A 922746-nucleotide genomic window follows, 5' to 3' on the forward strand; every position below is an offset into this window, starting at 1 on the left:
TACGCAACTAGTTGTGAATACGGCCAACCGAGGTGCAATCCGTGGTTTGTCTGATGGTTCCGTCGTAGAGACTAACTGTATTGTTGATGCTCAGGGTGCTCACCCACTCACTTTCGGACCTTTACCGGTTTCTATGCACGGGTTAACCCAGCAAGTAAAAGCTTATGAGCGCCTGACCATTGAAGCTGCGGTACATGGCTGCCGTCGTAGTGCTTTGTTAGCGTTAGTGACTAATCCACTGATCGCTAACGCCAGCATTGCTCAGCCGTTACTGGACGATGTGTTACAGGTAAATAAACCTTACTTGCCTCAGTTCACAGACCTGTAGCGATAAATTAATTATTGTGGCGACCTTTGATTTTCACGGTCGCCTACTTTTCAAGTTGGGAGTAAAAAATGGTCACACTGGAAGACGTCGCGGTATTAGCCGGAGTTTCCCGCGCTACGGTTTCCCGCGTGGTCAACGGTGATACCAATGTCAAAGCTCTGACTCGCGAAAAAGTAGAACAAGCAGTGGCGGTATTGGGATACAGCCCAAATCCTGCCGCGCGCGCACTGGCCTCCAGCCAAAGTAATACACTAGGGTTGGTCACCACCTCATATCGCGGGGGATTTTTTGGTGCACTGATGGACTTCGTGCAAACCGAAGCTGAATCCCAAGGTAAGCAGCTATTAGTCACTCAGGGGCGGGATAATGCGGAGAAGGAGTGGCAAGCTATTCAGCGCCTGTATAACTTACGCTGCGACGGTTTGATTCTACATGTCCGTTTTCTCAGTGACGAAAGACTGCATCAGCTTGCAGCCGCAGGGAGACCATTTGTCTTATTGGATAGACTAGTCCCCGGCCTTGAAGCTCGCTGTATCACTTTCGATCATCGTCGTGCCAGCCAGATGGCCACCCAAGTACTGATTGATGCTGGCCATCGTCGCATTGCATGCATCAGTGGTTCTGCCCAGCGCCACTCCAGTGAACTGCGCCGTCAGGGTTTTATTGATGCCATGCAACTGGCAGGTTTAGAGCCCGTCGCCTGTGTGGAGGGCGTTTACGATCTGGAAAGTGGCTATCAGCGCGCCGATGAGATCCTCAATCAACCACTGCTACCAACAGCCATCTATTGCTGCAACGAAGAAATGGCCATTGGGGCTTTGCTGGCTATCAATAAGAATCACTTGCAGGTGCCGCAGGATATTTCATTGCTTTGCTATGATAGCGGTGAGCGCGCCCCTTTCGTCAGCCCAGCATTAACCAGCCTGCATTTTCCTATTGTTGAAATGGCGCAATATGCTACGCAATTGCTGATTAATCCGCTGATCCCCACGGCTAATTTCCCGCCAGCCATTATCCAGCGCGATTCAGTGGCGCCGCCAAAAACGGATAATTAAGGCAGCACGAGGCTTGGGAAAAAGTGGCAAGCAAGTGCCTGCCACAGAAGTTATCTTTCAATTCAATTTGTTATATTAGAATGTAACATTCATTTTGGCCCAAAGAGTCCGGCCCGGCTCATTCAGTGGTGTATTGACGGAATAACCAAATCCGCTGTTACCCGCCAGATTGAGGTGCTCGCTATAGGTTTTATTTAGCAAGTTATCAATACCCGCACTGACCTTCACTTGTTTCGTGACCTTGTAAGCCACATTCGCTGACAGCACACCAAATCCTGCGCTGTCGGCAAAATCTTTACCGACCACATTCCCTTCATTAATCGCAACCCGGTGTTGGCTACTAACCAAGCGCCACAATGCGGTACTGCTCCAATCTCCAGTTTCGAATGTCAATCCTAGCCGTGCCTCGAGTGGCGGTATTTGCGGTAATGGGCGGTTGTCACTGGTATTTTTCCCCCAGGCATAAGCCAGACTGGCATCCGCCTTCCAGTGGTCACTGAAAGCATATCCGGCTCCCATTTCACCGCCCATAATGGTCGCATTGATATTATCCGCCTGACTAATACGTAGGTTATTCGGATCATACTTAAACAGGATAAAATCATTGACCCGACCCAGATAAGCCGAGACCCAGCCATTTAACTGCTCGCCACTATATTGAGCACCAATATCAAGCTGGGTGGTTTTTTCACTTTTTACCCCCTCAAAAGCACTACTGGAGCCCACTGGCCCAATGGTCGGAGAAAACAGCTCCCAATAGTCAGGGAAACGTTCAGTATGGCCGACCCCGGCATACCACATCACCGGGACATCAGACAGATTATGCTCATAACGCATGAAGCCAGCAGGTAAAGTGGCCGAGCGCGTAGGTTCATTGGCTTGGGTATAATGAGTGACTTGGTGGTGATCAAGGCGCATGCCGGTGATTATTTTATCTTGCTCGTTGGCAGTCCAGGTCAATTCGCCAAATGCGCCATAGTTATCAAAATGCGCATCTTTATTCCAATTGCCTTTATTGTGCTTACGGTGCGTGTTGGTTTGCAAGTCAGTGCCAGCTTCCAGCTTCAAGTCTCGCCACAACCAAGTGCCCATCACCCGACCTCCCATGGTGCGTCGGTCCAGATTGCTGGACATCGCCATCATGGGTGGTGTGCGTAACGTATTGTTATCCATAATATGATTGACGTAGTTGTAGTAAACTTTGGCTTCAATCTTATCCAGCACATCACCCATATTGGACTTTTCAAACCGCGCGCCCAAGCTTTCACGCAAGAACTGGGAACCATCCATGCCACGGCCTGCGTAACTTGCCTCACCATCCCCCTTACCCGCAGTCAGCTCAAGCAAGGTATCGGCGTCTGGTGTCCAGCCCAGTGCCACATCGGCATTCCATTTATCCCACTTCGATGGCACACGCGTACCATTGCCATCTTTATAATTACCGGCTTGAGATTGGTTGCCCATCATGCGCAGATAACCTTGCTCGTTACCCAAGCTGACATCGAGGTTTTTATCCCACCGACCATTGGAACCCACCAGCAAGCTGGCATTTCCCTTGAGATTTTCTTGGTCAAAATGGGGTTGTTCCCGCTCAAACAAGATAGTACCCGCAGAAGCTCCCGGCCCCCACAGCACGGATTGCGGCCCTTTCACCACAGTGAGCAGATCAAAGCTTTCTGGCGAAATATAGGATGTAGGGGCATCCATCCGTGATGGACAGGCCCCTAAAGTCTCGGCACCATCGGTCAGAATTTTGATGCGCGAACCAAACATGCCACGGAAAACAACATCACCATTGGTCCCGCCATTACGGATTTGTGAAAAACCGGGGATAGTTTTCAGATAATCCGCGCCATCGCTGGCAGGTACCGGCTGGCGGGGCGTTTTGGGCGATGTGACGATGACGAGCGGCGAATGTTGAGGGGCAGTAACAGTAATAACGTCGGCATCATTCAGTTTTTTATCATCGCTATTATTGCTCAAGCTATTCGTCGCCAGATTATTAGCGACTAAATGCTGATGTTCCGCCGCAAAGGCATTAAGGACAAATACAGAAAGTGCAGAAGTTACTGCGCACGCTAATAATGTTTTTTTATAGGTTTTACTCTTGCCAGACATAATTATTCCTTGGGCAATAGAAATCACTCCGGCGGGCATTTATCCACACCAGAAGAATGGTTTTTATTTTTTATCGCACTATCAGGAATAAAAAACCGGAGGGGCGCGCGCTTGGCTTTCTGAATAGGTGTCTTCAATAATCGGTGAAGAAATAAATAATGGCAGGGATATCCCGGCTAGCAGTTGTGCACTGCGAATTTCAGCTTTGAATGGAGTATTGAGCAATGGCAGATGAGTCAATAATACACAGTATCCACAGGCGGCATGGTCCAGCATCATGCCCTCATGACTGGCTCCGTGCTGGGTAGCATGGCTGGCTTGAGTACCTTTGTGTGCTGTTTCCCCGCCGCCGTGATGTGCCATCTCCATGGCACGGTCATCCATGGTCGCGTCAGCTAATATCACTGAAGGAGGATTTTGGTCATAGGAGAGCGCCAGTGAGACGGAAACCACCGGAGCAATGAATAACATGAGAATGGCTGCTATCCCCAACCAAGCCGAATAGTGCCTTCTTTGATAAAGAGTTTGGCTTAACGACACCCGCGCGCCAATCGCATCTGCACGGTAACCGTACTTCTCATCACGATAGGTTCCCTGTATCTCGATGAAAAAATAAATAAAATGGTTTCTTACTCTCTGTTTTATCAACAGTTTTTATAGTTTCTGGTTCCCCCCGTGGTGAGGGTCATACCGGAAGCAACCTTAACACCTGCGCTAATTTAATGGAATTAAGAATCTTTATCATTTGCGACGAGTAGTAATTTGTGATGCTTCACTATTATTCATCATCACATTTCATTCATTACATTAAAAATTAGATGTGAATCACAAAAACTCGCTATGCCTGTGCTAGGATCCGCGGCCTCAGTGCTGAACTGGTTTGAACCCTTTTTATGTTTGTTCTCACTATTTTTGTCTTAACACTATGCTGACACAGGCCCCATCTATGAATAACAGCAACCGCATTCGACTCACTTGGATCAGTTACTTTTCTTACGCCCTGACAGGTGCGTTAGTTATTGTCACCGGGATGGTGATGGGGAATATTGCAGAGTATTTCAATCTGCCTATTGCCAGTATGAGTAACACATTTACTTTCCTTAACGCGGGTATTTTGATCTCTATTTTCCTTAATGCCTGGTTGATGGAAATCATTCCATTAAAACGTCAGTTGGTGTTTGGCTTTATTCTGATGTTAATTGCCATTGCCGGATTAATGGTCGGCCATAATTTAATGGTCTTCTCAATCAGCATGTTTATCCTCGGGGTAGTCAGCGGGATCACTATGTCGATAGGCACCTTCCTGGTCACCCATATCTATGAAGGGCGTCAGCGCGGTTCACGCCTGCTATTTACTGATTCATTCTTCAGTATGGCCGGGATGATTTTCCCGGTGGTTGCCGCAATGCTGCTGGCTCGCCATATTGAATGGTACTGGGTCTATGCCTGCATCGGCCTGCTGTATGTGGGTATTTTCGTGCTGACACTGTGCTCTGAGTTCCCGGTTCTAGGCCATAAAGGTACCGACCAGAGCAAACCTGTGGTGAAAGAGAAATGGGGTGTTGGCGTGCTGTTCCTGTCGATTGCCGCACTGTGCTATATCCTTGGGCAACTCGGTTTCATCCAGTGGGTACCTGAATACGCCACCAAAACCTTCAACATGGATATCAGCCAAGCAGGTCAATTGGTCAGTAATTTCTGGATCTCTTACATGATTGGCATGTGGGTATTCAGCTTTATTCTGCGCTTCTTCGACCTGCAACGTATCGTGACAGTGCTGGCTGCGATGGCGACACTGGCGATGTATATGTTTGTCTCCACCAATAACCCAGAGCACCTGAGCTACTACATTTTGGCGTTAGGTTTTGTCTCCAGCGCTATTTACACCACATTGATTACCTTGGGTTCACTGCAAACCAAAGTCTCTTCACCTAAGCTGGTGAACTTCATTCTGACTTGCGGCACCGTTGGGACCATGCTGACTTTCGTGGTCACTGGCCCAATTGTGGCTAATAGTGGTGTTCATGCAGCACTTGCCACAGCCAACGGTTTGTACCTAACGGTATTTGTGATGTGCCTGATTCTGGGCTTCTTCACCAAGCACCGCAGCCACGGCCACGTGACTCACTGATTTAACGGTGTTACTGCCCTGTGACCCTCGTGGTTACAGGGCATTTCCCACTGTGATTCAAAATGAATCTCTATTCGAAGCTAATTGCTATTTGAAGTTAATCACTTCCTCTTGCCCCAAATATATCCGGCTCTCTGCCGGTTGTGTCTTGGCAATCACCACACCCTGACGAATAGAGTAATGCACCGGCACCTGTCGCCGCACAGCATCAAAACCATTGTCAGCAGGTAGAATGATCAGGTTCGCACTGTTGCCGGGCTGCAAACCATAATCTGATAAATTCAGTGTTCTGGCACTGTGGGTGGTTATTAAATTCAGCCCATCATTGATTTGGCTATATCCCATCAGCTGACAAATATGTAATCCCATATGCAATACCTGCAACATATTGGCGGTGCCTAGCGGATACCACGGGTCAAACACATCGTCATGACCAAAACAGACATTAATATCTGCAGCCAGCATCTCTTTAACCCGCGTAATACCCCGGCGCTTTGGATAGGTGTCAAAGCGCCCTTGTAGATGAATATTTACCAGCGGGTTGGCGACAAAATTAATGCCGGACATTTTCAGCAGGCGGAATAGCCGAGAAGCATAAGCGCCATTATAGGAGTGCATCGCCGTGGTGTGGCTAGCCGTCACCCGCGCCCCCATGTTTTCCCGGTGCGCTAATGCCGCCACGGTTTCGACAAAGCGCGACTGTTCATCATCAATTTCATCACAATGCACATCTACCAGACGCTGATATTTCTGTGCCAGAGCAAAAGCAATATGCAGAGATTCGACGCCATATTCGCGGGTAAATTCGAAATGAGGAATGGCACCGACCACATCAGCCCCTAGCCGCAGGGCTTCTTCTAACAGGGCTGCACCATCGGGATAGGAAAGAATCCCCTCTTGCGGGAAGGCGACAATTTGCATATCGACCCACGGACTAACCTCCTCTTTCACTTCCAACATGGCACTCAGCGCCGTCAAACTGGGGTCAGAAACATCGACATGGGTACGAACATGCTGGATCCCATTGGCGATTTGCCATTTCAGTGTTTGCCATGCGCGCTGCTTAACATCTTCGCGAGTCAGCAGGGCTTTACGTTCGGCCCAGCGCTCAATACCCTCAAACAGGGTACCGGACTGGTTCCAGCTTGGCTGACCCGCGGTTTGGGTGGTATCCAGATGAATATGCGGCTCAATAAATGGCGGCAATGCCAGCCCACCTTGGGCATCCAGTGTGCCCGCGCCGGTAGCCACTTGTTCGGGTTGTGGCGAAACCGCCGTAATTTTGCCATCAGCAATAGTTATCTGCCAAAACCCGCTTTGCCCAGCAAGACGCACATTATTGATAGTGGTTAATAAATGGTTCATGACAGATTGCCCCACCATAGATGAGTGATTGGCTTTAGCTTACCCGACCTACAGCCACTTGCCCGATTTTCTTTTAATAAAACATCATTCCATAACTGAAACCTTTCAGCTTAAAGATGAATAAAATCCGCAACTTATAAAAAACGTTATAAATCAGCTATCTACCTCCTTAGAGGTATATAGCAAGCTAATTGATTTACATCAATAAATGCGCTGCACGGAAGATTAAGGTGAGGGTAGAAAACTAAAAATTGAGGCAAAAATGAGCAAAGTCAAACTTGCCATCATCGGCAACGGTATGGTCGGCCACCGCTTTATTGAAGACTTACTGGATAAAGCAGATAAAGACCAATTTGAGATAACCGTGTTTTGCGAAGAGCCACGCATCGCTTATGACCGGGTACATCTTTCTTCTTACTTCTCCCATCATACTGCTGAAGAACTGTCATTGGTTCGCGAAGGCTTTTATGAAAAGCACGGTGTCAAAGTGCTGGTAGGCGAACGCGCCATTACCATCAACCGCACTGAGAAAGTGATTCATTCCAATAGCGGGCGGACGCTGTATTACGACAAGCTGATTATGGCGACCGGTTCTTACCCATGGATCCCGCCCATTAAGGGTAGCGAGGGGCAAGATTGTTTTGTTTATCGCACCATTGAAGACTTAAATGCTATCGAAGCTTGCACTCGCCGCAGTAAACGCGGAGCTGTGATTGGCGGCGGGTTATTAGGATTAGAAGCCGCGGGTGCCTTGAAAAGCCTGGGGATTGAAACTCATGTAATTGAGTTTGCTCCGGTCTTAATGGCTGAGCAGCTTGATCCGATGGGCGGTGACCAACTGCGCCAGAAGATTGAGCGCATGGGCGTGAAAGTTCATACCGGCAAAAATACCCAAGAGATTGTCCATTCCGGCAAAAACAGCCGTAAAACCATGTTGTTTGCCGATGGCACGCAGTTGGAAGTGGATTTTATCGTCTTCTCCACCGGGATCCGCCCACAAGACAAGCTGGCCCACCAATGCGGCCTAGCCACAGCACGTCGTGGCGGTATTGCTATCAATGATTATTGCCAGACTTCTGATCCAGATGTATACGCCATTGGCGAATGCGCCTCATGGCAGGAGCGCACTTTTGGGCTAGTGGCTCCGGGATACAAAATGGCGCAGGTTACTGCTGACCACTTACTGGGGCGCGAGAATGCTTTCCAGGGTGCAGATATGAGCGCCAAGCTGAAATTGCTGGGGGTTGATGTCGGTGGGATTGGTGATGCCCATGGCCGTACTGAAGGTGCGCGCAGCTATGTCTATCTGGATGAAAGTAAAGAAATTTACAAACGTCTGGTGGTCAGTGCCGACAACAAAACCCTGTTGGGAGCCGTGCTGGTGGGTGATACCAGCGATTATGGTAACCTGCAACAACTGGTACTGAACAACATCGAGCTGCCAGAAAACCCAGACAGTCTGATTTTACCTGCCCATGCAGGTAGCAAACCGGCGATGGGGGTCGATTCCCTACCGGATACCGCACAAATTTGCTCCTGTTTTGACGTCACCAAAGGTGACATTATTCAGGCTATCGGCCAGGGCTGTCATACCGTAGCGGCGCTGAAATCCGCCACTAAAGCCGGTACTGGCTGCGGTGGTTGTATCCCATTGGTGACTCAAGTACTAAATGCTGAGCTCAGTAAGCAAGGCATTGAAGTCAATCATCATTTATGTGAACACTTCGCTTATTCTCGCCAAGAGCTGTATCACCTGATTCGTGTCGAAGGGATTAAAAGCTTCGACGACTTGTTGGCGAAATATGGCAAAGGTTACGGTTGTGAGGTGTGTAAACCGACGGTGGGTTCACTGCTGGCATCATGCTGGAATGACTATATTTTAGCGCCGCAACATATGCCGTTGCAGGACACCAACGACAACTTCCTCGGCAATATTCAAAAAGACGGCACCTACTCGGTTATTCCTCGTTCGCCGGGGGGCGAAATCACGCCAGACGGCCTGTTGGCCATTGGCCGTATCGCCAAGCAATATAACTTGTACACCAAACTGACCGGTTCTCAGCGAGTGGGGATGTTTGGCGCACAAAAAGATGACCTACCGGCTATCTGGGCGCAACTGATTGAAGCGGGCTTTGAGACCGGGCATGCCTATGCCAAGGCACTGCGTATGGCGAAAACCTGCGTTGGCAGCACCTGGTGCCGCTACGGTGTGGGTGACAGCGTCGGCTTTGGTGTTGCGCTGGAACATCGCTACAAAGGCATTCGTACACCACATAAAATGAAATTTGGTGTCTCCGGCTGTACCCGTGAATGTTCTGAAGCACAGGGTAAAGATGTGGGAATCATTGCCACCGAGAATGGCTGGAACCTGTATGTCTGCGGCAACGGCGGTATGAAACCACGTCATGCCGACTTACTGGCCGCGGATCTGGATGAAGATACCCTGATGCGCTACCTCGACCGCTTTATGATGTTCTATATCCGTACCGCCGATAAGCTGCAACGTACCTCGGTTTGGCTGGAAAGCCTCGAAGGCGGCATTAACTACCTGCGCGCCGTAATTATCGACGACAAACTGGGCATCAACGAGCAGTTAGAAACCGATATTGCCCGCCTGCGCGACAAAGTGACTTGTGAATGGAAAGTCACCGTCGAAAACCCGGCGGCACAAGTTCGTTTCGCCCACTTTATTAACAGCCCGCTGCGTGACCCGAATGTACAAGTGGTTCGTGAACGTGAACAACATCGCCCGGCACGTCCAGATGAACGCATCCCAGTCCGGGTACTGGAACTGGAGGACAACCAATGAGTCAGTGGATTCCACTTTGCCCATTAAACGACATTTTGCCCGGTAGTGGTGTCTGTGGCCTGATCGGTGAGCATCAAGTCGCGGTTTTCCGCCCTTATGCTGACGAACAAGTCTTCGCCATCAGCAATATCGACCCCTTTGCACAGGCCAGTGTGTTATCGCGTGGATTAATTGCTGAGCATAAAGGTGATTTGTGGGTTGCCAGCCCACTGAAAAAACAGCATTTCCGGCTGCACGATGGTCTGTGTATGGAAGATGAAACTCGCTCGGTTGCTCATTATGACGTGCGAGTCCGTGACGGCATTGTGCAAGTTAAAGCCTGATAAATAATGGAAGGATTCGGTCAATCTGGATCCTTAACAAAAATAACATCAATCACCCCCAAAGATATTGGCGTTGCAGCAAGGTAGCCAATGAGCTAATCCCGATGAGCTTACATAAGTCAGTGATTCGGGTTAGTGAGAGCACCGCTGCAGCGTCAAGCTCAAGGGGACTGGGATAGAGTATGTATACAGACACCATCAATAAATGCGCGGCCAATGCGGCCCGCATCGTCAAACTGGCCAAAGAAAGCCCATTGGGCTTTTGGATTGGCTCCGCCATGGCCGGTGCCTATGTTGGCCTGGGTATTATTTTGATTTTCACACTGGGTAATTTGATTGACCCAGCTTATCGTCCGTTAGTGATGGGGGCGACCTTTGGCCTGGCACTGACCTTGGTGATTATCGCCGGTTCTGAGCTATTTACCGGCCACACCATGTTCCTGACTTTCGGCGTCAAAGCGGGCACCATCAAATCCAGCCAAATGTGGGCTGTTTTACCACAAACCTGGTTGGGAAATCTGTTGGGTTCCATTTTTGTCGCCCTGCTCTATTACTACGGCGGTGGCAGCTTACTGCCGGTAGACACCAGTTTGGTTCATTCCGCCGCACTGGCAAAAACCTCGGCGCCCGCTATGACCTTATTCTTCAAAGGTGTATTATGTAACTGGCTGGTTTGTCTGGCGATCTGGATGGCGATCCGCGTAGAAGGCGCGGCGAAATTTATCGCTATCTGGTGGTGCTTACTGGCCTTTATTGCCTCGGGTTACGAACACTCCGTCGCCAATATGACCCTGTTCGCCTTGTCTTGGTTTGGTCACCATAGTGAGGCTTACACCTTAAGCGGCATCGGCCACAACCTGTTGTGGGTCACGCTGGGGAATACCTTGTCTGGCGCGGTATTTATGGGCCTTGGCTACTGGTATGCCACCCCACGCGACCAACGTCCACAGCCTGCGGCAGTTAGCGCGCCACAAGCGGTGAAGCAGTAATTATCCAAACGTTCCGAGATATCACCAGCCCTTAGGGGCTGGTTTTGCCACACAGCGGCCTTAACTTGAAGGATTGCCGATGGACTACTTCCCGATTTTCTGCCAACTGCAACACAAAGCCTGCCTGCTGGTCGGTGGTGGTGAAGTTGCCGAACGTAAAGCCCGCCTGCTGCTGGATGCCGGTGCAGTCGTCACCGTCAATGCTTGCGAATTTACGCCACAATTTCACGATTGGGCAGATGAGGGGCGGCTTTCATTGATATGCGGCGAGTTTGTTCCAGAACTGTTGGCAGAGAAGTGGCTGGTGATTGCCGCCACCGACCAAGTGGCCGTCAATGCATTAGTTTATCAAAGCGCTAACCAACAGCGGGTGTTTTGCAATGTGGTTGATGACCCCAAACGCACCAGCTTTATTATGCCCTCAATCATTGACCGCTCACCGATCATGGTCGCCATCTCTTCTGGCGGCAAAGCGCCTGTGTTGGCCCGATTGCTGCGGGAAAAACTTGAAGCCATCTTGCCTCAACATTTGGGGCAATTGGCGCAACTGGCAGGCAATTTACGCCAACGAGTGAAACAGCATTTTACCGCCATGACTGACCGTCGCCGTTTTTGGGAAAAGCTGCTGACCCATGACCGTCTCGCGCAATCACTGGCGAATGCAGACCAAGTACAAGTCGAGAAACACATTGAGCAACTGTTCAACGCCCCGCTAAGCTCTCGCGGAGAAGTGGTGTTAGTGGGAGCCGGGCCGGGTGATGCCGGTTTGTTGACATTGAAAGGTTTGCAGCAGATTCAGCAAGCCGATGTGGTGGTGTATGACCGGCTGGTCTCCGATGAAGTGATGAATCTGGTGCGGCGTGATGCCGAGCGGATTTTTGTCGGTAAAGCGTCAGGCCGCCATACCGTACCACAGGAGGAAATCAATCAAATCCTGTTGCAGCAAGCGCGGCAAGGAAAACGTGTGGTGCGCTTAAAAGGTGGCGACCCGTTTATTTTTGGTCGTGGCGGCGAAGAACTGGAAACACTGGCAGACGACAATATTCCGTTTTCAGTGGTGCCGGGCATCACTGCGGCTTCTGGCTGCTCAGCTTACAGTGGTATTCCCCTCACGCACCGAGATCACGCACAAAGTGTGCGGCTGATTACGGGTCATGCCAAGAAAGACAGTCAGTTAGATTGGGCTAATTTAGCCGCAGAAAAACAGACATTAGTGTTCTATATGGGGTTATCACAAGCTAGCGAGATTCAGCAGCAACTAATTCAACACGGTATGTTAGCGACCACACCGGTTGCTTTGGTCGAGAACGGCACTTCGCGACATCAGCGGGTGGTCAGCGGCGAACTGAGCCAACTAGCCTTACTTTCTCAACAGGTGAGCAGCCCAAGCCTGATTATTGTCGGCAGCGTAGTCAGTTTACGTGAAAAACTGAACTGGTTTTCCAGTGCGGAGCATGGCAAAACAACGTTAAATGAAGCAGCTGAAAGAGTGGGATAAGCTGAGTTGACGAAGAAGGGGGAGAGCTCCCCCTTCAATGATTTATTCCATTACGCACGCAATTGACTTATGGATGTGCAACAAAACCAATAGCTTCATACACTTTCGCCAATGTATCTTGCGCTCGGGCACGTGCCTTCGCCGCCCCTTCCCGCATCACTTCTTGCAAGAAAGCCTCATCTTCACGATAAGTGTGGTAACGCGCCTGTAACTCGCTCAGCATGCCAGAAACGGCATCGGCAACCGCCCCCTTCAAATGACCGTACATTTGGCCTTCAAACTGTGCTTCCAGCTCAGGAATAGATTGGCCTGTCACACCAGACAGGATATCCAGCAAGTTAGAAACACCGGCTTTCTGCTCAATGTCATAGCGAATAACTGCAGGTTCGTCAGAATCTGTCATCGCGCGTTTAATCTTTTTCACGACTGATTTAGGGTCTTCCAACAATTCGATGACGTTATTACGGTTGTCATCAGATTTTGACATCTTTTTGGTTGGATCCTGCAATGACATCACCCGCGCACCCGCTTTAGGAATAAACGGCTCAGGGATTTTAAAGATATCGCCATACAGATTATTAAAGCGGCCCGCGATATCACGGCTCAGTTCCAGATGCTGTTTCTGGTCTTCGCCCACTGGCACCTGATTGGTCTGATACAGCAAGATATCTGCCGCCATCAATACCGGATAATCGAATAGACCGGCGTTAATATTCTCAGCATAGCGGGCAGACTTATCTTTGAACTGGGTCATGCGGCTCAGTTCGCCAAAATAGGTATAGCAGTTCAGCGCCCAGCTCAATTGTGAATGCTCTGGCACATGAGATTGTACAAAGATGGTACTTTTCTTCGGATCAATGCCGCACGCCAGATAGAGTGCCAAAGTGTCCAGCGTTCTCTTTCTCAGCAGAGTCGGGTCCTGACGAGCAGTGATAGCATGCAGATCAACGATACAATAGATGCAATCATAATCATCTTGCATCTGTACCCACTGACGCAGTGCACCCATGTAATTGCCAATGGTCAATTCGCCGGACGGCTGCGCGCCGCTAAATACGATAGGCTTTATTGATTTATCGGATATAGCTGATTCAGTGGGTTTACTCATTTTATACTTCCTGATCTTTTAAAGATGGCAGCCCGATTGCGGGCAACAGATCGGCAAAGTGCTCCAGCACACAGTCTGGATGACTGGTGGCAATAGCTTCACCGTAGTTATATCCATAGGTTAACCCAATACTTGGGCAACCCGCCGCCTGCGCGGCCATGATGTCATTACGCGAATCACCGACAAACAGCATTTCACGGGCATGTAAGCCGAGTTTAGCCAACAACAAATACAACGGTGCCGGGTGAGGTTTCTTCACCACAACATCATCGCCGCCAATGATGACGGAGAAATAATCGGCAATCCCCAGAGACTCCAGCAATGGAGCAACAAACGGCGAGGGCTTATTGGTAATCAGCCCCATAGGTAGCCCTTGAGCAGCCAATTGCGCCAAGGTTGCTTTCACTTGTGGGAATAGCTGGCTCCCCTGTTCGACTGTCTTGGCATAATAATGGTCAAATAGCTCGCGTGTATGGGCACTCGCCTGTGTATCAGGTTCACGGCCCGCCCAACGCAAAGCTCGCTCCACTAACACATCGGCGCCATTGCCAATCCAGGTCGACACCAAATCTGTACCAGCAGCCGGTAAACCTTGGTGCTGCAACGCCATATCAATCGCGCTGGCTAGCCCCGGAGCACTATCAACTAATGTGCCATCCAGATCGAAAGCGACACCGCGGATAGCATCAAATTTAGTCATTAGCAGACATCGCCAATTCACTGCGCATCGCATCAATGACTGCGGCATAATCTGGCTGATTGAAAATAGCCGATCCCGCGACAAACATATCCGCGCCCGCAGCGGCTATCTGGCGAATATTATCCACTTTCACCCCACCGTCGACTTCCAAACGAATGTCATAGCCACTGTCATCAATGAGTTTGCGCACCTGGCGCAATTTGTTCAGTGTCTCAGGAATGAATGACTGCCCACCAAAACCGGGGTTTACCGACATCAACAAAATGACATCCAGCTTATCCATCACGTAATCAAGATAGCTCAGAGGCGTGGCTGGATTGAACACCAAACCCGCCTTACAACCACTCTCTTTGATGAGTTGTAAAGTGCGGTCAACATGTTCAGAAGCTTCAGGATGGAATGAAATATAGGTGGCACCTGCTTTGGCGAAATCCGGGACAATGCGATCAACCGGCTTCACCATCAAGTGCACATCAATCGGCGCGGTAATACCATAATCGCGCAAAGCCTTGCACACCATCGGCCCGATGGTCAGGTTAGGCACGTAATGATTGTCCATCACATCAAAATGCACAACATCAGCGCCGGCAGCCAGCACCTTAGCAGTGTCTTCACCCAGTCGGGCAAAATCAGCTGACAGAATCGACGGGGCAATTAAAAACTTTTTCATCCGCTTCTCCAAACATGTCTCTTTGCTTTATGAAATATCAGCCTTAACGCTAACCATCTAATTGATAAACATCAACGTTAGGCTTCCTATTTCACAAATCGCTGGGTTTGAATCTTGACTAAGTGGCTGTTTCCGCTCAGCTATACAGCGCCAAAAGCTCGTTAACTTTACTACGGCCAAGGATATTACGGCTGATAGTACGGCGCGCTTTTACCACATGCAGTGACGCCTGATGATACCAATCGCGCGTCAATTCTGTGTCGTGATTAGAAATCAGAACCGGGATCTTGTTTTCTGCTGATAGCTGGTAAGCAAGACGAGCCAGATTCTGTTGATCCGCAAGACCAAAATTACTGGTGTGATATGCCGTAAAATTAGCCGTTGCTGATAATGGCGCATACGGAGGATCGCAATAAACTACCGCTCCATGCACGGCTTTTAATAAGGTTTCCTGATAGTGTTCACAAACAAAAACAGCATGTTGCGATTTTTCAGCAAACCAATATAACTCTGCTTCCGGGAAGTAAGGTTTTTTGTAACGACCAAAAGGCACATTGAATTCACCGCTCAAATTATAACGACACAGACCGTTATAACAATGGCGATTCAAATAGAGAAACAATAATGCTCGGCGATAGGCATTGGTACTGGCGTTAAACTCTTGGCGCAGTAGGTAAAACTGCTCGGAATTATTGAAATCGCCAGTAAATAAAACGCGAGCATCCCGCACAAAGTCATCGGTGCGGTTCTTCACGATATTGTAGAGGTTGATAAGATCGCTGTTGATATCGGCCAGTATGTAAGATTCATACTCAGTGTTAAGAAACACCGACCCCGCACCGACGAATGGCTCTATCAAGCAGTCTCCCGCTGGAAGATGGCGTCGTATGTCATCAACCAGCGGATATTTCCCACCAGCCCATTTTAAAAAAGCGCGGTTTTTCTTCATGCCGTCAGTTAGCTACTTAATAATTCAGAGCCGCAGATTGTACTCTGTTTCAGACAGCACATCAGCGCACAAATAAGAATGATTTATTTTTTAAGGTCTTGCTGTACTTGCTGTACAGGTTTAACCCACGGTTTTTTCGCCTGAACATCGGCTGGTAGTGTCGCAATAGCCCTTTTCGCATCAGCAGAAGAAGCATAGTTGCCACTTACCAAGATGTACCAAGGCTTACCATCACGTTTAGTTTCATAAACATGATAGTCAGTTAATCGTTGTTGTTTTGCATAGGCATTCAGCGTGTCTGAACGTGATGCACTGCTCAGCTGTAACGTGAAATGGCTGCCAGGAGCATTCTTCAAAGTGCTACTGCTACCCGTAGAACCTGATTTTGCCACCGCAGATGCCGCTGGGGAAACTGCCGTTGTTGGCCCTTTGTGGCTAACAGCGGGCTGCTTGGCCGTCGCTGTGGCCTGTTTTTGCGCGGGATGGGTAATCGTTTCGCGTGCAGCTGGCGCTTTGGCCCCTTTCGAGCTCGAAACGGTTGCCGGCGCTGTCGGTAAAGTTGATGTCTGGCCGTCATTCATGTTTTGAGACAGCGTATCAACTTCGCCTTGTGTCTGAGAGAGTGCATCAGACATGTTGCCCGGTAATTCGACACGCTGGGTCGGACCATTGGCAGAAGACTGTGGTGCGGCCTCGGTCGGTGTCGGTGATATCGGTGGAACACTGATATCTTGTGGCTGAGCGGTATTCTTCACCCCATTGGCATCATGGCCATCGCTGGCATTATTTGCCACACCGGGTTGCGTGTTATTGCCGCTGGTGAGCGAAGCAGAATCAGACAGATTAATATTTCTCGCCGCATCAACATTGGGGTTCTGTTGAGATGCCTCATGCTCGGTCGGGGCTTTCAGAGCTGAACCGATGGCAATAATGATCAGTAGCAACACCAAAATACCGATACCAATCATCATATGTTGGCGCGAAATAGCAAGCTTAGGCCCGGCCGAAGACTTACGGGCACGTGTAGGACGACGGTCACTGCTATCTGGTTTCAGATCGTCTTCCGGCTTTAAATCATCCATCTAAACCCTCCAACTAGAGGCAAAAGCCTACCGCATTTATCATTGCGATCCGGCTGATTGATTTTACTGACTGCAAACAGGCTTAACCACCCGCAGCAAAGGAATATGATATTCTTATGATACAACATCATAGAACTTATGAGCATAGAACTTATAAACATAGATTTATAAACATGGATTTATAAACGTGGATTTATGAGTATCGTACTTATGCCATTTCCTATCACTGGCAATCAGCGACCGACGCCAGCACTATATCATGTGCAATGCCGCTACGGATTTCAGACTGACCTATAGCGGTTGGCAGTACCAAACGAAGCTCACCTGCCAGCACTTTTTTATCTCGCATCATATGCGGCAGATAGGACTCTGGCGTCATTTCCTGCGGCCCACAGACTGGCAGACCAGCACGTAAAAGTAGCTTTTTGATACGCTCGACATCTCTGGCTGAGAACTGGCCCAATCGACGAGAGGTATGTGCCGCCATCATCATCCCAGCAGCAACAGCCTCACCGTGTAGCCAGACGCCATAACCCATTTCGGCCTCAATGGCATGACCATAAGTATGACCCAAATTGAGTAAAGCGCGCATCCCGCTCTCTTCGCGTTCGTCGGCTGCGACAACATCGGCTTTTAATTCGCAACAACGGCGGATGCAGTAAGCCAGAGCTGACATATCCAGTGCGAGTAATGCGTCGATATTTGCTTCTAACCAATCGAAGAAAGCTGCGTCAAGAATGATGCCGTATTTGATAACTTCAGCCAGCCCGGAAGCAAGCTCACGTGGAGGAAGAGTTTTGAGGCAATTAAGGTCAACCACCACCGATGCAGGCTGGTAGAAAGCACCAATCATGTTCTTGCCCAATGGATGGTTCACTGCGGTTTTACCACCGACAGAAGAATCCACTTGAGAAAGTAAAGTGGTAGGAACTTGAATAAAGCGAACACCGCGCTGATAACAAGCAGCGGCAAAACCGGTCAGGTCGCCCACTACACCGCCGCCTAAGGCGACCAGCGTAGTATCACGACCGTGCGGTTTTTCCAGAAGGGCAGAAAACACCTGCTCCAGAACGCTAAGAGATTTGTACTGTTCACCATCAGGTAAAATCACCTGATCAACTTTGATGCCGCTTTTTTCCAGCACTGCCCGGATCGAATCCAGATAGAGTGGAGCCAGCGTTTGGTTAGTCACCAGCATCACCTGGTCACCCGCCTTTAGCGGCTTAAAAGAGGCCGGATCATTGAACAATCCAGCAGCGATCGTAATGGGGTAGCTACGCTCCCCTAACGTGACAGTAATCTTCTCCATGTCGCGCCCAGTAACCTTCTTAACTTACGCCCGTAGGCATGAGTAAAATGCTAAAATCAGTTACTTTCCAGCATGTTGATAATCTGGTTAGCAACAACTTTCGCGCTTTGATCGTCAGTGCGGATGGTGACATCTGCGATTTCTTCGTACAACGGATTACGTTCTCTTGCCAGTGCTTCTAACACTTCACGCGGAGGCGAATCAACCTGCAACAGCGGACGTTTTTTGTCGCGCTGTGTACGGGCTAACTGCTTTTCGATAGTGGTTTCTAAATACACCACCACGCCACGGGCTGACAAACGGTTACGGGTTTCTCTAGATTTAACAGAGCCACCTCCGGTTGCCAGAACAATGCCTTGTTTTTCCGTCAGTTCATTAATAATTTTTTCTTCACGATCGCGGAAACCTTCTTCGCCTTCCACGTCGAATACCCAGCCCACGTCAGCTCCGGTACGTCGCTCAATTTCTTGATCAGAGTCGAAAAACTCCATATTGAGTTGCTGAGCTAACTGACGACCAATAGTGCTTTTGCCGGCACCCATAGGCCCAACCAGAAAGATATTGCGTTTCTCTGCCATGTTTTTGGTATTACTAAGACTATTCGTTAATGATAACCCGCCCCGCCAATCAAATTAGCAACGGGACCTAAACTGAAACCTCATGAGCGATAGTGCGAGATCAGACGGAAAATTATCTCAGCACTTCTGGTAGTTTGGCAACCGAATAAATCGTTGTACACGTCGTGGGAGGGAAACCATACGTTTTTATCGGCGTATCAACGTTATTAAAAACCTCGGAGCTCAATTCGGTAACCCTTGTAAGCTAAATCTGACGCAGCGTCAAATTTAGAAGCCTCCTATCACACAAAAAGTTGCAGAAAGTCACCAAGATTGGCCTGTTTTCACCAAACGGTATCTTATAAGGCTCAAGCACTGATTAACCTTGGCGTAATGAAAATGACTAATTCCCGCCGATTTTGCTGTTGAGTATCTTGTTTAAATAACCCTCCTAACCAAGGAATGTCGCCCAGTATTGGCACTTTGTTAACGCCCTGACTGCTTTTTTGTTGGAAAATCCCCCCTAAGACGATGGTTTCACCATCATTTACGGTTATTTGGGTTTTTATTTCCTGCTTATCGATTAGTAAAGTTTCACTATCACCACGTTTCATTGCCATTCCGGGCATATTTTGGCTGATTTTCAAGTTTAAAGTAATTTTGCCATTACGCAGTATTTTCGGTGTGACCTCCATCCCTAATACCGCTTCTTTAAATTCGATAGTCGTTGCACCTTTTTTACCACCAGAGACAGTATAAGGGATATCAGAACCCTGCTTGATGCTGGCTGTTTGTTGATGTGAAGTGACCAGTCGTGGGCTGGCGATAATATCGACCTGGTTTTCTTGTTCTAACGCACTCAGCTCTAGTTCTAACAGCCGCCCACCAATGCGGGCAACATTAAATCCTGCATTGATCGCACTGTTTGGCAGTGGCAAATTGACATTAAAATCGCTCATTTTAAGTGAAGTATTTGGCTTCCCTTCACCCATTCCCCAGCGCACACCAAGCTCGTGTAAATTCTCCCGGCTGATTGTCACTATGTGGGCAGCTAACTGCACTTGCTGTAGAGGCAAATCCATCTCTACTAGCCAGCTTTTCAATAATGCTAATGATGCAGGAGTGTCGCGAATTAATAATGTATTTGTACGTTTATCTACCACCACACTCCCCAATGGAGAAAGTAGCCCTCCCTCGGCAAGATTCAAGCTGTCTGCGACACTCTCTGCATCTGCATATTGCAAAGCAAGAGTCAGATTACTCAGAGATTCGGGCGCTGCTTTTTGTTTCGCTTGTTGCTGCCTTTCTTCAATATCCTGTTCAGTAAAAACCATCATAATCGCCCCTTCGCGCTCAACTTTCAGGCGGCTCATACGCAAAACGGTTGCCAGAGCTTGCTCCCAAGGGATGTCGACTAATCTCAAACTAAGATTACCGCCGACGTCGGCGGCAATGACTAAATTCAATTGCTGATAATCGGCCAGCGCTTGCAACACCATAGAAACTGGGGTGTTCTGAAACTCCAATGTGACGGGTTCCCCACCTTTCGCACTATGTGAGACAGTGCTGATAAGTAATAGCCCAAAAAGTAACAGAATGGGCAACTGTGTGCCCCTAGCATTAAGCGCAGCAGCCAGCCAGCCCTTAGGGTTGATTGCATAAATATCCATCAGACCAATTCCTTTTAATACTGATTATGAGAGAAACAATTAACTCAGTGCATCGACAACACCACTGCTTCCGATAAACCTGGGCAAGGTCTATTTGGATTGATATACAGGAGGCTCACCTGCTGCTCACCTATGTGGGTAACTCGCCAATGCGGCAGTAACATTGTCTCTACTCCCAATTTTTGCCAACGTCCACCAGGTTGCTGTACCCACGCGGCAGAGTAATCAGTGCCGCGTACTGTGCCCTGCAACTGCCAAGTGGCGAGTTTTTCCCGGCCATCATCACAAGCCTCCGCAGTAACTTGTTGAAAGGGATTGCGCCCAATATCGACCAATGAAATTTCCGCCCACGCAGGCGAAATTCTCGTGACAAACAGCAGCAATAACCCCGTGAGAAATCCTTCTTTGTAATTACTCATTGGCACTCCCGACGAGATACTCTTTTAGATTGAGTTTTACTGTTAGCCGATGGCGATCACGCATAATTTCAATACGTTGGACCTGAACCGGGGATGAGATTGACGATAACTGGCGCAATAAGTGGAGTAACCCATAAAAATTAACCTGTAAAGTGGCCTGCCACTGCTGGTATCCAACTGAATCTACTACAGCTTCGCTTTCTTGCCTCAATTCTCGCCGCCAACCAATAACCCGCCCACCATATGGCGTAATCCATTTACCTACTAAATGAGCTATTGAGCTTTGCTGCTGTGATATTTCTATGGCACTTAATTCGTTCACTTTCTGGCGCAAGAGTAAGAGAGATGGCAACTGCGCTAGTGCTGATTGCTGCTGTTCAACCTGTTGCTGATGCAGGGTAACTTCATCGGCGATGAGCTGCCGCCGTTGCCATTCAGGACGTAAAACCGCGCTATAAACTGTCACATAGAGCAACCCCAGCAACCCCCATTGGCATAAGCAAAGCTGCCAGCCCGGTAGGTCCATCCAGCGCTGGAGCTGCTTATTCATCATTATGATTCTCCCCACCCTGCCAGTCAGCCTGTGCCACAAAACGGAAATTACCGTCATCCCGCTGAGCAATTGTTTGTAAGTGGATATTTGCCAACAGCGGCAAGCGGCCTAATTTCACCAAGAAGGTATTAATGTTGGCATAGTCTTGGCTGATAGCCTCAAAAACCAGCTTGTCGCCTTGTGGTATGACACTGATTAGCCAACAGCTATTCGGTATTTCCTGTGATAGCTGCTGTAATAATGTGGAATATCGCTGTGCGGGTTGACGCACCTGCCGATAAACCTGCAAGCGCCGCTCTACGTGCTGTAACCGGACCATTGTTTGCTGTACGGCTTTATGATGCTGACTTAATGCGGTTTGCTGCTGTAAAAGCCCAGCCAGACTATTCTGCTGACGCGTTTTTACTGTTTGAGATTGCATTAATATTCCCCCCACAATAAGGGCTAAGAGTGCGCATTGGTATAATCCCGCATTACGCCAGAATCGATAGCGCGTTAACTGGCGTTCGGCACGCCATAATGAAAAATTAACCTGATACATCAGTAGTCTGCCGGGCGTAATGCCAGCCCTCCGGCCAGAGTAAATGCCGCAGGTAAAGGAGGCAGCGGCGGTTGATACTGGGTAAATGCAGTAAAGGGGGACCAGCCGATGGTATTTTCAGGTGGGGCTTCATCTAAGGTGCTGCTGTAATAAATAGTCGCCAGCGCACTGTTTTGCTTGGCGTAACGAGCATGAAGTTGTGCCAATAAGGCAGCTAACAACTTACCTTCCTTAGACAGACGCCCTGCCACTCCATCCTCATCCAAATCAATAGCCACTACTCCAAATTCAAACGGCATATCGCTGGACGAGACCCATAACCACTCATTTGCTAGGCGATAAACCAAGCAATACACCCCCGACAAACCTGCTGCTGTAGCCATATAGCGCAAGGCACAAGGCGTGATATCAATGATATGTGATGGCAAGTTGGCTCGATGTAAACATGTTTGCCATTGTAGGATTTCTGACCGCCGAGCAGCAGTGATTAACAAGTCACCATTAGGTGTGGCTCCCGCCCGATAATCCAGTGCCAACTCCTGGCTATTCACTGGAAATAACCGACTTGCCGCCGCATTGATGTAACCCTCGCGCTCAGGTTCACGCAGCCGCCGGTCCGGGGCCGCAAGCGATTGTTGCAATATGCGCTGTGCGGGCAATGCAATACGTAATGAGATATGTCGCGGTAATTGTTTACGTAATAATTTGAGTTTGTCGCTAACCACATCTGGCTGTTGTAAAATGCCTTCACGCAAAACGCCAGAAGGTAAGCTTTGAGACCACCAATAGCGTAGTTGCCAGCCATAGCGGCGCCTGATAACAGCCAGTGCGCGTATAGCCTCCATTTGAATATCTAGCCCGACCTGCCAATATTGTGAGTACACCTTTGTCGACCTCCGTGTCGAGAGAGAATAAAAGAACGTATCCATGTTCCGGGCTTGCCTTTATACTACGGCGCGGTTGTTTATAAACTGCCCAATTGACATTGAATGGGAAATCTCAGGTGAAGTTCGTAAAGTATCTTTTAATCCTTGCGGTGTGTTGCATTTTACTGGGAGCAGCCTCGATATTTGGTCTGTACAAATATATTGAGCCTCAGCTACCCGATGTTGCCACGCTGAAAGATGTCCGGCTGCAAACGCCTATGTTGGTGTATAGCGCCGAGGGCGAATTGATCGCTCAATACGGTGAGAAACGCCGTATCCCTTTGACACTAAAGCAAATACCACCAGAAATGGTGCATGCGTTTATTGCTACAGAAGATAGCCGATTCTATGAGCATCACGGTGTGGATCCAGTGGGTATCCTGCGTGCGGCCTCTATTGCCATGGTTTCTGGTCGCGCCTCTCAAGGGGCAAGTACTATTACCCAGCAATTGGCTCGAAACTTTTTCTTAAGCCCGGAACGAACCTTGATGCGAAAAATCAAGGAAGCCTTTCTGGCTATTCGCATTGAACAGTTGCTAACTAAAGATGAAATTCTTGAACTGTATCTGAACAAAATTTATCTGGGTTATCGCGCCTATGGTGTTGGTGCAGCAGCACAGGTGTATTTTGGTAAAGACGTCAATGAATTGACACTCAGCCAAATGGCGATGATTGCCGGGTTGCCAAAAGCACCGTCGACATTCAATCCGCTTTATTCACACGACCGAGCGGTCGCACGCCGTAATGTCGTGCTGTCACGTATGCTAGATGAAAAATATATCACTCAGGCCCAATATGATCAGGCCCGCAGTGAAGAACTGGTTGCCAACTACCACGCACCACAAATTGCTTTCTCCGCGCCGTATCTGTCAGAAATGGTGCGTCAGGAGATGATTAAGCGTTACGGTGAAAATGCATATACCGACGGCTACCAGGTCTATACCACTATCACCAGAAAGCTCCAGTTAGCGGCTGTTGACTCCTTACGCGCCAATGTGTTGGCTTATGACATGCGCCACGGCTATCGCGGCCCATCCAATGTGTTATGGAAAGTGGGTGAGAACGCCTGGAGCAATGAGCAAATTATTGACTCACTGAAAACATTGCCAGTGTATGGCCCGCTGCTACCTGCAGTAATCACGGCGGCAACTCCCGAACAAGCGACTGCTATCTTGGCCGATGGGAGTAGCGTAGCGCTGCCGATGGCCGGTATGCGTTGGGCGCGTCCATTTAAATCGGATAATGCTCAAGGGCCGACACCGAAGAAAGTTACGGATGTGGTGCAAGCGGGTCAGCAGGTTTGGGTGAGAAAAGTGGATGACAGTTGGTGGCTGGCACAAGTGCCAGACGTCAACTCGGCTTTGGTTTCTATCGATCCGAACAATGGTGCAATTAAGGCACTGGTCGGCGGTTTTGACTTTAACCAAAGTAAGTTTAACCGTGCGACACAAGCATTGCGTCAGGTCGGTTCGAATATCAAACCATTCCTGTATACCGCAGCAATGGATAAAGGCCTGACTCTGGCAACGATCCTCAACGACCTACCAATCACCCGTTGGGATGCCGGTGCAGGTACGGACTGGCGACCAAAGAACTCACCACCAACTTATGACGGCCCGATTCGCTTGCGCCAAGGTTTAGGCCAATCGAAAAACGTGGTCATGGTACGAGCCATGCGCGCTATGGGTGTGGATTACGCAGCTGAATACCTGCAACGCTTTGGTTTCCCAGCACAAAACATTGTGCATTCGGAATCACTGGCATTAGGTTCTGCCTCATTTACCCCATTGCAGCTGGTTCGTGGCTATGCAGTGCTGGCAAACGGCGGCTATTTAGTTGATCCGTATTTCATTACCAAAATCACCGATGATATTGGCAATGTGTTGTTTGAAGAGAAACCGAAGATTGTCTGTGAAGAGTGTAACTTGCCGGTCATTTACGGTGATACTCAGCGTTCTGTCGTGCTGTCTGACGATAATACCGAAAACGTCGCAACTTCACAGAGCGATAATGCCAGTAACGTCCCAATGCCAGAGCTGGAACAAGTCACGCCGGCACAAGCGAAGATGAATAGTGATGGGCAATATGCGCCACATGTGATCAGCACTCCGCTGGCGTTTCTAATGCACGATGCCTTGAACTCTAACATCTTCGGGGAACCGGGTTGGATGGGGACAGGCTGGCGTGCAGGGCGTGATTTGAAACGTAAAGATATCGGCGGTAAAACCGGTACCACCAACAATTCAAAAGATGCCTGGTTCTCTGGCTATGGCCCGGATACCGTGACTTCAGTCTGGATTGGCTTTGATGATCATCGCCGTGACTTAGGGCGCAGCTCGGCATCAGGGGCAATATCAGATCAGATTTCAGGTGCTGAGGGTGGCGCGAAAACTGCCCAGCCAGCATGGGATGACTTTATGAAAGTGGCCCTGGAAGGGATACCGGAGAAAAAAGTTGCACCACCGCCAGGGATTGTTAGTGTCGTGATTGATAAACAGACCGGTAAACTCTCCACAGGTGGGCCAGGCAGTCGTTCTGAATACTTTATCGAGGGGACACAACCTACCGAGTATTCGGTACATGAAGCCGGCACCACTCTTATGGATAATGGCCAGACTCACGAACTATTCTGATAATAATGTTGGTTTGCTGCTAATGGCTGAGTCGTCATTAGCAGCAAAATAAAAGCCGGAAGAGAGTAAAATCCTTCCGGCTTTTTATATGGGCCAGCTCAATATCAAGAAATGCCTGCCTCACTAAAGAACGCCTGCGCCAGAAACAGCGCACTAACATTACGGGCCTCACTAAAACCGGGCTCATCAAGCAAGGCCATCATATTCGCAATAGGCCAGCGAACTTGCGGTAAAGGCTCGGGTTCATCACCCTCCAGACTTTGTGGATAGAGGCCCCTTGCAATAACAACATTCATTTTGCTGGAGAAATAGGACGGTGCCATTGTCAGCTTCCTGAGATAATCAAAACGCTCAGCACCAAAGCCAACTTCTTCCATCAATTCACGATTTGCTGCTTCTAACACGCCCTCACCAGGGTCAATCAGCCCTTTAGGAAAACCCAGCTCATACTCTTCGATGCCGACAGCATATTCACGGATGAGTAATAAATCATTGCCGATAATCGGCACAATCATGACGGCTTCACGATTCGATGGCCGCATGCGCTCATAAACTCGTTGCACGCCATTGCTGAACTCCAAATCCACCGCCTCGACAGTAAATAAGCGGGAGTGGGCAACCGTTTCTATTTTAAGTATTTTAGGTTTTTGCAGGTGTTTCATGATAGCCCCAAATTAAAAACTCACCACCTATCGGACGCACATCAGGATAATCAGGCTCATATTACGGTTACTTAATAAGCCACATTTTACCTGTGTGTATTAACCCGAAACTTTATACTGGAATTTATTAGAACTTGATCACATTGTGCGTTAATGAGAACCTTTATCGCAATGTCAGTTAGATATAATTTACCTGTTTTTAACATGGCGGCGAGTTTAGTCAAGATTCAACCGGTTAATTTTCACCCCATCCCAGCTCAATACACGTTAAAAGTTGTGTTTGAAAATAGGATTATGCTGATATTACCGATGTTTTAGCCTTGCTATCCTTATCAGTCTACGGGCAGTTTAAGAGCACTTGTATTAGGTTACGTGATGAATAATAGCGAGTGACTTGCTAGTTCACCTGATAACTCTGCTATATGCCTCTGTACTGTATTTATGCATAATATGATGCATTCTTTCATAGAGTTGACGTGAGTCAGGGGCGCTCGGATGGGGATGGGATGAGCACAATAGTCTTAATATTGGCCTTACTGTTGACCAGTCTGATCGCAGTAGGCTTGTGGTGGTTCCGGTTCCGCCGCACTGCCCCCGTCACTGCAACGCTGCTGTTTGCGAAACCCACTCACCGCAAATTAACCCCAGAAGAACGGGTTAATATTGAGAACTACCTGCTAAGCCAGCAAGATAAGCTTGGGTTCAAACCTCAGTCTAATTTTGATACCCGCACACTGACGGACAACTCGGCTACACCAGCAAAGCTCATTCTCACGCCACAAAGTGACAATGTTTACTCGGTGACTCGTGCCATTACCCGCTACGGCGTAGCCAGTGATGAACCCAATAAATGGCGCTATTATCTGGACTCCATTGAAGTCCACCTCCCGGCGTCATGGGAACAATATATTACTCAGGATAATGATGTTGAACTTATCCAAACCCAGACACTTCCGTTAGTTATCTCCCTCAACGGGCATACGCTGAAGAATCACCAGTCTGAGAATATCTACCAGCCTATTTTGCCCTCTGTCACGCAAAATGCGTCGATTCGCAAAGCGGATAGCGAACATATCGAGCTGCTTAATATCCGAAAAGAAACACCGGAAGAGTATGCTCTGCATGGCCCTAATGGTTTAAAAGAAGCGGCTGCAATCTGTTTGGCGCTGTTATTACTCTTTTTCGCCCTGACCGGCCCAACAGTCACTCTACCTTGGCTCATCATTGTGGCAGCCACGTTAACAGGTTGGGCTTGCTGGAATATGTTCCGCCCACTGTCTGAAAAAGATTTACGCGAAGTCCACTGTTTGAGTGGTACGCCAAAGCGCTGGGGGCTATTCGGGGAGTCGAATCAAAGTCAGATGAACAATATCTCACTCGGGATTGTCGATCTGATTTACCCTGCTCATTGGGGGCCCTATTTTACTCATGACCTGGGCAAAAAGACCAATATTGATATCTACCTCAATCGTCAGGTTGTCCGTCAAGGGCCTTTCTTGTCTCTGCATGATGAAATGAAACATTTCCCATTGCAACGCTGGGGCAAAAACCTGACGCTTATTGCAGGCTCGCTGCTAGTGATGGCGCTATTGCTGATTTATGTACCACTTGGCCTACCACTGAAACTGAGCGTTGCCTGGTTACAAGGTGCGCAGAGTCAGCAGGTCACCAGTGTTACTGCGCTGGAAAAAATGCCATTACGTATTGGGGATATGCTGAAAGCACAAGGCACCGGTATGTGCTACGTCCCGCCGAATAGCCAAAATCCAAACAGTTTTGCTTTTACGCCTTTTGATTGCTCCGGTATTTATTGGAATAACGCAGCCCCGCTGCCGCAACCAGAGTCAGAAACCATCGAAAAGGCCGCAGCGCTGATTGCCACTGTCAATCAACAGTTACACCCGCAAGGTACAGATACCAGCGTCAACCCACAACTGGCGACAGCCATTGAGAAATCTGGGATGATTCTGTTGGATAATTTTGCTGATATCGTCCTGAAAACACAGCAACTATGTGGCGGAGATAGTGACTGTGTCCGGCTAAAGAATGCACTGGTTAATTTGGGAAATGCCAAGAGTTGGTCCGGGTTGGTCAAACGGGCACAATCTGGCACATTAAAAGGCATGAATGTGCTGTTACGCCCAGTCAGTGCCGATACTTTGGAAAATCTGGTTAAAACTGCAACCTCTTCATTTGTTTACCGTGAAACACATTTGGCAACAGAAGCATTGAACAGCCCTCCACCAGGCGGTTTTTTGATAACCAGCGACGAGGGTAAGCAACTTGTCAGCCACCCAGTGCCTGCGGTTCCACTGTTTGATTACAGTGCTCTGGAGCAGTGGCGAGAATTACAGCGGCTCTCTGGCTTGCTGCTCAATACGCCATTTAAGGCCGAGGGCATCATTACCAATATCACCACCGATGCTAACGGCACACGCCACATCGCGCTACACAGCGAACCTGATATCGTCACTCTTGGTCGTTATCTGGGTACCAGCCTATTGCTGTTGGTGCTGATTGTCTGTTTAGTGGTGAACACCACTTTGTTAGTTCAGCGCATACTGAAAAATCGTAGCCGTATGGATAATATTCAACGCTATTATGATAATTGTTTTAACCAACCCCTCCCCCCTGCGCCTTTCTTGCGTTAGCACTCTTTCATTTTTTGTCCGTCATGCGCGATGCCCATGCGCACGGTAATTTTGCTATGCTAGGCTAACGCTATAGATGGGTTCTTATCAGGAAGAGCTGCTGATTTGTCGCTCACATTCTGTGTCATCAGCATTATTTAATATTGTGATTGTGGAGTCGCTATGCCCCCTGAATTTAATTGGCAAGAAATTGATACCGTGTTGCTGGATATGGACGGCACTCTGCTGGATTTAGAGTTCGACAGCCATTTCTGGTTAAAACAAGTGCCGGAAACACTTAGCCAACATCGGGGGATCTCGCTGGATCAGGCACATAAAATTATTCATGATGAGTATCTCGCCGTGCAACATACCTTAAATTGGTATTGCTTCGATTATTGGAGTGAGCGGCTGGATTTGGATATTTATGCTATGACCACCCAAGCCGGTAGCCGGGTTCGCTTGCGTCAGGATACCAAACCCTTTTTGGCCAGTTTGCGCGAACGTGGCCTGCAAACAATTTTGCTCACCAATGCCCACCCACATAGCCTGGCGGTAAAAATTGAGCACACCGCCCTCGACCAGCACCTTGATTTATTACTTTCCACCCATACATTTGGTTATCCGAAGGAAGATCAACGACTGTGGCAAGCTGTCACGCAGCATACCGGGCTGAATCCTGCCAGAACCTTATTTGTCGATGACAGTGAGAAGATTCTGGATGCTGCGCGCGCCTTTGGTATCCGCTACTGTCTGGGAATAGAAAACCCAGATTCCAGCTGTGCTGATAAAGCATTTTGCGGCCACCCTGCAATTAATGACTATCGTAAGCTATTGCCTGCATTACAGTTACGATAAGAATGAAGTGATGTGGATAACGTATTTATGAAAGATAAAACAGTCTCTGACGAATCGGTTCGGCTGGATAAATGGCTTTGGGCTGCCCGGTTTTATAAAACCAGAGCAATAGCACGAGAAATGGTGGATGGCGGCAAAGTCCATTACAACGGGCAGCGCGGTAAACCGAGCAAATTGGTCGAGCTGAATGCTGAAATCCGCCTACGCCAAGGTAATGACGAGCGCACCATTCGGGTTTTGGCGTTACACAGTCAGCGTCGAGGAGCCTGTGAAGCACAAGCACTGTATGAAGAGACCGAAGCCAGCATTGCTAACCGCGAGAAAGTCGCACAGGCACGTAAATTGAATGCCCTGACCATGCCACACCCAGACAGGCGGCCGGACAAAAAAGAGCGTCGCAACCTGATCAAATTTAAACAAGGCGAGCCTGAATAAACCCAATATAGCGGGTTTAAACGGCGGCCCAAATGAGAGAAAACTATGTCTAATCACGACCAATTACACCGCTATCTGTTTGCTAATCATGCTGTGCGCGGTGAGCTGGTTTCAGTCAATGAAACCTACCAGCAGGTATTAGCCAACCATGACTACCCTCCCGCGGTGCAAAAACTGTTGGGTGAAATGTTGGTCGCGACCAGTCTGTTGACCGCCACCCTTAAATTTGACGGTGATATCACTGTGCAATTGCAGGGCGGTGACGGCCCACTATCACTGGCTGTGATTAACGGCAATAACCAACAAGAAATGCGCGGCGTCGCTCGCTATAAAGGCGAAATCAGCGATGAAAGCACGTTAAAAGAAATGGTCGGTAATGGCTATCTGGTGATCACCATTACACCCGCGAAAGGTGAGCGCTATCAGGGTGTTGTCGCACTGGAAGGTGACACCATCGCCGCGTGCCTGGAAAACTACTTCATGCAATCTGAGCAGTTGCCTACTCGGCTGTTTATCCGCACCGGCAGTGTGGAAGGTAAAGCGGCGGCGGGCGGCATGCTGCTGCAAGTTCTGCCAGCACAGGAGCGCAATGAAGATGAGTTTGACCATCTGGCGCAATTGACCACCACCATTAAGGCCGAAGAGCTATTTACTCTGCCAGCCAATGAAGTGCTGTATCGTTTATACCACCAAGAAGAAGTGACGTTATATGAACCGCAAAATGTCAGCTTCCGTTGCAGCTGTTCTCGTGAGCGTTGTGCTGATGCATTAATAACGTTATCCGAAGATGACATCAAAGAAATGCTTGAGCAGGACGGTAATATTGATATGCATTGTGAGTATTGCGGCAATCACTACCTGTTTGATGCCGTCGATATCGCCACTTTAAAAAGCGGTAATAGTTCTTCTTCAGAGCAAATTCATTAATTCCTGTAATACTTGGTTGGGTGCTGACACGTGCCCAGCCATTCCTTCCCGTGTTTCACTCTTGCTACAATCCGTGTTCTATCTCTCATAACCTAGCGAAAAATAGGTCATATATTGAAATATTTGATAGCTATCGCTGTTAATCAGCGATGAGGATTTACAATCGCTGGTAGAAAATTGACGATCCAGGAGTTATGACATGAGTGTTAAAGGAATTACCCCGCAGGAGCTCGCCGCCTATGGCATCCATAACGTCAGCGAGATTGTTTACAACCCTAGCTATGATTTACTGTTCCAGGAAGAGACCAAACCCACGCTGGAAGGATACGAGCGCGGAACCCTCACCACTACAGGAGCAATAGCGGTCGATACCGGTATCTTTACCGGCCGTTCACCAAAAGATAAATATATTGTCCGTGATGATATCACCCGCGATACCGTGTGGTGGGCCGATCAGGGCAAAGGCAAGAATGATAACAAACCGCTGAGTCCAGAGATTTGGAGCCACCTGAAAGGGTTGGTCACCGAGCAACTGTCAGGCAAACGTCTGTTTGTTGTTGATACGTTCTGCGGCGCTAATGCTGATACTCGTCTACAAGTCCGCTTCGTCACTGAAGTCGCTTGGCAAGCACATTTCGTTAAAAACATGTTTATCCGCCCATCAGATGAAGAACTGGCCCATTTCGAGCCTGACTTTATCGTCATGAATGGCGCTAAATGCACTAACCCGAACTGGAAAGAACAAGGTCTGAATTCAGAGAACTTTGTTGCCTTCAACCTGACAGAACGTATGCAGCTAATTGGCGGCACATGGTATGGCGGCGAAATGAAGAAAGGTATGTTCTCCATGATGAACTACCTGCTGCCACTGAAAGGCATTGCGTCTATGCACTGCTCAGCCAACGTCGGTGAAAAAGGCGATGTCGCCATCTTCTTCGGCTTGTCCGGTACCGGTAAAACCACCTTGTCTACGGATCCGAAACGTAAGTTAATCGGTGATGACGAACACGGCTGGGATGATGACGGTGTATTTAACTTTGAAGGTGGCTGCTATGCCAAGACCATCAAGTTATCCGAAGAAGCAGAACCCGATATTTATCATGCAATTAAACGCGATGCTCTGCTGGAAAACGTGGTCGTACTAGCCGACGGAACTGTTGATTTTAACGACGGTTCTAAAACGGAAAACACCCGTGTTTCTTACCCAATTTATCACATCGAAAATATCGTTAAGCCGGTCTCTAAAGCGGGCCATGCTACCAAGGTTATTTTCCTAACTGCCGATGCCTTTGGCGTATTGCCGCCAGTATCACGCTTGACGGCAAATCAAACCCAGTATCACTTCCTGTCTGGCTTTACTGCCAAACTGGCCGGTACTGAGCGCGGTGTCACCGAGCCAACACCAACTTTCTCTGCCTGTTTTGGCGCTGCATTCTTGTCGCTGCACCCAACGCAATATGCAGAAGTGTTGGTTAAACGTATGCAAGCTGTCGGCGCACAGGCCTATCTGGTCAACACTGGCTGGAATGGCACTGGCAAACGTATTTCTATCAAGGATACCCGTGGCATTATCGACGCCATTTTGAATGGTGAAATTGATAAAGCAGAAACCTTTACCTTACCCATCTTTGATCTGGCCGTGCCAACGTCATTACCAGGCGTGAACCCAGATATCCTCGACCCACGTGACACTTATGCCGATGTCGCGCAGTGGCAAGAGAAAGCTGAAGATTTGGCGAAGCGTTTTACCACTAACTTTGATAAATATACCGATACCCCGGCAGGGGCTGCGCTGGTCAGTGCAGGGCCGAAGATCTAAGTTAGATTGAGGTTGGTTATATTGCGAGGGGCACAATTGTGCCCCTTCTGTTTTTTGGGAAAATTATATTTAGTGTCTATATCACTGGCTGGTTTGGTGATCCCGTTTGGCGGTTAAAGTATCGGATCAAGTTTCGGTTGATAATCGATTTATTCTCTTTGTTGACCTCGTAGCTTCAACCGAGAAAGAGAGTAAGCCGGCTCGCGATACGTGCACAAGCGCGGTGTGTGCTCCCCTTGACCCCGGTTGATGTTCCCAAAACTCAGCAAAGACTGATACCTAACAACCGAACTAATCACAACTCACTAATAACAAATCAAATATCACCCATTCCCCACAACCACCGGCAATTTCGGCTTCACATCTAACGGCAATGGAATATATGCCCGGATTCGTAACCCACCGCGCTCACTGGTACCAATATCCAACGAACCAGCATGTGCATCGATAATTCGCTGGACAATCGCCAGCCCCAACCCGGTTCCACTGGTGCTACGCGCGCTATCGCCACGGACAAAAGGCTGGAACAGATGCTTCAAATCTTCTGGTTTAATCCCTGGGCCATCATCTTCAACCTGGAACCAGGCCCGCTGAAGTTCGGTGCCACTGCTCACTTTTATCCAGCCATTCCCGTAACGCGCGGCATTCACCACCATATTCGCCAGGGCGCGCTTAATGGATAACGGATGAATATCCACCATGACTTCACCTTCACATAAATCGGTTTCAATTACCCGCTCATAGCCACTTTCTGCCGCAATCACTTCACCTAATACCGCATTAAGATCGCTTGGTTCGGTCGGCATCTCCTGCCCAGTGCGCAGATAATCAATAAATTGCTCAATAATGGCATTGCACTCTTCAATGTCTTTATTGATAGATTCAGACAGATAACCGTCGGCTTCACTCATCATTTCTGTCGCCAGACGGATGCGAGTCAATGGGGTACGTAAGTCATGGCTGACCCCTGCCATGAGCAATGTTCGGTCATCCGCCAGCAACTTCACGCCAGCCGCCATTTGATTAAATGCCCGGGTGACCGAACGTACCTCCGAAGCACCATACTCCCGCAATGGCGGCGGAATAATTCCCTTCCCGACCTGCAAAGCCGCATGTTCCAGCTCTACCAAGGGCCGATTCTGAATACGGATAAACAGCCAGGCACCACCAACGGCCAGCAGCATAATGGCCAGGGTATAACGGAACAGCGGAGAGAAATCGCCCTGATGGATTTCAGTTAAGGGCACCCGCACCCAGATATCTGGCGACAACCACGTTTTTAGCCAGACAACCGGCGAGTTTTTATTAACTTCAACACGAACATCGGTTGGTCCACCTAACTGCTGGGCCATTTGGTCACTGAGAAATTTGTAATGTTGTGCCCAACGCAGGCCACTTTCCTCTGCCGCAGCATTGGTATAAAGCGAAATCCCCAATTCACGGTAAATCTCACGCCGAAACGCTGGCGGGACTTCAAGTAGCGTGCCATCTTCCAGTTGCAACCGGTCAGTCATCAGCATACGAACTTCATACGCCAACACTTTATTGAACTGCTGCAAGCTGGGCAAAATGGCGAAATTCAGCACCACCAAATAGGTAGTGACCAAGCTGACGAACAGCAAGGTCACAATCAATAATAAGGTTCGGGCAAATGAGCTACGTGGAGAAAAGCGCCATCGCCTCATGCTTTACTGCCGTCCGGTACAAATACGTAACCCAAGCCCCAAACCGTCTGGATATAGCGCGGATGCGCCGGATCTTCTTCTACCATGCGGCGCAGACGTGAAATCTGTACGTCGATAGAACGTTCCATTGCACTGTATTCACGACCACGAGCCAGATTCATCAGTTTATCGCGAGATAATGGCTCACGCGGGTGGCTGACCAATGCTTTCAGCACCGCAAATTCACCACTGGTCAATGGCATAGGTTCGTCTTCACGGAACATCTCACGGGTACCGAGGTTCAGTTTGAACTTACCAAAAGCAATGACGGCTTCTTCTTGTGAAGGTGCGCCCGGCAGTTCGTTAGCCTGGCGACGCAATACTGCGCGGATACGTGCCAACAGTTCGCGAGGGTTAAATGGCTTAGGAATATAATCGTCCGCACCAATTTCCAGCCCAACAATGCGGTCTACTTCTTCACCTTTCGCCGTCACCATAATGATAGGCATGGGGTTACTTTGACTACGCAGGCGACGACAGATAGACAAACCGTCTTCACCCGGCAACATCAAGTCGAGCACCATCAAGTGGAAAGACTCACGGGTTAGCAAGCGGTCCATCTGTTCAGCATTGGCAACACTGCGTACCTGGAAACCTTGCTCTGTCAGGTAACGTTCCAACAGCGCACGCAGGCGCATATCGTCATCAACGACCAGAATCTTGTGATTCTCTTGCATTTTATTACTCCCAAAGGCCGTATTGCCCGAATCTGCACATTGTTAGAAAAACTCACTCTAACAGACAGCTATTTATGGTATATATTCTAGTCGAAATTGTTACAAAGCTTATTCTTGTGCCTAATTATCAATACTTTCGTCAAATGGACGGTAACGAATATCTAAAATCCAGTAGGTCGCTTCCCCATTTGGCGTCTGAACTGTCACCTCATCATCCACCTGTTTGCCAATTAAGGCACGAGCCACGGGTGAATCGATAGAAATCCATTTTTTTGCCGGATCGAACTCATCTGGGCCGACTAAACGGAAGATTCGCTGCTCTGCTGCTTCATTTTCTACCCGCACCCAAGCACCAAAATAGACTTTCCCTTCCTGACGCGGATCTGGGTCGACGATTTTCAGCACCTCAAGACGTTTAGTCAGAAAGCGCACCCGGCGATCAATTTCCCGCAGGCGCTTCTTACCATAGATATATTCAGCATTTTCCGAACGGTCGCCCATTGCTGCCGCTTCAGAGACAGCTTGAGTCACTACTGGCCGCTCTTCACGCCACAGATAATGCAGCTCATGATCCAGCGCCTGCCAGCCTTCGCGGGTAATGTAGTTACTTTTAGCCATAAAATTATCCAATTATCCCTTTAGGATAGATGCCTCTACTATACCCTATGTTTTTACCGAGAAGTTCAGGTTAGCTCAAGCCCGATGAGCGCTCTACTGGCAATTTATCCGGGCAATCCGTATAACTATCCTCTGCCATTTTTTCTACTCACTAATTGATATCAGACTTATGAATGAACAACTGAGCCGCATTATTGCAAGCGAACTACAGGCGCGACCGGAGCAAGTTGCCTCCGCCATACGTCTGCTGGATGAAGGTAATACCGTGCCCTTTATTTCACGGTATCGTAAGGAAGTTACCGGCGGGTTGGATGATACCCAGCTGCGCCAGTTGGAAAGCCGTTTGGGGTATCTGCGCGAACTGGAAGATCGCCGCCAAACCATTCTTAAATCAATTGAAGATCAGGGCAAGCTCACCGAGCAGCTGGCCGGTGCTATTAATGGCACCATGAGTAAAACTGAGCTGGAAGATTTATACCTTCCTTACAAGCCCAAGCGCCGTACCCGTGGGCAGATTGCTATTGAAGCTGGTCTGGAACCCTTGGCTGACAGCCTATGGAATGACCCACAGCAAGACCCAGAACAGGTAGCCCAAGCCTATATTGATGCTGATAAGGGCGTGGCCGATACCAAAGCGGCACTGGATGGGGCGCGCTATATCTTGATGGAGCGTTTTGCTGAAGACGCTACGTTGCTGGCGAAAGTGCGCCAATACTTGTGGAAAAATGCTCATCTGGTAGCAAAAGTGGTGGAAGGCAAAGAGCAGGAAGGCGCTAAATTCCGCGATTATTTTGACCACCATGAGCCTATCGCTCAAGTCCCTTCTCACCGCGCCTTAGCCATGTTCCGTGGCCGTAATGAAGGTGTGCTGCAACTGGCACTGAATCCTGATCCGCAGTTTGACGAACCCCCTCGCGAAAGTCAGGGTGAGCAGATCATTATCAATCATCTGGATTTACGGCTGAATAACGCACCGGCAGACACCTGGCGTAAAGCGGTGGTCAACTGGACATGGCGTATCAAAGTGCTGCTGCATCTAGAAACCGAGCTAATGAGCACCCTGCGTGAGCGGGCTGAAGACGAAGCCATCAATGTGTTCGCCCGTAACATGCAAGATTTGCTGATGGCGGCACCGGCAGGTATGCGTGCGACCATGGGCCTCGATCCTGGCCTACGTACCGGGGTGAAAGTGGCGGTGGTTGACGCTACCGGTAAACTGGTTGCCTTCGATACCGTCTACCCTCATACCGGGCAGGCGGCCAAAGCCGCAGCCGTAGTGGCCGCCCTGTGCATCAAGCATCAAGTTGAATTGGTCGCTATCGGTAACGGCACGGCCTCGCGGGAAACCGAGCGTTTCTTTGCCGAGCTGCAACAGCAGTATCCGGCGGTGACGGCGCAAAAAGTGATTGTCAGTGAAGCTGGGGCGTCGGTTTACTCCGCTTCTGAGCTGGCCGCGCTGGAATTCCCGGATCTGGATGTTTCTATCCGTGGTGCGGTTTCTATTGCCCGTCGATTGCAAGACCCTCTGGCGGAGCTGGTTAAAATCGATCCAAAATCCATTGGGGTCGGCCAATATCAACATGATGTCAGCCAAAGCCAATTGGCGAAAAAACTTGATGCCGTGGTAGAAGACTGCGTGAACGCCGTGGGGGTGGATTTAAATACTGCGTCCGTCCCGTTGCTGACTCGAGTGGCCGGTTTGACCCGCATGATGGCACAGAATATTGTTAACTGGCGTGATGAGAATGGCCGCTTCCATAACCGCGAGCAATTACTGAAAGTCAGCCGTCTGGGGCCAAAAGCCTTCGAACAGTGTGCCGGCTTCTTACGTATCAATCACGGGGATAACCCACTGGACGCCTCCACGGTGCATCCAGAGGCCTATCCAGTTGTCGAGCGCATTTTGGCAGCAACCGAGCAAGCTTTGCAGGACTTAATGGGCAATGCCGCAGCCTTGCGCAACCTTAATGCCCGTGACTTCACCACCGAGCGTTTTGGTGTGCCAACCGTCACTGATATCTTGCGTGAGCTGGAAAAACCAGGCCGTGACCCTCGTCCTGAGTTTAAAACCGCCACCTTTGCCGAAGGCGTTGAAACATTGAACGATCTGACGCCGGGGATGATCCTCGAAGGCTCGGTCACTAACGTGACTAACTTTGGGGCTTTTGTGGATATTGGCGTCCATCAGGATGGTCTGGTGCATATCTCATCACTGGCGGATAAGTTTGTCGATGATCCACACAAAGTGGTGAAAGCCGGTGATATCGTCAAAGTTAAAGTGATGGAGATAGATTTACAGCGCAAACGTATTGCGCTGACCATGCGCCTTGATGAACAACCGGGTGAAGGGGGTTCACGCCGGGGTAATGGTGGCGAGAACCGCACCAGTACTCATAACGATAATCGTGGGGCCAGCCGCCCGCGGAATAACCCTAACAATGACTCAAATAACCGCCCACCCGCTAAAGGGCGAGCAGACAGCAACTCCAGTGGAAACAGTGCCATGAGTGATGCGCTAGCTGCGGCGTTTAAAAAACGCTGATATCTTAGCCTAGGGCCACGAAAAGTGGCCCTTTCTTTATTCAATGACCGCTTTTCTCATATTTTTTTCTTCTGTAGAATTGTAAAATTATTTTTTAAATTAATTAGCACGGAATTCTTTTACCCCTGAAGTCTCGGGCGAAATATGCAATAAGCCTTGCTGATTTAACATTATATTTAACATGATGGCTCGCTAAGTTTGTCATTACTCTTAGTTTATAAATAATTACGATAGCCTGCTGCGAGTTAATTAACTCTTGAATGTTATTTGATTCAAATCATAGTGAAGTGATTATGTTAATTATCGGTATATTGACAATATATACATCGACTTATACCCAATAGATTTCGAGTTTCAGATAGGCTGCAACGCAATAAAACCAAGGAATTTAGATAACTCAATGACTTGGGTAAGGGGTGACAGCCAACACGCCAACAGCTTGAAAGATAACCTATACAAAAGAAACATCCAGTTAACTGATTTAACTCATCATTCTCATTTGCGATCACGCCAATTTGGTGGTAAAACAAGCGTAAATAGAAATCAGACTCATTAATTATAAAAATTAACCCGTAATGAATATTTACTTTTGAATATTTGATGCAAGTTGAATATGAAAATGATTCTCACTATTATTATTTAACTCATTAAGACTTGGCGTGAAATCATTCTGAATTCTGGTATGTCATTAACCGAGACCCTGAAATTTCAAGTACAAAGGGTAATTTTCAAGAGGCTTTTATGCATCTTATTCCACAGCGTTCCTACAAAATCATTGGCTTCTCACCTGAAATTAGCCCAGCTTATCGGCAGAAATTATTGTCTCTGGGTATGTTACCCGGCTCTTCATTTAATGTGGTTCGCCTCGCACCATTAGGTGATCCCATTCAGATAGAAGCCCGTCGGGTTAGCCTGGTGGTACGTAAAAAAGATTTAGACCTGCTGACTCTCGACCTGCAACCCTAACACGACAGGTCAATTCCTTATTCTGGCTGTCGGGTGATGGATGAAAATCGCTCTGCACTGTCTGATGTTAATTTATCGATATCACGTTGGATCATGAAAGCACTCACAATCGGCCTGATCGGCAATCCCAATGCGGGTAAAACTACGCTTTTCAACCAGTTAACTGGCGCTCGACAGCGTGTTGGGAATTGGGCCGGAGTCACGGTTGAGCGCAAAGAAGGCCATTTTAATACCCCGCAACATCAGGTGACCTTGGTTGACCTGCCGGGAACTTACTCGCTAACCACGATTTCTGAGCAAACCTCGCTGGATGAGCAGATTGCCTGCCACTATATTTTGAGCGGCGAGGCCGACCTGCTGATTAACGTGATTGATGCCGCCAATCTGGAGCGTAATCTCTACCTGACACTGCAACTTATAGAGCTGGGCATCCCCTGTATTGTGGCTCTCAATATGCTCGATATTGCTAAAAGCCAGCATATTGATATTGATATCGATGCCCTCTCTGCGCAGTTAGGCTGCCCGGTCATTCCGCTGGTTTCTACCCGTGGGCGCGGTATCAATGAATTAAAAGCCAGTATTGATGAGTTTCAGCCAGTGACCTTTAAAGCTCTGGTTAACTACCCGTCAGTGCTGCTGCATGAAGTGGATAAACTGGTACAGAACATGCCGGGCTCTTGGCCTACCCAGCAGCGCCGCTGGCTGGCGCTGCAAATTCTGGAAGGGGATATCTACAGCCTGGCTCGCGCGGGTATATCCCCATCACAGGTTGAGTTGGCGCGTGAAAATCTGCGGCAAAATCAGCACGAGGATCCAGAACTGGTGATCGCCGATGCTCGCTATCAGAGCATCGCCCGCATCTGCGATATCGTCGGCAACTCACAGCAGGCAGAGCCAAACCGCCTAACCCAAGCACTGGATAAAGTTATTCTTAACCGCTGGTTAGGAGTGCCGATCTTCCTGTTTGTCATGTATTTAATGTTCGTATTGGCCATTAACATTGGTGGGGCGCTACAACCGATATTTGATATCGGCTCTGCTGCCATCTTTATCCAAGGGCTGCAATGGGTCGGTTATACCCTGCATTTCCCACAGTGGCTGACCATCTTCCTGGCCCAAGGTGTCGGGGGCGGTATAAACACCGTGCTGCCACTGGTGCCGCAGATTGGCATGATGTATCTGTTTCTCTCCTTTTTGGAGGACTCCGGCTATATGGCCCGTGCTGCATTCGTCATGGACCGGCTGATGCAGGCGTTAGGGTTACCGGGTAAATCATTTGTGCCGCTGATTGTTGGCTTCGGCTGTAATGTGCCGTCAATTATGGGTGCGCGCACCTTGGATGCCCAGCGAGAACGGCTGATCACTATCATGATGGCCCCCTTTATGTCCTGCGGTGCACGGCTGGCTATTTTCGCGGTATTTGCTGCGGCATTCTTTGGCCAAGATGGGGCCAGTATCGTCTTTTCTCTCTACCTACTCGGTATCGCGGTGGCAATCCTTACCGGCTTGGTACTGAAATACACCATCATGCGCGGTGAAGCCTCTCCTTTTGTGATGGAATTGCCGGTTTACCATGTACCACATCTGAAAAGTCTGTTATTGCAAACCTGGCAACGGCTGAAAGGCTTTGTTTTGCGGGCGGGGAAAGTCATCGTCATTGCCAGTATTTTCATTGGTGGCCTGAATAGTTTCTCTTTCAGTGGCAAAGCGGTCGATAGCATCAATGACTCGGCACTCGCCTCTGTCAGTAAAGTGCTTACCCCCTTACTGACCCCAATGGGGGTTCATGCGGATAACTGGCAAGCCACAGTGGGGCTAGTCACCGGTGCCATGGCGAAAGAAGTCGTGGTGGGAACACTAAATACCCTCTATACCGCTGAGCAGATTAAAAATGAACCTTTTGATGCCGAGAGCTTCAATTTACTGGGTGAATTAGCCGGTGCGGTTGATAAAACCTGGCAGGGATTAAAAGAGACATTTAGCCTCAGTGTGCTCTCTAACCCCATTGAAGCCAGTAAAGGTGACGGCGAAATGGCGGCAGGCTCAATGGGGATGATGAGCAGTAAGTTCGGCTCCAGTATTTCTGCCTATAGCTATCTCATTTTCGTGCTGCTGTATGTGCCTTGCGTCTCGGTCATGGGAGCAATTGCGCGAGAAACCAGCCGTGGCTGGATGACCTTCTCAATACTGTGGGGACTGAATGTTGCTTATTCTCTGGCAACCTTGTTCTATCAAGCCGCTACTTTCCGTGACCATCCACAACAGAGCTTAAGCATTATCGCGCTGGTGATTATTATCAATGCGGTTATCTTGTTTGGCTTACGCCGCGCGCGTAGCCGGGTCACGGTGAGATTACAAAATAGTGCGCCCGCCAGTTGTTGTCAAAAATCAGGTAGTGACTGCCACTAATGGCTAAATACCTTTGGCAGAGTGCTCAATAGGAGGAGGTATATGGCAAGCCTACTGCAATTGCGCGATGCAATCGCTCTCAGTGGCAACGCTGACGCAAATCAACTCAGTCATCAATTAGCAATGCCATTACCTCTAGTCGAGGCCATGCTGGAACGGCTGATGGCTATGGGTAAGATTGAACGCATTGAGCAGGATAATAACGGATGCCTAACCGGCAGTTGTAAGAGCTGCCCAGAAGGGCAGAATCATTGCCGTACCGTGATTTATCAATTGAAATAGCATCATTGAAATTGGTGTAACTCCACCTTAATGATCAAGAAGATTTAATATTTAGCCACTTGATAGCTGACTACATTAATCCGGTTTATCGTTTTCTGGCCTCTGGTACAACACATTTCAGCAAGTGCTGAACAAAAGCTATCAAGCTTTATTCTGTTGCGCGAAATCCAAAATTAGTTTTGAAAAATCATCAGGATGAGAAACAAAAGGAGCATGGGCTGCACCTTTCATCACAACGGATTGAGTCTCCGGCCATGCACGGTCTAACAACGAAGCCACTTTGCGCGGGACTAACCCATCCAAATAACCATAAATTCGCAAGAAGGGCACTGCGCATTCTGCCAGCTCCTGGCGTAAATCAGCCGTCCGTAAAATTTCCAGCCCCCCCGTCAAGACATCGACTTCCGGCATTTGATGTTGCAGCACCACGGCTTTCAACAGGCGAGCATCCTGACGTGCGCTCTCCGTCCCCAGTGTTTGCAATGCCAAAAAACGCTCCACAGTGCGCTGAAAATCCTCACTGAGCTGTTGCTCAAACCCGACCAACACTTCAGGCCGGATCCCCGGCCACTCATCATTAGCAGTAAAACACGGAGAAGAAGAGACTGTTATCAGCCCCCCAACACGTTCTGGATGACTTAAGGCTATCTGACTGGCCACCAACCCACCCATCGACCAACCCAGCCACAAAGCCTGTTGTGGCGCTTGCTGTAATACGATGTCAGCCATATCAGTCAGCGACATCGCACAGAAATCTTTACTGCGCCCATAGCCGGGGAGGTCTACTAAGTGCAGGCGAAAATGCGGCGCAAGTCTGTCAATAATGCAATGCCATACACCCGCATTCAGCCCCCATCCGTGCAGCAGCACAAGATCACGACGGCCTTCGCCACAGATGTTCCAATAAAGTTGTTTCATGCGTTAGTATCCTGTCGCCTTAGCCCTTCATCAAGGAAGATGCCTATGCTAACAATCGTCAGCCGGTGTTGGCTATGCCAGCAGCCGTTATATCACCCAAAGCACGGTATTTGTTGCTATTGTCGCCGCAATCTACCCCCATTGCCACCCTGCTGCCCTTGCTGCGGCCTACCAAGCAACAACCGTGTTTTGCTGTGTGGCCGTTGTCTTAGCAACCCACCGCCTTGGGGCAGCATCACTTTTGTTAGCGATTATTCGCCGCCATTGAATCAATTGATAAAACGGCTAAAATTTAGTGGCGTAACCCCACTGGCACCAGTGCTGGCACGTTTATTATTACTGCGCTGGCTCGATGAGTGGCGCATGGGTAAGGTCATCAAACCGGACAGAATCATCAGTGTACCGCTCCACCGCTGGCGTTGCTGGCGGCGTGGCTATAATCAGACAGATCTGTTAGCACGGCCACTGGCACACTGGCTTGGCTGCCACTATAGCAATATGACCTTACAGCGCATTCGTGCAACGCCCGCCCAGCAGCAATTAAATGCCGCCGCACGACGTAAAAATATGCGAGGAGCATTTCGCTGTAGGGAGACTGTTCGTGGCCAACATATTGCTCTGTTAGATGATGTTGTGACCACTGGCAGTACACTCAATGAGATCGCCAAGCTACTATGGGGTCAGGGGATTGCCTCATTGCAGGTTTGGTGTCTCTGCCGAACCTTGTAGTCACCCTAACAATGGGCGTATTATAACCGACAAGAATAGTCAACTATTGAGCAGATGCCATGATCACAATAACAGACGCAGCACAATCTCATTTTGCCAAACTGTTGGCAAACCAAGAAGAAGGCACCCAAATCCGCGTATTTGTTATCAACCCCGGAACACCAACCGCTGAGTGCGGTGTGTCTTATTGCCCACCGGATGCTGTTGAAGCAACAGATACTGAACTGAAGTTTGAGCAGTTGTCAGCCTATGTTGATGAGCTCAGTGTTCCTTATCTGGAAGACGCTGAAATTGACTTCGTGACTGACCAGCTAGGTTCTCAGCTCACCCTGAAAGCCCCTAATGCCAAAATGCGTAAGGTGGACGATAACGCGCCGCTGATGGAGCGGGTGGAGTATGTTCTGCAATCGCAGATTAACCCGCAATTGGCTAGTCACGGTGGCCGTGTAACCTTGATGGAAATCACGCCAGATGCGCTGGCTATCCTGCAATTTGGTGGCGGTTGTAACGGCTGCTCCATGGTCGATGTCACCCTGAAAGAAGGCATCGAGAAAGAGCTGTTGCAGAAATTCCCAGAATTGAAGGGTGTGAGAGATTTGACCGAGCATCAGCGTGGTGAGCACTCTTACTACTAATTGATTATCCTTCATCCTTGGCGTTACAGCGGTGTTAGTTGCATTCACGCACCCGAATCACTGACTAGTGTCAGCTCATCGGGATTTGCTCGCTTGCTGCCTTGCTGTAACACCAATGACTTTGGCTAATGTCTTTTGGCTGACGAGATGCAAAACAAAGGGGAAGCGCCTCTAAGTGCGATTCCCCTTTCGCTTGTTAATCTAAAATCAGGCCAATATTACCCAGCCGAAACGTTCTTGCGCCGCTTATCCAAATCTTTCAATAAGCGATTAACCTGGTTGTCAGCAAACATTTCTTCCAATGTAGCCGTCAGCTTACGCCGCCAGTTTGGGTATTCATCACTGGTTCCGGGGATGTTGACCGGTGTCGCCATGTCTAACCAATCTTCCGGCTGCAAACCCAATAGCGCACTGGCGCTGTCTGCAACATAACGTTGCAATCCGCGGTTAAGCACCGGGCTCATTGCCAGTAATGACGCTTTATGACCCACTTTCTTCGGCACGCAATCATAATGATGCAGCCCTTCCAGCAAACCTTGCTTCGCCCGCTCTCTATCAAGATAAAGCTGCTTCAATATTTGTTGGTCCGGATATAGCCCGAGCTTATTCCCCAACGTCAAATCATCACTTTGCCAGTAACCACGCAGTGTCGGCAGGTCATGAGTGGTGATGGTAGCCATCGCCTGTACCGGATAAGATTGCGGTGCACGGAAGGTATTCTCACTGTCATGCTCGAAATAGAGCACCTTGTAGGAATACACCCCACTGTCGCGCAGCTTGCCAACAATCTCTACCGGAACAGTACCTAAATCTTCGCCAATCACCATGCAGTGATGGCGCTGACTCTCCAGTGCTAATATCGCCAGCAGATCATCCACAGGGTATTTTACATAGGCTCCTTGGTCGGCCGTTTGACCATAGGGGATCCACCATAAGCGCAATAAAGCCATCACATGGTCAATACGCAAAGCACCACAGCTAGTCATGTTGGCACGCAGCAAATCAATGAAAGGCTGATAAGCACGGGCAACCATGACGTGCGGGTCCATGGGAGGTAAACCCCAATTCTGACCCAGTGGCCCTAGAATATCCGGTGGCGCGCCCACTGAAGCTTTGAGGCAATACAGCTCGCGGTCACACCAGGTTTCAGCCCCACCTTGCGCCACACCTACCGCCAAATCACGGTACAAACCCAGTGGCATTTTTCGGGCCTGGCTGGTGCGGAAGCAGTCATCAAACTGGCTGGCGGCCAGCCACTGCAACCACAGATAGAAATTCACTTCATCGGCATGTTCACGACAAAAATCGGCCACCGCACTGCTGTGCCCGTCACGATATTTTTCCGGCCACACTGGCCAGCCCCACATCATCGGGTCATTTTTGCTCAAATATGCATGTAAAGCATCAAAAGCGGCTTGTTGATACAGGCTTGTGCCACCTTGCTCAACAAACTTATGGAATGCCTGCACCCGTACATCTTTTGCCTTACGGGCAGTAAATAGCGGGAATGCCAAACGTAAAGCGGTCAATTTGAGTTGCATCACCTGCGGATAATCGACCCACTCACTGGCCCGAATGTTGGCCAGCACACGTTGAGTCTCAGGTTGATACCACCAAAGCTGCGCGGCTTCGCTGTGTTGGAATTCATCCACGCTATTCACGTCAATATAAATCACATTCAGCCAGCGCCTCGATGAGGGGCTATAAGGGCTGGCACTTTGTGGATTGGCCGGATACAGTGCATGAATCGGGTTCAGCCCGATAAAAGCAGCGCCACGCTCCCCAACCTGTTCCAGCATCTGGTTTAAGTCACCAAAGTCACCAATACCCCAGTTGTGTTCTGAGCGCAGGGTATACAGCTGCACGCAAGCTCCCCACAGCTTTTTTCCTGCCAGCAATGCATCTGGTTCATAGCAACGTTTCGGGGCGACGATAACCGAGCACTGCCACTGTTGTAAGCCCTGCTCCAACACTAAACGGTGATAACCCTGTGGTAAGGAAGCTGGCAGTGTTAGCGTCTTTTTTGCACTGATACGTCCCTGATGTAACTCACCTTTCTCGGTCTGCAACTGCCAGTGATAATCACCCGAACCCGCCATTGGCAACTGCATCGGGCTGCCAAAAGTAAAGATTTTTACTACCGGTAATGGTGCTTTTTCTGTCTGAGTATCATGGGACACATTCATGCGCCCCATTGCCGCCAATAATTGCTGCTTGGTTTCCGGCAAAATAGCTTGCGGCTTACCATGTGCATTAATATAGCTGGCGGATATCCCTGCCAGTGTCGCTGCTTGATCGAGCGATTTACGATCCATGCAGTCTTCTCCTTAACGTTTGGCTTGCCAGATTCGCTGTTGGTAATCACGAATTGAACGGTCAGAACTGAACATTCCTACCCGTGCAGTGTTAAGAATGGCACGGCGGGTCCATTCGTCTTTATCGCGGTACAGGGCATCGATTTGTTTCTGTGCCTGACAATATGAAGCAAAATCAGCCAGTACCAGATAAGGGTCCCCCCCTTCGAGTAAGCTATGCAGCATCATGTCAAAGGCATGTTTGTCGCCATTGCTGAACGCGCCACTGGCTAACTCATCCAGAATACTTTTCAGGTGTGCATCAGTTTTCAGGTATTTTTGTGGCTTATAACCTTTCGCCAGAATAGCTTTTACTTGCTCAACCGTGTTGCCGAAAATAAAGATATTCTCGTCACCCACTTGCTCGGCAATTTCGACGTTAGCACCGTCTAGAGTACCTACCGTCAATGCGCCATTCAGTGCCAATTTCATGTTACCGGTACCAGAGGCTTCTTTACCGGCGGTTGAAATCTGCTCGGATACATCTGCCGCAGGGATCATCAGTTCCGCAACCGAAACACGGTAGTCAGGGATAAAGACCACCTTCAGACGATCTTTCACGATCGGATCGTTATTGATCTTCTCTGCAGCCTGATTAATTGCATAAATAATATTCTTGGCTAAATAGTAACCCGGCGCTGCTTTCGCACCAAACAAGAATACACGTGGTGCAATATCCAACTGCGGATTGTCACGAATCTGGCGATACAACGAAAGAATATGCAGCAGATTTAGATGCTGGCGCTTATATTCATGCAGCCGCTTAATCTGCACATCAAAGATGGCATTCGGGTTAATGGTGATCCCCATAACACGTTTGACATATTCAGCGAGCTTAACTTTGTTGTCATATTTAATCTGCTGATAGCGTTGGCAAAAACCCTTATCTTCAACAAAAGACTCAAGCCCGGCTAATGCATCTAAATTATTCGCCCATTCCACTTTTAAAGTTTCATCAATCAAAGTAGAAAGTGCCGGGTTACATTGTTTCAACCAGCGGCGCGGGGTAATGCCATTAGTAACATTGTGGAATTTATTTGGCCATAATTGATAGTATTCAGGGAACAGATCTTTGATAACCAGATCTGAGTGCAACTGTGCAACACCGTTGACAGCAAAGCCGCTGACCACACACAAATTGGCCATTCGCACTTGCTTGTTATGGTGTACTGCCAGCTTAGCCCATACCTCGTCATTCCCCGGCCATTGCTTATCGACCAGCTTCTTAAACTGCGCATTGATCTGCTTGATGATGACAAAATGGCGTGGCAGCAGGCTGCGTACCAGTTTTTCATCCCAGCACTCAAGGGCTTCTGGCATCAGGGTATGGTTCGTATAAGCAAAAGTTTTACTGGTAATGGCCCAAGCGGCATCCCAATCCAGTTGATGCTCATCCAGCAGCACCCGCAGCATTTCAGGAATAGCGATAGTTGGGTGAGTATCATTTAGCTGAATCACTTCGTAGTCTGGCAACTCTGCCAGCTTACGGCCCGCCAGATGATGCTTACGTAAGATGTCGGCAACAGAACAAGCGCACTGAAAATATTGCTGCATCAGGCGCAGACGCTTACCGGCCAGATGATTGTCATTCGGATACAACACTTTGGTTAGCTTTTCTGCTTCAACGCCATTTTTCTCTGCAAGCAGGAATTTACCGTCATTAAAGTCAGTTAAATCAAATGGATGTTGATGGGTGGCTTGCCATAAACGCAAAGGTTGCGTGACACCATTGCGAAAGCCCAATACGGGTAAATCCCAAGCTTCACCGCGAATAGTAAAATCCGGACGCCATAACTGGCGGCCATCAGCTTGTTTCTCCAGTTTGCCACCAAAACCAACATCTACCGCCAGCGCGGCATTGTGGCGAAACCACGGGTAACTTTCGCGCTGCCAGTTGTCTGGCGCTTCTTGCTGTTTACATTCACTGAAAGATTGGCGGAACAAGCCGTATTGATAATTCAGACCATAACCCGTGGCCGGTTGCTCAACTGTTGCCATTGAATCCAGGAAACAGGCTGCAAGACGCCCTAGGCCACCATTGCCCAATGCCGGGTCGGTTTCCTGCTCTAACAGGTCACTTAGATTAACTTGCTGCTCAGCTAACAGAGCCTCCACTTGGTCATACCAACCCAGGTTAATCAGGTTATTTGCCGTTAAACGACCAATTAAAAACTCCATCGAAATGTAGTTAACATGACGCTGTATTTTTTTGGCTTTACCGGGTGCTGGCTGAGCCGACAACTGCTCGGCTAAAGCTGCGCTGACCGCTTCCCACCATTGGTGTTGGGTCATTTGCTGAGCGGAGGTTAAGCCAAAGCGCTGCCACTGGCGGGTCAGGGCGGCAAGAAAATCGTCCTTTTTAAGCATAGGCTGTGACATAGGGAAGTCTCTATCCTGTGAGTGGGGTAATTTTACCCTTATCCTGCCAATGAGAACTGACAAGAGCATCATCCTGCTAGGGGATTAGCTGGGGATGAGTCGCAGGGCGTAGCTAAAATTGTGATCCGGTGCAACTTACAGCCATAGGAAACATTAACTCTATTGCAATAATATGGCCGTTGTCAGACCTTAGCAGTGCTGATTAATTACGAGGCTAAAAATAATTACTCTTATGAATGCCTGTAACATTTCACTACAAATGGACATGTCAATCGTCAGGACGTCTTCTCACCGGATCTCTTTTATACCGGACACTGCATGCTGATTCCATCAAAACTGAGCCGCCCGGTACGGCTGCAAAATACCGTGATACGCGACCGTTTATTAGTTAAGTTATCAGGTGTCGCAAACTATCGTCTGACATTAATAAATTGCCCGGCTGGGTACGGCAAAACAACCTTAATCGCTCAGTGGGCCGCAGATCAATCAAATCTCGGCTGGTACTCTCTGGATGAAAGTGATAATCAGCCAGAGCGTTTTGCGACCTATCTGATTGCCGCCATACAATTGGCGACCGGCGGCCATTGCATTAAAAGTGAAGCTCTTAGCCAAAAACATCAATACGCCAGCCTTTCTGCGCTGTTTGCGCAATTATTTATTGAGCTTTCCGATTGGCATGGCCCACTTTATCTCGTCATTGATGATTTTCATCTGATTACCAATGATGCCATTCATGAAGCTATGCGTTTTTTCCTGCGCCATCAGCCGGAAAATTTAACGCTAATCCTGCTGTCTCGCACCTTGCCACCATTGGGTATTGCTAACCTGCGAGTGCGCGACCAACTGTTAGAGTTAGGGATGCAGCAACTGGCATTTAATCATCAAGAAGCGCAGCAATTCTTCGACTGCCGTCTGTCTGTGCCGCTGGAACAAGGGGATAGCAGCCGCCTGTGTGATGAGGTTGAGGGCTGGGCAACCGCCCTGCAATTGATTGCGCTCTCCTCGCGTCAGCCCAACTCGTCGGCACAAAAATCGGCAAAACGTCTGGCAGGGCTGAATGCCAGCCATTTGTCAGATTATCTGGTCGATGAAGTGTTGGATCAGGTTGATAGTGATTATCGCGCCTTCCTGTTGCGCTGCTCGGTATTACGCTCGATGAATGATGCTCTGATTGTGCGCCTGACGGGTGAAGATAATGGTCAACAGCGACTGGAAGAGTTAGAGCGACAAGGGCTATTTATTCATCGTATGGATGACAGTGGCGAATGGTTCTGTTTCCATCCATTATTTGCCACTTTCCTGCGCCAACGCTGCCAATGGGAACTGGCACTGGAACTACCGGAATTACACCATGCAGCAGCTGAGGGCTGGATGGCATTGGGTTATCCCGCTGAAGCTATCCACCACGCACTAGCGGCGGGTGATGTCGGCATGCTGCGTGATATTTTGCTGCAACATGCCTGGACGCTATTTAATCACAGTGAGTTGGCGCTACTGGAACAATGCCTAGTCGCCCTGCCCTATTCCCTATTGGTACAGAACCCTGAACTGGCCTTGCTACAGGCCTGGTTGGCACAAAGCCAACACCGCTATGGCGAGGTCAATACTCTGCTAGAGCGCGCAGAATCAGCGATGCAGGAGCGAAAAATTCCTATCGATGAGATTTTGCGGGCGGAATTCGATGCACTGCGCGCCCAGGTTGCTATTAATGCTGGTAAGCCGGATGAAGCCGAAAAACTGGCAACAGAGGCGCTGAAGTACCTGCCGATGGCGAATTTTTACAGCCGGATTGTGGCCACCTCGGTGACTGGTGAAGTTCACCATTGCAAAGGAGAGCTCAGCCGGGCGCTACCGATGATGCAACAAACGGAGCAAATGGCGCGCCGCCACGAAGCCTATCACTATGCGTTATGGGCATTATTGCAACAAAGCGAGATTCTCATTGCGCAAGGATTCCTACAAGCCGCCTATGAGACACAAGATAAAGCCTTTGATCTGATTCATGAACAGCATCTTGAGCAGCTGCCAATGCATGAGTTTTTACTGCGTATTCGCTCTCAAATCCTATGGTCGTGGTCGCGGCTAGACGAGGCTGAAGAAGCAGCACGTAAAGGTATCGAAATTCTGGTTAACTACCAGCCACAGCAGCAATTGCAGTGTCTGGCGATGTTGGCAAAATGTTCGCTGGCCCGTGGAGATCTGGATAACGCCAATATGTATATTCAGCGCTGCGAGGCACTGCAACACGGCAGTCAATATCATCTCGACTGGATAACCAATGCCGATAAACCTCGGGTTATTCACTGGCAAATGACCGGAGATAAAGTCGCAGCCGCCAACTGGCTACGTCAGGCAGAAAAACCGGGCATGGCTGATAACCACTTCTTGCAGGGCCAGTGGCGCAATATCGCCCGGATACAAATTATGCTGGGCCGATATAATGAAGCAGAAGTGGTGCTGGAAGAACTTAATGAAAATGCCCGTCGCTTACGCTTGACCAGCGATCTTAATCGTAATTTATTGTTAAGTAACATTCTTTACTGGCAAACCGAACGTAAGAGTGAGGCTCAAAAAGCACTGATTGAGTCATTGTCATTAGCCAATCGCACCGGTTTTATCAGCCACTTTGTGATTGAAGGTGAAGCGATGGCGCAACAATTGCGGCAACTAATTCAGCTAAATGCGTTACCCGAACTGGAACAGCATCGTGCCCAGCGGATCCTAAAAGACATTAATCAGCATCATCGGCACAAGTTCGCTCATTTTGATGAGATATTCGTCGATAAGTTGCTCACTCACCCACAAGTGCCAGAGCTTATCCGCACCAGCCCGCTCACCCAACGCGAATGGCAAGTGTTGGGGCTGATTTACTCTGGCTACAGTAATGATCAAATCGCTGGCGAACTAGAGGTGGCCGCCACCACTATTAAAACGCATATCCGTAATTTGTATCAAAAACTGGGGGTTGCCCATCGGCAAGAAGCCGTGCAGCAAGCACAGCGGTTATTACAAATGATGGGGTATATTTAATGGGGCTTAAGTGCCCCGTTTTTTAGTTATATATTCGATATACTTTATCTACCTCACTGAGTAATCTTTGGTTAGCTGTTATGGCCCATTCTATTCTTTCGGCATCAGTAAGATTCAAATTTTCATCCATTTCAACCTTGCTTAAAAAAAGCCTAAACTCATTGAGAGTATCCTCATGTTTTATCATTTTTTCCGCCCAGAAAATATTGACATACTCTCGGAAGAAATCCGTTTTCATTTTATATATTTTATCTAGAAAAATTACTGTTTTATCGATAAATACATCTGAATCATCATGCGATAAATTAAGTGATGCAATAATTTCCGTGTACAAACATTTATTAGCCTCACGATAATCATAAAGGTTATCACTGGGTATTAAACGCTCAGCTTCTAAGCTGTATAATTTATCTGCCGCCTTTGAAGTTTCATAACCTTTTATATTAATGGCAGTATTGCTTTGACATGAAAACAGTATTGCTTCAATCTCGCTCAATAAATAAACTTCTGAGCCTCGTGTTATTTCATGTTCTTCATCCAGGTAGTTTCTGAGATTATATAAGCCATGAGATATTTTCGCCTTATCTTCCTGGATCAGAAGCTCTGGTATATCCACTATATCATTTTTATTTTCATTCTCATTTTCTGTGGTTTTTTCTAAGTGAATTTTTGCATCACTCACGTTATCTTGACTTCGGGTGAGATATGCTAAAAGACTTTCGACATTAATCATTACATTGTTGTTTTTTTCTCTCTGAACATCACTCAACGTATTCATTTTTTTATGCAGCCTCTCAATAAATAAATTTGCATACGTAATATGTTCATTTTCTCTTTCAGGATGGTTGGTGTTTTTATTTATTATACTCCACTTGATTAATTCTATTTTTTTCTTTATTTCCACTATTTTATCACTTTCTTCTAGGGCACTAAAATTCCCGGATTCAATATCCATTGCTGATGCGAGAGTCATTATTATACAATGTTCAATACTGTGTGCTTTAATAGTAACATTGGTGTCTATATTTCTAACTATATTGTTAATTTCAATAGATAATTTTAAGTTTTTTAAACTTTCAATTATTATATTGATGTGTTTTATTTTCTCTTCTGAAAATTTATCTTGTTTTTTATCAGTCAACCTGATTAAGCTTTCATCAATATTTTTTAGTTGGTCCAACATACTTTTGTATGGACAGCATGTATAGCTACTCTCAACCAAGACAGATCCTTTGAGAATTTTTTTAATTATTATGTCATCACCGGCACGCAATGGTATCTCTAAGCATAAATTTTCGCCATCAGTTAAAACAAACCGATCTAATTTAATAATCTCATCTTTATTATCATAAATAATTTCGGCATGTAATTTACCAGTAATAGCTCCAGTTAAATTTAATTTTTCAGAAACCCTATTAGCTATTTGAACATGAAAAAAATCTTCTCTTATATTTTTATTCACATCATCATAATAGCCCATCACTTCACCACTGGGCTTTGGTTGATTTGTACTATTTCCACAATAATTAATGTTATTTTCATTAGAAAACATAATAATATTAAACTCTGATTCATTTATTATCTTTTCATCATACTTTGTTAGCCAATAATTATCATATTCTAACGTTAATACTTTATCATGATATTGTATTTCTATACTATTCAGTCTATTTTTATCATTCACAGAATGAAAGGAAAAGGTAATGTTATCTTTCAGATCTTCAGGAAGTAGCCTCTCAAAAATAGTTAATATTTCGATTGGACTATGCACGAAATGATTTTCATACATATAATTATTCAATTCAGATAGTGCGTTACTCTTTGTATCAAGAAATAGTAACTTCCTTAAGAAATCTATAATGGCCTCTTTAACAGTCAATTGAGGCTTAAAAAGCTCAGGGCTATTTTGAAGAGAATTCAAGTCATTAACATTTAACTTATGATTGGAGAAATACCCTGTTGTTATGTCACTCATAATAAATACCTCTTAGCCTATTTTATATAGCATTACCGCTCACGCCTGGAAATTCTTTTGAAAAGCCCCTGAACTTATAAAATAGAAACATTGAATGTGATGGGCATAACCCTATGTAACTTGTTGGTTTTTATTAGCCAGAAATCGCATACAATGACGTATAAATATGACTCACCTGCATCAAGGCAAAAAAATATGGAGCAGTTTGAAACAATTAGCGTCGAGCAAGCACATACCCGTTTGAAAGAAAATCAGGCGGTTTTAGTGGATATCCGCGATCCACAAAGTTACGAGGCAGGCCACGCACCCGAGGCGTTCCATCTGACCAATAGCAGTTTGCATACCTTTATGCAGCAAACCGATTTTGAACAACCGGTGATGGTGATGTGTTATCACGGAAACAGCAGCAAAGGTGCGGCACAATACCTACTTCAGCAGGGTTTTGAGGCGGTTTACAGTATTGATGGCGGTTTTGAAGCATGGGCTAAAAACTATCCACAAGAAATCATTCGTGAAAATGCCTGAGATTTATTGTTGGTTTATGGGCAGTCATGCGTAACGAAGAAACAAATTATGATATTTTTAAGCACTTTGGTCGCATTCAGAATATCTATAGCCAAAGTCATTAAAGTTGCGGGAAGGCAGCAAGCGTACATCCCCTTTGAACTGACACCAGTCTGTGATTCGAGTCACCGAGAACAGCTAATACAACTGCAACTTGAAAGATGATAGGCATAGGCGGTAATAAAAAATATGATTCGTGTAATCGCAATATCTAATCTACGTCTGGCGCAGGCCTTTGTTGACTATATGGCCACCCGTCATGTGGCACTGGAGGTTCGGCCTGATTCTCAGGGAGCTGAGATTTGGCTCGCTGATGACGAGCAATTGTCCTTGGTGCAACACGAATTAGAGCAGTTTTTACTGGATCCTCTCAATCCACGCTATCAGGCGGCCAGTTGGCAATCGGGCAATCTGCACTCTAATTTGCCTTACCAGCGCTTTTCCTACCTCCAAACTATTCGTAGTCAAGCTGGGCCATTAACTCTGAGTGTCATGGTGCTGTGCATTGCTATCTATATTCTGATGCAAATCGTCGGCGATGCGGCGGTGATGTCTTGGTTGGCGTGGCCGCGTGATAGTAGTCAGTATCTGCAAATATGGCGTTGGGTCAGCCATGCTTTATTGCACTTTTCACTGCTGCATATCCTGTTTAATCTGATGTGGTGGTGGTATCTCGCCGGGCAGATGGAAAAACGACTTGGCACCGGCAAATTGCTGGTATTAACTATTGTATCCGCCTTATTTAGCGGCTGGGGGCAATCGCTGTTTAGCGGTGTGAATTTCGGCGGTCTTTCTGGTGTGGTATATGCCCTAATGGGCTACGTCTGGCTGACCGGCGAACGCGCGCCCGAGCGCGGTATCTCACTGCCTCGTGGTTTGATGGTTTTCTCTGTTCTCTGGCTGGTTGCCGGATATTTCGATATTTTAGGTCTGTCGATTGCCAATGCAGCGCATATTTCAGGTCTGATTATTGGGCTACTGATGGCATTTTGGGATACGCGTAATAGCGCAAAAACCACACAATAACTGCCTGGAACAACCAGGCGCATTAGGGGATTACCGTGAAGCAAACGCAGCGACATGATGCGATTATTGAATTGGTACGCCAGCAGGGTTATGTCAGTACTGAAGAGCTAGTGGAACATTTTGCCGTTAGCCCGCAAACCATTCGGCGCGATTTGAATGATTTGGCGGATCAAAATAAAATTCACCGTCATCATGGTGGGGCAGCATTACCTTCCAGCTCAGTCAATGCGGCTTATCACGATCGTAAAGTGATGTGGTCGGAAGAAAAAGCGCGTATTGCCCAGCGCGTTGCCAGCCAGATCCCCGATGGCGCGACATTATTTATTGATATCGGCACCACGCCAGAAGCGGTTGCTCACGCCCTTATGAATCATAAAGGTCTGCGAGTGGTCACTAACAATCTAAACGTTGCCACCTTGCTCACGGCAAAAGAGGATTTCCGACTGATTTTGGCCGGTGGTGAAGTGCGTACCCGCGATGGCGGGATTATTGGCGAAGCCACACTGGATTTTATTTCTCAATTCCGTCTTGATTACGGCATCTTGGGTATCAGCGGTATCGACATGGACGGCTCTCTACTGGAGTTTGATTACCATGAAGTGCGGACCAAACGGGCGATTATCGAAAACTCCCGTTGTGTGATGTTGGTAACCGACCATTCCAAATTTGGCCGTAACGCGATGGTGAATCTGGGGAATATGAATTTGATCGACTATCTGTTTACCGATCAGATGCCGCCTGCCAGTGTGATGAAAATTATTGAGCAGCATGACGTTCAATTAGAGCTTTGCTGAGGCTTTAGTTTTCATATTAGTAAAGTTCAGATTATTGTTATCGGTTGATACTCGAATGGTTGATCCGGTTCGGTTGTCAGAACTTCTCGGCTCACTTAACCTCCGATGAACCAACCGCCAAAGGGGGCGGCGGCCCCTTTGTGGAATCCCGCGCTTCGCACGTATCGCTTGCCCACTGCGTGGGTGCCCTCGATTCATCATTTTACTAACGGACCGGGCCGATTCGCATCCATGTTCAAGCGGCCCTCGCTCGGCATCCATACCTCGCGTCCTACCTTCATTCTTCACTCGGCAGCTCAAATGTGCTTTTAAACTTCAAAACCTAAAAATAGGATTTTGAATTGGCTTTTGACGTTGAGCGCAATCAGGAATATTGCCGACAAGGATGGAGGGTAGAGTGAGCGGGCATGGACGCGCGCGGGCAAGGATGCCCATCGCGCTGGCTCGTTAAGCCCGAAAGACGCAGGAGGTTTACCCGCAGGGCAATATTTCGCGCAAGCGCGGGATTCCACAAGGGTGTTCGCTCACACACCCTTTGGCGGTTGGTTCATCAGCGGTTAAGCAAGCTCGGAGCTTTAACAACCGAACCATTCACTAATTCCAATCTAAATCCCCCACATCCTGATAACAAAACTGTTACCTCCATCACGGGGGAATGTTTTTTTTTGGTTAACTCTTGGCTTGTTTGTTGGTTTTTGATTACAATCATGAGCGAAAACGAACATTAAAGAGCTGTTTCGAACATCCTAAGGGAGTAAGCATGGAAACCAAAGACTTGATCGTGATCGGTGGCGGCATTAATGGTGCTGGCATCGCGGCAGATGCTGCAGGGCGTGGCCTGTCCGTTCTGCTGCTGGAAGCGCAAGACTTGGCCTGTGCTACGTCTTCCGCTAGCTCCAAACTTATCCACGGTGGCTTGCGCTATCTGGAACATTATGAATTCCGTCTGGTGAGCGAAGCGCTCGCGGAACGTGAAGTCTTGCTGAAACTGGCACCGCATATCGCCTTCCCAATGCGTTTTCGCCTACCTCATCAGCCCCATTTACGCCCGGCCTGGATGATTCGTACTGGTTTATTCTTATACGACCACCTCGGCAAACGTACCAGCCTGCCAGCCAGTAAAGGGCTGCGTTTTGGTCCTGAGTCCGTATTGAAACCAGAACTAGTGCGCGGTTTCGAATATTCTGACTGCTGGGTAGATGATGCTCGTTTAGTGGTATTAAATGCTCAAGAAGTGGTTGAGCGTGGCGGTGAAGTCCGTACTCGTACCAAGGTCACCCGCGCATGGCGTGAACAAGGTTTATGGATGGTTGAAGCCGTTGATGTAAATACCGGCAAAACCTTTACCTGGCGAGCCAAAGGCTTGGTCAATGCTACCGGCCCATGGGTTAAACAGTTCTTCGATGATGGCCTGAAGCTAAAATCGCCATATGGTATTCGTCTGATTAAAGGCAGCCATATTGTCGTCCCACGGGTTCACAATCAGCCACAAGCTTATATTCTTCAAAATGAAGACCACCGTATTGTCTTCGTCATTCCGTGGTTGGATGAATACTCCATCATCGGCACCACCGACGTGGAATATCACGGTGACCCGAAAGATGTGAAAATTGACGATCAAGAAATTGATTATCTGCTGAAGGTGTATAACGACCACTTTAAAAAGCAGCTGGGCCGTGACGATATCGTCTGGACATACTCTGGTGTGCGTCCGCTGTGTGATGATGAGTCAGATTCACCGCAAGCGGTTACCCGCGACTACACCCTGGATGTCGCCGATGAAGGCGGTAAAGCGCCACTGCTGTCCGTGTTTGGCGGCAAGCTGACCACCTACCGCAAACTGGCAGAGCACGCATTGGAGAAACTGTCGGGTTATTATCCGAATGTCGGCCCAGCGTGGACGAAAACCGGCTCGTTACCGGGCGGAGATATTGGTGGCAGCCGCGACAACTATACCGTGCAGTTGCGCCATCGTTATAACTGGTTACCAGAAGCTCTGGCACGTCGCTATACCCGTACCTATGGCAGCCACAGCGAAGTTATTTTAGCTAATGCCACCAGCATTGAGAGTTTAGGTGAACACTTCGGCCATGGCCTGTATGAAGCTGAATTACGCTATTTGGTCGAAAAAGAGTGGGTTGTTGAGCTTGATGATGCCATTTGGCGTCGTACCAAACTGGGTATGACCTTAGATGAGGCGCAAAAACAACGTGTTGCTCAGTGGCTGGCAGCAGCACAAGCTGAGAAACAACAGACTCTTTCACTGGTTTCCTGATAATACTGCGTTTAGCTCTTCAACTAAAAACCCCCTCTGAGAGGGGGTTTTTCTTGGCTCAAGACTCGTTTTTATTACAGTCGGATAGGCTTAATATGCCAAATCTCATTTGCATACTCTTCGATGGTCCGGTCTGAAGAGAAATACCCCATATTGGCAATATTGAGTAAGGTTTTGCGCGTCCACTCATCTGGGTGGCGATATAGCGTATCGACTTGCTCTTGGGTATCCACATAGCTGCGATAATCAGCCAGCAATTGATAGTGATCCCCCAGATTGACGAGTGAATCAAACAGACTGCTATAACGATTGGGCTCTTCTGGGCTAAAAGCTCCGGTCGCAATCTGCGTCAATACCAGATGCAATTCTGGATCGTCGTCGTAATATTTCCGTGGGTTATAACCACTTTTGCGCAATGCCTCGACCTGCTCGGTGGTGTTACCGAAGATAAAGATATTCTCTTCACCCACGTGCTCAAGGATCTCGACATTCGCCCCATCCAAGGTGCCAATAGTCAGTGCCCCATTCAGTGCAAACTTCATATTACTGGTACCTGAAGCCTCGGTACCTGCCAGTGAGATCTGTTCGGAGAGATCCGCCGCAGGAATGATCAACTGCGCCAGACTGACACTGTAGTTGGGGATAAACACCACTTTCAGCAGATTATTAATCCGCGGATCATTGTTGATCACCTTAGCTACGTCATTGATCAGCCGAATGATTTGTTTGGCATTATAATAGGCGGAAGCGGCTTTACCGGCAAAAATCACCACTCGTGGCACCCATTTTTCATCTGGAGCTTCAAGAATGCGGTTATAGCGGGTGATGACATGCAGCACATTCAGCAATTGCCGTTTGTACTCATGGATACGTTTGATTTGCACATCAAACAGCGCCGCAGGGTTCACCACAATATTTAGCTTTTCAGCAATATAGGTCGCCAGCCGTTTTTTGTTCTCCAATTTGGCTTTTTGCAGCGCTTGTAAGAAGCTCGGATAGTCGAGATTTTTTTCCAGCTCACTCAACTGATCCAAGTTAGTCCGCCAGTTATGGCCGATAGTCTCATCCAATACCGTTGCCAGTGGCCGGTTAGCCAACCCCAACCAGCGCCGTGGAGTTACCCCATTGGTTTTATTACAGAAACGATTAGGGAAGATGCGGGAAAAATCAGCAAACAGCGACTGCACCATCAGTTCAGAATGCAGGGCAGAAACACCGTTAACTTTATGGCTGGCAATTACCGCGAGCCATGCCATTCGCACCCGTCGGCCATTATTTTCATCAATGATCGACACCCGCGACAGCAAGTCAGGTTCATTGGGATACTGTTCCTGCACCAGCTTGAGGAAATGATCATTGATATCAAAGATAATTTGCAGATGCCGTGGCAGGATCTTGCCGATCATATCAATTGGCCAGGTTTCCAGGGCTTCGCTCATCAGCGTGTGGTTGGTGTAGGAGAAAACTTGCTGCACCACATCCCAGGCATCCATCCAGCTAAACTTATGCTCATCAATCAACAAGCGCATCATTTCAGGAATAGAGAGTACCGGGTGGGTATCATTCAGGTGAATAGCAATCTTATCGGCCAGATTATCAAACGTCTGGTGCATGGTCCAATGGCGGCTGAGGATATCCTGCACCGTCGCGGAAACCAAAAAGTACTCTTGTCGCAAACGCAATTCACGCCCGGAATAGGTCGAGTCATCGGGGTACAGTACCCGCGATACATTTTCTGAATGGTTTTTATCTTCAACCGCAGCAAAGTAATCGCCCTGATTGAATTTACCCAAATTGATTTCATTACTGGCCTGCGCAGACCATAAGCGCAATGTATTAGTCGCATCTGTATCAAAACCAGGAATTATTTGATCATAAGCACAAGCAAGAATTTCTTCGGTTTCCAGCCAACGGATTTTACTGCCCTCCTGCTGAATACGCCCACCAAAGCGCACTTTATAGCGAGTATTGTGCCGTGGGAATTCCCACGCATTGCCGTATTCCAGCCAGTTATCAGGCGACTCCATCTGTTGGCCATTGACTATTTTCTGGCTGAACATGCCATATTCGTAGCGGATACCATAGCCACGGCCCGGCAGGGCCAAAGTTGCCAGTGAATCCAGGAAACAGGCCGCCAAGCGCCCTAACCCACCATTGCCTAAGCCGGGGTCGTTTTCCTCTTGCAGCAATTCAGACAGATTAAGGCCCATTTCATCCAATGCCTGCTCGATATCTTCATAAATCCCCATCGATAACAATGCATTAGATAACGTTCTTCCCAATAAAAATTCCATCGACAGATAATAAACCTGCCGGACATCTTGTGATAATTGCGCGCGATTAGAGCGCAGCCAACGTTCGACCATCCGGTCTCGCACGGCAAATAGCGTCGCATTCAGCCAATCATGCTGAGTCGCAATAGAAGGATCTTTGCCAACAATAAACATCAATTTGTAGGCGATAGAGTGTTTCAGCGCATCCACACTGACTACGGGAGAGGTATAACTGAACGGTGATGTCATAGCGGTTTTCCCAATTCGTGGTTACAACAAATCAGCAATTCAATTAAAGACGCCGATAAAGTGACAGATATTCTGCCGCTGCTACTTGCCAACCGAAGTCCAACCCCATCGCGTGGCGCTGAACGTGGCGCCAATGTTTTGGCCGGCTCCACAGCACAAAAGCGCGGCGGATCGCCCGCACCAATGCCTGCGCATCGCATTCATCAAACACAAACCCCGAGGCGCTGCCATCTGCCAGATTTTCCAGCGCGCAATCCACCACGGTATCTGCCAACCCGCCCGTACGCCGGACCAGCGGCAAAGTGCCATACTTCAAACCATACAACTGTGTTAACCCACAAGGTTCAAAACGGCTTGGCACCAGGATCACATCGGCACCGGCAATAATTCGGTGAGAAAATGCCTCGTGATAGCCAATTTGTACCCCAACCTGACCGGAGTAGTCTGCCGCAGCGGCCAAAAACTCCTCTTGTAGAATGGCATCCCCGGCCCCCAGTACCGCCAGTTGCCCGCCCAATTGCAGTAATTCGGGCAAAGCCTCCAGCACTAAATCCAACCCTTTTTGCTCTGTTAACCGGCTAACGACAGCAAAAACAGGTTTCTTTTCCGTCACCTCCAACCCCATAGTGGTTTGCAGGTGCACTTTATTCACCGCTTTCTTTTGTAGGTTCTCTGCGTCATAACAGGCATGCAGCAAGGTGTCAGTCTGTGGATCCCAAATGTCACTATCGACACCATTGAGGATACCCGTCAATCGCCCTTGGCTGGCTCGCTCTTGCAGTAACCCCTCCATTCCGTAGCCAAAAGCGGGTTGAGTAATTTCCTTGGCATAAGTCGGGCTGACCGTAGTGACATGGTCAGCAAAGAATAGCCCGGCTTTCAGATAGGAAATTTGACCATAGAATTCCAATCCGTACATTTGAAAGAATGCCGCAGGCAGTTGCAACTCAGCCAAATGCTTGCCGGAAAATAATCCCTGATAAGCCAAATTATGGACGGTAAATACTGATCGCGCAGGTCGGCCACGTGCGGCAAGATACGCACAGGCCAGCCCAGCATGCCAGTCATGGGCATGCACCACATCTGGACGCCAGTAACCATCAAGCCCACAGGCCAGCTCACAAGCCATCCACCCCAATAGTGCAAAACGGCGATAGTTATCGGCGTAGGAGTGCAAAGATTGATCGTGATATGGGCTACCGGCACGATCATAAAGGCCCGGTGCATCAATCAGATAAATGCCAATTCCTTGATAATGCCCAAAACGCAAAGAGACACGGCCAGCAAAGGTATCAATCTCCCTGACTAGCACTGTGTCGGTGATACCACGGCGCAAATCAGGGAAACCGGGTAGCATGACCCTAACATCGGCCCCCTCCGCAATTTGCGCGGCAGGTAAAGCACCAACAACGTCAGCTAATCCTCCGGTTTTTAATAAGGGGAACAGCTCGGAACACACGTGTAAGACCCGCATTATCACTCCTGGTCATCCATCTGGTTTTCACTAAAAGTGACCCAAATGAGCGTTATTATTGCGGCCAATTTGGAGGCGGTCAGTGCCCAAAACCGGAGCGTACACGTGGTACGTGAGGATTTTGAGCACTGGCCAAGTTTAAAGGGACAAATAAAATTGCCCTATTTTGCTGCCAACTTCGCCAGCATCTCGCGGGTGACTAACACCACCCCGCCCTCTGAACGGTAAAAACGGGCACTGTCTTCATCCGCGTTTTCCCCAATAACCATCCCTTCAGGTATATGACAAGCCCGGTCAATAATGCAACGGCGTAAACGACATGAGCGCCCAATATGAACATCTGGCAATAACACCGAGGAATCAATAGTACAGAACGAATTCACCCGAACCCTCGGGAATAACACTGAATGCACCACTACCGAACCTGAAACAATGCAACCACCAGACACTAGCGAGTTCATGGTCATACCATGACTACCAGAGCGGTCCTGCACAAATTTGGCGGGAGGCAATGGCTCCATATGGGTGCGAATTGGCCAATCGCGGTCATACATATCCAGTTCAGGTGTCACCGAGGCTAAATCAAGGTTAGTTCGCCAGTAAGCGTCTAACGTCCCCACATCACGCCAATAAGGTGGCAATTCTTGATTAGATGTCACACAGGAGAGATCAAACGGATGCGCATAAGCCACGCCTTGCTCAGTGAGTTTCGGTATTAAATCTTTACCGAAATCATGGCTGGATTCAGGCGAGTTGCGGTCTTCTTCTAATAATTTAAACAAATAATCGACATTGAAAATATAGATACCCATACTCGCCAGAGCCATATCCGGGCGTTCTGGCATCGCCGGAGGATCCTCAGGTTTTTCAAAGAAAGCAGTTATCTGATAATTTTCATCTACTTCCATGACACCAAACTCACTGGCTTCTTTAATCGGCACCGGAATACAAGCAACGGTACATTCACCCTCTCTCTCCACATGGTCAATTAACATGCGCGAGTAATCCATTTTGTAAATGTGATCACCAGCCAGAATGACAATATATTTGGCGTTATAGCGGCGAATAATGTCCAGATTCTGATAAACCGCATCTGCCGTGCCTCTGTACCACTGCTCAGAACTACTGCGCTGCTGGGCGGGCAGTAAATCAACAAATTCGTTCATCTCCTCATTGAGGAATGACCAGCCACGTTGAATATGCTGAACCAGAGTATGAGATTGGTACTGGGTAATGACACCAATACGACGGATACCGGAGTTCAGACAATTAGACAGGGCAAAATCGATAATGCGGTATTTACCACCAAAATGTACCGCAGGTTTCGCCCGCTTATCCGTCAGGCCTTTCAGCCGTGTACCGCGACCTCCCGCCAAAATCAGTGCTACAGATTGATTCGGTAATAATCTGGCTAACATCAGCGGGTCTTTGTTTTCATACTTAACCATGAATACTCCTTAAGTTTTCTGTGCGAGCACGCAAACGGCATAGGCGGGTCCGTTCCACACGGTTAACGGTTCCGTACGCTCTGACGGCTCAAAAGGAGGAATCATTACCCATTCCCCCACAGGTAAATGCATTTCACATTTTTGGTCTGTCGCATTAATGGCGACCAACCAGCGCTGAGATAACAGGATTTGTAGTTGTTTCTGACAGCCCTGCTCCCAAGCTGTAACACTCAGCGCTTGCCCCTGACAATCCAACCATTGCACATTGCCATCACCTTCCCGCCACCATGTGTCTTTAATCAGGGCGGGGATTTGCTGGCGTAACCGAATAAGTTCAGCAGTAAACTCCATCAATGAAGTGTCTGCGCTCCGCCAATCGAGCCAAGTGAGGATGTTATTTTGACAATACGCATTGTTGTTGCCTTGCTGGCTATGACCATGCTCATCACCAGCCAGTAACATCGGCGTTCCCTGTGAGAGTAACAAGGTGGTAAGTAATGCCCGCTGGCAAGCTTTGCGCTGTTGCCAGATAGCTTCATCCGCCACCAAACCTTCACTACCAAAATTATTACTAAGATTGTTATCGCTACCATCACGATTTTCTTCACCATTGATTTGATTGTGTTTTTGGTTAAAACACAGTAAATCCAGCAAAGTAAAACCATCGTGAGCGGTAATTTGATTGATACTGGCAGAAGGAGAACGATCACGTTGTTCAAACAGGCCGCTTGATGCCGCAAAGTGCTGAGCAAATTGCCCCAGCGGTAAATCACCTCGCAGCCAAAAGCGGCGCATCGCATCGCGATACTGATCATTCCACTCACTGAACCCGGTAGGGAAATTACCCAGTTGGTAGCCCCCCAGGCCAACATCCCAAGGTTCCGCAATCATTTTGCAGGTACTGAGTCGCTCATCGGCCGCGAGTGCGGCAAAAAAAGGGGCGTGTTGATCAAAAGCCGGAGTGCGACCCAAGACGGTGCCCAAATCAAAACGGAAACCATCAATGTGGCAGCTATCCACCCAATGGCGTAAACATTCAATGACCCACTGCATCACGTAGGGCTGACTGAGCCGCAGCGTATTGCCGCAACCGGTCATATTGTCGTATTCACCTTCGGGGGTAAGCCAGTAATAGCTGGCATTGTCGATCCCACGCTGGCACAGAGTCGGGCCAAAAACATCCAGCTCTGCACTGTGGTTGAACACCACATCCAGAATCACCTCAATACCCGCTTTATGCAGCGCCTTAACCGCATCTCGCAATTCTCGTAAGGGAGAGATGCCCTCACGACCAGAGGCATAGTCCGGATCAACGGCATAAGGGGCCAATACGTTATAGCCCCAGTAATTACTCAATCCCATCTTCTGTAAGCGCGGTTCATCAACATGAAATTGCACCGGTAGCAATTCCAGCGTGGTAATGCCCAGCTTTTTCAAATAGCTGATCATGGCCGGATGGGCCAGACCCGCATAGGTACCGCGCAAGTCAGCAGGAATGTCTGGGTGTAATTGGGTTAAGCCGCGGACATGGGCTTCATAAATAACAGTATTGCCCCAAGGAATAGCCGGTGAACGATCACCCTGCCAGTCGTATTGTTCGTGAACCACAATACATTTAGGCACTATTGCAGCAGTGTCCTGCTCATCAGGCTGGTTAATCCCACCATTCAAACTTGGGTCATCCCCCACCTTATGGTCTAACGCATGAGCGCAGGGGTCGATTAGTAACTTATTAGGATTAAAACGATGCCCTTGTTGCGGATCAAATGGCCCACTAACTCGGTAACCATAGCGCTGCCCTGGCTTTCCTCCGGGCAAATAACCATGCCAGATATCCCCATTACGGGCAGGTAATGGGATGCGCAACTCTTGGTTGTTGTCATCAAACAGGCACAGTTCGACCTGCTCTGCATTGGCCGAAAATAGCGTAAAATTTATCCCGGCCCCATCAAAATGAGCACCAGCTGGTGTCGGGGAGCCACTGGTCAAACGGGCCATTACCCCTCCCGCAACAAGTAAATAGTCGCCAGCGGCGGTAAGGTCAGCAGCAAGGAGTGGCCGTGATTATGGCTGCCGACAGGATGGCTCTGAATTCCGCCTTGGTTGCCCAGATTACTGCCACGATAAAACGCTGAATCAGAGTTCAGAACTTCACGATAATGCCCGCCATGTGGAATACCCACACGGTAGTTATAACGCGGGACTGGCGTGAAATTACTGATAGCAATCAGCTCGTTACCTTTTGCATCACGGCGCAGGAAGGCAAAGACCGAGTTTTCATGGTCATCAACCACCAGCCATTCAAAACCTTCAGGTTGGTAATCCAACTCGTATAATGGCGCATGTTTCTGATAGCAATGGTTAAGGTCGCGCACCAGCCGCTGTACCCCTTTGTGCCAACCATTTTCATCATCCAGTAAATGCCAATCTAAACTGCTATCGAAGTTCCACTCGCGGCCTTGGGCAAACTCACATCCCATAAACAGCAACTTCTTGCCAGGGTGTGCCCACATAAAGGCGTAATAGGCACGGAGATTAGCAAATTTTTGCCATGCGTCTCCCGGCATGCGATCGAGTATCGAGCGCTTGCCATGAACCACTTCATCGTGAGAAATCGGCAAAATAAAGTTCTCGGTATAGGCGTATAACATACCGAAAGTCATTAAATTATGATGATATTTGCGGTGAACAGGGTCACATTGCATGTAATTGAGCGTGTCATGCATCCAGCCCATATTCCACTTGTAGTTAAAGCCCAATCCGCCCTCTTCCGGTGGCAATGTTACCCCCGGAAAATCGGTGGACTCCTCAGCCATCGTCACGCCACCAGTGCGCTCAACACCGATGGTATGGTTGGTGTAACGCAGGAAGGCGATAGCCTCCAGATTTTCTCGCCCACCGTAATAGTTCGGTACCCATTGCCCTTCAGCACGGCTGTAATCGCGGTAAATCATTGAGGCGACAGCATCAATGCGCAAGGCATCGATACCAAAACGTTCCATCCAATAAAATGCATTGCCAGCCAGATAGTTACGGACTTCGTTACGGCCATAGTTGTAAATTAGGGTATTCCAGTCCTGATGGTAACCTTCACGCGGATCGGCATATTCATATAAGGCGGTGCCATCGAAAGTCGATAAACCATGTTCATCACTAGGGAAATGGCCGGGAACCCAGTCAAGAATGACGTTAATACCTGCTTCATGGAATTTGGCGACGAACTCTTTGAAATCCTGCGGTGTGCCAAAACGACGGGTCGGCGCATACAGTCCCAGCGGCTGATAACCCCAACTACCATCAAACGGATGCTCACTAATCGGCAACAATTCCACATGGGTAAACCCCATGTATTTGACGTATTCAACCAGTTGGTCAGCTAATTCACTGTAACTGAGCCAAAAGTTACTCTCAGCATGACGACGCCATGAACCAAGATGCACTTCATAGATAGAAACGGGTGAACGCAAGTCATTGGCTTTTTGCCGTTTAGGGGTATTTTCCACCACATCAGGCAACGGGCTAATTAATGACGCCGTTTCTGGCCGCATCTGAGCTTCAAAGGCATAAGGGTCTGCTTTTAACCGTACGTGACCATTGCTGTCGATTATTTCAAACTTATACTGTTGCCCCGCCTGAACACCGGGCAAGAATAGCTCCCAAATGCCATTTTCACGCCTTAGCCGCATCGGATGGCGGCGACCATCCCAAAAGTTAAACTCACCGACAACAGAGACTCGCTTGGCATTGGGTGCCCAAACGGCAAAGCTCACGCCCGGAACCCCATCAAGGCTCATCAAATGTGCGCCTAAACGTTCATAAGGACGTAGATGGGTACCTTCAGCCAGTAGCCAGGCATCAATATCCTGCAACAACGTACCAAATCGATAAGGATCATCAATGAGTTGAGTGCTTTTTGCCCAGGTCACCGCTAATTGATAACGAAATAGGTTTTTACGGCGCGGCAGTTTGGCAATAAAAAAACCACGCGGGTCTTCGCAGGTAAATTGAGCAAGATGACGCCCAGTTTTACTGTCAACCAACCAGACTTCTTTAGCATCTGGCAATAGCGCACAAACCTGCACACCCTGTGCGGTTTGGTGCATACCCAAAACGGAAAAAGGATCGGCGTAATGGCCGGAAATAATTTGATTAATCACCTGACGGTCGGGAAGTACTGACATATCTGCTTCCTTTGATTAAGGACATAATTTTATGAAAAAATTTAAACAAAAGTATCAAAATCCGACATTGTAATCATGTAATCCATTTAATGTATTGGACATGATCAAGATCAATAAATGGATTTAATGCCTTAACCCGTTTTTCTGATAAAACTGCGCGTCTTCTGACTTTTCGCACCCAAACTATAAGCATAGTCAATGGGCGACAAAAAAATTGGCTTATGATTAATGAAATTTTTTCTCACTTGGATTTGGTGAAAAAAAAGGCATTTATGGTGCACAAAAGCGGCGTGAACGATGGAAAAACCCTCGGTCAAACCATAAAACCAGAGTCGTTTACATCGATGGTGAGAAAATGCTCAAAATAAGGAACTGAGCCGCTATTTGCCGCTTTCATGCCTTTTTTGCTTAAAAAGGGCGGCAGTTAAAATTTTCCGCGACAGAATGTAGGTACAATAGCGGCAAGAATGGGCACGGGTGGTTATCAACATGGGCATTAGCCAGGTCGAACTGATTTTTTCCCTTTTACAACAGATGTGTGTGTATCTGGTTATTGCCTATCTGCTGAGTAAAACACCGCTTTTTATCCCCTTGATGCAGGTTACCATTAGGTTGCCCCATAAACTGGTGTGCTACCTCACGTTTTCCATGTTTTGTATCATGGGTACCTACTTTGGTTTACACATTGAAGACTCCATTGCTAACACCCGCGCTATCGGTGCCGTGTTGGGCGGCGTGCTGGGGGGGCCATCGGTCGGATTTCTCGTGGGGCTAACTGGCGGGTTACATCGCTATTCAATGGGTGGGATGACGGCCACCGCCTGTATGTTATCTACCGTAGCTGAAGGGCTATTGGGCGGGTTTCTCCACAGCTATTTGATACGTAGAAATCGCCTCGACCTGTTGTTCCAACCACTAGTTGTCGCAGGAATTACCTTGGTGGCTGAAGTCCTGCAAATGCTGATTATCCTAGCCGTTGCCCGCCCCTTCACCGAGGCGGTAGAGCTGGTAGAAAACATTGCCTTGCCGATGATGATCACCAACACCATCGGTGCCGCCATGTTTATGCGCATCTTATTGGATCGCAGGGCTATTTTTGAAAAATATACCACCGCATTTTCGGCCAAAGCATTACAAATTGCCGCACGAGCGGAGGGGCTACTTCGCCACGGTTTTGACCAAAAAAACAGTATGCGAGTGGCGCGTATCTTGTATGAGGAACTGGGCGTTGGCGCCGTCGCCATTACTGACCGCGAGAAACTGCTCGCCTTTATCGGTACCGGTTCTGACCACCATCTGGTGGGCGGCGCAATTACCTCAGACCACACCCACCGAGCGATTGAACTCAATCAAGTGGTCTACGCCGACGGCAATGCCGTGCCCTATACCTGCTCAATTTCACCCACTTGTAAGCTAGGTTCTACCTTGGTTATTCCCTTACGTGGTGAAGAGCATCGGGTGATTGGTAGCATCAAACTGTATGAGCCAAAAAGTAAATTGTTCTCCAGTATTAACCGCACATTGGGTGAAGGTATTGCTCACCTGCTGTCGGCCCAGATTTTGGCCGGTGAGTTCGAGCAACAAAAGCAGCTGCTGGCACAGTCTGAAATCAAATTACTCCACGCGCAGGTTAATCCCCACTTCCTGTTTAATGCACTGAATACGCTATCCGTGGTGATCCGGCGCAACCCAGATCATGCCCGTAAACTGGTGCTTTCTCTGTCGACATTTTTCCGTAAAAACCTCAAACGCAGCCACGACGTGGTCACGCTGAGTGATGAGATTGAGCATGTAAATGCTTATCTGGAAATAGAAAAGGCGCGTTTTGCTGATCGTCTGAGTGTTGAAATTTCATTACCGGATGAGTTAATGGATGCGCGGTTACCGGCATTCTCCCTTCAGCCGGTTGTCGAGAATGCCATAAAACACGGCATATCGCAGATGTTCAGCAATGGGCAAATTACATTGCATGGCAAGCTGGATGACAATGTGCTGGTGCTGGAGGTTGAGGACAACGCTGGGTTATATCAGCCACGCCCTAATGGCGATGGGCTGGGCATAAATCTGGTCGATAGGCGAATTAAAGTGCGCTACGGCAACGAATATGGCGTGACGGTGATAAGTAAGGCCGAGGAATTCACCCGCATCATCATTAAATTGCCATTTATCACTGCCAATGAGAGTTGACACTCAAGGGTTCGGCGGGTCACGGCGGGTAATATTCACCATATTAAGCACCGTAGCTGACCGTTCATGTCGCCGCCATGCCAACGTAATTTTGGTTTTTAACAGGCTGTCGTCAATCTCATGATAAGTCACATTATTGGCCTGAATCGCCGTCAGGGAACGAGGGACGAGAGTAAAACCAAATCCTGCAGCAACCATCCCGATGGCCGAGACCATCTGAGGCGATTGCTGCCCCAAAGTAGGCTGAAATCCTGCGCGATAACAGGCACTGATGATGGCATCAAACAATCCGGGGCCAACTTCTCGCGGGAAAATAATTAATTTTTCATGCTGTAACGCTTGCAAGTTTATGACTGGGCAATCCTGTAACGGATGGTTATGTGGCAGTACCACCAGCATATCTTCCTCCACCAGCACCTTACAGGTAAATTCATTACTGGCACCGCAGGGTTGGCGGATAAAGGCCACATCAATGTGCTCATTATGCAAATCATTCATTAGCACTGGCATCGTCTCTTCACTGGGCGACAATATCACCTCCGGATATTGATCCCGATAAGCATGAAGCAACTGCAGTACCAAAGGCTGAAAAGCGGTCGAACTGGCAAAACCCACCCGCAACTTACCTGTTTCTCCTCGTGCAATACTTTTTGCCCGCTCTATCGCTTCGTCCGTGAGAGTCAATATATGGCAGGCATCCGCATAGAAAGCTTTCCCCGCGTCGGTCAGTTCGACACCACGCGCTAACCGGCGCAGTAGCGGTGCCCCTATCTCTCGTTCCAATTTTTGAATTTGCTGACTCAGTGGCGGCTGAGAAATACCCAATTTTTCAGCCGCCCGAGTAAAGTGCCGAGCAGAAGCCACTGCAGCAAAATATCGAAGATAACGTAATTCCATATATTTTTGATATCAAGAAAGTGAGATACCTATATTGGTACTTATGTTCTTTCAGCGTCAACCTTATATATAAATATAATTTATGTTATGGGTAAGCGGAGAAGAATATGCCTCAATCAATCACACCACATTGCTCATGTACTCAAGAGGTTGCAGAAAGCTTTATTGCGTATAAAGAGAAGCATCCTGAGTGCATTATCTATCAAACCTCACTCATGAGCGCGCTAATTAGTGGTGTTTATGAGGGAGATATCACCATGGCCGAGTTGCTTAAGCATGGCGACTTTGGATTAGGAACATTTAACAATCTTGATGGGGAGCTGGTTGCATTAAACAGCAAAATTTATCAATTACGATCTGATGGGAGCGCCCGCGCGGCACAGCCAGAGCAGAAAACACCGTTTGCTGTAATGACCTTTTTCCAGCCGACAGAAACACGCAATTTCGAACATAAAATGAGTCGCAAACAACTTCATCGCGTGATTAATGACGTCGCCGAATCAGATAATCTGTTTTGTGCATTGCGTGTCGATGGCACGTTTAGCCATGTTGAAACCCGCACCGTTCCCTGCCAGCAGCGCCCTTATAAACCCATGCTTGAAGCTATAGCGCAGCAGCCCACATTTAAGTTTGAGCACCGCAATGGCACCATTATTGGTTTTCGTAGCCCGAACTACGTTCAAGGTATCAACGTGGCCGGCTATCACGAACATTTTATTACCGATGACCGCAATGGCGGCGGCCATGTACTGGATTTCCAATTGGAAAACGGCACTCTGACATTTGGCACCATCACCAAATTGGTTATCGACCTGCCGCAAGAACCTGATTTTCTCCAAGCCAACCTTTCCCCTTTGAATCTCAATAACGCCATCCGCGCCGTAGAGAGCTAACAGGCTGTCATTACTCAATAAACAATAGCTTAGGGTTAAGCCGACAATACAAAGGACATAAAATCATGAAGAGTGAACCCAATATTCTGGCCTGGAAATGTGGTGCTGATCTGGTGGTTAATCATTTAGAGCAGCAAGGTGTAAAGCAGGTCTTTGGTATCCCAGGCGCTAAAATCGATCGAGTATTTGATTCACTGGAAGATTCCAGCATCAATACCATCGTAGTACGTCATGAAGCCAATGCTGCCTTTATGGCTGGTGCAGTGGGTCGTCTGACCGGTAAAGCCGGTGTCGCGCTGGTCACCTCCGGCCCAGGCTGTGCCAATCTGGTGACAGGGCTGGCCACCGCCACCTCTGAGGGTGATCCAGTGGTCGCATTAGGTGGGGCAGTAAAGCGAGCCGATAGCCTGAAAATAACCCACCAAAGTATGGATACCGTGAGTATTTTCCGCCCGGTCACTAAGTTTAGTGCCGAAGTCACCGCCTCTGCCGCACTCTCTGAAGTGCTGGGCAATGCCTTTAGAACCGCTGAATTTGGTAGACCAGGGGCCGCCTTTGTTAGCTTGCCGCAAGATATTCTCAATAAACCCATCACCAGCCATGCGCTGATTCGTCAAATATGCCCGCAAAGTGGTAGTGCACCACGTGATGAAATTATTGCTGCCGCTAATTTACTCAATCAAGCTAAAAACCCTATTTTGCTACTTGGATTGATGGCGAGTCAGCCAGCAAATGCACAAGCCATACGCCGCCTACTTCGCCACAGTAAAATACCGGTAACCAGTACCTATCAAGCAGCCGGCGTGGTTGATCAAGCACATTTCGACCACTTTGCCGGTCGGGTAGGATTATTTAATAATCAGGCAGGCGATAAGCTGCTACAGCAAGCCGATTTGATTATGACCATCGGTTACAGCCCGGTGGAATACGACCCCGCACTGTGGAATAACGGTCATGCCACCTTGATACATATGGATATTTTACCTGCCGAGATAGACGCCGCTTATCAGCCAGAAAAAGAGCTGCTGGGCGATATCGCCGCCACGGTAGATGCCCTCAATGAGCTGATAAACGGCCCGATAATTTTGACCTCACAAACCCAAATGATACTGGCCGATCGCACACGTCAACGGCGAGATTTGGCTAACCGGGCCGACCATATGAGCGGCTTTGCTATCCATCCCCTGCGTCTGGTGCGAGCTATGCAGGATATCGTCAACAGCGACGTCACTCTTTGTGTCGATATGGGGAGTTTTCATATCTGGATTGCCCGCTATCTTTACAGCTTCCGTAGCCGTCAAATTTTGATGTCCAATGGTCAACAGACTATGGGAGTTGCGCTGCCCTGGGCCATTGCAGCGGCACTGGTCAATCCACAGCAAAAAGTGGTTTCTGTCTCTGGGGATGGGGGCTTTATGCAATCAAGCATGGAGCTGGAGACCGCGGTACGCCTGAAAAGTAATCTGCTACATATCATTTGGGTCGATAACGGCTACAACATGGTGGAAATTCAAGAGCAGAAGAAATATCACCGGCCATCTGGAGTCAGCTTTGGCCCCATCGATTTTAAAATGTATGCAGAATCCTTTGGCGCAGCCGGTTTTGCCGTGGAGTCCGCCGATGAACTCACCCATAAATTACATCTGGCGATGGATGTGCAAGGCCCCGCTGTCATCGCCATCCCAGTGGACTATTCAGATAATCATCGTTTGATGGAAGAGCTGAATATCAGTCAGTTGCTGTAGAACCCTTTATTCTCTCAACTGACGAATTATTAAGATGAGATGAGCAGTAGCGAGTGAATTCAAAATATAGGTCAGAAATAGTGACTAAACACCATTTATTAATGGTGTTTAGTCAATCTAATAACACGATCTGCCGAAGCAATAGTGGAAGGCCGATGCGCGATGATCACTCTGGTTATCGCTAACCCAGCAATATTTTTATTAATATAAGCTTCATTTTCTAAATCTAAATGACTGGTTGCTTCATCCATAAACAAAATACCGGGACGCCGATACAAAGCGCGAGCAATCAATAAACGCTGTTTTTGCCCTCCTGATAAACTTCCTCCCAATTCACCTAATAACGTTTCATATCTCATTGGCATCTGCATGATGTCATCATGAATATTGCATTGGCGGGCACAATTAATGATTAATTCACGATCAATTGAGGCGTCAAAACTCGCAATATTCTCTGCAATAGAGCCGGCAAATAGCCGGTCATCTTGTAATATACAAGCAATGCATCGGCGATAATTATTGATACCAATAACATGGATATCCAGCCCATTGACTAACACATTGCCCGCACTTGGTTCTAATAATCCGCTCATTAATCTCATTAACGTGGTTTTCCCAACACCAGACGGCCCAATAATTGCCACACTCTCCCTGATTTAATATCAAGATTTATATTGTTAATTATAGGTTTAGATATATTGTCATATTGGTAACTCAAGTTACGAGCCGCAAAAGTCACTGCTGTATTCGGAGGAAATAATAGCTGAAAAGGCATTTCTTTTTCCGGCTTAGACAGCACGATATCAGCCACCCTCTCATTATGCAGGCTAAGCATGCGCAGTTGCAGCACCATATTAATCAAGCTACTGGTGCGCTCAGAGAACTGGCCACGGTAAGCGTTGAATGCAATAAACATCCCTAAAGTCATCTGATTATCGATAACTAATGATGCACCCAGCCAAAGGATAATGACCTGATCGCAGGCAGCAATAAAAGCATTTATCCCACCAAATAGCATATCCAGCCGGGTGATTCGGATACCTGCATTGGTCGTATCTATATTCAGGTTCAACCAAAATTGAGAGCGGGTTTTTAACAGCCCTAATGCTTTCAGTGTACCAATGCCATACAGCGTCTCCATAAAATGCGAGCTAGCTTTCGCCCCCTTGACCAGTAATGCTTCGGAGGCTTGTCGGTAGTGGCTATAGGTAACCAGACGCACGATAATATAAATAACAGTGAACCCCAGCACGACCCAAACCAGCCAACCACCATACAGCAGCATCATAATAAGCACGCCAATGGACATAATGCCGTCGATAATGCTATTTACAATACTGGTCGTAAAAGTAGTCCGAATAGTATCAAGTGAACCAAAACGTGATTGAATATCTCCTAACTTGCGCTTTTCGAAATAGACCAGAGGGAGCTTCATCAAATGATCAAACATACCCACTTTCCACTGTACATCTATCAGTGAGTCCATCACGATAATTGTCCATGAACGCAACATTGCTACGGCAGTTCGGAACACAATAAAAAACAGTAAGCCAGTACAAATTAGCGCCAATAAGTGATGATCACTGGCTTGAATCACATGATCTAAAACCAATTGAGTGCCTACCGGTATCAGTAAACTAACCGCTTCAATAATTATTGAGAGACAGAATATTTTAGTTAACGCTGCTATTAACCCATTAATATTGGAAAATAAATGGCGTAACTGTAACCGACTTTGTTTATCAATCGAGGTGAAATCATTATCAGGCCATAACTCCAATGCTATGCCGGTAAAATGCTGAGATAACTCATGCATACCAATAACTCTACGCCCCATGGCTGGATCGTGAATAATAATACGATTACGCCGAACGGCAACGAGTACCACAAAGTGATTAAGATCCCAATGCAGAATACTGGGAGTTTTAAGTGCAGAGAGTTCATCAATATCAAGCGATAAAGCACGAGTTTGAAATTTAACTGAGCTAGCAATCTCTATTAAAGTATTAAGTGTCGCCCCACGAGCTGAAGCTCCGAATTGCTGCCGTAAATTGAACAAATCAATATTCAGACCAAAATAGTGAAATACCATTGCCAGACTTGCCAGACCACATTCAGATGATTCAGTTTGTATAATCTGCGGAACCTTTTTCCTCCAAGTCAAATTCAGTTTACTAACAAGAAAGGTAAAAAGATCGTTATTCATGAACAGGTTCCACCAGGCTTTTTTCCATGTTATAGAAAGGCGAAAACATCCATTGATAGAGAGATCGTTTTTCGAGGAAAAGGGTCGATTGTGCTTTCATGCCTCCCGTAAGGCGCAGTATTTTTTCTTGGTAGAGGAGTTGAGTTTTATCCAGGACAACCAATATTTTATAGTAAGATTCAGCACCCCCCCCTGAATGACGAGGTGGGGTACTGTTGTAACTGGACATCTCTTGAATTGAAGCGGGTACAGTAGAAAGTGTTTCAATGCGGCCGGAGAACTGACCAAATTTTTCGAAAGGAAAAGCATCGTAGCGCACATTAACTCGATCGCCAGCAGAAATATAAGGTATAGCTCCATTAGGTAGCCAAAGTACTAAATAATACAGAGCATCAGAACCAGGTATTAATTGTGCCAAACTGTCCCCCACATTGACCATTTGCCCAGTTGTTACGCTAAGTGATTCTATTCGTCCATCAACTGGTGCATTAATCACTAATATTCCTGTGGCATCAGTTTCAGATAATTGCCTTTGTAAATTGCCATATTGCAATTCATATTGTGAAATCTGGTTATCAAAATCAGCAGCACGGGTGACCATTTCACTTTCTAAATTAATAATCTGTAGTGTTTCTTGCATATTTTGGTTATATAAGCTGTGAGAGGCTATTTGCTGCTGATAATAAGCATAGGTTTGATTATTGACTTGTTCTTTAGTGATAAATCCTTTACGTAGATACTCACCATAACTATTCACTGTTTTACGCATAGACTCAACGTTTCTTTGGCTATCTTTGACCAATTGAGCCGATTGCTGATAAACAGCTTCATATTTATTTTTCTGTACTGACATATTACTCAGAGTAACATGTTTATTACTCTGTAAATTTCGGATAATACTCTGAACCTGAACCAGTTGTTGTTTAATTGCTTGCTGGTTATTTTGACTTACAATCCCAGAACATGTCACCTTACTGATGTCAATGTGGTAAATCGCCTGTCCTTTTATGACTTCATCGCCGACATTAACCAAACTTTTAGTAATAAACCCTTGCTGAGAAGAGAAGATATTAATTGGTCGGGGGATTGTTGTAATCTCACCATGAACATTGACTCTTCGAGTATAACTTCCCAGTATAATAAAATGAACAAAAATAAAAATAATTAGGAATGATATCACTGCAACAATCCATGCTGGGATACCAGAGATAAGTAATGCTTTACCTATCCATTTTGTTTGCTGATAATCAAAGGCTTCCTGCCTAAACATACACTATCCTATTAGGATTTCATTAAAAAAAACCTAAACCATTAATAAAAAAACACCATATTAAGCATCGGGAAACCCAAATATCTAAATATGATGTATTGATTTCATCCCTAATAGCTATTTATCGACTACAACTTATTCCTCCCGTCATCCGGCAAATATAATAATTATCAGGACCACTCAAGTAAGCAGGCCGACCCAATGTGGCGGGATCATAGCTCACGGACGGAATAGTAATTTGAGGTGCTGAATTAATGACGTGAGAGACACCATCATAAGCTTTGCCTCCGGCCAAACTACCAAGAGATGCACCTCCTGCAGCACCTGCTGGCCCTCCAAGCCGGCCTCCTATGACTGTTCCGGCTAGTGCACCTGAACTCTGAGCTAACTCCCTTCCTGAATTACCACCACTGACATGTTCAGTTTCTAATGCTGATAATCTTCTCATATTACAACTCCTTTTATTGAGATACATCAATTACATGTAATTAATGTTATTTTTTTCTTATCCTTAAATAAGCATCTATAAACTTCTTCATACCATCAAAAAATGGAATGAAAGTACAAATAGCAGCAAGAAAAATAGAAATATATATCTTATTCCCAACTTCTGGCAATCTACCATCAAGTATAAAACTTGATAAATACAGTATTGTCATATAAAAAAATGTATAAAATAGGATTTTCATCACAATATTCAAGCATGCAATAACAATCACATAATTATTCATATGAACATCCTATCAGACTAAATGAGAATGCATAGCATGATGCAACCCAATAAACAGTAAATCACAATGATTTTATTTGTTTTATTTTACTCTTATATTCATTCAATATATCACTATTGAAGTTTATAGAGTTCAAAAAATCAAAATATTTTGCAGCTTGACTGATATAATTATTATCAAACAGAAGAATAGAAATAAGTGCATCTATATGATACCCTTCACTATGTATCATTCAATATTGTGGATCAATGTTTCGCTCTCTATATAGTATAGTTTTATCTAATAACTCTTTATACTTTGATTTTAATTCAACAATGTTAATTAGACACTTATAATAATATGAGTTACTATTTTCAGGAAGAAAACAATTCATAATGTCTGTTATAATATCTACATCATCAAACTTACTTTGTCTCAAATTATTCTTAGCAAGAAGATCTAACAATGCGAAAGTGAATTCATCTTCTCTAATATTGCTTTTTGAAAAATCATATTGCTCATTTAATATAAGTGAAGATTTTATTCCTACTTCAGCATTTAATAAATCTATGACTTCAATTCCATCTCGATAGTAAAAATATTTCCATCTTAAATTATTTGGCTCCAGTAACATCATTTTACTCAAAAGAGATAAATTCCTATCTGTTTTTCTTTTGTTTTTTACAATTTCATGCATGTAACCATCATGAATAAAAGTAATATTAACAGAAATATAGTATGGCTTTGTGTTATTAATTCTTGGCTCTTCATGAACCAGTCCAAAATAGTTTATATCTGTATTGTTCAAAAAAAATCGTCTAACTGTTGTGACATTATAACCATTGTGGTTAGAAATAAAAGGGCATATAACCATTTCATTTTTTATAGATAAAAACTGTAAAATTAATAATATTTCCTTTACTTCATTATAATCTCCCTTTCCATCTAAATACTCGTCAGCATCAATAAACATAAGCCAATCTTTTTTTGCTTTTCTTTTTGCAAAATTGCGGGCATGAGAGAAATCATTCTCCCAAGGAGTACTATAGGTTTTTATCTTATCGCTAACAATACTATTAATTATATCCATAGTACTATCAGTAGACCCTGTATCTACAATCACAATCTCGTCGACATAATCCAAAATACTCTCAATGCAACGGTAAATACATCGCTCTTCATCTTTAACGATAATAACTGCAGATATAGTAGGCAAGGATACTTGATATATTCGTTCGAATAAAACTAAAATATCATTTAGTATCTTATCAAGATATATATCATGAAATGTATTATCCATGACAACAAAACAATTCAATCTTGGGTCAATTTCTAAAATAAATGAAACCTTATCCAACCAATTATTTAATAAATTTATTTTATCACTTTCAGCAATGGAATTTAAAATGAAATCCTTAAGCCTAATAAGATAGTTTGAATTAAAATAATTAATATCACTCATATGTACATACCAGATATATTGCAGGCATAATTCTAATTTAAATAGTATTATGCCTTACTTTAAAAGTTATCTCTGTGTACTAAACCCACCCCCCGTATAGCTTGGATTTGGATCGCCATAGAACCCACCAGGCCATGAACAGGAGCGAACAGCATCCATTACCCCGCCCCAAGTCATACTCGGCCCCGGATTGTAATCACTACTCCCACCAGATATTTGAGCTAGAATTACTTCATCTTTAATTTCACGCAGTAAATCTTTAGGTTTCCTCATAGATATATTCTCCATTATTTATTAAATTATTTAAGTAAACCAATAAATCTAATAACTCTATCGGTGTCATTACAACTATATTCTAGTGTAGTAAGATAGATAACGTTTCTTTTATCATATTCTCCAAGATAGAATTGCTTTTGTAAACCTGGAGTGCAAATGATAAAATCAGATATCCTTTTTAATTCCTCTATATTAGATTCTGATGGATCAAGTATTACATTGCAGTTTATTCTTTTCTTTTCTAAGTCATCATTTATTTTTTTACATACTTATCTTCTTTACACCACCCAAATATAATCGGCGTAAAAAGAGCTCTTCCCAGCATTGGGCTTGAGTTATAAACAAACACCCCAACCTTTTTCATTTATATTGCCTATTATAATTATACCGCTAATCTTAATGATTGTTTTCACCATAGACTTAAAATTAACCATTCGGATTAAATTTGTCAAAGCCTTTAAGGAAACTTCATCCTAGATTTAATTAATTAAATTATTTCACAAATATATATTTCATATGTAATGAAAAATATAATTCTATTATTATCCAGAAAAGAAATTGATATTTATTGAAAAAATATAATTACATTAAAAATGGAAATTTTGAAATAAAAAAAGCCCTGACCATAAGATCAAAGCTTTATCATCACTGTTTGGATAACTGATTACATTAGTATCCGCAGCATACGGCGCAGTGGTTCTGCCGCGCCCCACAGCAACTGGTCACCCACGGTAAAGGCGGAGAGATATTCTGGCCCCATATTCAGCTTACGCAAGCGGCCTACAGGGGTATTCAAGGTTCCGGTGACTGCCGCTGGCGTCAGTTCACGCATGCTCAGCTCGCGGTCATTTGGAATAACACGAACCCAGTCATTGTGAGTTGCCAGTAATTGCTCGATTTCTGGCAATGGTACGTCTTTTTTCAGTTTCAGCGTGAAAGCCTGGCTATGACAACGCAGTGCGCCGATACGGACACACAGGCCATCAACCGGGATCACCGAGCCGGTATTCAGAATTTTATTAGTCTCGGCCTGACCTTTCCATTCTTCACGGCTCTGGCCGTTATCCAGCGCCTTGTCGATCCATGGGATCAAGCTGCCAGCCAGTGGCACACCAAAATTGTCCGTCGGTAACGAGCTACTGCGAGTCGCCGCCGTCACTTTACGTTCGATATCCAGAATGGCAGAAGCAGGGTCTTGCAACTCTTTAGCCACACCAGCATGCAGCATGCCCATTTGAGTCAGTAACTCACGCATATGGCGTGCGCCACCGCCGGATGCAGCTTGATAAGTCGCAACAGATGCCCACTCAACCAGGTCATTGGCAAACAAACCGCCCAATGACATCAGCATCAGGCTGACAGTACAATTACCACCGGCAAAGGTCTTGATACCTTGATCCAGCCCCTGCTGAATAACGCTGTGGTTAACTGGGTCCAGAATAATAATCGCGTCATCCCGCATACGCAGAGAAGATGCTGCGTCAATCCAGTAACCTTGCCAGCCAGTTTCTCGCAGCTTTGGATAAATTTCGTTGGTATAATCTCCCCCTTGGCAAGTGATGATAATATCTAATGCACTCAGCGCATCAATATCATAAGCATCTTGTAATGTGCCTTGCTGGCCCGTGAAAGCTGGTGCAGCTTGACCATGCTGAGAGGTAGAGAAAAAGACCGGGCGGATGCCGTCAAAGTCGCGTTCTTCAATCATGCGCTGCATGAGAACTGAGCCGACCATACCGCGCCAGCCGATAAAACCAACGTTTTTCATGTTTACTGTCCTGCCTTGGAAGGTGACACCGATTAATGGATGTCTATCTTGCATCGCTGCACGTTATCTACGGCAAGCTGACGAATACAGACCTGATACCACCTTACAAAATATGGACAAAGTGGCAAGTTAAATTATTCGATACCAGAATGATTCAAAGCAATCTTCCTAATATGTGACTTTGACTGGCCGGAAACGCCAGTCGTTTAGACCCTTTTGAGGTAAAAATGACAGAGATGATCGCGGCAACAGTGTTGCTGTTTTTGATTATGGACCCGTTAGGAAACTTGCCGATTTTTATGTCGGTGCTCAAGCATCTGGAACCTAAACGGCGACGGGTAGTATTGATCCGTGAGTTGCTGATTGCCCTAATATTGATGCTAATTTTCCTGTTCGCCGGGGAAAAGATTCTGGCATTCCTCAATCTGCGGACTGAAACCGTGTCGATATCGGGCGGTATCATTTTGTTCTTAATCGCGATTAAGATGATTTTCCCCTCTCCTGAAAGTAATGTTACCGGGCTATCGGCAGGAGAAGAGCCATTCTTGGTTCCGTTGGCTATTCCATTAGTCGCTGGCCCCTCGATTCTGGCAACCCTGATGCTGCTGTCGCATCAGTATCCTAATCAGCTCAGCCACTTAGTGCTGGCATTGATGATTGCCTGGGGTTTATCCGCCGCCATTTTATTGATGTCGAATCTGTTCCTGCGCTTGCTTGGCAGTAAAGGTGTCAGCGCATTAGAACGGCTGATGGGGTTAATTTTGGTGATGTTATCAACGCAGATGTTTTTAGATGGCGTGCGGGCGTATTTAATGAAGTGATTTACCTGGAGTTAGTGCCTGAGTGATCCGTTCGGTTGATATGAGATTAGCGGTTACTTCACCTCCGATGCCTTAATCGATAAAGAGTGCGGGCATCCACTCTTTATCGATCAACATATCAGGCTGTGGGAAACAAATGTTCACCAAATGAATATTACTTACTCAATGCCAAAACACACCGCGCGACCACTTCATCGATATCTGCATCAATATCTACACAGATAACATCCGGCTCTTCTAGTCCCGGCTCTTCGAGAGCTTCAAACTGGCTTTTCAATAGATCGGTAGGCATGAAATGACCGGAGCGAGCTTTTAGCCTTCCCATAATCACGTCAAAGCTGCCTTTCAGATATAAAAACACCATTTCCGGATTACCTTCCCGCAGACGGTCACGGTAGCGGCGTTTCAGTGCCGAACAGACAATAATACCGGTCTCATTCTTATGGTTCAGGCTATAAGCCGCATCACTCAGGCGCTCTAGCCACGGCATACGGTCCTCATCATTTAGCGGATGCCCACTACCCATCTTCTGAATATTGGCGCGGGGATGCAGATCATCACCATCAATAAATTTGGCATGGATTCGCCGGGCCACAGCTTCTCCCACCGTGGTTTTACCACTACCTGATACACCCATCACGATAATGCTACGTCCTGCCATAATTTTGATCTCTATCTCAGAATGGGAATTTTACCGTTCGCTATGGTTCCGTATTTTACCATGTTACCGGTATCATGATACCGGTAACAAATAGAGATGTGACTTTTATCACAAAGGATAGAACACCATTATCGAACTCAATCGCGCAATCATGCTGGCCGGAAAAGGCTGACTGCAAACTATAACTAAAAGCGATATGCCCCTACGACTGCAAATGGCAAAGGGGCACCCTAAGTAAGCGGAGAAATACTATGCCATTAGTCATTGTCGCGGTTGGCGTTGCCATGCTGCTGTTACTGATGATTCGTTTCAAACTCAACGGATTTATTTCCCTGATTCTGGTCGCACTGGCGGTCGGTATCATGCAAGGAATGCCCGTCGATAAAGTGGTCGGTTCAATTAAAGCCGGGGTTGGTGGCACGCTAGGTAGCCTGGCGCTGATTATGGGCTTCGGTGCCATGCTCGGTAAATTACTGGCTGACTGCGGTGGTGCTCAACGCATTGCCACCACCTTAATAGATAAATTTGGTAAAAAGCACATTCAATGGGCGGTGGTCCTCACCGGTTTTACTGTCGGTTTTGCCCTGTTCTATGAAGTCGGCTTCGTGCTGTTGCTGCCGCTGGTATTCAGTATCGCAGCTTCAGCCCGCATTCCATTGCTGTATGTCGGTGTCCCGATGGCCGCCGCGCTGTCTGTCACCCACGGTTTCCTGCCACCTCACCCCGGCCCAACCGCTATCGCGACCATTTTCCACGCCGATATGGGCAAGACCTTGCTGTATGGGACGTTGTTAGCCATCCCAACCGTTATTCTGGCAGGCCCGGTATTTGCTCGTTTCCTAAAAGGTATTGATAAGCCTGTCCCAGAAGGGTTGTATAACCCAAAAACTTTCACTGACGAAGAAATGCCAAGCTTTGGGGTCAGTGTCAGCACGGCGTTGGTGCCGGTTATTTTGATGGCATTACGGGCAGTGGCTGAAATGATTTTGCCCAAAGGCCACCCGATTCTCTCTTATGCTGAGTTCTTCGGCGACCCAGTGATTGCGACCCTGATCGCGGTGTTAATTGCCATTTTCACCTTTGGCTTAAACCGTGGCCGTTCAATGGAATCAGTCATGGATACCGTGACCGATTCCATAAAAATTATCGCAATGATGCTGTTAGTTATCGGCGGCGGCGGCGCTTTTAAACAGGTGTTAGTCGACAGTGGTGTTGATCACTATATTGCCAGCATGATGAATAGCAGCGGCCTATCACCAATTCTAATGGCATGGTCAATTGCAGCCGTGTTACGTATCGCTCTGGGCTCGGCGACTGTTGCCGCCATTACCGCAGGCGGTATCGTCGCACCGTTAATCGCCACCACAGGAGCCAGCCCTGAGCTGATGGTTATTGCCGTGGGTTCCGGTAGCGTGATTTTCTCTCACGTCAACGATCCGGGTTTTTGGCTGTTCAAGGAGTATTTCAACCTGACGATTGTCGAAACCTTTAAGTCATGGTCAGTGTTGGAAACCATTATTTCAGTCTGTGGCTTAGTTGGCTGCTTGTTGTTAGCAACTGTGATTTAAATGCTGCCGCCGGGGAGGATGGTGAAACCGACGTCAACCATCTTGGGTGTTACCACCTCTCCGCGCAACCGAGCTAACAAGCGCTCAGCACCGATTTGCCCCATTCTCTCACGCGGGGTCAGCACACTGGCCAGTTTTGGCACCATCGACTGGCCAATATCATGACCATGAAAACCGGCTATCGCCATATCCTGCGGGATAGATAGCCCTTGACGCTGACATTCAAATACCGCGCCAATTGCCAAGTCATCATTGGTACAGAAAATACTGTCGATCTGCGGATAACTGACCTGCGCGGCACGCAATAGCTCAGCACCTGCGGAGTAGGATGAGGAGCGGCTGGTCATCACACTCATGGGTTCCAAACCGGACTCACGCATTGCCTGCTCATATCCTTGTTGCTTGATCACCGTACGCTCATCCTGACGCGCGCCAAAATACACGACGTGTCGATGGCCTTTGGCGATAATTTGCTGAGTCATCTGCCGAGCAGCTTCAAAGTTGTTAAAGCCCACAGCCAGATCAATGCAAGGTGAAGAACAATCCATCAGTTCAATAACAGGAATACCCGCGACCTCAATCATTTGCAATGTACGGGCCGTGTGGTGACGTTCTGAGAGGATCAAGCCATCAATATTGTAAGAGAGTAACGAGGTCAAGCGCTGCTCTTCGCGCTCTTTCTGATAGCCGTAATGTGCCAACATCGTCTGATAACCATGAGCATCTGTCACACTCTCAATACCGCGCAACACTTCGGCGAAAACCTGGTTAGTTAATGACGGCAATAATACGCCAATAGCATGGCTGGTCGCGTTGGAGAGGATATCGGGAGCACGATTAGGAATATAGCCAAGTTCGTTTAATGCCAGTGCAATTTTTTCCTGCAAAACCGCAGAAACTTGCTCCGGATTGCGCAAATAGCGGCTGACCGTCATTTTAGTGACGCCAACCATATCGGCAACATCTTGTAGCACTGGCCTTTTTTTCTTCATTATCAATGAACTGAGGCAGAGTAAACGATGGGCTATTCTAGCAAAGAAAAGGGTATTACGCGACGCGCATACCCTTTTTACTGAGGACTATCAAACTTAAACTGGCGGTAAATCAAACAACAAGATTTCACTGTCTTCATCTGCATGAATAGAAAGCGCAGCTTCATCCCAGATAGCCAAGGCATCGCTGGTACCTGCACGATGGCCGTTGATAGACACATTACCGCGCACAACTTGTATCCAGATGCGGCGCTCTGCCTGAATCTGATAAATTGACTGCTCTTCACGTTTCAGTGCCCAGCGCCATAATGTCATGTCCTGGAACACCTTCAATGAACCATCACGCGCATCCGGTGATAACACCAGTTGCCTCCCTTGCGGGATATCAAACATCTGCTGCTCGTAGCGCGGTTCCAAGCCGGTTTTATTCGGGATAATCCAAATCTGGTAAAGATGCAGCGGCTGGTCATCACGGCCATTATATTCTGAATGGCGGATACCTGTGCCCGCACTCATGATCTGGAATTCACCTGCATGAATCTGTTCTTTGTTACCCATGCTATCTTGGTGTTCAACAGTACCGGACAACACATAAGTCAGGATTTCCATATCTTTATGTGGATGAGTACCAAAACCCTGGCCTGCGTCGATAACATCTTCGTTAATCACCCGCAGCGCTGAAAACCCCATAAATTCCGGGTCGTAATAATCAGCGAATGAGAAAGTATGCCAGCTATCCAGCCAACCGTGATTAGCATGACCACGTTCTTCTGCTTTGCGTAAATAAATCATGTTCAGTTCTCCTCAATGTTTTCTTTAGTCTAGATGTCGCCGGAGAATATGAAAGCGCAAAAAACTCACTCCTCTGTTCAAAAAATTCGACTAATTGATAAGTTAAAAGACAAATGATTTGAATTTGAAGTCATTACAGAGAGAAAACATGATAAGTGCTCAGAGATAGGTGCCTTCAAACAAAAGCCTGATAAGGCAAACAGTGAAAGATAGGCAAAAAAAAAGCCAGCACCCGGCTGGCTAAGTAAACACTGGAAGCAATGTGAGCAATGTCGTGCCTTCATAATGTGAACACCTAAACTTTGATGCCTCATCGGAAAGCACGACAATGATAATCATTATCACTCTCACTTGTAAAGTGTTTTTTTTAACCACAGCCAATATTATTGACTCCAGTAAATAAATCGATACTTTATTAGGTAATTCAAACAGTAAGAGTAAGGTTATGCTTATGAAAAATGTGCAGATACGCCATGTGGAAATCTCCGATTATCTGGCCTTACAGCAGTTATTTTCTCATCCACAGGTTTATCGCGACACATTACAGCTACCTCTGCCTTCTCAAGAGATGTGGGCCAAAAGAATCAAAGAGATGCCAGCAGGTATGCAGAATATGGTGGCATGTATTGATGAGAAAATTGTTGGTCAACTAACTGTTGAAGCCAATCAACGGGCTAGGCGCCGTCATGTGGCTACTTTTGGTATTGCTGTTGATGCACATTTTTGTGGGAAAGGTATCGGCAGTGCATTGATGACAGCCATGATCGATTTATGTGATAACTGGCTGAATATACAACGTATTGAGTTGACTGTTTTTGTCGACAATACTGCGGCTATCACCCTGTATCGTAAATTTGGCTTTGAGATTGAAGGTACCAGCCCACACTTTGCTTTCCGAGACGGCCAGTTTGTTGATGCATACCATATGGGCAGAATCAAAATATAGGTTATTCAATAGGGGATAGCATGCAAGTGCTGCCCCCTGTTATTGGGATATCTCAGTAAGCAGGTTAATAGCCAATAAAAGCAATGAACACCAGGCAGTATCAAGAACGAGGATATTTAAATACCTGCCGTTTCTTTGATATAACGCCGAGCCTTCACTGCATATTCAAATGGATTAGCAATAGCCGGATCCTGCTCTGCTTCAACCACCATCCAACCTTGATAGCCCCTTTCATCCAGCAATTTAAACACCGGCCGGAAGTCAATAACGCCATCACCGGGCACAGTGAACGTCCCCTTTTTCACACCATCAAGAAAACTGAGTTTTTTGGTCTTAACTTCTGCGACAATCTCATCGCGCACATCTTTCAGATGGACATGATTAATACGCGGTAAGTATTTCTCTAGAATGGCTAGCATGGCTTCCTGGCTACCCTCGGAGTAATAGGCATGCCCAGTATCAAATAGCAGGTAAACATCGTCATTAACCATACTCATATAACGATCAATTTCTTCGCTGGTTTGGATACCTGTTCCCATATGGTGATGTAAACATACCTGCATCCCTTTCGTGGCCGCGATTTTGGCTAACTCATTATAGCCATCAGCAATACGCTGCCATTCAAGGTCAGTAAAGTAAGGTTTTTCTTCAAAGACCGCTTTTGGCGTCCCCTGAATACTTTTGCTTTGTTCGGAACAACCAATCACTTTTGCACCCATAGCGTGGAGGAAATTCATATGATTAATAAATTCATCAATGGTTTTTGCACGCTGATCATCGGCAAAAAAAGTGCTGAACCAAGCATTACAAATTTGCATACCACGCAGTTCAAGCATAGGTTTCAGTATGTTAGGATCTCGTGGATATTTACTACCAACTTCACTGCCGGTAAATCCAGCCAGTGCCATTTCACTGATACATTGTTGGAAGGTATTTTCTTTGCCTAAATCTGGCATATCGTCATTCGTCCAACCAATAGGAGCGATTGCCAACTTCACACGATCTTTATTCATAATAAACCTCTGCGATACATCTAATTTATACAGATGAATACAATTAAAAAGTGATTAATTGCCCGTCCTTTAATACAAGAAATAGTCTTTATTTAAATAAAACTTATTTTAAATAGAGCTTAATACTCTGGTCATTATGCTGCGTTATTGATTCAGCAACTCACGTTCAATACGTTCACGGGTCGCAACAGCCTGATGCACCATTTTTTCTGGATAACCAAAAAGAGAAGTCGTAATAATAGATTCGCCGCCGACTTTAAAAGTGCGATTGGCAAAATCCATATCGCGTAATGTTTGGAACAGTGCGGAGAAATCGACTTCTCCTTCACCAATACCCACATGTTGATGAATGACAGCATCGACCCCCGGCGGGTTCACGATATATCGGCAGTGCTTAGTGTGATTCATCGTATCGGCAATCAATACGTGTGAAAGGTCATCGCCAGCATATTTCAACATTCCAGCCACATCTCCTTTGCCTTTATCGTAGAAAAAGGTATGGGGTACGCTATAAAGATATTTCACATTATCGCTGCGCAGTGATTTCACTAAATCTGCAGTTTCATTATTCTCTTCACAAAAATCCCATGGATGAGATTGAATCTCTACCCGAATCCCTTCCCGCTCAATAATTGGTAATAACTCTTCCATTGAGCGATACCACATCTCCTCACAAACCTCAGGTTCATTGGGATCGCCAGAAAGCTCGGTATTAATGACGGAAACGCCCATTTCGACTGCAATTTCAATCATTCTCTTCCAGTTGGTTACTGCTGCCTGTCGCCGTGCTTCCAGTGGCCCAGCCCAACGATATACCACGATGAAAGATGATATTTCGACCCCAGTTTCTTTTAGTGCTTTCTTATATTCAGCAACAACTTCACGGCCCGCCTTAGGGTGTTTATAAAACGGATTAAGCTGCGGATGTGGTGACTGCTCAATATAGTCATATCCCCATTCCGCAACTTGGCGAACCATATTAGTGATACCCAGGTCTTTAATGACATCAACATCAAATGCAATCTTCATAGCGCTCCCGGTTTTACGTGAGATGCGGGCCGACCCGATTGGCTACAAAAAAATAGGGCAATGCTACAGCTTGATAACTGGCTCACAGGAAGCACAGCCCAATGTTATTTGTTATAAAAAGCAGGTCGTTGCGGCAAACTAACAGGAACAATCTCACCATTTTCTTGCGCCGCAATACAGGCATCAGCAGTAACCGCAGCAGCAAAGCCATCCCATGCAGAAGGTCCGGTGAGTTTTTCAGCCAAAACATCATTGATAAAGGCTTGCAACTCAACATCGTAGGCGTCAATAAAACGATCTTTCCAGTCGGTAAGAATTTCATGTGATAACCGCGCTTCACTACGCAGTAATACTGAAGATGGCTCAGGTAATTTTGCTATACCAATATCCCCGACGACCTCACATTGAATGTCATAGCCATATTGGCAATTCACAAAGATCTCTACATCAATGCGAGTCCCTTTCGCCGTTTCAAATAACACAACTTGTGGGTCTCTCAGATGGGCCTTGGCATGCTTAGCTTTGCGTGGGAAAACAACTTGTACAGAAACGTAATCATCATCCAATAGCCAGCGTAGTACATCGATTTCATGAATTAAGGTATCCGTGATAGCCATGCTTGTTGTGTAGTTCTCGCCAACTCTTGGATTACGGTGAGCACAGTGCAACATTAACGGATCACCAATCTTTCCACTGGTAATAACATCTTTCAGTGCGCGATAACCTTGATCATAAGGGCGCATAAACCCGACTTGAACCAATCGCTTACCTTGCGCAGCCTCGGCTTCTACAATGCGTTTACACCCTTCAGCAGTTACGGCTAACGGTTTTTCACAAAAAACATATTTCCCCGCAGCAACTGCGGCCAGAACAAACTCTTCGTGGCTTGGCCCCCAAGAGGTGACTAACACCGCATCCACTTCTTTCGCATTAATGACTTCATAGCCATCAGCATAAACATTTGCTTCGATACCAAGGTCGCGAATAACTTTGGTGGCGTGTTCACGATTGATATCGGTTACGGCGACGACACGACTACCCTGCAATACCTTGCTACAACGGCGAATATGATCCTGACCAATAGCACCAGTTCCGATCACACCAATATTTAACGGCATATTATTTCCCTCATGAAGTTTCGGTTTGCAGGCAATACCTGCTCGTTTTACAACTTCACATCCAGATCAACTGCAATGAGTGTTAGTAATCACGGGCTTTAGCGATATTTTGCTCTAACACCCGAACCACCGCGTCCGTCCTTTCACTTTCAGAAACCTGGGCAACCCCAACCCGCCACCAACTCAGGTATTTATGCACCATGGTTTTTGGTAGGACTTTTATGTCGATCAAGGTTGAAATCGTCTGCAAACGGGCATCTGCCAATGCATCGATAAGTTGTTGTTCAGTGGAAACACGGTATGTCTTACAACCATAGGCGGCGGCCAACATAGCAAAATCAACCGGGACAAAATCACCGTCTAATTGGCCGGTTTCTTGATTACGGAAACGAAATTCAGTGGCATAACTGTCCATGCCATGTTCCATCTGGAGATTATTAATGCAGCCATTGGTCATGTTATCGAACAATACGACATTAATTTTGCAGTGTTCCTGGATAGACGTGACCAACTCGGAGTGCAGCATCATAAATGCGCCGTCACCAACCAATGAATAAACTTCGCGCTCAGGTTCAGCCAGTTTCACACCTAATGCAGCACTGACTTCATAACCCATGCATGAGTAACCATACTCAACGTGGTAGCCATTACTCCCTTTGGTGCGCCACACCCGCTGCAAATCACCTGGTAAGCTGCCCGCAGCCGCAACAATGACCGCATCTTGAGGTAACTGATTATTAAGCACTCCTAGCACCTGGCTTTGCGTCAAGAAAGAGCCGGTTTTATTGATAAATTCAGCGAAGACTTGTTCACGATTTAAATGGTCATTAATTTCAGGAGTGAAATCATCAGCATTGTATTCCACCTGATAGACTCGCTGAGTCTCCGCTAACTGCTCAGCACGCATCCGGGCAATTTCACCGCCCCAGCTGGCCTGATAGCCTGTATTGTCGAGTTGCTGATGTAATGCTGATAATGCTTCCCGTGCATCGGCCAATAATTGCAAACCATCCAGTTTACCTGCATCAAAAGCACTGACATTAATATTGAGGAATGAGACATCCGGGCTCTGGAATAGCCATTTAGATGATGTGGTAAAATCGGTATAACGTGTGCCGACGCCAATGACTAAGTCAGCCTGCTTTGCCAATGTGTTAGCTGCCAAACAACCGGTCTCGCCAATGCCGCCAAGATTCAATTCATGTTCGGAGCTGATAGTCCCTTTGCCAGCTTGTGTTTCTACCCACGGCAAACCAAAACGCTCAGCAAATCGTTGCAATGCCTGACCCGCTTGCGAATACTTTACCCCACCGCCACACACTAGAATCGGTCTACGCTTTGAAGTAAGCAAAGCAATGGCATCCGCCAGCATTACGGTACTGGCAGGCCGCCGATCAAGGCGATGAACTCGTTTTTGGAAGAAGTAATCAGGATAATCATAAGCTTCAGCCTGGACATCTTGTGGTAAACAAAGTGTCACTGCACCAGTCTCTGCAGGATCGGTCAGTACTCGCATCGCATTAATGCACGCACTCATCAGTTGTTCCGGCCGAGTAATACGATCCCAATATTTACTGACTGGTTTGAATGCATCATTGGTACTAATACTCAGGTCGTGAGACTGTTCAATTTGCTGTAATACTGGATCCGGTTGGCGTGATGCAAACACATCGCCAGGAAGGAGCAGTAGCGGAATGCGGTTGGCCGTTGCGGTTGCTGCGGCAGTAATCATGTTGGCACTGCCTGGCCCAACAGATGATGTACAAGCATAAATTTGCTGACGCAGTTTTTGTTTAGCAAAGGCGGTGGCCGCATGAGCCATTCCTTGTTCATTTCGCCCCTGATGAACCACTAACTCACCACAATCTTGTTCCAATGCCTGCCCGACACCCAACACATTACCATGGCCAAAAATAGCAAAAATCCCTTTGATAAATTTGATTTCCTGACCATCAACTTGCAGGTACTGATTGTCCAAAAACCGGACTAAAGCCTGTGCCGTGGTTAGCCGAATCTTATTCATTTATCCATCCTTTGCTTGGTTTGTGTGACACCATGGTGACTGAGATACTTTCAGCCCTGAGGATACGTTTGCCGGAGCGAAGAGGCAGGCTTGATAGCTTCTGCGATGCTGACGACCGTTAGGTGAAACATAGCTGGGATTATAAACAAATATTTTTTTCATAAAATGACATTACAGAAGAAACATTTCATTTTGCGATGAAGATCAAATAATCCAGGAAAACACTGAAACGATAAAAGCCTTATAAAAGGTTCTGAAGCAACATCAATTCCATCCGACGATATATATGCTTAGTCCATTGATATAATTATATTATATTTTCTTTACCTATCGACTATATCTTCCTAAAAAAGCTATCAATAATTGGCTTAATTTATTGGCGTAAGTCCTATTTTAATGCGTGATATAAGGCTTTTATCTATGTCACATAATAGGGTAATAAATTTCATTTAACCTTGAAGTTGAAATTTTTATTCCTCATACTGATTTCAGAAAGGTTATTGTAGGTACAATTCATCGGTCATTGTCGGGATTCGAATTAATACAGAAGGAAATGGGGATGGGTACACAACACAAAGTGCTGGATGTCATATGTATCGGGCGAATTGCCGTTGATTTTTATGGGCAACAGATTGGGTCCCGGCTGGAAGATACCAGCACATTTGCCAAATATTTGGGCGGGTCATCAGGTAATGTTGCCTATGGAACAGCAATCCAAGGCTTGAAATCAGGGATGCTGGCACGTGTCGGTGATGAACATATGGGCCGTTTCCTACGCGAGGAATTACAACGTGTTGGGGCCGATACCCGTTTTCTTATTACAGATAAACAGCGCCTAACCGCTCTGGTTATTCTGGGTATTAAGGATCAAGAGACGTTTCCACTGATCTTCTACCGTGAAAACTGCGCAGATATGGCACTTACGCCAGATGATATTGATGAGTCTTATATTGCTTCATCACGCGCGCTGGCTATCACTGGTACACATCTTTCTCATCCCAATACGCGTGCCGCAGTGCTAAAAGCATTGGAATATGCTCATAAGCATGGCCTGCGAACAGCGCTGGACATTGATTATCGCCCAGTCTTATGGGGCTTAACTTCTCTAGGTGACGGTGAAACACGTTTCATTGAATCAGAAAAAGTGACTCAGGAATTGCAGGAAGTTCTGCATCATTTCAATTTGATTGTCGGTACCGAAGAAGAGTTCCATATTGCCGGTGGCAGTACTGATACACTGACCGCTTTGCAAAATGTACGCAAAGCAACAGCGGCGACACTGGTCTGTAAGCGCGGAGCACAAGGTTGCTCAGTATTCGAAGGGGAAATTCCTAACAGTTGGGAGCGAGTCAAACTACATTCCGGTGTTCGTGTTGAAGTTCTCAATGTACTGGGTGCAGGTGATGCATTCATGTCTGGTTTGCTGCGCGGTTACCTTAATGATGAAGGCTGGGAACAAGCTTGTCGTTATGCCAATGCTTGTGGCGCACTAGTTGTTTCACGTCATGGCTGCGCACCGGCCATGCCAACCAAAATTGAATTAGATGACTATCTCAGCCGTGAACATGCTGTTCTACGCCCTGATCGTGATGCTCATCTTAACCATTTACACCGAGTGACCACACGTAAACAGCAGTGGCCGGAGCTTTGTGTATTTGCTTTTGATCACCGAAAACAACTCGCTGAAATGGCCCGTGATGCGGGAGTTAGTGAAGAGCGGCTCCCCAAGCTCAAGACATTGTTACTGCAAGCAGCACAACAGGCAGCCCAAGAGTCTGGGCTAGAACATAAAAGTGGCATTCTGGCCGATACAACATACGGCCAGGAAGCCCTCAATGCCATTACTGGTCAAGGGTGGTGGATAGGCCGGCCAATTGAACTGCCAAGCTCAAGACCATTACGGCTCGAACATGGCAATATTGGGTCTCAGCTTATCGATTGGCCGCTAGAACACGTTGTAAAGTGTCTGGTTTTTTATCATCCCAAAGACAGCGCTGAGTTACGTCAACAGCAAGATGAGCTAATTCTTGATGTTTACCATGGATGCTGTAAATCAGGGCATGAATTGCTGTTAGAAGTGATTTTACCTGAAGACAATAAAGATAAAGATGAACGTTATTATATTGAAACCATGTCACATTTCTATCAGTTAGGTATTCAACCAGATTGGTGGAAGCTGCCACCACTTAGTGCTGAAAACTGGCAACAGGTTGGTAAGCTGATTGAAACTCAAGATCCTTATTGTCGAGGTGTATTAATTCTGGGGTTGGATTCTCCTGAAGCCATATTAAAAGCGGGTTTTGCTGCAGCAGCACAAGCACCTTGGGTGAAAGGTTTTGCTGTCGGTCGAACCATCTTCGGCCAGGCATCACGCCATTGGCTACAAGGTGAGTTAAATGATGCCGAGCTCATCTCACAAGTGAAACAAAATTATCAAACCCTGATAGGTTATTGGCGGGATTGCCGTCCGGTAGCCTAACGATAAAACAGTTTCAATGGCGCGGGTGTGGGAACATATCAGTGCCATTGTGCTGCCATCTGCGCTGTTTATTCCCCATTAGCCTGAAAAAATCCTGATTTTTGTCAAACATAATAAAGTAATATCTTTAGGTTACAGGTATTTCCTTTAATATGCCTTGGTCGACTGATTGAAGTTTCAATGAAATAAAAACAAATACCAATATCAGTAAATGAAATTTTCCAACCACCTGTTAGAATACTTGATAGACATACCCAAAGAACTTGGTGTTGCCGATCAGCAACAAATGAACTCATTCCGATAAGCATACTCAAGTAAGTAAGCCGGGGTGTGGAAATGTAGCCGACGCTGTTGTGACTTCAAGTACGAACGGGATAATCCTGAATTTTCCTCTGCCGTGGGCCCGAATGGATGAATAACCCGACTCAACTTTCATTGTTACAAGACCAAATTCGTCATCGCTATGAGACGTTAAGCAAACGCTTAAAACAAGTTGCTCGTTATATATTGGATAACAGTAATAGCATTGCATTTGATACGGTTGCTTCCATTGCGGCTCAAGCCAGTGTGCCACCGTCAACCTTAATTCGGTTTGCAAATGCCTTTGGTTTCAGTGGGTTTAATGAAATGAAACAGGTATTCCGTCAACATTTGATGGAAGAAACCGTCAACTATACTGAACGAGCGCGGTTGTTCCGCCAAACCTCGACCGATGGCAACACAGCCCCAGAGAAACCGGCTGAAATATTGAATGTATTTACCATGGTGAATGCACAAGCCTTGCAACAGCTAGCTGTGCAAACCAGTGCCGAGCAATTGGACAGAGCTGTTGAGTTATTGAACAACGCAGAGAATATCTATGTGATTGGTCTGCGCCGCTCTTTCAGTGTGGCTTCCTACCTGACTTATGCATTACGTCATCTGGAACGTCGCGCTTTTCTGATTGATGGGCTGGGAGGAATGTTTGCGGAACAATTGAGTATGGTGAAGCCCAAAGATGTGGTTATTGCCATCAGTTACTCTCCTTATGCGCAAGAAGCTTTAGAGCTGGTGGAGTTAGGGGCGAAAAGTGGAGCTCAGCAGATTGCGATTACGGATAGCCAGGTCAGCCCATTGGCAGCGTTCAGCGATGTGTGTTTTGTGGTGCGGGAAGCTCAGGTTGATGGATTCCGTTCACAGGTTGCTTCCATGTGTCTGGCACAAACTCTTGCCGTCTCTTTAGCATTGAATAATGCAAAAGAATAAAGCTTCAGAGAAGGCTTGCTAGCACCAGCCTTAACGATCTATTCAATGGGTAGGATTCAACCTACCCATTGAACTCATAATCTAGTCATTACACTGAAAAAGTGACTGACTCTTACTTTTTATCGAGCGCTACTGGATATTGATCACTGTTGATCCATGCATGATCTTTTTCCCAAGTAAACTTCCATAACCGTACTGGCCCCGCCATGACATTTAAGTAATAGCTGTCATAACCTGCCAATGTTGCCACTGGATGGTAGCCCTTAGGGACCTTCACCACATCACGGTTATAGACCGGCATGCATTCATCCAGTGAACGATCGTCGGTATAGACTCGCTGCATACAAAAACCTTGATCTGGCTTCAGCCGGTGATAATAGGTTTCCTCCAGATAAGTTTCGTCTGTCGCATTTTCCTGATCATGTTTGTGACTTGGGTATGAACTGGTATTCCCCTCATCGGTATAAACTTCGACTACCAGCAAACTGTCCGCAGGTTCATTATCAGGCAAAATATTATGCACTAACCGCTGGTTACGCCCCTTACCCCGCCTCTCAACCCCCACATCTGCCGGAGTGATAAGGCGGGAAGGTAAATGACCATGACCAGGAGCGCGACAGACGGCCAGTTCTAAATCAGTCTCTGCCACAATTTTGACATGATCATGATGTGGGACATAAACAGAATAAGGCGGTGTCCGTTCAAACGGACTCATACGTTTGCCAATATGAGGATATTCCGCACGTTGTGTTGAAACTGAAGCAATACCAGCGACTAATACCAGACAGAGTTCATTATCGGCACTCTCCAGATCCAAGGCTTTTCCCGCTGCAAGGTGATAGACATCAAACCCAACAAAACGCCAGCCCGCATTCTCTGGTGAAATATGCTGAATACGCCCATCTGCATCCGGAGACTGACATTTGGCAAGCAGTGAAGACATGATGGCTCTCCTGTTAACAACATGAAATTACACTAGCTAACACCGCCAGCAGCATTAGCCCAATGTTGGCATACTGTATTCTGAAACTGTCTGCTGACCCGTTGGCCAGCGGGCGGTTGTTGTTTTCATCCGCGTATAAAAACGCACACCGTCCGTACCATGAACATTCAATGCCCCGAATACAGAGCGCTTCCAACCACCAAAGCTATGAAATGCCATAGGGACCGGAACTGGCACATTGACACCGACCATTCCAGCCTGAACCTCGTGCACAAACTGCCGAGCAAAGTGACCGCTACTCGTGAAAATAGCGCTCCCATTACCAAACTCATGGCTATTCACGGTATTAATTGCTGTTTGATAATCCGGGACTCTAACAATTCCTAGCACTGGCCCAAAGATCTCTTCCCGATAAATTTTCATATCCGGGGTGACATGGTCAAACAGAGTACCGCCTACATAATATCCATGCTCATAGCCAGTAACCTTATAATTGCGGCCATCTGTGATTAACGTCGCACCTTCTTTAACACCTTGATCAATATACCCAAGGACTTTTTCCTGATGAGCTGCTGAAATTAATGGCCCCATTTCATTTTCTTCCCCACCTTCCTGCAAGCCAGGGCCAACGCGTAAGCGAGCAATAAGTGGTTTTAGCTTTTCAATGAGCTTATCAGCCGTGCTATCGCCAACAACAACGGCAATAGGCAGCGCCATGCAACGTTCACCTGCAGACCCAAATGCACCGCCCATCAATGCATTTACTGTCGCATCAAGATCGGCATCAGGCATAATAATTGCCTGATTTTTTGCCGCGCCGAAGGCTTGAACTCGCTTACCATGAGCACTGGCTGTGGTATAGATATGTTCGGCCACAGTAGAGGAACCAACAAAACTTACCGCCTGAATTCGTGGGTCAGTGCAAAGTTGAGCAGCACTTTCATTTGAGCAATGAATAACATTGAATACACCATCAGGCAGCCCAGCTTCAGTCAGCAATTCGGCCAAGCGCACCGAAGCAGAAGGGTCCAGTGCTGGCGGCTTCAGGATAAAGGTGTTGCCGCAAGTTAATGCTACCGGGAACATCCACATTGGTACCATGGCGGGGAAGTTAAACGGGGTTATGCCAGCAACGACGCCCAAGGGTTGCATCATTGAGAAGCTATCGACACCGGTACCGACATCGGCGGAATATTCACCTTTCAACAAGTGTGGGATACCACAAGCGAACTCGACAACCTCCAGACCACGAGTGATTTCACCCAATGCATCGGAATAAACTTTACCGTGCTCACGAACAATTAACTCTGCCAACTCATCCCGGTGCTGTTCAATCAGTGCTTTGAAATTGAACATAATACGGGCACGGCGCAGAGGGGTAGTACGTGACCAGTCGGCAAATGCCTCATGTGCTACGCCGATAGCCTGATGCACTTCTTCAGCAGTACTTTGCGTAACCTGGCCTTCAACTTTACCGGTGGCTGGATTATGAATATCGGCAGTCTGATGGCTGGAACTCAGACAATTCTTCCCGCCAATAAAGTTACTCACAATTTTCATGTCTCACCCTCTTCTTAACAGCGGCTATCGCAAGGGTCATTGAAAATGGCTATATGCCAGACACCTAACGGACCATGCGCTCAATCAGTAAGGGTTATCTTGTGGTAGAGCTAAGATAGCCCGCAAGGCGACCAGCCACCCAAAAGGCGAAAAGCCAGCCGATATGCAGACTCTATTCCATTGAAAAAAAAGTTTCAAATAACTTTCTTTAGAAATTTTATTTTGTGCGATGCATCGCAAGTTCCTGCAAGCCACTAACACCGTGGTCAAAATAACCAGAACATCTGCGCAATAGACTCATCCATCTGCATTTTCTCAATTTTCCATCCTAAAAAAGCTGTTAATGTAAAAAAAACAGTATGTTTAGTAGCCTTTACGTCGCCTTAAATAGCCTTTTCAAGACTTTTTGCTGCTTGATATTTGAGCTGGATCGAAAAATTAATATTTCGTTATTTAATAAAAATGAAATAAATGTTCTTATCAAAATCAGTATGCACGTTACTTCAATCCAACTCTTGCCCTGCTTATTTCTCTGAACAGGTTAATGCCGCAGGTTGGCGACAAGGGACACTAAACGGAGTTTTTATGGCATATCAACAAAAAAGGAATACCGGCTATGTGTTGCGGATCTGTGGCATTGCCGCTCTCGGTGGCATCTTATTTGGCTATGACACTGCCGTCATCTCAGGTGCGATAGACTCACTGAAAAGTTACTTCAACCTTAGCCCGGCAGAAACGGGTTGGGCAGTCTCTAATGTTGTGATCGGTTGTGTCATTGGTGCATTTATCTCCGGCCCCATTGCTGGCCGCTGGGGGCGCAAAAAGGCCCTTATGCTGGCCGCCGCTCTTTTTACTATATCTGCCATTGGAGCAGCACTGGCAACGACTTTCACCGTATTTGTTATCTATCGAATTATCGGTGGATTAGCAGTTGGATTGGCTTCGACGGTCTCCCCAATGTATATGTCAGAAGTCTCCCCCAAAGATATGCGCGGGCGAGCACTGAGTATGCAGCAATTTGCCATTGTATTTGGGCAGATCGTCATCTTTTACGTTAACTATAAAATTGCCAGTCAGGCTACGGAGTTGTGGCTCATTGAATATGGTTGGCGCTGGATGATTGGCTCGGCTGTCATTCCCTGTGCGTTCTTTTGTATCTTTGTTTTCTTTATTCCTGAATCCCCACGCTGGAGTGTCATGGTCGGCCGAGAAGACCAGGCATTAGCCATGCTTACCAAGGTTTCCAATGCCAACCACGCCCAGAATGTGTTGAGCGAAATAAAAGTATCACTGGCTCAAGATAAGCAACAGCATAAGAACCGGCTGAATTACGGTGATTACAGAGTCCGTTTTATTATTTTTGTTGGCTGTATGCTGGCAATGCTGCAACAGGTCACTGGCGTTAACGTCATGATGTATTACGCTCCCGTGGTGTTGAAAGTGGTCACCGGTAATATGCAAGAAGCACTATTCCAAACTATCTGGCTTGGTGTACTTCAATTGGTGGGCTCAGTGATTGGCGCAATGCTAATGGATCGTATGGGCCGGTTGCCACTAATGCGCTTTGGTACCCTTGGCACCATTCTCGGGCTATTGATCACATCCTTCGCCCTCTATAACCAGTCGACTGGTTATCTGGCACTGTTTGGCATGTTGTTCTTTATGATCTTCTACGCTCTTTCATGGGGGGTTGGGACTTGGGTGCTAATTTCTGAAATATTCCCCAACCGTATGCGGGCGCAAGGCATGAGTATTGCTGTTGGCTGCATGTGGGTCGCTAACTTCGCTGTCTCACAAAGCTTCCCAATGATGAATGACCAACCTTATCTTTCATCTCAATTCCACGGTGCCTTCCCAATGTGGATTTTCGCTATCTGCTGCTTGTTCAGTTATTGGTTTATCTGTCGCTTTGTACCTGAAACTAAAGGGGTAGCATTGGAACATATGGAAGAAGCCATGCTGGCAAAACGATCGAAACAGTCTCTATCAACAGCAGTACCGGTGATTCCCGGCAGGAGCAAATAACATGTCTATTGCACAAAATCGTTTCTGTATAAATCGTAAGATCGCTCCAAATTTAAGTATCGAAAACTTTTTCAGATTGGTTAAAAAGTGCGGGTTAAATAAGGTTGAGTTACGTAATGACATGGCAAGTGGCAAGGTCACTGATGAGTTAACAACAGCACAACTGAATGAACTGGCCGATGAATATGAAATTGAAATTGTGACCATCAATGCGTTGCAATACTTCAATTCTCCAGAGCATAGATCTGCGCTGTTGCAAGAAGCAGAAAGCATGCTAAAACAAGCACAAGCAATTCATTGTCGTGGAATCATTTTATGCCCAAACTGTAGTGCCAGTGACCGGCGTTCGGCCGAGCAAAAAGAGCAAGATACACTGGATGCTTTGTTGTTGCTCGCCCCACTCTTTAAAAAATATCAGGTCACTGGACTAGTGGAACCCTTGGGCTTTGGCATCAGTTCATTGCGCTCTCATCTACTAACACAATCCATCATTCGTAAATCTGCAGCCCCCTACAAAATGGTGTTGGACACCTTCCACTACTATTTAAGTGACATCGATAAAGCCGAGTTTGATGCACATATTGACGTCAATACTATTGGTCTGGTGCACCTCTCGGGTGTCGAAGAAACACGGTTAAAATCCACGCTGACAGATGAGGACCGCATCATGCTAAGTGAACAGGATAAGCTCAACAGCAAACAGCAAGTCATCAATCTTGAGCGGTTAGGCTACCAAGGAATATATGCTTTTGAACCGTTCTCATCACTATTGAATACTTGGTCAGAGGCCGACATTGAAAGAGAAATTCACCACAGCATTGCTTACCTACAAAACTAGCAAGCAAAAACACTCTTGATGGTCAGTATCGACGAGCAAATTTAGTGCCTTATATGGGAATTTAAAATGTGACATCGGGATACCCGGCTATCAGGTATCCCGAAATATGTTGGATAAGGTTTCCTATTAATTGTCATTCAAAACCCAGCTATTAGGCTCTTCGACCACACCACCGAACAGCCAAACTTGCAGCACCGGCAAGGGTAATCAGCGCAACAACACCAGTCCAGCCCATTTTTTCTAACATTAGGCTACCCAAGGCTGACCCTACAGCCATCCCAACAAACACGCCGGTAAATAACAGTGCATTAAGTCGGCTACGGGCAGCGGGTTCAAGGTTATAAATAATGGTTTGATGCGCGACTAATGTGGCTTGAACACCAAAATCAAAACCAACTGCACTCACAACAATCAGCCCTATCTGAAGCTGAAATGGTAACAAAGGCAAAAGAAACAGAGCGGCAAACGACAATGTTGCCAGGCCTGCGCCAATTAAAGTAACCACTTGTGGCCCTCGACGATCCGCCAATGAGCCAGCTAGCGGTGCTGCCAACGCACCCGCAGCACCGGCAAGGCCGAATGCACCCGCAACTGCACTGCCAAGGTGATAAGTATCCTGTAGCATCACAGCTAAAGTGGACCAAAATGCGCTGAATCCTATAGATAATAGTCCTTGTGATAAGGCAGCCCGGCGTAAGTCTTTAAACTGTAGCCACAAATGGCTCATTGAGGTGAACAGAGCCGGATAACTCAGCGTCGAGGTTGCTGGTAGCCCTGGTAAACAGCGCCAGATCACCAGAGTGATTAAAATAACTGACAGTGCAGCGCCCATATACAGTGACCGCCAACCGAAATATTCAGCGACAAAGCCACTCAATACCCGTGACAGCAAAATACCCAACAATAAACCCGTCATAACCGTTCCGACTGTTTTTCCGCGTTGGGCCGCCGAGACTAAGCTAGCGGAAGCCGGAACAATGTCTTGCGCCATCGTTGCCGCAAGGCCGATAACAAAACTGGTGGCAAGTAACCCGCTGATACCCGGTGCAAAGCCGCTAAATAACAATGCAATAGTCAGCAGAATACCTTTCAACAAAATGATAATCCGGCGGTCATGGCGATCCCCTAGCGGGGCAAGTAATAATATGCCTAAGGCATAACCAATTTGTGTCAATGTCGGCACCATACCTACCGCACCTACGCTGGCATGCAAATCACTCCCTATAACACCCAATAGTGGTTGGCTATAATAAATCGATGCAACGCTAAGACCAGCGCCAGTTGCCAGCATAAGAACTGTCCGCCCGGAAAGAGCTTGTTTATTACTTTCTGCAGGACTTGATGTGGTTTGAATGACTGACATGATGGCTACCTGTAATGTTATTGAGGCTGTATTTTTGCCTGCACAGACACATCTTGGTAGTCGCCTGAAGAGTAAAACTGTTATACGCTGCATGCATGACAGAACCTAACTTATCTGGCATTGACCGTATAGAGTTGATGCAAACATTTATTCGTATCGTTGAAGCGGGAAGTTTGTCCGGGGCAGCAGCACGTCTGGGCACAAGCCAGCCAACAGTTAGCCGCCGGTTGCAAACACTGGAACGTTTACTTGGTTTGAAATTATTGCAACGTACCACGCATATCATGAAGTTGACCGATGATGGCGAGCGTTGCTATTCCCATGCCAAAGAGTTGGTTGAAAGCTGGAATGCCATGGAGGATGACCTACGGGGTGCAACAGACGAACCCAGGGGCTTATTGCGTGTATTGGTCCCGCACGCTTTCGGGCAAGATCAGTTAATCAAACCACTTAAAGACTATCTAAATCGTTACCCGAAAATGTCGGTTGAATGGACGCTAAACGATCGGCGACCAGATTTTATTGCCGAAGGTATTGATTGTGCTATTCAAGTTGGAGCGGTAACCGACCCTTCGGTTGTCGCTATCCTTCTGGCTGAAGTGCCGCGTATCGTCATTGCCGCGCCTGAGTTATTAAGCAACAAGCGGATACCCACACATCCCGAACAATTGCTGGATTTTCATTGGATAGCATTAAATTCGTTTTACCGTAATGAAGTCGTTCTCAGTCATAAAACAAATGGTGAAATCCAACGTTTTTCCATTGAACCACAGTTGAGTACCGACAGCCTATATGCATTACGTAATGCTGCACTGGCAGGGTTAGGAGCAGGTATTGCATCAACATGGGTAATCAGCGACGATCTGGCCCAAGGACGATTAGTCCATCTGGCACCAGATTGGCACGGATTACCTTTACCCATTTATTTAGTTTATCCCCACGCCAGTTTTTACCCTGCCAGATTGTGCGCGTTTCTCGATATCATGCGCCAAGCCATGCCAAGTTTGGCGGGAACACAACTTCCGAGTAAGAAATCTAGAAATACGCCAAGGTAACGATCGTGTTCATATGAATCAGGGAGCCAAATACTCCCTGTTGAGATAATAATTAAAGCGTAACGATATTTTCTGGGGGCAAAAACAAATAAATATTAACTAACGATAGCATCAACCTGTTCAGCAAAACTTTTCATACAATCGGCCATATATTGTTGAGTGACTTTTGTCACTTTCTCGTAGTTGTTTACTTGCCACTGCTCCAATGGAGCTTTAATAGGTTTAGGCTCACAAGTAAAATACATTCCACTCTTTTGCCAGGTTTCTTTCTTTTTACTGAAGTTAGTCACATACCGTAATTCATAGTCTGTTTCTGAGCCAGATAAATTCTCATACATTAATAACCAGACACTTGGGCGCACTTCTATTTTTTCCATATAGAGATGTTTAGGTTTATCCGCCAACCCTTTCTTTACTTCGGCTTCAATATTTGGCATGAAGTAGCCGATACTCGGATTACTCAAAACGACTATTTTTGTGCCTCTTAAATCCTCTTTAGTAAAAGTACCGCCCGAAGCACTGCCCGCAAACGCTTGAGCAACAAAAGCCACGACAGAGACACCGACCGCGGCAGCAGTATCGGAGCGGGTAACCAGGCGCAATGAGGTATCTGTGGCATGGCTGTTTCCTACTTCCAGCTTGTTATAAGCAGATATGGGTATTTCTGCACCATTCTCACCACGAATGGCTTTCTTTTCGACTTCAGTATCGAAAGGCTGTTTACCAGCACAACCCGATAACAACGCAGATACTAATATAAGACAAAGAGATTTAGAGTATTTCACTATATAGTCCTTTAGATAATTTTTTAAATAAACAGCAGCAACCTAATGTAAGTTACTTAACAAGTGATTTTTATTAATGAGGGATCAATCCCAATATTATATATTGCTGTGTGCATAAAGATTTTAAGGCAAGATAGACTCATGCATAAGCAGCATATCATATCATCATATGAGGATAATAATTAAATAAATCATTATTCTTGATAGTGAATGTAATTTAATAAAATTAAAAATTTCACTAAGCTAAATTTCCTAGATGAAAAAATATTTCTTAGGTTAGCATGATATAAAATTATTTTATAAAGGTTATTATTAGCGCACAGGGTATTCCAAGCTCGCGATATGGGTATGCCGACACCGAGTTATCGCCAACAGAATTATAAAAATTATTATTTTGCTGTTCGCGTCAAACCCCAGCCAATAATTATCTTAGTCAAGATTGATGTAACCTTTCACGGCCTGTACCAGATAACACAACGAAGAAAAACGTCCTAACACGAGTAGAGCTTAGCCCTGCAAACCACTATGGCTGACACTGCGGCTCTGCTTTTTCAGATTTAATCTCAGACAATAGCCAAAGTGAAAAGTCCCGCATAGCGGCAGTTTCTGTGCGGGATTGTAGACGAGTTAACCAATACCCACCCAAGCTAATCGTCGTACTAAAAGGCTGGATAATACGTTCACTGAGTAACAGATGAGTAAACATCGACGGGGGAGCCAGCGCGATGCCTATCTCTGCTTGTGCCGCTTCCAACATACTCACCGACGAGTCGAACACCATTATTTGCTGAGAGGGTGAAGGCACGCATCCTCCAGCAGCAGTAAACCATGCTGACCATTCATCACGTCGATAGGAACGCAGTAGAGTAAATTTTTGTAGGTCATTAGGGTGGCGTAAACTCCCCGCCAATGAGGGTGTGCATAGAGGAGCCAATGGCGCATCGCACAAAAATTGTGACTCGGTATCATGCCAGGCACCATTACCATAGCGGATAGCATAATCCAGCCCTTCCGCCACCACATCCACACGATTATTGTGTGTTGAAAGTAACACATCCACATGTGGATAACGCTGTTGAAAATGCCCCAGACGTGACAATAGATAGCCGGTTGCAAAGGTCCCAACAACCCCCACTCTAACTTTTTCACGCATCACCCCGGCGGAAAAACGGTCTAGCGTGTCAGCGATACGATCAAAGGAATCATTAAGGATTGGTAGCAGATTCTCACCTTCAGTTGTTAACACTAATCCGCGTGAAATACGAATAAAGAGACGACAATTAAGGTGTTGTTCTAGCGCTTTGACCTGCTGACTTATTGCTGCATGGGTAACGTTTAATTCGATAGCAGCCTTAGTAAAACTTAACTGTCTGGCCGCAGCTTCGAAGGCACGAAGTGAATTTAGCGGAATATAACTACGTACCATAGGTTCATCTGTTAGATTTTCTATTATCAAGTATCAAATATAATCGATTGTTATCCATAGTCAATCATCGCAAAATCTGCAGCGCAAATGGAGCCACACTGCTTGTCGTTTATTAATCGATGGAAGATTTCCCAATGTTGAAAAAATCTATAATCAATACTTTGGTCTTTACCACTATCGCAATTTCCCCACTTTATACCTCGGCACAAACCATACTGACGCAACAACAAGTGGCGACTATCGTCAATAAAACCCTTAAGCCGTTACTCGAACAACAGAATATTCCGGGTATGGCCGTCGCGGTATTTTATGACGGCAAACCGCAGTTTTTTAACTATGGCGTAGCGGATATAAAAGCCGGTATTCCAGTCACTGAAAATACGCTGTTTGAACTCGGCTCAGTCAGTAAGACCTTTACCGGAATCGCAGGGGAATATGCCGTGCAAACCGGCATAATGGATCTTAATGATCCCGTGACAAAATATGCTCCTGAGCTAACGGGTCGTCAGTGGCAAGGGGTGAAAATGCGGCATCTTGCGACCTACACGGCAGGAGGTCTTCCTCTGCAACTGCCCGACTCGGTTACAGACCAAGAATCGCTGTGGCAATATTATCAGCAGTGGCAGCCACAGTGGGCACCGGGTGTAATGCGGAATTACTCCAATGCCAGCATTGGTTTATTTGGTGCATTGGCGGTGAAAAAGAGCCCATTAACCTTCGAAAACTACATGAAAGAACATGTGTTTCAGCCATTAAAACTGACCCATACTTTTATCACTGTCCCTGAATCGATGCAGTCAAACTATGCTTGGGGATATAAGGATGGTCAGCCAGTGCGCGTCACATTGGGCATGCTGGGTGAGGAAGCTTATGGGGTAAAATCCACCTCGAAAGATATGGTGAGGTTTATGCAGGCTAATATGGATCCAGACCACTTATCAGCCGAAAACGATACGTTAAAGAAAGCGATCATCGCAGCTCAGTCTCGCTATTTCCAAGCTGAAGACTTGTTCCAAGGATTGGGTTGGGAAATGTACAACTGGCCTATCGATCCGCAGAAAGTCATTGCCGACAGTGGCAATGATATCGCTTTGAAACCGCGCAAAGTGGTGGAGTTACTGCCACCACAGCCTGCAACACCGGCATCTTGGGTTCATAAGACTGGCGCAACCAATGGCTTTGGTGCCTATATTGTTTTTATCCCAGAGCAGAAGATTGGCATAGTGATGTTAGCTAACAAAAACTACCCTAATCCTGTCCGAGTGCAAGCAGCCTATAATATCCTGCAGGCATTGCGTTAAGAGTCCTGCTTTATAGCCTCTTAATCGTATTAAGAGGCTATATTTCAACTATCGACATGGCTGTTTATTGCACCTGCTTTGCTGCCAATGCTTGGGCGCAAGCCCAGGCAGAACTCCAAGCCCATTGAAAGTTATAGCCACCTAACCAACCCGTGACATCAACAACTTCACCAATAAAGTACAATCCTGGCACTTTTTGGGCCTCCATTGTCTTAGAGGAGAGCTCTTGGGTATCTACACCACCGATGGTGACTTCAGCGGTGCGGTAACCTTCAGTCCCATTGGGTTGTACACGCCACTGCTGAAGATTAGCCACCAATGCTGCTTGCTGCGGAGCATTTAATTGCTTCAGAGTCACATCTGGTAGCTGATCCAGAGTCTGAAGACATTCCACTAGCCGCTTAGGTAGCAGTTGAGCCAGCGTATTTTTTAATGTCTGATTCGGGTGTGCCTGCCGCTCATTGTTCAGGAATGTCTCTAAGTCAGTATCAGGAAGTAAGTTAATGCTCACATACTCGCCAGCCTGCCAGTAGCTTGAAAGTTGCAAAATTGCCGGGCCAGAAAGCCCACGATGAGTGAATAAAATACTCTCACGAAAACTGACACCATTCTCTGCCGTAACCACTGCAGGCACTGAAACACCGGAGAGGGTTTGTAGATGCTCCAATAACGGTTTATGCAAGGTAAAAGGCACCAATGCGGCGCGGGTCGGCAATACTTTCAAACCAAATTGTTCGGCCAGCTTATAACCAAATGGAGAAGCACCTAAGCCGGGCATAGACAGCCCGCCAGAAGCCACAACAAGTGAGTTAGTGCTCACTTTCACATCGTTAATATGTAGCAGGAAGCCACTCTCGTTTTTTTCGACCGACAGAACATCGCTGCGCAGCCGAATGGTCACTTGCCCCAATTCACACTCTTTCAGCAGCAACTCAACCACTTGTTGTGCCGAGTCGTCGCAAAACAACTGCCCTAATGTTTTTTCATGCCAGGCGATGCCATAGCGATTCATCAGATCGATAAAATCCCATTGGGTATAACGTGCTAAAGCAGATTTACAGAAATGAGGGTTTTGTGAAAGATAGGCTGCGGGTTCTACAAACATATTAGTAAAGTTACAGCGGCCACCACCGGACATCAGAATCTTGCGCCCTGCTTTTTTGCCGTTATCCACTAATAGTACCCGGCATCCTGCTTGCCCGGCCTGAGCCGCGCAGAATAGCCCCGCGGCACCTGCACCTATCACTACCACATCAAACTGTTCCACACTGGGCCTCATTGAGTCAGAAAATCATTGCTGCAAAATCGTCCGCTTTTAGTCGGTTTGCGGATTATTGAGTTCATTCGACCGACAAATTTGCGGCGGGAGATTGTAAGTCGCCCACCAACAGGAAGCTATAGTAAGAAAATGTCTCATACGGTAAAACTAAGTAACCTGCTGATATAACATACATATGTTGTGCAAAAAGACAATTTAGTCTGCGGTCATGTCAAAAAAAGGTCATATTTTCCTTTTCCCCACCCCCCATTGTCACTGATAATGCGCCGCGTTCATGTCCACAAACTGGCGTAACGCTTATGCTACATCTTTTCGCTGGCCTGGATTTCCATACCGGCCTAATGTTAGTTCTTGCTTTGTTGTTCGTGCTGTTTTACGAAGCCATCAATGGTTTTCATGATACAGCCAATGCGGTTGCAACCGTAATTTATACCCGTGCCATGCGTTCACAGGTGGCTGTCGTAATGGCAGGGGTGTTTAACTTCCTCGGCGTGATGCTGGGCGGTTTGAGCGTGGCCTATGCCATTGTTCACCTATTGCCTACTGATCTGCTGTTAAACGTCAGTTCGGCACATGGGTTGGCCATGGTCTTCTCTATGCTACTGGCCGCGATTATCTGGAATTTAGGCACTTGGTATTTTGGTATCCCAGCGTCCAGTTCACATACGCTGATTGGTGCAATCATCGGTATTGGTTTAACCAATGCATTAATGACCAGTACATCTGTGGTAGATGCACTGAACGTTCCTAAGATGATTCAAATCTTCCTGTCATTAATCCTGTCCCCAATTGTGGGTCTGGTTATTGCTGGGTTGATGGTGTTCCTGCTACGTCGTTACTGGAATGGAACCAAAAAGCAGCAACGTATTCACCTGACTCCCGCTGAACGTGAAAAGAAAGACGGTAAACGAAAACCGCCATTCTGGACCCGTACTGCGCTGATCCTATCGGCTATTGGTGTGAGTTTCTCTCACGGCGCTAACGATGGTCAGAAAGGGATTGGCTTGATCATGCTGGTATTAATCGGCGTGGCTCCAGCCGGGTTTGTCGTGAATATGAGTGCTACAGGCTATGATATTGCCCGCACCCGCGATGCAGTGACTCATCTGCAACAATATTATCAGCAGCATATTGAGGCATTGCCTCATGCTATCGCGCTGAAGCCACTGGTACCGACGCCGGAAACATTGCCGAATACACCAGCACAGTTCCACTGTGATAGCTCACGCGCCATGATAGCCATTGACCAAGCACAAACACTGCTGGCTAATTTGCAAAGCTATGACGACCTGACAGTTGACCAACGCAGCCATATGCGTCGTTTGCTGATGTGTGTCGCCGAAACCGCAGGGACTGTGGCTAAACTGCCAGAAACCAGTGCTCAAGACCGTCGTTTCCTCAATAATCTGCGTACAGATTTGTTGGAAACAGTGGAATATGCGCCAACCTGGATTATCGTTGCCGTCGCTCTGGCCCTCTCTTTGGGTACCATGGTTGGCTGGAAGCGTGTTGCAGTGACCATTGGTGAGAAGATCGGTAAGAAAGGCATGACCTATGCGCAAGGGGTTTCTGCCCAGATGACTGCGGCGGTCTCTATTGGTATTGCCAGTTATACCGGTATGCCAGTGTCGACAACCCAAGTGCTCTCTTCAGCTGTTGCCGGGACCATGTTGGTCGATGGTGGTGGTGTGCAGAGTAAGACGGTGAAGAACATTATGCTGGCGTGGGTATTAACCTTGCCAATCTCTATTCTTCTTTCCGGTGGGTTGTATTGGATTGCATTGAAGTTTATCTAAATCCAGCGAATGTATTGCTGTCATAGTGCGCCATTAGTGCAAAACTGTGATGATACTGGACGGTAATAGCACCGGACAGTAATGGTAAATAAAAGGCGGCCTTATTAGGTCGCCTTTTTAAATGCTGTTATGCCAATATTTCATACTAATACCACAACATTAATCCCACCAGACTGACCACGACCAAACCACAAAGTGCACTGGTCAGTATAAATTGCCCACGTAATCTCTCACAGCGTCGGATAAACTCCGGATCGTGGTGATCAAGATAGCGTTGAGCAAAAATATAACCGACTAATCTAATCTGTTTGCTCGGCTGACCATGGGAGGTAAAAAATCCACCACCATCAACATATTGATACAGCAACGGGTCGCAACCACGTAATACCACTAACAAAGCACGTAATGATGAATAATAACGTGCCATATTAATCACACATACCACACACAGAGCCCAAAAAAGCGCGACGGTACTGATCATAATCATCCTCCCAGCGATATCACACACATTAGGCCAGTAACCTGAACCTGCTGCGCCATCGCTCACTCTAGCCGATACAAACACCCCCAGGGCCTCAAAAGCCACCCCCTATCGTTCGCTTTCTGACTGTGGTTCGATGCGTTTTCGCGCGACACACTATCCGAACGTGTAGGACTCCCTCTATGAGTGTAGGAAATGAAATGAAAAATAGCCTGATAATCTCTAAATTAAGCCAATTTTGGCCTTTGTTAAGTATCGATTAGTATTAACTTATATCGAATTTTTCTGACTGTGGAATACATTTAACCCACACAAACATTGCCTAAATATTAATCTTTCTTAACTAAGTTATATAAATTTCACCTCTGATATATGTAAGCTATATATGCATCACAAATATGAAATTCCGTCCATCAGGATGCTTTTTCAGCGCTATACTTAATGTAATGATCTGCTTTAAATTCAATCAATATAGCAATGTACCAAGGTAATCAGCGGTAGAGTTTAGTCACCGCTTGGTGTAAAAAGACATACGCTGACTTTAGTGATCATCATCAAAACAGTGTGTTGTGATCCGTGAAACACTTCAATTAGGGGTCATAATGGTACTATGTAGATATCGCGTTAGCACCCGTTCAATAGGTTGAATGTTTGCTTACCCATTAATTAACATTATGGAAGGAGTTTACTTATGGCTTACAAACACATTCTGATTGCGGTTGACCTATCTCCGGAAAGTAAGGTGTTGGTGGAAAAAGCGGTCTCCATGGCCAGACCGTACAATGCCAAAGTTTCCCTGATCCATGTTGATGTTAACTATTCAGACCTCTATACCGGTCTGATCGACGTTAATCTTGGTGATATGCAAAAACGCATTTCTGAAGAAACGCACAATGCATTGACCGAACTTTCGCAAAATGCAGGCTATCCCATTGAGCAAACTCTGAGTGGTAGTGGCGATTTGGGTCAGGTGCTGGTTGATGCTATTAAGCATTATGATATGGACTTGGTATTATGTGGTCATCATCAGGATTTCTGGAGCAAGTTGATGTCTTCAGCACGCCAATTGATCAATACCGTCCATGTGGATATGCTCATCGTGCCACTACGCGATGATGAAAATGGTGAAGACGATTAAGCATCAATAACGTCATCCCTCCCACGCCCGCCTTTTGCGGGCGTTTTTTTTGAATGCTTCAGAGTAAAGCCCCGCCAGCACTGCTAACCACTCATTGATAACCCTGCTAAGTTTTTTGTTAAAATCCCTTGCTGTATGAATATAAACCAGTGATATAGTCAAGGATGCACAACATCGTCTCCTCACAGTTTTAACAATAATAATTCGTCAGGAGAGTCTTAATTGGTACAAGGAATTTTTAGTGATGAATGGTTTAACCTCTCTGGAGTCGTTTTTAGAATCTTTACAACAACGTGATGCCAACCAACCAGAATATCTCCAAGCTGTACGTGAAGTATTTACGTCACTTTGGCCCTTTCTGGAGCAAAACCCGCATTACCGTGAACAAAGCCTGCTGGAACGTTTAGTCGAGCCAGAACGCGTCATTCAATTTCGCGTTGCCTGGACCGATGATCAAGGTAAAGTCCAAGTTAACCGTGCCTGGCGTGTTCAATTTAACTCGGCAATTGGCCCTTTTAAGGGCGGGATGCGTTTCCACCCCTCAGTAAACTTATCAATTCTTAAGTTCCTGGGTTTTGAACAGACTTTCAAAAACGCACTGACCACACTGCCAATGGGCGGCGGCAAAGGCGGTTCTGATTTTAATCCGAAAGGAAAAAGTCAGGCTGAAGTCATGCGTTTTTGCCAGGCACTGATGACCGAACTTTTCCGTCACCTTGGCCCGGATACTGATGTCCCAGCGGGGGATATTGGTGTTGGCGGCCGTGAAGTGGCCTTTATGTCCGGCATGATGAAGAAATTATCCAATAACACCGCCTGTGTTTTCACTGGCAAAGGGCTTTCTTTCGGCGGCAGTTTGATTCGCCCAGAAGCAACCGGTTACGGTTTGGTTTATTTCACCAATGCCATGCTAAAACGTCACGGTTTAGGTTTTGAAGGTAGAAAAGTCTCTGTTTCCGGTGCCGGTAACGTGGCGCAATATACTATCGAAAAAGCCATGGAACTGGGTGCTCGTGTTATTACGGCTTCCGACTCCGGTGGCACAGTGGTTGATGAGGCCGGTTTCACACCAGAAAAATTAGCCCACCTGGCTGAGATTAAAAACAAACGCTATGGTCGTATCGAAGATTATGCCCGTGAACGTAATCTGGTTTATTTAGCCGACCAACAACCGTGGAGTGTGCCGGTTGATATCGCTTTGCCTTGTGCAACACAGAACGAGCTGGATTTACCTGCCGCTCGCCAGCTGATTGCTAATGGGGTTAAAGCGGTTGCCGAAGGCGCTAACATGCCGACAACCATTCAAGCCACCGATGCTTTCCTGGAAGCTGGCGTGCTGTTCGCTCCGGGTAAAGCAGCCAATGCCGGTGGTGTTGCGACATCTGGCCTGGAAATGGCACAAAATGCGGCTCGACTGAGCTGGAAGTCAGAGAAGGTTGATGTTCGTTTGCACCACATTATGTTGGATATTCACCAATCTTGTGTTGAATATGGCGGCGAAGGTAAGCAAACCCACTATGTACACGGCGCAAATATTGCTGCCTTTGTCAAAGTAGCGGATGCCATGCTGGCCCAAGGCGTGCTGTAATTAACTCCCTCTTCCCATATTCTTTGAGAAAGTAATACAAAAAGAATATGGGATATTTATTTATATTTCATATAATAAACCAAACATCATTTATATTTCAGTTTGTTATTTAAGAGAATACTCATTTAAATAATCATCATTATCTGTAATATCCCCCTCGAATTAACACTTTTAAAAATAGCGTGCTTTAGATAATGAAAGGCTGACATAATGACGCAACACATGATAGAAAATGAAAATTATTATAAAGAATTAACCCGTGAACCATGGAAGAAAAACACTAACAATAGCACCGCAACTCTATTTTATTCATTTAATACCAACTATCCTCTATGGGAATCAGATATCGAAATACAACAAGGTGCGCCAATATTCTCATTTAATAGACAGCAAATTCGCCAGGCTAAAATTGCAATGCAAAGCTGTGCAGATGTCGCGAATATCCAATTTATTCAAGCCTCTCATAACCATTCCGCTAACCTAATTTTTTTAAACTACGGTCAGCCAGATGGAAAGAATGTTGGTTATGCTTATTATCCAAGCCCAGATAATTTCAGCCCAGTATGGACTAATTTCGCTGTATCCAATATTTCATCCCCCACAGTTATAAACTTTGGCGGGTATGCTTTCATACATGAAATCGGCCATGCCTTGGGATTAGGCCATTCCCACGGTCCTAATGGTCACACACAGCAAGTCAGCGTCATGAGCTATTTATCTGAACAAGACTCTGGGGCTGATTATAGTGGAAACTATCCATCAACACCGCAAATGCTTGACATAGCTGCGCTCCAATACCTCTATGGTACCAATATCAGCACGCGTACTGGCAATACTACCTACGGCTTCAATTCCAATAGCAACCGCCCGTATTTTACGGCATATAAAGCCCGTGACGTATTGATATTCTGTGTATGGGATGCTGGCGGTATTGATACATTTGATTTCTCCGGCTATTGGCAAAATCAAAACATCAATCTGAATGAAGGTAGTTTCTCTAATATTGGCGGATTAATAGGGAATGTCTCGATTGCCACTGGGGTTTGTATTGAAAATGCCATTGGCGGTAGTGGTAATGATAATATTTGGGGCAATAGTGAAAATAATAGGATAGCCGGGGGGCTTGGAGCGGACCAACTTTGGGGCGGAGGAGGTAGTAATACTTTTGTTTATTACAGAGTTAGTGACTCTTTAACAACCTCGGCTGATACCATCCACGATTTTAACGTAAATAAAGATACCGTCGATTTATCCACCTTAGGCGTGACCAAAAATAAAACTAGGCTAGTAAATAAATTTAGTCACGATGGTGGGACAGAAATAATGCAGAAATATGATTCCGTGCGAGATATTACGTATTTAATGATTGATTTTGACAATAACAAATATGAAAACGACATGCTGATTCAACTTACCGGTAAGCATCAGTTCTCATTAAACAATTTTATTTTTACTCCACAGCTGACTGCATGATTTTTATCCCCTTCAGACCTCAAGCAGTAGCATTGAACCATGAAGGGGCAATATCTCTACGACATTAAGGAAGATGAGTATATAAATCAAAACGGTGGCTTTTCGTCGTCACTGCGGCCTGTGCGGCAACTCCCGCCAGTGGTTCGGCGTAATCGGGCCGTTTGACCACCACTCGCTTAGTGGCCAAAGCACGGGCAGGTGCCAGTAAACCATCAGCATCTTCATCAGCACCCACCAATGATTGGAACACCCGCATTTCCTTTTTAACCAGCGCACTTTTTTGCCGATGTGGATACATAGGATCGAGATAAACCACTTCAGGCCGGGGTTCAATCTGTGCCAGCGCTGTTAAGCTGGAAGCATGTAATAAGGTTAATCTTTCGCGCAGCCAATGACCAATCTCCGCATCCTGATAACCTCGGCGCAAACCATCATCTAGCAATGCGGCCACCACCGGATTACGTTCCAACATTTGCACATGACAGCCCAACGCCGCCAGTACAAAAGCATCGCGCCCCAAACCTGCGGTCGCATCGACCACCCGTGGAAGATAGCCTTTTTTGATACCCACCGCTTTTGCTACCGCCTCACCGCGCCCACCACCAAATTTGCGCCGATGGGCCTGGGTGCCGGAAACAAAATCAACATAGATACCACCGAGTTTCGGCTCATCGCGCTTGCGCAGCTCGAGACGTTCAGGTGTCAGTACCAACGCCATGATCGCCTGCTCGTCAGACACCAAACCCCAGCGCTCGGCCAGAATAGACAAAGCGCCGGGATCGGCGCCTGCTTCAGACAATAAACAAATACTTACCTGTGACACATTCTAGCCCTTAATACCGTAATGGCGCAGCATAGCATCTAACTGCGGCTCACGACCACGGAAGCGCTTGAACAGAGTCATTGGCTCCTCGGAACCGCCACGGGACAGAATATTATCGAGGAAGGACTGGCCGGTCGCTGCATTGAAAATCCCTTCTTCTTCAAAACGCGAGAACGCATCAGCAGAGAGCACCTCCGCCCACAGGTAGCTGTAATAACCTGCCGCATAACCACCCGCAAAGATATGGCTAAAGGCATGCGGGAAGCGGCCCCATGTTGGTGATGGCACCACTGCGACCTGTTTTTTAACTTCATACAAGACAGGTAGGATCTGCGCCCCCGTCAGTGGGTCGAACTCATAATGCATGCGGAAATCGAACAGACCAAACTCCAACTGGCGCAGAATAAACAGCGCCGCCTGATAGTTTTTCGCCGCCAACAATTTATCTAGCATTTCTTGCGGCAATGGCTCATGGGTTTCGTAATGACCCGAAATGAAGGCTAGCGCCTCCGGCTCCCAGCACCAGTTTTCCATAAACTGGCTTGGTAACTCGACGGCATCCCACGGCACACCATTGATACCAGAAACCCCCGCAGTATCAATTTTGGTCAGCATATGATGCAAGCCGTGGCCAAACTCATGGAACAAGGTGGTCACTTCGTTATGAGTGAACAGCGCCGGTTTGCCGCCGACCGGTCCATTAAAGTTACAGGTTAAGTAAGCGACCGGCTTCTGCAATTGGCCATTTGCCAGACGCAAACTCCCGACACAATCATCCATCCAGGCCCCGCCACGTTTATGCTCACGGGCGTATAAATCCAGATAGAAGCTACCGCGCAGCTCGCCACTGGCATCAAATAGCTCGAAGAAACGCACATCTGGATGCCAGGTATCCACATCGTGGCGCTCTTTGGCAGTAATGCCGTAAATACGTTTCACTACCTCGAACAGCCCTTCCACTACACGCTGTTCAGGGAAATAAGGCCGCAATTGTTCATCACTGATAGAAAACAGGTGCTGTTTTTGTTTTTCGGAGTAATAGGTGATATCCCAAGCAGCCAACTCACTGACGCCATAATGTTTTTCAGCAAAAGCACGTAATTGAGCCAGCTCTTCTTCTGCTTGCGGGCGAGCGCGTTTTGCCAAATCATTCAAGAAGCCCAGCACCTGTTGCGGGCTTTCAGCCATCTTGGTTGCCAGTGATTTATCCGCATAACTGTTAAAACCCAATAGCTGGGCCAATTCATGACGTAAAGTCAGAATCTCAGCCATGATTTCGCTGTTATCCCATTTGCCGGCATTCGGCCCCTGATCAGATGCGCGAGTAGCAAAGGCACGGTACATCTCTTCACGCAATTGAGCATTATCGGCATACGTCAACACCGGAAGATAACTGGGCATATCCAAGGTCAATAACCAGCCATCCTGCTCTTTGGCCTCGGCCATGGCTTTGGCGGCAGCCAATGCGCTTTCCGGCAACCCTTTCAGTTGCTCAACATCCGTAATTAGTTTGCTCCAGCCCATAGTGGCATCGAGCACGTTATTGCTATACGTCGAGCCCAACTCAGAGAGACGGGCAACAATTTCGCCATAACGTTTTTGCTGTTCGGGTTCCAGACCGATGCCGGATAACTGGAAATCACGCAGCGCATTTTCTACCGCTTTGCGCTGTGGAGCCGTCAAGGCATCAAATCCCGGCCCCTCTTTTAGACTGACATAAGCCTGATATAAACCTTTATGTTGGCCCACCCAGGTGCCGTACTCAGATAGCAGAGGCAGACTTTGCTCATAAGCCGCACGTAATTCTGGGCTGTTCTTCACAGAGTTCAAATGCCCGACGGGCGACCAAATGCGCGATAAGCGGTCATCGGACTCCGCTAACGGTTGGCACAGATTATCCCACGTAAAAGGGCCTGGTTGGGCAACAACCCGCTCCACCGCTTGACGGCATTCATCCAGAGCGGATTTCACCGCTGGCACGATATCTTCAGGGTGAATAGCAGAAAATGGCGGCAGGGAGAACGGGGTCAACAGCGGGTTTGTCATAGAGTTGTCCTGGTTATTTTAAAATTTCATTCACGTTGTGAATATCAGCGCCAGAACAGATCCGGCAGCAGAGAATAAATAATGTGTGAACAATTAACATGAGGTCTACCCGCATGAAAATCAATGGGTGACGGGTTATTCAAGCACTTCAACCAGCTTAAATTGCTCAAAAACCAGCAGCATCTCAGGAGAAAAATCCCCTGCGCGTTCAAAAAATTCCTGATGCCCTTGCTGCCAGTACGTCAGGCTTTTATCGCCCTCGCCTTCTTTGGCTGCCATCTCTGCGGTGACATCGCAGTAACGAACCAGCGTTAAGCTAACCGTCCGAATCACGCAAACTGGCTCATTTCGGCCATTAAGAATGACGTTGTAATCACCAATACCCGGCGAAACCTCTGACTTATAAGCATGATATGAACCACATGAGGCCGTTTTAGCCCCACAGATCACCAATTGTGCCAGTTCATCCGCCATTTCAGGGCTATCGCCAAATGACCAGTGCAGGGCGTCAGGGTAGCGTTCGGCGAGAGTCTTTTTATTCATTATTTTATCCATTCGTTTTTATATCCATGGCAGCAAGGTGAAGTATTCGTCACAAATTAATGCTTTTCACTTTTTATCCACCAGACAGTTTATACTAGTTGCCATAATGTGCTGACTGCGGTCTCTGACCAGGGTGTTTATTGCATCCAAAAATAGAAAGCGCTACCACAATCTACAGTATATATTCTCACTAAATCTCTGATTTATATTAGAATATCAATTGGTTAAAATAAAATGTTAAGTTACCGCCATAGCTTTCACGCCGGCAACCATGCCGACGTTGTTAAACACACGGTTCAAAGTCTAATTATTGAGTCTTTGAAAGAAAAAGAGAAACCCTTCCTTTATCTGGATACCCATGCCGGGGCTGGTCGTTACCAATTGAGTGGCGAGCATGCCGAACGGACAGGTGAATACCTGGAAGGTATCGGTCAGCTGTGGCAACGCGATGACTTACCTGCTGATTTAGCCCCGTATATGAGTGCTATCAACTACTATAACCGTGGTGATAAGTTGCGTTATTACCCTGGCTCACCTTTGATTGCGCGCCATTTACTGCGTGAGTACGACAAAATTCATCTGACGGAACTGCACCCGAGCGATTACCCGCTATTGCGCAATGAGTTTGCCAAAGATGAGCGCGCCAAAGTACAACGAGCAGACGGTTATCAGCAACTTAAGTCGCAATTACCGCCGCCATCGCGCCGGGGTCTTATTCTGATTGACCCACCATATGAAATGAAAACCGATTATCAGGATGTGGTGAAAGGTATTCAGGAAGGTTATAAGCGCTTTGCAACTGGTACATATGCATTATGGTATCCGGTGGTATTACGTCAGCAGGTCAAACGTTTATTGCGTGATCTGGAAGCCACGGGTATCCGTCGTATTTTACAAATTGAATTAGCCGTACGCCCAGACAGCGACCAGCATGGGATGACCGCCTCTGGCATGATTGTTATCAATCCGCCGTGGAAACTGGAAGAGCAAATGAACACCCTGCTACCATGGCTACATAAAGCATTGGTGCCTTCAGGTCACGGTCATACATTAGTGAAGTGGGTAGTCCCTGAATAAATAAGCTGTGCCTATACCCAATAGATTTCGAGTTACAGGTAGGCGGCAACTGAATGAACTCAAGGAGTTGAGATAAATCAATTGGTCACGTGAATCAGAGCAATTGATGCAACCTTTGCGACAAAACTCAAGCAAGGGGTAAACTCTTAGGCAATTTTTAAACGATTCTTGATGGAAACGACCCTGATGACTAAACATTACGATTATCTAGCAATTGGCGGTGGCAGTGGCGGGATTGCGTCGATCAACCGGGCAGCCATGTATGGCAAGAAATGTGCGCTTATCGAAGCTAAGCAGCTCGGTGGTACCTGCGTGAATGTGGGTTGTGTGCCAAAAAAAGTGATGTGGCATGCCGCGCAAATCGCGGAAGCCATTCATTTATATGGCCCGGATTACGGTTTCGACACCACAGTAAATAAGTTCGATTGGAAAAAGTTGATCGCTAATCGTACGGCTTACATTGATCGTATCCATCAGTCTTATGAACGTGGCTTAGGTAATAATAAAGTTGATGTTATCCATGGCTTTGCGCGTTTCGTTGATGCCCATACTGTGGAAGTTAACGGCGAGAAAATCACTGCAGATCACATCCTGATCGCCACCGGTGGCCGCCCAAGTCATCCAAATATTCCGGGTGCTGAATACGGTATCGACTCAGATGGTTTCTTTGAATTAGACGAGATGCCAAAACGGGTTGCCGTGGTGGGTGCCGGTTATATCGCGGTAGAAATCGCGGGTGTACTCAATGGGTTAGGAACAGAAACTCATCTGTTTGTACGCAAACACGCACCACTGCGCACCTTTGATCCATTGATTGTTGAAACCCTGCTGGAAGTCATGAATACCGAAGGGCCGAAACTGCATACCGAATCAATTCCAAAAGCAATTATCAAAAATGCCGACGGCAGCCTGACGCTGCAACTGGAAAACGGCACTGAAGTGACTGTCGACCACCTGATTTGGGCCATTGGCCGTGAACCGGCAACGGATAACTTGAATCTGCCTGCCAGCGGTGTCAAAACCAATGAAAAAGGCTATATCGAGGTTGATAAGTTCCAGAATACTAACGTTAAAGGTATTTATGCTGTTGGCGATAATACCGGTGCGGTTGAACTGACCCCAGTCGCTGTGGCAGCAGGTCGTCGTTTATCTGAGCGCTTGTTCAATAACAAGCCGGATGAACATCTGGATTACAGTAATATCCCGACTGTAGTATTCAGCCATCCACCTATCGGCACCATTGGTCTGACTGAGCCACAAGCGCGTGAGAAGTTTGGCGACGATCAGGTGAAAGTGTACAAATCTTCATTCACTGCCATGTACAGTGCAGTGACTCAGCATCGCCAGCCATGCCGGATGAAGCTAGTCTGTGTGGGCGCGGAAGAGAAGATTGTCGGCATCCATGGCATTGGTTTCGGGATGGATGAAATCCTGCAAGGATTCGCCGTTGCCGTGAAGATGGGCGCAACCAAGAAAGATTTCGACAACACTGTTGCTATCCACCCAACGGCTGCTGAAGAATTTGTGACTATGCGCTAAGGTCTAACAAACCATCGTTAAAGGCTATAAACCACAGGGTTTATAGCCTTTTTTATAGCTAACTAACACACTGATTTAGAAACCGATCTTCACCCCTAGATTTCCGGCGTAACCGTCCATTTTACCGTCAAAAGCACGTTGGTATTTAATATCAGCATAGATATCAACGTTATTGTTCACTTTCGCGGTCACACCGGCCCCATCCTGCCAGTAGGTTTTAGTAAATTCTGGACGGAGGCTAGCAGTATCAATGGTAACCTGCGGATTCTGACCCAATTGATGGATAACATCAGCAGAGAAATATGGTTTGATGGCCTGTAGCTTGGTTGCTTCACTGAATACCCGCATCCCGGCACGAGCTTGCCCAACAGAATATGACGTCCCACTGACCCCAGAAACATCATCGCGGAAATTATTCAGATTCAGATATTGATATTTCAGTTGCCCTTGAGGCTCCACTTTCCAGTTTCCGATAAGGGGATATGCCTGGCCCACTTCGGCAGAGATTGCCACACCATAGCCATTTTGTTTGGCATCATGTTGGCTTTGGTAGCTATTGCGGTATAGCGTTCCCTGCCCAACGATATCAACATAGCCGCCTTGCGGCGTTTTCAATGTGTAGTAGCCGCCCAGACCATAAGCATTGGTCTTAATTGTAGCCACAAAGCATAGGCACTGGCACCGGCGGAGGTCCCGGTAATATTTTTAGCATTGACGAATGAGCTGGCAAAAGTACCGAGCACCATACCAGAGTCCCCTGTGGTATTAATGCTAGCGCCATCGATATTCAACTGCCCTTCGCGCGCGGCGCTAGCTCCAATACTGCCAACACCGGCAGTCGAGATAGTCATATTGGTGGCATCAAACATCGACTCTGAGTAGATACCATGGGAACTATTGCCCGTGGTAACAACTCGGGTGTTATCGACAATGGCACGGCCCCGGTTTTCAATAGCCGTAGCACCATCCCCCTCAGTAATCACTTCAGAATTATAGACTTTCACCGATGAAGTCGTATCCGGCACCCAAATGCCCATGGCAGAGGTACCTTTGGAATGATAGGAGCCGCCATTGAGGGTGACATCAGCATTCATATTAACGTCAACCATGGTTGTATTGCCGCTGTGGGAAATTGCATTAACGTTATTGAATATAATCACCGCTTTATTGGCCGAACTGTTCCCCATTGCGCGTAATACCCCGCCAGAGGCGAGGTCAATATCCGCATCACTGAGCGTCACCGCACCTTTAGCATCAAAAACCTGAGCCATAGTCCCGGTGGCGATGAGGCCATCCAGAGTAATAGAAGAACCCTGCCCCACGCTGACCCCCGCATAACCGTTGGTCATATTAATCGTCGTGTCATCCAAGCTGGCATTTAAGCCACCAGAGCCAATATAAATTCCGGTACCACCGGCAACACCGGTATTATTAATGACGTTATTTGTACCGGTTAATGAACTGCCGAAGTCACTCAGATAAATACCATAGCTCTCGCCACCGCGGGTATTCAGTATGGTATTGTTTTATGTTAATGCTGCACCTATGGTGCCTGATACCGCGTAAGCAGATCCTCCACTGGTGGTTATTTCAGTGCTATTAATATTTGCACGGCTTCCTAAACCCGTAGAATAAACGCCATTTCCCTGCTGGCCCGTGGTGGTAATTGTTCCACCATTTAATACTAACGAACCTTTATTATTATTGATGCCATAAGCAACGACGCCATTCGTTTTAATGGCGGAACCGTCTAGATTTAATGAACCGCCGTTGGTTATATTGACACCATTGGCACCGCGTGCCGTGGTCTCGATACTGAGATCAGCATCACCGATGATGGTACTATCGGTACCTTGCACCACTACTGCCCGCTGATACTCAGCGTCGGTACCATATTCACCGGAAATAGGCACCGTAGTACCGTCAGTGACACTGATGGTTTGTGCTGCCCAACTATGGATAGGGCTGAACAGAGGAATAAGTAGGCTCGCTAACCATGTCTTACGAAAACGAGGAGAGAAAGTTGTTCTGTTTGTTTTCATGTGGATAACCTGGAGTTTTACAAAATGACACAATGGGTAAAATTTTTAACTTGTGAGTTAAAATTTATTTCTTTGTCTTATTTATATTTAGACACCAGGCTTAATTAAAAAAATGACCTAATTTATTATCAATATATGGATTAAGAAAAACATTTAATATGGGATATGGCCTTGTGATTTGTAGGCAGTTTCCTGCCAAATATAAATGCAGGATGTAATCAATCAGTTAAGATAGTATTAATCCTAAATATTATTAAGAATATTATTAAGAATATTATTATCATTCCAAACCACGGGAATTTATCAAGCACAGTTGTGATGGGCGTCGAGTCTGCTATTATCAACAGATTGGTCATCGTTTTGTGTCATATTCTGTAGAATAATCATCTGCATAAGGCATGGATTAACGTAATTAAGGAGAATTATGCCGAACGCACCGCGAGATAACTCAGCACCACTAACCGCTGGAATTGAAACGGGTAAAAAAGCGATTTCTTACATGGCACGGATAAGTCATCGAGTTAAAGCTTTCCCTGCGGTTGCCCATATTATCCGAGCTACGGACCGTTTTAATGATCGACTGGGCAGCCAGTTTGGCGCGGCTATTACTTATTTTTCGTTTTTATCGTTGATTCCTATTTTGATGGTTTCTTTTGCTGCTGTCGGTTTTGTATTGGCATCTAATCCTGACTTATTAGCTGGATTAATTAATAAAATTGTTAATACCATCAGTGACCCAAGCTTGGCTGCCACACTTAAAAATACCGTCAATACAGCCATTCAGCAGCGCACCACTGTCGGGTTGACGGGGTTAGCCATTGCACTTTATTCCGGTATCAGTTGGATGGGGAATCTGCGCGAAGCCATACGTGCTCAGTCGCGCGATGTGTGGGAGCGCAATCCACAAGACCAAGAAAAATTCTATTATCGCTATGCCCGCGACTTTATCTCACTCACCGGGTTAGTTATTGCGTTGATTATTACTCTTTCGCTGACGTCTATCGCTGGCGCTGCGCAGTCTGCAATTGTGAATGCATTAGGGCTGGGCGGTATCGAGTGGTTAAGGCCGGTAATGACACTGATTGCGCTGTCGATATCTATAGCCGCTAACTATCTGTTATTTTTATGGATATTTTGGATACTGCCGCGTCATAAGCCAAAGAAAAAAGCACTGCTGCGCGGCACTCTCATTGCGGCGATCGGTTTTGAAATAATCAAATTTATCATGACCATGATGCTGCCGCGTCTTGCCAGCTCTCCGTCAGGTGCAGCCTTTGGTTCTGTGATTGGCTTAATGGCCTTTTTCTACTTCTTCGCGCGCCTCACCCTATTTTGCGCAGCCTGGATAGCCACAGCCCGCTACGCCGAGGATGGCACCTTGCCCCAAGGGCCTGACAATAAGGCGCCACAATAACCTGAGTATGCCAATTACAATTTAATAATTGGCATATTATTCTTTATAGATAGCAATAACTTTCCACAGAAGCTCACTGTAAATCCAACCAGATCAGGTCAACACCCCATAATGATAAATAAGTATTATGGGGTTTGCTCACCCCATTGCTTCCTTACTACACTAGTGACTCGTCATTGAGAGGGAAGGGAAGCCTATGTCACGTTATATAAAAAAGCCTTGGTTCTTACTGATTCTACTGGCCGTGGTCTTGTTCGCTGTCGGGTATAAAATGCGTTTCAGTAATGCAGATGCTTTATGGAAGATTGTGAATCAACAGTGTGTTCCCCATATGGAAGCTGAACATGATCCGCAGCCTTGTGTTGAGGTCGATACCCAAGCCGGTTTTGTGGTGTATAAAGACATACATGGGCCATTACAGTATTTGTTGATGCCAACCGCCAAAATCAGCGGGATCGAAAGCCCACAATTATTGACTTCCAGCAGCCCCAACTATTTTTTTGATGCCTGGCAAGCTCGCCACTTTATGGCCGATAAATATGGCGCACCAATTAATGATGCTGATATCTCGCTGGCCATAAACTCAAAATATGGTCGCAGTCAGGATCAACTTCATATCCATATCTCTTGTCTGAAACCACAGGTAAAAACCACATTGGCGGCGCAGGAAGCGAATTTCCGTCAGCAGTGGCAACCACTCCCCGGAGGCTTACTGGGACATGATTATTTGGTACGACGAACTACCGCAGGGGAATTACAACAATCTGGGGCATTTCGCCTGTTAGCCGATGAAGTGCCAGAAGCAAAAGATGAAATGGGCCGTTATGGGCTGGCAATGACCGCTTTACCAAATGGGGAATTCTTACTGTTAGCCAGCAAAGTCAATCCACTGAAATTGCATCCTGCCTCGGTGGAAGAGTTGCAGGATCACAGTTGTAAGCTGCTTCCCCAACCACCGGCACATGAATAGATTATTTCTTTTGTTTCATTTTTTGCAGGAAAGGTGTGCACTGGTTTTCTTCAGCTTCACTGGGGGAAATCAGTGCCAGTAATGCCGCAGCCGGTGTTAATGCCACACCCAATACAGCAGCAACAGCACCACGAGCAATCAATGGCCCAGCTTTGACACCAGCATCCGGCTGCTTAAATGTGCCTTTGACGTAGAGCGGAGAACGTAAGGTCAGAATACGCAGCCCCTTACTTTCTGGATCGATGGATAAATCCAACCGCTCAGTGGCGAAATTGAGATTGCCAGTAATATTGATAATGGCGTTCTCAGTATCAATGACAAATAGGCGCGGGGTCGCCAAGCCATTGCGCAACTGAATATCAGCCACCGCACAGTTAATTTTTACTTCATCGTCACCAAATAACTTAGCCACAATATAGTTGCCAACATTCAGGCCAAGTAACTCCATTAAGCTGCGGCTAATGAGCCCCTGATTCAGTAACAGCCGCAGGTTACCATTACTGGTTGCCAGCAAAGCAGCAACCGAGTTACCGGTAGCGGTAAATGACGCATCGCCATTCAATTGCCCCAGACTGTTACGCATCGCCTGAACCTCAGGTAACAGTGCCTTCAATTGTAAACGACGGGCATGTAAATCAACCTTGCCATGCATTGGGTCTTGGTTACCGTTCAGGCGCAGTGTGGCATTGAGATTCCCCCCCGCCATACCGAACCGCAGTGGGTCCAGCAGCAATTCCCCCTTATTCAGCACCACATGGGTAGACAGGTCAGTTAATGGTAATGATTTATCCCGATCGATACGTTTGGCGGCATAAGTAACATCGGCGTCCATCACCCCCCAGCTTTTGGTATCAAACTTCTCGGTTGGCAACACCTTATTTGCGGGCTGTCGGCTTCGTTCACCACGATTGGCTTTTTCCTGATTGGAGTCCGCACCAATCAAAGGTGCCAAATCAGCAAAGCGCAATGTATTCGATGACAGCTTGCCGACTAATTTCGGCCGCGGCTCGCTGGCGGTATAAGTCAGATTGCCATGAATATCGCTATCACCAATTTTACCGTTAAAGTTTTCATAGCGATAAACCGCACCACCGGCTTGTTTAAGACTCGCGATTAAGTGGCCATCAGTGTTGTAAGGAGGAGTGGCCGGCAGTAATACGCCGATCAGTGGATAAAGGTTATCCAGACTGGCGCCGGAGAATTTCAACTCCAGATCCAACCCCGCCAAATTACCGGGATCCGTCAATGTGCCTACGACCGCAACCCGAGTCGTGCCAGAGCGCACATCGGCCTGTAATGGGAATGGCATGGTCGCATTACTCATCGACAACATGCCGCCAATTTTACCACTGCCGGTTAATGGCTGACCCTGATACTTCCCATCAATTTTCCAGCCAAAAACATAATCTGGCGTGTTGCTAACTTTATCAGCCGCCGATTTGTCTTTTTTCTCATTATGCCCCCCAATCACCTCAGCAAAGGGCAACGGCTTGCCTAACGGGTCAATAACCGCATGGAGGTCAGCTTTTAAAATCGCATCGTTCAGGTTTATCTCGCCGCTATCGAAAACGATGTCATGGATGTCCACCGACCAGGATGACGGGGGGGATTCGCTGTCAGTCGAGCTATTTGCCAGATTAAACGTCCAGTTGTTTTTGCCATTCGCCAGGCGCTGCAAGGTGGCATTAGGTTGTGTCAGCCAAATACGTGGTATCAATACTTCCTTACCCAGTAATGCCAACGGCGCGATGCTGGCGTCGACCCGTTTTAGGGTAACCATTTCGCCAGTGGGGAATTCGGTGGATTCTGCTTTGTCTTCTGAGGTTTTAGCCGCTTTATCACTGACAAGATCCGGCGGGTTACCCAGCACCAAATCTTCAGCATGGATATTCGGCCATGGGATCCAGCCACGCCAGCCGGGTTCATCGCCTTTACGTGACCAATCCACGCCTAGATTGCCACGAATAGCAAAGGGTCGCTGCAACTCGGCGGAGACTTTTTCGTTAATCGTTGGCTTTAGACGGTTCCAGTCAAAAGTCATAACAAACACTATCGCTGCTGCCACTAACAGCATAATAATCCCGCCAACGACAGTCAGCACTTTTCCGGTTTTGGTCATAACAGCTCCATGCCAGTACTCATGATGTATAAAGCTAAATCCACACCAAAGAGGTGTCCAGACTAGAGTCAGTTCACTGTATTTAAATTGAAAAATCGGTTAGAAAAGGGCTTAACCGATTATGGGTGCAGATTCAGAAGATAACGTTAACTATAGTCGATGGGCTGTTGCTCAGGAAACATTAACCACAAAACAGCATTGGAAGTGTTTGTAATCGATCAAATGGAGTCGGTCGGGAGAGATAATAACCTTGGGCGGCTGCCGCATCAGAGCGTTGCACCATTGCCCACTCTTGCGAAGTTTCCACCCCTTCAACAATCACCCCTTTACTATAACGGCCCATTAAGGTGATCAAAGTGAAAAACAGTTGGTTCCCGACATCACTTTCTTGCAGCACGATAAATAGGTCTCTGGCAACTTTGATGTATTCATAGCGCCAGCTAATAAATGAAGTGAAATTCGCCAGCCCACTGCCAAAATCATCCAGCCACAATCGGTCAGCTTCAGCAATGCGGGCAAAGGGGGTATCGAGAGAAGTATCAACATGTTCAAGCAATTCAAAACGAATGTATGGCATAGCATCGATCAACAACTTGGCCTGCCGGTCATCCTGCATCGCCATCAATGCCTGACCATCAATATTGATAGAGACTAACACCGAGTGATGGACAAATATCGCGTGCCACTGCTTAACCATATTCAGTTGCTCCAGCACCACATCCAGCCGGGCACGGATACTGATAGCATTAAAGTAATCTTCCGGATTCAAACGAGTATCCGGCGATGAAGGATGAAAAACAGCCGTCAGCAGCTCGATCGCCAGCAGCGCACCTGAGGTACGATAGATAGGTTGAAAAGTGTACCGACGCTGACATTGCCGCCAGAAGCTCTGTCCTTTATTTCGATCAATAGCGGCAAAGGATGGCGCAAGTAAACCTGATACTTTATTGGTCATCATCAGTTTAGTCGCCATGTTTCAGGACACCAGACAGTCGTGACAATTGATATTGCCGACAGCCTGATGACATCCTGTTATAAACGGTTTTCCTTCTGGAGATGTTATCGACTCGCGCGACCAGAACTTTATATAGCGTTATCACAGATTATTGCTTCCAAGCGCGCTGGCGCGGCACATTAAAGCCATCTACAGTAGTTAACTCAATAATGCCATTAGTGTTAATGGAGATGAACATGCCTTATGTAAATATTAAAATTACTCGCGAAGGGGCGACAGCGGAGCAGAAAAAACAGCTGATCGCCGGAGTGACTCAGCTCTTAGTCGATACGCTTGGGAAAAACCCTGCCACTACCGTCGTTGTGATTGATGAAGTAGATACGGATAATTGGGGGATTGGCGGACACTGCGTCACCGACCTGCGAAAATCATCACAATGAGGTTCTGAATCGCGGGAAACTTGCCAGTTTCCCGACCTATATCATAAAAAATTTAAAACGTCGTTTTAATACTATTGACTCTGACTAAGCCAGCAGTGAGACTAACCCTATTTCGTTCCCACCACTGATTCACAATTCAGGAATAGGCCAGCTTTCCATGACCAGCAAAAATATTGCCGTTATCGGCGAATGCATGATTGAACTGTCACAAAAAGGTACCGACCTTAGCCGGGGCTTTGGCGGTGATACGCTGAATACAGCGGTGTATGTTGCCCGTCAGGTGTCGCAGCAGGACCTGAATGTGCATTACGTGACCGCATTGGGTACTGACAGCTTTAGTGAAGAGATGCTAGCAGCCTGGCAGCAGGAGAAAATCCACACTGATCTTATTCAGCGTATGGAGAGTAAATTACCAGGGCTTTATTTCATCGAGACCGACAGCACCGGCGAACGCACTTTCTATTACTGGCGTAACGATGCTGCCGCACGTTTCTGGCTGACCAGCCCAGAGGCCGATGAAATCTGCCAACGTCTGGAAAAATTTGATTATTTGTATCTCAGTGGCATTAGCCTGGCGATTCTCGACAGCGCTTCACGCCAGCGTTTGCTGCAATTGCTGCGTGCCTGTCGTGCTAATGGTGGCAAAGTTATCTTTGATAACAACTACCGCCCACGTCTGTGGCAGAGCAAAGAAGAGACGCAGGAAGCTTACCGTGACATGTTGGCCTGCACTGATATCGCGTTCCTGACATTGGATGATGAAGATATGCTGTGGGGCGAGCAGCCACTGGAGCAGGTCATTTCCCGCACTCAGGCTTTGGGGGTCAGTGAAATTATTGTCAAACGTGGCGCAGACTCTTGCATCGTCTGGGTAAAAGAGGGTTTTGAAGCTCACCAATACGATGTTCCGGCAGTGAAACTACCGAAAGAGAAAGTGGTCGACACAACAGCTGCCGGGGACTCTTTCAGCGCGGGTTATCTGGCTGTTCGTCTGACCGGTGGCAGTGCCCACGACGCAGCAGTGCGTGGTCATTTAACTGCCAGCACCGTTATTCAATATCGTGGTGCCATCATTCCACTGGCGGCAATGCCAGCGGTCTGATTAAACGTTTTCTTATAGTGGCTACTGCGCATTCCTAAAAAGGTAAAGTGCAGTAGCCGCTCAAGAGTCTACTGCGCCGTTGTTGGCGTTGACGGTACAACTTCCGCAGCACTGACAACCGGTGCAACCCCTTCTGGCACCACAGTGTGAGGGGTCATAATCGCGTTATACGCATCTTGCAATGCCTTCACATTCACTTCTGGCTCGCCTTTGGGCTGCGTCAGAATCAGCGTGGTATCTTGCGATAATTGCTGTTTCAACTCTTGATTCAGTTCGCTCAACGTCAGGCCAGATAAGAAGGTCTGCCGTAGCTTCTGATACTGTTCCGGAGCTATATCCACCACACCGCTTTGCTGTGAACGCAGACGTTGGCTCATCAGAATATCGGTATCTGTACGGGCATAGGTGGCAAACAACTTACTCAGTTGGTCATTTTTCTGCACCATTAATCCATCAAACTCAGCCTGACTTAGCCCTTTGGTACGCAAGTTTGCCAATTCACGAGCCACAAAACTCATTCCTGACGTCAGATTTTCAGTCGGTGTATTCAAGTGAATAGCACATTGAGCACGTTGATATTGCACACGGCAATCAAAGCCCAACTTCAGACTCTTCTGATCACTTTTATCCAACACTTGCTGGATATGCCAGAACAGTGCCTCACGGGCCAAATCACTACGCCAGTAACGACTTAGCGCCACTGAATCCTGAATAGGATGCCATGGGGTATCCCACATCAGTGATAACGTATCTTGTGTCGCCTGCTCACTCATCAAGCTCACGGGCTCTGGTGGCAGTGGCGCTAACATCGCAATAGAGGCTGGCGTGGTACGTTTCCCTTTCAGTTCAGCGAAAGTTTTGCTGATTTGAGCAGCAATACTGCGGCTGTCTACATTGCCGACCACATAAAGCGTCATTGCATCTGGGGTGTACCATTGCTGATAAAACTGTTTCAGCTTCTCGACATCGACGGGCCTTGCTACCGGCTGGCCTGGATCATGCCCAATCAAAGAGGAGCCTTTAAGCCGATAGCGCCACCAAGGTTCCTGAATATTTTGCGGGAACGTCGCAATAGGATCGGTCGCGCTATTTAATGCCGCATTCACGGTCTGTTCACTGATGGCCAGCTTGCCACTGGTATCGGATAGCCACGCCAATGCTTCTTTCAGCAAATCAGGGCGGTTATTGGGCAAGCTCAAGCTATATAAGGTGAAATCATAAGATGTAATCGCCGGTGGCAATGGGCGTTCACTATCGACCCCTTGCTGCCACAGCGACTGAAGTTGGGCAGGAGTAAAACTCGCGCTACTCATTAATGCCAAGCGTGGTAACAGATGGGCAAAACCAACTTGTTGTGCGCTTTCAGATAATGAGCCGGCATTAACCACCAGACGTAATTCAATCCGATCGCTAGGGCGCTGCGGCGTCGCCAGCAACTGCCATGAAAACCCGTTTTCTAATTTTCCCTGCTGCCAAGCAGGGTCGGGTTGTAGTGTCTCAGCCTGCACATTACTGCTGGCCGCGACCAACAATAATCCACCCACTATAAGACGAATTCTGGTGCCCTGCATGTGAACCCCTACTTAATAAACTATCCAATCTTAACCCTTATGACTGCGGGTATAAACGATACAATTTTGCGTAAGTCACTCGTGAGGTGGGAGTGTACCATTCTGTTAGACCGCATGCTTTTGCCGATGTCACTCATCAGAGTAAAAAATAGTATCGAAATGGTAATTTACATAAGAAATAATGTCGCGGGGCGTGCTGGCAGAGGGCTACCGGTGACCTAAGCCACCGGTATTGATTTAAGAACCCATCGTTATTTTAGGAGGAATCGTGGTGTCATCCGACAAATAACCTCATTCTTTGTTACGGTTTTCAAGAAGATGAAACACCGGTTTTCATCTCACTATTAGGTGGGTTTTTGTTTGATAACACAGCTTGCAACTGATCGTTATCCAGCTGGTTGCACCATTTAGCGACTACGATGGTTGCAACACCATTCCCCACCAGATTGGTCAGAGCGCGGGCTTCAGACATGAAGCGGTCGATACCTAGAATCAGCGCCAGTCCTGCTAATGGTAAATGGCCCACCGCAGAAATGGTGGCCGCCAGCACGATAAAGCCACTGCCCGTCACCCCAGCTGCACCTTTCGAAGAAAGCAACAGCACCACCAGCAAGGTGACTTGGTGAATAAGATCCATCTGGGTATTGGTCGCCTGCGCGATAAATACGGCTGCCATGGTCAGGTAAATGGAGGTCCCATCCAGGTTAAATGAGTAGCCGGTCGGAATAACCAGACCTACCACTGATTTCTTACACCCCGCTTTCTCCATCTTGTCTAGCATGCGCGGTAGCACAGACTCCGACGAGGAAGTACCTAACACGATAAGCAACTCTTCTTTTATATAGCGGATAAACTTGAAGATGTTGAAACCATTGAATCTCGCGATAGAGCCAAGCACCACCACCACAAACAGGATACACGTGGCATAGAAGCAGATAATCAACTGCCCCAGTTGCACTAAGCTGCCCACGCCGTATTTACCGATAGTAAAGGCCATAGCACCAAAGGCCCCAATCGGTGCCAGGCGCATGATCATATTAATGATGCCGAAGATAACTCGTGAGAAACTCTCGATAACATTAAAAATAAGCTGCCCTTTCTCACCCAGACGATGCAAGGCAAAACCAAACAGCACAGCAAACAGCAGCACTTGTAGAATATTACCGCTAGCAAAGGCACCCACTACGCTGCCAGGAATGATGTCCAACAGGAAGGGGATAATTCCTTGTTGCGAGGCTTGTTCGGCATAAAGTGCAACCGCTTTGGCATCCAGTGTTGCTGGATCGATATTCATGCCCGCACCGGGTTGCACTACGTTAACAATCACCAAGCCAATCAGTAATGCAATGGTGCTGACAATCTCAAAATAGAGCAGCGCTATCGCACCGGTCCGGCCAACCGCTTTCATACTCTCCATACCCGCGATACCAGTTACGACAGTACAGAAAATCACGGGTGCGATAATCATTTTAATTAGTTTAACAAATCCATCACCCAAAGGTTTCATTTGAGCGCCGAGATCTGGATAAAAATGGCCCAATAAAACGCCCAATGTAATCGCCGTTAACACCTGAAAATAAAGACTTTTAAAAATTGAAACTTTCATAACTATGTCCTTTTGGAGAAATGCACGGCAGCCTGTCGCTTTGCTCTCAGTGATAATTGAATGACACTTCTTTTTTATCCGTGCTTGCGCGGAAAATAACACCCTCATAACAATATGGAAATTATTAGTTGCACTGGATTGCACCCTAAATGCGAAATTAAGAACTGAAACGCTTCAAGCGAACGCAACGACGGAAATGCAGTGAGATCAACCAGACAATTAACCAAAAATGGTTAATGGCAAGACAGGAAAGAAAAGGCGTAATAAGCCGGTAAGAGAACGACAGAGTAGATGGATTTTTGAGTGGGATATCTTGCCAGTTATTGCCCCCTTTTTGGCTGGAAAGAAGGGGGCCGTTATGTGATGTCAGCCAGCGTTATTTGATAGGCCGGCTAGGCACTGCGGCGGCACTATTAATGGCGATCTCGTTAATTGCACTCCACTTATTCACATCGGTACCGAAGGTATCCAATTTGATGTATTTGGCTGTAATGGGTGCAAAGGTCAGCTTTTCACCATTCTTATCAGCAGTAGAGGTCTCCAATCCTTCCGCCAGTGGATGCCAGCTTTTGCCATCACTGGAATAAGCGATGGAGAACTTCAACTTACGTTCTGTTGGTTTAAAAGGGACGATGAGAATATTTTCAATAGATTGCTCTTTATCCAGCTCCAGTTGGACCCAACTCTCTCCTGATGCTGCCCAACGTGTTTTAACATCACCATCGGCGATATTGGCTGGCACATGGCCTTTTTCACTGTCATAACCGGATGCCGTCACAGCAACAATCTGTGCGGCATAACCCGATGCACAGAACAGCGAACCGAGCAGAAATGTGGCTAAAACCTGTTTTTTCATCAACCTATCCTTTTTATCACGACAATGAGAACCCGTGGGTAAAAGCGCCGGGCATGCAACCCTGGGAAGTCACAGCTCGGCACCTTTTACCAACAGCGGCCCCAGCACGGGCCGCTGTCGGGACTATTTACGGCCGTTCGGTTGCAGCTTCTCACCCACATTGAGCAAGAACAGTTCATTATCACGGGTTGAGATCCGCGCTGAACCATCGTCCATTCGGTAAGCCCCTTCGGTAAAACCAGCACCATTAAGGAAAGGTGCAACTGCCTGTGGTTTATTACGTAGTGAGGCCTCTAGTGCCAATAAAGCGTAAGGTTCTATAGCATCGACATCAGCATATTGACGATCTGGAGAGGCCATGAAGAAGCCATCGATATAGCGAGTTTTAATGATGTTATCGCCGATTTTCTCTGCCAATAACCGATAATCGGCGACCTGACTGGCGCTGTAGAGATCAAGCAAGGCGAACAGTGCGTATGGGTCGCTGTTAGTAGTGTCCAACTTGACCTTCACATCTTTGCCTGGTGCCGTCCCGATATCACCCAGCCCTTGGTCATTAGCAATTCCACGAGCCACTTTCCACAGTAATGGGTCATTGTCGATAGCATAAGCGCGCGCATAGGAAATCAGGAATTCGTTGCCTGCTTTGTATGGTTTTAATACCGCACCTTTCTTGCCGTAATAACCATCACGCGGGAGGGTGTAATTCGATAGATCCTGCCCATCAGCGATCATTGGGCGGAAAGTATTGTCCTGATCGTTATAAGCGTATTTGGCAAAAGCTTTCAGGCCATCCACCGTCCATTTCTGTAAATCCTGCCCCTGCGGCCCCAAGTCCTTACCCAACTGCAACTGCATCAAAGCATTTTCAGAATAAAGGGTGCTGGTGCGCCCTTTGAGCATCATATTGCCTTCCAGTGCTGCCGGACCAAACTCGGGTCCAAACTGGCGCTGAGCACGATCACCAAACTTAGAATGGGTGTCGGCGTCGTCGGTTGGTTCTTCACGTTTCAGAGCTTGGGTAAACTGATACACCCCCAAGCCGGTTTTGGCATCACGTGGCAATACATACTGATCGGCCAAACGCTTAGCCCATACTAGTGCGCCCTGGTCTTGCTGGTGTTGGTAGAGTAAGGACGCCGAATAAATCAGGTCATTACCCGCATTAAGAAAACTTAGGCCTTTAGTGGCAAAGAAAGGCGGTTGCTGCTCAAACTGACTTTTCCACAACTCCCCCATTGGCTTGCCATACTCGCCGTGACGGCTGGTTTCAAGAATGCGCCAGTCATAAACATGGGCATTCCAAAAGCCGCGAATAAACCGAGCTGTGGCATCACTATCAACACTGAACATCAGGTCATAGTAGGGATAAGCATTTTTCAGCTCATGCACCTTCTCTTTTTCACTCGGCCCTTCGGGTTGCAGGGTTTTTAAATCAACAAAGCGGTGGCCCCCCCAATACAGTAAGCCACTTGGATCTTGATAGTTCTGGAAATGATAGCGAACAATATCTTCTGCCCGTTTCTGATAACGCTCATCACCACTCAGTTGGCTTAGGCCACTCATCACACGCATCAGATTTTGTTGAGCTGAGAAGTTTGATAACACTGCCCGGCGGCCATCAGGGAATATCCATTCCAATTGCTGCCCGGTTCGGGGGTCAACACCATCCGCCAATAGCGGGCTGGGCTTATCACCGTGGTAAGTATCTGATGCCTTATTTAGCACATTATCGACATACTGCTTTACCACAGTGAGGCGGTCAGTTTCCGCTGCCTGTCCGGTGGGTATATACAGCGTTGTCAACGCTGCCATACTCAAAAATAACGCTCTTTTTTTCATTACGTTGTTACCTGTCAAAAATCGTTATAGCGAGGTGTGACCCCTGAGGTCAGGTTTTTATTATTTCAAATCGATTAGAAGCTGTACTTAACCCCTACACGATAACGAGTTTGACGTTCGTCAGTGGTTTTACTGCCGGAAACATTACCGATAGCCATATAGGGAGACCAATTCTTATCCCACTTATAGGTTAATTTAAAATCATGGGTCCAATCGTAATTCTCATTATCCGATAGGACGACACCGGCTTTATTGGCTTGTTTGTAATCCAACTCATAATCTAACTGGAAATCTTTGTTGATTTTATAACTGAGGACACTCGTCAGGTTATAACCATTTTCAGATGTGTCTTTCTTGGTATTAATATTGGCGCTGGTGCGTTTATAATAAGGACGATAACGTAATGAAATAGAGAGATCGTCAATGATATTTGCCTTACCACGCAGATAAGGACGATAACTGTTAGCTGTAGAGCTTGAATCTAATGAGAAGCCCGGTTCAATAGAGAATGTCTGGTCAATTTTATATACATAGCTGGCAACCACTTCAGTGCCATTACTCACACCTTCATGGAAGGGCTTATCCTTATCACTAGCGCTTTTCCACTTACCTTCAAGAGATAAACCAAAACCATTAGCAAAACGATGGGACATTAATAAACGGTCTTTATGGTTGTTACCACTTTGGTCTTGTGTTTCATGACGATAGTCAATAGTTACAGCCATTGCATTGACGCTGATAAGTGATGCCACTGCCAGAGATAATAATTTAAATTTCATTACAGTCACCTTATTTTAATAAAGGGCATTAATTATTATGATAAATAAAAAAACAACAATGAAACGTCATTCTATTTATTTTGATATTAAGTTCCGAGATCCATAACCAATAGTTCGAAATTAATAAAACAAATATCCATTTATGTGACAAGGTTCAAAGTAAATAGTTTTAACTAATGTCTTTCCTCTGTAATATTTCTGTTATATCGCAGGCGTGGCAAGGGATTGACGTTATTTCAGGCGGGAATTCCTGTAACGAAAATAGCCTTGACGAATCGGGAGGAGTACGGTATGTCGGTATTAACAGGCGGTATAAATGTCAGTCTAATATTTTCTTTTAGTTATTATTATCAATTTTAATTACTCTGATATAACAGAGAACAACCCCTCTATTTACGATGATGAAGAAACCATAAATATACAGTTCAGAATAGGTAAATGGGGGTATTTTTTATTTTAAGGAACCTACTTTTAACATAAGAAAATATAATGTTTTGAATTATCCTACTCAGATAAAAATCCTGATATCCATCCCTAGAACCCTGGTTGAGCCAGAATAATCGGTAAAAGAAAGGAAAAAGAGTGAATCTTGATGAGTTGATGACAGTATATGTAAGGGTTACTAACACGAATCAATGACTCGGATGGGTCGTAACCATCACCATACTGTTCTGTTATTGGCGAGGGGTATAGCGAGTTTCAAACTCTTCTCGGGGTAACGGTTCTGAAAACAAAAAGCCCTGTCCACAATGGATACCGTGTTCCAATAACCACTGGCGCTGTTCGTCTGTCTCAACCCCTTCAGCCATGACTCGTAGCTTTAGGATGTCGGAAATAGTGCCGATGATGCGTGCCATTGCGTCATCTTCAGGCAAATGCTTCACAAAGATTTTATCCAACTTAATCATGTCGATTGGCAAACCTTTCAGATGATTAAGATACTGTAGGCTGGAGTACCCAGTACCAAAGTCATCCAAAGCGATAGACAAGCCAAGCCCTCGTAACTCACACAGTAACCTTCGCGCTTCATCAAGGTTATGAATGCGGGCTGTCTCAGTAATCTCCAACACCAATTGGCGCGGATCAATGCTATAGCGACTCATTATGGCCGTTAGATGCGTCAGTATATGGTCACATTGTACTTGCAAGCCGGAAATGTTAACCGCCAGCGATAAGGTAATTCCTTGTGTCTTCCAGTCGGCCAGAATGCGGCATGCCTCTTCCAGCACCCAACTTCCCAGCGGGATCATCGCACCGTTTTCTTCCGCGTCAGGGACAAATTCCGAAGGCAAGAGATAGCTACCATCTGCCTGACGCCAACGTAATAGTGCTTCTGCACCAATAACTCGCGGCTCTTGCATATCCCATTGCGGCTGTAAAAACAGGACGAAATCACGATGTTCAATCGCCTGTAAAATGTCATGTTCCCGCATCAGTTGCTTCGGTGCTTTATGCCACGTAGACGACTTAGTGCCATTGATACGACTCATATCCGTATAAGCCTCGGCTAACAGTTGTTGATTACGATTATAGTTATGCACCAACACACCCAATTCATCATCCTGATGGTAGGCAGGTAACGTCAGTTGGTGATGTAACACACCTTGATTGCCTATCTTTTCCAACTCTTTCGCCATCGTCCGTAATGGGTGAATAATCAGGCGATTAATACACCAGGCAATGGAGACTGACAAAACTAAAGCCAGCAACAGATAGGTCGAGAGCATCGCCGACAATGCGCTGAGAATAAACTGATACATACGGAATGAATCCGCCCGTAACACTAAATGCGCCAGTGGCTGCGGATTGGCAGAGACTCGCTCTAGTGAATATAACGGGACGGTTATCTGTACCGGCAGGGAAAAAATGCGCTTCGCCCAGCCGGGTACCGGCCGCTCGGTGGGGAAACTGGCGTGTAATACCTGGATTTGATTCGGTAATATCACTTCGGCGCGGCTGAGAATACCAATGGGTAACAAACTATTGAGAATTTTCTTCGCTTGTGGAACATCCACACTCAAGATTGCTTCGGACAGCGGCTGGCGAACAGAATAAGCGATACTCTCCAACTGCTTGGCGTAATCATCTTTGCGCTGCTGCACAAAGTGGAATAACTGAAGGACGATAAAAATACAGATGGTTACCAGTGCCACAACCGCCACTGCCGCCATTTGCTTAATCGTTAATGAACGCCTTACCCGCAAACTCGCTCTCCGCCAATTCCTACTGAATAAAATTAAAGTGGTTGCCACAGATTGGTGGCTACTCGTCGATTCTGTCTGAGTATACTCGATCAACTTCAGATTTTATCTGTGATAACAAACCGGGGGGCAAGAATACCGTGGGTTTCGGTCTTTTCCTACCGAGAAACCACGTCAGAGAGGGATTTCTCGCTCTGACGTGGTTTTTTAATACAAATCAGCACTGGTGACTGATTATTTAAAGTCTGCGTATGGCACTAATGGCTGCGGTGGCATATCCAAATCACCTTGCCATCCCGCCATTGAGTAGCGCAAATAGATCAGTGCGTGGCTGGGGGTATAGTCCTTCGCTTGCTGGATATCCACCCCGGCTCCCAATGTCCAGTGCGAGCTCAAGCGGCGCTCAATCGAAGCTCGTAAGGTATAACCGACACCATTACTACTTTCCCCAAAGTCGGTTTTACCACGATCGGGAATAGTCTGGAGGCTATTTTCCAACAGATTTTGCAGTGGATAACGCGCCCGGTCACTAGTGGCGGAATGTGAAACAGACACTGAACCACCAAGCTCCCACGACCAGTTATCGGTGCGCTGCCGGTAGTTTACTGGAATGGCTAGTGACAGATATTTTTGTGGGCTGTAGTAACCCCCTTGCCCCAGAGTATAGCCGCTGAGATCTTTTTGATAATGCCACCACATACCATTCAAGCCGACAGTAAAACGGCGATTACTTTCATTTATCAGCTTGTAGTAATAACCCGTCATAAAGCGCAGCCGCTGGTTATCAGCCACGTTTTTCCCGGTTAGATAATGATAACTTAAGTCACTCCAGATCCCGTTAGCTTCACCCCGGTCATAACTGGTTCCCAAACTGACCCCGCTGGCACGAACGCCACCCCAAGTGACGTTGGTATTCGGGTCTACCGTACCGGCAAAAGCCAGTAACGAGCTGGATATTGGCCGCCGTGAGGCTGTGGCTGTCCAGCCGATATGGTTCCAACTGTTGCTATAGGCCAGCCCGCCCACTACATCGACAACCTCAAACCCCATCGGCGTGGTACCGATATCTGTAGCCCAGTAGTCATTCTGCCAACCCACAGCCACACTGGTGCCAGTTGCCCGCTGATGCATATCCGCCTGGCAAGGGATTAGCGTTTGATAACAAGTACCGGCTTCATATCGTGTATCTTTATCAAAGGTACCGGCATCCATCTGAATGGTATCGGTTCGGAAGAAGGCCCGACCATCAGCCAGTGAAGTATCCACTTGCAGCATGGTGTTATGCGCATTGAGATCAGAAATCCCTTCGGTGCCACTGGAATGCAGGTAATCATGATCCAGTGTGACGCGGGTATCTTGCTGGCGATATAGGTCAGCGGCATCAGCACGAATGCCCCGCTTGAGCCAATCATCAGTAACCTGATTACGCGTCAGCAAGGTATAGCTATCATTATCTGCCGGAAGTGTTGGCGTGATACCACTGGCAACCATGGCATGTTTGAGGTCATCTTGCGCACCCGCAGGTTGCCCTTGTAATTTAGCCAAACGGGCCGAGTCACGAAATACCAGCGCATTATCTTGTGACGGCGCCTTAGCTGCTTCCGGTTTCAACCGCTGAAAGATATCTGCCGCTTTTTGTGGCTCCCCCACCCCACTCCAGGCATTGGCTAGCCGACGTTGGGTATTTAAGCTGGCGCCTTCCCCCGTCAGTGGCTCACTTTGTAAATGCTGTCGTGCATCGCTGAGATGGCCTGCAGCAATATAAGACTCTATCTCACCCAACCGCGCATCAGGGTTTTCCGGCTCGCGGGTACGAACTCGCTGATAACCCGCCAGCGCTTCACTGTAATCACCGCGTTCTAGTGCCCAGTCAGCTAGCGTCAAGTCAATCTGCGTGTTAGCCGGTTGCTGGCGCAATGCCGTTATTGCTCCGATTTCATCGCCACTGCCCCGCAACTGGCGAGCTAAAGTCAGTACTTGATCTAATTTCAAACGCTGGTCTAATTCACGGATATTATCGTTCCATTGTGCCTTTGGCAAAGTGTCCAAATGCGCCAGTGCCTGGCTGTCGCGCTCAGTACTGGACAGATAAAGCGCATAGGCATAGACCTGCTCAGGATCGCCCGGTTTACGGCTTACCAGTTGATGGAATTGAGCATCTGCCTGAGCCAAATGACCGTCTTGCTCCAATGCTTGCGCCAGTCGGTAGGTTATCCAGACATCATCTGGCGCTCTCTTTTGCGCCTCCAGATATTTCTCTGCCGCCAAATGCCACTGCTGCCGTGCCGCCAAGGCTTCAGCCTGCTGTTTCAACATATCCAATTGCAGGCTATCTAAAGTGTCACGCAATTTGACTTGTTGGTTACGCGGCAAATTATTCAGGTAGTTCAGCGCTTTTTGTGGCGATTCACGTTGATAAATATTGGCTAATCCGCGCACGGCACTACTGTTGGCCGGGTCCAGTCGTAGCGCCTGCTGATAGTACTGTTCCGCACTCTTATCATCATGGCGGGCAACAGCCACATCACCTAAACCAATCAATGCATAGCTGTCGCTGCCATCAATTTGTCTCGCCTGCTGGTATTTTTGTTGGGCTAACGCAATATCACCCGCTTTCAACGCTTTATCGCCTTGATCACTAAGCAACCAGTAGCGGTTAGTCTTGATCAAACTGATCCACTTATCGCTTTTCTGTCCATTGGTATCGACTTTTTGTGCTTGCTCAAACAGACGCAATGCTTGTGCTCGATCGCCGCCTCGGGCATATGCCAAACCTAGCGCCCCCAGCAATTCGGGATCATTAGGCGAAGCGGCCAGCGCTTGCTTCAATGCCGGGATGGCGGTAGTCCCTGCACCACTCTCAACTTTTGCCAACCCACTTATACGAGCCTGATAAGTTGGGTCAGCCAACATAGCTTGCTGATCAGCCAGTTCTTTTCGAGCAATATCTGCCTGTGGACCGGTTGAAAATACCTCAAGGAAGTGAGTCAGTGCAGCAACACTCTGTGGGCTGACCGTCATCTCTTTAATGGTGTTCATCCACAAATTGGCAGCATCCGACGCCCCGGCAGGGTTGGCGGCCACTTTTGCCAACATGGCATAGCCAAGGTCAGCTTTCTGTTGACTGAAATACAAGCGCGCCAGTGCCATTCGCAGCGTGATGTTGCCGGGAGATTGTTGATCAAGTGAAGCAAGCTTCTCGGTGGCAAGCGCCTCCTGGCCCGGTAAACGCGCCACCAGCCGCCAATATTCCACGGCAAGATCCAATGTTGGCAGGTGGCCTTGCAGTAGTTGGTCGTATTTCACTTTAGCTTCATCGAGCCGCCCAGCGGTTGCCAGCAGACGAGCCTCTTGCAGCTGTTGACGTACTTCCGGTTTGGTCAGCGCCAACATCAGCTTCGCCTGCCGGTAAACATCGGAGTCTGGCGCCAATTGTTGCAACTTATCGAGCTGTGCTTGTGCAGCAGCCTGATTACCTTGCCGTAGTGCCTGACGCATTCCCGCCGCCACAACTTCAGGGTTATTTGGATCCATCATGTTCAGGCGATACAGTGACTGCTTAACCAATTCATCTTTGTTGGTCGCTTCACCTAACCGCACCTGCTCTAACAAAAACTGAGTCGGCGAGACAGATTCAGCCCCGAAAGCAACACCGATAAAAGCTTGAGGCAACAGCGCCAGGCCTAACAGCCAGTTTATTTTAATGTTGCGCATTGAGTGTTCCATGAGGGTTGAAGCTCACCCTGCCGATTAAAACGATAGCGCTGTTGCGCCCATCCCTGACCAAACAGTGTCAGCACAGCGCTGTAGTAGGCATCTGCGCCCAGAGGTGAATCTTGCACTCGTTTTTGTTGCTGGCTAAATGTTTGTTTATTAAACGGAGCTGGGCTACTGGCTAAAAATGGCAGTAATGCGGCGGAAAATCCTACTGGCCCATCACCACTGGTTTTGCCATTGCTGGTATCGGTTTTTTCTGGTGGCACACCCTGCTGCTCGGTGACTGCGGCCATTGGTTGAAAATGCTGAATAAGTGCGGCTTTTTGCGGGCTATTATTGGAGAGCAATCCCGCCCACAGATAGGTGCGAATGGCATCGTAGCTACCAACGTTTGGACTTGTTTCATCCGGCTGCCAACCTTTTCCTGCTTGCCATACCACCCAATCGGGGCTGAAGCCATGCGGTGCCGTTTCCAGCCATAACCGTTGATTGACTTTAATCATCTCTTTCCACGGCCCGGCTAGAGAAGAAAAACGCGCCAGCAACTGTGGCGGTAAATAACTTGGATTGAGCCGCCAACGATCATCATCGCTAAAACCAATTTTGCCCGGTAAGAGCATCTCACCCAACCCTGGGATATTGACCACTTCTTCTTTGGCGATGCGTTGCAACAGCAAGGTACCCATGGTCTTATAGCGGCGCACATCCCATAAACGGCCTGCTTCCAGTAAGCTGTAAGCAATCCATAAATCGGCGTCAGAAGCCGAGTTCGGGTCCAAAACATCCCAGTGATGTTGCTGGTGTTGCCCCCATAGCCAGGCGGGCAGGCGGGCAGTTAAATCGCCCGCCGCCAGATTGTTTTCAGTCCAGGTTAATAAACGGTCGAATGTCTCTCGATCATTAGCAACTAGAGCAAAAAACAACCCATAACTCTGTCCTTCAGAGGTGGTTATCTGCCTTGGACTGCTGGAGTCGATAACCCGCCCACCATCACTGATGTAGCTTTGTTTAAACTGCTGCCATTCAGGCCAATCACAAGCAGCCGTCGTACCAAAACTGGCCAGCAACAGCAGGGTGCATACCAGTCGTTTAACCATCACGACCATCAAAATTAATCTCTCTCATCAGGTGATAACCGACGACGGCTAATCAGGCGTAACACGCGCCAGGCCATCATTGCAGCCACAATCACGACCAACACCGCCACGCCAGCCAGCAGCAACGGATGGGTAGATAAGGCGTGCCAAATGCGCTCCCACCAAGGTAAATGACCGACATCATAGGTATCGCCAACCCGCAGGCTATTGACGCCCGACTCACGAATAACCGCGACCGAGCCAAATACCGCCTCACGTTTACCGGTGTCCAGCAATGCATCATTCAGCAAGTTATAGCCACGTGGACTATCCGCCAATAGCGCGACAATGCTGCGTTGTGGGAAGCTAGGTGACTGCACGCCGATAATGGCCGACATCGCCCCTTCTGAGCTCACTGTCGCCTTGCTGTCTGCGGCCCAGTCTGACTCTGGAGCCAGCATACCCGGCAAACCAGTTTGCCGGTTTGGCATTTTTACCCAGCTCTGAGTTTGATCCACCAGCAAGTTAATCTGCTTGTCATCACGCAACTCAGGTGGGATGGTTCCGATAATCAGCACATCAGCATCTTTGTCTTTCGCCTGTGACCAATCATCAGTGATATTGATACCCACTGCTGGATACCCTACCTGCGCACCGATATTCCCTACCGCATTCAGGAGCGTGGTCAGTTGTGACGGAGCCGGTTTTGGCGGCACTAACACCAGTGTTTCGGAGAGATCGGCCATGCGGCTAAAGGGGAAACCGGCATTGGCAAACGCCCGCAAATCAGGCATTTCCATAAAGTGGCGGTAACCGGAGAAGTCGATCGTCGAGTTACCATCAATCACCGCGTGATTGGGTGCCATCGCATAAGTTTCACATCGCCCTTCTGCGCCGTTCGCCAGCAAGGTGCTGTAATCAAAATCAAAGCGGAGCTGGTTGGTCGCCCCCAGTTTTAATGCCGGAATGGTTAGCCGCTTCGCCGTATCTTGTAAGCCTTGCAGCAAAGATAGACGTAGAATTTTACTGTCGTCCGCAGCATTGGGCAACAGTGGATAGTCCTGCACGAACTGATTATTCAGGCTGATACTTAAGCGGGAACCATCCATCTGACGCGTTGAGGTATAACGATATTTCAAGCGCATATCGATACCAGCGCTGCGGATCAGGAACAAGTCCGGCGGTAAATTCATTGATAATGAAATTGGCGGCGGTAACAGCCCCATAGTTTGCAGTTGATCCGGATATTGCTGCAGCTCGGCAAATGTCATCGGACGATCAGTCCGTACCCAGTTAGGGGCATCATAAGGCAAGCGTGGTGCCAGTTGCTCAACCTTATCTACGGTAACATTCTGCCCACGGAACAAGATGTTGCCTTGCGCGATCCCCTGTGCCGCAGTAATCAAATCGTTATCATCGCGGCCCAAAATCAGCAACAGCTTCACATAGGGGTTATCCGGGTGACTGATTATTTCTACCGTCGGCGCTTTGACCGGCGGGTAATCTTTCAAGAAATCAGGGCGCTGCGCATTGGTCGCGAACACGACAGCATGCTGAGTGGGGAGTTGATTATACAACACTGGGAAATTCTGCCCACGCCATTGCGCTTTAGCACCAAACCACGACGCCAAAATAGAGGCCGCGCGCTGTTGCGGCACATCAGGCGAGGCGGCAAAAACCACTGGCAAAGTTAGCGAGCGATTATCTCGGATATCAAAGAAAGGCTCCGGGAAATGGGATAAATCATTTTTGACGGCCAGTGATTGATAGCGCAGATCCAATGAGCTGGACTTACTGATATCCAACCACTGTGTATTACTGGCCGGGTTCTCACAAGTGCTTGGATAATGGCCGATAAACACTAACCGCAACCGGTTGAAATCACTGATATAGAGGGGATCAATCGGTAACTGAACTTTACTCGGTTTACCCAATTGCTCTTTGGTGATGGCCGTAACACCCATCAATTCATCATTAAGGAAGATTTTTATCTGTGACTCTACCGGGCTCAGCGAAGGCGATGGTGTGAACTCCAGATTCAACATCGCATTGGTGACCACTTCATCACTGCGCACACCGAACTCAATCACTCCTTCCGGGTTGGTGCCACGCAATGAGAATGTCCCCGGTGGCGGAGCAATTTTTGCAAAGGTGTAGACCACATCCCGAGCCGGCATATTGGTAAGTACCGCCGGAGCAGCAGGATCCTGCACTACCGGTGGCGGTGAGCCAAGAGGTGAAACCGCCGATTGAGGCGACGGCATTGCCGGCGTTTCAGCATGGGTGAATGGCGTCAATCCCAAAGCCAGCGCGGTAAACCAGGTTATTTTTCTCGTCATCATATCATCATCAATGTTGAGCCACTGTTTGGCCCTGGCTACTCGGAGCCTGATTTTTATCCACGCCATGGGGTACAAATGATGCAATCCAGGCAATCAGGGAGGTAAATCCTACCAATACATTTCGAATTACCGGTGGGGCATAGCTGGCCATACGGACATAACCTCTAAAACCGAGCGCCAACACATCGCGCAAGCTCTCAATCGGTTTATCTTCTGGGAAGCCATCCTGCCATAGCGCCCATGTGTCAGCACGGGCAAAGGTACACTGTATAAAATCAATATGTTGTGCCACCGTCAGTTGATGCATCCGCATCCCAACTTTAGTGCCGAAAGCACGAGTGACTTCGCAGGGGAAGGTATACTCTTGCGCCCCCCGCTTCAGCAGCAATTGCACCGCCTCGCCATCTTTCAATAACCCGGCTTCGCGCATCTCAATCCCCACCCCACCATCAGAATAGTCGAGCAAGGTACAAGAGAATAAGTGCCCATCAGCGCGTGCTACGGCGGCAGGCATGGCAATTTCTACTCGATGTGACTGACGCACTTGTTTAGCTTCTACGGCCACCGCTACCGCGCCGCCTAAAATCGTCATATTATAGATAACCCACACCAGGCTGATGATGACCGTCATGATTTCAGTGCTGGGGCCATGACCCAAGCGCCATAAACCGGCAATCAAGCCCGCCAAATTCAGCAGAACCAGCGTTATATACGGACGAGTAATCACCCAGTCCACATGCTGCTCCTCAACCAAGCCTCCTTTTGCCGTGACATTAAACGTCCCTTTATGTGGGTTGAGCAGCGCCACGGTCGTTGGGCGGGCAATATACCAAGCCAACACCGTTTCATAGATTTCACTCCAGAACGAATGGCGATATTTCCCTTGCAGTCGGGAGTTGGTCAGGCTGGCGTGGATCATATGTGGCAAAACATAGAGCGCAATCGCCAATGCTGGGGCAAAGATGATGTATGCATGCAACAGCAGGAAAGCCAATGGCGCAGTCAGGAAGATCAGCCGTGGGATACCGGATAAGAAGTGCAACATGGCATTGGCATAACATAAGCGCTGGACTAATTTCAGCCCTTTACCAAACAGGGGGTTATCCAGTCGGAAGATTTGCACCATGCCCCGCGCCCAGCGAATACGTTGCCCAATGTGGGCAGATAAACTCTCTGTGGCCAATCCAGCGGCTTGTGGGATGCGGATATACGCTGAGGTATAGCCTTTGCGATGCAGCCGCAATGAGGTGTGGGCATCTTCAGTGACCGTTTCCACCGCAATCCCACCTACTGCATCTAAAGCACTACGGCGCAGCACCGCACAGGAACCGCAGAAGAAAGTGGCATCCCACATATCATTCCCGTCTTGCACCAAACCATAGAACAGCGTGCCTTCATTCGGTGTTTGACGAAAACGCCCTAAATTGCGCTCAAAAGGGTCGGGAGAGAAAAAGTGATGTGGCGTTTGAATCATGCCCAGCTTTTTATCTTTAAAGAACCAGCCAACCGTTAATTGCAGGAAAGAGCGCGTCGGCACGTGGTCACAGTCAAAGATAGCAACAAACTCACCGGTAGCCTGCTTCAAGGCATTATTGATGTTACCCGCTTTGGCATGTTCATGAGTCGGCCGGGCAATGTAGTGCACACCAACTTCTGCAGCGAACGCTTTAAACGCCGGCCGGTTGCCGTCATCCAAAAGATAGATATTGATTTTGTCTTTCGGCCAATCAATCCCCAGCGCGGCATAAATCGTTGGTTTCACCACGCCAAGGTCTTCGTTGTATGTCGGTACCATCAAATCAATAGTGGGCCAGCTATTAATATCATCTGGCATAGGTACCGGCTGACGGTTGAGCGGCCAGATAGTCTGGAAATAGCCCAACACCAGCACTATCCAGGCATAAGTTTCGGCTAACAACAGCAATAAACCGCACACCAAACTGACCGGGTCATCCCAGTTAAGGGTTTCGGTATAACGCCACCACAGGTAGCGGCAGGAAACCGTCAATGACAGCACAATCAACATCAGAGTAGGAAAACGTCCCGGTACACGCCGCACCACCATGGCAATTGCCCAGAGCAGTAAAACAAAGACAAACTGTGCAAGCATACCGAATGGCTGCGAAATGCACAGCAAAGCCAAAATGCCCGTGAAAATACCTAAAAGAATAAACAGGATACGGCGGGTTCGCCTTGAGAGCTGGCTTAGCCGAGTCGCGACCGATTGCTCTATCCGCTGAAGTTCAAAGCGCTCAGGGATACTTCCCAACCAACTGATATAACCCTGTCTTTTGTTTTTGACCCAACCTTTGCTAGCTGCAACAGGTTGACGCCGCTTCTCATGAAGTGATGCCGGGCGGGTTAATAATAGCCAAATCCCTTACAACAAATAACGCAAGCTATCACCCAGACGTGGGCGATTCGGTGAAATCTGCGGAAACCAGTATGTGCGATGTTGTATCACACTCTGCCAACTGGGGGACTCAAGGCGCAGAAATACCCAGCACAAGGGAACAATCAATGTGGTCAGAAATGCCGTGAGGACAGTACAGCCTTGCTGCATATAGTGATGATAGCGGCGACGCATCCCCTGATAAACTGGGGTCAGAAACAACATCCGCATCAAGCGGTTCATAGGCCACTTTCCGCAACATTAATCAGGCACCAATTCGCCACAGTCATAACTTCCTCAGCGGCCAGACTTTGCGCACTGTATTCACCTAAGGGCTGTTTGGCAGCCAATGCTTCCGCCATCGCTTCGTCACGATGAATAAATGTCGGTAATAATTTATCGAGGCTTTGCAGCCAAAGCTGATGTAAATCTTGTTGTAAACGACTGCCAGCAGAGAATTGGTTGAGCAGGAAATGACTACCGGCAGGTAAATCTTGCTGATGTAGACGAATGTGACAATTGGCATCGGCATGAATCACAATGAGCACAAGATCAGCCAGCGCCAGAGCCTGACGAGTTAATACGCTGTCACCGGCAGGGATATCCAATAAAATCCAACGGGAGGTATTACTGGCTTGTAGTTCAGACAGATTCTTTTGCCATTGACGCGGTTTTTGTTGTAATAATGCGCCGAGCTGTTCGTTTTCTGCGCGAGTTAACTGGCCAAACGGTAAGAAATCCAGCTTCTCGGTATAACGCATGGCACCTTGCTGCCAGCCTTCACCATCAATCTCAGCTTTAGCCCAACCACGGGGCTGCTCGAAATACATGTTAAAATGCAACCGCAGCAAATTGTCCGGTGAAAAATCAATAACCAGAACTGACTCATCCAGTTGTTGTAAGGCCCACGCAAGAGCGGCGGTGACCGATGTGGTACCAATGCCCCCTCTTATTCCTTGTAACGCCAGTACCGGCATAAACTATTCACTCCGGGTAGATTGTGCAAGTTCAGCTAGCAATGGCCAACGGGCCATCATTTGGGTTAATCGTTCCTGACGGACAATATCGATATAACTTAATGTGGGTAATGAAAAGGCCTGACTTAATGCTAGTAGATCATCCTGAGCTTCAAGTGAAGTTTTCTCATGAAATCGATTTATTATAGTCTTCATTTATCCGCCTTCAGAAAATAGGCTATGGTAATTAAGTAAAACAAATATGGGAGTATACTTTTCCCTAGTAAGATGAGCCTTAGATTAATATCAAGGTAAGGACATTGGTTAATACTTATCTCAATGTTACAATTGTTCTTTGAATTTATCCAGTGATTGGCCCAATAGCACTTTAACGAAAGCAGATAAATAATCTATGTCACGATCTTTCTCTTTAGGTGTTCGAAAAATCTGGGATGAATTAGCCGTAATGCAGGCACCTGGATTCTATTGGGTCAATATTGAACGTCAAATTGATGCCAATTTACTTTGTCAGCAACTTATTCGTAACCAATCTGAAAATACCCGCGCCGCATTGATTTGCTCAGGACTAAAACCTGAAAAATTACTCACAAATATTGAGCATTCTGGCCCAAAAAAATTACCGCTGTTTTCATTACCTGCTCAAAAGAAAGCCTTACAGCATTTGACCAACGATTTAATGCGCGCGCTACGCCCGCAACAGCGGCTTTTTATCTTGTTTGCTCCGGCGAGTTTGTGGCAAACATTTACCAGTGAAGAGATGCAACAGTGGGTGCGGCATATCCAACAATGGTTGGATGCTCAGAACTGCACGTTACTGGTGCTGTGCCACAGTTCTGGTATCAATAAAATCAAGAATCAGCTGGTCAGTCAGCACCGCTATTTACAAGGTTTGGCCAGCCTACAATGGCAGCAGGATAATGCGCAGTATGTGGTGTCTTGGTGGAGCACCGAGAAAGGGGTGACGGCCAATCAACTGGTCTTGCTGGAAGCAGATGAGCAAGGCTGGTTCATGGCGGATGAAGTCCAGCAAGTGCTGCCACAATCACGTAATGATGAACATCTGTATTTAGCTGAAACCAGCATTCTGGAAGGGGCTCCGCCGCTATCGACCAACTGGCAATTGCTCGAGAGCAATGCAGCGCTGGCTCAGCGGGCGATGAGTGCCCATGCCGCAACCGTAATTTTTGCGCTGAACCAAAGTGAAGAAATTGACGAAATTGCTCATCAAATCCATAACATACGCCGCCAACGTGGCAATACTGTAAAGATTGTCGTGCGTGAAATGAACGCCAGCCTACGTTACAGCGATGAGCGATTATTACTGGCCTGTGGGGCAAATCTAATTGTGCCTCACGTCGCGCCGCTGTCACGTTTTCTGACCATGTTAGAGGGTATTCAGGGACAGCGGTTCTCACGCCATGTTCCTGAAGATATCAATGCGTTATTGGAAGCTTTGCGCCCGCTACAGCTTAAGGGCTATCTACCGCCGGTGGAGTTCAGCCAATCGGTTTTGCTACTGATGAACAACACTTTGCTGCCAGAAGATGGCAAGGGCGTATTGGTGGCGCTACGAGCCGTTCCTGGGCTACAAGCACGTCAGGCGCTGACTCTATGCCATTTACGCCGCTATGGTGATGTGGTGACCGTGTCTGATAACCGTCTGGTCTTGTTCCTATCTACCTGTCGAGTCAATGACTTGGATACCGCACTGAGCCATATTTTCCGCCTACCGGTGACCGAAGCATTCAGTAACCGGATGGTGTGGTATCAAGATGAAGAAATCATCTCGGAGATGCATCGGATGAACTCTCCCGATGCACGGCAGGCAGTTGGTGAGAAGAAAACCTATACACAAGAAACCAGTCGGACTGAGCAATCCGAAGTCATCCGACATATTCCTGAGCCACTGACATTGACTATCGGCCATCACAAGGAGAATGCTCAATGAATCTCAACGACATTTGGCAAATCTTGCTGCTCGGCGCGGTGATTTCTTTCCCGCTCGGCTATATGGCGTGCCGTCGATTCCCGAAATGGTGGGAGAAAAAACAACATTTATTCTTATCCGCGCGCTATTTAAAATCAGAAGGGATCTGGTTGCGTGATGACTCCTCTTCACAGAATAAGAAATAACCATGAACGCAAAAAATAAACAGCAAGAGTCGCAGAACCCTTGGCGCTATTGGCGCGGTCTCGGTGCATGGAACTACTATTTCCTGCTAAAATTTGCCCTATTGTGGTTTGGTTACCTTAACTTCCATCCATTGGCTAACCTGGTGTTTCTTGCCTTCCTGCTCTTCCCGATCCCGTCGTATCGAGTCCATCGCTGGCGTCACTGGATTGCAATCCCCATTGGTATCGGCCTGCTCTATCACGATACTTGGCTACCGGGTATCAACAGCATTATCAGCCAAGGCTCGCAGGTGACTGGCTTTAGTCTTAGCTATCTAATTGAATTATTTAATCGTTTTATTAACTGGACGATGATCGGCACGGCCTTTGTCATTCTGGTCGGCTACCTGTTTATCTCACAATGGATTCGCGTCACTGTTTTTGTCGTTGCAGCCATGATTTGGCTGAATATCGTTGATATTGCCGGGCCGGCTTTCTCACTGACACCCGCCGTTGAAACAGCGGCAACATTAGCGCCAGCAACCTCTAACCCAACCGCAATCGATACAGGGCAAGCCACCCCTGGCAGTAGCCCCGTCGTCACCAGTAGTCCGCCAACCGATGCCAATTTAGCCGCTTATCTAAATGCATTTTATGAGCAAGAGAAAACACGCCGTACGACATTCCCGGCATCACTGCCTGGAGACGCACAGCCCTTTGATTTATTAGTTATTAATATCTGTTCACTCTCATGGTCAGATATTGAAGCTATTCAGCTGGATAAACACCCACTGTGGAGTAAGTTCGATATTCTGTTTAAGAATTTTAACTCTGCCACCGCTTACAGTGGCCCGGCGTCTATCCGCTTGCTGCGCGCCAGCTGCGGCCAGTCATCTCACAAAGATCTGTATCAGCCACAGGACCAACAATGCTATCTGCTTGATAATTTAGCAAAACTTGGCTTTACCTCCCAGCTGATGATGGATCATTCTGGTGTCTTTGGCCAATATCTGCAAAACCTGCAGGATGAGGGCAATATGCGTGCGCCATTGATGTCACAGGCGGGTATCAGTAACCAATTAGCCTCCTTTGATGGTGAGCCGATTTACAATGATCTAGAGCTACTTAATCGCTGGCTAGCCGAGCAGAAGAAAGGGGGCGATGCCCGTAGCGCAACCTTCATGAATATCATTCCATTACACGATGGGAACCGTTCCGCCAGCACCAACAAAATGGTCGACTATCGTATTCGAGCCAAGATTCTCTTTGACCAGTTAGACACTTTCTTTGACGAGTTGGAGAAATCAGGTCGTAAAGTCATGGTGGTGTTGGTACCTGAACATGGTGCCGCCTTGGTCGGTGATAAAATGCAGATGTCTGGCCTGCGGGATATCCCAAGCCCTAGCATCACCCACATTCCGGTGGGGATTAAGCTGATTGGTATGAAGGCTCCACAACCTGCCAGCCCAGTAGTGGTTAGCGCGCCAAGTAGCTATCTGGCGGTCTCTGAATTAGTGTCGCGGATGGTTGATGGCAAGATATTCACTGCACCGAATATTGATTGGCAAACCTTGACACAAGGGCTGCCGGAAACTGCTGTAGTATCAGAAAATGATAATGCCATTGTGATGCAATATCAGGGTAAATCCTATATTCGACTTAATGGTGGCGACTGGGTACCTTACCCGCAATAAATAACAGCCTGTTTATGGCTTAATTGGTCCAACTAAGGGTGCATTTATTGCACCCTTTCTATTCATTATTGAATGAGAAATGAATCAAACACGATAACATTAACCGTAGATAAGAATAATATTCCACATGACTTAGTCTAAAATGCGAATCAATTTCATTATAATTTAAGTCTTACATACTTACTTAGCTTACTAATGGCTTTATAGTTTATAATTTCGTAATTGTTTATTTACATGAAAATTGAATATATTTGCCGGTATCAATTTGACAAAATATTTTTATAACCTATATGGCTATATTTTTATTTCGTGATAAAAAAACGCCGAGTTTCCGGCGTTTTTTTATATAGCTCTACAGTCTGAAAGAATATAGCAGCCTTAGTTGGTTTTCTCTGCTTCATCCTGATCAACAGCAAAGCAGGCGACCATTTGCTCACCATACTGCTTTAGTTGCGGTTGCAACTGAGTGCAAGTCCCAAATGCCCGGCGACAGCGGGCATTAAATGCACAACCAGGAGGTGGGTTCATTGGGCTAGGTAATTCACCCGTCAACTTAATACGCTCACGACGCATATCCGGATTCAGACGAGGTGTCGCCGATAACAGCGCCTGAGTATAAGGGTGACGTGGATTATTAAAAATGGCCTCTTTACTGCCTTTCTCAACACAACGCCCTAGATACATCACCATCACTTCGTCAGCGATATGCTCAACCACGGACAAATCATGGGAGATAAAGACATACGACAGCCCCAATTCCTGCTGCAGATCCATCATCAGGTTCAATACCTGCGCCCGCACAGATACATCCAGTGCCGAAACAGGTTCATCGGCAATCACCACATCAGGATTCAGCATCAACCCTCGGGCAATAGCAATACGCTGACGCTGACCGCCCGAGAACATATGCGGATAGCGGTCATAGTGCTCAGTTTTCAGACCCACCTTTGCCATCATCGCCAATGTTTTTTCGCGACGTTCTTGGCGATTGAGCGTGGTATTGATTTGTAGTGGTTCTTCCAGAATCTGCCCCACTTTCTTACGCGGATTCAAAGAACCATACGGGTTCTGGAACACAATCTGGATTTTCTGACGTCGCAGCTTTTCAGCACTTTCATCTGGCTTGAGCAAATCCTGACCTTGGTAGTAAAGCTCGCCACCGGTCGGAATTTCTATCATGGTCAGCAAACGGCCCAACGTGGATTTACCACAGCCAGACTCCCCAACCACCGCCAATGTTTTGCCTCGTTCCAAGGTGAACGAAACCCCATCCAACGCCTTAACCAAGCGCTCCGGTGCAAAGAACCCTTTTTTAACTGGGTAATATTTCTTTAAATCGATGGCTTGCAACAGAGGCTTTGATGCCTGTGATTCATTTTTCATTTCAGTTGATTGGCTCATAAGGTCGGCCTCCCCGCATCATCGAGCGGTGTATGGCATTTAACCTGACGCCCCGCCGGCCCCAGTAATTCTGGCTCTTCACGGCGGCACCTCTCATTAGCATATGGGCAACGTGGATTAAGCAGACAACCTTCAGGCCGGTCATATTTGCCCGGAACCACACCCGGTAATGATGCCAACCGCGCTTTATCCTGGGCAAACTCCGGTAGCGCCCGCAATAATGCCTGGGTATATGGATGACGTGGCGCACGGAAAATTTCTGACGATTTACCGGTTTCAACCACCTGACCGGCATACATCACAATAATATGATGAGCAGCCTCAGCAACCAGTGCCAAGTCATGGGTAATCAGCAATAGCGCCATATTTTCCCGCTGCTGTAATTCCAGCAGCAATTCAATGATCTGCGCCTGAATAGTCACATCCAGAGCCGTCGTCGGTTCATCGGCAATCAGCAACTTCGGCCGACAGGCAATGGCCATCGCGATCATGACACGTTGGCTCATCCCGCCTGACAGTTGGTGTGGGTACACATCCAGCCGTGAGGCCGGATCAGGAATCCCTACCAAGGTCAGCAAATCGACTGCGCGCTGATGACGGGTTTTGCGGTTGCCCCCCTGATGCACCTTCAGTGCCTCCATGATCTGGAAGCCGACGGTGTAACACGGATTAAGACTGGTCATCGGGTCTTGGAAAATCATCGCAATTTCCGACCCCACCAGTTGACGCCGCTCTTTTTCCGAGATCTTCGTCAGGTCACGACCATTAAACTCCAGCTTGTCGGCCATCACTTTGCCGGGATAATCAATTAGCCCCATGATTGCCAGTGAACTAACTGATTTGCCGGAACCCGATTCACCAACGATCCCAACTACCTGACCTTGATCAATACTGTAACTGATACGATCTACGGCTTTGAACGGCGCGCCTTCGTCGCCGAAGTGCACCGACAATTTGTCTACATTTAAAAGTGCCATCTCTCTACCTCTGTTACTGCTTGAGTTTGGGGTCGAGAGCATCACGCAGGCCGTCCCCCATCAGGTTAAACGCCAGAACCGTCAGCAGAATCGCCACACCGGGGAAGGTCACGACCCACCAGGCGCTTTGTGCGAACTGCAACACATCAGAGAGCATGGTGCCCCATTCTGGTGTTGGCGGTTGTGCACCCATGCCGAGGAAACCGAGAGCCGCCATATCCAGAATGGCGTTAGAGAAGCCGAGAGAAGCCTGCACGATTAACGGCGCAAGGCAGTTTGGCAAAATATTGATAAACATCTGACGCATCGAACTCGCACCGGCCACTCTGGAGGCCGTCACATAGTCACGATTGACCTCAACCAGCACCGCGGCCCGTGTCAAACGTACGTAGTGCGGCAAGGCCACAAAAGTTAACGCCAACGAGGCATTTACAATTGAAGGCCCGAATACCGCCACCAGCACTAATGCCAGCAGCAAGCTTGGCAGTGCCAGCATGATATCGACAACGCGCATAATGATGGCATCGACGATGCCGCCAAAATAGCCAGCCAGTAAGCCGAAAATGACCCCCATGACCAGCGACAGCACCACCACCAGACAACCCACTAACAGTGAGAGGCGAGCGCCATACATCAGGCGCGACAAGACATCGCGGCCCACATCATCAGTACCGAGAATAAACTTCCAGCTACCGCCTTCTTCCCAGACCGGCGGTTTCAATAATGCGTCGCGAAATTGCTCTGCCGGGCCGTGTGGGGCAAGCCAGGTCGCGCCAGCGGCAATTAGCAGCATAAGAATGATGTAAAACAGGCCGATAACAGCCCCTTTATTGCGCTTGAAATAGTGCCAAAACTCCTGCAAGGGAGTCATCGGCTTCGGCGCATTTTTTACTGTAGACTCAGTAAGTTGAGACATTTCGCGCCCCTTATTTCTTGTGACGAATACGCGGGTTAACTACGCCATAAAGCACATCTACCAGCAAGTTAACTAAAATAATCATGATCGCGACCAGCAACACCCCACCCTGCACCACCGGGTAATCTCGACGTTGCAATGCATCCATCAACCAGCGGCCTAATCCTGGCCAGGAGAAAATGGTTTCCGTCAGAATGGCACCTGCCAGCATGGTGCCGACTTGCAAGCCAATCACCGTGACCACCGGTAGCAAAGCATTACGCAGGGCATGAACCACAATCACTCGCATCCGGCTCAAACCTTTGGCTCGCGCGGTACGGATATAGTCTTCACCCAACACTTCCAGCATTGAGGAGCGAGTCATACGCACGATAACGGCAAGGGGAATGGTACCTAATACAATGGCGGGCAAAATCATGTGCATCACGGCGTCTTTAAAGTCGCCGGGCTCACCCCAGATAAGGGTGTCAATCAGCATAAAACCGGTTAACGGCAGACTGTCATCAAGGAAAACAGTATCGCTGACCCGCCCCGAAACCGGGGTAAGGTTCCATTGCACCGAAACCAGCATGATAAGCATGATGCCCCACCAGAAGATAGGCATCGAGTAACCGGTCAGGGAGATCCCAACGGCGGTGTGATCGAATATTGAACCGCGTTTGACTGCCGCCAACACACCGACAGGAATACCTACCGCAATGGCAAACAGCATCGCGCAGATTCCAAGTTCCAGTGTCGCTTTAAAGCGGGGAACAAACTCTTCCCAGACAGCAATACGGCTTTTCAGCGAAATGCCGAGATCGCCATGTAATACGCCATTCACATAATGGAAGTATTGTTGATAAAGAGGCTTATCTAGCCCCATTTCCGCCATGATTTGAGCATGACGCTCGGTGGAGATACCGCGTTCCCCGGCCATGATGGTTACCGGGTCGCCCGGGATCATATGAACAAAAGCAAAGGTCAGCAAAGTAATGCCGATAAACGTTGGGATAACTAACCCCAAACGTCGGAGTATGAACTGCAACATATCCCGAACTCTCTGTGTAGAATGCCGAGTTGCTCGTAGGCAACCAAGCTTATCCCCTTCATACGTCAAGTTGCAGGGGTGTTAGCAGCATTCATTCACTTGCTGCCTACCTGCAATTCCACGTACTTTGGGTTATATGGCTCACATCTGTATCTGTCTTAACCTAAATGAAGAAGCCGGTGCACATGCTATGCACGCCCACCGGCCCTATTTCACTGGGTTAAAATTAATCCAGGGACACGTTCTCGAAATGGTGTTTACCCAACGGATCAACAACATAGCCTTTCACTTCTTTACGCACTGGCTCGTATACGGTTGAGTGAGCAACAATCAGCGCTGGCGCTTGATCATGCATAACAACCTGAGCTTGTTTGTAAAGAGCCACACGTTTGTCGTGGTCAGACTCAGCACGCGCTGGCTGGATCACGTCTTCAAACGGCTTATAACACCATTTGGAGTAGTTAGAACCTTGCTTAGCCGCATCACAGCTGAACAGCGTGGCGAAGAAGTTGTCTGGGTCCCCATTGTCCCCGGTCCAACCCATCATCACAGTTTCATGTTCGCCGTCTTTAGCTCGTTTGAGGTACTCGCCCCACTCGTAAGTCACAATTTTGGCTTTCACGCCAACTTTCGCCCAGTCAGACTGGATCATTTCAGCCATACGACGCGCATTTGGGTTATAAGGGCGCTGAACGGGCATGGCCCACAGATCGATGGCGAAACCATCTGGCAGACCCGCTTCTTTCAGCAACTCTTTCGCTTTAGCCGGGTCATATGGGTAATCTTTCACCTCATCGTTGTAGCCCCACATAGTAGGTGGGATCAGGTTTTTGGCAGCCTGGCCAGCGCCCTGATAAACCGCATCGATAATCGCTTCTTTGTTAACTGCCATGGTCAACGCCTGGCGAACTTTCACGTTATCCAGCGGTTTTTTCTCAACGTTGAAGGAGAGGTAACCGACGTTCAAGCCCGGTTGCTCCATCAAATTGATGGTTTTGTCTTGTTTCATGCGGGCAATGTCAGCCGGGTTAGGGTATGGCATAACCTGACATTCATTTTTCTGCAATTTCGCATAACGAACAGAGGCATCTGGCGTAATCGAGAAGACCAGACGATCAATTTTTGGTTTGGTGCCCCAGTAACCATCAAATGCTTTGTACAGGATGCGAGAATCTTTTTGATATTGCTGCAACTGGAACGGGCCGGTACCAATTGGGTTCAAATCGACTTTTTCTGGCGTGCCCGCTTTCAGCATGCCGTCAGCATATTCAGCAGACAGAATTGACGCGAAGTCCATCGCCAGGTCAGCCAGGAATGGCGACTCAGGACGAGCCAGTTCGAAGCGAACTGTATTATCATCAACTTTAACAATATTGGTGATCAAATCACCCATACCCATACCTTGGAAGTATTCATAGCTGCCGCCAGACACTTTATGGTACGGATGTTTATCATCTTTCTGACGCATGAAGGAATAAATCACGTCATCAGCATTGAAATCGCGGGTGGGTTTGAAGTCTTTATTATCTTGCCACTTCACACCTTTACGCAGATGGAAAGTGTAGGCTTTGCCGTCTTCACTAATTTCCCACTTCTCAGCCAGACCCGGTTCAATTTCAGTCGTCCCGAGTTTAAATTCAACCAGACGGTTGTAGATAGGAACCGAGCTTGCATCATATGTCGTGCCAGAGGTGAAAAGCTGCGGGTTGAAGCCTTCCGGAGAACCTTCAGAACAATAAACCAATGTTTTCGCTTGTACACTGGCCGCGACAGTCAGTGCAATCAGCCCAATACCGAATTTCAGTATCCCTGTTTTTCCCAAGGAAATCGTCATCGCTTGTGCTCCATTATGGTGATGTGTGTTGTGTGTACGGCCAGGCCCTATAATTTTTTAGTCCGCGGACTGTACCGTTTTTGCCCATTAATAGCAGGGATGCGGGATTGAGATGCCGGATAAATCTTATCGCGACGACAATTTTGAATGAGTGAAATCACCTAAACTGCTCTCGATTACTCCCCCTGAGGGTACCAATTTGGCAACAGTTGATGGCAACGTCAATACGGTCTGAAAGGATTTATCAAGACAATGAGAAACAGCATGCAAACATAAAAAAAACTTTCCGTTAACATTATCAGCATTAAAATTTATGCTATCAGCCATTAACCAGAGAGATTAACTGGCTAAATTAAATAAAGCAGTTGCAACATCCACTGACAAACAAAAAAACTTTGTTGCGAATTGATGTCTATCTGTTCATATTTTTTTGTAATATCGACAGAAAATAGATGGAAATGCTGTTGTCGCAGCCGATAAGTGACGTGAATGTTGTCACATACAACCGGAATCACGTACATGCTACGTGCTGCTAAAAAAGCGAAATATTCACTCGGCAATACATTATAGCCAACAGCCGGTATAACGCTCCCGCCGGTGCACAATATTGGTGCCCCAAACCAGTGCGTAGCATTTAACATAACAGTAAGAGCGGTAAGTCTTGTCGGCATGACGTCACTATTACAGCACTGAGTATGAAGGTTGTGGGCATTGGTGACTTAGGGTTTAATCGTTCTCTTGACCTCTACACCGGCGTGTATGACCCCCTCCTCACCGATTAATTTTTTATAATGCAGATCCACGTCTTTAAATGCACTGACAATTCTACCTTTATTATTTTTTAACTCAGAGGTATCAATCTGTATATTCTGAGATGTCACTATTTGACCATAATCATTGGTTATTGTTTTAGCCTTTATTCTGATATCAGCAGGCCCAGAGAGCGTATTGGACTTAACAACCCCATCCCAATTATTAAAAAATTTCTTTGCTTCAATAGATGTATACCCGCTGTTTGCATAGATACTTCCAGCTCGGTTATTAACATTATGCCCTGAAATTCTAATACCGAACCGCTCACTCACTTTATAGTCTAAACTCTGCCGCTCACTTTTAATCTTCCCATCGATATTATCAACATCACCTAAACTTCTTATTTTTAACTTCGGGGCATATATCCTTCCACCATTGTTTTTAATAAATGACGTTGAGACTAGATTAGCCACTATATCAGCCTCTATCATTCCTTTATTCTGGATACCACCGCTATTGGCATAAAGGAATATTTTATTAGCATACATTCCACCAAGCTGAGTTACATCAATGGCGACATTAGTACTATTATAAAGGCCGTTATCTATCGGTTTAATATCAACCTTTTCGTTAACCTCAGTAAAACCAACATGATTTTTACCTATTGCAGTCATGATATCTTCAGCCCTTATTTCACCCTCAACAGTGAGGGAGGCAGAAAATAAATTGAGAAAAGTATCAGAGGCATTATTGTATTTTAACCCACTTCGGCCAATTCTAATCGCACCTTGATTAACCTCAAAACCCGTTAAAAAACCAGCATTAACCACTGGTTTTCCCGTGGTTAATATGACATTAGTCGCATTACTAAATTGGCAGTTATTGCAATAAATCCCTGATGGGTTAGCAATAATAACATGGGCTTGAGAACCAATAACGGCCAACTCCCCATGTAATATACTTGGCTTATTTGATGTCACTTCATTTAAAATAACTTTTGCTATTTTATCGACAAGATTAGGATTACCAACAAAACTAGGGCTATCAACCTCAAGGTTGTTAAACAATAGTTTATTATATCCGCGCCCTAAATCCAGACTAAACTCATCATACTTATTATGTGAAAGTCCTTTTTCATTCGGAGTTACTATATTTATAGTGGTAAATATAGCACCTTGACAATGAGCATTTTGAGTCATGCATAATTTTTTTCTTTCAATATAATGATGCATTTCTGGCTGTTGATGTTTAGGTGCTTTCATGTCAGCCACAACATTGGCAAATGAGCAAAAGCTGGTAATCGTTAATAAAAAATGGATAATCAAACATGATTTGTAAATAATATTATATTTTGCAACCACATGGCAGTACAAGACCATCACTTTGCCCCCACTGCTTTTATAAAAATATAATTGTAGTAAGTTGCATATTCAAATAATTGGTTAATAACTACAAGCTTAAAAATACAATATATATATATTAATTATGATAAACCCAAATTATATAAGGAACTTTAGCTAGTATTGCCAATTAATCATAAAGCCAAAAACTGCGGAATCCGTATGAAAATTAGCAGGTTTATAGAGTGGAATACCAATATTCAAGTCATAACCAAATCGATGATAACTGCCGCGAATGCCTGTAACAGCACCAACCAAAGAGTCCCCTAGCAAGAATTGGTCACCTTTCTCGCTTACCTCACCATAATCCACACCTAGATAGATTTGGCTGCCAATATGTTGATTTACCCACACAATATCATTTTTTAAAAACCACCCTTGTGAGCCAACTAGCACATTGTCGGTTGAGAAACCGCGTACTGAGCTGCGCCCTCCGATAGAAAACTTATCTTGCATCTTAAGATTGGAATGTGAGTATTGATGGCTAAATTCCGGTTGAAAATGAAACCGCTGCTCACCCAGCATAAAAGGAATGTCCAGCGCCGCCGTGACATTAACCAGTTTGGCTACTGGAGATGCGGCTCCGGCTGTCGAAGAGTCCGCACCAAGCCATTGAGTTCCTTGCCGATAATTAATTCCCCCGGTTATCGTGGCCCAGCCGGTATAATGAAGATGTCGTAAACCGAGTTGCCAATCAACGGTATCCTGTCGTTGAATATCTAGTTCAATATCAGCAAAAAAACGATTGGACTTACGAATTAATGCGCCCGTGTAACCCACGGTTTTATAGTTATAACCTCGCATGAGTAGTCGCTGAATTTGCATTTCCAGTGATTGCCAATATGTACGATATTCAAAGGCAGTATCAGCTATTAGCAACGTTTGGTAGTAAGTGCCCCTACTGCCCGTCACACTCCACAGCCAGTTTCCAAAAGGGACTGAGTAATGTAGGACAAGATTACTGTTACCCTTGTCATGATGATTATCTAACTCCCGACTAGCGGAAAAATAAGCCATATCACTTAGCGAGAATGGATTATCAAGAAATAACGTCGCCCCAGCACGATAACGACCGACAGCATCATGGCCCGCATTATCAAAAAAAGTATTGAGACGCCAGAAACGAGATTGCTGCCGATTCACCACTATTTGACTGGTTAAATCCTCCCGATTTAATTGAATTTCCATGGTGGCATCCACTGAGGGTAAACGTTGCAGGTTTTCCAGCCCTTGTTCAATATCGCGCAAATTTGCCAACTCACCAATCCTGTTCGGGAATAGTGTATTAAGCTGTGCATAACTATCACTATTTTCATGGTGCTTAATACCGCTCACTCTGCCAGGGATTAAGGTCAGAGATAACACCCCCTCAGCATAACTTTCTTCCGTGAAAGTCACTTGTGAAGTGATATAACCGTCATCGACCAATTGCCACTGAAGACTATCCTGCAATGCCGATAGCCCTTTCTCACCCAAGCATTGTCCCTGAGCTTGTTTTGCCCATTGCACTAACCGTGCGGCATTGGGAAAGGCACTCATATTAAGCAACTCAACGCGGTCAATGACCAGGCAGGAAATTTCATCTGAGGAAAAAGTACTTCCTTCCAGTGCCGCCGATTCACTCTTCATTTGAGCATGTGATAATGGTGGTGTAAGGCTATTTTTTAACTCTCGTTGCTGTTGTTCTAAAATAATAGCTTGAGTTGAGTCAGTTTTAGCATAAGTGATAAAAGGGAACGAAAATATGAAAACCCATAAAGGTAATAAGAGTGTTGTTATCGGTTTTTTATTATAATCATTTGCAACACCCTCACTGACGGCTATCAGCTTCATTATATAAACTCCATTTTATTTAAATAATCATCAAAACAATTAGCCACAAATGTGGCTAATTGTTTAATAGCTATGCATTCAATTATTAAAAGCTAAACTTATATTTCTTCTTTATCTGCTCTCTTGAATGGGTTATTATTTTGATTCGCCACCTCAACTTTTTTAACAAACACTTTAACATCACCACTGTCTGCAGATATATCCCCGCCATCATTAATCAACCTTCCGGTACTGACAGTAACAATCGATTCTTTATCTCCGTCCTCGCCAATTACCCTCCCATTACTATTATCGATTACACCACCACCATGCAAATACACGTCTTTGCCTAAAACAAGCCCATTATTATTAATATTTCCATGAGTGATAGCCAGAAGCGAATCTAATACCACAATGTCATTAGAGTTTTTTATATTACCCTCAGCAACAATACGTATTTTATTAGCATACATTCCTCCCATTTTACCAACATCAACACTGTCGAAATAATCTGGCCGACTTAAATGGGATGATAATGGCTTTATATTGAGTTTTTGTCCTGGAGCCGCCAAATCTATACGATATTTCCCTGCAACCACCATAACATCATCAGCCCCTACTTCACCCACCTTACCAACGGCACCCAAATGACCTGTCACATTTAGTTTTTCAGAGAATAAATCAAGATAGGCAATGTCTGAACCCTTTCCCTTATGCTGAAGTCCTTTACGTTTTCCTCCCTTATGAATATTTATTTCCCCCTCTACGACTCTAAAACCACTCAATTTATTTTCACTAAACGACGCTTTACCTGTAGTCAGCGTTAGATGAGGAATATCAGTAAATGAACATCCATAACAATTAATACCTGATGGATTAGCGATAATAACATGGGCATTTTGCCCAGCCAGTTTCACTTCCCCAGCAAATGTACTTGAGTAAGGAGAGCGAACTTCATTTAAAATGATCTTTGCCGCCATGCTTTCCAGATTCCTATTACCATCAATTTCATTGGACAAAGCATTATTTATAATAATCACGTCATTATAGTGACCGGCATCAAATTGGGTATATTTGTTATGTGATAACCCATTTTTGTCTGGTGATTGAATATTTACCGTTGTTGTTTTTCCACAACCCCATGCATTTCGACAAGGTGTCGGGTTATCCGGAAGATGTACTTCTGTTTTTATATCGGCTTGTTGATGACTTGGTGCTTCGTTATCAGCAATAACATTAGCTGATAACGAGGTGGAAACACCACATAGTGACAGTAGAATGGAGAGTGGCAGTATTGATAACTTTCTGTTTTTATTTTCATGAATTAAATTCATATAATTACCTTAGATATTAATTAGTTCGATTATAATATTTTGTATATTGTCGTTTAAAATCGACGATTAATTAGCGGTTTTTCATGAAAAAAAGTCAATATAACAAAGTATATAAAATATATTATAAGAGAGATAAATATAGATTTTAAAATTAGTAATATATATAAGATAAAAACAGTTCATTATAAAAAAAGATAGTTTATAGCCTGGAATTGAGAAAAAATGAGGTTAAATTAATTGCCATTTGAGGCTGTTGAGAAAAAAGAGCACAAAAAAACCCTGACGTTTCCGTCAGGGTTCTTAAATTTGGTCGGCGAGAGAGGATTCGAACCTCCGACCCACTGGTCCCAAACCAGTTGCGCTACCAAGCTGCGCTACTCGCCGAATTGGGCCGCATCTTACTGCTACACATTTGGGCCGTCAATCACTTTTTAACAACCTGCTGGTGACTGTTGTTAAAAGCATCACCAGAGGTTAAAACTGAATCATTCGAGCTATACCTGAGCTTCGGCGTTTTTCAGTTGCGGTGATTGCGCCCGCAGGAATGGCAGCAAGAAGAAGGCAGATAAACAGGCCGCAACCGAAATCACCACAAAGAAACCATTCCAGTGCCAAACCTCCATCACACGGGCAATTGGGTAACCCGATAGAGCAGCACCCAAGTAAGCAAACAGCCCAACAAAGCCCGTTGCAGCGCCAGCGGCGTCCTTATGTGAACATTCCGCGGCAGCCATACCAATCAGCATCTGAGGTCCAAAAATAAAGAATCCGATGGCAAAAAAGCAACCCGCCTGCAATACAAAGTTGATACCAGGCATCACCCACAGTGATGCGACAGAAAGGAAAATACCGATGGCGAATATCAAGTTCATTGGGCCACGATTACCACGGAACCACTTATCAGAACCCCAACCCGCAACCAGAGAGCCGATAAATCCACCCACTTCAAATAGTGAAATGGCAGAGTTGGCGGTCATTAATGAATAGCCTTTCTCTTGGGTCAGATAGAGATTACCCCAGTCATTAATCGCCGTGCGAACGATATAAACCAGGACATAAGATACCGCCAGCAACCAGATATACTTATTGGTTAACACATAGCGCTTCACAATCTCTTTATTCGATAACCCCTGACCTTCAGACTCCTGCACCAGTTCCATGGCATCATTGCGCCACTTACCCACACTTGGCAGCCCCATGGTGCTAGGCTTATCCCGCAGACGCCAACACATCAGTAAACCAATTATCACGCCAATAATACCAGGGATAATCATGCCGTAACGCCAGCTAAAGTGCAGAGAAATAAAGCCGACTAATAATGGAATCAACGCGCCGCCAAAGTTATGTGACGTATTCCAGATAGCCCACCAACTGCCGCGTTCAGAGCGAGAATACCAACTAGTGAGTATTTTTGAACAGGGTGGCCAACCCCAGCCTTGGAAGAAAGCATTGAGGATCCACAAGGTACCGAACACCAACAGTGAGGAACTCATACCAAACAGAATATTGATAACCCCGGTCATGACCAGACCAATACCCATAAAATAACGTGGATTCGAGCGGTCGCTAATCATCCCCGAAATAAATTTTGAACACCCATAAGTGATATAAAACATCGTACCTAAAATCCCAACATCTGACATCGTCAGGCCCAAGTCGCTGAGCATCGCTGGCATAATGAAGTTAAAGCTTTTACGGGTGAAATAAAAAGCAGCGTAGCCGATGTACATCGTCCACATTAATTGAATGCGCCAATATTTATAGGATGAATCAATCTGCTCTTGATTCGTTACCATCACTTCGCTATCGCGACTTTTGAGGAAAGACCACATGTTAAACCTTAGGATATTTTACAAGTGTAATCATCATGATGCGCACAGGAACGAAACTAATTAGGGAAATTCTCACTGCATACGAGAATATTTCTTAGTTTCCATCAATGAGTTAGGAAACTGTGGGTAAGGTCACATTTAAGCAAGTTCCCTGATCCACATTCAAGCTGAAGTTCCCCCCCAGCGCACTCACCCGCGATTGCATGCCACGCAACCCATAGCCTGGCGTCAATGTGGCCAAATCGATACCTTTTCCATTATCACGAATCGTCAGATATATCTGCTGACTATCCTGCGTCGCATTAATCTCAATCCGACTGGCACCGCCATGACGATAGGCATTGGTCACGCCCTCCTGACAAATCCGGTATAGCGTTATTTTGAGTGTTTCATCGATAGGGTTATCATCAAGTTGCCAATGCAGCACACCAACAACAGATTGATCTTGAGGGATAAGTTCACGCATCAGTGCCGCTATGGCCGCCGACAGCGGTAAGTTATTTAATGCTGCAGGCCATAATTTAGCTAACACATCATGGACGCCGTCATAGACCCGCAATGCCTGTGTCTCTATCATTTCCGCACTGGTTAACACCGGCTGCTGTGTGGTTAAGCGCTTAATAACACTGGCCTGAGTGCGGATAACTGTCACCGTCTGCCCGACCTCATCATGCAATTCCCTCGCCACATCACGCCGGGCATGTTCCTCTGCCACCACCAATGCTTTAGCTAATTCGCGATTTTCATTCAGCCGTATTTGCAATTGCTGATTCAATTCCCGTTGCCGCTGAATTCCGGCACCCAGTAATAACCCCGTCAGGCTTTGCGCTAACAATGACAGCAGCAAGTCGCGGTGAGAGTCTAATTGCAAAGGGGTATTAATCAATAACACCACACCATTCAGTAATGTCGCGACAGATGCCCCCTGCCAACCATATCGGTAAGCCATGAAGACTATCGGGATTGCCAAACAGAATGGGGCAACCAGGTACAAATCTGATTCGGTGACTTGATTCTGTAGCCAGATGCTCAGGGCGAATAGCAACAGATACCACATGATATGGTGCAAACGTAGATTAATGGGCTTATGAATTAGCCCTGGCTCTAAAGGTAACCAAATCTGGCGCGCCAGGTAGTGCCACAATAACAGGCAGGTCGGCGCAATTGTGAACCCACCGACCAGCCCCAGCAATAGCGCCATTGCCCCTTGGTCACTGGCAATTTGCCATCCCAACGCCTGTATCAATGCAGCACCAACAATCACTGCACCTTGCATTAATGGCCATTGCCATTCACTTTGATTTTTCTGATGACGTAATAACCATGGGGAGGCAAAAAATGCCAGTAACGTCGTCGCCAACAGCAGTGGGATAGCACACCACAGCAGATCCACATAACCAAACTGGTCAGTCAATAGCCACCATAGCAAGGCATCACCGAGCAAAATTCCCGGCCAGTACTGACGGGGACTTTGTAATAAAATCCCAATACGCAAGCCGAAAGGGAACAACAGCAATGCCTGCAAGGGGCGGTCAACAAGTTGAGTGCCGACTGACCATAAACAAAAAGCCGCAGTGGTATAGATAAAGAATAATGCCAACACCATGACCAACCGCTGCATCATAGGTTCAGCACCTGCTTCGCCAGTTCAACGTTATTGTTAACACCTAGTTTGGAAAATAAGTTAGCGCGATGGACATGGACGGTTTTGGGTGACAGACCGAGTAACTCGGCAATCTCGCGCACTTCCCTACCTTGCGCCAATAATACCGCAACCTCACGCTCACGGCGGGTCAAAGGGTCGACAGCAACGCGGGCAAGTTTTTGGGCAATTTCGGGCATTAGATATACCCCCCCACTGCCCACCGTTCGGACAGCAGAAACCAAATCTTCCGGTTTACAACGTTTGGTGAGAAAGCCCCGCGCTCCGCGCTCTAAGGCCATCTCTACTAAAGCTGGGCTATCGTGCATCGACAACATAATGACGCCCATCCCTGACGGGAGATCTTTCAATAAATCCAAGCCACTTTCATCAGGCATAGAAACATCACAAATACAGATATTCACCTGTAAGCCCGGCAATCCGGCGCGCGCCTGTTTTGCCGAACTGAATTCTCCAACTACCTGAATATCATCTTCCAGGGAAAGAAGTTGAGCAAAACCGGAGCGCACAATGTCATGATCATCAATAAAGGCAACACGGTAAGTCATGGAAGACTCCAGCCGGGAAGGGATATGAACTGAAGTATACCGCAACCTTATAATTGCAATGTGAATTGGTATCAAGATTCACGCCATATCAGATGTTACCTATATCAATGAGCTATATTGCAGGCTGAACATGCCGGTTGGGGGCCCGACACCAATTATTCTCTGCGTTAATCCCACCATCCGGAGAGGTATAACCTAAGCAGCCCAGAATTGAGTCAAACAGTTCAACCTGGCGGTGAGTTTTGCCGACACGCTGCTCTGCCTGGAGTTGTTCAAAAGCCGTAAGATGTTCCGGTTGTGCCAGAAATTTATCTGATGCCCAAACCATCAATGGCACTCTAAACTGCTCCGGCGGTGCCATTTCTCGTGGGGTTCCGTGGAAGTGAGAGTTATCGTCAATAGATTCCCCATGGTCTGCGGCATAGAACACCAGAGCTTTCTTATCCCGCATTTGGTCAATCACATTGGCGATAAATGAATCGGTGTACAGCACGCTATTATCAAAAGCATTGACCAGTTGCTGTTTGCTACAAAAATCATCCACCCCCATACATTCAGGTTGGTAGCGAGCATAGCTGCGGGGATAGCGTTGGGAGTAAAGATAATGTGAGCCTTTGGTATGAAGCACCACCAGATGCTTACCCTCAGGATAACGCGCCAGTGACTCTTTCAATTCATCCACTAACAGCATGTCATCTACCGGCTTATAATCGTTGCGCTTCTCGGAGGCAATTAATTCTCGGAATGAATAGTTATTGGTGTTCGCATTATTGTAGAACCACATCTCACTCTGCATCGCGAACAACTCGGAGGTAAAACCCAACGACTTCATCACCGCAAATACATTTTGCTCTTTTAGTGTGCGCTGAGGGTTATCTTCCGTGCCCCCTTCTCGCACAAACATACAGCGCAACGATAGTTTGGTCGAGGTATCACAGGATGTGCCACGGAAAGCGACTAAGTTCTTCTCTTTACTCAAACGGGGGGTGGTATCGCGTGGATATCCCAGCAACCCCATATGGTCCCAGCGAGTTGTTTCACCAATGATAAACACAACATAGGTGTCATCAATACCAGCAGGTGCAACATAAGTGTGGTGCTCCGCAGGGTTGTACAGTGTGGCGGCATCATACTGCTCATCGTATTGGGTATAAGCATATAAACCTAATGCAGCCAACCAGTTAGAAGGCAAATAGGAGTGAGCAACGACACCACCATAACTGGGTAAATCCACCGTTTTTAGTTGCTCATCGGCATCCTGTACTTTATCCAGATAACGAATAGGTAACCAAACCAACGCAACAGCAACCAGCATCAGTAAGATAGGTTTAATACGTTGGCCCGGTGTGCGCAGTTGCTCCAACAGAGTTAAACGCAAGGTATTCTTCCAAATAAGCAGCAGAGGCAATGCGCTGACCAGCACCATCCAAATGACAAAATGGAGCCCAATGACCTCTTTAGAGAGGTCAGTATCCGTAGTCAATACGGAAATAACGATGCCATAACCAATCACGACATTGAAAAAAGTCATGTAATAACTGGCGGCGACCGAAATTAGTACCAGCAGGGTTGCTACCACACGGTAAAACCATCGCCCACCGAGGGAGATAACCCGCATGACAAAAAAGGTAAACAGGATAATGGCCATCATTTCAGTGATAGCTGACACAACTTTTATGCCTTGAATACCTTGGCTAAAAGTGTCAAAACGACGATAAAAGACAGAGATATTCAGGAAAATACCAATATAAACTGCCAACAACAAAGAGATACTTTGCTGTGATAAAGATTTAACTCTGTCCATATTACGCAAGGTCTCCAAAGACACTATTTGCGGCTTGAATCAATCAGACAGTAAACCCCTCCTCAGGTTCAGTGCAGAAAAGATAAGCGCGCTATTGATTTTAGTTACAAGAATTATCTTAACCATTATTAGTGTGAAAATCCGCGAGCCCGCGCTGCAGACAGGGAGTATACATCCGTTTATTGAGTTGAAAACTGTGCATAAGGAGGGGTAAGAAGATCGCGTAACACTCAGAATTACATGAGAAAATTATCATGCAATTCTGAGATGAATGATTGAATTACTTAATATTCAAGGTGACGTCGATATTGCCACGTGTGGCATTTGAGTACGGGCAGACAATATGTGCTTTTTTCACTAAATCTTCTGCTACGCTGCGTTCAATTCCCGGCAAGCTGATATCCAACTGAACTTCTATGCCGAAACCTGTTGGGATCGCACCGATACCAACAGTACCCTCGATGCTGGCATCATCAGGCACTTTTATCTTTTCCTTTGATGCCACAAACTTCAGCGCCCCAAGGAAGCAGGCAGAGTAACCGGCAGCAAACAGTTGCTCTGGGTTAGTCACCGCGCCACCTGCGCCCCCCATTTCTTTAGGAACGCCCAATTTCACATCCAGCACGCCATCAGAGGATGTTGCCCGACCATCGCGGCCACCAGTCGCTTTAGCTTTGGCACGGTATACGACTTTTTCAATAGACATAGTGCTTTCCTTTAAGGGTCATTAAACATGAATATACCCTGCATATCGGGGTATAGGCTTAGGATACAATCAGTTAAATAACTTACGATTAAATCGTGCGCTACTTAATTAGTTGCATACTAATAAGTGTAGAACATATCCCATACTTAGCCTCTTCAGCCCAAGTAATACATCGGGGGTTGGTAACGGTTATTTCTATCCAGCTCAGCTACATCATTCAACTAATCAATAATCTTTAACCATGCTGTAGTAGCTTGCCACGCAAGGATTCAAGTTGTTGTTTAATATTCACTAACTGCTCAATATCGCACTCGCTTGCACACATAATTGCCTCAGGAATTGACTCTGCCTGTTCACGTAAGTTTCTGCCCTGCTCAGTCAGACGAATGATGACCTGACGTTCATCATCCACGGCGCGAGAGCGAATTAATAAACCTGCATTTTCCATACGTTTTAGCAAGGGCGTCAATGTGGCGGAATCCAGAAACAGCCGCTGACCAATATCAGAAACCGTTAATTCATCCCCTTCCCATAACACCAACATGACCAGATATTGCGGATAGGTTAGGCCTAACTGATTCAGCAGCTTACGGTAAACCTTATGCAAGGCCAGATTGGCTGAATACAGTGCAAAGCACATCTGCTGGTCCAGCAATAACGGATTTTTCACCTGAAACTCTCAGTGTTGTGGGTCAATACACTCAATATAGATAGTGCGCTATATAATAGCAAGCGTGTTTTTATGAGGAACTCATCATAAAATGCAGGCTATAAAAAAGCCCCCAATTTGGGGGCTTCAGAAACAATTTTATTTAGCCAGTGTATCTATCTTGTCGTCTATGCGCTGCAACATATACGGATAGAATGGGTTTGATGAAATTCTCATCAGTGAATCTAATCCAACCACCAGGACTGCACGTTCACCACGAGCTGCAAACGTCCCCAGACTGATACCGTATTGGTCACGTGGCTCTGGATAACGACCATACAGCGAATCACTCATTGGGAATGGCAATGCCACATGAGATAACGAGAAGATATCTGGCGGATAAATCAGCCCAGTCGGTACTGACGTCTCGTTAGTTTCACCCGCCAGAGTCGTCAACGCGACAGTTTCATTACTTTGTGGCGAAATATTGGTAATCACAGTGGTGCTGTAATTACGTGGCGGTGGCGGCAACAAACGCGCCAAAGCGGTATAAGAAGAGGTTCTCAATAATGGACCGAAGCTGGCCGCACGGTTCAAGTCGAACAGTACCACTTCGCTGCCATTTTTCGGCAAGTGGTTATAAAGCGCAGTGACTACTGCTCGGGTACTGACTGTTGAGTCCATTAATGACTGGAAGGTCAGAATCGGCGGCAGCTCGTCCATCTTATTGTTTCTGGCATCGCGCGCAATTTGCTGTTGCAATACAGAAGTCAGTAAATAAGACTGGCGAGCAGCATTAACTGGGAACGAATTGTATTTGAAAGGATTAAACTCTGGCACTATCCCCAACCAGGCCGCTTTGGCAAAGGCAGGGAAAATAGCTGGCCAGCCGGCAATACCTGCAAAACGTGCGAAGCTTGTTACACCAATCATTGGGGAGATCAATATAACCCGCGCTGGTTTTGCTAGGGTCGGATCATCCATTGAGTCCAACGTGTACTTCATTGCCAGTGCGCCGCCATTAGAAAAACCAACGACATGCAAGGGTAAATCCGGGCCACTCAGTGCTTTGGCTTCGCGCACTGCCAAGCGCGTTGCCGCAAGCCAGTCTTGCCACTCAACATCGGTCAGGCCAGCTGGCACAGTGCCATGAGCAGGTAAACGAATACCAACGGCAACATAACCATGTTGACGATAGTTCTCTGCAATATGGCGCAGGCTGTAAGGGGTATCAGTTAAGCCATGCAGTAATACGACCGCTCCTTTAGGTTTCCCTTCGGGTTGCAGAATATAAGAACGGTTCCAATCATTTTTAAAATGAGGTGGATAAATCGCACTACCAGAATAATAACGATTTAACGGAACTTGGGTTCTTGGCTCCAGTTTCTCGGTAACATTAATCCGCACCTCATCAAAAAGATTATTTTCAGCTTTGATGTATTCTGCCCAATTGGATTTATCAATTTCAGCAGCGCGCATGTCGTGAGGAACAAACGTATGCCAAAGCTCAAGCTTCGGGCCACGCTGTGTGTCGTAAATTCGTATCGCCAATATGGTAACGGACATTACCACCAAAACCAGAACAATCCGTTTAATCCACCGCTTAATGGTTATGGCAGACATGGGCCGTTACTCCGTATGCATTTAATTTTTCACAATTGAGGTTAGTTTATCACCATCTATCGTCATTTAGGTATAAGGATTTCATGCCCTGTGCACTCTAAATTTCAATAAAAATATTATAATACATTACGTTACCGATCATTTAAAAGAAAAGCAGTTAACTTAAGAGTAAAACTTGAAATAATATAGCAAAAGGGTAATTTTTTTCGTTAACAATACATTCAGCAACTACTTGTGTTTTGAACGATAAGTTTTACCAGTTATATTACTCTGAATCCATTAATCGGATTTGATGTTTATGATACTATTATATAAAATGTACTCTTCTTAATTAAACTTATAACTATCAATCAATAATAGAAAAAACTATGCTTACCGAGCTAAAATTCGAAAAACCACTCATTGGTAAAAAAGTATTGGTCACTGGTCATACTGGTTTTACTGGTGGGTGGGCCTGCCTTTGGCTAAAATCAATTGGTGCAAATGTTGCTGGTTTCTCTCTTCCGCCAAATACTTCTCCTGCATTGTTTGACAGTCTTGATTTAATTGAAGATATCCCAACAACACTTGGAGATATTTGCCATTATGACGAAGTCTTCAAAGCGATCGAAACCTTTAAGCCAGAATTAATTCTTCACCTTGCGGCACAACCTCTGGTTCGTCGGTCCTATAGAGAACCCGTCTCAACATTTTTGACGAATGCACAAGGTACTGCACACATTCTGGAAGCAGCACGCACGGTAAAAAGTGTTAAGGGTGTTTTATGTATTACTACAGATAAAGTATATAAAAATAATGAATGGCCTTGGCCGTATCGTGAAAATGATCCACTTGGAGGGAAAGATCCCTATAGCGCCTCCAAAGCAGCTGCTGAAATGATCATCCAAAGTTTTGCTGCTTCATACCCGTTCTCTGAAGGTAAAGGCCCTGCTATCGCGATTGCCAGAGGGGGGAATATTATAGGTGGCGGAGACTGGTCTGAGGACCGACTTATCCCTGACTTTGCTCGAGCTATTGTTGAAAATAGCTCATTAACACTACGTTATCCTGAAGCAACGAGACCTTGGCAACACGTACTTGCTCTTGTTCATAGCTATCTTCTTCTTATGTCAGGTTTAATTTCCGACAAACCTGCGCACTATGCAAGAGCCTGGAATTTAGGACCACAAGACTCAAAACAATACTCAGTACGTGATGTGCTAGAACTCATGAGTTCAAATTGGGAACGTCCATCCTTAAATTATATGGATAATCCACTACATGAAGCTGGTAGTTTAGCACTAGACAGTTCACTTGCCCGCAACGTACTTGGGTGGTGCCCCGTATGGGATACCGAACGTGTTGTAAAAGAAACATCAACCTGGTATCGCGATTATTATAATAACCCTACTAGTGCCAAAGAAATAACTCTTAAGCAAATAAATGCGTGGCGAGAGGGCATCAAAGAATGAATTTTGTAATAGGCGGTCGTGGTCGACTAGGTAATGCTATTTGTAAATCTTATCTACCAGAAGATATTACTTCGCTAGATCGCAGTATATATGCGAACTGGTGGAATATCGCTTGTCAAGATGATATATCACGCTATTTTGAGGCTAGAACCAAACCTGGGTCTCTCATTTTCATAACGGCGGGAATACTTGATCCAAAACTAGCACAAGAAGCACATTTGAATGTTAATTATTTACTGCCAAAGAATATTATTGAGGCAACATCTCATTTAGGACTAAAAGTTGTTACTTTCGGAACTATAATGGAAGAGCTAGTGTCTACTAAGAATGCATATATAGAGAGTAAATCCATGCTCAGTAATTTTATATCGGAATTATCTGATGTAAATACACTACACATTAGGATACATACATTATATGGCAATGGCTTACCAAGTCCTTCTATGTTCCTTGGTCAACTTTATAGTGCTTTAAAGAATAGATCTATTTTTAAGATGTCCTCAGGAAACCAACTAAGAGAATATCATCATATTGACGATGATGTAGCAGCAATTCATACTTTGATAAATAAAAAAATCCATGGGATTTTTAATCTCAATCATGGAAAACCAGTAAAGTTAAAAGATATTGCCAGCTATGTTTTTGAAAAACTTTTCTCGGAAGAGTTATTATCTATTGGCGCTTATCCAGAGCCTAAATATGATAATTATCATATTATATCCCATCGGCCAATTGAGTTAGATGAGGTTGAATTTAGAGAAACGCTTCCAAATATTTTATTCTATTTGAAAAAATGTTTACTAAATAGGGATTTGTTAGTATGACAGAGGAAAAATATAATTTAAATCATAGAAAACCACTAGTTTCTATTTCTATACCTGTTCTTAATGAAGCAGAAAACCTTCCGGTACTATATGCAAGACTATGTAGCCTTGCTGAGAAGATGAGCAAAAGATGTGATTTGGAATTCGTATTTTCGGATAATCATTCCGATGATCAAACATGGGTGATATTAAGTGAACTTGCAGCTAAAGACCCACGTATAAAAGCAATCAGTTTTTCCAAGAATTATGGATTCCAACGCTCTATTCTTGCAAATTATATGCACACAAAAGGTGATGCTGTAATGCAAATTGATGCTGATTTACAAGATCCACCAGAAATGCTCGAGTCATTTTTCGAATTATGGCAAAAGGGCTATCACGTAGTTTATGGCATTAGAAAAAAACGGCCTGAAGGATGGATGATCAATAGCTTTCGTAAATTAGGCTATTGGATGATAGATAAAGTTAGTGAACATCCGATACCAAGAGATGTAGGTGATTTTCGTTTAGTTGACCGGAGAGTCATTAATTCTTTATGTAAAATAAAAACGACTAGTCCTTACTTAAGAGGAATGATTGCTGGCCTAGGTTTTAACCAAATAGGAATTGCCTATGAACGAGACGCGCGAACAGCAGGAGAAAGTAAATTTAATATATCACAGTTGATCCGCCTAGGGTTAACTGCAGTATTTAATCATTCCACTGTTCCACTTCGTGCGGCATCATTTTTGGGATCTGTTATCCTAGCTATCAGCTTACTAGGTGCTCTTTATTATATAGTCCTACGTTTATTTCATCCTGAGCTACCCCGTGGGCTTGCCAGTATTCATATCCTTGTATTATTTGGTATTGGACTTAATTCATTTTTGCTAGGAATAATAGGTGAGTATATATTACGTATATATCTATTACTTCGTTCAGAGCCAATTGCAACTATAGAAAAAAGTCTGAATTTATCTCAATCAGAACTAAAATTTTGAATAGGTAACTATATGAAAGCAGTGATTTTAGCAGGTGGTTTAGGAACGCGAATTGCAGAAGAGTCAGATACTAAACCAAAACCAATGGTAGAGATCGGAGGACATCCTTTACTGTGGCATATTATGAAAACCTTTGCTCATCATGGTATCAAAGAGTTTGTCATATGCTTAGGTTATAAAGGTTATGTTATAAAAGAGTTCTTTTTTAACTACTATCGCCATATGGCTGATATGAGTATTGACCTGAGCACTGGCGAACATAATATACTGAATAGTCAATCAGAAGACTGGAAAATCACTCTAATAGACACAGGCGCAGATACGATGACAGGTGGTCGCCTGAAACGCGTTGCTGAATATCTAGGAGATGAGACTTTTTGTTTAACCTACGGTGATGGTTTATCAGATATCGATATTACTGCTGAACTCGAGTTCCATAGACGTCATGGTAAACTAGCAACTGTAGCAGCAGTTCAACCTCCTGGCCGTTTTGGTGTTTTAAACCTAAATGCAGATCATTATGTGACAAGCTTTGAAGAAAAACCAAGTGATGAGATTGGCTGGATAAATGGTGGCTTCTTTATACTAGAACCTTCCGTCATTAAATATATCGAAAATGACGCCACCTCATGGGAACGAGCCCCTTTAGCTAATTTAGCTAAAGATAATCAACTTGCAGCGTTTCAACACTCAGGATTCTGGCAACCTTGCGATACTCTCCGTGACAAACGAGAGCTTGAGGCACTATGGAGCCAAGGTAATGCTCCGTGGCGCGTGTGGAATTCTTAATGATGACTGAAAGTAATAAAAAATCTAGTTGGCATAAATATCTCATCGGAATTGCAATTACGGTCATATGCTTGGTAATTATTGTCCGTCAGGTCAATATCACAGAAGTCGTTGACGCATTAGAAAGTTTCCGATGGGAGTATCTAGCTATGGGAATAGCTTCCCTTGCATTTGGTTATTCTTTGCGAATATTTCGCTGGGCAATAATGTTGGATGCAACAGGAGCTAAGATAAAGTGGAGTACTTGTGCAGCACCATTTCTTGGCTCTATCGCACTTAATAACGTACTGCCATTGCGTCTTGGCGATGCAATTCGCGCATTTATTTTCCCATCGGCAATGGGGATAAGTAAAACAACAGCAACCACTAGTTTGATTATGGAGCGATTGATTGATTTAATGACTCTATTGGGATGCTTAGCAATTGGCTTGGTGACATTAAGTGGTACTCACCTTCCACCGCTGATTGCCGAATCTGCAGCCACTATGGCAGTAGTGGGTGGAGTAACTCTGATTATTGTTTTCCTCTTTAGCGGATCACTAGCCAAGTATATTAGTAATATAGCTTGTAGGAGAAGCTCATTTAAAGGTCCTGATCGTATATATAAACTCTTAGTAGTAGTTAGTGATTTATTAACTAACTTTGAAATTATGTCTCGGCCAAAAATACTATTTTCTGTAGTAATCATTTCTATGTTTGTTTGGGTTGGCGAGGCGGGCTTATTTTACTTTCTATTAGTTGGATTTGATTTTGATACAGCTCCTGCGATAGCTGTGGTTGTTATGTCAATAGCTACACTTTCAACCTTAGTACCATCATCACCCGGTTATGTCGGTCCTTTCCACTTAGCGGCATTTGCCGCAATTTCGATGCTCGGGGGTACTACCGCACAAGCAGGTAGCTATGCAGTTTTATCTCACTTAGCACTCTGGTTACCAACTACATTAGTAGGTGCAATTGCAATTTTAATGAAACCTGAATTATTCAGGTCTCTTCACTCAAGATCTGCTCCATAAATTTATATAAATTGAGTAACAATTATGAATAATTACGATACCGTTATTGTTGGTGCTGGCTTTACTGGCTTAACTACGGCCTATGTATTAGCAAAGCAGGGTAAAAAAGTCAAAGTCATTGAAGCTGATAGCACCCCAGGTGGTTTGGCTGGTACTTTTGAATTTGCCGATGGTGTCAAACTTGAGAAGTTTTATCATCATTGGTTTAACAATGATATCTATGTACCTGAGCTAGTTAAGGAATTAGGTATGGAAGGTGATGTTATCCTATTACCTACCCGTACAGGCATGTATTTTAATGGTCGTATGTGGAAACTTTCAACTCCACTAGATCTATTACGCTTCAAAGCATTGTCACTAATTGATCGAATTAGACTTGGCCTTCTCGTATTCCAGGTTCGTCGTATTAAAGATTGGAAAACAATTGAACATCTTAGTATCCGCGAATGGTTAGAACCTTTGTGCGGTAAGGCTGTATATAAAATTGTCTGGGAACCTTTAATTGAATCAAAATTTTCGATCTATGCAGAAGCAGTAAATGCTGTCTGGATGTGGAAAAAACTAGTTCTTCGCGGAAGTACTCGCAACGATAAAGGTGGTGAAGAGTTAGCTTACTTTAAAGGGGGTTTTGGTCGTTTAGCTGAGGCAATGGTCACAGCGATAGAGCAAGCCGGTGGCGAAGTGATATTTAATACTAAAGTCACTGGAATTACTTCTGAGGGGAGATCAATTACAACATTACAAACATCTCAAACAGAAGTTCATGGGAAAGAGTTTTTGTTTACACCTTCGCTCCCAATCATTGCTAATATATTCAAAGAGAATGCGCCATCAGAGTGGATCGATAAACTAAACCGTGTCCGTTATTTAGGTAATATGTGTTTGGTATTACGTTTAAATTGCAGTCTTTCAGAAACTTATTGGTTAAATGTTAACGACCCTGGATTCCCATTTGTTGGTGTTATTGAACATACTAACTTTGATAGCACCGAAAACTACAAAGGAAGCCATATTGCTTATCTTTCCAGATATCTAGCAACTGAAGACCCAGTATGGGCATATAGTGATGAAGAATATGTCAACTTTGCTCTACAGCATTTAAAACGAATGTTCCCAGAGATGGATAAATCATGGGTTATTGAACATAAAGTTTGGCGCTCTGAATATGCACAGCCGGTTACAGAACGAGGTTATTCTCAATATGTACCTAGCGAAGAAACTCCATTTGATAATGGGTCAATTTCGACTATGGCACAAATTTATCCTGAAGATCGTGGTACTAACTATGCAATTCGTGAGGGGCGAAAAATTGCTAAGAGCATTTCAGAGAGACTGAGTAAATGATAAAATTTAGCCTAATAGACTTTAAGAAGTTGTTGCCTTACCTATACATAGGCTTAGGTTTACTCATATTGCTCTTAATTGTCGGACGTTTTACACCAATACGAGTAGGTGATGGCTCTGAATATTATGCAATGTTTAGTGCATGGAATGTCACACATCGCCCATGGATGACATCTTTAGCCTATAATGCATATGAAGATTTATTTTCCTCGCATGAAATACTAGGTTTAGTTCCACGCGATGCCCTAGAAAAAACATTCCCTGCTTTGATAGCAGGGAATACCGCTGATTTTAATCACTTTTGGCTTTATAGCTTCCTTGCTTTTATATTTTCTAAAATTATATCACTAACCGGAATTGACTTATCCACACATGGTTCTTTTTTGGTGCTTCATTTTCTTTTAGTCTTTATGACGCTATCCATTTCTTACAGATACTATAAATGGCAAGGCGTTTTTATCGTTATTTTAATGACCTTTTTTTCACCTATACTCTGGTTTACTAATAAGGTTCATACAGAGCTATTTACTTACTGCTTAGCACTATCTGGTGTAATATTTATATATGCGAGAAGATATCTTCCATCTGCGTTAATGTTCGCCATTGCATCAGCTCAAAATCCGAGTTTTGCATTGATTGCATTTGTACCCTTTTGCTATAAATTCATTCTACAAAGAAAAGGTAAATATAGCTCAGCTGAAGTTATCATGGTTGTAGCTACTGTTTTTTTCGTATTACTGCACCCTGTTTATTATTTTTTACGATTTGGGGTAATCACTCCTCAATTGCTTGCTGGTGGAGCTTCATTAGGTGGAAATTTATCGACATTCTATATATGGATAATCGATCCAGACTTAGGAATAATTCCTAACTGGCCATTGGGTATCTTATCTATTATAATCGCTATATATGTATTATTCAGAAATAAAAATATAGAATATCTGCAGACTAATAGGCATATAGGTTTATTCTTAATATTTTATCTTTTGATCAATTTCTACGCACATTCATCAACAACAAATATAAACTCTGGTGCTACTCCAGGGTTAGCACGATATGCACTATGGTATTTACCATTAGCATTTCCTATTCTATTGTTTATTTCAAAAAATATAACATTTAGAAATAAACTCTCTTACATCATTACCTTATTGTTGGTTATTATATCTATACTCTCCCTGAAAGATAACAACCCTAAATTAGGAGAGGATTACACGACACCTTCACGAATATCATTTTTCATACAAAAACATTTGCCATGGTTATATAATCCACCAATAGAAGTATTCCAAGAAAGATATTCTGAATATGGTGAAGCTGTTCATATAAAATCATATCTTGCAATTATGGGACCTGATTGTCTTAAGCTACTAATATCACCTACTAACAATGGTCAAGATGTTCTACTTCCTCATAATTGTCGCTATGATCAAAGAAAAATCAATGCCATAGTGAAAAATTTATCTAGAGAGACTCCATATGGTAAATACGTAAATTTGAGTAAAGAAGATGTTCAAAATATAAATATAAAAGTTCTACCCAAAAAATATAGTACTGCTGTAACAGGTGATGGTGACTTTATCTTAGGAAGTGGATGGGGACAGAAAGAAGAAAGGGGCATTTGGTCCGAGGGTAAGATTGCAAATCTATATATTCCATGTGGTGATGAGCAGTTTTTCTCAAAAAATAAAGAATTTATTATTTTATTAACTCTTCAATCTTTTTCTACTCAAAATATAAAATTTTCGGCTAAGGGGCATTCACTATGGAAAGGTGATCTTTTAGGTAAGCCAACGGACTTATCATTCTCAATTCCATCAGATACATGCCAAAAAGATGGTATCAATATCACTATAGATATATCTAACCCTGTTTCTCCCAGAGAGTTAGGATTATCAGACGATCCAAGAAAACTTGGTATTTTCCTCATTTCTTTTGAAATAAAAGCTGATAACTAGAGTTAATCTGGTAAATGACTGGCTCGTTGTGATCTAGAGGCAGTCATTTTCTTCTTCATTATAATTTAAAATACGATTAGTTACTGAATCGTTTTACGTTTAGTCGACACTGCAGAATCATTTAAGATTATTTAAAAAAGAAGTGGTCTACTCCAAAGTTAGATACAGCTCTCAGTTAGTGATGTCGAATCCTTTACTCTCAGTAATCATCCTTTCTTCTCCAGTCCGCTGCAAATTTGGCCTGTATAAGATAATTCAACGTGGAGTGCTGTCGACACTCGTTATAATCTTTGCAGCATTTATTAATGATATACCTCGAATGACTGATATCGCCGAACCAGTGTTCATCATGAAACCGTCCATTAAAACTCTCAATAAGCCTATTTTGTGTCAACTTACCTGGCTCTGTATAAAGCCGTAGATCAACACCGTGCTCATAGGCCAATTACTCGAGCACAGGCAGGTAGACTCAGGTCTCTGATTTGTTCTTATCGTCACAAGATATTCACGGAACAGTGCAATGCTGTCAAATATATGTATACCCGGATCCCGAGGGCGAGGGCGACACTCACTGTGAAATCATCGACACAGCTCAGGCACTTGCTCCTACGTCCGGAGACCAGGGTACCCATGACAAAATCCATCGACAAGGTCAGTTTCGGTGCAGACGGATAGAGCAGCAGATAACGCTCTGTTACCAACCCTCTGCGACGTCGTCTATGTTTACACCCAGCCCACGGGGGTGGTAAAGGTAGTATACGTTCTTGTGAATAAAGTGAACAGCCACGTGGCCTCGGTAGTTAGGCCTCGTAAGTAGTAAGTTGACGGTGAGAATTCCGTCAGCCTCCAGACACGATGTTGTGACAGTCCGGTCGCATCACAAATCAATATCATGGTTTGCCGACATTCATTGCTGTAGCAGCAGCGGCAACGGCAACGGCAACGGTGTAATGCTGATCCAGTACAAGCTGGGCGGCTTCGAGGCGAAACTCGAGGCTAAAATTGCGTCTGTTACGTCCGGTCATAATGTCACCTGTTTTAACTATGATGCGATGATATCACCTCTATTCAGGTGGCCAAATTTAGTGTGCCACTACAATACCTCGCGACTTTCTACTGGTTCTTGAATGATACGAGGTGGTGCTTTACGCAACCAAATCCACCAGGCAAATGTCATTAATGCCACCCAGGCCAGACCGACATACATGGCAATTCGGGTGTCAGGAAAATACCCTAGAACCGCAATAATGAATGCCATAAAGATAATGGTCAGAATAGGTGCTATCGGCCAGAAAGGAACAGGAAAGACCAGGCGGGCAACATTTTCTTTGCTCATTGAGCGGCGCATAGCGACCTGTGATATCAGAATCATTAACCACACCCAAACAGTTGCAAAAGTCGCAATTGAAGCAATAATCAGGAATACATTTTTTGGCATCAGGTAGTTCAATACCACGCCACATAGCAGCGCGATAGCCATCACCAAAATAGTCATCCATGGCACACCATTGCGCGTTAGGCGGCTAAAGCATTTAGGCGCTAACCCTTCTTGCGCCATGCCATACATCATACGACCCGCACCATAGATGTCGCTGTTAATCGCTGAAATAGCCGCTGTGATAACCACTAAATTCAGAATATTGGCCGCTGAACTAATACCTAAGCTACTGAAAATTTCCACAAAAGGACTGCCATTTTGCCCAATGCTGTTCCATGGATAGATAGCCATCAGAACAAATAAAGTCAAAACATAGAACAACAGAATACGTACCGGAACAGTATTGATAGCGCGTGGTAGGACCTTTTCCGGATTTTTCGCCTCACTGGCGGTTACCCCAATAATTTCGATGCCGCCAAAAGCAAACATCACTACAGCAAATGAAGCAATCACGCCCGAAATACCATTGGGCATAAACCCTTGATGAGACCATAAATTGCTGACCCCGGTGCTCTCATGACCCGCACCAAAGCCAAACATCATAATCCCCAGCCCTGCGGCAATCATGGCAATAATTGCAGTTACTTTAAGCAAGGATAACCAAAACTCCATCTCACCAAAAACTTTGACTGAACAGAGATTTAGCGCACCAATAAAGAAAATAATGCTCAGAACCCAAACCCATTGCGGCGCATCAGGGAACCACAACCCCATATAAATACCGAACGCTGTGACATCGGCTAGTGCCACGATAATCATTTCAAAGGTATACGTCCAACCGGTCAAAAAGCCAGCTAACGGCCCCAGATAACGACTGGCATAGTGACCGAAAGAACCTGCAACCGGATCGTGTACAGCCATTTCACCCAGTGCACGCATCACCATAAACACTGCACCGCCACCAATTAGGTAAGCAAGCAATACTGCTGGCCCTGCCAGACGAATTGCCTCGGCAGAACCATAAAATAAGCCGGTACCAATAGCGGAACCTAACGCCATGAACCGGATATGCCGGGCACTAAGGCCGCGTTTCAGCGTGGATGAATCATTCTTCATGGTACATTCTCGCAAGATTTGTGCCCTTTCAGGCAGGGGTTCAGAGAGGGTGATCCCGGTTGCTGGGATCACCTATAGATCAATATAATGACTGCTTATTATTCGATTAGTTATTAAAGACTGGGTAGTAGATGCGGAGGCATCAGTTCATTCATATGATGCTGAGCAATAAGCTGACTTGCAGCTTCGATATCGGGGGCAAAAAAACGATCTTTTTCGTAGTAAGCGACATGCTTACGTAATAAATGGCGTGCGGGCTCCAGTGTATCTGATGTTTTCAAGCCTTTACGTAAATCCAGCCCCTGACATGCGGCCAACCACTCGACGGCCAAAATACCGCGCACGTTTTCAGCCATCTCCCATAAGCGCTTACCTGCCCGTGGAGCCATAGAAACATGGTCTTCCTGATTGGCTGAGGTTGGGATGCTATCGACACTCGAAGGGAATGCCAGCCCTTTGTTTTCACTGGTTAGCGCTGCTGCCGTGACCTGAGCAATCATAAAACCAGAGTTTACACCGCCGTTTTCCACCAAGAATGGAGGTAACTGCGACATATGTTTATCCATCAATAACGAAATACGTCGCTCGGATAATGAGCCGATTTCTGCTAATGCCAGCGCCAGATTGTCCGCCGCCATAGCGACTGGCTCAGCATGGAAGTTACCACCAGACAACACGTCGCCTTGTTCAGCAAATACTAATGGGTTATCTGACACCGCGTTAGACTCAACCGCCAGCACTTCTGCCGCCTGACGCATTTGGGTCAGACAGGCCCCCATGACCTGCGGTTGACAGCGCAAAGAGTATGGGTCTTGCACTTTGTCACAATTTCTATGAGATTCAGAGACTTCACTGCGCTCACCGAGTAAATGACGGTAAGTACTCGCAGCATCAATTTGCCCACGTTGGCCTCTCACTGCATGAATACGCGCATCAAATGGGCTGCGAGAGCCTAATGCCGCCTCCACCGTCAAGCTGCCAAAGACCGAGGCCGCAGCATACAGATCTTCTGCTTCAAATAATCCACGCAGTGCATAAGCGGTAGAAACCTGCGTGCCATTAAGTAGAGCCAGCCCCTCTTTTGCCACGAGTGTGAGTGGTTGCAAACCTGCTTTAGTCAATGCGGCGCGCGCATCCAGCCACTCCCCTTGATAACGAGCTTTACCTTCACCTAACAACAACAAGCTCATGTGTGCCAACGGAGCCAGATCACCAGAAGCCCCCACTGAACCTTTTAGTGGGATATGTGGGTAAACTTGTGCATTAACCAAGGTAATTAATGCTTGGATAACCTCCAGTCGAATACCGGAGAAACCACGAGCCAGGCTATTGATTTTCAACACCATAATCAAGCGCACAATAGCATCATCATTCGGTTCACCCACACCCGCAGCATGAGACAGAACAATTGAGCGTTGCAGGTTTTCTAAATCTTCAGTTGCAATGCGGGTCGATGCCAACAAGCCAAAGCCGGTATTAATGCCATAAGCAGTGCGCTTCTCTGCCAAGATGGCCTGCACACAATCCACACTTTGTTGAATGGCAGCGTATGCATTTTCATCCAAAGTGATCTGAACCGGATGTTGATAAATATGCCGTAAGTCGGCCAGAGTCATCTGACCGGGACGCAGGGTCATGGTTTCGAGGGTTGTTTTCATTATTTTTTACCTTGAGTCGCGGCAACCATTGGCAGGTTTAACCCCTGCTCTTGTGCACAATCAATAGCGATGTCATAACCCGCATCAGCATGACGCATCACGCCAGTCGCCGGATCGTTATGTAATACTCGGGCAATACGTTCTGCTGCCTCATCACTGCCATCACATACCACCACCATGCCTGAATGTTGTGAGAACCCCATCCCTACACCACCACCATGATGTAGTGACACCCAAGTTGCGCCACTGGCAGTATTCAGCAATGCATTAAGCAGCGGCCAATCCGAGACTGCATCAGATCCATCTTGCATCGCTTCGGTTTCACGGTTAGGGCTGGCAACCGAGCCAGAATCCAGATGGTCACGGCCAATCACAATCGGCGCCGATAATTCTCCAGTACGTACCATTTCATTAAAGGCCAAACCTAATTTAGCGCGCTGGCCTAAACCGACCCAGCAAATACGCGCCGGTAACCCTTGGAAGCTAATGCGTTCACGCGCCATATCCAACCAGTGATGCAAATGCTCATCATCAGGGATTAGTTCTTTAACCTTAGCATCTGTTTTATAAATATCATCGGGGCTACCAGAGAGCGCAACCCAACGGAATGGACCGATGCCACGGCAAAAGAGCGGGCGAATATAAGCGGGAACAAAACCAGGGAAATCAAAAGCCTGGCTCACACCCATATCTTGCGCCATCTGGCGAATATTATTGCCATAATCAAATGTTGGGATGCCCATATTGTGAAAGGCCAGCATTGCTTCAACATGTTCTGCCATTGAGGTTTTCGCTGCATTAACCACCCGCGCAGGATCACTTTCAGCACGTTGGCGGTACTCTTCCCAGCTCCAGCCTTTTGGCAAATAACCATTTAGCGGGTCATGCGCACTGGTTTGGTCGGTCACCATATCCGGGCGAACCCCGCGACGTACCAGTTCAGGTAAAATTTCGGCCGCATTGCCACACAAGGCAACAGAAACAGCTTCACCCGCAGCAGTGTATTTCTTGATTCGGGCTAAGGCATCATCCAGATCAATTGCTTGTTCATCGACATAACGAGTTTTAAGACGAAAATCGATCCGACTCTGCTGGCACTCAATATTGAGAGAACAAGCGCCAGCCAAGGTTGCCGCTAGCGGCTGTGCTCCCCCCATACCACCCAACCCTGCTGTCAATACCCAGCGCCCTTTCAGGCTACCACCAAAGTGCTGACGACCGGCCTCCACAAAAGTTTCATAGGTACCCTGCACAATGCCCTGGCTGCCAATATAGATCCAACTGCCCGCCGTCATCTGGCCGTACATAGCCAACCCTTTAGCATCTAACTCGTTAAAATGTTCCCAATTAGCCCAATGAGGCACCAAATTCGAGTTAGCAATCAAGACCCTAGGGGCATTACTGTGAGTTTTAAATACCCCCACCGGCTTACCTGACTGGATCAACAAAGTCTCGTCATCATTCAGATGAGTTAAGCTTTCCACAATCTGGTCATAACATTCCCAGTTGCGAGCTGCACGGCCAATACCACCGTAAACCACTAATTCTTTAGGATTCTCAGCGACTTCAGGGTCAAGATTATTCATCAACATGCGCAACGGGGCTTCAGTCAGCCAACTTTTGGCGGTCAATTTTGTGCCACGCGAGGCTCGAATCTCATTATCACGGAATCTGTTTTGGGCAGTCACGGCGATTTCCTTCAACCAGTTTTTCAGGCATCAACAATATTACTTAGCTTGAGTATTTATTAACATATACTCGTATAGACAAGTACAATCAAGCACCAAAAAAATGATGATAGGTTGCTGTGTTTCAAAAAAACAGGGAACAAAATAGTGCTTAAAATTAGTTAGTTACTGTATTTTTCATTCTGTATTAAGACAAGGCGGGAGGATTTTTGACATGAATTCAGCAACGAAACCAGCATAAAATTGGTTTGTTTTTGCGCACGGAGTCACATATATTTCACACCGATTTTACATTACAGCACCAGAAATGCGGGATACCTCGCGGGATAATTAAGGGGATATTTGCTACTTAACTTAAGAAGGTTAGGTGTAGCAGATAAGAAGAAAGGACCAATTAGAATGGTGATTTACCCCTGTAGCCCCTACCAATATATTTATTTGTGGTGAGCCCGGCTATCAACCGGCGCCTGCTCGCGTTCCGTTAAACCATAGTCCCGCACTACACTCGCCACCCGCAGACGATAACCGGCGAAGATGCCATCGCGCCCCGCCCCTTGTGCAATACGGTGCTGTTCAATATTTCGCCATTGCTTAACCGCATCTTCATCACGCCAAAACGATAGCGACAGTAACTTCTGTGGATGACTCAAACTTTGAAAGCGTTCAACCGAAATAAAACCATCCATTTGTTCTAACACGGGTTTTAATGCTGCGGCATAATCTAAATATGCATTATATTCACCCTCTGCGGGCTCTACTTCAAAGATGACTGCGATCATAAATTACTCCTGCAAATAGGGGCTTTCCTCCCGCTAAGTGGATTTATGCCTGCCTGGTGGCTTCAACATTTTATAAATGACAAGTCATATCCATGCACCTAAGGTTAGTTTGCGCTAATTGCGATGGATAATGACTTTCACTGATTAGTGTAAAACCATTCTTTTCATAAAATGCAGCGGCATTAGGTGTTGAAGCAAGTACCAGCGTTGTGAAACCCCGCACTCTAGCTTCATGCTTGATAGCATCAAGAATCAGAGTTGCCATACCCCGGCCTTCAAATTCCGGTAAGGTGAAAATGGCCTCTGCACTACCTGACGATAAATCCAGAAACCCTGTCGCAACAGGAAATTGACTGTTTGGATCATCAACCACGAAGAATGGATTATTCGCCACCGCTCGCCGGTACCCTTCAGGCATCAAATTCGGTGTCCATGCTGCTAGTGTTTTGCCGTCATAAGCATCTTTACACCCATGCCTTATAGCTTGATTCCTCACCCACCAAAGCTGCTCTGCTTCATCAGGTGACGCTAGTCTGACCTCCATACATCCTCCTGTTTTTATTAGATATAACTGAGTTGGAAATAATAGCAGGCCCCAAAATGATAAAAGCCCCGACTAGATTTAGTCAGGGCTTTTAAGGTACTACACATTTAAAATTAAACATTAATCAACTTAATAACGTAATACTGACTTTCATACTGTTTATAAAGATGTACATGATTTACAGGAATATTTTGTTTGTAACTAACTATGCCCTCCAATATATTAACCGAATGGTAACATTCCCAGTCCAATTTAATTTAACCATGTTTTTGATAACACTAGCTAAATTAGTACATCACCCTCGCGATATATACTCTTTGTTACGTGGCTTTACTTTCGTCGCGATATTCTCGATCTCATACTGATGTACACAAATCGCGAACATTACTATTAACAACAAAGCCTTAACTCATCGCGTATCGTTCACAAAATGCGATTGTAAAGATTTACTGCATGGCCTTAAAACATCATCGAATGAGTCAATTATAAGAAAACTCATAACGAATCTCACATAAAAAAATATTTCGTGACCTTTATCGCATTATTTTAAATCTGCTACATGGACACCGGTTAAATAAAATTTTTGCTACCAATTGCACCGGTGTTGAATTCCAATTTACTTGTTATAAATGAGATGTCAATACTGTTTTTAAGCACATGTCTTTATTATCAGTACTATTGCAAAATTTATGGCTATTTATTGATTTAAAATAACTTCTATCATTAAGTTAGGTATAAAAACAGGGTGATACGGCTCTCTTCGCAACAGTTTTATTGGGCGAACAAAAAGATTGGCATGTCATTCGATTACATAAATCCCGTGAAATTTCATTTTGGGGCAGGTATTGCTGCAGGCCAAAGCATTGTATGACATTGGTATTCGAGTAATTGAAGTCGCCATCACTACAATCAGTAAAAATCTGGCTATATCCCAAAGTACCGCGTTTGCCATTATTTATGCGCGGGTTAATAAGGGGTAGTTTGAGGTTGTTGATGAGCGGTTCAAATCCTTCCGGCTAGAGTTAAACTTTTTCCGGTCGGTTCTGGCTATCGTGATAAAAGCCATTCTACGATGTGGCGAAATCATTTCTCGAAAAGATTACCTTTCAAGTGAATGAGGCCCATTTCTTGCCATCGAAAACTACTGCGGGCACTATATCCGCCATTCTCGCGCCATTGATTCAAAGCTTTTTTCCATCGCCATTTATTGCACCCGTATTTTGCCCACTGGCACTGATTTCCAGATATAACCCTCGCACATCAGTCAACTGGTAGAATTTCTCATTCAGCTTCGCCGCCTCTACCTGGCAGGCATTGAGCTTCATTTGGGGGTATCTCAAAAATGATGATGTTTTATGTCCACAACTATGCCCCCAGCACAGGGTAGAAACCAGCAGACTGCGGTAGATTCAGATAAACTATAATCGCCACATATATTTGATTATAAATAATTTTATTGATTTAAATAGAAGTTGGGAGACGAGATTTGGCGGAGATCACAGGAATACTTAAAGCAGTATTAAATACTGATATATAAGAAAAATATAAAAATAGAATTATAGTTCTATACACTTTCCTATACACAATAGTTAATGCGGTGATATTTTGAGCAACTATTAGGGTGAAAACTCAGTAGGTATATATTTTCAATATCAGCCAAGAAAAAAAGATTTATAGAAAAACTGTTCACACTGTTCACTTTTGAATTTAATCATTTAAATACAATGCGTTAGGTGGTGATGAGTTAGTGACGAGTTTATCCTAACTAGTCACTTGCGGTGAACAGTCGGCCATTGAATACAAAAACACCGGCCTAGGCCGGTGTGATTATTGTTGAGATGCCAAGAGTTGCGGGGCGAGTTGGGGGTAAAAGAAAGGCCTGCAAGCAGGCCCGAGTACACACTGATACATTGCTCCCCGGTGTTGGATGTATGAGGTTTGTACAACGCAACTATAAGTGTCGTAACTGATAGCGTCCAATGGGTTAGACAGATCAATAACAGCATATTGATCGGTAGAAACGATCGTGATGCTATTTATTCAGTTGCTTCACATTTAGGCAGCCAGTCGGCCTCACAGTCCTCACTTAATATCAGATTGGTGCATCCCTTGGTTCGTCTTACGCTTCAACAAGGCTATTTCATATTCGCTCAAGGTTTGTGGCACAGCGCGCCCGAATGCGATCAGGCTCATTGGCTATTAGTGATATCATGCATCTATAAATTATAGGTAATATAATGAAGATAATAGACATTAGAGGTTTATGTGTACTGATAATAATATTTTGTTAGGACGTGTCTAGGTGAAGATTTATTCTTCACCATTAAGATTAAATTTTTAATAATTTGAGAGTGAAGGGTTATTCATCATCGTTCTTTGTATATGCGTCGAATCTTGACCATTGAAAACCATGTGTTAAGCAAACAGTGGATAATGGTTTGCGTCTATGTTTACCTACTATAATAAAAGATATTCCTTTAATATCACTATATTCATTATAATAGTCATCCCTATGTAGAAAGAGAATAGTATCCGCGTCGTCCTCTATTGTTCCTGAATCTCTAAGATCAGTTAAAATAGGACATTTATCTGCTCTTTCCTCAAGCTTCCTATTTAATTGTGAGCAGGCAAAAATTGGAATATTGTAGTTGTTAGCGAATAACTTTAATGAACGTGATACTTCAGCCATTTCATTATATCTATTTTCATCGTATTTCGGTGCGCGGATTAGTTGGATGTAATCAATAAAAATAGCGGACACTTTATCCTGTGATGCAATGCTACTCGATATTAACTCTTCAATTTTTTCCAGCGTTGGATTGGAAGGCTGTGCCCATAATATATTATTCTTCTCATTTAATATTTCAATAGTAGAGCTAAGATTTTGCCAATCCTGATCATCTAACTGTCCAGACTCAATACTATCCAGATTAACTCGACTTAAAGAAGCTAGTAATTTATTAGTAAACTCAGATTCAGTTTGAGATAAATCAATATACAGAATTTTTCCATCATTTAGTAATGATATATTTTCCGCTATATTTCTTAGTAGTGTCGATTTACCCATTGCAGGACGACTTGCGATAATATGAAGTCCTGTCTTGAATCCACCAATTTTGTTATCCAGATCAAGATATCCTGTACTTAATCCGGAGTTTTTATCAGGATGCACTAGATGACTCTCAATTTCAGAGATGCTCGAGCTTAATAATTCTTTAGAAGTTAATAATTTCATACTCCATTGCTCCTATAAGGATATCTACTTATGGCATATACGTTTTAGATAGTCATATCACGATACATCTAATTTTGTCATAAAAAAACCGGCCTGAACCGGTTCAATGTCATATCTTGAAATTCTCATGGAATTTCACATTTAGGCAGCCAGTCGGCCTCACAGTCCTCACTTAATATCAGATTGGTTTGCATTCCTTGGTTCGTCTTACGCTTCAACAAGGCTATTTCATATTCACTCAGAGTCTGTGGTACAGCGCGCCCGAATGCAGTCAGGCTCATTGGCCGTTGATGGCCGCGCGCCTCCATAAATGACAGGTAAGCGTGATACAGGTATTTACGCGGGTTGGCCGGAATAATATTAGCATTCCCCATATACAGACCATTGGGCGTATTAACCGCCAGCAGATAGCCACAAAAATCAACCAGCGGGTCAGCACCGCGTTTAATCTCCAGCGCCTCATCCGAGTTCTGTTGTGCTTCGAGTAGCGCACGGGCATCATTGGGGGCGGTAAAACGTTGCATCAGGTGGCGTACAATCACTGCCAGTTCACCGGTAATTTTCGCCAGTAATAGCGGGTCGCGCTCATTGGCCGGGATAACTTCCGGGAACGGCAGGATAACCCGGCGACGGGATACGCCGCCGCTGCGGTCACTGAACTGCATCGGGTTATTATTGACGGCCAGAATCACCGCCGGAATATGAGTGGAATAGGCATCACGGTATTTCGGGTCTATAGCCACGGCATCGCCGCCAGTAATGGCTTTAATGCCGGCCCCGTCACCGCTCCAGCGCTCTTGGTCTGGCAGGATAATCAGTGAGAACCCCACCACGGAGGCTCGTTCCCGCGACGACTCCAACGTATCAATAGTGGCTGAGGTGGTATTGTCTTTACCGGCCAGCAGGCTGGCTATCGAGGCCATCACGCTCTTACCACTGCCGCCCGGCCCGGTCACTTCAAGGAACAGTTGCCAGTCATAGCGGTTCGCCAACACCATATAAAGCGCCGCGAGAATACGCTCCTGTTTCTCGTGTTGTTGCCCGGCGGCCCGCGTTAACCAGCGCCAAAAGTGCGGGGCATGGTCGGACAGATTTTCCCCGGCTTTGGGTGGGGTGTAATCCACACTGTTCACGGTGCGCAACCAATGCGTTTTTTGGTGTGCGCTGAACTGGCCGGTAGTGGTATCAAATACCCCGTTACGAAAACCTATCAAGTGCCGGGCGGGTGTTCCCATTTGCGGCACCATCAGCTTGAGTGTATCGAGTACGCTGTTTATCCCGGATGCTGAGAACGGGGCGCGGATTTTATGGAACAGAGCGGCAATCTCCCGGCTGAGTACCCGATACGGCAGCACCTGCCACGCCCCGTTCTCATAACGACACAGGTCTTCACCGACCTGTGGCACCGCCAGCAAGTGCTGATAGTGCTCTACCAACAATTCAGCCTTTTCACTGGCACTCATGGCTTTCAGGTCGGCGTCACTGAGCGTATCGAACGGGCTGGGCTGTTGCGGCTGATTGAACGCCTGTAACTGGGTGAGGGCGGCCAGTTTACCTTGCTGCTGATAAACGTCGTTCCAGTCACCAATAACCGGCGGCAACGCCAGCTTACCGCCGCTCAATTGGGCAGCCTCGGTTGCGCGGGTCTGGCCGGTGCCGTTCTCGTCATTATCAGCAGCCAGCAATAACAGTGCATCCGGGTAGTGGCTACGCAACTGTTGCGCCAGCGCAGACAGATTGTTCGCACTGAGGGCGACACACACAGTCTCCCCGGTCAGGTGATGCACCGTTAACCCGGTAGCATAACCCTCGGTCAGCCAGATAACGGCGTTATCCTGTCCGGGCAAAAAATGACAGGCCGCTTTCACCTGCCCCCCGGCCAGTGTGCGCTTGTCACCGTTGGCGTTAATCAACTGGACGTTAACCACCTCGCCGGTGCTGTAGGTCAGGGGAAATAACAAGTCGCCGGGTTGATAGGTCACTCCCCCAACACGCAGCGGTTTATCGTGTAATGTCAGCGTCTCCAGTTCTGGCCAGCCTTTGGCGGTCAGATAGGCATTCCCGGTCTGTAGTCTCGCTGCTGTCAGAAGTTGTTTGGCCTGTTCTGCGGCCCGCTGCCGTGCCTGCGCTTTCTCCAGCGCATCCTGTCCGGCATTGTGTGCCGGTAATGGCGGGTGTGATGGTTCGCCTAATACCTCAGCCACTTTGCAGGCGGCTTCCTTGGGAGTGACAGCCAGCGCCTTTTCAACCAGATTCAGGCCATCGCCGCTGCCGCACTGGTTACAAAACCATGTGCCACGCCCTTGCAGGTTATCAAAGCGAAAACGGTCTTTACCACCACACATCGGGCAGGGCTGCGCCCGGCCTCCGGCAGTGATATGAATACCGAGTGCGGGGAGCAATACCGGCCACTGGCCGGTGGCTGCACATGAGGTGCGTGAAACGCTTAATGTTGTCATTGTCTGTTTCTCCTCAGTGCAGGGTGGTTTGACGGGTTGTGGTTATCTGTGCCTGACACAGCTCATCCATCATTTTTTGCCCTAATACCGTCAGGCGCGGCGGAGCCAGCAGAATATCCGGCTGCACCATGTCACTGAGCATGGTGCAGGCCATATCCATACCGACTTCTGGCCCGTGCTGGCGCACATAATAGCCCTCAATATCCATCGCAATCGTCATTTGCAATTCATCCAGCGAGTAACCAAGGCGTACCCCGTGAGACACACAGACATCAAGATAGGCATGGGCTAACGCACGGCGGTAAACAGCGGTACGGACTTCAACGGGCAGACAGGATTGATTCAGGGTATTCATACGATAGGTGCCTCCATGCGGGATAAGATTTGTGATTCGCAGGTGTTCATCACCTGTCCGAGCTGGTCAGTCAGTAGCGCCACCATTGAGGCGAACGATTCAGGCGACGGTGGGGTAATACCGTGTAGCAGGCTGCTTTGTGTTTCCAGCATATCGAGGAACGTCACACCGACATTGTGTGCATGCTGGAGGCGTAAGAAATCGGCGTGAGGGATGCTGTACTGCGTATCACAGTCATAACGGGCGGCAAGGGTATTCATGCGACTTCCCCCAGTGGCAGACGGCCAGCAAACGACAGGATGTAGTCACGGGTTAAACGCAGGCGAGCATTTTTCTCACTGCTGGCGATGGTACGCAACATGCAGGGACGCGCTGTTAATTCAGTACGGCGAACAGCAGCAAACAGATAGATAAATTGCGGGTGTAACGGGGTGAGGGATGTAGCCATAGTGGCAGCCTCCATTGAGTCATGGTTATTGCTACCACTTGAGTTCTCACACTTGGGTGGTAGCCCAGACGGGGGTGAGAAACCGGCCTCAATGGATACCGGCCAGCCCGAAAGCTGCCCCGCCTGAGCCACCATTGCTTGATAGCGACAGCGGTGTAGAAACCACTGTGCAAAAAACTGGTAGGCCGAGGCCACGACATAAAAAAACACGCCTGGCGCGTGTTGTGTCGCCATTGAGTTACACGGGTTCTCACGCCCGGCTGCCGATTTTGCGGCAGCACGGCGACTATAACGCAAGGCCTGCAAAAAATGCAAGCCAGAGAAAAGCCCTTTTTGCGGGATGAGGGTCATCGGTTTAACAGTCAGTCTGAATATCAGGCTTGGGCTGAGCAGGAGCACGGGAATAGCAATTGGCCTGTGCTGGCGTACTCGGCGCATTGCCCGACATCACTTGCACCACGCCGTTTAGCTGGCTGCGGTACTTGGGTAAAGCAAGGCCGGGTTGTTGCTGCGCAATCTGGAACGCCTCAGCGATGTACTGCACGTCGCCCTCATTCAGAGTGAAGAATTGCTCGCCGATTTTTAGGGTGATCATGCTGATACCCCCTGACGGTTAGCAATACGCTCGGCCATCCAGCCCTCAATCTCAGAGGCCAGCCATGCGACATTCTTACCGCCGAGGGAAATCTGTGCAGGGAAGTGGTCACGGCTAATCAGTTCATAAATGGTCGAGCGGGATAAAGCAGTGGTGTTAATCACCTCCGGCAGACGCATAAAGCGGTCACGCGGGCAGTGTGTTGCCATGGGTAGTGGCGTATTGGATAAAGCCTGTTGTGTCATTGCAAGCATGAAAAGCTACCTTATGGTTGTCCGGCCATATACCGCCGGGTTTGCTGGGATTCAGTTGGGTAGCCCCCTATTGTGAGAATATTTTTACTTGATGCAACAAGCCATTGTTGTGTGATTCAGCAAACTCACCAAACCGTACTCATCCCAGAAACTTGCAGCATTTGCCTTCTTTTGCCTTTATTTGCCTTTGTTTGCCTCTATGACTATTTCGCTTATTTTTCACTCTCATTTCATTGGGAAAATTGGAATATAAAATTATTTTTAATACAAAAACAGTATAAGTGATTGGCTAATTTTCATTCTGTCTAAATGGTTTTTTAGCTAGCCAGAGAAAAGCTCTTTTTAACTGAGTGAATAGTAGTGAACACTTGGTGAATAGTTTCGAATGAACTGTTCACCCTTTTATTTATTGATTATTAATACTTTTTTCTCAAAGTGAAGAGTAGTGAACAGTTTTTATAGAACTATTATTTTTATGGCCATATTTAAGCTGATGTAGAGCGTGTGTTGTATGGGAAATGGCACAACGGGCATGGATTGAGACGTTGTGTGAGAGCTTGCAAAATGACTCCACCTTGACCGACACGGAGTTATAACGAGATGAGCCAAACAACCCCACACCCGATTACACCCGCCCTTGAAAGCTTCAAAGCGGCGAAAGCGCAACACCTGAAGAATGAAGCAACCTACGAAGAAATTATGGCATCCATTGCCCGCAGTCAGCAAAAGCAACGCGACGCCGAAAACCAGAGCCAACAGGCTGACGGCAGTTGGCGCAAACTGTTTCGTAGCTTGCGCGGTGAAATGACCGAGGAACTGCAAACCGAGCATATCCGCCGGATTTCACAACGGGAGCTGGCGCAGGAATTCGGTCATCTGGTTGAAGAGCTGGAGTTGGATAAAGATTACACGTCACTGCAATTATGCGCTTCTGCAAGACCCTATAAAGACACGCATAAAGTAGCGTTGATGGAATATGCGAGGATGGAAATGTCTGCCGCAATGAAAACCTTGTCACCAGAACTCATCCGGGCAGTGAAAATAAAGGTCGCTGTGAACGAACTCTACACAGATTCATCATCAGAGAAGGCTCTGGGTACACTGACAGCGACTCTTCTTTCATTAGCGGGACGCTATGCGTTTGATATGGAGAAAGAATCGATATTAGCCGAACTCACACTACAACCACCACAGCCGGGTTATGTGGACTCTGACTTAAACAACAGCCCGATGAAACGAGGGTTATTAGGGCAGCGTATTCGAGATAAACGAGCAAAACTAAATCCAGCCGGGGAGCAATAATTATGATGCGTTGTCCTGTGTGTAAACATGCATCTCATACTCGCGCCAGTCGCTATTTATCTGAGCAGACCAAAGAGGCGTATTATCAGTGTCAGAATATAGAATGTTCTTGTACCTTTAAATCGATTGAGAGTGTGGATAAAATAATTACTCGCCCTCCGGTTAAAGAGCCTGAAATAATACCTGATGTTATTCTACCAGAACGAAAAGTATTAAATCGCTACGGTTCTAACGCGCGAATTCATTAATATTCCCACTCCGCCTGTAACCTCTCAAGGCGGGGACTTTTCTTCGACGCTCACCACTACGCCCTTGCCGTTCAAGGGCTTTTTCTCTGGCTAGCCTGCCAAAAAGAGCACTGCATGCATATAGTGCATGAATTTGCATGCAACACCCCAGCATCAAAACATCTGAAACACCGCACCACAAGGGCTTGTAGGCTCTCTATGTCATGCATGAAAAGTGCATGATAAAGTCAGAGCGCGTAGGCGGGGGACCATTGCGCGCTAGCCATAATCATGGAAAAAAAGCACAAACTTAACTTTAAATTAATAACTGTAAATTGGTAATGGCACTCCCAGAAAAATTTCAATTAATATTAATATTTACAATCTGAGTTATTATTATCTGATAACAGCTTACCAACTGTCTTTCTTAAAAAGAAATTACTTTCAATTGGTATATTTTTATATTCATTAATTGGCGAAAAATGTTCAAAAAAAACTCTTGCTAAATTTACTGATCTTTTTTCTTTAGTGTTTTTTTTCTTTAAATCGATAAGAGACCCTATAACGGACTCACTAACTTTCAGACATGAAAATTTTCTTGAGATATCATCCCTTGAAAATACAGGCTCTTTAATCTCTGCACTCTTTGCTATTAAAATAGTTCTTACGCACCAAGATAGTCGTTTATTTAAGAGCGCGAAATTCTTAATTTTATTATGTTCATTCAAAATAAACCGTCCCAAAGTGGACGCGATAGAAATCTCTTCACAATACGAATCTTTATACTCGAAACAATCTTTTAAAGTATTAAGCATCTCCTTGTTGAATATTGGCTTACTTTCCTCCTTAATATGCAGTGCGAAAAGGTTCCCAGCTCTCATGATTTCAAAAGCTTTTCTTTCAGGGTAAAGTGCTATATTAAAATTACCATTTATATACATTCTATATTCGTTTTGATCATGTATAGAAAAAAAATCAATATCAGATGATGCATCTTGATCACCACGTGCACAACTGCCATACAATGCTAAACATTTAATATTCATTGTCTTGTACTGCATATTCTGTTAATCAAAGTTGGTATTATTATTGCATACCACCATAAACCAAGGCACATATTTAATAGCATGACACATTGTTGAGATGTTGCAGTTTCTTTTGTGACATGCTTCGTATATCCAGCTAGGAATGTAATATCTATACTTTTAATTAAACTACCAAGAACAGTTGTTCCAAAATAGCTATAATAGTATATGCAAAATGCTAGTATTAGAAGCAGACCAACCATGAGCGCACGAAACAACCCATTACCCCAATTATTCACAAATCCAGAAACACAAAGTATCAATAATTCAAACTTAGTAGCAACCATTTTAAATCTAGAATATATTTTTTTAAATAAACCATCTTCATTACCAGCATTATACTTATATTTATAAATTCTAGCTCTTGTTCTACTTATTAAGTAAATTTTAACAGAGTTATAATACAAATCATCATCTGCTGTTGACGATAGTGAGTTTAAAACCATTCTTGCCATTTTTGCCTTAGTAGTCTCAAATCTAGATGTTTGATATTCAGCCGTGGTTCCTTTCTCTTTCAAAACTGATTCATCTAAATTTGTATATCCTGATTTTATTAACACCTCAGAGTTTATCTGTGTATTTTCAAAAATAGTTTCATTTCCTGAAAATGAAGTATCTGTAAATTCACAGTCATTGAATTGGCAATTTTCGAATTTAGCCATAGCCAAGCTACATTTTTCAAATATACAATTCTGAAACTTAGTGTTTTTAAAAAATGAATAGCCAAAAGACACTTTTTTAAACGTACATTTTTTGAAATTCAACTTTGTTACATTTAATTCACCATAAAAATCACATTCTTTAAAATTTGTATCTTTAACAATTTTAATATTGTCTACAACCGTTGCCAAGTCAAAGAGTCCCAGACACGGGCCAGTATTATGCTTGAGATCGTCAAAACTCATACATACAAAATCACTTAATTCAATTAATGGATCATAAATGACATCCCAATAATTACTAATCCTATGCTGTCTTGCTGTCATAAATTAGCCACACCCTTTCGTGTATAAAAAATCAGCATACCACTGCAACATCTCTCTACGTTTTTCAAGATACTGCGCATGATTATAAGTACCGCGAATACTGTTCTTATCAACGTGAGCCAATTGTAGCTCTATCCATGCACTATCATAACCTTGCTCATGTAATATCGTTGACATGGTATGTCTAAATCCGTGACCCGTCGCACGGCCTTTATAACCCAATAATTCAATGACCTGACTTACTGCCTCTTTGCTTATAGGCTTTTTACGGTCATTTCGTCCAATGAAAATATAAGGGTAATGCCCGGTGATGGGTAAAAGCTGTTTAAATAGCGCTATAACCTGCGTAGACAGTGGAACGGTATGAGGGCGGCGCATTTTCATTCGTTCTGCTGGAATCTCCCACAAGCCACTCTCAAGATCGATTTCCTGCCAAGTAGCAAAACGCATTTCCTTAGTTCGCACACCAGTTAACATCAATATCTTTACGGCGTTCTTGGTTATGATGCTGCCGGTGTACCCCTCTAGGTCACGAATAAAATATGGCATTTCTTCAGCAGACAGGAACGGATAGTGCTGCTTCTTTGGTGTGCTTAATGCGCTGGCAAGGTCAGGGGCGGGATTATATTCAGCACGACCAGTAATAATGGCATAACGGAATACTTCCCCGCAGCGCTGACGTACTTTGCGAGTTTTTTCTAAGGCTCCACGCTTTTCGATACGTTGGAGCACATCAAGTAATTCCAGCGGTGTGATTTCTGCAATTGGCCGTTTACCAATATATGGGAATATATCCGCCTCGAAGGTACTCATGATTTCTTCCCTATAGCCCAATGACCAGCGATCGGCTTTGGCTTTATGCCACTCACGGCTTATGGCCTCAAAAGAGTTTTCCGATGAAAGCCTCTGCGCTAACTTCTCAGCCTTTTTTAGCTCTGCGGGATCTGTTCCATCTGCAACCTGCTTACGTGCCATATCTCGCTTAGAGCGAGCTTCAGCTAGGGATATCAGGTCATAAGTTCCTAATGACATTAATCGAGCTTTACCGGCAAAACGATAGCGAAAGCGCCATCCTTTACTGCCGTTAGGTTCAATTAAGAGTGATAGCCCTTGCCCGTCACTCAGGGTATAGGCTTTTTCTTGTGGTTTAGCACGGCGAATCTGGATATCTGAAAGTGGCATGTGTATAGCTCAAAAAGGTATAGGGTAATTCTATACCCTTTACTATACACATTTGTTACGGATTTAGAGAGATTAACTCGGACGCCCACGGACAATAAAATGCTCTATCTATTGGTTTTATTGGTATTTTTAGGACTTTCTGGGAGTGATACGGAAGAGCTTTGGCGGAAGATCACAGGAGTCGAACCTGCCAGGGACCGCTGGCGGCCCCATCTGGATTTGAAGTCCAGCCGCCCCACCGGGGACGATGATCTTCCATAAGGAAAGAGGGTAAGGGAAGGATTATAGCGTGTTTATTGTATGGTGCTATCCATTAGATAAGCATCATGAATAATTCACCCTATTGGAGGGGGCAAAATCATCATCTTCGGTATGGAAATGGCTAATAACTGACTTCGCCATATTTATCACGGTGTTCTTTCGGGGTAATCGAATAGCCTTTTTTGAATACCGAATAGAAATATTGCAGTGATGGATAGCCACACATTTGCGAAATTTCATTGATAGGTAATGAGGTTGCAGACAGTAAATTGCGCGCCCGATCGAGTTTTTCTTCATGAATAACACCATGAATAGTCTGCCCTATGTCATCTTTAAAGCGCTTTTCCAAATTCGATCGCGACATCCCCACGGCATCCAGAACTTGCTCAACCTTAATCCCCTTACAAGCATGATGGCGGATATAATGCATGGCCTGAATCACTGCCGGATCTCGTAATGAGCGGAAATCCGTGGAACGCCGCGCCATCACTTTGACCGGTGGCACCAAAATGCGCTGCAATGACGGGGATTCTTGTTGTTTCTGGCGCTGGTTCAGACGTTGATGCAGTAACTTGGCCGCCCGATACCCCATCTGCCGAGTGCCTTGCACTACTGACGAAAGCGCCACGCGGGATAAATAACGGGTTAACTCTTCATTATCAATACCAATGACACTCAACTTCTCGGGTACTGCAATATCCAAATGCTCACAGACTTGCAATAGATGACGCGCTCTGGCATCAGTTACAGCAATAATACCCGTCTGATGTGGTAATGTTTGTACCCAATCTGCCAACCGATTTTGTGTGTATTGCCAATTAGCGGGCGCAGTCGCCATCCCCTGATAAACCACGCCCTGATATTGTTCTGCTGCCACTAATTGTCGAAAAGCATATTCCCGCTCCTGCGCCCAGCGCTTATCACTGCTGGCAGGTAACCCATAGAAAGCAAAGCGGTTTAATCCCTTTTCTTTCAAATGCATAAAAGCGGCCTCTACCAAGGCCGCATTGTCGGTCGCAATATAATCAACTGGCGGATAATCTTCTGCTTGATGGTAAGACCCTCCCACCCCCACAATCGGGACATCAACATTCACCAACAATTGCTCTATCTGTCGATCATCAAAATCAGCAATGACGCCGTCACCCAACCAATCCTTGATATTATCAATGCGGCAACGAAAATCCTCTTCAATAAAGATATCCCAGTCGCATTGTGATGCTTGCAGATACTCGCCGACACCTTCCACCACTTGCCGGTCGTACACTTTGTTAGCATTAAATAGCAAGGTTATCCGGTAGCGTTTCTCAAACATGGAATAGCTCCTGAAATGGGTGGAATAGAAGAGTTGGATGGCAAAGAGATCAATGCAATATCGCATTGATCTCTTTACTGTGAGATAAGGTTACACCCGACGTTTTGTGGCGGAATCCATCCACACGGCCAGCAGCAATATTGCACCTTTGACAATGTATTGCCAGAAAGTCGGCACATCTAGCATGCTCATCCCATTGTCGAGAGAAGCCATAATAAATGCCCCCATAACCGCCCCTGCAACACTGCCTATCCCTCCGGCAAGGCTGGTGCCGCCAATCACACAGGCGGCAATAGCATCCAGCTCAGCAATGTTCCCCGCAGAAGGTGAACCCGCGCCCAGACGTGAGCTGAGGATCAAACCTGCCATGGCAACCATCAGGCCGTTAATCGCAAATACCGCCAATTTGGTGCGCTCAACGTTCACCCCCGACAAGCGAGCTGCATCAATATTGCCACCAATGGCATAGATCCGACGGCCAAACGCGGTGCGAGTCGCCATAAATATCCCAGCCAGCATCAATGCCGTAAGAATTAATACCGGAGTAGGAACACCACGATAGTCATTCAATAAATATATGGCACCAAGAACAATAACAGCGGTAATAGATTGGCGGGTCACATCCCCTTGTGGGGCCGCTACGGGCAGGCCCAACCGGATACGATGACTACGCCGACGCCACTGCCAGGCAACAAACAGCATCAAACCAATGGCACCAATACCAAATCCGAGCCCATTTGGCAGATAACTTTGACCAATCTGTGACATGGCATTACTGGTCGGTGACACCGTGGTGCCGTTGGTGATACCAATCAAGATGCCACGAAAAGCAAGCATCCCAGCGAGGGTGACAATGAACGAAGGCACTTTGCGATAAGCAACCCACCACCCGTTCCAAGCTCCGAGCAGTAAACCCAAACCCAATGTAACCACGATAGTGAGCGGCAATGGCCATCCAAGCCACACATCAAAAATTGCCGCGATACCACCCAATAGCCCCATCATTGAGCCAACCGATAAATCAATTTCTGCCGAAATAATGACGAAAACCATCCCCACAGCCAAAATTCCGGTAATGGCTGTTTGCCGCAGTAAATTCGAGATATTTCTGGCGCTAAGATACGCCCCTTCGGTGGTAAAAGTGAAAAAAAGCATAATAACGGCGATCGCCGCCAGCATGACAAAAACCTGTAAATTAAGCGATTTTAGCCGAAATAATGGCTTTTTATTGCCATTTTCTGGTGTATTAACTTCAGTTTGATTAGCTTGCGACATGGGGTTCACTCCTGAGTGCGGCTTCCATGACCTTTTCTTGAGTCAGGTTATGGTTAATGAGATCAGCTTTGATGCGCCCTTGATGCATGACCAGCACACGATCACTTAATCCCAATACCTCCGGCAGTTCAGAGGAAATCACAATAACCGCTATCCCCTGCTGGACCAATTGATTGATAAGTTTATAAATTTCATATTTTGCACCGATGTCGATGCCGCGTGTCGGTTCATCGAGAATCAAAATTCGTGGGTTCAACAGTAAGCATTTGGCAAGAATCGCTTTTTGCTGATTCCCCCCACTCAGGCGAGCAATCGCCAGTTCCGAAGAAGACGTTTTCACTTTTAAGCGGGCTAAGGACTGCACGATAGTTGATTGCTCTTTCGCATCATCCAGCATGCTAAAAGAACCGGTAAAATCATCTAATGCAGCCAGTGTGATATTGGCCCCTACCCCCATAACCGGCACGATGCCATCTTTTTTGCGATCTTCCGGCACCATTGCAATGCCCAGCTTCATGGCCTGCTGGCAATGACTGATGGTGACCGCCTTACCATCAATAAAAATATCCCCTTGCCAGCGGCCTGGGTAGACACCAAACAAGCATTGCACTGTTTCTGTCCGACCAGAGCCCACCAGCCCGGCAACACCAAGAATCTCACCGCGTTTCAAGGAGAAAGAGACCTCATCCACTCGGCGGATATGGCGGTTTACCGGGTGCCAGGCGCAGAGATTTTCTACACGGAGAATTTCTTCACCAATGTGATGAGCTTCGTGGGGATAGAGTTCTTTCAGTTCGCGCCCCACCATCATGGCGATGATGTCATCCTCACTCATGGTTGCAGCCGGGCGAGTACCAATATGGCGCCCATCGCGAATCACGCAGATATGGTCCGATATCGCTTTCACTTCATTTAGCTTGTGCGAAATATAGATGCAGGCAATGCCGTGATTACGTAGGTCACGAATAATATCCAGCAAAATCGCGGTTTCGCTCTCAGTGAGAGAAGCCGTTGGCTCATCCAGCACCAGCAGCCGCACTTGTTTGTTTAGCGCTTTCGCGATTTCAACCAATTGCTGCTGCCCTAGCCCCAACTCACCCACTGGCGTGTGAGGGTCTACCACCAGTTTTACCTGTGCCAGCATCCGCTGGCAGCGCAAATACATGGCATCGTAGTCCATAATGCCGAAACGCCCCCATTCGGAGCCGAGGAACATATTTTCTAACACTGACATTTGCTTCACTAATGCCAATTCCTGATGAATTATGGCAATGCCTTTTTGCTCTGTATCACGAATATTTTTGGCCTGAAGCGTTTCACCGGCGAAAATTATTTCCCCTTGAAAGGAGCCTGTAGGGTAAATACCACATAACACTTTCATTAATGTGGACTTTCCAGAACCGTTTTCCCCGCACAAAGATAATACTTCTCCAGCCTCAAGTGTCAGGCTGATATTATCGACAGCTTTAACAACGCCGAATTGCTTGGTTATTTCTTTCATTTCTAGCAGGTAGGGCATAATTCCCCCATATAACCTTCGCACTTGAGGCTGTAAAATGTTAACCACAACCTCAAGCACTTTGGCATATATGAAATAACAGTTAATTTAATAGGCCGGATAAAATCCAGGCAGTAAATTAATTAATATCTGCTTTTTTGTGGAACCCATCGGCAATAACTGTACTATCGATATTGTTTTTATCCACAGAAATTGGCGTTAATAAATACGCGGGGACATCCTTAATGCCATTATTTAATTTACTGTTTGATTGCGGTTGTTCGCCGTTACCTAAAGTCACAGCAATTTCTGCGGCATCATTCGCTAATTTACTGATTGGCTTATATACCGTCATGGTTTGGGTGCCAGCAATAATACGTTTTATTGCTGCCAAATCAGCATCCTGCCCAGATATAGCCACTTTACCTGCCAACCCTTGTGCTGCCAGTGCCTGAATAGCCCCACCAGCAGTGGCATCATTAGAGGCGACGACAGCATCAATGTTGTTATTGTTAGCTGTTAAGGCATTTTCCATGATTTTTAAAGCATTCTCCGGCAACCAGGCATCAACCCACTGGTCGCCCACTATCTTGATTTTCCCTTCTTTTATCAAAGGATTAAGTACATTCATTTGCCCTTGACGGAATAATTTGGCGTTGTTATCGACCGGTGAGCCCCCCATCAGGAAATAATTGCCCTGCGGCACTCGTTCAACCAAACTTTTGGCCTGTAACTCACCCACTTTCTCATTATCAAAGGAGATATAAAAATCAATATCAGCATTATTTATCATGCGGTCATAAGCTAAAACTTTTATACCTTCTCGTTTTGCTTCAGCAATAACGTTACTTAATACTTGTCCGTTGTAGGGAATAATAACCAGCACATCAACGCCGCGGTTAATCATATTCTCGATTTGCGACATTTGAGTTTCTTCATTGCCATTTGCTGATTGAACAAATACTTTAGCGCCGAGTGACTCAGCTTTGTTAACAAAAATATCGCGGTCTTTCTGCCAGCGTTCAAGACGGAGGTCATCTATCGCCATACCGATTTTAATTTCTTTACTGAATCCGGGCTGGCTAATCATTACCAGTGCGGCGCAAGCGGAGAGTAAAATGTTCTTAAATTTCATCTTTCAGTACCTTTCTTATTGTGCAAGCAGGGTAAGAGAAACGGTAAACATCAACTACAATAGGGATTGTTGACGCTTATTTGCCCATCGGCAATTACAGATTTTCATCCGCCAATTATGTTTTTTGGTTTAATGTTAATTTTATGATAACGATCATGTTTTCTTTCCTACAAAACACATAATTCCCGTCAGAGATGTTATCAGCGCAATGAATATTCAGGTGTTTTTATAATTAATCGGTTATTTATGAGATCTACACCACAATTAATAATTCTCTGAATTTAAGTGTGAAATAACGTAATTGAGAGAATAGCCAACAACTCCGAAGATAAAAGCTCACCAGCCCGGCAATGCGGGCCTGCTTCCAAGGAGTATTGCATGCAATCTTATTTTGATGAATTAGAACAAGTGCGTTACGAAGGCAGCCAGAGCGATAATCCGCTGGCATTTCATCACTACAATCCGGATGAAATTATCCTTGGTAAGCGGATGGCCGACCATCTGCGCTTTGCCGCTTGTTACTGGCACACATTCTGCTGGGGCGGTGCCGATATGTTCGGTAGCAATGCCTTTGAGCGCCCATGGCAACAGTCGGGTGATGCTCTCAATCTTGCCAAACGCAAAGCCGATGTCGCTTTTGAATTCTTCCACAAACTGAATGTGCCTTATTACTGCTTCCATGATGTGGATGTTTCACCTGAGGGCGCATCTCTTAAAGAATATCTGAATAATTTTGCGGTGATGACCGATGTATTGGCCGAGAAACAAGAGAGCAGCGGCGTAAAACTATTATGGGGTACCGCCAACTGTTTCACTCATCCGCGCTATGGGGCTGGTGCAGCAACCAATCCAGACCCGGAAGTCTTTAGCTGGGCCGCGACTCAAGTCTTCACTGCCATGAATGCCACCCAAAAACTCGGCGGCGAAAACTATGTGTTATGGGGCGGACGTGAGGGTTACGAGACACTGTTAAATACAGATTTACGCCAAGAGCGCGAGCAAATTGGCCGCTTTATGCAGATGGTCGTTGAACATAAACACAAAACCGGTTTCCAAGGCACCTTACTTATTGAGCCAAAACCACAAGAACCTACCAAACATCAATATGATTATGATGTTGCGACTGTTTATGGCTTCCTCAAGCAATTTGGGCTGGAAAAAGAGATTAAAGTGAATATTGAAGCCAACCATGCCACTCTGGCTGGCCACTCATTCCACCATGAAATTGCCAGTGCCATTGCCTTAGGCATTTTTGGCTCGGTAGATGCAAACCGCGGAGATCCGCAACTGGGTTGGGATACCGACCAGTTCCCGAACAGTGTGGAAGAGAATGCGCTGGTGATGTTTGAGATCCTTAAAGCAGGTGGTTTTACCACCGGTGGTCTGAATTTTGATGCCAAAGTACGCCGCCAAAGCACCGACAAATATGACCTGTTTTATGGCCATATCGGGGCGATGGACACCATGGCGTTAGCCCTGAAAATTGCTGCCAAAATGATTGAAGATGGCCAATTGGATCAACGCGTCGCAAAACGCTATGCAGGTTGGAATACTGAATTGGGTCAGCAAATCCTGCAAGGCAAGCTGTCGCTGGAAGATTTGGCGCGTTATGCCGGCCAACATAATCTGAACCCGCAGCACCATAGTGGGCATCAAGAGCAGTTGGAGAACCTAGTTAACCGCTACTTATTTGGCTAATCACTGTTTGGCTTGAAAGCTCATAATATGGGGTACTCAGTACCCCATTGTTACCCTATAAGGAAAACACATGTACATTGGCATCGATCTGGGTACCTCCGGCGTTAAAGCTATTCTATTGGCTGAAAACGGGCAAGTGATTGCCAGCCAAGGTGCTGCGTTATCCGTCTCTCGTCCACATCCTTTATGGTCAGAACAAAACCCTACCGATTGGTGGCAGGCGACCGATCAAGCCATGCAAGCTCTTGCCGCAGAACATGATTTACAACAGGTAAAAGCCCTTGGATTGACCGGGCAAATGCACGGCGCGACCTTACTGGACAAACAGCACCAAGTGCTACGCCCAGCCATTCTATGGAATGATGGCCGCAGTTTTCCCCAATGCCTGGCGCTGGAACAAGCAGTGCCGGAATCGCGTCAGATTACCGGTAACCTGATGATGCCGGGCTTTACTGCGCCGAAACTGAAATGGGTGGCAGAGCATGAGCCAGATGTTTTCAGCCGCATCGATAAAGTACTGTTACCAAAAGATTATCTTCGCTTTCTCATCAGCGGCGATTTCGCCTCTGATATGTCAGATGCCGCCGGAACTATGTGGTTGGATGTCGCCAAACGTGATTGGAGCGATGAAATGTTGGCGGCCTGTGGTCTGAATCGCCGACACATGCCAGCACTGTTCGAAGGCAGCCAGATTACCGGCCATGTCAGTGCAGATATTGCAAGCCGCTGGGGAATAAAACCAGTGCCGGTAGTGGCTGGCGGTGGCGATAACGCTGCCGGAGCCATCGGCGTTGGCTTGTATCAAACCGGGCAAGCTATGTTATCGCTGGGGACTTCCGGCGTCTATTTTGCGGTCAGTGATGGCTTTCTTAGCAACCCCGCCAGTGCAGTTCACAGTTTTTGCCATGCATTACCGAATACTTGGCACCTGATGTCAGTGATGCTGAGCGCCGCATCCTGTCTTGATTGGGCTTGCCAACTCACTGGCACTGAAAGTGTTCCCGCACTCATTAAAACGGTGGAAAATACGCCACCATCAGACACGCCGGTATGGTTTCTGCCCTATCTCTCTGGCGAGCGAACGCCTCACAATAATCCAGATGCTAAAGGGGCTTTCTGGGGCTTTACTCACCAACATGGTCAAGCAGATTTAGCCCGTGCAGTGCTGGAGGGGGTAGGATTTGCTTTAGCCGACGGGATGGATGCCCTACATGCCACTGGATTGCAGCCTAAATCGATTACATTGATTGGCGGTGGTGCACGCAGCCCCTATTGGCGGCAAATGCTGGCAGATATCAGCGGCCAAACATTGGAGTATCGTACCGGAGGAGATGTCGGCCCAGCACTGGGTGCGGCTCGATTGGCACAAATTGCGCTGAATCCGAATATTCCATTGGCAGATTTACTGCCTGCCCTGCCGCTGGAACAGAGCCATTATCCTGATGCTCAGCAGCATGAGTATTACGCGGCTCGTCGCGGCACCTTTAAACAGCTTTATCAGCAATTATTGCCCTTAATGTAAGTCACCGCGCTAATCTGGTCTCTTTTACTCCCTATGATGGCCGGATTTGGCATTCCACTTAACGTAAAATACGGTGATGATGGCCCTCTACCCATACAGAGGAGGGCCGGAAATGACTAACAGCGCATTATTAATCATCGATGTCCAACAGTCGTTCGAGCATAAAGATTTTTGGCAGCAACAAGATTTACCTGCATTTTCTACGGCATTAAACCAGCTGATAGCGGGCTGCAAGCAGCGGGGCGTAGCTCTGGTGGATGTCTTCCATGTGGCTGCCGCAGGGCCGTTTTCACTGGCTTCGGGTTATGTTAAGCCCATGTCGCTGGTATCCCATCAAGCGGATGTTACCGTACACAAGCGGGTGCATAATGCGCTAACTGACTCAGGCCTGGATCAATGGCTCAGGGAGCGGCATATCAATCACCTGATTATTGCCGGTATGCGCACGGAGCAATGCTGTGAAACTACCGCTCGCGTGGCGTCAGATCTGGGTTATCAGGTGACTTTTGTCACTGAGGCGACACTCACCTTCCCAATGACCCAACCCAATGGCGTGCTACTCAGCAGTGAGGAGCTGAAGCTGCGCACTGAAACCGTGCTTGTCGAGCGTTTTGCCGATATCAAAACTGTGGCACAAACTCTGGATGCATTGGATTCGCAACCGCCAGTCGCCGTCGCTGAAAAAAACCTAAGCTGGCAACCACAACCTTATTTACCCAGGGCCATCACGCCCGCGGGCAGCAAAAACCTTAGCCGTTGGCAGTTGAAATGCTATGTTATTCGTTATTCGCAAGCACAGGGGGCGGCTCCCGATTACGCCCCGGCTTATCAGCTCGTTAGACAGTGGTTACCTGATGAAGCTGAAACAGTGAATCGCCCCGGAGTGGGATTGGTGATCGAGCATCAGGGTAAGACACTGAATTACTTGATTGTCGGGTGGTGGGATAATGAAAATGAATTGCGCGTGAAAGTCTGGGTACAGGAACAAGGTATTTGGCGCGCGGCACGAGATGAATCTTTCTGTGTGTGGGATTTGCAGGTAATCGCCTTTGAGCGCGATGCTTTTGTTGATACTTTGCTACAGCCTGCTCCGGATATTCCGGCTTATATGAACCGCTATTTGACAGTGACTGTGGATTAATTATGCAACGAAATGTCTACTTTCTCTTGCTGCCCGGCGTGCTGTCGCTGGACTTAACTGGCCCTGCGGAAACTTTACGACTGGCAGGGTCGTTTAAACTTTCCTATATCAGCCCACTGCCCGAGGTGATGTCTTCCACCGAGATGATGTTGGGCCAGTTACAACCACTGCCCGACAATTTGCCAGAAGGCAGTTTATTGGTCGTGCCGGGAGTCAGTGATTCGCGCCACTATTTTGCAACCGAAACGGCAGCCATCGCCCGCCATTGGTTACAGCAGCAAAAAGCCGCCATTGCGCAGCAAAAAACTATCTTAGTTTGTGTCTGTTCTGGTGCACTCTTGGCGGCCCAAGCCGGATTACTGGATGGTTATCAATGCACCACCCATCACCATGTATTAGAGCGGTTGCGCCAACAAGCGCCGCGCGCGCAAACCAAAGAAAACCGAATTTTTGTTGAAGATCGTGGGGTATATACCAGTGCTGGTATTACTGCGGGTATTGACCTGTCGTTGCATCTGATTAGCCGTTATTGCAGCCCGCAAACTGCATTGGAGGTGGCGCGAGAGATGGTGGTTTATTTCCGTCGCTCTGGCGATGACCCGCAACTTTCGCCCTGGTTACGTTATCGCAATCACCTCCATCCGGCAGTTCATCGTGCGCAAGATGTGATGTCCGCAGAACCGCAAGCGGAGTGGTCGCTGCTCCAGGTGGCGCAAAAGGCACATGTCAGCAGCCGCCATTTGACCCGACTATTCCGCGAACATGTCGGCATCAGTGTGCGTGAGTTTCACGAACAATTACGGGTGGCAGTGGCTGAAGTCCGTTTGCAGGAAGGGCTTAATCTGGAGAAAGCGGCGCTGGCGGCCGGATTTTCCTCCGGGCGCCAGCTACGTCGCGCGCAACAACGTGGGCTCACCGTGGTTAACTGACCAAACGCCGCCGGTCAATGCGCTGTAGCCCCATCGATAATAACGTGCTCAGTACCAGAGCCAAGGCGAAGACATAGAAAATATCCAGTATCGGATAGGCAGTAATATCATAATGATGGGTGCGGATAAAATGAATAATCAGCGCATGGAAGCCGTAAATTGCCAGTGAATGTCCGGCCAACCAGCTCAACCAGGTAACCGGCTTGTTAAGGCAGTTTTTAAACCACACCAGCAGTGATACGGCAGCAACAAAGACTAGCGGGCTGCAATACATATAAAAAGTATCGGCGAAACTGCCATTGATTCGTGTCTGTTTCTCCGTCGAGATGGCAATCAATATGACACTCACGATAAATAGCAATGCCACCCCCCAACTGATGACCCGCCCTTGAGTTTCCAGCATACCAATTGCCCGCCCCAGCAGCGCATACAGCAGATAATAGAAAGTATCGCCATAGATATAGAGGTTTATCGGCAGTAAATGGAAGCCACCAATCGAATATTTACTGGCCTGTGGATTAGCCAGCACGGCCAACAGCAGGATGATAACGGCCAGATAGCGGCCCGATACCGGCTTGACGTTAATCAGCGGGGAAACCAGATACACCACGATAATGGCGTAGAAAAACCACAAATGATAAAACACCGGCTTTTGCAGGATATTCATCAATGCAGCCCAACCATTGATGTGGGTCAGGGTCGAAATATAAATCAGCGCAACCAAACTGTAGAACAACAGACACAGCCCAATACGGGTAAAGTGCTTTGGCTGCGCACTTTTTTCACCCAAAAACAGATAGCCGGAGATCATAAAGAACAAGGGCACACATGCCCGAGACGCCGAATTCAACAAATTGGCAATGTCCCAGCTTGCTTCTCCCACCTGCGCACCGCTAGTGATGTAATAGGTCGTGGCATGGATCATGACCACCATAATGCAGGCTACTGCCCGCAGATTATCAATCCAGCCAATCTTATTGGTCATTTATATTCTCTATCACCCGTCTTACTGTTACTGACATAAAAGTGTTTATCTATTTATAGCGCGAATAATAAGGTGACAAACAATAACGCAAATTTGAATATATACGCAAAGTAAATGCCTAAAGTCATCAGCATGCCAATCAGCTAATAAACTAGGTCGAAGGGTAATTGTTGCTATAAGGTTATATTGACGGCAAAATAGCCGTCCCGACATGCTCTGACTGTACATCCTGCCTGAGCTGTCCCATTTTTTGTGTTTACTATTAATAGCTTAATCTATGCAAACTTCATTTTCACCCGCGACGCGTTTAGGTCGACGGGCGCTTTTATTTCCGCTGTGCTTGGTATTGTTCGAATTTGCCGCCTATATCGCCAACGATATGATTCAGCCCGGTATGCTGGCAGTGGTGGCGGATTTTAATGCCAGTGTAGAGTGGGTTCCGACTTCCATGACCGCTTATCTGGCGGGCGGTATGTTCCTGCAATGGCTACTTGGCCCCTTATCGGACCGCCGTGGGCGACGCCCGGTGATGCTAACTGGCGTCGCATTCTTTGTCGTGACCTGTCTTGCTATTTTGTTGGTCAATACCATCGAACAGTTTATTGCCATGCGCTTCCTGCAAGGCATTGGCTTGTGCTTTATTGGCGCGGTGGGGTACGCCACCATTCAGGAATCATTTGAAGAAGCGGTCTGTATTAAAATCACCGCATTGATGGCAAACGTAGCACTCATTGCTCCGCTGCTTGGGCCATTGGCCGGTGCCGCTCTGATTCATGTGGCACCGTGGCAGGCAATGTTTGTGCTGTTTGCCGTGCTAGGAGCCATTTCATTTGTTGGCTTGTGGCGTGCTATGCCAGAAACCGCCTCGCGCAGAGGTGAAAAACTGTCTGTGGGTGCTATGTGGCATGACTATAAGCTGGTGCTCGCTAACCGCCGCTTCTTGTGCGGTTCTCTGGCATTGGGTTTTGCCAGTCTGCCCCTGCTGGCGTGGATTGCTCAATCCCCGGTGATTCTGATCAGTGGCGAGCAACTTTCGACGATTGAATACGGTATCTTGCAGGTTCCTATCTTCGGTGCGCTGATTATTGGTAACCTGACACTGGCAAAATTGAGTGGCAAAACCAGCGTTCCGCAGCTTATTCGCTACGGCGCAGGCCCGATGATTATTGGCCTGATGGTTGCCGCAGGCTCAACACTCTATTCATCCCACGCATATCTGTGGATGACCGCAGGGCTGAGCCTCTATGCCTTTGGTATTGGTCTGGCAAACGCCGGTTTGGTACGACTGACTCTGTTCTCCAGCGACATCAGTAAAGGGACGGTATCGGCCGCCATGGGGATGATCAGCATGATGGTCTTTACCTTGGGGATTGAGTTTGCCAAAGTGGCTTACCTGTGGGGCAATAGCGGTATCTTCAACCTATTCAATCTGATCAGCGGCTTGGTGTGGCTGGGCTTGGTGATGATATTTATCCGCCGTCAGCCGCAGACAATAGCAACTGAGTAATTTCAACTGGAGGGCGCTCATTCCCTCCAGCATTTCAGTCTATTGAAGAAAACAATCCGCGGTCGCGCAATACATGATCATTGCCCCGACGTCGGGTAAATCCGCTGCGGTCAAAAAATTCGAGAATCTGAATTGCCAATTTGCGGCCAATACCCAGCCGATCGCGAAAATCTGCGGCACTGGTGCTACCTTGACTGGCATCCAGCTCACGGACCAAATCAGCAAACTGTCCAATACACTGACTCAGATAATAGCGGTCTGGAACTATTGCGGTGATGTGACCCAGTTGCGCGGCTTTTCGTAGCAGGCTACGCATCTCATCTTCATCCATTTGCAGTGTGGTGGCTAAATCACGTACCCACCACGGAGAATCAACAAAGTAGGGAGCAACTTGCTGCCATAGCTCCTGCTCCTGCGCGGTAAATGCCAATCCATGCTGTGGTAGATGTAACCAGCCACGGGTATTTTTTAACGCCCCTTGCGCCAGCAAGTTATCAATCAGGCGAAATACCAGCCCCTCATCCAGGGTCGGCAATGCCATGCGCCGCAAACGCGCCCGCCCTAACCCCAGTTGGTCGCCATGCTGCTGATGATACAGGCATAAAACATGTAATAGCGTCTGCTGCGCCTGTTGGGCATGTGGGGATGACAACGCAATATCACCGGCCACAATGCTATTGGTACTTGTCAGTAACGCCGCCGTATCATCGTCTTTAAGCTGACGTGCCCAACTGAACTTGCGGATCGAGACAGGTCCTTGCGACAAATGCAAATCCAAGACTTCACGGTCGCTTGTTGCCTGTGCCAGCTCGGTTAACCAGGCCAAAAATGCCGGTTGCCGTTTACCTCGTTTAGGGACCGCCAAATGAATGACCCGCGCCCCACCCAATGTCTTCTTCGCAGCAATGTCCCGCAGGATTAAACGATCATTCTCAGCCAGCCAAAGGGGACTATCCAGTAACAACTCGGCCAATATCAATTGAGGTTTATCATCAGCGGGTTGCGGGCTGCTGAGCTGCGAAAAACGCCCGGTAATATGACTGGCTGCATGATGTAAATGTAGCGGTTGCCAATGTTGTATCGGCGCATCCGCATCAACCACAACCAGCACGCGATCTAGCGCCTCTGGCGGCTGTTGCGCTAATAGCCAGTCCCCACGGTTAATCTGTTGCTTACTAATATCACCGCTGATATTCAGAGCAATGCGTTGGCCGGCTTGCGCCTGTTGAGTTTCTTGGTTTTGGGCATGGATACCACGGACTCGGACCGGGCAATCACCGCCGGTGAGCCACAAGGTATCGCCCACCGCGACCTTGCCTGTCAATGCGGTGCCGGTCACGACTAAACCGGCACCTTTCACACTAAATGCCCGATCGATAGCCAAACGAAAACGCCGTTGTAACCGGCCATCATTTTCATCTTGCTGATAACAGTGCGCCAAATGTTCGCGTAATTCGCTGATACCCAGAGAGGTGGTCGCCGCAGTAACAAATAGCGTCACTTGCTCGATTTGCCAGCCCTGTGTAGCCAGTTCAGCCATGACCTGCTGACGCACCTGCGCAATACGTTCATCATCAACTCGATCGGCTTTGGTTAGCGCGACCGTCAGTGTCGGATGCCCACTTAAGCGTAAAATGGCCACGTGCTCGCGAGTTTGTGCCATCACGCCGTCATCGCAAGCCACCACCAGCAGAGCATGGTCGATACCGCCTACGCCAGCGAGCATATTGGCTAAAAATTTTTCATGACCGGGAACGTCAATAAAACCGATAATAGTGCCGTCAGATTGCGGCCAATAGGCATAGCCCAGATCAATCGTCATCCCGCGCTGTTTTTCTTCAGGTAGACGATCGGCATTCACGCCGGTAATAGCCTGTAAAAGTGTTGTTTTGCCGTGGTCAACATGACCCGCGGTTGCAATAATCATGATGCCAATTCTCTGAGCAAGGCTGCTTCATCCTCAAGACAGCGCAAATCCAGCCATAAACGCCCATCAGCGACGCGGCCAATAACGGGTTTAGCCAAACTACGCCAGCGCTCGGTTAGCGCTTCCAAAGCACTGCCACTGCCCTCTTTGGGAGCAAATGTCACCGCCCAACTGGGCAATCTGTCTACTGGTAACGAGCCACTACCTATCTGCGACCAGCATGGCTCTACAGCCAAGATAAAGTCAGCATAGTAGTCGGCCAAAACGGCGCGTACTCGCTGGGCGCTTTCAGCAATAGCCTCTGTCGGGCGGGTCAATAATCGCATGGTCGGTAATAGCTCGGTCAACCTGTCGGGCTGCTGATAGAGGCGCAAAGTCGCATCCAGCGCAGCCAGCGTCATTTTATCGGCTCGCAGTACTCGCTTAAGCGGATGCTGCTGTAGTTGGTCAATCCACTGTTTTTTACCCAGAATGATCCCAGCCTGAGGGCCACCCAGTAATTTATCGCCCGAGAAGGTGACCAAATCGACACCCGCCGCAATCAATTGCTGCGGCATCGGTTCAGCGGGTAAACCGTAGCTAGACATATCGATAAGCGAACCACTGCCCAAATCCGTTGCCGTAGGGATGGCAAACTCGCGTCCCAAAGCGGCCAGTTGTTGCTCTGCAACCGATGCCGTGAACCCCTCAATACTATAATTGCTGGTATGAACCTTCATCAGCAGGCCGGTATGCTCATTGAGAGCCTGGCGATAATCTTTCAGATGAGTGCGGTTGGTGGTCCCCACTTCAACTAATTCACAACCCGCCTGGCGCATCACATCGGGAATGCGAAAAGCACCGCCAATCTCGACCAATTCGCCACGAGAAACCACCACCTGTCTCCCGGCAGCCATCACGGTTAACATCAAGAACACTGCCGCGGCGTTGTTATTGACGATGCAAGCATCTTCTGCCCCGGTCAGTTCACAGAGTAAATCCGCAACCGCACGGTCACGATGACCACGACGCGCGCCACTCAGAGAATATTCCAGCGTCACAGCCCCCCGCATGGCGTCGTTCACTGCAGAAATAGCTGATTCTGCCAACAACGCGCGGCCCAAATTAGTATGCAGGACGGTACCGGAAAGGTTAAAGACGGGTTTTAAGGCGGGCTGACGTTGGCTTAACCGTTGACGTAGAGCAGCAGGCCAGTCGGTACACCAATCAGCCAACGTATCGAATTGACGAATATGCTCTCTGGCCTCTAGCTGTAACTGGCGTAAAGTTTCAGCTAATAGAACTGCGCCATATTCTGCCAGCAACGGGGCCATTTCAGGTTCACGCAGCAGGCGATCGATTGCCGGTAACTGACGGTATAATAAATGTGATTCTGCGCTCATAGTCACTCAGATATTCGTCACTCTGCGGGTTAAGTAAACAGTATTGACGCTAGCATTAAATATTATTCACCGGGAAACAAAAACGGATTGATACTGCTGCGGGCAAAACCTTCGCCTTCCATCTTGGCATCGAGAATCAGCGAGGCCAAATCATCTGCGACAGCTTCCACCTGCGGGTCTTTTTCCTGATACAAAATTTTCAGGTAAGTACCACAATCACCACAGCTTTCGGCTTTTACTGCTGCCAACTCACTGTCCAATGACCAGTAGTTTAAATCGCGCGTCTGTTCGCAATTACTGCATTTAATCCGCACTACATGCCACTCACTCTCACACAAGTTACAGTGCAAATAGCGCAAACCATTGTTGGTGCCAATATGTACCACACTGGATACCGGAATACTGCCACATACTGGGCAGAACTGTCGGTGCTCACCATACTCAGCACGGGCTTTTCCCGGAATTTGGCTGGCCATCTGTGCCCAATACAGTGACAACGCGGCCCAAACAAATGGCGATTTTTCACTGCCAATCTGTGTAAAATCGCGGTTTAACAGAGCATCGGCGTACAGTTCCAGTTCATGCACTGAGGCCTTATCCAGATTATCCAATACCGCCTGAATATGGTCGGGCGCATCCGGGCGTAACTCGGCGATCAGCGCTGACAGTAGCTTGCGCCAATGTTCAGTGCGCGGAAACACACTCAAATCTAGCGGTGGCTTACCGCTCGCCGCAGATTGTGCCAACTCGGCTTGCATATCCAGCACCAACGGATGGTCATGCAGCGCTTTTTGCTGTGCTTGCGTAATTTTAGCCGCAAAGTCCAGATAGTCAGCCAATGGGTTATCCAGCGCTAACTGCTGCAAACGTTCGGTGCGCCGGGTGTACAGGCTTTTTAAATTAGCGAAAAGTAACGGCGGGATATTCCCCGCCGTTGTACCTTTTTCGCTCTGTTTTCCTAATTGGTCTTTAGGAACAATGCGAATACTCATCAGGGTTTCTCTTCCTGTTTTTTCTGAAGCTGCCGTTTGGCGTTAACCTCACGATACCAGCGTGGATGGTGCTTTTTAGCCCATGCTGCCGGTACCCAACCTTCCACCATCGCGGTAATCGTGCCTTTCACCCATAGGGCGGCATAAATATGCACCATAATCACGATAATCAATACCACCGCCGCCAGTGAGTGCACCAACAGTGCCAGGCGAATCAGCGGAATCGGGAAAGAAGGCGCAAAGTAAGGCCGCCAAATAACCACGCCACTGGCCAGTAGCAGCACCAGACTGATAATAGCAGCCCAGAATACGCACTTCTGACCGAAATTATAGCGTCCAGTGTCGCCGACTTCCTCATTCATGGCAATTTTGTGGATATTTTTAGCCCATTCCAGGTCTTCCTTGTTAATCAGGTTATGTTTCCAGTAACGGAAAAACATGATTAGGAAGGCCGCGAACATAATCACCCCAGCGAAGGGGTGAAGGATGCGCGCCAACTGGGGGGTACCAAAAATATTCATCAACCAGTTAAATGACGGGAAGAAGAATCCTAATCCACTGATCGCGGCCAGCATGAAACAGAAGGCGACGATCCAGTGGTTGATTCGCTCCGGCGCACTGTAGCGCTGGATCCGCTTTTCTTTTTTCATTTCCGCGTCTCCCCGTCATCTGAGTGCTCAGTAGTAGTCTGCTCTGGTTCCTTGGAGGCGGTATCAGAAGGTGCGGAGTCCGGAGTATGTACTTCGTCCTCGTCCTCTTCTTCTTCAACCCGGTTCGGGCCGACACCAACGTAATGGAAGATACTGGCTGCAAAAGTGGCTGCAAAACCAACTGCTGCCAGCGGTTTCCAGATACCTTTCCAGAAGGTCACTGTTGGGCTGATGGTCGGGTTCTCCGGCAAACCATGATAGAGCTGGGGCTTATCCGCATGATGCAGCACATACATCACGTGAGTCCCTCCCACTCCTGCTGGGTCATATAACCCGGCGTTATCAAAGCCACGGGTTTTCAGTTCCGCCACTCGGCCTGCAGCCACTTCTTTCATCGACTCTTTGGTGCCAAAGTGAATCGCCCCGGTCGGGCAGGTTTTCACACAAGCAGGTTCCTGGCCGACACCCACGCGATCGACGCACAGGGTACATTTGTACACCCGATTATCGTCTTTGTTCATGCGCGGCACGTCAAACGGGCAACCCGCAATGCAATAGCCACAACCGATACAGTGCTCTGACTGGAAATCAACGATACCATTGGCGTACTGAATGATTGCCCCTTCCGACGGGCAGGCCTTTAGGCAGCCCGGGTCAGCACAATGCATGCAGCCATCCTTACGGATCAGCCATTCCAGCTTGCCACTCTCTTCATCTTCAACTTCAGAGAAGCGCATCACCGTCCATGATTTAGCCGTCAAATCAGCGGGGTTATCGTACACCCCGACGTTATGACCTACTTCATCACGAATATCGTTCCACTCCGAACACGCCACCTGACAAGCTTTACAGCCAATACAGGTGGTGACGTCAATAAGTTTGGCCACCTCTTCCTGATGGTTACGATCCTGTGGCGGCGGCGTAAGGGAGTTGGTGCCGGAGCGCCGGATAATGTCTTGAGTTTGCAGTGACATAGGTTCTCTCCGTTACACCTTTTCCACGTTGACCAGGAACGCCTTAAACTCTGGCGTTTGCGTATTAGCATCACCGACAAACGGCGTTAGGGTATTGGCCAGGAAGCCTTTTCGCGCCACCCCTTCGTATCCCCAGTGAATCGGAATACCAATGGTGTCCACTTCTTGTCCGTGGACATTCAGTGTGCGAATACGTTTGGTCACCACCGCCTTGGCCTTAATATAGCCACGGTTGGAGCTGACCTTCACGGTATCTCCCTGTTTGATGCCCTTTTTCGCTGCCAGTTTTTCGCCAATTTCCACAAACTGTTCCGGCTGCGTGATTGCGTTGAGCAACGCATGCTTAGTCCAGTAGTGGAAATGCTCGGTCAGACGATAAGTGGTACCGACATATGGGAATTGCTCATGCGAACCCATCGCGGCCAAATCGTCTTTAAATACACGGGCGGCCGGGTTAGATATCACATTCGGATGCAGCGGGTTGGTACCCAACGGCGTTTCGAATGGCTCATAGTGCTCAGGGAAAGGCCCTTCTGCCATTTTGTCGATGGCAAACAAACGCCCCATCCCTTCAGGTTGCATAATGAACGGCCCAACATCACTGCCCGGCGCAGCCGCACTGTAGTCAGGAATATCAATCCCGGTCCATTTGGCACCATCCCACTCCAGCAACTGGCGTTTCGGATCCCAAGGTTTACCCTGTGGGTCGGCAGAAGCACGGTTATACAGAATGCGGCGGTTAAGCGGCCATGCCCATGCCCAGCCCAACGTATTGCCAAGGCCGGATGGGTCTGCGTTATCACGCCGCGCCATCTGGTTACCCGCCGGCGTCCAGCTACCAGCAAATATCCAGCAACCACTGGCGGTGGTACCGTCATCACGCAGATGAGCAAAGGTACTAAGTTGCTCGCCTTTTTTGACCAGTATCTTGCCATCAGCATCGGTGATATCTGCCAGTGCTTTACCGTTGCTCTCCATTGCCACTTCTTCTGGCGCTGGATTTTCTGGGGTCAGGTAATCCCAGGTCATATTAAGCACCTGTTCTGGCACCGCACCGCCTTCCCGGCGATACATCTCGCGCATACGCATAAAGATGCCCGCCAGAATTTCACCGTCGTTCAGCGCTTCTCCTGGGGCATCAGCACCTTTCCAGTGCCATTGCAGCCAACGGCCCGAGTTAACAATGGAGCCATTTTCTTCAGCAAAGCAACTTGATGGTAAGCGGAATACTTCAGTTTGAATTTTCGACGGATCGACGTCGTTAAATTCACCGTGGTTTTGCCAGAAGTTCGCAGTTTCAGTATTGAGCGGGTCAATAGTGACCAAGAACTTCAGTTTCGACAGCGCCGCTACTACTTTGTTTTTATTCGGGAATGAAGCCACCGGGTTAAAGCCCTGGCACAGATAGCCATTCACTTTACCCTGCGACATCATCTCGAAATACTGCAAGACGTCGTAGCCTTTATCCCACTTCGGCAACCAGTCGTAACCCCAACTATTTTCCTTCTGAGCATTATCGCCATAGAAGCTCTTCATCATACTGACGAAGAATTTCGGATAATTGCTCCAGTAGTTTACCTGGCCCGGCAACAAGGTTTTCGGTGTGTTGGCCTTGAGGTAAGTTTCAATATCTGGCTGTTTTTCTGACGGCAGGCTCATATAACCCGGCAGACTTTGCGACAGCAAACCGAGGTCAGTCAGGCCCTGAATATTAGAGTGACCGCGCAAGGCGTTCACACCACCTCCCGCCATCCCCATATTGCCCAGCAGTAACTGAATCATCGCCATGGTACGAATGTTCTGCGCACCCACGGAGTGTTGCGTCCAGCCCAAGGCGTACAGGAATGAGGCCGTTTTATTGGCAGCACTGGTTTCAGCGATATATTCACATACCGTCAGGAAGTCTTCTTTCGGCGTACCACAAATATTGGACACCACATCCGGCGTGTAGCGGCTGATATGCTCTTTCAGCAGGTTCCACACACAGCGTGGGTCTTGCAACGTGACATCGCGTTTAGCAAAACCGTTTTCATCCAACTGATAGTTCCAGGTGGTTTTGTCGTATTTGCGGTTTTCGGCGTCATAACCACTGAACAGACCATCTTCGAAGGTAAAATCTTCCCGCACCAGCAAGCTGGCGTTGGTATAGGCTTCGACGTATTCGCGGTTAATTTTTTCGTTGGTGATCAGGTACAACAATACGCCGGACAGGAACGCAATATCGGTACCGGAACGGATTGGCGTATAGAAATCAGCCACCGACGCAGTACGGGTAAAGCGCGGATCTATCACGATCAGCTTGGCATTGTTGTGGATCTTGGCTTCCATCGCCCAGCGGAACCCCACCGGATGCGCTTCTGCCGCATTACCGCCCATGACGATAACTAAATTCGCGTTCTTGATATCAACCCAGTGGTTGGTCATCGCACCGCGACCAAATGTTGGAGCAAGACTTGCTACCGTTGGTCCGTGTCAGACACGTGCTTGGTTGTCTACGGCAAGCATGCCGAGAGCGCGACTAAATTTCTGGGTCAGATAACCCGTTTCATTACTGGATGCCGAAGCACACAGCATACCGGTACTCAGCCAACGGTTGACGGTAACACCGGCGTCGTTGGTCTTAATGAAGTTTGCGTCCCGGTCTTCTTTCATCAGCTTGGCAATGCGGGTAAAAGCATCATCCCAAGTGATTCTCTGCCATTTATCAGAACCCGGCGCGCGGTATTCTGGGTATTTCAGGCGGCCTTCACTGTGGATAAAGTCCACCAGACCAGCACCTTTTGGACAAAGTGCCCCACGGTTTACCGGATGATCCGGGTCCCCTTCAATGTGGAAAATACTCTCTTTGGCGTTTTTCGCGCCGTCGCCGAGGCTATACATCAAAAGCCCGCAACCGACAGAGCAATATGTGCAGGTATTCCGCGTTTCACGGGCGCGCAGCAATTTATAATTGCGCGTTTCCGCTAGCGCCACTGACGGCGTAAAGCCGAGTGCCGCGACCGTGGTTCCCGCCATACCGCCAGCGCAGATCTTAAAGAACTGCCTTCTGCTGACCTGCATGGGTCTCTCCTTCATCTCACGATTGTTTCAATGTTTTACCCTTTATACTTCGAGCGACATGTGCATTGGCGGCTCTCACTCCTCCGAATAACTTACTGAAGTAAGCTCATCGGAACTCATTCGCTTGCCACCTTCCTGCAACTCGAATTATTTTGGGTATGAATTTAAAATTCAGTCCACGCTTCCCTCAACGAAATGGGAGGCGTTAAAATCTCTTACGCGATATCCAGCTTTTCAGTGTGGGATACATTTCTGATAACAGAATATAGCCACACTATTCTTGATGTGAATGTTACCACATTGTGATTATGGGTTATAACTTTCAGGACCGCATAGTGAGCCAGATCAAACCTTCAGAAAATGACCTTCCCACCGGAGTTTACGGTGCCAAGCAACTTAACGTGCTACAGCGTCATCAAATGGCAGAGCCACAACTGGATTGGCTGGCGGAAGAAGTGCCGGTGGCGCTGGTGTATAACGGCATTTCTCATGTGGTGATGATGGCTACCCCTAAAGATTTAGAAGCTTTCGCACTGGGGTTTTCACTCTCGGAAGGCATTATTTCTGCACCAAACGAAATTTATGCCATTGATGTCACGCCCAGTTGTCACGGCATCGAAGTTAATATCGAGCTATCCAGCCGCCGTTTTGCTGGCCTGAAAGAACGCCGCCGCGCTATGGCGGGTCGCACGGGATGTGGAGTCTGCGGTATTGAGCAGTTAGACGATATCTTCCGGCCCATCACGCCTCTGCCTTTCACACAAACTTTTAATTTGAATCATTTAGACAATGCACTTTCACAACTCAAGCAAGTACAAACTGTAGGACAACTGACGGGTTGTACTCATGCAGCGGCCTGGATTACGCCACAAGGGGAGTTATTGGGAGGTTGCGAAGATGTTGGCCGCCATGTAGCGCTGGATAAGCTGCTAGGAATTCGGGCCAAACAGCCATGGCAGCAAGGCGCGGTACTGGTTTCCAGCCGTGCCAGCTATGAGATGGTGCAAAAAACCGCCATGTGCGGTGCTGAAATTTTATTTGCTGTTTCTGCTGCAACAACCTTAGCGGTAGAAGTCGCAAACCGCTGTAATTTAACACTCGTCGGCTTCAGTAAACCCGGCAGAGCAACAGTGTATACCCATCCGCAGCGTATTTATGAATAGAAAAACCATACAAAATGTACGGCATTGATAATCATTTTCAATATCATTTAATTAACTATAATGATCCGAATGCTTACGCGGTGCTTACTTTTTTTGCGCCGCCCTACACCTACGGAGACGATGATTATGAGTTATTCACTGCCATCCCTGCCTTATGCTTATGACGCCCTCGAACCACACTTCGATAAGCAGACGATGGAAATCCATCACACCAAACACCATCAAACCTATGTTAACAACGCGAACACGGTGTTGGAGAGCTTCCCTGAGCTGGCTAAACTGAGTGTGGAAGATCTGATCAAAGATCTGGACAAAGTTCCTGCTGAAAAACGCACTTTCATGCGTAACAACGCCGGTGGCCATGCTAACCACAGCCTGTTCTGGAAAGGCCTGAAATTAGGCACTAGCCTGACCGGTGACCTGAAAGCGGCTATCGAACGCGACTTCGGCAGCGTTGACAGCTTCAAAGAAAAATTTGAACAAGCTGCGGCAACTCGCTTCGGTTCAGGCTGGGCCTGGCTGGTGCTGAAAGACGACGGCAAACTGGCGGTTGTTTCTACTGCTAACCAAGATAACCCGCTGATGGGTGAAGCTGTTTGTGGCGCATCTGGCTTCCCAATTGTGGGCCTGGATGTGTGGGAACACGCTTACTACCTGAAATTCCAAAACCGTCGCCCAGACTACATCAAAGCATTTTGGAACGTGGTTAACTGGGACGAAGCAGCAGCACGTTTCGCTCAAGCCAAGTAACTAGCGAACAACTCGCAAGCGTCCTTTAATCGTGCCAGCAAGGCTACCTTGCTGGCATTTTTTATTGTTAAAGTTTAGTCAATTCCTGCCGATAGATTGTACAAGAGGGTTGCTGGCATTTATGGCATGAGTCTATAAATGTTGTCATAAAAACGTTTGGGAAAAGTACTCTTGCCAAGGCTATTCCACGTCCATCCAGCCCCTTCATTCCTCTAATAATTAGACTCCCCAAAACTCACCTACGCTGATTGATTTGCAGCAAATACACCGCATAACGGAGAAGAACATGGCAGTATTTAGCAAAGTTTTTGGTAACTTTGAAAACGTGAAGGTTGGTAAAAAGCTGGGATTAAGCTTTTTTATGATGTTGTTGTTAGTTGGAATCATCGCAGGTACCACCGCTTATCATTTCTCCGTCATTGAAGAACATGCTTATAAAGTCGATCTAAGTTACAAAATAAATGATGAAGCTAATCAGGCAAAATATAACCGTGCGCTCTATGAGCGGACCTATGACCTGAAATATATCAAAGAAAATTCACAACATATCAATAACATAAAAAATCTCTTAACCCAGAGCGAAGGACTGAGTTGGTCGGCGGAGAATCGTAAAATTATTGGCGGTATTACCGATGTGGTCGAGGAGTACCTGCAACAACAAAGTAATTTTGTGAATGCGGTAGCCCATAAAGACGATGTCCGAAAAAGTTGGAATATCTCCGAGACCCAGAAGAATCTCAACGAGTTACAGCAAAGTTTGCTCAATGAAGGGGCAGATACCAACACCCAGATTCTGCTGGCAGAGATGAATCAAAAATTAATGACTGTGCGTTATAACGCGCGCGGTTTATTGCTGGATCGCAGCCAAGAGGCAGAATCGTCGCTGATTACCTCAATCAATATTGCCAACAGTGCCGCAAATGCTTTTATGCCGGTATTATCAGCCGACCAACAAAAGTTATTGGCCCCGGTTATCTCTAGCCTCAGCGCCTACAAAGACAATGTGTTGGCCTATCTACCGGCTTATCAGCAAGAGCTGGAAGTGGGTATAGTGATGGAAACCAATGCCAATGAGCTGAATAAACTCGCGACCCATCTGTTTACTCAAGAGTTACAAGGCACTCATGACGAAATCAATAACGCACAATTGCAATTAACCATCGCGGCAATTGCCGCCCTGCTGTTTGGCCTACTTATCTCGTGGCGCATGACTCGCCAAATTACTGTGCCACTGCGCACCACTCTGGCAATGGCTGAACGTATCGCCACCGGTGACTTAACCGCTGCGACCACATCGAATCGTACAGATGAATTGGGCCTGTTGATGAATGCAGTTGCCCGCATGAATGAAAATCTGCGTGCCATGATTGATGAAATCCGCATTGGCGTTAGCCAGGTCTCTCATGCCTCCGGTGAGATTGCGGCTGGTAACACTGATTTATCCTCTCGTACCGAGCAGCAAGCGGCTGCCGTAGAGGAAACTGCCGCCAGCATGGAGCAGTTGAATGCCACGGTTAAACAGAATGCCGACAATGCCCACCATGCCAATCAACTGGCAACCGAGGCATCACAAACGGCTCAACAAGGTGGCAAGCTAGTCAATGATGTCGTGCGCACCATGAACGATATCTCTGGCAGTTCTAAACGCATTTCTGAAATTACCTCCGTGATTAACAGTATTGCATTCCAGACCAATATTTTGGCACTGAACGCAGCGGTTGAAGCCGCTCGCGCTGGTGAGCAAGGCCGTGGTTTTGCTGTGGTCGCGAGTGAAGTTCGCAATCTGGCGCAACGCAGTGCACAGGCGGCTAAAGAAATTGAAGGGTTGATTGGCGAGTCGGTGTCGCAAGTCAATGCGGGCACCTCACTGGTACAAAATGCAGGGCAAACCATGGAAGATATCGTCCGCTCCGTGACCCATGTGCGCGATATTATGGCCGAAATTGCCTCAGCCTCTGATGAGCAAAGTCGTGGTATCACCCAAGTTAGCCAAGCTATTTCCGAAATGGACAGCACAACACAGCAGAATGCCGCCTTAGTGGAAGAGTCTGCCGCTGCCGCTGATTCACTGGCAGAGCAGGCTATTTTACTGGCACAAGCGGTCGCGGTGTTCCGGCTGTCTGAATCAGAGGCTGAAACCAGCCAAAGTCATAGCGTGTCGTCGGCACCTAAAAATACACCAACACCTCGCCCGACCCCAGAGACGCGTAATAGTGCTCCGCAAGATAACTGGGAAACCTTCTGATTTCTGGCTAAACCTTGGAACCCTGCCATCAGGCAGGGTATTCTGACTCTCCCTTTTAGATACAGACTAGGAGAGCAGATGAAGTATCCACAGGTTTATATCGGTAAAATCGAACCTTATAGTGGCAGTTCCCCCAGTGCTATTGGCAAACGTCAGGTGCAGGGCGGCATTATGCTCACCTCTCTGGGGTTAGAAGGGGATGAACAGGCTGAAACCCGCTTCCACGGCGGGCCGGATCGCGCTTTATGCCATTACCCACGAGAACATTATCAGCACTGGGTGCAGCAATTCCCCGCACAGGCCGATATTTTCTCGCCACCTGCTTACGGTGAGAATATATCCACCCTCGGTATGACTGAGAAGAATGTGTATATGGGGGATATCTATCGCTGGGGTGAAGCTATCATTCAGGTAACCCAACCGCGCTCACCTTGTTACAAACTCAATTTTCATTTTGCCATCGAAGATATGTCGCTATTGATGCAACAAACCGGCTACTGCGGGTGGCTATATCGCGTGATTTCGCCCGGTAAGGTCAGCGACAGCCATCCATTAACGTTACTCGCACGAACCAGCGATATTTCCGTGTCTGAAGCCATCGCCATCACCTGGCATATGCCATTCGATGAAGAACAGTATAGCCGCCTATTAGCCGTCTCAGGGCTATCCGCCAGTTGGAGCAAAACCATGCTGACGCGCATTGTTGAAGGAAAAATTGAGGATTTTAATCGGCGCTTGCGAGGAAATAGCGAGATATCAAGAGGTGGCTAATAGTTAAACATCATCAAGTCCTTCGATAAATTTGATTGCATCTCAATTGAGATACAAATTAGATTTATTGATGAGGAGACTAAAATAGCTACACACACCACAATGTTAGTACCTAACACACAAACACGTGCGGCTATGCAGGAAGCAGAAGAGATTGTTCGCACTCGCGACGTACGCTTTATCACTTCTGATGAGTTATTTATTGAACTTGAACAAGACAACAGTAAGTCAGCGAACGACAATGCCAAGGACGGCAGACTATACGAAAGACTTCCGAGAATGTCATGTTGGCGGGGATTTCTTACTCATCTACAAATTAAGCAATCACGGCAAGATAAACCAGATTGTTTTTGTCCGAACAGGGACACACGCTGAACTCTTTGAGTGATGAGCTGACAAAAACAAACCGGGTGGCAGCAGATACCACGCACCCAGGTTTATCAAAAGTGGTACTCAGAAAGCTTTTTTGGCGTAACCAGTCACTTCTTTCAGGCCCATTTCACGGCCTAATGCCGTCATTGGATGCACCACCACAATGCCGCGTACCGCTTTTTTCAAAGAGCCCATATCGGCCTGCTCTTTCTTGGTAATTGGACGGCTGAATGGCAGTTGAGCCAATTTCTGAGCTTCAGCACTGAGGTTCTTGACCCGCACTTCTTTCAAACGCTGAATTTCAGCTGCCAGTTTCTCTTTTTCTTTCATATGTTGCGCAATTAAATCCACATTCCCCTGCTGAATAACAGTAGGATCTTTATGGTTCAGCGCATCCAGCATATCGCTTAGACGTTTGATTTCTGCATGTTCTTTCATAGTATTTGCCCGTACATGCCGCTGATGGGCACGATATTTCGCTAAAGTTGGAGATAGGATAGCACTGATTGTGCATCAAGATGGATAGTGTATCAGGATGCACGTCTTTCGGCAGCAGCCTCCTGTAACGGCTGCCACTGCATTCCGGCAGATTCACCACTCATTTCACATGCAACTGCCCCCAACCGCTCTAATGCCTCGGTATAGCGACTGTTGAATGGATAACAGCATGATAGGCGGAAAGCATGACGATAACGACCACTGGGTGAATAAAGCGTGCCGGGGGTCAGGCAAATTTGTTCCTGCAATAATTGATGGAACAGCGCGACAGTATCGACACTGTCAGGGAATTCTACCCAGAAGACGAAGCCGCCCGCAGGTTGGGTTACTTTAGTGCCGCGTGGGAAGCTGCGGGTAATTAATTGCTGGGCAAGCTGTACTTGTTGCGCATAGCGGCGGCGCAAACTACGCAAGTGGTGGTCATAGCCACCCGATTCAAGAAAGAGTGCCAGCGTTTCTGATAGCAACACCGGTTCAGCCATAGAAGAAACCGCTTTTAGCTTATGCAGTGCGTCTGCAAAGCGCCCACCATCAATCCAACCGATGCGGAAATCCGGTGCCAAGGTTTTGGTAAAACTGGAGCAAAATAGCACCCAACCATCACGATCAAACGCTTTTACCGCCGGCGATAATGTCGAGCCAAATTGAATTTCGGCGTATAAACCATCTTCAATCAATGGCACCTGATGATCGTTCATCAGCTGCGCCAGCCGTTTCTTCGCCGCCAGTGGCATTGTGTAACCTAATGGGTTTTGTACCGTTGGCATGGCAATCAATGCATTCAACCGCCCTTCCTTAAGCAGCAACTCCAATACATCCAACGATAAACCCTGCTGCGGATCGGTGGGAATCTCCACCGCTTTCAGGCCAAGGCTGGCCAGCAATGGCATCAGATAAAAATAGGTTGGCGACTCCAGCCCGACGCAATCTCCGGGCTTGGTCGTCACCCGCAGAGCCAATTGCAGCGCCTCCATACAACCATGAGTAATGGTAATATCCGCTGGGCTGGCCAACATTCCCAGTGTCATGGCGCGGCGAGCGATTTGTTGCCGTAGCCGCTGACTGCCGGGCGGCAAGGAATACTGGCTGATTAACTGCGGCTCCCGACGCAGTAGCGACGCCATAATGCGCCCCAACTTGGCACTGGGATAAAAATCCCCGGTTTGCGGGCAAGCGAGCGAGATATTGGTAAATCGTGGATTTTGTTGCGCGGCAAAGACGGTATCAATCAAATCCAGTACTTCCTCCACCGGCTTGCCCACTGTGGCAGTGGGCACCACGGCTGTCGATGGGCTGCAGACGTAAAACCCTGACTGTGGGCGAGCTTCAATCAAGCCGCGGTCTTCCAGCGTACGATAAGCCGCCACCACAGTATTGATACTCACTTGGTGGCTTTGCGCACAGCTCCGGACCGATGGCAGGCGACTGCCCGCCAGCAGACTGCCATTTTTAATGGCCTGCGCCAAATTGTCAGCCACTTGCAAGTAGCGGATTTCATTCATAGCCAGGGACATGGTGACAGTTCTCCGCAGGATCAATGGGTACAGTTTAAGCTTATGCAAACTGTACCCATAACAATAGATAACTTCTGCTTCTGACGCTATCGCCGATTGCTGTTTATGCTGAATCTCTTGGTAATATAATTATTTACCCAAAGTCATTGGAAGTGCAGGTAGGCAGCAAGTAAACAAATCCCGATGAGCTTACTCAAGTAAGTGATTCGGGTTAGTGAACGTAGCTAACACCCCTGCGGTTTCAAGAACGAAGGGTACAGAGGAATTCCCCATGCTGGACAGCGCTTTTATCAGTTACGTCACCGTTATGTCGATCACTCCCGGCCCGAATAACCTGCTGTTAGCCGCCTCTGGCGTCAATTTTGGTTTGCGCCGAACCTTGCCAATGATGCTGGGGATTACCTTTGGTTGCGCATTACAATGTGCGTTAACCACTACATTGCTGGCACTGATTCTCAGTTGGGTGGGAGTGATTCGCCTCCCTCTGGTGACGTTGGGAGGTGGCTATTTATTGTGGCTATCTTGGAAGATTTTTCATGCTGGTACCCCAAATGCGCGAGATAGTGAGCGACCAATGGGATTTATTCAGGGGGCATTATTTCAAGCGGTTAACCCAAAAGCCTGGCTGATGGCAATGAATGTCGCCATTTTATTCACACCACGCGAAGGGGCAACACTGAGCCATACCTTGCTGATTATGACAGGTTTTGCTTTATTGAATTTACCTTGTGTCGCAGTTTGGGCGGTTATGGGCGACCAATTGCGTCATGCACTGCGTGTCAATTGGAAGTTGCGGTTATTCAATGGCGTGATGGGCGGCTTGATGGCAATCACCGCATTGTGGCTACTAATGGACGAATGGCTGAGTATTTTACCTGCTTAAATCAGACGTGACCAAGGGGGGAGAGCTTAGAAACTTGTTTTTGACTGATGCGGGAGAGCAATTCAGTAATTGAAAGCACCATCGTTGAGCGCACCATTTGCTGATAGCGCTGACGTTGCATGGCAATCAGTGAAGCATCAGCTTCATCCGGGCGGAGGAATGTCGGGGCAGGCGGTAATTCAGCAACACAATGTAATTCACCAAATGGCCCGAGGATTTCATCATCAGTAAAGCGATACTCGGTGCCATCATGGTTGAGTTCTTCACGCAGTGCCATTAATAACTCGGCATCTTCATATTCATGCCGGGTAATAACACCTAAGGCATAAACCAACTTCAACCTGACGGATAACTCCCCTAGCGGCCCATCCCCAACCAGCAATGGCTCCACAGCATATTTCACCGCGTAGTCATCTTTACGAAAAACCTGCACCACGAGAATATTGAGCGCTTCTGCCAATAATTCGACAGCAGCCATCAAGAAACTCCGAACGGTCTTACCCGCGTTCAGATGTTCTAGTACCCGATTCTCAAATGCCTGTGTTTTTTCAATCATCGCTTGTCACTGGATATAAGGCTACTAAAGGATAAATACCGTGCAATCTGACACGGTATTTATCACCTATACCCAAAGTCATTGGAGTTGCAGGTAGGCTGCAGCTTCAAGGACGAAGGGGATAATGCAACCGGCTTGGCTCTTAATGGAATCAGTGCGTCAGTTTGTCCTGCATGGCGTTATACACACTCACCGCCTGTTCGACAACCTCACTATCAGCAGGTAGGTCTGAAATTTGCGCCAGCGCAGCTTTCGGCCCTAATTTTGCCAACAATTCAACCAGTTCCTGTGCTTGCGGGTCCTGTTCACTACGATAACTCATCGCGGCGGCAATACCTGTGACCAAATTATCGTGTGGTAACTGATATTCCAATGTCCCCAATAGCGGTTTGATCAAACGGTCACCGGCACTCAATTTACGCAGTGGCTGACGGCCAACGCGCTCAACATCGTCATGCAAGTAAGGGTTCTCAAAACGGGAGAGGATTTTATTGATATAAGCGGCATGTTTTTGTGGTTCAAAAGCATAACGTTTGATCAGTACCGCGCCACTTTCTTCCATTGCGCCTTTTACTACCTGGCGTACAACAGGATCCAAAATGGCATCACGAATAGTCTGGTGACCAGCAAGCTGACCCAAATAGGCCGTAATAGCATGGCCGGTGTTCAATGTGAAAAGTTTGCGTTCCACAAAGGCCATCAAGTTGTCAGTCAGTTCCATACCGGCGATTGCTGGTGGTTGCCCTTTAAACTGGGTGCCATCGACAATCCACTCACTAAAGGTTTCTACCGTCACCGCCAGAATATCTGTGCTACCCGCTTCTGATGGCGGCACAATACGGTCTACCGCAGAATCGACAAAACCCACATGTTGCTCAACCCAAGCTTGCTCATCTTCCGGCAAAGCAGCAAAGACATGCTGTTTTAACTGGCTGGTGCCACGTACCATATTCTCACAGGCAATAATATTCAGTGGGCGGATGTTACCTTGTTGATGGCGGGCAATCAGACCTTGTGCCACAGTGCCTGCAATGCGGGCCAAAATTTGTGGGCCAACGGCGGTGGTGACAATATCCGCTTGCGTAATCAACTCAATCACTTCCGGGCTACCACTGTTGACGGCGCTTACATTCTTCACTTCTTCAACACGCGCTTGCTCGCCAACAATATTGACCGGATAACGCTTACGCTTATTTAGCTCATCCAACAGAGGTTGGTTAACATCGGCGAAAGTCAGTTGCGCACCGGCATCAGCAAGAAGTTTACCAATGAATCCCCGGCCAATATTACCTGCGCCAAAATGCAATGCTTTCATATTCTTTACCTTTTGCTGTAAAAGGGCCGTTTACTCCCAACGGCCCTATTCAGGTTGCGGTAGTTATCCAGCAGTGCCGAATAACACCTATCGCCACTCAGTTATGACTTTTTACCACCCAGTAAATCCAGAACTTCTTGTACGCTGGTTGTTTTACTTAAACGTTCAATGACAGAGTCATCATCCAGCGCATTTGTCAGGCTAGTAATGACCTGAATGTGCTCGTTATTACGGGCGGCAATACCAATAACCAACCGCGCTACTTCGTCTTCTTCGTCGCCAAAGCGCACGCCGTCAGGGTATTGGCAGAACACAACCCCAGTTTTCAGCACGCGGTCTTTCGCTTCGATCGTACCATGTGGTACGGCAATAGATTCGCCCAAATAAGTGGAGGTCAGCTTTTCACGTTCCAACATCGCTTCAACATATTCCGGCTCGACATAACCTCCTTTCACCAACTGCTCACCCGCAAAGCGAATAGCTTGCTCTTTGGCTGTGGCATGCTGATTGAGGAAGATATTCTCTGCGCCTAGTCGGAATAGATTGGCTTCTGAGGGTTCAAAGCTATCATCCAATTTTTCAATCACTTTCTGAGCTTTCGTCGCAGCATCGCTGGCTTCAACCAGACGTGCTGTCAGGTTGCTATACAGTTGACTGTCGAGGAAGTTAGTCAGTGAGATATGCTGTGCCTGCGGTGCATGACGCATCGCTCGCTCAGTTAAATCACGGTGCGTGATAACCAGGTCGACATCTTCCGGCAAGTTGTTGATGGCACAGTTAGTTACAGAGATATACTTCAGGCCCGCATCTTGTACTTTTTTGCGCAACACACCAGCACCCATTGCGCTGGAACCCATACCGGCATCACAAGCAACGATAATTTTACGCACCGTGCTCAAGTCGCCAGCAGCAGCTGCTGCATTTGCGGCTTGCGCGCCTTTAGATTGCGCTTTCATATCCTGCATACGACGAGTTGCATCTTCCAGGCTGTCTTCGTCTTCGTCTTTCACTTTAGAGGTTTTCAGCAAGATAGCTGATACCACGAAGGATACGGCAAAGGCTGCGGCAACAGCTGCAATGTTAGCGAAGTAAGCACCTTTAGGTGTCATCGCCAATACTGCCAAGATAGAACCAGGAGAAGCTGGAGATACCAGACCGCCATTCAGCACAGTCAGTGTGAACACGCCAGTCATACCGCCCAGAATGACCGCCAGCAATAAGCGTGGGTTCATCAGAACATATGGGAAATAGATTTCGTGGATACCACCGAAGAAGTGGATGATAGCCGCGCCGCCAGCAGACTGCTTGGCGTTGCCTCTGCCGAAGAACATATAAGCCATCAACACGCCCATACCTGGGCCTGGGTTAGCTTCGATCAGGAAGAAGATGGACTTACCGGTTTCTGTCGCCTGCTGGATACCCAGAGGTGAGAAGATACCGTGGTTGATGGCGTTATTCAGGAACAGGATTTTGGCCGGTTCAACAAAGATAGACGTCAATGGCAGCAGGTTAAGCTGCACCATGAAATGCACACCTTTCGCCAACCCTTGGGATAACACTTCTACCAATGGGCCAATCGCCATAAAGGCTAGAATAGCCAACAGCATACCGATGATACCGGCTGAGAAGTTGTTAACCAGCATCTCAAAGCCGCTTTTGATTTTACCGTCAACCCAACGGTCAAAGCGCTTGATTGCCCAGCCACCTAATGGGCCTGCAATCATCGCACCGAGGAACATTGGCATATCCGCACCAACAATCACCCCCATGGTGGTGATAGCCCCCACCACACCACCACGATCGCCACCGACTAAACGACCACCAGTAAAACCGATCAGCAGTGGCAGTAGGTAGGTGATCATCGGGCCAACCAGTTTGGCTAGCGTTTCATTTGGCAGCCAGCCGGTTGGAATAAACAGTGCCGTGATAATACCCCAGGCGATAAACGCGCCGATGTTGGGCATAACCATGTTGCTAAGGAATCGGCCAAAATTTTGAATTCTGACCTTTGCGTCCGGTGAAAACATAAAACACCCCTATTGGTACGCGCTAACAATAAGAGCGCGATATAATTGTTTTGTTGAGGCAGTTCTGCAAAACCCGCCGGTGTTATCGAATACAAACACGCTGTATGCAAAACAAACTTTAGCATGCTCTTTTACACACGCGTAGCTCACCCCAACAATGTGATCAATATCACATCAAAACCCCTGCCACAGGGGTGTATTTGTTGACAAAGATCACACTATTGAGGTGTAAGAAAGCCACAGAGGATAATTTTTAAGCTAAAAACCTCATTTAACGTGATTAAAATCACATTTTTAAGTGGTGAGTTTGTTTTTAAAGTGTGATGTAAATCACAAATTATTTTTGCTCGCAGAGGGGATATAAGACATTCATCCACCGAATGCCTATGGATGGCCAAGGCACTTGGCAAATGTGTAATAAAGCAACAATGGTAAATGAAGCGCTCGGCTTTTTGGTTTTAGGGCAAGGTTTCGATGCAAAAACACATTTGAGTGGTTGAGCAGGCACCCTAGCGGAAGGCCACAAAACGGGTAAGTGATACGAGCACAAACGCGAAATAAAAAAGGGGCCAATAAGCCCCTTTCATCAAAACGTCGAACTCAGAATGCAAAAATTACTGCATAACACTCATAACACTTTTCTGTGCCGCCATCATTGCCGGATACTTAGCGACCAAGTTAGTCATCATCGCGTTGTATTGTGCAGCTTGCTGTGCAGTTTGGAATTGAACGCCGCCATTATTGAAGGTGACTTGAGTACCCTGCTGTTGCAGGAAATCCCCAACCTGCGCCAAGTCCTGTACAAAGGCAGAAACCACTGGAACGGCAGGAATCAATACATTGGTCGGCTGAGTCACCACATTGTCGAAGACTTTATTAAACACGACTTTCAGGTCATCGGGTTGCTTCAATGCGGCAACGGCCGTGTCGGCCTGTGTTTTAGCCGCACGAATCTGCTGCACTAACAGGTTCAATGCACCCGCTGACTGCTGGAGAGCATCGCGTTTATTAAGATAATCTTGCGCCACACGAATCTCATTGATCTGTGCAATCGCTGGCGTCAAGCTGGCATCCACAGATTTACTGAGTTGCTGTGAAAAAGTCACCAAAATCGCGTAATCACTGACATAAGGGCCAAATTTCTGCTTTTGATCTTCACTCAGTGTTGGCAGTTTCATCCCACTGCGCATTACCGTATTTTGCAGATAATCAATAAAAGCCTTACGTTGTTCTGGCTCTTTATCCCCGCAGGCGGTCAATTGGAACACCACCAGTAACGCCAGTAATGGCGCCAACCAACGTGAATATCGGGTCGTATTTAGTGCAAAAGTCATGTGAAGCTACTCCTGTAATAAGTACTTATTTTCACAAAATCCTATTCTTATCACTGAGTGTGAGTGATAAGAATAGCTAAGGGGAGCGATATACGCTCCCCTGTGACTAGCCGAGTACAGGATTACTGCAACAGCGAAATATCAGCAACCTGCAAGAACAGCTCGCGTAACTTGCTCAACAATGTGAGGCGGTTTATCCGCACAGCATCATCTTCAGCCATTACCATTACGCTTTCAAAGAACTCATCGATTGTTTCACGCAATGCCGCCAGTTCAACCAGAGCTTCCTGATATTGACCCGCAGCAAATACCGGCTCCAGCTTATCGCGCAGTACCACCAAATGTGTGGCCAATTTCAATTCTGCCGGTTCTTTTAACACCGAAGCATGAACATGGTCATTCAGCGTATCAGTGGATTTAGCCAGAATATTCGACACACGTTTGTTTGCAGCAGCCAATGCCGCAGCTGCATCCAGTGTGCGGAAATACGTCACCGCTTTCACCCGGGCATCAAAATCAGCCGGTTTAGTTGGACGACGAGCCAGTACCGCCTGAATGGTATCGACACTATGGCCTTCATCCTGATACCAGGCACGGAAACGGCCCAGCATGAACTCAATCACTTCATCGACGACTTTAGCGTTAGTCAGCTTAGCCCCGTACAGACGCACAGCTTCTTCGGTCAAAGTCTGCAGATCGAGCGGCAAGTTCTTCTCGACGATAATACGCAGCACACCCAGCGCCGCACGGCGCAGAGCAAATGGGTCTTTATCGCCTTTCGGATGTTGGCCGATACCGAAAATACCTGCCAGCGTGTCCATTTTATCGGCAATCGCCAATGCACAAGCCACCGGATTAGACGGCAAGTCATCGCCAGCAAAACGTGGCTGATATTGCTCATTCAGCGCCACAGCAACGTCTTCAGCTTCACCATCGTGACGGGCATAGTGCATCCCCATCACACCTTGGGTGTCAGTGAATTCGAACACCATATTGGTCATCAGGTCGCACTTGGACAGTAAACCTGCACGAGTGGCATGGTTAACATCAGCCCCAATTTGTGCCGCAACCCAACCGGCCAGTGCTTGGATACGATCGGTTTTATCACGCAAGGTACCCAGTTGCTGTTGGAACAGCACGGTTTCCAAACGCGGTAAATTATCTTCCAGACGTTTTTTGCGGTCAGTGTTAAAGAAGAACTCGGCATCCGCCAGACGCGGGCGTACAACCTTCTCATTGCCCGAAATAATCTGCTGCGGATCTTTCGACTCAATATTGGCAACGAAAATAAAGTTGGGCAACAAATTACCCGCCGTGTCGTACACCGGGAAATACTTCTGGTCACCCTTCATGGTGTACACCAGCGCTTCCGCAGGAACGGCGAGGAATTTCTCTTCAAACTTAGCCGTCAACACCACCGGCCACTCAACCAATGATGCCACTTCTTCTAGCAAGCTTTCACTCAGATCAGCAACACCGCCAATCTTCTGTGCCGCCAGTTCCGCATCACGTTTAATGATGGATTTACGCAATTCATAATCAGCGATAACTTTGCCGCGTTCCAGCAGCACTTGCGGGTATTGATCCGCATGATCGAGAGTGAATTCGGCTTCGCCCATAAAACGGTGACCACGAATAACGCGGTCTGAATCGATACCCAGCACCGTGCCAGGAATCAATTCGCTCCCCAGCAACAGGGTCACAGTATGAACCGGACGAACGAATTGGGTTTCTTTATCACCCCAACGCATTAGTTTTGGAATAGGCAGCTTGCTCAGCGCAGTATTAACCATCCCTGCCAGCAGAAGTTGTGCTGATTGCCCTTTTACGTGGGCGCGATACAGCAGCCATTCACCTTTATCAGTGACCAGACGCTCGGCCTGCTCCACCGTAATACCACAACCCCGCGCCCAACCTTCGGCCGCTTTGCTTGGTTTACCTTCAGCATCAAATGCTTGTGCAATCGCCGGGCCGCGTTTTTCAACTTCACGGTCAGCCTGAGCAGCACTTAAATTAATCACTTTTAATGCTAAACGGCGTGGTGCGGCATACCAAATCACCTCACCATGGGGCAGATTGGCGTTATCCAATTCAGCGGTGAAGTTGGCAGCAAAAGATTCGGCCAGAGAACGAAGAGCCTTCGGCGGCAACTCTTCTGTGCCGATTTCCACCAGGAAAGTCTGTTGAGTCATGACAGCCTCTTAGTTCTGATTCTTTTTGCACATAGGGAAGCCCAGCGCCTCGCGGGAGGCATAATAGGCCTCGGCGACAGCTTTGGTCAGCGTACGAATGCGCAGAATATAGCGCTGACGCTCGGTCACCGAGATGGCTTTACGGGCGTCCAGCAGGTTAAACGTATGGCCCGCTTTCAGAATACGTTCATAAGCTGGCAACGGCAGTGGGGCTTCCAGCGCCAGTAATGACTGAGCCTCTTTCTCATACTGCTCAAAGCAGGAGAACAGGAAGTCCACATCGGCATATTCGAAGTTATAGGTGGATTGCTCCACTTCATTCTGATGATAAATATCGCCGTAGGTGGTTTTACCCAGAGGGCCGTCACACCAGATCAGGTCATAGACACTGTCTACACCCTGAATGTACATTGCCAAACGTTCCAGACCATAAGTGATCTCGCCGGTGACCGGTTTACATTCCAAACCACCCACTTGCTGGAAGTAAGTGAACTGAGTCACTTCCATTCCATTCAGCCACACTTCCCAACCCAGACCCCAGGCACCCAATGTTGGGTTTTCCCAGTTATCTTCGACAAAACGAATGTCGTGAATCGTCGGGTCCAGACCCAGTTCTTTCAATGAACCTAAATACAGTTCCTGAATGTTGTCTGGTGAAGGCTTGATGATCACCTGGAACTGATAATAGTGTTGCAGGCGGTTCGGGTTCTCACCGTAGCGACCATCGGTCGGGCGGCGTGAAGGTTGTACATAAGCGGCAGCGATTGGCTCTGGGCCAAGTGCTCGCAGGCAGGTCATTGGGTGGGAGGTACCCGCGCCGACTTCCATGTCCAGTGGTTGAACAATGGTGCAGCCTTGGCGCGCCCAATAGTCCTGTAACGTCAGGATCAGGCCCTGAAAGGTCTTGGTATCAAACTTTTGCATGTTGGATTCGCACGCGATACAAGTGATTAAAATGGAATGGGTCAGTATACCCGTTGACCGTAAGATATACAGCCAGAATCCGGCAAGAAGCAAGAATCAAGGTATATTTGTCGATAAAACAGGCCATTTATTCGGTTTCAACTGATAAATCGCCCTTATACCCTTCAAAGGCAAAGTGTGAGTCTACAGGTTGCTAATCATCCGACGAACAGCCATCATCCGGTTTTAGATTCCCCTGACAGGAGTTATGAGTATGGCGTTACAACGCTGTGGCTGGGTCACATCAGATCCACTCTATATCGATTATCACGATAAAGAGTGGGGCATCCCGCAGAGAGAGAATCAGGCACTGTTTGAGATGCTTTGTCTGGAAGGGCAACAAGCTGGATTGTCATGGATAACCGTGCTGAAAAAGCGCGAAAACTACCGTAAGTGTTTCCATAATTTTGATCCGGTACGTGTGGCCAAAATGGGGCCTAAAGAGGTAGAAACACTGGTGCTGGATAGCGGTATTATTCGGCATCGCGGTAAAATTCAGGCCATCATCACCAATGCTCAAGCCTACCTGGCCATGGAGGCTAATGGTGAGGATTTTTCCGAGTTTATCTGGAGCTTTGTCGAGGGTACACCAAAGGTAAATCATTGGTGGAGTCTGGCCGAAGCCCCGGCAACCACACCGATATCAGACGCCATGTCTAAGGCATTGAAGAAAAAAGGGTTTAAATTTATTGGTTCCACTATTTGCTATGCCTTTATGCAGGCTAGCGGGCTGGTGAATGACCATATGTGCAATTGCTTCTGCCATCCGGATAACGCCGATAAATGATTCGTACAGCCCGGCCGGAAGATCTGGAGGCGATAATGCCATTATGGCTAACCAGCACTATTGCGGCCCATCCTTTTATTGCTGAGCAATACTGGCATGAGAGCGCACCATTGGTACGAAATACCTATCTTCCGGCGGCGCGCACCTGGGTGTATTGTCAGCAGGAAGAGCCACCGGCAGTCACTCCCGCGGGTAATACCATCGTCGGGTTTATCAGTATTCTTGAAGAACAACTGGTGGGAGCCTTGTTTGTTGAACCCTCTTTCCACGGCAAAGGGGTGGGCAAACTATTAATGGATCATGCTCAACAACATTATAAGGCGCTGACACTGGAGGTTTATCAACGAAACCTCCGTGCTTACCACTTCTACCGTAAACAAGGGTTTGTCGTCGCCGAGCGAAGTTATAATGCAGAAACTAAAAATTTTATTTTAACTATGCAGTGGTTCCGTCCTATTTAATGCCACCACAGATTAATTAACCGCACCGTGAATTTTTTTAGATACCCCGCCATAAAAAATATCTTATCAATCATCTAAAAGAATAAAAAAGAAGATTAAAGAACTTATTTTATCCCTATTCTTTATAGTGGAGATCAGATTGCTATTTTTTAAATTCACCTCAATAGAGGGCTGTTAATATAATATGAGGCTATCATGCATAATAAATTTATTTTGTTATTCTTTGTTTTCTATTTATTACCATTACCCTTGTCTTTTTCTGAAACAGAAATAAGCTATAACTACGTAACCCCACCAATTGATGACAATTTCCCTCACTCACATGAACATTACGAATTTTTTGATGAGGATCTATTCTCATATCAAGTTAATAATATAGATCCTAATATTAATCAAGATAGAATGAATATTGTCGCAAAAAATAATAATTCACTTAACTGCGAAAAAACATGCGTCATATTAAGTAAAATGGTGATTTCTCTAGATGATATTTTCCACACTTCAGTTGTTGATTTTGAACGTCAGAGTAGAGTGGCACTATTCAGTTTTGAAATAGACAGTAATTCCATGTTTAATTTAAATCTGGAGAACAACGCAGATATCACTATTGATGATAATGAGATAAATATTCTTAGTCGAGGGGTCAACAGTCAACAAATTAGTCACCCGCTCCAGCCCGATACTACCTCTATTTCATTTATCTTTGAGATGTCAAATTCTGAGTTAAAAATAAATTATATGGAGAACAGCCAAGACCAAAAAGGAATACCATCACCTACCATTATTCTTCACTCAGAACGAACCAGAAATCTGAACACACTTCCCAATCTGATTATTTATAATAATGTTCTCAATGGTCCTTTAATAATGAGCCATCATCTGATGGCCACGATGAGCAGCCATCATAGAACAAGACGGGAGGTTGCCGGTACTCTAGGCTGCCTTCTGTCTGGCCCTTTGGCTCTTTATAATGTTGTGGTACATGGGCGGTGTAATCAGGTGGAATCAGCCTGGGCCAGCATTAAGTTATTTTTCAGTGGTGAAGATAAGGCAAAAATGCGACTGGTCGCGGGTTCTGCGACAGCCTTAAAACCCATCTCGCTCACGCCGGAAAAAACCGAAGAGCCACCTAATGCAATGGTGTTAGCCCACTTAGACTTGCCGTCATTGCACCAACAAAGCTTAACTTTGCCCGCAGTGGCCAAAGCCTGTCATATCCCATTGGAAAATTTAATTAGTCGCCGTTTTCCTCGCCAAATAGATGGCCCTACTTGTGGTTCCTGGCTATCACGTCTGCTGGCTGATTTTACTTTATTGTTTGGCAGTAGTTTGCGTGACTGGTCACTCGATCATTTACGTCGAGTGCTTGATAGTGCAATCGATTCAGATAGTACAGGATATGCTGTTATTGATACGGGAACAGAACGACGTTTACTCCAAGGCATCAGAAGAGGTGTGCGAGAACTTGGGCGAATAGAAGCCATCAATCAAATCACCCATTCATTCCATTATGCGGAAAGCGCACTCGCCCACTATTACCTACGTACCAATGGCGAAAATACTTCCCCCTCGGCGGCTCAAAACTTACCTTTAGGGCACTATGTGCTATCTCTTGATACTTATATTCCGAGCACTGAGCCCGTGCGTATTCGCAGAAATGGTGAATGGGAAACATCGGGTTCATTAACCTTTCAAGTCGAGATTATATCGGGGGAAAATCAAGACGAAGAAAGGGAATTACACGCAGAATCACTCGCCGTTATTAATGAATGGTTTGAGAAATATTATTCCCTCGCTTTTGGATCAATGATAATTACAGATAAGAATACCCATAAAGAAACCAGAGTACCAATTACTGCCAGTGATAGAATAATTTATGCTGCACGAATTACCAGTGACTCGCTGAAAACCCATTTGGAAAATAATACTCCGGGCTATTTATTTATCATCGTCAAAGTGGATGGCCATATTATCCATATATTAGAAGCAATGAAGTATACAATTAATGATGAAGAACAAGAAGGTCATTATTATCTGGCAAACTATCTTACCACGCCCAAGTCTATTATAGATGCCGAGGCAGAAGGGAGTATTCGCGGAGCCGGTACTGCAGCAGTTAACCGGTTAGCAAGTTACCTTAAAAACAAAGGGATTAAATACCTACATTCGGATGTTATATCTCACCCTTCCGCCAGAGTGAAAACAAAATTGGGATTTGAACATGATGAGCTTTGAATAGTTATATTTAAATACATTATGGAGTTGATATGAATAAGTTATTATTGTCATATTTATTTATTATAATATACTCAGCAAGCACCAATGCTATTGTAGACTTATCGAATAGACCAATAGAGGAACTAATCCATTTATCAGGAAAAAAACATCTTCCTGCCTGTTTCTACTCTGAAGATAATTTTCAAGGTGAATACTTTTGTTTAATTGCTCCTGAAATGATAGACCTCTATAATACAGAAGATAAACATTTTAACGATAAAATCACTTCAATCAGCATTCCCCAAGACGTGCAAGTCACAGTTTATAAAAATGATAGCTTTAATTCACCTCATTATAATTTAACAGAGTCAGCCAATTTAGCTGAGCTAGAAAAGATAGATATGGCAGGAAATATTAGTGCAATCAAGGCGTTTGAATCCCCGTTTTTTTGTGCACAAGACTGTGTAGTCATTAAAGAAAACAAAATAAAATTAGACAATATTTTTGGTCACTACCCTGACCTATTTGGTGATATCAATAATTTTGTACTCACTAATGTTAACATCAATAAAAATAGCAATTTTAGTGTCAGTTTCATGGCCTATCCACAGGTTGTCATTATTGGAAAAGATTTATTTTTCTATACTACAGAAAATCGTGAACCACTCCACATGAAGTTAAATGATAATACCGATAATCTATCTTTATTGTTCAAATTAAATGGTCATCAACTTCAATTTCAATATCTTGAAGCTAAAGCGACTATGCCACTCAATATCCCATTCTGGATTAACACTAAATATTCACCTGAAGATGCAGCAGAGTTATATATTACTAATGGCGTCTCCGATAATGATCAAGGCCTACCACCAGAAGACACCTCACCTTTAATACTGAACAAAACAATAATGGCTATCAATAAACATTCTCATCGCGACAAACGAGGAACATTGGGGATCGTTGGCTGTATCGGTATCCCGCTGTTGGCAATATATAATTATGTGGTTCATGGCCACTGTAATCAACTCGATAAATTAGTGGGAATAAATGAATTTTCTCACTCCGATGGCGCAGGAAAAACTTTGGTTGTGGCCGGTACAGCTCCTCTATTGCCTGTGCCAGAAGAAGACTCCGATTCTTCATTAGATAATCCCGCTCCATCGATGTTGGTATTAACCCATCTGAATACCAACATGCATGACCAGGCACTCACTCTACCGGCTGCGGCACAAACCTGCAAAACCACTCTGGAGGCTACTCTCTCCGCCCGCTATCCACGTCAGACTGGCATTCGCTGTGGGTCCAGATTATCTAATCTATTGGCAGATTTCACGTTGCTGTTTGGTGGAGGCATAGTAGATTGGACCATCGATAATTTAGCCCGTGTTGTACAACAAATTAATGAGCACGGTACCACCGGTTATGCTGGCTCTGATCAGGAGACCGAGGATCGATTAGTTAGAGGCGTTCAAGATGCAATAAATATTGTAGGTATCGAACCGTTAATAGAAATGCTGATGGAGGCTTTCAATTACACAATATTAAACTATGCACTTTATTTAATATTCAATGAAAGTCAGGAGACTCTGGCCTCCCCTCAAGTTGCGCAAGACTTACCATTAGGTGATTATATTTTACCTTTAGAGCATTACACTCATCCAGCTGAGCCTCCTGCCCCCCGAATTAGAGATAATGACCAATGGTTCACGCCAGAAGGCCTCTATTTTGAAATAACCGTTATTCCAGGCGGCGATCAGGATATTTCGACCAACCTAACTAATGAAATAGCTGAAGTTACTAATAACTGGCATCGGACTTATAGTGAAACTGCATATGAATCGGATCACGATGGTGCCCCTTTAACCAGCAGAGATAGGACAATTTATGCCGCCAGAGCCACGAGCCATATGTTATCTAATCTTTTACAGGATAATACGAGTAACTATCAATTTGTAGTTGTTAAGCTCAAAGGCAAAATCATCAGTGTATTAGCATCCCGTAATGACGATAATGGTGAGGATAGCTATATTAGCTTTTCGGTCACGGATCCACGTTATGTATTACACCCACAAGAAAATGGCAGTGTCCGTGGAGCCGGATCGGCTGCAGTAAGAGAACTGGCTCGCTATCTTAAAGAAAAAGGTAAAAAAACACTAAGGTCTCAAGTCATTTCACAACCCTCAGCCATTGTTAAAAAGAAACTGGGTTTCCATCACCAGGAACTTTGACATTCACTATTCAGAAAATTCATCTCAATTAATTATGGTGATATATATGAATAAAATATTATTACTACCTTTGCTTTTCATAGCATACACAGAAAATACAACCGCAGAAAACATTAACAAGATTATTGATTTATCTCAAAAATCAATAGAGGAACTATTATATTTATCAGGAAAAAAACACCTTCCCGCTTGTTTCTATTCTGAAGATAACTTTAGAGGTCGATATTACTGTCTGGCGGCACCTGAAATGATAGATCTCTATAATATAGAAGATAAACATCTTAATGATCAAATATCGTCGATTGATATCCCCAAAGGAGTACAAGTCACAATTTATGAAAATGATAATTTCAATTCACCCTATTATAATTTATCAGAATAAATTCATTTATCAGACCTAGAGAAAATAGGCATGGCAGGGAAAATCAGTGCCATAAAAGCCCTTGGCTCCCCCGTTTTTTGTGCACAAAACTGTGTTGTCATTAAAGAAAACACAATAAAGTTAAATAATATATTCGGCCAGTATTCTGCCGTATTTGGTGACATCAATAACTTTGTACTCATCAATGTTGATATCAATAATGATAGCAACTTTTCTGTGGGTTTTATGGCCTATCCACAAGTTGTTATTATTGGAAAAGATTTATTCTTTTATACCACTGAAAAACGTGAACCACTCCATATGAAATTAAATGATAAAGCCAATAATTTATCTTTATTATTCAAATTAAACGATGGTCAACTTCAGTTTCAATATGTGGAAGCTAAAGGTACTGAATCACTCAATACCCCATTTTGGATTAGTGGATATTCGTCCGATGATGCAACAAATTTATACATCACAAATGGTATATCCAAGTATGACCAAGACTCCTCTCAGCAAAACCTCAATCCATTAATATTGAACAAAACGATAATGGCCATCAATAAGCACTCTCACCGCAATAAACGGGGAGCTTTAGGGATAGCGGGCTGTATCGGTATTCCCCTGTTGGCAATTTACAATTATGTCGTTCATGGGCGCTGCAATCAGCTCGATAAACTGGTGGGAATCAACGAGTTTTCAAACTCAGACGGGGCAGGAAAAACACTGGTTGTGGCAAGCTCAGCCACTCCGCTACCGCAGCCAGAACAAGATGCTAGCCCCCCATTAGACAGCCCGCCCCCACCAAGGTTGGTATTAACCCATCTCGATACAAACCTGCATAATCAGGCTCTCACCCTGCCAGCAGCGGCAAAAGCCTGTAACACCTCAATAGAAAATATTCTCTCCACTCGCTATCCGCGCCAAACACAACCATCAGCATCACATTGTGGCCGTTGGGTTTCCGAGGTGATGGCCGATTTTATTCTGCTGTTTGGTTCTCAGCTAAGTGCCTGGACAACAGATTATTTCCGTCAAATGGTAACCGGCATCCTCAGTACAGGAAATATTGAGCTTCCACCGTTTGACGCTAATTATCGTCAATTAGCCACTGCGGCCATAGAGCAGCACCCTGATGCTACCCAACGATTAATAACCAACATTCAATCACAAGATATTACTCAGGAAGATACTTCCCATATTTTCCGTCCACTCATCCAAGCCTTTAATCACACCCAACTGAATTCTGCCAATTATCAGTTACAGAGCAGCAGTACTTATCCGGTAGCATCCGCCACTCAAGCACAATCATTACCACTGGGTTACTATGAATTGTTATTAACTAACTTTGTTTATCAAGAAACTTTTCCTCGCGTATTTCATAACGGGGAATGGATGACATCAGATACTGGGTTTGAAATACAAATCATCGACGATATTAGTACCATAACGCCAGAGGCTCATGTTCAATTACACACAGTAGTAGAGGAATGGAATAGGACCTATAGGGCATATCAAACAGGAATGAATAGTGAACAGCAGCGTTCCTTCAGAGAAGAATGTAATACCGCATTACCGTGCCCGGCACCAAGGAGTGAAATTGTCTATGCCGGGATTGCACTGAGTTATAGCATGCTGTCAGATCTTGAAAGCCTTCCCCTGGAGCCCAATAATCACTGGGTCATTGTGCGTTACAACCGCCAGATTATTAGTTTGTTAGTGGCTGACAGCGACTATGGCGAGAATAGCCACTATGGTGCGGGTTCTGTTGAAGTTGCTGCATCATTGACCAATCCCAATTATGTGCTTAACCCGGAAAATGAAGGTGCCATAAGAGGTGCCAGCACAGCTGCGTTTATGGCACTAGCCCGATATATGAAAGAGAAAGGGAAAACAAAACTATTTTCTGAAGTGATCACGCAACCGTCAGCCAGAGTGAAACTCAAGCTTGGTTTTTTATATAAAGATGAACTCTAAACCCGCCATTCGGCCATGTATCTAGATGAATTCTTATACATGGCTTTATTTATTCCACAGAGACCCGATATACACAACGGCGGGAACCAGAGAGTATATGCTCAGTTCGTGTAACGGGTGCCTGCAATGCCTGACGAAAGACATCTAATTCTGCTCGGCAAAAACCTTGGCAAACAGTGGCTGCAGCGCAAATGGGGCAATGATTTTCAATCAACAATATCGATCCATCGGCCTGAGTGTGGCTCTCTGCCATATAACCTTCTTGCGATCGAATAGCCACCAGCCTCTTCACCCGTTCATCAATACTCTTAGCCCCTTCCATCGCTAAGCAATACTGCTCGCGAGTTTCATGCTCACGGGTGTCAATCAGCACATTAAGTGCTTCTTCGCCCAATTTGGCACGTACCATTCGCAATAACTGAACCATTAACTCACCATGAGCATCAGGAAAACGGCGATTCGCGCTATCGGTTAGCTGCCAAAGTTGGATCGGCCGCCCGACACCTTTCGCCTGTGCAACGGCAACAACCAACCCTTCTTTGGCTAATTTTACAAATTGTTGGCGTGCGGCCTCCCCCGTAGTTCCCAGAACCTTACCGGCATCGGTGGCTTGCAATGGGCCACGAGTTTTCAACAGCAGAAGCAGCCGCTCAGCAACAGATTGCGGCTGACTGGTTGAATGGTCGATATTCATATCTTCCCCAGTGTCGTTGGTGCGTTTTTATATTTCTGATGAATTATTGCTAGCATAACATTTAACAAGCATATACTTGACTTATTGTTGGTAACTGGCCTAATTTATTCCAAGAATTTACTTGTTTAACTTTACCGTAACAACAATCTCAACTCAATAACCAGATTTCTGACAGGATGGAAACGTGATAATGAATGATGCAAGCCGATGGAGTGATTTGTTCTCCGGTAAAAATGCGGCTTTTGCTATAGCCCTGTCGGGTGGTGTTGTCTTACATGCCATCAATATCTATATCGCTACCACCATTTTGCCCTCCGTGGTGCTAGAGATTAATGGCCTGAATCTCTACGCCTGGAATACCACCCTATTTGTCACTGCTTCAATCCTTGGTTCAGCACTTTCAGCTCGATTACTCAGTGGCTACGGTGCTCGCAGCGCATACTTATTTGCCTCATTGACCTTTATGCTGGGCAGTGCCCTTTGTGCCATGGCACCGAATATGCCATTGATGTTAGTTGGCCGCACGGTGCAAGGTTTGGGGGGTGGTTTTCTGTTCGCCCTCTCTTACGCCATGATTAATCTGGTATTTCCACAATCATTATGGCCAAGGGCGATGGCGCTTATTTCGGGAATGTGGGGGGTGGCAACGCTTATTGGCCCAGCAATTGGCGGTATATTTGCTGAAATGAACGCCTGGCGTTTTGCTTTTTGGACATTACTGCCGATCACTCTGATTTATGCCATTTTTACCTGGCGTATCCTGCCAGCAGGCAAGTCCAGCACCGCCGTCACCTCAGCCTTACCGGTGACCCAACTGGTGCTATTAACCGCGATTGTGCTGACCATTTCCGCCAGCAGCATTGCCAGTAGTGGTCTGACGAATTTGGTAGGAATGGTGTTAGCCATCTTGCTGCTGGTGCTGCTATTGCGCATTGAATCTCGTGCAACTTCACGTTTATTGCCCAGAGGGGCATTACGGCTTAATTCTCCCTTGGCGGCTCTCTATATCACCGTTTCTTTACTGGCTATCGGTATCACTTGCGAGATTTTCGTCCCCTATTTCTTGCAAACACTACACGGTCAGTCACCGCTAATTTCGGGCTATATTGCGGCCACCATGGCCGCAGGCTGGACGATTTCAGAAGTGATGAGTGCGGGGTGGAAAAAGTCAGGTATTCGCTGGGCGATTATCAGCGGCCCAATTATTGTGCTGGCGGGGATCGTGGCACTGTCTATTCTGATGCCAATCAGCTCACTGGGTAGCTGGCAGCAGATGGCACCGATTGCCATTGCGCTTACCCTAGTTGGCTTTGGTATTGGTTTTGGCTGGCCACACCTATTGACCCGTATTTTGCAAGTTGCCGCCGAAGAAGATAAAGATATTGCCGGGGCTTCCATTACCACAGTACAGATGTTTGCAACTGCGGTGGGAGCAGCCCTCGCCGGTATGGTGGCTAACCTCTCGGGCCTCAATGAACCCGGTGGTATCGCCGGCGCAGAAAATACCGCGCACTGGCTCTTCACCCTGTATACCATTGCGCCAGCACTGGCGATTATCACTGCGCTACGTTGCGCGGCTATTCGGTCTCAGGCACTGTCGGTTAATACTGCGAGTTAATAACATTGCCAGCAGTAAAACTAAAACACCAATCTGTGCAAGCAAGTTGGTGTTTTCATTCGCTGTAACATTATCAGGGTGATTAGCGCTTGATCCCATCGTAGTGATCACTGTTATGCTGGCTTTAGATCTCACCTATCTGGAGATGTGACTTGTGATGAAGCCTTCCATTGTGCTGTACAAAAGTATTCCCACCGATCTGTACCAACGTTTAGCGCAACATTTTACTGTAAACAGTTTTGATGGTTTAACGCCGGACAATCAACCTGAACTCTTATCTGCCCTACAACAGGCAGAGGGGCTTATTGGTTCTGGTGGCAAGATTGATTCGGATTTTTTGCAATTAGCGCCACACTTGCGCGCGGCCTCAACCATTTCTGTTGGCTATGATAATTTTGATGTGGAAGCCCTAAATCAACGGGGAATTGCCTTGATGCACACCCCCACTGTGCTCACCGAAACCGTCGCTGACACCATGATGGCATTGGTGTTGTCTACTGCACGTCGCGTGGTTGAGCTGTCGGAGCGAGTGAAAGCTGGTGAGTGGCAGGAAAGTGTTGGTGATGACTGGTATGGTGTTGATGTTCATCACAAAACGATTGGCATCCTTGGCATGGGCCGTATTGGTATGGCTCTGGCTCAGCGCGCACACTTTGGTTTTAGTATGCCGGTGTTATACACCAGCCGACGTCCACATGAAGAAGCTGAAAAGCGCTTTGGTGCTCGCCGCTGTTCGCTGGATGACTTACTGGCTGAAGTCGATTTTCTCTGTATTACCTTGCCGATGACCGAGCAGACTTATCATATGATTAGCCGCGAGCAACTGGCTAAAATGAAGCCCAGCGCCATTCTGATCAATGCGGGCCGTGGGCCGGTAGTGGATGAGCAGGCGCTGATTGCCGCCCTGCAAGATGGCACCATTCATGCCGCCGGGCTGGATGTATTTGAGCAAGAACCACTGCCAGTGGAATCGCCATTACTCAAGTTACGCAATGTGGTTGCCGTGCCACATATTGGTTCCGCGACCACCGAGACTCGCTACAACATGGCAGCTTGCGCGGTGGATAACCTGATTACGGCACTGACCGGCACGGTGACAGAAAACTGCGTCAATCCGCAGGTGTTAAAAAAGTAATAAGTTAAAGAAATCCGCCTACTGGCCTGCAAGCAGGCCAAACTCCCCTCATCCACCCTCCTCCTCCCTGCAAAAATTGCTCAGGGATGAGGCTATTTATTCACCCGTCGGCACACTGCTACTGATAAAACTTTATCTGTTCTCAGACCCAAGGAAGAAGCGCCATGAAATATTTTGGGCTCCCTTTGCTACTCTTGATTCCACCAGCAGCAATGGCGAACTGGTCACTACAGCATTTCCCAACATTTACTGAACAAGATAGCGGTGTTTTCGTTAGCAGCAGCGCCCTCACCAAAGGTGAATATCCACTCAAGTTTTATCAAGATAAACAGTGCTGGCAGCCCACCGGACCAGTAAAACTGAATCAGACCTTTTCATTACAACCTTGCCAGAATCAGGCCGACATCCAATGGCGACTGTTCCGTGATGGTCAGTATCAGGCGCGGATTGATACTCGCAGCGGCACCCCAACTCTGACCTTAACTCTCAAAGAACCGGTAGCAGAAGCCGTCAGTGTTGTGACACACAGTTGCCAGCGCTGGGATGGCAAACCCGTGACCATTAATGTGAGCAAAACTTTCGCTGAAGGTGAAATGGTACGAGATTTCTACTCCGGCCAAATAACCAAAGTCTCCCTCGGTAAAATCACCCTCCAGCCCAGCCCGGAGAGTGGTGGCTTACTACTGCTGGAATCAGCACAAACCCAGCAAGCGGCCCCATTCAGTTGGCAGAATGCTACTGTCTATTTTGCGCTGACCGATCGCTTCAAAAATGGTAATCCGGCGAATGATCACAGCTATGGCCGCCATGGTGATGGAATGCAAGAAATCGGCACCTTCCATGGTGGTGACCTTGCCGGGCTCACTGAGAAACTTGATTATTTGCAACAGCTTGGTGTCAATGCGCTGTGGATAAGCTCGCCGCTGGAACAAATACACGGCTGGGTCGGCGGCGGCACCAAAGGTGACTTCCCCCATTATGCTTACCACGGCTATTACGGGTTAGATTGGACGCGCCTGGATGCCAATATGGGCACCGAGCAAGATCTGCATAAGCTGGTTGAACAGGCCCATAAACGCGGTATCCGCATTCTATTTGATGTTGTAATGAATCATGTCGGATACGCCACTTTGGCAGATATGCAGAGCTACCAGTTTGGCGCGCTTTATCTACCAGGCGATCAATTAGAAAAAACACTGGGTAAAAATTGGACCAACTGGACGCCAGGCACAGGGCAGACTTGGCATAGTTTCAACGATTATATTAATTTTGGTGATAAAGCAGCTTGGGACAACTGGTGGGGCAATAAGTGGATCCGCACTGATATTGGCGACTATGACGCCCCCGGCTATGACGATCTGACCATGTCGTTAGCTTTCCTGCCGGACATTAAAACAGAATCAACCCAACCCAGTGGGTTGCCGGTATTTTATCGTAATAAGCCGGATACTGCTGCGAGGGAAATTCCCGGCGCGACACCACGTGATTACCTCACTCAGTGGTTAAGTCAATGGATTCGTGATTATGGTATTGACGGTTTTCGGGTTGATACCGCCAAACATGTTGAGAAGCCCGCCTGGCAACAACTTAAGCAGCAATCCACCGCCGCACTGGCCGCATGGAAAGCCGCTCACCCTGAGCAGGCACTGGATAACTTACCGTTCTGGATGACGGGAGAGGCTTGGGGCCATGGGGTGATGAAAAGTGATTACTACCAAAATGGCTTCGATGCCATGATTAACTTTGATTTTCAGGATCAGGCAAAACAGGCGCTAACATGCTTCTCATCTATTGACGTCACTTATCAGCAAATGGCCGATAAACTGCAAGGTTTCAATGTGTTGAGTTACATATCATCCCATGATACTCGGTTATTTTTTAAAGATGATGCACAAGAATCGTTGCTGAAACAGCAGCGAGCGGGCGATCTGCTGCTGCTGGCACCGGGAGCCGTGCAAATCTTCTATGGCGATGAAAGTGGGCGAGATTTTGGTCCAACCGGCTCAGACCCCTTGCAAGGCACGCGTTCAGATATGAACTGGAATGAACTGTCAGGTGCAAAAGGTGGGTTATTGGCGCATTGGCAAAAAGTCAGCCAGTTCCGTGCACGCCATCCCGCCATTGGGGCTGGCGTGCAACAATCTCAACAAACTGCTGATTACTATGCCTTTAGTCGCCAACATCAGGGCGATAAAGTGTTGGTCGTTTGGGTCGGAGACAAAAAAGAGTAACCTAGCGTATTATTCCGCAATAACACTTCCTGCCGCTATTTTTACGCGGCAGGAAGAAATCTTTCCGCATTGCACCCGCTTTTATCTGCGAGTATGGTACTTGTTCACTTACGGATAACAATAAATTTTCATTTATGAAGTTTTCACTTTTCGGCGACAAATTTACCCGCTACGCGGGCATTACCAGACTGATGGACGACCTCAATGACGGCTTGAGAACCCCCGGTTCTATCATGCTCGGCGGCGGTAATCCGGCACATATCCCAGAGATGGATGCTTACTTCCAGCAACTGTGTCAGGAGATGCTGGAGCGTGGGCAGTTGACCGAGGCGCTATGTAATTATGACGGGCCACAGGGCAAAGATTTATTGCTAAAATCACTGGCAAAAATGCTGCGTGATGAGCTGGGTTGGCAAATTGAGCCACAGAACATTGCACTGACAAATGGTAGTCAAAGTGCATTTTTCTACTTATTTAATTTATTCGCTGGCCGCTATGCTGATGGTAGCCGCCGTCGGGTATTGTTCCCACTGGCGCCAGAGTATCTCGGTTACGCTGATGCAGGTCTGGATGAAGATTTATTTGTCTCTGCCAAACCCAATATTGAGTTACTGCCAGAAGGCCAATTCAAATATCACGTCGATTTTGAGCACCTCAATATTACCGACGATATTGGTCTGATCTGCGTTTCACGGCCGACCAATCCGACCGGTAATGTCATTACTGACGAAGAGTTAATCCGCCTTGATGCTATTGCTCAACAGCGAAATATTCCGCTATTGATTGATAACGCCTATGGTGTGCCTTTCCCCGGCATCATCTTCACCGATGCAACTCCGCTGTGGAACCCGAATATTATCCTATGCATGAGTTTGTCGAAGCTTGGCCTGCCGGGCTCACGCTGTGGGATTGTGATAGCCGATGAAAAAGTGATTTCAGCCATCACCAATATGAATGGCATTATTAGTTTGTCACCGGGCAGCATGGGGCCAGCTATCGCGGCTGAAATGATTGAGCGCGGTGATTTATTACGTTTATCCAACGAGGTAATCCGGCCATTCTATTTTGAACGGGTACAGCAGACCATCGCCATTCTACGTAAGTATTTGCCGCCAGAGCGCTGCCTGATCCACAAGCCAGAGGGGGCTATCTTCCTGTGGTTATGGTTTAAAGATTTGCCGATTAGCACCGAACTGCTCTATCAGCGCCTGAAAAAACGTGGTGTGTTGATGGTGCCCGGTCACTACTTCTTCCCCGGTCTGGGATATGACTGGCCACATACCCATCAATGTATGCGGATGAATTATGTGCCGGAACCGGAGCAGATAGAAAAGGGCGTGGCTATTCTGGCGGAAGAGATTGAGCTGGCGTTTCAGGAAGCGAAGTAATTTCTAACGACATATAGCATGAGGGCCACTGATTAAGTGGCCCTCATGCTACATAACTATCTCATGTAACTTCCCTGCACTACATCGTCGTCCAAAACAACACTGCCAAAATCTGCGGCGACATTATTCGTAAGAACATCGCCAGCGGATAAACTGTTGCATAAGACAATGCCGCCGCACCACTTGTCGGGTGCAGGCCATTAGCAAACGCCAACGCCGGTGGATCGGTCATTGAACCGGCCAGCATGCCGCACAAGGTCAGGTAGTTCATCTTGACCAACATACGCGCCAGAATCCCCACCGTCAGCAAAGGTATCCCGGTTATCATCGCGCCGTAGCCAATCCATGCCAGCCCATCGCCATTCACCAAAGTATTGATAAAATCACCGCCAGACTTCAGCCCGACCACGGATAAGAACAGCACAATCCCCAGTTCACGCAAAGCCAGGTTGGCGCTCGGTGGCATAAACCAATACAGCTTTCCGATACTACCGATACGACCAAGAATTAACGCCACCACTAGCGGGCCACCGGCCAAACCTAAACGCAATGCAGCTGGGAACCCCGGAATAAACAGAGGTATTGATCCTAACAACACCCCCAACCCGACTCCGATGAAAACCGGTAGCATTTGCACTTGTTGCAGTTTCTGTTGTGCGTTACCCACAACCGCAGAGACTGCCTCGATAGCCTCTGGGCGGCCCACCAAATTAAGGATGTCACCGAATTGCAAACTGGCGCTGTTACTGGCAACCAGCTCAATACCGGCACGGTTTAAGCGGGTGATAGCCACGTCATACTTCTGCTTCAGATTAAGGTCACGGATTTTTTTACCCAACACGGCTTCGTTAGTCACGACCACGCGAGCCGTTTGCAGTGCCGTACCAGCAGTAGACAGGGTGACATCCACCTCTTCCCCCACCACCAGCAGCACTTTCTCCAAGGCTTCGCGCTGCCCAACTAAATGCAGATAATCCCCCAGTTCAATGACGGTCGCGGGCAGTGGCACCATCAGCAAATCACCCCGTTTCAGACGGGAACAGACGACGTCATCACTATTTAGCAATGGCACATCCTGTACTGATAAGCCATGCAGGTTAGCGTTACGTACCGCCACATTCATGGTTTGGAGTAATTCACGATTTTGCCCGTGGCTGCTATCAAAATCTTTCGCTTCACGATCGACGTTGATTTTAAAGAACAAACGAATCAGCCACATCACCAGTAAAATGCCACAAATACCAAATGGATAAGCCATGGCATAGCCCATACCCATTTGGCTAACCAACTGTGGTGGTGAGCCTAAATCAGTGAGGATTTGCTGTGCCGCCCCAAGTGCCGGAGTGTTAGTCACTGCCCCTGAAAATACACCCAAAATGATGGGCAGCGGTACAGCGAACAATTTATGGATAATTGCGGTGACTAACCCACCAACAATCACCATCAGAATAGCAAAGCAGTTAAGTCGTAGCCCCGATACCCGCAGTGAGGAGAAGAACCCCGGCCCCACTTGAATACCGATAGTGTAAACAAACAGAATCAGACCAAATTCCTGAATGAAATGCAGCATGTCCCCGTTGAGAACCAACTGATAGGTTTGTGCAAAGTGGCCCACAATAATGCCGCCAAATAGCACCCCGCCGATACCTAACCCCACACCATAGACTTTCCAATTACCGATCCATAACCCCAATACGGCGACTAGCGCCAACATACTGACGGTAAGGGCGATATCACTCATAAATCACTTCCTTGCCTAAGTTTAAAAACCGGTCGGCCAGGTGAAATACTACTCATGTCATACATGGCCTTAAATTCTTACAATTAATAAGGATTCTGTCAGAAGGGGGGGCAATTGAATGTGGGATGCACCACAAAACGCACCGGAGAGCGGGGAATCTCTCCGGTGAAAAAAATTAACAGATAAAAAGCATGATGCTAAAGGACACAACAAGGAGAGGGTAATACTTACCGACACCCCGGAGAGAGGTGCCGGTCATCATAATTACTGCTGTTCAGTTGCAACCGGGTTATCTAATACCTGGTGCTCTTGCGGTGCAGCACTACCGATACGAATGCGCTGTGGTTGCAGCTCTTCTGGCACCTGGCGCAACAGATCAATGTGCAGCAGGCCATTTTCAAACTGAGCATTATCAACATTCAGATGCTCTGCCAGAGTAAAGGTCAATGAGAACTCTTTGCGAACCAGACCTTGATGCAGGTATTCAACCTGTTTTTCCACTGGTGTTGGCTTGCCGCGAACAGTCAAACGCGGACCTTCAACTTCAATATCCAATTCGCTCTGTTTAAAACCGGCCAATGCCAGAGAGATGCGATAGTGGTTATCGTCAGTTTTCTCAATATTGTATGGAGGGAACCCCTGAGAATCCTGACCGCCTTGCATTGAGCTGGCTAATTTATCAAAACCAATCCACTGACGAAGCAAAGGTGACAAATCATAATTACGCATATATAACTCCTTCTTTGAAGCGAGATATTGCCGTTATCTTTCAAGTTGCGGCGTGTTGGCTCTCTTCCCGCATCTTGAAATTTATTAGGCATAACATAATAAACAGTCACGAAATTTCGATATAAAAAACCCTAACGCAAAATACTGACGTTATATTATTTTTCACTATCAATTCGCGACCGGTCGACCCCCGACTACGGCAGGCCGAACTCTGTGTTAATAATGCGAATAACTCACACTATTAAGTAAATTACTTAATTTCAATACGACGTGGTTTTAGACTCTCAGGTACTAACCGCTCAAGATCGATATACAGTAAACCATTCACCAGGTTGGCACCTTTGATTTTAATGTGCTCCGCCAACTGGAATTTCCGCTCGAAATTGCGTTCAGCGATACCTTGATATAAATAAGTTTTCTGTGCTGGCTCACTGGTATGAGAACCACGAACAATCAACAGGTTATCTTGTGTTACGATTTCCAGTTCCGGTTCTGCAAAGCCTGCCACCGCGATAGCAATGCGGTAGTTATTTTCGTCGACTAACTCGACGTTATATGGAGGATAACCGCCATTGCTTTGGTTCTGACCAGATTCTAATAAATTGAACAACCGGTCGAAACCGATAGCTGAACGATATAATGGTGCAAGCTCGGAATTACGCATAAAAACTGCCTCCTAAATATATTAGCAAGGGTGTTATCATATTTTCTATTAAGCCTTCCACCATGGACAGGCTAGTGGTCTGAATACCCTGTCGGCGTATTCTCTCTGACCTAATAATAAAATGGGACCGGTCTTTTTCTTTTCAAGGGCAAAATAAAAAAAATTTTTTGCGGGAAATGTCTCAATCAGACGTTTATTAATCTAATTATTCGATAAATGCGTTGCTATAACTTACACTTAAGTCGATTTAAGCCACAAGATTGAATCTTTAACCATAGGAACTGTCTGTAAGGTGGTATAAAAAGTCATGATAAAACCTGATACTGGTGACGTATTAACCTGTGTAACCTGTTTATCAATATTGGGCCAATTGCGTGATAATCAACCGGTATGATGAGAGCTGAATAAAATAATGAAAAATACAGTTATCCCTTTTGTTACCGGCTGTTCGCTGCTTTTATCCAGCGGGTGCTCCAGTATTATGACGCACACCAGCAGCAGCCAAGGTTATTACTCTGGCACTGAAGCCAATGTGGCCATGCTTAAAGATGACAATACCGGCTGGGCGCTACGCCCCTTACTGGCGGTGGATTTGCCTTTCTCTGCGGTGATGGATACCTTGTTGTTGCCGTATGATTATTTGCGGTCTGACAGTGACGACAAAATGGCCAATTCACCACGTGAGCGCGTCCGCCAATCTGAAGCTGCAAATCAGACGGCAACGGCTCCCCCCCAATAGACAATGCCCTTCTCAGTTACATTCGCAGCGCTCTTACCCGCGTAAAAGCGCTAGCCGATCACTCAGGCACATTTACGGTAAAGATTTGAGTGAATCCGCCAATTTCCCGCATGAATGCAATTTGAGTTCCATTCGGTGAAAATACGACAGCATCCGCCAGTGGCGCCACGGCACTACGGGTAGTTAGCCGCTGTAATTGACCGGTAGTACTATCACACAGCATCACACTGTTATCACTAATAAACGACAAACTATGACCTTGTGGATGCCAGCTAAAAGCGGATTGAATTCCCCACTCAGTGAATGTCAGTTGCCGTGGTTTCCCCCCGTTAGGTGAAACCAACCATAACTGCACGACACCATTATCATCCTTCATCAAACAAGCAATGGCACTGCCGTCAGGTGATGTGCGCAGCCAATGCCGTGGGCTGGTCGCAAGACCGGGGAAACGCCGCTCAGCCGTAAAAGTTATTCGCCGCTGACGCACCCCCATTGGGGGGGCTGGCAGAGTGGTTTTTGTCCCCTCAAGGGGTTCCGCCCCTGCTCGGGCATAATCCCTATCATGCTCAGGTAAATCAACAAGATAGATTTCCGAAATTTTCTCACCTTGAGCTGAAAGTGTATCGCCAATAAATGCCAGCGCCCAACGCTGGCGACGGCCATCTGCTTTTACATAACCCTGTGTTCCCACCCACCCCTCTTCATAAGCCCGGTTTATCTGGTCACTGCCCGCCAGTGGCATAGGTGTGGTGCGAGTCACTAACACACAGAAGTGGCTACCATCATATTCACGAGGATGTTGTTTGGGAGGATTAACTCCATGCAGAGGCAGGGCCACGCCGACATTGCGACAATCCAGAGTGGGATCCCGTTCATGTAACACATGATCGTTATAGGTAAAGCTCAGGCGACTGCCATCAGGGCTGAAAACATGTACATGGCTACCCCCGCGTAATGCGCCGGCAGTATAAGGTGCGCTGATATCCATGGCATCCAGTGTCACCGCCAGTTCCCTATCCGGTTCAGTGACAATCACCCCACGGCGATGATGAAAATCATAATGCCAGTGGCTATCCGGATATTCTGGGCCGTGGATAAAGACATAGCGCGCAGGCTCGTCAGGGCTCACCGTCACCACACCAACATGTGCACCATGCTGGGCACGATAGATAACTTCAATCTCACGAGTTATGCAATTAACCCGCTCAATGGTTAGTCCATTAAATGTACTGCCGTTGGGCCGCACATCATACGCCAGCCATTGACTGTCCGGCGTCCAGACATTGATGTTAGTGAGCTGATGACCTCTGGGAGCAAAGGTGAGCTGTTGTTGGTGAAAGAAAACCTCTTTCTGATTGGCCATCCGATCTCCGGCGATGCAACAAGCTAAATAATTTAGCTAAATTATATCACTAACAAATAAGCAACATACCACCACAAGCAATATCGTATGCTATAGGATGGTATAGGATGGTATAATAATTAAAGCAAAATCAATTTATTAAAATCCATAACAATCAGATTTTATGTAGAAATGATAACTCCGAATAGCTTGATGCCAGCTTAATATGTTATAGATACTAAATTGCTGTACTTACTGGCTTTAACTTACTAATTAATCTTAAAAAACTCACTAAGGAGCATGGTTGTGTCTGCTTTCCATAACTGGCTATCTGATAAATCATCTGGTGAATGGCATATTTATATCAAGCGCCTTTCTGGAAATGATACAGGTGCAACAGGCGGTCACCAAGCCGGGGTCTATATCCCGACAGAAGTGATTGAAAAACAGTTCTCTTCTATCGTACGAACTGATGTAAAAAATCCTGATATTCTTTTACCTGCCAGAATAAGTTCCCATGGAAATATTGAAAGTATAGTTAGGGCTATTTATTACAATAACCGTCATTTTGATGGTACACGTAATGAAAAACGTATTACTCGTTGGGGAAAAGGTAGCCCACTGCTAAATAAAGAAAATACTGGGGCACTGACTGTTTTTGCTTTTCATAGCCAACCCAACAGCATTTGTGATTTCATTGATGTATGGCTATGTAATTCTCTGGTTGAGGAAGAACTACTGGAATCCATGACGGGAGAAATAATCCCAGATTTCTCAGTTTCAGGCCCATCCAATCAGGTTCTTGGTGGTTTTGCTGTAACAAGCGATGATTGGAAGCCCGGTAATTACGCTATTCCAGAAGAATGGTCTGTTGCATTCCCATCAGGAATTGAAATCATCAATTATCTGCCCAAAGTATACCAGTTTAAAAGTCTAAACCCAGATGAACTATTACTTGAAAAACGTGATGCTGAATATTCTTTGTTTCGCCGCATAGAAGAATTACATGTCTTGGAAATAGTAAAAACAGGATTTTCTTCTGTTGATGATTTTATAAGCTTAGCTAACTCAGTAAGTAATCGGCGTAAATCACGAGCAGGGAGATCTTTGGAATTACATCTGGAGAAGATATTTGTTGAAAATAATCTTACTGATTTCGCCACGCAGAGTGTCACTGAAGGTAATAAAAAACCTGATTTTTTATTTCCCTCTGCTGAAGCTTACTATGATATTGAATTTCCTTCAGGGAAATTAAGAATGCTTGCAGTAAAAACTACCTGTAAAGATCGCTGGCGTCAGGCACTCAGTGAGGCAAATCGCATTGATAAAATACATCTTTTTACTCTTCAAGAAGGTGTTTCTGTTAATCAATTTCAGGAAATGAAAGATGCAGGCGTTCAATTAGTGGTTCCTCAACCTCTTCACAAAAAATACCCTGAAGCTATTCGTGATGAGTTGATGTCTCTTTCTGATTTTATTCAGGAAACTAAAAATATGTATAATTATTAGTTAAATAATACGGCCGAATTCTTGTTGTCTTTAACCTGCATTCGGTCAATGGCTTATCATTTGGCTAATGCCTTTCGTATCAATTTGAGCATTGACTTCACTGCTACAGATCCACTCTTCCACTCTCGCTGAAATATCATCATCTGTTAGTTTGTGCTTGCCCCGTAATGCACATTCCCAGATAACTAAAACTTTCCAACCATCAGCTGAGAGGCGCTTTATAACTTCATTATCTCTTTTCACGTTCCCTTGTATTTTGTTACACCAAAAGTCGGTGCGTGTAGTTGGAATCTTAAATAAATGGCAATTATGCTTATGCCAAAAACAGCCATGAACAAATATTATCGCCCGATATTCATCAACAACAAAATCGGGCTTGCCTGGAAGTTTACTAACTTGGGATTTATAAGAAAGCTCTAACTGATCAAGTAATTTAGCTAACTTAACCTCTATGGCCGTGTCTTTTGTTCGGATAGCTCTCATATTTTTACTGCGCGTTTCCGAAGAATGAACATCAGCCATAATAATTAAGCTGCCTTATCTTTTCGTACTTTAACTGCTTTTGCTATAAATGGAGCCAGTAATTGAGCTACAGCAGCAAAAACAGGAACAACGACGGAGTTACCAAATTGCCGGTAAGCCTGTGTATCAGACACAGGAATGCGGAATGATTCTTGACCCGGAATTTCAAACCCCATCAGGCGGGCACACTCTTTTGGGGTAAGTCGGCGAGGGCGATTTGCTTGATTATTTTTATCATCAAAATCCGTTTCCCCTAATGCTTTGTCCCAACCGCGATCAACTAAAATCTCAGAACCATCTTTGTGGTAACGGGCAGATAATGTTCTGGCCACGCTCTCACTGTTTGTTGGGTCAACTAACCCAAATCCAAAGCCGTTGCCTTTCGCCTGATGCTTTTTGGCATAATTATATAAATACTTCCACAAGTGCGGAGTCAGTATGTATTTATCAGCAACAACAGATTCAAGTAATTCGCCAAATTCCGGACGTTTTTCAGGGAAAAACTTATTTATATCTTTTAATGTAAAGTCTTTATCAATATTAAGGTCTTTACGAAAGCCAACTAAAACAATGCGTTCTCTATGTTGGGGCAGGAAATTCTTTCCATCTATGATCTTAGGATCTTGTGAGCCGGCTGCATTTGCATCAGCGACGGAATAACCCAATTCATCAAGCGTATTCATAATAACCCGAAAGGTTTTACCTTTATCGTGGCTTTTTAGATTCTTAACATTCTCAAGTAAAAAGATTGCAGGTTTCTTTGAGGCAATAATTCTGGCGACATCAAAAAATAGTGTGCCTTGCGCTTCACATTCAAAACCATGAGCACGGCCCAGAGAGTTTTTCTTTGAAACACCCGCTAACGAAAATGGTTGGCAAGGAAAACCGGCAAGTAAAACATCATGGTCGGGAATATGCTCATCTATATTTCTATAAGCTTCTTCATCCGATATTTCCGTATTCTCACTTAACGTGATTTCACGTATATCAGAATTGAACCGATGCTCCACTGGATCACAATACCAGTTGGCTTTATATGTGCGTACCGCATAAGGGTTCCATTCGCTGGTAAAAACACACTGCCCGCCAATAGCCTCAAAACCTTTTCGAATGCCACCAATACCTGCAAAGAGATCAATAAAACGAAATTGATAATTAGGATGATTTTTGGGCGGTGAAGGTAGCATTTTCTGTAACATGTCAATTTCAGCCTCGGTTAGAGGCTTTTGTAGGGATTTCCCGTTATACCAGCGATTAAGGGCTTCACGAGTCCACTCACATTTACTGACTTTTCGCAGAACTTCAGCTACCGCTTTTTGATCGTAGATTTCCAACACACGTCGAACAAGCTCTTTATCTTGCTGTAATCTTTTTTGTTCTTTCTGTTGTGCTTGTTCAGCAATCTGATTTGCGATTAAATTCAACTCTTCCATCTTAGGATTGCTCATTCTGGGAATTTTCAATGTAAGAGTATCACTCATTTTACCCAGATGAAAGGATGGCTGTATAAAAAAACAGTAATTCTATTATGAAATCTAACAAAACTACATTCCACACTTCCCTTTTAAATATCGCTGTATTTTTAGAAAAAAAAGTCTAATATGGATTTTTTATTCCAGAAAAAACCAACCTATGCTTAGTCGATACCAGCCAATCGCTGATGCGATTGCCACTCTTTTCTCTCCTTATGCGGAAGTTGCCATACACGATATCGCCAGCCAAAAATTGGTTTATATCGCTAATAACTATTCACAGCGGGAATTAGGGGAAGACTCCAATCTCACTGACCTGCAATTTGACCAACACTCGCAGGTCATCGGTCCGTACCAAAAACGGAACTGGGATGGTAGGCAGTTGCGTTCTATCAGTACCGTGCTGCGGGATGACGATAAACAGCCAGTCGGGTTACTGTGTATCAATCTGGATATTTCTGTTTTTGAAAGCGCTAAAGCAGCGCTGGATGTGTTCCTGTCAGGACATCCATTACAGCCACAACCTGATGTTCTGTTCCAGGATGACTGGCAGGAGCGAATCAATACCTACACCCATCACTGGCTACAACAGCAGCAACTTACATTAGCCACGCTAGACAGTGTCAGCCGCCGTAAGCTCATTGAGGCGCTTTATCAGCAGGGAGCATTTAACGGCAAAAATGCCGCGGGCTATGTCGCAAAGATTCTTAACATTGCCCGAGCAACCGTTTACAACCAGCTGAAAAATATAAAAAATAGCTGAAAAAATTTAAAGGAACCGATATGAATACGTTATTCGATGCCATCAAAGAAGCTCATCAGGTATTACGCCCACAAGTGAGAGTGACGCCATTGGAATATAGCCCGCTGTTGTCCCAACACAGTGGCTGTGAAATTTATCTCAAATGTGAGCACCTACAACACACCGGTTCTTTTAAATTTCGCGGTGCCAGCAACAAACTGCGTTTACTCACTGACGAACAGCGCCAACTGGGCGTAATCACCGCCTCTACCGGTAACCATGGACAGGCCATGGCGCTGGCTGGGAAGTTGGCCGGGGTGAAGTCCACTATTTATGCCCCCGAGCAAGCAGCTGCCATCAAGTTAGAGGCTATCCGCGCCTTAGGTGGCGACATTGAACTGGTTCCCGGTGATGCATTAAACGCGGAACTGGCGGCAAGTCAGGCCGCACAGCAGCAGGGTAAAGTCTATATTTCTCCTTATAACGACAAGCAAGTTATTGCCGGGCAAGGCACCTGTGGCATGGAGATGGTTGAGCAACAACCTGATCTTGATGCTGTTTTTGTTGCAGTTGGTGGCGGTGGCCTGATTTCTGGTATCGCGACAGTGTTGAAGAAACTCTCTGACAAAACACAGGTGATTGGTTGTTGGCCAGCCAATGCAACCAGCATGTATACCTGCCTGGAAAAGGGCCAGATTCAGGAAGTCGCGGAGCAAGCAACATTGTCTGATGGCACAGCCGGTGGCGTTGAGCCGGGGGCCATAACCTTTGCGCTTTGCCAGCAATTAATCGACCAAAAAGTGTTGGTGAGTGAGGAGGAAATCAAAGATGCCATGCGTTTGATTGCCCGCACTGACCGCTGGATGATTGAAGGTGCCGCAGGCGTGGCCTTAGCTGCAGCGCTGAAACTGGCACCGCAGTGGCAAGGCAAGAAAGTGGCAGTGGTGTTGTGTGGGAAGAATATCGTGTTGGAAAAATATTTAGGGGCAGTCAGCGAATGATTATTCTCAATAAGCAACAGATTCTCGACAAGTTCGATGCTGATGCCATCACGTTACTACTCAAAGAGGGGTTTATTGCTTTTAGCCAAAAACAGGTACAAATGCCCCCAGTGCAGCATTTGCTGTTTGAGCAGGCTAATGGCGATTGCTGTATTAAAAGTGGCTATTTGCAAGGCGACAGTCTCTTCGTAGTAAAAGTCTCAGGAGGGTTTTATCATAACCCTGCTCAGGGTCTTGCCAGTAATCAAGGGCTGATGATGGCGTTTTCTGCACAAACCGGTGAGCCACAAGCCCTACTACTGGATGAAGGCTGGCTAACGGCGCTGCGCACAGCACTGGCCGGGCGCATTGTGGCTGAACTTTGTGCGCCACAAATGATCAGCGCCATAGGCATGGTCGGCACTGGCATGCAGGCACGCTTACATCTTATGTACCTGAAAAATGTCATTTCATGCCGCCAACTATGGGTTTGGGGGCGCAGTGAAACGGCATTAGAGGAATACCGGCAATATGCTCAAACCGAAGGTTTTGAGGTCAAAACCACGTTAGATGCTTCAGAGCTCGCCCGTCACAGCCAGTTTATTGTCACCACCACACCCAGCCGGGAAGCTATTTTAACTGCTGCAGATATTCAGCCTGGCACTCATATTACTGCCGTCGGTGCCGATGGTGCGGGTAAGCACGAGTTGGCTGCTGAATTAGTGGCAAAAACCGATAAGATTCTGGTGGATTCATGGGCGCAATGCACTGAATTTGGTGAGGTTTCTCAGGCATTCCAACAAGGGCTTTTGGCGCAACATGCCTTGACCGAGATCGGGGCTGCGTTAACGCAACATCTGCCTTTCAGAGAAAATGATCAGCAGATAACCTTAGCTGATTTAACCGGCTTAGGCATTCAAGATGTACAAATAGTGAAAGGAATTCTGAAATAGCCCACTACCGTTATTTTAGCTAATTCCTTTATTTTAGGCCGATAAACTCTATTATCGGCCTCGGTTTTATATCCATCACTTTTCAATATAACTCATTGAATTACTTCGTGAAGTCGCAGTATTGAAAAACACGGATTAAGATAATTAGCCCCAACGCAAAATGCACTGAGGTTTTATCTTCTTAGCTAAAGAACATATTTCTCAATTGCCATAGCTACACCATCTTCAGTATTGGTACCAGTCACAAACTGCGCTATCTCTTTTAGCTCAGGGATTGCATTGCCCATCGCGACACCCACACCGGCGTAATTAACCATGGCGATATCATTGCCCTGATCACCCAACGCCATGATATTCGCCTGTGCGATACCTAAATGCTCCGCCAGCATCTTCACGCCAGTTCCCTTATCAACCCGTTTACTCAAGATCTCTAGGTAAAAAGGCGCACTTTTCATGATGGTGAAACGCTCAAAAGCCTCGGCTGGCATCATCTCCAAAGCACGGTCCAGTTTTTCTGGCTCATCAATCATCATCACTTTCGGGAAACGTAATGTCGGGTCCATCTCTTCTACCGCCCGATATTTCAATGGAATACCCGTTAACATCACTTCGTGCAGCGTATATTTGCTGATGTCTTTGTTCGCGGTATATAAAGTATCAAAATCAAAAGCCTGAAAACTCACCCCCATTTCGCGCGATAAGGCTTCAAAATAACGGTAATCGTCAAAACTGATCGTTTCTTGCAAAATACACTCACCGGTTGCGGCTTTTTGCACCAATGCACCGTTGTTAGTGATGCAATAATCGCCACTGCCTTCCATATTGAGTTCGCGCAAATAACGTTGGACACCGATATAAGGACGACCGGTTGCCAAAACCACACAGACCCCTTTCTCACGGGCAGCGGTAATCGCCTGTTTTACCCGCGGGGTAACTTCATGCTGTGGATTCAGCAGCGTGCCATCCATATCAATAGCGATCAATTCAATAGCCATAGGTCCTCACATTTATTTAGCCAATATTCCATGCTAACGCGATTCAGCGATCAGATTCTAGTGAGTCTGTGCGCCGCATCAGTATCACAGAGAGCGAAATCTTAAATAGAGCCCTCTACGAGCAAAAAAAAGCCCAGACGCAGTTTTCTGCTCTGGGCTTTTTGTTAATCAATAACCTGTCTGATCAATTAGATATCGATGTTCGCTGCACGCAGCGCATTCTCTTCGATAAAGGCACGACGAGGTTCAACCGCATCACCCATCAGGGTAGTGAATAGTTGGTCAGCCGCAATGGCATCCTTAACCATCACACGCAACATACGACGACCTTCTGGATCCATCGTGGTTTCCCACAATTGTTCTGGGTTCATTTCACCCAAACCTTTATAGCGCTGGATTGCCAGGCCACGACGAGACTCTTTCACCAACCAATCTAGCGCACCTTCAAAGCTGGAAACCGGCACACGGCGATCGCCACGTTCAACAAAGGCACCCTCTTCAATCAGGCCACGCAGCTTGTCACCAAGCAGACAGATTTTGCGGTATTCGCCACCGTGAATGAAATCAAAGTCCAATTCATAATCAGTATCTACACCGTGGGTACGGATACGTAATATTGGCTCGAACAATTGACGCTCACGGTTTTCACGCACTACAGCGCTGTAGCTGCTGCCGTGTTGCTCTTTTTCATTCAGCAAGGCCACCAGCGACTCAATCCACTGCGTCACAACTTCTTTATTGCTTAGCTCTTCTTCTTGCAGCGTCGGCTGATAAATCAGGTTATTCAGCAAAGCACGTGGATAACGGCGTTCCATACGCGCGATGGTTTTCTGTACGCTGTAATGTTCAGCAACCAGTCGCTCTAACGGCTCACCGGACAGTGCAGGTGCATGTTCATTGATGTGCAGTGCTGCCCCATCCAATGCCAATGTCATCTGGTACTGTTCCATAGCATCATCATCTTTGATGTATTGCTCTTGCTTGCCTTTCTTCACTTTATACAATGGCGGCTGAGCGATGTAGACATGGCCACGCTCAATAATTTCCGGCATCTGGCGGTAGAAGAACGTAAGCAGCAAAGTACGGATGTGAGAACCATCCACGTCGGCATCGGTCATGATAATGATACTGTGATAGCGCAGTTTGTCCGGGTTATATTCATCCCGGCCAATACCACAGCCCAGTGCAGTAATCAGTGTGGCGACTTCTTGTGAAGAAAGCATTTTGTCAAAACGCGCTTTCTCGACGTTCAGAATTTTACCTTTCAGCGGCAAAATCGCCTGGTTCTTACGGTTACGGCCTTGCTTAGCAGAGCCGCCCGCGGAGTCCCCTTCCACTAAGTAAAGTTCGGACAATGCCGGATCACGTTCCTGACAGTCAGCTAGCTTGCCTGGCAAGCCGCCTAAGTCCAGCGCCCCTTTACGACGTGTCATTTCACGGGCTTTACGCGCCGCTTCACGGGCACGGGCCGCATCGATAATTTTACCAACCACGATTTTGGCGTCGGTTGGGTTTTCCAGCAAATACTCAACCAGCTTCTCGTTCATCAGCGTTTCAACCGCTGTTTTCACCTCAGAAGAAACCAATTTATCTTTGGTCTGTGAGGAGAATTTAGGGTCTGGCACTTTCACCGAAACTACGGCAATCAGGCCTTCACGAGCATCATCACCCGTCGCACTGATTTTCGCTTTTTTACTGTAGCCTTCTTTATCCATGTAGCTGTTCAGGGTACGGGTCATTGCCGTACGGAAGCCCACTAAGTGAGTCCCGCCATCACGCTGAGGAATATTGTTGGTGAAACAGTAAATATTTTCCTGGAAACCATCATTCCACTGCAGGGCCACTTCTACGCCAATATCATCTTTCATGGTGGAGAAATAGAACACTTTTGGGTGGATCGGGTTTTTGTTTTTGTTCAGATACTCAACAAACGCTTTGATACCGCCTTCATAATGGAAGTGGTCTTCTTTGTCGTTACGTTTGTCTCTCAATTTGATTGAAACCCCGGAGTTCAGGAACGACAGCTCGCGCAGGCGTTTAGCCAGGATTTCATATTGGAATTCGATGTTATTGGTGAAGGTCTGGAAGCTTGGCCAGAAGCGCACGGTAGTCCCGGTTTGATCGGTTTCACCCACCACTTTCAATGGTGCCTGCGGCACACCCATTCTGTAAGTCTGCTCGTGAACTTTACCTTCACGGCGGATCACCAGCTCCAGTTTTTCAGACAGAGCGTTAACAACTGACACACCCACGCCGTGCAAACCGCCGGAAACTTTGTACGAGTTATCGTCAAATTTACCGCCAGCATGCAACACGGTCATGATGACCTCAGCTGCCGATACCCCTTCCTCATCATGCATACCGGTTGGGATACCACGACCATCATCCTGTACAGAAACGGAGTTATCCGAATGGATAGTCACCACAATTTCTTTACAGTGACCAGCGAGGGCTTCGTCGATAGCGTTGTCCACAACCTCGAATACCATGTGGTGCAGACCGGTACCATCATCAGTATCACCGATATACATGCCCGGACGCTTACGAACCGCATCCAGCCCTTTTAATACCTTGATACTTGAGGAGTCATAAGTATTCGACATCAACGTTTCTCGCTCATTTTTAATCCTGTGGTTGAACCTCTATTTTGCCATGTTCCACGCGGAACATCTTGCCCTTTTCACCTACCATGTCAGTCACTTGTTCAGCACTTACTGCGCTGACAAAAACCTGTGCCTGGGTAGCTTTCAAACGCTCGGCCAATAATCGACGACGGCCGGTGTCTAATTCGGAAGCAAAATCGTCAAGCAGATACAGGCAACGCCGCCCGCTCTGTCGGGTGAGAAACTCACCCTGCGCTAACCGCAGTGCGCACATCAGCAATTTCAACTGACCACGCGATAGCAAATCTTCTACCGGCGTACCATCGGCCCGAATGCGGAAATCCGCTTTATGTGGCCCGACAGCGGTATAGGTTAGCGCTCTGTCACGCTCAAACTGGCGTTCCAGCAACTCACCGTAGTCACTCTCTTTATCCCAGCCGCGCTGGAAAGAGAAACTCAAGGCGAACTCTGGCAGGAACAGAGCGCATGTGGCTGAAATATCTGCCGCAATTGCATCACTGTATGCCGCCCGCCACTCACTAATACGCTCAGCCAGTGGGATAATTTCCTGATCCCAAGCCCGGATTTGCGTATAGCGACTAACCTGGCGCAGCGCGGCGTTGCGCTGCTTAAGTAATCTTTTCAGATTGCTCCAGGCCGTAAAAAAACCGGGTTCGTTATGAAAGCAACCCCAGTCTAAAAAAGCGCGCCGAAACTTCGGCCCACCATTCAATAACGTAAAACCCTCAGGGGTAATCAGTTGCATCGGCAGCATTTGCGCCAATTCAGCCACTTTATGTCCATCAGTGCCATCAATGCGCACTTTGGTATCACCCTGCCGGCTTTTGCTCAATCCCACGGACGATTCACGCTCGTTAGCATCAACCCGGCCATGTAAGACAAACTCGGCACATTCGTGACGTATCACACGGCCAGCTTGCAAACTACGAAAAGCACGTCCATGACCAAGGGTATAAATCGCCTCCAACACACTGGTTTTACCACTGCCGTTGGGGCCGACTAAAAAATTAAAACCCGACGCCAGCGCTAAGTCTGCCGATTCAATATTGCGGAAATCTTTTATCAGTAAACGCGTCAACGCCATGAAACTGCTTCTTATTCTTATAATCTAAGGCGATATCGCCTTATTTTTGATCAAGGGCGTTATCGTCGCAGGCCATGTGCGTGCGGCCAGCGCACAGTACCCGGAGCGTACATAAGTACGTGAGGAGTACGAGCACTGACCAATCGCACAAGGGCAAGTAAGATAGCCCGATAAATACTACAGACGCATTGGCATGACAACATAGGCCGCAGCCTGACTATTACCATCTTCAATCTGCACGCTGGAGACCGAATCAGTCAGTAACAGGCTGACATCTTCACACTTGAGTGCATTAAGCACATCAAGCACATAGCTGACGTTGAAGCCGATCTCCATTTCCGCCCCATCGTAGCTAACATCGAGAATCTCTTCCGCTTCTTCCTGTTCAGGGTTATTAGCGGTGATCTTAAGCTGGTTTTGGCTAACATACAGCCGTACACCACGAAACTTCTCATTGGACAATATTGCCGCTCGAGCGAAAGCCTGTTTCAGCAAATCGCAACTTGCTTTCAGCGTTTTGTCGGGATTCTTCGGTAATACCCGACGATAATCAGGAAAACGACCATCAACCAGCTTAGAGGTGAAAATGAAGTCACCAACATGTGCGCGGATATTATTACTACCGATTTGCAGGCGTAGTGGTGTGTCACCGCCATCCAGTAACCTAACCAACTCCATCACACCTTTACGCGGCACGATCACCGAATGTGAAGGTAGCGTCTGGCCTACTGGCATCGAACAAACGGCCAAACGGTGACCATCGGTTGCGACAGTACGCAATTCTTCACCTTCAGTCTCAAACAGCATGCCATTCAAGTAATAGCGCACATCCTGATGAGCCATTGAGAACTGAGTAGACTCAATCAGACGCTTCAGGGTTGCCTGCGGTAAAGTGAATTCAACTTCACTCTGCCAATCATCCAAATTTGGAAAATCTGCTGCAGGCAGAGTGGATAGCGAGAAACGACTACGGCCTGAACGCACCAGTAGGCGATCGCCATCCAACGCAACGGTAATTTCTGCACCTTCCGGCAAACCACGCCAGATATCAAAAAACTTCCGGGCGGGCACAGTGGTTGCGCCCTGAGTATGGGGCTGAGACAGCGCCACGCGCGCAACCATCTCCATTTCCAGATCGGTACCAGTCAGCAGCAAAGAACCTTCCGTGACTTGCAGCAACAAGTTACCCAAGATTGGCAACGTAGGACGTCCACCCAGCGGGCTACTGACCTGTTGCAGCGGTTTTAGCAGATGCTCACGTTCAATGATAAATTTCATAGCGCTAGGAGGATAATGTTCTGATTAAGTTAGAGAAATCTTCTTTGATGTCGTGGCTTTCTTCACGCAATTGCTCAATCTTGCGGCAAGCATGCAACACCGTGGTATGGTCGCGGCCACCAAACGCATCGCCGATTTCAGGCAGGCTGTGGTTGGTTAGCTCTTTCGCCAGCGCCATCGCCATTTGGCGTGGACGGGCCACCGAACGGGAACGCCGTTTGGAGAGCAGGTCAGCGACCTTAATTTTATAATATTCAGCAACCGTCTTTTGAATATTATCGATAGTAACCAGTTTTTCCTGCAATGCCAGTAAGTCACGCAGAGCTTCACGAACAAAATCAATGGTGATTGCTCGCCCGGTAAAATTGGCATTGGCGATCACACGATTCAATGCCCCTTCCAGCTCACGCACGTTGGAACGCAGACGCTTGGCAATAAAGAACGCAACCTCACCCGGCAAGCGAATATCATTTTCATCCGCTTTCTTCATCAGTATCGCGACACGGGTTTCCAGCTCTGGTGGCTCAATTGCCACCGTGAGGCCCCAGCCAAACCGCGATTTCAGACGATCTTCTACCCCATTGATCTCTTTTGGATAGCGATCTGAGGTCAAAATGATCTGCTGATTGCCTTCCAGCAAAGCATTAAAGGTGTGGAAAAACTCTTCCTGGGAACGCTCTTTATTGGCAAAGAACTGAATATCATCGATTAATAATGCATCAACCGAACGATAATAGCGCTTAAATTCTTCTATTGCGTTGTTTTGCAAGGCTTTAACCATATCTTGCACAAAACGCTCCGAATGCATATAAACCACTTTGGCATTGGCTTTACGAGCCATAATGCCATTCCCCACAGCATGTAACAGGTGAGTTTTACCCAAGCCTGTACCGCCATAAAGGAACAAGGGGTTATACGCACCACCCGGATTATCCGCAACCTGACGCGCTGCAGCACGAGCCAGTTGGTTAGATTTACCTTCAACAAAGTTATCAAATGTGTGTTTAGGGTTCACATTCGAACGATAAGAAAGTTCAGGCTGAACCGGTGAACTGTCCCAACTCGGACGCATAGGTGCACTGCGGGTAACCGGAGCAACAGGCGCGCTAACACTGGCTGTAACTGGATGACTCTGTGCTCTTACCGTCGGTTTACTCCCTACTTCAAAACGGAGTAAAGGAACCTCGGCACCACAGAAGTCATTAAGTAAGCCATTGATATTGTTTAAGTACTTATCACGAACCCAGTCCAGTACAAAACGATTAGGTGCGTAAAGCGCCAGAGTATTGTCACTCAGTTCCGCCTGTAGGGGGCGTATCCACATACTAAATTCTGTGGCAGGTAACTCATCCTGCAATCGGGCAAGACACTGCTGCCAAAGCGAAAGTGACACGGCGGACTCCACTCGAACAAGATCAATAAAAGAAAGAAATCAGGATTTTTTGTAACTCATCGTTTTTGACACACGCCAATATGGCCTGTAGCAAGCCAAAGTGACATGCGAACCGTTTTTCGGTTGTTTTTACGACTCGCATCCCCCTATGATCCTGGAGTAGTGATCCCAGAGTAGTGGATGCGATCGGAATGGCGGATCATAGCGCAAAAGGAGCAATAGATCCTCCCCTTCCTCACAGATTAGATCCTTTTTATCCACAGGACATAACTTCTGTTGGGAGTGTAGCCTAGCGCACAGCTTTTCGTGCCCTTCATCGTCAATGATCCCGAAACATTTCAGAATAAACTGAAGTCGCCTTCCCCTTTTCTGTCAACTGATCCTCATTAATCTTTTAAGGATCACGCGGCGATCCTTGCGATTTATTCGGGAGTCCGTATAATCCTCAGCCCTACGTGTGATGCCTGATCTCTTGATGGTCTTGGCCAAAAAGAAACCAGCGGTGAACACGGACAGGCTCTTGGTAAACTCCCGATACAGAAAACTTCTGTGCGGGCGGGCGCAATGTCAATTGACTCAGGACTGTACAATTATTACAATCCCGCTTCTTTATATGTTGCGATTGAGGCGTCGGTGTCTTCACTCCGAGCAGCCAAACGCGTTTACTGAATCAGTAATTATTTTAAGTTTAGGTAGAAATCGCTATGAAACGCACTTTCCAACCGTCCGTATTGAAGCGCAACCGTAGCCACGGTTTCCGTGCTCGTATGGCCACCAAAAATGGTCGTCAAGTTCTGGCTCGCCGTCGTGCGAAAAGCCGTTCTCGTCTGACTGTTTCTAAGTAATAAAAGCTAACCATCTAAGTGGTTAAGCTAGCATTTCCTAGGGAGTTACGTTTGTTAACTCCCAGTCATTTTACTTTCGTCTTCCAGCAGCCACAACGGGCTGGCACGCCGCAAATCACCATCCTCGGCCGCCTGAACGAGCTGGGGCATCCCCGCATTGGTCTCACCGTCGCCAAAAAACATGTCAAACGTGCTCATGAACGTAATCGGATAAAGCGCTTAGCACGCGAAAGCTTCCGTTTGCATCAGCATACTTTGCCATCAATGGATTTTGTCGTTTTGGTGAAAAAAGGTGTGGCTGACCTCGATAACCGTGCGTTGACGGAAGCTTTGGAAAAATTATGGCGTCGCCACTGTCGCCAGGCTCCCGCATCCTGATCGGGCTAATCAGGGGCTATCAGCTCGTGATTAGTCCGCTGTTGGGGCCGCGTTGTCGTTTCCATCCGACATGCTCTCATTACGGAATTGAGGCATTGAGCCGGTTTGGTATGATAAAAGGCAGTTGGTTAACACTGAAACGCGTATTAAAATGCCACCCTTTGAACCCAGGTGGCGATGATCCCGTGCCGCCGAAACCCGACGATAACAGAGAACACTAACGATGGATTCGCAACGCAATCTTCTACTCATCGCTCTGCTGTTCGTGTCTTTCATGATCTGGCAAGCCTGGCAAGTGGACAACAGTCCTCAGCCAGCCGCTCAGACCACGCAACAGACTGCGAATACTGCTACCGGTGATAAAGCAAGCCAGGCTGTGCCAGGCAGTGGTCAGGGTCAACTGATTACTGTAAAAACTGATGTGCTGTCTCTGACCATTAATACCCGTGGCGGTGACATCGAGCAGGCTAACCTGCTGGCTTACCCGGATGCTCTGGGTTCAGACAAAACTTTCGAATTACTGGAAACTACCCCAGCTTTCATTTATCAAGCACAAAGCGGCTTGACAGGTAAAAGCGGTCCGGACAATCCAGCTAACGGTGAGCGCCCGTTGTTTGAGGTGCCTCAAACCAGCTTTATATTAGCTGATGGCCAAGATGAACTGCGCATTCCATTGACCTTCACCGGCAAAGACGGCTCTGTTTTCACCAAGACATTTTTGCTGAAACGTAATGATTACGCCATCGGCGTCGATTATCATGTTAAAAATGCCTCTGAAGCTCCGCTGGAACTGACTCTATTTGGTCAATTGAAGCAAAGCATCAATTTGCCTAAGCACCGTGATACCGGCAGCAATAACTTTGCGCTGCATACCTACCGTGGTGCGGCATACTCTTCTGATGAAACTAAATATAAAAAATATAGCTTTAGTGATATCGAAGACAAAAGTCTGGAAATAACCACCAAAGGTGGCTGGGTAGCGATGTTGCAGCAATATTTTGCAACCGCGTGGATCCCGACAGCTAACGAAACCAATACCTTCTACTCCGCTGATTTAGGGAATGGTCTGGCTGCGATCGGCTTTAAAGGTACACCTGTTGTCATTCAACCAGGCGAGCAGAAACAACTGGGAGCAACCTTATGGGTGGGCCCAGAAATTCAGGACAAAATGGCAGCCATTGCGCCACATCTGGACCTGACTGTTGACTATGGTTGGTTATGGTTTATCTCTCAGCCACTGTTCAAACTGTTGAAATTCATTCACAGCTTTGTCGGTAACTGGGGCTTCTCCATCATTGTAATCACCTTTATCGTGCGTGGTATCATGTACCCGCTGACTAAGGCGCAATACACCTCGATGGCGAAAATGCGTTTGCTGCAGCCTAAACTGGCCGCCATGCGTGAGCGTATCGGTGACGATAAGCAGCGTATGAGTCAGGAAATGATGGCGTTGTACAAAGCTGAGAAAGTTAACCCGCTGGGTGGCTGCCTACCGCTGGTCATTCAGATGCCAATCTTCCTGGCGTTGTACTACATGTTGATGAGTTCTGTTGAATTGCGCCATGCGCCATTCATCTTGTGGATTCATGACCTGTCAGCACAAGACCCGTACTACATTCTGCCAATTCTGATGGGTATCACCATGTACTTCATTCAGAAGATGTCACCGACTACCGTGACTGACCCGATGCAGCAGAAGATCATGACCTTCATGCCGGTCATCTTCACTGTATTCTTCCTGTGGTTCCCGGCAGGTCTGGTACTGTACTATATCGTCAGTAACCTGGTGACCATCCTGCAGCAACAGTTGATTTATCGTGGTCTGGAAAAACGTGGTTTACACAGCCGCGACAAGAAAAAATCGTCTTAATATGATAACTACCCAAAGTCATTGGAGTGACGGCTAGGCAGCAAACGAATAAATCCCGATGGGCTGATACTGGTCAGTGATTCGGGTGACAAATCTGCCGGGAGCAGCCAACAACGCTGTAACTTCAAGAACGAAGGGTATAGGGCGGTCAATATGACCGCCTTATTCTTTTAGAAGAGAGAAATAACCATGAGCACCACTGACACTATCGTGGCACAAGCAACGCCCCCTGGCCGTGGTGGCGTTGGCATTTTACGTGTTTCTGGTCGTGCTGCCGCCACCGTCGCGCAAGCCGTGTTGGGTAAATTACCCAAGCCGCGCTATGCCGATTATCTGCCTTTTAAAGATGTCGATGGCAGCATATTGGACCAAGGTATTGCTCTCTATTTTCCCGGCCCGAACTCCTTCACTGGCGAAGACGTGTTGGAGCTGCAAGGTCATGGCGGCCCAGTCATACTGGATTTGCTATTAAAACGCATTCTGGCCCTTCCAGGGCTGCGGATTGCCCGCCCAGGTGAGTTCTCTGAGCGCGCATTCTTGAATGACAAACTGGATTTAGCGCAAGCTGAAGCCATTGCCGACCTAATCGACGCCAGCTCAGAGCAAGCAGCACGCTCGGCAGTGAACTCATTACAGGGTGCATTTTCTGTCCGGATCCATCAATTGGTGGAAGCACTCACTCACTTGCGAATCTACGTCGAAGCTGCCATTGACTTCCCGGATGAGGAAATTGATTTCCTGTCAGATGGCAAAATTGAAGGTCAGTTAAACGGTGTCATGGCCGATTTGGAGCAAGTACGCACAGAAGCCCGTCAAGGCAGCCTACTGCGTGAAGGGATGAAAGTGGTTATTGCTGGCCGTCCCAATGCCGGTAAATCCAGTTTACTCAATGCGTTAGCTGGCCGTGAAGCCGCGATTGTCACTGATATTGCCGGAACAACTCGTGATGTATTGCGCGAACATATTCATATCGATGGAATGCCACTGCATATCATTGATACTGCAGGATTACGTGAAGCCAGTGACGAAGTTGAACGGATTGGTATCGAACGGGCCTGGCATGAGATTGAGCAAGCGGATCGCGTGCTATTTATGGTTGATGGCACCACCACTGATGCCACTGAGCCGTCGGCAATCTGGCCAGAATTTATGGCGCGGTTACCCTCGTCTTTACCAATAACAGTGGTGCGCAATAAAGCCGATATTACAGGTGAAACCTTGGGTTTAACCGAAGTAAATGGTCACTCACTAATCCGTTTATCAGCACGAACTGGCGAAGGTATTGATCTGCTGCGTAACCATCTGAAGCAGAGCATGGGCTTTACCAGCAACACTGAAGGTGGTTTCCTGGCTCGCCGCCGTCATTTGCAAGCGCTGGAAACAGCCGCACAGCATCTGGTACAGGGCCATGAACAGTTAGTAAGCGCTCACGCAGGTGAGTTATTGGCAGAGGAATTACGTTTAGCACAACAGTCTTTGAGTGAAATTACAGGTGAATTTAGCTCGGATGACTTACTGGGGCGCATCTTCTCCAGTTTTTGTATCGGAAAATGAGTGTGACGCCACAGAGCCAACACAGATTATCGCTAATTTTGATAGTCTTGCTCTCTGGGTCGAAACAATTATGCCCAAAGAACTTGGCGTTGCAGGCAGCAAGCCCCTGCAATATCAAGAATGAAGGGTATAGGCGCTCGAACACTTAACTCTATCTATAAATTGAGGTATCCATGATTATAAAACCACGTGTACGCGGCTTTATCTGTGTGACTGCTCATCCGGCGGGCTGTGAAGCCAACGTCAAAAAGCAAATCGACTACGTCACTGCAGAAGGCGCAATCGCTAATGGCCCAAAACGAGTATTAGTGATTGGTGCGTCAACTGGATACGGGCTGGCAGCCCGCATTACAGCAGCATTTGGTTGTGGTGCCGATACACTGGGCGTTTTCTTTGAACGTGCTGGTGAAGAGGGCAAACCGGGTACCTCTGGTTGGTACAACAGTGCCGCATTCCACAAATTCGCAGAACAAAAAGGCCTGTACGCGAAAAGCATCAATGGCGATGCTTTCTCCGATGAAATTAAGCGCCTGACCATCGAAGCCATCAAACAAGACTTAGGTCAGGTTGATCAGGTTATCTACAGCCTGGCCTCACCACGCCGTACTCATCCGAAAACCGGTGAAGTGTTTAACTCCACGCTGAAACCAATTGGTCATGAAGTGAAGTTCCGTGGTCTAGATACCGATAAAGAAGTGATCAAAGAGGCTGTGCTGCAACCGGCAACTCAAGCCGAGATCGACAATACCGTAGCCGTTATGGGTGGCGAAGACTGGCAGATGTGGATTGATGCGCTGCTGGAAGCGGGCGTGCTGGCTGAAGGCGCGCAAACGACCGCCTTCACCTATCTGGGCGAAAAAATCACCCATGATATCTATTGGAATGGCTCCATTGGCGCAGCCAAGAAGGATCTGGACCAAAAAGTTCTGACTATTCGCGATAACTTATCTGCCCATGGCGGCGGCGATGCCCGTGTTTCAGTACTGAAAGCCGTGGTGACTCAGGCCAGCTCCGCCATTCCAATGATGCCTTTGTATCTGTCACTGTTGTTCAAAGTGATGAAAGAGAAAGGGACTCACGAAGGTTGTATCGAGCAGGTGTATTCACTGTATAAAGACAGCCTGTGTGGCAATACACCACATATGGACCAAGAAGGTCGTCTGCGCGCTGACTACAAAGAGCTTGATCCTGAAGTTCAAAACCAGGTACAGCAGCTGTGGGACCAAGTCACCAACGACAATATTTACCAGTTAACCGATTTCACTGGTTATAAGACCGAGTTCTTAAATCTGTTCGGTTTTGCTGTCGATAGCGTTGACTATGAAGCTGATGTTAATCCTGCGGTAAAAATCCCTAATCTGATTCAGGGCTAACCTCAGGCTTTATTATCAAAAACCCGCTGTGCGCTGTGCAGCGGGTTACTCACCCTCTCATTATTTCCTTTCGTTATACTCGTCTAATACACAATCATCACTCTCTTATGACTATAGTGGATAAGCTAAGGTCATTTTCTTCGTTTACGGATTATCCCTGTAATGTTTGAATAATTTCATTCTTAGTTATTCAGTTTATCGCTAACAGAATAGCCCAGCCTGCAAAAATAACTTTTAATTTAAATATAATGATACAGGGAAATTATGATGAAAATGCATTCATTGGCGATACCATTATTCAGTTTAATTATTTTAACTTCACTGAATGCCCATAGCGAAGAGAAGAAAACTATTAAGCTGGGGTTTAATCCCGGTCCCTATAAAGAACAATTCGAGAAAGGCGTGGCGCCATATTTAATAAAAAAAGGATACAGCATTGAATATAAAGATTTCAATGATGGCATTCAGGTAAATAATGCCGTCAGCACCGGTGAGATTGATGGCAATATCATGCAGCACCCGATTTATCTACAAGCCATCAACGATCGACTACACATTGATAATGCCGGTATTGTTCAGGTACCCACCCCACCAATGGGGTTATATTCAGACAAACACCAAAAGGAAGACAAGCCTAAGGAGGGGGCGTGGATTTCAGTTCCTAATCAGCCATCAAATGAATACCGTGCGGCACTCTTACTGCAATCTATTGGTTGGATAAAATTAAAGGACAAGATTGATCCAGCGACTTTCTCTCAAAAGGATATTGCAGAAAATCCGCATCATTTAGTTATCAAAGAAATGGATAATGCTCAGCAAGTTAGAGCGCTACCTGATGTCGATTTTGGTGCTATTCAAGGCAACTTTGCGGTCTCTAATGGCATAAAACTCACTTCTGCCCTGCAACTCGAAAAACCCACCACTCAATTTGTTAATGTGGTCACTGTTGCCGGAAAGAATAAGAATACAGAGTTTGCCAAAGACATTATTGCTGGGTATCACTCACCTGAATTCAAAAAGTATATTCTAGAAAACGAAAAATATGCCGGTTATATGCTGCCTGATTATCTGAACTAATGGAATAATTTGATGATTGAGCTTCAGCATATTTTCAAAACCTTTGAACGTAAAGGAACCAAACTCCAGGCGCTTAATGATGTCAGTTTAACCATCGATGATGGCGATATATTTGGCATCATCGGTTACAGCGGAGCAGGGAAAAGTACCTTATTACGGATGGTCAATTCACTGGAAAGCCCAACCTCGGGAAATGTAGTGATCGATGGGAAAAATTTGCATGATTTTAGCCCTGAACAGCTTAGGTTGCTGAAAAAAAATATTGGCATGATATTCCAAAATTTTAATTTACTGGAATCAAAGACGGTTTTTAAGAATGTCGCTATGCCACTTATTTTATTAGGGAAAAATAAAAAATTCATTCAGAAGCGGGTTGCTGAGCTTCTGGACTTTGTCGGGTTGGGAGATAAAAGTCATAGCTTTCCTAATGAGCTATCAGGCGGTCAGAAGCAGCGAGTTGGTATTGCACGCGCACTGGCGACCAATCCCTCAATTCTATTGTGCGATGAAGCAACATCATCACTGGATCCGCAAACTACTGCTCACATATTGTTATTACTGAAGAAGATTAATCAGCAATACAATATTACCGTGCTGCTGATTACTCATGAGATGTCAGTTATTCAAAAAATATGCAACAAAGTGGCAGTTATGGAAAATGGCCAAATTATTGAGCAAGGATCCGTATTAACAGTTTTCGGCCACCCCACCCATCCCACCACGATTAATTTTGTTCGTACTGTAATAAAAGACAGCTTACCTGAGAGTGTGAAAAAACTGCTGAATAATAGCCATGCCGGGCGTCAATTCAAGCTAGCTTTTATGGGGACTATCGCCACACAGCCGGTTATCAATCAGTTAATCAAGCAATATGATATTGGCGTCAATATTCTGTTTGCCAACATGTCAGAGATACAGGACACCACGCTAGGCCATATGGTGCTGCTATTAACTGGGGAGAACCGCACCATTGATAGGGCCGTCGTTTATCTGGCGGAGACAGGAATTGATATACAGGAAATAAATTGATGATCGAAACCGCTATTACTCTGGAGCAATTTATCCAGGCACTGCATGACACCTTGGTGATGGTCAGTATTTCATTGGTGATCGGTTCTCTTATTGGTATTCCTTTGGGTATTTTGCTGGTCGTGACCCGTCCGGGAGGGTTAATTAATAATCGTGTTTTCTACAATATTCTTAATCCTGTTATCAATATCATCCGATCACTGCCTTTCATTATTCTGATGGTGGCTATCATCCCTCTTACTCGCCTGATTGTGAATACCACCATAGGGACGCCGGGGGCGATTGTGCCGCTGATTATCTTTATTGCTCCTTATATTGGTCGGCTGGTAGAAAACTCATTGCTGGATGTTAACCCCGGAATTCTGGAAGCAGCAAAATCGATGGGAGCCACTCCGCTACAAGCTATTGGGTATTTTTTGCTACCCGAAGCACTTTCATCACTCATATTGGCACTGACCACAGCGACCATTGGTTTAATTGGGGCGACTGCGATGGCAGGTACTGTCGGTGGCGGCGGGATTGGTGATTTGGCTATCACTTATGGCTATCAGCGCTTTGATACTTTCGTAACGGTGACCACAGCCATTGTATTAATTATTACCGTGCAGTTAATCCAATCATTGGGGAATTTATTTGCCCGTAAAACTCGCCGTGAGTAATTAAAAACCCCTTTTGCGTATCAAAAGGGGTTTCGATTTTTTTTGGCATCAAGGCTATATAATATTAAACCTTAAAGCCGCTGATGACGGTTTCCAATTGTACTGTTTGATCCTGCATGGCTTGTGCTGCCGCAGCCACTTGCTCCACCAGCGCCGCATTTTGCTGAGTTGAGTTATCCAACTGATTAATCGCCAGATTAACCTGTTCAATCCCCAGGCTTTGCTCCTGACTCGATGCCATGATTTCATTCATTAATGCCGCCACATTGGAGACGCCACTCATCAGGTCATCCATCGTGGTGCCAGCATCTGCCACCAAGCCAGTACCAATCGCAATATCAGCCACTGAATCCTCAATCAGCTTTTTAATTTCGCGGGCGGAAGTGGCAGAGCGCTGAGCCAAGTTACGCACTTCGGAGGCAACAACGGCAAAACCACGCCCTTGTTCGCCCGCCCTGGCGGCCTCTACTGCCGCATTCAGTGCCAGAATATTGGTTTGGAAGGCGATGCTATCAATCACACTGATGATATCGACAATTTTCTTCGATGAATGATTGATTGAACCCATGGTATCCACGACTTGTTTCACCACCGTGCTGCCTTTTACCGCAACCGTCGAGGCATCCATTGCCAGTTGGTTGGCATGGCTGGCATTATCCGCATTTTGCTTCACGGTACTGGTTAACTCGTCCATTGACGCGGCGGTTTGCTCAATGGAACTGGCCTGATCTTCAGTACGGGCGGATAAGTCCAGATTACCACTGGCGATTTGACGTGACGCCGAAGCAATAGCCAGGCTGCTTTCACCGACCTGCCGCATCATTTGCTGCAAATAGTCGATAAAATCATTGAAACTTTGGTTAATGGCGTTGAATTCCGGGCTAGTGCTTTGTGGCAAGCGCTGAGTCAAATCAGCCCCCCCAGCAGACAGCGCCGTGATATTCTCTTTCAACACCGCCAAGCGTTTCATAAAGACACGGATAGAAAACACCAAGAACAATAGCAATAACAACATGATGGGGATCTGCACTAACCCCAAGTGCATCAGAATGCTGTGGCTTTGTTTGACCAATAAACTGGTGGGTAAGTCAGTGACTAAATACCACGGGCTATTGGCAATCGGGCGGATAAATAGTGTGTGTGAAGTTCCATCAACATCAAATTCACTTTCCAGTGATTTCTGGTCTTTCATCTGCGCCAGCAACCGCTGTGTCTCTGCAGCCATCGGCGAACTACCGGCAAAATCTGACAGATTTTTTAACTCGGCTTTGCCGTCAGCTAAAGCACTGCTGCCAACAATCTTGCCATCAGCTTCAACAATCAGGATGGTGCCATTCACTTTCTGTTCCATCTCTTTAACCAGGCGGTTAAAGAAACCTAATGTGACGTCAATGGTTGAAACACCATAAACATCGTCACCTTTATAAATCGCCATCGCACAGTTAGTTCTTGGCTGTGGGCTTGCATCATCCTGATAAGCCTTAGCCCAGGCACAGAAGCCTTTAGGTGCATTTAGACCATCTTTATACCAAGGCTGCTCAAAATAATTTTGCGCTTCGGGTGAGTTCCAATGGGTATTAACCGTTAACTTATTTTCTCCATTACGGGCAAAAAAGGTACTGAATTTAATCACCCCTTGCTCACGCTTATTCGGTAATGGCCAAATCCCACCACCAAATACATTACTGTCGCCATATTGATCCACTAACCCAGGTAATAATTGATCGATGGCATTACTGTCCATGATGGCAACAGCCTGTGTAATACTGCGGGCTTGTGCTTCAACTTTATTCATTTGCGCTGTTATGGCTGTCGCGATTTGGTCAACGCTATTGCCAATAATGGTGCTTTCAGATTGCTTAAGTTGTGGTGTCACAAAAAGCTGAATAACCACCACAGTGATTATCAGCAAAAGAATAAAAAACGCACTAACGAGTAAGGTAAATCTGGCTTGAGTGGTTTTTAGCATTATCGTGTCGCTCAATGTAAGAAAGCTGGATAGCTCCAGATCTATTAACGGCATTTCGCGTACAGACTTGATAAGGGAAAGAAATGATTTTTGGGTTCCTCACCAAGGATCACAATTTCAATGTAATAAATCTGCGAAAAACACTGATTTAAGTGAAATTTAACGGGACAGCGCCGTATATAGTCATTGTTTTATCGTGCCGTCTTGGCCTAATCTTGATGAAGAACGATACTGTTTTTTAACTCAATGGGAGTATGTCATGTCACAGCAATCCCTTAAAATTGTTACCCTGCTGGGTAGCCTACGAAGTGGTTCCTACAATGCCATGGTGGCACGGGCGCTACCAAAATTAGCACCTGCTGGTGTCACGATTGAAGCACTGCCTTCTATTCGTGACATTCCGCTTTATGATGCTGACGTACAACAGGAAGATGGGTTCCCCACCACCATTCAGGCCATTGCAGACCAGATTCGTCAGGCGGATGGGGTGATTATCGTGACACCGGAATATAACTATTCTGTACCTGGCGGGTTAAAGAATGCTATTGACTGGTTATCGCGTTTACCTAACCAGCCACTGGCTGGCAAACCGGTCGCGATTCAGACCAGCTCAATGGGGCCGGTAGGTGGTGCACGTTGCCAATATCATCTGCGCCAGATTTTGGTCTTCCTCGATGCAATGGTGATGAATAAGCCTGAATTTATGGGTGGCATTATTCAAAGCAAAGTCGATGAACAAGCCAAGGAACTGATTGACCAAGGGACATTGGATTTCCTAACCGGTCAGCTTTCTGCCTTTACCGCCTATATTGATCGTGTCCGTGTGAAATAACGCATAATCAACGAACCCCCACTACCCTATGGCGCTGGGGGGTTCCTTCATCTGACCACCATGTTATCAATCGCCACCTTCTCTTTTGTGGATACCATTGACCGATGGCTATTAAAATCACGCTCTGGCTTATTCTGACCCTGATATCCACATTCTGGCTGGGTTGGTTCGGATTAAATACCCAACAAGCTGAGCGAGAAGCTGAATTTCGCACCACTCACCGCGAGCTGAGCCAGCAGTTGGCTCAACAACAAGCTATTTTGTTTTTGGCGCTCGAGCCAAGCCAACTGGTGCAATTGCAACGCCACTTTCCTCAGTTAGTGGCGATAAACCAAACCTCGGCTGACCAATCAAAAGCCGGTCAGTTAACTCTGCAAGTTCAGGGGGGCGATTACCGTTTATCTAACTCATACAGTGGTAGCGGTTTACAGGTTAACGGCCAAAAACTACTGCAAGTCGTGGGCTTACCGGCGAATTTTGACAGCCTGGTCTTACTCTATCAGCAGCATCAATTGGCGGTTCTGGGCCATTCATCTGCGGAAAGCTTCTGGCAGTGGCAAAAGCCCTTGGGAGAAGGCGCGCAATCTTTCACCTTAATTGGTCATGCCACACCCGTTTGGCGTGATTTACCCTGGTTTACCGCCCTGCTGCTTTCACTGATAACCGCCGCCATGCTGTATGGCTGGCAGCGCTGGCAACAATTGGCTCAGTATCGTGCCCATGCCGAGCAGCGGGCTAAATTTGCAGATCAAGCCAGATTAAATGCCATGGGGGAAATAGCGACCGGTATCGCCCATGAATTAAACCAGCCGCTCACCGCGACGCTAACCTACAACCAGACAGCACTTAGGTTATTACCGGCGCAGGACGAGAAAGTCGCGCCATTGCTGGTGGCTTCAGTTGAGCAAATCAAACGAATTGCCGCTTTACTGGAAAGGCTACGCACCTTACTCAGTCGTGGGCAGGTAAATTTACAGCCGGTTAGGGTGGCTGATATCTGGCAGCGGGTTAAGGTACTTTTGAGTCATGAAATCACCGCAGCTAACATCATAATATTAAATAATATTCCGGCTCATTTGCCAGCACTTCAGAGTGACCCTTTATGGCTGGAGCAGGTTTTGCATAATTTACTCAGTAATGCGATTCACGCCATACAGCAATCCCCCAAGCCAACCGTCTATTTCACTGTTAGCCAGCAACCCAAACAGTGGGTTATTCAGATTGAAGATAACGGGCCGGGGCTCAGTCAACAGCAACTGGACCATCTGTTTACCCCTTTCTATACCACCCGTGAAAGTGGGCTGGGATTGGGACTAACGCTGTGTGAAACATTGGTGCAGCGAATGGGGGGTGACATAAAAGCGGGGAACAGTGAACATGGCGGAGCCCGCTTTACCCTGACTTTTCCTCTGATTAATCAGGAGCACGTATGACAAAACATATTTATCTGATTGATGATGATGAAGGGGTACGTGCAGCATTGGCCGCTTTGCTCACCACCATGGGCTGGGAAGTTAAAGCATTCAGTGACGGGCAAACCTTCCTCGATACTTTGACCGTGACTCAGCCAAGCTGTGTTCTGCTGGATATTCGTATGCCGGGTAAAAGCGGCATGACGATATTAGAAGCTATTCAATCTCGTGATAGTAACCTCCCGGTCATCATTATGACCGGGCATGGCAATGTTGAATTATGCCGCCGGGCTTTCAAAGGTGGCGCACTGGAATTTTTAACCAAACCCATTGATGCCGATGTATTAATTGAAACCGTCAGTATGGCGCTGGAACAGCATGAACAGGCGCTAGCAACCCAGCAGCAATTGGCAAATTATCGGCAAAGGCTCAACCAACTTTCCGCTCGTGAACGAGAAGTTGCAGCCCTGATTATTCAAGGGGAAACCAGTAAACAAGTCGCTCATATTTTGTCGCTTTCACCGCGCACCGTGGAAGCACACCGCGCTAACCTCTTTGCCAAGCTGGAAGTGAGTTCATTGGCCTTGCTTATTCATCATTATGCGCCCTTGATAGCCAGTCATTACTCAATGGATAGGTAGATCTACGGAGTAAAACGGGTAGTTAGCCGAATGTTTTTTCACCACTTTTCGCCGTAGGATAGCGACACAGTGATGAAATCACTTCGCTAACAATAAGGATTTTATATGATCAAGCCTATTGCCCTGACCTCCGCCTTATTCATTGGCCTGATAACTCAAGCCTCTGCTGCGGGTTTAAACACTGAACGCAATCTCTCTCTGGCTTTGGCCACTGATTTAGCCAGCCGCACCCTCGCCATTTGCCAGGCTGATGGCTATAACGTCGCGGTCACTGTGGTGGATCGTGCAGGTATCATCAAAACGGTACTGCGCGCGGATAATGCCGGGCCACATACCGTCAAAGCCAGTGAGCAGAAAGCGTTTACCGCACTGTCGACCAAGACTCCAAGTGGACAAGTGATGGAAAACAGCCAGAAAACACCTGCGGCCAATAACCTGAAAGATATTCCCGGTTTCTTGTTATTAGGTGGCGGAGTGCCAGTGAAAGCGGGTGACGAAGTGGTCGGTGCGATAGGGGTTGCCGGTGCGCCAGGTGGTCATCTGGACGCGCAATGTGCCACACAAGCGCTAGAGAAAATCAGCGCTCAGTTAAAAGCATAAGACGATAAATGGTTTTCAGTAAAACGCCGTCATCCTTGATACTAAGAATGGCGGCGTTTTTACAATCAATTGCCAATCATGCGCGATTAGTGATCAACAAAAGCAATTTTCAGCACAAACAGTAGCGCCACGACCACCACACATGGGCTAATTTCACGCCAGCGGCCAGTTCCCAACTTCATCAAGCAATAAGAAATAAAGCCCAGCGCGATCCCTTCAGTAATAGAGAAGCTAAACGGCATCATCACTGCGGTGACAAACGCCGGAACGGCTTCAGTCAGGTCATCCCATTTCACTCGGGACAGGCTAGAGGTCATCAGCACGCCAACATAAATCAATGCACCGGCGGCGGCATAGGCAGGAACCATCCCAGCCAGCGGAGAAATAAACATCACCAGCAGGAACAAAATCCCGACCACGACTGCGGTTAAACCCGTACGGCCACCCACAGACACACCGGAAGAACTTTCAATATAAGCAGTGACTGACGAGGTGCCGATAAAGGCACCGGCGACAGAGCTGATGCTGTCCACATACAGCGCTTGTTTCATGCGCGGGAACTTACCTTTATCGTCGGTCAAACCGGCCTTATCCGTCACACCAATCAATGTGCCGGACGAATCAAACAGGTTAACCAGCATGAAGGAGAAAATAACCCCCGCCATACCAATATTCAGCGCACCAGCTAAATCTACCTGCCCAACCACAGAAGTGACACTGGGTGGCATGGAGAAAATACCGGAGTAATGTACATCACCCAGCGCCCAACCAATTAAGGTGGTGACCACAATAGAAACCAGCACCGCAGCATGAATATTGCGTGATGCCAGCACCGCAATAATAAAGAAGCCCAATGCCCCCAGCAGTACACTGTGCGAGGTCAAATCACCCACCATCACCAGCGTATCCGGGTTTGCCACCACGATGCCGGCATTTTTCAGCCCCATCATGGCAATAAACAGACCAATACCGCTGGTAATCCCCACCCGTAGGCTCAATGGGATGTTAGCAATCATCCAGTAACGGATGCGGAAAATGGTTAGCAAGAGGAAACCGATTGCGCCCCAGAAGATAGCACCCATACCAACTTGCCATGAAATCCCCATCGCACCTACTACCACAAAAGCGAAGAAGGCGTTAAGCCCCATCGCGGGTGCCAGTGCGACTGGCAAGTTAGCTAATAAGCCCATAAAGATACTGCCAAATGCAGCAATCAAGCAGGTGGTAACGAATACCGCCTGCACATCCATCCCGGCAACCCCTAAAATCTGTGGGTTAACGAACACGATATAGACCATGGTCAAAAAGGTCGTGATACCCGCAATTAACTCTGTCCGTGCGGTTGTACCATGTTGCTTCAGTTTAAAAACACGTTCGAGCAGCCCCTGCTCAGTATCAAGGTTTGGTTTACTCATTCGAGGAGTTCCACAGAAGGGAGTGATAGTTGGGGATATCCTATAACAAAAAAACTGTTGTTTAGAGCGGGATCACTGTCTTTTTGGCTATTTTTTATCTGCCTTGTTGCGCAACAGTCTCTTTAGGTTCCTCCTATTTTATTCAACTTATTGAATTTTATTCATTTGATATTAGTTATATTGCTAACAGGGTGATTATTTATCGCATTCTGGGGCAAGATGGTTAAAGTGAAGTAAGCCGTAATTTATACAATTAAAGGATGAGATGTGTGAACCAGATAGAATGCGTTATGTTCGATTGCGACGGAACCTTGGTCGACAGCGAAGTTCTGTGCTGTCAGGCATACGTCGTGATGTTTGCCCATTATGATATTCACCTGTCATTGGAAGAGGTGATTAAGCGTTTTAAAGGCGTAAAGCTCAATGAAATCGTCGCGCTAGTCAGTCAAGAAAATGGTCTGGATGAGCCGATAGATGCACTGGAGAAACTCTATCGTGCCGAGGTGGCCCGCTTGTTCGATGCGCAGTTGCAGCCTATTGCTGGTGCCAAGGCACTGTTAGAGCAAATCACCTTGCCGGTTTGTGTGGTTTCCAACGGGCCAGTGAGCAAGATGCAACACTCTCTTGGCCTGACTGGCTTACTGCCTTTCTTTGAAGACCGGCTGTATAGCGGCTACGATATTCAACGCTGGAAACCAGATCCGGCCCTGATTTATCATGCCGCCGAAGAAATGCAAGTTGCCGCTGAGCGCAGTATTTTAGTTGAAGACTCGGCTGCCGGAACCCACGCCGGGATCGCGGCAGGCATACCGGTGTTTTATTACTGTGCTGACCCCCATAATCAGCCGATACACCACCCACTGGTCACCATGTTTGATGATATGCAGCAACTGCCAGAGTTATGGCGCGCCAGAGGCTGGAATATTACTCGCAACTAATTATTCTTAATTTATGTATCAGAGACGCTGGCTTAAATACCAGCGTCATCAATGGGCTAGTTGGGCACATGTGTTAATCAGGATTTATTCTATAAACCCAAGCTTGAATCTTTCCTTACCTGCCAGAGACTCCAAATCTGGTTGTTCTGGATAAAAGGGTAATATAGGGAAGAAAACTGAACCACCAATAATACTTCTGCGGCTTGAATCTTTAGGATGTAATCCCCAAATGTTCTGATATGTCATCGGCACCGCCTCCCCATTAACAGTAGCGTTACCGATATACAGCATGATGTGGCCTTCAATATAGACCAAGGTGGTGAAAGGCTTACCCTGATCTTTTAGATACTTTATTCGGTTATTAAGGCTCTTTTTACTGAGGTCAACGACTCTGCTTTGTTGTATCTGTTGTGCCGCATTTCTGGGGAGGAAGATACCAAATGGCATCATCAGACTGCGTATTTCTGCCGAACAGTCGTTATAAAAATTATAATTTCCCCAGCCATAAGGTCTACCACTCATTGATTTCATCAGTGTACCGATATTCGCGGGAGTCATCTTCCACGGCATAGCGGTAAATTGATCTTTTTTCAGAGTAACCCAGTGAATTCCCACGCGACCGTCACTTTTTCTGACAGGGATGGCAGCCTGATAATCACCTGTTTTATCAAGATTAAATGGTAGAATTGTTCCTGGACGGGCAGTGAAATAAAACTGTTCGCCATCATGCACGGATACCGGTTCTTTGATAACAGCACCTAATTCTTTCGCCGCCAGTGTTCTCCACTGCGTAATAAATTGTTGATCCACGTTGGCAATATCATCACTTTTCACCCATCCCGTTACAGTCGGGGAGGCAATATATTTCCAGTTTTTATCCCTGCTGGTTGCAATGGTATAGATAGGTGTACCGGGCCTGACAGAAGAGTCCTGTAAGTTATCGAAAGGATATCCCTGCCCCGCCTCACGAGGGTCATCATAAGCAGGATCAGCTGTTGGTAACCTTCTTACTAACGTCTCTCTGAGAGTGATACCTCGGCCAGAAGGATGATAAATACCATCAATACTGATTTCGATATTATTTTTCACGCTTTCTTTCCAGTGCCAGGGATTCACCCTGAAATTTTCACCATAAGAGACACTATCATCACCGAGAAACTCTTTTATATTGGCATCAATATCGTTTATAACAGAATCATGCCCATTTAAAATTGATAATATATAATACGGATTCCAAGGTGATTGATCGTCTTTATTCATTCCGAAATAATGTGACTTTAGATCTGAAAAATTCCGCTTTTGAGCGACTCTATCCATAACGGAAGTATTTATTATATTTGACTGAGGAGATATCCATTTATCGATAGATTGCGAATAATTATTCATTGGGAAAATAGTCTTTGTTGGGTCTACATAATCTAATTTATTTGATTCTTTAGCAGTAAGAGCACCGCCCACCAAGCTCTGCGGCTCTTTTCCCATCAATGAACAGGAGGCAAGAAAAATAGATATCAGTAAAAGAAAATAAATTCTCATTGTTATATCCCTGTAACGTATTAATCCATTAACCTTACTATAAGGATTTTAGAGGCAACGCAAATTCTATTCTTATTTCATTTAGCTGATGTTTATTTTAGAAAAGAAACTCATAGGAAATAATATATAAGCAACCATTATGAAGATTTCCATCTCCATAATGGTTATTATTTACTCAACACTTGAAATGCTTCTTAGATAGGCATTATTTTTGAATTTCCGGTCAATAACCGTTTGATAGCACTTTGCTTTTTAATCGCATGCTGGGGGCTAAAACGGCGGTTAAGGGCATTTGCCAACAGATCCAGAGTCAGACATAAAACGAAGTAAACTAACGCCACAAACAGGAAGACTTCCATTGGGTAAACCATGCTGCGATTGTTAACCTGAGTGGCCAAAAATGTCAGTTCATTCACACCCACGATATAAGCCAGTGAAGTATCTTTAATTAACGAAATCCATTGATTAATAAATGATGGCACCATCATACGCAGTGCCTGTGGCAAGACCACAAACCACAATACCTGCCAACGATTGAACCCTAGCGATAAGCCTGCTTGCCATTGACCCGCCCCGATAGCGACAATGCCAGCTTTTACTGCATGGGCTAGGTAGGCTGAAGCAATTAATGCCAGCGCGCACACCACGGTAGTGATTTCCGGGATATCGACACCAAAGACTATCGGCAGCAGAAAATAAGTCCAGAAGATCAGCATGATCACCGGAATTGCGCGGAAAAAACCCAAAATAGCGGCTAAGATGCCAGACCAGATACCACGGGACATGGCTAATAACACCCCCAGAATGGTACCTAAAATAGCCGATGCCACTCCAGCCATGAGACTTATTAGCAAAGTTAATGCCGCCCCACCCAAAGGGCCATCAGGGAAAGTTCCCCACAGCAGATAACGCCAGTTATCTACAATAATGGTAAAATCCATCTCAATGTCCCCTAATTGCGGTTCGCTGTTGACGCCACATACCCCAAGCTTCGATCAGCGCAATAATCGCGATATACAACACAGTCGCCACGCCAAAAGCTTGGAACGTCCGCAATGTTTCAGTTTCCACCTGACGTGATGCATAAGAGAGCTCGGCCACACCAATCGCCATGGCTAATGACGAATTTTTAATAATATTCATATATTGACCGAGCAATGGCGGCAGCGCGATTTTCAAAGCTTGTGGTAAAACAACATGGCGCATCGATTGCCAACCAGTAAGCCCTAGGGCATGAGCGGCATACTTTTGCCCTTTTGCGACCCCACTTATCCCGGAGCGCAGCTCCTCAGCAATAAATGCCGTGGAATAGAGCGTGAGCCCGATAAAACCGGCTAAAAATTCAAATGAAGGCCAACTCAAGGTTAAATTAAAAACGGTGATTTCATGGGGAGTATTCAGCCAGGGAATCCAGGAGGTCGGTAAAAGTTGGCTCGCCGCGAAGTACCAAAAGAACAGTTGGATAAGTAGAGGGGTATTACGAAATAGTGTGCTGTAACCAATAGCAAACCACTGTAATGCTTTGAGCTCGCTGTCTCTGGCCGCAGCCAGCAGAAAACCTAAGAGGGTGGCGGCCACCACTGTGCAGGCAGAAATCCACAATGTCAGTAGAAACCCGTCCCACAACCAGCTGAGATATTGCGGGGCCAGCAGCCAATCAGTGAAATGATGTAGATTCATATTTTCCTATCAGCTTTAAAGCAAACAGCCCCGCATTATGATGAATGCAGGGCTTATGTCTTCTCATTTCAACACTGCATCAAGCTTTAGGCTGTTGATCCAATGGTGCAAATTTAAAATCGCCACGTGGTTGAGCTGCGTTGGTTGCCGGGCCAAACCAGCGGTCATAAATTTTCGCGGCCTCACCGTCTTTTTCCAGCTTAACCAGAGTTTCGTTCACACTGGCGGTTAAACGATCTTCACCTTTAGGAATTCCAACACCTTGATATTCTTTGGTAATACTGAATGGCGAGATTTCAAAATCGGCTTTTTGTGCCTCAGGCAGATTACCCAGCAGGCCAACTAATTTGGCATCATCTTGAGTGATTGCCTGGACATTACCATTACGCAGAGCAGTAAATGCCAGCGGCGTATCATCGTAAGAAATAACTTTAGCCGTTGGATAATGCTCACGTAGGGTTATTTCCTGTACTGTGCCTTTATCCGCACCAATACGTAACTTGCCGATATCTTCTGGTGTTTTCAGCACCCCTTTATGGGCGATAAATTTCTGCCCTGTAGCAAAATAAGGCAGGCTGAAATTCACTTCTTTGGCGCGCTCATCTGTAATCGTGAAGTTGGCAGCAATCAAGTCCACTTTTTTAGCTGTCAGCAACGGAATACGGTTAGCCGGATTGGTTGCCCGCAATTCCACTTTTACACCTAAATCTTTAGCAATGGCATTCGCCACATCCACGTCATATCCCACCAGCTTTTTACTCTGTGGGTCGATATAGCCAAACGGTGGGTTGCTATCGAAAACGGCAATCCGCACCACTCCAGCTTGTTTAATATCATCCAGCTTATCAGCATGAACCGCACCAGAAAGTGTAGCCAGACCGGCTAACAAGGTTAATGCCAGAGCCGTTTTTTTCGTGGACAGAGATTGCTTCATTGAAAGCTCCTAAAAGGATTAAGGTGTTGCGATGTATGTAAGCTATCAATTCGGCGTTAGGTCAGGAAATAATATAAAACGATATATTTATAACCAATTAATCTCAGTGAATTATTTACTGCCTTCGTTAACTTCAGCGGTGACCTTTTCAGCCGTAGCTATTTTCTGATTAACGATCTCGGCAGGTTTTATTTTACTCTTGGGAAATACCACCGGTTCATCGGTAATCTCTGACTGACCAATGAAGACCCCCCCTTTTTTGATAGAGAAATTAGTGCCTTTTACTATGCCATTTAAACGGCCATTTTCTAAAACTTCCAGATGTTCGGCAACACAAACCCCATCAATACGCCCATCAACCGTAATATGCGGCGCGGTTAAGTTCCCTTCAATATGGCCACTACGCATCAATCTAATTGTCCCTTCAGTGACAGCAATATCCCCAATCACGACGCCGTAAATCTGAATATCACCCTCAAGGGTAATGTCGCCTTTTAATTTTGTACCCGTAGCTATAATCGTATTTGTCTTCGTAGTGTCAGAAGGAGGGGTAGGTAATGGCGCAGTAATATTTAGGGACGAATTTTTCACCGGAGGTACCTTTTCATGATTGCTTAGTTTCTTTTTAAACATAATATTTATCAGTATAAAAATGAGGAATAAAGTAGGGGCAAGAAGAAGATAAAAAAATAAATTGTAGGCGATATAGCCCACCAAACATGCACTCCAGAGCACCCAAAACAGGCTTAGAGCGATATTATTTGGTCTATATTGACTTATATTCACTCATCCCGCCCAATGTAAAAATAATTAAATAATACCTTGGTATTATGTCAATCAATGGGAAGTGAAATATAAACAGATATAAAACTAACTGATTGGAAAAATAAAAGTAGGGTTAACACCTGAGAGAGGATTGTTAATAAAGCGGCCCCAATCAAGTCTAAATACTCAACCTGATTGGGGAAATCGTTATTTCTCAGTCTTACTCGAAAGCAGTTTCTCTAAATCATCACCACCAAGATGGCGGAAGTCATGCCCTTTGACGAAGTAGAAGATGAATTCACAAATATTCTGGCAACGATCCCCAATACGTTCAATAGAGCGAGCGCAAAACAGTGCCGTCAGCACGCTGGGTATGGTGCGCGGATCTTCCATCATATAAGTCATCAACTGGCGTACGATGCCTTCATATTCTTGGTCAACTTTCCTATCTTCACGATAAATTCGGATGGCTTCATCTAAATCCATACGGGCAAAAGCATCCAGAACATCATGCAGCATCTGTACGGTGTGACGGCCCAAAGACTCCAGACTGACCAACAAAGGTTGGTGCTGATGGGAGAACTTTTCCAGTGCTGTGCGGCAGATTTTATCCGCCACATCACCAATGCGTTCCAATTCAGAAATGGTCTTGATGATTGCCATCACCAAACGCAAATCACTGGCAGTTGGCTGACGTTTGGCAATGATGCGCACACAAGCTTCATCAATAGCCACTTCCATCATATTGACCTTTTTATCGCCAGCAATAACCTGCTTTGCTAATTCACCGTCCTGATTATGCATTGCGGTGATTGCGTCAGATAATTGTTGTTCCACCAGCCCGCCCATGGTTAACACTTGGGTGCGGATATGCTCGAGTTCAGCATTGAACTGGCCGGAAATATGTTTATTAAGATTCAGGTTATCCATGATACTTCCCGTACGTATAAGTAGGCGAAATGAATGTGATCAGCTCCAAGGCCATCAGCCATAGCGACCAGTAATATAATCTTCCGTCTGTTTCTGCTGTGGAGCGGTAAACAGGGTGTCTGTATCACTGAATTCAATTAGCTCGCCCAAATACATAAATGCTGTGTGATCGGAACAGCGGGCAGCCTGCTGCATATTGTGCGTAACAATCACCACGGTATAGTCAGATTTCAGCTCGCTGATCAGCTCTTCAATGCGACCGGTAGAGATTGGGTCAAGCGCTGAACAAGGTTCATCAAGCAACAATACATCCGGGCGAATAGCGATACCGCGGGCAATGCACAAACGCTGTTGCTGCCCACCTGACAAGCTGTAACCGCTCTGGTGCAGCTTATCTTTAGTTTCATTCCACAGTGCAGCTTTGGTCAGTGCCCATTGCACCCGCTCATCCATATCAGCACGAGACAAGTTCTCGAACAGTTTCACACCAAAAGCAATGTTATCGTAAATTGACATCGGGAACGGCGTTGGCTTTTGGAAAACCATACCAACTTTCGCCCGCAACAATGCAATATCTTGTTTATCGGTCAGGATATTCTGCCCATCCAATAAAATATCGCCTTCAGCACGTTGATCCGGATACAGCTGATACATCTTATTAAAGGTACGCAGCAGAGTCGATTTACCGCAACCTGATGGTCCAATGAATGCCGTGACCTGGTTTTTGGCAATATCCAGCGAGATGTTCTTCAGCGCATGGAATTTGCCGTAGTAGAAGTTCAGATCGCGAACCTGAATTTTGCTGTTGTTGATGTCAGTAGCCATACTCATCAAGACTTCTCTCTTTTAGCCAATGCCGCCGAAGCAGCATTTTGGAATTTATTGGCGAATCGGTATTTTCATGACTTATTGCTGATGTTCTCTCAGCCAATCAATGCTTTTTCTTCGCGAAAATAACCCGAGCCAGAATATTCAGTAACAGTACGCACAGGGTAATCAGCAGCACCCCGGCCCATGCCAATTGTTGCCATTCGACAAATGGGCTCATGGCAAACTTAAATATGGTGACCGGTAAGTTAGCGATAGGCTGACTTAGGTCGGTACTCCAGAACTGATTGGAAAGCGATGTGAACAGTAATGGGGCTGTTTCACCTGCAATACGCGCCACCGCCAGCAAAATACCCGTCAGAATGCCTGAGATAGAGGCTTTCAAAGTAATAGCCGATATCATGCGCCACTTTGGTGTCCCTAATGCATAAGCCGCTTCTCGCAAGCTATCGGGCACCAGTTTCAGCATGTTCTCGGTAGTACGAATAACAATCGGCACCTGTAATAGCGCCAGTGCAATCACCCCAGCCCAGCCGGAGAATTGCTCCATCTTGGCCACGACAATGGTGTACACAAATAGACCGACCACGATGGAAGGTGCGGATAACAAAATATCGTTGATAAAACGGGTAATTTCCGCCAACCAGGATTTACGGCCATATTCGGCCAGGTAAATCCCAGCCATGATCCCCAGAGGGGTACCAATGACCGTTGCCCACAGAATTAACAAACCACTCCCGGCAATGGCATTGGCTAAACCCCCACCCGCGGTATTGGGTGGGGGTGTCATTTCGGTAAACAGCGCCAAAGACATGCCGTCGATACCTTTGGTTACCGTAGAGAATAAAATCCACACTAACCAGAACAAGCCGAATGCCATGGTTGCCATTGAAAGTATTAAGGCAATCCGGTTTTTTTGACGACGCCAAGCCTGCTTTTTACGGCGGGTTTCTAACAGTGTCGCATCACTTTGCATATCCATCGTTGCCATCTTAGCGCCCCTCTTTCTTAGCCAGACGCAGAATCATTAGCTTAGATAAAGCCAGTACGATAAAGGTTATAACAAACAAGATCAGGCCCAACTCCATCAGCGCGGCGGTATGCAAGCCGGACTCAGCTTCGGCAAATTCATTCGCCAGCGCGGAAGTAATACTGTTGCCGGGCATAAATAGCGAGAAGCTGTCGAGCTGGTAGGTGTTACCGATAATAAAAGTCACCGCCATGGTTTCACCCAATGCACGGCCCAGCCCTAGCATCACGCCACCAATAACACCATTTTTGGTATAAGGCAGTACAATGCGCCAGATAACTTCCCACGTGGTGCAGCCAATACCGTAAGCCGACTCTTTCATCATCACCGGGGTTTGTTCAAACACATCGCGCATAACTGCCGCAATGTAAGGAATAATCATGATGGCTAAGATGACACCGGCGGCCAGAATACCAATACCAAATGCTGGGCCCGAGAACAGCACACCAACAATAGGGATACCGGACATCAAGTTACCGACAGGCTCTTGAAAATAACGGGCAAAGAGAGGCGCGAAAACAAACAAACCCCACATACCGTAAACAATACTTGGGATCGCCGCCAGTAACTCGATAGCCACACCTAGTGGGCGTTTTAACCAGTTTGGTGCTAACTCAGTCAAGAATAAGGCAATGCCAAAACTGACTGGAACCGCAATGAGTAAGGCGATAACAGAGGTCACAATTGTGCCGTAAATTGGCACCAACGCACCAAACTGCTCAGCTGGAGGATCCCACTCTTTGGTCCACAGGAAAGCAAAACCAAACTTTTCGATACTTGGCCAGGAAGCCACAATCAATGAAACGATTATGCCGCCCAACATAAATAGGGTAATCAGCGCTGCCAGCTTAACCAGCGCACTGAAAATGATGTCACCGTATTTACTCGGTGCTTTGATCGTCGGCTTATAAGCAGCCATAGACTCTCTTCTCATCGGGGTATTATTTCCCTCCCCAAATGGGGAGGGATCAATTAATTAAACCAATTTTATATCAATCACTTATTGGAGCAAAAGCATCAAGCGCAAACTGTATTCAATCAAAACAGTGGCTTACCGCTACTGTCTTTAATCTGAGTTTTCCAGGCTGCACGCACTTGCTCTACAACTTCATCTGGTAATGTTGCGTAATCCAGTGCGTTAGCTTGTTTAGCGCCGTTTTTATATGCCCAATCAAAGAACTTCAGCACTTCAGTGCCACTAGCAGGATTTTTTTGCACTTTGTGCACCAAAATGAAAGTTGTCGATGTAATTGGCCAGACATCATCACCTTTTTGATTGGTTAAATCTTGAGCAAATGTTTTGCTCCAGTCTACACCTTTTGCCGCAGAGCTAAAGCTTTGCTCAGTCGGGCTAACGGGTTTCCCATCAGCAGAAATCAGTTTGGTGTAAGCCAGGTTATTCTGTTTGGCATAGGCGTATTCCACGTAGCCAATAGCACCAGGCAAACGTTGAACGAAAGCAGCAATACCATCGTTACCTTTACCGCCCAAGCCCGTTGGCCAGTTAACAGTGGAGCCTGCGCCCACTTTCTCTTTCCAGTCTGCATTCACTTTAGCCAGGTAGCTGGTGAACACGAATGAAGTACCGGAGCCGTCAGCACGACGTACTACAGCAATATTCTGATCGGGTAATTTAACGCCCGGATTCAGCTTCACAATCGCCGGGTCATTCCACTTTTTCACATTGCCCAGATAGATATCACCCAGTGTTTTACCATCTAATGTTAGCTCACCGGATTTAATGCCAGGGATATTCACGGCTAACACCACACCGCCGATCACTGTTGGGAATTGGAATAAACCTTCAGCAGCCAATTTGTCGTCTGTTAATGGCGCATCAGAAGCACCGAAATCAACAGTATTGGCAATGATTTGTTTCACGCCACCTGAAGAACCGATCCCCTGATAGTTAACTTTGTTACCTGTTTCTTTCTGATAAGAATCTGCCCACTTGGCATACACCGGCGCGGGGAATGTCGCACCTGCACCTGTCAGGCTTGTAGCAGCGAACACGGACACAGTGGTCATAGATAAAGTCGCTGCCACAATGCTGGCTACGGTGGTACGCATCAGTTTCATAATCCCTCCTAATGGGATATTAGAATCAACTCTAAATTGTTTTCATCAGATTAAGTATGGTGCAGGAGGGAAAATAGGACAGTTTAATGACAGAAAAATGTACGTAATATTACAGTTATATGACAAGCAACCAAGGAAACAACAAAAGTTTTATTTATCAGTATATTAGCGATAATTTTCAGTAATTGATTTATCCTTAATTCATGAATAAGTTCATTTTATGATTCATAAGGCAGTAAAATACCTGATTATTTTTTCATCAAAAGTGACAATTTATTACTGAATGGCGAGAGACAAAAAAGCCGGCATCTGCCGGCTTTTATTTATGAGATACCGATTACGCGTTATTCAACCGTTACCGATTTTGCCAAGTTGCGTGGTTTATCCACATCAGTGCCTTTAATCAGCGCGACATGGTAAGCCAGCAGCTGTAGCGGCACGGTGTAGAAAATTGGCGCAATAATTTCTTCAACATGAGGCAATGGCACAATCTTAACCCCTTCGCTGTTAGTAAAACCAGCATCTGCATCAGCAAACACATACAGCAAGCCACCGCGAGCGCGAACCTCTTCAATGTTGGATTTCAATTTTTCCAATAATTCATTGTTAGGGGCCACCACAATAACCGGCATATTGGCATCAATCAAAGCTAATGGACCGTGTTTTAATTCACCGGCAGCGTAAGCTTCAGCATGAATATAAGAAATCTCTTTCAGCTTCAGTGCGCCTTCCATTGCGATAGGGTATTGATCGCCACGCCCCAGGAACAATGCATTGTGCTTATCGGAGAAACCTTCGGCTAAGGCTTCAATGGTTTTATCCAGCGACAGCATCTGCTCGATATGGACAGGTAAAGATTGTAATGCCTCAACAATTTCCTGCTCCAACTTCAAGCTGTCTTTAATGCCTTTCAGTAAACCAATCCGGCCAACCAACATCAATAATACGGTCAATTGAGTGGTGAAAGCTTTGGTTGAGGCAACACCAATCTCAGTACCGGCTTTGGTCATCAAGGCTAAATCTGATTCGCGTACCAGTGATGAACCCGCAACGTTACATATTGCCAGCGAGCCTAAATAGCCCAGTTCCTTCGACAAGCGCAAAGCCGCCAAGGTATCAGCAGTTTCACCCGATTGCGACAACGTGATTAACAGACTATTCGGACGCACCGCAGGTTTGCGGTAACGGAATTCTGAGGCAATTTCAACGTCACAAGGCACGCCAGCCAGAGCTTCAAACCAATAGCGTGAAACCATGCCTGAGTTGTAAGAAGTACCACAGGCGATGATTTGAATATGTTGGACATCAGCCAGCAAAGCATCAGCATTCGGGCCTAGCTCAGACAAATCAATTTTCCCGTGATTTAAACGGCCTTCCAACGTATTTTTAATTGCTGTTGGCTGCTCATAAATCTCTTTTTGCATGTAGTGGCGATAAACACCTTTGTCGCCCGCATCGTACTGCAACTGAGATTCAGTTTCCGGGCGTTCAATGGCATTGCCCTGTTTGTCAAAAATGCTGACGCTGTGGCGAGTAACTTCAACCACATCACCCTCTTCAAGGAAGATGAAACGGCGGGTAACAGGCAACAGTGCCAGCTGGTCAGAGGCAATAAAGTTTTCACCAATGCCGCAACCGATAACCAATGGGCTACCTGAACGAGCAGCAACCAAGCGGCTTGGATCACGACTATCCATCACCACAGTGCCGTATGCGCCACGCAGTTGTGGGATGACACGCTTCACCACTTCCAACAGAGAACCGCCTTGCTGCTGCTCCCAATGGACCAAGTGAGCGATAACTTCAGTATCAGTTTCAGAACTGAAGCTATAGCCACGACTAGCCAATAACTCACGCAAAGGCTCATGGTTCTCGATAATACCGTTGTGAACCACAGAGATATAATCTGAAACATGCGGGTGAGCATTCGCCTCTGATGGTGCACCATGAGTGGCCCAGCGAGTATGTGCAATGCCGGTACCACCGTGCAGATCTTGCTTTTCAGCAGCATCTGACAGCTCTTGTACCTTGCCCAACCGACGCAAGCGCGTCAAATGGCCTTCAGCATCAACCACCGCTAAACCAGCAGAGTCATAGCCACGGTATTCCAGACGACGTAAACCTTCGATCAGAATCTCAGCGATATCACGTTGCGCTACTGCGCCAACAATTCCACACATCTGTTTTATTCCTATGTAAGGTTCTTTAAGAACCTTGTCGATGTCAGTGACCTGATTGATCCGGATTTTCCGGGTTCCCCGAGCCTGTAGAGTTGGGGATTATTATGTTTTGTTCTGTATTTTCGACAAAAATGAATAAGCCAAAAACACAGGGCAAAACATCCCTTCAAAGCAGAATAAAACGCGTTGAAGAGCTTTTTTTTAATCAATTTATGATCTTAAATATACCCGATAGGCTTCAAGTTATAGGTCGGCGACGACTGAATAAACCCAAGACGTTGAGACAACTCAATGTCTTGGGTGAGTGATGCTAGCCAACACCCAGTATCTTGAAAGATGGCGGGTATAGATTATTTTTTCTTCACCGGGCGTTGCCACCCCTGAATATGAATTTGCTTGATACGGCTGAGTACTAATTCATTTTCGGCGATATCACGTGTCACAGTGGTACCGGCAGCGATAGTGGCACCATTAGCGACAGTGACTGGGGCAACAAGCTGAGTATCGGACCCGACAAAGACATCATCGCCAATGATAGTTTTAAACTTATTAGCTCCATCATAGTTGCAAGTTATAGTTCCTGCGCCAATATTTACGCCAGAACCAATTTCAGCATCACCTAAATAGGAGAGATGGCCAGCTTTAGAGCCTTTACCCAAGCGGGATTTCTTAATCTCAACAAAGTTACCAACATGGGCACCTTCCGCTAATTCAGTACCTGGTCGCAAGCGGGCAAATGGCCCAACAGTACAGCCAGCATCCAAGTGCGAATCTTCCAATACGGTATATGGGCTGATTTCTGAATCATCGCCAATCACACAGTTTTTAAGCACACATCCGGTACCAATACGAACCCGATCACCTAAAGTCACATGACCTTCAATAATGACATTGGTATCGATAGTGATATCGCGGCCATGTGTTAATTCTCCGCGCAAATCAAAGCGCGCCGGATCCAGTAACATCACCCCAGCTAATAGCAGCTTTTCCGCTTGCTCAGATTGATATACACGCTCAAGAGTCACTAATTGCAGGCGATTATTGACTCCTTCAACCTCACTCAGGCGAGTTGGATGTACCGCAGCAATCTTCTTACCATCAGCATGGGCTAGTGCAATAATATCAGTGATATAAAACTCGCCCTGAGCATTGTTATTATTCAACAGTGATAGCCAGCGCTTTAAATCACGACCATTCGCCACCAGAATTCCGGTGTTAATTTCATTAATTTCGCGCTGTGCATCGCTGGCGTCTTTATGCTCAACAATCCCGACCACATTGCCGTTCTCACGCACAATACGGCCATATCCGCTTGGATTATCCAATTTCACCGTCAACAGGCCGATACCGCCTTGCGGTTTCGCTGCCAGCAGCCGTTGCAGAGTATTAACGGAGATCAAAGGCACATCGCCGTAGAGCATCAGGATGTCTTCATCATCAGCAAAATGCGGTGCTGCTTGTTGCATCGCGTGCCCAGTACCTAACTGTTCAGCCTGCAATACCCAGTTCAAAGCCGGATCGGTCAGTGTTTTTTTCAACAACTCACCACCGTGCCCATAAACCAGATGAACATTTTGTGCACCCAACTTCATAGCCGCATCAATAACATGCTGAACCATCGGCTTTCCGGCCAATGGGTGTAACACCTTAGGAAGGTCGGAATACATACGAGTCCCCTTACCTGCGGCAAGGATGACTACACTCATTGAGCTGTTAGACATAAGCAACCTGATAACTCCAAATTATTAGACGGAAGTAAACCTGTTTAGCGAAATAATTACTACATATTTCTCAACGAAAAACGTACTCAACCCGCGTGGTTAAAGGGTTGTAGCGATATGCCATGTAACAAAAAAATGTAGCGAAAAGTGTCTGCGATCGGCGACGTTTTCTGAGCTGTTTTCGCCGAAATTCAGTCACTCATGCAAGTTATTAACTACTTATTTTACGCCAAGAAACAAGAGTTTTCAGAAAGAAACGTTATTAGTTTAGCTTAGGCTTAATCAAATGCAGAAGAGGTGAGTGGCAGACTGATATATCAATGGATAGAAGTATTCGTCAAATCAGGATAAAAAAAATGCCAATCAGTTTTCACCAATTGGCATTCTATCGTTCTTTATATTATAACTTTATAAATCAATGGATTAATAATCCATAAAAAATACAAAATTACATCGCTTTCCTGGTCAGCTCGATTACGCGTAGTTTCGCAATCGCCTTCGCCAGTTCAGCGGATGCCTGAGCATAGTCGACATCACCGTGGGAATTGTTGATGTGAGCTTCAGCTTTACGCTTAGATTCCAGCGCCTTAGCTTCGTCCAAATCAGTTCCGCGAATAGCAGTGTCAGCCAATACGATCACAACGCTCGGTTGCACCTCAAGGATGCCGCCAGAAAGATAAATGAATTCTTCCTCACCGAACTGTTTAACGATACGTATCATGCCAGGCTTAATGGCAGTGAGCAGTGGGGCGTGACCAGGGTAAATCCCCAGTTCACCTTCACTGCCCGTCACCTGAATTTTTTGTACCACGCCTGAGAACATCTTCTTCTCTGCGCTCACAACATCCAGATGGTAAGTCATTGCAGCCATGTCACCCTCCAGTCAACAGCGTTACAGTTTCTTGGCTTTTTCCACTGCTTCTTCAATGGTGCCAACCATGTAGAACGCCTGCTCCGGCAGGTGGTCATAGTCGCCGTTCATGATGCCTTTGAAACCACGAATGGTGTCTTTCAGCGATACGAACTTGCCCGGTGAACCGGTAAAGACTTCTGCCACGAAGAACGGTTGAGACAGGAAGCGCTGGATTTTACGCGCACGGGATACAACCAGTTTGTCATCTTCTGACAACTCATCCATACCCAAGATCGCGATAATATCTTTTAGTTCCTGGTAACGTTGCAGAATAGACTGCACGCCACGCGCTACATCGTAGTGCTCCTGACCAACAACCAACGGATCGAGCTGACGGCTGGTGGAGTCAAGCGGGTCAACCGCCGGGTAAATACCCAGAGAGGCGATTTGACGGCTCAGAACGACGGTTGCATCCAAGTGAGCAAAGGTGGTTGCTGGTGATGGGTCAGTCAAGTCATCCGCAGGCACGTAAACGGCCTGAACAGAGGTGATTGAACCCGTCTTGGTGGAAGTAATACGTTCCTGCAACACACCCATCTCTTCTGCCAGCGTTGGCTGATAGCCTACCGCAGATGGCATACGACCCAGCAGTGCGGATACTTCCGTACCGGCCAAGGTATAACGATAGATGTTATCGATGAACAGCAATACGTCACGACCTTCATCACGGAATTTCTCCGCCATGGTCAGACCGGTCAGTGCAACGCGAAGACGGTTACCTGGTGGCTCATTCATCTGGCCATAAACCAAGGATACTTTGTCCAGAACGTTGGAGTCAGTCATCTCGTGGTAGAAGTCGTTACCCTCACGGGTACGTTCACCAACACCCGCAAATACGGAATAACCTGAGTGCTCGATCGCGATATTACGGATCAGCTCCATCATGTTTACCGTTTTACCTACACCCGCACCACCGAACAGACCGACTTTACCGCCTTTAGCGAACGGGCAAATCAGATCCATTACCTTGATACCGGTTTCTAACAGATCTTGCGAGCTGGCAAGCTCTTCGTAAGAAGGCGCTTCGCGGTGGATTGCCCAACGCTCTTCTTCACCGATAGGACCTTTCATGTCGATTGGGTCACCCAATACGTTCATGATACGGCCCAGAGTTGATTTACCAACCGGTACTTCAATTGGGTGTTCCAGGTTGACAACTTTCAACCCGCGGCTCAAACCATCGGAAGAGCCCATGGCGATACAACGAACAACACCACCGCCCAGCTGTTGCTGAACTTCCAGTACTAACTTCTCAGCAGTACCTTCAACCTCAAGGGCGTTGTACACTTTTGGTACAGCGTCTTGGGGGAATTCGACGTCCACTACGGCGCCGATTACCTGGATAATCTTTCCAGTAGCCATCTTGAATCCTCTACGTAATACGTTTACCCGTCATATTTCAAATTACTGGCGCGTTAGCCGCCTTCCAGCAATATGAACTACTTAGGGTAATAGCCTGGTTAAACCGCGGAGGCTCCCCCGACGATCTCGGTGAGTTCCTGAGTGATGCTGGCCTGACGAGCTTTGTTGTAAACCAACTGCAGCTCTTTGATCAGGCTACCGCCGTTATCGGTGGCGGCTTTCATCGCTACCATTCGCGCGGCCTGTTCGCTGGCCAGGTTTTCAACGACGCCCTGATAAACTTGCGATTCCACATAGCGGCGCAGGAGGGTATCCAGCAATGCTTTTGGATCGGGTTCATACAGGTAATCCCAGGATTTCTTCTTCAGCTCACCATCTTCCGCTGGCGGAAGAGGTAACAGCTGCATGATCCGTGGTTCCTGAGACATCGTATTGATAAACTTGTTATTCACGATATACAGTTTATCCAGACGACCTTCATCATAGGCTTGCAGCATCACTTTTACTGGACCGATAAGTTCTGACAGAGAAGGGTTATCCCCCATGCCAGTAACCTGAGCAACAATTTTGCCGCCCACGGAACTAAAGAAAGATGCTGCTTTTGATCCAATCAGCGCTAAATCGCATTCAACGCCTTTTTCAGACCAACCTTTCATCTCAGATAACAGTTTTTTGAACAGGTTAATGTTCAAACCACCACACAAGCCACGGTCTGTAGAAACCACCAGATACCCAACACGCTTAACGTCGCGCTCTTCCAGGTACGGATGTTTATATTCCAGATTACCTAGCGCAAGGTGACCAATCACACTACGCATTGTTTCTGCATAAGGACGGCTGGCCGCCATGCGTTCCTGCGATTTACGCATTTTGGAGGCGGCGACCATCTCCATGGCTTTGGTGATCTTTTGCGTGTTTTGCACGCTGGCGATCTTGGAACGTATCTCTTTTGCGCCGGCCATTTCTGCTTCTCCTCATTGCCAGACGGCCTGCTTTCCTAATGAAAAGCAGGGCCGTATAGCGTTACCAGGACTGGGTTGCCTTAAATGTATCGAGGATGCCTTTCAGCTTGGCCTCAATCTCATCGTTATACGCGCCAGTTTGGTTGATTTGTTGCAGAAGCTCGGCATGCTCACGGTCAGCAAATGCTAACAGTGCAGCTTCAAAGCTACCTACCTTCGCCAACTCGATATCACCCAGATAACCACGTTCAGCCGCGAACAGAACCAGAGATTGCTGCGCAACAGACATCGGTGCGTATTGTTTCTGTTTCAGAAGCTCGGTCACTTTCTGACCATGGCTCAGCTGTTTACGTGTTGCATCATCCAAATCGGATGCGAACTGGGAGAACGCAGCAAGTTCACGATACTGTGCCAGAGCGGTACGAATACCACCGGACAGTTTTTTCATGATCTTAGTCTGCGCTGCACCACCCACACGGGATACGGAGATACCAGGGTTAACCGCAGGACGAATACCGGCGTTAAACAGGCTAGATTCCAGGAAGATCTGACCATCGGTAATTGAAATTACGTTGGTCGGAACGAACGCGGAAACGTCCCCTGCTTGGGTTTCAATGATTGGCAAAGCGGTCAAAGAACCGGTTTTACCTTTCACTTCACCCTTGGTAAAGGCTTCAACGTAGTCCGCGTTAACACGCGCAGCACGCTCCAGCAAACGGGAGTGGAGGTAGAATACGTCGCCAGGATAAGCTTCACGACCTGGTGGACGACGGAGCAGCAAGGAGATTTGACGATATGCAACAGCCTGTTTAGACAGGTCATCATAAATAATCAGAGCATCTTCACCGCGATCGCGGAAATATTCACCCATGGCACAACCGGAGTAAGGTGCCAGGTATTGCAATGCTGCTGATTCAGATGCAGTAGCCACAACCACGATGGTGTTAGCTAATGCGCCATGTTCTTCCAGTTTACGCACTACGTTTGAAACAGTAGAGGCTTTCTGGCCGATAGCAACATACACACATTTGATGCCTGAATCGCGCTGATTGATGATCGCATCAATCGCCAGAGCAGTTTTACCTGTCTGACGGTCACCGATGATCAATTCACGCTGACCACGACCAATTGGAATCATGGCATCGACAGACTTATAGCCCGTCTGAACTGGTTCATCAACGGATTGACGCTCGATTACGCCAGGTGCGATAGCTTCAACAGCTGAGAAGCCGTCATTTTCTACCGGACCTTTACCATCAATAGGTTCACCCAGAGTGTTGACGACGCGACCCAATAGGCCACGACCAACTGGAACTTCCAGGATACGGCCAGTACATTTAACCTTCATGCCTTCGGCAAGATCGGCGTACGGACCCATAACGACTGCACCAACGGAGTCGCGCTCCAGGTTCAGTGCGATTGCGTAACGGTTGCCAGGCAGTGCGATCATCTCGCCTTGCATAACGTCGGCCAGACCGTGTACACGAATGATCCCGTCACTGACGGAAACAATAGTACCTTCATTGTGAGCTTCGCTCACTACATTGAACTGAGCAATGCGCTGCTTGATCAGTTCGCTGATTTCGGTGGAATTCAGTTGCATATGCTCCAGTCCCCTTAAGACTGCAAGACGTCAGCCAGGCGTTCAAGACGACCGCGAACGCTGCCATCTATCACCATATCGCCTGCGCGTATTACTACGCCGGCCATAACAGACTTATCAATTTTGCAATTCAGCTTAACTTTGCGTGACAGACGTTTTTCCATCGCAGCGGCAATTTTAGCCAGCTGTTCGTCGTTAAGTGCACTCGCTGAGGACACTTCAACGTCGACGGTAGACTCCAGTGAGGCACGCAGTTGAATAAACTGCTGCAACACCTCAGGAAGAACCAGTAAACGGCCATTCTCCGCCATAACTCGAATGAAGTTCTGTGCGGGTTCATCGAGCTGATCACCACAGACCGCAATAAACGTCTTAGACATTGTTTCTGGCGCAACAGCACCGGAAAGCAATTCAGCGATTTGTTCATTGCGAGTCACTTGGGCAGTAAACGCCAGCATATCCTGCCAACGATCAACCGCCTGGTGCTCAACAGCAAAGTCAAAAGCTGCTTTGGCGTAGGGGCGAGCTACAGTTACAAATTCAGACATCAGCCCCTCCCTCCTTACAGTTCAGCGACCAGTTTATCAACGATGTCGCTGTTAGCAGCTTCATCCACGGAACGTTCGATGATCTTCTCGGCGCCAGCTATAGCCAACATCGCGACTTGCTTACGCAACTCTTCACGAGCACGCTTACGTTCGGCGTCGATCTCTGCCTGCGCTTGCGCCACGATTTTGTTACGTTCCTGTTCAGCTTCAGCTTTAGCTTCATCAAGGATCTGAGCTTTGCGTTTACTTGCCTGCTCAATGATCACCTGCGCTTCTGCTTTGGCCTTCTTCAGTTGGTCGGTCGCATTGGCTTGCGCTAAGTCCAAATCTTTTTTGGCACGCTCTGCAGAAGAGAGACCGTCAGCAATTTCTTTTTGACGCTTCTCGATGGCTGCCATAATTGGCGGCCATATATACTTCATACAAAACAAGACAAACAGGACAAACGCGATGGCCTGGCCGAGGATTGTTGCGTTAAGATTCACAGCACAATGCCTCTTTAAAAGTTAATAGTTTGGTGTAGTTCACAGTAGAGAAAACTCTACTTACGCGACAGCAAACATCACGTACAGACCCAGACCAACAGCGATCATTGGGATGGCGTCAACCAGGCCCATGACGATAAAGAACTGTGTACGAAGCAGAGGAATCAGGTCAGGCTGACGTGCAGCGCCTTCCAAAAATTTACCACCCAGGATGCCGATACCGATCGCAGCACCGATTGCCGCTAAACCCATCATTATAGCGGCAGCCATGTACAGCAGATCCATATTCAGGTTTTCCATGACAGTCTCCAGTTTATTTCAGTTAAAACGCAGTAGTGTTATAAGAAAATCAGTGCTCTTCGGATGCCATCGACAGATAGACAATCGTCAGAACCATGAAGATAAAGGCTTGTAACGTAATAATCAGTATGTGGAAAATAGCCCAAGGTAAACTGAGCATCCACTGTGACCACCACGGCAACAAACCCGCAATAAGGATGAAGATCAACTCACCCGCATACATGTTGCCGAACAGTCGCAGACCGAGTGAAACCGGTTTGGACAGCAGGCTGACACCTTCCAGAATTAAGTTAACTGGAATGAATATCGGGTGATTGAACGGCTGCATCGTTAATTCTTTTACGAAGCCGCCTACACCTTTCATTTTAATGCTATAGAACAGGATCAGGATGAATACACCCAATGCCATGGACAAGGTAATGCTCACGTCAGCAGTTGGTACCACACGTAGTGCCGGTAACCCAAAGACATGTTCACCGATGTAAGGCAGTAAATCGATTGGCAGCAAGTCCATCATGTTCATCAATAGAACCCAAACAAACACGGTCAGGGCTAATGGTGCGATGACTTTACTTTTGCCGTGGTACATATCCCGTACACTGCCATCGACAAAACCGATAATTAACTCAACGGCAGTCTGCAATTTGCCGGGCACGCCACTGGTGACGTTTGCCGCAACTTTGCGGAACACAAGCAGAAAAGCTAACCCCAGCACGACAGAGAAGAACAGAGAGTCAATGTTCAACGTCCAGAACGTCGCAGGGCCAGGTGAGTGGGGATTGACCAACTCAAAGGTACGCAGGTCCAACTGAAGGTTATTCAGATGGTGACCTATGTAGTCCCTTGGAGTAGAGATTTCTCCTGATGCAGACATGATGCCTCTTACCCTTTTGTAGTTAAATACGATAACTGTTAAGTACGGTAGCCGCTCATCACGGCCGGTGCCAATATCTGCACAATCAGCACCGATAAGTAGGTTAAACCGAGTGGAGCAAATGCGGCTTTAAACAGCCCTAATGCAACAATCAGCAAAATTATCGTCATGATAACTTTTAACCCTTCGCCAATGGCAAACGACCACGCAACACGACCTGGAGCAGCTGTTTTTGCCTGATGGCGACAAGCAAACAACATAAACATGGCACTGGGCAACCAGGCTGCCAACCCTCCTGCCAAAGCAGAAGCACTCCATTCCAGGCTTTTAAAACCAAAAGCAGCACTGAGAACAACAAAAGTCATTAACTGCAACAACAGCAACTTTCGTGCAATTTTCCCACTGTAAAGGGATACAGGCATGACGTTTGTTCTCTCCGAACCACATTAAGGGCATGCTGAGTGAGGTATAAAACTGCCTTTTACCCCATTGAGTCAAGCAGCAAAAAACGAGCAAATTATACGGGCCACTCAAACGAATTCAATCGATAAGTAGCGAAAAGGTGAACAATTATTTAAATTTTCTTCTTTCGAGCTATTTTCACAAGAAAAGCCTCGGAATAAAGCCCTTATTTAATTGTCTGACGATTCCAAACATTATCAATAAAGCGTGGAACCGATCACATAACTAAAAACAAACTGATTTATATCCCATAAGACTTCGCTTTGTCTTTAACGAAAAGAGCCATTAAAACTTTTACAAATCATAATTTTAAAATTAAAACCATTATCAAACAACTCATCTACTTAGTAAAAACTTACCATTGACATTTCAGATAATAATTCGGCAACAGTTTGGATACATAAAAAGAGTGAAGTCGATAAGATAATAATGACCAAAGTGACTATTTGGTCCCTTTCAATATTGTTATGTCACTGACTAGCGCTGTGTTTGTAAACAACACGTGAAATATTATCTACTCATACGATAACCAGCGAATAAATACCCACCAATATTAAAAACACTAAATGTAATAAAACTCGGTGTCTCAACTAAGAATTTATTACATTTTTTTGATAAATAACAAAGTTAGTTTGACTTAAGAATAACCAGATGACGCTCACCGTCCAACTCAGGGACTTGCAGCCGGATAATCGACTCAAGAGTAATACCCGTAGGCAGTATAGCTAATTCATCATCAGGCCTAACCCCTTTAAGCGCATAAAAACGCCCTTCAGGCTTAGCTGGCAAGTGATGGCACCAAGACAGCATATCTTGTAAGGATGCAAATGCACGGCTTATTACACCATCAAATGGTGGTTTTGCGGCAAAGTCCTCAACACGGCTTTGAACTGGTTCGATATTACTTAGACCTAATTCATGCTGAACCTGACGCAGGAAGCGAACACGTTTACCCAAGCTATCAAGCAATGTGAAATGTGCATCAGGACGCACGATGGCCAACGGTATCCCAGGAAGTCCTGGACCGGTGCCGACATCGATAAACCGGTTACCTTGCAAATGTGGGTTTACCACTATGCTGTCCAGAATATGCCGAACCAGCATTTGCATCGGGTCGCGGACAGAAGTCAGATTATAAGCTTTATTCCACTTATGCAGCAGCTCGACATAACCTATCAACTGATGTTTTTGCTGATCGGGTAGTGCAATATCTGCAGCCTTCAGCAGGGAATCTAATTTTTTTAACACCACAATCATCCTCTGACAGAGAGGTACTCCGTCAGCCTGTAAAAAGGTCAATATACCAATATGTTAATCTAGCTTGCATACAAAGCAAAATTGCCTGCTTAGTTTTTAGCTGCACAGGCAATTATTAGGTCGTTAGGCACTGCGGCGCAGCAGCCCTTGTTTTTTCAGCCAAACCAGTAAAATAGAGATCGCCGCAGGCGTGATACCTGAAATACGTGAAGCTTGCCCGATCGAGTTAGGTTTGTGATCATTCAATTTAGCGATCACTTCGTTTGATAAACCAGAGACTTGGCTGTAATCAAGATCTGTAGGCAATAAGGTATTTTCATTGCGTAGCTGCTTTTCTATCTCTTCTTGCTGCCGAGCAATATAGCCTTCATATTTCACCTGAATTTCAACCTGATCAGCGGCTTGTGGATCTGTTAATGCCGGACCAAAAGAAGGCAATGTCGTCAACAAGCGGTAATCGATTTCAGGGCGGCGCAGCAACTCTTCACCATTGGCTTCTTTCGATAGTGGGGCTTTTAGCAATGCATTGATTTCAGACACATTCTCAGAATGAGGATGCACCCAGATATCACGCAGACGCTGGCGTTCTTTCTCGATCTGCTCAATTTTCTTGCTAAAGTGTTCCCAACGAACATCATCGACCAATCCTAATTTGCGGCCCATTTCGGTTAGGCGCAGATCGGCGTTATCTTCACGCAACATCAAACGATATTCAGCTCGTGAGGTAAACATACGATAGGGTTCTTTGGTTCCCAAGGTGCTCAAATCGTCCACCAGCACGCCAAGGTAAGCTTCATCACGACGAGGTGACCAACCGTCATCATCATTCGCAAAACGCCCCGCATTGAGGCCTGCAAGCAGCCCTTGGGCCGCAGCTTCCTCATAGCCGGTGGTGCCATTGATTTGTCCAGCAAAGAACAAACCGTGGATATATTTGCTTTCCAGCGTAGGTTTCAAATCACGTGGATCAAAGAAATCATACTCAATGGCATATCCAGGTCGAACAATACGTGCGTTTTCAAGCCCTTTCATGGAACGGACTATCTGCATCTGTACATCGAAAGGCAAGCTGGTAGAGATACCGTTTGGATAGATCTCATTGCTGGTCAAGCCTTCCGGTTCAAGGAAGATCTGATGTGAATTGCGATCAGCAAAACGCATGACTTTATCTTCGATCGATGGGCAATAACGTGGCCCGATCCCTTCGATGATCCCCGCATACATCGGGCTGCGATCCAAGTTATTGCGGATCACTTCATGCGTTTTCTCATTGGTGTATGTGATATGACACGCCATTTGCTCTGGATGTTGCTCAGCATTGCCAAGGAAGGAGAATACCGGGATTGGGGTATCACCTAACTGAGGGGCCAATTGGCTAAAATCAATGGTGCGTGCATCGATACGAGGTGGAGTACCGGTTTTAAGACGATTGACGCGCAGCGGCAGTTCACGCAGGCGCTGTGACAATGAGATTGATGGTGGATCACCAGCGCGACCACCACTGTAGTTCTCAAGGCCAATATGAATCTTTCCATCCAGGAAAGTGCCGACGGTTAACACCACGGCTTTAGCTCGGAATTTCAGACCCATTTTGGTCACAGCACCGACCACGTGATCATTTTCAACAATGAGATCTTCAACAGGTTGTTGGAAGATCATCAAGTTAGGTTGATTCTCCAATGCGGTACGTACTGCCTGGCGATACAAGACGCGGTCTGCCTGAGCTCGGGTCGCTCTTACTGCGGGCCCTTTGCTGGCGTTTAGTATCCTAAACTGAATACCGGCTTGGTCAGTTGCCATCGCCATTAAGCCACCGAGAGCATCGATCTCTTTTACCAGATGCCCTTTACCGATACCACCGATCGCTGGGTTACAAGACATTTGTCCCAGTGTGTCGATATTGTGCGTCAGCAATAAGGTCTGACGTCCCATGCGTGCCGCTGCCATTGCAGCTTCCGTGCCGGCATGGCCACCACCAATGATGATGACGTCAAATTGATCTGGATAAAACATGGTACTGCACCTCGCCGTTATGCGAATTTCTGTGTTTGCCCTGGGGTGGGGGATTCTACTCAAGTTTAGACGATCGACCAAGCAGCTTAGGATCGCCCTTAATTAAAAGAAGATCTTTTTATTTAAAGATCTCTTTATTAGATCTCTTATTAGGATCATGATCCTCTGTGGATAAGTGATTATTCACATTAAAGATCATGAGATTAAGGAGGATCGTTTGCTGTGAATGATCGGTGATCCTATTGCGTATAAGCTGGGATCTAAATAGCATGTTATGCACAGGTACTTTAAGACACCAAGGTTGTTATGTGGATATGTACCGCTTTTACCCTGCTTTTAAGCCTACTTATCCACATTCGTTCGCGTGATCTTTAAGCAAATTAGAGCAAATTAATCCAATTTTTAACCCAAACCTCTGCTGGATCTTCGGGAATCTCATGTTGGATGACGTCTATTTCTAAAATATCACCCAAACGTTTGGCTCCCAGCGCGATCAACTGTTGATCCAGTTTTCTTACTGCACCGCAGAAAGTGTCATATTCAGAACTGCCCAAACCCACAGCACCAAAACGTACCAGGGAGAGATCCGGTTGCTGTTCTTCTATTTGGTCTAACAATGGTTGAAGATTATCGGGTAGATCACCTGCGCCATGAGTGGAGGTAATGATTAACCACATACCTTCCAGCGTGAGTTCGTCTAGCTCTGGGCCATGTAGCGTTTCTGTGGAGAAACCCGCTTCTTCTAATTTCTCAGCTAAATGTTCAGCAACATATTCAGCACTGCCAAGTGTACTGCCACTGATCAAGGTAATGTCAGCCATATAGAACCCAACCGAAGTAATGAACCGGTATTGTACGCTGTGAATCAGCTGGGATCTACCTGTGGATAATGTGGGTATAGTTATTTAGTTATCATGGCACGATGGTACGCATAATGGGGTTCTGCAAGGAAATAAGGGTCTCTGTTGACTGTATCTCATCAATCGTCTGGATCTTGTTGATAAGTACCTGTTGGAGCGCATCTATTGATTTACACATAACCTTAATAAAGATGCTGTAATGCCCGGTCGTGTAATAAGCCTCTACAACTTCTTCTAAACTCTCTAGTTTTATCAGTGCTGAAGGGTAATCTTTGGCACTTTTCAAAATAATACCGATAAAACAACACACATCGTAACCCAGTTGCTTTGGGTTAACGTGAACACAAGCCGCAGTGATGATCCCTGCCTGACGCATTTTTTCGACTCGTACATGAATGGTGCCTGGGCTTACGCCAAAGTTTTTTGCCAATTCAGCGTAAGGAGTGCGTGCATTTTCCATTAATGCGTTAAGGATGCCGCGATCGAGATTATCGATTTGATAAATTTCACTCATATTAACCCCCATTTTTTATTGATTATCTAATTATAGACCAGTAAAAATGAATTATTAAAAGTGAAATGCTAATATTGTTTGTTGGATATTGAATTTAACCCTCATTCTGTTGCTTAATCGATGACAAGCACAACGGCATAACGACTATTTGCATCACACAATAACGAATTGAGAAAACAGCAATGAAAAAACAATTTATCCAAAAACAGCAACAAATCAGCTTTGTGAAATCTTTCTTTTCCCGCCAATTAGAACAGCAACTTGGTCTGATTGAAGTCCAGGCACCCATCCTGAGCCGTGTCGGTGATGGCACTCAAGATAACCTTTCTGGTTCTGAGAAAGCGGTGCAGGTAAAAGTAAAAACTTTGCCAGATGCAACTTTTGAAGTTGTTCATTCATTAGCTAAATGGAAACGTAAAACCCTAGGCCGCTTTGATTTTGGTGCTGACCAAGGGATTTACACCCATATGAAAGCATTACGTCCTGATGAAGACCGTCTGAGTGCCATTCATTCTGTGTATGTCGATCAGTGGGATTGGGAACGCGTCATGGGTGATGGTGAACGCAACCTGGCTTACCTGAAATCGACAGTTAACAAGATCTATGCAGCAATTAAAGAAACTGAAGCAGCAATCAGTGCTGAATTTGGTGTGAAACCTTTCTTACCAGACCATATTCAGTTTATTCACAGTGAAACTTTGCGTGCCCGTTTCCCTGATTTGGATGCTAAAGGTCGTGAACGCGCTATTGCCAAAGAGCTGGGAGCCGTGTTCCTGATTGGCATTGGTGGCAAATTAGCTGATGGCAAATCCCATGATGTTCGTGCGCCAGATTATGATGACTGGACCTCTCCGAGCGCGGAAGGTTTTGCCGGACTGAACGGCGACATAATTGTTTGGAACCCCGTTCTGGAAGATGCTTTTGAAATTTCATCCATGGGGATTCGCGTGGATGCTGAAGCGCTGAAGCGCCAATTGGCTCTGACCTCTGATGAAGATCGTCTGAAATTAGAATGGCATCAATCTCTGCTTAATGGTGAAATGCCGCAAACCATTGGTGGTGGCATCGGTCAATCGCGTTTAGTGATGTTATTGCTGCAAAAACAACATATTGGTCAGGTACAATGTGGAGTGTGGGGACCAGAAATCAGCGAGAAGGTTGAAGGATTGCTGTAAAGTTTAATCACGACGTTGATAATGTACTAAAAGACACCTTAGGGTGTCTTTTAGTTGTTTTTGTTTCGGTCATAGAGGCTTATTGCAAGTTCTGACGTTGTATTTCACGACTAACAAGGTTGACCTATCGCGGGTTTGCCACTTCCCTGCAACGTGATAACTATTGGTGTATATTCAGTATAACTACCAGCAAGGTTATTGATGTTATGCTTCTATTTCATCCAATTAGACACTATTTACATGCCCGCCCAAGGTTGTTGTTTTCTGTCGGAGCTGGGTTTGCCACTTATTTTCTGATGCCAACACATGAGACCCTCTTATTGCGGCTGATGGTCAGTTGGAATGTCTCTGCTTGGCTCTATTTGCTTTTTTTATGGCTGCAATTATTACGTACTGATCCTAAAAAAATTAGCAAAATAGCCCAGGTGCAAGATGAAAGTGCCAGTATGGTACTGACAATTGTCAGCATGGCGTGTCTGGCCAGTATTTTAGTTATATTGTTTGAATTAAGTACCGCAAATCAGTTAGCCGATTCAGCTAAAGCCATCCATTTGATACTGACGGGGATGACTCTTTTAGTGTCGTGGCTATTATTGCCAACCGCTTTTACTATGCACTATGCACACCTGTTTTATATGCGTCGTGATGAGTCAGAAACCACGTTGCCATTACTTTTCCCTAAAGAAATAACGACACCTTCCTATTGGGATTTTCTTTATTTCTCATTCACTATTGGCGTGGCTTCACAAACCGCCGATGTGGCGACCGGTACATCAGATATCCGCCGCGTGGTGTTATTGCAGTCGGTATTATCCTTTATTTTCAATATGACGATCTTGGGGCTATCGATTAATGTGGGGGCCGGCCTACTAAACTAAAAGACTTTATCGCTTCCAGCGGCGCATCAAGCGGCTTTTTAAACCGGTATCAAAGCGCCAGATATGGTCGAAAATGCGCATAATACCGGGCTTGCCATAAGCTGACATCGCCACGGCATGGAATCGGTGTTGGTGGGCTTGCTGTTGAATCTTAATCTTGCGGATTAATTCTTCGGGTAAGCGCTGGGCAATAAAGTCTGAAATAATCACCGCATCGGCGTCATACCACTCTCTCTCTTCCATTTTGTTTAAGGTGCTGGCTAAACAAGCCGCCAGATCGGTTCCCCCACGAAAATGTTGGCTGAGAAAACGTATTGCTTGTTCAATGCCGCTGGCTGCTGAGAGTTCGTAGTGAATTATTTCTGTCGCAAATAGCATGATGTAACAGCGGCGGTTATCCGCCAGCGCAATACGGAGCAGGGCTAAACAAAAGGCTTTGGCACATTGCTCGTTAAACCCACCCATCGAGCCAGAAGTATCGACACAAACAATAAAAGGGCCACGTGGTTGCTCATCATGACTTTTAAGGCTGACGGGGCGCTGTAAGGTTTTTTCCTGCCAGTTATCCCCTTGTAGGCGATAAGTGAGCAAGCGGCGTTCAAGTAAGCGGCGATAAAACTCAAACTCCAGTTCACTCATCCCCAGCATTACCAGCTCAGTCGGGAGCAATCGCAGAATGTCATTGCTCTGGTGAATACCACTGACTTCCTCCGGTACCGTATCAGGTTGGCGCACCATCACCGTGTAAGGCTCATAGCGAGCATCGGGGGTGGGTTGAGCTTTGGCAGAACGGCTACGGCCCAACTGTTCTGCTAATTGCTGCAATTCGGGTTGTTGTTGCAGAAAATCGCCGTATTGCAGCAATAATTGATAATCACCGCGCTGTAAATGGCCTTGAGTCATATCCCAAAGCCGCCCTGCAGCCCCATCATTGGTTGCCAGAATGGGCTCCAATGCACCACTGAGGGCTAATCGTTGCTGTAACTCGGCTAAAAGTTGTTCTCGCTCTTGTTCCAGTAACTGATGATGAATAGTGATGGTTTGTAGCGTCAGACTGACACGCCAGCGCTGTAAGAAAAGGGTTTGTAAGCTATCGCCAGTTTGTGGGTTTCTAGCTAAATCAGCGGTTTGTAATAGTGTTTTAGCTTGTTCGGCAAAAGGAGAATGCCATTGCTGTAGCTGCGCCACGATATCGGAAAGATGGGCATAAAATATCGGGCTACTCTCTAATTGGCTCTGTTGGTATAAGTAAAACTCATCGGCCAATCCCGCCGGAACTTTGGCTTCTTGGATACGTTGCTGTAAGTTTTGCTTCCAGCCAGGAATATCCTTCATTAATGCTCGTTTAATCCGCGGAAATTTTTCAAAAAATATTGCTAGCTGAGGGGAGACCAGTAATCCCACCACCATCTCTTCGATAAGCTCACTTTCGCTTATTGAAAGCAGCAAATCTAATGTTGCCAAGCTCAGCATCAGTCAGTGCCCGCGCAGTTTTTGCTGCTGCTGTTTCAGTTGTTCCGCCACCTGCAACAAGCTCGCTTCTATTTTTGCCAGCCAAGAGGATGGTGTGAACAAACAAGGCTGGTGCTGACTGAATAACCGCCGTTGTTCAGCCAAATTAGTTTCCAGTTCTGTCAGCTCCACCAGCAACTCGGGAGGAATGCTGGTGGTAGAGGCTCCGGGTTGTGAGAGTATTGATGACTGGCGACTTACATCTAACACCGTGATGTGAAGTTGCTCATCAATTACTGCATCAATAGATTGAGCATAACCAACGCCATTTAATTTAGCGCGTAATACCCCGCCCTTGTTCAGCCATTGCGCCAGAGCCTCTCTCTCTATTTGCAGATGATTGACTTGAATATCATGCAAGTTAAGAGGTTTTTGCAGCAAAAGCGTTAGCGTGCTGTCGGTCAGTGTCTCTGGCAGAGCATATTGTGGTTTACGGCTGAACATGCCGCTTTGCTTAGTCACCGTCAGTGCTTGATGGTCACTTTGCTGCTGCTGGTGCTGCAACCATTGGCCATTAATATGTTGTAGCTTCATTAATAGACTTTGTTGCTGATATCCCTGCTCTGTTAATAGCTGATCTAACTGGTGCTGTAGCAGCTTAAGTGAGCTCAGGTCATGCCATAGGCAATCTTTCAGTAAAATGAGGTCGATAGGTGTAATTTCATTTCGACCGCTGAAAAAGGCACTCGCCTGCAATAAGCGTATGGCTTTCTTCCAACGCCGGTCAGAGACATAGGGTGCATGCTCTTGTGCACTGAGCCGTTGACGTAACAGAAAAATAAGTTCAAAACAGTGATCCGATAAAGTGATTTTATCGATTAAAGGTTGCCACTGATAAAACTCCTCATCGCTGATACTGAGATTTTCCGCGACCGGATTATGGTTTTCATCTTGCCGGCTAAGCAGTAATGAGCGGAAGTTTTGTTTTTCTTGCACGCGATCCAGCCATAGGCGGATCAACATACGGTCATAAAGAGCCTCTAGGCTGCTATCGGCATCCGGCAATTCATTGGAGGCTGTCACCAATAAGCGCATCGGGATTCTGTCTTCCCGATCACCATTACGAAAACGTCGTTCATTAATCGCAGTAAGCAGGGTATTCAAAATAGCCGGGCCGGCTTTCCAGATTTCATCAAGGAAGACGATTTCAGCTTCAGGTAAATAACCCGCGGTCATGCGCTGGTAGCGCCCCTCTTCTTTCAGCGCCTGAATAGATAGCGGGCCAAACACTTCTTCAGGTGTTGAAAAGCGGGTCATCAGGTATTCAAATGCTCGGGCATTTCGGAAGGCAAATTTTAGGCGGCGGGCAATCAGGCTCTTGGCAATCCCCGGAGGGCCGAGTAGAAAGACACTCTCGCCACTGAGGGCTGCCAGTAAACACAAGCGAATAGCTTCCTGTCTTTCATACAGACCGCTTTCAAGGGCACTGCTCAAGCGGGAGATTCTTTCAGCTAATTGCGATGATTGCGCCATAATTGCTCTATATGTTCTGTTAGTTGATTGATTTTTACCTGATCACGGAGAATAAATCCTCTTTTTCTTCACCTTATAGCGGATTTTTCTTAATGGGATAGCTCATTGATTAGTAAAATTTTTATATCATAAGTTATTTGAAATCGATTCATTTTCGCTCTTTTAGCTGCTTGATTTAAGAGTAGGCAATCCATTGAAATCGTGCATACTGTGCGCCTTTTGGTGGGCGTCAAGGGACACAGAGCCGGTTATTGCGGTTCTTAAACGCACGCATCAGCTTATGGATGTTCTAGCAAAAAGAAATCAATTATGAGCACTGAGCATAAACAGTCTTTATCGGCGGTAACCCTGGCTGCAATAGGGGTGGTTTACGGTGATATTGGTACCAGCCCACTCTATACCTTGAGAGAGTGCTTTTCTGGTCATTATGGTTTTGATGTCCGTCCTGATGTGGTGTTTGGTTTTTTATCGCTGATATTCTGGATGCTAATTCTGATTGTTTCGGTTAAATATCTCACCTATGTCATGCGCGCGGATAATGCCGGTGAAGGTGGGATTTTAACATTAATGTCTTTGGCCGGACGCAATACGTCTTCCAGAGCCACTTCTATTTTGGTCATACTCGGCTTAATTGGCGGCAGCTTCTTTTATGGTGAAGTCGTTATCACTCCAGCGATATCGGTTATGTCAGCCATTGAAGGGTTGGAAATTGCGGCCCCCGCGCTTGATCCCTATATTGTCCCCTGTTCTATTGCAGTATTAACCCTGCTGTTTGTTATTCAAAAACACGGTACTGGTAGCGTCGGCAAACTCTTTGCGCCGGTGATGTTAGTGTGGTTCCTGACATTAGCGCTCCTTGGTCTGCGCAGTATTATCGCCAATCCAGAGGTTCTGGCTGCACTGAATCCTAAATGGGCAATAAGCTTCTTTACTGAATATAAATCGGTTTCATTCTTTGCCCTTGGTGCGGTAGTTCTGGCTATTACCGGGGTGGAGGCGTTATATGCCGATATGGGGCATTTTGGTAAATTCCCTATTCGATTGGCATGGTTTACGGTGGTTTTACCGTCATTAGTGCTGAATTACTTTGGTCAGGGCGCGTTATTACTGAAAAATCCAGAAGCCATCAAAAACCCCTTCTTCCTGCTAGCTCCTGACTGGGCATTAATCCCGCTGTTAATATTGGCAACGTTAGCGACAGTTATTGCCTCGCAAGCGGTTATTTCCGGTGTGTTCTCACTCACTCGACAGGCCGTTCGTTTAGGTTATTTGCCGCCGATGCGAATTATTCATACGTCAGAAATGGAATCAGGCCAGATATATATCCCAGTGATTAACTGGACACTATATCTGGCGGTGGTGATGGTTATTGTTGGCTTCGAACGCTCCAGTAATTTGGCCGCGGCTTATGGGATTGCGGTGACCGGTACCATGGTGATAACCAGTATCCTGTTTTGCACCGTAGCGCTGAAAAACTGGCATTGGAATCGCGTTTTTGTCGGTTTCTTGCTGGTGGTTTTATTGATTATCGATGTGCCGATGTTTTCCGCCAATGCTCTGAAATTGTTCTCCGGCGGCTGGTTGCCACTGTCTCTTGGTTTGGTGATGTTTATCATCATGACCACATGGAAGAGCGAGCGTTTCAGCCTGCTGCGTCGTATGCATGAGCATGGTAATTCACTGGAAGCGATGATTGCCTCATTGGAAAAATCCCCCCCGGTGCGGGTAACAGGGACGGCGGTGTATATGTCGCGGGCCATGAATGTCATTCCATTTGCTTTGTTGCATAACCTTAAACATAACAAAGTGTTGCATGATCGGGTGGTGTTGCTGACATTGCGAACCGAAGACGCGCCTTATGTGCATAATGTTAATCGGGTGACTATCGAGCAACTCTCACCGACATTCTGGCGAGTTGTCGCCAGCTATGGTTGGCGAGAAACGCCCAATGTAGAAGAGATTTTCCATCGCTGTGGCTTAGAAGGCTTGCCATGCCAGATGATGGAAACTTCATTCTTTATGTCGCACGAGTCGCTCATTTTGACCAAACGCCCTTGGTATCTGTTCCTGCGCGGTAAGTTGTTTATTGCCCTCAGTCGCAACGCGCTACGCGCAGCCGATCAGTTTGAGATCCCACCTAACCGGGTTATTGAGTTAGGGACGCAAGTCGAGATTTAATCAGGAAGGCCGTTAATCATAACGGCCTTTTTCTTGCTTGTTTTACACCAATCTTCCAGACAGTTTCTTGTGGCTTTGCTAGCCTGAATAATCAGTTTATGGCTGTGATATTGCTAGTTCTGTCTGGGTGGACATTACTGCCACAGCAACCATCTTGATTTTCCATTGGTTCAGCGAAACGTTTCGATGGCGATCACATTTTCGTCAAATTGGATTTGCCTTCTGCTGCTATTTTTCTAAACTCAGTATCAGCGAAACGTTTCGCTGTTGGAGTAGAAAATGAAAAAAGGCGCATTACTGAATTCTGATATTTCTGCTGTTATCTCCCGTCTGGGTCATACCGATCAGCTGGTGATAGGTGATGCGGGGCTGCCAATACCGGCAACCACCACACGTATCGATTTGGCACTGACACGAGGCGTTCCTGGTTTCCTCCAGGTTCTTGAGGTGGTAACGCAAGAGATGCAGGTTGAGAGTGCCTACCTCGCGGAAGAGATTGTTAAAAATAATCCGCAGCTCCATGAAGCGTTACTCGCCCAACTCACACAACTTGAACAACATCAGGGAAACCAAATTGTTTTGCGCTATATCAGCCATGAGGCTTTTAAAGAGCAAACCAAACAAAGCCGGGCAGTGATTCGTAGCGGGGAATGTTCCCCCTTTGCTAACATCATTCTCTGCTCCGGCGTAACTTTCTGAGGCATTTATGCAACCTTTGCTGCAATTGAAAGGGATTGATAAAGCCTTTCCCGGCGTCAAAGCACTCTCCGGTGCTGCACTTAGTGTCTATCCTGGCAGGGTTATGGCTCTGGTGGGCGAAAATGGGGCTGGAAAATCGACCATGATGAAAGTGCTGACCGGCATCTACAGTAAAGATGCCGGCAGTCAGCATTTCTTGGGTAAAGAAGTGGTGTTTAATGGCCCAAAAGACTCGCAAGAAGCGGGAATCGGCATTATTCATCAGGAACTTAACCTAATCCCGCAGTTAACCATCGCAGAAAATATCTTTTTAGGGCGTGAATTCATTAATCGTTTTGGCGGCATCGATTGGAAAAAGATGTATGCCGAAGCTGATTTACTGCTAGCCCGCCTTAATATCAGCTACAGCAGCCATCGGCTGGTGGGTGAGCTTTCCATTGGTGACCAGCAAATGGTGGAGATCGCCAAAGTGCTGAGCTTTGAATCCAAAGTCATCATTATGGATGAGCCAACAGATGCATTGACCGATACCGAAACCGCCTCTTTATTTAACGTTATCAGAGAGCTGAAAGCGGAAGGTCGCGGCATTGTTTATATTTCCCACCGGTTAAAAGAGATCTTTGAGATTTGCGACGACGTCACGGTATTTCGTGATGGGCAATTTATCGCGGAAAAACCAGTGAGCAGCCTGACTGAAAACTCACTGATTGAAATGATGGTGGGCCGTAAGTTAGAAGAACAATACCCACGCCTGAACTTACCGCGTGGTGAAAAGCGTTTACAAGTCAAACAGCTATGTGGACCAGGGGTAAAAAATGTCAGTTTCACCCTCCATAGTGGCGAGATTTTGGGTGTTGCGGGTTTGATGGGTGCAGGCCGTACTGAGCTGATGAAAATCATCTATGGTGCGCTGCCGCGTAAATCTGGTTTCATCATGTTGGATGGCCGCGAAGTCGTGACTCATTCACCACAAGACGGTTTGGCTAATGGCATCGTGTATATTTCCGAAGATCGTAAACGGGATGGCTTGGTGCTGGGTATGTCGGTTAAAGAAAATATGTCTTTGACTGCATTACGTTATTTTAGCCGCAGCAGCGGTTCCCTCAAACATGCCGACGAACAGCTGGCGGTAGCCGATTTCATTCGTTTATTTAATATCAAGACGCCATCCATGGAACAACCTATTGGTTTGTTATCCGGTGGTAATCAGCAAAAAGTGGCTATCGCTCGTGGTTTGATGACCCGGCCAAAAGTATTGATCCTTGATGAACCTACCCGTGGTGTGGACGTCGGGGCTAAAAAAGAAATTTATCAGTTAATTAACCAATTCAAACAAGAAGGGCTGAGCATCATTTTGGTTTCTTCGGAAATGCCAGAAGTGCTGGGGATGAGTGACCGTATTCTTGTTATGCATGAAGGCCAGCTAAGTGGCGAGTTCTCCATTGAGCAGGCGACCCAAGAAGTGTTGATGGCCGCTGCCGTCGGCAAGCAATACAGCACAGAGCCGAGTAGGAGTGATCAGATATGAGTTCCCAAACTATCCAGACAAAACGCTGGTTCAGTAAAGAATGGTTGTTAGAACAAAAATCACTGATTGCGCTGCTGGTGCTGATTGCTGTGGTTTCGTCACTAAGCCCGAACTTCTTTACGCTAAATAACATGTTTAACATTCTCCAGCAGACCTCGGTTAACGCCATTATGGCGGTGGGGATGACGCTGGTTATTCTAACTTCAGGGATTGACCTGTCGGTAGGGTCATTACTGGCGCTGACCGGTGCGGTGGCGGCCTCGATTGTCGGGCTGGAAGTTAATGCATTGGTTGCCGTGGGGGCGGCATTGGCATTGGGGGCGTTTGTTGGCGGCATCACCGGGGTGATTGTTGCTAAAGGCAAAGTACAGGCATTTATAGCCACTTTGGTCATGATGCTGTTATTGCGCGGTGTCACCATGGTTTATACCAATGGTAGCCCGGTAAATACCGGCTTTACTGATGTAGCCGATACTTTTGGTTGGTTCGGTATTGGTCGCCCATTGGGTGTACCAACCCCAATCTGGTTGATGGCGATTGTCTTTATTGCTGCCTGGTACATGCTGCATCACACTCGCTTGGGGCGCTATATTTATGCACTGGGGGGGAATGAGTCAGCTACTCGTCTCTCTGGTATCAGCGTCGATAAAGTTAAAATTATTGTTTATTCACTATGTGGGTTGTTAGCGGCATTGGCAGGGATTATTGAAGTTGCCCGTTTGTCGTCAGCACAACCTACAGCCGGTACCGGCTATGAACTGGATGCCATCGCAGCCGTCGTTCTGGGGGGTACCAGTCTTGCTGGGGGGAAAGGGCGGATTGTTGGCACCCTGATCGGCGCATTAATCCTCGGCTTTTTAAATAACGGTTTGAATTTATTGGGTGTCTCCTCCTACTACCAAATGATCGTTAAAGCAGTGGTTATCCTGCTGGCGGTGTTGGTAGACAATAAAAGCAGCAAATAACCTTTCTCCCTACAGGAATTGCGACCATGAAAATGAAGAAACTGGCTACATTGATCTCTGTTGTTGCACTGAGCGCTACCGTAAGTGCTAACGCGCTAGCAAAAGACACCATCGCGCTGGTAGTTTCGACGCTGAATAATCCGTTCTTTGTTTCAATGAAAGACGGCGCACAAAAAGAAGCGGATAAGCTTGGCTACAACCTGGTGGTATTGGACTCCCAAAACAACCCGGCCAAAGAGCTGGCTAACGTGCAGGATTTAACGGTGCGCGGCACTAAATTGCTGTTGATTAACCCAACTGACTCTGATGCCGTCGGCAATGCCGTGAAAATGGCGAATCAGGCCAATATTCCAGTGATTACCCTCGACCGCTTGGCGAACGCCGGTACTGTCGTGAGCCATGTGGCATCTGATAACCGTTTCGGCGGCAAAATGGCGGGTGATTTCATTGCTAAGAAAGCCGGTACCGATGCCAAAGTGATTCAGTTAGAAGGAATTGCCGGTGCTTCCGCTGCCCGTGAACGTGGTGAAGGCTTTAAGCAATCGATGGAAAAGAACAAATTCCAGCTGTTAGCTAGCCAGCCTGCTGATTTTGACCGCACTAAGGGTTTGAACGTTATGCAGAACCTGTTGACGGCTCACCCGGATGTTCAAGCTGTCTTTGCTCAGAATGACGAAATGGCTTTAGGTGCTCTGCGTGCCTTGCAGACTGCAGGCAAAACTGATGTGTTAGTGGTTGGTTTTGATGGTACAGACGATGGTATCAAAGCAGTTGAAAGCGGAAAAATGGGCGCAACCATCGCTCAACGCCCTGATCAAATTGGTGTCATTGGGGTACAAACTGCGGATAAAGTATTGAAAGGCGAAAAAGTACCTGCGGTTATCCCGGTTGACTTGAAGCTAGTAACTAAGCAATAACGTTATTCATTAAAGAATAATTATTTAATAAATCCAAGGTAATTGGAGTTGCAGGTAGGTAGCAAATGAACTCATCCCGATGAGCTTACTGAAGTAAGTGATTCGGGTGAGCGAATGTAGCTAACAACCCTGCAGCTTCAAGTACATAGGAATAAATACGATGGAAACAGGTAAATTAGTGGTCTTGGGTAGCATCAATGCCGACCATATTCTGAATATTGAGCAGTTTCCGCGTCCAGGTGAAACGGTGATCGGGAAGCAGTATAAAGTTGCTTTCGGTGGTAAAGGCGCTAATCAGGCGGTTGCTGCTGGCCGTAGTGGGGCGAATATCGCGTTTATTGCCTGTGTGGGTGAAGATGATATTGGTGACCGGGTACGTCGGCAGTTAGCCAGCGATAATATTGATACTGCGCCAATTGAGGCGGTAGCCGGTACCACAACAGGGGTTGCGCTGATCTTCGTTAACGGCGAGGGCGAGAATGTCATTGGTATTGATGCTGGTGCAAACTCGGCAGTCACACCGGCATATCTTGACCGTTACCAGCAGCAAGTTATTGATGCTGATGCATTACTAATGCAATTGGAATCACCACTTGAGACGGTTATCGCTGCCGCTAAACTGGCAAAACAGCATCAAACCCAAGTGATTCTTAATCCAGCCCCCGCTCGCGAGCTACCAGATGAGTTGTTAATGCTGGTGGATATGATAACGCCCAATGAAACCGAGGCTGAGCGCTTAACCGGCGTGCATATTGAGCAGAATGATGATGCAGCTAAAGCCGCGCAAATCTTGCATGATAAAGGTATCGCGACCGTCATCATTACCTTGGGTAGCCGCGGCGTTTGGCTCAGTGAACAAGGAAAAGGCCAATTGGTCGCTGGGTTTAAGGTGAATGCGGTGGATACAATTGCTGCCGGTGATACATTTAATGGCGCATTATTGACTGCTTTATTGGAGGGTCAATCGATGGCTTTAGCCATTCGTTTTGCCCATGCTGCGGCTGCTATTGCGGTCACACGCCCCGGTGCACAACCTTCCATTCCATGGCGGGCCGAGATCAACAGTTTCTTACAAGACCGGGTATAACTTTGACCACCATGAAAGATGTCGCCCGTTTAGCGGGCGTATCAACATCCACTGTCTCGCATGTCATTAATAAAAATCGTTTTGTTAGCGATCCTATTCGCGACAAAGTGCAGGCAGCCATCAAGCAACTCAACTATGCCCCTTCTGCGCTGGCGCGGAGTTTAAAACTCAATCAAACCCGAACAATAGGCATGCTGGTTACTGCCAGTAGTAACCCGTTTTATGCCGAAGTTGTGCGTGGCGTAGAGCGCAGTTGTTACGAGCGCGGCTACAGCTTGATTCTGTGTAATACCGAAGGTGATATCGACCGCATGAGTCGTAGCATTGAAACTTTGATGCAAAAGCGTGTCGATGGTTTGCTATTAATGTGCACCGAGAGCCACCGCCCATCGCAAGATATTCTGCGTTGCTACCCTTCTCTGCCGATCATTATGATGGACTGGGCTCCATTCGAAGGGGTGAATGACGTTATTCAGGATAACTCATTATTAGGTGGGGAAATGGCAACCTCATATTTGATTGCTAGAGGATATACCCGCATCGCCTGTATTGCGGGCCCACAAGATAAAACACCGGCTAAAGAACGTTTGGAAGGATTCCGCCAAGCAATGGATCGCGCTGGTTTACCGGTGCTGCCGGGGTATGAAGTTGCCAGTGATTTTGAATTTAGTGGCGGTTTGGTTGCCATGAAACAATTACTGGCACTGGCTGAGCCGCCTGAAGCGGTCTTTACCAGCAACGATGCCATGGCCGTTGGGGTTTATCAGGCTTTGCATCAAGCAGGGTTATCAATTCCACAAGATATGGCCGTCATTGGTTACGATGATATCGAAATCGCACAATATATGACGCCACCGCTGACGACCATTCATCAGCCCAAAGACTCCCTTGGCGAACTGGCCATTGATACTCTTATTCATCGGCTAAATAACCCGGAAGCGGAACCTCAAGTTCTGACGCTCACTCCCGAGTTGGTAGAGCGTGGGTCGGTCACCACCCATTAAACTTCGCTCTCTGCGGGCTGCGTGACTTTTTTCACTATCCGGCCCTTAATAAGATTATTGCCATCTTTAGGTTTGAGTAATAAGAACACCGCAGAGGAAAGTAATGTCACCACACCCATCGTAATAAAGGTGTAGTGGAAGTGATCGACATTATTGCCCACGGTTAACCCTTCGTAAAACCGCAATACAACCGCGCTGATAGCCACCCCAAAGCTAATGGCCAGTTGCTGGGTTACTGCCAAAACACTGTTACCTGAGCTGGCATTATTATCCGTTAAGTCAGCCAGGGTGATGGTGTTCATTGCGGTAAACTGTGTGGACATCGCCATACCCAATATAAAGAGTGGCAATATCATCATCCAAGGTGACATGCCCGGTGATTGCAATGAAAATAAAGCAATCAGGATGCCGATAATCACCGTGACTCCCACTAATACTTTACGATAACCCAACGAGCGCAATACTTGCGTCACCACAGATTTTGCCATCATCGAACCAATGGCGGTAGGGGCCATCATGCAACCAGCAATAATTGCTGAATAACCAAAACCAACCTGCAACATCAATGGCATCAAGAAAGGTACGCAACCGGTGCCCAAACGGGACGCAACGTTACCGGCAATCCCGACAGAGAAGGTTCTGGTCTTAAATAGCGGTAATCCAATCAGTGGATTAGGGTGGTTTTTGGCATGGAATATATAAAAGAGCAGCATCAATAAACCGCCGACCATTGTTGCGGCAGGGAGATAATCAGCGATATCAGGCCGCCCCATGATTTCCAAGCTCACTGATACCATGACTAAACTGCTGCCGAATAGCAGGAAACCAATAAAATCAAAGGCGCGTTTAGGCATGGTGAAGTCTGGCATGTATTTACGAGCATAAAAAATGCCCAACAAACCGATAGGGATATTAAGGATAAAAATCCAGTGCCACGTGGCATAGGTCACCAGTAGTCCACCCAATAATGGCCCCATTACCGGGCCGATTAATCCGGGGATAGTGACAAAATTTAATACGGGGAGTAATTCACTTCGTGGATAAGCCCGGATAAGTGCCAACCTGGCAACCGGCATCATCATCGCACCACCAACGCCCTGAATCACACGGGAAGTCACTAAAAACGCCAGTGAATCTGACAGTGCGCACAGAAACGACCCGAATGTAAATAATGACACTGCCACAATGAAAATACGTCGAGTCCCAAAGCGGTCTGCCAGCCAGCCACTCACCGGAATCAACATGGCAACCGTGAGGGTATAACTGATAATGGCTGATTGCATAGTCAGCGGCGAGCGGTTAAGGCTTTCAGCTATTGAAGGGAGCGCCGTATTCAGTATGGTGGCATCCAAAGCCTGCATAAAGAAAGCCATGGCAGCTATCCAGGGAAGGCCCGCCATGCTGCGTGCAGATTTTATCATTGTCCGTCCTGGTTCTGGTTATCTTGGGAGAAATACTCTATCTATATAGATAGATATAAATAACATTTAGTCGTTAACCTTTCTCTGTTAATAACACTTGGCAGGCTAATAAAGCGCCTTGACTGTCACCCGCCAGAATAGTGTCGACAATGTCCTGATGGTGTTGCAGCTTGATCACCTCATCGCCGGTAATGGCGCGAAAGTAACTGTGATAAACCGAACTGAACAAATTTGCGAAAGATGTCAGAAACGGATTGCCGCTGGCTTCATAGATTAATTGATGAAACTGAGCATCTACTTGAATCCATCGTTCACGATTAAACTGAGTATGCAGTGCTCGCATCTCTTCTATTAATGAAGCTAACAGCGCCCGTTGCTTTTCATTAGCATTGATAGCTGCCAGTGAACAAGCTTGAGGTTCGAGCGACCTCCTTAATATAAGGAAGTGCTGCATGACTTCATCAAAATTCTCTCGGTTCATCCACCAGGTGAGTAATTCCTGATCGAGATAGTTCCAATTTGCTTGCGGCATCACCCTAGTACCAATCCGTGGGCGGGGTAATAGCATCCCTTTTGCTGCGAGCATTTTTACCGCTTCGCGAACAGCTGTTCTGCTAACACCAAATTGTTCTCCCAACTCTATCTCGCCAGGTAATATGCTACCGGCTTCATATTCCCCTGTGAGAATACGCTGGCCAATCTTTTCGGCCAGCAGATACGAAAGATTACGCTGGGCGGCCTGTTGTTGGGTATTTAGTTGCATGGTGTTTTGTCCTATCTGTCTTCTTATACTTCTATTTTACTCTACTGTTTAGCTCTGGTACTGAATGTTTAGCTTAATAATTGTTTAAAAACTGGCCTTTTACCCCATTTTTGCTGAAAAAAAACACGGTTGAAAAGTTTTTTCAAATTAGGGGTTGCAGGCTGTCAGGAACTCCCTATAATGCGCCTCCACTGACCGGGAACAACGAAACATACTTCGCCGGGTCAGGAAGAGAAAAGAACGCTTTTGACTTCGAAAGAAACAAAAGAAAACCTTGACTCTTCAGCGGGAAAGCGTATTATCTGCCTCCCGCGTTACCGTAAGATTCGCCGCAAGGCAAACGGGTAACGAACGCTCTTTAACAATTTATCAGACAATCTGTGTGGGCACTCGCAAGACGATATCGAAGCCTGTTTCGGCAGGCAGAAGTAATATCAAAGTCTTGAAGAGTGACCAAAGCAGTACACATTTGAACTTCGGTTCGAATGCATATTTGCAGAAAGTAATCTTTGAGCATCGCTTTTAATTAAGCAAATCAAACAAATCTTAAATTGAAGAGTTTGATCATGGCTCAGATTGAACGCTGGCGGCAGGCCTAACACATGCAAGTCGAGCGGCAGCGGGAAGTAGTTTACTACTTTGCCGGCGAGCGGCGGACGGGTGAGTAATGTCTGGGAAACTGCCTGATGGAGGGGGATAACTACTGGAAACGGTAGCTAATACCGCATGACCTCGCAAGAGCAAAGTGGGGGACCTTCGGGCCTCACGCCATCGGATGTGCCCAGATGGGATTAGCTAGTAGGTGGGGTAATGGCTCACCTAGGCGACGATCCCTAGCTGGTCTGAGAGGATGACCAGCCACACTGGAACTGAGACACGGTCCAGACTCCTACGGGAGGCAGCAGTGGGGAATATTGCACAATGGGCGCAAGCCTGATGCAGCCATGCCGCGTGTGTGAAGAAGGCCTTCGGGTTGTAAAGCACTTTCAGCGAGGAGGAAGGGGTTGAGTTTAATACGCTCAATCATTGACGTTACTCGCAGAAGAAGCACCGGCTAACTCCGTGCCAGCAGCCGCGGTAATACGGAGGGTGCAAGCGTTAATCGGAATTACTGGGCGTAAAGCGCACGCAGGCGGTTTGTTAAGTCAGATGTGAAATCCCCGCGCTTAACGTGGGAACTGCATTTGAAACTGGCAAGCTAGAGTCTTGTAGAGGGGGGTAGAATTCCAGGTGTAGCGGTGAAATGCGTAGAGATCTGGAGGAATACCGGTGGCGAAGGCGGCCCCCTGGACAAAGACTGACGCTCAGGTGCGAAAGCGTGGGGAGCAAACAGGATTAGATACCCTGGTAGTCCACGCTGTAAACGATGTCGACTTGGAGGTTGTGCCCTTGAGGCGTGGCTTCCGGAGCTAACGCGTTAAGTCGACCGCCTGGGGAGTACGGCCGCAAGGTTAAAACTCAAATGAATTGACGGGGGCCCGCACAAGCGGTGGAGCATGTGGTTTAATTCGATGCAACGCGAAGAACCTTACCTACTCTTGACATCCACAGAACTTAGCAGAGATGCTTCGGTGCCTTCGGGAACTGTGAGACAGGTGCTGCATGGCTGTCGTCAGCTCGTGTTGTGAAATGTTGGGTTAAGTCCCGCAACGAGCGCAACCCTTATCCTTTGTTGCCAGCACGTAATGGTGGGAACTCAAAGGAGACTGCCGGTGACAAACCGGAGGAAGGTGGGGATGACGTCAAGTCATCATGGCCCTTACGAGTAGGGCTACACACGTGCTACAATGGCAGATACAAAGTGAAGCGAACTCGCGAGAGCAAGCGGACCACATAAAGTCTGTCGTAGTCCGGATTGGAGTCTGCAACTCGACTCCATGAAGTCGGAATCGCTAGTAATCGTAGATCAGAATGCTACGGTGAATACGTTCCCGGGCCTTGTACACACCGCCCGTCACACCATGGGAGTGGGTTGCAAAAGAAGTAGGTAGCTTAACCTTCGGGAGGGCGCTTACCACTTTGTGATTCATGACTGGGGTGAAGTCGTAACAAGGTAACCGTAGGGGAACCTGCGGTTGGATCACCTCCTTACCTGACGATACGCATTGCGCAGTGTCCACACAGATTGTCTGATAGAAAGTAACGAGCAAATAAGGCCGGGCTGAGAAATTAGTCGGGCTTTAGTACCTTGTTGGGTCTGTAGCTCAGGTGGTTAGAGCGCACCCCTGATAAGGGTGAGGTCGGTGGTTCAAGTCCACTCAGACCCACCAACTCACCATTCCCTGTTGAGTTGCAGCAATAAGGTGATTTTGCTTTTTATATGGGGCTATAGCTCAGCTGGGAGAGCGCCTGCCTTGCACGCAGGAGGTCAGCGGTTCGATCCCGCTTAGCTCCACCATATAAAAAAACTATTTCAAAACGTACTGCGGTCGCAAGACTCAGTGGGTTGTGAAATATTGCTCTTTAACAATCTGGAACAAGCTGAAAATTGAAACATTACAGCTGAAACTTATCTCTCCGTAGCTGTACTGAGATAAGGAGTAACCTGTAATAGAGTCTCTCAAATAATCACAACGCAAGTTGTCGAAAGACACCTTCGGGTTGTGAGGTTAAGCGACTAAGCGTACACGGTGGATGCCTAGGCAGTCAGAGGCGATGAAGGGCGTGCTAATCTGCGAAAAGCGTCGGTAAGCTGATATGAAGCGTTACAACCGACGATACCCGAATGGGGAAACCCAGTGCAATTCGTTGCACTATTGCATGGTGAATACATAGCCATGCAAGGCGAACCGGGGGAACTGAAACATCTAAGTACCCCGAGGAAAAGAAATCAACCGAGATTCCCCCAGTAGCGGCGAGCGAACGGGGAGGAGCCCAGAGTCTGAATCAGTCTGTGTGTTAGTGGAAGCGTCTGGAAAGTCGCAGGGTACAGGGTGATACTCCCGTACACAAAAACACACTTACTGTGAACTCGATGAGTAGGGCGGGACACGTGACATCCTGTCTGAATATGGGGGGACCATCCTCCAAGGCTAAATACTCCTGACTGACCGATAGTGAACCAGTACCGTGAGGGAAAGGCGAAAAGAACCCCGGCGAGGGGAGTGAAATAGAACCTGAAACCGTGTACGTACAAGCAGTGGGAGCACCTTCGTGGTGTGACTGCGTACCTTTTGTATAATGGGTCAGCGACTTATATTTTGTAGCAAGGTTAACCGTATAGGGGAGCCGTAGGGAAACCGAGTCTTAACTGGGCGTCTAGTTGCAAGGTATAGACCCGAAACCCGGTGATCTAGCCATGGGCAGGTTGAAGGTTGGGTAACACTAACTGGAGGACCGAACCGACTAATGTTGAAAAATTAGCGGATGACTTGTGGCTGGGGGTGAAAGGCCAATCAAACCGGGAGATAGCTGGTTCTCCCCGAAAGCTATTTAGGTAGCGCCTCGTGAACTCATCTTCGGGGGTAGAGCACTGTTTCGGCTAGGGGGTCATCCCGACTTACCAAACCGATGCAAACTCCGAATACCGAAGAATGTTATCACGGGAGACACACGGCGGGTGCTAACGTCCGTCGTGAAGAGGGAAACAACCCAGACCGCCAGCTAAGGTCCCAAAGTCATGGTTAAGTGGGAAACGATGTGGGAAGGCATAGACAGCCAGGATGTTGGCTTAGAAGCAGCCATCATTTAAAGAAAGCGTAATAGCTCACTGGTCGAGTCGGCCTGCGCGGAAGATGTAACGGGGCTAAACCATGCACCGAAGCTGCGGCAGCGACACTTAGGTGTTGTTGGGTAGGGGAGCGTTCTGTAAGCCGTTGAAGGTGGACTGTGAGGTCTGCTGGAGGTATCAGAAGTGCGAATGCTGACATAAGTAACGATAATGCGGGTGAAAAACCCGCACGCCGGAAGACCAAGGGTTCCTGTCCAACGTTAATCGGGGCAGGGTGAGTCGACCCCTAAGGCGAGGCTGAAAAGCGTAGTCGATGGGAAACAGGTTAATATTCCTGTACTCGGTGTTACTGCGAAGGGGGGACGGAGAAGGCTAGGCTAGCCGGGCGACGGTTGTCCCGGTTTAAGCATGTAGGCGGAGTGACCTGGTAAATCCGGTTGCTTATCAACGCTGAGGTGTGATGACGATGCACTACGGTGCAGAAGTAGTTGATGCCAAGCTTCCAGGAAAAGCCTCTAAGCATCAGGTAACATTGAATCGTACCCCAAACCGACACAGGTGGTCAGGTAGAGAATACTCAGGCGCTTGAGAGAACTCGGGTGAAGGAACTAGGCAAAATGGTGCCGTAACTTCGGGAGAAGGCACGCTGGCATTAGGTAAAGAGACTTGCTCTCGTAGCCGAAGCCAGTCGCAGATACCAGCTGGCTGCAACTGTTTAATAAAAACACAGCACTGTGCAAACACGAAAGTGGACGTATACGGTGTGACGCCTGCCCGGTGCTGGAAGGTTAATTGATGGGGTCAGCCGCAAGGCGAAGCTCTTGATCGAAGCCCCAGTAAACGGCGGCCGTAACTATAACGGTCCTAAGGTAGCGAAATTCCTTGTCGGGTAAGTTCCGACCTGCACGAATGGCGTAATGATGGCCAGGCTGTCTCCACCCGAGACTCAGTGAAATTGAACTCGCTGTGAAGATGCAGTGTACCCGCGGCAAGACGGAAAGACCCCGTGAACCTTTACTATAGCTTGACACTGAACATTGAGCCTTGATGTGTAGGATAGGTGGGAGGCATCGAAGTGTGGACGCCAGTCTGCATGGAGCCAACCTTGAAATACCACCCTTTAATGTTTGATGTTCTAACTCGGCCCCGTGATCCGGGGTGAGGACAGTGTCTGGTGGGTAGTTTGACTGGGGCGGTCTCCTCCCAAAGAGTAACGGAGGAGCACGAAGGTTAGCTAATCACGGTCGGACATCGTGAGGTTAGTGCAAAGGCATAAGCTAGCTTGACTGCGAGAGTGACGGCTCGAGCAGGTACGAAAGTAGGTCTTAGTGATCCGGTGGTTCTGAATGGAAGGGCCATCGCTCAACGGATAAAAGGTACTCCGGGGATAACAGGCTGATACCGCCCAAGAGTTCATATCGACGGCGGTGTTTGGCACCTCGATGTCGGCTCATCACATCCTGGGGCTGAAGTAGGTCCCAAGGGTATGGCTGTTCGCCATTTAAAGTGGTACGCGAGCTGGGTTTAGAACGTCGTGAGACAGTTCGGTCCCTATCTGCCGTGGGCGTTGGAAGATTGAGAGGGGCTGCTCCTAGTACGAGAGGACCGGAGTGGACGAATCACTGGTGTTCGGGTTGTCATGCCAATGGCACTGCCCGGTAGCTAAATTCGGAAGAGATAACCGCTGAAAGCATCTAAGCGGGAAACTTGCCTCGAGATGAGTCTTCCCTGGGGCTTTAAGCCCCCTGAAGGAACGTTAAAGACTATGACGTTGATAGGCTGGGTGTGTAAGTGCAGCGATGCATTGAGCTAACCAGTACTAATGATCCGTGAGGCTTAACCTTACAACACCAAAGGTGTTTTTGTTATTTGAGAATTGATTTTCAGCGATGTTTACAGATTGAATTGGCTGGCTGCGTGATAGACATCATGTGGCGGGTTGATTGAAACAGAATTTGCCTGGCGGCCATAGCGCGGTGGACCCACCTGAACCCATGCCGAACTCAGAAGTGAAACGCCGTAGCGCCGATGGTAGTGTGGGGTCTCCCCATGCGAGAGTAGGACACTGCCAGGCATCAAATTTAGCCGAGACCCCATGCCAAAAGCGTGGGGTTTTTGCTGTGTGGGATTTGGGATGCAAGAGAAAGCCTTCTGCTGCGCAGAGGGCTTTTTTTATGTCTGGACTTAAAACAAAATACAATATGAGTATTATGATCGGTTAGAACAGCGGATGCACAGGCCCCGAAGGGGTGAGTCTCATCCAGAAATGAGGCGTATAGAGTAGGAAAAACCGCCGAGAGAGTTATTGGCCGTGGATATTGACGCATCGCGTGAAGAGTAAGAGAAGGCTACCCTAGCAGGTGGCCTTTTTGTTTTTATGACCCTGATGGGTTCATTTTAAGCCAGTGGCAAATAAACTCTGCGATTTGCTCTGGCTGGTTAATATCTAGTTGTGTCAATAGGGTATCAATCGGTTTATCGCTTGCTAAAGCAATAACATAGCTATCAATCAAACCAGAGAAAGGTTTACCCACCGCTTCTCTGTAGAGTGCTATTTTATCGATTGGTTCGTGTTTAAAACCTTCAACTAGGATTAAATCGATAGTTGCGGTATCTAACCTGCTGGCCAGGTAGCGAAGATCCAACGGTTTTTGTTCTGGTGTTTCCGTCATTAATGCCCAACGACAATCGCTAGCGACCAAAGTTTGATGAGCGCCCGCCTTACGTAACTCATAACTATCTTTGCCCGGTGTATCAATATCCATATTGTGATGCGTATGCTTGATCAAACCTACCCGGACCTGGCGTTGTTGTAGCAAGGGAATCAGCCTTTTTAGTAATGTTGTTTTCCCTGTACCACTGTATGCAGCTATTCCTAATAGTGGCGGTACTTTTTGATTCATAACTCCCCCCTGTTACCTTGTTCCCATAAATCGCAATCTGCAGGTGTATTGAGATTACTGAATGGGTTGCGTTGCTGACTAAATACTACGGGTTGGGCATGGATACTATCCATAAATATCATTAGTTTGCGATCACCATTTGCTAAATATTCAGCCAACAGTGGTTTCAAACTCACATGCATTAGCGCTAATGTTGGATGTGCTCGCTCACCATCATGGGCATAAGCCGCTAATGCTTGCTGTTTACCTTGCCAAAGTTGAGACACTAAATAGGTAGGGAGCATTGGGACGTCACAGGGAACGAATACAACCCATTCAGTAGAGGAATGACTCAATCCCGCATGCATGCCCGCCAATGGGCCTACAAAGCCGGTAATGACATCGTTAATGACAGGAAAACCACTCTCTTGATAGCGCTCCTGATTACGATTAGCATTAATCAGTACATGACTCACTTGAGGTTTAAGTCGATCAACTACATATTGAAACAACGGTTTATCATGAAGAGGAATAAGTCCTTTATCGTTTCCCCCCATTCGGGATGAACGACCTCCTGCAAGAATAATACCGGTAATATTGGGCTGCATTTCTATCACTCCGTTGTATTCAACTAGCAGACGAATTGTATCTTTAAATAGGAGAATACGTCAGGATTTACTTTTATTGACAATAGGCTCTCTTTCACTGTGTGAATATCCCTGTTACTTTGTCAGCATATTTTTGAATAGGATAAATTTGCTATGAAATGTCATCGCGTTAATGAACTGATTGAGCTCTTACATCCGGCCTGGCAGCAAGATCCTGATTTAAATCTGGTGCAGTTTTTACAAAAGTTGTCAGCCGAAGCGGGTTTTGAAGGCGAACTTTCAGAACTAACAGACGATATTCTTATTTATCATCTAAAAATGCGTGGCTCAGCATCAACAGAAGCTATTCCTGGTCTGAAAAAAGATTATGAAGAGGACTTCAAAACAGCCATCTTGCGTGCTCGTGGCATCATTAAAGATTAGACATACTCCTGTCTGCGTAGATAGGGGCTTTGATGATACTATTTCTTATTCTCAGCGAGCCGCTGTCACTTATATAGACTGAATGTTGTTATGAACAGCTCTGCTTTTAATTTTCAGACGTTGTCTCCTGACCTGATTATGGATGCCCTTGAAGGGGTAGGGTTACGAGTGGATTCAGGGTTAACTGCTCTTAATAGCTACGAGAACCGCGTTTATCAGTTTATGGATGAAGACCGTAAACGGTATGTGGTGAAGTTCTATCGCCCTGAGCGCTGGAGCAGCGAGCAAATCATTGAGGAGCACCAGTTTTCCATTGATTTGGCGGAGTCCGAGATCCCGGTTATTGCCCCATTGCCGCTTAAAGGGCATACCTTACATACTCATGGTGGCTTTTTCTTTACCGTCTTTCCAAGTGTGGGCGGGCGTCAGTATGAGATAGATAATCTTGACCAATTAGAATGGGTTGGCCGCTTTCTGGGGCGCATTCACCAAGTGGGTCGCGATAGTCTTTTTGTTGCCCGCTCAACGATCGGTATCGAGGAATATCTGACTGAGCCACGTCAGTTGCTGGCCAGCAGTGAATTGGTACCAGCAAAACAGCGAGATAAGTTTCTGGTGGCGACTGACTTACTGATAAGTACCATAAAGCAGTATTGGCATACCGACTGGCAACCATTACGGTTACATGGCGACTGCCATCCAGGTAATATTCTGTGGCGTGATGGGCCGATGTTTGTTGACCTTGATGATGCGAGAAACGGCCCTGCAATTCAGGATCTTTGGATGTTGCTACATGGGGAGCGCAGTGAGCAATTAATCCAGTTAGATATTTTGTTAGAAGCCTATGGTGAGTTTGCTGATTTTGATCAGCGGGAACTCGCACTGATTGAACCTTTGCGCGCAATGCGGATGGTTTATTACCTTGCATGGGTCGCCAGACGTTGGCAGGACCCGGCATTTCCTAAAAGTTTTCCGTGGATGGCGGAGTCTGATTTTTGGTTACAGCAGACTGCCTCATTTACCGAGCAGGTTAAGCTGTTGCAGGCACCCCCTTTGCAGCTGATGCCAATGTACTAAAGCTAAGATAATGGAGATTGTTATAGTATGAAGAATGTATGGTTAGCACTCGTTGGCATGGTGATGGCATTTAGTGCATCGGCCGCACAATTTACTGATGGTACCCAATACCAGACGTTAAACAAACCAGTTACTAGCGAGCCTCAGGTTTTAGAGTTTTTCTCTTTCTATTGTCCACACTGTTATCAATTTGAAGAGATTTACCATGTTCCTCAGACAGTCAAAAAAGCACTGCCTGAAGGGGTTAAAATGACCCGTTATCATGTTGAATTCCTTGGCCCATTGGGTAAAGAACTAACCCAGGCATGGGCTGTCGCGATGGCGTTGGGTGTTGAGGAGAAAGTGACGCCACTGATGTTTGAAGGTGTACAGAAAACCCAAACAGTACAAACTCCTAATGATATCCGTAACGTATTTATTAAAGCGGGTGTGAGTGGCGAAGACTACGATGCGGCATTAAACAGCTTTGTGGTTAAATCACTGGTTGTTCAGCAGCAAAAAGCAGCTGAAGATTTACAATTACGTGGTGTGCCAGCCATGTTTGTTAATGGCAAATATATGATTAAGAACGATGGCATGGATACCAGCTCAATGGATAACTATGTTAAACAGTATGCGGATGTCGTTAAGTTCCTACTGACTCAAAAATAAGAGTAAAAAAAGAGGGATGGATTTATTCATCCCTCTTTTTATTGACTTAATATCTGCCTGGCTTCAAGTCTGTTTCTCTCATTCGCCATAGAATTATCATATTATCTAATGTGACAGGCATATTAGATAATACTAACTATTATTTATTATGGTGTTGCTTATGGTTGGTTTATCTATTTCAGTGATAGGTAATTGCCGATATTTGCGGGGCTAAAAGATAAGAATAGGTTGTGGTTAGTAATAAATAAGGTAGTGACGAAAAATTTACCATAAGTAAAATTTATTTACCTTACGCAGGTGACTGAATAAGTAATATCCACAATTTAGATAAAGAAATAATGACAGAAAAATAAAAAAGAAATAACTGTAACACAATGATTATTATGGTTTTAAACATTACGAATCCAAGGCATCTCCAACAGATATAAAATATACACGTTTTTACACACAAAGTTATCCACAGGTTAGATCCTATGGATCTTCATGTAAAAATGCTCAGCTTCGCACAAGAATGGACGCTAAAATTCGTCTCTTGCAGCTAGCTATGGCATTCTTAGCGTCAGACCTTGCTAAATAAAGATGAAGAAACCCTATGGCCCAGATTGCAGAAAACCCATTGATCCTCGTTGACGGTTCCTCTTACCTCTATCGTGCTTACCATGCCTTCCCGCCGCTAACCAACGGCAGTGGTGAACCTACTGGTGCAATGTACGGTGTGTTGAACATGCTACGCAGTCTGTTGCTACAATATCGGCCAAGCCATGTGGCGGTGGTGTTCGATGCTAAAGGCAAAACATTCCGTGATGAACTTTTTGCTGAATATAAATCCCACCGTCCACCAATGCCTGATGATTTAAGGGCTCAAATTGAGCCGCTTCACCAAATGGTTAAGGCGATGGGGTTACCTTTATTGGTGGTTTCTGGTGTTGAGGCCGATGATGTTATTGGTACTTTGGCACAGGAAGCTGAAAAAGCAGGTCATGCAGTATTAATCAGTACTGGTGATAAAGATATGGCGCAATTAGTTACGCCAAATATCACTCTCATCAATACAATGAATAACGCTATTTTAGGGCCACAGGAAGTGTGCGAAAAATATGGCGTTCCTCCTGAACTGATTATTGATTTTCTGGCCCTGATGGGTGATTCCTCCGACAATATTCCGGGAGTACCGGGGGTTGGCGAAAAGACAGCTCAGGCTTTATTGCAAGGTTTGGGTGGGTTGGATGCGCTGTTCAGTAATTTAGACAAAATATCCACATTGACATTCCGTGGTGCTAAAACCATGTCTGCCAAGTTAGAGCAGAATAAAGATGTTGCTTATCTCTCTTATAAATTAGCCACCATTAAGACGGATGTTGAATTGGACATAACCTGTGATGAGCTGAAAGTCTCACCACCGGATGATGACCAATTGCATCAGCTGTTCAGCCGTTATGAATTTAAGCGCTGGTTGGCAGATGTTGAAGCCGGTAAATGGCTGGAGGGTAAAAAAGACCGGCCAACAGCGCAGACCAATAATAGAGCCTTTGTCACCTCAGAACCAGTTGCCGCAGCTGAAGTTACTGCTGTGTTATCACAAGATAATTATCAAACTATTCTGGATGAGAAATCTTTAGCTGACTGGATTGAGCGCCTTAAAAAAGCTGAAGTTTTCGCGTTTGATACTGAGACTGATGGCCTTGATACCCTCAGCAGTAATCTGATTGGTCTTTCGTTTGCTGTTGCTCCGGGTGAGGCCGCTTATTTGCCTGTAGCACATGACTATCTGGATGCCCCTGCCCAGCTTGATCGTGATTGGGTTCTGGCCCAGCTTAAACCATTATTGGAAGACGATAAGGCCCTTAAAGTCGGTCAGAATCTCAAGTTTGACCAAAGTATGCTGGCACGTTATGACATAAATCTGCGTGGCATTGCTTTCGATACCATGCTGGAATCTTATGTTTTAAACAGCGTTGCAGGCCGACATGATATGGACAGCTTGGCAGAGCGCTATCTCAACCATAAAACCATTACCTTTGAAGAGATTGCTGGTAAGGGTAAAAATCAGCTGACTTTTAACCAAATTGCGTTAGAACAAGCTGGCCCTTATGCTGCAGAAGATGCCGATGTCACTCTACAACTGCACTTGGTGCTATGGCCGAAATTACAACAAAGTGAAGGTCTGAAGCAGGTATTCCAAGAAATCGAGATGCCGCTGTTGCCGGTTTTATCCCGTATCGAACGAACAGGCGTCTTAATTGACCAAAATATCTTGGCGGCTCACTCCAAAGAACTCACTATTCGGCTTGATGAACTGGAAAAACAGGCGCACGAATTGGCTGAAGAGCCGTTTAACCTCGCCTCTCCAAAGCAGCTACAGGTGATTTTGTATGAAAAACAAAAACTGCCTATCTTGAAGAAAACCCCTGGTGGTGCGGCTTCGACCAATGAAGAGGTGCTGGCAGAATTGGCGCTAGATTACCCTCTGCCGAAAGTCATTCTTGAGTACCGCGGCTTGGCCAAGCTGAAAAGTACCTATACCGATAAGCTTCCACTGATGATTAGCCCGGTGTCCGGGCGAGTGCATACCTCTTATCATCAGGCGGTCACTGCGACTGGACGTTTGTCATCTCGTGATCCTAACCTGCAAAATATTCCGGTACGTAATGAAGAAGGGCGTCGTATACGTCAGGCTTTTATTGCACCAAAAGGTTACCGCATCATGGCAGCTGACTACTCACAGATTGAGCTGCGCATCATGGCTCATCTGTCGCAGGACAAAGGATTACTGGCGGCATTTGCGGCTGGAAAAGATATTCACCGCGCTACCGCAGCTGAAGTTTTCGGCTTACCGCTGGAAAAAGTCACTCATGAACAGCGCCGCAGTGCCAAGGCAATTAACTTTGGTCTGATTTATGGCATGAGTGCATTTGGTTTGGCGCGGCAGTTGAATATTCCACGTGGGGAAGCCCAGCGCTATATGGATCTCTATTTTGAGCGTTACCCTGGTGTGCTGGAGTATATGGAGCGCACGCGCAAGCAAGCGGCGGATCAAGGCTACGTCACCACGCTGGATGGGCGTCGTCTCTACTTACCGGAGATTCACTCACGTAATGCCACTCGTCGTAAAGCTGCTGAACGTGAGGCTATCAATGCGCCGATGCAAGGTACGGCTGCTGATATTATCAAGCGCGCCATGATTGCTGTGGATGCCTGGTTACAACAAGAGCCGGAACCAAAGGTTCGGGTCATCATGCAAGTACACGATGAATTGGTGTTTGAGGTGCATGAAAGTGTATTAGAGAGTACTGAACAGAAAGTTCGTGAGCTGATGGAGCAGAGTATGCAACTGGCGGTGCCATTGAAGGTAGATATCGGTGTGGGTGATAACTGGGATCAGGCTCACTAGTTGTGCGAGTAAGTGGTGATAAATAAAGCATTTTATGTAATTAAGCTACATTTAAGAGTGATAATGCGGGGATGTTGTGCGCTGAATCGTGACAATTTGTGTAACTATACAACAAAAAATTCTTTTGCCCTGCGAAAAAATGATGTAGAGTTACAGATGTAGGGTACAGAGGTAAGATGTTCTATCTTTCAGACCTTTTACTTCACGTAATCGGATTTGGCTGTATATTAGCCGCCCCAGTCATTTATTGACTGGGGCGTTTTTTATTGGGCTTTTGCTGGCAGGATGGATAGGTTTGATGGGCCGAGAGACAGCCCTTGTGGGCTGCTTTATTGATTACTCGCCTTCGTCGTCATACTCGTCAATCATGACTTCGGGTGGAATTTCGCTAAACCAGGTATCCAGTTTTTCCCGTAACTTATCAACGCCAATCTTTTTCAATGATGAGAAAGCTTCAACCTGAATATCACCCATAAATGGAATGATTGCTTCCCGCACCATGTTCAATTGGGCTTTACGAGCACCTGAAGCCAGCTTATCCGCTTTGGTCAGTAATAAAAGAACCGGAGTTCCTACCGCTACCGCCCAAGTGATCATCTGCTGATCCAAATCTTTTAACGGGTGGCGAATATCCATCAACACCACTAATCCTTTCAGACAGTTACGTTTCTGTAAATACTCCCCTAATGCACGTTGCCACTTGAGTTTCATCTCTTCCGGGACTTCGGCATAGCCATATCCCGGTAAGTCGACCAAACGTACACCCTCAACCACTTCAAATAAGTTAATCAACTGAGTACGGCCTGGCGTTTTACTGGTCCTGGCCAAACTTTTCTGGTTGGTCAACGTATTGAGAGCACTTGATTTACCTGCATTCGAGCGGCCAGCAAATGCCACTTCAATACCTTCATCACGTGGCAGATGGCGAATATCCGGAGCACTGATGACGAAGTGAGTCATGTGATAGTTATAGTTTCTGATGGTCAAAATTTGTCGTCTCCGTGAGAGATTGCTTACATGGAGCGATTATAACTGCATCAGGCAGAAAAAAGGGGGTTTATATTTATCCCTTTAGTACTTGAAGCTACAGAGGGGCTAACGCATCTCTTTTCCTGTTTTTTCCGGTCAATTCTAATTTTTGTGAGTTGACGGTCATTGTAGATAAAGTTAATGGCTTATCATTTATAAACTGTTAAGAAAAACTTTATTAAATATGCGCTATCATTATCAACGGTTAGTTTTTTTTCGTCATGTTTTTTCGAATAAAAACAAATAACTGATTATGCTTTAAACAGTGCGGGATGCGCTGGCAAGGAGCTTAATCACTCAGGAAGAGTGGCTTATGCTTAAGGAATGTAATGGATATACTGTGAGCCAGGGATGATATAGGGAGCTTATTTAACAGGATGTGTATGGATACAGGCCGGAGTGCTGGGTGAGTCGCCTTCAAGGTTGGAGGGATGGCAAGGATGGCACATTGCAGAAGGGAGAAACCGGGATGTTAACTAAGTGCAGGGAGTGCGCTGTAAGGATATCCTTCCGCAGAAGGTGCGAAAAAAGGCGACAGGTTAATCTGCCGCCTTTTTTCTTTCTCTGCTTTCTGCTAGATTCCGGCCCAATCCTATACTAAATCCGATCCCATACTCATTTAAGAGCACAGGTTATGAAGCAGCCAAATAAAGCACCACGCACTAATAGTGCCGCCCCCAAAGGCACCGCGACGCCAAAGCGTCACAAAAAGACCCGTGTAGAGCTTGATATAGAAGCACGCGAGCGTAAGCGTCAGAAGAGACACAGTGGCAATCGCTCTGGGGCGAGAACCAATGTGGAAGGCAGCAATAAAAAAGGTCAGGCCCAAACACAAGAGAAAGATCCACGGATTGGCAGCAAAGTGCCTGTGCCTTTGGTGATTGATAGCAAGGTCAAAGCTAAGCCAACCACTAAGCTGGTAGCAAAAGTCGAAGCTAAGCCACGTCTGACGCCGGAAGAAGAGCTGACTAAGCTGGAAAACGACGAGCGTCTGGATGCATTACTGGATCGTTTGGATAACGACGAAGTATTGAGCAAAGAAGACCAGGCTTATGTTGATCTGACATTAGACCGTATCGATGCCCTGATGGAACAATTGGGTATTGAGTTGGGTGACGATGAAGATGACGAAGAGAAAGAAGAAAAGCAGGAAGATATTCTAAAATTACTGAAGAGCGGTAATCCAAAAGACGAATTTTAAAGTATGCAGTGGGTGATCCCGACAATAGCCCTACTACTGACATGTTATCTATTGTGGTTATTGGGTAAACTATGGCGGCTGTCGCAACGTAGGTCACGATTGCGCAGCGCTGCTGCGGCCAGACAACGAAAACATCTGCCCCCTAACCGGCCCGGTAAGCGAAAATATCGGAAGGAATAAATATGTCTGAGCACGCTATAGTTTGGGATTTGTCCCTGATTCAAAAATATAATTATTCAGGGCCGCGTTACACTTCGTACCCCACTGCGCTTGAGTTTAGTGAAGATTACAATGAATCTGCTTTTCAGCAGGCGGTGAAACGTTACCCGCAGCGCCCTTTGTCGCTGTATGTGCATATCCCGTTTTGCCATAAGCTTTGTTACTTCTGTGGTTGCAATAAGCTGGTGACGCGTCAGCAACATAAAGCTGATGAATATCTGGTGGTCTTGGAAAAAGAGATCCGCCAGCGTGCGGTACTGTTTGCCGGGCGTCAGGTTAGCCAGATGCACTGGGGCGGCGGCACGCCAACCTATCTGAATAAAACGCAAATCACTCATTTGATGAATCTGTTACGTGAAAACTTTGATTTTCTGCCCGGCGCAGAGCAGTCAATTGAAGTCGATCCACGTGAAATTGAGTTGGATGTTCTTGACCATCTTCGTGCCGAAGGCTTTAACCGCCTGAGCATGGGGGTGCAGGACTTCAATAAAGAGGTGCAACGGCTGGTTAATCGTGAGCAAGATGAAGACTTTATCTTTGCACTCATTGCCCGTGCCAAAGCCTTGGGTTTTAACTCCACTAATATTGATTTGATTTATGGTTTGCCAAAACAGACAGCAGAAAGCTTTGCTTTTACGCTTAAACGGGTGGTTGAACTCAACCCTGATCGCCTGAGTGTCTTCAATTATGCCCATTTGCCGAGCCTGTTTGCCGCGCAGCGTAAAATCAAAGATGCTGATTTACCCACTGCTGAGCAGCGGCTGGATATTTTGCAGCATACCATTAGCTTCTTAACTGAATCCGGCTATCAATTTATTGGTATGGATCACTTTGCCCGACCAGATGATGAGTTGGCGGTTGCCCAGCGTGACGGTAAATTACATCGTAATTTCCAGGGCTATACCACCCAAGGTGAGAGTGACTTACTTGGGTTGGGAGTATCAGCGATCAGTATGTTGGGTGACAGTTATGCTCAGAATGAAAAAGATTTAAAGACCTATTATGCCGTGGTCGAACAGCGTGGCAATGCATTATGGCGTGGCCTGACCATGACCGAAGATGACTGCTTACGTCGTGATGTGATTAAAACACTGATTTGTAATTTCCAAATCAGTTATCAACCAATTGAACAGCATTATGGCATTCGTTTTGCAGATTATTTTGCTGAAGATTTTGAGCTGTTAGCACCGTTTGAACAAGATGGGCTGGTGGATCGAGATGACAAAGGTATTCGTGTGACGCCGCGTGGGCGGTTACTCATTCGTAATATTTGTATGTGTTTCGACATTTATTTACGTAAACAGGCTCGCCGGCAGCAGTTCTCCCGCGTGATCTGACGATATTCCCCTCAGTGGTTTTACCCGATCTTCAAGATGCAGAGTTGTTGGCTTCCACTACTCACCCAAGTCATTGAGTTATCTCAACTCCTTGGGTTCATTATATTGCCGCCTATCTGCAACTTGAAATCTATTGGGTATATAATAATCGCCCTGAGGGGCAACTAAAGTCAGAATAGTTCTCTTCTCAACTACTCCATCCCCAACTCTTTCAACTTACGCGTTAATGTATTGCGGCCCCAGCCCAATAGGCGCGCAGCTTCTTGCTTGTGCCCTTGAGTGTGGCGTAATGCGGTAGTTAACAGTGTGCGCTCCATCTCCGGCTGTGCTTCTGACAACAAATCCTGATGGCCAGAACGCAGTGCGCGATCCGCCCATTGTGCCAGCAGCGTTGACCAGTTATCTGGCATCCGCTGACCAGAAGCATCTGGCGTACTGGTTTCAAACAACTCAGAAGGTAAATCCTGAATCAGAACTTCCTGCCCAGCCGCCATCACTGTCAGCCAGCGACAGGTATTTTCCAGTTGGCGCACGTTACCCTGCCAAGGCAGGCGAGTTAGCGCGACTTCCGTTTCAGGATGCAGATTTTTGGCCTCCACCCCTAACTCTTTCGCAGCCACTTGAAGGAAATAGCGGGCTAAACGTGGAATATCTTCACGGCGTTCACGCAGCGGAGGCAAATGGACTCGAATCACATTGAGCCGATGGAATAAATCCTCACGGAATTTCCCTTCTTGAACGCGCAGCTCTAGATTTTGGTGGGTTGCCGCAATGATGCGCACATCCACTTTGACCGGGGCATATCCCCCGACCCGATAAAACTGGCCATCAGCCAGAACGCGCAACAGGCGGGTTTGCACATCCAGCGGCATATCACCGATTTCATCTAAAAACAGAGTGCCGCCATCAGCTTGTTCAAAGCGGCCCTGACGCACCTGATTGGCGCCGGTAAAAGCCCCTTTTTCGTGGCCAAACAGCTCAGATTCAATTAAGTCTTTTGGGATTGCCGCCATATTCAGCGCAATGAACGGTGCTTTGGCGCGAGGGCTATGGCGGTGTAATGCATGGGCGACCAACTCTTTACCGGTACCCGATTCACCATTAATCAGCACACTGATAGAGGAGCGCGACAAGCGGCCAATGATGCGAAACACATCCTGCATCGCCGGAGCTTCACCGATGATATCGGCAGTCGGGCCACTGGCGGGTTGAGTGCGTGCGGGTTGCTGCTGTTCCTGATAATGACTGATAGCTCGTTCAACCAGTGCCACAGCCTCATCAATATCAAAAGGTTTTGGCAGATAATCAAACGCCCCTTGCTGATAGGCGCTAACTGCGGCGTCTAAATCAGAATGCGCAGTCATTATGATGACCGGAAGCATTGGGTGGCGCTGCTTAATCTGTTTCAGCAGGGCCAATCCATCCATACCAGGCATACGGATATCTGATAACAACACATCCGGGGTTTGCGTCGCCAAAGCATCCAACACCTGATTACCGGAATCGAATGTCGCACAGTTTAAACCTGCTCCAGTCAGCGCGCGCTCAAGCACCCAGCGGATGGAGCTATCGTCATCGACGATCCAGACTATCCCTCGTTGCATAGAAACCTCACTGGCGAATAGGCAGGTAGACCGAGAATTCGGTATGTCCCGGCCAACTGTTAAATTCAATTTTACCCGAATGCTGATCGATAAGATTGCGGGCAATAGATAAGCCAAGCCCAGTCCCCCCCTCGCGACCACTGACCATCGGATAGAACACGGTATCTTGTAATTGCGTTGGCACGCCTGGGCCATCATCTTCGATATCAATTCGGGCCGCTAAACGATAGCGCATGCCATGCAGTGTTATCTGAAATGCCGTACGGGTACGAAGCGTGATGGTGCCACCGGCTTCACCCAAAGCTTGTAATGCATTGCGGGTGATATTCAGCAGCACTTGTTCAACCTGGTCTGGATCATGAGCCAGCTCAGGCAAGCTTGGGTCATAGTCACGGATTAACGTCACGTTATCCGGCTTTTCCAGAGAGACTAACTGGCAGACGCGTTCAGCAACCTGATGGATGCTTTGTGTAACATGCTGACCGGGCCGCTGTGGGCCTAATAGACGGTCAACCAAATTACGTAAACGGTCAGCCTGCTCAATAATCACTTTGGTATATTCTAGCAAGGCTGGATCGGGCAAGGCTTTTGACAATAATTGTGCGGCGCCACGTAAGCCGCCCAACGGGTTCTTTATCTCATGCGCTAATCCACGCACCAAATCACGAGCGGCAACTTGTTGTGCATGCTGCAATTGTTCTTGGCTTAACCGACGTTGATTATCCATCGGTGCCATTTCCAACAAAATAAAACCTTCCGCTAGTGACTGCGCGGTCAGCGATAAAATATGCGCCCGGCCATCAACGACCAATGTCACTTCGTTATCGGTGAAACCTTGTCCCGATCCCAGACTTTCCCTCATAAGGGCAATATTCAGGGAAAAATAACCTAATAACTCAGGTAAGGGTGTACCGAAAAGTTTACGCGAGCTTTGCGCCAGAAGTTGCTGGGCTGCGGGATTGGCATAATGAATAGCCAGTGAGTCATCCAATAGCAGAATGCTATTAATGAGAGAATTGAGGATCTGCCCAGCATCGGGCAGCGTGCCTGTTGCCATCATGCAGACTCCTGCACACTCTTGGTGCATTTATACCCATAGATGGGTACATCCTATTGATTCAACCTCAGTTGAGCCAGAGGAATTGTGACAAAAAATGAACGGTGGAGAAAAAAGCCCATCGTGAGATGGGCCAAAAGTTTCCACGGCAACAAAAAAAACGACTAATTAAAATTAAACGCTGTAATACAGTTCAAACTCGACTGGATGCGGAGTCATACGAACGCGGTCCATCTCTTCTTTACGCAAGTCGATGTAAGCATCGATTGCGTCGTCAGTAAACACACCACCACGAGTCAAGAACTCGCGGTCTTCGCTCAGAGCAGCCAGCGCTTCGTCCAGAGAACCAGCAACTTTTGGAATTTCAGCTTCTTCTTCCGGCGGCAGGTCGTACAGGTTTTTGTCCATCGCATCACCAGGGTGAATCTTGTTGATGACACCATCAAGGCCTGCCATCAGCAGTGCGGCGAAGCACAGGTATGGGTTAGCCGCTGGATCCGGGAAGCGCGCTTCAATACGACGGGCTTTCGGGCTGGCAACCACTGGGATACGGATTGAAGCTGAACGGTTACGAGCTGAGTAAGCCAGCATGACCGGTGCTTCGTAGCCTGGGACCAAGCGTTTGTAGGAGTTAGTTGTTGGGTTAGCCAAGGCATTAATGGCTTTAGCGTGCTTGATGATACCGCCGATATAGAACAGCGCCATTTCAGACAAGCCAGCGTATTTGTCGCCTGCGAACAGGTTTGTGCCATTTTTGGACAAGGACATATGGCAGTGCATGCCTGAGCCGTTGTCACCAAACATTGGTTTTGGCATAAAGGTCGCAGTTTTACCAAATGCGTGTGCCACGTTGTGCACCACATATTTGTAAATCTGAATTTCGTCAGCTTTCTTGGTCATGGTATTGAAGCGGGTTGCCACTTCGTTCTGACCTGCTGTAGCTACTTCATGGTGATGTGCTTCAACCACCAGACCCATTTCTTCCATGGTCAAACACATGGTAGAACGCAGATCCTGTGAAGAATCGACCGGAGGAACTGGGAAGTAACCGCCTTTTACTGCTGGACGGTGGCCTTTGTTGCCGCCTTCGTATTTGGTGCTGGAGTTCCATGCGCCTTCGATATCATCGATAGAGACGTGGGAACCACGGATGCTGCTACCAAAACGAACGTCGTCGAACAGGAAGAATTCTGGCTCTGGCCCAAACAATACGGTATCAGCTATGCCAGAAGATTTCAGGAAGTCTTCTGCACGCTTAGAGATAGAACGCGGGTCGCGGTCATAACCTTGCATGGTGCCTGGCTCAAGGATGTCACAACGGATAATCAGTGTGGAATCTTCGAAGAACGGATCCATAACAGCGGTGCTGGCATCTGGCATCAGGACCATGTCGGATTCGTTAATGCCTTTCCAGCCACCAATCGAGGAGCCATCAAACATTTTGCCTTCTTCGAAGAAGTCAGCGTTGACCTGATGAGCTGGGATAGTGATGTGCTGTTCTTTCCCTTTAGTATCGGTGAAGCGCAAATCAACGAATTTTACTTCGTGCTCATTCAGCATCGTCAAAACATGTTCAGCGGACATACTTATATCTCCCGGATTTGTCATAGTCGTCGTCGTGGAACGATTACCGTGTATTACTAAGGTTTATGGTGCTCTGGCATTTTTGCCGGTAAAAATTTCTTATTTCAACAACCTGTAACTTCAAAAAACCTTTTTACCTGCAAGGATGCGTCACTCAAAACAGTAAACTTGTGACTTTTTATTTCGTACTGTTATTCGTGCTGGCTATTCATGCTAAAATACATTGCGAAATCTATGCCAACTTTCCAAATCCCCCGGTTATGCCATATCATAGGGGTCTGCTGATATTCAGTATGCACCAGGATAGTCATATTGCACTATTTTGGTGCTTCATTTGCGCCGTTGGGCACTGTATTGGTGCAAAAAGGGGCCGAGAGGCTATTTTTGCACCGTGAAAGGGATCACAAACTAACCGCCGTTAGGTTGTTTATAAGAGAAGTTTGTGATCTTGTTTAGTCCCTCGCTTAATACGTGTACAATAGCGCGCTATTTCTAAATGCCTGAGGCAAAAAAGCTGTGATCGAGAATCTGCGTAACATCGCCATTATTGCGCACGTTGACCATGGGAAAACTACCCTGGTTGATAAGTTGCTACAACAATCTGGTACTTTCGGTGAACGTACTGAAGCAACTGAACGTGTAATGGACTCCAACGATTTGGAGAAAGAGCGTGGGATAACCATCCTCGCAAAAAATACCGCCATTAATTGGAAAGACTACCGCATCAACATCGTGGATACCCCAGGACACGCCGATTTCGGCGGTGAGGTTGAGCGTGTAATGTCTATGGTTGACTCTGTGCTGTTAGTCGTCGATGCAATGGATGGCCCGATGCCGCAGACCCGTTTCGTGACCAAAAAAGCTTTTGCTAATGGTCTGAAACCAATCGTGGTAATCAACAAAGTTGACCGTCCGGGCGCACGTCCTGACTGGGTTGTGGATCAGGTATTCGACCTGTTCGTCAACTTGGATGCCACTGACGAACAACTGGACTTCCCAATCATCTATGCATCTGCATTGTTGGGTATTGCTGGTGAAGACCACAATAATATGGCGGAAGATATGACTCCGCTGTATCAAGCGATTGTTGATCATGTATCTGCGCCACAAGTTGAGCTGGAAGCACCATTCCAGATGCAAATCTCTCAGCTGGATTACAACAACTATGTTGGTGTTATCGGCATCGGTCGTATCAAACGCGGTAAAGTTAAGCCAAACCAGCAAGTAACTATCATTGATAGCGAAGGCAAAACGCGTAACGGTAAAGTTGGTAAAGTTCTGACTCATATGGGTCTGGAACGTATAGAAGCCACTGTTGCTGAAGCTGGCGATATCGTTGCAATCACCGGTCTGGGCGAGTTGAACATCTCTGACACTGTGTGTGACGTGAACGCTGTTGAAGCGCTGCCAGCACTGTCTGTTGATGAACCAACTGTAACCATGTACTTCTGCGTTAATACCTCTCCATTCTGTGGTAAAGAAGGTAAGTATGTGACTTCGCGTCAGATTCTTGACCGTCTGAACAAAGAGTTGGTTCATAACGTAGCATTGCGTGTTGAAGAAACTGAAGATTCTGATGCATTCCGTGTTTCAGGCCGTGGTGAGCTTCACTTGTCGGTTCTGATCGAAAACATGCGTCGTGAAGGTTTCGAGTTGGCTGTATCTCGTCCTAAAGTTATTAACCGTGTTATCGACGGTCGCAATCAAGAACCATTTGAAAGCGTAACTCTGGATATCGAAGAGCAGCACCAGGGCGCAGTAATGCAAGCCATGGGTGAGCGTAAAGGTGATGTGAAGGACATGGTTCCAGACGGCAAAGGTCGTATTCGTCTGGATTATATGATCCCAAGCCGTGGCTTGATTGGCTTCCGTACTGAATTCATGACCATGACTTCTGGTACTGGCCTGCTGTACTCCACATTCAGTCACTATGATGATGTGCGTCCAGGCGATATCGGCCAACGTCAAAACGGCGTACTGATCTCTAACGGTCAGGGTAAAGCTGTTGCGTTCGCATTGTTCAAACTGCAAGACCGCGGCAAGCTGTTCATCGGTCATGGTACTGAAGTGTATGAAGGCCAGATTATCGGTATTCACTCACGTTCTAACGACCTGACTGTAAACTGCCTGACAGGTAAGCAACTGACCAACATGCGTGCATCGGGTACTGACGAAGCTACCACTCTGGTTCCTTTCCTGAAGAAAACTCTGGAACAGGCTCTGGAATTCATCGATGACGATGAATTGGTAGAAGTTACCCCGTTATCGATCCGTATCCGTAAGCGTCATTTGACGGAAAACGATCGTAAGCGTGCAGGTCGTGGTCCTAAAGAAGGTTAATTCTTCTTAGTTCTGCTGATACTTAGGGCGCTCAAGGCGCCCTGAGTTCTTTTATCCCCCTCGTCCTTGAAATTGCTGCTGTGTTAGTGGCTCTACCTCTTACTACCTTGCTACAACTCCAATGTCTTTGGGGATACTTTCTTTTTTTGTCATCATGCTATAAAAATTATTTTTTCTGACTAACCCCTCCTTTTTCTTCCTCTCTCTGTTCAGTTTTCTCTTTTCCCGTTACAGTGAAACTCACCATCTAATTGGGAGAGCGCTATGCTGTATATCTTTGATCTAGGGAATGTGATTGTTGATATCGACTTCAAACGTGTGTTGGGCGTCTGGAGTAAATTAAGCAGTGTACCTTTGGCTACACTGAGTGAGCGCTTTACGATGGGGGAGGTCTTCCAGCAGCATGAGCGCGGCGAAATTAGCGATGAAGACTTTGCTCGCCAACTCAGTGATGAGATGGGGCTGTCTTTAAGTTTTGAACAGTTTGCTGAAGGCTGGCAGGCGGTATTTGTCGCTTTACGCCCAGAAGTGATCACGATAATGCAAAGGTTGCGTAAGGAAGGGCATCGAGTCGTGGTGCTATCCAATACAAACCGGCTTCATTGTAATCATTGGCCACAGCACTACCCGGAAGTTGCCGCTGCCGCTGACCATCTGTATTTGTCTCAGGACTTGGGGATGCGCAAGCCAGAGGCCCGAATTTATCAACATGTGCTGAGTGCAGAAAACATCCCGGCGGAACAAGCCGTGTTCTTTGATGATGTTGAGGCAAATATTGTCGCAGCCAGAATCGAGGGTATTACAGCCATCCATGTCACTGACCGAAAGGTTATCCCTGCTTATTTTCCCTGATAAGTTCTTACTTACGTCTTTTATGAGTTATACCCAAAGTACTTGGAGTTGTAGGCAGCCACTAAGTAAGTCCCGATGAGCATCACGACAAACAGTAAGCAATTCGGATGAGTGAGCGCAGCTAACACCGCTACAACTTCAAGTCAGAAGGAATAGCCATAGAGCCGCGAACCTTTATCACGCGGGCTTCAGAAACGTGTCTAACTGTGTTGACTGAGAGATGAACATGGCGAGTTTTCTGCGATCTCCACCGTTTAAACCCTGCGTCACCTTTGGGCGCATGCTTTATAACCGGATAGAGAAAGATGGGTTAACAATGCTAGCCGGGCATTTGGCCTATGTATCATTGCTATCTCTGGTGCCATTGATCACCGTTATTTTTGCTCTATTCGCTGCTTTTCCGATGTTTGCCGATATCAGCATAAAATTGAAAGCCTTCATATTTGCCAATTTTATGCCAGCTACCGGTGACATTATCCAAAACTATCTGGAGCAGTTTGTCGCCAACTCAAATCGGATGACAGTGGTGGGCACCTGCGGTTTGATTGTCACCGCACTTCTGCTGATTTACTCAGTAGACAGTGTACTCAACACGATTTGGCGCAGTAAAACCCCGCGCTCACTGGTATTTTCATTCGCGGTTTATTGGATGGTACTCACCCTTGGGCCCATTCTGGTGGGAGCCAGTATGGTTATCAGCTCATATCTATTGTCGCTACAGTGGCTGGCAAATGCTCAAGTAGACAGCATGATTGATGAAGTATTACGGCTATTTCCGTTACTGATCTCCTGGGTTTCGTTTTGGTTACTGTACAGTGTGGTGCCAACGGTCAGAGTACCCGCCAGAGATGCCATCATCGGTGCGTTGGTCGCAGCACTGCTTTTTGAGTTAGGTAAGAAAGGATTCACGATGTATATCACGCTGTTTCCCTCTTATCAGTTGATCTACGGGGTGCTGGCGGTTATCCCCATTTTATTCCTCTGGGTTTACTGGAGTTGGTGCATAGTATTGCTGGGGGCAGAAATCACGGTCACCTTGGGTGAATATCGTGCTCAGCGCCATATCACTAGCATTGAGGAAAGCCAGAGTCAGGAGATGTAAGGCATTATGATTGCGTTGATTCAACGGGCGCTTAGCGCCAATGTCGTAGTCGATGGGAGTGTTGTAGGTGAGATTGGCCCTGGGTTGTTGATATTACTCGGTGTGGAACAAGGGGATACCGAACAAAAAGCACAGCGTTTATGTGAGCGAGTGTTGGGGTATCGGATTTTTGGCGATGAAAACGACAAAATGAACCTCAACGTTCAGCAGGCTGGGGGCAGTGTGCTGGTGGTTTCGCAGTTTACATTGGTTGCCGATACTCAAAAGGGCATGAGACCGAGCTTTTCCCGTGGGGCGGTTCCTGCAGAAGCTGACCGGTTTTATCAGTATTTTGTTGCTCAGTGTCGTGAGCGTGGTGTAAAAACTGAAACGGGGTTATTTGCCGCAGATATGAAAGTCAGTCTGGTGAACGATGGCCCAGTGACTTTCTGGTTGCAAGTTTAGATGCCAAATATTGCCTCAGGATTGAGGGCTATGACATAGATTTTATTGATGATTTTAAAGAGAGAATGCTCCTATGTATCACTTGCGTGTGCCCATAACAGAACAAGAACTCAAAGATTATTATCAATTCCGTTGGGAAATGTTACGCAAGCCGTTGCACCAACCGGTTGGTTCTGAAAAAGATGCCTATGACGTGATGGCCCACCATCAAATGGTGGTGGATGAGCAGGGTAAACCTGTCGCTATTGGTCGATTGTATATCAATGCTGATAATGAGGCCGCTATTCGTTTTCTGGCCGTCGATCCGTCAGTTCGCGCCAAAGGTTTAGGGACGCTGGTGGCAATGACGTTAGAGTCGGTCGCACGTCAAGAGGGGGTAAAGCGGGTCGTCTGTAGTGCTCGTGAAGATGCGGTCGACTTCTTTGCTAAGCTGGGTTTTGTGAGTCAGGGAGAAATCACTGCTCCGCAAACTACACCAGTGCGCCACTTCTTAATGATCAAACCGGTTGTGACCATGGATGATATCCTGCATCGTCCTGATTGGTGCGCCCAGTTACAGCAAGCTTGGTATGATCATATTCCGCTCAGTGAAAAAATGGGGGTGCGCATCAGCCAATACACTGGCCAACGGTTTGTCACGACGATGCCGGAAGCAGGTAATCAGAATCCTCATCATACCTTATTTGCCGGTAGTCTCTTCTCTCTGGCGACTTTGACAGGCTGGGGGCTCATTTGGTTGTTACTACGTGAGCGCCATCTTGGCGGCACGATAATCCTCGCTGATGCCCACATTCGCTATAGTGCACCCGTTACCGGGCGGCCAAGAGCCGTTGCTGAGTTAAGTTCCCTAAGTGGAGATTTGGATAGATTGGCGCGCGGCCGCCGTGCCAGAGTACAATTAGACGTCAATTTATTCGGTGATGAAAATGCTGGGGCTGTATTTTCTGGGACTTACATGGTGTTGCCTGTCAACGGTAGGAATGATGGCGTTAACTGATTTTTATACAGGCCCGTTTACTAATAACAGATAAGCGGGTATTTAGTTTCTATCTGTCACTGTACTATTAAACAGAGTTCTGTCAGGGCTCTGAGTATAATATCAGTTTAATATTTATTTTCCGTATTGGGCTAAATAAAAAATACGAAATTATTGAGAAATAAACCTATAAAAGCATTTTATAAATTGGGACATCACAATGTACCATTACTGATTACCCTGAATGGCTATCAGAGAAAAAATGCATCTCTCATCAAAGTACCTCTTATAAAAAAGTGATATTTTATTTCTTAAAAATCCTTGTAATCAGAATGCCACTATTTAATTTTATAGTGGTAGTTTTCAATTAATTTTTTAAATGATTTATACAATAGTCTGAAAAGTAAATAGAGTAAATAATACACTAGACGCTGGAAGGGGATCGTTATTTAATGACTCAATAATCATTGTTAACTGCGGTTCGATATTAATTATTAAAACCTAATGATTATTATATTACTTGCTATTATAAAGCATAGGAGTAAATAAGATGAACAAAGACTGGCATAGACAAGAAATTTTGGCGGCTATACGGAAGAAGAAAGGCTCTCTTTCAGCTTTATCAAGAGAAAGTGGGCTCTCACCAGGGACACTGTCTAATGCATTGACACGCCCGTGGCCAAAGGGTGAAATGATTATAGCGGAAGCTATTGGGATATCCCCTCAAGAGATATGGCCCAGCAGATTTATAGATTATAGCGGGTGTACCATTATTAGAAGGATAAGGAAAAACTAAATTCAGGAGGAAAGTATAATGGGGAAATCACTGTTAGACTCATTTAAAATGTTAATCCCCTTTTGGGAGAACAGCTCTGAATCTTGGGGGGTAAAAGATAACAAATCAATATTTGTCTATGCAAACGATAGATTTGGTGAGTTACTAGGTTTACCAGATGAATATAATGTGGAAGGGAGATTAGATGGGGAACTTCCCGCTCCTACTGCAGAGTTTCAGGCTGAGTTTCAGGAGCATGATCGCCAGGCTATATTATCACAAGAACGCGCAACAACGATTGAAATACATGCCTTTGAACGGCGTTCTTATTTTCAACCTTACTTTTGTGATAAATACCCATTAATAGATGAGAATGGGACAGCTCAAGGGCTTATTTTTCATGCCAGGCCTGTACAAGATATAATATTAACCCATTTGAATAAAATAAAAGTCCCGACATCGCTTATATTCACTCCTCCATCAGAGTCATTCTCTAAAAGGGAGTGGGAAGTGCTATTTTATATTTTACATTCATTTTCAAGTAGTGAGATTGCTAAGAAACTCCATCTTTCATCACGAACTGTTTGTAATATTACTCAAAAAATCTACAGCAAAGCAGGTGTTACTAGCAAACGCCAGATAGTGGAATATTGTTATGAGAAGAAAATTAATAATTATGTACCACAAAGCTTCTTTGAATATTCAGGCTCTTTTCCACTTGTGCAGTCATAAGGAGTTGTCAGTTTAATAGGGACATAGTGATGAAAAAAATAGCGATTGATTCATTTGATGTATTAATACGATTTTGGGAGCATAGCTCTGAACCTTGGGGGATAAAAGATAATCAATCAAAGTTTATCTATGCTAATAATCGATTTAATAAACTACTAGACTTACCTGATAAATATAATGTTGAGGGACGTTCAGATGGTGAACTTCCTACACCCATATCTGAATTTGAGGTAGAATTTCAGGAGCATGACCGTAAAGTTGAACTACTACAGGATCGTATCACATCTGTTGAGGTACATGAGTGGGATGGTCTTTCATATTTTAAACCTAATTTTTGTGATAAGTACCCATTAATAGATGAGAATGGTATCTCTCAAGGGGTTATTTTCCATGTAAGGCCAGTGGAAGATATAATATTAACCCATTTAAATAAAATAAAAATCCCCACATCACTGATATTCAGCCCACCATCTGATTTATTTACTAAAAGAGAGTGGGAAGTACTATTTTATATATTACATGCATTTTCAAGTGGTGAGATTGCTAAAAAACTCCATTTATCATCCCGAACAATCAATAATGTTATCCAGAGTATATATAAAAAATCTGATGTTACCAACAAACAGCAGGTTATAGAGTATTGCTATGAAAAGAAGATCCATAATTATGTACCACAGAGCTTCTTCGAATACTCAGGGTCTTTTCCTCTGAGATAGGATAAGGCATAACTTATTTTAGGAGAGAAACAGAGATGGATAAATCACTGTTAAACTCACTAGAACCATTAATACGGTTTTGGGAGCACAGTTCTGAACCTTGGGGGATAAGAGATAATCAGTCAAGATTTGTTTATTCAAATAAGGAGAACAATAAATTAATGGGGTTACCTGATAAGTATAATGTGGAGGGGCAGTTAGATGGGGAACTTCCTACTCTAATATCAGAGTTTCAAGCTGAATTTCAAGCGCATGACCGTAAAGTTGAGTTATCACAAGATCGGATAACCTCGGCGGAAATACATAAATGGTATAGACGATCCTATTTTCAGCCTAAATTTTGTGATAAGTATCCATTAATAGATGAGAATGGTATCTCTCAAGGGGTTATTTTCCATGTAAGGCCAGTGGAAGATATAATATTAACCCATTTAAATAAAATAAAAATCCCCACATCACTGATATTCACTCCACCATCTGATTTGTTCACCAAAAGAGAGTGGGAGGTGTTATTTTATATTTTACATGCATTTTCAAGTAATGAAATTGCTGAAAAACTTCATCTATCACGACGAACGGTGAATAATGTCATCCAGAATATATATAGAAAATCCGGTGTTACCAGCAAAAAGCAGATTATAGAGTATTGCTATGAAAAGAAGATCCATAATTATGTTCCACAGAGCTTCTTTGAATACTTGGGGTCTTTTCCACTAATGTAAGATAAGATCTAATTAAAATAGAGAGGACATGGTGATGGATAAAAAAATATTCAAATCACTAAAGTTATTAATACCATTTTGGGAGCGCAGTTCAGAGCCTTGGGCTGTAAAAGATAGTCAATCAAGATTTGTTTATGCAAACCTCAGAGTTAATAAATTATTCAATTTACCCGATAAATATAATATAGAAGGACGACTTGATGGCGAAATTCCCACTCCAGCAGCAGAATTTCAGGAGGAATTTCAGAGGCAAGACCGCAAAGTTGTTTTATTACAAGATCGTGTCACATCTGTTGATATACAGTTATATGATGGGGTTTCATATTTCACTCCTTATTTCTGTGATAAATTTCCATTAATAGATGAGAATGGTGTGTCTCAGGGTATTATTTGGCATGGTAGTCCTGTGACAGACACAATATTATCACGCCTAAATAAAATAAAAGTTCCCACATCCCTGATGTTTACCCCTCCATCTGATTTATTCTCTAAAAGAGAGTGGGAGGTGCTTTTTTATATTTTACATGCGTTCTCAAGCCGCGAGATTGCCAAAAGGCTCCAATTATCATCGGGGAGTGTGAACAATATTATTCAAAAAATCTATAGTAAAGCTGGCGTAACTAATAGGCGGCAAGCGGTAGAGTACTGTTATGAAAATAAAATAGATAATTATGTTCCTCAAAGCTTCTTCGAGTACTCAGGGTCCTTCCCACTTATGTAGTTGTAAGGAATCGGTAAAATTAAAAGGGAGGCGGTGATGGATGAAACACTATTCAACTCACTGAAGTTATTAATACCATTTTGGGAGCGCAGCGCAGAACCTTGGGGCGCAAGAGATAATCAATCTAGATTTATTTATGCAAATCCTAGGTATCATAAATTATTGTCTCTACCCAATAAGTACAGCTTGGAAGGGCGAGTCGATGGTGATGTTCCTTCACCCACCTCAGAGTTTCAGACTGAGTGGCAGGAACATGACCGTCAGGTGGAACTATTACAAGACCGGGTGACAACAATTGAAATACATACATGGGATGGGAATTCATATTTTCAGCCCTATTTCAGTGAAAAATTTCCATTAATAGATCAAAATGGGATCTCTCAGGGAGTTATTTTTCATGGTAGGCCAGTCAATGATCTTGTGTTAACCCGCTTAACTAAAATAAAAGTTCCCACATCCCTGATGTTTACCCCACCATCTGATTTGTTCATCAAAAGAGAGTGGGAGGTGTTATTTTATATTTTACATGCATTTTCAAGTAATGAAATTGCTGAAAAACTTCATCTATCACGACGAACGGTGAATAATGTCATCCAGAATATATATAGAAAATCCGGTGTTACCAGCAAAAAGCAGATTATAGAATATTGTTATGAAAACAAGATCCATAATTATGTTCCCCAAAGCTTCTTTGAATACTCTGGGTCCTTCCCACTTATGTAGGATCTTTTATGCCGATTGCGGTCACTCTTTCATGCAATCGGCGGTTTTATTCAATGTGACATGAAAATCAAGATACTCTGTATGCCTCTTTATTGCCCCGTAACGGCGTGCACCTCACCATGCTGCATAGTTTGATTAACTTGCTGCCCGTGGCTGTCAGTCGCGTGTAGAGAGCCACTCACGGTAGGTTTTAATGCGAGTTCTGCTGCCAGACGAGCTTTTATCTGTAATTTCAGATTACCTAGCCCTTGCAGAGGTAATGCTGGCCACCCCCAATTTTGTAAGATATCGAGATCAACAGAACGGCCAGTCAACACTAAAGATAGGTCTCGGTCGGGTGTTTGATCAATGCTGGCGGTAGCCTCCAATAACCCCTCTTTAGTGAAAGCACTTAAATCACTAAATGTTATTTGTTGTTCATTAGCGTTCAGAGCGAGCGATGGGCGACGAACATCGTTTTTGTTAAAAGTCGCATTTCCGGCATTCAACATCAATGAACCAGACCACACTCCCCACTGATGATTTTTGGCCAGCAGCAAGTTAGTCCCAGCGGCGTCCAGCGACGTAATCTGGAATGGAAAGTCAGGGCTAATATCAATCAACAAGTTACGATTAGCATTCAACTTGCCGACATACACTTCTGACAGCCAGTGAGGCAGAGTCTGTTGCCATTGCTGCTTCCAATCGGCAGGTAGGGTATAAACCAACGCCACGAGGGTTAGCTCATCTAGCTGTAAGCGGCCAGTATTGCGTGCCCAACTGCCTTGAGTTCTTAATAGGCCGTCTTGCCAACGAGTGGAAAACTGGCTAATGGCAACACCTGTAGGCGATAAGATAAATGTCGCGATCGGGTCGATAAGATGAATATTACCTTTAACAATATCGCCAGCATTGAAGGACAGCTCCCCATCATCACTTTGCCAGTCACCTTGCTTAAACGTGATATTTCTTAGTGTCAGGTCTAAATCATTAAAGGCCCAGTTTTTCCCTTCGACACGAGCATCAATTAAATCAAAGCGTTTTAACGTAATGGGGGGAAGCTGCAAATAAGTATTCCAGACATCTTCTAGTGATGCTGGTGTTTGCAAACGAATATTACTTAAGCGCATGCGATCAACCAACCAACTGCCGTCGGCGGCTTGACTGGCATTACCCGTGAGTTCGCCCTGCGCGATATCTGCGCCGAAATTATTCAGCGTAAGTGCATTTTTCTGTATTGAGCCTTGCAGATAAAGTTTCTGAGCGGTGATGCCATTAATGGTCAACGAACCCGCACTAAACTGGAATTGGGCATTTTCACCCAGACTGTTGCCCGGTAGTGGCAGCCAAGGGACTAGGCCGCCATTGACTTGCTGACCGGTAACTTTCCACTGACCTGTTGCACTTTTGGGCTCAATAGTGGTGTTCAGCGCCATATTGGTCAGTTGTAAGGTATCGGCCTGCAAAGGTAATGGCGAGGTGCTGTTATTGAGAGTTAAATTACCATTTTGCAGAGTAAGGCTGAGAAGATGGTGCGGCTCTGTCAGCTGCCGCCAACTCAGACCAAACAGGACCTGCTGGGCGGTCAGTAATGGCGGCTGATTCGCGCGGCCCAGTGTGACATCAGTAAAACTGATTTGCCCGGGTTGTGACCATGAGTGATCTATTTTCCCCAGAGAGAGGCGATATTCGCTGTTATCACTGACCCAACGGCTTAACCAGCCGGCAGCCCAACTGGTCTGGAGCAATACGTAACACAGCACTACAGACAGCACCAGTAGCAATAATAACGTTAGCAGCACTTTCCCGAGAAATTTCATCCGGTTTTTCCACGCCTATCGGTATACGGAACCCTGTTTATGCCGCAAATTGTCCATTAGCTCAATAGACAATCAGTTATCGAAGCATAAAAAAATGGCCGGTATCGTTTACGACCGGCCATTTCTGTGACGTGTTAGTGAAAAGATTATTTTTCTTGTGGGAAGAGGAGGTTAAGTACAATGGCCGTAATACCACCGGCGGCAATCCCTGAGGAAAGTAAAGTTTTCACCCAGTCAGGTGCAAATTGCAGAATCAAGGGTTGCTGTGCTACACCCATACCTACTGCTAATGATAATGCCATAATCATAATTGCGCGGCGGTTAAGAGTTTCGCGTGACACAATACGCACGCCGGAGGCAGCAATGGTGCCGAACATCACGAGGGTTGCTCCACCCAGAACTGGTTCAGGGATGTGTTGCACAAATCCAGCTACCGCGGGGAATAGACCCAGAACAATCAGCATCAGTGCCACAACAAAACCAACATAGCGGCTGGCAACACCGGTCAACTGGATCACGCCGTTGTTCTGACCGAAACAAGAGTTAGGGAAGGTGTTGAACACGGCTGATAGCATGGAGTTCAAACCATTCGCTAATACGCCGCCCTTCAGGCGTTTCATATACAACGGGCCATGAACAGGCTGTTCTGACACATCTGAGGTTGCTGTGATGTCGCCAATGGTTTCAAGCGAGGTAACCATAAAGATAAGCATCAATGGCACCAGTAGATTCCAATCAAAAGACAAACCATAGTATAGCGGCGTGGGAATGGTAATTAGGGCTGTATCGACGACCGGGCGGCTTTCCGGCAACATACCCAGCGTCCAGGCCAGCAGATAACCTACCGCCATAGCGATAACCAGAGAAGCGACGCGCAGATACGGGTTGCGCTGGCGGTTGAGTAAAATAATGACTAACAGTACTGAACCGGCTAATAACAGGTTCTTCGGTGAGCCAAAGGTATGGTCGCTCATTGCGCCATAACCGCCACCAATAGATGTCAGCCCAACCTGAATCAATGATAACCCGATAATCATCACCACAATCCCGGATACTAGTGGTGTAATAATGCGGCGTGCCAGATGTAGGAAGCGGGAGAGTATAATTTCAGTACAGGATGCGACCATCAAAGTACCGAACAGTGCTGCCATCATGGTAGGGATATCCGCCCCACCATTCTTCAGCGCCAGTCCACCCATAATCAGTGGAGAAACAAAGTTAAAACTGGTGCCTTGAATCGATAACAGACCGGAGCCCACCGGCCCCCAAGTTTTAATTTGCAGCAGTGATGCCAAACCAGATGCAAACAGCGACATGCTGATAATGCGTTGGGTATCTTCCGCCGGTAATCCCAATGCCTGACAAATCAACAGGCCAGGGGTTATTACCGCAACAAACATGGCCAATAAGTGTTGGCATGCAGCAAACAGTGTTTGGGCGATGGGTGGGCGGTCTTCTAAACGATAAATGAGTTCGCTGGGGCGAGTTGTTGCCTGCTGTGGTACATCAAGTTCGACGGATTGCGTAGACATGGAGTGGCATTCCCGGATCGGCAAAGAGGGCATTTTAATGATCCGCCTCACAAAAGCAATCGGTTGCGCCGTATTTTTATAAATATTCTTATCGGGTGCTCATTCATGTTTTTCTATTACTAAACTTGTAATTAACGGCATTTTTTTTTCTAATCCCCCTCTAACTGCTTTGGCGTTTATTAAGGAAATGTCTAACGTCATATTTTCACTCGATATTTTAATCGCATGGAGTACGAAGATGTTTCATCTCGATACCTATGGCACGCTAGTCGCGGCCTGTCTGGTTTTATTGTTAGGCCGAAAGCTGGTAAAAACTGTCCCTTTTCTTAAAAAATACACCATACCTGAGCCGGTTGCGGGTGGTTTGTTAGTGGCCTTAATGTTGCTACTGATGCAAAAGACCCTCGGCTGGGAAATCAGTTTTGATATGTCGCTGAAAGACCCCTTGATGATGGCGTTTTTTGCCACTATTGGTCTGAATGCCAACCTGGCCAGTCTACGTGCTGGTGGCAAGGCTCTGAGTGTCTTTGTATTTGTCGTCGTCGGTCTGCTGCTCGTGCAGAATGCGATCGGCATTGCGCTCGCGAAATTAATGGGGCTTGACCCATTAATGGGGCTATTAGCAGGTTCTATTACACTATCCGGTGGGCACGGCACTGGAGCGGCATGGAGTAAAGTGTTTGTTGAGCGCTATGGCTTTGAAAATGCTACCGAAGTTGCCATGGCCTGTGCGACCTTTGGCTTAGTGCTTGGTGGGTTGATTGGCGGACCAGTTGCTCGCTATCTGGTTAAGCACTCTTCCACGCCAGATGGTACACCGGAGGATAGCGAAGTCCCCTCCGCTTTTGAAAAACCCTCTGCTGGCCGCATGATTACCTCATTGGTATTGGTCGAAACCATTGCCATGATTGCTATTTGCCTGATGGCGGGCCAAGTCATCTCGGGTTGGTTGCAAGGTACGATGTTTGAACTACCGACCTTTGTCTGTGTGTTATTCATCGGGGTTATCCTCAGTAATACACTGTCGGCGATAGGTTTCTATAAAGTCTTTGATCGCGCAGTGTCAGTATTGGGTAACGTCAGCTTGTCATTGTTCCTGGCGATGGCGCTGATGAGTCTGAAACTGTGGGAGTTGGCATCACTGGCATTGCCAATGTTGGTTATCTTGTCGGTTCAGGCATTGGCGATGGCGCTGTATGCTATTTTCGTTACTTACCGGGTGATGGGCAAAAACTATGATGCGGCAGTGCTGGCGGCGGGGCATTGTGGTTTTGGATTAGGCGCAACACCGACCGCCATTGCTAATATGCAGGCGATTACTGATCGTTTTGGCCCGTCACATTTAGCTTTCTTGGTGGTACCTATGGTTGGCGCGTTCTTTATTGATATCGTCAACGTAATAGTCATTAAGCTTTATCTGTTGCTACCAATCTTCCCAGCAGCCGTCGGGTAATTAATATATAGGGCTGATTTATACACCAGCCCTATACTTGATTACGCATTGGTATAGCGCGTTCGCTCTGGTAGCCAGCGCTCTATTAATGCCCGAGCATGTTCAGGATATTGTTGATGTAGATGGCGGGCGACTCGTTGTACTTCAGGAATCATTGCCTGATCACGCAGCAAATCAGCCACTTTAAACTCGGCACTCCCTGTCTGGCGTGTTCCCAATAATTCACCAGGGCCACGAATTTCCAAGTCTCGCTGAGCAATAACAAAGCCATCATTGCTATCGCGCAATACTTGCAAGCGCATCTGAGCGGTTTTGCTCAGTGGTGTTTTGTAGAGCAGCACACAATGAGAAGCCACGGCTCCACGGCCAACACGCCCACGTAATTGGTGTAATTGTGCTAAACCCAAACGTTCTGGGTTATCGATGATCATTAGACTGGCATTGGGTACATCAACCCCGACCTCAATCACCGTGGTGGCAACCAATAATTGCAATTCACCCTGTTTAAAGGCCTGCATAACCGCCTGTTTTTCAGGCCCTTTCATGCGGCCATGAACCAAACCGACTTTAATTTCTGGCAGAGCAACTCTCAATTCTTCGCAGGTGACTTCGGCGGCCTGAGCCTCCAGCAATTCGGACTCTTCAATCAAGGTGCAAACCCAATAGGCTTGCCGTCCCTCTTCCAAACAGGCATTTTTGACTCGCTGGATAACATCACTGCGGCGAGTATCAGGAATTGCCACTGTCGTGACGGGGGTTCTACCTGGAGGCAGTTCGTCAATCACCGAGGTATCAAGGTCAGCATAGGCCGTCATCGCCAAGGTTCGTGGAATCGGCGTCGCCGTCATAATTAACTGGTGTGGATGGAAGCCTTGCTCCTCGCCCTTTTCCCATAAAGCGAGCCGCTGATGAACACCAAAACGATGTTGTTCATCAATAATCACCAGTGCCAGTCCGGAAAATTGTACTTGTTCCTGAAACATGGCGTGGGTGCCGACAACCATGGAAACTTGGCCACTGGCAACCGCTTCTTGTTGCGCCAGCCGAGCTTTACCTTTTTGTTTCCCGGCCAGCCAGCCGACCTCTAGACCTAATGGCTCAAGCCATTGGCGAAATGTATTCGCGTGTTGCTCGGCCAATAATTCGGTGGGGGCCATTAGCGCAACCTGCTTACCATGAGCGATAGCACGCAGGGCTGCCAGTGCGGCAACCAATGTTTTACCTGATCCCACATCACCTTGGATGAGCCGCATCATGGGGAAATTATGGGTCATATCTTGCTCAATTTCCGCCACTACACGCTGTTGAGCACGGGTTGGCGTGAAAGGCAGCGCCGCTAGAAAACGTTGCTTAAGTTGTTCTTCAGCCAGCAGTGGCAGCGCCCGATAGCTTTGTGCCCCAGCTCTGACCGCCAACATGCTGAGATTATGGGCTAGCAACTCTTCCATAATCAGCCGCCGCTGGGCAGGGTGCTTACCTTGCTCTAAATCGAACAACTGAATGTCTGCTGGTGGGCGATGCAGGGTATGAATAGCTTCTGGCAGGCTAATGAGAGAGCGGCTTAGCTCTATGGGTAATAGTTCGGCAATAACACAGGTATCCAACATTGCCAGCGCTTGATCGATAAGTTTACGCAGAGTAGCCTGACGAATCCCCTCAGTGGTGGGATACACCGGCGTCAGTGATTCCTGCAATTCAACACCAATATTCTCTCCATGCACCCGATATTCAGGGTGAATGATTTCCGGCCCAGTATTACCCCGTTTAGCTTCACCATAGGCAATAACATGCTTGCCCGGAGACAGGCTGTTTTTCATTGCAGCATTGAAGTTGAAAAAACGCAGGGTGAGGACACCGGTTCCATCGGTGATTTGGCTAGTCATCATCCGCCGCCGACCAAAACTGATGTCGGAACGAATGACTTCGCCCTCAACCGTCACTGAAAGGCCAGGTAATAGATCACCAATACGATAGAGTCGAGTGCGGTCCTCATAACGTAACGGCAGGTGAAGCAGCAGGTCTTGAATAGTCTCCAGACCCATTTTAGCTAGTTTCCCAGCCTGACTTGCGCCAACACCGGAAAGTGTACTGAGGGGTACGGCATCCAGTAGGCGGCCTTTCATTTAAGACTCCGTGGATTGCATGGCTGACCACCATTGCGCATCGGCAATAACCTGGCCTTGGTCATCAATATAAGGCTGGGGAAGCCCTTTGCGTTTGGCTACTTGCGCCAATACCGGGTATCCACCTTCAAACAAGAGCCGCTGCTGCTGCTCTTCTGGCAAAACACTCTGTGCCCGCTGATACATACCCGCATTTTGCCGCTGTCGCTGTGCTTCATATAAAATCAGCGCGGAGGCAACCGATACATTCAGTGATTGCACCATGCCGATCATCGGAATAATGATGTCCTGATCCGCCAGTGCCAGTGCTTCTTGAGAGATGCCGGTTTTTTCCTGCCCCATGAGAATACAGGTAGGGCGGGTATAGTCGATTTCACGAAAATCAACAGCGTTGTCTGATAGATGAGTCGCTAGTATTTGCATACCTTGCGATTTCAGATGGGTAATAGCATCGGCAATATGAGAATGTGTTTTGACCTGAACCCAGCTGTTGCTTCCTGCGGCAGAAGAGAGCCGCGTATACATTTGAGTGGTCGGCCAAATGGCATGTACTTGATGAATACCGACGGCATCAGCAGTACGAATAATTGCGGATACATTGTGGGGTTTATGGACTTGCTCCAGACAGACCGTTAGGTCCGGCTGTCTGGTTGCAAGCATTTCACAAATCCGCGCATAGCGTTGAGGATTCATAGGCGTTAATTACGATTACGGCTGACTTTAACCACATCTGGCATGATACGAATCTTCCGCATAATGTTAGCCAGATGGACTCGGTCACGAGTAGTCAGGCGAATAAAGGCACTGTATACCCGGCCATCTTTCTCTTCAGTATTCAGGCTCTGAATATTAGATTCCGCGGCATTAATCGCCGCCGTCAGATTTGCCAGAGCGCCTTGTTGGTTGAACATATCGACTTTGATTTCAGCAATAAACTCTTGCTCAGTCTCTTTATCCCATTCAACCGCCATAAATTTCTCAGGTTCTTTTTGATAACCACGAATATTACGGCAGGATTCGTGATGGATAACCAAACCTTTGCCTGGGCTGATATGGGCGATAATCGGGTCACCCGGAATTGGACGACAGCACTTGGCAAAGGTAATCAGGACACCATCCGCACCCTTAATTGCCAAATTGCGAGTACCACCGGAGGTTGCCAGTGTTGATGGGTCACCTAAAAGGTTTTTAGCCACCACGACACTCATTGCATTACCCAAGCCAATTTCCGCCAGTAAATCATCCAGCGTAGCCAGCTTCATGCGATCCAGCTCGCGTTTGATATTTTCTTCTGAAATATCAGACAGTTTTCGTCCATTCCCCAATGCGTGATTCAGTAACCGACGGCCAAGGCTGACCGATTCATCACGTTTAAGGTTTTTCAGTAATTGGCGAATTTTAGCGCGCGCTTTCGAACTGACCACAAAATTCAGCCAGGCCGCATTTGGCCGTGCACCCGGAGCCGTAATTATCTCAACAGTTTGACCACTGCTCAGTGACTGAGAAAGCGGATATGGCTGGCGGTCAACACGAGCACCCACACAGGCATGACCGATATCGGTATGCACCGCATAAGCAAAGTCGACCGGTGTTGCGCCGGCAGGTAATTCAACAATGCGCCCTTCCGGGGTGAAAACGTAAATCTCATCAGGGAAAAGATCAGATTTTACACTTTCAATAAATTCAAATGAGCTGCCCGCACTTTGCTGAAGCTCCAGCAAGCTTTGCATCCAGCGCTGAGCGCGGATCTGTGCGGTGGTGCCGGACTCACCTTGCTCTTTATAAGCCCAGTGTGCCGCAACCCCCATTTCGGCCATCTGATCCATATCTTCAGTACGGATTTGCACCTCTACCGGAACCCCATGAGGGCCGATTAATGAGGTATGTAACGATTGATAGCCGTTAGCCTTAGGGATAGCGATATAGTCTTTTACGCGGCCGGGACGGGGTTTATACAGACTATGAGCCTGACCCAGAACACGGTAGCAAGTATCGACTTCTTTAACGATAACCCGAAAAGCATAGATATCCATGATGGAGTGAAAACGTTGCTCCTTCAGGTTCATCTTGCAATAGATGGAATAGAGATGCTTTTCTCGACCACTGACGCGACAAGGGATTCCTGCCTCTGTTAGTCGCCCTTCAATCTCCGCCAAGATTTTCTGAATCATCTCTTTGCGGTTGCCGCGAGCCGCTTTCACGACTTCTTTAATGACGCGGTAGCGATTTGGGTAGAGCGCTTCAAAACCCAGCTCTTCCAGCTCGGTTTTTAAATGGTGAATACCTAGCCGATGGGCTAGTGGGCTATATATTTCAAGGGTCTCGCGGGCAATACGACGACGTTTATCCGGACGCAACGAGCCCAGCGTTCGCATATTGTGTGTGCGGTCAGCCAGCTTAATCAAAATGACGCGGATATCCTGCACCATCGCCATGATCATTTTGCGGAAGTTTTCCGCCTGGGCTTCTTTCTTGTCGCGGAAGTTCAGTTTATCGAGTTTAGAGACACCCTCGACCAGCTCGGCTACGCTTTTCCCAAACAACTGCTCCATATCTTGATATGTAGCAGGTGTGTCCTCAATGACGTCATGCAAAAGCGCCGCCATTAGGGTTTCGTAATCAAGCCGCATCTCCGCGAGAATACAGGCCACAGCGACCGGGTGAGTGATATAAGGCTCACCACTGGAGCGTGTCTGACCCTCGTGAGCATCACGTGCGACAAGATATGCCTGTTTGAGGCGCTTAATCTGCTCCTCTGGCAGGTAACGTTGAATCAGCAGATTCAGGCTTTCAAACAGGTACAAAGCAGACTCGCTGTCTAATTAACGACGACCTTCAGCAATTGCGGTTACCGCTTGGATCTCAGCGGCTTCCTGCTCTTGCTGTTCTTGGCGTTCACGCACATCAAGAATCTGATTAGTAATCAGGCCTTCTTCGATTTCGCGCAGCGCAATCACAGTAACTTTATCGTTCTCTTCTGGAACCAGTGCGTCTTTACCGCCGGACTGGATTTGACGTGCCCGACGAGCAGCGACCAACACCAGGTCAAAACGGTTACCAATTTTCTCTACAGCGTCTTGAACAGTTACGCGTGCCATAATTCTGCTACTCCACAGGTGACGAAATGACTGGGCATGATACTGAAACTCTGTTCAGTCTGCCAATAATTTGCTGATTAAAGCGTCATGCCGCTGTTTTTGGCGGCCTAAACGCAGTCGTTCTGCACGAATAATGGTTTTCAGATCAGACAGTGCCAGATTGAAATCATCATTCACGATTAAATAATCATATTCTGCGTAATGGGTCATCTCAGCGACGGCTTGCGCCATTCGCTTAGCAATAACCTCTTCGCTATCTTGCCCACGGCCACGTAATCGGCGATCCAATTCTTCTTTGGATGGAGGCAAAATAAAAATACTGCGCGCGGTTGGCATTTTCGCGCGGATTTGCTGCGCACCTTGCCAGTCGATATCTAAAAATACATCGACACCGGTTGCAAGAACCTGCTCAATTGCCCGACGTGAGGTGCCATAGTAATTTTCAAATACTTTGGCATGCTCAAGAAAAGCATCATCATCAATCATCTGGCAAAACTCTTCTTTAGACACAAAGAAGTAATGCTCGCCGTGATTCTCCCCTGGACGTTTTGCACGTGTGGTATGAGAAATAGAAACCTGCGTGTCGTACAAAGGTTGTGTTTTTAACAAAGCCTGAATCAGACTTGATTTCCCAGCACCACTGGGTGCGGAAACTATATAAAGCGTGCCTTGAACCATGATGACGTTTCAGTTGATTAGGTTGATATACCCTTATTAGTTGAAGTTACAGTGGTGCTCGCGGGGTGCTCTCGCCAGAGTCACTGTTATCAGTGAATCCGGGATTTGCTCGCTTACAGACTATCTGCAACGCCAATTATGTTGGGTGTATATAGAAAGCAGAAGTGTGAATCTCCGCACAGTATACACGGCTGCTACGCGTCATGCAGCGTTACAACGCATTTCACCTTAATGTTTTGTCTATATACAGCACGATTTTATGCTTTTGCGGGGAGTGCTGCGTAATTTTAGCGAGTTGCAGTAGACATAAAAGTATTGTTCGGCAGCGCGCGCATTTAAATCTTTTTGTCTTCGACGGATAAAACATTTCGGGTTTTACTGCCGGTAGCCAGGGAGGAGGCGCTAATGAATGTGCAAATTTTGAAAATACTAAGTCTGATAATTATTGGTTTTATCAATTGGGAAGCTAGGGCTGAATCTATCTGCCCTGAATGGACAGAAAGCCGAATATCTAATGAAATTAATTTGTTAGACCAACAGCTGAGTAAGTGGGATATAGCATATCACCAGCAAGGAGTTAGTCTGCTGGATGACAATGTTTATGATCAATTACAGGATAAATTACGTGGCTGGCGGGAGTGCCGTGGGCTACCCGATAAAACGAATAATAGGCTGATACCAGGGAATGGGAAACGACTTCATCCAGTGGCACACACCGGATTAAAAAAACTTAAAAATGAGATGGCACTGACTAACTGGATGTCGGGAAGGAAAAATCTTTGGGTGCAACCCAAGGTCGATGGTGTTGCAGTGACACTGGTATATCAGGCTGGAAAGCTGACACAACTTCTTAGCCGGGGGAATGGCTTGAAAGGCCAAAGTTGGATTGATAAAGCGCCATTCATTTCTGCCATTCCACAATATATTGCGATGGCTCCCCCTCTGTTAACTTTGCAAGGGGAGCTATTCCTACAGATGGAAGGCCACCAACAAGCCCAATCAGGGGGAGTCAATGCCAGAACTTCAGTTGCAGGAGCTCTAATGCGCAAGTCTGCATCACCATTGCTGGCCAAACTGGGTATTTTCATTTGGGCATGGCCGGATGGGCCCAGGAACATGGTGGAGAGAACCACATTATTGCAAATAATGGGCTTCCCGTTGGCTGCTCAATACAGCAAGTCGGTCACTTCAAGTAAGGATGTCATTCAGTGGCGAGAGCACTGGTATCGAGCGCCACTACCTTTCGTGACGGATGGTGTTGTTATCCGCCAAGAAGAGGAACCCGCAGGGCGTTACTGGCGATCAGCATCAGGAAACTGGTCGGTAGCGTGGAAATATCCACCTATTCAGCAACTAACTGAAATCCAAGATATCCATTTTACCGTAGGACGAACGGGTAAGATCACCGTGGTTTTACAGGTTTCTCCCGTAAAAATTGATGATAAATGGATTCGACGCGTGAATATTGGGTCCATGGCGCGCTGGCGACAGTGGAATATTACATCTGGAGATCAAGTTACCATCGCATTGGCAGGGCAGGGTATTCCGCGGCTCGATAAGGTCGTCTGGCGTGTTGATCAGAGGCATGAATTCAACCCACCTATGGCAGATAGATTTCATCAGTTGAGTTGTTTTCGCTTACCACCCCTTGAGTGTGAACAGCAGTTAATAGCGCGGTTAACATGGCTCAGTGGTCCTAATGGGTTGGATATGCAGAGTATTGGCAGTAAATTTTGGCAAGAGATTGTCCATCATGGGCTCATTAATAATATGGTTGGGTGGTTATCGCTGACTGCTGAGCAAATAGCTGCGGTTCCGGGAGTTGGGCCTGTACGGGCAGAAAAAATTCATCAACAATTTCAGCTAACTAGAAAGAAACCTTTTTCTCAGTGGCTGCCAGCCTTAGGATTCCCACAGGGGATGCCTGTTGGTACTCAGTGGCACTCTTTGCAGCAACGTAGCATTGCCGAATGGCGTTTAATTCCAGGGATTGGGCTGGTACGGGCAAAGCAGATGAGCAATTTTTTACACCACCCAGAGGTGCAAGCGCAGGCAGATTTTTTATCACAACAGGGAATTGCAGGTTTCAGGCCCGAAGAGTGATCCTCTGCGGGCTTGGATTAATGCTCTGAGTGCTCATATTTGAATACTGGCAGGCCAAGACGGAATCTCAATGCCAGTAATCGTGCGCTCAGCCCTGTGACGAGGGTAATGATAACAACCCAGTTATGAGACAGTGGAGTGTATTGCAGAGCAATATAGATCCAAGCGGCGGCAAATGAGATACCGGCATAGATTTCTTTCTGAAATACTAATGGAATACAGTTACAGAACATATCGCGCAGAACACCACCAAAGACGCCGGTAATCACAGCTGCAATGGCCGCAATGATGGTACTGTGGCCCATGTCGAGCGCAATTTGTGCGCCAATAATGGAAAAAACAATAAGCCCAATAGCATCAAGCACTAGAAATAAATGGCGCAAATGCTTCATTAATGGCGCCATCCAAGTTGTGACTATTGCTGCAATTGCGACAATGACAATGTATTCAGGATGTTTAACCCAGCCAAGTGGATAGTGGCCTAAGAGCATATCTCTGACCGAACCACCGCCAATGGCCGTTGCAGAGGCAATAATAATGACGCCAAACATGTCCATTTGACGACGACCAGCAGCCAGTGCTCCGGTCATGGCTTCAGCTGTGATACCAATAATATAAAGCACACTGAGTAGCATAATGAATTAAATTTCTTAAGGGCTGCAAAGGACGCAGAGTAATCACTAAGAGATAACAGCGCGACTGAGATTTTCTAAGTCATGCATTTTAGATTACTTAATCTAATCAAAAAATTATCCATCTTATTAATATATATTCATAAAAAATGAATGACGTGATAATTATTCATTAATAATTCTAGGTGAAATAGCTCACTATTGAAGAGGGATGGTGGCACTACTGAGTACTTTTATGATTACCTGGCCTTGTTGCAGAGTTATTCGTCGGATGATAGCTTTTATTTCTATTTTATCTTTTATTTCAGTGGAATTTGTTCATGGATAAGTGTGTTAATCCATTCCAATATCGGGCTGTACTTTTAGTGGGTGTGATTGCCGTTGGGGCATTACTGACGGGTTGTGTCGATAGCTCAGGTCATGCAAATACATCTGTGGCGAAGGTTGCACCTCCGGTTTGTGTTAAAGGTGAAGCAATGACACAAACAACACTTTATTTTGGCTTGAACCGCCCTCATGGCCCCGTAATTTCATCTACTGAATGGCAGTCTTTCGTCGATAATGATGTCACCAGCCGCTTCAAAGATGGCCTGACAGTTATTGAGGCTAAAGGACAATGGTTGGGGAATGATGGCAAGGTTGCCAAAGAAAACAGCAGGACGTTGGTGCTTATCCATAAAGATGATAAAGAAAGTGCGATTGAAGATCTGCGTTCCCGTTATAAGCAGCAGTTTGCACAAGAATCGGTCATGCGGGTTGATGCCGTTGTTTGCGTTGATTTCTAACTGAAAATTTTGAGTGTCAATTTAGGCCCTTTGCCTTCTAAATAATGAAAGGTAAAAGGCCGACTTAATATTTATGCTGTGCGGTTAGAGCATGTTTGGCTCATAAGACAAGCCCAGTAATAGCAGCAGAAAGTAAACTGACCAAAGTTGAACCATACACTAGCTTTAATCCAAATCGTGAGACTACATTACCTTGCTGTTCATTCAACCCTTTAATGGCACCAGCAACAATGCCAATTGAGGCGAAGTTAGCAAAAGAGACTAAAAAGACAGAAAGAATCCCCAAACCGCGCGGAGACATTTCGGTTGCAACTTTTTTTAGCTCAATCATGGCAACGAACTCATTGGCTACTAACTTGGTCGCCATAATGCTCCCAGCCTGCAAAGCATCTTGAGCAGGGATGCCAATCAGTAGTGCGAGTGGATAAAATAGATATCCCATAACACCTTGGAAACTGATATTGAATAAAGTGCTAAATAAAGCGTTAGCAGCAGAAATTATGGCAATAAACCCGATTAACATGGCGGCTATAATCATGGCGATTTTAAATCCAGCCAGAATATATTCCCCGAGCATTTCAAAAAAGCTTTGGTCTTCATGAAGCTTATTTAGTTTTAATTCGGGTTCTTCTGTGACGGGGTATGGGTTAATAATAGAAAGAACAATAAAAGTACTAAACATATTCAGCACAAGCGCTGTAACCACAAATTTTGGATCGAGCATGGTCATGTAAGCACTTACAATTGACATGGACACAGTCGACATCGCAGTGGCGGCCATGGTGTACATTCTGCGCGGCGATATATCAGCAATAATTCCTTTGTAGGCAATGAAATTTTCTGATTGCCCTAAAATCAACGTACTTACGGCATTAAAAGATTCTAGCTTTCCCATGCCATTTACTTTAGATAACAATGTGCCGATGACCCGGATGATGAGCGGCAAGATATGAAAGTGCTGTAAAATACCAATCAATGCAGACACAAAAATGATGGGGCAAAGGACATTGAGGAATATAAATGCCAACCCTTGCTCATTCATGTTACCAAAAACAAAACTGGTACCTATTGCGGCAAATTTCATCAGTGATTCGAATAATCCAGCAAAGTATTTTATCGACCCCAATCCACTTTCTGAGTGTAAAAAGAAATAGGCCAATGCAATTTCTATAATTAGTAACTGAAAAATATAACGCAGTTTGATGTTTTTACGATCATGACTTGCGAGTAAAGCCAGGACCGCAATAGCAATCAGCGCCAAGAGAAAATGGAGAATTTGCAGCATAAGAAATCCGTCAGGGATAAAAATTCAGTCAGCATTTTATCCATAACAGCAGGTTTTTTTCATCTGAAATTCAACCTTCTTGAACATATATATTCTACCCATTCTTTAATTGTCCCCTAAACATCCCGCTTGTTTAAATTTTTACTGCATTCCCCGTCATTTATCCATTGGGTGACTCACTATTTATCTGCCAGCTTAAGTTGCCGTCATTAAGGCAAATGTAGCGTTTCCTCAAAGAGGATAAGGCGATAGCACTATCTGTGTTCAACCAACTCATTGGATGGAATATGAATATGATTAATCTCTCTAGTTGCCGCCCTTTTACTGAAGCCGGCCATTTATCTCAAATATCGGCTTATTATGAAGAAGGCCGTAATACCATGTGGATGTTACTACGCGCTCATCCGCGTCCTTGTTTTAATCTAGAGTTAATTGAAAATATTATGACGTTAGTTCAGGCAGCGAAAGAGTCAAAATTACCCATCGACTTTTGGGTAACAGGCTCGGTGGTGCCCAATATGTTTAATGTGGGAGGCGACTTAAACTTTTTTGCACAAATGATCCGGAACCGTAAACGCGAAGCTCTCATGGCATATGCTCGCGCGTGTGTCGATTGCGTCCATGCTGCAGCACGTGGATTTGATACTGGGGCGATATCTATCGCAATGATTGAGGGCAGTGCTTTAGGTGGAGGGTTTGAGGCAGCATTGGCTCACCATTTTGTGCTAGCGCAAACCACAGCCAGAATGGGTTTTCCTGAGATAGCATTTAATTTATTTCCGGGTATGGGGGGGTATTCACTTGTTACCAGAAAGGCAGGAATGAGGGTCGCGGAACAATTGATTTGGACGGGTGAACCCCATGCTGCTGAATGGTATGAGAGCCGAGGGTTAGTTGATAAGTTATTTCAGCCGGGTGATGCTTATATTGCGACGCGCACCTTTATAGACACGATCAGGCCTAAGCTAAATGGTATGAGGGCTATGATTCGAGTTCGGCAGCGTGTTTTGCAATTAACACGCTCTGAATTAATGGATATTACTGAAGATTGGGTAGATTCGGCATTTTCCATTGAACCGAAAGATATCGCTTATATTGAGCGGTTAGTCATGTTGCAAGACCGGCATACTTCGACAATGCCAAAAGCAATATAGTGTTATGCACCTAATCCACTAAAAGGTGAGGGTGTTGTGTTACCAGCCAATGCTCCAGTTCATCTGCGGGCATTGGTTTGGCATAAAGAAACCCCTGCTTTTCATCAATGCCAATGGAGTCGAGAAATGCCTCTTCCTCTTGAGTCTCCACCCCTTCGGCAATCACTCGCATTTTAAGTGCTTCAGCGACAACAATAATGGCTCGAACCAGAGATTGTGAAATAGGATTATTATCAATATGGCGAACAAAACTTTGGTCCAATTTAATCGCATCAATAGGAATACGCGCTAATTGAGAAAGTGAAGAGTAGCCGGTACCAAAATCATCTAAATGAACCTGAGCACCTAAGTCTCGTAACTGTTTCATGATGTTGATGGCAGCATCTTCATCATCAATTAAGCAACTTTCTGTTAATTCAACATCAACCAGACTACATTTCAGATCACTGGCTTCAAGGGATTCAATGAAGCTGGTGACAATCGCCTCATCAATTAATTGGCGGGCAGAGACATTGACTGCAATTCGTAGGTTAATCCCACGTTTTTTCCAATCTACAGCTTGTTGCATTGACGTTTGTAGAACCCATTTTCCAAGTGGTCTGATCAATCCTGATTCTTCTGCATATGAGATAAACTCCAAAGGAGCAATTAAACCTCTTTCAGGTGATAGCCATCGGACCAGTGCTTCGACACTGTGCACTTTTCCTGTCTTGGTGGATATTTTAGGTTGGTAAAATACTTGCAACTGATGCTGTTCTAAACCTTTACGCAAATTGGTATCTAGCCAAACATATTCTGAAATTTTTTTATTCATCTGTTGCGAGAAAATGGAATAGGTCTGCTTTCCATGTTCTTTTGCTGTATACATGGCTGTATCTGCACTACGAATAATATTTTCCAGTGTATCACCATGCTCAGGGCATAAAGCGATACCAATTGAGCACCCGGTATATACTTCAATTAATCCTACTCGGAAAGGCAATTTCATGCGGTTTAGTATCCGCTGAGTCGTCGTTTCAAGCGAGTTCATGATGGCATTTTCGACTAGGACAATAAACTCATCACCTCCTAATCGGGCAAGCATTTCGTTCTCACCTAAGCAACTCAAAATAGCGAGTGAGACATCTTTTAGTAATCGATCACCAAACATATGTCCATAATGGTCATTCACTTTTTTGAAGTTATCGAGATCAAGATAAATAATACCTACTGAAGTATCACCACGGGTTTGGATTGCACTATTAATACGTTCATGAATGGCGTGGCGGTTAGGCAATCCAGTAATCATATCGGTATTAGCCAGAATCCTGAGGCGCTCCTGAGCGCGCCTCTCTTTGGTAATGTCTGTGCCGGAACAGATAAGATAACGTTCGTTTTTTCCGCTACCACTATGAACAAATTTATTACGGAATAAGAAAAGACGCTTTCCTTTGACAGTATTAACCCAACGCTCAACTTCATAAGAAGCGCCACGCTGGAAGAAACCTTCAATATTCTTGCGAGATGAGGCCCCTTCTTTGGCGGTCATAAACAAGTCATAGACATTTTTGCCAATAACATCCTGTTCTTTTTTGCCGGTATATTCTTCGCTGAGATGATTAAAACGTTGGACGTAACCATCTTTATCAAGAATGACAATAACTGAATTAGCTTCAGAAACTACCTGTTCTGCAAAGGAAAGGCCCATCACTAAATCACGAGCGACAGATTCAGTATCAGCGTAGGCAGAAGCTGTTCCGCCCCACTCTTTGTCATTAATTTTACGGCCCACGAGGTGTAAATGAAGGGGATGACCATAAATTTGAATTTCAATATCTAAACTGGCGGTAATACCGGTTAACCCCCGGATTTTCATTGTTTGAACTGAATTCAGAGGTATTGCAATATTTGTCGTTTCTTTAATCGCAGACAGCTCTAAAGCCTGACTATCAAAAGCAAGTCGCCAAAATGGGCTATGGGTACCAAAATAAGTGTTAAGGATCGATGTGTCTTGGTCTTCGAACATATGCGATCCTCTAAAAGTGTATATGTGTCTGTTACTTATCTTAGCCAGAAATTTAGACTGCCTATCCCTAGCTTCCTCAGTCATGATCGTAATTCTAGCCTCTGGAACATGACTCTATTGAGAGTGCTCAACGAATAAAGTATATGTATAATTTCTTCATAGCTGATCGTAGATAGTAGCGATAATTATATTAAATGCCTTTTCTACTTTCGTATTGTGATTAAAGTTAAGCATGAAAAAAATAAAAAACATATAATTTTTATGTCGTTATGTTCATTTAGGTGAAATCTTAAAAGGGAAACGGTAAAGAAGATGAACGTTTTATTTATGTAGATAAATGAGAGGGAAATGCCGTTTTTAACGAGTTAATGATGGTTGCATGCATTGGTAAGCAATCTGGGTATTCCATTTTGAATGGACATGAGAATACCCAAGATAAGTCCTAATTAGGACTTTTCAGCGATCTTTTTCAGGTATTCATTGTTTTTGAAAGCAATCATAATCATCTCAAAACAAATACGAGAAGTCAGGCACCCGCCAATGATGCTGAAAAAGCCTGCGATGATGCTAGCCTGTACCATTACAAGTACGCCAGAAATAATGATAAGTACCAGTAAAGCCCAATATAAACCGGTAAGAATTTTTGGTGTCAGCAGTGAATCAAAAAAAAGTACATTTTTAAGCATTACGAGTTCCTTTTTATTTAAACGTTAAATTCCCTGCTGCGATTATGCATTAGCTTTAAATGGCTGACCATATGTTTATCCACATTAATGATATGGGAATGAAATAATAAGATATTTCTGGTTTTTTTTCCTTATTCGAGAGCACTTTTACTTAAAGTTAAGTACCATTCCAACACCAACTTCCTCTATATCAACCGTACTGGCCAGTGCTATTTTTGCTTTGAGGCCAGTACAGTGACAAGGGTATAGTGCTTTAGCATTAACTTGTTGGAAATAGTCGGAAATTCTGTCGAGTATCGTTACCACGCTCAATTTCACCTAAAAAAAGCGGATTATCAGTAATGTAGCAAACGCCTGGCTCAGCGATAAGGTATTTATCTATCAGAGTATTGTTATCAACCAGTACTGTTAACTGCATATCCCTTTCCTTGTGTACTCGTGTTATTCCAATACCGTGACTATTTTCGGCTATCGAAAAGTAATTTACAGGCTAATCCGGTAAAAACGCCGCTAAGCAAATAGTTAGGCCAGCGTGCTGAGAATGCTCCGGTATTAAAGCGATTACGCATATTACTGACGAGCAAGATCAGACTGCCATTAATAACTAGACCTATCGCATTCAGGATGGTTGCTAGTAACAGCATTTGCACAACAACTGAGTCAGACTGCGGCGTGATAAATTGCGGGAATAGCGCTAATACGAACAGCGCCATTTTAGGATTCAATAAATTAGTCAATAGCCCTTGCCGGAATGCCTTATGGGCGGAAGCTGGCTCTGGTGATGTTTTCGCTGCTATGTGACGGGCAGATGCCAATGTTTTCCATGCCAGATAAAGTAAATAGCAAGCACCGAGAATTCGCACTGCATCATAAGCCAGGGGGACGGCCACAAAAAGTTGTGAAAGCCCTAATGCAGCAGCCAAAGTATGGCAATAAGTTCCCAGTTGAATGCCAGCTAGCGAGGCAAAGCCTGAAGCCCGCCCCTGGCTAATACTGCGCGAAGTGATTAGCAGCATATCTGGCCCCGGTGTTGCTGCAAGTGCAACACAAGCACCAGAAAACAGCAGTAAAGTGGATGTGGCAATCATATTTTCTCCGCAGTAATTACTGGAACATCGTGGTGCTGGATTCTATTTGCTCAACATACTCCAGATAATAGGGAGAAAATAGTGCCCGTTCTTGGTTGTTTGATATCAACCGGGGTCTTGTTTAACGCGTTACAAGTCAGTGATAATTATCCTATAGCTGGTAATCACGAGAGGGTAAGAAACAAATGATAAGAAAAGCGATGCCTGCGGATACCAGCCGTTTAATCGAAGTTTGGGAAAATGCGGTTAGAAAAACGCATCTGTTTTTAACTGAGGCTGATATTCAATTTTATTTGCCACAAGTGCGGGACATTTATTTACCTGCACTGGAGGTTTGGTTATTTGAAAAGGATGCAGAGGCTGTAGGGTTTATCGGCCTTGATGGTAATAAAGTAGAAATGTTGTTTGTGGATCCTGCTTATCACGGCAAAGGAATTGGTAAAGCGCTGCTGGCTCATGCTCAACATTTAAAGGGAAAACTATGTGTTGATGTGAATGAGCAAAATCCAGCTGCATTGGCTTTTTACCTACATTACGGATTTATAAAAACGGGCCGTTCAGAACGGGATGGCGAGGGAAAGCCTTTCCCACTGATTCACTTAGCGCAGCCTGAGTAATAAAACCCCGGTTATATCGGTGCAGTCTATTTACTCTCGTCAAAGTTGAGTTAGCCAAATAACTTATTGCTCCCGTAATATTTCGCGAAAATGTATCACCAGCGGGCGTTGATTTGCTTTATGCCACACTGCCCACAATTGGGTCGAATATTGCATCCACGGGATTTCACGTAGCACAACACCTTCTGGTGCATTGTGGCGCAAGCTGTTTTGGATTAATGCCAAACCGAGGCCCGCAGCTACCAGCCCAAGCGCAGTCAATGGTTCTCCTGCTTCCAGACGAATGTCCGGATTAAAGCCAGATCTGACACAGGCGGCGACAAAATCATCGCGCGAGTGTGCGTCATCATTGTGAATCACCGCAATCCACTGCTGATCAGCTAACTGCTTCGGTAATATATTTTCCACTTGTGCCAGCGGATGGTTTTGCGGCAGAGCCAGCAGCATGCGGTCATCAAGCACCCGAATATACTCGAGATCCTGCTCTCCTTCCGGTGGCGTTGTGTCTACCAGCGAGAAATCCAGGCTGCGCTGGCGCAGACCTTCAATCTGTGTGGCAGGTGGCTGGCTATAGAGTGCAATATGCACGTCTGGGCGCGAGGTGCGCAGAGTTCGCAGCGCGGTAGAGAGCACACCTGAATGCATGGCATTTTCGATATAACCAATACACAACCCCCCGTCTTCCCCTCGCCCTAAACGCTTGCCCAGTGACTCCAGACGATTGGCGTGGGTCAATAATGAGCGAGTTTCTGCAAGAAAAGTCTGCCCGTCTGCCGTCAGGCGAATGCGCTGTTGGTTGCGCTCGAACAGCATTAAACCCAAACGTTCTTCAAGCTGGGCAATCTGGCGGCTCAATGGCGATTGCGAGATATGTAAGCGCTCGGCGGCGCGGCCGACGTGCTCTTCTTCGGCAACCACTACGAAGTATTTCAGTTGGCGTAAATCAATCACGTGAGACCTCAAAGGACTTAAGTTAGACAAATTATGTCCTATCAAGTCCTAACATTGCAAGATATTGTGAGCGCCGTCACAGGGAAGCAGCAAAACACCCTAACTGAACTCTCCCGATACGGGAAAAAATATTGAGGACATCTTAATGAGCATTAAAAATATTCTTCCAGGCAACATCGGTTTAGGCGGCGCGCCGCTGGGCAATATGTTCCGCGCCATTCCTGAAGAAGAAGCACACGCCACCGTTACCGAAGCATGGGATCTGGGCGTTCGCTACTTCGATACTGCGCCGTTGTACGGTTCGGGCCTGTCCGAAATTCGCATGGGTGAAGCACTTTCTCACTATCCACGCGACCAGTTCGTCTTAAGCAGCAAAGTCGGCCGTATCATGCTGGATGAAATGGAAGACCCGGCAGCTCGCGATTTCGGTGAAAAAGGCGGTTTGTTTGAGCATGGTCTGAAAAACAAAATTCTCAACGACTACTCTGCCGACGGCACTTTGCGTTCTATTGAAGATAGCTTAAAACGTCTGAAAACCGACCATCTGGATATCGTCTGGATTCACGACCCGGCTCAGGATTTTTATGGTGATAGCTGGCTGGAGCAGTTCAACATTGCCCGTACCGGTGCCTTCCGTGCGCTGACCCGTCTACGTGACGAAGGGGTGATTAAGGCTTGGGGACTGGGTGTTAACCGTGTTGAGCCATGTGAATTGACATTGGCACTCGACGAGCCAAAACCAGATGCTTTCTTGCTGGCAGGCCGTTACTCCTTACTGGATCACAAACGTGCCTTACAGCGCTTGATGCTGGAAGCGCTGGAACAGAATGTCGATATCGTGGTTGGCGGCCCTTACAGCTCTGGCGTATTGGCCGGCGGTGACCATTTCGAATATCAGAAAGCCTCTCCACAGATTCGCCAGCAGGTCACGCAAATTAATGCGATTGCTACCCGTTTCAACGTTGACGTGAAAGCTGCCGCACTTCAGTTCGCGCTGGCTAACCCAGCAGTTGCTGCGGTTATCCCAGGCTCTAGTCGTCCAGGCCGTATGGCAGAAGATCTGGCTGCACTGCAAGCCTCTATTCCAGCTGAATTCTGGGATGAAATGCGCCGTCAAAATTTGGTTGCTGATAACGCGCCGCTGCCGATTCGTTAATTTTTGTGGGGCCAGAAGGCCCTCTCCACGCTATGAGTAATAACATGAAATTAGATCTTTCCAACAAAATCGCAGTGGTCAGCGGTTCAACATCTGGCATCGGGCTTGGCATTGCCAAAGGGCTGGCACAAGCTGGTGCCACCGTGGTCATCGTCGGCCGCCAAAAACAGGGTGTTGATAGTGCCATCGCTGCGATCAGCACAAAACTGCCGGGCGCATCGCTGCGTGGCGTCGTTGCTGATCTTAGCACCGAGCAAGGGGTTGCCACTCTGTGCGCCGAGGAGCCGCAAGCCGATATCGTTATCAATAATCTCGGTATCTTCAACGATAAAGACTTCTTTAGTGTCCCCGACGAGGAATGGATGCACTTTTATAACGTCAACGTCCTTTCTGGCGTACGGCTGTCGCGCCACTACGCCAAAGGGATGGTTGAACAGGGCTGGGGACGCATCATTTTTGTCTCATCTGAATCAGGTGTGGCAATCCCGGCTGACATGATCAACTACGGTGTCACCAAAAGCGCCAATCTGGCCGTGTCGCATGGTTTGGCAAAACGCCTGGCGGGAACCGGCGTGACAGTCAATGCCATTTTACCTGGCCCAACCTTTACTGAAGGCCTGCAAGAGATGCTGGCGGATGCCACCGCGTTATCGGGCCTCAGTCCGCGCGAACAGGCCGACGAGTTCGTCAAAACCGCACGCCCTAGCTCCATCATCCAGCGTGCGGCGGATGTCGACGAAGTGGCAAACCTCGTGGTTTACCTTGCTTCACCGCTCTCTTCGGCAACCACTGGCGCTGCTCTGCGCGTCGACGGCGGTGTCATTGACACCCTGACAATGTAATTTTATCTGACTGAAATTAAGAGGAAAAAATGGCTAATACTACTGTATCAATTGAAATCCCTGCTTCCGCAGACACTGTATGGCAACTGATGGGCGGCTTTGACTCATTGCCTGATTGGCTGCCATTCATCCCGAAAAGTGTCGTTACAGAAGGAGGTCGCGTACGTACTCTGATCACCGCCGACGGCGGCACCGTTATCGAGCGTCTGGAAGCGTTTGATAACCGTCAGCGCAGCTACAGCTACTCCATTATTCAGGCACCGTTCCCGATAGTTGATTATTTATCGACTATCTCGGTTCACACCACTGCCGATAACAGTATTACCCGAGTGGAATGGACCGGCAGCTTTACGCCAGTCGGCGTCAGTGATTCAGAAGCTGAAGCACTGTTCTCCGGTATTTATCGCGGTGGCCTAGAGGCGCTGAAAAATAACTTTGATGCTTAATCGTATCGAATCAATAGGAATGCGCCAACTCTCCGGCGTGTTCCTAACCATATGAATATATTAATTAACTATTTACAGGATTATGAACATGAAAACCATTAACACTCTTATTTCCGCCAGCATTCTTTCCCTGATTGCTTTTGGTGCTTCGGCACAGACAGTGACTGCTACAGGCAGTACCCTAGATTCAGTTGAAGCGGTGATTGCTAAAAAAGCGAAAGAGATGAATGCATCAGGTTACAAAATAATTAGCGCCCGTATGGGTAATAAAGTGATGATGAGCGCTAAGCTATATAAATAAGTCGGCCAGAAAATTATAATCAGCATAATAAATGGCTTATATATCAAGCATATTCTGGTCGCTCTTTGGCTGTTAATCATGCTTTAGCGAGAGATAGATCAGAATATGTGCCAATCATCCTAGCCCATTGCTGTATACCTACAGAGCGCGTCTTAGTGATATAGAATGGGACCGCCTAAAACAAAAAAGCCATTATTTATAATGGCTTTTTATCTAGATGAGGCGATTAGAGATTACTTGAAGTTTTATTCGATATTCTGGATCTGCTCGCGCATTTGCTCGATAAGCACTTTTAGCTCAATAGCTGAGTTGGTGACTTCTGCATTGATAGATTTTGATGCCAGCGTATTCGACTCGCGGTTGAACTCCTGCATCATAAAATCAAGGCGACGACCAACGGCTTCTTTCTTCTTCAGAATATTGTGTGTTTCTTTGACATGCGCTTCCAGACGATCCAGCTCTTCAGCCACATCCACACGCTGTGCCATCAGTACTAATTCTTGTTCCAGACGGGTATTTTCCAGCTGAACTTGTGCTTCTTCCAGTTTGCTCAGCAGCCGCTCACGTTGCCATTGCAAAATGTTTGGCATATGCGCACGAACCTTAACTACTTCTGCGCTAACACCGTCGAGGCGTTGCTCGATAAGAGCTTTCAGTGCCGCACCTTCGGTTTCGCGGGAAATGATAAAGTCATCCAGTACCACATCCAGCGCCTGCATCAGCTCAGTACTGATAGCATCTAAATCTTGTTCTTCTGCGGCCATAACCCCTGGCCAGCGCAGAATATCGACTGGATTGATTTCGCCTTCGTCACTTTGCATCTTGACCCAGTTACCAGCTTCAACTAATTGTTTCGCCAGTTCTTTATTCAGGATCAAAGAGCTTTGTGCGCTGGCATCCAGTTCGAAACGCAGATTACACTCAATTTTGCCACGGGTTAAGCGGCCACGGATGCGTTCGCGAATAACCGGCTCCAGACTACGGAACTGTTCAGGTAAGCGAATATAAGTTTCTAAGTAGCGTTGGTTAACGGAACGCAGCTCCCAAGCTGCGCTACCCCACTCGCCCTTAATATCACGCCGGGCGTAGGCGGTCATGCTGCGGATCATTGTTGCGTACCCGTTTTAAAGAAAAGATGCAGGGATTATAGCCTCCGGGGCGCAGGCAGGATAGGCATTACATCACTAAGGCCGTATAATGCGCGACCAATATCGATTTAAAGCCGGAGAAAGCCCATGCGTCCAGCAGACCGAGCAGCACAACAAGTCCGCCCATTGACCCTGACCCGTAATTACACGAAACACGCTGAAGGTTCAGTGTTGGTTGAATTTGGCGATACCAAAGTATTGTGCACCGCCACGGTCGAAGAGGGTGTACCGCGCTTTCTGAAAGGCCAAGGGCAAGGTTGGATAACAGCTGAATATGGCATGTTACCGCGTGCCACTCATAGCCGTAATGCCCGCGAAGCCGCGAAAGGGAAGCAAGGTGGCCGTACTCTAGAAATCCAGCGCCTTATTGCTCGTTCTTTGCGTGCAGCGGTTGATTTGAAGAAGCTGGGTGAGTTTACCATCACTTTAGACTGTGATGTTTTGCAGGCTGATGGCGGCACCCGTACTGCCTCAATCAGCGGTGCGTGTGTGGCGTTGGCCGATGCACTAAATAAATTGGTTGCTAGCGGTAAATTGAAAGCTAATCCAATGAAAGGGCTAGTTGCCGCTGTTTCTGTCGGTATCGTTAAAGGTGAAGCCCTGTGCGATCTGGAATATGTAGAGGATTCTGCAGCAGAAACGGACATGAATGTAGTCATGATGGAAGATGGTCGGATGATTGAGGTGCAAGGCACCGCTGAAGGCGAACCGTTCAGTCATGAAGAGTTATTAGCGTTGCTGGATTTGGCCCGGGGAGGGATAGAAACTATCTTCCAGGCGCAGAAGGCGGCGTTAGAACAATAATTGATTTAGGCGACTTGGTAGTCGCCTTTTTTTTGCCCGCTAGCCCAGGACTTATCGCCTGGATGTACACATCGCAATGAGTCAGGCTGACGGTGTACCAAATAACGAAACAAAGTGATTAACGAAAACGGTCACAATTTGGAGAGGAGAAGTACCAATGAAAGCCTATCAGCGCGAGTTTATCGAGTTTGCGCTTAACAAGCAGGTGTTGAAGTTTGGCGAGTTTACCCTGAAGTCAGGGCGGATTAGCCCCTATTTCTTTAATGCAGGATTGTTTAATACCGGGCTTGATCTGGCAAAACTCGGGCGCTTTTATGCAGCAGCATTAATGGATTGTGGTGTTGAGTTCGATCTTTTATTCGGGCCAGCCTATAAAGGTATTCCTATTGCCACCACTACGGCTGTGGCTTTGGCGGAGCATCATGAGCGCGATGTACCTTACTGCTTTAACCGTAAAGAAGCGAAAGATCACGGTGAAGGCGGCAGTTTGGTGGGTAGCCCACTGCAAGGTCGCGTAATGCTGGTGGATGATGTGATTACTGCGGGTACTGCGATTCGTGAATCTATGGAAATTATCAATGCTCATGGCGCTACTCTGGCTGGTGTGATGATTTCATTGGATCGTCAAGAACGTGGTCGCGGTGATATTTCTGCAATTCAGGAAGTTGAGCGTGATTATCACTGCAAAGTGATTTCTATTGTGACCCTGAAAGATGTCATCAGTTATCTGGAAGAAAAACCCGAAATGGCCGACCATTTGGCTGCTGTGCGTCAGTATCGTCAAAAATATGGCATCTAAGGTTTCCTCAACCGAAAATACAAAAAAGGGCCAAATGGCCCTTTTTACATAGTTTCCAACCAAATCTAAACTCAGTTTATTGCAACTGAGCCACAATCAGAGGCCAGCGGGCATCAAACTCTTGTGTTGGCCGGTAGCGGAATTCCGAACGAACAAAGCGTGAAAGCATTCCTTCACAAAACGCCAGTAACTGAGTGGCCAGTAGGGCTTCATCATGAATAAAACCTTGCCCATCGCGCAGTTTTTTCTCACGAAGAACTTGGCGTAATTGCACTTCAATACGCTCAAACAGTTGGTTAATTCGCCCTTGCAAGCGGTCTTGCTCGAACATCAGTGCATGCCCAGTCATGATACGGGTAAGCCCAGGGTTGCGTTCTGCAAAGCCTAATATCAGCAGCAAGATTAGCCGAAGACGGTTAAATGTCTCTTTTTCATCTTGCAGAATCAAATTAATGCGGGACATCAGACTGTCTTCAATAAACTCGATCAGGCTATCAAACATCCGCGTTTTGCTGGGGAAATGCCGATAAAGCGCTGCTTCAGAAACCCCCACATTAGCGGCGAGTTTGGCGGTAGTAATGCGTTGGCTGCCATCGCTGGATTCCAGCATTTGCGCTAAAGCCTGCAAGATTTCCTCGCGCCTGTTCCTTTTCGTATTTTCTTTTTCTGCCATGTCCGAGTAGACCCTTGCTAAAAATGACTTAATAACAAAAACCCAAATACCGGCCGCACTGAGGCCAGGCCCCGGCGGCTTATGTGATAGCTTTTTTACGGTATCGAGGTCTAGGGTAGGTTATTGGCGCCCAGAATGACCAAAACCACCGGTACCACGTTCACTAAGGTCAAAATCTTCAACCAGATTGAATTCTGCTTGTACCACAGGGACAAACACCATTTGTGCGATACGCTCGCCAGGTTCGATAGTGAAAGGCTGCTGACCACGGTTCCAGACAGAAACCATCAACTGTCCTTGATAATCAGAATCAATAAGCCCGACTAGATTACCTAATACTATTCCGTGTTTATGCCCAAGCCCTGAACGCGGCAAAATAACAGCCGCCAGTGCGTTATCACCGATATGTATTGCCAAGCCAGTGGGTAGCAAGGTTGTTTGCCCTGGCAGTAAATCAACGGCCTCGCTTAGACAGGCGCGTAAATCCAGACCGGCAGAGCCTTCTGTCGCATAAGTTGGTAAAGGAAATTCATTGCCAACACGTGGGTCCAGAATTTTAATGTCGATTTTTTTCATCATAACGGCTGACAATCTCGTCTATTAAATGCTGACTAAGGAGGTGTTTATCGCTAAGCGGTAAGCGTTTCTCTCCCGTCGGCCAAAAAAGGTGCAAGGCATTAGTATCACTGTTAAAACCATGCTCTGCGAGCGATACATCATTAGCGCAAATAAGGTCTAATTTCTTTCGCGCTAACTTTTGTCGCGCGTATTCTTCCACATTCTGGGTTTCGGCAGCAAATCCAACAACAAATGGACGATTTTTAGTCATCGAAGCGACCCCCGCCACAATGTCCGGATTTTTCACCAACTTAAGGGTAATTTCATCGCCCTGTTTTTTTATTTTCTCGTCAGAAACGTGCTCGGCGCGGTAATCCGCTACTGCGGCACAAGAAATAAAAATATTCTGCTGGGCGGCTAAGTGCTGGACTGCTTGTTGCATCTCAAGTGCGCTAACGACATCAATACGCTTAACTCCCACCGGCGTTGGTAGAGCCACTGGCCCAGCAACCAGAGTGACACTTGCTCCTCGGGCGGCGGCGGCTTGAGCAATTGCGAAGCCCATCTTGCCCGAACTTTGGTTACTGATAAAGCGCACCGGATCAAGTGCTTCACGTGTTGGTCCAGCTGTAATCATGACACTTAAATGTTGCAGATCTTGTTTTGCAGAAAAATAATCCTGCGCCAGAGCCACAATTTCCAACGGGTCTAGCATTCTACCTGGGCCGACATCGCCACAAGCCTGACTGCCGCTATCTGGCCCCCACAATAACATTCCGCGATTGGCGAGTGTCTGTAAGTTAGCTTGGGTTGCCGCTGCCCGGTACATTTGCTGGTTCATGGCAGGCACTGCAGCAATCGGTGCTGGCGTTGCCAGACAAACGGTAGTTAGTAAGTCATTTGCCATGCCGGCCGCGACTCTGGCCAGCAAATCGGCAGTCGCTGGAGCCATAATCACCAAATCAGCCCACTTACCCAGCTCAATATGGCCCATAGCCGCTTCTGCTGCAGGGTCGAGTAAATCATCAGAGACGGGATAACCCGAGACTGCTTGCAGCGTGAGTGGCGTAATAAACGCTTTGGCGGCGCTGGTCATCACCACGCGCACATCTGCGCCTCTGTCGCGCAAGCGGCGCACCAGCTCAGGAGATTTATACGCGGCAATGCCCCCGCTAATCCCGAGCACAATATGTTTGCCGGAAAGTCCCGTCATCATGATTGTCCGAATGAAAGCTGTAAGAGGCGATATTTTAGCATAACCGCAGGGCAGATTAGCTATCAGGGCATCTCCTGATGCCATCAATCATCAAATTTGCGAGACGCTACGCATGCTGTCAATTGCTGGTTCGTAAGCTCCTAAGCCTTCAGGCATGCTGTTCGCGCTGCTTAGGGATAACAGGAGCCAAGGCATGGATGAGTGGTGTGGGCAGGTGGCCCCAAGGGAAAAATTACTGAAATATGGGGCAGCAGCACTGACTGACGCCGAGTTGCTCGCTATTTTTCTGCGCACTGGTATTCCCGGAATGCACGTAATGAGAATGGCGGAATATCTGATTGAAGAGTTTGGCTCACTGCATGAGTTGTTATCGGCAGATTACGCCACTTTAAGTGCCAAAAAAGGGATTGGTGTTTCGAAATACAGCCAGATTCAAGCCATCGCAGAATTGGCCGGTCGCTGTTTTTCAACTCATCTGATGCGGGAAAGTGTCATGCTCAACCCCGATATCACCCAAAAATTTCTACAAAATATTCTTTCTCACCGCGAGCGTGAAATTTTTTTAGTGATGTTTTTAGATAACCAGCATCGTGTTATTCGCCATGAGGAGATGTTTACTGGTACCATCAGCAGCGTAGAAGTCCATCCGAGAGAAATTGTGCGTGCAGCGCTGAAGGTTAATGCCGCCGCGCTGATTCTGGCGCATAATCACCCCTCGGGTAAGGCTGAACCGAGCCAAGCCGACCGTTTGATGACCACGCAGGTCGTAAAAGCCTGCTCATTATTAGATATTCGAGTGCTCGATCATTTGGTGGTTGGACGGGGTGAATGTGTCTCATTTGCCGAACGCGGATGGCTTTAGCGAAATAATAATTGATCCTTTCGGGATCTTTAGCTGTTCGGGACTTGAGCACTTACGCTTCAGAGCGTATACTACGCCACCTTTGAGAATCTTGGGTTTGGCGTGAAGAGCCTATCTCAGCAGGTTTATAGCCTGGTGACAGGGGTTTCTGACCTGATGACAGTGAGTCTTCTCAGTGAATTTGCTGAGATGGGCTCTAAAGCCTGACGAGGCGGCCAAATCCTATACGAAGCTCGAGCTGATTTGATTTTTGGAGAATAGACATGTCCCGAGTCTGCCAAGTTACTGGCAAGCGCCCGGTGAGCGGTAACAACCGTTCCCACGCAATGAACGCGACCAAACGCCGTTTTCTGCCGAACCTTCACTCTCACCGTTTTTGGGTTGAGGGAGAGAAGCGCTTTGTAACTCTGCGTGTATCTGCTAAAGGTATGCGTGTTATTGATAAGAAGGGTATCGAAACGGTCTTGGCCGAACTTCGCGCCCGCGGTGAGAAGTATTAAGGAACTGAATCATGGCTAAAGGTGTTCGCGAGAAGATCAAGCTGGTTTCTTCTGCTGGTACTGGTCACTTCTATACCACTACGAAGAACAAGCGTACTAAGCCGGAAAAATTGGAATTGAAGAAATTTGATCCAGTTGTCCGTCAACACGTGATCTACAAAGAAGCTAAAATTAAATAATTTTAATTTTGGTGGATTAAGAAAACCCGGCTTCGGCCGGGTTTTTTATTATATAAAGTACAGTGAGATACGTTTAGGGAGGTTACATGCCTGAATTACCAGAAGTTGAAACCAGCCGACGCGGGATCGAACCTTATCTTGCCGGCCAGACTATTCTCTATGCTGTAGTGAGAAATGCTCGCTTACGTTGGCCGGTGTCCGATGAAATTCTCGCACTCAGTGACCAACCGGTATTAAGTGTTCAACGTCGGGCAAAATATTTACTGATAGAGCTGAAAACTGGCTGGATTATCGTACATCTGGGGATGTCAGGTAGCTTGCGCATTTTGTCGGAAGAAACTGAGCCGGAAAAACATGATCACGTCGATTTGGTGATCAGCAATGGCAAAATATTGCGTTATACCGACCCACGCCGCTTTGGTGCCTGGTTATGGGCGAAAGACCTTGAAACCAGTAATGTTCTTGCGCACTTAGGGCCAGAACCTTTGAGCGATGAATTCACGACCAACTATCTGTTTGAGAAATCACGTAACAAACGTACTGTGGTTAAACAGTGGCTGATGGATAACAAAATTGTCGTGGGGGTGGGTAATATTTACGCCAGTGAATCTTTATTTGCTGCTGGTATTTTGCCAGAGCGTGCTGCCGGCTCATTAACCGAATCAGAAATTGCACGGCTAGTGGCCACGATAAAAGCGGTGTTATTGCACTCTATTGAGCAAGGAGGTACGACATTGCGTGATTTTTTACAGTCAGATGGCAAACCCGGTTATTTTGCTCAAGAGTTACAGGTCTATGGGCGGGCAGGTGAGCCATGCCGCCAATGTGGGCATTTGATTGAAATTGCAAAACATGGGCAGCGCAGCACATTCTTTTGCCGTCACTGCCAGCACTAACGCGATTTATCTATTATCTATCTGTTGCTTAGCCAGTTTGGCCATAAGCGCTTTGGTGACGGGTGCAGGAAGGAATGGCGTGATGTCTCCACCATGGCGCGCCACTTCTTTGACCAGTGAGGATGAGATAAACGACCACTTTTCTGATGGCATCAGAAAGACACTTTCTAGTTTTGGCATCAGGTGACGGTTCATATTGGCCAGTTGCCATTCATATTCAAAATCTGAGACTGAGCGTAAACCGCGTACCAAAATATTTGCATCATGCTTTTTGGCGAATTCTGCCATCAGTTCACTGAATCCCAAGACTTCAACATTCTTCAGTGGCGCAGTCACTTGTTTTGCCAAGGCTACCCGCTCGGCCAGAGTAAACATCGGCTTTTTGCTGGAGCTGTCCGCAATAGCCAGAATCACGTGATTAAACATTTCTGACGCACGGGTGACTAAATCCAAATGCCCATTGGTAATAGGATCAAATGTCCCCGGATAGATGGCTTTAGTGGTCATGAGTTCTCGCTTTTCTGATATTGATGGCTCAATGCCCACAGAGCCGCATATTTATTAAAGGTATATTGCGCGTTTACCACCGCCAGCAATAACCCTTGTTTACCATCGAGGAAACCGGCACGTAATAACCATGTCTTACAAAATGCCCCGAGAGTATGGCTGAGAATTGAAAAATAACTGCAACTCTTGCCCTGTTGATGGCGCTGATTGGCCCATGCTTGAGCATAGTTAAGTTGTTTACGTTGAAAATCAAAGAAGTCGCGACAGGTCAGATGTAATAAATCACCCGCCAATGGGATAATTTTAGCGGTGCCGCTTTCAAGTGATTCATGAACTAAATCATCGTTATAGCGGTATTGGTGGTGCGGATATAACCGGGTCACTCTATCAGGATACCAGCCACTGTGGCGCATAAAGCGGCCTAAAAACAGATTTCGCCGCGCACAGCTATAAACTGCGCCATCTTCCGGTGCCAATAAGACCGCTTGAATCGCGCTTTTAAGCTCTGGGGTGACACGCTCATCAGCATCCAGCATCAGAATGTAATCGCCAGTGGCATATTGCTGAGCTAATTGCCGCTGCTTACCATAACCCGGCCATTCGGTGTTGCTGTAAACTTTTGCGCCATATTGTTGAGCCAATGCGACGGTTTCATCTTCACTGCCTGAGTCCAACACCACTATTTCATCAGCCCAAGTCACGGATGCCAAACAATCCGCCAGTAACGAGGCTTCATTTTTGGCAATCATCACCACTGACAGACGTTTTTTTGCACTCATTTAGTGGCTCCGCTGCGGTAGATAAGGCTCCAGCAAGTGTAATAATCGTTGAAGTGCGCCCTGATTTTCATGCAATACATCAACGGCGTGGCGGCCATAATAGAGGCGGCAATCCTCATCTGTCAGTAACAGGGTAATTTCTTTTACCAACGAGAGAGTATCGGTAACGGTAATCAGCCCTTCAGCTTGTTCCAGCTTGGCACAGATATCTTTAAAGTTAAATGTATGTGGCCCCATCAATACGGGGATGGCATGAGCCGCTGCTTCCAGTGGGTTATGACCCCCACGTTCAACCAGGCTACCGCCCACAAAGGCTAAGTCAGCAATGCCGTACAACAGCATCAATTCACCCATGGTATCGCCGATCACCACTTGCGTACTGGGCGAAGGAACTTCGCCTTTGCTGCGCAATGTGTAACTCAGCCCTGCTTTCTGTGTTAATTCAACCGCTTTAGGGAATCGTTCAGGATGGCGAGGCACCAGAATCAGTAATAATGTTGGAAAGTGCTGTAATAATTGCTGGTGGGCTTCCAGTAAAATGGTCTCTTCGCCGTCATGGGTGCTGGTGGCAATCCAGACAGGGCGATGCGGTGCCCATTGGCGACGTAAAGTGACTGCTCTGGCGGCTAATTCAGGTGTTACAGAAATATCGAATTTCAGGCTACCTGTTACGGTCAGTTGTGAGCGACGAAGGCCCAACTCGATAAAGCGATCGCCATCCTCTTGATTTTGAGCAGCAATTAATGTGATGCGTTGCAGCATATTGCGAATAAAACTACCGATCTTTTTATAACCGGCAGCTGAGCGGGCAGAAAGGCGCGCATTGGCAATCACCAAGGGTATTTTGCGGTGATGCAGGGCATTAATCAGGTTAGGCCACAGTTCTGTTTCCATGATAATGACCAGCTTAGGGTTGACCTGGTCAAGAAAACGATTCACCGAACCGGGAAGGTCGTAGGGAAGATAAACGTGGTGAACATCTTTGCCAAAAGCAGATTGGACTCGCTCAGAACCGGTGGGGGTCATGGTCGTTACTGTAATCGGCAAGGATGGATAGCGATGACGTAATGCTCTGACTAACGGGATAGCAGCCAGTGTTTCACCGACTGAAACTGAATGCAGCATGATGCCGCCAGCGACAACTTTACCGGCACAAAAACCATAGCGTTCTCCCCAGCGTTTACGATAAGCAGGGGCTTTACGGCTACGCAACAGCAGCCGCAACCAAATCAGAGGTTGAATAAGGTAGAGTAATACCTGATATAAACGCAGCAACATTCTATCAATTTCATTTATATGGATTATTAAGAATAATACCATATTTGAGCAAGAAAGGCTCTTTTCAACTGGGGCCGCTTGATAACCTAAGCAAGGTAAGGCCATTCATAAAAAAGAATATAAAATTTCAACAAATGAGAGGTTGTAAAATTGATTTTTAGAACTTAAAGATGAGAATTATTGTCATTAAGTGTTGATGTAATTAATGATCTAGCCATAGATGCCACCAGTTTATTCGCCAGTAATATTTTTAACTAATAATACCTGTTTCCCTGGCGCGTTATCACCTTTCCCAATTACTTTAGGTATATTGGCATTATGTTGAATAATTAATTAGACACGTAAAGAAACAATGAGTTGTTATTAGCTGTATGTGAATTAACAGACTCTCTTAATAACCTGAATAATATATTAGAATATCTTAACGATTTGTGTGGCAGCACCAATCAACTCTGTTAAATCAGCAGAGTTGATTGGGATGACACAGTAAATATTAACTGACAGAATTTTTGGCTACGCATCATCCGGCTAGAAATCATTGCCGCTTATGAGAGCCCTGTTTCCAGCCGCGCAATGATAGTTTCAGCAGGAATAGTAGCCATGCTTTTTTGCTCGGAAATAACCGCAATTTGATTTTTCCCGTAACCGCCAATCAAACCGGGGTCGGTTGGGCCAAACAGCGTAATATTGGGACGATCCAGTGCTGCGGTTAGATGACTCAGACCAGTATCCACGGACACCACCGCTTTTGCCCCGGCCAAAACTTCAGCCACTTGTTGGAGACTGAGTTTAGGTAATACCTCAACATGAGGAAAATCTGCGGCTAACCGTACCGCTCGTTGATATTCATGTTCCGCCCCCCAGGGTAATTTTATTTTTAACCCCGTAGGCGCGACCAACTCAATCAGTTTTAACCAATGATTTTCAGGCCAATGCTTGCTGTCGCGGGTTGTCGCATGCAGGAAAACCAGATACTGACCAGCATCTGCAGGTAGCTGATTTAAAAAACGTTGTGCGATGGCATAATCGCCGTAACTTTCTGGTTTGTCATAGCCGAGACTTTTAGCAAACAATTGGCGTATGCGCTCGACGGCATGCAGTTTGGTATCAATCTCATGGCGGCAGTTATAAAACCAACTAGCAAAAGGCTCGCGAGCACTTTTGCAATCCGGGCCATGTTTAATCCCTTTGGCGATGCGAGTAATCAATGCAGCACTTTTGATCAGCCCCTGAGCATCAATCACCAGATCATAACTGCGTTGCTGCACAATACGTTTAAAATCACAGCGTTCTTGCCGGGTATCACTACCAAACCAATTTTTACGCCAACGGCGGATAGCCACCGGGATGACTTTATCTACCGCTGGATGCCAACTGGGGATCTGGCTGAATCCTTCTTCTACCACCCAATCAAAGCGAATATTGGGAATGGCATTCATTGCATCCGTCAGTGCGGGCAAAGTATGCAAAACATCGCCCATTGAAGAGGTTTTAACGATTAATACATGCATTAATCAGCCTCACGGACAGTGCTGTTAAGTGAAGCTAATTGTGCTTCAAGGGCTGCCATCACTTGTTCCGGTTGGATATCAATCAAGCTCTGATGATAGCCCTGTGCACTATCGCCTTTACGCACTTTGTGATAGCCGGTAATCAGGCGAATAACCGTGGCTTTGTCAGATAGCGGGGGAGTAAAGTCCGGACTGCTTGGGCCATATAAGGCGACTAAAGGCTTATTTAATGCTGCAGCAACATGCATCAAACCAGAGTCATTGCTGACCACGGCATTACAGGCTGCAATCATGACAACCGCTTGATCTAGCGAGGTTTGACCCGCTAAATTGAGACAATATTCGCGAGCATTCTCGTCTAGTGCCTGACGAATATCTTCACCGGCTTCATTATCTTTAGCTGAGCCTAATAAAATGATGCGATAACCCGCATCAATCAATTTTTGGGCCAACTGAGCATAGTGATAATGTGGCCAACGTTTTGCTGGCCCAAACTCTGCGCCGGGGCAGAATCCAATAATAGGTCGGCTATCGGTGAGATTGAATGATGCAGTAACTTCGGCAATTTCTTCATCTCGAACCTGTAACTGCGGCCATAGCAAAGGCTGCGGTAAATCGTCGGCTGATTGGATTCGTTCCTTATCATAGGCCAGCGCCACATAGCGCTGTACCATCATTGGGAAAGCTTGTTTATCCAGAATACGCATATCGTTGAGCAAGAAATAGCGCATCTCACCTCGCCAGCCAATGCGTTGTTTAATGCCTGAAAAATAAGGAATTAGTGCGGATTTAAACGAGTTGGGTAGCACGTAAGCGCGGTCATAGCCGGTTTCACGCAATGCCAACCCTAAGCGACGGCGCTCATCAAAAGCAAAAACCCCATGACCTAATGGCATCGGGACTGCGTGACGCACTTCTGGCATTCTGGCTAAAAGCGGACGGCACCACGCGGGTGCCATCACATCAATATCTGCTGCCGGATATTCGGCCTTCAGGGTACGGTACAGACTTTGCGACATCATCATATCGCCAACCCAAGAAGGGCCGATGACCAGTATTTTCATACCGTTTATCAATTCCTTGCAGCAAGTGATTTAAACTGAGCGATTGAGCCAAGCCAGATATTCTTTGACGCCTTCAGCGACAGTTTTGAATGGCTTGTCATAACCGGCAGCACGCAAATTAGTCAAATCAGCTTGCGTGTATGCCTGATAGCGGCCTTTCAGTTTCTCTGGGAATTCAATGTATTCCACTGGCCCGCTTTGGTGGAAATCCACCACCGCATCAGCAACAGCCTGGAAAGATTCAGCGCGGCCAGTGCCACAGTTGAAAATACCGGATACCCCGTTTTGCCAGAACCACAGATTAACGTCAGCGACATCACCCACATAGATAAAATCGCGTTTGAAGTTTTCGCTGCCGGAGAACAATTTAGGATTTTCACCGGCATTGATCTGGTTATTCAGATGGAAGGCAACACTGGCCATGCTGCCTTTGTGCCCTTCGCGTGGGCCATAAACGTTGAAATAACGGAACCCACAAATCTGTGAATCAGCTTGCGGCAGGATCTCACGCACATACTGATCAAACAGGAATTTGGAATAGCCATAAACGTTAAGTGGCTGTTCGTACTGACGATCTTCAATGAAGTTATCAGTACGCCCGCCATAGGTGGCAGCAGATGAGGCATACAGAAATGGAATGCCGCGATCCAGGCAGAAGTGCAGGATATCTTTAGAATACTGATAGTTGTTATCCATCATGTACTTGCCATCCCACTCTGTGGTGGAAGAACAGGCACCTTCATGGAAAATTGCGTCAATATCACCCATATCATCACCGGCAACAATGCTGGCGACAAAATCTTCTTTATCCATGTAATCAGCGATATCCAGATCAACCAGATTGACGAATTTGGTGCCGTCTTTCAGGTTATCTACAACCAGAATATCTTTATAACCGATATTATTCAGTGCCTTAACGATGTTGCTGCCAATAAAACCGGCGCCGCCAGTGACGATAATCATCAGGTTCACCCTTGCTAATCTTCTTGGTCGGACACCATGTCCCACGCTAATTTGCCGTTATCATAACATTTCATAGGATAGCGCACAGCCGAAAGGGATTAATCTCAACGTTTCTATGTGGGTTTAGTCATCTTCACCGTGATATGTGCTGCATTTTTTACAATATAAGACAAGGTTTCTCGTCAGGTCCTCCGTCAGGCAGTAAAATGCACGGTGAAACTGCCAATCTTGGAGATAAACGCATGTCCCTGCCCTTTGATAGAAGCCCTTTTTATCAGCAATTAGAACAACAACTCAAAACGACCCGTGCTGAAGGGCTGTATAAAAACGAACGGATTATTACTTCCGCCCAACAAGCGGATATTGCTGTGGCGGATGGCCGCCATGTGATCAATTTTTGCGCCAATAACTATTTGGGGCTGGCAAATCATCCTCGACTGATCGCGGCTGCCAAAAAAGGTATGGATACTCATGGCTTTGGTATGGCCTCGGTTCGTTTTATCTGTGGCACTCAAGACACCCATAAAGAACTGGAGCAAAAGCTTGCCAGCTTTCTGGGGATGGAAGATGCCATTCTCTATTCCTCCTGCTTTGATGCGAACGGCGGTCTGTTTGAAACCCTCTTGGGGCCAGAAGATGCCATTATTTCTGATGCACTGAATCATGCTTCCATCATTGATGGAGTACGGTTATGTAAAGCGAAGCGTTATCGTTATGCCAACAACGATATGAGCGAGCTGAGAACCCAGCTAAAACAAGCCAAAGCAGACGGCGCGCGCCATATTATGATTGCCACCGACGGTGTGTTCTCAATGGATGGTGTCATTGCCAACTTGAAGGGGGTTTGTGACTTGGCCGATGAGTATCAGGCGCTAGTGATGGTTGATGACTCCCATGCGGTCGGTTTTGTAGGGGCCAATGGGCGCGGTACTCATGAATACTGCGAAGTGATGGGCCGCGTTGATATTATTACTGGCACCTTGGGTAAGGCACTGGGCGGCGCATCGGGTGGTTATACGGCAGGGCGTAAAGAAGTGGTTGAGTGGCTGCGTCAGCGCTCACGGCCATATTTATTCTCGAACTCATTGGCCCCAGCAATTGTTGCTGCCTCAATTGAAGTGTTGTCGCTATTGGAAGAGGGTGCCGAACTGCGCGATCGCTTATGGGCTAATGCCCGTTTATTCCGCGAGAAAATGAGCGCCGCTGGCTTCACATTAGCTGGTGCCGACCATGCCATCATCCCTGTGATGCTGGGAGACGCGACCTTGGCACAAGAGTTTGCTAATGCGTTGTTGAAAGAGGGTATTTACGTCACCGGTTTCTTCTATCCGGTGGTACCGAAGGGTCAGGCGCGTATTCGCACCCAGATGTCGGCAGATCACACGCCAGAGCAGGTTGAGCAGGCTGTTGAAGCCTTCGTGCGTATTGGTAAACAGCTTAACGTTATCGCGTAAGGAATTGTTCATGAAAGTCTCGTCTATGAAAGCCCTGTCCAAGCTGAAAGCAGAAGAAGGTATTTGGATGACCGAGGTGCCACAGCCAGAGCTGGGCCACAACGACATCATGATCAAAATTCGCAAAACAGCTATTTGCGGCACTGATGTGCATATCTATAACTGGGATGAATGGTCACAAAAAACTATTCCTGTTCCTATGGTGGTCGGCCACGAATATGTGGGTGAAATTGTCGCTATTGGCCAAGAAGTTAAAGGTTTTAATATTGGTGACCGGGTGTCTGGCGAAGGCCATATTACCTGCGGACATTGCCGTAACTGCCGTGGTGGTCGTACCCATCTTTGCCGTAATACTGTCGGTGTTGGTGTGAATCGTCCTGGCTCTTTTGCCGAATATCTGGTGATCCCGGCCTTTAATGCTTTCAAAATCCCCGACAATATCTCGGATGAGCTAGCCGCTATTTTTGACCCATTCGGTAATGCGGTACATACCGCGTTATCCTTTGATTTGGTTGGGGAAGATGTGTTGGTGTCTGGTGCTGGCCCGATTGGCATTATGGCCGCTGCGGTGTGTAAGCATGTCGGTGCCCGCCATGTCGTTATCACTGATGTGAATGAATATCGTCTTGATCTGGCACGTAAAATGGGTGTGACCCGCGCTGTTAACGTCAGTAAAGAAAATCTGAATGATGTCATGGCTGAGTTGGGTATGACTGAAGGGTTTGATGTGGGACTGGAAATGTCCGGTGCGCCACCTGCATTCCGTACATTACTAAACTCAATGAATCACGGCGGGCGTATTGCGATGCTGGGAATACCACCATCTGACATGTCTATTGATTGGAATCAGGTGATTTTCAAGGGGCTGTTTATCAAAGGGATTTATGGCCGCGAGATGTTTGAAACCTGGTACAAAATGGCGGCATTGATTCAGTCTGGTTTGGATTTAACCCCAATTATCACTCACCGTTTCTCTATCGATGAATTCCAGCAAGGGTTTGATGCCATGCGCTCGGGTAAATCTGGGAAAGTGGTACTGAGTTGGGATTAATATTCCTCCGCTGACCTAGATATGTTGAGATAGGTTGGCTCGTCAACTCACAACTCCAATGGCTTTGGGTTGTATCTTTTAAAGTAGAGCAAAATGGGGCAGTCAGTGATGGCTGCCCCATTGTTGTTATCTATTTTTGAGTTGTTGATTTGCTTGCCGGTGGCTCTGTTTTTTCACTTTCAGGCATTACCGGTGCTGGCGGGAAATATTGTTGCCAATACCGCTGCACAAATGCTACCGCCGGGCTCTGTATCAGGCTCTCACCAATAACAATAAACATCCTATCGGCATAGACCTTTTCTGGTACATAGCTGGCTTTTGCATGGCACTGCTTGATAGCTTTCAGACGTTCACCTTTCGCTGGAAAGTGCGGTTTTGTCTTGCCTGGTGAGACGCCGCTGCTACCATTATTATTGCTTACCGGCTCATTAAGCAGTGCACTTGGCCTGACTAATACGATATCAGCAGGCAACTGGGGCAACATTTGTTGTAGCACTTTAATAGTGGCTGGATGTGGGTGGCCGATAGCAATCGCGGAGCCATTGCGACGCGCCAAATCTACTGCGCGGTTAAATTGCTGGCGAATCGCCGCTTCGTTTTGTGAGTCATCCAAAAAGACTTTTCGCTTAATTACTTTGACGCCAGTCCCTTCGGCCGCCTTGCTGGCCTGACTATTACCGATGGTCACGCTGTCGAGGAAATAGAGCTGATAATGCTCCAGCGTCTGCATAACTTTCTGCATACCAGGCAAGCTGGAGGTCATTGCGCTACCCATATGATTATTCATACCGGTCGCGTAGGGAACATTATTCACCGCCTGACGAATGATACGCTGGATTTCTTCGCTGCTCATGGATGGCTGTAAAGTATCGCGCTCTAATGGCTGTTTGCTCAGCGGCGCCATCGGCAGGTGAATCAGGATTTCACGCCCTTGATTATGAGCTTTGACCGCCATCTCTTTGGCGTAAGGGGCATTAGGCAGGATTGCTACCGAAATCGGTAGCGGCATCTGTAATACCTTATTTTCATTCTGCGGGCGATAACCAAAGTCATCAATAACAATTGAAAGTTTGCCCGCCTGTGCGGCATTGGCGATGAGTAGGGTGCTTACTATGATAAACCGACGTGTGTTGAAATAACGCAATACATATTCCCTAACGTTGTTCCCTATCTTCCTAACCAGGGTTGTGGGTTAACAGCTTGTCCCTGACGGCGAATTTCGAAATAGAGCGAGGGTTCACCCTGACCGCCACTGGTCCCAACTAGAGCAATTGGCTGGCCTGCTTTCACTTGCGCACCAACATTGACCAACGCACTCTGGTTGTAGCCATATAAACTCATATCCCCTTTGCCATGCTCAACGACCACCACCAGGCCATAGCCTTGTAGCCAGTCAGCCAGTAGTACCCGGCCATCAGCAATCGCTTTGACTTCACTGCCTTCTGGTGCAGAAATCACCATGCCTTTCCAGCGTAGCTCACCTTGCAACGCTTCGCCGAAGCGGTGGGTCACATTGCCACGAACTGGCCAAACGGCTTGAGCACCTGGCCGCCCCAAACCGCCAGTTCTTGCCATTAATGAGCGTTCACTCTCACTGGGCTTATAGCTGGAACCGGTTTTCTTGGCTTGCTGTTCTTTGACTTTCACTTGTTCACGTACGCGCGCCGCTTCTTTTGCTTCCCGCTCTGCTCGAGCTTTGGCTTCCCGCTCAGCTTTGGCGATTTGATCACGCAAACGTGATTCGTTCAGTTTTAGCTCTGCCAGACCTTGCTGATCTTTTTCCAGCGAGGCTTCCAGTGATGTCAGGGTTTTCTTGCGCGCAGTGCGTGCTTGCTCCAGCTTTTCTTGCTGAGTTTTTTGCTCATCCAATAACGCTTTTTGCTGATTTTGCTTTTGCTCCAGCGTCTTCTTCTCTGCAGACAAATCGGTACGAGTTTGTTCCAGCTCGGTAATTGATTTTTGGCGAGCTTCATTGAGATAACTGAAATAGGCCAAAATACGCTCACTGCGCTGGCTCTCTTCACCACTTAAAATAAGCTGCAAACCGCTATGCTGGCCTTGTTTAAAGGCGGCATCGAGTTGTTTTGATAGCAGGTCTTGTTGCTGGGATTGTTTGCTTTGTAGCTTGGTAATTGAGGCGGTAAGACTGGCGATCTCTTTATCGAGTGCCGTCAGGGTACTTTGAGTTTCACGCAGGCTGCGGCTGGCCTGAGCAATAGTATTTTCCTGTTGTTTCAACTGATCGAGCAACGAACTGCGTTGCTGTTTCTGTTGCTGAACACTTTTTTCTTTTTCGGCGATATCCTGCTGAATAGTCTTCAACTGGGTTTTGTTATCTGCCGCTTTAGCGGCTGCCGGAGCATCAGCGGCATTGCCGGATAATGGCAACAACAATACGCCAGCGCAAAAAACGCTGGCGTACAGTGCTGACCACGGACGAGGCACTCTGTTACCCGGCAATATAGAAGTGAGCTCTTTATTGCCGGCGATGCTATCTTCCGTAACCATTGATATCGCAAATAACGCCTTTTCCTTCATAACGAAGGATTATTCCACGATGAACAGCGGCTTACCAGTCATCTCTTGCGGGATTTCCATTTCCATTAGTGACAACATGGTTGGCGCGATATCTGAAAGTTTGCCACCTTCGACCGCTTTAACCTCTTTGTTGCCGACATAAATCAGCGGAACAGGCAGGCTGGTATGGGCGGTGTGTGCCTGACCGGTTGCCGGGTCGCGCATCTGCTCAGCATTGCCGTGGTCAGCGGTTATCAACAATTGGCCATCAACAGCCTTCACTGCGGCAACCACTTGTTCAATGCAATTATCCAGTGTTTCTACTGCTTTCACTGCGGCATCATAATCGCCGGTATGGCCGACCATATCGCCATTTGGATAGTTACAAATGATCACATCATATTTGCCGCTAGTGATAGCGCCTACCAGTTTTTCCGTCAATTCTGCGGAACTCATTTCTGGTTGCAAGTCATAGGTTGCCACTTTCGGTGAGTTAATCAGAATGCGATCTTCACCTTTAAATGGCTCTTCAACACCGCCGTTGTAGAAGAAAGTGACGTGAGCATATTTTTCAGTTTCAGAAATACGAAGCTGAGTTTTGTCATGCTTCATCAGCCACTCGCCGAAAGTATTCGTCAGTGATGCTGGTGGATAAGCACAAGCGACTTTAATATCCGCAGCATATTCAGTCAGCATCACGAAATCGCCGAAGTTAACCACTTTATCGCGTTTGAAACCGTCGAAATCTTTATTAACAAAGGTGCGAGTGATTTGACGGGCGCGGTCAGCACGGAAATTCATAAAGATTAATGCGTCACCATCGTTCATGGCGGCATCAGCTTCACCTGCTGCTTTAATCACGGTTGGTCTAACGAATTCGTCATTTTCATCACGGGCATAGGCGGCTTGTAACCCAGCCACCGCGTTATCAGCGGTGAACTCGCCTTTGGCTTGAGTCAGTAAGTCATAAGCCAGCTGTACACGATCCCAGCGATTATCGCGGTCCATGGCATAGTAGCGGCCAATGATAGAGGCGATGCGACCTTTACCCAGTTTGGCAAACTGCTCAGTGAATCGTTTCAGTGATGACTCAGCACTACGCGGCGGGGTGTCGCGTCCATCGAGGAAAGCATGGAGATAAATTGCTGTTGCGCCGCGTTTGGCTGCCAACTGAACCATCGCCAGAATGTGGTCTTCGTGGCTGTGGACACCACCGGCAGACAACAGTCCCATGATATGGACGGCTTTACCTGCTTTAACCGCTTTATCAATGGCGGCAGTCAGTGTTGGGTTCGTGAAAAAGTCACCGTCTTTGATTTCTTTGTCGAGGCGAGTCAAATCCTGATAAACAATACGGCCGGCACCTAAATTGACGTGGCCTACTTCAGAGTTACCCATCTGCCCATCAGGCAGACCAACATCCAGGCCGGAAGCGGCAATCAATGTGTGAGGCTGTTGCTGCCATAAACGGTCCATAACTGGCGTTTTGGCATTCAGAATGGCGTTATCCTGTTGTTCTTCACGGTGGCCGTAGCCGTCCAGAATAGTGAGAACCAGTGGTTTTTTAGTGCTCGACATTGCATAACCTTTTTATTATGTAGAAAGGCGGTAATTTACTACAAAACCGGTTAAAAATAGCCCAAAGAGATCAACATTGGGGTGAGGTTTTGGGGAAATATCATCAAAGCAGTGATAAAACTTCCCGAGATTGCTCGCAGTTTCTGCAATAGCGCTTGCATATTGGCTGTATTTGCCGCAACGCGCAGGTATACTCTGTCACCTTGAATATTATCCCCTAACTAACGGGAGTTTTTACCCCCATGTTGCAAGAAATTATGCAATTCATTAGCCTGCATCCAGTTTTGAGTCTGGCTTGGGTGGCGTTGTTCGTCGCCGTAATTTTCACCAGCTTTAAAACCACATTGTCAAAAGTGAAAGAGATTACCCGTGGTGAAGCGACTCGTCTGATTAACAAAGAAGATGCGGTTGTGGTTGATATCCGCACGCGTGATGATTATCGCAAGGGTCATATCGCCAGTTCTATCAATTTGCTGCCAAGTGATATCAAAAACGGCAGTCTGGGCGAGTTGGAAAAGCACAAAGCACAGCCTATTATTGTAGTTTGTGCCACCGGGACAACTTCCCGTGCTTCTGCTGAGCTCCTGAATAAAGCCGGTTTTGAGCGAGTGTTTACCTTGAAAGAAGGTATCTCTGGCTGGAGTGGTGAGAATCTACCACTGGCGCGCGGTAAGTAATTGCTATAATAATTCGCTATATCAATAGATTATAAATTTAACTGAGGTGTACCCATGGCGAAAATTGAGATTTATACCAAAGCAACCTGCCCATACTGCCATCGTGCTAAAGCACTGTTGAGCAGCAAAGGTGCGGCTTTCCATGAAATCGCAATTGATAATGACCCGGCTAAACGCGAAGAGATGATTGCTCGTAGCGGGCGGACGACGGTACCTCAGGTATTTATTGATGGGCAGCATATCGGTGGCTGTGATGATTTACATGCCCTGGATGCGCGCAGTGGGCTTGACCCGCTGCTTTAACTCGTCAGTGGGTCCCATTAAATTAATGGAAAGAGCCCACGGCGGCAGTGCTGTTTAATAAGGACGTCTAACTTTAGGGTATCTATACACATGTCAGAACAAAACAACACCGAGATGGCTTTCCAGATCCAACGTATCTACACCAAAGATATCTCCTTCGAAGCACCTAATGCTCCGCAGGTTTTCCAGCAGGATTGGCAGCCAGAAGTTAAACTTGATCTTGATACTGCTTCCAGTCAGCTGGCTGAAGATGTGTATGAAGTGGTACTGCGTGTGACGGTAACGGCTTCTTTGGGTGAAGAAACTGCATTCCTGTGTGAAGTTCAGCAGGGTGGTATCTTCTCTGTTGCTGGTATCGAAGGCACCCAACTGGCGCATTGCTTAGGTGCATACTGCCCGAACATTCTGTTCCCGTATGCGCGCGAATGCATCACTAGTCTGGTTTCTCGCGGTACTTTCCCACAGCTGAATTTGGCACCGGTTAACTTTGATGCCCTGTTCATGAACTATCTGCAACAGCAGGCTGAAGGTGAAGGCGAAGGTGCTGAACAACGTCAGGATGCCTGATGAACACCACCCATGCTTCAATGACTGTAATCGGTGCCGGCTCTTACGGCACCGCTTTGGCCATTACGCTGGCGCGTAATGGCCATAAAGTTGTGTTATGGGGTCATGACCCTAAACATATTCAGGTTCTACAACAAGACCGTTGTAACCAAGCTTTCCTACCCGATGTTCCTTTCCCAGATACTCTGTTGCTGGAAACTGACCTTACCCACGCACTGGCAGCCAGTCGCGATGTACTGGTGGTCGTACCCAGCCATGTCTTCGGGGCGGTATTAAACCAGTTGAAACCTCATTTACGCCCAGATGCGCGCATTGTTTGGGCAACCAAAGGACTTGAGGCAGAAACTGGCCGTTTACTGGCAGATGTGGCCCGTGAAGTGTTGGGCGAGGCCATCCCACTGGCGGTGATTTCCGGCCCAACCTTTGCCAAAGAGCTGGCTGCGGGTCTACCCACTGCGATTGCGCTGGCATCAACTGATGTGCAATTTAGCGAAGACCTACAACAGTTATTGCACTGTGGCAAAAGCTTCCGGGTTTACAGTAATCCTGATTTCATCGGGGTGCAGTTGGGGGGAGCGGTTAAAAACGTGATTGCCATAGGTGCCGGAATGTCTGATGGCATTGGTTTTGGTGCCAATGCTCGTACTGCTTTGATAACCCGTGGCTTGGCTGAAATGTCTCGTCTGGGTGCTGCATTAGGTGCGGATTCCTCCACCTTTATGGGCATGGCAGGGTTAGGTGATTTGGTGCTAACCTGCACAGATAATCAATCCCGCAACCGTCGGTTTGGTATCATGTTAGGTCAGGGATTAGGCGTACAAGAAGCGCAGGACAAAATTGGTCAGGTGGTTGAAGGTTACCGCAATACCAAGGAAGTTCTGGCATTAGCGCAGCGCTATGGTGTCGAGATGCCAATAACCGAACAAATTTATCAGGTGTTGTATTGCCACAAGAATGCCCGTGAAGCGGCTCTGACCTTGTTGGGTCGGACCAAAAAAGATGAGAAAAGCGGTATCTGATAAGTTGGGCTGGTTAGCTGCAATAAAATAATAATGATATACCCAATGTCATGGGAGTGGCAGCTCCAATGACATTGGGTATGAGTTGCTTTGGTCGTTCCCCAAAGCGGCTTGTTTATGGGCAGGAGTATGCAATGTCGTCAGAAGAGTTAGAGCTGGTCTGGAGTAGCATTAAATCAGAAGCGAGAGCACTGGCAGAGTGTGAACCGATGCTGGCAAGTTTTTTTCACGCGACATTATTGAAGCATGAAAATTTAGGCAGCGCGTTGAGTTATATTCTGGCGAATAAGTTAGCTAATCCTATCATGCCCGCTATTGCTATCCGTGAAGTGGTTGAAGATGCTTATCGTGCTGATGCACAGATGATCGTCTCTGCTGCGCGCGATATTCTGGCCGTACGGTTGCGTGACCCCGCAGTTGACAAATATTCCACGCCATTACTGTACCTGAAGGGCTTCCATGCTTTACAGGCCTACCGTATTGGTCATTGGTTGTGGGCGCAAGATCGCAAAGCGCTGGCTATTTACCTGCAAAATCAAGTCTCTGTCGCTTTCGGAGTGGATATTCACCCTGCGGCGACCATTGGTTGCGGCATCATGTTGGACCACGCCACCGGTATCGTGATTGGTGAAACTGCGGTGGTTGAAAATGACGTTTCCATCCTGCAATCCGTGACCTTGGGCGGGACTGGCAAAACCAGTGGTGATCGCCATCCTAAGATCCGTGAAGGGGTGATGATTGGCGCTGGCGCGAAAATCTTGGGAAACATTGAAGTTGGACGTGGTGCCAAAATTGGTGCCGGGTCAGTGGTGTTGCAAGCGGTTCCAGCTCACACTACCGCCGCCGGTGTTCCTGCTCGCATCGTCGGCAAGCCAGAAAGTGACAAACCGTCGCTGGATATGGACCAGTATTTCAATGGGATGAGCCACGGTTTTGAGTACGGCGATGGTATCTGATAGTACCCTTCGTACTTAAAGCTGTAGCTGTGTTAGCGGCACATACTCACCCGAATCACTGACTTATGTAAGCTCATCGGGATACGTTTGCTTGCTGCCTACCTGCAACCCCAATTACTTTGGGGATAAAACTGTTACTTTGGGATAAACATGTTATATGGGGCAGCGAATATGTTGCCGCTGTCATATATTGGCTATTCTTTCAGTAACGCACCCGGATAACCCAATTGCCGCCAGGCTTCATAAACCACAACCGATACTGCATTTGACAGATTCATGCTGCGGCTATCGGCTTGCATTGGAATTCTGATTTTTTGTTGAGCCGGTAATGCATCCAGCACAAAGGGTGGCAAACCACGGGTTTCAGGGCCAAACAGCAGATAGTCATTGGCCTGATAGCTGACGGCACTGTGAGCGGGTGTTCCTTTGGTCGTCAGTGCAAATAAACGGGCCGATTGTGGGCCGGTCGATTGCGCACCATCAAGGTTTTCACTGTCAAGAAAAGCTTGATAATCATGGTGATGCTTAATGTTAGCAAACTCATGGTAATCAAGACCCGCACGGCGTAAGCGCTTGTCGTCCCAAGTGAAACCCAAAGGTTTAATCAGGTGGAGCTGGCAGCCGGTATTGGCACATAACCGGATAATATTGCCGGTATTCGGCGGGATTTCGGGTTCAAATAAAACGATATTAAGCATATGTCCCCCAATAATAAGGGGCGCAGGATATCAGAAACCTCCTCTCAGTGCAGCGATTGAGCCGTAAAACAAAAATTTAACCGCAAGGAGCGGAGAGCACCAATAGTGACGCTTTTATACACTGGTCGCCACAGTCAGTATCAAAGAGGTATTCATCATGAAATCAGCGAAAGGATGTCTAGACACTGCACAAGACCCACGTTTTATCGCTGTGACCCATCGCGATAAGGCCGCTGATGGTCAGTTTGTTTATGCGGTGAAAACGACCGGTGTATATTGCCGACCCTCTTGTGCATCCCGTCAGGCTAAAGCCGAACATATTGAATTCTTTGCTGATAACCATGCCGCCGAGCTTGCGGGTTATCGGCCTTGCAAACGCTGTCGACCAACTGAGCTATCCCAAAAGCAGCAGCACGCTGAAAAAATCAGCCAGGCATGCCGTTTAATTGAGCAAGCCGAAACGCCATTTAAGCTTGAGGAACTGGCGGCAATGCTGGGCCTCAGTGCTTTCCATTTCCATCGGTTATTTAAAACTTTCACTGGGGTCACCCCCAAGGCGTATGCCACTGCAACCCGAAGTGCGCGAATCCGCACACAATTGGCGGGGCAAGGTTCGGTGACTGATGCCATCTTTGACGCCGGTTATAACTCTAATGGCCGTTTTTATGAGCAATCGAATCAATTGTTAGGAATGACGCCGACCCGCTACCGCAAAGGTGGCCGTGATGTCAGGCTGCATTTTGCCGTTGGGGAGAGCTCTCTCGGTGCCATTTTAGTGGCGAAAAGTGAACTGGGAATCTGTGCCATTTTGCTGGGTGATGATCCACTCCTGCTGGTACAGCAATTACAGGACAAATTTCCCCATGCCGAGCTAATTGGTGGTGATGCCGAGTTTGAGCAATGGTTTGCTCAAGTCGTGGGTTTGGTCGAAGCTCCTCAGCTTGGGCTTGATTTGCCATTGGATATTCGCGGAACTGCTTTTCAGCAGCGGGTATGGCAGGCATTGCGCGAAATACCGGTGGGTAAGACGGCCAGCTATGCCGAGATTGCGATGCAGGTCGGCTCACCAAAAGCCGTACGTGCTGTTGCTGGCGCTTGTGCCGCCAATATATTGGCCGTCGCTATTCCTTGCCACCGGGTCATTCGTCAGGATGGATCATTGTCAGGTTATCGTTGGGGCGTTGAGCGCAAGAAACTGTTATTGGAAAAAGAGGGTTTGAGTGCCAGAGATCTGCCCGATCTAACTTGATCGGGCAGCAAGAAAACGCATCCCGATGAGCTTACTCAAGTAAGTGATTCGGGTAAGTACGCGTAGCTAACAACCTTGCAGCTTCAAGTGCAAGGGTATCTATTTGAGTGGGTGCAGCGGCAACCAGATGATCAGGCGCAAACCCCCTAATGGGCTATCTTCGGCTCGTACCCATCCGCGGTGCTGATTAACCGCAGTTTCGACAATCGCTAACCCCAAACCGGTTCCACCGGATTCACGATCACGCGCTTCATCCGTACGGTAGAATGGCCGGAATATCTGTTCACGATCTTCTGGGCTGACACCTGGGCCATCATCATCCACAGTGATAGTAATGCCCTGATTATCCGAGCTGAATGCCACGGCAATGTGATGGTGAGAATAACGCAGTGCATTACGCACGATATTCTCCAGCGCACTGTCGAGGGCCGCAGGATTGCCAAATAGCGTCCATGGCCCCGGCGGAGCTGTCACCTCCAGTGTTTTACCCATTTGATCGGCTTCGAACTGCGCGTTTTCCAGCACATCAGACCACAAATCATTAGCTTTAATCGGCTCGCGGTGTAGCTCACTTTTATGCTGACTGCGAGATAGCACCAGTAAGTCATTGATCATGCTATCTAAGCGCTGCGCTTCCATTTCGATACGTTCCAGCTCTTTCCCTTCACCATGACGGCGGCGCATTAGCGCGGTGGCCAGTTGCAGGCGAGTCAGCGGGGTACGTAGTTCATGGGAAATATCAGAAATCAGCCGTTGTTGGGCAACAACCATCCTATCGAGAGCGCCGATCATCTGGTTGAAACTGGCCCCGGTGGCCAAAAATTCTTGTGGCCCGGACTCCAGCTCTGGGTGCGGTTTCAGGTTGCCCCGCGCCACATCATCAGCGGCATTTTTCAGTTTACGTGCCGGTTTCGCCAGACTCCATGCCAGCCATAACAGCAGGGGAGCACTGATCAACATAGTGGCAATCAATAATAGTAGCGGCCGGTCAAACATCAGGTTGATAAAATCAGACTGTGGGCTGCTAGCCGGGCGAATCAGATAGAGCTGATAGTTATCTTCCCCATCACGGATGGAGAAGGGGCCGACCATCTCGATGCGGCCATACTTTTTCTTTTTCGGCTGGTCTGAGTTATCTGACTGGCCAATGAAATTGCGCACAATCTGCATTTCGTGACGTTGAGCACCAATAACGCGGCCCTCTGTGGTCACTAACACTAAATGCTGGCCCGGCGGTGCCCATTTTTCGATAGCGCGATACAGCCTGCGCCACCACATAAGGTCATTGGCCGGGTCACTTGCCAGCTCAGCTTCGATATGTTGTTCCAGCATCGTTCCCTGACGCTGTTCACTTTCGAGCAAGGTCGTCATTTGGCGCGAATCGAGCTTGGGTACCATCAGCACCAGCATTAATACCAGTGCCAAGGTAAACCAGAAAATAGCAAAAATTCGCGCCGTTAAACTGTTAATCATGTTTCAGAAACCATCAGATACCCGCGGCCACGCAGGGTTTTAAACCAAGGTAACCCGTCTTTGCGGTCCGGCAACTTACGGCGCAGGTTTGAAATGTGCATATCAATGGCACGGTCAAAAGGTGTCAATCGTTTCCCCAGCACTTCCTGGCTGAGATGTTCTCGCGATACCACCTGACCAAGATGTTGGGCCAACAGGTAGAGCAAGGTAAATTCAGTACCGGTTAATTCTAGCGACTGGCCTTCAAAGCTCGCCTCTTGACGACCCGGATTCAATTGCAGGCAATCAACCTCCAGTGTTGGCGCACCTTGGTCGATATTTTGTTGCTGCTCACTCCAGTTCGAGCGGCGCAAAATGGCACGGATACGTGCGACAAGCTCACGGTCATTAAAGGGTTTTGCCAGATAATCATCGGCACCCAACTCCAGGCCAAGTACCCGATCCAGCTCGCTGCCACGGGCAGTAAGCATAATCACGGGAGTCTGGTGGTGCTGACGTAATTCTTTCAATGTTTCGATACCATTTTTACGTGGCATCATAATATCGAGTAATAACAAGTCGATAGAGTTGTCTAGCAAGTTTAATGCCTGCTCACCATCGTGAGCAACCACCACATTAAAGCCTTCCATTTCCAGTAATTCTTTCAACAGCGACGTCAGTTCACGATCATCATCGACTAATAGGATTTTATGCATGATTGTTTCTCCTCTTGACGCAAAATACGTTATCAATTGCCGGTATTCCATGACTTTACTTAGCTTTACATGCCCTGACTCCAGTTTTACATCCCACTGACGCTAGTTTGCAGCCAGACCGATAGACTGCTTCTCATTGAATCGCATAGCAGTAAATCGCTTAGCAGATAGAAACCCAGGAGTTAATGATGCGCAAAGTAACTAAAGTATCAACGTTAATCATGGCGTCAATGTTAGTTCTCGGCTCTCAAGCCGCTTTCGCCGTCGATAAGACCGGGCCCAATGATGGCTGGTGCCACGGTGACGGTATGATGATGAACAAGAAAGATGGTCGCGGCCACCATAACATGTTTGATGGCGTCAATCTGACCGAACAGCAGCGCCAGCAAATGCGCGACTTAATGCGCCAGTCTCGTCAAGGCCAACCTCGTATGGATATAGCTGACCGAGAAGCTATGCACAAGCTGATTACCGCCGATAAATTCGACGAAGCTGCGGTAAGAGCACAAGCTGAGAAAATGTCCAAAGACCAAGTTGACCGTCAGGTCGAAATGGCCAAAGTCCGTAACCAAATGTTTAACTTGCTCACTCCAGAGCAAAAAGCTGCCCTGAACCAAAAGCACCAGCAGCGCATTGAGAAAATGCGGCAGGTGCCAGCACCAGCAGCACAACCCGCTTCTGCCCAGAAGTAGTAGTACCTAGTAATACCCAGTAGTACCAAGTAATACCCTGTTTTCCTTGCCATAGACACCATCCCTGTCTTTCCCCGCCATGATGGCGGGGCTTTTTTTTGTCCATTTCCGTTATACTAATCATCCTTAAATATCATTTGGGATGAGTTATGGATCCGCAATATGCGCGACTGGTTAAAGCTGCTGCGCTGAGTGCCACTGTGCTGGCATCAACCTTACTGATTATTAAAATTTTTGCCTGGTGGCATACCGGATCGGTAAGTTTGTTGGCGGCGTTAGTTGACTCGCTGGTGGACCTGACGGCTTCTCTGACAAACCTTTTTGTGGTGCGCTACTCTCTACAGCCTGCGGATGAAGAACATACTTTTGGTCATGGTAAAGCCGAATCCTTGGCGGCACTGGCGCAAAGTATGTTTATCTCTGGTTCGGCATTATTCTTGTTCTTGACGGGTTTCCAGCATTTAGCTTCACCGGAGCCGTTGCAAGATCCTAGTATAGGTATCTGGGTAACGTTAGTCGCATTATTCAGTACACTGATATTAGTCACATTTCAGCGCTGGGTGGTACGAAAAACCCACAGTCAGGCTATTCGGGCCGATATGTTGCACTATCAATCTGATGTAATGATGAATGGTGCTATCCTTATTGCATTGGCATTGAGTTGGTATGGTTTTCATCGTGCGGATGCACTCTTTGCCTTGGGTATCGGTGTTTATATCCTCTACAGCGCATTACGTATGGGATATGAGGCGGTGCAAGCCCTACTGGACCGGGCATTACCTGATGTTGAGCGGCAGGAAATTATCGATATCGTGATGTCATGGCCGGGTGTGATTGGAGCCCATGACTTACGTACCCGCCAGTCGGGGCCAACTCGCTTTATTCAGCTTCATCTTGAAATGGAAGATATGCTGCCACTGATGGAGGCGCATATTTTAGCCGAGCAGGTTGAGCGAGCATTATTGCACCGTTTCCCCGGTGCTGATGTTCTTATCCATCAAGATCCCAGCTCTGTGGTGCCAAAAGAACGTCATGCACATTGGGAGTTATAATTTCTTCATCAATTATTGCTACATTAATGGCAGGTAAACTGCGGTTACATAATGGTAAGTCATGAAGGAAATACCGCCAAATGGCATGACTTGAATCAATTCAGCTTGGTGTTTTTGCTATAATATTCGATATTAAGCTTACAAAGCTGATTTTCTGTACTGTTCACCTGTGCAAGACATAATCGGCAAATAAAGAATTTTAAAAAATCGCATCTACAAGTTTAGAGGTAGTCATGGTCAAGAAAATCGGTGTACTCACAAGCGGCGGTGACGCGCCTGGTATGAACGCAGCCATTCGTGGTGTTGTTCGTGCCGCTTTGTCAGCAGGATTGGAAGTTTACGGTATTGAAGATGGCTATCTTGGCTTGTACGAAAACCGTATGAGAAAACTGGATCGCTATAGCGTGTCCGATATGATTAACCGTGGCGGTACTTTCCTGGGTTCTGCGCGTTTCCCTGAATTCCGTGACCCAGAAAAACGCAAAGTTGCGCTGCAGAATATGAAAGACCGTGGTATCGATGGCCTGGTGGTTATCGGTGGTGACGGTTCATATGCTGGTGCAGATTTGCTGACCAAAGAAGGGGGTATTCACTGCGTCGGCTTACCAGGTACCATCGATAACGATGTGGCCGGTACTGACTACACCATCGGTTTCTTCACCGCATTGGGTACTGTGGTTGAAGCTATTGACCGCTTACGTGATACTTCCTCTTCACATCAGCGTATTTCTATCGTTGAAGTGATGGGTCGTTATTGCGGTGATTTGACTCTGGCGGCGGCCATTGCCGGGGGGTGTGAATTTATCGCTATCCCTGAAGTTGAATTCAAACGTGATGATTTAGTTGACGAAATCAAAGCCGGTATCGCTAAAGGCAAGAAACACGCTATCGTTGCCATCACTGAAAAACTGGATGATATCGACGAGCTGGCTAAATATATCGAGAAAGAAACTGGCCGTGAAACCCGCGGTACCGTGTTAGGTCATATCCAGCGCGGCGGTGCTCCAGTGGCATATGACCGTATTCTGGCATCCCGTATGGGGGCTTATGCTGTTGACCTGCTATTACAGGATCATGACTATAAGCAGGGCGGTTTCTGCGTCGGTGTACAGAACGAGAAAATGGTGCATGAATTAATCTCGGTTTGTATCGCACCAGAGAACAAGAAAAGTAAATTTAAAGAAGATTGGTACGATACGGCGAAAAAACTGTTCTAAAACAGCCAATAGCCTGAAGAGAAAGCCTCCGCACGCGGGGGCTTTTTGCATTTATGCCCGGCATCTCTCAAGTTGCAGGTGTGTTGGCAGCTTGCTGTTCACCCGAATCACTGACTTGTGTAAGCTCATCGGGACTCTCTTATTTGCCACTTTCCTGTACCTTGAAAGCTATTGGGTATCACCGGGTATATTTCGTATTGATATAATCAGAACTTTTTTATTCTTTAATTGATTGAAAAGTTTCTGGCACGCTCTGTATCAAGCCAAGCAATTGGGTTGATTAGAATTTAGGTTAATAACATTAGGTTACTAACAACAAATCTGGGGAGCGGGTCGATGCGTAAATGGGGTGTAGGTTTGTCATTACTGCTGCTGGCGTCAGGTGCCATAGCAAAAGATATTCAATTGTTGAATGTGTCATATGATCCGACACGTGAATTTTATCAAGCATATAACCAAGCATTCAGTAAGCATTGGCAAGAGCAGACTGGCGATAAAGTAACCGTGCGTCAATCACATGGCGGTTCTGGTAAGCAGGCGACCTCGGTTATTAATGGTATTGAAGCTGATGTTGTGACTCTGGCTCTGGCTTATGATGTCGATGCTATTGCTGAGCGTGGTCGTATTGATAAAAACTGGATCAAACGTCTGCCGGATAACTCCGCACCTTATACCTCAACTATTGTATTCCTGGTACGTAAAGGGAATCCTAAGCAAATTCATGACTGGTCAGATTTAGTGAAACCGGGGGTTTCGGTTATTACTCCGAATCCAAAAACATCTGGTGGTGCGCGCTGGAATTATTTGGCGGCGTGGGGTTATGCGCTAGAGCACAACAATAACGATCAGGCTAAGGCACAAGAGTTCGTCAAAACACTGTACAAAAATGTGGAAGTATTGGATTCCGGTGCGCGTGGTGCGACCAATACCTTTGTTGAACGTGGTATTGGTGATGTATTGATTGCCTGGGAAAACGAAGCTCTGTTGGCTGTCAATGAAGTGGGTAAAGACCAATTCGAGATTGTCACGCCAAGCGTCTCTATTTTGGCTGAGCCGACGGTATCGGTAGTGGATAAAGTGGTCGATAAGCGCGGTACACGTGAAGTCGCAGATGCTTATTTGAAATATCTCTATTCCCCTGAAGGCCAGACGATTGCCGCCAAGAATTATTATCGTCCACGTGACCCAGCGGTTGCCGCTAAGTTTGCTAATGAATTCCCACAACTAAAGTTGTTTACCATTGATGAAGTGTTTGGTGGTTGGACTAAAGCACAGCAGGTGCATTTTGCTACCGGTGGTGTCTTTGATGAAATTAGTAAGCGTTAAAATTAATTAGGTAGTTAACTCAGGCCCGTAGGTTAATGCTTACGGGCGTTTGTTTTGCAAATTAAATATCTTTATTGATTACACCAACAATCTCATTATTTTCACTATTTCTCTCATTCTTATAGATAAGAACTCCCTGATTCGGCAGACAGAGCTAAATGCGTTATTTATTTATCTCGACTGATTGAACTGATAATTTTATAGGGAGAGGGATATGCAAGTCAGTAATAGCAATAGCAGCTTAAATTCAATCCTTGAAAGTGATGATAAACAGCCTTTATTAGACGAATTACCGGATAGATATTCTATACAGACGGAGTACAAAATAGTTGAGCCAGTTGGTATTTCATATGAATTATTAGGATCTGAATATTTGGGTAGTCTTGATAGCTATGAACCACCCGTAGAAAATGAAAAGAATCCTCTTGGTGTAAAGTTAAGCAACTACGTAAGTAATGTAAGTAAATACGTAGAGAGCAAGGAAATTAATATTAAAAATCAATATGTTGAGAGTTATTTGTTAGAAAATGTCAATCGCAATGGCACAGCCCCTTTATTATTGCGGCCTTTAGCTGCGTTACTTGCTTTATTTGGGATTCATGGTTTTGGTCAGCAAAATTGTGTATCTTGCGCCACCGCCGTTATTGATTCATTAGAAAACGACATGCCATTGATTGCAGTAGCTGATTTACCAGAAGCCACTATTGCTGCCAATATGGTCAAACGCCTCCACACAGGGATATCCACGGAGGAATTGATCAATCAATTAAGTCATTATGAAAAAAATGATGAACTCAATACTCTTCTCGCCATTCGCCGCCCAGTAATAATGCGTATGCTACCGGGTGCGACACAAGGGCATAGTTGTAATGTAATTAAGTTTAAAGACAGTAATGTTATTCATTTTCTTGATACTCAAAAGAGAACGCATTTTAGCTGTAACTTGGATCAGATGGCAGAAAAGAGCGCTGAGATAAATAAATTCATCGGTTCAGTGGGGGCTGGAGGGATTGATGTATGGAAAGGCAGGCCGAAAGACATATATATAAAGCCGAAGCAATAACCCCGGCTTTATAAGCCACTTAAAAGCAAAAATTAAGCTTTTTTAGCTTTTGCAGCAGCTTTCACGATAACAGCGAAGGCATCTGCTTTCAGAGATGCACCGCCAACCAGCGCGCCGTCGATATCCGGCTGGGTGAACAGTTCTGCTGCATTCTTATCGTTAACAGAACCGCCGTACTGAATGATAACTTGTGCAGCAACAGCAGCATCTTGCTTAGCGATATGGTCACGGATAAATTTGTGAACCGCTTGAGCTTGTGCTGGAGTGGCTGATTTACCGGTACCGATAGCCCAGATTGGCTCATAAGCGATAACTGCGCCTTCGAATGCTTTTACACCCAGAGTGTTCAGCACGGCATCCAGTTGTTTAGCGCAAACAGCTTCAGTTTGGCCCGCTTCGTTTTCTGCTTCAGATTCACCGATACACAATACTGGGATCAGACCCGCTTCTTTCAACACACCGAATTTCTTCGCGATGAATTCATCACTTTCTTTGTGATAAGTACGACGCTCAGAGTGGCCAATAATGATGTATTGCGCGCCAATATCTTTCAGCATTTCAGCAGAGGTTTCGCCGGTAAATGCGCCAGACAGATTCACATCAACATTCTGTGCGCCCAGAGCGATACGGCTGCCCGCTAACGCATGTTTAGCTTGGCTCAGGTAGATAGCAGGTGGGGCAATAGCAACGCCACAACCTTCAACCGTGCTCAGTTCTTTACGCAGGCCAGCGATAAGCTCATTAACCATGTGGGTGCTACCGTTCAGTTTCCAGTTACCCATAACTAATGGATGACGCATGTTTCTTCCTCCAACAAGGGGACGCGAGGGTCAATAATAATGACTGCCCGACAGGCAGTTTACCTGTCCAACAGTATAGAGATGATTAGCGGCAATGGCTTTGCTTTTCGTCATTAATTGCGGCGAGATTATGTATCAGATAGCGAAAGCTTAATCGGTTCAACAGCGAAAGTAAGCCCTTTTTCGCCGTTGTCTGCCACAACATAGCGAATTGCGCCGACAGGATGGACATAGAAAGATGAGCCTTTACCTTGCGCTAGCAGTTGTTGCACATTGTCGATACTTTGTTCGTCCGTCAATGTAGGTTCAAACTGGCGCATCAGCGCTGCCATGTAATTGATAGCGGCTCGTCGAGCGGCTTTCTCTTCATTTCCTTTAATCGGCAAGTAAGTAATCTGGATGGTCTTGATCTTACCGGTGCCCTTCTCCAATGCAGTTGAAGCATAAAGGTTTTCATTAATCTTACTGGCCGCACGAGTCAGTGGCGAGGCATCATCTTTTACGGTAATAGCGTGAAACTCACTGATGGAGAGTGTCGGGTTGGCATGATTATAACGCTCACGAAATTTCACCAGTGTTAAATCAAAAGTGGGTGCGCCGGAGAGCAAATAAGGGGCCGTCGGCTGCGTCTCTTCTGTTGGTTGAGCACTGCCGTCGGTGGGATCGGCATGAGCGCGGCTAACCGTTGCTATCAGCAGCAGTATTGTCAGCATTGCGGTTATTTCATTTCTCATGACTTACGCCGTGGTTCGAAGTGTATAGGGGGATTAAAGCGGTAATCGATGGTGATTGTCAAAATTCACTGCAAAGATTATAGGTTAGTTGGGGTGTTAGGTTACACTTTGGCAAAATTATATCAGGTAAATGGATTGAGTCATCGATGACAATACAGCAATGGTGTTTCTCGTTTAGAGGCCGTATCGGGCGACGAGATTTTTGGATCTGGATTGGCTTGTGGCTATTGGCGATGCTGGTTGTTTTTACTCTGGCAGGGAAGGATTGGATCCCCATTCAGACCGCTGCTTTTGCTCTCGTTTTTTTGCTGTGGCCTACGGCGGCAGTGGTGGTCAAACGACTTCATGATCGTAATAAAGCAGGTTGGTGGGCGCTATTGGTCGTACTGGCCTGGATGCTGATGGCCGGTAACTGGCAGATGTTAGCTCCTATCTGGCAATGGGGGGTTGGCCGATTTATTCCCACACTTATCATGGTCATGATGTTTATCGACTGTGGAGCATTTCTGGGTACTGATGGCGATAACCGTTTTGGCCCAGAAGCGGTGCCAGTGAAGTTTATTGCCAAGAAAACACAGTAAAAGACAGCCATATCGTAAAACAAAAGGGCGCCATTGCGCCCTTTAATATGGGCAACTGTGGGTTGCCCTTACGGTTTGTTACCAATACTGTTCGCTGGTCATATGCCCCGGTTTACGGCGTAAATGTTTACGCATCTCACGTTGTTCTTTCAGCAGTTGCTGGGTATCACGCACCATCTGCGGGTTACCGCACAGCATTACATGGCTATCTTGTGCATCAATTTTTAAGCCGACAGCCGCTTCGAGTGAGCCATTCTCAATCAGCGCAGGAACTCGACCAGTCAATGAGCCGGGGGATTCTTCACGACTGACAACCGTCTGGATACGCAGCTTGCCGTTATAACGTTGCTCAAGTTGTTGCATGAGTGGCAGATAACTAAGATCACGGGCAAAGCGAGCAGCATGAACCAACACGATATTTTGGAAACGCTCTAAATCGCGCCCTTCTTGCAAGATAGACAAATAAGGCCCAATTGCGGTGCCGGTTGCCAGCATCCATAACGTATCGCAATCTGGTATCTCTTCCAGCACAAAAAAGCCTGCAGCCTGTTTGGTGACCATCACTTCGCTGCCCACCGTTAGTTGGTCCAGCCGTGGGCTGAGCTTCCCCTCTGGGACCGTCACCAGATAAAACTCCAGATTATCGTCGCTCGGCGCATTAACGTAGGAGTAGGCCCGCTGCACTCGCTCACCATTAATGTCTAATGCCAACTTGGCAAATTGGCCAGCGGTAAAGGGATCGACGGGCGCATTGACCCGAATACTAAACAAAGCGTCGGTCCAGTGTTCGACGTGAGTAATCTTGCCACTAACCCATTCAGCCATAATGATGGTCCCTGTTATTCAGTAATGCCAAAAACGCAGACGGTATTTTAGGGGATCTGGTTGGAAAGTATTATCGATTAAATGTTATCCCCTGGCTCCTTGGTGCTATCTGTTAATCTGGACACTTTAGTTTACGTATTTGGTGTTTTTATCTGCCAGCTTGCTACTTGGCAATATGTCATGCTGGCTCGCTAAATAATCTGAATTTGTTAGCTTATGCGCCAATAGTGAGGTGTGTCCCAAAATACGGCTTTTTAGCGGTTAAGTGTGGCACGAAGTCCGGCTAACAATTAGTTAAGATAATGAGAAAAATAGAAAATTTCCACCTGCTGGTTATGTTGATCATGTTGGTTGCGGTTGGTCAAATGGCGCAAACCATTTATGTGCCGGTTATCGCGGATATCGCCCGTGATTTATCGGTTCGTACTGGTGTGGTACAGCGCGTGATGGCGGCATACTTGCTGACCTATGGCTTCTCGCAATTGATTTACGGCCCACTCTCAGACCGGATTGGGCGTCGCCCGGTTATTTTGGCGGGTATGATGATATTTATGCTGGGCGCATTAGGGGCCTGGTTATCGGGTAGTTTGACGATGCTGGTGGCGGCCAGTGCCTTGCAGGGAATGGGCACCGGCGTTGCGGGGGTGATGGCGCGAACCATGCCGCGGGATTTATATGCAGGTACGGCGCTGCGCTATGCCAATAGCATGTTAAATATGGGGATTTTGGTCAGTCCACTGATGGCTCCTGTGATTGGTGGCGTGTTGGCTAGTCTGTTTGGTTGGCGCGCATGCTATGCATTTCTGCTGTTTTTATGTGGTGGAGTCGCATTTTGTATGTTCCGCTGGTTGCCTGAAACCCGTCCACAACAAACTGAAAAACGGCGAATGTTAGCCAGCTTCCGCTTGTTGCTATCTGACCGCGCTTTTAGCTGTTATTTGGTGATGCTGATTGGGGCGCTGGCAGGGATTGCCGTATTTGAGGCCAGTGCAGGCGTGTTGATGGGCGGGGTTCTGGGGTTGAGTGGGGTCACGGTCAGTATTTTATTTATTCTGCCAATTCCTGCGGCATTCTTTGGTGCATGGTATGCCGGCCGTGATGGCAAAACCTTCCATAACCTGATGTGGCACTCAGTGATTAGCTGTTTGTTGGCTGGGTTAATGATGTGGATACCCGGTTGGTTTGGCATTATGAATATATGGACGTTGGTGATACCGGCAGCGCTGTTCTTCTTCGGCGCTGGGATGTTGTTCCCACTTGCTACCACTGGTGCTATGGAGCCTTTCCCTTATCTGGCCGGAGCCGCAGGGGCTTTGGTCGGCGGCTTGCAGAATGTCGGGTCAGGTTTAGCGACTTGGTTGTCAGCCATGTTGCCACAAACCGGGCAGTTCAGTTTGGGGCTGCTGATGTTTGCTATGGCAGTGCTGATTTTGTTGTGCTGGTGGCCATTATCTCATCGGATGCAACCGCAAGAACATCGCGTTTAATGGATAAAAATCCGCAGATAAAAACGGGCACTGCTTGAATGTGGTGCCCGTCTTTAATTAATGCCAACAATATTATTGAGCCGGATTACAGTAAGAATTCATGCAGTGCCGGGTCTTTGCGGTCAAGGAAATGGGTGGAGCGGATACGGCGGATGGTGCGGGATTTACCGCGGATCAGCAGTGTCTCGGTGGTCGCCATGTTCCCTTTGCGGTAGATACCTTCCAGCAAATCACCTTTGGTAATCCCGGTGGCAGAGAAAATTACATTGTCATTACGGGCCATATCACCCAGCAATAATACTTTGCCTGCCTCAATGCCCATGGATTTACAGCGCACTAATTCTTGCTCACCGATACGGCGGTTGTCTTCGTTATCGCCTTTTACTTGATGACGCGGCAATAAACGGCCTTGCATGTCGCCATCCAGTGCACGGATCACTGCCGCTGAAATCACCCCTTCAGGCGCACCACCGATGCAATACATCACATCCACTTCACTTTCTGGCATACAGGTTAAAATCGAGGCTGCGACATCACCGTCTGGAATAGCGAATACTTTTACCCCAAGTTGCTGCATTTCGGCGATGATACCGTCATGGCGCGGCTTCGCCAGTGTGATAACGGTTAAATCGGTCAAGGGTTTATTCAGCTTGATGGCGATATTGCGCAGATTGAGTTCCAGCGGCAAATTAAGATCAATGGCCCCTTTCGCACCGGGGCCAACCACCAGCTTTTCCATATACATATCCGGCGCATGTAAAAATGTGCCTTTGTCTCCCACGGCCAATACGGCCAGTGCATTGGCTTGGCCCATGGCGGTCATGCGGGTGCCTTCAATGGGGTCAACCGCGATATCAACAGCATCACCCTGACCGGTACCGACGTGTTCACCGATAAACAGCATCGGCGCTTCATCGATTTCACCTTCACCAATAACAATCTGCCCATCAATATTGACCTGATTAAGCATAATACGCATGGCTCGTACAGCCGCGCCGTCGGCAGCATTTTTATCGCCCCGACCCAGCCACTTATAACCGGCCAGTGCGGCAGCTTCAGTGACACGGGAAAACTCGATGGCTAATTCACGTTTCATGGTTAGACCTGTTGATTGCACAATGGAAGAACGGGATATGAGTGGGAATTCTAACACATTGAAGAATGAGCAGAGGGGGCACAAATAAAAAACGCGCCATCAGGGGAGTGATAGCGCGTTAGCGGTAAAAGAGACGTTCAGTATAAAACAGGCGAACCGTTACTCGTCGTGCTCTTCCCATGCTTGGGCGCGGGCCACTGCTTTCTTCCAGCCTTTGTAGCGGAAGTCACGTTCAGTGGTTTCGATCCCTGGACGGAATTCACGCTCAATAGTGGCCTTGCTCTGTACTTCGTCCAGATCATTCCAGAAACCTGTCGCCAGACCTGCAAGGAATGCAGCACCCAGAGCGGTACTTTCACGAACTGCTGGGCGCTCAACACGAGTTCCCAGAATATCGGCCTGGAACTGCATCAGGAAGTTGTTCGCTACTGCACCACCATCAACACGCAGTGCTTTCAGGCGTTCGCCTGAATCTGCTTGCATTGCATCCAATACATCACGAGTTTGATAAGCAATAGACTCAAGTGTCGCGCGGATAATATGGTTGCTGTTTACACCACGGGTCAGGCCAAAAATAGCGCCACGGGCATACGGGTCCCAATAGGGGGCACCCAGACCGGTGAAGGCTGGCACCACATATACGCCATTGCTGTCTTTAACTTTCGTGGCGAAATATTCAGAGTCGAATGAGTCGCTAATCAGTTTCAGCTCATCACGTAGCCATTGAATCGATGCCCCGCCAATAAACACAGCCCCTTCCAGCGCATAGTTCACTTCGCCACGCGGACCACAGGCAATGGTGGTTAACAGGCCATTTTTGGATTGAACCACTTCAGTCCCGGTGTTCATCAACAAGAAACAGCCAGTACCGTAAGTGTTTTTCGCCATCCCCGGTTGTACACACAACTGACCAAACAGCGCCGCTTGTTGGTCACCGGCGATACCGGCGATTGGAATACGAGTGCCGCCTTTACCGCCAATGTTGGTTTGGCCGTAAATCTCAGACGATGGGCGAACTTCAGGCAGCATAGCGCGCGGAATATTCAGCGCCTTCAACATGCGCTCATCCCACTCTTTGGTGCGGATGTTAAACATCATGGTGCGTGATGCGTTGGTGTAATCCGTAACGTGTACGCGGCCCTGTGTCATGTTCCACACCAGCCAGGTGTCTACGGTACCAAACAGCAACTCACCGCGCTCAGCACGATCACGCGCGCCCTCTACGTTATCGAGGATCCATTTAACTTTGGTGCCAGAGAAGTAAGGGTCAACTACCAGACCGGTGTTATGGCGGATATACTCTTCCAGCCCTTCTTTTTTCAGTTTTTCGCAGATTTCAGCGGTACGACGACATTGCCAGACAATGGCGTTATACACGGGCTTGCCGGTCGCTTTATCCCAAACAATGGTCGTTTCACGTTGGTTGGTAATACCGATACCGGCGATTTCATCAGAACTGATACCCGCTTTGGCCAGCACTTCGACCAGTGTTGAGCTTTGAGTTGCCCAGATTTCCATTGGGTCATGCTCAACCCAACCTGCTTTCGGGTAAATTTGGGTGAACTCGCGCTGTGAAACACTCACGATATTGGCATCATGGTCCAGCACTACTGCTCTGGAACTGGTGGTTCCTTGGTCAAGCGCGACAATATATTTCTTTTGAGTAGTATTTTCAGTTGTCATAATTAGCCTACTTTTAAGTTGCCGTTTTTAAGTATCTATTATTTACGCTTTGCGTTCTGTGGTCGTCACCGTGGTTTCATCATCATCGACAACACACACATCACATGGCAAGTGGCGACCAATCAAAGCACGATAGCCGAATGCACCGACCAGTGCGCCGACGATAGGCCCAAAGATTGGTACCAAGAAGTAAGGAATATCCCGCCCACCAGTGAAGGCGATTTCGCCCCATCCTGCAAAGTAAGCAAAGAGTTTTGGACCAAAGTCACGAGCCGGGTTTAGTGCAAACCCTGTGAGTGGCCCCATTGAACCACCGATAACAGCGATCAAAATACCAATAAGTAGCGGTGCCAGTGGGCCGCGTGGAATGCCGTTACCATCGTCAGTCAGCGCCAGAATCAGGCACATCAAAATAGCGGTAATAACGGTTTCAACCAGGAAAGCCTGGAAAACAGAAATATGTGGATTTGGATAAGTAGAGAAGATACCGGCCAGATTCAGACTCTCGACGCTGCCGCGAGCTATCTGATGAGTTTGTTCAAAATCGACGAACAGATTGTAGTAGAGGCCGTACACTAATGCCGCTGCACAAAATGCACCTGCAATTTGCGCCACGATGTAGGGGATAACTTTCCGGCGATCGAAGCAGGCAAATAACCACAATGCAATGGTCACTGCCGGATTAAGATGAGCACCTGAAATTGCTGCTGTTAGATAGATGGCCATGGCAACACCCAGGCCCCAAATGATACTAATTTCCCACTGCCCAAAACTGGCGCCTGCCAACTTCAACGCAGCAACACAGCCCACACCAAAAAAGATGAGTAGAGCAGTACCGAGAAATTCCGCGATACATTGGCCCTTCAAGGTCGAACTAGCGGTTTGGCTCATAGTAGATGTCCTAGAGACAGAGATTTATAGGGTATTTCTTATTTTTGCCCTTCGAACTGCGAAGGGAGTGATGTAAATTTATCGTTAACGAGCAAAAACGAGAAATAGCGAAATCAAAATGTGTGTGGTGCGTCATAAAAATGAGCGATTTCGCGTTATTCACGGCTGTTAAGGTACTTTGAAAGTGTGATCAGACCAGTACTTTCATTCCCACTTGTTAAGAGCATGTATAACTTTACAGGATTGGTCATTAGAGTTTTTCAGTTTTTACTGATAGTTCCAGACAAGAAATTGCTACAGAGTGTGGTTTGGGCCGGTATGGCGCTAGACAGGGGGGGGCTGGCTACATACAATCGCTTTACAAGGTCATCGTTTTTATTAAGCGGCGTCGCCTTAATTGAGGGACGCGCTAAAACCTGCGCTTGTTACATTAGTCCGATAGGCCAATAGTTCGACAAATAAAGCGCGATAAGTATTCACAGCAGTTTCATCTGCTCGTTGCTGTTTTGATTAATGCAGTAGCTGAAGCTAAGAATGATGACTGCGATCAAGAGATGTACGCCTTGCTACTATAAGGGGACCGAAGAATGTCATTTGAAGTATTTGAGAAATTGGAAGTTAAAGTTCAGCAGGCGATTGATACCATCACTCTGTTACAGATGGAAATTGAAGAGCTGAAAGAGAAAAATCACACTCTGTCCCAAGAAGTTCAGGAGGCAGCTGGTGGCCGTGAAGCGCTAGTGCGCGAAAATGAGCAACTGAAACAAGAACAGCATGTTTGGCAGGATCGTCTGCGGGCCTTGTTGGGAAAGATGGAAGAAGTCTGATTTCTTACACCCTTGATACTTGAAGCCACAGGGTTGTTAGCTGCGCGTACTCATCCGAATCACTTACTTGAGTATGTTGGCTGCCTACCTGCAACTCCAATTATTTTGGCTGTATAATATCGTTATGTTATTTAAAGAAATTTGCAACGTAGTGACTTCAAGTACCCTTACTTAGGGTAAAAAGCAAAAGGGCGATCAATGTCGCCCTTTCTTATTCGTCAGTGAGTCAGATAGATATTATTCAATATCCAAAGGTTCTTCAGACAGGATAATCCCGGTGTTATCTGCGTACAAATGGTCACCAGAGAAGAAAGTCACACCGCCAAAGTTGACGCGGATATCACTCTCACCAATGCCTTCATCTGCAGCACCCACTGGAATTGCGGCCATCGCCTGAATACCGATATCCAACTCGGCCAGTTCATCAACCTGGCGGACAGCACCGTAAACCACAATGCCTTCCCACTCGTGTTCCAATGCATGACGAGCTAATTCAGCATTAATTAATGCACGGCGCACTGAGCCACCGCCATCGACAACCAGAACACGACCTAGACCATTCTCTTCGAGCAGATCAAACAATAAGCCATTATCTTCGAAACATTTTACAGTGGTTATCTCGCCACCAAATGAAGTACGTCCGCCAAAATTAGAGAACAGTGGTTCTACCACATTTACCTCTTCATGATAGATATCACAGAGATCGGAAGTATCATATTTCATAGGATTAACGTCTGGTTGCGGCTGGGATGTTAAGTATATCCCTTTCTGGCTACTGTTGGCAAAATCATCAATTGTTAAATTTCTCCGAGCGGGTTTTATTACCAACCGCCCGGAGAACAAGAGTGGCGGGATTAACTGAATACCAGGCCGACAGCAAATAGGATATTGGTCAATAGTGCGGCTTTAACCATATGCTCAAGCATTGGGCGCATACCTGCAGCTGTCGGCTCACGCAGGACAAATAAGGCATGTTTAACCAGCAATGGAACGGCCAGAATAAAAATCCACCCCTGCCAAGTATGCAGATTCAGCATGCTGAATAATGCCAAACAGAAGATAGCTGCGGCGATTAACAGGGCATGGTAATAACGGGCAACGACCGGACCTAAACGCACGGCCAGTGTATTTTTACCATTGGCTTCGTCGTTTTCGATATCGCGCAAATTATTAATATTTAAAACGGCAGTAGCCAGTAAACCACAGGCGGTGGCAGGGAGCATAACGATGCTGTCAAAGTGCCCGGCCTGAAGATAGTAAGTCCCGGCAACACTTAACCAGCCAAAGAATACCAATACGGAAATATCACCCAACCCCATGTAACCATAGGGTTTACTGCCCACGGTATAGGTAATTGCTGCCACAATAGCCATCAGCCCTAACAGTAAAAATCCTAAAACATCGCTGGGTTTTTCACAGGCCACGGCGATCAGCGCAATGCCAGAAATGATAGTTAGGCTAACAGTGATGATCAGCGCGACTTTCATCTGGTGGCGAGTAATCATCCCTTTTTGCATACCGCGCAGTGGCCCGATACGCTCTTCGGTATCACTGCCCTTAATGGCATCACCATAATCATTGGCAAGGTTTGACAGAATTTGCAGCAGGCCAGCAGTTAATAGGGCGAGCAATGCGACGGCGGGCTTAAAACTATCGAGCCAGACAGCCAGAGCTGAACCGGTAACGATAGAGGCAAAAGCCAGTGGCAGGGTTCGTGGCCGCAGGCTTTCCAGCCAAGCCTGGGTCTGGCTGGTATTGGTTGATTGGCTCATTTTCCGCTTCATTTTATTATAAACCCTTAGTTCTTGACGCTGCAGGGAGTTAGCTCATCGGTGGTAGCCTACCTGCAACTCCAATGACTTTGGGTCTTAGGAGTCTCTGGTTCGCCTATTATCGGCGAGTTACAAAAATCATACGATAAAAATAACAGTGGGAGGCGATGCCTCCCACTCAATATTATTTTGGCGAACCATTTTATCCAGCATAGGCTTATAAAGCGAATTATAGGATAAAACGACTCAGATCTTCATCTGCTACCAACTCGTCCAGATGCTTACCAACATACTCAGCATCAATAGTAATGGATTGACCATTACTTTCGCTGGCGTCATAAGAGATATCTTCCATCAGACGTTCCAGTACGGTGTGCAAGCGGCGAGCACCAATATTCTCGGTACGTTCGTTAACCTGCCATGCCGCTTCCGCGATTTTACGGATACCTTCGCGGGAGAACTCAACGGTCACCCCTTCGGTCGCCATCAATGCTTTGTACTGCTCGGTCAGTGAGGCACTCGGCTCAGTCAGAATGCGCTCGAAATCATCTGTCGTCAGCGCCTGTAATTCGACACGGATTGGCAAACGGCCTTGCAGTTCCGGGATAAGGTCTGACGGGCTAGAGACCTGGAATGCACCGGAGGCAATAAACAGGATATGGTCAGTTTTTACCATGCCATGTTTGGTTGATACGGTGCAACCTTCTACCAATGGCAGCAAGTCGCGCTGTACCCCTTCGCGGGACACATCCGGGCCTGAAGTCTGGCCACGTTTACAGATTTTATCAATTTCATCGATGAACACGATCCCGTGCTGCTCAACTGCATCAATTGCCTGTTGTTTCAGCTCTTCAGGATTAACCAGCTTCGCGCCTTCTTCCTCAATCAGCAGTTTGAATGCATCTTTGATTTTGATTTTACGCGGTTTTTGCTTCTGACCAGCAATATTCTGGAACATGGATTGCAACTGGTTAGTCATCTCTTCCATGCCCGGAGGTGCCATAATTTCAACACCAACCGGTGCAGCAGCCAGATCGATTTCAATCTCTTTGTCATCCAGTTGACCTTCGCGCAGTTTCTTGCGGAAAGCCTGACGGGTAGCGGATGGCTCTTGAGTTTCATCTGGCTGGCCCCAGTTATTTTTTGCCGGTGGGATCAGTACATCCAGAATGCGCTCTTCGGCTAATTCTTCAGCCCGATAACGCATTTTTTCAATTGACTGATGGCGGACCATTTTCACCGCTGCATCGGTCAGATCGCGGATAATAGAATCCACTTCTTTACCAACATAACCCACTTCGGTGAACTTGGTGGCTTCAACTTTGATGAACGGCGCATTAGCCAGTTTGGCCAGACGGCGGGCAATTTCAGTTTTACCGACACCGGTTGGGCCGATCATCAGAATGTTTTTCGGGGTAACTTCATGACGCAGCTCTTCGTTAAGCTGCATCCGACGCCAGCGGTTACGCAGGGCAATTGCCACTGCACGTTTAGCTTTATCCTGACCGATGATGTAGCTATCAAGTTCGCTGACGATTTCGCGTGGGGTCATTTCAGACATGTCACTCTATCCTTACGCTTTGTATGTTAATAACGTTTAGTACGTTAATTCTTCAATGGTTTGGAAGCGGTTGGTATAGATACAAATATCCCCCGCAATGCTCAGAGACTTCTCAACGATATCCCGGGCATCCAATTCGGTATTTTCCAGTAGCGCACGAGCCGCAGACTGGGCGTAAGGCCCGCCAGAACCGATAGCAATCAAATCATCTTCAGGCTGTACCACATCACCATTACCAGTGATGATTAGAGAGGCAGTTTCATCAGCCACAGCTAACAGTGCCTCAAGCTTGCGTAGCATGCGGTCAGTTCGCCAATCTTTGGCTAACTCGACGGCCGCTTTAGTCAGATGGCCTTGGTGCATCTCCAGCTTGCGCTCAAATAGTTCAAATAGCGTAAAGGCATCAGCCGTACCGCCAGCAAAGCCAGCAATGACTTTATTGTTATAAAGGCGACGTACCTTTTTGGCATTGCCTTTCATTACGGTATTACCCAGAGTGACCTGGCCATCACCACCGATAACGACATGACCATTACGGCGTACACTTACAATTGTTGTCACGAGCGGACCCTCGTTGCAGACTGAATGAGTCTCCATACTGTCTTTCAGAAAAACAGTATGGAGTATATTGAGATTATAGATGGGGGAGGATTACTACTTTTCAACCCCCCACAGCGAGGGGAATGCATCCTGATTGACCAGCGCCTTTCAAACGCTGTAAGGCAGTATCAGCGGCGGCCTTGGTACTGTAAGGGCCGAGTACCACGCGATTCCAACCACCACCGGCAGTTACGCGGCTTTCAATACCTTCAAATGCTAATTGAGCGCGAATAGATTCGGCTTGGTCAACAGCTTTGAATGAACCACATTGCACCATCCATCGTTGCGCTTTTTCTTTCTCTTTTTCCGGTTTAGGCGGTGTCGCGGCCTGTGTTACCGGAGCTGTAGATTGCTGCGTACGTGGTGGTGTCGGTGCCTGCTGCTGTACTTGTGTCTGTGGTGCCTGTTGTACCGGTATGGCCGTTTGACGCGGCGGCGTTAGTGGTTGCTGCTGCATATCAGTGACCGGCGGTTTGATGGTCACAGCAGAGCGCGGCACTTGCATCCCTTGGTTATACGGCACTTCTGATAATTGCGTCGGCTGTTGGCGCATATCTGCCTGCATCTGCTCAAGCAATTGGCGCTGCTCGTTGGTCAGTTGCGTCTTAGAATTCACTTCACCACCTGCAGATGGCTCTGTCGGTGTAGGCACGCCAATTTGACGATTTTCCAACTCTTTAATATAACGCCAGCGCTCTTCCGGTTTAGGTGGTAACCCGTTACCGGCGCGTGGGTCATGGTTAGGGAGTAGCGGAAGCTCACCCGGCTTATTGTGGGTGATGAAATAAAGGCCACCAACAAATACCACTAATAGCGCGACGGCCAGTGCCATCACGGTTTTGGATACTGCTGGAGCACTGCGTTTTTTCCGGCTGGTGCTTTTGCGCCGCGCTCCTGAGCGCCCTCGGCTTACATAATCTCTTTGTGCCACTATCGTTTCGCTGCGTCGTGATGATGGAATAAGTCCGTCATGTTACTGAACCCCTGAATATTTGCCTAGCGTTTAGGCGCAGCAGTACTTTCCCTGACGATTAATTCGGTATCTAACAAGCGGGAGCCACTTTGTACTGAATGCCCTTGTAACTGCTCAAGTAATAGTAACATGGCTTGCTGACCAATTTGATAACGTGGTTGTGCCACTGTGGTCAAGGGGGGATCGCAATACTGTGACAGTTTTAAGTCGTCAAAGCCGACCACCGAGACATCCTGCGGGACACGTAGCCCCATTCTCTTCGCCTGCCACATCGCACCTATCGCCATCACATCATTGTGACAAAATATTGCTGTTGGTGGTTGAGGGCGCTCCATCAGCGCGGCAAAAGTTTCAGCACCGGCTTCGTAGCTAAAGTCACCGCGCATAATATAGTCACTGTCGACCGCAATACCATTACGACGCAGTGCCTGAATATAACCCTGTAGCCGATAATGACATAGCGGCATACTTTCTGGCCCGGCAATACAGGCGATACGTTTATGCCCTAACTCATGTAGATAGTGTACGGCGTCAAAGGCGGCCGTCAGATTATCGATATGTACCGTTGGCAGTTCCAGTTCAGGGGCAAACTCATTTGCCATGACCATCGGTGGCAAATTGCGTTGTTCTTCTTTGCTGGCATCAAAAGGTAAGTTAGAACCTAACAGCAGCATGCCATCAATTTGCTTGGTGATAATCAAATTAACGAAGGTGCGCTCTTGCTGCGTCTGTTGTGCGCAATCGCCAATTAATATCAGATAACCTTGCTGGGCTGCGGCATGTTCAATACCCTGAATGATATCGGCAAAGAATGGGTCACTGATATCTGGGACGATAACCAGGATAGTGCGCGATTCATTACGTTTGATATTGCGAGATAAAGCATGAGGAGAGTAACCCACAGCCAGCACCGCTTGCTCCACTTTTTGCCGGGTCACTGTTGAAACTTTTTCAGGGTTCATCAACGCGCGTGATACCGTCGCAGTAGAAACACCTGCCATCTCGGCAACGTCTTTCATGGTGGCCATCGTGAATTCTTTCTTATGTTCCAACGCCTTTCTCCTTGCTCTGGCTCCGAGCCAGCACTAATGCTTGAGATATCCCGTGGCCAATGGCTCAGAATATTAACGGGTTGTCACACGTAAACCGGTAGGTCCGGTAAGCGCGCTCATATCCTTTCATGGCAGTGTGGTTTCGGTTAAATACAGACTTTCCGTCATTCTATACAGATAGTGAGGGCAATTTGTTACCTAATTTGCATTAAAAGTGTGACATAAGTAGGTTTTTTCGAACTGGCTCGCACAAAGCAGGGGAAACGATTGCTTTGAGTAGCAAATCAAACAATAAATCACGTAAATAACCCCAGTTACAACTTCAAGTAAGCGGGGTATTTAGCTGTCGATTGGATCGACATCTAACGTCCACTTAACTTTTCGTGCTTGCGGCAATGTATTGATAAGTGGCTGAGAAGTTTTAATCAGCCGTTGTAGTAATTGCCGAGAAGGGTGCTGCAACAATAATTGCCAGCGGAAGCGCCCACCGCGTTTAGCCTGCAATGCCGGAACCGGCCCCATAATCCATAATGCATCATCTTTCAGTGGGCTGGCCTCCAGCAAATTACGTAACTGTTGCAGAAACAGCGCCGATTGCTGGTTATCGTGGTCTTCACTGCGCACGATGATATGGCTGGTATAAGGCGGTAAAAATACGCTTTTACGCTCGGCCAATGCTTGCTTGGCAAAGGCATCGTAGCCTTGCTGTAGTAGAATTTGCAGTAGCGGATGTTCCGGATGGTGAGTTTGTAAAATCACTTCGCCTTGCTTACCCGCCCGCCCTGCACGGCCAGATACTTGGGTATAAAGCTGAGCAAAACGCTCCGCTGAGCGAAAATCTGCCGAGAATAGCGCACCGTCGACATCCAGTAATGCCACCAGAGTGACATCGGGAAAGTGATGGCCTTTTGCCAGCATTTGAGTGCCAATCAAAATGCGTGCGCCACCTTGATGAACATCCGCAAGGTGCTGCTCTAGCGAACCTTTTCGGCTAGTGGTATCGCGGTCGATACGGGTGATCGGGGTCTCCGGAAACAGCGGGGCAAGTTCATTTTCTAGCTGTTCGGTGCCGACCCCTACCGAGACCAGATGCGTTGAGCCACATTTAGGGCATTGTTGCGGTACCGGTCGCTGGCTGTCGCAATGGTGGCAACGTAACTGGCGATGATTCTGATGGAGTGTGTAATAGTGGTCACAGCGCTGGCATTCCGCAATCCAACCACATTCATGACACAACAGAGCGGGCGCATAACCTCGGCGGTTGAGGAATAAAATCACCTGGTTATCGGCCTGCAAATGGGTTTTGATGCGTTTTAGCAGGGGCTGAGAAAGGCCGACTTTTAGGGGTAAGCCCTTTAGGTCTAACAAGTGCTGCATCGCCGGTTTAGCATTCCCTGCCCGTTTTGACAGGGTTAACTGGCGATATTTCCCCATCTGCACGTTATGTAATGTTTCCAATGCCGGCGTTGCCGTGCCCATCACGATAGGGATATTTTCTTCACGGGCCCGGAATACGGCTAAATCCCTGGCATGATAACGCCAGCCTTCCTGTTGTTTATAAGAGCTATCATGCTCTTCATCGATAATGATAACGCCCAACCGGGAAAACGGCGTAAACAGAGCTGAGCGGGTGCCGATGACGATGGCGGCCTCGCCGTTACGCGCTCGCAGCCAGACCGATAAACGTTCGCTATCATTTAAGCCGGAATGGAGTACTTCAACCGGCGCGCTGAAGCGTTCGCGAAACCGAGCGATAGTCTGTGGTGTCAGGCCAATTTCAGGGACCAAAACCAAGGCTTGACGTCCTTGCGCCAGAATATTTTCCAGCACGCTGAGATAAACTTCGGTTTTACCTGAGCCGGTGACCCCCGCCAGCAACCAGGCGGCAAACTGGTTATCTTCACTGCGGATGGCTCCGACGGCGGTGGCCTGCTCGGTATTGAGTCGCAGACGTTCACCCAACACGGAAAAGCCAATGCGCCAGTCGGTGGTTGCCACTTCCTGTGCTCGCAGGTCAATCAGCCCTTTGCTGCGCAATGCTTGCAATGCGCTTTCTGTTAATGCCATCTCATTAACCTGATGGCGATAGACGGGTTTTTGCAATAATGCGGCAAGAGCTTGCTGCTGTTTGGGGGCGCGTTTTAAACTTTCAGGTGGCGTGGCCCGCCCCTGCTCAGTAGCGAACCATTGCCACAAAGGGGCCAATTGTGCAGGCTTCCCTTGGCGCAGTAAAATGGGCAGAGCATGGAACAGCACTTCGCCGATGGGATAGTGATAATACTCGGTCGCCCAACACAGAATGCGCCACAGGCTGGGTGGAAATAAACTGTAACTATCTAAAACGGCATCAACGGTTTTGAGTTGTTCAAGAGGAAATGCGCTGGTATCGCTGATACCCACGACAATCCCAATGGCTTTGCGTTTACCAAATGGCACACTGACGCGAGCACCAACTACCGGGCAGGCCATGGCGCTGTCTAAACGGTAGTCAAAGGTGCGGCTCAGCGGTACGGGTAATGCCACTTGAACAACCAACATGTGTTGTTATCCTGAATCAATAAATGGGTTTGAATAAAAAAAGATTGAATAGTTTACACTGCGTGCTTCAAAATGTGCGGATTCGATTGCGCGGTTTGGTCAAATTCTGTATGATTCGCCGCCTTTGATATAATTCGATATCAAACTCTGTTAACAGCCGTTGCTTACTTTACCAGCGATAGTTAGTTATCAATAAAATTATTATTTATCAATCGTGTGGTGTCTGGCGGAACAGGGCTGGATAGCGACACGGCCTAAATATAGAGGTTTTCCATGAAACAAGGTATCCACCCTAAATACGATCAAGTTACTGCTTCTTGCTCTTGCGGTAACGTTATCAAGATCAACTCAACTGTTGGTCATGACCTGAATCTGGACGTGTGCGGCGAATGCCACCCGTTCTACACTGGCAAGCAGCGTGATGTTGCTACCGGTGGCCGTGTTGACCGCTTCAACAAGCGTTTCAGCGTGCCGGGTGCTAAGAAGTAATTATTACCCGTCAGACGAAAAAGGCGCCTTGGGCGCCTTTTTTCATTTCTACAGCCCACTCCACTTTATGACTCATGAAACGAGTTGCTGCCGGAAATCAATATTCCCAGGTATCGGGATCAACACCCAATTCACGCATTAAAATCTTCGCGGCTTCCGGGATCTCATCACTGCGCTCTTTACGCAGATCTTCGTCGTTCGGTAGCGGCTGACCGGTAAATGCATGCAGAAAAGCCTCACACAACAATTCACTGTTGGTGGCGTGTCGCAGGTTATTCACCTGACGACGGGTCCGTTCATCGGTGAGGATTTTTAAAACCTTCAGCGGAATGGATACCGTAATTTTTTTGACCTGTTCGCTTTTCTTACCGTGTTCAGCGTAAGGGCTGACATACTCGCCGTTCCACTCAGCCATGGGACACCTTAAATTTGTCGGAAAATACAAAATTCTGAAAACCGGCCAATTATGCCCGATCTTCGCTGTTCTCACTAAATAAATGTCAATTTTACTAGACTAAGGTCACTGAAATAACCATTTTTGCTATTTATTGATAGCCATTGCCTTTCTTTGCCAGTTTTATGGCTAAACAAAACCCCATCGAAACCTGACTGACATCATTAAGATATCTAAAACCTATATAATTTTAGCGGTTATTATTCCATTGCTCAATCTATACGCAAAGAAGTTTAGATGTCCAGATGTATTGACGTCCGTAATTTGTGAGTCTACTCTGGCATAACATTTTCTCGATCCCGGCTGGTGGTAATCCATATGACGCGTAAACAGGCAACAATAGCAGTCCGTAGCGGGTTAAACGATGACGAGCAATACGGCTGTGTTGTCCCCCCAATTCACCTCTCCAGTACCTATAATTTTATCGACTTTAATCAGCCACGTGCCCATGACTATTCACGTCGCGGTAATCCGACGCGTGATGTCGTGCAGCGAGCGCTGGCAGAGTTGGAGGGAGGAGCTGGCGCGGTAATGACCAGCAGTGGGATGTCAGCGATTCATTTGGTATGCACCACATTTCTCAAACCGGGTGACCTGCTGGTTGCTCCGCATGACTGCTACGGTGGCAGCTACCGTTTATTTGATAGCCTCAGTAAACGTGGTGCTTATCGGGTGTTGTTTGTTGACCAAGGCGATGAAGTCGCCCTGAGCCGGGCATTGGCTGAAAAGCCCAAACTGGTATTAATTGAAACGCCAAGTAATCCGCTGTTGCGAGTGGTCGATATCGCGGCGATCTGTAAAGCCGCTCATGCCGTTGGCGCTCTGACTGTTTGCGACAATACGTTCCTCAGCCCAGCGTTGCAGCAGCCTCTCTCTTTAGGCGCGGATCTGGTAGTACATTCCTGTACCAAATATCTCAATGGGCATTCTGATGTGGTTGCCGGTGCGGTGATTGCCAAAGATCCGGAATTAGCCGTGGAGTTGGCGTGGTGGGCGAATAATATCGGTGTAACCGGTGCGGCATTTGATAGCTATCTGTTATTACGTGGTTTACGCACTTTATCGCCACGTATGGCACAGCAGCAGCGTAACGCGGATGACATTGTTCGTTATTTACAGCAGCAGCCTTTAGTGAAAAAGCTGTATCATCCTTCTCTGCCACAACATCCCGGCCACGAAATTGCTTGTCGTCAGCAAACGGGTTTTGGTGCGATGCTTAGTTTTGAGCTCGATGGTGATGAACAGCTACTGCGCCGTTTCCTCTCTGCCCTTGAATTATTTACTCTGGCAGAGTCTTTGGGCGGCGTCGAAAGCCTGATATCCCATGCAGCGACCATGACCCATGCCGGTATGGCGGCAGAAGCGCGCATTGCCGCAGGTATTACTGATAGCTTATTGCGTATTTCCGTGGGTATTGAAGACAGCGAAGATTTGATTGCCGACTTGGAAAATGCCTTCCAGTTGGCGGGAACGAGGTAAGCATGAATGCAACAGCGGTAGCAGCGGCGGTTACGGGTCGTCAACTGCATAAGTTTGGTGGTAGTAGCCTGGCAGATGTGAAGTGTTACCTGCGGGTGGCCAACATTATGGCCAACTACAGTCGCCCCGGCGATCTCATGGTGGTGTCTGCGGCAGGTAGTACAACTAACCAGCTGATTAGTTGGTTGAAGCTGAGTCAAAGTGACCGTCTTTCTGCTCATCAGGTGCAGCAAAATTTGCGTCGTTATCAACACGACCTGATTAGTGGCTTATTGTCGCCAGAAATAGCCGAATCACTGATTAGCGAGTTTATCCATGATTTGGAGCGCCTGGCCGGTCTGCTGGATAACAAAGTTGACGATGCCATTTATGCTGAAGTGGTTGGCCATGGTGAGATTTGGTCGGCCCGTTTGATGGCTGCGGTACTGAACAAGCTAGATATGGATGCAACCTGGCTTGATGCCCGCAGCTTCCTGCGCGCGGAACGTGCAGCACAGCCACAAATTGATGAAGGCCGATCTTATCCGTTGTTGCAGCAATTGATGGCGCAACATCCGCATCAGCGCTTAGTGGTGACTGGCTTTATTTCACGCAATAACGCCGGTGAAACCGTGTTGTTGGGGCGTAACGGCAGTGACTACTCCGCTACCCAAGTTGGTGCGCTGGCGGGTGTTGAGCGCGTCACCATCTGGAGTGATGTTGCCGGGGTATACAGCGCTGATCCACGTAAAGTGAAAGATGCCTGTTTACTGCCATTACTGCGGCTGGATGAAGCCAGTGAATTGGCTCGGTTGGCGGCTCCGGTGCTGCATACCCGCACGTTACAACCGGTTTCAGGCAGCGATATTGATTTACAACTGCGCTGTAGCTATCAACCGGAGCAAGGTTCAACCCGTATTGAGCGCGTACTGGCCTCTGGGTCTGGTGCCAAGATTGTGACCAGCCATGATGATGTTTGCCTGATCGAATTACAGATTGCCAGCCATCACGATTTCTCACTGGCACAAAAAGAGATTGATTTACTCCTCAAACGAGCGCAAATCAAACCGCTGGCGACGGGTATCCATCCTGACCGAAATCTATTGCAACTTTGCTATACCTCAGAAGTGGTTAACAGTGCGCTAAGAGTGCTGGAAGACGCCACGCTGCCGGGGAAATTATCTCTGCGTGAGGGCTTGGCTCTGGTGGCATTGGTTGGTGCGGGAGTGAGTAAAAATCCGCTACACAGCCACCGTTTTTACCAACAGTTGAAAGATCAGCCAGTTGAATTTATCTGGCAGGCAGAAGACGGTATCAGCATGGTTGCCGTTCTGCGTCTTGGGCCAACAGAGCACTTGATTCAGGGGTTGCACCAGTCATTGTTCCGCGCCGAGAAACGCATTGGTTTGATGCTGTTCGGTAAAGGCAACATTGGTGCCCGCTGGCTGGAGCTGTTTGCCCGTGAGCAAAAAAATATTTCGGCTCGCAGTGGCTTTGAGTTCGTGCTGGCCGGAGTCGTCGACAGCCGCCGCAGTCTGTTGAGCTATGACGGGCTGGATGCCAGCCGCACACTGGCATTTTATGATGATGAAGCCAAAGAACAGGATGAAGAGTCACTGTTCTTATGGATGCGGGCGCATCCGTTTGATGATTTGGTGGTGCTGGATGTGACCGCCAGCGAGTCACTTGCTGAGCAATATCTGGATTTCGCCAGCTACGGTTTCCACGTGATCAGTGCCAATAAACTCGCTGGTGCCTCTAGCAGTAATAATTACCGCCAAATCCGTGATGCTTTTGCCAAAACAGGCCGCCATTGGCTGTATAACGCCACTGTCGGTGCCGGTTTACCGGTGAACCACACCGTGCGTGACCTGCGTGATAGTGGTGACAGCATCTTGGCCATCAGCGGTATTTTCTCCGGAACGCTGTCTTGGTTGTTCCTGCAATTCGATGGCACGGTGCCTTTTACTGAGCTGGTGGATCAAGCTTGGCAACAAGGTCTGACGGAACCTGATCCACGAGTGGATCTCTCTGGTCAGGATGTTATGCGCAAGCTGGTTATTTTGGCCCGTGAAGCCGGTTACGACATCGAACCGAATCAGGTGCGAGTAGAATCACTGGTGCCTGCAGGAGCGGATGTCGGATCAGTGGATCAATTCTTTGAAAATGGCGAAGCATTGAATCAGCAAATGATTCAGCGCTTAGAAGCGGCGAATGAGATGGGGCTAGTATTACGTTACGTGGCACGCTTTGATGCCAATGGTAAGGCGCGGGTGGGTGTTGAAGCCGTTCGCGCTGACCATCCATTGGCCTCCTTGCTACCTTGCGATAACGTATTCGCCATTGAGAGCCGTTGGTATCGCGATAATCCGTTGGTCATTCGTGGCCCTGGGGCGGGTCGTGATGTCACCGCTGGAGCTATTCAGTCGGATTTAAACCGCCTGTCTCAACTGTTGTAATCTGCTTTTTCTAGCCTCCTTTACCTGGTGTAAGGGAGGCTAAATATCCCTTTATTCTCTGCATGAATTTTTCGCGTATTGCGTGTGAAGATTAATCATCGGCCTAAACTTATTTAAAAGTTGACTCTTTCGCTAACTTCGGTCATTTTCTATTTAGACGTCTAAACGTATAGACGCTCATAAATAAACAGTGACAGATAACATAAGTCGTCAAAACGACAATCATAGGCAATGGAGTAACAGGGTATGAGTTTTTTTCACGCAAACCAGCGGGAAGCGCTGAATCAAAGTCTGGCAGAGCTGCAAGGCCAGATTAATGTTTCTTTTGAATTTTTCCCGCCGCGTACCAGCGAGATGGAAGACACTCTGTGGAGCTCAATTGACCGTTTGAGCACTCTGAAGCCGAAGTTTGTCTCAGTGACTTATGGCGCTAACTCTGGTGAGCGCGATCGCACCCATAGCATCATCAAAGGCATTAAAGAGCGTACTGGCCTTGAAGCAGCGCCGCATCTGACCTGCATTGATGCCTCTCCGACTCAATTACGTGCTATCGCGACCGATTATTGGAATAGCGGCATTCGCCATATTGTTGCCTTGCGTGGTGATTTGCCACCGAACAGCGGCAAGCCGGAAATGTATGCTTCTGATTTGGTGACCTTGCTGAGAGACGTGGGGGATTTTGATATCTCTGTTGCGGCTTACCCGGAAGTGCATCCTGAAGCAAAAAGTGCGCAGGCAGACCTGATTAACCTGAAACGTAAGATTGACGCTGGCGCTAACCGTGCTATCACTCAGTTCTTCTTTGATGTTGAAAGTTATCTGCGTTTTCGCGACCGCTGTGTTGCCACCGGTATTGATGTCGAGATAGTTCCAGGTATTTTACCTGTGTCCAATTTTAAACAGCTCCAGCGCTTCGCCACGATGACCAATGTGCGGGTGCCTAATTGGATGAGCACTATTTTTGAAGGGCTGGATGATGATCCTGAGACCCGTAAAATGGTCGGGGCATCAGTTGCGATGGATATGGTGAAGATTCTGAGTCGTGAAGGTGTAAAGGATTTCCATTTTTATACCTTGAACCGTGCTGAGTTGAGTTATGCGATTTGCCATACCCTCGGGGTGAGGCCTTAGTTTTTTAAAGGGGCAATAGCCCCTTTAATCTCCATGATTTAGTCACTCGGTAACTGGTTCGGTTGTTAAAGCTTTACGGCTCACTCAATCTCCATCGCCGCAACCGCCAAGGGTGTACGCTTCACACCCTTGGCGGTTGGTTCATCGGAGGCTAAATAAACTCAGTGTTATAACAACCGAACCTATCACCCAATCACCTAAACCCACATCCTGTGTAGCAAACTCTAGCCGGTATTGCGCATCCCAGCCGCAACACCAGCAATTGTCACCATCAATGCCTGCTCAACACGGGCATCAGGGTGTGCTTGTTGGCGCGAGCGGTGTAGCAGCTCGGCTTGCAACACGTTTAATGGGTCGGTGTATACGTTACGCAACGCGATAGACTCTGCAATCCACGGCAAATCAGCCATTAAGTGGTCATCGTTGGCAATGGCCAACACCACTTTAATATCTGCTTCTAATTGGTCGCGTAATTGCTGACCTAGCGGCCACAAAGATTTATCCACCAGGCGCTGATCATAATATTCAGCCAGCCATAAATCGGCTTTAGCGAACACCATCTCCAGCATACCGATACGGGTAGAGAAGAATGGCCAATCACGACACATAGTGGCTAATGCTTCTTTCTTACCGGCATCAATCGCTTTTTGCAAACCTGCACCCGCACCCAGCCAGGCTGGCAGCATCAGACGGTTTTGCGTCCAGGCGAAAATCCATGGGATGGCCCGCAAACTCTCTACGCCACCATTTGGACGCCGCTTGGCCGGGCGTGAACCCAGTGGCAATTTACCTAATTCCAGCTCCGGTGTTGCCGCGCGGAAGTAAGGAACAAACTCTGGGTTCTCACGCACGTAACCGCGATACATATCGCAGGATGCATCAGACAGCAAATCCATCACCTCAACCCATTCTTTCTTCGGCTCTGGCGGTGGTAATAAATTAGCTTCCAGAATGGCACCTGCATACAGCGCCAAACTGCTGATAGTGACTTCCGGCAAGCCAAACTTGAAGCGAATCATCTCACCTTGCTCAGTGACACGTAAGCCGCCTTTCAGGCTACCCGGAGGCTGAGAGAGCAGGGCGGCGTGAGCCGGTGCCCCACCGCGACCAATCGAACCGCCACGGCCATGGAACAGTGTCAGGGAGATACCGGCTTTCTCACAGGTTTTGATTAATGCATCCTGCGCGCGATATTGCGCCCAAGAGGCGGCCATCACGCCGGCATCTTTCGCCGAGTCAGAATAGCCAATCATTACCATTTGTTTGCCTTGGATCAGGCCGCGATACCAGTCGATACTCAGCAACTGGGTCATCACGTCGTCGGCATTGTTGAGGTCATCAAGGGTTTCGAACAGTGGCGCTACCGGCAGAGTGAATGGACAACCGGCTTCTTTGAGCAGCAAATGCACCGCCAGCACGTCCGACGGCACTTTAGCCATGGAGATAACGTAAGCGGCGATAGAGCCTTGAGGCGCTTCGGCGATAACCCGGCAGGTTTCCAGCACTTCTTGTGTGTCGGCGCTAGGTTCCCATTTCAGTGGAACCAATGGGCGTTTGGAGTTCAGCTCGCGGATCAGGAAGGCTTGTTTATCGGCCTCAGACCAGCTTTCATAATCGCCAAGGCCCAGATAGCGGGTCAGTTCAGCAATCGCATCGGTATGGCGGGTACTTTCCTGACGCACATCGATACGCACCAATGGCACGCCAAAACAGCGTACGCGGCGCAGAGTGTCCAGCAATTGGCCGTTGGCGATGATTTCCATGCCACAGGTTTTCAGGGACTGATAGCACGCATAGAGCGGGTCCCACAGTTGATCATTGCTGACCAGCAAGTCAGTTGGCGGCAATACGCGCTCGCCTTTCAGACGGCTTTCCAGATAAGCCTGAGTATTGGTCAACTGAGTGCGCACGCGCTTCATCAGTTCACGATAAGGTTCAAGCACCTCTTCGCCACCGGCCAGTTCACGTAATTCCGGCGTACATTCCGACATAGAAAGCTCGGACACCAGCACCTGAATATCACGCAGGAACAAATCAGTCGCTTTCCAGCGGCTCAGTAACAGCACATGGCGAGTAATCTCGGCGGTGACATTTGGGTTACCGTCGCGGTCGCCGCCCATCCATGAGGTGAAACGAATCGGCACCGCCTCGACAGGCAAGCGGTAATCGAGGGAGTTTTGTAACTGCTCGTTAAACTCACGCAGGAATGCTGGCACACCTTCCCAGAGGCTATTTTCAACTACCGCAAAGCCCCATTTAGCTTCATCGACCGGGGAAGGGCGAATCTTACGAATTTCATCAGTATGCCATGATTGTGCAACTAACTGACGCAAACGACGCATGATCTTGTTGCGTTCGTAATCGGCTAAATCATTGTGATCCAGTTGGCTCAGGCAAGTATTCACTTCAACCAGTTTGTGGATCAGGGTGCGGCGAGTGATTTCGGTTGGATGAGCGGTTAACACCAGCTCGATGGATAACTCGTCAACCGCGCTGCGCATGTCCTTCTCGCTCAAATTTTTATCTTTTAAGCGGGTGAACAATTGTGCCAGAGCTTCCGGATTACTGGCCGCTTCACCATGTGGTGAAATACTGTGGTATTGCTCTGCCGTATTCGTCAGATTGAGGAATTGGCTAAAAGCACGGGCTACCGGCAGCAACTCGTCGTTGGACAGATTTTGCAGCGTCGTCAGTAGCTCCTGACGGCTTGCTTCATTACCAGCACGCGAAGATTTAGATAATTTACGGATGGTTTCTACCCGATCAAGAATGTGTTCGCCTAACGCTTCCTTGATGGTGTCCCCGAGTAGTTTGCCGAGCATACTGACGTTACTTCGCATTGCGGAATATTGTTCGTTCATATGACCCCTGACCCACATACCCTTCGTCCTTGACACCGCAGGGTTGTTAGCTACTTTCACTCACCCGAATCACTTACTTGAGTAAGCTCATCGGGACTCGTTCACTTGCTGCCGACCTGCGATGCCAATGACTTTGGGTATACGATTTCTTTTTGTAAATTAATTTCACTCAAAAGGCTGAGATGGACATTTCCACTCGCCGCGTTCAATTTCATACCCCAATTGACACTATTTTTAGCAAAAAAACATCAATTTTAGGGATATTGTTGAAATTTAATTACCGAGGTCAGGTTATCAGTCTGGCTAATCGGTAACTTTGATCCGCCTACCCCATTAGGGTTATTTCTGCTGACAGAAGTGATCAACGAGCTGACCAATTAGCTCGCGGGTTGGCTCGATAAAGGCCATGTCGATAAATTCATCCGGCTGATGGGCTTGATTGATAGACCCTGGGCCTAATACCAATGTTGGGCAAACTTGCTGGATAAACGGCGCTTCGGTGCAGTAGTTAACTACCGCAGTGCGCTCACCCAGTAATTTCTCGATAACCCCCACCATATGGTGATCGGTGGGGCATTCATAGCCCGGAATCGGCGGATGCAGTTCATCAATACTCAAGCGGCCCGGCCAGCGCTCACTTACCGGTGCCAATGCTTCAGTCATTAACTCATCCAGATCACTTAATGTCAGGCCCGGTAGCGGGCGGATATCCATATGTAATTCACAGCAAGCACAGATGCGGTTCGCGGCATCACCGCCATTAATATGACCGAAATTCATGGTCGGATAAGGAATGGCAAACGCCGGGTTGTTATAACGCTCTTGCAGAGTGGTGCGCAGTTTCATCAACTGAGTGATGGATTCATGCATCAAATCAATGGCATTCACCCCACGCGCGGGATCACTGGAGTGGCCAGACTGGCCGGTAATACGGATGGCATTAGAAATGTGCCCTTTGTGTGCCCGCACCGGCTGTAGTGATGTTGGCTCACCAATAATCGCGAAATCGGGGCGCAATTGGGTAGAGGCGGCAAAGTAGCGTGCGCCTGCCATGGTGGTTTCTTCGTCAGCCGTTGCCAGGATATACAGCGGCTTGTTCAATTTGCTGGCATCAATATCGCGTACCGCATCCAGAATAAAGGCAAAAAAACCTTTCATATCGGCGGTTCCCAAACCATACAACTTGTTGTCATGCTCGGTCAGGGTGAAAGGGTCGCGTGTCCAGCGCCCTTCATCATAAGGTACGGTGTCGGTGTGGCCCGCCAGTAGTAATCCACCTTGGCCTTCACCAATAGAGGCAAGCAGATTAAATTTGTGGCGGGTATCAGGCACGGGCTGGATTTCGACACGAAAACCCAGTTCAGCAAACCATCCGGCCAACAAGTTGATTAGCGACTCATTACTTTGGTCGAGAGCACTATCGGTGGCGCTGATCGATGGTGTGGCGATTAATGCCCGATATAGCTCAATAAATGGAGGTAATTTCATCTTCACTGTTGACAGCCTTTGGTTAGGATAGTATCAATATTCATGCAGTAATTATGAATAAAAATACATTAAGCTTGAGCGTAAGGGAACCCAAAAGCACCCTTAATTTTACGTAAATGTCAATGCTCAATCACGTGGGGGAACAGTAAAGCCTTGCTGAGAACCCGGATAACGGTTTTGAGTATTTATGTCTTTAAACGCATAAATACAATTTAGTCAGAAGGTAAACTAAACCCATGTTGAATACGCTGATTGTTGGTGCCAGTGGCTATGCCGGAGCGGAGCTTACGGCTTACCTGAATCGTCACCCACATATGAACATAACCGGTTTAACGGTTTCAGCGCAAAGTGCAGATGCAGGAAAATTACTTTCTGATCTGCATCCGCAACTCAAAGGCATTATTGATCTTCCGCTGCAACCCTTGGTGGATGTGGCTCAGGCGGCAAAAGGTGTTGATGTTGTCTTCCTCGCCACCGCCCATGAAGTTAGCCATGATTTAGCCCCACAATTCCTGGCGGCGGGTTGTGTGGTCTTTGATCTCTCGGGTGCATTCCGGGTTCAGGACGCGGCGTTTTATAGCCAATATTATGGTTTTGAGCATCAACATGCTGAGTGGCTGGATAAAGCGGTCTATGGGCTAGCTGAATGGCAGGCCGAAAATATTAAACAGGCGCAATTGATTGCCGTACCGGGTTGCTACCCAACCGCATCACAACTGGCACTTAAGCCATTGGTCGATGGCGGTTTGCTCAATGATGCACAATGGCCGGTGATTAACGCCGTCAGTGGTGTGAGTGGAGCGGGGCGTAAAGCCAGTATTGGCAACAGCTTTTGTGAAGTGAGTTTGCAGCCGTACGGCTTGTTTAACCATCGTCATCAACCGGAAATTGTTGCTCACCTTGGTACACCGGTCATTTTTACTCCGCATTTGGGGAATTTTGCCCGGGGCATTTTGGCGACGATCACTTGCCGTTTGAAAGTCGGAGTGACAGCGCAAGATATCGCCGAGGCATACCACAATGCGTATCAGGATAAACCACTGGTGCGGTTATATCAGCAAGGTGTGCCAGCCCTGAAAGCGGTGGTGGGTTTACCGTTCTGTGATATTGGTTTTTCTGTACAGGGCGAACATTTAATTATTGTCGCAACAGAAGATAACTTGCTGAAAGGTGCGGCGGCACAGGCCGTCCAATGCATGAATATACGTTTTGGCTTTGCGGAAACTCAGTCGCTGCTGTAGGCAATAGAGGGCAAGGCATCGAGCCAGAACCAGAAAACACTGAAATATTATCTAATTATACCCAATAGATTTCGAGTTGCAGGTAGGCGGCAACAGAATGAACTCAAGCAGTTGAGATAACTCAATAATTTGAGTGAATGATGGCAGCCAACAATCCTGCATCTTGAAAGATGACGGGTACATCGAGGCGAAACATAATGAATCCATTAGTCATTAAATTAGGTGGCGTGTTGCTGGACAGCGAAGAAGCGCTGGAACGCCTGTTTACTGCATTGGTAACCTATCGTGAGAAACATGAGCGTCCGCTTGTGATTATGCACGGTGGTGGTTGCCTGGTTGATGATTTGATGAAAAAACTCGCTTTGCCAGTGGTGAAGAAAAACGGCCTGCGTGTTACCCCAGCCGATCAGATTGATATTATTACCGGTGCATTGGCCGGTACTGCTAACAAAACCCTGCTGGCTTGGGCGGTAAAACACCAAATCAATGCTGTCGGTCTGTGTCTGGGCGATGGCAATACCGTAGACGTTACGCCACTAGATGCCGAGCTGGGGCATGTAGGTAAAGCACTGCCGGGTTCTCCGGCTTTGGTGCAAACCTTACTGGCGGCGGATTACATGCCAATCATCAGCTCTATTGGTATTACTGTTGATGGCAAATTGATGAATGTGAATGCGGATCAGGCCGCAACAGCATTGGCCGCCACACTGGGTGCAGATTTGATTTTACTGTCAGATGTCAGTGGCATTCTGGATGGTAAGGGCCAACGGATCGCGGAGATGACGGCGCAAAAAGCTGAGCAATTAATTGCTCAGGGCATCATTACTGACGGTATGGTGGTTAAAGTGAATGCGGCGCTGGATGCGGCACGTTCATTAGGCCGTCCGGTAGATATCGCCAGTTGGCGTCATGCCGATCAACTGCCAGCACTGTTTAATGGTGTGCCGATTGGTACCCGTATTCTGGCTTAATACCCGCTGTATTTGAAGTTGCAGCCGAATTACTGACGCAAGTTAGTTCTTCAAGATGAGCTCGTTTGCTACCTTGCTGCAACGCCAACAACTTTGGGTATATTATGATTTTTGATATCAACACAATTTCAATACCCATCATCCCTTAAGATGATGGGTATATTCACAATCTAGGGAAGCAAAATTATGGCATTGTGGGGCGGACGGTTCAGTCAGGCGGCAGATCAGCGTTTTAAGCAGTTTAATGATTCCCTGCGGTTTGATTACCGACTGGCTGAACAGGATATTATCGGTTCTGTTGCCTGGTCGAAAGCACTGGTCACAGTTGGCGTTTTGACAGATTCTGAACAGCAACAACTTGAGCAGGCACTTTCTGTTTTATTGGAAGAAGTGCAGGCCGATCCACACGCTATTCTGGCCAGTGATGCGGAAGATATCCATAGCTGGGTTGAAACCAAACTGATTGAAAAAGTGGGTGATTTAGGCAAAAAACTGCATACCGGGCGTAGCCGTAATGACCAGGTGGCAACCGATCTGAAATTGTGGTGTAAGTTCCAGATAACGGAATTAAAAACCGCGGTGCAGCAGTTGCAGCAGGCGCTGGTTATCACTGCTGAAGCTAACCAAGATGCCGTCATGCCGGGCTATACCCACTTGCAACGGGCACAACCTGTCACCTTCGCACACTGGTGTTTGGCTTATGCTGAAATGCTTTCCCGTGATGAAAGCCGCCTGCAAGACACGCTAAAGCGTTTGGATGTTAGCCCGTTAGGCAGTGGTGCGCTGGCGGGAACAGCTTATGCCATCGATCGTGAACAACTGGCGGGCTGGTTAGGTTTTGCTTCGGCAACACGTAACAGTCTGGACAGCGTTTCCGACCGCGACCATGTACTGGAATTGCTGTCTGATGCCAGCATTGGCATGGTGCATTTATCCCGCTTTGCAGAAGACCTGATCTTCTTCAACAGTGGCGAAGCGGCTTTTGTTGATTTATCTGATCGCGTTACGTCAGGCTCTTCCCTGATGCCGCAAAAGAAAAATCCAGATGCCTTGGAATTAATCCGTGGGAAATGTGGTCGGGTACAAGGCGCATTGACTGGGATGATGATGACGTTGAAAGGCTTGCCTCTGGCTTATAACAAAGACATGCAGGAAGACAAAGAAGGGCTGTTTGATGCACTCGATACTTGGCTTGATTGCCTGCATATGGCGGCGCTGGTGTTGGATGGCATTCAAGTAAAACGCCCGCGCTGTAAAGAAGCAGCTGAACAAGGTTATGCCAATGCGACAGAGCTGGCTGACTATCTGGTTGCCAAAGGTGTGCCTTTCCGTGAAGCTCATCATATCGTCGGTGAGGCGGTTGTTGAGGCGATTCGTCAGGGTAAAGCGTTAGAGGCTTTATCGCTAAGTGATTTGCAGAAATTCAGTGCGGTCATTAATGATGATGTGTATCCGATTCTGTCATTGCAATCTTGTCTGGATAAGCGGGTCGCTAAAGGCGGTGTTTCGCCTCAGCAAGTGGCATCGGCCATTGCTGAAGCTAAATCGCGGTTATTTTAATTTGCAGAGTATTAATGAATTACATTAATACTGGGAGCGGGCCACATTTATTGTGGTCCGTTTTGCGTTAGAGGAACACGTAAATATTTTATTTCTACCGACTTTACGTAGGGATTTTAATTCATTTAACGCCAACCACTATTTATTACTTATTTTTCTTATAAAACCAATGCACTCAATAGCATGCTGTTTTATTTTTAATATATTGTTGAGTTTATAACCAGAAATGATTATGATAATTATTATCAAATAATGGCGCTATAGTAAAACCTCTACTAGCATTAAAAAATAAAATGAATCAATTTAACTGAAATAGCAATGTATTTTACTGAAACAAATTACCTTGCCCTCTAATAAAGTAGAGCACTTTATTCCCTATGTAATGTTCCATTTATTTGATGTAGTAACATATTTAATTTATAGAAAATAACACAATATCACTCACCGGATAAATTTTATTATTTGGCGGTACTCCTATTTCTAAATTTTATTTCAAAGGCCATTAAATTATGGCTAATGATTAATATATATATTGTTTTTATATTAGTAAGGATGAAATCTCATAAATGGAAAATATAGTTAGAGATAAAGAAGCCACAATAAGACCAATGAATAAAATGGCATTAAGTCTTTTTTTTGCTCTCAGTGCGCAAGGTTATTCAGAGTGCGTGAATGCTGAATCAGCTAACGAGAATGACATGGTGTTAGATGAACTCAAAGTGGAGGGTTCAAGCCCCCTTAATGAGGGTGATTGGGTCTATGATGTACCTCGCTCAGTGAGTGAGATATCGCGCGAACAAATGGACAACAGGCCAGCCCGTCATGCCGCCGATATTTTGGAACAAACGCCGGGAGTTTACTCCAGTGTTAGCCAGAACGACCCTGCACTCTCGGTTAATATTCGTGGCATACAAGATTATGGCCGCATCAATATGAATATTGATGGCATGCGGCAGAACTTTATGAAAAGCGGGCATGGCCAGCGCCATGGTGTGATGTATATCGATCCAGAAATATTGAGCAATGTGGTTATTGAAAAAGGTGTCTCCAGCGGTATTGGTGGTGCGGGAGTGATTGGCGGAATTGCAACTTTTAATACCATTAATGCCAGTGACTTCCTTGAACCGGGAAAAGAAATTGGCGGCAAACTCCGCGCTATAACCGGTGATAATGGTACACAATTTATTGGTAGCGCCATGCTGGCATTAGGTAATGAATATGGCGATATATTAATCGCAGCCAGTGATCGTAATCTAAAAGACTATTGGCCGGGGAATAAAGGTTACCTTGGTGAAATACGCATGGGAGAGAAAGAAAGTAAATTTGACCATGATATTAAGAATAATAAAATCGCGTTTACGCATTATAAAATGCATTCCCGGCTAGCAAAAATAGGCTGGAATTTACCCGCCGATCAACGCTTGGAACTCAGTTATTTACAGACACAAGTACACAGCCCCAATGCTGGTATGTTTACTCTTTTATATGATAGGGCCACACCACATATTTTCACATATGGTTGGTTAAGCAACAGTGTTAGTGAAGTGATGAACCGCAATATCGGGTTGGATTATAGCCTAAAGCCGGAACATATTGCCTGGTTGGACGTCACCGCCAAAGTCTATTACGTGGATACTGATGATTACACCGATACCCACAACGCGAATGCCGTTTACCGCAAACAATATTGGACCCAAACCCGCCTGACTACCCACGGTTTACAACTACAAAATACCAGCTTATTGACTGATGCTGATCACTATCAATTACGCATTAAATATGGCCTTGAGTGGTTTAGTGACCGTTCCCGCGGGCGTACGACGAATGACTATCTGGATGCTATAACTCCAGTGGATAAAAGGGTAAATGGGCTGACGCCTGCGGGTCAGCGTGCCATCACCAGCACCTTTGCCCAGCTTAATTACGATTATAATGATTGGTTGCGGTTAGAAGGTGGGCTGCGGCATGATCAATTTCGCATACAAGGTAACACCTGGATGCCAACGAGAGGGCAGCGCCACCCTTATACTCGTGATAATCCTTGTGACTCAAGAGTACATGAGCAGTCTGAGCAGGAAAATACCCGGTGTTCTTCTAATGTACACCAAACGATGGCATGGGATGTGAATCGCCACGCAAGACAGTTTTCACCCACGGCCGGTATTGGTATTAAGCCTGGTGTTCCTTGGTTAGAGTTTTTTGGCCACTACGGTAAATCCTGGCGGCCACCGGCGATGACCGAAATGCTAGCTACCGGTAGTCCGCATGGTCACGGCTGGATTTTGCCTAATCCTTTGTTGGCGGCAGAGAACGCCAAAGCCTGGGAGGCGGGCCTGAATATTCAGCACACCGGTTTGTTTATCAATGAAGATCGCCTGGTTGCTAAGTTCGCCTACTTTGATACTCGGGTAACTAATTATATTAATCTTGAACTATCTAAACAAAAACCAAAGTTTGGTGGTAAATCCTTTGCGAATGCAACCTATATTAATAATTTACTGACAACCCATTTCCGTGGGTTGGAATATCAATTAAGTTATGATATGGGTTTGTTTTATACGACGATTAATTATACCAGAATGATTGGTGTTAATAGTGTTTGCTCAAAAACAGCCTGGTTAGGTGGAGTACAAAGGCATGGCATTATTAGGAACGGTTCTTGGAAAGCTCTTTCATATCCCATTGATGATAATCATGCAAATAATAAGATAGAATGCTACAGAGCAAGCAATTTATTTGGTTCTTCAGCTTATTTACCGGGTGATAGAGGCAGTTTGGTTTTGGGTGGAAGAATATTTGATCAAAAGCTGGATTTCGGTACTACTATCCGTTATAACAAAGGACATCAAGACAAGTCAGTGACGAATAATAGTGGCTTCCCCAATACCGCCTATGTAGCAGACTGGCCGAAGTATACGCTATTTGATATTTATGCCAGTTATAAGTTTACTAATAATTTAATTTTTAGCAGCACAATAGAAAATATCACTAACCGTGCCTATGTTGTTAATTATGGCGATTCTCTTTCACTTACCCCTAATCGTGGTCGTACTATTCAGGGGGGTATTGAATATAGATTTTAAATGTGAGGGTGAATATTAATTTATCATGTTATTTAGAATTTAAAGCATTCAGGTGGATTTATTATTTCACCTGTAGTCACTGTGATTCAATGATGAATTACAGGGTAATTTTTAATTAAAAGGATATTATTATGACAATGACTATTAAGTATTATGGGGATTTTGCTAATGAGTCTATCTCCTCTGCCAGCCAGCAATGGGCCACCGAAAATGGTGATATCACCACATCAAGCGCCAAACAATACGGAAGTTTTGCCGGAGGTGGCACTTTTAATGGCACTCAATATGCCGTGCCCAGCTCCCATGGCACAGATAAGGCGATGATTGTGGAAGGAGAACTAAAATACTCCTTTATGCCGCAACATACTTTCTCCGGCAAAATAGACAGCTTGGCACTGGGTAATAAATTAGAGAATAATACCAATGGTGTGGGCCAACAGCTTGTAGAACCCCAATTGAAATTCAGTGGATTAGATATTACTGGTGAGTTTGATCCCGCCAAAACTAAGGACGAGAACCACCAAGGCGAGATGCATAAAGCCACCTATGGCTTTATGCGTGGTGATGCCACGCCATTCCTGGATATCCTCAAAGCCAAAGGTATTGATGTAGATACCCCGCTGAAAGATCTGTCCATCGCCAGCCAATTTGATGTTAGCAGTGATGTGATGGCCGATGCACCTGTCATTGATACTATTGGGTCATATGACGGTGCTGAAATATTAATGGCCGCTTAATGTCAGAGATTAAATAATCATGTTTTTGTTATATAAATGAAATAATACCACCGTCATATTCTCTGGTTGGTCTGGCATATCTTATTGGCGGTGGTTCTAATAAATTGATAATTTCTTCTGTAGGTTAATATTGTTCAATGATGAGCTATATAGAGTAATCAATTAAAAGGATTTTAATATGACCGTGGAAATAAAGTATCACGCAGAAATTAAAAATGAAACCATATCATCATATACTCGTAAATGGGCAACTGAGTTTGGTGATATGCTGATAGAAAATGACACCGGTGATAATCACTACTTTCAATCTGGGACGTATAATTCTGATGGGTTTGGTGATCTATATGCTTTTATGAAGAAGAGTGACCAACAGGACGATATTAATGTTGCAATGGTGACGGGGTTTAAAACAAAAGTTGCAGTGGAAAATGATTTTGATCAACATATAACTCCCGGTCTCAGTGGTAAATTGGCATTTGGCGAGAGTATCATACCTATTCCTGAGAGTGAGTTAGATAATTCACCTGATGGAGATAACATATATTTTCAGCTTCAGAATACACAACTATCATTTAAGGGATTAGATAATACTGACGATATTGAGTATTCGTTCTATATGTTTTTCCATTCACAGTCACATCCCCATTGTCCCAGTGGTAAATCTCTTGGCGTCTACAGCTTATTGAGGGGGGATGCTGAGCCAATATTGGCAAAGTTAAAAGCGCAAGGTGTTGATGTGGATATACCACTTAAAGATATGGCTATAGCTAATCAGTTTTATGCCATGCCGGTTAACTCTCCTGTGATTGATACTATCGGTGTTACTGAAGGAAGCGAAGTGTTACTCGCTGCTTAATAAAGAGCATTGGAAAATAATTTTGGGGCTGGATAAGAACACCACCGCCATACTTTTCGATAACTTATATCTCAGTGTTGATATTGGGTGCAATAAGCATTGCGTCAAGAAATAGAATATTACGAACCCAGATGATAACGCTACTTTCAGTATGGAAAGGGATGCCATGAAGTCATATAAAATACCTGGGCTTATGCCAGCCTCTCCAACGATTATTTCTATTTTAGCTAATCATAAAAAAAGCCTTTGGGGTATCGGATTATTTACTGCGGTAATCAATCTGCTGATGTTAGCCCCTGCTATTTATATGTTGCAAGTTTATGACCGCGTTCTTGCTTCGGCAAATACCATGACATTATTGATGCTCACTATTCTGGTTCTGGGCATATTTATATTTATTGGTTTATTAGAGTGGGTGCGTAGTGCCGTGGTGATCCGTTTAGGAACTCGCATTGATATGCAACTTAATCAACGGGTATTTAATGCTGCATTTGCTTCTCAACTTATGGGTCATAAAGCCCCAGCAGCTCAAGCATTAAATGACCTCACCTCTTTGCGCCAGTTTGCCACGGGCAACGCCCTATTTGCTTTTTTTGATGCTCCTTGGTTCCCTCTCTATTTGTTGGTGATTTTTGTACTCCATCCTTGGCTAGGTGCACTGGCGGCCGTAGGCGCTTGTGTACTGATCTTTTTAGCCTGGCTGAACCATTGGGTATGTAAAAAACCATTGAAAGAGGCATCAACTGTCACATCGCACGCCACTCAGCAAGCCAATGCGAATTTACGGAATGCTGATGCTATCGAAGCAATGGGCATGTTAAATGCTTTACGTGAACGTTGGCTAGTACAGCACTCGCACTTCCTCTATCAGCAAAATATAGCCAGTGACAAAAGTAGTCAGGTTACCGCGGTATCTAAATCCAGCCGTCAAGCCTTGCAATCAATGATGTTAGGTTTGGGTGCATTGTTGGTTATTGATAGCGCAATTACTGCGGGAGTGATGATTGCGGGGTCAATATTAATTGGTCGTGTACTGGGCCCAATTGATCAAATCATTGCAGTTTGGAAACAATGGAGCCAGGCGCGGCTCTCTTATCAGCGCCTGACATCTTTGTTAGCTCAACACCCCCCAATACAGCCGGGTATGGCTTTATCTGCTCCAACGGGAAAACTCAGTGTGGCACAACTCACCGTCTGCATACCGGGTACCCATACTCCTGTTTTATCTTCCATCAACTTTGAATTGCAACCCGGTGATGTATTGGGTGTATTAGGCCCATCAGGCAGTGGAAAATCTACCTTGGCAAAGCTATTGGTAGCGTGTAAACCGGCGCTTAGTGGCTCAGTGCGGTTAGATGGCGCTGATCTCTCTCAATGGGATAAATCCCGCTTAGGGGTATTTATTGGTTATTTACCGCAAGATATTCAGCTATTTCGTGGCTCGATTGCCGAGAATATTGCGCGTTTTGGCCCGATCGATACGGCAAAAGTGACGGCCGCGGCTCAGATGGCCGGAGTGCACGACTTAATCTTACATCTGCCACAAGGTTACGATACTCAGCTTGGAGATGAAGGGGCGGGATTATCCGGAGGTCAGCGTCAGCGTCTTGCTTTGGCACGGGCCATGTATGGCGTGCCACCGTTTATTGTGCTGGATGAACCCAATGCCAGTTTGGATAAAGAAGGTGAAAAAGCCTTACTGGAAAGCATCGTTCAGCTCAAACAGCAAGGTTGCACCATAGTGATGATTACTCATAAGCCTGAGCTCTTATCAGGGAGCGACTATCTGTTGTTCCTAAATAATGGGCGGATGGAATGGTTTGATCGCACACAGACCGTTTTACCAAAGGTTAAGGACCAGGATAAACCTACGGTTAATGCTGAAATGAAAACAGCGAACAGTAAAAAGCCTTGGGGGAGTGGGCCGCCATATGGCGTAGCTCAAGTGCGCACAGCATCACAAAAATCGTGACGTTAACTAATATATCCATGGATGGAGAGAAAATAGATGTCATCTGAATCAGATGGATATCCAATAAAGGATATAAACCGCCAACTGCAAACTAACAGCGGAAAATATCTTAGTCTTGGCGGACTGTTAGTTTTAGGGGGATTCATCGGTTCTTTGCTTTGGGCCGGATTAGCGCCTTTAGACAAAGGGATTGCCGTGATGGGGCATATTGTTGTCGCTGAAAACCGCAAGGTTGTCCAGCCATTACAAGGTGGGCGCATCCAGCAATTACATATTGTCGAGGGAGATGAAGTGATAGAAGGGCAATTACTTATTACTTTGGACGATACCACGATACGTAGCCATCGGGATAATTTACAGCAGCAGTATTTGAGTGCTCTTGCTCAGGAATCCCGCTTGACGGCTGAGCAACATGACCTGCCTACCATTATTTTCCCACCGGAGTTACTCCAGTACCCCGAACAACCCTTGGCTGAGCGGAATATAGTTTTGCAGCAACAGCTTTTTCAGCATCGTCGACAAGCCCAACTGAGTGAGGTTGCTCGCTTATCCGCTCAAATGGTCCGCCATGAGAGCCGGTTGGATGGGTTACAAACGATCCGGGGCCATAATCAGCGCCAATTTGATTTATTCCAGCGGCAATTGCAGGGGGTACAATTATTGGCGAAAAATGGCCATGCATCCCAAAGCCAACTATTGGATATGGAGCGCCAATCCATTTCACTGCGCGCAAATGTAGAAAAAAATACCAGTGAGATCTTAGAGTTACATAAGCAGATTGGCGAAATAGAACAGCATATATTACAACGACGCGAGCAGTTTAAAAGTGAGAATCGTGAACAGTTAGCTAAAGCGCAGCACACCACCCAGGAGTTGAAACAACGTCTGGGGGTTGCCGAGTATGAATTAACTAATACCCGCATTTTCGCCCCGGTGAGTGGTTCGGTTATTGCGTTGGCTCAGCATACTGTTGGAGGCATCGTGAGTACCGGGCAAACCTTAATGGAGCTGGTGCCCAATGGGCAGCCATTGTTAGCTGAAGCTCAACTTCCCGTCTCATTAATTGACAAGGTCACTGTTGGGTTACCGGTTGACCTCAATTTCTCCGCTTTTAATCAAAGCAATACGCCGAGATTACAAGGTGCTGTATTACGGGTAGGCGCTGATCGTATACAGCATCCACATACTTTAGAGCCTTACTACCCCTTAACTGTAACTATCGATAATCCCACAACGCCTCTGGTAATCCGGCCCGGTATGTCAGTTGATATTTTTATCCGTACTGGGGAACGCTCGTTACTTAATTATCTGTTTAAACCCCTCACTGACCGCCTGTATGTCGCCTTTGCAGAAGAATAGTCATGTTGAGTTAACTCATTAAAAATAAAGGAATGCAGTGAATTAATTCATGAAAATACAACAGAATAATGGCGCAGTGATGCTGTGGTGGGGAAGTGCCTTACTCACGAGCGGTTTCCATATTTATCTTATTTGGTTGCTGAGTAACACATTTGTACCCATCAATAATACCGATGGTTCTCCGGTCGCCATTATGGTCGAATTGTCGGCCGAACCAGAATTTACGCCTATTTTGGAGCAAATACCGGCAATAGGTATTCTCCAAACTTTCAATGAATCAATGGCAGAGCAGTTTGAAACTCAGCCAGAAGAAGTTAATGATTTGATTACGTTACCCGAGCTACCTAATGCTTCATTGATAGTCGAAAAAAAAGTAGTTGCCGCTAAAAAGGAGCCAGCTAAAGTTAAACCGTTGCAATCTAAGGTAAGGGAGCCGCGCCAACCCGTCATTGAGCCCATGCCAAATAGCCACAGTCAACCAGCACCTCCGGCAGCAGCCACTAGCGCCCTCTTGTCTGGGGATAGTCACCAAGTAGCCGCTGCTGCCAATAGTAATTCATCGCATATTCAAAATATCAGAATGAACTGGAGAGGCCGCTTACAAGGGCATCTGACCAACTTTAAGCGCTATCCATTTGATGCGAGAAAAAAACGTCAGGAAGGAACCGCAACGATTCGTTTTGTGGTGAATCAGGATGGGTATGTATTGTCGGCTAAACTGATTAATAGTAGCGGGATAGGGGTTTTAGATACTGAGGCACTGGCGGCGATTAAGCGTGCTCAACCACTACCTAAGCCACCTGCGGAGCTCATACCTCACGGGCAGATAACATTAACTCTACCCGTTGGTTTTAATATTAAAAATAAACGTCATTGATAATGGCTACAAAGTAGTAGGGTGGGTGAATATCTCGCCCTATTGATTTTATTCAGACCACCAATCGAATTGTGCTCACAGATAAAAGTTTAGACTGCCTCCCTGCAGCCAAGAGGCGCTGCGGGTTTCACCATTGGCGGGCATATCATACAAGAATCGATCTCTGTGGCAGCAGCATTCAAAAATAGCAGATAAAAAAACCGGACATAAAGCCCGGCTTAATCAATGAGAAAGTATGAGTGAGCGATATTATTCACCTGGGCAGCGTAGGCAGCGCTCAGCCTCATCGGTGCCCAATCTCAATTTAGACTGCAAGTCACGTAGTGCGGTACGCAAACCTTCCTCGATGACTGGGTGATAAAACGGCATATCTAGCATCTGGTCGATAGTCATTTGCTGCTGATGTGCCCAAGCTAATAGGTGCGCGATATGCTCAGCACTTGGCCCCATCATCTCGGCACCGAGGAAACGTCCGGTACCTTGCTCACCATAAACTCTTAAGATACCTTTATTTTTCAGCATCACACGTGAGCGGCCCTGATTCTCAAAAGAGACTTCACCGATTTCAAAACAACCGCATGCACTGAATTTCTGTGATAATTCGCGGAAAGTAGAGCCTACCATGGCGATTTGTGGGTCTGAGAAAACCACTGAAATCGGGCTACGACGTAAGCCGGGCACCACTTCGGGGAATCCGCCAGCATTCACTCCAGCAATACGAGCCTGATCACTGGCTTCGTGGAGCAATGGTAGTTGGTTACTGGCGTCACCGGCGATAAATATATGTGGCACGCTGGTTTGCATCGTCAGCCGATCTGCTGATGGAACACCGCGCTCGTCAAGCACAAGTGAGGTATTTTCCAAACCCAGTTTATCAACATTTGGGCGACGGCCTGTGGCGGCTAAAACATAATCCACCATGATTTCTTGTGGTTTACCGGCGTCATCCAGATAGCGAATAAAGACCTTATCCCCTTCACGCTGCATCACTTCAACTTTCACATCGGGATTCAGATAGAACTCTTCACTCAATGTCTTCGCGGCATAGCTGCGCACAATGCTGTCAGTCAGCGGGCCAACACCACCACCGACGCCAAACATTTTGACCTGAACACCCAGTCGGTGCAGCGCTTGTCCAAGCTCCAGCCCGATAACTCCTGGGCCAAACACCGCCACAGATTCTGGTAAGTCATCCCAGTTGAAAACATCATCATTAACAATCAACCGGTCACCCAGTTTATTCCAAGGCGCAGGCCAAGTTGGACGAGAGCCGGTCGCAATGACAATACGTTGCGCGACAATGCGAGTGTGATCATCAACTTGCAGGGTATTGTCATCAATAAAATGGGCATAACCCTGAATTTTGTCAGCGGCTGGAATACTCTCTACACCTTCCAAGACAAAGCCAACAAAACGGTCGCGTTCGCGCTTAACGCGGTCCATGACTTCACGGCCATTAATGAAAATTTCACCTTGTGGGTGGATACCAAATCCGGGGGCTTTTTCAATCTGATGCACAGCTTCAGCCGCCGCAATCAGCAGTTTGGATGGCATGCAACCAACGCGAGCACAGGTGGTACCGTATTCGCCACCTTCAATCATCACCACACTTGGGGTTGACAGTTTGGCAGCGCGATAAGCGCCAAGCCCAGCAGTACCGCCGCCAATCACGGCGACATCAACGTTTAAGGTTTTCATGTCTGCTCCTAACAGAAAAAAAGGGTAGGCCGGAGCCTACCAAGTTACTTCACGTTATCTTCGTTTTTATTGATGCACATATTTATTAATGTCATTAGGCAGACAAATAATTCTCTAAATCATCACTGCCACCGATGTGACGACCACCAATAAATACTTGTGGCACAGTCCCACGGCCTGTCACTGCCCGCAGACTGACGGTGGTTGCGTCTTGGCCCAGTACGATCTCTTCATACTGAATACCGCGCTCTTGCAGCATCTGTTTTGCCTTGGCGCAGAACGGGCAACCCGGTTTGGTAAAGACAGAAACAGATTCTTGTACTTTAAAATCAGGAGCCAGATATTTCAGCATGGTATCGGCGTCAGAAACCTCAAACGGGTCACCTGGTTTGTTTGGTTCGACAAACATTTTTTCGACCACGCCGTTACGTACCAACATGGAGTAGCGCCATGAACGAGGACCAAAGCCCAGATCAGCATTCTCTACCAACATATCCATGCCTTTGGTGAATTCACCGTTACCATCTGGAATGAAAGTAATATTTTCGGCATGCTGGTCGGCTTTCCAGGCATTCATGACGAAGGTGTCATTAACAGACACACAGAGAATGCTATCAACGCCGTGTTGTTTAAACACACCGGCCAATTCGTTATAACGTGGCAGGTGGCTGGAAGAACAGGTCGGGGTAAAGGCACCCGGCAGTGAAAATACAATCACAGTTTTGTTATTGAACAATTCGTCGGTGGTTACATCAACCCACTGGTCGCCCTGACGGGTATGGAAAGTCACTTGTGGGATTTTTTTACCTTCTTGGTTAGTAAACATATGTAACTCCTTAATTAAAAAATAAAATATTTAAATTTTTCTGAGTATCTTTTCGTTGGGACACATTATTCATTTTATCACTTGATAGTTCTAATCACTGATTGCTATCTTATCTATCGTCAATGACTATCATAAAGCGGAGCACCGATGAATATTCGTGATTTAGAATACCTAGTGGCGCTGGCTGAATTCAGGCACTTCAGGCGCGCCGCCGACTCTTGTCATGTCAGCCAACCCACATTAAGTGGCCAGATTCGTAAATTAGAAGATGAGCTGGGCGTGATGTTGTTGGAGCGCACTAGCCGAAAAGTTCTGTTTACGCAGGCTGGATTATTGCTGGTGGAACAGGCCAGAACAGTATTGCGGGAAGTGAAAGTCCTCAAAGAGATGGCCAGTTTGCAGGGCGAGAGTATGTCTGGCCCGCTGCATATTGGGCTTATTCCTACGGTCGGGCCTTATTTATTGCCGCAAATCATTCCTATGCTGCATCAGACATTCCCAAAATTGGAAATGTATCTGCACGAAGCGCAGACCCAAAATCTTTTGGCTCAATTGGATAGTGGCAAGCTCGACTGTGCCATTCTGGCACTGGTCAAAGAGACTGAGGCTTTTATTGAAGTTCCGCTCTTTGACGAACCGATGCAACTGGCGATTTATAGCGACCACCCATGGGCTTCACGTGAAAAAGTGCAAATGCACGAACTGGCTGGTGAGAAATTACTGATGCTGGAAGATGGCCACTGTTTACGTGATCAAGCGATGGGTTTTTGCTTCCAGGCGGGTGCCGAGGAAGACACGCATTTCCGTGCCACCAGTTTAGAAACACTGCGCAACATGGTGGCCGCAGGTAGCGGCATTACGCTATTGCCTTCACTGGCCGTGCCAAATGAAAGAACTCGTGATGGCGTTTGCTATCTGGAATGCTACAAACCGGTACCCAAGCGTACGATTGCTTTGGTGTATCGCCCCGGTTCCCCATTGCGTGGCCGCTATGAACAACTTGCCGAGGCGATACGTGAGCACATGCAACCACGCATGAGCCCGGAAGTGATAAACGAAAAGTCAGAACAGGCGGTTTAACCCATTGAGCGCCGCCACACGATAGGCTTCCGCCATGGTTGGATAGTTGAAGGTAGTATTAACGAAATATTCGATAGTATTGCCTTCTCCTTTTTGCTCCATGATGGCTTGCCCGATGTGGATAATTTCAGCCGCACGTTCGCCAAAGCAATGAATGCCCAAGATTTGTTTGGTTTCCCGATGGAACAGGATTTTTAAACTGCCGGTATTCATCCCAACGATTTGTGCACGGGCGAGGTGTTTAAACTGGGCCCGGCCCACTTCGTAGGGGACTTTCATCGCGGTCAGATCCTGCTCGGTTTTACCGACAGAACTGATTTCCGGAATGGTGTAAATGCCGGTCGGGATATCTTCAATTAGATGAACGTGCGCTTCGCCTTTGATCATCGCTTGTGCTGCAATCCGCCCCTGATCATAGGCCGCAGAGGCCAGACTTGGGTAACCAATCACATCACCCACCGCATATACATGGGGCAGTGCTGTCTGATACATACTGTTGACCTTCAACAGGCCACGGCTATCTGCTTCAAGCCCAATATTTTCTAGCCCTAAACCACTGGTATTACCGGTGCGACCATTGGCATACAACAAACAGTCTGCTTTGACTTTTTTGCCTGATTTCAGATGAACGATGACACCGTCCACAGTTCCCTCAATCTGCTCAAATTCTTCGTTGTGGCGGATAACCACGCCGTTATTCCAGAAGTGATAAGAGAGGGCATCGGACATTTCCTGATCAAGGAAAGCCAGCAACCTATCGCGGGTATTGATTAAATCCACTTTGACACTCAACCCACGGAAAATGGAGGCATATTCACAACCAATAACCCCAGCGCCATAGATAATAACGTGCTGTGGTTCGTGGCTGAGCTGTAAAATGGTATCACTGTCGTAAATACGTTCGTGGCTAAAATCAACGTTTGCTGGACGATAAGGGCGTGAACCGGTCGCAATAACGATGTTATCGGCCTGTAATGTATCGCTGGTGCCATCGGCATAACGCACATTGATAGTATGAGCATCAATGAAACTGGCATCGCCGGAAAACATCTGGCAGTGATTGCGATCGTAAAAGCCTTGACGCATTCGGGTCTGCTGATTAATAACGCGATCCGCATGGTTTAAGATATCAGCGAAAGAAGAGCTGATGGTTCTGGCATTGTCGCTATAGAGTGGGTTTTGATTGAACTCGATAATACGGCTAACGGCGTGGCGCAAAGCTTTGGACGGGATGGTGCCCCAATGGGTACATCCACCGCCCACATTATTGTACCGTTCAATGACGGCAACGCGGGCACCTTGCTTAACCAACCCCATAGCGGCGCCTTCACCGCCAGGACCCGAGCCAATAACTATGGCATCAAAATGGAAGTGCTGTTGCATGTAGGAGAGACCTATTATTATACAAAATTACAACGCTACATTAACATCATCCCAAGTATAACCCAATAAACAATGGGTAAATCACCGAGATGTGTGCTGTAAAACGGCAATTCTGTATTGGGATGATACGTTTGTATAACGGCTGTTACTATAAAGTTTGGTATATTGCTGACTATATGTCTTAGATTGAGAAATTGGATATCCCTTGGGTACGATTATGGGCGTCAGAGCACAACAAAAAGAGCGGACTCGTCGTTCCCTTATCGAAGCGGCGTTCAGCCAATTGAGTGCTGAGCGGAGTTTTGCCAGCCTGAGTTTGCGGGAAGTCTCTCGTGAAGCAGGTATCGCACCGACTTCTTTTTATCGGCATTTCCGTGATGTAGACGAGCTTGGCCTCACGATGGTTGATGAAAGTGGCCTGATGCTGCGCCAACTTATGCGCCAGGCACGCCAGCGGATTGCCAAGGGCGGCAGTGTTATCCGCACTTCTGTATCTACATTTATGGAGTTTATCGGCAATAATCCGAATGCATTCCGCTTATTGCTACGAGAGCGCTCCGGGACTTCTGCTGCATTCCGGGCGGCAGTGGCGCGCGAAATTCAGCATTTTATTGCTGAACTGGCCGATTACCTCGAGCTGGAAAATCACATGCCGCGCAGCTTCACTGAAGCTCAAGCTGAGGCCATGGTCACAATTGTCTTCAGTGCAGGTGCGGAAGTACTGGACGTGGATATTGAACAGCGGCGACAGTTAGAAGAACGCTTGGTCTTACAACTGCGGATGATCTCGAAGGGTGCCTATTATTGGTATCGTCGCGAGCAGGAAAAGCTCGCAGTATCCCGCGCTGAATAAGGTAAGGAAAATGATGGAACAATCCCGCCGTGAAACCGGCACCCTACTGTTGGCATTGATTACTGGTTTGGCAATAAATGGTTCATTTAATGCGATATTCAGCGCATTTGTGCCTTTTTCAGTCTTCCCGCTACTGACACTCATTTTGGCGGTTTATTGCTTGCATCAGCGCTATCTTAATTTTGCCATGCCGCAAGGCCTGCCAGTGCTGGCTTCCGCATGTTTCTTACTCGGCATTTTATTGTATAGCGCGATTGTACGCGTTGAGCATCCGGCGATTGGTTCCAATTTCGTCCCCTCTATCCTTAGTGTGGTGCTGGTGTTCTGGATCTTATTCAAACTGAAAACCCGTAAATCAGCACAGACAGAGATTGATACCGACACCGACTCAGATAGTGATAACCAGCAGCCACAATAACTCTCGGGTCGTCAATTTTACCGGCAGCATGTTGAGTGAGTTCAGCAATAAAATAGTATGGGCAACATTGCGTTGCCCTTTTATTTGTCTATAGTTTTTGCTGGTTGTTAGTCTCGTTGTTCCAGTAAAACCCCACACTCCATATGATGGGTGTAAGGGAACTGATCAAATAGCGCTAACCGGCTGATTTTATGTGTGTGCTGCAGCTGTTCAAGATTGGCGCACAGCGTCTCTGGGTTACAAGATATATAAAGGATGCGCGGGTAAGCCTGTACCAGTTTGACGGTTTCGTCATCCAGCCCACTGCGCGGCGGATCAACGAAAATGGTCTCACAGTTATAACTGCTTAAATCAATGCCTTTCAGGCGGTTAAACTCACGCACACCTTGCATGGCCTGAGTAAACTCTTCTGCGGACATACGAATAATTTGCACATTATCGATATTGTTCGCGGCAATATTGTATTGCGCAGCCGCCACTGACGGCTTGGCAATTTCTGTTGCCAGCACCCGATCGAAATTGCGCGCTAATGCCAGTGAGAAATTACCATTGCCACAGTACAGCTCCAGCAAATCACCGCTGGCATGTTGGGTGACATCAATGGCCCATTCCAGCATATGAATATTCACCGCAGCATTAGGCTGAGTAAAACTATTTTCAACCTGACGATAAATCATCTCGCGACCGGCGACAGGCAACACTTCATCAATATAGTCGTGGTCCAGCATGATTTTAGTTTTTGATGCTCGGCCAATCAGTTGCAGATCAAAACCTTGCTCGCGCAGCTGATCACGCAGCTCCAGCGCTTTCTGTTGCCACTCTTCATCTAATTGGCGATGGTACAGCAAAGATGCAATCAGTTTGCCGCTCAAGGTAGATAAGTAATCAATTTGGAATAGCTTACGGCGCAAAATGGGCTCAGCCCTGATGGCGGTCATCAGCGCGCTCATCAGACGATTGATTAACACACTGGCTACTGGGAATTGTTCGACCCGAATCCGCTGCTTGGTCTGTTGATCAAACATAATGTGGTACAGGTCGTCTTCATCATGCCAAACACGAAACTCGGCTCTCATGCGGTAATGTTCTGCAGGGGAACGGAATACTTCGGGTGCGGGGGCCTGAAACGGCGACATCATCGCCTGAAGACGGGCCGATTTTTCCGCCAGTTGGTGGTCATAGCCGTCAGTCGGCAGGATGTCGGGAGTCATGTTTCTTCTCGTCTGAGCGTTATAAAAGAGGTTTATTCCTGCGGATTGTAGGGAAAGTGGAAGTGATGTCCAGTTTTGTCGTGTTTATCCCCTTCCTGCACCATGAAGTTTATTGGGTATATTCCTCGTAACAAGAGTAGAAGTCTAGACATCCGTTTGACTTGATCGTAGCATTGCGGTCCGGCCTCATGCTGTTACTTAAACACCTAAGAGTTAAAAGGGAATCCGGTGTAAATCCGGAGCTGACGCGCAGCGGTAAGGGGAAGTCACGGCGATAGGTTTCATCCAGACACTGTCCGTAAGGACGGGAAGTCATCGCCCGCTCTATTTCATGCTAATTATTCATCTCAGTATTATTTACTGCAGTGATTAAAGGCGATATCAGAGATCCCAAGCCCGAAGACCTGCCGGTATACGTCGCAATATTCGTGGTCGTCGCGTACTACCGGCCACGGCACTGCGGCATCCGCTATTTGAGTTTGGATGCTTTTCTAATGACAATTAAAACATATACGCTGCTCACAGCCCTTTCTGTGACGGCATTTTCTGGATGGGCGCAGGACAACACTACAACAGGTAATAAAGATGAAATGGTTGTTACCGCCAGCCGTTTCAAGCAACCGGTTTCCACGGTATTGGCACCGACCGATGTTGTCACTCGCGATGATATCGACCGCTGGCAGGCAAAAAGCCTCAATGAAGTGATGCGCCGGTTACCAGGTGTGGATATCGCTCAAACTGGGGGGTTAGGTCAGGGTTCCTCCATGTACATCCGTGGTACTGAAGCTCGGCATGTACTGGTATTGATTGATGGCATTCCTCTTGCGCGCACCGGTATCCTCAACAGCGTCGATTTCAATCAGATTCCCATTTCTTTAGTGCAGCGGGTTGAATATATCCGTGGGCCGCGTTCTGCCGTCTATGGTTCTGGGGCGATTGGGGGTGTTATTAATGTGATTACCCAATCGGACCAAGAAGGCGCACAGATTAATGCCGGCGTCGGCTCTAAAGGTTACCAGCAATATGATGGCAGTGTTCGCCAACGTTTTGGAGATACTTTGGCAACGCTGGCGGGTGGGTATCAAACCACTAACGGCTATAACATCAAACCTAACTCACCAAATCCTATTGATAGTGACCGGGACGGTTTCCGTAATAAAAATTTCTGGGCCGGGCTGGAGCATCAATTCAACCAAGAGATATCCGGCTTTGTTAGAGGATATGGCTATACCAACAACACTGATTATGATGTTGGTAGCCTCTCTTCTCCGGCATACAGTGGCGATGAAGAGCGACTTTATAACCATACTTATGATGCCGGGCTACGTTATGTGTCAGGGGCTTATTCTTCTCAATTAATCGGTAGCTATCAGAAATATAAAGACTATAACTTCAGTAGCCAGTATGGCCGCTATGGGGTTGCTACCACGCTGGACAATATGGATCAGCGCAATGTGCAATGGGGCAATACCTACAGTTTTGATAGTGCGACCTTGAGTGCAGGGGTGGATTGGCAACAACAGCGTTTGACGTCCTCTAACCAAACAGTCTCCGACACCTATAAGCGGGATAACACCGGTTTATACCTGAGTGGCCAGCAGAAGCTCGGCAATGTGACATTAGAAGCTTCAGGTCGTGAAGATAAAGATGAGCAATTTGGTTGGCACGAAACATGGCAAACAGCCGCTGGCTGGGAGTTTGTTCCTGACTATCGTGTGACGTTATCTTACGGCACCGGCTTCCTGGCTCCTTCATTGGGTCAGCAATATGGTTCGCAGCGCTTCGATATTATGTCAAACAGTGATCTGAAACCTGAAGAGTCGCGCCAATGGGAAGCCGGTTTGGAAGGGCTGACAGGGCCAGTTGACTGGCGTTTGTCTGCTTACTACAACAAAATTGAAAATCTGATTGATTACACTTCTGACCCAGTGACGTATAAAGGGCAATATTACAATGTGAATTCTGCAACCATAAAAGGGGTTGAATTGACCGGAAACGTTGATACCGGGATGTTTAACCACCAAATCACGTTGCAATACATTGATCCACGTAATGACCTGAATAATGAAGTGTTAGCTCGCCGCTCTAAACAGCAGGCCAAGTATCAGTTGGATTGGACAATGTTCAATGTTGATATGGACGTTTCTTATCAGTATTACAGCAAACGCTACGACAACAGCACCTCTATCTATAGCGCGACTCAGCGTGAATTATCCAGTTACAGCACAGTTGACGTCTCCGCTGCTTATCCGGTTACTTCTCATCTAACAGTTCGTGGTAGAATTGCTAACCTGTTCGATAAAGAATACGAAACGGCTTATGGCTATAAAACCGCTGGACGAGAGTATTACCTCACAGGAAGTTATAACTTCTAAGGCTGATTCTTCTCCTCGCCCGACAGCGCTGATTTTTGATTCAGGTGTTGGCGGGCTATCTGTCTATCAAGAGATTCGGCAGTTGTTGCCGGATCTCCACTATATATATGCTTTCGACAACGTCGCTTTCCCTTACGGGGAGAAGTCAGGCGAGTTTATTGTTGAACGCGTGCTGGAAATTGTCACGGCAGTGCAGCAGCGCCATCCATTAGCAATAGTGGTTATCGCCTGTAACACCGCCAGCACCGTCTCCCTTCCTGCATTGCGTGAACGTTTTGCGTTCCCGGTCGTTGGTGTGGTTCCTGCCATCAAACCTGCAGTACGGCTAACCCGTAATGGTGTTGTTGGCCTACTGGCCACACGCGGCACGGTTCATGCTTCTTATACTCTGGATTTGATTGAACGCTTTGCTACAGATTGCAAAATTGAGTTACTGGGTTCCTCCGAGCTGGTGGAACTGGCAGAAAGCAAGTTGCATGGTGGTGTGGTTCCAGTTGAAGCATTAAAGAAAATCCTTCATCCGTGGTTAATGATGCGTGAACCGCCAGATACCATTGTCTTGGGCTGCACGCATTTCCCTCTATTAGCGGAAGAGTTAGCGCAAGTGTTGCCGGAAGGGACGCGCATGGTCGATTCCGGTGCCGCCATTGCACGTCGAACGGCTTGGCTTATCTCTTCGCAGGAAAATATCATTTCTTCTACGGATGAGAACATTGCATATTGCATGGCACTGAACGCAGACACTGATGCTTTATTGCCCGTTTTGCAGGGTTATGGCTTCCCAACACTGGAAAAACTGCCAATTTAGCAGCGTTTTGACTAAAGATTCAGCGGTTGAAAAGTTTTTTGAAATTAGGGGTTGCAGGCTGTCAGGAACTCCCTATAATGCGCCTCCACTGACCGGGAACAACGAAACATACTTCGCCGGGTCAGGAAGAGAAAAGAACGATTTTGACTTCGAAAGAAACAAAAGAAAACCTTGACTCTTCAGCGGGAAAGCGTATTATCTGCCTCCCGCGTTACCGTAAGATTCGCCGCAAGGCAAACGGGTAACGAACGCTCTTTAACAATTTATCAGACAATCTGTGTGGGCACTCGCAAGACGATATCGAAGCCTGTTTCGGCAGGCAGAAGTAATATCAAAGTCTTGAAGAGTGACCAAAGCAGTACACATTTGAACTTCGGTTCGAATGCATATTTGCAGAAAGTAATCTTTGAGCATCGCTTTTAATTAAGCAAATCAAACAAATCTTAAATTGAAGAGTTTGATCATGGCTCAGATTGAACGCTGGCGGCAGGCCTAACACATGCAAGTCGAGCGGCAGCGGAAAGTAGTTTACTACTTTGCCGGCGAGCGGCGGACGGGTGAGTAATGTCTGGGAAACTGCCTGATGGAGGGGGATAACTACTGGAAACGGTAGCTAATACCGCATGACCTCGCAAGAGCAAAGTGGGGGACCTTCGGGCCTCACGCCATCGGATGTGCCCAGATGGGATTAGCTAGTAGGTGGGGTAATGGCTCACCTAGGCGACGATCCCTAGCTGGTCTGAGAGGATGACCAGCCACACTGGAACTGAGACACGGTCCAGACTCCTACGGGAGGCAGCAGTGGGGAATATTGCACAATGGGCGCAAGCCTGATGCAGCCATGCCGCGTGTGTGAAGAAGGCCTTCGGGTTGTAAAGCACTTTCAGCGAGGAGGAAGGGGTTGAGTTTAATACGCTCAATCATTGACGTTACTCGCAGAAGAAGCACCGGCTAACTCCGTGCCAGCAGCCGCGGTAATACGGAGGGTGCAAGCGTTAATCGGAATTACTGGGCGTAAAGCGCACGCAGGCGGTTTGTTAAGTCAGATGTGAAATCCCCGCGCTTAACGTGGGAACTGCATTTGAAACTGGCAAGCTAGAGTCTTGTAGAGGGGGGTAGAATTCCAGGTGTAGCGGTGAAATGCGTAGAGATCTGGAGGAATACCGGTGGCGAAGGCGGCCCCCTGGACAAAGACTGACGCTCAGGTGCGAAAGCGTGGGGAGCAAACAGGATTAGATACCCTGGTAGTCCACGCTGTAAACGATGTCGACTTGGAGGTTGTGCCCTTGAGGCGTGGCTTCCGGAGCTAACGCGTTAAGTCGACCGCCTGGGGAGTACGGCCGCAAGGTTAAAACTCAAATGAATTGACGGGGGCCCGCACAAGCGGTGGAGCATGTGGTTTAATTCGATGCAACGCGAAGAACCTTACCTACTCTTGACATCCACAGAACTTAGCAGAGATGCTTCGGTGCCTTCGGGAACTGTGAGACAGGTGCTGCATGGCTGTCGTCAGCTCGTGTTGTGAAATGTTGGGTTAAGTCCCGCAACGAGCGCAACCCTTATCCTTTGTTGCCAGCACGTAATGGTGGGAACTCAAAGGAGACTGCCGGTGACAAACCGGAGGAAGGTGGGGATGACGTCAAGTCATCATGGCCCTTACGAGTAGGGCTACACACGTGCTACAATGGCAGATACAAAGTGAAGCGAACTCGCGAGAGCAAGCGGACCACATAAAGTCTGTCGTAGTCCGGATTGGAGTCTGCAACTCGACTCCATGAAGTCGGAATCGCTAGTAATCGTAGATCAGAATGCTACGGTGAATACGTTCCCGGGCCTTGTACACACCGCCCGTCACACCATGGGAGTGGGTTGCAAAAGAAGTAGGTAGCTTAACCTTCGGGAGGGCGCTTACCACTTTGTGATTCATGACTGGGGTGAAGTCGTAACAAGGTAACCGTAGGGGAACCTGCGGTTGGATCACCTCCTTACCTAACGATACGCATTGCGTAGTGTCCACACAGATTGTCTGATGAATGTAAACGAGCAAGCGCACCTGTTGATGTCGTGAGTTTCGACTCATGCTGATACGAAACGGTTAGATTTCGGTTTAATCGGAATTTCGTGTCCCCATCGTCTAGAGGCCTAGGACACTGCCCTTTCACGGCTGTAACAGGGGTTCGAATCCCCTTGGGGACGCCAATCCGATAATGTGTGAAAGACATTATCACCGGTTCTTGATGAACCACAAAGTATCTTAAAGATGACTTTAACGAGTCGTGTTTAAGATATTGCTCTTTAACAATCTGGAACAAGCTGAAAATTGAAACATTACAGCTGAAACTTATCTCTCCGTAGATGTACTGAGATAAGGAGTAACCTGTAATAGAGTCTCTCAAATAATCACAACGCAAGTTGTCGAAAGACACCTTCGGGTTGTGAGGTTAAGCGACTAAGCGTACACGGTGGATGCCTAGGCAGTCAGAGGCGATGAAGGGCGTGCTAATCTGCGAAAAGCGTCGGTAAGCTGATATGAAGCGTTACAACCGACGATACCCGAATGGGGAAACCCAGTGCAATTCGTTGCACTATTGCATGGTGAATACATAGCCATGCAAGGCGAACCGGGGGAACTGAAACATCTAAGTACCCCGAGGAAAAGAAATCAACCGAGATTCCCCCAGTAGCGGCGAGCGAACGGGGAGGAGCCCAGAGTCTGAATCAGTCTGTGTGTTAGTGGAAGCGTCTGGAAAGTCGCAGGGTACAGGGTGATACTCCCGTACACAAAAACACACTTACTGTGAACTCGATGAGTAGGGCGGGACACGTGACATCCTGTCTGAATATGGGGGGACCATCCTCCAAGGCTAAATACTCCTGACTGACCGATAGTGAACCAGTACCGTGAGGGAAAGGCGAAAAGAACCCCGGCGAGGGGAGTGAAATAGAACCTGAAACCGTGTACGTACAAGCAGTGGGAGCACCTTCGTGGTGTGACTGCGTACCTTTTGTATAATGGGTCAGCGACTTATATTTTGTAGCAAGGTTAACCGAATAGGGGAGCCGTAGGGAAACCGAGTCTTAACTGGGCGTCTAGTTGCAAGGTATAGACCCGAAACCCGGTGATCTAGCCATGGGCAGGTTGAAGGTTGGGTAACACTAACTGGAGGACCGAACCGACTAATGTTGAAAAATTAGCGGATGACTTGTGGCTGGGGGTGAAAGGCCAATCAAACCGGGAGATAGCTGGTTCTCCCCGAAAGCTATTTAGGTAGCGCCTCGTGAACTCATCTTCGGGGGTAGAGCACTGTTTCGGCTAGGGGGTCATCCCGACTTACCAAACCGATGCAAACTCCGAATACCGAAGAATGTTATCACGGGAGACACACGGCGGGTGCTAACGTCCGTCGTGAAGAGGGAAACAACCCAGACCGCCAGCTAAGGTCCCAAAGTCATGGTTAAGTGGGAAACGATGTGGGAAGGCATAGACAGCCAGGATGTTGGCTTAGAAGCAGCCATCATTTAAAGAAAGCGTAATAGCTCACTGGTCGAGTCGGCCTGCGCGGAAGATGTAACGGGGCTAAACCATGCACCGAAGCTGCGGCAGCGACACTTAGGTGTTGTTGGGTAGGGGAGCGTTCTGTAAGCCGTTGAAGGTGGACTGTGAGGTCTGCTGGAGGTATCAGAAGTGCGAATGCTGACATAAGTAACGATAATGCGGGTGAAAAACCCGCACGCCGGAAGACCAAGGGTTCCTGTCCAACGTTAATCGGGGCAGGGTGAGTCGACCCCTAAGGCGAGGCTGAAAAGCGTAGTCGATGGGAAACAGGTTAATATTCCTGTACTCGGTGTTACTGCGAAGGGGGGACGGAGAAGGCTAGGCTAGCCGGGCGACGGTTGTCCCGGTTTAAGCATGTAGGCGGAGTGACCTGGTAAATCCGGTTGCTTATCAACGCTGAGGTGTGATGACGATGCACTACGGTGCAGAAGTAGTTGATGCCAAGCTTCCAGGAAAAGCCTCTAAGCATCAGGTAACATTGAATCGTACCCCAAACCGACACAGGTGGTCAGGTAGAGAATACTCAGGCGCTTGAGAGAACTCGGGTGAAGGAACTAGGCAAAATGGTGCCGTAACTTCGGGAGAAGGCACGCTGGCATTAGGTAAAGAGACTTGCTCTCGTAGCCGAAGCCAGTCGCAGATACCAGCTGGCTGCAACTGTTTAATAAAAACACAGCACTGTGCAAACACGAAAGTGGACGTATACGGTGTGACGCCTGCCCGGTGCTGGAAGGTTAATTGATGGGGTCAGCCGCAAGGCGAAGCTCTTGATCGAAGCCCCAGTAAACGGCGGCCGTAACTATAACGGTCCTAAGGTAGCGAAATTCCTTGTCGGGTAAGTTCCGACCTGCACGAATGGCGTAATGATGGCCAGGCTGTCTCCACCCGAGACTCAGTGAAATTGAACTCGCTGTGAAGATGCAGTGTACCCGCGGCAAGACGGAAAGACCCCGTGAACCTTTACTATAGCTTGACACTGAACATTGAGCCTTGATGTGTAGGATAGGTGGGAGGCATCGAAGTGTGGACGCCAGTCTGCATGGAGCCAACCTTGAAATACCACCCTTTAATGTTTGATGTTCTAACTCGGCCCCGTAATCCGGGGTGAGGACAGTGTCTGGTGGGTAGTTTGACTGGGGCGGTCTCCTCCCAAAGAGTAACGGAGGAGCACGAAGGTTAGCTAATCACGGTCGGACATCGTGAGGTTAGTGCAAAGGCATAAGCTAGCTTGACTGCGAGAGTGACGGCTCGAGCAGGTACGAAAGTAGGTCTTAGTGATCCGGTGGTTCTGAATGGAAGGGCCATCGCTCAACGGATAAAAGGTACTCCGGGGATAACAGGCTGATACCGCCCAAGAGTTCATATCGACGGCGGTGTTTGGCACCTCGATGTCGGCTCATCACATCCTGGGGCTGAAGTAGGTCCCAAGGGTATGGCTGTTCGCCATTTAAAGTGGTACGCGAGCTGGGTTTAGAACGTCGTGAGACAGTTCGGTCCCTATCTGCCGTGGGCGTTGGAAGATTGAGAGGGGCTGCTCCTAGTACGAGAGGACCGGAGTGGACGAATCACTGGTGTTCGGGTTGTCATGCCAATGGCACTGCCCGGTAGCTAAATTCGGAAGAGATAACCGCTGAAAGCATCTAAGCGGGAAACTTGCCTCGAGATGAGTCTTCCCTGGGGCTTTAAGCCCCCTGAAGGAACGTTAAAGACTATGACGTTGATAGGCTGGGTGTGTAAGTGCAGCGATGCATTGAGCTAACCAGTACTAATGATCCGTGAGGCTTAACCTTACAACACCAAAGGTGTTTTTGTTATTTGAGAATTGATTTTCAGCGATGTTTACAGATTGAATTGGCTGGCTGCGTGATAGACATCATGTGGCGGGTTGATTGAAACAGAATTTGCCTGGCGGCCATAGCGCGGTGGACCCACCTGAACCCATGCCGAACTCAGAAGTGAAACGCCGTAGCGCCGATGGTAGTGTGGGGTCTCCCCATGCGAGAGTAGGACACTGCCAGGCATCAAACACGCATTATCAGAGTGACATCTGGTGATGGACAAAATCGCCATGAGCGGTTTTGCACAGCGAGGAACGCTGGCCCTGAAGAGGGTAAGTATCAGGAAGATACACGTAAAAGAATCGGTGGAGCGGTAGTTCAGTTGGTTAGAATACCTGCCTGTCACGCAGGGGGTCGCGGGTTCGAGCCCCGTCCGTTCCGCCACTTATTTAAATTATGCCTGCTAATTTTAGCAGGCATAATGTTAAGCGTAATTTAGGGGCGTAGCTCAGTTGGTAGAGCACCGGTCTCCAAAACCGGGTGTCGCGAGTTCGAGTCTCTCCGCCCCTGCCATATTGAAAACCCTTCGTGAAAACGAGGGGTTTTTTTATGTCTAAAATAGTCATCTGGTCCATTCTCTGTACTCCTACCCTTCCGCTAAATAAACTTTTTCCTCTATATGAACCCTCTCTTCCTATTTTTCCACATAGAAAATCCTGCTTATTTTTTCCATTCACCAAATATCTCTTGCCCAATTAATAATCTTTAATTACCCATATTTCTTTGAAATCCTCTATGAAAATTTAGAAGGTAACGTTCCCAATGCATACCTATTTGGCTGAATTTATGTACAAAACGATTGTTATTCTGTGGTGTGACGCTGCTCATTATTACTTTCACAAAATGTACTAAAACTAATTAACATTTTAGCTATCAGGAAGCTCACCTTAGAAAACATCATATGCTTTTAGATCAACATTATCTGCAAATTGGCCGAAGTTCAGGGCAGTAAATGGCCTGAATGATCTTAACTGTTCTTCGCAATAGTAGCGGGTCAACGGCTCGACGATGGCAAGTGAGGAGAGAAATATGTACAGGCGTTTACTGTTAGCAGCAGCTGTAACAGCAGCAATGTGTAGTGCAGTTCAGGCGGCTCCGTTAGTCGTGGGTTTTTCTCAGATTGGTTCAGAATCCGGTTGGCGCTCAGCGGAAACCAAGGTTTCTAAGCAAGAGGCTGAAAAACGCGGAATAACACTAAAAATCGCGGATGCCCAACAAAAACAAGAGAACCAAATCAAAGCGGTGAGATCCTTTATTGCTCAGGGTGTTGATGCCATCTTTATCGCTCCTGTCGTTGCTACTGGCTGGACGCCAGTCTTACAGGAAGCGAAAGAAGCCAAAATCCCGGTATTCCTACTGGACCGTATGATTGAAGTGAATGATCCCTCTTTATATACAGCCGCAGTAGCTTCGGACAGTGTATATGAAGGCAAAGTTGCCGGTGAATGGCTGCTGAAAGAGGTTGCAGGCAAGCCCTGTAACGTTGTTGAACTGCAAGGTACTGTCGGCTCTAGTGTGGCGATTAACCGTAAAAAAGGTTTTGCTGATGGGATAGCCTCGGCACCTAACGTGAAGATAATCCGTTCTCAATCAGGGGATTTCACACGTAGTAAAGGTAAAGAGGTTATGGAGAGCTTCATTAAAGCAGAGCAAAATGGCAAGAATATCTGTGCAGTTTATGCACATAACGATGATATGGCGATTGGCGCTATTCAAGCCATTAAAGAAGCAGGCTTGAAACCGGGCTCAGAAATCAAAATCGTTTCTATCGACGGCGTTCCTGATATTTTCAAAGCAATGAGCAGTGGTGAGGCAAATGCTACTGTTGAATTGACACCAAATATGGCTGGTCCAGCTTTTGATGCTTTAATTGCGCTGAAGAAAGACGGTACCCAACCTCCTAAATTTATCCAGACAGAATCTCGACTGTTGCAGCCAGATACGGCTAAACAGGAGTATGAATCCAAGAAGAGCCTTGGTTATTGATTCAAATGGCGGGGCTTGCCCCGCCTACTTTCGTCACCTGTATTTGGACAATATCTGAGTCGTTTTTGAACGTGGGTACATCTGATGGAAACACTGTTAGAAGTCCGTGGCTTGTCAGTTGAATTTCCTGGTGTTAAGGCATTGGACGCTGTGGATTTTTCTCTGCATCGTGGTGAGGTTGTGGCTTTGCTAGGGGAAAATGGTGCAGGGAAATCGACGTTAATCAAAGCACTTACCGGAGTTTATAAGCGCGCCGGCGGTGAGGTTTATTTAGAGGGTGTGGCCATTTGTCCCATTGATACTGCTGATGCTCAAAAGATGGGTATTGGCACCGTTTATCAAGAGGTCAATCTACTACCCAACATTTCTATTGCGGCGAATCTTTTTATTGGTCGTGAGCCATTACGTTGGGGGTTTATTGATCATCGAACCATGAACCAACAGGCGGAAAAATTACTGAAAGGTTATGGTTTATTACTAGATGTTCAACGTCCTTTAGCTGATTTTTCTATTGCAATACAACAGATTGTCGCTATCGCTCGGGCGGTTGACCTCTCTGCCAAAGTACTTATTCTGGATGAGCCTACGGCGAGCCTGGATGCAAAAGAAGTCAGCATGTTGTTGGATATTCTACGCCAGCTGCGTGATCAGGGCATTGGCATGATTTTCGTGACTCATTTCCTCGATCAAGTCTATCGAATCAGTGATCGCATAACGGTCTTGCGTAACGGTAAACTCGTCGGCACTAAAACCACGACAGAGCTCCCTCGTATTGAATTGGTTCAAATGATGCTGGGCCACAGTTTTGATGAGCAATTATTAAAACGTGGTGAACATAATATTGCGGCGAACCAGCCACTAGTCGAATTTAAAAATTATGGTCGCCGTGGCGTGGTTGAGAACTTTGACTTATCTGTTTCTCCTGGTGAAATCGTCGGGCTTGCCGGGTTACTGGGGTCTGGCCGCACCGAAACGGCACAATTAATTTTTGGTGTGACCACTCCGGATAATGGTGAAGCCAAAATACAAGGCAAACCCGTTAAAATTAGAACACCTCGTAAAGCCTCTAAATCTGGCTTTGGTTACTGCCCAGAAGATCGCAAAACAGATGGCATCGTGGGTGCTGCCACCGTTCGAGAAAATATTATTCTGGCCCTACAGGCTCAACGTGGGTGGCTGAGGCCAATTTCTATGCGTGAACAGACCCAAATTGCGGAAGATTTTATCCAGCAATTGGGTATTCGTACTCCTGGCCCTGAACAGCAAATTCAGTATCTCTCCGGTGGAAATCAGCAAAAAGTATTATTAGCCCGTTGGTTGGCGACAAAACCTCGATTTTTAATTTTAGATGAGCCAACTCGGGGTATTGATGTGGGCGCGCATGCAGAGATTATTCGGTTGATTGAGAAATTGTGTGACGAAGGATTAGCACTGTTAATTATCTCTTCCGAATTGGAGGAGTTGGCAGGTTATGCCGATCGGGTCATTGTCTTGCGTGATCGTCGGCATATTGCGCAACTCAGTCATGATGAGATTTCTGTTCCTGCCATCATGCAGGCGATCGCGGTGCAATAAGGAGTGACCTTATGGGAAACAGGAGCCTGTCAATGACACAACGGCCGCGCAAAGTTAAATGGGTCTTGCCGAAAGGTGCCACTCAGTTTGGTGCTCTGGCAGTTATTTTATTGATTGATAGTCTGGTTGCCCCACATTTTTTCTCAATTCATATTCAAGACGGGCGGCTGTTTGGCAGTGTGATTGATATCTTAAATCGTGGTGCTCCCGTCGCTTTATTGGCGCTGGGGATGACATTGGTTATCGCGACGGGGGGTATTGATTTATCTGTCGGTGCCGTGATGGCAATCGCGGGTGCGACAGCGGCGACGCTGACTAGCGCAGGATATCCTTTACCAATGGTCTTGGTAGCGGCACTTACGGTCGGAGCATTGTGTGGACTATGGAATGGTTTTTTAGTGGCGGTATTACAAATTCAACCGATTGTCGCCACATTGATGTTAATGGTAGCAGGGCGAGGTATAGCCCAACTGATTACAGAAGGGCAAATCGTTACATTTGATAGCGGTGGTTTGGCAAAATTAGGTAGCAGTACTTTGATGTATATGCCGATGTCAGTGGTTATTGCATTGGGTATGCTGATTATTGTGTGGTTATTGACTCGTAAAACAGCACTGGGGCTATTTATTGAGTCGGTCGGTATCAACTTACGCTCAGCACGTAATGCGGGGGTGAGTACTCGTCTGGTACTGATTGCCGTGTATGTGATTTGCGGTATTTGCGCGGCAGTTGCGGGAATTATTGTGACCGCAGATATTCGGGGCGCAGATGCGAACAATGCCGGCCTCTGGCTGGAACTGGATGCCATTTTAGCTGTGGTTATCGGTGGAGCTTCATTAATGGGGGGACGTTTTAATCTTTTGCTCTCAGTTATTGGCGCTTTGATTATTCAGGGAATGAATACTGGGATTTTACTTTCGGGTTATCAACCGGAATTCAATCTGGTTCTTAAGGCCATTGTTGTGCTTGCCGTTCTGGTGGTGCAGTCACCGATGATTTCATTAAGCCATATCTTCCGGAGGCGAAAATAATGTTAAAGCGTAATATCCCTTTGCTGATGACTATCGCCGTTTTTATTCTGGGATATGCATTTTGTCTCAGCCAGTTCCCTAGCTTTTCATCTACTCGAGTGTGGTGTGATTTACTGACAGATAATGCCTTTCTGGGCATTGTTGCTGTGGGTATGACTTTTGTCATCTTATCGGGAGGTATCGATTTATCTGTCGGCTCCGTCATTGCATTTACGGGGGTGCTGCTGGCGAAGTTAATTGGCACTTATGGTATTCACCCAGTGTATGCTTTTGCCATAGTTCTAGTGATGGGGGCGATGTTTGGCGCATTAATGGGCTGGATTATTGATTCCCTGAAACTGCCTGCATTTATCATTACCCTCGCCGGGATGTTTTTTGTTCGCGGTATGAGCTTTATTGTCTCTGAAGAGTCCATCCCCATTGATCACCCGCTTTATGCCACGTTGGCGAATTATGCCTGGAAGGTCCCCGGTGGTGGGCGTTTTACTCTGCTAGCCCTCATCATGCTTTTGGTGGTAGCGTTTGGTATTTTGCTGGCCCATCGAACCCGCTTTGGCCATAACGTCTATGCCATAGGGGGCAACAGCGTTTCAGCTGCTCTGATGGGGGTTCCAGTCCGACAAACTACGATAAAAATCTACATGCTGTCGAGCACATTGGCAGCACTGTCTGGAATTGTCTTTTCTCTCTATACCTCAGCTGGTTATGCATTGGCGGCCAGTGGTGTTGAGCTGGATGCTATTGCCGCTGTTGTTATCGGTGGCACATTACTAACCGGTGGCATCGGTACCGTCTTTGGCACCCTGTTTGGTGTTTTGATTCAGGGCCTGATACAGAGCTACATTACTTTCGATGGCACACTCAGTTCATGGTGGACCAAAATTGTCATCGGAATTTTGTTATTCAGCTTTATTGCTATCCAGAAGGCGATGAGTGCTTTTTACTTAAATCGTCGAACTCGCCCTCAGCCGCCACCGCTTAATCCTGTATAGCGCTCTGTGCTGCGTTATTCATTGGTGTTTTTAGTAGCTGTCGGATTAATGTCTGCTGGTCACTGTTTTGCAACCAAACGGCATACAGTGGCCGCACGATTGGCGGTATATCAGCGTTAATGACCAGCTGTGGATACTCTTTTTGCCAATGTTCGGGTAGAAAAGCACAACCACCGGTAGTTTCTAACAGTTTGCGGGTTAAATGGGCCGAGGTCGTGGTCAGTACCGGCATCTGCTCGCTATTGAGCAATCTATTCTCTTGCTGATGGAAATCAGCCCCCCATTCAAGTTTGATATACGGTGCCTCAATTGCATTTTTATGCTCGGTTTCACCATCAGCTTCTTCTGCTAGATCAAGGGGGGAAGATGAGAACAGCCGTAGCGAGAAATGCCCTAACAGCAAACTGGCCAATTCGTCCATTTTAGGGGCTTCGGTCGTTATCAATAAATCCAGTTGCCGTTCGTGTAACTGCTTCACCAATGATTGTCGCAGTGCAATACGTGCCTCAAGGCGCAATGCTTCGCGTTGTTTATATAACTGTTGCAACCAGGGAGTGAGATAGGCCTCCCAAAGTGATGCGGTTGCACCAATGGACAACTCGGTGTGTTGCAGCGAATGTACCACCTCTTTTTTGGCTAGCTGCCAGGTACTCATCAAGGTTTCGGCGTAGGGCAGCAGCCTTTCGCCTGCCGGGGTCAGACGAATATTATTGCGATGACGAGTGAATAAATTTGCACCTAATTGATTTTCCAACTGACGGATACGAAAACTTACCGCGGACTGCGTTAAGTACAAAGATTCAGCTGCGCGACCAAAGTGGCGAGTTCTACTGACCTCCAAAAAGGTTTTCAGTAATTCGGTATCCACACCTATCTCCAATTTTTTTTGTCGTTAAGATTTAAATGTTTTGTTTTACACGATGTCAAGCCTATCTAATACTCCGCGCCATAAACAGCACGACCATGAGAGAATTAGGAGCGTGTCAGATGGCGGATAGCTTCATCACGACCAATCGTTTTTTTGATAATAAACATTATCCTCGCGGGTTCTCGCGTCACGGCGATTTCACCATTAAAGAGGCGCAATTACTAGAGCGCTACGGCCATGCTTTTAACGAACTCGATCTCGGGAAACGCGAACCAGCAACTGAAGAAGAGCATTCGTTTGTAGCTGTATGCCGCGGCGAACGTGAGCCTGTCAGTGCTGAGGAAAAAGTCTGGTCCAAATATGTGACCCGGACTCGTCGCCCTAAACGTTTCCACACGCTGTCTGGCGGCAAGCCGCAGATGGATGCAGTGGAAGACTATACCGATAGCGACGATTAGTATCGTACCTAAAGCCGTAGGGGGGTAGCTATGTGCATCCACTCGAATTACTTACTTTTGTAAGCTTATCGGGATGCAGTTGCTTGCTACCTTTCTGCGACTCTAATGATATTAGGTACGATATTGAGGGGCTTATGCCCCTTTTTTATTTTTCACATTAGGCTCTTATGCAACTGCAAAAGTAGCCGGTCCATGCAACGATAGCTCAGTGCTTCGGCAAGATGTTTTTTTTGGATATTGTCTTCCAGAGCGAGATCCGCAATCGTCCGGGCGACTTTCAAAATATGGTGCCAGGCGCGCACAGATAACCCCAGAGTCAGCAGAACTTGTTCCAAAAATACAGCATTCTCAGGTGTTAAATAACAATGTTCGGCCACGTCCTGACTGCTAAGTTGCGTGTTTACTTTTCCTGTCCGATCCAACTGCCTTTGTCTTGCTTGTAATACCCGCTGCTTGACGGTTTCACTGTTCTCCCCCTGATGTTTTTGCGCGCCCAGCATTCCTGCGGGCAGTAAGGGTACTTCTATCGATAAATCAAATCGGTCCAAAAACGGGCCAGACAATTTTGCCAAATAGCGCAGGACTTGCTGTGGTGATGTTCGGTTATGGATACCTTGATAGTGACCACTAGGGCTAGGATTCATTGCTGCGATAAGCTGTACTCTAGCCGGGAAACACACTTTGGCTGCCGCACGGGAAATAATAATTTCACCAGACTCTAGTGGTTCACGCAGTGAATCCAGTACCCGACGTTCAAACTCCGGCAGTTCATCCAGAAAAAGGACGCCATTGTGTGCAAGTGATATTTCTCCAGGGCGGGGAATGGAACCACCGCCAATCAGTGCGGCCATCGAGGCACTATGATGTGGGGCGCGAAAAGCTCGACAGCGCCATTGAGTCGGTAGCTCATTGCTGTGTAGTAAGCCATTAATGGCTGCGGCTTCCAGTGCTTCTTGATCTGTTAGTGGTGGTAATAATCCGGTTAACCGATTGGCAAGCATGGTTTTGCCAGTACCCGGTGGCCCGAGTAACAGCAGGTTATGACCACCGGCAGCCGCTATCTCTAGTGCGCGTTTAGCCTGTGATTGCCCAATGATATCTTGTAGATCAAGATGATTATCATACTCTGTAGCATGTTCAATAGATTGACCTTGCTCGAGGGTATTTTCGCCTTGTAAAAAACCGCATACCGCTAACAAATGGTCAGCAACCCAGCTGTTGCCCTGTGGAATAAGCCCTATTTCAAGGCTGTTCGCTGTTGGCAGAATTAATTGCCGATGGGCCAGGCTACTGGCTAGCGCCGCTGGAATCGCGCCGTTAACCCGCCTTAGCGCCCCCGATAGGGCTAGCTCTCCCAGGAACTCATAGTGCGTTAATTTATCCGCAGGAATCTGTTCTGAAGCTGCCAATATGGCTAAAGCGATAGGCAGGTCATAACGCCCACCTTCTTTGGGTAAATCCGCCGGAGCCAAACTGACCGTGATCCGTTTGGCGGGAAAGGTGAAACCACTGTTGATTAATGCACTACGGACTCTATCCCGCGCCTCTTTTACCGTCGTTTCTGGTAAGCCAACCAAGACCAACCCCGGTAATCCATTGCTGATATGGACTTCAACGGTGACTGAAGGAGCCTGAATACCTAAAGTGGCGCGAGTATGAATAGTTGCCAGTGACATGATGCCTTCCTCTACCGTGATGCGTCCTTGGTGTCTGGGCGTGGCTGTAGAATGCCGCAGGTTTTTTTTCGGCACACAGAAAAAGGATTGGTTTGCGAAACCTCACGAGAAGTTTTTCTGCAATCACAATGTGAAAATCAAAAATTGCGATACAGGCTGCAAAAAAAGACCAAACTATCAATGTGGCTTTTACTGGTTGATAAATAATATGTTTATTGTATTTCGCGGCGACACTCACAAAATAATAATTTAAATAAACATTGTCAGATAACCAATAACTGTGATAACTCTGTAGGTATTCGTTCGACACTAGATAGATGAACAACCTAATTATGAAAGCGATTGTCCAAGTGATTAACCTAGTCCTAATTAGCGTGGTGGTGATTATTATCCCACCGTGCGGGGCTGCACTTGGACGAATAAAGGCATAAAAATCAAGCCTTAATCTCAAGAGAACCCCCGCACCGAAAGGTCCGGGGGTTTTTTTATTGGTACGTTAAAAGACGCGAGGAACATAAAATGCACAACAGAATAAAATCCTGTGCCTCCCGCAAAAGGTCGGGGAAATAACTATGAATGGTGCTCAGTGGGTGGTTCAAGCGTTGCGTGCACAGGGTGTTGATACGGTATTCGGCTATCCGGGCGGGGCGATTATGCCTGTCTACGATGCTTTGTATGATGGTGGTGTCGAGCATTTGCTCTGCCGCCATGAGCAGGGCGCTGCGATTGCCGCTATCGGTTACGCGCGTGCAACCGGTAAAGTCGGGGTGTGTATTGCCACTTCCGGCCCCGGAGCCACTAATCTGATCACCGGTTTGGCTGATGCTTTACTAGATTCTGTGCCAGTTATTGCTATCACCGGCCAGGTTGGTTCCGCATTAATCGGTACCGATGCCTTTCAGGAGATTGATGTACTGGGCCTGTCGCTGGCCTGTACCAAACACAGTTTCTTGGTTGAATCACTGGATGCATTGCCGGGCATTATGGCTGAAGCTTTTGCTATTGCTACCAGCGGCCGCCCTGGGCCGGTTTTAATCGATATCCCGAAAGACATTCAGTTAGCTGTAGGCGAGTTGACCCCACACTTGATGCCAGTTGAAGAGCATTTGGTTGATTCTGCCGCGGAGTTACAACAGGCCTGGGATATGTTGGCGACAGCTAAAAAACCTATGCTGTATGTTGGTGGTGGTGTTGGCATGGCGCAGGCGGTTCCGGCATTACGCCAGTTTATCGACGTCACCGGTGTGCCTGCGGTCGCGACGTTGAAAGGTTTGGGCGCACCCGATAGTGAGCATCCTTGTTATTTGGGTATGTTAGGTATGCACGGCACTAAAGCGGCGAACTTTGCGGTACAAGATTGTGATTTATTAATCGCTGTGGGTGCCCGTTTTGATGACCGCGTAACAGGGAAACTGAATACATTCGCCGCAAAAGCAAAAGTTATCCATATGGATATCGATCCGGCCGAGCTGGGTAAATTGCGTCAGGCGCACGTCGCATTACAGGGCGATTTAAAAGTATTATTGCCCGCTTTACAGCAATCGCTGAATATTCAGCCATGGCGCGATGAGGTTATGACGTTAAAACAACAGCATAGCTGGCGTTATGATCACCCCGGCCAGGCAATTTATGCCCCATTATTGCTTAAGCAAATCTCTGAACGCAAAGCCCCACAAACCGTGGTAACCACCGATGTAGGCCAGCACCAGATGTGGACTGCACAGCACATGAGCTTTACCCGCCCTGAGAATTTCATCACTTCCAGCGGTTTGGGCACGATGGGCTTTGGTGTTCCCGCAGCCGTTGGTGCGCAAATGGCTCGCCCTGATGACATGGTTATCTGTGTCTCCGGCGATGGCTCGTTTATGATGAATGTTCAGGAGTTGGGCACGATAAAACGAAAACAGTTGCCATTGAAAATCGTTTTGTTGGATAACCAGCGATTGGGTATGGTACGACAGTGGCAGCAACTGTTTTTTGATGGACGTTATAGCGAAACCAATCTTTCTGATAACCCCGATTTCATCACACTGGCCAGTGCTTTCAATATCCCCGGCCAACGTATCACCCGCAAAGACCAAGTCGACGCCGCTCTGGATGCGCTGTTTAACAGTGAAGGCCCTTATTTACTCCAGGTTTCCATCGACGAACTCGAAAACGTTTGGCCGTTAGTGCCGCCAGGCGCAGGTAATGAAACCATGCTGGAGAAAATCTCATGATGCAACATCAACTCTCTATCCAAGCCCGCTTCCGCCCTGAGATGTTAGAGCGTGTATTGCGGGTTGTGCGGCACCGCGGTTTTCAGGTTTGTGCTATGAATATGTCGCCAACGATTAATGCCGAGAATATTAATATTGAATTGACCGTTGCCAGCCAACGTCCTGTCGATTTACTGTCTTCTCAGCTGAGTAAGCTTATGGATGTCGCCTGCGTCGAGATCCTACAACCTAATACATTACAGATACGCGCCTGATGCGCCACAAGGAAAGAAAAGAATGACGAAGAAAGCTGATTACATTTGGTTTAACGGCGAAATGGTTCCGTGGGCAGAGGCTAAAGTTCATGTGATGTCTCACGCGTTACACTATGGCACGTCAGTCTTCGAAGGTGTCCGTTGCTACGAATCCCATAAAGGGCCAGTTGTTTTCCGTCACCGCGAACACATGCAGCGCCTGCATGACTCCGCCAAAATTTACCGTATGCCAGTTTCTCAGTCGGTGGATGAGCTGATGGAAGCTTGTCGCGAGACACTGCGTAAAAATAATCTGACCAGCGCTTATATCCGCCCATTGGTGTTTATTGGTGATGTCGGCATGGGTGTTAATCCGCCAGATGGTTATAAGACGGATGTCATCATTGCGGCCTTCCCATGGGGTGCCTATCTGGGTGCAGAAGCTCTGGAGCAAGGTATTGATGCCATGGTTTCTTCATGGAACCGTGTTGCACCCAACACCATTCCAACCGCCGCTAAAGCTGGAGGCAACTATTTGTCTTCCTTGCTGGTGGGCAGTGAAGCACGCCGCCACGGCTATCAAGAAGGGATTGCGCTGGATATTCACGGTTTCCTGTCTGAAGGTGCCGGTGAAAACCTGTTTGAAGTGAAAGATGGCATTCTGTTCACACCGCCATTTACCTCTTCTGCTCTGCCAGGTATCACGCGCGACGCTATCATCAAACTGGCTAAAGATATGGGTCTGGAAGTCCGTGAGCAAGTCTTGTCACGTGAATCTCTCTATCTAGCGGATGAAGTGTTTATGTCCGGTACTGCGGCAGAAATTACCCCGGTTCGTAGTGTGGATGGCATTCAGGTCGGCATTGGTAAACGCGGCCCGATTACCGGCAAGATTCAACAAGCCTTCTTCGGCCTGTTCACCGGTGAGACCGAGGACAAGTGGGGCTGGTTGGATCCAATCAACCCGCGTTAATTTATCGCAGATAGAATAAGCAGGTGGTTCGTTCGCCACCTGCAATACAGAATAACCTGGAGTGAAGAGACAATGCCTAAGTACCGTTCCCATACCACCACCCATGGCCGCAATATGGCCGGCGCCCGCGCACTGTGGCGCGCTACCGGTATGACCGATGATGACTTCGGCAAACCGATTATTGCGGTAGTTAACTCATTTACCCAGTTTGTACCGGGCCACGTTCATTTGCGCGACTTAGGAAAACTGGTAGCGGAGCAAATTGAAGCGTCTGGCGGCGTGGCTAAAGAGTTCAACACTATTGCGGTGGATGATGGGATAGCAATGGGCCACGGCGGCATGCTCTATTCATTGCCTTCACGTGAATTGATTGCCGACTCTGTAGAGTACATGGTTAATGCCCATTGCGCGGATGCCATGGTCTGCATTTCAAACTGCGACAAAATTACCCCAGGGATGCTGATGGCATCTCTGCGCCTGAATATTCCGGTGATCTTTGTGTCCGGCGGCCCGATGGAAGCCGGTAAAACCAAGCTGTCCGACAAAATCATCAAGCTGGATCTGGTGGATGCCATGATTCAGGGGGCTAACCCCAATGTCAGTGACGCCGACAGTGAGCAGATTGAGCGCTCTGCCTGCCCAACTTGCGGCTCTTGTTCTGGGATGTTTACCGCCAACTCGATGAACTGCCTGAATGAAGCGCTGGGGCTGGCTCTGCCGGGTAACGGCTCATTGCTGGCAACTCATGCGGATCGTAAGCAACTGTTCCTGGATGCGGGCAAGCATATTGTCGAGCTGACCAAACGTTATTACGAACAGGATGATATCAGTGCCTTGCCGCGTAGCATCGCCAACAAAGCAGCATTTGAAAATGCCATGACGCTGGATATCGCTATGGGCGGTTCCACCAATACCGTGCTGCACTTGCTGGCAGCGGCACAGGAAGGGGATATTGATTTCGATATCAGCGATATCGACCGTTTATCTCGTCAGGTGCCTCATTTGTGCAAAGTGGCGCCGAGCACTCAGAAATACCATATGGAAGACGTGCACCGCGCCGGTGGTGTCATCGGTATTTTAGGTGAGCTGGATCGCGCCGGGTTGCTTAACCGCGACGTCCGTAACGTATTAGGGCTGGATCTGCCACAAACATTGGCGGCTTATGATGTGATGCTGACCGGCGATGAAAAGGTCAAAAGCATGTACTCTGCAGGCCCGGCGGGTATCCGTACCACCAAAGCCTTCTCTCAGGATTGCCGTTTCCCATCACTGGATACTGACCGCCAAGAGGGGTGTATCCGTACCCGTGAACATGCTTACAGCCAGGACGGTGGTTTGGCCGTGTTGTACGGTAATATCGCCGCTGATGGGAGCATTGTGAAAACCGCGGGTGTGGATAAAGACAGTTTGACCTTCCGTGGCCCGGCTAAAGTTTATGAAAGTCAGGATGATGCAGTAGCCGCTATTCTGGGCGGTAAAGTGGTGGCGGGTGATGTGGTTGTTATTCGCTACGAAGGGCCGAAAGGCGGGCCGGGGATGCAGGAAATGCTGTATCCGACCACTTATCTGAAATCCATGGGGCTGGGTAAGAGCTGCGCATTGCTGACGGATGGCCGGTTCTCTGGCGGGACTTCTGGTCTGTCAATTGGTCACGTTTCTCCGGAAGCGGCCAGTGGTGGCCTGATTGGTTTGGTACAAGATGGCGATTTCATTGATATCGATATCCCGAACCGTGGCATTAAATTGGATGTGAGTGAGTCTGAGCTGGCTGCTCGTCGTGAAACTGAAGAGGCCCGTGGTGATGCCGCATGGTCACCTAAAGCCCGCGAACGTCAGGTTTCTTATGCCCTGCGCGCTTATGCCCTGCTGGCAACCAGTGCCGACAAAGGTGCAGTACGCGACAAAAGTAAGCTGGGAGGCTAATACCCATGGCGGTATCTCAACCCTTATCTGCTGCCCCTTGTGGGGCAGAATATCTGCGGGCGATACTTCGTGCGCCGGTGTATGAGGTGGCGCAAGTCACCCCGCTGCAAGTGATGGAAAAAATCTCTTCCCGCCTGGGTAATACCATTTTGGTGAAGCGAGAAGACCGGCAACCGGTGCACAGCTTTAAACTACGCGGTGCGTATGCCATGTTGGCAGGGTTGAATGAAGAGCAGAAAGCGTGTGGCGTGATAACCGCGTCGGCGGGTAACCATGCGCAAGGTGTGGCGCTTTCGGCCAGTAAACTCGGTATTAAGGCTCTGATTGTGATGCCGGTGGCAACCGCTGACATCAAAGTTGATGCGGTGCGTAGTTTTGGTGGTGAGGTGCTGCTGTTTGGTGCCAATTTTGATGAAGCCAAAGCTAAAGCTATTACACTGTCCCAGCAGCAGGGGTATACCTTTGTGCCTCCGTTTGACCATCCGGCAGTGATTGCCGGGCAGGGAACACTGGCGATGGAGTTACTCCAGCAAGACGCACATATTGACCGGGTATTTGTCCCGGTCGGCGGTGGCGGGCTGGTGGCCGGCGTGGCGGTGCTTATCAAGCAACTGATGCCGCAGATTAAAGTGATTGGGGTTGAGGCTGAAGATTCCGCGTGTTTACAGGCCGCGTTGAAGGCAGGTAAGCCGGTGGATCTGGCGCGTGTCGGGCTGTTTGCTGAAGGTGTGGCCGTTAAACGCATTGGTGATGAGCCTTTCCGCTTGTGTCAGGAGTATCTGGACGAAGTTATTACTGTCGACAGTGATGCTATCTGCGCGGCGGTAAAAGACTTATTTGAAGATGTGCGTGCCATTGCGGAGCCTTCAGGCGCGTTGGCACTGGCGGGGCTGAAAAAGTATGTTCAGCAGCACAATATTAAAGGTGAGCGGCTGGCTCATGTGCTGTCTGGCGCTAATGTTAACTTCCACGGTTTACGTTATGTGTCAGAACGCTGTGAACTGGGTGAGCAGCGCGAAGCCTTACTGGCGGTGACCATCCCGGAACAAAAGGGCAGTTTCCTACGTTTTTGTGAGTTGTTGGGCGGCCGTTCAGTGACGGAATTTAACTACCGTTATGCCGATGCAGATAACGCCTGCATTTTCGTCGGGGTACGTTTAACCCGCGGTTATGCCGAGCGGGCGGAGATTTTGTCCGAGTTGCAGGAGAAAGGTTACCAGGTCGTCGATTTGTCCGATGACGAAATGGCGAAGTTACATGTGCGCTATATGGTTGGGGGGCGTCCTTCCAAACCGCTGCGTGAGCGCCTTTTCAGCTTTGAATTCCCGGAGTCACCCGGTGCATTGCTGAAGTTTCTGCATACCTTGGGTACACATTGGAATATATCTCTGTTTCACTATCGCAGCCATGGCACTGATTTTGGTCGGGTTCTGGCGGGGTTTGAGTTGTCGGCAACTGAACCGCAATTTGAACAGCACTTGAGCGCACTGGGCTACGATTGCCATGATGAAACGGATAACCCGGCATTTAAATTCTTTTTAGCGGGTTAGTCGGTGTAGTTAGATATAACTTCATTTTCCTGCCTTATTTAAACCCAATCTCAATCGAGGTTGGGTTTTTTTATATTTATCATTCCCGCATTAATAATACTTTGAAATTTCATATTTCCTCAAACATTCTTTAAATATGAGAAATATAAATTAAATTGATTATCATCATGTGACTGAAGTTAATGATCTATTAAATCACGATTGTATTGCCCTTAATAGGGTTGAGTAGTCCTTAATGAAATAATGGAGTTTATAAACATGAGTATTTTGGTAAGTTTGGTAGCTACCCAAGAAAAGGCCTCTAATGCTGAACCGAATCATTCAGATAATGCCAATAGTAGTATATCTGAACCAAAAATTATATCAGATACACTAACTATTTCTGATTTTGAAACTGAAGTTAATGAACTTGGAAAACAGAATAGCTATGTATATAAAGATGCAAATGGTAATGTAAGAAAAAATGTCATTATATTGTATAAATATGGTGCGTTTTATTTTCTGCATGAAACTAATTATGCTTTTTCAAATAACCCCAGTGATGAGCTTTATAGAGCGTCAGTTAATATTGAAGTATATAGTAATGGGGATATAATCAGTTCCCATCATTTATCCTATACTGAAGAGCAAAAAATAACAGATAGTGTTAATAAGTACTATTCATATTATCAAAATTATACAGAAGTCCATATTGAGCGTGATATTAAAAATAACCATACCACAGAGATTGTTACTGAGGTGGATTCTGGTGGTGGTTCGAAGTACGTCAAAGTTGCATATCATAATAAAGATGGACATCTCACCAAAGTGGTTGAGGAGTACCGTGCTAATGGTATCTTGACAAAAGAAATTGAAACCAAATATACAGTTTCAGACAGCAATACTGGTGAGGATTATAAATCGGCCACTATAACTACACTCTACTTAAAAAGTGGTGCAGTAAATATCCAAACTGATTATTTAGATAAATATGGAAAGAAAAAAAGCACTATTAATAAGACCACTCATCGTAACGGTTGGAAGGCCGTAAACGTCACGAGATATAATTATCACTATAAGAATAATAAACATACTATCAACATGTTTGAAGTATGCAAGCTTAATGATGTTCTTTATAAGACAGTTGAAACTAAAAGTAATGTTTCAGATAGCAATACTGGTGAGATTTATAAATCATTCATTTTGACTACACGTTATACCCCCAAGGGTAAAGTCTACAGTACCTGCCGTGAAGATTTTGATGGACAGGGAAATAAAATAGAGTCTAATGAGATAAATACCTCTAATGAAATTAAAACTAAATATAAAATTTCAGATAGCAATTCTGGTAAGAATTATAAATCGTCTGTTGCGACTACATACTATGGCCCATTAGGTGAAGAACATATCGACAGTGATTATTTTGATGAACAGGAAAATAAAATAAAAAATGTTCATGAGACCGATCATAAGAACGATTCGAAGAATGTCAAAATTACGAATTATAATTATAATCAACAGATCACCAAAGAGGTTGAAGAACACTATGTTAATGATCTTCTTATTAAGAGAGTTAAAACTAAATATACAGTTTCAGACGGCGATACTGGTAAGACTGATAAATCGGTGGTTATTACTACGCACTATGGCCCTGAGGGTGAAGGCGATATCAAAAAGATTAAAAGTGAATGTTTGGATAAGCAAGGGAATATAATAAAGACTAATTTAAAAGTATATATTGATAATGTTGTTGATAAAGAGAATATAATAGAGTATGCAATTTTAGACAGCAATGCGAATAGGAGGTATAAGTCAGTTACTACTTTTATAACATATAGTGTTAATGGGGGATCCAAGGTTGTAAGTGAGTGTTTTAATATGCAGGGGAATATAATAAAATACTCTGAGATGTTATATATCAACCATATTCTGAAAGGTGCAAGTGAGAATTATTTTAATGATTCAGGTGTTCGTGAGCGTAATGTTACCATTAATACCAATTATGATACTGATGGAAATGTTAGTGGCTATAGTGAAATTGAATATAAATATAATAAGTCTAAAGATATCCTAGGTAGGCAGAATAAAGAATATGATATTTATGGTCAGGAGATTATCAATATTAAAGATAGAACTATCAACACTTTTGCTAACGTTGGGCCTGATATAAATTCATTAATCGGGGCAATGGGGAGCTTCCTTGCTCAAGAATCGCCACTTTCGAGCATCGATTTTTATGTAGAAAGTAATATGCTCAATACTTTTGTAACAGCGGATAACCCATCCAGTATTCAGCAATAAATAGTATTTAAAACGCTATGGGTCAGTGCTATTGATGCCAGTTAACTCAAGGCATAGTTATTATAATAGCCGCCAAAATGCTTCAATCAGCGGTTCATCGAGCCGCTTTTTGGGCACACAAACACCTAACTCAAAGGGTTCGACCAGCGAGATATCATCCAATAGAGAGATTCGATTACGTACCGGTTCCGGGCTGTTATCGACGACCACCGATGGAATCAACGCCACGCCACATCCTAACGCCACCATCGACACAATAGCCTCATGACCGGAAACGGTAGCATATATCAATGGGTTAGTGATGCGTTGGCGGCGGAACCACAAATCAATACGTTTTCGTGATGGGCCGTGTTCCGGCAAAATAAAGGGAACATTGGCCCAGTCTGGCTGCTCAACCGACACTAACTCTCGTACTGCACAGGGGAGAGCCGGGGCAATTAACACCAATGGGATCTCGCCAATTTGGGTAAAGGCCACGCTGGTGGGTAAAACTTCAGGGCGACCGGCAATCCCCAAATCAGCTTCATTGGATTGCACTTTATCGACAGCATCGGCCGCATCGCCAGTGGTGAGTTTGATTTCAACCAGTGGATGGCGGGCTCGGAAACGATCGAGAATGGGCGGCAAATGGCTGTAAGCGGCAGTGACCGAGCAAAATAACCGCAACTCTCCACTTAATGACGGGCCATGTTGGCCTAATGCATGAAGTAATTGCTGATATTGTAGCAAGGTTTGTTGAGCAAAAGCCTTCAGCTGAGTACCGGCATCCGTCAATTGTACTGTGCGGTTATCACGCAAAAATAGCGGTTGGCCGATAGTCTCTTCTAGCCGCTGGATCTGGCGCGACAAGGTGGATGGACTGACGTGCATGGCCTTGGCTGAGCGGCCAAAATGGCGGCTTTCAGCCAAATGCAGGAATAATTTTAGGTCGCGTAAATCCATAGCCGCTTGCCCTCGCGGGGAATGTGAAAAGAACGTTGCGAAAATTGCAATGTGACATTGTCAATATATCAATTTCCGCAATGGATTTCCTGTCATATAGTGAATTCAAGCTAATCCCTAGCACAGACAGGGGATGTGAAAAATATTCAGCACACAAATACAACATTCGTTTGCAGTAACCAAAAAAAATAGCTGCACCCACAAAACAGAACCCGAACGGAGTAATACCATGGCTAACTATTTCAACACATTGAACCTGCGTCAGCAGTTGGCGCAATTAGGTAAGTGTCGCTTTATGGCACGAGATGAATTCGCCGATGAAGCAGGCTACCTGAAAGGGAAAAAAGTGGTGATTGTCGGCTGTGGCGCACAAGGCTTGAACCAAGGCTTGAACATGCGTGACTCCGGTTTGGATGTGGCTTATGCCCTGCGTAAAGAAGCGATTGCCGAGAAGCGCGCTTCATGGCGTAAAGCGACCGAGAACGGCTTTAAAGTAGGCACCTACGAAGAGTTGATCCCACAGGCAGATTTAGTGGTTAACCTGACGCCAGATAAACAGCATTCTGCGGTAGTGCAGGCGATTCAGCCATTGATGAAAGATGGCGCAGCACTGGGTTATTCTCATGGTTTCAACATCGTTGAAGTGGGCGAGCAAGTGCGCAAAGACATTACGGTGGTGATGGTTGCGCCAAAATGCCCAGGTACCGAAGTTCGTGAAGAATACAAACGTGGTTTTGGTGTGCCGACATTGATCGCGGTTCACCCGGAAAACGACCCTAAAGGCGAAGGTATGGCGATTGCCAAGGCATGGGCTGCGGCGACTGGCGGCCACCGTGCTGGTGTGTTGGAATCCTCTTTTGTGGCTGAAGTGAAGTCTGACTTGATGGGCGAGCAAACTATCCTGTGTGGTATGTTGCAGGCCGGTTCACTGCTGTGCTTCGACAAACTGGTTTCTGAGGGTACCGATGCCGCTTATGCTGAAAAACTGATTCAATTCGGTTGGGAAACCATCACTGAAGCACTGAAACAAGGCGGGATTACGCTGATGATGGACCGTCTGTCCAACCCAGCTAAATTGCGTGCTTATGCGTTGTCCGAGCAACTGAAAGAGATCATGGCACCGCTGTTCCAGAAACATATGGACGATATCATTTCCGGTGCATTCTCCAGCGGGATGATGGCTGATTGGGCTGAAGACGACGTTAAATTGCTGAACTGGCGTGAAGAGACTGGCAGAACAGCATTTGAGAATGCGCCACAATATGAAGGCAAAATCTCTGAGCAAGAATATTTCGACCATGGCGTGTTGATGATTGCGATGGTAAAAGCTGGGGTAGAATTGGCATTCGAAACTATGGTTGATTCAGGCATCATCGAAGAGTCTGCTTATTATGAATCTCTGCATGAGCTGCCATTGATTGCTAACACTATTGCCCGTAAGCGTCTGTATGAGATGAACGTGGTTATCTCTGATACTGCGGAATACGGTAACTACCTGTTTGCTAACGCGGCAGTTCCATTGCTGAAAGGCAAATTCATGGATTCTCTGCAAGCCGGGGACTTAGGTAAAAGTATTGCCGGTACAGCGGTAGATAATGCTCAACTGCGCGATGTTAACGAAGCCATTCGCAATCACCCAATCGAAGCTGTAGGCCATAAGCTGCGTGGGTATATGACCGATATGAAACGTATCGCAGTTGCGGGTTAATCAAGCTATCTGACTTGCCTGGCGGGTTTATATCCCGCCATGACTCAACTCTATTGTAGATTACTGCTAAAAGCCTTCGAGTTCCCTAAATCATCAATTAAGACAAAGTTGACCGTGTTACTGCCAGTAATTGGTGAGCGGTTGAGTGGAAAGTCGAGTGCAGAAAAAGGCGCTATCATCTCCGGTAAGCTTTCTGCCGCACCTAATGTCAGAGAGGCTAATGATGCATAATAAGGCGTCGGGTTATTAACCTTAACCAAGGCCGTATTATCGTTACGAGCTAACGTAAACGTTAATGCTTTACTCAGTGTTTCACCCGGTGCAGGTAAATTCTTAGGGCGGTAAAATACTTTGTATTGCATGCGCAAGGCTAATGTAACGAAAGATTCGTCCTCAACTTTAGTGACAGCCTTAGGGGGAATTTCGTAAACATTAAGCCAAAATGCAGATTCCCTATCCGCCGGTAATTTACTGGCACCGGATAAAATTAACCGCAGGCTGCGCTGTGCCTGTGGTTGTAGCCGAAACAGTGGAGGGAGCACCAATACAGGCGAAATGGCTTTCTCCGGCGTTGCCATCAAGTCACCGTCATCTACCCAAACCTGTACCGCTACCGGATAATTATTGCTGTTAACCAGTTGCAGTGATTCTTCAGTGCTACCTCCACTGAAGATAATACGTGTCCTCTCTGCAATCACGCTTGCCATGGCTGGCACACTCCAAGTCACCATTAGCAATAGCAGTAAACTCACAATCCCGCTATTGATGTGCTTGAAAGGCTTGTTATTGGATACGGATAACCACTTGCGCATGCGCATTCACAGCTCCTGGCGTCACAGTTTGCCCGCTGATTTTGCTTAACTCAGCCCGAAAATTCTCAGTGTAACTATTGCCCCCGCTCACCGCGCCGGTTATTTCTTGTGCGCCTTGGAAGATGCCATACCAGCCGCCACTATTGCCCGTCAGTGTGACATTTTTTGATAACAGATTGATCGGACTATTATTGCGGTAAATACGAATCCCGACGCCACTTGCTGTACCAGAAGCGCCATAATTATCAGATACCAAATGACTGATTCCCCCACTGCCATTCATTAATCCCAATGATTGGGCTTTGGCGGCATTAGCCGCAGGGACCAAAAAGCCCATTGCTACCGTCCCTGCGGTAACACCAGAGGTAATGCCCGTTTGGCACTGAAAATCCACGCTAAACTCAGCTGAGCTGGTATTGCCACCATTGAGTTCTGCGACAGAAATTCTGGGTAATATCACCGTCGGTGTGAAATTGGTAACTGCGCAAATCGTGGTGCGGCGAAAAGTAACATAGTTGTACAGCCCTATCGATGCCGGCCAGGTATCATACCAACCGGGCCAGTTCGCTACCGAGTCAGTACCTTCAACGGGGCCATTGATGCCAGGCCCTTTAAAGGCGATATAGGCATGTGGCTGGGTATAAGCGTAGGCATAAGAGGCTGCATTATTTGTCGCAGCTCGGGCATAATCAATACGAAATAGCTCGGTATACAGATTACTGAAGTTTTTCGCTTTGACCAGAATACGTCCAGTGCTGTCCTTATCAAGATCGGTTAAGCGGCGACCTTTCCATAAGCGAGAATAATACTCACCAGTAGATAAGTTTGTTAGCCTGATAACAACATTGCGGACATAGGTGGCAAAACCAGAGGGAACGTTGCCTGCAATTTTTCCATCTTCATTCTTGCCGCCAAAATCATTATCGCCGTTAGTGGCATACATCTCAAACAGCTGATCAACATCGGCGGCCGCACAGCGGAATAGCACCCGTTCAGGGTCATACCCGGTATTCAAAGCAAAAGTCGTAAAGTTTGATGTGGCAGCCGCTAATAACGTACCGTCCGGTTGGAAATTTGCATTGGTGCTAAGGTCAATAACACCCGGCAAACCGAGTGAACCGTTATTGTAATCCAGAGAACCGGCCCATGCACTGGCAGTGCCATCACCGGCCCCAAGCTGGCTTTGCAGGGTAATTTTGGTGCAGGCCGACCAGGCAGATGTACTGCTCAGGCCGACCAGTAGCATCATGCCGGCCACAACGGCTGGATAACGGTAATGGGTGGCAGTCGTTGGCCGTGAGACTTCGCAAGACATTAACTGCTTCGTTGGTCTTAACATTATTTTTCTCATAATTGTTAACGGCGGCAACTGCCTGTTATGTGAATAATATCTTGTTCGGTATCTTGGTCGTTAAAGGAGTAAGGTAGCTCGCACTGCTCACCGCTATTCTCACCCCAGCGCACATAAAGTGAACCTTTTTTGTCTTTCACGCGAACATAGACCTGGTTACCTTGACCCACCATACCGACAATTTCATCTTTGCTGTTATATACATCTGCACCCAGCGGCAATCCTTCATCATTAGCAGTTTGGGTTTGAATTAACACTGCATACCCTGTCAAGGTTTCAAATTTTACTTTTACTGCTGCTCCAGCATATGGCACCACGCGGCCCTGATTCTCTTTTAGCTCAGTGTTGCGATTAATGCCTTTGGTATCCAACGCTACTGTATTGTAATTATACGGTGTTAATGCAGGGACCAGAGCAAAGCCGTTATTATCAATCCTCGCTCCTTGTGCATTGCGAACGGTCGCACCTTGCGCACCATCCGCTTCAATCAAGCCAAAGGTTTCACCAAGATAAGGTCCAAGTGTCACACCCTTGCTGTGTATTACCGCTGCACCACGAGCTCCGGCACCATATTGGGTGTAATTACTCCCGCGTGAATAGTTGCCATTAACGGTCGCATTAGGGAATTGTTGTTGCACATTGGCCCCCCAACTTGTCGAGCTGCTACTGACATTACTGTCGTCATAGCCTGCATTGACAGAATAGTTAAAGCTATTGCGCTCACCCGCAGCACCCGATAATGATGTCTGGTAGTTATTACCACTTTTTGGATTACGGTTGGCTGACATGGATAAGTATTGATTTCTATTACCGATATTCAGCGGAATGGATACCGTTAATGTCGCAATATTTTCAGTATTACCATAGCGAGTTGAAGTCGTGGTTTCATTGGTGTCATCGTTCTCCCAATTATACATGGTCGAGGTATACACGCTGCGCTGGCGGCTGATCGCCACGTTGTAACTGATATCGCGGTAATTATTTGAATAACCTAGCTGTAACTGGGTGTCTCTCTGGGTATCGTTATAATAATCACTGGTTGAGGCTGAGGCGAACAGCTGGCCAAAATTACCCAAATTCTGATTGATCGTGGTGGTAAATTGGCTGCGTTGTTTATAGGTCGATGAATCCCATGTCCCACCCTCTTTTTGTACAGAACGAACACCGAACACATCATTTAAATCACGATACCCCTTGGTAGAATAGCGATACCCTGCCAATGAGAATGTTGTTCCAGTTTCACTGAATGTTTGGCTATATGTCGCCTGCATCCGCCAGCCATCCTGAGTATTATTATCTTCAACTTTGGCGTGGGAGTAAGTGGTATTAAGGCCAAATGCGCCAATAGGTGTCCCCAGGACCCCTCCTGCCAGCACTGCCGTGTAATCTTTCGCTAAACGCAGACCGCTGTTAGCTGTTAACTGATTTGTGAGACCGCGCTCATAAGTAAAATCAGTGAAATAATTGTCTATATCGGTGAAATCGCGCGATTCCCCTGCAACGGCGCTATAACGGCTGACTCCTGGACGCATTGAATCAGGAACTGCACTGAATGGCACAGTAAATGTCGAGCGGCTACCATTGGCCTCTATCACTTCAACATTGAGGTCACCCTGGCTTGTGGTGCTGTACAAATCATTAATAATAAATGGGCCGGGGGCAACGTTGGTTTCATAGATTTCACGCCCATTCTGGCGAATAATAACCCGCGCATTAGTACTGGCTACGCCACGGACTTCAGGGGCAAAGCCACGCATTGATTCTGGCCACATACGCTGGTCTGTCGCCATTTTCGCTCCACGAAATGACATGGTGCCAAATAATGTACTGTCGGTGAAGGTTTCACCCAGCGTTAATTGACTATCCAATTGTTGGATAGGGCGTTGCAGATAAGTACGAATATTATTCCATTGGGTATCGCTGCCATTGTTATTATTGGAATAACGCACGTTTGACTGTTGACGTATTTGCCACAGACCCAAGTTGAGGCCACTTTTTAAACCCATAAATGCATAATCAGAGGTGCTATTTTGCAGTTGAGATTTTGTGTCACTACGATAAAAGTTGGTGCTGTAATTAACGAATACGAGTTTTTCACCTTCTTCCCATTCGCTCCGCTCAATATAACCTCTAGGCCGTTTTTGTAATAAGGCTTGTGGAATTGACAGCTCTAACCGTAATTTGGCCTGATCAAAATGAAAAGATGCCCCTTTTACCCGCTCGGCCAAGGGGATACATTGCTCTGTTGGTGGGGGGACAGAATCGGAAGTTGATTCTGTCTCAGTCGTATGAGGCATTTGGGGAGCAATATTACTTTTGTCGGTCAGTTCAATGCCCGCCGCAGTTAAAAATTCATCATTCAGGCAGGGATAAACCTCTGACGAATCAGCATTCTTTACAAATTGAATAGTCGTACGTTTTAATGGTCTGTTATTAACCAAGACATCGACAGCATCGTAACTTCCGGCGGTCACTGAATTTTCTTTATTCAGCTGATCCAAACCTGAAGCGAATTTTGTACCTAAAAAGAGAGATTCATCAAATTCGAGATTTTGTGGCTCTCCTTGGGCCAAAGCAGCATCAACATGTAAAATCAAAGTAATACATAACGTTAATGCTGTTTTGCGACCAGAGAACGTTTTTTTTAGAGTAACTCGAGTAAACCCCATAAATATTCCTTTGCCGGGAAGATACTACTGAATTTTATAACTGCCGGTATCTTGCCCGCCAAAATCGTTCACTATTAAGAAATTAACCGTAGCATTAGAAGGTGCAGATGAATTTGGGATAATCCATTGAGCTTGAGACATTGGTGCGATCATCTCTGATTTCATTTTGAGTTTTTTACCTGCCCCAACGACCTCACCACTGGCAAGGGTGGCATAGAAACCTGTTGGGTTTTTCCCCGTGACAACAACATCTTTACCTTGTTGACGAACACTAAAAGTGAGAGCACTGGATACCTGGTCAACTCGGCCCGCAATACTTTCTGGACGATAAAAGACTTTAATGCGGTTACGCATCAGCACTAACATTTTATTATTTTTTTCTGCTTTATTGACGGGGGGGACTTGTAAGAAATTTAGGTAGAAAACAGATTCTCTATCCGTTGGTAAGCCACTGCCCGTATATTTCAAGCGCAATGTTTGACCCGCATTTGCTTCAATACGAAAGAACGGAGGCGTGACAATAAAAGGGGCTTTGCCTGTTTCTGGTGTTGATTTGGCATCACCACTGTCTAACCAAACCTGAACAGCGTTAGGAAAATTGTCATTATTGGTTAATTGTACACTGTGCTCTTTCTCGCCCGCCGAATATATAATACGGCTACCATTCATAACGACACTGGCGTTAGCAAAAGAGATCCCCATAAAAATGAATAAAGCAATAAACAGATAACGGTAACTATGTATATTAATCGTCATGGGGATATCCTCTGAAGAAACGAGTAAATGGTTATGTTGTGGTATTTAGACGGCAGAAAAGACGCTATGCACATTCACCCGAATCACTGACAGCTAAAGTGGTTCGGGATCCCGGTGCTTGCGACTTCCTGCAATGCTATTTACTTTGAGGATATCCTATCCAGTAATACTGATATTACAGGTAAGAGACTGCGTATTGTACCGATGCAATCACAGAACCAGGGCCCGCTTGCCCAGTTGCATAATATTGAACTGCAAAATCATGTTCTGCTGAGGTCTCACCTGCTTTCAACACTATACCATCTTGCGCCAAACCACTATTCAGATCGATACCTGCTGTGGTGGTTGTGTCTTTCAACAATTGAAGCTCAACGTTAGAGGCAGTGCCTGTATTCTTTAAATTACCGCTAGCTGAAACTTGGTTGCCGAGGAAAACAGTTTTGATATCAATATCATCAACCCCTGGAGCACAACCAGTAACACCCAGAGTAAAGGCTGTTTTACCTGCAGTTTTGCCAGAGACGTCTAAATCGCTACTGGATACTGTTGGCAATAATACCATTGGGTTAGCATCAGCCCCATTCACAGTAACTGAACAGGTTTGTGCTGTTACTTCCCCTTGGAAAGTAATTGTATTATTACTGGCAGCCATGGCAACAGTTGTAGATGCAGAGAATAATGCGATAGCCAAAGTAATCTTATTCATTTAAAACTCCAATATAATAATTAGATATAAATCAAACGTTCACTCGATCTTAAAATAAGAGTGAATGTTTAAATTAATAATATGAAGTGGTTAATGACTATATGTACGAATGTAATTCGATTATACTCGTCAGCTTTCCACGTATTTTTACTGAAAGTAATTTAGTGGTAATTATTTTGACCACGTCGGTTACTTGATGGTTAAATAATATAGAAAGTGGGTTTGATTGCACATAGGATAATCACACCGATTTATGTGGGATTTTTCCTACAAAATTTAAAGATCACATATATTTAATTCAACCAATTGATTATAAAGGTAATTTTTTAATTCAAAAAAGTAACTAATGAGATCTTTCTTGTTGTTTTTACTGCAAGACCTGTTCTTGTCGCTATTTTGACTCTATGAAAAGTGCCGTTATTGATATAGTTACGACGTCTATTTATAAATATAATCAGTTTTTTACTGTAATGATTGAAACAGTTATGGGGGTTAATGGTATTTCGTCGCTATTCTGAAATACAGTGTTATATATGTTGCGCCAGAGAGGAGATCGAGAGGCTAGGGAGGTATTTGCGCCACCTATATAAGGCAGCGCACGACTCACTTAGTTACGGTATAACACTTTAATGATGTGATAACCGAATTGGGTCTTTACTGGGCCATAAGGTTGCAGCAATTCACAGCTAAATACCGCTTTATCGAACGCCGGAACCATATCCCCTTTATTGAACTCACCCAAGTCGCCACCGTTACGTTTTGATGGGCAGTTAGAGAACTTTTTCGCTAACTCTTGGAAATTAGCACCATTATTCAACTGTGCCAGAATATCATTCGCCTGCTTTTCATCATCAACCAGAATGTGCAGCGCGGAAGCTTTGTTTGCCATAGTAACAATCACCACTAATTTATTGAGTCTTGAAGGAAGATTATCTTCAATAGGGTTTCGAAGCGCGCCAGTGTAGCTTATTTTGATGGTGATGGGACCCTTGTAGGCGGTGTTTTACAAATCAAAAACTGCAGGTGGTTTTTTTTCATTGGCCGCTTTCTGCTACAATCCTGTTCCTCCTTGTTAACCCACAGAGCTTTCGAGTGTCATGCAATTAAATCCCAGCCAACAACAAGCCGTCGAATTTGTCACTGGACCCTGTCTGGTGTTGGCCGGTGCGGGATCGGGCAAAACCCGGGTCATTACTAACAAGATTGCCCATTTGATTCGCCAGTGCGGTTATCAGCCAAAACATATTGCTGCGGTGACCTTTACCAACAAAGCGGCGCGCGAGATGAAAGAGCGTGTGGCTCAAACTCTGGGGCGAAAAGAAGCACGGGGGCTGATGATTGCAACCTTCCATACTTTGGGGCTGGAAATCATCAAAAAAGAGTATGCGGCGTTGGGGATGAAATCGAATTTCTCGCTGTTCGATGCACAAGATCAGCTAGGTCTGTTGAAAGATCTGACCCATAAGTGGCTGGAAGACGACAAAACATTATTGCAACAGCTGATATCCCAGATCTCCAACTGGAAAAATGATCTGCTCTCCCCAGCCGCTGCTGCGGCATTGGCACGATCCGAGCGCGATAAGCTATTTGTTCATTGCTATGGCTTATATGACGCCCATTTGAAAGCTTGCAACGTGTTGGATTTTGACGACCTTATCTCTTTGCCGACATTGTTGCTGCAAAATAATCTGGAAGTGCGCGAGCGCTGGCAAAATCGTCTACGTTATCTATTAGTAGATGAATATCAAGATACTAATACTAGCCAATATCAAATGGTTAAATTATTGGTCGGCAGCCGGGCTCGCTTTACGGTAGTGGGTGATGATGACCAATCGATCTATTCATGGCGCGGTGCAAGACCACAGAATTTAGTCTTGTTGAATGAGGATTTCCCGCAGCTACAAGTGATCAAGCTTGAGCAGAATTACCGCTCTTCTGGCCGAATCCTCAAAGCGGCAAACATTTTGATCGCCAATAACCCCCACGTTTTTGAAAAACGGCTGTTTTCTGAGCTGGAATATGGTGATGAACTGAAAGTCATTACTGCCAATAATGAAGATCATGAGGCTGAGAGAGTAGTCGGTGAACTTATCGCCCATCACTTTGTTAAAAAGACGCAATATAGCGACTATGCCATCTTGTACCGTGGCAACCATCAGTCGCGCTTATTTGAAAAACTGTTGATGCAGAACCGTATCCCTTACCGTATTTCAGGGGGCGATTCATTCTTTTCCCGGCCGGAAATCAAAGACTTATTGGCTTATTTGCGAGTATTGACCAATCAGGACGATGACAGTGCATTCTTACGTATCGTGAATACGCCGAAACGTGAAATAGGTTCAGCGACAATTCAAAAGTTGGGTGAATGGGCCAATGTGCGCAATAAAAGTTTGTTCCGTGCCAGCTTTGACTTGGGGCTGGGCGAGCATTTGAAAGGGCGTGGTTTAGAGTCATTACAGCGTTTTACGCATTGGATGGACGGAATTATTCGGTTGGTAGAACGTGAGCCGGTGGCGGCGGTACGGGATTTAATCCACGGCATTGATTATGAGAGTTGGCTGTTCGAAACTTCTCCGAGTCCGAAAGCCGCTGAAATGCGAATGAAAAACGTGAATCTATTATTCAGTTGGATGACCGAAATGCTGGAAGGGTCGGAACTGAATGAGCCGATGACACTAACCCAAGTTGTCACGCGTTTTACCCTGCGCGACATGATGGAGCGCGGGGAGAGTGACGAAGAATTAGATCAAGTGCAACTCATGACGCTGCATGCTTCAAAAGGGTTGGAATTCCCTTATGTGTTCTTAGTTGGTATGGAAGAAGGTTTGTTGCCACACCAAAGCAGCATTGATGAAGATAATGTGGATGAAGAGCGGCGGTTGGCATATGTGGGGATTACTCGTGCTCAGCGCGAGCTGTTCTTCACTTTGTGCAAAGAGCGGCGTCAGTATGGTGAGTTGATCCGGCCAGAGCCTAGCCGTTTCCTGATGGAGTTACCGCAGGATGATTTGCAATGGGAAAATGAGCGCAAAGTTGTTAGCCCGCAAGAGCGAATGCAAAAAGGGCAGAGTCATCTGGCCAATATTCGTGCTCAATTAGCGAAAGCCAAAAAATAGTTGTGAATGTAACGAAATAATCACGGGCGGCTATCAATTCCCGCCCGTTTCTTATCGATTAAAACTAAGCTATGCAGGCACTAAGGTGTGACGGGTTTGCCATCAACCGTGACATTTTGTATCTCACTGAAGTGCCAAGGTGTATCGCCGCGCAATTCAGTGAAAGTCACTTTATTGAATTCACTGTCACGCAAGTCACTGATAGCCGTCGGGGTAACATTGTTAAGTTGCACATTGTTAACGTGCACTAAGCGGTGCCAGGCTTTATTGGCAGTATCCCCTTTGATTTCAATGGACGCATTCTTGCCAGTAGTATTATCCACCGTCACATTTTTTATCGTGAAATCATAGAACTGAGCTGGGGTCTTGGCGGGGGGATAATCGATATTGGCATTACTATCAGCATAATCCAATGTCATTACCATCACCTGTTTAGCCAAGTCGCGCATGGCATTATTACGGAAAGTTACATTACGTGCCCCGCCGCCAATGGTGCTGGTGCTCTTGGCTCGCAGGCCAATGTCAGTCAGATACATGACATTATTTTCAGCCAAAATATCTTCAATCCAAGCCCCAGTATGGCTGCCAGTGACCACTGCACCATGTCCCATGCGGAAATAGTTATTAAACAACCATGCGCCTTTCATTGGCTCTTGCTGTTGCGCCTTTTCCCCAGTGCCCGCCGCAAAATTGATGCAGTCATCGCCGGTATCAAAGAAATTATTAAACACCATGACATTTTGGCTATTGCCAAATTCAATGCCATCGCCATTATTCGCATCATATGTTTGATGGATTAACCCATTGGCGACAACATTATGATTTTCCAGATTCATAATGCCGTGGAAAGCGGGGTTACGTACGGTAAAGCCCGCCAGATAGACGTTTTCTACCCCACGTAAGGTCATCAAACTAGAGCGGCGTTGACCATAAGCATTTTTCAAATCCATACCTTCAGAAACAGCCTTCTCAACCTGATTTTTGGCCAGAATGCCATCTTCATGTACTTTGCTGTTCTTACTGGCAACATATTGCGGTAATGGATGGCCTAATTCGTCTGTAATCTCAGCGGTTTTCGCGCGCAGCCAACCATTGCCATCAATGATCCCTGAACCGGTAATGCGGATATTACGGAATGTGCCGGGTTTGCTGTTATTTGGGTCGATGGCATTGATCAGTGAAGCTGGGCGCTCAATAGTGGAATAAGGATACAGACGGTAACCTGCTGGATAATCTTCTGGATTTTCTGAGCCCAGCAATGTGGCCCCGGCTTGTAGGTTGAGGGTCATATCGCTTTTCAGCCACAACGCGCCACTTTTGTAGATACCTGCAGGAATTTCAATGCGACAACCTGGTTTACAACTATCAATTGCCTGCTGTATCGCCTTTGTATTCAGAGTCTTACCATCATCAACTGCGCCGAAGTCACGTACATTCACAATCTGTGGTTTGGCGGTGGTTTTTGCCGTGATGGGCTTGCTGGCCGCAGATAAAGAACCATCAGCGTATTGTGCTTTCACCGTAAATTGGTAGTTGGTGTCAGGTTTAAGGCCCACAGCTGTAAAGTTCTGCATCACGATTTTATGCTGAAAATTATCTTTATCATTGGCATAGAAATTCGTGATATAGGGCTTGGCTGGTGAGAATTTATCATTGTTGTCGTTGGCGCTACCTAACAATTTTCCAGCAGAATAAATCTGATAGTCGACAATTTTGCGAGTATCTTCAGGTGCTTTCCACACTAGAACAATGCTGCTTTCGTCATAGGCTAGAGTGGGCACCTGCACTTGCATAGGAGCATCGTGACTATTTGATTTGGCAGCCATCGCCATGGGAGTGCCAACCATCAGGCCGGAAATAATCACCAGCATACTTGCAGTATGGTGGCGTTGAAGCTGTGCTCGCATTTTTGTTCCTCATCAATGAGATTAAGCAATTTGGACGCAGCGTTCTTCCCCTGAAGGTGACGTATAAAGTAAATGACTCAATAAAGAAACGCTGTTTTATAAAAATACACACATTGTTTCTATTTTAAGCTGGCGACGATCACATTCTGATATTTTTGCTTTATTTTGTAAGAAGTAACAGCAGCGAGATACAGATTTTAGAGGGGGATATAAAGAACAGTTGGGTAGCCAAAGGCCACCCAATAACATGAAAACTTAATTGAGTTCTTCTAGCAATAGAGGCCATTGGACATAGCTCTGCCAATGACTTTCTTGTTCTAATGCTTCGGCCCGATAAGGATGTTGTTGCAACCAGCCCTTAGGCAGCAGCACATAAAGTTCCTCGCCATTCGCCCGCAACCTGACGGCCGGTAAAGTGTCATCCCGTCGACGGCTAGAGAAAATAATTGCCAGACGCAGTATACGGCACAGATGCTGTGCCATATCTACCGGTAAAGCATTTTGATGATTTAACAGCGACAGGTCGAGAGTATCACTCTGATTTTGTAACAGGGCAGAAAGCAGCAACTTTTGAGCAGGGGTAAAACCAGGTAGATCCAGATTACGGATCAGGTAAGCAGCATGTTGGGGAGCTCGTTTAAAATCGACACTTAGACCGATTTCATGAATCAAACAGGCATTTTGCAATAACTCCCGACATCGGCTATCGAGATGCCACTCTTTTTCTACCTGAAGCAAAAAGTTATCAGCCAATTTACTGACACGCTTAGCTTGTTCAGTATCGAGTAAATAGCGGCGCTGCAAATTTCGCACCGTTCGGCTGCGAATATCTTGCTCAACCGGTAAATGAAGCATGCCATAGACCAGCCCTTCACGCAGCGCGCCGCCTGCCAGTGTCATGCTTTCAATTGCCAATTCCTGGAATATCGCAATTAAAATAGAGAGGCCACTGGGGAAAACCAGTGCCCGTTCCAGAGTTAAACCAGGGATTTCCAGCTCTTCTAGCTTGCCGCACTGAATGGCTCTTTGTTTGAGCTGTTGCAATTTAGCTAAGGTGATCAGCTCGTCCATCCCCTGAGCAACCATGATTTCTTGCAGCGCCTGGACGGTACCTGAGGCTCCGACACAGATTTGCCAGCCATGATCACGAAAACGCTTGGCGACGGGTTTGATCATCTCACGGGCGGCCAGTTCAGCACGTTCAAAATTGTCTTTTGCCAGATTGCGGTCACTAAAGTAACGCTCCAGCCAGGTGACACAACCCATTGATAAACTGACCAGAATATTCGCCTGCGCGCCATTGCCAGTCACGAGTTCAGTACTGCCACCGCCAATATCGACCACCAGACGCTGCTCTGGACCACCGGTGGTATGTGCCACGCCGTGATAAATTAGGCGTGCTTCCTCTTCACCACTGATAACCTGAATCGGGCAACCGAGGATCTCGGTTGCAGTTTGCAGGAACTCTTCAGCATTTGAAGCCAGACGCAGAGTAGCTGTTGCCACCACACGGATCTGATCCAGAGGAATATCTTGTAAACGCTCTGAAAAAAGTTTCAGACATTGCCAGCCACGTTCCATCGCTTCTTGCGATAAGTGATTCTGGGTATCCAAACCGGCAGCCAAACGGACTTTCCGCTTGATGCGAGCCAGTGTTTGAATGCTGCCTGCCACCTCACGTACTACCAACATGTGAAAACTGTTGGAGCCAAGATCGATGGCAGCATAAAGTGAGGTGGAACTTAGCATCATTTATCAGCTCGGTCGCTTACGGTTATTCCGTGGTGCACCACTACGGCGTGGAGCAGAATTACGGCGTGGGCCATTCCCGGTACGGGTACGGGCCAGACGTTTTGGCGCCGGCAAATCTGTTAATAGCGCATCGCTATTATATTTACTTACCGGAATGCTATGACCGGTGTAGGTCTCAATAGCCGGTAAGTTTAATGCATACTCTTCACATGCCAGACTGATGGAATGACCACTTTCGCCAGCACGACCGGTACGGCCAATGCGGTGCACATAGTCTTCGCAATCATCTGGTAAGTCATAGTTAAAGACATGGGTCACCAGTGGTATATGCAGACCACGGGCGGCAACATCGGTCGCAACCAGAATATCTAAATCACCTTTGGTGAAATCTTCCAGAATACGCAGACGTTTTTTCTGCGCGACATCACCGGTCAACAGACCGACACGATGACCATCAGCAGCCAAATGGCCCCAGATCTCTTCGCAACGATGTTTAGTATTCGCAAAAATAATGCAGCGGTCTGGCCACTCTTCTTCAATCAACGTCTGAAGCAGACGCATTTTTTCTTCATTTGAAGGATAGAATAGCTCTTCTTGGATGCGGTGACCGGTTTTTTGTAACGGTTCCACTTCAACATATTCTGCGTTATTCATTTGCTCGAATGCCAATTCACGTACCCGGTACGAGAGAGTGGCAGAGAACAACATGTTTAAGCGCTTATCAACAGAAGGCATGCGGCGGAACAACCAGCGGATATCTTTAATAAAGCCTAAATCGTACATCCGATCCGCTTCATCCAAGACCACAACCTGAATTGCGCCAAGATTAATGTAATTTTGTTTTGCGTAGTCGATTAAACGGCCAGTGGTGCCGATCAGAATATCAACGCCACTTTCTAGCACTTTAAGCTGTTTGTCGTAGCCGTCACCACCATAAGCCAAGCCTAATTTCAGCCCGGTCATCTGAGAAAGTGATTCTGCATCGGAGTGAATTTGCACTGCTAATTCACGCGTTGGTGCCATAATCAACGCGCGTGGTTGATTAGTCTGGCGACCCTCTTCTGCCGGGTGAGAAAGCAAATAATGGAAAGTAGACGCTAAGAATGCCAGCGTCTTGCCGGTTCCTGTTTGCGCCTGACCCGCTACATCACGCCCGGATAGGGTGAGTGGCAATGCTAACGCCTGGATAGGCGTGCAATATTGAAACCCTTTGTTTTCAAGGGCTTCAATAACTAGCGGGTGCAGGGCGAAGTCGGAAAACTTCTGTTCGGTCAAGTGTGTTTTGCTCATAGTGTGGTAGAATATCAGCTAACTATTGCTTTACGAAAGCGTATCCGGTGAAATAAAGTCATCCTATTGTTGGTTAATGCTACACCAACGAGGTAGACACAATCCTTTGGAGTAGAACATGAGCGATAAAATTATTCACCTGAGTGACGACAGCTTCGACACTGACGTGCTGAAAGCCAGCGGCCTGGTTCTGGTCGATTTCTGGGCTGAATGGTGTGGTCCGTGCAAGATGATTGCTCCGATTTTGGATGAAATTGCTGAAGAGTATGAAGGCAGACTGACCATCACTAAATTGAATATTGATGAAAACCAGGGCACGGCACCCAAATATGGTATCCGTGGTATCCCTACGTTGTTGTTGTTCCGTGACGGTGAAGTTGTGGCCACCAAGGTTGGCGCCTTGTCTAAAGGTCAGCTCAAAGCCTTCTTGGATGCAAATCTGTAAGCGGCGTTAAATCGCCTACACCCCACGACATTGGCGTTACAGCAAGGCTGAACACGAACAAGTCCCGATAAGCTGACTCAGGTTGGTGATTCGGGTGAGTAAGTGCAGCTAACGGTGCTGCGGCTTCAAGGCCGTCGGGTGTGTCTAGCGGCAGTTGTGATTTCTCACACTGACCGCTAGACGCCTGCAAAGAAGCGTGTTAAGTTTACCTCACTGCGTATAGAACATTCCTGTGTATTGAGTCCGGGTTTGTAGCATCTAGCTTATTCTTTAGTACCTAAGAAATAGTCTGTAGCATCTAAATAGTTTGAATCTAAAGTTTTACTCTATGTCGAAATGATTTGTGTTGAGAATATGTATGAACTCAATCGGTTTTTGACAGTCTAGTGTTTTACAAAATCAGTCTAAGGCACCTTCAATCTTTATACCGTTGTGTCGCACAAATCTTGCGTAAGTGATTACTTGCGTGGTTTGTCCAAGTCCGGTGATTGAATGTCCCGTTAAACAGGCACGGATGACGCTGCCATACCATTCACGACCATAGTTCGAGACATACCCCGAGTTTAAGAACCCACCATTATGAATCTTACCGAATTAAAGAACACGCCGGTTTCTGATCTGATAACACTTGGCGAAAATATGGGGCTGGAAAACCTGGCCCGGATGCGTAAACAAGATATTATTTTCTCTATTCTTAAGCAGCATGCGAAAAGTGGAGAAGATATCTTCGGTGACGGTGTGTTGGAGATATTGCAGGATGGATTTGGTTTCCTCCGTTCAGCTGATAGCTCCTACCTCGCCGGTCCCGACGACATCTATGTATCTCCAAGCCAAATTCGCCGTTTCAACCTCCGCACTGGTGATACTGTTGCCGGTAAGATTCGTCCACCGAAAGAAGGTGAGCGTTATTTTGCATTGTTGAAAGTTAACGAAGTTAACTACGACAAACCGGAAAACGCCCGTAATAAAATCTTGTTCGAAAACTTAACTCCATTACATGCCAACTCCCGTTTGCGCATGGAACGAGGCAATGGTTCGACTGAAGATTTAACCGCTCGTGTACTTGATTTGGCATCGCCAATCGGTCGCGGTCAACGTGGTCTGATTGTGGCTCCGCCAAAAGCGGGTAAAACCATGCTGTTGCAAAACATTGCGACCAGCATTGCTTATAACCACCCTGATTGCGTATTGATGGTATTGCTGATTGATGAGCGTCCGGAAGAAGTGACCGAGATGCAACGTCTGGTTAAAGGTGAAGTTATTGCTTCTACTTTTGACGAGCCAGCATCCCGTCACGTTCAAGTTGCAGAAATGGTTATCGAGAAAGCTAAACGTCTGGTTGAGCATAAAAAAGACGTTATCATTTTGCTGGATTCGATTACTCGTCTGGCCCGCGCATATAACACCGTGGTACCTGCTTCAGGCAAAGTCTTGACCGGTGGTGTTGATGCTAACGCCTTGCATCGCCCTAAACGTTTCTTTGGTGCTGCACGTAATGTTGAAGAGGGCGGTAGCCTGACCATCATTGCCACCGCATTGGTTGATACCGGTTCTAAAATGGATGAAGTCATCTATGAAGAATTTAAAGGTACCGGTAACATGGAACTGCATCTGTCACGCAAGATTGCCGAAAAACGCGTGTTCCCGGCGATTGATTTCAACCGTTCAGGTACCCGTAAAGAAGAGCTGTTGACCACCACTGAAGAGCTGCAAAAAATGTGGATCTTACGTCGTATCCTTCATCCAATGGGTGAGATCGATGCAATGGAGTTCCTCATCAGCAAATTGGCTACAGCCAAAACTAACGACCAGTTCTTCGATAACATGAGACGTTCGTAAGTTTAGCTAATTCAATCAAAACGCCACGCTCAGCCGTGGCGTTTTTTGCATTTGGAATATACGATAGTCGGGATTGTTATCCATCATATGGGTGAAAAGATCGAACTCACCACTATTTTTGGACTTATTCTCATTACCAATGAGAAAATACTAAAAATAGAGTTGGGAATAACAAGCAAGGCTGTCATCATATTCAGAAATAACTGAAAGCATGGGGAAGGCATGGTATACGCCAAGCCACATGCTAAGCTGTTGTATCTTTTTTGCAGAGAGCGGTTAAACGTGAACTTACTCACTATGAGTACTGAAATATTTGTTATTTTCCTGTTTTCTCTGGCATTTTTATTTGTTGCTCGCAAAGTTGCCAAGAAAATTGGACTCGTCGATAAACCTAATTATCGTAAACGCCACCAAGGGTTGATTCCATTAGTGGGCGGAATATCCGTGTTTGCGGGTATTTGTTTTACCTTCCTGATTACTAACCAGCAGGTTCCCCATTTCCGTTTATACCTCGGTTGCGCCGGTTTATTGGTGTTTGTTGGGGCTTTAGATGATCGCTTTGATATCAGTGTAAAAATCCGAGCCTTTGTGCAGGCATTGGTCGGTATTGCCATGATGGCGATCGGTGGGCTTTATTTGCGTAGCCTGGGGCATGCTTTTGGTCCATGGGAGATGGTGTTAGGGCCATTCGGTTATGTTGTCACACTGTTTGCGGTATGGGCGGCGATAAATGCGTTCAATATGGTGGATGGTATTGATGGTTTGCTGGGGGGGCTGTCTTGCGTTTCCTTTGGTGCCATGGGTATTTTGCTGTACCAAAGCGGGCAGATGGCATTGGCACTGTGGTGTTTTGCGATGATCGCCGCCATTTTACCGTATATCTTGCTGAACCTTGGTTTATTAGGGCGTCGCTATAAAGTCTTTATGGGGGATGCTGGCAGTACTCTGATTGGTTTTACGGCTATTTGGTTGCTATTGCAAAGTACTCAAGGGAATGCCCATCCGATTAATCCAGTGACTGCATTATGGATTATTGCTATTCCATTGATGGATATGATTGCCATCATGTATCGGCGTTTACGTAAAGGCATGAGTCCTTTCTCACCAGACCGCCAGCATATCCATCATTTGATTATGCGTGCCGGTTTTACGTCTCGGCAGGCTTTTGTCTTAATCACTCTGGCTGCGGCGTTGTTAGCGGCAGTGGGTGTTATTGGAGAACGGCTGGCATTTGTCCCTGAATGGGTAATGTTGGCACTATTCTTGCTTGCATTTCTGTTGTATGGCTATTGCATTAAGCGGGCATGGCGAGTGGCACGTTTTATCAAACGCCTTAAGCGTCGGATGCGTCGTACATCGCAAAATAAGCATGAATCTTAACCAGAGGCTTTTAGGCAGTGATGAAACCAGAATCTATGTCGACTGATAAAACAGGGTCTACCAATAATGAGCCTGCTGTAGATAACGAATTAGACATCCGTAGCCTGTGCCGCACTCTTTGGCGCGGTAAGGTATGGATTATCGGAATGGCAATTTTTTTTGCTGCAATAGCGCTGGGTGTTTCCTATATGGTGAAACAACAGTGGAGTGCGATGGCCATTACAGACAGACCAACTGTCAATAACTTAGGTGGTTATTATTCTCAGCAGCAGTTTTTGCGCAATCTGGATTCTCGCGTTAATAGTGGCGCAGTTATTGAACAGCCTGGTATTTCCGACGAAGCTTACAGCGAGTTTATTACTCAACTAGCCGCCTACGATACCCGCCGTGATTTTTGGCTGCAAAGTGATTATTACAAGCAGCGCTTGGAAGGTGATGCTAAAGCAGATGCCGCATTATTGGATGAGCTGGTAAATAATATTGTTTTCACGCCACGTGATGACAAAAAAATACTGAATGACAGCATTAAATTAACGGCAGAAACCGCCAGTGACTCAAATAAATTACTGCGCAGTTACATTGAGTTTGCTAGCCAACGTGCAGCCAGCCATTTGAATGACGAAATTCAGGGCGCTTGGGCAGCACGGACTCAGTCAATGAAAGCGCAGGTTCAGCGGCAAGAAGCGGTGGCTCAAGCGGTGTACAATCGTGAGATTGCTGCCGTTCAGCAAGCCTTGAAAGTAGCGAGCCAGCAAGGGATAAATCGCAGTCAAACCGATACCCCGGCTGAACAGTTACCTGACTCTAAAATGTTTATGTTAGGTAAACCGATGCTTGAAGCCCGCCTGGAAACCTTGCAGGCTACCGGTCCAAGTTTTGATATTGATTACGATCAGAACCGTGCAATGCTGGCAACATTGAATATTGGTCCAACACTGGATAAAACATTCCAAGCTTATCGTTACTTACGTACGCCAGAAGATCCGGTCACTCGTGATAGCCCGCGTCGTGTATTCCTACTGATTATGTGGGGTGCAATTGGGGCATTGGTTGGGGCGGGCGTGGTGTTAGTTCGTCGTACCCGTACGCAAGCGTAAGTCCTTGCTGTCGAAGAATATAAATCGTTAATGGGCGTATTGTGCGCCCAACTTGCAGGCGTGGCCTGCAGCTAACTGACCTTAAAGAGATTCACTGTGAAAGTGTTGACTGTTTTTGGCACCCGGCCTGAAGCCATTAAAATGGCTCCTCTGGTGCATGCTTTGGCTCAGGATGAAGCCTTTGAATCAAGAGTCTGTGTCACTGCCCAACATCGCGAGATGTTGGACCAAGTGCTGCGTTTATTTGAGATTCAGCCGGATTATGATTTGAATATCATGAAGCCGGGCCAAGGATTAACGGAGATAACCTGCCGTATTCTGGAAGGGCTGAAGCCTGTTTTGGCAGAGTTTAAGCCAGACGTTATCTTGGTGCATGGTGATACCACGACAACCCTGTCGACCAGCCTCGCGGCATTTTATCACCGCATTCCTGTCGGGCATGTTGAAGCAGGTTTACGCACTGGGAATCTCTATTCTCCGTGGCCGGAAGAAGCCAACCGTCAACTGACTGGCCACCTTGCCATGTACCATTTTGCGCCGACAGAAAACTCCCGGCAGAACCTGTTACGTGAAATGGTGCCGGAGAACCGTATTTTTGTTACTGGCAATACTGTGATTGATGCGCTGTTCTGGGTTCGTGATCGGGTGATGAATAATCCAGAATTGCGGGCAAGTTTGGCCGAACGTTACCCATTCCTTGATAGCAATAAGAAGATGATTTTGGTTACGGGGCACCGTCGTGAGAGTTTTGGCGGTGGGTTTGAGCGGATCTGCAGTGCATTGGCTGAAATTGCTCGTAGGCACCCTGATGTTCAGGTGGTTTACCCAGTGCATCTCAATCCGAATGTCAGTGAACCGGTTAACCGCATCTTGAAAGGGATTGATAATATCATTCTGGTCGACCCACAAGATTATCTGCCATTTGTTTACCTGATGAACCACGCCTATCTTATCTTGACGGATTCCGGTGGTATTCAGGAAGAGGCCCCTTCATTAGGTAAGCCGGTACTGGTAATGCGCGATACCACAGAGCGCCCGGAAGCAGTCGATTCCGGTACAGTTTTGTTGGTTGGCACTAATATTAATAAAATTGTCGATGCAGTGACCCGCTTACTGACTGATGAGACTGCCTATCATCAAATGACACGGGCACATAATCCTTACGGTGACGGGCACGCCTGTCAACGCATCCTTGAAGCTTTAAAGAATCATCAGGTGACGCTATGAGTTTTGAAACTATTTCTGTTATCGGTCTTGGATATATTGGCCTGCCAACGGCTGCTGCTTTCGCGTCGCGCAAGAAGAAAGTGATTGGTGTTGATGTTAACGCCCATGCTGTTGAAACTATTAATCGCGGTGCTATCCATATCGTGGAGCCGGATTTAGATAAAGTGGTGAAGATTGCTGTTGAAGGGGGCTACCTACAAGCAGTAACCAAACCGTTGGCAGCAGATGCGTTTCTCATTGCCGTCCCAACACCATTTAAAGGCGATCATGAACCGGATATGGTTTTCGTCGAATCAGCCGCTAAATCTATTGCTCCCGTGCTGAAAAAAGGCGACTTGGTGATTCTGGAGTCGACTTCTCCGGTAGGTGCTACAGAGCAAATGGCGCAATGGCTGGCTGAAGCCCGCCCTGATTTGAGTTTCCCGCAACAAGCGGGTGAAGATGCCGATATCAATATCGCATACTGCCCTGAACGTGTATTGCCGGGGCAGGTGATGGTTGAACTGATTCAAAATGACCGTGTTATCGGCGGTATGACGCCAAAATGTTCTGCCCGTGCCAGTGAGCTGTACAAAATTTTCCTGGAAGGTGAGTGCGTGGTGACTAACTCCCGTACCGCTGAAATGTGTAAGTTGACTGAAAACAGCTTCCGCGACGTTAACATTGCCTTTGCCAACGAGTTGTCACTGATCTGTGATGAACAAGGCATCAATGTGTGGGAGCTGATTCGCCTGGCTAACCGCCATCCACGCGTGAATATCTTGCAGCCAGGACCGGGTGTTGGTGGCCATTGTATCGCTGTTGACCCATGGTTCATTGTTTCTCAAAATCCACAATTGGCTCGTCTAATTCATACTGCACGTTTGGTGAATGATGGCAAACCACTGTGGGTTGTTGACCGGGTTAAAGCCGCCGTGGCGGATTGTCTGGCGGCAACTGACAAACGTGCATCTGAAGTAAAAATTGCCTGCTTCGGTTTGGCATTTAAGCCCAATATTGACGACTTGCGTGAAAGCCCAGCGGTTGAGATTGCTCATTTGATCGCTGAATGGCATACCGGTGAAACATTGGTTGTTGAACCTAATGTTGAACAATTGCCGAAGTCTCTGGCGGGTCACGTTACCCTAAAAGACACTGCAATAGCTTTGCAGCAAGCCGATGTGCTGGTGATGCTGGTAGATCACAGCCAATTTAAGGCTATTAAACCTGAAGATGTGAAGCAATCGTGGATTGTGGACACCAAAGGAGTATGGCGTTGAGACGTATTCTAGTCACCGGTGGGGCCGGTTTTATCGGCTCCGCAGTGGTAAGACATATTATCAATAGCACTTTAGATAGTGTGGTAGTGGTTGATAAACTCACTTATGCTGGCAATTTGGAGTCACTGGCTGTTGTCGCGCAAAGTGAGCGCTATGCTTTTGAACGAGTTGATATCTGTGATCGCGCTGAGCTGGATCGGGTTTTTGCGCAATATCAGCCGGATGCCGTGATGCATCTGGCAGCAGAAAGCCATGTTGACCGCTCTATTGATGGTCCGGCTGCTTTTGTTGAAACTAACATCATGGGTACTTACCAGATGTTAGAGGCAGCGCGTCATTACTGGCAGCAACTGAGTGCCGAGGCAAAACTGGCGTTTCGTTTCCACCATATCTCAACCGATGAAGTGTATGGTGATCTGCACGGTACCGATGATCTCTTTACTGAAACTACGCCTTATGCGCCTAGTAGCCCTTATTCAGCCTCCAAGGCATCCAGTGACCATTTAGTGCGTGCCTGGCTGCGAACTTATGGTTTTCCGACCCTAGTGACCAATTGCTCGAATAACTATGGTCCGTATCATTTCCCAGAGAAATTGATACCACTAGTTATCTTGAATGCATTGGCGGGTAAACCACTGCCAGTTTATGGCAATGGCGCTCAGGTTCGTGATTGGTTATATGTTGAAGACCATGCCCGAGCTTTGTATCAGGTCGTTACCGAAGGCGTGGTGGGTGAAACTTACAATATTGGCGGTCACAATGAGCGCAAGAATATTGAAGTGGTTGAAACCATCTGCACTTTATTGGATGAACTGGTTCCGGAGAAACCCGCCGGGATTGCTCGTTACCGTGATCTGATTACCTATGTCAAAGACCGACCTGGGCACGATATGCGCTATGCCATTGATGCGGGCAAGATTGAGCGGGAATTGGGTTGGAAGCCACAAGAAACATTCGATAGCGGCATTCGCAAAACCATTGACTGGTATTTGAATAATGAATCTTGGTGGCGTCGTGTTCAGGATGGTTCTTACGCCGGTGAGCGCTTGGGTCTGAGTGACTGATTCAGCAGGTTCTTGCTTATTGCGGATTACCCTTTAGGTCGGCTGAAAAATCTATTAATCATTGGAATGACGTTATTGACTGGTGTTAATGATGTCTAGTCCGATGGTTTCAGGAGTGAGTATGAAAGGCATAATTCTGGCTGGTGGCTCAGGCACAAGGTTGCACCCCATCACCCGTGGCGTCTCTAAGCAACTGCTTCCCGTCTACGACAAACCGATGATTTACTACCCGCTGTCAGTGCTGATGCTGGCAGGGATCCGCGATATTTTGATTATCTCGACTCCAGAAGATTTGCCATCATTCCAGCGTTTGCTGGGCAATGGTGATGAGTTTGGTATAAAACTAAGTTATGCCGCGCAGCCTAGCCCTGATGGGCTGGCACAAGCATTTATCATCGGTGAAGAGTTTATTGGTAATGAACCTTGCTGTTTGGTACTTGGCGATAATATCTATTTTGGTCAAGGCTTTAGCCCGAAACTAAAAGCGGTAGCTGCACGTAAGCAAGGGGCTACCGTCTTCGGTTATCAGGTCATGGACCCAGAGCGCTTTGGTGTGGTGGAATTTGATGACAACTTCCGCGCGTTATCTATTGAAGAGAAACCAAGTCAGCCGAAGTCCAACTGGGCGGTGACCGGGCTTTATTTCTATGATAATCAAGTTGTTGATTTCGCCAAGCACGTTAAACCATCCTCTCGTGGTGAGCTGGAAATTACCAGTATCAACCAGATGTATTTAGAGCGCGGTGAGCTAACGGTTGAGTTGTTAGGGCGTGGTTTTGCCTGGCTGGATACTGGTACACATGACAGTCTGATTGAAGCCAGTACCTTTGTACAAACTGTTGAAAAACGTCAAGGTTTCAAAATTGCCTGTCTGGAAGAGATCGCTTGGCGTAATGGCTGGTTGGATGACGATGGCGTAAGACGTGCAGCAACTGCATTGGCTAAAACCGGTTACGGTAAATATCTATTGGACTTGCTCCATGCTCGTCCGCGCCAGTATTGAGCCACTGGCCTGGGAAAGTGAATTTTTCCAGCGGCCGAGTGCAAAACTTCATTTCTCCGACTCAGCCCCGCAAGTCAACCCGGCTGAGTTGGATGTTTTTACCCTTACCCAAGCCAAAGTTCCGACTCATCGCCTTGATCTTATTGATGCTCTCGGCCAGCTTGGCTTCAAGTTAGTTGAAGGGGAAGTCGATCTGTCGCTGTCAGTGGGTGTGAACGACACGGTTGGCACGGAAAATGCTTCATTTTCAGTAGATGCTAAGACTGATACCGGAACCTGCCAACATCGGGTCACAACTTATCCCTATCGGGTTGCAACCACGGAAGACATTCCGCTATTGCGTAGTGTGGCCGCCAATGCCTTTGCATTGAGTCGTTTTCGGGCCCCGTGGTATGACCCACAGGACAGTGGACGATTTTATGCATTGTGGGCTGAAAAGGCGGTGTTAGGTACTTTTGATCATCAGTGTTTATTGGTGATGGATTCGTCGGGGCAACCTGCGGGTTTTGTTACACTACGTGATTTGCATGATGGTAGCGCACGTATTGGCCTGTTGGCGGTATTCCCGGATGCGCAGGGTAAAGGCATAGGTTCATCATTAATGTCGGCGGCAAAGCAGTGGTGCCAGAGTCACGGATTACACCGGTTACTGGTAGCGACACAAATGAGCAATATTGCTGCTTTACGTCTTTATATTCGTAGTGGTGCCTCGATTGAGAGCACCGCATATTGGTTATGCAGGGGATGAGATGATTCCATTTAACGCTCCACCGGTAGTCGGCACTGAATTGGGTTATATGCAGGCCGCAATGAATAGCGGCAAGTTATGCGGTGATGGTGGGTTTACCCGTCGCTGTCAGCAGTGGATGGAAAAACATTTCGATTGCCCGAAAGTGTTACTGACCCCTTCTTGTACTGCCTCACTGGAAATGGCCGCGTTGCTGCTGGATATCAAGCCCGGCGATGAAGTGATCATGCCAAGTTTCACCTTTGTCTCTACTGCCAATGCTTTTGTATTGCGTGGAGCGAAAATGGTGTTTGTTGATATTCGTCCAGACACCATGAACATTGATGAAACCAAGATTGAAGCGGCTATTACCGACAAAACCAGAGTTATCGTGCCAGTCCACTATGCGGGTGTTGCCTGTGAAATGGATACCATCATGGCACTGGCAAAAAAACATAATTTGTTTGTAGTCGAAGATGCAGCTCAGGGCGTGATGTCAACTTACAAAGGCAAAGCGCTGGGGACTATCGGCCATATTGGTTGCTTCAGCTTCCATGAAACCAAAAACTACACCGCGGGTGGTGAAGGGGGTGCGACGCTAATCAATGACCCATCATTGATTGATCGCGCAGAAATTATCCGTGAGAAAGGGACTAATCGCAGCCAGTTCTTCCGCGGTCAGGTAGATAAGTACACTTGGCGTGATATCGGCTCCAGCTATTTGATGTCTGATTTACAGGCGGCTTACCTGTGGGGCCAGTTGGAAGCCGCGGAGCAAATCAACCAACGCCGTCTGGCACTGTGGCACACTTACTATGATGCTTTCAAACCGTTGGCGGATGCCGGTCGTATTGATTTGCCGGTTATTCCCGGTAATTTGGCACAGAACGCGCACATGTTTTATATCAAACTGCGTGACATCGAAGAGCGTTCAGCTTTCATCAGCTATTTAAAAGAAGCTGAGATTATGGCGGTATTCCATTACATTCCACTGCATGCTTGCCCGGCAGGTGAAGAGTTTGGTCGTATGGATGGTGAAGACCGCTTTACCACCAAGGAAAGTGAACGTCTGGTTCGCTTGCCAATCTTCTATAACCTGACTGATGTTAATCAGAGCACGGTCATTAATACTGTACTCAGTTTCTTCGCCTGATATGTCGCTGGCAAAAGCATCGATTTGGACTGCTGGCTCTACGCTGATTAAGATCGGCGTAGGGCTGTTAGTGGTTAAACTGCTGGCGGTGACCTTCGGCCCCAGTGGTGTTGGGCAGGCGGGAAACTTCCGCCAGCTCATTACGGTACTCGGCGTGCTCTCTGGCGCAGGTATCTTCAATGGTATTACTAAATATGTTGCTGAATATCATCAGCAACCAGAACGTCTGCGAGCAGTATTAGGGACTTCATCAGCGATTGTGCTGGGGTTCTCTACGTTGTTAGCATTGATTTTCCTGTTGGCGGCCAAGCCCGTCAGCATGGCGCTATTTGGTCACAGTGATTACCAGAATGTGGTGCGAGCCGTCGCACTTATTCAGATGGGTATCGCCTACGCCAACCTGTTTCTGGCAATCCTTAAGGGCTATCGCGATGCCATGGGGAATGCGCTGGCGGTGATCGGCGGTAGCCTGATTGGTGTGGTGGCGTATTATATTTGCTTTCAGATTGGGGGATATCCCGGCGCTTTGGTGGGGCTGGCATTGGTTCCTGCGCTGGTGGTTATCCCAGCGGGTATAATGCTCGTTCGTCGCAAGACTATTCCCTTAAGTTATCTTAAACTTAGCTGGGATAAAGCCTTAGCGAGCCATTTGGGTAAGTTTACCATTATGGCGTTGATTACTTCGGTGACCTTGCCGGTTGCTTATGTGATGATGCGTAACTTGCTGGCTGACCGCTATGGTTGGGATGCCGTCGGGATCTGGCAGGGGGTGAGCAGTATTTCAGATGCTTATCTACAATTTATCACAGCGTCATTTACCGTCTATTTGCTACCTACGTTGTCGAGACTCAAGGATAAAGCGGCAATTTCTCGTGAAATCCTGCGCTCATTGAAGTTTGTCTTGCCAGCTGTGGCGACCGCCAGTCTGATGGTCTGGCTGTTACGTGATTTTGCGATCTGGTTGCTGTTTTCTCACCAGTTCACGGCAATGCGTGACCTCTTTGCCTGGCAACTCGTGGGCGATGTGTTGAAAGTCGGGTCGTATGTATTTGGTTACTTGGTTATCGCCAAAGCCTCTTTACGCTTTTATATTCTGACGGAAGTCAGTCAGTTCTTACTGTTGACCGGGTTTGCCCATTGGTTAATCCCAATGAATGGCTCCTTGGGTGCGGCACAGGCCTACATGGCGACTTATATTGTCTATTTCGCACTCTGTAGCTGCGTATTCGTTATGTATCGTAGACATTCATCACCGTAAACACTCTTTACAGTAGAAAAAAATGACAACCCTGATTCATGTACTGGGATCTGATATCCCGCACCATAATCTGACTGTACTGCGCTTCTTTAATGACGTGCTGGCTACTCGCGTGCCAGCAGAGCAGGTACGGTATTTTATGGTAGCGGCCAAAGAGACAGCGGCTTTTTCATCATTCCCTCAGTTGGATATCGAGACGCACAGCAATAAGAAAACCTTGGCTGAGGCGGTTATTGCCCGAGCACAAGCTGACCGTAATACTCGATTCTTCTGGCATGGGCAATTTAATGCCACTTTGTGGCTAGCTTTACTGAGTGGGAAAATCAAACGGCACCAAGTTTACTGGCATGTTTGGGGGGCTGATTTATATGAAGATGCCAAAACCTGGAAGTTTCGCCTGTTTTACATACTGCGCCGCATAGCTCAAGGGCGAGTCGGCCATGTTTTTGCCACCCGTGGTGATTTAATTCATTTCCAACAACGTCATCCGCGAGTGCCGGCATCACTGCTCTATTTCCCCACGCGTATGGACCCGGCATTAACGGGCATCAATATTGAGAAGCCTCTTGCTGGGCCCATGACGATTCTGGTAGGCAACTCTGGCGATACCACTAACCGCCATATTGAAGCACTAAAGGCGATTCATCAGCAATTTGGTCCGGATACTCGAGTTATTCTGCCAATGGGATATCCGGCTAATAATCAGCTGTATATTGAGCAGGTTAGGCAAGCGGGTCTGGCGTTATTTGCGTCAGAGAATCTACGCATTCTGACTGAGCAGATCCCGTTTGATGATTATCTGAATATCTTGCGTGAATGTGATTTGGGCTATTTTATTTTCAATCGCCAGCAAGGCATCGGCACTCTGTGCCTATTAACTCAGTTTGGTGTGCCTTTTGTCTTAAGCCGCAAGAATCCGTTCTGGCAAGATTTGGCTGAGCAGCACATTCCGGTGCTTTTCTATGGTGATTCATTAGATGAACCTTTGATTCGTGAAGCACAGCGCCAATTAGCCGGGTTGGATAAGCACGCGATTGCATTCTTTAACCCTAATTATATTGAGGGCTGGCAACAAGCGCTGGCACTTGCCGCAGGAGAACACCCATGACGCTGGGCCAATTTGGCGGTCTTTTTTGTGTCTATCTGATGGCAGTGATTTTTATCCTGACGCTGACGTATCAGGAGTTTCGGCGTGTCCGCTTTAACTTCAATGTACTGTTTTCAATGCTTTACTTGCTGACGTTCTATTTTGGTTTCCCTTTCACCTGCATGTTGGTGTTCCAGTTCGGGGTCGAGGTCGTGCCAGTTGAGTACTTACTGTATGCCATGCTCTCTGCCACGGCGTTCTACGGTATTTACTATGTGAGTTATAAGACTCGCTTGCGTAAGCCGCGCAGTCAGCCACGGGCGCCAATATTCACGATGAACCGGGTAGAAACCAATCTGACCTGGATACTGTTGGCGCTGGTGGCCATTGGTACCGTCGGTATCTTCTTTATGCAGAATGGTTTCCTGCTATTTAAACTGGATTCTTACAGCAAAATCTTCTCCAGTGATGTCTCTGGTGTGGCTCTGAAGCGCTTTTTCTACTTCTTCATCCCAGCGATGTTAGTGGTCTATTTCCTGAAACAGGATATGCGAGCCTGGTTCTTCTTTTTGGTCTGCACCGTCGCGTTTGGCATCCTAACCTACGTTATCGTTGGTGGGACTCGCGCGAATATCATCATCGCGTTCTCATTATTCCTGTTTATTGGTATCGTTCGCGGTTGGATAACCCTGTGGATGCTCGCGGCGGCTGGGGTCTTTGGGATTGTCGGCATGTTCTGGTTGGCCCTGAAACGCTATGGTCTGGATGTTAATGGCGCAGAGGCGTTTTATACCTTCCTGTACCTGACGAGAGACACGTTCTCTCCATGGGAAAATCTGGGCTTGCTGCTACAAAATTACGACAAAATAGATTTCCAGGGGTTGGCACCGATTATCCGTGATTTCTATGTGTTTATTCCCAGCTCCTTGTGGCCTGCTCGCCCTGATTTGGTATTGAATACCGCCAATTACTTTACCTGGGATGTGCTGGATAACCACTCCGGGCTTGCTATCTCGCCAACCCTGATTGGCTCTTTGGTGGTGATGGGCGGCGTGTTGTTTATCCCATTGGGTGCCATCGTGGTGGGGCTCATCATTAAATGGTTCGATTGGTTGTACGAACAAGGCAAAGCAGAAACTAATCGCTACAAAGCGGCCATTCTGCAAAGCTTCTGTTTTGGGGCGGTATTTAACATCATCGTGTTGGCGCGAGAAGGATTAGATTCCTTTGTTTCGCGCGTGGTGTTTTTCTGCGTGATTTTTGGCGCCTGTCTGGTACTGGCAAAATTGTTGTATTGGTTGTTCGATACGGCGGGTTTGATAACGCAGCGGGTACAGCGCCGCGTTAGTCAATCTAAGGGTCTATCTGCGCCTCAAACGGGCAGCCAACTGTAAGGATCGTAATGGAACCGAATACTGCTACGCCAAAAGAGACCGGCATTCCTAAATATAATGTCCGGGGTTTCGATATCTGGGGTTTTCGTGACATGGCTCAGACGCTGGACCATCTGCTGAGCAGTGGCCCGGTGAAGACTGGCACCTTGGTGGCAATGAATGCAGAGAAACTGCTGAAAGCTGAAGATGATGCCGCGCTGCGCGAACTGATCTGTGAGGCAGAATATCTGTATGCCGATGGTATCAGTATGGTGCGCGCTATCCGCCGTAAATACCCGCAGGCTAAGCTTTCAAGGGTTGCCGGTGCTGACTTGTGGGAGGCACTGATGCAGCGCGCGGGCCAGCAAGGGACGCCAGTATTTTTAGTCGGTGGAAAACCTGAGGTTTTGGCAGAAACTGAAGCTAAACTTCGCGCGCAATGGAACGTCAATCTGGTAGGGAGTCAAGATGGCTATTTCACTCCTGAGCAGCGTGAGGTTCTGTTTGCCCGGATTGCGGCCAGTGGTGCGGCGATAGTCACTGTGGCTATGGGATCGCCTAAGCAGGAAATGTTTATGCGTGACTGCCGTAAAATATATCCGAATGCGCTGTATATGGGCGTAGGCGGCACTTATGACGTCTTTACCGGCCATGTTAAACGTGCACCTAAGATATGGCAGAATCTGGGGCTGGAGTGGCTTTATCGCCTACTGGCTCAGCCAAGCCGCATTCGTCGCCAGTTCAAACTGCTCAAGTTTGTTGGCTATTATTACAGCGGTCGCCTGTAATCATGTGCCCAAAGCAGGGTCATTCTGGCCCTGCTGTTATAAAACCTCCTCTAGCGATTCCCTCAATCAATACCAACTCGCCTTAATTCCATTATGGAATCAATTCTTATATTTTTATTCCATAAAGTTTTAGTTTCTTGTTTGCTAATCTACCTCAGATACGGAACGATACGCGCCGGCTACGGTTTTATGGACATTATTGCTTTTGTAATGAGCTGTTTCCTTATGCTTTAGCCTGCATTCGCTAATGTATTAATTATTAGGCTGGATACCTTAATTCAGCTTTTTTGAATCGCGGCATTCTATTAATAACAACAACCGGGAAATCCGGAGCGGACATACACACCAGTAAGTTGATAGAGGATATATGGCAGATAACGAAGGGAAAAAAGAATTACACCGCGGGCTGGAAGCCCGGCATATCGAACTAATAGCCTTAGGCGGCACCATTGGTGTCGGGCTGTTTATGGGTTCTGCCAGTACATTACAGTGGGCTGGACCTTCAGTATTACTGGCTTACATTATTGCTGGTTTGTTTGTGTTCTTCATAATGCGCTCGATGGGCGAAATGTTGTATCTGGAGCCAGTTGCAGGCTCTTTCGCCGTGTATGCACATAAATATCTTAGCCCCTATTTCGGCTATCTGACTGCTTGGGGCTATTGGTTTATGTGGATAGCGGTGGGGATATCTGAAATCACCGCTATTGGGGTATATGTCCAGTTCTGGTTCCCAGAGATACCGCAATGGTTACCCGCCATTGCAGGGGTAGCCGTCGTGGCGCTGGCTAACTTGGCCGCAGTGAGATTGTATGGCGAGCTGGAGTTCTGGTTTGCGATGATCAAGGTGACAACCATCATTGTGATGATTCTGGTGGGCCTGGGCGTAATCTTCTTCGGCTTTGGTAATCATGGTCAACCTATTGGCTTTGATAACCTGACGGCCCACGGTGGCTTCTTTGCAGGGGGCTGGAAAGGTTTCATGTTTGCACTGTGTATTGTGGTGGCTTCTTACCAAGGTGTTGAGTTGGTGGGGATTACCGCAGGTGAAGCTAGAATTCCTAAAGTTACATTGAAGCGTGCCATTAATAACATTCTATGGCGTATTCTGATTTTCTATGTCGGTGCCATTTTTGTCATTGTCACTATCTTCCCGTGGGACGGTATCGGTACCACGGGTAGCCCGTTTGTCCTGACCTTTGCCAAGATAGGGATAGTCTCAGCTGCAGGGATTATCAACTTTGTGGTGCTTACCGCCGCGCTATCGGGATGTAATAGCGGCATGTATAGCGGCGGGCGCATGCTGTATGCTTTGGCAAAAAACCGCCAACTCCCTGCTTGCCTGACAAAATTGTCGGCCAGCGGTGTGCCGGTTTATTGTATTGCCGTGACGATTATCTGCCTGATGATAGGCTCTAGCCTCAATTACATCATTCCCAATCCACAGCAGGTGTTTGTTTACGTGTACAGTGCCAGCGTATTACCGGGTATGGTGCCGTGGTTTGTGGTGTTAGTCAGCCAACTGCGTTTTCGTCAGGTACATAAAGAGGCCTTGAAACAACATCCATTTAAATCCATCATGTTCCCGTATGTAAACTACCTCACTATCGCTTTCCTGATTTGTGTATTGGTCGGGATGGGGATTAACCCAGACACTCGCTTATCTTTATTAGTCGGGACTATTTTCCTTGGATTGGTGACGGCATGCTATTTTGGGCTGGGAATGCATAAAAGACCCGGTCCGAAGCAAAATGCCCATAAAACCAGCAAACAAGGTGACGGAGAGGCTATCAGGAGCTGACTTTTGTGGCAGAGTGAGCAAAGCGTAAGCAAACGCACCATTTCTTCTAAAAAAGCACTAGACAGCCAAGCATTAAAACCGTAGTATCCCCACCCGCAACGGCGCTAAGCGCCCGTAGCTCAGCTGGATAGAGCGCTGCCCTCCGGAGGCAGAGGTCTCAGGTTCGAATCCTGTCGGGCGCACCATTAATTTTGTGTGCAAGAGCTGCGGTGGTAAGATTGCCGCGTACGACGGTTGTAAAGTAGTAAGAAGTTATGGTGGCTATAGCTCAGTTGGTAGAGCCCTGGATTGTGATTCCAGTTGTCGTGGGTTCGAGCCCCATTAGCCACCCCAAATTTTGTGGAACATGCGATGGTGGCGGAATTGGTAGACGCGCTAGCTTCAGGTGTTAGTGTCCTTACGGACGTGAGGGTTCAAGTCCCTCCCTTCGCACCACACAAAACATGTAAATTTTATTAATATTTACATGGACATAGGTCGAGAGACCATGTAGAGTAGACAGTAAGAAATCGGCGAGTAGCGCAGCTTGGTAGCGCAACTGGTTTGGGACCAGTGGGTCGGAGGTTCGAATCCTCTCTCGCCGACCAATTTCAGAAGAAACCCCGCAATGCGGGGTTTTTTTTCGTCTGCATTTCGTCCCCATCATCGCGATTTATGCGGTATATCCTCTCGTACTTCTGATCTTGTGAATAGCTATCTGCAATATCTTGCCAGCCCAAAACCCTGACACTCTAAAGCCATATTGGCACTGTTTGATCAAATTGGCTTGATGACATGGGCAGAACCACGATTTATTGGGCGAAAGCATGAGTGTTGGCTTTTTGCGACAAAAGACGAATGCTTTGTCTCTGAAAGGTGACATATAACTGACTGATAAATATTAATAAAATTAACACTCATGTATAACGTCGTTTTGTAGCGACAGATCACTCTGGATGTCGATCTCTTGGTGTTGCAGGCAAGGTGCATAAGCAGATGAGAAAGGGTAAAAATAAAATTATTATAAATTAGCCGATTAAGAATTTATTTAGGCCTGACGGAGTGAAATGGTTGCCCAAAGTGCGACTTGGCACGCAAAGTGCAATATCCATTACGTAGATGCTCATCCCACTTATTATGACAGCCTGGTTTTTATAGCCAATTGTGCTTCATAAACCCAGGGATGATGCAGAGCCGATTTTAGGGTGCCTATTGTCCATGTAAACGATGTTGAATATCTTCATCACATACCGGGCAAAACGTTGAGTGAGGCGCCGACATTGTTGTCTGTAGACCTGAAAATTTTAGACGCTTGCCCCTATCGGCAAGCGTTTTTTTTTGCATATCCTTTGTACTTGAAGCCGCAGGGTTGTTAGCGGCTCTCTATTACTCGGCCCATCCTTGGGCCTCACCTCTTAGAGGCCACTGCAAGCAGCGTTCAAATCTGCTCCCGGCAAATTTGTCACCCTAATCACCTACCGGCGTAGGCTCATCCTTCGGGGTTGCGACTTCAATGACTTCGGATATTTCATAGGTATTTTACTATTAGCAGAATCAAAGAGATTCGCCATTTTGCTTCAACGTCAACAGTAACCCTTCACGGCGAGCCTGCGCAGCATCCTCAGGGCGATGCAGCTTATCCAAGGCATCTGCCAGCCAGGCATAATCATACCCGTCTGGGCGCTGTGCAAGTGCTGCTTTGAAGGCTTCGCTGGCTTTCTCCCACTCACCGTGCTTTAGCATCAACTGACCCAAGGTACTATTGAGCAACGGTGTTGCACCATGTTGTTTGATTTGCTGGCGCAATGATTTCTCTAACGGATCTGGATTACCTGACTGGAGACGCGGGATCAGCAGCACCAAGCGCTCATCGTACTGACGTTTCAGACTGTCGAGAATGATCTGCTGGGCCACATCGTGATCATCACATTCAATCAAATGCTCTGCCAATGCGACTTGCAGCGGGATCTCATTACGTACTTTACGACTTTGATCTTTCCACCAACGTTTCAGGCCATCACTGCCTTCTTCCGCCATACACTGATTCATAATGCCAATGTAAGCTTGTTGCTCCAATGCGGCGATCTCATCTGGGGTATGTACCTGAACCTTGCCCATTGCCGGTAGAATTTCCAACAATGAGCTGTAAGCTCCAGAGCGCAAGTAAGCAAGCTCAGCCAACCGCAGCACTTCAGGGTGACGTGGTGCCTGATCCAATAGGCGATCAACACCATGACGTGCCGCGTGGACATGCCCTTGCGCCAGTTGAATTCGCACTCGGGTAATATCCACTGGCAATTGCTCGGTGTCGGCGACTTCTGCCGCGCGCTCAAGATATTGGTTAGTGCGGAATTCATCGCCACGTTGCTGAGCGGCTTCGGCCGCCAGTAAGTAGTTCACCATTGGCTGTTCAGCATGATCGGCATTTCGGGTTAGCAATTTCTCAACTTGTTTGAAATCACCTTCGGCCAGTTTGATCAATGCAGCTTTGGTTTGCTTACGGGCGCGAGTACGCTTGCGGCCCATAAACCAACCACGGGTGCGTGCACCGGTACGGAAAATACGGCGCAATATCCATTCAATGATCAGGAAGGCTACCAGTACCAATATCAGCATGATGACCAAGCCAGTCACACTGGTTTCAACGTTATAGTTGTCGGTTTGGATCAGCACATAACCTTGATGCCCGGCTAGCATGGGGCCAAGCACTATTCCGGCGGTCAAAATGAGGAATAACAGTAACACTCGCAGCATACTTATTCCCCTTGAGCGGCAACTGGCGCTTGTGCCAGTAAGTTACGAACCCGGGTTTGCATCAATTTTTCCAGCATTGGCTGGCTTTTCAATTGATCAGGCACGTCCATTGAGATTGATTGCTGACTCAGACCCTCCAGTTCATCCAGGAAAGCCTTGGTACTCGGGTCGTTTACATCAAAATAAGCGCGAACCCAGGTGGAGATTGTCTCCAGCGACTGTTTATAGACTTCATCTTGATGGCGGGGCACGGCTTGTGCTGCAACCAGTAGACGGGAGCGGATATTTTCACGTAAATAAACGTCCTGATTCGGAGCTAACAGTGGCTCTGCACTACTATCACGGCGACGAATAGTAATAAAGTCAGCTATAAAGCTGTGCCAGCTTTTGGTTAGATTCTGACGCCATTCTGCCAGCGAACTGGATAATTCGTCGCTGTTGGCATCCATGGGTGAATCATCAATGTTGTTATCAGCCAGGCGTAGGTTATCCACCTGATTGGACAACTGGTTTAGTTTGAGGATGATACCGTCAAAATCGACCTGACTGACCGCAGAAAGGGCACTGATATCTTCGGTCAATGCTCGGCGAACATCGATAAGGCTTGGGTCATTCATGTCAGCCAAACTGGCATCGGCACTTTTGAGTAAAGTGGCTGCGGTGGTGACATCTTGATCACTCCACAGTTTGCGCCCGGCCATTTTTACCAGAAAATCAGCTTGTGCCAGCAGCCAGGTTTTTGCATCGCTACCTGAAATCGTGGCAACTTTTTCCTGCAATTCATTAAGTTGGCGGATTAGCGAAGTCTGCTGGCGATCGGCGGCTTCCAGTGCTTTACCCTGCTGTTGTAGCAATGACTCAAGCTGTTGTTTTTCCTGTGATTGACTCTGTTTAAGTTCTGCCAACTGCTCTTGCAATGCGAGCGTTGCGGCATCTTGTAACTGAGCCTGCTGGTGTCCGTGGTAATAAAGCCCGGCACCCAGCGCGATGGCCAGTGCAATAGCAATGGCGCCCAGAATTGGGCCGGTTCGTTTCTCCCGGCGAACTTCTGGTTCTGGCTGTTGGTGCCTCTCAGCCGCGGTGGTTGTCTCTTCCACTGGTGCGGATGGGGTATTTTGTTCCGTCATATTGGGCATCCCATAGTCAGGTTTCAGGTTTATTGAAATTCTTGTAGCGCGCGGATCAGCGCGTCATTATCAGCATTCTCTGCTATCTGGATATCACTCCAGCCCATCTGGGCAGCTAAGGCAGCCAAACGATCACTCACGACGACTAAGCGGCAACGTAGCAACCAGGAAGAACGATAATAATCAGGAACTAAAGTATAGATCTGTTGTAACATTTCGCCGCTAGTTACCACCAGAATATCGACGCCGGAGCGTTGCCAATGCGCACTCTGTTCACTGCCATCATAAAAGATGGGGCTGCGCTGATAACATTCACAAAAAGTGACTGTTGCTCCCCGCTCAGCCAGGCTTTCACCCAGTAGCTCGCGCCCACCATTGCCACGCAATAACAGTGCCTTTTTACCAGACAGTTTTTGCAGGTCGGGCAATGATAGCAGCATCTCGCTGGTCTCTCCCGTTGGGGGAAACGTGACGTGCAAACGGCTGGCGGTATGCAATGCTAATGCAGTGTTACGACCAATAGCATAATAAGATAACTGTGCGGGCCATGACAGGTTATTTCTTTTTAACAGCGGGTTAGCATAGCGGATAGCATTCTGTGATAACGCAAAAACCAAGTCGCCGGCCTGCATTTCTTGCAGTAATGCCGGTAACTTAGGCAGGTCATCACCGGGTGAGAAATCAATCAATGGCGCATGATAGGCAACCCGGCCCAGCGCACGCAGGCGGCTGACTAACTGCTCTCCAGAAGGGGATGGGCGGGTGACCAGAATCGTCATAGCGGTGCATTATCCTGATAAACTTCAGCCAGTATTTCCCGCGCGCCGCGAGATAGCAGCTCATCGGCCAGTTCAATGCCCATTTGCTCAGCATGCTGTGCCGGGCCTCGGCGCTCGCCGCGAATAATCTCACTACCGTCTGGTGCTCCCACCAGTGCGCGCAGCCACAATATATCGCCTTCCAATTCGGCATAACTGCCAATTGGTACCTGACAACCACCTTCAAGGCGAGTATTCATCGCCCGCTCCGCACAGACCCGTAATTCAGTCTCGCGGTGATTTAATGGTGCCAGTAGCTGGCGCGTAAAATCATCATCCAGACGGCATTCAATACCAACAGCACCTTGGCCAACTGCAGGCAAGGACTCTTCCGCTGGCATGGCGGAGCGGATACGCGTCTCCAGGCCGAGGCGTTTGAGGCCAGCAACGGCTAGAATAATCGCGTGGTAATCACCGTTATCCAGTTTGGCAAGGCGAGTCCCTACGTTACCCCGTAGATCGCGAATAATTAGGTCTGGGCGGCGTTCGCGCAATTGGCACTGGCGGCGCAGGCTAGAGGTGCCGACGATGCTGCCAGCGGGTAGGTCATCCAAATGAGCATAATTTGGTGAAACGAAAGCATCGCGTGGGTCATCACGCTCACAAATAGTGACCAAGCCCAGCCCTTCAGGGAAGGCTATCGGCACATCTTTCATGGAATGCACGGCGATATCCGCCCGACCTTCCAGTAATGCCAGTTCTAATTCCTTAACGAACAAGCCCTTACCGCCGACTTTTGCCAGTGGCGTGTCTAGAATGATATCCCCACGAGTCACCATCGGGACCAATTCAACTTGCAAGCCGGGGTGATTGGCTTGCAATAAATCTTGAACATAATGTGCTTGCCATAAGGCGAGCGGGCTTTGTCGCGTAGCAATTCGAATAATTTTGTCTAACATTGCTTGTTACCGTTTTATATTTTATGGCCCATCCTACCATTGACCGATGAATACTGTCAGTGCGGTAGCCACAAGAGCAGGGCGGGTAAGAGCATAAGAAAGCAACTATTGTAACAAATGCACGGTGAGATACGCGGTTTATACCTTTTTCTATGATCCACGGCGGCCAGTGACCAAACTACAATGCCGATGACTTTGACTATAGAGAGGCATTATAATTGTTGGGATAGCTTTACTTTCTTTACGGTCAATCGGCAAGGTGTTAGATTGATCACGTTTCCAGCAATAATTCGTTAAATATTCTTCAAACAAAATGTTTTTTGGTCATTTCAACAAAAAGTACATTCTTTTGCTGAGAGGCAAATAAACAATAAACGAATCTGGAACACGGGTTTCTTTCTAAGCACCGGAACAATCAGGCGAGACGTCTTGTACCTCTACATCGAGACACTGAAACAGCGACTGGATGCGATCAACCAATTACGAGTCGATCGCGCCTTGGCGGCCATGGGGCCAGCCTTCCAAAAGGTCTACAGTCTGCTACCAACCTTACTACATTGTCATCACCCGCTGATGCCGGGTTACCTTGATGGTAACGTTCCCCATGGCATCTGCCTTTTCACGCCTAATGAAACACAGCAGGATTATCTGTCTGAGGTTGAAGCCAAATGGGGTCAGCCTTTACAGCAGAGTGTCGGCGGTGAATTGCCGATTACCGGCGTTTACTCTATGGGAAGCACTTCGTCTATTGGTCAGTGCCATACATCCGATTTGGATATCTGGGTATGCCACCAGGCTTGGCTTGATACTGAAGAACGTAACCGTCTGCAAAAAAAATGTAGCCTGCTGGAAAAATGGGCCGCATCAATGGGTGTTGAAGTCAGTTTCTTCCTAATAGATGAAAACCGCTTCCGTCATAACGCCAGCGGTAGTTTGGGCGGTGAAGATTGCGGTTCAACCCAACATATTTTATTACTGGACGAATTTTACCGCAGTGCGGTGCGTCTGGCGGGGAAACGTATTCTTTGGAATATGGTTCCGATCGAAGAAGAAGATAATTACGATGATTACGTGCTGTCGCTCTACGCGCAGGGCGTATTAACGCCGAATGAATGGCTGGATTTGGGCGGTTTGAGCACCCTGTCCGCGGAAGAGTATTTCGGTGCCAGCCTATGGCAATTGTACAAAAGTATCGATTCGCCATATAAGGCAGTATTGAAAACTGTCCTGCTTGAGGCTTATTCCTGGGAATACCCGAATTCTCAACTGTTGGCGATGGAAATCAAACAGCGCCTGCATGCCGGTGAAATCGTGGCGTTTGGTCTTGATGCTTACTGCATGATGCTCGACCGCGTCACTCGTTATCTTACCCAAATCAATGACACCACTCGGTTGAACCTGGTGCGTCGCTGTTTCTATCTGAAAGTGTGTGAAAAGTTGTCTCGCACGCCAGCGAGTGTGGGTTGGCGGCGTGAAATTCTCAGCCAATTAGTCAGTGAATGGGGCTGGAGTGACGAGAGTTTAGCGGTATTAGATAACCGTGCTAACTGGAAGATTGAACGTGTGCGTGAAGCACATAACGAACTGTTGGATGCGATGATGCAAAGTTATCGTAATTTGATTCGTTTTGCGCGCCGTAATAACTTGAGTGTCAGCGCCAGCCCGCAGGATATTGGGGTATTGACCCGTAAACTGTATGCGGCATTTGAAGCTTTACCAGGTAAAGTAACACTGGTTAACCCGCAGATTTCACCCGATCTTTCTGAAGAGCATTTGACCTTTATTCATGTTCCGGCAGGCCGAGCCAATCGCCCCGGCTGGTATTTGTATAATCAAGCGCCGTCAATGGATGCTATTGTCAGCCATCAGCCGCTGGAATATAACCGTTACTTGAATAAACTGGTGTCGTGGGCTTATTTCAACGGCCTGTTGACCAGTAAGACCCGGTTGCATATTAAAAGTGCCAATCTGTGCGATACCGTGAAACTGCAAGAGTTAGTGACTGATATTTCTCACCACTTCCCACTACGCCTGCCCGCACCGACACCAAAAGCGCTGTACAGTCCGTGCGAAATTCGCCATTTAGCGATTATCGTCAATCTGGAAAATGACCCGACCGCGGCCTTCCGCAATCAAGTCGTGCATTTTGACTTCCGTAAACTGGATGTATTCAGTTTTGGTGAGCAGCAGCAGTGTCTGGTTGGCAGTATCGATTTGTTGTACCGCAACTCATGGAACGAAGTGAGAACCTTGCATTTCAGTGGTGAGCAGGCGGTATTGGAAGCACTGAAAACCATTTTAGGCAAAATGCATCAGGATGCGGCTCCGCCAGAGTCGGTGGATGTGTTCTGCTATAGCCAGCATTTGCGTGGTTTGATTCGGACCCGCATTCAACAGCTGGTTTCTGAGTGTATTGATCTGCGCTTGTCCAGTACCCGTCAGGAACCGGGCCGTTTTAAAGCGGTACGGGTGTCTGGCCAGACTTGGGGATTGTTCTTTGAGCGCCTGAGTGTCTCGGTCCAGAAATTGGAAAACGCTGTCGAATTCTATGGTGCAATTTCCAATAATAAACTGCATGGGTTATCAATTCAGGTCGAAACTGATCAAATTCATCTGCCACCCGTGGTAGACGGTTTTGCCAGCGAAGGGATTATTCAGTTCTTCTTCGAGGGTACCGCAGATGAGAAAGGCTTTAATATTTACATCCTAGATGAGACAAACCGGGTTGAGGTTTATCACCATTGCGAGGGCAGTAAAGAGGAGTTAGTGCGAGATGTTAGTCGTTTCTATTCATCTTCTCACGATCGCTTTACCTACGGTTCCAGCTTTATCAACTTCAACTTGCCACAATTCTATCAGATTGTGCAGTTAGATGGCCGGACTCAGGTGATTCCTTTCCGCAGCAACACCTTGTCTCATCTGCATATTGTCGATAAAGACACCAGTGCACCCGCACAACAATTTCAGCTACATTGATATGTCGACAAAACATAACCAATAAAAATATTTTTATTGGTTATGTTGGATAGGCAATGAATTTAATCTAAATCGTGATGTTCTAATTCTCTATGTTCCGGTATGTTATTTTTAGCATTTTCATTGCGATAATATGCAGAGTAAAACATAGTAGCATCGAAGTGTGTTGCTGAGTCCTTCTCTATAAAAGGAATCTGTTCGTCAATTATTTCTTTATAAATATTGGTCGTTAGTCTTTTTTCTTCAATAGCGGTGAGGATAACATTTGAATTTTTCTGCATGAAATCTAAATGTTTTTGATTAACTGGACCACTCAAATAAATATAATGAGACATACAGGCTAATGTGGAAAAAGGTAATTCACCTAAGTGAAGCGCAAAGCAATCCCGAATAATTTGGCTAGTTCTGCCATTAGCATTTGGCAATAAATGCAGATATTGAAAATCTGACGTTAACTTAAATATTCTGGCGATATCACTTTCAGCATGTGCATTGACTAATTCACATGAAAATTTATTGATTATTTTTCTTCTACTTTCAGTGGAATCATCAACTATTCCCTTTGTTGTTATTATGGAATCATCATGATTGGTAGCTATCTCTAATTCATATTTTAACGTATCGAGTGTGAGCCTTTCATTTTTTATCTTGTTATCTATGATGTCCTTAACATTAAAGATACTGCTGCTATGTGTTGAGGATAAACTGCGATCTTCGGAGGTCATGACATTTTCGACAGTTAATAGCTCGGGAAGGTGTTCTATATTGAAACTCACTCTTCTTACTTTATCTTCATAGCGGCTATTATTGTCATAATATATAGCATTTAGACTTGAAAGGAAGAGGGCATATCCTTTTATCATAAGGGCATTATCATCCTCCTTGCTATAATTAAAACCAATGTCTTTCATATTGTAGGCAATAATAGGATTTTGCCAGTGGGTGGCTTCAACGTATAAGTAAGGAAGCAAAATTTGTAATTGTTGATTATCTAGTTTAGATAATCTTGCTTGCATTTTGTTTTCTGTATCCAAAGAAGCTCTGAATGCATCTATGGCATCATTCTCTTGGTGAAGAGTATCATTACTTTTAATTTCGCCTACACACTCTATTATTTTTTCGTATTGTTCCTCAGTAGAGAGAGGAAGTAGGCAGATATTATCCAGATCGACTCTTGCATTAGTAATATTAGTGTTGTTCCACTGTATACCCGTTAGCATTGCACCGTAAAGAATAGAATGACTCAGGTTAGTGTTCGTCATATTGGTAGAGCGAAGATCACCATTTGTGAAGTCAACATAGGATAAATTAAGATTACTTAGATCCACGCCTTGAAGATCATATCCATTATAAGTTGTCGTTCTACCTGAGATATTATTTTCACATTGTTCTTTTATTATCTCTCGTTTTAATTCTCTAAGTGAATTTCGATCTTCCTCTGTATGACATTTTGATATCTCTTTAGCCATTATTTTAATTTTGTCGGCATCACTAAGAGTGTGGTTTTGAGTGTCATGAAAATTTGAAGCTAGGATGGTATTATTTGAAATATGCATCATTTACATTGAGTCCTATAAAATAATTACATATAGAAAAGGTAAAGGATTTTCATAGGGATTATTGCATTGTGATTCTTTTCTAAGTACCGGGTATTAGCCTTACTTAGCTCAGGAAACCGCAGTAAGCAGTAAATAGAGGGTTATATGTCAGGTCTTGCCATGCCAGCCAGTGACCGGGCTGGCATGTTTTTGTGTGGTTAGCTGAAATGCACTTCTTCACCCGCCTGGGCGGTGGCCGCTTCAGACAATTGGTGGAAAAATTCTGCACCGCTGCGTGAGCAATACCAATGCCCTTCACGGTAATCAAAATGATAACCGCCCGCTTTAGTCGCCAGCCAGACCTGATGTAATGGCTCCTGGCGATTGATCACAATCTTGCTGCCATTCTCGAAAGTTAGGGTCATCACCCCACCATTAGTTTCATAATCGATATCACTATCGCCGGTAAAACTATCCAGGGTCTCTTCAATGCAAAGCATCAATTGATCGGCTAACTGATGAAACTCGCTATCGTTCATATTCAATTCCTATTGCTTTTCATGATCCACCTGCGATTATAGAGACCTTGGGCGCAAGAATTACAGGCATTAATACGAATACCTGCGTCAAAACGCTTTATTGATATCAAAACAGGTTACAGGCATTAAAAATGAAAAATAAATTACGTTGGCTGTTAACGGCAATGATGGTGTTCGCACTCTCCGGTTGTGGTCTGAAGGGCCCGTTGTACTTCCCGCCATCAGATAAACCAACAGTAGAAACAACCAAGCAAGATAGCGGGAACATTGAGCGTAATCAGCAGAATTCAAAGACCCAGAGTATCGCCGGGCCTCAGTGATTATTCCTATCGCCGCCAGATAAGGTCAGTACCGAAGTTAGCCAGTACCGAATATTTAGCAGGTAAATGAAAGTCAGCGGAGTATGAAATGCAGTTCTCCAAAATGCACGGTCTTGGCAACGACTTTATGGTTGTCGATGCAGTTACCCAAAATGTTTACTTTTCGCCGGAGTTAATCCGTCGATTAGCAGACCGGCACACTGGCGTGGGCTTTGATCAGATGTTGGTGGTTGAGCCACCTTACGATCCTGAGCTGGATTTTCACTACCGTATTTTTAATGCCGATGGCAGCGAAGTTTCTCAGTGTGGCAATGGCGCGCGCTGTTTTGCTCGTTTTGTCCGACTGAAAGGGTTGACCAATAAGCGCGATATCAGTGTGAGTACCCAAACGGGCCGCATGATATTGAGTGTCACGGAAGATGAACTGGTTTGTGTCAATATGGGTGAGCCCAATTTTGACCCGCAAACTGTTCCTTTCCGTGCGGCAAAAGCCGAGAAAACCTACATTTTACGTGCGGCAGAACACACGGTGCTCTGCGGTGTGGTATCAATGGGGAATCCCCATTGTGTGATGCAGGTTGATGATGTTTCAGTTGCCAATGTTGCCTTGCTTGGCCCAGAATTAGAAAGCCATGAACGCTTTCCAGAACGTGCCAATATCGGTTTTATGCAGGTCGTGAGCCGGGAACATATCCGCCTACGAGTGTATGAACGTGGTGCCGGTGAAACTCAAGCCTGTGGTAGTGGGGCTTGTGCCGCAGTTGCGGTCGGGATCCAGCAAGAGCTATTGAGTGAAGAGGTTCATGTCGAACTGCCCGGTGGCAGTTTGCATATTAGTTGGAAAGGACCGGGTCATCCACTGTACATGACCGGGCCTGCGACCCATGTTTACGACGGATTTATCCATTTATAACGAGTGCTGATGCATGACGGGTGTTACATGAAAAGTTATGAGGAGCAGGCGCTAGCCGGTATCGAGTTAGATGACGATGCCGTCATGCAGTATTTATTGCAAAATCCCGACTTCTTTATCCGCAACGCGCGTTTGGTTGAACAGATGCATATCCCTCATCCGGTGAGAGGCACGGTCTCGCTGGTGGAGTGGCAACTGGGGCGTCAGCGTAACCAGATAGGCCAGTTGGAAGAAGAAATCACCTTACTGATGGAGCAGGCGGGCTTGAATGAAGTGCTATTCAGCCGCTTACTGCAACTACAGGGCAATCTTGCTGCCGCCAGTAGCTTGCAAGATATGCTCAACCGTTTGCAGCGCTGGGCCAGAGATTTCGGGCTGGCGGGGGCGAATGTCCGGTTATTCACTGACCGCTGGCAAATAGGCGCACCGTCTGATTTCACGCATTTAGGCCTGTCTCGCCATGCTTTTGAACCCATGCGTATTCAACGTTTAGGTAATGAACGCCACTATCTGGGCAGCTTAAATGGGCCGGAACTGCTGTTGTTATTACCGCAAGCTAAGCAGGTGGGTTCCGTGGCACTGTCATTATTGGGTAAAGACGGTGATTTGGGGGTGATTATCTTCAGCAGCCGCGATACACAACATTATCAGCAAGGCATGGGGACTGTGATGCTGAATCAGTTATCGACCTTATTGCCGCGCTTGCTGGAGCGTTGGATAGAGCCGGTATGACCGAATTCAGTGCCTCGCTTGCCCCACAGGTAGAGGCTTTCCTGCGTTATCTCAAGGTTGAGCGTCAGCTCAGCCCATTGACCATCATAAGCTACCGGCGCCAGCTACAGGCGCTGATGGAGATTGGCGAGCAAATGGGCCTCGCGCACTGGCAAACGCTGGATGCCGCTCAGGTTCGCTCACTGGTTTCCCGCAGTAAACGTGCCGGTCTGCACTCTTCTAGCCTTGCTTTGCGGCTCTCGGCGTTGCGCAGTTTCCTTGACTGGTTGGTGAGCCAGGGTGTACTGCAAGCCAACCCTGCCAAGGGGATCAGCACCCCGCGTTCTGGTCGCCATCTGCCGAAAAATATTGATGTCGATGAAGTTGATAAGCTGCTGGATATCGATCTGAATGACCCTTTGGCGGTGCGCGACCGGGCCATGCTGGAAGTGATGTATGGCGCGGGTTTGCGTCTATCCGAACTGGTTGGCATGAACTGCAAACACGTCGATTTAGCCAGCGGCGAAGTCTGGGTAATGGGGAAGGGCAGCAAAGAGCGCAAAGTCCCGATTGGCAAAACGGCGGTCACCTGGTTAGAACATTGGTTAGCGCTGCGTGAGCTGTTTGAACCGCAAGATGACGCCATTTTCTTGGCCAATACCGGTAAGCGCATTTCAGCGCGTAATGTACAAAAACGCTTTGCTGAATGGGGCGTGAAGCAGGGAGTCAGCAGCCATATTCATCCCCATAAACTGCGCCACTCATTTGCGACTCATATGCTGGAGTCCAGTGGAGATTTGCGCGCAGTACAAGAGCTGCTGGGGCATGCCAATCTGACCACCACACAAATTTATACCCATCTTGACTTTCAACATCTGGCAACAGTGTATGATGCTGCTCATCCACGGGCCAAACGAGGCAAATCTTGATGCATTTTTATCGTCCACTGGAGCGGATTTTCGCCATTACTTTCGATTTGGATGACACCCTGTACGACAATCGGCCAGTGATAACCCGTACAGAACAAGAGTCTGTGGCATTTTTACAGCAGTACCATCCCAATTTGGCGCAGCTACAGGCCGCAGATTTTCAACGTTTTCGCAGCGAGTTACTGGCACAAGACCCCGATATTTACCACGATGTCACCCAGTGGCGCTGGCATGCTATCGAGCTGGGTCTGATTCGTCATGGCCTGAGCAAGTCAGAAGCGCAATGTGGCGCTGATGCCGCCATGGAAAATTTCGCCGTATGGCGTAGCCGTATTTATGTGCCGCCAGCCACGCATGACACCTTGAGTGCTCTGGCTGAACATTATCCACTGGTGGCCATCACCAATGGCAATGCCGACCCTAAAGCTTGCGGTCTGGACAGTTATTTCCAGTTTGTGTTGCGCTCCGGCCCTCATGGTCGCGCCAAACCTTTCCGCGATATGTACCATAAAGCGGCGAACCATCTGGATATTCCACTAAAACATATCTTGCATGTTGGTGATGATTTAACCACCGATGTCGCCGGTTCGCTGCGTTGCGGCATGCAAGCGTGCTGGATTAACGACCGGCAACAAAGCCTGATGACCGCCCGTGATAGCCGGTTATTGCCACATATTGAGATTTCGCAGTTGGCTTCCCTGACAGCATTGCTATAATCCTCTGCAATAACTCTGTATAAATTCACAGTGGAATGCTGGTAAAATAGCCGGATAACCGGCGATTTAGCTATTTTCTCTTACCCGATGAACGGTGCCTATGGACGTTTCTGATCTGCTCGACAGCCTGAATGAAAAACAACGCGAAGCCGTGGCTGCGCCACGCTGCAACCTGTTGGTACTGGCCGGGGCGGGCAGTGGCAAAACCCGAGTGCTGGTTCATCGTATTGCCTGGCTATTGTCGGTCGAAAACGCCTCTCCCTATTCCATTATCGCGGTGACCTTCACCAATAAAGCCGCCGCTGAAATGCGCCACCGCATTGAGCACTTGATTGGAACCAGTCAGGGCGGGATGTGGATTGGTACTTTCCACGGGCTGGCGCACCGGTTGCTGCGTGCTCACCATATGGACGCCAATCTGCCGCAGGACTTCCAAATTCTTGATAGCGATGACCAACTTCGGTTATTAAAACGCTTGGTTAAGGCCTTGAATTTAGACGAGAAGCAATGGCCGCCGCGTCAGGCAATGTGGTACATCAATGGCAAAAAAGATGAAGGGCTACGTCCGCAGCATATTGAGAGCTACGGTAACCCGGTCGAAGCTACTTGGCTGCGTATCTATCAAGCCTATCAGGAAGCCTGTGACCGTGCGGGTCTGGTAGATTTTGCCGAGTTGCTGCTGCGCGCTCACGAATTGTGGCTGAACAAGCCGCATATTCTTAATCATTATCGTGAACGTTTCACCAATATTCTGGTGGATGAGTTCCAAGATACCAACAATATCCAGTACGCCTGGATTCGCCTGCTGGCAGGTGAGCGCTCCAATGTGATGATCGTTGGCGATGATGACCAGTCAATTTATGGCTGGCGTGGGGCGCAAGTAGAGAATATCCAGCGCTTCCTGAAAGATTTTCCTGGTGCCGAAACTATCCGTCTGGAGCAGAATTACCGCTCAACCAGCAATATCCTGACCGCCGCTAACGCCCTGATTGCCCATAATGATGGTCGTATGGGTAAGAACCTGTGGACGGAAGGAGCTGAAGGCGAGCCTATCTCGCTCTATTGCGCCTTTAATGAGCTGGATGAAGCCCGCTTCGTGGTTAACCGTATTAAAGCTTGGCAAGACAATGGTGGCGCGCTAAATGATTGTGCCATTTTGTATCGCAGCAACGCCCAATCACGTGTGCTGGAAGAGGCTTTATTGCAGACGGCAATGCCGTATCGTATTTATGGCGGTCAGCGCTTCTTCGAACGTCAGGAAATTAAAGATGCATTGGCATATTTGCGCCTGATTTCTAATCGTAATGATGACGCGGCCTTCGAACGGGTGGTCAATACACCAACGCGAGGTATTGGCGATCGCACCTTAGATGTGGTGCGCCAAACCGCCCGTGACCGCCAGTTAACCTTATGGCAATCAACCCGCGCCATGTTGCAGGAAAAAGTGCTGGCAGGCCGTGCAGCCTCCGCGCTGCAACGTTTTATCGAGCTGGTGGACTCACTGTCCCATGAAACCGCCGATATGCCGCTGCACGTGCAAACTGACCGTGTCATTCGTGATTCTGGTTTGTGGTCAATGTACGAGCAGGAGAAGGGCGAAAAAGGTCAAGCACGTATTGAGAACCTTGAAGAGCTGGTCAATGCTACCCGCCAATATAGCTATCAGGATGAAGATCAAGACCTGATGCCACTGCAGGCGTTTCTTTCTCATGCAGCGCTGGAAGCCGGAGAGGGGCAGGCCGATGCTTATCAGGATGCGGTGCAGCTAATGACGCTCCATTCAGCAAAAGGTTTGGAGTTCCCACAGGTATTCATAGTGGGTATGGAAGAGGGCATGTTCCCAAGTCAGATGTCTTTGGATGAAGGCGGACGTCTGGAGGAAGAGCGCCGGTTGGCTTATGTTGGTGTTACCCGCGCCATGCAGAAATTGACTCTCTGCTATGCTGAGAGCCGCCGTCTGTATGGCAAAGAAGTCAATCATCGCCCATCACGTTTTATCGGCGAACTGCCACAAGAGTGTGTTGAAGAAGTACGGCTGCGTGCGACAGTTTCTCGCCCGGTCAATCACCGCCGCATGGGGACGCCGATGCACGAAAATGACAGCGGCTTCTCATTGGGGCAGCGAGTGCGCCATCCTAAATTCGGTGAGGGCACGGTGGTGAATCTAGAAGGCAGCGGTGAGCACAGCCGGTTGCAGATTGCTTTCCCCGGTGAAGGCATTAAGTGGCTAGTGGCGGCATATGCACGTCTGGAAGCCGTCTAAACTTACCCTGTAGCCTTGACGCCGCAGCGGTGTTAGCGGCATTCACTTACCCGAGTCACTTACTTGAGTAAGCTCATCGGGCTGCGTTTATTTGCAGCCTTGCTGCAACGCCTGTGACTTTGGGTAAACCCTGAGAACTTAATGCTGCAGCGGAAAAAGTGGCTCGCGCGTTTATTCTTGCTCACCACTTTTTCCTTGGGCTATCAGATGCGCGTCGGTTTCTGCCTGCAATAAAATGGCTTTACCCATCCACTGAGTGACATCCTGAATTCCAGCCTCATCTAAATGCCAAATATCTTTTAGCACCATAAAGACTTCTGACCCATAAATGAGTGAAAAGGCATAAATCACCCGTTGTAGCGCTTCTGGCTCTAACTTTCCTTCCAATGGCTCGACGGCGAGCTTTAGCAGCCGCTTACGGTTACCACGAACTAACTTATCTTCATTATTTGAATGGTTACGGTCATCAGCCCATTGTTGTAAAGAGAGATGCAGAGCGGCCCGCAACACTCCTTCGTGTTGCAACATACGCGGATAAGCAAAGGAAAGTAATTCAGCAATGCGTTGGCGTGCATCGGGCTGAGTCGGCTGCCACGACAATATCGGACCAAGGCTTTCATCGACCATCGCCGAGACCAGCGCACTTTGTGTCGGGAAATAGCGATAAGCTGTGGCACGAGAAAGTTGGGCAGCATTTGCTACTTCGGTTATTGAGGGAAACGCGCCTTGCTCATACATCGACATGGCTGTGTCGATAAGTAACCGCCGGGTTCTGGCCCGGATGGTGGTTAATGATGGAGAGGAGCTTTCCTGTTTATCCTGATTATTCACGGTCACTCCAGAGCTACAGATGGTATTTCTGCCCACTATAACAAACCGTTTGCACAAATCGTCATGAAAGCACTCCGCATTCAAACTAATTTTGAGACTATCGTCTCATATTTGGGTTATGCTCTTTGCGTAAATGATACGGCAGTCTCAATATGATTCTATCTTAACCAACTCGCTTAATTGTCAGGCAGTAAAAGAAAATAAACTTTCCATAAAAGTGAGTTGTTCGCGCATTCATAGAAGGATGTTCAGATGCCTCGTCATATTTATATTGCTACCACGACAGATACCAAAGGCGAAGAGCTGGCGTATGTCAGTGAATTGATTAAAGCAACCGGTTTGACGACAGTCACGGTGGATTTATCAACGAAAGAAGGTCAGCAGGCCGGTGGCGCGGATATTTCGGCCGAGACCGTGGCGAGCCATCACCCGGATGGGCGTCAGGCGGTTTTCTGTGGTGATAGAGGGCGGGCAATCAGCGCGATGGCGCAGGCTTTTGAGTGCTTTATCAATAGTCGCGAAGACGTCGCTGCGCTTTTAGGTCTGGGGGGATCTGGCGGTACGGCACTGATAACTCCCGCTATGCAAAGTTTGCCCATCGGTATTCCTAAATTGATGGTTTCTACCATGGCTTCGGGTGATGTTTCCGGTTATATCGGTGCGAGTGATATCGCCATGATGTATTCAGTCACTGATATTGCTGGGCTTAATCGCATTTCTCGCCGGGTATTGAGTAATGCCGCCCATCAAATTGCCGGTGCAGTTTTCTTTGCGAAAGCAGAGACAGCCACTGATGACAAACCGGCGCTGGGGCTGACGATGTTTGGCGTGACCACGCCCTGTATTCAAGCCGTCAGCGCCGCATTATCGTCAGAATATGATTGCCTGGTTTTCCACGCCACCGGTAGCGGCGGTAAAGCCATGGAAAAATTGGCCGAAAGTGGTTTATTGGCCGGGGCGCTGGATCTGACGACCACTGAAGTTTGCGACTTGTTATTTGATGGGGTATTAGCCTGCGGGCCTGAACGGTTCGATGCTATTGCTCATACCAATATTCCCTACGTCGGCTCCTGTGGTGCCTTGGATATGGTTAATTTTGGTAGCCCAGCAACAATTCCGGCGAAATATGCGGACCGTTTATTCTATAAGCATAATGCGCAAGTCACGCTGATGCGCACCACCGAGCAAGAGAATATCCAAATGGCACGCTGGATTGGCGAGAAGCTAAATCGCTGCCAAGGCGAAGTCCGTTTCTTAATTCCAGAGGGCGGCTTCTCGGCACTGGATGCTCCCGGCCAGCCATTCTGGGATGAAAAGTCCCTGAAAGCCTTTATTCAAACATTGGAAGAGACCGTCATTCAAACCGAAAAACGCCGCTTGGTGCATTATCCGTTCAATATTAACGACCCGAAATTTGCTCAAGCTGCAGTAGAAAACTTTAAAGAAATAGCAAAGAGCCCATTCCATTAGGGCCATTTAATGTGTGGAGAAACATATGCCAAAATTTCAACGCCAGGCCATATTGGCCAAATTCCGGGAAATGATTGCCCGCCGTGAGCCGATTATCGGCGGCGGTGCGGGTACAGGGCTGTCTGCTAAATGCGAAGAGGCTGGCGGTATTGATTTAATCGTCATCTATAACTCTGGCCGCTATCGGATGGCGGGCCGTGGTTCGCTGGCAGGGCTGCTGGCGTACGGTAATGCGAATGAAATTGTAGTCGATATGGCCAAAGAAGTGTTGCCAGTCGTCAAGAAAACACCGGTGCTGGCTGGGGTTAATGGGACTGACCCATTCTGTCAGTTCGATCACTTCTTGGACCATTTGAAAGACTTAGGCTTCTCTGGCGTGCAGAACTTCCCTACTGTCGGCTTAATTGACGGTAACTTCCGCGCAAACCTTGAAGAGACCGGCATGGGTTATGGTTTGGAAGTGGATATGATCCGTCTGGCTCATGAGAAAGATTTGCTGACGACACCTTATGTCTTCAGTGCCGCGGATGCTGTCGCCATGACCCAAGCGGGAGCCGATATTATTGTTCCTCATATGGGGCTGACGACCGGCGGTAATATTGGTGCTGATACTGCACTGAAGTTGGCCGACTGCGTGCCACTGATTAATGAGTGGGCAGCGGCGGCGAAAGCTGTGCGTGAGGATATTATTGTCTTGTGCCACGGCGGGCCAATTTCGACCCCTGAAGATGCTCAATACATCATGGACAATTGCCCACAATGTGATGGTTTCTACGGTGCTAGTTCTATGGAACGACTCCCGACAGAGATTGCACTGACCGACACCACTAAACAGTTTAAAAACATAAAGCGTTGATATTTTGCCAATACCAAAGGGAAAGCCTGTTTGTGAATTTCACCTGATCATTGGTTAAATGAAGATGCAGGATACGCAAAACCGAGGCCGAAGTTGGCTTCGGTTTTTTTTACTCACATCATCCAAATGTCGTGCTTTCTCATTGGTGCTGTGGAGTAGCCACTTTTAACCGGTTGACAGTCTTTTTCTTCTCGGCGTAACATGCGCGCACTATTCTTGATGAGGACATTCGCCTTGGACACACCCAGTAGATACTGGCTCAATAACCTGTTCATATGGTGCAACTTCTAAGGCTATCCTCATCTTTGCTGATAGCCTTCGTGGTTGTCAGCGACCCCGCTAAACCGTCGCTGTGAGTCAGATCTCCTTATGGTCTGAAACAAACGGTATTTCAATACTCACCTGTTTCTGTGCTTCAATGCGTTTCCCCTATCCACACCGCAAGGGAGTTTTGGCACATGCTGAGCGCATTTAAATTAAGTAACAATCGCTTATCCCGTTTGGAGCTGGATGAATCAGATGACCTGACTACCTCACTTTGGGTCGATTTAGTCGAGCCGGAAGAGGGGGAGCGGGAACGCGTCCAGTCTGAGTTAGGGCAAAGCCTGGCAACTCGGCCAGAGCTAGATGACATTGAGGCCTCCGCGCGATTCTTTGAAGATGAGGATGGCCTACATATCCACTCCTTCTTCTATTACGAAGATGCTGAAGATCACGCTGGTAACTCAACCGTGGCATTTACTATCCGTGATGGTCGCCTTTATACCCTGCGTGAACGTGAATTACCGGCATTTCGTTTGTACCGTATGCGTGCGCGCAACCAGACACTGGTTGATGGCAATGCTTATGAGCTGCTGCTGGATCTGTTCGAGACTAAGATTGAACAGTTGGCTGATGAAATCGAGAATATTTACAGCGATTTGGAAGCATTAAGCCGGGTTATCATGGAAGGCCAGCAAGGTGATGAATATGATGCGGCGCTGTCTACATTGGCGGAACAGGAAGATATCGGCTGGAAAGTGCGGCTGTGTCTGATGGATACCCAGCGGGCGCTGAATTTCCTAGTACGTAAAGCCCGTTTGCCAAGCGGCCAGTTGGAACAGGCGCGCGAAGTCTTACGCGATATCGAATCCCTGTTGCCACACAATGAATCCCTGTTCCAGAAAGTTAACTTCCTGATGCAGGCAGCGATGGGTTTTATCAACATCGAACAGAACCGCATTATTAAGATATTCTCGGTCGTCTCGGTGGTATTCTTGCCGCCAACACTGGTGGCATCGAGTTACGGGATGAACTTTGAGTTTATGCCAGAGTTGAATTGGTCATTTGGCTACCCCGCGGCGATCAGCCTGATGATTGTTGCCGGTTTGGCTCCGTACTTGTATTTCAAGCGCAAAAACTGGCTCTAGTCTTGAGGCTTGGCGTTGCAGGGGCTAGTTGCAACGCCAGTTGTTGGGTGATAAGTAATTATTAGGCGCGCAGCTTGCGCTGGGTATAGAGCGCATCTAGCGTGAACAGTAACAATGCCGCCCAAATAAAGGCGAAAGTCACCATTTTATCGTTGCCGATAGTCTCGCCGTAGAAGGTTACCGCCAGAATAAACATCAGTGTCGGCCCCAGATACTGGAAGAAGCCCAATGTCGATAGCCGTAAACGGGTCGCTGCAGCGGTGAAGAATAGCAGCGGGATAGTGGTTATCACCCCGGCAGCAGCGAGCAATACATTCAGCGACCAGGTATTGGCGCTCAGATGGCTGGTAGGGCTGTCGGCAATAAAGAACAGATAGACCGCCGCGATGGGCAGCAACCACATGGTTTCCACCAACATTCCTGTTTGGGCATCAATTCCCAGTTTTTTACGTATCAGGCCATATAGGGCAAAAGTAATCGCCAGACCCAAACCGATAACCGGGAGTGAGCCAAACTGCCACAGCTGAATTAACACGCCACCAAAAGCCAATGCTACCGCGACCCACTGCATACGGCGGAAACGTTCACCCAGAAACAGCATGCCAAATAGCACATTGACCAGCGGATTAATAAAGTAACCCAAGCTGGCTTCCAGCATATGGTTATGGTTCACCGCCCAGATAAACAATAGCCAGTTACTGGCAATCAATACGGCGGTCACAGCCAGTAAAAGCAGACGTTTACGATTTCTACAGGCACTGCGTACCTGTGGCCAATTACGGCTGACAGTCAGCAGTATCAGCATAAAGAAAAATGACCAGATAATTCGATGAGTCAAGATTTCATCAGCCGGCACCTGTTGGATTAGCTTGAAATAAGCAGGGGCAATACCCCAAATAAAATAGGCAGCCAGAGCAAAGAAAATGCCCTGACGAGTTCGTTGTTTATCCATGGTGTAGCTCAAAACAAGAAAGGAGATGCGGTGAGTGTACTTAACTTCGAGCGACTAATCATCACCGCTGAAAGTCAAATCAACCCACCAGATAGGTCGCTGTGGCGCTGGCGATATGAATTTGCTTTTCATTATGTAGCTCAACTCTGGCAACTGAGACCTTATTACCACTACGTAAAATACTGCTACTGGCGATGAAATGCTCACCACGACCAGGGCGCAAATAATCAACACGCAGGTCGATAGTGCCCATTTTAGCGAGCTTCATTTGCAATTGTTCTTGAATCAAGGGTTCATGACGAACCAGGCTATTACCGACACACACCAAACCCGCGGCAACATCCAGTACTGCGGCAATAACCCCACCATGTAGGATCCTTTGTGCAATATTACCGACCAGCTTGTCATTATTATCAAAAGTAATTTCAGCGTAATCTTGCTCGAAACGGGTTAATTTTAAGCCTAATTCACGATTGAAAGGCATGTGATAGACAAAGATATCCCCGATGATACGACGAGCGCCTTCCAGCGTTAGTGGTGTAACTGACATTGCACTCTGTTCTCTTAGTGACTATTTACGGGCAATTATCCCGCAAGTTAATGAGTTGTTTATTTTATGCTCCTATTTTGTTGTTTTCCAGTCGTTAAATCATAAATATAAACAACACTAATCCAAGATAACATTTGTGTGTAGAATGAGCTGTTTTCATTACAAATAGAAATAATTCGTAAGGTGATGGGGGAGTTATGGGTAGATTTTGGCAGATATTAATAGCGTTATTGTTGGTACCAACCTTGGCGCAGGCAGATGTGGCGACGGTTGAGAAGATTCACGATGCACCTGTGGTGCGTGGCAGTATTATTGCGGCAATGTTGCAGGACCACGATAATCCATTCCTGCTTTATCCGTATGAAACAAACTATCTGTTATATACCTATACCAGTGATATCAATAAAGATGCTATCAGCTCTTATGATTGGGCTAATAATGCTAAGAAAGATGAAGTTAAATTCCAATTGAGTTTAGGCTTCCCTATCTGGCGTGGTATTGCGGGTGATAACTCATTACTCGGTGCCTCTTATACCCAGCGTTCTTGGTGGCAGGCATCCAACAGTGATGAGTCTTCGCCTTTCCGTGAAACCAACTACGAACCGCAGATATTCCTGGCGTGGGCAACGGAATATGAGTTGGCGGGTTGGACTTTTCGTGAGGTCGAATTTGGTTATAACCACCAATCTAATGGTAAAGCCGATCCAACTTCACGTAGCTGGGATCGTGTTTATACTCGCTTGATGGCACAACGCGGTAACTTGGAAATTGACCTGAAACCTTGGTATCGTCTGCCCGAAAGTGACGCAAAAGATGACAACCCCGATATCAATAAATACATGGGTTACTATCGCCTGAAAGTTGGTTATGCCTTGGGTGACAGCGTCTTCAGTCTGGATGGGCGCTATAACTGGAATACCGGCTACGGCGGCGCTGAAATGGGCTGGAGCTACCCAATCACTAAACATGTACGTTTCTATACCCAAGTGTTCAGTGGCTATGGTGAGTCAATGATTGACTATAACTTTAGGCAAACACGGGTGGGTGTGGGTATCATGTTGAATGATGTCCTTTAACGTCATCCGGCGTTAGAAAAGTTTCAGACACAGGCAGGTTTTCCTGCCTGTGCAGATCTAATAGTTGGGGAAGAGTGTGTCAACCGCAGCAGTGATAAATAGGGAGTTACTGGCAGAGCAAGTATTGCGAGATACTTTCGGCTATCAGCAATTCCGGCCCGGACAGCAGGAAATTATCAACGCCACCCTAGCAGGGCAAGATTGCCTGGTAGTGATGCCAACCGGTGGGGGTAAATCCTTGTGTTATCAGATTCCGGCACTGGTGACTGATGGACTGACACTGGTGGTTTCCCCTTTAATCTCGTTGATGAAAGACCAAGTTGACCAACTGCTGGCCTATGGTGTCGGGGCGGGATGTTTAAACTCGTCACAAACACGCGAACAGCAATTGGCGGTGATGGACGGGTGTCGCAGCGGCCAGATTAAGCTGCTGTACATCGCACCAGAACGTTTGGTGATGGAGAGCTTCCTTGATCAATTGCATCAGTGGCGGCCAGGGTTATTGGCAGTGGATGAAGCCCACTGTATCTCCCAATGGGGGCATGACTTCCGCCCGGAATATCGTGCTCTTGGTCAGTTAAAACAACGTTTCCCTGATTTGCCCGTTATTGCATTGACTGCAACGGCGGATGAAGCGACGCGTGGTGATATCGTACGCTTGCTCAATCTGGATCAGCCATTGATTCAGGTCAGTAGTTTTGACCGTCCTAATATTCGCTACACCCTGGTCGAGAAGTTTAAACCGCTCGATCAACTGTGGCGTTTTGTGCAAGACCAACGCGGAAAAAGTGGCATTATTTACTGCAATAGCCGGGCAAAAGTGGAAGACACCACCGCTCGTTTGCAAAGTCGTGGCCTGAGTGTGGCCGCTTATCACGCCGGGCTGGATAACGAACGCCGTGCACAAGTGCAAGAAGCCTTTCAGCGTGATGACTTGCAAGTGGTGGTTGCCACAGTAGCCTTCGGTATGGGGATTAATAAACCTAACGTCCGCTTTGTGGTGCATTTTGATATTCCGCGCACTATCGAGTCTTACTATCAGGAAACCGGCCGTGCCGGGCGTGATGGCTTACCCGCCGAGGCCATGCTGCTGTATGACCCGGCAGATATGGCGTGGTTACGCCGCTGTCTGGAAGAGAAGCCCGCAGGCGCACAACAGGATATTGAGCGGCATAAACTCAATGCGATGGGGGCTTTTGCTGAAGCGCAAACCTGCCGCCGCTTGGTTTTGCTCAACTATTTTGGCGAAGGCAAGCAGCAATCATGCGGCAACTGTGATATCTGTCTTGATCCACCCAAGCGCTACGATGGGCTAGCCGATGCACAAAAAGCGCTGTCGTGTGTTTACCGAGTTGGACAGCGCTTTGGTCTGGGGTATATCGTTGAAGTGCTGCGTGGGGCTAATAACCAGCGCATTCGTGAATTTGGTCATGACAAGCTATCAGTATATGGCATTGGTCGTGAGCAAAGTCATGAACACTGGGTCAGTGTATTGCGCCAGCTTATTCACCTCGGATTGTTGAGCCAGAATATTGCGATGTTCTCCGCCTTACAATTGACGGAAGCGGCGCGCCCGGTATTACGAGCTGAATTGCCATTGCAATTGGCGGTGCCACGTATTCAGAGCCTGAAAGTGCGCAGCAGTGCCAATCAAAAATCTTACGGTGGCAATTACGATCGCAAGTTATTTGCCAAATTACGTAAGTTACGCAAATCTATCGCCGACGAAGGCAATATTCCGCCTTATGTGGTGTTTAACGATGCCACTTTGCTGGAGATGGCCGAGCAGCTGCCGATTACTGCCAGCGAGCTACTGAGTGTCAATGGTGTTGGGCAGCGCAAGCTGGAGCGCTTTGGCGCACCCTTTATGGCCATGATCCGTGACCATGTAGACAATAACGATGACTAATGCCGCTGCGGCTGCAAGCCCGCAGGGTCGATGAGAACCTATTCATGCTAATGCTATTTCTGACGGTCGCACTGGTGCACCTGGTGGCTCTGATGAGCCCAGGGCCTGATTTCTTCTTTGTCTCACAAACTGCCGCCAGCCGCTCGCGCGGTGAGGCGATGATGGGCGTGGTTGGGATTTCACTCGGGATTGTCATCTGGGCAGGTGTGGCTTTGATGGGGTTGAATCTGATCTTGCAGAAAATGGCGTGGTTGCATCAGATTATTATGGTCGGTGGCGGATTGTACCTGTGCTGGATGGGCTGGCAGTTGCTAAAATCTGCCCGTACCAAACGTGATACCACAGAAACTGAAGTACAGGTTGTGCTGCCCGCTCGTGGCCGGACTTTCCTGCGCGGGTTTCTGACCAACCTCTCGAATCCTAAAGCTGTTATCTATTTCGGCAGCGTATTCTCACTGTTTGTCGGTGATGATGTTAGTGCGGGCGCGCGCTGGGGATTGTTTGTCCTGATTGTCGGGGAAACTTTCGTGTGGTTCAGTGTGGTTGCCTGCATATTCGCTTTACCCGTGATGCGCCGTGGCTATCAGCGGTTGTCCAAATGGATTGATGGCTTGGCTGGGGTATTATTCACCGGTTTTGGTATTCATCTGATTTTGTCCCGTTAATGGATAATCCCAACGGTTCTGCACCGGTTGGGACCACTAACCTTATACTTTTCTAGCGGTTGCCAATAATGCGCCAATTAGCATAAACAAGCCGCCAAATATCCGATTCAGCAATTTCATTTGGTGCGGTGATTTTATCCAACCTGCAATTCGTGTGGCAAGGGTGGCGTAGCCAATCATCACTATGATATCGACAATCACACTGGTACTACCAAGAATCAGATATTGCGCCACTTGTGGTTGATGTGGCAGCACAAATTGCGGGAATAATGCGGCCAGGAACACAATGCTTTTCGGGTTGGTCAGGTTAACAAACACCGCGCGTTTAAAGAGTTTACGCCGTGGCATACTGTTGGCTAATGCATGCAGATCCAGTGCGCCGGCAGCACGCCATTGCTGGATACCGAGCCAGATTAAGTAAGCCGCCCCAAGCCATTTTAATATTTCGAATGCCAGTAGCGATTGTGAAATCAGTGCGCCAAGACCGACACCAACCAGCACAATATGTACCGCTAACCCCAGCTGCAATCCGCAAATTGAGGCAACCACCCCACGGGTACCATGACTGATAGTGGTACTCATGGTATTGATGGCGCCAGAGCCGGGGGACAGACTGAGAATAAGTGTTGTCAGCAAATAAGTTAACCACCAGTCTAAGGTCATCGGCAAAGCTCCCGGAATGCGTAAATTTATGCCACAATACTCTATTGCTAATAGTTGTGCTATGGCTCACAGAACGACAATTTGTTCACTGAACAGCGAGCGATGTTATGCCGTTAGATAATCATATGACTGGCTGGTTGACCCGTGAAGAGCAGTTTGCGGCCTTTGTTAACGGCCCATTGCTAGATTTCTGGCAGCAGCGCGATGAAGACGAGTTTATGGGAGTCGATAATATTCCTATTCGCTATGTCCGTTTTTGTGCCCCGCAACATACCCGCGTAGTGGTGGTGGTGCCCGGCCGCATTGAAAGTTACGTTAAATATCCTGAAGTGGCCTATGATCTTTTTCAGCAGGGCTATGATGTTATTGTGCTGGATCATCGTGGGCAGGGTAAATCCGGGCGGATGCTTGAGGATCACAATCGTGGCCATGTGATCAAATTCGATGATTATATTGAGGATTTTGCGCTATTAGTGCAGCGCGAGATCACAAATAGCCGTTATCAGCAGCGCTTTGCTTTGGCTCACTCCATGGGCGGCGCAATTCTGGCACGTTTTCTGGCGAGAGAACCTAACGCCTTTGATGCTGTTGCACTTTGTGCGCCGATGTTTGGTATTCATTTACCGATGCCAGGTTGGCTTGCCCACCGGATTGTCGATTGGGCCGAAGGGCACCAAAAGTTGCGGGATTATTACGCTATCGGAACCGGTCAGTGGCGGCCATTGCCCTATCTGGTCAATATGTTGACCCACAGTCGCGAGCGCTATCGCCGCTATTTGCGCCAATATGCGGATACACCGGAAATTCGTGTCGGTGGGCCAACGTATCACTGGGTCCGTGAAAGTCTGCTGGTGGGGGAGCAAATTATCGCTGAAGCAGACAAAATCACCACACCGGTTCTGTTATTGCAGGCCAGTGAGGATCGGGTAGTCCATAACCCGGCCCACAATGCTTTTTCTCAGGCTATGACTCTGGCGGGGCACCCTTGCGAAGGGGGGCATCCTATGGTCATTCAAGGGGCGCGCCATGAGATCCTGTTCGAGCGGGACCAGCTGCGTGCCGAGGCGCTTAGCGCCATATTGCGTTTTTTCGCGCAATCTCACCCTTCTTGCCACATAAAACAATCAGTCGGCCATTAGACCCCGACGTCACCAGAGGTTAGAACATACCGCTATGTATCATGTTGTTGCTTCCGATTTAGATGGCACTTTACTGTCACCTGACCACATCCTGACGCCATATGCCAAAGAAACACTTAAGTTGCTGACGCAGCGTGATGTGCACTTTGTGTTTGCGACTGGCCGCCATCATATCGATGTGGCGCAAATTCGCGATAGCCTGGAGATCAGCGCTTTTATGATCACCTCCAATGGTGCGCGCGTGCACAACACGGCAGGGGAGCTGATTTTCAGCCATAACCTTGATGCTGATATCGCCCGTGATTTGTACAATATCGAACACCATAATCCGGATATCTTGACCAACGTCTATTTAAACGATGAATGGTATATGAACCGTGAAAGTCCGGCGCAGAAAGAGTTTTTCCGTGAATCAGTGTTCAACTACCAAGTGTTCGAACCCGCGTTGTTGCCAACCGAAGGGGTGTGTAAGGTCTATTTCACTTGCGAAGATCATGACAAGTTATTGATTTTAGAAGAAGCCATCAATGCACGTTGGGGCGATCGAGTTAATGTGAGTTTTTCCTTCCCAACCTGTCTGGAAGTGATGGGCGGCGGTGTCTCTAAGGGCCATGCGCTTGAACAAGTGGCTAAAATCATTGGTTATTCACTGAAAGAATGCATCGCCTTTGGTGATGGTATGAATGATTTGGAAATGCTGTCTATGTCTGGCAAAGGCTGCATCATGCGTGATGCGCATCAGCGCCTGAAAGATATGCTGCCGAATCTGGAAGTGATTGGTTCGAATGTGGATGATGCGGTCCCGCACTATCTGCGTAAAATGTTTTTAGGTACAGATAAGTAACTGATCATTTTATACCCGCCTACCTGCAAATCGAAATCTACTGGGTAGAGTAAAATAGCGCTATAAACAAAAAATGGCGCACTCATTATAAGTGCGCCATTTTCTTATTCTCGCTAATCTCAGGCCATAAACTTACTGATGTTGAGCCTGTTTTTGCAGGAACTGCACGCCTTTATCTGGGAAGTCAGTAAATACCCCGTCAACTTGTGCCTGATTATAAATAATATCGAACAGCTGATTAACGTCAGTGGCGTATTTAGGCAGCTTGTCAGCACGGATGGTGTACGGATGAACCATCATATTGCTGGCATGAGCTTCTTTCACCATATTGGTCAGCTTAATGTTATCCGGCGTGGAGCTTTCAACAACCAGCATATGGTAGTCAGGGCCAATACCGTCAGCATATTGTGCAACTTGCTTCATTGCGCCTGGCTTGAACATCCAATCGTAGCTGTAATTAACCCATTTGCCATCAGGTTTTTGTTCGTAGGTTTCATTCCAGTCGGTATAGGCCACCAGTTGAACCAGTTTCAGGTCCATACCCATCTTCGGTTCTAACACATTTTTAATACGTTTTAATTCATTCGCATCAAAGCATTGCAGATAAACTTTATCGGCTTTGGTGGTGTAACCATACTGCTTAAGGACTTCCAATACCTTGGTGGAAATATCTTTCCCTTCTTGCTGATGGAACCAAGGCGCTTTGATTTCAGGGTAGATACCGATATTTTTACCGGTCGAATGATTTAGTCCCTGAACAAATTCAATCTCTTCTTGGAAGGTGTGTACCCGGAAGTCAGATTTGCCCATAGGGAAGCGGCCAGGATAGCTTTGTACTTTCTTGCCATCTTTACCAATATCAAAGCCTTCGGTAAATTTCAGTGACTTGATTTCCGGCAACGTAAAATCAATGGCGTAATAGCGGCCATCTTTACGTGCGCGATCCGGGAAGCGTTCGGCAACATCCGTCACCCGATCCAGATAATGGTCATGCAGGACCACTAACTCATTATCTTTGGTCATCACCAAGTCTTGTTCAAGATAATCAGCACCCTGCGCATAGGCCATGGCTTTGGCTGGCAGTGTGTGTTCAGGCAAATAGCCACTGGCGCCACGATGCGCGATAACGACTTTATCTGCTGAAGGTTTGGTGAGTGTGGATTTATCCGAAGAAGATGGCTCTGCCGCGTGCGCCATACCCGCTACTGAAGATGCCAAAATGATGCTCGCCGCCAAGGTTTTTATATGAATTTGCATTGATTGTGCTCCATTTATCAATTTCAAGGTATGAAAAAGGCTGTGGCGCTATACATCCATAGATAACGACACAGCCTGTAGAACAACTTAACTAGCCAGACTTATAAGTCTTGCTTTCTCGCCATCTCTTCGTGATGTTTTTTCTCGCTAAACATCACAACGAGCAGTAGCAGCACAGCCAAGATGCTGCCGCCAATCATGACCATAAAGCCGCCGTCCCAACCGAAGTAGTCAACGGTATAACCTACGATGGCACTGGCCGCGACCGAGCCGCCTAGATAACCAAACAGACCGGTGAAGCCTGCTGCAGTACCTGCCGCTTTTTTCGGTGCTAATTCAAGGGCATGCAAACCAATCAACATGACCGGACCATAAATCAGGAAGCCGATAGTGATCATACAAGCCATATCGATACCTGGGTTACCGACTGGGTTCAGCCAGTAAATAATGGTCGCGATAGTCACTAATGTCATAAAGAACACACCCGTGGCACCACGGTTGCCTTTAAACACTTTGTCAGACATCCAACCGCACAGCAGCGTCCCTGGAATACCAGCATATTCATACAGGAAATAAGCCCATGACGATTTATCAAGTGCAAAGTGTTTGACTTCTTTCAGGTAGGTTGGTGACCAGTCGAGGATGCCGTAACGCAGCAAATAAACAAAAACGTTAGCAATGGCGATATACCACAGCAGTTTGTTAGGGAACACATACTGCATGAAGATTTGCTTGGCGGTCAGCTCTTCTTCTGCTTCTTTGCTGTAGTCATCTGGATAGTCGTTTTTGTACTCTTCAATTGGCGGTAAACCCACGGATTGAGGAGTATCACGCATCAGGCCAAAGACAATCAATGCCACTAAAATGGCACCGAAAGCCGGCATGTATAGCGCCGCTTTCCAGTCGTTAAACCAAGCCATCCCGAGGAGGAACAGCAATGGCGGCAAACCACCACCCACGTTATGGGCGCAGTTCCAGACAGAAACAATCCCGCCACGTTCTTTCTTCGACCACCAGTGCACCATGGTACGGCCACATGGCGGCCACCCCATACCCTGGAACCAGCCGCACAAGAACAGCAGCACGAACATTACGGCGATACTGGATGTTGCCCAGGGTACAAAGCCCATAAACAGCATCACGGCCGCAGAGAGAATCAAACCGGCAGAGAGGAATACTCGTGGGTTGGAACGGTCAGAAACCGAACCCATGATAAATTTTGAGAAACCATAAGCAATAGAAATACCGGATAGCGCGAAACCGAGATCCCCGCGAGAGAATCCCTGTTCGATCAAATACGGCATGGCCAGAGTAAAGTTTTTACGTACCAAATAGTAGGCTGCGTAACCGAAGAAGATACCCATGAAAATTTGCCAGCGTAAGCGGCGATAGGTGGGGTCAACCTGGTCTGCGGGAAGCCGTGCCACATGTGGCGCGGGCTTAAAAATACTCAACATGAGTGCCTCCGATGGCTTTTTTGTTGTTTTTGACTCCGGTATAGCCTGGTATCTACCCGGTAGTTAAACGGCATCCGACATTAAACGGCACCGCGACTGTCGTTTATGTTCCATAACGAGCGCCATGCTAGATAAATTCGTGGTATTTATCTGTGAGTGAAGGCGCATTTGTTACAGTTATATGAAAGCGGCGGCAATTTTGAGCGATCGGTTAACATTTTGAAACCTGTAATCATAAATTACCTGTGACATTGATCACAATCATGGTTTTTAAACACCATCTCACTTTCGTTTTTCGTTCGTTTTTGTTCCTTATCAAACAATAACCATAAAGATTGTGGCTCAATAGACTCATAATTAGCCGCCAGGCGGCTGTCTGATAATGTGGGGTCTTTCATGACGAACAGTTCTCCTTACACAGAAACGGATGTCATCATCATTGGTGGTGGTGCGACCGGCGCGGGGATCGCCCGAGACTGTGCCCGACGTGGTTTGTCTTGTACGCTGCTGGAAAGGCATGACATTGCTACCGGGGCGACTGGTCGTAACCATGGCTTGTTACACAGCGGTGCGCGCTATGCCGTGACTGACGGTGAGTCCGCCCGTGAATGTATTGAAGAAAACCGAATTCTGAAACGTATTGCTCGTCATTGCATTGAGCAAACGGATGGTTTGTTTATCACCTTGCCTGAAGACTCCCTGGATTATCAGGAGCAATTTATTGCTCGCTGTCAGGAAGCAGGAATAGCAGCTCAAGCCATTGATCCGAAACAGGCTCTGCGTCTGGAACCGGCCGTCAACCCTTCACTCATTGCTGCAGTCCGAGTCCCGGATGGTACTGTTGACCCCTTCCGTTTAACCGCTGCTAATATGCTGGATGCCCGTGAGCACGGCGCTAATGTATTAACTTACCATCAGGTTATCGGGTTATTACGCCAAGGGGATCGCGTAACAGGCGTGCGCGTTTTCGATCATAAGAATCAGCGACAGTATGATATTCATGCGCAGATCGTGGTAAATGCTGCCGGGATCTGGGGGCAACATATTGCGGAGTACGCCGATCTGCGGATCCGCATGTTCCCAGCCAAAGGCGCGTTGCTGATCTTGGGGCATCGGATCAACAACATGGTGATCAACCGCTGCCGTAAACCGGCAGATGCCGATATTCTGGTACCGGGCGATACCATCTCACTGATCGGCACCACCTCGACACATATCGAATACGATCAGATAGATAACATGGTTGTCACGCCACAAGAGGTGGATACCTTAATTCGCGAAGGATCAAAATTATCACCACAGCTGGCGCAAACGCGCATTTTACGCGCATATGCGGGGGTTAGACCCTTGGTTGCCAGTGATGATGACCCTTCGGGTCGAAATGTCAGTCGCGGCATTGTACTGCTGGACCACGCCAGCCGTGATGGGCTGGAGGGCTTCATTACCATCACTGGTGGTAAATTGATGACCTACCGGCTGATGGCGGAATGGGCGACAGACAAAGTCTGTGAAAAGCTTGGCGTGACGGCGGCCTGTACCACGGCCCAAGAACCACTGCCCGGTTCACAGCAGTCAGCAGAGCAAACTCTCAGCAAAGTGGTTTCTTTGCCTGCCAGCATTCGCGGCTCGGCGGTTTATCGCCATGGCGACCGTGCGACACAATTATTGGCCGGTAATCGTCTGGATAACAGCTTGGTGTGTGAGTGTGAGGCCGTGACTGCCGGTGAAGTGCGCTATGCCATTGAATCTCTTTCAGTCAATAACCTGCTGGATTTACGCCGCCGCACCCGTGTTGGTATGGGAACCTGCCAGGGAGAGCTTTGTGCTTGTCGTGCGGCAGGTTTACTCAACCGTTTTAAGGTGACGACACCACAACAATCCCGTGAACAGCTCGTGCAATTCCTTAATGAGCGTTGGAAAGGGGTGCGTCCAATAGCTTGGGGTGATGCTTTACGGGAAAGTGAGTTTACTCATTGGGTTTATCAAGGGCTTTGTGGCTTGGATGATACCCCGCGTTTGGCCAATGTGCAGGAGAAACACGATGAAATTTGATGTGATTATCATCGGTGGTGGATTAGCTGGGCTGGCCTGCGGTATTCGTCTAGCCGAGCAAGGCAAATATTGCGCCATTGTCAGTGCTGGTCAAAATGCGCTGCACTTTTCCTCTGGTTCTTTGGATCTGTTAGCAAAATTACCGGATGGGCGGGCAGTCAGCCAACCCCTCGGCGCGCTTGAAGCATTAGCTGAATTAGCGCCTGAACACCCTTACAGCAAGATGGGGCAAGTCGGGCTGGTGGGAGAACTGGCGCAACAAGCTGAATCCTTATTACAACGATGCGGCCTGGAGCTGGTCGGCAGCGCGGCTAAAAATCATTTACGGCTTACGCCACTGGGCAGTTGCCGCCCCACTTGGCTCAGCCCGGTGGATATTCCGGTTGCGCCATTGGAAGGCCCACTGCCGTGGCACAAAGTGGCGGTAATTGGTATTGAGGGTTTCCTCGATTTTCAACCGCAAATGGTCGCCAGCGCCTTGCAAGAGCAGGGTGTTGAGGCTACACCTGACTATCTACACCTACCTGCACTGGATCGTTTGCGGGATAACCCTAGCGAATTTCGCGCGGTAAACATTGCCCGTGTATTAGACCAACCAGAAAATCTGCAACCGCTGGCCGACGAGCTAGCACGTTTGTCATCTGCCGCAGAAATGATTTTGCTCCCCGCCTGTATTGGTCTGGATGAGTCAGCCCCATTGGAAGCGCTACGAGCTGCCGTGGGCAAACCTATTCAACTGTTACCAACATTGCCGCCGTCGTTACTTGGCATGCGCCTGCATCAAGCCCTGCGTCACCGTTTTCAGCAACTTGGCGGGATTGTGATGCCGGGTGATGCGGTATTACGTGCCGAACTGGTGGGGAACCGGATTACCGGGCTTTATAGCCGTAACCACGGGGATATTCCATTGCGTGCCGCCCAGATGGTTCTGGCCAGTGGCAGTTTCTTCAGCAATGGACTGGTGGCGACCTTTGAGCATGTCTATGAGCCCATCTTGGATCTGGATATTTTATCGCTGCCAAACCGCGCCGATTGGAGCCACAGCAATATGTTCGCGCCACAACCTTATTTGCAGTTTGGCGTGAATACCGATAACCGGCTACGGGCGCTACGTGGCGGCATTGCGTTGGATAATTTGCATGTTATTGGCGCGGTACTGGGCGGTTACGATCCGCTGCAGCAAGGCTGCGGCGCCGGAGTTTCTCTGACCAGTGCCTTGTTTGCTGCAGAGCAAATTGTCAGCGCTATGGAGGTGACACTATGACATGGTTACCACAGGACGAAGACATTCAGGATAGACATTTGGCACGTGATAACAGTTTTGAAAGTTGCATCAAATGTACGGTATGCACCACTTATTGCCCGGTCGCCAAGGTTAATCCGCTTTATCCGGGGCCAAAACAGGCAGGCCCTGATGGTGAGCGCCTGCGCCTGAAAGATCCGGCGTTGTATGACGATGCCTTGAAATACTGTACTAACTGCAAACGCTGTGAAGTGGCATGCCCGTCAGACGTGAAAATCGGTGACATCATCCAGCGCGCGAAAGCCAGTTACAGCAGCCATAAACCCAAACTGCGCGATGCTATTCTTAGCCATACCGACATCATGGGCACGTTATCTACACCGTTCGCACCAGTGATTAATGCGGTCACGGGCTTAAAACCAGTGCGGGCCTTGCTGGATAAAGCCCTGAAAATTGACCATCGGCGCGAATTACCAAAATATTCGTTTGGCACCTTCCGCCGTTGGTATCACAAACAAGCGGAAAAACAGCAGCAATATGCTGAACAGGTAGCGTTTTTCCATGGTTGCTTTGTTAACTACAACCATCCGCAACTAGGAAAGGATTTAGTCAGCGTATTCAACGCGATGAATATCGGCGTTCAATTACTTAAGCGGGAAAAATGCTGCGGTGTGCCACTGATTGCGAATGGATTTATCGAGCAGGCAAAAAAACAGGCGCGGGTGAATCTTGAGTCACTGACTGATGCGGTGATTGGCCGGGATATCCCGGTTGTTGCTACCTCTTCAAGCTGTACTTTTACATTGAGAGATGAGTATCCGCATTTATTGGATGTCGATACCGCTCCAGTGCGCGACAGAGTGGAGCTGGCGACTCGCTACATTTACCGCTTATTGGATCAAGGACGAGAGTTACCGCTGAAACCTTTATTCTCTAAAGAAAACAAACCATTGCGCATTGCCTATCACACGCCTTGCCACATGGAGAAAATGGGTTGGACGGCCTATACTTTGGCATTGTTGCAGCGCATTCCAGGTATTGAGCTGGTGGTTTTGGATTCTCAATGTTGCGGGATTGCCGGGACTTATGGTTTTAAATCAGAGAATTACGCAACAGCCCAAGGGATTGGGGCATCATTATTCCAGCAGATTGAGGAGAGTGGGGTTGATCTGGTGATTACCGACTGCGAAACCTGCAAATGGCAGATTGAGATGTCGACGAGTAAGAAGTGTGAGCATCCGATTACGTTGCTGGCACAAGCTCTTACTTTGCGTTCTTAATTAGCAGTACTTGATGACTCGGCCCTTCCCTGGGCCTCACCCGTTCAAGTTCGTCAGCCGCCTAGCTGTCACGCCAATGATTATGGGTACAGATAGGTGGCGCGAATTATTTCAGTTTCAAGGTGCTGATGATGGATTCTGCTTCAGTCTGTGCTTGTTGTTGATTCTCAGCCGGCAAAGTAATTTGCAAGGTTATCAAGTGATTATCAACTTTCCCCATTAATACTGACGAATAGGCTTTATCGCCGCCACTGGTAATAATGCTGTCCAGTTGCTGGAAGGGTTGCCCATCAACTTTAATCGCTTTATTTGTCACAACCTGAAGATTGGCATCGCGGGCGCGCTGCTGTGCAGCCAAGCGCTCGGTCAGGACATCTAAGCCTTCATCGGTATTGTCACCTAAAATCACGATAACTGCTTTATCGCCAGTTTTGTTGGCATAAACGTGCATATTGTTAGCTTGGCTGCCCATTTTCCCACTTTGGTCTGATAAATCTGCTGGCAAGCTAAAAGCAACTTTTCCTTCCAACAGACTGACCGGCTGGCCTACATTGTTATCGCTGTTACCATCACAGGCACTTAATCCGGCAACGAGCAGGCCGACGGCGAGAAACTTGGTTATTTTATGCATGAGAATCCCTTATTGATGATTAATCGTCTTATCGCACCTTATTCAGACGCCAAAAGCAATCTATTGTTCAGCGGGACTCATCTGAGTTAGCGTTTGCTGACTAGTTTTTCGGGCAAAATATTTCAGTAACACATTGAGCATCACACCATAAGCTGGCAGGAAGAAAATCATGCAGATCAGTAGTTTGAAGCTGTAATCCACTAAGGCGATTTCCACCCAGTTTGCTGCCATAAACGGATCAGTGCTGCGATAGAACGCAATAAAGAAGAACGCCATGGTGTCACTGATATTACCAAAGAACATCGCCGCGGTAGGGGCAACCCACCAGGCACTGCGTTGGCGTAGGCGGTTAAATACTTGAACATCAAGAATTTGCCCAAGCACATAGGCCATAAAGCTGGCTACAGCGATGCGTGCCACCACCAAATTAAAGCTGGTTAATGCCGGGAATCCTTGCCAGCTCCCCTGATAGAACAGGGCTGAAATCAGGTACGAAATGAGCAGTGCAGGCACCATGACAGACAAAATAATCCGGCGCGCCAAAGGAGCACCAAAAATTCGCACTGTCAGGTCAGTGGCTAAGAAGATAAACGGAAAGGTAAAAGCCCCCCAAGTGGTATGAAAACCGAAGATAGCGATCGGTAATTGCACCAGATAGTTGCTGGAGGTAATGATGACAATATGGAATAGCGACAGCCATACCAAAGCGGTCATCCGCTGTTGGGCAGTAAACGAAAACATAAATGTGACCTTTTTGGTTATTGGGGTGAGGGAACCCAAACAGAATGTGCCGCAATTTCTGCGACGCGCGGCATAATACGCGTTTGCGCAACGAATGCAATGGTTAATTTTAACGCAAACGTTAGCGCGGCTTGCACCTGAAAAACAGCAGAGTAAACTATCGAACCTCTTTTATATTGCTACTGACTGACAAGAGAACCGCAATGACCGATATTTTTGCCAATCCGGATAAAACCCTTGATGCATTGGGGTTGCGCTGCCCGGAGCCAGTGATGATGGTACGTAAAACTGTCCGGCATATGGAAGATGGCCAAACGCTGCTCATTATTGCTGATGACCCCGCCACCACCCGTGATATCCCCGGTTTTTGCCGTTTTATGGACCACCAGTTACTGGCGCAAGATACTGCACAGACACCCTATCGGTATCTGGTTAAAAAAGGGGCAAAAGCAGAGTAACTTCGCCGCTTTTGCCCAGCGATTCAAACCTCTCTTTTACGCAGTAACCTCAAGGCATTGGCGGTCACTAAGGCGGTAGCACCGGAATCTGCTAATACCGCCAGCCACAAGCCGGTTAAGCCAAGCAATGTGGTCACCAGAAAAATCCCTTTTAGCCCCAAGGCGATAGTAATATTTTGGCGAATATTGGCGTTAGCAGCTCGTGATAGCAGAATGATTTCGGCCAATCCGGTCAGCCGATTATGGGTCAGTGCGGCGTCGGCGGTTTCCAATGCGACATCCGTACCGCTGCCCATAGCAATGCCAATACTGGCGGCTTTCATGGCCGGGGCATCATTGATACCGTCGCCAACCATCAGGGTTGGTTGCATCTCATTTAGCACCATAACCGCTTGTACTTTATCGGCGGGTAGCAATCCGGCGCGGTACTCAATCCCCAGCTCACTGGCAATTGCTGCTGCGGCTCGGGGATTATCGCCAGTGAGCATCACACCTTGAATACCTAATTTTTTGAGTGAATCAATGGCTTGTTTGGCATCGGTACGTAAAGTGTCACGCAGTGCCAATAAGCCGATGAGTTTCTCATCTTCCAGTACCGCGACCGCAGTTTTACCACTGCTTTCCAACTGATCAAGTTGAGCTTGCCACTCGGCAGTTAATAATGCCGGTGATATTTTCCCTGGCGCACTGACGCGAACAGTTAGGCCGTTAACCACACCTTCAACCCCCACACCAGCCAGTGCGCGGCGATCTTCAGCTAGCGGTAACATTTGTGTACTACCCTGTTTGGCAGATTGCATTATAGCGACAGCCAATGGGTGATGTGACCCAGCCTCGACCGCTGCTGCCATCGCTAACAGGCGACTTTCACTCACACCCGATGCGGGCAGAATATCGGTAACTTGCGGTTTACCCTCAGTCAGAGTGCCGGTTTTGTCGAAAGCGACGGTTTGAATTCGGCCAAGTTGCTCTAATGCCGCCCCCCCTTTAATCAGCGCCCCACGCCGAGTTGCCGCCGCTAATGCTGAGGTAATCGCCGCCGGTGTGGAAATAACCAGCGCGCATGGGCAACCAATGAGCAATAGTGTCAGGCCTCGGTAAATCCAGGTCTCCCAAGGCTCGGCAAAAGCCAAAGGTGGAATTAGTATCACCAACGCTGAGAGAAACATAATTGCAGGGGTATAAATTCGACTAAAACGGTCAATGAAGCGCTCAATAGGTGCGCGCCGTTCTTCTGCTAATTCAATTAGTTGTAAAATGCGGTCAATGGCATTATTACCTGGCTCCGAGATAACGCGCATTTCAGTGGCGCGATCAACAGATAAGCTCCCCGCTGCGACTTTCTCGCCTTGCTGGCGCTCAACAGGAATAGACTCTCCGGTGAGGGCGCTTTCATCGAAACTGGCAAATGCGGTCATTAATTCTGCGTCTGCAGGCAGGCGGCCACCCGGCGCGATTTCAATAATATCGCCGGGGCGTAAGCTGGCGACTGGGACGAGTCTGCGCGTGCCATCTTTCAACAACAGCGCTTCTTCTGGGACCAGCGCCATTAGCGCAGTGACTCCACGTCGAGCGCGATTTGCGGCATAGGATTCGAGTAATTCACCAATCATAAACAGCAGCAACACCATAGCGGCTTCAGCTGTTGCGCCAATAAACATCGCCCCGATAGCAGCTACGCTCATCAAGGTTTCAATGGCAAAAGGTGTACCGGAACGGATGAGCTTCCAGGCTTTAGTGACTATAGGAATCAGCCCGACAATAGTGGTCGCGGTAAAGGCAAATTCACTCAGCTCAGTGCTAAATAACGAGATCCCCCAGCTGATAAGCATCAGCGTGGTTAATAATGCGATTGGTAGATATTCACTAAAGCGTGATTTTGGGGCTGGGTTCGCAACGGTTGATTGAGTATCTATCAGACTAAACCCAGCTTTTATGACGGCGCTTTGGACTTGGGGGCGAATATCCGAACTGGCATCTACCACCAATTTTTCCGTGGCGAAGATAACTTTTACATTTTCAATGCCGACCAGGCTACTGACCGCATTTTCAATCTTGCGGGCACAACTTGGGCAGTCCATCCCTTTGACTTGCCAGCTAAAACGTTGACTTCCTGAAGCTAGCGTTGCCGCAAGTATGTCACTTTCGTCATCACCCTCATCGGCATGACTTTGACTACAGCAGCTCCCTTCATGATGTGAATGCTCACTCACTGTATTTGTACTGTCACTACTGGTATTGGTTGTTTGTTTGCTACTGCAACCCGTTTGTTTTTTCGCATGGGTTTGGCCACAACCACAGTGGTTAGGTGTATCAGTTGAATGCCGATGTTCAGAATGTGAATGCATGATGCCTCCTGGACAAGATGTAAGAGAGATCTTGGATTTAACCGGTATGTCTGCACTCTACACCTTAGAGTCAACTCCAGAGTCAAGAGGGTAAATGAGAATAATTACTAAGCAGGTGGCTTAATCGGCGGCGAAGGAATGACTAAGGGGAACATATCTTACGCTACATATTCCAGCTCCGTCCTTGGAGCTGTGTCTCATTGGTCTTAAAAATCAGCATGTTGCTAAATTTTTGTACTGTCATGGGTTAATTACAAATACAGTGATCGGACAATGAGGAAATGCCCAACAAAATAGCATCCAGCGACGATGGCAGGTGCAGCGCGGAAAGATAAACGATAACGATTAAGTAGCCAGATAGTGTGTGATACCAGTAATAGCACCGTACCCGTCAGCAATGAGAAACTCAGGTCGGTACTACGAGCAAAGTACTGTTCACCTGCCATCCACACCATAAGTAATGTCATGCCGATGAAAGCGACTACCGGCCAGCGCATCTCTGCTAATTTGCTCCAGATTGTCGCCAGCAATAGCGCGCCAACAATAATTAAAACCAAGGGAAGCGGCCAGAATAGGGTAAAGGTCATCTGGCTAGCAAAGCTGATGGTATAGAGTAAATGAGAGAGGAAGAATGCACCCAGAGCATAAAGTAAGCGCTCACTGGGGAGCAGTAATAAGGCGTCTGCAACCAGCGTTGCCACCAAACCCAACACAATCAGATAGCCCGCAGGGCCGAGTATAGGTGCTTGCCATGCAAGTAATAGCAACAGTAACAAGGTAACGGGTTTGAATACCCAACGTTGCCAACGTGGGCCTCGGTAAGTTGCATCAACAAACAACCAACCGGAAAAGAATACAGCAAGGAATGGCCAGCTCATTATTTATCCTTTTTCTATACAGGTTTTAATGAAACTACCTGTGTTGTAATGACAATCCGCAACGCCAATAATTCTGAGTATACATCCATCAAGTGTAAGGGATGGAAACAAAGAGTGATAGATACGCTGAAGTGATTTGCATGATTTGTGCCACTTAATGCGTAGCAGCACGCATAATCAGATTTCGCGGAAGAATCGACCGGCCGAGCCCTTGGTCTTGTTTGGCCCACATGTTATGTTAACGCCGATTTCCGTTCGTTAAATCAAGGGATAGAGGCAATACGCCATGGCTAATGAACAATTGCTTTATCGTATTCAATTTATAAATAACGGTAAGAATTATCAGCTCTATGTCCGTGAGGTAGGCCCAAGTACCTTGTTTGGGTTTATTGAAATTGCTGATTTTGTCTTTGATAGCCAATCCACGTTACTGGTGGATCCTTCAACCGAAAAATTAAAGACAGAATTTTCCGGCGTTAACCGTAGTTATATTCCGCTTCATTCCGTGATTCGTATTGATGCGGTAACGGAAAAGGGCAGTGCTCGGATTTCCGAATTGGGCAGTAACGTGATGAGTTTCCCTTATTTACCGGGTAATAAACCTTAAATACATATCCTGAGTGAAATTCGTAAAATTTTATGAACAGACCTCCTTTGCTATTTATTGCCGTAGTTGTACTGATTGCCGTGCTGGCAACCCGTCAGTATTGGCAGAAAAAAAGGCAAGATGCGGAAAATGACCGCTCACCGGTGCGCAGCTTACAAGTTGAAGTCATTAATAAGCGAGAGGTATTGGCTCCCAATCGTCGTTCACGTCAACGTGAAGAGATTGTTGCTGAAGAAAAACGTTATGAAGTTAATTTTCGACCTATTTTCAGTGAGATAGCGTCGAAAAGTGGCAGTGAAATCAAAATGGTACTCCCACTGCAGGAATATAATCGGATTGAGCAGGGCGCCCAAGGGACGCTACGCCTACAGGGAACCCGCTATATTGATTTCACTCCCAACTCAGCCGTGACCAACAAGTGACCCAATGAGCTTACGTCAGTAAGTGATTCGGGTGAACGAAACCAGCCAACATATCTGCAACTTGAAAGATGACAACATATCTATACCCAATAGATTTCAAGATGCAGGAAGGCGGCAAAGGAGAGAGTCCCGCTGAGCTTACATCAGTAAGTGATTCGGGTGAACGAACGCAGCCAACACATCTGCAACTTGAAAGATGACGGGTAAAGGGCATTATTTCTTAGGAATAGACGGTTGCTTCTTTTGCCAGGCCAGCAATTCAAAAACTCCGAATACAAAAATTTTAAATTGTTGTAATCCACTGATGGGTTGGTCTTTAGGTTGGGTAGATTTGAGCAATACCAATTGCAACCCATGCATCAACACCATGAATATCATCGCAACATTAATAAAATATTTTAACGGCGTTGGAAACGGTTTAAATAAGTTTAAGAGCAGGAAAAACCATACTCCTAGCATCAATAATCGGCCGAGGTTAATCCACATGATGTTGCTCCTGTTCTTCAACGGATTCTGCGTATTGATGAGTCTGTTTGTTACGAATATAGAGGCGATAAGCAACTTGCCCGGCAATTTTCTCACGATGTAACTGCCAACTGGCTGGCACATCCGCGGCAGCGCTTTCAGACTCAGCTTCGACATAAATCCAGGCATCTGCCGCTAGCCAGTTAAATTGTTCCAGTAAATTGATGGTTTCAGCCAATAAGCCTTTTCGAAAAGGAGGGTCAAGAAATACCAAATCAAAAGGTTGCCCCGGTTGGGCCAGCCATTGCAAGGAGTTGGTGTGCACGACTTGCCCATTTTCGGCACTCAACAACGTCAGGTTGTTGCTCAGCTGCTTCGCGACATACCGATCAGCCTCCAGCAATATAGCTTCACCGGCATAGCGCGATAGTGCTTCCAGCCCTAGTGCACCGCTACCCGCGAAACAATCCAGGCATCGGGCACCTTGAATCATCGGCGCAAGCCAGTTAAACAGCGTTTCTCTAACCCGATCAGTGGTGGGACGCAGCCCTGGGCTATCGGGTACAGGCAATTTTCGCCCTCGCCATTTACCACCAATGATACGGATCTGCCCTGCAGATGGTGATGGGGCTTGTTTTGCTTTTACTATCGGTCGCTTTGCCATAGATCGCTTTATGTGAGAATTGGCCAGTATTGCAGCATTAAATAAAAAATTAGTTCCTATTCTACCTTTGTGTGCAGTGTGGGGGAAACGTTAAACCTTTGTTGATTGAATTCACAATAGAAAGCAGCATCGTGTGCGTGTTGCTGTTCAGGGGAAAGTGATAGACTTGCGAACTATTATCTTATTTATGCAAACCCAAAGTAATTAGAGTCCAAAAATGGCAAAAGATAAAAAACGTGGATTTTTTTCCTGGCTGGGTCTCGGCCGGCAGAATGAAGAAAACACAGCAGAGCCATTGGCTACTGAGAAAGACAATGCTGCAGAGCCGGTTGTCGAAGAGCAAGCTATCAGCGAAAAACAGGCTAATATAGCGCCTGAAAGCACTATAACCGAGCCTGTAGCAGAACACTCGGCACTCACTCCAGGTGAGTGGGATAGCGCTGCCATTAGTGAAGTTGCGGCTAAAATTTTACCAGAAGTGGTAGCAGAACCCACTGCGCAATTTGTTGAAGAGCCTATAGTTATTGAAGAAACTATAGTCATTGAGAAACCTATAGCCGTTGAAAAATCTATAGATTCTGCTGAAGACCCTCAGTATTTACAGCATCATTTCTCGCAGCATCACTCTTCACAACAGAGTGATGATAAGAATATTACTTCATGGGATGAAGGCTCTGTCAGTGCGCCAGAACTGCCGTTGATGGAAGATAATGTTGTTATTGATACTCCGGAACCGCAAGCCGTTGTGGAAGAACCGCTGAATGAGGTTATTGAAGAGCTTGATATCGTTGACATTGAAGACGATAAAACGGAAGAGAAATTCGTACCCGTAGCTGCCCAGGAGCAAGAGCGGCCAACTAAAGAAGGCTTTTTTGCCCGGTTAAAACGCAGCTTAATTAAAACCAAGCAGAATCTCGGCTCCGGTTTTATGGGGTTGTTCAGTGGTAAAAAAATTGACGACGATCTCTTTGATGAGCTGGAAGAACAGCTCCTGATCGCCGACGTTGGCGTCGAAACGACCCGTAAAATTATTACCTCTTTGACAGAACACGCCAGTCGTAAGCAACTAAAAGATGCTGAAGCGCTGTATGGCAAGCTCAAAGAGGAAATGTCTGAAATTCTGTCTAAAGTAGACAAACCATTGGATGTCAGCGGCAAAAGTCCGTACGTCATCTTAATGGTCGGTGTTAATGGTGTGGGTAAGACCACCACCATCGGTAAACTGGCGCGTCAATTCCAGGCTGAAGGTAAATCCGTCATGCTGGCCGCGGGTGATACTTTCCGCGCTGCTGCGGTAGAGCAACTGCAAGTTTGGGGTGATCGCAACAAGATTGCTGTTGTGGCACAGCATACCGGTGCCGATTCCGCATCGGTAATTTTCGATGCTATTCAGGCAGCTAAAGCCCGTGGTATTGATGTGCTGTTGGCTGATACTGCGGGGCGCTTGCAGAATAAAGCTCACTTGATGGAAGAGCTGAAGAAGATTGTCCGCGTGATGAAAAAGCTGGACGGCGATGCCCCACATGAGGTTATGCTGACGTTGGATGCCAGTACCGGACAAAATGCGGTTAGTCAGGCGAAACTGTTTAATGAAGCCGTGGGTCTGACGGGTATCACCCTGACGAAGCTGGATGGCACCGCCAAGGGCGGGGTAATTTTTGCCATTGCAGACCAGTTCGGTATCCCAATCCGTTATATCGGTGTTGGGGAAGGTATCGAAGATTTACGGCCATTTAAGGCTGACGATTTTATTGAGGCTCTTTTTGCCCGAGAGGATTAATACGGATGATTCGCTTTGAACAGGTCAGTAAAGCTTATCTAGGCGGTCGACAGGCACTGCAAGGGGTAGATTTTCATCTGCGTCCGGCGGAAATGGCGTTTTTGACCGGCCACTCTGGTGCTGGGAAAAGTACTCTGCTGAAACTGATTTGTGGTATCGAACGGCCGAGTGCCGGCCATATCTGGTTTGGTGGTCACGATATCAGCCGCTTGAAAAACCGCGAAGTACCATTCTTGCGTCGCCAGATCGGGATGATCTTCCAGGATCACCATCTCCTGCTCGATAGAACGATATATGACAATGTTGCTATGCCCTTGATTATTGCTGGTGCCAGCACCGAAGATATTCGCCGTAGAGTGTCAGCAGCATTGGATAAAGTGGGGTTATTGGATAAGGCGAAGAATTTCCCTATCCAACTTTCCGGTGGTGAGCAACAGCGTGTCGGTATTGCTCGGGCGGTGGTGAACAAGCCTGCGGTATTACTGGCGGATGAACCGACAGGTAACCTGGACGATGCGTTATCAGAAGGTATTTTGCGCTTGTTTGAAGAGTTTAACCGTGTGGGTGTTACCGTGTTAATGGCAACTCACGATACATCATTGATTGCCCGGCGACGCTACCCAATCTTGACTCTGAGTCAGGGGCGGATGTTAGGAGCGCATCATGGCGAATAATGCGCAGAAAGCAAAAACCAAGGCGCTGAAAGGCGGTTGGCGCGAACAGTGGCGCTATTCGTGGGTTAATGCCATTGCCGATATGATGCGCCAACCCTTGGCGACGTTGTTAACCGTGATGGTCATTGCTATCTCACTGACACTGCCAAGTGTGTGCTATATCGTATGGAAAAACGTCAGTCAGGCAGCCGATCAATGGTATCCGACTCCGCAACTGACCGTTTATCTGGATAAGGCTCTGGATGATAATGCGGCTGAAAATGTCGTAACCGCACTGAAAGCTGAAGCCGGTGTTGAGAAGGTTAACTATCTGTCGCGAGAAGAAGCGATGGGTGAGTTCCGCAACTGGTCTGGTTTTGGGGGGGCACTGGATATGCTGGAAGAGAATCCATTGCCCGCAGTAGCTATTATCACCCCTAAATTGGATTTCCAGAGTTCAGGAACGCTGGATACTCTCCGTGACCGAGTGAGCAAGGTTGAAGGTATCGCTGAAGTTCGCATGGACGACAGCTGGTTTGCTCGTCTGGCAGCCTTAACGGGGTTAGTTGGTCAAGTTGCTGCAATGATTGGTGTTTTAATGATAGTTGCTGTGTTCTTGGTGATTGGTAACAGCGTACGTTTAAGCATCTTCAGTCGGCGAGACACTATCAATGTCATGAAACTGATTGGTGCAACCGATGGATTTATTTTGCGACCATTCTTGAACGGCGGGGCCATGTTGGGCTTTAGTGGCGCAGTGTTATCACTGATTCTGTCTGAAGCACTGGTATGGAAGCTGGGTTCGGTGGTTACGCAGGTAGCCACAGTGTTTGGCACCAGCTTTACATTACACGGCTTAAGCTGGGATGAGTGCCTATTATTGGTATTGATCTCTGCCATGATTGGCTGGATCGCTGCCTGGCTGGCGACGGTTCAACATTTACGCCGATTTACACCGCAGTAAAAAATGTTTGTTATACTCTTTCCCTGCGGTGTTTAAATTAAGGCAGGGAAAGAGTGGTTGTTTGCCCGTTAATTCCGCTGACTCTCCCCTGACACACTCCGGGTTATCTGCTAGGATCTACAGTTGAAGAATGTGATCCAGTTTGAACTTTTTTGGCAATAACCAGTCGAATAACACAGTGAAATGATAAGGTGCCCAGCGCTTGAATCTGCCTAAGCAGATGCTAAAATATCGGCGTTGAGATAAAACCGCACTATACCTAACCTATAGATGCAATGAGAGGGTTTTGAATGACCAAAGAAATGCAAACTTTAGCCTTAGTACCCCAAGGTAGTCTGGAAGCCTATATTCGGGCTGCCAATGCCTATCCGATGCTGACTGCAGAGGAAGAGCGGGAGCTGGCTGAACGGCTGCATTACCAGGGCGATCTGGGAGCGGCTAAACAGCTTATCCTGTCTCACCTGCGCTTTGTCGCTCATGTTGCCCGCAACTATTCTGGGTATGGCTTGCCACAAGCTGACCTTATCCAGGAAGGTAATATTGGCTTGATGAAAGCGGTTCGCCGTTTTAACCCTGAGGTTGGGGTGCGTCTGGTGTCTTTCGCGGTACATTGGATCAAAGCAGAAATTCACGAATATGTTTTGCGTAACTGGCGAATTGTTAAAGTCGCGACCACGAAAGCTCAACGTAAGTTGTTCTTTAATCTGCGTAAAACCAAGCAGCGTCTGGGCTGGTTTAATCAGGATGAAGTAGAGCTGGTTGCCAAAGAACTGGGTGTGACCAGTAAAGATGTTCGCGAGATGGAATCACGTATGTCCGCTCAGGATATGACTTTCGATCCATCTCCAGATGACGAAGCTCGTGACGGTCAATCTATGGCCCCAGTCCTGTATTTGCAGGATAAAACCTCTGACTTTGCTGATGGCATCGAAGAGGACAACTGGGATAACCACGCGGCAGATAAACTGTCTTATGCGTTGGAAGGATTGGACGAGCGGAGCCAGCATATTATTCGTGCCCGTTGGCTGGACGATGATAATAAGTCTACGTTGCAGGAGCTGGCTGATCAGTATGGTGTATCTGCTGAACGTGTTCGTCAGCTTGAAAAGAACGCGATGAAAAAATTACGTATGGCAATCGAAGCCTAATAAGGCGATGACGATGCGGTAATACGACAAAAAGGGCGATTGATATCGCCCTTTTGCTTTTCTGATATTTACGGTGGCGATTGATACAGTAGCGCCATGCTACCCTTACGACTGCCGCTGCCAGCCTCGCGTACTGCGGGTAAAACCGTTGGCGTGCATAAAGCCGTCCATTGCTGCACGGTGTTCGATCGTGACTTGCTCATCACTTAGATGCCAGTGCTTGATTGCTGGCAGCTGACGCAATGTTTCTTCAATCAGATATAACCCCACTCCACGACGACGCGTCACCTCCCTGACCCATAAGTCCTGAAGCTCTGCTTGTTCACCATCTACCCTGATTTTAACTGCACCTAACAGACGCTCATTAAAACGTGCGGCGAAGAGGGGTTTACCATCTTGAATCCATTGCTGCCAGAGAGCAGGCTGTTGCGCAGGCCAAATTTTAGCTAAATCGATAAGGTCCTGATGAGTAAGGATTGTTAATCGTTCAATAGTCAGTTTCATCGTTGCTAGACCACAAAGAGATAAGGGTTATGGGGTTGTGGTTTATTGTACTAGATCACAGGTCAGAGCGTTGTGTAAGTTTTTCTGTACGTTCATGGGGGAAAATGTTTTTTCGATACTGCATTTTCCGAGTTTTAGCAGAGTAAATGATCACATATCCAGCACAACTCACTAGCATTTGTGCAAAACCCATTCAATTTAATCCTAATTTTATGCTGTTTACACCGCTTGTTTCTGCTTGTCTCAGTTGATTTACAGCATAAAACTCCTGTTTAATAGCATGAAAAATAAAGTCTTATTAGAAAAAAGCATGACTTTTGAGACTAAATCATTATTAATTATGAATAAAACGTTAAAGCACGATAAAAAACGTTAAGAAAAACACAATAAGCACGTTCACAACGACAGATGGGGTATTCGCGGATGAAATTAACAAAAGGTAAAGTGTTGCTGGCTGGGTGTATAGCAATGGCGATGAGCCATTCTGTGCTGGCGAAAGACATTAAAGTTGCCATTGTTGGCGCTATGTCCGGTCCGGTTGCCCAATATGGTGACATGGAATTTACCGGTGCACGTCAGGCTATTGCTGATATCAATGCTAAAGGCGGAATTAAAGGCGATAAACTGGTTGGCGTAGAATACGATGATGCCTGCGACCCTAAACAAGCAGTGGCTGTCGCTAACAAAGTGATTAACGATGGTATCCGCTATGTCATTGGCCACCTATGCTCTTCTTCAACTCAGCCAGCTTCAGATATCTATGAAGATGAAGGCGTGATTATGATCACCCCAGCGGCGACCAACGCGGATCTAACCACTCGTGGTTACAAAATGATTATGCGCACCACTGGCCTGGACTCTGACCAAGGCCCTACCGCGGCAAAATATATTCTTGAGACCATCAAACCTAAACGTATCGCCGTTGTGCATGACAAACAGCAATATGGTGAAGGTTTGGCGCGTTCTGTACGTGACAGCCTGAAAAAGCAGGGCACAGAACCTGTGCTGTTTGAAGGTGTGACTGCGGGCGATAAAGACTTCTCTACATTGGTTGCCCGTTTGAAGAAAGAGAACGTCGATTTTGTTTATTTTGGTGGTTACTACCCAGAAATGGGGCAAATTCTGCGTCAGGCTAAGCAAGCCGGTCTGACCGCTCGCTTCATGGGCCCAGAGGGTGTTGGTAACTCCTCACTGTCTAATATCGCTGGTGATGCTTCTGAAGGCATGTTAGTGACATTACCAAAACGTTATGACCAAGTTCCTGCTAACCAGCCTATCGTTGATGCGCTGAAAGCGAAGAAGCTTGACCCAACTGGCCCGTTCGTTTGGACAACCTATGCCGCACTGCAATCACTGACTACGGCTATGGAGCGCAGTGGCAGCCAGGAACCTGCTGATTTGGTTAAAGATCTGAAAACCGGTAAGCCGGTTGAAACAGTGATGGGGCCATTGAACTGGGATGAAAAAGGCGATTTGAAAGGGTTTGAGTTCGGTATTTTTGAATGGCACGCGGATGGCTCATCTACCGCAGTCAAATAACAATAATATTAGAATCATCAAGTTGTAGGGTTGCTCTCGCAGCAATCCGGCCCCTTTTACCAACTGCATCCTCCCAAGTCCTGGGGGGATTTTTTCCTCTCTGCACACAGTAGATTTGGCGCAGTTGGCTAGGGCAGCCAGGCAAGTGAATCAAAGGGTTAGGGTATGTCAGAGCAGTTTCTTTATTTTCTGCAGCAGATGTTCAACGGTGTTACGTTGGGCAGCACTTATGCGCTGATCGCCATTGGTTATACCATGGTGTACGGCATTATCGGCATGATCAACTTCGCTCACGGCGAAGTGTATATGATCAGCAGTTACGTCTCATTTATCGTGATCGCGGCATTGATGATGATGGGGATCGATGCCAGTTGGTTACTGATCGGTTCCGCTTTTCTCGTCTCGATCGTGATCGCCAGTGCCTATGGTTGGAGCATTGAACGGGTAGCATATAAGCCAGTTCGTAGCTCTAAGCGTTTGATCGCACTGATCTCTGCGATCGGGATGTCTATCTTCCTGCAAAACTATGTCAGCTTGACCCAAGGTTCCCGCGATCTGGCATTACCCAGTTTGGTGACGGGTCAGTGGACTCTGGCAGAAACCAATGGTTTTGCCGCAACCATCAGCACCATGCAACTGACTATTTGGATAGTCACCTTCCTCGCCATGTTGGCATTGACACTGTTTATTCGTTATTCCCGTATGGGGCGAGCATGCCGTGCCTGTGCTGAAGACTTAAAAATGGCCAGTTTACTGGGCATTAATACTGACCGAGTTATTTCGCTGACTTTTGTTATCGGCGCGTTAATGGCTGCAGTTGCCGGGGTCTTACTGGGGCAGTTTTATGGTGTGATTAACCCATATATCGGTTTTATGGCTGGCATGAAAGCTTTCACCGCTGCAGTATTGGGCGGCATTGGCAGTATTCCGGGGGCGATGATTGGTGGTTTGATTCTGGGTGTGGCTGAAGCATTAACCTCTGCTTATCTCAGTACCGAATACAAAGACGCAGTTTCATTTGCGCTGTTGATTGTTGTGCTGCTAGTGATGCCTACCGGGATCTTAGGTCGTCCGGAGGTTGAAAAAGTATGAAACAACTCAATTTCCTTAACGCCATTCTTTCCAGCTTTGTTTTACTGGTACTTGCCTCGTTTGTGATGGGTTTGCAGCTGCAATTAGATGGCACCAAACTTATCGTACAAGGTGCTTCAGAGGTTCGCTGGTTGTGGATTGGCGCGGCTTGTCTCGTAGTTTTCTTCTTCCAACTTGTGCGCCCGTACATACAGCAAGGTATTAAAAAAGTCTCTGGCCCGGCTTGGGTGTTACCTAGCTTTGACGGCACCACACCACGGCAAAAACTATTGGCTGCTGCAATTATTATTGCCGCAATAGCTTGGCCATTTCTGGTTTCCCGCGGTTCAGTTGATATCGCTACATTGACACTTATCTATGTCATGTTGGGCTTGGGGTTGAATGTCGTGGTTGGGCTATCCGGCTTGCTGGTGCTCGGCTATGGCGGTTTTTATGCTATTGGCGCCTATACCTATGCTCTGCTAAATCACTATTATGGCTTAGGTTTCTGGGAAAGCTTGCCTCTGGCAGGTATTGTTGCGGCCCTGTCAGGATTTCTACTGGGCTTCCCGGTCTTGCGTTTGCGCGGAGATTATTTGGCGATCGTGACATTGGGCTTCGGTGAGATTGTGCGTATTTTGCTGCTCAATAATACCGAGATTACCGGCGGTCCTAATGGTATTAGCCAAATTCCTAAACCAACACTGTTTGGCTTGGAATTTAGCCGTACAGCGAAAGATGGTGGTTGGGACACCTTCCACAATTTCTTTGGCCTGAATTATGACCCAAGTGACCGCATCATTTTCTTGTATATGGTCGCACTGTTATTAGTCATTCTGACCCTGTTCGTGATTAACCGGCTGTTGCGTATGCCGCTGGGTCGGGCATGGGAAGCACTGCGCGAAGATGAAATAGCTTGTCGTTCATTGGGCCTCAGTCCAACCAAAATCAAGCTAACAGCATTTACCATCAGTGCTGCGTTTGCCGGTTTTGCCGGTACGTTATTTGCTGCCCGCCAAGGATTTGTCAGCCCGGAATCCTTCACCTTTGTTGAATCGGCTTTCGTGCTGGCGATTGTGGTATTAGGTGGGATGGGGTCGCAGTTTGCGGTCATTCTGGCCGCTGTGTTGCTGGTGGTTTCGCGTGAATTAATGCGCGATCTCAATGCCTACAGTATGTTGCTGTTAGGGGCATTGATGGTATTGATGATGATTTGGCGTCCACAAGGTCTGTTGCCAATGAAACGGCCACAACTGAAGCTGAAAGTGGCAGATATCAAGGCTAAACAGGGGGAACAAGCATGAGTACGCAACCTTTGTTGGCTGTTGAAGGGCTGTCGATGCGTTTTGGTGGATTGTTGGCGGTAAACAATGTCGGTCTGACCCTCAATCAAGGGGAGATTGTTTCGCTGATTGGCCCAAATGGGGCCGGTAAAACCACCATTTTTAACTGTTTAACCGGTTTTTATCGCCCGACTGGCGGCACCATTAAGTTGCGTGATCGTCATCTTGAAGGGTTACCCGGCCAGATGATTGCCCGCATGGGGGTCATTCGTACTTTTCAACACGTGCGCTTGTTCCGTGAAATGACGGTAGTGGAGAACTTGCTGGTAGCACAGCATCAGCACCTTAAAAGCGGCGTATTTGCTGGTTTGTTGAAAACTCCGGGTTTTCGCCGAGCAGAGGCTGATGCATTGGAACGTGCGGCAACCTGGTTGGATCGTGTTGGGTTATTAGATTTGGCTAATCGCCAGGCAGGGAATCTAGCTTACGGTCAGCAACGGCGCCTAGAAATCGCTCGCTGTATGGTGACCCGTCCTGAGTTATTGATGTTAGATGAACCGGCTGCGGGTTTGAATCCGAAAGAGACTGATGAACTGAATCAGTTGATTATGGAATTGCGCGACCAGCATCAGGTTTCGGTATTGCTCATTGAGCATGACATGAAACTGGTGATGGGGATTTCTGATCGTATATATGTGGTGAATCAGGGGACTCCGCTGGCTCATGGTACTCCAGCAGAGATTCGTAATAACCCGGATGTGATCCGCGCCTATTTGGGCGAATAAAAAATGGGCGAGGCATAAACATACCATGTTGTCATTTAATAAAGTTTCAGCCCATTACGGCAAAATTCAGGCTTTGCATCAAGTTAGCCTACATATTCAACAGGGTGAGATTGTTACGCTAATTGGCGCCAATGGCGCGGGTAAAACCACCTTGTTGGGGACATTGTGTGGTGAACCTCGAGCCACCGAGGGCAGCATTGTTTTTGGTGAGCAAGATATTACCGACTGGCAAACTGCGCGCATTATGCGTGAGGCGATTGCGATTGTGCCTGAAGGGCGTCGGGTCTTCTCCCGTATGACTGTTGAAGAGAATCTGGCAATGGGCGGCTTCTTTGCCGATCGCCAGCAATATCAACAACGTATCGAGCGGGTTTACGACTTGTTCCCAAGGCTATTTGAACGGCGTGTTCAACGGGCGGGGACTATGTCTGGTGGTGAGCAACAAATGTTGGCGATTGGTCGTGCGCTGATGAGCCAGCCTAAATTATTGTTGCTGGATGAGCCGTCACTAGGGCTGGCACCGATTATTATTCTGCAAATATTCGATACTATTCAACAATTAAGAGAAGAAGGCATGACTATCTTCTTGGTTGAACAGAATGCTAATCAGGCACTCAAACTGGCTGATCGTGGTTATGTACTCGAGAATGGCCGTATTGTGCTGGAAGACACCGGTGCTGCCTTGCTGGCGAATGAGGCAGTGCGCTCAGCTTATTTGGGCGGTTAAGTCCCATAGATGATTTTTTAAGGCCCACTGGTGGGCCTTATTCTATTATTTAATTAGTTTTAAGCTTCAGGAGTGATAGTAAAAGTCAGCGTATCGCTGTAGCTTCCTTTATCCATGGAATTGGTACGGTAAAGGGATATCTCGGGCGACCAGCACATTTCTTCGTCACTCGTGTAATTATCCGCTTTTAACTGAATAAACTTTTTCTCTTTTGGCAATACAAAATTTTTACTGGGGTCCTCATTTCTTAATCTTACATTATAGTTAATCAGGTTATTGCCTTCTTTTTCTTTTAATTGAAAATATTGACCACTATTATCTAATGTATTTATATTGCTGGCACTGATCATATAATTATTATTTTGTGTTCCCATCGCGCGATAGTTTATACAGAAGCGATTTGTTGATTCATTTTCCAATGGGATATGTAAGCCTGTAATATCGTCAGTGGTTCTTTCTAACAAATGGTCAAGATCGACAGATTTTAACTGCCATACTGCGGAAGATAACCGGAATTTAGGCGCTACTTTAAAAGCGGCTGGTGCGATATTAGCCTGAGGGTCAAAATCTTTACATGCCTTACCATATGGGCCAAAAGATACCCCTTTTGATGCAAATAGCGAGTATGCCGATGGTCGCGGCTTCTTATCTACATCATCAATATAATCATCGTTAACAAAACTTAACTCGCCTCCAACAGTGGCACCGATTCGGATAGATTTAAGCACATTGGGATTAACTGTAAATGACACATCATAGCTTTTATGTCTATTATTAAATGTCTTGTGGCTATTAAACTTAATCTCTTTAATATTATCATTAGAACTATCCAGTATCGCGCCATTGAGCGAAATGTTATTTAGATCCTTAACACCAATATTGACATTGGGTGAACCATCAGCATGGTAGAAATAGAGTGATAGTAGGATGTAGTATCTATCTAAGTCAATATATGTTGCTTCGTCACGCGGGAGACCGGTTAATCTTGCCCATGATTTTTGATGTGGAGAATCCTGGACAAATAGGTTATTTACCAAATCTACCTTAAAAGAGACGCTGACGCTGTTGTCATCTAATAGTTTTACTGAACAATTGGAGTAGTTTTGAACAAAGTTGTTGTAAAAAAGGGGAGCAGCGATAGCTGTGGGTTGCAGCATTAATAGCATTAACCCCATCAATAATTGTTTATATTTTATGTTCACTTAGTCTCTCTCCATGACTGTTAGCTATTTGTTTCAAAGATTAATGTCAGCTGTCCGTGATACTTCCCTGTGTTATTTGGCTCACTGGGTGCCAGAGCTGAAATACGCAATACATAGTCAGTACTGACCAGGCTGGATGTACCTTTATCCACCATAAATGTTTCCGGAGTTGCCGTTAATTTCTGCAAGGTAGTGCGATTTCTGCCCCAATAGACTTGAGCCGGTGAGAATGTCAGTTCGGGATCGCCAACGTTATTAGCCTGACGAGTGAGTATTAGCGGATTCTTAACTGAGACTCGAAATCCCGTTTGATTGCGTAGTTTTACTGTGACAGGCACTTCAGATTGATAAATATTGGGATCATCTCGGCTGTTATCCAGTTTGATACTGTCATACCAGCCACCTTGTGGTCTTTCAACCTCAATTCTGGGTTGTGCGGTTACCTCTAATTTGACGTCAATATTCCCAAGTTGAACTGGGGTTCCAGCAGAATTGACCTGCCATGGAATAAATAATGAGATAGCCAGTATTTTTATAATGTTCATAACGTTCCTTAATGTTTAACCCGTAGAGCACTGTAAGCTGAAGAATTTATCCTCAACGATTCCCTGTAGATTGCTGACGGTTAGTTGCCGGTATTTCTCGGGATAAAGATTAAAATTTTCTATTTCCCCCTGTTGGGTCTTCAACTGTTGCCAATGCAGGCGAGTATTACCGATATTTTGTAATTTCAATTTTCCGTCAATACAGTGGTGTACCCATTGGGGATATGATGATGCGGGGAGGTGCCTGACCAATCCCATATAACTTAGCTGTACAGCGACAACCCCACCATGGCCTCCTCCTACCTGTAGGTTCTTTTCTGGCATGACTGATAATCGATATATTTGCTCTTTATCTGGGGCTTGCAGTGCTTTAAGTAATATTCTTCCGCTCTGCTTTGGGCCGAGAGTGAGTTTGGATGGTACGGCAAATAATGATGGTTGCAGCTGCTCTCCAACTGAGATTAATGACTCTTGGTCCGGCGGTACCCCAGGGTTATTAATCTGATACAACTGAACCGTGATGTACTCAGTAACTGAGCTGTGGTTGATAACATTCACAACGGCACTGGCCTGTTGTATTTCCAACACATGGGGTTGTATATCTATTGCTGCGAAAGCATTCAGTGGCAGCCAGCTAGCTGCAACGAAGAGTAAAGGTTTCATTGTCAGCCTGCCCGCTAAGTTGTTTGACTGATAAGGTGATGGGAGTGCCCGGATACAAATTCAGGCTATCTGCAAGCGTGGTGTTATTTGATGATTTCAGTTGTGTAAACTTACTGTGGACGCTACCTGTAGATCTGAGAGTTATGCCATCAGGCATGCATTGATGTTGCCAATGGTGATTATGTACTGCGGCTGGAGGGACATGGTGGATAAGTACGCCATAGCCAACACTGATAGCAATGGGTGTGTGGATCTTGCTTTTATCTCCGTCACCCACGGCTTTGATATCGACTACGGGGTCAATATACAAACGGTATAGGGTTTCTTGTTGAGGGGACTTTAATGGCAGCAACTTTATATCGCGTTTTTGCTTTGGCCCTAATGTGATGCGGTTAGGATTAAAAATCATTTCAGGTTGAGCGATATCACTGATCAGCGTTTTTTTCTCTGGGGTCATCCCCGGGTTCTCAACCTGCTGTAGAGAGATATTCAAATACAATGGTGTATCACCGCTATTAGAGACTTGTACGGTGTGGTGTTGGTCCATAGCTTCAACCGTAGTGCGGATAGGTATCGCCATTAACTGCCCATAAGTTGCAGTGGTCGAGGCTAATAGTAATGCGATGCTTGTAAGTAATTTATTATATTTCATAGTTATTTCCGTCGGTATTAATTGGAGTGACAAAGGTAAATATGGTTACGCTGCTGCTGCATATCGCAGTGATAACGGACCGAGCCATTTTGGACCGTAATACTTTTCAATATGACGTCAGAATTAATGGCAAAGAGCCCATTAGGGTGAACGTTATCGCCAGTTTCCTTAATTGTTCCACTAACCGGTTGTCCCTGTGAGTCTTTAAGAAAACCGTTGTAAAGAATGTCTAGCGTAATATCAGCTTCACTAACAAAAACTTGACCTGGGTGGGCACGCACAATATTGACCGGTAGCTGAATATTTATATCCAGGTCACTGCGATTATTATGTGTACGAACAAAGAAACGGTCTTGATAGCGAGGAATGGGGATCGCGTAGAGGCCACTACCGGTTATCGGGTTCCCTTCTGCGTTGAAGCTGTAGGGAGTACCTGATAATTCTGGTGTCTTGATCAGTAATGCTGAGCCACTATAACTACTGCGCCCTAGAGCTATCCCCTGTGGGCTGATGGCTAACATGCCGTTATAGTTGATACCGCCATTAGCTATCTTGTTATCTACCCCCATTCGGGCTGAAATATCTCCACGACTGCCGCTACGTTGGGCAAAAGTACCGATGCCATTAGATTTCCCACTGGTGCTGCCACTGATACCCAAAGAACTGGTGCCATGGTTATCGGTAAATTCTTTTTGATAATTAGCACTGGTGCTTAGTTGTTGTCGGGTATAGGCGCTGTTGATGCTGGCGCTACTTTGGCGCAGTGATAGTGTGGTATTAATAAAAACCCCGTAGTTGTTTTGGCTGTGCCATTGCCCACCTTTTTGTGCACCAACGGATAGATTTAGGCCAAATTTCGGCCGGTGCCAGTGCCAACTGCTTTGGATACGGTGCTGCTGGTTATTTTTATATTGATTGAATTGATAGCTAAGTTGGGTCGGCCCAAATCGACGGCTATAAGAAGCTGAAGTACTACCGGAATTTGGTGCGTATATTGATATATCTGGCGTTTGATAGCGGGCGACAGATAGATATCCTACCGTAGAATTGCCGCCATTTAGGCGCAGATAACCGCCACTGCGTTTCTCGCCAGACATCACACCTAAAGTTGGGGTGATATTTAGAGAGGATAAACCTAATGGATGCGATATGTTCCCTTCGGCCGCCCAGTGGCGGGCATTATCGACCAGCAGCGAGATATTGGTTTGAATGTTTTGTATGGCCATGCTGCGGCCAAATTGTGCCAGATGGTAAGGATTACTTTTATCTTGTATCGCACTTTTACCCATGGTTAGGAACCAGCCATGATTAGTTTGTGTGCCGATATTACTGATGGTTTGACTTTCCTGACTAACAACGCGACCAGTATGGTCCACTAAGCGAATATCAATATTGTAGTAACCACCGGGGAGCCGGTTATAATCAATTTCGTTACGGCCCAATTGTGCGGGAATACGGCGGATCAATTGGTTATCACGGTAGATTTCATAATCACCATCAACAGTGGCATATAACACTAAGCTGCCCGCCGAGGGCTTATCTAGCGCTAAATAGCTCTGGCTACCTAAGGTGATAAATTGGTCTAACGCTGGATTGATCAGGGTATGAATACTACCCGCGCTGTTATCGAGATTATTTTGTTTACCCGCGCGTAAATAGAGGGCTTGAAAGTTTTTTTGTAAGTACCAACTGCCCATCCCGATTTGAGTTTGCTGCTGGAATTGTGATTGGCCTGCGAACGGGTAATGGTTCTTGGTGCGAACGCTATTATAAAACCACTGTACAAAACCATAAGATTGCAGGGGTAGCCCAAGATAACCCTGCCCACGGGCAGACATGGCACTGTAGTTTCTTGCGGTCATACGTACGTCAAAAGATTGGTTATGCACGAGTCCCCAAGTGGTAACCGGCATCAAATAGCGGCTATTATTATTGGTGATAGTGACAACGTTATTCACCTTATCCAACATGACGCGATGGTTTGACAAAATATAGTCGCAGCCATTTTCACATTGTGAATAAGGAATTTGAGGTAAAATCTGTTCTAATAATGTTATTGAAGACTCATCAATGTGGTTATTACGGTATTGCTGCTGGTCGAAGCTTAATTCATTCTTACTTTCTGAGAAAAATATTGGGCCAGGTAATGTTTTACCATCGAATATACCAAGTAATTGCAGTGTCCTATGCTCGTCAATAGCTGAAAAACCCGCAGGAACTAAATGCTCTATAGTTATATTTTTTGCATGTATTGAATTGGATGTTTGTAGTAATATAATAAATAAGAGTGCCGGCCTGGCTATTATAGTGTTTTCCATTGAATTATATTCCACTATTAATGATTTAATTTTTACAGAGGCATGTTTCCCCGACGAATATATTTTTGTGTTAATGGTTTTCATTAAACCACTGTGTTATATATTGAGGTCAAAGGGTAATACAGTCAGGAAGTTAGCCTCCTGACTGTATAGATTAATTTAACTGGTATGTACTATGTGTGGTTAAACTCCAGCCTCAATACTAAGCTTTAGAGTTCCAGAGTAAACTTCACCTGATGCAGCATCGTCTGGTTGTTTCGCTGTTATACTTAGATCAGCCTTGAATGCAGAAGCAATTAATTCAAAATCTTTAACTTGATTGAGAGTTAATACTTCGTCCCCAAGTTTCACCTCTACGCCACTAAACACTTTGCTAGTATCATCTTTTTCTGCCAGAACAAGCGCCTCATTGACTACAACATTAACCTTATTTCCTGTGTTGCTTGTTATTTTAATCGGCTGTACCAGTGTGTGCTTTTTGTCAATAGCATCATAACCTAAAGTTAATGAACTAATATCGACATCTTTATCATCTGTCAAGCTCATCACACCATTAATTGTTACTGAAACGGGGATTTCTTTTTCCATTGGGGCAGCATAAGCAGCCATGCTACCGACTAATGTTGCCATAGTTATAATAGATAATAGAGTCTTTTTCATCGTAGATACCTAATAGTCCTTTGTATAAAATTCTATTCAAAATGAATAGGTGTTATTTCCTCTAACGGTTCTTGTGGGTTATATAATCGACGATAACGAGGGCGTTAATATAGTCTTATTAATATCGTGCTCCCACAAGGCGAAGAGACAGTAACATGTCGGATAAAGGTGGTTCAATAATGATTCAACCAATTTAAGGAAAGAAAATTAAATTGGTGATATTAATTAAATAAATTCCTAATTGATGCTTTAATTTTTATTATATCAGCGGGTAAATATTATTTTATCTATCAATGAATTTAGCGGAAATACTAATTATATTCGTTACTCGCGGTAGTATTAAAGGTTAATTTCGTTTCTATTCTGATTTTCGTGTCACTTTTCTGTCATGTGAAGGTTATATTTCTGTCATGAAATGGTGTCATGTTTGCTTCCGAACAAAAACTGATTTATTTCGCTCACCAGCAGCAATTCATTGAAGTGAGCCATACAGATTTATTCAGGGGCTAGATATGTTTAACAATACTATTCGTAAAACGTCGATTTGTATCGCGCTTACTTTGGCATTCAGTGCCAATGCAATGGCTGTCACTGAGATTCCGTTCTGGCATTCAATGGAAGGGGAGTTAGGTAAAGAGGTCGATTCATTAGCTGATCGTTTTAACCAGTCGCATACCGATTATAAGATTGTACCGGTCTATAAAGGTAACTACGAACAAAGCCTGGCCGCAGGTATTGCTGCTTTCCGTTCAGGAAAAGCCCCTGCTATTTTGCAAGTTTATGAAGTCGGCACTGCAACAATGATGGCCAGTAAAGCTATTAAGCCAGTATTCCAGGTGTTTAAAGACGCGAATATCAATTTCGATGAATCCGTCTTTGTACCAACGGTGGCAGGTTATTACACCGATGCCAAAACTGGGCACTTATTATCACAGCCATTTAATAGCTCCACGCCGGTGCTGTATTACAACAAAGATGCTTTTAAGAAAGCGGGCCTGAACCCTGACCAACCGCCTAAAACCTGGCAAGAACTGGCGGAAGATACCGCTAAGTTACGGGCTGCGGGCTCAAGTTGTGGTTACGCCAGCGGCTGGCAGGGTTGGATTCAAATTGAAAACTTCAGTGCCTGGCATGGTCAACCGATTGCCAGCCGAAATAATGGCTTTGATGGTATCGATGCGGTGCTGGAGTTCAATAAGCCATTGCAAGTTAAGCATATTCAGTTGCTGTCAGAGATGAACAAGAAAGGTGATTTCACCTATTTTGGCCGCAAAGATGAGTCAACTGCCAAGTTCTATAATGGCGATTGTGCCATTACCACCGCCTCTTCAGGCTCACTGGCCGATATTCGTCATTACGCTAAGTTCAACTATGGCGTCGGCATGATGCCTTACGACGCCGATGCCAAAAATGCCCCACAAAACGCCATTATTGGTGGTGCGAGTCTGTGGGTGATGAAGGGGAAAGACAACGATACCTATAAAGGTGTGGCAGAGTTCCTGCAATACCTGGCGCAACCAGAAATTGCTGCGGAATGGCACCAAAAAACCGGCTATCTACCGATTACGACTGCGGCTTACGAGTTGACCAAACAGCAAGGTTTCTATGATAAGAATCCGGGCGCTGATGTCGCCACTCGTCAAATGCTGAATAAACCGCCATTGCCTTATACCAAAGGCTTGCGTTTGGGCAATATGCCACAGATTCGTACCGTGGTTGATGAAGAGCTGGAAGGCGTGTGGACGGGCAAGAAGACACCTCAGGAAGCTTTGGATACCGCAGTGAAGCGGGGTGATGTGTTGCTACGTCGCTTCGAGCAAGCGAATAAATAACGTTATTTGGCTATTTTATTTGCCAGTTTGGGCTTGCGGTCTACGCACCCAAGCTGGCTGCGCCTGTAACGCCAAATAAGTTTTGTGCATTTAGTTCGATAAACGGTTAACTCTATGTCATCTCCCCGTCCCGGTTTCTCCTGTAGTTGGTTGCCTTATCTGTTGGTATTACCCCAACTGGTAATTACTGCGGTTTTCTTCCTCTGGCCTGCTGGTGAAGCACTGTGGTATTCGGTGCAAACACTGGATCCGTTCGGCCTCTCTAGCGAATTTGTTGGGCTGAGTAACTTTATTCAGCTATTTCAGGATGAATACTATTTAGCTTCCTTTTATACCACGCTGATTTTTAGCTCTTTGGTGGCGGGGATCGGTTTGGTTGTATCGCTATTTCTGGCGGCGATGGTGGATTACGTCCTGCGCGGCAGTCGTATCTATCAGACATTAATGATTTTACCTTATGCCGTGGCCCCTGCGGTGGCGGCGGTATTGTGGATTTTTCTGTTCAATCCGGGGCTAGGGTTAATAACCCACTTTCTCGCCACACTGGGTTATACCTGGAACCATGCTCAAAATAGCGGGCAAGCAATGTTTCTGGTGGTGTTGGCTTCTGTGTGGAAGCAAATCAGCTATAACTTCTTATTTTTTCTCGCGGCATTGCAATCCATCCCGCGATCTTTGGTGGAGGCCGCAGCTATTGATGGAGCCGGGCCAGTGCGCCGCTTCTTCAATTTAGTGTTGCCGCTAATTTCCCCGGTGAGCTTTTTCCTGCTGGTGGTGAATTTGGTGTATGCCTTCTTTGATACTTTCCCGGTCATTGATGCAGCGACTGGCGGAGGCCCGGTACAGGCCACCACAACCCTGATTTTTAAAATTTACCGCGAAGGTTTCGCTGGGCTGGACTTATCCAGTTCGGCTGCCCAGTCGGTGGTTTTGATGTTGCTGGTGATTGGCCTGACGGTTATTCAGTTCCGTTTTGTTGAGCGTAAGGTGCGTTACCAATGATTGAGAATCGTCGCGGGCTGGATATTTTCTGTCATGTCATGCTGATTATTGGCGTGCTACTGATCCTATTCCCGCTGTATGTAGCTTTTGTGGCGGCGTCGTTGGATGACTCGCAGGTTTTTCAGGTGCCAATGACCCTGATCCCTGGCCCTCATTTATGGCAGAACATCAGCCATATTTGGCATGCCGGTGTGGGCAATAACAGCGCTCCTTTTGGACTGATGCTGTTTAACAGCTTTGTGATGGCTTTGGCGATTACCATCGGAAAAATCACGGTATCGATGCTGTCGGCCTATGCCATCGTTTATTTCCGTTTTCCGCTGCGAAATCTGTTTTTCTGGCTGATTTTCCTTACTTTGATGTTGCCGGTGGAAGTGAGAATTTTCCCGACTATTCAGGTGATTGCGAACCTGAATATGCTAGACAGCTACACCGGCTTGACGTTGCCACTCATGGCATCCGCCACCGCCACTTTCTTATTCCGCCAATTCTTTATGACTCTGCCGGATGAGTTGTTGGAAGCGGCGCGTATTGATGGCGCTGGTGCGATGCGCTTTTTCTGGGACATCGTTTTGCCGCTGTCAAAAACCAATTTGGCGGCGCTGTTTGTTATCACTTTTATCTATGGTTGGAACCAATATCTCTGGCCAATTCTGATTACCAGCGATGCCTCGATGGGGACGGCGGTAGCAGGGATAAGAAGCATGATTTCCACCTCCGGTGCGCCAACCCAGTGGAATCAGGTGATGGCGGCGATGATCTTGACGTTAATTCCGCCGGTCGCGGTGGTCCTTCTGATGCAGCGCTGGTTTGTACGTGGCCTGGTAGACAGTGAGAAGTAATCTGATATGGCATGTTTAAAGCTTCAGGCAGTCACCAAATCTTATGACGGCGTCACGCCGGTGATTAAACAGATTGATTTAGATGTTGCCGACGGTGAGTTTATCGTCATGGTCGGCCCGTCCGGTTGTGGTAAATCGACACTGCTGCGCATGGTGGCAGGGTTGGAGCGTACCACTAGCGGGGATATCTATATTGATAATCAACGAGTGACCGATTTGGAACCCAAAGACCGTGGTATCGCCATGGTCTTTCAGAATTACGCGCTATATCCCCATATGAGTGTGTTTGACAACATGGCATACGGGCTAAAAATCCGTGGTTTTGGTAAAGAACAGATCCGCCAGCGGGTTGATGAAGCTGCACGTATTTTGGAGCTACAACCGCTACTAAAGCGCAAACCACGCGAGCTTTCTGGTGGTCAGCGTCAGCGTGTTGCTATGGGCCGGGCTATTGTGCGTGAACCGGCGGTGTTCCTGTTTGATGAGCCGCTTTCTAATCTGGATGCCAAGTTGCGGGTGCAGATGCGCCTTGAACTGCAACAACTGCATCGCCGACTGAAAACCACCAGTTTATATGTGACTCATGATCAAGTTGAGGCCATGACGCTAGCCCAGCGGGTGATTGTGATGAACAAAGGCGTGGCGGAGCAAATTGGCACACCGAGTGAGGTTTACAAACAGCCGGCGTCACTGTTTGTCGCCAGTTTTATGGGTTCGCCAGCGATGAACCTATTAGCCGGAACCGTTAGCCCTGATGGACACACCTTTATTTTATCTGATGGAATGGCTTTGCCGTTGGACGTTCCGCGGCCACAATGGGCCTCTCGGCGTTTGACCTTGGGTATCCGTCCAGAGCATATTCAGCAAACCACTTCAGCGCTGGGCGTGCCGATGGCATTATTAACTCTGGAATTACTCGGGGCAGATAATTTAGCGCACGGGCAGTGGGGTGGGCAGAGCATTATTGCTCGGTTATCCCATGAAGAAATGCCCGTGGCGGGCAGTATGCTCTATTTATATTTGCCTTCAGCAGCGCTGCACTTTTTTGATTCAGAAAGCGGATTACGGATGGAATCATGAGTAAAAACTGGCCTTATCCTGCTATTGTTGCCCATCGTGGGGGCGGTTCATTGGCACCAGAAAATACCTTGGCAGCCATTGATGTCGGCGCAAGTCACGGCCATAAGATGATCGAGTTTGACGCCAAGTTGTCGCAAGACGGCCAAATATTTCTCCTTCATGACGATACGCTGGAGCGAACCAGCAATGGCTGGGGTGTGGCTGGGGATTTACCTTGGGAAAAACTGGTTCAGTTGGATGCGGGCGATTGGTACAGCAGCACCTTTCGAGGTGAGCGTTTACCTCTGCTTTCTGAAGTCGCCGCTCGTTGTGCTCAGTACGGCATGGCCGCTAATATTGAAATTAAACCGACCACTGGCACTGAAATCCTCACTGGGCGGGCCATTGCGCTGGCGGCTCGCGCCTTGTGGCAAGGTCAGATGATACCGCCGCTATTGTCGTCTTTCTCGTTTGACGCATTAGCTGCCGCACAGCATGCGGTACCTGAGTTGCCACGTGGCTTATTGTTGGATCAATGGGATGATAACTGGCAGGCGATGACTCGCCAGTTGGATTGTGTTTCTTTGCATATTAACCATAAGCAACTGACGGCAGAGCGGGTGGCATTACTCAAAGCTGCTGGGTTACGTATTTTGGTCTATACCGTCAACCAACCTGCCCGGGCGAAGGAATTGTTAAATTGGGGCGTTGACTGTATCTGTACTGACCGTATAGATTTAATGGGTACAGACTTCTACCTTCGTACTTGAAGTCACCGGGGTGTTCACCGCACTCACTCACCCGAATCACATACTTGAGTATGTTCATCGGGATTTGTTCATTTGCTGCCTACCTGTAACTCCAATGACTTTGGTATAAATAAAACGGAAAACAGAACAGGTCAGCCATTCTTACCGTTACGGGCTGACCTGGCCCAGTTTGACAGGAAGTTAACCATGCCCGCCTTTGTTATTTCGCTTTGGCACCAGATTGTATTGTCTTCACCGCTATTTGTTTTGCTCGCACTGGGGTATTGTTTGGTGCGATTTGGCAAGTGGCCGTCTACCATCACTGATGGTCTAACCCGTTTTGTCTTCTCCCTCGCCTTGCCCGCCATGCTGTTTCGCATGATGTGTGATTTCTCCGAACGCCCTGCGGTGGATGCTCGCCTACTCATTGCTTATTTTGGCAGTTGTCTGGTGGTGTTTGTTATCGGGCGCATTGTGGCTAATCGAGTATTTCATCTGGATGGTGTGTCCGGTTCGGTATTTGCCCTCGGTGGGATTTTTTCCAATAACGTGATGCTGGGGCTGCCTATTGCCACCCTTATGTTAGGCGAAAAAGCGATCCCGGCAGTAGCACTAGTCTTGGTATTTAATGGCCTGATTTTATGGACATTAGTGACTATCTCCGTGGAGTGGGCGCGCAATGGTTCGCCAACTTTAGCCGGTTTTGCCAAAACAGCCCGCAGTGTGCTGACCAATCCGCTGATTATTGGGATTATCTCGGGCACCTTATTCAGTCTAACCGGTTTGCAACTCCCGCAGGTTATCGACCAACCCGTCACTATGTTAGGGCAAATAGCCCCGCCGTTGTCGTTAATCGTGTTGGGAATGGGGCTGGCGGAATATCGTGTGACCGAAGGTTGGCAAATTAGCAGTGCCATCAGTTTTATGAAGTTAATCGTGCAGCCAATGGTGATTTGGGCGCTGGCATGGGCCATGAATCTACCGGCACTGGAAACTCAGGTGGTGGTATTGCTGGGCTCAATGGCAACTGGCGTGAATGTTTATTTGATGTCGCGTCAATTTAATGTGCTGACGGGCCCTGCGGCGGCCAGTTTAGTGATGTCCACGGTGCTTGCGGCTGTAACTACGCCGCTAATTCTGACCATTATTGGTGCCGGGATGTAACTGTGGGTGCGGTGCGCTCCAGTGGATAATGTCGCACTGGGTTGCTGTGCCCAGTTGACTCCAGACAAAACTAGTAAGATTGCGCAAAGATAATGACTTTTTTTCATCGGATGGCCCTCATTCAACCCCTATCTTGGCCGCTATAACATTATTTCAGTCACTTGATTGGTTATTTATTGAACTCATGTAAACCTAGTTCGTGTGAAAACTGTGTTCCGCTTCCGCTACAATGGCACTTTATCACCTCAAAGAGCCAATTTACTGTGTTTTTACTGGTCATTACCACCATCTTATGGGCGTTCTCTTTTAGCCTGATTGGCGAATATCTGGCAGGGCATGTGGATAGCTGGTTCTCTGTGCTGATGCGTGTTGGCTTGGCGGCGCTGGTCTTTTTGCCCTTCTTGCGTTGGCGCAATATCCACTGGCGGGTGATTGTGCTGTATATGATTGTGGGCGCAATTCAGTTAGGCATCATGTACTTGTTCAGCTTCCGCGCATATCTCTATCTGACAGTGCCGGAATTTTTGCTGTTCACTGTGATGACTCCGCTGTATGTCACCTTAATCTATGATTTGTTGCGCCGTCAGCGTCTACGTTGGAGCTATGCCCTAAGTGCATTGCTGGCAGTGGTTGGCGCGGCCATTATTCGTTATGACCATCTGAGCGAACACTTTTGGTGGGGGCTGATGTTGGTTCAGGCGGCAAATATCTGTTTTGCCATTGGCCAAGTGGGGTATAAGCGCTTGATGGAAATTCATCCAATCCCGCAACATGTGGCATTTTCATGGTTCTATGTTGGCGCTTTGATTGTGGCGGTAGTGGCCTGGATTGCCTTTGGCAACCCACAAAAACTGCCAACGACATCGTTGCAATGGGGGGTACTGGTTTGGCTCGGAGTGGGAGCTTCTGCCCTGGGTTACTTCATGTGGAACTATGGTGCGACACAGGTAGATGCCGGCACCTTGGGTATCATGAATAACGTGCATGTTCCGGCAGGGTTACTGGTGAATCTAGCCATTTGGCAAGAGAAGCCCCATTGGCCCAGCTTTATCATTGGGGCAATTGTGATAATGGCTTCGCTATGGGTACACCGGCGTTGGGTCGCTCCGCATTCTTTACAAACGGCAGATGATCGCAAGCGTGTTGCCGGGCCGAACGAATAAAAGCTTCAGTGACCGGTTGGCGCTGTTCCCCATCACGGACAGCAGCGTATAACCGGCTCCATAAACCATTTCCCAGCGTTTTTGTCACCACTAATCCCTGACGTTCGAAGCTTTCTACCACCCAGTGTGGCAGGGCGGCGATACCCATGCGGGCTGATACCATCTGAATCAGCAGTAAGGTGTTATCCACGTTCTTCAATTGGGGATTAATTCCCGCGGGTTGCAGGAAATGTCGCCAGACATCTAATCTTTGGCGCTGTACCGGGTAAATCATTAACACTTCTTGCGCCAAATCTTCTGGCTCAATGCGGGCTTTATTGGCTAAAGGATGGTCTGGAGCCAGTACCAGACGTACTTCGAAATCAAACATAGGTGAATAGTGCAGGCCACTGCGCGGCAAAATGTCTGAGGTGAGCACTAAATCCAGCTCCCCTTGCTGCAATGCCGGTTGCGGATCGAAGGTCACACCTGATTTGAAATCCATCGCCACTTGCGGCCAGTTTTTGTGGAAGCTATCCAGCGCTGGCGTCAGCCATTGAATACAACTATGACACTCAATGGCGATACGCAGGGCAGTTTGGTGCGGTTCGTTGCACGTTTGCAGGGCTTGCTTAATTTGTGGCAGTACCTGTTCTGCCAACTGCAACAGGATTTCACCTTGGGTAGTGAAACGTAGCGGCTGGCTTTTTCGCACAAACAGACGAAAACCCAGACGTTGCTCCAGATCGCTGAATTGATGGGACAAGGCCGATTGGGTCTGATGAAGTTGTGTCGCAGCCGCAGCCAGTGAGCCGGTATTACGCAAAGCTTGCAGGGTGCGTAAGTGTTTCAGTTCGATCATGAGAGTCCTTCACAGTGACAGTGAACAAATTGCGCTTGTGGATTATACAGTACCTGCGGATTATGGATGTGTAAACATCTGGATGGCTAAATGGGAAATAAGACGATGACAATTTTAAATCACACACTGGGTTTTCCGCGTGTAGGTCTGAAACGTGAACTGAAAAAAGCACAAGAAAGTTACTGGGCAGGCAACTCCACGCAAGAAGAATTGCTCAATGTGGGTCGCGAATTGCGCGCTCGCCATTGGCAACAGCAACAGCAAGCTGGCGTTGATTTAGTGCCAGTCGGCGACTTCGCTTGGTATGACCATGTACTGACTACCAGTTTGCTGCTGGGTAATGTTCCAGAGCGTCATCAGAATGCTGATGGTTCTATTGATTTGGATACTCTGTTCCGTATTGGTCGTGGTCGTGCTCCAACCGGTAAACCGGCAGCAGCGGCAGAAATGACCAAATGGTTTAATACTAACTATCACTACATGGTGCCGGAGTTCCAAAAAGGCCAGCAGTTCAAACTGGGTTGGACTCAACTGTTAGATGAAGTGGATGAAGCACTGGCATTAGGCCACAAAATCAAACCGGTACTGCTTGGCCCAGTCACCTATTTGTGGCTGGGTAAAGTTAAAGGTGAGCAGTTCGACCGCCTGTCTTTACTGAAAGATATTCTTCCGGTTTACCAGCAAGTGCTGGCTGAATTAGCAAAACGCGGTATCGAGTGGGTACAAATTGATGAGCCAGCACTGGTGCTGGAGTTACCCGCAGAGTGGTTGGCCGCCTTCCAACCGGCCTATCAGGCGCTGCAAGGTCAAGTCAAATTGTTGCTGACCACCTATTTTGATAGCATCGGCCACAACCTTGACACTATTTGTGCACTGCCGGTGCAAGGCCTGCATGTTGATGTGGTCACGGGTCACGATGACATTGCTACCCTGAATGCCAAACTGCCAAAAGAGTGGCTTTTATCACTGGGTGTTATCAATGGTCGTAACGTATGGCGGGCTGACCTGAGCAACTGGTTCGAACGTCTGCAACCACTGGTTAATGGTCGTCCACTATGGCTGGGTAGCTCTTGTTCTTTATTGCATAGCCCGATTGATTTGAGTGAAGAGACGCGCCTTGATGCGCAAGTGAAAAGCTGGTTTGCCTTTGCCCTGCAGAAATGTAGCGAACTGGCATTGTTGACGCAGGCATTGAATGCGCCAACCGAAGCCAAACTGGCTGAGCTAGCAGCATACAGCGCACCAATTCGTGATCGCCGTGCTTCCAGCCGTGTTCATAATGTACAAGTGGAAAAACGTTTGGCGGCCATTACCGCACAAGATATTGAACGCAAACTACCTTATGAAGAGCGTGCCGCCGCGCAGCGCAAACGCTTTAATTTGCCAGCATGGCCGACCACCACTATCGGCTCATTCCCGCAAACCACTGAGATCCGTGGCCTGCGTTTGGACTTCAAACAAGGCCGCTTGGACGGTAAAAACTACCGCACTGGCATCAGTGAACATATCAAGCAAGCTATCGCAGAGCAGGAACGTTTGGGTCTGGACGTGCTGGTGCATGGTGAAGCTGAACGTAATGACATGGTCGAATACTTTGGCGAACATCTGGACGGTTTTGTCTTTACGCAAAATGGTTGGGTGCAGAGCTATGGTTCGCGCTGTGTTAAGCCGCCGGTCATTATTGGTGACATCAGCCGTCCTGAAGCCATTACTGTTGAATGGGCGAAATATGCGCAATCCCTGACCGACAAACCAGTCAAAGGGATGTTGACCGGGCCGGTTACTATTCTGTGTTGGTCATTCCCACGCGAAGATGTCAGTCGTGAAACCATTGCCAAGCAAATTGCACTGGCACTGCGTGATGAAGTGGAAGACTTGGAGAAAGCCGGTATTGGTATCATCCAGATTGATGAACCAGCCCTGCGTGAAGGTTTACCTCTGCGCCGTGCTGAGTGGCAAGCCTACCTGCAATGGGCGGTTGATGCCTTCAAGTTGAATGCTGCGGTGGCGCAAAACGATACTCAGATCCACACCCATATGTGTTATTGCGAGTTCAATGACATCATGGATTCCATTGCAGCGCTGGATGCTGATGTCATTACCATCGAAACCTCGCGTTCAGATATGGAACTGTTGGAGTCATTTGAAGATTTCGCTTATCCAAATGAGATTGGTCCCGGCGTATATGATATTCACTCGCCGAATGTGCCAAGTGTGGAATGGATTGAAGCTTTACTGCGTAAAGCTGCTCAGCGTATTCCTGCGCAACGTCTGTGGGTTAACCCAGACTGTGGCTTGAAAACTCGCGGTTGGCCGGAAACTCGTCAGGCACTGGCAAACATGGTACTGGCTGCGCAACGTCTGCGTGAAGAACAGATTTAACAAAGAGTTACTCTGTGTGTGAGATTTTGGGCGCTTTTGGGCGCCCTTTTTTATGGCTGTTATTTATTTTCTTCAGGTACCGGATGGGCGGTTACCCCATGTTGAGCAAACCAGTCAAGCATGCGCTGCCAGCCATCTAATGCCGACTCTGCATGATAACTTGGACGATAGTCAGCATAAAAAGCGTGTCCTGCATCAGGGTAAACGATGATTTCTGCATCAGCATTCGCGGCACGTAATGCCTGACGCATGGTGTCGATATGCTCTGGTGTAATACTGCCATCAATGCCACCATACAAGCCTAACACGGGCGCACTGAGGTCAACGGCAACATCTACCGGGTATTTCGGCAGCAGCAAAGTTTTTTCGCCAACCAATTTGCCATACCAAGCTACAGCGGCTTTTAACTGCGGGTTATGGGCAGCATACAGCCATGTAATTCGCCCCCCCCAACAAAACCCGGTAATCGCCAGTTTGCTGGTATCGCCGCCATGGCGGGAAGCCCAATGCGCCGCGTGATCAAGGTCCACCATAACCTGATGGTCGGGTACTTTACTGACCAAATTCTTATACAACGCATTGATATCATCATATTCTTTAGCATCCCCCTGACGGAAAAATAGCTCAGGAGCGATGGCTAGATAGCCCTGTTTTGCCAGCCTGCGGCAGATATCTTGAATATGCTCATGCACACCAAAAATTTCTTGCACCACAATAATGACCGGATAAGGGCCGGTATGTTGAGCTGGTTTGGCAATATAAGCTGGTAATTCATCGCCTTGGGAGGGGATGGTGGTTTCTCCGCAGTGAATACCTTGTTGGTCGGTATGGCGGGTTGTCGAGGCCAGAGGAGCGACCGCAGATGTGAAACCGCCTGCTGCAGGCCTGAGAGTCATAAGTTGATCTGTCTTCACTGTGGTCTCCTTGCGAAATGAGGAAAGTATTGCGCGATTAATACTGACTGGGCTGAATGACCTGTCGCCGCTATATTTGCTGTTCTGGAATTTAACTATAGGTAATCTTTGAGATTAATGAGATCCGGTTTTGCAGTAATTCAGTGTTTTATTGCAACATAAGGTCTGTCTAATAAGTCAGTGAATAAAGATATGCATACAATATTAATCAATGAGTTCTATTCTTGTGATTCATATATAAATGACTATAACTGTGATTGTCTTTGTATGAAAAATAGTCTCATCGGCTTAATTTTGTGACTGGAATCACTAATTTAATGTATTGGATATAATCATTTCTTTTGTCAAGGTGATGTCCGTCACGTAATGATGGGGTGATTTTGAGTAAAGTATTCCTTTGTACCTCCCTATAACATCTCTCATGAAAGAGGAGTCTCACACATGGCTAAATCCGACGTTTTTCACTTAGGCCTGACTAAAAGCGATCTGCAAGGGGCGACTCTGGCTATCGTTCCGGGTGATCCACAGCGTGTTGAGAAAATCGCTAAATTGATGGATAACCCAATACATCTGGCGTCACATCGTGAATTTACCTCATGGCGTGCTGAACTCGATGGCAAAGCTGTGATTGTCTGTTCAACGGGCATCGGTGGGCCATCAACTTCTATTGCCGTTGAGGAATTAGCACAGCTTGGTGTGCGGACTTTCCTGCGAATTGGTACTACAGGCGCTATTCAGCCACATATTAATGTTGGTGATGTGTTGGTCACGACAGCTGCAGTTCGTTTAGACGGTGCCAGTTTGCACTTTGCACCGATGGAATTCCCGGCAGTAGCTGATTTTGACTGCACTACGGCATTAGTTAACGCGGCTAAATCGGTAGGTGCAACCACCCACATTGGTGTTACAGCATCTTCAGATACCTTCTATCCGGGCCAAGAACGTTACGATACTTTCTCTGGCCGTGTGGTTCGCCGTTTTAAAGGCTCCATGGAGGAATGGCAATCTATGGGCGTGATGAATTATGAAATGGAATCTGCAACCTTGCTGACCATGTGTGCCAGCCAAGGCCTGCGCGCCGGTATGGTTGCCGGGGTGATTGTAAACCGTACCCAGCAAGAGATCCCGAACGAAGAAACCATGAAAGCCACTGAAAGCCACGCAGTAAAAATCGTGGTAGAAGCGGCGCGCCACTTGCTGTAGTACCGGTTATTCTCATGCTTAGCGTCGACGGGTCAGTTTACTGGCCCGTTTTCTATTTCGTCGATTTATCTGTTAATGTCGTAGCTCTTATAATGGACAATAATAAGAGGAAAACATGACGACACCTGCTCTATCTCATCCTTCCCTACTGCCACTGGATGGTGGTATTAACTTTCGTGATCTCGGTGGCAATGCTGTTGCTGATGGGCGGCGTATCAAACGTGGGTTGCTGTTTCGTTCCGGTTCACTCGATCGTTTGAGTGCCAAGGATTGTGACTTACTCAGCAGCGGCTCTGTTGCTCAAATTCTTGATTATCGAGATGCTGATGAAGTTCGGGCCAAACCTGATGTAGTGTGGCATGGGGCTAGTTATCACAATATTCCTGCCAACCCACTCAGCAGTGAAGTTAATGCCAATCTGGAAAAGCTGACTAATGAAACCTTAGCGACCTTTGATGCTCGCGCTTTCATGTTAGAGCTTTATCGTCGGTTACCTTTTAGTAATCAAGCTTATCAGCAACTGGTTAGTTTGCTGCAAAACAGCGCTTCACCACAGCACCCTGCCACAGGGGTAGTTCAGCATTGTGCTGTTGGGAAAGACCGTACCGGTGTGGGTTCTGCCCTAGTGTTGTTCGCTTTAGGGGCAGATGAATCGACGGTGTTGGAAGATTATCTGTTGACCGAAACCACATTGAAGCCTTTTCGTGAGCATATGCTGGCGGAACTGGCACTAAAACTCAATGATCAGGCGTTAGGACAATTCGCTTTTGTACTGTCAGCCAGAGAAGAATTTATTCAAACCGCGCTACGTAGTATTCATGAGCGCTATGGTAGCCGGGAGCATTGGCTTCAACAGGAGTTTGGTCTTGGCAGCATAGAGCGAGAAAAGTTACAGTCATATTTTCTGGAATAGGGGCTCTCTATCACCCGCTTTTCCAATTCGCCTCCTACTGAGCCACTGAGTGGCTCTTTTTAACCGCTTAATGATGCAAACTACCGCTTAACCAGTTCGCTGATATTTCTCTTAGGGACCAAGCGTATGTTAACGCCTGACAAATTCCCTGGAGAGAATGCTCATGCAACATGCGATTACCTTTGTTATCGCTTCAGCGTGTATCCTTACGATCTGTTACCGTTTGTACGGTATCTTTTTTGTTCGTAAGGTTCTGCGCGTCGATGACAGTGAAGTAACACCTTCCCACACCTTTGAAGATGGCAAAGATTACGTTCCAACTAAAAAATGGGTGAACTTTGGTAGCCACTTTGCAGCAATCGCTGCGGCGGGTCCCTTGGTTGGCCCGGTGCTGGCAGCCCAATATGGCTATTTACCCGGCTTCCTGTGGTTACTGATTGGTTGTGTTATCGGTGGTGCGGTTCACGACACCGTGGTTCTGTTTGCTTCAATGAAGCATCAGGGCAAATCACTGTCTGAAGTCGCTAAGTCAGAGCTCGGCCCGGTTGCAGGTTGGTGTACCGGACTGGCTATGCTATTCATCATCACGATTACCATGGCTGGTTTGTCGATGGTGGTGGTACATGCCCTGGAACGTAACCCTTGGGGGACTTTCGCGGTATTCATGACCATCCCTATCGCTATTTGCGTTGGTTTATGGGAACGGATGACAGGTAGCATGAAAGGGGCTTCTTATGTCGGCATCGCCGCCATTATGGTGTGCGTGTTTGTCGGCCCCTATATTGAAGGCACCTGGCTTGGCGAATGGTTAATGCTGAAAGCCGATACCGTCAGCATTATTCTGCCAATGTATGCTTTCTTTGCGACTGCACTGCCTGTCTGGATGTTATTAACTCCTCGTGGTTACCTCTCTAGCTTTATGAAAATCGGTGTATTTGGTGCACTGATTGTTGGTGTTGTATTTATCAACCCTGAGATTCAATTCCCAGCACTGACACAGTTTATTCATGGTGGTGGCCCCGTTCTGGCAGGGCCGGTCTGGCCGTTTATCTCCATTACTATTGCTTGTGGTGCTATTTCTGGTTTCCATGCCTTTATCGGTTCAGGTACCACACCAAAGCAAATCGATAAATGGAGTGATATTTTACCCGTCGGTTTTGGAGCGATGCTGGCTGAATGTATGGTTGGGGTTATGGCCCTGATCGCTGCAACGTCCTTGCATCCAGCTGACTACTTCGCGATTAACTCATCTGCTGAAGCCTGGAGTATGCTTGGCATGGAAGTAGTTAATCTGCCAAAACTGAGTCAGGAAATTGGTCTGGACTTATATGGCCGTACTGGTGGTGCTGTCACCTTGGCGGTTGGTATGACGGATATTTTCATTCGTGTGCCATGGTTTAGTAGTCTCGCCGCTTACTTCTTCCAGTTTGTTGTTATGTTTGAAGCGGTATTTATCCTGACCGCAGTTGACTCTGGTACTCGCGTTGCTCGCTACTTACTGCAAGATTTCTTGGGTGATATCTGGGCACCATTGAAACGCACTGATTGGCTACCTGGCACATTGGCTTGTAGTGTTATCGCTTGTGCATTGTGGGGCTACCTCCTGAACTCTGGTGATATCAACTCGGTATGGGCATTGTTTGGTGTGTCAAACCAGTTAATGGCTTCTGTTGGCTTAATCATTGGTGCCACTATCATTCTGCGTTTAGCGACTAAACGGATTTACATGCTGACCTGTGTTATTCCACTGGCTTATCTGTTTGTTACCGTCAACTATGCTGGTTACTGGATGATCACTCACGTGTATTTCAACTCAGCAGCAAAAGGCTACAACCTATTCAATGGCATCATCTCTATCATCATGATGACATTGGGTGTCATCATCTTGATATCTGCCTTGAAAAAATGGCGTGAATTGTGGATCCGCAGATCAGCCGAAATGGCAGGCAATAAAGTTGCCATTGCTAACGCCTGATAAACTAAATTTATTGTATTAACTTGTCAGAATGGCCGGAATCTTCCGGCCGTTTATTTTTTGTTAAGCCAAAATGTCGACACATTGCGTATGCTAATGGCCACTTTATTGATAACAGGAAAATACCTGTGACCCTGAATGATGTCATTACTACCACTATCGATTTTGTTCGCGAACATGAAACATGGGCTATGCCTATCGTGTTTATTCTTGCCTTCGGCGAGTCACTCGCTTTTATCTCTTTGCTTCTACCTGCAACAGTTATTTTGCTCGGATTGGGAGCATTAATCGGTGAAAGTGGTATTTCTTTCTGGCCGATTTGGACCGCTGCCGTAGCCGGTGCTTTCTTTGGCGATTGGCTCTCTTATTGGGTAGGTGACCATTACAAGGATCGCGTCGGCACCTTGTGGCCACTTTCTCGTAATCCTCAGCTATTGGTCCGTGGTCACGTGTTCTTTGAACGTTGGGGATTCTTTGGTGCTTTTATTGGTCGTTTCTTTGGTCCACTACGTGCAGTCGTTCCACTGGTGGCCGGTATTTGTGGTATGCCAAAGTTCTATTTCCAGTTAGCTAACATCACTTCCGCCTTAATTTGGGCATTCGGTATTTTAGCTCCAGGCGCATTTGGTATTCAGTGGCTTTCTCACTGGATAGATTAGCCCTACCTGAACAAATGGCCCGTCATCAGTGCTCTACGGCTGACAGTTTTAGCCTATTCCTTCGTGGCAAAGTAAGTGTTTTTTAAACTGCTTATTATTTATGCGTACCGCTTCGCAAGATGGCATGTAACGGAAAAACACTCTGGACATCCATACAGTATCCCCTTACCTTGACTAACAATAGGTTAATGGGGAGATAACCGTGGATATCAGTTTATTTTATGGGCTGGGGGGCTGTCTGCTTGGTGGCCTTATTGGCTGGCTGATTGCCAGCTTGTATCAGCAGCGTAATAAAACACAGCAGGATATTGAACGGCGGTTACTGGAACAGGCATTACAACAGTCTCAACAGAATACCGCAGAATTACAGACGTCTTTACAACGTAATGAACAACAATTACGGCAAGGTGAATTAGAACTGCGCAATTTACATAGTCAGCTAGCGGCAAATGCTGAAAAGCTACAACAATTAGCTCATTGGCGCGATGAATGCGAGCAACTTAATCAAGAGCTACGTGCTCAAAGGGAAGTGAATAGCGCGCAAGAAGCCGAACTACGCGAAGTGACTATCCGCCTGGAAGAAACCCGCCTGACTGCAGAAGAAAAGCAACGTTTGCTCCTTAATAGCGAACAGCGGCTAAACACTCAGTTTGAAAATCTGGCAAACCGTATCTTTGAACAAACTGGCCGCCGTGCGGATGAACAAAATAAGCAAAGTTTGGATCGCTTATTGTTGCCTCTGCGCGAACAGTTGGATGGTTTTCGTAGACAGGTTCAGGATAGTTTTGGGCAAGAAGCGCGTGAGCGCCATACTCTGACCCATGAAATCCGTAGTCTGCAACAGCTCAATGCTCAAATGGCACGCGAAGCGTTAAATCTGACCAAAGCTCTCAAAGGGGATAATAAAACGCAGGGAAATTGGGGCGAAGTCGTTTTGGCTAAAGTGTTAGAAGCCTCAGGTCTGCGTGAAGGTCATGAATATCAAACCCAGGTTAGTGTCAAGATTGATAACAATAACCGCATGCAACCAGATGTTATCGTTCGCTTGCCACAGGGTAAAGATGTCGTCATTGACGCTAAAATGTCGCTGGTGGCTTATGAGCGCTATTTTAATAGTGAAGATGATGCTGAACGAGAAGCGGCATTAAATGAGCATTTATCCTCGCTACGCGCCCATATTAGAATGCTAGGCCGCAAAGATTATCAGCAACTTCCCGGCTTACGTTCGCTTGATTATGTTTTGATGTTCATCCCGGTAGAACCGGCTTTTCTGGTCGCAATAGACCGCCAGCCAGAATTGATCAGTGAAGCATTACAGCACAATATTATGCTGGTTAGCCCGACAACTCTGCTAGTGGCTCTACGAACTATCACTAACTTATGGCGATATGAGCACCAAAGCCAAAATGCGCAACGTATCGCCGAAAGAGCGGCCAAACTCTATGACAAATTGCGCTTATTTGTTGATGATATGGAGTCCTTAGGGCAAAGCCTCGATAAAGCTCAGATAAGTTATCGTCAGGCAATGAACAAACTGTCGCAAGGCCGTGGTAACCTGATAGGGCAAGTTGAAGGTTTTCGCACTCTGGGGGTCGAGGTAAAACGGCCTATTAGCCCATCACTGGCAGAGAAAGCCAGTATGGATGAGAACCCAGAGGGCGATTTAGCGCTATCCGATGATGCAGAGTCGGCAATCAATGATTCTGCACCGCTGAAGTACTAGGGTTAGTTGCATGTTCCTCTTCTGTATGATGTTGAGAAGACTGCGATTAAGCAGGTACCTTAATACCAGGTGAGGTGGGGCTTTCATCGGAGTTCTGGTACACTTCCTCGAAAGATTGACTGAAAAGCAGGCACAGAAAATGGTAGATCAGAACAAGGAAACCACTCATTTTGGTTTTCGCACCGTAGCCAAAGAACAAAAAGAAGGCATGGTGGCAGAAGTTTTTCATTCCGTAGCCGCCAAATACGATCTGATGAATGACCTGATGTCGTTCGGTGTTCACCGTATTTGGAAGCGTTTTACTATTGACTGTAGCGGTGTTAGGCGCGGTCAACGGGTATTGGATCTGGCGGGTGGTACAGGAGATTTAACAGCTAAATTTTCTCGTCTCGTGGGTGAACAGGGCGAAGTGGTTCTGGCTGATATCAATGAATCTATGCTGCGTATGGGCCGTGAAAAGCTGCGTGATAAAGGTATTGTCGGTAATGTCAGTTATGTGCAGGCCAATGCTGAGGCCTTGCCTTTCCCTGATAATTACTTTGATTGCATCACCATTTCATTCGGTTTGAGAAATGTAACCGAAAAAGAAAAGGCGCTACGTTCTATGTATCGGGTATTAAAGCCCGGCGGTCGCTTGTTAGTTCTCGAGTTCTCTAAACCACTTCTTGCTCCTTTGAGCAAAGCCTATGATGCTTACTCTTTCCATATTCTGCCTAAAATTGGTGAGCTTGTGGCGCAGGACTCTGGAAGCTACCGCTATTTGGCGGAGTCTATTCGAATGCACCCCGACCAAGAAACACTGAAAGGCATGATGATGGATGCCGGGTTTGAAAACGTAACCTATTCCAATTTAACCGGTGGCATTGTTGCGTTACATCGGGGCTTTAAGTTCTAACAGGAATGGGTTTATGTCACTAAAATCACTGCTGTTTAAGCCTTTGTCATTGAAACCTGTTTTATTGTCGCCGCTAATTACAGCCGCTATAGAAACATCACTCAATAGTGTGCTATTTCGCGATAACAGCATGAAAGCTGCACGTCTACGCTTAGCAGGGAAAGTTCTGCGCATTGAGTTGCGTGAGATGAGCTTTCCGTTGCTACTCGTTTTTAGCGAACGGCAGGTAGATGTTTTAAGCCAATGGAGTGGTGAAGCGGATTGTAGAGTGAAAACCGACGTTGCTGTATTAGCAAAATTGCGTGACCGCCAGCAACTCTCACCCTTGATGCGAAGTGGTGAACTGATTGTCGAAGGTGATATTCAGGTGGTGCAACAACTTGTTGCGTTATTAGACCTTGCTGAGTGGGAACCTGCAGAATGGTTGGCTCCCTATATCGGTGATATTGCCGCTGAATCGATAGGGCAGATAGTGCATAAAAGTAGTCGTTTTCTTAGTAAACAGTTACGGCAGCAGCAACATTATGTGGCTGAAGCAATAACCGAAGAATGGAAAATAGCGCCTGCTCCACTGGAGGTTGTGTGGTTTAACGAAGAGGTGGATGCCATCGTCCGTGCCACAGAGGCTTTAAGTGCAAGGTTGGCAACTATGGAGACAAAACCATGACGCCAGGAGAACTTCGGCGCCTGTATCTAATTATTCGGGTTTTCTTGAGCTATGGGCTGGAAGAATTAATTCCGAAGATACGTTTGACGTTGCCATTACGCATTGGCCGTTATCTGTTTTTCTGGTTGCCTAATCGTCATAAAGATAAACCTTTAGGTGAGCGGTTACGTCTTGCGTTACAGGAGTTAGGACCTGTCTGGATCAAATTTGGTCAGATGATGTCTACGCGTCGCGATCTATTCCCACCAGCTATTGCCGATCAACTAGCGTTATTGCAAGACAGAGTTGCTCCATTTGATGGTGCGCTTGCCCGCAAGCAGATTGAAATTGCCATGGGTGGGCCGTTAGAAACATGGTTTGACGATTTTGAACAGCAAGCTTTGGCCTCTGCCTCCATTGCTCAGGTACACACGGCACGTTTAAAAGAAAACGGTCAAGAAGTTGTGCTGAAAGTTATTCGCCCGGATATCTTGCCGATTATTAAAGCCGACGTCCGCTTAATGTATCGTCTTGCTGGCTGGGTACCCAAGCTTTTACCTGATGGTCGCAGACTGCGCCCACGAGAAGTTGTACGTGAATATGAAAAAACGCTGCTTGATGAGTTGAACCTGCTGCGTGAAGCTGCTAACGCTATTCAACTACGCCGTAATTTTGAAGACAGCCCAATGCTCTATATTCCTGAGGTCTATTCAGACTATTGTCGGGAAAGTGTATTGGTGATGGAACGTATTTACGGTATACCCGTATCTGATATTGTTGCTTTAGAAGATCAAGGCACAAACATGAAATTGTTGGCGGAACGTGGAGTGCAAGTATTCTTCACTCAGGTTTTCCGTGACAGCTTTTTCCACGCAGATATGCATCCTGGGAACATTTTTGTCAGTTATGAGCATCCTCACGACCCACTGTACATCGGCATTGACTGCGGTATTGTTGGCTCGTTGAACAAAGCAGATAAACGCTATCTCGCTGAAAACTTTATTGCTTTCTTTAACCGTGATTATCGGCGCGTTGCTGAACTGCATGTTGATTCGGGCTGGGTGCCTCGTGATACCAATGTTGAAGATTTTGAGTTCGCTATCCGTACTGTCTGTGAGCCAATTTTTGAAAAGCCATTGGCGGAAATATCATTCGGACATGTGTTATTGAATCTGTTTAACACAGCACGTCGTTTTAATATGGAAGTGCAGCCCCAGTTGGTCTTGCTCCAGAAAACGTTACTGTATGTTGAAGGTTTAGGGCGTCAACTCTATCCTCAGCTTGATCTCTGGACGACTGCTAAGCCGTTTCTTGAGAGCTGGTTACGGGACCAAGTTGGTTTGCCAGCAGTAATCCGGGCATTGAAAGAGAAGGCGCCGTTCTGGGCTGAGAAGTTCCCAGAGCTGCCTGAATTGGTTTATGACAGCTTGCAGCAGCACAAATTATTGCAGCAAAGTGTCGATAAACTCACTACACAGATACAAGGCCAGCAACAACGTCAAGGACAATCACGGTATTTGTTTGGGGTTGGCGCTACACTATTAGTCAGTGGTACCATTTTATTCTTGGCTGGTGCGGTAGAAATCTCAACGGGATTCATTATTGCTGGAGTATTGGTTTGGCTTATTGGTTGGCGACGAACTAGTTAATTTTCTTATTGCGTGACTTATGAGTTATGTAAAAGTTATTCAAGAAGTCATTTATTTGTTCAAGAAGCTATGCGCTAGTTCAAAGTGCGGTAAGTTAGATAAGTATTCACAGAGGTTATATGACGTATAATGCGGCCTCTGTGGGATAACCCTTGTATATAGAGGTGAATGTAATGGGTGGTATAAGTATTTGGCAGTTATTAATCATTGCTGTGATCGTTGTTCTGCTGTTTGGTACTAACAAATTGCGGACATTAGGGTCAGATCTAGGTGCATCCATCAAAGGTTTTAAAAAAGCGATAGGTGATGAGACACAGACTCCTCCAACTGATGCTGATAAGACTAGTAATGATGCTGATTTTGCAAAATCGATTACTGAGAAGCAGCAACAGCCGGTAGCCAAAGCTGAAGAACCTACGAAGAGTCACGACAAAGAGCAGGGATAAGCTGTGTTCGACATTGGGTTTAGTGAACTGCTACTGATACTTGTTATTGGTCTGGTCGTGCTTGGGCCAGAACGGCTGCCTGTTGCGGTAAGAACCGTTGCTGGCTGGATTCGTACATTGCGCTCACTCGCAGCAACAGTGCAGAACGAATTGGCGCAAGAGCTTAAGTTGCAAGAGTTGCAAGACAGTCTGAAAAAAGCAGAACAGGCTGGTTTGCAGAATCTGACTCCTGAGCTAAAAGCCTCAATGGATGAACTCAAAGAGGCTGCGGAAGCATTGAAGCGTTCTTATCACTCTGATATTGCTTCGGATGCACCACACACGATCCATAATCCGTTGGTAACCGAGCCAGAAGCAATTCATGATGGTGTTACGCCGGCTGAATCGGCGACGCAAGCTCAAGCATCGCCTCAAGCTCCGAGCACTGATGAGGCGAGCTCCTCTAGTGTGGCTGAGACTCCCCCTGATAACGTCGAGAAACCCGTTGTTCAGGTTAAGGCATTTTCTGAGTCTATCCCTCCAGTAGAGAGGGAGGGTGTGCCAGTTACAAATACCCCAGTAACCAAGGCAAACACAGCGACAATTGACTCCCATAGCACAGACTCAATCAGTGCTGACCAACCTCGAACTCACCAACCTGGCGGCGATCGGTAAACATGGCTGTTGATGATACCCAACCCCTTATCACTCATTTGATAGAACTGCGTAAGCGGCTATTGAATTGTATTATCACTATTTTAGTGGTTTTTTTAGTATTGGTTTTTTTTGCCAATGATATCTATCACCTGGTTTCAGCACCGTTGATCAAACAACTGCCTGTTGGCTCCAGTATGATCGCAACTGATGTTGCATCACCGTTCTTTACCCCGATTAAATTAACCATGATGGTCTCGGTGTTTGTTTCCGCGCCGATGATCCTCTATCAGGTTTGGGCATTTATAGCTCCTGCGTTGTATAAACATGAGCGCCGCTTGATGGTCCCACTGCTGATATCCAGCAGCTTCTTGTTTTATCTGGGTATGGCATTTGCCTATTTTATTGTATTCCCGTTAGCTTTTGGTTTTTTTGCCAAAACAGCGCCGGAAAGCGTATTGATCGCGACGGATATCACCAAATACCTTGATTTTGTTATGGCGCTGTTTATGGCGTTTGGTATTTCTTTCGAAGTTCCGATTGCCATCATTCTTCTGTGCTGGGCAGGGGTGACAACACCTGAAGCATTGAAGAAAAAACGCCCTTATGTGTTTGTTGGTGCTTTTGTTGTGGGCATGCTACTCACGCCACCTGATGTGCTGTCACAAACATTATTGGCAATTCCAATGTATCTGTTATTTGAACTTGGTTTGTTCTTTGCTCGTTTTTATACTGGCAAACAACGACGTAGAGATATTGAGGAAGAAGATGAAGAAACCGATAATCCGAAGGTACCTTAAATCTCTGGATTGATGTTTAGCCGCCCTCTGGGGCGGCTTCTGTTTTGGGACGCTCATGTTTGATATCGGTGTGAATTTAACCAGCTCGCAATTTACCAAAGATTGCCCTCAGGTTGTTGCCCGCGCAAAAAAAACTGGGGTTACCGGTATGCTGATTACCGGTACTGATGCTGAGGAAAGCCAGGCTGCACTTGAGCTTGCCCGTGCCTACCCTGGTTACTGCTGGTCAACTGCAGGAGTTCATCCTCATCATGCGAGCAGTTGGCAACTTGCTGTGGAGCAGCAAATCAGGACATTGGCGGCGAATAACTCGGTAGTCGCCATTGGTGAGTGCGGACTTGATTTTAACCGCAATTTCTCCACACCAGCACAGCAAGAAATGGCATTTACTGCCCAGTTGGCATTGGCAGCAGAGCTTTCTTTGCCTGTTTTCTTACATTGTCGTGAAGCTCACGAACGTTTTATCGCTCTGCTTGCGCCTTGGTTAGATAAAATCCCTGCCGCTGTTGTGCATTGCTTTACTGGCACTGCCGATGAACTAGACTCTTGCCTGGCATTAGGTTTATCTATTGGTATCACCGGTTGGGTTTGTGATGAACGCCGAGGCCTTGAACTAAGAGCATTACTGCCACGCATTCCCGTTCAACAATTGTTGCTGGAAACTGATGCCCCTTATTTATTGCCAAGGGATATACATCCAAAACCTGCATCCCGTCGCAATGAACCTAGCTTTCTGCCTCATATCGTCCAGCAAGTTGCTGTATGGCGACAAGAAGATCCTAAATGGCTGGGACAGAAAACTGATGAAAACGCCCGCCGGATTTTCCGGTTGGTTTGAGTTAGGAGAACAATATGAGCTATGCATTCCCGGGCACCTTCCCTGGTCGCCGTATGCGCCGTGTGCGCCGTCATGATTTCAGTCGCCGGCTGGTCGCTGAAAATCAACTGACAGTTAATGATCTGATCTATCCGGTGTTCGTCATGGAAGGGCATAACCAGCAGCAAGCGGTTTCGTCCATGCCCGGAGTCTCGCGTATGACGATTGACTTGTTGGTAAAGGAAGCGGAGGCGATTGCCAAGCTTGGTGTTCCGGTCATCTCGTTGTTCCCTGTTATTGAGGCAGGTCTGAAATCATTGCATGCGGAAGAAGCCTATAACCCAAATGGCTTGGTGCAACGAACGGTACGTGCTTTAAAAGATGCGGTACCTGAGCTCGGTATTCTTACCGATGTCGCACTCGACCCTTACACAACCCACGGGCAAGACGGCGTGATTGATGCTGATGGCTATGTGATTAATGACATCACCAAAGAGATTTTGGTGCGCCAGGCATTGTCACATGCAGAAGCAGGGGCCGAGATTGTTGCTCCAAGCGATATGATGGATGGCCGTATTGGCGCTATTCGCGATCAGTTAGAATTGCAAGGGTTGGTGAACACGCAAATCATGGCGTACTCAGCAAAATATGCTTCTTGCTACTATGGTCCATTCCGCGATGCTATTGGCTCTAGCAGCAATTTAAAAGGTGGGAATAAGAAAACCTATCAAATGGACCCGGCTAATAGTGATGAAGCTTTACAAGAAATAGCCCAAGACTTGCAGGAAGGCGCTGATATGGTCATGGTCAAACCAGGAATGCCATATTTGGATGTAGTGCGCCGGGTGAAAGATACCTTTGGGGTTCCGACTTTTGCGTATCAGGTTTCGGGTGAATATGCGATGCACATGGCAGCCATTCAAAATGGTTGGCTGCAAGAAAAACCGACAGTAATGGAGTCGCTGTTATGCTTTAAACGTGCCGGTGCGGATGGGGTATTAACCTATTTTGCTAAGCAAGTTGCACAATGGTTGCATGACGAGCAAATGCAGCGATAACTCTTTGCATATCAGTAATAAGGTAGGTGCGGATGTACCTACCTCGATTTATTTTTATACCGGGATATTATTGTTTTTCGAACTGACGATTATCCAGGCTTTGCAGTACTTGGCTATTGAGCATATTCAGTAACAACATTGAACGTGCTTCGCCATCTGGTTCGGTATAAATCGCCTGTAGCCCAGAAAAAATACCCTCTGTAATCGTCACAACATCACCAGGAATCGGAACTTCTGGCGCAATGATTTTATCTGCAGTGTGAGATTGCATCTCGGCGATAACGAGTGCTGGAATGACCGCAGGTTGCACACCAAACCGGACAAAGTGGCTTACACCTCGAGTGGCACTTATCGTCGTGGTATGAATATTTTCCGGATCAAATTCCACAAACAGATAATTAGGGAATAACGCCTCTGTCGTTTCAGCCCGTTTTCCGCGCACTATCTTTTCGATAGTCACTATTGGTGTCCAGCAATTTACGTCTTGCCGTTCCAGATGTTCCTTAGCGCGTAACAGTTGGCCACGTTTACAATATAATAAATGCCAATATTTCATAATTTCACATGCCTTTAGATACTACTTGGCAGCATAACAAAAGTGGCGATATATAAACAGCAAGTATAGATGTGTCATTTATAGCATACTGATTGTTATACAATGATTTAGCCTTATTTTTTTGTCGATAGAATGATATCTGGGTTACTAATTGTTAATAGTAAAGCGCAGCATGATATTTTTTCGAGTGAGCCGGTATCCATTTTTAACAAAAAGACAGCAACTGCTATAAAGACAGCCTATAATGGCGCATCACATAGCCGCCGAAATGATCAGCATGAAATACCGTGACTTACGTGACTTCCTCTCGTTGCTGGAACAGAGGGGTGAACTTAAACGTATTAGCCAGCCTATTGATCCCTATCTGGAAATGACAGAAATCGCCGATCGCACCTTGCGCGCTGGCGGGCCTGCATTACTTTTTGAAAACCCTAAGGGTTACAGCATGCCAGTGCTATGTAACTTGTTTGGCACCGCCAAGCGGGTCGCTATGGGGATGGGACAAGAAGATGTCAGTGCATTGCGGGACGTTGGCAAACTGTTGGCTTTCTTGAAAGAACCCGACCCTCCGAAGGGATTTCGCGATTTATTCGATAAACTGCCGAAATTTAAGCAGGTATTGAATATGCCAACGAAATGCTTAAGCTCCGCGCCTTGTCAGGAGCAAGTTTGGGAGGGGGATGATGTCGACTTGAGCCGAATCCCTGTCATGCACTGCTGGCCAGAGGATGCAGCTCCCTTGGTCTCTTGGGGGCTAACGGTAACGCGTGGTCCACATAAAGAGCGTCAAAACCTGGGTATTTATCGCCAGCAAGTTCTGGGTAAAAACAAATTAATTATGCGCTGGTTATCCCACCGTGGTGGCGCGCTAGATTATCAAGAATGGTGTGAAGCTCATCCCGGTGAACGTTTCCCGGTGGCGGTGGCACTTGGTGCTGATCCAGCAACCATCTTGGCTGCGGTAACACCGGTGCCCGATACCCTGTCTGAATATGCTTTTGCCGGTTTATTGCGTGGACACAAAACAGAAGTCGTGAAGTGTCTTTCCAATGATCTTGAAGTACCTGCAAGTGCAGAAATTGTATTGGAAGGATATATTGAGCAGGGTGATATGGCGCCAGAAGGACCTTATGGTGACCATACCGGCTATTATAACGAGATTGACAGCTTCCCTGTTTTTACCGTTACCCATATTACCCAGCGTAAAGACGCAATTTATCATTCAACTTATACTGGCCGTCCTCCGGATGAACCGGCAGTGATGGGGGTTGCGCTGAATGAAGTATTTGTCCCTATTTTACAAAAGCAGTTTCCAGAGATTGTCGATTTCTATCTACCACCAGAAGGCTGTTCATACCGTCTGGCGGTGGTGACAATCAAGAAACAGTATGCAGGTCATGCTAAACGCGTGATGATGGGCGTTTGGTCGTTTTTACGCCAGTTTATGTATACAAAATTTGTTATTGTTTGTGATGATGATATTAATGCACGTGATTGGAATGACGTTATTTGGGCGATTACGACCCGGATGGACCCATCCCGCGATACGGTGTTAATTGAAAATACGCCAATAGATTATTTAGATTTCGCCTCACCGGTTTCCGGTTTGGGATCTAAAATGGGGCTGGATGCCACCAACAAATGGCCAGCTGAGACTCCGCGTGAATGGGGGCGTCCAATTAAAATGGATGAAGAAGTCCGCGCCCGTGTTGATGCTATTTGGGATGAACTCGCCATTTTCAGTGACAAAGAGACGAAACGCTAACCGGCATCGTTCTTGTCCTTGGTTTTGCATTTGATGACCCGACAGAGGGAAGGCATGACAACTTTAAGCTGTAAAGTAACCTCCGTAGAGGCCATTACCGATACGGTGTACCGGGTGCAATTGGTGCCTGCATCTGCATTTTCTTTCCGTGCTGGGCAGTATTTGATGGTAGTAATGGACGAGCGTGATAAGCGCCCGTTCTCTATGGCATCCACGCCGTTGCAACAAGATTTTATTGAGCTGCATATTGGGGCTTCGGAACTTAATCTGTATGCCATGGCCGTGATGGACCGAATTCTCAAAGAGAAAACATTGGATGTGGATATTCCTCATGGTGAGGCGTGGTTCCGTGAGGGCAGTAACCGCCCATTGCTTCTCATTGCCGGTGGCACCGGTTTCTCCTATGTGCGCTCCATTTTGTTAGCGGCGTTAGCGGAATGTCCTGACCGTGAAGTCTCCGTCTATTGGGGGGGCCGCGAAGCCGTGCATTTATACGATCTAAGCGAGCTGGAAGCGCTATCGGTTAAATATCCGCAATTGAAAGTTATTCCTGTGGTTGAGCAACCGGAAGAAGGTTGGCGTGGCCGCACCGGAACAGTGCTGAGTGCGGTATTGCAAGATTACGGCTCTCTTGCTGAGCAAGATATCTATATCGCCGGTCGTTTTGAAATGGCTAAGATTGCCCGTGAACGTTTTTGTGCTGAACGTGGCGCGCAGGAAGCGCATATCTATGGTGACGCATTTGCCTTTATCTGAGTGAATGATTTTATTCAGAATAAAAAAAGCCCGCCCCTGACAGGCGGGAAAACGGCAACTAAACACCAGGTACAGCGGTTATAAGGGCCTGAATTCAGGCCCTTAATGTTTTGAAGATAAGTTATTCAGAGGTTATACGCGTTCAAAGACGGTGGCGATGCCTTGGCCTAAACCGATACACATGGTTGCCAGACCGAACTGTACGTCACGGCGTTCCATCAGATTGAGCAATGTAGTTGAGATTCTTGACCCTGAACAACCCAATGGATGGCCTAGTGCAATGGCTCCACCATTCAGGTTTACCTTGTCATCCATGCTCTCCAGCAAACCCAAACCTTTCAGGCAAGCCAGTGATTGAGCGGCAAATGCCTCATTTAATTCAAATAAACCAATATCTTCCAGTTTTAGCCCCGCACGTTTTAATGCCAGTTGGCTGGCAGGCACTGGGCCATATCCCATAATTGAAGGATCACAACCGACGACAGCCATTGAGCGGATACGAGCGCGTGGTGTTAAACCTAATGATTTAGCACGGGATTCACTCATGATAAGCATGGCAGATGCACCATCGGAAAGTGCCGATGATGTTCCGGCCGTCACGGTTCCGTTGACTGGATCAAAGGCTGGGCGCAGAGCTGCCAAACCGGCTAAATTGGTTTCAGGGCGAATAACTTCATCGAAATCAAAGCGTTTTAAGATGCCATCAGCATCATGCCCATTGGTCGCGACTATCTCATTGGCAAAATGGCCCGCTTGTGTCGCCGCATAGGCTCGTTGATGAGAGCGAACAGCAAACTCATCTTGTGACTGGCGGCTGATATTGTGGATTTTTGCCAACATTTCAGCGGTTAAACCCATCATACCCGCAGCTTTAGCAACAGTACGGCCCATACCAGGATGGAAATCGACACCGTGATTCATTGGCACATGGCCCATATGTTCCACGCCACCAATCAAGCTGACTTGTGCATCACCCACCATAATAGCTCGGGCGCCATCATGCAGAGCTTGCATAGATGAACCGCATAGGCGGTTCACTGTCACTGCCGGAACACTATGTGGAATTTCAGCCAGTAAAGAGGCATTGCGGGCGATATTAAAGCCCTGCTCTAGCGTTTGTTGCACGCAACCCCAATAAATATCATCGATTTCGGCGGCATTTAGCCCAGGATTGCGGCTCAATACTTCCCGCATTAAGTGAGCGGAGAGATCTTCTGCTCTAACCTGACGGAATGCGCCTCCTTTAGAGCGGCCCATTGGCGTGCGGACAGCGTCAATAATGACTACATTTTCCATGTTCTCAGACCTCATGCCGGTTGACTGGTAGAAACATCAAGCAGCGCTGCTGCCACAGGATAATAACTTTCGTTATGTTCAGCTTTGGCTCTCAGCCCTGCCGGGACGTGATACAGCGCGCCAAGGTGAGCATAACGCTGAGCCATTTCGACATAATTTGCACTGCCGATGGTATCAAGGTAACGGAAGACACCGCCATGGAATGGAGGGAAGCCCAGACCATAAACTAATGCCATGTCTCCCTCAGCCGGGCTGGCAATAATGCCTTCTTCCAGACACCGCACCACTTCATTGATCATCGGTATCATGGTGCGCGCGATAATATCGTCGTCGCTAAATTTCTGAACAGGTTGGCTGACTTGTGCCAATAACGCATCGGCTTGCTCGTCATTTTCTTTACGCGGCTTGCCTTTGGCATCTTGGGTATAACGGTAGAAACCTTGACCATTTTTCTGACCAAATCGTTGATTATCAAACATCACATCAACTGCATCGCGATAATCTTTATTCATACGGTCTGGGAAGCCCACAGCCATCACGGCTTGTGCATGGTGCGCGGTATCAATTCCCACCACATCTAATAGATAAGCCGGGCCCATTGGCCAGCCAAACTGTTTTTCCATCACTTTATCAATTTGACGGAAATCGCCGCCGTCTCTGACCAACATGCCAAACCCAGCCAGATACGGGAATAAGACGCGGTTAACGAAGAAGCCAGGGCAATCATTCACCACGATTGGGGTTTTACCCATTTGTGTTGCGTATGCCACAACAGCAGCAATAGTTTTATCTGAGGTTTTCGCGCCACGAATAATTTCAACCAGCGGCATACGATGAACGGGGTTAAAGAAGTGCATGCCGCAGAAGTTTTCAGGGCGTTTCAGTGAGTTAGCTAATTGATCGATTGGAATGGTCGATGTGTTCGAGGCTAAAACAGTCTCTTCACCAATCAGCGCTTCAACCTCGGCCAAGACAGCGGCTTTCACTTTTGGATTTTCCACCACCGCTTCCACGATGACTTGTGCGCGTTCAATTCCGGCATAATCCAGTGTCGGCTGGATGGTTGCCAAAATATTCGCCATTTTCAGACCATCGATTTTACCGCGTTCCAACTGTTTATTGAGAAGCTTGGCAGCCTCATTCATGCCAAGGGCCAGCGATTTGTCATTAATATCCTTCATAATGACTGGCACGCCTTTCAGTGCCGATTGATAGGCAATCCCACCGCCCATAATTCCGGCACCCAATACCGCAGCTTGTTTTGGTGCACTGACACCCTTGGACAGTTTTTTGGCCTGACCTTTAACATATTGGTCGTTAAGGAAAATACCGACCAATGCACGAGCTTCATTGGAACCTGCCAAGGGCACAAAGCTATTGGTTTCCAGTTTCAATGCCTCGGTTCGGCCAAACTTCGCCGCAGCTTCGATAGTTTTGACGGCGGTCAATGGCGCTGGATAGTGCTTACCTGCCACTTGCATGACCATGCCTTTGGCAATGGTAAAGCACATGGCGGCTTCCGTTGGGTTGAGTTTCAGTGGTTCTAATTTCGGGCGGCGTGCCGCTTGCCAATCAAGCTTTCCGTCAATTGCCTGTTTCAACATAACCAAAGCGGCATCAGCCAGCTTTTCAGATGCCACAACAGCATCAACTAATCCCACTTTTAAGGCATCTTTAGCAATAATATCTTTGCCAGCTGCAATGATTTCTAATGCGCTGTCAGCCCCTAATAAGCGCGGCAAACGCACAGATCCGCCAAAGCCCGGCATGATACCCAGTTTGGTTTCTGGCAGGCCGATACGGGTTTCTGGCGATGCAACACGGAAGTCAGTAGCAAGAATACATTCACAACCGCCACCTAGTGCATAGCCATTGATGGCAGAAATAGTCGGGACTGGTAAGTCTTCCAAACGGTTGAAAATATCATTGGCAAAGACCAACCATTGGTGCAGTTTTTCCGGTGGCGCATTAAACAGAGACAGAAACTCGGTGATATCGGCACCGACAATAAAGGCCGCTTTGGCGGAACGCAGCAGCAACCCTTTAAGTTCGCTTTGTTTTTCCAGCACAGCCAGGGCTTCACCCAGATTGGCTACGGTTTTAGTATCCAGTTTATTAACTGAACCCGGTGCATCAAATACCAACTCGGCGATGCCGTTTTCCAGCCAGTGAAGCTGTAGTGTTTCGCTTTGGTAGAGCATATCTATCTCCTGAATAAGCGCATGTGATCTGGTATGACCAGATATTCAGGAAGTGTGGATATTTTGTTAATGAAATGCAAACAAGAGATTGATTTTTTGCAGTGAAGATCACAGTCAATCAGAAAGATTAATTGATTTTTATCATGTTTATTCGTGGTGTTTGAGCGGTTAAATAATCCATTTATTGCGAGTTGTAACGCATTTTTCAGACAGATAAGTGGTCGCCGAAACATGGCGTTGGCGACTATGATAAGATGAAAAAATTAAGTTCTAATAGCAAAGGGTACTGTGATGGAAACGCTGGCTTCTTTATATAACGAACATTTGTCCACCCTACAACAGCGCACCCGTGATGTGCTGGAGCGTCATCAGCTAGACGCTTTACTGATTCATTCCGGTGAATTACAACGCATTTTCCTTGATGACCGTGATTATCCTTTCAAAGCTAACGCCCAGTTCAAAGCTTGGGTGCCGGTGACGCAAGTTCCAAACTGCTGGTTATGGGTGGATGGGGTCAATACGCCGAAGTTATGGTTTTACTCGCCAGTCGACTATTGGCACAGTGTCGAGCCATTACCAGACAGCTTCTGGACAAAATCGATTGATATCCAGCCATTAGCTAATGCAGATGATATTGCGCAGCAATTACCTGTGCAGCGCGATCGCGTAGCCTATATTGGGTATGCGCAGCAACGTGCTCAGGCTCTGGGTTTCAGCGCCGAAAACATTAATCCACAGCCGGTGTTAGATTATCTGCATTTCTACCGTTCTTATAAAACGGACTATGAGCTGGCATGTATGCGCGAAGCGCAAAAGATGGCGGTCACCGGGCATCGGGCTGCTCATGAAGCATTCCAATCTGGAATGAGTGAGTTTGATATCAATCTGGCGTATTTGATGGCGACAGGTCACCGTGATACTGATGTGCCTTACGATAATATTGTTGCGCTGAATGAACACTCTGCCGTGCTTCACTACACCACGTTACAGCATCAGCCACCGGCAGAAATACGCAGTTTCCTGATGGATGCAGGCGCTGAATATAATGGTTATGCCGCTGACCTGACTCGGACTTATGCCGCTGATAGTGATAGCGATTTTGCTGCACTGATCCAAGACCTGAATGATGAGCAACTGGCACTGATCAAAACTATTAAAAGTGGTGAGCGCTATACTGATTATCACGTCCAGATGCATCAGCGCATTGCCAAGTTATTGCGCACTCATAACCTGGTCACGGGTATCAGTGAGGATGCTATGGTCGAACAAGGCATTACCTGCCCATTCTTACCGCACGGGCTGGGTCATCCTCTTGGGTTACAAGTGCATGATACTGCAGGTTTTATGCAAGATGACACGGGTACTCACCTGAGTGCGCCAGCCAAATATCCTTATCTGCGTTGTACACGAATTCTGCAACCTCGTATGGTGCTCACTATTGAGCCGGGTCTCTACTTTATTGAATCTCTGCTGGCCCCATGGCGCTCAGGAGAGTTCAGCAAGCACTTCAATTGGGAACGTATTGATGCGCTGAAACCTTTTGGCGGTATTCGTATAGAAGATAATATCGTTATTCACGATAACCGGGTTGAGAACATGACTCGTGACCTGAAGCTGGCCTGATGCAGCCTTATCTGATACCTGCTGCACCGGTGACTATCAGCGAGGAAATCAAAAAAAGTCGTTTTATTACCTTGCTGGCACATACCTGTGGGGTGAATGAAGCGAAGGGTTTTATTCAGCAGGTTAAGCAACAACATCCTACAGCCCGGCATCATTGCTGGGCTTTTGTTGCCGGTACACCAACAGATTCACAGCAATTAGGTTTTTCCGATGATGGTGAACCTTCGGGTACCGCGGGTAAACCCATTCTGGCCCAGTTGATGGGCAGTCATATTGGTGAAGTTACTGCCGTGGTTGTGCGTTACTATGGCGGTATAAAGCTGGGGACCGGCGGGCTGGTCAGGGCGTACGGCAGCGGCGTTCAGCAAGCGTTAAAACAGATTGAAGTAAAATATAAAGTCCCGCAGGTAGAATATACTTTGCAGTGTGACTATGCGCAGCTTGCCATGGTAGAAACATTATTACAGCAGGTTGAAGGCCAGATTTTACAGAGTGAATATGCACAACTCGTGACACTTCACCTCTCATTGCCAGCAACTCAAGCCAGTCAGGTCGGGGATAAATTGCGTGATCTCAGTCGTGGTACGTTGCAATTGACGCCCATTTCGCAATAATCCCCATCCAAGTGAATTGCTAAGGAACGTGCCGGAATGCATTTTCGTGCCATAACCCGTATTGTTGGCCTGCTGGTCATCTTATTCTCCGGGACAATGTTTATTCCCGGACTAGTGGCCTTGATCTATCGTGATGGTGCCGGCCGTGCCTTCAGCGAAACCTTTTTTGTTGCTCTGGCGATAGGCCTTTTGCTTTGGCTACCAAACCGAAAACAGAAGCATGAGTTGAAGCCTCGCGAGGGTTTTCTCATTGTCGTGCTGTTTTGGACGGTACTGGGCAGTGTGGGGGCACTACCTTTCTTATTCTCTGAGCGGCCAAATCTCTCCTTAACTGATGCGTTTTTTGAATCATTCTCCGGTTTGACCACCACCGGGGCGACCACACTAGTGGGATTGGATTCACTGCCTAAAGCTATTTTATTCTATCGGCAAATGCTGCAATGGCTTGGTGGTATGGGGATCATTGTGCTGGCGGTGGCAATCTTACCTATTCTGGGGGTTGGGGGGATGCAGCTTTATCGCGCAGAAATGCCCGGCCCGCTGAAAGATAATAAGATGCGACCTCGAATTGCTGAAACTGCTAAAACACTGTGGCTTATCTATGTCTTACTGACGATTGCTTGTGCGCTTTCCTTGTGGGGCGCGGGGATGTCGGTGTTTGATGCCATCTCTCACAGCTTTTCTACGATAGCCATTGGCGGTTTCTCTACCCACGACGCCAGTATCGGTTACTTCAATAGCCCAACCATTAACACCATTATTGGTATTTTCTTACTGATTTCAGGGTGTAACTTTGGTCTGCACTTTGCGGTACTCAGTGGCCGCAGTTTGAAAGTGTATTGGCGTGACCCCGAATTCCGTATGTTTATCTTTGTACAATTGACCTTGGTTGTCGTGTGCACCTTGGTGCTCTGGCAACATAATGTGTACAAATCGGGCATGGAAACGTTAAATCAGGCCTTTTTCCAAGTGGTATCAATGGCGACCACGGCGGGTTTCACCACCGATAGTATTTCCAAGTGGCCGTTGTTCTTGCCAATACTTTTATTATGCTCTGCATTTATCGGGGGCTGTGCAGGGTCAACCGGTGGTGGCCTGAAAGTTATCCGTATCCTATTGCTCTACCTGCAAGGTTCGCGTGAGTTAAAACGTTTGGTTCATCCGAATGCGGTTTACACCATTAAGCTTGGGCGGCGGGCGTTGCCGGAAAGAATTCTGGAAGCTGTCTGGGGGTTCTTCTCTGCTTATGCTTTGGTTTTCATCATCAGTATGTTGGCCATCGTTGCGACAGGTGTTGATGAGTTCTCTGCTTTTGCGGCAGTCACCGCAACTTTGAACAATCTTGGGCCTGGTCTGGGGGTTGTTGCTGATAACTTTACCTCTATGAACCCAGCGGCAAAATGGATACTGGTGATAACCATGCTATTTGGACGACTGGAAGTCTTCACTTTACTGGTTCTTTTCACCCCGACATTCTGGCGTGAGTAATTCTGCATTAAGGAACATTGCTATGAAAGTACTGATACTTTACTCCAGCCGTGATGGCCAAACGAAAACCATTGCTTCTTATATAGCTAAGGAGTTATCAGTAGTTGCTACCTGTGAAATACAGGATTTGGCAGAAGTAGAGCAAATCGACTTGAGTCAATACCAGCAAGTGATGATTGGTGCTTCAGTGCGCTATGGGCATTTCAACCAGAGTTTGAGTAAATTCGTCAACAAACACGTTGAACAGCTAAATCAAATGCCGAGCGCATTCTTTGCAGTCAATCTGACCGCTCGTAAGCCAGAAAAGCGTTCGCCACAAACTAATGCTTATCTGCGTAAGTTTTTACTCAGCACACCTTGGCAACCTACATTGTGCACGGTATTCGCTGGAGCCCTACGTTATCCGCGTTACCGTTGGATCGATCGGATAATGATTCAACTTATTATGCGTATGACGGGCGGAGAAACGGATACCAGTAAAGAAGTTGAGTATACGGATTGGCAACAGGTAAGCAGTTTTGCTCAGGATTTCTCGGTATTGTCGTACAAAAAATAGCAATAGTGGCGATTATCACCGCAAATCGTTGAAATAAAACACGGTTGAAAAGTTTTTTCAAATTAGGGGTTGCAGGCTGTCAGGAACTCCCTATAATGCGCCTCCACTGACCGGGAACAACGAAACATACTTCGCCGGGTCAGGAAGAGAAAAGAACGATTTTGACTTCGAAAGAAACAAAAGAAAACCTTGACTCTTCAGCGGGAAAGCGTATTATCTGCCTCCCGCGTTACCGTAAGATTCGCCGCAAGGCAAACGGGTAACGAACGCTCTTTAACAATTTATCAGACAATCTGTGTGGGCACTCGCAAGACGATATCGAAGCCTGTTTCGGCAGGCAGAAGTAATATCAAAGTCTTGAAGAGTGACCAAAGCAGTACACATTTGAACTTCGGTTCGAATGCATATTTGCAGAAAGTAATCTTTGAGCATCGCTTTTAATTAAGCAAATCAAACAAATCTTAAATTGAAGAGTTTGATCATGGCTCAGATTGAACGCTGGCGGCAGGCCTAACACATGCAAGTCGAGCGGCAGCGGAAAGTAGTTTACTACTTTGCCGGCGAGCGGCGGACGGGTGAGTAATGTCTGGGAAACTGCCTGATGGAGGGGGATAACTACTGGAAACGGTAGCTAATACCGCATGACCTCGCAAGAGCAAAGTGGGGGACCTTCGGGCCTCACGCCATCGGATGTGCCCAGATGGGATTAGCTAGTAGGTGAGGTAATGGCTCACCTAGGCGACGATCCCTAGCTGGTCTGAGAGGATGACCAGCCACACTGGAACTGAGACACGGTCCAGACTCCTACGGGAGGCAGCAGTGGGGAATATTGCACAATGGGCGCAAGCCTGATGCAGCCATGCCGCGTGTGTGAAGAAGGCCTTCGGGTTGTAAAGCACTTTCAGCGAGGAGGAAGGGGTTGAGTTTAATACGCTCAATCATTGACGTTACTCGCAGAAGAAGCACCGGCTAACTCCGTGCCAGCAGCCGCGGTAATACGGAGGGTGCAAGCGTTAATCGGAATTACTGGGCGTAAAGCGCACGCAGGCGGTTTGTTAAGTCAGATGTGAAATCCCCGCGCTTAACGTGGGAACTGCATTTGAAACTGGCAAGCTAGAGTCTTGTAGAGGGGGGTAGAATTCCAGGTGTAGCGGTGAAATGCGTAGAGATCTGGAGGAATACCGGTGGCGAAGGCGGCCCCCTGGACAAAGACTGACGCTCAGGTGCGAAAGCGTGGGGAGCAAACAGGATTAGATACCCTGGTAGTCCACGCTGTAAACGATGTCGACTTGGAGGTTGTGCCCTTGAGGCGTGGCTTCCGGAGCTAACGCGTTAAGTCGACCGCCTGGGGAGTACGGCCGCAAGGTTAAAACTCAAATGAATTGACGGGGGCCCGCACAAGCGGTGGAGCATGTGGTTTAATTCGATGCAACGCGAAGAACCTTACCTACTCTTGACATCCACAGAACTTAGCAGAGATGCTTCGGTGCCTTCGGGAACTGTGAGACAGGTGCTGCATGGCTGTCGTCAGCTCGTGTTGTGAAATGTTGGGTTAAGTCCCGCAACGAGCGCAACCCTTATCCTTTGTTGCCAGCACGTAATGGTGGGAACTCAAAGGAGACTGCCGGTGACAAACCGGAGGAAGGTGGGGATGACGTCAAGTCATCATGGCCCTTACGAGTAGGGCTACACACGTGCTACAATGGCAGATACAAAGTGAAGCGAACTCGCGAGAGCAAGCGGACCACATAAAGTCTGTCGTAGTCCGGATTGGAGTCTGCAACTCGACTCCATGAAGTCGGAATCGCTAGTAATCGTAGATCAGAATGCTACGGTGAATACGTTCCCGGGCCTTGTACACACCGCCCGTCACACCATGGGAGTGGGTTGCAAAAGAAGTAGGTAGCTTAACCTTCGGGAGGGCGCTTACCACTTTGTGATTCATGACTGGGGTGAAGTCGTAACAAGGTAACCGTAGGGGAACCTGCGGTTGGATCACCTCCTTACCTAACGATACGCATTGCGCAGTGTCCACACAGATTGTCTGATGAATGTAAACGAGCAAGCGCACCTGTTGATGTCGTGAGTTTCGACTCATGCTGATACGAAACGGTTAGATTTCGGTTTAATCGGAATTTCGTGTCCCCATCGTCTAGAGGCCTAGGACACTGCCCTTTCACGGCTGTAACAGGGGTTCGAATCCCCTTGGGGACGCCAATCCGATAATGTGTGAAAGACATTATCACCGGTTCTTGATGAACCACAAAGTATCTTAAAGATGACTTTAACGAGTCGTGTTTAAGATATTGCTCTTTAACAATCTGGAACAAGCTGAAAATTGAAACATTACAGCTGAAACTTATCTCTCCGTAGCTGTACTGAGATAAGAAGTAACCTGTAATAGAGTCTCTCAAATAATCACAACGCAAGTTGTCGAAAGACACCTTCGGGTTGTGAGGTTAAGCGACTAAGCGTACACGGTGGATGCCTAGGCAGTCAGAGGCGATGAAGGGCGTGCTAATCTGCGAAAAGCGTCGGTAAGCTGATATGAAGCGTTACAACCGACGATACCCGAATGGGGAAACCCAGTGCAATTCGTTGCACTATTGCATGGTGAATACATAGCCATGCAAGGCGAACCGGGGGAACTGAAACATCTAAGTACCCCGAGGAAAAGAAATCAACCGAGATTCCCCCAGTAGCGGCGAGCGAACGGGGAGGAGCCCAGAGTCTGAATCAGTCTGTGTGTTAGTGGAAGCGTCTGGAAAGTCGCAGGGTACAGGGTGATACTCCCGTACACAAAAACACACTTACTGTGAACTCGATGAGTAGGGCGGGACACGTGACATCCTGTCTGAATATGGGGGGACCATCCTCCAAGGCTAAATACTCCTGACTGACCGATAGTGAACCAGTACCGTGAGGGAAAGGCGAAAAGAACCCCGGCGAGGGGAGTGAAATAGAACCTGAAACCGTGTACGTACAAGCAGTGGGAGCACCTTCGTGGTGTGACTGCGTACCTTTTGTATAATGGGTCAGCGACTTATATTTTGTAGCAAGGTTAACCGTATAGGGGAGCCGTAGGGAAACCGAGTCTTAACTGGGCGTCTAGTTGCAAGGTATAGACCCGAAACCCGGTGATCTAGCCATGGGCAGGTTGAAGGTTGGGTAACACTAACTGGAGGACCGAACCGACTAATGTTGAAAAATTAGCGGATGACTTGTGGCTGGGGGTGAAAGGCCAATCAAACCGGGAGATAGCTGGTTCTCCCCGAAAGCTATTTAGGTAGCGCCTCGTGAACTCATCTTCGGGGGTAGAGCACTGTTTCGGCTAGGGGGTCATCCCGACTTACCAAACCGATGCAAACTCCGAATACCGAAGAATGTTATCACGGGAGACACACGGCGGGTGCTAACGTCCGTCGTGAAGAGGGAAACAACCCAGACCGCCAGCTAAGGTCCCAAAGTCATGGTTAAGTGGGAAACGATGTGGGAAGGCATAGACAGCCAGGATGTTGGCTTAGAAGCAGCCATCATTTAAAGAAAGCGTAATAGCTCACTGGTCGAGTCGGCCTGCGCGGAAGATGTAACGGGGCTAAACCATGCACCGAAGCTGCGGCAGCGACACTTAGGTGTTGTTGGGTAGGGGAGCGTTCTGTAAGCCGTTGAAGGTGGACTGTGAGGTCTGCTGGAGGTATCAGAAGTGCGAATGCTGACATAAGTAACGATAATGCGGGTGAAAAACCCGCACGCCGGAAGACCAAGGGTTCCTGTCCAACGTTAATCGGGGCAGGGTGAGTCGACCCCTAAGGCGAGGCTGAAAAGCGTAGTCGATGGGAAACAGGTTAATATTCCTGTACTCGGTGTTACTGCGAAGGGGGGACGGAGAAGGCTAGGCTAGCCGGGCGACGGTTGTCCCGGTTTAAGCATGTAGGCGGAGTGACCTGGTAAATCCGGTTGCTTATCAACGCTGAGGTGTGATGACGATGCACTACGGTGCAGAAGTAGTTGATGCCAAGCTTCCAGGAAAAGCCTCTAAGCATCAGGTAACATTGAATCGTACCCCAAACCGACACAGGTGGTCAGGTAGAGAATACTCAGGCGCTTGAGAGAACTCGGGTGAAGGAACTAGGCAAAATGGTGCCGTAACTTCGGGAGAAGGCACGCTGGCATTAGGTAAAGAGACTTGCTCTCGTAGCCGAAGCCAGTCGCAGATACCAGCTGGCTGCAACTGTTTAATAAAAACACAGCACTGTGCAAACACGAAAGTGGACGTATACGGTGTGACGCCTGCCCGGTGCTGGAAGGTTAATTGATGGGGTCAGCCGCAAGGCGAAGCTCTTGATCGAAGCCCCAGTAAACGGCGGCCGTAACTATAACGGTCCTAAGGTAGCGAAATTCCTTGTCGGGTAAGTTCCGACCTGCACGAATGGCGTAATGATGGCCAGGCTGTCTCCACCCGAGACTCAGTGAAATTGAACTCGCTGTGAAGATGCAGTGTACCCGCGGCAAGACGGAAAGACCCCGTGAACCTTTACTATAGCTTGACACTGAACATTGAGCCTTGATGTGTAGGATAGGTGGGAGGCATCGAAGTGTGGACGCCAGTCTGCATGGAGCCAACCTTGAAATACCACCCTTTAATGTTTGATGTTCTAACTCGGCCCCGTGATCCGGGGTGAGGACAGTGTCTGGTGGGTAGTTTGACTGGGGCGGTCTCCTCCCAAAGAGTAACGGAGGAGCACGAAGGTTAGCTAATCACGGTCGGACATCGTGAGGTTAGTGCAAAGGCATAAGCTAGCTTGACTGCGAGAGTGACGGCTCGAGCAGGTACGAAAGTAGGTCTTAGTGATCCGGTGGTTCTGAATGGAAGGGCCATCGCTCAACGGATAAAAGGTACTCCGGGGATAACAGGCTGATACCGCCCAAGAGTTCATATCGACGGCGGTGTTTGGCACCTCGATGTCGGCTCATCACATCCTGGGGCTGAAGTAGGTCCCAAGGGTATGGCTGTTCGCCATTTAAAGTGGTACGCGAGCTGGGTTTAGAACGTCGTGAGACAGTTCGGTCCCTATCTGCCGTGGGCGTTGGAAGATTGAGAGGGGCTGCTCCTAGTACGAGAGGACCGGAGTGGACGAATCACTGGTGTTCGGGTTGTCATGCCAATGGCACTGCCCGGTAGCTAAATTCGGAAGAGATAACCGCTGAAAGCATCTAAGCGGGAAACTTGCCTCGAGATGAGTCTTCCCTGGGGCTTTAAGCCCCCTGAAGGAACGTTAAAGACTATGACGTTGATAGGCTGGGTGTGTAAGTGCAGCGATGCATTGAGCTAACCAGTACTAATGATCCGTGAGGCTTAACCTTACAACACCAAAGGTGTTTTTGTTATTTGAGAATTGATTTTCAGCGATGTTTACAGATTGAATTGGCTGGCTGCGTGATAGACATCATGTGGCGGGTTGATTGAAACAGAATTTGCCTGGCGGCCATAGCGCGGTGGACCCACCTGAACCCATGCCGAACTCAGAAGTGAAACGCCGTAGCGCCGATGGTAGTGTGGGGTCTCCCCATGCGAGAGTAGGACACTGCCAGGCATCAAATTTAGCCGAGACCCCATGCCAAAAGCGTGGGGTTTTTGCTGTGTGGGATTTGGGATGTAAAAGAAAGCCTTCTGCTGCGCAGAGGGCTTTTTTTATGTCTGCACTTAAAACAAAATACAATATGAGTATTATGATCGGTTAGACTAGCGCTAGAGCTAGTTAGAATGAGTATCCAATGCAATGTCGAGTCAAGGTTCCCCGCTAAAACATCTCAATACTTTCGCGTTATCAGCCTACGCGAGCAACGTAATCAGTGCCAATTCTACGGAAGAATTGATTAACGCATGGCGTGAGTCAGTTTCTAAGCAGCAACCTGTACTTTTGCTTGGCGAAGGCAGCAATGTCCTGTTCATTGAGAATTATGCAGGAACAGTATTATTGAATCGCATCAAAGGCATCACTTTTACTGAAGATAATACCGCCTGGCGTCTGCATGTTGGTGCCGGGGAGAATTGGCATCAACTAGTATGCTATTCGCTGCAACACAACATGCCGGGGCTGGAAAACTTAGCGTTAATCCCCGGGTGTGTTGGCTCTGCGCCAATCCAGAATATTGGTGCTTATGGTGTTGAGTTGCAAAAGGTATGTGAGTACGTAGATTTACTTGATATGGAGGCGGGCACAGTCCTGCGTCTCTCGGCTCAAGATTGCCAGTTCGGTTATCGCGACAGCATATTTAAGCATCGTTATGGAAATGGGTTTGCCATCGTCGCCGTGGGGATCAAATTAATAAAATCTTGGACTCCAACATTGGGTTATGGCGACTTAACGCGTATGGACCCTTTGACGGTCACCGCAGAAGATATCTTCAACTCAGTCTGTGCAATGCGCCGGAGTAAATTGCCTGACCCGGCAGTGACGGGTAATGCAGGTAGTTTCTTTAAAAACCCGCTTGTAGATGCCAGTGTGGCTGAAGACATAGTAAAGCGTTACCCCAATGCACCTCATTATTTGCAACCTGATGGCTCAGTAAAACTGGCCGCAGGTTGGTTGATTGATCAATGTGCACTTAAGGGATACCAAATTGGCGGTGCTGCAGTGCATCAACAGCAAGCCTTAGTACTGATTAACCTCGCAGGAGCGACTGGGCAGGATGTTCTGGGCCTTGCTAGCTATATTCGCCAGCAGGTCGCAGACAAATTCGCTATCTGGTTGGAACCAGAGGTTCGCTTTATTGCAAGTCATGGTGAGGTTAATGCTGTGGAGCGTTTGTCGTGAAAGATATCAAAGTCCCCTTACGGTTAATCGGCATACTTGCTGATGGCGCATTTCACTCCGGTGAACAACTGGGTGAAACATTAGGCATGAGCCGTGCAGCGATTAACAAGCATATGCAAACTATCAGAGAATGGGGATTAGATGTCTTTACCGTTCCAGGTAAGGGCTACAGTCTGCCAGCACCTATCCAGCTACTTGATGAACAAGCGATATTACATTATTTACCCACAGGACAGGTAGCTGTGCTACCGGTCGTAGACTCTACGAATCAGTATCTCCTGGATCGCATTACCGAACTTAAGTCTGGTGATGCTTGTGTTGCCGAATATCAGCAAGCCGGGCGGGGCCGACGCGGGCGTCAGTGGGTATCTCCTTTTGGTGCGAATCTATATTTATCTATGTTCTGGCGCCTTGAGCAAGGTCCTGCAGCTGCAATGGGACTGAGTCTAGTCGTGGGCATTGTCATGGCAGAAGTCCTGCATAAGCTGGGTGCTGAGCAGGTGCGTGTTAAATGGCCAAATGATCTGTATCTCAATGACAAAAAATTAGCCGGTATATTAGTCGAACTCACTGGAAAAACGGGTGATGCCGCTCAGTTAGTGATTGGTGCGGGTATCAACCTGACAATGCGCGAATCAACAACCAATGTTATTAGCCAAGATTGGATTAATTTACAGGAGGCCGGTGTTATTATCGATCGTAATAAACTGACGGCTGAACTGTTATCTGAATTAAGGTTAGCGGTGGTTAAATTCGAAAATGAGGGGCTATCTGCCTTTATTTCTCGGTGGCGAGAAATGGATAATTACCTTGATCGCCCGGTGAAGTTAATTATTGGAAACCAAGAAATATTTGGGATAGCTCGGGGTATAGACCAACAAGGGGCATTATTGTTAGAGCAAGACGGTAATGTAAAACCTTATATTGGTGGTGAGATATCTCTTCGCGGTATTTAATTAATAAGGTAAGCGGGCAGTTATAACTACCCGCTATTTATTATTTTCTCAATCGCACACTCTCAACGGCATGATTAGCACTTTTAGTCATTATTAGACTTGCCCGCTCACGAGTGGGTAGTATATTTTGCTTTAAATTCAATCCGTTAATCTCCTTCCATAACTGAGTTGCAATTTTGACTGCTTCTGTTTCAGGCAGTTTGGCATAGTTATGGAAGTAAGAGTCTGGATTAGAGAATGCACCTTGTCGGAATTTAAGGAACCGGTTGATATACCAGCTTTGCAGTAAATCTTCTGGTGCATCTACATATATAGAAAAATCTACAAAGTCAGAGACAAATACATGGTGAGGATCATGAGGATAATCCATACCACTTTGTAATACATTCAATCCTTCCAGAATAAGGATATCAGGTTGTTTAATGACTTTGTTTCCATCGGGCACAACGTCATAGATCAAATGTGAATAAACTGGCGCTGTAACTTGACTCGCACCTGATTTAACTTCCGAGACAAAATTCACCAAACTATGCATGTCATAAGACTCAGGGAAGCCTTTTTTCTTCATCAATCCACGTTCATTCAAGACTTTATTGGGATGAAGGAAACCATCTGTAGTAATCAGTTCTACACTGCGGTGCTCCGGCCAACGGCTTAGCAATGCCTGCAATAAACGTGCAGTTGTACTTTTGCCTACCGCAACGCTACCGGCAATACCGATAACATAAGGAATTCGTTGGCCATCCGTTCCGAGAAATTGTTCCAAAACAGCCTGGCGGCGCAAATTAGAACTGATATAAAAATTAAGTAGACGTGAAAGTGGTAGATAAATCTGTGCCACTTCATCTAATGAAAGGTCTTCGTTAATCCCTTTGAGTTTAACGATTTCTTCTTCTGTTAGTGTCAATGGTACGGAGTCGCGCAGTGCAGCCCACTGAGTACGATCGAACTGTAGATAAGGCGTCGCTAAAGATTGATCTCTTTTTATCATAAGCCAAATTCTGCCTGTTAACGCAGGTTGGGAAAGGCGCTGGACGCCAACTCCAGATAAGAAACAAGCTGCATATTATAGGCAGCTTGCTTTTTGGCGTAGACATTTTTGTATTTAGTGAGTGATTTCTTTGATGCGTGTTGCTATTCCAATCAATTAAGAAGGATAGTGGTGAGCTAACGCTTTTTTATCGTTCATATCTATCTTTACTAACTAGCAATGGCAGTATGCCTTTGATTTACAGAGAATAGCCGTTTGAAATAAATAGCTGTTGGATGATAATAGCCATCAGGTGTGCAGGCATAATCAGGTATTTCGCCCATACGATAATAACCCTGTGCTCGATAGAAAGATTCTGCGGGAGAGCCAGCTTGTGTATCGAGATACAATAAACCGCGACGGAGCTGAATGGCGGTATCCTCCATGGCAGTAACCAATTTATGTCCTATGCCGGCACGACGACTACGGTTATGTACCAATAATTTCTGCACTTCGGCTCGATTTAAGCCATTTGGTTTTTGACAAAGATCTAATTGGATAGAGCCAACAATTCCTATGTCATCGCGTGCTATCCATAATAATAATGTCCCTTTAGCGATGGCAGGACGAAGTCCGTGGAAATAACTCTCAGCAACCTCCTGTGAGAGAGCCCGTGAGTCATAGCCTATTGAGGCCCCATGAGATACAGCGTCAATTAGCAAGTCTGCCAATTCACTTCGATAAATAGGTAATGTTGCTGCATTAAGCAAAACTATCTTCATGATAAAACTCCTCTCCAGCCATCGCTCCGCGCATATATCTATGCTTAAGCAATAAACAAGCCAAACAAGTAATAGCGTAATTATCTGAATTGAAGTCACTATTTTTGCGCGCATATGCACTGTATTGGGGGCAGTTCCCCATTTTGGGGCATAAAGCGAAATTAATTTGTATCTGACTAAGGATAAGATTGTCAGAAATTGCGACATTAGCTGGTTTTTTTAGGGATGATTTTTATCTGCAGAATGGGTTAAAGTAGCAAAATTACTGGGTGCTAATTAAGCTAACTATGGTTAATAATACGGCGCACATTTAAAAAATGACTGTTTTATGAGCAAAGTGGCAAGTTATGCAATTTTTTAGTTGCATCGTAAGCCCACTCTACCTAGAATGCGCAGCACTTGATGCCGGCATAGCTCAGTTGGTAGAGCAACTGACTTGTAATCAGTAGGTCCCGAGTTCGACTCTTGGTGCCGGCACCATTCAAGTACAAAAATTAGGTGGGGTTCCCGAGCGGCCAAAGGGAGCAGACTGTAAATCTGCCGTCATCGACTTCGAAGGTTCGAATCCTTCCCCCACCACCATATTTAACCTTGAGTCTCAGGGTGATTCAGAAGACCGAACCCCAATAAACACTCAAGGCGAGAGCAACGCTCTCGATGAAGAGTGAAGTGGCCAAGCCCTTCCTTTCAAGTTTCTACAGATTAAGTCAGGTAGCCGAGTTCTAAGATGCGGGCATCGTATAATGGCTATTACCTCAGCCTTCCAAGCTGATGATGTGGGTTCGATTCCCACTGCCCGCTCCAAGATGTGCTGATATGGCTCAGTTGGTAGAGCGCACCCTTGGTAAGGGTGAGGTCGGCAGTTCGAATCTGCCTATCAGCACCACTTCTCATTCTCTCGTCCCCTGATTTTCTTTCTGTGTTATGGATTCAGCAAGCATGCGCTTGGTTGATGTGGTGAAACCACCGATTCCGTGTCTTAGAGGGACAATCGATGTCTAAAGAAAAGTTTGAACGTACAAAACCGCACGTTAATGTGGGTACTATCGGCCACGTTGACCATGGTAAAACTACCCTAACTGCTGCAATTACCACCGTACTGGCTAAAACTTACGGCGGTAGTGCTCGTGCATTCGACCAGATCGACAACGCTCCGGAAGAGAAAGCGCGTGGTATCACCATCAACACTTCACATGTTGAGTATGACACCCCGTCACGTCACTATGCTCACGTTGACTGCCCAGGGCATGCTGACTACGTTAAAAACATGATCACCGGTGCTGCTCAGATGGACGGCGCGATCCTGGTTGTTGCTGCCACTGATGGCCCGATGCCACAGACTCGCGAGCACATTCTGTTAGGGCGTCAGGTGGGTGTTCCTTACATCCTGGTCTTCCTGAACAAATGTGACATGGTTGACGACGAAGAGCTGCTGGAACTGGTAGAAATGGAAGTTCGTGAACTTCTGTCTCAGTACGATTTCCCTGGCGACGACACTCCAGTTATCCGTGGTTCTGCGCTGAAAGCGCTGGAAGGCGAAGCTGAGTGGGAAGCAAAAATCATCGAATTGGCTGAGGCGCTGGATAGCTATATTCCACAGCCAGAGCGTGCGATTGATAAACCATTCCTGCTGCCAATCGAAGACGTATTCTCAATCTCTGGCCGTGGTACTGTTGTCACCGGTCGTGTAGAGCGCGGTATCGTTAAAGTCGGCGAAGAAGTCGAAATCGTTGGTATCATTGATACCATCAAGACTACCTGTACTGGTGTTGAAATGTTCCGCAAATTGCTGGACGAAGGCCGTGCGGGTGAGAACGTTGGTGTTCTGCTACGTGGTACTAAACGTGATGACGTACAACGTGGTCAGGTATTGGCAAAACCAGGTTCTATCAAGCCACACACCAAATTTGAATCAGAAGTTTATATTCTGAGCAAAGATGAAGGTGGTCGCCATACTCCGTTCTTCAAAGGTTATCGTCCTCAGTTCTACTTCCGTACAACTGACGTGACCGGTACTATCGAACTGCCAGAAGGCGTTGAGATGGTGATGCCAGGTGATAACATTCAAATGATTGTTAACCTGATTGCTCCTATCGCAATGGATGACGGTCTGCGCTTTGCGATTCGTGAAGGTGGCCGTACTGTTGGTGCTGGCGTTGTTGCTAAAGTCATTGAATAAGATTTGACGCGACATGCGATAAAAGGGCATCATTTGATGCCCTTTTTCTACGTTGTCATACTAGAACCTATCTCATCAGTGGTTTTTTCATCATAATTACTGGTGAGATGGGCTCTGGAAGTACGGCGAATAGTGCTGAGTGGTGCCGATTAGAGAGTCTCTAGAGCATCCTTCGGCTTGGTTTGCTTTGCGGTGCGAAGCAAAGTTGTTTGTTCTGAATCATAGTGACAGGTTGGTTTATGAGTGCGAATACCGAGGCTCCAGGGAGCGGACGCGGCCTGGAAACGGCTAAATGGCTAATCGTTGCTGTACTTTTAGTTGCAGCGATTGTGGGTAATTATTATTACCGTGATTTCAGCCTACCGTTACGCGCGTTGGCAGTTGTAGTAATTATCGCTGTTGCCGGTGCTGTTGCATTGATGACGGCAAAAGGCAAAGCCACTGTAGCGTTTGCTCGTGAAGCTCGCACGGAAGTGCGTAAAGTGATTTGGCCTACCCGTCAGGAAACTCTGCACACAACGTTAATCGTTGCTGCGGTAACTGCTGTAATGTCACTGATTCTATGGGGGCTGGATGGTATTCTGGTCCGCCTGGTATCATTTATTACTGGCCTGAGGTTCTAAGATGTCTGAAGCACCCAAAAAGCGTTGGTACGTCGTTCAGGCGTTTTCCGGTTTTGAAGGCCGCGTAGCTCAATCGCTGCGTGAGCACATCAAGTTACATGACATGGAAGAGCTGTTTGGCGAAGTCATGGTTCCAACGGAAGAAGTCGTCGAAATTCGTGGCGGTCAACGTCGTAAAAGTGAACGTAAATTCTTCCCAGGCTATGTACTGGTCCAGATGGTGATGAACGATGCCAGCTGGCACTTAGTGCGTAGCGTGCCACGGGTAATGGGCTTTATCGGTGGTACATCCGATCGCCCTGCACCAATCAGTGATAAAGAAGTTGATGCGATTATGAATCGTCTTCAGCAGGTGGGTGATAAACCACGTCCTAAAACACTGTTTGAACCAGGTGAACTGGTGCGTGTTAGCGATGGTCCGTTTGCAGACTTCAACGGCGTCGTCGAAGAAGTGGATTACGAAAAGAGTCGCTTGAAAGTGTCTGTTTCCATCTTTGGTCGTGCTACTCCGGTCGAACTGGATTTCAGTCAGGTAGAAAAAGGCTGATTCATTTTTCGACAATGGTTGAAATTTGAGTCTTGTCTTAGGCGCGAAATTACAATATAATTTCGCGCCTTTTGTTTTTAGATGTCTTGCTTGTGTCATCCGTGGCAACTTATTTCATCGTAAATAATAGCGAGACAAAACACGGGGAGCCTCAATCGAGGCGATACTACCCAAATCGAGGAAATCGTAAATGGCTAAGAAAGTACAAGCCTATGTCAAGCTGCAAGTAGCAGCTGGTATGGCGAACCCAAGCCCACCAGTCGGTCCGGCTCTGGGTCAGCAGGGTGTTAACATCATGGAATTCTGTAAAGCGTTCAATGCTAAGACTGAAAGCATTGAGAAAGGCTTGCCGATCCCTGTTGTTATTACTGTTTATTCTGATCGCTCTTTCACTTTCGTTACTAAAACCCCGCCAGCAGCAGTTCTGCTAAAAAAAGCGGCAGGTATTAAGTCTGGTTCTGGCAAGCCGAACAAAGACAAAGTAGGGACTGTGACCGGTGCTCAGGTCCGTGAAATCGCAGAAACCAAAGCTGCGGATATGACTGGTGCTTCAATTGACGACATGATGCGTTCAATCGAAGGTACTGCTCGTTCCATGGGCCTGGTAGTGGAGGGTTAATAAATGGCTAAGCTGACCAAGCGCATGCGCGTGATCCGTGACAAAGTTGATGTTACTAAGCAGTACGATATCAACGAAGCTGTTGCCCTGCTGAAAGAGCTGGCTACTGCTAAATTCGTAGAAAGCGTGGACGTTGCCGTTAACCTCGGTATCGATGCACGTAAATCTGACCAAAACGTTCGTGGCGCAACTGTGTTGCCACATGGTACTGGCCGTTCAGTACGCGTTGCTGTTTTCGCTCAGGGTGCAAACGCTGAAGCTGCGAAAGAAGCAGGCGCTGAATTGGTAGGTATGGACGACTTGGCTGATATGATCAAGAAAGGCGAAATGAACTTCGACGTTGTAATTGCTTCTCCGGATGCAATGCGCGTTGTGGGTCAATTGGGTCAAATCTTGGGTCCACGTGGCCTGATGCCTAACCCTAAAGTGGGTACTGTTACTCCTAACGTTGCTGAAGCAGTTAAGAATGCTAAAGCAGGTCAGGTTCGTTATCGCAACGACAAAAACGGTATTATCCACACTACCATTGGTAAAGTTGATTTCGACTCAGAGAAGTTGAAAGAAAACTTAGAATCTCTGGTTGTTGCGCTGAAGCGTGCTAAACCTGCTACAGCGAAAGGCGTTTATATCAAGAAAATCAGCCTGTCCACCACCATGGGCGCCGGCGTTGCTATTGATCAAAGCGGTCTGAGTGCAGTAGTGAACTAATCACTAATTGCTTTTATCGCTTTACGTGGGCGTAAGGTTTGTCTAGAATCTTACGCCCATGCTTCTGTCGATAGTTTGTTTATTGATAACAAATGTTCGTTCGACAGGAAAACAGAATTTTCGGTTGGAGCTTGGCCTTATCCAAGCCTCCGTCCAAGACCGCAGGTGTGTTGTAAGAAACACTTAATTTCCTGCGTAGACGGTGACAGAACCTAAAGCATTTTTTCTTTTTGATAAAGAATGGTCTTTGCTGGATTCTGCTCACCGTGTTTCAACGCCCACTCATTACAATTTAGTAATGTTTTGGGTGACGTGAGTTCCGGGGAATTACTCCCCGGTTAATCCAGGAGCAAGAACTAATGGCACTAAATCTTCAAGGCAAACAAGCGATTGTTGCTGAAGTTAAAGAAGTAGCCAAAGGTGCGCTGTCTGCGGTTGTTGCGGATTCTCGTGGCGTTACCGTTGATAAAATGACTGAACTGCGTAAAGCAGGTCGTGAAGCTGGCGTTCACATGCAAGTTGTTCGTAACACCTTGCTGCGTCGCATTGTTGAAGGCACTCCATTCGAATGCCTGAAAGACACGTTTGTTGGTCCAACCTTGATTGCATTCTCTTCAGAACACCCGGGCGCAGCTGCTCGTTTGTTCAAAGCATTTGCTAAAGATAATGCGAAATTTGAGGTTAAAGCAGCAGCCTTTGAAGGCGAGTTAATCCCTGCGGCTCAGATCGACCGCCTGGCAACTCTGCCAACCTACGAAGAAGCAATTGCAAAACTGATGGGAACCATGAAAGAAGCCGCTGCTGGCAAATTGGTTCGTACTCTGGCTGCACTGCGCGATCAGAAAGAAGCGGCTTAATAGCCTTTCTTATCCATCGTTGCTTTTTAACGTATAAACTATTTCTGTATTTTAGGAACAATTGTTATGTCAACTATCACTAAAGACCAAATTCTGGAAGGCGTTGCAGCTCTGTCTGTAATGGAAATCGTTGAACTGATCTCTGCTATGGAAGAGAAATTCGGCGTTTCAGCTGCTGCTGTTGCTGCAGGTCCTGCTGTTGCTGCTGAAGCTGCAGAAGAACAAACTGAATTCAACGTTGTTCTGGCTTCATTCGGCGACAACAAAGTTGCAGTAATCAAAGCTGTTCGCGGCGCAACTGGCCTGGGCTTGAAAGAAGCTAAAGACCTGGTTGAATCTGCACCTGCAGTTCTGAAAGAAGGCGTGAACAAAGACGAAGCTGAGTCTCTGAAAAAATCTCTGGAAGAAGCTGGTGCTTCTGTTGAGATCAAGTAAGTTAAGCTTTGAGTTCGCAGCCTGACTTATAGGCTGATGGCTGGTGACTTTTTAGTCATCAGCCTTTTTGCGCTGTAGGGCGTTAGTCGCATTTCACACTGTTTAGCGACTAACTAACCCCAAATATTCCTTTCTATTGACGACTTAATATACTGCGTTCTCAGCTACGACCCACTCGGGTAGCTCGGTAGTCAAAGTAATGCGATGAAATGGTTTAAGAGTGATAGAAAAGAGTATTCCGAGAAGTGTTTCGACTTCTCAGTCTAAATAATAGTGTTGCATGACCTGTCCTAGTTTAGGGCGGACAGAGTGGGTCACTGATCAGCGAGCTGAGGAACCCTATGGTTTACTCCTATACCGAGAAAAAACGTATTCGTAAGGATTTTGGTAAACGTCCACAAGTTTTGGACATACCTTATCTCCTTTCTATCCAACTTGACTCGTTCCAGAAGTTTATCGAGCAAGATCCCGAAGGGCAGTACGGCCTAGAAGCAGCATTCCGTTCTGTTTTTCCAATTCAGAGCTACAGCGGCAATTCGGAGCTGCAATACGTTAGCTACCGTCTTGGTGAGCCAGTATTTGACGTCAAAGAGTGCCAGATCCGTGGTGTGACTTATTCCGCACCGCTGCGCGTTAAACTGCGCCTGGTAATCTATGAGCGCGAAGCTCCGGAAGGTACGGTCAAAGACATCAAAGAACAAGAAGTCTACATGGGTGAAATTCCACTCATGACCGAAAACGGTACCTTTGTCATTAACGGTACTGAGAGGGTTATCGTATCTCAGCTGCACCGTAGTCCTGGCGTATTCTTTGACAGCGATAAGGGTAAAACCCATTCCTCGGGTAAAGTGCTGTATAACGCACGTATCATCCCTTACCGCGGTTCATGGTTAGATTTCGAGTTTGACCCGAAAGACAACCTGTTTGTTCGTATTGACCGTCGTCGTAAATTGCCGGCAACCATCATTCTGCGTGCATTGAATTTCACCACTGCACAGATCTTGGATCTGTTCTTTGAGAAAGTGGTCTTTGAGATTCGTGACAACAAACTGCAGATGGAATTGGTTCCAGAGCGTCTGCGCGGTGAAACGGCATCCTTTGATATTGAAGCGAATGGCAAAGTTTACGTCGAGAAAGCGCGTCGTATTACTGCACGTCATATTCGCCAGCTTGAAAAAGACGGCATCGATCGTATCGAAGTTCCAGTTGAGTATATTGCTGGCAAAGTCGTTGCAAAAGACTATGTCGACGAGAACACCGGTGAGCTTATCTGTGCAGCCAACATGGAGCTGTCATTGGATCTGTTGGCTAAACTGAGCCAAGCGGGTCACAAGCAAATCGAAACTCTGTTCACCAACGACCTGGATCACGGTGCTTATATCTCCGAGACCCTGCGTGTTGACCCAACCAGCGATCGTCTGAGCGCTTTGGTTGAGATCTATCGCATGATGCGTCCTGGTGAGCCACCAACACGTGAAGCAGCTGAAAATCTGTTTGAGAACCTGTTCTTCTCTGAAGACCGCTACGATTTGTCTGCAGTTGGCCGGATGAAGTTCAACCGTTCACTGCTGCGTGACGAGATCGAAGGTTCCGGTATCCTGAGTAAAGAAGACATCACTGAAGTGATGAAGAAGCTCATCGATATCCGTAACGGTAAAGGCGAAGTGGATGATATTGACCACTTAGGCAACCGTCGCATTCGTTCTGTTGGTGAAATGGCTGAAAACCAGTTCCGTGTGGGTCTGGTTCGTGTTGAGCGTGCAGTTAAAGAGCGTTTGTCTCTGGGCGACCTCGACACACTGATGCCTCAGGACATGATCAACGCTAAGCCTATCTCGGCTGCGGTGAAAGAGTTCTTTGGTTCCAGCCAGTTGTCACAATTTATGGACCAGAACAACCCGTTGTCTGAGATTACGCATAAGCGTCGTATTTCTGCATTGGGCCCGGGCGGTTTGACCCGTGAACGTGCTGGCTTTGAAGTTCGAGACGTACACCCGACTCACTACGGTCGCGTATGTCCAATCGAAACGCCAGAAGGTCCAAACATCGGTCTGATCAACTCCTTGTCCGTGTACGCACAGACCAATGAGTATGGTTTCCTGGAAACACCTTATCGTCGCGTGCGTGATGGTGTGGTGACCGATGAAATTAACTATTTGTCTGCTATTGAAGAAGGCAACTTCGTTATCGCTCAGGCGAACTCCAACTTGGACGAAGATGGCCGCTTCATCGAAGACTTAGTCACTTGTCGTAGCAAAGGCGAATCAAGCCTGTTCAGCCGCGACCAAGTTGACTACATGGACGTTTCCACTCAACAGGTGGTGTCCGTTGGTGCTTCTCTGATTCCATTCTTGGAACACGATGACGCCAACCGTGCCTTGATGGGTGCGAACATGCAACGTCAGGCGGTTCCTACTCTGCGTGCTGATAAGCCGCTGGTAGGTACCGGTATGGAACGTGCAGTAGCGGTTGACTCAGGGGTAACCTCTGTAGCCAAACGTGGCGGTACCGTTCAGTACGTAGATGCATCCCGTATCGTTATTAAAGTTAACGAAGACGAAATGTATCCGGGCGAAGCAGGCATTGATATTTATAACCTGACCAAATACACCCGTTCTAACCAGAACACCTGCATCAACCAGATGCCGTGTGTGAATCTGGGTGAGCCAATCGAGCGCGGCGACGTGCTGGCAGATGGCCCATCTACAGACCTGGGCGAGTTGGCATTGGGTCAGAACATGCGCGTAGCGTTCATGCCTTGGAACGGTTACAACTTCGAAGACTCCATCTTGGTCTCCGAGCGCGTGGTTCAAGAAGATCGCTTCACCACCATCCATATTCAGGAATTGGCATGTGTGTCCCGTGACACCAAGTTAGGGCCTGAAGAGATCACTGCTGATATCCCGAACGTGGGTGAAGCTGCGCTCTCCAAGCTGGATGAGTCCGGTATCGTATATATCGGTGCTGAAGTGACTGGCGGTGACATTCTGGTTGGTAAGGTAACACCTAAAGGTGAAACCCAACTGACGCCAGAAGAGAAACTGTTACGTGCGATCTTCGGTGAGAAAGCGTCTGATGTTAAAGACTCTTCTCTGCGTGTACCAAACGGTGTTTCCGGTACGGTTATTGACGTGCAGGTCTTTACTCGCGACGGCGTAGAAAAAGACAAACGTGCGTTAGAAATCGAAGAAATGCAGCTGAAACAGGCTAAGAAAGACCTGACTGAAGAGTTGCAGATCCTGGAAGCGGGCCTGTTTGCACGTATCCACGCAGTACTGGTTTCTGGTGGCATCGAAGCTGACAAGCTGAGCAAATTACCACGTGACCGCTGGCTGGAACTTGGCCTGACCGACGAAGACAAGCAAAACCAGCTGGAACAGTTGGCTGAGCAGTACGACGAAATGAAATCCGAATTCGAGAAGAAGATGGATGCCAAGCGTCGTAAGATCACCCAAGGTGATGATTTGGCACCAGGCGTGCTGAAGATCGTCAAGGTGTATCTGGCGGTTAAACGTCAGATTCAACCGGGTGACAAGATGGCCGGTCGTCACGGTAACAAAGGTGTTATCTCTAAGATTAACCCGATCGAAGATATGCCTTACGATGAAAACGGTACGCCGGTAGACATCGTTCTGAACCCGTTGGGCGTACCATCGCGTATGAACATCGGTCAGATTTTGGAAACCCACTTGGGGATGGCAGCGAAAGGTATTGGCGAGAAAATCAACGCCATGCTGAAGAAGCAGGAAGAAGTTGCCAAACTGCGTGAGTTCATCCAGAAAGCCTACGATCTGGGCGATAGCGTTTGTCAGAAAGTTGATCTGAGCACTTTCACCGATGACGAAGTATTGCGTCTGGCAGAGAACCTGAAAAAAGGTATGCCAATCGCAACACCCGTCTTCGATGGTGCGACAGAGAAAGAAATCAAGGAACTGTTACAGCTGGGTGGCCTGCCAACTTCTGGTCAGATTACTCTGTTTGACGGCCGTACCGGCGAGCAATTCGAACGTCAGGTTACTGTCGGCTACATGTACATGCTGAAACTGAACCACTTGGTTGATGACAAGATGCATGCGCGTTCTACCGGTTCTTACAGCCTGGTTACTCAGCAGCCGCTGGGTGGTAAGGCTCAGTTCGGTGGTCAGCGCTTCGGTGAGATGGAAGTGTGGGCGTTGGAAGCTTATGGCGCCGCGTACACCTTGCAAGAAATGCTTACCGTCAAGTCTGACGATGTAAACGGCCGTACCAAGATGTACAAAAACATCGTGGATGGCGATCACCGTATGGAACCAGGCATGCCGGAGTCCTTCAACGTATTGTTGAAAGAAATCCGCTCGCTGGGCATCAATATCGAGCTGGAAGAAGAGTAATTCTTCTCCAGACGGCAGGCTCTCATAGCCGGGAGTCTGCTGGTGGTTCGCACTGGTCACAGGGGCGCTCAAACTTAGGTTTGGGCGCCTATCAGGTCTAACTCCGACAGGAGCCAATCCGTGAAAGACTTATTAAAGTTTCTGAAAGCGCAAACTAAGACCGAAGAGTTTGATGCGATCAAAATTGCTCTGGCCTCGCCAGACATGATCCGTTCATGGTCGTTCGGCGAAGTTAAAAAGCCGGAAACCATTAACTACCGTACGTTCAAACCAGAACGTGACGGTCTTTTCTGCGCCCGTATTTTTGGCCCAGTAAAAGATTACGAATGCCTGTGCGGTAAGTACAAGCGTTTGAAACACCGCGGTGTTATTTGTGAGAAATGCGGCGTAGAAGTGACTCAAACCAAAGTACGCCGTGAGCGTATGGGTCACATCGAACTGGCTTCTCCAACTGCGCACATCTGGTTCCTGAAATCGTTGCCTTCGCGCATCGGTTTACTGCTGGATATGCCATTACGTGACATCGAACGTGTACTGTACTTCGAATCCTATGTGGTTGTTGAAGGCGGTATGACCAACTTGGAACGTCGTCAGATCCTGACTGAAGAGCAGTATCTGGACGCGTTGGAAGAGTTTGGTGATGAGTTCGACGCGAAAATGGGCGCCGAGGCTATTCAGGCCCTGTTGAAAAACATGGATCTGGAAGCTGAGTGCGAGATCCTGCGTGAAGAATTGAACGAAACAAATTCTGAAACCAAGCGTAAGAAGCTGACCAAGCGTATCAAGCTGCTGGAAGCGTTCGTACAGTCTGGCAACAAGCCAGAGTGGATGATCCTGACCGTGCTGCCTGTGTTGCCGCCAGATCTGCGTCCATTGGTACCGTTGGATGGCGGTCGCTTTGCGACTTCTGATCTGAACGATTTGTATCGTCGCGTGATCAACCGTAACAACCGTCTGAAACGCCTGCTGGACTTGGCAGCTCCGGACATCATCGTACGTAACGAAAAGCGTATGCTGCAAGAAGCAGTAGATGCATTGCTGGATAACGGCCGTCGCGGTCGTGCAATTACCGGCTCTAACAAGCGTCCGTTGAAGTCACTGGCTGACATGATCAAAGGTAAGCAAGGTCGTTTCCGTCAGAACTTGCTGGGTAAACGTGTTGACTACTCAGGTCGTTCGGTTATTACCGTTGGTCCATACCTGCGTCTGCATCAGTGCGGTCTGCCGAAGAAAATGGCTCTTGAGCTGTTCAAACCGTTCATCTACGGCAAGTTGGAATTGCGTGGTCTTGCTACCACCATTAAAGCTGCCAAGAAGATGGTTGAGCGTGAAGAAGCGGTTGTTTGGGATATCCTGGATGAAGTTATCCGCGAACACCCAGTACTGCTGAACCGTGCACCAACCCTTCACCGTTTGGGTATCCAGGCGTTTGAACCGGTTCTGATCGAAGGTAAAGCAATTCAGTTGCACCCACTGGTTTGTGCGGCATATAACGCCGACTTCGATGGTGACCAAATGGCTGTTCACGTACCGCTGACACTGGAAGCTCAGTTAGAAGCGCGTGCGTTGATGATGTCTACCAACAACATCCTGTCACCTGCGAACGGCGAGCCAATCATCGTTCCTTCTCAGGACGTTGTATTGGGTCTGTATTACATGACCCGTGACTGTGTTAACGCTAAAGGCGAAGGCATGGTACTGACTGGCCCGAAAGAAGCTGAGCGTATTTATCGCGCTGGCCTGGCATCTCTGCATGCCCGGGTGAAAGTCCGTATTACCGAAGAAATTCGTAATACCGAAGGCGAAAGCACTTCGCGTACCAGCATCATCGATACGACTGTAGGCCGTGCTATTTTGTGGATGATTGTCCCGAAAGGCCTGCCTTACTCTATCGTTAACCAGCCGCTGGGCAAGAAAGCCATCTCCAAGATGCTGAACACCTGTTACCGCATCCTGGGCTTGAAACCAACGGTTATCTTTGCTGACCAGATCATGTACACCGGTTTTGCTTACGCAGCACGCTCAGGCGCCTCTGTAGGTATCGATGACATGGTTATCCCAGAAGCGAAAGCAGGGATCATCGAAGAAGCTGAAACTGAAGTTGCCGAGATCCAGGAACAGTTCCAATCCGGTCTGGTAACTGCAGGTGAACGTTATAACAAAGTGATCGATATCTGGGCCGCGGCTAACGAACGTGTTGCCAAGGCGATGATGGATAACTTGTCTGTTGAAGATGTTGTCAACCGTGACGGCGTTGTTGAACAGCAGGTTTCCTTCAACAGCATCTTTATGATGGCCGACTCCGGTGCGCGTGGTTCTGCTGCACAGATTCGTCAGCTGGCAGGGATGCGTGGCCTGATGGCTAAGCCAGATGGTTCGATCATTGAAACGCCAATTACTGCGAACTTCCGTGAAGGTTTGAACGTACTTCAGTACTTCATCTCAACCCATGGTGCTCGTAAAGGTTTGGCGGATACCGCATTGAAAACTGCGAACTCCGGTTACCTGACCCGTCGTTTAGTTGACGTGGCACAGGATCTGGTGGTGACTGAGGACGATTGTGGTACCCATAACGGTATCGTGATGACCCCGGTTATCGAAGGTGGTGATGTTAAAGAGCCACTGCGTGATCGCGTACTGGGTCGTGTGACCGCAGAAGAAGTTATCAAGCCGGGTACGGCTGATATTCTGGTTCCGCGTAACACCCTGCTGGACGAAAAATGGTGTGATCTGTTAGAAGAAAACTCCGTCGACAGCGTTAAAGTTCGCTCCGTAGTAAGCTGTGAAACTGACTTCGGTGTGTGTGCTAACTGCTATGGTCGCGACCTGGCACGTGGTCACATCATCAACAAAGGTGAAGCAGTTGGTGTTATTGCAGCACAGTCCATCGGTGAGCCGGGTACCCAGCTTACGATGCGTACGTTCCACATCGGTGGTGCGGCATCTCGTGCGGCAGCAGAATCTAGTATCCAGGTTAAGAACAAAGGTAGCTTGAAACTGAGCAACGCCAAGTTCGTTACCAATGCAGCTGGCAAGCTGGTGATTACTTCTCGTAACACTGAGCTGAAGCTGATCGACGAATTCGGTCGTACTAAAGAAAGCTACAAAGTGCCTTACGGTGCTGTAATGGGCAAAGGCGATGGTGCAGAAGTTCAGGGCGGCGAAACCGTTGCTAACTGGGATCCGCACATCATGCCAGTTGTGACCGAAGTGAGCGGTTTCATTCGCTTCGCGGACATGGTTGACGGCCAGACCATTACCCGCCAGACCGACGAACTGACTGGTTTGTCTTCTCTGGTAGTACTGGACAGCGCAGAGCGTACCGGTAGCGGTAAAGACCTGCGTCCGGCACTGAAAATCGTTGATGCCAAAGGCGACGATGTATTGATCCCAGGTACAGATATGCCTGCTCAATACTTCCTGCCAGGTAAAGCGATTGTTCAGCTGGAAGACGGCATTCAGATCGGTGCGGGTGATACCCTGGCGCGTATTCCGCAAGAATCAAGCGGTACCAAGGATATTACCGGTGGTCTGCCACGTGTTGCTGACTTGTTCGAAGCACGTCGTCCGAAAGAGCCTGCAATCCTGGCTGAAATCAGCGGGATCATCTCGTTCGGTAAAGAGACCAAAGGCAAGCGTCGCCTGGTGATCTCACCGTTGGATGGTAGCGATGCATACGAAGAGATGATTCCGAAATGGCGTCAGCTCAACGTGTTCGAAGGTGAAGTTGTAGAACGCGGTGACGTGGTTTCCGACGGCCCAGAATCTCCACACGACATTCTGCGTCTGCGTGGCGTTCACGCGGTTACCCGTTACATCACCAACGAAGTGCAGGAAGTTTACCGTCTACAAGGCGTTAAGATTAACGATAAACACATTGAAGTTATCGTTCGTCAGATGCTGCGTAAAGGCACCATCGTTGATGCAGGTAGCACCGACTTCCTGGAAGGCGAGCAGGCAGAAATGTCTCGCGTTAAAATCGCTAACCGTAAGCTGGCAGCTGAAGGCAAAATCGAGGCTACGTTCACACGTGACCTGCTGGGTATCACCAAGGCATCCTTGGCGACCGAGTCCTTCATCTCTGCGGCTTCGTTCCAGGAAACCACGCGCGTTCTTACTGAAGCGGCTGTTGCCGGTAAACGTGATGAACTGCGTGGCCTGAAAGAAAACGTAATCGTGGGCCGTCTGATCCCAGCCGGTACCGGTTATGCTTATCATCAGGATCGTATGCGTCGTAAAGCCCTGGGTGAAGTTCCAGTGGTTCCGCAAGTTAGCGCGGATGAAGCGACTGCTAACCTGGCTGAATTGCTTAACGCCGGTTTTGGTAACAGCAAAGACTAATCTCTTTGTTGACCACCAACGTAAAAACCGCTCCTTTTGGGGCGGTTTTTTTTGCTTATTTTTCAGGATGAAAACGGAAGGTTATGGGAGAGATCGGCCTAAATAACGATCCCAATCTTTCCAAACCGGTTGTAGCCCTGCCAGCGTTAATGCCTGTGCAACCTGCTCCGGAGTCCGATTATCATGTGGAGCAAACTGTTCAAGCTCGGGATGATTATCTGCATATCCCCCCGGCTGAGTTTTCGAGCCAGCACTGACATTATTAATCGCCACCGGAATCACGTTATCGCGAAAGAAAGGCGACTCACGGGTGGATAAGGACAATTCCACATCTGGCGCAAACAGGCGAAAAGCGCAAATCAGTTGCAGCAGTTGTGGCTCACTCATCAAAGAGGCGGGTTCAATACCCCCAGCACAAGGCCGTAAACGTGGGAACGAGATAGAATAGCGGCTCTGCCAATAAGTTTGTTGCAGGTAAAATAGATGCTCCGCCAGCATGTAGCAGTCAGTGCGCCAACTATTAGACAAGCCAATCAAGGCACCCAATCCGATCTTATCGATCCCCGCGCGCCCCAAGCGATCCGGGGTTGCCAGTCGCCAGTGAAAATCTTGCTTATGGCCGCGCAAATGATGTTGCTGATAAGTGGCCGGATGATAGGTTTCTTGATAAACCATCACGCCATCCAATCCCAATGTTTTGAGCTCCGCATACTCATCTTCTGCCAATGGTTGAACTTCCATCATCAGCGAACTGAATTGGTTGCGAATCGCAGGAAAGTGGCGACGGAAATAGTCCATCCCAACTTTTGCCTGATGTTCACCGGTAACCAGTAGCAAGTGTTCGAAGCCCAATGCTTTGATAGCTTTACACTCACGAATGATTTCCGCTTCATCCAAGGTTTTGCGCTTGATGCGGTTGCTCATTGAAAAACCACAATAAGTGCAATCGTTGGCGCAAAGGTTAGAGAGATAAAGCGGCACATAAAAACTGACGGTATTGCCAAAACGTTGGCGAGTTAGTTGCTGCGCTTTCTGCGCCATGGGTTCCAAATAAGCTGACGCCGCCGGTGAAATCAATGCCATCAAATCGTCACGATTAGGTTTAGTGGCATTAATCGCTCGTTCAACATCCATGGCGGTTTTGCTGTTAATGCGCAGCGAAATATCATCCCAATCCAATTGTTGCCAGCGCTGAGTAAAATCTTCAGACATGATTTTTTTCCTCTAGCTGGCTAAGGAAGCCGGTCAATGGGCTGGTGGCGTTGGCTTGCAGCTGACTCGTGCCTAAACCGGCTTGGCGTGCCAGAGCCCCGGCTTCAACAGCCAGCCGGAATGCTTGCGCCATTTGTACTGGTGAGCGGGCAACAGCAATGGCGGTATTCACCAAGACAGCATCTGCGCCCAACTCTATAGCTTCAAGAGCATGGCTTGGGGCACCAATCCCAGCATCGACCACCACCGGCACTTTGGCTTGTTCGATAATGATTTGCAGAAAGTCGCGGGTACGTAATCCCAAATTTGAGCCAATGGGTGCCCCCAATGGCATCACGGCCGCACAACCAACTTCTTCCAAACGTTTACATAATACCGGGTCAGCGCCGCAGTAAGGCAAAACGACAAAGCCCTCTTTCACCAGTATTTCGGCCGCTTTCAGAGTTTCTATTGGGTCAGGTAGCAAGTACTTCACATCTGGGTGAATTTCCAGCTTTACCCAATGAGTCCCCAGTGCCTCACGTGCCAGGCGAGCGGCGAAAACGGCTTCCTGCGCAGTTTTGGCTCCTGAGGTATTGGGTAGCAAACGCACCCCTAATTGGCGCAATGGTGCCAGAATGGCATCATTGCCAGCATGCAGATCCACGCGCTTCATTGCCATAGTAATCAGCTGTGAACCGGAGGCCTGAAGTGCTGCTAACATCAATTCAGCCGTGGCAAATTTGCCCGTGCCGGTAAATAAACGTGAGGTAAAGGTAGTATCGGCGATTTTCAGCATGTCAGCCTCCGGCAATCGCTTGGAATAGCAAAATGTTATCTCCGGTGCACAACTGATATTTTGCCCAGTCAGTGCGCGGAATGATGACCTGATTAATCGCCAGTGCCGTACCCGGCTGGTGGCGATTTAGCTGATTGAGTAGCTTGTCAACGGTGATGTTGACCTCCACCTCTAACGGCTGGTCATTGAGCATAATGAGCATGGAGTTTGTCGTCACAATCCACCTCCGCAGGCAGGACAATGTGCCGCCCGCGTGAGTTGCAGGGTGCTCCAGCTTTGCTGCTTACCATCGAATAGCCGCAGCTTGCCGCTTAATGGTGAAGGAAGCCCCGCCAACATTTTGATGGCTTCGAGAGCTTGCAAAGTGCCAATCACTCCCACGACTGGCCCCAATACGCCAGCTGTACGGCAGTTTCGCTGTGGCAGCTCTTTGTCTGGATAAAGGCAGGCATAGCAACCATGGGAATAGGGCGGCTCAATCACCAGCAACTGCCCACTGAACCCCACCGCACTGCCACTAATCAACGGTTTCTGCGCTTTAATGCAAGCCGCATTGACCTGATGGCGCGTCTCCATGTTGTCGCTGCAATCAAGTACCAAATCGACCCCAGCGACGGCATCAATCAATTCTTCTCCTGCGAGTCGCGTATCAAAGGCGATAGCTTCAATCAGTGGATTGAGACTTTGCAGATGGCGTTGTGCCAAGCGGGCTTTATTTTGGCTAAAAGAAGTGGAACTGATATCCGTGGTGCGATATAGGATTTGGCGCTGCAAATTAGTCAGTTCGAGCTGATCATCGTCAGCCAATAACAGCCGACCAATGCCCGCCGCCGCCAGATAAAGGGCCGCAGGGGAACCCAGACCACCCAGCCCGACAATCAATACACTGGCACTTTTCAGCTTCAATTGACCTTCAGGGCCAATGTCTTCGAGCAACAATTGACGGCTGTAGCGCAAGAATTCACTGTCACTCAACTCATGCTTGTTGATCATCGCTCAACTCCTTACCCTCAATCAGGTGCAGCAATTGTGCAGTTGCTTGCTGCCAATCATCAGCCTGAGTAATGGCACTGACCACTGCCACACTGCCGACGCCGGTTGCCAATACCGCAGGGACTCGCGCGATACTGATGCCACCGATAGCCACGGTGGGGTAATCAGGGGTGTTATCGACCATCTGTTTGAGCACCGCCAGCCCCTGAGGGGATGACGGCATCTGCTTGGTTTGGGTCGGGAAGATATGCCCCATCGCGATATAGGACGGCCGCACTGCCTTGGCGATTGCCAGCTCATGCTCATCGTGGGTGGAAACACCCAGCCGTAATCCGGCCTGTTGAATAGCCGCTAAATCAGTGGTTTCCAGATCTTCCTGCCCCAGATGAACACCATAAGCGCCATGCTTAATCGCCAACCGCCAATAATCATTGATAAATAACCGCGCCTGATAGCGTTTACCCAACTCAATGGCAGCAGCAATATCTTGTTCGACCTGTGCATCCGCTAAATCTTTAATGCGCAGTTGGATGGTGGTCACGCCCGCGGCCAATAGCCGCTCTATCCACAGTAGTGAATCCACAACGGGGTACAACCCAAGGCGCTGTTTGGTTGCTGGGAAGCCTTGCTCAGTAGAAAATGAAGCACGATCAGACGGGTTCATTATTTGCCTCCGTTTTCAGATTGGCTGGGCTGTGGTACAGCTCACTGCCACGGGAGCGGAACTCGGTCGACATCTGCTCCATGCCGGATTGCAAAACTTCTATTGGCTGAGCTGGGGTTTCTTGCACTGTCGCCAGTTCTTGCTTAGCAGCATAGTCGCGCACTTCTTGTGAAATCTTCATCGAGCAGAATTTCGGCCCACACATTGAGCAGAAGTGAGCCACTTTTCCTGACTCTTGCGGCAGAGTTTCATCGTGATAAGCTCGGGCGGTTTCTGGATCGAGTGCCAAATTGAACTGATCTTCCCAGCGGAATTCGAAGCGGGCTTTTGACATGGCATTATCGCGGATCTGTGCACCGGGGTGGCCTTTCGCCAGATCTGCTGCATGGGCCGCAATTTTATAAGTGATAAGCCCTTGCTTCACATCATCTTTATTGGGTAGGCCAAGATGCTCTTTGGGGGTGACATAGCACAACATGGCGCAACCAAACCAACCAATCATGGCGGCTCCAATACCTGAGGTAAAGTGGTCATAGCCGGGAGCAATATCCGTGGTCAATGGGCCTAAGGTATAAAACGGAGCTTCGTGGCAATGCTCCAGTTCTTCGGTCATATTGCGGCGAATCATCTGCATTGGCACATGCCCTGGGCCTTCAATCATCACCTGTACGTCATATTCCCAGGCAATTTTGGTCAATTCCCCCAAGGTATGTAACTCAGCGAATTGGGCTTCATCATTGGCGTCCTGAATAGAACCAGGGCGCAAACCATCACCCAGAGACAATGAAACATCATAGGCCGCACAAATTTGGCAAATCTCGCGGAAGTGCTGATAGAGAAAGTTTTCCTGATGATGAGAGAGGCACCATTTCGCCATAATTGACCCGCCGCGAGAGACAATTCCGGTCAATCGTTTGGCTGTCATCGGTACGTAACGCAGCAGCACACCGGCATGAATAGTAAAGTAATCAACCCCTTGCTCAGCCTGCTCTAATAGAGTGTCGCGGAATATTTCCCAGGTCAGGTTTTCAGCCACCCCATTGACTTTTTCCAGTGCCTGATAGATAGGAACCGTGCCGATAGGTACTGGGCTGTTACGCAAAATCCATTCACGAGTTTCATGAATATAACGACCGGTGGACAAATCCATCACGGTATCTGCACCCCAGCGGGTAGACCACACCAGTTTTTCTACTTCTTCTTCAATGGAGGAGGTCACGGCTGAGTTACCGATATTGGCATTCACTTTCACGAGAAAGTTGCGGCCAATGATCATAGGCTCAGATTCAGGGTGGTTAATGTTGGCGGGGATAATCGCACGACCGGCGGCTACTTCTTGGCGAACAAACTCCGGCGTGATGTTTTCCGGCAAATTGGCACCAAAGGCTTGCCCCGGATGCTGGTGGCGTAATACTGCACCGCGAATTCGCTCACGGCCCATATTTTCTCGCAGGGCGATAAATTCCATCTCCGGTGTCACTTTACCGGCTCTGGCGTAATGCAATTGCGTGACACATTTGCCATCAATAGCTTTTTTAGGGCGTGGGAGATGCTCAAAACGCAAATGGTCCAAACCTTCATCAGCCAAGCGCTGCTGGGTAAAGCCAGAGCTGAGGGTGGTTAGTGCCTCGGTATCTAGGCGATCGGCTATCCAGCTATCACGCAATTTGGGTAAACCGGCATGGACATCCAGTTTGGCGCTTGGGTCGCCATAAGGGCCGGAAGTGTCATAAACCGGAATAGCTTCGTTATCTTCATAATGTGGGGAGTCTTTGCTGCCGCCGATCATAGTCGGACTGAGCTGGATCTCACGCATGGGGACTTGAATATCGGGCCGTGAGCCTTGCAGATAAATTCGTTGCGAGTTAGGGAAAGTTACCCCTTGCAGGGTATCGATAAATTGTTGCGCCTCTTCGCGTACTTGTTTACGTGGTATAGCTTTACGCGGGAGTGATGAGTTTTGGGTGATATTATTAGACATAGCAAATTCCTACCAGTGTGGTTTATAGGGAAAATTGCTTGTCTGGAGCTTGGCGGGAGTAACGATGTTTGCCAGTGACCGGCAGCCACCTGTAAGGGGAAGACGGGCCTGTAGCGATAAATTACTCTTGTTCCCTTCGCGGGTATTAACCCGATCAGGTTCCGCGGATCCCGAATTAACGGTCTCAGCCTGCGTTTGCTTCCCTAAGAAAGCAGGTGCTAGGCACTCCGACAAGAGCCTTGAGTATATGAGGTTATCTTAAAACTACAACCCCATCAGAATAATTGGCTTATTACATATCACTAATATCAATTTGCTTTTGTTTGCAGATCAATCGACTGAGCGGCTTGCCATGATTCGGCTGCCCATTGAATTAATTGATCTTCTAGCCTGAAACGGGCATCGAGGGCTTCGCCGATATCGGATAAAGCCTGTTGAAACTCGGTGCAGCTATCTTGGTCTATTTCAATGTTTGTATAACGATCATGGAATGCCATGATAGTTTGAGTGTTATTTTTTAAGGCAGGATAAACTTTGGTCGTCAGCGCCATTTTCGGGCTGGATGCGCCTTCTACCTGTTTGATAATTCTATCGTAGATATGAAAATGCCCTGAAGAGAGATAATCCACCAGATTATGGCAAAAGTTCTCCAGCGCTTTTTCATTAAGCGGGGTATGCTTTTCTTTTTGCGGCTTAATACCGATCACTGCGCAATACGAGACTAAAAGTTCTTTACGTGCATGAAGCCATTGATCAATTAATTCATTACTGCCGCCAACGCGTTGAGTCAGGCTTTCCAGTCGGTTGAGCATAAGCGACTCCATGAGTAAGAATACGTCAATATGGGTTACGGAAATGTAACAAACCAGATTCTAGATTGCCAGTGAAGTCGAGGTTGTGCAACAACGATATGGAACTACAACTTACAGGTAAAGAAAGTGGCTGGTGGATTGTCAGTCATGAAAACAAATTATGGTTACCAAAAGGGGAGTTACCGCAAGGTAATGCCGCCAATTGGTCATTACAAGGCGCAACCGCCAGACAGATTGGTGAATGGCAAGGACAGGCTGTTTGGCTTATCCGCCAGCAGATGTCCACGGATATGGGGTCAGTGCGGCAATTACTGGATGTAGACCGCAGTTTATTCCAATTAGCTGGGCGTGGTGTGCAATTAGCGGAGTTTTATCGCTCTCATCGCTATTGTGGTTATTGTGGTCATCAAATGCATGCCAGCCGGACTGAGTGGGCTTGCCTGTGTAACCACTGCCGTGAACGCTACTATCCGCAAATCGCCCCTTGCGTCATTGTCGCCATTCGCCGTGGTGATGAAATGTTATTGGCGCAGCATGTTCGCCATCGTGGTGGTATTAATACTGTGCTGGCCGGGTTTGTCGAAGTCGGCGAAACCTTGGAACAGGCTGCCTCCCGTGAAGTTTTGGAAGAAAGTAATATCCACATTAAAAATCTGCGTTATGTGACATCACAACCCTGGCCGTTCCCGCATTCGCTAATGATGGCGTTTATGGCGGATTATGACCACGGCGAGCTGCGCCATGACCCTAAAGAGCTGCTGAATGCCGGTTGGTATCGTTATGACCAATTGCCATTATTGCCACCGCCGGGCACCGTGGCGCGTCGGCTGATTGAAGATACCGTAGCATTGTGTCGCAGCGAGCAGGACAGCTAAAGCTGGCATGCTACAATAGCGCCAGATAACTAAGGGAGCCCCACATGAATGAGTTGAAAAACGATCGCTATCTGCGTGCTTTATTACGCCAACCGGTAGATATAACCCCGGTGTGGATGATGCGCCAGGCAGGCCGCTATTTGCCAGAATATAAAGCCACTCGTGCTGTAGCCGGGGATTTTATGTCACTGTGCAAAAATGCTGAATTGGCCTGTGAAGTAACGATGCAACCATTGCGTCGTTATCCGCTTGATGCGGCGATTTTATTTTCTGACATTCTGACTATTCCTGATGCTATGGGATTGGGACTCTATTTTGAAACGGGTGAAGGCCCGCGTTTCCAATCTCCTATTACCTGCCGCGCCGATGTTGAAAAACTTCCCATTCCTGACCCGGAACAGGAGTTGGGCTATGTCATGAACGCGGTAAGAACTATTCGTCGTGAGTTAGCAGGAGCAGTACCATTAATTGGTTTCTCCGGCAGTCCGTGGACACTGGCAACCTATATGGTCGAGGGCGGTAGCAGTAAGGCCTTTACTAAATTGAAGAAAATGATGTATGCCGAGCCGAAAACTTTACACCTGCTGCTGGATAAACTGGCTGAAAGCGTCATTTTGTATCTCAATGCTCAAATTAAAGCCGGCGCGCAATCCGTTATGATCTTTGATACCTGGGGTGGGGTGCTGACCGGGCGTGATTATGCTGAATTTTCATTGAGTTATATGCATAAAATTGTCGATGGTCTGATCCGCGAAAATGACGGACGGCGAGTGCCGGTGACCTTATTCACCAAAGGCGGTGGACAATGGCTGGAAGCAATGGCGGCTACCGGTTGTGATGCCTTGGGGCTGGATTGGACCACGGACATCGCTGATGCGCGTCGCCGTGTGGGCGATAAAGTTGCTCTGCAAGGTAATATGGACCCTTCCATCCTTTATGCTCCACCTGCGCGTATTGAGCAGGAAGTTAGCACGATTTTGGCTGGTTTTGGTCAGGGGGAAGGGCATGTCTTTAATCTGGGGCACGGTATTCATCAGGATGTTCCACCAGAGCATGCAGGGGCTTTTGTTGACGCGGTGCATCGTTTATCCAAGCCATATCATCAATAAGTTAGCGGGCAACTAGACTGATGGTTGATACTCAAGCACTACGAGCAGAACAGCGACAACGAGCATCTGAAGTGTGTCTTCAAGATGATATTGCTAGCAGCTCGGTGCGCTTTATTGCTGGTGCGGATGTCGGTTTTGAGCAGCAAGGGGAGGTTACCCGTGCTGCTATCGCAGTCTTACGCTACCCTTCACTCGAGCTTGTGGAGTATCAGATTGCCCGAGTAGCAACTTCACTGCCGTATATCCCCGGTTTACTTTCTTTTCGTGAATATCCTGCATTATTAGCTGCTTGGCAGCAGTTACAGCAACGGCCTGATTTGGTTTTTGTTGATGGGCAGGGTATCGCGCATCCCCGTCGTTTAGGGGTTGCCAGCCATTTTGGTTTGCTCGTTGATGTCCCTACCATTGGTGTTGCCAAAAGCCGTTTGTGTGGGCACTTTCAACCATTGGAGAGTGAAAGTGGTGCCTTACAGCCGCTGGTGGATGGTGATGAGCAACTTGGCTGGGTATGGCGTAGTAAAGCTCGCTGTAATCCATTGTTTATTTCGCCTGGTCATCGGGTAAGTGTGAACCGTGCGCTGGAATGGGTTCAGCATTGTATGGCGGGTTACCGTTTGCCAGAGCCGACGCGTTGGGCAGATGCTATCGCATCAAACCGTCCGCAATTTCAGCGTTGGATATGGAAAAATCCTGATTTGCTTGGCAAGCATAGGGATATGATTTAATTTCGGGTACACTGCCGCGCAGATAATGAATAATGAGAACTCATCATGATACGTAATCCGATTCATCTACGTCTCGAAAAGCTAGAAAGTTGGCAACATCTGACGTTCATGGCTTGCTTATGCGAGCGGATGTATCCCAACTATCAGCAATTTTGCTTGGAAACCGAGTTCGGTGATCCGGCTGTTTACCGACGTATTCTGGATCTTATCTGGGAAACATTGGTGGTAAAAGACGCTAAGGTCAATTTTGATAGCCAGTTAGAGAAATTGGAAGAGGCAATTCCTTCCGCTGATGACTATGCTATCTACGGTGTTTACCCTGCTATCGATGCTTGTATTGCATTAAGTGAAGCTATTCATTCGCGTTTGAGTGGCGAAACTCTGGAACATGCTATCGCTATCAGTGAAACGTCAATCCGCACGGTTGCGATGCTGGAAATGACGTTGGCCGGTAAAGAAATGACCGATGAAGAACTGAAAATCCTGCCCGCGATTGAAGAAGAATGGGATATCCAATGGGAGATTTTCCGCCTGTTAGCTGACTGCGAAGAGCGCGACCTAGATCTGATCAAAGGGTTACGATCTGACCTGCGGGAAGCGGCTGTTAGCAACATTGGCATAAATTTAACGCAATAAGGCAAGAAAACGTGATTTAACGCCTGATTTGTCACGTCTTAAGGCTTCACATCTGCCCCCTGTCTGTTCTACATTTGGGGGGCGAAAAAAAGTGGCTATCGGTGCGTGTATGCAGGAGAGTGCTGTCAATCGGCATATCCGTCGCACTCGATGCTTTGCAAACGATAAACACACTGTAAGGATAACTTATGAATAAGACTCAACTGATTGACGTAATCGCGGACAAAGCGGACCTTTCCAAAGTACAAGCTAAAGCAGCTTTGGAGTCCACACTGGCTGCAATTACCGAATCTCTGAAAGACGGTGATCCAGTACAATTGGTTGGTTTCGGTACTTTTAAAGTAAACCATCGTAATGAGCGCACTGGCCGCAACCCACAAACCGGTAAAGAAATCAAAATTGCTGCAGCTAATGTGCCAGCGTTTGTTTCTGGTAAAGCACTGAAAGACTCTGTTAAATAATAGTGTGTCAGTGAAAATAATAGACAGGGGGGTGACAAGGCCCCTTTTGTTTATGCAGCGGGTGCTGATGACCCTCGGTTTAGCCTTTGGTCTCAGCGCCTGTAGCAGCCAGTCAGGCACTCCTCAATTTAGTGCCAGCGGATATATCGCCGATAACGGTGTCGTTCGTTTATGGCGTCAGGATAATGCACAGCAGCAGCCACTCGTGTTGATGAGCGTCTATAGCCCCTATTCAGGGGATAATACCCGCGTGACCTTCTACGAATATCAAAATGGCCTATTACGGGAAATCCGGCGCAATGATTTGGGCCATAATCCGCAAAGTGTCGAATTACGTTTTGATGATCAAGGTCAGGTCAGTTTTATGCAGCGCCAGCTAGCGACACGGCGTGAGCAACTTTCTATGGATAATATTGCGGTTTATCAACTGGAAGCCAAGCGGATCCTGGAGCTGAGCAGTGCGCTGCGTGCCGGAAATGTTAGGTTAATTCAGGGGCGTTGGCAGGAGGGCATCGTTACGACCTGTGCTGGAAAGACACTACGTCTGAGTCTTGATGATAATTCGCAGGCATGGCTGAATAAGCGAGGCGCGAATAGCGCAGAACCTCTGGGTGTTGCATGGCTGGATTCACCTGAAGGCCAGCAATTACTGTTGGTTGCTAATCAGGATTTCTGTCGCTGGGAGCCTACTGCGGGCAGTTTGTAATATAAAGGGGCACAGCGAGCTACCCCTTTGAACGTGGCGACCATTATCTTTATCGCGAGTTATTTCCCGCGCGCAATCGCCCGATAGCCGATATCTTTACGGCAGAAAGCGCCTTCCCACTGAATACTTTCAGCAAGTTTGTAGGCATGTTGCTGTGCTTGAGCGACGGTTGCACCGAGCGCCGTGACACACAACACGCGACCACCGGCGGTCACAACATTATTCTGATCATCTAGCTTAGTTCCCGCGTGGAACACTTTCCCATCAGCGGTTTCTTGCTGTGGCAGCCCATAAATGACATCACCTTGACGATAATCAGCCGGATAACCGCCCGCGGCCAGCACGACACCCAGTGATGGGCGTTCATCCCACTCAGAGGTTTTCTCATTGAGTTTACCTTGAGCACCGGCTAGACAGAGCTCAACTAAATCTGAACGCATCCGCAGCATGATGGGCTGAGTTTCAGGGTCACCAAAACGACAATTGAATTCGATAACTTTGGGTTGTCCGTCAGCCGAAATCATCAAGCCCGCATAGAGGAAGCCAGTATACACGTTGCCTTCCGCCGCCATGCCGCGCACGGTTGGCCAGATAACTTGATCCATGACCCGTTGATGGACTTCATCAGTGACCACCGGCGCTGGAGAATAAGCGCCCATGCCGCCAGTATTCGGGCCGGTATCACCATCACCCACTCGCTTATGGTCTTGGCTGGTGGCCATTGGCAACACGTTCTCACCGTCAACCATCACAATAAAGCTGGCTTCTTCACCATCAAGGAACTCTTCTACCACAATACGGTGGCCTGCATCACCGAATGCATTGCCTGCCAGCATGTCATGAACGGCAGTTTCTGCCTCTTCTAAGGTCATGGCGACAATCACACCTTTACCCGCAGCTAACCCATCCGCTTTAATCACGATTGGAGCACCAATCTTGCGAACATAGGCTAAAGCAGGTTCGACCTCGGTGAAGTTTTGGTAAAACGCGGTTGGGATATTGTGGCGAGCCAGGAAGTCTTTGGTGAAAGCTTTGGACCCTTCTAACTGAGCGGCAGCTTGCGTTGGGCCAAAGATAGTCAGGCCAGCAGCACGGAAAGCATCAACGACACCAATCACTAACGGAGCTTCCGGGCCAACGATAGTCAGGCCAATGTCATTATTCTGGGCAAAAGCCAGTAAACCGGCGATATCAGTAGCGGCGATATCGACATTTTCTAGCCGAGGCTCCAGTGCCGTCCCCGCATTCCCCGGCGCGACATAAATTTTATCCGCCAAAGGAGACTGTGTTACTTTCCAGCCCAGCGCATGCTCGCGCCCGCCGTTGCCAATAATCAAAATATTCATTTGGGTCACTCCGTAGGATATACGCCAGAGCGCATACCCTACTTATATAAGAGGTTTAATTAATGACGGAAATGGCGCATGTCGGTGAAAATCATGGCAATACCGTGTTCATCAGCGGCAGCAATAACTTCGTCATCACGGATTGAGCCACCCGGCTGGATTACGCAGGTGATTCCCACGGCTGCTGCAGCATCAATACCGTCGCGGAATGGGAAGAAAGCATCAGAGGCCATTGCAGAACCTGCGACTTCCAAACCTTCATCGGCCGCTTTGATACCAGCTATTTTGGCGGAGTACACGCGGCTCATTTGGCCTGCGCCTATACCGATAGTCATATTGTCACGCGCATAAACAATTGCGTTGGATTTTACGAATTTGGCTACTTTCCAGCAAAACAGTGCATCACGCAGTTCCTGCTCGGTGGGCTGGCGTTTGGATACCACACGCAGATCCGCGGCGGTTACCATACCTAAATCGCGATCTTGCACCAGCAAACCGCCATTGACGCGTTTGAAGTCCAGCGCCGCAGTGCGTTCTTGCCACTGACCACAAGTCAGAACGCGAACATTCTGCTTGGCGGCTAACAGTGTCAAAGCTTCAGTACTAACCGATGGTGCAATAATCACTTCGACGAATTGACGGCTGATAATGGCGCTCGCCGTTTCGGCATCCAGTTCGCGGTTAAAGGCGATAATGCCGCCGAAAGCTGATGTCGGGTCAGTTTTATAAGCTTTATCGTAAGCCGCCAACAGAGAGTCAGCGATAGCGACACCACATGGGTTGGCATGTTTGACAATCACACAAGCGGGTTCACTGAACTCTTTCACACACTCAAGTGCGGCATCGGTATCGGCGATGTTGTTATAAGAGAGAGCCTTGCCTTGTAATTGTGTTGCAGTTGCAACGGATGCTTCTTTAACATCTTCTTCTATATAGAAAGCGGCATGCTGGTGGCTGTTCTCACCGTAACGCATATCTTGTTTCTTTATATAGTTAAGATTCAGAGTCCGTGGGAAGCGACCTGAAGGTTGTTCAGTGTCGCCATAATAAGGAGGAACCAGCGCGCCAAAGTAGTTGGCAATCATGCTGTCGTAGGCGGCGGTGTGTTCGAAAGCTTTAATCGCCAGGTCGAAACGGGTTGGATAAGTCAGTGAACCTTCATTCTCATCGAGCTCAGCAATAATCGCCGGGTAGTCGCTGCTCTTGACGACAATAGCAACATCTTTGTGGTTCTTAGCTGCTGAGCGCACCATGGTTGGGCCGCCGATATCGATATTCTCCACTGCATCTGCTAGTGAGCAATCAGGGCGGGCTACCGTCTGAGCAAATGGATATAAGTTCACAACCACAATATCAATTGGCTGAATGTCATGTTGGGCCATGATGCCATCATCTTGACCACGACGGCCTAGAATGCCGCCATGCACTTTGGGATGCAAAGTCTTAACGCGTCCGTCCATCATTTCCGGGAAACCGGTGTAATCTGAAACTTCAGTGACTGGCAGACCAGCATCAGCCAGCAGACGGGCAGTCCCGCCGGTAGAAAGTAGCTCGATACCACGTTGTGAAAGTGCAGTAGCGAATTCGATGATCCCGGCTTTGTCAGAGACACTGAGTAGAGCACGGCGGATTGGGCGGCGTTGTTGCATGGTTTTATCCCTTGGCTTTGGAGTCGCAATTGTTCTTCGCAATCGCTCAATAGAGCGTTATGTGGATCTCTTCTATCTATATAGCGCTATAAAGAGAAGAACAGATTCAGATAACGTCCCAAACTTTGCCAATAAGGTGACTCTTTTCGACGCGGGGAATTGTAGCGAAAACGATTGCGCGATGCTCGTCAATTTTGAGTTCAGATTCAATCTGTGGATAAGTTTGTGTACAACAGGGTATAAGGTGGGGTTTTGCTGTGGAATGCAGCAAACAGTCATTTTTATTGAAATTAGCGGTTGCGGGCAGCTCAGAACTCCCTATAATGCGCATCCATCGAGACGGCACACAACGAATCAAGTAGTTAAGTGACCGGCAAAGAAAACAGAGAAATTCAACGAAATTAGTAGTTGACTCTGAATGAGGAAAGCGTAATATGCGCACCTCGCGTTACCAACCACCGGTTGCTAACGCACTGCTCTTTAACAATTTATCAGACAATCTGTGTGGGCACTCGCAAGACGATATCGAAGCCTGTTTCGGCAGGCAGAAATAATATCAAAGTCTTGAAGAGTGACCAAAGCAGTACACATTTGAACTTCGGTTCGAATGCATATTTGCAGAAAGTAATCTTTGAGCATCGCTTTTAATTAAGCAAATCAAACAAATCTTAAATTGAAGAGTTTGATCATGGCTCAGATTGAACGCTGGCGGCAGGCCTAACACATGCAAGTCGAGCGGCAGCGGGAAGTAGTTTACTACTTTGCCGGCGAGCGGCGGACGGGTGAGTAATGTCTGGGAAACTGCCTGATGGAGGGGGATAACTACTGGAAACGGTAGCTAATACCGCATGACCTCGCAAGAGCAAAGTGGGGGACCTTCGGGCCTCACGCCATCGGATGTGCCCAGATGGGATTAGCTAGTAGGTGAGGTAATGGCTCACCTAGGCGACGATCCCTAGCTGGTCTGAGAGGATGACCAGCCACACTGGAACTGAGACACGGTCCAGACTCCTACGGGAGGCAGCAGTGGGGAATATTGCACAATGGGCGCAAGCCTGATGCAGCCATGCCGCGTGTGTGAAGAAGGCCTTCGGGTTGTAAAGCACTTTCAGCGAGGAGGAAGGGGTTGAGTTTAATACGCTCAATCATTGACGTTACTCGCAGAAGAAGCACCGGCTAACTCCGTGCCAGCAGCCGCGGTAATACGGAGGGTGCAAGCGTTAATCGGAATTACTGGGCGTAAAGCGCACGCAGGCGGTTTGTTAAGTCAGATGTGAAATCCCCGCGCTTAACGTGGGAACTGCATTTGAAACTGGCAAGCTAGAGTCTTGTAGAGGGGGGTAGAATTCCAGGTGTAGCGGTGAAATGCGTAGAGATCTGGAGGAATACCGGTGGCGAAGGCGGCCCCCTGGACAAAGACTGACGCTCAGGTGCGAAAGCGTGGGGAGCAAACAGGATTAGATACCCTGGTAGTCCACGCTGTAAACGATGTCGACTTGGAGGTTGTGCCCTTGAGGCGTGGCTTCCGGAGCTAACGCGTTAAGTCGACCGCCTGGGGAGTACGGCCGCAAGGTTAAAACTCAAATGAATTGACGGGGGCCCGCACAAGCGGTGGAGCATGTGGTTTAATTCGATGCAACGCGAAGAACCTTACCTACTCTTGACATCCACAGAACTTAGCAGAGATGCTTCGGTGCCTTCGGGAACTGTGAGACAGGTGCTGCATGGCTGTCGTCAGCTCGTGTTGTGAAATGTTGGGTTAAGTCCCGCAACGAGCGCAACCCTTATCCTTTGTTGCCAGCACGTAATGGTGGGAACTCAAAGGAGACTGCCGGTGACAAACCGGAGGAAGGTGGGGATGACGTCAAGTCATCATGGCCCTTACGAGTAGGGCTACACACGTGCTACAATGGCAGATACAAAGTGAAGCGAACTCGCGAGAGCAAGCGGACCACATAAAGTCTGTCGTAGTCCGGATTGGAGTCTGCAACTCGACTCCATGAAGTCGGAATCGCTAGTAATCGTAGATCAGAATGCTACGGTGAATACGTTCCCGGGCCTTGTACACACCGCCCGTCACACCATGGGAGTGGGTTGCAAAAGAAGTAGGTAGCTTAACCTTCGGGAGGGCGCTTACCACTTTGTGATTCATGACTGGGGTGAAGTCGTAACAAGGTAACCGTAGGGGAACCTGCGGTTGGATCACCTCCTTACCTGACGATACGCATTGCGCAGTGTCCACACAGATTGTCTGATAGAAAGTAACGAGCAAATAAGGCCGGGCTGAGAAATTAGTCGGGCTTTAGTACCTTGTTGGGTCTGTAGCTCAGGTGGTTAGAGCGCACCCCTGATAAGGGTGAGGTCGGTGGTTCAAGTCCACTCAGACCCACCAACTCACCATTCCCTGTTGAGTTGCAGCAATAAGGTGATTTTGCTTTTTATATGGGGCTATAGCTCAGCTGGGAGAGCGCCTGCCTTGCACGCAGGAGGTCAGCGGTTCGATCCCGCTTAGCTCCACCATATAAAAAAACTATTTCAAAACGTACTGCGGTCGAAAGACTCAGTGGGTTGTGAAATATTGCTCTTTAACAATCTGGAACAAGCTGAAAATTGAAACATTACAGCTGAAACTTATCTCTCCGTAGATGTACTGAGATAAGGAGTAACCTGTAATAGAGTCTCTCAAATAATCACAACGCAAGTTGTCGAAAGACACCTTCGGGTTGTGAGGTTAAGCGACTAAGCGTACACGGTGGATGCCTAGGCAGTCAGAGGCGATGAAGGGCGTGCTAATCTGCGAAAAGCGTCGGTAAGCTGATATGAAGCGTTACAACCGACGATACCCGAATGGGGAAACCCAGTGCAATTCGTTGCACTATTGCATGGTGAATACATAGCCATGCAAGGCGAACCGGGGGAACTGAAACATCTAAGTACCCCGAGGAAAAGAAATCAACCGAGATTCCCCCAGTAGCGGCGAGCGAACGGGGAGGAGCCCAGAGTCTGAATCAGTCTGTGTGTTAGTGGAAGCGTCTGGAAAGTCGCAGGGTACAGGGTGATACTCCCGTACACAAAAACACACTTACTGTGAACTCGATGAGTAGGGCGGGACACGTGACATCCTGTCTGAATATGGGGGGACCATCCTCCAAGGCTAAATACTCCTGACTGACCGATAGTGAACCAGTACCGTGAGGGAAAGGCGAAAAGAACCCCGGCGAGGGGAGTGAAATAGAACCTGAAACCGTGTACGTACAAGCAGTGGGAGCACCTTCGTGGTGTGACTGCGTACCTTTTGTATAATGGGTCAGCGACTTATATTTTGTAGCAAGGTTAACCGTATAGGGGAGCCGTAGGGAAACCGAGTCTTAACTGGGCGTCTAGTTGCAAGGTATAGACCCGAAACCCGGTGATCTAGCCATGGGCAGGTTGAAGGTTGGGTAACACTAACTGGAGGACCGAACCGACTAATGTTGAAAAATTAGCGGATGACTTGTGGCTGGGGGTGAAAGGCCAATCAAACCGGGAGATAGCTGGTTCTCCCCGAAAGCTATTTAGGTAGCGCCTCGTGAACTCATCTTCGGGGGTAGAGCACTGTTTCGGCTAGGGGGTCATCCCGACTTACCAAACCGATGCAAACTCCGAATACCGAAGAATGTTATCACGGGAGACACACGGCGGGTGCTAACGTCCGTCGTGAAGAGGGAAACAACCCAGACCGCCAGCTAAGGTCCCAAAGTCATGGTTAAGTGGGAAACGATGTGGGAAGGCATAGACAGCCAGGATGTTGGCTTAGAAGCAGCCATCATTTAAAGAAAGCGTAATAGCTCACTGGTCGAGTCGGCCTGCGCGGAAGATGTAACGGGGCTAAACCATGCACCGAAGCTGCGGCAGCGACGCTTAGGCGTTGTTGGGTAGGGGAGCGTTCTGTAAGCCGTTGAAGGTGGACTGTGAGGTCTGCTGGAGGTATCAGAAGTGCGAATGCTGACATAAGTAACGATAATGCGGGTGAAAAACCCGCACGCCGGAAGACCAAGGGTTCCTGTCCAACGTTAATCGGGGCAGGGTGAGTCGACCCCTAAGGCGAGGCTGAAAAGCGTAGTCGATGGGAAACAGGTTAATATTCCTGTACTCGGTGTTACTGCGAAGGGGGGACGGAGAAGGCTAGGCTAGCCGGGCGACGGTTGTCCCGGTTTAAGCATGTAGGCGGAGTGACCTGGTAAATCCGGTTGCTTATCAACGCTGAGGTGTGATGACGATGCACTACGGTGCAGAAGTAGTTGATGCCAAGCTTCCAGGAAAAGCCTCTAAGCATCAGGTAACATTGAATCGTACCCCAAACCGACACAGGTGGTCAGGTAGAGAATACTCAGGCGCTTGAGAGAACTCGGGTGAAGGAACTAGGCAAAATGGTGCCGTAACTTCGGGAGAAGGCACGCTGGCATTAGGTAAAGAGACTTGCTCTCGTAGCCGAAGCCAGTCGCAGATACCAGCTGGCTGCAACTGTTTAATAAAAACACAGCACTGTGCAAACACGAAAGTGGACGTATACGGTGTGACGCCTGCCCGGTGCTGGAAGGTTAATTGATGGGGTCAGCCGCAAGGCGAAGCTCTTGATCGAAGCCCCAGTAAACGGCGGCCGTAACTATAACGGTCCTAAGGTAGCGAAATTCCTTGTCGGGTAAGTTCCGACCTGCACGAATGGCGTAATGATGGCCAGGCTGTCTCCACCCGAGACTCAGTGAAATTGAACTCGCTGTGAAGATGCAGTGTACCCGCGGCAAGACGGAAAGACCCCGTGAACCTTTACTATAGCTTGACACTGAACATTGAGCCTTGATGTGTAGGATAGGTGGGAGGCATCGAAGTGTGGACGCCAGTCTGCATGGAGCCAACCTTGAAATACCACCCTTTAATGTTTGATGTTCTAACTCGGCCCCGTGATCCGGGGTGAGGACAGTGTCTGGTGGGTAGTTTGACTGGGGCGGTCTCCTCCCAAAGAGTAACGGAGGAGCACGAAGGTTAGCTAATCACGGTCGGACATCGTGAGGTTAGTGCAAAGGCATAAGCTAGCTTGACTGCGAGAGTGACGGCTCGAGCAGGTACGAAAGTAGGTCTTAGTGATCCGGTGGTTCTGAATGGAAGGGCCATCGCTCAACGGATAAAAGGTACTCCGGGGATAACAGGCTGATACCGCCCAAGAGTTCATATCGACGGCGGTGTTTGGCACCTCGATGTCGGCTCATCACATCCTGGGGCTGAAGTAGGTCCCAAGGGTATGGCTGTTCGCCATTTAAAGTGGTACGCGAGCTGGGTTTAGAACGTCGTGAGACAGTTCGGTCCCTATCTGCCGTGGGCGTTGGAAGATTGAGAGGGGCTGCTCCTAGTACGAGAGGACCGGAGTGGACGAATCACTGGTGTTCGGGTTGTCATGCCAATGGCACTGCCCGGTAGCTAAATTCGGAAGAGATAACCGCTGAAAGCATCTAAGCGGGAAACTTGCCTCGAGATGAGTCTTCCCTGGGGCTTTAAGCCCCCTGAAGGAACGTTAAAGACTATGACGTTGATAGGCTGGGTGTGTAAGTGCAGCGATGCATTGAGCTAACCAGTACTAATGATCCGTGAGGCTTAACCTTACAACACCAAAGGTGTTTTTGTTATTTGAGAATTGATTTTCAGCGATGTTTACAGATTGAATTGGCTGGCTGCGTGATAGACATCATGTGGCGGGTTGATTGAAACAGAATTTGCCTGGCGGCCATAGCGCGGTGGACCCACCTGAACCCATGCCGAACTCAGAAGTGAAACGCCGTAGCGCCGATGGTAGTGTGGGGTCTCCCCATGCGAGAGTAGGACACTGCCAGGCATCAAATTTAGCCGAGACCCCATGCCAAAAGCGTGGGGTTTTTGCTGTGTGGGATTTGGGATGTAAAAGAAAGCCTTCTGCTGCGCAGAGGGCTTTTTTTATGTCTGCAATTAGGGGGATTTGACGAAAGATGAATCGCATATGCTCAAATAGACTTTGTTATCATATTAAATCTTTCTGCCATTTTTATAATCTCAGCCACAGAAAAAAAACGTTATTGCCTTAAAATCATTGACTCTTAAATTGAAACGACGTTTTGATTATGGGGTTCAAATGAATGCTGGTCGATTTGCATATACAGCAGTATTGGTTGCAATGCTTAGCTGCACAGCAGTCCAGGCAAGTTCAGTGACATATCAAAAAGAAGCCATTACTGAAAATAACCTACCGGTATTTTATCCACAGCTTAAACAGCAGATGACTTACCAAAGTTCATGGCTGGCAGGAAAGTATACTGATTTTGCACTGTGGAAGAGTGATACCAGAAAAATCCTCAGACAGGCATTGCTCACTCCGGACTCAACCATTGCATTCTCTGCAGAAAAGCTAGATCAGCAAGATCGTGGAAACTATATTGCAGAGAAAATAGCTTTTAATATCACTGATGAAAGCCGAGTGCAGGGATTGTTATTAACACCTAAAACCAAAGGACCTCATCCAGCAATTGTTTTACTGCATGACCATGGCTCCAAATTTGATATTGGCAAAGAGAAAATGATTCGCCCATGGGGTGATAGTGCACAGCTTGCCTCGGCGCAGGCATGGTCTGACAAATTCTTTAGTGGTAAGTTTATTGGCGATGAATTAGCAAAACGTGGTTATGTGGTGCTATCCATTGATGCTATTGGCTGGGGTGATCGAGGGCCGATGAACTATGATCAGCAGCAAGCTTTGGCCAGTAACTTCTTTAATCTGGGCCGCTCATTAGCTGGCACTATGGCTTATGAGGATATGCGAACTGTTGATTTCTTGGCAACATTGCCATCGGTTGACCAGAAACACATCGGTGTTCTGGGCTTTTCTATGGGGGCATATCGCGCCTGGCAGCTGGCTGCACTGTCAGATAAAGTCGCTGTAACCGCTGCTATATCGTGGTTTGGTAACTACCAAGGTTTGATGACACCGGGTAATAATGTACTCCGCGGGCAATCCGCCTTTTATATGCTTCATCCCGGCATCGCCAATAAGTTAGATTTCCCTGATATCGCCAGCTTAGCGGCACCGAAACCAATGCTGCTTTTTAATGGTGGAAAAGATAAGTTATTTCCATCAGATGCAGTAGAACAGGCGTACAGCAAAGTGCATGCTGTTTGGCGTTCACAAAATGCTGAGTCCCGATTAGTGACTCGCAATTGGCCCGCATTGGGGCATGTTTTTTATCAAGAACAACAAGCAGTGGTTTTCCCGTGGTTAGATCGCTGGTTAAAACCATAAAAAAAGGCCCCTAGGGGCCTTTTATAGAGTGAACGTTATTAGTGCGAACTGCTTTGAGAAATACCCAAGCCGGTTTGTGAACGAACAAACTGTGCTTTGAAGCGTAGGCGTTCTTGCTGCCCCTCTTCTGAATTATCGGTAATGGAGAAGAACCATATCCCAACGAAGGCCACTATCATTGAGAACAATGCAGGGTATTCGTACGGATAGATGGGTTTTGCATGTCCTAATATAGTAACCCAGATGGTTGGGCCCAGAATCATCAGGATAACGGCGGTTAATAACCCCAGCCAGCCGCCAATCATTGCTCCACGAGTGGTCAGTCTTGACCAATACATCGAGATGAAAATGATTGGGAAGTTACAGCTGGCGGCAATGGAGAATGCCAAACCTACCATGAAGGCAATGTTTTGTTTTTCAAACAGAATACCTAAGCCAATAGCAACGAATCCTAAAACGACAACTGTAATTTTAGAGACTCTCAGCTCATCGCGCTCACGAGCTTTGCCCTTCTTAATCACACTGGCATAAAGGTCATGAGACACAGCAGATGCACCGGCTAATGTCAGGCCAGCGACGACGGCGAGAATAGTCGCAAAGGCCACTGCTGAGATAAAGCCGAGGAAGAAGCTCCCTCCGACTGCATCAGCCAGATGGACTGCCGCCATATTGTTGCCGCCGAGTAACGCGCCAGCCGCATCTTTAAAGGCAGGGTTCGGGCCAACCAACAAGATGGCGCCAAATCCAATGATGAAGGTCAATATGTAGAAGTAACCGATAAAGCCAGTGGCATAGAACACACTTTTTCGAGCTTCTTTAGCATCACTGACAGTGAAGAAACGCATCAGAATATGGGGCAAACCGGCAGTACCAAACATCAATGCCAGACCAAGAGACAGTGCGGATATTGGGTCTGATACCAATCCCCCAGGGCTCATGATAGACAGACCTTTAGGATGAACTTTGACGGCTTCGCTAAATAGTGTGTTGAAGTTGAAGTTAACAGACTTCATAACCATGATGGCCATAAAGGATGCACCGGCCAGCAGCAATACCGCCTTGATTATTTGTACCCATGTCGTGGCCAACATGCCACCAAACAAAACGTACAGCACCATCAGGATACCCACTAATACCACGGCGACGTGATAGTTGAGGCCGAATAATAACTCGATTAATTTACCAGCACCGACCATTTGCGCGATCAGATACAGAGCCACAACCACTAATGAGCCACAGGCTGATAGAGTGCGGATAGGTCGTTGTTTCAACCGGTAAGATGCCACATCAGCAAAAGTATAGCGGCCCAAGTTACGCAAGCGTTCGGCGATTAAGAATAGAATGATTGGCCACCCGATAAGGAATCCGATGGAGTAAATCAAGCCATCGTAACCGGAGGTATAGACCAATGCGGAAATACCGAGGAATGATGCCGCAGACATAAAGTCACCGGCGATCGCCAAACCATTTTGGAAACCGGTAATACGCCCGCCAGCAGTGTAATAGTCTTGTCGGGAGCGGGTACGTTTTGATGCCCAATAAGTAATATATAGTGTCGCGCCAACAAACAGAACGAACATAACGATCGCCTGAATATTGAGCGGCTGGCGATGAACTTCGCCAGTAATTGCATCTGCCTGTGACAGCGCAGGCAGAGCCAATAAGGAGAGTACGGACCAATGGCGAGTCTTCATTGCTTCACCTCACGAAGAATTTCTGCCGTCAGACGGTCAAACTCGCCATTAGCACGAATAACGTAAATACCGGTAAGAACAAAAGAAATTACAATCAGCCCCACACCGACGGGAATACCGCGAGTAATGCTGGACCCAGCATAGAGCGGGGTGCCGAGCCATTGTGGTTCGAAAGCAATAAGGAAAATGAAACCGACATATAACGCGAGGGTAATCAGCGACAGGAGCCAGGCAAAGCGACTACGCTTTTGCACCAGCTCTTTGAAGCTCGGGTTATTTTCAATCTCTTGATAAATGTTGTCATTCATCAGAGTCTCTCCTTTGAGGCATTAATTAAGGTTGCCGCCCGCAGGCGGCACAAGTTACGACGGTGCTTGCATTGATTGTTTTTCTTCCAGTAATTTGTCTACAACACCCGGATCGGCGAGTGTTGAGGTATCCCCTAAGTTGCTGGTATCACCAGCAGCGATTTTGCGCAGGATCCGGCGCATGATTTTGCCCGAACGAGTTTTTGGCAGTGAATCAGTCCAGTGCAGAATATCGGGTGTTGCGATTGGGCCGATCTCTTTACGCACCCAATTACGCACTTCGGTATACAGCTCTGGTGTTGGCTCTTCGCCATGATTCAGGGTGATATAGGCATAAATTGCCTGCCCTTTAATATTGTGAGGTACCCCAACCACCGCAGCTTCTGCAATTTTCGGGTGTGCGACTAATGCCGATTCAATTTCAGCAGTCCCTAAACGGTGCCCTGAAACGTTCAACACATCATCGACTCGGCCGGTTATCCAGTAGTAGCCATCTTCGTCACGGCGCGCGCCATCACCACTGAAATACATCCCTTTAAAGGTTGAGAAATAGGTTTGCTCAAAGCGGTCATGATCGCCAAACAGTGTTCTGGCCTGACCTGGCCACGAGTCGGTTATGACAAGGTTACCTTCCGCTGTACCTTCTTGTGGGTTACCCAAGTTATCAACTAACGCAGGTTGCACGCCAAAGAATGGGCGCGTGGCGGAGCCCGCTTTCAGTTCAGTGGCACCAGGGAGTGGGGTAATCATGAAACCACCGGTTTCCGTCTGCCACCAGGTATCAACAATCGGGCACTGACTGTTGCCTATTTTGTTGTAATACCATTCCCATGCTTCCGGGTTGATCGGCTCACCGACTGACCCCATGATGCGCAGCGAAGTGCGCTTGGTTCCTTCGATGGCTTTATCACCTTCGGCCATTAACGCGCGGATAGCCGTCGGTGCGGTATACAGAATATTGACTTGATGTTTATCAATAACCTGACCCAAGCGATTGACGCCTGGATAGTTAGGTACACCTTCAAACATCAAAGTAATTGCACCGCAAGCCAGTGGGCCATACAGCAGATAGCTGTGCCCGGTAACCCAGCCAACATCGGCAGTACACCAATAAATATCACCTGGATGGTAATCAAAAACGTATTTAAAGGTCAGCGCGGCATACACCAGATAGCCGCCAGTGGTATGCAATACCCCTTTAGGTTTACCGGTGGAGCCGGAGGTATAAAGGATGAACAGCGGGTCTTCTGCATTCATTTCTTCTGGAGGGCAATCGGCAGAAGCCTCTTTAATCAGATCATGCCACCACAAGTCCCGCCCATCTTTCCAATAACTAGCATTGCCGGTACGTTGAAATACGACGACATTCTTGATACTGGTAATTGCTGGGTTTTTCAGGGCTTCATCGACATTTTTTTTCAGTGGAATTGCACGACCGGCACGAATGCCTTCATCGGCAGTAATCACCAGTTTTGAGTTAGAGTCGATAATACGGCCAGCTACAGCATCGGGTGAGAACCCACCGAAAATCACCGAGTGAATAGCACCAATACGTGCACACGCCAGCATGGCAACGGCCGCTTCTGGCACCATTGGCATATAAATAGCAACCACATCACCTTTTTTTATACCCAGCTTTTTCAGAACGTTGGCAAACTGGCATACATCATGATGAAGTTGTTTATAGGTGACAGTTTTGGATTGGTTTGGGTCATCACCTTCCCAGATAATTGCGGTTTGATCACCACGTTCTGCCAGATGACGGTCAAGGCAGTTGGCCGCAAGATTCAGAGTGCCATCTTCAAACCAGCGGATACTGACGTGTCCGGGGTCAAAAGAGGTATTTTTCACTGTTTTATACGGTTTAATCCAATCAATAATCTTGCCTTGTTCACCCCAGAATTCATCTGGATTCTGCACAGACTGTTGATAGTATTGATTATATTGTTCTGGGCTTATCAGGGCATGCTCTGCAATTGCAGCTGGAATAGGATGTTTATGTATTTGGCTCATAATAGTTCTCCTTGAGATTGTTAATAATATGTCAATCAAAAGTTAATTATAGTGTGAGAGGCTGTTTTGTTTCTTTTTTGGGCGACAGATCACGCATAAAAGATGTTGATTTAGTGACTTACTTAATGCGTTGCGTGGTGAATCGATATCTTAATGATAGGAGAGGCGCGATGTGGTTATGTAATAAAGGAAAGAAATGTGCTCGTCAGCTCGTTTTTAGTATGAAAAGGGGATATTGATAGGCCTTGGTAATGAAAAGCATTAACTTTGCGTGATTAATGCAAATCAATGTAAGTTGTTAACTAAAAAATAATATATTAATTTACAACTGGAGTGGGAGTATTATTTTAATATCTCACCGGAATTAAAAAACGGTATATATTCCAACTTGAAATATTCATATAAAAATAAAAAATTCTCATGGCACAAATAGAATTTTTAATATCTTTATTTTCTTAATTTATGACCTCATTCTTTCCCTAAAAAATAGACTTTGGTTGCAGAGTATCCAAAATTAGCGGAGAATTGCGATAGTGGATATTAACAAAGTACATACATTTATCATCAAAAAATAAAACATAATCAAAATTTATGTGGCAATTTAATTTAGCTTACTTTCTATACTCATTGCTCTGGGTGTTATTTGTCATTGATGTATTTTACTGTTTTAATAACAAATATTTACTACGAACCAATGGCTTTTTTTGACTTATCTTATCCAGAGTGTCCATGTAGGCTGAGTGTAAACAAGGGTTGCAGAGAAGTGCCTGGAAGTGATACTGATTTAAAACGTGGACGGCTGGCGGGAGGCTGAGCCATAAGTTTTATCAACTATAGCCCCGTATTTAATGATTAAGTATTCTATTTGAGATGCTGGGTAACTTGCATTTTATGGAATGCTTTGAGGAATTTTTAGGGTATGAAAAGTGTAAAAGTAGGTCTGGCTTGGCAAATTCTCATTGCACTGGTTCTGGGTATTTTGGTTGGTGCGATTTTACATAACCAAATTGAATCAAGAGAATGGCTAGTTAGTAATGTTTTAAGTCCTGCGGGTGATATTTTTATCCGCTTAATTAAAATGATTGTTGTGCCGATTGTTATTTCAACTTTGATCGTCGGTATTGCGGGTGTGGGTGATGCTAAGAAATTGGGCCGAATTGGCTTGAAAACCATCATCTATTTTGAAGTTATCACCACAATAGCCATTATCATCGGGATCACCTTGGCGAATGTATTCCAGCCAGGGCACGGCATTGATATGTCGGCATTGACTGTCGTTGATATATCTCAGTACGAAAAAACCACCGAACAAGTACAAAATGGTAGCCACAGTCTGGTGAGCACTATCTTGTCGTTGATTCCGGCCAACGTCTTTGCCTCAATGGCGAAAGGCGACATGTTACCGATTATCTTCTTCTCAGTGTTGTTTGGTTTAGGGCTGTCTTCATTGCCAAAAGAAACCAAAGAACCACTGTTGAATGTGTTTAAAGCCGTTTCTGAAAGCATGTTCAAAGTCACACACATGATTATGCGCTATGCGCCTATCGGGGTGTTTGGCTTGATCTCGGTGACTGTCGCCAATTTTGGTTTTGCATCTCTTATCCCGCTCGCCAAGCTGGTTATTCTGGTGTACGCCGCTATTATTTTCTTTGCTTTAGTGGTCATGGGCACTGTGGCAAGAATATGTAAGTTGCGAATTTGGACTTTGATTCGAATTCTCAAAGATGAGCTGATTCTGGCCTATTCTACGGCCAGCTCTGAAACAGTATTACCGCGAATCATTGAAAAAATGGAAGCTTATGGTGCGCCAAAATCCATCACCAGCTTTGTCGTACCGACTGGATATTCATTTAATCTTGATGGCTCCACACTTTATCAAAGTATCGCGGCCATATTTATTGCCCAGCTATACGGTATTGAACTCTCCATCGGACAAGAGATTATTCTGGTTCTGACTTTAATGGTCACTTCGAAAGGTATTGCCGGTGTTCCGGGCGTCTCTTTTGTTGTTCTGCTGGCAACACTAGGCAGTGTGGGCATTCCGTTGGAGGGGTTGGCCTTTATTGCGGGTGTAGACCGTATTTTAGATATGGCACGTACGGCACTCAATGTGGTGGGAAATGCATTAGCGGTATTGGTTATCGCCAAGTGGGAACATCAATTTGATCATAAAAAAGCTAAGGCTTATGAAAAAGCGTTGTTTGCACCGAAACAGACACCTGTTGAAAACTAGCGGTTAAGTTATCTGTCAGCCAAAACCCCCTGTTAGAGTAATACTAATAGGGGGTTTTATTTTTAAGTGTCATAAGGAATAAGTGTGCAGGTGATTGACGGACATAATTAATTTAAGCCTAGGCGATATGACCAGTGAATCAGCTCGGCAACTTTGTGGACATCCAGTTTTTTCATCATATTAAGGCGATGGGTTTCAACGGTTTTTTGGCTGATCGACAGCTGGTCAGCAATAATACGGTTACAAGAACCTTCAGTGATCAGTTTTAAAACCTGTCTCTCGCGCGGTGTTAATACGGCTTGATTAGTATCAGTGCCTTGGGCCAGTTTATTCATCAGAACATTATTGAGTGCAGGGTCAATATAGCGCTTGCCTACGGCGACAGTTTGAATGGCTGCCATTAGGATCTGCTGTGGGCTTTTCTTTAGTACATAACCTAGAGCACCATTGTTTAATGTTCTGCTAGCATAGTGTTCTTCATTACGTGCTGTTAATGCCAGTATCTTCATGGTTGGCCAGCGACGAAGAAGCTGAATAATCACATCCAGGCCATCCATCCCCGGTAGCCCCAAATCAATGATGACAATGTCTGGTTCGGTCTGACGGCATAAATTATAAACATCCAGCCCATTTTCCGCCTGACCAACAATTTGATAGCGGGAGTAAGTCATAAGCATATTTTTAATGCCATTAATAATTAGCTCATGATCGTCGACAATTAATAATTTAGTATTCATATAGTTATTCCTTTACCTGATGATTTAAATGGAGTCGGGAAGACTCCGAGGCTGAAACAGCCCATGGATTATCTCGTCGAGGCGAGTGATGTCTTGTTGTGTAATGGTTTCCTGAGCTTCTATTGCTATTTCCAGTTGAATTACGGCGTCGTGCAATACAATGAGTCCTGCTTGTCCGGCACAGCCTTTCAGCGTATGTAGGTGCTCTGATAATGTAGGTATATGAACTAGGGAGTTTCTAGCCTGCTGCAACAACAGCTGCAGTGATTGTGCTAATTTAAGATGGAGTGAGGGATCAGCCAAATCTAATAATGGCTTGGGCGCTGATATTTGGGGTGTGAGATTAATCCCACGTTCGAGTTGAAATTGTGCTGCCAGGTCTAATATTTCAGCCAATTGACAGAAAGTGACGGGTTTCGAGAGATAATGATTCATCCCTGCCTGATAAGCTTTTATTTTTTCGTCTGGATTAGCATTTGCGCTCAATGCCGTTATCATGCCGCAATTATCTCTATTAGCCACATCATTGCGCCAATATCGAGTTGTTGTTAGCCCATCCATACCCGGCATACGTATATCCATCAGCACCAGGTCGAAACGCTGAGTTTGACCGATGCTTAACGCCACTTCGCCACTCTCTGCCAATGTAACCTGATGGCCTAACTCTTGTAGCATCATGCCAACAATGTCACGATTAGTTTCTGCATCGTCGACTAATAATATAGCCATCTGCCATGGCTGTAATGGCAGGTTTTGTTTTGTCTCTTGCTGATACGGTATTAGTTGATTTTGAATATCCAGATATTTTTTTACTTTGGTATATAAGCGGCCGGGCAAATAGCATAATTCGTTATCAGTCAGAAGTGTCTGCTGCATGCTTAACGATTGATTACTCTCTGTTAGGCAGGTAACTCCCCAAGCAGATAATTGAGCATGTAAGGGGAGTGGTGCATAGCATTCACCCTGAAAAGGTGTGGCTCCCGCTATTCCACTAAAGGGTAGGATTAATACGAAACGACTACCACAGTTAGGTTGGCTATACAGGGTAATCTGCCCCCCCATCATTCTTGCCAGATTATCTGCAATAGTGAGTCCTAAACCGGTTCCTTGCCCATAGTCGCTGGTCTGGGCAAAGGGGCGAAATATCTGCTGTTGATGCTGTAAATCAATACCACAACCGGTATCTTCCACGGTAAAGCAAAGTTGACTGTCTTCACGTTCAACATTAAGGCGTATATGGCCCTGCTGCGTAAACTTAACGGCATTGCCCAATAAATTAATCAAAATCTGTTTGAGTCGCTGACCATCCAGAACAAGTTGCAGTGGTACTTCTGCACTGACGTAGGTCGAGAGAGTAATTGCTTTACTCAAAACTTGGCTGTGAATAGTTAACATTGCTTGATCCAATAAAGGCAATATGGCCGTTCTCTCTTGGGCTAATTCTAATTGACCTGATTCAATACGAGAGAAATCCAAGAGATTATTGATTATTGCTAATAAAGAGTGCGAACACTGGCGGGCGGTTTCTGCTAAACGATTTTGTGCTGATGTCAGAGGGGTATTTTGTAATAGTTCGATCGCGCCCAAAGCACCATTTAGTGGGGTACGGATTTCATGGCTTATGGTTGTCAGATGTTCGCTCTTACGATGGTTGGCTTGTTCTGCAGCTTGTTTTGATTTTGCCAACGCGAGTGTACGTTCCTTTACTTTTATTTCCAATGTATCGTATTGCTCATTCAACTTATCCAGCAACTTGTTGTAAGCACAAGCTATGTTCCCTAATTCATCCATTCGCTTAATGGGCAAACGCGGCTCCATAGCCTGTGGACTCGTCGCTCCAATAATATTGACGAAATTCCACAAGGGAATGGCGAGGTAATATCGTAGTAATAAGAAAAGTATCAGAGTAAGTAGCAGTAAAATAGCCAGCGCAAAGGGAAGTTGATGCAACGCAGGTTTTGCTGCTTCCCAGGCAAAACCTATTCGCGGATAAATAACTAATTGTTGCCAGCCTGGGCCTTTTAGCTGAGTTCGGAATACCAGATAATCGGAGGTCTGTTGCCAGCCATCATGCAACTTACTATTTTTTAGTTGCTTAAGGATTTCATATAACTGACTCGACGGTATATTTTGGGTGGACATTGACAGTAACTCACCATATTGGTCCAGCCATAAATTAATATCTCGTTGTTCTATTGGTTGATTATATGTGACTAATTCATTCAGTTTTAATGAAAATCCAGCCAATGCGCCCGTTTGGTCGCACGCAGCAACAGAGATATGCCAGCCACTTTGTGGAGTATAAGTCGGCATACCCCAAAAAATATTATCGTGGGTGGGGAATATGGGGAGTAGCTGTAATTCTTTTCGCCGTTGCTTCAAATAATCATTGGATACTTCTTGTGGTTTAAAAATGGTAATTCCATCTTTTCTATTAATTGTAAAACTATCAAGATAATAGGTTTGACCAGCAGTGCCGTAAGCTTGTGTTATTGGAAGGCTATGCTTAGATTGAGGAGAATTGCAGTTCACTGAATTAATAAGATTATTGTTATTAATATCATTTTTTTTGAAGGAGACAGGTAATGGCCTGCCAGCTTGATAATTTACCTGGCTATTGATAAGTGAGGTCGCATCCCGCTCTGCCCCTTCAAACTGGTAGTTACTCAAATCTGTGCGTAATAAGGCCATGTGTGTTAATTTATTCACTAATCTCTTACGTGTATTCTCATATGAAAAGAATGCCGTTGTTGCAATTGAAATTAGCCAAATAGCCGTCAAAGCTATGCCTAGTAATAGTGTCAATCGAGTGACGAGTGATGATGAATTTTCCATAATAGTCACCTGACTGTTTTTTTCAGTACGCCACAGTCAAAACTTGATATCAAGAATTACACTAATTTGATCGCTACTTGTTATAGATTCATTTAATTCTGGAAAAAGAGTAAATCAGGCTTTTGCTGTATAACGAATGTTTAATTACGGAGGATAATTGCTGTGTGGTATTTCAGGAGTAACCGCTGATGCTGGAAATATTGAAGATGCAGCCTTTAGTCAGAGACATTGATTTCTCAGATAAAAATATGGCGAAATTTACGTTGAATGAGATTCCCGCCAGAGCAGTGGATTATAACCATTCCATTTGCATGGGGATTTTTTTTATAGAGAAAAAAATGATATCAGATACAGTTATTCACTATATCACTCTCATGCTGGTCGCTCTTGACGATACTCAGGATTGTGCTTTACAGCTTAAAGATGGTTATTGGTGGTTTTGGTGTCGATATACTATTGATGATAGAGATAATATAAAGAATACGCGTCATTATTTATCAGTAAAGTTAGAGCAAATTTATGCTGTTATTCAGTATCTTAATTCATTGGCAGTCACCGTAAATTCTTCTAAATCAAATGTCTTATGTGAGAATGAAAAGAACATAGGCAAGGTTATTTCATGAAAGAGATTACTGGCTTGATATTGCTGCTTTTTATGCCGTTGGCCTATGGGAAAAACATTCCATGGCAAGGCGAACCTTTCTTTATTTATAGCCGTGGCATAACCGTATCAAATTTGTTGGAAGACTTAGGGATGAACTATGGTGTTTCAGTCATCGTTAGCCCTGAAATAAATGAAAGATTCAGTGGGAAAATCCTGGATAAGACACCGGACCAAATACTCACCGAGTTAGCCGGGTTATACAATATTACGTGGTACTACGATGGCGAAATACTCTATTTCTATAAGACCCAATCCATCAGAAAGGCGTTTATATCACCAGATGGGCTATCGACGACCACACTAATCAAGTATCTCCAGCACAGTGAGGTACCTGCGGGTAAGAATTGCGCAGTAAAGGCTATTTCTCGTCTTGATGCAATTGAGGTTACTGGCGTACCTATTTGCATAGAGCGGGTGACGACACTGAGCAAAATGTTGTCTTCACAAGTTCGTAAACAAAGCCAAAATAAAGAAACAGTAAAAGTCTTCCAGCTAAAATATGCTTCTGCGGCCGACTCAAGCTATCAGTACCGTGATCAATTGGTCAAGCTTCCTGGTCTGGTAAGTGTGTTACGCGAGATGAGTGCCGGCAATAATCTGCCTTTGGTTGGTGTAAAAGATCAAGGAGATACTCCTGTCAGTGTACCGCTTTTCTCTGCTGACCCTCGACAAAATGCTGTTATTATCCGTGATCGTCAAGTCAATATGCCGCTCTATGGTAGTTTGATTGCACAATTAGATCAGCGGCCAGTTCAAATCGAAATCTCAGTAACTATTATTGATGTAGATGCTGGGGATATTAGCCAACTTGGTATCGATTGGTCAGCGTCTACCTCTATTGGTGGGGCAGGGATCTCATTTAATAGTGGCAATGCCAAAAGCAATGCCGATGGATTCTCCACTGTGATTGGTGATACCGGAAACTTTATGGTTCGTCTGAATGCATTACAAAAAAACTCAAGAGCCAGAGTTTTATCTCGTCCATCGGTTGTTACCTTGAATAATATTCAAGCGGTATTAGATAAAAATGTAACATTTTATACAAAGTTGCAAGGTGACAAAGTGGCAAAGTTGGAATCAGTAACATCAGGTTCATTATTACGAGTGACACCAAGAATGATTAATTCTGATGGTGTAAAAGAAGTTATGCTTAACCTTAATATACAGGATGGCCAACAACAGGCACCTATCAGCAGCAGTGAACCTCTACCTGAAATTCAAAATTCTGATATTTCGACTCAGGCTACCTTGCGTGTTGGGCAAAGTTTACTCTTGGGTGGGTTCATTCAAGACAAGCAAATTGAATCGCAAAACAAAATACCACTATTGGGTGATATTCCTTTATTGGGTGGATTGTTTCGTAGTACCGAGAAGCAATCTCATAGTGTTGTCCGGCTATTTCTAATCAAGGCCGTACCGGTTAACACAGGGGAATAATATGGCAGTCAGATTCAAACTTCGTTTATTGAGTGGTGAGCTGAATGGACGTGAGTTGAACCTACCCGAGGGCGAATTTACTTTAGGAGAGCAAGGGTGTGATGTGCTCTTGCCATTACCTGAAGGGCAAGTGTTGACCTTGGTAATAAGTGAAAATCAAATAATGTTACAGGTGCCAGGGACTGTGTGGGTTAATGGTCTTAGGCACGACTTGCAACATCCTATTCCCTTACACCAAGTCATTGAGGCTGCTGGACTCGCATTGGTCCTCGGCGAGAAAACTGATGTTCTCAGTGGAATAAAAATACCCCACCGTGCAGGGGCTCGGTTATTACTTTGGCTATCTGTGGTGACATTTATACTATTGTTTCTGATCGTTATGCTTATATTTTGGTTTACACAGCAATCTAGCCGATTGTTTTCTTACCTGCCTCCTGATATTCCAACCCAATTATCAACGCAATTGGAACAGCCTGCTTTAGAGGGAATAAAGGCAGGTTGGTTATCGGATGGCAGTGTCATGCTAAGTGGGCACTGTACGTCATCCTCAGCGGTGATTCAGCTGCAAAATTTTCTGGTTAGAAATCAGATAGCCTTCCGAAATAAGTTAGTTTGTGATGATCACCTTACGGCCAGTGTCAGTGATGTATTACATCAATATGGCTATCAGGATATCGAGGTTAGTACAGGAAAAACCCCCGGAAATGTTATTCTCTACGGGGCAATTGAGATGGGAGAACACTGGGTAAAAGTGCAGGAAACACTGGCGACAGTTGCTGGGTTAAAAGGCTGGACAGTGGTTAATTCCCATAATGGACAAATTCCACGATTAGTTGAGCATCTGAGAGCGTTGGGATTATTAGGCTATCTGAGCATGACACAAAGTCCTAAAGATATTGTTATTAGTGGGGTGCTATCACCCGAGCAACAGCAGCAGCTTAAACAACTGCTGACAACAGTCGCTGAGCAGCAATCTGAAGTATTACCCGTCAGATATCAGAATATCCCTGCCTCAGACCAAGCGGCTCAACTTCTTCCTGCCGCTATTATCAGCTATGGCGGAAATAGTCATTCGAAATTTGTACAATTAGCCAATGGAACTCGCTTGCAGCAAGGAACCATATTGAAAAATGGTTATAAAATTATTTTTATCTCAGAGCTGGGTCTTTCATTATTAAAAGAAAATAACTTAATACAAATACCAATGAACTTTTAACGATAGGTAAATAATTTATGCGACATATTACAGAGCTGGAAGACTGTATTAAGTATAAAGCTATATCAATCCAGCAGAAAAAAGCTTTATTGATAAAGGAGAAAATATTAATAACTCATCAATTGTCTATACAGCAAACACCTGATGATTATAAAAAACTAAATGATTTGATGCTGGCATTGAAGAGTGCAGAAACGATCATAGAAACACTAATTGTCCGCTATGAAAAATAAATTCATGTTCGGTGCCATTTCTTAAAATCACAATATAAATATAAAAGACAATAATTAACTATTAATCCATAGTAAATTTAACAACCATAAATAGAGAAGGAAATGTCATATGATTGATAATAATCCTATTCAGTCAATGTTGGATGATTTGCAAGGGAGATATAGTAAGTTAAATTCTGATTTAGAGAAACTTAAGGATCATCAAAAAAATGTTGAGTTGTTGCAAAATCGTGCGAATTTTGATGATAAAGCAAGAGAAGTTCTCTTGCGATTAGATGCGGCATTTCCTGATGGTTTTAAAAAAGAAAAAACCAAAATAATGAGCTGTATTTCACAACTTAAAATACAGTTTAAACAATTGGAAACGCAGCTTGAAAATATGAATACTACAAATAATAAATAGTTGCATTCTTTCTTAAAGATCCCTTTAACAAGAATATAGGAGTATCTATATGTCAAGTAATTACTATGTGGAAACACCTGAATTTATTGCTAAGCATATGGCTGAATCATCAGGAAAAGATGTCATGAAGTATTATGATTCTCCCAATATTATTAATCAATCAGATGATATTTTCAGTATAGGGCTAAAGGTTTTATATTCCTTTCTCGATGTACTCTCCAATTTAGCCAGTACGAATTTTAAAGGTATGCAGGCGCGCTCAAAATATGCCAATGACACACAAGGTGTATCTAATCAAGTTGATGAGATTATTGCAAAAGCTGCTAAGGGAGATGATAAAACCAAAGAACCACTCCCTGATTCAGTCATCGATTTTATGCGAAAGAACGGTATTACTGTTGATGGTATGAGTATCGACGAATATTTAAAAAAGAATGGACCAGAATTAGATAAAGGCCAACTGCAGGCAGTAAAAGCGTCACTAGATAATGAGAAGAATCGTGCCACAGATACTATGAGCCAGGACCAATTACAACTACAGAAAATGATGCAGAGTTATAACGTTTGCGCTAATAACATCAGTACATTGCAGTCCGGTTTGAAAGATTTACTGATGACCATTGCTCGCAATCTTTGCTAATTCCAGCGGTAAGGAGGGGGTGAGATGAATACTCAACCGAGTGATGCTGTCATTAACTTTATGCAGCGGGGTGGGTCTCTGCGCATGTTGGCTAAAATGGACCCGAAAGATCTGTCATTAGTTTATGAATATACCGTGCAACTGTGCCAAGGAGGGGAGTATGACGGTGCCAAGCGTTTGCTTAATCTTTTAGTGAGATTGGATCATTGGAGTTTCTCTTATTGGCTGACCTTAGGCCTGTGTTATCAACAAACTGCTGATTTTCATCAGGCAATTTATTGCTTCAGTCGAGCGGGACAAATTCAGATAGATGACCCTCGCCCATCCTGTTCAGCCGCCGAATGTTATATGGCTTGTGGTAATACGGCCTATGCGGAAAAAGCCTTCCGAATGGCATTGAATTGGTGCAATTCGCATTCTGAATGGACGCAAGTACAGCAGCAAGCCGAATGCGGGTTGGCCGCTTTATTATTGGAGATACGAGATGTCTGATGCCATAGGAATGAGAACGACAGCTCTAAATGATTGGGCAACGTTAATGGCGGGTAAAGCTCCGACGTTATCATCGATAAAAATGCCTGACTGGCGAGGTATTGCCGGGCTACCTCCTACGATGGATGTGAACATAAGTTCTCCCAAAGTGACACAGCAAGATGCACAAGGAGCGCTCGATCGCTTACTCACTTATTTACCACAGACCAAGGTAAAACAAGAGGATAGTAGTCGCTTATCCCTTGATCGGCTGGGTAACACCGATATGCAGCTCATCATGTCGATGGCCGGTAATCTGAGCCTCGGGGTATTCTCTGACTTGTGCAAATCGATTGGTAAACAGATGGCGCGTGCGACAGATGTTCAGGCTTTTTTGCGTGATAAACGCGTTGCTGAATACCAACAACAGATCGATAAAGCGATTGAACAGGCCGATAAAGCCAAAAAAGCGGGAATTTTTAATGCGGTATTGGATTGGGTTATCGGCGCAGTAGAAGTGGTTTATGGTGCGTTTAAAGTCGCCGAAGGTGTGTTAACGGGTGACCCTGTTGCCATGGCCTCTGGTGCGGCTTATTTGGCGGCGGGCACGGCAGGTTTAGTCAAAGCGGCGGCAGAAACCGCCATGCTATTGGGTGCATCGAAAGAAAAATGCCAGCAAGTTATTGATGTGGCATCTAAAGTTCAGCTGTCTTGCGAATGCTTTGCTATGGCAATTGATCTGTTTCAGGCCGCACGCGCGATCAATGCTGCTCGTGCAGTGACTAAAGGAGCTGGCGATGTGCTGAAAGCGGGCAGCAGTGAAGTATTGACGGACGTTATTAAACATGGTGCTAGCGAGCAGGTTGAGCAGCTCGCTGGGCAGTTTGGTAAGGATGTCTGCAAGCAAGTCTGTCGCGATATCTCAATGAAATCAATGGAAATAGAGATGGTTGAGGCCAGTGAGATGGCTGCTGCTGCCGCTAAGCAGGCAATTAAGGCGGAAATGACGTTGGTCAATAACATCACTAAGTCCTTTACCCAGGTTGGAATAGAAAAAATGGTTGGTGAAGTGACGAAAAATGTACTTCAGGAGGCCATCAAAAAAGGTGTCACTCTCACGGCGGAAGAATTGAGCCGACAATGTGTTAAAGCCATTATGAAAAAATCTGTCACCACCATTTTAAAAGATCTCTGTACCTCACCATTATTGATTCTGCAAAAATGCAGTAGTGCAGGCGTGCTTATTAATAATGGCCAACTGACTGTGCAGAATGCGGGTTTGCAAAAAGAGATCGAAAAATTAATTCTTGATCAGGACTTTACTCAGTTTATGGATGAATGGGTTGAGAAGAATAAGCAACACCAACTGAAACAGCTCAAAGCAACGTCTCAGGATGCACAAGACCTATTGACTAAATTAAACGATAACATCCATCAAAACGGTATGTTACAGGTGAAAATTGCGGGTTCATTGGTATAGCGAGGTTATTATGAATATGATAGTCAACGATAAGGTAGCAATATCAGAGCAAGATGCAATTTCCTCAGACGGGAAAAACGACATCGAAAATAATTCTAAAAATATCATGTCAGATTTATCAGATATTATTTTCCAAATGACCCTTCTTTTTAAAAAAATGCGGGACTTACTTAATACGTATAATCAAAAACAGCAAGTATTAGGTTGGGACATTCAGGTACATTCAATGAATAATAAGCGTGAGGCGATCGATAAAACCGCCTCTGGAGCCATTGCCAGTGGTGTTTGTTCTATTCTTTCGGGTGTCGTCAGTGGTGTGGGAGCCATGGCCAGCATCAAAGTGGGTGATATTGCATCACATGGTAGTGCTGCTCTTGGGCAGCTAGGTGCCGGCAGTGGTAAATTGGTTGAGGGGGATATGGCCAGAAATGCGGACTTGCTTCGCATGACCAGTGACCTGCAAAGCAGTGGCGCACAAACTTATAATAAAAATATTAATGAGTTATTGGATAAGGTGAGTGAATCCCGACAAAACATAAAGGACTTGAGTAGTACCATCAACAATATGATGGGGCAAATATCCATGGCGGTGAAATTATGATATATGTGCGCTAATTCTCTTGATGTAATACAGTATCTGGCTAATAGAGGCCATACCGTTAAAACGGCCTATTTTGAAAATAGCAAAATAAAAATAGGAAACGCGTTTTTTCTTTATGGTTATCGCATCGTTTATCGCATAGAGAACAATGAGTTTATTATTTGTTCTCTGGAGGTCAGTAATCGTGGTGCTCTGCCCGGTGATTTTTTAAGGCTTTTTAATTTTCTGCGCAATTTAGGTCGAAACATCGCTGAGCTGTCGAGTGTCAGAATGCTGATTATTGATAATATTGCTAACTCGACGCTGCAAACAATGCGGTGTCGGTTAATTAAAATACTTATAGCAAAAGGAGCGCTCAGTAAAAATATAGATGGTGATGATTGGCTGTTATTTGATGTCAGATCTGACAAGTAGAAAAAGGGATAAAATGAGTCATTATAGCTTCAATGATGTACAGGATATCTTCGCTAAAATAGATAATGACTTAAAAAGTCAGCGTATCATTTGCCCACAAAGGGTGAATGATAATCGGGAAGTAACTGCTTTAGAGGTGTAGGCTCGGTATGCTCAAGGCTATCAGGCATGGTTGATGGATGACTATGCTGCTGCCACCGTTGATTTCTCTTGGCTTACATTATATTGCCCGTCAGAGCCAAGGTTCCACTTAGCCCTGGCCGCAGTCATGCAAATGCAGCAGGAATTTGCTCTGGCGCTGGGGGCTTATGCTAATGCACTGTTTTTAGAAGTGAAAGATCCTGAGCCCCTTTATCAGATAGCCATCTGTTGGTTAGCACTGGGTAAAGATGCCGACGCCAGAGAAGCATTACAGACAGCGATAGAAATGAGCTATGTGAGTATCGAATATGCACCGACGGCTAAAAAAGCCAATCAATTATTAGAAAGTATCTGAAATAGATAATATTTTTTATGTGAGCAATATTTAAGGTGGATAACTATGTATTCTATAGTCGACTATCAAACTACAGTTCTTGGATATTCTCAATACCCAAGAGAACCTGGCCAGACAGTTAAAGTTGAAAAACCGACATTACACCCACCTGGATTTACCACTAATTATATTCAAGACATAGACGAGACAGTCAATAAACTTTGTGATGCTCAGGAACATGAGTTGGATGAATTACACCATCTCAGAGTTAAGTTAGCCAAAAAACAATTTTTTATCAATGTTATTGAATTAACGGTCTCTCTGACGTCATTTACAGTTAGTATTGGGATTAGTATTTGTAGTGGCGGTGCCACAATACCTATCGCGGTGATTACAGGACTGAATCTGATGTTATCAGTATCAAATCTTGCTTGTGCTTATCATAACTGGAATTGTGCCAGTAAAAATAAAGATAAACTGACAATGGGCAATGATGCAATGCAGCAGGCTGTTTTTGTGTTAGCCAGATATTGTGAGGCCTCACCTGAGAGTGCAAAAAAAATCGCGCGCTTTACTTCATATTTCGTCCATGTGGGAATAGTCGTTTCTTTAGGTGCGCTGGGGATAACTATTCAACCTACTATTTATGATGGTTTATGTATGCTTGCAAAAAATTATTCTCCACTGTTATTTTCGATGTTGAATGTTATTATTTCAGGTGCTTTAGATGTTTGGATTAATAATCATAATGATGAAAGACTGGCAACAGAGGGTAAATTGACTGTAAATGAAAAGAGTCTTGTCGAGAAATTAGCTAAATTTGATGCGGTTTGCCATATACCCACTAGTTGGAAAGATTTAATAATATCGTCAGAAGAAGAACAACTGAAATACTCATAATGTGATTTAAGGTTTAAACCGGATATCGCCTCGCTGTGTTATTTGTCAATCTTACAGAAGGATCGTGACACTCGAAGGAATATTATGAAATCAATACAGTTTATTCTATTTCGGCAAGATGGGATATTACGTAGTGAAGGGATATGTCACAGCGTGCCTGCGGGAAATTTAGTGGTTACCAACGAGCAGGCTAGTGTGTCTTCATTTTCACAGAGTACCTTCATCTCGGTTCTGTGTCATTCCATCGATCTTTTACCCATATATCAGGATTTAGCCAGTAAGATGGTGCAAGCAAATAAATTCCGTCTACCGCACCAGATATATGACTGTCATAAAATTTTACCCGTGAGTAATGATATTATTTGTGCAACTGAACAGCTGGCTGATATTGAAAAAAATGCATCATTACGATTTCTTTATCTTTATTGTTTAGGATTAGACCCAACTTATTTCTCCCGATTACTGGAATCAATGGTTGGTACGAATAATGAGTTGCTGGAGTTTTTTGAGAAGAACCGCCTGAATCCATGGACAGTCTCACGTTATGCCGATGAGTTAGGTATTTCAACTCGTAAATTAAACTTTTTGTTCTATGAGAAATTCGGAATGTCAGCGAAGCAGTGGCTACTGGATCAACGTCTGAAAAAAGGCTGTGAACTGCTGCTATCTACCCGATTACGGGTGGCCGATATTGCTATGGAGTGCGGCTTTAGTAATCACGCCCATTTCTCCGATAGTTTTCGTCGTCGTTTTCAGCAGTGCCCGTCCCACATGCGATCACTCATGGAATAGGGGGTCTAATGGATATAAGCGCACTAATAAATGAGCTGACACAAAGTATCAGCAAAATTGGGCAGGACTTTCAAAGCCAGATGGTATCCGGCAATCCTTCGGATCCTGAGCATATGCTAAAAATGCAGTTCGCTATGCAGCAATATTCCTCATATATCAATTTTAGCAGTGCTTTGATGAAAAATATTAAGGATATGACCAGCGGGATTATTGCCAAAATATGATTTTACTTTCAAAACCGTGCCGCCAATTGATGGTTGAGGCGGCCTTGGCTGGCGTCAACCATAGTGTGCTGAAAGAAGCACGCAATATCCTTAATGTGTTGCCCCAATTAATCCCAGACCCACAGTCGCGCTTGATTCTTGAGGCTATGCTGCGGTTTGGGCTAAATGAGCAAGAGAGAGCATTGGCGTTATTGGCGGCCTCGCCATCAACAGAGGCGCAGGCCATGCTGGCGTTGCTGCAACAAGGAATGTCTTCGGTTGATGAACCGGTAAAACCGCAGCAGCAGAACACAATGAATTGATCCAATTTATTAATAAGGGAGCATTCGATGGATATTGATGCCATTAAGGCCACCGCCGCGCAGTTTACATCATTTAAACCCCCAGCTGACGTGCAGAAAATCGCTGAGTTTGCTCAGTTAATGCAACAGACTGAGCCGCTGACTACCATGATGCCGCCGGATCAATTATTGTCGATCCAATCTGAATGGATGCACGCTACATTAGCTGTTGATTTAACAGCTAAAGTTACCGGTGTTGTCGGCCAGAACATCAATAAACTGGTTAATATGCAATGAAACAGATGCAGCGCATGATAGCGCTCTTACTGATCGTCTTCTCTCTTTCTGGCTGCGGCATAGCGCTGTATTCCGGGCTTTCAGAGGGAGAGGCCAATCAGATGCTGGCGTTATTAATGTTGCATCAAATCAAAGCAGAAAAGCAGCCTGAGAAGGGCGGAACTGTTGGGCTGAGTGTCGATAAGAGTCAGTTTATCAATGCGGTAGAACTGCTGCGCCAACATGGTTTTCCTCGTCAGCGGTTTACCTCGGTAGATGAGTTATTTCCGCCGAATCAGTTGGTGACGTCACCTGGGCAAGAACAAGCCAAGATGGTTTATCTGAAAGAGCAGCAGTTAGAAAGTATGCTGAGTCATATGGATGGGGTGATTCGAGCTGATGTAACCATTGCTATGCCTGCACCTACCGATGGGAAAAGCAGTGTTCCTCATGCCGCTTCAGTGTTTATCAAATATTCTCCCGAGGTCAACTTGCTGAGCTATCAGTCGCAAATCAAGAATCTGATCCGCGATGGGATCCCCGGCATCGATTACTCACAAATCAGTGTAGTGATGCAGCCAGCTAATTATCGGTTCAGTGCCTCGGCACCACAGCAGCCAAGCCATGCAGCAGCCAGTTTACAGTGGTTATTGCGCCATGCTGGAGCCGTGCAGATAGCTTTGGGCCTGCTTCTGGTGCTGTTAGTCGGGTTATCAATAGCGTGTTTGCTACGGTATCTGCGTCGATAAATAGGGTGAGGAGAGCAGGATGATATTACCTCTAACCGCCGATATCCGGTATTTACACCAGTTAGCCTGGCGGCCTGCGCAATTTGCTCATCCATTATGGTTGGCGGCGGTGGGGGTTAGAGCAGAAAACTACCGCTATGGCCGCCACCGCGAGTTGGATTCGGTGTTAGATAGTGCCTTAAATCGACTGAGAAATTTTCCACAGCAAGCATTGCCAGCGGTACTGAATAAGCAGCAGCAGTGTCAAATAGTCGGGCCTGAGCGTGTATCAGCCCGCAGTGTGGCACTGGGTCTGGTTTATTTGCAATGTGATGATTATTTGCGCCTTCGCCGTTACCGACAGGCGCTTTCGCCGCTATTGAGTGAAGATGACATTCAGCAACTGATGGGGATGGGATATCGTGGCCGGCTTCCTGCCACATTAAGCCCACAGCATCTGCCCGATATTGCTTTTAGGTTAGGGCACAGTCTTGCTCATCACGTTCGTGCTAACTGTCTAATTTGGCGTGCGATATCTATTTCGTTACCTCCCCAGCCGCGTGCGTTAACGTTGTCGCAGGCACTATCAATTTCGGTTGATAATTGGTTAAGCCGCTTGGAGCATTTGCTGTGAATCCTTTTCATATTCGGGTGGAAAAATTCGATTATTCACTGCCGGGGGGCAGGATTATCCCTGCGGCTCAGTTACAGGAAATGGTACATAGTCGCGATCTTTTGTCTGATGCCAGACAGCAAGCGGCAGAAATTGTACATGCTGCTGGAGCTGAAAGAGATGCACTATTGGCTCAGGCACAACGGCAAGCTGACAAACTAATACATCAGGCTCGCCACGCTATGGAAACTGATATATTAGCGCAGCATGTGGCGTGGTTGGTGGCGGCGGAGCAGGCGGAGTCTTCATTGGTCACTCAGGCCCGAGAGCAGATTCTGGCCGCAATTACGGTGGTAGTGACCACTTGGGCTGGCCAGCAGCCGGTCAATCAAATTCTGATAGACCGGTTGGGAGCGCAGGTAGAGAAAATGGCGCACCATAATGAGTTGGTTTTACGGGTTCATCCGCAACATTTGCCTGCCGTAGTTGCTGCTTTGGGCGCGCGAGTACAGTGCGTTGCAGATGAAAACATGGCGCAAGATCAGGCGCAACTAAGCTCCCCACTCCTTCAGCTTACACTCTCTCTTCATCATCACTTATCGCAACTTATCCTTTGGTTACACGAGCGGCAACCACATCAGGACGTCACCGATGACCAATATTAATAATATATCTGATGTTATTGCCATTCATGGCTCTCCTTTGAGGGATGCGAAGCCGCAAGGTGAAATCGCTCCCGCGCATTCGGTAATGGAGTTAGCGGGTCTGGAATTGCTGGAGGTTAGGCAAACCGCGTTGGAAGAAACCATGGAGGGAATAGGGTTTAGTCTTAGCTCCCGCATGAGAGATCAGCAGTCCATTGAAACCGAAAAACGGAACCAACGCCGTCAGCAGTTATTGGTGAAATTAATCGCACAACTATCCGGTGGCACAGACCACTTATTGCCATCCAATATCCCGCTGGGGCTGGATATCTCTTTGCTAGCCAGCAAGCTGCGGCAAGGCGAGTTATCGCCAGGACAGCAGATCCTGCTATTAGCCGCAATGATCGCGGAAACGAAAGATAATCCGTTACGTCGCCGTAGCTTATCGCAATTAATGGCACCACTACTGGCAGACGCGGGTTGGGAAATCGAATTGTTTGGCTTGTTGGAATTGGGCAGCCAGAAAAGCGGTGAGCTGAGTGCCGTCAAGCAACTGTTTACACAAAGTATTTATCAAGACGAGTTTTCTATCGTGGAATGGTTTACCCGAGTCAGCCGTTGGCCACAACGCCAGCAGCGTGTTCGGGTACTGATGCGCGCAATGGCGTTTGAATTGTCTTGTCAGCCGCCCTCTCAACACGGCGAGCGTTTGTCAGCCACACTTTATCAGCTGCGCCGCTTGCTGATGTTTCTGGGATTGGAAGACCATTGTAACCGGATGGGAAAAGCCTGCGGCGTGGCGGGGGATGTGATCCTCAATGAAGTACTGGCGGTGGTTGGCCAGCATTGGTTGTTTAGTGGTTGGCTACAACCACGTATTGAGGCCATTGTGGGTTCGGACATCACCATGCGGCGCAACTTTATTCGTCGGTTTTATGAGTTATTCAATCTTATGCCCATTGATTGTTTCGACGATCAGGATCAGCAGGGGCAAATTCTGGCGACATTGCTGGAAATATAACTTACCGCAGAGATAACTTAAATCATTGTAGATATGGCTCGGTGGTTCAGGCGAACGCCTGATAGTGACTGGGGAGGGGATTTCTTATTATTCCCTCTGGTTTGCTATCAATTAGTCATATTAATGGGGTGCGGGTTATGGAAATGGATTTAGTGGTCACCCGCAACCTACAGCTGTTTATCCGAATGGCAGAATTACCCTGTACGCACATAGCGGCCCGCATGCAGTGGCAGATAGGAGCACAGCTGGTTTTTCTTGAGTGGCGTAATGCAAGATTGCTGCTAACTTGCGGGATACAGCAGCGCCATTATCATCATGATGATTTATTACTGCTCCAGCAGTGTTGGCAGCTTGAACGTTTCAATGGTGTGCCTCAGCGAATCTACCTACTTAAGCTGGGCATGATGGTCAGTTGCTCTCCTCCAGCTTTATCCGGTGCCGAGTTTTGGTTCCAGCTTTATCAGCAACAACGCGCTTTGCTTCGTCGTTTACCGGGGGAATGCCGATGAGAAATTCGGCATTTTCGCGTGGCTTAATGATGATCACGGCGCGGCAAGATATTTTTTTAGCGATCATGCTGCTGGTGGCGATCTTTATGATGATCTTGCCGCTGCCCACGATGATGGTGGATGTGCTGATTGCTATCAATCTGGCATTTTCCGTGATCCTGTTGATGATCTCGATTTACTTGCGTGATCCACTCGAATTCTCAGTTTTCCCCTCGTTATTGTTGATCACCACACTTTATCGGCTGGCGCTGACCATCAGTACTACGCGCTTGGTGCTGTTACAGCATGATGCTGGTGAGATTGTCGAGGCGTTCGGCCAGTTTGTCGTCGGGGGCAATCTGGCTGTGGGGCTGATTATTTTTACGATTATCACCGTGGTGCAATTTATCGTCATTACCAAAGGCTCGGAAAGGGTCGCCGAAGTTAGTGCGCGCTTTTCGCTCGATGGCATGCCGGGTAAGCAGATGAGTATTGACGGCGATATGCGCGCTGGGGTGATTGACTCAGTCGAAGCGGGGCGATTGCGCGAGCGAGTGCAGAAAGAGAGCCGTCTGTTTGGTGCGATGGACGGGGCAATGAAATTTGTTAAAGGGGATGCTATCGCCGGGATAATTGTCATTCTGGTGAATATTATTGGCGGCATTACTATTGGTGTGCTGCAACATAATATGTCCGCCGAACAGGCAATGACCACTTATGCGGTGCTCTCTGTCGGTGATGGGCTATGTGCTCAAATTCCATCGCTACTTATCTCGATTACCGCCGGGATTATTGTGACCCGGGTCCCTGACACTGATAAACAGAGTTTGGCTAAAGACTTAGCGATGCAGGTGGGGCGTCAGCCCGATGCCTTGTGGCTGGCGGCAGGTATTCTGACGGTTTTTGCCCTCTTACCGGGCTTCCCTTTTCTGATTTTTATCACTCTGGCGGCATTGGTTGCCACTCCGGCATTCCTACTTTATCGCAAAAAAAAACACAGCGCCGGAGCCAGCAGTATTGGCGAAGATATCTTGTCTCCCGCCAATACTATGACCCCAGGAGCTGTGCCGCTAATACTGTCTTGCGCCCCCAATTTACGTTATCCCCATTTGGGGCGGGATATCGATGGCTTACGCTGGCGCTGGTTTGAATATCTTGGCGTGCCACTGCCAGAGGTGGTGGTCCGCAGTGATCCGGCATTAACTGAGAACAGCTTATCGGTCCGAGTCTATCAGGAACAAGTATTGCAACTGACCTTGCCGCCGGAGGATCTGTTACTGCTTCAGCCCAGTACCCAGCTAGAGACACGCAGCCAATATCTTGGGGTGAAAATGGGCACCTTTGAGTGGTTATCCACTGAACAGGGCCATCATGCCAGCACGCTGGGCCTTCCTTATGCACAAGGTCAGCAGCGAGTTATTCACTGTTTAACCCGAGTGCTTGAGCGACATACCGCCGAGTTTATTGGTGTGCAGGAAACACGCTATCTGATGGATGCAATGGAAGGGCGCTACGGTGAACTGGTAAAAGAGCTACAGCGCCAGATGCCTGTCGGTAAAGTGGCGGAAATACTGCAACGGCTGGTAGAGGAGGATGTTTCTATCCGGGATTTACGCGCTATTTTTGGCGCGCTGGTGGCCTGGGCTCCCAAAGAGAAAGACTGCGTGATGTTGACTGAATATGTTCGGATCGCCCTGCGCCGCCATGTGTGTGGCCGGTTTAGTAAAAATAAAACCTGGTTACCGGTATTGCGGTTGGGGGAAGGCGCAGAAAACTTGATTCGTGAGTCGATTCGCCAGACATCTGCGGGGACTTATTCGGCCTTGGGGGATAAGCACTCGCAGCTAATCCTAGCCAAAATCAAGAGCGCTTATGCTGAAAACCGTGATGCTGTGCTGCTGACGGCCATCGATGTGCGGCGCTTTCTGCGTAAGATTATTGAGCGCGATATTTTCGCGCTGCCGGTGCTGTCCTGGCAGGAGCTAGGGGATGAAATGAACATCAAAGTGGTGGGTACCATTGAACTTATTGGTGATGAGCTTGATGAAGCTGCCTGATGTTTCAATATTAAGCCTCCAGTTACAGCAGCAACTGTGCTTAACCTCCTCCCCACCCGATGGCGTGGAATGTCGCGGACAAATTTTGGCTGTTGGCCCGACGCTGTTACGAGCCCACTTGCCCGGTATTGCATTAGGAGAATTATGCCGTATCACCTCAGCAGATATGTTGGCTGAGGTGGTTGCCATTGAGCAGCAAACGGCACTGTTATCCCCGTTTGCTTCCTCCGCCGGTTTACGTTGTGGGCAATGGGTATCGCCGCTTGGACATGCGCACCGCATCAGAGTCGGCCCCGATTTGGTCGGACGGGTGCTGGACGGTTTGGGAGTGCCCATTGATGACGGCCCGCCCCTTAGCGGGTATTGGCGTGAGCTGGACTCTTCCCCTCCAGACCCATTAACCCGCCAGCCGGTACAACAAATCTTAACCACCGGCATTCGTGCTATCGATGGCTTGTTAAGTTGTGGTGAGGGGCAGCGAATCGGTATTTTTGCCGCCGCTGGTGTGGGGAAAAGTAGCTTGCTGAGTATGCTATGTGCAGGCTGTCGCGCAGATATCACGGTATTGGCATTGATTGGCGAACGGGGGCGCGAAGTACGGGAATTTCTCGAACAGGTACTTACGCCACAAGCACGCGCCCGCACCGTGGTGGTGGTGGCAACCTCAGATCGTCCGGCGCTGGAGCGGCTAAAAGGTATTTATACCGCCACGACGGTAGCGGAGTACTTTCGCGAACGCGGACTAAAAGTGCTGCTGATGGCCGATTCTCTGACTCGCTATGCCAGAGCGGCACGCGAAATTGGTCTGGCGGCAGGAGAGATTCCGGCGATGGGCAGTTTCCCCGCCAGTGTTTTTGCGGCATTGCCTCGGTTACTGGAGCGGGCGGGTAACAGTGAGAGTGGCAGTATCACTGCTTTTTATACGATTTTGCTTGAAGGCGATGACATGAATGAACCGGTAGCCGATGAAGCCCGTTCTCTGTTGGATGGGCACATCGTGCTATCAAGGCAACTGGCGGGATCCGGGCACTATCCGGCCATTGATATTGCTGCCAGTGTCAGCCGTATCATGCCGCAAATAGTCAGTACAGAGCATCGAGCTTTGGCACAAAAATTGCGCCAAATGCAGGCCTGCTATCAAGAGATCGAATTGCTGGTACGGGTGGGTGAGTACCAGGAAGGGCAAGACTTACACGCTGACGAAGCGCTACAACGTTACCCGGCAATCTGTGCCTTCTTGCAACAGGAGTATGCATTATCATCGGGCAAAACCCCCGCCGACCTCGGTCATACATTGGGACAACTCGCGCAAGCACTGGGAGTATCAACTCAGCACTAGATATTTTGCCACGCTTGCTGGCACTGCGGCAGCGCAAAGAGCGTCGGTTGCGTCGGCAGTTGCTGGAACTGCGTCGGATATATCAACAGCAGCAACAACAATTGATAGATTTCCGCCAGCAACGTCAGCAGTTATGTCTTCAATTACAACAGTTGACTGAATGGCGTGGCAAGTTGCTCCCTGATCAGGCCAATGAACAAAGAGCTTTGCAGCACAAAGTCTATCTGGCGGAGCGAGAGCGGCAAAAGTCACTCTGTGAATTGGCGGAGCAACAACAGCAACAGCAGGTAGCCATTGAGTCACAACAGACGCTGCTAAGGATTAATCAGCGGGAACAGGAAAAAATACGGATACTAATAAAAAATGAGACGAATCGATATTGAGGGGGCATTACCCCCGTCAGGCGAACGCTTTTTTACAGAGAATCAGCCACAATACTTAGATAATGATAAGCAAAAACAGCAGTTTGCACGCTATCTGACGGCTCATTTATCTCCGATACAGGAGATGACCAATACCATTACCAGCATGGGGGGCGATAATCTGATGCAGGCTGAGTATCGCCTCGTCAGTGGGCCACTGCGTGGGGCTAAAATCCATGTCAGTCTAACCGCCAATGGTCTGCATATTGTGCTCAGCCATACCCGTCGTGAACTGATAGACCGTTTGCAACGGATACAAACTCGCTGGCAGCGGCAGCTACATCAGTTGGGTTTTCCTTGTTTACTGGAGGTGACTCATGTTGGGGATGTTATCGGCTGAGCTGCGCCAAATCAGTACAGTGATAGGTTCCGGGCGAAATAATGCCGGTATTTCCGCCACCTTGATGCAGATTGATGGGCAGGGTGTTTACTTACCCTTGTGCTATAGGGAACCGGGAAACGTCCCAACTGAGTGCGGTTTTTGGCTATCCCAATCTTGTTGGAATAACTGGCTGGTATCTTCGTTGGCAACTGATGACCACCATTTTTTGGCTGCCGAGTTAGTGACCGCCATGGCCCATTGGGCCGCCAGTCCACTGTTAACCGTGTTACCGGCACTGACGATTGACGACCCCGCGCCACGGGCGATGACGTTATTGAATCAATGGGCGGTGGTACTGACTTTCGAACTGGAGGGGCAACAACTCAGTGGTATGTTATTTGACTGGCCACTGACGACATTAGCCGAAACCTTATCTCACTGGTGCAGTGAGCAAGCTCCTGAGCATAACTTACTGTGGCAAGCCGGTTTAGTGGTGGGATGGAGCCGTTTATCCCTACATCAGTTGCAGCAAATTAAGCCAGGGGATGGGGTACGAATCAGTTCAGCGGCTAATTTGGACCACGAGAGTTGTTGGTTATGGCAAATGGGGTCGCCACAGATTTACATCAAGTTGGAGGATGGAAATAAAATGACAATTCAACAAGTTAATGACGATATTGATCAACTGCTGGAACTGGATGTTGCTGCTATACCAAAAGCATCACAAGTCGTAACGCTTGATGATTTACCGCAAACATTGGTGATGGAAATTGGCCGTCTAACTCTACCGTTGAGGGAGATTAAACAGTTGGCGGTTGGCCAAACATTGGCGTGCCAAACTCGCTGCTACGGCGAGGTTAATATTCGGTTGCATGGGCAGCCAGTGGGGAGTGGTAGTTTATTGAGTTGTGATGGGGAGTTGGTGGTGCGCATTGAACAGTGGTTCACGCTTAGCCCATAACACCAATGATTCTGGGTTAATACTTCATTGACCTTATTGGGGCTATGACCTGATACCGGAGAAGGGTGGGTAGATAAATACTGTGAGTATTATTTTCACTCAACAGGCCAGCCTTTTGCGGAATCACTTATGGAGTTATTGAATTCGTCCTCTCAATTGATTGTCCTGCTTTTCTTTTTGTCGTTACTGCCACTACTTATGGTGATGGGAACGTCATTTCTCAAGCTATCTATCGTCTTTTCATTACTGCGCAATGCGCTGGGTGTTCAGCAGGTTCCCCCCAATATTGCCATTTACGGTTTGGCATTAGTGTTGACCATTTTTATCATGGCTCCAGTCGGATTAGATGTACATGCCCGCCTTCAGGATGAGCCACTGCCCAATGAAATCGGCCCTTTGCTACACCATATTGATGAGCATGCCTTGGGACCATACCGTGATTTCTTACAACGTAATACGGATGCAGAGCAAACCCATTTTTTCACCGATATTGTCCAAACCAAGTGGCCTGAGCGTTACCGAGACACCATCAAATCAAATTCACTGCTGATATTAATGCCGGCGTTTACCCTGAGCCAACTGACAGAAGCCTTTAAAATCGGCTTGCTACTCTACTTACCCTTTGTGGCAATTGATTTGATTGTATCCAATATTTTGCTGGCCATGGGCATGATGATGGTCTCCCCCATTACTATCTCGCTGCCATTTAAATTATTAATTTTTATACTGATTGATGGGTGGGGGTTGCTATTGGGGCAGTTGGTGGGCTCTTATTTATGAGTCATCATCAGAGGAAACATCAATGAGTAATGCCATTGTTGTTCACCTGGCGACCCAATTGTTATGGATAGTTTTACTGCTATCAATGCCGGTGGTACTGGTGGCATCGGTAGTCGGGTTAGTCGTCAGCTTGCTGCAGGCTTTGACCCAAATACAAGATCAGACATTGCAGTTTTTGATTAAATTGCTGGCGGTATCAGCCACGTTATTGGTGACTTATCACTGGATGGGCTCAACCTTGCTGAATTATACCCAGCAGACCTTTTTACAAATCACCAGTATGCGGTCTTGATATGCATGATTGTCTACATTGGTTAGGAGCTTTGGGGTTGGCGATGATGCGCCCGTATGGCATGTTGCTGATATTGCCTCTATTTACCGCCCGTAGCTTGGGTAGCAGCTTATTACGAAATAGCCTGGTTTTTGCCATTGCTCTGCCTGTTACTCCCCTGTTTTTCAGTGCTTCATTGCTGCTCCAGGATAGCCTCACTTCATGGTTCTGGTTACTTTGCATGGAGTTATTGATTGGAGTAATGATTGGCTTTGTTGCAGCATTACCTTTTTGGGCCATTGATATGGCGGGCTTCCTGATAGACACCTTGCGCGGTGCCACTATGTCCACCTTATTTAACCCCAGCATGGGGATGGAATCCTCAATTTTTGGTGTGTTATTTACCCAACTGCTCACGGTACTGTTTTTGATCTCTGGCGGGTTCAATCTAGTACTGGCTGCACTCTACGGTTCTTATAGCATCTTGCCCGCAGGCAGTGGCATTCAGCCCTCACCGGTAATGCTGCAATTTCTACAAAGTGAATGGCAACTGATGTATGAACTCTGCCTAAACTTTGCATTACCCGCGCTATTGGTGATGGTGCTAGCGGATTTATCTTTAGGATTAGTCAACCGCTCGTCCCAACAACTGAATGTTTTCTTCCTGGCGATGCCGATTAAAAGTGCATTAGCACTGTTTCTGCTTGTGATTAGCTTGCCCTATGCCCTGCATCACTACTTGGTTGGCATTAATCAGACCGAACAGAAGATAAGTACCCTTATCCCACTGATAAATGAGGTTGCTGATGAGCGCAGAGAGCAGTGAAAAGAATGAAAAGCCTACCGCTAAACGTCTCAAGGAAGCGCGGGAAAAAGGGCAAGTAATCAAGAGTGTTGAGATAATCTCTGGGATACAGTTGCTGGTGCTGGTGGCTTACTTCCTCCTGACGGGCTACACGCTAATTGATCAGGCATCAGCACTCATTCGTAGTTCCATTCATCAATTACAACAACCCATTGGCATGGCATTAATGCGGATTGGCACACAGTGCATGGAGGTATTTATCCATATTATGGGGATACTGGGAGGGGCATTGGTTTTAATGACCCTACTTTCCGGCATCGCGCAGGTCGGGCCATTATTAGCCACCAAAGCTGTGGAGTTTAAAGGCGAGCACATTAATCCAATCAATAATGCCAAGCAGCTTTTTTCACTACACAGTTTATTTGAGCTGAGTAAATCTTTACTGAAAGTTGGGGTGTTAACCCTTATTTTTGGCTATTTATTAATACGTTATGCCCCTTCTTTTGGTTATCTGGCTTATTGCGGCAGTAGCTGTGCTATTCCGGTATTTACCACATTAATGAGTTGGATTTTGGGGGCGTTGATTGCCTGTTATGTGGTTTTCTCCCTGATGGATTATAGTTTTCAGCGCTATAACACCATGAAACAATTAAAAATGTCTCATGATGAGGTCAAAAGGGAGCACAAAGACAGTGACGGCGATCCGCATATCAAACAGAAACGGCGGCAGTTGCAGCAGGAAGTACAAAGTGGCAGCTTCGCTAAAAATGTTCAACGTTCCACCGCCGTGGTGCGTAATCCCACTCATTTTGCCGTTTGTCTATTTTATCATGCTGACGATGCCCCTCTACCGATTGTGATTGAAAAAGGCACCGGAGAGCGGGCCGCATTGATTGTTAAAATAGCGGAGCAGCAGGGTATTCCAGTGGTTGAAAATATTACGCTGGCGCGCGCATTACATCGCGATGTCGATTGCGGCAATACCATACCAGAATCTTTATTTGAGCCAGTCGCTGCTATCCTGCGTATGGCAATGGCTCTGGATTATCAGGCATCAGATGATGATGAACCTTCGTGATAGGGGATAAGCCGCTATCCGTAGCAAATTCTGTCTTCCTTGGTTAACTTTTGATTAACACATTTTGCTCCATTAAATAGATAATTGACTTATTATTATTAGGTCTATTTCTCTGTCGCCGCGAAAACCTTGGTATTGCAGGTGACAACACACATTTTGGAGGTGTCAGTGTGAGCTGGCAGATGTTTAAGTCTCAATATTTGATACGCTTTTGGGCGCCACTGCCCGCGGTCATTGCCGCCGGTATTTTATCGACTTATTACTTTGGTTTGACCGGCACTTTTTGGGCTGTTACCGGAGAGTTCACCCGCTGGGGTGGTCATCTGATGCAGCTGTTTGGCGCACATCCGCAGGAGTGGGGTTACTTTAAAGTTATCGGGCTGGAAGGAACACCATTAGACCGCATCGATGGCATGATGATCATCGGCATGTTTGCCGGATGTATAGCTGCTGCGCTGTGGGCCAACAACGTGAAGCTACGTAAACCCCAGCACGGTATTCGCATTGCGCAGGCACTGGTTGGCGGTATCATTGCCGGCTTTGGTGCTCGGCTGGCAATGGGCTGCAATTTAGCAGCCTTTTTTACGGGTATTCCGCAATTCTCACTGCATGCATGGTTCTTCGCACTGGCGACGGCAGTGGGTTCCTACTTTGGCGCTAAATTTACACTCTTGCCGCTGTTTCGTATCCCGGTGAAATTACAAAAAGTGACAGCAGCGTCACCTTTGACACAGCATCCAGCCAGAGCGGTACGCCGTTTTCGCCTCGGCATGGTGGTGTTTGTTTTGGCGCTAAGTTGGTCACTTATTGAGTTGTTCCGCCACCCGAAACTGGGCATTGCCATGCTGTGTGGCATTGGTTTTGGCTTGTTGATTGAGCGGGCACAGATTTGTTTTACCTCCGCGTTCCGCGACTTGTGGATAACTGGGCGTACCCATATGGCGAAGGCCATTATTCTGGGGATGGCGGTCAGTGCGATAGGTATTTTCAGTTATATTCAACTGGGTGTGGCACCTAAGATTTTATGGGCCGGGCCAAATGCTGTTATTGGTGGTTTGCTGTTTGGCTTTGGGATTGTGCTGGCGGGGGGGTGTGAAACCGGCTGGATGTACCGTGCGGTGGAAGGGCAAATTCACTATTGGTGGGTAGGGTTGGGTAACATTATTGGTGCAACCTTGCTGGCATATTACTGGGATGATTTTGCTCCGGCACTGGCAACCAATTATGACAAGGTTAATCTGTTGGAAACTTTCGGGCCAATAGGGGGATTGTTGGTAACTTACCTAATGTTAGCCATCGCCTTTGCGGCCATGTTGTGGTGGGAAAAGCATTTCTTCCGCAAACAAAAAGCAAGCGCATCAACCCTGGCTAAGGAGCTATCATGAGCAACACTTCATCGACCAATCATTCGCCAGCGAATACCGCTATTGTGCCTGATTACCGATTGGATATGGTGGGAGAACCCTGTCCATACCCTGCAGTCGCCACACTGGAAGCTATGCCGCAATTGAAACCTGGTGAAATTCTGGAAGTGATCAGTGATTGCCCACAATCCATCAATAATATTCCGTTGGATGCCCGAAATTACGGCTATACCGTGCTCGATATCCAGCAGGATGGCCCGACGATCCGCTATCTAATTCAGCGCTAAAATGGGTGGGCCAGTAGCGTTATCGTTCTGATAATACTGATGGCCCACTCAAGTTAGTTCTCTGTGGTCGTGGTTTTGGTCGGTGCTGCGGTAGCCAGTGAAACGCCAGCCGCCCGAAGGCGTTTTAATATACTGTATAACAACGAACTTTTGGTGTTGCTAACCATACGTGGGCTTGGCACCAAGCCTGTGACACTGAGCACAATACCATCCGGGCTTAACTGGCTGAATTTTACCGACGGCTCTGGAGTATCGAGTATCGACTCATGCTCTTTATAGGCCTCTATTAGCAGCTCTTGTGCCAATTCAACATCTAAGTCCAGCGGGAAGGTCAGGGCAATGGTCACCACCCCTTGTGCATTGGCCATGGTAGCGTTGCGCACATTCTGTGAAATCAATTGAGAGTTCGGCACAATCACTGTCGAGCGGTCACTGAGCTGAATTTCAGTGGCACGAACATTTATACGGCGAATATCTCCTTCCACACCACTGATACTGATCAAATCTCCGACTTTAACGGGCCGCTCGGTCAGCAAAATAATGCCGGAAATAAAGTTCTTCACAATCTCTTGTAAGCCAAAACCGATACCGACCGACAGGGCACTGACAATCCAGGCTAATTTATTCCACTGAATGCCAAGCACCGATAAGGTCAGCAGAATCACCAATACATAGCCGATATTACTAAATAGTGTAACCGCCGAGGTTTTTATCCCGGAATCCATCTGGGTTTTTGGCAGGAATTCATGACTTAGCCAATGGCGAGCAGCTTTGAGCACGTACAACCCAACGAGCAAACAAATCACCGAGTTCAGTAAATTGGCTGGAACAATATTCAACTCTTCCAGCCCTTCACCACTTAATAGCCCGACGGCCTTTTGTATTAATGAAATGGGAGTGGTAGAGCCAAAAGTACCGTCGAGCAGAGCAAGAAGTGCCAGCAATATCAGTAATACTTTACTCGTGGCGGATAATAATGTGGCGGCTTGTGACAAATGACGTTCGTCAATATTCAGTGATTGTTTAATCGCTTTACCAGCACGGCTGGTGGGCGAAAAAATACTTTCGGCTAAATCAACAAAGAGGTGGATCAGTAAATATAAACACGCGAGTACCAAACAGCTCCAGACCAGTTTATAACTCAAGAATTTAGCCAGTGCGATATAGCCCACCAACAGTGACAGCAATATGGCTAATGCAGTCACGCCAATAGCGAAATGAATCAATCCGGCCAGTGTAGAATAGGCCTCCGGCTTTTCACCATTGGCGACTAAATTACGGCGTATTCTGTTCGCCCGTAAGGGAATAATTGCGGCGGTGAGGGCCATTAACAAGGCCGATATCCCGTTACCAAAAATTGTCCCCGACACGCTGATATTGATCATATTGTTCATCTGATCAATCGCACCAAAAATCATAATGCAACTGGCTAATAGTGGTGGAAATAGTTTCAGTGAGGCGGCCACTTCATCAGCAATGGCGGGTAATCGCCATGAGGGGCGCTGATTAGATAAGAATGCTCGCCCAAGACCCGCCACGAGTGCTGAGAAAAACATCAACTGAATAAAAGCCTGCGAAAAATTCATCACTACCAGTGATATGTCTGGCGTGCGGGTGAAAGTTTGGGTGATGCATTGTGCCACTGTGACGGTAATCAATACGGTATAGAGCGTGGTTGCCGAAGCCATAAAACTGCGGCGCAGCGGGCCTGGCGGCAAACATTTGGTGCAGAACCAGGCCGTCAGACTATCGAGGAACTTAAAGCCAAAGACACTGATAGACAGTGCCAACAGCAGATATATTGTGGTGCCAAAGCGCCATTCAGGCTCCCAGGCGGTATTCCAGGCATCGCTAAGTTCTTGGATAAAACCCTTCAGCCGCCGATCGTCATCTACATTGGGATTAATGACTGGCGCCCAGAAATTGGCTCCCAGAATACTACCGGAGTTTAGGGCGATTTGTGTCTTCAATGCCGAGTGTCGTAAGGCGATAATTTGTGTCGCCAGATTCTCTGCATTGGTCTTGATAGCCAGAGCCTGGTCATTCTGACCATCCAACTGAACTTTGCGAGTATTCAATACTCGGCGCTGTTGCACCACTACCGGCGTTTCGGTCAGTGATCCCGCGACAGGCTGCGGACCTAAAACATCCAACTGTGCTTGCAGTTGTTCCCGCTTGGGTTTCAGTTCTTCAAGCAGTATGTCGGCATCCTTAACCAGCGCCAATGATGTTTCTTTTAGCGCATTTAACTCGTTATCAGATGTACTGACAGAAACATTTTGCTTTAGTTTATCTAATTGTTTTTGCAAACTAATTAATTGTACTGATACCGCTGGTTTTGGCGGTGTTTCACTGCTTTCCGCTATGTTATCAGAGGTTGTCGCTGCAAAAGCAGTATTTGTTGTTGATGCAAAAACAAGCGTGATCAGCAGACATGTTAGCCGCAGATATGCTCGTAACGAGCATGCTTGTAGCAGAAATTGTCGGGGATCATAACGCCATGAAACACCGTACCCATTCTTTTCCATAAAACCTGTTAGCCCCAAAGTGAGTGCCACAATAAACCCATTCATTAAGTAGATGTATGCCGTTAATGCCTAGCAGAAAGCCATTGTGGCACAGACGGCGAGTAACGGAATAATCTTACTCTGATAATTACTTTCATAAATTTAATAATAAAGATAATAATTATCATTGTAATTACCACTCTCATTTAATAGATTGTGCGCTGCGGAAATAGCATGGACGCTGATTAATCATCATCTATTTTATATGCCTATACCCTTCTAACTGGCTGTCAATCAATAACGCCAAGTTCTTTGGGGATAATTATCTGGGGAAGATAACTATGTTCTCGGCTTTTTTAATAAAGCGTTCTGCTGTTTTGTGCTCGCTGGCTATTTTTATTCCATTCACTTCAATGGCTGACGATACGATAGAAGTCACGGCAAAAGCCGGTCATGAAGCCGATTTACCCACCTTGGGTTACACCGCCAAAACCACAAAAGGGGCAACAAAAACTGACCAGCCGCTAATTTTGACAGCGCAGTCGGTGTCGGTCATTACCCGTCAGCAAATGGATGATCAAAATGTGGCGACGGTTAATCAGGCGCTGAATTACACGCCCGGTGTCTTCACCGGTTTTTCTGGCGGAGCCACCCGTTATGACACTGTCGCCTTGCGGGGTTTCCATGGTGGGGATGTGAACAATACCTTCCTTGATGGCCTGCGGCTGCTCAGTGATGGCGGCAGTTATAATGTGTTACAGGTCGATCCGTGGTTTCTTGAGCGCATTGACGTGATCAAAGGCCCGTCCTCGGCATTGTATGGTCAAAGTATCCCCGGCGGCGTGGTGATGATGACGTCCAAACGCCCGCAATTTACCTCTGAAGGCCACTTCCGTCTGACTGCAGGTAATCACAATACACAAAACATCGCTTTTGATTATACCGATGCGATTTCCGAGCATTGGGCTTTTCGCCTGACAGGGATCACTCGCAACAGTGACACCATGTATGACCATCAGCGTGAAGAGCGTTATGCGATTGCACCGTCATTGTTGTGGCAGCCAGACGAAAATACTTCATTGTTATTGCGGGCTAATTTGCAAAAAGATCCTTCCGGTGGTTATCACAGTGCGGTTCCTGCGGATGGTAGCATCTATGGGCAGAAGCTCAGTCGTGGTTTCTTTGATGGCGAAACCAACCGCAACGTGTTTAAACGTTGGCAGCAAATCTACAGTTCTGAATTTGCGCACCAGTTCGATGACGTCTGGTCTTTCCGGCAAAATGCCAGCTATACCCATTCTAATAGTCAGTTAGAACAGGTTTATCAGGGGGGCTGGAATAGCGACCGCACGCTGATGAGTCGCTATTATTCTGGCGAAGATTCCTCACTCAATGCATTTGCGGTGGATAATCAATTGGAGGCCGATTTTGCTACAGCAGCTGTCGAACACAAGGTGCTACTGGGGATCGACTTCCAGAAGTTCCGCAATAATTTGCGTAGCGACAGCGCGTTTGCCACCACATTGAATCCTTACACCGGTATTTCTGGTGGCAGTACACTGTACAGCGATTATCTGCTGACGACCCCTGGCATTAATACATCCTATTTAAATCGCCGTTATGAGCAGAGTGGCATTTATCTGCAAGATGAAATGAAGCTGGATAATTGGCATCTGAATTTGTCTGGCCGTTATGATCGGATGAAAACGGAAAATATTAATAAGACGGCCAATACCAGTGATGAACGCACGGATAAACACGCCAGTGGACGCGCTTCATTGCTATATAGCTTCGATAGCGGTATTTCACCGTACGTCAGTTACAGTCAGGCCATCACACCCAGTTTATTCCCGGATGCACAGCAAAAACTGCTGAAACCGATGACCAGCGAGCAGTATGAAGTGGGTATCAAGTATCAGCCGCCGGGCAGTTCTTCACTCTATTCCGCCGCTTTATACGACCTGACACAAAATGATGTTGCAAACCGTGCGGTTCCGGCGACCTATTATGTGCCGGCAGGTAAGGTGAATTCACAGGGGCTGGAGTTGGAAGCCAGAAGCCAGATTAACGAGCGCTTAAGTGTGATTGCAGGCTATACCTATAACCGCGTGAAATTCAAAGATGCTATTGATGGTAATGATGGCAATACGCCGGTGTTAGCGCCGTCAAATATGGCGTCACTGTGGGCGCAATATGAGGCGGGCTACGGCATCAATGTTGGTGCGGGTATCCGTTACATTGGCAAGCAGTGGGCCGATGATGCCAATACCTTACGCGTGCCTTCTTATACGCTGGGTGATGCTTCTGTTCGCGCCGATTTAGGCACTTGGGCAGCATCACTGAGGGGGGCATTCGTCCAATTGAACGTGAATAATATCACTGATAAGAAATACGTTGCCGCCTGTTACAGTACCTCTTACTGCTACTGGGGGGCTGAGCGCTCAGTGCAGGCTACTGTAGGTTACGACTTCTGATGCATTAGTATAACGTGACTCATTACATAACCCGCTTATATGGCGGGTTTATTATTTAAAAATAAATAACAAAGCACATGGAGAGGGAAGATGCTCGTGACAGTATTAAAGCACATTTATAAAACTGAGGTATTTTATGGCGAATGGTCATCCATTAGCTTATTTAGATAATGCTTCTTCCTGCCAAAAATCACAGGCAGTCATTGATGCAATAACAAAATGCTATAGCGAATATATGCAAATGCAGATCAAAGTGTCCATACACTCTCACCGTGCTAGAACAGGTCAGAGAACAAGTATGTTTATTAATACTAGGTTGGTAGATGAAATAACTTTCACTCAAGGAACAATCGAAGCTATTCATTGAGTGGCGCTCGTAGCCCACCATATTGATGGGCCGCTATCGATACTTAACGCCAAAATGGGCGGCTGTAATCTCGTTTGATATCATCACGACTCAGGCCAATATCTTTTAATTGATCTGTATTCAATCGCTCCAGTATATTGGTTGTTTTACGCCGCTCATTCCATTGATATGCATATCTGTATGTTTTTTTCCATAATCGAATAAAAATGTTGTGGCGATTCTTTGTGGCTTGTACGACTGACGAGCAGCACTCATCTATTTGATCTTCAATTATATTATTCATCATGACTCCTCGTCAGTAGCTGAGTCATTAGCATGAAACTTTGGCGTAAAACATTACAGATGCAAATTAGGACTATTATTTCCATACAGATGTGAGATATATGAACTGAATGGTGCAAATTAATGCCATCTGTACTGGTTGCTACTTAATTAGGTGATATCAATGACTCGTTACCAACAACTGGCTGACATTCTTAGTCAGCGGATTAAAGAAGGGTTGTATAGCGCCGGTGAACGACTCCCTTCCGTCAGAGTATTGAGTGACGAACATGGTGTCAGCATCAGTACTGTCCAACAGGCTTATCGACAATTGGAAGAGCGCCTACTTATCGAAGCGCGGGCAAAATCAGGCTATTTCGTACGTTGCTGCTCAAACCTACCTTCTTTACCCGCGACCTGCACTCATGCACAGCGGCCAGTAGAGATCTCTCAGTGGGAAAATACGCTGGCTTTCTTACAAAGAAGCGGGCAGGAAGATATCACCTATCTGGGGGCTGGTTCACCGGATCTGTCTGCGCCGGGGCTTAAAATACTGAGTCGCTTGTTAAGCCGCGTTAGCCTCCATCAGAGTGAAGAAGTGCTGGATTATGACAATATTTACGGCACTTTGGCACTGCGTGAGCAAATTGCTCGCTTGATGCTGGACAGCGGTAATCACCAATCGGCTGAGAATATCATTATTACATCTGGCTGCCATGGCGCATTAGCTGTGGCGCTGGGCGCGGTCTGCCAACCCGGTGACATTGTTGCTGTTGACTCCCCAAGCTTTCATGGTGCGATGCAAACTTTGAAAGGAATGGGTATGAAAGTCATTGAAATTCCGACGGATCCGGTAGTCGGGATCAGCTTGGAAGCCTTGGAAATGGCCTTGGATCAATGGCCGATTAAGGCGGTTCAGCTTACACCGACATGTAATAATCCGCTGGGCTACAATATGCCCAATGAACGTAAAAAAGCGCTACTGTCACTCGCTCAGCGCTATGACATTGCGATTATTGAAGATGATGTTTATGGTGCTTTGGCGTATCAATATCCGCGCCCACCGACGATTGCTTCATTTGACGATGATGGGCGTGTATTGCTATGCAGCTCTTTTTCTAAAACAGTCGCTCCCGGTTTGCGTATTGGCTGGATTGCCCCTGGGCGCTATTTAGATAAAGCGCTGCATATGAAATATATTTCTGCCGGGCGGGTCGCCTCTCTGCCTCAATTAGCAATGGCTGAATTTATCAAGCAGGGGCATTACATGCAGCACTTGCGCCGGATGCGCCGACAATACCAACGTAATCGCGACATTATGACCAGTTGGGTGATGAAGTATTTCCCACCGAATACTTGCCTGAGCAGGCCGCAGGGGAGTTTTATGTTATGGGTCGAATTGCCACACGGATTTGATAGCCAGCGGCTTAATCGCTGTTTGTTGCCGCTAGGGGTGCAGGTTGCCGCCGGGCTTATTAGCTCAGCTTCGGGAAAATATCGTAACTGTTTGCGCCTAAGTTACAGTAAGCCGATGACGATGGAAATTGAACGTGCAGTACAAAAGGTGGGTAAGACGATTTATGAATTGTTGGCAGAGACTGAATCTCCGAAAGCACCAGAAAAGCAGAACCAACCATAGGTTGGCTCTGGGTATAATTTAATTTGGCAGATATTTATTGACGTAAATAAATTTGCGGTAGGGCCGTTTCAGGGTGACGTGAAATGCCCAAATCGGCCTGATACCAGCGAGTTAGAGTCTCAGCATTGAGCACTTCTTCTGGTGTGCCGCAGGCCACGAGTTCACCCTGCGCCAGCAGCAAAATACGATCGGCATACAGTGCCGCCAGATTCAGATCATGCAGCACACAGCACACTGCTAAAGGCTCTTGGAGGGTGAGCTGGCGCAGTAGACGCAACGTATGTTGTTGATGATACAAATCTAATGCGGATGTCGGTTCATCAAGGAACAGCCAACGCGGCGTCGGTTCGGGTTGCCATAATTGTGCTAACACCCGCGCAAGTTGTACTCGTTGCTGCTCACCACCGGACAGTGCACGATAGTCACGCTGTGCCAGCGCCAGACAGTCCGTCTGGGCCATCACTTCTTGTAATGCATGCCGGTTTTGCGTCGCCCCATAAGGCGCGCGCCCCATCTGAATCACTTCACTGACACTAAACGGAAACGCCAAATCACTGTATTGGCGCATCACTGCGCGGGTGCGGGCCAATGCTTGTGGCTGCCAGCTATTGAGGTTTTTCCCCAGCAACTGACACGCGCCATCTGATGGCTTAAGGTAACCGGTTAATAACCGCAGTAACGTGGATTTCCCTGCACCGTTTGGCCCGATAATCGCCACCATTTCACCGCTGGCAATTTGTAGTGAAACGTTATTAATCAGTTTTCGGCCCTGTACCTGATAGGAAAGCTGATTTGCTTCTAATAACGCCGTCGGTGTTATTGCTGCAGTGTTCATTCCTGCCATATCAACCACTACGTTGCTCCCGCTGACGTAAAATCAGCCACAGAAAATAAGGCCCACCCAGTAGGCTGGTTATCAACCCGACAGGCATTTCAGCCGGAGCAACGAGGGTTCGCGCCAGTGTATCCGCAGTCAGTAATAAGCAAGCCCCACCCAACGCAGCACCGGGCAACAGCCAGCGATGATCAGCACCAATCCGCATGCGGATAAGATGTGGGACAACCAAGCCGATAAAACCGATAACCCCACTGACTGCCACCGCGGCACCAATCAATACTGCGCTGAGTAACAGCAAGCGCAGCTTGGCTTGCCGCACATTGACGCCAAGGTAATGCGCTTCTTCATCCCCTAACTGCAATAGATTCAACTGACGTGCCTGTAATAAACCGAGTACACAAGCGGGTAAAATTAACGATGTGGCGACCAGAAGTGTCGACCACTGTGCTTGACCCAAGCTCCCCATGCTCCATAGGGAGAATTGGCGTAACTGCTGGTCATCACTGATATAAGTCAGTACCCCGACCGCCGCACCGCATAGTGCATTGATTGCAATGCCCGCCAACAGCAAGCGCGATAAGTTGCCATGCCCCCAGCGGCTGAGGGTAAAAATAATGGCAGAAATGGCCAGACTGCCGATAAAGGCTCCCACCATATGGCTATAAAGCGCCAACAGTGGCGGTAGGCTGAATGGCATGACAATAATCAGCCCGACACACAAGGCCGCGCCGCTGCTGATACCCAATAGGCCTGGGTCTGCCAGCGGGTTGCGGAATAACCCTTGCATGATGGCGCCGGAAACCGCCAGCGCACATCCGACAACCACGGCTAATAGCACGCGGGGTAGGCGGATATTCAGCCAGATATGCCACATGGCATCATCTAATGATGCATGCCATAACGTGCGAAACGAGAGGGTTAATGCCCCCATATTGGCCGAACCGAGCGCTAATAGAATCAGAATCATCAGCAAGATGCCGAGCATCAGGCGTGGATGGATACGGCAATTCATTGCGCTTGTTCCATGCCTTTGCGCAGTTGCGCCAGCACTTGCGGTGTTTCCAGACCAAAGCCGAGCAATGCCATATCATCGATCACTAACAGGCGTTTATTTTTGCCAGCGGGTGTCAATGCCATGCCCGGTAATTTCCAGATACCATCATTGCCACCCAGAGCTCTTACACCGTCACGGGTAATTAGTAATAAATCGGGTGCGCTGGCGATAACCCCTTCTTGCGATAATGGACGATAGCGGCTGAAGCCTTGCATCGCATTATTGCCACCGGCAGCTCGGATCATGGCATCTGCTGCAGTATTTTGACCTGCGGCCATCGGCGTTAAGCCGCCGTGGCTCATGACAAACAGCACTTTGACTGGCAGTGGCGTGTTGCTCACTGCGCTCAAACGTTGCTGATAGTCTTTAATCAGTTCTTGCCCTTTTTCCTGCTGATGCAGTGCTGTAGCGACCGCATTTATCTTCGCTGCCACACTTTCTGTCGTTGTTTGACCCGGTATGGTGACCACGTTCACACCACTGTCTGCGACTTGTTTGAGCACCAGTGAAGGTTGCGCAAGTTCGCTGACCAGCAGCATGGTTGGTTTCATTGCCAGAATCCCTTCGGCGTTGAGCATGCGCATATAACCAATATCAGGCAGCTTCTGCACTGCCTGAGGTTGCAGACTGGTACTGTCACGGGCCACAATCTCGCCACCTGCACCCAGTGCATAGGCGATTTCTGTTACATCACCACCAATGGTGACAATACGTTCTGCAGCCAATGTATTCAGCGGCAACAGCCAGGCGCTCAGTGACAGAATGAAAGGGAGTGACAGCAACCTTAGTCTCATGCGGCGATATCCTTATTGTTTAGGCGAGCAATCTGGTCACGCCATTGGTTCTGCTCTGGTTGGCCTTCAGTACGCTGACCGTAAAGCTGAGCAAGTTGGGTGCCGTCGGCGGCAAACAGTTCCAGACTAGTGACAAACCCGTCTTTGGTTGGCTTGCGGGTAATCCAGCTTTCAGCAATGGCTGTTTCGATCAGATGTAGCGTAAAGCGCTTGTTGAAAACATTAATCCAGTCTTGATGTGGGGTTACTTTCTCAATCATGCCAGTGAAGATTTGTACACAACCACGGTTACCGACGAAAATCATGATTTCGTTCTGCTCCTGTTGCGCGATATTCAGCAATTGCGTCAGTGAGCTGTTATCAACCTGGTAAGCCAGGTCATCGCCGACGGCACGGAAGGCTTGTTGGCGAGTCAGATTATTACGTTTGAGCAACTGGAAGAACTGGTGCACATCAGTCATGGCACGCCATTGAGCATCAACGGTATCATCAGTGGCAGTCGGTTCAGTCACCTCGATTGTGCTTAGTGGCTCCAACTGCAATTCAGGGTTTTCTGCACTGATGAATTTTGCCAGTAGTGCATCCCAAGCGGCCATGTCAGTCCCTTCTGTGACATACACTTTATGTAAAGCATCGCCCTGATGGTCGAAGAACTGAATGCTATGGCGCACACCGTGGCGCGTTTCTTCGGTCAAAGTAAAGACACTGGCCCACTGATTGAGGAACAAACGTAAATCCAAGTTCCGTGGATTGAGGATCAAACCGGCATGACCATTCAGATGTTGATTCTCGTAACGGCCCATTTGCTCATGTACGGCATAAGTGTTGCGAGTGATCGCTTTGACTTCACCCACCGTTTCCAATGCTGCCAATAGAGTGCGAGCATCGGCGTGCAAACGTTTAGCATCATGTCCAACACGGCTGTGAGTCAGTTCCGCTTCTGAAATCTCCATCAGGGTGGCTAAATCGCGCGCATATTTGCCCGGATTATCCGCTTTGTCTTGGACGTACTGCTCATATATTGACTTGCTCATGATAACTCCCTTGTTCTATTGATTTTTTATATGCAGGTGACAGATGTAAATGATAATCCGGTAATCCACAGATTGGATTACCGGATGTGTTATTTCAGACTATCTTTTTTGTATCAGTTACCACTGATAGCTCACGAACAACTTAGCGTTGCGGCCATCTTGAGGCACGCCTTGTGGCGCGTAATACTCTTTGTCAAAGGCGTTACCCAATACCACGGTGGTGGTTATCCCCTTCAGCTGTTCCCGGCCTTTATAGCTGACATAAAAGTCATTGAGGCCATAACCTGCCTGACGTTTACCTGTGCTTAACGGCTGAGAACGGTCAGCGAAGGTAGCAATCCAGCCGACAGCAAAACCGCTATTGGCAACCGGTACATCTACAGTGCTCGTGACGGTATCCGGGTTAATGGATTCGAGCCAAGCATTGGTATTTTGGTTTTTGCCCCGAGTACGGTTATAGGCCAGATCCCAGCTAAACACGCTGGTCTGGTAAGTCATGGTGGCATCCCAACCCCAGATTTTTGCCCGATCGATATTTACCGAGGTGGTGGTCATGGCAGCCATGCTCACCTTGGTATCGATATAGTCTTTAGCATTGGTATCGAAATAACTGGCTTTGAATTGCAAATCATCGTCAGCCATCAACAGGTTGCTAAAGCGCAGACCAAAACCATATTCTTGAGTTTCGTTGGTTTCTGGTTTCAGATTGGGATTTGGCACCCAATAGTTGGTGATCACTCTTCCCGGAGCGATAGGGATCGAGAAGTGCTTCGAATCGTTATACATCTCACCCATGGTTGGTGCGCGGAATGCTTGAGCATAGGAGCCGAACAGCATCAACCAGTCAGTCGGCATAATGCTAACCGCACCGCGTGATGACCATTTATCCGCATCGACATCAGCGTAGCCGTCACTGCTACCGCGATAGTTGTCATAGCGCGTCCCGGCTAAAAGGGACACCGGCAGATCACGCAGAGTGATTTCATCTTGTAGCCAACCAGAACCAAAACGAATGTCGGCCTGTGGGAAGCTTTCGGTGGCGCCACCTGGCGTTTGTTCCTGTTTATAGGCTTCAGTACCGTAAGTCAGTAAATGCGAGGCAAAACTATCAGTGAACAGACGGGTACGGTTTTCCAGTTTTCCGCCTTCCGTTTTTTGCTTGCGCCCCTCTTCAAGGGAGCCTTGTGGGCGTGCATTGATTTCTACTTCGGAATAATAAACTTGCGCCGTGGCATTCAACCACTCTTGGTCGAGCGGCTTAATGTTGTAGCTGAACTGTGCATCGCGCTGGATTGTTGAGCGGTTTGTCAGGACATTGCTGCTAGACGCCGTGCTGGTCTGCGGGTTCTTTGGCTCTATCGCATTGTTGTTGTAGTAGCGTAGATTGGCGCTCAATGACTGTACTTGATCAATGCGCCAGGTTCCTTTTGCCAACACATTGCTGATGGTTTCATCATTGGGTGCATCAAAACCGTCACTCTGGCGGATATTACCAATATCACGGGTACCAAAGGAGATAACACCATCAACATCATCAGTGCGACCAAACGCGCTGGCACCCAGACCGAAGCTATGGTCACCCGTGGCAGCTGAGCTATATACGCGATAACCGCTATTTTGGCCCGGTGCCAGTAAATCCGCAGCATTCACTGTCTCATAAGAAATAACCCCACCCAATGCACCACTGCCATAGAGCAGTGCGGATGGGCCACGAACCACTTCAACACGTTTGACTAGCGCAGGGTCAAGGAACGTCGAGTTCAGGTGGCCGGTATCAGTGCCTTGACGGATACCATCAACCAACGTCAGTACACCTTGCTTACCATAACCGCGCAAGGTCACATCCTGGCCATTAACACGACCGCTTCCGGTGACGGTCAGTCCCGGTATTTTGCGTAGCATGTCGGCTGCAGAAGTGGCGGTTTCGCTGGTCGGTGAGTTTGCCTCGATCACTGTCACCATCATCGGGGCTTCAAAGCTACTGCGCTCATTGCCCGTGGCAGTAACGACCATCGTATCGGTGGGGTGTTTTTTGCTGCTGGTTGCAGTGGTGGTATCAGCCGCTTGAACAGCAAGAGGCAGGGTGCAAGCGATTGCCAAACTGAGTGGCGACCAGCGGAAACGGTCAGAAGTGAAACGAGGCATGTCGGCAATTCTCCATATTTTCTATGCAAAAAATTAATCTGCAAAACAAATAGATAGGTTGCTGGCTGCCTTGATTTTAGAATCTGGGTGGCTTGCATTGAGCATCATCCCTTCGTCCTGGATGTGGCTGTATTACGGCAACATCAATAACTCAGGTTTAGGATGCATATTATTTAGTCAGTATCAGTTTCCCGGCCTTAGTTTGACGCAGTTGATAACACTCGCCCTGATGGACGATAAAGGCCACCCCGTGCCCTCTCAGTAGCTGTTCGCTGTTGACAGACAAGGGTTTACTTGCTGTTGGATGCGCGACAGCAGATTCGTCGTTCAATATTGGCGTCTTATTCAACTGTTTATCCATACAATCAGCAATGATAATCTGTATCAATATGATAAGCATTATCAGTCATGATTCAATGTTACATCAAGACATATTTATTGTTAATTTGCTTTTAATAAGCGAGCTAATCTCTGTTCAATTAATGTGTAGACTTGGTGATATGTTGTCGGGCCTTCAATCATTTGGCTGATATTACGTGCTACATCTTCCCGCGTGACCATGCCATAAGCCTCAAACGGGTGCTCCAGCAAGGTCATCGCCTGGTAATTTTGTCTTCTGATTGGCCACTAATTCGCTCAGATCAATATTTATAGTCAGCTAATTAAGCTGTAGTTGATGGATTAAATTATAATAATAATCATTCAATGAATCACTAAAGTGAGAAACGTTGATCCGTACCAGTAAATAAGGATGACAAGCATTCAAATCTGATAGATTTTTAGGCTATTGAATAGGGTTGTGCGGATTTTTAGAGCTAGATAAGTGGAATTATCTTTATTTTATGTTGAAAATACTGGCCGTGGTAGAAAGGTGAGCTAACGCCATAAGATTGACGCTAGCTCTGCCCACTCATCTTTAGGCCAAATAATGCCGGAACCAGGCTATTGTGCGCTCCCAGGCAAGGTCAGCAGCGGCTTTGTCATAACGCGGTGTTGAATCGTTGTGAAAGCCGTGATTAACCCCCGGATAAATATAGGCTTCATAGGTTTTATCTGCAGCCTTGAGGGCTTCTTCGTAAGCGGGCCAGCCCGCATTAATATTGCTATCCAATTCGGCATAATGCAGTAATAGCGGGGCTTTGATGCGGGGAACATCTTCTGATTTCGCCTGACGCCCATAGAAAGGTACCGCCGCTGCAAGTTCGGGATAGGCAACTGCGGCGGCATTGGCAACACCACCACCATAACAAAAGCCAGTAATCCCGACCTTACCGGTGGTTTCTTTACTCGCCATCAGAAACTCTATTGCTGCAAAAAAATCATTCATCAGTTTGGTTGGGTCGATCTGCTGCTGCAATTCACGACCTTTATCATCATTACCGGGATAGCCCCCTACAGAGCTGAGTCCATCAGGCGCGAGTGCAATAAACCCGGCTTTAGCCACGCGGCGTGCCACGTCTTCAATGTAAGGATTTAGCCCACGATTTTCGTGAACCACGACGACCGCAGGAAGTGGGCCAGTCGCTTTGGCGGGGCGAACCAGATAGCCTCGGACTTCACCGTGCCCGTTGGGTGAGGGGTAGGTAATATACGCAGGAATGATATCTGGATCAGTGAACTCAACTTGCTGAGCCAGTGCATAATTTGGACTGAGTTGGCCCAGAATGGTTATGGCTGTCAGCCCGCCGACGGTATATTTTGCCGCCAATTCAAGGAACTGCCGCTTGGTAATCCTACCGTGGGCATAAAAGTCATAGAGTTCGAGCAATTCAGGGGCAAAATCTTTTGCGGTAAGACGGGACATCGGCATGCTCCTTCCATCGGGCGTAAAATATTAACTTAGCAGATAGCAGAGTGACTGTTGAACATTTTTTAACCATGAAGGGGAGGTAGCTAAAAGAACGGCATACCTTGATGTGACCTGAGTTATCTGAACACTAAACCGCCATCGATCAATACGCTTGTCCTTCGGCGTAAATCAATCCATTTACCCATACCGAAAAGGTATCACATAAATGGTATTGGATGAGTATTTTGGACAAAACATATACTTCAGTCATCAAAAACTGAAGGAGTGAATCCATGAATAACGAACGATATACCCGAGGGTTAGCAAAGCTCAAAGAGATAGATGGTCAGGCTGGAGAGGGCGTGATTAACAGCCTGAAAGACATTGCCCCTGACTTTGCACAGTTGCTCATTGAGTTTCCGTTTGGCGATATTTATTCAAGGCCAGGGCTTGACCTCAAAACCCGAGAGCTTGCGGTGGTGGCCGCGCTGACTGCTATGGGGAATGCTACGCCACAGCTCAAAGTCCATCTTCATGGCGCTCGCAATGTTGGTTGCTCTCAGCAAGAAATAATTGAAGTTATTATCCAAATGGCTGTTTATGCAGGTTTTCCTGCCGCCCTCAACGGTTTGTTTGCAGCAAAAGAAGTTTTCTCCCATGAGGCGAACCTATGAAACCGATGGCAATCTGTATGCCGCTAACTGGTCTTCAGGCCGTGTGATACGTTTTTCGTCTCAAGGTGAGCGAATGGTTTTTGCCAGCGGGCTTAGTGGGCCTTCCGGATTAGCCATTTCTCCCCAGGGTGATATCTATGTCGCTTCCTACAATGAAGATTTGGTCTGGCAATTTACGTCGAACGGCAATAAGACTGTTTTTGTCCGTGGGCTGGCTATTCCTGCGGGGTTGTCTTTTGATAGTAGGGCCCGATTGTTGATAGCAAACTGTCGGACTAATCAGATCCTTGCCACGCATCCTAACGGAGAAATAGAGGTTGTAGCCGAAGGATTACTAACCCCGGTGGGTGCCGTTGAATTGCTTAATGGTGATCTATTGGTAAGCAATATCGCAGGGGAGGATGCCGTCTATGTTGTCGACTATGGCGGAACGACGGTCAGCCGTGTTAACCGACAAGGTATTCGTACCGTCAGGCATGGTATCCGAAAGCACTATCGAGGCTTGAGCATGAGGGGTTAACTCTCTGATCTGAATGGCGAGAAACAAGGGCCGGAGTCCAATATCTGGTTTTTTATATCAGCCCTGTTCCCTTTCTTTTCTTATGGCTGTATAAATAAACAGTATATAGGCATATAAAATATAGGGATATATCATCATGATCACCAGAATGAAGACACATTGTAAAGACGATACCTGCCCATCTTGCGTCGTTGCTGGCGGTTTTATCTTTCTTGCCCACCATTCGGGAGGGCACGAGAAAGTTGATATTGAGTTCCAAATCAGAGCTTCTCTGAATGCATTACGAAAAACATTACGTTCGGTTAATGCTGAATTAGAGGATATGGTTCAACTGAATCTTTATTTACGAAACCGTGCTGATTTCGATAAAGCCCGCAATGTTTTCCCGGAGTATTTTACCGAGCAGCAATATCCAGTAAGAACAACATTATTTACTGATTTTGTTAATGAAAGCTGTCTTTGTATGTTGGATGGTGTGGCGTTTAAATCAGAGTAGGTTTGCGGAATATCTGTGGAGTTGAACGTCGCTTGCGACGGCCCCGTCGGGGTGAGCACTGCTTGCAGGGCGAATAGTCGAACCTGTTCGATGAAGAGTCCAAACGTTAGAAAGCAAAAAACCAGCTATTAAGCTGGTTTCTTTAAATATGGTGCCCGGACTCGGAATCGAACCAAGGACACGGGGATTTTCAATCCCCTGCTCTACCGACTGAGCTATCCGGGCAACGGGGCGCATTAAACCGTATTGGCTGCTGATCGTCAACGGATTTATAGCCTAAAACCACTAAAATTGTGTTGATCGCTCTCTTTTCAGGCAAAAAAAGAAAAAATGACGGTGAATTGCTATAAAATTCGGTGCAACACCTTAGCTTAACGCACCATTTTTACGGCACTGAGCAACGTCCAAAACATCTTCAGCCAAGCGTTTGGCGACTTCAACATCCACCAATTGGCGCTTAACCAGCAGTTTACTTAGGCAACCTTCCAGAATTAGCTCCATCTGCTGTGCCACCATGTTGGCGTCATCAGCATCCATCTCTTGCAACAGCTCCTCAGTATAGTGCAATGAAGCTAATTTTTGTTGCTCGGCTAACTGGTGAATAGGGTGATCATCATCAGGATAGAAACTGCAGGCAGCAATAAACAGGCAGCCGGGATAGCGCTGATTTTGAACTTGTTCACTCAAGGTCTGATAGCGCGCTAACAGCTTCTGTTTGGGTGATAATGTCTCGTCCAACTGCAACTGCCGCCGCCAGGTATCGATTTGCTGACCATGATAGCGCAGGCAATCATACAATAATGCTTCGCGGTCAGGCCAAAATCGGGCCAGATCACTGACCTCGACCGAGACTTCTTTTGCCAGCATCTCCAGCGTGGTATTTGCCAGCCCTTGCTGCTCTAACAGATTGAGCGCACTGCTTAAAACTTGTTCACGTTGCACGTTACTCTCCTCCAACTTCTCATCTGGCAAGTGTGGTTGACCATCGCCTATTGCGCAAATAGCTCAAAACAGGTCAGCACTCTCCACCTGCTGACTTTGTACCTTATCACTACTGTGGCGGGATTTTGTGAACTCTTTGCCATTACGGCTTTGCTTATCCAGGGCGTCGAATGAGTGATGCCATTGCCAGCATTACACAGTCTGTGAAGCAGGGCGCATTTTATTGTGCATCTGCCTATAACGATAAGTTAATAGCTCATTATTCCTGTTCTTTTGCCCGATGGTTTATTGGAACGCGGTTTCTATAATGATTATCGTGAATCGTAGAATAAGGATTGAAAATGAGTCTCCAAAATTATCCTAATCAGTTCCGCCGCAACCTACAACAAGGGCAAACCTTGATTGGCTGCTGGAGCGCGCTGGCAAATCATATTTCAGCCGAGGTATTAGGTCTGGCGGGTTTCGACTGGTTAGTGTTGGATGGTGAACATGCCCCGAACGACGTCACGACATTTATCCCACAGTTAATGGCGCTGAAAGGCAGCAATAGCGCGCCAGTTGTCCGTGCACCGTGTAACGAACCCATTATTATCAAACGATTACTGGATATCGGCTTCTACAACTTCTTGATTCCTTTTGTCGAAAGTGAAGAAGAGGCCATTCGTGCTGTTGCCTCAACCCGCTATCCACCGGCAGGTATTCGAGGAGTTTCGGTCTCTCATCGTGGCAATAATTACGGCACCGTGCCGGATTACTTCGCCACCATTAACGACAATATTACCGTGCTGGTACAAATCGAAAGTCAGCAAGGGGTTGATAATCTGGATGCTATTGCTGCCGTTGATGGTGTGGATGGCATTTTTGTTGGTCCGGGTGACCTCTCTGCTGCGCTGGGTTATCTGGGGCAGCCAAATCATCCTGAAGTCCAAAAAGTGATTCGCCATATATTCGACCGCGCCAAAGCGCAGGGGAAACCGAGTGGCATTCTGGCTCCGGTAGACGCTGATGCTCGCCGTTATCTGGAGTGGGGCGCAACTTTTGTGGCGGTGGGAAGCGACTTAGGGGTATTCCGCAGTGCCACCCAGGCATTGTGCGACAAATTTAAAAAATAATGTTCGGCCTGTTTTAACTATTCAGTGCAGCCGCATTGACGGCCTGGCGACTTAATTGAGGAGTGACAAATGAAAATCGGCTTTATTGGTTTAGGAATTATGGGAAAACCAATGAGTAAAAATCTGCTGAAAGCGGGCTACTCGTTAACTGTCCTTGATCGAAATACTGCGGTACTGGATGAGTTGCTCAGTGCTGGGGCCAGCGTGGCGGCAACGCCAAAAGCACTGGCAGCAGAGTGCGATATTATTATTACCATGCTACCCAATTCACCTCATGTGAAAGAGGTGGTGTTGGGTGAGAATGGTGTGATTGAAGGTGCAAAGCCAGGCACAGTGCTGATTGACATGAGTTCGATTGCACCACTGGTCAGCCGCGAAATCAGCGAAGCGCTGGCAGAAAAACAGGTTGCGATGTTGGATGCGCCAGTCAGTGGTGGTGAGCCGAAAGCGATTGATGGCACATTGTCAGTGATGGTGGGTGGCGATAAAGCTGTGTTCGACCAGTGTTTTGAGGTGATGAAAGCTATGGGCGGTTCAGTCGTTCATACTGGTGATATTGGTGCGGGTAATGTGACAAAGTTGGCTAATCAGGTGGTGGTTGCGCTGAATATTGCCGCGATGTCTGAAGCCTTGGTGCTGGCAACCAAAGCCGGTGTGAATCCGGATCTGGTGTTCCAGGCCATCCGTGGCGGCCTGGCGGGCAGTACCGTGTTAGAAGCCAAAGCGCCGATGGTGATGGATCGTAACTTCAAACCGGGTTTCCGCATTGATTTACATATTAAAGATTTGGCGAATGCTTTAGATACCTCGCACGGCGTCGGCGCACAATTGCCATTAACTGCCGCAGTCATGGAGATGATGCAAGCATTGAAAGCTGATGGGCTGGGAACCGCAGACCACAGCGCATTGGCTTGTTATTACGAGAAACTGGCTAAAGTTGAAGTGACACGTTAATCAGTGGTGCCGGTGCCCGTGTGACACCGGATAACTCATGAGATTAAATCATTTATGAAAATAGTCATCGCTCCGGACTCTTATAAAGAAAGTTTATCCGCGTTGGACGTTGCGGTGCAGATTGAAGCGGGTTTCCGTACCCAGTTTCCTGATGCGCAATATATTAAATTGCCGGTTGCTGATGGTGGCGAAGGCACAGTAGAAGCCATGGTTGCAGCCACCGCCGGGCGGATCATTAAGGTCAATGTGACCGGCCCGTTAGGGGAAGAAGTTGACGCCTTTTACGGAATATCCGGTGATGAAAAATCTGCATTTATCGAAATGGCTGCGGCCAGTGGACTTGAGTTGGTCCCACCTGAATTACGCAACCCACTGAAAACCACCTCATATGGCACGGGTGAATTGATTTGTAATGCGCTGGATCAGGGCGTGAAACATATCATTATCGGAATAGGTGGCAGCGCGACCAATGATGGTGGCGCGGGGATGGTACAGGCGCTGGGTGTCAAATTATTAGACAAGCATGGCAAGCCGATTGGGTTCGGTGGCGGGAAACTACCGGAACTGGATTCAATTGATATTTCCGGGTTAGACCCGCGTATTAAACAGTGTCAAATCGACGTTGCCTGTGATGTCACTAATCCACTGACCGGCAGTGAAGGCGCTTCGGCTATTTTCGGGCGGCAGAAGGGGGCAACCCCGGCGATGGTGACTCAACTGGATGAAGGGTTGCTGCATTACGCGAGTGTCATTAAACGCTATCTGGATATTGATGTTGATCAGGTTGAAGGTGCGGGTGCAGCGGGGGGCTTAGGTGCGGCATTACTGGCTTTTTGCGGCGCGACCTTAAGTCCGGGGGTTGATATTGTGACTGATGCCCTGGGTCTGGATGCCTTAGTGCGCGATGCCACCTTTGTTATTACTGGTGAAGGGCGGATCGATAGCCAAACCATTCACGGCAAGGTGCCTATCGGTGTTGCCAGAGTGGCCAAACGTTATAACAAACCGGTGATTGGGATTGCAGGTAGCCTGACTGCCGATGTGGATGTGGTGTATGAACATGGTCTGGATGCCGTATTTAGTGTGATTTACAGTATTTGCACCTTAGAGCAGGCACTGGATAATGCCGCAGACAATGTATTCATGACGGCGCGGAATATTGCTGCCACATTGGCGATTGGTATGGCTGCTGCTCAATCATAATCATTTATCCATAATAGTCATTTATCTATCAGGGCTAACACTTGCTGGCCCTGATGCCTTTATAGGCATTTATGGATAATGCCCGCGGGTTATCACTCTTTCCCCTCTATTCTCGCCCTGATTTATCATTTTTGTGAGCATCGCCTCAACTCTTTCTCTTGCGCTACAAAATTGGGCGGTTGTCCAATGTAATCCCACTACAGACCACATATGCTGGTGCATTAGCCTAAACAGAGGTCTTACTCATGAGCGTCTATAATCTCGATCCCCGGCTAGCCCAGGATATTGTCACCCGCACCATGAAGATTATTGATACCAACATTAATGTGATGGATGGCAAAGGACGGATTATTGGTAGCGGTGATGAAGAGCGCCTCGGTGAGCTGCATGAGGGCGCGCTGTTGTCGCTGTCCCATGGCCGGATTGTCGACATTGACGAAGCTGTCGCGCGCCAATTACATGGCGTGAAGCCCGGTATCAATCTGCCCTTGCGCCTTGAGGGCGAAATTGTTGGGGTGATTGGTCTGACGGGGAATCCGGGCCAATTACGGCAGTATGGCGAGCTGGTGTGTATGGCGGCGGAAATGATGATGGAGCAGGCGCGCTTGGTGCACCTGTTGGCGCAAGATAGCCGCTTGCGCGAAGAGCTGGTATTAAACCTAATCCGCACCGAAGAGATATCGCCCGCGCTAATGGAATGGGCGCAGCGTCTTGGGGTGGATATTAATGAGCCCCGCGTGGTGGCAGTGGTGGATGTAGACAGCGGTCAGCTCAGTGTTGACAGCGCCATGTCGGAATTGCAAGAGCTGCAAACTTTGTTGACTACACCGGAGCGCAACAATCTGATTGCGATTGTCTCCCTGACGGAAATGGTGGTGCTGAAACCGGCATTGAATAGCCATGGTCGCTGGGATGCCGTCGATCATCGGCGGCGTATGGAGTCGCTGCTTTCGCGCATGACAGAGCGCGGTCGCCTACGTGTGCGCCTCTCTTTAGGGAATTTTTTCACCGGCCCTGGCAGTATCGCCCGCTCATATCGTACCGCCCGCACCACGATGGCGGTAGGGAAACAGCGAATGCCGGAGCTGCGCAGTTACTATTATCAGGATCTGGTTTTACCGGTTTTGCTCGACAGTTTACGAGGCGGTTGGCAAGCCAATGAACTGGCTCTGCCATTAGCTAAATTGCGGGCGATGGACAGCAATGGTCTACTGCGGCGTACCTTGGCCTGTTGGTTCCGTAATAATGTGCAGCCCACCGCTACGGCAAAAGCGCTGTTTATTCACCGCAATACCTTGGAATATCGGCTAAATCGTATTTCTGAGCTGACAGGGCTGGATTTGGCAAACTTTGACGATCGTCTGTTGCTGTATGTGGCTTTGCAGCTAGGTGAGCAGGAATAGTATTGAACAGGGAAGTAGGCCGGTAAATTACCGGCCTGATAATAATGCAGAATAACTTAGGTCACGGGTGCCGGGTTAAACACTGCCAGCGCATTGCGTAGCCCCCATTGATCAGACCATGTCCGTTTGCGGTCACTGGCGATATCCAGAATAAATTCAAATAATTGCTGGCCGACTTCTTCGATAGTGGCATCGCCGGTGGCAATTGTCCCTGCATCAATATCCATCAAATCATGCCAGCGATTCGCCAGATCAGTGCGCGTCGCCATTTTGATCACTGGCACTGCCGCCAGACCATAAGGTGTGCCGCGGCCAGTGGTAAATACCTGCACGGTAATGCCGGAGGCCAGTTGTTGGGTACCACAGACAAAATCACTGGCCGGTGTCGCGGCGAAAATTAGCCCGCGCTTAGTGGGGCGTTGGCCCGGTGACAGCACTTCAACAATGGCGCTGCGGCCTGATTTGGCAATTGAACCCAGTGCTTTTTCAACCACATTAGCCAGTCCGCCTTTTTTGTTGCCTGGAGAAGGGTTGGCGCTGCGGTCAGTTTTGCCGGTTTCGAGATAATCATCGTACCACTTCATCTCTTCCAGCAGCCTTCTGCCCACGTCCTCATTAATAGCGCGTGGGGTTAATAGGTGGATGGCATCGCGCACTTCGGTGACTTCCGAGAACATGACGGTTGCACCGCAGCGCACCAGCAAGTCAGAGGCATAGCCCACCGCAGGGTTAGCCGTTACGCCAGAGAACGCATCACTGCCACCACACTGCATGCCGACCACCAATTCAGAGGCTGGGCAGGTTTCACGCTGACGAAGATTCAGACGCTGCAAATGTTTTTCAGCCACTTGCAGAATATCTTCAACCATGGAGCGGAAGCCGACGTGTTTCTCATCTTGTAAGCGCACAATATTGCTCTCATCCAGTGAGATAACCTGTACATCCGGGGTGCCTTCCAGTAGCCGTTCCGGCTGGAGTTTTTCACAACCGAGGCCGACCACCATCACCTCACCGCCAAAATTGGGATTGAGTGCCAGATTATGGATGGTGCGGATGGGTACCACTGCCGCCGGTGCATTGATGGCCACCCCACAGCCATATAAGTGATTCAGGGCGACCACGCCATCAACATTGGGGTATTTGGGTAGCAGGGTGCGCTCAATAATATTGACCACATAATCCACCACGCCGGCCACACAATGCACGCTGGTGGTAATGGCGAGTAGATTTTTGGTGCCGACACTGCCATCGGCATTGCGATAACCCTCGAAAGTATAACCTTCCAGTGGTGGCAGGGGCTCAGGAACTGCGGTGGCAAGAGGGAGAGTTTCCAGTGCGGGGGCGGCGGGCAATTCGACTAACGACTCATCAATCCAGCCACCACGAGCAATATCGCGCACCGCCAGCCCGATGACTTCCGCATAGCGAATGATGGCTCCACCTTTAGGGATATCAACCAAGGCAACTTTATGGCCTTGTGGCACATGCTCAATCAGTTCAAGACCGCATTTAAACCGGGTGCCGGCACATAGCCCATTATTATTAACCACAATGGCAACGTTATCCGCATCCTGCACTTTAATATAAAGCGGGTTTTCTACCGGACTATGACAAATGCTCATAATATTACCCTTATAATATTTATCTTATATATTCTAAACAACAAGTGCCCCATCAGAGGCACCTGTTTTTGTTCTATCAAGAGGTTTTCAATTCCAAGCGCTTGATATCACCGACCACAAATAAGTAGCAGAACATCGCCATAATGGCCGAGCAACCGACAAAGATTAACGCGGCATTAAAGGAATGCAGTTCTTTTACCAGATAACCGATGACTAAAGGGGTGACGATGGAGGCCACGTTACCAAACACGTTAAACAAGCCACCGCACAGACCGACGATCTCTTTTGGCGCGGTATCCGCAATGACCGGCCAGCCCAAGGCACCAAAGCCTTTACCAAAGAACGCCAATGCCATCAGTGCGACCACCACCACATCACTATCGACGTAGTTACACAGAATAATGCTTGATGCCAATAACATGCCTAACACGATAGGGACTTTACGCGCGAAAGTCAGTGAGTGACCTCGTTTAATTAATGAATCAGAGAATACGCCTCCTAACACCCCACCGGCAAATCCGCACAATGCTGGAATAGATGCCACCATCCCAACTTTTAAAATAGACATCCCTTTATCTTGTACTAAATAAATCGGGAACCAAGTTAGGAAGAACCAAGTGATGGTATTAATAAAGTATTGACCGAAAAATACGCCCAACATCATTCGGCTGGCTAACAATTGCTTAAGATAATCTAATTTAGGACCACTTTTATGACCATCTGCCTTCTTGTGGTCCATATCAACAACTGCACCACCTTGTTTGATATATTCCAGTTCAGATGCCGACATATCTGGATGATCTGTCGGGTTATGAATAAATTTGACCCAAGCGATGGTTAATACAAAACCTAGCCCACCCATGACAGTAAATACATGCTGCCAACCCCAGGCAAAGGTTAAATAACCTAATAATGGAGAGAAGATGGCTAGCGAGAAATATTGGGCTGAGTTAAAGATTGCCGATGCTGTTCCTCTCTCTTTGGTCGGGAACCAGGCGGCAACAATTCTGGCGTTAGCCGGGAAGGAAGGCGCTTCAGAGAAACCTAACATAAAGCGCATGATAAACATGGAGATAGCAGCATAGGCTATCGGGAACATGTCAACAAAGCCCTGGGTGAAGGTAAAGAGCGACCAGAAGAACAGGCTATAGGTATAAACGCGTTTTGAGCCGTAGCGGTCTAACAACCAGCCACCGGGTATTTGCATTAACAGATAAGCCCAACCAAAAGCAGAGAAAATATATCCCATTGCAACTGCATCTAATTGCAGCTGTTTTGCCACTTCAGTGCCTGCAATTGATAATGTTGCCCGGTCAGCATAGTTAATTGCAGTTACAATAAAGATAATTAATAATATTATATATCGGACATGGGTCCGTTTTTCGGTCACAGCGGCATCCAGACTCATTTTTATACCCTCGATAAATCATTTTTAAGGTTGCCGCATTTAAATTCTTTATGAATAAGATGCAATAACCTATTTTTTATTTGGTGTTATATAAATACAAAAATTAATTCTCATAAATGTCTTTGTTAGCGCTGTATCCATTATATGGAGTGGGGAAATAATTCGCATTGTGCATAGGCCCAAAAAAATGCGGGGAAATTATCTAATTGTTGTGTTGCTGTACAGTAAAGTGGGGCTATCATCACAAATACCCAGCATTCCTGGCGCGATAGCATTGTTCGCCTCTCTCATACATTCGAGTCACTGACTTGAGTCAGTCCGCTGGGGTTTATTCGCTTGCGGCCTGATTGTTACACCAATGACTTTGGTTATTTTCTAATAAAATTGTTTTGGATTTTAATATCAAACTGATCTGGATCAATTTTGTATCGAATGATTGTATTGGTTAAATCAACTTTCAATTAACACCGTGCAAATTAATCCACTTAATTATTGGTATTAATAGCGATAATTCCCTGTGCTTAATCGATTCTTCCCAATTTTTATTATGATGCTCTCGTGCATTTGCCAATTTAATTAGTCATAAATATCAACAAAAGCACAATTCTTTTGCATTAAAAATTAATTGTAATAATAAAATATCATAGCCACTATGTTTATAAGGTTAATGATTTTGTAGAGTTGTAAATGGTTGTTGAAAATAATAATTATTTATCGGCAATGATATGACTTCTGGGAAGAAATAATATGAATCCATTTATTGTTGCAGATGCTGAAAGCTGTATTGGTTGCCGCAGTTGTGAAGTTGCCTGTGTCGTCGCCCACCATGAGGGGCAATTCCCGGATAAGCCGGACTATTTCACCCCCCGCGTTAAGGTATTTAAAGATAATAACAGCGCGACAGCGGTCTTTTGCCACCATTGTGAAGATGCTCCTTGCGCCAGCACTTGCCCGAATGGGGCCATTGTTGAAATCAATAATAGCATTCAGGTTATTCAGGAAAAATGTATCGGCTGCAAAACCTGCATGATTGCCTGTCCATTCGGCATGATGACAGTGGTGACCGAAACCGTACAACCCGCCAGTCATCGTCTGGCTGATGCCTATCAACGTACTGAAGCGCAAAAATGCGACTTATGTATTGACCAACCTGATGGCCCAGCTTGCATCAAAACGTGCCCAACTCAAGCGTTGACTCTAGTGGATCAGAATTATTTACTGAATCAACAGCGACAAAAGCGCCAGCGCTCGGCATTGAATGATCATAATGGCCGCTTGTTCAGTACAGCCACTGGTGCAGGTGTCTCTCACTCTTTTAGCCCGCTAAGCAAAAATATCCGTGATGCCGCTCCCGTCAATTTACTGCTACGGCCACGTACGCCAAGGTTGGAAGCGAAAAAAATTCCACTGGAAGAGCGTAAAACCAGCTTTGCTGAAATCTACTTACCTTTCACTGAAGGCCAAATTCTTGAACAGGCAGAACGCTGTCTGAATTGTGGTGATAAAACCATTTGTCAGTGGACCTGCCCGCTACATAACGCCATTCCGCAATGGATCGCGTTGGCACATCTTGGGCGCATCCATGAGGCGGCGGAGCTGTCACATCAAACCAGCAGTTTGCCGGAAATCTGTGGCCGGGTATGCCCGCAAGACCGCTTGTGTGAACAAGCTTGTACCTTGAATGACCATGATGGCGCGGTCACCATCGGCCAGATTGAACGGCATATTACTGAAACGGCTTTGGCCACAGGCTGGCGGCCCGATATGTCTGAAGTTAAGCCGACGGGCAAGCGTGTGGCTATTATCGGCGCAGGCCCAGCAGGTCTGGGTTGTGCGGATATTTTGGTTCGAAATGGCATCACGCCAGTGGTATTTGACCGTTATCCAGAAATCGGTGGCTTGCTGACCTTTGGTATTCCTGCCTTCAAGCTGGAAAAAGGAGTCATGACCCGCCGCCGCGAGATCTTTAGTGAGATGGGGGTCGAGTTTTGCCTGAATACCGAAATTGGCCGCGACATCACCATGGAAAGTCTGCTGGGTGAGTTTGATGCTCTCTTCCTCGGGGTAGGGACATACCGCTCGATGCGTTCCGGATTGGAAAATGAAGATGCTCCCGGTGTTTTTGATGCCTTGCCATTCCTGATTGGTAATACCCAACATTTGATGGGGTATAGCGCCATTGGGGCCCATCCATATATCAGTATGGAGAATCAGCGGGTAGTGGTGTTGGGGGGTGGGGATACGGCGATGGACTGTGTGCGCACTTCGTTGCGCCAGGGTGCCAGCCGCGTGATTTGTGCTTATCGCCGTGATGAAAAGAATATGCCTGGCTCCAAACGCGAAGTGAAAAATGCGCGCGAGGAAGGCGCTGAATTTATGTTTAACCTGCAACCGCAGCGGATTGAAGTAGATGAACAGGGGCAGGTTACCGGCATCAAAATGATACGAACTGAAATGGGCCAGGCAGATGCAAAAGGACGGCGGCAGGCGCGGCCTATCCCCGGTTCTGAACACATTATTCCCGCCGATGCGGTGATTATGGCCTTTGGTTTTAGCCCACACCGGATGTCGTGGTTGGCTGAACACAATGTGGTGCTGGATAAACAAGGGCGGGTGGTTGCGCCGACTATCTCCGGTTATCCCTATCAAACCAGCAACCCCAAAATCTTTGCCGGCGGCGACATTGTGCGTGGTGCTGACTTGATTGTCACCGCCATTGCCGAAGGACGTAAAGCGGCTGAAAGCATTGCTTATTATCTTGATGTTTTATAACGCCAGCGGCCAGGAGAAAAGATGAACCGATTTGTTATCGCTGATATGACTCAGTGTATTGGTTGCCGCACCTGCGAAATTGCCTGCGTGGTGGCGCATAGCACAGATAATAAGGTCAGCAGTATTACAGCGGATAAATTTCACCCGCGCCTGAGTGTGATGAAAAGTTTTGCGGTTAGCACTCCCATCCTCTGCCATCAATGTGAGGATGCGCCTTGTGAAAATTCCTGCCCAAATGGCGCGATTGTGACCGGCGATCATGGGGTACAGGTAATGGCATCCCGTTGTATTGGTTGTAAAACCTGCATGTTGGTCTGCCCGTTTGGTGCGATGAACATGGTTGAGCAGATTAGCCATAACGCCACGGTGAGCGCACAGGCGCATAAATGTGATTTATGCCATCAACGCGAAGCAGGTCCGGCCTGTATTGAAGTCTGCCCAACTAAGGCACTGAAATTGGTGACGCCGATGGCGTTGGAAACTCTACAGCGGGACAGACAATTGCGCGCTGCTCGTGGCACGTTACCGGGTCTTGCCCGATAACGTCCGCGGTCATAAGGATAGAAAAATGGAAAAGATCCTCACGGTCTGCCCCTATTGTGGTTCCGGATGCAAATTAAATTTACTGGTTGAAGACGGCGAGATTGTCGGCGCACAACCGGCCAATGGCGTCACTAACCAAGGTGAGCTGTGCCTAAAAGGTTACTATGGTTGGGATTTTCTTAATGATACCCGCCTGCTTACCCCACGGCTGACGACCCCACTATTGCGCCGCAAACGGGGCGAGCCATTTGAGAGTGTGAGCTGGCAAGAAGCCATTGCTTTCATCACCACCAAATTTAAAGCCATTAAAAAACGCCACGGGCCGGATGCCATCATGATGACAGGCTCCTCGCGCGGGCCGGGCAATGAAGCCAATTATGTAATGCAAAAGTTTGCTCGTGCCGCGATTGGCACTAACAATATCGACTGCTGTGCCCGCTTGTGCCATGGCCCTTCGGTGGCGGGTTTACAGCAGACTTTGGGTAATGGTGCGATGAGTAATTCCATCGGCGAACTTGAGAACACCGATTGCATCTTGGTGTTTGGCTATAACGCCGCTGATTCCCACCCGATTGTCGCCAGACGGATTATCAAAGCCAAAAATAAAGGTGCCAAACTGATCGTCTGCGATCCTCGGCACATTGAAACTGCGCGTATTGCTGACCAATGGCTGGCATTGAAAAATGGCGCAAACATGGCGTTGGTGAATGCCTTTATTTATGTGCTGATTGAAGAAGAACTCTTTGATGATAATTATGTCCGCGCGCATACCCGTGGCTTTGATGAACTGAAAGCCGGAGTGGTAGATTACCGCCCAGAGGATGTCGAACACATTACCGGCCTGCCTGCGCAAGCTGTTCGTCAGGCGATGCGTACCTATGCCGCAGCGCCGGCGGCGACGATTCTGTGGGGGATGGGCGTCACCCAATGGGGGCAGGCAGTGGACGTGGTGAAAGGGCTGTCTTCATTGGCGCTGTTAACCGGCAATCTTGGGCGGCCCAATGTCGGTGTCGGGCCGGTTCGCGGTCAGAACAATGTGCAGGGCGCTTGTGATATGGGGGTGTTGCCCAACACCTTCCCCGGCTATGAGAAAGTCACGGATGATGAGGCCAGAGGCCGGTTCGCCGCTGCCTGGGGTGTTCCTGAATTGCCGGCTCATGTGGGATACTCGATTACCGATGTTCCACATAAAGTGGCCGAAGGAAAACTCAAAGCCTATTACGTATTTGGTGAAGACCCGATCCAGACCGAGCCTGATTTAGCCGCAATGCGCGCCGCGTTTGAGGCACTAGAACTGGTGGTGGTGCAGGATATCTTTATGACCAAAACCGCCGCGCTGGCGGATGTGGTTCTCCCGGCCACTTCTTGGGGGGAGCATGAAGGGGTTTATACCAGCGCCGATCGCGGCTTCCAGCACTTTAATAAAGCCATAGAGCCAAAAGGCAACGTGAAGCCCGATTGGGAGATAATCAGCCTGATATCTACGGCGATGGGTTATCCGATGGCCTACCAAAATACTCAACAAATATGGGATGAAATGCGCAGTTTGTGCCCACCATTCTTTGGCGCAACCTATGAAAAAATGGCGGGGTTGGGTTATGTGCAGTGGCCCTGCCCAAGTGAAGATCACCCTGGCACACCTTACTTGTATACCGGTAACCAATTTGCCACCGAGGATGGCAAAGGTTTGCTCAGTTGTTCGCCGTGGCAGCCGCCTCATGAACAGACTAACAGTGAGTACCCACTGGCACTCTGTACTGTGCGTGAAGTGGGGCACTACAGCTGTCGCTCAATGACTGGCAATTGCACCACATTGAAAATTCTGGCAGATGAGCCGGGTTATGTACAAATTCACCCGGAAGATGCCGGTGAGCTAAAGGTGGTCGATCAGGCGCTGATCTGGATTTCTTCACGGCGAGGTAAAGTGATTGCTCGCGCCAGTGTCACTGAGCGGGCGAATCTTGGCGCGGTATATATGACTTATCAGTGGTGGATTGGTGCTTGTAATGAGCTGACGGTGGATCATGTCGATCCGGTGTCAAAAACACCGGAATTTAAGCATTGTGCGGTCAAAGTGGAGGCCATTAGTGACCAACGCGCGGCAGAGCAATATGTTGAGCAACAGTATTACCAACTGAAAAAGCGGCTGTCAGATGCCGCCGTCCAGTAGCAATCAGTCATTCATTGCGGTAGGCCACAATGGTGGTTTACCGCGTCTTATTCTGTAAATGCTGCAAGAACTCAGTGGCATTCATAAAGCCGGTTACTCTAGCGTCGCTAACTTCATTGCCTTGAGCATCAAAAAACAAGATGGTCGGCAAGCCCAACACATTTAACTGCTTTAATAGTGCTGCATGTTCCGCACTATTTGCTGTCACGTCAGCTTGCAGCAGCACCGTATTGGCTAACTGGCGCTGAACCTGTTCATCGCTGAAGGTATATTTCTCAAACTCTTTGCAGGCTACACACCAGTCAGCGTACAGATCCAGCATCACCGGTTTACCCTGAGCCTGGGCTAACGCCGCTTGTAACTGCGGCAAATCAGCCACCTGTTTAAAGGCTAAATGCTTAATTTCACTCTGTTGTGCGCTACTGCCAAAAGCCCAGTCTTGTAGCGGGCGGGCGGCAATCAGCAGAGCTGCCAGCAGTAATAACTGGCAAACCCGCGCCCAGCCGGAGTGCGCTTTCAGACTTAATACAAATGCCCAGCCGAAGAAGGCGATCGCCAGTAAGCTCCATAAACGTAAGCCCCAGACATCACCTAACACTCTTTCCAGCAAAAACACCGGTAGCGCCAGAATAACAAAACCAAAAGCTTCTTTGACGTACTGCATCCATGGGCCACTGCGCGGGAGAAGCTTATTGCCGAACAACGTCACAATCACCAATGGGATCCCCATCCCTAAGGCATATAAATACAAGGTACCGCCACCGGCCAGCATGTTACCGCTTTGGGCGATATACAGCAGAATGGCACTGAGTGGGGCGGTGGTGCAGGGTGAGCAAATCAGCCCTGCCAGTGCGCCCATGGCAAAGACGCCAGCCAGTGAGCCTCCGCGTTGAGTACTGCTCCACTGCACCAGCCGGGTTTGCAATGAGGAAGGTAATTGCAAGGAATATAGGCCGAACATGGATAACGCCAACAGCACAAACAGGGCGGATAACCCAATCAAGACATAAGGATGTTGTAATGCCGCCTGAAATTGTAAACCTGCAGCAGCAACCACCAGGCCAAGTAAGGTGTAGGTTAGCGCCATCCCTTGCACATACACCACCGCCAACAGCAATATTCGCCGCTGGCTATGTGGCTTTTCGCGCCCGAGGATAATGGCAGAAATCAGCGGATACATCGGCAATACGCAAGGGGTGAAGGCGATACCGATACCAATGAGCAGCGCCCATAATGGTGAGAACGGTAGCTCTGCAGGCACTGGAGTCACATTATTGGCCGCAGGAGAAACCGCAGCTTCTATACCCGCCGCAGCTTCTGTACCCGCGATCACGGCGGAGAGCGGAACCACACGGGTTTCTGGCGGGTAACAGAAACCGGCCTCAGCGCAGCCCTGATAAGTCACACTGACACTGGCTTGCTCACCGGCCTGCGTAATGGGGATTTTCAGTGTGAGTTGTTGCTTGAAAATCGCAACTTCACCATAAAATTCATCATGATGAGCAATGCCTTCTGGCAGCATAAATGCACCCAAAGTGGCATTCTGCGGCACGATTTTGATTTGTTGGCGATACAGATAATAGTCGGGATGAATTTGCCAGCTTAGGGTGAGCTGGTCACCTTGCTGGCGAAAATCAAAGGCAAACGCCTGATCGACAGGTATAAACCGGCTCTGGCTGCTTTTCTGGCCAAAAGAGGCGTTTTCACCAAACAGTGAAGCCTGTGCGCTGTGCGGTGCGAGTAAAACGCTGCACAGCAGCAGAATCAGAGTAATGAAGCGTTGAGCCATGACAGGTAATCTTTATCTCCATCCCGTACCGGCAGCACCAGTAATTCCGGTGTCTGGTAGGGGTGATGTTGTTTGATATAGCTGAGAAGCGCCTGCTGATGAGCCGTATTGCTTTTGAACAATAGCTGGACTTCATACTCTTGCTGGAGCTTACCTTCCCAGTAGTAAATCGAGGTCGCACCCGGCAACAAGGTAGCGCAGGCGGCCAATTTTTCTCCCAAAACCTGCGCGGCTAAGTCCTGCGCACTGGCTTCATCAGGAGCGGTGCACAATACCACAATTGCATCACAATCAGACATTTTAACCTCGTAGGTTGCGTGGCTTATATGACGAGAAGGGACATGGATAACAACAGCACTATAACGCGAAGCTTGGCTGGGTCAGAAGATGATTTGTGTAACGATGGGATATCACTGAGGAAATGGGGCGCATGATGCGCCCCAAACGATGCGATAACTTAAGTGGTTACAGTACCAAACCGCCCATCACAAAGCCGAAACAAACAGCCAGTGCCACCCCGATGGTGCCTGGGATGAAGAACGGATGGTTGAACACGAAGCGACCAATACGCGTGGTGCCGGTGTCATCCATTTGTACTGCCGCAACCAGTGTTGGGTAGGTAGGCAGAATGAACAGACCAGAAACCGCAGCGAAAGACGCAATCGCTGCCAGTGGTGATACGTTCAGTGCCATTGCCATTGGCATCAATGCCTTGGCAGTTGCCGCCTGAGAGTACAACAAAGCTGAACAGAAGAAGAAGATAACAGCCAGCAACCATGAGTGAGCTTGAATCAAGCTACCCGCAGTTTCTTTAATCCACTCCAGATTGTGTTGTACAAAGGTATCGCCCAACCAGGCTACACCGAGGATACAGATACAAGCACTCATACCGGCTTTAAATGTGCTGGAGTTCAGGATTGAGTCGGTATCAACCGAACAAACCAATGTGGTGATGGTCGCCACACTCAGCATGATGATCAAGATAGCATTGGTGGTATTCATCAGTGGTGTTGCCACCAAACCGACACTTGGGCTGTTGATGATGGCATAAGCCACAACAGACAATACGCCCGCCAGGAACAGCAACACAGAGGTTTTAGCCCGTGGTTTAATCACTTTTACTGTGTCGCCACGCAGTGTTACCAAACCTTCTTCCAAACGTTTCAGATAGATTGGGTCATCGGACAGTTTGGAGTTAAAGCACCAAGAGACAATCAGTGACATCACAAACACCGCAAGCAGGGTGGATGGGATAACTATCATCAATAAATGTAAGTAGCTGACGCCGTGGCCTTCCATGACGGAAGACATATAGACAACTGCCGCAGAAATGGGTGATGCGGTGATAGCAATCTGCGCGGAGACGACTGCGGTTGACAGAGGGCGGCAAGGTTTGATGCCTTGTTCTTTCGCCACTTCAGCAATCACCGGCAGGGCTGACAGGGAAATATTACCTGTCCCGGCAAAGATGGTCAGAAAATAGGTGACCAGCGGAGCAAGGATGGTGATGTGCTTTGGATTCTTACGCAGCAGTTTTTCAGTTTGCTGCACCAGATAATCCATACCGCCCGCCACCTGCATTGCAGAGATTGCGGCGATAACGGCCATGATGATTGAAATAACGTCAAAGGGAATGCTGCCTGGTTTAACGCCAATGATCGCCAACACCAAAACACCAATCCCGCCCGCAAATCCGATACCGATACCGCCTAACCTGGCCCCTAAAAAAATGGCCAGCAGAACAATGATTAATTCTACGGCTATCATAGCTTTACCCCTTGTTTATAATTTGAAACAACTTGTTTAAATTGAACTTTAAAAGTTAAAAAATTGTGTTTACCAGAAAGTAAAAAGGCACGTTGTCCAGAGGAGCATACGTGCCTTATAGGGCTACCGAATGATTATTTTATTGTTCATTTTCATCGGTATAGCGTTTCGCCTTATAGGCAGGATGCATCAGGTTCTCGACTGAGAAAATATCGTCTAACTCGGCTTCAGTAAGCAAGCCGCGTTCCAGAACCACTTCCCGCACATTCTTACCAGTTTCCGCACAAATCTTACCGACAATGTCACCATTATGGTGGCCAATGAATGGGTTAAGGTAGGTGACGATACCGATAGAGTTAAAGACGTAACGTTCGCAGACCTCTTTGTTGGCCGTAATGCCATTAATGCATTTTTCCAACAGGTTATAGCAAGCATTTGTCAGGATATGAATGGACTCAAACATAGCTTGGCCAATCACTGGCTCCATGACGTTCAACTGGAGCTGGCCTGCTTCGGCCGCCATAGTAATGCAAGTATCGTTGCCGATCACCTTAAAACAAACCTGGTTAACAACTTCAGGAATAACCGGGTTGACTTTGGCTGGCATGATTGAGGAACCGGCCTGCAATTCTGGCAGGTTGATCTCATTCAGACCTGTACGTGGGCCAGAGGAGAGCAAACGTAAGTCATTACAGATTTTTGACATCTTAACTGCCAGACGTTTCAGTGCGCTGTGCACCATCACGTAAGCACCACAGTCAGATGTTGCTTCAATCAAGTCTTCTGCCGGTACACATGCCAGTCCACTGATTTCAGCCAGTTTTTGTACCGCCAGTTGTTGATAACCTTCTGGTGTGTTCAAGGCGGTACCGATAGCGGTTGCCCCTAGGTTCACTTCCAGCAGCAACTCTGCGGTACGTTGCAGGTTTTTGGTTTCTTCGTTCAACAATACCTGGAAGGCACGGAACTCCTGCCCCAGAGTCATTGGTACTGCATCCTGTAATTGGGTACGACCCATTTTCAGAATTTTTTCGAATTCTTTGGATTTTCTACCGAAACCTTCGCCCAGTTCGTTGATCGCGTCGATCAATTTCATAATAGAGGCGTAAACCGCAATGCGGAAACCAGTTGGGTAGGCATCGTTGGTGGATTGGCACTTGTTTAGATGGTCATTAGGGTTGAGATATTGATATTCCCCTTTCTGGTGCCCCATCAGTTCCAGGCCGATATTGGCCAGAACTTCGTTGGTATTCATATTTAAAGAGGTACCGGCGCCGCCTTGGAACACGTCAACCGGGAACTGATCCATGCATTTGCCTTTATCCAGAACTTCGTCGCATGCCTGAATAATGATGTCTGCAATTTTGCGTGGGATGGTGTGTAATTCTTTGTTCGCCATTGCCGCCGCTTTTTTTACCATAACCATGCCGCGTACAAATTCTGGAACATCACTGATCTTGCTGTTACTAATATAGAAGTTTTCAATCGCACGCAGGGTATGAACACCGTAGTAAGCCTCTGCGGGGACTTCTCGTGTACCTAACAGGTCTTCTTCAATACGAATGTTATTTGACATGAGAACCTTCTCTAATGTGCTGTCTTGTTTTGTATTTGTTAACTAAATTATGCCGCCGTGTGCAAACATGATGCCGCCATGAACCTTTAGTGCGGAAAGATTAACCATTCATCATATTGCTGACAGGATCATATGCTGCTTAGTGATAAAAAGCCTTGAACTAGGATCACTATATGGTCGGAATTAATTAAGAGGATCTGATATCTGTGATTTCTCTCACAGTTGTACAAAGAAGTAATAAAAGTATCTCTGTAACTTGAAAAGTGCTTGCGCCACCACCACTTTATGATTGTCGACCCACGTCGAAGAGAGGAGCTGACGCCGAAATCTGCCCATAGGGTGAAAAGGCAGTGTCAGCCCAGCGGGGTCAAGGTTTTCATGGTATTTGTCAGTCAGGTTCAACCTGATGAGGGATACTGAATGATTGAAATAAGGAGAATGCGGTGCGTTGGTTACCGTTAGCGCTGATATTTTTATTGGCATATATAGAAATATCGATATTTATCAAGGTTGCAGCCGTATTAGGTGTGCTAGTTACCCTGCTGCTGGTGATCCTGAGCTCTTGTGTGGGGATCTCTCTGGTGCGCAATCAGGGAATAAAAACCTTTATGCAGATGCAGCAAAAACTGGCTGCGGGTGAAAGCCCTGCGGCAGAAATGGTCAAAAGTGTATCGCTAGTATTGGCGGGTTTCTTGCTGTTGATCCCGGGCTTTTTTACCGACTTCCTCGGTTTGCTGCTGCTCTTACCCCCGATTCAAAAGTCATTAACTTTAAAGTTGATGCCACATCTGAACATTTACCGTGGCGGTAGTTTTGGCACAGGTAGCGGCCCAATGGGGGGCGGAAATACCTTTGACGGTGAGTTTCAGCGTAAAGCTGATGAAAGCTTCATTGTCGAGCATCGTCCGGATGAGGATGATAAATCGACAGATAATCGTTTTAAAGATGATAAGTAAACCGAAGGTCTTCTCTAATAGCCTGTTTATTAATCATAAATTTATAAAGTAAATCGCAGTGTTTTCTTTTCACTGTGGGCGGTGCGGGGGCCAAAAACAACCCTCTTTGGACGAGAAAAAAATGAATTTTTTTTTGTCGTCTCCCTTGAAGGGATGAGAAGCCGCCCCCATTAAGGAAGGCACGGTATCGGTTATGAAGGCATGCCGATATTAATCCTAAATCTGATACGGACCTTCTCATAGGAGAGCTATCAATGAAAATTCGTCCATTGCATGATCGCGTTATCGTCAAGCGCAAAGAAGTTGAATCCAAGTCTGCTGGCGGCATCGTTCTGACTGGCACTGCAGCGGGTAAATCTACCCGTGGTGAAGTTCTGGCTGTCGGCAATGGTCGCATCCTGGATAACGGTGAAGTTAAGCCGCTGGATGTGAAAGTTGGTGACGTCGTTATTTTCAACGATGGTTACGGCGTGAAGTCAGAAAAGATCGACCATGAAGAAGTGTTGATCATGTCCGAAAGCGACATTCTGGCAATTGTTGAAGCGTAATCACGCTCTCTAATCTTCTGAACTGAACGAGTTAAGGGAAATACCAATGGCAGCTAAAGACGTAAAATTCGGTAACGACGCACGCATCAAAATGCTACGCGGCGTAAACATCCTTGCTGATGCAGTGAAAGTGACCCTGGGCCCGAAAGGCCGTAACGTAGTTCTGGACAAGTCTTTTGGCTCTCCAACTATCACCAAAGATGGTGTATCTGTTGCACGTGAGATCGAACTGGAAGACAAGTTTGAGAACATGGGTGCACAGATGGTTAAAGAAGTTGCCTCTAAAGCGAATGACGCGGCTGGTGACGGTACTACCACTGCAACTGTTCTGGCTCAATCCATCATCACTGAAGGCCTAAAAGCTGTAGCGGCCGGCATGAACCCAATGGATCTGAAGCGCGGTATCGACAAAGCTGTTATCGCTGCAGTTGAAGAACTGAAAAAACTGTCTGTGCCTTGCTCTGATTCTAAAGCTATCGCACAGGTAGGCACCATCTCTGCAAACTCAGACTCAACTGTGGGTGAGTTGATTGCACAAGCGATGGAAAAGGTCGGTAAAGAAGGCGTTATCACCGTTGAAGAAGGTTCAGGCCTGCAAGACGAGCTGGACGTAGTAGAAGGTATGCAGTTCGACCGTGGCTACCTGTCTCCTTACTTCATCAATAAACCAGAAACGGGTTCTATTGAACTTGAAAGCCCATTCATCCTGTTGGCTGACAAGAAAATCTCTAACATCCGCGAAATGCTGCCAGTTCTGGAAGCAGTAGCGAAAGCTGGTAAACCACTGCTGATCATCGCAGAAGATGTTGAAGGCGAAGCGCTGGCAACTCTGGTGGTTAACACCATGCGTGGCATTGTTAAAGTCGCTGCAGTTAAAGCACCTGGTTTCGGCGATCGTCGTAAAGCCATGCTGCAAGACATCGCTACCCTGACTTCTGGTACCGTTATTTCTGAAGAGATCGGTCTGGAACTGGAAAAAACCACTCTGGAAGATCTGGGTCAGGCAAAACGTGTTGTTATCAACAAAGACACCACCATCATCATCGATGGCGTAGGTGACGAAGCTGCAATCCAGGGCCGCGTGACTCAGATCCGTCAGCAAATTGAAGATGCGACTTCTGACTACGACAAAGAAAAACTGCAAGAGCGTGTGGCTAAACTGGCTGGCGGCGTTGCCGTTATCAAAGTTGGCGCCGCAACTGAAGTTGAAATGAAAGAGAAGAAAGCTCGCGTTGAAGATGCTCTGCATGCAACTCGTGCTGCGGTAGAAGAAGGCGTGGTTGCTGGTGGTGGTGTTGCACTGATTCGTGCTGCATCTGCTATCACTGCTTCTGGCCTGAAAGGCGACAACGAAGACCAGAACGTGGGTATCAAAGTTGCTCTGCGTGCGATGGAATCTCCACTGCGTCAGATCGTGGTTAACGCCGGTGAAGAAGCCTCTGTTATCGCGAACAACGTTAAAGCGGGTTCAGGTAGCTACGGCTATAACGCATACAGCGAAGAATACGGCGACATGATCGCGATGGGTATCCTGGATCCAACTAAAGTGACTCGTTCTGCTCTGCAGTACGCAGCCTCTATTGCTGGCCTGATGATCACCACCGAGTGCATGATCACTGACCTGCCACGTGATGACAAAGGTGCTGATATGGGCGCTGGCGGCATGGGTGGTATGGGCGGCATGGGCGGCATGATGTAATGCTGCCAACCCTTTGAGCGACCATTATCGGTAGCAAAAGGGACAAGCTGTTGATGAAAGCGAGCGGGGAAACCTGCTCGCTTTTATTTTTGGTGAGATTCAATCATCTTCTTTATGAAAATAAAAAACCGGCTATAAATCAAACTTGTCATAACCTCGCCCCAACTGAGCTTTATACTCGGTCTTATCTGGAAACGAGATCTTTTCTGATTCATATTCTGCAACTCAGTATCGCTAAAAGCGGCTTTATTTTGCCAGTGTGATGATTGCGGGACTTTTTATTATCTTAGTTTCTGATTTAATGTGTAAACTGTTACCCATTAACCATCAGTCTCGAAATCGGGTACCTGGATAATTTCGGCAACGGATGCCTAAGCGGCGGCGGTGCTTTCTGGTAATCTTTAGCGTGATTCTCAACTTCGAATGGGGAAAAAAATGCGGATTAAAGTGTTACTTGGTCTTTCAGCAGCACTGTTGCTGGCAGGTTGTAGCTCCACTAATCAATTGAGTTCGGCGGGCGAGCAAGTGAAGTTCTCCGATACCAAACCGGGTAGTGAATGCCAGTTAGTGGGTCAGGTCACCGGTACTCAGAGCAATTGGATATCTGGCGGCGGCGGTGAAAGCAGCTCTATGCGCGGTGCAGCAAATGACCTGCGTAACAAAGCAGCAGCCATGGGCGGCAATGTTATCTATGGCGCAACCAGCCCAAGCGAAACCTTCTTATCAAGCTTCGCACCGCTCGACAGCAAAATGGTCGGTGAAGTTTACAAGTGCCCTTAATAGATTAGGCACTAATGTCAATAAGTCAGGGGACACATAGCCCCCTGACGTATGATTATTCGCTCTGCATTAATCGAAGGTCCAGTGGTGTCTTGCTGGGTTGCCCACCAATTTCTCGTGCCAGACGGGGTACCAAATAACCGGATACCCGGCTCAATAACCCTTTCATTAATTGCCGAGCTTCATCATCATTGACCATAAAGTGGGCCGCGCCTTGAACTTTATCCAGCACATGGATGTAATAAGGCAGAATTCCAGCATCAAACAAAGCATTACTTAATGTTGCCAATACGTCTGCATCATTATTGACCCCACGCAGCAATACACTCTGGTTTAACAGTGTGACTCCCGCCCGTTTCAACTGTGCCATACTGTCACGGAAAGATGAGTCGATTTCATTGGCATGGTTTATATGTGTAACCATCAATACCTGTAATCGTGAATCACCCAGCAACTGACACAATGCTGGAGTAATACGTGCGGGGATTACCACCGGTAATCGACTATGGATACGTAACCGTTTGATGTGAGTGATACTTTCTAACTCACCCACTAACCAACTGAGTTCACTGTCCTTTGCCATTAATGGATCGCCGCCCGAGAAAATAATCTCATCTAGTTCAGGATGCTGGCGGATATAATCCAGGGCTTGCTGCCAGTTGGCTTTGTTGCCTTGGTTATCCTGATAAGGAAAATGGCGGCGGAAGCAGTAGCGGCAATTGACGGCGCAGCCGCCTTTGACCAGCAATAATGCGCGGTTGCGGTATTTATGCAATAAACCGGGGACGACACTGCGTTGCTCATCGAGTGGATCGTCGGTAAAGCCGGGAGCCGCGATAAATTCTTCGCGTGCAGTGAGGACTTGCAGCAGTAAAGGGTCCGATGGATTTCCCGGTTGCATACGTGCGACAAATGCACGGGGCACTCTTAAGGGAAATAAACGGCGCGCTGCGCTACCTTGTTGCAGGCTAGGGTGTTCATTTAAGAACAAAATTCTTAGCAATTCGTCCGGATCTGTAATTACATCGGCGAGTTGTTGCAACCAATCTTCTCTAATTGGCATGTTTCGGGTTACAATACTTGCCATTTTTTAGGCTTACTACCAGTTTCTTGAGGACCATAATGGCCAGTTATTATAGCAACGATTTTCGTCCCGGTCTTAAAATCATGTTCGAGGGCGAGCCTTATGCAGTTGAGTCCAGCGAATTCGTAAAACCCGGCAAAGGTCAGGCTTTTGCTCGTGTTAAGATGCGCCGCCTGTTGACCGGCTCACGTGTTGAAAAGACCTTTAAATCAACCGATTCTCTGGAAGGTGCGGACGTTAACGATCTGAACCTGACTTACCTGTACAACGACGGTGAGTTCTGGCACTTCATGAATAACGAGACTTACGAACAGCTGCAAGCTGATGCTAAAGCCATTGGCGACAATGCTAAATGGCTGATTGATCAGGCAGAATGTATCGTAACTCTGTGGAATGGTCAGCCTATCGCTGTCACTCCACCAAACTTTATTGAACTCGAAATTGTTGACACTGACCCAGGTCTGAAAGGTGATACTGCCGGTACCGGTGGTAAGCCTGCAACTCTGAGCACCGGTGCAGTGGTCAAAGTGCCACTATTCGTACAGGTTGGCGAAGTTATCAAAGTTGACACCCGCTCTGGCGAATACGTTTCTCGCGTGAAGTAAGTCGGTTACGCTGAGAACGAAAGAAAACCGCTGAATTGGCGGTTTTCTGCTATCTGGAGTTTGCCTGATGCTGGCATTTTAAGTCAGAAAAAGTGCAATGTTGTTTTTTTGACTATCCTTATAGGGCGAACATACTCACGCACTATAAGGAATTTTAATAATGTTGAAGAAAAGCATCGCAGTTATTTTCTCATTGTTAGTTATCTCTTCATTGAGCGCCTGCAATACCACCAAAGGTGTTGGCAAAGATGTACAAAGCGCCGGCAGTGCCATTGAACGTAGCGCAGAATAACCCTCTGTTTGTCTTGCTAGCGGCGGCATTGACCGCCGGATTTTTTGACTGCTTATGATATTGCTGCTTATTATCTAGCGTGCTAACGTATCATTCTTATCTATCTGCTGCTTGGGACGACCCAGCACGCATCTGTTTTCTCGGGGACGACCCCGCATGAGCGAGGTGGTTACCATGGCTTGGATTATTCTAGTTATTGCCGGTCTGTTAGAGGTTATTTGGGCCATTGGCCTGAAGTATTCCCATGGTTTTACACGACTGACACCCAGTATTGTGACTCTGGTGGCAATGGCAGCCAGTGTTTTCCTCTTGGCCTACGCCATGAAAACATTACCAGCAGGCACAGCTTATGCTGTCTGGACCGGCATTGGTGCCGTGGGGACAGCCATTTTAGGTATTGTGTTGCTGGGGGAATCAGCCAGTTTGGCGCGAGTATTCAGTTTAGGGCTGATTTTGGCGGGAATTATTGGGTTGAAATTGGCCTCATAAATTATAAGGGGGGATATTCCCCCCTTAATGAATACTCAGTGGTAACTGCCCACGCGATCATTGGCCTAGCTTCATCTCTCCTTGCTCAACCCATATCAATTTATCCACCGGGAAGCCGTAATGTTGCGCCACAGCAACCAGTCGCTGTTTGGTATGAGTATCAATCGTCGGTGTGCGGGATAAAATCCACAGGTAATCTCGGTTAGGGCCAGCAATCAGGGCATGCTGATAGCCATCATCTAAATCAATAACGTTATAACCGCCATAGAAAGGCCCAAAAAATGAAACTTTCAGTGAAGCTTGCTGCGGCGAACCGATGAAATAGGCCTTGCCAATACTCTCCTGCCATTGCTGTTTCTTCACGTTATAACCGCGATTAACCACTTTTACACCACCATCATCACGGAGTGAGTAATTGGCTGTGACATGATCTAGCCCGCGTTCAAAGGAATGATCCAAGCGGGCAATTTCATACCAAGTGCCAAGATAACGGGGTAATTGGAAGTTATCGACGATTTTCACGTCTTTTGGTGGTGTAACACTACAGGCAACAGAGAGTAATGCCGCCATTAATACGGATAATTTTGACCACAGGTGCATCTGCATTCCTTAGTATTTCAATGATTAGTCTTTAATTGAGAATAGCTATCGTCTATGCAAGAGGCAAATAGAAGAATCTGAGTTATTGATGGGAATGTTAGCGGAATAACAAAAAAATGGCCCGCAGAGGTGTGCGGGCCGTTGATAGACTGTGATAACGAAAAACTATAGTGTCAGAACACCAATGATTGTGACCACACTCAGAATGGCCGCCAAACCATAAAAGACCCATTTCCCTGCAGGAACATGGATTTTCAAATCATGCATTGCGTGATGGATACGGTGTAAAGCACACCACAGTGGCAGAATAATCATCAGCAACAGGAAGATTCGGCCAATGAAACTCTGACAGAATGCCAAAATTCGTTCATAGCTCAGTGCATCACCAGGGAAAGCGCCCAGTGGTAGCAAAACAGCGACCAGCAGAATAATGGCAGGTGCAATAATGGCACTCCACATACCACCAGCGCCAAACAGGCCCCAGAAGATAGGTTCATCGGAGCGCTTAGGGACTTGATTCATCTTGTTCTCCTCCGGGTTAGAGTAAGGCGACAGCCAGAATGATCGCGGTAGCCACGACAGTCACAACCCACAGCGCCTTAATGATTGGCCCTGGACCCATTTTTTCACTATTAACGATAATATTGGCGGCCTTCGGTGCCAGTTCAAACCAAGTTTTGGTATGTAACACGGCAGCCAATAACGTAATGATATTAATCAATAACACCAGTGGATTTTGCAGGAATCCGACAAAACCCTCCCAACCGGCTGGGCCGCTTTTCAGCGCAAACACACCGTAAATCAGCAGAATACTGAACCACAAAGTGGGGACGGCGGTGCCTTCACGCAGCATATAAAAGCGATAGAAACCGAGCTGTTGCCACCAGTTCGGGGCCATGGTACGGACGTAAGCTTTACGTTTAGTAGTCATTGCTGTTTCCCCTCCCTTATTGTGGTTTCAGCATGGCGATCATGAAGTCTTTAGCGCTCTCAACCTTGCCTTGCTGGATAGCTGCAGCCGGGTCAACATGCTTCGGACAAACTTCAGAACAGTAGCCAACAAAGGTACAACTCCAGACGCCATTCTTCCCGTTAAGCTGAGGCATACGCTCTTTCTTGCCGTGGTCACGGGTGTCCAGATTGTAACGATGCGCTAGAGTGATAGCTGCCGGGCCGATGAACTCAGGGTTTAGCCCAAACTGTGGGCAAGCGGCGTAGCACAAACCACAGTTAATACAGCCGGAGAACTGATGGTATTTGGCCATCTGAGCTGGAGTTTGCTTCGTCGGGCCGTCTTTCGCCTTGCGCTCATTACCAATGATATAAGGTTTGATGGCTTCCAGACTCTCGATAAAGTGAGTCATATCAACCACTAAGTCACGCTCGATTGGGAAGTTACCCAGCGCCTCAACCTTCATGCCGCCAGTATATTCACGTAAGAAAGTCTTACAGGCCAGCTTCGGCACCTTGTTAACCATCATGCCGCACGAACCGCAAATTGCCATCCGGCAAGACCAGCGATAAGAGAGGTCTGGGGCCAGGTTATCTTTGATATAGCCCAGAGCATCGAGCAGAGAAGTTTGCTCATCGTAAGGCACTTCAAAGGTTTCGAAGTGGGGTTCGCTATCACGTTCCGGGTTATAGCGCATGACTTCCATTTTCAGGACTTTCATATCAGTCATTCGCCTGCTCCTTATCCTTTAAATCTTTCGCATCTTTTGCATCTTTCGCATCTTGTGCGGTAGCCTCACCACCATAAACACGTTTCGCAGGTGCCAGCTTGGTAATTTTCACATCGCTGTATTCAAGACGTGGTGCGCCGCCTGGGGTATAGAAGGCGAGAGTGTGTTTGAGGAAGTTAACATCATCACGCTCGGTGCAGCCTTCATCCAGACGTTGATGCGCGCCACGGGACTCTTTACGATTCAGTGCAGAATGAGCCATACATTCAGCGACATCTAAACCATAACCGAGCTCGATGGTATACAGCAGGTCAGTATTGAAGACACTAGAGTTATCAGTGATTTTCACGCGTTTGAAGCGCTCTTTCAGCTCGGCCAGTTTATCTACGGTTTTCTGCATCAGTTCCGGTGTACGATAAATACCGCAACCTTCTTCCATTGACAGGCCCATCTCATCGCGAATTTTAGCCCAGTTCTCAGTCCCTTCCTGCTTCATCAGGTTACTTAGGCGGGTTTCCACATCGCGGGTCTGTGCATCCAGTGCACTGCCATTTGCCGGGTTACTTTCCATGGCGCGCAGTGCAGCTTGTTCGCCTGCCACACGACCAAAGACCACCAGTTCAGCCAGAGAGTTGGAACCCAGGCGGTTTGCACCATGCAGGCCAACAGACGAACATTCACCAACCGCGAATAACCCTTTGATTCGAGTTTCACACTGTTGGTTGGTTTCAATACCGCCCATCGTGTAATGCGCAGTTGGGCGCACCGGAATGGGCTCTTTAACCGGGTCAACACCAACATAGGCTTTTGCCAGTTCACAGATGAACGGCAGGCGCTCAAGCAGTTTCTTTTCGCCCAGATGACGCAGGTCCAGATAGACCACATCGCCACGTGGCGTCGCAATTGTGCGACCAGCACGCCATTCATGCCAGAAGGCTTGCGAGACTTTATCGCGCGGACCTAATTCCATGTATTTGTTCTTTGGCTCGCCGAGCGGGGTTTCAGGGCCCATGCCGTAATCTTGCAAATAACGGTAGCCATCTTTGTTGACCAGAATACCGCCTTCACCACGGCAACCTTCGGTCATCAGGATACCTGAGCCTGGTAAACCGGTAGGGTGGTATTGCACAAATTCCATATCCCGCAGCGGGACGCCGTGGTGGAATGCCATCCCCATACCATCACCGGTAACAATACCGCCATTGGTGTTATAACGATAAACTCGACCTGCACCGCCGGTCGCCATGACCACGGCATTGGCCCGGATTTGTACTCGCGTGCCTTCCATCATATTCATGGCGACAACACCGCGGGCTTGACCATCATCGACCAGAATATCTAGCACGAAGTGTTCATCAAATCTTTGAATTTGCGGATATTTTAAAGAGGTTTGGAATAGCGTATGCAACATGTGGAAGCCGGTTTTATCGGCGGCGAACCACGTACGTTCGATTTTCATCCCGCCAAAGCGGCGAACGTTAACAGAGCCATCGGGTTTACGGCTCCATGGGCAGCCCCAGATTTCCAGCTGTGCCATTTCTTCCGGGCAATGGTGAACAAAATGGTCAACAACATCTTGTTCGCATAACCAGTCGCCACCGGCGACAGTATCGTGGAAGTGGTAGTCAAAGGTATCGTGGTCCTGTGTGACAGCTGCTGATCCCCCTTCGGCGGCCACAGTATGGCTTCGCATCGGGTATACTTTCGAGATCAGAGCAATCTTCAGCTGAGGGTTGGCTTCCGCTGCGGCTATTGCTGCACGTAAACCAGCGCCTCCGGCCCCGATAATGGCAAGATCGGCGTTAAAGGTTTGCACTGCGCTTCTCCATTGTTCAAGTGAAAATCTTATATCCTTAGTACTTGAAGCTGCAGGGGATTGTTTGTTTGGTTTACCTGCAACTCTACTGACTTTGGCTATATAAAGTGAATCTCTATTCTTACTATGTTTTTTAATATTATTATTGGGCTAACCTACTAGCCACTAATGAGAATCATGGTATTAAGAATAGCTATTTCTTACTTTTTGTATGGAAATAATTATACCTAATGCTAAGTGGTAGAAATTTGATGTGATCGATTGTTTTGTTTTATTTGAACCGTCTCAAGAGCATTACTGACGAAAACGTGATCCCAAACAGGATCTGCTGGGTGAAAGTCTCTATTACAGAGTGAAATGCTGAATTAAAGGGCAAAATCTACCAAATGGATGACAGATTTGTCTGAATGAGGAGATACGAGTAGACTGCAGCCCCTGTTTGATTTCGGAGTTAACCACCATGAGCGAAACGGCAAGCTGGCAGCCGAGTGCACCTATCGCCAATTTGTTGAAGCGCGCAGCGATAATGGCAGAGATCCGGCGTTTTTTTGCCGATCGTGGCGTATTAGAAGTTGAAACGCCAACCATGAGCCAAGCGACAGTGACGGACATTCATTTGGTCCCATTTCAAACCCGGTTTGTTGGCCCGGGCGCTGCCGATGGTTTGACGTTGTACATGATGACCAGCCCGGAATATCACATGAAGCGCCTGTTGGCGGCGGGGAGTGGCTCTATTTATCAATTAGGGCGCAGTTTCCGCAATGAAGAAGCTGGCCGCCATCACAATCCTGAATTCACCATGCTGGAATGGTATCGCCCACATTATGATATGTATCGCTTAATGAATGAGGTTGATGATCTGTTGCAGCAAATACTGGATTGCAATAGTGCGGAAACCTTGTCTTATCAGCAGGCGTTTTTGCGTCATTTGGATATCGATCCATTATCAGCAGACAAAGCACAATTGCGTGAGGCGGCGGCAAAGTTGGATCTCAGTAATATTGCCGACACTGAAGATGATCGCGATACACTTTTGCAATTGCTGTTCACTGTCGGAGTTGAACCCCACATTGGCCGCGATAAACCTGCTTTTGTGTATCACTTCCCAGCATCTCAAGCTTCCTTAGCCGTGATTAGCACCGAAGATCATCGGGTAGCAGAACGTTTTGAGGTTTACTTCAAAGGTATCGAGCTGGCGAATGGTTTCCATGAACTCACCGACGGTGATGAACAACTGCAACGTTTCGAGCAAGATAACCGCAGTCGTGCTAAACGAGGTTTGCCAGAACACCCCATCGATATGAATCTGATTGCTGCCTTGAAACACGGGCTACCGGATTGCTCTGGCGTCGCATTAGGAGTTGATCGTCTGGTGATGCTGGCGTTAGGTGCCGAGAAGTTGAGTGATGTTATTGCGTTTCCTGTCGATATCGCCTAATTATCCTTCGTCCTTCACGCCGCAGGCAACATGCCCGCAGCGTGAAAGATAGCGGTTATATCTTACAAACTGCCCGGTGTGCGGCTACGGTTTGAAGACGCCACTCGCCCACGGCCCAATGTTTCCAGACGCGCCTGGAATGGTGGGAATGGCAGAGTAATGCCGTGCTCGCGGTAACCGACTAGAATCAGCTGGTGGATCTCATGGCGCAACGGCATACGATGGCCCATCTCGGCGGCATAAATACGCAATTCAAAAATCTGAATCCCCTGTTGAAGGTCGACCAAATAGACTTCCGGTGGCGGGTTGTCCAATACCAACGTACAGCGACGCGCGGCAGTCAGTAATACTTCGGTCACTTCCTCACTGCTGGTTTCAGCCGGTGCTGGCACGGTCAGCACCACACGGGTAATGGAATCCGACAGTGACCAGTTAATAAATTGCTCAGTAATAAAGGCCTTGTTCGGCACGATAATTTCTTTACGGTCCCAGTCAGAGATGGTGGTGGCTCGGGTATTGATTTTGGTCACGCTGCCGGTGAGATCACGGATAGTCACGGTATCGCCGATACGGATCGGTTTCTCGAACAAGATGATCAGGCCGGAGACGAAGTTGGCAAAAATCTCCTGCAAGCCGAAGCCCAAACCTAAACCGAGAGCGGCAACCAACCACTGGAATTTAGCCCATTCGATCCCCAACATTGAGAAGCCTAGTAAGCTACCAAACAGGATCAACAGATATTTGGTGATGGTGGAGATGGCATAACCTGTTCCTGGTGTCAGATCCAAGTGCTGTAATAGTGCCAGCTCCAACAGGGCGGGCAAGTTTCTCACCAGTTGGGTGGTCACAATCATCACCAGAACGGCGATCAGCAATGACCCCATGGTGATCGCCTGTACCGACTCAATACCGTTAATGGTGGATGACACATCCCACAGACGGATGTTTTCCAGGAAACCAAAAGCTGAGTGAATCTCAGACCACAAGACGATCACTGAAACTAGCGCGATCATGGTCAAAATTGATCGTACCAGCCGTAGAGATTGCGCGCTGATCACATCAAGATCAATCACCGGCTCTTCCACATCAATCGACCCTTCGGTGCTGTTAGTGTGCGGCGTATCTTCTTCGCCACGGGCACGTTGCGCCAAAATATCGGCTCGTCGCTGTTTGGCACGGTCAAAGGCGATACGGCGGCGCTGAATCAGCATCCAGCGGCGGATAATATGGTAAACCACCAACAGGAAGAACCAAATAGCGACCGAGGTTTCCAGCCGCGCCAGCAGAGCCTGCGAGGTGGTGAGATAACCCAGTGCAGATGCCAAGGCCGCAATCAGTGGTGCCGACAGTAGCAGCCCCCATAGCGCCACGTTAACGATATTCTCGCCAGAGCCTTTTTTGTCCAGATAGAGCGGGATACCGGCTCGTTTCAGGCTATTGGTCACCAAACTCAAGGCAATACACAGTAAAATAAAGCACAATCGGCCAAGTGTTCCTGCAAATTCACGGTCGTTATAATTCTCGAAGGTAATTAGCGCCATCATCAGCGGGATAATCAGCCACACCGACATTCGATAAAAGCGCATTGCTCGCCCAACTTGCGCCGGTGACCAGCGGAAGTGAGTGATAAACAGGCCATGAGGATGGGCAAATGCGGCACTTATCATAAACACCCATAGCACCGGTACCGTTGCAGTGACGGCATTACCAATCGCGATAGCCATCGGGAATGACCAGGCATTTTGCAGCCCATAACCGACTGCCGACCATAAGACAGGGAGTGGCAGCGCTATCAAAATTGACCAGAACACGGTGCGCAAAGTCAGGGAGAAATGGTCCTGCGTAACCTTGCCTACCCGGCTGCTGGCGCGCTCTAGAAAAGCATGATAGTGGCGGCGGGAGCTAATACTGAAACCGACAAACAGCAGAGCACCAATAATTGGCAGCAATGTTTCTTGGCTGGTCATCATCATAGCGAACGCTTTACTAAGCTGCGAAAGAGTATCTAGCGACAGTAGTTGGGTAAGATCATGGGCGACGTTAAACGGATAAGAGAGTGATATCGGGCTAACATCCGCCACCCAAAACAGATAACGGTGGGTCGCTTCGCGAACTTCGCTCAGTGCATCCACTAGCTGGCTATTCGCCACTTTCAGTTTGGTTAACTCAAGAATCTGGGTGTCATAACCGGATAGCAGTGAGTTAAGCAACTCACGCTGTGTACGCCACTGGGCATCCAGAATTCGTTGTTGTTCAGTGGTGAGTGGCGTGCCATCGTCTTGGACTAACTTGACACTCTGCTGCTGCAACTTCTCCAGCATATCTTCATATTGCAGGCGCTGTACCCGCAGTTGAGCCATATCACGATCTAACTGCTGGGATTTTGGCACATCGGGCAATCGGGCAACCTGTGCTCGCAGCGCTTCCCCTAATGCGGTTGACACTCCCAGCCACTGCGCTTGTTCACGGATAGTGCTGAGTGCCTGCCGAACTTGTTGAGTTTGTGAAACCGCCTGACGTTGCTGAGAAGAAATGAGGTCAATGCGCTGTGCTTGCTGATTTAGGGCCAAAGACAGGTCGCGGTTAATTTGCAACTGCTGAGTAATGGACTCAGGTAAATCACCACCTTGCTCTGCCAGTAACTCAGTGCGCTCAAGTGCCTGTTCTGCCGCCTGTTGGCGCTGATTATTCAGGTTGTTACGCAAGGTCTGGAGCTGGGCGTCTACCCGTTCCTGACGCTTTTTGTATAGTTCGGCACGTAACCGTGACAGTTCCTGCCGATTATTGGCTGACAGCTGGGAAAGTTCTAATTCATTGACTTTCGCTTTACGTGCCACGGCTTCTGCTTGCAATAATGCGAACTGAGCCTGTGCTGCTGGGGTGGTAGGGCTGCTTTGTGCCTGAAGACGGGAGCTGATTTCAGTCAGAATTCGCCGCGCTTCTGATTGCTGCTGTGGCAACTGATTGAGGGATTCACTGATTTCCCGTGCACGATCCTGCTCTTGCTGCGACAGGCGGCTTAATTCTAACAACTGGCTGCTAATTTGCAGCACTTGTTGTTCAAGTTCGGACGTCGACATATTGCTGGGTACAGGTAGGGGTTTATCCCCTTCCTGCGCCAGTTGTTGACGTAGTTCGCGGGTGAGCTTGGGGAAGTCATCAATCGCTTTTTGATACTGCTGGGCGCGGATATCAGACTCTTTAGCATCCGCGAGCCAGCTAAGAGCCCCTTGCAGTGCCTGAACAATTTCTGCCTGGTTTGCTATCCCCTTATTCGCTTCAGCCTGTTTCAACTCTTGTCTAAGCTGATCTTCATTCGGCTGAGTTGCCGCCTGTAGCGGCAGGGATAACAGCAGGGTAAATGACACTAATAGAGCAAAAGATAGCCGCTTGCTCAAAGACAGTAATGTGCCAAAAGGTCGGGAAATAATTGGGCGCAAGTCAGGGCTCCTTAAGCATCAATTACGTCGTAAGCCAAAGGCTAGCACGGCGGAGTCGCAGGGACGGCTTCAGCAAGCACTTCACCCATGCGGGTGACAGAGCCACTGTTAAGTTGTGGCGCTAAATACACTTTACCTTCAGCAAACAGGTTAATCACTGTGGAACCCAACTTAAAGCGGCCCATTTCTTGCCCTTTCTCCAGAGTTATCGCACCTTCAGTACCCGCCTGCGGATAAGTCCAGCGGCGAATCACACCTTCCCGTGGTGGGGTAATGGTGCCAGCCCAGACTGTCTCTATGCTACCCACGATAGTGGCACCCACCAGAATTTGCGCCATCGGGCCCACTGGGGTGTCGAAGATACAAATCACGCGCTCATTACGGGCGAATAGGTTGGGTACATTGGCGGCGGTCAGCGGGTTGACAGAGAATAAATCGCCGGGAACATAAAGCATTTCACGCAAAGTGCCATCGCAAGGCATATGTACCCGGTGATAGTCACGGGGGGCTAAATAGGTGGTAACGAACTGACCATTTTTGAACTCATTGGCCAGCATATAGTTACCCGCCAGCAACGCTTCCAAACTGTAATGGTGGCCTTTTGCCTGCAAGATTTGTTGGTCATGAATGGTGCCTAACTGACTGATGGCACCATCAGCCGGTTGAGCTAATAGATTTTCTTCAGCCACAATCGGGCGAACGCCTGCGCGTAGTGGGCGCACAAAAAACTCATTAAATGTACGATAAGCAGAGAATTCAGGATCCTGTGCTTCTTTCATATCGACATTGTAATAGCGGGCAAACGCCTTGATAACCAGTTGTGTTAACCAGCCACCTTGCTTATCTGCACCCCAACCAGCCAAACGGGTCAGGCCAAGTTTTGGGAGTAAATACTGTAATCTGATTTTGATACTGTCCAGCACGTAGACCTCTTGGGTAAACGGTAAAATTAAGGGGCGCATTATATACCCGTCATCTTTCAAATTGCTGGAGGTGTTGGCTACCATCAATCACCCAAGGCATTGAGTTATTTCAACTCCTTGGGTTTGCTCAGTGACCACCTACCGGCAACTCGACATCTATTGGGTATCGCTTTATGCACCCACAAATGAATTTGGGCATGGCATTTGTCATTAAGACATCATTTTTCGTCGCTATCTGATGTCTTGCGAGGTTTTGCCTGCTCCATACTTTCCAGAATTCGATGGTAATTATCAAAACGCTCTTCGGCAATTTTGCCTTGTTCCACGGCTTCGCGCAGTGCACAACCAGGGTCATTGGTATGGCTGCAATCGCGGAATTTGCAATGACCGAGATAATCACGGAATTCGACAAATCCTTGCGTAATTTGTTCCGGAGCCAGATGCCAGAGGCCGAATTCTCGTACCCCTGGTGAGTCAATAACATCGCCACCATGCTGGAAATGATACAAACGAGCCGCGGTGGTGGTGTGTTGGCCCAAACCCGAATTGTCGGAAACAGTATTGACCAGAATCTCATTGTCTGTTGGCGGTAACAAGGCATTCAACAGACTGGATTTACCCACACCAGATTGACCGGCAAAAATACTGATGCGCCCGGCCAGTGCCTGTTCAAAGGCTTCCATCCCTTCGCGGGTTTGGCTGGAGACCTCCAATACGTTGTAGCCAATACGACGGTAAATATCCATCATGCCATCAACGAATTTACGGCCGTCCGCGTCCAGTAAATCGATTTTATTCAGTACGATTAATGGCTCAACATCCAGTGTTTCACAGGCCACCAGATAGCGATCGATAATATTAAGAGAAAGTTCAGGTAAGATCGCCGATACGATAACGATCTGGTCGATATTAGCGGCGATCGGTTTTACGCCATCATAAAGATCAGGACGCGTTAGAACGGAGGTCCGCTCATGAACGGCCTCGACAATACCTTTAACCCGAACACCTTCTTGCGCTTGCAGACCGGGACGCCAGACTACACGGTCGCCGGTCACCAGTGACTTGATGGTACGACGGATATTACAACGGTGCTGAACACCATCAGTGGCCTCGACATCGGCATGCTGACCGAAACGGCTGATGACAATACCTTCTTGTGCATCGCCAAGCTGAGAGTCATCTAACTCAGGTTTTCTATCCGTGCGTAGCCGACGCTGATGGTTAGCCTGCACACGTCGTTGTTGACCTTTGGACAGTTTGTTCTTGCTCACTGCGCCTCACTTGAATCTTACATTTTACCCTTCGTACTCACGTTGCAAAGGTGTTGGTTGCGCTTGAGTCAGCCTATAGGCACTCTTTCGCCCACCATCTACCTACAACCCTAATGACTCCGGGTATACCTTTCGGACTTAATGTTGTTGGGAGGTTAGCGATAATCGCTACAACACCAAGTTCTGTGTGTATATCGCTCGTTGCGACCAAAAAGGCTATGATACACATTATTTTATCAATTAACCGTTTGTTCGGTAGTCTCCCCAGCTAACAGGCAGGAAATATCATGGCAGAGAATCAAAATAATTTGATCTGGATCGATCTGGAAATGACCGGTCTTGATCCTGAGCGGGATCGGATCATCGAGATCGCCACTCTGGTCACCGATGCGAATCTTAACATCCTGGCAGAAGGCCCGGTGTTGGCAGTCCATCAGTCTGATGAACAACTCGCTCTAATGGATGAATGGAATGTGCGCACTCATACAGGCAGTGGCTTGGTAGAGCGGGTTAAAGCCAGCCCCTTTAATGATCATGATGCTGAATTGCAAACCATTGAATTTTTGCAGCAGTGGGTTCCGGCGGGTACTTCACCTATATGTGGTAACAGCGTGGGCCAAGACCGGCGTTTCTTGTTCCGTTATATGCCAGAACTGGAAGCCTACTTCCATTACCGTTATCTGGATGTCAGCACCTTAAAAGAGCTGGCTCGCCGCTGGAAACCTGAAATTCTACCGGGTTTCAAAAAACAGAATACACACCAAGCCTTGGATGATATTCGCGAGTCAGTTGCTGAACTAGCTTACTATCGTGAACATTTTATTCAGCCTTAATCCCCTTCATCCTTGAAAATACAGGGGCGCTAGCTGCACACACTTACCCGAATCACTTACTTGAGTAAGCTCATCGAGGTACGTGTGTTTGCCGCACATCTGCGGTTCCAGGGATTTTGGGTATATACTGTATTTTCGCTTTAAAATTATGCCTTGCTTAATAAATTAGTCTCGATGATGTTTTAATTTACTGGCAGTGCTGGCAAAATGCGCATATTGCCGATTTAATCGGCACTTAAACCGAAAAATGATTTTTTTGCTTTCAGGGGCTTGCGGCAAAACGGATTTCTCGTATAATGCGCACCCCGTACCGATGAAGAATTCGCAAGCTTGCGCAAACTGATTCAGTACTGGAAAGTAGGGCACCAGAGCGGGAATAGCTCAGTTGGTAGAGCACGACCTTGCCAAGGTCGGGGTCGCGAGTTCGAGTCTCGTTTCCCGCTCCAAATTTTTAAAAAGTAGTGGCAGAAGCTAACAGTATCGGTGAGCACTCACTAATACATGTGATGCGGGAATAGCTCAGTTGGTAGAGCACGACCTTGCCAAGGTCGGGGTCGCGAGTTCGAGTCTCGTTTCCCGCTCCAATCTTCAGCCATGAATATCAAATGCCGTCAGATGACAGCAGGGTGTATTAGCATCTCAATGCGGGAATAGCTCAGTTGGTAGAGCACGACCTTGCCAAGGTCGGGGTCGCGAGTTCGAGTCTCGTTTCCCGCTCCAAATTTTTTCATTCAATTCAGTTTTAATTATCCACAGCCAAATTACGCGCTATGCCTCGTTTTACATATATTGTATTAACTTCTTCAACAGAGTTATCCACAGATTCTGTTCTTTTTGTATTCAGCTCATGATTTAACCGATTTTATTTCTTGTTTTATATTCCCTTGATTTAATTGCATATATTTTTATTTGAAAACGTTATGCCGATCACTTGTGCTTTTTTTTGCACTTGATTGACAAGGTGTTTTTATTTTTATGCACAGGAAAACTCTGAGTTCATTCATTACAAAAATAGTTTAAAACACCGCACCAAAAGTTATTCAACTTTAGGTGACAGTGGCGTTAGGCGTCTCGGGGGAGGCCCTTTTCAATGGCTCTTACCAGCCGTTTTTTCTGCGGCGTTTGAATGTCCACAATCAGTGTAGACCGTCTTTTCAATTGTTGTGAGATTGCCCATTCAATATGTTCATCCAACATGGGATGAATACCTTTGCGTGCTTCCAATGCCAATACAATACGGTCGAGATAAGGCGCATTACCCAGTGCGACCGATATATTGCGTAACCAGCGCAGATGGCCAATTCGTCGAATAGCAGAACCTTCCGTGACGCGTAAAAATTTCTCTTCGCTCCAGAAGAATAAATCTAATAACTGTGGTGTGTGCAGTACCGCTCGTGGGCTGAAATCTTCTTCATCGGTTAACTGTGAGAAGCGATTCCACGGGCAGATTAGCTGGCAATCATCGCAACCATAAATCCGATTACCCATTAACGCCCGGAATTCTTCGGGTATTGCGCCCTCTAGTTCTATCGTCAAATAGGAGATGCAGCGGCGTGCATCAACGGTATAAGGGGCGACAATCGCACCGGTTGGGCAGGTGGTGATGCAGGCGACGCAGCGACCACATTGCTCTTCTTGTGGTTTATCGACGGGAAGGGGCAGGTCAATGAGCAATTCCCCCAGAAAGAACCAGGAGCCAGCATCACGATTTAAAATCAGTGAGTGCTTACCAACCCAGCCGATCCCCGCTTTCGCCGCCAGTGACCGCTCCATGATTGGTGCTGAATCAACAAACGGGCGAAAATTAACGTCAATGCCCGCTCCTGGTTCCTGTTGCTCAAGACAATAGTTTTGGATTTGATCGCCCAATTTTTTCAGGCGCTGGCGCAATAACTTATGATAATCACGGCCTAATGCATAACGGCTGACATAACCTAGCTCTGAATCTTTTAACGTGCTGGCAAATGCCGCCTTTGCAGGCAGATAATTCATCCGCACACTGATCACCCGCAAAGTTCCCGGTAATAATTCATAGGGGCGCGCGCGCAACATACCGTGGCGGGCCATCCAGGCCATTTCGCCATGATATTGTTTATCAAGCCAGGCCTGTAACTGCGGTTCTTCCGCAGACAAATCCGTATCGCAGATACCAACTTGTTGGAAACCTAGCGATTGCCCCCATTGCTTGATATGTTGGGCTAATTGATTCAGAAAGAGGGGGTGTGCCATGACGGACCATAGTAAGAAACAAATCGGTGTTAGTTTACCACACTCTGTTTTTTCTGCGGATTGGGTACGTCAGAATGAGGCAATCGCTGCTGCATATTTCTCCCTGACCTTGTTTGATTTGATGGTTAGAGCAGGAAATGCTGCGTTTGACTTGGCGCGTAAGCAATACCCTACGGCGCGACATTGGCTGATTTTGTGTGGTCACGGCAATAATGGTGGTGATGGTTATATCGTTGCCAGCCGGGCACTAGAGGCGGGGCTGAATGTCACGCTTATTGCCTGTGGGGGCAACCGGCCACTCCCCGCAGAAGCTCATCAGGCCCAAGCCCAATGGTTAGCGGCGGGTGGTGTTATTCATCAGCCAGATATTCCGTGGCCACAGCATGTCGATTTAATTATCGATGGATTACTGGGTATTGGCCTACGAGCTGCGCCGCAAGGTGCTTATGCCACACTGATTGATACCGCGAACCGCCATCGGGCCGCCAAAATTGCGCTAGATATTCCTTCTGGCTTGAGTGCCGACAGTGGTGCTGCCTTAGGCTCAGTTATTCGTGCCGACCATACATTGACTTTTGTCACCTTAAAACCCGGCTTACTTACAGGCCAGGCGCGAGATTGGGTGGGGCATTTACATTGTAATGATTTGGGGCTCACGCAATGGTTAGCAGCCCAACCGGTACAAATTGAGCGCATGACTGCGGCACATCTGCCGCAGTGGTTAAAACCACGTCGGCCTTGTGCGCACAAAGGTGAGCATGGACGTTTATTGCTAGTCGGTGGCGACAAAGGGTTGGGTGGAGCCATTCGAATGGCGGGGGAAGCCGCTTTACGCGCTGGTGCAGGGTTAGTGCGAGTACTCACTCACATTGAGCATGTGGCACCGATTCTGGCTGCCCGTCCAGAGTTGATGGTGCAGGAATTGACGGATGAGGCACTGGAACAAAGTATCCGTTGGGCTGATGTATTGGTGGTTGGGCCGGGGTTAGGTCAGTCCGACTGGGGCAGGAATGCTCTGAATTTATTGCAACAAAGTGATAAACCAGCATTATGGGATGCCGATGCAATCAACTTGCTGGCATTAAATCCGCATAGGCGTCAGAATCGAGTATTGACTCCTCATCCTGGCGAAGCTGCGCGCCTGCTCGGTTGCAGCATCGCTGATATTGAGAGTGACCGCTTACTTTCCGCCCGTAACATTGTTAAACAATATGGTGGTGTGGTGGTATTGAAAGGGGCTGGTACCCTTATAGCCAGTGAACAGGGCGAAATGGCAATTGCCGATGTGGGTAATGCCGGTATGGCCTCTGGCGGTATGGGGGATATTCTGTCCGGTATTATTGGTAGTTTGATGGCACAAAAGCTGGTGCTGTATGATGCTGCCTGCGCGGGTTGTGTGGTGCATGGCGTCGCCGCAGACAAACTGGCTGAAGTTCAAGGCTCCCGGGGGTTACTGGCGACCGATTTGCTGCCAGTTATTCCGAAGTACGTTAATCCTGAGTTAGCAAGATAGATATCATAGAATGAAAGAACTCGTTTTACCTTTGCCTGATGAGGCAGCGACCGTTGCATTAGGGGCTTCTTTGGCCCATGTCTTCAATGGTGCCAGCGTGATTTATCTGTTCGGCGATTTAGGTGCCGGAAAAACGACTTTCAGCCGGGGTTTTCTGCAAGCCCTCGGCCATTCAGGGCATGTTAAAAGCCCCACTTATACTTTGGTAGAACCCTATGCGTTAACACCAAGACCGGTTTACCATTTTGACCTATATCGTCTGGCTGACCCCGAGGAGCTGGAGTTTATGGGTATTCGTGATTATTTTGATAAGCAGGCAATCTGTCTGGTGGAATGGCCACAGCAAGGGGCTGGATTCTTGCCTCAGGCGGATGTGGAGCTGCATTTGGCTTATCAGGATGAAGGACGTGAAGCACGTCTAATGGCTATTTCTGATGCCGGTGCCGATGTATTGCGCCGTTTAGCTGCTGTGCAAGGATAATCTGATAATGACGCATAGCTTGACGCGAATAAATTGTTTAACGCAAAAAATGCGCTGGAAACGAACATTGACCACAGTAATGCTGATGCTAGTGAGTTTATTCACTCAGCCGTCCGCATTGGCCATGAAACTAACAGATATTAAGGTCAATAATGGCCCGACCGAAAGCCGGGTTACACTCAGTTTTGATGGGCAACCGATTTATGCTTTCTTCTCATTAAACGCGCCAGAAAGGGTGGTGTTGGATGTGCGTCAGAGTGGCAACCTCTCAGGATTGCCACTGGAGTTCAGTGGGCAAAATCTGCTGAAAAGAATTCGCTCTAGTACTCCCAAAGATGAGCAAAGCACCCGGCTGGTGCTGGAACTGACGCAAAAAGTGAAAACCCGCGCGGTGACTCAACAGTCGGGCAATAATTACACCGTCGTGATTACCATGACCGCAGCGGGTAGTGCTCCGGTTCGTCAGGTCCAATCCACGCCGAGTCCGAACAGTACATCATTAACCCAAAATAATACGCCACTAAGCCAAACCAATACACCTAGCCCTAATGCCGGACGGCTGACATCACAGGCGGCAAATACGAATACCGAGTCGCGAGTGACTAGCGCCAATACGACGTCAGTGGCTAAAAATCCGTTTAACAACAAGCCAACCGTAGTGATGAGTAGCGAGAGCACCACCACGAATACCGCTCGCCCGATTAAAACCACCCGTGTTGCGAATAATAGTAATCGCGTCGTGGTCGCCATCGATGCAGGGCACGGTGGCCAGGATCCAGGGGCTATCGGGCAAAATGGTCTGCAAGAGAAGAGAGTCACTATTGCGGTGGCCCGTCGGCTTGAGGCTCTGCTTAACAGTGACCCCATGTTTAAACCGGTTTTGACCCGTAATGGCGATTATTTTATTTCAGTCATGGGACGTTCTGATGTGGCGCGTAAGCAGGGTGCGAACGTATTGGTTTCGATTCATGCTGATGCCGCACCGAACCGGAGTGCAACGGGGGCGTCGGTCTGGGTGCTATCAAATCGTCGCGCCAACAGTGAAATGGGTAATTGGTTAGAGCAGCATGAGAAGCAATCTGAGCTACTTGGTGGTGCGGGGGATGTGCTGGCAAATACTGCATCAGACCCTTATTTGAGTCAGGCAGTACTGGACTTGCAATTTGGTCACTCACAGCGCGTGGGTTATGACGTGGCAACTAAAGTGCTAAATGAGCTGCAATCAATCGGCGACATTCATAAGCGTCGGCCGGAACACGCTAGCCTTGGCGTGTTACGTTCACCGGATATTCCCTCGTTGTTAGTGGAAACCGGCTTTATCAGTAATAGTACGGAGGAGCGGCTGCTTGGCAGTAGCGCGTATCAGGAGAAAATTGCGAATGCCATTTATAAAGGCTTACGCAGTTATTTCCTGGCGCATCCGCTACAAGCCGACCCAAAGGTCGAAAACCGCCCGCTCATTGAAACAGCGGCGGTTGATTCTTCTTCACGGCGCTCTAGTGTTAATCAGCCTGAGCCAGTTGTTAGTACCGCACAAAGCGGCAGGTCAACTGCCGCCAAGCCAATTGCCACGGGAAAAACGCAGATCCATAAAGTGCAGCGTGGCGAAACCTTATCCGGCATTGCCAATCAATACGGTGTTAGCATGGCGGTATTGCGGCAAAATAACACGCTGAAAAATGATGTGGTCTGGGTCGGTCAGCGTTTAAAAGTTCCGGCATCGGGCAGTAGTGCAGCGGTTAGCGTACCCAAAGCAGTTGCTAAAGCAAAACCGGTTAAACATCAGGTAAAACGCGGCGATACCTTGTCAGCTATTGCGGCTAGATATGGTGTGTCGATGAGCGAAATTGAGCGAGCAAATAAGATAAAGTCAGGCAATGTCCAACTGGGGCAAACCCTCACGATCCCACAGTCATAAGCGAAAGGAACTGCGATGCCGATTCAGATTCTGCCACCACAGCTTGCTAACCAAATTGCCGCCGGTGAAGTGGTAGAGCGGCCTGCGTCGGTAGTGAAAGAGTTGGTAGAAAATAGCCTGGATGCGGGAGCTACACGGATTGATATTGATATCGAACGTGGTGGAGCTAAATTGATTCGTATCCGTGATAATGGCTGCGGTATTAGCAAAGATGATCTGGCATTGGCGTTGGCTCGCCATGCAACCAGTAAGATAAGCTCGCTGGAGGATCTGGAAGCTATCCTCAGTATGGGTTTTCGCGGTGAAGCCTTAGCCAGTATTAGTTCTGTCTCCCGGTTGATGTTGACGTCGCGCACCGCACAGCAGAATGAGGCTTGGCAAGCTTATGCCGAAGGCCGCGATATGGCCGTGACCATTAAGCCCGCAGCCCATCCAGTGGGTAGCACTGTTGAAGTGCTGGACCTGTTTTATAATACGCCTGCTCGCCGCAAATTTATGCGCACTGAAAAAACTGAGTTTGGCCATATTGATGAAGTGGTGCGGCGCATTGCGCTGGCGCGCTTTGATGTGGCGATTAATCTCAGCCATAACGGTAAGTTAATGCGCCACTATCGCGCAGCCCCAGATCCTTCCCAACATGAGCGTCGTCTGGCGAGTATCTGTGGCCCGGCATTTTTGCAGCATGCATTGGCGATTTCCTGGCAACATGGCGATTTGACCATCCGAGGTTGGGTGGCTGATCCTGCCGCCAGCCGAACACTCAGTGAAATGCAATATTGTTATGTCAATAATCGCATGATGCGCGATCGGTTGATAAACCACGCAATCCGTCAGGCTTATCAGGATTTACTTAAAGACGACCAACAACCGGCTTATGTATTGTATCTGGATATCGACCCACATCAGGTTGATGTTAACGTCCATCCGGCGAAACATGAGGTGCGTTTCCATCAGGCACGGCTGGTACATGATTTTATTTATCAAGCAGTCACCACCGTCTTACAGCAAGCTGCCACCCCAGTTCTGAACATTAATGAAGATGGTGAAGAGATAGAGGCCCCGCGCTGGCAACCTGAAAATCGTGTAGCGGCGGGGGTTAATAAATATGCTCAACCGGAATCGACGATAGCCCAGCCAGCAGAGCGGCCCCCCTCTTCACCAACACGGCCTGCAGAACGAGCAGCAAGTGCAGAACAGTCAATAACAACTGGGCGCTCCTCTGCTCGCGAACATATTCCGGCCTATCATCCGGGCCAGCCTTATCAAAAGCAGCAAGGCGAGTTATATCGTCAACTGGTGCAACCGGCGGCGGAGAATAAACCGGTAGACACACTTACTCTGGCCCCTGTTATTCGTCAGATACCGGCGGAAGAGCCACTTAATGGTGATAGCTACAGCTTTGGCCGAGTATTAACGGTATTTCCCCCTTGCTATGCTTTGATTGAATATAAGCAAGGTTTAGCATTACTGGCACTAACAGTTGCCGAGCGCTGGTTGAAGCAAGCTCAATTAAATCCACCAGCTGAAGGGTTGCGTCCTCAACCCTTATTGATCCCACTAAAACTGACATTAGATAAAAATGAGGCCGCCGCCTGTCAGCGCCATCAAAAATTGTTAGCAACTATGGGGATAGAGTTGGCGGTTGAACACGCAAGAGCGACCTTACGTGCGGTATCTTTACCATTACGCCAACAAAATTTACAAAAACTGATACCGGAACTGTTAGGCTATCTGTCGCAACATGAAGAGATATCGCCAGATGCTCTGGCCACATGGATTTCTCGCCATCTTGGCAGTGAACATGAGGTATGGAATGTGTCTCAAGCGATACAGTTATTGACGGATGTTGAACGTCTTTGCCCACAGTTGGTAAAATCACCGCCTGCTGGCTTATTACAACCTATTGATATAAAGGCTGCATTGGCAACCCTGAAACATGAATAACATTGAAACGCTAGACCGGCCACCGGCAATCTTTATTATGGGGCCAACTGCCTCGGGTAAAACAGCGCTCTCCATCGCGCTGAGACAGCGGCTACCTGTTGAGCTCGTTAGTGTCGATTCCGCCCTGATCTACCGCGGCATGGATATCGGTACGGCGAAACCCAGTGCTGAAGAGCTGGCATTGGCGCCACACCGCCTGATTGATATCCGCGATCCTGCGCAATCCTACTCCGCAGCCGATTTCCGTAAAGATGCCTTAAAAGAGATGGCCGAGATTACTGCCGCCGGACGCATTCCGCTGCTGGTGGGGGGCACAATGTTGTATTTTAAAGCCTTATTGGATGGATTATCACCATTGCCGTCGGCTGACCCGCAAGTGCGTGAACGTATTGAGCAGCAGGCCGCAGAGCTGGGTTGGGAGGCATTACATCAGCAGTTGGCCGAAATCGATCCGGTCGCCGCGGCGCGAATTCATCCTAATGATCCTCAACGGCTCTCCAGAGCACTGGAAGTTTTTTTGATTTCAGGTAAAACTCTAACAGAACTGACTAAAATTTCAGGTGAAACCTTAGCTTACCGGGTTCACCAATTTGCGATTGCGCCTGTTAGCCGGGAACTCTTGCACCAGCGGATTGAATTACGTTTTCATCAGATGCTGGATGCTGGGTTTGAAACAGAGGCTAGGGCGCTTTTTGACCGTGGTGATTTGCATACGGATATGCCTGCCATTCGTTGTGTGGGATACCGGCAGATGTGGTCTTATCTGTCTGGTGAGATTGATTACAACGAAATGGTTTACCGCGGAATTTGTGCGACACGTCAACTGGCAAAGCGCCAAATGACCTGGTTGCGGGGCTGGGGTTCAGTCCAGTGGCTCGACAGTGATAAGCCGGGAGAGGCTTTAGACTCTGTAATACAGGTTGTTAGTGCATAGGTTGAATGATTGTGTACAATTGATTAGTACTCAACGCGCGGATTTTTTTTACGCAGTTTATTTTCGAGCCGATAGGTTCTTAGTTAATAACAACAAGCAAATAAGGAAAATATAGAATGGCTAAGGGGCAATCTTTGCAAGATCCGTTCCTGAACGCATTGCGTCGTGAACGGGTTCCGGTTTCTATTTATTTAGTGAATGGCATTAAACTGCAGGGCCAAGTTGAGTCTTTTGATCAGTTTGTCATTCTGTTAAAGAACACAGTTAGTCAGATGGTTTATAAGCATGCCATTTCTACTGTAGTGCCTTCTCGCCCGGTATCGCATCACAGCAATAATCCGAGTGGTAGCACCAATAATTATCATGGTAGTAATCCATCTGCGCCGCAACAACCGCAGCAGGATAGCGATGACGCTGAATAAAGCGCATTGCTGGTCAACTATGACGGGGGACATAGGCAACGGATTCGGGCTTATGTTCTCCGCACTAGCGGTTTTGATCCGTTTGAGAGGTTGCACGTTTGTTTGACCGTTATGAAGCCGGTGAGCAGGCCGTACTGGTTCATATTTATTTCTCACAAGATAAAAACTCAGAGGATCTGCGTGAGTTTGAAGCGCTGGTATCTTCTGCGGGTGTAGAGGCTTTGCAAATTGTGACGGGTAGTCGCAAAGCACCGCATCCTAAGTATTTTGTTGGTGAGGGAAAGGCCGAAGAAATTGCTGACGCGGTAAAAGCCAGTGGCGCGTCTGTTGTCTTGTTTGATCACGCCCTTTCTGCTGCGCAAGAGCGAAATCTTGAGCGTTTATGCGAATGCCGGGTTATTGATCGTACTGGGCTAATTTTAGATATTTTTGCCCAACGGGCCCGTACCCATGAAGGTAAATTACAGGTCGAATTAGCACAATTACGTCATATTGCGACCCGTTTGGTACGTGGCTGGACGCATCTTGAGCGTCAAAAAGGGGGAATTGGCCTAAGAGGGCCAGGTGAAACCCAGTTGGAGACTGACCGTCGTTTGTTACGTGACCGAATCAGCTTGATTTTAAGCCGATTGGAGCGAGTGGCAAAACAGCGAGAGCAAGGGCGGCGTGCGCGTACCCGTGCTGATATTCCAACAGTATCTTTGGTGGGTTATACCAACGCCGGTAAATCCAGCCTGTTTAACAAAATTACGGCAGCTGATGTTTATGCAGCTGACCAATTATTTGCCACCCTGGATCCCACTTTACGCCGTATTAATGTGGCTGATGTGGGCGACACAGTGTTGGCGGATACGGTAGGCTTTATCCGGCATTTGCCGCATGATCTGGTTGCTGCTTTTAAAGCGACATTACAAGAAACGCGGCAAGCCTCATTACTGTTACACATTATTGATGCAGCTGATCCTCGGGTAGCCGAGAATATGGCCGCGGTCGATTCTGTATTGGCAGAGATCGAGGCGGATGAAATTCCTACACTATTAGTAATGAATAAAATTGATTTGTTGGATGATTTTGTCCCGCGAATCGATCGCAACGAAGAGAATCTGCCAGTCAGAGTTTGGCTTTCAGCCCAAACCGGCGCAGGTATCCCGTTGCTCTTTCAAGCGTTGACGGAGCGCCTTTCAGGTGAGATCGCACACTTTGAATTGCGTTTGCCGCCTCAGGCAGGCCGTTTGCGTAGCCGTTTTTACCAGCTTCAGGCAATTGAAAAAGAGTGGATAGACGAGGACGGGAGCGTCGGTATGGTGGTAAGAATGCCTATCGTTGATTGGCGTCGTCTCTGTAAACAAGAGCAGGAGTTGATCAGTTATATTATTAATTAATCCGTCGTGGCTAATTAATTGATTATTACCAAAGAGTTTGGGATTGCAGGTAGACAGCCAGTGAATAAATCCCGATGAATTTACACAAGTAAATGATTCAGGTGAATGAACGCCGCTAGCGCCTCAACAATTTCAAGTGCGAAGGGAATATCTGATCTTTCTTGTGAGATTGAGAGCCAGCTTCTTTGGCATGTGCTCTTGGCCTGAAGAAAACCAATCATAGAAGAATGGAGCTAAAACATGGCGTGGAATCAGCCCGGTAATAACGGACAGGACCGCGATCCGTGGGGGAGCAGCAATAATAATGGCGGCAACTCTGGCGGAAATAACAATAATAAAGGTGGTCGTGACCAAGGGCCGCCTGATCTGGATGATATCTTCCGTAAACTGAGCAAAAAACTGAGTAGCCTCGGTGGCAAAGGTGGCGGAAACGGCAATGATAACGGTGGTACCACAAGAGGCCCTGGTTTGAGTGGTCGTATTGTTGGCATTGCTGTGGTTGCGGTTGTGGTTATCTGGGCAGCAAGTGGTTTCTATACAATTAAAGAAGCTGAGCGCGGTGTTGTTACACGCTTGGGTAAATTAAGCCACATCGTGCAACCTGGTTTGAACTGGAAACCGACCTTTATCGATGCAGTGACCCCGGTGAACGTCGAGTCGGTGCGTGAATTGGCGGCTTCAGGTGTCATGCTGACCTCTGATGAGAACGTCGTTCGCATCGAAATGAACGTTCAGTATCGCGTGACTGACCCGGCCGCTTATCTGTTTAGCGTGACGAATCCGGATGACAGCCTGCGTCAGGCAACTGACAGTGCAGTTCGTGGTGTTATTGGTAAATACACCATGGATAAAATCCTGACCGAAGGCCGTACTATCGTTCGTAGCGATACTCAGCGTGTACTGGAAGAAACCATTCGTCCGTACAACATGGGTATTACTCTGCTGGACGTTAACTTCCAGGCAGCTCGGCCACCGGAAGAAGTTAAAGCAGCATTTGATGATGCGATTGCGGCTCGTGAAAACGAACAACAGTATATTCGTGAAGCAGAAGCCTACACCAACGAAGTTCAGCCTCGTGCTAATGGTCAGGCGCAGCGTCTGTTAGAAGATGCTCGTGCTTATGCCGCACGTAAAGTGTTGGAAGCGCAAGGTGAGGTTGCCGGTTTTGCCAAGTTGCTGCCTGAGTATAAGGCTGCACCGGAAATTACCCGTGAACGTCTGTACATCGAAACCATGGAGAAGGTCCTCGGTCATACCCGCAAAGTGCTGGCTAATGACAAAGGCAACAGTCTGATGGTGTTACCGCTGGATCAACTGATGCGCGGACAAGGCGCAGATAAAGCGGATAGCAGTAAAGACACAAGTCTGATTCGTTTGAATCCGCCTTCCTCTGCTAATAGCAGCCAAGAATCTAGTGCAAGTAACTCAAGCACCGGTTCAACCAGTGGCTCTATCATGGATCAGCGCCGGGCGAATGCCCAGCGTGATACTTCCACTCGCGTAGGGAGAGAATAACCAATGCGTAAGTCTTTTTTACTTATCGTCGTTGTGGTGTTGGTAGCACTCTACGCTTCGCTGTTTGTGGTACAAGAAGGTGAGCGCGGCATCGTGCTGCGCTTTGGTAAGGTATTGCGTGATAGTGATAACAAGCCATTGGTGTATGCACCAGGCCTGCACTTCAAAATACCGTTTATCGAAACAGTGAAGACGTTGGATGCCCGTATTCAAACCATGGACAACCAAGCTGACCGTTTTGTGACCAACGAGAAGAAAGACCTGATTGTTGACTCATACTTGAAATGGCGTATCAGCGATTTCAGCCGTTACTATCTGGCCACCGGTGGTGGTGATGTTTCTCAGGCTGAAGTGCTGTTGAAACGTAAATTCAGTGACCGTTTGCGTTCTGAAATTGGTCGCCTGAATGTTCGCGATATCGTCACTGACTCCCGTGGTCGTTTGACTTCAGATGTGCGTGATGCGCTGAACACCGGGAGTGTGGGTGATGGTGAAGAAGCGGTAACGACTGAAGCGGATGATGCTATTGCCTCTGCAGCAGCGCGTGTTGAACAGGAAACCCGTGGCAAACAGCCAGCGGTTAACCCAAACAGCATGGCGGCACTGGGGATTGAAGTGGTTGACGTTCGAATCAAGCAAATCAACTTACCAGCTGAAGTTTCTGACGCTATCTTCCAGCGTATGCGTGCTGAACGTGAAGCGGTAGCTCGTCGTCACCGTTCACAAGGTCAGGAAGAAGCCGAGAAGTTGCGTGCAACTGCTGACTATGAAGTGACACGTACACTGGCAGAAGCAGAACGTCAGGCGCGTATTACTCGCGGTGGCGGCGATGCCGAAGCGGCTCGTCTGTTTGCAGATGCATTCAGTAAAGATCCTGACTTCTATGCTTTCATTCGTAGCCTGCGCGCTTATGAAAACAGTTTCAGCAGCGGCAATGATGTGATGGTTCTGAGCCCGGATAGCGATTTCTTCCGCTACATGAGATCGCCGGATAACTCTAGCAAACGCCCATAACGGTGGTTGTGACTGTCCATTTTCGACCGTAACAGTAAGGCCCGTTCACGCGGGCCTTTTTTATTTGAGGCAGCCTTTTCCCGCTGAGATAAACAATGAATTCAACCATATTGCTAGCATTGGGTTTGGTTTTGGTACTCGAAGGGCTTGGCCCGATGCTTTATCCCAAGGCCTGGCGCAAAATGATTCAAGCGATGACCCAATTACCTGATACCACTTTACGCCGTTTTGGCGGAGGATTAGTGGTTGCTGGCGTGGTTATCTACTACATGTTGCGTAGCCGCATGGGTGGCTAAATGTAAGCACAAAAATTGTGCAGTTATGTGTTAAAAAGTACTGAAAGCAGCCTGATGAGATGTTAGAATCCTTTTTTAAGCAACCTGGTGATTTTTGAGATGGGTAAGAACGTCGTCGTACTGGGCACCCAATGGGGTGACGAAGGTAAGGGCAAGGTCGTTGACCTGCTGACTGAACGGGCTAAATATGTTGTGCGCTATCAAGGTGGTCACAACGCTGGCCATACTTTGGTTATCAACGGTGAGAAAACCGTTCTTCATTTAATTCCCTCAGGTATTCTACGTGAAAACGTAACCAGCATCATCGGTAACGGTGTTGTATTGGCGCCTGACGCTTTAATGAAAGAGATGACAGAACTTGAAGCGCGCGGTGTGCCTGTACGTGAGCGACTGTTACTCTCCGAAGCATGCCCATTAATCCTGCCTTATCATGTGGCTCTGGATAATGCGCGTGAGAAAGCACGTGGTGCAAAAGCTATCGGTACTACCGGTCGTGGTATCGGTCCTGCCTATGAAGATAAAGTTGCCCGCCGCGGTCTACGTGTCGGCGATTTGTTCAATAAAGAAACCTTCGCTATCAAACTGAAAGAAATTGTGGATTACCACAACTTCCAGTTGGTGCATTACTACAAAGAAGATGCTGTTGACTATCAAACCGTGCTGGATGAAGTATTGGCTATCGCCGATATTCTGACCGCAATGGTAGTTGATGTTTCCCAATTGCTGGATAATGCTCGTAAGCAAGGTGAATTCATCATGTTCGAAGGCGCCCAAGGCACCTTGCTGGACATCGACCACGGTACTTATCCGTATGTCACTTCATCTAACACCACTGCTGGTGGCGTAGCAACAGGTTCAGGCCTGGGTCCACGTTATGTTGATTATGTGCTGGGTATCGTAAAAGCTTACTCTACTCGTGTTGGTGCAGGTCCATTCCCGACTGAACTGAACGATGAAACGGGCGAATTCCTGCGTAAGCAAGGTAACGAATATGGCGCAACCACTGGCCGTAGCCGTCGTACTGGCTGGTTGGATGCTGTTGCGGTGCGCCGTGCTGTACAAATAAACTCTTTATCTGGCTTCTGCATGACCAAATTGGACGTGCTTGATGGCCTGAAAGAAGTGAAGATTTGTGTGGGTTATCGTATGCCTGATGGCCGTGAAGTTGATACCACGCCATTGGCTGCAGAAGGCTGGGAAGGTATTGAGCCAATTTACGAAATTATGCCAGGCTGGTCAGAAACGACCTTTGGCGTGAAAGAACACAGTAAATTGCCACAGGCAGCGCTGAACTACATCAAACGTGTAGAAGAGCTGACCGGTGTTCCGGTTGATATTATCTCTACCGGTCCTGATCGTGAAGAAACTATGATCCTGCGCGACCCATTTGATGCGTAATTGACAGCATTATTGTCAAATCTACGTGATCAAAACATCCAAACCGGGCTAATGCCCGGTTTGTTGTTCCTTCGGTAAGCCGTTTTTACATCAAAAGACCCACCCTTCACCTAAATGATTAGCCGCAAGCTTTGTGGCTGGTTTATCATTCAAAGTATAGGTTTTCTAAATAGCACTTAGAATCGCACTTATAATCTATCCAAAACGTGTCATCTTAGATGGGTTTAAGCCGGGTAAACTGATACTCAGGGGTATACGTGCAGTTAACAAGTTTTACCGATTATGGTTTGCGGGCACTTACTTATATGGCCTCGCTACCTGAAGGACAAATGACCAGCATTTCTCAGGTGACTGAGGTCTATGGCGTGTCCCGAAATCATATGGTTAAAATAATCAATCAGTTGAGCCGTGTCGGGTTGGTCACGGCTGTAAGAGGGAAGAATGGCGGGATACGGCTGGGTAAGCCCGCTGATCAGATTCGGATTGGTGATGTTGTGCGCCAGTTAGAACCACTCTCTCTCGTGAATTGCAGCAGTGATTTTTGCCATATAACACCTGCTTGCCGTCTGAAACAAGTGCTTAATCAGGCAGTGCAAAGTTTCCTAAACGAGCTGGATAACTATACTTTGGCCGATATGGTTCAAGATAATGCCCCACTCTATAAGCTATTACTTGTTGAGTAGTTTTTTTCTTAACCAAAGAAATATATGCCCAAAGAACTTGGGTTGCAGGTAGGTAGCCAACAAACGAATCCCGATGAGCTTACACAAGTAAGTGATTCGGGTGAGAACGCGCAGCTAACACCCCTGCCACTTCAAGTACGCAGGGTATAAGACCTGCTGATGACAACGGAGGAACCGCAATGTCACAAGATCCATTCTTGGAACGAGAAGCAGAGAAATATGAGTCGCCGATCCCTAGCCGGGAATTCATTTTGGCTCATCTCGCGAAGCGCGAAACACCTGCCAGCCGTGAAGAGCTGGCCAATGAACTTAATTTATCCGGTGAAGAGGCTTTAGAAGCGCTGCGCCGTCGTCTGCGCGCGATGGAGCGTGATGGGCAATTAGTCTTCACTCGTCGTCAGTGCTATGCCTTGCCGGAGCGCCTGGACTTATTACGCGGTACTGTTATTGGTCACCGTGATGGTTTTGGTTTCTTACGGGTAGAGGGAAGTAAAGAAGACCTGTACCTTTCTGCCGAGCAGATGAAAATGGCCATCCACGGTGACGTGGTGCTGGCTCAAGCTATGGGGGCTGATCGTAAAGGTCGTCGTGAGGCGCGTATTGTGCGGGTCTTGGTGCCGAAAACCAGCCAAATCGTCGGTCGATACTTTACCGATGCTGGTGTGGGTTTCGTGGTGCCAGATGACAGCCGTCTGAGTTTTGACATTCTGATCCCACCAGAATTTATCAGCGGTGCTCGTATGGGCTACGTGGTGGTGGTTGAACTGACACAGCGCCCGACTCGCCGCACAAAAGCGGTCGGTAAAATAGTGGAAGTGCTCGGTGAGAATATGGGCACCAGCATGGCGGTGGATATCGCGCTGCGCACCCATGAAATTCCACATACCTGGCCGCCACAAGTTGAAAAACAAGTAGCAGACCTGAAAGAACAGGTGCCGGAAGAGGCGAAGAAAGGCCGGGTAGATTTACGTAATTTACCATTGGTCACCATTGATGGTGAAGACGCCCGTGACTTCGATGATGCGGTGTATTGTGAGAAAAAACGCGGCGGTGGCTGGCGTTTGTGGGTTGCCATTGCAGATGTTAGCTATTATGTACGCCCGCGCACAGCATTGGATGATGAAGCCCGCAGCCGTGGTAACTCGGTCTACTTCCCATCGCAAGTAGTCCCTATGCTGCCGGAAGTGCTGTCAAACGGCCTTTGCTCCTTGAATCCGCAGGTAGACCGCCTGTGTATGGTGTGCGAGATGACAATCTCCTCACAGGGCAAGCTTTCGTCTTATAAGTTCTATGAAGCGGTAATGAGCTCTCATGCTCGTCTGACGTATACCAAAGTGTGGCGAATCATTGATGGTGAAGAATCACTGCGTGAGCAATATAAGCCGCTAGTGCCGCATTTGTTAGAACTTCATGCGATGTACAAAGTACTGGATCAGGCGCGTGCGGAACGTGGTGGTATTGCCTTCGAAACAGAAGAAGCCAAGTTTATCTTCAATGCTGAACGCCGCATTGAACGTATTGAACCGACCATGCGTAATGATGCGCATAAGCTAATTGAAGAGTGCATGATTCTGGCGAACATTGCTGCTGCGCGGTTTGTGGAAAAACACAATGAGCCAGCGCTGTTCCGTGTGCATGACCGCCCAAGTGATGACCATATCTCAGCACTGCGTAGTGTGCTCAGTGAGTTGGGTCTGACGTTAGGCGGTGGTCTGAAGCCTGAGCCAAAAGATTATGCGGTGTTAATGGATGAAGTTGCCGATCGCCCGGACCATGAGATGCTGCAAACGATGTTGCTGCGCTCAATGAAACAAGCGATTTACGATCCAGAAAACCGTGGTCACTTTGGTCTGGCGCTAGCCTCTTATGGGCATTTCACCTCGCCAATTCGTCGTTATCCAGACTTGGCAATGCACCGTGCTATCAAATATCAGTTAGCAAAAGAACACGGCAATGTTAAAGAGCGCTGGACACCAACCGGTGGCTGGCACAGTGAATACGAAGACATGCTGCAATTGGGCGAACACTGCTCAATGACTGAACGTCGCGCCGATGAAGCCACCCGTAATGTGGCCGATTGGCTGAAGTGTGACTTTATGCAGGATCAGGTGGGCAAGGTCTTCACCGGTATTATCGCCAGTGTTACCGGTTTTGGTTTCTTCGTGCGGCTGGATGACCTGTTTATTGACGGCTTGGTGCATGTTTCCAGCCTGGACAATGACTATTACCGTTACGACAACATCGGCCAGCGTCTTATTGGCGAATCTTCGGGTCAGGTTTATCGGTTGGGCGACACGGTGGAAATTCGTGTAGAAGCGGTACATATGGACGAGCGCAAAATTGACTTTGCTCTGGTCTCCAGTACCCGTAAGCCGAGGGGAGAAGGTAAGACTGCGCGTGATAAAGCCAAGAAAGTAGATGGCCAACGAACCCTGCGCGACACCTCCACTGGCCGTGGTGGTCGCAGCAACTCATCGAGTTCGTCGCGTCGTGATAGTGCACCAGCAGGGAGTGGGCAACAACGCCCTCGTCGTGCTAAAAAGCCGGCAAACTTTGAGCCGGACAGTGCTTTCCGACCAACAGATGCCGCTGCCAAGTTAGATGAGAAAGCGCTGGCTGAGAAAAAGGCCAAAGCTAAGGCGAAAAGAGCGTCTGCCAAGACCAAGAAAATCGCCGCAGCCACCAAGGCTAAACGCGCTAAGAAGAAAACCAGTAGCGACCAGTAATGGTCTGCTGCATGATTTGACTGCTGAATTGTCGGGTGACCCCGGTCGCCCGCATTAATTTAATCATTGGCAAGCCAATCATACCCTAAATAATTCGAGTTGCAGGAAGGCAGCGAGTGAACCCCGATGAGTTGACGCCGGTCAATAACTCGGGTGAAAGCAAGCAGCCCACGCACATGCAGCTTGAAGTATGACGGGTACATTTTGCCTGCCGACACATGTAAAAGAGCATCATGAGCGAAATTATTTACGGCATTCACGCCGTCAAAGCCTTGTTAGACAATGATCCACAACGTTTTTTGGAAGTCTTTATTCTGAAAGGTCGTGACGATCGTCGCCTACAGCCGTTGATTAGCGAGCTGGAAGCTGCCGGTTTGGTGATTCAGGTTGCGAGCCGCCAGTGGTTGGATTCACAGGTTGAGGGCGGCGTCCATCAGGGTATCGTGGCGCGAGTCCGTGAAGGGCGTCAGTATCAGGAAAATGACTTACCGGCGTTGCTGGCAAGCGTGGAAACACCTTTCTTACTGGTGCTGGATGGTGTCACTGACCCACACAATTTAGGGGCCTGTTTACGTAGTGCAGATGCAGCTGGTGTCCACGCGGTTATCGTGCCTAGGGATCGTTCTGCACAGCTTAATGCGATTGCCAAGAAAGTTGCCAGTGGTGCTGCTGAAAATGTGCCATTGATTAAAGTCACTAATCTGGCGCGTACTTTGCGTGTGTTGCAAGAGCACAATGTATGGATTGTCGGGACGGCCGGTGAAGCAGACCATACGCTGTATCAGAGCAAAATGACGGGCCCAATGGCATTGGTGATGGGAGCGGAAGGTGAAGGTATGCGCCGTCTGACCCGCGAACACTGTGATGAGCTGATCAGTATTCCAATGGCCGGTAGTGTTTCTTCGCTGAATGTGTCAGTCGCGACGGGCGTTTGTTTATTTGAAGCGGTACGCCAGCGAGCACTGAAAGCCTAATATACCCGTCGCCCTTCAAGATGCAGGGATTGGCTGCCTTCACTCACCCCAGTCACTTACTGGTGTAAGCGTCCTGGGGACGCCTACCTGCACCTCGAAGTAACTTGGGTATATGCATTTCATTCCATCATTTCAAAAAGGCCAATATTTTCGGATGTTGGTCTTTTTTTTCGGATAGAGGAATTTTTAATCACTATCAGTCATATAGAGTAGATTAATCTCCATTTGTGATAAGCCCGCCAGCAAAAAGCCCAGTCTGCACCATACTTAATCCTGATTTATGAATGCTGGTTTCGTAATGAGTACCGAAATGGAGGAAGGTATGGAGTGGCAGACTCACTTGGTTTTCAATCAGCCAGAGCCTTTGTCGAACAGTAATTTATTTCTGTCTGACATGGCCTTGCGGGAAGCAGTTATGCGGGAACATGCTGGCTGGGATGGCGAGGATCTTTCGCGGATTGGACTACAACTTGGTTCACAAGAGTCGCTTGAATTAGGGCGGCTGGCAAACACCAATCCTCCAGAGTTATTACGTTACGATGCCGCAGGTCAGCGGTTGGATCAGGTGCGCTTTCATCCCGCCTGGTATGTGTTGATGCAAGAGCTGGTCAATCACCGGGTACATAATTTACCTTGGCAGGAAGATGCCCGGATAGGTTCTTTTGTGGCGCGCGCAGCACGGTTTATTTTGCATGCACAGGTAGAGGCCGGTTCGTTATGCCCCATCACCATGACATTCGGCTCTATACCACTGCTGCAACAAACACTCCCTTCTCAATTCCACAGTTGGTTACCGTCACTGCTTTCAGATCGCTATGATTCTCATCAAGTTGTGGCCACTGAAAAACGGGGCTTACTGATTGGCATGGGCATGACAGAAAAACAAGGCGGTTCTGATGTGCTCAGCAACACCACCAGGGCGGAACCTCTAGAGGTGCGCGGCAATGGTGAGGCTTACCGTCTGGTGGGGCATAAATGGTTTTTCTCCGTGCCGCAAAGTGATGCGCACCTTGTTTTGGCGCAGGCTGAGGGCGGATTATCCTGTTTCTTCCTACCTAAAATATTACCAGATGGCACCTATAATGCTGTTCGATTAGAGCGCTTGAAAGAGAAACTCGGTAACCGCTCCAATGCCAGCAGTGAGGTTGAGTTTGATAATGCCACTGCCTGGCTATTGGGTGATGAGGGCGACGGTATTCGTCAAATACTGAAAATGGGTGGGTATACCCGCTTTGATTGTGCTTTGGGCAGCCATGGTTTGATGAGACGCGCTTTCTCCGTCGCGCTGTATCACGCCTGGCAGCGGCAGGCCTTTGGCAAGGCATTGGTGGACCAGCCGTTGATGCGACAAGTGCTAAGCCGTATGGCATTGCGCTTAGAGGGCCATACAGCCTTGCTGATGCGCTTAGCCAGTGCGATGGGCAAAACCTACGACCTTCAGGAGCAGATTTTCAGCCGATTACTCACCCCAGCGGCTAAGTATCGGGTCTGCGGGCTGGGTTGTGCGTTTGTCGCGGAGGCGATGGAAGTGCTAGGGGGCATTGGGTATTGCGAGCAAAGTGAGTTGCCGCGACTCTATCGTGAAATGCCGGTAAACAGTATTTGGGAAGGCTCTGGCAATATTATGTGCCTGGATGTATTGCGCACATTACGTAAGTTGCCAACCGCGCTGGACATGCTTCAGCAAGACTTTTATCCAATACGTGGGCAAAATCGGCTATTTGATCGTGCCTGGCGGCAGTTGCAGCAACGGCTGAAAAATCCGAAGGAAGAGCAGGGACGGGCGCTAACCCAGCAACTGTTTGATTTGTGTTGTGCAGCTCAATTACTGCGTTTTGCCTCACCGCCATTAGCCGATGCCTGGTGCCGCATGACGCTGGATCATCGTGACCAGTACATGCTGCCGGAAGAGGTTTGTTCATTGCTACTGAATCGGGCATCCGGCTCACGTTAACCCTATGGCTCTCTTCTGATAGAGCCAATTACTGATATAGCACAGCGTTGGCATACCAGATTCCGGGGTAAACACTGTCAGACATCATGATAATCAAATAATAAGGCGCACCGCTGGCATTAGCTTTGCGCTTAATTTCTGCTTCGATATCCATTGGGCTGCCAAACACCTGAGCCGAAATTGTGCCTATTTTTTGTAAGTTGCCACTTTGGGCTCGAGTGATTTCTTGCGCATAAGGCTGAACCGCAGGAGGGGGAACCGGAGTAACGTAAAAGGCGCTACAAGCCGAGAGCCCCAGAGTGATCAGTAAGAATACCATCGCACGCTTTATATTCATCTTTGCCTCTTTATCCGTAGGGCGGTCACTACCATGCCCGTCATGGCTCAAGTGTAACTCTGCCACTGCCCATCTGTGGGTAATATCTTGGAAGAAATTGATTTAAGACTTTATATCTTTGTTTTGGCACACTGAATTTATGCGGTATAAATCGGTTTTTCCTGTTTATGCTCGGCCTAATAGACAAAGGGTTTTCACCATGATTGAGATGTCGCTGGAAAATATTAATGGTATTGAAGTCATCCATGCGGCCCCTGCGGGTAAGCGCCAGCAGCCGTTACCCACTATTTTCTTTTTCCACGGCTATACCTCGTCAAAAGAGGTTTACTCCTACTTTGCCTATGCTTTTGCCCAAGCGGGTTTTCGTACTATAGCGCCGGATGCGGATATGCATGGTGCTCGATTTAACGGTGATGAAACTCAACGGCTATCCCACTTCTGGGAGATCTTAAAATCAAATATTGATGAGTTGCCAGCCCTTAAACAGCACTATCAGCAGGCGGGGTTAATTGATGGCGAACGTATTGGGGTGGCGGGCGCATCGATGGGGGGAATGACCACTTTGGGGGCCTTTGCCCGCTATCCATGGGTCAGGGTTGCTGCTGATTTTATGGGGTCCGGTTATTTTACCTCGTTGGCACAGACACTGTTTCCGCCATTGAAGGCGGGGGAAAAGGTTAGCCCGGCAGAATTGAAGCGCCGTGTGTCCCCTTTGGCTGATTATGAACTCTCGCACCAGTTGGGAAAAATCACGGATCGCCCATTATTGGTGTGGCATGGCGACGCTGATGATGTAGTGCCTGCAGCAGAGAGTGCACGGTTGGTTCAAGAATTGAGGGCGAGCGGAGGGGATAATTACCTGACATATCTTACCGAAGCGGGCATTGGCCATAAAATCACACCTACTGCCTTGGCGGCAGGGGCGCGTTTTTTCAGTCAGTATCTATAAAAAAAGCCCCCGACAGGCGGGGGAGTTGAGTATGGGCTTTCTTTTTTGTTGGTATTTCTCTGGTGTTGTATTTGTCTATTGAATCTTAGCGATACAGAACGGCATTAACGTGTATAGAACTATTATCGCCGGGTTCATGCATAGCAATTATCTGATAAGAAGTTGCCCCGCGTTCATCCGCTAATTTACTGACTTGTGCAGTGGCATCATCAGGAGAAACGACATTGTGACCCAATGACAGAGCACCAATACTGACGCGCTGTTGCTGCATAGCTTGTTGGGCGGTTATTTCAGTAGCGGCGAACGCACTGGTCGATAATACCAAGCCGAGTGCGGTTGCGATGGCGAGTGTATGTTTCATAGGTGACTCCAAAATCTTATTTATATACTTTGAATAAGTTATCTATCTGCTACGCCGCTTGTTTTGCGGTGGATGTAAATAATTCTAGTCGCTTTTGTTAATTTAAAAATACCTGGTAATTGATTCACTTTGTCAAAAAAAGTGAATGATATTTATGCTGAGCTAATGATTTTATTGAAAGATTTATTAAACTAATGGATCTACATCCATTGGTTGTTTAATGAACAAAAAGTGCGGTTTTAGCTCAGTAATGGTTAGAACAAGAATAAATCCCCGCCGGTCCTTGAGTTTCCAGCCGCCCGCAAGTATAGTTACGCGTCATTTTTCAGCCGCACACAAACACGTTCCTTGCCTCCATGGGCCGCGGTTGACCCTATCAGGAGGCTGAATAATCCGTAAGGAGCAATAATCGATGCGTCATTACGAAATCGTTTTTATGGTCCATCCTGACCAAAGCGAACAGGTTCCGGGCATGATCGAGCGCTATAGTGCAACTATCACTAATGCTGCTGGTACGATCCACCGTCTGGAAGACTGGGGCCGCCGTCAACTGGCTTACCCGATCAACAAACTGCACAAAGCTCACTACGTTCTGCTGAACGTTGAAGCTCCGCAGGAAGCGATCGATGAGCTGGAAACAAACTTCCGCTTCAACGACGCCGTTATCCGTAGCATGGTTATGCGCGTTAAACACGCGGTAACTGAAGCATCACCAATGGTTAAAGCGAAAGACGAACGCCGTGAGCGTCACGACTTCGCGTCAGAAGCCAATGATGATTCTGAAGCTGGGGATTCTGAAGAGTAATTGCCGTGGTGACCACTAATCGTCTGGTACTCTCTGGCACTGTGTGCAAGACACCGGTTCGAAAAGTAAGTCCTTCTGGAATTCCGCATTGTCAATTTGTGCTTGAGCACCGATCAACACAGCAGGAAGCCGGATTTAGCCGACAAACATGGTGCAGAATGCCCATCATCGTCAGCGGGCAAAAGTCACAAGCATTAACTCACAGTATAACGGTCGGCAGTCAGTTAACCGTTGAAGGCTTCATTAGCTGCCATCAAGGCCGCAATGGGCTAAACAAATTGGTTCTGCATGCCGAGCAGATTGAATTTATAGATTCTGGAGACTAGCCAAATGGCACGTTATTTCCGTCGTCGCAAGTTCTGCCGTTTTACCGCGGAAGGCGTTGTAGAGATTGATTATAAAGATATCGCTACGCTGAAAAACTATATCACTGAAAGTGGTAAAATTGTCCCGAGCCGTATTACCGGTACTCGTGCAAAATACCAGCGTCAGCTCGCCCGTTGTATCAAGCGCGCACGCTACCTGTCTTTGTTGCCGTACACTGATCGTCATCAGTAATCGGCCACTGTCCATTAACGACTTTGAGAGGATAAGGTAATGCAAGTTATTCTGCTTGATAAAGTAGCAAACCTGGGCAGCCTGGGTGACCAAGTGAACGTTAAAGCGGGCTACGCTCGTAACTTCCTGGTTCCACAAGGTAAAGCTGTTCCGGCAACTAAGAAAAACGTAGAGTTCTTTGAAGCACGCCGTGCAGAATTGGAAGCCAAATTGGCTGGCGTTCTGGCTGCTGCTGAAGCTCGCGCAGCTAAAATTAACGAACTGGGCAGCGTCACCATCGCATCTAAATCTGGCGATGAAGGCAAACTGTTCGGCTCTATCGGTACTCGCGACATCGCTGACGCTGTAACTGCAGCTGGCGTTGAAGTGGCCAAGAGCGAAGTTCGTCTGCCGAATGGCGTTCTGCGTACCACTGGTGATCATGAAGTTCACTTCCAGGTACACAGCGACGTGTTCGCGCAATTGAACGTGATCGTGGTTGCAGAAGCGTAAGTTACGCTGTTGTTAACCTGCTAAAACGCCAGCCTTGTGCTGGCGTTTTGCTGTCTGGCGTAAGGGAAATAGGCGTCAGAGTCGCGAGAAGAGAGTTCGTTGATAAAAGCAGGTGATGGGGTATCGCGCTTAACGATCGCGGCGATAGCTGCCATCACTTTGTCGGGTAAACAGCACTTGCGTGTTACTGGTGGTTTCAATGGCCAGTGCCGCCACCACTCCCTGAGCATCCAGCATAATTTTAACTTCTTGGCCGGCCTTGAGATTACTCAGCGGTTTATCATTACCCTCAACTTGTGCCATCGCAAAAACTTCATTGACCGGTAAGTTATTATCGCGGAACAGTTGCGCCAGCGTTTTCCCTGATTGAATCTGATAACTCTGCCAATTTCCCTGAACTGGGGGGATGGCCTCTGGAGCCACGGGAGGCGCCACCGTAGGAGGTGGCGGAGCATCAAGATTGTTTTGTGAGTGAAGGTCGCTTTGCAATTGGGCCTGTAGCGGCACCTCAGTTGACGGAGCGCTGACCGGGAATGAATGGTCGGTATTGTCACGTGATACTGGCCACAGCAGCGCTAGCAGCAATACTGTCGTCGCAATGATAATCCAGCGACGGTGGAAGAAGGGCAATGGCTCCATCCACTGAAAACTGTCCGGTAAGTGCCAGATTTTCAGCAACAGTCTTTTAATCCCTGTTTCCTGAGCAGCCGCAGCCGTAGATTCAGGGGAAACATGATTTTCAGTAGCGGCAATATCCTCAGCAGGAGCAATGTGTTCAGATGCATTGACTTCAGACATCAGATTTTGGTCATCCGTCGTTTTAGCATCCGGCAAAATCCTCTGCCTGATATTCAGCCAGGTATGCAGCAGTGGCTGATAAACCCGGGTACTTTTCCTTCTCCTGGGCGCGATTCTGCCCATGGTGACCTCTCTTCAACGACGTAAAACTACATAAATAATAAAATAGTAATGCACTAATAGGCTTCTAAGTATAACTCTTCTTACTTGAAGTTGGGCTGAGTAGCTAACTGATTGATGCCAAAAGACAGAACATTATAATACTTAAACAGGGGATTTCCCGGTTAGCCTGCTGCCATTGTTTCTTTTTCTTCGACAAAAGTCATCATTCGCAAAGCAAGATTTTACCGCACTCCCCTGCTGCTGTTATGCTTGCGGCTTCGACATGATTAGCGACTAAAGGAAAATCCATGACAACCCCTTCTTTTGAAAGCGTTGAAGCGCAAGCAAGCTACGGAATTGGTTTACAAATCGGGCAACAATTGCAAGAGTCCGGGCTGGAAGGTTTATTGCCAGAAGCATTACTGGCAGGTTTGCGTGACGCAATGGAAGGGAATACACCGACCGTCCCTGTTGATGTTGTGCACCGCGCACTGCGTGAAGTTCACGAGCGTGCTGATAAAGTCCGTGTTGAGCGCCAGCAGGCTTTGGTTGAAGAAGGGAAAACTTTCCTGGAAGAGAATGCCAAACGTGATGACGTTACCACGACTGAGTCTGGCTTGCAGTTCTCGGTGTTGCAGGTGGGTGAAGGCCCAATTCCATCCCGCCAAGACCGCGTACGTGTGCATTACACCGGTCGCTTGGTTGACGGTACCATATTTGATAGCTCAGTTGAGCGCGGCCAACCCGCAGAGTTCCCGGTCAGTGGTGTCATTCCAGGCTGGATTGAAGCTCTGTCTATGATGCCAGTGGGTTCTAAGTGGAAGTTGTACATCCCACACAGCCTGGCTTATGGCGAGCGTGGCGCCGGTGCGACTATCCCTCCATTCAGTGCGTTGATGTTTGAAGTGGAACTGTTGGAAATTCTGTAATATTCCAGCAGTGATATGAGAAAGGGCGACATCATGTCGCCCTTTTTGCATTTATTCACCACGATGACGATTAATAGCGAAATTATTCGCCTTTCAGCGCACGGGGAAACAGTAAATTATTTTCCAGATGAATATGTTCCATCAGGTCAGTGATGAATTCATTGATACCGTTGTAAAGTGCCTGCCAGGTATTGCAGGCACCTTCTGGTGGGGTCATATTTTGTGTCAATTGTTTCACCACTTCCAATTGCTGCCCAACGGCGTCGTGCTCCGCTTCCATCACAAATATTGGCCCACTGGCTTGCGAACCCATGCCGCGTTTGATCATCGGGAACAGAATTTGTTCCTCTTTGTACATATGCTGGGTTAGTTCTTCTAAAATCGCGGTAAGTTCCGCTGCCAATCCGCGTGGACATGCCGGTTTTTCGCCATGGACGCGTTCAACTTTTTCAGCCATCAGAATCAGCTCTGGCAACTGCTCGCGGTGACGGTTGTGGTAGCGGCTGATAATAAAATTAATGATGTCAGTCAGGGAACGTTGTTGCCAATCTTCAGATGACTGAGGTTCGATGTGTAATGCACTCAACTGTGCTTCCAATTCATCGATATCCAGATTCAGCTTATTGGCTGCCCGCAGCAGTGTTTGCTTACCCCCACAGCAGAAATCCAATTGATGCTGACGGAAGAGTTTTGTGGCTCGTGGGATAGCGATAGCCAGAGCGCCGAGAGATTGATTACGGTAATCCATGATGACACCTCATTGAGTTATTAAATATCTATAACATGCATAATAAATACATGTTATAGAATGCGATATAGCTCTTAAGAGGTATGCCAAGAGAGCAACAGCGCTCCGTCAAGCGCTGTTGCTAGCGGTTATTTCTGCTGTAAATCGATTTGGTAAACCTCAAAACCAATTTCGTCAGTCCCGGTGGCTTTCATCGGATACTGTGCTTTTTGTTTAATAAATTCAGCTGCTTTAGCGCTTGGCGAGGTTTCAAAACGAATATCCAACGGCTGTTTGCTCTCAAGCACTGCCAGACGCCAGTTGTTATCTGCTTGTGGGGTAACCTGCCCATGTTTTTTGGTCTCAGCGCTGATATAAGCAGATAAAACTGCTCGGTTCTCATCCGGTGAAGCGAAAGCAATATGGGTGTCCCCAGTGCCAGCAAATTTACCGCTGTAGGCGCGATAATTATTGGTAGCAATCAGGAACGTCGCTTTTGGGTCAATCGGCTTGCCGTTAAATGTCAGGTTTTTAATTCGCTCGGCTTTATCATTAATCAACGTACATTCACCATCGTAGCGAGCGGGTTGGCTCACATCAATTTCGTACTTAACCCCATCAATAACATCGAAATTATAAGTACGGAAACCATCCCAATTAATGAGCGATTGCGGTTTGCTACTGTTCACATCGATTTGATTAAATTGCGCAGCGGAGCACTCGAGCCATTGCTTAACCTCTGCACCGCTGGCTTTTACCACCACCAACGTGTTTGGGTAAAGGTACAGGTCAGCGGCATTACGGAAGGTTAGCTCACCTTTCTCGACTTCGACAAAACTGGCCGGGTCATTTTTACGTCCGCCAGCTTTAAACGGCGCAGCGGCAGAAAGCACCGGTAAGTCAGCCAAATCAGGGTCACCCTGAATAAAGTGTTCGGTATAGGCGCGTTGGGCGTTATTGACGATTTGTACCGTTGGGTCATCTTGAATCAGCGCCAGATAGCTGTACATATTATCTGATGCTTTGCCGATCGGTTGGCTGACAAAATCACGGGTGCCCTGATGATCAGCGGCCAACACTTTCACCAATTTTGCATCTTCGGCAGCCAGCGATTTTTGCGCCGCTTTATCAAAAATAGGGCGCGCTTCGGCCTTGGCTTGAGTCACCTGCCATGGGCCTTGGTCATTATTCAGGACAAAATCCACGACACCCAGATGGTCGCCCCACTGGCCCGGCATCACGGCGGGAATGCCATTTAATGTCCCCTGGGCAATATCCGCGCCTTTGATAGCAGCAAAATCTTTGCTTGGGAAGACGGCATGGGCATGACCGAACATGATGGCATCGATACCCGGCACTTGGCTGAGGTAATAAACCGAGTTTTCAGCCATGGTTTTATAAGGGTCACTGGAGAGGCCGGAGTGGGGGATAGCCACCACTAAATCCGCACCTTGCTTGCGCATTTCCGGTACCCATTTTTGAGCGGTTTCGGTGATGTCGTTAACGGTGACTTTGCCGCTCAGGTTGGCTTTGTCCCATATCATCACTTGTGGCGGCACAAAACCGATGTAGCCGATCCGCAGGTTGTGCGTTTTCCCTTCGCGATCTTTTACCGGAGTGTCGACAATTAAATAAGGCTGAAACAGTGGCTTACCTGTTTTGACATCAATAACGTTGGCATTAACATAGGGGAATTTGGCACCTGCCAGTGATTTTTTCAGATAATCCAGACCATAATTAAACTCATGGTTGCCGATGTTACCTACAGCATAGTCCAAGGTATTCATTGCTTTATAGACGGGATGAATTTCCCCGGCTTTGAGCCCTTTGGCTGCCATATAGTCACCCAGCGGGCTGCCCTGAATCAGGTCGCCGTTATCCACCAATACACTGTTGGATGCTTGTTGGCGAGCGGCTTCAATGAGGCTTGCCGTGCGCACCAGGCCGAACTTCTCGGTGGGCTTATCTTTGTAGTAATCGAAATCCATCATGTTGCTGTGTAAATCGGTGGTTTCCAGTACTCGCAAGTCAACGGTAGCGGCTTGTGTTGTGAACACAGACATTGATGTCGCGACAGCAATCAGGCTGGCAAGCAGGGATAACGTCAGCGGACGCTTAGACATGGCTTTCTCCATCGTGGCTTTTCCATTAAGAAAACAATTCGACATATATCGCAAAAGAATATGTAAATTTAAGAAATTGTCATAATAAAGTGTGAAGTTTGGCAGAAAATACGTTTAGATAACGCGCAGGTGCTCACAGTTGCAGCAGGTTGATGCCACTGATTTTATTGGAAGTTAAATGACAAAGGTGGCTATTTGGCAGGGAGATTATTAGTCTGTCCCGCCGATGATAAGGATTGAGATGATTAATTTTTATTTTAGCTTTGCGTTCTAAAATGAATGTAGAGTGGGCGAGAAGTCCCTAGACCATTTCAGATCAACAGAGATCTATCAGATGTATTCTGACTATCAATATTCGACATGACTCATAATACCAAGGGGTGGATAATGTTAGAGCAAATTTGCCAGTTAGCCCGCGAGGCAGGTGTGGCGATTATGGCGGTCTATCAGGGTGATAAGCCCCTTGATGTGGCCCATAAAAAAGATGATTCACCCGTCACTGCAGCTGATCTGGCGGCTCACCAGATTATTAAAGCTGGTTTGGCGGCATTGACTCCCGATATTCCCCTGTTATCTGAAGAAGATCCACCTACATGGGCGGTGCGCCAGCACTGGCAGCGTTATTGGCTGGTTGATCCACTCGATGGCACCAAAGAGTTCCTAAACCGCAATGGTGAATTCACCGTCAATATCGCCTTGATTGACCAAGGGGTACCGGTGTTGGGGGTGGTCTATACCCCGGTGACTGAAGTGATGTACAGCGCCGAAAATGGCAAGGCGTGGAAGGAGGAGGGGGGCAGACGTATGCAAATTCAAGTGCGAGATGCACTGCCTCCGCTAGTGGTAGTCAGCCGCTCTCACAGTGATGCTGAGTTGGAAGATTATTTGTCGCAACTGGGTGAGCATCAGACAGTCTCGGTCGGGTCATCACTCAAGTTTTGTTTGGTGGCGGAAGGGAAAGCGCAATTGTACCCGCGTTTTGGGCCAACCAATGTGTGGGATACTGCAGCCGGGCATGCTGTCGCTATTGCTGCCGGGGCACTGGTCCATGATTGGCAGGGTAAACCACTTTCTTATACCCCGCGTGAATCTTTCCTGAACCCCGGCTTTAGAGTGTCGCTGTTTTAAGACTTTAGCAATTGGTGCAGTTGGGCAATAACCTGCTGCACCTCTTCGGGGGTTAGCGCACCATCTTTGACAAATTTAACGTTTCCTTGCTGATCCAGCACCACAATTGCCGAACCTTTCGCCGCCAGATCCCAGGCTTTTTGAACATTCCCGTTACTGTCTACTACAAACTGTGACCAAGGGAATTCACGTTTATTACTTTCAATGCTGCTACGCACAAACATTGCAGTGCCAATAATTGCGTCATCGGTGTTGACGATTGTCGTCGTTTGGTAACGATCGTGTGGCAAATTAGCATGCTTGATGGCTTCCACTAGCGGTGCATTCAGCTCCTTTGCCGAGGTGCGGCCAGCAATATGCTGGACGACTCGCACTTTGCCGGGCAATTGCGAGCTATTCCAGCTTTTATAGCTAAACTGATCAGTAGCTTTATCATAATTTAATTCGCCTTTATCACTGACCCCCACCGGCGGTACCCGCTGGTCAAGTTGGAGTGTATGAGCACTGGCGATGAAGGGGGTGAACAGCAGCGATAGGATAAGCAGGCTATTTTTTATCATGGAATGTCCTTTAGGATCTTATGAGTCATGTTGGGCACTTATTCCTGTACCTTGGAAATTATTGGGTATCAGTTTTCCAATAATAGGTGCAGATCGGAGGTCTGTCCTGTTTGTTGGGAATAATTATTTCTGACATTTACTAGATGGTTATTCTGTCTCTATCTCTCATTTTCTCTGCATGGCTCTGTAATTTTATGTAAATCCAGCATCAATGACTGATTTTGGGGGAACTTAAGCCCATACTCTAGGTCTATTACTCTGCAATTATCTTACGCTACCTGTGATCTTGGTCGCTAAGTCGCCAAAAGGTACGTATTGGTGCTATGGGAGGAAAGTAAAACAATGAGGATCTTCCAACGTTACAATCCGGCAAAAATCGCGATGTACGTTAAAACGTTATTCCGCGGTCGGTTGTATATCAAAGATATGGGGGCTTTTGAGTTTGATAAAGGCAAGATTTTAATCCCGAAAGTTAGGGATAAACGCCACTTTGAGGTGATGTCCGAAGTTAATCGGCAGGTGATGCGCTTGCAAGCCGAGATGGGCTAATCCTCTGTTGCAGTGTTGTTAGCCGCGAATTACTGACTGGAGTAAGCTCATCGGGATTCAGCCTGGCTGCAACATCAATAACTTTGGGTCATACCCGAGACTAATTTAATTGCGGCCCCTTTATAGGGGCCGCTAATGTTTCAAACTATCATTAATTCAATCTATTAGGATGCATTATCTACGCATCACTGCTTTCGTGCGGGGCTTTTGGTAGTATTGGGGCGGGTAGGTCACTGAGCCTGGTTACTAGTAGCTGATCGATTTTGTAGCTATCAATGTCCACCACTTCAAACTTATAACCGGCATATTTGACGAAATCGGTGCGCTTCGGAATTTTGCGCAGCATATACATCATAAAGCCGCCGATGGTTTCATAATTGCCAGATTGTGGGAATTCATCAATATGCAGCACGCGCATCACGTCTTCAATTGGAGTTCCGCCCTCAATCAGCCATGAGTTTTCATCACGGGCCACAATTTGCTCTTCTTGCCCCTGACCGACTAAATCCCCCATCAAGGTTGTCATCACGTCATTCAGGGTAATTATCCCAACAACCAAAGCATATTCGTTAAGGATAACTGCAAAGTCTTCACCCGCCGTTTTAAAGCTCTCGAGCGCCTCAGACAGTGTCAGAGTATCCGGCACAATCAAGGCCGAGCGGATTTGCACGCCACTACTGAGTACTAAGCTCTGGTTACCCAAAACCCGATTCAATAAGTCTTTGGAGTCAACATAACCTACCACTTGATCGATATGACCATCGCAAACCAAGAACTTCGAGTGCGGATGGGTCGAAATCTTCTCTTTTATACTGTCTTCACTTTCCCGCAGATCGAAATAAATTACACTTTCGCGTGACGTCATTGAAGACGGAACCGTACGTGATTCCAGCTCGAATACGTTTTCAATCAATTCATGCTCTTGCTTACGCAGCACCCCAGCCAATGCGCCCGCTTCCACGACGGCGTAGATATCATCCGAGGTTATATCGTCATTTCGAACCATTGGTAGCTTAAATAGGCGGAAGATCAGATTGGCCATTCCATTGAAAAACCAAACTAATGGACGACAAATCATCAGACAGAAGCGCATCGGGTTGACGATTCGGACGGCAACCGCCTCAGGTGAAATCATACCGATGCGTTTCGGGGTTAAGTCGGCAAACAGAATAAATAAGCTGGTGACCAGAACGAATGAGCAAATAAAGCTCACTTGGTCGGCAAGCTCAGGTGACATAAAGCGTTCGAATACCAGTTTGAAAGATGGAGAGAATGCAGCATCACCGACAATACCACCCAGGATGGCAACAGCATTCAGCCCAATCTGGACCACGGTGAAGAAAATCCCCGGAGTCTCTTGTAGTTTAAGTACCCGTAAGGCGTTGATATCGCCTTCATCTGCCAGAAGTTTTAATTTAATTTTGCGTGATGCGGCCAGTGAAATCTCGGATAACGAGAAAAAGGCACTCACTGCAATTAAAAAAAGAATCAGTAAAATACTGTTTAACATAATCTATCCGTGTCGTACCGACGATAGCGTCGGCGATCGTAAGGAAGGCCATACCGGTCATCTTTCAAGTTGCAGATGCTTTGACTGCTCAACTCACCCAAATGACTGACTCGCGCAAGCTCATCGGAGGCTCTTGCTTACCGCCTTCCCGCACCTTGAAATATATAGGGTATATAGTTCATGTTGAGTTTTAAGACAACGGCAGAAAACCGTAATCGGGCTGAGTGAACAGCCCGGCTAGTATAGCAGCAGCGATGAGAGCGCCGCCAGCCTTACAAATTGGCTGGCATACAAACACCAATACCGCCTAGGCCACAATATCCATGTGGATTTTTGTATAAATATTGCTGGTGGTCATCTTCGGCATAATAAAATGGCAGAGCGGGAGCCATTTCGCTGGTAATCACCCGGTGGTCGCCCGCTTTTTCCATTGCTTGCTGGAACTGCGCTTTGCTCGCTGTAGCCTCTGCTTCCTGCTCTGGCGTCAAGACGTAAATAGCTGAGCGATATTGTGTTCCAACATCACCCCCTTGACGCATTCCCTGTGCTGGGTCGTGATTTTCCCAGAAAATCTGCAATAGTTGCTTATAGCTGATGATAGTGGGGTCAAAGACAACACGAACCACTTCGGCATGAGCGGTACGCCCACTGCACACTTCATGGTAGGTTGGGTTTGGCGTATAGCCACCGCTATAGCCCGCGGCGGTGCTATAGACCCCCGGTTGCTGCCAAAACAGGCGCTCGACGCCCCAGAAACAGCCCATGGCGAAGATAGCTACTTCCATGCCTTCAGGAACATGAGTCATGGAGTGTCCATTTACAACATGGAGAGTTGCGACTGGCATCGGTGTCAGTCGCCCTGACAAAGCATGCGCTGCATCAATGACGGCGGTTTTATCAAAATTTTGCATCACAATAGACTCCGATGTTGACTGTGAATATTAAGTTTACAGCAAATGACTAACAAGATGTTTACAGTGAATCACTACAGACAGTTGTATCTGATTGCGAGTTTGCACACAATAAGACCCATTCTGCGTTAATGTAGCGGCTTAAGGTGGAGTTTTAGGAGTAATAGGCTTAAATCAGTCTTTGAATGCGGAATGATAGTGTGAGTATTGCCACTGAATTTTTGATCGTCCGCGAGGCCGTTTTACAGGAAAGTATAATTAATAAGCTAGGAGTACGCGTGCCACGATACCCTATTCTTTGTTTTTTGTGTGTATTGCTCGCTACACCTATCGCCTATGCTGCCAATGTTCGGTTGCAGGTTGAGGGTCTTAGCGGGGATTTAGAGAGAAACGTCAGGGCGCGTTTATCAACAATTGGTACTGATGAAGTCACCGCTGATGGGCGTTTCCGCTCCAGGGTAGATGAAGCGATTCGTCAGGGACTGCGGGCTTTGGGTTATTACGACCCCACCATTACCTTTGATTTACAAGAGCGTCCGGCTCCGGCCCGCTCGGTTTTAATCGCCAAGGTGGTGCCCGGAGAACCGGTGTTGATTGCCGGTGCGGATATCGTGCTACAAGGTGGGGCGAAAACCGATCCCGATTATCTGGCGCTGGTGCGCCGAGATACGCCAAAAATTGGCTCAGTCCTTAATCATGGCGAATTTGATAACTTCAAAAGCTCACTGACGGGGCTGGCTTTACGTCGTGGTTATTTTGACGCCAATATGATTAAAAGCCAGTTAGGCGTTGCGGCCGAACTGCGTAAGGCTTTTTGGGATATTGATTTTGACAGCGGCGAGCGCTACCGCTTCGGTAAAGTAATCTTCCAAGGTTCGCAAATCCGTGAGGATTTCCTGCAAAATCTCGTGCCTTTTCATGATGGGCAGTTGTATTCGGCTGATGATCTGGCCGAACTGAACCGTCGTTTGTCTGCCACTAACTGGTTTAACTCAGTGGTGGTTTCGCCAGATTTCCGCGATGCCAAAAAGACCAAAATCTTGCCGCTCGATGCGGTTGTCACTCCACGCACCGAAAATACGGTTGAGCTGGGGGGCGGTTATGCCACCGACGTTGGTCCGCGTCTGACCGCCAGTTGGCGTAAACCTTGGATGAACTCCTACGGCCACAGTCTAACGACCAGCACCACACTGTCAGCACCTGAGCAGACATTGGATTTCAGCTATCGCATTCCCCTGTTAAAAAATCCTCTTGAGCAGTATTACCTGTTGCAGGGTGGGTTTAAACGAACTGACCTCAATGATACTAAATCTGATACCACGACACTTAACGTCGCTCGTTTCTGGGATCTCTCCAGTGGTTGGCAGCGGGCGATAAACCTGCGCTGGAGTCTGGATCACTTTACTCAGGGCAGTGTGACGGACACCACCATGTTGCTGTATCCGGGGGTCAGTATTAACCGTACCCGCCAGCGCGGTGGGGCCATGCCGGTCTGGGGCGACAGTCAGCGTTATTCCATTGATGTGTCGGATACTACGTGGGGTTCTGACGTTGATTTCGGCATTTTCCAGGCGCAAAACGTGTGGATTCGCACCTTGGGTGAGAAAAACCGCTTTGTGGTGCGCGGCAACCTGGGTTGGATTGAAACCAATAATTTTGACCGTGTTCCGCCTTCATTGCGCTTCTTTGCTGGTGGCGACCGTAGTATTCGTGGCTATAAGTTCCGTGATATTTCCCCGCGTGATAGCGAAGGTAAGTTAACCGGTGCCTCTAAATTGGCGACTGGCTCTGTGGAGTATCAATATAACGTCACTGGACGCTGGTGGGGGGCGGTATTTGTCGATACTGGTGAAGCCGTGAATGATATCCGCAAGAGTGAGTTGAAAACCGGTGCCGGGTTTGGGGTGCGCTGGGCTTCTCCCGTTGGCCCGATCAAGCTGGATATCGCGAAACCTATTGGTGACAACGAAGCACATGGCGTGCAATTTTACATCGGTTTGGGGCCAGAACTATGATGTCGATAAAGGGATGGCGGTGGGTAAAGAGACTTTGTATCGCCTTTCTGCTCATTATCCTACTGTTGGTTGGAACGCTGGCGGGTTTGCTCGGCACCACCAGTGGCTTGCATTTTGTCATCAACAGCGCCGTACGCTGGGTGCCCGGCTTGGATATTGCCAGTGTCAGCGGTGGCTGGCGTGATCTGACACTCAACGGTATTCGGTACCAAATGCCGGGTGTGACAGTTACCGCGGGGCAATTTCATCTGTCATTGCAGCTCTCTTGCCTAAAACGCAGCGAATTATGTGTCAATGCCCTGACTGCGCAAGATGTCGATGTGGTGGTGGATACCAAGGCGATGCCGCCTGCGGCTCCCGCACCAGCTAGCACTGAGCCGATGGGCGAGCTGAGCACTCCGTATCCTATTACCTTGCGCCTGCTGTCACTCAATAATGTCAAAGTCACTATTGATGACACGGCGATTTCACTGGCTGAATTCCGTACTGGCGCACATTGGCGACAGCGTGCGCTGGACTTAATGCCAACTAAAATCAGCGGGTTACTGATAGCGCTGCCGAAAACGGTACCGGCTATTGTCCCTGATGCGGCGAAACCGGTGGTTGAAACCGCGATTGCCGCCAAAGAGGCGGTTGAGCAACAGGCCGCAGCTCCAGCTGAGCCAGAAACCCCTCTAGGGGAAACACTAAAAGAGTTGTTCGCCAAGCCTCTGCTGCCTGATTTGCCTGATTTTCGTTTGCCACTGGATTTGAATATTAAGGAGATTTCAGGGCAACAGCTGCGACTTACTGGCGATACCGATGTCCTTATCAGCAGCGTTTTACTGCGTGCCACTACCCAAGACAACCGGATAACGCTGGATACGCTGGATATCAAATCGCCACAGGGTGGGTTGTCGGCCCATGGTGAGGCGCAACTTGCTGATAAGTGGCCGCTCAGTATGGTGGTGAACAGTGCGTTGAACATCGAACCGCTGAAAGGCGAAAAAGTAAAGCTGACGGTTGGCGGCGCATTGCGTGAGCAACTTAAGGTTGATCTCAATTTATCTGGCCCAGTCAGTGCACAGTTAGCCGCAGAAACTGCGCTGGCTCAGGCGGGATTGCCTCTGGCATTAACCCTGCAAAGCAAGCAGTTGCGTTGGCCATTGAGTGGCGAACCTCAGTTTCAGCTCGATAATCTCAGAATGCATTTTAACGGGCAGGCGACAGATTATGCACTCTCAATTCGCTCTGATTTTAAAGGAACAGATTTACCGCCCGCGGTATTTACTTTGGACGGCAAAGGTAATGTTGAGCAATTCAATCTGACACGTTTGCGTCTGGCGGCATTGCAAGGTAACACGGACCTTACCGGTGTGGTGGATTGGAGCAAAGCCATTAGCTGGAACTCGGTGTTAACTCTGTCCGGTATTAATACCGCGAAGCAGTGGCCGGAGTGGCCAGCAAAACTGGATGGCAAGATTGTGACTCGCGGCAGTATCCATGGCGGCAGCTGGCAATTACAGGTGCCGGAGCTCACGCTGGACGGCAATGTGAAGCAAAATCGCGTAACCGCGCGTGGCTCTTTGACTGGGAATGCGGCGGGTCAGTGGCATATTCCCGGTATCAAACTGGCTTTAGGGCGCAATAATCTGGATGTAAAAGGTAACCTTGGCGATAACTGGCAGTTAGATGCCAATGTTGACGCCCCGCAACTTGATGGCGCGTTGCCAGGGTTAGGTGGCGTGGTGAAAGGAACACTGAAATTACGCGGCAATCTTAAAGCGCCACAATTGCTGGCCGATCTCACAGCGAACCGCCTACAATGGCAAGAACTGACCATTAATCGGGTCAAAATTGACGGTGATGTGCGTTCGACAGACCAAATTCAAGGCCAGTTGGCCATCAGGATCGAGCAGCTTAAACAAGCGGATTTGCTGATTAGCTTATTGACGTTGGATGCACGCGGCAGTGAAAGGCAGCATCAGTTGCGCCTAAACATGCAGGGTGAACCGGTGTCTGGCCAGTTGGCGCTAGAGGGGAGCTTCGATCGGCAGCAAGAGCGCTGGCGCGGCACCCTCAATAGTACGCGCTTTGATACACCGGTTGGTGAATGGCGTATCAGCCGTGCCATTGCATTGGATTACCAAAATACCCTACAGCAGGTCACTATTGGGCCACATTGTTGGCTTAACCCAAATGCGGAGCTGTGCGTGCCGCGGGCGATAGAAGCTGGGCCAAGTGGGCAGGCGAGTATAGTACTCAATCGCTTTGATTTAGCCATGATTAAACCTTTCCTTGGCCCGGATACCACCATGAACGGTGTGTTCACCGGCCGTGCTGATGTTAGTTGGAGAGCAGGTGGTACTTTGCCCGATGTGCGGGTATCACTCAGTGGCAATGGCGTCAAAGTGCAACAAATGGTGCAGGGTAACCCGCTACCGATTGCCTTTGAAACATTGAACCTGAATGGTGGCTTGACCAATGGGCAAGTACGGGCTGACTGGTTGGTTAAGCTGGTCAATAACGGCCAGTTCTCCGGGCAGGTGCAGGTTGCTGATCCAGAAGGGCGGCGCAATCTATCCGGTAACATTGCCATCAGTAATTTCTCGCTGGCAATGATTAACCCGATTCTGAGTGATGGCGAAAAAGCCGCGGGTACTTTAAATGCTAACCTGCGTTTGGGGGGCAATGCGAAAAGCCCACTCGTTTTTGGCCGCCTGGCGCTGGATAACGTGGATGTCGATGGCAGTTGGATGCCATTTGATATCACCGAAGGGCGTTTGGTGATGAATTTTGACGGTATGACCTCAACATTAGAGGGCTTAATCCGAACATCTCAAGGGCAGCTCAATCTTTCAGGCGATGCTGACTGGCGTGATATTAATGCCTGGCGCGCCCGGATTGCTGCCAAAGGTAACAAGCTGCGGGTCACTGTTCCACCAATGGTGCGGATCGATGTGTCACCGGACATTGTCTTTGAAGCCACGCCACAACTGTTTACTCTTAATGGCTCAGTCGATATTCCATGGGCGCGTATTACTGTGCAGGAAGTGCCGGAAAGTGCTGTAGGGGTTTCGCCTGATGAAGTGATGCTCAATAATGATTTGAAACCTATTTCGCCGCGCTCTGCCAGTATCCCAATTAACAGTAATCTGGTGATTCATGTTGGTAATGATGTCCGCCTGAATGCATTTGGCCTGAAAGCGCGCTTACAAGGCGACTTGAAAATGGTACAGGACCAGCGCGGTTTAGGTCTAAATGGGCAGATTAATATTCCGTCCGGTAGTTTCCGCGCTTATGGTCAGGATTTGATTGTCAACAAAGGGGTATTGTTGTTCTCTGGCCCACCGGATCAACCACTACTTAACATTGAAGCAATTCGAAATCCTGATGCCACTGCAGACGGAGTGACGGCAGGCGTGCGGGTGACAGGCATGGCTGACTCACCACGGCTGGAGATCTTCTCGGATCCGGCGATGTCCCAGCAAGAAGCGTTATCTTATCTGCTACGTGGGCAGGGGTTGGGTAATTCTGGGGCTGACAGCGGCCTGATGACGTCCATGCTGGTCGGTATGGGAGTTGCTCAAAGTGGTAAGCTTGTGGGTAAAATTGGCGAGGCATTTGGTGTAAGCAACCTGGCACTGGATACTCAGGGGGTGGGTGATAGCTCACAAGTAGTCGTAAGTGGGTATGTCACCAAAGATCTGCAAGTAAAATACGGTGTGGGTATATTTGACTCGCTGGCTACGTTAACATTACGTTATCGGTTGATGCCAAGGTTGTATCTGGAAGCGGTGTCTGGTATTGATCAGGCATTAGATGTGCTTTATCAGTTTGAGTTCTAACAATGCGAATTATTGTCTACGGTAGTTTACGACGCAAGCAAGGTAATAGTCATTGGATGACGGACGCCCAGTTATTGGGTGAACATGACCTGGAAGGTTTTGATATGTACGATTTAGGTCATTATCCGGCAGTTGTGCCCGGGGATGGCACCGTGCATTGTGAAGTTTATCGTATTAACTCGTCTATTATGAATGAGTTAGATGAGCTAAAAAGTAATACTAAAGATTATCGGCGTGAGTTGATCCAGACGCCTTATGGCAGTGCGTGGATATACCTTTATCGTCTATCGATTGAAGGGCTACCACGTATTTACAGTGGCGATTGGTTAAAGCGCCATGAAGAAAATAATAAGCCGTAAAGTTACATAGCCATAAAAAAAACACCGCTCAAGGGCGGTGTTTTTTATGACGTCCGCGACAAAGAATTATTTCTTCGCACGTTCGAAAGAGGACAGAATCTCGGCTTTAGCGGCTGCGGCATCTTCCCAACCGTCAACTTTCACCCACTTGCCAGTTTCCAGATCTTTGTAATGTTCAAAGAAGTGTTTGATCTGTGCTTTCAGCAGCTCTGGCAGGTCTTGCACGTCTTTAACGTGATCATATTCTTTGGTCAGTTTGCTGTGTGGAACCGCTACCAACTTGGCATCTTCACCCGCTTCATCGGTCATTTTCAGCACGCCAACTGGGCGGCAACGAATAACTGAACCTGGCTGTAACGGATACGGCGTTGGCACCAATACATCAACTGGGTCGCCATCTAATGACAAGGTGTTATTGATGTAGCCGTAGTTGCATGGATAAAACATAGCGGTAGACATGAAACGGTCAACAAACAGAGAACCGGTTTCTTTGTCGATTTCATATTTGATTGGATCGGCGTTAGCAGGGATTTCGATCACAACATAAATATCTTCTGGCAGGTCTTTACCTGCGGGTACTTGGTTCAAGCTCATGTCGGTTTCCTTTTATCAAACCAGAAATGGAGTGCCGGCTATTATAGCCAAGTCTTATGTGAATTCCTGTCCTTTTCACTGCTTAATGGTGGTGGGATTGCCTGAATCAAGGCTATTCCATTGAGATAAAATACTGTCATTATCTAAATGTATCTATTTTAAGCTGTTTTTCCGGCGACAGTTCAAGACGATATTGTTACAGCCGATCACTAAATCAAACAATAAGACAGTCCGCTGTAATGCTAACGCTTTGTAATTTTAACCATTTGCACATAACCGGAAAAAAAACGATGTTAAAAAAGATTACCATTAAGAATGGGCTTATTGCCCAACTAAGCCTTATGTCTTTGATTCTCTTAATTATCAGTGTTATTGGAATAAATTCAATCAAGAGAGTTCGCGCTTAAGTACATTATTTTGCAGCCCTTGGATCAATCAATTCATCAGCTTGAATATATAGCTGATGGTGATTTAACTCATAGCATTAACAGTGAAGTCAGCCGCATGACGGTATTGATGCGTGAGATTTCTGCTGCAATTTATGAACAAAGTAGCGGAATTGAGCAAGTGAATGTGGTTATTGCTCAAACGGATCAGGTTGCCCAGCATGGCGGTATTTAAATTGCAGGATGATGAACTGACGGTTATAGCATAAAAAAACAGCGGCTTAGTGGCCGCTGTTTTTTTGATCTTTGCCGTAAATATCCCGCGACTAATCGGTGGCTTTTTTACCTCATTACCAACAGCTACTTCGCTTCTTCATCCGGGAATTTAGCAATAAAGCCTTCTGCATCTTCAACCATGGATTTCGTCCCCACGAAGAAAGGTGCACGCTGATGCAGTTTCTCCGGCACGATATCCAGAATGCGGTTAACCCCATCAGTCGCTTTACCACCGGCTTGCTCTGCCAGGAATGCCATCGGGTTGCATTCATACAATAAACGCAGTTTCCCTTGTGGATGGCTCGCGGTGCTTGGATAAATATAAATTCCGCCTTTCAATAGGTTGCGATGGAAGTCGGCGACCAGTGAACCAATGTAGCGCGAGGTGTATGGGCGCTTGGTCGCTTCATCCTGTTCTTGGCAATACTTGATGTATTTCTTCACACCCAGCGGGAATTTAATGTAGTTCCCTTCGTTGATGGAGTACATGCAACCGGTTGCGGGATAACGAACTTTTTCATGGGATAAACAGAAGACACCCAGTGAAGGATCGTAAGTGAAAGCATGGACGCCATAACCCGTGGTATATACCAGCATGGTTGAAGAGCCGTAAACCACATAACCTGCCGCAACTTGCTTGGTGCCCGGTTGTAGGAAGTCGGCTTCGGTAATTGGAGTGCCAAATGGAGTAATACGACGATAAATGGAGAAAATGGTACCGACGGACACATTCACGTCAATATTTGAAGAACCATCCAGTGGGTCCATCAGAACCACATATTTGGCATTTTCTGCTCGCCCGCCATCAAAGATAACAATGTCATCTTCTTCTTCGGAGGCAATACCAGCCACTTCGCCACGGGCTTTAAGGGCGGCTTTCAATTTTTCATTGGCAAACAGATCCAGTTTCATCTGGTCTTCGCCCTGAATATTAGAAACACCGCTAGCACCTAAAATATCAACCAGACCGGCTTTATTGATATCGCGATGAATGATTTTTGCGCCGAGTTTGATTGCTGAAAGTAATGCAGTTAATTCGCCGGTGGCGTGAGAGAAGTCTAGCTGTTTCTCAACGATGAATTCGCCTAACGTTTTCATGACACAATCCCTGAATCTACGGTTAAATATCGATTTATTAACGAACAACTCACCCAATGGCAGCAGTGTAGCCCAAAGGTGAGAATGATTCATAGGCAATTCCATTTCTTCTCTTTGATTCTGAGCGGTAGAATGGCTACAAATTCGAAGCTTATTAATACGGAAAATTTATGCGCATTCACATATTAGGTATCTGCGGCACTTTTATGGGCGGTCTGGCAATGCTCGCCCGTTCATTAGGGCATGAAGTGACGGGATCGGATGCTAACGTGTATCCACCGATGAGCACACTGTTGGAGAATCAAGGGATCGACTTGATCCAAGGCTATGATCCCGCACAACTGAATCCGGCGCCAGATTTAGTCATCATCGGCAATGCCATGACCCGTGGTAATCCTTGTGTTGAAGCAGTGCTAGAACAGGGCATCCCTTATGTCTCCGGCCCACAATGGCTACATGACCATGTGTTGCCAGAGCGTTGGGTATTAGCTGTCGCCGGTACCCACGGTAAAACCACCACTGCCGGGATGGTAGCCTGGATTCTGGAAGCTTGCGGTTATGAACCCGGTTTTGTGATTGGTGGTGTGCCGGGAAATTTTGATGTTTCAGCCCGGTTGGGCAATAGCCCATTCTTTGTGATTGAAGCTGATGAATATGATTGCGCCTTCTTTGATAAGCGCTCCAAATTTGTTCATTACAGCCCAAGAACCTTGATCATGAATAATCTTGAGTTTGATCATGCTGATATCTTTGATGATCTGAAGGCGATCCAGAAGCAATTCCACCATCTGGTCCGTATTGTCCCAGGTCAAGGCAAAATCATTGTTCCGGATAATGACAATCATCTCAAGCAAGTCATGGCGATGGGGTGCTGGAGTGAACAAGAGCTGGTCGGTGAAACCGGCAGTTGGTTTGCTCGTAAAGTATCGACTGATGCCAGTGTCTATGAAGTGCTTCTCGATAATGAATTGGTAGGCGAGGTCAGTTGGTCACTGGTGGGCGAGCATAATATGCATAATGGCTTGATGGCCATTGCTGCTGCCCGCCATGTGGGGGTTTTGCCAGCTGATGCTTGTCGGGTTTTGGGTGAATTTATTAACGCCCGCCGCCGTCTAGAACTTCGCGGTGAAGCGCATGGGGTGACTGTTTATGATGATTTTGCTCATCATCCAACCGCCATCCTTGCCACGCTGGCGGCACTGCGCAGCAAAGTGGGTGGGACTGCACGAATCCTGGCAGTACTGGAGCCTCGCTCTAACACGATGAAACTGGGGCTCTGTAAAAATGAGCTGGCACCGTCATTAGGTCGTGCAGATGAAGTATTTTTGTTCCAGCCGCAACACATTCCTTGGCAAGTTGTGGAAGTCGCAGAAGCTTGTATTCAGCCCGCGCATTGGAGTGCTGATATTGATACGTTGGTTGAGATGATCGTGAAGACCGCTCAACCCGGTGATCATATTCTGGTTATGAGTAACGGTGGTTTTGGTGGGATTCACGATAAGCTATTGGCTGCTTTAAGTAAAAAAGCGGAGCAAGACGCTCAACCTCAGGATTAAACCGGATAAAAAAAGCCCCCGCAGAGCGGGGGTAAAAGGGTTCGTCGGATAGACGACGAGGGATTATGCTGTCGTGGTGCTGACGTTCCCCAAAGGGCTCCATCAAGACCTTGTTTCAATCAATACTCTATTCAATATGCTGAAAATGAATGTTTCAACCGATTGGATAAACCATCGTGTGCGAAAGTATGCCCCTCTGAATGGGGCATTTACTTTCATGCTTATTACTTAGCTTTATTTGTAAATCTTCGCAGTGGCATGCCAGCCATTATTATCATTTATACCAATGATTTTGTAAGCGGTAGCGCCTTTACTGTCTGCTTTATCTGCGATTGCCTGTTCAATATCAGAAGGGGCACCAGTAATGCCGCTAACACTGATAGCACCTAAATCAGTCATTTTGCTGGCTTGAGCAGCATTAATTGATTCCGCGGCTTGAGCACCGAAAGCAACAACAGAAAGTAGGCTAAGAGCCGTCAGAGTCGTTTTGATTTTCATGATTTTTCCTCAATAGTTCACAACAACCCAAAAGTGCTTATCATGGATTTTGATACTTTCAGTTTGTTGTTTTTACTGGTTATTTAATTCGAATTTCGATGTTGTCTTACACATCTATTGCCAATAGTGGCGAGCAAAGACTTACTGGTAAATCTCGGCGGTGGCGTGCCAGTTATTATCTGCGCGTGCTTCGATAACTTTATACGCTTTTGCACCCATAGCATCGGCTTTATCAGACAGAGCCTGACGAATATCAGATGGTGCGCCGTTGATACCACTAACCGTAATCGTGCCCATGGGTTTCAAGTTAGCGGCTTGATTATCATTGATGGAATCCGCTGCAAAAACGCCAAATGACAGTGCAGATAGAATACTAATGGTTGCGATAGTAGTTTTAACGTTCATGTTATGGCCTCTATTTATTCTTTTATCACTTCACAGGAAGTGTGATTTGCGTCACGAAAATGAGTATACATCTAGTAACTGAGAATATTAATAGCTCACTAATAATATTTAACGTCACTTTATCGTTAGTTACTATTTTTTAAGAACGAAAAGGAATAAAAAGTGGTTAAAAAACAGCATAATTTAGTGAAAGTGTAATGATTTCAAAGAGATGTTTATTTTTAACCAAAAGTGCGAAATAGAATGGTAGTTTTGACCATCTACAGGGAAAAGGCAGTGCTATCGGGTGGGTTTAAAAAAGAAAAGCAGTGATATTCTCTATTTTATTCGAAAGGTGGGGTATCTCTGTGGGGTTTAGGGAGCAAATGCGGCATATCATCATATATAGATATAGCCGCATCTTGAAATCAGATAGTCAGGCGCGAGATTAAAGTTCTTGCTCAAATAGCCCGAGGATAGCCTCATGCAACTGTTTAACGGTAAAACCTCTGGCGGGAGTGGTGAAGATAGTATCGTCACCGGCAATGCTACCAAGAATGCCTTCTGCTTTACCCAATGAATCTAGCAGGCGAGCGATAAGCTGCGCTGCACCTGGGCTGGTATTAATGACCACCACTGAATCATTATAATCAACATCTAAGACCAGATTCTTCAGCGGGCTGCTGGTGGTTGGCACACCCAGTTCAGCAGGTAAGCAATAAACCATCTCCATTTTTGCATTACGCGTTCTGACCGCTCCAAATTTAGTCAACATGCGCGAAACTTTGGATTGGTTGATATTTTCAAAGCCTTCTTCCTGCAAGGCCAAAACGATCTCACCTTGAGAACTGAATTTCTCTTCTTTCAATAACGCTTTAAACGCCTTGATAAGATCTTCTTGTTTTGCGGGGTTACGCATTTTTTATGCCCTGAGCAGTCAATAGTAAATGGGATTATTATGCATTTAAATGAATTTTTATTCAACATGACTATGAAGTATTGGCGATAAAAGCACTGATATCAAGGTGTATTGGAATTTTAACATCATCTTACTGTTACGATTATGCTAAATCAGCCTTTTATTAGTATTCGGTATTGGTAACCAAAATGTTATTAAAATGATGTTGTTCTGATGTAACAGAAGGGTGTAATGTAACCGCCGATTAACCTGTCATGAATACTTCAGTAAATTTTAGAATAATGTGCGCTATATCATTAATGAATAAGCGATTTACTCTAAAATACAGGATCATTATGCGCCTTTTTGATGCGTGATATCTCAATCTGACTGTTAATAGATTGTGTTTAAAATCGCAATAAATTAAGGTGCGTAAATAGATGAATTCACGGCAAATTTAAATTAAATATAATAAGGAGTATAGGATGAAAGTTGCAGTTCTCGGTGCCGCTGGTGGTATCGGCCAGGCCCTCGCTCTTCTACTCAAGACCCAGCTTCCTTCAGGTTCAGACCTCTCATTATATGATATCGCGCCAGTGACTCCCGGTGTCGCGGTTGACCTGAGCCATATCCCTACAGCGGTTAATATTAAAGGTTTCAGCGGCGAAGATGCTACTCCAGCACTGCAAGGGGCAGATATTGTTCTGATTTCTGCTGGTGTTGCTCGTAAGCCAGGCATGGATCGTTCAGACCTGTTCAATGTGAATGCGGGTATTGTCCGTAATCTGGTTGAGCAAATCGCGCGTACTTGCCCGAAAGCGCTAATCGGTATCATCACTAACCCGGTCAATACCACGGTAGCTATCGCTGCAGAAGTACTGAAAAAAGCCGGTGTTTACGATAAGAATAAATTATTTGGTATCACCACACTGGATACCATTCGCTCTAACACTTTCGTTGCTGAACTGAAAGGGAAGCAACCTCAGGATATCGAAGTGCCGGTTATTGGTGGTCACTCTGGCGTGACTATCTTGCCATTGTTGTCACAAATCCCAGGTATCAGCTTCACAGAGCAAGAAGTGGCCGATTTAACTAAACGTATCCAGAATGCGGGTACTGAAGTTGTTGAAGCAAAAGCCGGTGGCGGATCTGCGACTCTGTCTATGGGGCAGGCTGCGGCACGTTTTGGTCTTTCTTTGGTTCGTGCTCTGCAAGGCGAAAGCAATGTTGTTGAGTGCTCTTACGTTGAAGGCGATGGCAAGTATGCCCGCTTCTTTGCTCAACCAATTCTGTTGGGCAAAAACGGTGTGGCTGAACGTAAAGACATTGGCAAACTGAGTGCTTTTGAACAACAGGCACTGGACAGCATGCTTGATGTATTACATAACGATATCAAATTGGGCGAAGAGTTCGTCAAATAACATATATCTCTAAGTTGTTTGATGTCGCAGTGGCTTTTTGTTCACCTGAATCACTGACTAAGGTTAATGATTCAGGTGTCTTGCCATAGCGCTAATGACTTGGGCATAGAAAGTTATAATAAAGAGTATGACCATTACAGAAGGCGAAAGTGACCTCTGAAAATGGCCTCATCAACCGCCGACGTTATTTATCGGCGGTTTTTTTATGCCGGTACATTGACCTGACGTATCCTTACTTTTCGGTCAAGAAGAGCCCCTGTTTTCGCATCAAAATAGCGTGTTGGCCAGATTTCAGAAGGGTGAATGTCCAGGCACTCGGCAATCAGCCATTCCCCTTTAGGCCAAGGACGTGTCAACGCATTGGCCAATGTGGATGAACTTAGGCCCGCTTTTCGAGAGAGGGCCGCCAGTGTAGTGTCTTTCTTACGTAGCGCAGCAATGATGTCGGCTGGATGCCAATCCGATTTCCTTAAAATCATCTTTAATCCTTTTTTTTTCTAAGCAGCTGACGTGTTAGTGATATAAATAACGGTACATTGTTAATCGTACTGTGAACATAAAGTAATCATTTAGAAGCATAGTAACATTTATTTTCTGAAAAATTTTAAATGTTTTCTAAATATTCCTTTTTTGTGTCACAACGCATATTAGGAAGCAACACCATGAAAAAAGAGTGGTTTGCCGCTAAGGAATTGGCAGGTCTTGATGGGTTACCGTCATCACCACAAGGAGTAAACCTCATGGCTAAACGTGAGGGCTGGGAACAGCGTCGTCGCCGTGGCGTTCAGGGAAAGGCGGTTGAGTATCATATTGAGAGTTTACCAACCACCATATTGAATTCATTACAGTTAAGAGAAGATCCCGCCAAGTATACACCGACGCGACAAGACCCACTGTCCCTATGGGTTGAAGCGTATTATCGTTTTACCGAGGCAGAAAGGGAGCAGGTCATTACGTTTATTTTTCGCGAGGGTGCTAAAAGCCTTATAGAGCGACTTAAGACTGATTAGTGCGATCCAGTGGGAGCAATAATCAGCTCTCACCTTTCATAAACTAAAGTCGATATAATCTACAAAAAGGTTGAAATATTAATGGGTTGGCGCTGGATGGTGTTGGATTTGTTAACCAAAAGGAAAACTCGGGCACTTATGCCAGAGTTTCCTAATGTTTTCTTAAAATGAGCGTTGTACTGCAATATGCGCTAATCCCTCTAGGGCTTGACGATAATCGCTATCAGGTAAAATCTGTAATGAAGCAATGGCTTTGTCCGCTTCTTCCTCAGCACGCTGGCGGGTATAGTCCAAAGAGCCGCACTGTTGCATTGCCAGCAATACAGGTTCAAGTAAATGACGGCCATTACCCTGTTCAATTGCTTGTCGAATCATCGCGGTTTGCTCTGGTGTGCCATTATGCATGGCATGCAGTAACGGCAGCGTCGGTTTGCCTTCGTTGAGGTCATCACCGGTATTTTTACCCAAAGTGGTGCCATCAGAGCTGTAATCCAGCAAGTCATCAATAAGCTGAAAAGCGGTACCCAGATAACGACCATAGTTCTGTAATGCCAGCTCCTGCTCTTCACTGGCATCTGCCAGCACGGCAGCAGATTGCGATGCTGCCTCGAATAGGCGCGCCGTTTTGCTATAGATGACCTGCATATAGTTTTCTTCAGTGATGTCAGGATTGTTGCAGTTCATGAGCTGCAAAACTTCACCTTCAGCAATAACGTTAGTTGCTGCCGCCATCAACGTAAGGACACGCAGTGATTCAAGGCTGGTCATCATTTGGAATGAGCGTGTATAGATGTAATCGCCCACCAGTACACTGGCAGCATTGCCAAATGCAGCATTAGCAGTGGCTTTACCACGGCGCATATCTGATTCATCGACCACATCATCGTGCAGCAGAGTCGCCGTATGGATAAATTCAATCAATGCTGCGACCGTGATATGTTTATTGCCTTGATAATTCAGTGCACGGGCGACCAAAACAGCAATCATTGGACGGATTCGTTTTCCACCGCCACTGATAATGTAATGGCCCAACTGATTGATAAGGACAACATCCGAGTTCAACTGGTCGAGAATTGTTGTGTTTACTGCCGCCATATCTGGCGCGGTTAACTCGATAATCTTTTCTAGGTTCATTGTTATATTCAGCTGTTTTTCTCTTTAACTGCGATGAGATTACCGCCCACATTATTACATGACGTTCCCTGAGACTATGATTGTACTTGAAAAATCTATCAAATAAACGAGATGTAAGAAACTGTGCTTTTTTTCTTCTCTTGAGCTGATTATATACTTGTCATTCACAACATTTTTGCGTAGAATTCGCGCCCTATTGTGAATATTTATAGTGCGCTCTGGACTACAAAAGTGGAGTGCACGGAAAGCGGAGTTTTATATGTACGCGGTTTTCCAAAGTGGTGGTAAACAACACCGAGTAAGCGAAGGTCAAACCATTCGCCTGGAAAAGCTGGACATCGCAACTGGTGAAACTGTTGAGTTTGACCAAGTTCTGATGATTGCTAACGGTGAAGAAATCAATATCGGCGCTCCTTTAGTCGATGGTGGCAAGATCAAGGCTGAAGTAGTTGCTCACGGTCGTGGCGAGAAGATTAAGATTGTTAAATTCCGTCGTCGTAAGCATTACCGTAAGCAGCAAGGTCATCGTCAGTGGTTCACTGATGTTAAAATCACCGGCATCAGCGCTTAAGATTTAGGAGAGCGGATAAATGGCACATAAAAAGGCTGGTGGCTCGACTCGTAACGGTCGTGACTCCGAAAGTAAACGTCTTGGCGTAAAACGTTTTGGCGGCGAAGCAGTACTGGCAGGCAGCATCATCGTTCGTCAGCGTGGCACTAAGTTCCATGCAGGCATCAACGTAGGTTGCGGCAAAGACCATACTCTGTTTGCTTTGGCTGACGGTAAAGTCAAGTTCGAAGTTAAAGGCCCGAAAAACCGTAAATTTATCAGCATCGAAGCTGAATAAGTTTTTCGCGTCCTGTAAATAGATGTAAGCCCTGCAATTTCGTTGCGGGGCTTTTTACATTTCTGGGTTAACCCCCCTGGTAAAAAATGGATACGAAGCAGCAGGCTGGTTTAGGTATTTTTTTGGCACTAACCACTGCCGTATTCTGGGGTGCCTTGCCGATTGCAATGAAGCAAGTGCTCGACGTTATGGAGCCTTATACCATTGTTTGGTATCGCTTTATGATGGCAGCTATCGGCTTGGGGATTATTCTGGCTTCGCGTCGTCAGTTGCCCTCTCTTAAACTTTTTCGCCAACGTCGCTGGTTGGTATTACTGATCATTGCGACCTGTGGCTTGCTGGGGAATTTCATCTTCTTCAGCTCATCATTACAATATCTTAGTCCGACGACATCTCAGGTTATCGGGCAGCTTTCACCGGTTGGGATGATGGTTGCCAGTGTCCTGATTTTAAAGGAGCGGATGCGCATCACCCAAGTTATTGGCGCGGGTATGTTGATTTGCGGCCTGCTGTTATTTTTTAACACCAGTTTGCATGAAATCTTTACTCGGTTGACGGATTACACTCTTGGTGTGGTATTAGGCATCTGTGCGGCGGTTGTCTGGGTCAGTTATGGTGTTGCCCAGAAGGTGCTATTAAGACGTATGGCATCGCAACAAATCTTATTATTGTTGTACACTTTATGTGCAATAGCACTGTTCCCATTCGCGAAGCCAGCCGTTATTTTGCAGCTAAATGGGTGGCAACTTGCCTGTTTACTGTTCTGCGGGGTTAACACTCTGGTGGGTTACGGTGCTTTGGCTGAAGCCATGGCGCGCTGGCAGGCAGCGCAGGTAAGCGCTCTCGTCACATTGACGCCGCTGTTTACCTTGTTTTTTTCAATTTTATTGGCGCAGATCTTGCCAGATATGTTCGCCGCACCCTCCCTCAATTTTGTGGGATACGTCGGCGCATTCGTGGTAGTGGCAGGTGCAATGTTTTCCGCAATTGGACACCGTTGGTGGCCACGTCGGACAGAAATAAATCGGGTTGCTCCGCAAAAATAGCAGCCCGGTGAATGAGTTACGGAGAAAGTAAATGAAGTTTGTAGATGAAGCTACGATTCTGGTTGTAGCCGGTGACGGTGGCAACGGTTGTGTCAGTTTCCGTCGCGAAAAGTATATTCCTAATGGTGGCCCTGACGGTGGTGATGGTGGTGATGGCGGCGATATTTATCTGCTGGCTGATGAAAACCTCAACACCTTGATTGACTATCGTTTTGTGAAATCTTTCCGCGCTGAGCGTGGGCAGAATGGCCAGAGCCGCGACTGTACCGGGAGACGTGGTCAAGATATCACTATTAAAGTTCCTGTCGGTACTCGTGTACTGGACCAAGGCACTGGCGAGATTTTGGGTGATATGACCCGTCATGGTCAGCGCCTGATGGTTGCGAAAGGGGGTTTCCACGGTTTAGGTAATACCCGTTTCAAATCTTCAGTAAACCGTGCGCCACGTCAGAAAACCATGGGCACCGAAGGTGAGACGCGTGATCTGACGTTAGAGCTGCTGTTGCTAGCTGATGTCGGTATGTTAGGGCTGCCTAATGCTGGCAAGTCGACCTTTATCCGCGCAGTTTCTGCGGCGAAACCAAAAGTGGCTGATTATCCATTTACCACCCTGATCCCAAGTCTGGGTGTGGTACGTATGGATCACGAGCAGAGCTTTGTGGTGGCCGATATTCCAGGGCTGATTGAAGGCGCTTCAGAAGGGGCTGGCCTGGGTATTCGCTTCCTGAAACATCTGGAACGTTGCCGCGTCTTGTTGCATTTAGTGGATTTGGCACCGATTGATGAATCTGATCCGGTTGAAAATGCCAAAATCATTATTAATGAGTTGCAGCAGTACAGTGAGAATCTTGCTGAGAAGCCACGTTGGCTCGTTTTCAACAAGATCGACCTGGTAGACCCAGAGGAAGCTGAAGCACGTGCTAAAGCCATCGTAGAAGCTCTGGGATGGGAAGATAAGTATTATATGATCTCGGCGGCGAATCGCGAAAATGTGAATGCGCTCTGCTGGGATGTCATGAACTTCCTTAACTCGCAACCCAAAGCGATGGCTATTGCTGAAAGCGCGCCAGAAAAAGTTGAATTCATGTGGGATGATTATCACCGTGAGCAACTGGCTGAAGTGGAAGCAGAAGCTGAAGAAGATGATGACGACGATTGGGATGAAGAAGATGATGACGGCGTAGAGTTTATCTACGAACGTTAAGTCCCACTGCGGTTATTCATCAATAAAGTAAGTTTTGAACAAGGGCTGCCATTCGTGGTGGCCCTTTTGTTTAATCTGCTGATATTTAGCTATGAGTGGTTGTCGGTATCCAGCATTGTGCCACTAACCCGGAGCGGTCAAGGCGGTTTTCCAGTGTCAGCCGGCCTTGGTGCAATTGGGCAATACGAATAACAATATTTAATCCTAAGCCACTGCCTCCATAACGCTGATCCATGCGGCGGAACGCTTGGGTCAATTCGCCCGCTTGCTCTGGTTTTATTCCCGGCCCTTCATCAATGATTTGTAATACTGTCCCTTGCTCTTGTGCGAAAAGATTAACAGAAATTTGGCTGCCAACCGGGCTATAGCGATGGGCATTTTCGACCAAATTACGCAGCATCAGACGTAGCAATGTGGCGTCGCCCTGTGTTTGGGCTGCGGGAGGGAGTTTCCATTGCAATGTTTGTTGGCGAAGGGCGCACATTTCCTCCAACTCTTCTTGCAATGGTCGCACCACATTTTCAATCCAGTCCAATGTTTGATAAAGCCCGCTGGCAAAATTTTGCCCAGCTCTGGATAGCATGAGTAATTGCTCAATAGTGCGTATTAATAAATCAATGCGTTTAATGAGCGGCTTACTTTCAACAATACCTTGCTGCTCCATCAACTCAAGATGCAGCCGAATTCCGGCAAGAGGGGTGCGTAGCTCATGTGCCGCATCGGCAGTAAACAGGCGTTCCTGCTGGATGGTATTGGCAAGCCGAGATAACAGCTGATTGAGGGTTGAAGTGACAGAGACAATTTCTTGCATGTCGCTGTTAACAAGCACTGGAGTGAGATTATCTGCTGAGCGTTCAGCCAATTTCTGCTGTAATTGATCCAGTGGCCGAATGATCCAGCTGATCGCCCAGAAAGAGAGTAGTAGGCTGATTGCCATCATGATGAGCGACGGGGCAAGCAGTGAAGCAATAGCCTCCGCTATTTCGGTATCTACTCGCTCATTACGTACTTTTGCACTGAGAGTTTCATCGACCAGGAAGCTGATTTGTTCTTGGCTTTCATGCCATAGCCAGAATGCACTGATCAACTGGGTGACCAGCAGTATTAATGCCAGCATTAAAATAAGGCGGCGGCGCATGCTGATCATCATAGAACTTCCAGTCGATAGCCTATACCGCGTACTGTGCGGATACGATCTTTGCCCAATTTACGCCGTAAGTTATGGATATGCACTTCCAGCGTGTTGGAACCGAGATCATCATTCCAGGTATAGAGATCCTGTTGCAACATTTCACGATTGACGGTTTGGCCCGCGCGCATAATTAACCGCGAGAGAATGGCAAACTCCTTCGGGGTCACTTCCAGCGGTTGATCCTGCAAACAGACTTGCTGCGTTGATAAGTTAAGACTCAGGTCATCTTGTTGCACCAGATTGTCACTCTGCCCTTGATAGCGGCGGATAAGTGCTCGGACTCGAGCCAGCAATTCAGCTAAAGCGAAAGGTTTTATCAGATAATCATCAGCGCCGGCATCTAATCCATCAACCCGGTCTTCAAGTGCATCACGGGCGGTGAGGATCAGGACCGGTAGCGTGATATGTTGGCGCCGCCATTGACGTAATAAGGTGGTGCCATCTTGGTCTGGCAAACCGAGATCGAGAATAATCATGGTGTACTGACTGGTAAGCAATAAACTGTGCGCTTGCGCTGCGGTACCGGCACAATCACAGGCGTAACCACCGCTGGTCAGTGCCATCGCTATCCCTTGTTGCAGCAGTTCATCATCTTCAACAATCAGTAGTTTCATGGTTCTCAGTTATTCTGATAAATGTCTTTATATAGGCGGCTTTCGAAACGAACCAGAGGTGCCCGACGATTTTTTTGATCTTCAGGAGGCACAGCATAGCCCGACAAGAATTGGACAAATGCCATACGTTGCCCACTGGCAGTAGTAATAAATCCGGCCAGATTATACACGCCTTGTAGTGCGCCGGTTTTAGCCGAAACTTTACCGTCCACTCCCGCTTCGTGTAGCCCACCACGATAACGTAATGTGCCATCATAGCCAGATAACGGCAGCATTGAGATAAAGTTAAGCTCTTGGTCATGTTGAGCAATATATTGCAATGCCTGCATCATAGTTGCCGGGGAAATCAAATTATGGCGCGATAATCCCGAGCCATCCACGACAATACTGTTCCCTAGATCCACGCCCGCTTTTTGACGTAGAACCTGACGTACAGCATCAGCGCCTGCTCGCCATGTTCCTGGCACCCCAAAACGCTGATGGCCAATCGTTCTGAATACGGTATCGGCAATCATATTGTCAGATTTTTTCAGCATGATTTTCAGCAAGTCATGTAGCGGTACTGATTGTGCTTGCGCTAACACGTTTCCTGCGGCATTTGGCGTGGTTTGGCGGCGTAAACTCCCGTCAATTTGGATATCCGCTCTCTTCAATTCATCTTTCAAAATAGCCCCGGCATAGCTGGCACCATTCTGTACAGCAAAGGCTAATGGCAGAGGTTCGCTACGTTGTGTCAGGCAACCGGTAAGAGTGAAACGGTTTAATTCACCAGGAACGACGTCTAGCTCGCAATATTGTGCATCTGGCGAGCCTTTGGCTAATGTTCGAACTTCACTGAACATCTGCACAGGATAATAGGAGGCAACACGGATAAATGCCATATCACCGGGGTTGGGGGCGCTATACAGAGAGACAGAAAAACAGTTACGATCGACAATAGCAGCTGCTGGTGGTGCACTAAAGCATTGCGTCATGTCATTCCACGGCCAACCGGGGGCTTTGTCATGACTGGCAAAAACCGAGGTATCAATGATCAAATCGCCTGCTATTTGCTTTATACCTGCTTTTCTTAGCGTCGCTACCATATTACGCAACTGCTGACGTGTTAAGGTGGGATCACCATCAAAACGCGCAATTAAATTGCCACGCAATACACCATCGGTGATCGTACCGTGGCTTTCTAATGTGGTATTGAAGCGAAAATCAGGGCCAAGTTGTAGCAGTGCGGCCAGTGCCGTTAGGACTTTTTGCGTACTGGCTGGCAAGGCCATTTGCTGGGCGTGATAGTCTATTGCCGGGGTGGTGGCCCCGATTTTTTGTACGACTAACGCAAGATTTGCCCCATCAGGCAGATATTGTGTGTAATTCTCAACCTGAGCCGCATTGGCGTTAGATATGCTGATATTGAGCGCAATAGCACAGGCCAATCCACTGACAATTCGTGAAAAATGCATAATTTCGGTATAACTGCTGAATAACGTGTTGCCATACTACGGTGCAACGAGGGCGAAAGTAAACGATGACCCTAAAGGAACTCTACGTTAAAATGCATATCAAAATGCAAAATTGGTCCTGACTTGGGGTTTTGGCTCCGGGGGGATTTTTTTTGTTTATCGCCTGGAGGCGGATAGAGCATCAGACTAACCGCATTTTCATTCGAAGACGTTAGGATGACGGTTTTTTGAACAGGATAGATTTAGAGGTATTTAAAAGATGAAACAGATTCCGATGACGGTACGTGGCGCAGATAAACTGCGTGAAGAACTGGATTATTTAAAGGGCGTTCGTCGGCCTAAAATTATTTCTGATATTGCTGATGCCCGTGAGCATGGCGATTTAAAAGAAAATGCGGAATATCATGCAGCCCGTGAGCAACAAGGGTTCTGTGAAGGTCGTATTCAAGAAATAGAAGCTAAGCTTTCTAATGCGCAGGTGATTGATATCACCAAAATGCCAAATAATGGGCGTGTTATTTTTGGTGCTACTGTGCGTGTTTTAAATGTCGATAGCGAAGAAGAGCAGCAATACCGGATTGTGGGTGATGACGAAGCTGATTTTAAACAAAATCTTATTTCAGTTAACTCACCTATTGCTCGTGGCCTGATTGGTAAAGAAGTCGATGATGTGGTTGTTATTCGTACTCCAGGCGGCGAAGTAGAATATGAAATTCTTCATGTAGATTATGTGTAATACTTGTTCATCTGAACAGTAAGCACACATTTTTTATAAGAAATGAAGTTGTAAAGAAAAGTAAAAGGCCGCTTGCGGCCTTTTATCAGAACAAAGTGCATGGCACCTTTTCTCTAAAACAAGCGTCATTAACGCGGTAAAATAATTTTGCGCTCTTTTGCTGGGCGATAGAGCACTAAAATATTACCGATGATTTGGACGTTAACGGCACCGGTCTCACGCACGATGGCATCAGCAATTAGGGCCTTGGTTTCACGCTCTTCAGCAGTGATCTTCACCTTAATAAGTTCATGATGTTCCAGCGTTTGTTCGATTTCAGCCAGCACCCCTTCGGTTAACCCGTTATTGCCCAGCATCACTACTGGTTTTAACGGATGGGCCAAGCTTTTTAGGTGCTGTTTTTGTTTGTTATTCAGATTCATCGTCTTTTTTGCTTAAGTTGGGATTGAAAACGGTTCATTCTACCGCCATCTCATGTGTATCACCAAATCGGTCTACGTCGATTAGGAAGTTTACGCGAGCTAAGCAATAGATGCGCGGGCTCTTAATTAAGATAGTTGGAAAAAGAGATGTCTAATAAAAAGCGTTCGGCTAGCTCCAGTCGCTGGTTACAAGAACACTTTAGCGATAAATATGTCATTCAGGCGCAGAAAAAGGGGCTACGCTCCCGCGCCTGGTTTAAACTTGATGAAATACAACAGAACGATAAGATTTTTAAACCGGGTATGACCGTAGTGGATTTAGGTGCGGCACCTGGTGGTTGGTCCCAATATGTTGTAACCCAGATCGGTGGTAAAGGGCGGATCATCGCATGTGATCTTCTACCAATGGATCCTATCGTTGGTGTCGATTTCCTTCAGGGCGATTTTCGTGATGAACTGGTCCTGAAAGCTTTACTTGAGCGTGTTGGGGATAAAAAAGTTCAGGTGGTCATGTCTGATATGGCCCCGAATATGAGTGGTACTCCGGCAGTCGATATACCTAAATCAATGTATCTGGTTGAATTAGCTTTGGATATGTGTCGTGATGTACTTGCACCAGGTGGAAGTTTCCTGGTGAAGGTGTTCCAGGGAGATGGCTTTGATGAATACCTACGGGAAATTCGCTCCCTGTTTACGAAAGTCAAGATTCGTAAGCCAGACGCTTCTCGTGCGCGATCGCGTGAAGTGTACATTGTAGCGACAGGGCGGAAACTGTAGTACCCTAACGCTGTTTGTTAACACAGTTGTAATATGAGGTTAATCCCTTGAGTGACATGGCGAAAAACCTAATTCTCTGGTTAGTTATTGCAGTCGTATTGATGTCTGTATTCCAGAGCTTTGGACCCAGCGAATCGAATGGCCGTAGAGTGGATTACTCTACTTTCATGTCCGATGTAACCCAAGAACAGGTTCGTGAAGCACGTATTAATGGACGTGAAATTAACGTCAGTAAGAAAGATAACAGCAAATATACGACTTTCATTCCGGTCAACGATCCAAAGCTGTTAGATGTTTTATTGACTAAAAATGTGAAAGTTGTTGGCGAGCCACCGGAAGAACCGAGCTTGCTGGCCTCTATCTTTATTTCCTGGTTCCCAATGCTGTTGTTGATTGGGGTCTGGATCTTCTTCATGCGTCAAATGCAGGGCGGTGGCGGCAAAGGGGCGATGTCCTTTGGCAAGAGCAAAGCTCGCATGCTGACAGAAGATCAGATAAAAACCTCTTTTGCTGATGTCGCCGGTTGTGATGAAGCCAAAGAAGAAGTCAGTGAATTGGTTGAATACCTACGTGAGCCAAGCCGTTTCCAGAAACTGGGTGGTAAGATTCCGAAAGGTGTGCTGATGGTTGGGCCTCCGGGTACCGGTAAAACCTTGCTGGCGAAAGCCATTGCAGGTGAAGCTAAAGTGCCATTTTTCACTATTTCCGGTTCTGATTTCGTAGAAATGTTCGTCGGTGTGGGTGCATCCCGTGTCCGTGACATGTTTGAACAGGCTAAGAAAGCTGCGCCTTGTATCATCTTTATCGATGAAATTGATGCAGTAGGCCGTCAGCGTGGTGCTGGTCTGGGTGGTGGTCATGACGAACGTGAGCAGACTCTGAACCAAATGCTGGTTGAGATGGATGGCTTTGAAGGCAATGAAGGCATCATCGTGATCGCGGCAACTAACCGTCCAGACGTTCTTGACCCGGCGTTACTGCGTCCAGGTCGTTTCGACCGTCAGGTTGTGGTTGGCTTGCCAGACGTCCGTGGCCGTGAACAGATTCTGAAAGTTCATATGCGTCGCGTGCCATTAGATATCGACATTGATGCTTCAGTTATCGCTCGTGGTACACCAGGCTTTTCTGGTGCCGACTTGGCTAACTTGGTAAACGAAGCTGCGCTGTTTGCCGCTCGCGGTAACAAGCGCGTCGTTTCAATGGTTGAGTTCGAGAAAGCGAAAGACAAAATTATGATGGGTGCGGAACGTCGCTCCATGGTAATGACAGAAGCACAGAAAGAATCTACGGCATACCATGAAGCAGGGCATGCGATCATTGGTCGTTTGGTACCTGAACATGACCCAGTACATAAAGTGACCATTATTCCACGTGGTCGTGCGTTGGGTGTGACATTCTTCCTGCCGGAAGGTGATGCTATCAGTGCTAGTCGCCAGAAACTGGAAAGCCAGATCTCTACTTTGTATGGCGGTCGTATTGCTGAAGAGATCATTTATGGCCCGGAAAAAGTCTCTACCGGTGCATCAAATGATATTAAAGTTGCGACTTCTATTGCGCGTAACATGGTGACACAGTGGGGCTTCTCCGAGAAACTGGGGCCATTGCTGTATGCTGAAGAAGAGGGCGAGGTGTTCCTTGGCCGTTCTATGGCGAAACCTAAGCATATGTCCGATGAAACTGCGCGTATTATCGATCAGGAAGTTAAAGTACTTATCGAGCGTAACTACCAGCGTGCACATAAGTTGCTGTTAGAAAACATGGATGTATTGCACTCCATGAAAGATGCGCTGATGAAGTATGAAACCATTGATGCGCCACAGATTGATGATTTGATGAATCGCAAAGAAGTTCGTCCGCCAGCAGGTTGGGATGATGCGAACAAAAATAAATCAACTGACAATGATAGTACGCCAAAGGCACCTACGCCGGTTGATGAACCGCGTACACCAACGCCGGGTAATACAATGTCAGAGCAGTTGGGCGATAAGTAAGTCTACTGTTGGCATCTAAAAGCGTTGTGATTAATATAAACCCCGAGCTTGTGCTCGGGGTTTTTCTTTTTCTGTTGTATAGATTCAAAGTGAATTGCCACTTTAAGGCGCTATTGCATGAAATTAATTGCCAGAGATCGGGCTTTGGATCTCACTCATCCACAGGTCATGGGTATCTTGAATGTCACCCCAGATTCATTTTCTGATGGCGGGCATCACAATAATCTTGATAACGCGCTGCAACATGCTCAACTGATGTTATCAGCAGGTGCTACGCTGATTGATATTGGTGGTGAATCTACCCGTCCCGGCGCAGCTGAAGTCAGCGAACAAGAAGAGCTTGACCGAGTGGTACCTGTGGTCGAAGCGTTGGCAAAACGTTTTGATGTTTGGCTATCGGTAGATACATCCAAAGCGGCTGTTATTACCGAGTCGGCCCGTGCTGGTGCTCACTTAATCAATGATATTCGTTCATTACAAGAGCCCGGTGCGCTTGAAGCCGCAGCAAAAACCGATTTGCCGGTATGTCTGATGCATATGCAAGGGCAACCACAAAGTATGCAGCAGTCTCCTCATTACGATGACTTAATGGCCGATGTAAATCAGTTCTTTGTGCACCATATCGAGCGTTGTGTTGCGGCTGGCATCGCAAAAAGTAAATTGTTACTCGACCCAGGCTTCGGTTTCGGTAAAGATCTGGCGCATAATTACCAGTTATTGGCACATCTGGCTGAACTTCACCATTTTGGATTGCCACTATTGGTGGGGATGTCACGGAAATCGATGGTTGGCCAGTTGTTGAATGTCCCGCCACAGCAGCGGGTCATCGGGAGTGTCGCTTGTGCTGTTATTGCAGCAATGCAAGGCGCGCAGATTGTCAGAGTGCATGATGTCAAAGAAACTGTCGAGGCGATGCGTATCGTCGAGGCAACACTTTCAGCGAAGGGATAAACAAAAATTATGAGTAACCGTAAATACTTTGGTACAGATGGCATTCGCGGCAAAGTGGGTGACAGCCCGATTACGCCAGATTTTGTATTAAAGCTCGGCTGGGCCGCCGGTAAGGTTCTGGCTCGACATGGTTCTCGTAAAATTATCATAGGGAAGGATACGCGTATTTCTGGCTATATGCTGGAGTCCGCACTTGAAGCCGGCCTGGCTGCTGCCGGGTTATCGGCTTCATTCACTGGCCCTATGCCGACACCTGCAGTGGCTTATCTGACCCGAACTTTCCGTGCGGAAGCCGGTATCGTTATTTCAGCATCTCATAATCCTTTCTACGACAACGGCATTAAATTCTTCTCAATTGATGGCACTAAACTGCCGGATGATGTGGAAGAGGCAATTGAAGCCGAAATGGAAAAACCCTTAACCTGCGTAGAGTCCGCAGAGTTGGGTAAAGCAAACCGCATTGTGGATGCTGCGGGGCGTTACATTGAGTTTTGCAAAGGGACATTCCCCAGTGAGCTCAGCTTGAATGAGCTGAAAATTGTGGTCGATTGCGCCAATGGGGCCACTTACCACATCGCGCCAAGTGTCTTGCGTGAATTGGGTGCAACCGTGATTACCATTGGCTGTGAGCCAGATGGCATGAACATCAACGAAGAATGTGGTGCTACAGATGTTCGTATGCTGCAACAGCGTGTTCTTGCCGAAGGGGCTCATGTTGGTTTGGCATTTGATGGTGATGGTGACCGGCTGATGATGGTCGACCACCTGGGTAACAAAGTTGATGGCGACCAGATCCTCTATATTATCGCTCGAGAAGGGCTGCGACAGGGGCAACTAAAAGGCGGTGCCGTTGGCACACTGATGAGCAATATGGGGCTGCAATTGGCTCTGAAAGAGCTAGGTATTCCTTTTGTTCGTGCCAAAGTTGGCGACCGCTACGTTCTCGAAGCCATGCAGGAAAAAGGTTGGCGTATTGGTGCTGAAAACTCAGGCCATGTCATCTTGCTGGATAAAACCACAACGGGCGATGGCATTGTGGCTGGCTTACAGGTGCTTACGGCTATGGTTCGTAATCATATGAGTCTGCATGATTTGTGTAGCGGCATGAAATTATTGCCACAGATTTTAGTCAATGTGCGTTTCTCGGGCGAACATAACCCACTGAAATCAGAGAAAGTTGAAGAAGTGACTCGTCAGGTTGAAAAAGAGCTGGGTGATCGTGGCCGGGTTCTACTGCGTAAGTCAGGTACTGAGCCATTAATCCGAGTCATGGTTGAAGGTGATGCGGAAGAATCACTGATTTCTGAAATGGCTAACCGAATTGCTGATGCAGTGAAAGAGGCTGGTTAATTGTTTTTGTAGGGGAAGGGCCCACTCTTCCCCTGTAAATTATGCTGAAGTTGAATAACTTGACGCTTTTTTCCGCAAATGAACCCCGGTAGTGAAATTGCCCTTGCGTGTACTAGACGCTTTGGTTAGTATTCACACCCGCTTAAGTGGGTGAATAAGTCCCCCGCTTGATGGGTGAGAAGCATTTGGCATGCGGTGAACCCGCAAGGATACAGGTACAACTATGTACGAAGCTCTTCTGGTTATTTTCTTGCTGATTTCGATTGGGCTGGTAGCTCTGATCATGTTACAGCAAGGCAAAGGCGCGGATATGGGAGCCTCATTCGGAGCAGGTGCTTCTGCAACTCTGTTCGGTTCGAATGGTTCCGGTAACTTTATGACCCGTATGACGGCTGTATTGGCGACGCTGTTTTTCGTCATTAGTTTGATTTTGGGGAATATGAGCACCAACCAGGGCAATAAAGGTAGCGAATGGGAAAATTTGGGTCAGCCAGCGAAAACTGAGCAGACTACAGCGCCTGTAGCTCCGACTAAGCCGAGTAGTGATATCCCGCAGTAATGTTTCAAAAGCAGTAGATATAGAAAGAAAGTTTTAAAATGGTTGTGATGACTTAAATAGTAAAAACAACCAGTTGAATCAGTGCCGGGGTGGTGGAATTGGTAGACACGCTACCTTGAGGTGGTAGTGCCCGATTGGGCTTACGGGTTCAAGTCCCGTCCTCGGTACCAAATCAGACAGATAACTTGCTTTTTTGTCGTTATCAACGTAATATTTGCCACGTTTTCGGACGCGGGGTGGAGCAGCCTGGTAGCTCGTCGGGCTCATAACCCGAAGGTCGTCGGTTCAAATCCGGCCCCCGCAACCACTTTCCTAAAGTGTTTTTTTTCAAATGTTGTATTCGGTAGACCTCAGATACTTTCGATTTCAATTTGAAAAAAATACTTGTCAGAAAGTTGTACCGAAGCCGCTTTGCGGCAAACAGGGTCCAGTTGCATAAAGCCCCGAATTTCGGGGTTTTTTGTTATTTGACAGCAGAATCACTGGGCTATTAGGCCCTTTTTTTATGTCTTGGGGGTGGGCTTGTCCACATTAGAACAAAAGTTAACAGAGATAATTTCAGCACCGGTTGAGGCCTTAGGCTATGAATTAGTCGGCATCGAGTTCATCCGGGGGCGCCAATCGACGCTACGAATCTATATTGATAGTGACGACGGAATCACTGTTGATGCTTGTGCTGATGTCAGCCACCAGGTCAGCGCTGTATTGGACGTAGAAGATCCAATTACGGTCGCTTACAACTTAGAAGTTTCCTCTCCGGGCCTTGATCGCCCAATGTTCACTGCTGAACACTATACTCGTTACCTTGGTGAAGAAGTCACTTTGGTGTTGCGTATGGCAATGCAGAACCGCCGTAAATGGCAGGGCATTATCAAAGCCGTTGATGGTGAAATGATCACGGTTACTGTGGATGGAAAAGATGAAGTGTTCGCGCTGAGCAACATCCAGAAAGCGAACCTGGTACCCCACTTTTAAAGTTTGGATGAGGCAACTAGGATGAACAAAGAGATTCTGGCTGTTGTAGAAGCAGTTTCCAATGAGAAATCCCTTCCGCGCGAGAAGATTTTTGAGGCGTTGGAAACCGCTCTAGCGACAGCGACCAAGAAAAAATACGAACAAGAAATTGAAGTTCGCGTCAGCATCGACCGTAAAACCGGTGATTTCGATACCTTCCGTCGTTGGGTTGCTGTTAACGAAGTCACGATGCCAACCCGTGAAATCACAATAGATGCGGCTCAGTTTGAAGATCCTTCGCTCCAATTGGGCGATTATGTTGAAGATCAGATTGAATCTGTCACTTTTGACCGTATTACCACTCAAACCGCCAAGCAAGTTATCGTACAAAAAGTACGTGAAGCTGAACGCGCTATGGTTGTTGAACAGTTCCGCCAATACTTGGGCGAGATCGTTACCGGTACAGTGAAAAAAGTTAACCGCGACAGTATTGCCTTGGATTTGGGTAATAATGCTGAAGCGGTTATTGGCCGTGAAGACATGCTACCGCGTGAAAACTTCCGTCCAGGCGACCGTATCCGTGGTGTGCTATATGATGTGCGGCCGGAAGCTCGAGGTGCTCAGCTGTTTGTTAGCCGTTCACGCCCTGAAATGCTGATTGAGCTGTTCCGCATTGAAGTGCCAGAAATTGGCGAAGAATTGATCGAAATTAAAGCAGCTGCCCGTGATCCGGGTTCGCGTGCTAAAATTGCGGTTAAAACCAACGACAAACGTATCGATCCCGTCGGTGCTTGTGTTGGTATGCGTGGTGCCCGTGTTCAAGCTGTTTCCAGCGAACTTGGCGGCGAGCGTATTGATATTGTATTGTGGGATGATAATCCAGCCCAGTTTGTTATTAATGCCATGGCGCCAGCTGATGTTGCGTCAATTGTGGTGGATGAAGACAAACACACGATGGATGTTGCCGTTGAAGCCAGTAATCTGGCACAGGCAATTGGCCGTAATGGCCAGAACGTGCGTTTAGCTGCACAGCTGAGTGGCTGGGAACTGAACGTAATGACGGCGGACGATCTTCAGGCGAAGCATCAGGCCGAGGCTCATGCCGCTATTGATACCTTCACCAAATATCTTGATATCGATGAGGACTTTGCCACTGTTTTGGTAGAGGAAGGTTTCTCTTCTCTGGAAGAATTGGCTTACGTGCCAATGAAAGAACTTCTGGAAATCGATGGTCTTGACGAAGATACGGTTGAAGCGCTGCGTGACCGCGCCAAAGCTGCATTGACCACGCTGGCCCTGGCACAAGAAGAAAGTCTTGGCGACCAAAAACCCGCTGATGATCTGCTGAATTTAGCGGGTCTGGAACGTAGCATGGCATTCAAATTGGCTGCGCGCGGTGTGTGTACGCTGGAAGATCTTGCCGAGCAGGGTATCGACGATCTGGCAGATATTGAAGGGCTTAGCGATGAGCAAGCCGGCGAGCTGATTATGGCCGCACGTAATATCTGTTGGTTTGGCGATAACGCGTAATAAACTGTAGCAGGAAGGAACAGCATGACAGATGTAACCGTAAAATCGCTGGCAGCTGAGATTCAGACTCCAGTTGATCGCCTGGTACAGCAATTTGCTGATGCAGGGATCAAGAAGTCTGACGTAGACTCAGTTACTCAGCAAGAAAAAGAAACACTGCTGGCACACTTAAACCGTGAACACGGTAGTGCGCCTAATAAACTCACGTTGCAACGCAAAACGCGTAGCACCTTGAATATTCCGAGCACCGGCGGAAAAAGTAAATCGGTGCAAATCGAGGTCCGCAAGAAACGCACTTATGTAAATACGCCGGAAGCTGAACAAGCGAAAGCGGAAGAGCAGGCACAGCGTGAAGCGGAAGAGCAGGCACAACGTGAAGCGGAAGCAGCAGCGCAGAAAATCGCTGAAGAAAAAGCTAAACGAGCGGCCGAAGAACAAGCCAAACGTGAGGCCGCTGAAAAAGCTAAACGCCAAGCAGCGGAAAAAGAAAAAGTGACGAATCAACAAACCGACGAAAAAACCAAGCCAGCTCAGACTGATAAAGCACGCCGTGAAGCTGAAGCTGCCGAGCTGAAACGCTCAGTAGAAGAAGAAACACGCCGTAAGGTCGAAGAAGACGCTAAACGCGTTGCTGAGGAAGCCCGTAAAATGGCAGCCGAAAACGAAGGTAAATGGCCAGAACCTGTGGCTGAGCAGACTGAGTCTGCGGATTACCATGTGACCACTTCACAACATGCGCGCGCCGCGGAAGATGAAAACGACGCCAAAGTTGAAGGTGATCGCCGTAGCCGCACTCGTGGTGGTAAGGCAACTAAGCAGAAGAAAGGCAATAAACTCTCTGAGTCTAAAGCTGATCGCGAAGAAGCACGTGCTGTTGGCCGCAAAGGCAAACGTAAACCAAGCACCTTGCAGCAGAGCTTCAACAAGCCTGTTGTGGCTGTTAACCGTGATGTCGTCATTGGCGAGACGGTAACTGTTGCTGAACTGGCAAACAAAATGGCTGTTAAAGGCTCTCAGGTCATCAAAGCAATGATGAAACTGGGTGCAATGGCAACCATTAACCAGGTTATCGATCAGGAAACAGCTCAGCTGGTTGCTGAAGAGATGGGCCACAAAGTGATTCTACGTCGTGAAAACGAACTGGAAGAAGCACTGATGAGCGACCGTGATACTGGCGCTGAAGCCGCTGCTGAGCATCGCGCTCCGGTAGTGACCATCATGGGCCACGTTGACCACGGTAAAACCTCTCTGCTGGATTACATCCGCTCCACGAAAGTGGCGTCAGGTGAAGCCGGCGGTATTACTCAGCACATCGGTGCTTATCACGTTGAAACTGAAAACGGCATGATCACCTTCCTGGATACTCCAGGACACGCCGCATTTACTTCAATGCGTGCTCGTGGTGCTCAAGCGACCGATATCGTAGTGCTGGTTGTCGCAGCTGACGATGGCGTGATGCCGCAGACTATCGAAGCTATTCAGCATGCCAAAGCGGCGAACGTGCCGGTTGTGGTAGCAGTGAACAAAATCGATAAGCCAGCTGCTGATCCAAACCGTGTTAAAACCGAATTGATTCAACACGGTATTATATCCGAAGATTTTGGCGGCGATGTTCCATTCATCGAGGTGTCTGCGAAAGTCGGTACGGGTATTGATAATTTGCTACAAGCAATTCTGCTGCAAGCTGAAGTTATGGAACTGAAAGCAGTTCGTACTGGCATGGCAAGTGGTGTTGTTATCGAATCCTTCTTGGATAAAGGCCGTGGCCCGGTTGCTACTGTGCTGGTTCAACAAGGTACGCTGAACAAAGGCGATATCGTACTGTGTGGCTTTGAGTATGGCCGTGTGCGTGCGATGCGTGACGAGCTGGGCCGTGATATCACCTCTGCGGGCCCGTCTATTCCAGTTGAAATCCTGGGCCTGTCCAGTGTTCCGGCTGCCGGTGACGAAGTTACCGTTGTTCGTGACGAGAAAAAAGCACGTGAAGTTGCACTGTATCGTCAGGGCAAATTCCGTGAAGTTAAGCTGGCTCGTCAGCAGAAATCCAAGCTGGAAAACATGTTTGCTAACATGACCGAAGGCGAAGTTTCTGAACTGAATATCGTCATCAAGTCTGACGTACAGGGTTCTTGTGAAGCCATCTGTGATTCACTGGAAAAACTGTCTACCGATGAAGTGAAAGTTCGCATTGTTGGTTCAGGCGTTGGTGGTATCACCGAAACTGATGCAACATTGGCAGCAGCTTCTGGCGCAATCATCCTTGGCTTTAACGTCCGTGCTGATGCTTCAGCGCGTCGTGTTGTTGAAACTGAAGGTTTGGATCTGCGTTACTACTCAGTAATCTATAGCCTGATCGACGAAGTTAAACAGGCGATGAGTGGTATGCTGGCACCAGAATACAAACAGCAAATTATTGGTTTGGCTGAAGTTCGTGATGTATTTAAATCACCGAAATTTGGCGCCATTGCTGGTTGTATGGTGACTGAAGGTATGATTAAGCGTAACAATCCAATCCGTGTTCTGCGCGACAACGTGGTTATTTATGAAGGCGAGCTGGAATCCCTGCGCCGCTTCAAAGATGACGTTAATGAAGTTCGTAATGGCATGGAATGTGGTATCGGCGTTAAGAACTACAATGACGTCCGTGCTGGTGATGTGATCGAAGTATTCGAAATTATCGAAATCAAACGTACCATCGCTTAACCACCTCTGATTTGCTTATATCCATTTGGGGGGCCTTGGCCCCCCAAATTGTCTGGAGAATCCAAATGGCAAAAGAATTCAGCCGCTCTCAGCGCGTTTCACAGGAAATGCAGAAAGAGATCGCACTCATCCTACAGCGTGAAATCAAAGACCCTCGTGTTGGCATGGCTACCGTGTCCGGTATCGAGCTGTCCCGTGATTTGGCGTACGCTAAAGTCTTTGTGACCTTCCTGAATGTGTTAACCGATAACGCTGATCCGGATACGGTTAAAAATGGCATTAAAGCATTGCAAGATGCTTCCGGCTATATCCGCACCCTGCTGGGTAAAGCGATGCGTTTGCGCATCGTGCCAGAATTGACCTTCGCTTATGATAACTCTCTGATTGAAGGGATGCGGATGTCTAACCTGGTGACGAATGTCATCAAAAATGATGTAGAGCGTCAGGTTAATCCAGGTCAAGACGAGGAGAAGTAATGGGGCGTCCACGTCGTCGCGGCCGTGACATTAACGGCGTTCTGTTATTGGATAAGCCGCTGGGCCTCTCCTCTAATGACGTTTTGCAAAAAGTAAAACGCCTCTTTAGTGCTAACCGCGCAGGCCATACCGGTGCGCTTGATCCACTGGCGACCGGTATGTTGCCTATCTGTTTGGGTGAAGCAACCAAATTTTCCCAATTTTTGCTCGATTCAGATAAACGTTATCGGGTTGTTGCTCGCTTAGGGCAACGCACTGATACTTCGGATGCCGAAGGGGCGTTAATCAGCGAACGGGAAGTTAAGGTGACTCAGGCTCAGATGGATGCTGCTCTGGACCGTTTTCGTGGCGATAGCCAGCAAGTACCGTCCATGTATTCTGCACTGAAGCATCAGGGTAAACCGTTGTATGAATATGCCCGTCAGGGGATTGAAGTAGAACGTGAAGCGCGCAGTATTACCGTGTATGAACTGCAGTTTATCCGCTGGGAAGGCAATGATCTTGAGCTGGAAATTCATTGTTCCAAAGGAACTTATATTCGCACAATCATTGATGATTTGGGTGAATTGTTAGGTTGCGGGGCTCATGTAAGTTATCTGCGCCGGTTGCAAGTGGCCACTTACCCCAGTGATCGTATGGTGACTTTAGAGCAACTGACCGCCATGGTTGAAACCGCACAGGCAGAAGGGCGTTCACCTAATCCTGAACTAGATTTGCTGTTATTACCGATGGACAGCGCGGTGTTAAACTTCCCTGAAGTCAATCTGTTACCTGCGGTTGCTGCGTATGTTAAGCAAGGGCAGCCAGTGCATGTATCAGGTGCTCCTGGCGAAGGTATGGTGCGTATCACTGAAGGTGAAGAGCGTAACTTCATTGGTATTGGCACCATTGCAGAAGATGGCCGTGTAGCACCGAAGCGTTTGGTTGTGGAATACGCGGAGTAAGCCCAAGCGGCCTTTCTTGCGATCCCGCAGTTCAAAGAGTAGAATAGTGCGGCTTACATATTGGGTTGCTGAATTAGAGATCGGCGCCTGTCTTAATTTATCTATATATTTGGAGTTGTATCATGTCTCTAAGTGTTGAAGCGAAAGCTAAAATCGTTGCTGACTTCGGTCGCGGTGCCAATGACACCGGTTCAAGCGAAGTTCAGGTTGCTCTGTTGACTGCTCAAATTAACCATTTGCAAGGTCACTTCTCCGAGCACAAAAAAGATCACCACAGTCGTCGTGGTCTGCTGCGTATGGTATCCACGCGTCGTAAGCTGCTGGACTACCTGAAGCGTGAAGATGTAGCACGTTATGCTTCCCTGATCGAGCGTCTGGGTCTGCGTCGCTAAGTCTGCGAGTTTCGGGAGAAAGGGGCCAAATTGGCCCCTTTTTTCTAAGAAGCAATGATAAAATACGCTAGTATATTATTGTTGTTGTTTTATATTTTTATAAAATAGGATCTTCCGGTGCAGAGGTTCGCGCGGCTAATGAGAGACTTTAACTCAATTAGAGTTAAGGATTGTCATTAGTCGCGAGGATGCAGTGTGAAGGTATTAGTTATAGGTGGATGAGATCGTCAATACGATCCGGCACCGCATATAGTATAAGGATACTACTTTGCTGACTCCGATTATTCGTAAATTCCAGTACGGCCAACATACCGTCACTATTGAAACCGGCATGATGGCTCGCCAGGCAACTGCTGCTGTAATGGTAAGCATGGATGACACCGCAGTATTCGTTACTGTTGTTGGCCAAAAGAAAGCTAAACCAGGCCAGAGCTTCTTCCCTCTGACTGTTAACTATCAGGAGCGTACTTACGCTGCTGGCCGTATCCCAGGCAGCTTCTTCCGTCGTGAAGGCCGCCCAAGTGAAGGCGAAACACTGACTTCACGTCTGATTGACCGCCCGATTCGTCCACTGTTCCCAGACAGCTTCCTGAACGAAGTTCAGGTTATTGCGACCGTTGTTTCTGTTAACCCACAAATTAACCCAGACATCGTGGCACTGATTGGTGCATCCGCGGCGCTGAGTCTGTCAGGTATTCCATTCAACGGCCCAATCGGTGCTGCACGCGTTGGTTTCATCAACGACCAGTACGTACTGAACCCAACGACTGACGAACTGAAAGAGAGCCGTCTGGACTTGGTTGTTGCCGGTACTGCTGCTGCGGTATTAATGGTTGAATCAGAAGCAGACATTTTGTCTGAAGATCAAATGTTGGGCGCGGTTGTTTTCGGCCACGAACAACAGCAAGTTGTGATTGAAAACATCAATGCACTGGTTGCCGAAGCAGGCAAACCTAAGTGGGATTGGCAGCCAGAAGTTGTTAACGAAGCGCTGCATGCACGCGTTGCTGAACTGGCCGAAGTTCGTCTGGGTGACGCATATCGCATCACCGAGAAACAAGAGCGTTATACCCAAGTTGATGCGATTAAAGCTGACGTGACTGAAGCTCTGTTGGCGCAAGACGATACTTTAGATGCTGCGGAAATTCAGGATATCCTGGGCAGCGTTGAGAAAGACGTCGTTCGTAGCCGTGTATTACGTGGCGAACCACGTATCGATGGCCGCGAAAAAGACATGATCCGTGGTCTGGATGTACGTACTGGTGTCTTGCCACGTACCCATGGTTCTGCGTTGTTCACCCGTGGTGAAACTCAGGCATTGGTTACTGCAACACTGGGTACTGCACGTGATGCGCAAAATATTGATGAGCTGATGGGTGAGCGTACTGACTCATTCCTGCTACACTATAATTTCCCTCCATATTCTGTTGGTGAAACAGGCATGGTTGGTTCACCGAAACGTCGTGAGATTGGCCATGGCCGTCTGGCGAAACGCGGTGTAATGGCTGTGATGCCAAGCCCGAGCGAGTTCCCTTACACTGTACGTGTGGTTTCTGAAATCACCGAGTCTAACGGTTCTTCCTCAATGGCTTCTGTTTGTGGCGCTTCTCTGGCTCTGATGGATGCAGGTGTGCCAATTAAAGCCGCTGTTGCAGGTATCGCAATGGGTCTGGTTAAAGAAGACGAAAACTTTGTGGTTCTGTCTGACATTCTGGGTGACGAAGATCACTTGGGTGACATGGACTTTAAAGTGGCCGGTAGCCGTGACGGTATCACCGCACTGCAAATGGACATTAAAATTGAAGGTATCACCCGCGAAATCATGCAGGTGGCTCTGAACCAGGCTAAGGGTGCGCGTCTGCACATTCTAGGTGTTATGGAACAGGCTATCAGCACACCTCGTGGCGATATCTCTGAGTTTGCTCCACGTATCTACACCATGAAAATCAACCCTGAGAAAATCAAGGATGTGATCGGTAAAGGTGGTTCTGTGATTCGTGCGCTGACTGATGAGACTGGCACCACTATTGAAATCGAAGATGATGGTACCATTAAGATTGCAGCAACAGACGGCGATAAAGCAAAACACGCTATCCGTCGTATTGAAGAAATTACTGCTGAAATCGAAGTGGGCCGTATCTATGCGGGTAAAGTAACTCGTATCGTTGATTTCGGTGCATTCGTTGCTATCGGCGGTGGTAAAGAAGGTTTGGTTCACATTTCTCAAATCGCTGACAAGCGTGTAGAGAAAGTGACTGACTATCTGCAAATGGGCCAAGAAGTGCCAGTGAAAGTAATGGAAGTTGATCGCCAGGGCCGTATCCGCCTGAGCATCAAAGAAGCCACTACTCCTGACGCAGAAGCACCAGCTCCAGAAGCAGCAGAGTAATGTAGTATTCCACGGCTCCTTACTCATTAGTGAGGGGCTGTGTTATCTCGAGGGCAGGATGCTCTTGTGTTAAACAAATGGATGAAAGGATATTTATCCAATGTTTGTCTTCGGGAGTAGGAAATGAAGCCTTTCTTGCGCTGGTGTTACGTTGTGACAGCACTCATGCTGGCAGGATGCAGCAACCATGATTGGCGTAAAGACGAGGTATTGGCAATCCCGTTGCAACCTACGTTGCAGCAGGAAGTGATTCTGGCTCGCATGGAACAAATCCTTGCAAGTCGGGCACTTACGGATGATGAGCGCGCACAGCTTTTATATGAGCGCGGAGTGCTGTATGATAGCCTCGGGCTACGGGCACTAGCGCGAAATGATTTTTCGCAAGCGTTAGCTATTCGTCCTGATATGCCAGAAGTTTTTAACTATCTGGGCATTTATTTAACGCAGGCAGGCAATTTTGATGCTGCCTATGAAGCGTTTGATTCTGTACTAGAGCTTGATCCAACTTACAATTACGCGCGTTTAAACCGGGGTATCGCTTTGTATTATGGCGGTCGACTCCCGTTGGCGCAGGATGATCTGCAGGCGTTTTATCAAGACGATCCAAATGATCCCTTCCGTTCGTTATGGCTGTATCTGGTGGAAAGAGAAATCGATCCCAAGGCAGCTGCAGTAGCGTTACAACAGCGCTATGAAAAATCGGACAGAGGGCAATGGGGATGGAATATTGTCGAATTCTACCTGGGCACGATCAGCGAGAAAACGCTGATGGAAAGGCTCAAGGCAGATGCAACGGATAACACTTCGCTCGCTGAGCATCTCAGTGAAACTGACTTCTATTTAGGTAAACATTACCTAAGTCTGGGGGACAAGGACACCGCTTCGGCGCTGTTCAAACTGACGGTAGCTAACAACGTTCATAACTTTGTTGAGCACCGCTATGCATTGTTGGAATTGGCGCTTTTGGGCCAAGAACAAGACGACCTATCGGAATCGGACCAGCAATAGCTGACGAACAACTATTAGCCTGATATACCTTGGTTTTTTACCAATGTTTATCACCTTAACGGGTGATGGCCTTTTTGTTCGTTTTACAATCTAATTTGAGCCGGTTCACACTTTTCAATGAAAATGACTGAAAATTTTCTCGACGAGTTATGTAGACTGGCTGCCATTATTAATGAGGCACGTGTACATGACTACTGAGCTTGAAACCTCTTTTGCTGATTTGGGGCTATCTGCTCCTATTCTTTCTGCCCTTACTGCTTTGGGTTACGAAAAACCATCTCCAATTCAATTGGAATGTATTCCGCACCTGTTGAACGGTCGCGATGTTCTTGGTATGGCGCAAACCGGTAGTGGTAAAACCGCTGCTTTCGGGCTTCCGCTGTTGCACAACATTGATCCAGAACTGAAAGCACCACAGGTGCTGGTACTGGCTCCAACCCGTGAGTTGGCGATTCAGGTTGCTGAAGCATTAACTAGCTTCTCTAAAGATATTAAAGGCGTTAACGTTGTGGCCCTGTACGGCGGCCAGCGTTATGACGTCCAATTGCGCGCTTTGCGCCAGGGGCCACAAGTTGTTGTTGGCACCCCAGGTCGTCTGTTAGACCACCTGAAACGCGGTACCCTTAATCTGTCCAACCTGAAAGGTTTAGTGCTGGACGAAGCAGATGAAATGCTGCGCATGGGCTTTATCGAAGACGTCGAAAACATTCTGGCTCAGATCCCAGCAGAACATCAGACTGCGTTGTTCTCTGCGACTATGCCTGAAGCGATTCGCCGTATTACCCGTCGCTTTATGAAAGAGCCACAGGAAGTCCGCATTCAGTCTAGCGTGACAACTCGCCCTGACATTAGCCAGGTTTATTGGAAAGTGGGCGGTGGCTATCGTAAAAACGAAGCGCTGGTACGTTTCCTGGAAGCTGAAGATTTCGACGCGGCTATCATTTTTGTGCGAACTAAAAACGCCACTCTGGAAGTTGCAGAAGCCCTTGAGCGTAGCGGTTATAGCAGTGCTGCACTGAACGGCGATATGAACCAGGCCCTGCGTGAGCAGACTCTGGAGCGTCTGAAAGATGGCCGTTTGGATATTCTGATTGCAACTGACGTTGCTGCACGTGGTTTGGACGTTGAGCGTATCAGCCTAGTTGTAAACTATGATATCCCTATGGATTCAGAGTCTTACGTTCACCGTATCGGCCGTACTGGTCGTGCAGGTCGTGCTGGCCGTGCGTTACTGTTCGTTGAGAACCGTGAACGTCGTCTGTTGCAGAACATTGAACGTACCATGAAGCTGACTATTCCTGAAGTTGAGCTGCCAAATGCACAACTGCTGAGCGAACGTCGTTTAGCCAAGTTTGCTGCTAAAGTTAGCCAACAGCTGGAAAGCAGTGATTTGGATATGTACCGTGCGTTGCTGGCTAAACTGCAACCAGAAGAAGAGTTTGATATCGAAACTCTGGCTGCTGCATTGCTGAAAATGGCACAGGGCGAACGTCCATTGATTCTGCCACCAGAAGCTCCGCGTCGTCCACAGCGTGAATTCAATTCTCGCGATGACCGTGGTAGCGATCGTGGTCGTGACCGTGATCGTGGTGACAGCCGTCGTGATAACCGCTCTGACAGCCGTGATGGTGGCGAGCGCCCAGCACGTCGTGAACGTCGCGATGTTGGCGAAATGGAACTGTACCGCATTGAAGTGGGCCGTGATGATGGTGTTGAAGTTCGTCATATCGTTGGCGCTATCGCTAACGAAGGTGATATCAGCAGCCGTTATATCGGCAACATTAAGCTGTTTGCTTCCCACTCAACTATCGAGCTGCCAAAAGGCATGCCGGGTGAAATGTTATCTCACTTCACCCGCACCCGTATCCTGAATAAGCCGCTGAACATGCAGCTGTTGGGTGATGCACAGCCACATGAACGTCGTGAGCGTCCTGCTGGTGGTAACGGTGGTGAGCGTCGTGGCGGTGGCCGTTCATTCGGTGGCGAACGTCGTGATGGTGCCGGTGCTCCTCCTCGTCGTTCATTCGGCAGCGACCGTGCTCCTGCTGCTGGTGGCGAACGTCGTCCACCACGTGATGGTCAACGTTCAGCTGCACCACGTCGTGATGATGCCGCAGCACCTGCTGCTCCAGCACCTGCGCGTCGTCGTTTCGGTGATGCATAAGTCTTAGTCATCTTTGATGATTAAACATAAAAACCAGCCCTCGGGCTGGTTTTTTTATGTCTGCGATATTTAGCTCAACAATAAGTTACAGGCGATCAGTCGGTTGCAAGTCTTGCTGCAAACTGGCGACTAGCTCAAATGAGTGCAACCGAGCTTGATGGTCAAAAATTTGGCCATTCACCATTAATTCATCAGCCTGGGTTTCTCGTAATAATGACTGAAGGCCGTGCCGGACTTTGCTTTTGTCACCAATGATGGATAAGCGCAGCGCTTGATCGACACCAAATTGTTCAGCTGGCGAGCAGATGGTCGCCATATCTTCAACTGGCGGCGGTAGCTGGCCCGGTGTACCACGGCGCAGATTAACAAACTGTTGCTGCATTGAGGTGAACAGGAAGCGGGCGTCACGCTCGCTGTCTGCGGCCACAACATTCACGCAGACAATGGCATAAGGTTTGGGCCATTGGGCTGACGGTTTGAAGTTTTCCCGGTACAACTTGAGAGCTTGGAACAACATATCCGGAGCAAAATGCGAAGCGAAAGCAAAGGGTAGGCCCATAGCCGCAGCCAGTTGTGCGCTATACAGACTAGATCCCAGCAACCATAGCGGAACATGTAAGCCTTGACCGGGGACAGCTTGTACTGCTTGTCCGGGCTGTACTTCGGCAAAGTAATGTTGCAGTTCGCGGACATCTGCAGGGAAGTTATCTACCTCTCCAGATAGATGGCGGCGCAGGGCCATCATAGTGCGCTGGTCACTGCCGGGAGCGCGGCCAAGGCCGAGGTCGATACGATCAGGATAGAGTGAGGCGAGGGTGCCAAACTGCTCGGCAATCACCAATGGCGAATGGTTAGGCAGCATAACTCCACCGGAGCCCACCCGGATGGTGCTGGTGCCACCCGCAATATAGCCAATCAGTACTGACGTTGCGGCGCTGGCAATGCCCGTCATATTATGATGTTCTGCTAGCCAATAGCGATGATATCCCCATTTTTCAGCATGTTGAGCCAGATCCAGCGAGGCATGAAATGCATCTCGTGGTGTTTTACCCTCGGCTATTGGGGATAAATCGAGAACAGAAAGCGGTACAGGCTTGTTATTAGCCATAGATACATTGTTATCAGTCATAGAATCGTCCATCTTAATCTCATGTCGAGTCGCTTGAAGGGCGAACACATTAATTTACAGCCATATTTTTAACGCTATATTGAGTGATACTGCATTTATTCACGTACAAAAAATGACATAAAATGCACAGCTATTACCTATAGCAGCATAATATAAATAGTGAATGGCGAAGGGGTAATAAATGCGGCGATTAAAGGACTATTGAACCTATGAAGAAGAAAACGTTATTTACCCTGCTGTTAGTTGTCGTGGTGATTTCCATGGCGGTGCTGTTCCGGGCCCATAATCAAAACCTGCTATTGCAGGGAGAAGTGGATGCACCGGAAGTGATTGTGTCGTCAAAAGCCAAAGGCCGAGTAATTGAACGTCATGTGGAACGTGGCGATGACGTTAAAGAGGGGCAATTGCTGATCACGTTAGAAAGCCCAGAACTGATGGCCCAATTAGCCGGGCTGGAAGCGGCTCGTGACCAAGCGCAGGCACAGTTGGATGAATCGCTGCATGGCGTGCGGGAGGAGAGTATCCGCAATTTAAGAGCCAGTTTGGCGCAAGCGCAGGCAGAATATGACAATGCGCTCCATACCTATAACCGTAACAATAGTGTAGCGGCCAAAGGGTTTATTTCCGCCGCTGAACTGGAGGACTCACGCCGCGCCAAGGATACTGCCTATCAGCAGGTTCAGGCCGCCAAGGCTAATCTGGATGAAGGTTTGCATGGCGACCGCATTGAGCTACGTGATAAATACGCAGCTGCCGTTCGTCAGGCCGAAGAAGATTTAGCGCAATTGAAAGCCCAAACCGACGATTTGCAGGTACGTGCACCGGTCGCCGGTGAAGTTGGCCCTATTCCAGCAGAAGTGGGTGAATTGCTCAATGCTTCCAGCCCCTTGTTGACATTAATTCGCCTGCCGCAGGCTTATTTTGTCTTTAACCTGCGCGAAGATATTCTGGCTGATGTGCACAAAGGAGATAAAGTTTCACTGCGCGTACCGGCGCTGAAAGATAAAGAAATCATGGCAGAAGTGCGCTATATCGCCCCGTTGGGCGACTATGCTACCAAGCGTGCAACCCGTGCTACTGGTGATTTTGACTTGAAAACTTTTGAAGTTCGCCTCTATCCCGCAGCGCCTATTGAGGGTCTGCGTCCAGGAATGAGTACGCTCTGGCAGTGGAAAGAGTAAGTGGGAAAGGTCAGAGGCAGAGTCATCAACAGAATACAGGCTGGCTGGCGCTGTTTTAGTCGCTATTTTGGTCAGGAAACCCGCTCGGCATTTCGCAGCCCGGTGTTTCACTGGCTCAGTTGGTGCTTCCCTCTGTTGCTGTTTATCTTAATCAGTAGCAATTTTTCTGAAGGGACTTTGCTGGATTTACCGGTTTCAGTCGTTGATAACGACCATTCGCCATTATCCCGATCATTGATCCGTAAGCTGGATGCCGGGTCTCACGCCCATGTCGTGGCCTATGAGGGGGGATTAGATGAAGCATTGCGCCGCCTGCGTAGTGCGCAGGATTATGCCTTACTGTATATTCCAACTGATTTTGAAGCTGATGCTCTGGCAGGCCGCCAACCCAGTATTGTGTTGTATTACAATGCATTATTTTATGGCGCTGGTTTATATTCCACGCAAGACTTCAGTGGCTTGATAACAGAAGCCAATACCACTTTTCGCACGATTATTGCTGGTGAGATGGGGGAAACCTTGCCACCGCTGGCCAATGTGACGCTCTCTTATGGCAGTTTGTTCAATGCCAGTGGCAGCTATATCTATTATCAGCAGTTTGCCGCCACTATCCATTTACTGCAGCTATTTGTTATCACTTGGATGATTTATGTTTTGGCTCGCAGCAAAGCATTACTGACCGCCAAACCGTTCAGCTTGGCTCTACTGGGTAAGCTGGCCCCTTATACCCTGTTTTTTACCACGTTATTGATGGTAGAGATTGCGATGTTGGTGGGGTTCTTTGGGGCCAGAGTCAGCGGTAATCCGCTATTTATGCCGCTGATTGGGTTCTTTTATGTTATGGCAGCCCAGAGCATTGGGGTATTGCTATTCACTTTTACCAGTAGCGCAATTACCGCCTACAGTTTGATCGGGATTATCGTCAGTATCGCATTAACCTTTTCTGGTATGGCGGTACCTGAGCTGTCGATGCCATTACCCGCTCGTATTATTTCCAATATTGAGCCACTGACCCATGCGCTCTATGCCATGTTTGATGTGTTCCTGCGCCAGGTACCGGCCAGTGCTATTTTCAGTGTCTGCGCTATTTTGCTGATTTACCCTCTGGTCACTTCTCTACTGGTACGTCATCGCCTGCTGATCCGGTTACAAAAGCAGGAGACCATTTGATGAGGAGTGGCTTTAAAAGCTATTGGCAGACATTCCGTCGGGTGCTGATGGGGATGCTGGAAAAGCCCATGTGGCTGATGTTATTGGTATCACTGTGCGTGATGAGTATGGTGTATGCCAATCGTACCGTGTGGGATCTGCCGGTGGCGGTAGTGGATTATGACCACAGCACTGCCAGTCGCCAATTAATTCGCCAGTTGGATGCTACCTCGGCAATTTCCATCAAGACTTATGACAATTTGCCGGATGCTCAGCGGGATCTGGCGTGGCGGAAATTATTTGCAGTGATCATTATGCCGATGGATCTGGAGAAAAAGATCCTCAATGGCGAAAGTATTGTGATCCCGGTTTACGGTGATGCCACTAACCGCTTGGCTAATGGGCAGATCCAGCAGGATGTGGTCGCCGCTTACCAGCAACTATTGAATGAATATAATAGCGGTTTGTTATTACGCAGTGGTTTTACCCCCGGTCAGGCTGAAGTGCTGTTAACTCCCATTCGCGGGCAGATTCTTGGGGTGTTTAACCCCGGAATCAGCTTTGCCGCCATTATTTTCCCCGGTTTGCTGGTGATGTTGCTGCAACACTCATTATTGATTGCCTGTGTGCGCGTCAGTATCTCCTTGAAGAGTGCGCCATCGGGGAAACCTTCGATTCCCGTTTATCTGGGCGGACTTTCAGCACTGTTGCCTATCTGGTTATTTTTATCAATTGTGTTGTTTGTGCTGTGGCCGTGGGTACTGGGCTATCGTCAGACTGCATCGATTCCTGAAGTGCTGCTTTTGACCTTCCCATTCTTGCTGGCGGTACTGGGGTTGGGCAAGCTGGTGACCGAGTGTCTGCGCAGTGTCGAAATGATTTATCTGACACTTTCTTTTGTCACCATGCCGATTTTTTACATCTCTGGCACGATTTGGCCGCTACAAGCTATGCCAGGGTGGGTGCGGGCGATCTCTTCCATGCTCCCTTCAACCTGGGCGACCAAAGCAATCGCTGGGGTCAATCAGATGGGGTTGCCGCTGAGTGATGTCGTGGGTGATATGCTGATGTTATTGCTGCTGGGCGCGATTTATACCCTGATAGGGATTAGCGTGGGGATATTACGTAATCGCGTGGAGTTGCGGGCATTGCTGCGTCGTAAAAAGTATTGAGTCTGATTCAAGCTTAATTTGATGCAAACAAGTATTAGGTGGTGGTGCTACTCAGACAGCCACAGGATCATCGATATTTGAGATGATGCTCTGATAGATATGAATCACAGGGAGGCCAGTAATGCCCCCCTGTTTATCGTTGGCTGACGGTGGATTATGACACTAACTCTAATCCGGCAAGCCGCCGCCAGTAGCCGTTGCAATCGGCTTTATCCGCCAGTGTCAGCGGGTTCAATCCCAACTCATTTGCCCGGAATTGTTCAATCACTGCCAGCGTTTCGATGCTTTGCGGTGAAAGACGAACAATATCCACTAAGCCTTGCATAGAAATCAGATCGTTACCGAGGTTATAGCAGTAGCCACTTTGGGTCTGGATACCATTGAGGATGAATACCTGCTGCTCTTCCTGTGATAGCACTGGCCGCCCTTGCGGATACTTAATGCAGCAGGTTTCACATTCATCTTTGGCCCGATCTTCTGAGCGCGCGGTAAAACAGCGGGCCGAATAAGCCAGCGGTAGATGGCCGTAGCTCATCACTTCAACCTCAAACTGGTTACGGAAACCCAACTCTTCACACTGTTGCAGCACATTCGCCAGCCAGTCACGAGAGAGTTCAACTGGCATACACCAACGCATCATGCCCTGACGGTGTAGAATTCGTAGGGTATAGGCGTTGTAGCAATTTAGCGCATGGCCCGCGACAAACGGCAAGCCGCGCTCCGCCGCCATATTTACCGCCCCCAAATCGTTAGCTTCCAGCAAGAATTCACCGTTTTCCACATAGCGTTTGAGCTCATTTAACTCTGATGGCGCTTGTAGTAGCGCCAAGGTGGAAATCACCACTTGCTTACCGCTGGCGGCAACTTCTTTGGCGAGTGCCAGCCAGTCACCAACCTTCATTTCGCGGCGTTTGGTACAAACATTCTCACCAAGATAAATAATATCGGCGCTGCTGTTGGCGGCGGCCTGATAAAAAGCGTCAATATCGGTTTTTGGCCAGTAATAGAGTACTGCACCTAAGGCGTACTTCATATTTCCTCCGGGCTACTGCCACTTACGATGATAAGCGCCCAGGGTAGTTTGGGTGCCTTCGGACATTGCGCCCAGTTGTTCCATCCATTCCGCTTTGGCAGAAAATTGCGCCGGATTGGCCTGATAGCGGTCAATGGCCTGCCGCCAGACTTTGGCAACCTGACTAACATAAGCAGGGCTGCGCTGGCGTCCTTCGATTTTCACCGAAGCAATATTGGCGGCAAATAATTCAGGCAGCAGCTCTAACGTGTTCAAGCTGGTTGGCTCCTCCAGTGCGTGATAGCGCTGGCCATCCACCAGATAGCGCCCTTTGCACAGTGTCGGATACCCGGCGTTTTCGTTATCTTCATAACGGTCGATTAATACTTCATTGAGACGGGATTCCATCCCCTGCGGAGTTTGCTGCCAGCGCACAAAACGTGCTGGTGAACAAGCCCCCACCGTATTAGGCGATTCACCAGTCAAATAGGATGAAAGATAACAGCGGCCTTCAGCCATTATGCATAAGCTACCAAAAGCAAAAACTTCCAGTGGCACCGGGCTGGTGCGCGACAGTTGCTTTACCTGATGCATTGAGAGCACGCGCGGTAAAACTACCCGTGCCACATCAAAGTGGCGCTGATAGAAGCGGATGGCTTCGTCGTTGGTGGCCGAAGCTTGTACCGAGACATGGCGTTCCACTTCCGGGTAACGCTCGGCGGCATATTCCAGCATGGCCAAATCGGCCAAAATGAGGGCGTCGGCTCCCAGTTGTGCTGCCATATCCACTGCCCGTTGCCAACGGGAATAGCCGTCAGGATGAGCAAAAGTATTAATGGCAATATGTAATTTACGCTTGCGGCTGTGAACGTAATTGACCGCTTCCTGTAGCTTCTTATCTGTGAAGTTAAGCCCGGCAAAATGGCGAGCATTGGTATCATCTTTCAAGCCGATATAAACTGCATCGGCACCATTATCGATGGCGGCCTTTAAGGCGGGTAAATTGCCGGCAGGACAAAGCAGCTCCATAGAATTTTCCCCATCCGAAGATGATATTCATATTTTATCGAGTGGCGATTTTAGTTAACCTGCCGAGCCCTGACCTTGATTTAAGGCAGTTTCTTTCGCATTGATGGCTTTCTTCTAAGATTTAGCCAAGATCTGATGCAAAATTTATTGATATAACCCGCTTTCCTATTTCACCAGTGTGGCAAAATGCTTTTATTCAACATCACTTTTTATACCCAATAGATTTCGAGTTGTCGGTAGGCGGCAAGCAAATTCATCCCGATGAGCGAACAACAGTAAGTGATTCGGTGAGTGGACGCAGCTAACATTCCTGCGGCTTCAAGCACGAAGGGTATATTGCCAAAAGGAGTTACAGCCAGTGTTGGAACAACTACGAGCACGCCTCGTGCGTCAAGGACCGGCTCTGCTACGAGGCCCATTAAAACTGACCCCGTTTGCCTTACAACGCCAGGTATTGGAACAAGTGCTGGGCTGGCAATTCCGCCAAGCACTGCTGGATGGTGATCTGGAGTTTCTGGAGTCCCGCTGGTTAAAAATTGAAGTACGCGACCTCGCATTGCAATGGTTTATGACGGTAGAAAGCGGTAGGCTGGTGGTAAGCCAACAGGCTGAAGCCGATGTTAGCTTTAGTGGTGATGCCAACGATCTTATTTTGATCGCTGCCCGTAAAGAAGATCCGGATACGCTGTTTTTCCAGCGCCGGTTACGAATTGAAGGGGATACCGAATTGGGCCTGTATGTGAAAAATCTAATGGATGCCATTGAGTTGGAATCTATGCCGACTCTACTGAGGGTGGGTCTGCAACAATTGGCTGAATTTATTGAAGCGGGTCAACAAGAGGGTGCGGCCAGTACTTCCCGTACATTAGCATCGTGCTGATCCGGGTTGAAATTCCAGTGGATGCGCCGGGGATCGACGCGCTATTACGCCAGGCTTTCAAGCGAGATGACGAAGCAGAACTGGTGCAGCAATTACGTGAAGACGGCTTACTGACGCTGGGTGTTGTGGCGACAGATGATGAAGGTGGTGTCGTCGGCTATGTGGCATTTAGCCCGGTCGATGTCGGCGGTGAAGATCGTCAATGGGTCGCACTGGCTCCGCTGGCGGTGGAAGAGAGCCTGCGTCGGCAGGGTTTGGCTGAGAAGCTAGTGTATGAAGGCCTCGATTCCCTGAATGAGTTCGGTTATGCCGCGGTCGTGGTGCTAGGCGAACCCGCCTATTATCAGCGCTTTGGCTTTGTTCCGGCCGCGGGTCATCAATTGACTTGCCGTTGGCCTGGAACCGAACAGGCTTTCCAGGTCTACGCGCTGGCGGAAGATGCACTGAAGAGTGCCGACGGTGAAGTGGTATTTTCTGATCCATTCAATCGGTTTTAATCCGTCATCTGCTTCTCAATCAGTAATGTTGCCAATGAAGAAGGCTGGTTCATCACCAGCTTTTCTTTTTGCTGCTTACTGAGTTGCTTCACCCGATATTCCAGTTTCAATGCAGTGGAACGATCCCCTGCTTCACAGTGAAATACCAGCGATAGCTCTCCTTTGCCGCGTAGCGCTTTTGCGCCTTTCCCTGCCTGATGCTGCGTCAATCGACGTGTGACATCAGTGGTAATACCGGTATACAGCATGCCAGTGGCGGTGCGCAGCAGATAGAGATGCCAAAGGCTGTCCGACATAATTTTATTCCAGTCCGGGGGTAGCGGTTCGGAACATTATTACCGGAATTCCACGTTGCATCCTGTCTTTTTTTATCTGCTGGCACCTTAACTGATGAAATCGAATCTATTTTGCTTACTTAGTCTTCGCTGCGAATTCAAAACGCGGTGAAACCAGGCCGTACAGTGTCCAACCGAGGAAGGTCACAATAGCCCCCCAAGTCATGGCTTCCTGACCTGAACTGTAAAGCGCATAGAAGCTATACATTGCGCCGATAAAGGCAATGATGTTGGCTTTCCGAGCTTTTGCTGGTGCCACATTGGCGGTTTTCTGAATAATCACCAATGCAGCCATCGACAGAATATAAGGGATGATATTGGTCACTACCGCCAAATTGACCAGCACATTGAACTGTTTATTCAGTGATGGGCTAATGGTCATTAGGGACAGTACGCTCTGGATGACAACGATGGTCAACATCCCTTTAATCGGCGCATCAGCTTTACTGACTTTAGAGAAAATTTTCGGGAAGAAGCCTTCATCTGCAGAAGATTTAAAGACTTGGGCGATGGTGAATTGCCAGCCGAGCAATGAGCCTACGCAGGACATAATCATCAATGCCATGATGATTTTACCTACCGCAGGGGTGAACATATAAGCAAATGCCAGACCAAATGGCGCAGTAGAGTTAGCCAAATCCATATTTGGCACGATACCGGCGATCACGTTGGTGGAAATGATATAAATAACCGCTGCACCTAAAGTCCCACCCAATACGGCGATCGGAACATTACGTTCAGGGTTTTCTACGGCATCGGTATTGGCACAGGCAGATTCCAAACCCAGGAAAGCCCACAATGTCATTGAGATGGAAGAGCCAACGGCTTCAAAGGTCGGTATACCGTGTGGGTTCCATGCTGCGGCATACGCTGAACCACTAAACCAGAACCAGCCAACAATAGAGATACCTACGACCGGGATAATAACCCCCCAGATGGTAACGCTACTGATTTGCCCGGTGATACGTGCACCGCCGAAGTTAGCCACAGTCGCCAGCCACAGGACGCCGATGGTGGCAATACAGATCCCCAGTGGTGTTAAGGTCGCTCCCAATAATTCAGTCCCGTACCCGACCGCGGATATGGCTATGGCAATGTTGGCGATTAACAGTGAGGCACCATAGGTATAGTTGGCCATAAAGTTGCCAGATTTACCGAAGGCATATTCTGCATATCCCCCCATGCCGCCTGATTTACGGCTGAACATACCGCATTGGGCGAAAGCATAAGCCAGTGCCATGGAACCGACTGCGGTGACTAACCATGAAACGATAGAAATCGTCCCAACTTCGGCGAGTTTGGTTGGCAGCATAATTATGCCTGACCCCATCATATTGACGGCCGTCAGAATAGTCAGCTGTACTACTCCCATCTTATTATTTGTTTTACTCATTTTTATTATCTCTTTTTAAATTTCAGAGACTGCGGGAATAATTTACTCCCGCAGGTTTGAGCTAAGGTTGGTGTTGTAAAGTCCCCTTCTTATTTAAATTTACAGCGTGGTTTGCTGCCGGCTGTGTTTCTAAATAACTTGGAGATTAAATTGTTTTATTCTATTCATTATTTCATCATATAGCCGTATGCACGGTTCCATCCATCTTCATCGACTTGTAAATAAACACCTTGTAATTCAGGTGCAAAGCCTGGCAATAAATTAATACTTTCTTCAAGTGCCAGGAAATAACGTTGAGCAGCACCACCCCATACTTCACCAGGGACAACACATAATACTCCCGGTGGGTAAGGAAGTGCGCCTTCAGCGGCAATTCGCCCTTCGGCTTTACATAATGGAACTAATTCAGCATGCCCACGGACGAATTCAATATTGGCATCTTGAGGATTCATCATAACTTTAGGGAAATACTGTTTACGGAACATCTCTTTTTGCAGCTGTTTAACATCGTAGCTAACATAAAGATCATGCATTTCCTGACACAATTTACCGATGGTATAACCTTTATAGCGAGTTTCGTTATTACGATAAACCGTCGGTAATACATCGCTTAACAGTGCGTCTTCTTCAATGAAACGTTCAAAACGAGCAATTTGTGCGACCAAGTGTTGCATTTTCGCCAAGTCTTCTGCTGGCGTTAATAAGAACAGGATGGAGTTAAGGTCACATTTCTCTGGCACAATACCATTTTCACGCAGGAAATTAGCCAGAATAGTTGCCGGAATACCGGATGCAGTATATTCGCCAGTATTAGTATCAATACCAGGAGTAGTTAATAACAATTTGCATGGGTCAACAAAATATTGTGACTCTTCATAACCTTCAAAAGCATGCCATTTTTCACCGGGAATGAAATTAAAGAAGCGCAAGTCTTGAGCCATGGCATCGGTGTCATATTGTTGCCATGGTTTACCGTCAACTTCTACCGGAACAAAAGGCTTAATCATGCTACAGGTATTTAAAATCATTTTACGGGCTTCAATACCATTTTTAACGCAATCGAGCCACATACGTTGACCACTTTTGCCTTCATGCATTTTCGCATTAACATCTAATGCGGCAAATAATGGATAGAATGGACTGGTGGATGCATGCAGCATAAAGGCGTTATTAAAGCGTTTATGGTTGCAGTAACGATCCTGGCCTTTAATATGTTTATCTTTCTTATGAATCTGTGAAGTTTGTGAAAAACCAGCTTGTTGTTTATGCACTGATTGAGTCACGATAATACCCGGATCGTTTTCATTCAGTTCAAGTAGTAATGGTGAACAATCTTTCATCATTGGAATAAATTGCTCGTAACCCACCCAAGCTGAGTCAAACAAAATATAGTCACAAAGGTGGCCAATTTTATCCACTACCTGACGGGCATTATAAATTGTGCCGTCATAAGTCCCCAGTTGGATGATCGCCAGGCGGAATGGACGCGCTTCATTAGCACGATCAGGTGCTACGCTACGTATTTGTTCACGCAGGTATTTTTCTTCAAAACAGTGGGCGTCAATACCCCCGATAAAGCCAAATGGGTTACGGGCAGTCTCCAGATATACTGGGGTGGCACCCGCTTGAATCAGTGCACCATGGTGGTTGGATTTATGGTTATTACGGTCAAACAGAACCAGGTCGCCACGGGCTAATAACGCATTGGTAGCGACTTTATTTGAGGCAGATGTTCCGTTCAGTACGAAATAGGTTTTATCAGCATTAAATACTTTTGCAGCATGCTTTTGAGCATCACAAGGTGCACCTTCGTGAATAAGCAAATCACCCAATTTTACGTCAGCATTACACATGTCAGAGCGGAAAATAGTTTCGCCGTAGAAGTCAAAAAATTGACGGCCAGCTGGATGTTTACGGAAGAATTGCCCCCCTTGATGCCCTGGGCAAGCAAAGGTTGAGTTCCCCATTTCCACATATTTTTTTAATGTATTAAAGAAAGGTGGCAGCAACTCTTTTTCATATTTTTCAGCAGCTGACTCAAGTTGTTTACCGTAAAAGTCAGTATTGTCACCGCACAGTTCAAATACCCCGTTTAACGACGGTAATACATCGGAATTTAATTCTTCTTCGCAACAAACAGCGGCAAAAATTGGAATCTCAAGACCTAATGAATGGATACTATCAATGACACCATTATTAATGTCCTGAACAGAAAGCACTACGGCAGCAACATCAGTAAAATCCGTGTGTAAAACATCCACTATTTCTCGCTGTGATTCAAAGCAAGCTATAGCTGAGGTGCTTGCCGCGATATTTAATTTTTTCATTTATTTTTTCTCTCTTATTTTATTTAGGGTATATGAACCCGTCCAACATTTTTACACGTTGGATTTAGTCGTTTAATAAATTTTGTGTATAGCAGTCCGTATCAATGAAATAGAATTCATTAATAAATGATCTGCTTGTCTGCGCAACGCTATGGCTGAATTTCAGGCATAGCATTCCTCATGTCATTTAGCACGAATGACAAAGGCGACATTATTTTTTACGGGATAGCTATGTTTCTGCTGGAAGACTCAAAACACTTGGCCGATGTTGATTGATTAATAATCCGCAACAATCTAATTGGCGTAATAATATAGCTGAGTGTTAGGGGCTTCGAAAAAAAGCAGACAATAGTTAACATCACGCAAAGGCAATAGTCACTTTTCGTATCTGTTAAATATTGTGCATAGACAATGACTATCCAATAAAAACGGATGTCATCGCAGGAAGGATATTATCTAAAATGGAAGTAAGAAAAATTAAAATAACTACGATGTGCCGGCATCATTAAATGCGTTGTCCGCCTTATATGTGCCATTTTCTTGTTGTTATTTTCCATTTGCGTAAGGTCTCTGTTTTTTTAAACAAATTTTGGTTTTAAACAAGGTTTTCGTTTTAAACAGTAATTTATAAAAACGAACTGATGGCGGCTATTTTAGTCATAACACTTATTCATTCTGTGACTCACATCATGTTTTTCACCGATTTTAAAATGTGTTTTGACTAAATTATGAATAAATAACTCTATTTATTCATTTTAAACGGTATTTATTCAAAACTGTACTGTATGTTATGCAAAACACTAGGGTTATATTTAACACGGCGGATACATTGGCTGGTCTATTATTATGCTATATCAGCAATGAGAGCGGGTTCTTAATAAAGTTTGTACTTTATTTGTTAATCCAAAATTATTTGTTACATTCTCATTTATACACACATTTTGCATATAAATTCATGTTCACCTTCTGCAGTAAATGCTAACTAAATCACGTTATAAGATACTTTTTCACCAAAAGCGCCAATATCAGGGACGATATGCTGGGATGACTCGCTGGATCAGCGATAAGTTTGGGGAAAGAGGGGCAAGGGCTACCCCAACATGAATAAACTCAACTGAATAGCGGGAGACTACTGCGGGTTAAGGCGACTTTTACCTGTACAGTCTGCTGTTGACGTGTCAGTTCGATAGATAATATCTCGCCATCGTTCTGGACTTGCACCAATGAAAGTGGGTTTTCGTTGTTCATATCGAATACCGCTGTTACATGAGCCTCAGGTTGGTGATGACGCAAAATCAGATAGCTAATATCCCTCACTGATGGATTGGCAGGCGCCAGCCCTTGAAAAAGTGTGGCATCAGCCGCTAACCACAGAGATAGCTGACGCGCTGCGGTTTGATAACTACATTGGATAACCCCTTGTAGTTGCCGGGCGGTAACCTGATGTAGATATTGCATCGGTCCGTGGTCACTGAAGGTGGTGCTTTCACCGATCACCTCCGTAGCGACTCCGTCGATATGCAGAGTCCAATCCCACTGTTGCTGATGTGGATTGATAATACTGCTGATATCGATGATGGCATCTTCTAGCCATAAAATACGGCGGCGAAATTTCACATCACGATAAGCCTGGCTATCCCATTGCACCCGGGTATGGCTATCCAGTTCTGGCGCTTCCTGGCTCCAATCCACCTCTGTATCCAGCCAACTGAAGTTGGCCGCTTGATGCCAGTTATGGATAAACGGGACAGCTGGCGGTTGATTGGCTTGGTTAATACTGAGTGTATTGTGGGTGGCGCTATTTTTGTAGTAGCCATAATGTAGTTGCGCACCATAGCCGGTAGTGCCTAAATCCGGCAGAATCTCTTGTTTTTGTTCGAACAGAATTAAATTCAGCCGATCATAATGATCATGCTCACCCCCATACGGGCTATGTTTTACCAGCAAGGCTCGGCCAGACTGTGGTTGACGCAAAATGGTCAAACCGCAATCTGGGGCATGCAACGTATCTGTTGGTATGACATCTACCATTGGTGGTGGCAATTCCTCAACGCCATACAGTAAAGCATCTAGATTGAGGCGCGGCTGCTGACGATAAATATGGTGCAGGGCGGCAGCATATTCATCATTACCATAAGTTTTAAAAGCAAACTCATACAAATGTGCATGATTAAGCTGCTCTTGCCCGGCGGTACAATCATTGATACGTGGGAAGGTACCGTCCGGCATCAACAATTTGAGGGGGAAGCTGAGCATATCGCGGTAATAGGGCAGAGCCAGCAAACTATAGCGGCTATCTGCTGCCAGCTTTTCAAATGACCAGAAGCCTTGCAGAGCATAAAAGTGATAATGCACCGAGCCTTCAAACCACAATCCTTCATTGAATAACCCATGCTCTAACTGATAGCGCAGGCCATAATCGGCATTAACCGCAAACTCAATATAGTGCTCTTCAGCCAGGATCAGCCCGATCACTGCAATCGCGCTACTGATTTTGACTTCATGGTTATGCAGCTGTAGGGTGCGGTGCTGCATCAGGAAATCAGCCCCTTCGCGTAATAAGCGCCCGGCAATACAGTCGCGTTGTTCTTGGCTGAGTGTATCGGCGATAAAATCATAACCCAGCGCAAAATCGAGCAAGCAATTGGCTTCACACAGCGTCTGAGCATTTGCCTTGCCCGGCCCGTTGTATGGGATGCCGCCATGAACTTGGTAATCAGGGTAGTAGCGGGCATAGTTGATCAAAATATCCCGCACTTTATTGAAGTAAGTTATCTCGCCAGTTAATTGCCACAGTAGCCCCAATTGATTACAGGCTTTGGCATTCAGTCCATTGAGTGCCCGCCACCAGGCACCGTCATAAGGTTCACCACTAAACAGCTGAGAGTCCACCGGGCAACGGTGCTGGGTGGGAGAATAACGATCCCACTCCAATCGCACACCATGGTCGGGGCAATAATAGTAATGGTTCCAAGTCGCGATGCCGGTAGCAGGGACTCGTGTTTCCGAGTCCAAAACTACCCGATTATCTGCAATCAGCGTGGCAATAATCTCCGGATGCTGTACCACTCGCTGGCGGATTTTAACCATCTGCCGATCCGTAAACTGCTTCATATCTGGTGTGTCCTCGGCTGGGCTTATTTTTGTGTTATCGGGTAGAGCAGGATTTCAACAGCATCCGGGTATTTTGCTATCAGGTATTGCGCTTTGTGTTGGAAATCAGGGTCTGCCGGATAGGCCCGTGCGGCAGTGATCATATTGACCAACGCTTTTTTATCTTGCACACCATCCAAGTCTTTATACGGCCATGCCTGGTCGGTATTGATAAAACCAGCCACATATTGATAGCCTTTTTTCAGGCTGTGTTCGTCCAGGCTAAAGTTCCAGATATCTTTGTCGGCAACTTCGCCAAGGCGACCCAGCTTGTTGTAGGCTTCAAGATGAAAGTTGCTGTAATGCCACGGGCGAGTACGTTCCAGCTCAGCATTCTGACGGCCTTGCATATCAAAATGTGATGGAATTCGGCGTAATTGAGTGATTTCCAGGCGCTTTTGAGCCGCGGCTTTTTGGTCACTGAACAGAGCAAAAGAGGCTGCCTGCATATCAAAATAGGTGCCGTGGTTATTGTGCCAATTATCCTCTTCAAAGCCATTTTGGCTGGTTGTCATCCATTGATAGAAATCTTTGTACCAAGCTTTGATAGCCTGATAGTCAGCTTCAGTAAGCACATTGGCCGGTCTTATCAATTCAACTGCATCAATAACATCGACGAGCGCCCGACTATCAATCAAACCAATCCCACGACCTTCATTGATACCGGGTATAGCTTGCGCATATTGTAGATTCGGATTCATTCGGGTGTTTGGATTGACGAACCAGTTGACCAATTGATCTCGTGCTTTTTCGGCGTACTCCGGCTGGCCGGTAAAGCGGTAAGCCAATGCCAGATAATAGACATCTCCACTGAAGCTATTCATGCGTTTCTTATCAGTTGCGTCGCTGTTGGCATCTGGATTTGTTTCGCCATCTTTACGCAAATAAGGCATACCCTCTTTCTTACTTGGGTCCGGCCACCAATAAGGCGGGAAGCTGTAATAGTCGTGCTTATCACCACTGGCAGCCAACAGGCTTTTATCCATAACGGAATAGAGTGGTTTTTTCAGCGCAACGTCAGCCTTAGTTATCAGATTTTTATAGGATTTTTCGTATAACGGATTGTTTTGCTTAACCTGGTCAATGCTATAGTTTATATCATCCACTTTTAATAATAATGGATGACTTTCTGCCGCATAAATAAAGGGGGATGACCCCAGAAGAATAGCCAGCAATAGATTTCTTTTACCCAGAATTTTCATCATTACTTTCCTTATCCTTTATAGTTTACATGACTAAAAATAATGTAATTTGGTTAATTTAATTAATGACTAATTTTTTATTAAATATATTTATCACCCTTACTAAAATAAGGTTATTAAATATTTTGATACTAAATTTATAAAAAAGAACACTGTTCCATTTCAGGTGGATTTGAATTCTAGGGCAAAGTTTTTGGACTTTTGTGATCCAGATCTATCTTATGAATTATCTGTAAATAAATGATTTAAACTGTGATTGATATCAAATTAAATATCCATTTTAGACGTTTTTTAGTCAATTTAAATAATTATGTGTTTTTTTTAGTTCTTAAAATGAAGATTTTAATTTATTGTTTTATATGGTTTATTTTATTTATTGCCATTTTTTTGTCATTTTTCAAATGTGATCTCAAGCAGAAATTCATAAATGGAATTAAGTTTTGTTTTTTATGGTGTAGTTTTTTGTTTTTCTCTGAGTTCTAATGTTATCGAGTGTTTCGTGATTTTATTCTGTTATTTAAATTCCTGGGTAAATTCAAAAAAACTAGATATCAACGAGGACGCTGAGATGAAGACAAAAATGATAATGTCAAAAGTAAAAATAAAATCTTTGCTGTTATTAACTTATTTAGCCATGGGGATTCCTTCTCTTCACGCAGCAGAAACCTTGCAAGTGTGGATCCGTGCGAGTAATGATTCCAAGAATATTTATAAAACCGAAGCCGAGACATTTGAGAAAAAAACTGGCATTAAGATTGAATATTTCAATGCAACAACAGATTTTGAACAGCGCCTGGCGCGGGCTGCTGCGGGTAACGCGCTGCCAGATTTGATTTTCAATGATGCGGTGGCAATTGGCCAGTTTGTTCAACTGGGTATTGTTGAGCCGATAGAGCCAAAAAATATCATTGGCGGAGAGAATATCTTCGATACCGCTTGGAAAAGTGCTCAATATATTGATGGCAAATATTATGGCGTGCCAACTTCAGCACAAACTTTTGCCTTGTTTATCCGCAAAGATTGGCGGGAAAAACTGGGGCTAGAGCAACCGAAAAACTGGCAAGATATCAGCGCGTTGGCTAAGGCATTTACTTTTAATGACCCCGATGGCAATGGCAAAAACGACACCTACGGCTTTATTCTGCCAGCATCAACCACCCGCGGTTATGCCAGTTGGTTTATCAGCTCCTATCTCTGGCAAGCCGGCGGTGACTTTATTCGCCCAGTAGGTGAGGGCAAGTTTAAAGGTTCTTTGGAAGAGCCTGCAGCGACTGAAACCTTGAGTTTCATGCGTGGCATGGTGTGTGACAAAACCGTTCAGCCGGGGGCAATTAACGCCACGACGGCAGATGCTATCCCTTCATTCCGATCTGGCCAAAGCGGCATGTTCTTCTCCGGCCCGTATCACATTGCTTTATTTGATAAAGATCCCGGTAAAGACGCTTTCGAAGTGATCCCGCCACCAGCAGGGCCAACAGGGCAGGCAACACTGGCTGAAGGCACCACGGTGTTTATGATGAAGAGCAGCAAGCAAAAAGAAGCCGCTCAGAAATTCATCGAATTCATGATTTCACCTGAAGGGCAGCAAATCGGCATGGGAATGGGCAGCAAGAATATGCCGGTAGTGCGGTTGTCGATTAACAAACTGGTTGATACCAAAGCGGTTTACAACGATCCGCGCTGGGCAATGTTTGCTGATTTGTACGCCGAGCATGGTCGCTATATTCCGCAAGTGCCTAACTGGACGCCGATTCGCCAAGTGACGTCTGAAGGTTTCAACCGCATCTTAGCCAGCTGTGACAGTGATATCCCTGCCGAATTGAAAGCAGTGAATCAGAAAGTGAATGATGAGTTGGCTAAACAGAATGTCTTAGGGCAGTGAGTAAATCATGATAACGCTAACCCCCCGACTAAAACGTAATCTGGTCCCGTGGCTGTTCCTGGCCCCGGCACTGGTCATCTTCACCTGGTTTAAATTCATCCCGATGCTGCAAGGGTTGGTGATGAGTTTTTACAAGGTTAACTTTAACCAGCCAAATGAGTGGGTCGGGTTTGATAACTTCTCCCGCGCTATGGGTGATGAAGCACTACATTCTGCCGTTATCAATACGCTGTTATATGTGGTGGTCACCATGGTGGTGGCCGCTTTTATCTCCTTTTTCTTAGCCATGCTATTGGAAGGACCGGCTCGGCACCTGCGTTTTATCCGTACTGCTATCTTCTTGCCTGCGGTAACCAGTGCGGCGATCGTCGCCGAAATGTGGCGGATTCTGTTTAACCCAACCAGTAACGGTGTCGTGAACCACATCTTGTCGTGGTTCAGCATTGAAGCGCAGGGTTTTCTGGCCGATACCGATCAGGCGCTGTGGACTGTGATGATGCTGCATATCTGGAAAGCCGTGCCTTACAACATGGTTATCTTTATTGCCGGGTTAGCGGGTATCAACCGCGATTTGTATGATGCCTCGAATGTTGATGGTGCCAACTGGTGGAATCGCCTGCGCTATGTCACGTTGCCAGGCATGATCCCCGCGCTTTCTGTGGTGTTGATGCTGTCGTTTATCCGTGGTTTCCGTGTGTTCGCTGAAGTCTATGCCACGACTGGCGGCGGCCCATCTAATGCGACGGAAATGATCATGACCCATATCTACAAACTGGGCTTTGAGCAGTTTGACTATGGCTATGCCTCCGCGGTGTCCTTCCTATTATTCGCCTTCACTGTGGTATTGACGATTTGTCATCTCACATTGAAAAAGCGCATCGCCCGTTATTAACCTGAGCCGGAGACTGGTAATGAAAAGTAAAACTTGGAACAGTATCGGCCGCTGGATAATTTATGGTCTGCTGCTGGTGGTCTTTGTTGGCCCGTACTGGGGCATTATCGCCACCGCATTCAGTGGGGCACCAGTAAAACCCGGTGAGCTGCTGGCCTGGCCAAATCAGTTCTCGTGGGAGAACTTTATCTTTGCCTGGATGGATATCGGCGTCTGGCAATACCTGCTGAACTCTATCATCGTGGTGTTCTTCGGCACGGTTTTGCAAGTGTCAGTCAGTGCGTTGGCGGCTTATGCCCTGGCACGTAAAAAGTTTGTCGGGGTTTCTCTGACCAGCTTGATCATTCTCTCTACTATGATGCTGCCGGAAGAAGTGATCGCCATCCCTCTTTATATGATCATCAACTGGCGACTGCCGGTGATCGACGCTTCGCTGTACAACAGCTATCTGGGCATGATCTTGCCGGTTGTCGGCTGGGCTTTCTCTATCTTTGTCCTGACTGAGTTTATGGCGGCTATCCCGAAAGAGCTGGAAGAGGCGGCGCGTATTGATGGTGCCAGTGAATGGCAAATCTTCTTCCACGTCATCCTGCCATTGGTTAAACCAGCATTGGGCACGGTGGTAACCTTCGGCTTCATCATGATTTGGGACCAATACCTGCTACCACTGATTGTGGTGAATCAGGACAGTCTGAATACCATTCCGGTGATCCTCGGCACCTTACGTACTGACGAGAGCATCACACCAAATATCTTTATTGCCATCACTCTGTTGGCGATGTTGCCGAGCATCATCGTGTATCTGGGTCTGCAAAAACATTTCAATCGCGGGATCATGTCTGGCGCGGTTAAAGGCTAGGGAGAAACAAAATGGGATCGGTTGTACTTAAAAATGTCTGTAAATCTTACGGTGACACCCATGTGATCCGCGATGTATCGCTGGAAATTCCTGATGGTGAGTTCTGTGTGTTAGTCGGCCCTAGTGGCTGCGGGAAATCCACCTTATTGCGCATGATTGCCGGGCTGGAGGAGATCTCCGGCGGCACGGTGGGTATCAATGATAAAGATGTCACTGACGTCGAACCTAAGATGCGTGACATCGCCATGGTGTTCCAAAGCTATGCCCTTTATCCGCAGATGACGGTGCGTGAGAACATGGGTTTTGCGCTGAAAATGGCCAAAATGTCCAAAGCCGACATCAGTAAAAAAGTCGAAACCACGGCAGAGTTACTGGGCTTGCAGGCATTGTTGGAGCGGCTACCCAAAGATTTATCTGGCGGACAGCGCCAGCGTGTCGCCATGGGGCGGGCCATTGTGCGTAATCCACAGGTATTTTTGTTCGATGAGCCTTTGTCGAATCTGGATGCCAAATTGCGTACTCAAGTGCGAGGCGAGATCCGCGAATTGCACCAGCGGCTGAAAACGACCTCGGTCTATGTGACCCATGACCAGATAGAAGCGATGACCATGGGGCAGATGATCGTGGTGCTGCGTGAAGGGCAGATTGAGCAGGTCGGCACACCATTAGATCTTTATGATCGCCCGGCCAATCTGTTTGTTGCCGGCTTTATCGGATCACCAGAGATCAATCAGTTGAAAGGGACGGTGGTGCAACAGGGGGCAGAATTCCTGCTACGGCTTGAAGACGGCTCCTTACTGACACTGCCTGCAGGTTTGCAAGTAACGGAAGGGCAAAACGTGGTGTACGCCATTCGTCCAGAGCAGGTCAATGTGGTGGATGAGACCCACAGCGCCAGCGCGCTAAAAGCCACTATTACGGCGATTGAAAATACGGGCTCGGATATGCAGCTGTTTTGCAGCACTGGCGGCGGGCGTTTTACTTCGGTATTTAAACAGCGCCTGGCGGTGAATGAGGGGGAAACGGTCTACCTGCAGCCTAAGCTGGCCGGTATCCACATTTTTGATGCTGCCACCGGCGTGCGGGTTGCCTGTCAGGCTGCATAAGGACGTAATCCCATGACGCCAATAAAAACGTCTGCGACACCGATGAAATTGTATACCTTGGATACTGATTGCTTAATGAAAGCCAAGGCGGTATTGCAGCAGCCATTTTCACCTTTGCAGCCAGCGTTACGCCGGTTATTAAGTGAAGCAGATGCTCTGCGGGACCAGCCGCCGGAGAGTGTGACGCACAAAACACTGCTGCCGGTGAGTGGCGACATTCACGATTACTACAGTTTTGGTACTTACTGGTGGCCGAATCCGCGCAAACCCAACGGATTGCCTTATGTGCGTCGTGATGGTCATACTAATCCGCAAAGCCAAAATGACGATACTGATACCCAGCGCATTGAGCGCATGTGTGACCGCTGCCTGACACTGGGGCTGGCTTACTATTTTACCGGCAACAGCCGCTATGCACAGGTGGCGGCAGAACAGATTCGTTGCTGGTTTTTAGATGCCAAAACGCGCATGAATCCGCATCTGAACTATGGTCAAGCCATTCCTGGTATTGTCTCTGGCCGAGGCACGGGGCTGATTGATACCCGCCTGATGTGGATGGTGATTGATACTATCGGTTTGATACTGCCCGCCAAGCTGCTGGATACCGAGGATACCGCCGTCTTGCAGCAATGGTTCCGCGACTTTAACCACTGGATGTTCCACAGTGAAGTGGGCCACTCTGAATATGTCTGGCACAACAATCACGGCACTTGGTATGACGTACAGCGCGCAGCTAATGCCATGTTTTATGGTGATCGCGGGCTGGTCTCCACCATTATTAGGCAAGGAATAACGCAGCGGCTCGCAGCGCAAATTGCACAAGATGGCAAGCAGTGGATGGAGCTGGAACGAACAGTACCGTTCCACTATTCCTTGTTCAATCTGGAGGCGCATCTGCTGTTATGCCGCTATGGCGAACATGTTGAAATTGATCGCTGGGAGTGGGTGCAGGATGGCCGTAATGTGCAGCAGGGAATCGACTATCTACTGCCCTTTATTGCTGAACCTGAATTGTGGCCCTACCGTGATCTACGCGGCATCGATTATGACAGCGCACTGCGGCTGTTATTACAGGCGGCCAGGGGTTATCCAAAAGAAGCTCAACGTTATCAGGCGGTACTCGCTACTTTACCGCCAGAGACACTGACATCCCGTGATCGTCTGTTATGGCAGAGTGAGTAGAAAGGCACATGTGATGTACAATCAGGGCTGTTTTTCAGTCAGTGAGTGATGTCAATAATGAGTGATGTGAATAATCCTGATGACCTGTCGATCATTACCCGCTTCCTGCGCCGGCAGCATGTACTGACGCTGTGCGCTGGTAGCGGTATGGATATGTGGTGTGCCAACTGTTTTTATGTGTTTGATGAAGCAACAATGGCGCTTTATCTGATGACAGAAAAGCATACCCGTCACGGCGAACTGATGCAGATTAACCCGCAGGTTGTCGGCACTATCGCTACAGCAGCAAGCAGTGTGGCATTGATAAAAGGTATTCAATATCGCGGTGAAATAACCCTATTACAGGGCGAGGCTGAACAAGCTGCCCGTCAACGCTATTGCCGCCGTTTCCCCGTGGCAAAAGTGGCTTCCGCCCCTCTTTGGCAGTTGACGCTGCTGGAAATCAAGATGACCAATAATACCCTCGGTTTCGGTAAAAAATTGCACTGGAATGCCCCTCGTCCTTAAAGCCGCAGGGGTGTTGGCCGCGTTCATCTATCTGCAACTCCAATGACTTTGGGCATAATCTCTTGGTTCTGATTATAACTGGCTGTTTTCCCGTGTTATGTCATAGTGTTTCTAGTATGTATTATCGATAACAATTAATTTAAATAATTATCTCCGCGCTTTTTTGCGGCGTTAGCGCCTATATCCAAGTAACTTCGAGATTCAGGTAAGCGGCAATCGAGCTAATCCCCAGGAGCTTAGATATCTAAGGACTGGGGTGAGCAAGGGCAGCCAACACCCCTGCATCTTGAAGGGCGACGGGTATTTATCGGGAGGTCAAATGACGAAGGTATTATTGCTGGGAGCGAGTGGCTTAGTCGGGGGCGAACTGCTGCGCTTGCTACGTTTGGATGCCAGAGTAACATCCATTATTGCGCCGACTCGTCAGCCATTACCTGCTTCGAATAAACTGATTAATCCGCAGGGTGAGAATATCACCGAGTTGCTGAAAACCTTGGCTGAACCGGTGGATTTGGTCTTCTGTTGCTTGGGTACCACGCGTAAGCAAGCAGGAAGTCAATCGGCATTTCGTCAGGTCGATTATCGCCTAGTGTTGGCAGCCGGTGAAACAGGGTTACGGCTGGGGGCGCGGCATTTTCTGCTGGTGAGCGCGATGGGTGCTAACCCCAACTCTTGGATATTCTATAACCGTACTAAAGGTGAAGCCGAGCGGGATTTACAAAGCCAAGGTTGGCCACAACTTACGTTTGCCCGCCCCTCTATGTTGGCAGGCAAGCGCGCAGCCCCACGTCTGATGGAAAGTCTCAGTGCGCCTCTGTTTGCCTTACTACCGGATAAATGGCGCTTAATTAAAGCCAAGGATGTCGCGCAAGCACTGTTGGATGAGGCTTTTGCCCCGCCACAAGAGGGCGTTAAAATTTTGACCTCTGCCCAGATGCAGCGCGCATCATAATAAGGATATTGTCTGATTATCTCGGGCAATTATCACCTCTGCCGGGAGTACATTATCGAGCGCCCATGCATCCAACTGGTGGCTGATGTGTGTCAGCCATGTTGTTTTTGGCTTCAATAAATCACTAATGGCAAGTGCCAATGTCACGTCATTATGATTGCGCGGTGCCGGTGATTGTGGCGGATGACTGCAATCGATCACCAGTAAATCAATCTCTTTACTGGCCAAAAATAGCGCGCTGTCAGCAGGTAACCCAATAGTGTCCGTCAGATAGGCAATCGCCCTATTAGGGCTTTGCAGCAAATAGCCAAAGGTGATTTTGGAGTGATTTAAGGGCACCGGAGTCACTCGTAAAGCGCCAAATAGGATAGGTTTAAATGGGCTTAACGGCGGCTGAAAAGCCAGTATTCCCGGGTGCTTATACAGATCGTCACAACCGTCAGGATCCGGTGGGCCGTAAACCGGAATTGAATTTCCATACCCCCAGCGCAACGGAAATAACCCCTGAACATGATCCATGTGGTAATGTGTAAGCAAAAAACGCTGAATTTGCCCCGCCGTAAACCGATTTTCCAGTGTGGGTAGCCCCGCATCAATCAATGTGGTTTCCCCCTGATAACGCAGCATGGCACTACAAGGCTGACGGCACAGTGCGGGTTGTCGTCTGGCGGTTACGCAAACCACACAGTCACAACCAAACACCGGCACCTGTTGGGCGCATCCCGTCCCGAGCAATGTTAGTTCCATGTTTGACTCCCCATTTCGTTATTTACAGGGATATTATCTGCCAGTAATTGCTGAAACTGCTCTAGTGTGTGCTGTAACTCACCATCATTACACAGCCGCAGGCAATTGAGGGGGAGCTGCTGTTGATAATGTTGCGCCCGCAGTAAGCGCTCACTGATTTGCTCGCTGTTTTCCCGCCCACGCTGTTGTAGGCGCTGCGCCAGAATTGCCGGGGAAACCGTCAAACACAGTGGCAATAATTGGTGGTGATAGCGCAGCTCAACTTGGGGTAAATAGGCTCTAGAGCCATTCACCACCACATCTAGCCCATGTTGCAGCCAGATATCTATCTCAATGCCGACCCCATAATGGTGCTGATGCGCCTGCCAATAGAGAGCAAATAACCCCTGTTTTGCCCGCAATAAAAATTCCTGTTCACTTAACGCAATATGATTTTCAGCACCGGCATGGGCCTCGCGGGTAATATAGCGGTGTGCCACCACCATATTGGCCGGCATGGCAGCCCGCAGAGCAGACAGCAGGCAATCCTTGCCAGCACCGGAAGCCCCCATCAAATAGATTAAGCGCGCCATTAGAACACCTGTATTCCCTGACGCCAGACGTTTTGCACGTAAATATGTTTACTCTGCGAACCGTCATGAGCGCGTGCCAGTATCAAATCAGCCCGTTTGCCTTCTGCAATCACTCCGCGATCCGCCAGCCCCAAGGCTTTGGCCGGGTTGCGGGTGACCAAATTGACCGCCTGCGGCAAGGTGAAACTGTTGGTTTCATCTTGCGCGATACGAAATGCGGCATCCAACAGGCTGGCCGGGTAATAGTCAGAAGATAAAATATCTAATACCCCCAATGATGCCAGCTGGTGGGCTGCGACATTGCCGGAGTGGGAGCCACCACGGACAATATTTGGCGCGCCCATCAAGACCTGTAACCCATGCTGATGTGAGGCTCTGGCCGCCACTTCAGTGGTTGGAAACTCGGCAATCACACTGCCCAGCGCTTGGGACTCCACCACATGTTCGGCGGTAGCATCATCGTGGCTGGCGAGTGCAATTCCCCGCTGGCGGCAGTGACTGGCAATTGCCTCTCTATTTGGCCCTGACCAGCGAGCGGAAAGGGTGATTTGTTCCTCTTCAAACTCTGCCATTTGCTGATTATTAAGGTGATATTTACCCTGATAATACTCGCGGTATTTCGCGCGCGAGGCGAACTGGCGCTGGCTCGGTGAGTGATCCATCAGCGACACCAATGAAAGTTCAGGCTGCATCATCAGTTTTTCAAACAGGGGTAGGGTACTGTCATGGGGTAATTCACAGCGTAAATGAATCCGATGCTCGGCTCGGTTCAATCCCGCCCGCTGGCTATCCACCACCGCATTGATCATTTTTTGCAGATTATCCAGTCGATGGCCGCCATCGCGCACATCACCAACTGCCACGGCATCCAAAACCGTGGTAATCCCGCAGGCGACCATCAAGGCGTCATGGCTGCTCATTGCGGAATGGGCTGGCCAATCGACCTTGGGGCGTGGTGTAAAAAACTTGTCTAGGTTATCGGTATGCAGCTCGATCAATCCCGGTAATAGCCAGCTATTTTGTCCATCAATAGCGGCTGAGAGTTGGGTCGGGCGATCGCTATAGCTGTGGATTACACCATTGTGGATTTCCAGTGATCCGCTGACCACCTGATCTTCAAGAATAAGATTAACGTTATTGAGGATCATACCGGGATCTCCGTGCTGGTATGAGAAGGCGGTGGCGTCATCACCAGTAAGCGGTCACTCACACGGTTACGTATATTTTCATCATGAAAAATACCGACGATAGCGGCCCCGCGTTGCTTGGCTTTATCAATCAAACTAACCACCGCCGCGCTATTGATGCTATCTAGTGAGGCTGTCGGTTCATCCAGTAGCAGAATGGGATAATCCACAATAAAACCACGGGCGATATTGACCCGCTGCTGCTCGCCGCCGGAGAAAGTAGACGGCGCCAGATCCCATAACCGTGGTGGAACATTGAGGTGAGTTAACAGATCCTGAGCGCGCTGTTGGCATAGGTTTCGGTCAACCCCCAGCTCCAGCAAAGGTTGCATGACCACATTCAAGGCACTGATCCGTGGGATCACCCGTAAGAACTGACTGACCCAGCCCAGGGTATGGCGACGCACCGCCATAATTTGTCGGGCTTCGGCTGTGACGATATCCAGCCACTCCCCCTGATGTTTGACCCAGATATGGCCGCTATCAGGTAAATAGTTGGCATATAAAGAGCGTAGCAGAGTGGATTTACCGCTGCCGGAATGACCGTGCAGCACTACACATTCACCCCTGCCGACCTCCAAAGAGGTTTTATGCAATACCGGCAGGCGAATACCGTGCTGGTGGTGCAGCACGAAGGTTTTACTGAGATTTTCAACTCTGAGTTGCAGGTGGTCCATAGTGAGTTCTCGTTAGCCGACTTGCGGATTAAGGTCGAAAGCTAAAAATCAGTTTTGCAGCACCGATGAAACCAAAAGCTGGGTGTAAGGATGATGTGGATCGTCCAGTACCCGGTCAGTTAGGCCACTTTCAATCACTCGCCCCGCCTTCATTACTAGCAGGCGGTTAGCCAGTAGGCGGGCGACGCCAAGGTCATGGGTGACAATCACTACCGCCAACTGCATTTCCAGCACCAGATTGCGCAGTAAATCCAGTAATCGCGCTTGCACGGAGACATCCAGACCCCCGGTGGGTTCGTCCATAAATACCAGCTTTGGATGTGTCACCAGATTGCGGGCAATTTGGAGCCGCTGCTGCATGCCGCCGGAAAAGGTGGTGGGTAAGTCGTCCAAACGGGATAATGGGATCTCGACATCTTCTAGCCAGCGGCCTGCTTGTTGGCGTATTTCGCCATAATGGCGCTGGCCGATAGCCATTAAGCGTTCCCCGATATTGCCCCCAGCCGAAACTTGTGGCCGCAGACCATCCAGCGGATGCTGATGAACCACCCCCCATTCAGTGCGTAGCAAACGGCGGCGCTGACTTTCAGCCATTTGATACAAATCAATGGGCTGCTGTGCATCAGGGCGGTAAATAATATGCCCATGTTGCGGGGGAAGACGGGCTGAAATAGCTTTCAGTAGTGTGGTTTTACCTGAGCCAGATTCGCCGACAATGCCCAAGACTTCACCGGGATACAGTTGAAAAGAGACTTCGCTAAATCCTTTTCCCGGCGCATACAAATGGGTGAGATTCTCCACCGACAGCAGCGGATGGGCGAGGGGTTGTGCTTGTGTTGTAATCATTGGATATTTCCCCTGAGTGTCGCACTATTTTGTGCGGCAGCCTGAGCCTGTTGTTGCTGACAAAAATCGGTATCCGAGCAGACAAACATCCGGCTGCCCTGGTCATCCATCACCACTTCATCAAGATAACTGTGGCGCGAGCCGCACAGCGCGCAGGGTTCATCCCATTGCTGCACCGTAAACGGGTGGTCGTCGAAATCCAGACTTTCCACTTTGGTAAAGGGCGGCAGAGCATAAAGACGTTTTTCGCGGCCTGCACCAAACAGTTGCAGGGCGGGCATCATATGCATTTTGGGGTTATCAAATTTGGGGATCGGTGACGGGTCCATCACATAGCGATCGTTAACTTTCACCGGGTAGGCATAAGTGGTGGCGATATGGCCGTAGCGGGCGATATCTTCATACAGTTTCACCTGCATCACGCCATACTCCTCCAGTGCATGCATTTTTCGGGTCTCGGTTTCGCGCGGTTCAATAAACCGCAGCGGTTCGGGGATCGGCACTTGATAGATAAGGATCTGATCCTCACTCAGGGGTGTCTCGGGGATGCGATGCCGGGTCTGGATCAGGGTGGCATCAGTGGTTTTTTCGGTGGTAGCAACCCCACTGACCCGCTGGAAAAAACGGCGGATCGAGACCGCGTTAGTGGTGTCATCAGCTCCTTGATCAATCACTTTTAAGACATCAAAACGGCCAATCAGACAGGCTGTTAGCTGAATGCCACCCGTCCCCCAGCCATATGGCATCGGCATCTCTCGCCCACCAAACGGCACCTGATAGCCGGGGATTGCCACGGCTTTCAGTAAGGCGCGGCGCAGCGTTCTTTTGGTCTGCTCATCCAGATAACCCAGGTTGTAACCGCTGAGAACCTCAGTCATGGTGTGGCTCCTGTTGTTCATGGGATGGCGGCATTGAGGATGAAAAATGCTCACGGCGCAGACGTTTCAGCAACTCCAATTCGGCCTGAAAATCAACGTAATGAGGTAATTTGAGATGAGAGACAAAACCGGCGGCCTCGACGTTATCGGCATGGGCCAAGACAAACTCCTCATCCTGGGCCGGGCTGCTGACGTTTTCGTCATATTCGTGGCTTTGTAGCGCGCGATCCATTAGCGCCATCGACATCGCTTTGCGCTCACCACGACCAAAGACCAGCCCATAGCCGCGAGTAAAATGCGGCGCTGCGGAATCTGGGCTGACAAAACCATTCACCATTTCACACTCAGTCAGCAATATTTCCCCAATATCGATAGCAAATCCCAGCTCTTCTGGCTGAAGGGAAATAGTCAGATAGCCAGTGCGGATTTCGGCGGCGAATGGATGCGTACGGCCATAACCGCGCTGGGTGGAATAGCCTAGCGCCAGCAGAAAACCTTCATCGCCACGCACCAGTTGTTGCAGCCGTGCCGAGCGGTTGCAGGGGTAAACCGGCGGGTTACGGGTGATATCTTCCGGTGGTGCGCCGTCATCAAGCTCTGCTTGAGCCAATTGTTCTTGAGTCAGTAAATCAAAGGCATGAGCACAGTTATGCGGTGATAACTCGTCTGGCATCGGCTCCCTGCCTTTGGGGGCAAGCGCAGCATCCCCAGAGGCCAGCAAAGTGAAATCCAGTAACCGATGGGTGTAATCGTAGGTCGGACCGAGCACTTGCCCGCCGGGTAAGTCTTTATAAATCGCTGAAATGCGCCGCTCGAGTCGCATATTCTCAGTTGCTAGCGGCTGACTGATAGCCAGGCGCGGCAAAGTTGTACGATAGGCGCGCAGCAGGAAAATGGCTTCCACCAGATCACCACTGGCTTGTTTGATCGCCAATGCCGCCAGTTCGCGATCATAGATGCCGCCTTCGGTCATCACCCGATCAACCGCCAGACCTAACTGTTGCTCGATCTGTTCACAATCGATCGCCGGGATCTGTGTATCGCCGCGCCGCTGGTGCTCCAGCAATTGATGGGCTGCCTCAATGGCTTTTTCGCCCCCTTTGACTGCAACGTACATCAGCACACCTCCACATGGGTGGTTCGTGGAATAGCCATTAAATTCCCACCACAGGTGAGTAGGAAATCGATACCAGCAGGAAATGCCACAGGGCGGTTAAGCAGATAATTCAGCACAACGGCGGGCAGGCAGGGGGCGACCCTGCGGTCATGTTCAATTCCCGGCCCTCGTAGGCGCAGCGGCGTGCCTTGGTGCAGGCTGTCAGTCTGAATAATCACGGTTACTGAGTGTTCTGGTGACAATTCATTACCTGCCGGGCAGTCTGCCAGCTGTTTTTCTGTTATCTGCGGACTAAATAGAGCAAAACAGGCGGTACGGTTGCAGGCTGTCAGAGGTGCTCCGGTGTGAAAACGCACATTCTGTTGCGCAGTATCACTGTTGAGAAACTCGTCCAGAAAGAGTGGCGTTTCCTGATCTACCAATGTCAGCAAGAGACTGGTGGTTGCAGGGTTCAGCGGCTGCCAGCCGGTACTGTGCGGCAGGGCAACTAACACTCCGGGTTCGCTTAATGCCTTGAGAATACGCCGAAAAGTATGTTGGGCATCCTCTACCGGATGGTCGAAATGGCTTAATAAGCTCATTAATCTTCTCCCCGCACCAATGTGAAGAAATCAACCTTGCTGGTGGCAATAGCACGGGCGCGTAACTCTCGTCGTTCCTGTTGTGAGGCTGCCAGCGGGTGAATAACGGTATTAAGCAGTAACTCGTTTAACCCTGCTGATTTGCTACTCAGGGTAGAGAGTTGCAGCAAAGCATCGAGCAGTGCGCAAAGTTCAGCATGGGGTTTATTGCGCCCGGCAATGTAGCTGTAGCCGTAAATATCTGCGTAGTCGTCCAGTTTGATCACTGCGCGGGTGAGGGTCATATCGCCGAGAATGAAGCGGCGACCCGTGCCACCCATTCGGGCTTGCAATTGGTTCAAGCCAATCTCTGGTGCGCGGATAACCTGATAGCGCGGTGATAGATTTAAGGGTTGCCAGTGGGCGAGTAATTCATCCGGTTGGCTATGGGCCAATATCGACATCCAGCGCTGCCTGGTTGTAGAGGCGTTTTCCATCTAGTGCTCCATGGTCAGTTCAATCATATCGGCACGGGTCAGACTGACGGAGTACTCCGCCACCTGCAGGCTATCAACGCAGATATTCAGCGTCCGCACACATAGCAGTGGGGCATGAGTGGCAATTTCCAGTAAACGGCTCTCTTTGGCCTGGGCACGGCGCGCGCTGATTCGGGTCTGGCTACGACTCAGCGGCTGTTGCAAATTCTGGGTGATAAATTGATGCAGTGAGCCGAAGTTAAAATGTTGCAGAGCGGGCCACCAATTCAGGTCTGGCAGGTAGTGATCGATAACACAGACTGGCACGCCATTGACGCGCCGTAATGTGCGCAAATGAATAACGGTTGCCCCTTCAGTCAGTGATAGTGCTTTTGCAACATGCCCAATACACGGGCGTAAGACTGCTAGTAAGCGCTCACTGGTGGGGTCGCTTCCTTGGTCAAGCAAGTTCTGGCTGAAACGAGCATTGGCATGCAGCGGATAGTCATAAGGGCGCATCAGCACCAAAATGCCAATACCCTGACGGCGCTGCAACCAACCGCGCTCAACTAATTCATCCACAGCCCGGCGCAGAGTATGGCGGTTAACTTGATAGCGATCAGCCAGTTGCTGCTCAGAAGGGAGATAATCCCCACAGCGATATGCGCCGCGTAGTTCCTGCTCTAATTGAGCCGCAATTTGTTGATAGCGGGTGGGATAACTGGTCGGTGGTCTAGATAAGTGCATAGCGGATATACCCTCTCTCAGTATTATCACCACTGGCTGCTATCCACGATAAAATGGCAAAAGGACGAATATGGACCGGCAGGTGGTGGAGTGTCATGGCGATAACCAGTAAGTGATCTCATCGCTATGCTGGCGGTTTTTAATGACAGTTGGGTTAAGCTCAGATGGCGATACGATGAAGTTTATTTGCGGTTATCGGCGAGCTTTTTTGTCTAGTAAATCGATCTGCTTATAGTAAAAAGATTTATCGCATTATCAATCTGATACATATCCTCACCTAAAAACCTCACTTTAAACAAAAAATAAACATTGCCTTAACTTGAGAGAAACATAAGTGTCTCTTATAGTTACTTCTACGCCGCTGTGGCGTTCTCTCTGGGGGGTCATACCATGTGCCCTAATAAAATTAGCCGTCTGAGCAAAATAAGTCTGGCAATATTACTGGCCTGCTCGCTTGCAGCATGCAGTGGAAGTGGCGGCGGTTCTCACAATACTGCGAAGAATAGTGCCGGCCAGACAACCGGTGGAACCGGTTCTGGCAGTGATGGTAGTGGCAGCGGAAGCGATGGTAGTGGCGGGGATGGCAGTGGTGGTAATGGCTCTGGGGGCGGGACTGGTGGTGGCACAGGTAATGGTGGTGGCACCACGGCGAATAATTCTGCTGTCGGAAATGTGGTCAGTGGTGTCGGGACTGCCGTGGATGGTGTAGGCGATACTGTCAGTGATGTTGTTAGTCAAACACCGGTTGGCAGCTTACCCATTGTCGGGGGGGGCTTGGTCACCGTGGTCGATAGCGCGGGCAATGCGGTGAGTGAAGTGGGAACCGGTTTACAGAACGGCGTGGGACAATTAGGAAATAATCCTAATGCATTGGGCACGACGGCTGCTGGTGTACCGAAGGCCGTGGCGGATGTAGGAACCGGTGTTTCAGGGTTAGGTGGCACAGTTTCAGGTATCGCCGCTAATACCCCATTGGGCGGTGTTACTGGCACGGCGGGCGGATTAGTGACTCAGACGGGTGGGGCGGTAACTTCCATTGGTAATGGATTGGCACAAGACCTGCAAACCGGGACGACCAGCAAGTTAACCACGGCGGCGACCGGCATAGTGACGCCAGTAGTCGGTCAGGTACAAGATATTACTCAGACCGTGGGAACGACCACGGGCATTGGTGCTCCGGTTAACAATTTGCTGACTGCCGTTGGCGGCACTGTCACCACCACCGGGACTCAAGTTGCTACCAACGCACCTGCTTTGGCTGGGGTTGGGCAGGTGCTGCAAGGTACCGGGCAAGCAGTTGAGAAAGCGGGTGGCTTAGTTACTCCACCAACGACTACGGGAGGCTCGAATGGCTTGCTGGCAGGAGTGACCAATACTGTCGGTGGTGTGGTTGGTGGTGTCACCGGCGGAGTGAATGCCAATGTTTCAGCTAACGCCAATGCCAGCGCTGGTGGTGGGTTATTAAGTGGTGTCGGTGGATTACTGAAGCCGACAGCAACCAATTAACCCGTAACGCTAATGACGTTGGTGATGTATTTTAGCCTGACACCTTCTTTATTGAGGGTGCCAGGCTATATAAATAATAAAAAATATTAAAACTATAATTTAATGTGCGCATAAGGAAGTATTCTATGAATAATAGAGTGTGGCTATTGTTTTTATTTGGTGCGGGCAGTGCATGGCAATACAGTGCTTTAGCTAATACCGTTCCCATGTTGATTGATCAGAATAACCCTTCCAGAATATCGCGTGATATTACTAAACCACAAGCTACACGGACAGTGCCACCAACAATTTCCACCCCAACGCCGCATTCTAAATTAACACTGGATACCTTAATTGAGGTGAAGCACATTCAATTTATTGGTGGTACTCGATATAACATTGCTGCCCTCAGTGAACCCTTTGCTGATTATATTGGTAAAAAGGTACCATTAAAGAGTTTACTGGTCGCCACACAGTCTATTACTAAATTGTATCAGCAAGATGGCTATATTCTTTCTTATGCTTATTTGCCGTCGGATAATTTCACCAATGGCACGTTGAAAATAGGTTTGGTTGAAGGCTATATCGCCAATACTCGTATCCAAAGTGAAAACGCAGCAATAGGGCGTTGGTTGACTAAGCTGTCCCAACGCATTATGGCAGAGAAGCCACTGACACAAGATACCTTTGAACGTTACAGTATTTTAATGAGTCGGACACCAGATACTAAGGTTATCGCCACGGCTAAAAACCCGGATAATATTTATGGTGCAACATTATTGGAAGTTAAAGCTGACCATCCGCGTTACTGGAATGTCACTACCGCATTGGATAGCCGTAAAGGGGTTTATAGTGGAGTACTGAATGCAACCTTAAGTGGATTTACACCTTATGCTGAACAATTTGGGGTGGCGACGTTATTACCATTAAATAGCAAGAATCGAGACCAATATCTGGGTTTAAACTATCAGCAATTTTTAGGCAGTAATGGTTTATCACTGCAAACTCGTGGCAGTTATTATAAACAGGAACCTAAAGATTATACCGATGTACTGACACTGTATCCGCAGAATATTACTTTATCCAGCCGTACTGAACAGACGCAATATTCTGGTGGGTTGGTATTAAGTTATCCGCTGCAATTAACCCGTAAGCGACAATGGACAGTAAGTGGTGGCGTAGATTATCTGGAGAAAAGTTATAATTTAAAAAGTCGAGCACGTTTTAATTCGCTTAATAATGCATTACTCGATTTGGAAGATCAAAACCAGCGAATGCGTTATCCCGCAGCTGAATTGGCACTGACAGGTTATCAGGAATATACCCAATCTTATTGGAGCACTCGCGCCAGTGTGCGCAAGGGAATAAATGGGGCTTTGGCATCCAGTTCAGTTCCATGGGGGGACTTGGGTTTTACTCGCTGGAAACTGACCGGGGATGCGGCGTATTTAATGGCAGAGAAATGGCGGCTAAGTGCCTCGGCTGAAGGGGATTGGTCTGACAATGATCTGCCGGAAGCGGAACATGTTACTTTTGGCGGGTTGCGGTTTGGGCGGGGGTATCCAGATAGCGAAGCTACCGGCGATTATGGCTATGGTGGGCAAGTAGAAATGCGCTACATGCATAATCGGGAAAATGGCGACTGGCTCAAAACCATCCAACCTTACGCCGTGCTGGATACGGCTCATACTTGGTATAACTCGCCGATATTCCGTGCACAAAAATTGGCTTCTTATGCTGTGGGCGTCACCTTGGGTGATAACAAACATTATTCGATATCACTGGAAGGGGCGAGGCCAATTGGTGACCTGCCCAGTGATAGTTCGCGCCGTGATTGGCGCTTTAATGCCACGTTGACTTATAACTTTGCTAATTAAATCAGGGCGTCATTAACGCAGATAATGGATGACCTGATTGCCGCTGCCGCGCCAGATAAGTGAAGGGTCTTTCAGATCTTGCACGAATTTGCCATCGACCAGCACATTAATTAAATCAACTACTTGCTGTTGTTCTTCACTCAGATCAGAAAGCGTATAACCTGTCCAGAGCCAGATATCTTTGCCGTCGCACTCTTGGCGTACACGTTTTACCAGTTGCAAGATAGCTGACAAATTTTGCGGATGTAGCGGATCGCCACCGGAGAGGGATAACCCTTGCCGACGGATACGGGAATCATTCAGATCCGCAATAATCTGGTCTTCCATTTCACAGGTAAATGGCTTACCCGAATTCAGCCGCCAGGTACTTTTGTTATAACAACCCACACACTCATGTACGCAACCGGAAACGAATAGCGTACAGCGAGTGCCGGGACCATTGATAACATCGACCGGATAGTATTGATGGTAGTTTATGGTAAGTGCCTCCCTCGTACTTGATGTCGCAGGGGTGTTGGCTACATTCACTCACCCGAATCACTTATTCATGTAAGCTCATCGGGATGAGTTCCTTTGCCGCCTACCTGCAACTCCAATTACTTTGGGTAATCGTTTTTAGTCATTAGCCCAATTGCCCATTAGCCAGGTGTTTTACCCGCCGTTTGACTTCTTCTTGCTTACCGGCATTGAATGGCCGTGCATCTGGGCTCCCCAGATAGCCACATACCCGGCGAGTTACCGACACTTTTGATGGTTCATGATTGCCGCATTTCGGGCAGGTGAAGCCTTTGCTGGTGCAAGAAAACTCCCCGGTGAAGCCGCATTCGTAGCACTCATCAATCGGCGTGTTGGTGCCGTAATAAGGTACCCGGCTATAGCTATAATCCCAGACATCTTCCAATGCTCTGAGGTTATGCTGCAAGTTGGGATATTCGCCGTAACAGATGAAACCGCCATTAGCTAATGGGGGATAAGGTGCTTCGAAATCCAGCTTGTCGTAGGGGTTAACTTTCTTTTCAACATCCAGATGGAAGCTGTTGGTGTAATAGCCTTTGTCGGTGACGCCCTCTACTACGCCAAACTCGGCGGTATCCAGGCGGCAGAAACGGTCACACAGGTTTTCGCTCGGAGTGCTGTACAAGCTAAAGGCATAACCGGTTTCATCTTTCCAGGCATCTGTTGCTTGTCGCATACGTTCGACGATCGCTACGCCCTTTTCGCGTAACTGTTCGTTGTCAAAGACATGGGTCTGATTGCCAAACAGAGCATTAACAGTTTCATGGATGCCGATAAAGCCCAGAGAAATAGATGCGCGGCCATTTTTAAAGATTTCAGAGATATTATCATCCGCCTGTAAGCGTACACCACAAGCGCCTTCCATATACAGGATAGGGGCGACTCGCGCTTTGATCCCTTCCAGACGGGCAATGCGGGTCATTAACGCTTTTTTGGCTAACAGCAGGCGCTCATCGAGTAATTGCCAGAATTTCTCTTCATCACCTTTGGCTTCCAGTGCGATACGCGGCAGGTTAAGGCTGATAACTCCCAGATTATTGCGGCCATCGTGGATCTGCTTACCATCTTCTTCATACACGCTCAAGAAACTGCGGCAACCCATTGGGGTTTTGAAGGAGCCAGTGACTTTAACCACCTGATCGTAATTCAGAATATCGGGGTACATGCGCTTGGTGGCGCACTCTAGCGCTAGCTGTTTGATATCGTAATTGGCATCGCCAAATTTGTGGTTCAGGCCATCACGGATAGCAAAAACTAGTTTCGGGAATACCGCCGTTTTACGGTTTTTACCCAAACCGGCAATACGATTACGTAAAATGGCTTGCTGAATCATGCGTGATTGCCAACTGGTGCCTAGCCCAAAGCCGAAAGTGACAAAGGGGGTTTGGCCATTAGCGGTGTGCAGCGTATTGACTTCATATTCCAGTGATTGGAAAGCGTCGTAACACTCTTTTTCGGTGCGCGACATAGCATATGCTGCGGCATCTGGGATCTGCCACTCTTCAGCAACAGTCTTATGTTTGTTAAAACTTTCAGTGACGAATGGCGCCAGAATTTCATCGATGCGGTTAATGGTTGTCCCACCATAAATATGGCTGGCAACCTGCGCGATAATCTGCGCCGTCACTGCGGTGGCGGTTGAAATGGATTTTGGCGGCTCGATTTCCGCGTTACCCATTTTAAAGCCCTGAGTCAGCATGCCATCAAGATCAATTAGCATGCAGTTGAACATCGGGAAGAATGGCGCGTAATCCAGATCATGATAGTGAATCTCGCCGCGCTCATGAGCCAATACTACGTCCCGTGGCAATATATGTTGTTTGGCATAGTGCTTGGCAACAATACCGGCCAGCAGATCACGCTGAGTCGGGATAACTTTGCTGTCTTTGTTGGCATTTTCGTTCAGCAGCGCTTTGTTACTTTGCTCCACTAAACCCCGGATTTCCTGATTCAGGCGACCACGCAGTTCCCGCGAGATATCCCTGTCATGGCGATACTCGATATAAGCTCGGGCAAGCTGCTTGTATTGACCGGCCATCAGTTGGTTTTCTACCGCGGTTTGGATATCGCGGATATCAACCTTCGGCTGGTTCTCCATCGTCTGAGCGACCACACGAGCAACAGTTGCACAATAATCTGCATCCACAACGCCAACAGCCAAGGCTGCACGCTCGACAGCTTCCTTGATTCGTACCTCATCAAAAGGTACCTGACAACCGTCCCGTTTAATCACTACTGTTTTCACAATGTCGCTCCTGTTTCCTGCCGCGTAGGGTTATCCACAAGACAACCCGCAGCACATAAGGGCTGCGAGAGGGTGTGGATGGTTTTGTGGATAACTACTACATATAGATATCTTAATTCCTGCAAACACTATATATGGGTGATGGCAAACAAGTTTGACTTAGGACAAGGAAATCGGCGTTAGGTTTATTCCTGCTCAGTGCTCGCCAATATGGGCATTTTATGCTGTGGACTCGAACGCCTATGGGCGGAAATGTTCTAGTAAAAAATCAACCCATACGCGCACCCGTGGGGGCAAATCGGCTGAAGCATAATAGAGCCACAGTGGTACCGGTGCTGGCCAGTAATTGGTTAACACCGGCACCAGACTGCCGTCAGCAAAATGGGGTTCTGCATGCCACTGTGCTACATAGGTTATTCCCATATCAGCCAGTGCTGCGCTCAATAATATTTCGGGCTGTGAGATAACCAGGCGGCCAGATAATTCTAGAGATTGCACCTCATTATTGTGTTGCAGTAACCATTTGACTATCCGCCCTGTTGATGGGTTTCGGTGCAATAAACATTGATGCTGATGGAGGTCTGGCGGAGTGCTCGGCGAGCCATAACGCGCCAGATAAGCAGGAGTAGCTGCCAGTACCATTTGCATGGGGTAAAACTGACGGGCAATCAGCCGGCTATCGGGATCAATATGGGTACCGATGCCAACATCAAATCCTTCCCCGACCAGATTAACCACTCTGGGCTCCAGTGAAAGGTCGAGGTCAATCAGTGGGTAGCGCGCCATAAACGCTGGGATCAGTGGCATTAATAACTGGCGACCAAAACCGGGGATCAAACTGACTCGCACAGTGCCACTAGGATGTTGCTCATCATGACGCGCTGCATCCAGAGTCTGTGACAATGCCTGCCACAGTGGTGCGACCCGCGCCAATAATACTTTGCCTTCATCCGTCAGCATCACGCTATGGGTATTACGTTGAAACAGGCGCACAGCCAACCGCTCTTCCAATACGCGGATATTTTTACTGATCGCGGCGGGTGTCACTCCCAACTGACGTGCGGCAGCAGAGAAGTTCTCATTTTGGGCGGCACTTAGAAAAGCGGGTAACAAACGGTGAATATCAAAAGGCAGCGACATATTGGTTGATACCTTGGGTTGAAATTGATGTGACTGATAGCAGTCTACTCGGGCAGGACGAAAAATGAAAAAATAGCGTTATCAAACCTGTTGGAGAGTGAATTATGTCCCGTATTTTAGTGTTAACTGCCCACCGTAGCCCAGATGAGTCCCGTATCAACCTCCAGTTAATAGAGGCAGTTAGTCTCTTACCGAATGTCACCGTGCATGAATTGATGCGTGAGTATCCAGATTTTCAGATTGATGTTGCTCGCGAGCAACAGTTGCTGGAATCGCATGATGTGATTGTGATGATGTTTCCTTTTTACTGGTACAGCTCGCCGGCGATTTTAAGTGAATGGCAGGATGCGGTTTTAACTTACGGTTTCGCTTATGGCAGCCGCGGGGATAGGTTGCAGGGCAAACCCTTGCAGTTGGTGGTGTCTACCGGGGGGAAAGCACAGGACTATACTCCACAAGGTTATAACCGTTACCCGGCGTTAGATTTGTTACTGCCTTTCCGCGCGATGGCAAATATGACCGGGATGGATTTTTTACCGCCGTTCTTGGTGCAGGGGGCCAATGCCATGGAGGAGGATACTTTGCAGGAGTATATTCAAGGAGTGGTGAGAGTGATGGAGGGTTTTTAGTTTTCAGTTTTAGTGATCAGTTTGGTTGTTAGTGTGAGTTCCTGTCATGATTTTGGTTTAGGTTTTTAGATTCGGTTGTACAGCTTCACGGCTCACCTAACCCTTGTCACCTTAAACAGTCAAGGGTGTGTTGGCGCACACCCTTAACGATCCTGCGCCTACGCACGTATCGTTAGTCCACTTCATCGGTGGTTAAGTAAGCTCAGTGCATTAGCAACCGAACTAATCACCTGAAATCTACCCCATAAAATGCTCGGCCAACTCCAGATCCCGTCGGGTAAACTCTCTCACTATCTTGCCACTTTCCATAATTGCGGCACGCTCGGACATATGCGCGACCACATCACTATCATGACTGACCAACAAATAAGTCATGCCATGCTCGTGTTTCAGGTGATTGAGTAGATTGAGAATTTCAGCCTGAACAGACATATCTAATGCTGACGTCGGCTCATCCAGCAGCAACAATTTGGGGCGTAATAACAGGGCGCGGGCGATGGCAATCCGCTGGCGTTGACCACCGGAGAATTGATGGGGATAGCGCTGTGCCGCAGAGGCGGGTAGGCCCACTTGTTCAAGTGCCTGATCAATTCTTTGCTGAATATTCTGCTCGCCGTGGATTTTTAATGGCTCCCCCAGTGTGCGCTGAATATTATGTTGAGGATGAAGCGAGGCATAAGGGTCTTGAAACACCATCTGCACTTCTTTACGCAACTGACCGGTAAAACGTTGCCCCGGCTGTAGCGGTTGGCCCAGCAAGGTTATCTCGCCTTGCCACTCCCGCTGCAAACCGGCCAGTGTGCGCAATACCGTCGATTTACCGCAGCCCGAAGCCCCGATCAGACTGAAAGTTTCCCCCTCTTGCACGGCAAAACTGACCGACTCAACCGCCATTTTTACCTGATTTTTCTGAGCGAAACTGACTTGTAGATTGTTAACTTCAATCAGTGCCACGGTGGCCTCCAGAGAAATCGGCATTGCGATCCAGTACCGGCAGATCAGTGCCATAGGTGCTGGCGTTCGGACGACAAGCCCAAAGTGTATGGGTATAAGGATGAGTTGAATGAGGCAAATCAGCTGCCAGCCCTTGATCCACTAATTTCCCCTGATACATCACCAGTACCCGGTGACAATGTTCGGCGACTAACGGCAGGTCGTGGCTGATCAGCAACAAGCTCATATTGCGCTGCTCAGTTTGCTCGACGATCAGTTCAAGAATCTGATTGCGCAGTTTGGCATCTAATGCTGAGGTGGGTTCGTCGGCGATGAGTACTCTAGGGTTATTCACTAAAGCAATGGCTAACATCGCCCGCTGCCCCATACCACCCGACAGCTGGCCGGGGTAGCTGTGATAAGCACTTTCATTCAATCCAACCGAGGCCAGCGCGTTTAACACGCGCTCGCGCGTATCTGCACCGGAAAGGGAGTTATGCAAGAGTAGGGACTCTTCAACTTGTTTTCCAACCGTGCGCACCGGATTCAGTGCGTAGCGGGGGTCCTGCAGCACCATGGCAATTTCACTGCCACGTAATGCGCCCCATTGCTTAGATTTTAGGCGCGTTAAATCATATTCGATAACCTGACCGGAATTTCCTTGCTCGTCGGTATTATCCGCATAATAACTCAGCTTTTTGGCACTGACTCTCCCCGGCGAGCGAACTAATCCCATCAAGGCTCTGGCCGTAATAGATTTGCCAGAACCAGACTCACCTACCAGCGCGACTCGCTCGTGGCCGAGGTGGAACGAGATATTATCCACCACTCGTTGTTGCTGAAAATCGACGCACAAGTTGTCGACGACGAAAATTTTATCAGTCATGGTGAGGGTCCAAAATATCTCGCAGGCCGTCGCCTAACAGGTTAAATGCCATACTGCTAAGTAAGATGGCGCAGCCTGGGATCGCGGCAATCCACCATTGGTCGAAAATAACCTGCATGCCGTCGGCAACCATTGAACCCCATTCAGACATAGGTGGGCGGGCTCCCAGCCCGAGGAAGCCTAATCCGGCTGCCGCCAAAATAATCCCCGCTAAATCGAGCGCCAGACGTACCACCGCAGAAGGGAGGCACATAGGTAAAATGTGGCCCCACAGCAAGCGCAGGCCTTTGATACCCATCATTTCAGCGGCGGCAAGGTAGTCGCTTTTGCGTAATAGCTGAATTTCGGCTCGGGCCTGGCGGGCATAAGCTGGCCACGTGGTCAGGGCCAAAGCCAGTGCGCCGTTAATTAAACCTGGGCCAAGCATGGCCACAAAAGCAAAGGCCAAAATCAGCCGTGGCATCGACATCACCACATCAGTGACACGCATTAAAATACGTTCGAGCCAGCCGCCGTAATAGCCAGACAGTACCCCGACCAGCAGCCCCAATGGCAAGGTGATCACGGTAACCAGCAGCACTAACCCCAAGGTTGGGCGAGTGCCATAAATCAGGCGCGACAGCATATCGCGACCATAACTGTCGGTACCCAGCCAGTGATGTCCCCCAGGCGGTAACAGCCGGTCAGCCGCGTTTTGCCAGTTAGGATCTTGCGGTGCCAGCCAAGGGGCGAAAATCGCGATGATGACCAACAAAGAGAGAATAAACAGCCCGATGCTGGTGGAAGGGGAACGCTTCAGCGCGTGGCAGATTTTTATGATTGACATATCAGCGCGTTCTCGGGTCCAGCAGACGAACCAGCAGGTCCGTCACATTGTTAATCAAAATAAAGCACATCCCGAGCAGCAGAGTTCCCCCCATAATAGCGGTGGTATCTCCGGCAAACAGTGCGCTGGTCAGATAGCGACCAATACCCGGCCAGGCAAAGACGGTTTCTGTTAATACCGCGCCTTCCAACATGCTGGTATAGGCCAGTGCAATCACTGTCAGTAATGTGCCACGGATATTGGGCAGCACATGCATCAGCAGAATTCGCATCTCACCCGCGCCTTTGGCTCTGGCTAGCGTGATGTACTCTTTATTCAGTTCACTCAAACATGCAGAACGTGTCAGGCGGGTAATGCTGGCCAAGGCATAGTAGGAGAGCAGGGCCACCGGCAAGATCAAATGGGCGATAGCATTACCAAAGGCACCGGCATCACCGGAGCGCCAAGTGTCGATCAGGGCAAAACCGGTTTTCGCTTCCACCGTATATTGATAGATATCATCAAGGCGACCGGGGCCGGGGCTCCATTGTAGGCGAGCATAAAATAGCAGCAGCATCAGCAGGCCAAGCCAGAAGATGGGCACCGAGTTACCCAGCAAGGTAATAAAACGAATAGTGACATCCAGCTTGCTCCCCGCCCAACGAGCACACAACAAACCGAGGATAACCCCCAGTGATGCACCGATGATAAGAGATAACGTTGCCAATTCTAATGTTGCAGGGAATACGTTGAGCAGATCGTGTAAAACCGGCTGACCACTGGCACTGGCAAGCCCCAAATCACCATGAGCAAGGCGCTCCAGATAATGCCAGAACTGTACAGGTAATGACTGGTCCAGCCCAAGTTGGTGTTTAACTTGCTGGTAAGTGGCTTCACTGGCGTGGTCGCCCACAATTTGTAGCACCCGATCCACTGGCGACAACGCCGACAGGAAAAAGGTGATAACCAGTAGACCGAATAAGGTTAGGGCCAGGGTAAATAGCCCCTGTAAAAAACCCCAAAAACGACGCCGGGATTGGGTTCCCGGCGTATGATTTAATGCTACAGACATCGACGTGCTCGCGTTAAATATACTTTATTGATAAGTCAGCGCGGCTATCTTACTTGCTGACACGGTCATAGTAGACCATATCTGCATTCAGACCTTGTTGGTAGCCTTTTACATTATCTCGCAATACAACTTGTGCCTTGGCTTGATCAATAAAGATGTAAGGCGAGTTCTGTTGCAGCTCTTGCTGCATTTGGGTGTAGAGAGCCGCGCGCTTAGCTGGATCGGCTTCTGCGACAGCGGCCAGTGTTTGCTTATTCAATTCAGGGATAACCCAGCCATTTAAGCCAGCAACCGTGCTGCTCTTACCGTCGTTATAGGCAAAGGCACTGGCGTTGGAGTGCGCATCGAAGTAATCAGGGATCCACAGGCGAATAGCTGACTGATGCTGTTTGGCACGTACGCGGCCATAAACCTGGCTACCTGCAGCTGGCAGCAGCACCAATTTCACCCCACCTTGGGCAAAGCTGGCTTGCAGTGACTGAGCAATGGTAATAAATGGCGGTTTGTTCTCAACATCTAGTGTCAGTGTGGCATCTTTAATGCCTGCTTTAGCCAGAATTTCTTTGGCTTTAGCGGGATCAAAGGTAAATGGATTGCTCTCCAGTGCGCCCGGTAAACCGACCGGGAGGAAGCTTTGATGTACGAAATACTGGTCTTTCAGCAAGTCTTTAGTAATACCCTGGTAATCAACTAAATAGCGAGTAGCTTTCCAGAATTCTGGTTTGCTCAGAATTGGGTTGGCTGGATTGGCGGTGTTAAAGACCAAATAGTTTTGTTCAGCTGATGGGATCTCAACAACTTTAACACCCGCTTGCGTTTTCAATGCTGCTGTCTGGTCTGGCCCTAATTCACGCGCGATATCGGCATCACCTTGCTGAATCAGCAAACGGCGAGCACTTGGATCTGGCACGTTTTTGATAATGATATTTTTAATCAGTGGCTTATCGCCTGGTGACGTTGGGTTAGCATCCAGTACGATAGCTTGGTGCGGTTGATAAACACGCATTTTGAACGGCCCACTCCCTGCGGAGTGCATTTTCAACCAGGCATTGCCATAGTCATCTTCTTTCACATTAGCAGTAACGGCTTTCTTATCCACAATCGAAGCAATCGGTGTCGATAAAATATTCAGGGCAACCGCCGGGCTGACATCAGCGCTCCAGCTCAGTTGCACAGTATTGTTATCAATCTTCTTCAGATTCTTCTCGATATTACTCGGATCCCAGCCCAGCACGTTGAGGATAAAGGCCGGTGAACGATTCATTTTGACCGCACGGGTGAAGGAGTAAATGACGTCATCGGCTTGTACTGGATTACCAGAGGAAAACACGGCTTTTGGGCGCAATTTTACAGTGAGTGTTTTGGCAGCAGCATCCCCTTGCCAACTTTCAGCAAGCACCGGTATCACTTGTGCCGGATTATCACGATCGGCCTGTACCAGACGTTGGTACAGACTTGGAACAGTTTGAATACTGGATAATTCATTACTTTCAGCCGGGTCAAGGCTAACAATATCATCCAGGGATTGCACCACGACCAGAGTATCCGGAGGCGTTGCTGCCAGCGCGCTACCAGATAATGCTGTCAAAACCAATAATGACAGAATTTTAGCTTTCATTGAGACTCCCTGAAAATGGATTAATGCCATTATGCTGTTTAATAAATATTGCGCGTAACAGATGGTTACACTAATAGGAAATTATTGTTTTTTCTACTATTTCATCGCAGTTTCTCACGATAATGGCTTTGCTGTCTGTGGTCAAAGTCTCAACAGCTATTTGTTATAACAATTTGTGATAAAGAAATATTACAAAAAAGTAATGATTGTGAGTGGCCTTAAAATGTTAGTGATCTCCCACTAAATATAGGGTGAATTAGTTATAATGGAACATTATTTCATTTTATTTATACAAAAGGGAAAAGTATGATTGCCGGAAATATTCATCATTTGGAATTATTACCTTATCTGCCTGCGCCACTGAAAGACGCTATTGAATACGTCAAAAAACATATCACTGCAGAAACCCCACTGGGTAAGCATGATATTGATGGTAATAATCTGTTTGTGCTGATTTCCAATGACAGCACGGACTATCTGGAAAATCGTCGGGCGGAATATCATGCTAAGTATCTGGATATCCAGATTGTGCTGGCTGGGGTGGAGGGGATGACTTTCAGTAATCTACCGGCCGGTAAACCTGATACCGACTGGTTAGCGGACAAAGATATTGCCTTTTTACCCGCAGGTATTGATGAGAAACAGTTTGTGATGCAAACCGGTGATTTTGTGGTGTTCTACCCAGGAGAAGTGCATAAGCCGCTGTGTGCCGTGGGTGAGCCTGCCAATGTGCGTAAAGCCGTGGTTAAAATGGCAGTGAAATAGGCTAGTTGGTTGGGTTTTATAACAGAAAAGGCCAAACAGTGACTGTATTGGCCTTTGCTATGCTAACTATTTTTATGCATTACACAGAGTAGCGACCATCACGGCTTTGATGGTGTGCAGGCGGTTTTCTGCCTGATCAAACACAATGCTGTGTGCGGATTCAAAGACTTCTTCCGTCACTTCGATGCCATTCGGCAAGTCATAAAGCTCTGCCATCTGTTTGCCAACAATGGTTTGGTCATCGTGGAATGCTGGCAGGCAGTGCAGGAATTTAACCTGCGGGTTGCCCGTCAATTTCACCACATTCATATTGACCTGATAAGGTTTTAACAGAGCCACACGCTCCTGCCATACCTCTTTCGGCTCACCCATTGAGACCCAAACATCGGTATACAGGAAGTCAGCCCCTTTTACCCCCTCAGCAATATCTTCTGTCAGGGTGATTTTGCCACCCGTCTTTTGCGCCTGAGCCTGACAAGCTGCCACCAGTTTGGCCTCGGGCCAGCACGCTTTTGGCGCGACCAAACGTAAATCCATCCCCACCAAAGCCGCGGCTTCCAGCATGGTGTTGCCCATGTTATTACGAGCATCGCCGAGATAAGCAAACTTCATGTCACTCAGCGGCTTACCTGGCAAGTGCTCCTGCATAGTCAGTAAATCAGCCAGCAATTGGGTAGGGTGGAATTCATTCGTCAGACCATTCCATACCGGGACACCTGCAAATTCTGCCAGTGTTTCGACCACTTGCTGGCCGTGACCACGATACTGAATACCGTCATACATACGGCCCAAGACTCTGGCGGTATCTTTAATGGACTCTTTATGCCCAATTTGGCTCCCACCTGGGCCGAGGTAAGTCACGCGTGCACCTTGATCATATGCGGCAACTTCGAAAGAGCATCGAGTACGGGTCGAGTCTTTTTCGAAGATGAGCGCGATATTCTTACCTACCAATTTTTGCTGTTCATTGCCGGATTTCTTGGCTTGCTTCAACTCAGCAGCTAACGCCAGCAGGGCTGTTATCTCGGCGGGGGTAAAATCCAGTAACCTCAGAAAGTGACGTTTATAGAACTGACTCATCTGTTCATCTCCTTGTGGCCCAACATCTTTGATGTTTAGCGCCAACATCAATTACGTTGAGTTTAATTTAACTTCAATATGAATTTAAATTCAATTTATACGTATAAATATGCAATTACAACCCCAATCAACAAATCTTTCTCGTTTGTAGTGGAGGCAACCGCGCGGGTGTGGGAAAATAGCGCAATACAAAGCCCATTGACTGAGGATAAAGGCATGGCAAACCGCGAAATGCTAGACGAACAACGTGACGAGACTCGCCTGATCATCGAAGAACTGCTGGAAGATGGCAGCGATCCGGATGCGCTGTACACCATTGAACACCACCTTTCAGCCGAGAAGTTCGAAGTGCTGGAAAAAGCTGCCGTTGAAGCATTCAAGCTGGGTTATGAAGTGACCGATGCTGAAGAGCTGGAAGTGGAAGATGGCTCTGTGGTGATGTGCTGTGATGTGATAAGTGAAGTTGCTCTGAATGCCGAAATTATTGATGCGCAGGTAGAACAGTTGATTGCGCTCGCTGAAACCTGTGGCGTGAATTACGACGGTTGGGGAACTTACTATGAAGATCCTAACGGCGAAGATGAAGACGGCGAGTTCGACGACGAAGAGTTGATTGATGAGGATGACGACGGTAAGCGTCACTAACATCCCCTGCGTGCTTGAAATCGCAGGGTTGTTAGCTTCGTTCGCTCACCCGAATCACTTACTGATGTAAGCTCATCGGGGTTCGTTCTCTTGCTGCCTACCTGCAATTCCAATGACTTTGGGGATGCCCTGCGTACTTAAAGTCATTAGCAAATAATATCAGGGTGCTTAATGTGCCCTGAATAATTACAGTTTTTTCAACATAGTCACTTCACAATCGACATGGCCGGTATTGCCCAGCGAACGGTCGATATGCTCAAAACCTAACTTTTCATATAAACCGATGGCACTGGTTAGGCTAGCGGTGGTTTCCAAATAGCAGCGACCAAACCCCTGTTGGCGAGCAAACTCTAGCGCCTGCAGTGCCAATTGCTTAGCGAGCCCCTTGCCGCGCAAGATCGGTAGGAAATACATTTTCTGTAATTCACAAAGGTCAGCTTCACCGCCAGACAGCGGTGCTACACCACCCCCACCCGCAATCCGACCATCCACCTCAATAACCCAATATGCGCTACGTGGCTGACTATACAACTCATATAAGTGATCCAGATTGGGATCAGACACGGTATAGCCCTTATCTGCCGTTAGGCCAAACTCAGCCGAAACGTCGCGGATAACATTAGCGATAGCAAGATTATCAGCGGCAGTGATAGGGCGCACCAGCAGGCGGATAGGTGTAGCTGTGGTCATGGCGTATTACTCTATAAATCGAATGGTAATAACTTAGTAATAATCTGTAATACCATTGAATGACGCAAAGAGGCAATGATAAAAAAACAGCGGGTATCATGAATATCCCGCTGTTTTGGTTTGGTGAGTCGCAGATTAATTACAGTGCGGCGATAACTGCCTGCTGCTCAATTAATTTTTGCTTGGCTTCAGCACAGGCGGCCATTCTTTCGCGCTCTTTGGCAACGACGGCTTCTGGCGCGCGCGCCACAAAACCTTCGTTACTCAATTTGCTTTCGATGCGCTCAATCTCGGCTTCCAGCTTCGCCACTTCTTTTGCCAGCCTTTCCAGTTCGGTCGCTTTATCAATCAGACCGGCCATGGGGATCAACACTTCAGCACCCTCAACCAATTTGGTCACGGATACCGGGCCTTTATCACCCTCTGCTAACAAGGTGAGAGAGGAGAGGCGTGCCAATGACTGGATGAAGCTTTGGTTTTCCAGCACGCGACGTTGGGCGTCGGCACTGGCACCACGCAGCATCACTTCCAGTGGTTTACCCGGTGCGATGTTCATTTCTGCACGGATATTACGCACGGCAATGATAGTCTGCTTGATCCACTCCAAATCACTTAGGGCTTTCTCATCGACCTGACTGGCGTCATATTCTGGGAAAGGCTGCAACATAATGGTGTCCGCAGTAATGCCTTTCAGGGTTTTAACCCGCTGCCAGATAGTCTCAGTGATATAAGGAATAATAGGATGCGCCAGACGTAACAGTGCTTCCAATACCTCAATCAGGGTGTGGCGAGTCCCGCGCAGTTCAGCTTGCGAACCACTGTTCATCACCGGCTTGGTCAGTTCCAGATACCAGTCGCAGAACTGGTTCCAGGTGAATTCATACAGAATACCGGCTGCCAGATCGAAGCGATAAGTGTCCATCGCTTCACGGTAGGCTTTAATGGTCTGATTGAATTCAGCCAGAATCCAGCGGTCAGCCAGTGACAGCACCATCTCGCCGCCATTCTGCCCACAATCTTGTCCTTCAGTGTTCATCAGCACGAAACGGCTGGCGTTCCACAGCTTATTACAGAAGTTGCGATAACCTTCCAGGCGCTTCATGTCCCAGTTGATATCACGGCCAGTGGAGGCCAATGCAGCCAAGGTAAAGCGCAGGGCATCAGTACCGTGTGGTTCAATCCCGTTCGGGAACTGTTTCTCGGTACGTTTGCGGATTTTCTCAGCCAGTTGTGGCTGCATCATGTTTCCGGTACGTTTTTCCAGCAGCTCTTCCAGCGAAATGCCATCAACCATATCCAGCGGGTCAATAACGTTTCCTTTGGACTTGGACATTTTCTGCCCTTCGTCATCGCGGATAAGGCCGGTCATATACACTGTTTTAAACGGCACTTGCGGCTTGCCATTTTCATCTTTCATAAAGTGCATGGTCAGCATGATCATGCGAGCAATCCAGAAGAAAATAATGTCGAAGCCACTGACCACCACACTGGTCGGATGGAAAGTTTTCAGTGCTGCTGTTTGCTCAGGCCAGCCCAGTGTGGAGAAAGTCCACAGGCCGGATGAGAACCAGGTATCCAGTACGTCTTCATCTTGACGCAGTGCGACATCTGCCCCCAAATTATTCTCACGGCGTACTTCCGCTTCATCGCGGCCAACGTACACGTTACCCTGCTCGTCATACCAAGCTGGAATGCGGTGGCCCCACCACAATTGACGGGAGATACACCAGTCTTGGATATCACGCATCCACGAGTAATACATATTTTCGTACTGCTTAGGTACGAATTGGATCTCGCCGTTTTCGACTGCTTCAATGGCGACTTTGGCCAGTGGAGCGGTGCGAACATACCATTGGTCGGTCAGCATCGGTTCAATCACCACGCCGCCACGGTCACCATAAGGAACCGTCAGGTCATGGGGTTTAATCTCTTCCAACAGGCCGAGTTTATCGAATTCAGCCACCACTGCTTTACGGGCAGCAAAGCGCTCCAGACCTTGGAACTGGGCTGGAATTGCGCTACTGCAAGCATCGGTAGCTTCACCGTTGGTATCGAACACTTCAGCTTCTGCGCGGATATCACCGTCGAAAGTCAAAATGTTGATCATAGGCAGGGCGTGGCGCTTACCGACTTCATAGTCATTAAAGTCGTGGGCGGGGGTGATTTTCACGCAACCGGTGCCTTTTTCCATATCGGCGTGTTCATCACCGAGGATCGGAATACGGCGACCGACCAGCGGCAAGATCACTTCTTTGCCGATCAGATCTTTGTAACGCGGATCTTCTGGGTTTACCGCAACACCGGTATCACCCAGCACGGTTTCCGGGCGGGTGGTGGCGACGACCAGATAATCTTTACCTTCAGCGGTTTTAGCACCATCAGCCAGAGGGTAGCGCAAATGCCACATTGAACCTTTGGATTCGCGGTTTTCCACTTCCAAATCAGAGATAGCGGTACGCAGCTTAGGATCCCAGTTCACCAGGCGTTTGCCACGGTAAATCAGATCTTCTTTATGCAAACGGACAAACACTTCTTTAACCGCGTTGGACAGGCCTTCGTCCATGGTGAAACGCTCACGTTCCCAATCCACGGAGTTACCCAAGCGGCGCATCTGACGAGTAATGGTGCCGCCAGATTCACCTTTCCATTCCCAAATTTTATCGATAAACGCATCACGGCCATAATCGTGACGGGTTTTGCCTTCTTCTGCGGCAATCTTGCGCTCAACAACCATCTGGGTCGCGATACCGGCGTGGTCGGTACCGGCTTGCCACAAGGTATTTTTACCTTGCATGCGCTGATAGCGAATCAAGGTATCCATGATGGTTTGCTGGAATGCGTGGCCCATATGCAAACTGCCGGTCACATTCGGCGGCGGGATCATAATGCAGTAGCTTTCTTTGCTGGTATCGCCGTTCGGCTTGAAATAACCCTGCTTTTCCCAATGCTCATACAGCGGCTGCTCGATCTCTTGCGGGCTGTATGTTTTATCGAGGGATGGCTCAGCTTTGTCGATATTAGAAGGTGTGTTTTCCATTTTATTTTTTATTTCAATTAGTTGGCGGCGTTGCCGTAGTCAATTGGAAGCCGACGCTGCGATAAGACTTATATCGGTCGCGCGCCAACTGTTTCAAATTTTCTTCGTAAGGGACGAAGTCTACCACTTCATGGAAAGCAGTGGCAAAACCTGCGAACTCTGGCAGCAGGCTAATAAGGAGGTCACGAGGGGAATTTCCGCGTCGTTCTGGCCATGACAGTTCAACTGGTGCGCCATATTTTGGCCCTTCACCCGCTAAATTATGAGGCACAAATTGCTCAGGTGCACGTTGCCATAGGGCTTCATCCAGCCGTTGGGCCTGCTCCTGACTTTCACAAGCGATCAGCACCCGTTTGCCTGCCCGCCAACGAGCAGCGGCAACCTCGCAGGCCAACGCTTCATGAGCACGCAGCTCACCCACGGGCGTGTCGTGTTCGAGCAGATAAAAGGTGGCGTTCTTCATAGGTTCTCAGCACCCTTCGTCCTTGACGCCGCAGGGTTGTTGGCTACTCTCACTCACCCGAATCACTGACTGATGTCAGCTCATCGAGATGAGTTCGTTTGCCGCCTACCTGCAACACCAATGACTTTGGGTATATATCAAATGGAATATATCAAACCTTCATAGGTTCTCAGCACCCTTCGTCCTTGACGCCGCAGGGTTGTTGGCTACTCTCACTCACCCGAATCACTGACTGATGTCAGCTCATCGGGATGAGTACGTTTGCCGCCTATCTGCAACACCAATGACTCTGGGTGTATATCAAATGGAATATATCAAACAATTAATCGTCGCCGTTTAGCCCTGCACGGTTAAGCAGGAACTGAGACAACAACGCGACCGGTCGGCCTGTTGCGCCTTTGTTCTTGCCTGAGCGCCATGCGGTGCCCGCGATATCTAAATGCGCCCAACTGTATTTACGAGTAAAACGTGACAGGAAGCAGCCTGCGGTAATAGCTCCACCCGCACGGCCACCAATATTGGCCATATCAGCAAAATTGGAATCCAGTTGCTCGTAGAACTCATCACCCAACGGCAAGCGCCATGCACGGTCACCGGCTTGCTCCGACGCCCCGATTAGCTCATGAGCCAATGGATTGTGGTTCGACATCAAGCCGGTAATGTGATGCCCCAGCGCCACGACACACGCGCCAGTCAGTGTAGCAATATCAATCACCAGCTCTGGGTCGAAACGCTCAACATATGTTAGCGCATCACACAGTACCAGCCGCCCTTCAGCATCAGTATTCAATACTTCAACTGTCTGGCCAGACATGGTGGTCAAGATATCGCCTGGACGATAAGCACGGCCACCCGGCATGTTTTCACAGCCGGCCAGCACGCCAATCACGTTTAATGGCAATTGCAGCTCAGCCACCACCCGCATCACGCCATACACGGTTGCAGCACCGCACATGTCGTATTTCATTTCATCCATGCCTTCGGCAGGTTTAATCGAAATACCACCGGAGTCGAAGGTTAGCCCTTTGCCGACCAGCACAATTGGCTTAGCGTCAGGATTCGGATTGCCCTTATATTCTATCACCGACATCAATGATTCATTCTGCGAACCATGACCGACAGCAAGATAAGAGTGCATTCCCAGCTCTTTCATTTGCTGCTCACCAATCACACGAGTGATGATGTTGGTGCTAAATGCATCGGCCAATTGGCGCGCCTGAGATGCCAGATATGCGGCGTTACAAATGTTTGGCGGCATATTGCCCAGATCTTTCGCGGCTTTAATACCGGACGCCACAGCCAGACCATGTTGGATTGCACGCTCACCACTGGTCAGTTCGCGGCGAGTTGGCACGTTGAACACCATTTTACGCAACGGACGACGAGGCTCGGTTTTATTGCTTTTAAGTTGATCGAAGGTGTAAAGCGTTTCTTTGGCAGTTTCTACTGCCTGACGCACCTTCCAGTAAGTATTGCGGCCTTTGACATGCAACTCCGTCAGGAAGCAAACAGCCTCCATTGAGCCGGTGTCATTAAGGGTATTGATGGTCTTTTGGATCACTTGCTTGTATTGGCGTTCATCAAGCTCACGCTCTTTGCCACAGCCAATTAACAAGATGCGCTCGGAGAGAATATTCGGCACATGGTGCAGCAATAGCGTCTGCCCGACTTTGCCTTCAAGTTCACCACGGCGCAATAAAGCGCTGATGTAGCCATCACTAATTTTGTCGAGTTGTTCGGCAATGGGAGATAGACGGCGAGGTTCGAAAACGCCGACTACAATACAGGCACTGCGCTGTTTTTCCGGGCTGCCGCTCTTTACACTGAACTCCATGCACTCTCCTGAATCTTAAAGACAAAGGCGGGAGCTACGGCTAGAATGTAGCACTCCGCAACGATCTCTCTCCGTTGTGTTAACGACGTGTGTTAACCTTAACGGCATAAGTTGTTTTGTTTTGGCGACTATAAGCATGTTCCTATAGGACACCTAAACGCTAGATGCTGTAATACTATTTTAGCTGTGAAGGTTGCCATATGATGAGAATAAATGGCGGATTAACGATGAAACTATCGATTTTCCTGCAAAAAGACAAGTTTTCACAGGCGTATTAGCGTGATCATCATTAGATATCTGGTACGGGAAACACTTAAGAGCCAAATTGCGATTCTGTTCATCCTGCTATTAATCTTCTTTAGCCAGAAGTTAGTTCGGATATTAGGCGCTGCGGTCGATGGTGAAATCCCGACAAACTTGGTTTTATCCCTTTTAGGGCTTGGCGTGCCAGAAATGGCGCAACTTATCCTGCCATTGAGTTTATTCCTTGGCTTGCTCATGACTTTGGGAAAATTGTATACGGAGAGTGAAATCACCGTGATGCATGCCTGCGGCATGGGTAAGAAGTCCTTAATTATGGCAGCATTGATTTTGGCGCTGGTCACCTCGGCGCTCGCTGCAGTTAACACTATTTGGCTAGGGCCTTGGTCGTCTAAACATCAAGATGAAGTCTTGACTGATGCCAGAGCGAACCCGAGCCTGGCCGCCTTGGCTGGCGGGCAGTTCAAATCTTCAACTGATGGCAATTCAGCCTTATTTATCGGTAATGTGTCGGGCAAAGAGTTTAACCGTGTATTTTTGGCACAATTGCGGCCAAACGGTAATCAGCGCCCCTCGGTTGTAGTGGCTGACAGTGGTCATATGACTGAACGGCCTGATGGCTCACAAGTGGTTATCTTGAACAAAGGTACTCGCTATGAAGGCACTGCGCTATTGCGTGACTTCCGCATCACCGATTTTGTCGACTATCAGACAATCATTGGTCATCAGGAAGTTCAGCAAGATAACTCAGTGGCAGAACAGATGACAATGCGCCAGTTGTGGCACGCCACCGAGCCTGATGCTCGTGCTGAATTCCACTGGCGTCTGACACTGATTGTATCGGTAGTGATAATGGCATTGCTGGTGGTGCCGTTGAGCGTGGTCAACCCACGTCAGGGACGAGTATTAAGCATGCTACCGGCCATGTTGCTGTATCTGATTTTCTTCCTACTGCAAACTTCGCTGCGCTCCAATGCCAGTAAAGGCAAATTGGACCCGCTAGTATGGCTATGGGCAGTGAACGGTGCTTATTTGGCTCTGGCCGTGTTGTTAAACCTGTGGGACAGCCTGGCTGCCCGTAAGTTACGCGCCCGTTTGAGAGGTATTTTCTGATGTTTGGCGTATTAGACCGTTATATCGGGCGGACTATCCTCAATACTATCTTGATGACCTTATTCATGCTGGTGTCGTTATCCGGCATCATCAAGTTTGTCGAACAACTGCGTAGAGTAGGGCAGGGTGATTACTCAGCCGCTTCGGCCGGGATGTTTACCCTACTAACTGTGCCAAAAGATATTGAGATTTTCTTCCCGATGGCTGCGCTGTTAGGGGCGTTGTTGGGTTTGGGGTCACTGGCTACCCGTAGTGAATTGGTTGTTATGCAAGCCTCTGGTTTTACTCGGATGCAGATTGCCGCCTCGGTGATGAAAACCGCTATTCCACTCGTGTTGCTTACCATGGCGATCGGTGAGTGGGTTGCACCACAAGGCGAGCAAATGGCGCGTAACTTCCGTGCACAGCAAATGTACGGCGGTTCATTGTTGTCGACGCAATCTGGCTTGTGGGCGAAAGACGGCTCCGACTTTATTTATATCCAGCGGGTGTCGGGCGACAAAGAGCTCACAGGGGTCAATATTTATCATTTTGATAAACAGGATCGTTTGCTCTCGGTTCGCTATGCGGCAACCGCCACTTTTGAAGACAATTTGTGGCGTTTATCGCAAGTTGATGAATCTGACCTAAGTAATCCTAATAAGGTGACTGGCTCGCAGACATTAACCGGTGAATGGAAAACTAACCTAACACCTGAGAAGCTGGGTGTGGTTGCCATGAATCCTGATTCACTCTCCATCAGTGGATTACATGATTACAGTAAATACCTGCGACAAAGTGGCCAGGAGTCGAACCGCTACGAACTGAACATGTGGGGCAAGATATTTGCGCCATTCTCGGTTGCGGTAATGATGCTGATGGCTCTGTCATTTATATTTGGTCCATTACGCAGCGTGCCAATGGGGGTTCGGGTCGTCACCGGTATTTTCTTTGGCTTTGTTTTCTACGTATTGGATCAAATTTTTGGCCCACTTAGCTTGGTTTACAACATCCCACCGGTCATTGGTGCGTTGCTGCCTAGTATACTTTTCCTCCTAATCAGTGTTTATTTGCTGCTAAAACGGCGTTGATGGCGGTTTTTTCAACACTTAGACTAAACATGATGGGATAACAGTTGCATGCGGATCTCAGGTAAGTATAATTCACCTCGTTCTCCGCATACTACTTCAGTGCCGAAGTGGCGAAATCGGTAGACGCAGTTGACTCAAAATCAACCGCCGCGAGGCATGCCGGTTCGATTCCGGCCTTCGGCACCATTAGTATGTAAATAGACCTCAACTGAGGTCTTTTTTTATGCCTAAAATCCAGTCTCCGCAAGGCTCCTCTCGCTTTTTCAGTCAACATAAGTCAACCTGATTCAATCTACATCAACTTACTGATGCGGGTACAAATGCGGGTATATCCCGGTTCGATAATGTTTGTACCCACACAGAACCCTTGAAAGGATACTCAATATGGCTCTGAGTGATGTAAAGGTTCGTACGGCTAAGCCTGAAGAAAAAGCCTATAAGCTTACTGACGGTGAAGGCATGGTATTGCTGGTTCACCCTAACGGCTCGAAATACTGGCGGCTACGCTATCGCTTCGGTGGTAAAGAAAAGATGCTGGCATTGGGGAAATACCCTGAAGTGTCGCTGGCGGATGCAAGGGCACGACGTGACGATGCGCGTAAGCAGTTAGCTAATGGCATGAACCCTAGTGAGAGCAAGAAAGCCGTTAAGGTAGAGCAGGAGCAAGAGGCGATAACGTTTGAAGTGGTAGCCAGAGACTGGCACGCCAGCAATCAAAAGTGGTCTGAGTCGCATAGTGGCCGTGTTCTTAAAAGTCTGGAAGATAATTTGTTCGATGCGATTGGTAAGCGAAGTATCGCAGAGTTAAAAACCCGAGATCTGCTTACACCGATTAAGGCCGTGGAGATGTCTGGACGTCTTGAGGTGGCTGCACGTCTACAACAACGAACAACAGCAATTATGCGATTTGCCGTGCAGAGCGGTTTAATCGATTACAACCCCGCACAAGAGATCGCTGGAGCGGTTGCTACAGCTAAGCGACAGCATCGCGCTGCGTTAGAACTTAATCGCATTCCTGAACTACTTCATCGAATTGATACCTACACTGGCAGACCTCTCACTCGACTGGCGGTGGAATTAACACTATTAGTATTCATACGATCTAGTGAACTGCGTTTCGCACGCTGGCCAGAAGTAGATTTTGAAACTGCTATGTGGACGATTCCGGGGGAGCGTGATCCGCTTGAAGGTGTGAAGCATTCACATCGAGGATCAAAGATGCGCACTCCTCATCTTGTTCCTTTATCGCAGCAAGCTCTCGCCATTCTGGAAAAGATCAAAAGCATGAGTGGAAACCGTGAGCTGATTTTCGTTGGTGACCATGATCCACGTAAACCGATGAGTGAGAACACGGTTAATAAATCACTACGAGTAATGGGCTACGACACGAAGGTGGAAGTTTGTGGTCACGGTTTTAGAACAATGGCTTGTAGTTCATTGATTGAGTCGGGGTTGTGGTCGAAGGATGCGGTAGAGCGGCAGATGAGTCACCAGGAACGTAACTCTGTGCGTGCGGCTTATATTCATAAGGCCGAGCACTTAGGAGAGCGGAGGCTGATGGTGCAATGGTGGGCTGATTATCTGGATGCTAATCGGGAGAAGGGGGTGAGTCCGTTTGATTTTGCAAAGCTTAGGCGGTGATCAACCATGCCTTCTTCTGCATTGTATGGATAGTTCTATATATGCAAGGGCCACTCGGCTTGGATTGAGACACAGTTTCCCTCATGTGGATAATAACGATACTTAAAACTATGTGCCATCCTTACGTGGCAGGCTTGAGATGCTTTAGCGGCATACCGACTGTGTAGATAGCTTGGAGCGTGATGGGAATATTATGCAAGGGAGTTTTGAGTGTCGCGCTTAGATTTATGTGGTTTTTTGAAGGGGAGCGGCAGTATCAGCAGTGGTGCTGATACTGCCGATTTTTGTGGTAGCTTATTTTTTGTCTGGTTTAGTGAAGTGGAAGCCTTGAATTGAGAATTGTCGGTATACCGTAGCCTCACCAAAGGTGATGTCTAGCTGGCATAGCTATATACTTTTTGCCATATCGCCTGAATGGCAGAGGCCTCATCAGGCTCAATGAGGATGGTAGCCCAAAGTTCGGCAAGGCCGGTTGTTCATTTAATTCGAACCAAACTTGAGCAAGACATTCAAGCATCAATTGAACGATTTTCAATAGGAAAACAGTATGACAAGTATTCAACAACGCGCCGCACTACAGCGCCAGATTTGGGCGATTGCCAACGAGGTACGTGGTGCTGTTGATGGTTGGGACTTTAAGCAGTATGTTTTGGGAGCTCTGTTTTATCGTTTTATCAGCGAGAACTTTACCAGCTACATAGAAGCGGGTGATGACAGCATCAACTACGCAGAGCTGCCGGATAGCGTCATTACTCAGGAGATTAAAGAGGACGCGATCAAGACCAAGGGCTACTTCATTCGCCCTAGCGATCTCTTCGTGAACGTGGCTAAAAATGCTCATAGCAACGAGAGCTTGAATACTGATCTTGCCCACATATTTGCCGACATTGAGGCTTCAGCCAGCGGCTACCCCTCAGAGCGCGATATCAAGGGGCTGTTTGCCGACTTCGATACCACCAGCAACCGCTTGGGTAACACGGTAAAAGACAAAAATGCCCGTTTGGCCGCGGTACTTAAAGGCGTAGCCGGGCTGGATTTTGGTGACTTTACTGCGAGCCATATCGACCTGTTTGGTGATGCCTACGAGTTCCTTATCTCCAACTATGCTGCCAATGCCGGTAAGTCGGGTGGCGAGTTCTTCACCCCGCAGCATGTTTCCAAGCTGATCGCGCAGCTCGCCATGCACGGGCAAACCAGCGTCAACAAGATTTATGATCCGGCCTGTGGCTCTGGCTCACTGTTGTTGCAAGCTAAAAAGCACTTTGATGCGCATGTCATCGAAGAGGGTTTTTTTGGCCAGGAGATCAACCACACCACTTACAACCTGGCGCGGATGAACATGTTCTTGCACAACATCAACTACGACAAGTTCAATATCCAGTTGGGTAATACCCTAACGGAGCCGCATTTTGGAGACGATAAGCCCTTTGATGCCATTGTCTCCAACCCGCCCTATTCGGTGAAATGGATAGGTTCAGACGACCCGACGCTGATCAACGACGAACGCTTCGCCCCTGCCGGAGTGCTTGCCCCCAAATCCAAGGCCGATTTTGCCTTTGTGCTGCACGCCTTGAGCTACCTTTCCAGCAAAGGCCGTGCCGCCATCGTCTGCTTCCCCGGCATCTTCTATCGCGGTGGGGCTGAGCAAAAGATTCGCCAATATCTGGTTGACAACAACTATGTGGAGACGGTGATTTCCCTCGCGCCCAACCTGTTCTACGGCACCACCATCGCGGTGAATATTCTGGTGCTGGCAAAAAACAAAACAGAGACCACTACCCAGTTCATCGACGCCAGCGGCCTGTTTAAGAAAGAAACCAATAACAACGTATTGACTGACAATGATGACGAGAAAAACCTAGGGCATATTCAGCAAATAATGAGGGTGTTTGCTAGCAAAGAGAACGTCGATCACTTTGCGAGGTCGGTACCTTACGAAGAAATAGCAAATGAAAAAGACTACAACTTGTCGGTGAGCAGCTACATCGAGGCGAAAGATACTCGTGAAGAGGTGGATATTGCCCAGCTCAATGCCGAGCTGATAACTACCGTTGCCAGAATTGAGCAACTTCGTACCGAAATTGATGCGATAGTTGCAGAAATTGAAGGTGAGGGGGCTAGAGCATGAGCGACATGAACTTCTTGAAAAAGTTGCTTGATGGGGGTGAGGTGGCTTGGAAGCCTATTGGAGAAGTGACTCTACGTACTAATAATATAAAGTGGTCGGATTCTACTCGCAGTTATCGATATATTGATCTAGCTTCTGTCAGCATTGAAACAAAAAAAATCACAGAGACATCAGTGGTTGCAGCTAACAATGCCCCCAGCCGGGCGCAGAAACTTGTTGAAAAAGACGATGTGATTTTTGCAACTACTCGTCCTACTCAAATGCGCTATTGCTTGATCGATGAAAAATACTCTGGCGAAGTTGCTAGCACTGGCTATTGTGTTTTACGAGTCAAAAAAGATGAAGTGTTACCTAAATGGATATTGCATTGGCTCTCCTCAAGAGAATTTAAAAAATACCTTGAAGAAAATCAAAGTGGCTCGGCATACCCAGCAATTTCTGATGCGAAGGTAAAAGAATTTCGGATCCCCATCCCCTACCCAGACAACCCCAAAAAATCGCTGGAAATCCAGATGAAAATCGTCCGAATTCTGGATACCTTTACCGAGCTTACCGCCGAGCTTACCGCCGAGCTTACCGCCGAGCTTACCGCCCGCAAAAAACAATACAACTACTATCGCGAGCAGTTGTTGAGCTTTGAGGAAGGTGGAGTCGAGTGGAAGGCCTTAGGGGAGGTAGCGATCGTCCAGCGCGGTGCATCGCCTAGACCAATTGCAAAATATATTACTGATGATGAAAATGGCGTGCCTTGGATCAAGATTGGTGATACTTCGCATGGCTCAAAATATGTCAACCAGACAGCGCAGAAAATCACTCAGGAAGGTGCTCAAAAGTCACGTATCCTGAATAGTGGCGATTTCATTATCTCCAACTCAATGAGTTTTGGGCGTCCTTACATTCTGGGTATAAGAGGGGCTATTCATGACGGATGGGCTTCTATCAGTGGTTTTAACGGAACGCTAAATTCAGATTTTCTGTATCACTACCTTTCATCGAATGGTGTGCAGAACTACTGGGCAGGAAAGATCAATAGTGGCTCAGTGAGCAACCTGAATGCAGATATTATTAAAGCTTTGCCTGTGCCTATCCCGGCACTTTCAGTGCAAAAGGAGATTGCGTCAATTCTCGACAATTTCGATATATTGACCAACTCTCTTAGCGAAGGTTTGCCACGTGAAATCAATCAGCGAAAAAAACAATACGAGTATTATCGCGATTTGTTGTTGAGCTTCCCAAAACCGGACTCGGAGGTAGCAGCCTGATATGAGCAAGACGCTAACGGAAATAGCCCAGCAGCTAAAAGAGACTGATAAGAAGGTACAGTTGATCTATGCCTTTAATGGTACGGGTAAAACACGCCTGTCTCGTGAATTTAAGGAGCTGGTTGCGCCTAAAAATGCTGGCGATGAGCAGGCTGACGAAGTAGGGTTATCACGAAATAAAATTCTTTATTACAACGCATTTACCGAAGATCTCTTCTATTGGGATAACGATTTGCAGAGTGATGCCGAACCCAAGTTGAAGATTCAGACGAACTCTTTCACGGATTGGGTGCTGATTGAACAGGGTCAAGACCAAAATATCATCGCCAATTTCCAGCGTTACGCCAATGATAAGCTTACACCACGGTTTAACGAGGAATATAAGACCAAAAACAAAGATGAAAAAGAAGTTACAGTAAAAGCGTTTTCAGAAGTGACATTTTCCCTTGAGCGGGGGGATGATGATCACTTTGGTAATCTGAAAATATCCAAAGGTGAGCAAAGTAACTTTATCTGGAGTATCTTTTACACCCTGTTAGACCAAGTGATAACGATCCTCAATGTGGCCGAGCCTAGTGAGCGCGAGTCGAATCAATTTGACCAGTTGGAATATGTGTTTATAGACGACCCGGTGAGCTCATTGGATGAAAACCACTTGATTGAGCTGGCTCTTGATCTGGCACAGCTAATAAGATCCAGCGAATCTGGGCTTAAATTCATTGTTTCCACGCACAACCCTTTATTTTATAACGTGCTTTACAATGAGGTTAAAGCCAAAGGTGGTTACATCCTTAAACGCTTTGAAGATGGCACTTTTGAAATTGAAGATAAGAAAGGAGATAGCAATAAAAGCTTTTCTTACCATCTGTATATAAAGCGCCTCATTGAACAAGCCATCGAAAAGAACGAAGTTCAACGCTACCATTTTACTTTACTTCGTAACCTGTACGAAAAATCTGCTAACTTTCTAGGCTACCCTCAGTGGTCTGACTTATTGCCCGAAAACAAACAGTCTTATTCAAGGCTGGTGATGAATTTTTATAGCCATCGCACATTGTCCAATGAAGAAGTGGCCGAGCCAACAGAGCCCGAGAAACAAACGGTAAAGCTGTTGCTTGAACACTTGAAAGATGAGTATGGCTTTTGGAAGCAGGAAGAACAACATGGTTGATTACACCAAGCCCATCGCTGAATCCAACAACTTTATCGTGTTGGACAAGTACAAGAAAGAATGGATGGCAGCTGAAAGCTACCAAAGCGAGAACGATCTGGAGCGGGAGCTGATCCAGGACTTAGTCAACCAGGGCTATGAGTTCCTGCTCAGTCTGAATACTCCCGAAGCCATGCTAGCCAATGTGCGAGTGCAATTGCAAACGCTCAATAATGTGCAATTTGCTGATGGTGAATGGACGCGTTTTGTAGAAACCTACCTCGATAAGCCCAGCGATACCATTGTGGATAAGACCCGCAAAATTCACGATGACTACATCTACGACTTCGTTTTCGATGATGGCCGCATCAAGAACATCTATCTGCTGGATAAGAAGAATATCGCCCGTAACAAGGTACAGGTGATCAAGCAGTTTGAACAAACCGGTAGCTATGCCAATCGCTACGATGTGACCATTCTGGTCAATGGCTTGCCTTTGGTGCAGATTGAACTGAAAAAACGTGGCGTTGCTATTCGAGAAGCCTTTAACCAGGTACACCGTTACAGCAAGGAGAGTTTTAACAGCGGGCATTCTCTCTATAAGTATTTGCAACTGTTTGTCATTTCTAACGGTACTGATAGTCGCTATTTTGCCAACACCACGGCACGCAATAAAAACAGCTTCGACTTCACCATGAACTGGGCGAAGGCAGATAACAACCTGATCAAGGATTTGAAGGACTTTACCGCTACCTTCTTTCAGAAGCATACCTTGCTAAATGTGTTGCTGCATTATTCAGTGTTTGACGTGAGTAACACTCTGTTGGTGATGCGCCCTTACCAGATTGCCGCCACTGAGCGCATCTTGTGGAAAATTAAAAGCGCCTTTGAGGCGAAAAACTGGAGCAAGCCGGAAAGCGGCGGCTTTATCTGGCACACCACAGGTTCTGGCAAGACCCTCACCAGTTTTAAGGTGGCGCGTTTGGCCACCGAGCTGGAATTTATCGACAAGGTATTCTTCGTTGTGGACCGAAAGGATCTGGATTACCAGACTATGAAGGAGTACCAGCGCTTTTCGCCGGATAGCGTCAATGGCTCTGACAGTACCGCAGGCCTCAAGCGCAATCTGGATAAAGACGACAATAAGATCATCGTCACCACTATCCAGAAACTCAACAACCTGATGAAAAGCGAAGGTGATTTGCCCATCTACACCAAGCAAGTGGTCTTCATTTTTGATGAGTGCCACCGCAGCCAGTTTGGTGAAGCACAGAAGAACCTGAAGAAGAAGTTTAAACGCTTCTACCAGTTTGGTTTTACGGGTACGCCGATCTTTGCTGGAAAGAATGCTCTGGGCGCAGAAGATACAGCCAGCGTATTTGGCCGAGAGTTGCATTCGTATGTCATCACTGATGCCATTCGTGACGAAAAGGTACTGAAGTTTAAAGTGGACTACAACGATGTCCGCCCACAGTTCAAAGCCATCGAAACCGAGAAGGATGAGAAAAAACTCAGTGCCGCTGAAAACCAACAGGCCTTGTTGCACCCTGATCGTATCCGCGAAATTACCCAGTACATCCTGAACAATTTCCGGCAAAAAACGCATCGCCTACAATCAAATGCCAAGGGTTTTAATGCCATGTTTGCGGTGAGCAGCGTGGATGCGGCCAAGCTTTATTATGAGTCGTTCAAGACGTTGCAAAAGCACAGCCATAACCCACTGAAAGTGGCCACCATCTTCTCGTTCACCGCCAATGAAGAACAGGATGCCGTGGGGGATATTCAGGATGAAAGCTTTGATGTTTCAGCTATGAATAGCAGCGCCAAAGAGTTTTTAAGCGCAGCTATTGCCGACTACAACGCGTTGTTCAAAACCAATTTCAGCGTAGACAGTAATGGCTTCCAGAATTATTACCGTGATTTGGCCAAACAGGTTAAAGCCAAAGAGATTGATCTGCTGATTGTGGTGGGCATGTTCCTTACCGGCTTTGATGCCCCGACGCTGAACACCCTGTTTGTGGATAAAAACTTGCGTTATCACGGCCTGATGCAAGCCTATTCGCGCACCAACCGTATTTACGACGCCACCAAGACCTTTGGCAATATCGTTACCTTCCGTGATTTGGAACAAGCAACGGTGGATGCCATTACTCTGTTTGGTAACAACAACACCAAAAACGTAGTGCTGGAAAAGAGCTACCAGGAATACATGGAAGGCTTTACTGATGTGGTGACGGGTCAGGCGCGGCGCGGTTTTATGGATGTTGTCAGCGAATTGGAGCAGCGCTTTGCTGATCCTGCCGCCATTGAAAAAGAAGCCGACAAAAAAGCCTTTGTTAAACTCTTTGGCGAATACTTGCGTGTTGAGAATGTGCTACAAAACTACGATGAGTTTGCCAGCCTGAAAGCCCTGCAAAACGTAGATATGAACGATCCAGAAGCGGTTGAGGCGTTTAAAGCCGAACACTATCTGGACGATGCAAAGCTGGCCGAGTTGCAGGCCATACGCCTGCCCGCCGAGCGCACGATCCAGGATTACCGTTCGACCTACAACGACATCCGCGATTGGCAGCGTCGGCAAAGATCGGCAGAGGACAAAGACAAATCCACCATCGACTGGGATGATGTAGTGTTCGAAGTAGATCTGCTGAAATCCCAGGAGATCAACCTCGATTACATTCTGGAGCTGATCTTTGAACACAACAAAAAAACCAGAAGCAAAGCCGATCTGGTTGATGAAGTACGCCGGTTGATCCGCGCAAGCCTAGGTAACCGCGCTAAAGAGAGCTTGCTGGTTGATTTTATCAATCAAACCGATCTGGATCAGATTGGCGATAAAGCCAGCGTGATCGAGGCCTTCTTTACCTTTGCCCAGATTGAGCAACAACGTGAAGCTGATGAACTGATCAGCTCTGAAAGTTTGAATGATGAGGCAACCAGACGCTATATCACCACCTCGCTTAAGCGTGAATTTGCCAGCGAAAATGGCACCGAGCTCAATTCCATCCTGCCCAAAATGAGCCCGCTTAATTCACAATATCTGCCGACAAAGCAACGTGTTTTCCAGAAGATCGCGGCGTTTGTCGAGAAGTTCAAAGGTGTGGGAGGGAAAGTCTGATAAACAAGCAAAGCCACCTTTATCGTCGGCTTACACTAAATTGATTGGTTAAATAGCCATCTAATCAGTGAACTCTCTGGAAACTCCAGAGAGTTCAAATAACATGTTTTTTATTTGGTTAAACACGCTGACTTTTCTGGGAATCATGGTGCATACATCGTTAAATTAACAACGGGTCGATGCCGCTGTTTTAAGCTTTCGGCCATAAGCATGCCGATGCCCATGTGGGGTCGTCAGGGGGGCGTCGTGTTTCGTAACACCTCCTGAAAACGTTAGGTTTAAAAATCTTCATTCGAACGATTGGTATCAGGCACATAGATCCATTCATGACAATCAGGGCACTGTTTTTGACCGTAGCAAGGGTGTCCACGTCAGGTACATCGCCAATTCGTGTTTGTCGTGTTGATTCGCAGCATCCTGGGCCCCGCTGGTGATATGGGCGTATTGGCTAGGTATCCCGTTTTTCTCCGTCACATCAGTTAATGCAGCGAACATAGTCGCTCTTGACTGAAGTCATGGGATAGCGCAGATATGCCCTAAATAACGAAGGACAGGAAGTGAAGTAACCCGAAGACGGTATAAAAACTGTATTCCCGTTACCGACACGGAGGAGACTTCAGTGAATAATGGGCATACGCAGATGATAACCAGAGGAAATAACGATGATTATTGACGTTGATGATGCCCCTATGATTGCGCTGAAGCTCCTGAAAGAAAAACTCCATGAATGGCGGGATTCGCCCAGCCCGGTATGGCCTACAACCTGGCCGGTTTTTGAATATCTCATTGATCGCCATGATGAAATGGCGCCGGTTTATAGGGAAATCACCTCCCTCAATATTACCAGGCAACGCCTGTGGCTTATTCTAGAACAGTTTATTCATACGGGTAGCTTCGGGACAGAGGAACGCTATGCTGAGCTGCGAGCTGATCACCAGGAGCTGACAAGGCTGAATGAAGACATCAGCATAATGAGTATCCGGTTGGCGGAAATGTTAGAGAGACGTTCAGCGTTGCTGAATCATAGTGGTCATTTCTACTGTGAGCGGATGCACAGCCTGACGGATTTCATTGATGATGCTGGAGAGGGCAATGGCCATTACCAGCTTTACCTCAAACCAGAATTACAACGACTTAAGCGTTATGATCTCCAATACTGGCCTGGCATTGCTGATATTCTTCGCTCCCTGGGGATGGAAGATGTGAATGTTACGTGCGTCGATGAAGCGACAGAAGCAATTATTAAAGCCCGCAGGCCCTCTCTGACGGATTTCTTCAGGGAATTGTTTAATCGTATTGATGAGAACAAGACAGGCCACGGTTACTCGCTACCACGGACTTTTAAACTCTCAGATGCCGCGCTGGCGACCATTTGCAACATTACGCGCGATTTGCCTCCTGATGAGATTATTGATGCCGCTTACGTGAAGCGGACCCGTCATCGGCTGAAGGAACAAGGGTTCAGCGCGGTATGGTAAGGAGTTAAGCACGCTGCGTCAGGTTGTTATCCGGAACAATCGCCGGGGAGGGGCTAAGAAAGATAGCACAAAAGATTTTGCTAAATGAGTGAGCCAGGCAACGGCTAATCAGCAGACTTGTTCATCCAGACGGCGAATGTGACCTCGGCGCAAATGCATGCGTTTTGCATGGGGGCACTTGAACCGACCCCGAGCCTTCCGATGATTACGGGCGTGATTGCTGAATACGCTGTTGCACCCACGCTTCCACTTCACTCTGTAGCCAACGTGAGCTGCGTCCAAGCTTGATGGGCTTAGGGAATTCACCGAGTTGAATCAGTTTGTAGAACCACTTGTCTGTAAGCTGCGTAAAGCCAGTGATAAAGGCCATATCGACAAGCTGATCGTTTAGCAGGGATTGTGTGTTGGTATTCATAATTAAATCTCCTTTAAGTCAATTGGTTAAAGGAGGAATGACTGTCTTTAAGTTTGTGTTGCAGCCTTCCTCAGTGGATGGAAGGCCGTGTAAAAAAGTACTGATAATCCTAATTTTCAGAATGGTGATGCGTCTGCATTACCTGAAATCTCGTCAGAGTGTTTTCCAACGGTTTTTAGTCTTCATCGAAAGTTCCTTGTGCAGAGACTGAACATCCCAATGTACGTACCTTGTTGCTGTACTGCTTGGTTCGGTGTTTGGCCATGTAATCAATGCGCTGGAACACCGCCTGACAGTCATCCGTGGCCCCCAGCTTGGCCCTGAACAGGTGATAACAAGGATTTTCCGGGAACGAGACCAGAGCCCGGTATTCATCCCCCTTGAGCTTCAGCGCGCTTAACCATGCCTGAGTAATCAGGTCTGCCAGGCTCCCTTTTTTCTGATACTCCCCCAACCGCCAGAAGGCATCTCGGTTAAACATCAGCAGCACGTGATAGTGGATCTTTTCCCCGCACTGATTGTTCTCTCTCACCCAAATGAAATGCAGGTCTGAACTATGGACTTGCTTACCAGGGTTCTTTTTCTTTCTTCGTTTGAACACCGCGGTGAGGCGAGACCTGATGGCTGGTGTAAAGGCTTCAATGGCTTTGTTGTCATCAACGCAATAGCCATCCGGAAAACGCAGGTCTACACGGACAGCAAAGGTTCTCGGGTGTGTTATCAGGGCATTGTTCAGCGTGCTACGGAATCGCAAAAGGTAATGGAGGTTATGGGTCTCAGAGGTGCTTTTTGTCATGACGCTGTCTCGGGTTGTTATTTTACAGATAATTACGAGCTCACTTGAAAATGACGGGATGCGTGAGTGAGCGCGTTATCGGATATGGGAAAGCACGGTCAGTGGGGCTGTGGCGGAACCTGTGTTGTGCGTTAGTCATTTCTGGCGGAGCGGCTTGGCGGTAAGTGTGGGGGGTTGAGTTTCGCTTCTCACGCTGGGTTTGGGGTTAGGGCTTCGCATAGTATTACTACGGAGTTATTGGCTATCAGGATTGCAGGTGATATATCAAGTCATGTTTATGGGATTGGTTAATATTTATTAAAATAAATATAATTAATTTTGTGTATTAATTTGATTTATATAATCCTTATTATTTATATATAAATATATATTATTATATCCGATAGACGTTTGGTCCATGCGAGGGAAAGCAACCCTGGAGCACTGAGGCCTGGATGATACAAATTCGGTTTTTCACCCCCTCAATTTTACTCGGGAGTTATCCTCGGGAGAACAGGGCAAAATACAGCAGGAGTATACGGACCTTGTCGCTTAACGAGATGAGTTCTGGGCTCCTGACGGAAAAGTGGAAGGTGTCACATTCAGCAAGGGTGACGGGGTGCTGCTGAGCAGCCAGCAAGAACAACAATCTTATCATCGGGAGGGGGAGACTGCCGTAGTCATCTGCAAGATAGGGGGTGAGCAGAACCAAAAGGTAAGGTCTTACATGCAATACAAAGCCCAGTAAAAAATCACATAAGACAGCTGGAGAGCCTGGGTTGCTGCCGTAAAGAGCTAGAGGCGTTGAGTTTCGATCTTATTGTGTGAGTGATACGTTATGTTACTATGTCAGTATGTTATAGAAAGTGCAGCACTTCTTTGGATGATAAAAGTGCCGCACCTTGAGAGGTGCTCATGCCTAGCCACAACCGGATCACCGTTAATCTCCCATCCAGGTCACTCTACAGTGACCTGAAAAAACTAGCCCAAAAGACGGAGCTCACTCTTTCAGGACTTGTGCAGAAAATCGTTATCGCAAGTCTCAGGTCTGATGTAACGGACACTGTGTTTCTGGAGGGGTTACGCGTAGATACAAGCCCAGACGAAGTGGAGATACAGGAGCGGGATTTAACACGAATCCTTCATAGTACCGTGATGAGGGAGAGAGAAAACTACACATCAGACAAACGGGTTACGCTCAATGCCAGGTCACTGGTGCTGCGTGATTATCAATATGAACGCCTTACCGCGGAGTTTGAGAGAAATACTCAGGTTGAACTTTTAAACAGTAAAATTAGTAATGAATTAAAAAAAACAGTCCGAGATTCACTACGGGAGCATGTCACCAATATGGTCCCCTTAATCATAGGTCAGTTGGGTGGTGTGCCTGATATTCTTCATTTGTTCGTCAAAAAAGCATTGGTTCAGTATTATTGTGATGACCATGACCAGTTACACTTCAACATTCGACCTGAGTTGCATGTGTTACCTCTCATCATTGACGATGCCATGAACAGCAGGCTGGACTTTCTTCAGATCAGATTTAAACAGTTCAAAGATGTGGCCGTAAATGGTTGGGATAAGAGCAAGTATGAGCGGCTTATTTTAATCGATAATGCATCTACTTCCCGCTCGGGAGGGTACTTCGTTGGTGTTTCCTTGTACAAACTGGATTACATGGCGGATGAGTATAAGGATTTTCATTGCATCTCTATAGACAATGATACTGGACGGAAATCTGTAAACTGCATGGTGCACATTCATCACAGAGATGTGAAATTCAAAAGGATCTTAAAGCCTTTCGCTCCATAAATATTCAGACCGATATTACTTCTGTGATAACCAAATTAAATTTTTATCACAGGTGATATTGATGAACAACGAACATCCGGCAAATAGGCCGCTGGCGAGGATACTCTCCCGTCTGCCAGCAAACACAGTACGTGAGATCCAGCATAATCTCAGTCGTGCCCTCTCTTATGAACCGACAATCGGACTGATGGGCAAAACCGGTGCAGGTAAATCCAGCCTGTGTAATACGCTTTTTACGTCTCCTCCTGCCAATGTGGATGCGGTGAAGGGGGGTACCCGTCTTGCTCAACAGTACAAAACCTCTGACGGTCTGCATGCTCTCAACATTGTTGATTTCCCAGGGATCGGTGAAACACCCACGCTTGATAAGATGTATGCCCATTTGTACCAACACTGGTTGAATAGGCTGGACCTGATCGTCTGGGTGCTGAAAGCTGATGACCGCGCATGGAATGATGATATCCGATGTTACCGGCAGTTGGTTTCTCAGGGCGCATATCCCGCCCGCTTTCTGTTCGTTATCAACCAGGCCGATAAAATCGAGCCTTGCCGGGACTGGGATGCTGCAGCCCACCAACCTTCTCTGCGGCAGATGCAGAACCTGCAGGAGAAGGTGACTCAGGTGAATACCGTGTTTTCTCCCGTTCATCCTGTCTTGGCGGTTTCTGCCTCTGAAGGTTTCAATATCCCTCGGTGGGTCGAAACTCTAATCACCGTTTTACCCGACAAAGCCAGCAGTGCGGTTACCCGTCAGCTTGAGCCTGCGTATCGGACGGATAAGGTGACCACCACGGCACAGGAGGGCTTTAGCCGCGTTGTAGGTGACATCTTTGACGAAAGCGTGGAGGCCCTGCTGACGTCTCACACATTAAGAAAGTGGTTAAAACAAGTGCGCTCTCGACTGATCTCTCTGGCCAAATTGCTCTGGCATCGCTTCTTTTAACCTATGCCGAGAAAGAGGCCATGCGTTCGATCTGTTTCGCCGATCGAATATAGATTTATTATAGTTTTTGGCTATTAATTTGATATTAACGATCGTTTTTAACGATAGATTTCAACGATCGGTTTCGGTTTATTGATCTTCACTAACGATTATCCCTCCTCTTTACATCCCGATACGATCCCCTCGCTGGGGAGGTCGTTCAATCCCAACATTTTCTAATTAATTATTAATAAAGGACTATTTCACTATGTTGAAACCTTATCCGTTTCTTAAGCAAGACACCTACGCCTGGTGCTTATCCATTGGCCTTCCGGTTATCTGGGGTCTCTCCGCTATCTTCCTCCCACAGAAGGTAGCACTTGGCCTTTATATGCTTTGCTCCCTGGTCTGGGTGCTACTCGACCGACTGAACCTGATGAAACAGGAGATAACGGCCCCTTCACTGATGTGGTTCCTGCTGCCGATGGTTTATCTGCGTCAACGTGACGAGCGTCAGGGGAAGCCCTGGCGCTTGTTACAGGTATGGCTGATTTGCACCGTGTTATCAGCCGTGGCCGGTAATCATTTTAAAACGCAATCAGGTACCGAGCAGTTGGCGCAGAGTGCTTGCCCGGTGGTCACTAAAATCCTGCAGCGTCAGGGCATAGAGGAGCACTGTATCCGTATCACAGGCATCAGGGAGGAGGTGGCGGAGCGCTTTTATCAGGCTCAGGCTTTGCTGAATACCGGATCAAAAGAACCGCTGACGATAGAAGTACGCTCAGGCGGGAATATTTACGTCACGCTCACGGATTTGGAATAAGTGATTTTTATCAAGGAGATGATGAACATGAATAAAGTGATAATGATGTTTACCCTGTTGGTCAGCGCTCTGTTGAGCCAGGCCGGATATGCAGCGGCGTATGACCCTAAACCTGTGGAATACCAGAATGTGGTGGCTGACAACGTACAGGTTGAGCATGACCGTATTATGGCGGGCGTTGATGAATTTATCATCACGGGGAAGAAGGGGAAAATCACTGAGAAATTCCGGCTCACCTGCAACGCCGATGAAGCACGTCTGGGCATCCTGTATTACCTGAAAGATATCTATGGCGATAAGGCTGAGGGGGCAATGGGAATGACTCTGCAGTATTACCCGGCAGGGGCTCATCAAATGAACATCAGTATCGATCATCCCGATACGCTGATGGACAGCCTGCTGACAGCCAATTTGGCACAGGCTGTTTCAAAAATGCTGGATCACAAGACTGGAACTTTTGTTTTTCACTTCTACCATAATGACAGCAGCTTCGATCATGTCCCTTTGGCGTACAGCTTCCAATACCCTGCGAAATTGCTGGCCCCAGTTCTTGGGAAGGCATTGGTTGATGCTAAGGCTACATCATGCGACATCAAATCAGGCAATAGTCAGTTATCACCACTCAAGCGCCTTGTTGATCACCAATAGCTAATTGAATAACGCCATCATTCTGCTACTCACTTCGAGCCCTGTCGCTGATCGCGATGGGGCTTTTTGTATTAAGGAGCCGAGATGACCTATTTCAAGCAGTTTCCTGCGCTACTGCTCAATGAGCCCTGAATACAGCGCCATCATGCATATGAACGACTGAAAACAACGGGAAAAACTTCATGAACTTAACCTTATCCCCGGTGGTCACTGAACTGCCATTAAGTACGCAGCGTACTGTCAAACGAGCTCTGTTCTTGCTGGAAACACATCTGCGTGAACCGGGGACCTCATTCACTTCACTCGGTACCGTCAGCGATTGGCTGCGATTGCGAATGGCTAGACTGGAGCGTGAAGTGTTTATGGTGCTCTGGCTCGACAATCAACACAGGCTGTTGGCCCACGAAACGTTGTTCACCGGCAGTATCAACAGTACCGAGGTCCACCCCCGCGAAATCGTGAAAGCGGCACTGCAACACAATGCTGCTGCGGTACTTCTGGCGCATTGCCATCCCTCCGGCCACGCTGAGCCCAGTGTCGCTGACCGGCAAATTACCGGCAAGATTAAAGACGCACTGGCACTGGTTGAGGTCAGGATGCTGGATCACTGTATTGTCGGTGGCATGACGGTGTATTCGTTTGCTGAACACGGCTTGTTATAGGGGCAATACGATGCCATCAATCACTACCCCAGCCTGGGGACTTAAACGCAACGTCACTCCGCAGTTGGGTGCCCGTCTGGTACAGGAAGGCGACCAGCTGCATTTTCTGGCCGACCGTGCCGATATCAGCGGGAAATTCAGTGACGCGCAGGTACGTGATTTAAATAACGCCTTCCCGCAGTTTATCAACCACCTGGAACTGATGCTGCTCTCCGGTGAACTCAATCCACGTTATCAACACTGCGTCACGCTCTACCACAAGGGACTAACCTGTGAAGCCGATAGTCTGGGTTCACACGGTTATGTGTATCTCGCCATTTATCCTACACCCCAATCAACAGCATAAATCTTCGCCTTTTATACCTATCGATTTCCTCCTTTCAGCTAGCTAACTACGAGATAACCAACATGCAGACCTTACCTATCACCCTGAAACGGGCGGCCTACGCTTGCCCATCACCCGTTGTTGTCTGGCAATCCATGCTCACGTATCTGTTAGAGCAGCATTACGGCCTGGTGCTGAGTGACACCGAGTTCAGTGATGACGCCGTTATCCACGAACATATTGATGCCGGTATCTCTCTGGCTGATGCGTTAAATTTTACGGTGGAAAAGTTCGACCTGGTTCGCATCGATCGCCGGGGATTCTCCTGCCAGGAACAATCTCCTTTCATCACGGCTATCGATATTCTCCGTGCCCGTCGAGCCACTGGCCTGATGGCCCGTATGGGTTACCAGACTATCACCTCAGTTATCCGGGGCGAAAAGCAGACATGAGCCTGTCCGGATTACTGCTGGCATGCTGATTACCGGCGTCCAGTGCAGTACAGCCCACAATGTTTTTAACACTATCACTACCAAACACCCGCCCTTAAACCGGCGGGTGTTGGCGTTTATGGAGAAAGAATATGCAGACTGAACCCGAAGTTTTAACTGACCGTACAGAGGTGATTTGTTCCACCAGCATCGAACGCGTTGTGTCTGGACGTAATGCAGCTCTGGCGCAGATTACAGCCCTAATACACCAGTTGGATGAGATATCGGCGCTGACCAACAGCATCGGAGGGGGAACGGCAAAAGACTGGGCCATGCGTCAGGGGCACGGTTACGACTCCTGGCTGACGGACAAAGTTGATACGGGCATTCAGGCCATTACTCGTAACATTGATCGCAGTGTCTGGCGTGACCTGATGCTGAAATCCGGGATGATTTCTCTTATGGATGCGCAGGCCCGTGATGAGTGGCATAAGAATCTGGAAGAGGGGGATCTGCCCGAAATCAGCGAGGAAAACATTTTGGCCACCTTTGAGCATTTGCACTACAGCAAGAGGGAAGTGTTCGAGCGTGGGGTGGTCAACGTATTCAAGGGACTCTCATGGGATTACAAAACTAACAGCCCATGCAGCTTTGGTAAGAAGATCATTCTCAACAACCTGGTCACCCACAATCGCTGGGGCTTTAGCCTGAACTGGGGCTGGCGTCGTGACCAATTGGCAGATCTGGAACGAATGCTCTTCCTGCTGGATGGCAAACCCATTCCTGACAATCGCGGTGATGTCACGACCCGGCTAATGGAACATATTCGCGATCATCCGGGTAGGCAGTTGTATGAAGATGGTTTCTTCAACATTCGTTACTTTCAGAAGGGAACCGCGCATCTGACATTCAAGCGTCCAGAGCTCATAGAAAAGATGAACGACATCATCGCAAAGCACTATCCAGGAATGTTGGGGAAATAGTTACTGTGAGTTTTGGTGCCTTCGGATAGTGCAGTGAGCTACCAGGGAAGTAACTCACTGAATATGTTCTTAATCGCACTTAACTGAATTTTCCGCTGCCTCCCCTGAACAGGCAGTGACGAACTTCAGATTAATTCGATAAGATGCGAGTATCCCAATTTTAAATTACCCTACACACGGAGTATGTGATGGTTCAGGATTCGTCGGCATTGGCCCCTTTCTTTCGTTCTCATATCGCAAAAAACAATCAATACAACCCAAACTGGGGCAAGCACTATCGCCAACTTGTAGAACAGATCCAAGCTGAAAAGCCCAACTTCTCTGCTGAGACGATTCGGCAGATTTGGTACGAACGTAGTAATGGCATTTCCAGCCTCAGACAGGGTGGCATGTCCCAGTTAGAATTTGAAATGGCGCAAAAACATCTGCTCGCTCTAACCCATCAGATGGCAGAGGAGTGTACGCAGGAGAACTATGACCGGGTGATTAAGGGTCTTGTTAAACTTAAAACAGATGGGATATTAAACAAAGTGTATTGGGCTCTTTGCCATCGTGCTTTTGCCGCGCTCTACCCGTCGAAAATTACCAACGTCGTGAATGTCAGCAACTTTTTCACCAGTTACAACTATTGCAATAACCATTTTCAACTTGGCCTTTCTGAGGATCAGGAGTGGTTCGCCCGCAACCTTGATCTCAAGAAAGCGTTGCACCGAGCATTGGGCGATGATGTCGATCCTATCGAACTGAATATGTCGCTCTGGCATCTCTACACGCAGGTGATTCAGAAGAAGAATGATATTGGGTTAATCGGTAGTGAGACTGCCTTGCCGGAGGACGGGCAAGACGAGGAGCTTACCACTCCGCAACTGCCAAAAAATACTATCCTCTACGGACCTCCAGGTACCGGTAAAACTTACCGTACCATCGAGCTAGCCGTACGCGCTTGCGAACCAGCAGCCTACTCGCTGCAGGAAGGCAAAGAGGAGAACGAAAAACGCCGTGAGCTGAAAAAGATTTATGACCGCCTGATTGCTGAAAAGCGGGTGCGCTTTATCACCTTCCATCAGAGTTTTGGCTATGAAGAGTTTATCGAAGGGCTAAGAGCAGAGACCACCGATGATGGTAATGTACGCTACGAAATCAAAGCGGGCATTTTTAAGCAAATTTGTGAAGATGCTGCTTTTGGTCACGCCGGTGTTCAGCAGAAGCTTGACGAGGCGCTTGCCCGCCTACAAGAACGTTTATCTGAAAGTGGAAGCATTACCCTTGAAACGCTGCAGGGCAAAGCCTTCCAACTGGCTTACAAGAGCCAGACCACCTTTGGTATCTTCCCGTCGCAATCGAAAAAAGAGGATTTAGGGCAGGGTTACAATGCTTACCTCAAGAATATCAGTCTGGTTTACCAAAACCCTCAGGCAAAGGTACACAATCCTTCATATGTACGTAGTATCCTTAATTACCTCATTAAACAGGAAGGTTTGCCTTCCAACCCACAGGAATCTGTATCTGAAAAACGGCAAAACTACGTTCTGATTATTGACGAGATTAACCGTGGCAACATCTCCAAAATCTTCGGCGAACTGATCACCCTGATAGAAACCTCTAAACGTGCCGGGGAACCGGAGGCGCTTAGCGTGATGCTGCCTTACTCTTCCAGCTCGTTCAGCGTACCGAATAATCTCTATTTAATCGGCACCATGAACACTGCTGACCGTTCGCTCACCGCACTGGATACCGCCCTGCGTCGCCGATTCGAGTTTGAAGCGATGCTGCCGGATATCACGGTTCTGAAAGAAACTGTTGTCAAAGGTATTGATCTGCCACGTCTACTGCAGACCTTGAATGACCGCATTGAGGTGCTGTACGACAGAGAACATACACTGGGCCATGCCTTTTTCATCCCAGTAGTTCAGGTAAAAGAGGACGAAGACCTGGCATTTGAAAGGCTCAAGCGGATCATGCGAAACAAGGTGCTGCCTCTGTTGGAGGAGTACTTCTACAACGACTGGCAAAAAATTCGTATGGTGTTGGGCGACAATCAGAAAAGCGGAAACCCGCAACTACAGTTCGTGTGCGAGGTGAAAGACCAGAAACAGTTTGCCGATCTTTTTGGCAATAACGGAACTGAAGATCTGCATGATATCGGTGCCAGTTTCCATCTGGCCCCTGAGGACGACAAGGTTTGGGATAATCCGCTCGCCTGGCAACAAATTTATGCGCCACATAAAGGTAACCCGGTGAGTGGGGAATGAAGTCTCGTAAGGACTTTACCGTCTTCGAATATGGGCACCTGATTAGCGACAAAGACAGTGGCCGCATAAATAATGCGGTCTCGCTGCCTCCGCAGCTGTTTGAGTGGCTTGAGCAACGTTGCCTGAAAGATGACGCGGATAACACTCACCGTCTGCTCACCCTTGGAAGTCGGGGGGGCGTAAAAACGCTGCAGGTAAAAAACTATGCTGGTGTTATCTCTCTTCCGGGTAATGCGTTTATCGAAGTGTTGCCAAAAACGGGGCGGCGTGATGAGAACATTGATATTGCACGTCAGCAGCTTTTGATGATGCTACGCACGCTAAAATCATTTCGCCATATAGCCACTTCAGCATCCAGAGTCCGAACCTCGAAGATGCCGCTGATGGATGTTTTTATTCAGCAGTTTATCGATAGCGTACAGCAGATTGTGCGCCAGGGTCTAAAGCGTGACTATTTACGCCAGCAGGACAATCTGCCCTGGATGAAAGGGAAGTTACGGGTCTCCGCTCAATTAAGCAAAAACTGTGTGCGTCGGGATCGCTTTCAGGTGGAGTTTGACGATTACAGCGCCGAACGTCTGGAAAACCGGATACTGAAAACCGCCATCGATAAAATCCGCCGTCAGATCAGTAACCCGCAGCTACTACTACAAGTTAACTCTTTGCAGGTGCACTTTGAGGATATTGCGCCTGTCGGTGATGCCCGCATCGCCTTCGACCAGGTACATCTCGACCGACATATGCGTCACTATGAACTTGCCTTGGCCTGGGCGCGGCTGATTTTGATGGGGCAGTCGCCTCACTGCATGCAGGGCGACGCCAACGCCATTTCACTGCTCTTTCCAATGGAAGCTGTGTTTGAGTCTTTTGTGACTGCGTGGATGCGTCATCGTTATGACGATAACTGGCACGTGGAGGCACAGGTGGATTCACACACCTTGGTTCGTCTCAACGGCAACGGATTATTTAAGCTTAGACCTGATATCCATCTACGGCCTCGTGGGGAGAATTGGGAGCAGACGATGATTTGTGATGTTAAATGGAAAATGGTGGAGAGCGGAAAGGCGACGCTCGAACAGTCGCAGGCTGACCTCTACCAGATGCTGGCTTACGGTGTGAACTATCAGGAGGGAATAGGAGATATGCTGCTGATTTATCCTTCGCATGAGGGTTTTAGTCAGCCATTACCTCATCCATATGAATTCAGCCATCAAACGGAAAATCCGTTGCGTTTATGGGTTGTGCCATTTTTCATTGGTGCCAGTTTGCAAAGTTCTGGCCTGCGTTTCCCTGATGGGAAAACATTGATTTAAAAGTGTTATTATCTTGCATGCGGTTAGGCATATTGGTGCTGTACTCATATGGCACTTCACCCACTTGTGGCGTCTATTTTTTGTACGGATTTTAACTTGTGGGTACAAGTGTGGGTATAATCATACGCGACTATTTATAAACAATAATTATATCAGTGTTTTGTCTTTTATGTGCGAGTCCGGCCTTCGCACCATTAGTATAAATATGAAGTCACAACAAGGCTTTGCCGTGCTTTTCAAGCAACCTGATTCAATCTATATCAATATTGCTAATTTGAGTGCAATTGTGGATATATCCCTGACCTTCCTCCTGAGTTAAATACCGCAGTCACTTAGTTATGTCATTTTTTGTCACTGTCAAAATTACCGTTACACCCTCATTATAATTTCTCACCTAACAGGCTGGCTTTGGTATTAGCAGCGATTTTGTCTGACATCGTTTTGCCTCGTTATTTATCATGAGTAGACTTATTTACTTTCATTATAATTAAGGTCTAGGTATTTCTGGTACTGGTGATGCGTGGTTTCCCCCATTAATCATCTTACTGAAGGGTATTATCTGATAACGCGCAATCGTTAGTTGCAATAACCCCAATAAGTTGGAGCTAATAACCTAATAATTATTAGCCCCGGTGTCATGTGAGTCAGTTTTTACCCTTCATTTACTGCCGACTTTGATTGGCGAAGTTTACGTACTACTCGTAGGAGTGGCGGCAGAACCAACACCGCAACAGCCAATATTAGCAAGCTTTTTGCGATGGGACTCGACCACAGAATATCGTAATTGCCATTGCTAATGGACAGTGCACGGCGCAGGTTTTGCTCTAGCATCTCTCCCAACACAAATCCTAAAATCAGCGGGGACATTGGGAAATTCATTTTTCTGAGCAGGTAGCCAAAGATGCCTAATCCCACCATGAGCATCAGGTCGAAAGTGGTGCTGTGGACAGCATAAACCCCTACCGCAGAGACGGCTGCAATGGCGGGTACAAGGAACCATAACGGAATGGTTAACATGCGGGTGAAAAAGCCAACCAGAGGCAAGTTCATCAGCAGTAATATGACGTTGGCTATCAACAGAGAGGCAATTAACCCCCAGACAATATCTGGTTGCTCGGTGAACATCGCCGGCCCCGGTGTGATGTTATACAGAGTCAATGCTCCCATCATTACCGCTGTGGTGCCTGAGCCTGGGACGCCCAGAGTGAGCATGGGAATAAAAGATCCACAGGCAGATGCATTATTCGCCGCTTCAGGTGCGGCAACACCGCGAATATCACCTTTACCAAAGCTGTCGCTGTTGCCACTGATACGCTTTTCGGTCATGTAGGTCAATGCACTGGCGATGGTTGCCCCCGCGCCCGGTAAAATCCCGACAAAGAAACCGATTACTGAAGATCGCAGTGTTGGCCCAACACATTCTGCCGCTTCTTTACGGTTGAACATCAGACGACCGGTTTTGCGCACTAGCTTCTGGCCGGTGCTGGTACTTTCCAGCATCAACAAGATTTCACTGACCGAGAACAGGCCGATTACCACCACGATAAATTGGATCCCATCCGAGAGATGGACACTATCAAATGTGAAGCGGTAAACGCCGGTGTTTGCATCAACACCCACTGTTGCCAGCCCCAATCCGATTAAGGCGGCGAGCAGTGACTTTAAAGGGTTTTGGCTCATCATGCTGCCAAGGCAGGCAATGGCGAAGACCATTAGCGCGAAATACTCCGATGGCCCAAAGGCCAGTGACCATTGTGCCAGCAGTGGTGCAAACAAAATGATCCCGCCAATGGCCAGGATGGAACCCACAAATGAGCTAACGGCTGAAATGGATAGCGCCACACCAGCACGGCCTTGCTGCGCCATCGGATAGCCATCGAGGGCTGTCATGATGGCGGCAGCATCACCGGGGACATTAAGTAATATGGATGAGATACGCCCACCATATTCACAGCCGATATAAACAGTGGCCAGCAAGATCAGTGCAGACTCTGCGGGCAGTTTTAGAGCAAAAGCGAGTGGTAGCAAAATGGCCACGCCGTTGATCGGCCCCAGCCCTGGGAGTAAGCCAACAATGGTACCGATAAAGCAGCCTATCAGGGCAATCATCAGGTTTTGTGGTGTTAATGCCACCTCAAATCCTTGCGATAAATACATCCAAGTTTCCATCACAACCTCGTTAGCTCAGCCAAACACCAAGCGGTAGGGTGACATCAAGTAAATAGTCAAAGGCGTAGAATAATGACGTGCCCAGAACCACGCCGGACAGCGCAGCGACCCATATTTTTGCCCCAAATAACAATGCGATACTGAATGTTAGCAGGGCGGTCGCCAGTGGGAATCCAAGCGACTCAAACCCCCAGGCATAGAGCACCAGCGTAATGACCATCACCAATAAACGCTGTAATACTCTGGCGTGCGGCCAGGCGATAACATCAGGTTTACGCAGCAGCAATAGTGCCGAGCAAAGAGTCATTAATGCCAGAATGGCCATGGGGAAAGGGCGCGGGCCTAGCGGCTCGTAAGTGTATTCGCTTTGAATTCCCCAGCCGATAAATAAGCCGCTGATGCAGAGTAGGATCCAGATACTGGCAAAAATACGATCGCTCATTATCTTTCTCCTTAATTATTTGGCCAGCCCGAATGCTTTAGCTTGTTCACGATATTGTTCTATCTGTTTTTTGACATAAACATCCAGCTCTTTGCCAGTTAGGTTGAACTCAAATAAGCCGCGTAATTCACGCTGTTTTTTGAACTCGTCAGTTTGTACCAGAGTGTTAAAGGTATCGGTCCACCACTGATATTCGGCCTCACTGACCTTCGGCCCCAGATAGAAACCACGAATAATCGGCCAGACTAAATTAAAACCTTGTTCTTTAGCGGTTGGAATATCAGCGAGTTGACCGGGCAGGCGTTGTTCAGCATAAACGGCCAACACCCGTAGTTTGTCGCCTGCCAGATAGGGCACCATTTCACTTAAATCCCCGGATACTGCCTGAATATGGTTGCCTAACAATGCGGTAACCGGTTCGCCGCCACCCTCAAAAGCCACGTAGCGCATTTTATGGGGATCGACGCCCACCTCGCGGGCCAGTAACGCTGTTTTCATCCAGTCCTGGCTGCCAATTGAGGCACCGGCTCCGAATACCACACTATTAGGATCCTGTTTAAAGGCATCCATCAGATCTTTTAGCGTTTTATAGGGAGAGTCAGCCCGCACGGCGATCATGCCGTAGTCAGTACCGATGGCCGCCAGCCACTTCACATCGTCAGGGCTATAACGGCCAAATTTATTTTGTGCCAGATTCAGTAAAGAACCGCCGGAGAATGCGACCACGGTGCCGAATTCTGCCGGGCGTTGCGCCACAATGGCGTTATAGGCTACTGCTCCGACACCACCTGGCATATAAGTTACCCGCATCGGGCGCTCAATCGCTTTAGTCTCTTGCAGGGAAACCTGAATCAATTTACAGGTCAGGTCAAAGCCGCCGCCGGGTTTGGCTGGAGCAATACATTCGGTTCTGCCGGGTGCATCGAGAGCTTGTGCCATTTGCGCCGTTAGTATTAAAACTGAGGCGACTAAGGTGCGGGTAATTATTCTTTTCATATTATTCCCTTATTATTTTCTTCTAAACTGTGAGCTTTCCCGCGATTGCGAGGTTGCTGAATTGTTAATAGATTAACCTTTCAGTTACCTTTCAATGGGCAGGAAAAAGTGCAGGATGTGATATGCGTCTCTTGTTGGTAGAAGATCATCCCGAGTTATCTCACTGGTTACAAAAAGCATTGACCCATGTGGGCTTCGCTGTGGATGTGGCAAATGATGGTGTTGCCGCCGATCATTTGCTGCAAAACGAAAATTACGCACTGGTGGTATTGGATGTAGCATTGCCGCGCCTGAACGGGTTAGACCTGCTGGCACGGCTACGTAAACGTGGGCAAACGCTGCCTGTATTGTTGCTAACCGCCAGAACGGAAGTGGCAGACCGAGTGAAAGGACTGAACTTGGGGGCTGATGATTATTTGACGAAACCGTTCGAAATGGATGAGCTGGAGGCGCGGATACGTGCTCTATTACGGCGTAGTGTCGGTGGGAACGGGCAGGTGGTGCAGTTTGGTGATTTGACCTACCACGACGAAGGATACTTTCTGCTAGCTGATAAGCCATTGGCGCTGACACCGCGGGAATCGGCAGTATTAACTTCACTGATGCATCGCCGGGGGAGACCGGTTGCCAAGCAACAACTGTTTGAGCAGGTATTTACCTTATCCGATGATGCTAATCCAGAAAGTATTGAACTGTATGTGCATCGGGTACGTAAAAAGCTCCACGGCGCTAACGTGTCTATCCAGACCTTACGCGGTTTAGGTTACAGTTTGGAATGTGCCGATGGAGCGCTCTAATACTATTACGTCACGATGGTTTAAGGCACCGCGTTCGCTGTTTCATCAATTACTGCTGTTTTTTGGCGTACCCTTATTGATTTTGGGCGGGATTTCTATTTATACCCACTATATCAGTGCCATGAATGCAGCCACGTTAGCTTATGACCGTACCCTATTAGCTTCTGCCCGGACGGTGGCGGAGCGGCTGGTTGTCCGTCATGGGCAGCTAGAGGTTGATGTCCCTTATATTGTCCTCGACAGCTTTGAACGTAATATGAATGATCAGCTTTACTATCAGGTGATTACGCCAGAGGGAAAAAGTATTGCGGGCTACAATGATTTACCGCCTTTCCCACCCAATACGCCGCGATCTTTGCTCTACCCTGCATTGGTACATTTTTATGATGCCGAGTACCGAGGCAAACCCATACGCGTGGCGGCACTTTATCAACCCGTTAATGAGTCCGGAGTTATGGGTATGGCGATGGTGCTGGTGGCTGAAACGCTAGCTTCCCGCCATGACCTGGCACAGCAGATCATGATGTCGGCAGTTTTGACCCAAGGTACACTGGTGCTATTGACACTGATAATGGCGTATATCTTACTCAAAGGTATTCTTAAGCCATTACGCAAGCTGTCCGGTCTGATGCTGCGTCGCGATCCTGGTGAACTGACCCCGCTCCCCAAAGTGTTGCCATGGTCAGAAATGGAACCTTTGTTATTGGCGTTTGATCGCTACATCGAGCGTTTACGGGAAATGGTGGCACGGCAGGGGCGCTTTAGTGCCGATGCTTCTCATCAATTGCGTACACCGCTAACGGTATTGAAAACGCAGGTGGCGGTGGCTCTGGCCAGCGACGATTCGCAACAATGGCGTGAAAGCCTATTAGCGATGCGCGGGACGCTGGATCACACGGTTTCCCTGACGGATCGGTTATTGCAGTTATCACGGATGAAAGTGCACGAGCGCAGATTACAACCGGTTAATCTCGGCCCACTATTACGAGATGCGTGTTTTGCTCATCTTGCCCAAGCCCGTAGCAAGCAGATTGATCTGGGCTATGAGGGGGCGTCCGAGTGCTGGATCGAGGGGGATGCTTTGTTGCTGACCGAACTGTGTGACAACCTGCTGGACAACGCGTTGAAATACACGCCAAAGCAAGGTGTGGTGACGGTACGGTTGGTTATAGGCAGTGAAGTTGAGGGCTGTTTGTTGGAAATAGAGGACAGTGGTCCCGGTATTGGACAAGATGAAGCCGTGCAAGCGCTGATACCCTTTCACCGACTGGACAATGTGGGTGAGCAGCCAGGGGCTGGTTTGGGGTTAGCCTTGGTAAAAGACATTACGACGTACCATAAGACCCGCCCAGAGTTATTGCACAGTGAATTATTAGGTGGTTTATTGGTTCGGATAAATTTTCACTTGCGTAAGTGATGTGGCTTACCGGTTCTGCATCACACAGTTCCGGTATAGGCGATCAAGGTGTGTTCTTCGTAAAGGGTTACAGTTCGTGCAAATAATCTACTTATGAAATACGACAGGAATACGTTTTGATAGAATGAAATAAGGTATCCACGCGAATATACCAACAATCGCTGAACTTATGGTACGAATATCATTACTATCTAAGGATAGATTAAATAAGGCTGCGGGGAGGACGGTCATTCCGGCTGTGGTGATAAAATTAACAATATAATAAGTAATCATTAATTTTTTTGTTATTTTCTTTCTTCTAAAAAAAGCCAGTGCTGCAATAACCGCCATAGCAAAATATATCAAAATACATAAGAATGCGAATATACCGTAATAAGTGACAATTCCAGTATTCTCAAAGTGACTTAGCATCATACTTGCTAGGGTGAAAATTGAGAATGGAGTTAGAATTAATGTCACAATTAACCCTAAAGCAGGTAAGTATAGAATACCATTAATCTTCTGAGCTTCTAGTTCTTCACATGTCAAACATAACCCAGATTCTTTTAGAGCTTCGGTATCACAATTAAGGCACTTCATATTATTTCCCATAAATATTCTGCAATGGTGGCTGAGTTTTATTAACAATGCTTATCTAACCATGCATAACATGGTTAGATAACAGAAAAATCATTATCATCGTACTGTGGTTCAAAGAATTTGACCAAAGTTAATGTTTATGAAAAGAAGCCTGTTTTTTTACATAGTTCGCCTTTCCACTCTTTTAATTTATCATTGCTCGTTAAATCATCAATAGTAACGCTTGCTGGACTGCTTAGGTATTTACTCGGCTCAACATGAATTTCATATTCATGATTTTTTTCAGGTATAAAGTATGTACTATTATTATAAACATTAGTGGCACCAGAATAGGTTTCTTGCCGTGTTGTGTTAACGATAGCCAGGTATTGCCCAGATTTAATTGAGTATTCTTTTACAACTTTATTTTGAAACTTCCCAGGCTTCTGCATACCTATACTCTTTGTAGAACCCACACTCTGATCAGCTTGGTCTATCAAAGATAGATGAAAAGTGGATGTTAACTTTCGTGAGTCTACTTCTTTATAACAATTTCCTAATGGCTCATAAACAACAAGCCCAATAATTCCTCTATCCAGCACTCTTATTTTTGCTGCATCGGCACCGGTATAATCATCGACAGAACTTCTCGTATCGAGTTGACAACCAGATAAGAAAATCACGGTAAATAAAACTGAGATAGAACGCTTATACGACATATATCATCCTTAATAAAATGAATATCAATTAATCTCATACTCACCCCGGACAATCTTCAAACTAGAAAGTGAGCGGGGTAGGAGCCAAGTTCTAGGATCAGTAGATAGTGATTTTCTGATCTTGAATTTATCTATTGAAACCAGGCCGTTTGCTATTGTCGCTGCATTACTGCCCCTATTATCCTTGTTTTTATTCTTATTATATAGTTATTCCCGACTGTGTCTCTGGTCATTAGTTAATGCTGGATACCCAAGCGTCCACTATATTTAGCCCTTCTGTGGACATCACTCCCTTCTGCTTGGTTTCTGTATATCCCTTCACAGTCTGGTAATCAACATGACTTGTAACCATGAAATAGTTGATCATCGCATCCTTCACCTGCTGTTGATTCTGTGCATCAACACTGGTGATATTTAGCAGGCTCATTATCTGGCCGTAAGCATCCGCATACTGCTGGCTGATTTTCGAGTTATATGGACCTGTTTCATACTCGCCTTTGGCCGCTATCACATCCAGCCTGGTTTGGGCGCAGGCGGCGCTGTCTGCGCCACCATTGCCGCTCGCTTTTATCACCTTCTGCGCACTGACAATATCCGTTTCAATCAGTACATTGATTGCTGTGCTTTTTCAGCCACAGACCCAGGCTATCATCGCGTTTTTTCACACAACACATCACTGACCGCGCGCCATGTAATGCCTGAGTACAGTAACTGTCGCCTATGGCGCATGTGGTGAGAGCCATCGCCCCATCGGCACCATAATCTGTTGCGCCAAGCAACGCATCGCCTGAGTCTGCCTTCACCCAGCTTATCCCTAACCTGACCCTTCATATTTCCAGCAATCTGCTTAACAGATTCGCGGGCTTGATCTCCCGATAGCGAGTTATTCTCAACCGCATTCTTCCCAGCCCATCGCCTTTATAATTGCGGGTGCTGCGGCCTCTGCCGTAAAGGCCGATACAGCACCGACTGTCACATTGCCGTTAAAGTACCCGACCACCGCACCCAACACCACATGGGCCATCAGATTCGCAGTCTGGTTCTGAGCGGCGGGCAGATATTTACTGATTTCGTGCGCCAGATACGGCGCTGCCGCGCAGCGTTTCATCGTAGAGATCCACTGAACTGGTATACAAGAACCCCGGCCAATTGGCCGAGGTCTTATACAACTAATCCATATTGTTTTTAACTATAAATATATAAATCAATATCTATCTCAGCCCCGATCTTGCTTATAAAAGCCAGTTTTTCTGTAGTAAAACTCATTCCTGGCTTTTCACCATTTTCAATCTTAACTACAAATGAAAAAATAAAATTTACGTTATATTTACTTTTGACATACCGTAACTCATTTTCTTTACCATCAAGCAATGAAATTATTTTATCTAGCTGTTCGTTAATATCATGAGATACTTCATCGTCCGTAGACAATTTCCAACTTGTCTCAATGCTTGGCCTTTTTCTGCCGTCAGGAATACTTCCCTTTATCCTTACTTCATTAGGCTGAAGGCAAAGTTTCCGGGTAACATCATCAACATCGAAAGAGTCACCATAAATAGAAAAATATGCCAATACTGTTGTTTTACCCATAATCATATCCTATTTAATGTACTCACCTGTCGGTATACCTTCACCCTTGCCGCCTTTCTTAAAGATCCACAGTTGCCCAGAGTCTCTATCTACATAGATGTCATAATTAGAATTCTTACCATCACCCAAGAAGTCCTCCTTCAAAGCATGAGCATCTACGCCATTATTTTTTAAATAGTTATCATCTGCCATTTTTATATTAGATGGCTTTTCTGCCCCATTATCATGTCCATCACTTGTCATATTATTTGGCAAGTTAGGTACAACTTCTGTGTTGCCCGTGTTATTGGGTAATTGATCTACAGCTTGATCCCCACCTGTATGGCCAGGTCCGGTATTAATCTGACTGCCATCACTACCAGTATGGTTTGCCCCTTGGTCTGCTAGCTGATCTCCCCCTGTATTCGTTGGCCCTGATCCCGCTATCTGGTCACCACCAGTATTAGAAGGCCCATTCTCCCCTTGTCCCATCATTGCCTGAATAGCCAAGAGAGCAACTTGTACGGCCACTGGACAATCGCCGCCAGAGAGGCATTTCGTCACAACATCTTTACCAAACTCGTTCACCGCTGCATCCAGCTTTTGCGATATCACAGCATTAGCTTCACTCTGCGGCGTTTGCCCTGCTACCGGTGGAGGTGGCACCAATATTTGCAGCAAGAAGTTATTCTCTACCGCATTCTTACCCGCTTGCGCTCCCGCAACCGTATCTGCGGTGCTGCCACCCGCCAATCCACCGGCTAATCCTGCCGCCAGTGTACCCAACGCGCTGATGGTTTGTCGCTGCTCTTCGGTCAGATCTTCACGATTAATCCCTGGATACATCTGTTGGGCGATATACTCACCCATCACCGCGCCTGAAGCCCCCGCCAGCGCACTGTTTCCATTCACCTGTGCCATGACAGCACCCAATACCGCGTGCGCCATCAGATTGGCTTCGGTGTTGACCTTACCGTTAGCATCGGTAGTCATATTGTGAATAACTTCAGCCAGATACGGTGCAGAAGCTCCCGCCAGTGCTTTAGCCATATCACCCCCAGCCAGCCCTTGTATGGCGGCTGTCGCGGCCTGAATACCCTGTTGCAGCGAACTGCCGGTGCCGTACTCTTTCATCACTTTTTTATAGGCATCAG

At 47.4% G+C, this 922746-nt stretch carries 783 protein-coding genes, 25 tRNA genes, 12 rRNA genes, 7 pseudogenes and 2 riboswitches (2 of these 829 only partly in view); of the genes and pseudogenes, 455 read left to right on the forward strand and 372 right to left on the reverse strand.

Annotation, left to right across the window (positions count from 1 at the left end; translation table 11 throughout):
• Together DJ58_RS10270 and DJ58_RS10265 are read left to right on the forward strand one after the other, a co-directional pair.
• Nucleotides 1–328: the 3' end of a 6-phospho-beta-glucosidase gene (locus tag DJ58_RS10270; RefSeq protein WP_032911083.1), read on the forward strand. 986 nt of this gene lie to the left of the window's left edge; the window shows 328 of its 1314 coding nt (coding positions 987–1314); its start codon lies beyond the left edge, outside the window; it ends in the stop codon at nucleotides 326–328.
• A 68-nt stretch (nucleotides 329–396) separates the two neighbouring features.
• Entirely contained in the window at nucleotides 397–1383 is a 987-nt protein-coding gene (locus tag DJ58_RS10265) for a LacI family DNA-binding transcriptional regulator (protein ID WP_004709306.1), read from the forward strand.
• A gap of 75 nt (nucleotides 1384–1458) precedes the next feature.
• Here DJ58_RS10265 and DJ58_RS10260 read toward each other — a convergent pair whose 3' ends face one another.
• Nucleotides 1459–3504 (reverse strand): TonB-dependent copper receptor, encoded by a 2046-nt coding sequence (locus tag DJ58_RS10260; RefSeq protein WP_032911122.1) that lies wholly within the window; start codon nucleotides 3502–3504, stop codon nucleotides 1459–1461.
• Between the two features lie 78 nt (nucleotides 3505–3582).
• Entirely contained in the window at nucleotides 3583–4149 is a 567-nt protein-coding gene (locus tag DJ58_RS10255; protein WP_226977643.1) for a DUF2946 domain-containing protein, read from the reverse strand.
• Between the two features lie 298 nt (nucleotides 4150–4447).
• On the opposite strand from DJ58_RS10255, the gene tsgA reads away from it, so the two are divergent.
• Nucleotides 4448–5632 carry an MFS transporter TsgA gene (gene tsgA, locus DJ58_RS10250; protein ID WP_032911085.1) on the forward strand — a complete coding sequence of 395 codons (1185 nt, stop codon included), beginning with the start codon at nucleotides 4448–4450 and terminating at the stop codon, nucleotides 5630–5632.
• An 87-nt stretch (nucleotides 5633–5719) separates the two neighbouring features.
• On the opposite strand, the gene DJ58_RS10245 is transcribed toward tsgA, so the two are convergent.
• Nucleotides 5720–7015 carry a cytosine deaminase gene (locus tag DJ58_RS10245; RefSeq protein ID WP_004709315.1) on the reverse strand — a complete coding sequence of 432 codons (1296 nt, stop codon included), beginning with the start codon at nucleotides 7013–7015 and terminating at the stop codon, nucleotides 5720–5722.
• Between the two features lie 244 nt (nucleotides 7016–7259).
• Here DJ58_RS10245 and nirB point away from each other — a divergent pair, with 244 nt between their 5' ends.
• The 4 genes from nirB to cysG all read left to right on the forward strand — a co-directional run bounded on the left by nirB (nucleotide 7260) and on the right by cysG (nucleotide 12616).
• Complete coding sequence (gene nirB, locus DJ58_RS10240) at nucleotides 7260–9806, forward strand: nitrite reductase large subunit NirB (RefSeq protein ID WP_004709317.1); 2547 nt, start codon at nucleotides 7260–7262, stop codon at nucleotides 9804–9806.
• Nucleotides 9803–10129: a nitrite reductase small subunit NirD gene (nirD, locus tag DJ58_RS10235; protein WP_032911087.1), complete on the forward strand. Its 327-nt coding sequence runs from the start codon at nucleotides 9803–9805 to the stop codon at nucleotides 10127–10129. Before nirB ends, nirD begins: the two co-directional genes overlap by 4 nt.
• A 182-nt stretch (nucleotides 10130–10311) precedes the next feature.
• Complete coding sequence (gene nirC, locus DJ58_RS10230; protein ID WP_004709322.1) at nucleotides 10312–11118, forward strand: nitrite transporter NirC; 807 nt, start codon at nucleotides 10312–10314, stop codon at nucleotides 11116–11118.
• A 79-nt stretch (nucleotides 11119–11197) separates the two neighbouring features.
• On the forward strand, nucleotides 11198–12616 hold the full coding sequence (cysG, locus tag DJ58_RS10225; RefSeq protein ID WP_004709324.1) for a siroheme synthase CysG: 1419 nt from the start codon (nucleotides 11198–11200) through the stop codon (nucleotides 12614–12616).
• A gap of 67 nt (nucleotides 12617–12683) precedes the next feature.
• On the opposite strand, the gene trpS is transcribed toward cysG, so the two are convergent.
• The 12 genes from trpS to pilM all read right to left on the reverse strand — a co-directional run bounded on the left by trpS (nucleotide 12684) and on the right by pilM (nucleotide 23058).
• The gene (gene trpS / locus DJ58_RS10220; protein ID WP_004709326.1) at nucleotides 12684–13724 is read right to left on the reverse strand and encodes a tryptophan--tRNA ligase; all 1041 of its coding nucleotides are present in this window, start codon (nucleotides 13722–13724) and stop codon (nucleotides 12684–12686) included.
• A 1-nt stretch (nucleotide 13725) separates the two neighbouring features.
• The gene (locus tag DJ58_RS10215) at nucleotides 13726–14424 is read right to left on the reverse strand and encodes a phosphoglycolate phosphatase (RefSeq protein WP_032911089.1); all 699 of its coding nucleotides are present in this window, start codon (nucleotides 14422–14424) and stop codon (nucleotides 13726–13728) included.
• Nucleotides 14417–15094: a ribulose-phosphate 3-epimerase gene (rpe, locus tag DJ58_RS10210; RefSeq protein ID WP_004709329.1), complete on the reverse strand. Its 678-nt coding sequence runs from the start codon at nucleotides 15092–15094 to the stop codon at nucleotides 14417–14419. The genes DJ58_RS10215 and rpe overlap by 8 nt, the downstream gene beginning before the upstream one ends.
• A 136-nt stretch (nucleotides 15095–15230) precedes the next feature.
• Nucleotides 15231–16043, reverse strand: a complete 813-nt coding sequence (gene dam, locus DJ58_RS10205) for an adenine-specific DNA-methyltransferase (RefSeq protein ID WP_004709331.1) — start codon at nucleotides 16041–16043, stop codon at nucleotides 15231–15233.
• Between the two features lie 83 nt (nucleotides 16044–16126).
• Complete coding sequence (locus DJ58_RS10200) at nucleotides 16127–17125, reverse strand: SPOR domain-containing protein (protein WP_004709333.1); 999 nt, start codon at nucleotides 17123–17125, stop codon at nucleotides 16127–16129.
• Nucleotides 17126–17348: 223 nt separating this feature from the next.
• Complete coding sequence (gene aroB / locus DJ58_RS10195; protein WP_004709335.1) at nucleotides 17349–18434, reverse strand: 3-dehydroquinate synthase; 1086 nt, start codon at nucleotides 18432–18434, stop codon at nucleotides 17349–17351.
• A gap of 56 nt (nucleotides 18435–18490) precedes the next feature.
• Nucleotides 18491–19012: a shikimate kinase AroK gene (gene aroK / locus DJ58_RS10190; protein WP_004709337.1), complete on the reverse strand. Its 522-nt coding sequence runs from the start codon at nucleotides 19010–19012 to the stop codon at nucleotides 18491–18493.
• 347 nt (nucleotides 19013–19359) lie between these two features.
• Nucleotides 19360–20661 (reverse strand): DNA uptake porin HofQ, encoded by a 1302-nt coding sequence (gene hofQ, locus DJ58_RS10185; protein WP_204365711.1) that lies wholly within the window; start codon nucleotides 20659–20661, stop codon nucleotides 19360–19362.
• A gap of 44 nt (nucleotides 20662–20705) precedes the next feature.
• Nucleotides 20706–21080 (reverse strand): pilus assembly protein PilP, encoded by a 375-nt coding sequence (locus DJ58_RS10180; protein ID WP_032911091.1) that lies wholly within the window; start codon nucleotides 21078–21080, stop codon nucleotides 20706–20708.
• Nucleotides 21073–21630, reverse strand: a complete 558-nt coding sequence (locus tag DJ58_RS10175; protein ID WP_032911123.1) for a hypothetical protein — start codon at nucleotides 21628–21630, stop codon at nucleotides 21073–21075. The genes DJ58_RS10180 and DJ58_RS10175 overlap by 8 nt, the downstream gene beginning before the upstream one ends.
• On the reverse strand, nucleotides 21623–22174 hold the full coding sequence (locus tag DJ58_RS10170; protein WP_032913244.1) for a PilN domain-containing protein: 552 nt from the start codon (nucleotides 22172–22174) through the stop codon (nucleotides 21623–21625). The genes DJ58_RS10175 and DJ58_RS10170 overlap by 8 nt, the downstream gene beginning before the upstream one ends.
• Nucleotides 22174–23058: a type IV pilus biogenesis protein PilM gene (gene pilM / locus DJ58_RS10165; protein ID WP_004709346.1), complete on the reverse strand. Its 885-nt coding sequence runs from the start codon at nucleotides 23056–23058 to the stop codon at nucleotides 22174–22176. The genes DJ58_RS10170 and pilM overlap by 1 nt, the downstream gene beginning before the upstream one ends.
• Before the next feature lie 119 nt (nucleotides 23059–23177).
• On the opposite strand from pilM, the gene mrcA reads away from it, so the two are divergent.
• On the forward strand, nucleotides 23178–25733 hold the full coding sequence (gene mrcA / locus DJ58_RS10160) for a peptidoglycan glycosyltransferase/peptidoglycan DD-transpeptidase MrcA (protein WP_032911092.1): 2556 nt from the start codon (nucleotides 23178–23180) through the stop codon (nucleotides 25731–25733).
• Nucleotides 25734–25837: 104 nt separating this feature from the next.
• Here the strand turns inward: mrcA and nudE are convergent, their stop codons facing one another.
• Nucleotides 25838–26395, reverse strand: coding sequence for an ADP compounds hydrolase NudE (gene nudE, locus DJ58_RS10155; protein ID WP_004709350.1), 558 nt, complete (start codon nucleotides 26393–26395; stop codon nucleotides 25838–25840).
• A gap of 506 nt (nucleotides 26396–26901) precedes the next feature.
• On the opposite strand from nudE, the gene DJ58_RS10150 reads away from it, so the two are divergent.
• The 5 genes from DJ58_RS10150 to pckA all read left to right on the forward strand — a co-directional run bounded on the left by DJ58_RS10150 (nucleotide 26902) and on the right by pckA (nucleotide 33064).
• Complete coding sequence (locus DJ58_RS10150; protein ID WP_032911093.1) at nucleotides 26902–29046, forward strand: intracellular growth attenuator family protein; 2145 nt, start codon at nucleotides 26902–26904, stop codon at nucleotides 29044–29046.
• A 162-nt stretch (nucleotides 29047–29208) separates the two neighbouring features.
• A complete protein-coding gene (yrfG, locus tag DJ58_RS10145) occupies nucleotides 29209–29883 on the forward strand; it encodes a GMP/IMP nucleotidase (RefSeq protein ID WP_004709353.1) in 675 nt (224 codons plus the stop codon).
• Nucleotides 29884–29910: 27 nt separating this feature from the next.
• Nucleotides 29911–30318 (forward strand): ribosome-associated heat shock protein Hsp15, encoded by a 408-nt coding sequence (gene hslR / locus DJ58_RS10140; RefSeq protein WP_032911095.1) that lies wholly within the window; start codon nucleotides 29911–29913, stop codon nucleotides 30316–30318.
• A 45-nt stretch (nucleotides 30319–30363) separates the two neighbouring features.
• Nucleotides 30364–31245: an Hsp33 family molecular chaperone HslO gene (hslO, locus tag DJ58_RS10135; RefSeq protein ID WP_004709356.1), complete on the forward strand. Its 882-nt coding sequence runs from the start codon at nucleotides 30364–30366 to the stop codon at nucleotides 31243–31245.
• 199 nt (nucleotides 31246–31444) lie between these two features.
• On the forward strand, nucleotides 31445–33064 hold the full coding sequence (gene pckA, locus DJ58_RS10130; protein WP_004709358.1) for a phosphoenolpyruvate carboxykinase (ATP): 1620 nt from the start codon (nucleotides 31445–31447) through the stop codon (nucleotides 33062–33064).
• A gap of 323 nt (nucleotides 33065–33387) precedes the next feature.
• On the opposite strand, the gene envZ is transcribed toward pckA, so the two are convergent.
• The 3 genes from envZ to greB all read right to left on the reverse strand — a co-directional run bounded on the left by envZ (nucleotide 33388) and on the right by greB (nucleotide 36083).
• Complete coding sequence (envZ, locus tag DJ58_RS10125; RefSeq protein WP_032911097.1) at nucleotides 33388–34749, reverse strand: two-component system sensor histidine kinase EnvZ; 1362 nt, start codon at nucleotides 34747–34749, stop codon at nucleotides 33388–33390.
• Nucleotides 34746–35465, reverse strand: a complete 720-nt coding sequence (gene ompR, locus DJ58_RS10120; protein ID WP_004709363.1) for an osmolarity response regulator transcription factor OmpR — start codon at nucleotides 35463–35465, stop codon at nucleotides 34746–34748. The genes envZ and ompR overlap by 4 nt, the downstream gene beginning before the upstream one ends.
• A 120-nt stretch (nucleotides 35466–35585) precedes the next feature.
• Complete coding sequence (gene greB / locus DJ58_RS10115; protein WP_004709365.1) at nucleotides 35586–36083, reverse strand: transcription elongation factor GreB; 498 nt, start codon at nucleotides 36081–36083, stop codon at nucleotides 35586–35588.
• A gap of 169 nt (nucleotides 36084–36252) precedes the next feature.
• On the opposite strand from greB, the gene DJ58_RS10110 reads away from it, so the two are divergent.
• From DJ58_RS10110 to DJ58_RS10095, 4 genes are all read left to right on the forward strand, one after another.
• Entirely contained in the window at nucleotides 36253–38625 is a 2373-nt protein-coding gene (locus tag DJ58_RS10110; protein WP_004709368.1) for a Tex family protein, read from the forward strand.
• A gap of 741 nt (nucleotides 38626–39366) precedes the next feature.
• Complete coding sequence (gene feoA / locus DJ58_RS10105; RefSeq protein ID WP_004709369.1) at nucleotides 39367–39591, forward strand: ferrous iron transporter A; 225 nt, start codon at nucleotides 39367–39369, stop codon at nucleotides 39589–39591.
• Nucleotides 39592–39684: 93 nt separating this feature from the next.
• Nucleotides 39685–42000, forward strand: a complete 2316-nt coding sequence (feoB, locus tag DJ58_RS10100; protein WP_032911124.1) for a Fe(2+) transporter permease subunit FeoB — start codon at nucleotides 39685–39687, stop codon at nucleotides 41998–42000.
• Between the two features lie 42 nt (nucleotides 42001–42042).
• On the forward strand, nucleotides 42043–42282 hold the full coding sequence (locus DJ58_RS10095; protein WP_004709373.1) for a FeoC-like transcriptional regulator: 240 nt from the start codon (nucleotides 42043–42045) through the stop codon (nucleotides 42280–42282).
• A 141-nt stretch (nucleotides 42283–42423) separates the two neighbouring features.
• Here the strand turns inward: DJ58_RS10095 and bioH are convergent, their stop codons facing one another.
• Nucleotides 42424–43200: a pimeloyl-ACP methyl ester esterase BioH gene (gene bioH / locus DJ58_RS10090; protein ID WP_032911098.1), complete on the reverse strand. Its 777-nt coding sequence runs from the start codon at nucleotides 43198–43200 to the stop codon at nucleotides 42424–42426.
• Nucleotides 43201–43245: 45 nt separating this feature from the next.
• Between bioH and gntX the strand changes: the two genes are divergently transcribed.
• Both gntX and nfuA read left to right on the forward strand, forming a co-directional pair.
• Complete coding sequence (gntX, locus tag DJ58_RS10085; RefSeq protein ID WP_032911099.1) at nucleotides 43246–43929, forward strand: DNA utilization protein GntX; 684 nt, start codon at nucleotides 43246–43248, stop codon at nucleotides 43927–43929.
• 59 nt (nucleotides 43930–43988) lie between these two features.
• Complete coding sequence (nfuA, locus tag DJ58_RS10080; protein ID WP_004709379.1) at nucleotides 43989–44564, forward strand: Fe-S biogenesis protein NfuA; 576 nt, start codon at nucleotides 43989–43991, stop codon at nucleotides 44562–44564.
• Nucleotides 44565–44782: 218 nt separating this feature from the next.
• Here nfuA and malQ read toward each other — a convergent pair whose 3' ends face one another.
• The gene (gene malQ, locus DJ58_RS10075) at nucleotides 44783–46879 is read right to left on the reverse strand and encodes a 4-alpha-glucanotransferase (RefSeq protein ID WP_004709380.1); all 2097 of its coding nucleotides are present in this window, start codon (nucleotides 46877–46879) and stop codon (nucleotides 44783–44785) included.
• Nucleotides 46880–46891: 12 nt separating this feature from the next.
• A complete protein-coding gene (gene malP, locus DJ58_RS10070; protein WP_032911100.1) occupies nucleotides 46892–49297 on the reverse strand; it encodes a maltodextrin phosphorylase in 2406 nt (801 codons plus the stop codon).
• Between the two features lie 318 nt (nucleotides 49298–49615).
• Here malP and malT point away from each other — a divergent pair, with 318 nt between their 5' ends.
• Nucleotides 49616–52327, forward strand: coding sequence for an HTH-type transcriptional regulator MalT (gene malT, locus DJ58_RS10065; RefSeq protein WP_004709383.1), 2712 nt, complete (start codon nucleotides 49616–49618; stop codon nucleotides 52325–52327).
• Nucleotides 52328–52349: 22 nt separating this feature from the next.
• Here malT and DJ58_RS10060 read toward each other — a convergent pair whose 3' ends face one another.
• Nucleotides 52350–54302 carry a hypothetical protein gene (locus DJ58_RS10060; RefSeq protein ID WP_032913245.1) on the reverse strand — a complete coding sequence of 651 codons (1953 nt, stop codon included), beginning with the start codon at nucleotides 54300–54302 and terminating at the stop codon, nucleotides 52350–52352.
• A gap of 195 nt (nucleotides 54303–54497) precedes the next feature.
• Here DJ58_RS10060 and glpE point away from each other — a divergent pair, with 195 nt between their 5' ends.
• From glpE to glpD, 4 genes are all read left to right on the forward strand, one after another.
• Entirely contained in the window at nucleotides 54498–54827 is a 330-nt protein-coding gene (gene glpE, locus DJ58_RS10055) for a thiosulfate sulfurtransferase GlpE (RefSeq protein ID WP_004709390.1), read from the forward strand.
• 228 nt (nucleotides 54828–55055) lie between these two features.
• Nucleotides 55056–55892, forward strand: coding sequence for a rhomboid family intramembrane serine protease GlpG (gene glpG, locus DJ58_RS10050; RefSeq protein WP_004709391.1), 837 nt, complete (start codon nucleotides 55056–55058; stop codon nucleotides 55890–55892).
• Between the two features lie 35 nt (nucleotides 55893–55927).
• Nucleotides 55928–56686, forward strand: coding sequence for a DeoR/GlpR family transcriptional regulator (locus DJ58_RS10045; RefSeq protein ID WP_004709392.1), 759 nt, complete (start codon nucleotides 55928–55930; stop codon nucleotides 56684–56686).
• Nucleotides 56687–57446: 760 nt separating this feature from the next.
• Nucleotides 57447–58961 carry a glycerol-3-phosphate dehydrogenase gene (glpD, locus tag DJ58_RS10040; protein WP_004709393.1) on the forward strand — a complete coding sequence of 505 codons (1515 nt, stop codon included), beginning with the start codon at nucleotides 57447–57449 and terminating at the stop codon, nucleotides 58959–58961.
• A gap of 74 nt (nucleotides 58962–59035) precedes the next feature.
• Here glpD and glgP read toward each other — a convergent pair whose 3' ends face one another.
• The 5 genes from glgP to glgB all read right to left on the reverse strand — a co-directional run bounded on the left by glgP (nucleotide 59036) and on the right by glgB (nucleotide 68586).
• Nucleotides 59036–61483 (reverse strand): glycogen phosphorylase, encoded by a 2448-nt coding sequence (gene glgP, locus DJ58_RS10035; protein ID WP_004709396.1) that lies wholly within the window; start codon nucleotides 61481–61483, stop codon nucleotides 59036–59038.
• A gap of 43 nt (nucleotides 61484–61526) precedes the next feature.
• Nucleotides 61527–62957 carry a glycogen synthase GlgA gene (glgA, locus tag DJ58_RS10030; RefSeq protein WP_032911101.1) on the reverse strand — a complete coding sequence of 477 codons (1431 nt, stop codon included), beginning with the start codon at nucleotides 62955–62957 and terminating at the stop codon, nucleotides 61527–61529.
• A gap of 161 nt (nucleotides 62958–63118) precedes the next feature.
• Nucleotides 63119–64405 carry a glucose-1-phosphate adenylyltransferase gene (glgC, locus tag DJ58_RS10025; protein WP_004709398.1) on the reverse strand — a complete coding sequence of 429 codons (1287 nt, stop codon included), beginning with the start codon at nucleotides 64403–64405 and terminating at the stop codon, nucleotides 63119–63121.
• 9 nt (nucleotides 64406–64414) lie between these two features.
• Nucleotides 64415–66403 (reverse strand): glycogen debranching protein GlgX, encoded by a 1989-nt coding sequence (gene glgX, locus DJ58_RS10020; protein WP_032911102.1) that lies wholly within the window; start codon nucleotides 66401–66403, stop codon nucleotides 64415–64417.
• Nucleotides 66403–68586: a 1,4-alpha-glucan branching protein GlgB gene (gene glgB / locus DJ58_RS10015; protein ID WP_004709401.1), complete on the reverse strand. Its 2184-nt coding sequence runs from the start codon at nucleotides 68584–68586 to the stop codon at nucleotides 66403–66405. Before glgB ends, glgX begins: the two co-directional genes overlap by 1 nt.
• A 489-nt stretch (nucleotides 68587–69075) precedes the next feature.
• Between glgB and DJ58_RS10010 the strand changes: the two genes are divergently transcribed.
• On the forward strand, nucleotides 69076–70773 hold the full coding sequence (locus DJ58_RS10010; RefSeq protein WP_032911104.1) for a sensor histidine kinase: 1698 nt from the start codon (nucleotides 69076–69078) through the stop codon (nucleotides 70771–70773).
• A 3-nt stretch (nucleotides 70774–70776) separates the two neighbouring features.
• Here DJ58_RS10010 and DJ58_RS10005 read toward each other — a convergent pair whose 3' ends face one another.
• Nucleotides 70777–71670: a LysR family transcriptional regulator gene (locus DJ58_RS10005; RefSeq protein WP_004709406.1), complete on the reverse strand. Its 894-nt coding sequence runs from the start codon at nucleotides 71668–71670 to the stop codon at nucleotides 70777–70779.
• 107 nt (nucleotides 71671–71777) lie between these two features.
• Here DJ58_RS10005 and budA point away from each other — a divergent pair, with 107 nt between their 5' ends.
• Together budA and alsS are read left to right on the forward strand one after the other, a co-directional pair.
• On the forward strand, nucleotides 71778–72563 hold the full coding sequence (gene budA, locus DJ58_RS10000) for an acetolactate decarboxylase (protein ID WP_004709407.1): 786 nt from the start codon (nucleotides 71778–71780) through the stop codon (nucleotides 72561–72563).
• Between the two features lie 65 nt (nucleotides 72564–72628).
• Nucleotides 72629–74308, forward strand: coding sequence for an acetolactate synthase AlsS (gene alsS / locus DJ58_RS09995; RefSeq protein WP_004709410.1), 1680 nt, complete (start codon nucleotides 72629–72631; stop codon nucleotides 74306–74308).
• A gap of 98 nt (nucleotides 74309–74406) precedes the next feature.
• Here alsS and DJ58_RS0121830 read toward each other — a convergent pair.
• The 6 genes and pseudogenes from DJ58_RS0121830 to asd (DJ58_RS09970) all read right to left on the reverse strand — a co-directional run bounded on the left by DJ58_RS0121830 (nucleotide 74407) and on the right by asd (DJ58_RS09970) (nucleotide 82000).
• A pseudogene (locus DJ58_RS0121830) lies at nucleotides 74407–76514 on the reverse strand (peptidase domain-containing ABC transporter).
• Nucleotides 76507–77784 (reverse strand): HlyD family secretion protein, encoded by a 1278-nt coding sequence (locus tag DJ58_RS09990; protein ID WP_004709416.1) that lies wholly within the window; start codon nucleotides 77782–77784, stop codon nucleotides 76507–76509. Before DJ58_RS09990 ends, DJ58_RS0121830 begins: the two are co-directional and overlap by 8 nt.
• A gap of 494 nt (nucleotides 77785–78278) precedes the next feature.
• On the reverse strand, nucleotides 78279–78515 hold the full coding sequence (locus tag DJ58_RS09985; RefSeq protein ID WP_032911108.1) for a hypothetical protein: 237 nt from the start codon (nucleotides 78513–78515) through the stop codon (nucleotides 78279–78281).
• Nucleotides 78516–78747: 232 nt separating this feature from the next.
• Nucleotides 78748–79956, reverse strand: a complete 1209-nt coding sequence (locus DJ58_RS09980; protein ID WP_004709418.1) for a glycosyltransferase family 2 protein — start codon at nucleotides 79954–79956, stop codon at nucleotides 78748–78750.
• Between the two features lie 66 nt (nucleotides 79957–80022).
• Nucleotides 80023–80229, reverse strand: coding sequence for a hypothetical protein (locus tag DJ58_RS09975; RefSeq protein ID WP_032911109.1), 207 nt, complete (start codon nucleotides 80227–80229; stop codon nucleotides 80023–80025).
• Between the two features lie 667 nt (nucleotides 80230–80896).
• Nucleotides 80897–82000: an aspartate-semialdehyde dehydrogenase gene (gene asd / locus DJ58_RS09970; protein WP_032913246.1), complete on the reverse strand. Its 1104-nt coding sequence runs from the start codon at nucleotides 81998–82000 to the stop codon at nucleotides 80897–80899.
• A 227-nt stretch (nucleotides 82001–82227) separates the two neighbouring features.
• On the opposite strand from asd (DJ58_RS09970), the gene DJ58_RS09965 reads away from it, so the two are divergent.
• Entirely contained in the window at nucleotides 82228–82821 is a 594-nt protein-coding gene (locus DJ58_RS09965) for a YhgN family NAAT transporter (RefSeq protein ID WP_032911111.1), read from the forward strand.
• A gap of 154 nt (nucleotides 82822–82975) precedes the next feature.
• Here DJ58_RS09965 and DJ58_RS09960 read toward each other — a convergent pair whose 3' ends face one another.
• Nucleotides 82976–83482, reverse strand: coding sequence for a gluconokinase (locus tag DJ58_RS09960; protein ID WP_004709423.1), 507 nt, complete (start codon nucleotides 83480–83482; stop codon nucleotides 82976–82978).
• Between the two features lie 251 nt (nucleotides 83483–83733).
• Here DJ58_RS09960 and gntT point away from each other — a divergent pair, with 251 nt between their 5' ends.
• Nucleotides 83734–85050 (forward strand): gluconate transporter, encoded by a 1317-nt coding sequence (gene gntT, locus DJ58_RS09955; RefSeq protein WP_004709425.1) that lies wholly within the window; start codon nucleotides 83734–83736, stop codon nucleotides 85048–85050.
• Here gntT and gntR read toward each other — a convergent pair.
• Nucleotides 85047–86042: a gluconate operon transcriptional repressor GntR gene (gene gntR, locus DJ58_RS09950; protein ID WP_032911113.1), complete on the reverse strand. Its 996-nt coding sequence runs from the start codon at nucleotides 86040–86042 to the stop codon at nucleotides 85047–85049. The genes gntT and gntR overlap by 4 nt on opposite strands.
• A 96-nt stretch (nucleotides 86043–86138) precedes the next feature.
• A complete protein-coding gene (locus DJ58_RS09945) occupies nucleotides 86139–86834 on the reverse strand; it encodes a pirin family protein (RefSeq protein WP_004709427.1) in 696 nt (231 codons plus the stop codon).
• 451 nt (nucleotides 86835–87285) lie between these two features.
• Between DJ58_RS09945 and DJ58_RS09940 the strand changes: the two genes are divergently transcribed.
• Nucleotides 87286–87780: a GNAT family N-acetyltransferase gene (locus tag DJ58_RS09940; RefSeq protein WP_004707142.1), complete on the forward strand. Its 495-nt coding sequence runs from the start codon at nucleotides 87286–87288 to the stop codon at nucleotides 87778–87780.
• 116 nt (nucleotides 87781–87896) lie between these two features.
• On the opposite strand, the gene iolE is transcribed toward DJ58_RS09940, so the two are convergent.
• The 4 genes from iolE to iolD form a co-directional block, all read right to left on the reverse strand.
• A complete protein-coding gene (gene iolE / locus DJ58_RS09935) occupies nucleotides 87897–88793 on the reverse strand; it encodes a myo-inosose-2 dehydratase (RefSeq protein ID WP_004707143.1) in 897 nt (298 codons plus the stop codon).
• 144 nt (nucleotides 88794–88937) lie between these two features.
• A complete protein-coding gene (locus tag DJ58_RS09930) occupies nucleotides 88938–89822 on the reverse strand; it encodes a sugar phosphate isomerase/epimerase family protein (RefSeq protein WP_004707144.1) in 885 nt (294 codons plus the stop codon).
• A 104-nt stretch (nucleotides 89823–89926) separates the two neighbouring features.
• Entirely contained in the window at nucleotides 89927–90940 is a 1014-nt protein-coding gene (iolG, locus tag DJ58_RS09925; protein ID WP_004707145.1) for a bifunctional inositol 2-dehydrogenase/D-chiro-inositol 1-dehydrogenase, read from the reverse strand.
• 82 nt (nucleotides 90941–91022) lie between these two features.
• On the reverse strand, nucleotides 91023–92963 hold the full coding sequence (gene iolD, locus DJ58_RS09920; protein ID WP_004707146.1) for a 3D-(3,5/4)-trihydroxycyclohexane-1,2-dione acylhydrolase (decyclizing): 1941 nt from the start codon (nucleotides 92961–92963) through the stop codon (nucleotides 91023–91025).
• Between the two features lie 559 nt (nucleotides 92964–93522).
• Between iolD and DJ58_RS09915 the strand changes: the two genes are divergently transcribed.
• Together DJ58_RS09915 and DJ58_RS09910 are read left to right on the forward strand one after the other, a co-directional pair.
• Nucleotides 93523–95442 carry a bifunctional 5-dehydro-2-deoxygluconokinase/5-dehydro-2-deoxyphosphogluconate aldolase gene (locus DJ58_RS09915; RefSeq protein ID WP_032910526.1) on the forward strand — a complete coding sequence of 640 codons (1920 nt, stop codon included), beginning with the start codon at nucleotides 93523–93525 and terminating at the stop codon, nucleotides 95440–95442.
• A gap of 411 nt (nucleotides 95443–95853) precedes the next feature.
• Nucleotides 95854–96687, forward strand: coding sequence for a MurR/RpiR family transcriptional regulator (locus DJ58_RS09910; RefSeq protein ID WP_004707148.1), 834 nt, complete (start codon nucleotides 95854–95856; stop codon nucleotides 96685–96687).
• A 112-nt stretch (nucleotides 96688–96799) separates the two neighbouring features.
• Here DJ58_RS09910 and iolB read toward each other — a convergent pair whose 3' ends face one another.
• Both iolB and DJ58_RS09900 read right to left on the reverse strand, forming a co-directional pair.
• A complete protein-coding gene (gene iolB, locus DJ58_RS09905; RefSeq protein WP_004707149.1) occupies nucleotides 96800–97630 on the reverse strand; it encodes a 5-deoxy-glucuronate isomerase in 831 nt (276 codons plus the stop codon).
• A gap of 54 nt (nucleotides 97631–97684) precedes the next feature.
• Nucleotides 97685–99190, reverse strand: coding sequence for a CoA-acylating methylmalonate-semialdehyde dehydrogenase (locus tag DJ58_RS09900; RefSeq protein WP_004707150.1), 1506 nt, complete (start codon nucleotides 99188–99190; stop codon nucleotides 97685–97687).
• Nucleotides 99191–99775: 585 nt separating this feature from the next.
• Here DJ58_RS09900 and DJ58_RS09895 point away from each other — a divergent pair.
• Both DJ58_RS09895 and DJ58_RS09890 read left to right on the forward strand, forming a co-directional pair.
• Entirely contained in the window at nucleotides 99776–101215 is a 1440-nt protein-coding gene (locus DJ58_RS09895; RefSeq protein WP_032910528.1) for a sugar porter family MFS transporter, read from the forward strand.
• Nucleotide 101216: 1 nt separating this feature from the next.
• Entirely contained in the window at nucleotides 101217–102053 is an 837-nt protein-coding gene (locus DJ58_RS09890) for a TIM barrel protein (RefSeq protein WP_032910529.1), read from the forward strand.
• A gap of 151 nt (nucleotides 102054–102204) precedes the next feature.
• On the opposite strand, the gene DJ58_RS09885 is transcribed toward DJ58_RS09890, so the two are convergent.
• Nucleotides 102205–103416, reverse strand: a complete 1212-nt coding sequence (locus tag DJ58_RS09885; RefSeq protein WP_032910530.1) for an MFS transporter — start codon at nucleotides 103414–103416, stop codon at nucleotides 102205–102207.
• A 95-nt stretch (nucleotides 103417–103511) separates the two neighbouring features.
• Here DJ58_RS09885 and DJ58_RS09880 point away from each other — a divergent pair, with 95 nt between their 5' ends.
• Nucleotides 103512–104471 (forward strand): LysR family transcriptional regulator, encoded by a 960-nt coding sequence (locus DJ58_RS09880; RefSeq protein ID WP_004707154.1) that lies wholly within the window; start codon nucleotides 103512–103514, stop codon nucleotides 104469–104471.
• Nucleotides 104472–104566: 95 nt separating this feature from the next.
• Here the strand turns inward: DJ58_RS09880 and DJ58_RS09875 are convergent, their stop codons facing one another.
• Together DJ58_RS09875 and ampR are read right to left on the reverse strand one after the other, a co-directional pair.
• Nucleotides 104567–105256, reverse strand: a complete 690-nt coding sequence (locus tag DJ58_RS09875) for a hypothetical protein (protein WP_032910531.1) — start codon at nucleotides 105254–105256, stop codon at nucleotides 104567–104569.
• 523 nt (nucleotides 105257–105779) lie between these two features.
• Complete coding sequence (ampR, locus tag DJ58_RS09870; RefSeq protein ID WP_004707156.1) at nucleotides 105780–106682, reverse strand: LysR family transcriptional regulator AmpR; 903 nt, start codon at nucleotides 106680–106682, stop codon at nucleotides 105780–105782.
• 134 nt (nucleotides 106683–106816) lie between these two features.
• Between ampR and ampC the strand changes: the two genes are divergently transcribed.
• Nucleotides 106817–107983, forward strand: a complete 1167-nt coding sequence (ampC, locus tag DJ58_RS09865) for a class C beta-lactamase (RefSeq protein WP_071985018.1) — start codon at nucleotides 106817–106819, stop codon at nucleotides 107981–107983.
• Between the two features lie 64 nt (nucleotides 107984–108047).
• Here the strand turns inward: ampC and DJ58_RS09860 are convergent, their stop codons facing one another.
• Nucleotides 108048–109250: a BaiN/RdsA family NAD(P)/FAD-dependent oxidoreductase gene (locus DJ58_RS09860; RefSeq protein WP_004707158.1), complete on the reverse strand. Its 1203-nt coding sequence runs from the start codon at nucleotides 109248–109250 to the stop codon at nucleotides 108048–108050.
• A 311-nt stretch (nucleotides 109251–109561) separates the two neighbouring features.
• On the opposite strand from DJ58_RS09860, the gene pitA reads away from it, so the two are divergent.
• A complete protein-coding gene (pitA, locus tag DJ58_RS09855) occupies nucleotides 109562–111058 on the forward strand; it encodes an inorganic phosphate transporter PitA (RefSeq protein WP_032910532.1) in 1497 nt (498 codons plus the stop codon).
• 145 nt (nucleotides 111059–111203) lie between these two features.
• Here pitA and uspB read toward each other — a convergent pair whose 3' ends face one another.
• Nucleotides 111204–111539 (reverse strand): universal stress protein UspB, encoded by a 336-nt coding sequence (gene uspB, locus DJ58_RS09850; RefSeq protein WP_005187112.1) that lies wholly within the window; start codon nucleotides 111537–111539, stop codon nucleotides 111204–111206.
• Between the two features lie 691 nt (nucleotides 111540–112230).
• Here uspB and uspA point away from each other — a divergent pair.
• The 3 genes from uspA (at nucleotide 112231) to DJ58_RS09835 (ending at nucleotide 115738) form a co-directional block, all read left to right on the forward strand.
• On the forward strand, nucleotides 112231–112677 hold the full coding sequence (uspA, locus tag DJ58_RS09845; protein WP_004707161.1) for a universal stress protein UspA: 447 nt from the start codon (nucleotides 112231–112233) through the stop codon (nucleotides 112675–112677).
• Nucleotides 112678–112921: 244 nt separating this feature from the next.
• The gene (gene gdhA, locus DJ58_RS09840; RefSeq protein ID WP_004707162.1) at nucleotides 112922–114265 is read left to right on the forward strand and encodes an NADP-specific glutamate dehydrogenase; all 1344 of its coding nucleotides are present in this window, start codon (nucleotides 112922–112924) and stop codon (nucleotides 114263–114265) included.
• Between the two features lie 210 nt (nucleotides 114266–114475).
• Entirely contained in the window at nucleotides 114476–115738 is a 1263-nt protein-coding gene (locus tag DJ58_RS09835) for a M10 family metallopeptidase C-terminal domain-containing protein (RefSeq protein WP_115155770.1), read from the forward strand.
• 64 nt (nucleotides 115739–115802) lie between these two features.
• Here DJ58_RS09835 and rsmJ read toward each other — a convergent pair whose 3' ends face one another.
• The 3 genes from rsmJ to DJ58_RS09820 form a co-directional block, all read right to left on the reverse strand.
• A complete protein-coding gene (gene rsmJ / locus DJ58_RS09830) occupies nucleotides 115803–116561 on the reverse strand; it encodes a 16S rRNA (guanine(1516)-N(2))-methyltransferase RsmJ (RefSeq protein ID WP_032910533.1) in 759 nt (252 codons plus the stop codon).
• Nucleotides 116562–116564: 3 nt separating this feature from the next.
• Nucleotides 116565–118607 (reverse strand): oligopeptidase A, encoded by a 2043-nt coding sequence (gene prlC / locus DJ58_RS09825; protein WP_004707165.1) that lies wholly within the window; start codon nucleotides 118605–118607, stop codon nucleotides 116565–116567.
• A 135-nt stretch (nucleotides 118608–118742) separates the two neighbouring features.
• Nucleotides 118743–119150, reverse strand: a complete 408-nt coding sequence (locus DJ58_RS09820) for an ASCH domain-containing protein (protein WP_032910535.1) — start codon at nucleotides 119148–119150, stop codon at nucleotides 118743–118745.
• A 234-nt stretch (nucleotides 119151–119384) separates the two neighbouring features.
• On the opposite strand from DJ58_RS09820, the gene DJ58_RS09815 reads away from it, so the two are divergent.
• Together DJ58_RS09815 and gorA are read left to right on the forward strand one after the other, a co-directional pair.
• Nucleotides 119385–120227: a 23S rRNA (adenine(2030)-N(6))-methyltransferase RlmJ gene (locus DJ58_RS09815; RefSeq protein ID WP_032910537.1), complete on the forward strand. Its 843-nt coding sequence runs from the start codon at nucleotides 119385–119387 to the stop codon at nucleotides 120225–120227.
• Nucleotides 120228–120413: 186 nt separating this feature from the next.
• Nucleotides 120414–121766 carry a glutathione-disulfide reductase gene (gene gorA, locus DJ58_RS09810; RefSeq protein WP_032910602.1) on the forward strand — a complete coding sequence of 451 codons (1353 nt, stop codon included), beginning with the start codon at nucleotides 120414–120416 and terminating at the stop codon, nucleotides 121764–121766.
• A gap of 75 nt (nucleotides 121767–121841) precedes the next feature.
• Here the strand turns inward: gorA and DJ58_RS24195 are convergent.
• Together DJ58_RS24195 and DJ58_RS22725 are read right to left on the reverse strand one after the other, a co-directional pair.
• Nucleotides 121842–122420, reverse strand: a pseudogene (locus DJ58_RS24195) (autotransporter outer membrane beta-barrel domain-containing protein); the annotation flags it as partial.
• A pseudogene (locus tag DJ58_RS22725) lies at nucleotides 122420–123808 on the reverse strand (autotransporter outer membrane beta-barrel domain-containing protein); the annotation flags it as partial. The pseudogenes DJ58_RS22725 and DJ58_RS24195, both read right to left, overlap by 1 nt.
• A gap of 424 nt (nucleotides 123809–124232) precedes the next feature.
• Between DJ58_RS22725 and yhjD the strand changes: the two are divergent.
• Complete coding sequence (gene yhjD, locus DJ58_RS09805) at nucleotides 124233–125222, forward strand: inner membrane protein YhjD (RefSeq protein WP_004707172.1); 990 nt, start codon at nucleotides 124233–124235, stop codon at nucleotides 125220–125222.
• 196 nt (nucleotides 125223–125418) lie between these two features.
• Nucleotides 125419–126192, forward strand: a complete 774-nt coding sequence (locus DJ58_RS09800; RefSeq protein ID WP_004707173.1) for a CDP-diacylglycerol diphosphatase — start codon at nucleotides 125419–125421, stop codon at nucleotides 126190–126192.
• 1 nt (nucleotide 126193) lies between these two features.
• On the opposite strand, the gene DJ58_RS09795 is transcribed toward DJ58_RS09800, so the two are convergent.
• The gene (locus DJ58_RS09795) at nucleotides 126194–128311 is read right to left on the reverse strand and encodes an AsmA family protein (RefSeq protein ID WP_004707174.1); all 2118 of its coding nucleotides are present in this window, start codon (nucleotides 128309–128311) and stop codon (nucleotides 126194–126196) included.
• Between the two features lie 181 nt (nucleotides 128312–128492).
• Entirely contained in the window at nucleotides 128493–129284 is a 792-nt protein-coding gene (gene pdeH / locus DJ58_RS09790; RefSeq protein ID WP_004707175.1) for a cyclic-guanylate-specific phosphodiesterase, read from the reverse strand.
• A 218-nt stretch (nucleotides 129285–129502) separates the two neighbouring features.
• Here pdeH and DJ58_RS09785 point away from each other — a divergent pair, with 218 nt between their 5' ends.
• Together DJ58_RS09785 and kdgK are read left to right on the forward strand one after the other, a co-directional pair.
• Nucleotides 129503–129706, forward strand: a complete 204-nt coding sequence (locus tag DJ58_RS09785; RefSeq protein WP_032910538.1) for a 2-hydroxymuconate tautomerase family protein — start codon at nucleotides 129503–129505, stop codon at nucleotides 129704–129706.
• A gap of 157 nt (nucleotides 129707–129863) precedes the next feature.
• Nucleotides 129864–130808, forward strand: coding sequence for a 2-dehydro-3-deoxygluconokinase (kdgK, locus tag DJ58_RS09780; protein ID WP_004707177.1), 945 nt, complete (start codon nucleotides 129864–129866; stop codon nucleotides 130806–130808).
• A 68-nt stretch (nucleotides 130809–130876) separates the two neighbouring features.
• On the opposite strand, the gene DJ58_RS09775 is transcribed toward kdgK, so the two are convergent.
• The 12 genes and pseudogenes from DJ58_RS09775 to bcsR all read right to left on the reverse strand — a co-directional run bounded on the left by DJ58_RS09775 (nucleotide 130877) and on the right by bcsR (nucleotide 150362).
• Nucleotides 130877–132379 (reverse strand): M16 family metallopeptidase, encoded by a 1503-nt coding sequence (locus tag DJ58_RS09775; protein WP_032910539.1) that lies wholly within the window; start codon nucleotides 132377–132379, stop codon nucleotides 130877–130879.
• Nucleotides 132380–132689: 310 nt separating this feature from the next.
• The gene (locus DJ58_RS09770; RefSeq protein WP_004707179.1) at nucleotides 132690–133985 is read right to left on the reverse strand and encodes a dicarboxylate/amino acid:cation symporter; all 1296 of its coding nucleotides are present in this window, start codon (nucleotides 133983–133985) and stop codon (nucleotides 132690–132692) included.
• Nucleotides 133986–134361: 376 nt separating this feature from the next.
• The gene (locus DJ58_RS09765) at nucleotides 134362–134841 is read right to left on the reverse strand and encodes a discoidin domain-containing protein (protein WP_004707180.1); all 480 of its coding nucleotides are present in this window, start codon (nucleotides 134839–134841) and stop codon (nucleotides 134362–134364) included.
• Nucleotides 134842–134964: 123 nt separating this feature from the next.
• Nucleotides 134965–136683, reverse strand: coding sequence for a pectate lyase (locus DJ58_RS09760; RefSeq protein WP_032910540.1), 1719 nt, complete (start codon nucleotides 136681–136683; stop codon nucleotides 134965–134967).
• A gap of 74 nt (nucleotides 136684–136757) precedes the next feature.
• Entirely contained in the window at nucleotides 136758–137462 is a 705-nt protein-coding gene (locus DJ58_RS09755) for an oligogalacturonate-specific porin KdgM family protein (protein ID WP_004707182.1), read from the reverse strand.
• A gap of 674 nt (nucleotides 137463–138136) precedes the next feature.
• Nucleotides 138137–139666: an EAL domain-containing protein gene (locus tag DJ58_RS09750; protein ID WP_072186957.1), complete on the reverse strand. Its 1530-nt coding sequence runs from the start codon at nucleotides 139664–139666 to the stop codon at nucleotides 138137–138139.
• A 231-nt stretch (nucleotides 139667–139897) separates the two neighbouring features.
• Nucleotides 139898–143377 carry a cellulose synthase complex outer membrane protein BcsC gene (gene bcsC, locus DJ58_RS09745; RefSeq protein ID WP_032910541.1) on the reverse strand — a complete coding sequence of 1160 codons (3480 nt, stop codon included), beginning with the start codon at nucleotides 143375–143377 and terminating at the stop codon, nucleotides 139898–139900.
• The gene (bcsZ, locus tag DJ58_RS09740) at nucleotides 143359–144486 is read right to left on the reverse strand and encodes a cellulose synthase complex periplasmic endoglucanase BcsZ (RefSeq protein WP_004707185.1); all 1128 of its coding nucleotides are present in this window, start codon (nucleotides 144484–144486) and stop codon (nucleotides 143359–143361) included. The genes bcsC and bcsZ overlap by 19 nt, the downstream gene beginning before the upstream one ends.
• A gap of 5 nt (nucleotides 144487–144491) precedes the next feature.
• Nucleotides 144492–146795 (reverse strand): cellulose biosynthesis cyclic di-GMP-binding regulatory protein BcsB, encoded by a 2304-nt coding sequence (bcsB, locus tag DJ58_RS09735; protein ID WP_032910603.1) that lies wholly within the window; start codon nucleotides 146793–146795, stop codon nucleotides 144492–144494.
• Nucleotides 146796–146805: 10 nt separating this feature from the next.
• A pseudogene (gene bcsA, locus DJ58_RS09730) lies at nucleotides 146806–149433 on the reverse strand (UDP-forming cellulose synthase catalytic subunit).
• Nucleotides 149430–150167 (reverse strand): cellulose biosynthesis protein BcsQ, encoded by a 738-nt coding sequence (gene bcsQ / locus DJ58_RS09725; protein WP_004707189.1) that lies wholly within the window; start codon nucleotides 150165–150167, stop codon nucleotides 149430–149432. The pseudogene bcsA and the gene bcsQ overlap by 4 nt, the downstream one beginning before the upstream one ends.
• 3 nt (nucleotides 150168–150170) lie before the next feature.
• Nucleotides 150171–150362 carry a cellulose biosynthesis protein BcsR gene (gene bcsR / locus DJ58_RS09720; RefSeq protein ID WP_004707190.1) on the reverse strand — a complete coding sequence of 64 codons (192 nt, stop codon included), beginning with the start codon at nucleotides 150360–150362 and terminating at the stop codon, nucleotides 150171–150173.
• A 196-nt stretch (nucleotides 150363–150558) separates the two neighbouring features.
• Between bcsR and bcsE the strand changes: the two genes are divergently transcribed.
• From bcsE to bcsG, 3 genes are read left to right on the forward strand one after another with little or no spacing between them, the layout of a single operon-like run.
• Nucleotides 150559–152115, forward strand: coding sequence for a cellulose biosynthesis protein BcsE (gene bcsE, locus DJ58_RS09715; RefSeq protein ID WP_004707191.1), 1557 nt, complete (start codon nucleotides 150559–150561; stop codon nucleotides 152113–152115).
• On the forward strand, nucleotides 152112–152300 hold the full coding sequence (gene bcsF, locus DJ58_RS09710; protein ID WP_032910543.1) for a cellulose biosynthesis protein BcsF: 189 nt from the start codon (nucleotides 152112–152114) through the stop codon (nucleotides 152298–152300). Before bcsE ends, bcsF begins: the two co-directional genes overlap by 4 nt.
• Nucleotides 152301–152302: 2 nt before the next feature.
• Nucleotides 152303–153973, forward strand: a complete 1671-nt coding sequence (bcsG, locus tag DJ58_RS09705) for a cellulose biosynthesis protein BcsG (RefSeq protein WP_004707193.1) — start codon at nucleotides 152303–152305, stop codon at nucleotides 153971–153973.
• Between the two features lie 378 nt (nucleotides 153974–154351).
• On the opposite strand, the gene dppF is transcribed toward bcsG, so the two are convergent.
• The 16 genes from dppF to DJ58_RS09625 all read right to left on the reverse strand — a co-directional run bounded on the left by dppF (nucleotide 154352) and on the right by DJ58_RS09625 (nucleotide 174255).
• Entirely contained in the window at nucleotides 154352–155356 is a 1005-nt protein-coding gene (gene dppF / locus DJ58_RS09700; protein WP_004707194.1) for a dipeptide ABC transporter ATP-binding subunit DppF, read from the reverse strand.
• Nucleotides 155357–155370: 14 nt separating this feature from the next.
• On the reverse strand, nucleotides 155371–156351 hold the full coding sequence (gene dppD / locus DJ58_RS09695; protein ID WP_032910544.1) for a dipeptide ABC transporter ATP-binding protein: 981 nt from the start codon (nucleotides 156349–156351) through the stop codon (nucleotides 155371–155373).
• A gap of 13 nt (nucleotides 156352–156364) precedes the next feature.
• Complete coding sequence (dppC, locus tag DJ58_RS09690) at nucleotides 156365–157267, reverse strand: dipeptide ABC transporter permease DppC (RefSeq protein ID WP_004707196.1); 903 nt, start codon at nucleotides 157265–157267, stop codon at nucleotides 156365–156367.
• A gap of 10 nt (nucleotides 157268–157277) precedes the next feature.
• The gene (gene dppB, locus DJ58_RS09685) at nucleotides 157278–158297 is read right to left on the reverse strand and encodes a dipeptide ABC transporter permease DppB (protein ID WP_032819080.1); all 1020 of its coding nucleotides are present in this window, start codon (nucleotides 158295–158297) and stop codon (nucleotides 157278–157280) included.
• Nucleotides 158298–158523: 226 nt separating this feature from the next.
• Entirely contained in the window at nucleotides 158524–160131 is a 1608-nt protein-coding gene (gene dppA / locus DJ58_RS09680; protein WP_004707197.1) for a dipeptide ABC transporter periplasmic-binding protein DppA, read from the reverse strand.
• A 719-nt stretch (nucleotides 160132–160850) separates the two neighbouring features.
• On the reverse strand, nucleotides 160851–162263 hold the full coding sequence (locus tag DJ58_RS09675; protein WP_050413883.1) for a two-partner secretion domain-containing protein: 1413 nt from the start codon (nucleotides 162261–162263) through the stop codon (nucleotides 160851–160853).
• Nucleotides 162264–162401: 138 nt separating this feature from the next.
• Nucleotides 162402–164117, reverse strand: coding sequence for a ShlB/FhaC/HecB family hemolysin secretion/activation protein (locus DJ58_RS09670; RefSeq protein ID WP_004707200.1), 1716 nt, complete (start codon nucleotides 164115–164117; stop codon nucleotides 162402–162404).
• 98 nt (nucleotides 164118–164215) lie between these two features.
• Nucleotides 164216–165430, reverse strand: a complete 1215-nt coding sequence (locus DJ58_RS09665; protein WP_004707201.1) for a two-partner secretion domain-containing protein — start codon at nucleotides 165428–165430, stop codon at nucleotides 164216–164218.
• Nucleotides 165431–165737: 307 nt separating this feature from the next.
• A tRNA-Pro gene (locus DJ58_RS09660) sits at nucleotides 165738–165814 on the reverse strand.
• A gap of 110 nt (nucleotides 165815–165924) precedes the next feature.
• On the reverse strand, nucleotides 165925–167262 hold the full coding sequence (gene uhpC, locus DJ58_RS09655) for an MFS transporter (RefSeq protein WP_004707202.1): 1338 nt from the start codon (nucleotides 167260–167262) through the stop codon (nucleotides 165925–165927).
• 112 nt (nucleotides 167263–167374) lie between these two features.
• Nucleotides 167375–168886, reverse strand: a complete 1512-nt coding sequence (gene uhpB / locus DJ58_RS09650; protein WP_032910545.1) for a signal transduction histidine-protein kinase/phosphatase UhpB — start codon at nucleotides 168884–168886, stop codon at nucleotides 167375–167377.
• Nucleotides 168883–169473 (reverse strand): response regulator transcription factor UhpA, encoded by a 591-nt coding sequence (gene uhpA / locus DJ58_RS09645; RefSeq protein WP_032910546.1) that lies wholly within the window; start codon nucleotides 169471–169473, stop codon nucleotides 168883–168885. Before uhpA ends, uhpB begins: the two co-directional genes overlap by 4 nt.
• 112 nt (nucleotides 169474–169585) lie before the next feature.
• On the reverse strand, nucleotides 169586–171277 hold the full coding sequence (gene eptB, locus DJ58_RS09640; protein WP_004707204.1) for a kdo(2)-lipid A phosphoethanolamine 7''-transferase: 1692 nt from the start codon (nucleotides 171275–171277) through the stop codon (nucleotides 169586–169588).
• Between the two features lie 280 nt (nucleotides 171278–171557).
• Entirely contained in the window at nucleotides 171558–171983 is a 426-nt protein-coding gene (locus tag DJ58_RS09635; RefSeq protein WP_004707205.1) for an organic hydroperoxide resistance protein, read from the reverse strand.
• Between the two features lie 235 nt (nucleotides 171984–172218).
• A complete protein-coding gene (locus DJ58_RS09630; protein WP_050413887.1) occupies nucleotides 172219–172623 on the reverse strand; it encodes a MarR family winged helix-turn-helix transcriptional regulator in 405 nt (134 codons plus the stop codon).
• Between the two features lie 168 nt (nucleotides 172624–172791).
• Entirely contained in the window at nucleotides 172792–174255 is a 1464-nt protein-coding gene (locus tag DJ58_RS09625; RefSeq protein WP_032910547.1) for an alpha/beta hydrolase, read from the reverse strand.
• Nucleotides 174256–174623: 368 nt separating this feature from the next.
• On the opposite strand from DJ58_RS09625, the gene rfbG reads away from it, so the two are divergent.
• The 7 genes from rfbG to DJ58_RS09590 are packed head-to-tail and all read left to right on the forward strand — an operon-like array spanning nucleotide 174624 to nucleotide 182617.
• Nucleotides 174624–175706: a CDP-glucose 4,6-dehydratase gene (gene rfbG / locus DJ58_RS09620; RefSeq protein WP_004707208.1), complete on the forward strand. Its 1083-nt coding sequence runs from the start codon at nucleotides 174624–174626 to the stop codon at nucleotides 175704–175706.
• On the forward strand, nucleotides 175703–176530 hold the full coding sequence (locus DJ58_RS09615; RefSeq protein ID WP_032910548.1) for an NAD-dependent epimerase/dehydratase family protein: 828 nt from the start codon (nucleotides 175703–175705) through the stop codon (nucleotides 176528–176530). Before rfbG ends, DJ58_RS09615 begins: the two co-directional genes overlap by 4 nt.
• Nucleotides 176527–177510, forward strand: a complete 984-nt coding sequence (locus DJ58_RS09610) for a glycosyltransferase family 2 protein (protein WP_032910549.1) — start codon at nucleotides 176527–176529, stop codon at nucleotides 177508–177510. Before DJ58_RS09615 ends, DJ58_RS09610 begins: the two co-directional genes overlap by 4 nt.
• A 12-nt stretch (nucleotides 177511–177522) precedes the next feature.
• Nucleotides 177523–178299, forward strand: coding sequence for a glucose-1-phosphate cytidylyltransferase (gene rfbF, locus DJ58_RS09605; RefSeq protein WP_032910550.1), 777 nt, complete (start codon nucleotides 177523–177525; stop codon nucleotides 178297–178299).
• Nucleotides 178299–179315 (forward strand): lysylphosphatidylglycerol synthase transmembrane domain-containing protein, encoded by a 1017-nt coding sequence (locus tag DJ58_RS09600; RefSeq protein ID WP_004707211.1) that lies wholly within the window; start codon nucleotides 178299–178301, stop codon nucleotides 179313–179315. The genes rfbF and DJ58_RS09600 overlap by 1 nt, the downstream gene beginning before the upstream one ends.
• Nucleotides 179316–179339: 24 nt before the next feature.
• Nucleotides 179340–180659, forward strand: coding sequence for an NAD(P)/FAD-dependent oxidoreductase (locus DJ58_RS09595; protein ID WP_004707212.1), 1320 nt, complete (start codon nucleotides 179340–179342; stop codon nucleotides 180657–180659).
• Nucleotides 180656–182617: a hypothetical protein gene (locus DJ58_RS09590; RefSeq protein WP_071985016.1), complete on the forward strand. Its 1962-nt coding sequence runs from the start codon at nucleotides 180656–180658 to the stop codon at nucleotides 182615–182617. Before DJ58_RS09595 ends, DJ58_RS09590 begins: the two co-directional genes overlap by 4 nt.
• Nucleotides 182618–182788: 171 nt before the next feature.
• Here the strand turns inward: DJ58_RS09590 and DJ58_RS23900 are convergent.
• The 15 genes and pseudogenes from DJ58_RS23900 to DJ58_RS09525 all read right to left on the reverse strand — a co-directional run.
• Nucleotides 182789–183398 (reverse strand): annotated as a pseudogene (locus DJ58_RS23900) (integrase core domain-containing protein); the annotation flags it as partial.
• A 109-nt stretch (nucleotides 183399–183507) separates the two neighbouring features.
• Entirely contained in the window at nucleotides 183508–183642 is a 135-nt protein-coding gene (locus DJ58_RS24005; protein ID WP_004707214.1) for a hypothetical protein, read from the reverse strand.
• Nucleotides 183643–183710: 68 nt separating this feature from the next.
• Nucleotides 183711–185111, reverse strand: a complete 1401-nt coding sequence (locus tag DJ58_RS09580) for an amino acid permease (protein ID WP_032910551.1) — start codon at nucleotides 185109–185111, stop codon at nucleotides 183711–183713.
• 113 nt (nucleotides 185112–185224) lie between these two features.
• Nucleotides 185225–186769 carry a histidine ammonia-lyase gene (gene hutH / locus DJ58_RS09575; RefSeq protein WP_032910552.1) on the reverse strand — a complete coding sequence of 515 codons (1545 nt, stop codon included), beginning with the start codon at nucleotides 186767–186769 and terminating at the stop codon, nucleotides 185225–185227.
• Nucleotides 186769–188457, reverse strand: coding sequence for a urocanate hydratase (gene hutU / locus DJ58_RS09570; protein WP_004707216.1), 1689 nt, complete (start codon nucleotides 188455–188457; stop codon nucleotides 186769–186771). Before hutU ends, hutH begins: the two co-directional genes overlap by 1 nt.
• 434 nt (nucleotides 188458–188891) lie before the next feature.
• On the reverse strand, nucleotides 188892–189236 hold the full coding sequence (locus tag DJ58_RS09565) for an antibiotic biosynthesis monooxygenase family protein (protein ID WP_004707217.1): 345 nt from the start codon (nucleotides 189234–189236) through the stop codon (nucleotides 188892–188894).
• Between the two features lie 70 nt (nucleotides 189237–189306).
• Entirely contained in the window at nucleotides 189307–189780 is a 474-nt protein-coding gene (locus DJ58_RS09560) for a GNAT family N-acetyltransferase (protein ID WP_032910553.1), read from the reverse strand.
• Between the two features lie 1181 nt (nucleotides 189781–190961).
• Nucleotides 190962–191105 (reverse strand): DUF4102 domain-containing protein, encoded by a 144-nt coding sequence (locus DJ58_RS23645; protein ID WP_004707220.1) that lies wholly within the window; start codon nucleotides 191103–191105, stop codon nucleotides 190962–190964.
• A 1034-nt stretch (nucleotides 191106–192139) separates the two neighbouring features.
• A complete protein-coding gene (locus DJ58_RS09555; protein WP_004707221.1) occupies nucleotides 192140–193015 on the reverse strand; it encodes a replicative DNA helicase in 876 nt (291 codons plus the stop codon).
• 125 nt (nucleotides 193016–193140) lie between these two features.
• Nucleotides 193141–195474, reverse strand: a complete 2334-nt coding sequence (locus tag DJ58_RS09550) for a primase-helicase zinc-binding domain-containing protein (protein WP_004707222.1) — start codon at nucleotides 195472–195474, stop codon at nucleotides 193141–193143.
• Nucleotides 195475–195487: 13 nt separating this feature from the next.
• Entirely contained in the window at nucleotides 195488–195829 is a 342-nt protein-coding gene (locus DJ58_RS09545) for a DUF5375 family protein (protein ID WP_032910554.1), read from the reverse strand.
• Nucleotides 195826–196089 (reverse strand): hypothetical protein, encoded by a 264-nt coding sequence (locus DJ58_RS09540; protein WP_032910557.1) that lies wholly within the window; start codon nucleotides 196087–196089, stop codon nucleotides 195826–195828. The genes DJ58_RS09545 and DJ58_RS09540 overlap by 4 nt, the downstream gene beginning before the upstream one ends.
• The gene (locus DJ58_RS09535) at nucleotides 196086–196628 is read right to left on the reverse strand and encodes a host cell division inhibitor Icd-like protein (RefSeq protein WP_004707225.1); all 543 of its coding nucleotides are present in this window, start codon (nucleotides 196626–196628) and stop codon (nucleotides 196086–196088) included. Before DJ58_RS09535 ends, DJ58_RS09540 begins: the two co-directional genes overlap by 4 nt.
• 4 nt (nucleotides 196629–196632) lie before the next feature.
• Nucleotides 196633–196872 carry a hypothetical protein gene (locus DJ58_RS09530; RefSeq protein ID WP_226977641.1) on the reverse strand — a complete coding sequence of 80 codons (240 nt, stop codon included), beginning with the start codon at nucleotides 196870–196872 and terminating at the stop codon, nucleotides 196633–196635.
• Complete coding sequence (locus tag DJ58_RS09525; RefSeq protein ID WP_050413884.1) at nucleotides 196869–197126, reverse strand: helix-turn-helix transcriptional regulator; 258 nt, start codon at nucleotides 197124–197126, stop codon at nucleotides 196869–196871. Before DJ58_RS09525 ends, DJ58_RS09530 begins: the two co-directional genes overlap by 4 nt.
• 600 nt (nucleotides 197127–197726) lie before the next feature.
• Here DJ58_RS09525 and DJ58_RS09520 point away from each other — a divergent pair.
• Complete coding sequence (locus DJ58_RS09520; RefSeq protein WP_004707229.1) at nucleotides 197727–198428, forward strand: hypothetical protein; 702 nt, start codon at nucleotides 197727–197729, stop codon at nucleotides 198426–198428.
• A gap of 2 nt (nucleotides 198429–198430) precedes the next feature.
• Nucleotides 198431–198676 (forward strand): ogr/Delta-like zinc finger family protein, encoded by a 246-nt coding sequence (locus DJ58_RS22740; protein ID WP_005172879.1) that lies wholly within the window; start codon nucleotides 198431–198433, stop codon nucleotides 198674–198676.
• A 350-nt stretch (nucleotides 198677–199026) separates the two neighbouring features.
• Here DJ58_RS22740 and halB read toward each other — a convergent pair whose 3' ends face one another.
• The 8 genes from halB to xylF form a co-directional block, all read right to left on the reverse strand.
• On the reverse strand, nucleotides 199027–199701 hold the full coding sequence (gene halB, locus DJ58_RS09515; protein ID WP_032910609.1) for an anti-phage Hailong system nucleotidyltransferase HalB: 675 nt from the start codon (nucleotides 199699–199701) through the stop codon (nucleotides 199027–199029).
• Entirely contained in the window at nucleotides 199698–200726 is a 1029-nt protein-coding gene (gene halA, locus DJ58_RS09510) for an anti-phage Hailong system effector protein HalA (protein ID WP_004707232.1), read from the reverse strand. Before halA ends, halB begins: the two co-directional genes overlap by 4 nt.
• 3 nt (nucleotides 200727–200729) lie before the next feature.
• Complete coding sequence (locus tag DJ58_RS09505) at nucleotides 200730–201908, reverse strand: tyrosine-type recombinase/integrase (RefSeq protein ID WP_004707233.1); 1179 nt, start codon at nucleotides 201906–201908, stop codon at nucleotides 200730–200732.
• 162 nt (nucleotides 201909–202070) lie between these two features.
• Nucleotides 202071–202165: transfer RNA gene (locus DJ58_RS23430), tRNA-Sec, on the reverse strand.
• A 125-nt stretch (nucleotides 202166–202290) separates the two neighbouring features.
• Nucleotides 202291–203484 (reverse strand): D-xylose utilization transcriptional activator XylR, encoded by a 1194-nt coding sequence (gene xylR / locus DJ58_RS09500; RefSeq protein ID WP_004707234.1) that lies wholly within the window; start codon nucleotides 203482–203484, stop codon nucleotides 202291–202293.
• Nucleotides 203485–203574: 90 nt separating this feature from the next.
• Nucleotides 203575–204759: a xylose ABC transporter permease XylH gene (gene xylH, locus DJ58_RS09495; RefSeq protein WP_032910558.1), complete on the reverse strand. Its 1185-nt coding sequence runs from the start codon at nucleotides 204757–204759 to the stop codon at nucleotides 203575–203577.
• Complete coding sequence (locus tag DJ58_RS09490; protein WP_004707236.1) at nucleotides 204746–206278, reverse strand: xylose ABC transporter ATP-binding protein; 1533 nt, start codon at nucleotides 206276–206278, stop codon at nucleotides 204746–204748. Before DJ58_RS09490 ends, xylH begins: the two co-directional genes overlap by 14 nt.
• A gap of 118 nt (nucleotides 206279–206396) precedes the next feature.
• Nucleotides 206397–207392: a D-xylose ABC transporter substrate-binding protein gene (xylF, locus tag DJ58_RS09485; RefSeq protein ID WP_004707237.1), complete on the reverse strand. Its 996-nt coding sequence runs from the start codon at nucleotides 207390–207392 to the stop codon at nucleotides 206397–206399.
• A gap of 378 nt (nucleotides 207393–207770) precedes the next feature.
• Between xylF and xylA the strand changes: the two genes are divergently transcribed.
• From xylA to DJ58_RS09465, 4 genes are all read left to right on the forward strand, one after another.
• Nucleotides 207771–209090, forward strand: coding sequence for a xylose isomerase (gene xylA / locus DJ58_RS09480; protein ID WP_004707238.1), 1320 nt, complete (start codon nucleotides 207771–207773; stop codon nucleotides 209088–209090).
• 70 nt (nucleotides 209091–209160) lie between these two features.
• Nucleotides 209161–210612, forward strand: a complete 1452-nt coding sequence (gene xylB / locus DJ58_RS09475) for a xylulokinase (RefSeq protein WP_004707239.1) — start codon at nucleotides 209161–209163, stop codon at nucleotides 210610–210612.
• A 112-nt stretch (nucleotides 210613–210724) separates the two neighbouring features.
• The gene (locus tag DJ58_RS09470) at nucleotides 210725–211753 is read left to right on the forward strand and encodes an isochorismatase family protein (RefSeq protein ID WP_004707240.1); all 1029 of its coding nucleotides are present in this window, start codon (nucleotides 210725–210727) and stop codon (nucleotides 211751–211753) included.
• A gap of 2 nt (nucleotides 211754–211755) precedes the next feature.
• On the forward strand, nucleotides 211756–212682 hold the full coding sequence (locus DJ58_RS09465; protein WP_032910560.1) for a GlxA family transcriptional regulator: 927 nt from the start codon (nucleotides 211756–211758) through the stop codon (nucleotides 212680–212682).
• On the opposite strand, the gene DJ58_RS09460 is transcribed toward DJ58_RS09465, so the two are convergent.
• On the reverse strand, nucleotides 212675–213667 hold the full coding sequence (locus tag DJ58_RS09460) for an acyltransferase (RefSeq protein WP_004707241.1): 993 nt from the start codon (nucleotides 213665–213667) through the stop codon (nucleotides 212675–212677). The genes DJ58_RS09465 and DJ58_RS09460 overlap by 8 nt on opposite strands.
• Before the next feature lie 277 nt (nucleotides 213668–213944).
• Here DJ58_RS09460 and DJ58_RS09455 point away from each other — a divergent pair, with 277 nt between their 5' ends.
• Complete coding sequence (locus DJ58_RS09455) at nucleotides 213945–215174, forward strand: MFS transporter (protein WP_004707242.1); 1230 nt, start codon at nucleotides 213945–213947, stop codon at nucleotides 215172–215174.
• A 34-nt stretch (nucleotides 215175–215208) separates the two neighbouring features.
• Here the strand turns inward: DJ58_RS09455 and selB are convergent, their stop codons facing one another.
• From selB to fdnG, 6 genes are all read right to left on the reverse strand, one after another.
• Nucleotides 215209–217101, reverse strand: a complete 1893-nt coding sequence (selB, locus tag DJ58_RS09450; protein WP_032910561.1) for a selenocysteine-specific translation elongation factor — start codon at nucleotides 217099–217101, stop codon at nucleotides 215209–215211.
• Nucleotides 217098–218483 (reverse strand): L-seryl-tRNA(Sec) selenium transferase, encoded by a 1386-nt coding sequence (gene selA, locus DJ58_RS09445; RefSeq protein ID WP_004707244.1) that lies wholly within the window; start codon nucleotides 218481–218483, stop codon nucleotides 217098–217100. The genes selB and selA overlap by 4 nt, the downstream gene beginning before the upstream one ends.
• Nucleotides 218484–218545: 62 nt before the next feature.
• Entirely contained in the window at nucleotides 218546–219475 is a 930-nt protein-coding gene (fdhE, locus tag DJ58_RS09440; protein ID WP_004707245.1) for a formate dehydrogenase accessory protein FdhE, read from the reverse strand.
• Nucleotides 219475–220125 carry a formate dehydrogenase cytochrome b556 subunit gene (gene fdoI, locus DJ58_RS09435; protein WP_032910562.1) on the reverse strand — a complete coding sequence of 217 codons (651 nt, stop codon included), beginning with the start codon at nucleotides 220123–220125 and terminating at the stop codon, nucleotides 219475–219477. The genes fdhE and fdoI overlap by 1 nt, the downstream gene beginning before the upstream one ends.
• Complete coding sequence (gene fdxH / locus DJ58_RS09430) at nucleotides 220122–221099, reverse strand: formate dehydrogenase subunit beta (RefSeq protein WP_004707246.1); 978 nt, start codon at nucleotides 221097–221099, stop codon at nucleotides 220122–220124. Before fdxH ends, fdoI begins: the two co-directional genes overlap by 4 nt.
• 12 nt (nucleotides 221100–221111) lie before the next feature.
• The gene (gene fdnG / locus DJ58_RS09425) at nucleotides 221112–224159 is read right to left on the reverse strand and encodes a formate dehydrogenase-N subunit alpha (protein ID WP_086019098.1); all 3048 of its coding nucleotides are present in this window, start codon (nucleotides 224157–224159) and stop codon (nucleotides 221112–221114) included.
• A gap of 308 nt (nucleotides 224160–224467) precedes the next feature.
• Here fdnG and fdhD point away from each other — a divergent pair, with 308 nt between their 5' ends.
• From fdhD to DJ58_RS22745, 5 genes are all read left to right on the forward strand, one after another.
• The gene (fdhD, locus tag DJ58_RS09415; RefSeq protein WP_072013970.1) at nucleotides 224468–225322 is read left to right on the forward strand and encodes a formate dehydrogenase accessory sulfurtransferase FdhD; all 855 of its coding nucleotides are present in this window, start codon (nucleotides 224468–224470) and stop codon (nucleotides 225320–225322) included.
• 126 nt (nucleotides 225323–225448) lie between these two features.
• A complete protein-coding gene (sodA, locus tag DJ58_RS09410) occupies nucleotides 225449–226072 on the forward strand; it encodes a superoxide dismutase [Mn] (RefSeq protein WP_032910564.1) in 624 nt (207 codons plus the stop codon).
• Between the two features lie 286 nt (nucleotides 226073–226358).
• On the forward strand, nucleotides 226359–228317 hold the full coding sequence (locus DJ58_RS09405) for a methyl-accepting chemotaxis protein (RefSeq protein WP_004707251.1): 1959 nt from the start codon (nucleotides 226359–226361) through the stop codon (nucleotides 228315–228317).
• Between the two features lie 78 nt (nucleotides 228318–228395).
• Entirely contained in the window at nucleotides 228396–229088 is a 693-nt protein-coding gene (gene yiiM, locus DJ58_RS09400; protein ID WP_004707252.1) for a 6-hydroxyaminopurine reductase, read from the forward strand.
• A 241-nt stretch (nucleotides 229089–229329) separates the two neighbouring features.
• Nucleotides 229330–229476: a type II toxin-antitoxin system mRNA interferase toxin, RelE/StbE family gene (locus DJ58_RS22745; RefSeq protein WP_071985017.1), complete on the forward strand. Its 147-nt coding sequence runs from the start codon at nucleotides 229330–229332 to the stop codon at nucleotides 229474–229476.
• A gap of 65 nt (nucleotides 229477–229541) precedes the next feature.
• Here the strand turns inward: DJ58_RS22745 and DJ58_RS09395 are convergent, their stop codons facing one another.
• On the reverse strand, nucleotides 229542–229898 hold the full coding sequence (locus DJ58_RS09395) for a YibL family ribosome-associated protein (protein ID WP_004707253.1): 357 nt from the start codon (nucleotides 229896–229898) through the stop codon (nucleotides 229542–229544).
• A gap of 92 nt (nucleotides 229899–229990) precedes the next feature.
• Complete coding sequence (locus tag DJ58_RS09390; protein WP_032910566.1) at nucleotides 229991–231472, reverse strand: aminotransferase-like domain-containing protein; 1482 nt, start codon at nucleotides 231470–231472, stop codon at nucleotides 229991–229993.
• Nucleotides 231473–231743: 271 nt separating this feature from the next.
• Between DJ58_RS09390 and DJ58_RS09385 the strand changes: the two genes are divergently transcribed.
• On the forward strand, nucleotides 231744–232355 hold the full coding sequence (locus DJ58_RS09385; RefSeq protein WP_004707255.1) for a LysE family translocator: 612 nt from the start codon (nucleotides 231744–231746) through the stop codon (nucleotides 232353–232355).
• A gap of 1 nt (nucleotide 232356) precedes the next feature.
• On the opposite strand, the gene DJ58_RS09380 is transcribed toward DJ58_RS09385, so the two are convergent.
• The 6 genes from DJ58_RS09380 to glyQ form a co-directional block, all read right to left on the reverse strand.
• Nucleotides 232357–232911, reverse strand: coding sequence for an MltR family transcriptional regulator (locus DJ58_RS09380; protein WP_004707256.1), 555 nt, complete (start codon nucleotides 232909–232911; stop codon nucleotides 232357–232359).
• A gap of 151 nt (nucleotides 232912–233062) precedes the next feature.
• Nucleotides 233063–234226, reverse strand: coding sequence for a mannitol-1-phosphate 5-dehydrogenase (locus tag DJ58_RS09375; RefSeq protein ID WP_004707257.1), 1164 nt, complete (start codon nucleotides 234224–234226; stop codon nucleotides 233063–233065).
• A gap of 101 nt (nucleotides 234227–234327) precedes the next feature.
• Complete coding sequence (locus DJ58_RS09370) at nucleotides 234328–236253, reverse strand: PTS mannitol transporter subunit IICBA (protein WP_032910567.1); 1926 nt, start codon at nucleotides 236251–236253, stop codon at nucleotides 234328–234330.
• A gap of 614 nt (nucleotides 236254–236867) precedes the next feature.
• Complete coding sequence (locus tag DJ58_RS09365) at nucleotides 236868–237587, reverse strand: DUF3053 domain-containing protein (protein WP_032910569.1); 720 nt, start codon at nucleotides 237585–237587, stop codon at nucleotides 236868–236870.
• Nucleotides 237588–237709: 122 nt separating this feature from the next.
• Nucleotides 237710–239779, reverse strand: a complete 2070-nt coding sequence (gene glyS / locus DJ58_RS09360; RefSeq protein WP_004707261.1) for a glycine--tRNA ligase subunit beta — start codon at nucleotides 239777–239779, stop codon at nucleotides 237710–237712.
• 9 nt (nucleotides 239780–239788) lie between these two features.
• Entirely contained in the window at nucleotides 239789–240703 is a 915-nt protein-coding gene (gene glyQ, locus DJ58_RS09355) for a glycine--tRNA ligase subunit alpha (RefSeq protein ID WP_004707262.1), read from the reverse strand.
• Between the two features lie 253 nt (nucleotides 240704–240956).
• Here glyQ and DJ58_RS09350 point away from each other — a divergent pair, with 253 nt between their 5' ends.
• From DJ58_RS09350 to DJ58_RS09330, 6 genes are all read left to right on the forward strand, one after another.
• Entirely contained in the window at nucleotides 240957–241529 is a 573-nt protein-coding gene (locus DJ58_RS09350; RefSeq protein WP_032910571.1) for a DNA-3-methyladenine glycosylase I, read from the forward strand.
• Nucleotides 241526–241990, forward strand: a complete 465-nt coding sequence (locus tag DJ58_RS09345) for an N-acetyltransferase (protein WP_032910573.1) — start codon at nucleotides 241526–241528, stop codon at nucleotides 241988–241990. The genes DJ58_RS09350 and DJ58_RS09345 overlap by 4 nt, the downstream gene beginning before the upstream one ends.
• 195 nt (nucleotides 241991–242185) lie before the next feature.
• On the forward strand, nucleotides 242186–244225 hold the full coding sequence (locus tag DJ58_RS09340) for a hypothetical protein (protein ID WP_004707266.1): 2040 nt from the start codon (nucleotides 242186–242188) through the stop codon (nucleotides 244223–244225).
• Between the two features lie 32 nt (nucleotides 244226–244257).
• Nucleotides 244258–246435, forward strand: a complete 2178-nt coding sequence (locus tag DJ58_RS09335; RefSeq protein WP_032910574.1) for a GNAT family protein — start codon at nucleotides 244258–244260, stop codon at nucleotides 246433–246435.
• Nucleotides 246436–246481: 46 nt separating this feature from the next.
• Nucleotides 246482–246817 (forward strand): peptidase inhibitor family I36 protein, encoded by a 336-nt coding sequence (locus DJ58_RS23905; RefSeq protein ID WP_050413886.1) that lies wholly within the window; start codon nucleotides 246482–246484, stop codon nucleotides 246815–246817.
• A gap of 30 nt (nucleotides 246818–246847) precedes the next feature.
• On the forward strand, nucleotides 246848–248776 hold the full coding sequence (locus DJ58_RS09330) for a hypothetical protein (RefSeq protein ID WP_004707269.1): 1929 nt from the start codon (nucleotides 246848–246850) through the stop codon (nucleotides 248774–248776).
• A 49-nt stretch (nucleotides 248777–248825) separates the two neighbouring features.
• On the opposite strand, the gene DJ58_RS09325 is transcribed toward DJ58_RS09330, so the two are convergent.
• Nucleotides 248826–249470 carry a helix-turn-helix transcriptional regulator gene (locus DJ58_RS09325; RefSeq protein WP_004707270.1) on the reverse strand — a complete coding sequence of 215 codons (645 nt, stop codon included), beginning with the start codon at nucleotides 249468–249470 and terminating at the stop codon, nucleotides 248826–248828.
• 190 nt (nucleotides 249471–249660) lie between these two features.
• On the opposite strand from DJ58_RS09325, the gene DJ58_RS09320 reads away from it, so the two are divergent.
• The 3 genes from DJ58_RS09320 (at nucleotide 249661) to DJ58_RS09310 (ending at nucleotide 254454) form a co-directional block, all read left to right on the forward strand.
• The gene (locus tag DJ58_RS09320; RefSeq protein ID WP_004707271.1) at nucleotides 249661–251088 is read left to right on the forward strand and encodes an MFS transporter; all 1428 of its coding nucleotides are present in this window, start codon (nucleotides 249661–249663) and stop codon (nucleotides 251086–251088) included.
• A 157-nt stretch (nucleotides 251089–251245) separates the two neighbouring features.
• Nucleotides 251246–252223, forward strand: coding sequence for a glyoxylate/hydroxypyruvate reductase GhrB (gene ghrB / locus DJ58_RS09315; RefSeq protein WP_004707272.1), 978 nt, complete (start codon nucleotides 251246–251248; stop codon nucleotides 252221–252223).
• Between the two features lie 164 nt (nucleotides 252224–252387).
• On the forward strand, nucleotides 252388–254454 hold the full coding sequence (locus tag DJ58_RS09310) for an alpha-amylase (RefSeq protein WP_004707273.1): 2067 nt from the start codon (nucleotides 252388–252390) through the stop codon (nucleotides 254452–254454).
• A gap of 1 nt (nucleotide 254455) precedes the next feature.
• On the opposite strand, the gene DJ58_RS24140 is transcribed toward DJ58_RS09310, so the two are convergent.
• Entirely contained in the window at nucleotides 254456–254614 is a 159-nt protein-coding gene (locus DJ58_RS24140) for a hypothetical protein (RefSeq protein WP_353739736.1), read from the reverse strand.
• Here DJ58_RS24140 and DJ58_RS09305 point away from each other — a divergent pair.
• Nucleotides 254589–255842: a valine--pyruvate transaminase gene (locus tag DJ58_RS09305; protein WP_004707274.1), complete on the forward strand. Its 1254-nt coding sequence runs from the start codon at nucleotides 254589–254591 to the stop codon at nucleotides 255840–255842. The two genes, DJ58_RS24140 and DJ58_RS09305, sit on opposite strands and share 26 nt — an antisense overlap.
• A 79-nt stretch (nucleotides 255843–255921) precedes the next feature.
• Here the strand turns inward: DJ58_RS09305 and DJ58_RS09300 are convergent, their stop codons facing one another.
• From DJ58_RS09300 to ibpA, 3 genes are all read right to left on the reverse strand, one after another.
• Nucleotides 255922–257583 (reverse strand): putative transporter, encoded by a 1662-nt coding sequence (locus DJ58_RS09300; RefSeq protein ID WP_004707275.1) that lies wholly within the window; start codon nucleotides 257581–257583, stop codon nucleotides 255922–255924.
• Nucleotides 257584–257847: 264 nt separating this feature from the next.
• Complete coding sequence (gene ibpB, locus DJ58_RS09295) at nucleotides 257848–258312, reverse strand: small heat shock chaperone IbpB (RefSeq protein WP_004707276.1); 465 nt, start codon at nucleotides 258310–258312, stop codon at nucleotides 257848–257850.
• Between the two features lie 250 nt (nucleotides 258313–258562).
• Entirely contained in the window at nucleotides 258563–258976 is a 414-nt protein-coding gene (ibpA, locus tag DJ58_RS09290; RefSeq protein ID WP_004707277.1) for a small heat shock chaperone IbpA, read from the reverse strand.
• A gap of 412 nt (nucleotides 258977–259388) precedes the next feature.
• On the opposite strand from ibpA, the gene DJ58_RS09285 reads away from it, so the two are divergent.
• Nucleotides 259389–259715 carry a YceK/YidQ family lipoprotein gene (locus DJ58_RS09285; RefSeq protein ID WP_004707278.1) on the forward strand — a complete coding sequence of 109 codons (327 nt, stop codon included), beginning with the start codon at nucleotides 259389–259391 and terminating at the stop codon, nucleotides 259713–259715.
• A gap of 58 nt (nucleotides 259716–259773) precedes the next feature.
• On the opposite strand, the gene DJ58_RS09280 is transcribed toward DJ58_RS09285, so the two are convergent.
• On the reverse strand, nucleotides 259774–261078 hold the full coding sequence (locus tag DJ58_RS09280; RefSeq protein WP_032913248.1) for a YidR family protein: 1305 nt from the start codon (nucleotides 261076–261078) through the stop codon (nucleotides 259774–259776).
• A gap of 279 nt (nucleotides 261079–261357) precedes the next feature.
• Between DJ58_RS09280 and DJ58_RS09275 the strand changes: the two genes are divergently transcribed.
• Nucleotides 261358–262566: a type II restriction endonuclease gene (locus DJ58_RS09275; protein WP_004707281.1), complete on the forward strand. Its 1209-nt coding sequence runs from the start codon at nucleotides 261358–261360 to the stop codon at nucleotides 262564–262566.
• Nucleotides 262567–262611: 45 nt separating this feature from the next.
• Here DJ58_RS09275 and DJ58_RS09270 read toward each other — a convergent pair whose 3' ends face one another.
• Together DJ58_RS09270 and DJ58_RS09265 are read right to left on the reverse strand one after the other, a co-directional pair.
• Nucleotides 262612–263088 (reverse strand): very short patch repair endonuclease, encoded by a 477-nt coding sequence (locus DJ58_RS09270; RefSeq protein ID WP_004707282.1) that lies wholly within the window; start codon nucleotides 263086–263088, stop codon nucleotides 262612–262614.
• 5 nt (nucleotides 263089–263093) lie between these two features.
• A complete protein-coding gene (locus tag DJ58_RS09265; protein WP_004707283.1) occupies nucleotides 263094–264521 on the reverse strand; it encodes a DNA cytosine methyltransferase in 1428 nt (475 codons plus the stop codon).
• 199 nt (nucleotides 264522–264720) lie between these two features.
• Between DJ58_RS09265 and DJ58_RS09260 the strand changes: the two genes are divergently transcribed.
• From DJ58_RS09260 to DJ58_RS09250, 3 genes are read left to right on the forward strand one after another with little or no spacing between them, the layout of a single operon-like run.
• Nucleotides 264721–265323 carry a helix-turn-helix transcriptional regulator gene (locus tag DJ58_RS09260; RefSeq protein ID WP_004707284.1) on the forward strand — a complete coding sequence of 201 codons (603 nt, stop codon included), beginning with the start codon at nucleotides 264721–264723 and terminating at the stop codon, nucleotides 265321–265323.
• Between the two features lie 20 nt (nucleotides 265324–265343).
• Nucleotides 265344–266303 (forward strand): threonine/serine dehydratase, encoded by a 960-nt coding sequence (locus DJ58_RS09255; protein ID WP_004707285.1) that lies wholly within the window; start codon nucleotides 265344–265346, stop codon nucleotides 266301–266303.
• Nucleotides 266300–267235, forward strand: coding sequence for an ornithine cyclodeaminase family protein (locus DJ58_RS09250; protein WP_032910577.1), 936 nt, complete (start codon nucleotides 266300–266302; stop codon nucleotides 267233–267235). Before DJ58_RS09255 ends, DJ58_RS09250 begins: the two co-directional genes overlap by 4 nt.
• A 185-nt stretch (nucleotides 267236–267420) precedes the next feature.
• Here the strand turns inward: DJ58_RS09250 and yidA are convergent, their stop codons facing one another.
• From yidA to dnaA, 5 genes are all read right to left on the reverse strand, one after another.
• Nucleotides 267421–268230, reverse strand: coding sequence for a sugar-phosphatase (gene yidA, locus DJ58_RS09245; RefSeq protein ID WP_004707287.1), 810 nt, complete (start codon nucleotides 268228–268230; stop codon nucleotides 267421–267423).
• Between the two features lie 188 nt (nucleotides 268231–268418).
• Nucleotides 268419–270833 (reverse strand): DNA topoisomerase (ATP-hydrolyzing) subunit B, encoded by a 2415-nt coding sequence (gene gyrB / locus DJ58_RS09240; protein WP_032913249.1) that lies wholly within the window; start codon nucleotides 270831–270833, stop codon nucleotides 268419–268421.
• Nucleotides 270834–270852: 19 nt separating this feature from the next.
• Nucleotides 270853–271938: a DNA replication/repair protein RecF gene (gene recF, locus DJ58_RS09235; RefSeq protein WP_004707289.1), complete on the reverse strand. Its 1086-nt coding sequence runs from the start codon at nucleotides 271936–271938 to the stop codon at nucleotides 270853–270855.
• 177 nt (nucleotides 271939–272115) lie between these two features.
• Nucleotides 272116–273216, reverse strand: a complete 1101-nt coding sequence (gene dnaN / locus DJ58_RS09230) for a DNA polymerase III subunit beta (protein WP_004707290.1) — start codon at nucleotides 273214–273216, stop codon at nucleotides 272116–272118.
• A gap of 4 nt (nucleotides 273217–273220) precedes the next feature.
• On the reverse strand, nucleotides 273221–274609 hold the full coding sequence (gene dnaA / locus DJ58_RS09225; RefSeq protein WP_004707291.1) for a chromosomal replication initiator protein DnaA: 1389 nt from the start codon (nucleotides 274607–274609) through the stop codon (nucleotides 273221–273223).
• A 704-nt stretch (nucleotides 274610–275313) separates the two neighbouring features.
• Here dnaA and rpmH point away from each other — a divergent pair.
• The 9 genes from rpmH (at nucleotide 275314) to DJ58_RS09185 (ending at nucleotide 283394) form a co-directional block, all read left to right on the forward strand.
• On the forward strand, nucleotides 275314–275454 hold the full coding sequence (rpmH, locus tag DJ58_RS09220) for a 50S ribosomal protein L34 (protein WP_002220736.1): 141 nt from the start codon (nucleotides 275314–275316) through the stop codon (nucleotides 275452–275454).
• A gap of 18 nt (nucleotides 275455–275472) precedes the next feature.
• Nucleotides 275473–275832, forward strand: a complete 360-nt coding sequence (gene rnpA, locus DJ58_RS09215; protein WP_005161101.1) for a ribonuclease P protein component — start codon at nucleotides 275473–275475, stop codon at nucleotides 275830–275832.
• Nucleotides 275796–276053, forward strand: a complete 258-nt coding sequence (yidD, locus tag DJ58_RS22750; RefSeq protein ID WP_005161103.1) for a membrane protein insertion efficiency factor YidD — start codon at nucleotides 275796–275798, stop codon at nucleotides 276051–276053. Before rnpA ends, yidD begins: the two co-directional genes overlap by 37 nt.
• A gap of 2 nt (nucleotides 276054–276055) precedes the next feature.
• Complete coding sequence (gene yidC, locus DJ58_RS09210; RefSeq protein ID WP_032910578.1) at nucleotides 276056–277702, forward strand: membrane protein insertase YidC; 1647 nt, start codon at nucleotides 276056–276058, stop codon at nucleotides 277700–277702.
• 189 nt (nucleotides 277703–277891) lie between these two features.
• Entirely contained in the window at nucleotides 277892–279256 is a 1365-nt protein-coding gene (mnmE, locus tag DJ58_RS09205) for a tRNA uridine-5-carboxymethylaminomethyl(34) synthesis GTPase MnmE (RefSeq protein ID WP_004707295.1), read from the forward strand.
• A 173-nt stretch (nucleotides 279257–279429) separates the two neighbouring features.
• Nucleotides 279430–280629, forward strand: a complete 1200-nt coding sequence (gene fabV, locus DJ58_RS09200; RefSeq protein ID WP_004707296.1) for an enoyl-ACP reductase FabV — start codon at nucleotides 279430–279432, stop codon at nucleotides 280627–280629.
• A gap of 267 nt (nucleotides 280630–280896) precedes the next feature.
• Nucleotides 280897–281706: a MetQ/NlpA family ABC transporter substrate-binding protein gene (locus DJ58_RS09195; RefSeq protein ID WP_032910580.1), complete on the forward strand. Its 810-nt coding sequence runs from the start codon at nucleotides 280897–280899 to the stop codon at nucleotides 281704–281706.
• Nucleotides 281707–281718: 12 nt separating this feature from the next.
• Nucleotides 281719–282735 (forward strand): methionine ABC transporter ATP-binding protein, encoded by a 1017-nt coding sequence (locus DJ58_RS09190; protein WP_032913250.1) that lies wholly within the window; start codon nucleotides 281719–281721, stop codon nucleotides 282733–282735.
• On the forward strand, nucleotides 282735–283394 hold the full coding sequence (locus tag DJ58_RS09185) for a methionine ABC transporter permease (protein WP_004707299.1): 660 nt from the start codon (nucleotides 282735–282737) through the stop codon (nucleotides 283392–283394). The genes DJ58_RS09190 and DJ58_RS09185 overlap by 1 nt, the downstream gene beginning before the upstream one ends.
• Before the next feature lie 64 nt (nucleotides 283395–283458).
• Here DJ58_RS09185 and DJ58_RS09180 read toward each other — a convergent pair whose 3' ends face one another.
• Nucleotides 283459–285363 carry a methyl-accepting chemotaxis protein gene (locus DJ58_RS09180; RefSeq protein ID WP_004707300.1) on the reverse strand — a complete coding sequence of 635 codons (1905 nt, stop codon included), beginning with the start codon at nucleotides 285361–285363 and terminating at the stop codon, nucleotides 283459–283461.
• 259 nt (nucleotides 285364–285622) lie between these two features.
• Between DJ58_RS09180 and DJ58_RS09175 the strand changes: the two genes are divergently transcribed.
• From DJ58_RS09175 to DJ58_RS09160, 4 genes and pseudogenes are all read left to right on the forward strand, one after another.
• Entirely contained in the window at nucleotides 285623–286195 is a 573-nt protein-coding gene (locus DJ58_RS09175; RefSeq protein ID WP_004707301.1) for an NADPH-dependent FMN reductase, read from the forward strand.
• Nucleotides 286196–286299: 104 nt separating this feature from the next.
• Nucleotides 286300–287650, forward strand: a pseudogene (locus DJ58_RS09170) (sensor histidine kinase).
• Nucleotides 287625–288248 carry a response regulator transcription factor gene (locus DJ58_RS09165; RefSeq protein ID WP_032910582.1) on the forward strand — a complete coding sequence of 208 codons (624 nt, stop codon included), beginning with the start codon at nucleotides 287625–287627 and terminating at the stop codon, nucleotides 288246–288248. The pseudogene DJ58_RS09170 and the gene DJ58_RS09165 overlap by 26 nt, the downstream one beginning before the upstream one ends.
• 105 nt (nucleotides 288249–288353) lie before the next feature.
• Nucleotides 288354–288848, forward strand: coding sequence for a GlcG/HbpS family heme-binding protein (locus DJ58_RS09160; RefSeq protein WP_004707304.1), 495 nt, complete (start codon nucleotides 288354–288356; stop codon nucleotides 288846–288848).
• A gap of 86 nt (nucleotides 288849–288934) precedes the next feature.
• Here DJ58_RS09160 and DJ58_RS09155 read toward each other — a convergent pair whose 3' ends face one another.
• The gene (locus DJ58_RS09155; protein ID WP_004707305.1) at nucleotides 288935–290263 is read right to left on the reverse strand and encodes an NCS2 family permease; all 1329 of its coding nucleotides are present in this window, start codon (nucleotides 290261–290263) and stop codon (nucleotides 288935–288937) included.
• A 269-nt stretch (nucleotides 290264–290532) separates the two neighbouring features.
• Between DJ58_RS09155 and yieH the strand changes: the two genes are divergently transcribed.
• Nucleotides 290533–291201: a 6-phosphogluconate phosphatase gene (gene yieH / locus DJ58_RS09150; RefSeq protein ID WP_032910584.1), complete on the forward strand. Its 669-nt coding sequence runs from the start codon at nucleotides 290533–290535 to the stop codon at nucleotides 291199–291201.
• 84 nt (nucleotides 291202–291285) lie between these two features.
• Here the strand turns inward: yieH and DJ58_RS09145 are convergent, their stop codons facing one another.
• The 25 genes from DJ58_RS09145 to asnC form a co-directional block, all read right to left on the reverse strand.
• On the reverse strand, nucleotides 291286–292737 hold the full coding sequence (locus DJ58_RS09145) for an SH3 domain-containing protein (RefSeq protein WP_032910586.1): 1452 nt from the start codon (nucleotides 292735–292737) through the stop codon (nucleotides 291286–291288).
• Between the two features lie 194 nt (nucleotides 292738–292931).
• The gene (locus tag DJ58_RS09140) at nucleotides 292932–293678 is read right to left on the reverse strand and encodes an amino acid ABC transporter permease (protein WP_004707309.1); all 747 of its coding nucleotides are present in this window, start codon (nucleotides 293676–293678) and stop codon (nucleotides 292932–292934) included.
• 1 nt (nucleotide 293679) lies between these two features.
• Nucleotides 293680–294417, reverse strand: a complete 738-nt coding sequence (locus DJ58_RS09135) for an amino acid ABC transporter permease (protein WP_004707310.1) — start codon at nucleotides 294415–294417, stop codon at nucleotides 293680–293682.
• 79 nt (nucleotides 294418–294496) lie between these two features.
• A complete protein-coding gene (locus DJ58_RS09130; RefSeq protein WP_004707311.1) occupies nucleotides 294497–295351 on the reverse strand; it encodes an ABC transporter substrate-binding protein in 855 nt (284 codons plus the stop codon).
• Between the two features lie 111 nt (nucleotides 295352–295462).
• Nucleotides 295463–296131: a bactofilin family protein gene (locus tag DJ58_RS09125; RefSeq protein WP_050413888.1), complete on the reverse strand. Its 669-nt coding sequence runs from the start codon at nucleotides 296129–296131 to the stop codon at nucleotides 295463–295465.
• 192 nt (nucleotides 296132–296323) lie between these two features.
• On the reverse strand, nucleotides 296324–297046 hold the full coding sequence (phoU, locus tag DJ58_RS09120; RefSeq protein WP_004707314.1) for a phosphate signaling complex protein PhoU: 723 nt from the start codon (nucleotides 297044–297046) through the stop codon (nucleotides 296324–296326).
• A 54-nt stretch (nucleotides 297047–297100) separates the two neighbouring features.
• Entirely contained in the window at nucleotides 297101–297877 is a 777-nt protein-coding gene (pstB, locus tag DJ58_RS09115; protein WP_004713904.1) for a phosphate ABC transporter ATP-binding protein PstB, read from the reverse strand.
• Between the two features lie 100 nt (nucleotides 297878–297977).
• Entirely contained in the window at nucleotides 297978–298865 is an 888-nt protein-coding gene (gene pstA, locus DJ58_RS09110; protein WP_004707315.1) for a phosphate ABC transporter permease PstA, read from the reverse strand.
• A 1-nt stretch (nucleotide 298866) separates the two neighbouring features.
• A complete protein-coding gene (pstC, locus tag DJ58_RS09105; RefSeq protein WP_004707316.1) occupies nucleotides 298867–299823 on the reverse strand; it encodes a phosphate ABC transporter permease PstC in 957 nt (318 codons plus the stop codon).
• Nucleotides 299824–299942: 119 nt separating this feature from the next.
• Complete coding sequence (gene pstS, locus DJ58_RS09100) at nucleotides 299943–300983, reverse strand: phosphate ABC transporter substrate-binding protein PstS (protein ID WP_004707317.1); 1041 nt, start codon at nucleotides 300981–300983, stop codon at nucleotides 299943–299945.
• 344 nt (nucleotides 300984–301327) lie between these two features.
• Complete coding sequence (gene glmS, locus DJ58_RS09095) at nucleotides 301328–303163, reverse strand: glutamine--fructose-6-phosphate transaminase (isomerizing) (protein ID WP_004707318.1); 1836 nt, start codon at nucleotides 303161–303163, stop codon at nucleotides 301328–301330.
• Between the two features lie 350 nt (nucleotides 303164–303513).
• On the reverse strand, nucleotides 303514–304884 hold the full coding sequence (gene glmU, locus DJ58_RS09090) for a bifunctional UDP-N-acetylglucosamine diphosphorylase/glucosamine-1-phosphate N-acetyltransferase GlmU (protein WP_032910590.1): 1371 nt from the start codon (nucleotides 304882–304884) through the stop codon (nucleotides 303514–303516).
• Nucleotides 304885–305332: 448 nt separating this feature from the next.
• Complete coding sequence (locus DJ58_RS09085) at nucleotides 305333–305755, reverse strand: F0F1 ATP synthase subunit epsilon (RefSeq protein ID WP_004707321.1); 423 nt, start codon at nucleotides 305753–305755, stop codon at nucleotides 305333–305335.
• A gap of 21 nt (nucleotides 305756–305776) precedes the next feature.
• A complete protein-coding gene (gene atpD, locus DJ58_RS09080; RefSeq protein WP_032910591.1) occupies nucleotides 305777–307159 on the reverse strand; it encodes a F0F1 ATP synthase subunit beta in 1383 nt (460 codons plus the stop codon).
• A gap of 98 nt (nucleotides 307160–307257) precedes the next feature.
• On the reverse strand, nucleotides 307258–308121 hold the full coding sequence (gene atpG / locus DJ58_RS09075) for a F0F1 ATP synthase subunit gamma (protein WP_004707323.1): 864 nt from the start codon (nucleotides 308119–308121) through the stop codon (nucleotides 307258–307260).
• 61 nt (nucleotides 308122–308182) lie between these two features.
• A complete protein-coding gene (gene atpA / locus DJ58_RS09070; RefSeq protein ID WP_004707324.1) occupies nucleotides 308183–309724 on the reverse strand; it encodes a F0F1 ATP synthase subunit alpha in 1542 nt (513 codons plus the stop codon).
• 14 nt (nucleotides 309725–309738) lie between these two features.
• Nucleotides 309739–310272, reverse strand: coding sequence for a F0F1 ATP synthase subunit delta (atpH, locus tag DJ58_RS09065; protein WP_004707327.1), 534 nt, complete (start codon nucleotides 310270–310272; stop codon nucleotides 309739–309741).
• Nucleotides 310273–310286: 14 nt separating this feature from the next.
• Complete coding sequence (atpF, locus tag DJ58_RS09060) at nucleotides 310287–310757, reverse strand: F0F1 ATP synthase subunit B (RefSeq protein ID WP_004393038.1); 471 nt, start codon at nucleotides 310755–310757, stop codon at nucleotides 310287–310289.
• Nucleotides 310758–310817: 60 nt separating this feature from the next.
• Nucleotides 310818–311057, reverse strand: a complete 240-nt coding sequence (gene atpE / locus DJ58_RS09055) for a F0F1 ATP synthase subunit C (RefSeq protein WP_004393045.1) — start codon at nucleotides 311055–311057, stop codon at nucleotides 310818–310820.
• 49 nt (nucleotides 311058–311106) lie between these two features.
• Entirely contained in the window at nucleotides 311107–311931 is an 825-nt protein-coding gene (gene atpB / locus DJ58_RS09050; protein WP_032910593.1) for a F0F1 ATP synthase subunit A, read from the reverse strand.
• A 38-nt stretch (nucleotides 311932–311969) separates the two neighbouring features.
• Entirely contained in the window at nucleotides 311970–312353 is a 384-nt protein-coding gene (gene atpI, locus DJ58_RS09045; protein ID WP_032910595.1) for a F0F1 ATP synthase subunit I, read from the reverse strand.
• 667 nt (nucleotides 312354–313020) lie between these two features.
• Nucleotides 313021–313641: a 16S rRNA (guanine(527)-N(7))-methyltransferase RsmG gene (rsmG, locus tag DJ58_RS09040; protein ID WP_032910614.1), complete on the reverse strand. Its 621-nt coding sequence runs from the start codon at nucleotides 313639–313641 to the stop codon at nucleotides 313021–313023.
• 132 nt (nucleotides 313642–313773) lie between these two features.
• Entirely contained in the window at nucleotides 313774–315663 is a 1890-nt protein-coding gene (gene mnmG / locus DJ58_RS09035; RefSeq protein WP_004707335.1) for a tRNA uridine-5-carboxymethylaminomethyl(34) synthesis enzyme MnmG, read from the reverse strand.
• A 380-nt stretch (nucleotides 315664–316043) separates the two neighbouring features.
• A complete protein-coding gene (mioC, locus tag DJ58_RS09030) occupies nucleotides 316044–316484 on the reverse strand; it encodes an FMN-binding protein MioC (protein WP_004707336.1) in 441 nt (146 codons plus the stop codon).
• Between the two features lie 91 nt (nucleotides 316485–316575).
• The gene (gene asnC, locus DJ58_RS09025) at nucleotides 316576–317037 is read right to left on the reverse strand and encodes a transcriptional regulator AsnC (RefSeq protein ID WP_032910598.1); all 462 of its coding nucleotides are present in this window, start codon (nucleotides 317035–317037) and stop codon (nucleotides 316576–316578) included.
• A gap of 182 nt (nucleotides 317038–317219) precedes the next feature.
• On the opposite strand from asnC, the gene asnA reads away from it, so the two are divergent.
• Nucleotides 317220–318212, forward strand: coding sequence for an aspartate--ammonia ligase (asnA, locus tag DJ58_RS09020; RefSeq protein WP_004707340.1), 993 nt, complete (start codon nucleotides 317220–317222; stop codon nucleotides 318210–318212).
• Nucleotides 318213–318418: 206 nt separating this feature from the next.
• Nucleotides 318419–319090: a DUF1345 domain-containing protein gene (locus DJ58_RS09015; protein ID WP_032910599.1), complete on the forward strand. Its 672-nt coding sequence runs from the start codon at nucleotides 318419–318421 to the stop codon at nucleotides 319088–319090.
• Between the two features lie 6 nt (nucleotides 319091–319096).
• Here the strand turns inward: DJ58_RS09015 and viaA are convergent, their stop codons facing one another.
• Together viaA and ravA are read right to left on the reverse strand one after the other, a co-directional pair.
• A complete protein-coding gene (viaA, locus tag DJ58_RS09010) occupies nucleotides 319097–320563 on the reverse strand; it encodes an ATPase RavA stimulator ViaA (protein ID WP_004707345.1) in 1467 nt (488 codons plus the stop codon).
• Between the two features lie 3 nt (nucleotides 320564–320566).
• Complete coding sequence (gene ravA / locus DJ58_RS09005; RefSeq protein ID WP_004707347.1) at nucleotides 320567–322075, reverse strand: ATPase RavA; 1509 nt, start codon at nucleotides 322073–322075, stop codon at nucleotides 320567–320569.
• Between the two features lie 309 nt (nucleotides 322076–322384).
• Between ravA and kup the strand changes: the two genes are divergently transcribed.
• The 7 genes from kup to rbsR all read left to right on the forward strand — a co-directional run bounded on the left by kup (nucleotide 322385) and on the right by rbsR (nucleotide 330453).
• Entirely contained in the window at nucleotides 322385–324253 is a 1869-nt protein-coding gene (gene kup, locus DJ58_RS09000; RefSeq protein WP_004707352.1) for a low affinity potassium transporter Kup, read from the forward strand.
• Between the two features lie 279 nt (nucleotides 324254–324532).
• Nucleotides 324533–324952: a D-ribose pyranase gene (rbsD, locus tag DJ58_RS08995; RefSeq protein WP_004707353.1), complete on the forward strand. Its 420-nt coding sequence runs from the start codon at nucleotides 324533–324535 to the stop codon at nucleotides 324950–324952.
• A 7-nt stretch (nucleotides 324953–324959) separates the two neighbouring features.
• On the forward strand, nucleotides 324960–326480 hold the full coding sequence (rbsA, locus tag DJ58_RS08990) for a ribose ABC transporter ATP-binding protein RbsA (RefSeq protein WP_004707354.1): 1521 nt from the start codon (nucleotides 324960–324962) through the stop codon (nucleotides 326478–326480).
• On the forward strand, nucleotides 326477–327445 hold the full coding sequence (gene rbsC, locus DJ58_RS08985) for a ribose ABC transporter permease (RefSeq protein ID WP_032910600.1): 969 nt from the start codon (nucleotides 326477–326479) through the stop codon (nucleotides 327443–327445). Before rbsA ends, rbsC begins: the two co-directional genes overlap by 4 nt.
• 26 nt (nucleotides 327446–327471) lie before the next feature.
• A complete protein-coding gene (gene rbsB, locus DJ58_RS08980; protein ID WP_004707356.1) occupies nucleotides 327472–328362 on the forward strand; it encodes a ribose ABC transporter substrate-binding protein RbsB in 891 nt (296 codons plus the stop codon).
• 160 nt (nucleotides 328363–328522) lie between these two features.
• Nucleotides 328523–329449, forward strand: coding sequence for a ribokinase (rbsK, locus tag DJ58_RS08975; protein WP_004707357.1), 927 nt, complete (start codon nucleotides 328523–328525; stop codon nucleotides 329447–329449).
• A gap of 2 nt (nucleotides 329450–329451) precedes the next feature.
• On the forward strand, nucleotides 329452–330453 hold the full coding sequence (rbsR, locus tag DJ58_RS08970) for a ribose operon transcriptional repressor RbsR (protein ID WP_032910601.1): 1002 nt from the start codon (nucleotides 329452–329454) through the stop codon (nucleotides 330451–330453).
• Here the strand turns inward: rbsR and mdtD are convergent.
• Complete coding sequence (mdtD, locus tag DJ58_RS08965; protein ID WP_004707358.1) at nucleotides 330450–331874, reverse strand: multidrug transporter subunit MdtD; 1425 nt, start codon at nucleotides 331872–331874, stop codon at nucleotides 330450–330452. The genes rbsR and mdtD overlap by 4 nt on opposite strands.
• 73 nt (nucleotides 331875–331947) lie before the next feature.
• A complete protein-coding gene (locus tag DJ58_RS08960; protein ID WP_004707359.1) occupies nucleotides 331948–332637 on the reverse strand; it encodes a FadR/GntR family transcriptional regulator in 690 nt (229 codons plus the stop codon).
• Nucleotides 332638–333185: 548 nt separating this feature from the next.
• Here DJ58_RS08960 and DJ58_RS08955 point away from each other — a divergent pair.
• From DJ58_RS08955 to rrf (DJ58_RS08935), 5 genes are all read left to right on the forward strand, one after another.
• Nucleotides 333186–334728: ribosomal RNA gene (locus DJ58_RS08955) — 16S ribosomal RNA — on the forward strand.
• Nucleotides 334729–334830: 102 nt separating this feature from the next.
• Nucleotides 334831–334907, forward strand: a tRNA-Ile gene (locus DJ58_RS08950).
• A gap of 52 nt (nucleotides 334908–334959) precedes the next feature.
• Nucleotides 334960–335035: transfer RNA gene (locus tag DJ58_RS08945), tRNA-Ala, on the forward strand.
• A 209-nt stretch (nucleotides 335036–335244) separates the two neighbouring features.
• Nucleotides 335245–338151, forward strand: a 23S ribosomal RNA gene (locus DJ58_RS08940).
• A gap of 114 nt (nucleotides 338152–338265) precedes the next feature.
• Nucleotides 338266–338381 (forward strand): 5S ribosomal RNA (gene rrf / locus DJ58_RS08935).
• The 16S, 23S and 5S rRNA genes sit together here with 2 tRNA genes alongside, the layout of an rRNA operon.
• A gap of 301 nt (nucleotides 338382–338682) precedes the next feature.
• Here rrf (DJ58_RS08935) and mobB read toward each other — a convergent pair.
• Complete coding sequence (gene mobB / locus DJ58_RS08930; protein ID WP_032912137.1) at nucleotides 338683–339210, reverse strand: molybdopterin-guanine dinucleotide biosynthesis protein MobB; 528 nt, start codon at nucleotides 339208–339210, stop codon at nucleotides 338683–338685.
• Nucleotides 339207–339797, reverse strand: a complete 591-nt coding sequence (gene mobA / locus DJ58_RS08925) for a molybdenum cofactor guanylyltransferase MobA (RefSeq protein ID WP_004712534.1) — start codon at nucleotides 339795–339797, stop codon at nucleotides 339207–339209. Before mobA ends, mobB begins: the two co-directional genes overlap by 4 nt.
• A gap of 153 nt (nucleotides 339798–339950) precedes the next feature.
• Between mobA and DJ58_RS08920 the strand changes: the two genes are divergently transcribed.
• The 5 genes and pseudogenes from DJ58_RS08920 to spfP all read left to right on the forward strand — a co-directional run.
• Nucleotides 339951–340220, forward strand: coding sequence for a YihD family protein (locus DJ58_RS08920; RefSeq protein ID WP_004712536.1), 270 nt, complete (start codon nucleotides 339951–339953; stop codon nucleotides 340218–340220).
• A 90-nt stretch (nucleotides 340221–340310) separates the two neighbouring features.
• Nucleotides 340311–341297, forward strand: coding sequence for a serine/threonine protein kinase (locus DJ58_RS08915; RefSeq protein WP_004712537.1), 987 nt, complete (start codon nucleotides 340311–340313; stop codon nucleotides 341295–341297).
• Nucleotides 341298–341324: 27 nt separating this feature from the next.
• Nucleotides 341325–341948, forward strand: a complete 624-nt coding sequence (gene dsbA, locus DJ58_RS08910; RefSeq protein ID WP_032912139.1) for a thiol:disulfide interchange protein DsbA — start codon at nucleotides 341325–341327, stop codon at nucleotides 341946–341948.
• A 592-nt stretch (nucleotides 341949–342540) separates the two neighbouring features.
• Entirely contained in the window at nucleotides 342541–345339 is a 2799-nt protein-coding gene (gene polA / locus DJ58_RS08905; protein ID WP_004712539.1) for a DNA polymerase I, read from the forward strand.
• A 176-nt stretch (nucleotides 345340–345515) separates the two neighbouring features.
• Nucleotides 345516–345560, forward strand: a pseudogene (gene spfP, locus DJ58_RS24200) (small protein SpfP); the annotation flags it as partial.
• 115 nt (nucleotides 345561–345675) lie between these two features.
• Here spfP and yihA read toward each other — a convergent pair.
• Complete coding sequence (gene yihA / locus DJ58_RS08900; protein ID WP_032912141.1) at nucleotides 345676–346326, reverse strand: ribosome biogenesis GTP-binding protein YihA/YsxC; 651 nt, start codon at nucleotides 346324–346326, stop codon at nucleotides 345676–345678.
• Between the two features lie 676 nt (nucleotides 346327–347002).
• On the opposite strand from yihA, the gene yihI reads away from it, so the two are divergent.
• Both yihI and hemN read left to right on the forward strand, forming a co-directional pair.
• Nucleotides 347003–347569 (forward strand): Der GTPase-activating protein YihI, encoded by a 567-nt coding sequence (gene yihI / locus DJ58_RS08895; RefSeq protein ID WP_032913252.1) that lies wholly within the window; start codon nucleotides 347003–347005, stop codon nucleotides 347567–347569.
• 182 nt (nucleotides 347570–347751) lie between these two features.
• On the forward strand, nucleotides 347752–349125 hold the full coding sequence (gene hemN / locus DJ58_RS08890) for an oxygen-independent coproporphyrinogen III oxidase (RefSeq protein WP_004712543.1): 1374 nt from the start codon (nucleotides 347752–347754) through the stop codon (nucleotides 349123–349125).
• Nucleotides 349126–349316: 191 nt separating this feature from the next.
• Here hemN and glnG read toward each other — a convergent pair whose 3' ends face one another.
• From glnG to glnA, 3 genes are all read right to left on the reverse strand, one after another.
• Nucleotides 349317–350729, reverse strand: a complete 1413-nt coding sequence (glnG, locus tag DJ58_RS08885) for a nitrogen regulation protein NR(I) (RefSeq protein WP_004712544.1) — start codon at nucleotides 350727–350729, stop codon at nucleotides 349317–349319.
• 7 nt (nucleotides 350730–350736) lie between these two features.
• Nucleotides 350737–351786 carry a nitrogen regulation protein NR(II) gene (gene glnL, locus DJ58_RS08880; protein ID WP_032912147.1) on the reverse strand — a complete coding sequence of 350 codons (1050 nt, stop codon included), beginning with the start codon at nucleotides 351784–351786 and terminating at the stop codon, nucleotides 350737–350739.
• Nucleotides 351787–351960: 174 nt separating this feature from the next.
• Complete coding sequence (gene glnA / locus DJ58_RS08875) at nucleotides 351961–353370, reverse strand: glutamate--ammonia ligase (RefSeq protein WP_004712546.1); 1410 nt, start codon at nucleotides 353368–353370, stop codon at nucleotides 351961–351963.
• Between the two features lie 516 nt (nucleotides 353371–353886).
• Between glnA and typA the strand changes: the two genes are divergently transcribed.
• From typA to DJ58_RS08820, 11 genes are all read left to right on the forward strand, one after another.
• Nucleotides 353887–355710, forward strand: a complete 1824-nt coding sequence (gene typA / locus DJ58_RS08870; RefSeq protein ID WP_004712547.1) for a ribosome-dependent GTPase TypA — start codon at nucleotides 353887–353889, stop codon at nucleotides 355708–355710.
• Nucleotides 355711–355974: 264 nt separating this feature from the next.
• Nucleotides 355975–356562, forward strand: coding sequence for a glucose-1-phosphatase (gene yihX, locus DJ58_RS08865; protein ID WP_004712548.1), 588 nt, complete (start codon nucleotides 355975–355977; stop codon nucleotides 356560–356562).
• A 226-nt stretch (nucleotides 356563–356788) separates the two neighbouring features.
• A complete protein-coding gene (locus DJ58_RS08860; protein ID WP_032912143.1) occupies nucleotides 356789–357664 on the forward strand; it encodes a virulence factor BrkB family protein in 876 nt (291 codons plus the stop codon).
• A 6-nt stretch (nucleotides 357665–357670) separates the two neighbouring features.
• A complete protein-coding gene (dtd, locus tag DJ58_RS08855; RefSeq protein ID WP_004712550.1) occupies nucleotides 357671–358108 on the forward strand; it encodes a D-aminoacyl-tRNA deacylase in 438 nt (145 codons plus the stop codon).
• 73 nt (nucleotides 358109–358181) lie between these two features.
• A complete protein-coding gene (gene fabY / locus DJ58_RS08850) occupies nucleotides 358182–359105 on the forward strand; it encodes a fatty acid biosynthesis protein FabY (RefSeq protein WP_004712551.1) in 924 nt (307 codons plus the stop codon).
• 529 nt (nucleotides 359106–359634) lie between these two features.
• Nucleotides 359635–359880, forward strand: coding sequence for a helix-turn-helix domain-containing protein (locus DJ58_RS08845; RefSeq protein WP_032912145.1), 246 nt, complete (start codon nucleotides 359635–359637; stop codon nucleotides 359878–359880).
• Nucleotides 359881–359898: 18 nt separating this feature from the next.
• Nucleotides 359899–360591 (forward strand): helix-turn-helix transcriptional regulator, encoded by a 693-nt coding sequence (locus DJ58_RS08840; RefSeq protein WP_004712552.1) that lies wholly within the window; start codon nucleotides 359899–359901, stop codon nucleotides 360589–360591.
• 29 nt (nucleotides 360592–360620) lie between these two features.
• Nucleotides 360621–361307: a helix-turn-helix transcriptional regulator gene (locus DJ58_RS08835; RefSeq protein WP_032913253.1), complete on the forward strand. Its 687-nt coding sequence runs from the start codon at nucleotides 360621–360623 to the stop codon at nucleotides 361305–361307.
• Between the two features lie 35 nt (nucleotides 361308–361342).
• Nucleotides 361343–362029: a helix-turn-helix transcriptional regulator gene (locus DJ58_RS08830; protein WP_032913254.1), complete on the forward strand. Its 687-nt coding sequence runs from the start codon at nucleotides 361343–361345 to the stop codon at nucleotides 362027–362029.
• Nucleotides 362030–362057: 28 nt separating this feature from the next.
• Nucleotides 362058–362750 carry a helix-turn-helix transcriptional regulator gene (locus tag DJ58_RS08825; protein ID WP_004712776.1) on the forward strand — a complete coding sequence of 231 codons (693 nt, stop codon included), beginning with the start codon at nucleotides 362058–362060 and terminating at the stop codon, nucleotides 362748–362750.
• 36 nt (nucleotides 362751–362786) lie between these two features.
• On the forward strand, nucleotides 362787–363473 hold the full coding sequence (locus tag DJ58_RS08820; protein WP_032913255.1) for a helix-turn-helix transcriptional regulator: 687 nt from the start codon (nucleotides 362787–362789) through the stop codon (nucleotides 363471–363473).
• A gap of 89 nt (nucleotides 363474–363562) precedes the next feature.
• Here DJ58_RS08820 and DJ58_RS08815 read toward each other — a convergent pair whose 3' ends face one another.
• Nucleotides 363563–365272 carry an AsmA family protein gene (locus tag DJ58_RS08815; RefSeq protein WP_004710416.1) on the reverse strand — a complete coding sequence of 570 codons (1710 nt, stop codon included), beginning with the start codon at nucleotides 365270–365272 and terminating at the stop codon, nucleotides 363563–363565.
• Nucleotides 365273–365418: 146 nt separating this feature from the next.
• Entirely contained in the window at nucleotides 365419–366804 is a 1386-nt protein-coding gene (locus tag DJ58_RS08810; RefSeq protein WP_004710418.1) for a uracil-xanthine permease family protein, read from the reverse strand.
• Nucleotides 366805–367042: 238 nt separating this feature from the next.
• Here DJ58_RS08810 and gltS point away from each other — a divergent pair, with 238 nt between their 5' ends.
• On the forward strand, nucleotides 367043–368257 hold the full coding sequence (gene gltS / locus DJ58_RS08805; protein WP_004710420.1) for a sodium/glutamate symporter: 1215 nt from the start codon (nucleotides 367043–367045) through the stop codon (nucleotides 368255–368257).
• A 41-nt stretch (nucleotides 368258–368298) separates the two neighbouring features.
• Here the strand turns inward: gltS and recG are convergent, their stop codons facing one another.
• Genes recG through gmk form a run of 5 tightly spaced genes read right to left on the reverse strand, consistent with a single transcriptional unit; the run spans nucleotide 368299 to nucleotide 374156 of the window.
• Entirely contained in the window at nucleotides 368299–370380 is a 2082-nt protein-coding gene (gene recG, locus DJ58_RS08800; RefSeq protein WP_004710422.1) for an ATP-dependent DNA helicase RecG, read from the reverse strand.
• Nucleotides 370381–371073, reverse strand: a complete 693-nt coding sequence (trmH, locus tag DJ58_RS08795) for a tRNA (guanosine(18)-2'-O)-methyltransferase TrmH (protein ID WP_004710424.1) — start codon at nucleotides 371071–371073, stop codon at nucleotides 370381–370383.
• 5 nt (nucleotides 371074–371078) lie between these two features.
• On the reverse strand, nucleotides 371079–373184 hold the full coding sequence (spoT, locus tag DJ58_RS08790) for a bifunctional GTP diphosphokinase/guanosine-3',5'-bis pyrophosphate 3'-pyrophosphohydrolase (protein WP_004710426.1): 2106 nt from the start codon (nucleotides 373182–373184) through the stop codon (nucleotides 371079–371081).
• Nucleotides 373185–373202: 18 nt separating this feature from the next.
• Entirely contained in the window at nucleotides 373203–373478 is a 276-nt protein-coding gene (gene rpoZ, locus DJ58_RS08785) for a DNA-directed RNA polymerase subunit omega (protein ID WP_004392061.1), read from the reverse strand.
• 54 nt (nucleotides 373479–373532) lie between these two features.
• Nucleotides 373533–374156 (reverse strand): guanylate kinase, encoded by a 624-nt coding sequence (gene gmk, locus DJ58_RS08780; RefSeq protein ID WP_004710427.1) that lies wholly within the window; start codon nucleotides 374154–374156, stop codon nucleotides 373533–373535.
• A gap of 405 nt (nucleotides 374157–374561) precedes the next feature.
• Between gmk and ligB the strand changes: the two genes are divergently transcribed.
• On the forward strand, nucleotides 374562–376259 hold the full coding sequence (ligB, locus tag DJ58_RS08775; RefSeq protein WP_004710429.1) for an NAD-dependent DNA ligase LigB: 1698 nt from the start codon (nucleotides 374562–374564) through the stop codon (nucleotides 376257–376259).
• Between the two features lie 17 nt (nucleotides 376260–376276).
• Here ligB and DJ58_RS08770 read toward each other — a convergent pair whose 3' ends face one another.
• The gene (locus DJ58_RS08770) at nucleotides 376277–376894 is read right to left on the reverse strand and encodes a trimeric intracellular cation channel family protein (protein WP_004710431.1); all 618 of its coding nucleotides are present in this window, start codon (nucleotides 376892–376894) and stop codon (nucleotides 376277–376279) included.
• A 317-nt stretch (nucleotides 376895–377211) separates the two neighbouring features.
• Between DJ58_RS08770 and DJ58_RS08765 the strand changes: the two genes are divergently transcribed.
• Nucleotides 377212–377676 carry a DUF3574 domain-containing protein gene (locus DJ58_RS08765; protein WP_032911459.1) on the forward strand — a complete coding sequence of 155 codons (465 nt, stop codon included), beginning with the start codon at nucleotides 377212–377214 and terminating at the stop codon, nucleotides 377674–377676.
• Nucleotides 377677–377776: 100 nt separating this feature from the next.
• Here DJ58_RS08765 and DJ58_RS08760 read toward each other — a convergent pair whose 3' ends face one another.
• On the reverse strand, nucleotides 377777–378961 hold the full coding sequence (locus DJ58_RS08760; RefSeq protein ID WP_032913256.1) for a NupC/NupG family nucleoside CNT transporter: 1185 nt from the start codon (nucleotides 378959–378961) through the stop codon (nucleotides 377777–377779).
• 287 nt (nucleotides 378962–379248) lie between these two features.
• Here DJ58_RS08760 and DJ58_RS08755 point away from each other — a divergent pair, with 287 nt between their 5' ends.
• Nucleotides 379249–380115, forward strand: a complete 867-nt coding sequence (locus tag DJ58_RS08755; RefSeq protein WP_004710439.1) for a crotonase/enoyl-CoA hydratase family protein — start codon at nucleotides 379249–379251, stop codon at nucleotides 380113–380115.
• 10 nt (nucleotides 380116–380125) lie between these two features.
• On the opposite strand, the gene pdeR is transcribed toward DJ58_RS08755, so the two are convergent.
• The 4 genes from pdeR to DJ58_RS08740 form a co-directional block, all read right to left on the reverse strand.
• Nucleotides 380126–382120 (reverse strand): cyclic di-GMP phosphodiesterase, encoded by a 1995-nt coding sequence (pdeR, locus tag DJ58_RS08750; RefSeq protein ID WP_004710441.1) that lies wholly within the window; start codon nucleotides 382118–382120, stop codon nucleotides 380126–380128.
• Nucleotides 382121–382566: 446 nt separating this feature from the next.
• Nucleotides 382567–382806, reverse strand: coding sequence for a DUF4282 domain-containing protein (locus tag DJ58_RS08745; RefSeq protein ID WP_004710443.1), 240 nt, complete (start codon nucleotides 382804–382806; stop codon nucleotides 382567–382569).
• Nucleotides 382807–383065: 259 nt separating this feature from the next.
• On the reverse strand, nucleotides 383066–383224 hold the full coding sequence (locus tag DJ58_RS23650; protein WP_004710445.1) for a hypothetical protein: 159 nt from the start codon (nucleotides 383222–383224) through the stop codon (nucleotides 383066–383068).
• A 40-nt stretch (nucleotides 383225–383264) separates the two neighbouring features.
• Entirely contained in the window at nucleotides 383265–383894 is a 630-nt protein-coding gene (locus DJ58_RS08740) for a LysE family translocator (RefSeq protein ID WP_004710447.1), read from the reverse strand.
• A gap of 185 nt (nucleotides 383895–384079) precedes the next feature.
• On the opposite strand from DJ58_RS08740, the gene DJ58_RS08735 reads away from it, so the two are divergent.
• The gene (locus DJ58_RS08735; RefSeq protein ID WP_004710449.1) at nucleotides 384080–384511 is read left to right on the forward strand and encodes an acetyltransferase; all 432 of its coding nucleotides are present in this window, start codon (nucleotides 384080–384082) and stop codon (nucleotides 384509–384511) included.
• 63 nt (nucleotides 384512–384574) lie between these two features.
• On the opposite strand, the gene DJ58_RS08730 is transcribed toward DJ58_RS08735, so the two are convergent.
• Complete coding sequence (locus DJ58_RS08730) at nucleotides 384575–385462, reverse strand: LysR substrate-binding domain-containing protein (RefSeq protein WP_004710451.1); 888 nt, start codon at nucleotides 385460–385462, stop codon at nucleotides 384575–384577.
• A 145-nt stretch (nucleotides 385463–385607) separates the two neighbouring features.
• Between DJ58_RS08730 and DJ58_RS08725 the strand changes: the two genes are divergently transcribed.
• The 4 genes from DJ58_RS08725 (at nucleotide 385608) to DJ58_RS08710 (ending at nucleotide 388207) form a co-directional block, all read left to right on the forward strand.
• On the forward strand, nucleotides 385608–386618 hold the full coding sequence (locus DJ58_RS08725; RefSeq protein ID WP_004710453.1) for an aldo/keto reductase: 1011 nt from the start codon (nucleotides 385608–385610) through the stop codon (nucleotides 386616–386618).
• A gap of 44 nt (nucleotides 386619–386662) precedes the next feature.
• The gene (locus tag DJ58_RS08720) at nucleotides 386663–387460 is read left to right on the forward strand and encodes an SDR family NAD(P)-dependent oxidoreductase (protein WP_032911461.1); all 798 of its coding nucleotides are present in this window, start codon (nucleotides 386663–386665) and stop codon (nucleotides 387458–387460) included.
• A gap of 29 nt (nucleotides 387461–387489) precedes the next feature.
• Entirely contained in the window at nucleotides 387490–387906 is a 417-nt protein-coding gene (locus DJ58_RS08715; RefSeq protein WP_004710457.1) for an SRPBCC family protein, read from the forward strand.
• An 88-nt stretch (nucleotides 387907–387994) separates the two neighbouring features.
• On the forward strand, nucleotides 387995–388207 hold the full coding sequence (locus tag DJ58_RS08710) for a YdgH/BhsA/McbA family protein (protein WP_032911462.1): 213 nt from the start codon (nucleotides 387995–387997) through the stop codon (nucleotides 388205–388207).
• A gap of 245 nt (nucleotides 388208–388452) precedes the next feature.
• Here the strand turns inward: DJ58_RS08710 and DJ58_RS08705 are convergent, their stop codons facing one another.
• A complete protein-coding gene (locus DJ58_RS08705; RefSeq protein ID WP_004710460.1) occupies nucleotides 388453–389316 on the reverse strand; it encodes a YicC/YloC family endoribonuclease in 864 nt (287 codons plus the stop codon).
• Between the two features lie 126 nt (nucleotides 389317–389442).
• Here DJ58_RS08705 and rph point away from each other — a divergent pair, with 126 nt between their 5' ends.
• Nucleotides 389443–390159 carry a ribonuclease PH gene (gene rph / locus DJ58_RS08700; RefSeq protein WP_004710461.1) on the forward strand — a complete coding sequence of 239 codons (717 nt, stop codon included), beginning with the start codon at nucleotides 389443–389445 and terminating at the stop codon, nucleotides 390157–390159.
• A 157-nt stretch (nucleotides 390160–390316) separates the two neighbouring features.
• Nucleotides 390317–390958 carry an orotate phosphoribosyltransferase gene (gene pyrE, locus DJ58_RS08695; protein ID WP_004710463.1) on the forward strand — a complete coding sequence of 214 codons (642 nt, stop codon included), beginning with the start codon at nucleotides 390317–390319 and terminating at the stop codon, nucleotides 390956–390958.
• 76 nt (nucleotides 390959–391034) lie between these two features.
• Here the strand turns inward: pyrE and slmA are convergent, their stop codons facing one another.
• The 3 genes from slmA to coaBC all read right to left on the reverse strand — a co-directional run bounded on the left by slmA (nucleotide 391035) and on the right by coaBC (nucleotide 393405).
• Nucleotides 391035–391631 carry a nucleoid occlusion factor SlmA gene (slmA, locus tag DJ58_RS08690; RefSeq protein WP_004710465.1) on the reverse strand — a complete coding sequence of 199 codons (597 nt, stop codon included), beginning with the start codon at nucleotides 391629–391631 and terminating at the stop codon, nucleotides 391035–391037.
• 120 nt (nucleotides 391632–391751) lie between these two features.
• Nucleotides 391752–392210, reverse strand: coding sequence for a dUTP diphosphatase (gene dut, locus DJ58_RS08685; RefSeq protein WP_032911463.1), 459 nt, complete (start codon nucleotides 392208–392210; stop codon nucleotides 391752–391754).
• Nucleotides 392188–393405, reverse strand: coding sequence for a bifunctional phosphopantothenoylcysteine decarboxylase/phosphopantothenate--cysteine ligase CoaBC (coaBC, locus tag DJ58_RS08680; RefSeq protein ID WP_004710469.1), 1218 nt, complete (start codon nucleotides 393403–393405; stop codon nucleotides 392188–392190). The genes dut and coaBC overlap by 23 nt, the downstream gene beginning before the upstream one ends.
• 193 nt (nucleotides 393406–393598) lie before the next feature.
• Between coaBC and radC (DJ58_RS08675) the strand changes: the two genes are divergently transcribed.
• From radC (DJ58_RS08675) to mutM, 4 genes are all read left to right on the forward strand, one after another.
• Nucleotides 393599–394267, forward strand: a complete 669-nt coding sequence (gene radC, locus DJ58_RS08675) for a RadC family protein (protein ID WP_032911464.1) — start codon at nucleotides 393599–393601, stop codon at nucleotides 394265–394267.
• A gap of 263 nt (nucleotides 394268–394530) precedes the next feature.
• Entirely contained in the window at nucleotides 394531–394767 is a 237-nt protein-coding gene (gene rpmB, locus DJ58_RS08670) for a 50S ribosomal protein L28 (RefSeq protein WP_032816691.1), read from the forward strand.
• Nucleotides 394768–394778: 11 nt separating this feature from the next.
• Complete coding sequence (gene rpmG / locus DJ58_RS08665; RefSeq protein ID WP_004392084.1) at nucleotides 394779–394946, forward strand: 50S ribosomal protein L33; 168 nt, start codon at nucleotides 394779–394781, stop codon at nucleotides 394944–394946.
• A gap of 86 nt (nucleotides 394947–395032) precedes the next feature.
• Nucleotides 395033–395842 carry a bifunctional DNA-formamidopyrimidine glycosylase/DNA-(apurinic or apyrimidinic site) lyase gene (gene mutM / locus DJ58_RS08660; RefSeq protein WP_004710476.1) on the forward strand — a complete coding sequence of 270 codons (810 nt, stop codon included), beginning with the start codon at nucleotides 395033–395035 and terminating at the stop codon, nucleotides 395840–395842.
• A gap of 6 nt (nucleotides 395843–395848) precedes the next feature.
• On the opposite strand, the gene coaD is transcribed toward mutM, so the two are convergent.
• From coaD to rfaD, 6 genes are all read right to left on the reverse strand, one after another.
• Complete coding sequence (gene coaD / locus DJ58_RS08655; RefSeq protein ID WP_032911466.1) at nucleotides 395849–396349, reverse strand: pantetheine-phosphate adenylyltransferase; 501 nt, start codon at nucleotides 396347–396349, stop codon at nucleotides 395849–395851.
• The gene (locus DJ58_RS08650) at nucleotides 396346–397128 is read right to left on the reverse strand and encodes a glycosyltransferase family 2 protein (RefSeq protein WP_032913257.1); all 783 of its coding nucleotides are present in this window, start codon (nucleotides 397126–397128) and stop codon (nucleotides 396346–396348) included. Before DJ58_RS08650 ends, coaD begins: the two co-directional genes overlap by 4 nt.
• Nucleotides 397129–398406, reverse strand: a complete 1278-nt coding sequence (gene waaA, locus DJ58_RS08645; protein ID WP_004710481.1) for a lipid IV(A) 3-deoxy-D-manno-octulosonic acid transferase — start codon at nucleotides 398404–398406, stop codon at nucleotides 397129–397131. It abuts the gene before it with no gap.
• A 545-nt stretch (nucleotides 398407–398951) separates the two neighbouring features.
• Nucleotides 398952–399917, reverse strand: a complete 966-nt coding sequence (gene rfaC, locus DJ58_RS08640) for a lipopolysaccharide heptosyltransferase RfaC (RefSeq protein WP_032911467.1) — start codon at nucleotides 399915–399917, stop codon at nucleotides 398952–398954.
• Nucleotides 399917–400981 carry an ADP-heptose--LPS heptosyltransferase RfaF gene (gene rfaF, locus DJ58_RS08635; RefSeq protein ID WP_004710483.1) on the reverse strand — a complete coding sequence of 355 codons (1065 nt, stop codon included), beginning with the start codon at nucleotides 400979–400981 and terminating at the stop codon, nucleotides 399917–399919. The genes rfaC and rfaF overlap by 1 nt, the downstream gene beginning before the upstream one ends.
• A gap of 30 nt (nucleotides 400982–401011) precedes the next feature.
• Nucleotides 401012–401944, reverse strand: coding sequence for an ADP-glyceromanno-heptose 6-epimerase (rfaD, locus tag DJ58_RS08630; RefSeq protein WP_032911468.1), 933 nt, complete (start codon nucleotides 401942–401944; stop codon nucleotides 401012–401014).
• A gap of 242 nt (nucleotides 401945–402186) precedes the next feature.
• On the opposite strand from rfaD, the gene kbl reads away from it, so the two are divergent.
• Both kbl and tdh read left to right on the forward strand, forming a co-directional pair.
• Nucleotides 402187–403398: a glycine C-acetyltransferase gene (gene kbl, locus DJ58_RS08625; protein ID WP_032911488.1), complete on the forward strand. Its 1212-nt coding sequence runs from the start codon at nucleotides 402187–402189 to the stop codon at nucleotides 403396–403398.
• 25 nt (nucleotides 403399–403423) lie between these two features.
• Entirely contained in the window at nucleotides 403424–404449 is a 1026-nt protein-coding gene (tdh, locus tag DJ58_RS08620; RefSeq protein WP_004710489.1) for an L-threonine 3-dehydrogenase, read from the forward strand.
• Nucleotides 404450–404579: 130 nt separating this feature from the next.
• Here tdh and DJ58_RS08615 read toward each other — a convergent pair whose 3' ends face one another.
• The 3 genes from DJ58_RS08615 to gpmM are packed head-to-tail and all read right to left on the reverse strand — an operon-like array spanning nucleotide 404580 to nucleotide 408544.
• The gene (locus tag DJ58_RS08615) at nucleotides 404580–405593 is read right to left on the reverse strand and encodes a divergent polysaccharide deacetylase family protein (RefSeq protein WP_004710491.1); all 1014 of its coding nucleotides are present in this window, start codon (nucleotides 405591–405593) and stop codon (nucleotides 404580–404582) included.
• A gap of 23 nt (nucleotides 405594–405616) precedes the next feature.
• Complete coding sequence (gene envC / locus DJ58_RS08610) at nucleotides 405617–406987, reverse strand: murein hydrolase activator EnvC (protein WP_004710493.1); 1371 nt, start codon at nucleotides 406985–406987, stop codon at nucleotides 405617–405619.
• 9 nt (nucleotides 406988–406996) lie between these two features.
• Nucleotides 406997–408544, reverse strand: coding sequence for a 2,3-bisphosphoglycerate-independent phosphoglycerate mutase (gene gpmM, locus DJ58_RS08605; RefSeq protein ID WP_004710494.1), 1548 nt, complete (start codon nucleotides 408542–408544; stop codon nucleotides 406997–406999).
• A 242-nt stretch (nucleotides 408545–408786) separates the two neighbouring features.
• Between gpmM and DJ58_RS08600 the strand changes: the two genes are divergently transcribed.
• The 5 genes from DJ58_RS08600 to cysE all read left to right on the forward strand — a co-directional run bounded on the left by DJ58_RS08600 (nucleotide 408787) and on the right by cysE (nucleotide 412066).
• Nucleotides 408787–409221 (forward strand): rhodanese-like domain-containing protein, encoded by a 435-nt coding sequence (locus tag DJ58_RS08600; protein WP_004710496.1) that lies wholly within the window; start codon nucleotides 408787–408789, stop codon nucleotides 409219–409221.
• 54 nt (nucleotides 409222–409275) lie between these two features.
• Entirely contained in the window at nucleotides 409276–409524 is a 249-nt protein-coding gene (gene grxC / locus DJ58_RS08595; protein WP_004710497.1) for a glutaredoxin 3, read from the forward strand.
• A 90-nt stretch (nucleotides 409525–409614) separates the two neighbouring features.
• On the forward strand, nucleotides 409615–410091 hold the full coding sequence (gene secB / locus DJ58_RS08590) for a protein-export chaperone SecB (protein WP_032911469.1): 477 nt from the start codon (nucleotides 409615–409617) through the stop codon (nucleotides 410089–410091).
• A complete protein-coding gene (gpsA, locus tag DJ58_RS08585) occupies nucleotides 410091–411110 on the forward strand; it encodes an NAD(P)H-dependent glycerol-3-phosphate dehydrogenase (RefSeq protein WP_004710499.1) in 1020 nt (339 codons plus the stop codon). Before secB ends, gpsA begins: the two co-directional genes overlap by 1 nt.
• Before the next feature lie 134 nt (nucleotides 411111–411244).
• On the forward strand, nucleotides 411245–412066 hold the full coding sequence (gene cysE, locus DJ58_RS08580; protein ID WP_032911470.1) for a serine O-acetyltransferase: 822 nt from the start codon (nucleotides 411245–411247) through the stop codon (nucleotides 412064–412066).
• Nucleotides 412067–412260: 194 nt separating this feature from the next.
• Here the strand turns inward: cysE and trmL are convergent, their stop codons facing one another.
• On the reverse strand, nucleotides 412261–412764 hold the full coding sequence (trmL, locus tag DJ58_RS08575) for a tRNA (uridine(34)/cytosine(34)/5-carboxymethylaminomethyluridine(34)-2'-O)-methyltransferase TrmL (RefSeq protein ID WP_004710502.1): 504 nt from the start codon (nucleotides 412762–412764) through the stop codon (nucleotides 412261–412263).
• Between the two features lie 157 nt (nucleotides 412765–412921).
• Here trmL and ada point away from each other — a divergent pair, with 157 nt between their 5' ends.
• Entirely contained in the window at nucleotides 412922–414013 is a 1092-nt protein-coding gene (ada, locus tag DJ58_RS08570; protein WP_004710503.1) for a bifunctional DNA-binding transcriptional regulator/O6-methylguanine-DNA methyltransferase Ada, read from the forward strand.
• A gap of 99 nt (nucleotides 414014–414112) precedes the next feature.
• On the opposite strand, the gene cpxA is transcribed toward ada, so the two are convergent.
• Together cpxA and cpxR are read right to left on the reverse strand one after the other, a co-directional pair.
• The gene (cpxA, locus tag DJ58_RS08565) at nucleotides 414113–415486 is read right to left on the reverse strand and encodes an envelope stress sensor histidine kinase CpxA (protein WP_032911471.1); all 1374 of its coding nucleotides are present in this window, start codon (nucleotides 415484–415486) and stop codon (nucleotides 414113–414115) included.
• Nucleotides 415483–416181: an envelope stress response regulator transcription factor CpxR gene (gene cpxR / locus DJ58_RS08560; protein WP_004710507.1), complete on the reverse strand. Its 699-nt coding sequence runs from the start codon at nucleotides 416179–416181 to the stop codon at nucleotides 415483–415485. The genes cpxA and cpxR overlap by 4 nt, the downstream gene beginning before the upstream one ends.
• A gap of 188 nt (nucleotides 416182–416369) precedes the next feature.
• On the opposite strand from cpxR, the gene cpxP reads away from it, so the two are divergent.
• The 5 genes from cpxP to DJ58_RS08535 all read left to right on the forward strand — a co-directional run bounded on the left by cpxP (nucleotide 416370) and on the right by DJ58_RS08535 (nucleotide 421531).
• Entirely contained in the window at nucleotides 416370–416873 is a 504-nt protein-coding gene (cpxP, locus tag DJ58_RS08555; RefSeq protein WP_032911472.1) for a cell-envelope stress modulator CpxP, read from the forward strand.
• 149 nt (nucleotides 416874–417022) lie between these two features.
• Nucleotides 417023–417925 (forward strand): CDF family cation-efflux transporter FieF, encoded by a 903-nt coding sequence (fieF, locus tag DJ58_RS08550; protein ID WP_004710511.1) that lies wholly within the window; start codon nucleotides 417023–417025, stop codon nucleotides 417923–417925.
• A 233-nt stretch (nucleotides 417926–418158) separates the two neighbouring features.
• Nucleotides 418159–419142 (forward strand): 6-phosphofructokinase, encoded by a 984-nt coding sequence (pfkA, locus tag DJ58_RS08545; RefSeq protein ID WP_032911474.1) that lies wholly within the window; start codon nucleotides 418159–418161, stop codon nucleotides 419140–419142.
• 336 nt (nucleotides 419143–419478) lie between these two features.
• Complete coding sequence (locus DJ58_RS08540; protein WP_004710514.1) at nucleotides 419479–420468, forward strand: sulfate ABC transporter substrate-binding protein; 990 nt, start codon at nucleotides 419479–419481, stop codon at nucleotides 420466–420468.
• Nucleotides 420469–420682: 214 nt separating this feature from the next.
• Nucleotides 420683–421531 carry a hypothetical protein gene (locus DJ58_RS08535; RefSeq protein ID WP_004710518.1) on the forward strand — a complete coding sequence of 283 codons (849 nt, stop codon included), beginning with the start codon at nucleotides 420683–420685 and terminating at the stop codon, nucleotides 421529–421531.
• A gap of 32 nt (nucleotides 421532–421563) precedes the next feature.
• Here DJ58_RS08535 and tpiA read toward each other — a convergent pair whose 3' ends face one another.
• Entirely contained in the window at nucleotides 421564–422331 is a 768-nt protein-coding gene (tpiA, locus tag DJ58_RS08530; protein WP_004710520.1) for a triose-phosphate isomerase, read from the reverse strand.
• A gap of 128 nt (nucleotides 422332–422459) precedes the next feature.
• Nucleotides 422460–423065 carry a DUF1454 family protein gene (locus DJ58_RS08525; RefSeq protein WP_004710521.1) on the reverse strand — a complete coding sequence of 202 codons (606 nt, stop codon included), beginning with the start codon at nucleotides 423063–423065 and terminating at the stop codon, nucleotides 422460–422462.
• 146 nt (nucleotides 423066–423211) lie between these two features.
• Between DJ58_RS08525 and DJ58_RS08520 the strand changes: the two genes are divergently transcribed.
• Nucleotides 423212–423646 carry a DUF805 domain-containing protein gene (locus DJ58_RS08520; RefSeq protein ID WP_004710522.1) on the forward strand — a complete coding sequence of 145 codons (435 nt, stop codon included), beginning with the start codon at nucleotides 423212–423214 and terminating at the stop codon, nucleotides 423644–423646.
• Nucleotides 423647–423724: 78 nt separating this feature from the next.
• Here DJ58_RS08520 and fpr read toward each other — a convergent pair whose 3' ends face one another.
• Nucleotides 423725–424471: a ferredoxin--NADP(+) reductase gene (gene fpr / locus DJ58_RS08515; RefSeq protein ID WP_004710524.1), complete on the reverse strand. Its 747-nt coding sequence runs from the start codon at nucleotides 424469–424471 to the stop codon at nucleotides 423725–423727.
• A 302-nt stretch (nucleotides 424472–424773) separates the two neighbouring features.
• Here fpr and emrD point away from each other — a divergent pair, with 302 nt between their 5' ends.
• The gene (emrD, locus tag DJ58_RS08510) at nucleotides 424774–425958 is read left to right on the forward strand and encodes a multidrug efflux MFS transporter EmrD (protein ID WP_004710528.1); all 1185 of its coding nucleotides are present in this window, start codon (nucleotides 424774–424776) and stop codon (nucleotides 425956–425958) included.
• 85 nt (nucleotides 425959–426043) lie between these two features.
• On the opposite strand, the gene glpX is transcribed toward emrD, so the two are convergent.
• From glpX to DJ58_RS08495, 3 genes are all read right to left on the reverse strand, one after another.
• The gene (gene glpX / locus DJ58_RS08505) at nucleotides 426044–427054 is read right to left on the reverse strand and encodes a class II fructose-bisphosphatase (protein ID WP_004710530.1); all 1011 of its coding nucleotides are present in this window, start codon (nucleotides 427052–427054) and stop codon (nucleotides 426044–426046) included.
• Between the two features lie 159 nt (nucleotides 427055–427213).
• A complete protein-coding gene (glpK, locus tag DJ58_RS08500; RefSeq protein ID WP_004710532.1) occupies nucleotides 427214–428737 on the reverse strand; it encodes a glycerol kinase GlpK in 1524 nt (507 codons plus the stop codon).
• A gap of 42 nt (nucleotides 428738–428779) precedes the next feature.
• Nucleotides 428780–429628 (reverse strand): MIP/aquaporin family protein, encoded by an 849-nt coding sequence (locus DJ58_RS08495; protein ID WP_004710534.1) that lies wholly within the window; start codon nucleotides 429626–429628, stop codon nucleotides 428780–428782.
• 587 nt (nucleotides 429629–430215) lie between these two features.
• On the opposite strand from DJ58_RS08495, the gene zapB reads away from it, so the two are divergent.
• Nucleotides 430216–430455 (forward strand): cell division protein ZapB, encoded by a 240-nt coding sequence (zapB, locus tag DJ58_RS08490; RefSeq protein ID WP_004710536.1) that lies wholly within the window; start codon nucleotides 430216–430218, stop codon nucleotides 430453–430455.
• Between the two features lie 237 nt (nucleotides 430456–430692).
• Here zapB and rraA read toward each other — a convergent pair whose 3' ends face one another.
• The 7 genes from rraA to priA form a co-directional block, all read right to left on the reverse strand.
• Entirely contained in the window at nucleotides 430693–431178 is a 486-nt protein-coding gene (gene rraA, locus DJ58_RS08485; protein ID WP_004710537.1) for a ribonuclease E activity regulator RraA, read from the reverse strand.
• A 131-nt stretch (nucleotides 431179–431309) separates the two neighbouring features.
• Nucleotides 431310–432227, reverse strand: coding sequence for a 1,4-dihydroxy-2-naphthoate polyprenyltransferase (locus DJ58_RS08480; protein ID WP_032911476.1), 918 nt, complete (start codon nucleotides 432225–432227; stop codon nucleotides 431310–431312).
• Nucleotides 432228–432456: 229 nt separating this feature from the next.
• Complete coding sequence (gene hslU / locus DJ58_RS08475) at nucleotides 432457–433788, reverse strand: ATP-dependent protease ATPase subunit HslU (protein WP_004710539.1); 1332 nt, start codon at nucleotides 433786–433788, stop codon at nucleotides 432457–432459.
• A gap of 36 nt (nucleotides 433789–433824) precedes the next feature.
• On the reverse strand, nucleotides 433825–434349 hold the full coding sequence (gene hslV / locus DJ58_RS08470) for an ATP-dependent protease subunit HslV (RefSeq protein ID WP_004710541.1): 525 nt from the start codon (nucleotides 434347–434349) through the stop codon (nucleotides 433825–433827).
• Between the two features lie 100 nt (nucleotides 434350–434449).
• Nucleotides 434450–435319, reverse strand: a complete 870-nt coding sequence (ftsN, locus tag DJ58_RS08465) for a cell division protein FtsN (RefSeq protein WP_004710543.1) — start codon at nucleotides 435317–435319, stop codon at nucleotides 434450–434452.
• 65 nt (nucleotides 435320–435384) lie between these two features.
• A complete protein-coding gene (cytR, locus tag DJ58_RS08460) occupies nucleotides 435385–436413 on the reverse strand; it encodes a DNA-binding transcriptional regulator CytR (protein WP_032911478.1) in 1029 nt (342 codons plus the stop codon).
• 339 nt (nucleotides 436414–436752) lie between these two features.
• Nucleotides 436753–438951 carry a primosomal protein N' gene (gene priA, locus DJ58_RS08455; protein ID WP_004710547.1) on the reverse strand — a complete coding sequence of 733 codons (2199 nt, stop codon included), beginning with the start codon at nucleotides 438949–438951 and terminating at the stop codon, nucleotides 436753–436755.
• Between the two features lie 273 nt (nucleotides 438952–439224).
• Between priA and rpmE the strand changes: the two genes are divergently transcribed.
• Nucleotides 439225–439440 carry a 50S ribosomal protein L31 gene (rpmE, locus tag DJ58_RS08450; RefSeq protein ID WP_004710548.1) on the forward strand — a complete coding sequence of 72 codons (216 nt, stop codon included), beginning with the start codon at nucleotides 439225–439227 and terminating at the stop codon, nucleotides 439438–439440.
• A 97-nt stretch (nucleotides 439441–439537) separates the two neighbouring features.
• Here the strand turns inward: rpmE and metJ are convergent, their stop codons facing one another.
• Nucleotides 439538–439855, reverse strand: coding sequence for a met regulon transcriptional regulator MetJ (gene metJ / locus DJ58_RS08445; protein WP_004392248.1), 318 nt, complete (start codon nucleotides 439853–439855; stop codon nucleotides 439538–439540).
• Nucleotides 439856–440212: 357 nt separating this feature from the next.
• On the opposite strand from metJ, the gene metB reads away from it, so the two are divergent.
• From metB to metF, 3 genes are all read left to right on the forward strand, one after another.
• On the forward strand, nucleotides 440213–441373 hold the full coding sequence (gene metB / locus DJ58_RS08440; RefSeq protein ID WP_032911480.1) for a cystathionine gamma-synthase: 1161 nt from the start codon (nucleotides 440213–440215) through the stop codon (nucleotides 441371–441373).
• Nucleotides 441374–441375: 2 nt separating this feature from the next.
• Entirely contained in the window at nucleotides 441376–443811 is a 2436-nt protein-coding gene (locus tag DJ58_RS08435) for a bifunctional aspartate kinase/homoserine dehydrogenase II (RefSeq protein WP_004710552.1), read from the forward strand.
• 246 nt (nucleotides 443812–444057) lie between these two features.
• Nucleotides 444058–444942 (forward strand): methylenetetrahydrofolate reductase, encoded by an 885-nt coding sequence (gene metF / locus DJ58_RS08430; protein ID WP_004710554.1) that lies wholly within the window; start codon nucleotides 444058–444060, stop codon nucleotides 444940–444942.
• A gap of 224 nt (nucleotides 444943–445166) precedes the next feature.
• Here metF and ppc read toward each other — a convergent pair whose 3' ends face one another.
• Nucleotides 445167–447803 (reverse strand): phosphoenolpyruvate carboxylase, encoded by a 2637-nt coding sequence (gene ppc / locus DJ58_RS08425; RefSeq protein WP_004710555.1) that lies wholly within the window; start codon nucleotides 447801–447803, stop codon nucleotides 445167–445169.
• Between the two features lie 339 nt (nucleotides 447804–448142).
• Nucleotides 448143–449291 carry an acetylornithine deacetylase gene (argE, locus tag DJ58_RS08420; RefSeq protein ID WP_004710559.1) on the reverse strand — a complete coding sequence of 383 codons (1149 nt, stop codon included), beginning with the start codon at nucleotides 449289–449291 and terminating at the stop codon, nucleotides 448143–448145.
• A gap of 236 nt (nucleotides 449292–449527) precedes the next feature.
• Between argE and argC the strand changes: the two genes are divergently transcribed.
• From argC to DJ58_RS08375, 9 genes are all read left to right on the forward strand, one after another.
• Nucleotides 449528–450532, forward strand: a complete 1005-nt coding sequence (gene argC, locus DJ58_RS08415; RefSeq protein WP_004710560.1) for an N-acetyl-gamma-glutamyl-phosphate reductase — start codon at nucleotides 449528–449530, stop codon at nucleotides 450530–450532.
• Between the two features lie 197 nt (nucleotides 450533–450729).
• A complete protein-coding gene (gene argB / locus DJ58_RS08410) occupies nucleotides 450730–451503 on the forward strand; it encodes an acetylglutamate kinase (RefSeq protein WP_004710562.1) in 774 nt (257 codons plus the stop codon).
• Between the two features lie 186 nt (nucleotides 451504–451689).
• A complete protein-coding gene (gene argH, locus DJ58_RS08405) occupies nucleotides 451690–453063 on the forward strand; it encodes an argininosuccinate lyase (protein ID WP_004710564.1) in 1374 nt (457 codons plus the stop codon).
• Nucleotides 453064–453629: 566 nt separating this feature from the next.
• Nucleotides 453630–456146: a TonB-dependent hemoglobin/transferrin/lactoferrin family receptor gene (locus DJ58_RS08400; protein WP_004710565.1), complete on the forward strand. Its 2517-nt coding sequence runs from the start codon at nucleotides 453630–453632 to the stop codon at nucleotides 456144–456146.
• Between the two features lie 131 nt (nucleotides 456147–456277).
• Nucleotides 456278–456883, forward strand: coding sequence for a heme acquisition protein HasA (locus DJ58_RS08395; RefSeq protein WP_032911482.1), 606 nt, complete (start codon nucleotides 456278–456280; stop codon nucleotides 456881–456883).
• 178 nt (nucleotides 456884–457061) lie between these two features.
• Nucleotides 457062–457739, forward strand: coding sequence for a heme acquisition protein HasA (locus tag DJ58_RS08390; RefSeq protein WP_004710568.1), 678 nt, complete (start codon nucleotides 457062–457064; stop codon nucleotides 457737–457739).
• Between the two features lie 151 nt (nucleotides 457740–457890).
• Nucleotides 457891–459711, forward strand: a complete 1821-nt coding sequence (locus DJ58_RS08385; RefSeq protein ID WP_161598510.1) for a type I secretion system permease/ATPase — start codon at nucleotides 457891–457893, stop codon at nucleotides 459709–459711.
• 36 nt (nucleotides 459712–459747) lie between these two features.
• Nucleotides 459748–461070: an HlyD family type I secretion periplasmic adaptor subunit gene (locus tag DJ58_RS08380; protein WP_004710572.1), complete on the forward strand. Its 1323-nt coding sequence runs from the start codon at nucleotides 459748–459750 to the stop codon at nucleotides 461068–461070.
• A gap of 49 nt (nucleotides 461071–461119) precedes the next feature.
• Nucleotides 461120–461947: an energy transducer TonB family protein gene (locus DJ58_RS08375; protein ID WP_004710574.1), complete on the forward strand. Its 828-nt coding sequence runs from the start codon at nucleotides 461120–461122 to the stop codon at nucleotides 461945–461947.
• A 249-nt stretch (nucleotides 461948–462196) separates the two neighbouring features.
• Here the strand turns inward: DJ58_RS08375 and DJ58_RS08370 are convergent, their stop codons facing one another.
• Nucleotides 462197–463645: a dihydrolipoyl dehydrogenase gene (locus DJ58_RS08370; RefSeq protein WP_004710575.1), complete on the reverse strand. Its 1449-nt coding sequence runs from the start codon at nucleotides 463643–463645 to the stop codon at nucleotides 462197–462199.
• Nucleotides 463646–463739: 94 nt separating this feature from the next.
• Nucleotides 463740–464471, reverse strand: a complete 732-nt coding sequence (locus tag DJ58_RS08365; RefSeq protein ID WP_004710577.1) for a glutathione peroxidase — start codon at nucleotides 464469–464471, stop codon at nucleotides 463740–463742.
• Nucleotides 464472–464618: 147 nt separating this feature from the next.
• On the opposite strand from DJ58_RS08365, the gene oxyR reads away from it, so the two are divergent.
• Complete coding sequence (gene oxyR / locus DJ58_RS08360; RefSeq protein WP_032911484.1) at nucleotides 464619–465551, forward strand: DNA-binding transcriptional regulator OxyR; 933 nt, start codon at nucleotides 464619–464621, stop codon at nucleotides 465549–465551.
• Here oxyR and sthA read toward each other — a convergent pair.
• Nucleotides 465534–466934 carry a Si-specific NAD(P)(+) transhydrogenase gene (gene sthA / locus DJ58_RS08355; RefSeq protein ID WP_004710580.1) on the reverse strand — a complete coding sequence of 467 codons (1401 nt, stop codon included), beginning with the start codon at nucleotides 466932–466934 and terminating at the stop codon, nucleotides 465534–465536. The genes oxyR and sthA overlap by 18 nt on opposite strands.
• Before the next feature lie 217 nt (nucleotides 466935–467151).
• Between sthA and fabR the strand changes: the two genes are divergently transcribed.
• Nucleotides 467152–467787: an HTH-type transcriptional repressor FabR gene (gene fabR / locus DJ58_RS08350; RefSeq protein ID WP_004710581.1), complete on the forward strand. Its 636-nt coding sequence runs from the start codon at nucleotides 467152–467154 to the stop codon at nucleotides 467785–467787.
• A gap of 10 nt (nucleotides 467788–467797) precedes the next feature.
• Nucleotides 467798–468205, forward strand: a complete 408-nt coding sequence (locus DJ58_RS08345; protein WP_004710583.1) for a YijD family membrane protein — start codon at nucleotides 467798–467800, stop codon at nucleotides 468203–468205.
• Nucleotides 468206–468312: 107 nt separating this feature from the next.
• Here DJ58_RS08345 and trmA read toward each other — a convergent pair whose 3' ends face one another.
• Nucleotides 468313–469416: a tRNA (uridine(54)-C5)-methyltransferase TrmA gene (gene trmA / locus DJ58_RS08340; RefSeq protein WP_004710584.1), complete on the reverse strand. Its 1104-nt coding sequence runs from the start codon at nucleotides 469414–469416 to the stop codon at nucleotides 468313–468315.
• 164 nt (nucleotides 469417–469580) lie between these two features.
• Nucleotides 469581–469842: riboswitch (cobalamin riboswitch) on the forward strand.
• A gap of 68 nt (nucleotides 469843–469910) precedes the next feature.
• On the opposite strand from trmA, the gene btuB reads away from it, so the two are divergent.
• The 12 genes from btuB (at nucleotide 469911) to yjfF (ending at nucleotide 483577) form a co-directional block, all read left to right on the forward strand.
• Nucleotides 469911–471791, forward strand: a complete 1881-nt coding sequence (gene btuB / locus DJ58_RS08335; RefSeq protein WP_032911485.1) for a TonB-dependent vitamin B12 receptor BtuB — start codon at nucleotides 469911–469913, stop codon at nucleotides 471789–471791.
• Nucleotides 471736–472599, forward strand: coding sequence for a glutamate racemase (murI, locus tag DJ58_RS08330; protein ID WP_032911487.1), 864 nt, complete (start codon nucleotides 471736–471738; stop codon nucleotides 472597–472599). The genes btuB and murI overlap by 56 nt, the downstream gene beginning before the upstream one ends.
• 445 nt (nucleotides 472600–473044) lie before the next feature.
• A 16S ribosomal RNA gene (locus tag DJ58_RS08325) occupies nucleotides 473045–474587 on the forward strand.
• A 135-nt stretch (nucleotides 474588–474722) separates the two neighbouring features.
• A tRNA-Glu gene (locus tag DJ58_RS08320) sits at nucleotides 474723–474798 on the forward strand.
• A gap of 240 nt (nucleotides 474799–475038) precedes the next feature.
• A 23S ribosomal RNA gene (locus DJ58_RS08315) occupies nucleotides 475039–477945 on the forward strand.
• Between the two features lie 114 nt (nucleotides 477946–478059).
• Nucleotides 478060–478175, forward strand: a 5S ribosomal RNA gene (gene rrf / locus DJ58_RS08310).
• Between the two features lie 125 nt (nucleotides 478176–478300).
• Nucleotides 478301–478377: transfer RNA gene (locus DJ58_RS08305), tRNA-Asp, on the forward strand.
• 53 nt (nucleotides 478378–478430) lie between these two features.
• A tRNA-Trp gene (locus DJ58_RS08300) sits at nucleotides 478431–478506 on the forward strand.
• A 516-nt stretch (nucleotides 478507–479022) separates the two neighbouring features.
• Nucleotides 479023–479979: a galactofuranose ABC transporter, galactofuranose-binding protein YtfQ gene (ytfQ, locus tag DJ58_RS08295; protein ID WP_004710058.1), complete on the forward strand. Its 957-nt coding sequence runs from the start codon at nucleotides 479023–479025 to the stop codon at nucleotides 479977–479979.
• 84 nt (nucleotides 479980–480063) lie between these two features.
• Nucleotides 480064–481554 (forward strand): galactofuranose ABC transporter, ATP-binding protein YtfR, encoded by a 1491-nt coding sequence (gene ytfR / locus DJ58_RS08290; RefSeq protein WP_004710060.1) that lies wholly within the window; start codon nucleotides 480064–480066, stop codon nucleotides 481552–481554.
• 11 nt (nucleotides 481555–481565) lie between these two features.
• On the forward strand, nucleotides 481566–482585 hold the full coding sequence (gene ytfT, locus DJ58_RS08285) for a galactofuranose ABC transporter, ATP-binding protein YtfT (protein WP_072187058.1): 1020 nt from the start codon (nucleotides 481566–481568) through the stop codon (nucleotides 482583–482585).
• On the forward strand, nucleotides 482585–483577 hold the full coding sequence (gene yjfF, locus DJ58_RS08280; protein ID WP_032911341.1) for a galactofuranose ABC transporter, permease protein YjfF: 993 nt from the start codon (nucleotides 482585–482587) through the stop codon (nucleotides 483575–483577). The genes ytfT and yjfF overlap by 1 nt, the downstream gene beginning before the upstream one ends.
• Here the strand turns inward: yjfF and hdfR are convergent.
• On the reverse strand, nucleotides 483564–484445 hold the full coding sequence (hdfR, locus tag DJ58_RS08275; RefSeq protein ID WP_032911343.1) for an HTH-type transcriptional regulator HdfR: 882 nt from the start codon (nucleotides 484443–484445) through the stop codon (nucleotides 483564–483566). The genes yjfF and hdfR overlap by 14 nt on opposite strands.
• 119 nt (nucleotides 484446–484564) lie before the next feature.
• Between hdfR and DJ58_RS08270 the strand changes: the two genes are divergently transcribed.
• On the forward strand, nucleotides 484565–484903 hold the full coding sequence (locus DJ58_RS08270) for a MaoP family protein (RefSeq protein ID WP_004710064.1): 339 nt from the start codon (nucleotides 484565–484567) through the stop codon (nucleotides 484901–484903).
• 152 nt (nucleotides 484904–485055) lie between these two features.
• On the opposite strand, the gene DJ58_RS08265 is transcribed toward DJ58_RS08270, so the two are convergent.
• Nucleotides 485056–486579, reverse strand: coding sequence for a YifB family Mg chelatase-like AAA ATPase (locus DJ58_RS08265; RefSeq protein ID WP_004710066.1), 1524 nt, complete (start codon nucleotides 486577–486579; stop codon nucleotides 485056–485058).
• 332 nt (nucleotides 486580–486911) lie between these two features.
• Between DJ58_RS08265 and ilvL the strand changes: the two genes are divergently transcribed.
• The 7 genes from ilvL to DJ58_RS08235 all read left to right on the forward strand — a co-directional run bounded on the left by ilvL (nucleotide 486912) and on the right by DJ58_RS08235 (nucleotide 495757).
• On the forward strand, nucleotides 486912–487010 hold the full coding sequence (gene ilvL, locus DJ58_RS22790) for an ilv operon leader peptide (RefSeq protein ID WP_071817873.1): 99 nt from the start codon (nucleotides 486912–486914) through the stop codon (nucleotides 487008–487010).
• Between the two features lie 141 nt (nucleotides 487011–487151).
• Nucleotides 487152–488798: an acetolactate synthase 2 catalytic subunit gene (gene ilvG, locus DJ58_RS08260; protein ID WP_004710067.1), complete on the forward strand. Its 1647-nt coding sequence runs from the start codon at nucleotides 487152–487154 to the stop codon at nucleotides 488796–488798.
• Nucleotides 488795–489052, forward strand: a complete 258-nt coding sequence (ilvM, locus tag DJ58_RS08255; RefSeq protein WP_032911346.1) for an acetolactate synthase 2 small subunit — start codon at nucleotides 488795–488797, stop codon at nucleotides 489050–489052. Before ilvG ends, ilvM begins: the two co-directional genes overlap by 4 nt.
• Nucleotides 489053–489074: 22 nt before the next feature.
• Complete coding sequence (locus DJ58_RS08250) at nucleotides 489075–490004, forward strand: branched-chain amino acid transaminase (protein WP_004710070.1); 930 nt, start codon at nucleotides 489075–489077, stop codon at nucleotides 490002–490004.
• 72 nt (nucleotides 490005–490076) lie between these two features.
• On the forward strand, nucleotides 490077–491927 hold the full coding sequence (ilvD, locus tag DJ58_RS08245; RefSeq protein WP_004710071.1) for a dihydroxy-acid dehydratase: 1851 nt from the start codon (nucleotides 490077–490079) through the stop codon (nucleotides 491925–491927).
• Nucleotides 491928–491932: 5 nt separating this feature from the next.
• Nucleotides 491933–493477, forward strand: coding sequence for a threonine ammonia-lyase, biosynthetic (ilvA, locus tag DJ58_RS08240; protein WP_004710073.1), 1545 nt, complete (start codon nucleotides 491933–491935; stop codon nucleotides 493475–493477).
• Between the two features lie 258 nt (nucleotides 493478–493735).
• On the forward strand, nucleotides 493736–495757 hold the full coding sequence (locus DJ58_RS08235) for a hypothetical protein (protein ID WP_032911348.1): 2022 nt from the start codon (nucleotides 493736–493738) through the stop codon (nucleotides 495755–495757).
• A 60-nt stretch (nucleotides 495758–495817) separates the two neighbouring features.
• On the opposite strand, the gene ilvY is transcribed toward DJ58_RS08235, so the two are convergent.
• Nucleotides 495818–496699, reverse strand: coding sequence for an HTH-type transcriptional activator IlvY (gene ilvY, locus DJ58_RS08230; protein ID WP_004710077.1), 882 nt, complete (start codon nucleotides 496697–496699; stop codon nucleotides 495818–495820).
• A gap of 229 nt (nucleotides 496700–496928) precedes the next feature.
• Between ilvY and ilvC the strand changes: the two genes are divergently transcribed.
• Nucleotides 496929–498407, forward strand: coding sequence for a ketol-acid reductoisomerase (ilvC, locus tag DJ58_RS08225; protein WP_004710080.1), 1479 nt, complete (start codon nucleotides 496929–496931; stop codon nucleotides 498405–498407).
• Nucleotides 498408–498457: 50 nt separating this feature from the next.
• Here the strand turns inward: ilvC and DJ58_RS08220 are convergent, their stop codons facing one another.
• The 6 genes from DJ58_RS08220 to ppiC all read right to left on the reverse strand — a co-directional run bounded on the left by DJ58_RS08220 (nucleotide 498458) and on the right by ppiC (nucleotide 505605).
• Nucleotides 498458–499225, reverse strand: coding sequence for a fimbrial biogenesis chaperone (locus tag DJ58_RS08220; RefSeq protein ID WP_032911350.1), 768 nt, complete (start codon nucleotides 499223–499225; stop codon nucleotides 498458–498460).
• A complete protein-coding gene (gene stbD / locus DJ58_RS08215) occupies nucleotides 499191–500468 on the reverse strand; it encodes a fimbrial usher protein StbD (RefSeq protein ID WP_172460469.1) in 1278 nt (425 codons plus the stop codon). Before stbD ends, DJ58_RS08220 begins: the two co-directional genes overlap by 35 nt.
• 107 nt (nucleotides 500469–500575) lie before the next feature.
• Entirely contained in the window at nucleotides 500576–503239 is a 2664-nt protein-coding gene (locus DJ58_RS08210; protein ID WP_004710087.1) for a fimbria/pilus outer membrane usher protein, read from the reverse strand.
• A 24-nt stretch (nucleotides 503240–503263) separates the two neighbouring features.
• Complete coding sequence (locus tag DJ58_RS08205; RefSeq protein ID WP_004710088.1) at nucleotides 503264–503995, reverse strand: fimbrial biogenesis chaperone; 732 nt, start codon at nucleotides 503993–503995, stop codon at nucleotides 503264–503266.
• 175 nt (nucleotides 503996–504170) lie between these two features.
• Nucleotides 504171–504701 (reverse strand): fimbrial protein, encoded by a 531-nt coding sequence (locus DJ58_RS08200; protein ID WP_004710091.1) that lies wholly within the window; start codon nucleotides 504699–504701, stop codon nucleotides 504171–504173.
• Nucleotides 504702–505308: 607 nt separating this feature from the next.
• Nucleotides 505309–505605 carry a peptidylprolyl isomerase PpiC gene (gene ppiC / locus DJ58_RS08195; RefSeq protein WP_004710094.1) on the reverse strand — a complete coding sequence of 99 codons (297 nt, stop codon included), beginning with the start codon at nucleotides 505603–505605 and terminating at the stop codon, nucleotides 505309–505311.
• 193 nt (nucleotides 505606–505798) lie between these two features.
• Here ppiC and rep point away from each other — a divergent pair, with 193 nt between their 5' ends.
• Nucleotides 505799–507817, forward strand: coding sequence for a DNA helicase Rep (rep, locus tag DJ58_RS08190; RefSeq protein WP_004710096.1), 2019 nt, complete (start codon nucleotides 505799–505801; stop codon nucleotides 507815–507817).
• 80 nt (nucleotides 507818–507897) lie between these two features.
• On the opposite strand, the gene DJ58_RS08185 is transcribed toward rep, so the two are convergent.
• The 3 genes from DJ58_RS08185 to rhlB all read right to left on the reverse strand — a co-directional run bounded on the left by DJ58_RS08185 (nucleotide 507898) and on the right by rhlB (nucleotide 512766).
• Nucleotides 507898–509724 (reverse strand): glycosyl hydrolase family 28 protein, encoded by a 1827-nt coding sequence (locus DJ58_RS08185; RefSeq protein ID WP_032911351.1) that lies wholly within the window; start codon nucleotides 509722–509724, stop codon nucleotides 507898–507900.
• A gap of 255 nt (nucleotides 509725–509979) precedes the next feature.
• The gene (ppx, locus tag DJ58_RS08180) at nucleotides 509980–511473 is read right to left on the reverse strand and encodes an exopolyphosphatase (RefSeq protein ID WP_032911384.1); all 1494 of its coding nucleotides are present in this window, start codon (nucleotides 511471–511473) and stop codon (nucleotides 509980–509982) included.
• Between the two features lie 6 nt (nucleotides 511474–511479).
• A complete protein-coding gene (rhlB, locus tag DJ58_RS08175) occupies nucleotides 511480–512766 on the reverse strand; it encodes an ATP-dependent RNA helicase RhlB (RefSeq protein ID WP_004710099.1) in 1287 nt (428 codons plus the stop codon).
• A 118-nt stretch (nucleotides 512767–512884) separates the two neighbouring features.
• Between rhlB and trxA the strand changes: the two genes are divergently transcribed.
• From trxA to DJ58_RS08080, 19 genes are all read left to right on the forward strand, one after another.
• Nucleotides 512885–513211: a thioredoxin TrxA gene (gene trxA, locus DJ58_RS08170; RefSeq protein WP_004710101.1), complete on the forward strand. Its 327-nt coding sequence runs from the start codon at nucleotides 512885–512887 to the stop codon at nucleotides 513209–513211.
• Nucleotides 513212–513790: 579 nt separating this feature from the next.
• Complete coding sequence (gene rho, locus DJ58_RS08165; RefSeq protein WP_004704159.1) at nucleotides 513791–515050, forward strand: transcription termination factor Rho; 1260 nt, start codon at nucleotides 513791–513793, stop codon at nucleotides 515048–515050.
• A 282-nt stretch (nucleotides 515051–515332) separates the two neighbouring features.
• Nucleotides 515333–516430, forward strand: coding sequence for a UDP-N-acetylglucosamine--undecaprenyl-phosphate N-acetylglucosaminephosphotransferase (gene wecA / locus DJ58_RS08160; protein WP_032911387.1), 1098 nt, complete (start codon nucleotides 515333–515335; stop codon nucleotides 516428–516430).
• 20 nt (nucleotides 516431–516450) lie between these two features.
• Nucleotides 516451–517527, forward strand: coding sequence for an ECA polysaccharide chain length modulation protein (wzzE, locus tag DJ58_RS08155; protein ID WP_004710105.1), 1077 nt, complete (start codon nucleotides 516451–516453; stop codon nucleotides 517525–517527).
• Nucleotides 517528–517623: 96 nt separating this feature from the next.
• Nucleotides 517624–518754: a non-hydrolyzing UDP-N-acetylglucosamine 2-epimerase gene (gene wecB, locus DJ58_RS08150; protein ID WP_004710106.1), complete on the forward strand. Its 1131-nt coding sequence runs from the start codon at nucleotides 517624–517626 to the stop codon at nucleotides 518752–518754.
• Nucleotides 518751–520013 (forward strand): UDP-N-acetyl-D-mannosamine dehydrogenase, encoded by a 1263-nt coding sequence (gene wecC, locus DJ58_RS08145; RefSeq protein WP_032911353.1) that lies wholly within the window; start codon nucleotides 518751–518753, stop codon nucleotides 520011–520013. The genes wecB and wecC overlap by 4 nt, the downstream gene beginning before the upstream one ends.
• Entirely contained in the window at nucleotides 520004–521077 is a 1074-nt protein-coding gene (rffG, locus tag DJ58_RS08140; protein WP_172460450.1) for a dTDP-glucose 4,6-dehydratase, read from the forward strand. The genes wecC and rffG overlap by 10 nt, the downstream gene beginning before the upstream one ends.
• 121 nt (nucleotides 521078–521198) lie before the next feature.
• Nucleotides 521199–522080: a glucose-1-phosphate thymidylyltransferase RfbA gene (rfbA, locus tag DJ58_RS08135; RefSeq protein WP_004710110.1), complete on the forward strand. Its 882-nt coding sequence runs from the start codon at nucleotides 521199–521201 to the stop codon at nucleotides 522078–522080.
• The gene (gene rffC / locus DJ58_RS08130) at nucleotides 522058–522828 is read left to right on the forward strand and encodes a dTDP-4-amino-4,6-dideoxy-D-galactose acyltransferase (protein ID WP_032911354.1); all 771 of its coding nucleotides are present in this window, start codon (nucleotides 522058–522060) and stop codon (nucleotides 522826–522828) included. Before rfbA ends, rffC begins: the two co-directional genes overlap by 23 nt.
• A 1-nt stretch (nucleotide 522829) precedes the next feature.
• On the forward strand, nucleotides 522830–523960 hold the full coding sequence (rffA, locus tag DJ58_RS08125) for a dTDP-4-amino-4,6-dideoxygalactose transaminase (protein ID WP_004710112.1): 1131 nt from the start codon (nucleotides 522830–522832) through the stop codon (nucleotides 523958–523960).
• Nucleotide 523961: 1 nt separating this feature from the next.
• A complete protein-coding gene (gene wzxE, locus DJ58_RS08120; protein WP_004710114.1) occupies nucleotides 523962–525218 on the forward strand; it encodes a lipid III flippase WzxE in 1257 nt (418 codons plus the stop codon).
• A 22-nt stretch (nucleotides 525219–525240) separates the two neighbouring features.
• Nucleotides 525241–526326, forward strand: coding sequence for a TDP-N-acetylfucosamine:lipid II N-acetylfucosaminyltransferase (locus tag DJ58_RS08115; RefSeq protein WP_004710116.1), 1086 nt, complete (start codon nucleotides 525241–525243; stop codon nucleotides 526324–526326).
• A complete protein-coding gene (gene wzyE, locus DJ58_RS08110) occupies nucleotides 526323–527699 on the forward strand; it encodes an ECA oligosaccharide polymerase (RefSeq protein ID WP_032911355.1) in 1377 nt (458 codons plus the stop codon). Before DJ58_RS08115 ends, wzyE begins: the two co-directional genes overlap by 4 nt.
• Before the next feature lie 8 nt (nucleotides 527700–527707).
• Complete coding sequence (wecG, locus tag DJ58_RS08105) at nucleotides 527708–528466, forward strand: lipopolysaccharide N-acetylmannosaminouronosyltransferase (protein WP_004710121.1); 759 nt, start codon at nucleotides 527708–527710, stop codon at nucleotides 528464–528466.
• A 367-nt stretch (nucleotides 528467–528833) separates the two neighbouring features.
• On the forward strand, nucleotides 528834–530264 hold the full coding sequence (thrP, locus tag DJ58_RS08100; protein ID WP_004710122.1) for a bifunctional threonine/serine APC transporter ThrP: 1431 nt from the start codon (nucleotides 528834–528836) through the stop codon (nucleotides 530262–530264).
• Between the two features lie 108 nt (nucleotides 530265–530372).
• A tRNA-Arg gene (locus DJ58_RS08095) sits at nucleotides 530373–530449 on the forward strand.
• Between the two features lie 72 nt (nucleotides 530450–530521).
• Nucleotides 530522–530597, forward strand: a tRNA-His gene (locus DJ58_RS08090).
• Nucleotides 530598–530612: 15 nt separating this feature from the next.
• A tRNA-Leu gene (locus DJ58_RS08085) sits at nucleotides 530613–530699 on the forward strand.
• A 75-nt stretch (nucleotides 530700–530774) separates the two neighbouring features.
• A tRNA-Pro gene (locus DJ58_RS08080) sits at nucleotides 530775–530851 on the forward strand.
• 946 nt (nucleotides 530852–531797) lie between these two features.
• Here DJ58_RS08080 and hemY read toward each other — a convergent pair.
• Genes hemY through hemC form a run of 4 tightly spaced genes read right to left on the reverse strand, consistent with a single transcriptional unit; the run spans nucleotide 531798 to nucleotide 535841 of the window.
• The gene (gene hemY, locus DJ58_RS08075; RefSeq protein WP_004710124.1) at nucleotides 531798–532997 is read right to left on the reverse strand and encodes a protoheme IX biogenesis protein HemY; all 1200 of its coding nucleotides are present in this window, start codon (nucleotides 532995–532997) and stop codon (nucleotides 531798–531800) included.
• A gap of 2 nt (nucleotides 532998–532999) precedes the next feature.
• A complete protein-coding gene (gene hemX, locus DJ58_RS08070; RefSeq protein ID WP_032911356.1) occupies nucleotides 533000–534124 on the reverse strand; it encodes a uroporphyrinogen-III C-methyltransferase in 1125 nt (374 codons plus the stop codon).
• 29 nt (nucleotides 534125–534153) lie between these two features.
• On the reverse strand, nucleotides 534154–534903 hold the full coding sequence (hemD, locus tag DJ58_RS08065) for a uroporphyrinogen-III synthase (protein WP_032911357.1): 750 nt from the start codon (nucleotides 534901–534903) through the stop codon (nucleotides 534154–534156).
• Complete coding sequence (gene hemC / locus DJ58_RS08060) at nucleotides 534900–535841, reverse strand: hydroxymethylbilane synthase (RefSeq protein ID WP_004710128.1); 942 nt, start codon at nucleotides 535839–535841, stop codon at nucleotides 534900–534902. The genes hemD and hemC overlap by 4 nt, the downstream gene beginning before the upstream one ends.
• Before the next feature lie 429 nt (nucleotides 535842–536270).
• Between hemC and DJ58_RS08055 the strand changes: the two genes are divergently transcribed.
• Nucleotides 536271–538817 carry a class I adenylate cyclase gene (locus DJ58_RS08055; protein ID WP_004710131.1) on the forward strand — a complete coding sequence of 849 codons (2547 nt, stop codon included), beginning with the start codon at nucleotides 536271–536273 and terminating at the stop codon, nucleotides 538815–538817.
• Nucleotides 538818–538879: 62 nt separating this feature from the next.
• On the opposite strand, the gene DJ58_RS08050 is transcribed toward DJ58_RS08055, so the two are convergent.
• Together DJ58_RS08050 and cyaY are read right to left on the reverse strand one after the other, a co-directional pair.
• Nucleotides 538880–540376, reverse strand: a complete 1497-nt coding sequence (locus tag DJ58_RS08050; protein ID WP_004710132.1) for a pentapeptide repeat-containing protein — start codon at nucleotides 540374–540376, stop codon at nucleotides 538880–538882.
• Between the two features lie 197 nt (nucleotides 540377–540573).
• Nucleotides 540574–540894, reverse strand: coding sequence for an iron donor protein CyaY (gene cyaY / locus DJ58_RS08045; RefSeq protein ID WP_004710134.1), 321 nt, complete (start codon nucleotides 540892–540894; stop codon nucleotides 540574–540576).
• 131 nt (nucleotides 540895–541025) lie between these two features.
• Between cyaY and lptM the strand changes: the two genes are divergently transcribed.
• The 6 genes from lptM (at nucleotide 541026) to uvrD (ending at nucleotide 546746) form a co-directional block, all read left to right on the forward strand.
• Nucleotides 541026–541214, forward strand: coding sequence for an LPS translocon maturation chaperone LptM (lptM, locus tag DJ58_RS08040; protein WP_004710135.1), 189 nt, complete (start codon nucleotides 541026–541028; stop codon nucleotides 541212–541214).
• An 88-nt stretch (nucleotides 541215–541302) separates the two neighbouring features.
• Entirely contained in the window at nucleotides 541303–542127 is an 825-nt protein-coding gene (gene dapF / locus DJ58_RS08035) for a diaminopimelate epimerase (RefSeq protein ID WP_004710137.1), read from the forward strand.
• Between the two features lie 27 nt (nucleotides 542128–542154).
• Entirely contained in the window at nucleotides 542155–542859 is a 705-nt protein-coding gene (locus tag DJ58_RS08030; protein WP_004710139.1) for a DUF484 domain-containing protein, read from the forward strand.
• Nucleotides 542856–543767, forward strand: coding sequence for a tyrosine recombinase XerC (gene xerC, locus DJ58_RS08025; protein WP_050300651.1), 912 nt, complete (start codon nucleotides 542856–542858; stop codon nucleotides 543765–543767). The genes DJ58_RS08030 and xerC overlap by 4 nt, the downstream gene beginning before the upstream one ends.
• Complete coding sequence (gene yigB, locus DJ58_RS08020; protein WP_032911358.1) at nucleotides 543767–544483, forward strand: 5-amino-6-(5-phospho-D-ribitylamino)uracil phosphatase YigB; 717 nt, start codon at nucleotides 543767–543769, stop codon at nucleotides 544481–544483. The genes xerC and yigB overlap by 1 nt, the downstream gene beginning before the upstream one ends.
• A 100-nt stretch (nucleotides 544484–544583) precedes the next feature.
• The gene (uvrD, locus tag DJ58_RS08015; protein ID WP_004710142.1) at nucleotides 544584–546746 is read left to right on the forward strand and encodes a DNA helicase II; all 2163 of its coding nucleotides are present in this window, start codon (nucleotides 544584–544586) and stop codon (nucleotides 546744–546746) included.
• Nucleotides 546747–546917: 171 nt separating this feature from the next.
• On the opposite strand, the gene DJ58_RS08010 is transcribed toward uvrD, so the two are convergent.
• Entirely contained in the window at nucleotides 546918–547577 is a 660-nt protein-coding gene (locus DJ58_RS08010; RefSeq protein WP_032911359.1) for a TetR/AcrR family transcriptional regulator, read from the reverse strand.
• 252 nt (nucleotides 547578–547829) lie between these two features.
• Here DJ58_RS08010 and DJ58_RS08005 point away from each other — a divergent pair, with 252 nt between their 5' ends.
• The 3 genes from DJ58_RS08005 (at nucleotide 547830) to corA (ending at nucleotide 551312) form a co-directional block, all read left to right on the forward strand.
• Complete coding sequence (locus DJ58_RS08005) at nucleotides 547830–549047, forward strand: Tm-1-like ATP-binding domain-containing protein (protein WP_004710145.1); 1218 nt, start codon at nucleotides 547830–547832, stop codon at nucleotides 549045–549047.
• Nucleotides 549048–549072: 25 nt separating this feature from the next.
• Nucleotides 549073–549903: a phosphoenolpyruvate hydrolase family protein gene (locus DJ58_RS08000; protein WP_032911361.1), complete on the forward strand. Its 831-nt coding sequence runs from the start codon at nucleotides 549073–549075 to the stop codon at nucleotides 549901–549903.
• Between the two features lie 458 nt (nucleotides 549904–550361).
• A complete protein-coding gene (gene corA, locus DJ58_RS07995) occupies nucleotides 550362–551312 on the forward strand; it encodes a magnesium/cobalt transporter CorA (RefSeq protein WP_004710148.1) in 951 nt (316 codons plus the stop codon).
• Between the two features lie 61 nt (nucleotides 551313–551373).
• Here the strand turns inward: corA and rarD are convergent, their stop codons facing one another.
• Together rarD and DJ58_RS07985 are read right to left on the reverse strand one after the other, a co-directional pair.
• Nucleotides 551374–552264: an EamA family transporter RarD gene (gene rarD, locus DJ58_RS07990; RefSeq protein ID WP_004710150.1), complete on the reverse strand. Its 891-nt coding sequence runs from the start codon at nucleotides 552262–552264 to the stop codon at nucleotides 551374–551376.
• A 79-nt stretch (nucleotides 552265–552343) separates the two neighbouring features.
• Complete coding sequence (locus DJ58_RS07985; RefSeq protein WP_004710152.1) at nucleotides 552344–552814, reverse strand: thioesterase family protein; 471 nt, start codon at nucleotides 552812–552814, stop codon at nucleotides 552344–552346.
• Nucleotides 552815–553011: 197 nt separating this feature from the next.
• On the opposite strand from DJ58_RS07985, the gene pldA reads away from it, so the two are divergent.
• The 3 genes from pldA (at nucleotide 553012) to rhtC (ending at nucleotide 556464) form a co-directional block, all read left to right on the forward strand.
• Nucleotides 553012–553890, forward strand: coding sequence for a phospholipase A (pldA, locus tag DJ58_RS07980; RefSeq protein WP_004710154.1), 879 nt, complete (start codon nucleotides 553012–553014; stop codon nucleotides 553888–553890).
• A 76-nt stretch (nucleotides 553891–553966) separates the two neighbouring features.
• Nucleotides 553967–555799, forward strand: a complete 1833-nt coding sequence (gene recQ / locus DJ58_RS07975; protein WP_004710156.1) for an ATP-dependent DNA helicase RecQ — start codon at nucleotides 553967–553969, stop codon at nucleotides 555797–555799.
• A gap of 44 nt (nucleotides 555800–555843) precedes the next feature.
• Nucleotides 555844–556464, forward strand: a complete 621-nt coding sequence (gene rhtC / locus DJ58_RS07970; RefSeq protein ID WP_032911392.1) for a threonine export protein RhtC — start codon at nucleotides 555844–555846, stop codon at nucleotides 556462–556464.
• A gap of 42 nt (nucleotides 556465–556506) precedes the next feature.
• Here rhtC and rhtB read toward each other — a convergent pair whose 3' ends face one another.
• Nucleotides 556507–557127 carry a homoserine/homoserine lactone efflux protein gene (gene rhtB, locus DJ58_RS07965; RefSeq protein ID WP_004710159.1) on the reverse strand — a complete coding sequence of 207 codons (621 nt, stop codon included), beginning with the start codon at nucleotides 557125–557127 and terminating at the stop codon, nucleotides 556507–556509.
• A 107-nt stretch (nucleotides 557128–557234) separates the two neighbouring features.
• Here rhtB and pldB point away from each other — a divergent pair, with 107 nt between their 5' ends.
• Nucleotides 557235–558266: a lysophospholipase L2 gene (gene pldB, locus DJ58_RS07960; protein ID WP_004710161.1), complete on the forward strand. Its 1032-nt coding sequence runs from the start codon at nucleotides 557235–557237 to the stop codon at nucleotides 558264–558266.
• A gap of 34 nt (nucleotides 558267–558300) precedes the next feature.
• Nucleotides 558301–559110 (forward strand): sugar/pyridoxal phosphate phosphatase YigL, encoded by an 810-nt coding sequence (gene yigL / locus DJ58_RS07955; RefSeq protein WP_004710162.1) that lies wholly within the window; start codon nucleotides 558301–558303, stop codon nucleotides 559108–559110.
• Nucleotides 559111–559242: 132 nt separating this feature from the next.
• Here yigL and glpQ read toward each other — a convergent pair whose 3' ends face one another.
• The 3 genes from glpQ to DJ58_RS23660 form a co-directional block, all read right to left on the reverse strand.
• The gene (gene glpQ, locus DJ58_RS07950; protein WP_004710163.1) at nucleotides 559243–560367 is read right to left on the reverse strand and encodes a glycerophosphodiester phosphodiesterase; all 1125 of its coding nucleotides are present in this window, start codon (nucleotides 560365–560367) and stop codon (nucleotides 559243–559245) included.
• 101 nt (nucleotides 560368–560468) lie between these two features.
• On the reverse strand, nucleotides 560469–561824 hold the full coding sequence (glpT, locus tag DJ58_RS07945; RefSeq protein WP_004710164.1) for a glycerol-3-phosphate transporter: 1356 nt from the start codon (nucleotides 561822–561824) through the stop codon (nucleotides 560469–560471).
• A 239-nt stretch (nucleotides 561825–562063) separates the two neighbouring features.
• Nucleotides 562064–562222: a hypothetical protein gene (locus DJ58_RS23660; RefSeq protein WP_004710167.1), complete on the reverse strand. Its 159-nt coding sequence runs from the start codon at nucleotides 562220–562222 to the stop codon at nucleotides 562064–562066.
• Here DJ58_RS23660 and glpA point away from each other — a divergent pair.
• Genes glpA through glpC form a run of 3 tightly spaced genes read left to right on the forward strand, consistent with a single transcriptional unit; the run spans nucleotide 562221 to nucleotide 566399 of the window.
• The gene (glpA, locus tag DJ58_RS07940) at nucleotides 562221–563876 is read left to right on the forward strand and encodes an anaerobic glycerol-3-phosphate dehydrogenase subunit A (RefSeq protein ID WP_004710166.1); all 1656 of its coding nucleotides are present in this window, start codon (nucleotides 562221–562223) and stop codon (nucleotides 563874–563876) included. The two genes, DJ58_RS23660 and glpA, sit on opposite strands and share 2 nt — an antisense overlap.
• Nucleotides 563866–565140: a glycerol-3-phosphate dehydrogenase subunit GlpB gene (gene glpB / locus DJ58_RS07935; protein WP_032911364.1), complete on the forward strand. Its 1275-nt coding sequence runs from the start codon at nucleotides 563866–563868 to the stop codon at nucleotides 565138–565140. The genes glpA and glpB overlap by 11 nt, the downstream gene beginning before the upstream one ends.
• Nucleotides 565137–566399 (forward strand): anaerobic glycerol-3-phosphate dehydrogenase subunit GlpC, encoded by a 1263-nt coding sequence (glpC, locus tag DJ58_RS07930; protein WP_032911365.1) that lies wholly within the window; start codon nucleotides 565137–565139, stop codon nucleotides 566397–566399. The genes glpB and glpC overlap by 4 nt, the downstream gene beginning before the upstream one ends.
• Nucleotides 566400–566505: 106 nt before the next feature.
• On the opposite strand, the gene DJ58_RS07925 is transcribed toward glpC, so the two are convergent.
• Together DJ58_RS07925 and DJ58_RS07920 are read right to left on the reverse strand one after the other, a co-directional pair.
• Nucleotides 566506–567030 (reverse strand): DcrB family lipoprotein, encoded by a 525-nt coding sequence (locus tag DJ58_RS07925; protein WP_004710171.1) that lies wholly within the window; start codon nucleotides 567028–567030, stop codon nucleotides 566506–566508.
• A 60-nt stretch (nucleotides 567031–567090) separates the two neighbouring features.
• Nucleotides 567091–567771, reverse strand: coding sequence for a 7-cyano-7-deazaguanine/7-aminomethyl-7-deazaguanine transporter (locus tag DJ58_RS07920; protein ID WP_004710173.1), 681 nt, complete (start codon nucleotides 567769–567771; stop codon nucleotides 567091–567093).
• Between the two features lie 203 nt (nucleotides 567772–567974).
• On the opposite strand from DJ58_RS07920, the gene tusA reads away from it, so the two are divergent.
• On the forward strand, nucleotides 567975–568229 hold the full coding sequence (gene tusA, locus DJ58_RS07915; protein ID WP_004710175.1) for a sulfurtransferase TusA: 255 nt from the start codon (nucleotides 567975–567977) through the stop codon (nucleotides 568227–568229).
• 23 nt (nucleotides 568230–568252) lie between these two features.
• On the opposite strand, the gene DJ58_RS07910 is transcribed toward tusA, so the two are convergent.
• Nucleotides 568253–570577 carry a zinc/cadmium/mercury/lead-transporting ATPase gene (locus DJ58_RS07910; protein WP_032911367.1) on the reverse strand — a complete coding sequence of 775 codons (2325 nt, stop codon included), beginning with the start codon at nucleotides 570575–570577 and terminating at the stop codon, nucleotides 568253–568255.
• 251 nt (nucleotides 570578–570828) lie between these two features.
• Nucleotides 570829–571455 (reverse strand): lysoplasmalogenase, encoded by a 627-nt coding sequence (locus DJ58_RS07905; protein WP_004710181.1) that lies wholly within the window; start codon nucleotides 571453–571455, stop codon nucleotides 570829–570831.
• A 286-nt stretch (nucleotides 571456–571741) separates the two neighbouring features.
• Between DJ58_RS07905 and DJ58_RS07900 the strand changes: the two genes are divergently transcribed.
• Complete coding sequence (locus tag DJ58_RS07900) at nucleotides 571742–572062, forward strand: DUF1820 family protein (RefSeq protein WP_004710182.1); 321 nt, start codon at nucleotides 571742–571744, stop codon at nucleotides 572060–572062.
• Nucleotides 572063–572094: 32 nt separating this feature from the next.
• Nucleotides 572095–572484: a DUF2500 domain-containing protein gene (locus tag DJ58_RS07895; protein WP_032911369.1), complete on the forward strand. Its 390-nt coding sequence runs from the start codon at nucleotides 572095–572097 to the stop codon at nucleotides 572482–572484.
• Between the two features lie 213 nt (nucleotides 572485–572697).
• Here the strand turns inward: DJ58_RS07895 and DJ58_RS07890 are convergent, their stop codons facing one another.
• Together DJ58_RS07890 and rsmD are read right to left on the reverse strand one after the other, a co-directional pair.
• Nucleotides 572698–572970, reverse strand: coding sequence for a DUF1145 family protein (locus tag DJ58_RS07890; RefSeq protein WP_032911371.1), 273 nt, complete (start codon nucleotides 572968–572970; stop codon nucleotides 572698–572700).
• Nucleotides 572960–573613 (reverse strand): 16S rRNA (guanine(966)-N(2))-methyltransferase, encoded by a 654-nt coding sequence (rsmD, locus tag DJ58_RS07885; RefSeq protein WP_004710188.1) that lies wholly within the window; start codon nucleotides 573611–573613, stop codon nucleotides 572960–572962. The genes DJ58_RS07890 and rsmD overlap by 11 nt, the downstream gene beginning before the upstream one ends.
• A gap of 217 nt (nucleotides 573614–573830) precedes the next feature.
• Between rsmD and ftsY the strand changes: the two genes are divergently transcribed.
• From ftsY to rpoH, 4 genes are all read left to right on the forward strand, one after another.
• The gene (gene ftsY, locus DJ58_RS07880) at nucleotides 573831–575393 is read left to right on the forward strand and encodes a signal recognition particle-docking protein FtsY (RefSeq protein WP_004710190.1); all 1563 of its coding nucleotides are present in this window, start codon (nucleotides 573831–573833) and stop codon (nucleotides 575391–575393) included.
• 5 nt (nucleotides 575394–575398) lie between these two features.
• The gene (gene ftsE, locus DJ58_RS07875; RefSeq protein ID WP_004710191.1) at nucleotides 575399–576067 is read left to right on the forward strand and encodes a cell division ATP-binding protein FtsE; all 669 of its coding nucleotides are present in this window, start codon (nucleotides 575399–575401) and stop codon (nucleotides 576065–576067) included.
• Nucleotides 576057–577010, forward strand: a complete 954-nt coding sequence (gene ftsX, locus DJ58_RS07870) for a permease-like cell division protein FtsX (RefSeq protein ID WP_032911373.1) — start codon at nucleotides 576057–576059, stop codon at nucleotides 577008–577010. The genes ftsE and ftsX overlap by 11 nt, the downstream gene beginning before the upstream one ends.
• Nucleotides 577011–577300: 290 nt before the next feature.
• Nucleotides 577301–578158, forward strand: a complete 858-nt coding sequence (gene rpoH, locus DJ58_RS07865) for an RNA polymerase sigma factor RpoH (protein ID WP_004391342.1) — start codon at nucleotides 577301–577303, stop codon at nucleotides 578156–578158.
• 105 nt (nucleotides 578159–578263) lie between these two features.
• Here rpoH and panM read toward each other — a convergent pair whose 3' ends face one another.
• The gene (gene panM / locus DJ58_RS07860) at nucleotides 578264–578662 is read right to left on the reverse strand and encodes an aspartate 1-decarboxylase autocleavage activator PanM (RefSeq protein ID WP_004710196.1); all 399 of its coding nucleotides are present in this window, start codon (nucleotides 578660–578662) and stop codon (nucleotides 578264–578266) included.
• A 423-nt stretch (nucleotides 578663–579085) separates the two neighbouring features.
• On the opposite strand from panM, the gene DJ58_RS07855 reads away from it, so the two are divergent.
• The 5 genes from DJ58_RS07855 (at nucleotide 579086) to livF (ending at nucleotide 584067) form a co-directional block, all read left to right on the forward strand.
• Entirely contained in the window at nucleotides 579086–580201 is a 1116-nt protein-coding gene (locus DJ58_RS07855) for a branched-chain amino acid ABC transporter substrate-binding protein (protein ID WP_004710200.1), read from the forward strand.
• A gap of 165 nt (nucleotides 580202–580366) precedes the next feature.
• The gene (gene livH, locus DJ58_RS07850; protein WP_004710203.1) at nucleotides 580367–581293 is read left to right on the forward strand and encodes a high-affinity branched-chain amino acid ABC transporter permease LivH; all 927 of its coding nucleotides are present in this window, start codon (nucleotides 580367–580369) and stop codon (nucleotides 581291–581293) included.
• Complete coding sequence (locus tag DJ58_RS07845; protein ID WP_032911374.1) at nucleotides 581290–582576, forward strand: high-affinity branched-chain amino acid ABC transporter permease LivM; 1287 nt, start codon at nucleotides 581290–581292, stop codon at nucleotides 582574–582576. Before livH ends, DJ58_RS07845 begins: the two co-directional genes overlap by 4 nt.
• A complete protein-coding gene (livG, locus tag DJ58_RS07840) occupies nucleotides 582573–583340 on the forward strand; it encodes a high-affinity branched-chain amino acid ABC transporter ATP-binding protein LivG (RefSeq protein ID WP_032911376.1) in 768 nt (255 codons plus the stop codon). The genes DJ58_RS07845 and livG overlap by 4 nt, the downstream gene beginning before the upstream one ends.
• Before the next feature lie 25 nt (nucleotides 583341–583365).
• The gene (gene livF, locus DJ58_RS07835; RefSeq protein ID WP_004710208.1) at nucleotides 583366–584067 is read left to right on the forward strand and encodes a high-affinity branched-chain amino acid ABC transporter ATP-binding protein LivF; all 702 of its coding nucleotides are present in this window, start codon (nucleotides 583366–583368) and stop codon (nucleotides 584065–584067) included.
• A gap of 59 nt (nucleotides 584068–584126) precedes the next feature.
• Here livF and DJ58_RS07830 read toward each other — a convergent pair whose 3' ends face one another.
• The 6 genes from DJ58_RS07830 to DJ58_RS07805 form a co-directional block, all read right to left on the reverse strand.
• Nucleotides 584127–585269: a hypothetical protein gene (locus tag DJ58_RS07830; RefSeq protein WP_004710209.1), complete on the reverse strand. Its 1143-nt coding sequence runs from the start codon at nucleotides 585267–585269 to the stop codon at nucleotides 584127–584129.
• Nucleotides 585270–585289: 20 nt separating this feature from the next.
• Nucleotides 585290–585814 carry a hypothetical protein gene (locus DJ58_RS07825; RefSeq protein WP_004710211.1) on the reverse strand — a complete coding sequence of 175 codons (525 nt, stop codon included), beginning with the start codon at nucleotides 585812–585814 and terminating at the stop codon, nucleotides 585290–585292.
• Nucleotides 585815–585829: 15 nt separating this feature from the next.
• Nucleotides 585830–586477, reverse strand: a complete 648-nt coding sequence (locus tag DJ58_RS07820; RefSeq protein ID WP_032911378.1) for a hypothetical protein — start codon at nucleotides 586475–586477, stop codon at nucleotides 585830–585832.
• Entirely contained in the window at nucleotides 586449–587129 is a 681-nt protein-coding gene (locus DJ58_RS07815; RefSeq protein WP_004710215.1) for a fimbrial biogenesis chaperone, read from the reverse strand. Before DJ58_RS07815 ends, DJ58_RS07820 begins: the two co-directional genes overlap by 29 nt.
• 17 nt (nucleotides 587130–587146) lie before the next feature.
• Nucleotides 587147–589447, reverse strand: coding sequence for a TcfC E-set like domain-containing protein (locus DJ58_RS07810; RefSeq protein ID WP_172460451.1), 2301 nt, complete (start codon nucleotides 589445–589447; stop codon nucleotides 587147–587149).
• 183 nt (nucleotides 589448–589630) lie between these two features.
• The gene (locus tag DJ58_RS07805) at nucleotides 589631–590107 is read right to left on the reverse strand and encodes a CS1 type fimbrial major subunit (RefSeq protein WP_032911379.1); all 477 of its coding nucleotides are present in this window, start codon (nucleotides 590105–590107) and stop codon (nucleotides 589631–589633) included.
• 512 nt (nucleotides 590108–590619) lie between these two features.
• Here DJ58_RS07805 and ugpB point away from each other — a divergent pair.
• From ugpB to DJ58_RS07770, 7 genes are all read left to right on the forward strand, one after another.
• Nucleotides 590620–591939: a sn-glycerol-3-phosphate ABC transporter substrate-binding protein UgpB gene (gene ugpB / locus DJ58_RS07800; protein WP_004710220.1), complete on the forward strand. Its 1320-nt coding sequence runs from the start codon at nucleotides 590620–590622 to the stop codon at nucleotides 591937–591939.
• 114 nt (nucleotides 591940–592053) lie between these two features.
• Entirely contained in the window at nucleotides 592054–592941 is an 888-nt protein-coding gene (ugpA, locus tag DJ58_RS07795) for a sn-glycerol-3-phosphate ABC transporter permease UgpA (protein ID WP_032913258.1), read from the forward strand.
• Nucleotides 592938–593783, forward strand: a complete 846-nt coding sequence (gene ugpE / locus DJ58_RS07790; protein ID WP_032912014.1) for a sn-glycerol-3-phosphate ABC transporter permease UgpE — start codon at nucleotides 592938–592940, stop codon at nucleotides 593781–593783. The genes ugpA and ugpE overlap by 4 nt, the downstream gene beginning before the upstream one ends.
• Nucleotides 593784–593789: 6 nt before the next feature.
• On the forward strand, nucleotides 593790–594863 hold the full coding sequence (locus DJ58_RS07785; RefSeq protein ID WP_004712369.1) for a sn-glycerol-3-phosphate import ATP-binding protein UgpC: 1074 nt from the start codon (nucleotides 593790–593792) through the stop codon (nucleotides 594861–594863).
• Nucleotides 594860–595612 (forward strand): glycerophosphodiester phosphodiesterase, encoded by a 753-nt coding sequence (gene ugpQ, locus DJ58_RS07780; protein ID WP_032912015.1) that lies wholly within the window; start codon nucleotides 594860–594862, stop codon nucleotides 595610–595612. The genes DJ58_RS07785 and ugpQ overlap by 4 nt, the downstream gene beginning before the upstream one ends.
• A gap of 186 nt (nucleotides 595613–595798) precedes the next feature.
• Entirely contained in the window at nucleotides 595799–596755 is a 957-nt protein-coding gene (locus DJ58_RS07775; RefSeq protein ID WP_004712371.1) for an AEC family transporter, read from the forward strand.
• A gap of 263 nt (nucleotides 596756–597018) precedes the next feature.
• Nucleotides 597019–597918, forward strand: coding sequence for a carboxylate/amino acid/amine transporter (locus DJ58_RS07770; protein ID WP_004712372.1), 900 nt, complete (start codon nucleotides 597019–597021; stop codon nucleotides 597916–597918).
• Here the strand turns inward: DJ58_RS07770 and metR are convergent.
• Nucleotides 597806–598759: an HTH-type transcriptional regulator MetR gene (metR, locus tag DJ58_RS07765; RefSeq protein ID WP_032912016.1), complete on the reverse strand. Its 954-nt coding sequence runs from the start codon at nucleotides 598757–598759 to the stop codon at nucleotides 597806–597808. The genes DJ58_RS07770 and metR overlap by 113 nt on opposite strands.
• Before the next feature lie 105 nt (nucleotides 598760–598864).
• Here metR and metE point away from each other — a divergent pair, with 105 nt between their 5' ends.
• Nucleotides 598865–601141, forward strand: a complete 2277-nt coding sequence (gene metE / locus DJ58_RS07760; RefSeq protein ID WP_080544684.1) for a 5-methyltetrahydropteroyltriglutamate--homocysteine S-methyltransferase — start codon at nucleotides 598865–598867, stop codon at nucleotides 601139–601141.
• Nucleotides 601142–601200: 59 nt separating this feature from the next.
• Here metE and DJ58_RS07755 read toward each other — a convergent pair whose 3' ends face one another.
• Nucleotides 601201–602055, reverse strand: a complete 855-nt coding sequence (locus tag DJ58_RS07755) for a dienelactone hydrolase family protein (RefSeq protein ID WP_032912018.1) — start codon at nucleotides 602053–602055, stop codon at nucleotides 601201–601203.
• A 441-nt stretch (nucleotides 602056–602496) separates the two neighbouring features.
• Here DJ58_RS07755 and udp point away from each other — a divergent pair, with 441 nt between their 5' ends.
• The 13 genes from udp to hemB all read left to right on the forward strand — a co-directional run bounded on the left by udp (nucleotide 602497) and on the right by hemB (nucleotide 615472).
• The gene (udp, locus tag DJ58_RS07750) at nucleotides 602497–603258 is read left to right on the forward strand and encodes a uridine phosphorylase (protein WP_004712376.1); all 762 of its coding nucleotides are present in this window, start codon (nucleotides 602497–602499) and stop codon (nucleotides 603256–603258) included.
• 115 nt (nucleotides 603259–603373) lie between these two features.
• Complete coding sequence (locus DJ58_RS07745; protein ID WP_004712377.1) at nucleotides 603374–604171, forward strand: tyrosine-protein phosphatase; 798 nt, start codon at nucleotides 603374–603376, stop codon at nucleotides 604169–604171.
• A 163-nt stretch (nucleotides 604172–604334) separates the two neighbouring features.
• Entirely contained in the window at nucleotides 604335–606146 is a 1812-nt protein-coding gene (locus DJ58_RS07740) for a carbon starvation CstA family protein (protein ID WP_032912019.1), read from the forward strand.
• 128 nt (nucleotides 606147–606274) lie between these two features.
• On the forward strand, nucleotides 606275–606805 hold the full coding sequence (locus tag DJ58_RS07735) for a DedA family protein (protein WP_004712379.1): 531 nt from the start codon (nucleotides 606275–606277) through the stop codon (nucleotides 606803–606805).
• 202 nt (nucleotides 606806–607007) lie between these two features.
• Entirely contained in the window at nucleotides 607008–608528 is a 1521-nt protein-coding gene (rmuC, locus tag DJ58_RS07730; RefSeq protein WP_004712380.1) for a DNA recombination protein RmuC, read from the forward strand.
• 139 nt (nucleotides 608529–608667) lie between these two features.
• Nucleotides 608668–609423, forward strand: a complete 756-nt coding sequence (gene ubiE / locus DJ58_RS07725; RefSeq protein WP_032912021.1) for a bifunctional demethylmenaquinone methyltransferase/2-methoxy-6-polyprenyl-1,4-benzoquinol methylase UbiE — start codon at nucleotides 608668–608670, stop codon at nucleotides 609421–609423.
• 13 nt (nucleotides 609424–609436) lie between these two features.
• Nucleotides 609437–610090, forward strand: coding sequence for a ubiquinone biosynthesis protein UbiJ (gene ubiJ, locus DJ58_RS07720; protein WP_004712382.1), 654 nt, complete (start codon nucleotides 609437–609439; stop codon nucleotides 610088–610090).
• On the forward strand, nucleotides 610087–611718 hold the full coding sequence (gene ubiB, locus DJ58_RS07715) for a ubiquinone biosynthesis regulatory protein kinase UbiB (RefSeq protein ID WP_032912024.1): 1632 nt from the start codon (nucleotides 610087–610089) through the stop codon (nucleotides 611716–611718). Before ubiJ ends, ubiB begins: the two co-directional genes overlap by 4 nt.
• A 173-nt stretch (nucleotides 611719–611891) precedes the next feature.
• Nucleotides 611892–612164 carry a Sec-independent protein translocase subunit TatA gene (tatA, locus tag DJ58_RS07710; protein WP_004712384.1) on the forward strand — a complete coding sequence of 91 codons (273 nt, stop codon included), beginning with the start codon at nucleotides 611892–611894 and terminating at the stop codon, nucleotides 612162–612164.
• 3 nt (nucleotides 612165–612167) lie between these two features.
• Complete coding sequence (gene tatB, locus DJ58_RS07705; protein WP_004712385.1) at nucleotides 612168–612818, forward strand: Sec-independent protein translocase protein TatB; 651 nt, start codon at nucleotides 612168–612170, stop codon at nucleotides 612816–612818.
• A gap of 2 nt (nucleotides 612819–612820) precedes the next feature.
• Nucleotides 612821–613597 carry a Sec-independent protein translocase subunit TatC gene (tatC, locus tag DJ58_RS07700; protein ID WP_004712386.1) on the forward strand — a complete coding sequence of 259 codons (777 nt, stop codon included), beginning with the start codon at nucleotides 612821–612823 and terminating at the stop codon, nucleotides 613595–613597.
• A gap of 55 nt (nucleotides 613598–613652) precedes the next feature.
• Nucleotides 613653–614435, forward strand: coding sequence for a 3'-5' ssDNA/RNA exonuclease TatD (gene tatD, locus DJ58_RS07695; RefSeq protein ID WP_004712387.1), 783 nt, complete (start codon nucleotides 613653–613655; stop codon nucleotides 614433–614435).
• A gap of 14 nt (nucleotides 614436–614449) precedes the next feature.
• Complete coding sequence (gene hemB / locus DJ58_RS07690; protein ID WP_004712388.1) at nucleotides 614450–615472, forward strand: porphobilinogen synthase; 1023 nt, start codon at nucleotides 614450–614452, stop codon at nucleotides 615470–615472.
• Nucleotides 615473–615539: 67 nt separating this feature from the next.
• On the opposite strand, the gene rfaH is transcribed toward hemB, so the two are convergent.
• A complete protein-coding gene (gene rfaH / locus DJ58_RS07685; RefSeq protein ID WP_032912026.1) occupies nucleotides 615540–616028 on the reverse strand; it encodes a transcription/translation regulatory transformer protein RfaH in 489 nt (162 codons plus the stop codon).
• A gap of 268 nt (nucleotides 616029–616296) precedes the next feature.
• Between rfaH and ubiD the strand changes: the two genes are divergently transcribed.
• Nucleotides 616297–617793 carry a 4-hydroxy-3-polyprenylbenzoate decarboxylase gene (gene ubiD / locus DJ58_RS07680; RefSeq protein ID WP_004712390.1) on the forward strand — a complete coding sequence of 499 codons (1497 nt, stop codon included), beginning with the start codon at nucleotides 616297–616299 and terminating at the stop codon, nucleotides 617791–617793.
• Between the two features lie 54 nt (nucleotides 617794–617847).
• Entirely contained in the window at nucleotides 617848–618549 is a 702-nt protein-coding gene (gene fre, locus DJ58_RS07675) for an NAD(P)H-flavin reductase (protein WP_032912027.1), read from the forward strand.
• 132 nt (nucleotides 618550–618681) lie between these two features.
• On the opposite strand, the gene fadA is transcribed toward fre, so the two are convergent.
• Together fadA and fadB are read right to left on the reverse strand one after the other, a co-directional pair.
• Nucleotides 618682–619845 (reverse strand): acetyl-CoA C-acyltransferase FadA, encoded by a 1164-nt coding sequence (fadA, locus tag DJ58_RS07670; protein WP_004712392.1) that lies wholly within the window; start codon nucleotides 619843–619845, stop codon nucleotides 618682–618684.
• 11 nt (nucleotides 619846–619856) lie between these two features.
• Nucleotides 619857–622046 (reverse strand): fatty acid oxidation complex subunit alpha FadB, encoded by a 2190-nt coding sequence (gene fadB, locus DJ58_RS07665; protein ID WP_004712393.1) that lies wholly within the window; start codon nucleotides 622044–622046, stop codon nucleotides 619857–619859.
• Between the two features lie 291 nt (nucleotides 622047–622337).
• Between fadB and pepQ the strand changes: the two genes are divergently transcribed.
• The 10 genes from pepQ (at nucleotide 622338) to birA (ending at nucleotide 634101) form a co-directional block, all read left to right on the forward strand.
• Entirely contained in the window at nucleotides 622338–623669 is a 1332-nt protein-coding gene (gene pepQ / locus DJ58_RS07660) for a Xaa-Pro dipeptidase (RefSeq protein ID WP_004712394.1), read from the forward strand.
• On the forward strand, nucleotides 623669–624283 hold the full coding sequence (locus DJ58_RS07655; protein ID WP_032912029.1) for an IMPACT family protein: 615 nt from the start codon (nucleotides 623669–623671) through the stop codon (nucleotides 624281–624283). Before pepQ ends, DJ58_RS07655 begins: the two co-directional genes overlap by 1 nt.
• 36 nt (nucleotides 624284–624319) lie before the next feature.
• On the forward strand, nucleotides 624320–625771 hold the full coding sequence (gene trkH / locus DJ58_RS07650) for a Trk system potassium transporter TrkH (RefSeq protein WP_004712395.1): 1452 nt from the start codon (nucleotides 624320–624322) through the stop codon (nucleotides 625769–625771).
• 22 nt (nucleotides 625772–625793) lie between these two features.
• Entirely contained in the window at nucleotides 625794–626327 is a 534-nt protein-coding gene (gene hemG / locus DJ58_RS07645; RefSeq protein ID WP_004712396.1) for a menaquinone-dependent protoporphyrinogen IX dehydrogenase, read from the forward strand.
• A gap of 463 nt (nucleotides 626328–626790) precedes the next feature.
• Nucleotides 626791–628333, forward strand: a 16S ribosomal RNA gene (locus DJ58_RS07640).
• Nucleotides 628334–628468: 135 nt separating this feature from the next.
• Nucleotides 628469–628544 (forward strand) — tRNA-Glu (locus DJ58_RS07635).
• 240 nt (nucleotides 628545–628784) lie between these two features.
• A 23S ribosomal RNA gene (locus tag DJ58_RS07630) occupies nucleotides 628785–631691 on the forward strand.
• 114 nt (nucleotides 631692–631805) lie between these two features.
• Nucleotides 631806–631921: ribosomal RNA gene (gene rrf, locus DJ58_RS07625) — 5S ribosomal RNA — on the forward strand.
• A 186-nt stretch (nucleotides 631922–632107) separates the two neighbouring features.
• Entirely contained in the window at nucleotides 632108–633145 is a 1038-nt protein-coding gene (gene murB / locus DJ58_RS07620; protein ID WP_004712397.1) for a UDP-N-acetylmuramate dehydrogenase, read from the forward strand.
• Nucleotides 633142–634101 (forward strand): bifunctional biotin--[acetyl-CoA-carboxylase] ligase/biotin operon repressor BirA, encoded by a 960-nt coding sequence (gene birA, locus DJ58_RS07615; protein ID WP_032912033.1) that lies wholly within the window; start codon nucleotides 633142–633144, stop codon nucleotides 634099–634101. Before murB ends, birA begins: the two co-directional genes overlap by 4 nt.
• Nucleotides 634102–634141: 40 nt before the next feature.
• Here birA and coaA read toward each other — a convergent pair whose 3' ends face one another.
• Both coaA and DJ58_RS07605 read right to left on the reverse strand, forming a co-directional pair.
• Nucleotides 634142–635092, reverse strand: a complete 951-nt coding sequence (gene coaA / locus DJ58_RS07610; RefSeq protein WP_004712399.1) for a type I pantothenate kinase — start codon at nucleotides 635090–635092, stop codon at nucleotides 634142–634144.
• A 209-nt stretch (nucleotides 635093–635301) separates the two neighbouring features.
• Nucleotides 635302–635853, reverse strand: coding sequence for a GNAT family N-acetyltransferase (locus tag DJ58_RS07605; RefSeq protein ID WP_032912035.1), 552 nt, complete (start codon nucleotides 635851–635853; stop codon nucleotides 635302–635304).
• A gap of 404 nt (nucleotides 635854–636257) precedes the next feature.
• On the opposite strand from DJ58_RS07605, the gene DJ58_RS07600 reads away from it, so the two are divergent.
• The 13 genes from DJ58_RS07600 to rpoC all read left to right on the forward strand — a co-directional run bounded on the left by DJ58_RS07600 (nucleotide 636258) and on the right by rpoC (nucleotide 650532).
• Nucleotides 636258–636333 (forward strand) — tRNA-Thr (locus DJ58_RS07600).
• Between the two features lie 17 nt (nucleotides 636334–636350).
• Nucleotides 636351–636435: transfer RNA gene (locus DJ58_RS07595), tRNA-Tyr, on the forward strand.
• A 147-nt stretch (nucleotides 636436–636582) separates the two neighbouring features.
• Nucleotides 636583–636657: transfer RNA gene (locus tag DJ58_RS07590), tRNA-Gly, on the forward strand.
• Between the two features lie 6 nt (nucleotides 636658–636663).
• Nucleotides 636664–636739 (forward strand) — tRNA-Thr (locus DJ58_RS07585).
• A 108-nt stretch (nucleotides 636740–636847) separates the two neighbouring features.
• Nucleotides 636848–638032: an elongation factor Tu gene (tuf, locus tag DJ58_RS07580; protein ID WP_004712401.1), complete on the forward strand. Its 1185-nt coding sequence runs from the start codon at nucleotides 636848–636850 to the stop codon at nucleotides 638030–638032.
• Nucleotides 638033–638271: 239 nt separating this feature from the next.
• Nucleotides 638272–638655 (forward strand): preprotein translocase subunit SecE, encoded by a 384-nt coding sequence (secE, locus tag DJ58_RS07575; protein ID WP_004704671.1) that lies wholly within the window; start codon nucleotides 638272–638274, stop codon nucleotides 638653–638655.
• 1 nt (nucleotide 638656) lies between these two features.
• A complete protein-coding gene (gene nusG, locus DJ58_RS07570) occupies nucleotides 638657–639202 on the forward strand; it encodes a transcription termination/antitermination protein NusG (protein WP_002210671.1) in 546 nt (181 codons plus the stop codon).
• A gap of 190 nt (nucleotides 639203–639392) precedes the next feature.
• On the forward strand, nucleotides 639393–639821 hold the full coding sequence (gene rplK, locus DJ58_RS07565; RefSeq protein WP_004712403.1) for a 50S ribosomal protein L11: 429 nt from the start codon (nucleotides 639393–639395) through the stop codon (nucleotides 639819–639821).
• Nucleotides 639822–639824: 3 nt separating this feature from the next.
• Nucleotides 639825–640529 (forward strand): 50S ribosomal protein L1, encoded by a 705-nt coding sequence (gene rplA, locus DJ58_RS07560; RefSeq protein ID WP_004712404.1) that lies wholly within the window; start codon nucleotides 639825–639827, stop codon nucleotides 640527–640529.
• A 359-nt stretch (nucleotides 640530–640888) separates the two neighbouring features.
• Entirely contained in the window at nucleotides 640889–641386 is a 498-nt protein-coding gene (rplJ, locus tag DJ58_RS07555; protein ID WP_004712405.1) for a 50S ribosomal protein L10, read from the forward strand.
• Between the two features lie 66 nt (nucleotides 641387–641452).
• The gene (rplL, locus tag DJ58_RS07550) at nucleotides 641453–641821 is read left to right on the forward strand and encodes a 50S ribosomal protein L7/L12 (protein ID WP_004712406.1); all 369 of its coding nucleotides are present in this window, start codon (nucleotides 641453–641455) and stop codon (nucleotides 641819–641821) included.
• Nucleotides 641822–642162: 341 nt separating this feature from the next.
• Complete coding sequence (rpoB, locus tag DJ58_RS07545; protein WP_004712407.1) at nucleotides 642163–646191, forward strand: DNA-directed RNA polymerase subunit beta; 4029 nt, start codon at nucleotides 642163–642165, stop codon at nucleotides 646189–646191.
• A 120-nt stretch (nucleotides 646192–646311) separates the two neighbouring features.
• Nucleotides 646312–650532: a DNA-directed RNA polymerase subunit beta' gene (gene rpoC / locus DJ58_RS07540; RefSeq protein WP_004712408.1), complete on the forward strand. Its 4221-nt coding sequence runs from the start codon at nucleotides 646312–646314 to the stop codon at nucleotides 650530–650532.
• An 81-nt stretch (nucleotides 650533–650613) separates the two neighbouring features.
• Here the strand turns inward: rpoC and thiH are convergent, their stop codons facing one another.
• From thiH to DJ58_RS07505, 7 genes are all read right to left on the reverse strand, one after another.
• Nucleotides 650614–651744: a 2-iminoacetate synthase ThiH gene (gene thiH / locus DJ58_RS07535; RefSeq protein WP_032912037.1), complete on the reverse strand. Its 1131-nt coding sequence runs from the start codon at nucleotides 651742–651744 to the stop codon at nucleotides 650614–650616.
• Nucleotides 651737–652522, reverse strand: a complete 786-nt coding sequence (locus DJ58_RS07530; RefSeq protein WP_004712410.1) for a thiazole synthase — start codon at nucleotides 652520–652522, stop codon at nucleotides 651737–651739. Before DJ58_RS07530 ends, thiH begins: the two co-directional genes overlap by 8 nt.
• Nucleotide 652523: 1 nt before the next feature.
• Entirely contained in the window at nucleotides 652524–652739 is a 216-nt protein-coding gene (gene thiS / locus DJ58_RS07525; protein WP_032912039.1) for a sulfur carrier protein ThiS, read from the reverse strand.
• Nucleotides 652736–653515 carry a HesA/MoeB/ThiF family protein gene (locus DJ58_RS07520; RefSeq protein WP_032912041.1) on the reverse strand — a complete coding sequence of 260 codons (780 nt, stop codon included), beginning with the start codon at nucleotides 653513–653515 and terminating at the stop codon, nucleotides 652736–652738. Before DJ58_RS07520 ends, thiS begins: the two co-directional genes overlap by 4 nt.
• Nucleotides 653499–654179 (reverse strand): thiamine phosphate synthase, encoded by a 681-nt coding sequence (gene thiE / locus DJ58_RS07515; RefSeq protein ID WP_032912042.1) that lies wholly within the window; start codon nucleotides 654177–654179, stop codon nucleotides 653499–653501. Before thiE ends, DJ58_RS07520 begins: the two co-directional genes overlap by 17 nt.
• Nucleotides 654166–656160, reverse strand: a complete 1995-nt coding sequence (gene thiC, locus DJ58_RS07510) for a phosphomethylpyrimidine synthase ThiC (RefSeq protein ID WP_004712414.1) — start codon at nucleotides 656158–656160, stop codon at nucleotides 654166–654168. Before thiC ends, thiE begins: the two co-directional genes overlap by 14 nt.
• Before the next feature lie 114 nt (nucleotides 656161–656274).
• Nucleotides 656275–656400, reverse strand: a riboswitch (TPP riboswitch).
• 68 nt (nucleotides 656401–656468) lie between these two features.
• Nucleotides 656469–656972, reverse strand: a complete 504-nt coding sequence (locus DJ58_RS07505; protein ID WP_004712415.1) for an Rsd/AlgQ family anti-sigma factor — start codon at nucleotides 656970–656972, stop codon at nucleotides 656469–656471.
• Between the two features lie 98 nt (nucleotides 656973–657070).
• On the opposite strand from DJ58_RS07505, the gene nudC reads away from it, so the two are divergent.
• From nudC to DJ58_RS07475, 6 genes are all read left to right on the forward strand, one after another.
• Nucleotides 657071–657847 carry an NAD(+) diphosphatase gene (gene nudC, locus DJ58_RS07500; protein ID WP_004712416.1) on the forward strand — a complete coding sequence of 259 codons (777 nt, stop codon included), beginning with the start codon at nucleotides 657071–657073 and terminating at the stop codon, nucleotides 657845–657847.
• A 44-nt stretch (nucleotides 657848–657891) separates the two neighbouring features.
• Nucleotides 657892–658956, forward strand: a complete 1065-nt coding sequence (gene hemE / locus DJ58_RS07495; protein WP_004712417.1) for a uroporphyrinogen decarboxylase — start codon at nucleotides 657892–657894, stop codon at nucleotides 658954–658956.
• A 20-nt stretch (nucleotides 658957–658976) separates the two neighbouring features.
• On the forward strand, nucleotides 658977–659681 hold the full coding sequence (gene nfi / locus DJ58_RS07490) for a deoxyribonuclease V (RefSeq protein ID WP_004712418.1): 705 nt from the start codon (nucleotides 658977–658979) through the stop codon (nucleotides 659679–659681).
• Nucleotides 659682–659726: 45 nt separating this feature from the next.
• Nucleotides 659727–660317, forward strand: a complete 591-nt coding sequence (locus DJ58_RS07485; RefSeq protein ID WP_005166074.1) for a YjaG family protein — start codon at nucleotides 659727–659729, stop codon at nucleotides 660315–660317.
• 188 nt (nucleotides 660318–660505) lie between these two features.
• Nucleotides 660506–660778, forward strand: coding sequence for a nucleoid-associated protein HU-alpha (gene hupA / locus DJ58_RS07480; RefSeq protein WP_004712420.1), 273 nt, complete (start codon nucleotides 660506–660508; stop codon nucleotides 660776–660778).
• Between the two features lie 52 nt (nucleotides 660779–660830).
• Nucleotides 660831–661484 (forward strand): DUF1481 domain-containing protein, encoded by a 654-nt coding sequence (locus DJ58_RS07475; protein ID WP_004712421.1) that lies wholly within the window; start codon nucleotides 660831–660833, stop codon nucleotides 661482–661484.
• Nucleotides 661485–661543: 59 nt separating this feature from the next.
• On the opposite strand, the gene purD is transcribed toward DJ58_RS07475, so the two are convergent.
• Together purD and purH are read right to left on the reverse strand one after the other, a co-directional pair.
• Nucleotides 661544–662830, reverse strand: coding sequence for a phosphoribosylamine--glycine ligase (gene purD, locus DJ58_RS07470; RefSeq protein WP_004712422.1), 1287 nt, complete (start codon nucleotides 662828–662830; stop codon nucleotides 661544–661546).
• A gap of 59 nt (nucleotides 662831–662889) precedes the next feature.
• A complete protein-coding gene (gene purH, locus DJ58_RS07465; protein ID WP_004712423.1) occupies nucleotides 662890–664479 on the reverse strand; it encodes a bifunctional phosphoribosylaminoimidazolecarboxamide formyltransferase/IMP cyclohydrolase in 1590 nt (529 codons plus the stop codon).
• A gap of 670 nt (nucleotides 664480–665149) precedes the next feature.
• Between purH and DJ58_RS07460 the strand changes: the two genes are divergently transcribed.
• The 6 genes from DJ58_RS07460 (at nucleotide 665150) to DJ58_RS07435 (ending at nucleotide 671779) form a co-directional block, all read left to right on the forward strand.
• Nucleotides 665150–666692, forward strand: a 16S ribosomal RNA gene (locus DJ58_RS07460).
• Between the two features lie 102 nt (nucleotides 666693–666794).
• Nucleotides 666795–666871 (forward strand) — tRNA-Ile (locus tag DJ58_RS07455).
• A 52-nt stretch (nucleotides 666872–666923) separates the two neighbouring features.
• Nucleotides 666924–666999 (forward strand) — tRNA-Ala (locus DJ58_RS07450).
• A gap of 209 nt (nucleotides 667000–667208) precedes the next feature.
• Nucleotides 667209–670115 (forward strand): 23S ribosomal RNA (locus tag DJ58_RS07445).
• A gap of 114 nt (nucleotides 670116–670229) precedes the next feature.
• Nucleotides 670230–670345, forward strand: a 5S ribosomal RNA gene (rrf, locus tag DJ58_RS07440).
• 273 nt (nucleotides 670346–670618) lie between these two features.
• Nucleotides 670619–671779 carry a dienelactone hydrolase family protein gene (locus tag DJ58_RS07435; RefSeq protein ID WP_032910355.1) on the forward strand — a complete coding sequence of 387 codons (1161 nt, stop codon included), beginning with the start codon at nucleotides 670619–670621 and terminating at the stop codon, nucleotides 671777–671779.
• A 38-nt stretch (nucleotides 671780–671817) separates the two neighbouring features.
• Here the strand turns inward: DJ58_RS07435 and actP are convergent, their stop codons facing one another.
• Genes actP through acs form a run of 3 tightly spaced genes read right to left on the reverse strand, consistent with a single transcriptional unit; the run spans nucleotide 671818 to nucleotide 675794 of the window.
• The gene (actP, locus tag DJ58_RS07430; protein WP_032910356.1) at nucleotides 671818–673473 is read right to left on the reverse strand and encodes a cation/acetate symporter ActP; all 1656 of its coding nucleotides are present in this window, start codon (nucleotides 673471–673473) and stop codon (nucleotides 671818–671820) included.
• Complete coding sequence (locus DJ58_RS07425; RefSeq protein WP_004706915.1) at nucleotides 673470–673781, reverse strand: DUF485 domain-containing protein; 312 nt, start codon at nucleotides 673779–673781, stop codon at nucleotides 673470–673472. The genes actP and DJ58_RS07425 overlap by 4 nt, the downstream gene beginning before the upstream one ends.
• A 54-nt stretch (nucleotides 673782–673835) precedes the next feature.
• On the reverse strand, nucleotides 673836–675794 hold the full coding sequence (acs, locus tag DJ58_RS07420) for an acetate--CoA ligase (protein WP_004706916.1): 1959 nt from the start codon (nucleotides 675792–675794) through the stop codon (nucleotides 673836–673838).
• 919 nt (nucleotides 675795–676713) lie between these two features.
• Here acs and gltP point away from each other — a divergent pair.
• Complete coding sequence (gene gltP, locus DJ58_RS07415; RefSeq protein ID WP_004706917.1) at nucleotides 676714–678027, forward strand: glutamate/aspartate:proton symporter GltP; 1314 nt, start codon at nucleotides 676714–676716, stop codon at nucleotides 678025–678027.
• Between the two features lie 107 nt (nucleotides 678028–678134).
• On the opposite strand, the gene DJ58_RS07410 is transcribed toward gltP, so the two are convergent.
• Both DJ58_RS07410 and DJ58_RS07405 read right to left on the reverse strand, forming a co-directional pair.
• Complete coding sequence (locus DJ58_RS07410; protein ID WP_004706918.1) at nucleotides 678135–678764, reverse strand: two component system response regulator; 630 nt, start codon at nucleotides 678762–678764, stop codon at nucleotides 678135–678137.
• A 24-nt stretch (nucleotides 678765–678788) separates the two neighbouring features.
• Nucleotides 678789–681599 (reverse strand): two component system sensor kinase, encoded by a 2811-nt coding sequence (locus DJ58_RS07405; protein WP_032910359.1) that lies wholly within the window; start codon nucleotides 681597–681599, stop codon nucleotides 678789–678791.
• A gap of 188 nt (nucleotides 681600–681787) precedes the next feature.
• Between DJ58_RS07405 and DJ58_RS07400 the strand changes: the two genes are divergently transcribed.
• The 32 genes from DJ58_RS07400 to yedF all read left to right on the forward strand — a co-directional run bounded on the left by DJ58_RS07400 (nucleotide 681788) and on the right by yedF (nucleotide 705286).
• On the forward strand, nucleotides 681788–682222 hold the full coding sequence (locus tag DJ58_RS07400) for a hypothetical protein (protein ID WP_004706920.1): 435 nt from the start codon (nucleotides 681788–681790) through the stop codon (nucleotides 682220–682222).
• Nucleotides 682219–683700 (forward strand): EscC/YscC/HrcC family type III secretion system outer membrane ring protein, encoded by a 1482-nt coding sequence (locus DJ58_RS07395; RefSeq protein ID WP_032910360.1) that lies wholly within the window; start codon nucleotides 682219–682221, stop codon nucleotides 683698–683700. The genes DJ58_RS07400 and DJ58_RS07395 overlap by 4 nt, the downstream gene beginning before the upstream one ends.
• Nucleotide 683701: 1 nt before the next feature.
• Complete coding sequence (gene sctD / locus DJ58_RS07390) at nucleotides 683702–684916, forward strand: type III secretion system inner membrane ring subunit SctD (RefSeq protein ID WP_032910361.1); 1215 nt, start codon at nucleotides 683702–683704, stop codon at nucleotides 684914–684916.
• A 17-nt stretch (nucleotides 684917–684933) separates the two neighbouring features.
• On the forward strand, nucleotides 684934–685149 hold the full coding sequence (locus tag DJ58_RS07385) for an EscE/YscE/SsaE family type III secretion system needle protein co-chaperone (protein WP_004706923.1): 216 nt from the start codon (nucleotides 684934–684936) through the stop codon (nucleotides 685147–685149).
• Between the two features lie 109 nt (nucleotides 685150–685258).
• Nucleotides 685259–685552: a hypothetical protein gene (locus DJ58_RS07380; protein WP_004706924.1), complete on the forward strand. Its 294-nt coding sequence runs from the start codon at nucleotides 685259–685261 to the stop codon at nucleotides 685550–685552.
• A 124-nt stretch (nucleotides 685553–685676) separates the two neighbouring features.
• Nucleotides 685677–686192 carry a type III secretion system translocon protein SseB gene (gene sseB / locus DJ58_RS07375; protein ID WP_370447131.1) on the forward strand — a complete coding sequence of 172 codons (516 nt, stop codon included), beginning with the start codon at nucleotides 685677–685679 and terminating at the stop codon, nucleotides 686190–686192.
• A gap of 24 nt (nucleotides 686193–686216) precedes the next feature.
• Nucleotides 686217–686684: a SycD/LcrH family type III secretion system chaperone gene (locus DJ58_RS07370; protein ID WP_004706926.1), complete on the forward strand. Its 468-nt coding sequence runs from the start codon at nucleotides 686217–686219 to the stop codon at nucleotides 686682–686684.
• Nucleotides 686677–688143, forward strand: coding sequence for a type III secretion system translocon subunit SseC family protein (sctE, locus tag DJ58_RS07365; protein WP_032910364.1), 1467 nt, complete (start codon nucleotides 686677–686679; stop codon nucleotides 688141–688143). Before DJ58_RS07370 ends, sctE begins: the two co-directional genes overlap by 8 nt.
• Nucleotides 688144–688153: 10 nt before the next feature.
• Nucleotides 688154–688744, forward strand: a complete 591-nt coding sequence (gene sseD, locus DJ58_RS07360) for a type III secretion system translocon protein SseD (protein ID WP_004706928.1) — start codon at nucleotides 688154–688156, stop codon at nucleotides 688742–688744.
• A gap of 3 nt (nucleotides 688745–688747) precedes the next feature.
• Complete coding sequence (gene sseE / locus DJ58_RS07355; RefSeq protein WP_004706929.1) at nucleotides 688748–689158, forward strand: type III secretion system effector protein SseE; 411 nt, start codon at nucleotides 688748–688750, stop codon at nucleotides 689156–689158.
• A gap of 175 nt (nucleotides 689159–689333) precedes the next feature.
• Entirely contained in the window at nucleotides 689334–689654 is a 321-nt protein-coding gene (locus DJ58_RS0121855; protein ID WP_315969554.1) for a tetratricopeptide repeat protein, read from the forward strand.
• Between the two features lie 45 nt (nucleotides 689655–689699).
• Complete coding sequence (locus DJ58_RS07350; RefSeq protein ID WP_004706932.1) at nucleotides 689700–690533, forward strand: hypothetical protein; 834 nt, start codon at nucleotides 689700–689702, stop codon at nucleotides 690531–690533.
• An 84-nt stretch (nucleotides 690534–690617) separates the two neighbouring features.
• Entirely contained in the window at nucleotides 690618–691325 is a 708-nt protein-coding gene (locus tag DJ58_RS07345) for a helix-turn-helix transcriptional regulator (RefSeq protein WP_032910366.1), read from the forward strand.
• 8 nt (nucleotides 691326–691333) lie between these two features.
• Nucleotides 691334–691549, forward strand: a complete 216-nt coding sequence (sctF, locus tag DJ58_RS07340) for a type III secretion system needle filament subunit SctF (RefSeq protein WP_004706934.1) — start codon at nucleotides 691334–691336, stop codon at nucleotides 691547–691549.
• On the forward strand, nucleotides 691546–691851 hold the full coding sequence (locus DJ58_RS07335) for an EscG/YscG/SsaH family type III secretion system needle protein co-chaperone (RefSeq protein ID WP_050413879.1): 306 nt from the start codon (nucleotides 691546–691548) through the stop codon (nucleotides 691849–691851). The genes sctF and DJ58_RS07335 overlap by 4 nt, the downstream gene beginning before the upstream one ends.
• A 27-nt stretch (nucleotides 691852–691878) precedes the next feature.
• The gene (gene sctI, locus DJ58_RS07330) at nucleotides 691879–692127 is read left to right on the forward strand and encodes a type III secretion system inner rod subunit SctI (protein ID WP_004706936.1); all 249 of its coding nucleotides are present in this window, start codon (nucleotides 691879–691881) and stop codon (nucleotides 692125–692127) included.
• Nucleotides 692124–692855, forward strand: coding sequence for an EscJ/YscJ/HrcJ family type III secretion inner membrane ring protein SsaJ (ssaJ, locus tag DJ58_RS07325; RefSeq protein ID WP_032910367.1), 732 nt, complete (start codon nucleotides 692124–692126; stop codon nucleotides 692853–692855). The genes sctI and ssaJ overlap by 4 nt, the downstream gene beginning before the upstream one ends.
• Before the next feature lie 19 nt (nucleotides 692856–692874).
• Entirely contained in the window at nucleotides 692875–693468 is a 594-nt protein-coding gene (locus DJ58_RS07320; protein ID WP_004706938.1) for a type III secretion system domain-containing protein, read from the forward strand.
• Nucleotides 693465–694112 (forward strand): type III secretion system stator protein SctL, encoded by a 648-nt coding sequence (sctL, locus tag DJ58_RS07315; protein WP_032910368.1) that lies wholly within the window; start codon nucleotides 693465–693467, stop codon nucleotides 694110–694112. Before DJ58_RS07320 ends, sctL begins: the two co-directional genes overlap by 4 nt.
• A complete protein-coding gene (locus DJ58_RS07310) occupies nucleotides 694099–695112 on the forward strand; it encodes a TyeA family type III secretion system gatekeeper subunit (protein WP_032910369.1) in 1014 nt (337 codons plus the stop codon). Before sctL ends, DJ58_RS07310 begins: the two co-directional genes overlap by 14 nt.
• 137 nt (nucleotides 695113–695249) lie before the next feature.
• Complete coding sequence (locus DJ58_RS07305) at nucleotides 695250–695621, forward strand: hypothetical protein (RefSeq protein WP_004706941.1); 372 nt, start codon at nucleotides 695250–695252, stop codon at nucleotides 695619–695621.
• Nucleotides 695618–697657 (forward strand): EscV/YscV/HrcV family type III secretion system export apparatus protein, encoded by a 2040-nt coding sequence (locus DJ58_RS07300; protein WP_080544593.1) that lies wholly within the window; start codon nucleotides 695618–695620, stop codon nucleotides 697655–697657. The genes DJ58_RS07305 and DJ58_RS07300 overlap by 4 nt, the downstream gene beginning before the upstream one ends.
• Nucleotides 697644–698996, forward strand: coding sequence for an EscN/YscN/HrcN family type III secretion system ATPase (locus DJ58_RS07295; protein WP_032910372.1), 1353 nt, complete (start codon nucleotides 697644–697646; stop codon nucleotides 698994–698996). Before DJ58_RS07300 ends, DJ58_RS07295 begins: the two co-directional genes overlap by 14 nt.
• 5 nt (nucleotides 698997–699001) lie before the next feature.
• On the forward strand, nucleotides 699002–699379 hold the full coding sequence (locus DJ58_RS07290) for a type III secretion protein (protein WP_115155777.1): 378 nt from the start codon (nucleotides 699002–699004) through the stop codon (nucleotides 699377–699379).
• Nucleotides 699360–699758 carry a hypothetical protein gene (locus DJ58_RS07285; protein ID WP_032910373.1) on the forward strand — a complete coding sequence of 133 codons (399 nt, stop codon included), beginning with the start codon at nucleotides 699360–699362 and terminating at the stop codon, nucleotides 699756–699758. The genes DJ58_RS07290 and DJ58_RS07285 overlap by 20 nt, the downstream gene beginning before the upstream one ends.
• A complete protein-coding gene (locus DJ58_RS07280; protein ID WP_032910377.1) occupies nucleotides 699736–700701 on the forward strand; it encodes a YscQ/HrcQ family type III secretion apparatus protein in 966 nt (321 codons plus the stop codon). Before DJ58_RS07285 ends, DJ58_RS07280 begins: the two co-directional genes overlap by 23 nt.
• A 129-nt stretch (nucleotides 700702–700830) precedes the next feature.
• Nucleotides 700831–701481 carry a type III secretion system export apparatus subunit SctR gene (gene sctR / locus DJ58_RS07275; RefSeq protein WP_004706951.1) on the forward strand — a complete coding sequence of 217 codons (651 nt, stop codon included), beginning with the start codon at nucleotides 700831–700833 and terminating at the stop codon, nucleotides 701479–701481.
• 22 nt (nucleotides 701482–701503) lie between these two features.
• Complete coding sequence (locus DJ58_RS07270; protein ID WP_004706952.1) at nucleotides 701504–701773, forward strand: EscS/YscS/HrcS family type III secretion system export apparatus protein; 270 nt, start codon at nucleotides 701504–701506, stop codon at nucleotides 701771–701773.
• A gap of 1 nt (nucleotide 701774) precedes the next feature.
• Nucleotides 701775–702578, forward strand: a complete 804-nt coding sequence (gene sctT / locus DJ58_RS07265; RefSeq protein ID WP_032910380.1) for a type III secretion system export apparatus subunit SctT — start codon at nucleotides 701775–701777, stop codon at nucleotides 702576–702578.
• Nucleotides 702559–703635, forward strand: a complete 1077-nt coding sequence (locus DJ58_RS07260) for an EscU/YscU/HrcU family type III secretion system export apparatus switch protein (RefSeq protein WP_032910382.1) — start codon at nucleotides 702559–702561, stop codon at nucleotides 703633–703635. Before sctT ends, DJ58_RS07260 begins: the two co-directional genes overlap by 20 nt.
• A 170-nt stretch (nucleotides 703636–703805) precedes the next feature.
• A complete protein-coding gene (gene yedE / locus DJ58_RS07255; protein ID WP_032910384.1) occupies nucleotides 703806–705020 on the forward strand; it encodes a selenium metabolism membrane protein YedE/FdhT in 1215 nt (404 codons plus the stop codon).
• Nucleotides 705017–705286 carry a sulfurtransferase-like selenium metabolism protein YedF gene (gene yedF, locus DJ58_RS07250; RefSeq protein WP_050129426.1) on the forward strand — a complete coding sequence of 90 codons (270 nt, stop codon included), beginning with the start codon at nucleotides 705017–705019 and terminating at the stop codon, nucleotides 705284–705286. The genes yedE and yedF overlap by 4 nt, the downstream gene beginning before the upstream one ends.
• Nucleotides 705287–705339: 53 nt before the next feature.
• Here the strand turns inward: yedF and DJ58_RS07245 are convergent, their stop codons facing one another.
• Nucleotides 705340–707844 (reverse strand): DUF3772 domain-containing protein, encoded by a 2505-nt coding sequence (locus DJ58_RS07245; protein ID WP_161598502.1) that lies wholly within the window; start codon nucleotides 707842–707844, stop codon nucleotides 705340–705342.
• A gap of 290 nt (nucleotides 707845–708134) precedes the next feature.
• Between DJ58_RS07245 and DJ58_RS07240 the strand changes: the two genes are divergently transcribed.
• Nucleotides 708135–710267 carry a TonB-dependent siderophore receptor gene (locus DJ58_RS07240; protein ID WP_004706957.1) on the forward strand — a complete coding sequence of 711 codons (2133 nt, stop codon included), beginning with the start codon at nucleotides 708135–708137 and terminating at the stop codon, nucleotides 710265–710267.
• 136 nt (nucleotides 710268–710403) lie between these two features.
• A complete protein-coding gene (locus DJ58_RS24145; protein ID WP_071985012.1) occupies nucleotides 710404–710634 on the forward strand; it encodes an aminotransferase class V-fold PLP-dependent enzyme in 231 nt (76 codons plus the stop codon).
• 43 nt (nucleotides 710635–710677) lie between these two features.
• Here the strand turns inward: DJ58_RS24145 and DJ58_RS07235 are convergent, their stop codons facing one another.
• Entirely contained in the window at nucleotides 710678–710920 is a 243-nt protein-coding gene (locus tag DJ58_RS07235; protein WP_226977640.1) for a DUF1127 domain-containing protein, read from the reverse strand.
• Nucleotides 710921–711079: 159 nt separating this feature from the next.
• Here DJ58_RS07235 and DJ58_RS07230 point away from each other — a divergent pair, with 159 nt between their 5' ends.
• Nucleotides 711080–712534 carry an aminotransferase-like domain-containing protein gene (locus DJ58_RS07230; protein ID WP_004706959.1) on the forward strand — a complete coding sequence of 485 codons (1455 nt, stop codon included), beginning with the start codon at nucleotides 711080–711082 and terminating at the stop codon, nucleotides 712532–712534.
• Between the two features lie 34 nt (nucleotides 712535–712568).
• Here DJ58_RS07230 and DJ58_RS07225 read toward each other — a convergent pair whose 3' ends face one another.
• From DJ58_RS07225 to yghX, 8 genes are all read right to left on the reverse strand, one after another.
• The gene (locus DJ58_RS07225; protein WP_032910507.1) at nucleotides 712569–713369 is read right to left on the reverse strand and encodes a heme ABC transporter ATP-binding protein; all 801 of its coding nucleotides are present in this window, start codon (nucleotides 713367–713369) and stop codon (nucleotides 712569–712571) included.
• A gap of 10 nt (nucleotides 713370–713379) precedes the next feature.
• Complete coding sequence (locus DJ58_RS07220) at nucleotides 713380–714384, reverse strand: FecCD family ABC transporter permease (protein WP_032910388.1); 1005 nt, start codon at nucleotides 714382–714384, stop codon at nucleotides 713380–713382.
• A complete protein-coding gene (locus DJ58_RS07215; protein WP_032910389.1) occupies nucleotides 714381–715220 on the reverse strand; it encodes a heme/hemin ABC transporter substrate-binding protein in 840 nt (279 codons plus the stop codon). Before DJ58_RS07215 ends, DJ58_RS07220 begins: the two co-directional genes overlap by 4 nt.
• Nucleotides 715217–716254 (reverse strand): hemin-degrading factor, encoded by a 1038-nt coding sequence (locus DJ58_RS07210; protein WP_004706963.1) that lies wholly within the window; start codon nucleotides 716252–716254, stop codon nucleotides 715217–715219. Before DJ58_RS07210 ends, DJ58_RS07215 begins: the two co-directional genes overlap by 4 nt.
• A gap of 117 nt (nucleotides 716255–716371) precedes the next feature.
• The gene (locus DJ58_RS07205) at nucleotides 716372–718399 is read right to left on the reverse strand and encodes a TonB-dependent hemoglobin/transferrin/lactoferrin family receptor (protein WP_004706964.1); all 2028 of its coding nucleotides are present in this window, start codon (nucleotides 718397–718399) and stop codon (nucleotides 716372–716374) included.
• A 169-nt stretch (nucleotides 718400–718568) separates the two neighbouring features.
• Nucleotides 718569–718760 (reverse strand): hemin uptake protein HemP, encoded by a 192-nt coding sequence (gene hemP, locus DJ58_RS07200; protein WP_032910509.1) that lies wholly within the window; start codon nucleotides 718758–718760, stop codon nucleotides 718569–718571.
• Between the two features lie 80 nt (nucleotides 718761–718840).
• Entirely contained in the window at nucleotides 718841–718990 is a 150-nt protein-coding gene (locus tag DJ58_RS23465; protein ID WP_153802877.1) for a hypothetical protein, read from the reverse strand.
• A 325-nt stretch (nucleotides 718991–719315) separates the two neighbouring features.
• Nucleotides 719316–720203, reverse strand: coding sequence for a YghX family hydrolase (gene yghX / locus DJ58_RS07195; protein ID WP_032910390.1), 888 nt, complete (start codon nucleotides 720201–720203; stop codon nucleotides 719316–719318).
• 278 nt (nucleotides 720204–720481) lie between these two features.
• Here yghX and DJ58_RS07190 point away from each other — a divergent pair, with 278 nt between their 5' ends.
• The 3 genes from DJ58_RS07190 (at nucleotide 720482) to DJ58_RS07180 (ending at nucleotide 721878) form a co-directional block, all read left to right on the forward strand.
• A complete protein-coding gene (locus DJ58_RS07190; RefSeq protein WP_004706968.1) occupies nucleotides 720482–720862 on the forward strand; it encodes a carboxymuconolactone decarboxylase family protein in 381 nt (126 codons plus the stop codon).
• On the forward strand, nucleotides 720846–721382 hold the full coding sequence (locus tag DJ58_RS07185; protein WP_138070088.1) for an NHL repeat-containing protein: 537 nt from the start codon (nucleotides 720846–720848) through the stop codon (nucleotides 721380–721382). Before DJ58_RS07190 ends, DJ58_RS07185 begins: the two co-directional genes overlap by 17 nt.
• Nucleotides 721383–721518: 136 nt before the next feature.
• Entirely contained in the window at nucleotides 721519–721878 is a 360-nt protein-coding gene (locus DJ58_RS07180) for a RidA family protein (RefSeq protein WP_004706970.1), read from the forward strand.
• 149 nt (nucleotides 721879–722027) lie between these two features.
• Here DJ58_RS07180 and DJ58_RS07175 read toward each other — a convergent pair.
• Nucleotides 722028–722103, reverse strand: a tRNA-Phe gene (locus DJ58_RS07175).
• Between the two features lie 141 nt (nucleotides 722104–722244).
• Nucleotides 722245–722820 carry a transcriptional regulator gene (locus DJ58_RS07170; protein ID WP_032910391.1) on the reverse strand — a complete coding sequence of 192 codons (576 nt, stop codon included), beginning with the start codon at nucleotides 722818–722820 and terminating at the stop codon, nucleotides 722245–722247.
• 341 nt (nucleotides 722821–723161) lie between these two features.
• Here DJ58_RS07170 and garL point away from each other — a divergent pair, with 341 nt between their 5' ends.
• The 4 genes from garL to DJ58_RS07150 all read left to right on the forward strand — a co-directional run bounded on the left by garL (nucleotide 723162) and on the right by DJ58_RS07150 (nucleotide 727492).
• Nucleotides 723162–723932: a 2-dehydro-3-deoxyglucarate aldolase gene (gene garL / locus DJ58_RS07165; RefSeq protein WP_004706972.1), complete on the forward strand. Its 771-nt coding sequence runs from the start codon at nucleotides 723162–723164 to the stop codon at nucleotides 723930–723932.
• A gap of 69 nt (nucleotides 723933–724001) precedes the next feature.
• Nucleotides 724002–724886: a 2-hydroxy-3-oxopropionate reductase gene (garR, locus tag DJ58_RS07160; RefSeq protein ID WP_004706973.1), complete on the forward strand. Its 885-nt coding sequence runs from the start codon at nucleotides 724002–724004 to the stop codon at nucleotides 724884–724886.
• 54 nt (nucleotides 724887–724940) lie between these two features.
• Complete coding sequence (locus DJ58_RS07155) at nucleotides 724941–726089, forward strand: glycerate kinase (protein ID WP_004706974.1); 1149 nt, start codon at nucleotides 724941–724943, stop codon at nucleotides 726087–726089.
• 245 nt (nucleotides 726090–726334) lie between these two features.
• A complete protein-coding gene (locus tag DJ58_RS07150) occupies nucleotides 726335–727492 on the forward strand; it encodes a CdaR family transcriptional regulator (protein WP_004706976.1) in 1158 nt (385 codons plus the stop codon).
• Between the two features lie 56 nt (nucleotides 727493–727548).
• On the opposite strand, the gene garD is transcribed toward DJ58_RS07150, so the two are convergent.
• Together garD and DJ58_RS07140 are read right to left on the reverse strand one after the other, a co-directional pair.
• Nucleotides 727549–729114, reverse strand: a complete 1566-nt coding sequence (gene garD, locus DJ58_RS07145; protein WP_004706977.1) for a galactarate dehydratase — start codon at nucleotides 729112–729114, stop codon at nucleotides 727549–727551.
• Between the two features lie 76 nt (nucleotides 729115–729190).
• Nucleotides 729191–730522 carry an MFS transporter gene (locus DJ58_RS07140; protein ID WP_004706978.1) on the reverse strand — a complete coding sequence of 444 codons (1332 nt, stop codon included), beginning with the start codon at nucleotides 730520–730522 and terminating at the stop codon, nucleotides 729191–729193.
• A 747-nt stretch (nucleotides 730523–731269) separates the two neighbouring features.
• Here DJ58_RS07140 and aegA point away from each other — a divergent pair.
• From aegA to fdhF, 3 genes are read left to right on the forward strand one after another with little or no spacing between them, the layout of a single operon-like run.
• Nucleotides 731270–733294: a formate-dependent uric acid utilization protein AegA gene (gene aegA / locus DJ58_RS07135; protein WP_032913261.1), complete on the forward strand. Its 2025-nt coding sequence runs from the start codon at nucleotides 731270–731272 to the stop codon at nucleotides 733292–733294.
• Nucleotides 733295–733315: 21 nt separating this feature from the next.
• Nucleotides 733316–733837, forward strand: coding sequence for a 4Fe-4S dicluster domain-containing protein (locus DJ58_RS07130; RefSeq protein ID WP_004706981.1), 522 nt, complete (start codon nucleotides 733316–733318; stop codon nucleotides 733835–733837).
• Nucleotides 733838–733862: 25 nt separating this feature from the next.
• Nucleotides 733863–736007, forward strand: a complete 2145-nt coding sequence (gene fdhF / locus DJ58_RS07125; protein WP_004706982.1) for a formate dehydrogenase subunit alpha — start codon at nucleotides 733863–733865, stop codon at nucleotides 736005–736007.
• 37 nt (nucleotides 736008–736044) lie between these two features.
• Here the strand turns inward: fdhF and DJ58_RS07120 are convergent, their stop codons facing one another.
• From DJ58_RS07120 to aspA, 4 genes are all read right to left on the reverse strand, one after another.
• On the reverse strand, nucleotides 736045–737796 hold the full coding sequence (locus tag DJ58_RS07120; RefSeq protein ID WP_004706983.1) for a protein-disulfide reductase DsbD: 1752 nt from the start codon (nucleotides 737794–737796) through the stop codon (nucleotides 736045–736047).
• Nucleotides 737772–738095, reverse strand: coding sequence for a divalent cation tolerance protein CutA (cutA, locus tag DJ58_RS07115; protein WP_032910396.1), 324 nt, complete (start codon nucleotides 738093–738095; stop codon nucleotides 737772–737774). Before cutA ends, DJ58_RS07120 begins: the two co-directional genes overlap by 25 nt.
• Nucleotides 738096–738261: 166 nt before the next feature.
• Nucleotides 738262–739563, reverse strand: coding sequence for an anaerobic C4-dicarboxylate transporter (locus tag DJ58_RS07110; RefSeq protein ID WP_004706984.1), 1302 nt, complete (start codon nucleotides 739561–739563; stop codon nucleotides 738262–738264).
• 139 nt (nucleotides 739564–739702) lie between these two features.
• Complete coding sequence (aspA, locus tag DJ58_RS07105) at nucleotides 739703–741139, reverse strand: aspartate ammonia-lyase (protein ID WP_004706985.1); 1437 nt, start codon at nucleotides 741137–741139, stop codon at nucleotides 739703–739705.
• A gap of 443 nt (nucleotides 741140–741582) precedes the next feature.
• On the opposite strand from aspA, the gene DJ58_RS07100 reads away from it, so the two are divergent.
• The 4 genes from DJ58_RS07100 to DJ58_RS07080 all read left to right on the forward strand — a co-directional run bounded on the left by DJ58_RS07100 (nucleotide 741583) and on the right by DJ58_RS07080 (nucleotide 745122).
• Nucleotides 741583–742095 (forward strand): FxsA family protein, encoded by a 513-nt coding sequence (locus tag DJ58_RS07100; protein WP_032910398.1) that lies wholly within the window; start codon nucleotides 741583–741585, stop codon nucleotides 742093–742095.
• A 254-nt stretch (nucleotides 742096–742349) separates the two neighbouring features.
• Nucleotides 742350–742643, forward strand: a complete 294-nt coding sequence (locus DJ58_RS07095) for a co-chaperone GroES (protein WP_004706988.1) — start codon at nucleotides 742350–742352, stop codon at nucleotides 742641–742643.
• A 46-nt stretch (nucleotides 742644–742689) separates the two neighbouring features.
• Nucleotides 742690–744342, forward strand: a complete 1653-nt coding sequence (gene groL / locus DJ58_RS07090; RefSeq protein ID WP_004706989.1) for a chaperonin GroEL — start codon at nucleotides 742690–742692, stop codon at nucleotides 744340–744342.
• Nucleotides 744343–744777: 435 nt separating this feature from the next.
• Nucleotides 744778–745122 carry a DUF4156 domain-containing protein gene (locus DJ58_RS07080; protein WP_032910403.1) on the forward strand — a complete coding sequence of 115 codons (345 nt, stop codon included), beginning with the start codon at nucleotides 744778–744780 and terminating at the stop codon, nucleotides 745120–745122.
• A gap of 55 nt (nucleotides 745123–745177) precedes the next feature.
• Here the strand turns inward: DJ58_RS07080 and epmB are convergent, their stop codons facing one another.
• Entirely contained in the window at nucleotides 745178–746209 is a 1032-nt protein-coding gene (epmB, locus tag DJ58_RS07075; RefSeq protein ID WP_032910405.1) for an EF-P beta-lysylation protein EpmB, read from the reverse strand.
• A gap of 35 nt (nucleotides 746210–746244) precedes the next feature.
• On the opposite strand from epmB, the gene efp reads away from it, so the two are divergent.
• The 3 genes from efp (at nucleotide 746245) to sugE (ending at nucleotide 747592) form a co-directional block, all read left to right on the forward strand.
• Entirely contained in the window at nucleotides 746245–746811 is a 567-nt protein-coding gene (efp, locus tag DJ58_RS07070) for an elongation factor P (protein WP_032910408.1), read from the forward strand.
• A gap of 160 nt (nucleotides 746812–746971) precedes the next feature.
• The gene (locus tag DJ58_RS07065) at nucleotides 746972–747103 is read left to right on the forward strand and encodes an entericidin A/B family lipoprotein (RefSeq protein WP_004706993.1); all 132 of its coding nucleotides are present in this window, start codon (nucleotides 746972–746974) and stop codon (nucleotides 747101–747103) included.
• A gap of 174 nt (nucleotides 747104–747277) precedes the next feature.
• Entirely contained in the window at nucleotides 747278–747592 is a 315-nt protein-coding gene (sugE, locus tag DJ58_RS07060; RefSeq protein ID WP_005156471.1) for a quaternary ammonium compound efflux SMR transporter SugE, read from the forward strand.
• Between the two features lie 57 nt (nucleotides 747593–747649).
• Here sugE and blc read toward each other — a convergent pair whose 3' ends face one another.
• The 5 genes from blc to frdA form a co-directional block, all read right to left on the reverse strand.
• Complete coding sequence (gene blc / locus DJ58_RS07055; RefSeq protein ID WP_032910410.1) at nucleotides 747650–748192, reverse strand: outer membrane lipoprotein Blc; 543 nt, start codon at nucleotides 748190–748192, stop codon at nucleotides 747650–747652.
• Nucleotides 748193–748357: 165 nt separating this feature from the next.
• On the reverse strand, nucleotides 748358–748714 hold the full coding sequence (gene frdD / locus DJ58_RS07050) for a fumarate reductase subunit FrdD (RefSeq protein WP_004706996.1): 357 nt from the start codon (nucleotides 748712–748714) through the stop codon (nucleotides 748358–748360).
• A 16-nt stretch (nucleotides 748715–748730) separates the two neighbouring features.
• Nucleotides 748731–749123 carry a fumarate reductase subunit FrdC gene (frdC, locus tag DJ58_RS07045; protein WP_032910411.1) on the reverse strand — a complete coding sequence of 131 codons (393 nt, stop codon included), beginning with the start codon at nucleotides 749121–749123 and terminating at the stop codon, nucleotides 748731–748733.
• A gap of 16 nt (nucleotides 749124–749139) precedes the next feature.
• The gene (locus DJ58_RS07040; protein WP_032910413.1) at nucleotides 749140–749874 is read right to left on the reverse strand and encodes a succinate dehydrogenase/fumarate reductase iron-sulfur subunit; all 735 of its coding nucleotides are present in this window, start codon (nucleotides 749872–749874) and stop codon (nucleotides 749140–749142) included.
• The gene (frdA, locus tag DJ58_RS07035) at nucleotides 749867–751690 is read right to left on the reverse strand and encodes a fumarate reductase (quinol) flavoprotein subunit (RefSeq protein WP_004706999.1); all 1824 of its coding nucleotides are present in this window, start codon (nucleotides 751688–751690) and stop codon (nucleotides 749867–749869) included. The genes DJ58_RS07040 and frdA overlap by 8 nt, the downstream gene beginning before the upstream one ends.
• 460 nt (nucleotides 751691–752150) lie before the next feature.
• Between frdA and epmA the strand changes: the two genes are divergently transcribed.
• Nucleotides 752151–753128, forward strand: coding sequence for an elongation factor P--(R)-beta-lysine ligase (epmA, locus tag DJ58_RS07030; protein ID WP_004707000.1), 978 nt, complete (start codon nucleotides 752151–752153; stop codon nucleotides 753126–753128).
• 62 nt (nucleotides 753129–753190) lie between these two features.
• Here the strand turns inward: epmA and mscM are convergent, their stop codons facing one another.
• The 3 genes from mscM to rsgA form a co-directional block, all read right to left on the reverse strand.
• Complete coding sequence (gene mscM / locus DJ58_RS07025; RefSeq protein ID WP_050413880.1) at nucleotides 753191–756568, reverse strand: miniconductance mechanosensitive channel MscM; 3378 nt, start codon at nucleotides 756566–756568, stop codon at nucleotides 753191–753193.
• Nucleotides 756569–756609: 41 nt separating this feature from the next.
• Nucleotides 756610–757491: an archaetidylserine decarboxylase gene (gene asd / locus DJ58_RS07020; RefSeq protein WP_032910513.1), complete on the reverse strand. Its 882-nt coding sequence runs from the start codon at nucleotides 757489–757491 to the stop codon at nucleotides 756610–756612.
• 218 nt (nucleotides 757492–757709) lie between these two features.
• On the reverse strand, nucleotides 757710–758762 hold the full coding sequence (rsgA, locus tag DJ58_RS07015) for a small ribosomal subunit biogenesis GTPase RsgA (protein WP_032910415.1): 1053 nt from the start codon (nucleotides 758760–758762) through the stop codon (nucleotides 757710–757712).
• Between the two features lie 287 nt (nucleotides 758763–759049).
• Between rsgA and orn the strand changes: the two genes are divergently transcribed.
• The 4 genes from orn (at nucleotide 759050) to DJ58_RS06995 (ending at nucleotide 760315) form a co-directional block, all read left to right on the forward strand.
• Nucleotides 759050–759595: an oligoribonuclease gene (orn, locus tag DJ58_RS07010; protein ID WP_004707004.1), complete on the forward strand. Its 546-nt coding sequence runs from the start codon at nucleotides 759050–759052 to the stop codon at nucleotides 759593–759595.
• Between the two features lie 370 nt (nucleotides 759596–759965).
• Nucleotides 759966–760041, forward strand: a tRNA-Gly gene (locus DJ58_RS07005).
• Between the two features lie 62 nt (nucleotides 760042–760103).
• A tRNA-Gly gene (locus DJ58_RS07000) sits at nucleotides 760104–760179 on the forward strand.
• A gap of 60 nt (nucleotides 760180–760239) precedes the next feature.
• Nucleotides 760240–760315, forward strand: a tRNA-Gly gene (locus tag DJ58_RS06995).
• A gap of 342 nt (nucleotides 760316–760657) precedes the next feature.
• Here the strand turns inward: DJ58_RS06995 and queG are convergent.
• Complete coding sequence (gene queG / locus DJ58_RS06990; protein ID WP_004707007.1) at nucleotides 760658–761824, reverse strand: tRNA epoxyqueuosine(34) reductase QueG; 1167 nt, start codon at nucleotides 761822–761824, stop codon at nucleotides 760658–760660.
• Here queG and nnr point away from each other — a divergent pair.
• From nnr to DJ58_RS06915, 15 genes are all read left to right on the forward strand, one after another.
• Complete coding sequence (nnr, locus tag DJ58_RS06985) at nucleotides 761823–763337, forward strand: bifunctional ADP-dependent NAD(P)H-hydrate dehydratase/NAD(P)H-hydrate epimerase (protein WP_004707006.1); 1515 nt, start codon at nucleotides 761823–761825, stop codon at nucleotides 763335–763337. The genes queG and nnr overlap by 2 nt on opposite strands.
• Nucleotides 763338–763347: 10 nt before the next feature.
• Complete coding sequence (tsaE, locus tag DJ58_RS06980; RefSeq protein ID WP_004707008.1) at nucleotides 763348–763818, forward strand: tRNA (adenosine(37)-N6)-threonylcarbamoyltransferase complex ATPase subunit type 1 TsaE; 471 nt, start codon at nucleotides 763348–763350, stop codon at nucleotides 763816–763818.
• Between the two features lie 79 nt (nucleotides 763819–763897).
• Nucleotides 763898–765736, forward strand: coding sequence for an N-acetylmuramoyl-L-alanine amidase AmiB (gene amiB, locus DJ58_RS06975; protein WP_032910515.1), 1839 nt, complete (start codon nucleotides 763898–763900; stop codon nucleotides 765734–765736).
• A 15-nt stretch (nucleotides 765737–765751) separates the two neighbouring features.
• Nucleotides 765752–767680 (forward strand): DNA mismatch repair endonuclease MutL, encoded by a 1929-nt coding sequence (gene mutL / locus DJ58_RS06970; protein WP_004707010.1) that lies wholly within the window; start codon nucleotides 765752–765754, stop codon nucleotides 767678–767680.
• Nucleotides 767673–768614, forward strand: a complete 942-nt coding sequence (miaA, locus tag DJ58_RS06965; protein WP_032910417.1) for a tRNA (adenosine(37)-N6)-dimethylallyltransferase MiaA — start codon at nucleotides 767673–767675, stop codon at nucleotides 768612–768614. The genes mutL and miaA overlap by 8 nt, the downstream gene beginning before the upstream one ends.
• A 116-nt stretch (nucleotides 768615–768730) precedes the next feature.
• Nucleotides 768731–769036 (forward strand): RNA chaperone Hfq, encoded by a 306-nt coding sequence (gene hfq / locus DJ58_RS06960; RefSeq protein WP_004392473.1) that lies wholly within the window; start codon nucleotides 768731–768733, stop codon nucleotides 769034–769036.
• Nucleotides 769037–769134: 98 nt separating this feature from the next.
• Nucleotides 769135–770418 (forward strand): ribosome rescue GTPase HflX, encoded by a 1284-nt coding sequence (hflX, locus tag DJ58_RS06955; protein ID WP_004707012.1) that lies wholly within the window; start codon nucleotides 769135–769137, stop codon nucleotides 770416–770418.
• Between the two features lie 240 nt (nucleotides 770419–770658).
• Nucleotides 770659–771933, forward strand: a complete 1275-nt coding sequence (gene hflK, locus DJ58_RS06950) for an FtsH protease activity modulator HflK (RefSeq protein ID WP_004707013.1) — start codon at nucleotides 770659–770661, stop codon at nucleotides 771931–771933.
• Nucleotides 771934–771936: 3 nt separating this feature from the next.
• Entirely contained in the window at nucleotides 771937–772947 is a 1011-nt protein-coding gene (gene hflC, locus DJ58_RS06945) for a protease modulator HflC (RefSeq protein WP_004707014.1), read from the forward strand.
• 95 nt (nucleotides 772948–773042) lie between these two features.
• The gene (locus DJ58_RS06940; RefSeq protein ID WP_004707015.1) at nucleotides 773043–773243 is read left to right on the forward strand and encodes a DUF2065 family protein; all 201 of its coding nucleotides are present in this window, start codon (nucleotides 773043–773045) and stop codon (nucleotides 773241–773243) included.
• A gap of 99 nt (nucleotides 773244–773342) precedes the next feature.
• Nucleotides 773343–774641 carry an adenylosuccinate synthase gene (locus DJ58_RS06935; protein WP_032910419.1) on the forward strand — a complete coding sequence of 433 codons (1299 nt, stop codon included), beginning with the start codon at nucleotides 773343–773345 and terminating at the stop codon, nucleotides 774639–774641.
• 257 nt (nucleotides 774642–774898) lie between these two features.
• Nucleotides 774899–775324, forward strand: coding sequence for a nitric oxide-sensing transcriptional repressor NsrR (nsrR, locus tag DJ58_RS06930; protein ID WP_004707017.1), 426 nt, complete (start codon nucleotides 774899–774901; stop codon nucleotides 775322–775324).
• Between the two features lie 179 nt (nucleotides 775325–775503).
• Nucleotides 775504–778050 carry a ribonuclease R gene (gene rnr / locus DJ58_RS06925; protein WP_032913262.1) on the forward strand — a complete coding sequence of 849 codons (2547 nt, stop codon included), beginning with the start codon at nucleotides 775504–775506 and terminating at the stop codon, nucleotides 778048–778050.
• A gap of 233 nt (nucleotides 778051–778283) precedes the next feature.
• Nucleotides 778284–779024 (forward strand): 23S rRNA (guanosine(2251)-2'-O)-methyltransferase RlmB, encoded by a 741-nt coding sequence (gene rlmB, locus DJ58_RS06920; protein WP_004707020.1) that lies wholly within the window; start codon nucleotides 778284–778286, stop codon nucleotides 779022–779024.
• A gap of 310 nt (nucleotides 779025–779334) precedes the next feature.
• Nucleotides 779335–780978 (forward strand): isovaleryl-CoA dehydrogenase, encoded by a 1644-nt coding sequence (locus tag DJ58_RS06915; RefSeq protein ID WP_032910420.1) that lies wholly within the window; start codon nucleotides 779335–779337, stop codon nucleotides 780976–780978.
• A gap of 28 nt (nucleotides 780979–781006) precedes the next feature.
• Here the strand turns inward: DJ58_RS06915 and bsmA are convergent, their stop codons facing one another.
• Nucleotides 781007–781315 carry a biofilm peroxide resistance protein BsmA gene (bsmA, locus tag DJ58_RS06910; RefSeq protein ID WP_032910422.1) on the reverse strand — a complete coding sequence of 103 codons (309 nt, stop codon included), beginning with the start codon at nucleotides 781313–781315 and terminating at the stop codon, nucleotides 781007–781009.
• A 199-nt stretch (nucleotides 781316–781514) separates the two neighbouring features.
• Between bsmA and yjfP the strand changes: the two genes are divergently transcribed.
• On the forward strand, nucleotides 781515–782264 hold the full coding sequence (yjfP, locus tag DJ58_RS06905) for an esterase (RefSeq protein WP_004707023.1): 750 nt from the start codon (nucleotides 781515–781517) through the stop codon (nucleotides 782262–782264).
• 85 nt (nucleotides 782265–782349) lie between these two features.
• Here yjfP and DJ58_RS06900 read toward each other — a convergent pair whose 3' ends face one another.
• A complete protein-coding gene (locus DJ58_RS06900; protein WP_004707024.1) occupies nucleotides 782350–782625 on the reverse strand; it encodes a YdgH/BhsA/McbA family protein in 276 nt (91 codons plus the stop codon).
• A gap of 412 nt (nucleotides 782626–783037) precedes the next feature.
• Here DJ58_RS06900 and rpsF point away from each other — a divergent pair, with 412 nt between their 5' ends.
• From rpsF to rplI, 4 genes are read left to right on the forward strand one after another with little or no spacing between them, the layout of a single operon-like run.
• Nucleotides 783038–783430, forward strand: coding sequence for a 30S ribosomal protein S6 (gene rpsF / locus DJ58_RS06895; protein WP_002210153.1), 393 nt, complete (start codon nucleotides 783038–783040; stop codon nucleotides 783428–783430).
• A 5-nt stretch (nucleotides 783431–783435) separates the two neighbouring features.
• Nucleotides 783436–783756 (forward strand): primosomal replication protein N, encoded by a 321-nt coding sequence (gene priB, locus DJ58_RS0121865; protein ID WP_020282467.1) that lies wholly within the window; start codon nucleotides 783436–783438, stop codon nucleotides 783754–783756.
• A 4-nt stretch (nucleotides 783757–783760) separates the two neighbouring features.
• Complete coding sequence (gene rpsR, locus DJ58_RS06890) at nucleotides 783761–783988, forward strand: 30S ribosomal protein S18 (RefSeq protein WP_002210155.1); 228 nt, start codon at nucleotides 783761–783763, stop codon at nucleotides 783986–783988.
• A 39-nt stretch (nucleotides 783989–784027) separates the two neighbouring features.
• Nucleotides 784028–784480, forward strand: a complete 453-nt coding sequence (gene rplI / locus DJ58_RS06885; RefSeq protein ID WP_004707026.1) for a 50S ribosomal protein L9 — start codon at nucleotides 784028–784030, stop codon at nucleotides 784478–784480.
• Nucleotides 784481–784609: 129 nt separating this feature from the next.
• Here rplI and DJ58_RS06880 read toward each other — a convergent pair whose 3' ends face one another.
• A complete protein-coding gene (locus DJ58_RS06880; protein WP_004707027.1) occupies nucleotides 784610–785401 on the reverse strand; it encodes a LysM-like peptidoglycan-binding domain-containing protein in 792 nt (263 codons plus the stop codon).
• A 287-nt stretch (nucleotides 785402–785688) separates the two neighbouring features.
• Here DJ58_RS06880 and bamJ point away from each other — a divergent pair, with 287 nt between their 5' ends.
• The gene (bamJ, locus tag DJ58_RS06875; RefSeq protein ID WP_004707028.1) at nucleotides 785689–786309 is read left to right on the forward strand and encodes a BamJ family beta-barrel-assembly machinery protein; all 621 of its coding nucleotides are present in this window, start codon (nucleotides 785689–785691) and stop codon (nucleotides 786307–786309) included.
• A gap of 82 nt (nucleotides 786310–786391) precedes the next feature.
• On the opposite strand, the gene ytfE is transcribed toward bamJ, so the two are convergent.
• Both ytfE and DJ58_RS06865 read right to left on the reverse strand, forming a co-directional pair.
• Nucleotides 786392–787057, reverse strand: a complete 666-nt coding sequence (gene ytfE / locus DJ58_RS06870; RefSeq protein WP_004707029.1) for an iron-sulfur cluster repair protein YtfE — start codon at nucleotides 787055–787057, stop codon at nucleotides 786392–786394.
• Between the two features lie 128 nt (nucleotides 787058–787185).
• The gene (locus tag DJ58_RS06865; RefSeq protein WP_004707030.1) at nucleotides 787186–789171 is read right to left on the reverse strand and encodes a bifunctional 2',3'-cyclic-nucleotide 2'-phosphodiesterase/3'-nucleotidase; all 1986 of its coding nucleotides are present in this window, start codon (nucleotides 789169–789171) and stop codon (nucleotides 787186–787188) included.
• A gap of 375 nt (nucleotides 789172–789546) precedes the next feature.
• Between DJ58_RS06865 and cysQ the strand changes: the two genes are divergently transcribed.
• Entirely contained in the window at nucleotides 789547–790287 is a 741-nt protein-coding gene (gene cysQ, locus DJ58_RS06860; protein WP_004707031.1) for a 3'(2'),5'-bisphosphate nucleotidase CysQ, read from the forward strand.
• On the opposite strand, the gene DJ58_RS06855 is transcribed toward cysQ, so the two are convergent.
• Entirely contained in the window at nucleotides 790284–790847 is a 564-nt protein-coding gene (locus DJ58_RS06855; protein WP_032910424.1) for a YtfJ family protein, read from the reverse strand. The two genes, cysQ and DJ58_RS06855, sit on opposite strands and share 4 nt — an antisense overlap.
• Nucleotides 790848–791189: 342 nt before the next feature.
• On the opposite strand from DJ58_RS06855, the gene DJ58_RS06850 reads away from it, so the two are divergent.
• Nucleotides 791190–791396 carry a DUF1107 domain-containing protein gene (locus DJ58_RS06850; protein ID WP_032910425.1) on the forward strand — a complete coding sequence of 69 codons (207 nt, stop codon included), beginning with the start codon at nucleotides 791190–791192 and terminating at the stop codon, nucleotides 791394–791396.
• Between the two features lie 178 nt (nucleotides 791397–791574).
• Here DJ58_RS06850 and paeA read toward each other — a convergent pair whose 3' ends face one another.
• The gene (paeA, locus tag DJ58_RS06845; protein WP_004707033.1) at nucleotides 791575–792906 is read right to left on the reverse strand and encodes a polyamine export protein PaeA; all 1332 of its coding nucleotides are present in this window, start codon (nucleotides 792904–792906) and stop codon (nucleotides 791575–791577) included.
• Nucleotides 792907–793178: 272 nt separating this feature from the next.
• Nucleotides 793179–793817 carry a peptide-methionine (S)-S-oxide reductase MsrA gene (gene msrA, locus DJ58_RS06840; RefSeq protein WP_032910427.1) on the reverse strand — a complete coding sequence of 213 codons (639 nt, stop codon included), beginning with the start codon at nucleotides 793815–793817 and terminating at the stop codon, nucleotides 793179–793181.
• 278 nt (nucleotides 793818–794095) lie between these two features.
• On the opposite strand from msrA, the gene tamA reads away from it, so the two are divergent.
• The 3 genes from tamA to DJ58_RS06825 are packed head-to-tail and all read left to right on the forward strand — an operon-like array spanning nucleotide 794096 to nucleotide 800018.
• Entirely contained in the window at nucleotides 794096–795832 is a 1737-nt protein-coding gene (gene tamA, locus DJ58_RS06835; RefSeq protein WP_032910516.1) for an autotransporter assembly complex protein TamA, read from the forward strand.
• A complete protein-coding gene (tamB, locus tag DJ58_RS06830) occupies nucleotides 795832–799659 on the forward strand; it encodes an autotransporter assembly complex protein TamB (protein ID WP_138070090.1) in 3828 nt (1275 codons plus the stop codon). Before tamA ends, tamB begins: the two co-directional genes overlap by 1 nt.
• Before the next feature lie 2 nt (nucleotides 799660–799661).
• Nucleotides 799662–800018: a gamma-glutamylcyclotransferase family protein gene (locus DJ58_RS06825; RefSeq protein ID WP_004707037.1), complete on the forward strand. Its 357-nt coding sequence runs from the start codon at nucleotides 799662–799664 to the stop codon at nucleotides 800016–800018.
• 66 nt (nucleotides 800019–800084) lie between these two features.
• Here DJ58_RS06825 and ppa read toward each other — a convergent pair whose 3' ends face one another.
• Nucleotides 800085–800612 (reverse strand): inorganic diphosphatase, encoded by a 528-nt coding sequence (gene ppa / locus DJ58_RS06820; RefSeq protein ID WP_002210169.1) that lies wholly within the window; start codon nucleotides 800610–800612, stop codon nucleotides 800085–800087.
• A 426-nt stretch (nucleotides 800613–801038) separates the two neighbouring features.
• Here ppa and DJ58_RS24045 point away from each other — a divergent pair, with 426 nt between their 5' ends.
• On the forward strand, nucleotides 801039–801233 hold the full coding sequence (locus DJ58_RS24045) for a hypothetical protein (RefSeq protein WP_004707038.1): 195 nt from the start codon (nucleotides 801039–801041) through the stop codon (nucleotides 801231–801233).
• Nucleotides 801234–801358: 125 nt separating this feature from the next.
• Here DJ58_RS24045 and fbp read toward each other — a convergent pair whose 3' ends face one another.
• Nucleotides 801359–802372, reverse strand: coding sequence for a class 1 fructose-bisphosphatase (gene fbp, locus DJ58_RS06815; RefSeq protein WP_004707039.1), 1014 nt, complete (start codon nucleotides 802370–802372; stop codon nucleotides 801359–801361).
• 170 nt (nucleotides 802373–802542) lie between these two features.
• Here fbp and mpl point away from each other — a divergent pair, with 170 nt between their 5' ends.
• On the forward strand, nucleotides 802543–803928 hold the full coding sequence (mpl, locus tag DJ58_RS06810) for a UDP-N-acetylmuramate:L-alanyl-gamma-D-glutamyl-meso-diaminopimelate ligase (RefSeq protein WP_004707040.1): 1386 nt from the start codon (nucleotides 802543–802545) through the stop codon (nucleotides 803926–803928).
• 234 nt (nucleotides 803929–804162) lie between these two features.
• Here mpl and DJ58_RS06805 read toward each other — a convergent pair whose 3' ends face one another.
• The 3 genes from DJ58_RS06805 to argR form a co-directional block, all read right to left on the reverse strand.
• Nucleotides 804163–804426, reverse strand: a complete 264-nt coding sequence (locus DJ58_RS06805) for a YdgH/BhsA/McbA-like domain containing protein (protein WP_004707041.1) — start codon at nucleotides 804424–804426, stop codon at nucleotides 804163–804165.
• Between the two features lie 141 nt (nucleotides 804427–804567).
• Nucleotides 804568–804831 (reverse strand): peroxide/acid stress response protein YhcN, encoded by a 264-nt coding sequence (gene yhcN / locus DJ58_RS06800; protein WP_004707042.1) that lies wholly within the window; start codon nucleotides 804829–804831, stop codon nucleotides 804568–804570.
• Between the two features lie 427 nt (nucleotides 804832–805258).
• Entirely contained in the window at nucleotides 805259–805729 is a 471-nt protein-coding gene (argR, locus tag DJ58_RS06795) for a transcriptional regulator ArgR (RefSeq protein WP_004707043.1), read from the reverse strand.
• 464 nt (nucleotides 805730–806193) lie between these two features.
• Between argR and mdh the strand changes: the two genes are divergently transcribed.
• A complete protein-coding gene (gene mdh, locus DJ58_RS06790) occupies nucleotides 806194–807129 on the forward strand; it encodes a malate dehydrogenase (RefSeq protein WP_004707044.1) in 936 nt (311 codons plus the stop codon).
• 203 nt (nucleotides 807130–807332) lie between these two features.
• Here mdh and DJ58_RS06785 read toward each other — a convergent pair whose 3' ends face one another.
• Entirely contained in the window at nucleotides 807333–807608 is a 276-nt protein-coding gene (locus tag DJ58_RS06785; RefSeq protein WP_004707045.1) for a helix-turn-helix domain-containing protein, read from the reverse strand.
• Between the two features lie 183 nt (nucleotides 807609–807791).
• On the opposite strand from DJ58_RS06785, the gene DJ58_RS06780 reads away from it, so the two are divergent.
• On the forward strand, nucleotides 807792–808139 hold the full coding sequence (locus DJ58_RS06780) for a DNA-binding protein (RefSeq protein ID WP_004707046.1): 348 nt from the start codon (nucleotides 807792–807794) through the stop codon (nucleotides 808137–808139).
• 162 nt (nucleotides 808140–808301) lie between these two features.
• On the opposite strand, the gene ispB is transcribed toward DJ58_RS06780, so the two are convergent.
• Complete coding sequence (ispB, locus tag DJ58_RS06775) at nucleotides 808302–809273, reverse strand: octaprenyl diphosphate synthase (RefSeq protein WP_004707047.1); 972 nt, start codon at nucleotides 809271–809273, stop codon at nucleotides 808302–808304.
• Nucleotides 809274–809532: 259 nt separating this feature from the next.
• On the opposite strand from ispB, the gene rplU reads away from it, so the two are divergent.
• From rplU to cgtA, 4 genes are all read left to right on the forward strand, one after another.
• The gene (rplU, locus tag DJ58_RS06770; protein ID WP_004707048.1) at nucleotides 809533–809844 is read left to right on the forward strand and encodes a 50S ribosomal protein L21; all 312 of its coding nucleotides are present in this window, start codon (nucleotides 809533–809535) and stop codon (nucleotides 809842–809844) included.
• A gap of 19 nt (nucleotides 809845–809863) precedes the next feature.
• Nucleotides 809864–810121 (forward strand): 50S ribosomal protein L27, encoded by a 258-nt coding sequence (rpmA, locus tag DJ58_RS06765; RefSeq protein ID WP_002210179.1) that lies wholly within the window; start codon nucleotides 809864–809866, stop codon nucleotides 810119–810121.
• 86 nt (nucleotides 810122–810207) lie between these two features.
• Complete coding sequence (locus DJ58_RS06760; RefSeq protein ID WP_032913263.1) at nucleotides 810208–811167, forward strand: DMT family transporter; 960 nt, start codon at nucleotides 810208–810210, stop codon at nucleotides 811165–811167.
• A 31-nt stretch (nucleotides 811168–811198) separates the two neighbouring features.
• Nucleotides 811199–812371, forward strand: a complete 1173-nt coding sequence (cgtA, locus tag DJ58_RS06755; RefSeq protein ID WP_004707050.1) for an Obg family GTPase CgtA — start codon at nucleotides 811199–811201, stop codon at nucleotides 812369–812371.
• A gap of 85 nt (nucleotides 812372–812456) precedes the next feature.
• Here the strand turns inward: cgtA and pmrB are convergent, their stop codons facing one another.
• The 3 genes from pmrB to dacB are packed head-to-tail and all read right to left on the reverse strand — an operon-like array spanning nucleotide 812457 to nucleotide 815631.
• The gene (pmrB, locus tag DJ58_RS06750; protein ID WP_004707051.1) at nucleotides 812457–813518 is read right to left on the reverse strand and encodes a two-component system sensor histidine kinase PmrB; all 1062 of its coding nucleotides are present in this window, start codon (nucleotides 813516–813518) and stop codon (nucleotides 812457–812459) included.
• Nucleotides 813518–814177 carry a two-component system response regulator PmrA gene (pmrA, locus tag DJ58_RS06745; protein WP_032910431.1) on the reverse strand — a complete coding sequence of 220 codons (660 nt, stop codon included), beginning with the start codon at nucleotides 814175–814177 and terminating at the stop codon, nucleotides 813518–813520. The genes pmrB and pmrA overlap by 1 nt, the downstream gene beginning before the upstream one ends.
• 5 nt (nucleotides 814178–814182) lie before the next feature.
• Complete coding sequence (gene dacB / locus DJ58_RS06740; protein ID WP_004707052.1) at nucleotides 814183–815631, reverse strand: serine-type D-Ala-D-Ala carboxypeptidase; 1449 nt, start codon at nucleotides 815629–815631, stop codon at nucleotides 814183–814185.
• 259 nt (nucleotides 815632–815890) lie between these two features.
• Here dacB and greA point away from each other — a divergent pair, with 259 nt between their 5' ends.
• Entirely contained in the window at nucleotides 815891–816367 is a 477-nt protein-coding gene (gene greA / locus DJ58_RS06735) for a transcription elongation factor GreA (protein WP_004707053.1), read from the forward strand.
• Nucleotides 816368–816495: 128 nt separating this feature from the next.
• Here the strand turns inward: greA and yhbY are convergent, their stop codons facing one another.
• Nucleotides 816496–816789 (reverse strand): ribosome assembly RNA-binding protein YhbY, encoded by a 294-nt coding sequence (yhbY, locus tag DJ58_RS06730; protein ID WP_004389225.1) that lies wholly within the window; start codon nucleotides 816787–816789, stop codon nucleotides 816496–816498.
• A 147-nt stretch (nucleotides 816790–816936) separates the two neighbouring features.
• On the opposite strand from yhbY, the gene rlmE reads away from it, so the two are divergent.
• The 17 genes from rlmE to DJ58_RS06650 all read left to right on the forward strand — a co-directional run bounded on the left by rlmE (nucleotide 816937) and on the right by DJ58_RS06650 (nucleotide 834977).
• Complete coding sequence (gene rlmE, locus DJ58_RS06725) at nucleotides 816937–817566, forward strand: 23S rRNA (uridine(2552)-2'-O)-methyltransferase RlmE (RefSeq protein WP_032910433.1); 630 nt, start codon at nucleotides 816937–816939, stop codon at nucleotides 817564–817566.
• A gap of 56 nt (nucleotides 817567–817622) precedes the next feature.
• Nucleotides 817623–819557, forward strand: coding sequence for an ATP-dependent zinc metalloprotease FtsH (gene ftsH, locus DJ58_RS06720; protein WP_032910435.1), 1935 nt, complete (start codon nucleotides 817623–817625; stop codon nucleotides 819555–819557).
• 117 nt (nucleotides 819558–819674) lie between these two features.
• On the forward strand, nucleotides 819675–820508 hold the full coding sequence (folP, locus tag DJ58_RS06715) for a dihydropteroate synthase (protein WP_004707056.1): 834 nt from the start codon (nucleotides 819675–819677) through the stop codon (nucleotides 820506–820508).
• A gap of 9 nt (nucleotides 820509–820517) precedes the next feature.
• On the forward strand, nucleotides 820518–821858 hold the full coding sequence (gene glmM / locus DJ58_RS06710) for a phosphoglucosamine mutase (RefSeq protein ID WP_004707057.1): 1341 nt from the start codon (nucleotides 820518–820520) through the stop codon (nucleotides 821856–821858).
• Between the two features lie 223 nt (nucleotides 821859–822081).
• Nucleotides 822082–822417, forward strand: coding sequence for a preprotein translocase subunit SecG (gene secG / locus DJ58_RS06705; protein ID WP_004707058.1), 336 nt, complete (start codon nucleotides 822082–822084; stop codon nucleotides 822415–822417).
• A gap of 83 nt (nucleotides 822418–822500) precedes the next feature.
• Nucleotides 822501–822587, forward strand: a tRNA-Leu gene (locus DJ58_RS06700).
• A gap of 60 nt (nucleotides 822588–822647) precedes the next feature.
• Nucleotides 822648–822724, forward strand: a tRNA-Met gene (locus tag DJ58_RS06695).
• A gap of 215 nt (nucleotides 822725–822939) precedes the next feature.
• Entirely contained in the window at nucleotides 822940–823392 is a 453-nt protein-coding gene (rimP, locus tag DJ58_RS06690) for a ribosome maturation factor RimP (protein ID WP_002222054.1), read from the forward strand.
• A 21-nt stretch (nucleotides 823393–823413) separates the two neighbouring features.
• Nucleotides 823414–824901 (forward strand): transcription termination factor NusA, encoded by a 1488-nt coding sequence (gene nusA / locus DJ58_RS06685; protein ID WP_004707059.1) that lies wholly within the window; start codon nucleotides 823414–823416, stop codon nucleotides 824899–824901.
• Nucleotides 824902–824925: 24 nt separating this feature from the next.
• Nucleotides 824926–827604, forward strand: a complete 2679-nt coding sequence (gene infB, locus DJ58_RS06680) for a translation initiation factor IF-2 (RefSeq protein WP_004707060.1) — start codon at nucleotides 824926–824928, stop codon at nucleotides 827602–827604.
• A gap of 65 nt (nucleotides 827605–827669) precedes the next feature.
• The gene (gene rbfA / locus DJ58_RS06675; RefSeq protein WP_032910437.1) at nucleotides 827670–828080 is read left to right on the forward strand and encodes a 30S ribosome-binding factor RbfA; all 411 of its coding nucleotides are present in this window, start codon (nucleotides 827670–827672) and stop codon (nucleotides 828078–828080) included.
• Nucleotides 828080–829024 (forward strand): tRNA pseudouridine(55) synthase TruB, encoded by a 945-nt coding sequence (truB, locus tag DJ58_RS06670; RefSeq protein WP_004707061.1) that lies wholly within the window; start codon nucleotides 828080–828082, stop codon nucleotides 829022–829024. The genes rbfA and truB overlap by 1 nt, the downstream gene beginning before the upstream one ends.
• Before the next feature lie 122 nt (nucleotides 829025–829146).
• A complete protein-coding gene (gene rpsO / locus DJ58_RS06665) occupies nucleotides 829147–829416 on the forward strand; it encodes a 30S ribosomal protein S15 (protein WP_004707062.1) in 270 nt (89 codons plus the stop codon).
• Between the two features lie 268 nt (nucleotides 829417–829684).
• A complete protein-coding gene (gene pnp / locus DJ58_RS06660) occupies nucleotides 829685–831805 on the forward strand; it encodes a polyribonucleotide nucleotidyltransferase (protein ID WP_004707063.1) in 2121 nt (706 codons plus the stop codon).
• Between the two features lie 123 nt (nucleotides 831806–831928).
• Entirely contained in the window at nucleotides 831929–832813 is an 885-nt protein-coding gene (gene nlpI / locus DJ58_RS06655) for a lipoprotein NlpI (RefSeq protein WP_004707064.1), read from the forward strand.
• A 123-nt stretch (nucleotides 832814–832936) separates the two neighbouring features.
• Nucleotides 832937–833011 carry a protein YrbN gene (gene yrbN / locus DJ58_RS24150; protein ID WP_223499600.1) on the forward strand — a complete coding sequence of 25 codons (75 nt, stop codon included), beginning with the start codon at nucleotides 832937–832939 and terminating at the stop codon, nucleotides 833009–833011.
• Entirely contained in the window at nucleotides 833001–834977 is a 1977-nt protein-coding gene (locus DJ58_RS06650; protein WP_032910439.1) for a DEAD/DEAH family ATP-dependent RNA helicase, read from the forward strand. Before yrbN ends, DJ58_RS06650 begins: the two co-directional genes overlap by 11 nt.
• Before the next feature lie 85 nt (nucleotides 834978–835062).
• Here the strand turns inward: DJ58_RS06650 and DJ58_RS06645 are convergent, their stop codons facing one another.
• Complete coding sequence (locus DJ58_RS06645) at nucleotides 835063–836118, reverse strand: luciferase-like monooxygenase (RefSeq protein ID WP_032910441.1); 1056 nt, start codon at nucleotides 836116–836118, stop codon at nucleotides 835063–835065.
• Between the two features lie 197 nt (nucleotides 836119–836315).
• Here DJ58_RS06645 and DJ58_RS06640 point away from each other — a divergent pair, with 197 nt between their 5' ends.
• Genes DJ58_RS06640 through DJ58_RS06630 form a run of 3 tightly spaced genes read left to right on the forward strand, consistent with a single transcriptional unit; the run spans nucleotide 836316 to nucleotide 839608 of the window.
• Nucleotides 836316–837287, forward strand: coding sequence for an HlyD family secretion protein (locus DJ58_RS06640; RefSeq protein ID WP_004707067.1), 972 nt, complete (start codon nucleotides 836316–836318; stop codon nucleotides 837285–837287).
• A gap of 24 nt (nucleotides 837288–837311) precedes the next feature.
• On the forward strand, nucleotides 837312–838457 hold the full coding sequence (locus DJ58_RS06635) for an ABC transporter permease (RefSeq protein WP_032910517.1): 1146 nt from the start codon (nucleotides 837312–837314) through the stop codon (nucleotides 838455–838457).
• Nucleotides 838457–839608 (forward strand): ABC transporter permease, encoded by a 1152-nt coding sequence (locus tag DJ58_RS06630; protein WP_032910443.1) that lies wholly within the window; start codon nucleotides 838457–838459, stop codon nucleotides 839606–839608. Before DJ58_RS06635 ends, DJ58_RS06630 begins: the two co-directional genes overlap by 1 nt.
• Before the next feature lie 154 nt (nucleotides 839609–839762).
• Here DJ58_RS06630 and DJ58_RS06625 read toward each other — a convergent pair whose 3' ends face one another.
• Entirely contained in the window at nucleotides 839763–840641 is an 879-nt protein-coding gene (locus DJ58_RS06625; RefSeq protein ID WP_004707069.1) for a U32 family peptidase, read from the reverse strand.
• Between the two features lie 12 nt (nucleotides 840642–840653).
• Entirely contained in the window at nucleotides 840654–841649 is a 996-nt protein-coding gene (ubiU, locus tag DJ58_RS06620; protein ID WP_004707070.1) for a ubiquinone anaerobic biosynthesis protein UbiU, read from the reverse strand.
• Nucleotides 841650–842007: 358 nt separating this feature from the next.
• On the opposite strand from ubiU, the gene ubiT reads away from it, so the two are divergent.
• Both ubiT and DJ58_RS06610 read left to right on the forward strand, forming a co-directional pair.
• On the forward strand, nucleotides 842008–842529 hold the full coding sequence (ubiT, locus tag DJ58_RS06615; protein ID WP_032910446.1) for a ubiquinone anaerobic biosynthesis accessory factor UbiT: 522 nt from the start codon (nucleotides 842008–842010) through the stop codon (nucleotides 842527–842529).
• Nucleotides 842523–843026 carry a GNAT family N-acetyltransferase gene (locus DJ58_RS06610; protein ID WP_032910448.1) on the forward strand — a complete coding sequence of 168 codons (504 nt, stop codon included), beginning with the start codon at nucleotides 842523–842525 and terminating at the stop codon, nucleotides 843024–843026. Before ubiT ends, DJ58_RS06610 begins: the two co-directional genes overlap by 7 nt.
• On the opposite strand, the gene DJ58_RS06605 is transcribed toward DJ58_RS06610, so the two are convergent.
• The 6 genes from DJ58_RS06605 to DJ58_RS06585 form a co-directional block, all read right to left on the reverse strand.
• Nucleotides 843023–843322, reverse strand: a complete 300-nt coding sequence (locus tag DJ58_RS06605) for a GIY-YIG nuclease family protein (protein WP_032910451.1) — start codon at nucleotides 843320–843322, stop codon at nucleotides 843023–843025. The genes DJ58_RS06610 and DJ58_RS06605 overlap by 4 nt on opposite strands.
• Nucleotides 843323–843437: 115 nt before the next feature.
• Entirely contained in the window at nucleotides 843438–844754 is a 1317-nt protein-coding gene (gene potE / locus DJ58_RS06600) for a putrescine-ornithine antiporter (RefSeq protein ID WP_004707074.1), read from the reverse strand.
• Nucleotides 844755–844921: 167 nt separating this feature from the next.
• On the reverse strand, nucleotides 844922–847081 hold the full coding sequence (gene speF, locus DJ58_RS06595; protein ID WP_004707075.1) for an ornithine decarboxylase SpeF: 2160 nt from the start codon (nucleotides 847079–847081) through the stop codon (nucleotides 844922–844924).
• 452 nt (nucleotides 847082–847533) lie between these two features.
• Nucleotides 847534–847638 carry a leader peptide SpeFL gene (gene speFL, locus DJ58_RS23480; protein WP_115155778.1) on the reverse strand — a complete coding sequence of 35 codons (105 nt, stop codon included), beginning with the start codon at nucleotides 847636–847638 and terminating at the stop codon, nucleotides 847534–847536.
• A 553-nt stretch (nucleotides 847639–848191) separates the two neighbouring features.
• Entirely contained in the window at nucleotides 848192–850195 is a 2004-nt protein-coding gene (locus DJ58_RS06590; protein WP_004707076.1) for a heparinase II/III domain-containing protein, read from the reverse strand.
• Nucleotides 850196–850218: 23 nt separating this feature from the next.
• Entirely contained in the window at nucleotides 850219–851436 is a 1218-nt protein-coding gene (locus tag DJ58_RS06585) for an alginate lyase family protein (RefSeq protein ID WP_032910453.1), read from the reverse strand.
• A 568-nt stretch (nucleotides 851437–852004) separates the two neighbouring features.
• Here DJ58_RS06585 and DJ58_RS06580 point away from each other — a divergent pair.
• The 7 genes from DJ58_RS06580 (at nucleotide 852005) to DJ58_RS06550 (ending at nucleotide 858816) form a co-directional block, all read left to right on the forward strand.
• Nucleotides 852005–853318 carry an ABC transporter substrate-binding protein gene (locus tag DJ58_RS06580; protein WP_032910518.1) on the forward strand — a complete coding sequence of 438 codons (1314 nt, stop codon included), beginning with the start codon at nucleotides 852005–852007 and terminating at the stop codon, nucleotides 853316–853318.
• A 7-nt stretch (nucleotides 853319–853325) separates the two neighbouring features.
• Complete coding sequence (locus tag DJ58_RS06575) at nucleotides 853326–854210, forward strand: carbohydrate ABC transporter permease (RefSeq protein WP_004707079.1); 885 nt, start codon at nucleotides 853326–853328, stop codon at nucleotides 854208–854210.
• Nucleotides 854211–854229: 19 nt separating this feature from the next.
• Complete coding sequence (locus DJ58_RS06570) at nucleotides 854230–855069, forward strand: carbohydrate ABC transporter permease (protein WP_004707080.1); 840 nt, start codon at nucleotides 854230–854232, stop codon at nucleotides 855067–855069.
• Between the two features lie 11 nt (nucleotides 855070–855080).
• Nucleotides 855081–856175: an ABC transporter ATP-binding protein gene (locus DJ58_RS06565; RefSeq protein WP_004707081.1), complete on the forward strand. Its 1095-nt coding sequence runs from the start codon at nucleotides 855081–855083 to the stop codon at nucleotides 856173–856175.
• 12 nt (nucleotides 856176–856187) lie between these two features.
• On the forward strand, nucleotides 856188–857357 hold the full coding sequence (locus DJ58_RS06560; protein ID WP_004707082.1) for an alginate lyase family protein: 1170 nt from the start codon (nucleotides 856188–856190) through the stop codon (nucleotides 857355–857357).
• A gap of 57 nt (nucleotides 857358–857414) precedes the next feature.
• Nucleotides 857415–857864, forward strand: a complete 450-nt coding sequence (locus DJ58_RS06555; RefSeq protein WP_032910454.1) for a YhbP family protein — start codon at nucleotides 857415–857417, stop codon at nucleotides 857862–857864.
• Nucleotides 857865–858183: 319 nt separating this feature from the next.
• Nucleotides 858184–858816 carry a Rossmann-fold NAD(P)-binding domain-containing protein gene (locus DJ58_RS06550; protein WP_004707084.1) on the forward strand — a complete coding sequence of 211 codons (633 nt, stop codon included), beginning with the start codon at nucleotides 858184–858186 and terminating at the stop codon, nucleotides 858814–858816.
• Here the strand turns inward: DJ58_RS06550 and phnP are convergent.
• Genes phnP through phnF form a run of 10 tightly spaced genes read right to left on the reverse strand, consistent with a single transcriptional unit; the run spans nucleotide 858811 to nucleotide 866623 of the window.
• The gene (gene phnP, locus DJ58_RS06545) at nucleotides 858811–859563 is read right to left on the reverse strand and encodes a phosphonate metabolism protein PhnP (RefSeq protein ID WP_032910456.1); all 753 of its coding nucleotides are present in this window, start codon (nucleotides 859561–859563) and stop codon (nucleotides 858811–858813) included. The two genes, DJ58_RS06550 and phnP, sit on opposite strands and share 6 nt — an antisense overlap.
• Complete coding sequence (gene phnN, locus DJ58_RS06540) at nucleotides 859554–860135, reverse strand: ribose 1,5-bisphosphokinase (RefSeq protein ID WP_032910457.1); 582 nt, start codon at nucleotides 860133–860135, stop codon at nucleotides 859554–859556. The genes phnP and phnN overlap by 10 nt, the downstream gene beginning before the upstream one ends.
• Nucleotides 860135–861283: an alpha-D-ribose 1-methylphosphonate 5-triphosphate diphosphatase gene (gene phnM / locus DJ58_RS06535; RefSeq protein WP_032910459.1), complete on the reverse strand. Its 1149-nt coding sequence runs from the start codon at nucleotides 861281–861283 to the stop codon at nucleotides 860135–860137. Before phnM ends, phnN begins: the two co-directional genes overlap by 1 nt.
• The gene (gene phnL, locus DJ58_RS06530; RefSeq protein WP_004707087.1) at nucleotides 861280–861999 is read right to left on the reverse strand and encodes a phosphonate C-P lyase system protein PhnL; all 720 of its coding nucleotides are present in this window, start codon (nucleotides 861997–861999) and stop codon (nucleotides 861280–861282) included. The genes phnM and phnL overlap by 4 nt, the downstream gene beginning before the upstream one ends.
• A 48-nt stretch (nucleotides 862000–862047) precedes the next feature.
• Nucleotides 862048–862845, reverse strand: a complete 798-nt coding sequence (gene phnK / locus DJ58_RS06525; protein ID WP_032910461.1) for a phosphonate C-P lyase system protein PhnK — start codon at nucleotides 862843–862845, stop codon at nucleotides 862048–862050.
• Complete coding sequence (locus DJ58_RS06520) at nucleotides 862842–863723, reverse strand: alpha-D-ribose 1-methylphosphonate 5-phosphate C-P-lyase PhnJ (RefSeq protein ID WP_032910463.1); 882 nt, start codon at nucleotides 863721–863723, stop codon at nucleotides 862842–862844. The genes phnK and DJ58_RS06520 overlap by 4 nt, the downstream gene beginning before the upstream one ends.
• On the reverse strand, nucleotides 863716–864840 hold the full coding sequence (locus DJ58_RS06515; RefSeq protein ID WP_004707090.1) for a carbon-phosphorus lyase complex subunit: 1125 nt from the start codon (nucleotides 864838–864840) through the stop codon (nucleotides 863716–863718). The genes DJ58_RS06520 and DJ58_RS06515 overlap by 8 nt, the downstream gene beginning before the upstream one ends.
• Nucleotides 864840–865421 (reverse strand): phosphonate C-P lyase system protein PhnH, encoded by a 582-nt coding sequence (phnH, locus tag DJ58_RS06510; protein ID WP_032910464.1) that lies wholly within the window; start codon nucleotides 865419–865421, stop codon nucleotides 864840–864842. Before phnH ends, DJ58_RS06515 begins: the two co-directional genes overlap by 1 nt.
• Complete coding sequence (phnG, locus tag DJ58_RS23195; RefSeq protein ID WP_032910466.1) at nucleotides 865421–865897, reverse strand: phosphonate C-P lyase system protein PhnG; 477 nt, start codon at nucleotides 865895–865897, stop codon at nucleotides 865421–865423. The genes phnH and phnG overlap by 1 nt, the downstream gene beginning before the upstream one ends.
• Nucleotides 865898–866623 carry a phosphonate metabolism transcriptional regulator PhnF gene (gene phnF, locus DJ58_RS23200; RefSeq protein ID WP_004707091.1) on the reverse strand — a complete coding sequence of 242 codons (726 nt, stop codon included), beginning with the start codon at nucleotides 866621–866623 and terminating at the stop codon, nucleotides 865898–865900. It abuts the gene before it with no gap.
• A gap of 390 nt (nucleotides 866624–867013) precedes the next feature.
• Between phnF and DJ58_RS06495 the strand changes: the two genes are divergently transcribed.
• Both DJ58_RS06495 and DJ58_RS06490 read left to right on the forward strand, forming a co-directional pair.
• A complete protein-coding gene (locus tag DJ58_RS06495; protein WP_004707092.1) occupies nucleotides 867014–868129 on the forward strand; it encodes a collagen-like triple helix repeat-containing protein in 1116 nt (371 codons plus the stop codon).
• A gap of 125 nt (nucleotides 868130–868254) precedes the next feature.
• Entirely contained in the window at nucleotides 868255–869985 is a 1731-nt protein-coding gene (locus tag DJ58_RS06490) for a ShlB/FhaC/HecB family hemolysin secretion/activation protein (protein WP_004707093.1), read from the forward strand.
• Nucleotides 869986–869997: 12 nt separating this feature from the next.
• Here the strand turns inward: DJ58_RS06490 and nrdG are convergent, their stop codons facing one another.
• The 3 genes from nrdG to DJ58_RS06480 all read right to left on the reverse strand — a co-directional run bounded on the left by nrdG (nucleotide 869998) and on the right by DJ58_RS06480 (nucleotide 873886).
• Nucleotides 869998–870462, reverse strand: a complete 465-nt coding sequence (gene nrdG / locus DJ58_RS0121875) for an anaerobic ribonucleoside-triphosphate reductase-activating protein (RefSeq protein WP_032910519.1) — start codon at nucleotides 870460–870462, stop codon at nucleotides 869998–870000.
• Nucleotides 870463–870607: 145 nt separating this feature from the next.
• Nucleotides 870608–872746 carry an anaerobic ribonucleoside-triphosphate reductase gene (gene nrdD, locus DJ58_RS06485; RefSeq protein WP_004707095.1) on the reverse strand — a complete coding sequence of 713 codons (2139 nt, stop codon included), beginning with the start codon at nucleotides 872744–872746 and terminating at the stop codon, nucleotides 870608–870610.
• A gap of 240 nt (nucleotides 872747–872986) precedes the next feature.
• Nucleotides 872987–873886, reverse strand: a complete 900-nt coding sequence (locus tag DJ58_RS06480) for a LysR family transcriptional regulator (protein ID WP_004707096.1) — start codon at nucleotides 873884–873886, stop codon at nucleotides 872987–872989.
• A 104-nt stretch (nucleotides 873887–873990) separates the two neighbouring features.
• On the opposite strand from DJ58_RS06480, the gene DJ58_RS06475 reads away from it, so the two are divergent.
• Nucleotides 873991–874515, forward strand: coding sequence for an NAD(P)H-dependent oxidoreductase (locus tag DJ58_RS06475; RefSeq protein WP_004707097.1), 525 nt, complete (start codon nucleotides 873991–873993; stop codon nucleotides 874513–874515).
• Nucleotides 874516–874752: 237 nt separating this feature from the next.
• On the opposite strand, the gene DJ58_RS06470 is transcribed toward DJ58_RS06475, so the two are convergent.
• The 5 genes from DJ58_RS06470 to DJ58_RS06450 are packed head-to-tail and all read right to left on the reverse strand — an operon-like array spanning nucleotide 874753 to nucleotide 879829.
• Nucleotides 874753–875469 carry an ABC transporter ATP-binding protein gene (locus DJ58_RS06470; RefSeq protein WP_032910467.1) on the reverse strand — a complete coding sequence of 239 codons (717 nt, stop codon included), beginning with the start codon at nucleotides 875467–875469 and terminating at the stop codon, nucleotides 874753–874755.
• Complete coding sequence (locus DJ58_RS06465) at nucleotides 875456–876334, reverse strand: ABC transporter ATP-binding protein (protein ID WP_032910469.1); 879 nt, start codon at nucleotides 876332–876334, stop codon at nucleotides 875456–875458. Before DJ58_RS06465 ends, DJ58_RS06470 begins: the two co-directional genes overlap by 14 nt.
• Nucleotides 876327–877160 (reverse strand): ABC transporter permease, encoded by an 834-nt coding sequence (locus DJ58_RS06460; RefSeq protein WP_004707100.1) that lies wholly within the window; start codon nucleotides 877158–877160, stop codon nucleotides 876327–876329. Before DJ58_RS06460 ends, DJ58_RS06465 begins: the two co-directional genes overlap by 8 nt.
• 1 nt (nucleotide 877161) lies before the next feature.
• Nucleotides 877162–878211, reverse strand: coding sequence for an ABC transporter permease (locus DJ58_RS06455; protein ID WP_004707101.1), 1050 nt, complete (start codon nucleotides 878209–878211; stop codon nucleotides 877162–877164).
• A 49-nt stretch (nucleotides 878212–878260) separates the two neighbouring features.
• On the reverse strand, nucleotides 878261–879829 hold the full coding sequence (locus DJ58_RS06450) for an ABC transporter substrate-binding protein (protein ID WP_032910470.1): 1569 nt from the start codon (nucleotides 879827–879829) through the stop codon (nucleotides 878261–878263).
• A 306-nt stretch (nucleotides 879830–880135) separates the two neighbouring features.
• Between DJ58_RS06450 and DJ58_RS06445 the strand changes: the two genes are divergently transcribed.
• On the forward strand, nucleotides 880136–880594 hold the full coding sequence (locus DJ58_RS06445; RefSeq protein ID WP_004707103.1) for a NanQ anomerase/TabA/YiaL family protein: 459 nt from the start codon (nucleotides 880136–880138) through the stop codon (nucleotides 880592–880594).
• A gap of 72 nt (nucleotides 880595–880666) precedes the next feature.
• Here DJ58_RS06445 and argF read toward each other — a convergent pair whose 3' ends face one another.
• A complete protein-coding gene (gene argF, locus DJ58_RS06440; protein WP_032910472.1) occupies nucleotides 880667–881674 on the reverse strand; it encodes an ornithine carbamoyltransferase in 1008 nt (335 codons plus the stop codon).
• Nucleotides 881675–881890: 216 nt separating this feature from the next.
• On the opposite strand from argF, the gene rraB reads away from it, so the two are divergent.
• On the forward strand, nucleotides 881891–882319 hold the full coding sequence (gene rraB, locus DJ58_RS06435) for a ribonuclease E inhibitor RraB (RefSeq protein ID WP_032910473.1): 429 nt from the start codon (nucleotides 881891–881893) through the stop codon (nucleotides 882317–882319).
• A gap of 186 nt (nucleotides 882320–882505) precedes the next feature.
• On the opposite strand, the gene DJ58_RS06430 is transcribed toward rraB, so the two are convergent.
• From DJ58_RS06430 to pepA, 4 genes are all read right to left on the reverse strand, one after another.
• Nucleotides 882506–883009, reverse strand: a complete 504-nt coding sequence (locus tag DJ58_RS06430) for a GNAT family N-acetyltransferase (protein WP_004707106.1) — start codon at nucleotides 883007–883009, stop codon at nucleotides 882506–882508.
• A gap of 139 nt (nucleotides 883010–883148) precedes the next feature.
• Nucleotides 883149–886046 (reverse strand): valine--tRNA ligase, encoded by a 2898-nt coding sequence (locus DJ58_RS06425; RefSeq protein ID WP_004707107.1) that lies wholly within the window; start codon nucleotides 886044–886046, stop codon nucleotides 883149–883151.
• 13 nt (nucleotides 886047–886059) lie between these two features.
• Nucleotides 886060–886509 carry a DNA polymerase III subunit chi gene (locus DJ58_RS06420; RefSeq protein ID WP_004707108.1) on the reverse strand — a complete coding sequence of 150 codons (450 nt, stop codon included), beginning with the start codon at nucleotides 886507–886509 and terminating at the stop codon, nucleotides 886060–886062.
• 322 nt (nucleotides 886510–886831) lie between these two features.
• Nucleotides 886832–888343 (reverse strand): leucyl aminopeptidase, encoded by a 1512-nt coding sequence (gene pepA, locus DJ58_RS06415; RefSeq protein ID WP_004389286.1) that lies wholly within the window; start codon nucleotides 888341–888343, stop codon nucleotides 886832–886834.
• Nucleotides 888344–888622: 279 nt separating this feature from the next.
• Between pepA and lptF the strand changes: the two genes are divergently transcribed.
• From lptF to DJ58_RS23915, 10 genes are all read left to right on the forward strand, one after another.
• Entirely contained in the window at nucleotides 888623–889717 is a 1095-nt protein-coding gene (gene lptF / locus DJ58_RS06410) for an LPS export ABC transporter permease LptF (protein ID WP_004707109.1), read from the forward strand.
• Entirely contained in the window at nucleotides 889717–890787 is a 1071-nt protein-coding gene (gene lptG / locus DJ58_RS06405; RefSeq protein WP_032910475.1) for an LPS export ABC transporter permease LptG, read from the forward strand. Before lptF ends, lptG begins: the two co-directional genes overlap by 1 nt.
• 101 nt (nucleotides 890788–890888) lie before the next feature.
• A tRNA-Leu gene (locus DJ58_RS06400) sits at nucleotides 890889–890973 on the forward strand.
• A gap of 198 nt (nucleotides 890974–891171) precedes the next feature.
• On the forward strand, nucleotides 891172–892428 hold the full coding sequence (locus DJ58_RS06395; protein ID WP_004707110.1) for a tyrosine-type recombinase/integrase: 1257 nt from the start codon (nucleotides 891172–891174) through the stop codon (nucleotides 892426–892428).
• A 210-nt stretch (nucleotides 892429–892638) separates the two neighbouring features.
• Complete coding sequence (locus DJ58_RS24010; protein WP_004707111.1) at nucleotides 892639–892764, forward strand: hypothetical protein; 126 nt, start codon at nucleotides 892639–892641, stop codon at nucleotides 892762–892764.
• Nucleotides 892765–892975: 211 nt separating this feature from the next.
• Complete coding sequence (locus DJ58_RS06390; RefSeq protein WP_004707112.1) at nucleotides 892976–894556, forward strand: type I restriction-modification system subunit M; 1581 nt, start codon at nucleotides 892976–892978, stop codon at nucleotides 894554–894556.
• Nucleotides 894553–895818, forward strand: coding sequence for a restriction endonuclease subunit S (locus tag DJ58_RS06385; protein ID WP_032910477.1), 1266 nt, complete (start codon nucleotides 894553–894555; stop codon nucleotides 895816–895818). Before DJ58_RS06390 ends, DJ58_RS06385 begins: the two co-directional genes overlap by 4 nt.
• Before the next feature lies 1 nt (nucleotide 895819).
• Complete coding sequence (locus DJ58_RS06380; RefSeq protein WP_004707114.1) at nucleotides 895820–896989, forward strand: ATP-binding protein; 1170 nt, start codon at nucleotides 895820–895822, stop codon at nucleotides 896987–896989.
• Nucleotides 896982–900086 carry a type I restriction endonuclease subunit R gene (locus tag DJ58_RS06375; RefSeq protein WP_032910479.1) on the forward strand — a complete coding sequence of 1035 codons (3105 nt, stop codon included), beginning with the start codon at nucleotides 896982–896984 and terminating at the stop codon, nucleotides 900084–900086. The genes DJ58_RS06380 and DJ58_RS06375 overlap by 8 nt, the downstream gene beginning before the upstream one ends.
• A gap of 662 nt (nucleotides 900087–900748) precedes the next feature.
• Nucleotides 900749–901564 carry a hypothetical protein gene (locus tag DJ58_RS23915; protein WP_004707116.1) on the forward strand — a complete coding sequence of 272 codons (816 nt, stop codon included), beginning with the start codon at nucleotides 900749–900751 and terminating at the stop codon, nucleotides 901562–901564.
• 205 nt (nucleotides 901565–901769) lie between these two features.
• Here the strand turns inward: DJ58_RS23915 and DJ58_RS06365 are convergent, their stop codons facing one another.
• Together DJ58_RS06365 and DJ58_RS06360 are read right to left on the reverse strand one after the other, a co-directional pair.
• Nucleotides 901770–901979, reverse strand: a complete 210-nt coding sequence (locus DJ58_RS06365) for a helix-turn-helix transcriptional regulator (RefSeq protein WP_032910482.1) — start codon at nucleotides 901977–901979, stop codon at nucleotides 901770–901772.
• Nucleotides 901980–902154: 175 nt separating this feature from the next.
• Nucleotides 902155–902775: an inovirus Gp2 family protein gene (locus DJ58_RS06360; RefSeq protein WP_004707118.1), complete on the reverse strand. Its 621-nt coding sequence runs from the start codon at nucleotides 902773–902775 to the stop codon at nucleotides 902155–902157.
• A gap of 894 nt (nucleotides 902776–903669) precedes the next feature.
• Here DJ58_RS06360 and DJ58_RS06355 point away from each other — a divergent pair.
• The 10 genes from DJ58_RS06355 to DJ58_RS06310 all read left to right on the forward strand — a co-directional run bounded on the left by DJ58_RS06355 (nucleotide 903670) and on the right by DJ58_RS06310 (nucleotide 912925).
• A complete protein-coding gene (locus tag DJ58_RS06355) occupies nucleotides 903670–904566 on the forward strand; it encodes a hypothetical protein (RefSeq protein ID WP_004707119.1) in 897 nt (298 codons plus the stop codon).
• A 61-nt stretch (nucleotides 904567–904627) separates the two neighbouring features.
• Nucleotides 904628–905509, forward strand: coding sequence for a GTPase family protein (locus tag DJ58_RS06350; protein WP_226977639.1), 882 nt, complete (start codon nucleotides 904628–904630; stop codon nucleotides 905507–905509).
• 247 nt (nucleotides 905510–905756) lie between these two features.
• Nucleotides 905757–906311 (forward strand): hypothetical protein, encoded by a 555-nt coding sequence (locus tag DJ58_RS06345; protein ID WP_004707121.1) that lies wholly within the window; start codon nucleotides 905757–905759, stop codon nucleotides 906309–906311.
• Nucleotides 906312–906338: 27 nt separating this feature from the next.
• Nucleotides 906339–906959: a hypothetical protein gene (locus DJ58_RS06340; RefSeq protein ID WP_032910484.1), complete on the forward strand. Its 621-nt coding sequence runs from the start codon at nucleotides 906339–906341 to the stop codon at nucleotides 906957–906959.
• A gap of 182 nt (nucleotides 906960–907141) precedes the next feature.
• On the forward strand, nucleotides 907142–907621 hold the full coding sequence (radC, locus tag DJ58_RS06335; protein ID WP_004707123.1) for a RadC family protein: 480 nt from the start codon (nucleotides 907142–907144) through the stop codon (nucleotides 907619–907621).
• 10 nt (nucleotides 907622–907631) lie between these two features.
• A complete protein-coding gene (locus DJ58_RS06330; protein WP_004707124.1) occupies nucleotides 907632–907967 on the forward strand; it encodes a type IV toxin-antitoxin system YeeU family antitoxin in 336 nt (111 codons plus the stop codon).
• A 62-nt stretch (nucleotides 907968–908029) separates the two neighbouring features.
• Nucleotides 908030–908398 carry a TA system toxin CbtA family protein gene (locus DJ58_RS06325; RefSeq protein ID WP_004707125.1) on the forward strand — a complete coding sequence of 123 codons (369 nt, stop codon included), beginning with the start codon at nucleotides 908030–908032 and terminating at the stop codon, nucleotides 908396–908398.
• Between the two features lie 131 nt (nucleotides 908399–908529).
• Complete coding sequence (locus DJ58_RS06320; protein WP_004707126.1) at nucleotides 908530–909360, forward strand: DUF4942 domain-containing protein; 831 nt, start codon at nucleotides 908530–908532, stop codon at nucleotides 909358–909360.
• A 188-nt stretch (nucleotides 909361–909548) separates the two neighbouring features.
• Complete coding sequence (locus DJ58_RS06315; protein ID WP_032910485.1) at nucleotides 909549–911612, forward strand: McrB family protein; 2064 nt, start codon at nucleotides 909549–909551, stop codon at nucleotides 911610–911612.
• On the forward strand, nucleotides 911609–912925 hold the full coding sequence (locus tag DJ58_RS06310) for an McrC family protein (RefSeq protein ID WP_032910486.1): 1317 nt from the start codon (nucleotides 911609–911611) through the stop codon (nucleotides 912923–912925). The genes DJ58_RS06315 and DJ58_RS06310 overlap by 4 nt, the downstream gene beginning before the upstream one ends.
• Nucleotides 912926–913576: 651 nt before the next feature.
• Here DJ58_RS06310 and DJ58_RS06305 read toward each other — a convergent pair.
• From DJ58_RS06305 to DJ58_RS06295, 3 genes are read right to left on the reverse strand one after another with little or no spacing between them, the layout of a single operon-like run.
• On the reverse strand, nucleotides 913577–915094 hold the full coding sequence (locus DJ58_RS06305; protein WP_032910488.1) for a tripartite tricarboxylate transporter permease: 1518 nt from the start codon (nucleotides 915092–915094) through the stop codon (nucleotides 913577–913579).
• 10 nt (nucleotides 915095–915104) lie between these two features.
• On the reverse strand, nucleotides 915105–915536 hold the full coding sequence (locus DJ58_RS06300) for a tripartite tricarboxylate transporter TctB family protein (protein ID WP_004707131.1): 432 nt from the start codon (nucleotides 915534–915536) through the stop codon (nucleotides 915105–915107).
• Between the two features lie 15 nt (nucleotides 915537–915551).
• Nucleotides 915552–916532 (reverse strand): Bug family tripartite tricarboxylate transporter substrate binding protein, encoded by a 981-nt coding sequence (locus DJ58_RS06295; RefSeq protein ID WP_004707132.1) that lies wholly within the window; start codon nucleotides 916530–916532, stop codon nucleotides 915552–915554.
• A 122-nt stretch (nucleotides 916533–916654) separates the two neighbouring features.
• Here DJ58_RS06295 and tctD point away from each other — a divergent pair, with 122 nt between their 5' ends.
• Both tctD and DJ58_RS06285 read left to right on the forward strand, forming a co-directional pair.
• A complete protein-coding gene (gene tctD / locus DJ58_RS06290; RefSeq protein ID WP_032910490.1) occupies nucleotides 916655–917329 on the forward strand; it encodes a transcriptional regulator TctD in 675 nt (224 codons plus the stop codon).
• The gene (locus DJ58_RS06285) at nucleotides 917316–918746 is read left to right on the forward strand and encodes a sensor histidine kinase (RefSeq protein ID WP_032910493.1); all 1431 of its coding nucleotides are present in this window, start codon (nucleotides 917316–917318) and stop codon (nucleotides 918744–918746) included. Before tctD ends, DJ58_RS06285 begins: the two co-directional genes overlap by 14 nt.
• A gap of 87 nt (nucleotides 918747–918833) precedes the next feature.
• Here DJ58_RS06285 and DJ58_RS0121880 read toward each other — a convergent pair whose 3' ends face one another.
• From DJ58_RS0121880 to DJ58_RS06265, 7 genes are all read right to left on the reverse strand, one after another.
• Complete coding sequence (locus DJ58_RS0121880; RefSeq protein ID WP_226977638.1) at nucleotides 918834–919337, reverse strand: DUF2569 domain-containing protein; 504 nt, start codon at nucleotides 919335–919337, stop codon at nucleotides 918834–918836.
• Nucleotides 919338–919462: 125 nt separating this feature from the next.
• Nucleotides 919463–920023, reverse strand: a complete 561-nt coding sequence (locus DJ58_RS06280; protein ID WP_032910497.1) for a hypothetical protein — start codon at nucleotides 920021–920023, stop codon at nucleotides 919463–919465.
• 232 nt (nucleotides 920024–920255) lie between these two features.
• A complete protein-coding gene (locus DJ58_RS0121885; protein WP_004707137.1) occupies nucleotides 920256–920597 on the reverse strand; it encodes a hypothetical protein in 342 nt (113 codons plus the stop codon).
• Between the two features lie 25 nt (nucleotides 920598–920622).
• A complete protein-coding gene (locus DJ58_RS22235) occupies nucleotides 920623–920826 on the reverse strand; it encodes a hypothetical protein (RefSeq protein ID WP_004707138.1) in 204 nt (67 codons plus the stop codon).
• A gap of 86 nt (nucleotides 920827–920912) precedes the next feature.
• Nucleotides 920913–921131, reverse strand: a complete 219-nt coding sequence (locus DJ58_RS23750) for a hypothetical protein (protein WP_004707139.1) — start codon at nucleotides 921129–921131, stop codon at nucleotides 920913–920915.
• 77 nt (nucleotides 921132–921208) lie between these two features.
• Complete coding sequence (locus tag DJ58_RS06270; protein ID WP_032910499.1) at nucleotides 921209–921613, reverse strand: DUF4279 domain-containing protein; 405 nt, start codon at nucleotides 921611–921613, stop codon at nucleotides 921209–921211.
• A 9-nt stretch (nucleotides 921614–921622) separates the two neighbouring features.
• A protein-coding gene (locus tag DJ58_RS06265; protein ID WP_080725786.1) for a hemagglutinin repeat-containing protein crosses the window boundary here: on the reverse strand, nucleotides 921623–922746 show its 3' portion. It continues 6472 nt past the right edge of the window; 1124 of the gene's 7596 nt are visible here — the last part of the coding sequence; its start codon lies off the right edge, out of view — the gene reads right to left on this strand; the stop codon is at nucleotides 921623–921625.

It is taken from the genome of Yersinia frederiksenii ATCC 33641, from assembly GCF_000754805.1.
In the GTDB taxonomy this organism is placed as follows: Bacteria; Pseudomonadota; Gammaproteobacteria; order Enterobacterales; family Enterobacteriaceae; genus Yersinia; species Yersinia frederiksenii.

Excerpts from the sequence above, each read along its gene's own strand:
- DJ58_RS10265 (WP_004709306.1), top strand. The coding sequence starts at position 397 with ATGGTCACACTGGAAGACGTCGCGGTATTAGCCGGAGTTTCCCGCGCT.
- tsgA (WP_032911085.1), top strand. The coding sequence starts at position 4,448 with ATGAATAACAGCAACCGCATTCGACTCACTTGGATCAGTTACTTTTCT.
- DJ58_RS10245 (WP_004709315.1), bottom strand. The coding sequence starts at position 7,015 with ATGGTGGGGCAATCTGTCATGAACCATTTATTAACCACTATCAATAAT.
- nirB (WP_004709317.1), top strand. The coding sequence starts at position 7,260 with ATGAGCAAAGTCAAACTTGCCATCATCGGCAACGGTATGGTCGGCCAC.
- nirD (WP_032911087.1), top strand. The coding sequence starts at position 9,803 with ATGAGTCAGTGGATTCCACTTTGCCCATTAAACGACATTTTGCCCGGT.
- nirC (WP_004709322.1), top strand. The coding sequence starts at position 10,312 with ATGTATACAGACACCATCAATAAATGCGCGGCCAATGCGGCCCGCATC.
- cysG (WP_004709324.1), top strand. The coding sequence starts at position 11,198 with ATGGACTACTTCCCGATTTTCTGCCAACTGCAACACAAAGCCTGCCTG.
- trpS (WP_004709326.1), bottom strand. The coding sequence starts at position 13,724 with ATGAGTAAACCCACTGAATCAGCTATATCCGATAAATCAATAAAGCCT.
- DJ58_RS10215 (WP_032911089.1), bottom strand. The coding sequence starts at position 14,424 with ATGACTAAATTTGATGCTATCCGCGGTGTCGCTTTCGATCTGGATGGC.
- rpe (WP_004709329.1), bottom strand. The coding sequence starts at position 15,094 with ATGAAAAAGTTTTTAATTGCCCCGTCGATTCTGTCAGCTGATTTTGCC.
- dam (WP_004709331.1), bottom strand. The coding sequence starts at position 16,043 with ATGAAGAAAAACCGCGCTTTTTTAAAATGGGCTGGTGGGAAATATCCG.
- DJ58_RS10200 (WP_004709333.1), bottom strand. The coding sequence starts at position 17,125 with ATGGATGATTTAAAGCCGGAAGACGATCTGAAACCAGATAGCAGTGAC.
- aroB (WP_004709335.1), bottom strand. The coding sequence starts at position 18,434 with ATGGAGAAGATTACTGTCACGTTAGGGGAGCGTAGCTACCCCATTACG.
- aroK (WP_004709337.1), bottom strand. The coding sequence starts at position 19,012 with ATGGCAGAGAAACGCAATATCTTTCTGGTTGGGCCTATGGGTGCCGGC.
- hofQ (WP_204365711.1), bottom strand. The coding sequence starts at position 20,661 with ATGGATATTTATGCAATCAACCCTAAGGGCTGGCTGGCTGCTGCGCTT.
- DJ58_RS10180 (WP_032911091.1), bottom strand. The coding sequence starts at position 21,080 with ATGAGTAATTACAAAGAAGGATTTCTCACGGGGTTATTGCTGCTGTTT.
- DJ58_RS10175 (WP_032911123.1), bottom strand. The coding sequence starts at position 21,630 with ATGAATAAGCAGCTCCAGCGCTGGATGGACCTACCGGGCTGGCAGCTT.
- DJ58_RS10170 (WP_032913244.1), bottom strand. The coding sequence starts at position 22,174 with ATGTATCAGGTTAATTTTTCATTATGGCGTGCCGAACGCCAGTTAACG.
- nudE (WP_004709350.1), bottom strand. The coding sequence starts at position 26,395 with ATGAAACACCTGCAAAAACCTAAAATACTTAAAATAGAAACGGTTGCC.
- DJ58_RS10150 (WP_032911093.1), top strand. The coding sequence starts at position 26,902 with ATGAGCACAATAGTCTTAATATTGGCCTTACTGTTGACCAGTCTGATC.
- yrfG (WP_004709353.1), top strand. The coding sequence starts at position 29,209 with ATGCCCCCTGAATTTAATTGGCAAGAAATTGATACCGTGTTGCTGGAT.
- hslR (WP_032911095.1), top strand. The coding sequence starts at position 29,911 with ATGAAAGATAAAACAGTCTCTGACGAATCGGTTCGGCTGGATAAATGG.
- hslO (WP_004709356.1), top strand. The coding sequence starts at position 30,364 with ATGTCTAATCACGACCAATTACACCGCTATCTGTTTGCTAATCATGCT.
- pckA (WP_004709358.1), top strand. The coding sequence starts at position 31,445 with ATGAGTGTTAAAGGAATTACCCCGCAGGAGCTCGCCGCCTATGGCATC.
- envZ (WP_032911097.1), bottom strand. The coding sequence starts at position 34,749 with ATGAGGCGATGGCGCTTTTCTCCACGTAGCTCATTTGCCCGAACCTTA.
- ompR (WP_004709363.1), bottom strand. The coding sequence starts at position 35,465 with ATGCAAGAGAATCACAAGATTCTGGTCGTTGATGACGATATGCGCCTG.
- greB (WP_004709365.1), bottom strand. The coding sequence starts at position 36,083 with ATGGCTAAAAGTAACTACATTACCCGCGAAGGCTGGCAGGCGCTGGAT.
- DJ58_RS10110 (WP_004709368.1), top strand. The coding sequence starts at position 36,253 with ATGAATGAACAACTGAGCCGCATTATTGCAAGCGAACTACAGGCGCGA.
- feoA (WP_004709369.1), top strand. The coding sequence starts at position 39,367 with ATGCATCTTATTCCACAGCGTTCCTACAAAATCATTGGCTTCTCACCT.
- feoB (WP_032911124.1), top strand. The coding sequence starts at position 39,685 with ATGAAAGCACTCACAATCGGCCTGATCGGCAATCCCAATGCGGGTAAA.
- DJ58_RS10095 (WP_004709373.1), top strand. The coding sequence starts at position 42,043 with ATGGCAAGCCTACTGCAATTGCGCGATGCAATCGCTCTCAGTGGCAAC.
- bioH (WP_032911098.1), bottom strand. The coding sequence starts at position 43,200 with ATGAAACAACTTTATTGGAACATCTGTGGCGAAGGCCGTCGTGATCTT.
- gntX (WP_032911099.1), top strand. The coding sequence starts at position 43,246 with ATGCTAACAATCGTCAGCCGGTGTTGGCTATGCCAGCAGCCGTTATAT.
- nfuA (WP_004709379.1), top strand. The coding sequence starts at position 43,989 with ATGATCACAATAACAGACGCAGCACAATCTCATTTTGCCAAACTGTTG.
- malQ (WP_004709380.1), bottom strand. The coding sequence starts at position 46,879 with ATGGATCGTAAATCGCTCGATCAAGCAGCGACACTGGCAGGGATATCC.
- malP (WP_032911100.1), bottom strand. The coding sequence starts at position 49,297 with ATGTCACAGCCTATGCTTAAAAAGGACGATTTTCTTGCCGCCCTGACC.
- malT (WP_004709383.1), top strand. The coding sequence starts at position 49,616 with ATGCTGATTCCATCAAAACTGAGCCGCCCGGTACGGCTGCAAAATACC.
- DJ58_RS10060 (WP_032913245.1), bottom strand. The coding sequence starts at position 54,302 with ATGAGTGACATAACAACAGGGTATTTCTCCAATCATAAGTTAAATGTT.
- glpE (WP_004709390.1), top strand. The coding sequence starts at position 54,498 with ATGGAGCAGTTTGAAACAATTAGCGTCGAGCAAGCACATACCCGTTTG.
- glpG (WP_004709391.1), top strand. The coding sequence starts at position 55,056 with ATGATTCGTGTAATCGCAATATCTAATCTACGTCTGGCGCAGGCCTTT.
- glpD (WP_004709393.1), top strand. The coding sequence starts at position 57,447 with ATGGAAACCAAAGACTTGATCGTGATCGGTGGCGGCATTAATGGTGCT.
- glgP (WP_004709396.1), bottom strand. The coding sequence starts at position 61,483 with ATGACATCACCGTTCAGTTATACCTCTCCCGTAGTCAGTGTGGATGCG.
- glgA (WP_032911101.1), bottom strand. The coding sequence starts at position 62,957 with ATGCGGGTCTTACACGTGTGTTCCGAGCTGTTCCCCTTATTAAAAACC.
- glgC (WP_004709398.1), bottom strand. The coding sequence starts at position 64,405 with ATGGTTAAGTATGAAAACAAAGACCCGCTGATGTTAGCCAGATTATTA.
- glgX (WP_032911102.1), bottom strand. The coding sequence starts at position 66,403 with ATGGCCCGTTTGACCAGTGGCTCCCCGACACCAGCTGGTGCTCATTTT.
- glgB (WP_004709401.1), bottom strand. The coding sequence starts at position 68,586 with ATGTCAGTACTTCCCGACCGTCAGGTGATTAATCAAATTATTTCCGGC.
- DJ58_RS10010 (WP_032911104.1), top strand. The coding sequence starts at position 69,076 with ATGGGCATTAGCCAGGTCGAACTGATTTTTTCCCTTTTACAACAGATG.
- DJ58_RS10005 (WP_004709406.1), bottom strand. The coding sequence starts at position 71,670 with ATGGAATTACGTTATCTTCGATATTTTGCTGCAGTGGCTTCTGCTCGG.
- budA (WP_004709407.1), top strand. The coding sequence starts at position 71,778 with ATGCCTCAATCAATCACACCACATTGCTCATGTACTCAAGAGGTTGCA.
- alsS (WP_004709410.1), top strand. The coding sequence starts at position 72,629 with ATGAAGAGTGAACCCAATATTCTGGCCTGGAAATGTGGTGCTGATCTG.
- DJ58_RS09990 (WP_004709416.1), bottom strand. The coding sequence starts at position 77,784 with ATGTTTAGGCAGGAAGCCTTTGATTATCAGCAAACAAAATGGATAGGT.
- DJ58_RS09985 (WP_032911108.1), bottom strand. The coding sequence starts at position 78,515 with ATGAATAATTATGTGATTGTTATTGCATGCTTGAATATTGTGATGAAA.
- DJ58_RS09980 (WP_004709418.1), bottom strand. The coding sequence starts at position 79,956 with ATGAGTGATATTAATTATTTTAATTCAAACTATCTTATTAGGCTTAAG.
- DJ58_RS09975 (WP_032911109.1), bottom strand. The coding sequence starts at position 80,229 with ATGAGGAAACCTAAAGATTTACTGCGTGAAATTAAAGATGAAGTAATT.
- asd (WP_032913246.1), bottom strand. The coding sequence starts at position 82,000 with ATGAAAAACGTTGGTTTTATCGGCTGGCGCGGTATGGTCGGCTCAGTT.
- DJ58_RS09965 (WP_032911111.1), top strand. The coding sequence starts at position 82,228 with ATGACAGAGATGATCGCGGCAACAGTGTTGCTGTTTTTGATTATGGAC.
- DJ58_RS09960 (WP_004709423.1), bottom strand. The coding sequence starts at position 83,482 with ATGGCAGGACGTAGCATTATCGTGATGGGTGTATCAGGTAGTGGTAAA.
- gntT (WP_004709425.1), top strand. The coding sequence starts at position 83,734 with ATGCCATTAGTCATTGTCGCGGTTGGCGTTGCCATGCTGCTGTTACTG.
- gntR (WP_032911113.1), bottom strand. The coding sequence starts at position 86,042 with ATGAAGAAAAAAAGGCCAGTGCTACAAGATGTTGCCGATATGGTTGGC.
- DJ58_RS09945 (WP_004709427.1), bottom strand. The coding sequence starts at position 86,834 with ATGATTTATTTACGCAAAGCAGAAGAACGTGGTCATGCTAATCACGGT.
- DJ58_RS09940 (WP_004707142.1), top strand. The coding sequence starts at position 87,286 with ATGAAAAATGTGCAGATACGCCATGTGGAAATCTCCGATTATCTGGCC.
- iolE (WP_004707143.1), bottom strand. The coding sequence starts at position 88,793 with ATGAATAAAGATCGTGTGAAGTTGGCAATCGCTCCTATTGGTTGGACG.
- DJ58_RS09930 (WP_004707144.1), bottom strand. The coding sequence starts at position 89,822 with ATGAAGATTGCATTTGATGTTGATGTCATTAAAGACCTGGGTATCACT.
- iolG (WP_004707145.1), bottom strand. The coding sequence starts at position 90,940 with ATGCCGTTAAATATTGGTGTGATCGGAACTGGTGCTATTGGTCAGGAT.
- iolD (WP_004707146.1), bottom strand. The coding sequence starts at position 92,963 with ATGAATAAGATTCGGCTAACCACGGCACAGGCTTTAGTCCGGTTTTTG.
- DJ58_RS09915 (WP_032910526.1), top strand. The coding sequence starts at position 93,523 with ATGGGTACACAACACAAAGTGCTGGATGTCATATGTATCGGGCGAATT.
- DJ58_RS09910 (WP_004707148.1), top strand. The coding sequence starts at position 95,854 with ATGAATAACCCGACTCAACTTTCATTGTTACAAGACCAAATTCGTCAT.
- iolB (WP_004707149.1), bottom strand. The coding sequence starts at position 97,630 with ATGTCTTCACTGCTTGCCAAATGTCAGTCTCCGGATGCAGATGGGCGT.
- DJ58_RS09900 (WP_004707150.1), bottom strand. The coding sequence starts at position 99,190 with ATGAAAATTGTGAGTAACTTTATTGGCGGGAAGAATTGTCTGAGTTCC.
- DJ58_RS09895 (WP_032910528.1), top strand. The coding sequence starts at position 99,776 with ATGGCATATCAACAAAAAAGGAATACCGGCTATGTGTTGCGGATCTGT.
- DJ58_RS09890 (WP_032910529.1), top strand. The coding sequence starts at position 101,217 with ATGTCTATTGCACAAAATCGTTTCTGTATAAATCGTAAGATCGCTCCA.
- DJ58_RS09885 (WP_032910530.1), bottom strand. The coding sequence starts at position 103,416 with ATGTCAGTCATTCAAACCACATCAAGTCCTGCAGAAAGTAATAAACAA.
- DJ58_RS09880 (WP_004707154.1), top strand. The coding sequence starts at position 103,512 with ATGACAGAACCTAACTTATCTGGCATTGACCGTATAGAGTTGATGCAA.
- ampR (WP_004707156.1), bottom strand. The coding sequence starts at position 106,682 with ATGGTACGTAGTTATATTCCGCTAAATTCACTTCGTGCCTTCGAAGCT.
- ampC (WP_071985018.1), top strand. The coding sequence starts at position 106,817 with ATGTTGAAAAAATCTATAATCAATACTTTGGTCTTTACCACTATCGCA.
- pitA (WP_032910532.1), top strand. The coding sequence starts at position 109,562 with ATGCTACATCTTTTCGCTGGCCTGGATTTCCATACCGGCCTAATGTTA.
- uspB (WP_005187112.1), bottom strand. The coding sequence starts at position 111,539 with ATGATCAGTACCGTCGCGCTTTTTTGGGCTCTGTGTGTGGTATGTGTG.
- uspA (WP_004707161.1), top strand. The coding sequence starts at position 112,231 with ATGGCTTACAAACACATTCTGATTGCGGTTGACCTATCTCCGGAAAGT.
- gdhA (WP_004707162.1), top strand. The coding sequence starts at position 112,922 with ATGAATGGTTTAACCTCTCTGGAGTCGTTTTTAGAATCTTTACAACAA.
- DJ58_RS09835 (WP_115155770.1), top strand. The coding sequence starts at position 114,476 with ATGACGCAACACATGATAGAAAATGAAAATTATTATAAAGAATTAACC.
- prlC (WP_004707165.1), bottom strand. The coding sequence starts at position 118,607 with ATGACAAACCCGCTGTTGACCCCGTTCTCCCTGCCGCCATTTTCTGCT.
- DJ58_RS09820 (WP_032910535.1), bottom strand. The coding sequence starts at position 119,150 with ATGAATAAAAAGACTCTCGCCGAACGCTACCCTGACGCCCTGCACTGG.
- DJ58_RS09815 (WP_032910537.1), top strand. The coding sequence starts at position 119,385 with ATGTTAAGTTACCGCCATAGCTTTCACGCCGGCAACCATGCCGACGTT.
- gorA (WP_032910602.1), top strand. The coding sequence starts at position 120,414 with ATGACTAAACATTACGATTATCTAGCAATTGGCGGTGGCAGTGGCGGG.
- yhjD (WP_004707172.1), top strand. The coding sequence starts at position 124,233 with ATGCCGAACGCACCGCGAGATAACTCAGCACCACTAACCGCTGGAATT.
- DJ58_RS09800 (WP_004707173.1), top strand. The coding sequence starts at position 125,419 with ATGTCACGTTATATAAAAAAGCCTTGGTTCTTACTGATTCTACTGGCC.
- DJ58_RS09795 (WP_004707174.1), bottom strand. The coding sequence starts at position 128,311 with ATGACCAAAACCGGAAAAGTGCTGACTGTCGTTGGCGGGATTATTATG.
- pdeH (WP_004707175.1), bottom strand. The coding sequence starts at position 129,284 with ATGGCGACTAAACTGATGATGACCAATAAAGTATCAGGTTTACTTGCG.
- DJ58_RS09785 (WP_032910538.1), top strand. The coding sequence starts at position 129,503 with ATGCCTTATGTAAATATTAAAATTACTCGCGAAGGGGCGACAGCGGAG.
- kdgK (WP_004707177.1), top strand. The coding sequence starts at position 129,864 with ATGACCAGCAAAAATATTGCCGTTATCGGCGAATGCATGATTGAACTG.
- DJ58_RS09775 (WP_032910539.1), bottom strand. The coding sequence starts at position 132,379 with ATGCAGGGCACCAGAATTCGTCTTATAGTGGGTGGATTATTGTTGGTC.
- DJ58_RS09770 (WP_004707179.1), bottom strand. The coding sequence starts at position 133,985 with ATGAAAGTTTCAATTTTTAAAAGTCTTTATTTTCAGGTGTTAACGGCG.
- DJ58_RS09765 (WP_004707180.1), bottom strand. The coding sequence starts at position 134,841 with ATGAAAAAACAGGTTTTAGCCACATTTCTGCTCGGTTCGCTGTTCTGT.
- DJ58_RS09760 (WP_032910540.1), bottom strand. The coding sequence starts at position 136,683 with ATGAAAAAAAGAGCGTTATTTTTGAGTATGGCAGCGTTGACAACGCTG.
- DJ58_RS09755 (WP_004707182.1), bottom strand. The coding sequence starts at position 137,462 with ATGAAATTTAAATTATTATCTCTGGCAGTGGCATCACTTATCAGCGTC.
- bcsC (WP_032910541.1), bottom strand. The coding sequence starts at position 143,377 with ATGCGCAACATTAAAATAAACTGGCTGTTAGGCCTGGCGCTGTTGCCT.
- bcsZ (WP_004707185.1), bottom strand. The coding sequence starts at position 144,486 with ATGGTCGTGATGGTTAAACGACTGGTATGCACCCTGCTGTTGCTGGCC.
- bcsB (WP_032910603.1), bottom strand. The coding sequence starts at position 146,795 with ATGACGAGAAAAATAACCTGGTTTACCGCGCTGGCTTTGGGATTGACG.
- bcsQ (WP_004707189.1), bottom strand. The coding sequence starts at position 150,167 with ATGCCGGTACTGGCGTTACAAGGAATAAGAGGGGGCATTGGTACCACA.
- bcsR (WP_004707190.1), bottom strand. The coding sequence starts at position 150,362 with ATGAAGACTATAATAAATCGATTTCATGAGAAAACTTCACTTGAAGCT.
- bcsE (WP_004707191.1), top strand. The coding sequence starts at position 150,559 with ATGTCACGATCTTTCTCTTTAGGTGTTCGAAAAATCTGGGATGAATTA.
- bcsF (WP_032910543.1), top strand. The coding sequence starts at position 152,112 with ATGAATCTCAACGACATTTGGCAAATCTTGCTGCTCGGCGCGGTGATT.
- bcsG (WP_004707193.1), top strand. The coding sequence starts at position 152,303 with ATGAACGCAAAAAATAAACAGCAAGAGTCGCAGAACCCTTGGCGCTAT.
- dppF (WP_004707194.1), bottom strand. The coding sequence starts at position 155,356 with ATGAAAAATGAATCACAGGCATCAAAGCCTCTGTTGCAAGCCATCGAT.
- dppD (WP_032910544.1), bottom strand. The coding sequence starts at position 156,351 with ATGGCACTTTTAAATGTAGACAAATTGTCGGTGCACTTCGGCGACGAA.
- dppC (WP_004707196.1), bottom strand. The coding sequence starts at position 157,267 with ATGTCTCAACTTACTGAGTCTACAGTAAAAAATGCGCCGAAGCCGATG.
- dppB (WP_032819080.1), bottom strand. The coding sequence starts at position 158,297 with ATGTTGCAGTTCATACTCCGACGTTTGGGGTTAGTTATCCCAACGTTT.
- dppA (WP_004707197.1), bottom strand. The coding sequence starts at position 160,131 with ATGACGATTTCCTTGGGAAAAACAGGGATACTGAAATTCGGTATTGGG.
- DJ58_RS09675 (WP_050413883.1), bottom strand. The coding sequence starts at position 162,263 with ATGGTCTTGTACTGCCATGTGGTTGCAAAATATAATATTATTTACAAA.
- DJ58_RS09670 (WP_004707200.1), bottom strand. The coding sequence starts at position 164,117 with ATGAAGCTGATAGCCGTCAGTGAGGGTGTTGCAAATGATTATAATAAA.
- DJ58_RS09665 (WP_004707201.1), bottom strand. The coding sequence starts at position 165,430 with ATGAATTTAATTCATGAAAATAAAAACAGAAAGTTATCAATACTGCCA.
- uhpC (WP_004707202.1), bottom strand. The coding sequence starts at position 167,262 with ATGTGGTCTTTCCTCAAAAGTCGCGATAGCGAAGTGATGGTAACGAAT.
- uhpB (WP_032910545.1), bottom strand. The coding sequence starts at position 168,886 with ATGATGCAGCGGTTGGTCATGGTGTTGGCATTATTCTTTATCTATACC.
- uhpA (WP_032910546.1), bottom strand. The coding sequence starts at position 169,473 with ATGACTTACCGTGTTGCCTTTATTGATGATCATGACATTGTGCGCTCC.
- eptB (WP_004707204.1), bottom strand. The coding sequence starts at position 171,277 with ATGGACAGAGTTAAATCTTTATCACAGCAAAGTATCTCTTTGTTGTTG.
- DJ58_RS09635 (WP_004707205.1), bottom strand. The coding sequence starts at position 171,983 with ATGTCTATTGAAAAAGTCGTATACCGTGCCAAAGCTAAAGCGACTGGT.
- DJ58_RS09630 (WP_050413887.1), bottom strand. The coding sequence starts at position 172,623 with ATGTGCTTTGCACTGTATTCAGCCAATCTGGCCTTGCATAAGGTTTAC.
- DJ58_RS09625 (WP_032910547.1), bottom strand. The coding sequence starts at position 174,255 with ATGTCTGCCATAACCATTAAGCGGTGGATTAAACGGATTGTTCTGGTT.
- rfbG (WP_004707208.1), top strand. The coding sequence starts at position 174,624 with ATGCTTACCGAGCTAAAATTCGAAAAACCACTCATTGGTAAAAAAGTA.
- DJ58_RS09615 (WP_032910548.1), top strand. The coding sequence starts at position 175,703 with ATGAATTTTGTAATAGGCGGTCGTGGTCGACTAGGTAATGCTATTTGT.
- DJ58_RS09610 (WP_032910549.1), top strand. The coding sequence starts at position 176,527 with ATGACAGAGGAAAAATATAATTTAAATCATAGAAAACCACTAGTTTCT.
- rfbF (WP_032910550.1), top strand. The coding sequence starts at position 177,523 with ATGAAAGCAGTGATTTTAGCAGGTGGTTTAGGAACGCGAATTGCAGAA.
- DJ58_RS09600 (WP_004707211.1), top strand. The coding sequence starts at position 178,299 with ATGATGACTGAAAGTAATAAAAAATCTAGTTGGCATAAATATCTCATC.
- DJ58_RS09595 (WP_004707212.1), top strand. The coding sequence starts at position 179,340 with ATGAATAATTACGATACCGTTATTGTTGGTGCTGGCTTTACTGGCTTA.
- DJ58_RS09590 (WP_071985016.1), top strand. The coding sequence starts at position 180,656 with ATGATAAAATTTAGCCTAATAGACTTTAAGAAGTTGTTGCCTTACCTA.
- DJ58_RS24005 (WP_004707214.1), bottom strand. The coding sequence starts at position 183,642 with ATGACCGGACGTAACAGACGCAATTTTAGCCTCGAGTTTCGCCTCGAA.
- DJ58_RS09580 (WP_032910551.1), bottom strand. The coding sequence starts at position 185,111 with ATGAAGAATGATTCATCCACGCTGAAACGCGGCCTTAGTGCCCGGCAT.
- hutH (WP_032910552.1), bottom strand. The coding sequence starts at position 186,769 with ATGAAAACAACCCTCGAAACCATGACCCTGCGTCCCGGTCAGATGACT.
- DJ58_RS09565 (WP_004707217.1), bottom strand. The coding sequence starts at position 189,236 with ATGATCGCAGTCATCTTTGAAGTAGAGCCCGCAGAGGGTGAATATAAT.
- DJ58_RS09560 (WP_032910553.1), bottom strand. The coding sequence starts at position 189,780 with ATGGAGGTCAGACTAGCGTCACCTGATGAAGCAGAGCAGCTTTGGTGG.
- DJ58_RS23645 (WP_004707220.1), bottom strand. The coding sequence starts at position 191,105 with ATGAAGCTCAATGCCTGCCAGGTAGAGGCGGCGAAGCTGAATGAGAAA.
- DJ58_RS09555 (WP_004707221.1), bottom strand. The coding sequence starts at position 193,015 with ATGAAATTATTAACTTCTAAAGAATTATTAAGCTCGAGCATCTCTGAA.
- DJ58_RS09550 (WP_004707222.1), bottom strand. The coding sequence starts at position 195,474 with ATGACAACATTAAGCGTTTCACGCACCTCATGTGCAGCCACCGGCCAG.
- DJ58_RS09545 (WP_032910554.1), bottom strand. The coding sequence starts at position 195,829 with ATGAATACCCTGAATCAATCCTGTCTGCCCGTTGAAGTCCGTACCGCT.
- DJ58_RS09540 (WP_032910557.1), bottom strand. The coding sequence starts at position 196,089 with ATGAATACCCTTGCCGCCCGTTATGACTGTGATACGCAGTACAGCATC.
- DJ58_RS09535 (WP_004707225.1), bottom strand. The coding sequence starts at position 196,628 with ATGACCCTCATCCCGCAAAAAGGGCTTTTCTCTGGCTTGCATTTTTTG.
- DJ58_RS09530 (WP_226977641.1), bottom strand. The coding sequence starts at position 196,872 with ATGATCACCCTAAAAATCGGCGAGCAATTCTTCACTCTGAATGAGGGC.
- DJ58_RS09525 (WP_050413884.1), bottom strand. The coding sequence starts at position 197,126 with ATGCTTGCAATGACACAACAGGCTTTATCCAATACGCCACTACCCATG.
- DJ58_RS09520 (WP_004707229.1), top strand. The coding sequence starts at position 197,727 with ATGAGCCAAACAACCCCACACCCGATTACACCCGCCCTTGAAAGCTTC.
- DJ58_RS22740 (WP_005172879.1), top strand. The coding sequence starts at position 198,431 with ATGATGCGTTGTCCTGTGTGTAAACATGCATCTCATACTCGCGCCAGT.
- halB (WP_032910609.1), bottom strand. The coding sequence starts at position 199,701 with ATGAATATTAAATGTTTAGCATTGTATGGCAGTTGTGCACGTGGTGAT.
- halA (WP_004707232.1), bottom strand. The coding sequence starts at position 200,726 with ATGACAGCAAGACAGCATAGGATTAGTAATTATTGGGATGTCATTTAT.
- DJ58_RS09505 (WP_004707233.1), bottom strand. The coding sequence starts at position 201,908 with ATGCCACTTTCAGATATCCAGATTCGCCGTGCTAAACCACAAGAAAAA.
- xylR (WP_004707234.1), bottom strand. The coding sequence starts at position 203,484 with ATGTTTGAGAAACGCTACCGGATAACCTTGCTATTTAATGCTAACAAA.
- xylH (WP_032910558.1), bottom strand. The coding sequence starts at position 204,759 with ATGTCGCAAGCTAATCAAACTGAAGTTAATACACCAGAAAATGGCAAT.
- DJ58_RS09490 (WP_004707236.1), bottom strand. The coding sequence starts at position 206,278 with ATGCCCTACCTGCTAGAAATGAAAGAAATAACCAAGCAATTCGGCGTT.
- xylF (WP_004707237.1), bottom strand. The coding sequence starts at position 207,392 with ATGAAATTTAAGAACATTTTACTCTCCGCTTGCGCCGCACTGGTAATG.
- xylA (WP_004707238.1), top strand. The coding sequence starts at position 207,771 with ATGCAATCTTATTTTGATGAATTAGAACAAGTGCGTTACGAAGGCAGC.
- xylB (WP_004707239.1), top strand. The coding sequence starts at position 209,161 with ATGTACATTGGCATCGATCTGGGTACCTCCGGCGTTAAAGCTATTCTA.
- DJ58_RS09470 (WP_004707240.1), top strand. The coding sequence starts at position 210,725 with ATGACTAACAGCGCATTATTAATCATCGATGTCCAACAGTCGTTCGAG.
- DJ58_RS09465 (WP_032910560.1), top strand. The coding sequence starts at position 211,756 with ATGCAACGAAATGTCTACTTTCTCTTGCTGCCCGGCGTGCTGTCGCTG.
- DJ58_RS09460 (WP_004707241.1), bottom strand. The coding sequence starts at position 213,667 with ATGACCAATAAGATTGGCTGGATTGATAATCTGCGGGCAGTAGCCTGC.
- DJ58_RS09455 (WP_004707242.1), top strand. The coding sequence starts at position 213,945 with ATGCAAACTTCATTTTCACCCGCGACGCGTTTAGGTCGACGGGCGCTT.
- selB (WP_032910561.1), bottom strand. The coding sequence starts at position 217,101 with ATGATTATTGCAACCGCGGGTCATGTTGACCACGGCAAAACAACACTT.
- selA (WP_004707244.1), bottom strand. The coding sequence starts at position 218,483 with ATGAGCGCAGAATCACATTTATTATACCGTCAGTTACCGGCAATCGAT.
- fdhE (WP_004707245.1), bottom strand. The coding sequence starts at position 219,475 with ATGAGTATTCGCATTGTTCCTAAAGACCAATTAGGAAAACAGAGCGAA.
- fdoI (WP_032910562.1), bottom strand. The coding sequence starts at position 220,125 with ATGAAAAAAGAAAAGCGGATCCAGCGCTACAGTGCGCCGGAGCGAATC.
- fdxH (WP_004707246.1), bottom strand. The coding sequence starts at position 221,099 with ATGTCACTGCAAACTCAAGACATTATCCGGCGCTCCGGCACCAACTCC.
- fdhD (WP_072013970.1), top strand. The coding sequence starts at position 224,468 with ATGGGTTATAACTTTCAGGACCGCATAGTGAGCCAGATCAAACCTTCA.
- sodA (WP_032910564.1), top strand. The coding sequence starts at position 225,449 with ATGAGTTATTCACTGCCATCCCTGCCTTATGCTTATGACGCCCTCGAA.
- DJ58_RS09405 (WP_004707251.1), top strand. The coding sequence starts at position 226,359 with ATGGCAGTATTTAGCAAAGTTTTTGGTAACTTTGAAAACGTGAAGGTT.
- yiiM (WP_004707252.1), top strand. The coding sequence starts at position 228,396 with ATGAAGTATCCACAGGTTTATATCGGTAAAATCGAACCTTATAGTGGC.
- DJ58_RS22745 (WP_071985017.1), top strand. The coding sequence starts at position 229,330 with ATGCCAAGGACGGCAGACTATACGAAAGACTTCCGAGAATGTCATGTT.
- DJ58_RS09395 (WP_004707253.1), bottom strand. The coding sequence starts at position 229,898 with ATGAAAGAACATGCAGAAATCAAACGTCTAAGCGATATGCTGGATGCG.
- DJ58_RS09390 (WP_032910566.1), bottom strand. The coding sequence starts at position 231,472 with ATGTCCCTGGCTATGAATGAAATCCGCTACTTGCAAGTGGCTGACAAT.
- DJ58_RS09385 (WP_004707255.1), top strand. The coding sequence starts at position 231,744 with ATGCTGGACAGCGCTTTTATCAGTTACGTCACCGTTATGTCGATCACT.
- DJ58_RS09380 (WP_004707256.1), bottom strand. The coding sequence starts at position 232,911 with ATGATTGAAAAAACACAGGCATTTGAGAATCGGGTACTAGAACATCTG.
- DJ58_RS09375 (WP_004707257.1), bottom strand. The coding sequence starts at position 234,226 with ATGAAAGCATTGCATTTTGGCGCAGGTAATATTGGCCGGGGATTCATT.
- DJ58_RS09370 (WP_032910567.1), bottom strand. The coding sequence starts at position 236,253 with ATGTTTTCACCGGACGCAAAGGTCAGAATTCAAAATTTTGGCCGATTC.
- DJ58_RS09365 (WP_032910569.1), bottom strand. The coding sequence starts at position 237,587 with ATGACTTTTGCACTAAATACGACCCGATATTCACGTTGGTTGGCGCCA.
- glyS (WP_004707261.1), bottom strand. The coding sequence starts at position 239,779 with ATGACTCAACAGACTTTCCTGGTGGAAATCGGCACAGAAGAGTTGCCG.
- glyQ (WP_004707262.1), bottom strand. The coding sequence starts at position 240,703 with ATGCAAAAGTTTGATACCAAGACCTTTCAGGGCCTGATCCTGACGTTA.
- DJ58_RS09350 (WP_032910571.1), top strand. The coding sequence starts at position 240,957 with ATGGCGTTACAACGCTGTGGCTGGGTCACATCAGATCCACTCTATATC.
- DJ58_RS09345 (WP_032910573.1), top strand. The coding sequence starts at position 241,526 with ATGATTCGTACAGCCCGGCCGGAAGATCTGGAGGCGATAATGCCATTA.
- DJ58_RS09340 (WP_004707266.1), top strand. The coding sequence starts at position 242,186 with ATGCATAATAAATTTATTTTGTTATTCTTTGTTTTCTATTTATTACCA.
- DJ58_RS09335 (WP_032910574.1), top strand. The coding sequence starts at position 244,258 with ATGAATAAGTTATTATTGTCATATTTATTTATTATAATATACTCAGCA.
- DJ58_RS23905 (WP_050413886.1), top strand. The coding sequence starts at position 246,482 with ATGAATAAAATATTATTACTACCTTTGCTTTTCATAGCATACACAGAA.
- DJ58_RS09330 (WP_004707269.1), top strand. The coding sequence starts at position 246,848 with ATGGCAGGGAAAATCAGTGCCATAAAAGCCCTTGGCTCCCCCGTTTTT.
- DJ58_RS09325 (WP_004707270.1), bottom strand. The coding sequence starts at position 249,470 with ATGAATATCGACCATTCAACCAGTCAGCCGCAATCTGTTGCTGAGCGG.
- DJ58_RS09320 (WP_004707271.1), top strand. The coding sequence starts at position 249,661 with ATGAATGATGCAAGCCGATGGAGTGATTTGTTCTCCGGTAAAAATGCG.
- ghrB (WP_004707272.1), top strand. The coding sequence starts at position 251,246 with ATGAAGCCTTCCATTGTGCTGTACAAAAGTATTCCCACCGATCTGTAC.
- DJ58_RS09310 (WP_004707273.1), top strand. The coding sequence starts at position 252,388 with ATGAAATATTTTGGGCTCCCTTTGCTACTCTTGATTCCACCAGCAGCA.
- DJ58_RS09305 (WP_004707274.1), top strand. The coding sequence starts at position 254,589 with ATGAAGTTTTCACTTTTCGGCGACAAATTTACCCGCTACGCGGGCATT.
- DJ58_RS09300 (WP_004707275.1), bottom strand. The coding sequence starts at position 257,583 with ATGAGTGATATCGCCCTTACCGTCAGTATGTTGGCGCTAGTCGCCGTA.
- ibpB (WP_004707276.1), bottom strand. The coding sequence starts at position 258,312 with ATGCGTAATTATGATTTGTCACCTTTGCTTCGTCAGTGGATTGGTTTT.
- ibpA (WP_004707277.1), bottom strand. The coding sequence starts at position 258,976 with ATGCGTAATTCCGAGCTTGCACCATTATATCGTTCAGCTATCGGTTTC.
- DJ58_RS09285 (WP_004707278.1), top strand. The coding sequence starts at position 259,389 with ATGAAAAATACAGTTATCCCTTTTGTTACCGGCTGTTCGCTGCTTTTA.
- DJ58_RS09280 (WP_032913248.1), bottom strand. The coding sequence starts at position 261,078 with ATGGCCAATCAGAAAGAGGTTTTCTTTCACCAACAACAGCTCACCTTT.
- DJ58_RS09275 (WP_004707281.1), top strand. The coding sequence starts at position 261,358 with ATGGTTGTGTCTGCTTTCCATAACTGGCTATCTGATAAATCATCTGGT.
- DJ58_RS09270 (WP_004707282.1), bottom strand. The coding sequence starts at position 263,088 with ATGGCTGATGTTCATTCTTCGGAAACGCGCAGTAAAAATATGAGAGCT.
- DJ58_RS09265 (WP_004707283.1), bottom strand. The coding sequence starts at position 264,521 with ATGGAAGAGTTGAATTTAATCGCAAATCAGATTGCTGAACAAGCACAA.
- DJ58_RS09260 (WP_004707284.1), top strand. The coding sequence starts at position 264,721 with ATGCTTAGTCGATACCAGCCAATCGCTGATGCGATTGCCACTCTTTTC.
- DJ58_RS09255 (WP_004707285.1), top strand. The coding sequence starts at position 265,344 with ATGAATACGTTATTCGATGCCATCAAAGAAGCTCATCAGGTATTACGC.
- DJ58_RS09250 (WP_032910577.1), top strand. The coding sequence starts at position 266,300 with ATGATTATTCTCAATAAGCAACAGATTCTCGACAAGTTCGATGCTGAT.
- yidA (WP_004707287.1), bottom strand. The coding sequence starts at position 268,230 with ATGGCTATTGAATTGATCGCTATTGATATGGATGGCACGCTGCTGAAT.
- gyrB (WP_032913249.1), bottom strand. The coding sequence starts at position 270,833 with ATGTCGAATACTTATGACTCCTCAAGTATCAAGGTATTAAAAGGGCTG.
- recF (WP_004707289.1), bottom strand. The coding sequence starts at position 271,938 with ATGGCGTTGACGCGTTTACTGATAAAAGATTTCCGCAATATTGAATCG.
- dnaN (WP_004707290.1), bottom strand. The coding sequence starts at position 273,216 with ATGAAATTTATCATTGAACGTGAGCATCTGCTAAAACCGCTGCAACAG.
- rpmH (WP_002220736.1), top strand. The coding sequence starts at position 275,314 with ATGAAACGCACTTTCCAACCGTCCGTATTGAAGCGCAACCGTAGCCAC.
- yidD (WP_005161103.1), top strand. The coding sequence starts at position 275,796 with ATGGCGTCGCCACTGTCGCCAGGCTCCCGCATCCTGATCGGGCTAATC.
- yidC (WP_032910578.1), top strand. The coding sequence starts at position 276,056 with ATGGATTCGCAACGCAATCTTCTACTCATCGCTCTGCTGTTCGTGTCT.
- mnmE (WP_004707295.1), top strand. The coding sequence starts at position 277,892 with ATGAGCACCACTGACACTATCGTGGCACAAGCAACGCCCCCTGGCCGT.
- fabV (WP_004707296.1), top strand. The coding sequence starts at position 279,430 with ATGATTATAAAACCACGTGTACGCGGCTTTATCTGTGTGACTGCTCAT.
- DJ58_RS09195 (WP_032910580.1), top strand. The coding sequence starts at position 280,897 with ATGAAAATGCATTCATTGGCGATACCATTATTCAGTTTAATTATTTTA.
- DJ58_RS09190 (WP_032913250.1), top strand. The coding sequence starts at position 281,719 with ATGATTGAGCTTCAGCATATTTTCAAAACCTTTGAACGTAAAGGAACC.
- DJ58_RS09185 (WP_004707299.1), top strand. The coding sequence starts at position 282,735 with ATGATCGAAACCGCTATTACTCTGGAGCAATTTATCCAGGCACTGCAT.
- DJ58_RS09180 (WP_004707300.1), bottom strand. The coding sequence starts at position 285,363 with ATGCTAAAAACCACTCAAGCCAGATTTACCTTACTCGTTAGTGCGTTT.
- DJ58_RS09175 (WP_004707301.1), top strand. The coding sequence starts at position 285,623 with ATGTCACAGCAATCCCTTAAAATTGTTACCCTGCTGGGTAGCCTACGA.
- DJ58_RS09165 (WP_032910582.1), top strand. The coding sequence starts at position 287,625 with ATGACAAAACATATTTATCTGATTGATGATGATGAAGGGGTACGTGCA.
- DJ58_RS09160 (WP_004707304.1), top strand. The coding sequence starts at position 288,354 with ATGATCAAGCCTATTGCCCTGACCTCCGCCTTATTCATTGGCCTGATA.
- DJ58_RS09155 (WP_004707305.1), bottom strand. The coding sequence starts at position 290,263 with ATGAGTAAACCAAACCTTGATACTGAGCAGGGGCTGCTCGAACGTGTT.
- DJ58_RS09145 (WP_032910586.1), bottom strand. The coding sequence starts at position 292,737 with ATGAGAATTTATTTTCTTTTACTGATATCTATTTTTCTTGCCTCCTGT.
- DJ58_RS09140 (WP_004707309.1), bottom strand. The coding sequence starts at position 293,678 with ATGGATTTTACCATTATTGTAGATAACTGGCGTTATCTGCTGTGGGGA.
- DJ58_RS09135 (WP_004707310.1), bottom strand. The coding sequence starts at position 294,417 with ATGAATCTACATCATTTCACTGATTGGCTGCTGGCCCCGCAATATCTC.
- DJ58_RS09130 (WP_004707311.1), bottom strand. The coding sequence starts at position 295,351 with ATGAAGCAATCTCTGTCCACGAAAAAAACGGCTCTGGCATTAACCTTG.
- phoU (WP_004707314.1), bottom strand. The coding sequence starts at position 297,046 with ATGGATAACCTGAATCTTAATAAACATATTTCCGGCCAGTTCAATGCT.
- pstB (WP_004713904.1), bottom strand. The coding sequence starts at position 297,877 with ATGAGTATGGCTACTGACATCAACAACAGCAAAATTCAGGTTCGCGAT.
- pstA (WP_004707315.1), bottom strand. The coding sequence starts at position 298,865 with ATGGCAACGATGGATATGCAAAGTGATGCGACACTGTTAGAAACCCGC.
- pstC (WP_004707316.1), bottom strand. The coding sequence starts at position 299,823 with ATGGCTGCTTATAAGCCGACGATCAAAGCACCGAGTAAATACGGTGAC.
- pstS (WP_004707317.1), bottom strand. The coding sequence starts at position 300,983 with ATGAAACTGATGCGTACCACCGTAGCCAGCATTGTGGCAGCGACTTTA.
- glmS (WP_004707318.1), bottom strand. The coding sequence starts at position 303,163 with ATGTGTGGAATTGTTGGCGCAGTAGCGCAACGTGATATCGCTGAGATT.
- glmU (WP_032910590.1), bottom strand. The coding sequence starts at position 304,884 with ATGTCTAACAGCTCAATGAGTGTAGTCATCCTTGCCGCAGGTAAGGGG.
- DJ58_RS09085 (WP_004707321.1), bottom strand. The coding sequence starts at position 305,755 with ATGGCTGCAATGACTTACCATCTGGATGTTGTGAGCGCAGAGAAGAAG.
- atpD (WP_032910591.1), bottom strand. The coding sequence starts at position 307,159 with ATGGCTACTGGAAAGATTATCCAGGTAATCGGCGCCGTAGTGGACGTC.
- atpG (WP_004707323.1), bottom strand. The coding sequence starts at position 308,121 with ATGGCCGGCGCAAAAGAGATACGTTCCAAGATCGCCAGCGTGCAAAAC.
- atpA (WP_004707324.1), bottom strand. The coding sequence starts at position 309,724 with ATGCAACTGAATTCCACCGAAATCAGCGAACTGATCAAGCAGCGCATT.
- atpH (WP_004707327.1), bottom strand. The coding sequence starts at position 310,272 with ATGTCTGAATTTGTAACTGTAGCTCGCCCCTACGCCAAAGCAGCTTTT.
- atpE (WP_004393045.1), bottom strand. The coding sequence starts at position 311,057 with ATGGAAAACCTGAATATGGATCTGCTGTACATGGCTGCCGCTATAATG.
- atpB (WP_032910593.1), bottom strand. The coding sequence starts at position 311,931 with ATGTCTGCATCAGGAGAAATCTCTACTCCAAGGGACTACATAGGTCAC.
- atpI (WP_032910595.1), bottom strand. The coding sequence starts at position 312,353 with ATGCCTGTATCCCTTTACAGTGGGAAAATTGCACGAAAGTTGCTGTTG.
- mnmG (WP_004707335.1), bottom strand. The coding sequence starts at position 315,663 with ATGTTTTATCCAGATCAATTTGACGTCATCATCATTGGTGGTGGCCAT.
- mioC (WP_004707336.1), bottom strand. The coding sequence starts at position 316,484 with ATGGCTGACATTACCTTGATCAGTGGCAGTACACTTGGCAGTGCTGAA.
- asnC (WP_032910598.1), bottom strand. The coding sequence starts at position 317,037 with ATGAGTGAAATTTATCAAATCGATAATCTCGATCGCGGCATCCTTAAC.
- asnA (WP_004707340.1), top strand. The coding sequence starts at position 317,220 with ATGAAAAAACAATTTATCCAAAAACAGCAACAAATCAGCTTTGTGAAA.
- DJ58_RS09015 (WP_032910599.1), top strand. The coding sequence starts at position 318,419 with ATGCTTCTATTTCATCCAATTAGACACTATTTACATGCCCGCCCAAGG.
- viaA (WP_004707345.1), bottom strand. The coding sequence starts at position 320,563 with ATGCTGAGCTTGGCAACATTAGATTTGCTGCTTTCAATAAGCGAAAGT.
- ravA (WP_004707347.1), bottom strand. The coding sequence starts at position 322,075 with ATGGCGCAATCATCGCAATTAGCTGAAAGAATCTCCCGCTTGAGCAGT.
- kup (WP_004707352.1), top strand. The coding sequence starts at position 322,385 with ATGAGCACTGAGCATAAACAGTCTTTATCGGCGGTAACCCTGGCTGCA.
- rbsD (WP_004707353.1), top strand. The coding sequence starts at position 324,533 with ATGAAAAAAGGCGCATTACTGAATTCTGATATTTCTGCTGTTATCTCC.
- rbsA (WP_004707354.1), top strand. The coding sequence starts at position 324,960 with ATGCAACCTTTGCTGCAATTGAAAGGGATTGATAAAGCCTTTCCCGGC.
- rbsC (WP_032910600.1), top strand. The coding sequence starts at position 326,477 with ATGAGTTCCCAAACTATCCAGACAAAACGCTGGTTCAGTAAAGAATGG.
- rbsB (WP_004707356.1), top strand. The coding sequence starts at position 327,472 with ATGAAAATGAAGAAACTGGCTACATTGATCTCTGTTGTTGCACTGAGC.
- rbsK (WP_004707357.1), top strand. The coding sequence starts at position 328,523 with ATGGAAACAGGTAAATTAGTGGTCTTGGGTAGCATCAATGCCGACCAT.
- mdtD (WP_004707358.1), bottom strand. The coding sequence starts at position 331,874 with ATGATAAAATCTGCACGCAGCATGGCGGGCCTTCCCTGGATAGCTGCC.
- DJ58_RS08960 (WP_004707359.1), bottom strand. The coding sequence starts at position 332,637 with ATGCAACTAAATACCCAACAACAGGCCGCCCAGCGTAATCTTTCGTAT.
- mobB (WP_032912137.1), bottom strand. The coding sequence starts at position 339,210 with ATGAATCAAAAAGTACCGCCACTATTAGGAATAGCTGCATACAGTGGT.
- mobA (WP_004712534.1), bottom strand. The coding sequence starts at position 339,797 with ATGCAGCCCAATATTACCGGTATTATTCTTGCAGGAGGTCGTTCATCC.
- DJ58_RS08920 (WP_004712536.1), top strand. The coding sequence starts at position 339,951 with ATGAAATGTCATCGCGTTAATGAACTGATTGAGCTCTTACATCCGGCC.
- DJ58_RS08915 (WP_004712537.1), top strand. The coding sequence starts at position 340,311 with ATGAACAGCTCTGCTTTTAATTTTCAGACGTTGTCTCCTGACCTGATT.
- dsbA (WP_032912139.1), top strand. The coding sequence starts at position 341,325 with ATGAAGAATGTATGGTTAGCACTCGTTGGCATGGTGATGGCATTTAGT.
- polA (WP_004712539.1), top strand. The coding sequence starts at position 342,541 with ATGGCCCAGATTGCAGAAAACCCATTGATCCTCGTTGACGGTTCCTCT.
- yihI (WP_032913252.1), top strand. The coding sequence starts at position 347,003 with ATGAAGCAGCCAAATAAAGCACCACGCACTAATAGTGCCGCCCCCAAA.
- hemN (WP_004712543.1), top strand. The coding sequence starts at position 347,752 with ATGTCTGAGCACGCTATAGTTTGGGATTTGTCCCTGATTCAAAAATAT.
- glnG (WP_004712544.1), bottom strand. The coding sequence starts at position 350,729 with ATGCAACGAGGGATAGTCTGGATCGTCGATGACGATAGCTCCATCCGC.
- glnL (WP_032912147.1), bottom strand. The coding sequence starts at position 351,786 with ATGGCAACAGGCACGCTGCCCGATGCTGGGCAGATCCTCAATTCTCTC.
- glnA (WP_004712546.1), bottom strand. The coding sequence starts at position 353,370 with ATGTCCGCTGAACATGTTTTGACGATGCTGAATGAGCACGAAGTAAAA.
- yihX (WP_004712548.1), top strand. The coding sequence starts at position 355,975 with ATGCTGTATATCTTTGATCTAGGGAATGTGATTGTTGATATCGACTTC.
- DJ58_RS08860 (WP_032912143.1), top strand. The coding sequence starts at position 356,789 with ATGGCGAGTTTTCTGCGATCTCCACCGTTTAAACCCTGCGTCACCTTT.
- dtd (WP_004712550.1), top strand. The coding sequence starts at position 357,671 with ATGATTGCGTTGATTCAACGGGCGCTTAGCGCCAATGTCGTAGTCGAT.
- fabY (WP_004712551.1), top strand. The coding sequence starts at position 358,182 with ATGTATCACTTGCGTGTGCCCATAACAGAACAAGAACTCAAAGATTAT.
- DJ58_RS08845 (WP_032912145.1), top strand. The coding sequence starts at position 359,635 with ATGAACAAAGACTGGCATAGACAAGAAATTTTGGCGGCTATACGGAAG.
- DJ58_RS08840 (WP_004712552.1), top strand. The coding sequence starts at position 359,899 with ATGGGGAAATCACTGTTAGACTCATTTAAAATGTTAATCCCCTTTTGG.
- DJ58_RS08835 (WP_032913253.1), top strand. The coding sequence starts at position 360,621 with ATGAAAAAAATAGCGATTGATTCATTTGATGTATTAATACGATTTTGG.
- DJ58_RS08830 (WP_032913254.1), top strand. The coding sequence starts at position 361,343 with ATGGATAAATCACTGTTAAACTCACTAGAACCATTAATACGGTTTTGG.
- DJ58_RS08825 (WP_004712776.1), top strand. The coding sequence starts at position 362,058 with ATGGTGATGGATAAAAAAATATTCAAATCACTAAAGTTATTAATACCA.
- DJ58_RS08820 (WP_032913255.1), top strand. The coding sequence starts at position 362,787 with ATGGATGAAACACTATTCAACTCACTGAAGTTATTAATACCATTTTGG.
- DJ58_RS08815 (WP_004710416.1), bottom strand. The coding sequence starts at position 365,272 with ATGAAATTTCTCGGGAAAGTGCTGCTAACGTTATTATTGCTACTGGTG.
- DJ58_RS08810 (WP_004710418.1), bottom strand. The coding sequence starts at position 366,804 with ATGTCTACGCAATCCGTCGAACTTGATGTACCACAGCAGGCAACAACT.
- gltS (WP_004710420.1), top strand. The coding sequence starts at position 367,043 with ATGTTTCATCTCGATACCTATGGCACGCTAGTCGCGGCCTGTCTGGTT.
- recG (WP_004710422.1), bottom strand. The coding sequence starts at position 370,380 with ATGAAAGGCCGCCTACTGGATGCCGTACCCCTCAGTACACTTTCCGGT.
- trmH (WP_004710424.1), bottom strand. The coding sequence starts at position 371,073 with ATGAATCCTCAACGCTATGCGCGGATTTGTGAAATGCTTGCAACCAGA.
- rpoZ (WP_004392061.1), bottom strand. The coding sequence starts at position 373,478 with ATGGCACGCGTAACTGTTCAAGACGCTGTAGAGAAAATTGGTAACCGT.
- gmk (WP_004710427.1), bottom strand. The coding sequence starts at position 374,156 with ATGGTTCAAGGCACGCTTTATATAGTTTCCGCACCCAGTGGTGCTGGG.
- ligB (WP_004710429.1), top strand. The coding sequence starts at position 374,562 with ATGAATGTGCAAATTTTGAAAATACTAAGTCTGATAATTATTGGTTTT.
- DJ58_RS08770 (WP_004710431.1), bottom strand. The coding sequence starts at position 376,894 with ATGCTACTCAGTGTGCTTTATATTATTGGTATCACAGCTGAAGCCATG.
- DJ58_RS08765 (WP_032911459.1), top strand. The coding sequence starts at position 377,212 with ATGGATAAGTGTGTTAATCCATTCCAATATCGGGCTGTACTTTTAGTG.
- DJ58_RS08760 (WP_032913256.1), bottom strand. The coding sequence starts at position 378,961 with ATGCTGCAAATTCTCCATTTTCTCTTGGCGCTGATTGCTATTGCGGTC.
- DJ58_RS08755 (WP_004710439.1), top strand. The coding sequence starts at position 379,249 with ATGAATATGATTAATCTCTCTAGTTGCCGCCCTTTTACTGAAGCCGGC.
- pdeR (WP_004710441.1), bottom strand. The coding sequence starts at position 382,120 with ATGTTCGAAGACCAAGACACATCGATCCTTAACACTTATTTTGGTACC.
- DJ58_RS08745 (WP_004710443.1), bottom strand. The coding sequence starts at position 382,806 with ATGCTTAAAAATGTACTTTTTTTTGATTCACTGCTGACACCAAAAATT.
- DJ58_RS23650 (WP_004710445.1), bottom strand. The coding sequence starts at position 383,224 with ATGCAGTTAACAGTACTGGTTGATAACAATACTCTGATAGATAAATAC.
- DJ58_RS08740 (WP_004710447.1), bottom strand. The coding sequence starts at position 383,894 with ATGATTGCCACATCCACTTTACTGCTGTTTTCTGGTGCTTGTGTTGCA.
- DJ58_RS08735 (WP_004710449.1), top strand. The coding sequence starts at position 384,080 with ATGATAAGAAAAGCGATGCCTGCGGATACCAGCCGTTTAATCGAAGTT.
- DJ58_RS08725 (WP_004710453.1), top strand. The coding sequence starts at position 385,608 with ATGAGCATTAAAAATATTCTTCCAGGCAACATCGGTTTAGGCGGCGCG.
- DJ58_RS08720 (WP_032911461.1), top strand. The coding sequence starts at position 386,663 with ATGAAATTAGATCTTTCCAACAAAATCGCAGTGGTCAGCGGTTCAACA.
- DJ58_RS08715 (WP_004710457.1), top strand. The coding sequence starts at position 387,490 with ATGGCTAATACTACTGTATCAATTGAAATCCCTGCTTCCGCAGACACT.
- DJ58_RS08710 (WP_032911462.1), top strand. The coding sequence starts at position 387,995 with ATGAAAACCATTAACACTCTTATTTCCGCCAGCATTCTTTCCCTGATT.
- DJ58_RS08705 (WP_004710460.1), bottom strand. The coding sequence starts at position 389,316 with ATGATCCGCAGCATGACCGCCTACGCCCGGCGTGATATTAAGGGCGAG.
- rph (WP_004710461.1), top strand. The coding sequence starts at position 389,443 with ATGCGTCCAGCAGACCGAGCAGCACAACAAGTCCGCCCATTGACCCTG.
- pyrE (WP_004710463.1), top strand. The coding sequence starts at position 390,317 with ATGAAAGCCTATCAGCGCGAGTTTATCGAGTTTGCGCTTAACAAGCAG.
- slmA (WP_004710465.1), bottom strand. The coding sequence starts at position 391,631 with ATGGCAGAAAAAGAAAATACGAAAAGGAACAGGCGCGAGGAAATCTTG.
- dut (WP_032911463.1), bottom strand. The coding sequence starts at position 392,210 with ATGATGAAAAAAATCGACATTAAAATTCTGGACCCACGTGTTGGCAAT.
- coaBC (WP_004710469.1), bottom strand. The coding sequence starts at position 393,405 with ATGATGACGGGACTTTCCGGCAAACATATTGTGCTCGGGATTAGCGGG.
- radC (WP_032911464.1), top strand. The coding sequence starts at position 393,599 with ATGGATGAGTGGTGTGGGCAGGTGGCCCCAAGGGAAAAATTACTGAAA.
- rpmB (WP_032816691.1), top strand. The coding sequence starts at position 394,531 with ATGTCCCGAGTCTGCCAAGTTACTGGCAAGCGCCCGGTGAGCGGTAAC.
- rpmG (WP_004392084.1), top strand. The coding sequence starts at position 394,779 with ATGGCTAAAGGTGTTCGCGAGAAGATCAAGCTGGTTTCTTCTGCTGGT.
- mutM (WP_004710476.1), top strand. The coding sequence starts at position 395,033 with ATGCCTGAATTACCAGAAGTTGAAACCAGCCGACGCGGGATCGAACCT.
- coaD (WP_032911466.1), bottom strand. The coding sequence starts at position 396,349 with ATGACCACTAAAGCCATCTATCCGGGGACATTTGATCCTATTACCAAT.
- DJ58_RS08650 (WP_032913257.1), bottom strand. The coding sequence starts at position 397,128 with ATGAGTGCAAAAAAACGTCTGTCAGTGGTGATGATTGCCAAAAATGAA.
- waaA (WP_004710481.1), bottom strand. The coding sequence starts at position 398,406 with ATGTTGCTGCGTTTATATCAGGTATTACTCTACCTTATTCAACCTCTG.
- rfaC (WP_032911467.1), bottom strand. The coding sequence starts at position 399,917 with ATGCATGTATTAATCGTTAAAACCTCTTCAATGGGCGATGTTTTGCAT.
- rfaF (WP_004710483.1), bottom strand. The coding sequence starts at position 400,981 with ATGAAAATACTGGTCATCGGCCCTTCTTGGGTTGGCGATATGATGATG.
- rfaD (WP_032911468.1), bottom strand. The coding sequence starts at position 401,944 with ATGATTATCGTCACTGGCGGCGCCGGTTTTATTGGCAGCAACATCGTT.
- kbl (WP_032911488.1), top strand. The coding sequence starts at position 402,187 with ATGTCCCTGCCCTTTGATAGAAGCCCTTTTTATCAGCAATTAGAACAA.
- tdh (WP_004710489.1), top strand. The coding sequence starts at position 403,424 with ATGAAAGCCCTGTCCAAGCTGAAAGCAGAAGAAGGTATTTGGATGACC.
- envC (WP_004710493.1), bottom strand. The coding sequence starts at position 406,987 with ATGAAGGAAAAGGCGTTATTTGCGATATCAATGGTTACGGAAGATAGC.
- gpmM (WP_004710494.1), bottom strand. The coding sequence starts at position 408,544 with ATGTCGAGCACTAAAAAACCACTGGTTCTCACTATTCTGGACGGCTAC.
- DJ58_RS08600 (WP_004710496.1), top strand. The coding sequence starts at position 408,787 with ATGTTGCAAGAAATTATGCAATTCATTAGCCTGCATCCAGTTTTGAGT.
- grxC (WP_004710497.1), top strand. The coding sequence starts at position 409,276 with ATGGCGAAAATTGAGATTTATACCAAAGCAACCTGCCCATACTGCCAT.
- secB (WP_032911469.1), top strand. The coding sequence starts at position 409,615 with ATGTCAGAACAAAACAACACCGAGATGGCTTTCCAGATCCAACGTATC.
- gpsA (WP_004710499.1), top strand. The coding sequence starts at position 410,091 with ATGAACACCACCCATGCTTCAATGACTGTAATCGGTGCCGGCTCTTAC.
- cysE (WP_032911470.1), top strand. The coding sequence starts at position 411,245 with ATGTCGTCAGAAGAGTTAGAGCTGGTCTGGAGTAGCATTAAATCAGAA.
- trmL (WP_004710502.1), bottom strand. The coding sequence starts at position 412,764 with ATGCTTAATATCGTTTTATTTGAACCCGAAATCCCGCCGAATACCGGC.
- ada (WP_004710503.1), top strand. The coding sequence starts at position 412,922 with ATGAAATCAGCGAAAGGATGTCTAGACACTGCACAAGACCCACGTTTT.
- cpxA (WP_032911471.1), bottom strand. The coding sequence starts at position 415,486 with ATGATTAACAGTTTAACGGCGCGAATTTTTGCTATTTTCTGGTTTACC.
- cpxR (WP_004710507.1), bottom strand. The coding sequence starts at position 416,181 with ATGCATAAAATCCTATTAGTCGATGATGATCGTGAACTGACGTCGCTG.
- cpxP (WP_032911472.1), top strand. The coding sequence starts at position 416,370 with ATGCGCAAAGTAACTAAAGTATCAACGTTAATCATGGCGTCAATGTTA.
- fieF (WP_004710511.1), top strand. The coding sequence starts at position 417,023 with ATGGATCCGCAATATGCGCGACTGGTTAAAGCTGCTGCGCTGAGTGCC.
- pfkA (WP_032911474.1), top strand. The coding sequence starts at position 418,159 with ATGGTCAAGAAAATCGGTGTACTCACAAGCGGCGGTGACGCGCCTGGT.
- DJ58_RS08540 (WP_004710514.1), top strand. The coding sequence starts at position 419,479 with ATGCGTAAATGGGGTGTAGGTTTGTCATTACTGCTGCTGGCGTCAGGT.
- DJ58_RS08535 (WP_004710518.1), top strand. The coding sequence starts at position 420,683 with ATGCAAGTCAGTAATAGCAATAGCAGCTTAAATTCAATCCTTGAAAGT.
- tpiA (WP_004710520.1), bottom strand. The coding sequence starts at position 422,331 with ATGCGTCATCCATTAGTTATGGGTAACTGGAAACTGAACGGTAGCACC.
- DJ58_RS08525 (WP_004710521.1), bottom strand. The coding sequence starts at position 423,065 with ATGAGAAATGAAATAACCGCAATGCTGACAATACTGCTGCTGATAGCA.
- DJ58_RS08520 (WP_004710522.1), top strand. The coding sequence starts at position 423,212 with ATGACAATACAGCAATGGTGTTTCTCGTTTAGAGGCCGTATCGGGCGA.
- fpr (WP_004710524.1), bottom strand. The coding sequence starts at position 424,471 with ATGGCTGAATGGGTTAGTGGCAAGATTACTCACGTCGAACACTGGACC.
- emrD (WP_004710528.1), top strand. The coding sequence starts at position 424,774 with ATGAGAAAAATAGAAAATTTCCACCTGCTGGTTATGTTGATCATGTTG.
- glpX (WP_004710530.1), bottom strand. The coding sequence starts at position 427,054 with ATGAAACGTGAATTAGCCATCGAGTTTTCCCGTGTCACTGAAGCTGCC.
- glpK (WP_004710532.1), bottom strand. The coding sequence starts at position 428,737 with ATGACAACTGAAAATACTACTCAAAAGAAATATATTGTCGCGCTTGAC.
- DJ58_RS08495 (WP_004710534.1), bottom strand. The coding sequence starts at position 429,628 with ATGAGCCAAACCGCTAGTTCGACCTTGAAGGGCCAATGTATCGCGGAA.
- zapB (WP_004710536.1), top strand. The coding sequence starts at position 430,216 with ATGTCATTTGAAGTATTTGAGAAATTGGAAGTTAAAGTTCAGCAGGCG.
- rraA (WP_004710537.1), bottom strand. The coding sequence starts at position 431,178 with ATGAAATATGATACTTCCGATCTCTGTGATATCTATCATGAAGAGGTA.
- DJ58_RS08480 (WP_032911476.1), bottom strand. The coding sequence starts at position 432,227 with ATGAGCCAATCAACCAATACCAGCCAGACCCAGGCTTGGCTGGAAAGC.
- hslU (WP_004710539.1), bottom strand. The coding sequence starts at position 433,788 with ATGTCTGAAATGACCCCACGCGAAATCGTCAGCGAACTTGATAGCTAC.
- priA (WP_004710547.1), bottom strand. The coding sequence starts at position 438,951 with ATGTTGGTTGTTCAAGTGGCATTACCCGTACCGCTGAGCCGCACCTTT.
- rpmE (WP_004710548.1), top strand. The coding sequence starts at position 439,225 with ATGAAACAAGGTATCCACCCTAAATACGATCAAGTTACTGCTTCTTGC.
- metJ (WP_004392248.1), bottom strand. The coding sequence starts at position 439,855 with ATGGCTGAGTGGAACGGCGAGTATGTCAGCCCTTACGCTGAACACGGT.
- metB (WP_032911480.1), top strand. The coding sequence starts at position 440,213 with ATGACGCGTAAACAGGCAACAATAGCAGTCCGTAGCGGGTTAAACGAT.
- DJ58_RS08435 (WP_004710552.1), top strand. The coding sequence starts at position 441,376 with ATGAATGCAACAGCGGTAGCAGCGGCGGTTACGGGTCGTCAACTGCAT.
- metF (WP_004710554.1), top strand. The coding sequence starts at position 444,058 with ATGAGTTTTTTTCACGCAAACCAGCGGGAAGCGCTGAATCAAAGTCTG.
- ppc (WP_004710555.1), bottom strand. The coding sequence starts at position 447,803 with ATGAACGAACAATATTCCGCAATGCGAAGTAACGTCAGTATGCTCGGC.
- argE (WP_004710559.1), bottom strand. The coding sequence starts at position 449,291 with ATGAAATTACCTCCATTTATTGAGCTATATCGGGCATTAATCGCCACA.
- argC (WP_004710560.1), top strand. The coding sequence starts at position 449,528 with ATGTTGAATACGCTGATTGTTGGTGCCAGTGGCTATGCCGGAGCGGAG.
- argB (WP_004710562.1), top strand. The coding sequence starts at position 450,730 with ATGAATCCATTAGTCATTAAATTAGGTGGCGTGTTGCTGGACAGCGAA.
- argH (WP_004710564.1), top strand. The coding sequence starts at position 451,690 with ATGGCATTGTGGGGCGGACGGTTCAGTCAGGCGGCAGATCAGCGTTTT.
- DJ58_RS08400 (WP_004710565.1), top strand. The coding sequence starts at position 453,630 with ATGGAAAATATAGTTAGAGATAAAGAAGCCACAATAAGACCAATGAAT.
- DJ58_RS08395 (WP_032911482.1), top strand. The coding sequence starts at position 456,278 with ATGACAATGACTATTAAGTATTATGGGGATTTTGCTAATGAGTCTATC.
- DJ58_RS08390 (WP_004710568.1), top strand. The coding sequence starts at position 457,062 with ATGACCGTGGAAATAAAGTATCACGCAGAAATTAAAAATGAAACCATA.
- DJ58_RS08385 (WP_161598510.1), top strand. The coding sequence starts at position 457,891 with ATGGAAAGGGATGCCATGAAGTCATATAAAATACCTGGGCTTATGCCA.
- DJ58_RS08380 (WP_004710572.1), top strand. The coding sequence starts at position 459,748 with ATGTCATCTGAATCAGATGGATATCCAATAAAGGATATAAACCGCCAA.
- DJ58_RS08375 (WP_004710574.1), top strand. The coding sequence starts at position 461,120 with ATGAAAATACAACAGAATAATGGCGCAGTGATGCTGTGGTGGGGAAGT.
- DJ58_RS08370 (WP_004710575.1), bottom strand. The coding sequence starts at position 463,645 with ATGAAAACCTTAAACGTTGATGTCGCCGTGATTGGCGGCGGTACTGCT.
- DJ58_RS08365 (WP_004710577.1), bottom strand. The coding sequence starts at position 464,471 with ATGTTTACTAACCAAGAAGGTAAAAAAATCCCACAAGTGACTTTCCAT.
- oxyR (WP_032911484.1), top strand. The coding sequence starts at position 464,619 with ATGAATATTCGTGATTTAGAATACCTAGTGGCGCTGGCTGAATTCAGG.
- sthA (WP_004710580.1), bottom strand. The coding sequence starts at position 466,934 with ATGCAACAGCACTTCCATTTTGATGCCATAGTTATTGGCTCGGGTCCT.
- fabR (WP_004710581.1), top strand. The coding sequence starts at position 467,152 with ATGGGCGTCAGAGCACAACAAAAAGAGCGGACTCGTCGTTCCCTTATC.
- DJ58_RS08345 (WP_004710583.1), top strand. The coding sequence starts at position 467,798 with ATGATGGAACAATCCCGCCGTGAAACCGGCACCCTACTGTTGGCATTG.
- trmA (WP_004710584.1), bottom strand. The coding sequence starts at position 469,416 with ATGACTCCCGACATCCTGCCGACTGACGGCTATGACCACCAACTGGCG.
- btuB (WP_032911485.1), top strand. The coding sequence starts at position 469,911 with ATGACAATTAAAACATATACGCTGCTCACAGCCCTTTCTGTGACGGCA.
- murI (WP_032911487.1), top strand. The coding sequence starts at position 471,736 with ATGGCTATAAAACCGCTGGACGAGAGTATTACCTCACAGGAAGTTATA.
- ytfQ (WP_004710058.1), top strand. The coding sequence starts at position 479,023 with ATGTACAGGCGTTTACTGTTAGCAGCAGCTGTAACAGCAGCAATGTGT.
- ytfR (WP_004710060.1), top strand. The coding sequence starts at position 480,064 with ATGGAAACACTGTTAGAAGTCCGTGGCTTGTCAGTTGAATTTCCTGGT.
- ytfT (WP_072187058.1), top strand. The coding sequence starts at position 481,566 with ATGGGAAACAGGAGCCTGTCAATGACACAACGGCCGCGCAAAGTTAAA.
- yjfF (WP_032911341.1), top strand. The coding sequence starts at position 482,585 with ATGTTAAAGCGTAATATCCCTTTGCTGATGACTATCGCCGTTTTTATT.
- DJ58_RS08270 (WP_004710064.1), top strand. The coding sequence starts at position 484,565 with ATGGCGGATAGCTTCATCACGACCAATCGTTTTTTTGATAATAAACAT.
- DJ58_RS08265 (WP_004710066.1), bottom strand. The coding sequence starts at position 486,579 with ATGTCACTGGCAACTATTCATACTCGCGCCACTTTAGGTATTCAGGCT.
- ilvL (WP_071817873.1), top strand. The coding sequence starts at position 486,912 with ATGAAAGCGATTGTCCAAGTGATTAACCTAGTCCTAATTAGCGTGGTG.
- ilvG (WP_004710067.1), top strand. The coding sequence starts at position 487,152 with ATGAATGGTGCTCAGTGGGTGGTTCAAGCGTTGCGTGCACAGGGTGTT.
- ilvM (WP_032911346.1), top strand. The coding sequence starts at position 488,795 with ATGATGCAACATCAACTCTCTATCCAAGCCCGCTTCCGCCCTGAGATG.
- DJ58_RS08250 (WP_004710070.1), top strand. The coding sequence starts at position 489,075 with ATGACGAAGAAAGCTGATTACATTTGGTTTAACGGCGAAATGGTTCCG.
- ilvD (WP_004710071.1), top strand. The coding sequence starts at position 490,077 with ATGCCTAAGTACCGTTCCCATACCACCACCCATGGCCGCAATATGGCC.
- ilvA (WP_004710073.1), top strand. The coding sequence starts at position 491,933 with ATGGCGGTATCTCAACCCTTATCTGCTGCCCCTTGTGGGGCAGAATAT.
- DJ58_RS08235 (WP_032911348.1), top strand. The coding sequence starts at position 493,736 with ATGAGTATTTTGGTAAGTTTGGTAGCTACCCAAGAAAAGGCCTCTAAT.
- ilvY (WP_004710077.1), bottom strand. The coding sequence starts at position 496,699 with ATGGATTTACGCGACCTAAAATTATTCCTGCATTTGGCTGAAAGCCGC.
- ilvC (WP_004710080.1), top strand. The coding sequence starts at position 496,929 with ATGGCTAACTATTTCAACACATTGAACCTGCGTCAGCAGTTGGCGCAA.
- DJ58_RS08220 (WP_032911350.1), bottom strand. The coding sequence starts at position 499,225 with ATGCGCATGCGCAAGTGGTTATCCGTATCCAATAACAAGCCTTTCAAG.
- stbD (WP_172460469.1), bottom strand. The coding sequence starts at position 500,468 with ATGATGCTACTGGTCGGCCTGAGCAGTACATCTGCCTGGTCGGCCTGC.
- DJ58_RS08210 (WP_004710087.1), bottom strand. The coding sequence starts at position 503,239 with ATGGGGTTTACTCGAGTTACTCTAAAAAAAACGTTCTCTGGTCGCAAA.
- DJ58_RS08205 (WP_004710088.1), bottom strand. The coding sequence starts at position 503,995 with ATGACGATTAATATACATAGTTACCGTTATCTGTTTATTGCTTTATTC.
- DJ58_RS08200 (WP_004710091.1), bottom strand. The coding sequence starts at position 504,701 with ATGAATAAGATTACTTTGGCTATCGCATTATTCTCTGCATCTACAACT.
- rep (WP_004710096.1), top strand. The coding sequence starts at position 505,799 with ATGCAATTAAATCCCAGCCAACAACAAGCCGTCGAATTTGTCACTGGA.
- DJ58_RS08185 (WP_032911351.1), bottom strand. The coding sequence starts at position 509,724 with ATGCGAGCACAGCTTCAACGCCACCATACTGCAAGTATGCTGGTGATT.
- ppx (WP_032911384.1), bottom strand. The coding sequence starts at position 511,473 with ATGCTAAGTTCCACCTCACTTTATGCTGCCATCGATCTTGGCTCCAAC.
- rhlB (WP_004710099.1), bottom strand. The coding sequence starts at position 512,766 with ATGAGCAAAACACACTTGACCGAACAGAAGTTTTCCGACTTCGCCCTG.
- trxA (WP_004710101.1), top strand. The coding sequence starts at position 512,885 with ATGAGCGATAAAATTATTCACCTGAGTGACGACAGCTTCGACACTGAC.
- rho (WP_004704159.1), top strand. The coding sequence starts at position 513,791 with ATGAATCTTACCGAATTAAAGAACACGCCGGTTTCTGATCTGATAACA.
- wzzE (WP_004710105.1), top strand. The coding sequence starts at position 516,451 with ATGAAACCAGAATCTATGTCGACTGATAAAACAGGGTCTACCAATAAT.
- wecC (WP_032911353.1), top strand. The coding sequence starts at position 518,751 with ATGAGTTTTGAAACTATTTCTGTTATCGGTCTTGGATATATTGGCCTG.
- rffG (WP_172460450.1), top strand. The coding sequence starts at position 520,004 with ATGGCGTTGAGACGTATTCTAGTCACCGGTGGGGCCGGTTTTATCGGC.
- rfbA (WP_004710110.1), top strand. The coding sequence starts at position 521,199 with ATGAAAGGCATAATTCTGGCTGGTGGCTCAGGCACAAGGTTGCACCCC.
- rffC (WP_032911354.1), top strand. The coding sequence starts at position 522,058 with ATGCTCGTCCGCGCCAGTATTGAGCCACTGGCCTGGGAAAGTGAATTT.
- rffA (WP_004710112.1), top strand. The coding sequence starts at position 522,830 with ATGATTCCATTTAACGCTCCACCGGTAGTCGGCACTGAATTGGGTTAT.
- wzxE (WP_004710114.1), top strand. The coding sequence starts at position 523,962 with ATGTCGCTGGCAAAAGCATCGATTTGGACTGCTGGCTCTACGCTGATT.
- DJ58_RS08115 (WP_004710116.1), top strand. The coding sequence starts at position 525,241 with ATGACAACCCTGATTCATGTACTGGGATCTGATATCCCGCACCATAAT.
- wzyE (WP_032911355.1), top strand. The coding sequence starts at position 526,323 with ATGACGCTGGGCCAATTTGGCGGTCTTTTTTGTGTCTATCTGATGGCA.
- wecG (WP_004710121.1), top strand. The coding sequence starts at position 527,708 with ATGGAACCGAATACTGCTACGCCAAAAGAGACCGGCATTCCTAAATAT.
- thrP (WP_004710122.1), top strand. The coding sequence starts at position 528,834 with ATGGCAGATAACGAAGGGAAAAAAGAATTACACCGCGGGCTGGAAGCC.
- hemY (WP_004710124.1), bottom strand. The coding sequence starts at position 532,997 with ATGCTGCGAGTGTTACTGTTATTCCTCATTTTGACCGCCGGAATAGTG.
- hemX (WP_032911356.1), bottom strand. The coding sequence starts at position 534,124 with ATGACGGAACAAAATACCCCATCCGCACCAGTGGAAGAGACAACCACC.
- hemD (WP_032911357.1), bottom strand. The coding sequence starts at position 534,903 with ATGACGATTCTGGTCACCCGCCCATCCCCTTCTGGAGAGCAGTTAGTC.
- hemC (WP_004710128.1), bottom strand. The coding sequence starts at position 535,841 with ATGTTAGACAAAATTATTCGAATTGCTACGCGACAAAGCCCGCTCGCC.
- DJ58_RS08050 (WP_004710132.1), bottom strand. The coding sequence starts at position 540,376 with ATGATGCATATTTCAAATAATACCATCCTAGCTTCAAATTTTCATGAC.
- cyaY (WP_004710134.1), bottom strand. The coding sequence starts at position 540,894 with ATGAACGATAGCGAGTTTCATCAGTTAGCCGATCAATTGATGCTTTGC.
- lptM (WP_004710135.1), top strand. The coding sequence starts at position 541,026 with ATGAAAAATAAATTACGTTGGCTGTTAACGGCAATGATGGTGTTCGCA.
- dapF (WP_004710137.1), top strand. The coding sequence starts at position 541,303 with ATGCAGTTCTCCAAAATGCACGGTCTTGGCAACGACTTTATGGTTGTC.
- DJ58_RS08030 (WP_004710139.1), top strand. The coding sequence starts at position 542,155 with ATGAAAAGTTATGAGGAGCAGGCGCTAGCCGGTATCGAGTTAGATGAC.
- xerC (WP_050300651.1), top strand. The coding sequence starts at position 542,856 with ATGACCGAATTCAGTGCCTCGCTTGCCCCACAGGTAGAGGCTTTCCTG.
- yigB (WP_032911358.1), top strand. The coding sequence starts at position 543,767 with ATGCATTTTTATCGTCCACTGGAGCGGATTTTCGCCATTACTTTCGAT.
- uvrD (WP_004710142.1), top strand. The coding sequence starts at position 544,584 with ATGGACGTTTCTGATCTGCTCGACAGCCTGAATGAAAAACAACGCGAA.
- DJ58_RS08005 (WP_004710145.1), top strand. The coding sequence starts at position 547,830 with ATGCCTCGTCATATTTATATTGCTACCACGACAGATACCAAAGGCGAA.
- DJ58_RS08000 (WP_032911361.1), top strand. The coding sequence starts at position 549,073 with ATGCCAAAATTTCAACGCCAGGCCATATTGGCCAAATTCCGGGAAATG.
- corA (WP_004710148.1), top strand. The coding sequence starts at position 550,362 with ATGCTGAGCGCATTTAAATTAAGTAACAATCGCTTATCCCGTTTGGAG.
- rarD (WP_004710150.1), bottom strand. The coding sequence starts at position 552,264 with ATGGATAAACAACGAACTCGTCAGGGCATTTTCTTTGCTCTGGCTGCC.
- DJ58_RS07985 (WP_004710152.1), bottom strand. The coding sequence starts at position 552,814 with ATGTCAGTTACACCACTAACGCTGGAAGGCGCTCGTCGTATCATCGGG.
- pldA (WP_004710154.1), top strand. The coding sequence starts at position 553,012 with ATGGGTAGATTTTGGCAGATATTAATAGCGTTATTGTTGGTACCAACC.
- rhtC (WP_032911392.1), top strand. The coding sequence starts at position 555,844 with ATGCTAATGCTATTTCTGACGGTCGCACTGGTGCACCTGGTGGCTCTG.
- rhtB (WP_004710159.1), bottom strand. The coding sequence starts at position 557,127 with ATGACCTTAGACTGGTGGTTAACTTATTTGCTGACAACACTTATTCTC.
- pldB (WP_004710161.1), top strand. The coding sequence starts at position 557,235 with ATGCCGTTAGATAATCATATGACTGGCTGGTTGACCCGTGAAGAGCAG.
- yigL (WP_004710162.1), top strand. The coding sequence starts at position 558,301 with ATGTATCATGTTGTTGCTTCCGATTTAGATGGCACTTTACTGTCACCT.
- glpQ (WP_004710163.1), bottom strand. The coding sequence starts at position 560,367 with ATGCAAATTCATATAAAAACCTTGGCGGCGAGCATCATTTTGGCATCT.
- glpT (WP_004710164.1), bottom strand. The coding sequence starts at position 561,824 with ATGTTGAGTATTTTTAAGCCCGCGCCACATGTGGCACGGCTTCCCGCA.
- glpA (WP_004710166.1), top strand. The coding sequence starts at position 562,221 with ATGACGAACAGTTCTCCTTACACAGAAACGGATGTCATCATCATTGGT.
- DJ58_RS23660 (WP_004710167.1), bottom strand. The coding sequence starts at position 562,222 with ATGAAAGACCCCACATTATCAGACAGCCGCCTGGCGGCTAATTATGAG.
- glpB (WP_032911364.1), top strand. The coding sequence starts at position 563,866 with ATGAAATTTGATGTGATTATCATCGGTGGTGGATTAGCTGGGCTGGCC.
- glpC (WP_032911365.1), top strand. The coding sequence starts at position 565,137 with ATGACATGGTTACCACAGGACGAAGACATTCAGGATAGACATTTGGCA.
- DJ58_RS07925 (WP_004710171.1), bottom strand. The coding sequence starts at position 567,030 with ATGCATAAAATAACCAAGTTTCTCGCCGTCGGCCTGCTCGTTGCCGGA.
- DJ58_RS07920 (WP_004710173.1), bottom strand. The coding sequence starts at position 567,771 with ATGTTTTCGTTTACTGCCCAACAGCGGATGACCGCTTTGGTATGGCTG.
- tusA (WP_004710175.1), top strand. The coding sequence starts at position 567,975 with ATGACCGATATTTTTGCCAATCCGGATAAAACCCTTGATGCATTGGGG.
- DJ58_RS07910 (WP_032911367.1), bottom strand. The coding sequence starts at position 570,577 with ATGCATTCACATTCTGAACATCGGCATTCAACTGATACACCTAACCAC.
- DJ58_RS07905 (WP_004710181.1), bottom strand. The coding sequence starts at position 571,455 with ATGAGCTGGCCATTCCTTGCTGTATTCTTTTCCGGTTGGTTGTTTGTT.
- DJ58_RS07900 (WP_004710182.1), top strand. The coding sequence starts at position 571,742 with ATGGCTAATGAACAATTGCTTTATCGTATTCAATTTATAAATAACGGT.
- DJ58_RS07895 (WP_032911369.1), top strand. The coding sequence starts at position 572,095 with ATGAACAGACCTCCTTTGCTATTTATTGCCGTAGTTGTACTGATTGCC.
- DJ58_RS07890 (WP_032911371.1), bottom strand. The coding sequence starts at position 572,970 with ATGTGGATTAACCTCGGCCGATTATTGATGCTAGGAGTATGGTTTTTC.
- rsmD (WP_004710188.1), bottom strand. The coding sequence starts at position 573,613 with ATGGCAAAGCGACCGATAGTAAAAGCAAAACAAGCCCCATCACCATCT.
- ftsY (WP_004710190.1), top strand. The coding sequence starts at position 573,831 with ATGGCAAAAGATAAAAAACGTGGATTTTTTTCCTGGCTGGGTCTCGGC.
- ftsE (WP_004710191.1), top strand. The coding sequence starts at position 575,399 with ATGATTCGCTTTGAACAGGTCAGTAAAGCTTATCTAGGCGGTCGACAG.
- ftsX (WP_032911373.1), top strand. The coding sequence starts at position 576,057 with ATGGCGAATAATGCGCAGAAAGCAAAAACCAAGGCGCTGAAAGGCGGT.
- rpoH (WP_004391342.1), top strand. The coding sequence starts at position 577,301 with ATGACCAAAGAAATGCAAACTTTAGCCTTAGTACCCCAAGGTAGTCTG.
- panM (WP_004710196.1), bottom strand. The coding sequence starts at position 578,662 with ATGAAACTGACTATTGAACGATTAACAATCCTTACTCATCAGGACCTT.
- DJ58_RS07855 (WP_004710200.1), top strand. The coding sequence starts at position 579,086 with ATGAAATTAACAAAAGGTAAAGTGTTGCTGGCTGGGTGTATAGCAATG.
- livH (WP_004710203.1), top strand. The coding sequence starts at position 580,367 with ATGTCAGAGCAGTTTCTTTATTTTCTGCAGCAGATGTTCAACGGTGTT.
- DJ58_RS07845 (WP_032911374.1), top strand. The coding sequence starts at position 581,290 with ATGAAACAACTCAATTTCCTTAACGCCATTCTTTCCAGCTTTGTTTTA.
- livG (WP_032911376.1), top strand. The coding sequence starts at position 582,573 with ATGAGTACGCAACCTTTGTTGGCTGTTGAAGGGCTGTCGATGCGTTTT.
- livF (WP_004710208.1), top strand. The coding sequence starts at position 583,366 with ATGTTGTCATTTAATAAAGTTTCAGCCCATTACGGCAAAATTCAGGCT.
- DJ58_RS07825 (WP_004710211.1), bottom strand. The coding sequence starts at position 585,814 with ATGAACATTATAAAAATACTGGCTATCTCATTATTTATTCCATGGCAG.
- DJ58_RS07820 (WP_032911378.1), bottom strand. The coding sequence starts at position 586,477 with ATGAAACCTTTACTCTTCGTTGCAGCTAGCTGGCTGCCACTGAATGCT.
- DJ58_RS07815 (WP_004710215.1), bottom strand. The coding sequence starts at position 587,129 with ATGAAATATAATAAATTACTTACAAGCATCGCATTACTATTAGCCTCG.
- DJ58_RS07810 (WP_172460451.1), bottom strand. The coding sequence starts at position 589,447 with ATGGAAAACACTATAATAGCCAGGCCGGCACTCTTATTTATTATATTA.
- DJ58_RS07805 (WP_032911379.1), bottom strand. The coding sequence starts at position 590,107 with ATGAAAAAGACTCTATTATCTATTATAACTATGGCAACATTAGTCGGT.
- ugpB (WP_004710220.1), top strand. The coding sequence starts at position 590,620 with ATGTTTAACAATACTATTCGTAAAACGTCGATTTGTATCGCGCTTACT.
- ugpA (WP_032913258.1), top strand. The coding sequence starts at position 592,054 with ATGTCATCTCCCCGTCCCGGTTTCTCCTGTAGTTGGTTGCCTTATCTG.
- ugpE (WP_032912014.1), top strand. The coding sequence starts at position 592,938 with ATGATTGAGAATCGTCGCGGGCTGGATATTTTCTGTCATGTCATGCTG.
- DJ58_RS07785 (WP_004712369.1), top strand. The coding sequence starts at position 593,790 with ATGGCATGTTTAAAGCTTCAGGCAGTCACCAAATCTTATGACGGCGTC.
- ugpQ (WP_032912015.1), top strand. The coding sequence starts at position 594,860 with ATGAGTAAAAACTGGCCTTATCCTGCTATTGTTGCCCATCGTGGGGGC.
- DJ58_RS07775 (WP_004712371.1), top strand. The coding sequence starts at position 595,799 with ATGCCCGCCTTTGTTATTTCGCTTTGGCACCAGATTGTATTGTCTTCA.
- metR (WP_032912016.1), bottom strand. The coding sequence starts at position 598,759 with ATGATCGAACTGAAACACTTACGCACCCTGCAAGCTTTGCGTAATACC.
- metE (WP_080544684.1), top strand. The coding sequence starts at position 598,865 with ATGACAATTTTAAATCACACACTGGGTTTTCCGCGTGTAGGTCTGAAA.
- udp (WP_004712376.1), top strand. The coding sequence starts at position 602,497 with ATGGCTAAATCCGACGTTTTTCACTTAGGCCTGACTAAAAGCGATCTG.
- DJ58_RS07745 (WP_004712377.1), top strand. The coding sequence starts at position 603,374 with ATGACGACACCTGCTCTATCTCATCCTTCCCTACTGCCACTGGATGGT.
- DJ58_RS07740 (WP_032912019.1), top strand. The coding sequence starts at position 604,335 with ATGCAACATGCGATTACCTTTGTTATCGCTTCAGCGTGTATCCTTACG.
- ubiE (WP_032912021.1), top strand. The coding sequence starts at position 608,668 with ATGGTAGATCAGAACAAGGAAACCACTCATTTTGGTTTTCGCACCGTA.
- ubiJ (WP_004712382.1), top strand. The coding sequence starts at position 609,437 with ATGTCACTAAAATCACTGCTGTTTAAGCCTTTGTCATTGAAACCTGTT.
- ubiB (WP_032912024.1), top strand. The coding sequence starts at position 610,087 with ATGACGCCAGGAGAACTTCGGCGCCTGTATCTAATTATTCGGGTTTTC.
- tatA (WP_004712384.1), top strand. The coding sequence starts at position 611,892 with ATGGGTGGTATAAGTATTTGGCAGTTATTAATCATTGCTGTGATCGTT.
- tatC (WP_004712386.1), top strand. The coding sequence starts at position 612,821 with ATGGCTGTTGATGATACCCAACCCCTTATCACTCATTTGATAGAACTG.
- tatD (WP_004712387.1), top strand. The coding sequence starts at position 613,653 with ATGTTTGATATCGGTGTGAATTTAACCAGCTCGCAATTTACCAAAGAT.
- hemB (WP_004712388.1), top strand. The coding sequence starts at position 614,450 with ATGAGCTATGCATTCCCGGGCACCTTCCCTGGTCGCCGTATGCGCCGT.
- rfaH (WP_032912026.1), bottom strand. The coding sequence starts at position 616,028 with ATGAAATATTGGCATTTATTATATTGTAAACGTGGCCAACTGTTACGC.
- ubiD (WP_004712390.1), top strand. The coding sequence starts at position 616,297 with ATGATCAGCATGAAATACCGTGACTTACGTGACTTCCTCTCGTTGCTG.
- fre (WP_032912027.1), top strand. The coding sequence starts at position 617,848 with ATGACAACTTTAAGCTGTAAAGTAACCTCCGTAGAGGCCATTACCGAT.
- fadA (WP_004712392.1), bottom strand. The coding sequence starts at position 619,845 with ATGGAAAATGTAGTCATTATTGACGCTGTCCGCACGCCAATGGGCCGC.
- fadB (WP_004712393.1), bottom strand. The coding sequence starts at position 622,046 with ATGCTCTACCAAAGCGAAACACTACAGCTTCACTGGCTGGAAAACGGC.
- pepQ (WP_004712394.1), top strand. The coding sequence starts at position 622,338 with ATGGAAACGCTGGCTTCTTTATATAACGAACATTTGTCCACCCTACAA.
- DJ58_RS07655 (WP_032912029.1), top strand. The coding sequence starts at position 623,669 with ATGCAGCCTTATCTGATACCTGCTGCACCGGTGACTATCAGCGAGGAA.
- trkH (WP_004712395.1), top strand. The coding sequence starts at position 624,320 with ATGCATTTTCGTGCCATAACCCGTATTGTTGGCCTGCTGGTCATCTTA.
- hemG (WP_004712396.1), top strand. The coding sequence starts at position 625,794 with ATGAAAGTACTGATACTTTACTCCAGCCGTGATGGCCAAACGAAAACC.
- murB (WP_004712397.1), top strand. The coding sequence starts at position 632,108 with ATGTCGAGTCAAGGTTCCCCGCTAAAACATCTCAATACTTTCGCGTTA.
- coaA (WP_004712399.1), bottom strand. The coding sequence starts at position 635,092 with ATGATAAAAAGAGATCAATCTTTAGCGACGCCTTATCTACAGTTCGAT.
- DJ58_RS07605 (WP_032912035.1), bottom strand. The coding sequence starts at position 635,853 with ATGAAGATAGTTTTGCTTAATGCAGCAACATTACCTATTTATCGAAGT.
- tuf (WP_004712401.1), top strand. The coding sequence starts at position 636,848 with ATGTCTAAAGAAAAGTTTGAACGTACAAAACCGCACGTTAATGTGGGT.
- secE (WP_004704671.1), top strand. The coding sequence starts at position 638,272 with ATGAGTGCGAATACCGAGGCTCCAGGGAGCGGACGCGGCCTGGAAACG.
- nusG (WP_002210671.1), top strand. The coding sequence starts at position 638,657 with ATGTCTGAAGCACCCAAAAAGCGTTGGTACGTCGTTCAGGCGTTTTCC.
- rplK (WP_004712403.1), top strand. The coding sequence starts at position 639,393 with ATGGCTAAGAAAGTACAAGCCTATGTCAAGCTGCAAGTAGCAGCTGGT.
- rplA (WP_004712404.1), top strand. The coding sequence starts at position 639,825 with ATGGCTAAGCTGACCAAGCGCATGCGCGTGATCCGTGACAAAGTTGAT.
- rplJ (WP_004712405.1), top strand. The coding sequence starts at position 640,889 with ATGGCACTAAATCTTCAAGGCAAACAAGCGATTGTTGCTGAAGTTAAA.
- rplL (WP_004712406.1), top strand. The coding sequence starts at position 641,453 with ATGTCAACTATCACTAAAGACCAAATTCTGGAAGGCGTTGCAGCTCTG.
- rpoB (WP_004712407.1), top strand. The coding sequence starts at position 642,163 with ATGGTTTACTCCTATACCGAGAAAAAACGTATTCGTAAGGATTTTGGT.
- thiH (WP_032912037.1), bottom strand. The coding sequence starts at position 651,744 with ATGTCTGAAGATTTTACTCAGCGCTGGCAACAATTGGATTGGGATGAT.
- DJ58_RS07530 (WP_004712410.1), bottom strand. The coding sequence starts at position 652,522 with ATGCTGAAAATCGCCGATACTACCTTTACCTCACGTTTATTTACCGGC.
- DJ58_RS07520 (WP_032912041.1), bottom strand. The coding sequence starts at position 653,515 with ATGATCAACAAGCATGAGTTGAGTGACAGTGAATTCTTGCGCTACAGC.
- thiE (WP_032912042.1), bottom strand. The coding sequence starts at position 654,179 with ATGAACCCGTCTGATCGTGCTTCATTTTCTACTGAGCAAGGCTTCCCA.
- thiC (WP_004712414.1), bottom strand. The coding sequence starts at position 656,160 with ATGTCTAATAATATCACCCAAAACTCATCACTCCCGCGTAAAGCTATA.
- DJ58_RS07505 (WP_004712415.1), bottom strand. The coding sequence starts at position 656,972 with ATGCTCAACCGACTGGAAAGCCTGACTCAACGCGTTGGCGGCAGTAAT.
- nudC (WP_004712416.1), top strand. The coding sequence starts at position 657,071 with ATGGAACTACAACTTACAGGTAAAGAAAGTGGCTGGTGGATTGTCAGT.
- hemE (WP_004712417.1), top strand. The coding sequence starts at position 657,892 with ATGAATGAGTTGAAAAACGATCGCTATCTGCGTGCTTTATTACGCCAA.
- nfi (WP_004712418.1), top strand. The coding sequence starts at position 658,977 with ATGGTTGATACTCAAGCACTACGAGCAGAACAGCGACAACGAGCATCT.
- DJ58_RS07485 (WP_005166074.1), top strand. The coding sequence starts at position 659,727 with ATGATACGTAATCCGATTCATCTACGTCTCGAAAAGCTAGAAAGTTGG.
- hupA (WP_004712420.1), top strand. The coding sequence starts at position 660,506 with ATGAATAAGACTCAACTGATTGACGTAATCGCGGACAAAGCGGACCTT.
- DJ58_RS07475 (WP_004712421.1), top strand. The coding sequence starts at position 660,831 with ATGCAGCGGGTGCTGATGACCCTCGGTTTAGCCTTTGGTCTCAGCGCC.
- purD (WP_004712422.1), bottom strand. The coding sequence starts at position 662,830 with ATGAATATTTTGATTATTGGCAACGGCGGGCGCGAGCATGCGCTGGGC.
- purH (WP_004712423.1), bottom strand. The coding sequence starts at position 664,479 with ATGCAACAACGCCGCCCAATCCGCCGTGCTCTACTCAGTGTCTCTGAC.
- DJ58_RS07435 (WP_032910355.1), top strand. The coding sequence starts at position 670,619 with ATGAATGCTGGTCGATTTGCATATACAGCAGTATTGGTTGCAATGCTT.
- actP (WP_032910356.1), bottom strand. The coding sequence starts at position 673,473 with ATGAAGACTCGCCATTGGTCCGTACTCTCCTTATTGGCTCTGCCTGCG.
- DJ58_RS07425 (WP_004706915.1), bottom strand. The coding sequence starts at position 673,781 with ATGAATGACAACATTTATCAAGAGATTGAAAATAACCCGAGCTTCAAA.
- acs (WP_004706916.1), bottom strand. The coding sequence starts at position 675,794 with ATGAGCCAAATACATAAACATCCTATTCCAGCTGCAATTGCAGAGCAT.
- gltP (WP_004706917.1), top strand. The coding sequence starts at position 676,714 with ATGAAAAGTGTAAAAGTAGGTCTGGCTTGGCAAATTCTCATTGCACTG.
- DJ58_RS07410 (WP_004706918.1), bottom strand. The coding sequence starts at position 678,764 with ATGAATACTAAATTATTAATTGTCGACGATCATGAGCTAATTATTAAT.
- DJ58_RS07405 (WP_032910359.1), bottom strand. The coding sequence starts at position 681,599 with ATGGAAAATTCATCATCACTCGTCACTCGATTGACACTATTACTAGGC.
- DJ58_RS07400 (WP_004706920.1), top strand. The coding sequence starts at position 681,788 with ATGCTGGAAATATTGAAGATGCAGCCTTTAGTCAGAGACATTGATTTC.
- DJ58_RS07395 (WP_032910360.1), top strand. The coding sequence starts at position 682,219 with ATGAAAGAGATTACTGGCTTGATATTGCTGCTTTTTATGCCGTTGGCC.
- sctD (WP_032910361.1), top strand. The coding sequence starts at position 683,702 with ATGGCAGTCAGATTCAAACTTCGTTTATTGAGTGGTGAGCTGAATGGA.
- DJ58_RS07385 (WP_004706923.1), top strand. The coding sequence starts at position 684,934 with ATGCGACATATTACAGAGCTGGAAGACTGTATTAAGTATAAAGCTATA.
- DJ58_RS07380 (WP_004706924.1), top strand. The coding sequence starts at position 685,259 with ATGATTGATAATAATCCTATTCAGTCAATGTTGGATGATTTGCAAGGG.
- sseB (WP_370447131.1), top strand. The coding sequence starts at position 685,677 with ATGAAGTATTATGATTCTCCCAATATTATTAATCAATCAGATGATATT.
- DJ58_RS07370 (WP_004706926.1), top strand. The coding sequence starts at position 686,217 with ATGAATACTCAACCGAGTGATGCTGTCATTAACTTTATGCAGCGGGGT.
- sctE (WP_032910364.1), top strand. The coding sequence starts at position 686,677 with ATGTCTGATGCCATAGGAATGAGAACGACAGCTCTAAATGATTGGGCA.
- sseD (WP_004706928.1), top strand. The coding sequence starts at position 688,154 with ATGAATATGATAGTCAACGATAAGGTAGCAATATCAGAGCAAGATGCA.
- sseE (WP_004706929.1), top strand. The coding sequence starts at position 688,748 with ATGTGCGCTAATTCTCTTGATGTAATACAGTATCTGGCTAATAGAGGC.
- DJ58_RS0121855 (WP_315969554.1), top strand. The coding sequence starts at position 689,334 with ATGGATGACTATGCTGCTGCCACCGTTGATTTCTCTTGGCTTACATTA.
- DJ58_RS07350 (WP_004706932.1), top strand. The coding sequence starts at position 689,700 with ATGTATTCTATAGTCGACTATCAAACTACAGTTCTTGGATATTCTCAA.
- DJ58_RS07345 (WP_032910366.1), top strand. The coding sequence starts at position 690,618 with ATGAAATCAATACAGTTTATTCTATTTCGGCAAGATGGGATATTACGT.
- sctF (WP_004706934.1), top strand. The coding sequence starts at position 691,334 with ATGGATATAAGCGCACTAATAAATGAGCTGACACAAAGTATCAGCAAA.
- DJ58_RS07335 (WP_050413879.1), top strand. The coding sequence starts at position 691,546 with ATGATTTTACTTTCAAAACCGTGCCGCCAATTGATGGTTGAGGCGGCC.
- sctI (WP_004706936.1), top strand. The coding sequence starts at position 691,879 with ATGGATATTGATGCCATTAAGGCCACCGCCGCGCAGTTTACATCATTT.
- ssaJ (WP_032910367.1), top strand. The coding sequence starts at position 692,124 with ATGAAACAGATGCAGCGCATGATAGCGCTCTTACTGATCGTCTTCTCT.
- DJ58_RS07320 (WP_004706938.1), top strand. The coding sequence starts at position 692,875 with ATGATATTACCTCTAACCGCCGATATCCGGTATTTACACCAGTTAGCC.
- DJ58_RS07310 (WP_032910369.1), top strand. The coding sequence starts at position 694,099 with ATGACCAATATTAATAATATATCTGATGTTATTGCCATTCATGGCTCT.
- DJ58_RS07305 (WP_004706941.1), top strand. The coding sequence starts at position 695,250 with ATGGAAATGGATTTAGTGGTCACCCGCAACCTACAGCTGTTTATCCGA.
- DJ58_RS07300 (WP_080544593.1), top strand. The coding sequence starts at position 695,618 with ATGAGAAATTCGGCATTTTCGCGTGGCTTAATGATGATCACGGCGCGG.
- DJ58_RS07295 (WP_032910372.1), top strand. The coding sequence starts at position 697,644 with ATGAAGCTGCCTGATGTTTCAATATTAAGCCTCCAGTTACAGCAGCAA.
- DJ58_RS07285 (WP_032910373.1), top strand. The coding sequence starts at position 699,360 with ATGAGACGAATCGATATTGAGGGGGCATTACCCCCGTCAGGCGAACGC.
- DJ58_RS07280 (WP_032910377.1), top strand. The coding sequence starts at position 699,736 with ATGTTGGGGATGTTATCGGCTGAGCTGCGCCAAATCAGTACAGTGATA.
- sctR (WP_004706951.1), top strand. The coding sequence starts at position 700,831 with ATGGAGTTATTGAATTCGTCCTCTCAATTGATTGTCCTGCTTTTCTTT.
- DJ58_RS07270 (WP_004706952.1), top strand. The coding sequence starts at position 701,504 with ATGAGTAATGCCATTGTTGTTCACCTGGCGACCCAATTGTTATGGATA.
- sctT (WP_032910380.1), top strand. The coding sequence starts at position 701,775 with ATGCATGATTGTCTACATTGGTTAGGAGCTTTGGGGTTGGCGATGATG.
- DJ58_RS07260 (WP_032910382.1), top strand. The coding sequence starts at position 702,559 with ATGAGCGCAGAGAGCAGTGAAAAGAATGAAAAGCCTACCGCTAAACGT.
- yedF (WP_050129426.1), top strand. The coding sequence starts at position 705,017 with ATGAGCAACACTTCATCGACCAATCATTCGCCAGCGAATACCGCTATT.
- DJ58_RS07240 (WP_004706957.1), top strand. The coding sequence starts at position 708,135 with ATGTTCTCGGCTTTTTTAATAAAGCGTTCTGCTGTTTTGTGCTCGCTG.
- DJ58_RS24145 (WP_071985012.1), top strand. The coding sequence starts at position 710,404 with ATGGCGAATGGTCATCCATTAGCTTATTTAGATAATGCTTCTTCCTGC.
- DJ58_RS07235 (WP_226977640.1), bottom strand. The coding sequence starts at position 710,920 with ATGATGAATAATATAATTGAAGATCAAATAGATGAGTGCTGCTCGTCA.
- DJ58_RS07230 (WP_004706959.1), top strand. The coding sequence starts at position 711,080 with ATGACTCGTTACCAACAACTGGCTGACATTCTTAGTCAGCGGATTAAA.
- DJ58_RS07225 (WP_032910507.1), bottom strand. The coding sequence starts at position 713,369 with ATGAACACTGCAGCAATAACACCGACGGCGTTATTAGAAGCAAATCAG.
- DJ58_RS07220 (WP_032910388.1), bottom strand. The coding sequence starts at position 714,384 with ATGAATTGCCGTATCCATCCACGCCTGATGCTCGGCATCTTGCTGATG.
- DJ58_RS07215 (WP_032910389.1), bottom strand. The coding sequence starts at position 715,220 with ATGAGACTAAGGTTGCTGTCACTCCCTTTCATTCTGTCACTGAGCGCC.
- DJ58_RS07210 (WP_004706963.1), bottom strand. The coding sequence starts at position 716,254 with ATGAGCAAGTCAATATATGAGCAGTACGTCCAAGACAAAGCGGATAAT.
- DJ58_RS07205 (WP_004706964.1), bottom strand. The coding sequence starts at position 718,399 with ATGCCTCGTTTCACTTCTGACCGTTTCCGCTGGTCGCCACTCAGTTTG.
- hemP (WP_032910509.1), bottom strand. The coding sequence starts at position 718,760 with ATGGATAAACAGTTGAATAAGACGCCAATATTGAACGACGAATCTGCT.
- yghX (WP_032910390.1), bottom strand. The coding sequence starts at position 720,203 with ATGTCCCGTCTTACCGCAAAAGATTTTGCCCCTGAATTGCTCGAACTC.
- DJ58_RS07190 (WP_004706968.1), top strand. The coding sequence starts at position 720,482 with ATGAATAACGAACGATATACCCGAGGGTTAGCAAAGCTCAAAGAGATA.
- DJ58_RS07185 (WP_138070088.1), top strand. The coding sequence starts at position 720,846 with ATGAGGCGAACCTATGAAACCGATGGCAATCTGTATGCCGCTAACTGG.
- DJ58_RS07180 (WP_004706970.1), top strand. The coding sequence starts at position 721,519 with ATGATCACCAGAATGAAGACACATTGTAAAGACGATACCTGCCCATCT.
- garL (WP_004706972.1), top strand. The coding sequence starts at position 723,162 with ATGAGTCTCCAAAATTATCCTAATCAGTTCCGCCGCAACCTACAACAA.
- garR (WP_004706973.1), top strand. The coding sequence starts at position 724,002 with ATGAAAATCGGCTTTATTGGTTTAGGAATTATGGGAAAACCAATGAGT.
- DJ58_RS07155 (WP_004706974.1), top strand. The coding sequence starts at position 724,941 with ATGAAAATAGTCATCGCTCCGGACTCTTATAAAGAAAGTTTATCCGCG.
- DJ58_RS07150 (WP_004706976.1), top strand. The coding sequence starts at position 726,335 with ATGAGCGTCTATAATCTCGATCCCCGGCTAGCCCAGGATATTGTCACC.
- garD (WP_004706977.1), bottom strand. The coding sequence starts at position 729,114 with ATGAGCATTTGTCATAGTCCGGTAGAAAACCCGCTTTATATTAAAGTG.
- DJ58_RS07140 (WP_004706978.1), bottom strand. The coding sequence starts at position 730,522 with ATGAGTCTGGATGCCGCTGTGACCGAAAAACGGACCCATGTCCGATAT.
- aegA (WP_032913261.1), top strand. The coding sequence starts at position 731,270 with ATGAATCCATTTATTGTTGCAGATGCTGAAAGCTGTATTGGTTGCCGC.
- DJ58_RS07130 (WP_004706981.1), top strand. The coding sequence starts at position 733,316 with ATGAACCGATTTGTTATCGCTGATATGACTCAGTGTATTGGTTGCCGC.
- fdhF (WP_004706982.1), top strand. The coding sequence starts at position 733,863 with ATGGAAAAGATCCTCACGGTCTGCCCCTATTGTGGTTCCGGATGCAAA.
- DJ58_RS07120 (WP_004706983.1), bottom strand. The coding sequence starts at position 737,796 with ATGGCTCAACGCTTCATTACTCTGATTCTGCTGCTGTGCAGCGTTTTA.
- cutA (WP_032910396.1), bottom strand. The coding sequence starts at position 738,095 with ATGTCTGATTGTGATGCAATTGTGGTATTGTGCACCGCTCCTGATGAA.
- DJ58_RS07110 (WP_004706984.1), bottom strand. The coding sequence starts at position 739,563 with ATGATAGCCGTAGAATTAATCATTGTTCTGCTGGCCATTTTTTTAGGG.
- aspA (WP_004706985.1), bottom strand. The coding sequence starts at position 741,139 with ATGTCAAATAACATTCGTATTGAAGAAGACCTGTTAGGTACACGAGAA.
- DJ58_RS07095 (WP_004706988.1), top strand. The coding sequence starts at position 742,350 with ATGAAAATTCGTCCATTGCATGATCGCGTTATCGTCAAGCGCAAAGAA.
- groL (WP_004706989.1), top strand. The coding sequence starts at position 742,690 with ATGGCAGCTAAAGACGTAAAATTCGGTAACGACGCACGCATCAAAATG.
- DJ58_RS07080 (WP_032910403.1), top strand. The coding sequence starts at position 744,778 with ATGCGGATTAAAGTGTTACTTGGTCTTTCAGCAGCACTGTTGCTGGCA.
- epmB (WP_032910405.1), bottom strand. The coding sequence starts at position 746,209 with ATGGCAAGTATTGTAACCCGAAACATGCCAATTAGAGAAGATTGGTTG.
- efp (WP_032910408.1), top strand. The coding sequence starts at position 746,245 with ATGGCCAGTTATTATAGCAACGATTTTCGTCCCGGTCTTAAAATCATG.
- DJ58_RS07065 (WP_004706993.1), top strand. The coding sequence starts at position 746,972 with ATGTTGAAGAAAAGCATCGCAGTTATTTTCTCATTGTTAGTTATCTCT.
- sugE (WP_005156471.1), top strand. The coding sequence starts at position 747,278 with ATGGCTTGGATTATTCTAGTTATTGCCGGTCTGTTAGAGGTTATTTGG.
- blc (WP_032910410.1), bottom strand. The coding sequence starts at position 748,192 with ATGCACCTGTGGTCAAAATTATCCGTATTAATGGCGGCATTACTCTCT.
- frdD (WP_004706996.1), bottom strand. The coding sequence starts at position 748,714 with ATGAATCAAGTCCCTAAGCGCTCCGATGAACCTATCTTCTGGGGCCTG.
- frdC (WP_032910411.1), bottom strand. The coding sequence starts at position 749,123 with ATGACTACTAAACGTAAAGCTTACGTCCGTACCATGGCCCCGAACTGG.
- DJ58_RS07040 (WP_032910413.1), bottom strand. The coding sequence starts at position 749,874 with ATGACTGATATGAAAGTCCTGAAAATGGAAGTCATGCGCTATAACCCG.
- epmA (WP_004707000.1), top strand. The coding sequence starts at position 752,151 with ATGAGCGAAACGGCAAGCTGGCAGCCGAGTGCACCTATCGCCAATTTG.
- orn (WP_004707004.1), top strand. The coding sequence starts at position 759,050 with ATGGCAGAGAATCAAAATAATTTGATCTGGATCGATCTGGAAATGACC.
- nnr (WP_004707006.1), top strand. The coding sequence starts at position 761,823 with ATGACGGACCATAGTAAGAAACAAATCGGTGTTAGTTTACCACACTCT.
- queG (WP_004707007.1), bottom strand. The coding sequence starts at position 761,824 with ATGGCACACCCCCTCTTTCTGAATCAATTAGCCCAACATATCAAGCAA.
- tsaE (WP_004707008.1), top strand. The coding sequence starts at position 763,348 with ATGAAAGAACTCGTTTTACCTTTGCCTGATGAGGCAGCGACCGTTGCA.
- amiB (WP_032910515.1), top strand. The coding sequence starts at position 763,898 with ATGCTGATGCTAGTGAGTTTATTCACTCAGCCGTCCGCATTGGCCATG.
- mutL (WP_004707010.1), top strand. The coding sequence starts at position 765,752 with ATGCCGATTCAGATTCTGCCACCACAGCTTGCTAACCAAATTGCCGCC.
- miaA (WP_032910417.1), top strand. The coding sequence starts at position 767,673 with ATGAATAACATTGAAACGCTAGACCGGCCACCGGCAATCTTTATTATG.
- hfq (WP_004392473.1), top strand. The coding sequence starts at position 768,731 with ATGGCTAAGGGGCAATCTTTGCAAGATCCGTTCCTGAACGCATTGCGT.
- hflK (WP_004707013.1), top strand. The coding sequence starts at position 770,659 with ATGGCGTGGAATCAGCCCGGTAATAACGGACAGGACCGCGATCCGTGG.
- hflC (WP_004707014.1), top strand. The coding sequence starts at position 771,937 with ATGCGTAAGTCTTTTTTACTTATCGTCGTTGTGGTGTTGGTAGCACTC.
- DJ58_RS06940 (WP_004707015.1), top strand. The coding sequence starts at position 773,043 with ATGAATTCAACCATATTGCTAGCATTGGGTTTGGTTTTGGTACTCGAA.
- DJ58_RS06935 (WP_032910419.1), top strand. The coding sequence starts at position 773,343 with ATGGGTAAGAACGTCGTCGTACTGGGCACCCAATGGGGTGACGAAGGT.
- rnr (WP_032913262.1), top strand. The coding sequence starts at position 775,504 with ATGTCACAAGATCCATTCTTGGAACGAGAAGCAGAGAAATATGAGTCG.
- rlmB (WP_004707020.1), top strand. The coding sequence starts at position 778,284 with ATGAGCGAAATTATTTACGGCATTCACGCCGTCAAAGCCTTGTTAGAC.
- DJ58_RS06915 (WP_032910420.1), top strand. The coding sequence starts at position 779,335 with ATGGAGGAAGGTATGGAGTGGCAGACTCACTTGGTTTTCAATCAGCCA.
- bsmA (WP_032910422.1), bottom strand. The coding sequence starts at position 781,315 with ATGAATATAAAGCGTGCGATGGTATTCTTACTGATCACTCTGGGGCTC.
- yjfP (WP_004707023.1), top strand. The coding sequence starts at position 781,515 with ATGATTGAGATGTCGCTGGAAAATATTAATGGTATTGAAGTCATCCAT.
- DJ58_RS06900 (WP_004707024.1), bottom strand. The coding sequence starts at position 782,625 with ATGAAACATACACTCGCCATCGCAACCGCACTCGGCTTGGTATTATCG.
- rpsF (WP_002210153.1), top strand. The coding sequence starts at position 783,038 with ATGCGTCATTACGAAATCGTTTTTATGGTCCATCCTGACCAAAGCGAA.
- rpsR (WP_002210155.1), top strand. The coding sequence starts at position 783,761 with ATGGCACGTTATTTCCGTCGTCGCAAGTTCTGCCGTTTTACCGCGGAA.
- rplI (WP_004707026.1), top strand. The coding sequence starts at position 784,028 with ATGCAAGTTATTCTGCTTGATAAAGTAGCAAACCTGGGCAGCCTGGGT.
- DJ58_RS06880 (WP_004707027.1), bottom strand. The coding sequence starts at position 785,401 with ATGGGCAGAATCGCGCCCAGGAGAAGGAAAAGTACCCGGGTTTATCAG.
- bamJ (WP_004707028.1), top strand. The coding sequence starts at position 785,689 with ATGACAACCCCTTCTTTTGAAAGCGTTGAAGCGCAAGCAAGCTACGGA.
- ytfE (WP_004707029.1), bottom strand. The coding sequence starts at position 787,057 with ATGGATTACCGTAATCAATCTCTCGGCGCTCTGGCTATCGCTATCCCA.
- DJ58_RS06865 (WP_004707030.1), bottom strand. The coding sequence starts at position 789,171 with ATGGAGAAAGCCATGTCTAAGCGTCCGCTGACGTTATCCCTGCTTGCC.
- cysQ (WP_004707031.1), top strand. The coding sequence starts at position 789,547 with ATGTTAGAGCAAATTTGCCAGTTAGCCCGCGAGGCAGGTGTGGCGATT.
- DJ58_RS06855 (WP_032910424.1), bottom strand. The coding sequence starts at position 790,847 with ATGATAAAAAATAGCCTGCTTATCCTATCGCTGCTGTTCACCCCCTTC.
- DJ58_RS06850 (WP_032910425.1), top strand. The coding sequence starts at position 791,190 with ATGAGGATCTTCCAACGTTACAATCCGGCAAAAATCGCGATGTACGTT.
- paeA (WP_004707033.1), bottom strand. The coding sequence starts at position 792,906 with ATGTTAAACAGTATTTTACTGATTCTTTTTTTAATTGCAGTGAGTGCC.
- msrA (WP_032910427.1), bottom strand. The coding sequence starts at position 793,817 with ATGCAAAATTTTGATAAAACCGCCGTCATTGATGCAGCGCATGCTTTG.
- tamB (WP_138070090.1), top strand. The coding sequence starts at position 795,832 with ATGTCGATAAAGGGATGGCGGTGGGTAAAGAGACTTTGTATCGCCTTT.
- DJ58_RS06825 (WP_004707037.1), top strand. The coding sequence starts at position 799,662 with ATGCGAATTATTGTCTACGGTAGTTTACGACGCAAGCAAGGTAATAGT.
- ppa (WP_002210169.1), bottom strand. The coding sequence starts at position 800,612 with ATGAGCTTGAACCAAGTACCCGCAGGTAAAGACCTGCCAGAAGATATT.
- fbp (WP_004707039.1), bottom strand. The coding sequence starts at position 802,372 with ATGAAAACGTTAGGCGAATTCATCGTTGAGAAACAGCTAGACTTCTCT.
- mpl (WP_004707040.1), top strand. The coding sequence starts at position 802,543 with ATGCGCATTCACATATTAGGTATCTGCGGCACTTTTATGGGCGGTCTG.
- DJ58_RS06805 (WP_004707041.1), bottom strand. The coding sequence starts at position 804,426 with ATGAAAATCAAAACGACTCTGACGGCTCTTAGCCTACTTTCTGTTGTT.
- yhcN (WP_004707042.1), bottom strand. The coding sequence starts at position 804,831 with ATGAACGTTAAAACTACTATCGCAACCATTAGTATTCTATCTGCACTG.
- argR (WP_004707043.1), bottom strand. The coding sequence starts at position 805,729 with ATGCGTAACCCCGCAAAACAAGAAGATCTTATCAAGGCGTTTAAAGCG.
- mdh (WP_004707044.1), top strand. The coding sequence starts at position 806,194 with ATGAAAGTTGCAGTTCTCGGTGCCGCTGGTGGTATCGGCCAGGCCCTC.
- DJ58_RS06785 (WP_004707045.1), bottom strand. The coding sequence starts at position 807,608 with ATGATTTTAAGGAAATCGGATTGGCATCCAGCCGACATCATTGCTGCG.
- DJ58_RS06780 (WP_004707046.1), top strand. The coding sequence starts at position 807,792 with ATGAAAAAAGAGTGGTTTGCCGCTAAGGAATTGGCAGGTCTTGATGGG.
- ispB (WP_004707047.1), bottom strand. The coding sequence starts at position 809,273 with ATGAACCTAGAAAAGATTATCGAGTTAACCGCGCCAGATATGGCGGCA.
- rplU (WP_004707048.1), top strand. The coding sequence starts at position 809,533 with ATGTACGCGGTTTTCCAAAGTGGTGGTAAACAACACCGAGTAAGCGAA.
- rpmA (WP_002210179.1), top strand. The coding sequence starts at position 809,864 with ATGGCACATAAAAAGGCTGGTGGCTCGACTCGTAACGGTCGTGACTCC.
- DJ58_RS06760 (WP_032913263.1), top strand. The coding sequence starts at position 810,208 with ATGGATACGAAGCAGCAGGCTGGTTTAGGTATTTTTTTGGCACTAACC.
- cgtA (WP_004707050.1), top strand. The coding sequence starts at position 811,199 with ATGAAGTTTGTAGATGAAGCTACGATTCTGGTTGTAGCCGGTGACGGT.
- pmrB (WP_004707051.1), bottom strand. The coding sequence starts at position 813,518 with ATGATCAGCATGCGCCGCCGCCTTATTTTAATGCTGGCATTAATACTG.
- pmrA (WP_032910431.1), bottom strand. The coding sequence starts at position 814,177 with ATGAAACTACTGATTGTTGAAGATGATGAACTGCTGCAACAAGGGATA.
- dacB (WP_004707052.1), bottom strand. The coding sequence starts at position 815,631 with ATGCATTTTTCACGAATTGTCAGTGGATTGGCCTGTGCTATTGCGCTC.
- greA (WP_004707053.1), top strand. The coding sequence starts at position 815,891 with ATGAAACAGATTCCGATGACGGTACGTGGCGCAGATAAACTGCGTGAA.
- yhbY (WP_004389225.1), bottom strand. The coding sequence starts at position 816,789 with ATGAATCTGAATAACAAACAAAAACAGCACCTAAAAAGCTTGGCCCAT.
- rlmE (WP_032910433.1), top strand. The coding sequence starts at position 816,937 with ATGTCTAATAAAAAGCGTTCGGCTAGCTCCAGTCGCTGGTTACAAGAA.
- ftsH (WP_032910435.1), top strand. The coding sequence starts at position 817,623 with ATGGCGAAAAACCTAATTCTCTGGTTAGTTATTGCAGTCGTATTGATG.
- folP (WP_004707056.1), top strand. The coding sequence starts at position 819,675 with ATGAAATTAATTGCCAGAGATCGGGCTTTGGATCTCACTCATCCACAG.
- glmM (WP_004707057.1), top strand. The coding sequence starts at position 820,518 with ATGAGTAACCGTAAATACTTTGGTACAGATGGCATTCGCGGCAAAGTG.
- secG (WP_004707058.1), top strand. The coding sequence starts at position 822,082 with ATGTACGAAGCTCTTCTGGTTATTTTCTTGCTGATTTCGATTGGGCTG.
- nusA (WP_004707059.1), top strand. The coding sequence starts at position 823,414 with ATGAACAAAGAGATTCTGGCTGTTGTAGAAGCAGTTTCCAATGAGAAA.
- infB (WP_004707060.1), top strand. The coding sequence starts at position 824,926 with ATGACAGATGTAACCGTAAAATCGCTGGCAGCTGAGATTCAGACTCCA.
- rbfA (WP_032910437.1), top strand. The coding sequence starts at position 827,670 with ATGGCAAAAGAATTCAGCCGCTCTCAGCGCGTTTCACAGGAAATGCAG.
- truB (WP_004707061.1), top strand. The coding sequence starts at position 828,080 with ATGGGGCGTCCACGTCGTCGCGGCCGTGACATTAACGGCGTTCTGTTA.
- rpsO (WP_004707062.1), top strand. The coding sequence starts at position 829,147 with ATGTCTCTAAGTGTTGAAGCGAAAGCTAAAATCGTTGCTGACTTCGGT.
- nlpI (WP_004707064.1), top strand. The coding sequence starts at position 831,929 with ATGAAGCCTTTCTTGCGCTGGTGTTACGTTGTGACAGCACTCATGCTG.
- DJ58_RS06650 (WP_032910439.1), top strand. The coding sequence starts at position 833,001 with ATGACTACTGAGCTTGAAACCTCTTTTGCTGATTTGGGGCTATCTGCT.
- DJ58_RS06645 (WP_032910441.1), bottom strand. The coding sequence starts at position 836,118 with ATGGACGATTCTATGACTGATAACAATGTATCTATGGCTAATAACAAG.
- DJ58_RS06640 (WP_004707067.1), top strand. The coding sequence starts at position 836,316 with ATGAAGAAGAAAACGTTATTTACCCTGCTGTTAGTTGTCGTGGTGATT.
- DJ58_RS06630 (WP_032910443.1), top strand. The coding sequence starts at position 838,457 with ATGAGGAGTGGCTTTAAAAGCTATTGGCAGACATTCCGTCGGGTGCTG.
- DJ58_RS06625 (WP_004707069.1), bottom strand. The coding sequence starts at position 840,641 with ATGAAGTACGCCTTAGGTGCAGTACTCTATTACTGGCCAAAAACCGAT.
- ubiU (WP_004707070.1), bottom strand. The coding sequence starts at position 841,649 with ATGGAGCTGCTTTGTCCTGCCGGCAATTTACCCGCCTTAAAGGCCGCC.
- DJ58_RS06605 (WP_032910451.1), bottom strand. The coding sequence starts at position 843,322 with ATGTCGGACAGCCTTTGGCATCTCTATCTGCTGCGCACCGCCACTGGC.
- potE (WP_004707074.1), bottom strand. The coding sequence starts at position 844,754 with ATGAGTAAAACAAATAATAAGATGGGAGTAGTACAGCTGACTATTCTG.
- speF (WP_004707075.1), bottom strand. The coding sequence starts at position 847,081 with ATGAAAAAATTAAATATCGCGGCAAGCACCTCAGCTATAGCTTGCTTT.
- speFL (WP_115155778.1), bottom strand. The coding sequence starts at position 847,638 with ATGGAAAATAACAACAAGAAAATGGCACATATAAGGCGGACAACGCAT.
- DJ58_RS06590 (WP_004707076.1), bottom strand. The coding sequence starts at position 850,195 with ATGAAGCAGTTTACGGATCGGCAGATGGTTAAAATCCGCCAGCGAGTG.
- DJ58_RS06585 (WP_032910453.1), bottom strand. The coding sequence starts at position 851,436 with ATGAAAATTCTGGGTAAAAGAAATCTATTGCTGGCTATTCTTCTGGGG.
- DJ58_RS06580 (WP_032910518.1), top strand. The coding sequence starts at position 852,005 with ATGAAGACAAAAATGATAATGTCAAAAGTAAAAATAAAATCTTTGCTG.
- DJ58_RS06575 (WP_004707079.1), top strand. The coding sequence starts at position 853,326 with ATGATAACGCTAACCCCCCGACTAAAACGTAATCTGGTCCCGTGGCTG.
- DJ58_RS06570 (WP_004707080.1), top strand. The coding sequence starts at position 854,230 with ATGAAAAGTAAAACTTGGAACAGTATCGGCCGCTGGATAATTTATGGT.
- DJ58_RS06565 (WP_004707081.1), top strand. The coding sequence starts at position 855,081 with ATGGGATCGGTTGTACTTAAAAATGTCTGTAAATCTTACGGTGACACC.
- DJ58_RS06560 (WP_004707082.1), top strand. The coding sequence starts at position 856,188 with ATGACGCCAATAAAAACGTCTGCGACACCGATGAAATTGTATACCTTG.
- DJ58_RS06555 (WP_032910454.1), top strand. The coding sequence starts at position 857,415 with ATGAGTGATGTGAATAATCCTGATGACCTGTCGATCATTACCCGCTTC.
- DJ58_RS06550 (WP_004707084.1), top strand. The coding sequence starts at position 858,184 with ATGACGAAGGTATTATTGCTGGGAGCGAGTGGCTTAGTCGGGGGCGAA.
- phnP (WP_032910456.1), bottom strand. The coding sequence starts at position 859,563 with ATGGAACTAACATTGCTCGGGACGGGATGCGCCCAACAGGTGCCGGTG.
- phnN (WP_032910457.1), bottom strand. The coding sequence starts at position 860,135 with ATGGCGCGCTTAATCTATTTGATGGGGGCTTCCGGTGCTGGCAAGGAT.
- phnM (WP_032910459.1), bottom strand. The coding sequence starts at position 861,283 with ATGATCCTCAATAACGTTAATCTTATTCTTGAAGATCAGGTGGTCAGC.
- phnL (WP_004707087.1), bottom strand. The coding sequence starts at position 861,999 with ATGGACCACCTGCAACTCAGAGTTGAAAATCTCAGTAAAACCTTCGTG.
- phnK (WP_032910461.1), bottom strand. The coding sequence starts at position 862,845 with ATGATTACAACACAAGCACAACCCCTCGCCCATCCGCTGCTGTCGGTG.
- DJ58_RS06520 (WP_032910463.1), bottom strand. The coding sequence starts at position 863,723 with ATGACTGAGGTTCTCAGCGGTTACAACCTGGGTTATCTGGATGAGCAG.
- DJ58_RS06515 (WP_004707090.1), bottom strand. The coding sequence starts at position 864,840 with ATGTACGTTGCAGTCAAAGGGGGCGAAAAAGCCATTGAGGCAGCCCAT.
- phnH (WP_032910464.1), bottom strand. The coding sequence starts at position 865,421 with ATGAGCTTATTAAGCCATTTCGACCATCCGGTAGAGGATGCCCAACAT.
- phnG (WP_032910466.1), bottom strand. The coding sequence starts at position 865,897 with ATGGAAAACGCCTCTACAACCAGGCAGCGCTGGATGTCGATATTGGCC.
- phnF (WP_004707091.1), bottom strand. The coding sequence starts at position 866,623 with ATGCACTTATCTAGACCACCGACCAGTTATCCCACCCGCTATCAACAA.
- DJ58_RS06495 (WP_004707092.1), top strand. The coding sequence starts at position 867,014 with ATGTGCCCTAATAAAATTAGCCGTCTGAGCAAAATAAGTCTGGCAATA.
- DJ58_RS06490 (WP_004707093.1), top strand. The coding sequence starts at position 868,255 with ATGAATAATAGAGTGTGGCTATTGTTTTTATTTGGTGCGGGCAGTGCA.
- DJ58_RS06480 (WP_004707096.1), bottom strand. The coding sequence starts at position 873,886 with ATGTCGCTGCCTTTTGATATTCACCGTTTGTTACCCGCTTTTCTAAGT.
- DJ58_RS06475 (WP_004707097.1), top strand. The coding sequence starts at position 873,991 with ATGTCCCGTATTTTAGTGTTAACTGCCCACCGTAGCCCAGATGAGTCC.
- DJ58_RS06465 (WP_032910469.1), bottom strand. The coding sequence starts at position 876,334 with ATGACTGATAAAATTTTCGTCGTCGACAACTTGTGCGTCGATTTTCAG.
- DJ58_RS06460 (WP_004707100.1), bottom strand. The coding sequence starts at position 877,160 with ATGTCAATCATAAAAATCTGCCACGCGCTGAAGCGTTCCCCTTCCACC.
- DJ58_RS06455 (WP_004707101.1), bottom strand. The coding sequence starts at position 878,211 with ATGTCTGTAGCATTAAATCATACGCCGGGAACCCAATCCCGGCGTCGT.
- DJ58_RS06450 (WP_032910470.1), bottom strand. The coding sequence starts at position 879,829 with ATGAAAGCTAAAATTCTGTCATTATTGGTTTTGACAGCATTATCTGGT.
- DJ58_RS06445 (WP_004707103.1), top strand. The coding sequence starts at position 880,136 with ATGATTGCCGGAAATATTCATCATTTGGAATTATTACCTTATCTGCCT.
- argF (WP_032910472.1), bottom strand. The coding sequence starts at position 881,674 with ATGAGTCAGTTCTATAAACGTCACTTTCTGAGGTTACTGGATTTTACC.
- rraB (WP_032910473.1), top strand. The coding sequence starts at position 881,891 with ATGGCAAACCGCGAAATGCTAGACGAACAACGTGACGAGACTCGCCTG.
- DJ58_RS06430 (WP_004707106.1), bottom strand. The coding sequence starts at position 883,009 with ATGACCACAGCTACACCTATCCGCCTGCTGGTGCGCCCTATCACTGCC.
- DJ58_RS06425 (WP_004707107.1), bottom strand. The coding sequence starts at position 886,046 with ATGGAAAACACACCTTCTAATATCGACAAAGCTGAGCCATCCCTCGAT.
- DJ58_RS06420 (WP_004707108.1), bottom strand. The coding sequence starts at position 886,509 with ATGAAGAACGCCACCTTTTATCTGCTCGAACACGACACGCCCGTGGGT.
- pepA (WP_004389286.1), bottom strand. The coding sequence starts at position 888,343 with ATGGAGTTCAGTGTAAAGAGCGGCAGCCCGGAAAAACAGCGCAGTGCC.
- lptG (WP_032910475.1), top strand. The coding sequence starts at position 889,717 with ATGTTTGGCGTATTAGACCGTTATATCGGGCGGACTATCCTCAATACT.
- DJ58_RS06395 (WP_004707110.1), top strand. The coding sequence starts at position 891,172 with ATGGCTCTGAGTGATGTAAAGGTTCGTACGGCTAAGCCTGAAGAAAAA.
- DJ58_RS06390 (WP_004707112.1), top strand. The coding sequence starts at position 892,976 with ATGACAAGTATTCAACAACGCGCCGCACTACAGCGCCAGATTTGGGCG.
- DJ58_RS06385 (WP_032910477.1), top strand. The coding sequence starts at position 894,553 with ATGAGCGACATGAACTTCTTGAAAAAGTTGCTTGATGGGGGTGAGGTG.
- DJ58_RS06380 (WP_004707114.1), top strand. The coding sequence starts at position 895,820 with ATGAGCAAGACGCTAACGGAAATAGCCCAGCAGCTAAAAGAGACTGAT.
- DJ58_RS06375 (WP_032910479.1), top strand. The coding sequence starts at position 896,982 with ATGGTTGATTACACCAAGCCCATCGCTGAATCCAACAACTTTATCGTG.
- DJ58_RS23915 (WP_004707116.1), top strand. The coding sequence starts at position 900,749 with ATGATTATTGACGTTGATGATGCCCCTATGATTGCGCTGAAGCTCCTG.
- DJ58_RS06365 (WP_032910482.1), bottom strand. The coding sequence starts at position 901,979 with ATGAATACCAACACACAATCCCTGCTAAACGATCAGCTTGTCGATATG.
- DJ58_RS06360 (WP_004707118.1), bottom strand. The coding sequence starts at position 902,775 with ATGACAAAAAGCACCTCTGAGACCCATAACCTCCATTACCTTTTGCGA.
- DJ58_RS06355 (WP_004707119.1), top strand. The coding sequence starts at position 903,670 with ATGCCTAGCCACAACCGGATCACCGTTAATCTCCCATCCAGGTCACTC.
- DJ58_RS06350 (WP_226977639.1), top strand. The coding sequence starts at position 904,628 with ATGAACAACGAACATCCGGCAAATAGGCCGCTGGCGAGGATACTCTCC.
- DJ58_RS06345 (WP_004707121.1), top strand. The coding sequence starts at position 905,757 with ATGTTGAAACCTTATCCGTTTCTTAAGCAAGACACCTACGCCTGGTGC.
- DJ58_RS06340 (WP_032910484.1), top strand. The coding sequence starts at position 906,339 with ATGAATAAAGTGATAATGATGTTTACCCTGTTGGTCAGCGCTCTGTTG.
- radC (WP_004707123.1), top strand. The coding sequence starts at position 907,142 with ATGAACTTAACCTTATCCCCGGTGGTCACTGAACTGCCATTAAGTACG.
- DJ58_RS06330 (WP_004707124.1), top strand. The coding sequence starts at position 907,632 with ATGCCATCAATCACTACCCCAGCCTGGGGACTTAAACGCAACGTCACT.
- DJ58_RS06325 (WP_004707125.1), top strand. The coding sequence starts at position 908,030 with ATGCAGACCTTACCTATCACCCTGAAACGGGCGGCCTACGCTTGCCCA.
- DJ58_RS06320 (WP_004707126.1), top strand. The coding sequence starts at position 908,530 with ATGCAGACTGAACCCGAAGTTTTAACTGACCGTACAGAGGTGATTTGT.
- DJ58_RS06315 (WP_032910485.1), top strand. The coding sequence starts at position 909,549 with ATGGTTCAGGATTCGTCGGCATTGGCCCCTTTCTTTCGTTCTCATATC.
- DJ58_RS06310 (WP_032910486.1), top strand. The coding sequence starts at position 911,609 with ATGAAGTCTCGTAAGGACTTTACCGTCTTCGAATATGGGCACCTGATT.
- DJ58_RS06305 (WP_032910488.1), bottom strand. The coding sequence starts at position 915,094 with ATGGAAACTTGGATGTATTTATCGCAAGGATTTGAGGTGGCATTAACA.
- DJ58_RS06300 (WP_004707131.1), bottom strand. The coding sequence starts at position 915,536 with ATGAGCGATCGTATTTTTGCCAGTATCTGGATCCTACTCTGCATCAGC.
- DJ58_RS06295 (WP_004707132.1), bottom strand. The coding sequence starts at position 916,532 with ATGAAAAGAATAATTACCCGCACCTTAGTCGCCTCAGTTTTAATACTA.
- tctD (WP_032910490.1), top strand. The coding sequence starts at position 916,655 with ATGCGTCTCTTGTTGGTAGAAGATCATCCCGAGTTATCTCACTGGTTA.
- DJ58_RS06285 (WP_032910493.1), top strand. The coding sequence starts at position 917,316 with ATGGAGCGCTCTAATACTATTACGTCACGATGGTTTAAGGCACCGCGT.
- DJ58_RS0121880 (WP_226977638.1), bottom strand. The coding sequence starts at position 919,337 with ATGGGAAATAATATGAAGTGCCTTAATTGTGATACCGAAGCTCTAAAA.
- DJ58_RS06280 (WP_032910497.1), bottom strand. The coding sequence starts at position 920,023 with ATGTCGTATAAGCGTTCTATCTCAGTTTTATTTACCGTGATTTTCTTA.
- DJ58_RS23750 (WP_004707139.1), bottom strand. The coding sequence starts at position 921,131 with ATGAAACGCTGCGCGGCAGCGCCGTATCTGGCGCACGAAATCAGTAAA.
- DJ58_RS06270 (WP_032910499.1), bottom strand. The coding sequence starts at position 921,613 with ATGGGTAAAACAACAGTATTGGCATATTTTTCTATTTATGGTGACTCT.